786 protein-coding genes, 37 tRNA genes, 6 rRNA genes, 2 other RNA genes and 19 pseudogenes (2 of these 850 running past the window's edge) are annotated in these 917,561 nt (G+C 61.0%); 470 read left to right on the forward strand and 380 right to left on the reverse strand.

The genetic code is table 11. From position 1 onward, the window contains the following. From secG to F0P97_RS05980, 18 genes are all read left to right on the forward strand, one after another. Positions 1–25: the 3' end of a preprotein translocase subunit SecG gene (secG, locus tag F0P97_RS05895; RefSeq protein WP_182286030.1), read on the forward strand. The gene continues 371 nt to the left of window position 1, outside the view; 25 of the gene's 396 nt are visible here — the last part of the coding sequence; its start codon lies off the left edge, out of view; its stop codon occupies positions 23–25. A 120-nt stretch (positions 26–145) separates the two neighbouring features. Then, positions 146–230, forward strand: a tRNA-Leu gene (locus F0P97_RS05900). Between the two features lie 74 nt (positions 231–304). Beyond that, positions 305–664 carry an NADH-quinone oxidoreductase subunit A gene (locus F0P97_RS05905; RefSeq protein WP_158384358.1) on the forward strand — a complete coding sequence of 120 codons (360 nt, stop codon included), beginning with the start codon at positions 305–307 and terminating at the stop codon, positions 662–664. A gap of 22 nt (positions 665–686) precedes the next feature. Beyond that, positions 687–1,166: a NuoB/complex I 20 kDa subunit family protein gene (locus tag F0P97_RS05910; protein ID WP_003057832.1), complete on the forward strand. Its 480-nt coding sequence runs from the start codon at positions 687–689 to the stop codon at positions 1,164–1,166. A 9-nt stretch (positions 1,167–1,175) separates the two neighbouring features. Next, positions 1,176–1,787, forward strand: a complete 612-nt coding sequence (locus F0P97_RS05915; protein ID WP_003076499.1) for an NADH-quinone oxidoreductase subunit C — start codon at positions 1,176–1,178, stop codon at positions 1,785–1,787. 28 nt (positions 1,788–1,815) lie between these two features. Next, a complete protein-coding gene (locus F0P97_RS05920) occupies positions 1,816–3,069 on the forward strand; it encodes an NADH-quinone oxidoreductase subunit D (RefSeq protein ID WP_003076498.1) in 1,254 nt (417 codons plus the stop codon). Continuing rightward, positions 3,066–3,557 (forward strand): NADH-quinone oxidoreductase subunit NuoE, encoded by a 492-nt coding sequence (nuoE, locus tag F0P97_RS05925; protein ID WP_003057829.1) that lies wholly within the window; start codon positions 3,066–3,068, stop codon positions 3,555–3,557. The genes F0P97_RS05920 and nuoE overlap by 4 nt, the downstream gene beginning before the upstream one ends. Next, the gene (gene nuoF, locus F0P97_RS05930) at positions 3,554–4,918 is read left to right on the forward strand and encodes an NADH-quinone oxidoreductase subunit NuoF (RefSeq protein WP_003064388.1); all 1,365 of its coding nucleotides are present in this window, start codon (positions 3,554–3,556) and stop codon (positions 4,916–4,918) included. The genes nuoE and nuoF overlap by 4 nt, the downstream gene beginning before the upstream one ends. Positions 4,919–4,941: 23 nt before the next feature. Then, positions 4,942–7,059, forward strand: a complete 2,118-nt coding sequence (nuoG, locus tag F0P97_RS05935) for an NADH-quinone oxidoreductase subunit NuoG (RefSeq protein WP_182286031.1) — start codon at positions 4,942–4,944, stop codon at positions 7,057–7,059. After that, a complete protein-coding gene (gene nuoH, locus F0P97_RS05940; protein WP_003057825.1) occupies positions 7,056–8,132 on the forward strand; it encodes an NADH-quinone oxidoreductase subunit NuoH in 1,077 nt (358 codons plus the stop codon). Before nuoG ends, nuoH begins: the two co-directional genes overlap by 4 nt. Before the next feature lie 11 nt (positions 8,133–8,143). Beyond that, positions 8,144–8,653 (forward strand): NADH-quinone oxidoreductase subunit NuoI, encoded by a 510-nt coding sequence (nuoI, locus tag F0P97_RS05945; RefSeq protein WP_003057824.1) that lies wholly within the window; start codon positions 8,144–8,146, stop codon positions 8,651–8,653. A 34-nt stretch (positions 8,654–8,687) separates the two neighbouring features. Beyond that, positions 8,688–9,368 (forward strand): NADH-quinone oxidoreductase subunit J, encoded by a 681-nt coding sequence (locus F0P97_RS05950; RefSeq protein WP_003076492.1) that lies wholly within the window; start codon positions 8,688–8,690, stop codon positions 9,366–9,368. Further along, on the forward strand, positions 9,365–9,673 hold the full coding sequence (gene nuoK / locus F0P97_RS05955; protein WP_003057821.1) for an NADH-quinone oxidoreductase subunit NuoK: 309 nt from the start codon (positions 9,365–9,367) through the stop codon (positions 9,671–9,673). Before F0P97_RS05950 ends, nuoK begins: the two co-directional genes overlap by 4 nt. A gap of 30 nt (positions 9,674–9,703) precedes the next feature. Then, complete coding sequence (nuoL, locus tag F0P97_RS05960) at positions 9,704–11,740, forward strand: NADH-quinone oxidoreductase subunit L (RefSeq protein ID WP_182286032.1); 2,037 nt, start codon at positions 9,704–9,706, stop codon at positions 11,738–11,740. A gap of 16 nt (positions 11,741–11,756) precedes the next feature. Beyond that, positions 11,757–13,232, forward strand: coding sequence for an NADH-quinone oxidoreductase subunit M (locus F0P97_RS05965; protein ID WP_182286033.1), 1,476 nt, complete (start codon positions 11,757–11,759; stop codon positions 13,230–13,232). Positions 13,233–13,256: 24 nt separating this feature from the next. Beyond that, positions 13,257–14,750: an NADH-quinone oxidoreductase subunit NuoN gene (nuoN, locus tag F0P97_RS05970; RefSeq protein ID WP_182286034.1), complete on the forward strand. Its 1,494-nt coding sequence runs from the start codon at positions 13,257–13,259 to the stop codon at positions 14,748–14,750. Positions 14,751–14,806: 56 nt separating this feature from the next. After that, positions 14,807–15,112: a DUF2818 family protein gene (locus F0P97_RS05975; protein ID WP_003057814.1), complete on the forward strand. Its 306-nt coding sequence runs from the start codon at positions 14,807–14,809 to the stop codon at positions 15,110–15,112. Positions 15,113–15,120: 8 nt separating this feature from the next. Next, positions 15,121–15,633, forward strand: coding sequence for a DUF1178 family protein (locus tag F0P97_RS05980; protein ID WP_182286035.1), 513 nt, complete (start codon positions 15,121–15,123; stop codon positions 15,631–15,633). 50 nt (positions 15,634–15,683) lie between these two features. Here the strand turns inward: F0P97_RS05980 and F0P97_RS05985 are convergent, their stop codons facing one another. From F0P97_RS05985 to F0P97_RS06000, 4 genes are all read right to left on the reverse strand, one after another. Next, positions 15,684–16,472, reverse strand: coding sequence for an anti-sigma factor family protein (locus tag F0P97_RS05985; RefSeq protein WP_182286036.1), 789 nt, complete (start codon positions 16,470–16,472; stop codon positions 15,684–15,686). An 11-nt stretch (positions 16,473–16,483) separates the two neighbouring features. Further along, complete coding sequence (locus F0P97_RS05990) at positions 16,484–17,011, reverse strand: RNA polymerase sigma factor (RefSeq protein ID WP_182286037.1); 528 nt, start codon at positions 17,009–17,011, stop codon at positions 16,484–16,486. After that, positions 17,012–17,401 carry a hypothetical protein gene (locus F0P97_RS05995; protein ID WP_182286038.1) on the reverse strand — a complete coding sequence of 130 codons (390 nt, stop codon included), beginning with the start codon at positions 17,399–17,401 and terminating at the stop codon, positions 17,012–17,014. A 206-nt stretch (positions 17,402–17,607) separates the two neighbouring features. After that, positions 17,608–18,356 (reverse strand): IS5 family transposase gene (locus F0P97_RS06000; RefSeq protein WP_420093890.1). Its coding sequence is split into 2 segments (ribosomal slippage): positions 17,608–18,029 and positions 18,029–18,356, totalling 750 coding nucleotides; the frame shifts between segments, so codons are not numbered across the junction. Between the two features lie 582 nt (positions 18,357–18,938). Between F0P97_RS06000 and F0P97_RS06005 the strand changes: the two genes are divergently transcribed. The 7 genes from F0P97_RS06005 (at position 18,939) to F0P97_RS06035 (ending at position 27,270) form a co-directional block, all read left to right on the forward strand. Next, complete coding sequence (locus F0P97_RS06005; RefSeq protein WP_003064407.1) at positions 18,939–19,709, forward strand: ABC transporter ATP-binding protein; 771 nt, start codon at positions 18,939–18,941, stop codon at positions 19,707–19,709. Positions 19,710–19,829: 120 nt separating this feature from the next. Next, complete coding sequence (locus F0P97_RS06010; RefSeq protein ID WP_182286039.1) at positions 19,830–20,549, forward strand: ABC transporter ATP-binding protein; 720 nt, start codon at positions 19,830–19,832, stop codon at positions 20,547–20,549. Positions 20,550–20,604: 55 nt separating this feature from the next. Then, positions 20,605–21,801, forward strand: a complete 1,197-nt coding sequence (locus F0P97_RS06015) for an ABC transporter substrate-binding protein (protein ID WP_034378762.1) — start codon at positions 20,605–20,607, stop codon at positions 21,799–21,801. Positions 21,802–21,849: 48 nt separating this feature from the next. Continuing rightward, the gene (locus F0P97_RS06020) at positions 21,850–22,734 is read left to right on the forward strand and encodes a branched-chain amino acid ABC transporter permease (RefSeq protein ID WP_003057801.1); all 885 of its coding nucleotides are present in this window, start codon (positions 21,850–21,852) and stop codon (positions 22,732–22,734) included. 12 nt (positions 22,735–22,746) lie between these two features. Then, positions 22,747–23,739 (forward strand): branched-chain amino acid ABC transporter permease, encoded by a 993-nt coding sequence (locus F0P97_RS06025; RefSeq protein ID WP_003076467.1) that lies wholly within the window; start codon positions 22,747–22,749, stop codon positions 23,737–23,739. A gap of 223 nt (positions 23,740–23,962) precedes the next feature. Beyond that, positions 23,963–26,407, forward strand: coding sequence for a membrane-bound PQQ-dependent dehydrogenase, glucose/quinate/shikimate family (locus F0P97_RS06030; RefSeq protein WP_182286040.1), 2,445 nt, complete (start codon positions 23,963–23,965; stop codon positions 26,405–26,407). A 182-nt stretch (positions 26,408–26,589) separates the two neighbouring features. Next, positions 26,590–27,270, forward strand: coding sequence for a TetR family transcriptional regulator (locus tag F0P97_RS06035; RefSeq protein WP_182286041.1), 681 nt, complete (start codon positions 26,590–26,592; stop codon positions 27,268–27,270). On the opposite strand, the gene F0P97_RS06040 is transcribed toward F0P97_RS06035, so the two are convergent. The 9 genes from F0P97_RS06040 to F0P97_RS06080 form a co-directional block, all read right to left on the reverse strand. Further along, positions 27,259–28,431 (reverse strand): lipocalin-like domain-containing protein, encoded by a 1,173-nt coding sequence (locus F0P97_RS06040; RefSeq protein ID WP_182286042.1) that lies wholly within the window; start codon positions 28,429–28,431, stop codon positions 27,259–27,261. The two genes, F0P97_RS06035 and F0P97_RS06040, sit on opposite strands and share 12 nt — an antisense overlap. A gap of 62 nt (positions 28,432–28,493) precedes the next feature. Then, positions 28,494–28,934, reverse strand: coding sequence for a VOC family protein (locus F0P97_RS06045; protein WP_182286043.1), 441 nt, complete (start codon positions 28,932–28,934; stop codon positions 28,494–28,496). A gap of 87 nt (positions 28,935–29,021) precedes the next feature. After that, on the reverse strand, positions 29,022–31,670 hold the full coding sequence (locus F0P97_RS06050) for an FtsX-like permease family protein (protein ID WP_232538136.1): 2,649 nt from the start codon (positions 31,668–31,670) through the stop codon (positions 29,022–29,024). Continuing rightward, positions 31,667–32,401, reverse strand: a complete 735-nt coding sequence (locus tag F0P97_RS06055) for an ABC transporter ATP-binding protein (RefSeq protein WP_182286044.1) — start codon at positions 32,399–32,401, stop codon at positions 31,667–31,669. The genes F0P97_RS06050 and F0P97_RS06055 overlap by 4 nt, the downstream gene beginning before the upstream one ends. Before the next feature lie 38 nt (positions 32,402–32,439). Continuing rightward, on the reverse strand, positions 32,440–33,447 hold the full coding sequence (miaA, locus tag F0P97_RS06060) for a tRNA (adenosine(37)-N6)-dimethylallyltransferase MiaA (RefSeq protein ID WP_182286045.1): 1,008 nt from the start codon (positions 33,445–33,447) through the stop codon (positions 32,440–32,442). 126 nt (positions 33,448–33,573) lie between these two features. After that, positions 33,574–34,896: a sulfatase gene (locus tag F0P97_RS06065; protein ID WP_182286046.1), complete on the reverse strand. Its 1,323-nt coding sequence runs from the start codon at positions 34,894–34,896 to the stop codon at positions 33,574–33,576. A 16-nt stretch (positions 34,897–34,912) separates the two neighbouring features. Beyond that, positions 34,913–35,911, reverse strand: coding sequence for a tripartite tricarboxylate transporter substrate-binding protein (locus F0P97_RS06070; protein ID WP_182286047.1), 999 nt, complete (start codon positions 35,909–35,911; stop codon positions 34,913–34,915). A gap of 117 nt (positions 35,912–36,028) precedes the next feature. Beyond that, positions 36,029–37,204 (reverse strand): multidrug effflux MFS transporter, encoded by a 1,176-nt coding sequence (locus tag F0P97_RS06075; RefSeq protein WP_182286048.1) that lies wholly within the window; start codon positions 37,202–37,204, stop codon positions 36,029–36,031. Positions 37,205–37,362: 158 nt separating this feature from the next. Beyond that, positions 37,363–38,226 carry an alpha/beta hydrolase gene (locus F0P97_RS06080; RefSeq protein ID WP_182286049.1) on the reverse strand — a complete coding sequence of 288 codons (864 nt, stop codon included), beginning with the start codon at positions 38,224–38,226 and terminating at the stop codon, positions 37,363–37,365. Between the two features lie 184 nt (positions 38,227–38,410). Between F0P97_RS06080 and F0P97_RS06085 the strand changes: the two genes are divergently transcribed. Continuing rightward, positions 38,411–39,286 (forward strand): methylglyoxal synthase, encoded by an 876-nt coding sequence (locus tag F0P97_RS06085; protein WP_182286050.1) that lies wholly within the window; start codon positions 38,411–38,413, stop codon positions 39,284–39,286. Positions 39,287–39,302: 16 nt separating this feature from the next. Here the strand turns inward: F0P97_RS06085 and F0P97_RS06090 are convergent, their stop codons facing one another. The 3 genes from F0P97_RS06090 to F0P97_RS06100 form a co-directional block, all read right to left on the reverse strand. Next, the gene (locus F0P97_RS06090) at positions 39,303–39,668 is read right to left on the reverse strand and encodes a DUF5329 domain-containing protein (RefSeq protein WP_182286051.1); all 366 of its coding nucleotides are present in this window, start codon (positions 39,666–39,668) and stop codon (positions 39,303–39,305) included. A 94-nt stretch (positions 39,669–39,762) separates the two neighbouring features. Further along, positions 39,763–40,215, reverse strand: coding sequence for a cupin domain-containing protein (locus tag F0P97_RS06095; RefSeq protein ID WP_182286052.1), 453 nt, complete (start codon positions 40,213–40,215; stop codon positions 39,763–39,765). Between the two features lie 176 nt (positions 40,216–40,391). Then, entirely contained in the window at positions 40,392–41,333 is a 942-nt protein-coding gene (locus F0P97_RS06100) for a Bug family tripartite tricarboxylate transporter substrate binding protein (RefSeq protein WP_182286053.1), read from the reverse strand. Between the two features lie 443 nt (positions 41,334–41,776). On the opposite strand from F0P97_RS06100, the gene F0P97_RS06105 reads away from it, so the two are divergent. Continuing rightward, positions 41,777–44,482, forward strand: coding sequence for an HAD-IC family P-type ATPase (locus F0P97_RS06105; protein WP_182286054.1), 2,706 nt, complete (start codon positions 41,777–41,779; stop codon positions 44,480–44,482). 102 nt (positions 44,483–44,584) lie between these two features. Here the strand turns inward: F0P97_RS06105 and gdhA are convergent, their stop codons facing one another. Continuing rightward, positions 44,585–45,931, reverse strand: coding sequence for an NADP-specific glutamate dehydrogenase (gene gdhA / locus F0P97_RS06110; RefSeq protein WP_182286055.1), 1,347 nt, complete (start codon positions 45,929–45,931; stop codon positions 44,585–44,587). A 524-nt stretch (positions 45,932–46,455) separates the two neighbouring features. Here gdhA and F0P97_RS06115 point away from each other — a divergent pair. Together F0P97_RS06115 and F0P97_RS06120 are read left to right on the forward strand one after the other, a co-directional pair. Then, positions 46,456–47,952 (forward strand): MFS transporter, encoded by a 1,497-nt coding sequence (locus tag F0P97_RS06115; RefSeq protein WP_182286056.1) that lies wholly within the window; start codon positions 46,456–46,458, stop codon positions 47,950–47,952. Next, the gene (locus F0P97_RS06120) at positions 47,949–48,653 is read left to right on the forward strand and encodes an aspartate/glutamate racemase family protein (RefSeq protein ID WP_182286057.1); all 705 of its coding nucleotides are present in this window, start codon (positions 47,949–47,951) and stop codon (positions 48,651–48,653) included. Before F0P97_RS06115 ends, F0P97_RS06120 begins: the two co-directional genes overlap by 4 nt. A gap of 99 nt (positions 48,654–48,752) precedes the next feature. Here the strand turns inward: F0P97_RS06120 and F0P97_RS06125 are convergent, their stop codons facing one another. The 3 genes from F0P97_RS06125 to F0P97_RS06135 form a co-directional block, all read right to left on the reverse strand. Then, positions 48,753–49,625, reverse strand: a complete 873-nt coding sequence (locus tag F0P97_RS06125) for a MurR/RpiR family transcriptional regulator (protein ID WP_182286058.1) — start codon at positions 49,623–49,625, stop codon at positions 48,753–48,755. A 98-nt stretch (positions 49,626–49,723) separates the two neighbouring features. Continuing rightward, entirely contained in the window at positions 49,724–51,964 is a 2,241-nt protein-coding gene (gene mutL / locus F0P97_RS06130) for a DNA mismatch repair endonuclease MutL (protein WP_182286059.1), read from the reverse strand. 113 nt (positions 51,965–52,077) lie between these two features. Further along, entirely contained in the window at positions 52,078–52,323 is a 246-nt protein-coding gene (locus F0P97_RS06135; RefSeq protein ID WP_182286060.1) for a hypothetical protein, read from the reverse strand. A gap of 380 nt (positions 52,324–52,703) precedes the next feature. On the opposite strand from F0P97_RS06135, the gene F0P97_RS06140 reads away from it, so the two are divergent. Further along, the gene (locus tag F0P97_RS06140; RefSeq protein ID WP_182286061.1) at positions 52,704–53,357 is read left to right on the forward strand and encodes a DedA family protein; all 654 of its coding nucleotides are present in this window, start codon (positions 52,704–52,706) and stop codon (positions 53,355–53,357) included. Positions 53,358–53,464: 107 nt separating this feature from the next. On the opposite strand, the gene F0P97_RS06145 is transcribed toward F0P97_RS06140, so the two are convergent. From F0P97_RS06145 to tsaE, 3 genes are all read right to left on the reverse strand, one after another. Then, complete coding sequence (locus F0P97_RS06145; RefSeq protein ID WP_003064466.1) at positions 53,465–53,680, reverse strand: glycine zipper 2TM domain-containing protein; 216 nt, start codon at positions 53,678–53,680, stop codon at positions 53,465–53,467. A 184-nt stretch (positions 53,681–53,864) separates the two neighbouring features. Continuing rightward, a complete protein-coding gene (locus tag F0P97_RS06150) occupies positions 53,865–55,376 on the reverse strand; it encodes an N-acetylmuramoyl-L-alanine amidase (RefSeq protein ID WP_182286062.1) in 1,512 nt (503 codons plus the stop codon). Next, complete coding sequence (gene tsaE, locus F0P97_RS06155) at positions 55,373–55,894, reverse strand: tRNA (adenosine(37)-N6)-threonylcarbamoyltransferase complex ATPase subunit type 1 TsaE (protein WP_087084744.1); 522 nt, start codon at positions 55,892–55,894, stop codon at positions 55,373–55,375. Before tsaE ends, F0P97_RS06150 begins: the two co-directional genes overlap by 4 nt. A 12-nt stretch (positions 55,895–55,906) precedes the next feature. Between tsaE and queG the strand changes: the two genes are divergently transcribed. After that, positions 55,907–56,947 carry a tRNA epoxyqueuosine(34) reductase QueG gene (queG, locus tag F0P97_RS06160; RefSeq protein ID WP_182286063.1) on the forward strand — a complete coding sequence of 347 codons (1,041 nt, stop codon included), beginning with the start codon at positions 55,907–55,909 and terminating at the stop codon, positions 56,945–56,947. Between the two features lie 56 nt (positions 56,948–57,003). On the opposite strand, the gene F0P97_RS06165 is transcribed toward queG, so the two are convergent. Continuing rightward, complete coding sequence (locus F0P97_RS06165) at positions 57,004–57,912, reverse strand: AEC family transporter (RefSeq protein WP_182286064.1); 909 nt, start codon at positions 57,910–57,912, stop codon at positions 57,004–57,006. A gap of 236 nt (positions 57,913–58,148) precedes the next feature. On the opposite strand from F0P97_RS06165, the gene F0P97_RS06170 reads away from it, so the two are divergent. After that, on the forward strand, positions 58,149–59,129 hold the full coding sequence (locus tag F0P97_RS06170; protein ID WP_182286065.1) for a tripartite tricarboxylate transporter substrate binding protein BugE: 981 nt from the start codon (positions 58,149–58,151) through the stop codon (positions 59,127–59,129). A gap of 145 nt (positions 59,130–59,274) precedes the next feature. Here F0P97_RS06170 and F0P97_RS06175 read toward each other — a convergent pair whose 3' ends face one another. Beyond that, positions 59,275–60,492 (reverse strand): AAA family ATPase, encoded by a 1,218-nt coding sequence (locus tag F0P97_RS06175; RefSeq protein WP_182286066.1) that lies wholly within the window; start codon positions 60,490–60,492, stop codon positions 59,275–59,277. 59 nt (positions 60,493–60,551) lie between these two features. Here F0P97_RS06175 and xerD point away from each other — a divergent pair, with 59 nt between their 5' ends. Further along, the gene (gene xerD / locus F0P97_RS06180) at positions 60,552–61,508 is read left to right on the forward strand and encodes a site-specific tyrosine recombinase XerD (protein ID WP_182286067.1); all 957 of its coding nucleotides are present in this window, start codon (positions 60,552–60,554) and stop codon (positions 61,506–61,508) included. Positions 61,509–61,514: 6 nt separating this feature from the next. Here the strand turns inward: xerD and F0P97_RS06185 are convergent, their stop codons facing one another. Beyond that, on the reverse strand, positions 61,515–62,171 hold the full coding sequence (locus F0P97_RS06185) for a molybdopterin-dependent oxidoreductase (protein WP_182286068.1): 657 nt from the start codon (positions 62,169–62,171) through the stop codon (positions 61,515–61,517). Between the two features lie 223 nt (positions 62,172–62,394). On the opposite strand from F0P97_RS06185, the gene F0P97_RS06190 reads away from it, so the two are divergent. Further along, on the forward strand, positions 62,395–63,399 hold the full coding sequence (locus F0P97_RS06190) for a Bug family tripartite tricarboxylate transporter substrate binding protein (protein WP_182286069.1): 1,005 nt from the start codon (positions 62,395–62,397) through the stop codon (positions 63,397–63,399). 102 nt (positions 63,400–63,501) lie between these two features. Here the strand turns inward: F0P97_RS06190 and F0P97_RS06195 are convergent, their stop codons facing one another. From F0P97_RS06195 to F0P97_RS06205, 3 genes are all read right to left on the reverse strand, one after another. Beyond that, positions 63,502–64,788 carry an EAL and HDOD domain-containing protein gene (locus tag F0P97_RS06195; RefSeq protein ID WP_182286070.1) on the reverse strand — a complete coding sequence of 429 codons (1,287 nt, stop codon included), beginning with the start codon at positions 64,786–64,788 and terminating at the stop codon, positions 63,502–63,504. A 36-nt stretch (positions 64,789–64,824) separates the two neighbouring features. Then, the gene (locus F0P97_RS06200; protein WP_182286071.1) at positions 64,825–66,084 is read right to left on the reverse strand and encodes an EAL and HDOD domain-containing protein; all 1,260 of its coding nucleotides are present in this window, start codon (positions 66,082–66,084) and stop codon (positions 64,825–64,827) included. A 162-nt stretch (positions 66,085–66,246) separates the two neighbouring features. Further along, positions 66,247–67,053: a ferritin-like domain-containing protein gene (locus F0P97_RS06205; RefSeq protein ID WP_182286072.1), complete on the reverse strand. Its 807-nt coding sequence runs from the start codon at positions 67,051–67,053 to the stop codon at positions 66,247–66,249. A gap of 50 nt (positions 67,054–67,103) precedes the next feature. Here F0P97_RS06205 and F0P97_RS06210 point away from each other — a divergent pair, with 50 nt between their 5' ends. Next, a complete protein-coding gene (locus tag F0P97_RS06210) occupies positions 67,104–67,628 on the forward strand; it encodes a gamma carbonic anhydrase family protein (protein ID WP_182286073.1) in 525 nt (174 codons plus the stop codon). 30 nt (positions 67,629–67,658) lie between these two features. Continuing rightward, positions 67,659–68,666, forward strand: coding sequence for an Hsp33 family molecular chaperone HslO (locus F0P97_RS06215; protein WP_182286074.1), 1,008 nt, complete (start codon positions 67,659–67,661; stop codon positions 68,664–68,666). Positions 68,667–68,789: 123 nt separating this feature from the next. Here the strand turns inward: F0P97_RS06215 and F0P97_RS06220 are convergent, their stop codons facing one another. The 5 genes from F0P97_RS06220 to F0P97_RS06240 form a co-directional block, all read right to left on the reverse strand. Further along, positions 68,790–69,332, reverse strand: coding sequence for a hypothetical protein (locus tag F0P97_RS06220; RefSeq protein ID WP_182286075.1), 543 nt, complete (start codon positions 69,330–69,332; stop codon positions 68,790–68,792). Next, positions 69,301–69,579, reverse strand: a complete 279-nt coding sequence (locus tag F0P97_RS06225; RefSeq protein ID WP_034389417.1) for a septum formation initiator family protein — start codon at positions 69,577–69,579, stop codon at positions 69,301–69,303. Before F0P97_RS06225 ends, F0P97_RS06220 begins: the two co-directional genes overlap by 32 nt. Positions 69,580–69,696: 117 nt before the next feature. Next, entirely contained in the window at positions 69,697–70,983 is a 1,287-nt protein-coding gene (gene eno / locus F0P97_RS06230) for a phosphopyruvate hydratase (protein WP_034365184.1), read from the reverse strand. A gap of 435 nt (positions 70,984–71,418) precedes the next feature. Next, complete coding sequence (gene kdsA, locus F0P97_RS06235; protein WP_003057718.1) at positions 71,419–72,276, reverse strand: 3-deoxy-8-phosphooctulonate synthase; 858 nt, start codon at positions 72,274–72,276, stop codon at positions 71,419–71,421. A gap of 150 nt (positions 72,277–72,426) precedes the next feature. Beyond that, a complete protein-coding gene (locus tag F0P97_RS06240; RefSeq protein ID WP_182286076.1) occupies positions 72,427–74,088 on the reverse strand; it encodes a CTP synthase in 1,662 nt (553 codons plus the stop codon). Between the two features lie 113 nt (positions 74,089–74,201). On the opposite strand from F0P97_RS06240, the gene coaBC reads away from it, so the two are divergent. The 4 genes from coaBC (at position 74,202) to F0P97_RS06260 (ending at position 77,408) form a co-directional block, all read left to right on the forward strand. Beyond that, positions 74,202–75,428: a bifunctional phosphopantothenoylcysteine decarboxylase/phosphopantothenate--cysteine ligase CoaBC gene (gene coaBC, locus F0P97_RS06245; protein WP_012837360.1), complete on the forward strand. Its 1,227-nt coding sequence runs from the start codon at positions 74,202–74,204 to the stop codon at positions 75,426–75,428. A gap of 23 nt (positions 75,429–75,451) precedes the next feature. Next, a complete protein-coding gene (locus F0P97_RS06250) occupies positions 75,452–75,970 on the forward strand; it encodes a hypothetical protein (protein WP_182286077.1) in 519 nt (172 codons plus the stop codon). 148 nt (positions 75,971–76,118) lie between these two features. After that, a complete protein-coding gene (gene dut, locus F0P97_RS06255; protein ID WP_182286078.1) occupies positions 76,119–76,568 on the forward strand; it encodes a dUTP diphosphatase in 450 nt (149 codons plus the stop codon). 30 nt (positions 76,569–76,598) lie between these two features. After that, entirely contained in the window at positions 76,599–77,408 is an 810-nt protein-coding gene (locus F0P97_RS06260) for a hypothetical protein (protein WP_182286079.1), read from the forward strand. A gap of 6 nt (positions 77,409–77,414) precedes the next feature. Here F0P97_RS06260 and F0P97_RS06265 read toward each other — a convergent pair whose 3' ends face one another. From F0P97_RS06265 to F0P97_RS06275, 3 genes are read right to left on the reverse strand one after another with little or no spacing between them, the layout of a single operon-like run. After that, positions 77,415–78,902, reverse strand: a complete 1,488-nt coding sequence (locus F0P97_RS06265; RefSeq protein WP_182286080.1) for a sensor histidine kinase — start codon at positions 78,900–78,902, stop codon at positions 77,415–77,417. A gap of 5 nt (positions 78,903–78,907) precedes the next feature. Continuing rightward, positions 78,908–79,579, reverse strand: coding sequence for a response regulator transcription factor (locus F0P97_RS06270; RefSeq protein ID WP_182286081.1), 672 nt, complete (start codon positions 79,577–79,579; stop codon positions 78,908–78,910). Between the two features lie 28 nt (positions 79,580–79,607). Next, entirely contained in the window at positions 79,608–79,916 is a 309-nt protein-coding gene (locus F0P97_RS06275; RefSeq protein WP_003057703.1) for a PepSY domain-containing protein, read from the reverse strand. A gap of 281 nt (positions 79,917–80,197) precedes the next feature. Here F0P97_RS06275 and F0P97_RS06280 point away from each other — a divergent pair, with 281 nt between their 5' ends. Together F0P97_RS06280 and F0P97_RS06285 are read left to right on the forward strand one after the other, a co-directional pair. Next, complete coding sequence (locus F0P97_RS06280) at positions 80,198–80,578, forward strand: PepSY domain-containing protein (protein WP_182286082.1); 381 nt, start codon at positions 80,198–80,200, stop codon at positions 80,576–80,578. A gap of 276 nt (positions 80,579–80,854) precedes the next feature. Next, entirely contained in the window at positions 80,855–81,460 is a 606-nt protein-coding gene (locus F0P97_RS06285; protein ID WP_182286083.1) for a glycine zipper 2TM domain-containing protein, read from the forward strand. Positions 81,461–81,651: 191 nt separating this feature from the next. On the opposite strand, the gene F0P97_RS06290 is transcribed toward F0P97_RS06285, so the two are convergent. Then, positions 81,652–82,173, reverse strand: coding sequence for an FKBP-type peptidyl-prolyl cis-trans isomerase (locus F0P97_RS06290; protein WP_087865947.1), 522 nt, complete (start codon positions 82,171–82,173; stop codon positions 81,652–81,654). Between the two features lie 235 nt (positions 82,174–82,408). On the opposite strand from F0P97_RS06290, the gene F0P97_RS06295 reads away from it, so the two are divergent. After that, positions 82,409–83,209 carry a DUF2076 domain-containing protein gene (locus tag F0P97_RS06295; RefSeq protein WP_182286084.1) on the forward strand — a complete coding sequence of 267 codons (801 nt, stop codon included), beginning with the start codon at positions 82,409–82,411 and terminating at the stop codon, positions 83,207–83,209. Positions 83,210–83,497: 288 nt separating this feature from the next. Here the strand turns inward: F0P97_RS06295 and F0P97_RS06300 are convergent, their stop codons facing one another. The 6 genes from F0P97_RS06300 to F0P97_RS06325 form a co-directional block, all read right to left on the reverse strand. Then, the gene (locus F0P97_RS06300) at positions 83,498–84,949 is read right to left on the reverse strand and encodes an aldehyde dehydrogenase (RefSeq protein WP_182286085.1); all 1,452 of its coding nucleotides are present in this window, start codon (positions 84,947–84,949) and stop codon (positions 83,498–83,500) included. Between the two features lie 179 nt (positions 84,950–85,128). Beyond that, the gene (locus F0P97_RS06305) at positions 85,129–85,842 is read right to left on the reverse strand and encodes an ABC transporter ATP-binding protein (protein WP_182286086.1); all 714 of its coding nucleotides are present in this window, start codon (positions 85,840–85,842) and stop codon (positions 85,129–85,131) included. After that, positions 85,835–86,605 (reverse strand): ABC transporter ATP-binding protein, encoded by a 771-nt coding sequence (locus F0P97_RS06310; protein ID WP_182286087.1) that lies wholly within the window; start codon positions 86,603–86,605, stop codon positions 85,835–85,837. Before F0P97_RS06310 ends, F0P97_RS06305 begins: the two co-directional genes overlap by 8 nt. Continuing rightward, positions 86,602–87,549, reverse strand: a complete 948-nt coding sequence (locus F0P97_RS06315) for a branched-chain amino acid ABC transporter permease (RefSeq protein ID WP_182286088.1) — start codon at positions 87,547–87,549, stop codon at positions 86,602–86,604. Before F0P97_RS06315 ends, F0P97_RS06310 begins: the two co-directional genes overlap by 4 nt. After that, positions 87,546–88,421: a branched-chain amino acid ABC transporter permease gene (locus F0P97_RS06320; protein ID WP_182286089.1), complete on the reverse strand. Its 876-nt coding sequence runs from the start codon at positions 88,419–88,421 to the stop codon at positions 87,546–87,548. The genes F0P97_RS06315 and F0P97_RS06320 overlap by 4 nt, the downstream gene beginning before the upstream one ends. 254 nt (positions 88,422–88,675) lie before the next feature. Then, positions 88,676–89,899 (reverse strand): amino acid ABC transporter substrate-binding protein, encoded by a 1,224-nt coding sequence (locus F0P97_RS06325; protein ID WP_182286090.1) that lies wholly within the window; start codon positions 89,897–89,899, stop codon positions 88,676–88,678. 215 nt (positions 89,900–90,114) lie between these two features. Between F0P97_RS06325 and F0P97_RS06330 the strand changes: the two genes are divergently transcribed. Next, on the forward strand, positions 90,115–91,095 hold the full coding sequence (locus F0P97_RS06330; RefSeq protein ID WP_182286091.1) for an AraC family transcriptional regulator: 981 nt from the start codon (positions 90,115–90,117) through the stop codon (positions 91,093–91,095). Between the two features lie 280 nt (positions 91,096–91,375). Here the strand turns inward: F0P97_RS06330 and F0P97_RS06335 are convergent, their stop codons facing one another. The 4 genes from F0P97_RS06335 to F0P97_RS06350 form a co-directional block, all read right to left on the reverse strand. Continuing rightward, the gene (locus F0P97_RS06335) at positions 91,376–92,926 is read right to left on the reverse strand and encodes an FAD-binding oxidoreductase (protein ID WP_182286092.1); all 1,551 of its coding nucleotides are present in this window, start codon (positions 92,924–92,926) and stop codon (positions 91,376–91,378) included. Positions 92,927–92,945: 19 nt separating this feature from the next. After that, positions 92,946–93,458 carry a hypothetical protein gene (locus F0P97_RS06340; protein ID WP_182286093.1) on the reverse strand — a complete coding sequence of 171 codons (513 nt, stop codon included), beginning with the start codon at positions 93,456–93,458 and terminating at the stop codon, positions 92,946–92,948. Between the two features lie 13 nt (positions 93,459–93,471). Then, on the reverse strand, positions 93,472–93,792 hold the full coding sequence (locus F0P97_RS06345; protein WP_182286094.1) for a c-type cytochrome: 321 nt from the start codon (positions 93,790–93,792) through the stop codon (positions 93,472–93,474). A 177-nt stretch (positions 93,793–93,969) separates the two neighbouring features. After that, the gene (locus F0P97_RS06350) at positions 93,970–95,421 is read right to left on the reverse strand and encodes an aldehyde dehydrogenase (RefSeq protein ID WP_182286095.1); all 1,452 of its coding nucleotides are present in this window, start codon (positions 95,419–95,421) and stop codon (positions 93,970–93,972) included. A 355-nt stretch (positions 95,422–95,776) separates the two neighbouring features. On the opposite strand from F0P97_RS06350, the gene F0P97_RS06355 reads away from it, so the two are divergent. The 3 genes from F0P97_RS06355 to F0P97_RS06365 all read left to right on the forward strand — a co-directional run bounded on the left by F0P97_RS06355 (position 95,777) and on the right by F0P97_RS06365 (position 98,570). After that, complete coding sequence (locus F0P97_RS06355; RefSeq protein WP_182286096.1) at positions 95,777–96,727, forward strand: helix-turn-helix domain-containing protein; 951 nt, start codon at positions 95,777–95,779, stop codon at positions 96,725–96,727. Between the two features lie 71 nt (positions 96,728–96,798). Beyond that, positions 96,799–97,923: a cupin domain-containing protein gene (locus tag F0P97_RS06360; RefSeq protein ID WP_182286097.1), complete on the forward strand. Its 1,125-nt coding sequence runs from the start codon at positions 96,799–96,801 to the stop codon at positions 97,921–97,923. 377 nt (positions 97,924–98,300) lie between these two features. Next, positions 98,301–98,570 carry a hypothetical protein gene (locus tag F0P97_RS06365; protein ID WP_080750410.1) on the forward strand — a complete coding sequence of 90 codons (270 nt, stop codon included), beginning with the start codon at positions 98,301–98,303 and terminating at the stop codon, positions 98,568–98,570. 287 nt (positions 98,571–98,857) lie between these two features. Here the strand turns inward: F0P97_RS06365 and bamC are convergent, their stop codons facing one another. The 7 genes from bamC to F0P97_RS06395 form a co-directional block, all read right to left on the reverse strand. Continuing rightward, a complete protein-coding gene (gene bamC, locus F0P97_RS06370) occupies positions 98,858–99,970 on the reverse strand; it encodes an outer membrane protein assembly factor BamC (RefSeq protein ID WP_182286098.1) in 1,113 nt (370 codons plus the stop codon). Positions 99,971–100,033: 63 nt separating this feature from the next. Further along, positions 100,034–100,930: a 4-hydroxy-tetrahydrodipicolinate synthase gene (dapA, locus tag F0P97_RS06375; RefSeq protein ID WP_182286099.1), complete on the reverse strand. Its 897-nt coding sequence runs from the start codon at positions 100,928–100,930 to the stop codon at positions 100,034–100,036. Between the two features lie 292 nt (positions 100,931–101,222). After that, complete coding sequence (locus F0P97_RS06380; RefSeq protein WP_182286100.1) at positions 101,223–103,361, reverse strand: DUF6630 family protein; 2,139 nt, start codon at positions 103,359–103,361, stop codon at positions 101,223–101,225. Between the two features lie 35 nt (positions 103,362–103,396). Then, positions 103,397–104,041 carry a class I SAM-dependent methyltransferase gene (locus F0P97_RS06385; protein ID WP_182286101.1) on the reverse strand — a complete coding sequence of 215 codons (645 nt, stop codon included), beginning with the start codon at positions 104,039–104,041 and terminating at the stop codon, positions 103,397–103,399. Between the two features lie 39 nt (positions 104,042–104,080). After that, positions 104,081–104,893, reverse strand: a complete 813-nt coding sequence (locus F0P97_RS06390) for an SDR family oxidoreductase (protein WP_182286102.1) — start codon at positions 104,891–104,893, stop codon at positions 104,081–104,083. 42 nt (positions 104,894–104,935) lie between these two features. Beyond that, positions 104,936–105,067 carry a hypothetical protein gene (locus tag F0P97_RS27800; protein WP_003057673.1) on the reverse strand — a complete coding sequence of 44 codons (132 nt, stop codon included), beginning with the start codon at positions 105,065–105,067 and terminating at the stop codon, positions 104,936–104,938. 16 nt (positions 105,068–105,083) lie between these two features. Next, positions 105,084–106,280 (reverse strand): MFS transporter, encoded by a 1,197-nt coding sequence (locus tag F0P97_RS06395; protein WP_182287118.1) that lies wholly within the window; start codon positions 106,278–106,280, stop codon positions 105,084–105,086. 418 nt (positions 106,281–106,698) lie between these two features. Here F0P97_RS06395 and F0P97_RS06400 point away from each other — a divergent pair, with 418 nt between their 5' ends. The 3 genes from F0P97_RS06400 to parC are packed head-to-tail and all read left to right on the forward strand — an operon-like array spanning position 106,699 to position 112,023. Further along, positions 106,699–108,669, forward strand: a complete 1,971-nt coding sequence (locus F0P97_RS06400; RefSeq protein WP_003064589.1) for a DNA topoisomerase IV subunit B — start codon at positions 106,699–106,701, stop codon at positions 108,667–108,669. Positions 108,670–108,725: 56 nt separating this feature from the next. Next, the gene (locus F0P97_RS06405) at positions 108,726–109,592 is read left to right on the forward strand and encodes a lytic transglycosylase domain-containing protein (RefSeq protein ID WP_182286103.1); all 867 of its coding nucleotides are present in this window, start codon (positions 108,726–108,728) and stop codon (positions 109,590–109,592) included. Between the two features lie 40 nt (positions 109,593–109,632). After that, entirely contained in the window at positions 109,633–112,023 is a 2,391-nt protein-coding gene (gene parC, locus F0P97_RS06410; protein WP_182286104.1) for a DNA topoisomerase IV subunit A, read from the forward strand. Positions 112,024–112,340: 317 nt separating this feature from the next. On the opposite strand, the gene F0P97_RS06415 is transcribed toward parC, so the two are convergent. The 4 genes from F0P97_RS06415 to F0P97_RS06430 all read right to left on the reverse strand — a co-directional run bounded on the left by F0P97_RS06415 (position 112,341) and on the right by F0P97_RS06430 (position 117,608). After that, the gene (locus F0P97_RS06415) at positions 112,341–112,739 is read right to left on the reverse strand and encodes a hypothetical protein (protein ID WP_182286105.1); all 399 of its coding nucleotides are present in this window, start codon (positions 112,737–112,739) and stop codon (positions 112,341–112,343) included. Between the two features lie 204 nt (positions 112,740–112,943). Further along, the gene (locus F0P97_RS06420) at positions 112,944–114,287 is read right to left on the reverse strand and encodes an MFS transporter (protein ID WP_182286106.1); all 1,344 of its coding nucleotides are present in this window, start codon (positions 114,285–114,287) and stop codon (positions 112,944–112,946) included. Positions 114,288–114,463: 176 nt separating this feature from the next. Next, a complete protein-coding gene (locus F0P97_RS06425; protein ID WP_182286107.1) occupies positions 114,464–115,939 on the reverse strand; it encodes an aldehyde dehydrogenase family protein in 1,476 nt (491 codons plus the stop codon). Positions 115,940–115,967: 28 nt separating this feature from the next. Beyond that, positions 115,968–117,608: a GMC family oxidoreductase gene (locus F0P97_RS06430; RefSeq protein ID WP_182286108.1), complete on the reverse strand. Its 1,641-nt coding sequence runs from the start codon at positions 117,606–117,608 to the stop codon at positions 115,968–115,970. Between the two features lie 327 nt (positions 117,609–117,935). On the opposite strand from F0P97_RS06430, the gene F0P97_RS06435 reads away from it, so the two are divergent. From F0P97_RS06435 to F0P97_RS06450, 4 genes are all read left to right on the forward strand, one after another. After that, on the forward strand, positions 117,936–118,661 hold the full coding sequence (locus tag F0P97_RS06435; RefSeq protein ID WP_182286109.1) for a Crp/Fnr family transcriptional regulator: 726 nt from the start codon (positions 117,936–117,938) through the stop codon (positions 118,659–118,661). 121 nt (positions 118,662–118,782) lie between these two features. Next, positions 118,783–121,107, forward strand: coding sequence for an arylsulfatase (locus tag F0P97_RS06440; RefSeq protein ID WP_182286110.1), 2,325 nt, complete (start codon positions 118,783–118,785; stop codon positions 121,105–121,107). 87 nt (positions 121,108–121,194) lie between these two features. Further along, positions 121,195–122,163, forward strand: coding sequence for a Bug family tripartite tricarboxylate transporter substrate binding protein (locus F0P97_RS06445; RefSeq protein ID WP_182286111.1), 969 nt, complete (start codon positions 121,195–121,197; stop codon positions 122,161–122,163). A 198-nt stretch (positions 122,164–122,361) separates the two neighbouring features. After that, a complete protein-coding gene (locus F0P97_RS06450) occupies positions 122,362–124,641 on the forward strand; it encodes an arylsulfatase (RefSeq protein WP_182286112.1) in 2,280 nt (759 codons plus the stop codon). 15 nt (positions 124,642–124,656) lie between these two features. Here F0P97_RS06450 and F0P97_RS27960 read toward each other — a convergent pair. The 4 genes and pseudogenes from F0P97_RS27960 to F0P97_RS06465 all read right to left on the reverse strand — a co-directional run. Beyond that, positions 124,657–124,754: pseudogene (locus F0P97_RS27960) on the reverse strand (IS5/IS1182 family transposase); the annotation flags it as partial. A 339-nt stretch (positions 124,755–125,093) separates the two neighbouring features. After that, the gene (locus F0P97_RS06455; RefSeq protein WP_182286113.1) at positions 125,094–125,558 is read right to left on the reverse strand and encodes a tripartite tricarboxylate transporter substrate-binding protein; all 465 of its coding nucleotides are present in this window, start codon (positions 125,556–125,558) and stop codon (positions 125,094–125,096) included. Positions 125,559–125,917: 359 nt separating this feature from the next. Next, entirely contained in the window at positions 125,918–127,087 is a 1,170-nt protein-coding gene (locus F0P97_RS06460; RefSeq protein WP_182286114.1) for a mandelate racemase/muconate lactonizing enzyme family protein, read from the reverse strand. 24 nt (positions 127,088–127,111) lie between these two features. Continuing rightward, complete coding sequence (locus F0P97_RS06465; protein ID WP_182286115.1) at positions 127,112–130,585, reverse strand: indolepyruvate ferredoxin oxidoreductase family protein; 3,474 nt, start codon at positions 130,583–130,585, stop codon at positions 127,112–127,114. A 297-nt stretch (positions 130,586–130,882) separates the two neighbouring features. Between F0P97_RS06465 and F0P97_RS06470 the strand changes: the two are divergent. The 3 genes and pseudogenes from F0P97_RS06470 to F0P97_RS06480 all read left to right on the forward strand — a co-directional run. Then, positions 130,883–131,263: pseudogene (locus F0P97_RS06470) on the forward strand (lytic transglycosylase domain-containing protein); the annotation flags it as partial. Between the two features lie 40 nt (positions 131,264–131,303). Next, a pseudogene (locus F0P97_RS06475) lies at positions 131,304–131,777 on the forward strand (DNA gyrase subunit A); the annotation flags it as partial. 208 nt (positions 131,778–131,985) lie between these two features. Continuing rightward, on the forward strand, positions 131,986–133,647 hold the full coding sequence (locus F0P97_RS06480; RefSeq protein ID WP_182286116.1) for a methyl-accepting chemotaxis protein: 1,662 nt from the start codon (positions 131,986–131,988) through the stop codon (positions 133,645–133,647). Positions 133,648–133,663: 16 nt separating this feature from the next. Here the strand turns inward: F0P97_RS06480 and pdxY are convergent, their stop codons facing one another. Beyond that, positions 133,664–134,557 (reverse strand): pyridoxal kinase PdxY, encoded by an 894-nt coding sequence (gene pdxY / locus F0P97_RS06485; protein ID WP_182286117.1) that lies wholly within the window; start codon positions 134,555–134,557, stop codon positions 133,664–133,666. Positions 134,558–134,719: 162 nt separating this feature from the next. Beyond that, positions 134,720–135,178 carry a RidA family protein gene (locus F0P97_RS06490; RefSeq protein WP_003064600.1) on the reverse strand — a complete coding sequence of 153 codons (459 nt, stop codon included), beginning with the start codon at positions 135,176–135,178 and terminating at the stop codon, positions 134,720–134,722. Between the two features lie 208 nt (positions 135,179–135,386). On the opposite strand from F0P97_RS06490, the gene F0P97_RS06495 reads away from it, so the two are divergent. From F0P97_RS06495 to F0P97_RS06505, 3 genes are all read left to right on the forward strand, one after another. Next, positions 135,387–137,876: a DNA internalization-related competence protein ComEC/Rec2 gene (locus F0P97_RS06495; protein ID WP_182286118.1), complete on the forward strand. Its 2,490-nt coding sequence runs from the start codon at positions 135,387–135,389 to the stop codon at positions 137,874–137,876. Between the two features lie 160 nt (positions 137,877–138,036). Next, a complete protein-coding gene (locus F0P97_RS06500; RefSeq protein WP_182286119.1) occupies positions 138,037–139,497 on the forward strand; it encodes a circularly permuted type 2 ATP-grasp protein in 1,461 nt (486 codons plus the stop codon). Continuing rightward, positions 139,497–140,453, forward strand: a complete 957-nt coding sequence (locus tag F0P97_RS06505; RefSeq protein ID WP_182286120.1) for an alpha-E domain-containing protein — start codon at positions 139,497–139,499, stop codon at positions 140,451–140,453. Before F0P97_RS06500 ends, F0P97_RS06505 begins: the two co-directional genes overlap by 1 nt. 63 nt (positions 140,454–140,516) lie before the next feature. Here F0P97_RS06505 and bfr read toward each other — a convergent pair whose 3' ends face one another. Continuing rightward, positions 140,517–140,993 (reverse strand): bacterioferritin, encoded by a 477-nt coding sequence (gene bfr, locus F0P97_RS06510; RefSeq protein WP_012837398.1) that lies wholly within the window; start codon positions 140,991–140,993, stop codon positions 140,517–140,519. Between the two features lie 394 nt (positions 140,994–141,387). On the opposite strand from bfr, the gene ahpC reads away from it, so the two are divergent. The 8 genes from ahpC (at position 141,388) to F0P97_RS06550 (ending at position 150,677) form a co-directional block, all read left to right on the forward strand. Beyond that, positions 141,388–141,963 carry an alkyl hydroperoxide reductase subunit C gene (gene ahpC, locus F0P97_RS06515; RefSeq protein ID WP_003057651.1) on the forward strand — a complete coding sequence of 192 codons (576 nt, stop codon included), beginning with the start codon at positions 141,388–141,390 and terminating at the stop codon, positions 141,961–141,963. A gap of 175 nt (positions 141,964–142,138) precedes the next feature. After that, on the forward strand, positions 142,139–143,695 hold the full coding sequence (gene ahpF / locus F0P97_RS06520) for an alkyl hydroperoxide reductase subunit F (protein ID WP_182286121.1): 1,557 nt from the start codon (positions 142,139–142,141) through the stop codon (positions 143,693–143,695). Positions 143,696–144,104: 409 nt separating this feature from the next. Continuing rightward, complete coding sequence (locus F0P97_RS06525) at positions 144,105–146,369, forward strand: TonB-dependent hemoglobin/transferrin/lactoferrin family receptor (RefSeq protein WP_182286122.1); 2,265 nt, start codon at positions 144,105–144,107, stop codon at positions 146,367–146,369. A gap of 70 nt (positions 146,370–146,439) precedes the next feature. Continuing rightward, positions 146,440–146,742 (forward strand): hypothetical protein, encoded by a 303-nt coding sequence (locus F0P97_RS06530; protein ID WP_182286123.1) that lies wholly within the window; start codon positions 146,440–146,442, stop codon positions 146,740–146,742. After that, positions 146,739–147,851, forward strand: coding sequence for a hemin-degrading factor (locus tag F0P97_RS06535; RefSeq protein WP_182286124.1), 1,113 nt, complete (start codon positions 146,739–146,741; stop codon positions 147,849–147,851). The genes F0P97_RS06530 and F0P97_RS06535 overlap by 4 nt, the downstream gene beginning before the upstream one ends. Next, on the forward strand, positions 147,848–148,732 hold the full coding sequence (locus F0P97_RS06540) for a heme/hemin ABC transporter substrate-binding protein (RefSeq protein WP_182286125.1): 885 nt from the start codon (positions 147,848–147,850) through the stop codon (positions 148,730–148,732). The genes F0P97_RS06535 and F0P97_RS06540 overlap by 4 nt, the downstream gene beginning before the upstream one ends. A gap of 14 nt (positions 148,733–148,746) precedes the next feature. After that, positions 148,747–149,856, forward strand: a complete 1,110-nt coding sequence (locus tag F0P97_RS06545) for a FecCD family ABC transporter permease (protein WP_182287119.1) — start codon at positions 148,747–148,749, stop codon at positions 149,854–149,856. Further along, positions 149,853–150,677 (forward strand): heme ABC transporter ATP-binding protein, encoded by an 825-nt coding sequence (locus F0P97_RS06550; RefSeq protein ID WP_182286126.1) that lies wholly within the window; start codon positions 149,853–149,855, stop codon positions 150,675–150,677. The genes F0P97_RS06545 and F0P97_RS06550 overlap by 4 nt, the downstream gene beginning before the upstream one ends. A 78-nt stretch (positions 150,678–150,755) precedes the next feature. Here F0P97_RS06550 and F0P97_RS06555 read toward each other — a convergent pair whose 3' ends face one another. Continuing rightward, positions 150,756–151,028 carry a DUF2798 domain-containing protein gene (locus tag F0P97_RS06555; protein WP_182286127.1) on the reverse strand — a complete coding sequence of 91 codons (273 nt, stop codon included), beginning with the start codon at positions 151,026–151,028 and terminating at the stop codon, positions 150,756–150,758. A 188-nt stretch (positions 151,029–151,216) separates the two neighbouring features. Between F0P97_RS06555 and F0P97_RS06560 the strand changes: the two genes are divergently transcribed. Continuing rightward, positions 151,217–152,161: a LysR family transcriptional regulator gene (locus F0P97_RS06560; protein ID WP_182286128.1), complete on the forward strand. Its 945-nt coding sequence runs from the start codon at positions 151,217–151,219 to the stop codon at positions 152,159–152,161. Between the two features lie 180 nt (positions 152,162–152,341). Next, a complete protein-coding gene (locus F0P97_RS06565; RefSeq protein ID WP_182286129.1) occupies positions 152,342–152,542 on the forward strand; it encodes a YgaP family membrane protein in 201 nt (66 codons plus the stop codon). A 66-nt stretch (positions 152,543–152,608) separates the two neighbouring features. Here F0P97_RS06565 and ppsR read toward each other — a convergent pair whose 3' ends face one another. After that, complete coding sequence (ppsR, locus tag F0P97_RS06570; RefSeq protein WP_003057637.1) at positions 152,609–153,430, reverse strand: pyruvate, water dikinase regulatory protein; 822 nt, start codon at positions 153,428–153,430, stop codon at positions 152,609–152,611. A gap of 251 nt (positions 153,431–153,681) precedes the next feature. Between ppsR and ppsA the strand changes: the two genes are divergently transcribed. The 4 genes from ppsA (at position 153,682) to F0P97_RS06590 (ending at position 159,253) form a co-directional block, all read left to right on the forward strand. Then, a complete protein-coding gene (gene ppsA / locus F0P97_RS06575; RefSeq protein ID WP_182286130.1) occupies positions 153,682–156,072 on the forward strand; it encodes a phosphoenolpyruvate synthase in 2,391 nt (796 codons plus the stop codon). Between the two features lie 14 nt (positions 156,073–156,086). Next, the gene (locus F0P97_RS06580; protein ID WP_371878522.1) at positions 156,087–156,476 is read left to right on the forward strand and encodes a DUF4212 domain-containing protein; all 390 of its coding nucleotides are present in this window, start codon (positions 156,087–156,089) and stop codon (positions 156,474–156,476) included. Further along, positions 156,469–158,553 (forward strand): VC_2705 family sodium/solute symporter, encoded by a 2,085-nt coding sequence (locus F0P97_RS06585; protein WP_182286131.1) that lies wholly within the window; start codon positions 156,469–156,471, stop codon positions 158,551–158,553. Before F0P97_RS06580 ends, F0P97_RS06585 begins: the two co-directional genes overlap by 8 nt. A 190-nt stretch (positions 158,554–158,743) precedes the next feature. Next, the gene (locus F0P97_RS06590) at positions 158,744–159,253 is read left to right on the forward strand and encodes a hypothetical protein (protein ID WP_182286132.1); all 510 of its coding nucleotides are present in this window, start codon (positions 158,744–158,746) and stop codon (positions 159,251–159,253) included. Between the two features lie 74 nt (positions 159,254–159,327). Here F0P97_RS06590 and F0P97_RS06595 read toward each other — a convergent pair whose 3' ends face one another. The 6 genes from F0P97_RS06595 to dnaG form a co-directional block, all read right to left on the reverse strand. Continuing rightward, positions 159,328–159,681, reverse strand: coding sequence for an FKBP-type peptidyl-prolyl cis-trans isomerase (locus F0P97_RS06595; RefSeq protein WP_182286133.1), 354 nt, complete (start codon positions 159,679–159,681; stop codon positions 159,328–159,330). 130 nt (positions 159,682–159,811) lie between these two features. Beyond that, positions 159,812–160,117 (reverse strand): winged helix-turn-helix transcriptional regulator, encoded by a 306-nt coding sequence (locus F0P97_RS06600; RefSeq protein WP_003057624.1) that lies wholly within the window; start codon positions 160,115–160,117, stop codon positions 159,812–159,814. Positions 160,118–160,473: 356 nt separating this feature from the next. Beyond that, positions 160,474–161,418: a ketopantoate reductase family protein gene (locus F0P97_RS06605; RefSeq protein WP_182286134.1), complete on the reverse strand. Its 945-nt coding sequence runs from the start codon at positions 161,416–161,418 to the stop codon at positions 160,474–160,476. A 21-nt stretch (positions 161,419–161,439) separates the two neighbouring features. Continuing rightward, a complete protein-coding gene (locus tag F0P97_RS06610) occupies positions 161,440–162,432 on the reverse strand; it encodes a Bug family tripartite tricarboxylate transporter substrate binding protein (protein ID WP_182286135.1) in 993 nt (330 codons plus the stop codon). Between the two features lie 148 nt (positions 162,433–162,580). Next, positions 162,581–165,028: an RNA polymerase sigma factor RpoD gene (gene rpoD / locus F0P97_RS06615; RefSeq protein WP_182286136.1), complete on the reverse strand. Its 2,448-nt coding sequence runs from the start codon at positions 165,026–165,028 to the stop codon at positions 162,581–162,583. A gap of 275 nt (positions 165,029–165,303) precedes the next feature. Then, positions 165,304–167,289: a DNA primase gene (gene dnaG / locus F0P97_RS06620; RefSeq protein ID WP_182286137.1), complete on the reverse strand. Its 1,986-nt coding sequence runs from the start codon at positions 167,287–167,289 to the stop codon at positions 165,304–165,306. A 564-nt stretch (positions 167,290–167,853) separates the two neighbouring features. Between dnaG and F0P97_RS06625 the strand changes: the two genes are divergently transcribed. Further along, positions 167,854–169,500 carry an acyl-CoA synthetase gene (locus tag F0P97_RS06625; protein ID WP_182286138.1) on the forward strand — a complete coding sequence of 549 codons (1,647 nt, stop codon included), beginning with the start codon at positions 167,854–167,856 and terminating at the stop codon, positions 169,498–169,500. A 191-nt stretch (positions 169,501–169,691) separates the two neighbouring features. On the opposite strand, the gene F0P97_RS06630 is transcribed toward F0P97_RS06625, so the two are convergent. The 4 genes from F0P97_RS06630 to F0P97_RS06645 all read right to left on the reverse strand — a co-directional run bounded on the left by F0P97_RS06630 (position 169,692) and on the right by F0P97_RS06645 (position 172,478). Beyond that, positions 169,692–170,489 (reverse strand): UDP-2,3-diacylglucosamine diphosphatase, encoded by a 798-nt coding sequence (locus F0P97_RS06630; protein ID WP_182286139.1) that lies wholly within the window; start codon positions 170,487–170,489, stop codon positions 169,692–169,694. Positions 170,490–170,608: 119 nt separating this feature from the next. Beyond that, positions 170,609–171,136 carry a peptidylprolyl isomerase gene (locus tag F0P97_RS06635; protein WP_087084687.1) on the reverse strand — a complete coding sequence of 176 codons (528 nt, stop codon included), beginning with the start codon at positions 171,134–171,136 and terminating at the stop codon, positions 170,609–170,611. A 69-nt stretch (positions 171,137–171,205) separates the two neighbouring features. Then, the gene (locus tag F0P97_RS06640; protein ID WP_182286140.1) at positions 171,206–171,790 is read right to left on the reverse strand and encodes a peptidylprolyl isomerase; all 585 of its coding nucleotides are present in this window, start codon (positions 171,788–171,790) and stop codon (positions 171,206–171,208) included. Between the two features lie 124 nt (positions 171,791–171,914). Continuing rightward, complete coding sequence (locus F0P97_RS06645) at positions 171,915–172,478, reverse strand: tetratricopeptide repeat protein (protein WP_182286141.1); 564 nt, start codon at positions 172,476–172,478, stop codon at positions 171,915–171,917. 222 nt (positions 172,479–172,700) lie between these two features. On the opposite strand from F0P97_RS06645, the gene cysS reads away from it, so the two are divergent. From cysS to F0P97_RS06730, 17 genes are all read left to right on the forward strand, one after another. Further along, positions 172,701–174,086 (forward strand): cysteine--tRNA ligase, encoded by a 1,386-nt coding sequence (cysS, locus tag F0P97_RS06650; RefSeq protein ID WP_182286142.1) that lies wholly within the window; start codon positions 172,701–172,703, stop codon positions 174,084–174,086. A gap of 50 nt (positions 174,087–174,136) precedes the next feature. Further along, positions 174,137–174,961, forward strand: a complete 825-nt coding sequence (locus tag F0P97_RS06655; protein WP_182286143.1) for a DNA-3-methyladenine glycosylase family protein — start codon at positions 174,137–174,139, stop codon at positions 174,959–174,961. 60 nt (positions 174,962–175,021) lie between these two features. Continuing rightward, positions 175,022–175,999 carry an acetyl-CoA carboxylase carboxyltransferase subunit alpha gene (locus tag F0P97_RS06660; RefSeq protein ID WP_003057594.1) on the forward strand — a complete coding sequence of 326 codons (978 nt, stop codon included), beginning with the start codon at positions 175,022–175,024 and terminating at the stop codon, positions 175,997–175,999. Between the two features lie 138 nt (positions 176,000–176,137). Then, on the forward strand, positions 176,138–177,148 hold the full coding sequence (gene tilS / locus F0P97_RS06665; RefSeq protein ID WP_371878538.1) for a tRNA lysidine(34) synthetase TilS: 1,011 nt from the start codon (positions 176,138–176,140) through the stop codon (positions 177,146–177,148). Positions 177,149–177,241: 93 nt separating this feature from the next. Continuing rightward, positions 177,242–178,507: an aspartate kinase gene (locus F0P97_RS06670; protein WP_182286145.1), complete on the forward strand. Its 1,266-nt coding sequence runs from the start codon at positions 177,242–177,244 to the stop codon at positions 178,505–178,507. 54 nt (positions 178,508–178,561) lie between these two features. Next, a tRNA-Ser gene (locus F0P97_RS06675) sits at positions 178,562–178,654 on the forward strand. Positions 178,655–178,995: 341 nt separating this feature from the next. Further along, positions 178,996–180,528: ribosomal RNA gene (locus F0P97_RS06680) — 16S ribosomal RNA — on the forward strand. A 93-nt stretch (positions 180,529–180,621) separates the two neighbouring features. Beyond that, positions 180,622–180,698, forward strand: a tRNA-Ile gene (locus F0P97_RS06685). A gap of 28 nt (positions 180,699–180,726) precedes the next feature. Further along, positions 180,727–180,802, forward strand: a tRNA-Ala gene (locus tag F0P97_RS06690). Positions 180,803–181,208: 406 nt separating this feature from the next. Then, positions 181,209–184,086: ribosomal RNA gene (locus F0P97_RS06695) — 23S ribosomal RNA — on the forward strand. Positions 184,087–184,251: 165 nt separating this feature from the next. Further along, a 5S ribosomal RNA gene (rrf, locus tag F0P97_RS06700) occupies positions 184,252–184,364 on the forward strand. Between the two features lie 351 nt (positions 184,365–184,715). Continuing rightward, positions 184,716–186,248: ribosomal RNA gene (locus tag F0P97_RS06705) — 16S ribosomal RNA — on the forward strand. A gap of 93 nt (positions 186,249–186,341) precedes the next feature. Beyond that, positions 186,342–186,418 (forward strand) — tRNA-Ile (locus F0P97_RS06710). 28 nt (positions 186,419–186,446) lie between these two features. Beyond that, positions 186,447–186,522: transfer RNA gene (locus F0P97_RS06715), tRNA-Ala, on the forward strand. Between the two features lie 371 nt (positions 186,523–186,893). Then, a 23S ribosomal RNA gene (locus F0P97_RS06720) occupies positions 186,894–189,771 on the forward strand. A gap of 166 nt (positions 189,772–189,937) precedes the next feature. Next, a 5S ribosomal RNA gene (rrf, locus tag F0P97_RS06725) occupies positions 189,938–190,050 on the forward strand. Together the 16S, 23S and 5S rRNA genes with 5 tRNA genes alongside form the textbook arrangement of a ribosomal RNA operon. 104 nt (positions 190,051–190,154) lie before the next feature. Then, on the forward strand, positions 190,155–190,901 hold the full coding sequence (locus F0P97_RS06730; protein ID WP_182286146.1) for a 16S rRNA pseudouridine(516) synthase: 747 nt from the start codon (positions 190,155–190,157) through the stop codon (positions 190,899–190,901). A gap of 65 nt (positions 190,902–190,966) precedes the next feature. On the opposite strand, the gene F0P97_RS06735 is transcribed toward F0P97_RS06730, so the two are convergent. The 5 genes from F0P97_RS06735 to F0P97_RS06755 form a co-directional block, all read right to left on the reverse strand. Further along, a complete protein-coding gene (locus F0P97_RS06735; RefSeq protein WP_182287121.1) occupies positions 190,967–191,779 on the reverse strand; it encodes a DNA/RNA non-specific endonuclease in 813 nt (270 codons plus the stop codon). 301 nt (positions 191,780–192,080) lie between these two features. Continuing rightward, a complete protein-coding gene (locus F0P97_RS06740; protein WP_182286147.1) occupies positions 192,081–192,848 on the reverse strand; it encodes a hypothetical protein in 768 nt (255 codons plus the stop codon). 12 nt (positions 192,849–192,860) lie between these two features. Beyond that, positions 192,861–193,298 (reverse strand): RNA-binding S4 domain-containing protein, encoded by a 438-nt coding sequence (locus tag F0P97_RS06745; RefSeq protein WP_034349508.1) that lies wholly within the window; start codon positions 193,296–193,298, stop codon positions 192,861–192,863. Positions 193,299–193,330: 32 nt separating this feature from the next. Beyond that, positions 193,331–194,806, reverse strand: a complete 1,476-nt coding sequence (locus F0P97_RS06750) for a sensor histidine kinase (protein ID WP_182286148.1) — start codon at positions 194,804–194,806, stop codon at positions 193,331–193,333. After that, positions 194,803–195,504: a response regulator transcription factor gene (locus F0P97_RS06755; protein WP_182286149.1), complete on the reverse strand. Its 702-nt coding sequence runs from the start codon at positions 195,502–195,504 to the stop codon at positions 194,803–194,805. The genes F0P97_RS06750 and F0P97_RS06755 overlap by 4 nt, the downstream gene beginning before the upstream one ends. Positions 195,505–195,639: 135 nt before the next feature. Between F0P97_RS06755 and F0P97_RS06760 the strand changes: the two genes are divergently transcribed. From F0P97_RS06760 to F0P97_RS06825, 14 genes are all read left to right on the forward strand, one after another. Next, the gene (locus F0P97_RS06760; RefSeq protein WP_003057571.1) at positions 195,640–196,605 is read left to right on the forward strand and encodes a Bug family tripartite tricarboxylate transporter substrate binding protein; all 966 of its coding nucleotides are present in this window, start codon (positions 195,640–195,642) and stop codon (positions 196,603–196,605) included. 241 nt (positions 196,606–196,846) lie between these two features. After that, a complete protein-coding gene (locus tag F0P97_RS06765) occupies positions 196,847–197,440 on the forward strand; it encodes a tripartite tricarboxylate transporter TctB family protein (protein WP_182286150.1) in 594 nt (197 codons plus the stop codon). Further along, positions 197,440–198,957, forward strand: coding sequence for a tripartite tricarboxylate transporter permease (locus tag F0P97_RS06770; RefSeq protein ID WP_182286151.1), 1,518 nt, complete (start codon positions 197,440–197,442; stop codon positions 198,955–198,957). The genes F0P97_RS06765 and F0P97_RS06770 overlap by 1 nt, the downstream gene beginning before the upstream one ends. 220 nt (positions 198,958–199,177) lie before the next feature. Further along, complete coding sequence (locus F0P97_RS06775; RefSeq protein ID WP_182286152.1) at positions 199,178–200,701, forward strand: sigma-54 interaction domain-containing protein; 1,524 nt, start codon at positions 199,178–199,180, stop codon at positions 200,699–200,701. Between the two features lie 85 nt (positions 200,702–200,786). Next, positions 200,787–202,775 carry an acetoacetate--CoA ligase gene (locus tag F0P97_RS06780; RefSeq protein ID WP_182286153.1) on the forward strand — a complete coding sequence of 663 codons (1,989 nt, stop codon included), beginning with the start codon at positions 200,787–200,789 and terminating at the stop codon, positions 202,773–202,775. 47 nt (positions 202,776–202,822) lie between these two features. Continuing rightward, positions 202,823–203,704, forward strand: a complete 882-nt coding sequence (locus F0P97_RS06785; RefSeq protein WP_034357944.1) for an amidohydrolase family protein — start codon at positions 202,823–202,825, stop codon at positions 203,702–203,704. A 247-nt stretch (positions 203,705–203,951) separates the two neighbouring features. Beyond that, the gene (locus tag F0P97_RS06790; RefSeq protein WP_182286154.1) at positions 203,952–205,139 is read left to right on the forward strand and encodes a substrate-binding domain-containing protein; all 1,188 of its coding nucleotides are present in this window, start codon (positions 203,952–203,954) and stop codon (positions 205,137–205,139) included. Between the two features lie 110 nt (positions 205,140–205,249). Continuing rightward, a complete protein-coding gene (locus tag F0P97_RS06795) occupies positions 205,250–206,791 on the forward strand; it encodes a fibronectin type III domain-containing protein (RefSeq protein WP_182286155.1) in 1,542 nt (513 codons plus the stop codon). Positions 206,792–206,831: 40 nt separating this feature from the next. Further along, positions 206,832–207,605, forward strand: a complete 774-nt coding sequence (locus F0P97_RS06800; protein ID WP_043008568.1) for an ABC transporter ATP-binding protein — start codon at positions 206,832–206,834, stop codon at positions 207,603–207,605. Then, positions 207,602–208,336 (forward strand): ABC transporter ATP-binding protein, encoded by a 735-nt coding sequence (locus F0P97_RS06805; protein WP_182286156.1) that lies wholly within the window; start codon positions 207,602–207,604, stop codon positions 208,334–208,336. The genes F0P97_RS06800 and F0P97_RS06805 overlap by 4 nt, the downstream gene beginning before the upstream one ends. A gap of 94 nt (positions 208,337–208,430) precedes the next feature. Continuing rightward, positions 208,431–209,414 (forward strand): branched-chain amino acid ABC transporter permease, encoded by a 984-nt coding sequence (locus F0P97_RS06810; protein ID WP_182286157.1) that lies wholly within the window; start codon positions 208,431–208,433, stop codon positions 209,412–209,414. Between the two features lie 156 nt (positions 209,415–209,570). Beyond that, entirely contained in the window at positions 209,571–210,641 is a 1,071-nt protein-coding gene (locus F0P97_RS06815) for a branched-chain amino acid ABC transporter permease (protein ID WP_182286158.1), read from the forward strand. A gap of 69 nt (positions 210,642–210,710) precedes the next feature. Next, positions 210,711–211,607, forward strand: coding sequence for an alpha/beta fold hydrolase (locus tag F0P97_RS06820; protein ID WP_182286159.1), 897 nt, complete (start codon positions 210,711–210,713; stop codon positions 211,605–211,607). An 84-nt stretch (positions 211,608–211,691) separates the two neighbouring features. Next, positions 211,692–212,642 carry a rhodanese-like domain-containing protein gene (locus F0P97_RS06825; protein ID WP_182286160.1) on the forward strand — a complete coding sequence of 317 codons (951 nt, stop codon included), beginning with the start codon at positions 211,692–211,694 and terminating at the stop codon, positions 212,640–212,642. A 64-nt stretch (positions 212,643–212,706) separates the two neighbouring features. On the opposite strand, the gene F0P97_RS06830 is transcribed toward F0P97_RS06825, so the two are convergent. The 14 genes from F0P97_RS06830 to hemH all read right to left on the reverse strand — a co-directional run bounded on the left by F0P97_RS06830 (position 212,707) and on the right by hemH (position 226,253). After that, positions 212,707–212,880, reverse strand: coding sequence for a hypothetical protein (locus F0P97_RS06830; protein WP_003057543.1), 174 nt, complete (start codon positions 212,878–212,880; stop codon positions 212,707–212,709). 13 nt (positions 212,881–212,893) lie between these two features. Beyond that, positions 212,894–213,991, reverse strand: a complete 1,098-nt coding sequence (locus F0P97_RS06835; protein ID WP_182286161.1) for a YeeE/YedE thiosulfate transporter family protein — start codon at positions 213,989–213,991, stop codon at positions 212,894–212,896. 156 nt (positions 213,992–214,147) lie between these two features. Further along, complete coding sequence (locus tag F0P97_RS06840) at positions 214,148–215,104, reverse strand: sulfurtransferase (protein WP_182286162.1); 957 nt, start codon at positions 215,102–215,104, stop codon at positions 214,148–214,150. Positions 215,105–215,319: 215 nt separating this feature from the next. Then, a complete protein-coding gene (locus tag F0P97_RS06845) occupies positions 215,320–215,856 on the reverse strand; it encodes a (2Fe-2S)-binding protein (protein ID WP_182286163.1) in 537 nt (178 codons plus the stop codon). Beyond that, the gene (locus F0P97_RS06850) at positions 215,853–218,135 is read right to left on the reverse strand and encodes a xanthine dehydrogenase family protein molybdopterin-binding subunit (RefSeq protein WP_182286164.1); all 2,283 of its coding nucleotides are present in this window, start codon (positions 218,133–218,135) and stop codon (positions 215,853–215,855) included. Before F0P97_RS06850 ends, F0P97_RS06845 begins: the two co-directional genes overlap by 4 nt. A gap of 6 nt (positions 218,136–218,141) precedes the next feature. Next, positions 218,142–218,939 (reverse strand): FAD binding domain-containing protein, encoded by a 798-nt coding sequence (locus tag F0P97_RS06855; protein WP_182286165.1) that lies wholly within the window; start codon positions 218,937–218,939, stop codon positions 218,142–218,144. A 24-nt stretch (positions 218,940–218,963) separates the two neighbouring features. Next, positions 218,964–219,476: a nucleoside deaminase gene (locus F0P97_RS06860; RefSeq protein ID WP_182286166.1), complete on the reverse strand. Its 513-nt coding sequence runs from the start codon at positions 219,474–219,476 to the stop codon at positions 218,964–218,966. Between the two features lie 20 nt (positions 219,477–219,496). Next, a complete protein-coding gene (locus F0P97_RS06865; RefSeq protein WP_182286167.1) occupies positions 219,497–220,258 on the reverse strand; it encodes an ABC transporter permease in 762 nt (253 codons plus the stop codon). Positions 220,259–220,288: 30 nt separating this feature from the next. Continuing rightward, entirely contained in the window at positions 220,289–221,068 is a 780-nt protein-coding gene (locus tag F0P97_RS06870) for an ABC transporter ATP-binding protein (RefSeq protein WP_182286168.1), read from the reverse strand. 62 nt (positions 221,069–221,130) lie between these two features. Further along, positions 221,131–222,129, reverse strand: a complete 999-nt coding sequence (locus F0P97_RS06875) for an ABC transporter substrate-binding protein (RefSeq protein ID WP_182286169.1) — start codon at positions 222,127–222,129, stop codon at positions 221,131–221,133. Positions 222,130–222,169: 40 nt separating this feature from the next. After that, complete coding sequence (locus tag F0P97_RS06880; RefSeq protein WP_182286170.1) at positions 222,170–222,970, reverse strand: alpha/beta fold hydrolase; 801 nt, start codon at positions 222,968–222,970, stop codon at positions 222,170–222,172. A gap of 11 nt (positions 222,971–222,981) precedes the next feature. Next, positions 222,982–223,935, reverse strand: a complete 954-nt coding sequence (locus F0P97_RS06885) for an isopenicillin N synthase family dioxygenase (protein WP_182286171.1) — start codon at positions 223,933–223,935, stop codon at positions 222,982–222,984. Positions 223,936–224,126: 191 nt separating this feature from the next. Further along, positions 224,127–225,104, reverse strand: a complete 978-nt coding sequence (locus F0P97_RS06890) for a LysR family transcriptional regulator (RefSeq protein WP_182286172.1) — start codon at positions 225,102–225,104, stop codon at positions 224,127–224,129. A gap of 51 nt (positions 225,105–225,155) precedes the next feature. Continuing rightward, on the reverse strand, positions 225,156–226,253 hold the full coding sequence (gene hemH, locus F0P97_RS06895) for a ferrochelatase (RefSeq protein WP_182286173.1): 1,098 nt from the start codon (positions 226,251–226,253) through the stop codon (positions 225,156–225,158). 73 nt (positions 226,254–226,326) lie between these two features. On the opposite strand from hemH, the gene F0P97_RS06900 reads away from it, so the two are divergent. Genes F0P97_RS06900 through F0P97_RS06910 form a run of 3 tightly spaced genes read left to right on the forward strand, consistent with a single transcriptional unit; the run spans position 226,327 to position 228,233 of the window. Beyond that, positions 226,327–227,076 (forward strand): HAD family hydrolase, encoded by a 750-nt coding sequence (locus F0P97_RS06900; RefSeq protein ID WP_182286174.1) that lies wholly within the window; start codon positions 226,327–226,329, stop codon positions 227,074–227,076. Between the two features lie 45 nt (positions 227,077–227,121). Beyond that, a complete protein-coding gene (locus F0P97_RS06905; protein WP_182286175.1) occupies positions 227,122–227,970 on the forward strand; it encodes a DUF2189 domain-containing protein in 849 nt (282 codons plus the stop codon). Positions 227,971–228,017: 47 nt separating this feature from the next. Continuing rightward, positions 228,018–228,233 carry a DUF2788 domain-containing protein gene (locus F0P97_RS06910; RefSeq protein ID WP_003078455.1) on the forward strand — a complete coding sequence of 72 codons (216 nt, stop codon included), beginning with the start codon at positions 228,018–228,020 and terminating at the stop codon, positions 228,231–228,233. Positions 228,234–228,343: 110 nt separating this feature from the next. Here the strand turns inward: F0P97_RS06910 and F0P97_RS06915 are convergent, their stop codons facing one another. From F0P97_RS06915 to hpnC, 4 genes are all read right to left on the reverse strand, one after another. Continuing rightward, entirely contained in the window at positions 228,344–229,366 is a 1,023-nt protein-coding gene (locus F0P97_RS06915; protein ID WP_182286176.1) for a Bug family tripartite tricarboxylate transporter substrate binding protein, read from the reverse strand. A 149-nt stretch (positions 229,367–229,515) separates the two neighbouring features. Next, on the reverse strand, positions 229,516–230,862 hold the full coding sequence (gene hpnE / locus F0P97_RS06920) for a hydroxysqualene dehydroxylase HpnE (protein ID WP_182286177.1): 1,347 nt from the start codon (positions 230,860–230,862) through the stop codon (positions 229,516–229,518). A 7-nt stretch (positions 230,863–230,869) separates the two neighbouring features. Then, on the reverse strand, positions 230,870–231,709 hold the full coding sequence (gene hpnD / locus F0P97_RS06925; protein WP_003068899.1) for a presqualene diphosphate synthase HpnD: 840 nt from the start codon (positions 231,707–231,709) through the stop codon (positions 230,870–230,872). Between the two features lie 132 nt (positions 231,710–231,841). Then, positions 231,842–232,723 (reverse strand): squalene synthase HpnC, encoded by an 882-nt coding sequence (hpnC, locus tag F0P97_RS06930; RefSeq protein ID WP_182286178.1) that lies wholly within the window; start codon positions 232,721–232,723, stop codon positions 231,842–231,844. Between the two features lie 191 nt (positions 232,724–232,914). Here hpnC and F0P97_RS06935 point away from each other — a divergent pair, with 191 nt between their 5' ends. The 11 genes from F0P97_RS06935 (at position 232,915) to F0P97_RS06985 (ending at position 244,469) form a co-directional block, all read left to right on the forward strand. Beyond that, on the forward strand, positions 232,915–234,153 hold the full coding sequence (locus F0P97_RS06935) for an efflux RND transporter periplasmic adaptor subunit (RefSeq protein ID WP_182287122.1): 1,239 nt from the start codon (positions 232,915–232,917) through the stop codon (positions 234,151–234,153). Next, positions 234,150–237,359: an efflux RND transporter permease subunit gene (locus tag F0P97_RS06940; protein WP_182286179.1), complete on the forward strand. Its 3,210-nt coding sequence runs from the start codon at positions 234,150–234,152 to the stop codon at positions 237,357–237,359. The genes F0P97_RS06935 and F0P97_RS06940 overlap by 4 nt, the downstream gene beginning before the upstream one ends. A gap of 85 nt (positions 237,360–237,444) precedes the next feature. Beyond that, positions 237,445–237,531 (forward strand) — tRNA-Leu (locus F0P97_RS06945). Positions 237,532–237,866: 335 nt separating this feature from the next. Then, entirely contained in the window at positions 237,867–239,177 is a 1,311-nt protein-coding gene (gene tig, locus F0P97_RS06950) for a trigger factor (protein WP_003068908.1), read from the forward strand. Positions 239,178–239,310: 133 nt separating this feature from the next. Beyond that, positions 239,311–239,919, forward strand: coding sequence for an ATP-dependent Clp endopeptidase proteolytic subunit ClpP (gene clpP, locus F0P97_RS06955; RefSeq protein WP_003068910.1), 609 nt, complete (start codon positions 239,311–239,313; stop codon positions 239,917–239,919). A 176-nt stretch (positions 239,920–240,095) separates the two neighbouring features. After that, on the forward strand, positions 240,096–241,358 hold the full coding sequence (gene clpX, locus F0P97_RS06960; RefSeq protein WP_012837449.1) for an ATP-dependent Clp protease ATP-binding subunit ClpX: 1,263 nt from the start codon (positions 240,096–240,098) through the stop codon (positions 241,356–241,358). 155 nt (positions 241,359–241,513) lie between these two features. Beyond that, positions 241,514–243,928 (forward strand): endopeptidase La, encoded by a 2,415-nt coding sequence (lon, locus tag F0P97_RS06965; protein WP_182286180.1) that lies wholly within the window; start codon positions 241,514–241,516, stop codon positions 243,926–243,928. Positions 243,929–244,037: 109 nt separating this feature from the next. Continuing rightward, positions 244,038–244,113, forward strand: a tRNA-Gly gene (locus F0P97_RS06970). A gap of 58 nt (positions 244,114–244,171) precedes the next feature. Further along, positions 244,172–244,247, forward strand: a tRNA-Gly gene (locus F0P97_RS06975). A gap of 57 nt (positions 244,248–244,304) precedes the next feature. Further along, a tRNA-Gly gene (locus tag F0P97_RS06980) sits at positions 244,305–244,380 on the forward strand. 15 nt (positions 244,381–244,395) lie between these two features. Further along, positions 244,396–244,469: transfer RNA gene (locus F0P97_RS06985), tRNA-Cys, on the forward strand. A 203-nt stretch (positions 244,470–244,672) separates the two neighbouring features. On the opposite strand, the gene metE is transcribed toward F0P97_RS06985, so the two are convergent. Beyond that, positions 244,673–246,997, reverse strand: a complete 2,325-nt coding sequence (metE, locus tag F0P97_RS06990; RefSeq protein WP_182286181.1) for a 5-methyltetrahydropteroyltriglutamate--homocysteine S-methyltransferase — start codon at positions 246,995–246,997, stop codon at positions 244,673–244,675. Positions 246,998–247,125: 128 nt separating this feature from the next. Here metE and F0P97_RS06995 point away from each other — a divergent pair, with 128 nt between their 5' ends. After that, positions 247,126–248,049, forward strand: coding sequence for a LysR family transcriptional regulator (locus F0P97_RS06995; RefSeq protein ID WP_182286182.1), 924 nt, complete (start codon positions 247,126–247,128; stop codon positions 248,047–248,049). Positions 248,050–248,091: 42 nt separating this feature from the next. Here the strand turns inward: F0P97_RS06995 and F0P97_RS07000 are convergent, their stop codons facing one another. After that, a complete protein-coding gene (locus F0P97_RS07000; RefSeq protein WP_182286183.1) occupies positions 248,092–249,309 on the reverse strand; it encodes an MFS transporter in 1,218 nt (405 codons plus the stop codon). 150 nt (positions 249,310–249,459) lie between these two features. Here F0P97_RS07000 and F0P97_RS07005 point away from each other — a divergent pair, with 150 nt between their 5' ends. Continuing rightward, positions 249,460–250,026, forward strand: a complete 567-nt coding sequence (locus tag F0P97_RS07005) for a TetR/AcrR family transcriptional regulator (RefSeq protein WP_182287123.1) — start codon at positions 249,460–249,462, stop codon at positions 250,024–250,026. Positions 250,027–250,281: 255 nt separating this feature from the next. Here F0P97_RS07005 and F0P97_RS07010 read toward each other — a convergent pair whose 3' ends face one another. Beyond that, entirely contained in the window at positions 250,282–250,884 is a 603-nt protein-coding gene (locus F0P97_RS07010; protein WP_182286184.1) for a DJ-1/PfpI family protein, read from the reverse strand. Between the two features lie 90 nt (positions 250,885–250,974). Between F0P97_RS07010 and F0P97_RS07015 the strand changes: the two genes are divergently transcribed. After that, positions 250,975–252,312: a PLP-dependent aminotransferase family protein gene (locus F0P97_RS07015; protein ID WP_182286185.1), complete on the forward strand. Its 1,338-nt coding sequence runs from the start codon at positions 250,975–250,977 to the stop codon at positions 252,310–252,312. Positions 252,313–252,469: 157 nt separating this feature from the next. Here F0P97_RS07015 and F0P97_RS07020 read toward each other — a convergent pair whose 3' ends face one another. From F0P97_RS07020 to F0P97_RS07030, 3 genes are all read right to left on the reverse strand, one after another. Then, complete coding sequence (locus F0P97_RS07020) at positions 252,470–253,330, reverse strand: isocitrate lyase/PEP mutase family protein (protein ID WP_182286186.1); 861 nt, start codon at positions 253,328–253,330, stop codon at positions 252,470–252,472. A gap of 125 nt (positions 253,331–253,455) precedes the next feature. Then, the gene (locus tag F0P97_RS07025) at positions 253,456–254,454 is read right to left on the reverse strand and encodes a Bug family tripartite tricarboxylate transporter substrate binding protein (protein ID WP_182286187.1); all 999 of its coding nucleotides are present in this window, start codon (positions 254,452–254,454) and stop codon (positions 253,456–253,458) included. A 76-nt stretch (positions 254,455–254,530) separates the two neighbouring features. Beyond that, complete coding sequence (locus tag F0P97_RS07030) at positions 254,531–255,505, reverse strand: Bug family tripartite tricarboxylate transporter substrate binding protein (RefSeq protein WP_004341375.1); 975 nt, start codon at positions 255,503–255,505, stop codon at positions 254,531–254,533. Between the two features lie 183 nt (positions 255,506–255,688). Here F0P97_RS07030 and prpR point away from each other — a divergent pair, with 183 nt between their 5' ends. Together prpR and F0P97_RS07040 are read left to right on the forward strand one after the other, a co-directional pair. Continuing rightward, positions 255,689–257,698 (forward strand): propionate catabolism operon regulatory protein PrpR, encoded by a 2,010-nt coding sequence (prpR, locus tag F0P97_RS07035; RefSeq protein WP_182286188.1) that lies wholly within the window; start codon positions 255,689–255,691, stop codon positions 257,696–257,698. Positions 257,699–257,932: 234 nt separating this feature from the next. Beyond that, positions 257,933–258,880: a sensor domain-containing diguanylate cyclase gene (locus F0P97_RS07040; RefSeq protein ID WP_182286189.1), complete on the forward strand. Its 948-nt coding sequence runs from the start codon at positions 257,933–257,935 to the stop codon at positions 258,878–258,880. Positions 258,881–258,917: 37 nt separating this feature from the next. On the opposite strand, the gene prpF is transcribed toward F0P97_RS07040, so the two are convergent. From prpF to prpC, 5 genes are read right to left on the reverse strand one after another with little or no spacing between them, the layout of a single operon-like run. Next, positions 258,918–260,111 (reverse strand): 2-methylaconitate cis-trans isomerase PrpF, encoded by a 1,194-nt coding sequence (gene prpF / locus F0P97_RS07045; protein WP_182286190.1) that lies wholly within the window; start codon positions 260,109–260,111, stop codon positions 258,918–258,920. 54 nt (positions 260,112–260,165) lie between these two features. Further along, entirely contained in the window at positions 260,166–260,741 is a 576-nt protein-coding gene (locus F0P97_RS07050; RefSeq protein WP_182286191.1) for a 2'-5' RNA ligase family protein, read from the reverse strand. Between the two features lie 9 nt (positions 260,742–260,750). Next, positions 260,751–263,378: a Fe/S-dependent 2-methylisocitrate dehydratase AcnD gene (gene acnD / locus F0P97_RS07055; RefSeq protein ID WP_182286192.1), complete on the reverse strand. Its 2,628-nt coding sequence runs from the start codon at positions 263,376–263,378 to the stop codon at positions 260,751–260,753. 25 nt (positions 263,379–263,403) lie between these two features. After that, on the reverse strand, positions 263,404–263,892 hold the full coding sequence (locus F0P97_RS07060) for a GntR family transcriptional regulator (protein WP_232538137.1): 489 nt from the start codon (positions 263,890–263,892) through the stop codon (positions 263,404–263,406). Positions 263,893–263,920: 28 nt separating this feature from the next. After that, a complete protein-coding gene (gene prpC / locus F0P97_RS07065; RefSeq protein WP_182286193.1) occupies positions 263,921–265,108 on the reverse strand; it encodes a bifunctional 2-methylcitrate synthase/citrate synthase in 1,188 nt (395 codons plus the stop codon). A 171-nt stretch (positions 265,109–265,279) separates the two neighbouring features. Here prpC and F0P97_RS07070 point away from each other — a divergent pair, with 171 nt between their 5' ends. From F0P97_RS07070 to F0P97_RS07185, 24 genes are all read left to right on the forward strand, one after another. Next, complete coding sequence (locus tag F0P97_RS07070) at positions 265,280–266,767, forward strand: short-chain fatty acyl-CoA regulator family protein (protein WP_182286194.1); 1,488 nt, start codon at positions 265,280–265,282, stop codon at positions 266,765–266,767. Positions 266,768–267,001: 234 nt separating this feature from the next. Next, the gene (locus F0P97_RS07075; RefSeq protein WP_182286195.1) at positions 267,002–267,733 is read left to right on the forward strand and encodes an SDR family NAD(P)-dependent oxidoreductase; all 732 of its coding nucleotides are present in this window, start codon (positions 267,002–267,004) and stop codon (positions 267,731–267,733) included. A gap of 12 nt (positions 267,734–267,745) precedes the next feature. After that, positions 267,746–268,513, forward strand: coding sequence for an SDR family NAD(P)-dependent oxidoreductase (locus F0P97_RS07080; protein ID WP_182286196.1), 768 nt, complete (start codon positions 267,746–267,748; stop codon positions 268,511–268,513). A gap of 16 nt (positions 268,514–268,529) precedes the next feature. Then, the gene (locus F0P97_RS07085) at positions 268,530–269,177 is read left to right on the forward strand and encodes a nuclear transport factor 2 family protein (protein WP_182286197.1); all 648 of its coding nucleotides are present in this window, start codon (positions 268,530–268,532) and stop codon (positions 269,175–269,177) included. Positions 269,178–269,186: 9 nt separating this feature from the next. Continuing rightward, on the forward strand, positions 269,187–270,269 hold the full coding sequence (locus tag F0P97_RS07090) for an alkene reductase (RefSeq protein ID WP_182286198.1): 1,083 nt from the start codon (positions 269,187–269,189) through the stop codon (positions 270,267–270,269). Between the two features lie 292 nt (positions 270,270–270,561). Beyond that, positions 270,562–271,464, forward strand: coding sequence for a VOC family protein (locus F0P97_RS07095; RefSeq protein WP_182286199.1), 903 nt, complete (start codon positions 270,562–270,564; stop codon positions 271,462–271,464). A gap of 16 nt (positions 271,465–271,480) precedes the next feature. After that, complete coding sequence (locus F0P97_RS07100) at positions 271,481–272,359, forward strand: CoA transferase subunit A (protein ID WP_182286200.1); 879 nt, start codon at positions 271,481–271,483, stop codon at positions 272,357–272,359. 12 nt (positions 272,360–272,371) lie between these two features. After that, on the forward strand, positions 272,372–273,142 hold the full coding sequence (locus F0P97_RS07105) for a CoA-transferase subunit beta (RefSeq protein ID WP_182286201.1): 771 nt from the start codon (positions 272,372–272,374) through the stop codon (positions 273,140–273,142). 1 nt (position 273,143) lies between these two features. Beyond that, a complete protein-coding gene (locus F0P97_RS07110; protein WP_182286202.1) occupies positions 273,144–274,046 on the forward strand; it encodes an enoyl-CoA hydratase in 903 nt (300 codons plus the stop codon). Then, on the forward strand, positions 274,043–275,131 hold the full coding sequence (locus tag F0P97_RS07115) for an NAD(P)H-dependent flavin oxidoreductase (protein ID WP_182286203.1): 1,089 nt from the start codon (positions 274,043–274,045) through the stop codon (positions 275,129–275,131). Before F0P97_RS07110 ends, F0P97_RS07115 begins: the two co-directional genes overlap by 4 nt. A 23-nt stretch (positions 275,132–275,154) precedes the next feature. Further along, a complete protein-coding gene (locus F0P97_RS07120) occupies positions 275,155–275,913 on the forward strand; it encodes an enoyl-CoA hydratase family protein (RefSeq protein WP_182286204.1) in 759 nt (252 codons plus the stop codon). A 28-nt stretch (positions 275,914–275,941) separates the two neighbouring features. Next, the gene (locus F0P97_RS07125) at positions 275,942–277,096 is read left to right on the forward strand and encodes an acyl-CoA dehydrogenase family protein (protein WP_182286205.1); all 1,155 of its coding nucleotides are present in this window, start codon (positions 275,942–275,944) and stop codon (positions 277,094–277,096) included. 17 nt (positions 277,097–277,113) lie between these two features. Then, the gene (locus F0P97_RS07130; RefSeq protein WP_182286206.1) at positions 277,114–278,253 is read left to right on the forward strand and encodes an acyl-CoA dehydrogenase family protein; all 1,140 of its coding nucleotides are present in this window, start codon (positions 277,114–277,116) and stop codon (positions 278,251–278,253) included. Next, complete coding sequence (locus F0P97_RS07135) at positions 278,250–279,404, forward strand: acetyl-CoA C-acetyltransferase (RefSeq protein ID WP_182286207.1); 1,155 nt, start codon at positions 278,250–278,252, stop codon at positions 279,402–279,404. The genes F0P97_RS07130 and F0P97_RS07135 overlap by 4 nt, the downstream gene beginning before the upstream one ends. Before the next feature lie 95 nt (positions 279,405–279,499). After that, on the forward strand, positions 279,500–281,065 hold the full coding sequence (locus F0P97_RS07140; protein ID WP_182286208.1) for an amidase: 1,566 nt from the start codon (positions 279,500–279,502) through the stop codon (positions 281,063–281,065). After that, positions 281,066–282,655 (forward strand): amidase, encoded by a 1,590-nt coding sequence (locus F0P97_RS07145; protein ID WP_182286209.1) that lies wholly within the window; start codon positions 281,066–281,068, stop codon positions 282,653–282,655. 59 nt (positions 282,656–282,714) lie between these two features. Continuing rightward, positions 282,715–283,590, forward strand: coding sequence for an SDR family oxidoreductase (locus tag F0P97_RS07150; RefSeq protein WP_182286210.1), 876 nt, complete (start codon positions 282,715–282,717; stop codon positions 283,588–283,590). A 69-nt stretch (positions 283,591–283,659) separates the two neighbouring features. After that, positions 283,660–284,799, forward strand: a complete 1,140-nt coding sequence (locus F0P97_RS07155; protein WP_232538140.1) for an acyl-CoA dehydrogenase family protein — start codon at positions 283,660–283,662, stop codon at positions 284,797–284,799. Continuing rightward, a complete protein-coding gene (locus tag F0P97_RS07160) occupies positions 284,796–285,974 on the forward strand; it encodes an acyl-CoA dehydrogenase family protein (protein WP_182286211.1) in 1,179 nt (392 codons plus the stop codon). Before F0P97_RS07155 ends, F0P97_RS07160 begins: the two co-directional genes overlap by 4 nt. A 215-nt stretch (positions 285,975–286,189) precedes the next feature. Beyond that, positions 286,190–286,975 carry an SDR family oxidoreductase gene (locus tag F0P97_RS07165; RefSeq protein ID WP_182286212.1) on the forward strand — a complete coding sequence of 262 codons (786 nt, stop codon included), beginning with the start codon at positions 286,190–286,192 and terminating at the stop codon, positions 286,973–286,975. 2 nt (positions 286,976–286,977) lie between these two features. Continuing rightward, on the forward strand, positions 286,978–287,463 hold the full coding sequence (locus F0P97_RS07170) for a MaoC family dehydratase (RefSeq protein WP_182286213.1): 486 nt from the start codon (positions 286,978–286,980) through the stop codon (positions 287,461–287,463). A 137-nt stretch (positions 287,464–287,600) separates the two neighbouring features. Continuing rightward, positions 287,601–288,803: an acetyl-CoA C-acyltransferase gene (locus F0P97_RS07175; RefSeq protein ID WP_182286214.1), complete on the forward strand. Its 1,203-nt coding sequence runs from the start codon at positions 287,601–287,603 to the stop codon at positions 288,801–288,803. 36 nt (positions 288,804–288,839) lie between these two features. Further along, a complete protein-coding gene (locus F0P97_RS07180; protein WP_182286215.1) occupies positions 288,840–290,087 on the forward strand; it encodes a LuxR C-terminal-related transcriptional regulator in 1,248 nt (415 codons plus the stop codon). 420 nt (positions 290,088–290,507) lie between these two features. Beyond that, the gene (locus tag F0P97_RS07185; RefSeq protein WP_232538243.1) at positions 290,508–291,959 is read left to right on the forward strand and encodes a sensor domain-containing diguanylate cyclase; all 1,452 of its coding nucleotides are present in this window, start codon (positions 290,508–290,510) and stop codon (positions 291,957–291,959) included. A gap of 228 nt (positions 291,960–292,187) precedes the next feature. Here the strand turns inward: F0P97_RS07185 and F0P97_RS07190 are convergent, their stop codons facing one another. Beyond that, complete coding sequence (locus tag F0P97_RS07190) at positions 292,188–293,321, reverse strand: CaiB/BaiF CoA transferase family protein (RefSeq protein WP_182287127.1); 1,134 nt, start codon at positions 293,319–293,321, stop codon at positions 292,188–292,190. 183 nt (positions 293,322–293,504) lie between these two features. On the opposite strand from F0P97_RS07190, the gene F0P97_RS07195 reads away from it, so the two are divergent. The 7 genes from F0P97_RS07195 (at position 293,505) to F0P97_RS07225 (ending at position 305,525) form a co-directional block, all read left to right on the forward strand. Next, positions 293,505–294,248, forward strand: a complete 744-nt coding sequence (locus F0P97_RS07195; protein ID WP_182286216.1) for an SDR family NAD(P)-dependent oxidoreductase — start codon at positions 293,505–293,507, stop codon at positions 294,246–294,248. 288 nt (positions 294,249–294,536) lie between these two features. Then, on the forward strand, positions 294,537–295,742 hold the full coding sequence (locus tag F0P97_RS07200) for an acetyl-CoA C-acetyltransferase (RefSeq protein WP_182286217.1): 1,206 nt from the start codon (positions 294,537–294,539) through the stop codon (positions 295,740–295,742). A gap of 17 nt (positions 295,743–295,759) precedes the next feature. Then, on the forward strand, positions 295,760–297,931 hold the full coding sequence (locus F0P97_RS07205; RefSeq protein WP_182286218.1) for a 3-hydroxyacyl-CoA dehydrogenase NAD-binding domain-containing protein: 2,172 nt from the start codon (positions 295,760–295,762) through the stop codon (positions 297,929–297,931). 88 nt (positions 297,932–298,019) lie between these two features. Then, the gene (locus F0P97_RS07210) at positions 298,020–299,726 is read left to right on the forward strand and encodes a GMC family oxidoreductase (RefSeq protein ID WP_182286219.1); all 1,707 of its coding nucleotides are present in this window, start codon (positions 298,020–298,022) and stop codon (positions 299,724–299,726) included. A gap of 29 nt (positions 299,727–299,755) precedes the next feature. Then, positions 299,756–302,173: an acyl-CoA dehydrogenase gene (locus tag F0P97_RS07215; RefSeq protein ID WP_182286220.1), complete on the forward strand. Its 2,418-nt coding sequence runs from the start codon at positions 299,756–299,758 to the stop codon at positions 302,171–302,173. A 103-nt stretch (positions 302,174–302,276) separates the two neighbouring features. Then, complete coding sequence (locus F0P97_RS07220) at positions 302,277–303,635, forward strand: spinster family MFS transporter (RefSeq protein WP_182286221.1); 1,359 nt, start codon at positions 302,277–302,279, stop codon at positions 303,633–303,635. 264 nt (positions 303,636–303,899) lie between these two features. Next, positions 303,900–305,525 (forward strand): AMP-binding protein, encoded by a 1,626-nt coding sequence (locus F0P97_RS07225; protein ID WP_182286222.1) that lies wholly within the window; start codon positions 303,900–303,902, stop codon positions 305,523–305,525. Between the two features lie 100 nt (positions 305,526–305,625). Here the strand turns inward: F0P97_RS07225 and F0P97_RS07230 are convergent, their stop codons facing one another. Beyond that, the gene (locus F0P97_RS07230; protein WP_232538141.1) at positions 305,626–306,024 is read right to left on the reverse strand and encodes a hypothetical protein; all 399 of its coding nucleotides are present in this window, start codon (positions 306,022–306,024) and stop codon (positions 305,626–305,628) included. Positions 306,025–306,172: 148 nt separating this feature from the next. Between F0P97_RS07230 and F0P97_RS07235 the strand changes: the two genes are divergently transcribed. Continuing rightward, positions 306,173–306,379, forward strand: a complete 207-nt coding sequence (locus F0P97_RS07235) for a hypothetical protein (protein WP_182286224.1) — start codon at positions 306,173–306,175, stop codon at positions 306,377–306,379. Here the strand turns inward: F0P97_RS07235 and F0P97_RS07240 are convergent. The 3 genes from F0P97_RS07240 to F0P97_RS27810 all read right to left on the reverse strand — a co-directional run bounded on the left by F0P97_RS07240 (position 306,342) and on the right by F0P97_RS27810 (position 309,428). Then, positions 306,342–307,721, reverse strand: a complete 1,380-nt coding sequence (locus F0P97_RS07240; protein ID WP_232538142.1) for a spinster family MFS transporter — start codon at positions 307,719–307,721, stop codon at positions 306,342–306,344. The two genes, F0P97_RS07235 and F0P97_RS07240, sit on opposite strands and share 38 nt — an antisense overlap. A gap of 85 nt (positions 307,722–307,806) precedes the next feature. Then, positions 307,807–308,811 (reverse strand): amidohydrolase family protein, encoded by a 1,005-nt coding sequence (locus F0P97_RS27805; protein WP_269780123.1) that lies wholly within the window; start codon positions 308,809–308,811, stop codon positions 307,807–307,809. Beyond that, entirely contained in the window at positions 308,808–309,428 is a 621-nt protein-coding gene (locus F0P97_RS27810) for an amidohydrolase family protein (RefSeq protein ID WP_269780124.1), read from the reverse strand. Before F0P97_RS27810 ends, F0P97_RS27805 begins: the two co-directional genes overlap by 4 nt. A 232-nt stretch (positions 309,429–309,660) precedes the next feature. On the opposite strand from F0P97_RS27810, the gene F0P97_RS07250 reads away from it, so the two are divergent. Both F0P97_RS07250 and F0P97_RS07255 read left to right on the forward strand, forming a co-directional pair. After that, positions 309,661–310,956 carry an MFS transporter gene (locus tag F0P97_RS07250; RefSeq protein WP_232538143.1) on the forward strand — a complete coding sequence of 432 codons (1,296 nt, stop codon included), beginning with the start codon at positions 309,661–309,663 and terminating at the stop codon, positions 310,954–310,956. After that, complete coding sequence (locus F0P97_RS07255) at positions 310,953–311,693, forward strand: EthD domain-containing protein (protein ID WP_182286226.1); 741 nt, start codon at positions 310,953–310,955, stop codon at positions 311,691–311,693. The genes F0P97_RS07250 and F0P97_RS07255 overlap by 4 nt, the downstream gene beginning before the upstream one ends. A gap of 160 nt (positions 311,694–311,853) precedes the next feature. Here the strand turns inward: F0P97_RS07255 and F0P97_RS07260 are convergent, their stop codons facing one another. From F0P97_RS07260 to F0P97_RS07270, 3 genes are all read right to left on the reverse strand, one after another. Continuing rightward, a complete protein-coding gene (locus tag F0P97_RS07260; protein ID WP_182286227.1) occupies positions 311,854–312,963 on the reverse strand; it encodes a Rieske 2Fe-2S domain-containing protein in 1,110 nt (369 codons plus the stop codon). 158 nt (positions 312,964–313,121) lie between these two features. Then, positions 313,122–313,958 carry an SDR family NAD(P)-dependent oxidoreductase gene (locus tag F0P97_RS07265; protein ID WP_182286228.1) on the reverse strand — a complete coding sequence of 279 codons (837 nt, stop codon included), beginning with the start codon at positions 313,956–313,958 and terminating at the stop codon, positions 313,122–313,124. 22 nt (positions 313,959–313,980) lie between these two features. Then, positions 313,981–315,315 carry a spinster family MFS transporter gene (locus F0P97_RS07270; protein WP_232538144.1) on the reverse strand — a complete coding sequence of 445 codons (1,335 nt, stop codon included), beginning with the start codon at positions 315,313–315,315 and terminating at the stop codon, positions 313,981–313,983. A 124-nt stretch (positions 315,316–315,439) separates the two neighbouring features. On the opposite strand from F0P97_RS07270, the gene F0P97_RS07275 reads away from it, so the two are divergent. Together F0P97_RS07275 and F0P97_RS07280 are read left to right on the forward strand one after the other, a co-directional pair. Beyond that, entirely contained in the window at positions 315,440–316,864 is a 1,425-nt protein-coding gene (locus tag F0P97_RS07275; protein WP_182286230.1) for a coniferyl aldehyde dehydrogenase, read from the forward strand. 227 nt (positions 316,865–317,091) lie between these two features. Further along, positions 317,092–317,862: a glucose 1-dehydrogenase gene (locus F0P97_RS07280; protein WP_182286231.1), complete on the forward strand. Its 771-nt coding sequence runs from the start codon at positions 317,092–317,094 to the stop codon at positions 317,860–317,862. 262 nt (positions 317,863–318,124) lie between these two features. Here F0P97_RS07280 and F0P97_RS07285 read toward each other — a convergent pair whose 3' ends face one another. Next, positions 318,125–319,060, reverse strand: a complete 936-nt coding sequence (locus F0P97_RS07285; RefSeq protein WP_182286232.1) for a LysR family transcriptional regulator — start codon at positions 319,058–319,060, stop codon at positions 318,125–318,127. A 79-nt stretch (positions 319,061–319,139) separates the two neighbouring features. On the opposite strand from F0P97_RS07285, the gene F0P97_RS07290 reads away from it, so the two are divergent. The 4 genes from F0P97_RS07290 to F0P97_RS07305 are packed head-to-tail and all read left to right on the forward strand — an operon-like array spanning position 319,140 to position 321,416. Further along, positions 319,140–319,778, forward strand: a complete 639-nt coding sequence (locus tag F0P97_RS07290) for a DsbA family protein (RefSeq protein WP_232538145.1) — start codon at positions 319,140–319,142, stop codon at positions 319,776–319,778. Between the two features lie 49 nt (positions 319,779–319,827). Next, positions 319,828–320,727: an MBL fold metallo-hydrolase gene (locus F0P97_RS07295; protein WP_182286234.1), complete on the forward strand. Its 900-nt coding sequence runs from the start codon at positions 319,828–319,830 to the stop codon at positions 320,725–320,727. Between the two features lie 17 nt (positions 320,728–320,744). Next, complete coding sequence (locus F0P97_RS07300) at positions 320,745–321,137, forward strand: nuclear transport factor 2 family protein (protein WP_182286235.1); 393 nt, start codon at positions 320,745–320,747, stop codon at positions 321,135–321,137. A gap of 18 nt (positions 321,138–321,155) precedes the next feature. After that, a complete protein-coding gene (locus F0P97_RS07305) occupies positions 321,156–321,416 on the forward strand; it encodes a hypothetical protein (RefSeq protein WP_182286236.1) in 261 nt (86 codons plus the stop codon). Positions 321,417–321,551: 135 nt separating this feature from the next. Here F0P97_RS07305 and F0P97_RS07310 read toward each other — a convergent pair whose 3' ends face one another. From F0P97_RS07310 to F0P97_RS07325, 4 genes and pseudogenes are all read right to left on the reverse strand, one after another. Beyond that, positions 321,552–322,043, reverse strand: coding sequence for a hypothetical protein (locus tag F0P97_RS07310; RefSeq protein WP_182286237.1), 492 nt, complete (start codon positions 322,041–322,043; stop codon positions 321,552–321,554). A 107-nt stretch (positions 322,044–322,150) separates the two neighbouring features. Beyond that, a pseudogene (locus F0P97_RS07315) lies at positions 322,151–322,533 on the reverse strand (cytochrome c). A 231-nt stretch (positions 322,534–322,764) separates the two neighbouring features. Then, entirely contained in the window at positions 322,765–324,891 is a 2,127-nt protein-coding gene (locus tag F0P97_RS07320; protein ID WP_182286238.1) for an NAD(P)/FAD-dependent oxidoreductase, read from the reverse strand. A 16-nt stretch (positions 324,892–324,907) separates the two neighbouring features. After that, positions 324,908–326,923 carry an NADPH-dependent 2,4-dienoyl-CoA reductase gene (locus tag F0P97_RS07325; RefSeq protein ID WP_182286239.1) on the reverse strand — a complete coding sequence of 672 codons (2,016 nt, stop codon included), beginning with the start codon at positions 326,921–326,923 and terminating at the stop codon, positions 324,908–324,910. 155 nt (positions 326,924–327,078) lie between these two features. Between F0P97_RS07325 and F0P97_RS07330 the strand changes: the two genes are divergently transcribed. Together F0P97_RS07330 and F0P97_RS07335 are read left to right on the forward strand one after the other, a co-directional pair. Further along, on the forward strand, positions 327,079–327,852 hold the full coding sequence (locus F0P97_RS07330) for a 3-alpha-hydroxysteroid 3-dehydrogenase (RefSeq protein WP_182286240.1): 774 nt from the start codon (positions 327,079–327,081) through the stop codon (positions 327,850–327,852). A gap of 109 nt (positions 327,853–327,961) precedes the next feature. After that, on the forward strand, positions 327,962–328,339 hold the full coding sequence (locus tag F0P97_RS07335) for a steroid Delta-isomerase (RefSeq protein ID WP_182286241.1): 378 nt from the start codon (positions 327,962–327,964) through the stop codon (positions 328,337–328,339). Between the two features lie 162 nt (positions 328,340–328,501). Here the strand turns inward: F0P97_RS07335 and F0P97_RS07340 are convergent, their stop codons facing one another. Both F0P97_RS07340 and F0P97_RS07345 read right to left on the reverse strand, forming a co-directional pair. After that, the gene (locus F0P97_RS07340) at positions 328,502–329,413 is read right to left on the reverse strand and encodes a bifunctional GNAT family N-acetyltransferase/nucleoside diphosphate kinase regulator (protein ID WP_182286242.1); all 912 of its coding nucleotides are present in this window, start codon (positions 329,411–329,413) and stop codon (positions 328,502–328,504) included. 346 nt (positions 329,414–329,759) lie between these two features. Next, positions 329,760–330,686, reverse strand: coding sequence for a LysR family transcriptional regulator (locus F0P97_RS07345; protein WP_182286243.1), 927 nt, complete (start codon positions 330,684–330,686; stop codon positions 329,760–329,762). Between the two features lie 109 nt (positions 330,687–330,795). Between F0P97_RS07345 and F0P97_RS07350 the strand changes: the two genes are divergently transcribed. Both F0P97_RS07350 and F0P97_RS07355 read left to right on the forward strand, forming a co-directional pair. Beyond that, positions 330,796–331,563 carry an SDR family NAD(P)-dependent oxidoreductase gene (locus F0P97_RS07350; protein WP_182286244.1) on the forward strand — a complete coding sequence of 256 codons (768 nt, stop codon included), beginning with the start codon at positions 330,796–330,798 and terminating at the stop codon, positions 331,561–331,563. Between the two features lie 148 nt (positions 331,564–331,711). Next, a complete protein-coding gene (locus F0P97_RS07355) occupies positions 331,712–332,113 on the forward strand; it encodes a GFA family protein (protein WP_182286245.1) in 402 nt (133 codons plus the stop codon). A gap of 72 nt (positions 332,114–332,185) precedes the next feature. Here F0P97_RS07355 and F0P97_RS07360 read toward each other — a convergent pair whose 3' ends face one another. After that, complete coding sequence (locus F0P97_RS07360; RefSeq protein WP_012837522.1) at positions 332,186–332,998, reverse strand: enoyl-CoA hydratase; 813 nt, start codon at positions 332,996–332,998, stop codon at positions 332,186–332,188. Between the two features lie 108 nt (positions 332,999–333,106). Between F0P97_RS07360 and F0P97_RS07365 the strand changes: the two genes are divergently transcribed. From F0P97_RS07365 to F0P97_RS07430, 14 genes are all read left to right on the forward strand, one after another. Continuing rightward, the gene (locus tag F0P97_RS07365) at positions 333,107–333,898 is read left to right on the forward strand and encodes an SDR family oxidoreductase (protein WP_182286246.1); all 792 of its coding nucleotides are present in this window, start codon (positions 333,107–333,109) and stop codon (positions 333,896–333,898) included. Between the two features lie 18 nt (positions 333,899–333,916). Next, a complete protein-coding gene (locus F0P97_RS07370; RefSeq protein ID WP_182286247.1) occupies positions 333,917–334,861 on the forward strand; it encodes a Zn-ribbon domain-containing OB-fold protein in 945 nt (314 codons plus the stop codon). A 15-nt stretch (positions 334,862–334,876) separates the two neighbouring features. Then, on the forward strand, positions 334,877–335,980 hold the full coding sequence (locus F0P97_RS07375) for an acyl-CoA dehydrogenase family protein (RefSeq protein WP_182286248.1): 1,104 nt from the start codon (positions 334,877–334,879) through the stop codon (positions 335,978–335,980). 12 nt (positions 335,981–335,992) lie between these two features. Next, positions 335,993–336,409, forward strand: a complete 417-nt coding sequence (locus tag F0P97_RS07380) for a MaoC family dehydratase (RefSeq protein WP_182286249.1) — start codon at positions 335,993–335,995, stop codon at positions 336,407–336,409. Positions 336,410–336,441: 32 nt separating this feature from the next. After that, positions 336,442–337,614, forward strand: a complete 1,173-nt coding sequence (locus F0P97_RS07385) for a lipid-transfer protein (RefSeq protein WP_198424720.1) — start codon at positions 336,442–336,444, stop codon at positions 337,612–337,614. 17 nt (positions 337,615–337,631) lie between these two features. Then, positions 337,632–338,813, forward strand: a complete 1,182-nt coding sequence (locus tag F0P97_RS07390; protein ID WP_182286251.1) for an acyl-CoA dehydrogenase family protein — start codon at positions 337,632–337,634, stop codon at positions 338,811–338,813. Positions 338,814–338,855: 42 nt separating this feature from the next. Beyond that, complete coding sequence (locus tag F0P97_RS07395) at positions 338,856–340,667, forward strand: long-chain-acyl-CoA synthetase (protein WP_182286252.1); 1,812 nt, start codon at positions 338,856–338,858, stop codon at positions 340,665–340,667. Continuing rightward, on the forward strand, positions 340,660–341,727 hold the full coding sequence (locus F0P97_RS07400; RefSeq protein WP_182286253.1) for an MBL fold metallo-hydrolase: 1,068 nt from the start codon (positions 340,660–340,662) through the stop codon (positions 341,725–341,727). The genes F0P97_RS07395 and F0P97_RS07400 overlap by 8 nt, the downstream gene beginning before the upstream one ends. Positions 341,728–341,739: 12 nt before the next feature. After that, positions 341,740–342,936: an acyl-CoA dehydrogenase family protein gene (locus F0P97_RS07405; protein ID WP_182286254.1), complete on the forward strand. Its 1,197-nt coding sequence runs from the start codon at positions 341,740–341,742 to the stop codon at positions 342,934–342,936. A gap of 133 nt (positions 342,937–343,069) precedes the next feature. Next, positions 343,070–344,197 (forward strand): acyl-CoA dehydrogenase family protein, encoded by a 1,128-nt coding sequence (locus F0P97_RS07410; RefSeq protein ID WP_182286255.1) that lies wholly within the window; start codon positions 343,070–343,072, stop codon positions 344,195–344,197. Between the two features lies 1 nt (position 344,198). After that, positions 344,199–345,905, forward strand: coding sequence for a class I adenylate-forming enzyme family protein (locus F0P97_RS07415; protein WP_182286256.1), 1,707 nt, complete (start codon positions 344,199–344,201; stop codon positions 345,903–345,905). Positions 345,906–346,187: 282 nt separating this feature from the next. Beyond that, on the forward strand, positions 346,188–347,567 hold the full coding sequence (locus F0P97_RS07420) for a DUF1329 domain-containing protein (RefSeq protein ID WP_182286257.1): 1,380 nt from the start codon (positions 346,188–346,190) through the stop codon (positions 347,565–347,567). 35 nt (positions 347,568–347,602) lie between these two features. After that, positions 347,603–349,114 (forward strand): DUF1302 domain-containing protein, encoded by a 1,512-nt coding sequence (locus F0P97_RS07425; RefSeq protein WP_232538146.1) that lies wholly within the window; start codon positions 347,603–347,605, stop codon positions 349,112–349,114. Between the two features lie 70 nt (positions 349,115–349,184). After that, entirely contained in the window at positions 349,185–350,288 is a 1,104-nt protein-coding gene (locus F0P97_RS07430) for a dienelactone hydrolase family protein (protein WP_182286259.1), read from the forward strand. A gap of 167 nt (positions 350,289–350,455) precedes the next feature. Here the strand turns inward: F0P97_RS07430 and F0P97_RS07435 are convergent, their stop codons facing one another. The 3 genes from F0P97_RS07435 to F0P97_RS07445 are packed head-to-tail and all read right to left on the reverse strand — an operon-like array spanning position 350,456 to position 354,401. Continuing rightward, on the reverse strand, positions 350,456–350,914 hold the full coding sequence (locus F0P97_RS07435) for a nuclear transport factor 2 family protein (RefSeq protein WP_182286260.1): 459 nt from the start codon (positions 350,912–350,914) through the stop codon (positions 350,456–350,458). Further along, entirely contained in the window at positions 350,914–353,397 is a 2,484-nt protein-coding gene (locus tag F0P97_RS07440) for an efflux RND transporter permease subunit (protein WP_182286261.1), read from the reverse strand. The genes F0P97_RS07435 and F0P97_RS07440 overlap by 1 nt, the downstream gene beginning before the upstream one ends. After that, positions 353,394–354,401, reverse strand: a complete 1,008-nt coding sequence (locus F0P97_RS07445; RefSeq protein WP_182286262.1) for a WD40/YVTN/BNR-like repeat-containing protein — start codon at positions 354,399–354,401, stop codon at positions 353,394–353,396. Before F0P97_RS07445 ends, F0P97_RS07440 begins: the two co-directional genes overlap by 4 nt. A gap of 210 nt (positions 354,402–354,611) precedes the next feature. Here F0P97_RS07445 and F0P97_RS07450 point away from each other — a divergent pair, with 210 nt between their 5' ends. The 4 genes from F0P97_RS07450 (at position 354,612) to F0P97_RS07465 (ending at position 359,641) form a co-directional block, all read left to right on the forward strand. After that, positions 354,612–355,826, forward strand: a complete 1,215-nt coding sequence (locus F0P97_RS07450) for a thiolase family protein (protein WP_182286263.1) — start codon at positions 354,612–354,614, stop codon at positions 355,824–355,826. A gap of 4 nt (positions 355,827–355,830) precedes the next feature. After that, complete coding sequence (locus F0P97_RS07455; protein WP_182286264.1) at positions 355,831–356,769, forward strand: OB-fold domain-containing protein; 939 nt, start codon at positions 355,831–355,833, stop codon at positions 356,767–356,769. A gap of 350 nt (positions 356,770–357,119) precedes the next feature. Then, positions 357,120–357,323: a hypothetical protein gene (locus tag F0P97_RS07460; RefSeq protein WP_182286265.1), complete on the forward strand. Its 204-nt coding sequence runs from the start codon at positions 357,120–357,122 to the stop codon at positions 357,321–357,323. A gap of 218 nt (positions 357,324–357,541) precedes the next feature. Next, on the forward strand, positions 357,542–359,641 hold the full coding sequence (locus F0P97_RS07465) for a TonB-dependent receptor (protein WP_182286266.1): 2,100 nt from the start codon (positions 357,542–357,544) through the stop codon (positions 359,639–359,641). Between the two features lie 179 nt (positions 359,642–359,820). Here the strand turns inward: F0P97_RS07465 and tesG are convergent, their stop codons facing one another. From tesG to F0P97_RS07490, 5 genes are all read right to left on the reverse strand, one after another. Further along, a complete protein-coding gene (gene tesG, locus F0P97_RS07470; RefSeq protein WP_182286267.1) occupies positions 359,821–360,861 on the reverse strand; it encodes a 4-hydroxy-2-oxovalerate aldolase TesG in 1,041 nt (346 codons plus the stop codon). Positions 360,862–360,875: 14 nt separating this feature from the next. Then, positions 360,876–361,799, reverse strand: coding sequence for an acetaldehyde dehydrogenase TesF (tesF, locus tag F0P97_RS07475; protein WP_182286268.1), 924 nt, complete (start codon positions 361,797–361,799; stop codon positions 360,876–360,878). Positions 361,800–361,805: 6 nt separating this feature from the next. Next, positions 361,806–362,600 carry a 2-hydroxyhexa-2,4-dienoate hydratase TesE gene (tesE, locus tag F0P97_RS07480; protein ID WP_182286269.1) on the reverse strand — a complete coding sequence of 265 codons (795 nt, stop codon included), beginning with the start codon at positions 362,598–362,600 and terminating at the stop codon, positions 361,806–361,808. 20 nt (positions 362,601–362,620) lie between these two features. Further along, positions 362,621–363,460: an alpha/beta fold hydrolase gene (locus F0P97_RS07485; protein WP_182286270.1), complete on the reverse strand. Its 840-nt coding sequence runs from the start codon at positions 363,458–363,460 to the stop codon at positions 362,621–362,623. A 79-nt stretch (positions 363,461–363,539) separates the two neighbouring features. Then, positions 363,540–364,517: a flavin reductase gene (locus F0P97_RS07490; protein ID WP_182286271.1), complete on the reverse strand. Its 978-nt coding sequence runs from the start codon at positions 364,515–364,517 to the stop codon at positions 363,540–363,542. Positions 364,518–364,805: 288 nt separating this feature from the next. On the opposite strand from F0P97_RS07490, the gene F0P97_RS07495 reads away from it, so the two are divergent. From F0P97_RS07495 to F0P97_RS07535, 9 genes are all read left to right on the forward strand, one after another. Beyond that, complete coding sequence (locus F0P97_RS07495) at positions 364,806–365,993, forward strand: acyl-CoA dehydrogenase family protein (protein ID WP_182287129.1); 1,188 nt, start codon at positions 364,806–364,808, stop codon at positions 365,991–365,993. A gap of 103 nt (positions 365,994–366,096) precedes the next feature. Further along, entirely contained in the window at positions 366,097–367,827 is a 1,731-nt protein-coding gene (locus F0P97_RS07500) for an FAD-dependent oxidoreductase (protein WP_182286272.1), read from the forward strand. Between the two features lie 15 nt (positions 367,828–367,842). Next, on the forward strand, positions 367,843–369,579 hold the full coding sequence (locus tag F0P97_RS07505) for an FAD-binding protein (RefSeq protein ID WP_182286273.1): 1,737 nt from the start codon (positions 367,843–367,845) through the stop codon (positions 369,577–369,579). An 83-nt stretch (positions 369,580–369,662) separates the two neighbouring features. Continuing rightward, the gene (locus F0P97_RS07510; protein WP_182286274.1) at positions 369,663–370,730 is read left to right on the forward strand and encodes a ferredoxin--NADP reductase; all 1,068 of its coding nucleotides are present in this window, start codon (positions 369,663–369,665) and stop codon (positions 370,728–370,730) included. A gap of 3 nt (positions 370,731–370,733) precedes the next feature. Next, positions 370,734–372,356, forward strand: coding sequence for a FadD3 family acyl-CoA ligase (locus F0P97_RS07515; protein WP_182286275.1), 1,623 nt, complete (start codon positions 370,734–370,736; stop codon positions 372,354–372,356). 99 nt (positions 372,357–372,455) lie between these two features. After that, positions 372,456–372,531 (forward strand) — tRNA-Gly (locus tag F0P97_RS07520). 99 nt (positions 372,532–372,630) lie between these two features. Further along, a tRNA-Leu gene (locus tag F0P97_RS07525) sits at positions 372,631–372,719 on the forward strand. 226 nt (positions 372,720–372,945) lie between these two features. Further along, on the forward strand, positions 372,946–373,575 hold the full coding sequence (locus F0P97_RS07530; protein WP_003061017.1) for a DUF6806 family protein: 630 nt from the start codon (positions 372,946–372,948) through the stop codon (positions 373,573–373,575). A gap of 74 nt (positions 373,576–373,649) precedes the next feature. Next, a complete protein-coding gene (locus F0P97_RS07535) occupies positions 373,650–374,267 on the forward strand; it encodes a M48 family metallopeptidase (protein ID WP_182286276.1) in 618 nt (205 codons plus the stop codon). A gap of 9 nt (positions 374,268–374,276) precedes the next feature. On the opposite strand, the gene murI is transcribed toward F0P97_RS07535, so the two are convergent. The 4 genes from murI to F0P97_RS07555 form a co-directional block, all read right to left on the reverse strand. Next, positions 374,277–375,173: a glutamate racemase gene (gene murI / locus F0P97_RS07540; RefSeq protein WP_182286277.1), complete on the reverse strand. Its 897-nt coding sequence runs from the start codon at positions 375,171–375,173 to the stop codon at positions 374,277–374,279. Positions 375,174–375,258: 85 nt separating this feature from the next. Beyond that, the gene (locus F0P97_RS07545; protein ID WP_232538147.1) at positions 375,259–375,651 is read right to left on the reverse strand and encodes a hypothetical protein; all 393 of its coding nucleotides are present in this window, start codon (positions 375,649–375,651) and stop codon (positions 375,259–375,261) included. A 240-nt stretch (positions 375,652–375,891) separates the two neighbouring features. Next, complete coding sequence (locus tag F0P97_RS07550; RefSeq protein WP_182286278.1) at positions 375,892–376,482, reverse strand: hypothetical protein; 591 nt, start codon at positions 376,480–376,482, stop codon at positions 375,892–375,894. Positions 376,483–376,535: 53 nt separating this feature from the next. Continuing rightward, positions 376,536–377,000 (reverse strand): GNAT family N-acetyltransferase, encoded by a 465-nt coding sequence (locus F0P97_RS07555; RefSeq protein ID WP_182286279.1) that lies wholly within the window; start codon positions 376,998–377,000, stop codon positions 376,536–376,538. A gap of 227 nt (positions 377,001–377,227) precedes the next feature. Here F0P97_RS07555 and F0P97_RS07560 point away from each other — a divergent pair, with 227 nt between their 5' ends. The 9 genes from F0P97_RS07560 (at position 377,228) to F0P97_RS07600 (ending at position 386,480) form a co-directional block, all read left to right on the forward strand. Further along, a complete protein-coding gene (locus F0P97_RS07560; RefSeq protein WP_182286280.1) occupies positions 377,228–380,203 on the forward strand; it encodes a monovalent cation/H+ antiporter subunit A in 2,976 nt (991 codons plus the stop codon). Next, a complete protein-coding gene (locus F0P97_RS07565) occupies positions 380,203–380,568 on the forward strand; it encodes a Na+/H+ antiporter subunit C (RefSeq protein ID WP_182286281.1) in 366 nt (121 codons plus the stop codon). The genes F0P97_RS07560 and F0P97_RS07565 overlap by 1 nt, the downstream gene beginning before the upstream one ends. Then, positions 380,565–382,397: a monovalent cation/H+ antiporter subunit D gene (locus tag F0P97_RS07570; protein WP_182286282.1), complete on the forward strand. Its 1,833-nt coding sequence runs from the start codon at positions 380,565–380,567 to the stop codon at positions 382,395–382,397. The genes F0P97_RS07565 and F0P97_RS07570 overlap by 4 nt, the downstream gene beginning before the upstream one ends. Beyond that, positions 382,394–382,894: a Na+/H+ antiporter subunit E gene (locus tag F0P97_RS07575; RefSeq protein ID WP_182286283.1), complete on the forward strand. Its 501-nt coding sequence runs from the start codon at positions 382,394–382,396 to the stop codon at positions 382,892–382,894. The genes F0P97_RS07570 and F0P97_RS07575 overlap by 4 nt, the downstream gene beginning before the upstream one ends. After that, entirely contained in the window at positions 382,891–383,169 is a 279-nt protein-coding gene (locus F0P97_RS07580; protein ID WP_003057255.1) for a K+/H+ antiporter subunit F, read from the forward strand. The genes F0P97_RS07575 and F0P97_RS07580 overlap by 4 nt, the downstream gene beginning before the upstream one ends. Continuing rightward, entirely contained in the window at positions 383,166–383,594 is a 429-nt protein-coding gene (mnhG, locus tag F0P97_RS07585; protein ID WP_182286284.1) for a monovalent cation/H(+) antiporter subunit G, read from the forward strand. The genes F0P97_RS07580 and mnhG overlap by 4 nt, the downstream gene beginning before the upstream one ends. 54 nt (positions 383,595–383,648) lie before the next feature. Further along, positions 383,649–384,026 (forward strand): fluoride efflux transporter CrcB, encoded by a 378-nt coding sequence (gene crcB / locus F0P97_RS07590; protein ID WP_182286285.1) that lies wholly within the window; start codon positions 383,649–383,651, stop codon positions 384,024–384,026. 217 nt (positions 384,027–384,243) lie between these two features. Then, positions 384,244–385,122 carry a TIGR00730 family Rossman fold protein gene (locus F0P97_RS07595; RefSeq protein WP_182286286.1) on the forward strand — a complete coding sequence of 293 codons (879 nt, stop codon included), beginning with the start codon at positions 384,244–384,246 and terminating at the stop codon, positions 385,120–385,122. A gap of 137 nt (positions 385,123–385,259) precedes the next feature. Further along, positions 385,260–386,480, forward strand: coding sequence for an ISL3 family transposase (locus tag F0P97_RS07600; RefSeq protein ID WP_182284095.1), 1,221 nt, complete (start codon positions 385,260–385,262; stop codon positions 386,478–386,480). Between the two features lie 68 nt (positions 386,481–386,548). On the opposite strand, the gene F0P97_RS07605 is transcribed toward F0P97_RS07600, so the two are convergent. The 7 genes from F0P97_RS07605 to F0P97_RS07635 all read right to left on the reverse strand — a co-directional run bounded on the left by F0P97_RS07605 (position 386,549) and on the right by F0P97_RS07635 (position 394,086). Next, entirely contained in the window at positions 386,549–387,070 is a 522-nt protein-coding gene (locus tag F0P97_RS07605) for a DUF2199 domain-containing protein (protein ID WP_182286287.1), read from the reverse strand. A gap of 11 nt (positions 387,071–387,081) precedes the next feature. After that, positions 387,082–387,714, reverse strand: a complete 633-nt coding sequence (locus tag F0P97_RS07610; protein ID WP_182286288.1) for a DUF938 domain-containing protein — start codon at positions 387,712–387,714, stop codon at positions 387,082–387,084. Positions 387,715–387,793: 79 nt separating this feature from the next. After that, complete coding sequence (locus F0P97_RS07615) at positions 387,794–388,378, reverse strand: hypothetical protein (protein ID WP_182286289.1); 585 nt, start codon at positions 388,376–388,378, stop codon at positions 387,794–387,796. Between the two features lie 189 nt (positions 388,379–388,567). Then, a complete protein-coding gene (locus F0P97_RS07620) occupies positions 388,568–389,287 on the reverse strand; it encodes a hypothetical protein (RefSeq protein ID WP_182286290.1) in 720 nt (239 codons plus the stop codon). Positions 389,288–389,574: 287 nt separating this feature from the next. Next, on the reverse strand, positions 389,575–390,075 hold the full coding sequence (locus tag F0P97_RS07625; protein WP_182286291.1) for a GNAT family N-acetyltransferase: 501 nt from the start codon (positions 390,073–390,075) through the stop codon (positions 389,575–389,577). A gap of 135 nt (positions 390,076–390,210) precedes the next feature. After that, a complete protein-coding gene (locus tag F0P97_RS07630) occupies positions 390,211–391,764 on the reverse strand; it encodes a fumarate hydratase (protein ID WP_182286292.1) in 1,554 nt (517 codons plus the stop codon). A gap of 135 nt (positions 391,765–391,899) precedes the next feature. Beyond that, on the reverse strand, positions 391,900–394,086 hold the full coding sequence (locus F0P97_RS07635) for a putative bifunctional diguanylate cyclase/phosphodiesterase (RefSeq protein WP_232538148.1): 2,187 nt from the start codon (positions 394,084–394,086) through the stop codon (positions 391,900–391,902). Between the two features lie 245 nt (positions 394,087–394,331). Here F0P97_RS07635 and fumC point away from each other — a divergent pair, with 245 nt between their 5' ends. The 3 genes from fumC to F0P97_RS07650 all read left to right on the forward strand — a co-directional run bounded on the left by fumC (position 394,332) and on the right by F0P97_RS07650 (position 398,129). Further along, the gene (fumC, locus tag F0P97_RS07640) at positions 394,332–395,723 is read left to right on the forward strand and encodes a class II fumarate hydratase (protein WP_182286293.1); all 1,392 of its coding nucleotides are present in this window, start codon (positions 394,332–394,334) and stop codon (positions 395,721–395,723) included. A 95-nt stretch (positions 395,724–395,818) separates the two neighbouring features. Then, positions 395,819–396,457: a ParB-like protein gene (locus tag F0P97_RS07645; RefSeq protein WP_182286294.1), complete on the forward strand. Its 639-nt coding sequence runs from the start codon at positions 395,819–395,821 to the stop codon at positions 396,455–396,457. A 1-nt stretch (position 396,458) separates the two neighbouring features. Next, on the forward strand, positions 396,459–398,129 hold the full coding sequence (locus F0P97_RS07650) for a SulP family inorganic anion transporter (RefSeq protein WP_182286295.1): 1,671 nt from the start codon (positions 396,459–396,461) through the stop codon (positions 398,127–398,129). 35 nt (positions 398,130–398,164) lie between these two features. Here F0P97_RS07650 and F0P97_RS07655 read toward each other — a convergent pair whose 3' ends face one another. Together F0P97_RS07655 and F0P97_RS07660 are read right to left on the reverse strand one after the other, a co-directional pair. After that, a complete protein-coding gene (locus F0P97_RS07655) occupies positions 398,165–399,361 on the reverse strand; it encodes a multidrug effflux MFS transporter (RefSeq protein ID WP_182286296.1) in 1,197 nt (398 codons plus the stop codon). A gap of 52 nt (positions 399,362–399,413) precedes the next feature. Continuing rightward, entirely contained in the window at positions 399,414–399,896 is a 483-nt protein-coding gene (locus F0P97_RS07660) for a MarR family winged helix-turn-helix transcriptional regulator (protein ID WP_182286297.1), read from the reverse strand. A 250-nt stretch (positions 399,897–400,146) separates the two neighbouring features. Here F0P97_RS07660 and F0P97_RS07665 point away from each other — a divergent pair, with 250 nt between their 5' ends. Continuing rightward, positions 400,147–402,267 (forward strand): PQQ-dependent dehydrogenase, methanol/ethanol family, encoded by a 2,121-nt coding sequence (locus tag F0P97_RS07665; protein WP_420093896.1) that lies wholly within the window; start codon positions 400,147–400,149, stop codon positions 402,265–402,267. Positions 402,268–402,341: 74 nt separating this feature from the next. On the opposite strand, the gene F0P97_RS07670 is transcribed toward F0P97_RS07665, so the two are convergent. Continuing rightward, positions 402,342–403,040 carry a DUF3334 family protein gene (locus tag F0P97_RS07670; RefSeq protein ID WP_182286299.1) on the reverse strand — a complete coding sequence of 233 codons (699 nt, stop codon included), beginning with the start codon at positions 403,038–403,040 and terminating at the stop codon, positions 402,342–402,344. A gap of 124 nt (positions 403,041–403,164) precedes the next feature. Between F0P97_RS07670 and F0P97_RS07675 the strand changes: the two genes are divergently transcribed. Continuing rightward, positions 403,165–403,677, forward strand: a complete 513-nt coding sequence (locus F0P97_RS07675; protein WP_182286300.1) for a hypothetical protein — start codon at positions 403,165–403,167, stop codon at positions 403,675–403,677. A gap of 73 nt (positions 403,678–403,750) precedes the next feature. Here the strand turns inward: F0P97_RS07675 and proX (F0P97_RS07680) are convergent, their stop codons facing one another. The 6 genes from proX (F0P97_RS07680) to F0P97_RS07705 all read right to left on the reverse strand — a co-directional run bounded on the left by proX (F0P97_RS07680) (position 403,751) and on the right by F0P97_RS07705 (position 411,137). Beyond that, entirely contained in the window at positions 403,751–404,797 is a 1,047-nt protein-coding gene (proX, locus tag F0P97_RS07680; RefSeq protein ID WP_182286301.1) for a glycine betaine/L-proline ABC transporter substrate-binding protein ProX, read from the reverse strand. Positions 404,798–404,904: 107 nt separating this feature from the next. Next, complete coding sequence (gene proX / locus F0P97_RS07685; protein WP_182286302.1) at positions 404,905–405,975, reverse strand: glycine betaine/L-proline ABC transporter substrate-binding protein ProX; 1,071 nt, start codon at positions 405,973–405,975, stop codon at positions 404,905–404,907. 174 nt (positions 405,976–406,149) lie between these two features. Next, positions 406,150–407,205 carry a glycine betaine/L-proline ABC transporter substrate-binding protein ProX gene (proX, locus tag F0P97_RS07690; protein WP_182286303.1) on the reverse strand — a complete coding sequence of 352 codons (1,056 nt, stop codon included), beginning with the start codon at positions 407,203–407,205 and terminating at the stop codon, positions 406,150–406,152. Between the two features lie 20 nt (positions 407,206–407,225). After that, on the reverse strand, positions 407,226–408,470 hold the full coding sequence (proW, locus tag F0P97_RS07695; RefSeq protein WP_182286304.1) for a glycine betaine/L-proline ABC transporter permease ProW: 1,245 nt from the start codon (positions 408,468–408,470) through the stop codon (positions 407,226–407,228). A gap of 15 nt (positions 408,471–408,485) precedes the next feature. After that, positions 408,486–409,781, reverse strand: a complete 1,296-nt coding sequence (gene proV / locus F0P97_RS07700) for a glycine betaine/L-proline ABC transporter ATP-binding protein ProV (protein ID WP_182286305.1) — start codon at positions 409,779–409,781, stop codon at positions 408,486–408,488. Positions 409,782–410,498: 717 nt separating this feature from the next. Continuing rightward, positions 410,499–411,137, reverse strand: coding sequence for a YqhA family protein (locus F0P97_RS07705; RefSeq protein WP_182286306.1), 639 nt, complete (start codon positions 411,135–411,137; stop codon positions 410,499–410,501). A 359-nt stretch (positions 411,138–411,496) separates the two neighbouring features. Between F0P97_RS07705 and acs the strand changes: the two genes are divergently transcribed. Beyond that, a complete protein-coding gene (gene acs / locus F0P97_RS07710) occupies positions 411,497–413,491 on the forward strand; it encodes an acetate--CoA ligase (protein WP_182286307.1) in 1,995 nt (664 codons plus the stop codon). Between the two features lie 236 nt (positions 413,492–413,727). Next, positions 413,728–414,183 (forward strand): LapA family protein, encoded by a 456-nt coding sequence (locus tag F0P97_RS07715; RefSeq protein ID WP_182286308.1) that lies wholly within the window; start codon positions 413,728–413,730, stop codon positions 414,181–414,183. A 107-nt stretch (positions 414,184–414,290) separates the two neighbouring features. On the opposite strand, the gene argG is transcribed toward F0P97_RS07715, so the two are convergent. From argG to F0P97_RS07735, 4 genes are all read right to left on the reverse strand, one after another. Continuing rightward, positions 414,291–415,628: an argininosuccinate synthase gene (gene argG, locus F0P97_RS07720; RefSeq protein WP_182286309.1), complete on the reverse strand. Its 1,338-nt coding sequence runs from the start codon at positions 415,626–415,628 to the stop codon at positions 414,291–414,293. Between the two features lie 106 nt (positions 415,629–415,734). Further along, positions 415,735–416,052 carry a pyrimidine/purine nucleoside phosphorylase gene (locus F0P97_RS07725; RefSeq protein ID WP_003057202.1) on the reverse strand — a complete coding sequence of 106 codons (318 nt, stop codon included), beginning with the start codon at positions 416,050–416,052 and terminating at the stop codon, positions 415,735–415,737. A gap of 149 nt (positions 416,053–416,201) precedes the next feature. Next, positions 416,202–416,942, reverse strand: coding sequence for a glycine zipper 2TM domain-containing protein (locus F0P97_RS07730; RefSeq protein WP_182286310.1), 741 nt, complete (start codon positions 416,940–416,942; stop codon positions 416,202–416,204). A gap of 125 nt (positions 416,943–417,067) precedes the next feature. Next, entirely contained in the window at positions 417,068–417,430 is a 363-nt protein-coding gene (locus F0P97_RS07735; protein ID WP_182286311.1) for an ArsC family reductase, read from the reverse strand. Positions 417,431–417,530: 100 nt separating this feature from the next. Here F0P97_RS07735 and folC point away from each other — a divergent pair, with 100 nt between their 5' ends. The 26 genes from folC to F0P97_RS07865 all read left to right on the forward strand — a co-directional run bounded on the left by folC (position 417,531) and on the right by F0P97_RS07865 (position 433,987). Further along, positions 417,531–418,856, forward strand: coding sequence for a bifunctional tetrahydrofolate synthase/dihydrofolate synthase (gene folC / locus F0P97_RS07740; protein WP_003078158.1), 1,326 nt, complete (start codon positions 417,531–417,533; stop codon positions 418,854–418,856). A 58-nt stretch (positions 418,857–418,914) separates the two neighbouring features. Beyond that, positions 418,915–419,877, forward strand: a complete 963-nt coding sequence (locus F0P97_RS07745; RefSeq protein ID WP_182286312.1) for an SPOR domain-containing protein — start codon at positions 418,915–418,917, stop codon at positions 419,875–419,877. Between the two features lie 28 nt (positions 419,878–419,905). Next, complete coding sequence (locus F0P97_RS07750) at positions 419,906–420,403, forward strand: CvpA family protein (protein WP_182286313.1); 498 nt, start codon at positions 419,906–419,908, stop codon at positions 420,401–420,403. Between the two features lie 105 nt (positions 420,404–420,508). After that, on the forward strand, positions 420,509–420,655 hold the full coding sequence (locus F0P97_RS07755) for a hypothetical protein (RefSeq protein ID WP_003057184.1): 147 nt from the start codon (positions 420,509–420,511) through the stop codon (positions 420,653–420,655). Further along, on the forward strand, positions 420,600–422,108 hold the full coding sequence (purF, locus tag F0P97_RS07760) for an amidophosphoribosyltransferase (RefSeq protein WP_003061095.1): 1,509 nt from the start codon (positions 420,600–420,602) through the stop codon (positions 422,106–422,108). The genes F0P97_RS07755 and purF overlap by 56 nt, the downstream gene beginning before the upstream one ends. A 303-nt stretch (positions 422,109–422,411) precedes the next feature. Further along, positions 422,412–423,623 carry an O-succinylhomoserine sulfhydrylase gene (locus F0P97_RS07765; RefSeq protein ID WP_003061097.1) on the forward strand — a complete coding sequence of 404 codons (1,212 nt, stop codon included), beginning with the start codon at positions 422,412–422,414 and terminating at the stop codon, positions 423,621–423,623. Positions 423,624–423,773: 150 nt separating this feature from the next. After that, positions 423,774–425,183: a glutamate--tRNA ligase gene (gltX, locus tag F0P97_RS07770; protein WP_182286314.1), complete on the forward strand. Its 1,410-nt coding sequence runs from the start codon at positions 423,774–423,776 to the stop codon at positions 425,181–425,183. A 67-nt stretch (positions 425,184–425,250) separates the two neighbouring features. After that, positions 425,251–425,326 (forward strand) — tRNA-Ala (locus F0P97_RS07775). Positions 425,327–425,370: 44 nt separating this feature from the next. Beyond that, positions 425,371–425,446: transfer RNA gene (locus tag F0P97_RS07780), tRNA-Glu, on the forward strand. Between the two features lie 48 nt (positions 425,447–425,494). Next, a tRNA-Asp gene (locus F0P97_RS07785) sits at positions 425,495–425,571 on the forward strand. A gap of 86 nt (positions 425,572–425,657) precedes the next feature. After that, positions 425,658–425,733: transfer RNA gene (locus F0P97_RS07790), tRNA-Glu, on the forward strand. Positions 425,734–425,781: 48 nt separating this feature from the next. Next, positions 425,782–425,858, forward strand: a tRNA-Asp gene (locus tag F0P97_RS07795). 9 nt (positions 425,859–425,867) lie between these two features. Continuing rightward, positions 425,868–425,943, forward strand: a tRNA-Ala gene (locus F0P97_RS07800). Positions 425,944–425,987: 44 nt separating this feature from the next. Continuing rightward, a tRNA-Glu gene (locus tag F0P97_RS07805) sits at positions 425,988–426,063 on the forward strand. A 48-nt stretch (positions 426,064–426,111) separates the two neighbouring features. After that, a tRNA-Asp gene (locus F0P97_RS07810) sits at positions 426,112–426,188 on the forward strand. An 8-nt stretch (positions 426,189–426,196) separates the two neighbouring features. Further along, a tRNA-Ala gene (locus tag F0P97_RS07815) sits at positions 426,197–426,272 on the forward strand. A gap of 44 nt (positions 426,273–426,316) precedes the next feature. Continuing rightward, a tRNA-Glu gene (locus F0P97_RS07820) sits at positions 426,317–426,392 on the forward strand. A gap of 48 nt (positions 426,393–426,440) precedes the next feature. Continuing rightward, positions 426,441–426,517: transfer RNA gene (locus tag F0P97_RS07825), tRNA-Asp, on the forward strand. Between the two features lie 277 nt (positions 426,518–426,794). Next, entirely contained in the window at positions 426,795–427,193 is a 399-nt protein-coding gene (locus tag F0P97_RS07830; protein WP_182286315.1) for a hypothetical protein, read from the forward strand. A 332-nt stretch (positions 427,194–427,525) separates the two neighbouring features. Beyond that, a complete protein-coding gene (locus F0P97_RS07835) occupies positions 427,526–428,815 on the forward strand; it encodes a TolC family protein (protein WP_182286316.1) in 1,290 nt (429 codons plus the stop codon). Between the two features lie 46 nt (positions 428,816–428,861). Then, positions 428,862–430,067 (forward strand): efflux RND transporter periplasmic adaptor subunit, encoded by a 1,206-nt coding sequence (locus tag F0P97_RS07840; protein ID WP_182286317.1) that lies wholly within the window; start codon positions 428,862–428,864, stop codon positions 430,065–430,067. 4 nt (positions 430,068–430,071) lie between these two features. Beyond that, on the forward strand, positions 430,072–433,161 hold the full coding sequence (locus tag F0P97_RS07845) for an efflux RND transporter permease subunit (RefSeq protein WP_182286318.1): 3,090 nt from the start codon (positions 430,072–430,074) through the stop codon (positions 433,159–433,161). Between the two features lie 20 nt (positions 433,162–433,181). Beyond that, positions 433,182–433,517 carry a P-II family nitrogen regulator gene (locus F0P97_RS07850; RefSeq protein ID WP_182286319.1) on the forward strand — a complete coding sequence of 112 codons (336 nt, stop codon included), beginning with the start codon at positions 433,182–433,184 and terminating at the stop codon, positions 433,515–433,517. A 149-nt stretch (positions 433,518–433,666) separates the two neighbouring features. Next, positions 433,667–433,742, forward strand: a tRNA-Ala gene (locus F0P97_RS07855). A 44-nt stretch (positions 433,743–433,786) separates the two neighbouring features. Then, positions 433,787–433,862: transfer RNA gene (locus F0P97_RS07860), tRNA-Glu, on the forward strand. A 48-nt stretch (positions 433,863–433,910) separates the two neighbouring features. Further along, a tRNA-Asp gene (locus F0P97_RS07865) sits at positions 433,911–433,987 on the forward strand. 93 nt (positions 433,988–434,080) lie between these two features. On the opposite strand, the gene F0P97_RS07870 is transcribed toward F0P97_RS07865, so the two are convergent. Both F0P97_RS07870 and F0P97_RS07875 read right to left on the reverse strand, forming a co-directional pair. Then, the gene (locus F0P97_RS07870) at positions 434,081–434,839 is read right to left on the reverse strand and encodes a 3-hydroxyacyl-CoA dehydrogenase (protein WP_182286320.1); all 759 of its coding nucleotides are present in this window, start codon (positions 434,837–434,839) and stop codon (positions 434,081–434,083) included. Positions 434,840–435,110: 271 nt separating this feature from the next. Next, complete coding sequence (locus F0P97_RS07875) at positions 435,111–435,659, reverse strand: phasin family protein (RefSeq protein ID WP_003067688.1); 549 nt, start codon at positions 435,657–435,659, stop codon at positions 435,111–435,113. A gap of 350 nt (positions 435,660–436,009) precedes the next feature. Between F0P97_RS07875 and F0P97_RS07880 the strand changes: the two genes are divergently transcribed. From F0P97_RS07880 to F0P97_RS07910, 7 genes are all read left to right on the forward strand, one after another. Beyond that, positions 436,010–436,489 carry an acyl-CoA thioesterase gene (locus F0P97_RS07880; protein ID WP_182286321.1) on the forward strand — a complete coding sequence of 160 codons (480 nt, stop codon included), beginning with the start codon at positions 436,010–436,012 and terminating at the stop codon, positions 436,487–436,489. Between the two features lie 229 nt (positions 436,490–436,718). After that, positions 436,719–437,954: a nicotinate phosphoribosyltransferase gene (gene pncB / locus F0P97_RS07885; RefSeq protein ID WP_182286322.1), complete on the forward strand. Its 1,236-nt coding sequence runs from the start codon at positions 436,719–436,721 to the stop codon at positions 437,952–437,954. 81 nt (positions 437,955–438,035) lie between these two features. Next, on the forward strand, positions 438,036–439,454 hold the full coding sequence (locus F0P97_RS07890) for a sodium:proton antiporter (protein WP_182287132.1): 1,419 nt from the start codon (positions 438,036–438,038) through the stop codon (positions 439,452–439,454). Between the two features lie 64 nt (positions 439,455–439,518). Then, entirely contained in the window at positions 439,519–440,496 is a 978-nt protein-coding gene (locus F0P97_RS07895) for a 2-hydroxyacid dehydrogenase (RefSeq protein ID WP_182286323.1), read from the forward strand. Between the two features lie 138 nt (positions 440,497–440,634). Then, positions 440,635–441,042 (forward strand): tautomerase family protein, encoded by a 408-nt coding sequence (locus F0P97_RS07900; RefSeq protein WP_182286324.1) that lies wholly within the window; start codon positions 440,635–440,637, stop codon positions 441,040–441,042. Between the two features lie 275 nt (positions 441,043–441,317). Further along, positions 441,318–442,928 (forward strand): DNA recombination protein RmuC, encoded by a 1,611-nt coding sequence (gene rmuC / locus F0P97_RS07905; RefSeq protein ID WP_232538244.1) that lies wholly within the window; start codon positions 441,318–441,320, stop codon positions 442,926–442,928. Further along, positions 442,925–444,118, forward strand: coding sequence for an MFS transporter (locus F0P97_RS07910; protein ID WP_182286325.1), 1,194 nt, complete (start codon positions 442,925–442,927; stop codon positions 444,116–444,118). The genes rmuC and F0P97_RS07910 overlap by 4 nt, the downstream gene beginning before the upstream one ends. Positions 444,119–444,179: 61 nt before the next feature. Here F0P97_RS07910 and lapB read toward each other — a convergent pair whose 3' ends face one another. From lapB to gyrA, 9 genes are all read right to left on the reverse strand, one after another. Next, positions 444,180–445,337: a lipopolysaccharide assembly protein LapB gene (lapB, locus tag F0P97_RS07915; RefSeq protein ID WP_182286327.1), complete on the reverse strand. Its 1,158-nt coding sequence runs from the start codon at positions 445,335–445,337 to the stop codon at positions 444,180–444,182. Next, the gene (locus tag F0P97_RS07920) at positions 445,327–445,662 is read right to left on the reverse strand and encodes a LapA family protein (protein WP_182286328.1); all 336 of its coding nucleotides are present in this window, start codon (positions 445,660–445,662) and stop codon (positions 445,327–445,329) included. Before F0P97_RS07920 ends, lapB begins: the two co-directional genes overlap by 11 nt. Positions 445,663–445,772: 110 nt before the next feature. Continuing rightward, positions 445,773–446,093: an integration host factor subunit beta gene (locus F0P97_RS07925; protein ID WP_003077008.1), complete on the reverse strand. Its 321-nt coding sequence runs from the start codon at positions 446,091–446,093 to the stop codon at positions 445,773–445,775. Positions 446,094–446,202: 109 nt separating this feature from the next. Further along, entirely contained in the window at positions 446,203–447,885 is a 1,683-nt protein-coding gene (gene rpsA / locus F0P97_RS07930; protein ID WP_003057144.1) for a 30S ribosomal protein S1, read from the reverse strand. A 199-nt stretch (positions 447,886–448,084) separates the two neighbouring features. Beyond that, positions 448,085–450,145, reverse strand: a complete 2,061-nt coding sequence (locus F0P97_RS07935; RefSeq protein ID WP_182286329.1) for a bifunctional 3-phosphoshikimate 1-carboxyvinyltransferase/cytidylate kinase — start codon at positions 450,143–450,145, stop codon at positions 448,085–448,087. 108 nt (positions 450,146–450,253) lie between these two features. Further along, positions 450,254–451,150 (reverse strand): prephenate dehydrogenase, encoded by an 897-nt coding sequence (locus F0P97_RS07940; protein WP_182286330.1) that lies wholly within the window; start codon positions 451,148–451,150, stop codon positions 450,254–450,256. Continuing rightward, entirely contained in the window at positions 451,150–452,250 is a 1,101-nt protein-coding gene (gene pheA, locus F0P97_RS07945; protein WP_003067663.1) for a prephenate dehydratase, read from the reverse strand. Before pheA ends, F0P97_RS07940 begins: the two co-directional genes overlap by 1 nt. 122 nt (positions 452,251–452,372) lie before the next feature. Beyond that, complete coding sequence (gene serC, locus F0P97_RS07950; RefSeq protein ID WP_003067662.1) at positions 452,373–453,482, reverse strand: 3-phosphoserine/phosphohydroxythreonine transaminase; 1,110 nt, start codon at positions 453,480–453,482, stop codon at positions 452,373–452,375. A 129-nt stretch (positions 453,483–453,611) separates the two neighbouring features. Next, on the reverse strand, positions 453,612–456,308 hold the full coding sequence (gene gyrA / locus F0P97_RS07955) for a DNA gyrase subunit A (protein WP_182286331.1): 2,697 nt from the start codon (positions 456,306–456,308) through the stop codon (positions 453,612–453,614). Between the two features lie 229 nt (positions 456,309–456,537). On the opposite strand from gyrA, the gene ompA reads away from it, so the two are divergent. The 5 genes from ompA (at position 456,538) to F0P97_RS07980 (ending at position 460,591) form a co-directional block, all read left to right on the forward strand. Continuing rightward, positions 456,538–457,182, forward strand: coding sequence for an outer membrane protein OmpA (ompA, locus tag F0P97_RS07960; protein WP_003077020.1), 645 nt, complete (start codon positions 456,538–456,540; stop codon positions 457,180–457,182). A gap of 83 nt (positions 457,183–457,265) precedes the next feature. Then, positions 457,266–457,979 (forward strand): bifunctional 2-polyprenyl-6-hydroxyphenol methylase/3-demethylubiquinol 3-O-methyltransferase UbiG, encoded by a 714-nt coding sequence (ubiG, locus tag F0P97_RS07965; RefSeq protein ID WP_182286332.1) that lies wholly within the window; start codon positions 457,266–457,268, stop codon positions 457,977–457,979. A 5-nt stretch (positions 457,980–457,984) separates the two neighbouring features. Then, entirely contained in the window at positions 457,985–458,644 is a 660-nt protein-coding gene (locus F0P97_RS07970) for an HAD-IA family hydrolase (protein WP_053284513.1), read from the forward strand. A gap of 18 nt (positions 458,645–458,662) precedes the next feature. After that, positions 458,663–459,039, forward strand: a transfer-messenger RNA (tmRNA) gene (gene ssrA, locus F0P97_RS07975). 283 nt (positions 459,040–459,322) lie between these two features. Continuing rightward, positions 459,323–460,591: a tyrosine-type recombinase/integrase gene (locus tag F0P97_RS07980; protein WP_182286334.1), complete on the forward strand. Its 1,269-nt coding sequence runs from the start codon at positions 459,323–459,325 to the stop codon at positions 460,589–460,591. 600 nt (positions 460,592–461,191) lie between these two features. On the opposite strand, the gene F0P97_RS07985 is transcribed toward F0P97_RS07980, so the two are convergent. Next, complete coding sequence (locus tag F0P97_RS07985) at positions 461,192–461,875, reverse strand: Crp/Fnr family transcriptional regulator (RefSeq protein ID WP_182286336.1); 684 nt, start codon at positions 461,873–461,875, stop codon at positions 461,192–461,194. Between the two features lie 101 nt (positions 461,876–461,976). Here F0P97_RS07985 and F0P97_RS07990 point away from each other — a divergent pair, with 101 nt between their 5' ends. From F0P97_RS07990 to F0P97_RS08005, 4 genes are read left to right on the forward strand one after another with little or no spacing between them, the layout of a single operon-like run. Continuing rightward, entirely contained in the window at positions 461,977–462,969 is a 993-nt protein-coding gene (locus F0P97_RS07990; protein ID WP_182286337.1) for an ABC transporter substrate-binding protein, read from the forward strand. Between the two features lie 11 nt (positions 462,970–462,980). Beyond that, positions 462,981–463,781, forward strand: coding sequence for an ABC transporter ATP-binding protein (locus F0P97_RS07995; RefSeq protein WP_182286338.1), 801 nt, complete (start codon positions 462,981–462,983; stop codon positions 463,779–463,781). Next, the gene (locus tag F0P97_RS08000; RefSeq protein ID WP_182286339.1) at positions 463,771–464,526 is read left to right on the forward strand and encodes an ABC transporter permease; all 756 of its coding nucleotides are present in this window, start codon (positions 463,771–463,773) and stop codon (positions 464,524–464,526) included. Before F0P97_RS07995 ends, F0P97_RS08000 begins: the two co-directional genes overlap by 11 nt. A 44-nt stretch (positions 464,527–464,570) precedes the next feature. Further along, positions 464,571–465,476: a TauD/TfdA dioxygenase family protein gene (locus F0P97_RS08005; protein WP_182286340.1), complete on the forward strand. Its 906-nt coding sequence runs from the start codon at positions 464,571–464,573 to the stop codon at positions 465,474–465,476. Here F0P97_RS08005 and F0P97_RS08010 read toward each other — a convergent pair whose 3' ends face one another. Together F0P97_RS08010 and F0P97_RS08015 are read right to left on the reverse strand one after the other, a co-directional pair. Next, on the reverse strand, positions 465,477–465,731 hold the full coding sequence (locus F0P97_RS08010) for a hypothetical protein (RefSeq protein ID WP_182286341.1): 255 nt from the start codon (positions 465,729–465,731) through the stop codon (positions 465,477–465,479). A gap of 46 nt (positions 465,732–465,777) precedes the next feature. Beyond that, positions 465,778–466,251, reverse strand: a complete 474-nt coding sequence (locus tag F0P97_RS08015; protein ID WP_182286342.1) for a hypothetical protein — start codon at positions 466,249–466,251, stop codon at positions 465,778–465,780. A gap of 105 nt (positions 466,252–466,356) precedes the next feature. Between F0P97_RS08015 and F0P97_RS08020 the strand changes: the two genes are divergently transcribed. Next, positions 466,357–466,881 (forward strand): SMI1/KNR4 family protein, encoded by a 525-nt coding sequence (locus tag F0P97_RS08020; RefSeq protein WP_182286343.1) that lies wholly within the window; start codon positions 466,357–466,359, stop codon positions 466,879–466,881. Positions 466,882–467,022: 141 nt separating this feature from the next. On the opposite strand, the gene F0P97_RS08025 is transcribed toward F0P97_RS08020, so the two are convergent. Further along, positions 467,023–467,181, reverse strand: a complete 159-nt coding sequence (locus tag F0P97_RS08025) for a hypothetical protein (protein WP_182286344.1) — start codon at positions 467,179–467,181, stop codon at positions 467,023–467,025. A 544-nt stretch (positions 467,182–467,725) separates the two neighbouring features. Further along, on the reverse strand, positions 467,726–468,928 hold the full coding sequence (locus tag F0P97_RS08030; RefSeq protein WP_182286345.1) for a sensor domain-containing diguanylate cyclase: 1,203 nt from the start codon (positions 468,926–468,928) through the stop codon (positions 467,726–467,728). 416 nt (positions 468,929–469,344) lie between these two features. Here F0P97_RS08030 and F0P97_RS08035 point away from each other — a divergent pair, with 416 nt between their 5' ends. Then, positions 469,345–470,445 carry a hypothetical protein gene (locus tag F0P97_RS08035; RefSeq protein ID WP_182286346.1) on the forward strand — a complete coding sequence of 367 codons (1,101 nt, stop codon included), beginning with the start codon at positions 469,345–469,347 and terminating at the stop codon, positions 470,443–470,445. Between the two features lie 43 nt (positions 470,446–470,488). Here the strand turns inward: F0P97_RS08035 and F0P97_RS08040 are convergent. The 4 genes and pseudogenes from F0P97_RS08040 to F0P97_RS08055 all read right to left on the reverse strand — a co-directional run. Further along, positions 470,489–470,692, reverse strand: a pseudogene (locus tag F0P97_RS08040) (transposase); the annotation flags it as partial. Between the two features lie 935 nt (positions 470,693–471,627). Then, positions 471,628–471,918 carry a hypothetical protein gene (locus F0P97_RS08045; RefSeq protein ID WP_182286347.1) on the reverse strand — a complete coding sequence of 97 codons (291 nt, stop codon included), beginning with the start codon at positions 471,916–471,918 and terminating at the stop codon, positions 471,628–471,630. Beyond that, entirely contained in the window at positions 471,915–472,802 is an 888-nt protein-coding gene (locus F0P97_RS08050) for an SPFH domain-containing protein (protein WP_232538149.1), read from the reverse strand. The genes F0P97_RS08045 and F0P97_RS08050 overlap by 4 nt, the downstream gene beginning before the upstream one ends. Positions 472,803–473,027: 225 nt before the next feature. Then, positions 473,028–473,207 carry a hypothetical protein gene (locus F0P97_RS08055; RefSeq protein ID WP_034407284.1) on the reverse strand — a complete coding sequence of 60 codons (180 nt, stop codon included), beginning with the start codon at positions 473,205–473,207 and terminating at the stop codon, positions 473,028–473,030. 490 nt (positions 473,208–473,697) lie between these two features. Between F0P97_RS08055 and F0P97_RS08060 the strand changes: the two genes are divergently transcribed. Then, positions 473,698–474,027, forward strand: a complete 330-nt coding sequence (locus F0P97_RS08060; RefSeq protein ID WP_182286348.1) for a hypothetical protein — start codon at positions 473,698–473,700, stop codon at positions 474,025–474,027. 155 nt (positions 474,028–474,182) lie between these two features. Here F0P97_RS08060 and F0P97_RS08065 read toward each other — a convergent pair whose 3' ends face one another. Then, positions 474,183–475,418, reverse strand: a complete 1,236-nt coding sequence (locus tag F0P97_RS08065; RefSeq protein ID WP_182286349.1) for an MgtC/SapB family protein — start codon at positions 475,416–475,418, stop codon at positions 474,183–474,185. Between the two features lie 198 nt (positions 475,419–475,616). Then, positions 475,617–475,870, reverse strand: a pseudogene (locus F0P97_RS27895) (hypothetical protein). Positions 475,871–476,104: 234 nt separating this feature from the next. On the opposite strand from F0P97_RS27895, the gene F0P97_RS08070 reads away from it, so the two are divergent. After that, on the forward strand, positions 476,105–478,051 hold the full coding sequence (locus F0P97_RS08070; RefSeq protein WP_182286350.1) for a diguanylate cyclase: 1,947 nt from the start codon (positions 476,105–476,107) through the stop codon (positions 478,049–478,051). A 950-nt stretch (positions 478,052–479,001) separates the two neighbouring features. Next, positions 479,002–480,132 (forward strand): IS110 family transposase, encoded by a 1,131-nt coding sequence (locus F0P97_RS08075; RefSeq protein WP_232538150.1) that lies wholly within the window; start codon positions 479,002–479,004, stop codon positions 480,130–480,132. A gap of 352 nt (positions 480,133–480,484) precedes the next feature. Here F0P97_RS08075 and F0P97_RS08080 read toward each other — a convergent pair whose 3' ends face one another. The 4 genes from F0P97_RS08080 to F0P97_RS08090 form a co-directional block, all read right to left on the reverse strand. Beyond that, a complete protein-coding gene (locus F0P97_RS08080) occupies positions 480,485–483,484 on the reverse strand; it encodes a KAP family NTPase (RefSeq protein ID WP_182286351.1) in 3,000 nt (999 codons plus the stop codon). A 248-nt stretch (positions 483,485–483,732) separates the two neighbouring features. Beyond that, positions 483,733–484,233, reverse strand: coding sequence for an integrase (locus F0P97_RS08085; RefSeq protein ID WP_182286352.1), 501 nt, complete (start codon positions 484,231–484,233; stop codon positions 483,733–483,735). A 249-nt stretch (positions 484,234–484,482) separates the two neighbouring features. Then, positions 484,483–485,340: an aKG-HExxH-type peptide beta-hydroxylase gene (locus F0P97_RS27965; protein WP_420093897.1), complete on the reverse strand. Its 858-nt coding sequence runs from the start codon at positions 485,338–485,340 to the stop codon at positions 484,483–484,485. Further along, positions 485,341–485,760 carry a hypothetical protein gene (locus F0P97_RS08090; protein WP_182286353.1) on the reverse strand — a complete coding sequence of 140 codons (420 nt, stop codon included), beginning with the start codon at positions 485,758–485,760 and terminating at the stop codon, positions 485,341–485,343. It lies immediately after the preceding gene. Positions 485,761–486,103: 343 nt separating this feature from the next. Between F0P97_RS08090 and F0P97_RS08095 the strand changes: the two are divergent. Both F0P97_RS08095 and F0P97_RS08100 read left to right on the forward strand, forming a co-directional pair. Next, positions 486,104–486,816 (forward strand): annotated as a pseudogene (locus tag F0P97_RS08095) (IS5 family transposase). A gap of 492 nt (positions 486,817–487,308) precedes the next feature. Beyond that, on the forward strand, positions 487,309–487,932 hold the full coding sequence (locus F0P97_RS08100) for a tyrosine-type recombinase/integrase (RefSeq protein WP_182286354.1): 624 nt from the start codon (positions 487,309–487,311) through the stop codon (positions 487,930–487,932). Positions 487,933–488,072: 140 nt separating this feature from the next. Here F0P97_RS08100 and F0P97_RS08105 read toward each other — a convergent pair whose 3' ends face one another. Both F0P97_RS08105 and F0P97_RS08110 read right to left on the reverse strand, forming a co-directional pair. Further along, positions 488,073–488,606: a DUF523 domain-containing protein gene (locus tag F0P97_RS08105; RefSeq protein ID WP_182286355.1), complete on the reverse strand. Its 534-nt coding sequence runs from the start codon at positions 488,604–488,606 to the stop codon at positions 488,073–488,075. A gap of 5 nt (positions 488,607–488,611) precedes the next feature. Next, complete coding sequence (locus F0P97_RS08110) at positions 488,612–489,592, reverse strand: DMT family transporter (protein ID WP_332839888.1); 981 nt, start codon at positions 489,590–489,592, stop codon at positions 488,612–488,614. Positions 489,593–489,627: 35 nt separating this feature from the next. Here F0P97_RS08110 and F0P97_RS08115 point away from each other — a divergent pair, with 35 nt between their 5' ends. Then, on the forward strand, positions 489,628–490,524 hold the full coding sequence (locus F0P97_RS08115; protein WP_232538151.1) for a LysR substrate-binding domain-containing protein: 897 nt from the start codon (positions 489,628–489,630) through the stop codon (positions 490,522–490,524). 406 nt (positions 490,525–490,930) lie between these two features. On the opposite strand, the gene F0P97_RS08120 is transcribed toward F0P97_RS08115, so the two are convergent. Then, positions 490,931–491,007: transfer RNA gene (locus F0P97_RS08120), tRNA-Pro, on the reverse strand. Between the two features lie 212 nt (positions 491,008–491,219). Next, positions 491,220–491,659, reverse strand: a pseudogene (locus tag F0P97_RS27450) (IS3 family transposase); the annotation flags it as partial. 365 nt (positions 491,660–492,024) lie between these two features. On the opposite strand from F0P97_RS27450, the gene F0P97_RS08135 reads away from it, so the two are divergent. Further along, positions 492,025–492,561, forward strand: coding sequence for a hypothetical protein (locus tag F0P97_RS08135; protein WP_232538152.1), 537 nt, complete (start codon positions 492,025–492,027; stop codon positions 492,559–492,561). A gap of 6 nt (positions 492,562–492,567) precedes the next feature. On the opposite strand, the gene F0P97_RS08140 is transcribed toward F0P97_RS08135, so the two are convergent. Then, complete coding sequence (locus F0P97_RS08140) at positions 492,568–492,765, reverse strand: hypothetical protein (RefSeq protein WP_182286358.1); 198 nt, start codon at positions 492,763–492,765, stop codon at positions 492,568–492,570. 994 nt (positions 492,766–493,759) lie between these two features. Here F0P97_RS08140 and F0P97_RS08145 point away from each other — a divergent pair. Further along, a complete protein-coding gene (locus F0P97_RS08145; protein WP_182286359.1) occupies positions 493,760–494,020 on the forward strand; it encodes a hypothetical protein in 261 nt (86 codons plus the stop codon). Positions 494,021–495,980: 1,960 nt separating this feature from the next. Here F0P97_RS08145 and F0P97_RS08150 read toward each other — a convergent pair. Next, a pseudogene (locus tag F0P97_RS08150) lies at positions 495,981–496,499 on the reverse strand (IS5 family transposase); the annotation flags it as partial. 83 nt (positions 496,500–496,582) lie between these two features. Further along, a complete protein-coding gene (locus F0P97_RS08155) occupies positions 496,583–496,837 on the reverse strand; it encodes a hypothetical protein (protein WP_182286360.1) in 255 nt (84 codons plus the stop codon). Positions 496,838–497,004: 167 nt separating this feature from the next. Between F0P97_RS08155 and F0P97_RS08160 the strand changes: the two genes are divergently transcribed. The 5 genes from F0P97_RS08160 (at position 497,005) to F0P97_RS08180 (ending at position 500,923) form a co-directional block, all read left to right on the forward strand. Continuing rightward, on the forward strand, positions 497,005–497,328 hold the full coding sequence (locus tag F0P97_RS08160) for an ArsR/SmtB family transcription factor (RefSeq protein ID WP_182286361.1): 324 nt from the start codon (positions 497,005–497,007) through the stop codon (positions 497,326–497,328). Between the two features lie 27 nt (positions 497,329–497,355). Next, on the forward strand, positions 497,356–498,645 hold the full coding sequence (locus F0P97_RS08165; RefSeq protein ID WP_182286362.1) for an arsenic transporter: 1,290 nt from the start codon (positions 497,356–497,358) through the stop codon (positions 498,643–498,645). Positions 498,646–498,670: 25 nt separating this feature from the next. Continuing rightward, positions 498,671–499,102, forward strand: coding sequence for an arsenate reductase (glutaredoxin) (arsC, locus tag F0P97_RS08170; protein WP_182286363.1), 432 nt, complete (start codon positions 498,671–498,673; stop codon positions 499,100–499,102). Further along, positions 499,089–499,805, forward strand: a complete 717-nt coding sequence (arsH, locus tag F0P97_RS08175) for an arsenical resistance protein ArsH (RefSeq protein WP_182286364.1) — start codon at positions 499,089–499,091, stop codon at positions 499,803–499,805. The genes arsC and arsH overlap by 14 nt, the downstream gene beginning before the upstream one ends. Positions 499,806–499,870: 65 nt before the next feature. After that, entirely contained in the window at positions 499,871–500,923 is a 1,053-nt protein-coding gene (locus F0P97_RS08180; protein ID WP_182286365.1) for an ArsO family NAD(P)H-dependent flavin-containing monooxygenase, read from the forward strand. Positions 500,924–500,993: 70 nt separating this feature from the next. Here F0P97_RS08180 and F0P97_RS08185 read toward each other — a convergent pair. Continuing rightward, positions 500,994–501,460: pseudogene (locus tag F0P97_RS08185) on the reverse strand (thermonuclease family protein). Positions 501,461–501,593: 133 nt separating this feature from the next. On the opposite strand from F0P97_RS08185, the gene F0P97_RS08190 reads away from it, so the two are divergent. Beyond that, positions 501,594–501,670, forward strand: a tRNA-Arg gene (locus F0P97_RS08190). 109 nt (positions 501,671–501,779) lie between these two features. Here F0P97_RS08190 and F0P97_RS08195 read toward each other — a convergent pair. Together F0P97_RS08195 and F0P97_RS08200 are read right to left on the reverse strand one after the other, a co-directional pair. Then, positions 501,780–503,717: a M14 family zinc carboxypeptidase gene (locus F0P97_RS08195; protein WP_232538153.1), complete on the reverse strand. Its 1,938-nt coding sequence runs from the start codon at positions 503,715–503,717 to the stop codon at positions 501,780–501,782. A 12-nt stretch (positions 503,718–503,729) separates the two neighbouring features. Beyond that, positions 503,730–505,568 carry a DEAD/DEAH box helicase gene (locus tag F0P97_RS08200; protein WP_182286366.1) on the reverse strand — a complete coding sequence of 613 codons (1,839 nt, stop codon included), beginning with the start codon at positions 505,566–505,568 and terminating at the stop codon, positions 503,730–503,732. Positions 505,569–505,832: 264 nt separating this feature from the next. Between F0P97_RS08200 and ettA the strand changes: the two genes are divergently transcribed. Both ettA and F0P97_RS08210 read left to right on the forward strand, forming a co-directional pair. Further along, a complete protein-coding gene (gene ettA, locus F0P97_RS08205) occupies positions 505,833–507,494 on the forward strand; it encodes an energy-dependent translational throttle protein EttA (protein WP_003063408.1) in 1,662 nt (553 codons plus the stop codon). A 48-nt stretch (positions 507,495–507,542) separates the two neighbouring features. Beyond that, on the forward strand, positions 507,543–509,843 hold the full coding sequence (locus F0P97_RS08210) for a DUF1631 family protein (protein WP_182286367.1): 2,301 nt from the start codon (positions 507,543–507,545) through the stop codon (positions 509,841–509,843). On the opposite strand, the gene F0P97_RS08215 is transcribed toward F0P97_RS08210, so the two are convergent. Then, positions 509,840–510,877: a P1 family peptidase gene (locus F0P97_RS08215; RefSeq protein WP_182286368.1), complete on the reverse strand. Its 1,038-nt coding sequence runs from the start codon at positions 510,875–510,877 to the stop codon at positions 509,840–509,842. The two genes, F0P97_RS08210 and F0P97_RS08215, sit on opposite strands and share 4 nt — an antisense overlap. A 162-nt stretch (positions 510,878–511,039) precedes the next feature. Here F0P97_RS08215 and F0P97_RS08220 point away from each other — a divergent pair, with 162 nt between their 5' ends. Beyond that, entirely contained in the window at positions 511,040–511,876 is an 837-nt protein-coding gene (locus F0P97_RS08220; RefSeq protein WP_182286369.1) for a MetQ/NlpA family ABC transporter substrate-binding protein, read from the forward strand. A gap of 206 nt (positions 511,877–512,082) precedes the next feature. Beyond that, positions 512,083–512,925, forward strand: a complete 843-nt coding sequence (locus tag F0P97_RS08225; RefSeq protein WP_182286370.1) for a MetQ/NlpA family ABC transporter substrate-binding protein — start codon at positions 512,083–512,085, stop codon at positions 512,923–512,925. Between the two features lie 3 nt (positions 512,926–512,928). On the opposite strand, the gene F0P97_RS08230 is transcribed toward F0P97_RS08225, so the two are convergent. Beyond that, positions 512,929–514,131: a leucine-rich repeat domain-containing protein gene (locus F0P97_RS08230; protein ID WP_182286371.1), complete on the reverse strand. Its 1,203-nt coding sequence runs from the start codon at positions 514,129–514,131 to the stop codon at positions 512,929–512,931. A gap of 65 nt (positions 514,132–514,196) precedes the next feature. Here F0P97_RS08230 and F0P97_RS08235 point away from each other — a divergent pair, with 65 nt between their 5' ends. Both F0P97_RS08235 and F0P97_RS08240 read left to right on the forward strand, forming a co-directional pair. Beyond that, positions 514,197–515,174, forward strand: coding sequence for an SMI1/KNR4 family protein (locus tag F0P97_RS08235; RefSeq protein ID WP_182286372.1), 978 nt, complete (start codon positions 514,197–514,199; stop codon positions 515,172–515,174). A 1-nt stretch (position 515,175) separates the two neighbouring features. Further along, a complete protein-coding gene (locus F0P97_RS08240; protein ID WP_182286373.1) occupies positions 515,176–515,685 on the forward strand; it encodes an ankyrin repeat domain-containing protein in 510 nt (169 codons plus the stop codon). A 57-nt stretch (positions 515,686–515,742) separates the two neighbouring features. Here F0P97_RS08240 and F0P97_RS08245 read toward each other — a convergent pair whose 3' ends face one another. The 8 genes from F0P97_RS08245 to F0P97_RS08280 form a co-directional block, all read right to left on the reverse strand. Further along, the gene (locus F0P97_RS08245; RefSeq protein WP_182286374.1) at positions 515,743–516,111 is read right to left on the reverse strand and encodes a copper-binding protein; all 369 of its coding nucleotides are present in this window, start codon (positions 516,109–516,111) and stop codon (positions 515,743–515,745) included. 24 nt (positions 516,112–516,135) lie between these two features. Next, on the reverse strand, positions 516,136–516,624 hold the full coding sequence (locus F0P97_RS08250; protein ID WP_182286375.1) for a DUF411 domain-containing protein: 489 nt from the start codon (positions 516,622–516,624) through the stop codon (positions 516,136–516,138). 19 nt (positions 516,625–516,643) lie between these two features. Continuing rightward, entirely contained in the window at positions 516,644–517,126 is a 483-nt protein-coding gene (locus F0P97_RS08255; protein WP_182286376.1) for a cupredoxin domain-containing protein, read from the reverse strand. A 15-nt stretch (positions 517,127–517,141) separates the two neighbouring features. Beyond that, positions 517,142–518,548, reverse strand: coding sequence for a multicopper oxidase family protein (locus F0P97_RS08260; protein WP_182286377.1), 1,407 nt, complete (start codon positions 518,546–518,548; stop codon positions 517,142–517,144). 1 nt (position 518,549) lies between these two features. Then, positions 518,550–519,983, reverse strand: coding sequence for a TolC family protein (locus tag F0P97_RS08265; protein WP_182286378.1), 1,434 nt, complete (start codon positions 519,981–519,983; stop codon positions 518,550–518,552). Further along, the gene (locus F0P97_RS08270) at positions 519,980–520,339 is read right to left on the reverse strand and encodes a hypothetical protein (protein ID WP_182286379.1); all 360 of its coding nucleotides are present in this window, start codon (positions 520,337–520,339) and stop codon (positions 519,980–519,982) included. Before F0P97_RS08270 ends, F0P97_RS08265 begins: the two co-directional genes overlap by 4 nt. Positions 520,340–520,454: 115 nt before the next feature. After that, positions 520,455–520,916: a hypothetical protein gene (locus F0P97_RS08275; protein ID WP_182286380.1), complete on the reverse strand. Its 462-nt coding sequence runs from the start codon at positions 520,914–520,916 to the stop codon at positions 520,455–520,457. Between the two features lie 103 nt (positions 520,917–521,019). Continuing rightward, the gene (locus F0P97_RS08280) at positions 521,020–523,167 is read right to left on the reverse strand and encodes a heavy metal translocating P-type ATPase (protein WP_182286381.1); all 2,148 of its coding nucleotides are present in this window, start codon (positions 523,165–523,167) and stop codon (positions 521,020–521,022) included. 39 nt (positions 523,168–523,206) lie between these two features. On the opposite strand from F0P97_RS08280, the gene F0P97_RS08285 reads away from it, so the two are divergent. From F0P97_RS08285 to F0P97_RS08300, 4 genes are read left to right on the forward strand one after another with little or no spacing between them, the layout of a single operon-like run. Then, positions 523,207–523,680 carry a Cd(II)/Pb(II)-responsive transcriptional regulator gene (locus F0P97_RS08285; RefSeq protein WP_034381187.1) on the forward strand — a complete coding sequence of 158 codons (474 nt, stop codon included), beginning with the start codon at positions 523,207–523,209 and terminating at the stop codon, positions 523,678–523,680. Between the two features lie 57 nt (positions 523,681–523,737). Further along, positions 523,738–524,541, forward strand: a complete 804-nt coding sequence (locus F0P97_RS08290; protein ID WP_182286382.1) for an MlaE family ABC transporter permease — start codon at positions 523,738–523,740, stop codon at positions 524,539–524,541. A gap of 13 nt (positions 524,542–524,554) precedes the next feature. Continuing rightward, entirely contained in the window at positions 524,555–525,544 is a 990-nt protein-coding gene (locus F0P97_RS08295) for an MlaD family protein (RefSeq protein WP_182286383.1), read from the forward strand. Beyond that, positions 525,541–526,245 carry a hypothetical protein gene (locus F0P97_RS08300; protein ID WP_182286384.1) on the forward strand — a complete coding sequence of 235 codons (705 nt, stop codon included), beginning with the start codon at positions 525,541–525,543 and terminating at the stop codon, positions 526,243–526,245. Before F0P97_RS08295 ends, F0P97_RS08300 begins: the two co-directional genes overlap by 4 nt. Before the next feature lie 90 nt (positions 526,246–526,335). On the opposite strand, the gene F0P97_RS08305 is transcribed toward F0P97_RS08300, so the two are convergent. Further along, positions 526,336–527,373, reverse strand: coding sequence for a porin (locus F0P97_RS08305; protein WP_182286385.1), 1,038 nt, complete (start codon positions 527,371–527,373; stop codon positions 526,336–526,338). A gap of 577 nt (positions 527,374–527,950) precedes the next feature. Between F0P97_RS08305 and F0P97_RS08310 the strand changes: the two genes are divergently transcribed. Both F0P97_RS08310 and F0P97_RS08315 read left to right on the forward strand, forming a co-directional pair. After that, positions 527,951–528,027: transfer RNA gene (locus F0P97_RS08310), tRNA-Pro, on the forward strand. A 169-nt stretch (positions 528,028–528,196) separates the two neighbouring features. Continuing rightward, positions 528,197–528,273: transfer RNA gene (locus F0P97_RS08315), tRNA-Pro, on the forward strand. A gap of 131 nt (positions 528,274–528,404) precedes the next feature. Here the strand turns inward: F0P97_RS08315 and F0P97_RS08320 are convergent. From F0P97_RS08320 to fepB, 3 genes are read right to left on the reverse strand one after another with little or no spacing between them, the layout of a single operon-like run. Continuing rightward, complete coding sequence (locus F0P97_RS08320; RefSeq protein WP_182286386.1) at positions 528,405–529,445, reverse strand: iron chelate uptake ABC transporter family permease subunit; 1,041 nt, start codon at positions 529,443–529,445, stop codon at positions 528,405–528,407. Beyond that, entirely contained in the window at positions 529,442–530,503 is a 1,062-nt protein-coding gene (locus tag F0P97_RS08325) for a FecCD family ABC transporter permease (RefSeq protein ID WP_182286387.1), read from the reverse strand. Before F0P97_RS08325 ends, F0P97_RS08320 begins: the two co-directional genes overlap by 4 nt. Before the next feature lie 3 nt (positions 530,504–530,506). Then, a complete protein-coding gene (gene fepB / locus F0P97_RS08330) occupies positions 530,507–531,445 on the reverse strand; it encodes a Fe2+-enterobactin ABC transporter substrate-binding protein (RefSeq protein WP_182286388.1) in 939 nt (312 codons plus the stop codon). A 118-nt stretch (positions 531,446–531,563) separates the two neighbouring features. Between fepB and F0P97_RS08335 the strand changes: the two genes are divergently transcribed. Further along, positions 531,564–532,367 carry an ABC transporter ATP-binding protein gene (locus tag F0P97_RS08335; RefSeq protein ID WP_182286389.1) on the forward strand — a complete coding sequence of 268 codons (804 nt, stop codon included), beginning with the start codon at positions 531,564–531,566 and terminating at the stop codon, positions 532,365–532,367. Positions 532,368–532,397: 30 nt separating this feature from the next. Here F0P97_RS08335 and F0P97_RS08340 read toward each other — a convergent pair whose 3' ends face one another. Next, positions 532,398–533,189 carry an IclR family transcriptional regulator gene (locus F0P97_RS08340; protein WP_182286390.1) on the reverse strand — a complete coding sequence of 264 codons (792 nt, stop codon included), beginning with the start codon at positions 533,187–533,189 and terminating at the stop codon, positions 532,398–532,400. 223 nt (positions 533,190–533,412) lie between these two features. On the opposite strand from F0P97_RS08340, the gene F0P97_RS08345 reads away from it, so the two are divergent. Both F0P97_RS08345 and F0P97_RS08350 read left to right on the forward strand, forming a co-directional pair. Beyond that, positions 533,413–535,497: a TonB-dependent receptor gene (locus F0P97_RS08345; protein ID WP_182286391.1), complete on the forward strand. Its 2,085-nt coding sequence runs from the start codon at positions 533,413–533,415 to the stop codon at positions 535,495–535,497. A 19-nt stretch (positions 535,498–535,516) separates the two neighbouring features. Further along, a complete protein-coding gene (locus F0P97_RS08350) occupies positions 535,517–536,869 on the forward strand; it encodes an NtaA/DmoA family FMN-dependent monooxygenase (RefSeq protein WP_182286392.1) in 1,353 nt (450 codons plus the stop codon). 109 nt (positions 536,870–536,978) lie between these two features. Here F0P97_RS08350 and F0P97_RS08355 read toward each other — a convergent pair whose 3' ends face one another. Then, positions 536,979–537,413, reverse strand: coding sequence for a YbaN family protein (locus tag F0P97_RS08355; protein WP_182286393.1), 435 nt, complete (start codon positions 537,411–537,413; stop codon positions 536,979–536,981). A 217-nt stretch (positions 537,414–537,630) separates the two neighbouring features. Here F0P97_RS08355 and F0P97_RS08360 point away from each other — a divergent pair, with 217 nt between their 5' ends. Continuing rightward, complete coding sequence (locus F0P97_RS08360) at positions 537,631–538,734, forward strand: enoyl-CoA hydratase/isomerase family protein (RefSeq protein ID WP_182286394.1); 1,104 nt, start codon at positions 537,631–537,633, stop codon at positions 538,732–538,734. A gap of 108 nt (positions 538,735–538,842) precedes the next feature. On the opposite strand, the gene F0P97_RS08365 is transcribed toward F0P97_RS08360, so the two are convergent. Further along, positions 538,843–539,961: a DUF72 domain-containing protein gene (locus tag F0P97_RS08365; RefSeq protein WP_182286395.1), complete on the reverse strand. Its 1,119-nt coding sequence runs from the start codon at positions 539,959–539,961 to the stop codon at positions 538,843–538,845. 178 nt (positions 539,962–540,139) lie between these two features. Here F0P97_RS08365 and F0P97_RS08370 point away from each other — a divergent pair, with 178 nt between their 5' ends. From F0P97_RS08370 to F0P97_RS08400, 7 genes are all read left to right on the forward strand, one after another. Next, complete coding sequence (locus F0P97_RS08370) at positions 540,140–542,521, forward strand: Tex family protein (RefSeq protein ID WP_182286396.1); 2,382 nt, start codon at positions 540,140–540,142, stop codon at positions 542,519–542,521. Positions 542,522–542,582: 61 nt separating this feature from the next. Continuing rightward, positions 542,583–543,830, forward strand: a complete 1,248-nt coding sequence (locus tag F0P97_RS08375) for an alpha/beta hydrolase family protein (protein ID WP_232538155.1) — start codon at positions 542,583–542,585, stop codon at positions 543,828–543,830. 66 nt (positions 543,831–543,896) lie between these two features. Continuing rightward, entirely contained in the window at positions 543,897–544,739 is an 843-nt protein-coding gene (locus F0P97_RS08380) for an HDOD domain-containing protein (RefSeq protein ID WP_182287140.1), read from the forward strand. Positions 544,740–544,947: 208 nt separating this feature from the next. Further along, on the forward strand, positions 544,948–545,709 hold the full coding sequence (locus F0P97_RS08385; RefSeq protein WP_182286397.1) for a response regulator: 762 nt from the start codon (positions 544,948–544,950) through the stop codon (positions 545,707–545,709). Positions 545,710–545,736: 27 nt separating this feature from the next. Next, complete coding sequence (locus tag F0P97_RS08390; protein WP_182286398.1) at positions 545,737–546,582, forward strand: sensor histidine kinase; 846 nt, start codon at positions 545,737–545,739, stop codon at positions 546,580–546,582. A gap of 133 nt (positions 546,583–546,715) precedes the next feature. Continuing rightward, positions 546,716–547,741, forward strand: a complete 1,026-nt coding sequence (locus F0P97_RS08395; protein WP_182286399.1) for a patatin-like phospholipase family protein — start codon at positions 546,716–546,718, stop codon at positions 547,739–547,741. A 300-nt stretch (positions 547,742–548,041) separates the two neighbouring features. Beyond that, positions 548,042–550,468 carry an AI-2E family transporter gene (locus F0P97_RS08400; RefSeq protein ID WP_182287141.1) on the forward strand — a complete coding sequence of 809 codons (2,427 nt, stop codon included), beginning with the start codon at positions 548,042–548,044 and terminating at the stop codon, positions 550,466–550,468. Between the two features lie 18 nt (positions 550,469–550,486). On the opposite strand, the gene F0P97_RS08405 is transcribed toward F0P97_RS08400, so the two are convergent. After that, positions 550,487–551,623: an iron-containing alcohol dehydrogenase gene (locus tag F0P97_RS08405; RefSeq protein WP_182286400.1), complete on the reverse strand. Its 1,137-nt coding sequence runs from the start codon at positions 551,621–551,623 to the stop codon at positions 550,487–550,489. Positions 551,624–551,801: 178 nt separating this feature from the next. On the opposite strand from F0P97_RS08405, the gene F0P97_RS08410 reads away from it, so the two are divergent. Further along, positions 551,802–552,137, forward strand: coding sequence for a hypothetical protein (locus F0P97_RS08410; RefSeq protein ID WP_182286401.1), 336 nt, complete (start codon positions 551,802–551,804; stop codon positions 552,135–552,137). A gap of 80 nt (positions 552,138–552,217) precedes the next feature. On the opposite strand, the gene F0P97_RS08415 is transcribed toward F0P97_RS08410, so the two are convergent. Continuing rightward, entirely contained in the window at positions 552,218–552,913 is a 696-nt protein-coding gene (locus F0P97_RS08415; RefSeq protein WP_232538156.1) for a helix-turn-helix domain-containing protein, read from the reverse strand. 373 nt (positions 552,914–553,286) lie between these two features. Here F0P97_RS08415 and F0P97_RS08420 point away from each other — a divergent pair, with 373 nt between their 5' ends. Continuing rightward, positions 553,287–554,096, forward strand: coding sequence for an MBL fold metallo-hydrolase (locus F0P97_RS08420; RefSeq protein ID WP_182286402.1), 810 nt, complete (start codon positions 553,287–553,289; stop codon positions 554,094–554,096). 149 nt (positions 554,097–554,245) lie between these two features. Here the strand turns inward: F0P97_RS08420 and F0P97_RS08425 are convergent, their stop codons facing one another. Together F0P97_RS08425 and F0P97_RS08430 are read right to left on the reverse strand one after the other, a co-directional pair. After that, positions 554,246–556,402, reverse strand: coding sequence for a sensor histidine kinase (locus F0P97_RS08425; RefSeq protein WP_232538157.1), 2,157 nt, complete (start codon positions 556,400–556,402; stop codon positions 554,246–554,248). Positions 556,403–556,566: 164 nt separating this feature from the next. Continuing rightward, complete coding sequence (locus tag F0P97_RS08430) at positions 556,567–557,397, reverse strand: helix-turn-helix domain-containing protein (RefSeq protein ID WP_182286404.1); 831 nt, start codon at positions 557,395–557,397, stop codon at positions 556,567–556,569. A 363-nt stretch (positions 557,398–557,760) separates the two neighbouring features. Here F0P97_RS08430 and F0P97_RS27455 point away from each other — a divergent pair, with 363 nt between their 5' ends. From F0P97_RS27455 to bamE, 5 genes are all read left to right on the forward strand, one after another. Then, a complete protein-coding gene (locus F0P97_RS27455) occupies positions 557,761–567,951 on the forward strand; it encodes an Ig-like domain-containing protein (protein ID WP_232538158.1) in 10,191 nt (3,396 codons plus the stop codon). Between the two features lie 219 nt (positions 567,952–568,170). Next, the gene (locus tag F0P97_RS08455) at positions 568,171–569,556 is read left to right on the forward strand and encodes a TolC family outer membrane protein (RefSeq protein WP_182286405.1); all 1,386 of its coding nucleotides are present in this window, start codon (positions 568,171–568,173) and stop codon (positions 569,554–569,556) included. Beyond that, positions 569,553–571,820, forward strand: coding sequence for a type I secretion system permease/ATPase (locus F0P97_RS08460; RefSeq protein ID WP_182286406.1), 2,268 nt, complete (start codon positions 569,553–569,555; stop codon positions 571,818–571,820). Before F0P97_RS08455 ends, F0P97_RS08460 begins: the two co-directional genes overlap by 4 nt. 77 nt (positions 571,821–571,897) lie before the next feature. Further along, positions 571,898–573,106, forward strand: coding sequence for an HlyD family efflux transporter periplasmic adaptor subunit (locus tag F0P97_RS08465; RefSeq protein WP_371878540.1), 1,209 nt, complete (start codon positions 571,898–571,900; stop codon positions 573,104–573,106). A gap of 44 nt (positions 573,107–573,150) precedes the next feature. Then, positions 573,151–573,591, forward strand: coding sequence for an outer membrane protein assembly factor BamE domain-containing protein (gene bamE / locus F0P97_RS08470; RefSeq protein ID WP_232538160.1), 441 nt, complete (start codon positions 573,151–573,153; stop codon positions 573,589–573,591). Between the two features lie 504 nt (positions 573,592–574,095). Here bamE and F0P97_RS08475 read toward each other — a convergent pair. The 7 genes from F0P97_RS08475 to F0P97_RS08505 form a co-directional block, all read right to left on the reverse strand. After that, on the reverse strand, positions 574,096–574,440 hold the full coding sequence (locus F0P97_RS08475) for a DUF4148 domain-containing protein (protein WP_182286408.1): 345 nt from the start codon (positions 574,438–574,440) through the stop codon (positions 574,096–574,098). Positions 574,441–574,720: 280 nt separating this feature from the next. Further along, positions 574,721–575,815, reverse strand: a complete 1,095-nt coding sequence (locus tag F0P97_RS08480; protein ID WP_182286409.1) for a porin — start codon at positions 575,813–575,815, stop codon at positions 574,721–574,723. Between the two features lie 107 nt (positions 575,816–575,922). Next, on the reverse strand, positions 575,923–576,726 hold the full coding sequence (locus F0P97_RS08485) for a CoxG family protein (protein WP_182286410.1): 804 nt from the start codon (positions 576,724–576,726) through the stop codon (positions 575,923–575,925). Further along, on the reverse strand, positions 576,716–577,195 hold the full coding sequence (locus F0P97_RS08490) for a (2Fe-2S)-binding protein (RefSeq protein ID WP_182286411.1): 480 nt from the start codon (positions 577,193–577,195) through the stop codon (positions 576,716–576,718). The genes F0P97_RS08485 and F0P97_RS08490 overlap by 11 nt, the downstream gene beginning before the upstream one ends. Then, positions 577,192–578,073, reverse strand: a complete 882-nt coding sequence (locus F0P97_RS08495) for an FAD binding domain-containing protein (protein ID WP_182286412.1) — start codon at positions 578,071–578,073, stop codon at positions 577,192–577,194. Before F0P97_RS08495 ends, F0P97_RS08490 begins: the two co-directional genes overlap by 4 nt. Further along, positions 578,066–580,372 carry a xanthine dehydrogenase family protein molybdopterin-binding subunit gene (locus F0P97_RS08500; protein ID WP_182286413.1) on the reverse strand — a complete coding sequence of 769 codons (2,307 nt, stop codon included), beginning with the start codon at positions 580,370–580,372 and terminating at the stop codon, positions 578,066–578,068. The genes F0P97_RS08495 and F0P97_RS08500 overlap by 8 nt, the downstream gene beginning before the upstream one ends. A gap of 115 nt (positions 580,373–580,487) precedes the next feature. Beyond that, complete coding sequence (locus F0P97_RS08505) at positions 580,488–581,471, reverse strand: Bug family tripartite tricarboxylate transporter substrate binding protein (RefSeq protein WP_182286414.1); 984 nt, start codon at positions 581,469–581,471, stop codon at positions 580,488–580,490. A gap of 178 nt (positions 581,472–581,649) precedes the next feature. Between F0P97_RS08505 and F0P97_RS08510 the strand changes: the two genes are divergently transcribed. Further along, positions 581,650–582,174 (forward strand): MarR family winged helix-turn-helix transcriptional regulator, encoded by a 525-nt coding sequence (locus tag F0P97_RS08510; RefSeq protein WP_182286415.1) that lies wholly within the window; start codon positions 581,650–581,652, stop codon positions 582,172–582,174. Between the two features lie 482 nt (positions 582,175–582,656). On the opposite strand, the gene F0P97_RS08515 is transcribed toward F0P97_RS08510, so the two are convergent. Beyond that, positions 582,657–583,829, reverse strand: a complete 1,173-nt coding sequence (locus F0P97_RS08515) for an FAD-dependent monooxygenase (protein ID WP_182286416.1) — start codon at positions 583,827–583,829, stop codon at positions 582,657–582,659. Positions 583,830–583,972: 143 nt separating this feature from the next. On the opposite strand from F0P97_RS08515, the gene F0P97_RS08520 reads away from it, so the two are divergent. Beyond that, positions 583,973–584,944, forward strand: a complete 972-nt coding sequence (locus F0P97_RS08520; RefSeq protein ID WP_182286417.1) for an AraC family transcriptional regulator — start codon at positions 583,973–583,975, stop codon at positions 584,942–584,944. 146 nt (positions 584,945–585,090) lie between these two features. Here the strand turns inward: F0P97_RS08520 and F0P97_RS08525 are convergent, their stop codons facing one another. From F0P97_RS08525 to F0P97_RS08545, 5 genes are all read right to left on the reverse strand, one after another. After that, a complete protein-coding gene (locus F0P97_RS08525) occupies positions 585,091–587,277 on the reverse strand; it encodes a TonB-dependent siderophore receptor (RefSeq protein ID WP_182286418.1) in 2,187 nt (728 codons plus the stop codon). An 84-nt stretch (positions 587,278–587,361) separates the two neighbouring features. Then, the gene (locus F0P97_RS08530) at positions 587,362–588,078 is read right to left on the reverse strand and encodes a TonB-dependent receptor (RefSeq protein WP_182286419.1); all 717 of its coding nucleotides are present in this window, start codon (positions 588,076–588,078) and stop codon (positions 587,362–587,364) included. A gap of 331 nt (positions 588,079–588,409) precedes the next feature. Continuing rightward, positions 588,410–588,769 carry a DUF3325 domain-containing protein gene (locus F0P97_RS08535; protein ID WP_182286420.1) on the reverse strand — a complete coding sequence of 120 codons (360 nt, stop codon included), beginning with the start codon at positions 588,767–588,769 and terminating at the stop codon, positions 588,410–588,412. A 2-nt stretch (positions 588,770–588,771) separates the two neighbouring features. Next, the gene (locus tag F0P97_RS08540) at positions 588,772–590,484 is read right to left on the reverse strand and encodes a PepSY-associated TM helix domain-containing protein (protein WP_182286421.1); all 1,713 of its coding nucleotides are present in this window, start codon (positions 590,482–590,484) and stop codon (positions 588,772–588,774) included. Further along, the gene (locus tag F0P97_RS08545; RefSeq protein ID WP_182286422.1) at positions 590,481–590,789 is read right to left on the reverse strand and encodes a DUF3649 domain-containing protein; all 309 of its coding nucleotides are present in this window, start codon (positions 590,787–590,789) and stop codon (positions 590,481–590,483) included. Before F0P97_RS08545 ends, F0P97_RS08540 begins: the two co-directional genes overlap by 4 nt. A 1,136-nt stretch (positions 590,790–591,925) precedes the next feature. Between F0P97_RS08545 and F0P97_RS08550 the strand changes: the two genes are divergently transcribed. Then, positions 591,926–592,906 (forward strand): alpha/beta hydrolase, encoded by a 981-nt coding sequence (locus F0P97_RS08550; protein WP_182286423.1) that lies wholly within the window; start codon positions 591,926–591,928, stop codon positions 592,904–592,906. Between the two features lie 15 nt (positions 592,907–592,921). Further along, positions 592,922–593,779 (forward strand): GNAT family N-acetyltransferase, encoded by an 858-nt coding sequence (locus tag F0P97_RS08555; RefSeq protein WP_182286424.1) that lies wholly within the window; start codon positions 592,922–592,924, stop codon positions 593,777–593,779. Between the two features lie 307 nt (positions 593,780–594,086). On the opposite strand, the gene F0P97_RS27970 is transcribed toward F0P97_RS08555, so the two are convergent. The 4 genes and pseudogenes from F0P97_RS27970 to F0P97_RS08570 all read right to left on the reverse strand — a co-directional run bounded on the left by F0P97_RS27970 (position 594,087) and on the right by F0P97_RS08570 (position 595,686). Further along, positions 594,087–594,209 (reverse strand): hypothetical protein, encoded by a 123-nt coding sequence (locus tag F0P97_RS27970; RefSeq protein ID WP_420093898.1) that lies wholly within the window; start codon positions 594,207–594,209, stop codon positions 594,087–594,089. Continuing rightward, complete coding sequence (locus F0P97_RS27975) at positions 594,187–594,429, reverse strand: heme-binding protein (RefSeq protein ID WP_420093899.1); 243 nt, start codon at positions 594,427–594,429, stop codon at positions 594,187–594,189. The genes F0P97_RS27970 and F0P97_RS27975 overlap by 23 nt, the downstream gene beginning before the upstream one ends. A 41-nt stretch (positions 594,430–594,470) precedes the next feature. Continuing rightward, positions 594,471–594,623, reverse strand: a pseudogene (locus tag F0P97_RS08565) (IS5/IS1182 family transposase); the annotation flags it as partial. Positions 594,624–594,729: 106 nt separating this feature from the next. Continuing rightward, positions 594,730–595,686: a YgfZ/GcvT domain-containing protein gene (locus F0P97_RS08570; RefSeq protein WP_182286425.1), complete on the reverse strand. Its 957-nt coding sequence runs from the start codon at positions 595,684–595,686 to the stop codon at positions 594,730–594,732. Positions 595,687–595,730: 44 nt separating this feature from the next. On the opposite strand from F0P97_RS08570, the gene mltG reads away from it, so the two are divergent. The 6 genes from mltG (at position 595,731) to F0P97_RS08600 (ending at position 600,640) form a co-directional block, all read left to right on the forward strand. Beyond that, positions 595,731–596,723: an endolytic transglycosylase MltG gene (mltG, locus tag F0P97_RS08575; protein ID WP_182286426.1), complete on the forward strand. Its 993-nt coding sequence runs from the start codon at positions 595,731–595,733 to the stop codon at positions 596,721–596,723. Positions 596,724–596,813: 90 nt separating this feature from the next. After that, the gene (tmk, locus tag F0P97_RS08580) at positions 596,814–597,503 is read left to right on the forward strand and encodes a dTMP kinase (protein WP_182286427.1); all 690 of its coding nucleotides are present in this window, start codon (positions 596,814–596,816) and stop codon (positions 597,501–597,503) included. Further along, positions 597,500–598,525 carry a DNA polymerase III subunit delta' gene (locus tag F0P97_RS08585; RefSeq protein WP_182286428.1) on the forward strand — a complete coding sequence of 342 codons (1,026 nt, stop codon included), beginning with the start codon at positions 597,500–597,502 and terminating at the stop codon, positions 598,523–598,525. The genes tmk and F0P97_RS08585 overlap by 4 nt, the downstream gene beginning before the upstream one ends. A gap of 122 nt (positions 598,526–598,647) precedes the next feature. Continuing rightward, on the forward strand, positions 598,648–598,971 hold the full coding sequence (locus F0P97_RS08590; RefSeq protein WP_182287144.1) for a PilZ domain-containing protein: 324 nt from the start codon (positions 598,648–598,650) through the stop codon (positions 598,969–598,971). 113 nt (positions 598,972–599,084) lie between these two features. Next, positions 599,085–599,915 (forward strand): TatD family hydrolase, encoded by an 831-nt coding sequence (locus F0P97_RS08595; RefSeq protein WP_182286429.1) that lies wholly within the window; start codon positions 599,085–599,087, stop codon positions 599,913–599,915. Beyond that, the gene (locus F0P97_RS08600) at positions 599,912–600,640 is read left to right on the forward strand and encodes an ankyrin repeat domain-containing protein (RefSeq protein WP_182286430.1); all 729 of its coding nucleotides are present in this window, start codon (positions 599,912–599,914) and stop codon (positions 600,638–600,640) included. The genes F0P97_RS08595 and F0P97_RS08600 overlap by 4 nt, the downstream gene beginning before the upstream one ends. A 112-nt stretch (positions 600,641–600,752) precedes the next feature. On the opposite strand, the gene msbA is transcribed toward F0P97_RS08600, so the two are convergent. Continuing rightward, on the reverse strand, positions 600,753–602,621 hold the full coding sequence (gene msbA, locus F0P97_RS08605) for a lipid A export permease/ATP-binding protein MsbA (protein WP_182286431.1): 1,869 nt from the start codon (positions 602,619–602,621) through the stop codon (positions 600,753–600,755). 300 nt (positions 602,622–602,921) lie between these two features. Here msbA and tolB point away from each other — a divergent pair, with 300 nt between their 5' ends. From tolB to F0P97_RS08630, 5 genes are all read left to right on the forward strand, one after another. Further along, positions 602,922–604,241 carry a Tol-Pal system beta propeller repeat protein TolB gene (gene tolB, locus F0P97_RS08610; protein WP_182286432.1) on the forward strand — a complete coding sequence of 440 codons (1,320 nt, stop codon included), beginning with the start codon at positions 602,922–602,924 and terminating at the stop codon, positions 604,239–604,241. Positions 604,242–604,308: 67 nt separating this feature from the next. Beyond that, entirely contained in the window at positions 604,309–604,836 is a 528-nt protein-coding gene (gene pal, locus F0P97_RS08615) for a peptidoglycan-associated lipoprotein Pal (RefSeq protein WP_003061517.1), read from the forward strand. Continuing rightward, positions 604,836–605,597 carry a tol-pal system protein YbgF gene (gene ybgF / locus F0P97_RS08620; RefSeq protein ID WP_182286433.1) on the forward strand — a complete coding sequence of 254 codons (762 nt, stop codon included), beginning with the start codon at positions 604,836–604,838 and terminating at the stop codon, positions 605,595–605,597. The genes pal and ybgF overlap by 1 nt, the downstream gene beginning before the upstream one ends. Then, positions 605,597–606,421, forward strand: coding sequence for a tRNA threonylcarbamoyladenosine dehydratase (locus F0P97_RS08625; protein WP_182286434.1), 825 nt, complete (start codon positions 605,597–605,599; stop codon positions 606,419–606,421). Before ybgF ends, F0P97_RS08625 begins: the two co-directional genes overlap by 1 nt. Positions 606,422–606,517: 96 nt before the next feature. After that, positions 606,518–606,593 (forward strand) — tRNA-Lys (locus F0P97_RS08630). Positions 606,594–607,453: 860 nt separating this feature from the next. Here F0P97_RS08630 and F0P97_RS08635 read toward each other — a convergent pair. Then, on the reverse strand, positions 607,454–607,639 hold the full coding sequence (locus tag F0P97_RS08635; RefSeq protein WP_003070780.1) for a hypothetical protein: 186 nt from the start codon (positions 607,637–607,639) through the stop codon (positions 607,454–607,456). A gap of 464 nt (positions 607,640–608,103) precedes the next feature. Here F0P97_RS08635 and F0P97_RS08640 point away from each other — a divergent pair, with 464 nt between their 5' ends. Further along, a complete protein-coding gene (locus F0P97_RS08640; RefSeq protein WP_371878541.1) occupies positions 608,104–608,547 on the forward strand; it encodes a lipocalin family protein in 444 nt (147 codons plus the stop codon). Between the two features lie 418 nt (positions 608,548–608,965). Here F0P97_RS08640 and F0P97_RS08645 read toward each other — a convergent pair whose 3' ends face one another. Both F0P97_RS08645 and F0P97_RS08650 read right to left on the reverse strand, forming a co-directional pair. Beyond that, complete coding sequence (locus tag F0P97_RS08645) at positions 608,966–609,364, reverse strand: c-type cytochrome (protein WP_182286436.1); 399 nt, start codon at positions 609,362–609,364, stop codon at positions 608,966–608,968. Then, positions 609,361–609,930 (reverse strand): ferritin-like domain-containing protein, encoded by a 570-nt coding sequence (locus F0P97_RS08650; RefSeq protein WP_182287145.1) that lies wholly within the window; start codon positions 609,928–609,930, stop codon positions 609,361–609,363. The genes F0P97_RS08645 and F0P97_RS08650 overlap by 4 nt, the downstream gene beginning before the upstream one ends. Between F0P97_RS08650 and F0P97_RS27460 the strand changes: the two are divergent. The 12 genes and pseudogenes from F0P97_RS27460 to F0P97_RS08710 all read left to right on the forward strand — a co-directional run. Beyond that, positions 609,929–610,417: pseudogene (locus F0P97_RS27460) on the forward strand (sigma factor); the annotation flags it as partial. The gene F0P97_RS08650 and the pseudogene F0P97_RS27460 overlap by 2 nt on opposite strands. 89 nt (positions 610,418–610,506) lie before the next feature. Further along, positions 610,507–611,219, forward strand: a pseudogene (locus tag F0P97_RS08660) (IS5 family transposase). 54 nt (positions 611,220–611,273) lie between these two features. After that, positions 611,274–611,636, forward strand: a complete 363-nt coding sequence (locus F0P97_RS08665; protein WP_232538163.1) for a sigma-70 family RNA polymerase sigma factor — start codon at positions 611,274–611,276, stop codon at positions 611,634–611,636. Positions 611,637–612,048: 412 nt separating this feature from the next. After that, positions 612,049–613,284, forward strand: a complete 1,236-nt coding sequence (locus F0P97_RS08670) for an EAL domain-containing protein (RefSeq protein ID WP_182286437.1) — start codon at positions 612,049–612,051, stop codon at positions 613,282–613,284. A 985-nt stretch (positions 613,285–614,269) separates the two neighbouring features. Further along, a complete protein-coding gene (locus F0P97_RS08675) occupies positions 614,270–615,811 on the forward strand; it encodes a TolC family protein (protein ID WP_232538164.1) in 1,542 nt (513 codons plus the stop codon). Beyond that, complete coding sequence (locus tag F0P97_RS08680) at positions 615,808–616,611, forward strand: efflux RND transporter periplasmic adaptor subunit (RefSeq protein WP_182286438.1); 804 nt, start codon at positions 615,808–615,810, stop codon at positions 616,609–616,611. The genes F0P97_RS08675 and F0P97_RS08680 overlap by 4 nt, the downstream gene beginning before the upstream one ends. Before the next feature lie 209 nt (positions 616,612–616,820). Continuing rightward, a complete protein-coding gene (locus tag F0P97_RS08685; protein ID WP_182286439.1) occupies positions 616,821–617,063 on the forward strand; it encodes a hypothetical protein in 243 nt (80 codons plus the stop codon). A gap of 65 nt (positions 617,064–617,128) precedes the next feature. Next, on the forward strand, positions 617,129–627,511 hold the full coding sequence (locus tag F0P97_RS08690; RefSeq protein ID WP_232538247.1) for an Ig-like domain-containing protein: 10,383 nt from the start codon (positions 617,129–617,131) through the stop codon (positions 627,509–627,511). A 36-nt stretch (positions 627,512–627,547) separates the two neighbouring features. Then, on the forward strand, positions 627,548–628,912 hold the full coding sequence (locus F0P97_RS08695; protein ID WP_182286441.1) for an efflux RND transporter periplasmic adaptor subunit: 1,365 nt from the start codon (positions 627,548–627,550) through the stop codon (positions 628,910–628,912). A 5-nt stretch (positions 628,913–628,917) separates the two neighbouring features. Then, on the forward strand, positions 628,918–630,054 hold the full coding sequence (locus F0P97_RS08700) for a site-2 protease family protein (protein ID WP_232538166.1): 1,137 nt from the start codon (positions 628,918–628,920) through the stop codon (positions 630,052–630,054). A 33-nt stretch (positions 630,055–630,087) separates the two neighbouring features. Continuing rightward, complete coding sequence (locus F0P97_RS08705) at positions 630,088–631,308, forward strand: ISL3 family transposase (protein ID WP_182286442.1); 1,221 nt, start codon at positions 630,088–630,090, stop codon at positions 631,306–631,308. Further along, the gene (locus F0P97_RS08710) at positions 631,298–632,344 is read left to right on the forward strand and encodes an HlyD family efflux transporter periplasmic adaptor subunit (protein ID WP_232538167.1); all 1,047 of its coding nucleotides are present in this window, start codon (positions 631,298–631,300) and stop codon (positions 632,342–632,344) included. The genes F0P97_RS08705 and F0P97_RS08710 overlap by 11 nt, the downstream gene beginning before the upstream one ends. A 174-nt stretch (positions 632,345–632,518) precedes the next feature. Here F0P97_RS08710 and F0P97_RS08715 read toward each other — a convergent pair whose 3' ends face one another. Both F0P97_RS08715 and F0P97_RS08720 read right to left on the reverse strand, forming a co-directional pair. Beyond that, complete coding sequence (locus F0P97_RS08715) at positions 632,519–633,106, reverse strand: NAD(P)H-dependent oxidoreductase (protein ID WP_182286443.1); 588 nt, start codon at positions 633,104–633,106, stop codon at positions 632,519–632,521. A gap of 75 nt (positions 633,107–633,181) precedes the next feature. Beyond that, positions 633,182–633,562 (reverse strand): MerR family transcriptional regulator, encoded by a 381-nt coding sequence (locus F0P97_RS08720; RefSeq protein WP_182286444.1) that lies wholly within the window; start codon positions 633,560–633,562, stop codon positions 633,182–633,184. Positions 633,563–634,416: 854 nt separating this feature from the next. On the opposite strand from F0P97_RS08720, the gene rimO reads away from it, so the two are divergent. Further along, on the forward strand, positions 634,417–635,823 hold the full coding sequence (gene rimO, locus F0P97_RS08725; protein ID WP_182286445.1) for a 30S ribosomal protein S12 methylthiotransferase RimO: 1,407 nt from the start codon (positions 634,417–634,419) through the stop codon (positions 635,821–635,823). A 323-nt stretch (positions 635,824–636,146) separates the two neighbouring features. Here rimO and ffs read toward each other — a convergent pair. Further along, an RNA gene (gene ffs / locus F0P97_RS08730) (signal recognition particle sRNA small type) lies at positions 636,147–636,242 on the reverse strand. Positions 636,243–636,345: 103 nt separating this feature from the next. Between ffs and dnaX the strand changes: the two genes are divergently transcribed. From dnaX to recR, 3 genes are all read left to right on the forward strand, one after another. Then, a complete protein-coding gene (gene dnaX, locus F0P97_RS08735; protein ID WP_182286446.1) occupies positions 636,346–638,505 on the forward strand; it encodes a DNA polymerase III subunit gamma/tau in 2,160 nt (719 codons plus the stop codon). Positions 638,506–638,532: 27 nt separating this feature from the next. Continuing rightward, positions 638,533–638,865 (forward strand): YbaB/EbfC family nucleoid-associated protein, encoded by a 333-nt coding sequence (locus F0P97_RS08740; RefSeq protein WP_003066189.1) that lies wholly within the window; start codon positions 638,533–638,535, stop codon positions 638,863–638,865. Between the two features lie 128 nt (positions 638,866–638,993). Then, positions 638,994–639,584: a recombination mediator RecR gene (gene recR, locus F0P97_RS08745; RefSeq protein WP_043007509.1), complete on the forward strand. Its 591-nt coding sequence runs from the start codon at positions 638,994–638,996 to the stop codon at positions 639,582–639,584. A gap of 130 nt (positions 639,585–639,714) precedes the next feature. Here recR and F0P97_RS08750 read toward each other — a convergent pair whose 3' ends face one another. Then, positions 639,715–641,247 carry a transglycosylase SLT domain-containing protein gene (locus F0P97_RS08750; protein ID WP_182286447.1) on the reverse strand — a complete coding sequence of 511 codons (1,533 nt, stop codon included), beginning with the start codon at positions 641,245–641,247 and terminating at the stop codon, positions 639,715–639,717. Next, positions 641,247–642,020: a hydroxyacylglutathione hydrolase gene (gloB, locus tag F0P97_RS08755; protein WP_182286448.1), complete on the reverse strand. Its 774-nt coding sequence runs from the start codon at positions 642,018–642,020 to the stop codon at positions 641,247–641,249. Before gloB ends, F0P97_RS08750 begins: the two co-directional genes overlap by 1 nt. 19 nt (positions 642,021–642,039) lie before the next feature. Between gloB and F0P97_RS08760 the strand changes: the two genes are divergently transcribed. Together F0P97_RS08760 and rnhA are read left to right on the forward strand one after the other, a co-directional pair. Next, positions 642,040–642,873 (forward strand): class I SAM-dependent methyltransferase, encoded by an 834-nt coding sequence (locus F0P97_RS08760; RefSeq protein WP_182287147.1) that lies wholly within the window; start codon positions 642,040–642,042, stop codon positions 642,871–642,873. Next, positions 642,870–643,319: a ribonuclease HI gene (gene rnhA / locus F0P97_RS08765; RefSeq protein WP_003056672.1), complete on the forward strand. Its 450-nt coding sequence runs from the start codon at positions 642,870–642,872 to the stop codon at positions 643,317–643,319. The genes F0P97_RS08760 and rnhA overlap by 4 nt, the downstream gene beginning before the upstream one ends. 27 nt (positions 643,320–643,346) lie before the next feature. Here rnhA and F0P97_RS08770 read toward each other — a convergent pair whose 3' ends face one another. From F0P97_RS08770 to F0P97_RS08795, 6 genes are all read right to left on the reverse strand, one after another. Further along, complete coding sequence (locus F0P97_RS08770) at positions 643,347–643,673, reverse strand: thioredoxin family protein (protein WP_182286449.1); 327 nt, start codon at positions 643,671–643,673, stop codon at positions 643,347–643,349. Between the two features lie 53 nt (positions 643,674–643,726). Then, positions 643,727–645,100, reverse strand: coding sequence for a molybdopterin molybdotransferase MoeA (locus F0P97_RS08775; RefSeq protein WP_182286450.1), 1,374 nt, complete (start codon positions 645,098–645,100; stop codon positions 643,727–643,729). Positions 645,101–645,187: 87 nt separating this feature from the next. Then, the gene (gene mobA / locus F0P97_RS08780; RefSeq protein WP_182286451.1) at positions 645,188–645,853 is read right to left on the reverse strand and encodes a molybdenum cofactor guanylyltransferase MobA; all 666 of its coding nucleotides are present in this window, start codon (positions 645,851–645,853) and stop codon (positions 645,188–645,190) included. After that, positions 645,846–646,988 carry a GTP 3',8-cyclase MoaA gene (gene moaA / locus F0P97_RS08785; protein ID WP_182286452.1) on the reverse strand — a complete coding sequence of 381 codons (1,143 nt, stop codon included), beginning with the start codon at positions 646,986–646,988 and terminating at the stop codon, positions 645,846–645,848. Before moaA ends, mobA begins: the two co-directional genes overlap by 8 nt. Positions 646,989–647,085: 97 nt before the next feature. Continuing rightward, positions 647,086–647,667: a DUF2889 domain-containing protein gene (locus F0P97_RS08790; protein ID WP_182287148.1), complete on the reverse strand. Its 582-nt coding sequence runs from the start codon at positions 647,665–647,667 to the stop codon at positions 647,086–647,088. A 185-nt stretch (positions 647,668–647,852) separates the two neighbouring features. Continuing rightward, positions 647,853–648,665, reverse strand: coding sequence for a Crp/Fnr family transcriptional regulator (locus tag F0P97_RS08795; protein WP_232538168.1), 813 nt, complete (start codon positions 648,663–648,665; stop codon positions 647,853–647,855). Positions 648,666–648,726: 61 nt separating this feature from the next. On the opposite strand from F0P97_RS08795, the gene F0P97_RS08800 reads away from it, so the two are divergent. The 4 genes from F0P97_RS08800 to F0P97_RS08815 all read left to right on the forward strand — a co-directional run bounded on the left by F0P97_RS08800 (position 648,727) and on the right by F0P97_RS08815 (position 654,071). Then, positions 648,727–649,251, forward strand: a complete 525-nt coding sequence (locus F0P97_RS08800) for a DUF962 domain-containing protein (protein ID WP_182286453.1) — start codon at positions 648,727–648,729, stop codon at positions 649,249–649,251. Between the two features lie 226 nt (positions 649,252–649,477). Beyond that, positions 649,478–650,005, forward strand: coding sequence for an inorganic diphosphatase (gene ppa / locus F0P97_RS08805; RefSeq protein WP_182286454.1), 528 nt, complete (start codon positions 649,478–649,480; stop codon positions 650,003–650,005). 139 nt (positions 650,006–650,144) lie between these two features. Continuing rightward, positions 650,145–651,908, forward strand: a complete 1,764-nt coding sequence (locus F0P97_RS08810) for a methyl-accepting chemotaxis protein (RefSeq protein ID WP_182286455.1) — start codon at positions 650,145–650,147, stop codon at positions 651,906–651,908. Between the two features lie 429 nt (positions 651,909–652,337). Beyond that, positions 652,338–654,071: a methyl-accepting chemotaxis protein gene (locus F0P97_RS08815; protein ID WP_182286456.1), complete on the forward strand. Its 1,734-nt coding sequence runs from the start codon at positions 652,338–652,340 to the stop codon at positions 654,069–654,071. A gap of 59 nt (positions 654,072–654,130) precedes the next feature. Here F0P97_RS08815 and F0P97_RS08820 read toward each other — a convergent pair whose 3' ends face one another. Beyond that, positions 654,131–655,477, reverse strand: a complete 1,347-nt coding sequence (locus F0P97_RS08820; RefSeq protein WP_182286457.1) for a GNAT family N-acetyltransferase — start codon at positions 655,475–655,477, stop codon at positions 654,131–654,133. On the opposite strand from F0P97_RS08820, the gene F0P97_RS08825 reads away from it, so the two are divergent. Together F0P97_RS08825 and F0P97_RS08830 are read left to right on the forward strand one after the other, a co-directional pair. After that, positions 655,476–657,122, forward strand: a complete 1,647-nt coding sequence (locus F0P97_RS08825) for an NAD+ synthase (RefSeq protein WP_182286458.1) — start codon at positions 655,476–655,478, stop codon at positions 657,120–657,122. The genes F0P97_RS08820 and F0P97_RS08825 overlap by 2 nt on opposite strands. A gap of 51 nt (positions 657,123–657,173) precedes the next feature. Then, positions 657,174–657,512, forward strand: a complete 339-nt coding sequence (locus F0P97_RS08830) for a P-II family nitrogen regulator (protein WP_003056652.1) — start codon at positions 657,174–657,176, stop codon at positions 657,510–657,512. 137 nt (positions 657,513–657,649) lie between these two features. Here F0P97_RS08830 and F0P97_RS08835 read toward each other — a convergent pair whose 3' ends face one another. From F0P97_RS08835 to F0P97_RS08860, 6 genes are read right to left on the reverse strand one after another with little or no spacing between them, the layout of a single operon-like run. Next, positions 657,650–658,243 (reverse strand): TIGR00730 family Rossman fold protein, encoded by a 594-nt coding sequence (locus F0P97_RS08835; protein ID WP_182286459.1) that lies wholly within the window; start codon positions 658,241–658,243, stop codon positions 657,650–657,652. Continuing rightward, positions 658,240–658,638 (reverse strand): diacylglycerol kinase, encoded by a 399-nt coding sequence (locus tag F0P97_RS08840; protein WP_182286460.1) that lies wholly within the window; start codon positions 658,636–658,638, stop codon positions 658,240–658,242. The genes F0P97_RS08835 and F0P97_RS08840 overlap by 4 nt, the downstream gene beginning before the upstream one ends. A gap of 12 nt (positions 658,639–658,650) precedes the next feature. Next, a complete protein-coding gene (locus F0P97_RS08845) occupies positions 658,651–659,199 on the reverse strand; it encodes an RDD family protein (RefSeq protein WP_182286461.1) in 549 nt (182 codons plus the stop codon). Between the two features lie 59 nt (positions 659,200–659,258). Continuing rightward, positions 659,259–660,074 (reverse strand): DUF3106 domain-containing protein, encoded by an 816-nt coding sequence (locus F0P97_RS08850; RefSeq protein WP_182286462.1) that lies wholly within the window; start codon positions 660,072–660,074, stop codon positions 659,259–659,261. A 22-nt stretch (positions 660,075–660,096) separates the two neighbouring features. Then, complete coding sequence (locus F0P97_RS08855) at positions 660,097–660,552, reverse strand: DUF3619 family protein (protein ID WP_182286463.1); 456 nt, start codon at positions 660,550–660,552, stop codon at positions 660,097–660,099. Beyond that, positions 660,549–661,118: an RNA polymerase sigma factor gene (locus F0P97_RS08860; RefSeq protein WP_182286464.1), complete on the reverse strand. Its 570-nt coding sequence runs from the start codon at positions 661,116–661,118 to the stop codon at positions 660,549–660,551. The genes F0P97_RS08855 and F0P97_RS08860 overlap by 4 nt, the downstream gene beginning before the upstream one ends. Before the next feature lie 265 nt (positions 661,119–661,383). On the opposite strand from F0P97_RS08860, the gene F0P97_RS08865 reads away from it, so the two are divergent. The 8 genes from F0P97_RS08865 (at position 661,384) to F0P97_RS08900 (ending at position 672,215) form a co-directional block, all read left to right on the forward strand. Then, the gene (locus tag F0P97_RS08865; RefSeq protein WP_182286465.1) at positions 661,384–663,171 is read left to right on the forward strand and encodes an acetolactate synthase 3 catalytic subunit; all 1,788 of its coding nucleotides are present in this window, start codon (positions 661,384–661,386) and stop codon (positions 663,169–663,171) included. A 157-nt stretch (positions 663,172–663,328) separates the two neighbouring features. Continuing rightward, positions 663,329–663,820, forward strand: a complete 492-nt coding sequence (gene ilvN / locus F0P97_RS08870) for an acetolactate synthase small subunit (RefSeq protein ID WP_182286466.1) — start codon at positions 663,329–663,331, stop codon at positions 663,818–663,820. A 73-nt stretch (positions 663,821–663,893) separates the two neighbouring features. After that, positions 663,894–664,910: a ketol-acid reductoisomerase gene (gene ilvC / locus F0P97_RS08875; protein ID WP_003056637.1), complete on the forward strand. Its 1,017-nt coding sequence runs from the start codon at positions 663,894–663,896 to the stop codon at positions 664,908–664,910. Between the two features lie 199 nt (positions 664,911–665,109). Further along, entirely contained in the window at positions 665,110–665,979 is an 870-nt protein-coding gene (pssA, locus tag F0P97_RS08880) for a CDP-diacylglycerol--serine O-phosphatidyltransferase (RefSeq protein ID WP_087865766.1), read from the forward strand. Between the two features lie 231 nt (positions 665,980–666,210). Further along, positions 666,211–667,884 carry a 2-isopropylmalate synthase gene (gene leuA, locus F0P97_RS08885; protein WP_182286467.1) on the forward strand — a complete coding sequence of 558 codons (1,674 nt, stop codon included), beginning with the start codon at positions 666,211–666,213 and terminating at the stop codon, positions 667,882–667,884. Between the two features lie 103 nt (positions 667,885–667,987). Then, the gene (locus F0P97_RS08890; RefSeq protein WP_182286468.1) at positions 667,988–669,526 is read left to right on the forward strand and encodes a 2-isopropylmalate synthase; all 1,539 of its coding nucleotides are present in this window, start codon (positions 667,988–667,990) and stop codon (positions 669,524–669,526) included. A 112-nt stretch (positions 669,527–669,638) separates the two neighbouring features. Next, positions 669,639–670,853 (forward strand): D-alanyl-D-alanine endopeptidase, encoded by a 1,215-nt coding sequence (pbpG, locus tag F0P97_RS08895; protein WP_182286469.1) that lies wholly within the window; start codon positions 669,639–669,641, stop codon positions 670,851–670,853. Between the two features lie 141 nt (positions 670,854–670,994). Further along, entirely contained in the window at positions 670,995–672,215 is a 1,221-nt protein-coding gene (locus F0P97_RS08900; RefSeq protein ID WP_182284095.1) for an ISL3 family transposase, read from the forward strand. A 91-nt stretch (positions 672,216–672,306) separates the two neighbouring features. Here the strand turns inward: F0P97_RS08900 and F0P97_RS08905 are convergent, their stop codons facing one another. From F0P97_RS08905 to phnC, 11 genes and pseudogenes are all read right to left on the reverse strand, one after another. Further along, positions 672,307–673,140: an IclR family transcriptional regulator gene (locus F0P97_RS08905; protein WP_182286470.1), complete on the reverse strand. Its 834-nt coding sequence runs from the start codon at positions 673,138–673,140 to the stop codon at positions 672,307–672,309. Between the two features lie 98 nt (positions 673,141–673,238). Continuing rightward, entirely contained in the window at positions 673,239–674,009 is a 771-nt protein-coding gene (locus tag F0P97_RS08910; RefSeq protein WP_003066251.1) for an arginyltransferase, read from the reverse strand. A gap of 28 nt (positions 674,010–674,037) precedes the next feature. Continuing rightward, complete coding sequence (gene aat / locus F0P97_RS08915) at positions 674,038–674,787, reverse strand: leucyl/phenylalanyl-tRNA--protein transferase (RefSeq protein WP_182286471.1); 750 nt, start codon at positions 674,785–674,787, stop codon at positions 674,038–674,040. Between the two features lie 606 nt (positions 674,788–675,393). Further along, positions 675,394–676,296, reverse strand: coding sequence for a methylenetetrahydrofolate reductase (locus F0P97_RS08920; RefSeq protein ID WP_003056080.1), 903 nt, complete (start codon positions 676,294–676,296; stop codon positions 675,394–675,396). Between the two features lie 91 nt (positions 676,297–676,387). Further along, entirely contained in the window at positions 676,388–677,056 is a 669-nt protein-coding gene (locus F0P97_RS08925) for an epoxyqueuosine reductase QueH (protein WP_003056085.1), read from the reverse strand. Next, positions 677,053–677,523 (reverse strand): annotated as a pseudogene (locus F0P97_RS08930) (LysR substrate-binding domain-containing protein); the annotation flags it as partial. The gene F0P97_RS08925 and the pseudogene F0P97_RS08930, both read right to left, overlap by 4 nt. A gap of 70 nt (positions 677,524–677,593) precedes the next feature. Beyond that, entirely contained in the window at positions 677,594–679,132 is a 1,539-nt protein-coding gene (locus tag F0P97_RS08935) for an IS3 family transposase (protein WP_003056089.1), read from the reverse strand. 577 nt (positions 679,133–679,709) lie between these two features. After that, positions 679,710–680,693 carry an NAD(P)-dependent oxidoreductase gene (locus F0P97_RS08940; protein WP_011517523.1) on the reverse strand — a complete coding sequence of 328 codons (984 nt, stop codon included), beginning with the start codon at positions 680,691–680,693 and terminating at the stop codon, positions 679,710–679,712. 8 nt (positions 680,694–680,701) lie between these two features. Further along, complete coding sequence (gene phnE / locus F0P97_RS08945; RefSeq protein WP_003056093.1) at positions 680,702–681,502, reverse strand: phosphonate ABC transporter, permease protein PhnE; 801 nt, start codon at positions 681,500–681,502, stop codon at positions 680,702–680,704. After that, positions 681,499–682,377 (reverse strand): phosphate/phosphite/phosphonate ABC transporter substrate-binding protein, encoded by an 879-nt coding sequence (phnD, locus tag F0P97_RS08950; protein ID WP_003056094.1) that lies wholly within the window; start codon positions 682,375–682,377, stop codon positions 681,499–681,501. The genes phnE and phnD overlap by 4 nt, the downstream gene beginning before the upstream one ends. Further along, positions 682,371–683,210, reverse strand: a complete 840-nt coding sequence (gene phnC, locus F0P97_RS08955; RefSeq protein WP_003056095.1) for a phosphonate ABC transporter ATP-binding protein — start codon at positions 683,208–683,210, stop codon at positions 682,371–682,373. The genes phnD and phnC overlap by 7 nt, the downstream gene beginning before the upstream one ends. Before the next feature lie 171 nt (positions 683,211–683,381). On the opposite strand from phnC, the gene F0P97_RS08960 reads away from it, so the two are divergent. Next, a complete protein-coding gene (locus tag F0P97_RS08960; protein WP_027011074.1) occupies positions 683,382–684,269 on the forward strand; it encodes a LysR substrate-binding domain-containing protein in 888 nt (295 codons plus the stop codon). A 364-nt stretch (positions 684,270–684,633) separates the two neighbouring features. Here F0P97_RS08960 and F0P97_RS08965 read toward each other — a convergent pair whose 3' ends face one another. Beyond that, the gene (locus F0P97_RS08965) at positions 684,634–684,873 is read right to left on the reverse strand and encodes a hypothetical protein (RefSeq protein WP_182286472.1); all 240 of its coding nucleotides are present in this window, start codon (positions 684,871–684,873) and stop codon (positions 684,634–684,636) included. Positions 684,874–685,111: 238 nt separating this feature from the next. Here F0P97_RS08965 and F0P97_RS08970 point away from each other — a divergent pair, with 238 nt between their 5' ends. From F0P97_RS08970 to F0P97_RS08980, 3 genes are read left to right on the forward strand one after another with little or no spacing between them, the layout of a single operon-like run. Then, positions 685,112–685,903 carry a HupE/UreJ family protein gene (locus tag F0P97_RS08970; protein ID WP_021027657.1) on the forward strand — a complete coding sequence of 264 codons (792 nt, stop codon included), beginning with the start codon at positions 685,112–685,114 and terminating at the stop codon, positions 685,901–685,903. Positions 685,904–685,949: 46 nt separating this feature from the next. Further along, the gene (locus F0P97_RS08975) at positions 685,950–686,300 is read left to right on the forward strand and encodes a DUF6488 family protein (RefSeq protein ID WP_021027658.1); all 351 of its coding nucleotides are present in this window, start codon (positions 685,950–685,952) and stop codon (positions 686,298–686,300) included. A 3-nt stretch (positions 686,301–686,303) separates the two neighbouring features. Continuing rightward, complete coding sequence (locus tag F0P97_RS08980; protein ID WP_182286473.1) at positions 686,304–687,356, forward strand: DMT family transporter; 1,053 nt, start codon at positions 686,304–686,306, stop codon at positions 687,354–687,356. On the opposite strand, the gene tnpC is transcribed toward F0P97_RS08980, so the two are convergent. The 11 genes from tnpC to F0P97_RS09035 form a co-directional block, all read right to left on the reverse strand. Beyond that, positions 687,304–688,884, reverse strand: coding sequence for an IS66 family transposase (gene tnpC / locus F0P97_RS08985; protein ID WP_182286474.1), 1,581 nt, complete (start codon positions 688,882–688,884; stop codon positions 687,304–687,306). The two genes, F0P97_RS08980 and tnpC, sit on opposite strands and share 53 nt — an antisense overlap. 58 nt (positions 688,885–688,942) lie before the next feature. After that, a complete protein-coding gene (gene tnpB, locus F0P97_RS08990; protein ID WP_227472691.1) occupies positions 688,943–689,305 on the reverse strand; it encodes an IS66 family insertion sequence element accessory protein TnpB in 363 nt (120 codons plus the stop codon). Beyond that, positions 689,272–689,634: an IS66-like element accessory protein TnpA gene (gene tnpA / locus F0P97_RS08995; protein ID WP_182286475.1), complete on the reverse strand. Its 363-nt coding sequence runs from the start codon at positions 689,632–689,634 to the stop codon at positions 689,272–689,274. Before tnpA ends, tnpB begins: the two co-directional genes overlap by 34 nt. Before the next feature lie 458 nt (positions 689,635–690,092). Further along, a complete protein-coding gene (locus F0P97_RS09000; protein ID WP_003056098.1) occupies positions 690,093–693,065 on the reverse strand; it encodes a Tn3 family transposase in 2,973 nt (990 codons plus the stop codon). A gap of 2 nt (positions 693,066–693,067) precedes the next feature. After that, positions 693,068–693,625, reverse strand: coding sequence for a recombinase family protein (locus tag F0P97_RS09005; protein WP_001162010.1), 558 nt, complete (start codon positions 693,623–693,625; stop codon positions 693,068–693,070). A gap of 130 nt (positions 693,626–693,755) precedes the next feature. After that, positions 693,756–695,243 carry an efflux transporter outer membrane subunit gene (locus F0P97_RS09010; protein WP_003056103.1) on the reverse strand — a complete coding sequence of 496 codons (1,488 nt, stop codon included), beginning with the start codon at positions 695,241–695,243 and terminating at the stop codon, positions 693,756–693,758. Next, on the reverse strand, positions 695,230–695,703 hold the full coding sequence (locus F0P97_RS09015; protein WP_003056106.1) for a cytochrome c: 474 nt from the start codon (positions 695,701–695,703) through the stop codon (positions 695,230–695,232). Before F0P97_RS09015 ends, F0P97_RS09010 begins: the two co-directional genes overlap by 14 nt. A gap of 28 nt (positions 695,704–695,731) precedes the next feature. Then, positions 695,732–696,442: an ABC transporter ATP-binding protein gene (locus F0P97_RS09020; RefSeq protein ID WP_003056107.1), complete on the reverse strand. Its 711-nt coding sequence runs from the start codon at positions 696,440–696,442 to the stop codon at positions 695,732–695,734. A gap of 1 nt (position 696,443) precedes the next feature. Continuing rightward, entirely contained in the window at positions 696,444–697,649 is a 1,206-nt protein-coding gene (locus tag F0P97_RS09025; RefSeq protein ID WP_003056108.1) for an ABC transporter permease, read from the reverse strand. Then, positions 697,646–698,797 (reverse strand): efflux RND transporter periplasmic adaptor subunit, encoded by a 1,152-nt coding sequence (locus F0P97_RS09030; RefSeq protein ID WP_003056109.1) that lies wholly within the window; start codon positions 698,795–698,797, stop codon positions 697,646–697,648. Before F0P97_RS09030 ends, F0P97_RS09025 begins: the two co-directional genes overlap by 4 nt. Beyond that, positions 698,794–699,402 (reverse strand): TetR/AcrR family transcriptional regulator, encoded by a 609-nt coding sequence (locus F0P97_RS09035; protein ID WP_004393990.1) that lies wholly within the window; start codon positions 699,400–699,402, stop codon positions 698,794–698,796. The genes F0P97_RS09030 and F0P97_RS09035 overlap by 4 nt, the downstream gene beginning before the upstream one ends. A gap of 160 nt (positions 699,403–699,562) precedes the next feature. Here F0P97_RS09035 and F0P97_RS09040 point away from each other — a divergent pair, with 160 nt between their 5' ends. Together F0P97_RS09040 and F0P97_RS09045 are read left to right on the forward strand one after the other, a co-directional pair. Then, a complete protein-coding gene (locus F0P97_RS09040) occupies positions 699,563–700,054 on the forward strand; it encodes an SCO family protein (protein WP_076841736.1) in 492 nt (163 codons plus the stop codon). A 26-nt stretch (positions 700,055–700,080) separates the two neighbouring features. Then, positions 700,081–700,560: a copper chaperone PCu(A)C gene (locus F0P97_RS09045; protein WP_003056114.1), complete on the forward strand. Its 480-nt coding sequence runs from the start codon at positions 700,081–700,083 to the stop codon at positions 700,558–700,560. A gap of 116 nt (positions 700,561–700,676) precedes the next feature. Here the strand turns inward: F0P97_RS09045 and F0P97_RS09050 are convergent, their stop codons facing one another. The 22 genes from F0P97_RS09050 to F0P97_RS09155 all read right to left on the reverse strand — a co-directional run bounded on the left by F0P97_RS09050 (position 700,677) and on the right by F0P97_RS09155 (position 723,278). Beyond that, positions 700,677–700,952, reverse strand: a complete 276-nt coding sequence (locus F0P97_RS09050; protein ID WP_003056116.1) for a DUF2274 domain-containing protein — start codon at positions 700,950–700,952, stop codon at positions 700,677–700,679. Next, positions 700,949–702,217, reverse strand: a complete 1,269-nt coding sequence (locus F0P97_RS09055; protein ID WP_003056119.1) for a TrbI/VirB10 family protein — start codon at positions 702,215–702,217, stop codon at positions 700,949–700,951. The genes F0P97_RS09050 and F0P97_RS09055 overlap by 4 nt, the downstream gene beginning before the upstream one ends. A 2-nt stretch (positions 702,218–702,219) precedes the next feature. Next, the gene (gene trbG / locus F0P97_RS09060) at positions 702,220–703,221 is read right to left on the reverse strand and encodes a P-type conjugative transfer protein TrbG (RefSeq protein ID WP_003056120.1); all 1,002 of its coding nucleotides are present in this window, start codon (positions 703,219–703,221) and stop codon (positions 702,220–702,222) included. Then, positions 703,218–703,922, reverse strand: coding sequence for a conjugal transfer protein TrbF (gene trbF, locus F0P97_RS09065; protein ID WP_003056121.1), 705 nt, complete (start codon positions 703,920–703,922; stop codon positions 703,218–703,220). The genes trbG and trbF overlap by 4 nt, the downstream gene beginning before the upstream one ends. Positions 703,923–703,940: 18 nt before the next feature. Then, the gene (trbL, locus tag F0P97_RS09070) at positions 703,941–705,293 is read right to left on the reverse strand and encodes a P-type conjugative transfer protein TrbL (RefSeq protein WP_182286476.1); all 1,353 of its coding nucleotides are present in this window, start codon (positions 705,291–705,293) and stop codon (positions 703,941–703,943) included. Beyond that, positions 705,290–705,616: a hypothetical protein gene (locus F0P97_RS09075; protein WP_003056123.1), complete on the reverse strand. Its 327-nt coding sequence runs from the start codon at positions 705,614–705,616 to the stop codon at positions 705,290–705,292. The genes trbL and F0P97_RS09075 overlap by 4 nt, the downstream gene beginning before the upstream one ends. A gap of 11 nt (positions 705,617–705,627) precedes the next feature. Continuing rightward, the gene (gene trbJ, locus F0P97_RS09080; protein ID WP_003056124.1) at positions 705,628–706,383 is read right to left on the reverse strand and encodes a P-type conjugative transfer protein TrbJ; all 756 of its coding nucleotides are present in this window, start codon (positions 706,381–706,383) and stop codon (positions 705,628–705,630) included. Continuing rightward, a complete protein-coding gene (gene trbE / locus F0P97_RS09085; RefSeq protein ID WP_003056125.1) occupies positions 706,380–708,851 on the reverse strand; it encodes a conjugal transfer protein TrbE in 2,472 nt (823 codons plus the stop codon). Before trbE ends, trbJ begins: the two co-directional genes overlap by 4 nt. A 14-nt stretch (positions 708,852–708,865) precedes the next feature. Further along, the gene (locus F0P97_RS09090; RefSeq protein ID WP_003056130.1) at positions 708,866–709,138 is read right to left on the reverse strand and encodes a VirB3 family type IV secretion system protein; all 273 of its coding nucleotides are present in this window, start codon (positions 709,136–709,138) and stop codon (positions 708,866–708,868) included. Then, positions 709,135–709,521: a TrbC/VirB2 family protein gene (locus F0P97_RS09095; RefSeq protein WP_003056137.1), complete on the reverse strand. Its 387-nt coding sequence runs from the start codon at positions 709,519–709,521 to the stop codon at positions 709,135–709,137. The genes F0P97_RS09090 and F0P97_RS09095 overlap by 4 nt, the downstream gene beginning before the upstream one ends. Then, on the reverse strand, positions 709,518–710,567 hold the full coding sequence (gene trbB, locus F0P97_RS09100) for a P-type conjugative transfer ATPase TrbB (protein ID WP_003056138.1): 1,050 nt from the start codon (positions 710,565–710,567) through the stop codon (positions 709,518–709,520). The genes F0P97_RS09095 and trbB overlap by 4 nt, the downstream gene beginning before the upstream one ends. Continuing rightward, a complete protein-coding gene (locus tag F0P97_RS09105; protein ID WP_003056139.1) occupies positions 710,564–711,028 on the reverse strand; it encodes a ribbon-helix-helix protein, CopG family in 465 nt (154 codons plus the stop codon). Before F0P97_RS09105 ends, trbB begins: the two co-directional genes overlap by 4 nt. Next, positions 711,025–713,034, reverse strand: a complete 2,010-nt coding sequence (locus F0P97_RS09110; protein WP_182286477.1) for a conjugal transfer protein TraG — start codon at positions 713,032–713,034, stop codon at positions 711,025–711,027. Before F0P97_RS09110 ends, F0P97_RS09105 begins: the two co-directional genes overlap by 4 nt. A gap of 216 nt (positions 713,035–713,250) precedes the next feature. Continuing rightward, positions 713,251–713,478, reverse strand: a complete 228-nt coding sequence (locus F0P97_RS09115) for an EexN family lipoprotein (RefSeq protein WP_003056142.1) — start codon at positions 713,476–713,478, stop codon at positions 713,251–713,253. A gap of 25 nt (positions 713,479–713,503) precedes the next feature. Next, complete coding sequence (locus F0P97_RS09120; protein WP_012204568.1) at positions 713,504–714,418, reverse strand: LysR family transcriptional regulator; 915 nt, start codon at positions 714,416–714,418, stop codon at positions 713,504–713,506. 42 nt (positions 714,419–714,460) lie between these two features. Further along, positions 714,461–714,883 (reverse strand): diacylglycerol kinase, encoded by a 423-nt coding sequence (locus F0P97_RS09125; RefSeq protein ID WP_012204569.1) that lies wholly within the window; start codon positions 714,881–714,883, stop codon positions 714,461–714,463. Between the two features lie 11 nt (positions 714,884–714,894). Beyond that, positions 714,895–716,568, reverse strand: coding sequence for a phosphoethanolamine transferase (locus F0P97_RS09130; RefSeq protein ID WP_012204570.1), 1,674 nt, complete (start codon positions 716,566–716,568; stop codon positions 714,895–714,897). Then, positions 716,565–717,353: a phosphatase PAP2 family protein gene (locus tag F0P97_RS09135; RefSeq protein WP_232538169.1), complete on the reverse strand. Its 789-nt coding sequence runs from the start codon at positions 717,351–717,353 to the stop codon at positions 716,565–716,567. The genes F0P97_RS09130 and F0P97_RS09135 overlap by 4 nt, the downstream gene beginning before the upstream one ends. Continuing rightward, entirely contained in the window at positions 717,334–718,632 is a 1,299-nt protein-coding gene (locus tag F0P97_RS09140; protein WP_231113295.1) for a TolC family protein, read from the reverse strand. The genes F0P97_RS09135 and F0P97_RS09140 overlap by 20 nt, the downstream gene beginning before the upstream one ends. Then, entirely contained in the window at positions 718,629–718,949 is a 321-nt protein-coding gene (locus tag F0P97_RS09145; protein ID WP_062168876.1) for a DUF3240 family protein, read from the reverse strand. Before F0P97_RS09145 ends, F0P97_RS09140 begins: the two co-directional genes overlap by 4 nt. Continuing rightward, positions 718,946–722,041, reverse strand: a complete 3,096-nt coding sequence (locus F0P97_RS09150) for an efflux RND transporter permease subunit (protein WP_063598497.1) — start codon at positions 722,039–722,041, stop codon at positions 718,946–718,948. The genes F0P97_RS09145 and F0P97_RS09150 overlap by 4 nt, the downstream gene beginning before the upstream one ends. 13 nt (positions 722,042–722,054) lie before the next feature. Further along, positions 722,055–723,278, reverse strand: coding sequence for an efflux RND transporter periplasmic adaptor subunit (locus F0P97_RS09155; protein ID WP_182287151.1), 1,224 nt, complete (start codon positions 723,276–723,278; stop codon positions 722,055–722,057). A 311-nt stretch (positions 723,279–723,589) separates the two neighbouring features. Here F0P97_RS09155 and F0P97_RS09160 point away from each other — a divergent pair, with 311 nt between their 5' ends. After that, on the forward strand, positions 723,590–724,141 hold the full coding sequence (locus F0P97_RS09160) for a cytochrome b (RefSeq protein ID WP_021028153.1): 552 nt from the start codon (positions 723,590–723,592) through the stop codon (positions 724,139–724,141). Positions 724,142–724,182: 41 nt separating this feature from the next. Further along, positions 724,183–724,890 (forward strand): VIT1/CCC1 transporter family protein, encoded by a 708-nt coding sequence (locus F0P97_RS09165; protein ID WP_021028154.1) that lies wholly within the window; start codon positions 724,183–724,185, stop codon positions 724,888–724,890. Between the two features lie 13 nt (positions 724,891–724,903). Here F0P97_RS09165 and F0P97_RS09170 read toward each other — a convergent pair whose 3' ends face one another. The 12 genes from F0P97_RS09170 to F0P97_RS09225 form a co-directional block, all read right to left on the reverse strand. Continuing rightward, a complete protein-coding gene (locus tag F0P97_RS09170; protein ID WP_232538171.1) occupies positions 724,904–726,259 on the reverse strand; it encodes a sensor histidine kinase in 1,356 nt (451 codons plus the stop codon). 60 nt (positions 726,260–726,319) lie between these two features. Continuing rightward, positions 726,320–726,985, reverse strand: a complete 666-nt coding sequence (locus F0P97_RS09175; protein ID WP_012204578.1) for a response regulator transcription factor — start codon at positions 726,983–726,985, stop codon at positions 726,320–726,322. 14 nt (positions 726,986–726,999) lie between these two features. Beyond that, positions 727,000–728,343 carry a ferric reductase-like transmembrane domain-containing protein gene (locus F0P97_RS09180; protein WP_063598493.1) on the reverse strand — a complete coding sequence of 448 codons (1,344 nt, stop codon included), beginning with the start codon at positions 728,341–728,343 and terminating at the stop codon, positions 727,000–727,002. A gap of 215 nt (positions 728,344–728,558) precedes the next feature. Further along, the gene (locus F0P97_RS09185) at positions 728,559–730,532 is read right to left on the reverse strand and encodes a relaxase/mobilization nuclease domain-containing protein (RefSeq protein ID WP_182286479.1); all 1,974 of its coding nucleotides are present in this window, start codon (positions 730,530–730,532) and stop codon (positions 728,559–728,561) included. A 459-nt stretch (positions 730,533–730,991) separates the two neighbouring features. Next, a complete protein-coding gene (locus F0P97_RS09190; RefSeq protein WP_041014141.1) occupies positions 730,992–731,588 on the reverse strand; it encodes a S26 family signal peptidase in 597 nt (198 codons plus the stop codon). Beyond that, complete coding sequence (locus F0P97_RS09195; protein ID WP_150584771.1) at positions 731,585–732,130, reverse strand: DUF2840 domain-containing protein; 546 nt, start codon at positions 732,128–732,130, stop codon at positions 731,585–731,587. Before F0P97_RS09195 ends, F0P97_RS09190 begins: the two co-directional genes overlap by 4 nt. After that, the gene (locus F0P97_RS09200; RefSeq protein ID WP_087080931.1) at positions 732,127–732,411 is read right to left on the reverse strand and encodes a chromosome partitioning protein ParB; all 285 of its coding nucleotides are present in this window, start codon (positions 732,409–732,411) and stop codon (positions 732,127–732,129) included. The genes F0P97_RS09195 and F0P97_RS09200 overlap by 4 nt, the downstream gene beginning before the upstream one ends. Continuing rightward, entirely contained in the window at positions 732,408–733,046 is a 639-nt protein-coding gene (gene parA, locus F0P97_RS09205) for a ParA family partition ATPase (RefSeq protein WP_087080929.1), read from the reverse strand. Before parA ends, F0P97_RS09200 begins: the two co-directional genes overlap by 4 nt. Before the next feature lie 253 nt (positions 733,047–733,299). Further along, positions 733,300–734,157: a replication initiator protein A gene (locus tag F0P97_RS09210; RefSeq protein WP_087084470.1), complete on the reverse strand. Its 858-nt coding sequence runs from the start codon at positions 734,155–734,157 to the stop codon at positions 733,300–733,302. 26 nt (positions 734,158–734,183) lie between these two features. Further along, on the reverse strand, positions 734,184–734,474 hold the full coding sequence (locus F0P97_RS09215; RefSeq protein WP_087084471.1) for a helix-turn-helix transcriptional regulator: 291 nt from the start codon (positions 734,472–734,474) through the stop codon (positions 734,184–734,186). 83 nt (positions 734,475–734,557) lie between these two features. Then, the gene (locus F0P97_RS09220; RefSeq protein WP_087080925.1) at positions 734,558–735,319 is read right to left on the reverse strand and encodes a DUF2285 domain-containing protein; all 762 of its coding nucleotides are present in this window, start codon (positions 735,317–735,319) and stop codon (positions 734,558–734,560) included. Between the two features lie 330 nt (positions 735,320–735,649). Beyond that, on the reverse strand, positions 735,650–736,000 hold the full coding sequence (locus tag F0P97_RS09225; protein ID WP_182286480.1) for a DUF2958 domain-containing protein: 351 nt from the start codon (positions 735,998–736,000) through the stop codon (positions 735,650–735,652). A 234-nt stretch (positions 736,001–736,234) separates the two neighbouring features. Here F0P97_RS09225 and F0P97_RS09230 point away from each other — a divergent pair, with 234 nt between their 5' ends. Next, positions 736,235–736,525: a helix-turn-helix domain-containing protein gene (locus tag F0P97_RS09230; RefSeq protein ID WP_087080922.1), complete on the forward strand. Its 291-nt coding sequence runs from the start codon at positions 736,235–736,237 to the stop codon at positions 736,523–736,525. 45 nt (positions 736,526–736,570) lie between these two features. On the opposite strand, the gene F0P97_RS09235 is transcribed toward F0P97_RS09230, so the two are convergent. Then, a complete protein-coding gene (locus F0P97_RS09235) occupies positions 736,571–736,885 on the reverse strand; it encodes a DUF736 domain-containing protein (protein ID WP_087080920.1) in 315 nt (104 codons plus the stop codon). Positions 736,886–737,698: 813 nt separating this feature from the next. On the opposite strand from F0P97_RS09235, the gene F0P97_RS09240 reads away from it, so the two are divergent. Continuing rightward, positions 737,699–738,217: a GNAT family N-acetyltransferase gene (locus F0P97_RS09240; RefSeq protein WP_087080918.1), complete on the forward strand. Its 519-nt coding sequence runs from the start codon at positions 737,699–737,701 to the stop codon at positions 738,215–738,217. A 120-nt stretch (positions 738,218–738,337) separates the two neighbouring features. On the opposite strand, the gene F0P97_RS09245 is transcribed toward F0P97_RS09240, so the two are convergent. The 3 genes from F0P97_RS09245 to F0P97_RS09255 form a co-directional block, all read right to left on the reverse strand. After that, entirely contained in the window at positions 738,338–738,547 is a 210-nt protein-coding gene (locus tag F0P97_RS09245) for a hypothetical protein (RefSeq protein WP_087084469.1), read from the reverse strand. Positions 738,548–738,610: 63 nt separating this feature from the next. Then, positions 738,611–740,665 (reverse strand): ParB/RepB/Spo0J family partition protein, encoded by a 2,055-nt coding sequence (locus F0P97_RS09250; protein ID WP_087080916.1) that lies wholly within the window; start codon positions 740,663–740,665, stop codon positions 738,611–738,613. Positions 740,666–740,745: 80 nt separating this feature from the next. Then, entirely contained in the window at positions 740,746–741,573 is an 828-nt protein-coding gene (locus tag F0P97_RS09255) for a DUF932 domain-containing protein (protein ID WP_150584773.1), read from the reverse strand. Positions 741,574–742,226: 653 nt separating this feature from the next. Between F0P97_RS09255 and F0P97_RS09260 the strand changes: the two genes are divergently transcribed. Beyond that, entirely contained in the window at positions 742,227–742,535 is a 309-nt protein-coding gene (locus F0P97_RS09260) for a hypothetical protein (protein ID WP_087080912.1), read from the forward strand. Positions 742,536–742,750: 215 nt separating this feature from the next. Here the strand turns inward: F0P97_RS09260 and F0P97_RS09265 are convergent, their stop codons facing one another. The 3 genes from F0P97_RS09265 to F0P97_RS09275 are packed head-to-tail and all read right to left on the reverse strand — an operon-like array spanning position 742,751 to position 743,846. Beyond that, entirely contained in the window at positions 742,751–742,948 is a 198-nt protein-coding gene (locus F0P97_RS09265) for a YgaP family membrane protein (RefSeq protein ID WP_087080910.1), read from the reverse strand. A 33-nt stretch (positions 742,949–742,981) separates the two neighbouring features. Continuing rightward, positions 742,982–743,509 carry a rhodanese family protein gene (locus tag F0P97_RS09270; protein ID WP_087080908.1) on the reverse strand — a complete coding sequence of 176 codons (528 nt, stop codon included), beginning with the start codon at positions 743,507–743,509 and terminating at the stop codon, positions 742,982–742,984. Positions 743,510–743,534: 25 nt separating this feature from the next. Then, a complete protein-coding gene (locus tag F0P97_RS09275; protein WP_087080906.1) occupies positions 743,535–743,846 on the reverse strand; it encodes an ArsR/SmtB family transcription factor in 312 nt (103 codons plus the stop codon). 143 nt (positions 743,847–743,989) lie between these two features. On the opposite strand from F0P97_RS09275, the gene F0P97_RS09280 reads away from it, so the two are divergent. Further along, positions 743,990–744,346, forward strand: a complete 357-nt coding sequence (locus tag F0P97_RS09280) for a carboxymuconolactone decarboxylase family protein (protein ID WP_087080903.1) — start codon at positions 743,990–743,992, stop codon at positions 744,344–744,346. A gap of 16 nt (positions 744,347–744,362) precedes the next feature. Beyond that, positions 744,363–744,737, forward strand: coding sequence for a DsrE family protein (locus F0P97_RS09285; RefSeq protein WP_087080901.1), 375 nt, complete (start codon positions 744,363–744,365; stop codon positions 744,735–744,737). Between the two features lie 54 nt (positions 744,738–744,791). On the opposite strand, the gene F0P97_RS09290 is transcribed toward F0P97_RS09285, so the two are convergent. The 7 genes from F0P97_RS09290 to F0P97_RS09320 all read right to left on the reverse strand — a co-directional run bounded on the left by F0P97_RS09290 (position 744,792) and on the right by F0P97_RS09320 (position 751,653). Next, positions 744,792–745,142, reverse strand: a complete 351-nt coding sequence (locus F0P97_RS09290) for a DUF2958 domain-containing protein (RefSeq protein WP_087080899.1) — start codon at positions 745,140–745,142, stop codon at positions 744,792–744,794. Positions 745,143–745,422: 280 nt separating this feature from the next. Then, entirely contained in the window at positions 745,423–745,932 is a 510-nt protein-coding gene (gene radC, locus F0P97_RS09295; protein ID WP_087080897.1) for a RadC family protein, read from the reverse strand. Between the two features lie 326 nt (positions 745,933–746,258). Continuing rightward, positions 746,259–747,428 carry a PDDEXK nuclease domain-containing protein gene (locus F0P97_RS09300; RefSeq protein WP_087080895.1) on the reverse strand — a complete coding sequence of 390 codons (1,170 nt, stop codon included), beginning with the start codon at positions 747,426–747,428 and terminating at the stop codon, positions 746,259–746,261. Continuing rightward, positions 747,425–748,624: a tyrosine-type recombinase/integrase gene (locus F0P97_RS09305; RefSeq protein ID WP_087080893.1), complete on the reverse strand. Its 1,200-nt coding sequence runs from the start codon at positions 748,622–748,624 to the stop codon at positions 747,425–747,427. The genes F0P97_RS09300 and F0P97_RS09305 overlap by 4 nt, the downstream gene beginning before the upstream one ends. A gap of 239 nt (positions 748,625–748,863) precedes the next feature. Continuing rightward, complete coding sequence (efp, locus tag F0P97_RS09310) at positions 748,864–749,418, reverse strand: elongation factor P (protein WP_003056627.1); 555 nt, start codon at positions 749,416–749,418, stop codon at positions 748,864–748,866. Positions 749,419–749,612: 194 nt separating this feature from the next. Beyond that, positions 749,613–750,734 carry an elongation factor P maturation arginine rhamnosyltransferase EarP gene (gene earP / locus F0P97_RS09315; protein WP_182286481.1) on the reverse strand — a complete coding sequence of 374 codons (1,122 nt, stop codon included), beginning with the start codon at positions 750,732–750,734 and terminating at the stop codon, positions 749,613–749,615. Positions 750,735–750,738: 4 nt separating this feature from the next. Next, complete coding sequence (locus F0P97_RS09320) at positions 750,739–751,653, reverse strand: LysR family transcriptional regulator (RefSeq protein WP_182286482.1); 915 nt, start codon at positions 751,651–751,653, stop codon at positions 750,739–750,741. Positions 751,654–751,817: 164 nt separating this feature from the next. Here F0P97_RS09320 and F0P97_RS09325 point away from each other — a divergent pair, with 164 nt between their 5' ends. From F0P97_RS09325 to F0P97_RS09360, 8 genes are all read left to right on the forward strand, one after another. Beyond that, positions 751,818–753,050 (forward strand): CaiB/BaiF CoA transferase family protein, encoded by a 1,233-nt coding sequence (locus F0P97_RS09325; RefSeq protein ID WP_182286483.1) that lies wholly within the window; start codon positions 751,818–751,820, stop codon positions 753,048–753,050. Then, on the forward strand, positions 753,047–754,039 hold the full coding sequence (locus tag F0P97_RS09330) for a hydroxymethylglutaryl-CoA lyase (protein WP_182286484.1): 993 nt from the start codon (positions 753,047–753,049) through the stop codon (positions 754,037–754,039). Before F0P97_RS09325 ends, F0P97_RS09330 begins: the two co-directional genes overlap by 4 nt. A 78-nt stretch (positions 754,040–754,117) precedes the next feature. Then, positions 754,118–755,104: a Bug family tripartite tricarboxylate transporter substrate binding protein gene (locus tag F0P97_RS09335; RefSeq protein WP_182286485.1), complete on the forward strand. Its 987-nt coding sequence runs from the start codon at positions 754,118–754,120 to the stop codon at positions 755,102–755,104. Between the two features lie 206 nt (positions 755,105–755,310). Beyond that, positions 755,311–757,263, forward strand: a complete 1,953-nt coding sequence (gene uvrC, locus F0P97_RS09340) for an excinuclease ABC subunit UvrC (protein ID WP_182286486.1) — start codon at positions 755,311–755,313, stop codon at positions 757,261–757,263. 60 nt (positions 757,264–757,323) lie between these two features. Continuing rightward, on the forward strand, positions 757,324–757,887 hold the full coding sequence (pgsA, locus tag F0P97_RS09345) for a CDP-diacylglycerol--glycerol-3-phosphate 3-phosphatidyltransferase (protein WP_019043474.1): 564 nt from the start codon (positions 757,324–757,326) through the stop codon (positions 757,885–757,887). Positions 757,888–758,294: 407 nt separating this feature from the next. Continuing rightward, positions 758,295–758,567: an HU family DNA-binding protein gene (locus F0P97_RS09350; protein ID WP_003056615.1), complete on the forward strand. Its 273-nt coding sequence runs from the start codon at positions 758,295–758,297 to the stop codon at positions 758,565–758,567. A 14-nt stretch (positions 758,568–758,581) separates the two neighbouring features. Then, positions 758,582–758,657, forward strand: a tRNA-Val gene (locus F0P97_RS09355). Between the two features lie 160 nt (positions 758,658–758,817). Beyond that, positions 758,818–759,942: a site-specific integrase gene (locus F0P97_RS09360; protein WP_182286487.1), complete on the forward strand. Its 1,125-nt coding sequence runs from the start codon at positions 758,818–758,820 to the stop codon at positions 759,940–759,942. Here F0P97_RS09360 and F0P97_RS09365 read toward each other — a convergent pair. The 6 genes from F0P97_RS09365 to F0P97_RS27980 all read right to left on the reverse strand — a co-directional run bounded on the left by F0P97_RS09365 (position 759,890) and on the right by F0P97_RS27980 (position 762,651). Further along, positions 759,890–760,141: a helix-turn-helix domain-containing protein gene (locus F0P97_RS09365; RefSeq protein WP_182286488.1), complete on the reverse strand. Its 252-nt coding sequence runs from the start codon at positions 760,139–760,141 to the stop codon at positions 759,890–759,892. The genes F0P97_RS09360 and F0P97_RS09365 overlap by 53 nt on opposite strands. A gap of 338 nt (positions 760,142–760,479) precedes the next feature. Beyond that, positions 760,480–760,842 (reverse strand): hypothetical protein, encoded by a 363-nt coding sequence (locus tag F0P97_RS09370; protein ID WP_182286489.1) that lies wholly within the window; start codon positions 760,840–760,842, stop codon positions 760,480–760,482. Further along, positions 760,839–761,066 carry a hypothetical protein gene (locus tag F0P97_RS09375; protein WP_003061421.1) on the reverse strand — a complete coding sequence of 76 codons (228 nt, stop codon included), beginning with the start codon at positions 761,064–761,066 and terminating at the stop codon, positions 760,839–760,841. The genes F0P97_RS09370 and F0P97_RS09375 overlap by 4 nt, the downstream gene beginning before the upstream one ends. Then, positions 761,053–761,310: a hypothetical protein gene (locus F0P97_RS09380; protein WP_182286490.1), complete on the reverse strand. Its 258-nt coding sequence runs from the start codon at positions 761,308–761,310 to the stop codon at positions 761,053–761,055. The genes F0P97_RS09375 and F0P97_RS09380 overlap by 14 nt, the downstream gene beginning before the upstream one ends. After that, the gene (locus F0P97_RS09385; protein WP_182286491.1) at positions 761,307–761,933 is read right to left on the reverse strand and encodes a hypothetical protein; all 627 of its coding nucleotides are present in this window, start codon (positions 761,931–761,933) and stop codon (positions 761,307–761,309) included. The genes F0P97_RS09380 and F0P97_RS09385 overlap by 4 nt, the downstream gene beginning before the upstream one ends. A gap of 52 nt (positions 761,934–761,985) precedes the next feature. Continuing rightward, positions 761,986–762,651 carry a DNA cytosine methyltransferase gene (locus F0P97_RS27980; RefSeq protein WP_420093907.1) on the reverse strand — a complete coding sequence of 222 codons (666 nt, stop codon included), beginning with the start codon at positions 762,649–762,651 and terminating at the stop codon, positions 761,986–761,988. Here F0P97_RS27980 and F0P97_RS27465 point away from each other — a divergent pair. Both F0P97_RS27465 and F0P97_RS09395 read left to right on the forward strand, forming a co-directional pair. Beyond that, the gene (locus F0P97_RS27465; protein WP_232538172.1) at positions 762,559–762,771 is read left to right on the forward strand and encodes a hypothetical protein; all 213 of its coding nucleotides are present in this window, start codon (positions 762,559–762,561) and stop codon (positions 762,769–762,771) included. The two genes, F0P97_RS27980 and F0P97_RS27465, sit on opposite strands and share 93 nt — an antisense overlap. Positions 762,772–762,897: 126 nt before the next feature. Next, positions 762,898–763,341, forward strand: coding sequence for a lipocalin family protein (locus F0P97_RS09395; protein ID WP_182287152.1), 444 nt, complete (start codon positions 762,898–762,900; stop codon positions 763,339–763,341). Positions 763,342–763,592: 251 nt separating this feature from the next. Here the strand turns inward: F0P97_RS09395 and F0P97_RS09400 are convergent, their stop codons facing one another. From F0P97_RS09400 to F0P97_RS09415, 4 genes are all read right to left on the reverse strand, one after another. Next, entirely contained in the window at positions 763,593–764,792 is a 1,200-nt protein-coding gene (locus tag F0P97_RS09400; protein WP_182286493.1) for a sensor domain-containing diguanylate cyclase, read from the reverse strand. A 230-nt stretch (positions 764,793–765,022) separates the two neighbouring features. Next, a complete protein-coding gene (locus F0P97_RS09405) occupies positions 765,023–765,421 on the reverse strand; it encodes a hypothetical protein (protein WP_182286494.1) in 399 nt (132 codons plus the stop codon). Positions 765,422–765,514: 93 nt separating this feature from the next. After that, entirely contained in the window at positions 765,515–766,450 is a 936-nt protein-coding gene (locus tag F0P97_RS09410) for a recombination-associated protein RdgC (protein ID WP_182286495.1), read from the reverse strand. Between the two features lie 229 nt (positions 766,451–766,679). After that, positions 766,680–766,862 carry a hypothetical protein gene (locus tag F0P97_RS09415; RefSeq protein WP_182286496.1) on the reverse strand — a complete coding sequence of 61 codons (183 nt, stop codon included), beginning with the start codon at positions 766,860–766,862 and terminating at the stop codon, positions 766,680–766,682. A gap of 741 nt (positions 766,863–767,603) precedes the next feature. On the opposite strand from F0P97_RS09415, the gene F0P97_RS09425 reads away from it, so the two are divergent. Next, the gene (locus F0P97_RS09425; RefSeq protein ID WP_182286497.1) at positions 767,604–767,855 is read left to right on the forward strand and encodes an RNA recognition motif domain-containing protein; all 252 of its coding nucleotides are present in this window, start codon (positions 767,604–767,606) and stop codon (positions 767,853–767,855) included. A 564-nt stretch (positions 767,856–768,419) separates the two neighbouring features. Here the strand turns inward: F0P97_RS09425 and F0P97_RS09430 are convergent. The 8 genes from F0P97_RS09430 to F0P97_RS09460 form a co-directional block, all read right to left on the reverse strand. Beyond that, a complete protein-coding gene (locus tag F0P97_RS09430) occupies positions 768,420–768,617 on the reverse strand; it encodes a hypothetical protein (RefSeq protein ID WP_182286498.1) in 198 nt (65 codons plus the stop codon). Between the two features lie 33 nt (positions 768,618–768,650). Continuing rightward, complete coding sequence (locus F0P97_RS27815; RefSeq protein ID WP_269780125.1) at positions 768,651–768,785, reverse strand: hypothetical protein; 135 nt, start codon at positions 768,783–768,785, stop codon at positions 768,651–768,653. A gap of 146 nt (positions 768,786–768,931) precedes the next feature. Further along, on the reverse strand, positions 768,932–769,972 hold the full coding sequence (locus F0P97_RS09435) for an IS481 family transposase (protein ID WP_182284111.1): 1,041 nt from the start codon (positions 769,970–769,972) through the stop codon (positions 768,932–768,934). 864 nt (positions 769,973–770,836) lie between these two features. Then, positions 770,837–771,016 (reverse strand): hypothetical protein, encoded by a 180-nt coding sequence (locus tag F0P97_RS09440; RefSeq protein WP_182286499.1) that lies wholly within the window; start codon positions 771,014–771,016, stop codon positions 770,837–770,839. Positions 771,017–771,040: 24 nt separating this feature from the next. Beyond that, positions 771,041–771,259, reverse strand: coding sequence for a hypothetical protein (locus tag F0P97_RS09445; protein WP_182286500.1), 219 nt, complete (start codon positions 771,257–771,259; stop codon positions 771,041–771,043). A 566-nt stretch (positions 771,260–771,825) separates the two neighbouring features. After that, positions 771,826–772,017 (reverse strand): hypothetical protein, encoded by a 192-nt coding sequence (locus F0P97_RS09450; RefSeq protein ID WP_003061342.1) that lies wholly within the window; start codon positions 772,015–772,017, stop codon positions 771,826–771,828. Between the two features lie 96 nt (positions 772,018–772,113). After that, positions 772,114–772,293, reverse strand: coding sequence for a hypothetical protein (locus F0P97_RS09455; protein ID WP_003061345.1), 180 nt, complete (start codon positions 772,291–772,293; stop codon positions 772,114–772,116). Positions 772,294–772,936: 643 nt separating this feature from the next. Further along, positions 772,937–773,695, reverse strand: coding sequence for a S24 family peptidase (locus F0P97_RS09460; protein ID WP_232538173.1), 759 nt, complete (start codon positions 773,693–773,695; stop codon positions 772,937–772,939). Between the two features lie 71 nt (positions 773,696–773,766). Here F0P97_RS09460 and F0P97_RS27985 point away from each other — a divergent pair, with 71 nt between their 5' ends. Beyond that, on the forward strand, positions 773,767–774,024 hold the full coding sequence (locus tag F0P97_RS27985) for a YdaS family helix-turn-helix protein (protein ID WP_182286501.1): 258 nt from the start codon (positions 773,767–773,769) through the stop codon (positions 774,022–774,024). A gap of 8 nt (positions 774,025–774,032) precedes the next feature. Here the strand turns inward: F0P97_RS27985 and F0P97_RS09470 are convergent, their stop codons facing one another. Further along, a complete protein-coding gene (locus F0P97_RS09470; protein WP_182286502.1) occupies positions 774,033–774,293 on the reverse strand; it encodes a hypothetical protein in 261 nt (86 codons plus the stop codon). 215 nt (positions 774,294–774,508) lie between these two features. Between F0P97_RS09470 and F0P97_RS27470 the strand changes: the two genes are divergently transcribed. The 8 genes from F0P97_RS27470 (at position 774,509) to F0P97_RS09510 (ending at position 779,343) form a co-directional block, all read left to right on the forward strand. After that, entirely contained in the window at positions 774,509–774,955 is a 447-nt protein-coding gene (locus tag F0P97_RS27470) for a hypothetical protein (protein ID WP_232538174.1), read from the forward strand. Continuing rightward, on the forward strand, positions 774,952–775,671 hold the full coding sequence (locus F0P97_RS09480) for a phage antirepressor KilAC domain-containing protein (protein ID WP_182286503.1): 720 nt from the start codon (positions 774,952–774,954) through the stop codon (positions 775,669–775,671). The genes F0P97_RS27470 and F0P97_RS09480 overlap by 4 nt, the downstream gene beginning before the upstream one ends. Continuing rightward, positions 775,668–776,597, forward strand: coding sequence for a helix-turn-helix domain-containing protein (locus tag F0P97_RS09485; RefSeq protein ID WP_182286504.1), 930 nt, complete (start codon positions 775,668–775,670; stop codon positions 776,595–776,597). The genes F0P97_RS09480 and F0P97_RS09485 overlap by 4 nt, the downstream gene beginning before the upstream one ends. Then, a complete protein-coding gene (locus tag F0P97_RS09490; RefSeq protein WP_182286505.1) occupies positions 776,590–777,372 on the forward strand; it encodes a hypothetical protein in 783 nt (260 codons plus the stop codon). The genes F0P97_RS09485 and F0P97_RS09490 overlap by 8 nt, the downstream gene beginning before the upstream one ends. Before the next feature lie 71 nt (positions 777,373–777,443). After that, positions 777,444–777,929, forward strand: a complete 486-nt coding sequence (locus F0P97_RS27475; protein ID WP_232538175.1) for a DUF1064 domain-containing protein — start codon at positions 777,444–777,446, stop codon at positions 777,927–777,929. After that, positions 777,926–778,183, forward strand: a complete 258-nt coding sequence (locus F0P97_RS09500) for a hypothetical protein (protein ID WP_182286506.1) — start codon at positions 777,926–777,928, stop codon at positions 778,181–778,183. Before F0P97_RS27475 ends, F0P97_RS09500 begins: the two co-directional genes overlap by 4 nt. Next, positions 778,183–778,752 (forward strand): hypothetical protein, encoded by a 570-nt coding sequence (locus F0P97_RS09505; RefSeq protein ID WP_232538176.1) that lies wholly within the window; start codon positions 778,183–778,185, stop codon positions 778,750–778,752. The genes F0P97_RS09500 and F0P97_RS09505 overlap by 1 nt, the downstream gene beginning before the upstream one ends. A 33-nt stretch (positions 778,753–778,785) precedes the next feature. Beyond that, positions 778,786–779,343 (forward strand): hypothetical protein, encoded by a 558-nt coding sequence (locus F0P97_RS09510; protein ID WP_182287336.1) that lies wholly within the window; start codon positions 778,786–778,788, stop codon positions 779,341–779,343. Between the two features lie 125 nt (positions 779,344–779,468). On the opposite strand, the gene F0P97_RS09515 is transcribed toward F0P97_RS09510, so the two are convergent. Further along, the gene (locus F0P97_RS09515; RefSeq protein WP_182286508.1) at positions 779,469–779,999 is read right to left on the reverse strand and encodes a hypothetical protein; all 531 of its coding nucleotides are present in this window, start codon (positions 779,997–779,999) and stop codon (positions 779,469–779,471) included. 311 nt (positions 780,000–780,310) lie between these two features. Here F0P97_RS09515 and F0P97_RS09520 point away from each other — a divergent pair, with 311 nt between their 5' ends. The 9 genes from F0P97_RS09520 to F0P97_RS09560 all read left to right on the forward strand — a co-directional run bounded on the left by F0P97_RS09520 (position 780,311) and on the right by F0P97_RS09560 (position 791,332). Beyond that, entirely contained in the window at positions 780,311–781,114 is an 804-nt protein-coding gene (locus F0P97_RS09520) for a terminase small subunit (RefSeq protein WP_232538177.1), read from the forward strand. Between the two features lie 11 nt (positions 781,115–781,125). Further along, on the forward strand, positions 781,126–782,715 hold the full coding sequence (locus tag F0P97_RS09525; RefSeq protein WP_332839893.1) for a terminase: 1,590 nt from the start codon (positions 781,126–781,128) through the stop codon (positions 782,713–782,715). An 8-nt stretch (positions 782,716–782,723) separates the two neighbouring features. Next, positions 782,724–785,003 (forward strand): hypothetical protein, encoded by a 2,280-nt coding sequence (locus F0P97_RS09530; RefSeq protein WP_182286510.1) that lies wholly within the window; start codon positions 782,724–782,726, stop codon positions 785,001–785,003. 218 nt (positions 785,004–785,221) lie between these two features. Beyond that, a complete protein-coding gene (locus tag F0P97_RS09535) occupies positions 785,222–786,268 on the forward strand; it encodes a hypothetical protein (protein ID WP_182286511.1) in 1,047 nt (348 codons plus the stop codon). A gap of 78 nt (positions 786,269–786,346) precedes the next feature. Beyond that, positions 786,347–787,639 carry a DUF4043 family protein gene (locus F0P97_RS09540; protein WP_182286512.1) on the forward strand — a complete coding sequence of 431 codons (1,293 nt, stop codon included), beginning with the start codon at positions 786,347–786,349 and terminating at the stop codon, positions 787,637–787,639. Between the two features lie 84 nt (positions 787,640–787,723). Then, positions 787,724–788,200, forward strand: coding sequence for a hypothetical protein (locus F0P97_RS09545; RefSeq protein WP_182286513.1), 477 nt, complete (start codon positions 787,724–787,726; stop codon positions 788,198–788,200). 72 nt (positions 788,201–788,272) lie between these two features. Beyond that, entirely contained in the window at positions 788,273–788,779 is a 507-nt protein-coding gene (locus tag F0P97_RS09550) for a hypothetical protein (RefSeq protein WP_182286514.1), read from the forward strand. 1 nt (position 788,780) lies between these two features. Beyond that, positions 788,781–789,455, forward strand: coding sequence for a DUF6682 family protein (locus F0P97_RS09555; RefSeq protein WP_182286515.1), 675 nt, complete (start codon positions 788,781–788,783; stop codon positions 789,453–789,455). Positions 789,456–789,565: 110 nt separating this feature from the next. After that, positions 789,566–791,332: a hypothetical protein gene (locus F0P97_RS09560; RefSeq protein ID WP_182286516.1), complete on the forward strand. Its 1,767-nt coding sequence runs from the start codon at positions 789,566–789,568 to the stop codon at positions 791,330–791,332. On the opposite strand, the gene F0P97_RS09565 is transcribed toward F0P97_RS09560, so the two are convergent. Both F0P97_RS09565 and F0P97_RS09570 read right to left on the reverse strand, forming a co-directional pair. Next, positions 791,329–791,679 carry a hypothetical protein gene (locus tag F0P97_RS09565; protein ID WP_182286517.1) on the reverse strand — a complete coding sequence of 117 codons (351 nt, stop codon included), beginning with the start codon at positions 791,677–791,679 and terminating at the stop codon, positions 791,329–791,331. The genes F0P97_RS09560 and F0P97_RS09565 overlap by 4 nt on opposite strands. Before the next feature lie 47 nt (positions 791,680–791,726). Then, positions 791,727–792,251, reverse strand: a complete 525-nt coding sequence (locus tag F0P97_RS09570) for an Arc family DNA-binding protein (RefSeq protein ID WP_182286518.1) — start codon at positions 792,249–792,251, stop codon at positions 791,727–791,729. A gap of 124 nt (positions 792,252–792,375) precedes the next feature. Between F0P97_RS09570 and F0P97_RS09575 the strand changes: the two genes are divergently transcribed. Both F0P97_RS09575 and F0P97_RS09580 read left to right on the forward strand, forming a co-directional pair. Then, a complete protein-coding gene (locus F0P97_RS09575) occupies positions 792,376–792,576 on the forward strand; it encodes an Arc family DNA-binding protein (RefSeq protein ID WP_182286519.1) in 201 nt (66 codons plus the stop codon). Between the two features lie 76 nt (positions 792,577–792,652). Then, positions 792,653–793,663, forward strand: coding sequence for a Rha family transcriptional regulator (locus F0P97_RS09580; RefSeq protein WP_198424711.1), 1,011 nt, complete (start codon positions 792,653–792,655; stop codon positions 793,661–793,663). 139 nt (positions 793,664–793,802) lie between these two features. On the opposite strand, the gene F0P97_RS09585 is transcribed toward F0P97_RS09580, so the two are convergent. The 3 genes from F0P97_RS09585 to F0P97_RS09595 all read right to left on the reverse strand — a co-directional run bounded on the left by F0P97_RS09585 (position 793,803) and on the right by F0P97_RS09595 (position 795,629). After that, positions 793,803–794,525 carry a hypothetical protein gene (locus F0P97_RS09585; RefSeq protein WP_182286521.1) on the reverse strand — a complete coding sequence of 241 codons (723 nt, stop codon included), beginning with the start codon at positions 794,523–794,525 and terminating at the stop codon, positions 793,803–793,805. A 64-nt stretch (positions 794,526–794,589) separates the two neighbouring features. After that, positions 794,590–795,165, reverse strand: a complete 576-nt coding sequence (locus F0P97_RS09590; RefSeq protein ID WP_182286522.1) for a PIN domain-containing protein — start codon at positions 795,163–795,165, stop codon at positions 794,590–794,592. Further along, positions 795,165–795,629 (reverse strand): helix-turn-helix domain-containing protein, encoded by a 465-nt coding sequence (locus F0P97_RS09595; protein ID WP_232538178.1) that lies wholly within the window; start codon positions 795,627–795,629, stop codon positions 795,165–795,167. Before F0P97_RS09595 ends, F0P97_RS09590 begins: the two co-directional genes overlap by 1 nt. A gap of 182 nt (positions 795,630–795,811) precedes the next feature. Between F0P97_RS09595 and F0P97_RS09600 the strand changes: the two genes are divergently transcribed. The 16 genes and pseudogenes from F0P97_RS09600 to F0P97_RS27485 form a co-directional block, all read left to right on the forward strand. After that, positions 795,812–803,599, forward strand: coding sequence for a PLxRFG domain-containing protein (locus tag F0P97_RS09600; RefSeq protein ID WP_182286524.1), 7,788 nt, complete (start codon positions 795,812–795,814; stop codon positions 803,597–803,599). A gap of 609 nt (positions 803,600–804,208) precedes the next feature. Next, on the forward strand, positions 804,209–805,030 hold the full coding sequence (locus tag F0P97_RS09605; protein WP_182286525.1) for a universal stress protein: 822 nt from the start codon (positions 804,209–804,211) through the stop codon (positions 805,028–805,030). A 709-nt stretch (positions 805,031–805,739) separates the two neighbouring features. Further along, on the forward strand, positions 805,740–805,901 hold the full coding sequence (locus F0P97_RS27990; RefSeq protein ID WP_420093908.1) for a four-helix bundle copper-binding protein: 162 nt from the start codon (positions 805,740–805,742) through the stop codon (positions 805,899–805,901). 336 nt (positions 805,902–806,237) lie between these two features. Beyond that, the gene (locus tag F0P97_RS09615) at positions 806,238–806,639 is read left to right on the forward strand and encodes a hypothetical protein (protein ID WP_182286527.1); all 402 of its coding nucleotides are present in this window, start codon (positions 806,238–806,240) and stop codon (positions 806,637–806,639) included. A 9-nt stretch (positions 806,640–806,648) separates the two neighbouring features. Continuing rightward, entirely contained in the window at positions 806,649–807,764 is a 1,116-nt protein-coding gene (locus F0P97_RS09620) for a hypothetical protein (RefSeq protein ID WP_182286528.1), read from the forward strand. Positions 807,765–807,880: 116 nt separating this feature from the next. Next, complete coding sequence (locus F0P97_RS09625; RefSeq protein WP_182286529.1) at positions 807,881–808,543, forward strand: hypothetical protein; 663 nt, start codon at positions 807,881–807,883, stop codon at positions 808,541–808,543. Beyond that, the gene (locus F0P97_RS09630) at positions 808,537–809,703 is read left to right on the forward strand and encodes a hypothetical protein (protein WP_182286530.1); all 1,167 of its coding nucleotides are present in this window, start codon (positions 808,537–808,539) and stop codon (positions 809,701–809,703) included. The genes F0P97_RS09625 and F0P97_RS09630 overlap by 7 nt, the downstream gene beginning before the upstream one ends. After that, positions 809,700–811,973 carry a hypothetical protein gene (locus F0P97_RS09635; protein ID WP_182286531.1) on the forward strand — a complete coding sequence of 758 codons (2,274 nt, stop codon included), beginning with the start codon at positions 809,700–809,702 and terminating at the stop codon, positions 811,971–811,973. Before F0P97_RS09630 ends, F0P97_RS09635 begins: the two co-directional genes overlap by 4 nt. 8 nt (positions 811,974–811,981) lie before the next feature. Next, the gene (locus F0P97_RS09640) at positions 811,982–812,422 is read left to right on the forward strand and encodes a hypothetical protein (RefSeq protein ID WP_182286532.1); all 441 of its coding nucleotides are present in this window, start codon (positions 811,982–811,984) and stop codon (positions 812,420–812,422) included. Between the two features lies 1 nt (position 812,423). Then, positions 812,424–814,226 (forward strand): hypothetical protein, encoded by a 1,803-nt coding sequence (locus F0P97_RS09645; RefSeq protein ID WP_182286533.1) that lies wholly within the window; start codon positions 812,424–812,426, stop codon positions 814,224–814,226. 50 nt (positions 814,227–814,276) lie between these two features. Continuing rightward, complete coding sequence (locus F0P97_RS09650; RefSeq protein WP_232538179.1) at positions 814,277–814,573, forward strand: hypothetical protein; 297 nt, start codon at positions 814,277–814,279, stop codon at positions 814,571–814,573. After that, the gene (locus F0P97_RS09655) at positions 814,570–815,205 is read left to right on the forward strand and encodes a lysozyme (RefSeq protein ID WP_182286534.1); all 636 of its coding nucleotides are present in this window, start codon (positions 814,570–814,572) and stop codon (positions 815,203–815,205) included. Before F0P97_RS09650 ends, F0P97_RS09655 begins: the two co-directional genes overlap by 4 nt. Further along, positions 815,193–815,687 carry a hypothetical protein gene (locus tag F0P97_RS09660; RefSeq protein ID WP_182286535.1) on the forward strand — a complete coding sequence of 165 codons (495 nt, stop codon included), beginning with the start codon at positions 815,193–815,195 and terminating at the stop codon, positions 815,685–815,687. Before F0P97_RS09655 ends, F0P97_RS09660 begins: the two co-directional genes overlap by 13 nt. Beyond that, complete coding sequence (locus F0P97_RS27480; protein WP_232538180.1) at positions 815,684–816,115, forward strand: crAss001_48 related protein; 432 nt, start codon at positions 815,684–815,686, stop codon at positions 816,113–816,115. The genes F0P97_RS09660 and F0P97_RS27480 overlap by 4 nt, the downstream gene beginning before the upstream one ends. A gap of 45 nt (positions 816,116–816,160) precedes the next feature. Further along, positions 816,161–816,706, forward strand: coding sequence for a hypothetical protein (locus F0P97_RS09670; RefSeq protein ID WP_182286536.1), 546 nt, complete (start codon positions 816,161–816,163; stop codon positions 816,704–816,706). A gap of 146 nt (positions 816,707–816,852) precedes the next feature. Beyond that, positions 816,853–816,986: pseudogene (locus F0P97_RS27485) on the forward strand (IS3 family transposase); the annotation flags it as partial. A gap of 198 nt (positions 816,987–817,184) precedes the next feature. Here F0P97_RS27485 and F0P97_RS09680 read toward each other — a convergent pair. Then, positions 817,185–817,949, reverse strand: a complete 765-nt coding sequence (locus tag F0P97_RS09680; RefSeq protein ID WP_371878528.1) for a LuxR C-terminal-related transcriptional regulator — start codon at positions 817,947–817,949, stop codon at positions 817,185–817,187. A 528-nt stretch (positions 817,950–818,477) separates the two neighbouring features. Here F0P97_RS09680 and F0P97_RS09685 point away from each other — a divergent pair. The 3 genes from F0P97_RS09685 to F0P97_RS09695 all read left to right on the forward strand — a co-directional run bounded on the left by F0P97_RS09685 (position 818,478) and on the right by F0P97_RS09695 (position 822,659). Then, complete coding sequence (locus F0P97_RS09685; protein ID WP_182286537.1) at positions 818,478–819,161, forward strand: hypothetical protein; 684 nt, start codon at positions 818,478–818,480, stop codon at positions 819,159–819,161. A gap of 76 nt (positions 819,162–819,237) precedes the next feature. Then, positions 819,238–819,975, forward strand: a complete 738-nt coding sequence (locus F0P97_RS09690) for a hypothetical protein (RefSeq protein WP_182286538.1) — start codon at positions 819,238–819,240, stop codon at positions 819,973–819,975. A gap of 2,381 nt (positions 819,976–822,356) precedes the next feature. Continuing rightward, positions 822,357–822,659, forward strand: coding sequence for a hypothetical protein (locus F0P97_RS09695; protein ID WP_182286539.1), 303 nt, complete (start codon positions 822,357–822,359; stop codon positions 822,657–822,659). 248 nt (positions 822,660–822,907) lie between these two features. On the opposite strand, the gene F0P97_RS09700 is transcribed toward F0P97_RS09695, so the two are convergent. The 3 genes and pseudogenes from F0P97_RS09700 to F0P97_RS09715 form a co-directional block, all read right to left on the reverse strand. Beyond that, on the reverse strand, positions 822,908–824,101 hold the full coding sequence (locus F0P97_RS09700) for a sensor domain-containing diguanylate cyclase (RefSeq protein WP_182286540.1): 1,194 nt from the start codon (positions 824,099–824,101) through the stop codon (positions 822,908–822,910). 605 nt (positions 824,102–824,706) lie between these two features. Further along, a pseudogene (gene rdgC, locus F0P97_RS27490) lies at positions 824,707–824,898 on the reverse strand (recombination-associated protein RdgC); the annotation flags it as partial. A gap of 565 nt (positions 824,899–825,463) precedes the next feature. Continuing rightward, positions 825,464–825,781 (reverse strand): hypothetical protein, encoded by a 318-nt coding sequence (locus tag F0P97_RS09715; protein WP_182287337.1) that lies wholly within the window; start codon positions 825,779–825,781, stop codon positions 825,464–825,466. Positions 825,782–826,434: 653 nt separating this feature from the next. Here F0P97_RS09715 and F0P97_RS09720 point away from each other — a divergent pair. The 4 genes from F0P97_RS09720 to F0P97_RS09735 all read left to right on the forward strand — a co-directional run bounded on the left by F0P97_RS09720 (position 826,435) and on the right by F0P97_RS09735 (position 829,448). Further along, positions 826,435–828,333 (forward strand): SurA N-terminal domain-containing protein, encoded by a 1,899-nt coding sequence (locus F0P97_RS09720; RefSeq protein WP_182286541.1) that lies wholly within the window; start codon positions 826,435–826,437, stop codon positions 828,331–828,333. Between the two features lie 65 nt (positions 828,334–828,398). Further along, a tRNA-His gene (locus tag F0P97_RS09725) sits at positions 828,399–828,474 on the forward strand. Positions 828,475–828,614: 140 nt separating this feature from the next. Next, a tRNA-His gene (locus F0P97_RS09730) sits at positions 828,615–828,690 on the forward strand. A 605-nt stretch (positions 828,691–829,295) separates the two neighbouring features. Continuing rightward, the gene (locus F0P97_RS09735) at positions 829,296–829,448 is read left to right on the forward strand and encodes a hypothetical protein (RefSeq protein ID WP_182286542.1); all 153 of its coding nucleotides are present in this window, start codon (positions 829,296–829,298) and stop codon (positions 829,446–829,448) included. A 26-nt stretch (positions 829,449–829,474) separates the two neighbouring features. On the opposite strand, the gene F0P97_RS09740 is transcribed toward F0P97_RS09735, so the two are convergent. Beyond that, a complete protein-coding gene (locus tag F0P97_RS09740; RefSeq protein WP_182286543.1) occupies positions 829,475–829,624 on the reverse strand; it encodes a hypothetical protein in 150 nt (49 codons plus the stop codon). 830 nt (positions 829,625–830,454) lie between these two features. Between F0P97_RS09740 and F0P97_RS09745 the strand changes: the two are divergent. Next, positions 830,455–831,167: pseudogene (locus F0P97_RS09745) on the forward strand (IS5 family transposase). Positions 831,168–831,352: 185 nt separating this feature from the next. Next, positions 831,353–831,429: transfer RNA gene (locus F0P97_RS09750), tRNA-Met, on the forward strand. 923 nt (positions 831,430–832,352) lie between these two features. Here the strand turns inward: F0P97_RS09750 and F0P97_RS09755 are convergent. Continuing rightward, positions 832,353–833,321 carry a Bug family tripartite tricarboxylate transporter substrate binding protein gene (locus F0P97_RS09755; RefSeq protein ID WP_182286544.1) on the reverse strand — a complete coding sequence of 323 codons (969 nt, stop codon included), beginning with the start codon at positions 833,319–833,321 and terminating at the stop codon, positions 832,353–832,355. 97 nt (positions 833,322–833,418) lie between these two features. Here F0P97_RS09755 and F0P97_RS09760 point away from each other — a divergent pair, with 97 nt between their 5' ends. Next, complete coding sequence (locus tag F0P97_RS09760) at positions 833,419–834,318, forward strand: LysR family transcriptional regulator (protein WP_182286545.1); 900 nt, start codon at positions 833,419–833,421, stop codon at positions 834,316–834,318. 156 nt (positions 834,319–834,474) lie between these two features. On the opposite strand, the gene F0P97_RS09765 is transcribed toward F0P97_RS09760, so the two are convergent. Then, positions 834,475–834,888 carry a winged helix-turn-helix transcriptional regulator gene (locus F0P97_RS09765; protein ID WP_182286546.1) on the reverse strand — a complete coding sequence of 138 codons (414 nt, stop codon included), beginning with the start codon at positions 834,886–834,888 and terminating at the stop codon, positions 834,475–834,477. A gap of 94 nt (positions 834,889–834,982) precedes the next feature. On the opposite strand from F0P97_RS09765, the gene F0P97_RS09770 reads away from it, so the two are divergent. Then, positions 834,983–835,936, forward strand: coding sequence for an aromatic alcohol reductase (locus F0P97_RS09770; RefSeq protein ID WP_182286547.1), 954 nt, complete (start codon positions 834,983–834,985; stop codon positions 835,934–835,936). A gap of 872 nt (positions 835,937–836,808) precedes the next feature. On the opposite strand, the gene F0P97_RS09775 is transcribed toward F0P97_RS09770, so the two are convergent. After that, positions 836,809–837,609, reverse strand: a complete 801-nt coding sequence (locus tag F0P97_RS09775; protein ID WP_182286548.1) for an anti-sigma factor — start codon at positions 837,607–837,609, stop codon at positions 836,809–836,811. An 18-nt stretch (positions 837,610–837,627) separates the two neighbouring features. Continuing rightward, complete coding sequence (locus F0P97_RS09780; protein ID WP_182284513.1) at positions 837,628–838,203, reverse strand: sigma-70 family RNA polymerase sigma factor; 576 nt, start codon at positions 838,201–838,203, stop codon at positions 837,628–837,630. Between the two features lie 235 nt (positions 838,204–838,438). Here F0P97_RS09780 and F0P97_RS09785 point away from each other — a divergent pair, with 235 nt between their 5' ends. The 10 genes and pseudogenes from F0P97_RS09785 (at position 838,439) to F0P97_RS09825 (ending at position 847,135) form a co-directional block, all read left to right on the forward strand. After that, the gene (locus tag F0P97_RS09785) at positions 838,439–839,032 is read left to right on the forward strand and encodes a ferritin-like domain-containing protein (RefSeq protein WP_182284512.1); all 594 of its coding nucleotides are present in this window, start codon (positions 838,439–838,441) and stop codon (positions 839,030–839,032) included. 72 nt (positions 839,033–839,104) lie between these two features. Further along, complete coding sequence (locus F0P97_RS09790) at positions 839,105–839,656, forward strand: DUF3455 domain-containing protein (protein WP_420093909.1); 552 nt, start codon at positions 839,105–839,107, stop codon at positions 839,654–839,656. 1,199 nt (positions 839,657–840,855) lie between these two features. After that, positions 840,856–841,311 carry a lipocalin family protein gene (locus tag F0P97_RS09795; RefSeq protein WP_182287158.1) on the forward strand — a complete coding sequence of 152 codons (456 nt, stop codon included), beginning with the start codon at positions 840,856–840,858 and terminating at the stop codon, positions 841,309–841,311. Between the two features lie 136 nt (positions 841,312–841,447). Continuing rightward, positions 841,448–841,567 (forward strand): annotated as a pseudogene (locus F0P97_RS27900) (NAD(P)-binding protein); the annotation flags it as partial. 183 nt (positions 841,568–841,750) lie between these two features. After that, positions 841,751–842,449, forward strand: a complete 699-nt coding sequence (locus F0P97_RS09800; protein ID WP_332839908.1) for an NAD(P)/FAD-dependent oxidoreductase — start codon at positions 841,751–841,753, stop codon at positions 842,447–842,449. 18 nt (positions 842,450–842,467) lie between these two features. Beyond that, positions 842,468–842,629, forward strand: coding sequence for a DUF2256 domain-containing protein (locus tag F0P97_RS09805; protein ID WP_182286550.1), 162 nt, complete (start codon positions 842,468–842,470; stop codon positions 842,627–842,629). Next, positions 842,626–843,921, forward strand: a complete 1,296-nt coding sequence (locus tag F0P97_RS09810; RefSeq protein ID WP_182286551.1) for a DASH family cryptochrome — start codon at positions 842,626–842,628, stop codon at positions 843,919–843,921. The genes F0P97_RS09805 and F0P97_RS09810 overlap by 4 nt, the downstream gene beginning before the upstream one ends. Continuing rightward, the gene (locus tag F0P97_RS09815; RefSeq protein ID WP_182286552.1) at positions 843,918–845,477 is read left to right on the forward strand and encodes a cryptochrome/photolyase family protein; all 1,560 of its coding nucleotides are present in this window, start codon (positions 843,918–843,920) and stop codon (positions 845,475–845,477) included. The genes F0P97_RS09810 and F0P97_RS09815 overlap by 4 nt, the downstream gene beginning before the upstream one ends. Positions 845,478–845,500: 23 nt before the next feature. Continuing rightward, positions 845,501–846,199 (forward strand): SDR family NAD(P)-dependent oxidoreductase, encoded by a 699-nt coding sequence (locus tag F0P97_RS09820; protein ID WP_182286553.1) that lies wholly within the window; start codon positions 845,501–845,503, stop codon positions 846,197–846,199. Positions 846,200–846,232: 33 nt separating this feature from the next. Beyond that, positions 846,233–847,135 carry a TIGR01777 family oxidoreductase gene (locus F0P97_RS09825; RefSeq protein WP_182286554.1) on the forward strand — a complete coding sequence of 301 codons (903 nt, stop codon included), beginning with the start codon at positions 846,233–846,235 and terminating at the stop codon, positions 847,133–847,135. 181 nt (positions 847,136–847,316) lie between these two features. Here the strand turns inward: F0P97_RS09825 and F0P97_RS09830 are convergent, their stop codons facing one another. From F0P97_RS09830 to F0P97_RS09845, 4 genes are read right to left on the reverse strand one after another with little or no spacing between them, the layout of a single operon-like run. Beyond that, positions 847,317–849,842, reverse strand: coding sequence for a PAS domain S-box protein (locus F0P97_RS09830; RefSeq protein ID WP_182286555.1), 2,526 nt, complete (start codon positions 849,840–849,842; stop codon positions 847,317–847,319). Between the two features lie 11 nt (positions 849,843–849,853). Beyond that, complete coding sequence (locus tag F0P97_RS09835; protein ID WP_182286556.1) at positions 849,854–850,687, reverse strand: ABC transporter substrate-binding protein; 834 nt, start codon at positions 850,685–850,687, stop codon at positions 849,854–849,856. Between the two features lie 28 nt (positions 850,688–850,715). Beyond that, on the reverse strand, positions 850,716–851,477 hold the full coding sequence (locus F0P97_RS09840; protein WP_182286557.1) for an HD-GYP domain-containing protein: 762 nt from the start codon (positions 851,475–851,477) through the stop codon (positions 850,716–850,718). Next, positions 851,477–851,848 (reverse strand): response regulator transcription factor, encoded by a 372-nt coding sequence (locus F0P97_RS09845; protein WP_182286558.1) that lies wholly within the window; start codon positions 851,846–851,848, stop codon positions 851,477–851,479. The genes F0P97_RS09840 and F0P97_RS09845 overlap by 1 nt, the downstream gene beginning before the upstream one ends. A gap of 111 nt (positions 851,849–851,959) precedes the next feature. On the opposite strand from F0P97_RS09845, the gene F0P97_RS09850 reads away from it, so the two are divergent. The 3 genes and pseudogenes from F0P97_RS09850 to F0P97_RS09860 form a co-directional block, all read left to right on the forward strand. Next, on the forward strand, positions 851,960–852,568 hold the full coding sequence (locus F0P97_RS09850; protein ID WP_182286559.1) for a response regulator: 609 nt from the start codon (positions 851,960–851,962) through the stop codon (positions 852,566–852,568). Then, positions 852,565–853,317 (forward strand): response regulator, encoded by a 753-nt coding sequence (locus F0P97_RS09855; protein WP_182286560.1) that lies wholly within the window; start codon positions 852,565–852,567, stop codon positions 853,315–853,317. Before F0P97_RS09850 ends, F0P97_RS09855 begins: the two co-directional genes overlap by 4 nt. Next, positions 853,305–854,213, forward strand: a pseudogene (locus F0P97_RS09860) (IS30 family transposase); the annotation flags it as partial. The gene F0P97_RS09855 and the pseudogene F0P97_RS09860, both read left to right, overlap by 13 nt. Before the next feature lie 256 nt (positions 854,214–854,469). Here F0P97_RS09860 and F0P97_RS09865 read toward each other — a convergent pair. Together F0P97_RS09865 and infA are read right to left on the reverse strand one after the other, a co-directional pair. Further along, positions 854,470–854,546, reverse strand: a tRNA-Pro gene (locus tag F0P97_RS09865). A 71-nt stretch (positions 854,547–854,617) separates the two neighbouring features. Beyond that, positions 854,618–854,875 carry a translation initiation factor IF-1 gene (infA, locus tag F0P97_RS09870; protein ID WP_003056533.1) on the reverse strand — a complete coding sequence of 86 codons (258 nt, stop codon included), beginning with the start codon at positions 854,873–854,875 and terminating at the stop codon, positions 854,618–854,620. A gap of 411 nt (positions 854,876–855,286) precedes the next feature. Here infA and asd point away from each other — a divergent pair, with 411 nt between their 5' ends. Then, on the forward strand, positions 855,287–856,150 hold the full coding sequence (gene asd, locus F0P97_RS09875) for an archaetidylserine decarboxylase (RefSeq protein ID WP_182286561.1): 864 nt from the start codon (positions 855,287–855,289) through the stop codon (positions 856,148–856,150). 67 nt (positions 856,151–856,217) lie between these two features. Here asd and F0P97_RS09880 read toward each other — a convergent pair whose 3' ends face one another. The 3 genes from F0P97_RS09880 to map form a co-directional block, all read right to left on the reverse strand. Beyond that, complete coding sequence (locus tag F0P97_RS09880; RefSeq protein WP_182286562.1) at positions 856,218–856,478, reverse strand: hypothetical protein; 261 nt, start codon at positions 856,476–856,478, stop codon at positions 856,218–856,220. 74 nt (positions 856,479–856,552) lie between these two features. Further along, positions 856,553–859,195 carry a [protein-PII] uridylyltransferase gene (locus tag F0P97_RS09885; protein WP_232538182.1) on the reverse strand — a complete coding sequence of 881 codons (2,643 nt, stop codon included), beginning with the start codon at positions 859,193–859,195 and terminating at the stop codon, positions 856,553–856,555. 190 nt (positions 859,196–859,385) lie between these two features. Next, complete coding sequence (gene map / locus F0P97_RS09890) at positions 859,386–860,198, reverse strand: type I methionyl aminopeptidase (protein WP_003066441.1); 813 nt, start codon at positions 860,196–860,198, stop codon at positions 859,386–859,388. Between the two features lie 179 nt (positions 860,199–860,377). Here map and purL point away from each other — a divergent pair, with 179 nt between their 5' ends. Then, positions 860,378–864,388 carry a phosphoribosylformylglycinamidine synthase gene (gene purL / locus F0P97_RS09895; protein ID WP_182286564.1) on the forward strand — a complete coding sequence of 1,337 codons (4,011 nt, stop codon included), beginning with the start codon at positions 860,378–860,380 and terminating at the stop codon, positions 864,386–864,388. 130 nt (positions 864,389–864,518) lie between these two features. Here purL and F0P97_RS09900 read toward each other — a convergent pair whose 3' ends face one another. Continuing rightward, on the reverse strand, positions 864,519–864,785 hold the full coding sequence (locus tag F0P97_RS09900) for a hypothetical protein (protein ID WP_182286565.1): 267 nt from the start codon (positions 864,783–864,785) through the stop codon (positions 864,519–864,521). Between the two features lie 477 nt (positions 864,786–865,262). Here F0P97_RS09900 and F0P97_RS09905 point away from each other — a divergent pair, with 477 nt between their 5' ends. From F0P97_RS09905 to F0P97_RS09930, 6 genes are all read left to right on the forward strand, one after another. Further along, positions 865,263–865,637, forward strand: coding sequence for a helix-turn-helix domain-containing protein (locus F0P97_RS09905; RefSeq protein ID WP_182286566.1), 375 nt, complete (start codon positions 865,263–865,265; stop codon positions 865,635–865,637). 561 nt (positions 865,638–866,198) lie between these two features. Then, on the forward strand, positions 866,199–867,578 hold the full coding sequence (locus F0P97_RS09910; protein ID WP_182286567.1) for an SWIM zinc finger family protein: 1,380 nt from the start codon (positions 866,199–866,201) through the stop codon (positions 867,576–867,578). Continuing rightward, a complete protein-coding gene (locus tag F0P97_RS09915; protein WP_182286568.1) occupies positions 867,575–869,329 on the forward strand; it encodes a DUF5691 domain-containing protein in 1,755 nt (584 codons plus the stop codon). The genes F0P97_RS09910 and F0P97_RS09915 overlap by 4 nt, the downstream gene beginning before the upstream one ends. A gap of 37 nt (positions 869,330–869,366) precedes the next feature. After that, the gene (locus tag F0P97_RS09920) at positions 869,367–870,449 is read left to right on the forward strand and encodes an ATP-binding protein (RefSeq protein WP_003069729.1); all 1,083 of its coding nucleotides are present in this window, start codon (positions 869,367–869,369) and stop codon (positions 870,447–870,449) included. A 172-nt stretch (positions 870,450–870,621) separates the two neighbouring features. Then, a complete protein-coding gene (locus tag F0P97_RS09925; RefSeq protein ID WP_182286569.1) occupies positions 870,622–873,204 on the forward strand; it encodes a DUF5682 family protein in 2,583 nt (860 codons plus the stop codon). Positions 873,205–873,206: 2 nt separating this feature from the next. Continuing rightward, complete coding sequence (locus tag F0P97_RS09930; RefSeq protein ID WP_182286570.1) at positions 873,207–874,412, forward strand: VWA domain-containing protein; 1,206 nt, start codon at positions 873,207–873,209, stop codon at positions 874,410–874,412. A 33-nt stretch (positions 874,413–874,445) separates the two neighbouring features. On the opposite strand, the gene F0P97_RS09935 is transcribed toward F0P97_RS09930, so the two are convergent. Beyond that, positions 874,446–874,655 (reverse strand): hypothetical protein, encoded by a 210-nt coding sequence (locus F0P97_RS09935; protein WP_182286571.1) that lies wholly within the window; start codon positions 874,653–874,655, stop codon positions 874,446–874,448. A 143-nt stretch (positions 874,656–874,798) separates the two neighbouring features. Between F0P97_RS09935 and F0P97_RS09940 the strand changes: the two genes are divergently transcribed. The 4 genes from F0P97_RS09940 to egtB all read left to right on the forward strand — a co-directional run bounded on the left by F0P97_RS09940 (position 874,799) and on the right by egtB (position 879,346). Next, a complete protein-coding gene (locus F0P97_RS09940; protein WP_182286572.1) occupies positions 874,799–875,818 on the forward strand; it encodes a DUF808 domain-containing protein in 1,020 nt (339 codons plus the stop codon). 203 nt (positions 875,819–876,021) lie between these two features. Beyond that, entirely contained in the window at positions 876,022–876,636 is a 615-nt protein-coding gene (locus tag F0P97_RS09945) for an OmpW/AlkL family protein (RefSeq protein WP_003080665.1), read from the forward strand. 480 nt (positions 876,637–877,116) lie between these two features. Next, complete coding sequence (egtD, locus tag F0P97_RS09950) at positions 877,117–878,049, forward strand: L-histidine N(alpha)-methyltransferase (RefSeq protein WP_182287159.1); 933 nt, start codon at positions 877,117–877,119, stop codon at positions 878,047–878,049. Beyond that, positions 878,036–879,346 carry an ergothioneine biosynthesis protein EgtB gene (gene egtB, locus F0P97_RS09955; protein WP_182286573.1) on the forward strand — a complete coding sequence of 437 codons (1,311 nt, stop codon included), beginning with the start codon at positions 878,036–878,038 and terminating at the stop codon, positions 879,344–879,346. Before egtD ends, egtB begins: the two co-directional genes overlap by 14 nt. Before the next feature lie 24 nt (positions 879,347–879,370). Here the strand turns inward: egtB and F0P97_RS09960 are convergent, their stop codons facing one another. Further along, on the reverse strand, positions 879,371–880,648 hold the full coding sequence (locus tag F0P97_RS09960; protein ID WP_182286574.1) for an O-acetylhomoserine aminocarboxypropyltransferase/cysteine synthase family protein: 1,278 nt from the start codon (positions 880,646–880,648) through the stop codon (positions 879,371–879,373). A gap of 208 nt (positions 880,649–880,856) precedes the next feature. On the opposite strand from F0P97_RS09960, the gene F0P97_RS09965 reads away from it, so the two are divergent. After that, on the forward strand, positions 880,857–882,053 hold the full coding sequence (locus F0P97_RS09965; RefSeq protein ID WP_182286575.1) for a sensor domain-containing diguanylate cyclase: 1,197 nt from the start codon (positions 880,857–880,859) through the stop codon (positions 882,051–882,053). 72 nt (positions 882,054–882,125) lie between these two features. Here F0P97_RS09965 and F0P97_RS09970 read toward each other — a convergent pair whose 3' ends face one another. From F0P97_RS09970 to F0P97_RS09980, 3 genes are all read right to left on the reverse strand, one after another. Next, positions 882,126–882,770: a 3'-5' exonuclease gene (locus tag F0P97_RS09970; protein ID WP_182286576.1), complete on the reverse strand. Its 645-nt coding sequence runs from the start codon at positions 882,768–882,770 to the stop codon at positions 882,126–882,128. Between the two features lie 134 nt (positions 882,771–882,904). Then, a complete protein-coding gene (locus tag F0P97_RS09975; protein WP_182286577.1) occupies positions 882,905–883,687 on the reverse strand; it encodes an enoyl-CoA hydratase/isomerase family protein in 783 nt (260 codons plus the stop codon). Between the two features lie 187 nt (positions 883,688–883,874). Continuing rightward, on the reverse strand, positions 883,875–885,059 hold the full coding sequence (locus F0P97_RS09980; protein WP_182286578.1) for a lipid-transfer protein: 1,185 nt from the start codon (positions 885,057–885,059) through the stop codon (positions 883,875–883,877). 107 nt (positions 885,060–885,166) lie between these two features. On the opposite strand from F0P97_RS09980, the gene F0P97_RS09985 reads away from it, so the two are divergent. From F0P97_RS09985 to F0P97_RS10040, 12 genes are all read left to right on the forward strand, one after another. Continuing rightward, positions 885,167–886,180, forward strand: a complete 1,014-nt coding sequence (locus F0P97_RS09985; protein WP_182286579.1) for an AraC family transcriptional regulator — start codon at positions 885,167–885,169, stop codon at positions 886,178–886,180. A 127-nt stretch (positions 886,181–886,307) separates the two neighbouring features. Then, positions 886,308–886,955, forward strand: coding sequence for a TetR/AcrR family transcriptional regulator (locus F0P97_RS09990; RefSeq protein ID WP_232538184.1), 648 nt, complete (start codon positions 886,308–886,310; stop codon positions 886,953–886,955). After that, positions 886,955–887,836, forward strand: a complete 882-nt coding sequence (locus F0P97_RS09995; RefSeq protein ID WP_182286581.1) for an SDR family oxidoreductase — start codon at positions 886,955–886,957, stop codon at positions 887,834–887,836. The genes F0P97_RS09990 and F0P97_RS09995 overlap by 1 nt, the downstream gene beginning before the upstream one ends. After that, positions 887,833–889,470 carry an acyl-CoA carboxylase subunit beta gene (locus tag F0P97_RS10000; RefSeq protein ID WP_182286582.1) on the forward strand — a complete coding sequence of 546 codons (1,638 nt, stop codon included), beginning with the start codon at positions 887,833–887,835 and terminating at the stop codon, positions 889,468–889,470. The genes F0P97_RS09995 and F0P97_RS10000 overlap by 4 nt, the downstream gene beginning before the upstream one ends. A gap of 52 nt (positions 889,471–889,522) precedes the next feature. Then, positions 889,523–890,701, forward strand: a complete 1,179-nt coding sequence (locus tag F0P97_RS10005) for an acyl-CoA dehydrogenase family protein (RefSeq protein ID WP_182286583.1) — start codon at positions 889,523–889,525, stop codon at positions 890,699–890,701. A 10-nt stretch (positions 890,702–890,711) separates the two neighbouring features. After that, positions 890,712–891,545, forward strand: a complete 834-nt coding sequence (locus F0P97_RS10010) for an enoyl-CoA hydratase/isomerase family protein (protein ID WP_182286584.1) — start codon at positions 890,712–890,714, stop codon at positions 891,543–891,545. Next, a complete protein-coding gene (locus F0P97_RS10015) occupies positions 891,542–893,515 on the forward strand; it encodes an acetyl/propionyl/methylcrotonyl-CoA carboxylase subunit alpha (protein ID WP_182286585.1) in 1,974 nt (657 codons plus the stop codon). The genes F0P97_RS10010 and F0P97_RS10015 overlap by 4 nt, the downstream gene beginning before the upstream one ends. Then, a complete protein-coding gene (locus F0P97_RS10020; protein WP_182286586.1) occupies positions 893,512–894,654 on the forward strand; it encodes an acyl-CoA dehydrogenase family protein in 1,143 nt (380 codons plus the stop codon). Before F0P97_RS10015 ends, F0P97_RS10020 begins: the two co-directional genes overlap by 4 nt. Positions 894,655–894,756: 102 nt before the next feature. Then, positions 894,757–895,623: a 3-keto-5-aminohexanoate cleavage protein gene (locus tag F0P97_RS10025; protein ID WP_182286587.1), complete on the forward strand. Its 867-nt coding sequence runs from the start codon at positions 894,757–894,759 to the stop codon at positions 895,621–895,623. Positions 895,624–895,641: 18 nt separating this feature from the next. After that, positions 895,642–897,183, forward strand: a complete 1,542-nt coding sequence (locus F0P97_RS10030; RefSeq protein ID WP_182286588.1) for a class I adenylate-forming enzyme family protein — start codon at positions 895,642–895,644, stop codon at positions 897,181–897,183. Next, entirely contained in the window at positions 897,180–897,983 is an 804-nt protein-coding gene (locus F0P97_RS10035; protein WP_182286589.1) for an SDR family oxidoreductase, read from the forward strand. The genes F0P97_RS10030 and F0P97_RS10035 overlap by 4 nt, the downstream gene beginning before the upstream one ends. A gap of 63 nt (positions 897,984–898,046) precedes the next feature. Continuing rightward, positions 898,047–899,627, forward strand: coding sequence for a class I adenylate-forming enzyme family protein (locus F0P97_RS10040; protein ID WP_182286590.1), 1,581 nt, complete (start codon positions 898,047–898,049; stop codon positions 899,625–899,627). A 54-nt stretch (positions 899,628–899,681) separates the two neighbouring features. Here the strand turns inward: F0P97_RS10040 and F0P97_RS10045 are convergent, their stop codons facing one another. Continuing rightward, positions 899,682–900,482, reverse strand: coding sequence for an SDR family oxidoreductase (locus F0P97_RS10045; protein WP_182286591.1), 801 nt, complete (start codon positions 900,480–900,482; stop codon positions 899,682–899,684). A gap of 351 nt (positions 900,483–900,833) precedes the next feature. On the opposite strand from F0P97_RS10045, the gene F0P97_RS10050 reads away from it, so the two are divergent. From F0P97_RS10050 to F0P97_RS10060, 3 genes are read left to right on the forward strand one after another with little or no spacing between them, the layout of a single operon-like run. Next, positions 900,834–901,550, forward strand: coding sequence for an SDR family NAD(P)-dependent oxidoreductase (locus tag F0P97_RS10050; protein ID WP_232538185.1), 717 nt, complete (start codon positions 900,834–900,836; stop codon positions 901,548–901,550). Positions 901,551–901,559: 9 nt separating this feature from the next. Beyond that, positions 901,560–903,023 (forward strand): flavin-containing monooxygenase, encoded by a 1,464-nt coding sequence (locus F0P97_RS10055; RefSeq protein WP_182286593.1) that lies wholly within the window; start codon positions 901,560–901,562, stop codon positions 903,021–903,023. Positions 903,024–903,079: 56 nt separating this feature from the next. After that, positions 903,080–904,021, forward strand: a complete 942-nt coding sequence (locus F0P97_RS10060; RefSeq protein ID WP_182286594.1) for an alpha/beta hydrolase — start codon at positions 903,080–903,082, stop codon at positions 904,019–904,021. 258 nt (positions 904,022–904,279) lie between these two features. Here F0P97_RS10060 and F0P97_RS10065 read toward each other — a convergent pair whose 3' ends face one another. Then, on the reverse strand, positions 904,280–906,286 hold the full coding sequence (locus F0P97_RS10065; protein ID WP_182286595.1) for a peptidase U32 family protein: 2,007 nt from the start codon (positions 906,284–906,286) through the stop codon (positions 904,280–904,282). Positions 906,287–906,345: 59 nt separating this feature from the next. Beyond that, positions 906,346–907,080: an NUDIX hydrolase gene (locus F0P97_RS10070; RefSeq protein ID WP_182286596.1), complete on the reverse strand. Its 735-nt coding sequence runs from the start codon at positions 907,078–907,080 to the stop codon at positions 906,346–906,348. Between the two features lie 168 nt (positions 907,081–907,248). On the opposite strand from F0P97_RS10070, the gene F0P97_RS10075 reads away from it, so the two are divergent. The 10 genes from F0P97_RS10075 to F0P97_RS10120 all read left to right on the forward strand — a co-directional run bounded on the left by F0P97_RS10075 (position 907,249) and on the right by F0P97_RS10120 (position 917,266). After that, positions 907,249–907,800 (forward strand): RNA 2'-phosphotransferase, encoded by a 552-nt coding sequence (locus F0P97_RS10075; RefSeq protein WP_182286597.1) that lies wholly within the window; start codon positions 907,249–907,251, stop codon positions 907,798–907,800. Further along, positions 907,797–908,420 carry an HAD family hydrolase gene (locus F0P97_RS10080; protein WP_182286598.1) on the forward strand — a complete coding sequence of 208 codons (624 nt, stop codon included), beginning with the start codon at positions 907,797–907,799 and terminating at the stop codon, positions 908,418–908,420. The genes F0P97_RS10075 and F0P97_RS10080 overlap by 4 nt, the downstream gene beginning before the upstream one ends. After that, entirely contained in the window at positions 908,417–909,004 is a 588-nt protein-coding gene (locus tag F0P97_RS10085) for an NADAR family protein (protein WP_182286599.1), read from the forward strand. Before F0P97_RS10080 ends, F0P97_RS10085 begins: the two co-directional genes overlap by 4 nt. Then, positions 908,982–909,893, forward strand: coding sequence for an ADP-ribosylglycohydrolase family protein (locus tag F0P97_RS10090; RefSeq protein ID WP_182286600.1), 912 nt, complete (start codon positions 908,982–908,984; stop codon positions 909,891–909,893). The genes F0P97_RS10085 and F0P97_RS10090 overlap by 23 nt, the downstream gene beginning before the upstream one ends. Before the next feature lie 497 nt (positions 909,894–910,390). Next, positions 910,391–911,578, forward strand: coding sequence for a branched-chain amino acid ABC transporter substrate-binding protein (locus tag F0P97_RS10095; protein WP_182286601.1), 1,188 nt, complete (start codon positions 910,391–910,393; stop codon positions 911,576–911,578). Positions 911,579–911,640: 62 nt separating this feature from the next. After that, complete coding sequence (gene tadA, locus F0P97_RS10100; RefSeq protein ID WP_182286602.1) at positions 911,641–913,014, forward strand: tRNA adenosine(34) deaminase TadA; 1,374 nt, start codon at positions 911,641–911,643, stop codon at positions 913,012–913,014. Between the two features lie 293 nt (positions 913,015–913,307). Beyond that, entirely contained in the window at positions 913,308–914,357 is a 1,050-nt protein-coding gene (locus F0P97_RS10105) for an LD-carboxypeptidase (protein ID WP_182287160.1), read from the forward strand. Positions 914,358–914,511: 154 nt separating this feature from the next. Next, positions 914,512–914,967 carry a hypothetical protein gene (locus F0P97_RS10110; RefSeq protein WP_182286603.1) on the forward strand — a complete coding sequence of 152 codons (456 nt, stop codon included), beginning with the start codon at positions 914,512–914,514 and terminating at the stop codon, positions 914,965–914,967. Then, a complete protein-coding gene (locus F0P97_RS10115) occupies positions 914,964–916,778 on the forward strand; it encodes a hypothetical protein (RefSeq protein WP_182286604.1) in 1,815 nt (604 codons plus the stop codon). The genes F0P97_RS10110 and F0P97_RS10115 overlap by 4 nt, the downstream gene beginning before the upstream one ends. Positions 916,779–916,900: 122 nt before the next feature. Then, on the forward strand, positions 916,901–917,266 hold the full coding sequence (locus tag F0P97_RS10120) for an STAS/SEC14 domain-containing protein (protein ID WP_182286605.1): 366 nt from the start codon (positions 916,901–916,903) through the stop codon (positions 917,264–917,266). 64 nt (positions 917,267–917,330) lie between these two features. Here the strand turns inward: F0P97_RS10120 and fusA are convergent, their stop codons facing one another. After that, positions 917,331–917,561, reverse strand: partial view of an elongation factor G gene (fusA, locus tag F0P97_RS10125; RefSeq protein WP_182286606.1) — the 3' portion only. The gene runs 1,902 nt beyond the window's last position; 231 of the gene's 2,133 nt are visible here — the last part of the coding sequence; the start codon falls outside the window, past its right edge — the gene reads right to left on this strand; the stop codon is at positions 917,331–917,333.

The following is a 917,561-nucleotide window of genomic DNA, read 5'->3' on the forward strand; positions in this document are numbered from 1 at the left end:
TGCAGCCCAGATCCCAACGAAATAATTTGGAGAAAATCCTGAAGAACCCCAAAGAGTGGGGTTTTTCAGGCTAGAATCTAGGGATTGTCTGGGGATCAGAATCTTTGCAACGAAGGTTCCAGAGATTGCCGGACTTTGAGACGAAGCCGTCGTGGTGGAATTGGTAGACACGCTATCTTGAGGGGGTAGTGGCGAAAGCTGTGCGAGTTCGAGTCTCGCCGACGGCACCAACACATAACTAAAAACCTGCCCTGCTGATCAGGCAGTGATCGGTGAGGCATGTTTTCATAACAAGGCCCACTCGATGAACATCGATCAGTACCTTCCCGTTCTTCTGTTCATTCTTATTGGCATGGCTGTGGGTGTTGTACCCCTGGCGCTCGGCTACGTGCTGGGTCCCAACCGCCCTGATGCTGCCAAGAACTCCCCCTATGAATGCGGTTTCGAGGCGTTTGAAGACGCTCGAATGAAGTTTGATGTGCGCTACTACCTGGTCGCCATCCTGTTCATTCTGTTTGACTTGGAAATCGCATTTCTGCTGCCCTGGGCTGTCGCACTCAAAGATGTCGGCGGCGTGGGTTTTGTTGCTGTCCTGATTTTTCTGGCCATTCTGGTCGTGGGCTTTGCCTACGAGTGGAAAAAAGGCGCCCTGGATTGGGAATAAGCAGCTTTTCTGAGGAAACACGATGATCGAAGGCGTGATGAAGGAAGGCTTCGTCACCACCAGTTATGACACGGTGGTGAACTGGGCCAAGACAGGGTCGATCTGGCCCATGACATTTGGCCTGGCCTGCTGTGCGGTGGAGATGATGCACGCAGCTGCTGCCCGCTATGACATCGGTCGCTTCGGCTCCGAAGTGTTCCGTGCCAGCCCCCGCCACTCAGACCTGATGATTGTTGCCGGTACGCTGTGCAACAAGATGGCTCCCGCGATGCGCAAGGTCTATGACCAGATGTCCGAGCCGCGCTGGGTCATCTCCATGGGCTCCTGTGCCAATGGTGGTGGTTACTATCACTACAGCTACTCGGTGGTGCGCGGTTGCGATCGCATTGTTCCCGTCGACGTCTATGTGCCTGGTTGCCCTCCGACAGCGGAAGCGCTGATCTACGGCATCATCCAGCTGCAGCAGAAGATTCGTCGTACCCACACCATCGCTCGCGTTTAAAGGGCTGAGATGACTGCAATTGCTATTCACCCCGAGAAGCTTCGGGATGTGGTTACTGCTGCCTTGGGTGACAAGGTGCGCTCCGTCACTCTGGCCTACGGCGAAGTGACGGTGGAGGTGTCCGCTGACAAGTATCTGGACGTGATGCAGATTCTGCGCAATGCTCCGGACTGCCAGTTCGAGATGCTGCTGGATCTGTGCGGTGTGGACTACTCCACTTATGCGGAAGTCGGCAAGGACGGTCCGCGTTTTGCCGTTGTATCCCACCTGATGTCCCTGACGCTGAACCAGCGGCTGCGTGTGCGTGTGTACTGCGCCGACGATGACTTCCCCGTGGTGGCTTCGATCAACCCCATCTGGAACTCGGCCAACTGGTTCGAGCGCGAAGCCTTCGATCTGTTCGGCATCGTGTTCGAAGGTCACGAAGACCTGCGTCGCATCCTGACCGACTATGGCTTCATCGGCCATCCGTTTCGCAAGGATTTCCCTCTGTCCGGTCACGTGGAAATGCGCTACGACGCCGAACAGCAACGTGTGGTGTACCAGCCCGTCACGATCGAGCCGCGCGAAATCACGCCGCGCATCATTCGTGAAGAAAACTATGGCGGAGGCCTGCACTAAAGGCGCGCGTCGCCTTTGACGGAAGACCATGGCTGAAATCAAGAACTATTCCCTGAACTTTGGTCCGCAGCACCCGGCAGCGCACGGTGTGCTGCGTCTGGTGTTGGAGCTCGATGGCGAAGTGGTGCAGCGCGCCGACCCGCACATCGGTCTGCTGCACCGTGCGACCGAAAAGCTGGCCGAAAGCAAGACCTATATCCAGTCGCTGCCCTATATGGACCGCCTGGATTACTGCTCGATGATGAGCAACGAGCATGCTTACTGCCTGGCCATCGAAAAGCTGATGGGCATCGAAGTGCCCATCCGCGCCCAGTACATCCGCGTGATGTTCTCGGAAATCACCCGCATCATGAATCACCTGATGTGGCTGGGTTCCTCGGGCAACGATGCCGGCAGCTCGACCATCCTGATCTACAGCTTCCGTGAGCGTGAAGCGCTGATGGACATGTACGAAGCAGTGTCGGGTGCGCGCATGCACGCGGCTTACTTCCGTCCAGGCGGCGTGTATCGCGACCTGCCGGACAGCATGCCCCAGTACAAGGCCAGCAAGGTGCGCAATGTGCGCTCCATGGAGGCCATGAACGAAGACCGTAAGGGCTCGCTGCTGGACTTCATCGATGCTTTCACGCAGCGTTTCCCCAAGTGCGCGGACGAGTACGAAACCCTGCTGACCGACAACCGTATCTGGAAGCAGCGCAACGTCGGCATCGGCGTGGTGTCTGCAGAACGCGCCATCAACCTGGGCCTGACCGGTCCCATGCTGCGCGCCTCGGGCCTGCCCTGGGACATGCGCAAGACCCAGCCCTACGAGGTCTACGACAAGCTGGATTTCGATATTCCGGTGGGTGCCACGGGCGACTGCTACGACCGCTATCTGGTTCGCATGGCCGAGATGCGCGAGTCCAACAAGATCATCAAGCAATGCGTGGACTGGCTGCGTGTCAATCCCGGCCCTGTGATCACGGACAATCACAAGGTTGCGCCCGCAAGCCGTGAAGCCATGAAGTCCAACATGGAAGAGCTGATCCACCACTTCAAGCTCTTTACCGAAGGCTTCAAGGTTCCCGAAGGCGAGGCTTATGCTTCCGTCGAGCATCCCAAGGGTGAGTTCGGCATTTATTTGATCAGCGATGGTGCCAACAAGCCCTATCGACTGAAGATTCGTCCACCAGGATTTGCGCACATGGCTGCTCTCGATGAACTGAGCCGTGGCCATATGCTGGCTGACGCCGTGATGGTGCTCAGTACCCTGGACATCGTGTTTGGAGACGTTGACCGATGATTACCGAAGCGACCAGAGAACGCTTTGCGCGTGAGGTGGCAAAGTATCCGGCTGACCAGAAACAGTCTGCCGTCATGGCTTGCCTGTCTATCGTGCAGCAGGAGCAGGGCTGGGTCAGCCAGGAAAGCGAGGCAGTGATTGCCGAAGTCCTGGGCATGGCCGAGATTGCGGTGCACGAAGTCACCACTTTCTACAACATGTACAACCAGCAACCCGTTGGCAAGTACAAGCTCAATGTCTGCACCAATCTGCCATGCCAGCTGCGCGACGGCTACAAGGCCTTGCACCATCTGGAGCACAAGCTGGGCATCAAGATGGGCGAGACCACCAAGGACGGCCTGTTTACACTGCAGCAGTCCGAGTGCCTGGGCGCCTGCGCCGACTCGCCCGTGATGCTGGTCAACGACCGTTGCATGTGCAGCTTCATGAGCAATGAAAAGCTCGACGAGCTGGTCGACGGCCTGCGCGCAGCGGAGGGCAAGGCATGAGCACGATTCTGAACAATCCTGCCGCCAATGCCGTGCTGGCCAAGTTCGCATCGACCGGCAATGAAACCTGCTTCCACGACCGCCACATCAACCCCCAGATCTATGCGGATCTGAACGGCAGCAACTGGTCCATCAAGGACTATGAAGCGCGCGGCGGCTATCAGGCCCTGCGCAAGCTGCTGGGCAAGGATGGCGGCGAAGGCCTGACGCAAGATCAGGTCATCGCGACGCTCAAGGAATCCGGTCTGCGCGGCCGTGGCGGTGCGGGCTTCCCCACGGGTCTGAAGTGGAGCTTCATGCCCCGCCAGTTCCCCGGTCAGAAGCATCTGGTCTGCAACTCGGACGAGGGCGAACCCGGTACCTGCAAAGACCGCGACATCCTGATGTTCAACCCGCACATCGTGATCGAAGGCATGATCATTGCCGCTTTCGCGATGGGCATCAGCATTGGCTACAACTACATCCACGGCGAAATCTTCGAAGTCTATGAGCGCTTCGAGGCAGCCCTGGAAGAAGCCCGTGCGGCCGGCTATCTGGGTGACAACATCCTGGGCAGCAGCTTCAGCTTCCAGTTGCATGCCCACCATGGCTTTGGCGCCTATATCTGCGGCGAGGAAACCGCGCTGCTGGAATCGCTGGAAGGCAAGAAGGGTCAGCCCCGCTTCAAGCCGCCATTCCCTGCCAGCTTCGGTCTCTACGGCAAGCCCACGACCATCAACAATACCGAGACTTTCGCAGCCGTTCCCTGGATCATCCGCAACGGTGGCCAGGCCTACCTGGAATGCGGCAAGCCCAACAACGGCGGCACCAAGATCTTCTCGGTCAGCGGCGACGTGAACCTGCCCGGCAACTACGAAGTTCCCATGGGCACGCCTTTCAGCAAGCTGCTGGAGCTGGCGGGCGGTGTGCGCACCGGTCGCAAGCTCAAGGCTGTGATTCCTGGCGGCTCTTCGTCGCCCGTGCTGCCTGCCGACATCATCATGGACTGCACGATGGACTATGACTCCATCTCCAAGGCGGGTTCCATGCTGGGTTCGGGTGCAGTGATCGTGATGGATGATTCGCGCGACATGGTCGAGTGCCTGCTGCGTCTGTCGTACTTCTATTCGCACGAGTCCTGCGGCCAGTGCACGCCCTGCCGTGAAGGTACGGGCTGGCTGTGGCGCGTGGTGAACCGTATTCAGCACGGCGAAGGCCGTCCGGAAGATATCGAGCTGTTGGACTCGGTATCCGTGAACATCATGGGCCGCACCATCTGTGCGCTCGGCGACGCGGCAGCCATGCCGGTTCGCGCCATGATCAAGCACTTCCGCCACGAGTTCGAAGCGAAGATCCAGAACGCTTCCAAACAGGCTGCATGAGCGCCTGATCGCGAGACAAGCATATGGTTGAAATTGAACTGGACGGAAAAAAGGTCGAGGTGACGGAAGGCAGCATGGTCATGCATGCAGCCGAGAAGGCCGGCACCTACATTCCTCACTTCTGCTACCACAAGAAGCTATCCATTGCGGCCAACTGCCGCATGTGCCTTGTGGATGTGGAAAAGGCTCCCAAGCCCATGCCCGCCTGCGCCACGCCCGTGACGCAAGGCATGATCGTGCGCACCAAGAGCGAGAAGGCCATCAAGGCACAACAGTCGGTGATGGAGTTTCTGCTCATCAATCACCCCCTGGACTGCCCCATCTGCGACCAGGGCGGCGAATGCCAGCTCCAGGACTTGGCAGTGGGTTATGGCAGCAGCTCTTCGCGCTACGAGGAGGAAAAGCGCGTGGTGTTCCACAAGAACGTGGGGCCGCTGATTTCCATGGAGGAAATGAGCCGCTGCATTCACTGCACACGTTGCGTGCGCTTTGGCCAGGAAGTGGCCGGCGTCATGGAACTGGGCATGATTCACCGCGGCGAGCACTCCGAGATCACCACCGTGGTGGGCGATAGCGTGGACTCCGAGCTGTCGGGCAATATGATCGACATCTGCCCCGTGGGCGCGTTGACCAGCAAGCCCTTCCGCTACAGCGCCCGTACCTGGGAACTGTCGCGCCGCAAGTCGGTGGCTCCGCACGACTCCACAGGCTCCAACCTGATCGTTCAGGTCAAGAACCACAAGGTCATGCGCGTTGTGCCCTTCGAGAACGAAGAAGTCAACGAATGCTGGATTGCCGACCGTGACCGCTTCTCCTACGAAGCGCTGAACAGCGACGAACGCCTCACCAAGCCCATGCTCAAGCAGGGTGGCGAGTGGAAGGAAGTCGACTGGCAGACCGCTCTGGAATATGTGGCCAACGGCCTGCAGCAGATCAAGAGCAACCATGGCGCCAGCGCCATTGGTGCTCTGGTCAGCCCTCACAGCACGGTGGAGGAACTGTTCCTGGCCGGCAAGCTGGTGCGTGGCATCGGTAGCGAGAACATCGACTACCGTCTGCGCAATGCCGAGTTCGCTGTTACGCAAGGCGTGCAGTGGCTGGGTCTGCCCATCGCTGCATTGAGCAATCTGCAGTCGGCTCTGATCGTGGGCTCCAACCTGCGCAAGGATCATCCGCTGTTCGCACAGCGCATTCGCCAGGCTGCCAAGAAGGGCTGCAAAGTCTTCGCCATCAACGATCGCGTCTATGACTGGGCCTTGCCCGTCAACGCATCGGTGGTCGCTGCCGGCGACTGGGCTCAGGCTCTGGCCGATGTGGCCGCTGCCGTGGCCGAGGCCAAGGGCGTGACGGCTCCCGTGGCCGGTCAGGCTCACGACGAAGCCAAGGCGATTGCTGCTGCACTGCTGGCCGGTGAGCAAAAGGCCGTGCTGCTGGGCAATGCCGCAGCACACCATGCCCAGGCTTCCGCACTGCTGGCCCTGGCCAACTGGATTGCACAACAGACCGGCGCTGCCGTGGGCTATCTGACCGAAGCCGCCAACACCGTGGGCGCACAATGGGTCAAGGCCGTGCCTGCTGGCAATGGTCTGAATGCGGCTCAGATGATCGGCGGTGGCCTGAAGGCTGCCATCTTGCTGAACAACGAGCCCGAGTTCGACAGCGCTGCCGGCAAGGCCGCCATCGCCGGTCTGAACAAGGCCGAGATGGTGGTGACTCTGAGCCCCTTCAAGGCCAACCTCGAATTCAGCGATGTGCTGCTGCCCATTGCTCCGTTCACGGAAACCTCGGGCAGCTTCGTCAACGCCGAAGGCCGTCTGCAGAGCTTCCACGCCGTGGTCAAGCCTCTGGCCGACACGCGTCCCGCATGGAAGGTGTTGCGCGTGCTGGCCAACCTGATGGGTGTGCCGGGCGTGGACTACGAAACGTCGCAGGACGTGCTGGCTGAGGCCACTGGCGGCGCTGCCCAAGTGCCCGCCAATGTGCTGAGCAATGCGGCCCAGGCCGTGAGCGCAGTGCCCGCCGGCAATGTGACTGCGCCTGCAGTCGCCAGCATTTACCAGCTCGACAGCATCGTGCGCCGCGCTACGTCGCTGCAATTGACGGCTGACGCTCGTCAGGTTCGTGAGGGAGGCGCCGCATGATCGACGCATTGAAAGCCTGGGGCGCGGGCCTGTCCGCCGCTCCTTTCTGGACCGATGTGGCCTGGCCCGTCATCTGGATTCTGCTCGGCATCGTGGCCATCGTGGCTCCCCTGATGGGTGCCGTGGCCTACCTCACGCTGTGGGAACGCAAGCTGCTGGGTTTCATGCAAATCCGTCTGGGCCCCAACCGCGTGGGTCCTTCGGGTCTGCTGCAGCCTCTGGCTGACGGCCTGAAGCTGCTGACCAAGGAACTGATTCAGCCCACGGCAGCTGCCAAGGGCCTGTTCTATGTGGGCCCGGTCATGGCCATCATGCCGGCCCTGGCGGCCTGGGTGGTGATTCCCTTTGCTCCCGATGTGGCCCTGGCCAACGTGAACGCGGGCCTGCTGCTGCTGATGGCCATCACTTCCATCGAAGTCTATGGCGTGATCATTGCGGGCTGGGCTTCCAACTCCAAGTACGCCTTCCTGGGCGCGCTGCGTGCCTCGGCTCAGATGGTGAGCTACGAAATCGCGCTGGGCTTCTGTTTCCTGGTGGTCATCATGGTCACGGGCAGCATGAATCTGTCGGCCATCGTGATGAGCCAGGGTCAGGGTCAGTTCGCGTCCATGGGCATGAGCATCCTGTCCTGGAACTGGCTGCCGCTGCTGCCCATCTTCATCGTCTACCTGATCTCGGTCGTTGCCGAAACCAACCGTCATCCGTTTGACGTGGTTGAAGGCGAAGCCGAAATCGTGGCCGGTCACATGGTCGAGTACTCGGGCATGGGCTTTGCGGTCTTCTTCCTGGCCGAATACGCGAGCATGTGGCTGGTCTCCATCCTGGCCGTGATCATGTTCCTGGGCGGCTGGTTGCCTCCGTTCGACTTCCTGGGCTTCATCCCCGGTTGGATCTGGCTGGCGATCAAGACCTTCCTGGTGGTGTCGTGCTTCATCTGGATTCGCGCTACCTTCCCGCGCTTCCGTTATGACCAGATCATGCGTCTGGGTTGGAAGATCTTCATTCCCGTCACCCTGGTGTGGCTGGTGGTTGTGGGTGCTTGGCTGTACTCGCCCTGGAACATCTGGAAATAAGCGGAGTACGTATGTCTGCAGTAGCTGCAACACCTTTCTCCTTCAAGGATTTCCTCAAGAGCTTCATGCTCTGGGAACTGGCCAAGGGCATGGCCCTGACTGGTCGCTACACCTTCCGTCGCAAGATCACGGTGCAGTTCCCTGAGGAAAAAACACCTCAATCGCCACGCTTCCGTGGTCTGCACGCCCTGCGCCGTTATGAAAACGGCGAAGAGCGCTGCATTGCCTGCAAGCTTTGCGAAGCCGTGTGCCCTGCCATGGCCATCACCATCGAGTCCGATGTGCGTGACGACGGCTCGCGCCGTACCACGCGCTACGACATCGATCTGACCAAGTGCATCTTCTGCGGCTTCTGCGAAGAAAGCTGCCCGGTGGATTCCATCGTGGAGACGCACATCTTCGAATACCACGGCGAAAAGCGCGGTGATCTCTACTTCACCAAGGACATGCTCCTGGCAGTGGGTGACCGTTATGAAGCCGAGATCGCTGCCAACAAGGCAGCAGATGCCAAGTACCGCTGAAGCGGCTCCTTGATCACTTGAAAAGATTCGATCCATGGACGCCAAAACTGGTTTTTTCTATCTGTTCTCGGTCGTGCTGCTGTTTGCAGCCTTCCGGGTTGTCACGGCTCGCAACCCTGTGCACGCCGTGCTCAATCTGATTCTGGCCTTCTCGCAAGCGGCAGCCATCTGGCTGCTGCTCAAGGCTGAATTCCTCGGCATCGCTCTGGTGCTGGTCTATCTGGGCGCCGTGATGGTGCTGTTCCTGTTCGTGGTGATGATGCTCGATATCCGTATCGACTCCATGCGCCGCGGCTTCTGGAAGCATTTCCCGTTCGCCGCCCTGATCGGTGTGCTGATCGCCTTTGAAATGGGCATGGTGCTGATGGGCGGCTTCGGCGACGTTGAAGACGCCAAGGCGGTTGGTGCGACCATGGTCAATGCCGCCGGCCAGACCGTTCCTTACTCGAACACACAGGCTCTGGGCAAGCTGCTGTACACGGAATACCTGTATCCCGTGGAAATCGCGGCCGTGATCCTGCTGGTGGCCATGATTGCCGCAATTGCCCTGACGCTGCGCAAGCGCAAGGACAGCAAGGCCATGAACCCTGCAGATCAAATTCGTGTACGTGCCTCTGACCGCATCAAGCTGGTCAAGGTCGACAGCACCAAGCCTGCACAAAAACCTGACGCTGAAGCCGCGGCTGCAGCGCCTGCTGTGGAGACAAAAGCATGACGCTGACTTTGGGCCACTTCCTGACGCTGGGTGCCATGCTGTTTGCACTCTCCGTGGTTGGCATCTTTCTGAACCGCAAGAACCTGATCGTCTTGCTCATGGCCATCGAGCTGATGCTGCTGGCCGTGAACATGAACTTTGTCGCGTTTTCCAGCTATCTGGGCGACATGCACGGCCAGGTGTTCGTGTTTTTCATCCTGACAGTGGCTGCTGCTGAATCGGCCATCGGTCTGGCGATCTTGGTGCTGTTGTTCCGTAACAAGACAAGCATCGATGCGGAAGATCTCAACGCCCTCAAGGGTTGAGTCCGCCGTAACTTGCAAGGTTCTCAAGAAATGAGTCAAACCCTTTCTGCATCCATGCTGCTTGCGGTGCCGTTGGCACCGCTGGTCGGCTCCGCACTCGCGGGTATCTGGGGCACGGCCTTTGGCGGCAACAAGATTGGTCGCACCGGCAGCAGTTCCCTGACGATTCTGAGCGTGCTCCTGGCCTTCGTTCTGTCGGCTCTCACGTTCCAGGCTGTCGTGTTCGACGGCGCAAAGTTCAACGAAACCATCTACACCTGGATGGTTGTCGGTGGCCTGAAGATGGAAGTCGGTTTCCTGATCGACTCCATCACGGCCATGATGATGTGCGTGGTGACCTTTGTGTCGCTGATGGTTCACATCTACACCATGGGCTACATGGAAGAGGATGACGGCTACAACCGTTTCTTCTCCTATATCTCGCTGTTCACCTTCTCCATGTTGATGCTCGTGATGAGCAACAACCTGCTGCAGCTGTTCTTCGGCTGGGAAGCCGTGGGTCTGGTGTCCTATCTGCTGATCGGCTTTTACTACAAGAAGCCCACGGCCATCTTCGCGAACCTGAAGGCCTTCCTGGTCAACCGCGTGGGTGACTTCGGCTTCATTCTGGGTATCGGCTTGATCGCTGCCTACACCGGCACGCTGAACTACTCTGAAATCTTCGCCAAGCTGCCCGAGATCCAGAACACCCAGCTGCCCGGTACGGGCTGGCTGCTGGTGACCGTGACTGCCATCTGCCTGTTCATCGGCGCGATGGGCAAGTCGGCCCAGTTCCCGCTGCACGCCTGGCTGCCGGACTCCATGGAAGGCCCCACACCTATCTCCGCGCTGATTCACGCGGCGACCATGGTGACGGCTGGTATCTTCATGGTGTCGCGCATGTCCCCTCTGTATGAGCTGTCGGATGTTGCGCTGAACTTCATCCTGGTGATCGGCTCCATCACAGCGCTGTTCATGGGTATCCTGGGCATCATCCAGAACGACATCAAGCGCGTGATTGCGTACTCCACGCTGTCCCAGCTGGGCTACATGACCATCGCTCTGGGTGTGTCGGCCTACTCGGTGTCCGTGTTCCACCTGATGACCCACGCCTTCTTCAAGGCTCTGCTGTTCCTCGGTGCCGGCTCCGTCATCATGGGCATGCACCACAATCAGGACATCCGCTGGATGGGCGGCGTGCGCAAGTACATGCCCATCACCTGGATCACCTTCCTGCTGGGTAATCTCGCACTGATCGGCACGCCGTTCTTCTCGGGCTTCTACTCCAAGGATGCCATCATCGAGGCGGTTCATGCTTCCAACCTGCCTGCTGCCGGCTTTGCCAATTTTGCAGTGCTGGCTGGTGTGTTCATCACGGCTTTCTACTCCTTCCGTCTGTACTTCATCGTCTTCCACGGCAAGGAACGCTACGACCAGAACCCCGATGCCCACCATGATGACCACCACGGTCATGACGACCACGGCCATGGCCATGATGCCAAGCCCCACGAGTCGCCTCTGGTGGTGACCGGTCCTCTGGTGCTGCTGGCCATTCCTTCGGTGGTGATTGGTGCGATTGCATTGATGCCCATGCTGTTTGGCGACTTCTTCAAGGGCGTGATCCACGTCGATGGCTCCAAGCATGGCGCCATGGCCGAACTGGCCGAGCAGATCCACGGCTGGGTGCCCATGGCGCTGCACGGCTTCACGGCTGCACCGTTCTGGCTGGCTCTGGCCGGTGTGGTGGTGTCCTATGTGTTCTACATGGTCAAGCCCGAGATTCCTGCCGCCATCATGGCTTTCTCCAAGAAGATTGGTCTCTACCAGGTTCTGGAAGGCAAGTACGGCGTGGACTGGGTGTACGAGAACATCTTCGCCCGCGGCTCCCGTGCCTTCGGTACCTTCTTCTGGAAGGCCGGCGATCAGGCCATCATCGATGGCGCCATCGTGAACGGCTCCTGGAAGCTCATGGCCAAGTTCGGTCAGTGGGTGCGCGGCCTGCAAACAGGCTATCTCTATCACTACGCGTTGGTCATGCTGCTGGGTATCGTTGCCCTCATGACGTACTTCGTGTGGCTCAACAAGTAGTAGGGGAAGAACAAAAATGGGTTTGTTGAGTCTTTCTATCTGGGTGCCGATTGCTTTTGGCGCCCTCCTGCTGGCCTTCAGCAAAGAAGGGCAGGCCAACGCGGTGCGCTGGCTGGCACTGATCGGTGCGCTGATCGGTTTTGCGGTGACCATTCCTCTGGTCACCGGCTTCGACACCACGACTGCCAATATGCAGTTTGTGGAGAACGCGCTCTGGATCGAGCGCTTCAACATCCACTACCACCTGGGCGTGGATGGCATCTCCATGTGGTTTGTGCCGCTGACGGCCTTCATCACCGTCATCGTGGTGATCGCCTCCTGGACCAGCATCACCGAGCGCGTCAACCAGTACATGGCCGCTTTCCTGATCCTGTCGGGTCTGATGATCGGTGTGTTCGCGTCTCTGGACGGCATGCTGTTCTACGTGTTCTTCGAAGCGACTCTGATCCCGATGTATCTGATCATCGGTATCTGGGGTGGTCCGAACAAGATCTACGCGGCCTTCAAGTTCTTCCTGTACACCTTGATGGGCTCGCTGCTCACGCTGGTCGCTCTGATCTATCTGTACACCCAGTCGGGCGGCAGCTTCGAGATCCTGGACTGGCACAAGCTGCCCCTGTCCGGTACCGCACAGACGCTGATCTTCTTCGCCTTCTTCGCCGCTTTTGCGGTGAAGGTGCCCATGTTCCCGGTCCACACCTGGCTGCCCGACGTTCACGTTGAAGCCCCTACAGGCGGCTCCGCCGTGCTGGCCGCCATCATGCTGAAGCTGGGTGCCTATGGTTTCCTGCGCTTCTCCCTGCCCATTGCTCCCGATGCGGCGCATGAGTGGTCGGGCCTGATGATCACGCTGTCGCTGATTGCCGTGATCTATGTGGGTGTGGTTGCTCTGGTGCAGAAGGACATGAAGAAGCTGGTTGCTTATTCGTCCGTGGCTCACATGGGCTTTGTGACCCTGGGCTTCTTCATGTTCAACAACCTGGGCATCTCCGGTGGCCTGGTGCAGATGATTGCCCACGGTTTCGTGTCCGGCGCCATGTTCCTGTGCATCGGCGTGCTGTACGACCGCGTTCACTCGCGCGAAATCGCCGCTTACGGGGGTGTGGTCAACACCATGCCCAAGTTCGCTGCCTTTGCCCTGCTGTTCGCCATGGCCAACTGCGGTCTTCCTGCAACCGCCGGTTTTGTGGGCGAGTGGATGGTGATCCTGGGTGCCGTGCAATACAACTTCTGGATTGGTCTGGGCGCTGCAACCGCTCTGATCTTCGGCGCTGCCTACACCCTGTGGATGTACAAGCGCGTGTACCTGGGTGCCGTGGCCAACGACCATGTGGCTGAACTCAAGGACATCAACTGCCGCGAATTCCTGGTGCTGGGCCTGCTGGCCGCGGCCGTGCTGGTCATGGGTCTGTATCCCAAGCCCTTCACCGATGTGATGGATGTGTCTGTGGCAGAGCTCATCAAGCATGTGGCTGTGAGCAAGCTCAACTGACCAGACTGAAACGAGAGACACGAGATGATTGACAACATCAGCTGGCTGGCGATCTACCCGGAGATCACTCTCCTGGTCATGGCCTGCGTCATTGCCTTGGTGGACCTGGGCGTCAAGAGCGCCCGTCGCACCGGCACCTATGTTCTGACCATGCTCACCCTGCTTGTCGTGGCGGTGATGCAGGGCATGTACGCCGCGAGCGGCAATACCTTCTACGGCTGGGGCAACATGGTTGTCTCGGACGCCATGGGCAACTGGCTCAAGTGCTTTGCCACTATCGCCGTGATGATCACCATGGTCTACGGCCGCCCTTATGCGGCCGAGCGCGACATGCTGCGTGGCGGTGAGTTCTTCACACTGTCCATGCTGGCCCTGCTGGGCATGTTCATCATGATCAGTGGCAACAATTTCCTGGTCCTGTATCTGGGCCTGGAGTTGCTGACACTGTCCAGCTATGCGCTGGTGGCTCTGCGCCGTGACCACACCGTGTCCGTCGAAGCCGCCATGAAGTACTTCGTTCTGGGTGCCATGGCTTCCGGTTTCCTGCTGTACGGCATGTCCATGCTCTACGGTGCCACGGGTTCGCTGGATATCGGACAGGTCTTCAAGGCCATCAATTCCGGTGAAATCAAGCACCAGGTGCTGGTCTTCGGTCTGGTCTTCGTGGTCGCTGGTCTGGCCTTCAAGCTGGGTGTGGTTCCCTTCCACATGTGGGTGCCCGACGTTTACCAGGGTGCACCTACCGCCATCACCGCCCTGATCGGTGGCGCGCCCAAGCTGGCTGCCTTTGCCATGACCATCCGCCTGCTGGTGGACGGCCTGCTGCCGCTGGCCATCGATTGGCAGCAGATGCTGATGGTTCTGGCCGTCTGCTCGCTGCTCATCGGTAACCTGGCCGGTCTGCAGCAGACCAACCTCAAGCGCATGCTGGCTTACTCGACTATTTCCCAGATGGGCTTTGTGCTGCTGGGTCTGATGTCGGGTGTGGTGGACGGCAAGGTCGATCCTGCCACCGTCGAAAACGCCTACAGCTCGGCGATGTTCTACATCGTGACCTATGTGCTGACGGCCCTGGCTTCCTTCGGCGTGATCCTGCTGCTGGCCCGTGAAGGCTTTGAAAGCGAAGAGATCGCTGATCTGGCCGGCCTGAACCAGCGCAGCCCGCTGTATGCCGGCGTGATGGCGATCTGCCTGTTCTCCATGGCTGGTATTCCTCCGCTGGTCGGCTTCTACGCAAAGCTGTCCGTGCTGCAGGCCCTGGTCGCTTCGGGCAGCAGCCTGTACATCGGTCTGGCCGTGTTTGCCGTGATCATGTCGCTGATCGGTGCCTTCTATTACCTGCGTGTGGTCAAGGTCATGTACTTTGATGCTCCAATCACTGCCACCAGCGTGTCTGCTCCTCTGGATGTGCGCGTTATGCTGACTATCAACGGTGCGCTGGTTCTGCTGCTGGGTATCCTGCCCGGCGGTCTGATGGCCTTGTGCGCTGACGCCGTTGTGCGTGCCCTGGCTTCCTGATAAGACGAACGTGATGAGGGCTTGATGCCCTCATCGCTTTTTCTAGGAATGGCTTTGTGTCTATAACCGCCTCTATCTGGCTCATCATCTTGGCTGCCCTTGTGGCAGCCAATTTGCCTTTTATCAACCAGCGTCTGGGCATCGTCGGCCCCGTCATGGCCGGTCGCAAGCCGCTGTGGGTGCGTCTGCTGGAAATGATTGCCCTGTACTTGCTGGTGGGCGGTCTTGGTCTGTTGCTGGAGCGTCGCGCCGGTCAGATATCTCCCCAAGGCTGGGAGTTTTATGCCATTACTGCTACGCTGTTTTTGACGCTGGCATTTCCCGGCTTCGTTTATCGCTATCTGGTTCACCGCAAGGGTTGAGTGGCGCCATGAAAGTGCTTGATCTTCACTGCCCTGCAGGCCATGTCTTTGAAGGCTGGTTTGCTTCGGAAGATGATTTTCAGAATCAGCTGCAGCGCAAGCTGGTGGAGTGTCCTGTTTGCGGCGACAGTGATGTGACCAAGCGCTTGAGTGCTCCCCGTCTCAATCTGGGCGCACAGCCGCCCAAAGCTGCCCAGGCTGCGAAACCAACGCCTGTCGCAGCGCCGGAGTTTCCCGTCGCCGTACCCGAGATCAGTGCCGAGGCGCGGGCACATCTTCAATCCGTTCATGCCGCCTGGATGCAGTGGTCGCGCCAGGTCGCGCAGAATACCGAGGACGTCGGCAAAAAATTTGCCGAAGAGGCGCGTCGCATTCACTATGGTGAAACCGAGGAACGCGCCATTCGGGGTCAGACCAGTGCCCGGGAGGCCATGGAGTTGCTGGAAGAGGGCATTGGCGTCCTGCCCCTGGCCTTGCCCGAGTCGGCCAGTGGCGAAGGCGGCAGCGGCAGCCTGCAATAACAAATCCTGCCTCGGGTCACTCCTCTTCAGGGTGTGAGCGATCTGCGGCTTCAGTTCAGCTGCTGATAGACCGCGTTGGCCAGAGTCTGCAGGCGCTCGCGTGGCAGGGAGGCACTCAAGGCATAGCCTTGCCGGCCGTCGATCCAGTAGAAACCATGGCTTGCACCGTCGCTGCTCCATTGAAACGAGGCGGGGGCGGAGGTGGCAGCAGTCCCGGGTTTGAGCACCGAGACATACAGAGTGACGCGTTGGCCGGTCTGATCCTCGTACATGAACTGGGCGCGGGCCTGACCGGTCTCTCCGGGCAGCAGCCGCCCGCCCATGAGATGAAAGCCCTGGGCTTCCAGCACCGGGGGCTTGAGCGCAACGCCCAGCCGCTTGGACAGCCACTGCACCAGATGCGCCTGCTGCTGCGCCGCTACCTCGACGGGGTGGCGCTGCTCGGGCACATAGACGGCATGGGCCGCCGCCGCCTCGCGGACAAAGCCTGGCAACTGCACGGCCGTGTCGGCTGGCAGCAATCCGGATTTTTGCCGGCCCGCACCATAGCCCAGACCCAGGCCCACGCTGAGCATGATGCCTGCGGCCAGCGCATGTTGCCAGCGCCATTGCAGCGCCGGCTTTTGCAGGGATAGCATGAGCCGGGGTGGAACCGGCTCTTCGAGCAATTGCACGTGCAGAGCCTGAAGCCCCGCATTCTGGGCCTGAATGGCGGCCATGCGCGCTGCTTCTTCGGGGTGTTCGGCCAGCCATTGCGCTACGGCCGCAGCAGCATCGGGCTGCAACTCTCCATCCACCCAGGCATGCAGCGTGGCTTCGTCGGGGCGCTGGGGTGTCATTGCACTTTCCTTCATTTGACAGCCCTCAACAAGGTCGTCGCGGGTCTTTCTCCTTCCATGAGGCGCCTGAGTTGCTCGCGGGCGCGCGAGAGGCGCGACATCACCGTTCCCACGGGAACGCCCAGCATCTGCGCGGCTTCGCCATAGCTGAACTGCTCCATGCCGATCAGCAGCAATACCTCGCGGGCCTGCGGCGTGAGATGGGACAGGGCCCGCTCCAGATCCAACTGCAGCGTCAGTCTGGGCATGGGGTCGTGGGGCGTGTCCTGGGCCTGGTCAAGCGCCACCATGCGATGCCGCGAGGACTGCTGCCACTGATTGGCATAGAGGTTGTGCATCAAGGTCAGCAGCCAGCTGAGCAAGGCCTTTTGCACCTGCTCGGCCGAGGCCGCAGCCGGGGGCTGCCACAGGGCCCATTTCTGGCAGGCGCGCTCCAGGGTGTCCTGCACCAGATCGTCTGCCAGCGCGGCATCGCCCGCCAGCGCACGCGCATAGCGGCGTAGGCGGGGAATATGGACCAGGGCGGCGTCGACCTTCACTCAAGGCTTGGCGACATGCCAGCTATTGTTGAGGAAGCCGTCACCCGTCTTGTCGCCGGGCTTGGCATCCTTGGCCCAGTGATAGAGGGGGCGGCCTTTGTAAGCCCATTGCTTGCTGCCGTCGTCGCGCATCACCACGCCCCAGTCGCCGATAGGCGCCGCATTCGCGGGGGCCATCAAAGGCGGCCAGTTGGTGGCGCAGCCGCCGTTGCAGACGCTTTTGCCGGAGCCTGCGGCATCCTTGTCAAAGACGTAGAGCGTCATCTGGGTCGGTCCTACCAGTACACCATTGAGGGTGGTGGCTGGAGACTTGGCCGGGGCGGCCGGGCCGCTCGAGCAGGCTGCCAGCAGGGCAGCGGAAACTAGCGTCAGAGAAGCGATGCGAAACATAAGGTCTCTCCTTGTGGTTGACCTGCAGTAAACAGTTCTGCACGGGGTTTTATTCCATGCGTTTTCATGCAAGAACTCAAGAGCAGCGCAGCCGGTTTCTTGGACACGGACTTCTACGTCGATGGCCAAATATTTTGATAGCTGCTATCGCACCCTAGCTATGTGCTTCAAAAATAAAAAAATATGAAACTAGGACGTGTTGAGATTTAACGTGAATTGATCACAGCCGATGCCAGCGTGATGACAGCAGCGAAGCTGCTGTCTGTCTTGTCGCTGCGCATTGCAATGCGCTTGAACTCCTTGAGCTTGCAAAAGAAGTTCTCGATCAAGTGCCGCCACTTGTAGACCTCTATATCAATCTGCAAGGGCGCTCGACGATTGGCCTTTTGTGCAATCACCACTTGGCAACCCTGTGCCAGCAAGTGTTGCTTCAGCCAGTCTGCGTCAAACGCTTTGTCGGCCAGCAATGTCCGCAGGTCTATGCCTTCGAGCAGCTGTTCTACACCTTGAAGATCATGCCGTTGGCCTGGCAGCAACACAAATCGGATCAAGTTTCCAAGGGCATCCGTCAGCGCCAATATCTTGGTGGTCAAACCACCTCGACTGCGACCTATGGCCTGGCTCGCAGACCCCCTTTTGCACCCTGTCCATGCCTGTGCACTCGCACAATCGTTGCATCCACCATCACGTATTCCATGTCCGGTTGATCGCTGACCGCGTCAAACAGCTTTTGAAAGACATCAGCTTTGACCCAGTCGCGAAACCGTTTGAAGACGGTGTTCCACTTGCCAAATTCAGGCGGCAGATCTCGCCAAGGGCTACCTGTACGCGCAACCCAAAGCACTGCTTCCAAGAACAGTCGATTGTTGGAGCCACTGCGTCCTCGATCCCCAATCTTCCCTAAACACAATGGGCTCATACGAGCCCATTGTTCATCTGTCAAAACGTATCGCATCACAGCGCGATTGTGACGCCACCCCGGAAGGTAAAAATCAAATCTCAACAGACCCTAATATGGGTAAAGCGCAGATAGCTTCTGAATCAATAGCGGTATGGCCAATCTTTGTCGCCCTGGGTTTTTAAGGGCGACAAATAGCAAGCATATTTGTGGGCATTGGGCTAGTAACCTAGTTACCCCAGTGGGAATTGAACGACTCAGGGTTTACGGCATCAGGGCCAATCTGGGGAGCGCTGGGCCATGGGGTGCATTTCGCCCAGTTTTATTAATATTGATAGCGCAATACATATAAGGCATAAGCTTTTTACTCATTCCGAAGTGGATGCTGACATTCCGGGGGGATGCCGCTGTCTCTGGCGTGACTTGCAGTTGCGATGAGTTTGAAGTTTGTAGTTACTTCTATTTTTGCCATTTGTTTTATGGAGGATTAGGGAAAGCATGAGTCCGATGGCTCTTCATTCCTAGGAGTTTCCCGCTGCGGCACTGCAGCATGAAAGACCAAGATGCCGCTCAGGCAGAGGAAGCACAGCAAGTTGCTCCCCTCTTTGTTTTGCAGCATTCAGGACTGACGGCCAGCGCATGAGCGACCTTATTCTCGAAACCAGGCAACTCACCAAAGAGTTCAAAGGCTTTACCGCCGTCAGCAAGGTGGATCTGGCCGTGCAGCGTGGCTCCATTCACGCGCTGATCGGACCCAATGGCGCTGGCAAGACCACTTGCTTCAATCTGCTGACCAAGTTTCTGGAGCCCACTTCCGGGAGCATCCAGTTCAATGGGCTGGACATTACCCGCGAGGCGCCGGCGCAGATTGCGCGGCGCGGCGTAATTCGCTCGTTTCAGATTTCCGCCGTGTTTCCGCACTGCACCCTGCTGGAGAACGTGCGTATCGGCCTGCAGCGCAAGCTGGGCACGGCCTATCAGTTCTGGACCAGCGAGAAAACGCTCAATCAGCTCAATGACCGCGCCATGGAGTTGCTGACCGAAGTCGGCCTGCAGGATCTGGCCGATGAAGTCACCGTGAACCTGCCCTATGGTCGCAAGCGTGCCCTGGAGATTGCGACCACGCTGGCCATGGAGCCCGAGCTGATGCTGCTGGACGAACCCACGCAGGGCATGGGCCACGAAGATGTGGACCGCGTGACGCAGCTCATCAAGAAGGTCTCGGCCGGCCGCACCATCCTGATGGTGGAGCACAACATGAAGGTGATCGCCACCATCGCTGATCGCATTACCGTGCTGCAGCGCGGCGCCGTTCTGGCTGAAGGGCGCTACGAAGAGGTTTCCCGCAATCCGCAGGTGATGGAAGCCTATATGGGGACCACGGATGGGCAGCTTCAGGGGGCGCATTAGTGGCTCCCCCTGTGCCGCTCACGCGGCGTCCCCCTGAGGGGGACAACACCATCGCTGCGGGGCGGCCCTTGCTTGGTGTTTCTGACTTGGGTTCGTGCCAGTTTTGAGATCAGATGAACAATGAATAAGACAAGTACTCCGGCGCTGGAAATTTCGGGACTCAATGCCTGGTATGGCGAGTCCCATGTGCTGCACGGCATGGACCTGGTGGTCAATCCCGGCGAGGTGGTGACCCTGCTGGGCCGCAATGGCGCGGGGCGCACTTCCACGCTGCGCGCCATCATGGGGCTGACCGGCTCGCGCAAGGGCTCGATCAGGATCAACGGCGTGGAAACCGTTCACATGCCCACGCACAAGATCGCCCACCTGGGCGTGGGCTACTGCCCCGAGGAGCGCGGCATTTTCTCCAGCCTGTCCTGTGAAGAGAATCTGATGCTGCCGCCGCCGCTCAAGACCGGCGAGCCGGGGATGAGCATCGACGAGATCTACCAGATGTTCCCCAATCTCTATGAGCGCAGGAACAGCCAGGGCACGCGCCTGTCGGGCGGCGAGCAGCAGATGCTGGCCGTGGCGCGCATTCTGCGCACGGGCGCACGCCTGTTGCTGCTCGACGAGATTTCCGAAGGCCTGGCCCCCGTCATCGTCCAGACCCTGGCTCGCATGATCACCACGCTGCGCGAAAAGGGCTACACCGTGGTGATGGTGGAGCAGAACTTCCGCTTTGCCGCGCCGCTGGCAGACCGCTTCTATGTGGTCGAGCACGGCCATGTCGCCTTGCGCTTCGGAGCCGGCGAACTGGACGAGAAGATGTCCGTGCTCAACGAGCTGCTGGGTGTCTGAGTCTGCAGGCAATTCCCATTCGTTCATAACAAAGACCCAACCCGTGGAGATAAAGATGAAAGCAAAACTGAGCGTTCTCTCATGCATGCTGGCCGTGGCCGGTCTGTCCAGCCCCTTGGCCCAGGCCCAGGAAAAGGTGAAGATCGGTTTCGTCACCGATATGTCCAGCCTGTACGCCGACGTGGAGGGCAAGAACGGTGCGGTCGCCATGCAGATGGCGATTGACGACTTCGGTGGCAAGGTCCTGGGCCAGCCCATCGAGCTGGTCAGCGCAGACCACCAGAACAAGGCCGACATCGCTGCCTCCAAGGTGCGCGAATGGATTGATACGCAGGGTATCTCCATGGTCTTCAGCGGCACCAACTCCGGCACGGCGCTGGCGGTGTCCCAGATCGCCAACGAGAAAAAGCGCGTTCACTTCAACAGCGGCGCGGGCTCTTCCGCGCTGACCAACGAGCAGTGCAACCCCTATACCGTGCACTACGCCTACGACACCGTGGCCCTGGCCAAGGGCACGGGCGGTGCGGTGGTGGATCGCGGCGGCAAGGACTGGTTCTTCCTGACAGCCGACTATGCGTTCGGCCAGGCTCTGGAGGCCGACACCACCAAGGTCATCAACGCCAAGGGCGGCAAGGTGCTGGGCTCGGTCAAGCATCCGCTCAATGCTTCGGACTTCTCGTCCTTCCTGCTGCAGGCGCAAAGCTCCAAGGCCCATATCCTGGGTCTGGCCAATGCGGGCGGCGACACCATCAATGCCATCAAGGCCGCCAAGGAGTTCGGCATCAACAAGACCATGAAGACCGCCGGTCTGCTGGTCTTCCTGACCGACATCCACAGCCTGGGTCTGAAGAACACCGAAGGCCTGCTGCACACCACCAGCTGGTACTGGGACATGAACGACGAATCGCGCAAGTTCGCCAACAAGTTCTTTGCCAAGACCAAGCGCATGCCTACCGATGTGCAGGCCGCCGACTACTCGGCCGTGATGAACTATCTGAAGGCTGTCGAAGCGGTGAAGACCACCAATGCCGACAAGGTGATGGCCCACCTCAAGAGCACGCCCATCAACGACTTCTACGGCAAGGGCGTGATCCGTCCCGACGGCACTTTCGCCCACGATATGTATCTGGTCGAAGCCAAGAAGCCCAGCGAATCCACCAAGCCCTGGGACTACCTCAAGGTGCTGACCAAGCTGCCTGCAGATACGGTCTGGACCACCAAGGCCGAAACCAAGTGCGCGCTCTGGAAGTAATGGCTCTTTCGGTTTGATGCACACCTCACCCTCACCAGCGTATCTCTCATGGAAATCTTCGGCGTTTCATTGCCCGGCCTGATGAGCCAGCTCCTTCTGGGGCTGGTCAACGGTTCGTTCTACGCAATTCTGAGTCTGGGCCTGGCCGTGATCTTCGGCCTGCTCAATGTCATCAACTTTGCGCATGGCGCCCTGTTCATGCTGGGGGCCATGTGCACCTGGATGGCCATGAGCTATTTCGGCATCAACTACTGGGTGATGCTGATCCTGTCGCCGGTGCTGGTGGGGATTCTGGGGGTGTTGATCGAGCGCTTCTTGCTGCGCTGGATCTACAAGCTCGATCATCTCTACGGCCTGCTGCTGACGCTGGGGCTGTCGCTGCTGATCGAGGGGGTGTTCCGCTCCGTATATGGCGTCTCGGGCCTGGGCTATGACACGCCCGAGCTGCTTGAAGGCGCGACCAATCTGGGCTTCATGATCCTGCCCAATTACCGTGCCTGGGTGGTCGTGGCTTCCATCGTGGTGTGCGTGGCAACCTGGTTTGTGATCGAGAAGACGCGCATCGGTGCCTATCTGCGTGCCGGCACCGAAAACCCGCGCCTGGTCGAGGCTTTCGGCGTCAACGTGCCCGTGATGATCACGCTGACCTATGCCTTCGGTGCGGCGCTGGCGGCTTTTGCCGGCGTGCTGGCCGCTCCCGTCTACCAGGTCACGCCGCTGATGGGGCAGAACCTGATCATCGTGGTGTTTGCCGTGGTGGTGATCGGCGGCATGGGCTCCATCATGGGCTCCATCCTCACCGGTCTGGCGCTGGGCGTCATCGAAGGGCTGACCAAGGTTTTCTGGCCCGAGGCATCGTCCACCGTCGTGTTTTTCATCATGGTCATTGTTTTGCTGATTCGCCCCGCTGGCTTGTTCGGTAAAGAAAAATAAGAGGGGCACGACATGAAATCCAAGACGCTTGTTCAACGCATTGCCCCCGTGGGCTATGGCCTGCTGCTGCTGGGCCTGATCGTCGCGCCCTTCCTCGGTGCCTATCCGGTTTTTGTCATGAAGCTGATGTGCTTTGCACTGTTTGCTTCGGCCTTCAATCTCTTGCTGGGCTATACGGGTCTGCTGTCCTTCGGCCACGCCGCGTTTCTGGGCGGCGCGGCCTATGTGGCGGGCTACACCATCAAGGCCTGGGGCTTTACGCCCGAAGTCGGCATGTTGCTGGGGACGGTGGTCGGCGCTCTGCTGGGCCTGATCTTTGGCTGGCTGGCCATTCGCCGGCAGGGCATTTATTTCTCCATGATCACGCTGGCGCTGGCGCAGATGCTGTTCTTTGTCGCGCTGCAGGCCAAGTTCACAGGCGGCGAAGACGGCCTGCAGGGCGTGCCGCGCGGCAAGCTGTTCGGCGTGATCGATCTGAGCAGCGACCTGGTCATGTACTACGTGGCGCTGATCATCGTGGCGGCGGCCTTTTTGCTCATCGTGCGCACCATTCACTCGCCGTTCGGGCAGGTGCTCAAGGCCATCAAGGAAAACGAGCCACGAGCCATCTCGCTGGGCTATGACGTCAACCGCTTCAAGCTGCTGGCCTTTGTGATCTCGGCTGCACTGACAGGTTTGGCGGGCTCGCTCAAGACGCTGGTGTTGGGCTTTGCCACCTTGTCCGATGTGCACTGGACCACCTCCGGCCATGTGATCCTGATGACGCTGATGGGGGGGCTGGGCACGCTTTCCGGTCCGTTGCTGGGTTCGGCCGTCGTCGTGGCGCTGGAAAACAAGATCGGCGAGTTCGGTACCTTTCTTGCACACACCACGGGAGTGGAATGGTTTGGCACGCTGGGCGAGTCGGTCACCATCGTCACCGGCCTGATCTTTGTGCTGTGTGTGCTGCTGTTCCGCAAGGGCATCATGGGCGAGCTGATCGCCTGGCTGCAACGTCGCAAATAAGGCGCTTCACTCTCCCTTCCAAGGCCGCATCTGCGGCCTTTTTTATTGCCATGACTCAGTTCAGGGGAGGGCAATTTTCAGAGATTTCTGAAACTGCTGGTACACGTTTGCAAGCGATGGACTTTATTTCTCACAACAATGGACTTTTTTTCTCATTTCAAAAAATGCCTGAGTGCAGCCGGATGCCGGTGCGCGTGCAGGCGCATACAGTTCGAGGTTCGATATGACACATCGGGAGCAGGCGCAGCCCTTGGCCGCGCGCATCTGGCTCTGGGTTCTGGGGGCGGCGCTGGCGCTTGCCGGCCTGTTCTTCTTGATAGGTGGTGGCAAGCTCATCAGCCTGGGCGGCAGCTGGTACTTTTTGCTCGCTGGCCTGGGGCTGCTGCTGTCCGGTGTGCAACTGGTTCGCCGCCGAGCCAGCGGTGCATGGCTTTACCTGAGCACTTTCGGCGCGACCGTGTTGTGGGCACTGGCCGAAGTGGGTCTGGATTACTGGAGCCTGATTTCGCGTCTGCTGGCCTTGACCTTTGCTGCCGTGGTGGTGCTGGCCAGCATGCCCTTGCTACGTAGTGCTGGTGAGCCGGGCAAGGCGTCGTCCAGCAAGCTGCCATTTGCTGCAGCGGCGGTCATGCTGGTGGCTGGCATGGCGGCCTTTGTGTCCATGTTCCAGATTCACCCCGAGGTGCAGACCCAGTCTGCCGTGGCACGCAGGCCCGTGGATGCGGCCAGCGAGCAAAAGGACTGGAGCCATTACGGCAACAGCAGCAACAACGACCGCTTTGCCGCGCTGGATCAGATCAACGTGGACAACGTGAACCAGTTGCAGGTGGCCTGGACTTTTCGCACTGGCGACGTACCCAAGTCCACAGGCGCCGGGGCTGAAGACCAGACCACACCGCTGCAGGTGGGCGACAAGGTGTTTGTCTGCACGCCCAGCAACAACGTGATTGCGCTGGACGTCGATACCGGCAAGCAGCTGTGGCGTCATGACACCAACTCCCATGTGGGCGGTGTGTGGGAGCGCTGCCGCGGACTGGCCTACTTCGATGCGGATGCCGCACTGGTCCAGCCCAGCGTGCCGGGATCGACTCCTGCGCAGGCGGTGAGCCTGCCTGCCGGCGCTGCCTGCAAGCGCCGCATTCTCATGAACACCATCGATGCACGGCTGTTTGCCATCAACGCAGACAACGGCGATCTGTGCGGCGAGTTTGGCGATCACGGCGTGGTCGACCTCAAGCAGGGCATTGGCAATGTCTCCAATCCCGCCTTCTACACCCAGACATCGGCCCCCACGGTGGCCGGCACCACGGTGGTGGTCGGCGGCCGCGTGGCCGACAACGTGCAGGTGGACATGCCCGGTGGCGTGATTCGCGGCTTCGATGTGATGACCGGCGCACAGCGCTGGGCGTTCGACTCCGGCTCGGCTACGCCCAATGAAGTGCTCAAACCCGGCGAGACCTACACCCGCTCATCGGCCAATGTCTGGGCGGGAACGACCTACGACCCGAGTTCCAATACGGTGTACCTGCCCATGGGATCGGCTTCGGTGGACCTGTATGGCGCCACGCGCTCTGCAGCGGACCTGAAGTACGGTGCCTCCATCCTCGCGCTGGATGCTGCCACGGGCAAGGAGAAATGGGTGTACCAGACCGTGCACAACGACTTGTGGGACTTCGACCTTCCCATGGCTCCCACACTGATCGATTTCCCTTTGCAGGACGGCAAGACGACGCCAGCGCTGGTGGTCGGTACCAAGGCCGGTCAGATCTTCGTGCTGGACCGCCACAGCGGCAAGCCGCTGACCAAGGTGGAAGACATTGCCGTCAAGCCCGGTCATATTCCCGGCGAAAAGTACGCCCCGACCCAACCCCTGTCCGTGGGCATGCCGCAGATCGGTACCAAGACCCTGACCGAAGCCGATATGTGGGGCGCGACGCCGGTGGATCAGCTGATCTGCCGCATCAAGTTCAAGTCCATGCGCTATGAAGGCCTGTTCACCGCGCCTGGCACCGATGTGTCGCTGAGCTTCCCGGGTTCGCTGGGCGGCATGAACTGGGGCGGCCTGTCTGCGGACCCCGGCAACAATCTGATCTTTGTGAACGACATGCGTCTGGGCCTGTGGGTGCAGATGATGCCCCAGCAGAAAAAGGACAAACTGTCCGACGGTGGGGAAGCGCCCAACACCGGCATGGGTCAGGTGCCGCTGGGCGGCACTCCCTATGCGGTGATCAAGGACCGCTTCATGTCGCCTCTGGGCATTCCTTGCCAGAAGCCTCCGTTCGGCACGCTGACCGCCATCGACATGAAGACCCAGCAAGTGGTCTGGCAGGTGCCCGTGGGCACGGTGCAGGATCAAGGCCCCATGGGCATCAAGATGCGCGCGCCCATGCCTGTTGGCTTGCCCACACTGGGCGGTACGCTGGCGACCCAGGGCGGTCTGGTGTTCTTTGCCGGTACGCAGGATTACTATCTGCGTGCCTGGGATAGCGCCACCGGCAGGGAAATCTGGAAGGGCCGTCTGCCTGTGGGCAGCCAGGGCGGCCCCATGACTTACAAGTCGCCCAGGACTGGCAAGCAGTATGTGGTCATCTCGGCCGGCGGTGCCCGTCAGTCGCCCGACCGCGGCGACTATGTGATTGCCTACGCGCTGCCGGATAGCGGCAAATAAGCACGGATGCATTGGACCGAACAGCCATGGCTCGTCAGAGCCATGGCTTTTTTCAGGTTCATCGCCGGGCAGCCCCAAGATGAAAGGCGCCCCCGACCACACGCAGTTGGGAGCATGGGAGCCTGTTTTCACGCCTGCGCTGCGTGTTACGCTGGCGCGCTTGAATCAATGGAGATGTGGTCGTGAGCGAGCAGCAAGGTCCTGAAAATTCACTGAGCCAGCAGCCTTCGGCAGACGCGGCATCGGCCGATATGCGCCGAGCCCTGCTGGACGCGGGCAAGACCGAGTTTGCCAATTACGGCTATGACGGAGCGCGGCTGGAACGCATTGCCGCCAAGGCGGGCTGCGCCAAGCGCATGCTCTACTACTACTTCGGCAACAAGAAAGACGTGTACCTCGCAGTCATAGAGCAGAGCTATTCGGATATTCGAGAATCGGAGGAGCAGCTCAATCTCGATGCGCTGGAGCCCTTGCAGGCGCTGCATGCGCTGGCTCAAAGGAGCTTCGAGTATCACGAGCAGAACCAGGAGTTCACGCGTCTGGTGCTGCAGGAGAATTTCCAGGGCGGCGAGATGCTGGGCCAGATCTCCAAGATCGAGCTGTTGCGCAAGGCGGCGCTGGAGCCTATCGAGCGCATCCTGCAGCGCGGCGTGGCGCAGGGGCTGTTCAGGGCGCAACTGACCGCTGTCGATGTCCATTATCTGATTTCGGCCCTGTCCGGCTTCCGCGTGGATCATGCTGCGACCTGGCAGAGCCTGCTGCAGGTCGATCTCTTGGGCGACAACTTGCGCCAGCGCCATCTGCAGCTGCTGCTCGATCAGCTCGGCGCTCTGGTGTGCGAGCCCCAGGCCCTAAAGCCTTAGCGCATTCGCATAGCCGGTCATTTCCAGGTAGCCGTTGCCCACGCGGACGCTTTTGCCGTCGGCGCCTATGCTGCGCAGCTCGCACAGACCCTCCCAGTAAATGGCGCCGGTGCTGGCGCGGCTGTCCAGTTCCTGGTCGTCCACCAGCGCATGAACCTCGAAACGGCCCGCCGGTGTCTGCACGCTCCAGGCCACAGGGTAACTTGCTTTGCTGTGCGGGCTGCTCCAGCGGCGCAGCGGTTCGAACCGTACCTGATCGGCGGCAAAGATTTGCGCGTTCTGGTTTGGCGCGCGGAATGAACCACCGGCCCAGAGCGCCGAGCCATTGCGTCGGCGCAGATGAAAGGCCGTGAGGGCGCTGCCGTCATCGAGGTTCATGCCTATCCAGTCCCAACCCTGAGCCTCCGGATCCATGATGGCCGCGCTGCATTCATGATCCAGCCAGGCGCGGTTGTGTGCGCTGGCTTGCACAGGCAGTTGCTGCCCGCCTACGGTGATGGAGCCGCCGACCTTGAGCTGGGGCTGGCTGTAGTAGTAGCTGGCCTGTTCCTCACGCGGGCCTTTGCGTGAAAGACCATTCAAGCCCTGCAGCAGCAGTGGCTGCGTGCTGTCAAATTCAAGATCCAGTATGAAGTCCTGGCTGCTCAGCAAAGCTCTGTAGCGGCAGGCTTCGCTGGCGCTTCGTCCTTTTACGGGTTGACGCTGGAGATACCAGTCGTTGATATGCACATCGGTATCGTTTTCGCCGGCTCCGGCCAAGCCCAGTCCCGCACGCGCCATGCGCTGGTCGTGGCGCAGCTTTTGGCCCTCGACATCGCACAGGGCCGCATGGGCAAAGATCAGCTGCTTGGCCGCGAGCGCCGATTGCAGGCCTTGCGCGGCTTCGATGCGCGAGCGAAAGAAAGTCAGCTGAAAGCCCCAGGGCTTGCCGCCGGCCTGCAACTGCCCTGTGATGTACCACCACTCCGTCTGCAGATCAGGGTGGCTGCCGAAGTCGCGCGGGAACTGCAGGGTCTTGAGCGGCAAAGCCATGCCTGGCAGAGGCAGGCCCAGGGTAGCCCAGCCCAGACCGGCAGCTGCCAGCGTCTGCAGGGACTGCCTGCGTGACAGGGCCGGCAGTGCCGGTTGCTGAGGCTGGGAGGTCGTGGGCTGATAAGGCATGGCCCATTGTCGCCCAGCCGATCAGGGCAATGCCATGACCTCCGGTGCTGCTTTGCGCTGCCTCAGCCAATGTCGATCAGGGGAACGATCACCATCCAGCTGACTCCGAAGCGGTCGGTCACCACGCCAAAACGACGCGCAAAAAACGTGGTATCCAGCGCCATCTGTACCTTGCCGCCCTGGCCGATGGCGGCAAAGATGCGGTCGGCCTCATTATCGCTGGGCGCGGTGATGGACAGAGAGAAGCCTTTGAAATCCGGCTTGCCTCTGTTCATGCCGTCAGATGCCATGATCTGCGTCTCGCCAATCTGGACATTGGCGTGCATGATTTTTTCGGGATCCATCTGGCCCGGGCCGCAGCCTTGCTGGCTCGATGACTCGGGTTGCGGAGGAGCATCCTTGTAGCGCATCAGCATGGTGATCTCGGCCCCCAGAGCGGCCTGGTAGAAATCCAGGGCCTCTTCGCAGCGACCGTCGAAAAAGAGATAGGGCTGGATTTGCATACGAACTCCTCGCAGGGGTTGAGGTTTCATTGTGCGCCGCGCCATGGCGCAATCATGTGAAAAACGCTGACAGGGGTGCAGGTATAGCTACCAGTCCTCCTTGACGGCCAGCACCGCGTCGGCACTGGCTGCCCGGCGCCCGGCCAGCCAGGCGGTGATGACGCCTGCCAGCACCACGGCAGCGCCCAGCGCCAGCAGGCGCAGCAGGGGCAGGCGCAGCTCCATGGTCCAGTGAAAGCTCTGCGGATTGACCACATGCACCAGGATCACCGCCACGCCCAGGCCCAGCAGCGTGCCCGCAATGGTGCCCAGCAGGGTCCAGGCCAGGCCCTCGGCGGCGACCACGCTCAGCACATTGCGGCGTGTCAGGCCCAGATGGGCCAGCAGCCCGAACTCCTTGCGCCTGGCCAGCACCTGGGCGCTGAAGCTGGCGGCAATGCCGAACAGGCCTATGCCTATGGCCACGGCCTGCAGCCAGTAGGTGACGGCAAAGCTGCGATCGAAAATGCGCAAGGAGCGCTCGCGCAGCGCCTGGCTGCTGACAAACTCCAGCGCAGGGGGCGACTGCCCCGGCGTGCCGAGTGCCTGCTCTATTGCTGCTTGCAGATCGGCGCCAGACAGCATGCTTTGGGACTCCGGCCAGACGGCGATCTCGCTGATCTGCGCTGCATTGCCTGCCTTTCCTACCAGCGCCAGATAGTCCTTCCAGTCCAGTGCCACGGCACCGAACTGACGCACATAGTCGCGCCATACGGATGCTATGTAAAAAGAAGCTTCTGACGCATGGTGGTCATGGGTTTGAAGGCCGAAAGCCTTGGAAAGCAGTGGCCAGCTGTCGCCGGGCTTCAAGCCATAGAGCTGGGCCACGGCTTCGCTGATGTGCACGGCAATGCCCGCGCGGGGCTGGCGCAGCGGCCCCTCCACCCAGGGAAGCTGCATGGCCTGCTCACCTTGAAGCGGGCGAATCAGCAGACTCAGGGCCGGACGTTCGGGGCTGAGTACCAGCTGGCTGCTGCGCATGGCCTGTGCTCGTTCTATGCCGGGTAGCTGCTCCAGGCGCTGCGCCGCATCGGCCGGCAGCAGGGCTGCATCGACACGGCTGGAGCCGCCGGCCGCGCGTACATACATGGGGGCGGGCAAAACGGCGTCCAGCCACTCCATCATGCTGCCGCGAAAGCTGGTGACCATCACCGTCAGGGCCACGGCCAGGCTCAGGCTGGCCACCACACCGCCCACGGCCACGGTAGTGGCGTGGCGCATGCGCCGCGCGCGCTCCAGCGCCAGCATGGCCAGCGGTTGGCGCGTGAAGGCGTCGGGTATCAGTCCCAGCACCACACCCAGCAGCCAGGGCAGGGCTGCCATGCCGCCCAGCAACAGCAGGCCCACGGCCATATAGGCGGCCAGCGGGACACCTGCCACCGGTGGCATTAAGGCCAGCATCAGGCTGGCTGCAAGCAGTGTCACAGCGGGCCACAGGCGCGGCGCTCTCTCATGCGTGCTGCCCAGTCCCTTGAGTGTGGCCGCAGGTGGCAGATCCATGGCGGCGCGTGCGGGCCACCAGGCACCGGCCAGCGTGGCGGCAAGGCCAAGCAGGCCAAATACCAGCGCCGCCACAGGGCTCCAGTGAAGGGCAGGCTGCACGCCGGCAAAGAATCCGCCGCCCAGATCGCCGCCCAGCACCTGCAGCGCCAGCCAGGCCAGTGCCGTACCCAGCGCGATACCGGCCAGGCTGCCCAGAGCCCCCAGCGCCAGCGCTTCCAGCAGCACCAGTGCCATGCGCTGGCGTGGAGTGGCCCCCAGCACGGCCAGCAGCGCAAACTGCGGCGCGCGCTGTGCCACGCTGAGCGCCAGCACCGAGAACACCAGAAACGCTCCCGTGAACAAGGCCACCAGGGCCAGCACAGTGAGGTTGACGCGATAGGCGCGCGACATCTCGCCCACGCGCTGCTGATCGTCGCTGGGCTGCTGGATCAGTATCTGATCTTGCCAGGCCGCCAGTGCGTGCAGGGCGGTGGCCACCTGGCTGCGGCTGGCGCTGTCGGTCAGCAATAGGTCCAGCCGGTCGATGCGGTCAAACAGGCCGAGCTTCTGCTGCAGTGCGGCAATGTCCATGACTGCGACCGGTGCGCCGCTGGCGGCGACCGTGCCTGCAATGCGCAACTGCTGGGCCTGGCCATTGAGCAACCATTGCATGGGTGCGTTGACAGCTTGTTCAGGACTCAGTCTCAGGGCCTGCAAGGCTGCAGCATTGAGAAACACGGCATCGGGTGCAAACAGATCCAGCCTGTCACCACCTTCAAACAGGCGCGGCATCAGGGCCGGGGCGACAGGTGCCAGTTTGAGGGCATCGCTGCCGAGCACGCGCAAGCTCACGCCCTGCGCTGCCCCTTGCGTGCCGCGCGTCTGCAAATCTGCCGCGCCGCCGGGCAGCAACACAGTGGTTTCGACCCAGGGCACGGCGCTGGCGACGCCCCGGACCTGCGCCACCTGCGGATAGAGTGCCAGCGGCAGGCCACCCTGCATGGCGTGCAGCTGAAGATCGGGCTGGCCGTTGACGCTGCGCACCGCCCTGGAGAATTCGTCCAGCGCCGACTGGTTGATCACATGGACGGCAAAGCCCAGCGCCACGCCCAGCATGATGGCAATCAGCGCCGTAGCCGTGCGCCAGGGGTGCTGGCGCAGCTCCTGCCAGGAGAAGCTGGTCAGCAGCAGAAGCAGCGGGGGGCGTGAAGTCACAGGCCTAACGATGTTTGCTGCGACACCGAGAGTTCGGCCTGCATGCCGCCTGCCGTCAGCCGCAGCACGCGGTCGGCTCGTCTGGCCGCTTCTGCGGAATGGGTGACCAGCACCAGGGCCGTGCCGTTGTCGCGGGTTTGCTGCAGCAGCAAATCCATGATCTGCTGGGCAGTGGACGGGTCGAGATTGCCCGTGGGCTCATCGGCCAGCAGCAGAGGCGGTGAATGCACCAGTGCACGCGCTATGGCCACGCGCTGCAGCTGGCCGCCGCTGAGCTGCTGGGGCAGGCGCTGGCCCAGACCAGCGAGTCCCACGGCTTGCAGCACCTGCTGCACGCGCTGCTGACCCTGGCCGTCCATGCGGCCCAGCAGCATCAGCGGCAGGGCAATGTTCTGCGCCACATCGAGATGGGGCAGGACATGAAAGGCCTGGAACACAAAGCCCAGATGCGCGCGCCGCCAGATGGCGCGGCGGGCTTCATCGAGCGTGGACAGATCAGTTCCGCTGTGCAGAACCCGGCCTTGCTGCCAGCTGTCCAGCCCGGCCAGGCAGTTGAGAAAGGTGGACTTGCCCACGCCGGAGTTGCCGACGATGGCGACAAACTCGCCGGCAGCGATCTCGCAGCTCACCTGCTCGAAGACCGTGGACTGCGCATCCGCCTCGCCATAGCGTTTGGCAAGGTCGCTGACCTGCAGCAGCGGATGTGCGTGGGATGAGTCGGTGGCAGCCATGCAGCGATCTTAACGATGGGCGGCTACGGGTGTAGTTCTTAGCTGGTGCCTTGCTGCGCTGCGTCAATGGCGGCCATGGCTGCATCCAGCAGTTGCTGCTGGGCGCCCGGTGCATCGCAGGCAATGGCATGGCGCTGGGGCATGGAGCGCAGCCAGGTGATCTGGCGCTTGGCCAGCTGGCGCGTGGAGGCGATGCCGCGCTCGCGCAGGCCAGCCATGTCCAGTGGCTTGCCGGGATCGGCCTCCAGAGCGTCCAGCACTTCCCAGGCCTGGCGATAGCCCACGCAGCGCATGGAGGGCAGGTTCAGATGCAGATCGCCGCGCGCGCGCAGGTGGCGCACTTCGTCGAGGAAGCCTTGCTCCAGCATCAGGTCAAAGCGCAGCGCAATGCGCTGGTGCAGCCAGGCTCGCTCTGCAGGCTCCAGCGAGAAAAGCGCGGTAACGCCCATCTGCTCTGCGGGACCTGCCTTGCTCTTGGTCGTGTGAAAGCTCGAAAGCGGCTTCCCCGACACATGCCAGACCTCCAGCGCGCGCTGAATGCGCTGGCTGTCGCCGGGGGCCAGGCGTGCTGCCGTGACGGGGTCCACCTCGGCCAGTCTGGCATGCATGACGGGCCAGCCGAGCTCGGCGGCCTGCGCGTCCAGCATGGCACGTACTTCGGGGTTGGCAGCGGGCATATCGTCCAGCCCGTCCATCAGCGCCTTGAAATACAGCATGGTGCCGCCCACCAGCAGAGGCAGGGCCTGGCGGGAGCGGATTTCCGCAACCAGCGTCTGCGTGTCGCGCACGAATTCGGCCGCGCTATAGGCCTGCAGCGGATCGATGATGTCGATGAGGTGATGCGGGACGGCGGCCAGCTCTGCCGCCGTGGGCTTGGCCGTGCCTATGTCCATGCCTTTGTAGACCAGGGCCGAATCCACGCTGATGATCTCGGCCTTCTGACCGCGTTGCGCCAGCCGCTCGGCCAATGCCAGCGCTGCCGCAGTCTTGCCCGAAGCAGTGGGGCCGGCAATGGCGATACAGGGCAGGGCGTGGGCAGCAGTCATGGGGCGAAATCCGTACAGGTCAAAGCACAAGAACCAATGACCGTCGGTCATTGGTTCTTGCTGGTCGTCAAGGATAACGCAGCCTGCCGCCTTGCGGCAGCGGCGGGACTTAGTGACCTGCCTCGCCTAGCCCTGGCTCAGTCGTGCCGGCACATAGCGGTCGGCCTGAATATCGGGCGAGAGGCCGTGGCTGTAGCTTTCAGCCGTGATCGGCAGCAACTGCTCGTTCCACTCCTCCCATTGCCTGCGCAGTCCGGCAAAGATTTCTGGCTGATGCTCCTTGAGATTGGCGCGCTCGCGGGCGTCCTCCTCCACATTGAACAAAAACTCGTTGTCGTTGATCTTGAGGTATTTCCAGGGACCCCGGCGCACGGCACGCTGGGCCTGGGATTTGTAGCGCCAGAACAGGCTGCGCTCGGTATTGGCTGCAGTGCCCTCCAGAATGGGCAGGATGTTCTGGCCGTCGCTGGGGAAGTCGGGGTGAGGTCTGGCGCCTGCTGCGGCCAGCAGCGTGGGCAGCCAGTCAAAGCTGGCCGTGACCTGCTCCTGGACCTGGGGCTGGATGCGGGCGCTCCAGCGCAGCAGCGTAGGTACGCGGATGCCGCCTTCCAGCAGCTCGGTCTTCTGGCCCGTGAAGGGCCAGGTCTTGGAAAAGCGTTCGCCACCGTTGTCGCTGGTGAAGATGACGATGGTGTTGTCGCCCAGGCCGCTGTCATCGAGCGCCTGCAGCACCTGGCCCACGGCCTTGTCCAGAGCCTCGACGATTTCGCCGTATTTCTTCAGGCTGCCGCCGTCGTAGTGAAACAGATCCTTGATGCTGTGCGCGACATGCTCGTCGTCGGGCCCTTCCCAGGGCCAGTGCGGCGCAGTGAAGTGCAGCGACAGGAAAAAAGGCTTGTCCTGGCCCCTGCGCTCATGCACATAGCGCGTGGCCTCATCCCCCAGGATGTAGGTGTAGTAGCCCGTGCGCTGCACGGGCTCGTTGCCTTGCCAGAGGTCGGGGCTGAATTGTTCGCCCACGCCGGGCTTGTGCGTGAAGTAGTCGATGGCACCGCTGTGGTTGCCGAAGAAATAGTCGTAGCCGCTGCGCTGCGGGCCATAGGCGGGCGGCTTGCCCAGATGCCATTTGCCGATCAATGCCGTGTCGTAGCCGGCCTGTTTGAGCAGCGATGGCAGCGTGGGGTGATCGGCCGGCAGGCCGAGTTGCGCGCCATGGCGTGCCAGCGGCTCTTCGAGTCCGGCCTGCAGCCGGTACTGATAGCGTCCGGTGATCAGCGCAATGCGTGTGGCCGAGCAGACGGCCGAGTTGGCATAGGCCTGATTGAAGCGCACGCCCTGGGCAGCAAGCCGGTCCAGATGCGGGGTCTTGAAATCGGTGGCGCCATAGACGCCCAGGTCGGCCCAGCCCAGATCGTCGGCGAGGATGAAAACGATATTCGGTGCAGTCATGAGTAGGTCGTTCTGCTTATTCGATGGCAAAGCCGGAGTTGGCGATCACGGGACGCCACTTGGCGATTTCGGCCACGCGCAACTGCTCCAGCGCCTGCGGCGTGCGCGGGTCGGGCTGCAGGGACAGCTCCGCCCATTTGGGCTGCAGCTTGGGGTCCAGCAACGCGTGGTTGACGGCGCGATTGACGGTGGCAATGGCTTCGGGCGAAGTGCCTTTGCGTGCCCACAGGCTGTACCAGCCGCTGCCTGTGGCCTTGGGGTAGCCGGCTTCGGCAAAGGTCGGCACATCGGGCAGTTCGCGACCGCGCTGGCTGCCGAAGGTGCCCAGAATGCGCACCTTGCCTTCCTTGTGCAGCGGAGCGAGCTCGCTGGTGGTCTGTATGGCGGAGGCCAGCTGGCCACTGATCAGATCGGTCATCATGGCCGGGCCACCCTTGTAGGGCACATGCACGATGTTGACGCCGGCCGCTTCGCCCAGCAGCAGTCCGAAGAAATGCGGCAGGCTGCCTACGGCAGGGCTGCCGAAGTTGGCTTTGTCGGGGTTGGCCTTGAGCCAGGCCACGTATTCCTGAATATTGCGCGCCGGATGCCTGGCGGGGACGGCCAGCCCGAACTGGAAATGCGCGAGCAGGCCCACCGGAGAGAAGTCGCGCGCAGGATCGTAGCCGGGCTTTTTGTAGACGATCTGCGAGAGCACCGGGGTGATCAGCGGCGCGATCAGATAGGTGCTGCCGTCGCTGGGGGCGTTGAGCAGCGTCTGTGCGGCAATCTGTCCGTTGGCGCCGGGCTTGTTGTCCACCACCACATAGTGGCTCTTGCCCAGTTGTGCGGCGATGCTTTCGGCCAGCACGCGTGCCAGCAGATCGATGCCGCCGCCTGCGCCAAAGCCCACCAGGATGCGGCTGGCCTGAGGGACGGCGGAGATCTCGGCTGCCTTGGCCAGAGAGTTCAAGGAGAAGCCAGCGGAGCTGGCGGCGAGCAGCGATTGCTGCAGGAAGAAGCGGCGGGAATGCATGGCTGGAGATCACAAAAAGTGCGGCGCGTTGGCCAGTCCAGGCATTCTCAAAAAATCTCTATAAAAAGAAAAATAATAAAAACTGGTTTTTAAATAACCTAATCATCTTATTTCAAATCATGATTTGCTGATGCCAAAACGCTGTACCAGCGTCCATGCCGTGATGGCCGTGCAGGCCGACCAGAACCAGATGCCGAAGGCCAGCGGCATGGTCGAGTCTGCATCCAGATTCAGTCCCAGCCAATGCCCCATGGCAAACGCCATGAGCATCATCACCAGGCCGTTGATGGCCGAGGCCGTACCCGCTGCCTGGGGGAAGGGCGCGATGGCATTGCTTTGTCCGCAGGGCATGTGAATGCCGTGGGCGATCTGGTAGAGACAGAAGGGCAGGGCATAGGCCCAGATGCTGCGCAGATCGACCAGGGCCGCCAGGCCCATGATGGAGCCGGCCGTCAGCGACAACACCCCCGCCACGGCCACGGCGCGCTGCACGCTCATGCTGCGCAGCAGACGGCGGCAGGCAAAGGTGCCGGCGATATAGCACAGCGCGTTGCCGCCCAGCATCAGTCCGTATTGCGTACGGTCCATATGCAGCACGTTGATGTAGGTGAACGAAGAGGCAGCCAGGTTGGTGAACAGGCCTGCATAGCTGAAGCAGGTCAGCAGGTTGTAGGCCTGGAACATGGGGTTGCGCACAATGCGCGACCAGGTGTGCAGCAGATTGCCAAGTTGCAGCGCCTGCGGGTTGCGCTGGGGAATCGACTCCCTGAAGCGCAGCACCACCAGCAGCCAGGCCAGGCAGCCCATGAAGGCCTGGGCCAGCATGGTGGAGCGCCAGCCCAGCCAGCCTACGAGCAAGCTGCCGCTGATGGGGGCCAGAAAGGCCAGCACGCCCAGGCCCGTCAGCGCCTTGGACATGACTTGCGCGCCCATATGCGGGGCATAGAGATCGCGGACCACCGCTCGCGCGCACATCACGCCGGCGCCCAGGGCTGCGCCTTGCAGGCTGCGCCAGGCAATCAAGGCTTCCATGCTCTGTGCGCTGGCGCAGCCCAGAGCGGCGATCACATAGCCGCTGATGCCCAGCAGCAAGACCGGGCGGCGGCCCAGCCGGTCAGACAGCGGGCCCCAGAGAATCTGCGAGCAGCCAAAGGCCAGCAAAAAGCCGGTCAGCGTCAGCTGGGCCTGCGAGACATGGGCGCCAAAGCCTTGCTGCAGCTGAGGCAGGGCGGGCAGATAGAGGTCGGTTGCCAGCGGCTGAAGACCGAGCAGCAGCCCCAGAGTGAGAATCACGAAGACTGCAGATTCAGGAGCGCTCTGCGCTTGCTCACCAAGGGCTTGAGCGGGATTTTGCTTTGAATTCAGGGCAGGCGGCGCAGACATATCCAGACAGACTATCAGAACCTGTCCATTGATCCGTATGCTGACGAGACAGTATGTGGCGATGCCGCTCAGCGCGGATTCAGGCCGAACAGCTCACGCAGTGCCTGACGGTATTGCGCCAGCGCTCTGGACTGGGTGTTGTGGTGGCTGGCACCCTCGACCAGGATCAGGCGCTTGGGCTCGCGCGCCGCATCGAACAGCTGCTGGCCCAGCCGGGCCGGAATCAGCGGATCGGCCGTGCCGTGCACGACCAGCAGCGGCGAGCCGATGTCCGCCACTCTGCCGACCGAGTTGAAACGCTGCGTGATCAACCAGTTCACGGGCAACCAGCCCCAGCGCATGGAGTCGAACACATCGGGAATGCTGGTGAAGGTGGACTCGACCAGCACCCCGCTTTCGTCCTTGACGGAGCTGGCCAGGTCGATGGCGACGGCGCCGCCCAGCGAGTGGCCGAAGATATAGCGCGGCCTGCCTGCGGCCTGTCGGCCCAGCCAGTCCCAGGCGGCGCGCGCATCCTCGGCGGCCGAGGCCTGCGAGGGCAGGGCCGGGCTGCTCTTGCCAAAGCCGCGGTAGTCCACGGCCAGCACCGAAAAGCCCATGGCCTGCAGGCGCCGTATGCGTGGCGAGGAGCCCGTCACATTCCAGCGCGCTCCATGCAGAAACAGCAGCAGCGGGGCTCGTGCATCGCTGGATGGCATCCAGAGGGCGTGCAGCCTGGCGGCGCTGCCATCGCGGCTGCGAAACGCTATCCATTGTTCCTGCATGCCGGCAGTGTTGGCTCCAGGCCAGCTGCGGTCGCTGGGCTGAAAAATCCAGACCCGCTGCCTGGCATCGAGCTCGCGCATGCCCCAGATCGCAAGCGCCAGCAGCAAGGCCAGGCCGAGTGCTGCCGCGATGCGGCGGGGGCTCCAGAAGCGTGAGGTCTTGGGCATGAGAAGAAGAGCGTCGGAAGAGAGCGGCTGTCAAGTGCTGTGCAAGTATGGCTGTCTGACCTGGCCCCAGTCATCTGGAGTGCATGAATTGGCGATATTCTTGCGGGTGTTTCAAGCCGCAAATGCATAGCTGGTTGCGCAGAGTTTGCGAGCGTTTGAAGCCTGTTTGAAGGATTAGTTCACTATGTCGATCTGCCTGGGTCTTGCCGCCAACAAACTCCACCACCAAACCGAGGACGCTGCGCTGTTTGCCCTGCTGCGCGCTTGCGAGGCCGGAATTCGCGAACTCAAGCTGGGCTTTCATACCGTGGGCCGCACCTATGACGCCATCACGGCGGCCAGCATGCTCCAGGGCTACAAAGGCCTGGTGCGCTACCCCTATGGCCGCGAGGGCGGGCTCATGAGGCTGGTGGCCGAGGTAGTGGGCATGGAGGGTGACGAGCGCACTCTCGATGGCGCCATCTACCTGATGGACCCGGTGGACCCGTCGTCCATCTTCCCCGAAGCCCTGGCCTTGAAGCGCCAGTGCGTGATTCACGGCAAGCCTTTTCTTTCCACGGTCGCCTCCACGCGTGACTGGATAGAGATGGAGCGCATTCACGCCGGCCTGACGCGCGACCGCAATGCCGACCGCTATCACGACTACGAAAACCAGACGCTGGCGCTGATTGCCCACGATGCCATGAAGCCCACCATGCTGGACTTTGCAGCACACAACTTCGAGTTGCTCAGCCGCTACCGCCGCCGCGTGGGTACCGGCACAACGGGGCAGAAACTCAACGAAATGGCCTGGAGCAAGGGCTGGCCTGCCGACAAGCCCTGGGTGGACCGCTACAACAGCGGTCCACTGGGCGGCGATGCGCAGATTGCCGATCTGGTACTGGAAAAGCGCTGCCACCGCGCCATCTTCTTCGAAGACCCGCATGTGGCACGCCAGCACGAAGCCGATATCCAGCTGCTGGAGCGTGCCGTGACCACGGTCACGCATGATGCGGTCTGCAGTACCTCGCCCCAGGTGGCGCAGCGCTGGTGTGATGCGGCCGTCAAGCGCGCAGGTTGAGGCGGGGTGCTGAGCGCTACTGGCGGTTGCGGTAGCGCCTGAGTTCGGCCTGCAGCCAGCTGGCGCTGGCTTCGGCCTCCTTGCCGCTGCAGCGCACCTGGTAGGGCTTGTGGCTGATGCTGCTCTCCGTGCCTGCGCGGGCAATGAAGTCCTCGGCCGTGGCCACCCAGCCCTTTTTGAGCAGATAGTCGTATTTGCCGCGCAGATGCTCGGCTGCCTTGGCACTGTCATGCCAGCTGCCATTGCGCTGGAACTCGCAGCCCGAGGCTTTGAGGTGGCCGATCAGGTACTCGATCTCCTGAGTCGCGGCGGGTGTGGGCGATGCGGCAAGGCTCAAGCTGCAGGCTGCACCCAGCAGCAAGGCGGTAACGGTGTGCTTCATGTGGGTTGATCCTACAGAAGAAGAGCCGAGCAAGGAACAAAGGCCGCAGCAATGGACTGCGGCCTTGTTTTGGACGGTCGAAGCCGTGCGCTGCTCAGGGGGCCGGTGTGGCCAGAGGCTTGCCCTTTTCCACGACATACACGCCAATCAGCTTGACCGTGCCATTGCTGGCGTTGTGTGCATCATGAATCACACCAGCGGGCACGACAAAGGTCTCGCCGGCCTTGAGCGTGCGCGGCGGCTGGCCGTCGATCAGCAGATCGACCTCACCCTCGCTGATATAGCTGATCTCGTCGCCGGGGTGGGTGTGGCGACCCGCGCGCGAGCCTGGGGCGACCTCCACCTTGGCTACCACGGCTTCGCGACCAGGCACCGAAACATCGGCCTTGCCGACCATGGTCCGGGACAGGCCTCCGGTTTGGGCCGCACCCGGCTGGGCCGCACCCGGCTGGGCCGCTGCAGCCTGGGCCAGGGCATTCTGGCTGAACAGCATGAAGGCGCTGCTGCAAAGCAGCGTCGAAAAGCTGGCGCGGCGAATCAAGGACATGAAATTACCCTCCAAAGTTCTGACAGAGACTCGTTGTGAAATCTGTCACTTGTACCGGGAAGGAGCGCGGGCACGCCATGGGGGCAGCCCTAGTCGCAGGGGCGTCGAAAACAACCCGGGCGCGCTGATGCAAGGCCTTGCGGGCAGGAGAGCATATGGCGCTGCAGGTCGCCGCTTTAGTTGTCGCCCGTGATCCTGGCGAACTTCACCAGCTCGGCGTATTTGTCCATGTCTGTGCGCATCACCTGGGCAAGGCTTTCATTGCCCTTGGCTGGCGGGGTCCCTGCTGCTTCCAGCTTCTGGCGGATGGCCGGGTCGGCAAGACCTGTCTGTACCGCTTTTTGCAGCTTGGCCAGCACTTCCGGGGGCAGGCCCTTGGGTGCCGCGAGGGCAAACCAGCCGCTCAGGGCATAGCCCTTGAGCGCGGGATGTTCCGCCAGCGCCGGAACCTCCTTGAGCGTGGCAATGCGGGTGGCCGTGGTGGCGCCCAGAATCCTGATCTTTCCGGACTGCGCCAGCGGCGCTGCGGCCATGGGCGAGAGGATGGCGAAGTCCAGGTTGCCGCCGCCCAGATCGCTGGTCATGGCCGGAGAGCCCTTGTAGGGTATGTGCACGAGGTAGACACCCGCAGTCTTCTTGATCAGCTCTCCCGAAAAATGCGGCGTCGAGCCGATGCCGGGGCTGCCGTAGCTGTATTTGCCTGGGTTGGCCTTGGCCAGTTTGACGAAGTCATCCACGGTTTTGACAGGAACATGCGCACCGGCTACCCACAGATTGGGGGCCAGGGCGGTCAGGCTCACCGGGGTCAGGTCCACCGCCGGGTCGTACTTCTGCGCGGCATTCACAAACTTGGTGCCCGCCATTTCGTTGCTGGAGCCGGCCAGCAAGGTGTAGCCGTCGGGCTTGGCCGATACCACGCGCTGCGCTCCCACCACGCCTGCGGCGCCCGGCACGTTCTCGACCACGACAGTGGCGTTCAACTGCCTGGCCAGCATGTCCCCGACCACGCGGCCGACCATGTCGACGGAGCCACCCGGGGCATAGCCAATCACGATGCGGATGGGCTTGCTGGGATAGACATCCTGTGCCTGCGCCGCCCCTGCGAACAGGCTGGTCATGGCACAGGCGATGCAAAGTCGGCGGGAAAGAGTGGCGCGTTCTGGATTCATAAGTCCCACAACTATTTGTGGTGAAGGTTGATTCAGTGATTGACGTTGAATTGCTCAACAAAACTTAATTAATTGTCATAAAGTTTCATATGAGTAGGAATACATGAAAACCATCGGTTCATATGAACTTCAGCTGGTGCCTGGCGCCGGTAGAGCTGGCTGAACCAGCTTCAGGGCGCACCGCCGAGACTGAAAGTCAGATTTCGCGGCAGTGTGGGCCGGCGCAGGCAATCAGCCCGTTGCAGTCAATCAATGATCGATATTCCTGCTCATAGTCAGTGGCAAGGCGCTGTCGAGCGCATACCATGCAAGGGCGCGTTCTCCGCGGTAGCCGCCAACCGGGCACAGATCCGGCTCACAAGCGTTTCAGTTGAATCGTCAGGGAGTCTCAGATGCAGGAACAGAACCGCGTTGCCGCCTGGCACGCGTTGGCTACCGATGCCGTACTCACTCAATTGCAATCGACTGCCGCCGGACTGAGCTCCGACGAGGCCTGGGAGCGCCTGCAGCAGCAGGGCCCGAATGCCCTGCCTGCCGCCGCTTCGCGCAGCATGCTGGCCCGCTTTCTGTCGCAGTTCAACAATCTGCTGATCTATGTGCTGCTGGGATCGGCCGTCGTTACCGCACTGCTGCAGCATTGGGTCGATACGGGGGTGATCCTCGCGGTGGTGCTGATCAATGCGGTCTTCGGATTCGTGCAGGAAGGCCGTGCCGAGAGGGCGCTGGACGCCGTGAAGGCCATGGTTTCCAGCCGGGCCAATGTGCTGCGCGACGGCTTGCGCATGGCGGTGCCTGCGGAAGAACTTGTCGCCGGCGACTGCGTGCTGCTCGAGGCTGGCGATCGCGTCCCGGCCGATCTGCGCCTGCTGCGCGCCAGCAGCCTGAAGCTGGACGAGGCCATGCTGACCGGGGAATCGGTGGCCGTCGACAAGTCGGCCGATCCGGTGGCTGTCGATGCCGCTCTCGGCGACCGCTTTTCCATGGCCTATTCCGGCACCCTGGTGGCTGCCGGGCAAGGACTGGGCGTGGTGGTGGCCACAGGCCCGCGTACCGAGCTGGGTCTGATCAGCACCATGCTGGGCTCGGTGCAGACACTGGCCACCCCGCTGACGCGGCTCATGGACCGCTTCGCGCGTCAGCTCACCATCACCATACTGAGCCTGTCCGCGCTGATGTTCTGCTTCGCACTATGGGTGCGTGACTTCGACACGGCCGACGCCTTCATCGCCGTGGTGGGGATTGCCGTATCGGCCATCCCCGAAGGCCTGCCCGTGGTCATGACGATTGCGCTGGCCATTGGGGTGCAGCGCATGGCCGCACGCTACGCCATCGTGCGCAACCTGCCGGCGGTGGAGACACTGGGCGCCGTCTCCGTCATCTGCTCCGACAAGACCGGCACTTTGACGCGCAATGAAATGAGCGTGCGTGCCGTGGTGCTGCCCGGGGCCAGCTTTGGCATAGAAGGCGAGGGCTATGCGCCCCAGGGGCGTTTCACCCTGGCGGGCGAGGAGATCGAGCCTGCGCAGCATCCGCAGCTGCTGCACTTTGCCGCAGGCGCGGCGCTTTGCAACGACGCCCATGTAAGACATGCCGAAGGCAAGGTCTGGGCAGTCGAAGGCGACCCCATGGAGGGGGCTCTGGTGGTGCTGGCGGCACGTGCCGGCCTGGATGTGGATCGGCTGCGTCAGGACTGGCTCCGGCTCGACGAAGTTCCCTTTGATGCCGTCCACCGCTACATGGCCACTCTGCACCGCCCAGTTGATGCTCCAGCCGCGGTTTTCGTCAAAGGGGCTCCGGAGCAGGTGCTTGCCATGTGCCGCGACCAGCAGGGAGCAGAAGGCGTGCAGGCGCTGGACGCAGCCTATTGGCTGGAGCAGGTCGATGTCTTGGCCGCCAAAGGCTATCGCGTGCTGGCTCTGGCCAGCCGTGTCCCGGCAGATGGAAAGGACTGCGTGGACATGGCCGACGTCAAGGACCTCACTCTTCTTGGCGTGCTGGGCATGATAGATCCGCCGCGAGAATCGGCAAAGGAGGCCGTGCGTGAATGCCGCAGCGCTGGAATTGCCGTGAAGATGATCACCGGCGATCATGCAGCCACCGCTGCCGCCATTGCCAGGGAGCTGGCGCTGGCCGACACCATCCGCGTCACCTCGGGCCATGAGCTGGACGGACTGAACGATGCCCAGCTGATCGATGTGGCCAGAGCCTCCACGGTATTCGCCCGCACCAGCCCGGAACACAAGCTGCGCCTGGTGCAGGCCCTGCAGGCAGATCGCAGCGTCATCGCCATGACCGGTGACGGCGTCAACGACGCGCCGGCGCTCAAGCGGGCCGACATCGGCGTGGCCATGGGCATTACCGGCACGGCCGCGGCCAAGGAGGCAGCGGGCATGGTGCTGGCCGACGACAACTTTGCCACCATCGTCGCTGCCGTCAAGGAAGGACGCACCGTCTACGAAAACCTGCGCAAGGTCATTGCCTGGACCCTGCCGACCAACGGCGGCCAGGCCATTGTCATCATCGTCGCCATCCTGCTGGGCTTGTCGCTGCCGGTCACTCCAGTGCAGATTCTCTGGGTCAATCTGGTCACTGCCGTGGCCCTGGGCTTGACGCTGGCCTTCGAGCCGCCCGAAGCCACGCTGATGCGGCGCAAGCCGCGCTCGCCTGACGAGCAACTGCTGCTGCCCTATCTGCTGTGGCGCGTCGCCCTGGTCTCGGTGCTGTTTGCCTTGGGCTGCTTCGGCATGTTCGAGTGGTCGCTGCGCCGTGGTGACTCGGTCGAATTGGCCCGCACCATCGTGGTCAATGCGCTGGTGATCATGGAGATCTTCTATCTGTTCAGCGTGCGCTACACGCAGGGAACATCGCTCAGCCTGCGCGGCGTCCTGGGCACCCCGGCAGTGCTGCTGGGCGTGGCCGGCGTCACTCTGGTGCAACTGCTGTTCACCTACACCCCGCCCATGCAGACGCTGTTCGACAGCCGTCCTGTAGACCTGGAGGCCGGACTGCTGGCCATGGGGCTGGGTGTGGTCCTGCTGCTGTTGCTGGAAGTCGAGAAGCTCCTGATACGCTGGATGAGACTGGGCGTGCGGGCCTAGGGGGCAGGGCCTGCGGCGCTCTGGCGGCCGCTTCACCGCCTGGCTGCGGGCATGAAAAAAGGCCCCGAAGGGCCTTTCTTGCGAGTGACGAGCGCCTGACGCTCAGATCACGCCTTGTGCCAGCATGGCGTCGGCCACCTTCACAAAGCCGGCGATATTGGCGCCGTCGATGTAGCTGATGGTGCCGTCTTCGCGCTTGCCGTGCTTCACGCAGGCAGCGTGGATGCTTTGCATGATTTGCAGCAGACGTGCATCCACTTCTTCGGCAGGCCAGGACAGGCGGGCCGAGTTTTGCGACATTTCCAGGCCGGAAGTGGCAACGCCGCCGGCGTTGGATGCCTTGCCGGGTGCGTACAGCACGCCGGCAGTTTCGAAAGCGCGTGCGGCTTCGTTGGTGGAGGGCATGTTCGCGCCTTCAGCCACGCACAGCACGCCGTTGGCGATCAGGGTCTTGGCATCGGCTTCGTTCAGTTCGTTCTGGGTGGCGCAAGGCAGGGCCACGTCCACCTTGATGGACCAGGGGCTCTTGCCGGCCAGGAATTCCACGCCGGAAACCAGCTTGGCGTAGTCGCTGACGCGGCCGTACTTGTGGTTCTTCACATCCATCAGGATGGCCAGCTTTTCGGTGGTGAAACCGGCGGCGTCATACACGGTGCCCGAGGAGTCGGACACGGTCACGACCTTGGCGCCCAGTTCCATGGCCTTTTCCACGGCGTACTGAGCCACATTGCCCGAACCGGACACGGACACGGTCTTGCCTTCAAAGGACTGGCCGCGAGTGGCCAGCATTTCACGGGCGAAATACACGGTGCCGTAGCCAGTGGCTTCGGGACGGATCAGCGAGCCGCCGAAGGACAGACCCTTGCCTGTGAACACGGAAGCCGCAGTGTTCGACAGCTTCTTGTACATGCCGGCCATATAGCCCACTTCACGGCCGCCCACGCCGATGTCGCCTGCCGGCACATCGGTGTCGGGGCCCACGTGGCGGAACAGCTCGGACACGAAAGCCTGGCAGAAGCGCATGACTTCGGCAGGGCTCTTGCCCTTGGGGTCGAAATCGGAGCCGCCCTTGCCGCCGCCCATGGGCAGAGTGGTCAGTGCGTTCTTGAAGGTCTGCTCGAAAGCCAGGAACTTCAGCACGGACTGGTTGACCGAGGGGTGGAAGCGCAGACCGCCCTTGAAGGGGCCGATTGCCATGCTGTGCTGGATGCGGAAGCCGCGGTTCACCTGCACCTGGCCCTTGTCGTCGGTCCAGCTCACGCGGAACTGGATGATGCGCTCGGGCTCGACCAGGCGCTCCAGCAGGGCGTGCTCGGCGTATTTGGGGTTCTTCTCGATGAAGGGCCACAGGCTTTCCATCACTTCGGTGACGGCTTGCAGGAATTCGGGCTGACCGGGGTTGCGTTGTGCCACTTCTTCCAGGAATTGGCCTACGGACTCGTACTTCATAGAGAACTTTCTGACAGGGACAGAGGAATGCGCTGAAACTCGCGAAAACAAAATTATGCCAAAAAGTTATGCACTCATGCATGGATTCGGTGCATGAGGGCGCAATTCTGGTGCGTGCATGCCCAAACTTGGAACATTGAATTCGCATTTATTCTTAGTTTTCAGGCACTTGGATGGTGCATTTGAAGTAAAGGATTTTTCATCGTCCTGTCGCAAAAATGGTCTGCTAGCCGCTTGGCACAGCGTTGTCCGGCAGAAAAACTGGCGCCATGCGTGCGCCGGCATCGTTCTGTGATAGCACCGAAGTGGTGCGTGTGAATTCAGGCACGCAATCTGCAGTTGTGAAATTGTTTTTTCATCAAGGCCGTCACATGAGCCTGGGGCTGGCCTCTTTCACCAATCATCGGGGCTGGGTAAACGTGGATTTGAAAAAATATTTTCATAATTTCAAATATGAAAAATATATTTCTAGTTCGACTTGCCGGCCCAGTGCCTGGGCGGTCATCAGCACACAGGAGGTGGATATGGCAGGTGAAATCCCCGTGACGTCCTCGGCGTCAGGCAAGGCCAGTGCGGCGCAGATGCAGCAGCTGGAAAACGCGCTCAACCAGATCGGTGTGACGCGCTCGCACAAAAGCATCATCTTTCTGGTGGTCTGCGGCGTGCTCTTCGATGTGTTTGAACAGAACGCGGTCGGCCTGGTCGGCCCCCTGCTGCGGCAGCAATGGGGGCTGGACGCGACGGACATTGCCTTTCTCAACACCATCACTTTCTTTGCCGCCGCCATGGGGCGCTTGCTGTCGGGCTACCTGGCCGATCGCATGGGGCGGCGCTTCATGCTCAATGTGAATCTGGCGCTGTTCACGCTGGGGGCCGTCGGCTGCGCACTGGCACCCGATTACGCTTTCCTCGCCGTGGCGCGTGCCATCGTGGGCTTTGGTCTGGGCGGCGAAATCACCACGGCCGTGACCATGCTGGCCGAGTTCTGTTCGGCCCGCTTTCGCGGCACGGCAGTCGGTCTCATCAATGTGGGCGGCGGCGGTCTGGGCAATATGCTGGCGCCGGCATTTGCGCTGGGCGTGTTCACGCTGTTCCCGGGCGATGATTCCTGGCGCTGGCTGTTCGGCTGTCTGGTCATGCCGGCCATCTTCATCGTGTTCTACCGCCGCTTTGTGCCGGAGACGCCGCGCTTTCTGCTCTCCAAGGGGCGGGTCGAGGAAGCCAACCAGGTGCTGAGCATGCTGGCGGCCGGCAAGCTGGCCAATGCGCAGTATGAGTTGCGCGAGTTCATCAGCCCAGGCAGCGCTCAGGCGCAGACGGCTGCCGCGCAGACCGTGCAGCGCAGCTCTTTCACCGACATCTTCAGGGGCGGCTATGCGCGGCGCACTATTGCCGTGGGCGTGGCTTCGTGGATGACGTTTGGCGCGCAGCTCTCGGTGCTCACGCTGATGCCGACGATTCTGGTCGCCCAGGGCTACTCCATCACCAAGAGCTTCAGCTTCACCATCGTCATGCAGATGGGCAGCCTGGCCGGCGCTATCGCGGCATCGACCATGGGTTATTACTTTCCGCGCAAGCGGGTGCTGACGGTAGGGGCGATTGCAGCCTGTCTCGCGGGCCTGGCGTTCGGCAACTTCACCGATAGCGTGGCCATGATCCTGGTCTGCGGTGCACTGTTCCAATTCTGCGTGCTGACGCTCAATACCTCCATCTGGATCTTTGCGCCCGAGCTGTACCCCACGCGCATTCGTGCACTGGGCACTTCCTTCCTGCTGGCGCTGGGCACGATTGGCGGAGCCATGTCCCAGGTGCTAGCGGGCAAAATGTTCGACCTGCATGGCGTCTCCGGAATGTTCGGCATGATCGCGGCCATGTATTTCATCTTTGCGATTGCCGTGCAGTTTGCCCCCGAGACCTTCGGCCGCTCCATCGAGGAAGGCGCGGGCGGCGAATCCCATGCGCAGGAGGCGTCTGCCGCCGCTGCAGGCGTGCATGCCGGCAGTCAGGAGCGCACGGCATGAAAGCTGGCATGCATATTTTGCTGATCAACCCCAACACTTCGCAGCAGACCACGGCGCTGATGCTCAGACAGGCGCGGGTCTGCCTGCCGCCCGGCGTGCTGCTGCACGGCGCGACGGCCGAGCGTGGAGCGGCCATGATTACCGACGAGGCGGGGCTGCAGCTTGCCGAGCAGGAGGTGCTGCGCCTGGGTCTGGCCTTTGCCCGGGAAGATGAGAGTCAGGCTGGCCGGGCCATCATCGTGGCCGCGTTCGGCAATCCGGGGCTGGAATTGTTGAGAGCGGCCCTGCCGGCGGGGGTTGCCGCCTTTGGCATCGGCGAAGCCGCCATGTGGCAGGCCGCACGGGACGAGCAGGGCGGCCCGCGCCGCTTTGGCATTGCGACGACCACGCCGGGGCTGGAGGCTTCGATTGCCGCCTCGGTCGCGGCGCTGGGCCTGACGCCCTGGTTCTGCGGCACGCGCATTGCGTTGGGCGAGCCGCTGGCGCTGGCTGCAGATCCGGCCTTGCAATGTGAGCGCCTGGGCGATGCCGTGGCCCTATGCGTGCAGCGCGATGGCGCACAGGCCGTGGTGATCGGCGGCGGTCCGCTGTCCGAAGCCGCGCTGTGGCTGGCGCCGCGCTTTCAGGTGCCGGTGCTGTCGCCGGTTGTGGCCGCAGTGCAGGCAGCGCTTGCGAGCCTGGCGCTTGTCGCTACAAGCTGATTGCTATTGATTAAAGAGCTGTTTGCGCTCGTCATTTATTGATTTCATATTGAAAACCATATGAAATCTATGAATAACAAGCGCAACAAGCTTTTGATTTCATAGCATCTCGTCCAGCGCATCATGGCTGGTCTCGATGGCCGCCATATGTCTGCGACCCGGCTGTCCGCTTTGCTGCAAGGTGGAGGTGGCAATCAGGTGGCAGAGCATGAAAAGCGCCGTGTGATTGTCCAGCGGTCCCGGCGCCGAGGTCTGCACGCGCAGCAGCCAGTCCGCCTCGGGGGCCGGGCTGGCATGGTCGGTGATGCAGATCAGGCGTGCGCCCAGCAGTCTGGCCTGGCGCGCGAACTCGCTGACCACGCGCACGCTGCGGCGCAGGGCAAAGATCACCACCACATCGTTTTCGCCGATCTGGGCCGCATATTCACCCAAGGTTTCGCCGGCGCCGGGAACGACCTGGCTGGGCATCTCGAGTGCCTGCAGCAGCTGCCAGCGCAGATAGGCGGCAAAGTTGCGGTTCTGGCGATAGCCCACGAAGAACAGCTGCCGGGCGCCGATCAGGGCCGTGGCGATGGCATCGAGCTGATCTGCAGAGATCTGTCCGATGGTGACGGCCAGATTCTCCGAGGCCTGGCGCAGATGCGTGGCGATCACGTCCGCCGTGGGCCTGCCCTGGGCCGATGCGGCAGCCAGAAACAGTGGCGAGCCGTTGTCGCCCTGAGCGCGGGCATGGCGGCGTGCGTCCTCGTAGCCCTCATAGCCCAGCCGCTGTATGAAGCGCGTGACCGTGGCATTCGACACCCCCGTGAGCTTGGCCATCTCGGCAGCCGTGTAGCTCGACAGATTGCCGGGAAAGTCCAGCAGGAATTCAGCCAGCCGCCGCTCCGACGGCGGCAGCTGCGGAAGGGCCGCACGCACGCGAGCAATGAAGGAATGGGCTTCGGCAGGTTCCGGGGTGGAGCTGGAGTTCATGGCGGGGAATGGCAGGCGGGCCCGCTGATCTCCCGGCCCGCTGTTTTGAACGATAACGGCAATGTAGCGGCTATTTAGCGGCTATTGCAGCCCTGTCATCAGCGCCCGCGCAGAAACAGTGCATCCAGCTCCTTCATGCTCAGCTGGCGCCAGGTGGGACGGCCGTGATTGCACTGGTCGGAGCGCTCGGTCACCTCCATCTGGCGCAGCAGCGCATTCATCTCGTCCAGCGTGAGCTTGCGGTTGGCGCGCACCGCGCCGTGGCAGGCCATGGTGGCCAGAATCTCGTTGCGCGCGCGCTGCACCACGGTGCTTGCGTCATGCTGGGCCAGTTCGGCCAGCACGCTGCGCGCCAGTTCCACGGCATCGCCCTGGGCCAGCGTGGCCGGCACGGCGCGCACGGCCAGGGTCTTGGGCGAGAAGGGTGAGACCTCCATGCCCAGGGTCAGCAAGGTCTCGACATGGGCTTCGGCCGTGGCGACTTCCTCGGGCGTTGCGGCAAAGGTGGCGGGAATCAGCAGTGGCTGGCTGGGAATCTGTTCGTCGCCATTGACCGCATTCTTGAGCTGCTCATAGACGATGCGCTCGTGGGCGGCATGCATGTCCACGATGACCATGCCCTGGCTGTTTTCGGCCAGGATATAGACGCCGTGCAACTGGGCCACGGCCCGGCCCAGCGGCCAGACCGGGGCCGAGTCAGCCGTAGCCGTTACGGGTGGTCGTGTTGCCGGCGCTGCGGCATGTTCAGCAGTTTTCATGGCCGCAGCCGGCTCGACCGGGGCTGCAGCGTTGGCAACGATCTGCGTAGCGGCTGGCGCCTCCTGCATCTGGGGGGCTGGCGCTTTTCGCTGAAAGTAGCTGGACTGGCCCGAAGGGCGCAGCCTGATGCCTTCGTCCTCGGGCTGAGGCACGGGGCTTGGCATGGCCGTGGTGTTGGTGATCGTGGTCGCGCCGCTGGCAGATTCAGGTGTGGCGAGCGTCGCAGGCGTGGCAGCTGTGGCACTCGCGGGGGCTGGTGCCGCAGTCGCCATCTGCGGCACGGGCGCGGCCTGCGCAGTGGCTTCGCGCATGGGCTCCCAGAGCTTGGCCAGGTCGCGCACGGGGTTGCCGACGGCGGGTTCGCCAAAGCTCATGCGGGTTTGCGGCCAGGCCGGAGCTGCGGCGGGCTTGTTCGCCGATTTGGCGGGGATAGGCGTGGCAGCGCCGTCGTCGATCAGGCCGGGCTGGCGGGCGGCTTCCTGTGCCGCCGCCTCGACCACGGCTGCGGCGCGCGGCGTGGCCAGCGCGTTCTCGATCGCGTGGCGCACTGCCTGGTGGACTTCGCGGCTATCGCGAAAGCGCACCTCGATCTTGGTGGGGTGCACGTTCACATCTACGCGCGCGGGGTCGATCTCGATGTAGAGCGCGTAGACCGGCTGCTTGTTGCCATGCAGCACGTCTTCGTAAGCAGAGCGGGCCGCATGCGTCAATACCTTGTCGCGCACAAAGCGGCCGTTGACATAGCAGAACTGCTGGTCGGGACGCGAGCGCGCCGCGTCCGGGATGCCGGCGCGGCCCGTGACGTGGACGGGGCCGGCCCAGTGATCGACGGCCACCGAGTTGTCGACGAACTTGTCATTCAGCACATCGGCCAGGCGGCGCGACAAGGCTTCGTCGGGCGTGCTGCCGGCAGCGCGCCATTGCTCGACGAGCTTGCCTTCATGCCAGATGGCAAAGCCCACATCGGGGCGTGCCAGCGCATGGCGACGCACCGACTCTATGCAATGCGCGAGTTCGGTGGCATCGGTCTTGAGGAATTTGCGGCGCGCGGGCGTGGAGAAGAACAGCTCCTTGACCTCCACGGTCGTGCCCTGGTTGCGTGCGGCGGGACGCAGCTCGCCGCTGCGGGCGTCCAGCAGATAGGCCGAGTCCTGACCTGCTGGGCGCGAGAAGATGGAGGTTTCCGATACCGAGGCAATGGCGGCCAGTGCCTCGCCGCGAAAGCCCATGGTGGCCACGGTTTCCAGATCGTGCAGATCGCTGATCTTGCTGGTGGCATGGCGGCGCAGGGCCACGGGCAGCTCGTCTCGCGGGATGCCGCAGCCGTCGTCTTCCACCGAGATCAGGCGCACGCCGCCGGCCAGCAGGCGCACGGTGATCTGGCCGGCGCCCGAGTCCAGAGCGTTGTCCACCAGTTCACGCACCACGGAGGCGGGGCGCTCGACCACCTCGCCGGCAGCGATCTGGCTGATCAGCTCGTCGGGCAGGTCGCGAATCGGCCGGCGCACGGGGGCAGCCTGGTCGGCGGTTTCGGTAGGGGAGGGGGGGAGTTCGGGGCTGGTTGCGTTCACGGCAACCATTCTAGGCGGCTGTACAAACCGGCCGGCAAGTGAGTTTTTTGGAGGGCGAAAACACAAAGAGCTGCCGGAATACTTCTGGCAGCTCTTTGTTCAGCCCGCGGCGATTGCAGGGCTTAGCGGTGGCGGTAGCCGCCCTTGGTCAGTTCGTTACCGATCAGCGCACCGGCGGCCGCACCGCCGATGGTGCCCACGGGGCCGCCAAACAGCACGTTGCCCACGGCACCGCCGGCCACGGCACCTGCGCCGATACCGACTTGCTGACGGCTGGGGCCATGGGCGCAGCCGCCCAGAGCCAGGGCGCCGGTCAGTGCGGCTGCCAGAGTCAGGGCCTTGCCATAGCGCATTGTGAATGTCTTCATGTTCGTATTCCTCTCGTCGTGCTAGTTATGGAAAGCGGTCTGGTCTCTGTGCCCACTCCTGCACATGCGGGAGGCTGGAGATGCCGGACTTTGTTGGCCAGGGGCCGATGTCGTGATTTGCAATGCACGGCTTGCGGCGACACATCTCTACTGTGCCAGCAGAAATGGCAAGCTGACGTATTGTTGACGTTTAGTTTTATCAAAACTTGTAACAAACCAGCATTAAAAGGCCGGCCTTGTTGCAGTCTGCAAGCAGCTGTGAGTTTGCTCTCAAAAACATGGCACTCCAGCAAGGGGCGGAGCGTCTGCGGGCTTTGGGAGCGCAGTACATTACTGGCCGGCATACGCCGGTATGCCAATCCATTTTTGAGGACCGTGTTTTGGAAATCATTCAGTTTCTGATCGACTTCATCCTGCATATCGACAAGCATCTGGAAGCCTTTGTCGTGGCCTATGGGCCCTGGGTGTATGCCCTGCTGTTCATCATCGTGTTTGTCGAAACCGGTGTGGTGGTCATGCCTTTCCTGCCCGGCGACTCGCTGATGTTCATCGTCGGCGCGCTGTGCGGTGCCGGCTACATGAGCTATCCGGTGGCGGTGGTGGTGCTGCTGGCAGCAGCCATCCTGGGCGACCAGAGCAATTACACGATAGGACGCTACCTGGGCCCCAAGGTGTTTCAGTGGGAGGACTCGCGCTGGTTCAACCGCAAGGCTTTTGACCAGGCCCACAACTTCTATGAGCGCTATGGCGGCGTGACCATCATTCTTGCGCGCTTCATGCCTTTCATCCGCACCTTTGCCCCCTTTGTGGCCGGTGTGGCCCATATGAGCCGCGCCAAGTTCAGCCTGTTCAATGTCGTGGGTGCCGTGCTCTGGGTGGTGGGCATCAGCGCCGCAGGCTACTTCTTCGGCAATATGGAATGGGTGAAGAACAATCTTGAAAAAATCATCTGGGGTCTGATCCTGGTGCCAGGCCTGATCGCCATCTTCGGTGCCTGGCGCGCCGGCAAGGCCGAAAAGGCCAGGACCGCCTGATCCGCGCTCTTGCCAGCGCTTTGCCCCGACCAGAAAAGCACTGACCCATGAAAAAGCCCCGGCATGCCGGGGCTTCTTTGTTGGGCATTCAGATCGGATCGCGGCGCTTATTTGCGCTTGCCTACCTCGTTGCCGATCAGCGCGCCTGCAGCGGCGCCGCCTACGGTGCCCAAAGTGGAACCAAACAGTGCATCACCGACCACGCCGCCGGCGACGGCGCCGACACCGGTGCCGATCTGGGCATTGGTGGGCGAGGTGGAGCAGCCTGCCATGGCAAGCGTGAAGGCTGCAGACACGGTGATGGCAAGAGTTCGCAGTTTCATGAGGTCTCTCCTGTACAGCTGCCCTAGAGGCCAGCTTTCATAAGAACATGTCCTGATCTTGAACCTTTTGCCCTGGCTTTCAGGTAGGAGAGAGGGCCAAGCCTGTGTCATTCAGGCTTGGCGACTGTCATCAAGCCGGCTTGCCGGCTGACAGCGAATGCGGTGGTTTTGTGTAAGCACGCACTTAAACCGATCGGCTGCGCGCCAGGGGCGGGTTGTGGGCGAAGTACTTGCGTATGCCCGACATCAGCGCATCGGCCAGTTGCTCGCGGTAGGCGGCAGAGGCCAGCTTGGCTTCCTCCTCGGGGTTGCTGATGAAGGCCGTTTCCACCAGCACGCTGGGAATGTCGGGCGCCTTCAGCACGGCAAAGCCGGCCTGCTCCACGCGGGCCTTGTGCAGCTTGGCCATGCTGCCGATCTCGCCCAGCAGCGAAGTGCCCAGCTTGAGGCTGTCCTTGATCTGGGCGGTGGTGCTCATGTCCAGCAGCATGCGCTGTACATGCTGGTCCTGCAGTCCACCCACGTTCAGGCCGCCCACCAGGTCGGCCTGATTTTCCTTGTTGGCCAGCCAGCGTGCAGCCGTGCTCGATGCCCCGCGCTCGCTGAGCGCAAACACGCTGGCACCACGCGCTGCCGGGGTGGTGAAGGCATCGGCATGGATGCTGATGAACAGGTCGGCCTGGACGCGGCGGGCTTTTTCCACGCGTGTGGCCAGGGGCACGAAAAAGTCGGCATCGCGCGTCATGAAGGCGCGCATGGGGCTGCCGCCGATACGCGAATTGTTGATGCGCTCGCGCAGCAGATGGGCGACCTTGAGCACCACGTCTTTTTCACGCAGGCCGCTGGGACCGGTGGCACCGGGGTCTTCGCCGCCATGGCCGGGGTCCAGTGCCACGATGATGATGCGGTCCGTGCTTTGCGAGGTGGCAATATTGGGCGCAGGCCTGGGCGCCGGAGCCGGGCGTGGCGCGGGAGCCGGTGGCGGCGGTACAGGAACAGGTGCTGGTGCCTGTGCAATCACCGCGGGAGCCGGTGCTGGCGCGCTGGGGCGCTGGTTGCGCTGGGCAATGAGGTCACCCAGAGGGTCGGCCTGGGGCGCTGTCGCAATCGCCGCAGGGGGCGGTGTCGTGATGGCGGGATTGTGCGGTGCCGGGGCGGCGGCCGTGCTGCCGGTATCGCGCAGGCGTTCGCTGATCAGGGCTTCCAGCGGATCAACGGCCTTGGCGGGGTAGAGGTCCAGCACCAGCCGGTGCTTGTAGGGGGCAATCGGGGCCAGCGTAAAGACCTGGGGCCTGGCTTCCTGCTTGAGGTCGATCACCAGGCGCACCACGCCTGGCGCAAACTGGCCGACGCGGATGCTGGCGATATTGGGATCGTCAGCTCTGACCTTGGCCACCAGCTCCTTGAGCGCCGGGTTCAGATCCAGTCCCTCGACATCGACGGCCAGCCGCGGCGGGCTGGGCACGAAGACCGGCTTGGCCGTCAGCGGAATATCGGATTCCAGCGTGACACGCGAGTAGTCGGGTGCGGGCCAGACGCGCACTGCCACGATGCTCGCGCCTTGCGCAATATGCTGGCGCCCCAGCAGCAGAACCACGCCGCCTGCCTGCAGCAGATTGCGACGGGAAAGACCCGGTCGGGAAAGACCCGGTCGGGGCAGATCCGGAAAAGCCGTGGAGGAAGTTGTTTTGCTCATGCCGTCAATGCTTCAAGCACGGTGCAGCCTGCGGGGGTGCCAGCCTTGAGCGTCACCTGTCGCTGCACATCGTCAATTGCTTCGATATGGATAGCTATATCCGCAACAGGTGTAACCGCTGCAGCCTTTTCGGGCCATTCTGCCAGCTTGAGCCCGGCGCTGGCAAAAATGTCACGAAAACCTGCATCTTCCCATTCGCGAGGATCGTCGAAGCGGTAGAAGTCAAAGTGCCAGATCGAGAGATCGCCGGCCTCGTGCGGCTCCACCACCGCATAGGTCGGACTCTTGATGCGGCCCTGCACGCCCAGGGCGCGCAACCAGTGGCGCACCAGCGTGGTCTTGCCCGCACCCAGGTCGCCATGCAGGGTCACATAGGCGTTGCGCAGCTCGGGCAGGGCGGCCAGTTGCCGGGCAAAGCGCTCGGTATCCTGTTCGCTCTGCCAGAGTATCTGGCGCTGCGCCAGCGCCGGTGTGGGCTCGCTTCCTACAATTCGGGGTGTATGTTGAGCAGCAGTCAATTGGTTCCTTTGATGCAAGCCTGGGCTCGCGAGCTGGGATTTTCCCAAATCGGCGTGGCGGGCGTGGATTTGTCCTCGGCAGAACCCGGTTTGCTGCAATGGTTGGCACAAGGGTTTCATGGCGAGATGCATTACATGCAGGCCCATGGTTTGAAACGAGCCCGACCAGCGGAATTAGTTCCCGGCACGGTGAGCGTGATCACGGCGCGCATGGATTATCTGCCGCGCGTGACCGGGGACGGCTGGCAGGCCGTGGAATGGGACCGGCTCAAGCGTCCCGAAGAAGGCATCGTCTCCATCTACGCCAGAGGCCGTGACTATCACAAGGTGCTGCGCAACCGCCTGCAGAAGCTGGCCGAGCGCATTGCACAGGAAATAGGCCCGTTCGGCCACCGTGCCTTTACCGATTCCGCCCCGGTGCTGGAGGCCGAGCTGGCCAGCCGCAGCGGCCAGGGCTGGCGCGGCAAGCACACCCTGGTGCTGAGCCGGGAGGCCGGATCGATGTTCTTTCTGGGTGAAATCTATGTGGACTTTGCACTCGAGCCCACCGCAGCAGTCACGGCGCACTGCGGCAACTGCTCGTCCTGCATCGACGCCTGCCCCACTGGCGCCATCATCGCGCCGCACAAGGTCGATGCGCGGCGCTGCATCTCCTACCTGACCATCGAACATGCGGGCAGCATTCCCGAGGAATTGCGGCCCTTGATGGCCAACCGCATCTATGGCTGCGATGACTGCCAGCTGGCCTGCCCCTGGAACAAGTTTGCCCAGCCCAGCGTCTTGCCGGACTTCGACGCCCGCGCCGCACTGGCGGGCACTCAGCTGGTGCATTTCCTGGCCTGGGATGAGGCCACTTTCTTGCGCGTGACCGAGGGCAGCCCCATCCGCCGTATCGGGCATGCGCGCTGGCTGCGCAATGTGGCCGTGGCCCTGGGCAATGCCTGGCGCGAAACCGGCAGGCCCGAAATCAGGGCCGCGCTGCAGAGCCGGGCGGATCATCCCGACCCTGTGGTGGCCGAGCATGTGGCCTGGGCGCTGGCGCAGCGCGCCTGATTTTTAGTGAAACTGGCCTCTATCACTTATCCAGTAAGCACAAGAAGCCATCAAATTCAAATACCGATCAGCCAGAGCCCGAAGGGCAGGCTGAGCAAGCCAAGCATGGTGGACAGCGACACCAGACTGGCCACAAACGAGCCTTCATAGCCCATGCGCACAGCCAGCACATAGCAGGACGAGGCAGTAGGCAGGCTGGAGAACGCCATCAGCGCAATCGCCTGCGGCTGGTTGAGGTGGAACAGCTGGACCATGGCAAAGGCGATCAGCGGCTGTATGGCATGGCGTATCAGCAGCAACTCGCTGGCCAGCAGCTTGTTGCTGGCCAGTGCACTGAGCTTGAGGCCGGCGCCGGCGGCCATCAGGCCCAGTGCAATCGAGGCCGCACCGATGCGTGCCACGGGGGCTTCCAGCAAGGCCGGAATCCTCAGTCCGGCGGCATTGAACAGCAGGGCGCTGACGGTGGCGATGATCAGCGGATTGCGCAGCAGATGGCCGACAAAATGCTGGTCGCTGCCGCGCGTCATGGGCCAGACGGCGGCCACATTGAACAGCGGCACGGATACGCCGATCAGCACCGAGACATAGAGCAGTCCGTCCGGCCCTGCCAGGCGCGAAACCAGTGCCAGCGCGATAAAGGAGTTGAAGCGAAACGCCACTTGCGCTGCTCCCGCATAGCCGCGTGCATCGATGCGCCGGCCCAGAAGAGGCAGGTGCGGAAGGCTGTAGGTCAGAGCAATGCCCAGCAGGCCTCCCAGTACACCGGCGGCCAGCAACTGGCTGGCGTCGCCCCACTGGATCGGGTTGCGCGTGATGGAGTGGAACAGCAGCACCGGAAACAGCAGGTAGTAGACGAGCTGCTCCACGGCTTGCCAGACGCTGCGGTTGATGGGCGTGAAACGGCACAGCACATAGCCCAGCACGATGAGCGCGAAATCGGGAAAAAGCAGTTCTAGATAGTTCACGGCCTGTAAGCATAGGGCCGGTCATAGGTTTGCTGAGAGAAAGCTGTCGCCAAGTTTCTATGTAGTAGTACTTACTGTTGTCGCTCGGTTCATGCGTGTTGAACTTTGATGCGCTTCAAGGAAATGGTGTGAATCTAGGGTAATTACTGAGAAATCAGGGCCAACAAGAATGTGTCGGGTTTTTTGCGGCACGTACCATCAGCCGTTCATTTCAGAACTCATAAGGAGACCCCTTCATGAATCGTCGTATGTGCGTGGGCCTGACAATGGCTCTGGCAACTGTAGGTTTCTCGACTGGTGTGCTGGCAGAGGCCAACTACCCCACCAAGCCCATCAAGCTGCTGGTGCCCTTTGCCGCAGGCGGCACGACCGACATCATTGCGCGTGTGATCGCCGAGCCATTGAGCCGAGAGCTGGGCCAGTCCGTGGTGGTGGACAACAAGGGCGGTGGCGGCGGCGTCATCGGTGCGCAGGAAACCGCGCGCCAGAAGCCCGATGGCTACAACCTGGGTATTTCCACCCTGTCGACCATGGCCACCAACCCGGCCATCAACCCCAAGACTCCCTACAACCCGCTGACGGACTTCACGCCCATCATCAATATTGCGGCCACGCCCAATGTGATCGCCGTGAACCCCAAGTTCCCCGGTGCGGCCAGCTACAAGGCTTTCGAGGCCGAACTCAAGGCCAATCCCGGCAAGTACTCCTATGGCTCGTCCGGTACGGGCGGCATCCAGCACATGCTGATGGAGCTGTACAAGTCGCTGACCGGCATCCAGATGACCCATGTGCCCTACCGCGGTGCGGGCCCGGCCCTGAACGACGCGGTTGCCGGCCAGATCCCCATGATTCTGGACAACCTGCCTTCGGCACTGCCTTTCATCAAGGACAACCGCCTCAAGGCCATCGCCGTGGCAGCTCCCCAGCGTCTGGCTGTGCTGCCTGACGTACCCACCTTCAAGGAAGTGGGTCTGCCCCAGGTCAATCGCATGGCTTCCTACGGCATTCTGGGCCCCAAGGGCATGGACAAGGCCATGGTCGACAAGATCAATGCCGCCGTGAAGAAGGTGCTGCAGGACCCCGCAGTCAAGAAGCGCATCGAAGACACCGGCTCGCTGGTGGTGGGCAACTCTCCTCAGGAATTCGCCAAGGAACTGAAGGAAGAGTTCGAAACCTACAAGCAGGTCGTGGCCAAGCAGAAGCTGACACTGGATTAAGCCTCTGACTCCTTGCCTGCTTTGCTATTGAAGTCAAAGCAGGCAGCGCAGACGCAGCAAGCCCAAAGTGCCGAAAAAGCCTTCGGGCTTTGTTATTTCCGCTGTGGCGCGAGGCCGCACATCAAAGGGCATGTGCAGGCGATTTTCAGGCTGCCAGCCATTCCCAGCGCGGAATCTCGCGCTCGTTTAGATTGGCGATACGTGTTTCGCCTAGCTCTTTATCGAGGTGGATCGGTTGCCAGTCGGGAAGGTGGTCGCTCTCTTCGGGCTCGCCCCAATGCTGGTGCTGCGCATCTTCGAGGGCATTGAGCAGTCGGCTGGCATGCGTGACCACGATGAGCTGGGTCTGGCGCGCCGTCTGGGTGATGAGGCGGCCCAGCGCGGGCAGCAGATCGGGGTGCAGACTGGTTTCGGGCTCGTTGAGCACCAGCAGCTGCGGCGGGCGCGGGCTGAGCAGGGCGGCGATCAGCAGCAGATAGCGCAGCGTTCCGTCAGACAGCTCGGCAGCGCTCAAGGGGCGCAGCAGGCCCGGCTGGTGCATCTGCAGCATCAGCCGCCCGGCTTCGCTGGCGATGCTTAGACTGGCACCCGAAAACGCATCGGCCACGGCTTGCTGCAAGGCTTCGTCGTCACCGATGTGCTGGATGGTCAAAAGTGCGGCCGCCAGATCATGGCCCTCGCCGCTGAGCACGGGTGTGTAGCAGCCCAGCTGGGGCTGGCGTGCCGGTGCATCGGCATCGGTGCGGAAGTGGTAGTAAAAGCGCCAGGCTCGGATTTGCTCGCGCAAGCCAATGATTTCGGGCGCGCCGCGCGGGTCCACCAGCTCGGTCATCATGCTGGCCCAGCGCGCGATGGGGCGCTCCAGCGTCTGCCAGCCAGAATCGCCGCGCAGGCGGATGGACGGGCCTTTGCGCTCTACCAGCAGGCTGGCGGGGCGGCGTATGGGGCCGGCCCAGACAGCCTCGGCCTTGATCTCCGGGTCTTGCATAAAGGGCTTGGGCACACTCGATGGCGCGGGGCGGCCCAGGGCCGTGGCATAGCTCAGGCCGCCTGCGCCATGGCTGGCAAAGCCCAGCTCCAGCCGTTCGGTTTTTTGGCGCACCGTGCCTTGCACCGGCTGCTCGCCTCGGCGCATGGCCTGGCTGATCTCTTCGGGCCCGGCCCAGAGCGTGGAGGGCAGGCCGCCTTCCCGCACCAGTGACTGCACGGCGCCGCCGTAGGCAATATCGCCCAGCAGCCGCAGCGATTTGTAGACGCTGCTTTTGCCGCTGCCATTGGGGCCGGTGACCACCGTCAGGCGGCCCAGCGGCATGATCAGGCGGCGCAGGCTGCGGTAATTGGCAATGGCAAGAGTCGAAAGCATGGCGGGTGGCGTAGTGGGCGCGGCTCATGGTAGCAGCGCCAGCGTGTACGCTTGAGCCCATGTCCGAAGTCCAGAAAACCTCCCGCAAACCGCAGATTCCCGATGACTGGCCGCAGCCCTTGCCGCAGAGCCAGGATGCGCTCGATCTGTTCATCGATGCCCTGCTGCTGGAGGACGGGCTTTCGCGCAATACCCTGTCCGCCTATCGGCGTGATCTGACGGCGGCTGCGCGCTGGCTGGCCCGGCTGCAGCCGCCCAAGGCCCTGGATGCTGCACTCGAAGCCGATCTGCAGGGCTATTTCACGGCCCGTGTGGACGACACCAAGGCGACCTCGTCGAATCGGCGGCTGACGGTGTTGCGCCGCTACTTTCACTGGGCGCTGCGTGAAAAGCGCGTCGCTGCCGACCCCACGGTGCGCATGCTGGCGGCCAAGCAGCCGCCGCGCATGCCCAAGACCCTGACCCAGGAGCAGGTGGAGGCCCTGCTCAATGCGCCCGATGTGGACAGCCCGCTGGGCTTGCGTGATCGCGCCATGCTGGAGCTGATGTATGCCAGCGGTCTGCGCGTCAGTGAACTGGTGGGCGTGCGCATGCATGAGCTGGACTTGCGCTCGGGCGTGTTGCGTGTGACGGGCAAGGGGCGCAAGGAGCGGCTGGTGCCGTTCGGTCAGGAGGCGCAGCACTGGCTGGAGCGCTATCTGCAGCAGGCGCGAGCGGCGATTCTGGGTGGACAGCAGACCGAGGAGGTGTTTGTGACCCAGCGCGGCGCGGGCATGAGCCGCGTGATGTTCTGGGTCATCGTCAAGAAATGCGCGCAGATTGCAGGTGTGAATTCGCCGCTGTCGCCACATACGCTGCGCCATGCGTTTGCCACGCATTTGCTCAACCATGGCGCCGACCTTCGCGTGGTGCAGATGCTGCTCGGGCATGCCGATATCTCCACCACCACCATCTACACCCATGTGGCGCGCGAGCGGCTCAAGGCCTTGCACGCCGAGCATCACCCGCGCGGCTGAGCAGGCCTAGGCAGCCGCGCTGCCCAGCTGCAGGTGGTACAGCCCCCAGACGGCGGCAGGAAAGCGCTGCTTGACGGGCAGCTGGTCGAGCTCCGGAATCTGATGGGCTGCAAAAATGGCCCAGAGCGGGCCCACGCCGCCCATGGCCAGCGGCACGCCGTCCAGCTGGGTGGCGATCAGCATGCGCCAGCGCACGGCCTGGGCCAGCGGTATCTGGCTGCGATAGCCGTCTATTCCCTGCAGGGTCAGTTGCAGGCCGCGCGCCATGGCCTGGCCTACATCCACGCCAGCGGCCTGCAGCACCTGCTCCAGCAGCGGGCCTTGCAGGCTGTGCTCGGCTTCATCGTATTCAAGCGTGGTCCTGAGCGTCTGCTGCTCCAGGCTGTTGAGGGCATCCATGCCACAGGACCAGGCTGCATCGAACAGATAGCCATGCATGATCAGCATGTGGTCCGCCACGGCCTGCGGCTTGCCACGATTGGCTTGCACGCCGGGTCCGCTGATGGTGAGCACCGCGGGCTGCAGGCCATCGAGCACGCAGGTGCGCGAGGCCTTGCGCGTGGTCGTGGCCGAGGCGGGCAGGGCCATGGTGCCCAGTGCAGCGCCCGCAGCACCGCCTTGCAGCAGCAGGGAGCGACGTGTTAGAGGGTTTTGTTCTGCCATGGGTGCTTTCTCTGTGGTGATGGCTGCAGTCTAGCGGCAAGGCTTGCGGGCGTCATTGCGGCATGCCGACCAAGACGCTGGTCGGCTGCTGCGTTAGTCTATTTGAATGTTTGAAGTTTTATTTTGATGTTTTCTGTCCAATGAATTGACGAATCGTCGTTCAAATCAACCTGGGAATTCACTTTGGTCAAAAATGCAGGTCTTGATTTTTGGATTTCGAGTGATGACTAACTTTCTGCGTCGCAGCATGCTGACCTGTGCCCTGGCAGCCGTGCTGCCTGCCACCTTGTCCCTGAATGTCCAGGCGGCAGACAAAGCCGACGCGGCTGGCTGGCCCAGCCGTCCCATTCGTCTGGTGGTGTCCTACCCTGCCGGTGGCGTGAGCGATGTGGTGGCCCGTGCTCTGGGTGAAAAGCTGTCGCAGTCGCTGGGTCAGTCGGTGGTGATCGACAACAAGGCTGGGGCCGGTGGCGCGATTGGCCTGGACCAGGTCGCCAAGTCCAACCCCGATGGCTATACGCTGGGCTTTTCGTCGATCAGCCCGCTGACGCTGAGCCCCCACCTGGGCAAGCCGCTGTTCGATCCGCACAAGGATATCGTTCCCGTGGTCAGCGTGATGTACTCGCCCGTGCTGCTGCTGGGCACGACCCGCCTGGCAGCCAAGAGCTTTCCCGAGCTGATGACCCAGGCCAAGGCCCACCCCGGCGATGTGCGCTGGGCCACGGCCGGTCTGGCGTCGCTGGGCCACATCATGCTCGAGCAGATTGCCGATCAGGGCAAGGTGCAGATCACCCATGTGCCTTACAAGGGCGGTGGCCAGCAGCTCAATGACGGCCTGAGCGCACAGTTCGAGGTGTTGTCCACGAATGCCGGACCGGCCGTGATGCAGCACATCAAGGCCGGCAAGTTCAAGGCCCTGGCCGTGGGCGCGCCGGCGCGTCTGGATTCGCTGCCCCAGGTGCCTACGCTGGCCGAGCTGGGCTACAAGAACGCCAACACCACATCGGTCTTCGGCATCTTCGCTCCTTCCGGCGTGCCCGCTGCCGTGCTGGCTCGCCTGAATGCCGAGGTGAACAAGGCGCTGGCGCTGCCCGAGATTCGTCAGCGCCTGGAGGCCACGGACAATGTGCCTACCGGCGGCAAGGCTGCGGACTTTGCCAAGCAGATCGAGGCCGAGTCCAGGTCCAACGCCCAGATCATCAAGGCTGCAGGCATCCAGACCAACTGATCGGGACACTCTTGAATGGCAAAGGGCTTGCGGTCACATCGGCCGCAAGCCCTTTGTCCTTGTGCCCAGCAAGCGCACTGAAGTGTCGCCAGGCGGGCTGGCTCAGATCACTTCGCTGGTCAGGTTGTCGGCCCAGCTCAGCGCCTGCAGATGGGCCCAGTTGACCTGATGGTTGGACAGCTGCAGCGCATTGGCAGCGCGGGCAAAAGCCGCTTCGTCGCCCGACTCGCAGGCGCGCGTCAGATCCAGGAAGGGCGCAAAAACTCCCTTGCTATGTACCAGTGCGTCGACCACGGACTGGGGCAGGGCCACGGATTCAAGGGCCTTGGCCATGGGCTGGCTCAGCATCACATCGAGCAGAGAGAAAACGCCCACGACGAAAGCGTGGTCGCATTCCTCGGGCGGCAGCAACTCGGCGGTCAGCAGCTCCATCAGCCGTCCGCGCACCACGGCTGTCTGGCCCACAGCCGGCGGTGTGCCGCCGGCGCGTGAGGTGGTCAGCAGCAGGGCCGCCCAGCGGAACAGCTTCTTGAGTCCCAGAATCATCACTGCATGGCGGAAGGAGGTGATCTCGCAGGACAGGCCAAAGCCCGAGCTGTTGATGAAGCGCAGCAGGTTGAAGGACAGTGTGGGGTCCTTCTTGAGCAGCTCTTCGATCTCCTCCGTGCTGGCCTGCTGGCGCACCAGATTGATGAGCTGGATGATGGTGGTCTGCGTGGGGCGGATGGTGCGCGCCTGCACAAGCTGGGGCTGGGCGAACCAGTAGCCCTGGAACAGCTTCACGCCCAGGCCCAGCATATGCTCGAACTGCTCGGCCGTTTCGACCTTCTCGGCCACGATCTGGGCGCGTGTGTAGGTCTGGGCAAACTTCACCAGCTTTTCTGCATGCTCGATTCCGAAGCTCTGCATGTCCAGCTTGACGAAGGAAGCCATGGGCAGCCATGACGCATAGTTGCGGCGCAGCAGGTTCTGGTCAAAAGCCAGACGAAAGCCACGGTGGCGCAGGGCCGCAAATGTGGGCAGGCAGGCTTCGATGTTTTCCTGGGTGGCGTCGGCGGGCAGGGCCGGGACCTCCAGTACCACACGGTCGGGGTGAATCAGCTCCAGGTGGCCGCCGCTCAGGCTGTCATGGGTGCAGTTGATGAAAACCGTCTTTTTGCCCACCAGAGCTTCGGCACCGGCATAGGACAGGGCATTGAACAGTAGTGCCGCATCGGATGCAGCAGTGTGTGCGTTATGTGCAACCGAGCGGTCAAACAGCTCGTAGCCATACACATCCCGTTTTTCATCGACGATTGCCTGACGCGCAATGCTGGCCATATTGGCCTCGTCCTTGTCTGCAACGGGGCTGACGGTCGGTGAAGAGGAGTTGGTGTCAGAGGTATCCATGTCGGTTATCGCTTGGGTGTGGGGGCAAAAGCGCTGTCAGTCGGACAGACACTCCGTCCATCTCAGAGCCTGCAGATGAGCGTGATTGATGTCCCCGTGCTGCAGTTCCAGGCTGCAGGCGCTGCGGTCGAATTGTTCCTGGTCATGACTCTCGCAGGCCTTGGTGAGCATCAGCAGCTCGCCCAGAATGCCTTCATGATGCAGCAATGCAGCAGAGACCGATTCGGACACCGGTATCAGCGCCAGCGCGGCAGGCAAAGGCATGCCCAGCATGCGGTCCAGCATGGAGAACATGCCGCAGATAAAGGCCAGATCGGCGTCGGTATCCGTCAGCGAGTGCTTGGCCAGCAGCTCCATCAGGCGACCGCGAATCACGGCGGTCTGGCCCACGGCAGGTGGCGGGCCGCCTTCGCGGGCGGCCGTCAGCAGCATGGCAGCCCAGCGGAACAGCTTGTTCAGGCCGAGCAGCATCACGGCCTGTTTGAATGAGGTGATCTTGCGATGGGCGCCAAAGCTGGCCGAGTTGATGAGGCGCAGCAGGTTGAAGGCCAGGGCGGCGTCCTTCTTGAGAACTTCTTCGATCGCATCGGTGCTGGCCTGCTCGCGTACCAGCGTCAGCAACTGGATGATGCTTTGCTGCGTCGGGGTCAGAAGGCGGGTCTGCATCACCGTGGGGCGGGCAAACCAGAAACCCTGGAAAAGCTCGATGCCCAGGCGCTGCCCCAGCTCATGCTGATGGGCGCTTTCGACTTTCTCGGCGATCAGCTCGGCGCGTGTGTGGCGGTTGGCGAACTTGACCAGCACCGTGAGCTGGTCCGGTGCCAGCGTGGAGAGATCGAGCTTGATGTAGTCCGCCAGCGGCAGCCAGGCCGAATACACAGACTCCAGCACCGTGTGGTTGAAGGCCAGATGAAAGCCCTGGTCCTTGAGTGCCAGCAACGTGGGCAGGCGGGCTGCCACCTCATGCACGGCGGCATGGCCCAGAGGGGGAATCTCCAGCACCACCTTGTCGGCCGGCAGCAGCTCCAGGTGCTCGCCTGTCAGACCTTCGTGAGTGCAGTTCACGAACATGAGCTTGGTGCCGACCAGATCCTCCTCTCCTGCATGCGTGAGGGCCGCGAAGATCAGCGTCGCGTCTGAGGCCATGGTGTGACCATAAGGCGAGCGCGAGCGGTTGAACAGCTCGTAACCAATGATTTGCTGCAGCCCGTTGACGATGGGCTGGCGTGCAATCATGCCTTTGGACAGGTTGCGCGGCGAGGCGAATGCCGTGTCCTCTATGGTTTGTTCACTCATTGCTGCATGACGTCTGTGTGAGAGATGGTTGGCTGTGCCGGTTATTGTAAGAACGAGCCGATCATAGTGTCAGCTTCGTGCGTTCAGTCCGTTTGTGCCAACAACTTCGGCTCGCAGGCCTTACTTGCGGATGCTTCTTGATTCGAGTCAAGGGAAAAATACCTAGATCTGTTGCAGCCAGGCGATCTCGGTCGCGGTGAAGCCTGCGGCTCGGCGAGCCTTCTCATTGAAGGGCGGGCGCAGGCGCGGCGCTTCATGGCGCTTTGTCAGCTCCAGGTACCAGGACTCGGGGTCCAGGCCGTTTTTCTCGCACAGCCAGCGATACCAGTGATTGCCTATGGCCACATGGCCCACCTCCTCGCGCAGGATGATGTCCAGAATGTCGCAGGCTGCCAGCGCATCGGGTGCATGGGTGTTGCGCAGCTTGTTCTGGATTTGCGGCGTGGCGTCCAGGCCGCGCGCCTCCAGCGTTCTGGGAACCAGGGCCATGCGGGCCACGATGTCGCCTGCTGTTTTCTCGCACATGGTCCACAGGCCCTGGTGGGCCGGATGGTCGCCATAGTCCTGACCATGGTGCTGGCGCAGATGATCGCGCAGCAGGCGGAAATGCTTGGCTTCCTCGGCGGCCACCTGCAGCCAGTCGTGGTAGTACTGCCCGGGCATGTCGTCAAAGCGCCAGATGGCGTCCAGTGCGAGGTTGATGGCATTGAACTCTATGTGCGCAATTGCATGGATGAGCACGGCCCGGCCTTCGAGGGTGGCAGGCGAGCGGCGCGCCACGGCTGTATGGTGCCTGAGCTCGGGCCGGGCCGGGCGGCCGGGAAGCTCGGATTCGGGGATGCGCAGTGTCGGTGCTGTTTCTGCTATCGAATAGAGAGCTTTTTGTGCATGCAGATCAATGGCTGCAGCAGCTTTTTTCTCAGGGTCTGCAAGACACAAGACCTCTAGCGCGCGATGACGTAACTCCATCCCTACAATTCTAGGTTCTATAAAGAAGCAACCCACAGGGAGACAAGCAGATGGCAAATTACGAACTCGACGGCGTTGCGCCGCAGATCGATGAAAGCGCCTGGGTGGCCGACAGCGCCGAGGTCATGGGCCGCGTCAAGCTGGAAAAGGACGCCAGCGTCTGGTTCGGAGTCGTCATCCGCGGGGATACCGAAAACATCAGCATCGGCGAGGGCTCCAACATCCAGGATGCCAGCGTGCTGCATGCCGATTTCGGCAAGCCGCTGACGGTGGGTTGCAATGTGACGGTTGGCCACCAAGTAATGCTGCATGGCTGCTCGATTGGCGATGGCTCGCTCATCGGCATCGGTGCAGTGGTGCTCAACGGCGCCAGGATAGGCAGGAACTGCCTGGTGGGCGCAGGCTCGCTGGTGACCGAGGGCAAGGAATTCCCCGACGGCTCCATGATCATCGGCAGCCCTGCCAAGGTCGTGCGCGAGCTATCGCCCGAGCAGATCGAAGGTCTGCGCCAGAGCGCCAGGAACTATGTTGAAAATGCTCGCCGCTTCAAGCGCGGCTTGCGCAAGCTGGGCTGAGGGCCCCGCTTTTTACCGGAATCGATTAGCGTGTCTGAACTGCATAAATTCATTTTTGACGGCCTGCCCGTGCGTGGCGCCATTGTTCGCCTGACTGACTCCTGGCAGGAAATCCTGCAGCGCCGTTCCGGCAACAAGGATACCGGCGCCTACCCCGAGGCCGTCAGTACCTTGCTTGGCGAAATGACGGCGGCTGGTGTGCTCATGCAGTCCAACATCAAGTTCAATGGTGCGCTGGTATTCCAGGTCATGGGCGACGGCCCCGTCAAGCTGGCAGTGGCCGAAGTGCAGTCGGACCTGAGCCTGCGTGCCACGGCATCGCTGGTGGGTGAGGCCAATCTGCCCCTGCGCGGCCAGTTGGCTCCGCTGGCAGAGCTGGTCAATGCCCATGGCGCGGGCCGCTGCGCCGTCACGCTGGACCCCAAGGACCGTCAGCCCGGCCAGAACCCCTATCAGGGCGTGGTACCGCTCAACGATGGTGCTGGCGGTCGCTTCGAGCGCCTGTCGGATGCGCTGCAGTTCTACATGATGCAGTCCGAGCAGCTCGACACCGTGATGGTGCTTGCTGCCAATGACCAGATCGCTGCCGGTCTGATGCTGCAGCGCATGCCTGTGAAGGGCGAGGCGAATCTGGCCGCGGCCACCGAAAGCGGCGAGGCCGAGCATGATGCCCAGGGCCTGAACGAGGAGTACAACCGTATTGCCACACTGGCCTCCAGCCTGACGCAGCAAGAGCTGTTGACGCTGGATGTGGAGACCATTTTGCGGCGCCTGTTCTGGGAGGAGAAGCTGCTGCGCTTCGCTCCACAGGCCGACGAGCAGGCCCCGCGTTTCGCCTGCACCTGCAGCCGTGACCGAGTGGCCGCCATGCTGACGTCGCTGGGCGAGGAAGAGGTGGATTCCATCGTGGCCGAGCGTGGCAAGATCGAGGTGGGCTGCGACTTCTGCGGCCAGCAATACCAGTTCGACGCCATCGATGCGGCGCGTCTGTTCACCGAAGTGCAAAAGCAGCCGCCCAGCTCCAGCTCGGTGCAGTAACTGAACAGTCTGCTCTCGGCTATTGAGCTCCGAGGACGGTGGAGACACCCTGCAAGAGCCCAGGCGGGGGCTGCGCGGGTGTCTTCCAGCTCGGAAGAGATGGGAGAGAAGGCGCGAGCCACCTCAAGGGGCGCTTTTCAAGGCCTCGAACAGCGCCAGTTCACACTCGGGATCGCCGCATTGCTCGCAGGCTTTGCGGCGTATTTTCTGGCTGGAATTCCATGGATTCATGCTTGAAATCCAATTCCAGTCTGCGGCCGGTTCTATGAATTTCAGAGAGGCAGCGAGTTGCTGCCATTGGGCAGACGGTCTGCCGTACAGCATCACATAGTTCTGCGAGCGTTCTTCCAGCAGTGCGCGCCATCGGCTGATCTGCTCGGCGATGGCGGGGTCCGGGTCGGCATCGCGCCAGTCCTGGCCCAGCACATAGACCAGGGCGTCGGCCGGCCATTGCTCGCCGCTCGTGGGGGCCAGGCATTGCCAGGGCGTGGCATGGCCCGCATCCAGGCGGGCCTGCAGCAGGCCATGTGCCATGCCGCGCGCCAGGGCATGGGGTGCACCCAGCAGCACCACCGAGGGCGCAGGAACAGCAAAGCCAGCGCGGGGCTGGCTTTGATGCAGAGCGGGCGCCGGGTCAGCGCCTGGAAACCTGAATATAGATTTCATTGGGTTTGACCATGCCCAGCTCGTAGCGGGCCTTTTCTTCCACGGTGGACAGGCCGTCCTTGAGGTCGTTGACCTCGGACTGCAATCTGTCGTTTTCCGATTTTTCGAGGGCGTTGGCCGCGTACTGATCCTTGATCTGCTGCTGCAGCTCGTGCACATAGGCCATGCTGCCATTGCCCAGCCAGAGCTGGGCATGAATGGCGGTCAGCAAGACCAGCAAAGTGACGCAGACGACACGGTTGACCATAGAAAAGGTGGCTTAAAAGTAGCTTGTTAGCAAGAGACACCGGGCAAGGGCCGCCCCGCAGCAAGGGTGTCGTCCCCCTAAAGGGGGAAGGCGCGAAGCGGCTCAGGGGGCTCTTGTTTAGCGCAGGTTGTAGAAGGCAGCGCGGCCGGGGTACTCGGCGACATCGCCCAGGTCTTCCTCGATGCGCAGCAGCTGGTTGTACTTGGCGATACGGTCGGAGCGGCTCATGGAGCCAGTCTTGATTTGACCAGCATTCAGGCCCACGGCGATGTCGGCAATGGTGCTGTCTTCGGTTTCGCCCGAGCGGTGCGAGATCACGGCGGTGTAGCCGGCGCGCTTGGCCATCTCGATGGCGGCGAAGGTCTCGGTCAGGGTGCCGATCTGGTTGATCTTGATCAGGATCGAGTTGGCGATGCGCTTTTCGATGCCTTCCTTGAGGATCTTGGTGTTGGTCACGAACAGGTCGTCACCCACCAGCTGAACCTTGGCGCCCAGGCGCTCGGTCAGGATCTTCCAGCCATCCCAGTCGCCTTCGTGCATGCCGTCTTCGATGGAGATGATGGGGTACTTGTCGCACCAGCCGGCCAGCATGTCGGTCCACTGCGTCGAAGTCAGTGTCATATTGCCTTCGCCGGCCAGCACGTACATGCCGTCCTTGTAGAACTCGGACGCTGCGCAGTCCAGGCCCAGGGCGATCTGCTCGCCGGGCTTGTAGCCGGCCTTTTCGATGGCTTCGATGATCAGCTGGATCGCGGCTTCGTGGTTTTCCACGGAAGGTGCGAAACCGCCTTCGTCGCCCACGGCGGTGGACATGCCCTTGTGGTGGATGATGGCCTTCAGTGCGTGGAAGACTTCGGCGCCCCAGCGCACGGCTTCACGGAAGGTGGGGGCACCCACGGGAATGATCATGAACTCTTGCAGGTCCAGCGAGTTGTTCGCGTGGGCGCCGCCGTTGATCACGTTCATCATGGGCACGGGCAACTGCACGCCGCCCATGCCGCCGAAGTAGCGGTACAGGGGCAGGCCGGCTTCTTCGGCAGCGGCGCGGGCCACGGCCATGGACACGGCCAGCATGGCGTTGGCGCCCAGGCGGCTCTTGTTGTCGGTGCCGTCCAGGTCGATCAGGGTCTTGTCCAGGAAAGCCTGCTCGGAAGCATCCAGGCCCAGCACGGCTTCGGAGATTTCGGTGTTGATGTGCTCAACAGCCTTCAGGACACCCTTGCCCAGGTAACGGCTCTTGTCGCCATCACGCAGTTCAATGGCTTCGCGCGAGCCGGTGGATGCGCCCGAGGGTACGGCGGCACGGCCCATCACGCCGGACTCCAGCAGCACGTCGCACTCAACGGTGGGGTTGCCGCGGCTGTCCAGCACTTCGCGGCCTACGATGTCAACAATGGCACTCATTGCATTTCCTTTGGGTTTCTGAAATCGGTACGTGCAGGCTGACTTCTTTCATGAAATCACGCCCAAGCGCTTGTGCAAAAAGCGCAAGCTGCTATCAAAATTGTGAAGCCGACTCTTCTCCACATGCTGCGCGCGCGCCATGCACGCGACGAGTATGGAAGAGGCTGCGGCGGCTATTGTGCACAAATTTGGTGGGCCGCTTTTGCCTTGACGTGTTGCAGCAGTCGAATTTCTTGCGCAAGACGTTTCTGTGCAAGCATTCGGACACAAAAGCGGATACAAAAAAGGCATGACGTCACGCTTCATCGTGTCGGTCATGCCAGGGTGCATCATCTGCTCAGACGCCGGGGCCCGCCTTGAGGCGGCCGGGGCGAATGGACATGCGGGCCTGCAGCAAGGCCTTCATGCCGGTGCTGATGCGCTGTGTATGCATGCTCAGGCCTGGAAGTGGTCTTCCAGGAAGCCGTTGCGCTTGGTCACATCGTCCAGCGCCACCAGGGTTTCGAGCAGTGCCTTCATGTGCTTGAGCGGCACGGCATTGGGGCCGTCGGACAGGGCGTTGCAGGGATCGGGATGGGTTTCCATGAACAGGCCTGCCACACCCACGGCCACGGCCGCACGCGAGAGCACGGGCACCATTTCGCGCATGCCGCCGCTGGATGTGCCGTTGCCGCCGGGCAGCTGCACGCTGTGGGTGGCGTCGAACACGACAGGAGCGCCGGTCTCGCGCATGATGGCCAGCGAGCGCATGTCGCTGACCAGATTGTTGTAGCCAAAGCTGGCGCCGCGCTCGCAGGCCGTGAAGCTGTCCGCGGGCAGGCCCGCTTCCACAGCCGCAGCACGGGCCTTGTCGATGACATTCTTCATGTCATGCGGGGCCAGGAACTGGCCCTTCTTGATGTTCACGGGCTTGCCCGACTGGGCCACGGCGCGGATGAAGTCCGTCTGGCGGCACAGGAAGGCGGGGGTCTGCAGCATGTCGACGACAGACGCCACGTAAGGCACTTCGGCTTCGGTGTGCACATCGGTGAGGATGGGCACGTTCAATTCCTTTTTGACCTTGGCAAGGATCTCCAGACCTTTTTCCATGCCGGGGCCGCGAAAGCTGGTGCCCGAGGAGCGGTTGGCCTTGTCGAAGCTGCTCTTGAAGATGAAATGGATGCCCAGCGAGGAGGTGATTTCCTTGAGTTGCCCGGCCACATCCATCTGCAGCTGTTCGGATTCGACCACGCAAGGGCCGGCAATCAGAAAGAAGCGCTTGTCCAGACCAATATCAAAGCCGCAGAGTTTCATGGTGGGTTCCTTTTTGCACGCCGCGCATGCTTCAAAAACTGAAGCTGCCAGCGCTCTATATTGAATGAACTCAACATCATTTGATGCTGAAGTCATTGATTTTCAAGCGCTGGCAGCTCCTATTTAAGGATTGATTCCGGAGGAAGGGAATCAGGCCTTCTTGCCTGGCTGGGCCTTGTTGTCCATGGCCGCCTTGATGAAGGCGTTGAACAGCGGGTGACCATCCCAGGGGGTGGACTTGAACTCGGGGTGGAACTGCACGCCGATGTACCAGGGGTGGACCTTGGCGGGCAGCTCGACGATTTCGGTCAGCTGTTCGCGCTGGGTCAGGGCCGAGATCACCAGACCGGCTTCGCGCAGCTGGTCCAGATACTGGGTGTTGGCTTCGTAGCGGTGGCGGTGACGCTCGGTCACCACGTCGCCGTAGATGCTGTGCGCCAGCGTGCCCTTTTGCACGTCGGAAGACTGTGCGCCCAGACGCATGGTGCCGCCCAGGTCGGAGTTCTCGTCACGGGTCTTGATCGTGCCGTCCGCATCCTTCCACTCGGTGATCAGGGCGATCACGGGGTTGGGGGTGGCGGGGTCGAACTCGGTGGAGTTGGCGCCTGCGAGGCCGGCCACATGACGGGCGTATTCGATGGTTGCGACCTGCATGCCCAGGCAGATGCCCAGGTAGGGCACCTTGTTTTCGCGGGCGAAGCGGGCCGTCGAGATCTTGCCTTCCACGCCGCGCGAGCCGAAGCCGCCGGGCACCAGAATGCCGTCGTAGTCCTTGAGCAGCTTGGAGGCATCCGCATCGTGGATGGTCTCCGAGTCCACATGCGTGATCTTCACGCGCACATGGTTGCGCATGCCGGCGTGCTTGAGCGCTTCGTTGACCGACTTGTAGGCGTCGGACAGCTCCACGTACTTGCCCACCATGGCGATCTTGACTTCGCCCTGGGGATGCTCGGTCTCATAGACCAGGTCGTCCCAGCGCTTGAGGTTGGTGGGAGGCGTGTTCAGGCGCAGCTTGTCGCAGATCAGGCCGTCCAGGCCCTGCTCGTGCAGCATGCGCGGCACCTTGTAGATGGTGTCCACGTCCCACATGGAGATCACGCCCCACTCAGGCACATTGGTGAAGAGGGAGATCTTGCTCTTTTCCTCTTCGGGCACCTGGTGCTTGGCGCGGCACAGCAGCGCATCGGGCTGGATGCCGATTTCGCGCAGCTTCTGCACGGTGTGCTGGGTGGGCTTGGTCTTGAGCTCGCCAGCCGTCTCGATGAACGGCAGGTAGGTCAGGTGCACAAAGGCGGAGTTGTTGGGGCCTAGCTTGAGCGCCAGCTGGCGCGCAGCTTCCAGGAAGGGCAGGGACTCGATGTCGCCCACGGTGCCGCCGACTTCGCAGATGGCCACATCCACTTCGTGGTCGGTGCCCAGGCCCGCGCCGCGCTTGATGTATTCCTGAATCTCGTTGGTGACATGGGGAATGACCTGCACGGTCTTGCCCAGATAGTCGCCACGGCGTTCTTTTTCCAGCACGGACTGATAGATGCGGCCCGTGGTGAAGTTGTTGCTCTGACGCATGCGCGTTTCGATGAAACGCTCATAGTGGCCCAGGTCCAGATCGGTCTCGGCTCCGTCATCGGTCACAAACACTTCACCGTGCTGGAAGGGCGACATGGTGCCCGGGTCCACGTTGATGTAGGGATCGAGCTTGATGAGGGTGACTTTGAGACCGCGCGACTCGAGGATCGCTGCAAGGGAGGCTGAGGCGATTCCCTTACCGAGGGAAGACACCACACCGCCGGTGACGAAGACGAACTTGGTCATGTCTTTTTTTGGTGGTGGTAAAACAGGATTATAGGTTCGCCACGAATTTCGGCGTGGCGTACAGGGATGCTTGTGCGGCGGCAAAGCCGCTCAGGTCTGATAAATTGCGCAGCATGAATGACGTGTTCGCAGGCAAACATCTGGTGCTGGGTCTCTCCGGAGGCGTGGCTTGTTACAAATCGGCCATGCTGTGCCGCTTGCTGGTCCAGGCCGGTGCCACGGTACAAGTGGTCATGACGGAGGCGGCCGAGCAGTTCATGACGGCCGTCACCATGCAGGCGCTTTCTGGGCGCGCAGTCTACACCTCCCAGTGGGATGTGCGCGAGCCCAACAACATGCCCCACATCAATCTGAGCCGGGAAGCCGATGCCATTCTCATCGCGCCCTGCAGCGCGGACTTCATCGCGCGCCTGGTGCAGGGCCGCTCGGACGAGCTGCTCAGCCTGATGTGCCTGGCCCGCCCCATGGAGAGCGTGCCCCTGTTGCTGGCCCCGGCCATGAACCGCGAGATGTGGGCCCACCCCGCGACCCAGCGCAATCTGGCTCAGGTGCAAGCCGACGGTGCCCAGGTGCTGGGCGTGGGCAACGGCAGCCAGGCCTGCGGCGAGACCGGCGACGGCCGCATGCTGGAGCCCGAGGAAATCATGGAGGAGCTGGCGGCGCACTTCACGGCCAAGAGCCTGCAGGGCCAGCATCTGCTGGTGACGGCAGGCCCGACCTTCGAGGCGATCGATCCGGTGCGCGGCATCACCAATCTTTCGAGCGGCAAGATGGGCTTCGCGATTGCCCGTGCAGCGCGCGAGGCCGGTGCCCAGGTCACGCTGGTGGCCGGCCCGGTGCATCTGCCCACGCCGCGCGGAGTGACCCGTGTCGACGTGCAGTCGGCACGCCAGATGCAGACTGCCGTGCAGTCCCTGGTGGCGGGGGCCTCGATCTTCATTGCCACGGCCGCTGTTGCCGACTGGCGTCCGGCCGAGTTTTCCGATCAGAAGATCAAGAAGGATGGCTCGGGCGATGTACCGGCCATGGACTTTGTCGAGAACCCCGACATTCTTGCCGGCGTGGCCCAGTCCGACCAGGCCCGGTCCGGCAAGCTGTATTGCGTGGGCTTTGCGGCCGAAAGTCATGATCTGCTCAAGCACGCCAGCGCCAAGCGCCTGCGCAAGAGTGTGCCGCTGCTGGTGGGCAATATCGGCCCCGCCACCTTTGGCAAGGACGACAATGCCCTGCTGCTGATCGACGATCAGGGCTCCAAGGAGCTGCCCCATGCCAGCAAGGATGTGCTTGCGCGGCAGCTGGTCGATGAAATTGCGCAGCGCCTGAGCGCCAAGCGTCCCTGACCCGTGATCCCAGGAGTCCGAACATGAATCTCTCCAGCTATGAAGGCCCGCGCAATGGCGACTATGTGGCTTATGTGGATCAGCTGATGCGAGCCAGTCCCGAGTATCGCCGCACGCTGCGCAGCATCGACGGAGCGATTCAGACCGCGGTCGTCACGCCCGGCTCCCAGGCCGCCTCGCCCATGTCCCAGCTGCGCAACACCTTGCAGAAGGCGCGCGACATGGCCGAGCAGGCGCAGCAGGTGCCGGGAGCGCGAACCACGGCGGCCGGTCAACCGGCCCAGCGCACGGCTGCTGCGCGGCGCCCCAATACGGCCGTGACCAAGCAGGAGGCGCAGCAGCGCTTCAAGGCCATGGAGCGCGAGATCGAGGGACAGAAGGCCCAGAACGGTCGCAAGCCCTGGGTGTCTCCGGGCTCGCTGGCGCTGATCGTGGGCGGGGTGATTCTCTCCCAGTTCATCCAGGGCTTTGGCGTGCTGCTCGCACTCATGGGCCTGATGTCGCTGGTGGGCGGCGTGCTCAAGCGCCTGCAAGGCCGCTGACAGGCGCCAGGCGCCGACGTCTGCCCGGCACAGGGCACAATGGCGCCCTTCAGGAAAACCGCTGGCGGCTGCATGGCAGCTGCCGCAATGAATGCAAGGCCCGGCTCACGGGCCTTGTTTCAAGACAGACAAGACTAGCCAGATCCTTATGAATGTTGATGTAAAGATTCTCGATGCGCGCCTGCGCGACAACCTGCCCGCCTACGCCACGCCCGGCAGCGCCGGCCTGGACCTGCGCGCCTGCATCGATGCGCCCCTGACCCTGGAGCCCGGCCAGTGGCAGCTGATCCCCACCGGCATGGCCATGCACCTCAAGGACCCCCATTACGCGGCGCTCATCCTGCCGCGCTCGGGCATGGGCCACAAGCACGGCATCGTGCTGGGCAACCTGGTCGGCCTGATCGACTCCGATTACCAGGGCCAGCTCATGGTCAGCGCCTGGAACCGTTCGCAGACCGCCTTCACGCTGCAGCCCATGGACCGTCTGGCCCAGCTGGTCATCGTGCCCGTGGTGCAGGCACAGTTCAATCTGGTGGATGACTTTGCCGATGCCAGCGAGCGCGGCGAAGGCGGCTACGGCTCCACCGGCAAGCAGTAAGCCTGCCAAAAGGCCCGCACCTCGCGCCACATGAGCCGCCAGACCCGCCGCCGCTCTGCCTCCTGGACCAAGGTGCAGCTGGGCCGCGACCAGCACATGCGGCGACGCCTGCAAAAACGCCACTGGCTGCGTCTGCATGCCGCTCTTACCGGCGGGCTGAGTCTGGCTGCCATGTCCCTGATCAGTCTGTGCCTGCTGCATGCCGGTGTGCACAGCATGGGGTTGCGCTATGGACTGGCGCTGGCCTGCGGCTATCTGCTTTATCTGTTGCTGGTGCGCCTGTGGGCGGGCTGCATGCTGCGCCGAGACTGGGATACGGGCGATATAGGGGCCGATGTTCCCGGCTCCAGCGGCAAATCAGGCAGTGCCGACGCTGCGGGCTTTGAAAGCGGGCAGGGAGGCTCCTACGGCGGCGGCGGTGCCGGCGGCCACTGGGACGATGGAGCAGCCATGCCTGATATCGAGCCTGCGTCATCGGGCCTGGAGCTGCCGGATGTCGATGTGTCGGGGCTGGACGGACTCGATGAAGGCGCCGTGGTGCTCGTGCCGGTACTGCTGATTTTTTCCGTCCTGCTGGTGGCGGTCACGGGCATGGGCTCGCTGGTGTGGCTGGTGTTCGGTGCCGATCTGTTTCTGACCGTGGCGGTAGAGGTTGCGTTTGCGCTGCTGATGACCCGAACCCTGTATGTGGTGGAGCGCGAAGGCTGGCTGCTGGCAGCCTTGCGCATCAGCTGGAAGCCCGTGCTGGGCGCTCTGGTCGCGGCCGTGGCGCTGGGGCTGCTCGCCGACTGGCTGTTTCCCCAGGCCGATACCCTGGCGCAGGTGCTGCGCAGTCTTTGATCGACTTCAGTCCTGGAGCCTGGCTCCAGGCAGTTGCAGCTGCATGCGCAGCCCGCCCAGCGGCGACGGCAGCGCCTGGATGCTGCCGCCATAGGTCTGAACCAGATCGCGCACGATGTCCAGACCCAGGCCGGCGCCGGGACGCTGTTCGTCAAGTCGTTCCCCGCGGGCAAAGATGCGCTCGCGCAACTCGGGTGCAATGCCCGGGCCGTCGTCGTCTATGCACAGCGTCAGTCGCTGGCTGTCCTCGCTTGCCGGCTGAACCTTGAGCACGACCTTCGATCTGGCCCATTTGCCGGCGTTGTCCAGAAGATTGCCCAGCATCTCCATCAGGTCCTGGGAGTCGCCCTTGAAGTCCCATTGGGTGGCATCTCCCTGCAGCTCGAAGCGTATGCCGCGCGCGGCATGCAGCTTGTCCATGGTGTGCACCAGGGAGTGCAGCGGGCCGGCCAGCGCGGTGCGCAGGCCATGGCCCTGCTGCGCCGCTGCGGCAGCGGCACGGGCACGGGCCAGGTGATATTCGACCTGGCGGCTGGCACTGGCGACCTGCTCGCGCACCAGGGTCGCCAGCGGGCTGTCCTGCTGCGCGGCCGCGTTGCCCATGATGCTCAGCGGGGTGTTGACTGCGTGAGCCAGATTGCCGGCCTGGGTGCGGGCCCGCTCCACCATCTCGGCATTCATGCGCAGCACATGGTTGAACTCCTGAACCAGGGGCATGATTTCGGCCGGGTGCTCTCCCCTGATTTCGGAAGCTTCGCCCTGGCTCACGGCGGCCAACTGACGGCGCAGAGCGGCCAGCGGAGCCAGCGCCAGCTGCAGCTGCAAGACCACGGCGGCGATCAGCCCCGCTGCCAGCATGCAAAGCGCGGCCACCAGCATCTTGGTAAAGCGCTGCAGCGGCGTGGCCAGCATGGCCGAGTCGGCGGCAATCATCAGGCGCAGCGGCGGGGCATCGGCCTCGGGCAGCTGTACGGTACGCGTCACGATCACCAGGGTGTTGCCATTGCCGTCCGACATATGGCCATAGCTTGCCGGTGCATGCAGGGGCAGGGTGGGCTCCCAGACCTTGTCGGCCTTGAAGAAGGGCCAGTCCAGGGTCTGGTCCCAGAGCGAGCGCGAACGCTGGATGCCGGCCTGAACCGTCTGTTGGCCGGCTGCATCAAGCTGGTCCACTTGCCAGTACATGCCCGACAGCGGCTGCTGCAGCAAGGGGTCGCCGGAGAAGGGCGAGACCGTGACCGGGACGGCCTGGTCCGGCTGGTAGTTGACGGCGCCGCTGAGCCGGTCGAGCTTGGCCACCAGCTGGCCGCGCAGTTGCTGGGTCAGATGCTCGGCAAACAGCGTGCGCAGACCCCAGCCCGTGAGCAGCAGTGCTGCCAGCACCCAGATCAGGGCGCCCGCCAGCAGTCGCAGGCGCAGCGAGTTCTTCCAGGAGCCCGCGCTCAGCGGTGGCGGCTGCTGGGTCGTGGAGGAGGTCAGGGTGTGCTCGGACATATGGTTTATGTGTGGTTTGTGGGCGCAACCAGGCGATAGCCCAGGCCGCGCACGGTTTCGATCGAGCCAGCAGGCAGCTTTTTTCTCAGGCGCCCGACAAAGACCTCGATGGTGTTGGAGTCGCGGTCGCTGTCCTGCGGATAGATATGCTCGGACAGCTCGGTGCGCGAGACCACGGCGCCCATGCGCTGCATCAGCAAGGCCAGCACCTTGAATTCATGACTGGTCAGCGTCAGCGCCTGACCTTCGGCGGTGACGCGGGCCTGGCGCGAGTCCAGGGTGATGGAGCCGCATTGCCACAGCGCGCTGGCATGCGGGCTCAGGCGCCGCAGCAGCGCCCGCAGACGCGCCAGCAGCTCTTCCATGTGGAAGGGTTTGGCCAGATAGTCGTCGGCTCCGGCATCCATGCCCGCGACTTTTTCATGCCAGGCGGCTCTGGCAGTAAGGATCAGCACCGGCATGGAGCGACCCTGAGCCCGCCAGGCGCGCAGCACGCTCAGACCGTCGCGCATCGGCAGGCCCAGGTCCAGCACCGCAGCGTCGAAGCTCTCCACCTCGCCCAGGTATTGCGCCGTCTCGCCATCGGCGGCCGTCTCCACGGTGTGGCCGGCCTGCAGCAGGGCCTGATGCAGCTGCTCGCGCAGCGTGGGCTCGTCTTCAATCAGCAGAATTCGCATGCTCTACAGCCTTCCTGAGTGCCGGGGTTCACTTCTTGCGCTTCATGCTGATGAGGCTGCCGTTGCTGGCATCGATCTCCAGCTTGACCACCTTGCCATCGCTTTGCAGCAGCCGGATCTCGTAGACAAAGCGGCCATCCTCGCGGTCGAACTCCACCTTGATGACCTGGCCCTGGTATTGCTGCTCGACCTGATCCAGAACGGTGCGCAGCGGCAGCACCTGACCCTGGCGCAAGGCCTGACGGGCGAGTTCGTGATCGTTGTCGCCGGCATCCGATGTGGCGGGCCACAGGCTCAGCGCGGCAAAGCCTGCCGTTGCCAGCAGCATGGCCAGCACGGCATGAAGGGCGCGCCGGCGTGGGAGGTGCGCAGATTGCGGGTCATTCGAGGCGTTGAAAAAAGACATGGCGAGCGGGCTGGAGTTGGAGGTGATGAGGTCTGGTTGCGTGCTGCAGTCAAGGTTATAGGCCTGCATCGATGAACGAAAGCTGAATGGCGGCTTCAGAAACGGTTCAGGAGGGAATGCGAACAATCGGCTGCAACCCGCAGCAGAGCACCTCTCGCCCGGCGGGCCGTCTTCTTGTCCCCATCGTTCACCAACCGACTGCAGGAGTTTCCATGTCTCGTCTCCAAGCCCCCGTCTTTGCTATGTCCGCCCGCGTCTTGTCGCTATACCGGTCCGTGCAGCGCCGCGGCGGCATCGCCCTGCTGGGGGGCGCTGCGCTGCTGTCCGCTGGCACCTGCCTGGCCGCAGAGAACTCCCTGGCGGATCGTGCCTCGGCCTCGGTGGCTGCCGTGCGCGGCATGGCGCTCGGGCCGACCCTGTCCATCCGCGATGTCTGCGACCGGCTGGAGAAGGCCGGCTATCGCGAATTCCAGGAAGTGGAATGGGACGACGGCCTCTACAAGGTCAAGGCCACGGCCAGCGATGGACGCTTTGTGAAGCTCTATGTCGATGGGCGCAGCGGCGAAGTGCTGCGCGTACGCAGCAAAGGCTGAGCTTGCTATCTGTTTGATAGCTTTCAGCGCTTTGTAATGGCGGTTTCAAATGATATCTGCATCGAAAAGGAGTGCTGCACAGGGCAAGGCGCTATGGTTTGAAGAGTTGTAAACGGCTGCGCTTTGCTCAAAGTATTGTGAGCAAATGTGAAACCTGTCGTCCTGGCGAGCCGGTACTGCGTTGCAATGGAAAGGCAGACCGATCAAGGTTTGCAGATCAACTCATAACAGGGACTGCGGCGCATGGAATGTGCATGCGCCAATCAGGAGATTTCCATGCAAATCAATCAACGCTGGGGCCGGTTGGCCATGGTGAGCGCAATCGTTGCAGCTCTGTCGGCCTGCGCGGCCTATCCCCAGGGGGGCTACCAGAGCGGCGGCTACCAGGGAGGTTACTCCCAGGGGGCTTATTCGGGCACTGGCTACCCCGGCAGCACACAGGCCTACCCTGTGGGCAACAACCAGGTCCAGACCTATCCCGCCAATAACTGCGGCTACAACAATCCCAACTGCTACTCGCAGCAGCCTCAGCAATACGCCCAGCAGGGCCGTGTGATGAATATCGAGACCGTGCGCGTACAGGACGGCAGCGGTGTTGGCGCAGGCGGCGCGATTGCCGGTGGCGTGATCGGCGGCGTGCTGGGCAACCAGGTGGGCAAGGGCTCGGGCCGTACGTTGGCCACCATCGCCGGTGTGGCTGCAGGCGCTTTCGCCGGCAACGCCGTGCAAAACAGCATGGGCGGCGGCAGCGTGCGCGATATCTACCGCGTTACCGTGCAACTGCAGGACGGCAGCGTGCGCGCTCTGGACTTCCAGCAGCCTCCGCAGCTGAGCATAGGCGAATACGTGCGCGTGGAAGGCAACCAGATCTTCCGCCGCTGAACAGGCAAGCGCACATAACAAAAGGGACTCCGAGGAGTCCCTTTCTATTTCCTGGCCTGAAGCGATGAGTGATGCTTGAGCCTGTGGCGCAGCGTCACTCAGTGACAGCAAGCAAGAGCCTGGGCGGCCCCGCCGCCTCGCAGCGAAGCTGTCGTCCCCCGCTGGGGGACGGCGCAAAGCGCCTCAGGAGGTCAGTGAAGTGTTTCATTGCCCGGGGCCATGGGCTCGATACGGAAAAAGCCCGTACCGGCCGTGCCGCGACCGATTTCCTCTTCGGTAGCCTCGCGCACGGCTTCGATCTTGAGGTGCAGGCGGATGGCGATTCCGGCCAGCGGGTGGTTGCCGTCCAGCACCACATGCTCGGGATAGATTTCGGTGACCGTGTAGAGCAGATCGGCAGGCACGGGGTTGGTGCCCTTGGGCATGGCCGTGCTCTCGAAGCTCATGCCTTCCTCGATCTCTTCGGGAAACAGCTCGCGCTTTTCCAGGAAGATCAGGCTCTCGTCATAGTCGCCGAATGCCTCCTCGGGCTCCAGGTGCAGATCCAGCGTGGTGCCTACGCCGTGGCCTTGCAGAGCCTCTTCGATGCGCTTGAACAGGTCATCGCCGCCGACAAGGAACTCCACGGGCTCGTCCAGTACGTCCAGCTCCTCGCCCAGGGTGTCTTTCAGTGTCCAGGTCAGGGCGACCACGCATTGTTGGGTAACTTCCATGGTGTGTGTATGCAGTTGGTGGGCCGCGGGCCAGTCCCGCAGCCGAAATTGAAACGCCGCCACGACCGTGGCGCAATGGCAGGCATTGTCCCATGCGCTGCCCGGAACTGCAGCACAGGCCTTTTGTTACACCCTGCAAAAAGCACTTGCACGGCCTTCACATTGGCGCTCTTGCAGGCCTGCATACTGACCCCATCTCTGCTGCAAGTAATTTGCGGGATTAAAGGAAGGCACCATGACCTCTCAGGAACAACAACTGCTGCAAGACCTGTGCGCCAGGCTGACGCTGACCCAGGGCCAGCCCAAGGACGCGCAGGCCGATGCCGAGCTGCGCCGTGGATTGAGCAACGCGCCCGATGCGGTCTACTGGCTGGCCCAGCGCACCTTGATGCTGGAGCAAGCCATTCAGCAGGCCCAGCAGCAAATCGGCGAGCTTCAGCAGCAGGTGAAACAGGCCCAGCAAAGCCAGAGCCAGGGCGCAGGCAGCTTTCTTTCGGGTGGTCTGGGAACGCACTTCGGCCGCGCTCCCGAGCGCTATGCCGAGGACGGCGGCTACGCTGCCAATGCCCAGCCTGCATATCAGCCCCAATACCAGCCGCAGAACCAGCCGCAGAACCAGCCGCAGAACCAGCCGCAAGCAGCGCCTCAGCCCTCCAGCTGGCGCGACCGCTTCTTTGGCGGCGGCTCCGCGCCGCGCGCTGCAGCGCCGCAGGCCTACGGTCAGCCTGGTGCTTCGGCAGGCGGCAGCTTTCTCGGCAATGCCGCAGCGGCCGCTGCCGGTGTGGCGGGCGGCATGTTTCTGTTCAACGGGCTGGAGAATTTGATGGGCGGCCATCACGCCGGCTCGGGCAGTCAGAGCGGCGGCGAAAGCAAGTCGCTGGCGCAGGACAGCAGCAGCCAGGGCCTGCATGGCGACAGCGGCAATACCTCCAGCCTGGCCAATGATGCGGGCCTGGGCAGCATAGACAACTCAGCCAGCTTTGACAGCGGCAGTTGGGACGATGGCGGCGGCTTCTTTGACGATGACTTTGCCTGATTACATGCTTTGAGATTTTTGAGGCTCAAGCCCTTTTCCATCAAACGCTAGCAGCTATGGATTAGATAGTGAGAAGGAAAAAAGAAAGCCACCTGGCGTTCTCAAATCAGGTGGCTCTTTTTATTTCAGTAGCGATGGGCGCGAGCTTTAACTAGGGCGCGACCTAAGTGTGGGACAGCAAGCAAGTCCTAGGCGGCCCCGCCGCCGCGCAGCAAAGCTGTCGTCCCCCTCCGCGAAGCAGAGAGGGGGAAGCGGCGGGGCCGCCCAGGCAAAGCCGCTCAGGGGTCTTTAGAACGGATAGTGGCGTTCTGCGGTCTGCATGGTTACCCAGCGGGTTTCGGTAAAGGCATTGATGCCCTGCTGGCCGCCGAAATGGCCATAGCCCGAGGCCTTGACGCCGCCAAACGGCATCTGGGCTTCATCATGCACCGTGGGGCCGTTGATATGGCAGATGCCGGCCTCGATGCGCGCTGCCACACGCCAGCCGCGGGCCGTGTCCCGGGTGAAGACTGCGGAGGACAGACCGAACTCGTTGTCATTGGCCGTGGCAATGGCTTCTTCCTCGCCGTTCACGCGCACTATGCCCTTGACCGGGCCGAAGCTCTCCTCGTGGAAGATGCGCATCGCCGGCGTCACATGGTCGATCAGCGTGGCGGGCATCAGCGTGTTCTCGGCCTTGCCGCCGCAGACCAGTTTTCCGCCCTTGGCCAGCGCGTCATCGATCATGGCATTGCAGCGCTCCACCGTGGCCAGGTCGACCACCGAGCCCAGCACCACGGGGCCCTTGCGCGGGTCACCCAGTGGCAGGCTGCTGGCCTTGGCGGCAAACTTGGCGATGAACTCGTCGGCCACCTTGTTGTCGACCACAAAGCGCTCGGTGGACATGCAGATCTGGCCCGAGTTGGCAAACGCGCCAAAGGTGGCTGCGTTCACGGCCGCATCGATATCGGCATCGTCCAGCACCAGGAAGGGGGCCTTGCCGCCGAGCTCCAGCAGCGCAGGCTTCAAGTGTCTGGCGCAGGTCTGGCCGATGATGCGGCCCACACGCGTGGAGCCGGTAAAGCTCACGCGGCGCACGGCCGGGTGGGCCACGATGGCCTCGACCACGCTGCCCGCATCGGCGGGCGCATTGGTCACAAAGTTCACCACGCCGGCGGGCAGGCCCGCGTCCTGCAGCGCCTCGATGATCAGGCCGTGGGTGGCGGGGCAGAGTTCCGAGCCCTTGAGAATCACGGTGTTGCCGCAGGCCAGGGCCGTGGAGATGCTGCGCACGGCCAGAATCACGGGCGCATTCCAGGGCGCGATACCCAGCACCACGCCAGCGGGCTGGCGCACGGCCATGGCCACGCTGCCGGGCACGTCCGAGGGAATGATCTCGCCATTGATCTGCGTGGTCAGCGAAGCCGCTTCCAGCAGCATGCTGGCCGCCAGGTGCACGTTGAAGCCGGCCCAGATGCCTGAGGCGCCGGTTTCTGCGGCCATGGCCGCGGCAATCGCTTCGCCCTTGGCTTCCAGCGCCTGCGAGGCCTTCATCAGCATGGCGCGGCGGGCGTTCGGTCCCAGTTGCGACCAGGCGGGGAAGGCGGCGGCAGCAGCGTCGCAGGCGCGAATCGCATCCTCGGTCGTGGCTGCCGGGGCGCGTGTGGCGACGGATCCATCCAGCGGATTCTTGCGCTCAAACGTTGCGCCATTGCCGGCTGCACATTCCTGGCCGGCGATCAGCATTTTCTGTTCGATCATTTTTCATCTCCTTTTGACGTGAAAGCAGTCATCAAAGCTGCCTGTTGTTCATATCGTTGAAATTAGACGCGGCCCAGCACAGAGGTGTCGAGCAAGGGCCGCCCCGCAGCATGGGCTGCCCCAGCGATGGCACCGTCCCCCTCCGGGGGAAGCGGCGAAGCCGCTCAGGGGGAGTCATCTCAATGTTCGCCGCCCAAGTAGGCGCGTCTGACAGCAGCACTGCTGCTAAGTTCTGGTGCCGAGCCTTCGCCCACGATGCGCCCGGTTTCCAGCAAGTAACCACGGTCGGCAATGGCCAGGCTCTGGCGCGCGTTCTGCTCCACCAGCAGCACGCCCATGCCCAGCGTCTTGATGCGCGCCAGGGCTGCGAACAGCTCCTTGCACATGAGTGGAGACAGGCCCAGCGAAGGCTCGTCCAGCAGCAGGATATCGGGCTGGCTCATCAGTGCGCGGCCCACGGCCACCATCTGCTGCTCGCCGCCGCTCATGGTGCGCACGGCCTGGCCCAGACGATCGCGCAGCTTGGGGAAAAGGGCGAAGACCTGCTCCAGATTCCGGGCTTCATTGGCGCGTGCGCGCCGGGGCTGGGCACCCAGCAGCAGGTTTTCCTTGACGCTGAGATCGCCGAACACGCCGCGTCCCTCGGGCACCAGGGCCAGGCCGGCTTGCACGATGGCATGCGGCGGCAGCTGCATCAGCTCCTGGCCGGCCAGCTGCGCGCTGGCGCCGGCCTGCGGCGTGACCATGCCGCCCAGCGCCTTGAGCAGGCTGGACTTGCCGGCGCCGTTGGCGCCCAGCATGACGACCAATTCGCCGGGGTTCACCTGGAGGCTGACCTGGTGCAGCGCCTCATGCTTGCCGTAGCTCACCGAGATATTGCGCACTTCAAGCATGGCGGGCCTCCGCTGACCGGTCTTCATCTGCACTCACCTCTTCCCCCAGGTAGGCACGCACCACCTCGGGCTCCTTGAGCACCTGGGCCGTGGGGCCGTCGGCTATTTTCGTGCCCGCGTTCATCACCACGCAGCGGCTGCACAGCGCATGCACGGCGTCCATCACATGTTCGACCATGAGAATCGTCAGCCCCGTGGCCTGCAGCTGCCGGATCAGTGCAATGCCCTGCTGCAGCTCGGTAGGGTTGAGTCCGGCCAGCCATTCGTCGAGCAGCAGGATCTGCGGCTCCAGCGCCAGCGCGCGGGCCAGCTCCAGGCGCTTCTGGTTGATATAGGTGAGCTCGCCTGCGGGAGTCTTCACAAATTCGGCCAGACCCACCTGCTCCAGCAGTTGCAGGGCACGCGCGGCGGCCGGCTTTCCAAACAGAGGTCGGTGCTTGAAGGCCATGCCGGCAATGACGTTGTCGCTGCAGCTCATGGAGCCCAGCACCTTGACCAGCTGGAAGGTGCGCGCCACGCCCAGGCGGGCGATCTGGTGGCTTTTGAGCGGGTGGATGGGCTTGCCGTTGAATACGATCTCGCCGCTGTTGACGGGCAGGGCGCCCGAGATCAGATTCATGGCCGTGGTCTTGCCCGAGCCATTGGGGCCGAGCAGGCCCACGACCTCGCCTGGGTAGACGTCAAAGCTCAGTTCGTTGACGGCCACCAGGCCGCCGAAGCGCTTGGTGGCGCCGCGCACGGAAAGCAGGGTGGCGGTCTTCATGGCTGGTCTCCCTTGCTGACAGCATTCCTGCCCAGCAGCCTGGCCAGCACGCCAGACAGGCCCTGGGGAATGAAGTACACGATCACGATGAACACCAGTCCCAGCAGAATCGAGAAATGGTTGGGGAAATTGGCGCCCAGGTACTCGAACAGCAGCACCAGCGGCACGGCCCCCAGGATCGGGCCGAACAGCGCGCCGGCGCCGCCGAGCAAGGCCATGATCAGCGTCTGGAACGAGACGGCGGGAGCAAAGGCAATGCTGGGGTCGATATAGGTCCAGCGCGGAGCCATGATGGCGCCCGTGACGGTGATGAACACGGCGCTGGCGGCGAACAGCAGCAGCTTGGCCGTGGTGGTGTTGATGCCCACATGGGTGGCCACGGTCTCGTCCTCGCCGATCACGCGCAGGGCCAGACCCAGGCGCGAGCGGTTGATGAGGGCGCGCAGCGCCAGCACCAGGGCCAGCATGGCCAGCAGCTGCCAGTAGATATCGAGCTGGGTGATCTCCACGAACACATAGCGGCCCAGATCCTTGGTGATGTTGACCTCCCACCAGGTGACGAGCTGCTTGACCAGCTCGGCCAGGCCGAAGCTGAAGATCACAAAGTACACGCCCGACAGCCGCAGCGTGGACAGCCCCACGATCAAGGCCATGACCAGGCCCACGCCGGCCGCGATGCCCAGCACGGCGGCCCAGGGCAGGGACTCGCCGAACACGGCGGTGACATAGGCGCCCATGCCGAAGAAGGCGACGGTGGCCAGCGAGATATAGCGCGTCGGTCCCGAGAACAGCGCCCAGGCCGTGGCCAGCACGCAGTACATCAGGATGCTGATCATGAGCGAGAGGTAGTACTCGTCCGTCAGCCAGCGTGGCAGCAGGGCCAGGCCCAGCAGGGCGGCGGCGCTGACGGCCCAGATCAGGATTTCCTTGCGATACTGATTCATCGTGCGGCCCTCCCGAACAAGCCTGTGGGCCTGAACAGCAGCACCAGCAGGAACACCGCGTAATTGACGGCCAGCGTCAGGCCGGGGTCGACAAAGGAGGCGACCAGGGTTTCGGCAAAGCCCAGCAGCATGCCGGCGACCAGGCAACCCATGAGATTGCCCACGCCGCCCATGATGACGACGATCAGCGCCTTCATGGCAAACATGGTGCCCATGCCGGCCGAGAAGGGCAGAAACATGCTGACCAGCACGCCGCAGACCGCCACCAGTGCACCGCCCAGACCGTAGGCCAGTGCCGCCGTGCTGCGCACATTGATGCCGACCAGATGGGCGAACTGCGGTGCCACGGACACGGCGCGCACCACGGCGCCGGCGCGGGTGCGCGTCAGCAGCAGGTACAGACCGCCGCCCAGCACGATGGCAAAGCCCAGCACCAGCAGACGGTTGGCGGCGACCTTGCTGCCCAGGATCTCCACGGGTTCGGACAGATAGCTGTAGCTGTGATAGTCGCCGCCGAACATCACCAGCATGACGCCCTGCACGACGAACAGCATGCCGAAGGTGGCCAGAATCGAATCCACCTCCAGCGCCGGTCCACCCTTGGCGCGGCGCACCAGCGGGGTCAGCAGCAGCTGATAGATCAGCCACTGGATGGCAAAGCCCAGCGGCACCACCAGCAGCAACAGCAGCAGCGGCGAAACACCCCAGCTGCTCACCGCAAAAAAGGCCAGAAAGGCCGGTGCAATCAGAAACTCCCCATACGAGAGATTCATGATGCGCGCCACGCCATACTGCAGCGTCAGCCCCATGGCCACCAGGCCATAGAGCCCGCCCAGCATCGCGCCAGCGAGAAGGATGTCTATTAAATTCATAGCGTATACCGCTGGTGATTCATTGTTCTTGTTATGAAATCAATGCAAAGTTAAAGCGAGACATGCGCAACCAGCTCTTGTTTTGATAGTTCTTGCGTAGCTGGGCGAATGCTGGAATAGGCATGCCCCAGCAACGGGACAGCGAGGAAGGGCAGCCCCGCACCGAGGCTGTCGTCCCCCTCCCGCGAAGCGAGAGAGGGGGAAGCGGCGGGGCCGCCTAGGCGCAGCCGCTCAGGGGGAGTGCTTCAAGTTTTTCAGGGGGTGACTCGCGGAATCACCGCAGGTTTGACCCCCGCCCGGTTGGTTGGCGCAATTGCATTGAACTCGCCGTTCTGCCACTGGCCCACATGCCAGAGTTTGGTCAGCATCTGGCCTTCGAGCTTGACGGGGCCCAGCACGGTCTCGAAGCTGCCGCTCTTGAGCTCCTGGGTCACGGCGGCGCGGTCGATCTTGCCCACGCGCTCGATGGCCTGCTGCAGCATCTGCAGCGAGGTGTAGACGATGGGGCTGGCAAAGCGGTCCGACTCCTGCCCGGTCACTTCCTTGAAGCGCTTCAGATAGGCCAGCATCTGCGGGTTGCCGGCATCGATGCCGCCCGGCGCCATCACGCCTTCGGCCGCTGCGCCGAATTTGCCCTTGAACATGGGGAATTGCGTGCCCACGCCGGTGAACAGCACCTTGGGAGCCAGGCCCTGCGTCCTGGCCTGTTCGTTGATCAGCATGGTGTCGGGCGGGTAGGAGTAGGCCACGAAGGTATCGGCACCCTTGCCCTTGGCCTCGTTGATGATGGGCGTCATGTCCTGCGTGCCGATCGGATAGCTCTTGTCGTAGACCAGCTCGAAGCCATGCTGCTTGGCGGCCTTGCGCGTGGCATTGGCCAGCTCCACGCCAAAGCCGTCGGCGATGTTGATCATGGCGATCTTGTGGTTGATCTTGCCGTCCTTCTTGGCCTTTTCCAGCATGGCGACCAGGCCTTCGGCATATTCGCCGCCCGTGCCCAGGAAGAAGAAGGCATGCTTCCAGCGCTTGGCCAGATCGGGGGCCTTGTCGGTCACCGAGGTGGCGGCCAGCAGCGGGTATTTGTGCTTTTCGTAGGTCGGACCCACGGCCAGATTGGAGCCCGTGCCCCAGGGCGGCAGCACGAAGTCGACCTTGTCCTGGGTGATCAGGCGCTCGGTGGCGCGCACGGCCTCTTCGGTGCTGGAGCGGTCGTCGTATTCGATGACCTCGATGGGCACGCGCTTGTTGTAGGCCTTGAGCATGATGCCGCCGGCGTCGTTGATCTCCTTGACCCAGAGCTTGTAGTTGGGCGCTGTCGTCACCGAGGTACCGCCTGCGTTGACGCCGGTCTTGGCAATGGCCCAGCCGATACGGATGGACTTGGGCGCTTCCTGGGCCAGGGCCTGGCTGCACAGACCCGCCAGGGCCGTTGCCGCGACCAGGCTTTTGAGAACAAAACGCTTGTCGGCGAATGTCATGCTTGTCTCCTTTTTGATGGACGGGTGTCCGGGTTTTCGGCCATCGTAGGAAATCGCGGCGCAAGGGGCTTGTCTGTGCGTGCACTGCGTCTTGTCTGTGCATGCAAGTGTCTGTGGGTAAACACTGATTTCCCTGCGAGGCGCCGGTTTTGCCCGGGCACGGGTCCGGGTCGCTATGGATAATGAAGCATCCTGTTACTTCTTCAGGAGCCCAGATGCGGCCAGACATTCCTGCCAACCAAGTGACCGAGAAGATGACCGAGATGCAAGGTGCTCAAGCCGTGGGCGCCTGGCAGCACTGGATGTCCACGCTCTATGGCCTGGAGAGCGATGTCTATGGCGACCAGCATTTCTCGGCGCGACTGGGCACCTTCGAGCTGGGGCCGGTGGGAATGACCCGGATCGAGGCCAGCCGCCATCGCGTGCGGCGCACTTCGGCCAGCATGGCACGCCACAGCACCGACTTTCTCAAGATCGTGGCTCCCTGGCATGGCGAGGCCCGCGTCTGCCAGAACGGGCGCGAAGCCGTGGCACGCAGCGGCCAGTGGCTGATCTATGACACCACGCAGGAGTACGAGGTGCTCAACCCCGAGTGGTGCGAGCATCTGATCATCACCCTGCCCAAAAGCCGCTTCGAAGACCATGGCCGCGCCATCGATGCGCTCATGGGGGGCTATGTGGGCGGCAGCGAAGGCGTGTCCCGCATTGCGCTGGACATGATGCGCGGCACTTTTGCCGAATGCCGGGCCATGGGCCAGGGACTGGCCCAGCATGTGACGGATTCGCTGCTGCAGCTGATCCAGCTGTCCCTGCTCGACGCCTGCGGCCGTGCGGCCTCGCTGAGCGCCAGCGAGCTGCTGCTGGGCCGCATCAAGGCCTATGTGCGCCAGCACCTGCGCGATCCGGCCCTGAGCGTGGATGCCGTGGCCGCAGCGCTCAACTGCAGCAAGCGACATCTCTACAACGCCTTTGCCGATGAGCGGCTGTCCATCAGCCAGCATATCTGGGCCGAGCGCGTGGCCCTGTTCCAGCGCGAACTGCTCAGTCCTGCCAATCGCCACTGCACCTTGACGGAGCTGGCGCTGGCCAGCGGCTTTGCCAGCGGCGCGCATCTGAGCCGCCTGTTCAAGCAGCACACGGGGCAGACGCCGGCGCAGTTCAGGGCAGGCGTGCAGTCTTCGAGTCTGCTGAACTAGGCATTAAATTGGCCTTAAACCCAATCCAGAAAATCGCAAACAGCTATTGATACAATAGCAAACAAGAAGCAAGCAAGAAAAAGAAAGGCACTTGGCGTTTTCAAATCAGGTGGCTTTAAAAATTTGAGGCTAGGGCGCAGCAATTGAACAGGCATGCCCCATCAAAGGACAGCAAGCAAGTCCTAGGCGGCCCCGCCGCCGCGCAGCAAAGCTGTCGTCCCCCTCCCGCATTGCGAAGCAAAGCGAGAGAGGGGGAAGGCGCAAAGCGCCTCAGGGGAGATCAAATGTTTATTCCGCACTTGCCCGGAGCCAGGATCCCATTGGGGTCCAGAGCACGCTTGATCTTGCGCTCGATATCGCGCTTGACCGGACCGTAGCTCTGCGCCACGCGCTCCTGGAAGGCTGTGTTCACGCGGTACACGGCATAGCCTTCCTTTTCGAACTCGTCCAGCAGCTCGGCAAAGCAGGCGTTGGCTCGCTTGGTTTCCTCTTCGTTGCTGCGGTCGTAGAGCACATCGATGACATGGTGCATATCGCGCCAGCCGACGATGAACTCGCCCACATAGTCCAGGCCATGCTTGTTGAGGATCTTCTTGGCCAGCGACTTCTGCTTGTCGCACTCGCTGCCGCGCGCCTGCGACACAGGGGCGAACCACATCGAGCCGCCACCTCCGCGCCAGTTGTAGAGGCCGAATTCCTGCAGGTTGGGCACGCCTGACATGAGCTGGGCACGGTACTTGAAGGGCTGGGTGTCTCCGGCCATCTCCTCGGTGATCAGGCGGCCCTTGCCCAGCTTCTTGAGTGCGTCCTGCACGATCTTGAAGTTGACGTCGACCTGCTCCCTGGTGCCGTACAGCGCGGCGTAGACATTCCAGGCGCCCAGATGCTTGTCCTTCTGGATCTGCTTGAGGATGGCGTCGGGCGTGTGGCCGGGCTCGGTGGTGTAGTCCGAGCGGCGGGTATTGCATGTCGAGGCTTCCCACAGCACGCCGGCAATCACCACCGAATTGGGGATGACCTGGGCGATGCGCAGGGGGCGGATGAATTCCACGATCTCGGAAATATCGCTGTCTTCGTCGAACTGGATTTCCAGTGGCTTGAAGACCGGGGGCTTGGGCATCAGCCAGAAACCCATCTTGGTGCAGATGCCGTAGTTGGACTGGGTGAACATGCCGTCCAGCGTCGGGCCGTAGCCCCATTTGAATACCTGCCAGGCCTTGTCGCCCTTGACGCCTCCCATGCCGGTGCGCAGCACATCGCCGTTGGCCATCACCACTTCCATGCCGCACTGCATCATGAAGTGTTCGCCATAGGGGGTGTAGCCCACGCCGCGGTCCATGGTGTTGCCCAGAGGACCGGCAATGCCCGAAGGTGCCGAGAACGACAGCATCAAGGGAATCTTGTTCTCTTCGAGGTAGTCGTAGAGCATCTGGTAAGTCACGCCGGGCTCGACCAGGGCCGTGCACAGTTCGGGGTCCACGTGGATGATCTTGTTCATCTTGCGCAGATCCAGCACCACCTGGCCGCGCTGACCCGGTGCGGCCGAGCCGTAGCCGAAGTTGCGGCCGGTGGAGATGGTCCACACAGGCACCTTGTGCGCGTTGCAGATCTTGACGACCTCTTGCACCTGCTCCACGGTGGTGGCAGTCACCACGGCGGAAGGCGTGTGCTCTTCGGTGGGCACAGCCATCATCACCTTGGTGTAGGGACGAACCAGCTCGTCCTTGATCATCACATTGTCTTCGCCCAGGACTTTCTTGAATTGGGCGATGGCCGCATCAAAGCTGCTCTCGCTCATGCCCTTGGGCAGGGCCATGTATTTGCTTGTCATGCTCTGCTTTCCTTGTTTCTTAGATTACGCAGCTAAAGGACACGCAGGCTTGCTTGCCTGCTGCTGCCGTGGTGTTCATGACTTGACCGGACGCCAGCGACCGACCCAGCGCCTGGGCCCAGTCGGCGGCAGCGCCGTCCACGCGATGGTGTTCCACGGCCAGCACGCGGCCACCGCTGGAGCGGACCAGGTCCAGCACCAGCGTGGCCGAGGCGTCATCCAGCAGGCCCAGCAACAGGGTTTCCCGACTGTCGGCCAGCAGCTCGCCCAATTGGTTGAAAGCGGCGCTGTCCAGACCTTGAAGGCCGGTGTGCACCGCGTTGCGGGTCGTGCTCTGAACACCGGCCACAAAGGCCTTGTCCAGCGCACTGGCGTGCATGGAGGATGTCACGGCCAGCACCTCGGCAGAACGTGTAGCTGCGCCGGTGGAGCGGCCTGCAGCGGAAGAGGCAGCCTGTGCCCAGCCTATGCCGGAGACAGCCAGACCTGCAGCGGTCAGACCTTTGAGAAGGGAGCGACGATCGGCTTGCATTGCATCGTTCTCCTTACTTCTTGGCTGGCTCGGCAGCCTTGGGGGGCTCTGTCTTGGACAGGTAGTTTGCCAGGTCTTCCAGCGTGGCATCGTCGATGTCGGTCACGCGAAAGGAGGGCATGGCGTTCATGCCGTTGCGCGCAATGACCACGTAGGTCGCGGGCGGAAAGCCGCGTCCCTTGATGACGGGGCCTATGCCGGCTTCATGGCATTTGGCACAGGTCTTTTCGTAGAAGCGCTGGCCGGGGCCAGTGCCGTGAGAGTCCGCAGCCGAGGCGGCGAGGCTGAGGCCAGACAGCAGGGCTGCCAGGGCCAGTCGGGAGGCATGTTTCAACGTGGGTCTCCGGTGGTTCTGTGGGGCGGCAGACACAAGGCGCAGGTTGGGGTTCGCGCCTTGCCCATGCGGGCGGCTGCACCTGAGGTCTTTGCCTCATGGCCCAGTGCCCGCGATGGAGGTTTCAAGCGAAGACAGCAGTCAGGCCAGCCGGCTATGGCTGCTGTCCTGGGCGCTTTAGAAGGGGTAGTGACGTGCGGTGGTCTGCATGGTGATCCAGCGGGTGTCGGTGAAGGCATCGATGCCGGCCTGCCCGCCAAAGTGACCGTAGCCCGAGTTCTTCACGCCGCCGAAAGGCATCTGTGCTTCGTCGTGCACGGTGGGGCCGTTGACATGGCAGATGCCCGCCTCGATGCGGCCGGCCACGCGCCAGCCACGGGCCGTGTCCCTGGTGTAGACGGCGGAAGACAGGCCGAACTCGTTGTCGTTGGCCATGGCGATGGCCTGCTCTTCGCCACGCACGCGCACGATGGCTTTCACCGGGGCAAAGGTCTCTTCACGGAAGATTCGCATCTCGGGAGTCACTCCGTCTATCAGCGTGGCGGCCATGAGGGTGTCGCTGGCCTTGCCGCCGCAAAGAATCCTGGCGCCCTTGCCCACGGCGTCGTCGATGAGTTCGTTGACGCGGTGCACGGTGTTCATGTCCACGACGGAGCCCAGCACCACAGGGCCTTTGCGGGGATCGCCCAGAGGCAGGGTTGTGGCGCGGGCCACCAATTTTCCGATGAACTCCTCGGCCACGGCCTCGTCCACGATGATGCGTTCGGTGGACATGCATATCTGGCCCGAGTTGGCGAAGGCGCCAAAGGTGCAGCCAGCCACTGCGGAGTCGATGTCGGCATCGTCCAGTACCAGGAATGGGGCCTTGCCGCCCAGCTCCAGGATGACGGGCTTGAGGTATTTGGCACAGGTCTGGCCGATGATGCGACCTACGCGCGTGGAGCCGGTGAAGTTCACGCGGCGCACGGCGGGGTGGGCCACCATGGCTTCGACCACTGCACCGGCGTCTTCGGGCGCATTGGTCACAAAGTTCACCACGCCGGGCGGCAAGCCGCCTTCCTGCAGCGCTTCGATGATCAGGCCGTGGGTGGCGGGACACAGTTCCGAGCCCTTGAGGATCACGGTATTGCCGCAGGCCAGGGGCGTGGCAATGGCGCGCACGGCCAAAATGATGGGGGCATTCCAGGGGGCGATGCCCAGCACCACGCCGGCAGGCTGGCGCACGGCCATGGCCATGCTGCCGGGAATGTCCGAAGGAATCAGCTGGCCGTTGATCTGGGTGGTCAGCGATGCGGCTTCGAGAAACATATTGGCCGCCAGATGCACATTGAAGCCGGCCCAGATGCCGGAGGCACCGGTTTCTGCTGCCATGGCTGCGGCAAAGGCCTCGGCCTTTGCTTCCAGGGCCTGGGAGGCCTTCATCAGCATCAACCGGCGCTGCGTGGGGCCCAGGGCTGCCCAGGCAGGGAAGGCCGCCTGAGCGGCTTCCACGGCACGCACGGCGTCGGCTGTCGTGGCGGCCGGGGCGCGCGTGGCGACCGATCCGTCCAGAGGGTTTCTGCGCTCGAAAGTGGCGCCATTGCTGGCCTGTGCGGTCTGACCGCCGATGAGCATGCTTTGTTCAATCATCTTTGCTTCCTTCACTACCAAGGGCGCGTGACCGCGGTCACTGCTTGTTGCTGCAAGTTGAAAAAGTGGGAGCTGGTGTCGTTGCACAAGGCTTGTGTCACCGGGCTTGTCTCCACCTTTTGTGGTGTTTCGCCTGACACTGGCGTGTGTGAGATCGTAGGAAAAGCCTTGGCAAGATGCTGTGCGCAATGTGCACAAACCGTTTGACGAATCGTGCACGAGACCTAGGGTTTGCACTAGTTTGAATGCAGTGTGGGAGATTCTTTCCGGTCTGAGCACGAAAGTGCTCACTTACCGATAATTGTCGTACTTTGTCGGCACAGGCAGAGATAGATACAACGAGGAGTCAAGGCCCATGACCGCGCCCGTGGTACTGAGTACCGATGGTCTTCCCGAGAAGGAAACTGCACCAGCCTGGCAGGGCTGGATGGCGCAGCTGTTCTCGGGTCTCGATACGGATCTGTATGGCGACACCTGTTTTGACGGGCATCTGAGCGTGGCATATGCAGGCGATGTGATGCTCACCAAGCTGGACGCCGGGCGCCACCGCGTCATACGCGACAGCCACCGTCTGCGCGACAGCGAAGCGGCCTATCTCAAGATCGTGGCGCCCTGGAGCGGCCATGCCGAGGTGGAGCAGTACGGCAGCAAGGCCTGCGTGAGCAATGGCAGCTGGGCCATTTATGACACCTCGCAGCCCTATGTGGTGGCCAATCCCCAGCACACGGAGCATCTGATCATGATGGTGCCCAAACAGAGCATTGCCGAGCGAGGCCTGCGTCTGGAAAACCTCATGGGTCGATCGGTGGGGGGCAGCGCCGGCATTGCGCGCATTGCTCTGCAGACCATGCGCAGCACTTACCAGGAACTGGACAATATGACGGCACCGCTGGCACGCCGCGCCGGGGAGTTGCTGGTGGATATGGTGCATCTGTCCCTGCAGGCACTTGGCGGGCAGGCCACGGCGGTGACGCAAAAGCAGGCCCTGTACGACCGCATCTGCGAGCATGTGGCCAGCCATGTGCGCGACCCCGGGCTGTCTGTCGATCAGGTGGCCGAAGCACTCAATTGCAGCCGTCGGCATCTGCACAACGCCTTTTCGGGGCGAGACCAGTCGCTGGGCGGCTTCATCCAGCAAAGCCGGCTGGAGCTTTGCATGCGGGAGCTGCATTCCCCGGCGCTCGCGCACCGCACCATTACAGAGATTGCCATGGGCTGCGGTTTTGGCAACAGCGCGCACTTCAGCCGTGCCTTCAAGGCCTATGCCGGCATGTCGCCGTCCGAGTTCAGAGCGCTCGGTCATTGATCTGTGCCGACCAGCGATATCGAGGCCTATAGGACAATGCAGTCCGTTGCTTAGAAAGCAGGACTGGATTCATGGACATCAATACGCCGCTCACCCTGCTGGGTGGACTTACCGCCTCTCAATTCATGCGCCGCCACTGGCACAAAAAGCCCTTGCTGGTGCGCCAGGCCATTCCCGGCTTCAAGGCCCCGATTCCGCGCGCCCGACTGCTGGCCATGGCGGGCGAGGATGGCGTGGAGTCGCGCCTGATCCAGCAGCTCGAAGGCGACAACTGGAAGCTCAGCCACGGCCCGCTGTCCCGTCGCAGCCTGCCTGCATTGACCAAGCCGGGCTGGACGGTGCTGGTGCAGGGCGTGGACATGCATGACGCCAAGGCGCATGAGTTGCTGCAGCAATTCCGCTTTGTGCCCGAGGCGCGCCTCGATGATCTGATGATCAGCTTTGCTACCGATCAGGGAGGCGTAGGTCCGCACTTCGACAGCTATGACGTGTTTCTGCTGCAGGCCCAGGGCAAGCGCCGCTGGCGCATCGGTCGTCAAAAAGACCTGTCTCTGCAGCAGGGCAAGCCACTGAAAATTCTCTCCAATTTCGAGCCCGAGCAAGAGTTCGTTCTGGAGCCCGGCGACATGCTGTATCTACCGCCCAAATGGGCGCATGACGGAGTGGCAGAGGGCGAATGCATGACGTATTCGATAGGCTTTCGCTCGCCCGATCGCAGCGAACTGGGCCGCGAGTTGCTGCTGCGCATGTCGGACGAGCCCGACGCGCCCGAAACTCCGGTCATCTATCGCGACCCCAAGCAGGAGGCCGTGAGCAACCCGGCGCTGATTCCAGAAGCCATGTATGACTTTGCCCGCGAGGCACTGAAGAAGGCCATGGCCGAGCCGCTGGCGCTGGAGCGCGCGCTGGGCGAGTACCTGAGCGACCCCAAGCCCAATGTCTGGTTCGAGCATGGCGATGAAAACGGCATGTTCGAGAGCGTGGTGCTGGATCGCCGCACGCGCATGATGTATGACGCCAAGCACATCTTCATCAATGGCGAAAGCTATCTGGCTGGCGGCCGCGATGCCACGCTGATGCGCAAGCTGGCTGACACCCGGGCGCTGTCGCGCAAGGATCTGGCAACTGCCAGCGATGACGCGCTGGAGTTGCTGTCGTCGTGGTTCGATGCGGGCTGGGTTCGCTCAGGCGACTGAAACAGGGTGGACTTGTAACAGCGATCGTGCTAACTTACGGGTTTGTCCTCTGTGGCTTCTGTCGATTTCGCAGGCTTTGTGTAGATTATGTAAATCTTCGTCAAAGCTCTGTCAGGGATTTGACAGGAAGAAATTTATGCTCCACAGTGTGACTCAAGGCAAGCGTGGGCTTGCCCGGTAAATGAGAACGCACCGATTTGTGCAGAATTGTTTAGTTGCTGTCAGTATCAGTCAGCAATGGGCAAAACTACCTATAATGCGGTCTGAGTCGAATTTATCGTTTGACCTGATCTGCCATAGCGATCAATAGCTGCAAAAGGCTGACCGTAATGGCAATCTGCATACCGTCTGCTGAACCTACCATTTAGGAAATCGTCATGAAGAACTCTCTGATTCTGGCTACCGTGATCGCTGCTGCTGCTCTGGCTGCTTGCGGCAAGAAGGAAGAAGCTCCTGCTGCTCCCGCTCCTGCTGTGGAAGCTCCTGCTGCTCCCGCTCCTGCTGCTGAAGCTCCTGCTGCTCCTGCCGCTGACGCTCCTGCTGCTCCTGCCGCTGACGCTCCTGCTGCCCCCGCCGCTGACGCTCCTGCTGCTCCTGCCGCTGACGCTCCTGCTGCTCCCGCCGCTGAAGCTCCTGCTGCCAAGTAATTCGCTGCATCAGCCAGCTTGAGGCCCAGGCCTTGAGCGTAAACAAAACCGCACTCAGGTGCGGTTTTTTTGCGTCTGGGTTTTGCAGCGGGTGCTTGAACTGTGGATACAAGTCGCCATGCAAGGTCCGCACTTTCACTTGTCTTGTACTTGCATCTGAACTGAGTCTGGCGGGCAAGAACGCGTCATGAGGATGCGAGCCTCAAGCCGGAGTTGTTCGATTCGTTCGGGCATGAAAAAAGCCACCAGGGCCGAGCCAGGTGGCTTTTGAATGCGAGCAATGCTTCTTACTTCAGATCATCGGTGATGATGCGCACGATGCGCTGGCCGTTGGCGCTGCTGTCCGGCTGGCCTTGCTCATTGAGCACGCTGACCTGGGTCTTGTTGCCATCGCCCTTGACCTGGATCTGGTACTTCTGAGGTGCGGCGGCTTCCTTGCCCTGGCTGAAGATCTTGCTGAAGAAGCCCTTGGACTCCTGCTTGGCATTGGGATCCACATAGCGCACATAGTAGAGGCCACGGCTGCGGTCGCGGTCTTCCACGGTGAAGCCGGTGCGGTCCAGTGCCACGCCAACGCGGCGCCATGCGCGCTCGAAGCCTTCTTCCAGCTGCAGTGTGGGCACGCCGTTGACGGTGTCCATGCGTGCGCTGGTCGAGGTGGTGGCTGCAGACCTGTCGGCCTTGGCAACGGCAGAGGCCTGCTCTTCGCTCACGCCCAGCTTGACCATGATGCGGCGCAGGAATTCGGTCTCCAGCTCGGGGTCGCGGGGACGCGGTTGCCAGATGGTGTTGTCCTTGCGCTCGCTGGTATAGACCTCCTGCATGCCACGGTGGGTGACATAGATGCGGGTCTTGCCATCGGGTTCGCGCTCCAGGCGGGTGCGGAACTTGTCGCGCTCGCTGGTGGAGTAGAGCGAGTCGAACACCTTGCCCAGGCTTTTGCGGATGATGTCCTGAGGCAGCTTGGCGCGGTTCTCGGCCCAGTCGGTCTCGAGAATACCCAGCTGGCGGTCTTCCATCGCATAGATGAAGCCGTTTTCCAGCCAGAAGTCGCGAGTGGGCTCCCAGAGCTTGTCGGCTGCACGATCAACCACGAGCCAATGCTCGGCACCGTCGCGCTCGATGCGGACGTCGCCAATCTTGTTGGTCGCAGTGTTGTTGTCGGCAGGCTTGGCGGCCTTGGCATTGGCCTGCATGGCAGCAGCGGATACCACGCCACCAGGGACGGTATAGCGCGAGTCTTGCGACAGCTGCGTCAGATCCGGAGGGACTTCAAGAGAGGGAGCTTGATTCTTGCCCGCGCTCTTGTAGTCGATCTTGGTCTCTTGGAACGTGGTCGTGCAGGCAGACAGGCCCAGCGCGATGCTGAGCAGGCTCAAACGTGCTGTTTGTTGTTTCACGCGGATTGTCCTTGGGTAGCGTTCAAGCTATGTGCGAAAAACCGCTAGCTTAGCGCAACTCGATCAGAGTACGCCAACTTTACGCAGAGCATCCTCAACAACTGCTTCGCATTGCTCGCTCAGCGGCGTCATGGGCAGACGCATGGCGGGGCCGCACAAACCCATGCGGGCTGCTGCCCATTTCACGGGAATGGGATTGGCTTCGACAAACAGGCTCTTGTGCAGGGGCATGAGCTTGAACTGGATTTCCATGGCGCGCTTGGTATCGCCGGCCATGGCGGCCTTGCACAGCTCGCTCATCAGGCGGGGAGCGACGTTGGCCGTCACGCTGATGTTGCCGTGGCCGCCGCACAGCATCAGTGCCACTGCGGTGGGGTCGTCACCGGAGTAGACGCCGAAGCCGGCAGGCACGTCGCGGATCAGCCATTGAGCACGCTCGATGTTGCCGGTGGCTTCCTTGATGCCGATGATGCCGGGGATCTGGGCCAGGCGAAGCACGGTGTCATGCTGCATGTCCGCAACCGAGCGACCGGGCACGTTGTACAGAATCACGGGCAGGTCGCCAGTGGCTTCTGCGATGGCCTTGAAGTGCTGGTACTGGCCTTCCTGTGTGGGCTTGTTGTAGTAGGGAACGACCTGCAGCTGGCTGTCGGCGCCCACCTTCTTGGCGTACTTGGCCAGCTCGATGGCTTCGTGCGTGCTGTTGGCGCCGCAGCCGGCCATGATGGAGACGCGGCCGGCGGCCTGTTCCACGGCGACACGAATGATTTCGCAATGCTCTTCGACATTCACTGTGGGCGATTCACCGGTGGTGCCGACCACACCGATGCAGTTGGTGCCTTCGGCCACATGCCAGTCGATGAGTTTGCGCAGCGACGGGTAGTCGACGCTACCGTCTTCGAGCATGGGCGTAATGAGGGCAACAATGCTGCCAGTGAGAGCAACGGAGGGTGATGTCATATCCGCAATCAGAAAACGGTAAAAATGAATTCTACAAACAGGGACAGGGTGCAAGCAGTGGTTTGCTGTCAACAGTGTCTAGCAAAACTCTGTTTTTGTCGAAGTGTTGTTGATAAATGACGAAATGACGAAATATTTAAAATTTGTGCGTCATATTGTTTGTTGAGGACGGGTCTGTTCTAGACAGCATGAAGGCCTTTGCACGGCTTTGCCGTTGCTGAAGATACTGCCGCAGGCTTTGCTTTCGCCCTCGGACCAGGCCGGCAAGCACTGCCGTGGCACGGTGCTGCCATCAGTTCGCGCTGTACTTCCAGGCGCTGATATGGGCCTGCGCCAGCCGCTCCATGAAGTCCTCGGCATCGGCCGCGCGCACCACGGTCACGCGCAGGCTGTCGTCATCGGTGGCCAGCTTGATCAGGGCCAGCTGGCGGCCGGCCAGATGTTCGGCCATGTTCTCCATGCCCGATTCAACACCGTCAGCGGGCGTGTCCCATTGCCAGTCATCGGTGCCGGGCAGCCAGTGCGTGTTTGCAATGCCGTCGGCATCCTTCCAGTCAAAGCGGGCGAACTGACCGGCAACGGCCAGCAGATGCACCCAGTACAGGGTCAGCGCGTTTTCACCAGCGGGCAGATGCATGACATCGGGGTCACTCTCGTCATCTTCGTCCCGGCCCATGTCGTCAGGATCAGGTGCCGCCACGCAGTCGCGCCATTGCTGCAGCAGGTCTGCAGCCCGGCTTTCGTCGTTCAGGCAAAGAATGCGCGATATGTCCTGCATCCAGGCCGGATCTTCGGCTTCCATCAGTTCTGCGCGGGTCATGGTCGTGGCTTCGGGGGCGTCGTCCCCCAGGCCCTTGAACATGCCGCGCAGCGCATTGCGGTAGTCCTCCCAGGTTTCCCCGGTGCGGGTGATGCTGAAATCCCGGATGGAGAACAGGACCAGCTCGGCCTCCGCTCCCTCGCCCATAAAGGCGAGCAGTTCATTTTTCTTCGGGCTGCAGTTCAGCGGCGGGCACCAGATATCAGGGGCGGCCAGCAGCTTGCCTTTGGTGCTGAAGATGCGTGGCTCGCCTTTTTCGGTGATGGCCAGAAGCTTGCGGCCGGGAAATATCTTGGGGGGCGAGCTGCTGAAGCCGCGCTCTATGGTCTTGAACCGGCAGGGGATGATTTCCTGGCCGCGGATGTCAATCACGCCTTCGAGAATGCGCAACTCCTGCTCGCCCTGCTCGTTGACAAAGGGTTCCCGGACGCAGGCGACGGCCAGGTCTGTCTTGGTGCTGAAGTCGTTGATGTGCTCATAGCGGCCCGCATCAAACAGTGGGTGGCCGTCGGGCTTGAGCAGCAACTGGCACGAGTTGCCGTACGGGCCTTTTTCGGCACGGATGAATTCGTCCTGTTCCTCGTTGTAGTCGATGCTGCCGAGTCCTTCGTGCAGCAGCGCGAGGCCGGGCAGGCTGCGCAGGTCCTGCATGTTTTCCTGCCCCGGTGATCGGCAGGCCATCACCTGGGGCGTGACGGCATAGGCGTCGCGATAGCCCGCAGAGGGCGATACCAGCCAGATGCCGTTCAAATCCTTGATGCCGGACCTTGCGCCTTCGCCAGGCGTGGTCTCGGGATAGTGCACGCTCAGATGCTCGCCGGAGACAAAAGTCATGCTCGCGCCTTCCACGGGGCGCTGCAGCCAGCGGCCATAGGGCGTGACCATGCCCACAGGCCAGTGGTCGCGCTCGGCCTCGTTTTGCGGTTTCAGGCCTGTGCGCGGGTGCAGCCTGGGCATGACGTAATAGCTTTCGGTCGCTTCGTCCCAGGCGCCATGGTGGCGCAGTTCGTAGTGATCGGCCAGCCAGGAGGGCCAGTCTTCTTCGCTTTGCTGCTCGATGACCTCGGTGCGGGCAATGACCGAGCCGCTCCACCATCCCAGATGGGATTGCGGCGCCCGCTTCAAGGCCTGCAGGGATTCGGGCAGCTCGGCGCCGCTGCAGCTCCATTGCCGGCATAGCTCGCGCTGGGCCTGCAAAAAGGTCGTGAACTCCGCTTCGTCAAAGTCATGCGGACATAGCGTCGCGCAGTCCAGCAGCAGCCACTGGCGCGCGCTGGTGCGGATGACACGGTCAATCTCCTGCCATTGCCTGCTGACAGAGCCTGGCCAGTGTGCCGGCAGTGGTTCCATCACGCCCCTGAGCCATTGCCAGCGGGCCTGAACCTGCTCCATGGGCGCGGCCAGGGCCGCGAGGCTTTGCTTGTCCTGGTAGGCGCTGCAGGGGACCAGTTCGGGCAGATGCCGTGCATCGCCCAGCAGCACGCTGAACAGCAGCGGCGTGCTGCTGAACCATTCGGCCCAGCCGTCGCAACTGCCGCCGGGTTCTGCGGGCCACTCTGTATCAGGACTGGGGTGCTCGTCGTGGGCAAGCAGCAGGGCGTAGGCGGGCATGGCAGTCGGGCGCAGGTGGATGCAGAAGAAGGGCGTCAGGCTTGCAGCAGTGCTGCTGGTGCGGCAGTTGCGGCCGCGTCATCGGGCCGGATGGCGGCAATGCGCTGCACCACGCGCGTGGGCTGCTCAAGCAGGCCGTGCTCGTAGGCGACGACGTTCCAGCCGGCGCAGACCTGCAGCAGCTCGCCGGGAGCCAGCAGGAAGTCCGGGCGCGAGGGCTTGCCATAGGCCTCGTTGCCCTGGGCAAAGGTTTCGTAGAGCAGCACGCCGCCGGGCTTGACGCTGTCCAGAATCAGCGGCCACAGCGGACGCCACAGATAGTTGGTGATGACCACGCCGTCAAAGCTGCGGCCCGTCAGAGGCCAGGCGTTGTTTTCGATATCGGCGGTAATCGTCTCGGCGATATCCGCCACGGACCGGGTCGCCTCCGGTGCCTTGTCCACGCTGGTCAGAGTGTGGTTCAAGGCCGAGAAGAAACGCGTATGGCGACCCATGCCGCAGGCCAGGTCCAGCACCGAGCCCTGCGGGCGTACCAGATGGGCAAAGCGGGCAATCCAGGCGGAGGGCGCCTGCGCGCAGTGGCCGGCGGAAATCGCCGCAATGGTGGCGGGGGTGGGAGGCAGGGAGTTGCTTGTCATCTTGCGAAAACTATAGCAGTGCCCGCAGCCCAATCCTTGCATGTCCTGTGCGTCGCTGCGTCGGCAGCAGCTCGCGTCGGCTCAGTGCGGCTTCACATCGTCCTTGAGCGCGGCCAGGGCCATGTCTTCCACCATGCCCGGGGCGATCAGCTTGATGAAGCGACCCAGCTTACCCTTGCCGGTCATCACCACCTCGCGCTGGCGGCGTCTCATGCCGTCCAGTATGAGGCGCGCGCATTCGGCCACCGTCATCGCGCCGTCTTCCCTGAGGCCGCTGACGCCTGCGGCCTCGCCTCTGGCGTTGTAGCCGTGGTAGCGGATGCGCGTATCCACCACGCCGGGGTAGGCGGTGGTCACGCTCACGCCGGCGGGTTTGAGCTCGATGCGCAGGGCTTCGAAGAAGCCGGCCATGGCGAACTTGCTGGCGCTATAGGCCGTGCGGCCCGGCACGCCGATCAGACCGGCCAGCGAAGACACGGCGACGATGGAGCCCTGGCTGGCCTTGAGGTGCGGCAGCGCCGCATGGGTGCACCAGACGCTGCCCCAGAGGTTGATGCGCATCAACCTCTCATACCAGCCCAGGTCTTGTGCGCTGACCTGTTCGAACAGGGCATGGGCCGAGACCCCGGCGTTGTTGATCAGGGCGTCCAGCCCGCCAAACTGCTGCACGGCGGCGTCGATTAGCGCGCGGCACTGGGCCTCTTCGCTCACATCGGTGGGAACTTCCAGCACCTGCGCCCCCAGGGCCTGGCATTGTTCTGCCACGGCTTGCAGATTGCCGGCATTGCGCGCGGCCAGCGTCAGCTGCAGCCGGCTGCCATGGGTTTGTGCCAGCTGGCGGGCCATTTCGGCGCCTATGCCGTCCGAGGCTCCGGTGATGATGATGCGGGCCATGCTCTCTCCCGGCCATGCCGCCCGGGCGGCTTGCCCAAGAGCTCAGAAGCAGGCCCAGACCTGGTCTGCCAGTGTGAGCATGAATTCCGGTTGCAGATACAGGGCAAACACCGCCAGCAGCAGCACGAGCACGGCACACCAGATGGAGATGCGTTGCCAGAGTTTGAGCTGCATGGTGGTGTCTCCGGTATCAGGCGGCGCTGGGCGCGCGTCGCACAATGGCTGTCTCGCGCACGGGCAGGTTCACGACGGCGGCAAAAATGCCCAGGGCAATCGAGATGTACCAGACCATGTCGTAGTTGCCGTTGATATCGTAGAGATAGCCGCCCAGCCATACGCCCAGGAAGCTGCCGATCTGGTGGCTGAAGAAGACAAAGCCGCCCAGCATGGACAGATGCTGCACGCCGAAGATCTGGGCGATGGTGGCATTGGTCAGCGGCACGGTGGACAGCCACAGAAAGCCCATGGCGGCGCAGAAGGCATAGACCGACCAGGGCGACAGCGGGGCCAGCAAAAAGGCCACGGTGGCCACCGAGCGCAGGCCGTAGATGCCCGACAGCAGATAGCGCTTGGGCAGCTTCTGGCCCAGATTGCCGGCCAGATAGGTGCCGAAGATATTGAACAGGCCGACCAGGGCCAGCGAATAGCTGGCCACATGGGGCGCCATGCCGAAGTCCTTCAGATAGCTGGGCATGTGCACTCCGATGAACATGACCTGGAAGCCGCAGACAAAATAGCCCGCCATCAGCAGCAGAAAGCTGGGGTAGGTCCAGGCTTCCCTGAGCGCCTGGCCCACGGTCTGCTCGCGCTTGATGGGCGTGCTGCCGCCAAAGCCCGGCTCCCGCAGGCCAAAGGCCAGGGCGGCGATCAGCAGCGCGAACAGCGCCAGTATCAGCAAGGCATTGGACCAGCCGAACTGCGCGATCAGCTTGCCCTCCACGGGCACCATGAAGAACTGGCCGAACGAGCCTGCCGCAGCGGCCACGCCCATGGCCCAGCTGCGCCGCGCCACAGGAATCTGCCGGCCCAGCACGCCGTAGATCACGGCATAGGTGGTGCCGGCCTGGGCCGCGCCGATCAGCACGCCGGCGGTCAGCAAAAACACGGTGGCATCGGGAGACAGCGCCATGCCGGCCAGGCCCAGCGCATAGAGGATGGAGCCGCCGATCAGCACCTTGAAGGCGCCGATGCGGTCGGCCAGCATGCCGACGAAGATGCCCAGGATGCCCCAGGACAGGTTCTGCACGGCAATGGCCAGGGAAAAGTTCTCGCGCGTCCAGCCCATCTCCTGGGTGATGGGCTGCAGCCAGAGGCCGAAGCCGTGGCGTATGCCCATGGAGAGCGTGACGATGGCGCCACCGCACAGAAGAATCTGCGCCATGGACATGGGGGCTTGAGTTGTCTTTGTAGTCATGCCGTGTGTGCGAAAAAAGGCTTGGGGGCGGTCAGCACACCACTGTAACGAAACCCGCTGTTTTGCGCCTGCACAGCTCGTCACATGCGTGGCAGTCCGGCCTGCCAGAATGCGATGGCAGTGCCGGGTTGCCTGGATGCACAGCGAATCAGAAAAATAAAAAAAGTGAGCGTCTTGCGTAATATTTGTAAAGGATATAGGTAAAAAAACTATATGAAATATATGAATTACATGAGGTTAAAGCTATCTTTTTGATAGTCTTCTCTACGATAAAGATCCGGTAAAAACACGTTGCCAAGACAGATGTTCGGGCTTTGTGCAAGAGTATTGGGAGTAAACAACTGTGAATTTATCCAGCTCTCATCTGGAGAGGCTACTACAATCCGCCCCCATGGCAGTCAAACCGTCCAACGAATATTCCGAAGGCTCGATCCGCGTTCTCAAGGGTCTGGAGCCTGTCAAACAGCGTCCCGGCATGTATACGCGCACCGACAACCCCCTGCACATCCTGCAGGAGGTGATCGACAACGCGGCCGACGAGGCGCTTGCCGGCTACGGCAAGAAAATCAAGTTCACCATGCATGCCGACGGCTCCTACAGTGTGGAAGACGACGGGCGCGGCATTCCCTTCGGTCTGCACCCCGAGGAGAAGGCCCCCGTGGTGGAGCTGGTGTTCACGCGTTTGCACGCGGGCGGCAAGTTCGACAAGGGCAATGGCGGCGCCTACAGCTTCTCGGGCGGTCTGCACGGCGTGGGCGTGTCGGTGACGAATGCGCTGGCCACGCGCCTGGAGGTGCAGGTGCACCGCGACGGTCAGGTGGCCACGCTGGTGTTCTCGGGCGGCGACGTGATCGAGCCGCTCAAGGTGCGCCCTCTGCAGGCCGGCGAGCGCAAGCAGGGCACGACGGTACGTGCCTGGCCCGATGCCAAATACTTCGAGTCCTCGGCCCTGCCCATGGGCGAGCTGGTGCATCTGCTGCGCAGCAAGGCCGTGCTCATGCCCGGCGTCGCCGTTTCGCTGATCAACGAAAAGTCGCGTGATACCCAGAGCTGGCAGTTCAAGGGCGGTCTGCGCGACTATCTGGCGCAGAGCCTGCATGGCGAGCCCGTCATCCCCCTGTTCGAAGGCGAGGGCTTTGCCGACAAGAACAACGACAGCTTTGCCGAAGGCGAGGGCGCGGCCTGGTGCGTGGCCTTCACCGAAGACGGTGCGCCGCTGCGCGAAAGCTATGTCAACCTGATTCCCACCACCGCTGGCGGCACGCATGACAGCGGCTTGCGCGACGGCCTGTTCCAGGCCGTCAAGGCCTTCATCGACATGCACTCGCTGCTGCCCAAGGGCGTCAAGCTCATGCCCGACGACGTGTTCGCGCGCGCCAGCTATGTGCTCAATGCCAAGGTGCTCGATCCGCAGTTCCAGGGCCAGATCAAGGAGCGCCTGAACTCGCGCGATGCCGTGCGTCTGGTCTCGGGCTTTGTGCGCCCGGCGCTGGAGCTGTGGCTCAACGAGCATGTGGACTGGGGCAAGAAGCTGGCCGAGATCGCCATCAAGGCCGCCCAGACCCGCCAGAAGGCCGGCCAGAAGGTGGAAAAACGCAAGGGCAGCGGCGTGGCCGTGCTGCCCGGCAAGCTGACCGATTGCGAGAGCAAGGACATAGCCGTCAACGAGGTGTTTCTGGTCGAGGGCGACTCTGCCGGCGGCAGCGCCAAGATGGGCCGCGACAAGGAAACCCAGGCCATCCTGCCGCTGCGCGGCAAGGTGCTCAACACCTGGGAGGTGGACCGCGACCGGCTGTTCGCCAACAACGAAATCCACGATATCTCGGTGGCGATCGGCGTGGATCCGCATGGCCCCAATGACGAGCCCGATCTGTCCGGCCTGCGCTACGGCAAGATCTGCATTCTCTCGGATGCGGACGTGGACGGCTCGCATATCCAGGTGCTGCTGCTGACGCTGTTCTTCAAGCATTTCCCCAAGCTCATCGAAGCCGGTCACATCCATGTGGCGCTGCCGCCGCTGTTCCGTGTGGACGTGCCTGCGCGCGGCAAGAAGCCGGCCATCAAGGTCTATGCGCTCGATGCGGGCGAGCTCGATGCCATCATCGAGAAATGCGCCAAGGACGGCGTGCCGCGCGAGAAATGCCAGGTCAGCCGTTTCAAGGGCCTGGGCGAGATGAATGCCGAACAGCTGTGGGAAACCACGCTGAACCCCGATACGCGTCGTCTGCTGCCGGTGCAGTTCATGAATCTGGACTTTGCACAGTCGGAGGCCGTGGTCACCAAGCTCATGGGCAAGGGCGAAGCCGCCGCTCGCCGCGAGCTGATGGAGCTGCATGGCGATGCCGTGGAGGTCGATATCTAGGCGGGGGCGTTGCCAACGCCTGCACTAGCGGCCACTACCGGCCGATGGAGCCAGCCATGCACAAGCCAATGTTCGATGTCTCAACCAGCCAGCTGCCTGCGCGCGGCGGGTTCGCGGCTGTGCGTTTGCGACGTGCGATGGCGGCTGCCTTGCTGGTGGGCTCGGGCTGGCTGGCCCTGGCGCCGGCGGCACATGCCGATCTCTGGGCCTATGTCGACGAATTCGGCGTCACGCACTTTGCGGCCGAGGCGCTGGATGAGCGCTACAAGCTGTTCTTCAAGGGCGAGCTCTACGACAGCAGCCAGCCGGGCCTGCAGCTCAAGCAGGACTCGGCGGCCGAGGGGCTCAACGCCCGCACCCGTATGCAGAGCTTTTTCGAGGTCTCGCCGCGCTACAAGAGCGTGAGGCCGCATCTGCAGAAGGCGGCCGAGAGAACCGGCGTGGACTACGACCTGATCAAGGCCGTGATCGCCGTGGAGTCCGGCTTCGATGCCCAGGCCGTTTCGCCCAAGGGCGCTGTCGGCCTGATGCAGCTGATGCCGGGCACGGCCGAGCGCTTTGGCGTATCGGCCAGCAAAAAGCGCAGCATGCAGCAGCAACTGGCCGACCCGGCCGTGAACGTGCCTGCCGGCGCGCGTTACCTGAGCTATCTGATGGACTTGTTCCCGGGACGGCTCGATCTGGTGCTGGCCGCCTATAACGCGGGCGAAGGTGCGGTGCAGAAATTCGGCAAGGCCATTCCGCCCTACAAAGAAACAATGAATTACGTCAAGGCCGTCACCGGCATCTACGAGCAGCTGCAGGCAGCGCGGCCCCTGAGCGGGCGGCTGGCTGCGGCCAGCCCGGCTGGCCGCGGCGGCTCCCGCATACGCATGACTCTGCCGGGCGCAGCCTCTGCGGCTGCGGACGCGCAAATACCTTGAGTCGCCGGATCGGCGCAATTTGGAAAATCACAAAGAATTCATGAGCGATCAAACCACACTGGATTTGTCTCAACAAGCCGCTGGCGATGCACTGGACCTGGGTCAATACGCACAGCGCGCCTATCTCGAATACGCTTTATCGGTGGTCAAGGGCCGCGCCCTGCCGGATGTCAGCGATGGCCTCAAGCCCGTGCAGCGCCGCATTCTCTATGCCATGGACCGCATGGGCCTGGGCTATAGCGGCCCGAACGGCAATACGGCGGCCAAGCCGGTCAAGAGCGCCCGTGTCGTCGGCGACGTGCTGGGCCGCTTTCACCCGCACGGCGACCAGTCGGCCTATGACGCACTGGTGCGCATGGCGCAGGACTTCAATCAGCGCTACCCGCTGGTCGACGGGCAGGGCAACTTCGGCAGCCGCGACGGCGATGGTGCAGCGGCCATGCGTTACACCGAGGCACGTCTTTCCAAGATCACCGGCCTGCTGCTCGACGAAATCGATATGGGCACGGTGGACTTCGTGCCCAACTACGACGGCAGCACCCAGGAGCCCAAGCAGCTTCCGGCCCGCCTGCCGTTCTCGCTGCTCAATGGCGCCAGCGGTATTGCCGTGGGCCTGGCAACGGAAATCCCCAGCCACAATCTGCCCGAGGTGGCGGCAGCCTGCGTGGCCCTGATCAAGAAGCCTCAGCTGCCCGAGGAAGAGCTGCTGGCGCTGATTCCCGGCCCCGACTATCCGGGCGGAGGCCAGATCATTTCATCGAGCAGCGATATTGCCGATGCCTACCGCACGGGCCGCGGCAGTCTCAAGGTGCGTGCGCGCTGGAAGATCGAAGAGCTGGCACGCGGCCAGTGGCAGCTGGTGGTGACCGAGCTGCCGCCCGGCGTGTCGGCCCAGAAGGTGCTCGAAGAGATCGAGGACATCACCAATCCCAAGGTCAAGACCGGCAAGAAGGCGCTGAGCCAGGAGCAGACCCAGCTCAAGGCCAGCATGCTGGCCGTGCTGGACTGCGTGCGTGACGAGTCGAGCAAGGATGCTCCGGTGCGCATCGTGTTCGAACCCAAGACCGGCAAGATTCCGCAGTCGGAGCTGATCACGGCGCTGCTGGCCCACACCAGCCTGGAGTCTTCGAGCTCGATCAATCTGACCAGCATTGGCCTCGACGGCCGCCCGGTGCAGAAGTCGCTGCGCCAGATGCTGGAGGAATGGATTGCCTTCCGCTTCCAGACCGTGACGCGACGCAGCCGGCACCGGCTGGAAAAGGTGCTCGATCGCATCCACATTCTCGAAGGCCGCCAGGCCGTGCTGCTCAATATCGACAAGGTCATTGCCATCATCCGCGCCAGCGATGAACCCAAGCAGGCCCTGATCGATGCCTTCAATCTCTCCGAGCGTCAGGCCGAGGACATTCTTGAAATCCGTCTGCGTCAGCTGGCGCGCCTGGAAGCCATCAAGATCGAGCAGGAGCTCAAGGAGCTGCGCAGCGAGCAGGGCAAGCTTGAGGACATCCTGGGCAGCGAGGCGACCATGCGCCGCCTGATCTGCAAGGAAATCGAAGCCGATGCCAAGACCTTTGGCGATGCCCGTCGCACGCTGATCCACGAGGAGAAAAAGGTGGTGGCCGAGGTCAAGGTGGTGGATGAGCCCACGACCGTGATCATTTCCGAAAAGGGCTGGGTGCGCACGCGTCAAGGCCATGGCGTGGATGCGGGCACGCTGAGCTTCAAGGCAGGCGATAGTCTCTATGGCACGTTTGAGTGCCGCACCGTCGATCAGTTGCTGGCCTTTGGCAGCAATGGCCGGGTCTATTCGGTGCCGGTGTCGGCCCTGCCGGGCGGACGCGGCGACGGACAGCCCGTGACGACGATGATCGAGCTCGAAGCCGGTACCCAGCTGCTGTACTACTTTGCCGGCAGCGAAAGCACGCAGCTGCTGCTCTCGGGCTCGGGTGCCTATGGCTTCACGGCGACTGTGGGCGATATGGTCTCGCGCCAGAAGGCCGGCAAGGCCTTTGTCACGCTGGGCGAGGGCGAGACCCTGTGCGCACCTTCGGTGGTGCATGGCGTGCCCATGAATGCGCGTGCCGAATATGTGGAAGGCGGCGAGCAGGGGGCCGGTCTGCTCAACCCCGCCAGCCATGTGATCTGTGCCTCGGTGGGCGGGCGCATTCTGACCTTCGAGATCGCCGAGCTCAAGGCCATGCCCAAGGGCGGGCGCGGCCTGATGCTGATCAGCCTGGAAGACAAGGATCAGCTGGCCGGCGCGGCCGCCTATACGCGCAGCATCCGGCTGGATGGCGTTGGGCGTGGCGGCAAGGCACGTACCGAGACGCTGGAGATCCGCAGCCTCAACAATGCCCGCGGCAACCGCGGCCGCAAGGGCAAGGCCGCAGACCTGGGCTTCAAGCCCCAGGCGGTGACGCGCGTGGAATAAGCCTCAGCGCTCAAACGACAAAAGCCGTGTACTGCACGGCTTTTTCTTTGGTGAATCGGTGCCTGCCACGCACCTCGCCGGTGTCGGATCGATGGCAAAGGATCAATTTGGTGCGTGGCCTGATGCTGTTTACGCAGCCATCAGCCTGGCTTCGAACGGCGTTGTTGCATTGTGAGTCGCAAGACGTCACGAGATTTGAATGGAGCCATGCTGCGCGGTCTGTTTCTGAGGGGGCACACCTCGTGCCTAACCCCGTCTGTAGATGTGCAGTCTGTTCCTCGTTTCACGCGCCTGGATCGTCTTGGCAGACAGATCAGTCAAAAGTGACTGATCAGCGCTTGCATTGACGGAAAGTCCCTGTAATGCAACAACGCCATATCGGGGGCTATAAAGAGGAAAATCGAGAGCATCAGGCAAGGCTGGCGCAAAAGATGACCGGCGTAACTCTGAATATCATGGCTATGTCGATGAAGCGTCTGCGTCCGGTGGCATCGCGCTCGCGCAAGGAAGCCCGGATGTTGAGCGGGGTGCATGCCCGTCGATGCATCGACGGTGGGAAGGTCGGTCCTGATCGGTGGGGCGCTCCCGCAGCCCGTGAGCATGGTCATGCCGGTGGCCGCCTGCACGATGTGGTCGTCGGCCCCCAATCCGTAGCGTTCGAGCGCGCCGGGATGCAGGCTGTCCAGCAGTACGTCAGCTTCGTGCCCAAGCGCCAACACCTTCGCTCAATCAGTGGCATCCCTGAGATCGACGTGGTGGCCTTCTTTGCAGGTGTTCAGCGCGAGGTAAAAGCCGGTCAGAGGGCCGACAATCCGCCCGTTATCGATCAAGCCTGGCGCGATACCAGCGTGGCCAGGCCGAGCCTGTCCCGGCAGGCAACCAGCCGGGGCGTCCATTCCATTAACGCCTCCTGCGTCTGCTTAAAGGCAGCTGACCGGCTTCATTCCTTGTTCAACCAGCTTGGCCACCGATTCCTCGGGATTTGTCCAAATCAGACCAACCAAGGCACCCATCAGAAGCAGGGTGCCATTCACCACAAACCCTTGTTCATACCCCCGTGCCGGAGAATCTCCAGAGGCAAACTGAATCAGCCAACCGGTTACGATTGGCGCAATAATCGCAGCCAACGTCGCTATCGCATTGTCAATCGCCAGCATGGCCCCACGCTGAGACGGTGGCACGACCTCAGCGATCATTCCAGGCGCCAAGGAATAGATAATGGGAGGCAGGCCCAAGGCAATCCCAAGCAAAATGACCTTTTGCATGGGGCTGAGATCTACCAGCGTGAAACCAATCAGCAGCAGGACACCTGCCAGAGCCATGGCCAGGCTGGACAAAATAGCGCGGCTAACGCGGGAGGTCTTGCCTTTGGCCAAAAGCCGTTGTGACCACCATGAAGCGAACAGATTGATCGGTACGGTAGTGGCCACGACCAATCCGAACAGGCGCCCGGAGCTGATCGCGTCAAACCCCAGACCTTTCTGGATATAGGCGGGCAGCCAGGTCAATGACAATGCCAAGGCCCAATAGGCGACAAAGTGCAGCACCATGGCGCTCCAAATGGTAGGGTCAGACAGCAGTCGCCGATAAGGGATGGCAGGCTCCTGAACTGCTGCGCTTTTGCTTGCCACGGCTTGGTCCTCGATGGTTCCCTCCGCACCCGACACCCACCAAAGCAACGACCAGACAACGCCAATCACTGCAAGGATCTCGAAATTCGTTCGCCATCCCCAACGTGCGGTGATCTGGGGAATCGTGACTCCAGCGATCAACAAGCCGACAGTGGCTCCTGTCAAAATCACCGTCACCGGCAGATTGCGCTTTTCGTTGGGAAACCATTTGAAGCTCGCATGCACTGCGATGGGCGAAGCCGGCCCCTCGCCAATTCCAAGAATCACCCGAGCCAGGATGATCGCCGCCATCGACTGGGCAAATATAATTGGCACCTGAGCCAAAGCCCAAATGGCGGCCATCCCCAGAAGAAGCCACTTGGCTTTGAACCGGTTGGCCAAGAAACCGCCAGCCACGCACGAAATCGAAAATAGCCAAAAGAAACTGCTGGCAACCACACCATATTGGCTAGGTGTGAGTTTGAATTCGTCCATCAGCGGAACGGCGACCAATCCTATGGCGATCTTGTCCACAAAATTGATCAGCATGAAAAGGGACAACAGCGCGGCTATAGACCACGCCCTTCCAGGCCGAAAGTTACTATTCAGTGTGATTTGCACATCGCGGCGACTAGGCTTATCGACTACTGGCATGCTGTCTCCTTTTCTTGTCGTGTAGGCTGCTTGGCTTGGTGTCTGCTCCTTGTGTCCGGAGCGGAATACCTGCTCCGGGTCTTCGTAATGAAAAACCGAGGTCGCGGCCTCCAAGCCTCAGGCCGGGTCACCCAAACGCACATCGCGGCCCATAGCGGGCATGCCTGCCAACTTGCCTATTCCGGGCAAGACGCCCGGGCCAGCTCGTCGTCGTTGAACTGCAGCGACTTGACCTGAAGGAACTCCTCCATTGCGTAGCGCCCACGCTCGCGTCCGATGCCCGACTGCTTGAAGCCACCGGCCGGCGCATTCAGGTTGAAGCCACCGCCATTGATGTCAACCTTGCCGCATTGCAACTGGCGGCCGACGCGCACGGCATGCGCGCTATCGGCTGACCACACCGCGCCGTTCAGGCCGTAGATCGTGCCGTTGGCAATGGCCACGGCATCGGCCTCGTTCTTGCTCGGCAGAATGCTAAGCACCGGCCCGAAGATCTCCTCCTGCGCGATGCGCATGCCCGGCAGCACTTCCCCGAACACGGTAGGCTGCACGAAGTAGCCCTGCTCCGCGCCACGGGGTGGCTCGGCACCACCGGTGACCAGCCGCGCGCCCTCGGCCTGTCCAATGCGGATGTACTCCTGCACCCGCTCGCGGTGCCTGGCGAAGGCCAGGGGCCCAAGCGTGGTGGCTTCGTCCATCGGGTCGCCAGGCACGAATTTCCTCGCCTCGTCTGCGGCGATCTCCAGTGCCTTGGCGTGCAGGTGGGCCGGCACGATCATGCGCGACAAGGCGATACAGGTTTGCCCAGCATTGAGGAAGCAGCCCTGCACGCCGCCGCGCACGGCTGCTTCCAGCGGCGCATCGTCCAGGATCACGGTCGCCGACTTGCCGCCCAGCTCCAGCGCGAGTTTCTTGACGGTCGGTGCCGCCGTGGCCATCAGGCGCCGCCCCGTTGCCGTGGAGCCGGTGTAGGACACCATGCCCACGCCCGGGTGCGCCACCAGGGCTTCGCCGACCACGGGGCCGATACCGTTGACGATATTGATCACGCCCTTGGGGAAGCCGATCTCCGCCAAGGCATCTGCAACCACCATTGCGGTCAGCGGCGCGATCTCGCTGGGCTTGGCGACAACCGTGCATCCCGCAGCAATGGCGGGCGCGACCTTGCCCAGCAGCAGCAGCAGCGGATAGTTCCAAGCGGTAATCGCAGCGACGACCCCGATGGGCTCGCGCACCACCCGGGAGTTGCCGATCAGCTCGTCACGGGGTTCCTCCTTGAGGAATCCGGCATATGACGCAAGCACCATCAGGGGCAACTGGGCCTGGGCCCGGCGGGAGAAGCCGATGGGGCTACCCATCTCGGTCGTTTCGAGCTGGGCGATGGGTTCCAGCCTCGGCTGAAGCGCCGCCACGAGCCGGCCTATCCAGGCTGCGCGCTCCTCGCGCGGGAGCGTGCTCCATGCAGGAAAAGCGGTCCGGGCCGCCTGTACGGCGGCATCGACATCGGCTGCTGTGCCCAAGGCTACGCTGCCGAACGGCTTTTCGCTGTACGGATTCACCAGATCCAGGCGGTCTTGGCCTGGCGAAGCGGCCCAGGTACCGTCAATGTAGTGCTGCGGGCGGGCGGTGAGCACGGCGGGAAGGGGTGTCATAGAGGGCTGTCTCCTGATATCGGGTAAGTCAACGCATGTGTTCGGCGGCGCGCAGAGCCCAGTCGGCGGCACGCTCACCGATCATGATCGATGGCGCGTTAGTGTTTGAGGAAGGCAGGGTGGGCATGATCGATGCATCCGCGATGCGCAGTCCGGCCAAGCCATGCACGCGCAATTGCGCGTCGACCACGCTGTCCTGCGGCGCCCCCATGCGACAGGTGCCTACAGGGTGATAGACGGTGAGCCCGGTACCCTTAGCGTAGGCCAGCAACTCATCGTCCGACCGCACGTCAACGCCGGGGAACGTCTCATCGACGATGTAGCGTTGAAATGCGGGCTGCGCTGCCACTATGCGCGCCAGCCTGAGCCCTGCTATCGTCACGGCCTGATCGTAGGCATCGGCCAGGAAGTTGGTGAGGATCCGTGGATGGTCCCAGGGCTGCCTGCCGGCAATGTGGCTGTGGCCGCGCGAACGCGGGTAGACCGGCCAGTTCAACAGCGACAATCCGCTTTCGCGTGGGACCGGATACCCTAGCTGGCCCCACTGCGAAAAATCGTTGTGAATGCCGTTGAGCTGGAGCTTCAGGTCGGCGCGAGGCGCATCGGGGCTGGACCGCGTAACCAATTGCGTATTCATGGTTGCCGTGCGCAGCCAGCCGTGCCGCGTGAAAAACCACTGTGCTCCCCCACGCAGTTTGGATGGCAGGCTGTGGGCGATGTCGTTGATGGTCAACGCGCCACGGGTGCGGAAGCTCACGCAGGTGCGCATATGGTCCAGCAAATGGCTGCCCACGTGCGGATTGCCAAGGCCCACGGGGATGCCCAGGCCTTGCAGCACTTCCGCCTGCCCGATCCCTGAGCGCTCCAGCAAGGCCGGCGTGTGGTAACCGCCCGCGCACAGGATGACCTCATGCGCAGCCCGCACCCGAGTGCGTGCCGCAGGGCGATCCCCATCGCGGCGCACGAATTCCACGCCCACGACCCGCGTCCCCTCAAACACCAAGGTATCCGCGTACGCGCCCGTTTCAATTTGTAGATTCCGGCGCCCGGCCGCCGGCTTCAGGTAGGCGTCATAGGTGGAGCAACGCCAGCCGTTGCGGGTATTGGTCTGCAGCCAGGTCCAACCTTCGACGCTGCCGCTGTTGTAGTCCTTGGCGGGAGGCAGGCCGAGCGAGGCGCAACTGTCCAGGAATGCCTGGCCCAGAGGCTCGGGGCGATGCCGGGTGATGTGCATCGGTCCGGTATGGCCGCGCGTTGCCGCATCACCTTGGGGATAGTTCTCCAGCTTCTTGAAGAACGGCTGCACATCCGACCAGCCCCAACCCTCGTGGCCCAGGTCGCGCCATTCGTCCCATGCCTTGGCATCGCCGAAGGCCCAGATCATCCCGTTGATCGCGCTGCTGCCGCCAAGCCCCAGGCCACGCGGGGAGTAGACGCCATGCCCGCCCAGCGCAGGCTCCGGCCCACTGACGAAGCGCCACGCCCAGCGTTCGTCGCGCACCAGGTTTGCTACCCCCAACGGCAGCCGGTGGTTGAAGGTGTCGGTCTTGCCCCCGGGCTCAAGCAGCAACACGGTGTAGCGGCCGCTCTCGGACAGGCGCGCAGCCACGGCGGCACCGCCTGAGCCGGCACCGACCACGATGAAGTCGAAGGTCTGCAAGGTATCCATAGGTGAAAGAGGTTAATGAGTTCCGGGCGATCCAAAAGACAAGTAGTTGCCAATTCAGGCGATATGGATAGCGGAAGCTATGTGCGTCCGCGAATGGGTCACCGCTACCGTGGAAACGCGCGGCATATAGCCGGAACGGTTTAGCTTGCCCCATGCAAGAATCGGAGGCCCGCGTGCCACCCATAGGTGAAAAAAAGTCTAAAGGGGCCCAACAATTAAAAAGACATACAGTTGTCAATCAGAGCAATTTCGCGGGAAATCCAGCCAGAGGGATAGCGCAGGCAAGTGGCTGGCAAGTTCAGCCGAAGTGATCAAATGGGAGCACAGATGACACAGTGGGACGAAAAGGCGCTGCTCGCCGTCATGCGCCCCAAGTGGCCCGCGCCGATATCCATTGAGACCGCGCGCGCACTGATTGCGCGCGGCCGCCATCAGGTGCGCCTTGCACCGGGCTCCGTGCTGATACGCCAAGGAGAAATCCCGCGCGGCATCGTTATCTGGCTGGAAGGCAAGGCGGCCGTGACGGGCGTGAGTGCCTCTGGGCGGGAGTTCATCCTGTCGTTCATGGGACCAGGCGATGGCTACGGCTTTGTGCCGTGCTATACCCAGACGCCCGATACGACCAGTCTTGTCGCCCATGAACCTGCCGCAGCACTTGTCGTGCCATATGACCAATGGCTCAGGACGGCCGACGAGCACCCTGAGCTCAAGGATGCGGTCATCGCGGTCATGTGCCAGCGGATGCGGTGGATGACAGACAACCTCGAGTACCGCAGCATGGCGCCCGCCATTGCGCGCATGGCGCGGCTCTTGTACCTCTATGTACAGCGGCTGGAAACTATTCCGTCCCTCCCTGCCGGCCGGACGACACCGGTCGAGCTACGGCTGGGTCAAGCGACCTTGGCTTCCATGCTCAGCCTTTCCCGTCAGCGTACCCACCAATTGCTGCACAAGCTTGAGCAAGATGGCGCGATCAGCCTTGCCTATGGGCGTATCGTCGTGCGCGATCTTTCCTGTCTGCAACGTGTAATGAACGCCATTGAGGACGCCTGAGTGCGCAGGCAACGCCCATGCGGCGTCTCGCCTTGTTTCAAATGTCCATTCTTTGACATTGCTCTGGGCATCGGATGGCTAGGATTGTTTCATTGAACTTCTTCACTGAGGACGATCCGCAATGAGTCAAGATTCAGCATGGCGTGATGGCAATCCAGCCAGTGCATTCCAAGGCAAGATAGGGCGATTGATCTCGGAGTCGCAACCTTGGTGGCCAGCCCCGGTGAAGCCACCGGCGGGCGCGCCAAATATCCTGATCCTGTATTGCGACGACCTGGGTTTCTCCGACCTGGGTTGCTTTGGCAGCGAGATTGCCACGCCCAATATCGACAGGCTGGCCGAAGGTGGCCTGCGCTTCACCAACTACACCACCGTGCCAATGTGCTCCCCGGCGCGCGCGGCCCTGCTCACCGGCAAGAACCCCCATGCGGTGGGCTGCGGCTGGATCGCGCACGCCAACCCTGGCTACCCAGGCTACAACAGCGAAATCTCTCAGGACGCCCCCACCTTGGCCGAAATGCTCAAGGTCCAGGGCTATTCGACCATGATGGTGGGCAAGTGGCACAACACTTGGGGCCACCACGTTCACGATGCGGCAGACCGCAGCTCTTGGCCACTGCAGCGCGGCTTCGAGCGCTTTTACGGCTTTCTGGACGCAGAGACCAACTACTTCTCGCCAGACCGCATCTATGAAGGCAACCAGCTTGCCGACATCGACAGCTACTCCGACGATTACTTTGCCACCGACGCCTGGACCGACCGCGCTCTGGTGTACATGAAGTCGCACGTAAGCAGCGAGCCGCACAAGCCCTTCTTCATGTACATGGCCTTCAATGCGCCGCATATGCCGATTCAGGCCAAATCCGGCGACATGGCGCGCTACAAAGGGCGCTATGCCGAAGGCTGGGACCGCCTGCGAACCGCGCGTGCGGCACGTCAGACCGAGCTTGGCCTGTTTGACCGCCCCCACCCCCTGGCGCCGATGCCGCCGGGCGTGCCAGCCTGGGACAGCCTCGACGATGAGCGGCGCGAGCTCTTTGCGCATTACATGGAGCTGTACGCGGCTCTGGTGGACAATATTGACCAGAACGTCGGCCGCGTTCTCGACTTTCTGGAAGCCTCGGGCCAGCTCGGCAACACCCTGATCGTGTTCAGCTCTGACAACGGCGCTTCAGCGGTTGGCGGGCTCGAGGGCACCCCGAACTTCATGCGCTCACGCGAAGGCCAGCCCACCCAGCACGGCGAATCGTATGCAGCCATGAAAAAGGGCGTGGTGGGCGGACCGGAATCCATGCCAGCCTACCCCACGGGCTGGGCCCAGGTGTCCAATACGCCTTTCTATTATTTCAAGCGTACGCCCATGATGGGCGGCATCCGCGTGCCTTTCATCATGCATTGGCCCAAAGGCATCGCGGAAAAAGGCGCAGTGCGCAAGCAGTGGGTCCATGTGACCGACATCACCCCGACGCTGATGGACGTGATCGGCCTCACGCGCCCCGATCACATTGGTGACCTGACCGCGCGCCAAGCCGATGGCAAGAGCTTCAAGTCCGTGCTGAGCGACGCGAAAGCGCCCGCGGCTCGCAGCAGCCAGCATTACGAGCTGGAAGCCAACCGGGCTTACATCCTGGGCGACTGGAAAATTGTCTCGCTGCAGACTCGCGGCGGCAAGATCAGCACATTGGACAACTGGATGCTGTTCAATCTGGCCAACGACCCGACTGAATGCCATGACCTGGCCGCCGAGTTCCCTGACAAGGTGAAGGAACTCGAGGTGGCGTTTGATGCCGAGGCTTGGAGCAACAACGTTTACCCGCTTGACGCGCGCGCACTGGAACGCGCCATCACGCTGCCGCCGCATTTGATGGAAAGCGTGAACACCGAGCGTGTGTTTTACCCCGGCACCCAGACCATCAGCCGTGTTGTCGTCTCGCCTCTGATTACCGACCGCAATTTCAGCATCACTGCGCGATTCGACTGGCAGGCTGGCCAGGAAGGCGTGATCTGGGCCCTCGGTGAAGCCTTTACGGGTCTGGCCTTGTATGTCACCGGCGGGTCGGCACTCTTCGTCTACCACCGCTGGATGAATCCGCTTGACTTGCCTCTGTTGCCGCTGACGCCCGGCGCGCAATGCCTGCGCCTGGAATTTGAAGCCCTGGGGCAACGCCAAGGTCGGGCTCGTTTGGCGCTGGACGGCGGCACAACGCAGCCGTGGACCGACATTGCCCCTACGGTCATGAGCATCCACTGCGAAGGCATGGATGTGGGCCTGGATCGACGCCAGCGCGTGTCGTCCCGGTTTGCAGAACGCGGCACGTTTGCCTACCCCGGCGTCATACACAGCGTCACCGTGACGCCTGGCCCGCAGGCACCCGGCAGCGTCATGAACCAGCGCGAGGACCTGGCCCAACAGGCCCTCGGGGAGGGCTTTGGGATCCAGCGCTGATTCGCGGCGGCAATCAGGGCCCAATCAGAACAGAAGCGACATTTCCAGGAGACAGACATGCAACGATTCAATCGTCGACACTGCATCGTGGCCGCTGCAGCCTTGCTGCTCAGCCCCTTGTCGTGGGCAGAAAGTTCCCCCTTACCACCCGCCATCAAGATTGTCGTGCCTTTTCCGGCAGGTGGTGCGGTGGATGTCACGGTGCGCAGGCTTGGCGAGCAGCTCGCCAAGGGTCTGGCAACCACGGTGATCGTGGAAAACAAACCAGGCGCGTCCGGCGTCATTGGGATCAGAGCGGCAGCGCCTGCTGCAGGCAATGGTTCAGTATTGCTGTATGCCCATAGCGGCATGGTCACGGCGCAAGCGATGGGCGCCAAGATCGATCTGTTGAAAGAGTTCAAGCCGGTGGCCAAGCTCTCGGTCGCACCTCATCTGCTGATGGTACGCGCCGACTCGCCCTACAAGACGCAGCGTGATCTGATCGAGGCCATGAAAGCCAAGCCGGGCAAGCTCAATTTTGGCTCTGGGGGAGCGGCCTCTCCAACCCATCTGATGTATGAATTGCTGGAAGGCGCTGTTCCAGGCATCAAGGCAACCCACGTGCCATTCAAGGGTGCCATCGACGGCATTTTTGCACTTGCAGGGGGCGAAATCGATTTCCAGTTTGCCACGCCAGCGGCGGCGGCAGAGCTCATCAAATCCGGCAAGCTGCGCGCGCTGTCCTTTACCGGGACCAGCCGCACCCCCTACTACCCCGACGTGCCCACGGTGGCCGAAGCCGGGGTACCTGGCTACCGCGCTGAACCAGGGAGCGGCATTCTGGCTGAACCATGGGGCGGTCTTCTGATTACCACCAAGGCATCAGACGCCTTGGTGGCCAGATTGGCTGACGCCGTCATGGCCGCGATCAACACGCCTGAAATGAAGGAAGTGATCGAAAAGTCCGGCAGTCGCAAGGCGGACAGGCGCACGCCGGCCGAATTTGCCCAGGACATCCAGCAGGAACTGACTGAGCAACGTGCGTTGATTAAAAAGTTGGGGATGGTGGCAGAGTGATTTTTCTGGCGGCATTTTTTCGATACCGCACTCCAGCGCGGTGAGATTGGCGGGAAGCATTTCCTTTGTTCAAGAAATAGACCAAGGATGAGAGTCCAGACTTAACTCAAATCCGAGGTGCTCCGAGATCGATTGCGGATTGGCGCCGTCGCTCCCGAGTGCCTTGGCTCATCGATTACTTCACTTCTGCAGGTGACCATGGCAACCCCAAGAACCGAGAATCAGGGCGCGCTTGCTCCGCACCCGCATGAGGACATTCTTCCGCCGGCCGATGCGCCGTTCGGTGGCGTCATAGGCAACACGTACAAGGAATCGAAGGCCGAATGGCCGAGCCCGGTCAGGCCACCAAAGGATGCTCCGAATATCGTGGTGGTCCTGCTCGACGACCTGGGCTTCGGCCATCTGTCCTGTTATGGCGGGCCTATCGAGGCGCCTTGTATCGGTAAGCTGGCCACAAATGGTTTGCGCTATACCAATTTCCACACTACCAGCCTGTGTTCGCCCTCGCGGGCCGCACTGCTGACCGGCCGTAACCACCACTCGGTTGGATTCGCTGTCATCAGCGAACTATCGACCGGCTTCCCGGGCTCCAACGCCTATATGCCACGCAGCGCTTCGACCGTCGCGGAAGTGCTGAAGCAGTCGGGCTATTCTACTTTTGCGGTGGGAAAGTGGCACCTCACGCCGCCTACCGAGGTGACGGCGGCTGGCCCGTTCAGTCGCTGGCCGCTCGGCATGGGCTTCGAACGCTTCTATGGTTTCCTGCCAGGGGAGACGGATCACTGGCATCCCATGCTGACTTGCGACAACCATCGCATTCCCACCCCAGAGCGGGCCGACTACCACCTCAGCGAAGATCTGGTCGACCAGGCTATCGCGATGATCCAGGACCAGCAGCAGGTTGCCACCGGCCGGCCGTTCTTCCTGTATCTGGCCTTTGGCGCTCCCCATGCGCCATTCCATGTGCCTCAGTCCTATATCGAGAAATATAAGGGTAAGTTCGACCAGGGTTGGGATCAAGTGCGCACGGAGACCTTCGAGCGCCAAAAGGTGCTCGGCATCATTCCCAGGAACTCCAAGCTGCCGCCCAGGAACCCTGGCATTGCCGGCTGGGGCTCGCTCGATGCGGACGCCAGGCGCCTGTACGCGCGCATGCAAGAGGCGTTCGCCGGCTTCGTCGACCATACCGACGCGCAGATCGGGCGCCTCGTCGCTACGCTGCAACGCCTGGGACAGTTCGACAACACGCTGATCCTGGTGCTCTCCGACAACGGCGCAAGCCAGGAGGGCCAGGAGCATGGGACGACGAATACCGAGCGATTCCGTAACCTGTTACCCATGAATGTCCAGGAGATGATCAAGGACATTGACCGGATCGGCAGCAAGCATACCGACACGCACTATCCAGCGGGGTGGGGAATGGCGGGCAATGCGCCATTCCGACGATGGAAGCGCGACACCCACCGGGGCGGTAACACCGATCCGCTGGTGGTGCACCTGCCTAGCGGGGTGGCGCATGTCAGTGGAATCCGGACCCAGTACCACCACATCACCGACCTGTATCCGACGCTGCTAGAGATGGCTGGGGTGTCGGTACCGAGGGTCATCAATGGCAACGAGCAAAAGCCGCTTGAAGGCATCAGCCTGGCCTATACATTTCAGGACGCCGAGGCGCGCACCCGCAAACATGTCCAGTACTACGAGATGCTCGGCTGCCGGGCCCTCTGGTCGGACGGCTGGATGGCGGTTACTTGGCACAAACCTGGCACGGACTGGGAAGAGGATCAGTGGGAGCTGTACCATCAGGACGACGACTATACGCAGGCCAATGACTTGTCGCGGGAGCATCCCGAGAAGCTCAAGGCATTGATCGATCTGTGGTGGGAAGAGGCCCGTAAGCACAATGTCCTGCCCTTGGACGACCGCTTTCGCGAGCGGGCTCTGGACCGCACGCGGCCGGTGGCGGCCGAACGGCGAGCTGCCTACGCCTACTACCCGGGATCCAGCCCGGTTCCTATCACCGCGATGCCGCGCTTGCTCAATCACTCCCATACCATCACGGCACGGATCGAGGTGCCCGCCGGCGGCGCCGAGGGCGTGATTGTGGCGCTCGGATCCGAACTCGGAGGCTGGAGCCTCTTTATGAAGAGCGGCAGGGCGTATTACGTGCACAACCGCCTGAAAATAGACTGCCACAGGGTTAGCTCCGCCCCCATTCTGCCGGGAAGGGTCGAGCTGCGCTTTGAGTTCGTCGCTACCGGCATTGGAATGGGCACGGGCCAATTGTTCGTCAATGGAGAATCGCAGAGCGAACCCGTCGAGATTCGTACCGCGCCGATCGGATACTCCGCCGTTCACGACGGTATCCAGATCGGAAGGCAGTGGGGTTCCGCGACGGCCTATGAGGATTACGTTGGCGAGTTCGCATTCACCGGCACGATCGACCATGTGCTGGTGAGTCCTGGCGAGGCGGTCTAGGGTCTGCCAACAGAAACGAAGCCAGTCGACCACCAGCGCGAAGCGATGAGGGCAAGGAACATCACATGGAGCTTTTCGAAGCGAGAGAAGATGCGCCAGTAGCCCTTCATCCGCTACGTCAGGTGCGCTGTGGAGCCGCTCCCCAAGATCGACGCTGGGCCATGCTCCTACGTCTGCCAATGCACCGTCGGCCAGACCACCTTGCCAAGTCCCGTCCCAGACGCTTGCCGGGGAGGGCAGCTGCGTTTCCTAGGGGCAGTCGAACTCACGCATGACGGCCGTCATCCAGCGCAAGTCGGCCTCGATGACGCGGGCAAACTATTCCGGCGACGAGCGACGAGCGACGAGCGACGAGCGACGAGCGACGAGCGACGAGCGACGAGGGGCGGCGAGCTTGTCCCGTAGCATCTTGCCGCCGAGCGCTGCGGCCATCTGGCGCTGGAGCATATCGATCACAGGGCGCGGCGTGCCAGCGGGCGCCGCCACAGCCTGCCCGAGTACTGCAGCGGTGGCAGATCTATCCCTTGCCCTTTCAGCGTCGGCACCTCGGGCAACAGCGGCGAGCGCTGGTCGACCATCATCGTGAGGGGGCGCACGAGCTTCTTTTGAATGAACTGCGCGGCCAGCGGGGCGACGGATGGAAAGAACTGGATCTCGTGTTGCGCCAGCGCGGTGATCGCATCCGGCGCGCCCTTGAATGGGGCAAGCGTCGCCGAGAAGCCGTACCGCTTGGGGAGGATGGCGGCGTTCAAGTGTTCGCGCGAGCCCGGTCCCACCGAGCCGCAGTTCAGCACGCCCGGGTTGGCGCGCGCGAAGTCAATCAACTCCTTGACCGTCCTGAACGGTGAATTGGCAGGAACCACCAGCACGCCGTCGCTGACGCCGGTCAGTGATATCGGTGCCAGTGTCTTCAGCATATCGAAGCGTTTGCGCGCCACCTACGCGGCTGCCATTACGCTGTTGAGCTGGATCAGCGGTTAGCCGTCGGCGCCCGCCTGCGCCAGCGCCTGCATGGCGGGCTGGAAGATCGCACCGGGCTTTTTCTCGACGATGAAACTCGCCGCATCGCTTTCTGCATCTGCTCGGCCAGCATGTGCACCGAGGCATCGGCCGCGCCGCCAGCCGGCAGCGGCACGATGATCCTGACCCGGCCGGCTGGGCCCAGTCGCGAGGTGCGAACGGCAGGGCGCAGGCGGCGGCAGCCTGCCTCAACAACTAGCGACGGGTGGAGGTAAGAATCATGCTTTGTCTCCTTTATTCGGCTCAATCATGAGAATCACAAATTGGGCATTGGCACGCGGTAGCGGTCCATCTTGGCCGTGTCCAGGTTCAGCCCGAGCCCTGGTGCGTCACCCACCTCGATGCGGCCATTTACCACCTCGGTTTGGAGAAATTCGTCGCGCGGCGGGTTGTATTCGATCCCGTATTCGAGCGAGCCGTCCGGGCTGTTGGAAGCCGCAAGCAGGTGGGCAGAGGCCAGCAGGCCAGGAGCTGCCGAGAACATATGGGGGCAAAAGCGGATGCCCTTGGCCACGATGCGGTGCGACATGGGCACTGTGCCCGAAAAGCCGCCCCACTTGGTCATGTCAGTCTGCAAGACACTATAGACGCCACTGCCGATGGCCTGCTCGATCGTGTCGGCAGAAATCATGTTCTCGCCTCCGGCGATCCTCATGGGGGCGCCTGCGGCCAATGCCTTCCAGATCTCCAGCGGTGAGTCCACGGGAATGGGCTCTTCCAGGAAGGCCAGTTTCACATCGGCAAATTGCTGCGACCATGCCACCGCTTCATTCAAGGGGAACGAAGAATTGGCATCGGCCATCAGGTCGACATCCGACCCCACCATGGCGCGCGCCTTGACATAGGCTTCCATGTGCTGCCTGGGGTCCCCCCAGCAACGCAGCTTGAACGCCCGGAATCCCCGTTCGAGTCCGGCTTCGACCAGCGGCTCAAACCCGTGTGAGCGCCCCAGGCTGCCATACGCATTGATGCTGCCACTGCGGCCGCCCAGAAGGCGCCATATCGGCTGCCTTTCACGCTGCCCGACGATGTCCCAAAGGGCAATGTCCACGCCCGCGATGGCGGCAGAGATGGGGCCCGTTTCACCACTCTGAAGACGCAGGACGTTGGCCGCCCTGTGCATCGCCTCCCAGGCCTGACGCGGGCCCGCAAAGCTGCGTGACTTCAGGAAAGGCTCAATCACCTTCTTGACGATGATCGCGCGGTGGTAGGCGCCAAAGCGCGGGAAATTGCACCACACCTCGCCCCAGCCCTGCTCGCCCGTTGTGAGCTTCACTTGGACAAGCAGGGCAATCGTGGAGTCCACCATGCCCATGGGCGTCTGGACGGGTGCAGCCATGGGGATGCGCAGGATATGCGGCTCGATGGACTCCACGGAAAGGGTGGACTGGATGGACTCGACGGTTGTCATAAGTTTTTGACCCATTCAATGTTGCTGTTCGGCTGGATATCAGGCGGCCTGCTGTGCCGGCTCGGCAGCAGCAGGGGCTGGTTGGCGCAGTTCCTCTCGTGCCGCCAGGGCCTTCATGGCACTGGCCTCGCGCACATGCCCGTAGCCGCGAACCTGTGCCGGCCAGCCCGCCAGGCGGGTCATGGCCTTGGCGTTGTCGGCGCTCAACGCATGCTGAATATGGTCCAAGTCGGCCTCGTATTGCGCACGCAAGCGGCTAGCCAGTCGCCGCTCTTCTGAATTTCGGAACGGGTCGAGCCAGCTCCCGCGGATGATGCGCAGGCGGCCCAGAAGCGACAAGATCAAGGGCATGGCAAAGACCTTCTCTGTCTTCATCGCCTGGCCCGTGCGCGCATCCTTCTTGGCCAGCGGGCCGCCGCCAAGGTGCCAATGCACCTTCAGATCCCCGTCGAACTCGCTCTGCAGCATCTTGTGGAAGGCCGGATCGCTGTACAGACGACCCACTTCGTACTCGTCCTTGTGGGCCAACAGGCGGTAGTACTGGCGAGCCGCGGTCTTGACCAAGGCGTCAGCGGTACCGGCATGCTGTGCTGCCTGCCGCAGTCGGGAGATGCGATCGCCGTAGGTCTTGGCCAGGGCTGCATTCTGGTAGCCGGTGAGACGCTGCATGCGGTCCCGCACGATCGCATCCAGGCTTTCGACTGTAGGCAACGCAATCACGTGCGCGGGCCGGGCCTGCGCTTGCAAGGACGCAAGGCGCTGCGGATCGGCAGCCCACAAGCGGCCCCAGTTGAAGGCTTCGACATTGCGCGCCACCTGGACCCCGTTCAGCTCAATGGCCTTCTTCAGCGCATCGAGCGAGACCGGGATCATCCCGCGTTGCCAGGCCACGCCCAGCATCAGCATATTGCCGAAGACCGCGTCGCCCAGCAGCTCCTTCGCCAGCACTGTGGCGTCGATGAGTTCGAAGCGATCCGCCGCCGCAGCCTGCAAGCGTCCGGTCAGCGTGGCGGCATCGAACTGCCAGTCCGGGTCGCGCGAGAACTCGGTGGTGGGCACCTGCTCGCTGTTGACCACCAGCCGCGCCGTGGCCGGGCGAAGGAGGCTGAGCGACTCGTCGCCCGCGGTGACCAGCAGGTCGCAACCAACCACGACATCGGCCTCGCCCATCGCCAGACGGGCGCTGGTCAGCAGCAATGGGTCGCGAGCAATGCGCATATGCGTCATGACGGCGCCGTACTTCTGCGCCAGACCAGTGATGTCAAGGGTTGAGCAAGCCAGGCCGTCCAAGTATGCGGCCATCGAGATGATCGCACCCACCGTCACCACCCCAGTGCCGCCGATCCCGGTGATGAGCACACCGAGCGAATCACGCTGCAGCGCCGTGCTCGGCAACGGCAGCGTGGATTCGTCCAGCATCGGCTGTGCGCGCTTGGCCATCCCCGCCTTTTTTGGCTCGGCGCCATGCACGGTTACAAAGCTCGGGCAGAATCCTTCGACGCAGGCATAGTCCTTGTTGCAACTGCTCTGGTTGATCCGGCGCTTGCGTCCCAGCGGTGTTTCCAGCGGCTCGATCGACAGGCAGCCGCTCTTGGCGCCGCAGTCGCCACAGCCCTCGCAAATCTCGGGGTGGATGAAGGTGCGCACCTTAGGGTCGGCCCACTTGCCGCGCTTGCGCAGGCGCCGGCGTTCGGTGGCGCAGGCCTGGTCGTGGATCAGCACGGTAGTGCCATGCATCTCACGCAGCTCTCGTTGCACGCGATCCAACTCGCGGCGATGGTGTACCGGCACGTCGGACGGCAGGCCCAGCGCCTGAACACGCTCCAGATCTTCCGTGGTAACGACGATGTGACGCACCCCTTCCGCCTTGAGCTGTTGAACCATCTGGGGCACCGATATCTCGCCATCGACCGGCTGTCCGCCGGTCATCGAGACAAAGCCGTTGACCAGCAGCTTGTAGGTGATGTTGACCTTGCTCGCCACCGCTGAGCGAATGGCCAGCAACCCCGAGTGGAAATAGGTGCCATCGCCCATATTGGCGAACACATGCTTCTCGGCGGTGAACGGCGCCTGGCCGGCCCACAGCATGCCCTCGCCGCCCATGTGCGAAACGGTCATGGTGTTCTGCGGGCTGGTCAGCATGGCGATGGTATGGCAGCCGATGCCGGCCAGCGCGCGGCTGCCGTCCGGCAGCTTGGTGGAGCTGTTGTGCGGACACCCCGAGCAGAATGTCGGCAAGCGCATCGGCCCGAGGATTAGCTGACCGTCTGGCCCGAACTTGGGCGTTGGCGACAAAGGAATCGCTTGGGCCATTTCGTCCTGTCCCAGCAGCTTGGCGATGGCATGCGCGACGATATTGGGCGCCAGCTCGCCCACGGACGGCAGCGCCGGCTTGCCGATGATCTTGGGTGGGTTGGCGAGGGCTGCATCGTACAGCACAGCCTTCAGTTGCTGCTCGATCAAGGGGCGCTTTTCCTCGACCACGAGGATGGCCTGCAGGCCGTCGGAAAACTTCAGCACGGCCTCCGGGTCTAGCGGAAAGACCATGCCTAGCTTCAGTACCCGGATGCCGACCGCTTTACAGGCTTCGTTCGTCAAGCCCAGTTCCTGCAGCGCTTGCAACGTGTCGGCGTAGGCCTTGCCTGCGGCCACTATGCCGACACGGGCATTCGGCACATCGTGGGTAACTCGGTTCAAATGTTTGGCACGCGCATAGGCCACGGACAGGGGCAGCTTGGCGCCGTACAGCCTCGCCTCCTGCATCTGCGGCCTGTCGTGCAGCCGGATCGAGACGCCGCCCGGCACCGGCGGCAACGGTGGGAGCACAGACTGGAAGAGCGCCGGGTCGATGTTCACCGTCGAAGAGCTTTCCACCACATCCGTGACGAGCTTCAAACTGACCCAGCAGCCGCTGAAACGGCTCATGGCAATGCCGTGCAGGCCGTAGTCGATGATTTCCTGCACGTTTGACGGCGCCAGCACGGGGATGCCGGCGGCCATTAGCGCTGGTTCGCTCTGGTGCGCGGTGGTGGACGATTTTGAGCCATGGTCATCACCGGCAAGCACCAGTACGCCGCCGCTCGGCGAGGTACCCGCCAGATTGGCATGCTTGAACACATCGCCCGAGCGGTCCACGCCGGGACCTTTCCCATACCACATACCGAACACGCCATCCACCTGTGCGCCGGGGACCAGGCCGACACTCTGGGTGCCCCACACCGCGGTTGCGGCCATGTCTTCGTTGACGCCGGGCTGGAACTTGATATTCCAACGCTCCAGGTGGCTGCCAGCACTCCACAGCTCCATGTCATAGCGGCCAAGCGGCGAGCCCCGGTAGCCAGAAATGTAGCCGCCGGTGTTCAAACCGGCGGCTTGGTCAATCAGGCGTTGCTGGATCGCGAGGCGCACCAGGGCTTGGTTGCCCGAGAGAAATACGGTCCCGGTGGTCTTCGTGTAGCGATCGTCGAGCCGGGGCGTATCGCCCGGGATCGGTGAAGGGAGGGCATTGGTCATGGAAGTCTCCTGCATCTCTGCGGCGTGGCATCAAGGGCGCATCGGACTGGGATGGTAGGCACGGTAGCCAAGGCGCAATGTCATGTCATTGACATTGCCAGGTTTACGCCAATGCGGGAGGTTGCTTTCCTTTGAGCGCTCTCTTCTATTGAGTCTTGCCGCCTTCGCGACAACGGTGACCCTGGCCCCGTCACTTCAAGGCGGAAATCCGGTGCCCTTGGCCGCGCCATCAAAATGAAGCGAAGCGTTCTTGGCTAGGCGCGGCCACAAACAGTACAAGCGGTGCGGCAAGGCCGCGCCACGGCCGAGCGCTTTGGCGTATCGGCCAGCAAAAAGCGCAGCATGCAGCAGCAACTGGCCGACCCGGCCGTGAACGTGCCTGCCGGCGCGCGTTACCTGAGCTATCTGATGGACTTGTTCCCGGGACGGCTCGATCTGGTGCTGGCCGCCTATAACGCGGGCGAAGGTGCGGTGCAGAAATTCGGCAAGGCCATTCCGCCCTACAAAGAAACAATGAATTACGTCAAGGCCGTCACCGGCATCTACGAGCAGCTGCAGGCAGCGCGGCCCCTGAGCGGGCGGCTGGCTGCGGCCAGCCCGGCTGGCCGCGGCGGCTCCCGCATACGCATGACTCTGCCGGGCGCAGCCTCTGCGGCTGCGGACGCGCAAATACCTTGAGTCGCCGGATCGGCGCAATTTGGAAAATCACAAAGAATTCATGAGCGATCAAACCACACTGGATTTGTCTCAACAAGCCGCTGGCGATGCACTGGACCTGGGTCAATACGCACAGCGCGCCTATCTCGAATACGCTTTATCGGTGGTCAAGGGCCGCGCCCTGCCGGATGTCAGCGATGGCCTCAAGCCCGTGCAGCGCCGCATTCTCTATGCCATGGACCGCATGGGCCTGGGCTATAGCGGCCCGAACGGCAATACGGCGGCCAAGCCGGTCAAGAGCGCCCGTGTCGTCGGCGACGTGCTGGGCCGCTTTCACCCGCACGGCGACCAGTCGGCCTATGACGCACTGGTGCGCATGGCGCAGGACTTCAATCAGCGCTACCCGCTGGTCGACGGGCAGGGCAACTTCGGCAGCCGCGACGGCGATGGTGCAGCGGCCATGCGTTACACCGAGGCACGTCTTTCCAAGATCACCGGCCTGCTGCTCGACGAAATCGATATGGGCACGGTGGAATAAGCAGGCTTGTGCCGCCTGTCAAAAAGCCGCGCCAGGCAGGTCCTGGGCGGCTTTTTTTTTTCTGCGGTGCAAACATGGGCCTGGGGCAGCGCACTACAAAGGGAAATTCCTGCTGCTGACATGGGTTCAGCATGGATACATTTTGTCTCAATGCGCGGCAATGTCTGCGCGCAGGCCTTGTGCAGCTTTGTTGGCAGGATATTTTATGCAGCGACTCAAGATGGCCCACAAGCTCTGGGCGGCAGTGTTACTCATCGTGGCGGTGTTGATTGCGGTGATCGGGTTCGCGGGCTACCGCTCCTCGGTCACGCAGCAGGCGTCGGAGCAGACGGCGCAGCAAATGCGCTCACGCACCGAGCTGGCGATCGAGTGGATGGGCCTGACCGAAGCCAACGCCGTGCGCACGCTGGCATTGGCGCTGAGCAGCGAGGCGTCGGTGGAGGCGAGCTTCAAGCCCGCGATGGCCGAGACCTCGGACCGTATTTCCAGGGTGCAAAAGGCACTGCAGGCACTGGCGGTGTCTGCCGAGGACAAGGCCCAGATGGAGCGGGTGTCCGCAGCGCGCCAGCAGATGCTGACGCTGCGCAAGCAGATTGCCCAGCTCAAGGACCAGGGGGAGGCGGTCCGGGCTCTCGCGCTGGCCGAGCAAAGCTTCAAGCCCGCGATTGCAGCCTATCTGCAGTCGCTGCAGGCGTTTGTCGAGCTGCAGAAAAAAGCCGCTGCCGACAGCCAGCTGCAGATGGCCGAGTTGCGCATGGCGACCGTGAAGATAGCCGGTGTGGCGGTGCTGCTTGTGGTGCTGGGCATTGCCGCCGGCGCCTTCTTTCTGATCCGCAGCATGCAGTCGCCGCTGCTGGCCGCCCAGGTCATGGCCGAGCGCATTGCCGGCGGCGATCTGCGGGTGGGCGAAACCGTGCAGCGCCATGACGAATTCGGCGCGCTGCTGCGCGCCCAGCAGGACATGTGCCGGGCGCTCAACGATATGGTGGCCCAGGTGCGCCACAGCGCCGACAGCATTGCCACGGCCAGTGCCGAGATCGCTGGCGGCAACCAGGACCTGTCGGCGCGCACCGAGCAGACTTCCAGCAATCTGCAGCAAACCGCTGCCGCCATGGAGGAGTTCACCAGCACCATCCAGAACAGCGCCAGCAGCGCAGAGCAGGCGCGCAGCACGGCATCGGGCGCGGCCGCCCTGGCCCAGCGCGGCGGCGAGGTCGTGGCTTCCATGGTGGTGACCATGGACGAGATTCGCCAGAGCAGCCAGAAGATTGGCGACATCATCGGCGTCATCGACGGCATTGCCTTCCAGACCAATATCCTCGCGCTCAATGCGGCGGTGGAGGCGGCGCGCGCCGGCGAGCAAGGTCGCGGTTTTGCCGTGGTGGCCAGCGAGGTGCGCTCCCTGGCCCAGCGCAGCGGCGACGCGGCCAAGGAAATCCGTACCCTGATCGGCACCTCGGAGGCGCGCGTGCAAAACGGCATCCGTTTGGTGCAGAGCGTGGGCGAATCCATGGACGATATCGTCAAATCGGTGCAGAACGCCAGCACCATGATTGCCGAGGTGACCGAAGCCTCGGTCCAGCAAAGTGCAGGCGTGACCCAGGTCAACCAGGCCATCAGCCAGCTCGATCAGATGACACAGCAGAATGCGGCCCTGGTCGAAGAATCGGCCGCTGCCGCGCAAAGCCTGCGGGAGCAGGCCGAGCAGCTGACGCAGACGGTCAGCATGTTCCGCATGGATGATCTCAGAAGCAGCCATGTACATGCCCAGGCTGCTATTGCATCGGTAGCAAAAGGGTCCGCCTCGACGGTCCGGCCACGCCCGTCCGGCGCCGCGCGCCAGCCGGAGCTGGCGCACCAGGAGTGAATCGGGTCGCGCCGCTTCAGCCGATGACCGGCACGGCGTCAAAGAGATGCGCCGGTGCCGTGATCTGATCGCGGCTGGCGACCAGGGGCAGGTCGCGCTGCCCCGATTCGGTGCGCGAGACCAGGGCATACAGGGTGCTCACGGCCCTGGATACAGCATCGGCCACGGCGCGGCCCTGGATCAGATGGCCCAGCAGCACGGCCGAGAACACGTCGCCCATGCCGTTGGGCAGCGGGTGCAGGTCGACATAGGGCGTCTGCACCAGCCAGGCCTGGTCGGCCGTCACGGCCAGCGTGGCCAGCTGCTCGGACGGCAGGTCCTCGGTGCGCAGGCTGGTGACGACGATCAGCGCCGAGGCGCGGTGACGCATTTGCGCAAGCATGCCGCGGGCCGCCTCGGTGGCCGCCTTCACGCTGCCCAGCGGCTCGCCGCCGCACAGCAGCTCGAACTCGTAATGGTTGGGCGTGATGACGCTGGCCTGGGACAGGGCCCGCTTGCGCAGAAAGTCCGGGATGCCGGGGCGCACGAACAGGCCGCGCCCCACATCGCCCATGACCGGGTCGCACAGATAGTGCGCCTGGGGCTGGGCGGCGCGCACCTCCTGCACGGCGGCCAGAATGGCTTCGCCCACACCGGCATCGCCCAGATAGCCCGAGAGCACGGCCGTGCAGCGCGCCAGCACGCCTCGGGCGCGCAGGCCGTCCAGCACATCCTGTACATGGGCAGGTGTGAAGACCTGGCCCTTGAACTCGCCGTAGCCCGTGTGGTTGGAGAACTGCACCGTATGCACGGCCACGGGCTCTATGCCCAGAAGCTGCAGCGGCAGCATGGCAGCGTCGTTGCCCACATGGCCGTAGGCGACATGGGATTGAATGCTGAGAACCAGTGGGGGTGCCTGCGTGCTGGGCATGGGGGCTCTTTCGTGAGTGATCGAGATGCTTGCGGCAAGCATCGCGCTGCAAGGATAAAGTGAGCTGCTTGCGCTTATCAATCAAGCAGTTCAGATTGTTTTGTATCTGAAATCCATGAATGACAAACGGTATTAGCTCACTTTATGTATGGGGCTAAAGTCTTAGCCCAGCTCGGCCATCAGCTCGATTTCCACGCAGCAGCCCAGGGGAATCTGGGCCACGCCGAAGGCGCTGCGGGCGTGTTTGCCGGCTTCGCCGAAGACTTCGCCCAGCAGTTCGCTGCAGCCGTTGGTGACCAGATGCTGCTCGGTATAGCTGGTGCTGGAATTGACCAGGCTCATGACCTTGACGATGCGCTTGACGCGATTCAGATCGCCGCCGCAGGCATGCTGCAGCGTGCCCATCAGATCCACGGCCACGGCGCGGGCTGCCTGCTTGCCTTCTTCGGTCGTCATGTTCTCACCCAGCTTGCCGACCCAGGGCTGGCCGTTCTGCTTGGCGATATGGCCGCTGAGAAACACCAGATTGCCGGTCTGCATATAGGGCAGGTAGGCGGCAGCAGGCATGGCCACTTCGGGCAGGGTGATGTTCAGGGCTTTGAGTTTTTCATAGACGCTCATGACGGCTCCAAAAAGTGCGAGGCTAAGGATCGACAAGTTTGACACAGCAGCGGGCCCGGGCATTGATCGCCTTGGCACAGTGGCCATAGCTTTTGAATTGATAGCTGCTCGCACAATGAGAGCAAGTGTTTGATGCCGTTTTGGTGTCCGAGACAGGGCAGGGATAGTCGCAATGCTGGGTCTGGTCGCTCCCTCCTAGCATGGCAGCATGCCGCTCCATCAGACTCCAAGCTCTCAGCATCGCCGCCTGTCGTGGCTGGCGCCGCTCTGGGGTTGTGTGCTGGGCGCTGCATGGCAGGTGACCCAGGCCAGGCTGTGGCATCTGTCGCTCTACCAGATCTTGCTGGCTTGGGGTTTGCTGACACTGCTGTTTGCATACAGATGGCGTGGCAGACCCTGGCTGAGCTGGTGGCTGATGCTGTTGGGCGCTGCCTGCTGTGTGGCAGGGGGGACGGGTTGGCGTGCACATGCCTATCTGGCGCAAACCCTGCCACAGGCGCTGGAGGCAGTGGACTTGCAGGTGGAAGGCCGGATTGCCTCCATGCTGCAGAACCAGGCCAACGGCCAGCGCTGGCGTTTTGTGGTCGATAGCTCGGATGCCGGCGTGCCAAGGCTGCTGGAGCTGTCCTGGTATGGCCCGTTCGGGCAGGTGCCGGATGCCAGCCAGCCTCTCGTCCCTGACTGGGCCCAGGGCATGGCGCTGAGCCCCGGTCAGCGTTGGCGCTTCACGGTACGCATCAAGCGCCCGCATGGCTCGCGCAATCCGCACGGCTTTGACTATGAGCTGCTGGCCTGGGAGCAAGGAGTGCAGGCCACGGGCTATGTGCGTGACCAGCCCGTGCCCGAACTGCTGGCCGTGACAAACCAGTATCCGCTGCAGCGCTGGCGACAGGGCTTGCGCGATCGCATTCAGGGCGAGGCATTGCGCTTGCAGCGCTGGTTGCCAGGTGGCAGTGCAGGGCATGCTCAGACCGCTCTGGGCGTGGTGGCTGCGCTGGCCGTGGGCGATCAGCAGGCGATTGACAGCAAGGACTGGACGCTGTTTCGCCAGACAGGCGTGGCGCATCTGATAAGCATATCGGGCCTGCACATAACCATGTTTGCCTGGCTGGCAGTCTTGATCGTGGGCCGTGTATGGAGACTTGGTGCGCGCGCCTGTCGCTGGATGCCTGCCCCGCGCGCAGCCCTGCTCATGGGCGTGCTATTGGCGGCAGCCTATGCCTTGTTCAGCGGCTGGGGTCTGCCCGCGCAGCGCACGATCTGCATGCTGGCCGTAGTGGCGCTTTTTCAATGGCTGGGCGTGCGCTGGCCCTGGGCCTGTGTATGGCTGCTGGCATTGGCGGTGATTGTTGTGGCCGACCCCTGGGCGTTGTGGCAGGCGGGGTTCTGGCTCAGTTTTGTAGCCGTCGGCGTATTGCTTGCTTCCAATTCAGTGGCAGATAGCGCCGAAGCTGCAAGCGCAAAAAGACGATTTCTTGCAAGATTGAAGGAATTGTGGCGCGAGCAGTGGCTGATCTCCCTGGCCTTGGCGCCACTGGGGCTGCTGCTGTTTGGCCAGGTGTCCGTCGTGGGCCTGCTGGCCAATCTGCTGGCCATTCCTTGGGTGACATTGGTGGTCACGCCGCTGGCCTTGCTGGCTGCTGTGCTGCCCATGGCGGCAAGTGCTGCCGCGGTCGCCATGCTGCCCTTGATGAGCCTGCTGCAGTGGCTGGCTGCGCTGCCCGGAGCCGTATGGGCCTTGCCGCAGCCTGCCTGGTGGGCCAGTGCGCTGGCGATAGCCGCCGGACTGCTGGTGATTGCGCCTTTGCCGGGCCGGCTGCGGCTGGTGGCCGCGCTGTTGGCGCTGCCAGCCTTGTTCTGGCCTCAGGCACGGCCGCGTGTCGGCGAGTTCGAGCTGCTGGCGGCGGATATCGGCCAGGGCAACGCCGTCATCATCAGCACAGCCAGCCACCGTCTGCTCTATGACGCAGGGCCGCAGTACAGCCGCCAGAGCGATGCCGGTGAGCGTGTGCTCTTGCCGCTGATGGCCGCGAACGGCATGCAGATTGATGCCATGATGCTCAGCCACAGCGACAAGGATCACACCGGCGGGGCTTTGGCCGTCAGGGCAGCTCAGCCTGGCGCGAAAGTCTGGGGCTCGGACTCGGTGATTCAAGCCCCGCAACTGGCGGGCCTGGCTCCGGTTCAGCGCTGTACACAGGGGCAGCACTGGCAATGGGATGGTGTGACGTTTGAAGTGCTGCACCCGCCCGCCGGAGATGCCTGGCTCAACGGTCGCAAGGCCAAGCCGAACTTTGGCAGTTGCGTGTTGCGCCTGCGTTCGGCCAGCGGACGTGTGGCCCTGTTGGCCGGAGATATCGAGGCGGCGCAGGAGCAGCAACTGCTGCAAACCAGTCTGGACGAACCTGTGGACTGGCTGCTGGTGCCTCACCATGGCAGCAATACTTCATCGACCGAGTCCTGGGTCAGCACGCTGCGCCCGCGCTGGGCGGTGGTGCAGGCGGGCTATCGCAATCGTTTTGGGCATCCGGTGGCAGCCGTGGTGCAGCGCTATCAGGCGGTGGGCAGCCAGTTGGTGGCTCAGGATCGCTGCGGCGCGGCCTACTGGAACTCTGCCCAACCGGAAAAATTGGAATGCGAACGCTTGATTCGGGCGCATTATTGGGATGTCCATGCTGTTTCCAGGGAGCAGCCCTGAGAAACTGGCATGGGGCTTGCATTGATGCTGTACCGCCTTCAGGCGGATGCAGACATGCATGGTTGCACGCTTGTTGCCTGGCAGCTTGTCCGGTGCAGCGTCGCTAAACTGAGATTCGTGGCTTGCATGCGTGAGCTGCGGCAAAAATAGAGAGGACAGGATGCGCACATTCGATGAGATGTATCTGAGCTTGCCCGCCGAAGGTGGCGCGGTGCGAGACCACTATCGGGACTATGCGCAGTGGCTGGGCAAACAATCGCTGGACTATCTGCGCGCCCGCAGTGCCGAGGCGGAAATCGTCTTTCGCCGCGTGGGCATCACCTTTGCCGTCTATGGCGACAAGGACGAGAGCGGTGCCGGTACGGAACGCCTGATTCCGTTCGATTTGATCCCCCGCATCATTCCGGCCCATGAGTGGGTCCGCATGCAGGCCGGCCTGACCCAGCGCGTGAAGGCGCTCAACTGCTTTATCCGCGATGCCTATCATGGCCAGGACATGGTGCGTGCCGGACTGATCCCGACGGAGCTGGTGCGCGGCAACAGTCAGTATCGGCCAGAGATGGAGGGCATTCAGGTGCCCAACGATGTCTACGCCAATATCGCGGGCATAGACATCGTGCGCGCGCCCGATGACCAGGGCAACGGCGTCTATTACGTGCTGGAGGACAATCTGCGCGTGCCATCGGGCGTTTCCTACATGCTGGAAAACCGCCGCATGACCATGCGCCTGTTCCCCGAACTCTTCGGCAAGCATGCCGTGGCACCGGTGGCCCACTATCCCGACATGCTGCTCGACACTTTGCGTGCCAGCGCGCCGTCGGGCGTGCTGGAGCCCACGGTGGTGGTGCTGACTCCGGGCATGTACAACAGTGCCTATTTCGAGCATGCCTTCCTGGCCCAGCAAATGGGGGTGGAGCTGGTCGAAGGCCAGGATCTGGTGGTCGAGAAAGACGTGGTCTATATGCGCACCACCCAGGGTTTGCATCGTGTGGACGTGATCTACCGCCGTGTGGACGATGATTTCCTCGACCCCGAAGTCTTCAGGCCCACATCGACGCTGGGCTGCAAGGGCCTGATGCGGGCTTACCGTGCAGGCAACGTCAATATCTGCAATGCCGTGGGCACGGGCCTGGCCGATGACAAATCGGTGTACCCCTATGTGCCGGAGATGATCCGCTTCTATCTGGGTGAGGAGCCCATACTGCAGAACGTGCCGACCTGGCTGTGCCGAAAGGAGGACGACCTCAAATATGTGCTTGACCACCTGCATGAGCTGGTCGTCAAGGAAGTGCACGGTGCCGGCGGTTACGGCATGCTGATCGGGCCGGCGGCGACCAAGGCCGAGATAGAGGCTTTCCGCCGCGTGCTGGTTGGCAACCCTTCGGGCTATATCGCTCAACCTACGCTCTCCCTGTCCACCTGCCCGACCATGGTGGAAAAAGGCATAGCTCCGCGCCATATCGACCTGCGGCCCTTTGTGCTCACGGGAACCGAGGTCAATATGGTGGCCGGTGGACTGACGCGCGTGGCGCTCAAGCAGGGATCGCTGGTGGTGAATTCATCCCAGGGCGGGGGAACCAAGGACACCTGGGTGCTGGAAGATCAAGAGGGAGGTCATTGATGCTGTCACGTACCGCCGATCATTTGTACTGGATGTCCCGCTACACCGAGCGGGCAGAGAACACCGCGCGCATGCTCAGCGTGGCCTATGAAACCGCCATGCTGCCGCAGGCCATCCATGACTCCCACCGCGGCTGGCAGAGCGTGCTGTCCATCAGCGAGCTGATCCCGGCCTTCAAGGCACAGTTTCCAGTGGTAGACCGCGAGTCGGTGCTGCAGTTCATGGTGTCGGACGAGGCCAACCCGTCCTCCATCTTTGCCTGTCTGAAGGCTGCGCGCGAAAACGCGCGTGCCGTGCGCGGAGCGCTGACCACGGAATCCTGGGAAACGCAGAATCAGACCTGGCTGGCGCTGCAGCGCCACTTCGGCAAGGATGCCTGGAAAAAGGATCCGGCGCAGTTCTTCGAATGGGTCAAATACCGCTCACACCTGTGGCGCGGCGTGTCGCTGGGCACCATGCTCAAGGACGAGGCGCTGCACTTTGTGCGCCTGGGCACTTTTGTCGAGCGGGCCGACAACACGGCGCGCTTGCTGGATGTGAAGTTCCATTCCATAGAGCGCGACTACCACGGCATGCCGCGCGGTCGCGCCCTGATGAATTTCGACTTCTATCACTGGAGTGCCTTGCTGCGCAGCGTCTCGGCCTTCGAGGTCTATCGCAAGGTCTACCGCGATGTGATCACGCCCGAACGCGTGGCCGAGCTGCTGATGCTGCGCGCCGACATGCCGCGCTCGTTGCTGGCCAGCATGCATGAGGTGGTCAAGAACCTGGAGCGCGTGGCCAACGACCATTCGCAGGAAACCACACGCAAGGCCGGGCGCTTGCTGGCCGATCTGCAGTACGGTCGCATCGACGAGATACTGACCACCGGCCTGCACGCCTATCTGACGCAGTTTCTCGACCGCGTCAACGACCTGGGATCGGGCATCAGCCGGGACTTCCTGATGCCGACCTGAGGCGGGGGCTCCAAAGCAAAAGCGGCCCTGAGGCCGCTTTTGTCTTTCAGCGTGAAGCCGAAATTATTCGATCTCGCCCATCAGCGACTGCAGATAGTTCTGCGTGCCGACCTTGTCGATCAGGTCAAGCTGGGTTTCGAGGAAGTCGATGTGCTCTTCGGTGTCGTCCAGGATCTTCTGCAGCAGATCACGCGAAACATAGTCGCGCACGGATTCGCAATGCGCGATGCCGTCCTTGATGGTTTGCTGTGCGGCCTGCTCCAGGCGCAGGTCGCAGGCCAGGGCTTCCGGCACGTCCTCGCCGATCTGCAGCTTGCCCAGGTCCTGCAGATTGGGAAGGCCGTCGAGCATGAAGATGCGGTCCATCAGCGCGTCGGCATGCTTCATCTCGCCGATGGATTCCTCGTATTCCTTCTTGGCCAGCTTGTCGAAGCCCCAGTGCTTGTACATGCGGTAGTGCAGAAAGTACTGGTTGATGGCGGTCAGTTCGTTCTTGAGCTGGGCTTGCAGCCAGGAAATGACTTGTGCATCACCTTTCATGAGGGACTCCTTCTCGGGCAGTTGTTGTTCGCGCCGATTGTCCATGCTTTATGAGGCAAATCAAACAAAGTCCATGCCCGCGCGAATTGGCTGCATCTGATGCGCGTTCTCGTTTAGCTTCAGTGAGTGCCCGCAGGACTTGGACTGAGAAGTTTGATCCGCTGATGACAACAAAAGCTATGAGCGTGATTGAAGGACTATTGGCTTGAACTACCTGGTTTCGGCCCACAATAGAAAGCTGAGCTGCACAGCGCTGCGGCTTGACTTCAGAAGCCGGGAATCTGGTTTGATAGGTTTTTTAAATCAATTTGATGAAATCAATCGATTGGTTTTATTAAGCGGACCACTCTAAACTTCATCCTGTCTTCAAACACTAACCACAAGGAAACAGCAAATGTCTCTGATCAACACTCAAGTTCAACCTTTCAAGACCGAAGCCTATGTGAACCGCAACGGCAAGGGTGAATTCATCACCGTGACTGAAGAGAGCCTGAAGGGCAAGTGGTCTGTGGTGATCTTCATGCCCGCCGCCTTCACCTTCAACTGCCCCACCGAAATCGAAGACGCAGCCAACAACTACGCCGAGTTCCAGAAGGCCGGTGCCGAGGTCTACATCGTGACCACCGACACCCACTTCTCGCACAAGGTGTGGCACGAAACTTCCGACGCCGTGGGCAAGGCCAAGTTCCCCCTGGTTGGCGACCCCACACACCAGCTGACCAACGCTTTCGGCGTGCACATCCCCGAAGAAGGCCTGGCTCTGCGCGGTACCTTCGTGATCAACCCCGAAGGCGTGATCAAGACCATGGAAGTGCATTCCAACGAAATCGCCCGTGACGTGTCCGAAACCCTGCGCAAGCTCAAGGCTGCCCAGTTCACCGCCGCCAACCCTGGCCAGGTGTGCCCCGCCAAGTGGAAGGAAGGCGCCAGCACGATCACTCCTTCGCTGGATCTGGTCGGCAAGATCTAAGCCTGATACCTATCGGCTGAGCGCGCAAGCGCTCTGAAAGCCGGACGACGTTCAGGCGAGTGCTGCCCGTCCGTCCGGCTTTTTTTCGCCCAGTTTTTGCTTTCATGGGCGGGCAAAGGCCTCAAAAGCACTTTGCTGCATTGCATCAACAACTCTAAATTCAAAGGAATCCACCATGCTTGACGATCAACTCAAAGCCCAACTCGCCGCCTACCTGGAACGCGTGCAGCAGCCGTTTGAGCTGGTGGCTTCTCTGGATGACAGCGAGACCAGTGCCCAGATGCACGATCTGCTGAAAACCATCCAGTCCCTGCGCAGCGACAAGATTTCCCTGCGCACCGACGGCAGCGATGCCCGCAAGCCCTCGTTCACGCTGCAGGGCCAGGGCACGGCCACCCAGCTGCGTTTTGCCGGTCTGCCCCTGGGCCATGAATTCACCTCGCTGGTGCTGGCCCTGCTGTGGACGGGCGGTCATCCTCCCAAGGTGGAGCAGGACGTGATCGACCAGATCAAGGCACTGGACGGCGACTTCAACTTCGAGGTCTATATGAGCCTGAGCTGCCACAACTGCCCCGACGTGGTCCAGGCGCTGTCGCTGATGGCCATTCTCAACCCCAAGGTCAAGACCACGGTGATCGAAGGCGGTGCCTTCCAGAAGGAAGTGACCGAGCGCGAAATCATGGCCGTGCCCATGGTGTTCATGAACGGCAGCGTGTTCGGCTCCGGTCGCATGACCATCGAGGAAATCGTGGCCAAGCTGGACACTGGTGCAGCCTCGCGTGACGCAGCCAAGCTGTCGGCCAAGGACGCCTTCGACGTGTTGATCATCGGCGGCGGCCCGGCCGGCGCGGCAGCCGCCGTGTACGCAGCTCGCAAGGGCATTCGCACCGGCGTGGCGGCCGAGCGCTTTGGCGGTCAGGTCAACGACACGCTGGCGATCGAGAACTACATCTCCGTGCTGGAAACCGACGGCCCCAAGTTCGCCGCTGCATTGGAAGCCCACACCCGTGCCTATGATGTGGACATCATGAACCTGCAGCGCGCCGAGAAGCTGATTCCCGCTGCGCATCCCGGCGGCCTGGTGGAAGTGCAACTGGCCAACGGTGGCTCGCTCAAGGCCAAGACCGTTATCCTCTCCACCGGTGCACGCTGGCGCAATGTAAACGTGCCCGGCGAGGCCGAGTACAAGAACAAGGGCGTGGCCTACTGCCCGCACTGCGACGGTCCGCTGTTCAAGGGCAAGCGCGTGTCGGTGATCGGCGGCGGCAACTCCGGCATCGAAGCTGCGATTGACCTGGCGGGTCTGGTGGCCCATGTAACGGTGGTGGAGTTCGCCGATCAGCTCAAGGCCGATGCCGTGCTGGTCAAGAAGCTGCACAGCCTGCCCAATGTGACCGTCATCACCAACGCCCAGACCACCGAGATCACGGGGGCCAACGGCAAGGTCAACGGCCTGAGCTACAAGGACAGGGCAACGGGTGCCGAGCACCATGTCGAGCTCGAAGGCGTGTTTGTCCAGATCGGCCTGGTGCCCAATACCGAATGGCTCAAGGGCACACTGGAGCTGAGCAAGTTCGGCGAGATCATTGTGGATGCCAAGGGACAGACCAATCTGCCCGGGGTGTTCGCCGCCGGTGACTGCACCACGGTGCCTTACAAGCAGATCGTGATCGCCGCTGGCGCCGGCGCTACCGCAGCACTGTCGGCCTTTGACCACCTGATTCGTCACTGAACTGCTTTCAACGTTTGCCGGGAAAGCGTTGGCCGCTATAAAAAAGGACTGCTTCGGCAGTCCTTTTCGCTTCATCGCCCCATCTAGCCATCGCCCCATCTGGCCGGTAGTCACCGGCCATGCCGTGTGCTATCGGCGCCAGGCCCTGAGGAGCTTGCGGGCTGCAAAGCCTTTCATGGATGTTCGTGAGAACCAGGGGACAGGCCGGTCTGCTTTCAGGGCGCGATTTCCGGTTTTGTAAGCAAGTTATTTGCGGTTGAGAATTATTCGCATATACTTCTTTCATTCAGCCAGCCAATGCCGTGCCAGCTACAGGCCGCGAAGCCTCTGACGTTTCGACCTGTGGCCATTGAGGTATCTATCAGAAGCCAGCTCTTGTCCATTTCTATGAATAAAGAGGGTTTCTGGTATGGCATCCGCCACCGCTTTGCACGCCCGCGCCATGCCGGCGCCACGCTCCAATCTCCGCCCGCTGGCGCTGGCCTGCGCACTTGCCTGCGCTGCCATCTCGGCCCAGGCCCAGCAGCAATCTTCCGAAACCGTCCAGGTCGCGGCGGCCCGCGCCGACCGCGGCACGCCCGTGCTGCGCGATGTGGTCATCAGTGCCTCGCGCGACGAGCAGGACGCCGACAGCCTGCCCATGACGGTGGACGTCATCGACGCCAAGCAGATGGAGGAGGAGCAGATCGGCGACATCCGCGAGCTGGCCAGCAAGCTGCCCAATGTCACCGTGCCGCGCAGTCCGGCGCGTTTCACCCTGGCCGGCTCCCCCACCGGGCGTGACCAGAACAGCGGCTTCAATATCCGTGGTCTGGAAGGCAACCGCGTGCTGATGCTGGTCGACGGCGTGCGCCTGCCGCGCAGCTATACCTTCAGCGCCAATGCCTTTGGCCGTGACTATATGGATCTGGGTCTGGTGCAGCGCGTGGAAATCCTGCGCGGTGCCGTGCCCGCGCTCTATGGCTCGGACGGCATGGGCGGCTTGGTCAATTTCATCACCGTGCAGCCAGACGATCTGCTCAAGGACGGCAAGACCATTGGCGGTCGCGTCTCGGCCAGCTATGACGGATCGGACAACGGCAAGCGCGTGGGTGCGACGCTGGCTGGCCGTGCCAGCCAGGAATGGAGCTGGCTGCTGTCGGCCGGCATAGGCCGCTCCAGCGCGCTGGAGAACATGGGCGATAACAATGCGGTGGGGGCTCTGCGCACCACGCCCAACCCCGAAAAGGACAAGAGCCATTCGCTGCTGGGGCGCCTGGTCTATACGCCATCGGCCGTGCAAAAACATGTGTTCACGCTGGAAAATGTGGACAAGCGCGCCGACTACGACTTGTTGAGCGCTCGCAGCGCCACCGTCAGAGATTCGCAGGCCGAGACCACCATGAAGCGCTGGCGCGCTACCTGGCAGGGGCAGTGGCAGCAGCTCGATACGGCACTGGCCGACGAGCTCAAGCTGATGGTCAGCTATCAAAGCTCGCGCTCGCGCGAGTTCGTGACCGAAACCCGCACCCCGCCTTTGGCCTATCGCGAGCGCGATGTGACCTATGACGAGGATGCGCTGCAGCTGCATGCCCAGGCCGGCAAGACGCTGCGCTGGAGCAATGGCGTCAGCGGCAAGCTCAGCTATGGCGTCGACTATCTGCGCGGCAAGGTGGTCAACGAGCAGAACGGCATCACGCCACCGGCAGGCGAGAGCTTTCCGCTCAAGCGCTTCCCCGACACCACGGAAACCTCGACCGCGCTGTTTGCCCAGGCCGAGCTGCACTATGGTGCTTTCAGCCTGACGCCCGGATTGCGGGCCGAGCACTACAGCATCAAGCCCAAGCAGCAGGGCTTTGGCGGCACAGCGGTCAGCAATTCGGACTCTGCCGTCTCCCCCAAGCTGGGCGCCATGTTCCAGATGAACGATGCCTGGTCGGTCTACGGCAACTATGCCGCTGGTTTCCGCGCGCCGAATGCAGGGCAGATCAATGCCTTCTTCGAGAACCCGTTCATGTTCTACAAGAGCATTCCCAATCCCGATCTCAAGCCAGAGAAGAGCAATACCTTCGAGCTGGGTCTGCGCGGCCGCATGAATGCGCTGCGTCTCGATGCTGCAGTCTTTACAGGCCGCTACAAGGACTTCATCCAGGATCAGGTGCAGGTTGCGGGCGAATACGGTGATCGCAACAACCCGGCCACGTTCCAGTCCGTCAATCTGAACCGCGTGCATATCAGCGGCTTTGAACTCAAGGCCGACTACGACTGGGGCAGGTTTGCGGGCGGCAACTGGCGCACCAATGCCGCCTACGGCTACACCAAGGGTACGGACAAGAGCACCAACAAGCCGGTGGACACCATCTCGCCGCAGCAACTGGTTCTGGGCGTGCGCTACGACCGCTCGAATGTGGGCGTGCAGCTCAGCGCCTCGCACTGGGCAGGCAAGAAAGACAAGGATGCGTCCGATCTTTCCACTGGCCGCCCCTTGCTCAGCCCATCCGCGACGGTGCTGGATTTGAGTGCGCAATGGCGTATCCGTCCAGGCACGCGTCTGAATGTGGGCATCTACAACCTGACCGACAAAAAGTATTCGCGCTGGGCGGATGTACGTGGCTTGAGCCGCACGACGCAGATTGCCGATGCCTATACCCAGCCGGGCCGCAATGTGCGCGTGTCCCTGGTTCAGGACTTCTGATTTTGTAGCTGATAGCGCTTGATGGATAAGCGCTGGAGGCCTTTTTGCTCAAGAACTGCGGGAGTGTGCCATGTCTGTTTATGAGAACACCGCCAATGCCCAGAGTGCCTCTGGCAGCCGCGATGAGGAATATCTGCTGACCGAGGGCGAAGCCCAGCTGGCCACGGTGCTGGCGCTGATGACCGGTTTCAGCCAGGGCTGCTGTGCAGCGCACCGCGCGCCCATGGCCCAGCGCTGGGCCACCGTGGCCCAGGTGCTGGCCCGGTCCGAGCCTGATTCCGGAGTCGAAGCCCAGGCTTCGGCGCCCCGTTCCGACGACGAGTTTTCCAACCCACAACCACACTGGCATCACAGCCCGGAGACCCTGCAATGAACGCCATCACATCTCCCGAAATCCAGACCATGACCGCAGTGCAGATTCGCGAGCAATTTGCCCAGAAGCGCCTGCAAGGCCTGCGCGCCAAGGATGCTGCCGAAGCCCTGCAGCTGAGCGAAGGCGCGGTGATTGCCGCTCATGGTGGCGAGCATGAACGCACGCTGCAGGCGCTGCCGCTGCGCGCCGAATGGCTGGACATTCTTAAAGCCCTTGAAGCCTGCGGCCCGGTGATGGCGCTGACGCGCAACGAGTCCACCGTGCATGAAAAGGACGGCATCTACCAGAACCTGTCGGCCCAGGGCCCGGTGGGTCTGGCGCTGAGCCGCGAGATCGATCTGCGCCTGTTCTTCATGCACTGGCATGCCGGCTTTGCCGTGACCGAGGAATCCGCCAACGGCGGCCGCCCCGCCATGCGCAGCCTGCAGTTCTATGACGCCGCCGGCCGTGCAGTGCACAAGGTGTTTGCACGCGAGACCACGGACATGGCGGCATGGAATGCACTGGTCGAGCGCTTTGCCGAGCCGTCCGCAGGCTATGTGTTCCGCGCGCCTGCGGCCAAGCCTGCGATCAAGGCCGACGCCGAGATCGACGTGCCCGCGCTGACCCAGGCCTGGACCGATATGCAGGACACGCATGAGTTTTTCGAGATGCTGCGCAGGTTCGGAGCCGAGCGCCAGCAGGCCTTCCGTCTGGTGCCTCAGTACTGCGAGCGCCTGAGCACCGACGCTGTCGCTCAGCTGCTGGGCGATGCGGCGGTGGACGGTGTCTCCATCATGGTGTTTGTGGGCAGCAGCGGTTGCATCCAGATCCATACCGGCCCCGTGTGCAATATCCAGCCCATGGACGGCAAGGACGGCGTGCGCTGGATCAATGTGCTGGACAAGGGCTTCAACCTGCATCTGCGCACCGACCTGATCGCCAATGTCTGGGTGGTGCGCAAACCCACCAGCGATGGCGTGGTGACCTCGGTTGAGGCCTTTGATGCCGAAGGCAACAACATGGCCATGTTCTTTGGCGAGCGCAAGCCCGGCCAGCCCGAGCTGCAAGGCTGGCGCGATCTGGTGGCCGGCCTGCCGCGCAAGACCGCAGTGGCGGAGGCCGCATGAGCACACAAGGCATTTCCCGACGCCAGGGTCTGCACTGGCTGGGCGCGGCCATGGCGGGTACGGCCCTGCCGGCCCTGGCACAGACCGCCGCTGCCGCGCCTGGAGCGAAACGGCTGGTGTCGCTCAGCGGCGCGCTGACCGAGGTGGTCTATCTGCTCAATGCCCAGAGCCTGCTGGTGGGCACCGACACCACCAGCCTTTTCCCCGAAGCAGCGCAAAAAATCGCCAAGGTCGGCTATGTGCGCCAGCTCTCGGCCGAAGGCCTGCTCTCGCTCAAGCCCGATGCGGTGATCGCAACCAGCGAGGCCGGACCTCCCGTGGTGCTCGATCAGATCCGTCAGGCCGGCGTGCGTGTATCGCTGGTTGCGGCCAGGCACAACTGGGCCGAAGTGCAGGAAAAGGTCAAGGTCGTGGGACGCGAGACAGGTCGTTCCAGCGAGGCCGACAAGCTGCTGACCCAGCTCGATGCGCAGTGGAGCAGCGTACAGGCTCAAGTGGCCAAGGCCCAGCGCAAGCCGCGCGTGCTGTTTGTGCTCTCGCACAGCGGCAGTCCGCAGGTGGCAGGCAAGGGCACTGCAGCCAATGCGCTGATCCAGTACGCGGGCTGTGTCAATGTCATCGACCAGTTCGACGGCTACAAGCCCCTGACTGCCGAAGCCATGGCCAGCGCGGCGCCCGAGGTCATCATCAACACCACGCAAGGCATTGAAGCACTGGGCGGAGAGGCCGCCTTCTGGAAGCGGCCCGAGCTGGCCATGACGCCCGCCTATGCAAAGAAGGCACTGGTGACACTGGAAGCCAGTCATTTGCTGGGCTTTGGTCCGCGCTTGCCCAGCGCTGTGCAGGCGCTGCATATGCGCGCTCTGCAGTGGGTGGCCTGAGCATGGGCGCAAGCATGGGGAGCGTGGTGCCAAAGCCAGCAGTCGAGCTGCCTGTCGCATCGCGCTGGCGCACGCCGGCTGGCCGGCTCAGCCGCAGCGCAGCCCTGCTGCTGGGGGCGGCTCTGGTGTTGCTGGCCATGGTGTGGGGCAGTGCCAGCGGGGCCTATGCCATTGCACCGGGGCAACTGCCAGGGATTGTCTGGGACGGGCTTCGCAGTCTTTTTGGCGCTGCCGTGGACAGCGGCCCCGAGCATCTGGTCTTTCTCAATATCCGCCTGCCGCGCCTGCTCATGGGCGTAGCGGCCGGAGCCGGACTGGGGCTGGCCGGCGCGTTGATGCAGGGGCTGTTTCGCAATCCGCTGGCCGACCCCGGGCTGATCGGCGTGAGCAGCGGCGCAGCCCTGGCTGCCGGCATCACCATCGTGCTGGGCGGCCTGTATCTGCCCTGGCTGCCGCGTCATCTGGGCAGCTGGGCCCTGGTGGCCATGGCTTTTGGCGGCGGTCTGGCCGTGACCGCCGTGGTTTATGTACTGGGCCAGGTCCAGGGCATGACCCGCATCGGCCTGATGCTGCTGGCCGGCATTGCCATCAATGCGCTGGCCGGTGCCGGACTGGGCTTTCTGAGCTTTGTGTCGACGGACGAGCAGCTGCGCAATCTGCAGATGTGGCTGCTGGGCAGCCTGGGTGCCTCGCGCTGGAGTGCGGTAGCCCTGGTGTCGGCGGCCGTGGCCGTCAGCGCGGCGGCGGCGCTGGCGCTGGCCAGGCCGCTGAATGCGATCGCTCTTGGCGAGGCCCAGGCCAATCTGCTCGGCGTGGCCGTCGAGAAAACCAAGCGCCGCGCCGTGATGGTGGCTGCGCTGGCCGTGGGCGCCGTGACCGCGACCACGGGCATCATCGGCTTCATCGGCCTGGTCGCGCCGCACTGGGTGCGGCTGATTGCCGGTCCCGATCATCGCGTGGTGCTGCCGGGCTCGGCCCTGCTGGGGGCGGCGCTGGTGGTCAGCGCCGATGCCGTGGCGCGCACCATCGTCAAGCCGGCCGAGCTGCCGCTGGGCGTGCTCACCGCATTTATCGGTGTGCCGCTGTTTCTGGCCATGCTGCGTCAGTTCAGGAGCAAGGTATGAGTGCGCACCACAGTCCGTCCAGCCTCGAATGCCGCAATCTGGGCGTCGGCGTGGCCAAGGGGCCGCGCCTGGCGACGGTGGATGTACGGATTGCGGCCGGGCGCTTTACCGCCATCCTCGGCCCCAATGGCGCGGGCAAGTCCACGCTGATGTCCATGCTGGTGGGCGAGCGCGCGCCTCAGTCGGGGCAGGTTCTGCTCGACGGGCTGGAGCTGTCCGGGCATGCGATGGAGGGCCTGGCACGTCGGCGCTCCGTCATGCCCCAGGATTGCAGCGTGGCCTTTGACTTCACGGCCCAGGAGGTGGTGGAGCTGGGGCGTTATCCGCATCGTCATCAGCCCGGTACCGATGAGGCGCAGATTGGGGCGCAGGCCATGGCGCTGACTGGAGTCGATCATCTGGCGCAGCGCAGCATCAACACGCTGTCGGGCGGCGAGCGGGCCCGCACTCATCTGGCCAGGGCGCTGGCGCAGATCTGGCAACCGCCCGCCGACGGAGCGGCGCGCTGGCTGCTGCTGGACGAGCCCACCGCTGCTCTCGATCTGGCCCATCAGCACCATGCCATGCGCCTGCTGCGCCATTGGGCCGGGCAGCAGGGTGTGGGGGTGGTGGCGGTGATTCACGATCTGAACCTGGCGTTGCGCTATGCCGACGATGTGCTGGTGCTGGGCGGTGATGCCGGAGTGCACCACGGTGCGGTGCTGGATCTGCTGCAGCCTGCGCTGGTGCGCCAGGTCTGGGGCATGCAGTGCGATCCAGTGCACAGCAGCGACGGCGCGCTGCAATATATTTTCGTAGCAGATACCGCTTTGCCTGCCTGAGATTTCAGTAGATTGAATTGAATTCTGAAGCCGGTCATGCGCAGGCTGCTTCAGATTCAATAGCTCATGACTTGGGTATCAATGTGTATGCACGGTCAGCGCGACCAGCTTGAGCACCAGCGGCCTGACCATCATCACGCAGAAAAATGCCACCGGCATGGCCAGCGCATAGGCGCTGAACACGCGCCGCACATAGCCGCTGTCAAAGCCGGTATTGGCCGCCACGATGGTGCAGCACATCAGGAACGCCATGATGCCGGCCATGAAAAACGCAAAGACAAATGGTGTGTAGCGCCGGTGCAGCTTCAGCGCCGAAAGTCTTGATGGGGAAGAGCTGGTAGAAGAATTCATGAAAGCGATGTAGGAAATGCATTCGGCGTTGTCGCGGCGGGAGTGGGTCTGCCAGCGGTTCGGGCCGAATGCATGGATGGGAAACAGGGCTGAACTGTAAGCATCACCGGCAGTCGGCGGTAGAGGCCCGGGGCTTGTTGCACTCATAAGCAGAACTTTCGAATTGAATTGGGGATACATTCGCAGTCATGCCGAATCTGCGAGCCATAGAAACCTTTGTCAAAGCGCTGGAGGGCGGCTCCATCGCCTCGGCTGCGCGCCAGCTGGGCATTTCGCCCGCCGCAGCCAGCCAGAACATCGCAAGGCTGGAGCGCGAACTGGGCACGCGCCTGATCACCCGCACCACCCGATCCATGGCCTTGACCGAGGCCGGCGAACGCTATCTGGCGCGCGTCGCTCCGGTGCTAGACGAGCTTGAAAAGGCCCAGTCCGATCTCTCGCTGATTCATGGAGAGCTGCAAGGCCGCTTGCGTATTGCCTGCATGGCCGCCTTCGGCCGCCATGTGCTGGCGCCGCTGCTGCCGGCGTTTACCGCGCTGCATCCGCGGCTGGAGCTGGAGCTCTTGATCACGGACCGGCATGTGGACGTGCTCAAGGAGGATGTGGACATCAGCGTGCGCTACCGCGATGTGCTGGAGCCCGGCATGTCGGTACGGTTGCTGGCCTCGGTGCCGCGCATTCTGTGTGCCTCGCCGCAGTATCTGCACAAGCACGGCCGACCGCAGACGGCACAGGAGTTGCTCGGGCATGCCTGTCTGCTGTATCGGCGAGAGCGCGACGGCAGGCTTATGCGCTGGCCCTTTCTGCGCGATGGCCAGCGCACCGACCCGCAGCAGAAGATAGCGGCCATAGGCAGCGATATCGATGCCCTCGTGGAATTTGCCGCAGCCGGTGGCGGTATCGCATGGGCCGGCAGCTTCATCGTCCATGAGGAGCTGCGCAGGGGGCGGCTGGTGCCGCTGGCACTCAAGCCGGCGCGCAAGGGGCAGTTGCAGTTCGAGGATGCTCCGCTGGACTTCTTTGCCTGCTTCAAGGACCGTCAATATGTGCCGGCCAAGGTCCGCGCCCTGGTGGACTATCTGCTGCAGGAGCTGCCGCAGCAGGCCCAGCTGAACTGGCCACCACAAAGCTGATCCGAGCAAGAGGGCCTGCGGCCTCGCTCATCGACATTTGTTTGCGCTGGCGCAAGAAAACAATGCTCGTCACGGATGCCGCGCCCCAGCAGATTGCAATCAATATATAAAAAAATATACTACTTCAAAGTATATTGAATCCGGCATTCCATCCGAATGCCTGCAACGCAGGGAGTCAGCATGAAATTCAACGTCGGCGGTCTGGACCGCATACTTCGCATTGCCCTGGGCCTGGCACTGATCGTCCTGGCGGCGATTGGCAGCATTGGATGGTGGGGCTGGCTGGGGGTGATTCCCCTGGCTACCGGTCTGCTGCGCTTCTGCCCGCTGTATTCGCTGGCAGGCCTGAGCACCTGTCCGCTGGGGGCGCGGAAGAAATAGCCGGATCGTGTGCTCCGTCAATACAGGCCCGGGCAAATCCCCAGGGCCTGTTTTGGGGACTATCCGTCAATGGCCGAGGTGCTGCGGCAGCACCTCCTGCAAGATGGTGGTGGCAATCTCTTCGATCGACTTGGTGGTGCTGGACAGCCACTCGATGCCGCTTCTGCGCATCATGGCCTCGGCCTCGGCCACCTCGTAGCGGCAGTTGGGCAGGCTGGCGTACTTGGAGTCGGGGCGGCGTTCGTTGCGGATGCTGGACAGGCGCTCGGGCTGAATCGTCAGGCCAAACAGCTTTTTGCGGTAGGGCTCCAGCGCGGGCGGCAGTTGCTTGCGCTCGAAGTCTTCGGGAATCAGTGGATAGTTGGCCACCTTGAGGCCAAACTGCATGGCAAGGTACAGACTGGTTGGCGTCTTGCCCGAGCGGCTGACGCCCACCAGGATCACGTCGGCGCCGCTCAGGTCGGCATGGGTCTGGCCGTCATCGTGAGCCAACGTGTAGTTGATGGCCTCCATGCGCTCCAGATATTCCTTGCTCTCGCTGATGTCGGCAAAGCGGCCCACGCGGTGCAGCGACTTCTGGCCCAGTTCCACCTCCAGCGGGCGCACAAAGGTGCCGAACATGTCGAACAGCTTGCCCTTGCAGTTGGCTTCAAGGAATTCCAGCATCTCCTGATTGACCAGGGTGGTGAAGATGATGGGCTTTCTCTTCTCCACCTCGGCCACATGGTTGATCTGGCGCACGGCCTGATGAATCTTGTCCATCGAGTCCACAAAGGGGATGCGAATCAGCCTCGGCTTGCTCTCGAACTGGGCCATGATGGCCGTGCCGAAGGTCTCGGCCGTAATGCCTGTGCCGTCAGAAATGACAAAAATCGTATGGGTATGCATGGTGCGCGCAGTTATTAGGTGGGACCTGTGCAAGCAATGCCATGTCCCGGACTCTGAATCTGGTTTGAGCCACGCGACGCTCGCCGGCTCAGCCTACAATGGCGCCCATTATTCCCAAATTCAAGCCCATGCTCGTTGACGGTCGACATCCAGAACAGCAAAGCACTGCACTCAAGCAGCATGGGTTCGCGTGCCCCTGGCCATTCAGCCCAGAGCCGCCTGCGTACCGGTTTTTAACTTTGGAGCTTCCCATGTCTCAACTGTTCGAAGCGACCGCTCTGGTCGTTCCGTTTGAAAAACTGAGAATGTCTGATGTCGAGTCCGTAGGCGGCAAGAATGCCTCGCTCGGCGAAATGATCTCGCAGCTGCCCCAGGGCGTGCGCGTGCCTACCGGCTTTGCCACCACGGCTCATGCATTCCGCGAGTTCCTGGCATTTGAAGGTCTGGCTGGCAAGATCTCCGCCAAGCTGGCTGCCCTGGACGTGGACGATGTCCGCGCTCTGGCCGCTGTGGGCGCGGAAATCCGCGCCATGGTGGAAAACCAGCCTTTCCCTGCCGATCTGGAACAGGCCATCCGTGACGAGTTTGCCCGTCTGCAAGGCGGCAATGCCGAGGCATCGTTCGCCGTGCGTTCTTCCGCCACGGCAGAAGACCTGCCCGATGCATCGTTTGCCGGCCAGCAGGAAACCTTCCTGAACGTGGTGGGTATCGAAGACGTGCTGCACAAGATGAAGGAAGTGTTCGCATCGCTGTACAACGATCGCGCCATCTCCTACCGCGTGCACAAGGGCTTCGAGCACGATGTGGTGGCCCTGTCCGCCGGCGTGCAGCGCATGGTGCGCTCCGACAAGGGCGCTGCCGGCGTGATGTTCACCATCGACACCGAATCCGGTTTCGAGGAAGTGGTCTTCATCACTTCCAGCTACGGCCTGGGCGAGACCGTGGTGCAGGGCGCCGTGAACCCCGACGAGTTCTATGTGCACAAGCCCATGCTCAAGGCTGGCAACAAGGCGCTGATCCGCCGCAATCTGGGCTCCAAGCTGATCCAGATGATTTTTGCCACACCCGAGGAAAAGGCTGCCGACGGCAAGCTGGTCAAGACCACCGATGTGGCCCACGAGCTTCGCAACCGCTATTCGCTGACCGACGAGGAAGTGCAGCAACTGGCGCATTACGCTCTGGTGATCGAGCAGCATTACGGCCGCCCCATGGACATCGAGTGGGGCAAGGACGGCACCGACGGCCAACTCTACATCCTGCAGGCGCGCCCTGAAACTGTGAAGAGCCAGGCCAAGGGCCAGGCCGAGCTGCGCTACAAGCTCAAGGGCACGGGCACCGTGCTGGCCGAAGGCCGCGCCATCGGCCAGAAGATCGGTACCGGCCCCGTGCGTCTGGTGTCCGACATCTCGCAGATGGATCAGGTGCAGGCCGGCGACGTGCTGGTGACCGACATGACCGACCCCAACTGGGAGCCCGTCATGAAGAAGGCTTCGGCCATCGTCACCAACCGTGGTGGCCGCACCTGCCACGCAGCCATCATTGCACGCGAGCTGGGCATCCCTGCCGTCGTGGGCTGCGGCAACGCGACCGATCTGCTCAAGGCCGAAACACTGGTCACCGTGTCCTGCGCGGAAGGCGATACCGGCAAGATCTATGACGGTCTGCTGGAAACCGAGGTGACCGAGGTCAAGCGCGGCGAGATGCCCAGCATCTCCACCAAGATCATGATGAACGTGGGCAATCCCCAGCTGGCCTTCGACTTTGCCCAGCTGCCCAATGAGGGCGTGGGTCTGGCCCGCCTGGAATTCATCATCAACAACAACATCGGCGTGCACCCCAAGGCCATCCTGGACTACCCCGCCGTTGACGCCGATCTGAAGAAGGCGGTCGAGTCCGTGGCCCGCGGCCATGCTTCGCCCCGTGCTTTCTACGTCGACAAGGTGACCGAAGGCGTGGCAACGATTGCCGCAGCTTTCTGGCCCAAGCCCGTGATCGTGCGCATGTCCGACTTCAAGTCCAATGAATACCGCAAGCTGATCGGCGGCAGCCGTTACGAGCCCGAGGAAGAGAACCCCATGCTGGGCTTCCGCGGTGCAGCGCGTTACATCTCGGCCGAGTTCGGCGAAGCCTTCAAGATGGAGTGCGAAGCCCTGCGCCGCGTGCGTGAGGACATGGGTCTGACCAACGTCAAGATCATGATCCCCTTCGTGCGTACCCTGGGCCAGGCCAAGCGCGTGACCGAGCTGCTGGCCGAAAACGGCCTCAAGCGCGGCGAGAACGGCCTGCAGCTGATCATGATGTGCGAAGTGCCTTCCAACGCCGTGCTGGCCGAGGAGTTCCTCGAATACTTCGACGGCTTCTCCGTGGGCTCCAATGACCTGACCCAGCTGACCCTGGGCCTGGACCGCGACTCCGGTCTGGAGCTGCTGGCCGCCGACTTCGACGAGCGTGACCCCGCCGTCAAGAGGCTGCTGGCCCGTGCCATCAAGGCCTGCCGCGACCAGAACAAGTATGTGGGCATCTGCGGCCAGGGCCCTTCGGACCACCCCGACTTTGCCAAGTGGCTGGCCGACGAAGGTATCTCGTCCATCTCTCTGAACCCTGACAGCGTGGTCTCCACCTGGCAGAAGCTGGCTGAATAAGCCGCTGCATCGCCGTGCAGACGCATCACGCGCCTACGCATGACGATGCCGTGTCGGATGCCCCGCGACAGGCATTCGACGCTTTTGGCAATCCGGTGGAAGTCACCTTCCCGCCGGATCTGCACGATACGCACCACCTGAGACTCAAGGCCTTGCTGCTGAGCGTCTGGGTGGTGTCTTCATTTGGCACCTGCTACTTTGCGCGCGATATCCAGGCGCTGGTGCCCGACTGGCCCGTGGCCTACTGGATGGCGGCCCAAGGGGCGGTCCTGATGTTCCTGCTCATCATCGTGGTCTATTGTGTGGCCATGGATTATTTTGAACGCCAGCAGGCGCGTGACGAGGCCCACAAGCGGGCCGCGGCTCACCAAGCCTCTCTCGCCGCCACCGACCCTCATGCCTGAGCGGCCAGTTCTGAGCCGTGCCTATCACTGGCGGCTGCATCGCATCCTGTTTCTCTATGTGCTGGGAACGGCAGGCTTTCTGCTGACCATGCTCTGGGCCGAGGAGCGCGGGCTCTCTCGCCACTGGATCGGGCCCATCTTCCTGTTCTCCACGGTGATGGTGTACGCGGCCATCGGCGTGTATTCGCGCACCAGCGATGCCGAGGAGTATTTCGTCGCCGGCCGACGCATTCCTCCTTTCTACAACGGCATGGCGGCTGCTGCCGACTGGATGAGCGCAGCCTCGTTCATCAGCCTCTCCGGTGCGCTTTATCTGCAAGGCTTTTCGGGAACCGGTACGCAGCCCGGCGGACTGGCCTATGTCCTGGGATGGACGGGTGGGTTCTGCCTGGTCGGCATGCTGATTGCCCCCTATCTGCGGGCCATGAATCTCTATACCGTGCCGGATTTCTTTCAGGCGCGCTATGGCGGACGTTGGCCGCGCATCATTGCCGCGCTGGCTGCCATTACCTGCTCCTTCACCTATGTGGTGGCGCAGATCTATGGTGTGGGCCTGATTGCCGCGCGCCTGACCGGCGTGCAGTTCGAGATCGGCATCATGCTGGGCTTGGGCGGCGTGCTGCTGTGCTCGTTCCTGGGCGGCATGCGGGCGATCACCTGGACCCAGGTGGCGCAATACGTGGTCATATTGCTGGCCTTCATGCTGCCTGTCTCCTGGCTGGCCTACAAGCAGCTGGGCAACCCCTGGGCGCAACTGGCCTATAGCCAGCAACTGGGCAAGATTGGCGCCATGGAGCAGCAGTTGCTTTCCTCGGAAGCCGAGCAGTCGGTGCTGGAGGCCTACCGCACCCGCGCTCAGGTGCTGCAGGCCAAGCTGCGCGATGTGCCCAATGTGCTGGCGGCCGAACGCCAGGCTTTGAGCGAGCATATCCGCGAGCTGCGCACCAGCAGCGGCAATATCGGCGCCATCATGGCTGCCAGTCGGGAGCTGGCCGCCATGCCCAAGGACGAGGCGGCGGCGCGCGAGCTCTGGAGCCGTGAGTTGCACGAGGCCTATGAGCGGGCCAGGCCCTTGGGTGGCATGCCGCTGCAAAGTCAGCCTTTCGCAGGGGATCCGGATGGCTCGCCGGCCGAGCAGCGGGCCTACGAGGAAAGTCGGCGCAACTTTCTGGCGCTGATGTTCTGCCTGATGGTCGGCACGGCCGGGCTGCCGCATCTGCTCACACGCTACTTCACGGTTCCCTCGGTGTCGGCGGCGCGTACCTCGGTGGCCTGGTCGCTGTTCTTTATCGGCCTGCTGTATCTTGGCGCACCGGCCTTGGCTGTGCTGGTCAAGTTCGAGGTCATGAGCAATCTGGTGGGCACGCATTTCGATGCCTTGCCCAACTGGATAGCGCAGTGGTCCAGGGTCGACAGCTCGTTGCTGGCCGTCGAGGACATCAATGGCGACGGCATCTTGCAGTTTGGCGAGATCCGCATGGGCGCCGACCTCATCATGCTGGCCACGCCCGAGCTGGGCGGCATGCCTTATGTCCTCTCCGGTCTGGTGGCTGCGGGCGGGTTGGCGGCGGCATTGTCCACGGCCGACGGTCTGCTGCTGACGATCAGCAATGCCCTGGTACGGGATCTCTACTTCCAGGAACGCCAGCGCCTGGATACGCGCAAGCGGCGTGTCTCGCCCGAGCAGCGCGTGATTCTCTCCAAGTTCGCATTGCTGCTGGTGGCGCTGTCGGCGGCCTTTGTGGCTGCTCGGCGCTCTTCGGACATTCTTCCCATGGTCTCGGCCTCCTTCTCTCTGGCAGGCTCTGCTTTCGTGCCGGCCATGGTGCTGGGCATCTTCTGGCGCGGCACGACACGCCGTGGTGCGGTGGCCGGCATGTTGCTGGGCCTGGCCGTGACGGTGTACTACATGGTCTCTCATGTGCCTGGGCTGCAGGGGGTGCTGCCGTCGGTCCTCCGTGGCGAGGCACTCTGGTGGGGTATTCAGCCCATCTCGGCCGGAGTGTTTGGCGTGCCGGCGGGCTTGGTTACCACATTGCTCGTCAGCTGGTGGGAGCAGCGGCGGGCGAGAGTTTGAAAAACTCTTGATTTAATGGCCTTCAGCGATCTTTTGAGTCGGGTTCGAGGTAGTTTTCTGCTGAATATCCGCCGTGAGCTGATCTGGAGCATGGGTGGACCAGAGTTGCAGGAAAACCCGCTTTTCAGCTGCAGCCATAACTGCCACCCTGCAGGGCGGAAAGTAATTCAATGCACAGAGGGCAGGGTCGATGTATCTAGTCAAAACACCCGAGGGCCAGGTGGCCTTCAAGGAGCGCCATGCCGATCTGAGCCAGCGGCTGCGCTCGGCCTTTCTGCTGTTTGACGGTCATCGCAGCCTCATGCAGGTGCTGGAGGCGACCTCGGCGCTGGGGGTGAACAAGGACGATATTCTGGCGCTGGTCGGCAAGGGCTGGTTGGCCACGAGAGAGTCCTCCGTCGCGGCCGATGCAGCAGCAGCACAGGCCCATGCATCTTCGCTCTCAAAAAGCAGTTCGGCGTCGTTGGCAGCTGCTGGCGTCGACCCTGGCAGCGCCCAGAGGCGCTACCAGAGGGCCTATCCGATAGCGGTGTCCATCACGGGGGCTCTTGGGCTCAAGGGCTTCAGGCTGAATCTGGCGGTGGAGGCGGCCATGGGTTATGAGCAACTGGCAGAGCTGGCTCCCCGCATACGAGATGCTGCGGGTGACAAGGCCTATACATCGTTGCACAGGGCGCTGTTTGAGGCGGATGAGACATAGGCACCATCTGTGCCGAGCCTCTCGCAAAAAAAGCGGCCTCAGAGAGCCGCTTTTTTGATGAACCAGCCTGTTTTTTAGACAGCCAGCAGTTCCACGTCGAACTTCAGCGTGGCGTTGGGCGGGATCACGCCACCGGCGCCGCGTGCACCATAGCCCAGGGCAGCGGGAATTAGCAGCGTGCGCTGGCCTCCCACCTTCATGCCCTGCACGCCTTCGTCCCAGCCCTTGATGACCATGCCGGCGCCCAGGGGGAAGACGAAAGGATCGTTGCGGTCCTTGCTGGAGTCGAACTTGGCGCCTTGAACGCCGTTGTTGTAGAGCCAGCCGGTGTAGTGCACGGTGACGCTCTGACCGGCTTTGGCTTCGGCGCCTTCGCCCACGACGGTGTCTTCGTATTGCAGGCCGGAGGCAGTAGTGTTGAATGCCATGATGATTTCCTTTCAGCGCAAAGCAGAAAAAGGCGATGGAAAAAAGGGCCCGCCAAGCACGCTTGGGGCCCTTGGATGATAGTGGTGCACCCGCTTGCTACCAGTCCCCCGGACGCAATAGCGGCAAGGCTTACTTCTTGGCGCGCGCGGCAACCCAGCGGTTGGCAAAGGCTTGTACATCGGACAGGCGCTTGAGCAGATCCTGCCCGGTCAGGGTGACGGTGTAGCCGTCGCTGCCATGCTCGAGCAGGCCGCACTCGCGCAGCTCCTTGATACGGGTGTTCAAGGTGTTGGGGGTGATGCCGCCCACACTGTCTTGCAGCAGTCGGAAGGTCTGGGGATGACCATCCCGCAAAGCCCACAGCACGCGCAGCGCATAGCGGCATTCGAGCTTCTCGAACAGCTGGTTGATGGCGGCGTTTTCCTTGGAGCTCATGGACGCTTCTCCTTGCGCAATGATGTTGTCGAGCTGGGCGCACTAGGCGCTTTCAGTGCCATGTCCAATGGACTATAGCGGTTAATTTATTTTGCTACAAGTTTAGTAGCTTCAAATCTTCGACTGCAACGCCTTGAAGTGATAAAGGCCGCAAACAGCGCGCAAGTGTTGCGGGTCAGCCACGAATCAGGGAGAAGACTCGCTTGCTTCAGGGTTTGTAGCAATAGGGGTAGAACTGAAGCAGCCTTCGGGACGGGATGGCGAGTCATGCCGGAAGTGTTAGTACTGGCTCAGGTGTTTCTAGGTGTAAAAATTGACTCTGACCGTTGATTCGTCAGAGCAAGCAGCTATGGAAATCATAGTTCCTGCTTTTGAGTCGACATTTGCTTGAGTTGCACCAGCACCTGCAGCAGATGGTTGATCGGCGTGGCAATGCCCAGGGCTTGACCGCGTCGCACCACATAGCCGTTGAGATGGTCGATTTCCGTGGGCTTGCCGCGCGCGAGATCCTGGGCCGTGGAAGAGAGCTGCCGAGGCATGGTGTGCGCTATGGCCGCTACAGCCTCGTCCACGGAGGCCGGCAGCAGCACGCCGTCGGCCAGAGCCACGGCCTTGCATTCGGCGGCAATATCTTGCATGACTGCAGGTACGCCATGCTGCGCGATCAGCCAGCCATAGGGTTGCTGGGTGAGGGCGGAGAGTGCGTTGTACACGCAGTTGATGATGAGTTTTTGCCAGAGTGCTGTCAGCACGCCGACCGAGGTCTGGGTGGGGATGTTTGCTGCGCTGAACTGGAGTGCAATCTCGTTGCCCTGCGGACAGGGGGCGATGAGCAGTTCGCCCCGGCCGAAGTGACGCACATGGCCCGGACCGGCCATGGCGGTGGCGACATAGACCACGGCAGCAGCCACCGGCTGCTGACCCAGCACCTGGCGCAGGCGCCGGTCGTTGTCCACGCCGTTCTGCAAGCTCAGTACCTGGGTGTGTGCAGCCAGGTGGGGCTTGATCTGTGCAGCAGCTGCTTCGGTGTCGGTGGATTTCACGCAGAACAGCACCACATCGGCACCTGCCACGGCACTGGCTTCGGTGCTGGTGGTGATGGGGATGTTCAGATCTTCTGTGGCCGTCTGCAGTCGCAGCCCGTGCTGGCTGATGGCCTGCATATGCGATGCCCGACCGATCAGCGTGACTGGGTGGCCGGCGCGTGCCAGCAGCGCGCCAAAGTAGCAGCCCACCGAGCCCGCACCCATGACGGCAATGGACAGGCGGGAGGATGCAGCGGTGTGGTTGGCCATGTTCATGTGGCTATCTCGCAAAGAGGCTCAGCTCTTGAGCTTGAGCAGATAGGTCATCAGCTGGGCAGTGGAGGTTTCGACCTCCAGAAATTCATGCAGTGCCTTGCCGGTTTGCCAAGAAGAGTTCCAATTATTGCTGACCAGGGCTTGCTTCCAGCTGTCCTGGTTGCTTGCATGGTCGATAGCCGCCAGCAGTTGCTGGGCGCGCTCTGCCGGCAGATTCTTGCCTGTAAAGACGGCACGCCAGTTGGACATTTCAGCATCCAGACCCTGGTCGCGCATGGAGGCAATGCCGAACATGGCACGGCGTGACGAAATACCGAGGGCGCGCAGCTTGCCCGCCTGCAAGGCTTCTCTGAACTCGCTGTAACCCGAGATTCCCACCTGAACCTGCTTTTGCAGCAGGGCCTGGAGCACATCGTTACCGCCGGCAAAGGGTTTGTATTGCAGTTGCTCCGCATTGGCCTTGGCCAGGCGGGCCAGCATGCCCGCGTACATATGGTCCACACCGCCTGCAGAGCCTCCGGCAATGGTCAGTGCGGGCAGGTTCTCGCGCATGGCCTTGGCCAGTGCCCTGGGGTTGGCAAGCGGCGAGTCGGCGGGCACGGCCACCACCAGATAGTCGCTGGTCAGGCGCGCCAGGGGCTGCACCTGATGCAGCTCTGCAGACTTCTTGTCCAGTGCCAGGGCGCCGACCATGACCATGCCGCCGATCAGCAGGCTGTTGGGGTCGTTGCCATAGCGCTTGGTGTACTCGGCCAAGCCTATGGTGCCGCCCTTGCCGCCGATGTTTTCATAAATGACCTTGTCCACCGCCCCGCTGCTGGTCAGCACTGCGCCCAGGGCGCGGCCGGTCTGGTCCCAGCCGCCGCCCGGATTGGCGGGGATCACGATGCGCAGCTGTGGCCCCAGACGCTGGGGTTGGGTGGCCATGGCCGCCAAAGGCGTGGCCAGCAAGGCGCCGGAATAGCCCAGCCACTGGCGCCGTGTCGGAAAGCGGTTTGCTTGGATGGTGTCCATGTGTGTCTCCGTTGTTATGTGTCTTTTGGCGTGTTTGGCCGCAAGCGAAGGCTTGCTGACCTGGGCTGCATGCGAAAAAGCCCCGACCTGGGGCAGGTCGGGGCTTTGAGGTTCAAGGAACCGGCGGGCCGATTCCGCAGAGCCAGCTTTACAGCGAATCGATGAAGCTGCGCAGCTTGTCGGAGCGCGAAGGGTGCTTGAGCTTGCGCAGCGCCTTGGCTTCGATCTGACGGATACGCTCGCGCGTCACGTCAAACTGCTTGCCGACTTCTTCCAGCGTATGGTCGGTGGACATTTCGATACCGAAGCGCATGCGCAGCACCTTGGCTTCGCGAGGCGTCAGGCCGTCGAGGATGTCCTTGACCACATCGCGCAGACCGGCTTGCATCGCGGCATCGATAGGCGCCGTGTTGTTGCCGTCTTCGATGAAATCGCCCAAGTGGGAGTCGTCGTCGTCGCCGATGGGGGTTTCCATCGAGATCGGCTCCTTGGCGATCTTCATGATCTTGCGGATCTTGTCCTCGGGGATCTCCATCTTGGCTGCCAGGATGGACGCATCGGGCTCGAAACCAAACTCTTGCAAGTGCTGGCGCGAGATGCGGTTCATCTTGTTGATGGTCTCGATCATGTGCACGGGGATGCGGATCGTGCGGGCCTGGTCTGCGATGGAGCGCGTGATGGCCTGACGAATCCACCAGGTCGCATAGGTCGAGAACTTGTAGCCGCGACGGTATTCGAACTTGTCCACGGCCTTCATCAGGCCGATATTGCCTTCCTGGATCAGATCCAGGAATTGCAGACCGCGGTTGGTGTACTTCTTGGCGATGGAGATCACGAGACGCAGGTTGGCCTCGATCATTTCCTTCTTGGCGTCGCGGCTGGCGCGCTCGCCGCTGTTCATGCGCTTGTTGATGTGCTTGAGCTCTTCAAGAGGCACAACCACGCGGGCCTGCAGGTCGATCAGGTTCTGTTGCAGCTCCTGCACGGGCGGGATGTTGCGCTCCAGCACGGCGCTGTAGTTCTTGCCTGCCGCCACTTGCTTGATGACCCAGTCCAGGTTCAGCAGGTTGGGTGGGAAGTCCTTGATGAACTGCTCCTGCGGCATGCCGCACTTGTCCACGATGATCTTGCGCAGCTCGCGTTCCTTCTTGCGCACGTCGTCCACCTGGGCGCGCACCAGATCGCAGAGCTTTTCAATGGTCTTGGCCGTGAAGCGAATGGTCATCAGCTCTTCGGTGATGGCCTTCTGCACCTTCATGTATGCCTCGGTGCCGTAGCCTTCCTTGTCATACACCTTGTGCATCTTGTCGAAGAGCTCGCGCATGGAGTCAAAGCGACCCAGAGCTTCGTTCTTCAGCTCTTCGAGCTTCTTGGTCAGGGCCTTGGAGCCGCCCTTGCCGTCGTCGTCGTCTTCTTCGTCGTATTCGTCGAAGTCTTCTTCGGCCACATAGTCGTCGTTTTCGTTGGCATTGACGAAGCCGTCCACCACGGTGGAGATGACAACCTTGCCTTCGCGGATTTCCTCGGCCATGTTGAGGATTTCGGCGATGGTCGCGGGGGAGGCCGAGATGGCTTCCATCATGTCCATCAGACCGCCTTCGATGCGCTTGGCGATTTCGATTTCGCCTTCGCGTGTCAGCAGTTCGACGGTACCCATTTCACGCATGTACATGCGCACGGGGTCGGTGGTGCGACCGAATTCGGAGTCCACGGTGGACAGAGCCGCTTCGGCCTCTTCTTCCGCTTCCTCTTCGGTGGTGGCCGACTGGCCGGTGTTGTTCAGCAGCAGGGTTTCCGCATCGGGAGTCTGCTCGTACACGGCCACGCCCATGTCGTTCAACATGGAGATCACGACTTCCAGCGTTTCGGCATCGACCAGCTTGTCGGGCAGGTGGTCGTTGATTTCGGCGTGGGTCAGGTAGCCGCGGGTCTTGCCCAGCTTGATCAGCATCTTCAGACGCTGACGGCGGGTGTTCATTTCCTCTTCGGTCAGAACGGTTTCGTCCAGGCCGAATTCCTTCATCAAGGCGCGTTCCTTCGCCTTGCTGATCTTCATGCGCAGAGGCTTGGCCTTTTCGGCAGGAGCAGCAGACGCTTCGGTCGATGCCTCCTCTTCGACTTCGCCTTCCAGATCGCTGTCGATATCCGACAGGTCTGCATCATCCATGTCCTCGTCGGCCTCCTTGGCCTTGGGCTTGCGGCCGCGCTTGGCGGGAGCCTTGTCGGCATCGGCACTGGCAGCAGGGGCCTTGACAGCGGCTGCCTTCTTGGCAGCAGGGGCCTTTTTGGCGACAGTCTTCTTGGCGGCGGGAGCGGCAGCTGTGTCGTCGTCTTCTTCGGCCTTCTTGCGGCCGCGCTTGGGAGTTGCCTGCGCCAGCAGCGCATCGGCCATGGCTTTGAGTTCGGCTTGTGACTTGGTAACCACGGTGGTGTCTTTCTTTGCTTCGGCTGCAGATGCAGCACTCTTCTTCACAGCAGGCCTGCTGGCACTGGCCTTTTTCGCGGGCTCTGCTGCGGAAGTGGAAGTTTTAGAGGTCTTGGGCTTTGCTGAAGCTTCTGGGGCCTGCTTGGACTTCACGGACTTTGAAACGGGCATGAACACCTCTCACGGTACGAACACACACAAACACACAAAGGAAAACGGAAAATGCAAACAAACGCCATGAAAGCTGGCGCAAGAACAGGCCTAGCCTGTCCGGTGGAGCACAAAGACTCCATGGCAAGATGTTGGGGCGATCATTTGGTATGCAATCCTTGCGAGAAATGGGCCATGCAGTTGCTGCCATCACGTGATTTCTTCACGGTGCCCGGGTCGGAGGTGTTGCTGTCGCTCTTGCCTATATCCCTTAAATTATACCTTTTTTAGAGATGTCAAGAGGCGGAGCCAATAATTACAGATAAATTTTTTCGCCGCTGTTGAAACTCAATGTAGCGCCTTGCCGCAGTGGGGTCCGTAGCAATCTCCTTGAGAGCCTTGGCTTCTTCGCGCTTGAGGTGATCCACCAGGATCAGATTGAGCGTGCCGCGCAATTCCTTGCGCAACTCGTCCACTTCGCCTTCGGGGTTGGCATGGGCGCCGCTCATCAGCTTGTGGGCAAGCGGCTCGCAGGGTGAGCCTTGCAATTGCTCGCGCAGCACCGCCCAGGAGCGCGGGCCGGATTCGGTGAACTGAGCCTCCAGCCAACGGAACAAGGGGGCATGGCTTTGATTGCAACGCGCCAGCGCGTCGAAATCCTCATGGGTCATCTCTTCCATGAACTCCATGTGACACATCAGCAGGCGTGCGGCCTGGTCTTCGCGGCTGACGGGCGTGGGGCGCGGACCCAGTTGTGGTGGGTTCCACTCTTCACCCTTCTTGCCCCAGGGCTTGCGTGGGCGACCAAATTCCTTGCGGCCCGACCAGTTGCCACCGCTGCCCTGGCTCGGGTAGGAGGGAGCCGGTGCCGCAGCATCGGCCCAGTCGGGAGCGCTTTCCCAGTTGCCCGCAGGCGCATCCCATTCCGGTGCCTGGGGGCCGGGGGGCGCAGGCGCGCGGCGGGCCACGGGGGCGGTGCGTGCCGCCTCCTGCGCCCAGATATCGGAGAGGTCGCGCGAGTCCAACTGGGCCAGGGCTGCGATTTCTGAGAGCAGCTGGCGCTTGAGAGCGCCGTCGGGCAATAGCGACCATAGCGGCCGGGCGTTGCTGGCCATGTGGGCTCGGCCCTCGGTCTGGCCCAGGTCACAGCCTTCGCTGGCCGATTCGATGAGAAAACGGCTCAGTGGCGTTGCGTCGCCCACATAGCGCGAGAAGGCCTCGGGGCCGAATTCGCGGATGAAGCTGTCGGGGTCGTGCTCCGAAGGCAGGAACAGGAATTTGATGGAGCGGGTGTCGGTCGCCAGCGGCAGGGCCGCATCCAGCGCCTTGCGCGCGGCGCGCCGGCCCGCGCCGTCGCCGTCGAAGCTGAAGACCACGGCATCGGTGAATCGAAACAGCTTTTGCACATGCTCGGGCGTGCAGGCCGTCCCCAGCGTGGCCACAGCATTGGCAAAGCCCAGCTGGGCCAGCGCCACCACGTCCATATAGCCTTCGGTGACCAGGGCGTAGCCCATGTCGCGCAAGGCCTGGCGAGCCTCGTAAAGGCCGTAGAGTTCGCGGCCCTTATGGAAGACCGGGGTTTCGGGGGAGTTCAGGTATTTGGGCTTTTCATCGCCAAACACCCGGCCGCCAAAGCCTATGCATTCGCCTTTGACGTTGCGAATCGGGAACATGAGCCGGTCGCGGAAGCGGTCGTAGCGGCGGCTGTCATCCTCGCCCACAATGACCAGCCCGCATTCTTCGAGCTGGGGGTTGTCGTATTCGGCGAACACGCTGGCCAGGCCATGCCAGCCTGCAGGTGCATAGCCCAGGCCGAAGCGCTTGGAGACCTCGCCCGAGACGCCGCGCTTTTTCAGATACTCGATAGCCTTGGGGGCGGCCTTGAGCTGTTTGCGATAGGACTCGCCGGCTTTTTCCAGCAAGTCGCTCAGGGTCTCGGCTTTCTGCTTTTGCTGCGCCTGGCGCTGGCGCTCGGCCGGACTGATGTCGTCCTGCGGCACTTGCAGACCGCATTGATTGGCAAGTTCCTGCACGGCTTCGACAAAGCCCATGCCGGCATGCTCCATCAGAAAGCCGATGGCATTGCCGTTTTTGCCGCAGCCAAAGCAATGAAAGAACTGCTTGCTGGGACTGACGGTGAAAGAGGGCGACTTCTCGCTATGGAACGGGCACAAGCCCATGAAGTTGGCGCCGCCCTTTTTGAGCTGCACATAGCGGCCCACGATGTCGACCACGTCGACGCGGGATAGCAACTCTTGGATGAATGATTGGGGAATGGCCACCCGCGTATTCTGCCTTTTTGGCAATGGCCGAGGGCGCAGCAGGAATGGAGCAGGCGGGCAAAAAAAAGCCTGCACCCATGGGTGCAGGCTCAGGTCTCCTGATGCCTGGGTCATTGCCAGGCTCTCCTCTAAAACGTCTCCTCCGCCACTCAGCTTCGAGGTCTGCAATCGGCTCCGTGAGGGCGGAGATGCCGGTCTTGCACTGCCAGTGAAGGCAGTCATGTCCTCAAAACATCTGCGCATTCTAAAAGCGATTCGAAGTCCTGGCGATTGGTCTGTCAGATAAATGATGTCTTATAGATGACTTGCATGAAGTGTCCTTGGAATCGGAATGACGGTTTATGTGCTGATATTTCTATGTGTATGATTTTAAAATAATTTATTGATTTTCAGAATCTGTTGAAAGTACTGTTCTGGTCAATGACCTTTTAGCTTGTCTGGCTTTTATGTGCATGGATGGTGCGGGGGCATTTGAGTTGACCTGGCTCACAACAAGCCTGCATGGCGCTCGGTTGTAAGCCTGGCGTGACCGATGCTGGGGTAAAAAACGTTCAGGAGACAAACATGACAAGTTCTTTCGATCTGAACCTTGCCCCGAATACCGCCAACTACGCTGCACTGACGCCGCTGAGCCTTATTGCCCGCACGGCCGAGGTCTACCCCGAGCGCCTGGCCATTGTTCACGGCGACTTGCGCCAGAGCTGGGCGCAAACCTATGCGCGTTGCCGTCAGCTGGCCAGCAGCCTGCAGAGAATCGGCATTGGCAAGAACGACACCGTGGCCGTAATGCTGCCCAATACGCCGCCCATGGTGGAGGCGCACTTTGGCGTGCCCATGGCCGGTGCCGTGCTCAACACGCTCAACACCCGGCTCGATGCCGAGACCCTGGCATTCATGCTGGATCACGGCGAGGCCAAGGCCTTGATCGTGGACCCCGAGTTCGCGGCCTTGATGGCCAGGGCACTCAAATTGCGCAAGGGCACAGAACCCATTTATGTGATCCAGGTCGAGGACAGCGTCTATGGCGAGGCGGCCGAGCAGATCGGTGCCATCGACTACGAGAGCTTCGTGGCCCAGGGCGATGCCGATTTCGACTGGCAGTGGCCCGGCGACGAATGGGATGCGATTGCGCTGAACTACACCAGCGGCACTACAGGCAACCCCAAAGGTGTGGTCTACCACCATCGTGGCGCGCACAACAATGCCATCAGCAATGTGCTGGAGTGGGACATGCCCAAGCACGCCGTCTATCTGTGGACGCTGCCCATGTTCCATTGCAATGGCTGGTGCTTCCCCTGGACGGTGGCAGCGCGCGCGGCTGTCAACGTCTGCCTGCGCCGGGTGGATGCGCAGGCGGTGTTCGACGCCATTCGAAATCATGGCGTGACCCATTACTGCGGCGCCCCCATTGTGCACAGCTTGCTGGTGAATGCACCGGCTGCGATGAAGCAGGGCGTTCCCGCAGGCGTCAAGGCCATGGTGGCAGGGGCCGCGCCGCCTGCATCGATGATCGAAGGCATGGAGGCCATGGGCTTTGACATTACCCATGTCTATGGCCTGACCGAAACCTATGGCCCGGCTACGGTCTGCGCCAAGCACGAGGCCTGGAATCAGCTTGACATCGGCGAGCGCGCTCGTCTCAACTCGCGCCAGGGCGTGCGCTACCACCTGCAACGCTCTGCCGCAGTGCTGGACCCCGAAACCATGCAGCCCGTGCCGCGCGACGGCCAGACCATGGGCGAGATCATGTTCCAGGGCAATATCGCCATGAAGGGCTATCTCAAGAACCCGCAGGCGACGCAGGAGGCTTTCCGCGGAGGCTGGTTTCATAGCGGCGATCTGGCGGTGCAGCATCCCGACGGCTATATCCAGATCAAGGACCGCAGCAAGGACATCATCATCTCGGGCGGAGAGAACATCTCCTCGATAGAAGTGGAGGATGTGCTCTATCGCCACCCTGCCGTGCTGGCCGCGGCCGTGGTGGCCAAGCCCGATCCCCGCTGGGGCGAGACGCCCTGTGCCTTCATCGAACTCAAGGCCGGTGCCGAGACCACGGAGCAAGACATCATTGCCCACTGCAAAAAGCATCTGGCCGGCTACAAGGTTCCGCGCGCCGTGGTGTTTGGCGAGCTGCCCAAGACCAGCACGGGCAAGATCCAGAAGTTCGAGCTGCGCAAACAGGTAGGCTCGGCTTCAGCCATCTCGGTTTGAGATCTGGTCGTAAACAAGGAAGCCCGGTGCTCCAGTTCTTTGGACGGCGGGCTTTTCCGTGTCTGTCAGTTCAGCAAATTTGATAGCTTATAGCGCTTGCTATTCATAGAGTTTGGATGGTTTTCAATCTGAAATCTATGAATGACATGCGCAAGAAGCTCTGAATGAGATAGCGGCAATTGGTCGGTGCGTCAGGCCAGCTCGGGCGGCATGCGCTGCCAGCCTTCGGGCGTCACACGCAGCACCTCGCTGCGATGGGTATCTGCATCGATATGCCAGTCGCTGAGCACGATGCGCCACTGCCCGTCGTCCAGCGCGTGGTCGGCGGGCTGATGGGTATGGCCGTGAATCAGCCAGGGCGCTTGCGCGGCCTGCATCCAGGTGGTGCTCATCTGCGCGTCGGCATCCGCATAGGGTGCGCCGCTTTGCTTGCGTTGCTCGCTTTCGCTGCGTGCCGATCTGCCGATCGCACGGCGCACGGCCAGGGGCTGGGCCAGCAATTGCTGCTGCCAGGCGGCGGAGCGCGAAACAGCGCGGAATTGCTGGTACTCCACATCGTCCAGGCACAGTGCATCCCCATGGCTGAGCAGGATGCCGGGGCCTGCCCAGCGCAGTACCGTCGGGTCGGAAAGGCCGGTCAGGCCGCTGCGGCGCAGAAACTCGTCACCGGCCAGAAAGTCGCGGTTGCCGACCATGAAGAACAGCGGACGCTGCTGCGCCGCCTCGTGCAGAACGGCTGCGCATTCGGCCTCGAAGCTGCCGGGTTCATCGAGCGCATCGTCACCCACCCAGACTTCAAACAGATCGCCGAGGATGAAGATGGCGTCGGCCGTGCTGCGTGCCAGATAGCTGCGCCAGGCTTCAACCGTCTGCGGCTCCGAAGGCTGCAGATGCAGATCGGAAATAAAGTCGATAGCTCGCCAGCCGGGTGCGCCTTGCAGCTGCGCCACCTGAGGAGCAGTCGTGCGGGGATCTGAAGAATCAGTCATGTGATGATGGTACGCAGCCTGAAAACAATAACGGCCCCGAGCGAGAGACGGCAAGCAAGAGCCGCCTCGCAGCGAGGCCGTCGTCCCCCTTGGGGGAAGGCGCGCAGCGCCTCAGGGGGTTAGATCGCGATCGCCTTGTCGATCACCACGGCATCGAAAGGCACGTCGTCGTGGAAGCCCTTGCGAGTGGTGCGCACCTTCTTGATGGCGTCCACGACTTCTTCACCCTTGACGACCTTGCCGAACACGGCGTAGCCCCAGCCCTGGCCGGTGGGAGCGGTGTGGTTCAGGAAGCCGTTGTCCACGGTGTTGATGAAGAACTGTGCAGTTGCGCTGTGAGGATCGCTGGTGCGAGCCATGGCAATCGTGTATTTGTCGTTCTTCAGGCCGTTCTTGGCTTCGTTCTCGATGGGGGCAGCAGTTTCCTTCTGCTTCATGTCGGCAGCGAAACCGCCGCCCTGGATCATGAAGTTCTTGATCACGCGGTGGAAGATGGTGCCGTTGTAGAAGCCCTGGTTCACGTAGTTCAGGAAGTTTTCGGTGGACTTGGGTGCGTTCACGGCGTCCAGTTCCAGGGTGATCACGCCCTGGGTTGCGGTGTCAGCCACGTTGATGGTCACGTGCAGTTCGACTTGGGGATTGCTCATGTCTGTGCTTTCTAGAGGATGGAGTGGAGAGGCGGGCGCTTCCCGGCAGGTGCAGCGCCGCCGGGGTGTTTACTTGATTTCGGTGGCGGAGAGGATTGTTACCGGCGTTGTGGGCACATTCTGGTGCATGCCACGGTTGCCCGTAGCCACGGCGCGGATTTTGTCCACCACATCCATGCCCTTGATGACCTTGCCGAAGACGGCATAGCCATGGCCGTCAGGCTTGGGGGCGTTGAGCATGTCGTTGTTCACCACATTGATGAAGAACTGCGAGGTGGCAGAGTTGGGATTGCCGGTGCGCGCCATGGCAATCGTGCCGCGGTCGTTCTTGAGGCCGTTGCTGGCTTCCAGCGGAATCGGGGCGCGTGTGGGCTTTTCGTTCAGATTGGCGTCCATGCCGCCACCCTGGATCATGAAGCCGTCAATCACGCGGTGGAACACCGTGCCGTCATAGTGCTTGTCGCGCACATATTGCAGAAAATTGGCAGCGCTCTTGGGCGCCTTGGCATCGTTCAGTTCCACCATGATGTCGCCCATGCTGGTCTTGAGCTGCACCTTGGATTGCGCCTGGGCCAGGCTGGGGATTGCAAAAACAGTGGCTGTCAGCGCAATGGCAGACAGGGCTTTGAGGCTGTTTCGACGGAAATTCAGCATGGTCATATTCCTGGGTAAATGTGCCTTGGGCAAGACCGCTGGATAGCGGCTGCAAAAAACAGGCTCGAGGCAGCTGAGGGCGCCGGCCTGCTTCACAAGAGGGCGGCGATGGCAAAAAACTGGTTCAGCGCTGTGCAGGCTGGGCCGGGGCAGGCGTTGCGAGGGAGGCCGCAGGCTGCAGCAGGTCCTTGAGCTGCTTGAGCTTTGGGTTTAGTGCTGCTGGGCGGCCGCCCTTGGCCAGGGACTGCGCATAGGACTGATAGGCCAAGCGGGCATAGATATCGCCCAGGTTTTCATGTGCCACGGCATAGTTCGGATTGTTGCGCACGGCAGCTTCAAGTGCGGAGCGGGCCCTATCCAGATCGCCCTGGCGTGCGTAGATCACGGCCAGGTTGTTATAGGGCTCGGGCAGCTCGGGATAGTCTTCGGTCAGCTGACGAAAAGCCGTGATCGCGTCCTCGGTCTTGCCGTCATTGCTCAGCGCAATGCCGCGCAGAAAACGCATCTGTGGGTCGCGTGCATTCTTGGCCAAATAGGTTTCCGCTTTTTGCAGCGCCTGCTGCGTCTTGCCGCTCTTGAGCAACTGGGCAACATCCGTGTAATCGTCGGCGTAGGCGCTACCTGCAGCGAGCAAGGCAGCCAGGGCTGCCGCACGCGCTGCGGTACTGAACAAGTTGCGTACAGGCATGTAGGTGCTTTCATGGCGCCGCAAGAACTGCGCTGCGGCGGGAGCTTATACTGCGGGGAATTGTAGCTGAGGGGTGTGCAGCGCTTAGGCGTCTGGCCGGACCGGGATGTGTCTGGATGCTAGTGCGCATTTTTCAGCCTCAGGGAATGGCAGGCACGGTTTATGCATCGCACGCATGACCGGTGCTGCTGCTCGCCACCCTCTCTCCCAATTTCAAGATTCATGAGTTTGCGTATCTACAACACGCTGTCGCGTGCACTGGAATCGTTTTCGCCGCTGGAGCCGGGCCATGTGCGTATGTACGTCTGTGGCATGACGGTCTATGACCTCTGCCACCTGGGCCATGCGCGCTCCATGGTGGCTTTCGACGTGGTGCAGCGCTGGCTGCGCGCCAGCGGCTACAAGGTGACCTATGTGCGCAATATCACCGACATCGATGACAAGATCATCAAGCGTGCGGTGGAAAACGGCGAGACCATACGCAGCCTCACCGATCGCATGATCGATGCGCTGCACCAGGATGCGGATGCGCTGGGTATCGAGCGCCCCACGCTGGAGCCGCGCGCTACCGAATACGTGCCGCAGATGCTGAGCATGATCGCCCAGCTGCAGGGCAAGGGCCTGGCCTATCAGGCCGGCAACGGCGATGTGAACTACGCCGTGCGCAAGTTCCCTGGCTACGGCAAACTCTCGGGCAAGACGCTGGACGAACTCAACGCCGGTGAGCGTGTGGCCGTGGCGGATGGCAAGCATGACCCGCTGGACTTTGTGCTGTGGAAGTCGGCCAAGGTGGACGAGCCCGCTGACGTGAAGTGGGCCAGCCCCTTTGGCGAAGGTCGCCCAGGCTGGCATATCGAATGCTCGGCCATGGGTTGCGAGCTGCTGGGCGAGAGCTTTGACATCCATGGTGGCGGTGCAGACCTGCAGTTCCCTCACCATGAGAACGAGATTGCCCAGAGCGAAGGTGCGACCGGCAAGCCGTTTGCCCGGACTTGGATGCATAACGGCTTCATCAATGTGGACAACGAGAAGATGTCCAAGTCGCTGGGCAACTTCTTCACCATCCGCGACGTGCTCAAGGAATACGACGCCGAGACCATCCGTTTCTTCGTCGTGCGCAGTCACTACCGCAGCCCGCTGAACTATTCCAACGTGCATCTCGATGATGCGCGCGGTGCGCTCAAGCGCCTCTATACCGCTCTGGATCTGGTGGCGCCCGCCGAGGTGCAGATCGACTGGAGCAGTTCCTGCGCCGCCCGCTTCAAGGCGGCGATGGATGAAGACTTCGGCACGCCCGAGGCTGTGGCCGTGCTGTTCGAGTTGGCCGCTGAGGTCAACCGCAGCAAGTCGCCCGAAGTGGCGGGCTTGCTCAAGGCCCTGGGGGCCTGCCTGGGTCTGCTGCAGGCCGAGCCGCAGAAGTTTCTGCAGGCCGGTGCCGAAGGTGTGGACGCGGCCGCGATCGAAGCGCAGATTGCCGCACGCGCAGAGGCCAAGGCTGCCAAGAACTGGGCCGAGGCAGACCGCATCCGCAAGGATCTGCTTGATCAGGGCATCGTCCTCAAGGACTCGGCCGCGGGCACGACCTGGGAAGCGGCCGCCAAGGGCTGAGGCTGCATGCAATATTCCATCAACTGTGTGAGCAGTGCGGAGAGTCGCGCATGAGTGCGATCAAGCATCTGGACACCATGGAGTTCGAGCAGCTGCCGCTGGTGGCTGATCTGCCCGTGCCCATGGGGCCGGCTGCGCCTTTGCCTGTGGCACCTTTGGGGGCGGCAGCCATTGCTCAGCCTGCGGGTACAACTGCAAAGCAGGCAGTCGCGCCCAAAACGGCCGCTCCCAAGATTCATCTGGACTTGCCTGATGGTGTGCCCGCCTATTGGGCTGAGGCCTGCCGTCAGCTCATGCGCCGCGATCGCGTGCTCAAGCGCCTGATTCCGCAACTCGGCAGCCAGGCGCTGCTGCCGTGCGGGCAGGAGCAGGCCTTTGCCACATTGGCTCGCTCCATCATCGGGCAGCAGATTTCGGCCAAGTCGGCCAAGACCTTGTGGAACAAGTTCGCCAAGCTGCCTGCTGCCATGCAGCCCGAGCAGGTGCTCAGGCTCAAGGTGGACGATATGCGTGGCGCGGGACTGTCGGCGCGCAAGGTGGACTATCTGGTCGACCTGGCTGTGCATTTCACCGAGAGTCGTCTGCACATGGATGAATGGGCTCAGATGAGCGATGAAGTCATCATTGCCGAGCTGATGTCCATACGCGGTCTCAGCCGCTGGACGGCCGAGAATTTTCTGATTTACTGTCTGGGGCGGCCCAATGTGCTGCCTCTGGATGATGCCGGTTTGATACAGGGCATCTCTCTCAATCATTTTTCGGGCGATCCTGTCAGTCGCAGCGATGCCCGTGAAGTTGCCGAGGCTTGGAAACCGTGGTGTACGGTTGCAACTTGGTATATTTGGCGCTCGCTCGAGGCGCAGCCTGTGGCTTGATGACATCTGTCCACTGGCCGATTGCAAGGATTGCAACAGGCTGGCACAAGGAGAAATACGTTGGCGAAAAAGAACTTTCTGGATTTTGAGCAGCCCATTGCCGAACTCGAATCCAAAATCGAAGAACTGCGCTATGTGCAGACTGAAAGCGCAGTAGATATCTCGGAAGAGATCGACCAGCTCAGCAAGAAAAGCCTGCAGCTGACCAAGGACATCTACAGCGACCTGACCCCCTGGCAGATCACCAAGATCGCCCGCCATACCGAGCGCCCCTATACGCTCGACTATGTGCGCGAGTGCTTTACCGACTTTGTCGAAATGCACGGCGACCGCCATTTTGCGGATGACCAGTCCATCATTGGTGGCCTGGCGCGCTTCAATGGCCAGCCCTGCATGGTGATCGGTCATCAAAAAGGCCGCGATACCAAGGAGCGTACGCTGCGCAACTTCGGCATGACGCGTCCCGAGGGCTATCGCAAGGCCTTGCGCCTGATGAAGACGGCCGAGAAGTTCAAGCTGCCCGTGTTCACTTTCGTGGATACGCCCGGTGCCTTCCCCGGCATCGACGCCGAGGAGCGTGGCCAGTCCGAAGCCATCGGTCGCAACATCTACGAAATGGCTCAGTTGCAGACCCCCATCATCACCACCATCATCGGTGAGGGCGGCTCTGGCGGTGCGCTGGCCATTGCCGTGGCAGACCAGGTGCTGATGCTGCAGTATTCCGTGTACTCGGTGATCAGTCCCGAAGGCTGCGCCTCCATTCTGTGGAAGACCGGCGAAAAGGCCCAGGAAGCAGCGGACGCCATGGGCATCACCGCTCACCGCCTCAAGGCGCTGGGTCTGGTGGATAAGATCGTCAACGAGCCAGTGGGTGGTGCTCATCGCGACCACAAGCAAATGGGCGCCTTCCTCAAGCGCGCGCTGGGCGATGCCTATCGCCAGCTGACCGATCTCAAGCCCAAGGAGCTGCAGGATCGTCGCTACGACCGCATTCAGAGCTATGGCAAGTTTGCCGACACCAAGGCTGACAATCGCTGATCCAGCGGGCTTGATGCTGCTTGCGCACAATGGCTCCTTCGGGAGCCATTTGTTTTTGCCGAAGGGCTTTGAGTGAAATGCGCTTCAGCCCTTTATGGGTAAGTGCTAGCTGCTATTGAATTTGAAATGGGGAGTCTGTTGTTCATGCAAGCCCAGTCAGATGCTGACTTGTTGCGGGCCTCGGCTGCTCGGGTGGATACGGCTATGGCTGCATTCGAGCCGCTGCTGCCACTGGTCGTGGCCTTCAGTGGCGGAGCGGATTCGTCGGCCCTGCTGCTGGCTTGCCATGCGCGATGGCCGGGGCAGGTGAGGGCGATTCATGTGCACCATGGTTTGCAGTCTGCGGCTGATGGTTTTCAGCAGCACTGTGAGCAGCTGTGTGCCCGGCACGGCATTGTGCTCAAGGTCTGCGCCATCGATGCGCGCAATGTGCAAGGCCAAAGCCCTGAAGATGCAGCGCGTCAGGGGCGTTATGCGGCCTTGATTCAGGCAGCTCGGCAGCCTTGGCTCGATGCGCAGGGCGCAGCGCTGGATGCAGTGCGTTCCATGGCGCTGGCCCAGCATGCCGACGATCAGGTCGAAACCTTGCTGCTGGCGCTCTCGCGCGGTGCCGGCGTGGCCGGTCTGGCGGCCATGCCAGGGCATTGGCAAAGAGCAGGGCTGGAATGGTTCAGGCCTTTGCTGGAGGTGCCGGGGCAGGCGTTGCGCGACTGGCTGCGGCTGAGGGGTTTGAGCTGGGTCGAGGATCCTACGAATACCGATCAGGGCTACACACGCAATCGCATCCGGGCTCAGCTGCTGCCGGTGCTGGAGCAGGTCTTTCCGCAGTTTCGCAGCACGTTTGCACGCAGCAGTGCGCATTGCGCGCAGGCTTCAGAGCTGCTCAACGAGCAGGCGGCGGCAGATCTGCAGCTGGTGGGTGAGCCGCCCGTCATCAAGGCGCTGCAGAGTTTGAGCGAGCTGCGTCTGGGCAATGTCCTGCGTTATTGGCTGCGCGTCGCACATGGCACCACGCCTACGGCGGCGCAGCTTGCGCAGCTCATGGCGCAGGTCGGCGTTTGCTCTACGCGAGGGCACCACATCCATATCAAGGTGGGGCGGGGTTTTGTGGAGCGCCAGGGGGCAAGTCTCGGTTGGTACAATTCCTAGGTTTTGGTTTTTTTACCTGTACGAAAACCGCCGGCGCGCCAAAACCTTTGTGACCTGCGCCGTGGCTGCTGTTTCGTCACCCTTTAGTATCCAATGGCACTGATCGTTCATAAATACGGCGGCACCTCGATGGGCTCGACAGAGCGCATCCGCAACGTCGCCAAGCGTGTGGCCAAATGGGCTCGGGCAGGTCACCAGTTGGTGGTTGTGCCCAGCGCCATGAGTGGCGAAACCAACCGTTTGCTGGGTCTGGCCAGCGAACTGGCTCCCAGTCACGCCAAGAGTTCGTACTATCGTGAGCTTGATATGCTGGCCGCCACTGGCGAGCAGGCATCCTCGGCGCTGCTGGCCATTGCGCTGCAGGCCGAAGGCATGGAATCTGTCAGCTATGCGGGCTGGCAAGTGCCCGTGCGCACCGATAGCAGCTACACCAAGGCTCGCATCGAGTCCATCGACGACAAGCGCGTGCGCGCCGACCTAGATGCTGGTCGTGTCGTGATCGTGACCGGCTTCCAGGGTATCGATCCCGAAGGCAATATCACCACGCTGGGTCGTGGCGGCTCCGACACTTCTGCCGTGGCCGTTGCTGCCGCCCTGAAGGCTGCCGAATGCCTGATCTATACCGATGTGGATGGCGTCTACACCACCGATCCCCGTGTGGTGCCTGCTGCCAAGCGCCTGGGTACGGTGAGCTTCGAGGAAATGCTGGAAATGGCCAGCCTGGGCTCCAAGGTGCTGCAGATCCGTTCCGTGGAGTTTGCAGGCAAGTACAAGGTGCCCATGCGCGTGCTGTCCAGCTTCACGCCCTGGGATATCGATCTGGAAGAAGAAGCCAAGTCCGGCACGCTGATTACTTTTGAGGAAGACGAAAAAATGGAAAAGGCTGTCGTATCCGGCATCGCTTTCAACCGTGGCGAGGCCAAGATCTCCGTGCTGGGCGTGCCTGATACCCCTGGCGTGGCTGCTGCCATCCTCGGCCCCGTGGCTGATGCCAACATCGAAGTCGATGTGATCATCCAAAACATCTCCAAGGACGGCAAGACCGACTTCAGCTTCACAGTGAGCCAGGGCGACTACCAGCGTGCCATGGAGTTGCTGCGTGAAAGCGTTGTTCCTGCACTCGGTGCTTCCGAAGTGGTGGGTAATCCCAATATCGCCAAGGTCAGCATCGTCGGCATCGGCATGCGCAGCCATGTGGGCGTGGCCTCCACCATGTTCCGTGCTCTGAGCAAGGAAGGCGTGAACATCCAGATGATCTCGACTTCCGAGATCAAGACCTCGGTCGTGATCGACGAGAAGTACCTGGAGCTGGCCGTGCGCTCCCTGCACACAGCCTTTGGTTTGGACAAAAGCGAATAATTTTCGCAACTTTCCAAAAACGAACAAAAAAGCTGTTTACAATAGCGTCATTCCGGAAACGTGACCGAGTGGCCGAAGGTGCTCCCCTGCTAAGGGAGTATGGGGTGTAGAGCCTCATCGAGGGTTCGAATCCCTCCGTTTCCGCCAAATCAAAGAAAAAGCCGCAAGGCTTTTTCTTTTTGTCAAGACCTTTCGGGTCTTGACAAAAAGTTTCAAACTTTGATTTGAGTCTGGTAAAAACAGGCTACAATGCAAGACTTCGCTGATCGCAGCAAGCAACGAGATTCAAGATCGGTTCTTCTGATTTTGCACTCGGTTCCTTAAAAAAATACAGCCGATAAGCGTGGGCGTTTGAGGGCAAGCAGCCAGTTCTTCGGAACAAACTCTTCGGAGTTATCAAACGCTCACAAAAACAGTAATGAGGAAGAATTTATTCTTCTTGATTCCGTCAAGTGAGTGAGCAGTCGAAAGACTTTAAATTCAAGATCGAACTATAGAGTTTGATCCTGGCTCAGATTGAACGCTGGCGGCATGCTTTACACATGCAAGTCGAACGGTAACAGGTCTTCGGATGCTGACGAGTGGCGAACGGGTGAGTAATACATCGGAACGTGCCTAGTAGTGGGGGATAACTACTCGAAAGAGTAGCTAATACCGCATGAGATCTACGGATGAAAGCAGGGGACCTTCGGGCCTTGTGCTACTAGAGCGGCTGATGGCAGATTAGGTAGTTGGTGGGGTAAAGGCTTACCAAGCCTGCGATCTGTAGCTGGTCTGAGAGGACGACCAGCCACACTGGGACTGAGACACGGCCCAGACTCCTACGGGAGGCAGCAGTGGGGAATTTTGGACAATGGGCGAAAGCCTGATCCAGCAATGCCGCGTGCAGGATGAAGGCCCTCGGGTTGTAAACTGCTTTTGTACGGAACGAAAAGCCTGGGGCTAATATCCCCGGGTCATGACGGTACCGTAAGAATAAGCACCGGCTAACTACGTGCCAGCAGCCGCGGTAATACGTAGGGTGCAAGCGTTAATCGGAATTACTGGGCGTAAAGCGTGCGCAGGCGGTTTTGTAAGACAGTGGTGAAATCCCCGGGCTCAACCTGGGAACTGCCATTGTGACTGCAAGGCTAGAGTGCGGCAGAGGGGGATGGAATTCCGCGTGTAGCAGTGAAATGCGTAGATATGCGGAGGAACACCGATGGCGAAGGCAATCCCCTGGGCCTGCACTGACGCTCATGCACGAAAGCGTGGGGAGCAAACAGGATTAGATACCCTGGTAGTCCACGCCCTAAACGATGTCAACTGGTTGTTGGGTCTTAACTGACTCAGTAACGAAGCTAACGCGTGAAGTTGACCGCCTGGGGAGTACGGCCGCAAGGTTGAAACTCAAAGGAATTGACGGGGACCCGCACAAGCGGTGGATGATGTGGTTTAATTCGATGCAACGCGAAAAACCTTACCCACCTTTGACATGGCAGGAACTTACCAGAGATGGTTTGGTGCTCGAAAGAGAACCTGCACACAGGTGCTGCATGGCTGTCGTCAGCTCGTGTCGTGAGATGTTGGGTTAAGTCCCGCAACGAGCGCAACCCTTGCCATTAGTTGCTACATTCAGTTGAGCACTCTAATGGGACTGCCGGTGACAAACCGGAGGAAGGTGGGGATGACGTCAAGTCCTCATGGCCCTTATAGGTGGGGCTACACACGTCATACAATGGCTGGTACAAAGGGTTGCCAACCCGCGAGGGGGAGCTAATCCCATAAAGCCAGTCGTAGTCCGGATCGCAGTCTGCAACTCGACTGCGTGAAGTCGGAATCGCTAGTAATCGTGGATCAGAATGTCACGGTGAATACGTTCCCGGGTCTTGTACACACCGCCCGTCACACCATGGGAGCGGGTCTCGCCAGAAGTAGGTAGCCTAACCGCAAGGAGGGCGCTTACCACGGCGGGGTTCGTGACTGGGGTGAAGTCGTAACAAGGTAGCCGTATCGGAAGGTGCGGCTGGATCACCTCCTTTCTGGAAAAATGCTGCTTCAAATTGAACGTCCACACTTATCGGTTGTTGGAACAAGCCAGGTGGCCTGCTGAGTGACGGCGGGCTGCATGGAATGGGTCTGTAGCTCAGCTGGTTAGAGCACTGTGTTGATAACGCAGGGGTCGTTGGTTCGAGCCCAACTAGACCCACCAAGATTCCAATATCTGGTCAGAGGATCCCGGGGGATTAGCTCAGCTGGGAGAGCACCTGCTTTGCAAGCAGGGGGTCGTCGGTTCGATCCCGTCATCCTCCACCAAAAATGATAGCGTCCAAAGGTGCTATAATCGTTGGCTCAGCAGATGTGAAGCGCCAAGCGGATCGGAAGCAAAAAACCAAATTCAATATAAAAGCAGTCTGCGTCAGACTGCTTTTATATTGATCTTTGATCAATAGGCTGTTCTTTAAAAATTCATAGAGTCGAAATCAGCGTTGCTGGTGGAAAGAGTTGAAAAATACTCACCGTGCCGCCAGCAACATTTTGATTGCGTCAAAACAGATATTTTGCGAATGCAAATGTATCTAGTAATGACGAATATTCTCTAAGCTGCATCGAAAGATGCAGCCAAAGATATTCACATTACGGCATAACGCGTGAGGTGCAAGACCTCACCAGTCTTTGAACACCAGGCTTTGATTCTCGACGAGAGAGTCCAAAGTTATAGGGTCAAGTGACTAAGAGCATATGGTGGATGCCTTGGCGATGATAGGCGACGAAAGACGTGATAGCCTGCGATAAGCTTCGGGGAGCTGGCAAATAAGCTTTGATCCGGAGATTTCTGAATGGGGGAACCCACCTCGCAAGAGGTATCGTGCACTGAATACATAGGTGCACGAAGCGAACCTGGAGAACTGAAACATCTAAGTACCCAGAGGAAAAGACATCAACCGAGATTCCGATAGTAGTGGCGAGCGAATTCGGAAGAGCCTTGCAGTGATAGTCGATCAGTTAACAAAACGGCATGGAAAGGCCGACCATAGTGGGTGATAGTCCCGTATGTGAAAACCGATCGGTGGTACTAGGCTGCAGACAAGTAGGGCGGGGCACGAGAAACCCTGTCTGAATATGGGGGGACCATCCTCCAAGGCTAAATACTCATCATCGACCGATAGTGAACCAGTACCGTGAGGGAAAGGCGAAAAGAACCCCGGGAGGGGAGTGAAATAGATCCTGAAACCGTATGCTTACAAAAAGTCGGAGCCCTTAGGGGTGACGGCGTACCTTTTGTATAATGGGTCAGCGACTTACATTCAGTGGCAAGCTTAACCGAATAGGGGAGGCGAAGAGAAATCGAGTCCGAATAGGGCGACTAGTCGCTGGGTGTAGACCCGAAACCAAGTGATCTATCCATGGCCAGGATGAAGGTGCCGTAACAGGTACTGGAGGTCCGAACCCACTAATGTTGCAAAATTAGGGGATGAGCTGTGGATAGGGGTGAAAGGCTAAACAAACTTGGAAATAGCTGGTTCTCTCCGAAAACTATTTAGGTAGTGCCTCAAGTATTACCGTCGGGGGTAGAGCACTGTTTAGGCTAGGGGGTCATGGCGACTTACCAAACCTATGCAAACTCCGAATACCGACGAGTACAGCTTGGGAGACAGAGCACCGGGTGCTAACGTCCGGACTCAAGAGGGAAACAACCCAGACCGCCAGCTAAGGTCCCTAAAATTGGCTAAGTGGGAAACGAAGTGGGAAGGCTAAAACAGTCAGGATGTTGGCTTAGAAGCAGCCATCATTTAAAGAAAGCGTAATAGCTCACTGATCGAGTCGTCCTGCGCGGAAGATGTAACGGGGCTAAGCCAGTTACCGAAGCTGCGGATTTGCAATTTATTGCAAGTGGTAGGAGAGCGTTCTGTAAGCCTGTGAAGGTGTCTGGTAACGGATGCTGGAGGTATCAGAAGTGCGAATGCTGACATGAGTAGCGTTAAAGGGGGTGAAAAGCCCCCTCGCCGTAAGCGCAAGGTTTCCTACGCAACGTTCATCGGCGTAGGGTGAGTCGGCCCCTAAGGCGAGGCAGAGATGCGTAGCTGATGGGAAACAGGTCAATATTCCTGTACCGATCAATAGTGCGATGTGGGGACGGAGAAGGTTAGCTCAGCCAACTGTTGGATATGTTGGTTCAAGCCTGTAGTCGTGCCTGGTAGGCAAATCCGCCAGGCTTAGATGAGGGGTGATAACGAGTCTGCTTGCAGACGAAGTGAGTGATACCCTGCTTCCAGGAAAAGCCACTAAGCTTCAGCTATTGACGACCGTACCGCAAACCGACACTGGTGCGCGAGATGAGTATTCTAAGGCGCTTGAGAGAACTCAGGAGAAGGAACTCGGCAAATTGACACCGTAACTTCGGGAGAAGGTGTACCCCAAGTAAGTGAAGTTGTACAAACGGAGCTCAAAGGGGTTGCAAAAAATTGGTGGCTGCGACTGTTTAATAAAAACACAGCACTCTGCAAACACGAAAGTGGACGTATAGGGTGTGACGCCTGCCCGGTGCTGGAAGATTAAATGATGGGGTGCAAGCTCTTGATTGAAGTCCCAGTAAACGGCGGCCGTAACTATAACGGTCCTAAGGTAGCGAAATTCCTTGTCGGGTAAGTTCCGACCTGCACGAATGGCGTAACGATGGCCACACTGTCTCCTCCTGAGACTCAGCGAAGTTGAAATGTTTGTGATGATGCAATCTCCCCGCGGAAAGACGGAAAGACCCCATGAACCTTTACTGTAGCTTTGTATTGGACTTTGAACGGATCTGTGTAGGATAGGTGGGAGGCTTTGAAGTGCGGTCGCTAGATCGCATGGAGCCAACGTTGAAATACCACCCTGGTGCGTTTGAGGTTCTAACCTGGATCCATTATCTGGATCGGGGACAGTGCATGGTAGGCAGTTTGACTGGGGCGGTCTCCTCCCAAAGCGTAACGGAGGAGTTCGAAGGTACGCTAGTTACGGTCGGACATCGTGACGATAGTGCAATGGCATAAGCGTGCTTAACTGCGAGACTGACAAGTCGAGCAGATGCGAAAGCAGGACATAGTGATCCGGTGGTTCTGTATGGAAGGGCCATCGCTCAACGGATAAAAGGTACTCTGGGGATAACAGGCTGATACCGCCCAAGAGTTCATATCGACGGCGGTGTTTGGCACCTCGATGTCGGCTCATCTCATCCTGGGGCTGTAGTCGGTCCCAAGGGTATGGCTGTTCGCCATTTAAAGAGGTACGTGAGCTGGGTTTAAAACGTCGTGAGACAGTTTGGTCCCTATCTTCCGTGGGCGCTGCAGATTTGAGGAAGCCTGCTCCTAGTACGAGAGGACCGGAGTGGACACACCTCTGGTGTACCTGTTGTCACGCCAGTGGCATCGCAGGGTAGCTAAGTGTGGAAGAGATAACCGCTGAAAGCATCTAAGCGGGAAACTCGTTTCAAGATGAGATCTGCCGGGGCCTTGAGCCCCCTGAAGGGTCGTTGTAGACCACGACGTTGATAGGCTGGGTGTGGAAGCGCAGCAATGCGTTAAGCTAACCAGTACTAATTGCCCGTGCGGCTTGACCCTATAACTTTGGGTAAGCCTGGAAAAATAAAGACAGAACGCAAGTTCTAGTTATGCCGAAAAAGCGCAATCGAAAAGCTGATTGAAGACTCTATGAATTCGTTGGACTGAGGGTGAGCGAGATTAAGAAGTTAATCGAGGCGCCGTCAATCTGACAAAAAGTTTATGCCTGATGACCATAGCAAGTTGGTACCACTCCTTCCCATCCCGAACAGGACAGTGAAACGACTTAGCGCCGATGATAGTGCGGGTTCCCGTGTGAAAGTAGGTCATCGTCAGGCTCTTACGCCAAAACGCCTGGCTCACGCCAGGCGTTTTCTTCTCCCTCCTTGTGCTAAGGGGCGAGAAGAAAACGCAAAAACGTTTTAAAAGTGCTGTGAAAACAGTGCTACAATAGAAGGCTTCGCTGATCGCAGCAAGCAACGAGATTCAAGATCGGTTCTTCTGATTTTGTACTCGGTTCCTTAAAAAAATACAGCCGATAAGCGTGGGCGTTTGAGGGCAAGCAGCCAGTTCTTCGGAACAAACTCTTCGGAGTTATCAAACGCTCACAAAAACAGTAATGAGGAAGAATTTATTCTTCTTGATTCCGTCAAGTGAGTGAGCAGTCGAAAGACTTTAAATTCAAGATCGAACTATAGAGTTTGATCCTGGCTCAGATTGAACGCTGGCGGCATGCTTTACACATGCAAGTCGAACGGTAACAGGTCTTCGGATGCTGACGAGTGGCGAACGGGTGAGTAATACATCGGAACGTGCCTAGTAGTGGGGGATAACTACTCGAAAGAGTAGCTAATACCGCATGAGATCTACGGATGAAAGCAGGGGACCTTCGGGCCTTGTGCTACTAGAGCGGCTGATGGCAGATTAGGTAGTTGGTGGGGTAAAGGCTTACCAAGCCTGCGATCTGTAGCTGGTCTGAGAGGACGACCAGCCACACTGGGACTGAGACACGGCCCAGACTCCTACGGGAGGCAGCAGTGGGGAATTTTGGACAATGGGCGAAAGCCTGATCCAGCAATGCCGCGTGCAGGATGAAGGCCCTCGGGTTGTAAACTGCTTTTGTACGGAACGAAAAGCCTGGGGCTAATATCCCCGGGTCATGACGGTACCGTAAGAATAAGCACCGGCTAACTACGTGCCAGCAGCCGCGGTAATACGTAGGGTGCAAGCGTTAATCGGAATTACTGGGCGTAAAGCGTGCGCAGGCGGTTTTGTAAGACAGTGGTGAAATCCCCGGGCTCAACCTGGGAACTGCCATTGTGACTGCAAGGCTAGAGTGCGGCAGAGGGGGATGGAATTCCGCGTGTAGCAGTGAAATGCGTAGATATGCGGAGGAACACCGATGGCGAAGGCAATCCCCTGGGCCTGCACTGACGCTCATGCACGAAAGCGTGGGGAGCAAACAGGATTAGATACCCTGGTAGTCCACGCCCTAAACGATGTCAACTGGTTGTTGGGTCTTAACTGACTCAGTAACGAAGCTAACGCGTGAAGTTGACCGCCTGGGGAGTACGGCCGCAAGGTTGAAACTCAAAGGAATTGACGGGGACCCGCACAAGCGGTGGATGATGTGGTTTAATTCGATGCAACGCGAAAAACCTTACCCACCTTTGACATGGCAGGAACTTACCAGAGATGGTTTGGTGCTCGAAAGAGAACCTGCACACAGGTGCTGCATGGCTGTCGTCAGCTCGTGTCGTGAGATGTTGGGTTAAGTCCCGCAACGAGCGCAACCCTTGCCATTAGTTGCTACATTCAGTTGAGCACTCTAATGGGACTGCCGGTGACAAACCGGAGGAAGGTGGGGATGACGTCAAGTCCTCATGGCCCTTATAGGTGGGGCTACACACGTCATACAATGGCTGGTACAAAGGGTTGCCAACCCGCGAGGGGGAGCTAATCCCATAAAGCCAGTCGTAGTCCGGATCGCAGTCTGCAACTCGACTGCGTGAAGTCGGAATCGCTAGTAATCGTGGATCAGAATGTCACGGTGAATACGTTCCCGGGTCTTGTACACACCGCCCGTCACACCATGGGAGCGGGTCTCGCCAGAAGTAGGTAGCCTAACCGCAAGGAGGGCGCTTACCACGGCGGGGTTCGTGACTGGGGTGAAGTCGTAACAAGGTAGCCGTATCGGAAGGTGCGGCTGGATCACCTCCTTTCTGGAAAAATGCTGCTTCAAATTGAACGTCCACACTTATCGGTTGTTGGAACAAGCCAGGTGGCCTGCTGAGTGACGGCGGGCTGCATGGAATGGGTCTGTAGCTCAGCTGGTTAGAGCACTGTGTTGATAACGCAGGGGTCGTTGGTTCGAGCCCAACTAGACCCACCAAGATTCCAATATCTGGTCAGAGGATCCCGGGGGATTAGCTCAGCTGGGAGAGCACCTGCTTTGCAAGCAGGGGGTCGTCGGTTCGATCCCGTCATCCTCCACCAAAAATGATAGCGCTAATGGTGCTATAATCGAAGGCTTCCCAATACAAAAGCAGTCTTGCAAAGACTGCTTTTGTATTGATCGAAACGTCGATCAATTGGCTGTTCTTTAAAAATTCATAGAGTCGAAATCAGCGTTGCTGGTGGAAAGCACAAACCAAGGTTTGTGCACCGTGCCGCCAGCAACATTTTGATTGCGTCAAAACAGATATTTTGCGAATGCAAATGTATCTAGTAATGACGAATATTCTCTAAGCTGTATCGAAAGATGCAGCCAAAGATATTCACATTACGGCATAACGCGTGAGGTGCAAGACCTCACCAGTCTTTGAACACCAGGCTTTGATTCTCGACGAGAGAGTCCAAAGTTATAGGGTCAAGTGACTAAGAGCATATGGTGGATGCCTTGGCGATGATAGGCGACGAAAGACGTGATAGCCTGCGATAAGCTTCGGGGAGCTGGCAAATAAGCTTTGATCCGGAGATTTCTGAATGGGGGAACCCACCTCGCAAGAGGTATCGTGCACTGAATACATAGGTGCACGAAGCGAACCTGGAGAACTGAAACATCTAAGTACCCAGAGGAAAAGACATCAACCGAGATTCCGATAGTAGTGGCGAGCGAATTCGGAAGAGCCTTGCAGTGATAGTCGATCAGTTAACAAAACGGCATGGAAAGGCCGACCATAGTGGGTGATAGTCCCGTATGTGAAAACCGATCGGTGGTACTAGGCTGCAGACAAGTAGGGCGGGGCACGAGAAACCCTGTCTGAATATGGGGGGACCATCCTCCAAGGCTAAATACTCATCATCGACCGATAGTGAACCAGTACCGTGAGGGAAAGGCGAAAAGAACCCCGGGAGGGGAGTGAAATAGATCCTGAAACCGTATGCTTACAAAAAGTCGGAGCCCTTAGGGGTGACGGCGTACCTTTTGTATAATGGGTCAGCGACTTACATTCAGTGGCAAGCTTAACCGAATAGGGGAGGCGAAGAGAAATCGAGTCCGAATAGGGCGACTAGTCGCTGGGTGTAGACCCGAAACCAAGTGATCTATCCATGGCCAGGATGAAGGTGCCGTAACAGGTACTGGAGGTCCGAACCCACTAATGTTGCAAAATTAGGGGATGAGCTGTGGATAGGGGTGAAAGGCTAAACAAACTTGGAAATAGCTGGTTCTCTCCGAAAACTATTTAGGTAGTGCCTCAAGTATTACCGTCGGGGGTAGAGCACTGTTTAGGCTAGGGGGTCATGGCGACTTACCAAACCTATGCAAACTCCGAATACCGACGAGTACAGCTTGGGAGACAGAGCACCGGGTGCTAACGTCCGGACTCAAGAGGGAAACAACCCAGACCGCCAGCTAAGGTCCCTAAAATTGGCTAAGTGGGAAACGAAGTGGGAAGGCTAAAACAGTCAGGATGTTGGCTTAGAAGCAGCCATCATTTAAAGAAAGCGTAATAGCTCACTGATCGAGTCGTCCTGCGCGGAAGATGTAACGGGGCTAAGCCAGTTACCGAAGCTGCGGATTTGCAATTTATTGCAAGTGGTAGGAGAGCGTTCTGTAAGCCTGTGAAGGTGTCTGGTAACGGATGCTGGAGGTATCAGAAGTGCGAATGCTGACATGAGTAGCGTTAAAGGGGGTGAAAAGCCCCCTCGCCGTAAGCGCAAGGTTTCCTACGCAACGTTCATCGGCGTAGGGTGAGTCGGCCCCTAAGGCGAGGCAGAGATGCGTAGCTGATGGGAAACAGGTCAATATTCCTGTACCGATCAATAGTGCGATGTGGGGACGGAGAAGGTTAGCTCAGCCAACTGTTGGATATGTTGGTTCAAGCCTGTAGTCGTGCCTGGTAGGCAAATCCGCCAGGCTTAGATGAGGGGTGATAACGAGTCTGCTTGCAGACGAAGTGAGTGATACCCTGCTTCCAGGAAAAGCCACTAAGCTTCAGCTATTGACGACCGTACCGCAAACCGACACTGGTGCGCGAGATGAGTATTCTAAGGCGCTTGAGAGAACTCAGGAGAAGGAACTCGGCAAATTGACACCGTAACTTCGGGAGAAGGTGTACCCCAAGTAAGTGAAGTTGTACAAACGGAGCTCAAAGGGGTTGCAAAAAATTGGTGGCTGCGACTGTTTAATAAAAACACAGCACTCTGCAAACACGAAAGTGGACGTATAGGGTGTGACGCCTGCCCGGTGCTGGAAGATTAAATGATGGGGTGCAAGCTCTTGATTGAAGTCCCAGTAAACGGCGGCCGTAACTATAACGGTCCTAAGGTAGCGAAATTCCTTGTCGGGTAAGTTCCGACCTGCACGAATGGCGTAACGATGGCCACACTGTCTCCTCCTGAGACTCAGCGAAGTTGAAATGTTTGTGATGATGCAATCTCCCCGCGGAAAGACGGAAAGACCCCATGAACCTTTACTGTAGCTTTGTATTGGACTTTGAACGGATCTGTGTAGGATAGGTGGGAGGCTTTGAAGTGCGGTCGCTAGATCGCATGGAGCCAACGTTGAAATACCACCCTGGTGCGTTTGAGGTTCTAACCTGGATCCATTATCTGGATCGGGGACAGTGCATGGTAGGCAGTTTGACTGGGGCGGTCTCCTCCCAAAGCGTAACGGAGGAGTTCGAAGGTACGCTAGTTACGGTCGGACATCGTGACGATAGTGCAATGGCATAAGCGTGCTTAACTGCGAGACTGACAAGTCGAGCAGATGCGAAAGCAGGACATAGTGATCCGGTGGTTCTGTATGGAAGGGCCATCGCTCAACGGATAAAAGGTACTCTGGGGATAACAGGCTGATACCGCCCAAGAGTTCATATCGACGGCGGTGTTTGGCACCTCGATGTCGGCTCATCTCATCCTGGGGCTGTAGTCGGTCCCAAGGGTATGGCTGTTCGCCATTTAAAGAGGTACGTGAGCTGGGTTTAAAACGTCGTGAGACAGTTTGGTCCCTATCTTCCGTGGGCGCTGCAGATTTGAGGAAGCCTGCTCCTAGTACGAGAGGACCGGAGTGGACACACCTCTGGTGTACCTGTTGTCACGCCAGTGGCATCGCAGGGTAGCTAAGTGTGGAAGAGATAACCGCTGAAAGCATCTAAGCGGGAAACTCGTTTCAAGATGAGATCTGCCGGGGCCTTGAGCCCCCTGAAGGGTCGTTGTAGACCACGACGTTGATAGGCTGGGTGTGGAAGCGCAGCAATGCGTTAAGCTAACCAGTACTAATTGCCCGTGCGGCTTGACCCTATAACTTTGGGTAAGCCTGGAAAAATGAAAGACAGAACGCAAGTTCTAGTTATGCCGAAAAGGCGCAATCGAAAAGCTGATTGAAGACTCTATGAATTCGTTGGACTGAAGGTGAGCGAGATTAAGAAGTTAATCGAGGCGCCGTCAATCTGACAAAAAGTTTATGCCTGATGACCATAGCAAGTTGGTACCACTCCTTCCCATCCCGAACAGGACAGTGAAACGACTTAGCGCCGATGATAGTGCGGGTTCCCGTGTGAAAGTAGGTCATCGTCAGGCTCTTACAGTGAAAACCCCGTAGTCGAAAGATTACGGGGTTTTTTATTTGACCAATCGGTATTCTTGATATTGCTTGCGCAGTAGCGGACATGGAAAGGATGAGCATGCAGCTGCAGGACATGTTGTATTCACAGGGCTTTGGCATTCGCCGCGTGTGCTCCGGCTTGGTGCAGCAAGGCTGGGTGGAGCTATGGAACCCACAGACCTCCGACTGGGAGAAGGTCCTGGATTCCACCGAGGAGGTGAATCCCGAAGGTCTGCGCTTCAGGGTGCAAGGCGTGGAGTGGGAGTATCACGCACTGGGTTACGTGCTGCTGAACAAGCCTGCCGGCACCGAGTGCTCGCAAAAGCCATCGGCCTACCCCAGCATCTATACCTTGCTGCCGGCTCCGCTGCGTCAACGACCCAACAAGGGAGCGGTGCAAGGTGTTCAGGCGGTGGGTCGTCTGGACCAGGATACGACGGGCATGCTGCTGCTCAGCGACGATGGCCAGTTCATCCATCGCATGTCCTCGCCCAAAAAACATGTCTCCAAGGTTTACCGGGTGACTTGCAAGCATCCGGTGGATGCCAAGCAGATACAGCGGCTGCTGGATGGTGTCGTGCTCGATGATGATCCCAAGCCCGTCAAGGCAGCGGCCTGCGAGCAGGTGGACAGCCATGTGCTGGATCTGACGCTGACCGAGGGCAAGTATCACCAGGTCAAGCGCATGATTGCGGCCGTGAGCAATCGGGTCGAAGGTCTGCACCGCAGAAGAATCGGTGGCCTGGAGCTGCCCGCAGAGCTGGAGCCCGGCCAATGGCGCTGGCTGACGGCGGATGAGCTGGAATTGTTCAAGCCGGGCAAGTAGGGCAGAGAAAGATAAAAAGCCTGCTGGCTTGCGCCAGCAGGCTTTTTGATTGGGGACACGGGAAGTCAGTGTGGCTGCGCAGGGAGCATGGATGTCTGCTGGAGCTTGCCCGAGGCTTGCAGCGCAGCGCCGGGCAGGAATTCGATGCCGGTGCGGCGCACCAGCTCCGCGTAGCTGATGGGCTCGGTGACGCGGGCCGCATCATCATTGGCCTGCCAGTGCGCCCAGGCACGCTGGCTCTGAGCGTCATAGACCAGCTTGTAGAGAAAGCTGGGCACACGCACCTGGTTGTGGCCAACGGAGGCAGCGCCGGCATCAAAGACCGGGCCGGTGATGATGTAGACATCGCCCTTGGCCCGTTGCGCATAGCTGCGCGTGTCTTTTTCGATACGGGCCCAGGGGCCGCTGTTCTGCTTGATGGACTGGGGCACCATATTGGCCAGCGAGAAGCTCTGGGCCATGGCCTGTGCGGTCGGCATGTCGCCAGCGGGAGCCATGTGGCCGCGTGAGTAGCCGGAGCGCTTGTAGTCGTCCAGCTCGGCGCGTTCATCGCGGGGCAGGCGGGCGTCGCTGTAGAACTTGTTGGTGCGCTTTTCGTCGGCATCGGCGACCAGGGCCTTGTTCAGACGCTGAGCGACGAAGACGGGAGTCTTGCTCTGGCCGCTGTGCAGCACGGCAAACGCGTCATAGCACAGCGCACGCAGCTTGGGCTGATCGCTGAGCACGGGGGCTTTGCCATTGGCAAAGAACTGCGGGCATTGCTCAAAGCCCTGCGTGCTGCGCGTGGGATTCTTGACCTGGATGAGCGATGCGGGGCTGGCCGCTGCCGAGGGCGCAGGCATCCTGGCGGAGCAGGCTACGCTGCCGATGACCAGCATTGCGAGGCCGGCATGGCGCAGCCATCTGGGAATCAGTGAGGACGGAGAGGAAAGCGGTGCTGAAAAAACGGAAGACATGCGCGAGGAAGGCCGAGGGAGATGAAAAGAGTGCCAGCAGCCCAGGCGCAGGAGCGAGTCTGGCCGTCATCAAGGATGATTGATTGCTACTTGAATAAGAGCTGCTTGCGCAAGATTTGAAAGATTTTCAAGGTAAAAGTTTCCTGAAAAGCTTTGGAATAAAGCGCTAAGTGCTCATATTTTATGAGGGATAGGCTTCGCCGCAGCCGATCTCCGGTCCGGCTCAGGTCGCCAAGCTGCGGATCCCCGAAGGCATTCCATGCATGAGCAGGATCTGCAGTGCGGCTTGGGTCTGATGGTGCAGCTGCTTGAGCGCCTCATCTTTCTGGGGCGGCAAAATGTACTGGCCCTGTGCGTTCCTGGCGTAGGGCTTGCCCAGAATGTCGGCCATATCGATCTGGTAGTAGCTGCGGTCGCCATACGGGCGCTTGCCGTCGATATAGGGCAAGGGCCAGATCGCCTGGCCGTCTTCCTCCTCGGCCAAGACATAAGGCAGGTCATCGGTACCGACTTCTCGCCACAGGGCGGCATGCAGCAGCGTCAGGTGTTCGGGACGAAAGTCGAAGCTGCTGTCTGGCGCCTGACCTGAGAAGTCGGGCGGCAAGGCATAGCGACCGGGCGCCAAGGTGGCGTTTGCCACAAACTCCGGCAGCCAAAGGCAGACTTCGGCCAGGAGCCGGGTGGCCAGAGCAGGATCGTGAATGCGCAGCACTTGCTGGGCTGTGTCGAGGGTGGACAGATCGCCGCCAAAGGGCTGCACGGGATCGAAGCCGGGTGCCCCAGACTCTATGGGCATCCACTGCACCCGCAGCAGGCGTATCAGCTGCAGATGCTGGGCGCTCAGTGGCGGCAGCGCCTGACTGAAGACCATCTGGATCACGGATCGACGTTCGGTACTGCCCGGACGCTTGCGCAGCCACGACCAGCTCAAGGCGCCGGTTGCCGCAACTGCCAGGGTCGAGAGCGTGGAGATCAGCAGCCTGCGCTTCATGGGTGAAGGCTTTCAGTCATCGATGGAAGCGCTCCAGCGGTCGCCCCAGCCACTGCTGCGCTGCACGCGGTCGATCTCCCGGCGGTCACGCTTGGTGGGGCGGCCGGTGTGCTGGGCCGCCAGTGCTTCGGCGGGCTCGGGGGCCAGACGGCGCTGTTCGGCCAGCTGTTCTCGCTGGGCAATGCTTTGCGCCGTTTCCTCGTACAGCTGCTGGGCCACGGGTGCCGGGCCGCGCATGCCGCTCAGCCCGCGCACTATGACTTCCCTGGGAATATTGCCCTGGCGCAGGTGGATGTGGTCGCCCGGGCGGATTTCACGCGAGGCCTTGGCATTGGCGTTGTTGACCGTGACCCGGCCTTTGCCAATTTCCTCCACAGCCAGGCTGCGGGTCTTGTAGAACCGTGCGCACCATAGCCATTTGTCCAGACGCATGGATTCAGTTTCACTCATGTCGGTATTTTGCGGCGTGAAGGGATGGCGATTCAAGTCAGAGCAGTATCCATGTCCAGGGTATCGCCATTGTGCAGGGGCAGCTGAATCAGCGCCTGCAGGCCACGCACGCGGCCAAGTTCGTCGTGCAGATTGCGCAGCTCGATCTGGCCGCCCAGGGTTTGCACGATCTCCTGGCAGATGGCCAGGCCCAGGCCCGAGCCGCTGCGCGCGTTGCCCGCCGAAAAAGGCTGGAACAGCCGCTGGGCCAGTTCATCGTCGATGCCGCTGCCGCTGTCTTCGATACTCAGCTGGGCCATGCCGTTGCGCGCGCGCACATCGACCTGCAGACTCCCGTGCCTGGGTGTGTGGCGTATGGCGTTGTGCAGCAGGTTGCGGGTCAACTCTCGCAGCATCCATTCATGGGCGGCGACGCAGCAGGCCTGGGTTTCGATGCCGAAGTCCATGTCGTGATCGGCAATCAGCGGGGATAGCTCCAGCGCCACGTCGCGCACGATATGGTCGAGCTGGGCGAGCATGGCGCTGTTCTGGTTGCTGTCTTCCTGGCGCAACTGCTCGACCTTGGCCAGGGCCAGCATCTGGTTGGCGACGCGGGTGGCGCGGTCTACCGTGTCGTCAATCTCGGCAAAGGCCTGGGCCGGTGGAATATCGCCGCGCTTGGCCGACTGCACCTGAACCTTGAGCACGGCCAGCGGCGTGCGCAGCTGGTGCGAGGCGTCGCGCACAAAGCGCTTCTGGTTGCTCAGCAGTCCTTGCAGGCGCTGCATGGTCTGGTTGGTGGCTTCCAGCAGGGGCTGGACTTCGCGCGGCATCTCGGGTGCAGCCAGCGGACTCAGATCTCCCTGGGCACGGCCTTGCAGGTCCTGGCTGAGCTGGCGTATGGGCTGGGTGGCGCGCTGCACCACAATGATGACGATCAGCGCGACGACCAGCACCAGCAGGGCCTGACGAATCAGGGTGTCACGCAGAATCTGCAAGGCCAGAGATTCGCGCAGCTCCAGGGTTTCGGCCACCTGGATCACGGCCATGCCGCGTCCGTCGGCACTGGCAACCGGCTGCAGCAGCACGGCCACGCGCACGGGGTGGCCGCGAAACTCGTCGTCATAGAAGTCCACCAGCGCCGCATAGGGAGGGCGCTGCGGAATCCTACCGTTCCAGACAGGCAGCTCCGCAAAGCCCGAAATCAGCTGACCGTCCAATGTGGAGACGCGGTAGAACATGCGGCTCTGGTTGTCGGCCTCGAAGATTTCCAGCGCCGAATAGGGAACGATGGCGCGCAGCTGTGCCTGATCGTCGTATCCGGTGACGCCGATCTGTTCGCTGATGCTTTTGGCCGAGGCCAGCAGGGTTCTGTCATAAGCCGTGTGCAGCGATGTCAGGGTCTGCTGATAGAGGCTCCAGGCGTTGAGGGCAATCAGCGCCAGCACGGGCAGCAGGATGCCGGTGAGCAGCAGGCGCCGCAGCGACCAGGCTGTCCTGGGCCGCGTCCTTCCCGGACTGGCTGTCATGCCGCTGCCTCGGCCTTGACCAGATAGCCCAGACCGCGCAGGGTGACCAGTTGCACGCCGGTGCCGCCCAGCTTTTTGCGCAGGCGGTAGGCCACGACTTCCACGGCCTCGTATTGCACATCGACCTCGCCAGGGAAGACCAGGCTGAACAGCCGCTCCTTGGTGACCGCATGGCCGGGGCGTGCCAGCAGCGCATGCATCATGGACAGCTCGCGCGGCGTCAGCTCCAGGACCTTGCCGTCGAGATAGATTGCGCCGCTTTCCTTCTCATAGCGCAATGCACCGAGGACGATGGCCTCGGAACCCGATCGGGGTGTGAAGCTATCCTGGCTGCGGCGCAGCAGGGCGCGCAGGCGCGCCTCCAGTTCGTCGAGGTCAAAGGGCTTGGCCAGATAGTCGTCGGCACCGGCGTTCAGCCCCATGACGCGGTCGCCCACGGTGCCGCGCGCGGTCAGGATCAGCACCGGCGTGCGCAGGCCCAGGGCGCGGGCGCGCTCCAGCACCTGCAGGCCGTCGAGGCCGGGCAGACTCAGGTCCAGCACCACGGCATCGGGTTCGCGGGCCTGCCAGTGAGCAAGGGCACTGGGGCCGTCGGCCGCCACATCCACATGCAGGCCGCGGCGCATCAGGGTGCGCTGCAGCGTGGTGCGCATGGCGGAATCATCTTCAACAAGCAGTAATTGCATGCTGCCGAACATAGCACTGCGCTGCGAATGCGCAGACAAGTCGTGAAACTACCGGGCTTGCTTAAGGGATAGCCCTAGGTGATTGGACAGCTGTTTGACAGGCAGGCTGTCCATGATTGCACCCACTAACTACATAAGGAGTACATCATGCGTCGTGATACGTTTCTGAAGTCTCTGGCAGCCCTGGCGGCGGCCGGTGCTTTGCCCCTGTCGGCCCAGGCCGCGGCGGCCATCAAGATGATGCTGCCCGCCAACCCGGGTGGCGGCTGGGACACGACAGGCCGTGCCCTGGGCAAGGCCTTGCAGGACGCAGGTGTGGCTTCTTCCGTTACTTATGACAACAAGGGCGGCGCTGCCGGCGCCATCGGTCTGGCCCAGTTCGTCAACGGCAGCAAGGGCGATCCCAATGCCATGATGGTCATGGGCGCGGTGATGCTGGGCGGCATCATTACCGGCAAGCCTCCCGTCAATCTGAGCCAGGCCACGCCTCTGGCGCGCCTGACCAGCGAATACAACGTGTTTGTGCTGCCCGCCAATTCGCCGTTCAAGAACATGGCGGAAGTGGTGGCACAGCTCAAGAAGGATCCCGGTTCCGTCAAGTGGGGCGGTGGCTCTCGCGGCTCCACCGAGCACATTGCTGCGGCCATGATCGCCCGTGAAGTGGGCGTGGACCCTGCCAAGATCAACTACGTGGCTTTCCGTGGGGGCGGCGAGGCCATCTCTGCCATCCTGGGCGGCAACGTCACCGTGGGCGGCAGCGGCTTCAGCGAGTTTGCCGAGTACATCGCGACCGGCAAGATGAAGCCCATCGGGGTGACCTCGGCCCAGCGCCTCAAGGGTGCGGCGTCCAGCGTTCCCACGCTCAAGGAGCAGGGCATCAACGTGGAAATCGGCAACTGGCGCGGTGTCTATGGTGCTCCCGGTATTTCCAAGGCCCAGCGCGACGAACTGGTCGCACAGATCGAAAAGGCCACCAAGAGCAAGGCCTGGGCTGAAGCGCTGCAGAAGAACGACTGGACACCTGCCTGGCTGGGCGGCGATGCCTTTGGCAAGTTCGTGGACGACGAGTTCGCCAGCCTGCGCGCCACCATGGCCAAGTCCGGCATGATCTGATGATCACCAGGCCGCTGCGTTCTGCAGCGGCCCTTGGAGCGTGAACACGCTCCATGGACATGGCACAGGGCTGGCGACTTCAGCCCTGATCGCGTTGTGTCCTGCTGTTTCTCCCCGCACTGATTGATGGCCTGCCCCTGACGGCGCAAGCCAGGGTTTGTGCAACCCCATGATGCCGTGGGAGCTGCCGCAAGGCGGCTCTGGCGGGTTCCGAAAACCATTGAAATCACACACATTCATCATGTCTGATTCCTTCCAAGATCTGGCCCGGGCAGCGGAGGCCGCACAGGTTTCGGCCTATGCAGACCCCGACGAGCCGCAGAGCCCCAACGTACCGTCCAAGAGAGCGCAAACCATTGTCGGTGCAGGCGTGCTGCTGGTTGCTGCGGGACTGGCCTTTGGCGCACTGCAGATTCCTTCGGACTCCGGCTACGGCGGCGTCGGTCCCAATTTCCTGCCCTGGGTCTGCGCAGTGGTGCTGGGTATCTGCGGTGCCCTGCTGATCTGGGAAGCACGCAGCGGTGGTTTTCGCCATGCGGCCGACCCGGGCGGCCAGCCCAAGGCCGACATCCTGCCCTTTGCCTGGGTCTCGGCCGGTCTGCTGGTGAATGCGGCCTTGATCAGTACCCTGGGCTTTGTTTTCAGCTGCACCATCTGCTATGTGCTGGCCGTGCAGGGCTTGCGCCGAGCCGCGCATCAGCCGCAGGCGTCCGCACCGGCCACCTGGGTCAAGGATGTGATCACGGGGCTGCTGATTGCGGCACCGGTGTTCTGGATGTTTACCAAGTTCCTGGCCATCAATCTGCCTGGCCTGACTGAAACGGGGTGGCTGTAATGGATATTTTCAATGCTTTGATGGCTGGCTTTGCCACGGCCATCACGCCCGCGAATCTGCTGTGGGCTCTGGTGGGCTGTGCCCTGGGTACGGCCGTGGGCGTGCTGCCCGGTATCGGCCCGGCCGTGGCCGTGGCCATGCTGCTGCCCATCACCGCCAAGGTGGATGTGACGGCATCCATGATCTTTTTTGCCGGCATTTACTACGGTGCCATGTATGGCGGCTCGACCACCTCGATTCTGCTGAACACTCCCGGTGAGACGGCATCCATGGTCACCGCCATGGAAGGCAACAAGATGGCCAAGAGCGGCCGAGCCGGGGCGGCGCTGGCAACCGCTGCGATCGGCTCGTTTTTCGCGGGTACCTTTGCCACCGTGGTGGTGACCATGTTTGCTCCCTATGTCGCCGACTTTGCCGTGAAGCTGGGCCCGCCCGAGTACTTCATGCTGATGGTGCTGGCCTTCACCACCGTGAGCGCCGTGCTGGGCCAAAGCTCGCTGCGCGGCATGACGGCGCTGTTTGTCGGCCTGGCTGCAGGCTGCATCGGCATGGACCAGATCTCCGGTGCTGCGCGCTATACCGGCGGCAAGATGGAACTGCTGGACGGCATCGACATCGTGCTCGTGGCCGTGGGTCTGTTTGCCGTGGCCGAAGTGCTGTATGCAGCCATGTATGAAGGCAAGGTCGAGGAGTCGCAGAACAAGCTGACCCGTGTGCACATGACCAAGCGTGACTGGAAGCGTTCCTGGCCCGCCTGGATGCGCGGCACGCTGCTGGGCACACCGTTTGGCTGCATTCCCGCTGGCGGCACCGAGATCCCGACCTTTCTGAGCTACGCGACCGAGAAGAAGCTGGCCAAGGGCGAGGACAAGGCCGAGTTCGGCGGCAAGGGCGCCATCGAAGGCGTGGCCGGTCCGGAAGCTGCCAATAACGCGACCGTGACCGCAGCCCTGATTCCGCTGCTGACTCTGGGCATTCCCACCAGCAACACCACGGCCGTGCTGCTGGGCGCTTTCCAGAACTACGGCATCAACCCCGGCCCCCAGCTGTTCACCAGCTCTGCGGCCCTGGTCTGGGCGCTGATTGCCTCGCTGTACATCGGCAACGTGATGCTGCTGGTGCTCAACCTGCCCATGGTGGGCCTGTGGGTCAAGCTGCTGAAGATTCCGCGTCCCCAGCTGTATGCCGGCATTTTGATCTTCGCAACGGTCGGTGCCTACGGCATGCGCCAGAGCGCTTTCGATCTGTTCCTGCTTTACGGTATTGGCTTGCTCGGTGTGATCATGCGCCGCTTCGACTTCCCCACCGCTCCCGTGGTGGTGGGCATGATCCTCGGCCCTCTGGCCGAAGCGCAGATGCGCAACGCAGTGTCGATCGGCGAGGGCAGCTGGTGGATCTTCCTGCAGCGACCCATGTCGCTGACGCTGATCATCATTGTGCTGGCCGTGCTGATCATTCCCCGTGTGCTCAAGCGCCTGTCGGAGGCCAAACAGGCCCGGGAGGCAAGCGCCGCCTGAGTCCCGTTTCCTAGCCTGCTGCGGGTGCTTCACGCATGGAGCCCGTTGCATTCATATCCCCTGTTCGGTGAGCCGGACAGGGGATTTTTTTATGAAGGCAGACTCAAGCATTGGTTTGAATGCGCTATCTTGCTCATGTATTGATAGTGTGCAAGAGGCGCTAGAGGTCTGTGCCGATGGTTTTGGGGTAATGTCGCCCTACCATGGCGCGATGATGGAAATGAGCCAACTGCTACCCAACGATTTCGCTTGCGAGCTGCCCGACGATGCCGACGGCATCTATGCATTGGCGGCTCGGTCCATGTTTCAGCTGTTCTCGTCAATGAGCCAGGGCATGTTTCTGGTCGACAGGAGCGGGCGCATTGTCTGGGTCAACAAAGGCTACGAGCGCTTTCTGCCGCGCCTGGGCGTGGCCGGTGTGGGCGACTTTCTCGGGCATATGGTGGAGGAGGTCATCCCCAACACGCAGATGCGCAGCGTGCTGGAGACCGGCAAGCCTGTCCTGATCGATCTGCTGACCAATAGTGCAGGGACCTTTGTCGTCAGTCGCCTGCCGCTGCATGACGACGAAGGAGGCGTGATCGGTGCCATCGGCATTGTGCTGTTCGATCAGCCCGAGACGACCCTGCAGCCGCTGATCAGCAAGTTCGCGATGCTGCAGCGCGATCTCGATGAAGCGCGGCGCGAGCTGGCTGCCCAGCGCAGCCGCAGCTTGCAGGCGTCGGTACAGGGTTCGCGCCGCAGCAAATACAGCTTTGCCAGTTTTGTGGGCAGCAGCCCGGCTGCGGTCGAGGTCAAGCGCCAGGCGCGGCGGGCGGCCCAGTCCATGAGCCCTGTGCTGCTGCTGGGCGAGACCGGTACTGGCAAGGAGGTGCTGGCCCATGCCATCCATGCCGCATCGGCGCGGTCTGCCGGTCCATTTGTGAGCGTCAATATCGCGGCCATTCCCGAGACGCTGCTAGAGGCCGAATTCTTCGGCGTGGCGCCGGGCGCATTTACCGGGGCCGAGCGCAAGACGCGCGATGGCAAGTTCAAGCTCGCCGATGGCGGCACCCTGTTTCTCGACGAAATCGGTGACATGCCCGCCAGTCTGCAGGCCAAGCTGCTGCGCGCCTTGCAGGAGGGAGAGATCGAGCCGCTGGGCTCCAACCAGATCGTGCATTTCGATGTGCGCGTGGTGGCCGCCACCTCTCGGGATCTGCTGCAGATGGTGCGCGACGGGCGCTTCCGCGAAGACCTGTTCTACCGGCTGCATGTGCTGCCCGTTCGCGTGCCGCCGCTGCGCGAGCGCAGCAGCGATATCCCGGCCCTGGTGGAAGTGCTCTGCGAGGATCTGGCGCTGCGCAACGACATGGTTCCGCCGGAGCTGGGAAAGGGGGCGCTGGAATTGCTGGTCGCACAGGCCTGGCGGGGCAATATTCGCGAGCTGCGCAATGTGCTGGAGCAGGCCGCCATGCGCTGCGATGACTCGCACATCGATGCCGGCCTGCTGGCGCAGGTGCTGCGCTCGTCCGGGGTGGAGCTTCAGGCTCCGCATCGGCAGCCCCTGACTCAGGAGACCATGGCGGCGATGCCAGCGGCGGGTGATCTGCTCAAGCCGCTGGCCGAGCAAATGGCCGATCTCGAAACCCGCGCCATACGGGCCGCAATGCAGGCCCATGGGGGCAACAAGCTGGCCGTTGCAAGGACGCTCGGCATATCGCGCGCCAAGCTGTATCACCGGCTCGAGAAGCTGAATTTATGAGCCATGCTAGGGATTGCCCTTGGTGGGCAGGGCTTTGTTTGTTTATATAGTTATAAAAAATATCTAATTTGAGTCCGGAGACAGCATGGCATTGGTACAAGGGCAGGAATTGTGGAGGCCCACGCAGCAACAGCAGGAGCTAAGCGGCCTGTGGCATTACATGGACTGGCTGCGCGACAGCCGTGGCCGTGACTTCCCCGACTATGAGGCGCTGTGGCAATGGTCGGCAACCGATATCGAAGGCTTCTGGCGCTCCATCTGGGACTATTTCGACATTCAGGCCGATGGTGACCCGACGCAGGTGCTAGCCAGCCGCAAGATGCCCGGTGCGCAGTGGTTTCCCGAAACCCGGCTCAACTACGCCGAACACATCTTCCACCAGGCCAGCGACCAGCGTCCGGCCATCATTGCGCGCTGCGAGGGCCAGACCCCGGTCGAAGTCTCCTGGCAGCAGCTGCAGCGCGATGTGGGCGCCTTGGCGGCAAGCCTGCGCGGTCTGGGCATAGGGCGTGGCGATCGCGTGGTGGCCTATCTGCCCAATGTGCCGCAGACCGTGGTGGCGTTTCTGGCCTGTGCCAGCATTGGCGCCATCTGGTCCAGCTGCGCGCCTGAGATGGGCGTATCCGTGGTGCTGGATCGCTTCCAGCAGATTGCGCCCAAGCTGATTTTCGCGACCGACAGCTATAGCTATGCCGGCAGGCAGTTCGATCGCCGTGAAGTGCTGGACGAGGTGCTCAGGGGACTGCCCGATATTGCCCAGGTGATTCATGTGCCGGGGCCCCTGTTCGGCAGCGATGCCGAACATGCGGCCGTGCCCTGGCGTGACTGCATGAGCTGGGCCGATGCAACGTGCCATGCAGCGCCGCTGCAGTTCGAGCGCGTGCCGTTCTCCCATCCGCTGTGGGTGGTGTACTCGTCGGGAACCACCGGCCTGCCCAAGGCCATGGTGCACAGTCATGGCGGCATCGTGCTCACCCACCTCAAGACCAATCGCCTGCAGCACGATGTGTTGCCCGGCGATCGCTTCATGTTCCTGGGCAGCACGGGCTGGATTGTCTGGAACCTGATGATAGGCAGCCTGCTGGCCGGCGCGACCGTGATCCTGTCCGACGGCAACCCAACGGCGCCCAATGATGATGCGCTCTGGGACTTCATTGACCAATACCAGGTCAGCATCTTTGGCTGCGGCGCAGCCTTCCTCATCAAGAGCATGAAGGATGGTGTCTCGCCCAAGAAGGGGCGCCAGTTCGAGAAGCTGCGTGCCATCAACTCCACGGGCTCGCCACTGCCTCTCGATGCCTATGCCTGGGTCTATGAGAACGTCAAAAGCGATCTGTGGCTGGCTTCGATCAGTGGCGGCACGGATATCGCCTCGGGCTTTGTGGCCTGCGCGCCCATACTGCCCGTCAACGCGGGCGAGATTCAGTGCCGCGAACTCGGCGTGGCTGCCCATGCCTTCAACGAACAGGGCCAGAAGGTGGTGGCCGAGGTCGGCGAGCTGGTGATTACCGAGCCCATGCCCTCCATGCCTGTGTTCTTCTGGAATGACGAGAGCGGGGCGCGTTACCACGACAGCTATTTCGACGTGTTTGCCGGCTACTGGCGCCATGGTGACTGGATCGAGTTCAGCGAACGCGGCACGGCTGTGATCTACGGACGCTCGGACAGCACCATCAACCGCTTCGGCATACGCATGGGCACAGCGGAGATCTACCGTGTCGTCGAAGAGCTTGACGCCGTCAAGGACAGCCTGGTGGTCGACCTTGAATACCTGGGCCGACCTTCCTTCATGCCGCTGTTCGTGACTCTGGCCGAAGGCCAGGCATTGACGGGCGAGCTGACTGCCCAGATCAAGAACGCCATCAAGACCAAGGCTTCGGCACGCCATGTGCCCAATGTGGTGGTACAAGTGGCCGAGATTCCGCGCACCCTCACCGGCAAGAAGATGGAGGTACCTGTGCGCAAGCTGCTGCTGGGAGCGGACGCGGCCAAGGTGGCCAGCCCCGATGCCATGGCCAATCCATCGAGTATTGATTTCTTTGTTCAATTTCGAGAGCAGGTGCCGCAGGCGTGACAAGCGCTTGAGGCTGATTTGACTCAATACCCAAAGCAGACCCACCCATGAACCATCAAGATCTGATCGCCATCGACTTCCATACCCATGCGGAAGTCAGCTGCCGCAATCCCTTTGACAGCTATGGCGAGGAGTACGACCGCGCGGCCGACAAATACTTCGGCAGCTCGCTGCGCCCGACCATCGCCGAAACCATTGCCTACTACCGCGAGCGCAAGATCGGTCTGGTGATGTTCACTGTGGACAGCGAGGCCCAACTGGGCCGCCGCCGCATCCCCAACGAAGAGATTGCCGATGCCGCACGCGAGAACAGCGACATGATGGTGGCGTTCGCCAGCATCGACCCGCACAAGGGCAAGATGGGTGCGCGCGAGGCCGAACGCCTGATCACCGAATGCGGCGTCAAGGGCTTCAAGTTCCATCCCACGGTGCAGGGCTTTCATCCCTATGACCGCATGGCCTGGCCCATCTACGAGGTCATCAACCACTACAAGCTGCCCGCCATCTTCCACACCGGCCACAGCGGCATCGGCAGCGGCATGAAGTGTGGCGGCGGCCTGCGCCTAGCCTACAGCAACCCCATGCTGCTGGACGACGTGGCTGTGGACTTCGGCGATATGCAGATCGTCATGGCCCATCCCAGCTTTCCCTGGCAGGACGAGGCGATCTCGGTGGCGCTGCACAAGCCCAATGTCTGGATCGATCTTTCGGGCTGGAGTCCCAAGTATTTCCCCAAGCAGCTGGTGCAGTACGCCAACACCTTGCTCAAGGACCGTGTGCTGTTCGGCAGCGACTTCCCGCTAATCACGCCCGAGCGCTGGATGAAGGACTTCGAGGTCGCCGGCTTCAAGCCCGAGGTCATGCCCGGCATTCTCAAGGACAACGCCGTACGGCTGCTGGAGCTGGACAGAAAACGCGATGCCGCATGAAAGCTCAAAGGATCACCCCGGTGGTCCTTTTTTCATGGAGCTTGAACTTTGACCGAGGCGAGGCCTGAAGCAGTGTATTGAAATTGTGCAGTGTCTTTTTTTAAGGCATTTTTTGTCTGATTTTCAGGCAATCTGGATGCGAGCTGAAACAAGACTCAGAGGAAAACCAGACTGGCACGAAGACTGCTAACTGCACACCATACAAAGACAAGCGGACACACCGCATCCATCCTCAAGGAGACAACACATGCACAAGCGCAGCCTGTTGCAGGCGGCCGTTCTGGCGGCCATGGTGGTTCATGTTCCCGGCGCCCTGGCGCAATCTGAAATCCGCATTGCCCATGTCTACAGCAAGACCGGGCCGCTGGAGGCCTATGGCAAGCAGACGCAGGCGGGGTTGCTGATGGGGCTTGAATACGCCACGGGCGGCAGCATGACGGTGGCAGGCAAGAAGCTGGTGGTGATCGAGAAAGACGACCAGGGCAAGCCCGACCTGGGCAAGAGCCTGCTGGCCGCCGCCTATTCCGACGACAAGGCCGATCTGGCTGTCGGCCCCAGCGCGTCGGGTGTGGCGCTGGCCATGCTGCCCGTGGCCGAGGAGTACAAGAAGATCCTGATTGTCGAGCCCGCCGTGGCCGATTCCATCACCGGCGACAAGTGGAACAAATACATCTTCCGCACCGGACGCAACTCCAGCCAGGATGCGATCAGCAATGCCGTAGCCATCGACAAGCCCGGAGTGACGATTGCGACACTGGCCCAGGACAATGCCTTCGGCCGCGACGGCGTCAAGGCCTTCAAGGAAGCGGTCAAGAAGGGCAAGCTGGTGCATGAAGAGTATCTGCCCGCAGCCACCACCGATTTCACGGCCGGCGCCCAGCGCCTGATCGACAGGCTCAAGGATGTTCCGGGCAAGAAGGTGATCTGGATTGTCTGGGCCGGTGCCGGCAATCCCTTCAAGATCGTCGACATGGACCTCAAGCGCTACGGCATCGAGATTGCGACGGGCGGCAACATACTGCCCGCCATGGCCGCCTACAAGAATCTGCCGGGCATGGAGGGCGCCACCTACTATTACTTCGGCATTCCCAAGAATCCGGTGAACGAAGCCATGGTCTCCATGAGCTACAAGCAGTTCAAGGCTCCGCCGGACTTCTTCACGGCGGGCGGCTTCTCGGCCGCCATGGCCATTGTCACAGCACTCAAGAAGAGTGGCGGCGACACCAGGACCAACACCTTGATCAAGGCCATGGAAGGCATGAGCTTCGATACACCCAAGGGCGTCATGACCTTCCGCAAGGAAGATCACCAGGCCATGCAGAGCATGTACCACTTCAGGATCAAGAACGATCCGGCCATGGCCTGGGGCGTGCCCGAGCTGGTGCGCGAGATCAAGCCTGAGGAAATGAACGTTCCCGTGCGCAACCAGCGCTGATCCGGCCGGGAGATCCTCCCGCGCCCACCCGTCCTCTCAATTGATGAACCCTCGGGAACACGAGGGCTGGCATTGCTCATTCCTATTTCAACGATTCACGGAGACAAAGCATGCGAGTTCAATCCTGGAGAAGCGGTGTTGCCGCGCTGGTGCTATGGGGCGGCGTGAACCTGGCCGCGGGGGCGGCCATGCCGCTGGGGCAATACAACATTGCCACCGACCAGATCAGCGTTTCGGGGCTGTCGTCGGGCGGCTTCATGGCCAATCAGCTGGGCAATGCCTATTCGGCAAGCTTCATGGGGGTGGGGATCTTTGCGGCAGGCCCCTATATGTGCGCCGGCCTGAACAATTACACGGCCTGCATGTACAACGCCAGCATCAGCAGCGCGCAGCTCAATGCCATGCAGTCCAGCATCGACAGTTACAGCAGCGCTGCCAGCATCGATGCCAAGAGCCGGATCGCGGCGCAGAAGATCTATATCTTCACGGGCACCAGCGACTACACGGTGGGCCCCAACCTCACCGATGCGCTGCAGACCCAGTATCTGAACAATGGCGTGCCGCAGGCCAATATCGCCTATGTCAAGCGCTCGGGGGCTGCCCATGTGCTGCCCACCGACTTCGACAGCAGCGGCAACAATGCCTGCAGCAGCAGCGCTTCGCCCTATATCAGCAATTGCGGCTATGACGGTGCCAAAGCCGCACTCACGCATTTCTATGGTGCGCTCAATCCGCGCAACGATGCTCCGGCCACCGGCAACTACATAGAGTTCAACCAGGCCAGCTATACCAATGCCAACCCCGGCATGGCCAGCACCGGCTGGCTCTATGTGCCGCAGAGCTGCGCCAGCGGCACGCAGTGCAGGCTGCATGTGGTGCTGCACGGCTGTCAGCAGAGCACGGACAAGATTGGCGACAAGTTCGTCAGGAACACGGGCTTCAGCCGCTGGGCGGATACCAACAACATCATCGTGCTGTATCCGCAGACCCAGGTGGACAACAACAACCGCAGCACGAGCAAGAGCGGTTCGCTGGCCAATCCCAATGCCTGCTGGGACTGGATCGGCTGGTATGGCAATAACTTTGCGCAGAAGAGCGGCGTGCAGATGACGGCCATCAAGGCCATGATCGATCGCATCGCCTCCGGCGCGGGCTCCGGCACCGGTGGCGGTAACGGCGGAGGAAACCCGACCCAGCCAGCGCTGGCGGCTCCTACGGGACTGGGCGCGTCGGCTGCGACCAGCACCAGCATGCAGCTGGACTGGGCTCCTGTGACCAGCGCGGCGGGCTACAACGTCTATCGCAACGGCAACAAGGCCAACGCGCTCCCTGTTTCTGCCACCAGCTATGTCGATGCGGCACTGAGCCCTGCCACCAGCTACAGCTGGACGGTACGGGCCGTGGACGGCAATGGTGCAGAAAGTGCCGACTCTGCCGCCGCGAGCGCCTCGACGCTGACCGGCAGCAATCCTGTGGGCACCTGCACCACGGCCAGCAATTACGCCCATGTACAGGCCAACCGCGCCTATCAGCAAGGCGGCTATGCCTATGCCAACGGCTCGGGCCAGAACATGGGCTTGTGGAATGTGTTCTACACCACCACGCTGAAGCAGACTGGCAGCAACTATTACGTGATCGGTACCTGCCCCTGAGCAGCGACCGCACGCATTCGAGAAGGAAAGATCCGCTTCCATGGGCATTCTGGCAACGCAAGATCTCACCATCCGTTTTGGGGGCCATGTGGCCGTGAACGCTGTGACCTGCTCGTTCGAGCCGGGCACGCTCACGGCCATCGTGGGCCCCAATGGGGCAGGGAAGACCACTTATTTCAACCTGATCTCGGGCCAGCTCAAGGCTAGCTCCGGCACGGTCACCCTGGGGGGACGCGATCTGAGCGGCCTGCCCGCTTCGGCGCGTACGCGCGCCGGGCTGGGCAGGGCCTTTCAGCTCACGAATCTCTTTCCGAATCTGAGCGTGCAGGAGAACGTGCGGCTGGCGGTGCAGGCCAGCATGACGGGAGCGCATCGCCGCGGCTTGAACCTCTGGAGCATCTGGAGCGATCACCGGGCGGTCACGCAGCGTGCGCGACAAATCCTGGAGCGGGTCTCCATGTCCGAGCGTGCCGACACCGTCGTCGCCAGCCTGCCGCACGGCGATCAGCGCAAGCTGGAGGTGGCGCTGCTGATGGCGCTGGAGCCGCAGGTCTATATGTTTGACGAGCCCACGGCGGGCATGAGCCATGACGAGGCACCGGTGATCCTGGACCTGATACGCGAACTCAAAAAAGACCGCAGCAAGATCATCCTGCTGGTGGAGCACAAGATGGATGTGGTGCGTGAACTCGCCGATCGCATCATCGTGCTGACCAATGGACAGCTGGTGGCCGACGGCAAGCCTGCCGAGGTCATCGCCTCGCCCGTGGTGCAGCAGGCCTACCTCGGCAATGCCGTGAAGGAGGACGCATGAGCCAGGCATCCGCCCCTTTGCTGCAACTGTCCGGCGTCCATACCCATATAGGCGCCTATCACATACTGCATGGCGTGGACCTGATCGTGCCGCAGGGCGAGGTCACCATGCTGCTGGGCCGCAACGGCGCCGGCAAGACCACCACGCTGCGCACCATCATGGGCCTGTGGCAGGCCAGCCAGGGCAGCATCCGGTTTGCGCAGAAGGACATTGCCCAGCTGTCCACGCCGGCCATTGCACGCCTGAATATCGCCTATGTGCCCGAGAACATGGGCATCTTTGCCGATCTCACGGTCAAGGAAAACCTGTTACTGGCGGCACGCGCCGCCGCCCATGCGGGCCAGATGGATGCCGCCCGGCTGGACTGGATATACCAGCTGTTCCCGGCCGTGCAGAAGTTCTGGAATGCGCCTGCGGGCAAGCTCAGCGGCGGGCAGAAGCAGATGGTGGCCGTGGCGCGCGCCATTGTCGAGCCGCGCGATCTGCTGATCGTCGACGAGCCCAGCAAGGGCCTGGCTCCCGCCATCATCAACAACATGATCGAGGCCTTTGCCCAGCTCAAGGCCGGCGGCGTGAGCATCTTGCTGGTAGAGCAGAACATCGACTTCGCCAAACGCCTGGGCGACGGCGTGGCCCTGATGGACAACGGCCGTGTCATCCACGCAGGCCGCATGGCCGATCTGGCGGCCGACGCGCAGCTGCAGCAGACGCTGCTGGGGCTGTCCTTATGAGGGGAATCGCATCGGACATGCCATCCGTCTTTATGTCTCACTCGCAAGCCGCCATGGATCTGGCAGTGTTGGCGGGCAATCGGAGGGAGCCTGCATGAGCTTCAAGGATATGGATTACAAGCCGCTGTTGCTGGTGCCGCTGCTGGCGCTGGTGACGCTGCCGCTGGTGGGTTCGCCCAGCACCTGGTTGACGCTGACGGTTGCAGGTTTGGCTATGGGCATGATCGTCTTCATCATTGCTTCGGGTCTGACGCTGGTGTTCGGCCTCATGGATGTGCTGAACTTCGGGCACGGCGTGTTTATCGCGCTCGGCGCCTTTGTGGCCACCAGCGTGCTTGGCGTCATGGGCGACTGGACTGGCTCGGACCAGCTCTGGCGCAATCTGGCCGCTGTCTTTCCGGCCATGCTGGTGGCGATGCTGGTGGCCGGCGCCGTGGGCCTGGCGTTCGAGCGCTTCATCGTGCGCCCGGTCTATGGCCAGCATCTCAAGCAGATTCTCATCACCATGGGCGGCATGATCATCGGCGAGGAGCTGATCAAGGTCATCTGGGGCCCGCAGCAGATACCGCTGCCCCTGCCCGATGCCATGAAGGGTGCGTGGTTGCTGGGCGATGCGGCCGTGGAGAAGTACCGCGTGTTTGCCGTGCTGGTGGGCGCGCTGGTGTTTGCAGGGCTGGCCTGGACGCTTGCACGCACCAAGCTGGGCCTGCTGATCCGCGCCGGCGTTCAGGATCGCGAGATGGTCGAGGCGCTTGGCTACCGGGTGCGCAACCTTTTCATTGGCGTGTTTGTGGCCGGCTCGGCCCTGGCCGGGCTGGGCGGCGTGATGTGGGGGCTGTACCAGCAGAACGTGATTCCGCAGATGGGCGCCCAGGTCAATGTGCTGATCTTCATCGTCATCATCATCGGCGGGCTGGGCAGCACCGGTGGCGCTCTCATCGGAGCACTGCTGGTGGGGCTGATGGCCAACTACACGGGCTTTCTCGTGCCCAAGGTGGCGCTGTTTTCCAATATCGCGCTCATGGTGGCCGTCCTGCTGTGGCGTCCCCAAGGCATCTATCCGGTCGCCAACAGATGAGATACCCCCAGAGTCGCTTCGCGCCTTCCCCCTGGAAGGGGGACTCCACCCTCGCAGCGGGGCGGCGCGGCCGGCCCAGGCCCTTGCTCGGTGGCAACTGGCTTGGTGCATGCCGGCTGCATACGTGGCGCCATGAAAGTTTGAAAGGCTAGTCTGATGCTCAACCGTTTGCTCTCCGGCGATCTGCCGCGCAGTCGCATCCTGGCACTGATGCTGCTGGCGATCTTCCTCGGTCTTGCCGTGGCGCCGTTTGCCTTCCCCGGTGTCAAGGCGCTCAATGTGGCGGCCAAGGTGCTGATCTTTGTGGTGCTGGTTGCCAGTTTTGACCTGCTGCTGGGCTATACCGGCATCGTCAGCTTTGCCCACACCATGTTCTTCGGCATAGGCGCCTATGGCGTGGCCATTGCTTCCGGCAAGCTGGGGGCGGGCTGGGGGGCGCTGGCCCTGGGGCTGGGTGCGGCGCTGCTGGTGTCGCTGCTCCTGTCCCTGGCCATCGGCCTGTTCTCCCTGCGTGTGCGCGCCATCTTCTTTGCCATGATCACGCTGGCCGTGGCGGCCGCATTTCAGACCCTGGCTTCGCAGCTGTCCGACTGGACGGGAGGCGAGGATGGCCTGACCTTCAAGATGCCCGAATGGCTGTCGCCCAGCTTCGAGCCCTTCGAGAACGAGATCTTCGGTACCCTCATCGACGGCAGGATCATCAGCTACTACCTGCTGTTTGTGCTGGCGCTGCTGCTGGTGCTGATGCTGCTGCGCATCGTCAATTCGCCCTTTGGCCGCGTGCTGCAGGCGATTCGCGAGAACGAGTTCCGTGCCGAGGCCATCGGCTACCGCGTGGTGGTCTATCGCACCACGTCCAGCGTGCTCTCGGCCCTGTTCGCCTGCGTGGCCGGTGCCATGCTGGCGGTCTGGCTGCGCTACAACGGGCCGGACACCACACTGTCCTTCGAGATCATGATGGACTGCCTGCTCATCGTCGTCATCGGCGGCATGGGCACGATTTATGGCGCGGTGATCGGCTCCGTCATCTTTCTGGTCGCGCAAAGCTATCTGCAGGATTTGCTGCGGCTAGGCAGCGAAGCTGCCGTCAGCCTGCCATGGCTGTCGGCCCTGCTGTCGCCCGACCGCTGGCTGCTGTGGCTGGGTCTGCTGTTTGTGCTCTCGGTCTATTACTTCCCCACGGGCGTGGTCGGGCGGCTGCGTGCTGCGGCGTCGCTCAAGGACTGATGATTCCAATTTTTATAGCTTAAAGCGCTTTATACATAAGCGTTTAAGGCCAAATTCATTCAGAAAATCATGAGCCAGACCTCTCCCGCCTTGCCTCTGCCCGCATCTTGCTATGCTCTTTGCGCGGGCTATGAGATTCATTACCTTGACTGGCAGCCGCAAGGCCCGACCAAGGCCACGGTGATCGCCTGGCATGGCCTGGCACGCACGGGCCGCGACATGGATGCCCTGGCGCAGTTTCTCGTGGCGCAAGGCTATCGCGTCATCTGCCCGGATACGCTGGGCCGCGGCCTGAGCCAGTGGAGCCGCAACCCGCGCGAGGACTATCGGCTGCGCTTCTATGCCCTGCTGGCGCGCGAGCTGATGGATGCGCTGGCGCTGCAGCAGGTGCACTGGGTGGGGACCAGCATGGGCGGCGCGATAGGTACGGTCTGTGCGTCCGGCCTGTTCGAGCCGGATCTCAGGCACCGCATTCTCACGCTCACGCTCAACGACAATGCGCCCGAGCTGGCCGAGGCTGCGCTGGCCCGCATCAAGAGCTACGCCGGCCGCCCGCCGGTGTTCGACACCGTCTCCGAGCTGGAAGGCTTTTTCCGCGCAGCCTACAAGCCCTATGGCTGGCTCAGCGATTTCGAGTGGCGCAAGCTGACCGAGACCAGCACGCGTCGTTGCGATGACGGCCGCGTCACGCCGCATTACGACCCGCGCATGATCGAGCAGTTCACCGAGCATGACAACGACTATCTGCTCTGGGATCACTATGACGCGTTGCAACTGCCCGTGCTGTTGCTGCGCGGCGAGGAGTCCGATCTGGTGCTCAAGCCGGTGGCCGAGCAAATGCAGCAGCGAGGCCCCGGTGCCCGAGGTCTGCTGACCTGGCTGGAGGTGCCGGACTGCGGCCATGCGCCGGCGCTCAATGTGAACGCGCATTTCGAGGCCGTTCTGTCCCATCTGCACCAGGCCTGAAGCGCAACAACCTCGCAGCCCCGGGGATGTTCGCGTCTCGCTAGCATCGGTGGCTCACCCTGGTCGGGGTAAGGAGCGTGGGTCATGGGTTTTGTCGTCGATCTGATTCGGGAATACGGCTTCGGCATTGTCTTTCTCAATGTGCTGGTGGAGCAGCTGGGCGCACCCATCCCGGCCTATCCGGTACTGGTGGTGACCGGAGCGCTGGAGGGCGGCAGCCTGGCACGCCTGGGCTGGCTCACCGTGATTGCGGTGGCCGCAGCGCTGATTGCCGATGTGCTCTGGTACCACGCAGGCAAAGCCTATGGGCACCGGGTGCTGGGACGTATCTGCCGCATTTCGCTCTCTCCGGATGCCTGCATCCGTCAGACCGAGTCCGTCTATGGGCGCTGGGGTGCCAGGTCTTTGCTGGTGGCCAAGTTCGTGCCGGGCTTTGCCTCCATTGCCAGTGCGCTGGCCGGTGTGGTGGGCACGCCGCTGCGCACCTTTGTGCTGTTCGATACGCTGGGGGCCCTGATCTGGGTGGGTTCGGCGGTGTTTCTGGGCTCGCTGTTCAGCTCCACGGTGCAGGATCTGCTCGATGTGCTGACGGCGCTGGGCAAATGGGGACTGCTGCTGCTGTGCGTGGCGTTCGCGGTCTTCGTGGCGCGCAAGTGGTGGCAGAGGCAGCGCGTGGTACGTTCGCTGAAGATGCCGCGCATGTCGGTCGAGGAGCTGGCGGGGCTCAATGCCCAGGGCATCACGCCGACGGTGATCGATGTGCGCGAACCCCTGCTCTTCGGTCAGGGCCATATTCCCGGTGCCAGCTCCTGGCTGGAGCATCAGGGCAAGGGCAGGGCGGCCTACGAGCACTTGCTGCCGCGCGAGCGGCATGAGCATGGCCTGGTCGTGTATTGCGACTGCCCCGACGAGATCTCCGCCGCGCGCGTGGCCAGGCAATTGCAGCGTGCGGGATTTCACAATGTCCGGCCATTGAGCGGCGGCCTGACGGCCTGGGAGGCGGCCGGCTTCGAGCTGGAAAAGCCCGAGGCCTGAGCAGGCCCCAAAGAAAACGCCCTGACCATTCTCTGGGCAGGGCGTCGGGGTTGGGTCGAGGCGCTTACTTGCCGGCAGGCATGGAGCAATGTCCGCCCTGTGCGGCCTGGCCGGAGCCGGCGGCAATCAGCGGCGCTTCGAAGCGCAGGTCGATGGCCGGCGATGTATGGAAGTCCCAGGCCAGAAAGACGAGCAGCACGGCCCAGAATACGGTGCGCAAGGTGCTTGGTGAGGTCATGGTTGTTCCTTGCTCAGAAGCCGAAATGGCGGCGGATGCGCAGGCCGAAGATGGTGCCTGCAAATGCCAGTGGGACCCAGATCCAGCCGTGGATGGAGCCGGTGGAGATGCCTGACAGCATGGCGCCCACATTGCAGCCGAAAGCCAGGCGCGAGCTGTAGCCGAGCACCAGTCCCGCCACCAGGGCCACGACCCATTGTGTGCCTGTCAGTGCCTTGGCTGCCGCGGGCTTGCCGGCGGCAATCCACAATGCGCCGCCCAGAATTCCGATATTGGTGATGCTGGTCACGTCCAGCAGCACGGTCTCATGCAGGCGCGCCGCATTGCCGGGCTGGCTCCAGAACCAGTTGCTGGCCAGATCGACGGCGCCCGTGGCGTTGGCGATCTTGGCGGCCCACAGACCAAAGCCGTAGACCACGCCCCAGGGCTGGCCCGCAATGATCAGGTTGAGCGTGGCCAGGATGGCCAGCAGCACGGCACCGACCAGCCATTTGCGCACCAGCAGCGGCTTGGCCGGGCGGTTCAGGGCAGCATTGGCCTTTTTCACATACAGGGCCACGCCTGCCGCGATTAAGGCCAGCGCGACCAGCGTGGCGATCAGCGCTGGAGCCCAGCCCCATTGCGTGACCAGGCCCACGGGGGCGGTATTGCCCAGATCCAGCCACCAGCCCAGATGCAGGCTGCCCAGAAAGCTGCCGATCGCAAACAAGGGCAGTATGGCCGTGTTCATGGGGATGCCCATGCCCGCCTTGTAGAGGGTGCCGCTGCCGCAGCCGTCGGCGATCTGCATGCACAGGCCGAAGACAAAGGCACCGACCAGCAGGCTGATGCTGGGCGGGCCGAGAGCTGCCGTCAGTTCCGGGAAGTGGCCCAGCAAAGGCATGGCCAGAGCCGCAGCCAGCGCCAGCAGCAGCAATTGGCCAAAGATGCCGCTGCCGTCCTTTTCCTCGACCAGCATGCGCCAGCCCGTGGTAAAGCCAAAGCGCTTGCCGGCCAGCACCGCGCCCAGGCCTATGCCCACGGCAAACAGAGCTGCCTGACGCACCGAGACCGACCACAGCAGCCAGCCAAAGAAAACGGCCAGCAAGGCCGTTATGGGAAGTCGTTTCATGTGTTTTTATGGAATTGATGGGTGAGGGCTGCGACGCACTTTCCGCAAAGGGCATGCACCCAGATCAGAGACAACGAGCAAAGGACGCCCTGCAGCGAAGTTGTTGTCCCCTTGGGGGCGCCCGGCTTGGGGAAGGCGCGAAGCGACTCAGGGGAGTCATTTAAAAGTTTTTTCCCACCATTTTTGGGCGTCATAGGCCAATGACTGGGCGCGGCCCGGCTGGTTGGCCATGCGCGGCGCGTCCTTGGACTGCGTCCAGTCCACCATGGAGCCCGCATACAGCTTCACATTGGGCAGACCTGCCATTTCGGAGAGGCCGAACCAGTCGGTGGCCGCCCAGTGACCGGTGTTGCAGAAGGCCACCATGTCCTGGCCTTGCGGGCGCTGGACCTTGGCAGCGATTTCCCTGGCCTTGGCTGCATCCACGAACCGTGAGGTACCGGGCACAAACCATTGATTGAAATCCAGTTGCTGGGCGCCGGGCAAGGTGCCCGAGAGCTTGGCGGCGGGTGCGCGGGTCTTGCCCAGATAGAAGGCGTCGGGGCGCGAGTCCACCAGGGCCGCATTGGAGAGGTCGATATGCTTGCCCACGTCCTGCTGGGTGGCCAGCCAGTTGGCGTCAAAAGTCGGGGTGTAGCTGCTGGGCGCAATCTGCACCTGGGTCTTGCCCAGGGGCTTGCCTGCGCTTTCCCAGGCCTTCATGCCGCCGTTGACGATGGACAGCTCCTTGAGGCCCAGGCTTTTGAGCGTCCAGTACACGCGGGCCGCGGCACCGAAGTCCGTGGCATCCGCGCCGCTGGAGATCACGATGGCATGCGTGGCTGGCGTCAGTCCCAGGGACTGCACCAGCGCCACCAGCTTGGCCTGGTCGGGCAGCTCGCCGGGATTGGTGGCCGGGCCGCGCCATTTGCCGTAGGGGGCATTGGCGGCCTGGGCGATATGGCCGGCCTCGAAGGCTTTGGGGTCGCGGATATCGATGAGGCGCACATCGGCCTGCTGCAGCAGTGGCTGCAGCTGTTCGGGGTTGAGCAGGGGCTGGGCCGCGAGCGCCCAGCTGCTGGCGCCCAGGCTCAAGCCCAGGCCCAGTGCATAGCGTGTCAGAGAGTTTTTCATGGCAGGAGTCGGCAAAGCCGATTCGTCAGGGGCATGGCTATGCCCAGGGCCTCTATTGTCCGGCCTTGCCGCGACAGGGCCAACCAAGAAAAACTTGTCTGCTTATTGCCTGGGGTCATGAGCCGGCGAGCAAACGGCGTGGTTTCTGATCAATATGGTTAAAAGTGGTGGAATCGCTTTGCAGGTAAACGATTGCAGCTATTAATTTTGAAGAATCATGCGCTTTCCTCGGCCGGAAACAGCTCCTGCACTGTCCGCCGGATACCACCATAGCCCGTACAGCGGCAAAGGTTTCCGCACATCTGGGCCTCGGCTTCTGCGGCTGTGGGACGGGGCTGCTGCTGGTGCAGCCAGCTCATGCTCATGACCATGCCGGAGGTGCAATAGCCGCATTGCACGCCGCCGCAGCGCGCCAGCGCGTCGCGTACGGGCTCGCTGGCGCTGTCCTGTGCCACGGACTCGATGGTGCGCACGGTCTGGCCCTGGATCTGATAGGCCATCAGCAGGCATGCGTTCACGGGCTCAGCATTGAGCCAGACCATGCAGGCGCCACAGCGCCCCACTTCGCAGCCGGGCTTGGCCCCGGTGAGGTGCCAGTGCTCGCGCAGCAAGGTCAGCAGCCGGGTATCGGGGCTGCAGCTGGCGCTGACCGGCTGGCCGTTCAGATTCAGCTGCAGCACAAAAGCCGAGGTCTCCTTTGCGCTGGCTGCGGGTGGCTTTACGCCGTGATCCGGGATGTGGGTCGTCGTCATGGTGTGGAGGGCTTCGCGCCCGCTTCCAGCAGCGCGATCACGCGCTCCGGGGTCATGGGCAGTTGCGTGATGGGGTGCTGCAGTGCGGCGGCCAGGGCATTGGCCACTGCGGGCAGGGCCAGGTTGACGCTGATCTCGCCGGCTCCGCGCGGGCCTATGGGGTCGCCCCCGGGAAGGTTCTCGATCGCCAGCACCTGCATGTCAGGGGCATCGGCCAGCGTGGGGATCAGATAGCCGTCGAGATTGCGCGCCTGGTAGTGGCCGTCCAGGCAAGCCAGCTCCTCCTGCGTGCCCATGGCCAGGCCCATGAGGGCGCCGCCTTCCATCTGGCCCAGATAGCCCTGGGCCGATGCCACGGGGCCCAGGGCCGTGCACATCACCAGCCGCTGCACCTGGACCATGCCGCTCCAGGTGTCGACGCGTACCAGGGCAATGGCGGCGCAGGCTCCGAAGACGAAGTGGGTGTCATGCGCGTTGCCCTGCGGGTCCTCGGCGCGCAGGTCTATGGAGATACAGGGCGCTTGTTCGCCCGATGCCTTTGCCAGATCGGCATAGCTGAGGCTCATGCCCGCAGCGCTTTCCAGGCCCCGTGCGCCGCAGCGCAGAGGGATATCGGGCCGCACTCTTGCGGCGGCCAGGAGCAAGGCTTGCTGCCAGGGCCCGGCCGCCTCCTGCAAGGCGCGCCATACCAGTGTGGTGGCGCGCGAGGCGGCCACCGGGCCGGAGTCGGGCGTTAGCCGGGTATCGCCCAGCACCGGCCGGATGGCGTCGACGGCGCAGCCCAGATGCTGCGCGCCCAGGCTCTGTACGGTTCCGACCAGATTCTGTCCCAGCTCGGTAAAGCCGCAGCGCAGCTCGATCGCTCCATCGGCGGCCAGGGCCAGCTCCATGCGGCAGTCACTGGGGCCACCCTTGCCAAAGCCGTCGCTGCGATGGATCAGCGTGAGGCCCACGCCGTGCAGATGGCGCCCGTCCGCGCTGGCCCAGCGATGCGGCCCGCGCCACAGCGCCTGCTGGCGGGCGACATCGAGTGCGCGCTGGGCACCGTCAAACGGTACGACATGCTGGCCCAGCGGGCCGGGCGCCTCGGGCGCGGCAAGATTGAGGGCGCGAAACGCGTCAGCTGTCATGCCGACCAGCGCAGCCAGTCTGTCCATCTGCTGCTCGAGTGCAAATTGCACCTGTACGGCGCCGAAGCCGCGGAACGCACCCGCGATACCGTTGTTCGTATAGGCCAGCCTGGCACTGAGGTCCAGTGCCTGATACCGGTAGGGGCCGGGGGCATGCTCGAGCGCGGCATCCAGCACCTCGGGGCCATGCGTGGCATAGGCCCCGGTGTCGGCCACTATCTGCACCTGGTGGCAGGTGAGCCGGCCCTGGGCATCGCAGCCGCTACGCATTCTGATCTGCATGGGATGGCGCTTGACCCCCAGATCCACCGATTGCGTGCGTGTCAGGTGCAGCCGCACGGGGCGTTGCGCCTTCCAGGCCAGCAGGGCCGCAATCGGCTGAATCGTCAGCTCGTCCTTGCCGCCATAGGAGCCGCCTACGGGCGTGCCCACGGCATGCACTCTGTCATGCGCCAGGCCCAGCATGGCGGCGATGACCTGCTTTTCGCGTGCGGGGTTGTGGCTGCCGAAGAACAGCTGAAGGCCGCCCGCGCCATCGGGCTCGGCCACACCGCCCTCGGTCTCGAGGAAAGCATGCATCTGGCGCGGCGTGACATAGCTGTCCTGCACCCAGTGCACGGTGGCTTCCTGGGCCGCAGACATGTCGCCCTGGCGGTGGCTGCAGGCATGCAGCAGATTGCCATCCTGATGGACTGGCTGCTCGGAGGCCGCCGTGCCGTCAAGGGCGGTGACCGGGTCGCAGACAGGGGGCAGGAGTTCGTATTCGATGCGGATCAGCGCCAGAGCCTGCCGCGCCGTCTCCATGTCCACGGCCGCAACGGCGGCGACTGGGTCGCCCACATGGCGCACCTTGTCGATGCAGAGCACGGGCCGGTCCGCCTTGCGCAGGCCGTAGTGCTTGATGCCGGGGATATCGGCATGGGTGACCACGGCATGGACGCCCGCAAGAGCTTTGGCCGCGCTGGTGTCGATGCGCAGAATGCGCGCATGGGGGTGGGGGCTGCCGAGAATCGCTCCTCGCAGCTGGCCCGGCCGAATACGGTCGGTCAGAAAGCCCGGGTTGCCGCCGAGCTTGGCCATGGCATCGGGCCGGACCGGCAAAGCCTCCAGGCCCAGCTCGCGGATGTGATGAGGGGTAAGGAATTGCATGACGGTTCAGGCCAGCAGCCCGCAATGTCCGGCAATCAGGCGGCTGGCGATCCGGGCCAGATCGGGCGGCAGGCTTTGCTCGCAGGTGGTACGTATATCGCCGAGGGAGGGGCGGATCTGCAGCTCCTGCGCATAGCTCAGCAGCTTTTCCGTGGCTTGCAGGCGGTGCACTCCTATGCCGGGAGCCGCCACGGCGATGCGGTCCAGGCTCAGCAGCTGTTGCGCATCGCTCCAGCGCAAGGCCATGCGCAGGCGCGCGGGGGAGAATGCCGCGCGATAGCCGACCTTCTCGAACACCATTGGCCGGGGCTCCATCACATCGATGCGCGGCAACAGGAACGACAGCATCAGAGGCCGGTCCATGAGCTCTAGCGTCTGCGCCAGTGACTGCTGGTTGCCGTCCGTCAACTCGACCTGCGCATCCATGGCCAGCAATACCGGGCAGCAGTCGCCTTCGCCCCAACCTATATTGCCGCCCAGGGTTCCCAGGCGGCGTACCCCCATGGCTCCGAGCTGAGCCAGGGCCTGGACGAGCACGGGCGCGTGCTGCTGCACCCAGGGGTGACGGCGGACGGCCTCCAGCCGCATGCCTGCACCGATGTGCAGATATTGCGGGCCGAGGCTGATCTGCTGCATCTCGGGCCAGTGCATCACATTGATGAAATGCGTGGCCGACGGCGCCAGGCGAGGCTCTGCCCATGACTGCTGCAGCAGTGTGCCCCCGGCGATGAAGCAGGCGGCATTGCCGAGCTTGCGGGCCAGGGCCTGTGCGGCCTGGGGTGACGAGGGATGGGTGAGCAGCATGGCAGCGTCCTGCTGGCGTGGTTCTCAGCGCTGCGCCCAGAAGGCTTGCTGCTGGGCGGCGATCTCGGCCTCCATCTCGGGTACGGGGCCGATCAGCTCCACGGCCTTCTGGCAATGGTCGAAGACATAGCGCGACGAGACGCTCATGGTCGGGTTCTCGCCATGGCTGCCCGTGCATTCCAGCAGGCGGTGCTCGGTCATGCCGAACACGATGCGGCCGATATTGGCCCAGTAGGCCGTGCCGGCGCACATGCAGCAGGGCTCTACATTGGTGTAGAGCGTGCAGCCCCACAGAAACTCGGCTGTGTAGTTGGTGGCCGCCATGCGCGCCAAGGTCGACTCCGCGTGGTTGACGGTGTCGATATTGCACTGCTCCATGAGCACGGTCTCCTGGTCGGGGCCCACCAGCACGGCACCGAAGGGGTGGTGGCCCATTTGCGTGGCGCGCTGGGCCACGGCCTGCGCGCGACGCAGATTGCGCTGGATTTGTTCGGCAGTGGGCGTCAGGCCCTGAGGGGGAAAGTTCTTGTCTGTCATGGTGGCGGTCCTTGTGTTGATCAGGCGGGAGTGCTCTGGCTCCAGGGAAAGAGGCGCTTGTGCAGCTGCTGCACGCCACCATAGAGCAGCAGGCTGCACAGCACCAGCAGTGCCAGTGCGGCAAAGGCCACGGGCACCTTGAAGGAGGAGGTGGCAAACAGAATCAGATAGCCCAGGCCTTTTTCAGCAGCCACGAACTCGGCGACCACGGCACCCACAATGGCCAGCGTGATGGATACCTTGAGGGCCGAAAACACATAGGGCACGGCAAACGGCATGCGAATCTGCCAGTACTGGCGGCTGGTGGTGGCGCGCAGCGAGCGCGACAGCTCCACCAGCTCTGCCGGCACCGAGGCCAGGCCCAGGGCCGTGGAAACTACCAGCGGAAAAAAGGCAATCAGCGTGGTGATGACCACGCGGGGCAGCAGGCCTGCACCCAGAGTGACGACGATGATAGGGGCGACGGCCACGATGGGGGTGGACTGGATCACCACCAGCCAGGGCATGATGATTTTCGAGAGCAGCTGCGAGCGCGTGATGGCGATGGCCAGCGGAATGGCCAGGGCGATCGCCAGCGCATAGCCTATCAGCGCGACCTGCAAGGTGGCCGTGACATGCTCCAGCCAGCGCTGCAGCCCCATCTCGGCAGCAGAGCGCCAGATCAGGCTGGGAGCGGGAAAAATGTACTCTGGGATATGCGCCAGGCGGCAGGCGCACTCCCAGAACAGCAGGACGGCGAGGAATACCAGCAGCGAAGCATGGCGTTGTATGAGGGCAGACATAGGGGGCCTCTTGAGGCTGCGGGAGGATCTTCAGGCGTGTGCGGGGTGTTTGCTGAAGACCTTGAGACGAATCTCGTTGGCCATTTCGGTGAACACGGGATCGGCCAGAGTGGCCATGCTGCGCGGGCGTGCCAGCGGCACATCGATGATGTCGGCCACACGGCCCGGGCGGGCGCTCATGACCACGATACGGTCGGACAGCAGCAAGGCCTCCTGAATGGAGTGGGTCACAAAGACCACGGTCTTGGGGCGCTCGTTCCAGATGCGCAGCAGCTCCAGGCTCATCTCGTCGCGTGTGAGCGCGTCCAGCGCCGAGAAGGGCTCGTCCATCAGCAAGATGTCCGGGTCATGCAGCAAGGAGCGTGCAATCGCGACGCGCTGCTGCATGCCGCCCGAGAGTTCGTGGGGCCGCTTGTGGCCGAAGTCCCTGAGACCGATCATCTCCAGCAGCTGCTGGGCGCGGGCCTCTTCCTTCATTTCCACATGGCCGTATTTGTGGCGCATGGGGAAGGTGATGTTGTCCAGCACCGAGAGCCAGGGCAGCAGCGTGGGCTTCTGGAAAACCATGCCGATCTCGTCGCGCGGTTCGGTCACGGGCAGATCGAAGATGCGTACCTCGCCGCTGCTGGGGCGGATCAAGCCCGCAATCAGTCGCAATATGGTGGACTTGCCGCAGCCCGAGGGGCCGATCAGCGAGACGAATTCGTGGCGGCGCAGATGCAGGTCCACGCCCTGCAGGGCCGTGACAGGGCTGCCATCGCTGGAGACAAAGGTCTGGGTGACCGCGTTCAGATCGATTACGTGTTGCATGGCAGGCGATTAAGGAAAGAACAAGGGCGCGAGCGCGGCGCAGCGACGCTCTCGCATGGGATTTACTGGCTCAGAAAGCGGCGATCCACCAGCGTTTCCGGGTCGACCTTCTTGAGGTCGTAACTCATGGACTGGGCCACCCAGCCCCAGGTGGCGGCCAGCAGCCGGGGCTCGAATTTGCCCAGGCCGTCGCGCTGGCTGATCTCGTTCCTGAGCAGCGGGATGGAGGCTTCAAATTCGGCCTTGACCACGGCAGTGTCGGCTTCGGGCACCTGGGCCTTCAGCGACTCGGCCGCCTTTTGCGGGTTCTGGATGGAGAACTCCAGCGACTTGCCCAGTGCCCGCACGTAGCGCTTGAGCACTTCAGGGCGTTCCTTGATGGTCTTGTCGCTGGCCATGACGGACCAGCCATAGCCGTCCAGACCGAACTGCGTCCAGGGCAGGACCGACAGCTCCTTGCTGGCCTGCTTGAGCACGGCGCTGAAGGCCGGAGCCACGGTCACCCAGTTGATGGTCGCGTCCACGCGGCCCTGGGCCAGCATGGGAGCCAGCGTGGCCGGGTCCGACTTGATGACCTTGATCTTGCTGGCGTCCACGCCGTTCTTCTGCAGCACGATGGGCCACAGGGCATTCGATGAGGAGAAGGTGGGCATTGCCACCGTCTTGCCTTCCATGTCCTTGAGGTTCCTGATCTTGCTGTCGGCGCGCGTGAACAGTGCATCGGGCTGTTTGGAATACAGCGACATCACGGCCTTGACGGGAATCCTGCCTTCGGCAGCGGCCATCATCAGCGCCGAGATGCCGCCAAAACCCACATCGGCAGAGCCAGAGGCCACCTTGGTCACGGCATCGGCCGAGCCCCGGCCGGGAACGATCTTCACGTCCAGGCCTTCGTCCTTGAAAAAGCCCTGCTGCACGCCGGCATAGACAAAGGACTTGTCGCCCCCGGGCAGCCAGTCGAGCTGTACCGTGAGCTTGTCGGCTGCCTGGGCCGCTGCGCCACAGGCGACGAGCATGGCGAAAAGGGCGGAGCGTTTGTAGTAGGTCGTGGGGCGCGTCATGAATAACTCCTGAAGAATGTGAGTTCGGGGTAATTGGTTGCTATACATTGATGAGCGGCATGCGCAAGCTCATAAACGGCTTCGATTGAATTTCATCTAGAACTGGCAGCAAGGCATCGCTCAGGGCCTGAGGGCAGGCCAGTTGGGGCACATGGCCGCAATCGAGGCTGATGCGTCTGGCGCCCGGCGTGAGCTGCTGCATGCGTTGCTGCAGCGGCAGCGTCACGGAGCGGTCCTGACGACATTCCACATAGATACGTGGCACCCGGCCAAAACACTCGGCGCTTAGCCGGTTCACCATGGCCCGGCCCGATTCGGGCTGGACGCAGAGACGGCTGGCCGCCTTGAGTGCTGCGGTCGGAGGGCAGTCATGCAGGAACAAATCCATGGCGGCTTCCAGCGGCACGCTGCTGGCATTGCGCTGCTCGTTCCAGGCCAGATGCGGGCCTATGCCCTGGTAGTCAAAGCCTGGATCGGCGGCGCGGCATTGCGCGATCACATCGCCATAGCTCATGCCGCTGGGCAGCATCATTCCGGCCAGATAGACCAGGGTGCTGACTCGCTCGGGGGCGGCCTGGGCAACCTGAGAGGCCGTCATGCCGCCACCGCTGTGGCCGACCACCACGGCAGGGCCGTCCAGCGCTTCCAGCACGCGCAGCACATGGGCGGTGTAGCCATCGAGATTGGCGCAGCTGTCGTCTTCGGCGGCGGCATCGTTGCCCGGGAGATTGACGGCAATCACCGTCCAGCCGCTGGCCTGCAGCAGCGGCGTCCAGGCCGCAAAAGCCCAGCTGCCTTGCCAGGCCCCGTGGATCAGCACCATATTGCGTGAGCTTGTCATCGTGGCCTCCGTCAACCGTAGGTGCGGCGATAGCATTCGATCTGGTGCTGCTCCACCGTGACGGCCGGGTATCTGGGCTGTGCGCCCTCGTCCAGGCAGGTGGGAATGCATTCCACCTTGTGCAGCGGGTTGCCCGTGAAGAAAAAGGGCACGGAATAGCGTTCGCGACCCGAGACATTGATGACCCGGTGCAAGGTGGAGACATAGCGGTCGTTGGTCCAGCGCGCGAACAGGTCGCCGATGTTGACGACGAAGGCGCCGGGCACGGGGGGCGCGTCGATCCAGCTGCCTAGGTCCTTGTCCCAGACCTGCAGGCCGCCGGCCTCGTCCTGCAGCAGCAAGGTCACGCCGCCGAAGTCCGTGTGCTCTCCGCAGCCTTTCTCGCCGGGTTCGGGATTGGCAGGCTGGGGCGGGTAATGCAGCAGGCGCAGGGTCGCGGCGGCCTCATTGAGGTAGCCGTCGAAGTGGCTGACCGGCACGCCCAGCGACAAGGCCAGGCCGCGTACGATGGTCGCGCCCAGGCCATGGGCGGCCTGGTAATAGTTCTGCATCACGGCGCGGAAGTCGGGCAGGGTTTCGGGCCATTGGTTGGGGCCGGTATTGAAGCGGCCGGCCAGCACGCGCGCGTCATCGGCTGCGACCTCTGCGCCGGCGTAAAAGCTTTCCTTGAGATCGGGCGGTGCGCCGCTCTCCAGCGTCTGGGCGCGCAGCGGCTCATAGCCGCGATTGCAGCGGGAGAGCTTTTTGTCCACGGCCAGCTTTTCGGTCATGGGCAGGTCAAAGAAGCGCTGGCTGGCTGCAAACAGGCTGCTGATCAGCGCCGGGTCTATGCCATGGCCGGTGATATAGAAGAAGCCTCGCTGTTCGCAGGCCTGACGCAACTGCTCGGCCACCAGGTGCTGATCCACAGGGTCATGGCTGCGCAGGCCGCTGATGTCGATGAGGGGGAGGGCAGAGGTGCTCACAAATGGCGTCCTGAAACTGAAGAACTGGAGTCAGTTTAGAAAGCGCAGTCCGTGCTGGATAGCGCAGCTTTTGCTTCGGGGTGATCTAAAAATGTGAGCGCCAATCGCTGATGGGTAAAGCGCTGCACGGCATTGGTGCATTCGAAGAAAGCGATGCGCACAATGCCGGTGCAGGCACAGGCGGGGGGCTCTCAGCTCCTGGCGGAAACCGCCGCAGCGGCGGTCTGCGTGCGTGCCACCCATTCACGCAGGGCGACGCTTTCCTCGTCCTCGCGGCTTTCTATGGCATCGGCCGCGATGCGGTTGAAGGCGTCGAGTGCCGATGGCAGCGTGCGTCCTGCACGCACATAGACACCGAGTTCGGAGTACAGCGTGGTGGGGGTGTCCAGCGGCACATGGACCAGCCGGCCTTCGCGCAGCTCGCGCTCCAGTCCCAGGCGGCTCTGGAAAAAAATGCCCACACCGCGTTCGGCAAGACTCTTGGCCAGCTCGATGGACGAGGTTTCCAGCAACACCTGCAATGCACGTTTGTGGTGCGCCAGCAAGGGCTGCAGCAAGTCGTGCATGGAGAGTTCGGGCGTTGGCAGAATCAGCGGAAAGACCGCGCATTGCGCAAAGTCCACGCGCTCCAGCTGGGCAATCGGGTGCTTGGGCGGCACGATGGCACCCAGCGCAAAGCGGCCCATGGTGCATTGGCGCAGATTGTCGTGGCGCTTGACCGAAAAGCCTATGCCCACGTCCGCATCGCCCTGAATCACGGCCTGTGCCGCCTGCTGGGAGCCGCAGGTGCGCACATGAATCTGAATCGTGGGATAGCGCCTGTGCATCTGCGTGAGCACGGCAGGCATCAGGTCGGCGTTCAGGCCTTCCACGGCGGCCACGCTGACCGAGCCGCGGCGTACGCCGCGCAGCAGCTCCAGCTCGGTGCCGAGACGGTGCTCGTCCTGCAGCACCGTGATCACATGGCGCGAAAACACTTCGCCGGCGGCCGTGAGCCGCAGGCCCGAGCTCAGGCGCTCGAACAGCGGGCTGCCGATTTCGTCCTCCAGTTGCAGCAACTGGCGGTTGACCGCCGACGAGGCCACATGCAGATGGCGTGCGGCCTCGCGTATGGAGCCGCAACGGCGGATCATGTCGAAATAGCGAATGGAGCGGGCGTGAATATGCATGCTGCCGGAGTCAGCATATGCCGTGCCAGTTCGCTGGGTGGCCGCGACCGCTTACTGTGGCGCGCCCGCCGCCTTGGCGCGCTGGGCACGGGCCTTGAGCTTGGCATCCTCCTCGCGCCCGGTGGGCCAGCCTTGCATATGCTGCTGGGCAATATTGCTGAGCGCGGTGATCCACGGTGCGCTGTCGTTGAGGCAGTCTATGTATTCGAACTGCTGGCCGCCCGCATGCAAAAAGGCTTCACGTGCTTCCTGCTTGATTTCCTCCAGCGTTTCCAGGCAGTCGCTGGTGAAGCCGGGGCAGACCACATCGACGCGCCGGGTGCCGGCCCGGGCCATGGCAATCAGCGAGGGCTCGGTATAGGGCTCCAGCCATTTGGCCTTGCCAAAGCGCGACTGGAAGGTCACCAGATACTGGTCGCTGGCGAGCTTGAGCCGCTCGGCCAGCAGGCGTGCCGTCTTGTGCGATTCGCAGTGATAGGGGTCGCCCAGATGCAGGGTGCGTTCTGGCACACCATGAAAGCTCATGACCAGCTTGTCCCCGCGACCGTGGCCGCGCCAGTGGGCTTCGATGCGCTGTGCCAGCGCTTCGATGTAGCCGGCATCGTCGTGGTAGCGGTTGACGAAACGCAGCTCGGGAATATGGCGCTGGGTCCTGGCCCAGTCGTAGACGGCGTCGAACACGCTGGCCGTGGTCGTGCCCGAGTACTGGGGGTACAGCGGCAGTATCAGGATGCGCGTCACGCCGTCCTGCTTGAGTGCATCCAGCTGGGCCGCAATGGATGGCGTGCCGTAGCGCATGGCCGGCAGCACCAGCACATTGTGGCCGCGCTCGCCCAGCCAGCCGCGCAGCAAGGTGGCCTGGCGCGTGGTCCAGTGCAGCAGCGGGGAGCCGTCCTTTTCATGCCAGACGGTGGCGTACTTGGCTGCCGACTTGGCCGGACGGGTGCGCAGGATGATGCCGTGCAGAATCGGCCACCAGGCGAGCTTGGGAATCTCGACCACGCGATCGTCACCAAGAAATTCCGCCAGATAAGGGCGCACTGCGGCGGCCGTGGGGGCGGCCGGCGTGCCCAGATTGCACAGCAGGATGCCGGTGCGTGCGGATTGATCGTGACGGAAGCGGGGTTCGGGCGCAAAGCGTGATGGCATGGTGCAATTGTGTCAGCTAATCGGATAGGCGCAGCCGCTCTGCGGCATTAGCCGGGCCGCTATTCTTCGGGGCATGCAATCCCAAGACACCACTGCCCCTGCCATTGAAACCCTTCAGCGCCTGCGCCAAAGCGGCCAGATTCGCGCCATCAGTCTGGATCTGGACGACACGCTCTGGCCCATCTGGCCCACGATTGCCAAGGCAGAGGCCGTTTTGCTGCAGTGGCTCGCGCAGCATGCTCCCGGTACGGCCGAGCACCTGGGCGATACGGACAAGGTGCGGGCCTTGCGTCACGAAATCGTGGCATTGCGCCCGGATCTGAAAGCCGACCTCAGCGGTCTGCGCCGGGAGTCCATCCGTCTGGCGCTGACCCGGGCCGGTGACGACCCTGCCCTGGCCGAACCGGCCTTTGACGAGTTCTTTGCTGCTCGTCAGCGGGTCGAGCTGTTTGACGATGCCTTGCCGGCGCTGCAGTTTCTGTCGCAGCGCTGGCCGGTGGTGGCCCTGTCCAACGGCAATGCGAATGTGCATGTGGTGGGTATAGGCGAGCATTTTCGCGCCTCGCTGTCTGCCAGCGCAGCGGGCATGGCCAAGCCCGAGACGCGTTTTTTCCAGGCTGCAGCGGATGCGGCCGGCGTCGCCCCCGAGCATGTGCTGCACATCGGCGACGATGCGGCACTCGACGCCCAGGGCGCCATGGATGCGGGTATGCACGCAGTCTGGCTCAACCGTGGGCAGGTAGCATGGCCTTGCGTGGGTCCTGAACCCCACGTCACAGTCGCCAGCCTTTGGCAGTTGTGTCAGGGGCTGGCAGATCGTTGACCGGGACGAGGTAAAGCTTTGCGGGTCAACGAAGAAGGACCGCCTATGCCTACCTGTCTGTCTGCCTGCCTTCTCACGCCGCCACCGCTGGCACCTGTGCGAACCATTGCCTGGAGCCGGCCTCTGGTGTGGCTTTCCAGGGCCTTGCAGGACATTTCTAATGCTCCGTTAATCAGTCTGGCGCATGGTCTGGCCTTGATCCTGATCGGTGCAGCAATCCTGACCCTGGGGCACAATCGCTTCTGGTTGATGGCTGGAGCCTTGTCGGGCTTTCTGGTGGTGGGGCCTCTGGTTGCCACCAGCCTCTATGCCGTCAGCCGTGCCATAGAGCGCGGTGAGGTGGCAGACTGGGGTCTGATCCGCCGCACCTGGACGCAATGGCAGAGCTGCCATGCCACGGGCCGGGGAGGGTACTGGTGCATGGTCAGGTTCGGCGCCTTGCTGGCGCTGGCAGCCACGGGTTGGGTGCTGATTTCGGCATCGCTGATCACCGTGATGTCGCCTGTGCGCGTGCAAACCCTGCAGGATTTCATTGCGCATGTGGTGCTGGCCAGGGATGGTCAGCTGTTTGTGCAATGGATGGCTTTGGGCAGCTTTCTGGCTGCTCCGATTTTTGCGTCCAGCGTGGTGGCCATGCCGCTGATGCTGGACAGGCGAGTGACCGTGCGTCAGGCCGTGTTGACCAGTTGGTCCGTGGTGCTGGCCAACCCTGGCCCTATGGCCTTGTGGGCGGCGCTGATTGTGATGTTGACTTTGCTGGGCCTTGGCAGCTATCTGCTGGGGCTGGTGGTTGTGATGCCCCTGCTGGGCCATGCCAGCTGGCACGCCTATCGAGACCTGGTGGATGCCTCTGCATTCCCCGCCAGGGATGACGCGATAGTGCCTGCTGTCTGAGCGATGCGCGACCAGGGCCTGGCAAAGGCTGTAAGGACCTGGTTGTCGTGATATTCGGTTATACGGAAGAGCAGATTGCCCACTTTTTCCTGACCTGGGGCGTGGGTGCCTTCATCTTGTTCATGGTGTTCATCATCCTGCAGCTGGCGCGTCAGTCCAAGGCAGGCAAGTTCGGCACCTTTGTGATTTGCCTGGGTCTGGGCGTGGGCTTTGTGGGCTATATCGCCAAGATCATCATCCAGTGGTGGATAGAGAGTCACTGAGCTGCGCCACGAGCTGCGTCATAGGGCGCTGACCGGCTCACTACTCGAGCAAGGTCCGCCCCTCGCCCCCTTCCGAAAAGTAGGGTGGAAAGGAGCGGTGCCTCAGTGGGTTAACCCGGTTTCACCTGTGCGCGCTTGAGCACTTTTTGCCAGCGGTTCTGCTCGGTGGCGATGAACTGGGCAAACTGCTCCGGCGTGCTGCCAATGGGCTCGGCGGCGTCGCCCTGCAAGCGCTTGAGCGCATCGGGTGCCTTGACGGCCTTGGCGCATTCTGCGGCCAGCTTGTCCACATGGGAGCGGGGCAGGCTGGAAGGGGCGAGCATGCCGTACCACTGGGTCATCTCGAAGCCGGGAAAGCCCTGTTCGGCCACCGTAGGCACATCGGGCAGCTGTGGCAGGCGCTTGGTCGAGCCGGTGGCGATGCAGCGCACCTTGCCGGCCTTGATGAAGGGCAGCAGTGCGGCGGCGCCGACCGAGGCCGCATCAAGACGGCCCGAGAGCAGGTCGGTCATCATGGGGCCGGTGCCGCGATAAGGCACGTGGAGCATGAAGATGTCTGCCGTCATCTTCAGATATTCGAAGGCCAGGTGACCCGCGCTGCCATTGCCGGCCGAGCCATAGCTGAGCTTGCCAGGGTTCTTCTTGGCATAGGCCACCAGATCGGCAATGTTCTTGACGGGCAGGTCGGGGTGAACCACATAGAGGCTGGGCACCTTGGCCAGCAGGCTCACGGGCACAAAGTCCTTTTTAGGGTCCCAGGGCAGCTTGTCAAAAATATAGGGGTTGACGGCCAGGGTACCGATATGGCCGAGGATGACCGTGCTCTGGTCATCGGCGCGAGCCACCTCTTGCATGGCGATATTGCCTGCGGCGCCGGGCTTGTTGTCCACGAATACGTTCTGGCCGATGGTCTTGGACAGCTCTGCGGCGGTGGAGCGGGCCACGATTTCAGAGCTGCCGCCAGGCGCAAATGGCACGACAAAGCGAATCGGACGGCTGGGCCAGCTGTCATCGGCAGCGCGGGCCATGCCGGGCAGCAGGCCGCTGCAGGCCAGGACTCCTGCACTGGTCAGCAGATGGCGGCGCGAGATGCTCAGAACTTCGCGAGTGGACTTGTCGAACGTGGATGCCATGTTGTCTCCGTTGCTTTTGGCTTTATGCGGCTGAGAGATTGCCTCTCAAGCCATGGTTGCAACTGTGGCTGTCAAATCGCTGTCAAACCAGGTGCGGCAGGACTATCCAGGCATCAGGATTGTGCTGATAGGGTTTGCTCTAGAGCTGCTCAGCCCTGGTCTATCCGGACCAGCTTCTCAGCCGCCGCGAGTCCGCAGCGCACGGCACCTTCCAGCGTCGCAGGGTAGGGCCCGTTCACATAGTCGCCGCAAGCCCAGAGGCCATGGCCCAGCTCCATGTCAGGGCGCTTCACGCCGGGCCGGCAGGCAAATGTGGCGCGCTTTTCAACCACGGTCAGCACAGCTTGAATGTCCTGCCAGCCCAGCTGTTGGCGAGCCTGATCCAGCACCTGCTGCTCCAGGGTTTCGCGGTCCGTGCGGCAGTCGCTGATGACAAAAGCCATCAGATCTTGCTGGACGGTATCGGAGGATTGCAGGTGCCCGCGGTCAAACACAAACTGGGCCGGAGCCTGCCCGCCCGGTTGCAGTGCCAGCCAGGGCAACTCGGCGGCAAGGCGATGGCTGGTGCGCGCATAGACCGTGGCAATGGCCGTGTGCTCCAGCGCCTGCGCGGTCTGTGCCCAGTGCTGGTAATGCACGCCGTCACGTGCGGGAAGTCGCTGGTCTTCGGCAGCCAGCAGGGCCAGGCGGGCGGCTTCCTGAGGTGGGCAGGCCAGCAGCACGGCATCGAAGCGCGATTGCTCAAGCGCTGGTGTCAGTGTCGCATTGGATGCACGCAGCAGCCATTGCCGGCCATGGGGAATCAGCTCCTGAATCCGGCTGGCCGTATGCACCGCATGGGCGCGGCCTTGCAGCCATTGCGCAGCCGGGATGGGAAAGAGATCGCCAAGGCCGCGGCGTGGCACCATAAAGTGCGAGCCGCCTGTGCCTGCGAACAGGGCGTCATGCAGCACACGCAAGAAGATGCTGCCACTTGCCTGCGAGGCCGGCAGGTTGAGGGCTGATACGCACAGAGGTTCGATGAACTCATCGAGCAGGCGCTTTGGCAGACCGCTGCAGATGTCGGCCACGGTGGCCTGGTCTGCGCAGCGAAAGCCCTGAACGCGCCAGCGCAGGGCGCGCCCCAGCAGGGCGGTACGTTCGCGCAGTGACCAGCCGCTGGCGCTGGCAATGCCGATCAAGGCGTCCAGCGGCGCCGGCAGGTCGGGGAAGGACAGGCCGCTGCCATCGGCGTAGCGCATGGCCAGTGGCCTGCGCAGCAGGGTATGTTCTGGCGCTGCGCCCACGACGCGCATGAGCCTCAGGCATTCGGCATAGGCGCCGATCAGAATGTGCTGGCCGTTGTCGGCGATGGTGCCGCCCGGCAGTTCCAGATTGCGGGCCCGGCCACCCAACTGGCGGCCGGCTTCGAATATCGTGGGCCGATGACCGCTGAGCGAGAGCTGTACTGCGGCAGCCATGCCGGCCCAGCCGCCACCGATGATGGCAACTTGCATGGCGCGCTTACATGCGGCCCAGTGCCTGCATCTTCCAGACCAGCCAGAACTTGCGCAGTGGCGTGAGGCTGATGCGCTGGTGCAGCACCTGGAAGTTCTCTGACTCGATTTCGCGCAGCAGGGTGCGATAGATGCTTGCCATCATCAGGCCGGGCTTTTGTGCGTGGCGGTCGGCATCGGGCAGCAGGCCCAGCGCCTTGTCATACAGGCTGTGGGCACGCTCGGCCTGAAAGCGCATCAGCGCCGTGAAGCGATCCGAGTACTCGCGCTTGTTGATCTCGTGGGCCTTGACGTCGAACTGCTGCAGCTCGCTGATGGGCAGGTAGATGCGGCCGCGCATGGCGTCTTCGCCCACGTCGCGGATGATGTTGGTCAGCTGCAGGGCCTGGCCCAGGGTGTGGGCGTATTCGGTGGTGCGCTCCTCGGTCTGGCCGAAGATGCGGGCGGCGACTTCGCCGACCACGCCGGCCACCAGATGACAGTAGCGCTGCAGGCCGGCAAAGTCCAGATAGCGGGTCTGATCCAGATCCATCTGGCAGCCTTCGATGACGGCCTGCAGATGGCGCTCTTCGATGCCATAGGTCTTGGCGTGGGGCATCAGTGCCTGCATCACGGGGTGGGCGGACTGACTGGTGAATGCCCTGTGTACCTCGGTCTTCCACCAGGCCAGCTTGGTGGCTGCCACGCCGGGGTCCGTGACCTCGTCGACCACGTCATCCACTTCGCGGCAGAAGGCATAGAAAGCCGTGATGGCGGCGCGGCGCTCCTTGGGCAAGAAGAGAAAGGCGTAATAGAAGCTGCTGCCCGAAGAGGCGGCTTTGTCTTGGACGTACTGATCCGGATTCATAGGGGGAGCATTGTCCCATGACGCGGGCGCTTGGCCGACACAACAGTGAAATGCGCTGTATGCACCTGGTTGGATGTCAAATTCAATAGCGCCTTGCGCAGGCTCATCAGGGGATAGGGGCTATCTGTTCGATCACATGCGCACGGCTTGCCAGAGCATGGCGACCATATCGAGCTTGCCCAGCTTGATGCGCTGATAGAGGTTGCGGCCCTGCATGGCGTCCAGTCTGTCCAGAATGCGCAGACCGCCTTGCACGACCAGGCGCAGCTCCCAGCCCGTGCGGCCGGGCAACTGATGCACCAGCTGCGCGCCATGGATCATCAGGCTGCGGGCCTGGCGGTTGAGCTCGCCGAGCAGAGATTGCAGCTCAGGTGTCAATGCCGCTGCTTCCGGCTTGATGGCGCTTCGCACAATGCCATGGCGGGCCAAGTCGGCATCGGGCAGGTAATGGCGCTGGCGCGGCAAGTCCTGGCTCAGGTCCTGCCAGAAGTTGATCAGCTGCAGCGCGGTGCAGATGGCGTCGCTCTGGATCAGTGCCTTGGCGTTGACCACGCCGTACAGATGCAGCAGCAGGCGACCGACCGGGTTGGCCGAGCGGCGGCAATAGTCCAGCAATTGAGCCATGTCGCTGTAGCGGGCCTGGGCGGCCGTCATGCGCACATCCTGCTCGAAGGCGCTGAGCAGGTCGGCCAGCAATGGCTTGGGCAGACGATGTGCCTGAACCTGAACTGCCAGCGGGCCAAAGATATGGGGCCAGGAAGTTCGCATCAGCATGGCGGCTTCGCCGGCGCTGCCCAGCTGCTGCAGGTCGGCGGCATATTGCTGCAACTGTGCCAGGCGCTTCTCTGCGCAGTGATCGCCTTCGTCGGCCAGGTCGTCAGCGGTGCGCGCAAAGTGGTAGATGGCGGCGATGGGCGCACGCAGCCGTGGCGGGCACAGCCAGGAGGCAACGGGAAAATTTTCGTAATGGGTGATGCTGGCCGGCGCATTGGCGGCGGGGCTTGCTGGGGGCATATGGTTCACACCCGTATTGTGGACCGGGCTGGCTTGCCGGCTTGCGCCAGCCCATAAAAAGACGGCGCAAAAGCGCACGTGCGTGCACAATCAGCGCTGACTTTGGTGCAGTTGCCTGCCCGGCGGCTGCGCTTTTCCTATTTTTACAAGCCCAGAACACCATGGCTGTTTCGTCTTCTCGTCGTTTTGCAATGTTGTCTTTGTCACACCGGCCTGCCGCGCCTTTGCTGGCGCTGTCCATAGTGGCGGCTGCGGCCATGTTGTCGGCCTGTTCCAAAAAGGAGGCTGCGCCCGAGCCGGTGCGTGCCGTCAAGCTGGTGACCGTGGGTGAGGGGCAGATCGAGTCTGCCCAGGAATACTCGGGCGATGTGCGCGCCCGTGTCGAGTCTCGCCTCGGCTTTCGCGTGGCGGGCAAGATCACCAGGCGTGAAGTGGAGCTGGGCCAGCATGTGAAGGCTGGACAGGTGCTGGCGCGACTGGATGCGCGCGATTACCAGCTCAGCGCCGATGCCGCGCGTGCCCAACTGGCCTCGGCCACCACGCAGCGCGATCTGGCCGAGGCCAATGCCCGGCGTTTTCGCACGCTGCGAGCCCAGAACTTCATCAGCGCCGCCGAGATGGAGCGCTACGAGGCCAATCTGAAGGCTGCCCAGGCCTCGCTCGATCAGGCCCGTGCCCAGCTCTCCAGCCAGTCCAATCAGGAGAACTACACCCAGTTGCTGGCCGATGCCGATGGCGTGGTCACCGCCGTGGAGGCCGAACCCGGTCAGGTTGTTTCAGCGGGAACGCCTGTGGTGCGGATTGCCCAGGATGGCGCACGCGATGCGGTGTTCAGCGTGCCCGAAGACCGGCGCAGCGCCATCAGGCCGGGCCAGGGCGTGAAGGTGCGCCCCTGGTCGGACGAGTCGCGCGTGATCAACGCACAGGTGCGTGAGGTGGCGGCCAGTGCCGACCCGGCCACACGCACCTATGTGGTCAAGGCCGCCCTGCAGGGCACGGATCTGCCCGCACTGGGCGCCACCGTGCATGTCATGCCCGAGGGCATGGGGGTGAGCCGCGAAGCCATAGGCAGCCAGGTCATCAAGCTGCCAACCACGGCCTTGCGCCAGGAAGGGGGTAACGGTCAGAGTACGGCCGTCTGGCTGTATGACGCGGCCAGCAGTTCGGTGAAGCTGCAGCCGGTGCAGATTGCCAGCGCCGACGGCAACGAGGCGGTGATTGCCTCGGGTCTGCAAGCCGGCATGCAGGTGGTGGCCACGGGTGTTCATGTGCTGACCCCTGGGCAGAAGGTGACTGTGTATCGCGATAAGTATGCCAAGCCGCTGCAGGGTTCTACATCAAATCTGCCCAAAACGCAGGTGGGTAAAGCGCTGGATGCTCCTGAATCAGGTGCGGATCAGCCTGCGGCGGCTGCGGAGGCGGGCAAATGAGCGGCGCTGGACAGAAAAAGACCGGTGGTGCGCATTTCAATTTGTCTCGCTGGGCGCTCGATCATGTGGCGCTGACACGCTATTTCATTGTCGTGCTGATGCTGCTCGGCTTTACGGCCTTCTTCCAACTGGGCCAGGACGAGGATCCTCCGTTCACCTTCCGTGCCATGGTCATTCGCACCTACTGGCCTGGCGCGACGGCCGAGCAGGTTGCTCAGCAGGTGACGGACAAGATCGAACGCACGCTGCAGGAAGTACCTTATGCCGACAAGATCAGCAGCTACTCCAAGCCCGGCGAGTCGCAGGTCATCTTCCAGGTCAAGGACTACTCGCCCCCCAAGGAGGTGCCGCAGCTCTGGTATACGGTGCGCAAAAAAGTGGGGGATATGCGCTACACCCTGCCGCAGGGCGTGCAGGGGCCGTTTTTCAACGACGATTTCGGTGATGTCTATGGCGTGATCTATGCGCTGCAGGCCAAGGGCTTCAGCTATGCCGAGCTCAAGACCCTAGCCGACGATGTGCGTCAGCAACTGCTGCAGGTGCCCGATGTGGCCAAGGTCGAGCAGTTCGGCGTGCAGGATGAAAAGGTCTATGTGGAGCTGTCGCACCGCGCCACGCAGATGGGGCTGAACCTCAAGCAGGTGCTCGATCAGCTCAACCAGCAAAATGCCGTGGCATCGGCTGGTACCTTGCAGACGCCTGCCGAAACCATTGTGTTGCGTGTGCAAGGCCAGTTCAACGACCTGGAGCAATTGCGTGCCATGCCCATCATTGGCCAGGGCGGGGCGCAGTTCAGGCTGGGCGATATCGCCGAGGTGCATCGCGGCTATGCCGATCCGGCCAATGTCATGGTGCGCTTCCAGGGCGAGCCTACGGTGGCATTGGGGGTGTCCATGGTCAAGGGCGGCGACATCATTGCCCTGGGCAAGGCGCTGACGCAGGCCACGGAGCGCATCGCCAAAAGCCTGCCCGTGGGCGTGACGCTGAGCAATATGCAGAACCAGCCCAAGGCGGTGGCGGATTCGGTCAGCGAGTTTCTCCAGGTGCTGATCGAGGCCGTGGTCGTGGTGTTGGCCGTGAGCTTTCTGAGCCTGGGCCTGCACAGGCGCCCGGGGCAGCATCCGCTGTGGAAGCGCTGGTATATCGACCCGCGCCCCGGACTGGTGGTGGGCATCACCATTCCGCTGGTGCTGGCCGCGACCTTCCTGGCCATGTGGTACTGGAATATCGGCCTGCACAAGGTGTCGCTGGGCTCGCTCATCATTGCGCTGGGCCTGCTGGTGGACGACGCCATCATTGCCGTGGAGATGATGGTGCGCAAGATGGAGGAGGGCTACGACAAGTACCGTGCCGCCACCTTTGCCTATGAAATCACCTCCAAGCCCATGTTGACCGGCACGTTGATCACGGCCGCGGGCTTCCTGCCCATCGGCATGGCCAAGTCCATGACGGGCGAGTACACCTTTGCCATCTTCGCGGTGACGGTGATTGCGCTGGTGCTCAGTTGGTTTGCCTCGGTGTACTTCGTGCCCTATCTGGGCCTGCTGCTGCTCAAGAAGCCGCCGCATGCCGCCAAGCTGCCGCCCGAAGTGGCGTCCGGTGAGGTGTCGGCCGAAGAAGCAGGCATCAACACCAATGCTGGTGAGCATGAGCTGTTTGACACGCCGTTCTACAACCGTTTTCGCCGTACGGTGAACTGGTGCGTGCAGCACCGCTGGCTGACGATTGGCGCGACGGTGCTGGTGTTCGTGCTGGGCCTGGCGGGCATGGGCAAGGTGCAGCAGCAGTTCTTCCCCGATTCCAGCAGGCCCGAAGTGCTGGTCGATATATGGTTCCCCGAGGGCACTTCCCTGCAGGCCAACAAGGAAGTGACGCTGCGCGTGGAAAAGCGCTTTTTGCAGCTCGACGGCGTGGAGTCCGTCAGCGAATGGATAGGCTCCGGTGCACCGCGCTTTTATCTGCCGCTGGACCAGGTATTTCCACAGAACAACGTCTCCCAGTTCATTCTGGTGGCCAAAGACCTGAAGGCACGCGAGGAAATCCGCAAACAGTTGCCGGCGCTGATGGCCGAGGAATTCCCCGAGGTGCGGGCGCGCTCCAAGCTGCTGCCCAACGGGCCTCCCGTGCAATATCCGGTGCAGTTCCGTGTCATGGGCTCGGACCCCGCCAAGCTGCGCACCTACGCCGATGAAGTCAAGACGCTCATGCAGGCCAATGCCGATATGCGTGGCGTGAACGACAACTGGAACGAGTCCGTCAAGGTCATCCGCCTGCAGGTCGATCAGGACAAGGCGCGTGCCCTGGGTGTGACCAGCCAGTCGATCGCCGAAGCCACGGGCATGAACTTCAGCGGCACCACCGTGGGGCAGTTCCGTGAAGGCGACAAGCTGATCGATATCGTGATGCGCCCGCCCAAGCAGGACCGCGATGCGATTACCGATATCGCGGGTGTCTATGTCACCACGGCAAACGGGCAGTCCATTCCGCTCACGCAGATTGCCAAGCCCGTCATGGTCTGGGAGCCGGGCGTGATGTGGCGCGAGAAGCGCAACTTCGCGATTACCGTTCAAGGCGATGTGCGCGAAGGCCTGCAGGGCGCCACCCTGACCAACGAGCTGTTGCCGCAGCTGCGCAAGATGGAAGCCGGCTGGCATGCGGCTGGTGACACCGGCTATCGCATCGAAGTGGCCGGTGCCGTGGAGGAAAGCTCCAAGGGCTCCGGCGCCATCGTGGCGGGTATCCCGGTGCTGCTGTTTCTGACTTTCACATTGCTCATGTTGCAGCTGCGCAGCGTCAGCCGTTCGCTGCTGGTGTTCATCACCGGCCCCCTGGGCATCCCCGGTGTGGCGGCGGCCTTGCTGTTGCTGAATCGTCCCTTCGGCTTTGTGGCGCTGCTGGGCGTCGTGGCCTTGATGGGCATGATTCAGCGCAATTCGGTCATCCTGATCGATCAGATCGAAAGCGGGCGTGCCCGCGGCGTGCCGGCCTGGGATGCGATTGTGGAGGCGGCCGTGCATAGGCTGCGTCCCATCGTGCTGACCGCAGCAGCTGCCGTACTGGCCATGATCCCGCTGTCGCGCAGTGTGTTCTGGGGCCCCATGGCTGTGGCCATCATGGGCGGTCTGATTGTGGCGACCGTGCTGACCCTGCTGGCACTGCCTGCCATGTATGCAGCTGCATTCCGCATCAGAAAGGACATGGCCTGAGGCTGCATTGTGCGAAAGACTGCCGGTTTTGCGGCTAGAATCTGCGTCTTGACCTCAGTAAGCGTAGATTTGCGCATTGCTGACCGCGCGGGTGGCGAAATTGGTAGACGCACCAGGTTTAGGTCCTGACGGTGGCAACACCGTGCCGGTTCGAGTCCGGCTCCGCGCACCAGACATTGGCAGTCCCTGCTGCCTCAAGCCCGTAACCCCAAGCAGTTACGGGCTTTTTCTTTTCCTGCCCCTGCTTTGCAGGCGCGGCGTCAGCTTTTAAGGCAAACCCCTGTAGGGCGATGGCGGAGCCTGCGCAGCGCCTCGTTATAATGGTCGGCTTCGCCTGTTCCTGATTTGAACAAATGCCTGGCGCCAGACGCTGGGGCAAATGACCGGGGCAGGCTCTGGAAATTTGTGGTGCCGCATGTCGTTGGGTGTGCGCGCACTGTGACTTTGCGCAATACGGTGCAGGTTGCCTGGCAATCTGCACGGTCCTCATCCCTCTTAGGAAAAATCATGGCCGTTAACGTTGAAACTCTTGAAAAGCTCGAGCGCAAGATCACGCTGAGCGTGCCCCTGTCTGCGATCCAGTCTGAAGTTGATGCTCGCCTGAAGAAGGTGGCGCGCACCGTGAAGATGGACGGCTTCCGTCCTGGCAAGGTGCCCATGAGCGTTGTGGCTCAGCGTTATGGCTACTCCGTGCAATACGAAGTGCTGAACGACAAGGTGGGCGAGGCTTTTGCCGCTGCCGTGAACGAAGCTGACCTGCGTGTTGCCGGTCAGCCCAAGATCACCGAGAAGGAAGGCGCTCCCGAAGGCGAAGCACAATTCGATGCCGTGTTTGAAGTCATGCCCGAAGTCAAGATCGGCGATCTGACTGCAGCCGAAGTGGAAAAGCTGTCCACCAGCGTGGACGACGCGGCCATCGACAAGACCGTGGACATCCTGCGCAAGCAGCGCCGCACCTTCACCGAGCGCGCTGCCGGTGAAGCAGCCGTGGACGGCGACCGCGTGACCGTGGACTTCGAAGGCAAGATCGATGGCGAGACTTTCTCCGGCGGCAAGGCTGAAGACTTCCAGTTCCTGGTCGGTGAAGGCCAGATGCTCAAGGAATTCGAAGACGCAACCCGCGGCATGAAGGCTGGCGAGTCCAAGACTTTCCCCCTGGCTTTCCCCGCTGACTACCACGGCGCTGACGTGGCCGGCAAGACTGCCGACTTCCTGGTGACCGTCAAGAAGGTGGAAGCCCCCAACCTGCCCGAAGTGAACGAAGAGTTCGTGAAGACTCTGGGTGTGGACGGCGGCTCTGTTGAAGCCCTGCGCGACGACATCAAGAAGAACTTGGAGCGCGAAGTGAAGTTCCGCGTTCAAGGTCGTAACAAGCAAGCCGTGATGGACGCCCTGGTGTCCGTGGCCGAGCTGGATCTGCCCAAGGCTTCCGTGCAAGCTGAAGTGGGTCGCCTGCTGGAAGGCGCGCGCGCCGAGCTGGAACAGCGCGGCATCAAGGACGCAGCCAAGGCTGAAATCCCTGAAGACATCTTCCTGCCCCAAGCCGAGCGTCGCGTGCGCCTGGGCTTGGTGGTGGCCGAGCTGGTCAAGACCAACAACCTCCAAGCTACTGCCGAGCAGATCAAGGCTCATGTGGAAGAGCTGGCATCCAGCTACGAGAAGCCCGAAGACGTGGTGCGCTGGTACTTCGGCGACCGCAACCGTCTGGCCGAAGTGGAAGCCGTTGTGATCGAAAACAACGTGACCGAGTTCGTGCTGGGCAAGGCCAAGGTGACCGACAAGGCCGTTTCCTTCGACGAATTGATGGGTCAAGCCTAAGGGCTGGATCTTTTATCGGTGCTTGCCCTAGGCAAGTTCCGATAACTTGAATTGCGGGGCTTGTGCTTTTGCGCGCAAGCCCCATTTTCTTTTCAGAATGCGGCTACAGTAGGCGCATAGCACTGGAGAAAACATGAGCGCATTGGATACATTGGGTTTGGGCATGGTGCCCATGGTCATTGAACAGTCGGGCCGCGGTGAGCGCTCCTATGACATTTATTCGCGTCTGCTCAAGGAACGCGTGATTTTCCTGGTGGGCGAGGTTAACGATCAGACTGCCAACCTGGTGGTAGCCCAGCTGTTGTTCCTGGAAAGCGAAAATCCTGACAAGGACATTTCCTTCTATATCAACTCCCCCGGCGGCAGCGTGACGGCAGGCATGGCGATTTTTGACACCATGAACTTCATCAAGCCCGATGTCTCGACGCTGTGCACCGGCATGGCTGCGAGCATGGGTGCTTTCCTGCTGTCGGCCGGAGCCAAGGGCAAGCGCTATGCACTGCCCAATGCTCAGGTCATGATTCACCAGCCTCTGGGCGGTGCACGTGGTCAGGCGACCGAAATCGAAATTCATGCCCGCGAAATCATCAAGACCCGCGAGCGTCTGAACAAAATACTTGCCGAGCGTACCGGCCAACCCCTGGAAAAGATTCAGAACGACACCGAGCGTGACTATTTCCTTTCCGCCGATGAGGCTAAGGAATACGGCCTGGTTGACCAGGTAATCAGCAAGCGTTCCTGAAATGCATAGCACCGAGCCCCGTGTCTGATTGGGCTTGCAGGTGCTGGCAATGAAAAACCTGGGAGCTGCTGACTGGCTCCCGGGACTTGCTCGGCGGCGTTTGTCCCTGATGGCCTACGCCGCCTTGTCTTTGGTTATCATTAATTTTCGTTTTTTCGTAACGAGGCACAGCCCCCATGGCCGATAAAAAAGGCTCTTCCACCGAAAAGAATTTGTATTGCACCTTCTGCGGCAAAAGCCAGCACGAGGTCAAAAAGCTGATCGCCGGCCCGTCCGTGTTCATCTGCGACGAGTGCATCGACTTGTGCAATGAGATCATTCGCGACGAACAGCCTGCCGCCGACGCCAAGGAAGGTCGCGGCGATCTGCCGACGCCCGCCGAAATCAAGGCCAATCTCGACAATTATGTGATCGGTCAGGAGCAGGCCAAGCGCACGCTGGCCGTGGCGGTCTACAACCACTACAAGCGTCTGAACCACAAGGACAAGGCCGGCAAGGACGATGTGGAGCTCAGCAAGAGCAATATCTTGCTGATCGGTCCCACGGGTTCGGGCAAGACCTTGCTGGCCCAGACGCTGGCTCGTCAGCTCAACGTGCCCTTCGTGATGGCCGATGCCACCACGCTGACCGAGGCTGGCTATGTGGGCGAGGACGTCGAGAACATCATTCAGAAGCTGCTGCAAAGCTGCGAGTACGATGTTGAGCGTGCTCAGCGCGGTATTGTCTATATTGACGAAATCGACAAGATCTCCCGGAAGTCTGACAACCCCAGCATCACGCGTGACGTCTCGGGCGAGGGCGTGCAGCAGGCTCTGCTCAAGCTGATCGAAGGCACGATGGCCAGCATTCCGCCACAGGGCGGGCGCAAGCATCCGAATCAGGACTTTCTGCAGATCGACACCACCAATATCCTGTTCATCTGCAGTGGTGCGTTCGCAGGACTGGAAAAAGTCATCGAGAATCGCACCGAAGCTTCAGGCATAGGCTTTGGCGCTACCGTCAAGAGCAAGAAGCAGCGCTCCATCTCGGAGATGTTCCTCGAGATCGAGCCTGAAGATCTGATCAAGTTCGGCATCATCCCCGAGTTGGTGGGTCGTATGCCCGTGGTGACGGCGCTGGCCGAGCTCAGCGAAGATGCTCTGGTGCAGATCCTGACCGAGCCCAAGAATGCGCTGGTCAAGCAGTACAGCAAGCTGCTGGCCATGGAGGGTGTGGAGTTGGAGATCCGTCCCGCGGCCCTGAAGGCGATCGCCCGCAAGGCCCTGGCTCGCAAGACCGGTGCGCGCGGTCTGCGCTCCATCGTCGAGCAGGCTCTGATCAGCACCATGTTCGAGTTGCCGACCGCCGAGAATGTGGAAAAGGTAGTGGTGGAAGAAGCCACCATTGAAGACGGCAAGGAGCCGCTGCTGGTTTACCGCGAAGCGGCCAAAAAGGCCTGATACTGTGCTTGCGTGCAAGGTGGGCCCTCCAATGGGCTCGCTTTGTCGCCTGCGGCTGAAAGGCAATGCCCCTGAGGCGGCAAAAACAATTTGCCCCCAGGGGTTGAAATACACCGGTAAGCGGACCATCTTCCGCTGAGAAACCGAGGATACCTATGTCTGGACAAACCCCTTTGCCTTCTACCGAGCTGGACCTGCCACTGCTGCCGCTGCGCGATGTGGTGGTGTTTCCGCATATGGTGATTCCACTGTTCGTGGGGCGTGCCAAGAGCATCAAGGCTCTGGAGCTGGCCATGGAAGGCGACCGCCGCATCATGCTGGTGGCGCAGAAGACGGCCTCCAAGGACGAGCCTGCAGCGGAAGACATGTTTGATGTGGGCTGTGTCTCCACCATCTTGCAGATGCTCAAGCTGCCCGACGGCACCGTGAAGGTGCTGGTGGAAGGCCAGCAGCGCGCGCTGGTCAAGCAGGTTGCCGACGAAGAGTCTCACTTCACGGCATCTGTGACGCCCGTGGAGCCCGAAGGCGATGCCCATGAGCAAAGCGAAATCGAAGCTTTGCGGCGTGCCGTGACCCAGCAGTTTGATCAGTACGTCAAACTCAACAAGAAAATTCCTCAGGAAATCCTGACTTCGATCGCCAGCATCGACGATGCCGGTCGTCTGACGGACACCATTGCGGCCCACCTGCCTCTCAAGCTCGAGAGCAAGCAGGCGGTACTGGATCTGGTGGACATCAAGGAGCGTCTGGAAAACCTGTTCGAGCAACTCGAGCGCGAGGTTGACATCCTCAACGTCGACAAGCGCATCCGTGGCCGCGTCAAGCGCCAGATGGAGAAAAATCAGCGCGACTTCTATCTGAATGAGCAGGTCAAGGCCATCCAGAAGGAGCTGGGCGAGGGTGAGGACGGTGCCGACATCGAGGAGATCGAGAAAAAGATCAAGCTCGCCAAGATGCCTGCCGATGCTCGCAAAAAGGCTGAGGCCGAGCTCAAGAAGCTCAAGCTGATGTCGCCCATGTCGGCTGAAGCTTCGGTGGTGCGCAACTACATCGAAGTGCTGACTGGACTGCCCTGGAGCAAGAAGACCAAGATCAAGCACAATCTGGCGAATGCCGAGGAAGTGCTGAACGAAGATCACTTCGGCCTGGAAAAGGTCAAGGACCGCATTCTCGAGTATCTTGCCGTGCAGCAGCGTGTGGACAAGGTCAAGGCGCCCATTCTGTGCCTGGTGGGTCCTCCCGGCGTGGGCAAGACCTCGCTGGGGCAGTCCATTGCCAAGGCCACAGGTCGCAAGTACGTGCGCATGGCGCTGGGCGGCATGCGAGACGAGGCGGAAATTCGCGGTCACCGCCGTACCTATATCGGCGCCATGCCCGGCAAGGTGCTGCAGAGCCTGGAGAAGGTTGGAACGCGCAATCCTCTGTTCCTGCTGGACGAAATCGACAAGCTGGGCATGGACTTCCGTGGCGATCCTTCGAGCGCGCTGCTGGAAGTGCTGGACCCCGAACAGAACAACAAGTTTGGTGACCACTACGTGGAGGTCGACTTCGACCTGTCCGACGTGATGTTTGTGGCGACCTCCAACTCCATGAACATCCCTTCGGCCTTGCTGGATCGCATGGAGGTGATTCGCCTGTCGGGCTACACAGAAGACGAAAAAACCAATATTGCCATCCGCTATCTGCTGCCCAAGCAGATCACCAACAACGGCGTGAAGGACGGCGAGCTGGAAGTGACCGAAGCCGCGATTCGTGACATCGTGCGCTACTACACCCGCGAAGCGGGCGTGCGTTCGCTTGAACGCGAGCTGTCCAAGATTTGCCGCAAGGTGGTCAAGGGCTTGCAACTTGGCAAGCTTCAGCCCAAGGTGGAGGTGAATGCCGACAACCTCAATGAATATCTGGGCGTGCGCAAGTTCAGCTATGGCCGTGCCGAGCATGCCAATCAGGTGGGGCAGGTTGTGGGTCTGGCCTGGACCGAAGTCGGCGGCGATCTGCTGACCATCGAAGCCGCCACCATGCCAGGCAAGGGCGTCATTACGCGCACAGGTTCTCTGGGCGATGTGATGAAGGAGTCGGTCGAAGCTGCTCGCACCGTGGTGCGTAGCCGAGCTCGTTTGCTTGGTATCAAGGATGAAGCCTTCGAGAAAAAGGACATCCATGTGCACGTGCCTGACGGCGCTACACCCAAGGATGGCCCCAGCGCCGGGGCTGCGATGACGACAGCTTTTGTCTCGGCTCTCACAGGCATTCCCGTGCGGGCTGATGTGGCCATGACCGGTGAAATCACCTTGCGCGGCGAAGTCACGGCAATCGGCGGCCTCAAGGAAAAGCTGCTGGCTGCTCTGCGCGGTGGCATCAAGACCGTGCTCATTCCTGAAGAGAATGCCAAGGATTTGCAGGACATTCCCGATAATGTGAAGAGTGGTCTGGAAATCGTTCCTGTGAAGTGGATCGATCAGGTTCTTAAGGTGGCCCTGGAGCGTGTGCCGGATCCTTTGACTGAGGAAGCTGTAGCCACCGTGGCGTCCGCCGATGTCAAGCCGGTAGAGGCAGCCATCAAGCATTGATGCTTGTTTTGTGAAAATTGTGGCGTTTTTTCTGGGAGGGCTCAGAACTGCGCTACAATTCATCCATCGCAGCAAACAACGTTGTACAATGTTGGGCTCCGGTAGATATGCGGGAATAGCTCAGTTGGTAGAGCGATACCTTGCCAAGGTATAGGTCGACGGTTCGAACCCGTTTTCCCGCTCCAGGTTTTTCAGAGCCTGTAGCAATACAGGTTCGCATCAGAAAGCAAAAGCTTTTTGAATGCGGGAATAGCTCAGTTGGTAGAGCGATACCTTGCCAAGGTATAGGTCGACGGTTCGAACCCGTTTTCCCGCTCCAGGTTTTCAGAGCCTGTAGCAATACAGGTTCGCATCAGAAAGCGAAAGCTTTTTGAATGCGGGAATAGCTCAGTTGGTAGAGCGATACCTTGCCAAGGTATAGGTCGACGGTTCGAACCCGTTTTCCCGCTCCAGGTTTTTGTGATAGCGGCGCGATAGCAAAGCGGTTATGCCCCGGATTGCAAATCCGGTTAGACCAGTTCGACTCTGGTTCGCGCCTCCAAACTTGTGGCAAAAGCCCTGCAGATGAAAGTCTGCAGGGCTTTTTGCTTTGTCCGCTTGATGCAAAAAAGGCTCTGTGTACCAGCCTGCCTTGCAGGCTGGACGCCGAATCTGCGTCACCCGATTCAACTGCTGCCGTGCATTTCGGTATGAAAAAGCCCAGGGCATGCCTGGGCAACTAGGAGAAGGCTGGAGCGCTGTCTTTTAGACGGATTCGGCTACTTTGACAGAGTGGCGCAATGTTCTGGCGGCCTCCACCATGTGCCGCAGAGCAGGAATCACTTCTGCCCACTGGCGTGTCTTGAGGCCGCAGTCAGGGTTGACCCAAAGGCGTTCCGTGGGAATGCGTTTTGCGGCTTTTTGCATGAGCTCCACGATGCATGCCTTGGTGGGAATATTGGGAGAGTGGATGTCATAGACGCCCGGACCGATCCCATTGGGGTAATCGAAGTGCTCGAAGGCCTCCAGCAACTCCATGTTCGAGCGCGAAGTCTCTATGGTGATCACATCGGCATCCATGGCTGCAATCGAAGCAATGATGTCGTTGAACTCCGAATAGCACATATGGGTGTGAATCTGGGTTTCATCGACAACGCCATTGGCGCTGATGCGGAAGGACTCCACGGCCCAGTGCAGATATTCCTTCCATTGTGATTTGCGCAATGGCAAGCCCTCGCGCAATGCAGCCTCGTCGATCTGGATCACGCGCACGCCGGCTCTTTCCAGATCCAGCACTTCCGCGCGAATCGCCAGAGCCAGCTGATAGCAGGATGTGGCGCGCGGCTGGTCGTCGCGCACGAATGACCAGTTCAGGATGGTGACCGGGCCTGTCAGCATGCCTTTCATGGGTTTGCGGGTCAAGGACTGGGCGTACTGGATCCATTCCGTCGTCATCGCCTTGGAGCGGCTGATGTCGCCGAACAGAATGGGTGGCTTGACGCAGCGTGAGCCGTAGGACTGCACCCAGCCGAACTGGCTGAAGGCGTAGCCGTCGAGTTGTTCTCCAAAGTATTCCACCATGTCGTTGCGCTCGGCCTCGCCATGCACCAGCACGTCCAATCCCAGGGCTTCCTGCGCTTGCACGCAGCGTTCGATCTCGGCGCGCATGGCGCCTTGGTAGCGGGCGAAATCCAGGCGACCGGCCTTGAATTCGCTGCGCGCCTGGCGTATCTCTGTCGTCTGGGGAAAAGAGCCAATGGTGGTGGTCGGGAAGGCTGGCAGCTTCAGCAGCCGGGCTTGCTTGGGGGCGCGCACCTCGTAGCTGCTCTGGCGTTGGCCCCACTGGGAGCTGATCTGCTTGACTGCTGCTTGCACCACGGAGTTGTGGACGCGAGGCGAAGTGCGGCGCGTGGCCAGAGCGGCTGCGTTGTCGGCCAGCTCGGCTGCGACAGCATCTCGGCCATCGCGCAAAGCCTTGCCCAGCACGCGTAGCTCATCCAGTTTCTGCAGAGCATAGGCCAGCCAGGATTTGATGTCGGCATCCAGCTTTTGTTCGCTGTTCAGATCCACGGGTACATGCAGCAAGGAGCACGATGGCGCAATCCAGAGACGCTCGCCTAGGCGCTCGGCCAGCGGCTCCACCCAGTCCAGCACGGCAGCGAGATCGGTTTTCCAGATATTGCGGCCGTTGATCACGCCCAGCGACAGCACCTTGTGCGCGGGCAGCAGCCCCAGCAGCTGCTGCACATCGTCCTGGCCGTTGATGGCATCGATGTGCAGGCCGGCTATGGGCAGGTTTGCTGCCAGATATTTGTTTTCGGCCAACTGGCCGAAATAAGTGGCCAGCAGCAGCTTGATCTTGCTGCTTTTGAGGTGGTGGTATGCGGTGTTGAACGCGTGTTGCCAGTCGGCACCGAGCTCGGTGACGAGTATGGGCTCGTCCATCTGCACCCATTCCACGCCTTGGGTAGCCAATGTATCGAGCAATTGTGCATATACGGGCAGAAGGCGTTGCAGCAATTCCAGCTTGTTGGAGTCATCCTTGGCTTTGCCCAGTGCCAGATAGGTGACGGGGCCGATGAGGACGGGTTTGGCCTTGATGCCTTGTGCCCTGGCTTCGGCCAGTTGTTCCAGCAGGCGCGATGCATCGAGCTTGAATTCGGTGGTCGATCTGAACTCGGGCACGATGTAGTGGTAGTTGGTGTCAAACCACTTGGTCATCTCGCCCGCGGCGACGCCGCCAGCGCAGCAAGGGGTGTGATCGGCGCCGTGGGATTCTGTCCTGATCGCCGAACGGCCACGGGCCACGCGAAAGTAGTTGTCCAGCGCATCGCCTTCAAAGCCTTGCACCCGTTCGGGCAGATTGCCCAGCGTAAAGCTCATGTCCAGTACCTGATCGTAGAACGCGAAGTCACCCACGGGCACCCAGTCCAGCTCTTGCTGCGCGGTCCAGTGGCGTTGGCGCAGCTCGGCGCCCAGCGCCTTGAGCGCATCGCGCGAGGATTCGCCTCTCCAGTAGGACTCCAGCGCGAACTTCAGTTCGCGCTTTGCGCCGATGCGAGGAAAGCCCAGGTTGTGAATAGTCGTCATGCAGAAATCCAGTCTTGTGATCCTTGGCCCATGGCCAGAGTGGCTCGGGTCAGCGGACTGGATGTTCCTGGAATCAATGCATGAAGTAAAATGGTCGTTTTTCATGTATCCATGAATTGTGTTCACAGATGATTGAGCGTATCCATCTTGCAATCGTGCAAGAGGTTGAAAAACAAGGCTCTTTGACTGCGGCAGCCGATGTGTTGTGCGTCACCCAGTCCGCCCTGAGCCACAGCATGAGAAAGCTGGAGGCCCAACTCGGCACCGATGTCTGGTTGCGTGAAGGGCGCAGCCTGCGCCTGACGCAGGCGGGTCAATACCTGCTGGCGGTGGCCAATCGCGTGCTGCCTCAGCTGGATCTGGCCGAGTCGCGTTTGCAGCAATTTGCCTTGGGAGAGCGCGGCAGCTTGCGCATCGGCATGGAATGCCATCCTTGCTACCAGTGGCTGCTGAAAATCGTCTCACCTTATCTGGCCGCCTGGCCCGATGTGGATGTGGACGTGAAGCAGAAGTTCCAGTTTGGCGGCATCGGTGCGCTGTTCGGCTATGAGATCGACATGCTGGTCACGCCCGATCCGTTGTTCAAGCCGGGTCTGCACTTTGAGCCTGTTTTTGACTATGAGCAGGTGCTGGTCGTGGCTGCGGATCACGCCTTGGCCCGGGTCGACCATGTCAAGCCCGGCGATCTGTCTCGCGAGGTGCTGATTACCTATCCCGTGGCTGTGGACCGGCTCGACATCTATACCCGGTTTTTGCTACCCAAAGGTATTGCCCCCAGGCGCCATAAAACCATAGAAACCACCGACATCATGATGCAGATGGTCGCCAGCGGGCGGGGCGTCGCGGCCCTGCCGCGCTGGCTGGCTCTGGAATATGCCGAAAAGATGGCAGTTGTCCCCGTGAAGCTGGGCAGCAAGGGGATCGCCAAGCAAATCTACCTCGGCGCGCGCGAGGCAGAGTTGCATACCGACTATCTACAGGCCTTTATTGCGCTGGCACGGGAACCTGGCCTGGCTATGCGTGCTGCCGCGCCCACGCAGGACGACTCTTGAGAAGAGCAGCAGCCGACGGCTGAATAAGCGATGGCGGCTGACTCACATGTTGATGGCCGTCATGCCCGGTGCGGATGCACGGTCGGCTTGCCGTCCGGCCTGCACGCCCCATAGCCACATGGCGCCGCCCGCCAGCAGCGTTAGCACAAACGATTGCTGTGCGCCCCAGTGGTCGATCAGCCATCCGGCAGCGGCAGCGCCCAGGGCCACACCGCTGGCGAGGCCAGTCAGCAGCCAGGTCATGCCCTCGGTCAGTCGGTTTGCTTGTACCTGCCGCTCCACCAGACTCATGGCCACGGTAATCGTCGGACCAAAGGTAATGCCTGCCAGCAGCACGGCCAGAGTCAGCGCGGTCAGATTGCTGGCCAGCAACAGGGGCAGGGCGGAGATGGCGACCGATGCACCGACCCAGACGATCTGGCGGCTGAGCGGCATCTGCAGGCGCAGCGTGCCAAACAGCAAGCCCATGGCACAGGAGCCCAGCGCATAGAAGGACAGCACCACACTGGCCATACCGGGCTGGCCCTGAACTGTGGCAAAGGCCACGCTGGCCACATCGATCACGCCTACGATGACGCCTTGTGCCAGCATGAACAGCGCCAGCGTTCGCACTATGGGCTGGCGCAGCATCGACGAAGCCCCGCCTTTTTCCGAGCCTGTGCGTGGGCTGACAGGTGGCTCGGTGCGGCGTTGCACCACAAACAGGCCCACGCCGATGATGAGGAACAAAGCTGCTGCCAGCGGGCCGGCCTCGGGGAACAGCAGCATGCTGAGCCCCACCGACAGCGGAGGGCCGACGATAAAGGCCAGATCGTCAAGCACGCCCTCCAGTGCAAATGCGGTCTGCAGTTGAGGCGTTCCACTGTAGATTGCCGTCCAGCGGGCGCGAACCATAGCCGGCATGCTGGGCAGGCTGCCAACGGCTGCGGCCAGTACCAGCAGCAGCCAGTCCGGTCCCTGCCAGTGGGCACAGGCCAGCAGTGCCAGCATGGACAACGCACTGCTGGCGGCCGCAAACGGCAGCACCCTGAACTGCCCGTAACGGTCAACCAGCGCCGAGATGCGCGGTGCCAGAACGGCAATCGACAGCGCGAAACAGGCCGACACCATGCCTGCCAGCGTGTAGGCGCCGCGCTGCTGCGACAGCATGGTGATCAAGCCAATCCCCGTCATGGACAGCGGCAGTCGCGCCAGCAGCCCGGCCAGCACAAAGCCCGTGCTGCCCGGTGCCGTAAACAGCTTGCGGTAAGCATTCAACATGGAAACCCTTGCATAGATTCATTTACATACATTGTGTATGCGAGTGACATTCTAGGAGCTTGGGATGGAGCGCGTATGATTGGCATACGCTTTGTATGTGAATATTGCCGGGAGTTCGCAGTGACCCAAGTCCGCCAGAGTCGTGCCAGCATGATCGAAGCCACGCGGGCCAAGCTGATCAGCGCGGCGCGCAGCGCTTTCGCCCAGCATGGCTATGCCCAGGCGGCCATGGACGAGCTGACCGCGCAGGCCGGTTTGACGCGCGGCGCGCTCTATCACCACTTTGGTGGCAAGCCCGGCCTGCTGGCTGCCGTGGTGGCGCAGATGGATGAAGAAATGGACCAGCGTCTGGAACGCGTGCTGCGGGCTCATGCCGATCCATGGGAAGGTTTTCTGGCCTATTGCCGCGCCTATCTGACCATGGCGCAGGAGGCTGAAATTCGCCGCATCGTGCTGCAGGATGCGCGCTCCGTGCTCACCGGCACCGATCAGGGGCAGCAGCACCAGCAATGCATTGCTTTTATTGCCGGCTTTGTGCAGCAGCTCATCGACCAGGGCATCATCGTGAATGCCAGCGCAGCGGCGCTGGCAAGGTTGCTCAATGGCTGCCTGATCGAAGCGGCTTTCTGGATTGCCGAGGAGGGCGCTCCGCCCGAGCGCCTGAACGAGGCCTTGCAGGCGCTGGAACTGATGCTGCAGGGCTGGAAGGCGGCGTGAGCCGTTGCCAGAGCCGTGCTGCAGCCATGCCTGCTGCTGCTTGGCAGTAGTCAGAATGAGGATCGTTTTGACTGCCTGGATGTTCTCGAGTTGGGGGCATCAGGGATTTTGTGCAAGCGAACAATCCGGAATTTGCAAAGAGTCCGGGCCTGGAGGCCTTACCGGAATCGGCGACCGGCCGCATTCGAGTCGCCTGAGGTCTTCAGGGCGCTTCAAAGAGGTTGCTGCCGACGGCGATCAAGCTGATGCCGCAAGTCAGTCAGGCAGGTAAGGCGAGATATTGGCGATGGCCCGGGCCATATAGACATCTTTCTCACCCACAGGGGCCACATAATGCAATGCACTCCTGGCGGCCTCGATCCCCTCGACACGGGCAATAAGCCATGCGGCAAGGTATTGAGCTGCCAGGCAGCCTCCAGCGGTAGCCACGTTGCCGCTTGCGAAGAAGGGCTGCTCCAGCACGCGAATGCCAGCCTCTTCAACCCAGGGCCTGGTTGTCAGGTCGGTACATGCCATCACGCCATCCAGCAAGCCGAGCTTGGCCAGTATCAGCGTGCCGGAGCACTGTGCAGCAATCAGTTGCCGTGCAGGGTCCAGTCTGAGCCTTGACATGAGGTCGGCATTGCGCGCGACCTCACGCGTTTGCATTCCACTGCCCACGATGACCGCATCTGCAGCACTCGCATCCTCCAGAGTGGCCTGGGCTTCTATGACTACTCCATTCATTGATTTGACGCGTGCGCTCGGGCAGGCAATCGAGACCCGCCAACCGGGCCGCTTGATGCGGTTGAGTATGCCTAGAGAAATGAGTGAATCGAGCTCGTTAAAGCCTTCGAAAGTCAGGATTGCGATATGCATTGGGATGTTCCGGATGTGAGCTTGTATCAATGGTCATGCTAGAGATGAGATCCAATACACTCAATTAATTGTCATGGATACAGGCTCTATATGCCGATTGCCCGATACAAGCAGCTGGTGGACCAGCTCGCCTCGGAAATTCGCGAAGGCCGGCTGGCACCGGGCACACGCCTGCCCACCCACCGGCAGCTGGCATCCCGGGAAGGACTGGCCCTGGTCACGGCGACTCGTGTCTATGCCGAACTGCAGGCCATGGGCCTGGTCAGCGGCGAGACGGGGCGAGGAACTTTTGTGCGCGAAACCGCGCTGCCACGTGGCCTCGGTATCGACCAGCATGCCACTGCGATAGGCATGCTGGACCTGAACTTCAACGCTCCTGCTCTTCCAGGTCAAGCCGAGTTGTTGCGCTGCGCATTGCGTCAACTTGCCGCCAGTGGAGATTTGGAGGCGCTGCTGCGCTATCAGCCGCATGGAGGCCGGGCCCATGAACGAGCGGCTGTCGCCCTATACCTTGAAAACCGTAGGCTGACGGTTCCTGCCGAACAGGTGCTTATCGTGGATGGGGCGCAGCATGGACTCGCGAGCACGGCCATGGCATTGCTGCAAGCTGGCGATGTAGTGGCTGTTGACGCTTTGAGCTACCCGGGCTTCAAGGTGCTGGCGCAACAGCTGAGGCTTGAACTGATTGCCATTCCGGCAGCTGGTTCGGGGCCGGACCTCGATGCGCTGGAGCTGCTGTGCCAACGCCGCAAGGTGCGCGCGGTCTATGCAATGCCGACTCTCCATAACCCGCTTGGATGGGTGATGAGCATCAACCGACGTCATGCATTTGCAGCGTTGATCCGTCGCCATGGCCTGTTGCTGATCGAAGATGCCGCGTATGCGTTTCTTGCTCCGGATGCACCACCGCCCATGGCTGCACTGCTGCCAGAGTCAACGGTATATGTCTCTGGCTTTTCCAAGAATGTCGCCACGGGGTTGCGGGTGGGCTTTGTGGCTGCGCCGGCAACCTGGATATCTCGGATAGAACGAGCTATACGCGCAACGACCTGGAACACCCCCGGCGTCATGACCGCCATGGTTGTGAGCTGGCTGAGAGACGGGACTGTTGCCAGGCTGGAAGCTCAGAAGCGAGAGGACGCCCAGATACGTCAGAAACAGGTGACGCAGGTCTTCAAGGGGCTGCCCTGTATGCGTCACCCCAGTTCGTATTTTGTCTGGCTCCCCATGCCTGAAGACCTGAGGGCTGATCAGGTCGCGATGGCGCTGCAGACGGCAGGAATTTCCGTGTCAACGGCCGAACCCTTTGCCACTGGCGTGCAAGTGCCGCAAGCACTGCGGCTGGCCTTGGGTTCGGTGCCGCTCGAAAAACTTCGGCATGCCTTGATGCGTGTCAGGCTGGCGCTGGATGGAGCCACGCTGCAATAGAGGATGCAGCCCAGAGCTACCTGCGCATCCGGTTTCGGGGCCGTAGCCAGGGGAGTGAATGCTGCCGGCCAAGGTCACACCGGCCATGAAAACATGGCGTGCAGCGCTTGATGTATCTGCGCCGCATGCGACTCAGGCGCCGGGTCCGGAGACCGGATTACTGGTACTTTTGCTCCAGCCCATCCCAGAAATCCTTGTTCACCAAGCGCTGGCGCTCAAGGAAAGGAGCGACGATGGCGGGGTCTTCATCGACCTTGTGATCGTCGCGCAGCAGGGTCAGGCACTTTTGCATGCCGGCCACGGCGCCTTGCAGTGCGGCATTGGCGTAGAGCACAAAGCCATAGCCCAGCTCGCCCAGTTCGTCGGCGTTGAAGATGGGGGTCTTGCCGCCAATGACCATGTTCATGAGCTGGGGAGCTTGCAGGCGCTGCGGCAGGGCGCGCACTTCTTCGGCCTGGGTGACGGCTTCGACAAACAGGATGTCGGCGCCGGCTTCCTGAAACTGCTGGGCACGTTCGATGGCGGCTTCAAAGCCGTGGACGGCTGCAGCGTCGGTACGGGCCATGATGAGGGTGCCGCTGTCGCGGCGCGCATCGACGGCAGCCTTGATCTTGCCCAGCATTTCGCTGGTTTCGATCACGGCCTTGCCATTGAAGTGGCCGCAGCGCTTGGGGCTGACCTGATCTTCAAGCTGAATGCAGTCGGCACCGGCACGCTCCAGCGTGCGCACGGCGTGGTAGGTGTTGACGGCGTTGCCGAAGCCGGTGTCGGCATCGACCAGCAGCGGCACTTCCACGGCGTCGCGGATGCGGGCCGTATGGTCGGCGATATCGCTGAGACCCATAAAACCCTGGTCGGGCATGCCGAACCACATATTGGTCACGCCGGCGCCGGTCACATAGATGGCTTCAAAGCCCAGATCGGCGATCAGCCGCGCCGACATGGCGTTGAATGCACCGGGCACGATGACGCCGCGGCGGGCATCGGCCAGGGCCTTGAGTTGTTGCTTCGGGTTCATGAGATTTCTTGTTGAAAAGGACTTTGACGCTTATCTGATGGCTGTATCCAGCTATCAGGTTTGATAGCAGCATGCACTTCTGGCGCGTGCAGTCAGGCAGAGCTGCCTCGCAGCTCCGCAGAGGATTAGTCCAGCGAAATATTCGCGTTCTTGATCACCGGTCCCCACTTGGCGCGCTCGGCCTCCAGGTATTTGCCATAGGCCTGGGGCGTGCCGCCCATGATCTGGCCGCCGCTGCTTTCGATCATCTGGCGCAGCGACCTGTCGTTCTTGAGTGCTTCGTTGACGGCCAGGTTGAGCTTGGCCACCACGGCGTCGGGTGTGCCGGCCGGCGCAATCATGCCCAGCCAGTTGTACGACTCAAAGCCCTTGACCCCGGCTTCGTCCAGAGTAGGCACGTCGGGCAGCACGGCCACGCGGGTCTTGCTGGAGACGGCCAGGGCATTGATCTTTTTGGCCTTGATCGAAGGCCGGGCCGAGTAGCCCATCTCGAACATCATGGCCAGATGGCCGCCCATGAGGTCGGAGGCCGCCAGCGAGCCGCCCTTGTAGGGCACATGGGTCAGCTGGGTCTGGGTCTGGTAGGCCAGTAGCTCGCCCGACAGATGATGGGCCCCGCCCACGCCCGAGGAGCCATAGGTCAGATCGCCGGGCTTGGCCTTGGCGTGGGCCAGCAGTTGCTGCACGTTCTTGAAGGGCTGGTTGGGAGCGGTGGTCAGAAACAGGGGAGCCTGCTCGATGAGGATGATGGGCTTGAACGCCGTCCTGGCGTCATAAGGCATCTTCTTCATCAGCATGGGGTTGGTGACCAGGGGGCCTGGGGAGCCGAAGCCGAAGGTGTGGCCGTCGTTGGCCTTGGCGATGGCATCCGTGCCTGTCACGCCGCCGGCACCGCCACGGTTGTCGATGATTACGGGCTGGCCCAGCACCTTGCCCAGCGAGTCGGCAATCAGGCGCGCGCGGGTATCGGCATAGCCGCCTGCAGCATAGGGCACGATGAGCTTGACGGTGCGGGTGGGCCAGACTTCAGAGCCCTGAGCCAGCGCCGCAGAGGCACCGCCCAGCAAGGCAGTGGCGGCGGCGCAGGCAGTGGCGTGGAGCAAGGCGTTTCTACGGGAAATCATGAATCAGCTATCAGTACTATTTTCAGGCTCCAGCGTATATGGGGCTTGCGCTGAGTGCTATGTTTTTTTGTGAATCTTATTTTTCCTGCATATGAGCTGCCTTGACGATCTCGCCCAGGCGCTTGCGCTCGGCATCGGCAAACTTTACGAATTCCGCACGTGTGCCGCCGACCGGCTCGATGCCCAGTCCCTTGAGCTTCTCGACGGTGGCAGGCTCCTTCATGGCCTTGTCCACGGCGGCTGCCAGCTTGTCCAGAATGGCCGGTGGCGTGCCCTTGGGGGCATGAATGCCGGCCCAATGCGCGATCTGCAAATCGGCAAAGCCTTGCTCAACGGCGGTGGAGAGTTGCGGGTAGGCAGAGATGCGCTGGGTCCAGGTCGTGGCCAGAGGTTTGAACTTGCCTTCGTGAATGATGTGCGGCAGCGCGATGATGCTGGCTTCGGACGTGCCTTCGACCTGGCCGCCCAGCACGGCCGTGGTGCTCTCCGAACCGCTCTTGTAGGGCACGGGCTGCAGCTTGGCACCGTACTTCACATTCAGCATCTCGGCCACGAAGTGGGGCGTGCTGCCCGTGCCGGCGGTGGCAAAGTTGAAGCCTGCGCCTTTCTTCGAGGCTTCGACGAAGTCGCGCAGATTGTTATAGGGCGCGTTCTTGGGCACCACGATCACCGAAGGTGCCAGGCCGATCATCACCACGGGCTGCAGAGCATCATCCTTGAAAGGCATGGTCTTCTTGATCATGCTGTTGGAGATGACGCCGGCCGCGCTGACCAGCAGCGTGTAGCCATCGGGCTGGGCCTTGGCCACGATATCGGCACCTACTGTGCCACCTGCGCCGGGGCGGTTGTCGATCACCACGGGTTGGCCGAGGATCTTGGAAGCGCCTTCGGCCGCCGAACGGGCCATCAAGTCATTGGCGCCGCCTGCGGAAAACGGCACCACGAGGCGAATCGGGCGCGTGGGCCAGTCGGCGGCCTGGGCCAGGCCGGCTGCGCCCAGCACGGAAAGAGTCAAGGCCTGGACAACAAGATTGCGACGGTTCAAAAACATGGATATCTCCTGGATCCAAATCCCTATTGGTATGGCCTGCTACTGCAAGCACCGTGCCAGACAGATTCAGGGGAAACCCTTTAGATGTCAAGTGTTTGAAATCATTAGGTTTTTCTTGATTTTCTGCACTGCCTGCCTGTGCTGGTGTATGGGTTTTATTTCTATAGTGAAATAATTATTTTCATGAATGAAACAGATGCGATATCGAACGATGGCGTCAAACGGATGCCGACTGCTGGCCAGCTGCATTTGCCTCACATCGTCACCGTAGGTCGTTACCGTGTGGGGCGGGTGCTGGAGCGGTTGGCACAGCCCTGGTCGGGCGAGGCCAGGTTCTCGCATATCTCGGCCTCGTTCGACGATGCGGTGGCCCAGGTGCAGGCACTCAATCTGCGCCAGCCCATCGATGCCCTGGTGGGAGCGGGAGCCAGTGGTGCCTGGATTCGCGAGCGCGTGGACATACCGCTGGCCATGGTCGAAGTGCGTGGCCTGGATTTGCTGCAGGCGCTGCGCCAGGCCAAGTTGCAGACCACCGAAGAAGCTCCGCGCGTGGGTCTGGTCAACTTCGAGGTGCCGTCTCCCGTGGTGGCACAGTTCGACAGCCTGTTCGGCCTGGGTCTGGTCCAGATCGCCTATCAAGGTCCGCATGACGCGCCGGCCTGTGTGCAGAAACTCAAGGCGTCAGGCGTTGGAGCCGTGGTGGCACCGGGCCTGGTGGCCGATCTGGCAGAGCAGGCGGGCATGGCCAGCGTGTTGCTGTATTCCGATATTTCGGTGCGTCAGGCGCTCAGCGACGCCATGCTGCTGGCCCGTCATCGACGTGCCGAGCGTGACCGGCATCAACGGCTGGAAACCGTGTTGCATCAGCTGCAGGACGGTGTGGCGGCCGTGGACGAGCGTGGCCGCATTTGCGCGCTGAACCCACGCATGGCCGCCTTGCTCGGGGCCCCGGTCGAGGCCTTGCACGGCCGCATGCTGGACGAGGTGGCTCCGGCCCTGGGCACGGCCCGGGCACTGGCGGGCGAGGAGGGCGGAGAAGAGGTGGTGCAACTGGCTCTGCGTACCCTGGTGGTGCGACGTGCGCCAATTGTGGAGAACGGGCTGGTGACCGGCGCTTTGCTGGTCTGCCGCGATCCTGCCGTGATCCAGCGGGCCGATCGCAGCCTGCGCGCCAGTCAGCGGCAAAGAGCCGCCGGCGTGCGCTGGCGTATTGAGGACTATCTGGGCAGCAGCCCCGCTGCCCAGCGCGTGCGACTGCTGGCCAGGCAGTATGCGAACAGCGACGCGACGGTGCTGATCCTGGGCGAAAGCGGGACCGGCAAGGAGCTGGTGGCGCAAGGCATTCACAGCGCGGGACGGCGTGCGGAACAGCCATTTCTGGCGGTCAACTGTGCGGCGCTCAGTGAAAGCCTGCTGGAGAGCGAGCTTTTCGGTTACGAGGAAGGTGCTTTTACCGGGGCCAGGCGCGGCGGCAAGACCGGTTTGATAGAGGCGGCGCATACCGGGACCCTGTTTCTCGATGAAATTGGCGACATGCCGCTGGCGCTGCAATCGCGGCTGCTGCGTGTGCTGCAGGAGCGTGAGGTATTGCGCGTAGGTTCCACCGCGCCGATTCCCGTGGATGTGCGCGTGATTGCTGCCACCCATGCGGATCTGGCGGATCAGGTGGAGCGCGGCCGGTTCCGGCGCGATCTCTACTACCGGCTGGCGGTGCTGCGCCTGAGCACGCCTTCGCTGCAAATGCGTGGTGCCGCCGATATTGCGGAACTGGGCCGCGCCTTGCTGGCTCTGCGCCTGAGCGCGGCAAGCGGGCTGCCCCGCGCACTGCATGACAGAGTGGAGCAGCAGCTCGATGCACTGCTGGCCAGGGCTGCAGCGCATGACTGGCCCGGCAATGTCCGTGAACTGGACAACTGGGTGGAGCGTTTGCTGGCCTGCAGCGACTATCTGGGCTCAGGCCGGGGCGGCCTTCTGGATATGGCGCGCCTGCTTGAAGTCTTTCCGGAGTGCGCCGACGGCCTGGCTCTGGCCGAGCCTGTCGCGGTCCTGCAGGCACAGCTCCGAGACGCGGGTCGCCTTGCCGAACAGAAGCGATTGCGCGAGGTGCTGGAGTCGGTCGGCGGCAATCAGCGCCAGGCCTGTGAAATTCTCGGCATCAGCCGGGCCACTTTGTGGCGGCGAATGAAAGCCTAGCGGCATTGCTGCGTCATTGTCGGCAGCCCGTCATACGTATGATTTCGGCCAATGTCGTGAGTGCATGGCGTGAATTGCGGCAACCGGCGCAACAATCATCTGCAAGCGGAGATTGGGCTGTGCCTCGGGCTTTCAGGGAGTGAAAGACTGCAGGCTGTCTGATGGGCCGGGTCGAGGCCGGAACCACAGCCGGGCCTGTTGTTTTATCGATTGAGATCGGGAGAGAGACGGCTTATGTCTGATGTGAGCGAGCTTGAGAGCGAGAGTGCGGTCTATAGAACCTTGCTGGAGTCCACCAAGGCCATTCCCTGGAAGATCGACTGGGCGACCATGAAGTTCGCCTATATCGGTCCTCAGATCGAAAGCCTGCTTGGCTGGAGCCGTGAAAGCTGGGTCAGCGTCGAAGACTGGGCCATGCGCATGCACCCCGACGACCGCGAATATGTGGTGAATTTCTGTGTGAGCCAGTCCCAGGCCGGCGTGGACCATGAGGCTGACTATCGCGCGCTGACCAAGGACAACGGCTATGTCTGGATTCGCGATGTGGTCCATGTGGTGCGCAACGAGCAAGGTGAGGCTCAGGCGCTGATCGGCTTCATGTTCGACATCAGCGAACGCAAAAAGACCGAGGAAAGGCTGCTGAGTCTGCAAAAGGAGCTGGAGGTGCTCTCCTTCAAGGATGGTCTGACCAGCATTGCCAACCGACGCTGCTTCGATACCAGCTTCGAGCAAGAGTGGGAGCGCACGCGCAGCGATGGCAAGCCCCTGTCCATGCTGCTGTTCGATGTCGACTTCTTCAAGCAATACAACGATTTGTACGGTCATATCCAGGGAGACAAATGCCTGGTGGATATTGCTCAGACCCTGAGCCTGGCGCTGGATGGACAGCGTGACCTGGTGGCGCGCTACGGTGGCGAGGAGTTTGTGGTGCTGCTGCCCGAAGCCGACGCCGAAACCGCGCAAAAGGTGGCCGAGCGCTGCCAGCGCCTGATCCAGAAGCAGTCCATCGTGCATGCGCTGTCGCCCCATGGCCGGAGGGTGACCGTCAGCATTGGCGCGGGTACGGTGTTGCCGGCAGAGCATGATCGACCTGCCGGCTTTATAGAAGCCGTGGACCGGCAGCTCTATGTGGCCAAGAACAAAGGCCGCCACCGGATTGAAAGCGTGACCTTGAGCACTTGAGCCTTGCTGCAGGCTCTTGGCAGCGAAATACCTGGTGTCAGGCCTGAAGCGCCTCGCCAGGCACCCGTACCCAGCCTTCCATCAGAATGCGGGCGCTACGGCTCATCAAGGCCTTGGTGACCTGCCATTGACCCTGCTCGCTCCTGGCTTCGGCCCCCACACGCAGGGTTCCGCTGGGATGGCCAAAGCGTACGGACTGGCGCTCGCCGCCGCCCGCCGCCAGATTGACCAGTGTGCCGGGAATGGCGGCAGCCGTGCCGATGGCGACGGCGGCCGTGCCCATCATGGCGTGGTGCAGCTTGCCCATGGACAGCGCCCGCACCACTAGATCGATATCCTTGGCGGCAATGGCCTTGCCGCTTGATGCGATATAGCTTTGCGCAGGAGCGACAAAGGCTATCTTGGGCGTGTGCTGGCGTGTGGCGGCTTCGTCCAGATGCTTGATCAGGCCCATCCTGAGTGCGCCATGGGCGCGGATGGCCTCGAACCTGGCCAGGGCGGGGCCGTCGCTGTTGATGGCATCCTGCAGTTCGCAGCCGGTGTACCCCAGCTCTCTGGCATCGAGAAAGATGGTCGGAATGCCGGCATTGATGAGGGTCGCGCAAAAGCGGCCGATGCCGGGTACATCCAGCTCTTCGCTGACATTGCCGGTGGGAAACATGGCAGCGCCGTCCTCACCATCATCGGCGGGATCCAGGAACTCCAGGGCCACTTCGGCGGCGGCAAAGGTCACGCCGTCAAGTTCGAAGTCCCCGGTTTCCTGCACCTGGCCATCGCGGATCTGCACGTGGTTGATGATGGTCTTGCCGATATTGGCTTGCCAGATGCGGATGGTGGCCACGCCGTTGAGCGGAATGCGCTCGGCGGGAATCAGACCCATGTGAATGGCGCAGGGGCCGACGGCAGCACTCAGGTTGCCACAGTTGCCGCTCCAGTCCACAAAAGGCTGATCGATGGAAACCTGGCCGAACAGATAGTCCACATCGTGATCGGCACTTGCGCTCTGGCTGAGTATCACGCCTTTGCTGGTGGAGGACGATGCATTGCCCATGCCGTCAATCTGTTTGCCATAGGGGTCGGGGCTGCCCAGGGTGCGCAGAAAGATGGCGTCGCGAACAGGACCGGGCTGCCGGGCCGCTTCGGGCAGATCCTGAAGCTTGAAGAACACACCTTTGCTGGTGCCTCCGCGCATATAGGTGGCGGGAATGCGGATTTGCGAAGTGAGGGACATGGAATGGCAAACAAACAAGGTATTCAAGGCTCAAGCCAGGGCTTGGGCCTTGAATCAGTGAAACAGGCGTAGCTGTTGGGGATGAGGCGGAGAGCCGCAAGCCAATGGCCAGCGATGCAGTACCTGGTAGCGTAACTGCTTGCCTGTGCCGGTTCGCTCGACCAGCTGGATCTCATCGACCAGCCAGTCGACGGGATCGATACGCCGAGTGGGCAGGGCATGCAGTGCTCTGTAGCTGATGGTGATGTGCGGTCTATGGCCCCCATCCTTGAAGCCTTGGGATTTCAACTCGGTCTGCAGCGTTGCCGGCAGTTGCTTGAAAGGCTCTGGACGTTCGCGGGTGCGCAAAGACCAGTGAATGCGCTCGCCCACCTCACCGTGAATGCGGTCGAAGCTGAGCTCGAAGGCCTTCAGCTGTGCCGCTTGCACGGCATTGCCTGCGGCCAGCAGGGCGAGCAGTGCCTCTTGCCCGGAGTCAAACGGGCCACACCAGGTTTGGTGCCAGTTATCTGGAGAGAACAGACGCTCGCCCAGTTCCCTATCAAGGCCCAAAGCGTTGACCCCGGCACGCAGGCGATGACGTACCGGGCTGTGGGGCTGGGTGACAATCAGCATGCGTGCCTGGCTCATAGCGGCTCCCTAGCTCACAAGTTCAGCCGTTGACGTGGAACCGGCCGTTGCGCTGTCCGCCAGGAAGTCCTGGGCAAAGCGCTGCAGCACGCCACCGGCCTCGTATATCGAGACCTCTTCAGCGGTATCGAGGCGACACAGCACCGGCACTTCGGTGCAGGCACCAGTCGTTCGGTGGATATGAAGTGTAAGCGTGGCCTGGGGGCCGCGCTGGCCGATGACATCAAAGCTCTCGGTGCCATTCAACCCCAGCGTGTGGCGGCTTGTGCCGGGCAGGAACTCCAGCGGCAACACCCCCATGCCGATCAGATTGGTGCGGTGGATGCGCTCGAAGCCCTCGGCCACGATGGCCTCCACACCGGCCAGGCGCACGCCCTTGGCGGCCCAGTCGCGGCTCGATCCCTGGCCATAGTCGGCTCCGGCGATGATGACCAGCGGCTGCTTGCGCTCCATATAGATCTCTATGGCTTCCCACATGCGCAGCGTCCGGCCTTCGGGCTCGATGCGGGCGAGAGAGCCCTGGCGAACCTGGCCCTGGTCGTCCACCACCATTTCGTTGGAGAGCTTGGGATTGGCGAGGGTGGCACGCTGTGCGGTCAGGTGGTCGCCGCGATGCGTGGCATAGGAGTTGAAGTCCTCCTCGGGCAGACCCATTTTGTGCAGATACTCGCCTGCGGCCGAGTCCATCAGGATGGCGTTGGACGGCGAGAGGTGGTCGGTGGTGATGTTGTCGGGCAGTATGGCCAGTGGGCGCATGCCGCGCAGAGTGCGCTTGGCGGCCAGCGCACCTTCCCAGTAGGGCGGGCGGCGGATATAGGTGCTCTGCGGCCGCCAGTCATACAGTGCCCTGACCTTTTCGCCCAGGTCTGCGTGGATGGCAAACATGGGTTCATAGACCGCGCGGAACTGCTCTGGTCGTACGGCAGCCTTGGCCACTGCGTCGATTTCCACGTCGCTGGGCCAGATGTCCCTGAGACGGATTTCGCGGCCCTGGAAGACTCCCAGCACATCGTTCTCGATATCGAAGCGGATGGTGCCTGCAATCGCATAGGCCACGACCAGCGGCGGTGAAGCCAGGAAGGCTTGCCTGGCATAGGGGTGGATGCGGCCGTCGAAGTTGCGATTGCCGGAGAGCACGGCTGTGGTGTGGAGGTCGCGATCCACGATTTCCTGCTGAATGACGGGATCGAGTGCGCCGCTCATGCCGTTGCAGGTGGTGCAGGCAAAGGCCACCACGCCAAAGCCCAGCGCCTCCAGGTCATGCAGCAAACCAGCTTGCTGCAGATACAGCGGCACAGTTTTGGAGCCGGGGGCCAGCGAGGTCTTGACCCAGGGCTTGCGCGTCAGTCCCAGATTGTGCGCGTTGCGTGCCAGCAGGCCGGCAGCGATCACATTGCGAGGGTTGCTGGTATTGGTGCAGCTGGTGATGGCCGCAATGATCACGGCCCCATCGGGCATCCGGCCCTCGGTTTCCGCCCACTCACCGGCAATGCCTCTTGCTGCAAGCTCGCTGGTTGCCAGGCGGGCGTGCGGATTGGAAGGGCCGGCCATATTGCGCACCACGCTGGACAGGTCAAAGCTCAGCGTGCGTTCGTATTCGGCATCTTCCAGGCTGTCTGCCCACAGACCTGCCTGTCTGGCGTAGCTCTCGACCAGTTGCACCTGCGCGGGCTCGCGCCCCGTCAGGCGCAGATAGTCGATCGTCTGTTCGTCGATCGCAAACATGGCAGCCGTGGCTCCATATTCGGGTGCCATGTTCGAGATGGTGGCACGGTCCCCGATGGAGAGGCTGCGTGCGCCTTCGCCATGGAACTCCAGATAGCTGCCCACCACTTTTTGCTGACGCAGGAATTGGGTCAGGGCCAGCACGATATCGGTGGCGGTAATGCCCGGCTGCCGCTTGCCGCTCAGCTTCACGCCAACGATCTCGGGCAGGCGCATCCATGATGCGCGTCCCAGCATCACGCTCTCGGCCTCCAGCCCGCCCACGCCCACGGCGATCACACCCAGTGCATCGACATGCGGGGTGTGGCTGTCCGTGCCCACCAGAGTATCCGGATAGGCTTCACCATCGATAGCATGGATTACAGGGCTCATGCGCTCCAAATTGATCTGGTGCATGATTCCGTTGCCTGGTGGAATCACCTCGACATTCTTGAAGGCTCGCTTGCACCACTCAATGAAATGAAAGCGGTCCTCATTGCGTCGATCTTCGATAGCGCGGTTTTTCTCAAAGGCTTGAGGATCGTAGCCACCGCACTCAACGGCCAGCGAATGGTCTACGATCAGCTGCACGGGCACCACGGGGTTGACGGCGGCCGGATCTCCACCTTGCCCGGCAATCGCATCGCGCAGGCCGGCCAGGTCGACCAACGCAGTCTGTCCCAGGATGTCATGGCAGACCACGCGAGCCGGAAACCAGGGAAAGTCGCGCTCGCGCTTGCGGTCGATGATCTGCGTGAGGTACTCGGTCAGGTGGGCCGGATCGCTGCGCCGTACCAGGTTCTCGGCATGGATGCGGCTGGTATAGGGCAGTGTGGTCCAGCTGCCGGGGCGTATGGCTTCCACAGCGGACCGGGCGTCGAAGTAGTGCAGCGCGGTGCCGGGCAACGGTTTGCGGTAGGTATGGTGGGTCATTGTCTCGGGGATTCTTTTAGGAGTCTCAATAGGCCAGAGCCGAGAGTGAGGCTTCTGCGCTGCCGGCAGTGTGGCAGTGCGGGGGTTGTGAAAGGGACGCAGGCAATGGTGCAAGCATCGGCGCTTGGGTTGTCGGCTGCATGGCGGGCTGTGTACCCAGTGCCAGTTGGAGCCGGGCCTGCGACACGCGCAGCAACTGCTCGCAAAGCTGCGTGCTGGCGGTCTGTGTCTGGCGTTGCTGGGCCAGATGGCCAGCCAGCAGGCTGCTCAGCAGGCGGGCCTCGGCGACCTGGGCTGCACTCAGGCAGGTCACGCGCATGCCCCGCCTCGGCTGAGCCGTCAGCAATCCTTCATGGCATAGCAGTTTCATGGCTTCGCGCACAGGGGTGCGGCTCACGCCAAACTCCCGCGCAAGCGCGCCGTCGTTGAGATCGGAGCCAGGCGGTAGCTGGTGACTCAGAATACGCTCGCGCAGCTTGTCGGCGATGGCAATACACAGGGAATGGACTTGCATGGGCTGGGCAGGCATGGCGCGCGGCGGCTTACCGGCGTGCTTCAATGGGCACGAACTGCAGGTCATCCGGACCCACGTAATTGGCGCTGGGACGGATGATCTTGTTGTCCTGGCGCTGCTCGATGATGTGCGCCGCCCAGCCGCTGGTGCGGGCGATCACGAACAGCGGCGTGAACATGGTGGTGGGTATGCCCATCATGTGGTAGCTGACGGCACTGAACCAGTCGAGATTGGGGAACATGGCTTTTACCTCCCACATCACCGATTCCAGCCTCGCGGCAATGTCGTACATCTTGGTGCTGCCGGCTTCGTCCGAGAGCTTTTTTGCCACTCCCTTGATGACCGTATTACGCGGATCGCTCATGGTGTAGACCGGGTGACCGAAGCCGATCACGACCTCCTTGGCATCCACACGGCGGCGGATGTCGGCGTCTGCCTCTGCAGGGGTGTCATAGCGCTTCTGGATTTCGAACGCCACTTCGTTGGCTCCGCCATGCTTGGGGCCGCGCAGTGCGCCGATCGCGCCGGTAATGGCCGAGTACATATCGCTGCCTGTTCCGGCCACCACGCGGGCGGCAAAGGTCGAGGCATTGAACTCATGCTCGGCGTACAGATTGAGCGAGGTATGCATGGCGCGCACCCAGCTTTCGCAAGGCCTGACGCCATGCAGCAGATGCAGAAAGTGGCCGCCGATGGAGTCGTCCCCGGTTTCGACCTCGATGCGGCGGCCCGAGTTGCTGAAGTGGTACCAGTAAAGCAGCATGCTGCCCAGGCAGGCCATCAGGCGGTCGGCGATATCGCGCGCACCTGGAAGGTTGTGATCGTCTTTCTCCGGCAGCGCGCAGCCCAGGGCGGAGACACCGGTGCGCATCACGTCCATGGGATGGCTGGCGGCGGGCAACTGCTCCAGTGCAGTCCTCACGCTGCCGGGCAGGCCGCGCAAAGCCTTGAGCTTGGCTTTGTAGGCCTTGAGTTCGGCCTGTGTGGGTAGCTTGCCATGCACCAGCAGATGGGCGATTTCTTCAAACTCGCAGACCTCGGCAATGTCCAGAATGTCGTAGCCGCGGTAGTGCAGGTCGTTGCCGGTCTTTCCCACGGTGCACAGCGCCGTGTTGCCTGCGGTTACGCCGGACAGGGCGACGGACTTTTTGGGCTTGAAACTTGTGGCGGCATGGGTAGTGGCGGCTGGGGATGTTGCGGCGGTCAGAGTGCTCATGGGTGTCTCCTTTGGATGTGCAGTGCAGGCCCTTGCTGGTCTGCGATACTTCGCAATCTACGCATTTGCTTTTTATGCGTACAGAACTGAATTGGTGAATGCTTGCGAAGGTGATTGCATGTATTTGCAAATTTTGCGAATCTTTGAAGCCAGTTAATAGGGAGCGGGTAAGTGGCCAAGACATTCATGGGCGTGCGCTTGCGCAGCCTGCGTGCCGAGCGTGGTCTTACGCAGGCTGCGCTGGCTCAGGCGCTGGAGTTGTCACCCAGTTATCTGAACCAGATAGAGCAGGATCAGCGCCCGCTCACGGTGGCCGTGCTGCTCAAGATTCACAGGGTGCTGGGCGTCGATATCCAGCAGTTCTCCGAGGATGAGGAGGCCCGCTTGCTCGCGCAGTTGCGCGATGCGGTGGCCGCCATGCCTCAGCCAGAAGGTGCAGTGCCGCTGCCCGAGCTGCGCGAGGTCGCAGCCAAGCTGCCGCAGCTGGCACAGATGCTGCTGGCCATGCACCAGCGTCACCTGGCGGACGCCGAGCGGCTGGAGGCCTTGACCGCCCATCTGGGTGATGGCCGCGCCGGGTCGGATGCCGACACCTCAGTTCACAGAGATGTCGCCGGGAATGGCGCAATGGCAGGCCTGCTGGCTGAGCCATTGCGCCAGATGCCGTTCGAGGCGGTGCGTGATTTCTTCTTTTCCCACCGCAATTACCTTGATGCGCTCGATCGTGCTGCCGAAGCGCTGGCTCGGCAGGCTGCAGAGCAAAGTGGTCATCTGCATGATTGGCTGCAGTACCGGTTGCAGGCACGACATGGGGTATTGGTTCTGCGTGCTCATGTCGGGGCCGCTGAGAAAGCGGGCAGCCATAGGCGCTACGATGCGCTCACGCGCACCTTGTATGTGGCACCGCAGCTGAGCCCTATGCAGCAGGCATTTCAGCTGGCTACGCAACTGGCATTGCTGGAGTTTGATTCCCTGATTGAAAGGGAGCTGCAAAGCGTGTCCTGGCAGGACGAGGCCACGCGCCGGCTGGCACGCATGGGGCTGGCCAACTATGTAGCCGGGGCATTCGTGCTGCCATATGGAGTGTTTTTGCGTGAGGCCGAAGGCCTTCGCTACGACATAGACTTGCTGGCAAGGCACTTCGGTGTAGGCTTCGAGACCGTCTGCCATCGTCTCTCAACCTTGCAGAGAAGCGACGCGCCGGGTGTGCCGTTTTTCTTTATCCGGGTGGACCGGGCCGGCAATATCAGCAAGCGCCAGTCGGCCACGCATTTTCATTTCTCCAAGACAGGCGGCACCTGCCCGTTGTGGGTGGTGTACGAGGCTTTTACCCAGCCAGGTCGCATCGTTCCCCAGCTCGCCAGCATGCCGGATGGGCGTGTCTACCTGTGGATTGCTCGCACCATCAGCCATGCTGGTCAGGGCTGGGGGGCGCCAGGCAAGACTTTTTCCATCGGCCTGGGCTGCGACTTGCAGCACGCCGCACGGCTGGTGTATTCCCAAGGCATGGATTTGCGCAATATAGGAGCTGCGACCCCTATCGGCATGGGCTGCAAGGTATGCGAGCGCAGCGCTTGTCCGCAACGCGCCTTCCCGTACGTGGCCAAACCGCTCAAAGTCAATGAGAACGAGAGCGGGTTTGTCCCCTATGGCGGTTAGTTGCTGCTGCCATGTACGGTGAAGTTGGAGATGAGGCATCTGACTCGGGATTGCGGTCACCAACTGATTAACAGAGGTGAGAATGCAGCAAAACAGAATTCTGTAATGCGTCGGTTGCTATTGCTTCAGTAGCTCTTTGCGCAAATTCGCTTAGTCTTCTTGGACGATGGGCTGAAGGCGATTTCTTTTTACGCTGTCTCCAAGTTTTGATTGCACATCAACAAGGAGACAAGAATGCGTTTAGCCGGAAAAGTTGCCGTGGTCACAGGGGCGGGCCAGGGCATGGGGCGAGCGATTGCACAGCGTTTTGCCGATGAGGGGGCCACTGTGGTGGCCGTGGACCTGAACGAAGAAGCAGCCAGGCAGACCCTGGAAGGCAAGCTTGGCAAGCATCTGGCCCGTTCCTCCAACGTGGCCGACAGCGCTGCGGTCGATGCGCTGTTTGTCGAAATCCGCGAAAAGCTGGGCACCGTCGACGTGCTGGTGAACAACGCAGGCGTAGGCTCAGTGGACCAGTTTGCCGATATTCCCGACGCGACCTGGGAGCGCGTGATTGGCGTGAACCTGAACGGCGCTTTCTACTGCGCCCGTGCCGCCGTCAAGCAGATGCAGGAAGGCAAGGGCGGTGCCATCGTCAATATCTCCAGCACCTCGGCTGTCAGCGGTGACGGTCCGGCGCACTACTGCGCTTCCAAGGCCGCCCTGATGGGTTTGACCCGTGGCATGGCCAAGGAGCTGGCGTCCAAGAAGATCCGTGTAAACACACTGGTTCCCGGTCCCACCAACACGCCCATGATGCAGGGCATTCCCCAGGAATGGGCCGATGCCATCATCGCCGGCGTGCCCATGGGGCGCATGGCTGAGCCAGAAGACATCGCCAAGGTGGCCGTGTTCCTTGCCAGCGACGACAGCGGCTTTGTGACGGGTCAGAACGTGGCAGTCAACGGCGGCAGCGCCTTCCTCTAAGGAGAGACAAGCATGAGCAAGCGTCTGGAAGGAAAGATTGCATTTGTGACCGGTGGTGGCTCCGGTATCGGTGCCGCAACGGCTGAACGTTTCGCACAGGAGGGGGCAACCGTCGTGATCTGCGGTCGCCGCAAACAGCCTCTCGAAGAAGTCGTGGCCAGAATCAAGGCGGCAGGCGGCAGTGCCGAGGCCATCGTGGCCGACGTGGGCAACGAAGCCCAGTTTGTCGGTGCGCTGGAGCAGACTGCCAAAAAGCATGGCAGCCTGGACATTCTGGTCAACAACGCCATGGCCTACACCTGGGGCGGCATCGACGGCATGACCACGGCGGACTGGCATGCCAATTTTTCCACCTCGGTGGACGGCACTTTCTGGGGGACGCGCACGGCGCTGAAGCTGATGGGCGCCAAGGGTGGTTCCATCGTCAATATCAGCTCCATCTGCGGCACTCTGGGTACACCGTTTATGTCCGGTTACTCGGCAGCCAAGGCGGCCATCATCAACTTTTCGCGTGCCGCGGCTGCCGAAGGTGCTGCAGCAGGCATCCGCGTGAACGTGGTGATCCCGGCTGTGGTGGAAACGCCTGCCACGGCCGGCATGCTGGCTGATGAGGCATCGCGCAAGAACACCGAAAAGCTCATTCCCATGGGGCGCGTGGGGCAGTCCGGCGAGCTGGCCAATGCCGTGCTGTTTCTGGCCAGCGACGAGGCCAGCTATGTGACAGGTGCCGCCCTGCCCGTGGATGGCGGCCGTTCCGCGGTGCTGGTGACGGCGCTGTAAGAAAGAGGCTGAAGAGATGAGTGAACCCGTAAATCAGTGGCCACAAACGCTGGAAGAGCGTATCGATAGGCTGGAGTCCCTGGATGCGATTCGTCAGCTGGCCGGCAAGTATTCCCTGTCGCTGGACATGCGTGACATGGACGCCCATGTGAACCTGTTTGCTCCCGATATCAAGGTGGGCAAGGAAAAAGTGGGGCGTGCGCATTTCATGGCCTGGCAGGACAGCACGCTGCGTGAGCAGTTCACGGGAACCTCGCACCACCTGGGCCAGCACATCATCGAGTTCGCGGACTGCGATCACGCCACCGGCGTGGTCTATTCCAAGAACGAGCATGAGTGCGGTGCGGAGTGGGTCATCATGCAGATGCTGTACTGGGACGACTACGAGCGCATTGACGGCCAGTGGTATTTCCGTCGCCGCCTGCCCTGTTACTGGTATGCCTCCGACCTGAACAAGCCACCGATTGGCGACATGAAGATGCGCTGGCCCGGTCGTGAGCCCTACCATGGCGCTTTCCACGACCTGTTCCCGAGCTGGAAGGAATTCTGGGCCCGGCGCCCCGACAAGGATGAGTTGCCGCAAGTGGCCGCGCCCGCGCCGCTGGAGCAGTTCCTCAAAAGCATGCGCCGTGGCACACCCGCGCCGCGCATGCGTGTGCGCTAAGGAGCCGGCATGAGTCAAACGCTTTTCACGCCCATCCAGCTGGGCAAGATTGCTCTGCAGAACCGCGTGGTCATGGCCCCCATGACGCGCAACCGCGCCGATGCCGATGGCACGCCCACCGACATCATGGCCGAGCACTATGGCCAGCGCGCTGATGCCGGCCTGATCGTGGCTGAGGGGGCCTGGCCCGAGGTCACGGGTCAGGCCTACTGTCGTCAGCCCGGCATAGAGACTGCCGCTCATGTGCGCGGCTGGCGCCGTGTGACGGACGCCGTGCATGCGCGTGGCGGATCCATTGTGCTGCAGATCATGCACTCGGGTCGTATCGGCAGCAGCCATATCAAACCCGCTGGTGTGCGTTCCGTATCGGCGTCCGCCATTCAGGCTCAGGGCAAGATCTGGACCGATGCAGCAGGCATGCAGGATTTCGACCAGCCCCAGGCATTGACCACCGAAGAAGTGCGCAAGGCGATTGCCGGACATGCTGCGGCTGCTCGGCGCGCCATGGATGCGGGCTTTGACGGCGTAGAGCTGCATGGCACCAGCGGTTATCTGAGTCTGCAGTTCCTGCACTCCAGCACCAATCAGCGTACCGATGAATATGGTGGCAACGCCAGCAGCCGCTCACGTTTCGCCGTGGAATGCCTGGGCTCCATGGGAGAGGCCATCGGCATCGATCGCGTGGGGCTGCGCCTGAACCCCGGCAACACCTTCAATGACACGGCGGATGAAAACTCCGCTGCAACCCATGCCGAGCTGATGCGTCAGGCCGCCAGGCTGGGCATTGCCTATCTGCATGTGATGCGTGCGGTCTTCGATCCTTCAATCGATGCCTTCAAGCTGGCGCGTGAGAACTTTGGCGAGAACCTGATTCTCAACGATGGCTTTGATGCGCAAAGCGCCGAAGCCGCGTTGCAGGCAGGCGAGGGCAAGGCGGTATCTTTTGCGCGGCATTTCATCGCCAACCCCGATCTTGTGCAGCGCATGCGCCGGGGCCTGCCTCTGGCCAGGTTTGACCGCAACACGCTCTACACCCCCGGTGCCAGGGGCTACAACGACTATGCGTCTGCAGAAGAAGTGCAGACCGTCTGATCCATCAAGAAACTGAGTTCATCGTGTTGGCCGCATTCCCGCCTGGGGGTGCGGCCTTTTTTTGCACTGCGGGTTTTCACGGCTGTCGCAAGGGTGTCGGATCGGCCTGTTTCAAGGGGCTGAAAGCAATCTAGTCTATTCCGCTGAACTGCATGCTGATTCTTGTATGGGTGCTATTAAATTTGGGTGACAAAGCGCTAGATCGTTAGTCTCAATGGACGATGTTTGCAAAGGCTCTCCTCTTCAGAATCCTCTGCATCACTAAAGGATTTGGGTTGGAGGCCCCGACATCATGATGGAAATACGTGGACTAGCGTACGTTGTTGCCGAGAGCTCTGATTTGGATCGCTGGGTCAGCTATGCACGTGATGTGCTTGGCATGATGCCAAGCACCACTGCCGATGGCGATCTGCTGATCAAGATGGATGAGCGTCAGTTCCGCTTCCAGGTTCAGCCTGGCAGCAATGACAGATACTCCGCATCTGGTTGGGAAGTGGCCAACAAGCAAGCCTTTGAGCAGGCGCTCAAGGTGCTGCAGGCAGCTGATGTGCACTACGAAATGGGCAGCTCCGAGCTGTGTGCCAAGCGCCATGTGCAGGAGCTGGCCATCGTGGTGGATCCGTCCGGAAACCGTCATGAGATCGTCTGGGGCTTCAAGTCCGACTTCAGCCATTTCGCATCGCCCCAGGGGGTTTCACGCTTCGTCACCGGCGACTATGGCCTGGGCCATACCGTGCTGCCCGCTCCCGACTTCGACAAGACCGTGGCCTTTGTGCGCAATGTACTGGGCTTTGGTCTTTCGGACATCTACAACTTCAAGCCCGCAGGCGATGCCGGCCCCACGGTCCGCATTCATTTCTTCCACTGCGCCAACGCTCGTCACCACAGTCTGGCGCTGGCCGAGTTCCCTTCCGCTTCGGGCTGCGTGCATGTGATGGTGGAGGTGGACAACATGCCCGAAGTGGGCCGTGCCATGGACCGCATGCAAAAGAGCCAGGTCAAGCTCTCTGCCACTCTGGGTCAGCACACCAACGACAAGATGATCTCGTTCTACATGAAGACGCCCTCCAACTTCGACCTGGAGTTCGGCTATGGCGGCGCCGTCATCGACTGGGAACACCACATCACGCACGAGTTCACGACCGTAAGCCTCTGGGGGCACGACTTCAGCGTGGGCCGCCCTGAAAACAACTGATAGGAGGCTTGGAGACATGGCCAATAAATTGATGACAGCGAAGGACGTTGTGGCATCCATCAAGGATGGCATGACGATCGGAATTGGTGGCTGGGGACCCCGGCGCAAGCCCATGGCACTGGTGCGCGAGCTGCTGCGCAGCCCAGTCAAGGATCTGACCGTGGTGGCCTATGGCGGTGCCGATGTGGGCATGTTGTGTGCGGCCGGCAAGGTCAGGAAGTTGATCTTCGCCTTTGTGTCGCTGGACTTCATTCCGCTTGAGCCGTACTTTCGCAAGGCCCGCCAGAGTGGTGAGATCGAGGTCATGGAAATTGACGAAGGTCATATGGTGCTGGGCCTGAAGGCTGCTGGCATGCGTATTCCCTACATTCCCACCCGAGTCGGTCTGGGTACCGATGTGCTCAAGCACAACAGCTCCATCCGCCTGATCGAGTCGCCTTACGACGGCAGGGAATGGGTGGCAATGCCCGCCATCAACCTGGATGTGGCCCTGCTGCATGTGGATCGCGCGGACTCCCGCGGCGTCTGCCAGATTGCCGGCCCCGACATCTATATGGACGACCTGTTTGCGCGCGCCGCGACCAACACCTTCGTGAGCTGCGACGAACTGGTCGAGAGCAGCAGCTTCGAGTCGGAGCAAGCCGCCCGCCTGGTGTTCTGGGAGCGTTCCGAAACCACGGGCGTCGTGCACCTGCCAGGTGGTGCCCACCCATCGTCCTGCGCGCCCCTGTATGGCTTTGATGTCAAGCACTTCAAGGAATACGCGGCCAGCAGCAAGGAAGAAGCCGGCTGGGACAGCTATCAGCAGAAATACGTGCAGTGCACGGAGCAGGAATATCTGGAAAAAGTGGGTGGCATGGAGGCAATCAAGCGCCTGCCCTTGCCCGTGTTCTGAGGAGGCCAAGAGATGAGTGAAATTGCATTGGTAGATCGCGTCATCTGCGCCGCGGCACGTGCCTGGGAAAACGACGGCGAGGTGCTGGCCACCGGCATCGGCCTGGTGCCGCGACTGGCGGCTTCGCTGTGCATGCGGTCCATCAACACCGATCTGATCATGACGGACTCGGAGGCCTGGGTGGTCAGCGAGCCCGTGCCCGTAGGCCCGCGAGGTGAGTACAAGATCAAGCGTGAAAGTTGGATGGGCTTCTCGCGCATCTTCGACAACGTCTGGGGTGGCAAGCGCCACGCCATGGTGGGTCCCGTGCAGGTAGACCGCTTCGGTCAGGGCAATATCTCCATGGTGGGCAGCGACTACGCCCGCCCCAAGTCCATGATGCTGGGCGTGCGCGGCTTCCCCGGTAATTCGATCAACCACGCCAACTCCTTCTTTGTTCCCAACCACAGCACCAAGGTATTTGTGTCGGGCGAGGTCGATGCAGTGGGCAGCGTGGGCTACAACCCCGCACGCCTGGCCAGGGGCTGGACGCTGGAGGAGACCACCGACATTCGCTTCATCTTCACCAATCTGTGTGTGATGGACTTTGGTGGACCCAGCCATCAAGTGCGCCTGGTGTCGCTGCATCCCGGCGTGACGGCAGTGCAGGTCAAGGAGGCCACGGGCTTTCCGATCCATGTCCCCGAGAACGTGGGTGTGACACCTGATCCCACGCCCGAGCAACTGGCCTTGCTGGCTCAGCTCGATCCGCACAATCTGCGCGCTACGGCCATGGGAGTCTGATATGGATGATGCATCCAGCGAATTTGTGGCACGCGAGGACAAGGCCGTCTATGAAACGGACGAGCCCGTTCTCTACAGCGTGGACAAGGGCATTGCCACGGTCACCATGAATCGACCCACGTTCAACAACGTGCAGAACTCGCAGATGACCTATGCGCTGGATGCAGCCTTGCGCAAGGCGACCGACGACGACGACGTCAAGGTCATCGTGCTGCGCGGTGAGGGCAGGCACTTCAGCGCGGGTCACGACATCGGCACGCCCGGGCGAGACATCAACAAGCCCTTTGACCGCGTGCACCTGTGGTGGGATCACACCAACAAGCCCGGTGGCGAACAGCTGTTTGCCCGCGAGCAGGAGGTCTACCTGGGCATGTGCCGGCGCTGGCGCGAGATACCCAAACCCATGATTGCCATGGTGCAGGGGGCATGCGTGGCGGGCGGTCTGATGCTGGCCTGGGTCTGCGATCTGATCGTGGCCAGTGACGATGCGTTTTTCCAGGATCCCGTGGTGCGCATGGGCATTCCCGGTGTGGAGTACTTCGCCCACGCTCACGAGCTGCATCCGCGTATTGCCAAGGAGTTCCTGCTGCTGGGTGAGCGCATGCCGGCAGAGCGCGCCTATCAGATGGGCATGGTCAACCGCGTGGTGTCGCGTGCCGAGCTCGAGGACCAGGTCTATGCCATGGCCCAGCGCATGGCGGCACAGCCGCGTCTGGGCCTGGCGCTGACCAAGATGGTCGTCAACAAGGCTGAAGAGCTGCAGGGCCTGCGCTCCACCATGGACATGGCTTTTGGCTATCACCACTTTGCTCACGCACACAGTCAGGCGATGGGCATGGGGCAGCTGGGCGGCCAGGACGCCAGGTCCATGGCAAAGGCCAACAAAGAAGAGTCAAAGGCATGAGCAATATGAACGATATGGGCAGTCTGCGCACTCCTATCTGTGACCTGCTGGGGTGCCGCTATCCCGTCATCCAGACTGCCATGGGCTATGTGGCGGGGGCTGATCTGGTGATCGGTACGACCAATGCTGGCGGTTTTGGCTTCCTGGCAGGTGCCACCATTCCTGCCGACAGGATCGAAGCCGAGATTCTGCGTGTCAAGCGCGAGACCGATGATCAGCCTTTCGGGCTGAACTTTCACATGTTCCAGCCCAATGCCCAGCAACTGCTGGATCTGGCTGTGAAATACCGTCTTCGTGCTGTGAGCTATGGCCGCGGTCCGGACAAGAAGGTGATAGGCCGTCTGCGCGAAGCCGGCATCGTCTGCATGCCCACAGTGGGGGCTCTGAAGCACGCTCAAAAGGCGATCGAGATGGGGGCCAATGCCATCACCGTGCAAGGGGGAGAGGGGGGAGGCCATACCGGCAGCGTTCCCACCACGGTGCTGCTGCCTCAGGTAGTGGATGCGGTCGATGTGCCCGTGATTGCTGCAGGCGGCTTTTATGACGGCCGTGGCCTGCTGGCTGCTCTGGCCTATGGCGCATCGGGTATTGCCATGGGCACGCGGTTCTTGATGACCAGTGATTCCAAGGTGCCCGCTGCCACGCTGCAGCGCTATCTGGCTACAAAGGATGCGGAAAAGATCGCCATCTCCCATCTGGTCGATGGCATGCCCCAGCGCATGATCCCCAACGAATATCTGGCCATGCTGGAAAAAGCCAGTCCCGTGAAGCGCTTGCGCATTGCCCTGAGTCTGGCGTTGCAGTGGAAGGCCGAGACCGGCATGACCACGGGCCAGGCCTTGAGCATCTTCATGAAGGCCATGCGCGAAGACTCGTCTTCCGTCGCTCAGACCGTGATGGCTGCCAACGCCCCCATGTTGCTGCAGCGCTCCATGGTTGACGGCAATCCCGCAGAGGGCGTGATGTCCGCTGGCCAGGTGGCTGCTCTGATTGGCCGGCTCGACAGCTGCGAGGAGGTGATTGGCGGCATTGTCCGCCAGGCCATGGACCGTCGCAACGCATTGAACGCATTGACTCCCGCATGACAACACGCCAACAAGACTGGTATATGTCCACTCAACAATTTCACTCCAATATTCATGACAACGGTGTGGCAGAGCTGGTGATCGACCGTGCTCCCGTGAATGCCTTGAATGCCGCCGGCTGGAATGGTCTGGCCAGGGAAATCCAGGCGCTGGGCGATAGAGCCGATGTGCGCGTGATCGTCATCCGTGCCGAGAACCGCGGCTTCTGCGCGGGTGTGGACATCAAGGAGCTAGCGACCAACGACAAGCTCATCATCGATGTGAACGCAGGCAACTACGCCACGTTCAAGGCAGTGCACCTGAACAAGGTACCCGTCATCACCGCCGTGCACGGCTTTGTGCTGGGCGGCGGAATCGGCATCTGCGGTGCATCGGACATCGTGATCGCCGCAGAAGACGCCACTTTCGGCCTGCCCGAGGTGGACCGAGGAGCCATGGGCGGTGCCGCCCATCTGCAGCGCATGTTCGGCGTGCAGAAGACCCGCTATCTGTTCTTCACGGGCGAGATGATCGCTGCGGCAGAAGCCCTGCGCCTGGGGGCCATAGAGCGTGTAGTTCCCCGTGAGCAGCTGCGCGACGTCGCCATGGAGATCGCCAACAAGATTGCCGCCAAGAGCCCCGCCATGATCCGCATCGCCAAGGAGGCGCTGACCGGCATCGAAGATGGCAATCTCGAAGACAAATACCGCTGGGAGCAGGGATTCACCCTGCAAGCCTATATGAGTCCAGATTCCGCCGAGACGCGTAGCGCCTTTGTGGAAAAGCGCGACGCCAAATTCTGAGCATCACTAGCGCGAAGAGGAAACAACCATGGATTTGACATACACCCCAGCGCAGAAGACCTTCCGTGCCCAGGTACGTGAATGGCTCAAGAACAATGTGCCCAAGGAACGACTGCAGAGCTATGACACCCGAGAGGGGTTCGAGCAGCACCGCCAGTGGGAAGCCAGGTTGGCCAGCGCCGGCTACAGCGCCGTGACCTGGCCCAAGGACCTGGGCGGCAGCGGCTGCGACCTGACCGAATGGCTGATATTTGAGGAAGAGTACTGGGCAGCCGATGCGCCATCCCGCGTGAACCAGAACGGTATTCTGCTGCTGGGCTCCACGCTGATGGAATTCGGCACGCCCGAGCAGAAGGCCCGTTTTCTGCCCCGTATGGCCCGCTGCGACGATATGTGGGCCCAGGGTTGGTCCGAGCCCAACGCCGGCTCGGACATGGCTGCCATCAGCAGCCGCGCCACACGCATGGGTGACAAATTCATTCTGAACGGTCAGAAAATCTGGTCTACCCGCGCCATCTTTGCAGACTGGGTGTTCGGCCTGTTCCGCAGCGACCCGACATCGAGCCGCCATCATGGTCTGAGCTACATACTGGTGCCCTTGAATACGCCCGGCATCACCGTGCGCCCCATTCGTGCCATCAATGGCCGCGAGCACTTTGCCGAAATCTTCTTCGACGATGTCGAGGTACCCGTGGAGAACCTGCTGGGTGCAGAAGGCAAGGGCTGGCATGTGGCGATGGCGACGGCCGGCTTCGAGCGCGGCCTGCTGCTGCGCTCTCCCGCCCGCTATCAGCGCAGTGCGCAGAAGCTGCTGGACCTGTATCTGCGCAATCAGGTCGATGCCGACCGCGACCACTCCATTCGCGACGCTGTTCTGCGTGCCTGGCAAGGGGCGGAGGCATACACGCTGTCCTCCTATCACACGGTAGGCCGCCTCAACAAGGGCGCACAGATTGGCGCTGAAGCCAGTACCAACAAGATTGTCTGGTCCGAGCTGGACATCATGATTCACGAAACCGCGATGCGCATTCTGGGCGCGCGTGCCGAGCTCATCGATGACGCCGAGGCCAACGAATGGCTTGAAGGTTTCCTGTTCTCGCAGGCCGGTCCCATCTACGCGGGCAGCAACGAGATCCAGCGCAACATCATCGCTCAGCGCATGCTGGGTCTGCCCAAATCCTGATCGGCAGGGAGACAACCATGGACTTCACCTTTACCGAAGATCAAATCGCATTCCGTGACTCGATCAGCCGCTTTCTGATGACCGAAGCAGCCCCCGAGCTGCTGCGCGACATCTGGGAAACTCCGACCGGTCGCAGCCCCGAGCTGTGGGCCAGGATTGCAGAACAAGGCCTGATGGGCCTGTCCGCCCCCGAGGCCGATGGCGGCATGGGCATGGCCGATGTGGACTGGGCACTGCTGCTGCAGGAAGTGGGTTATTACGCTCTGCCCGATTCCTTGACCGACACAGCCTATGTGGCCGTGGGCATGCTGAGTGCATTGCCGCAAGGACATGAGAGCCGTGTCTGGCTGTCCAGGATTGCCGAAGGCAGCTGCCGCGTGGCCGTGGGCCATCCCGTCAACCCCAATGTGGCGGACGCCGCACTGGCCGATGTGCTGTTGCTGCCCCATGCCACGGCCACCGGCCTGGAACTGCACCTGGTCAGGCCTGCACAGTGCGAGATCACGGCACTGGGCAGCATCGACTCCTCGCGCCGCCTGTCACGGGTGCGCTGGACGGCATCCGATGCCACGCGCTTGCTCGATGGAGCTCAGGGTCGGAAGGTCTGGGACACTGCCGGCGAGCGCGGGGCACTCGCCGCAGCTGCCCAGATGCTGGGCCTGGCCCAGCGCATGCTGGACCTGTCGGTGGACTATGTGGCACAGCGCAAGCAGTTCGACAAGGTCATCGGCAGCTTTCAGGCCGTGCAGCACCACCTGTCGGACATCGTCACCAAGATCGAGTTTGCCAAACCAGTGCTCTACCGTGCCTTCTATGCGCTGCAGCACGGCGAACCCGATCTGGCCGTGCGCATCTCGCACGCCAAGCTCCAGTGCAGCGAAGCGAGCTGGTTTGCGGCACGCAACAGTCTGCAGGTCCATGGCGCCATGGGTTACACCTGGGAAGTCGATCTGCAGATGTTCATGAAGCGCGCCTGGGTACTGGACGCTGCCTGGGGCGACAAGGCATACCATGCGGCCCGCCTGACTCAGGGGCTGCTGCGCAGTCCCAATGCCCCCGTGGGCCCCGGATCGACTTTTGATCGAGAAATCGATTCATGTGCCTCCTGCTCTGCGCAGGATGCGGTGAAGAACATTGCTGAAGAGGTGGCTGCATGAGCGCCCAGGCCTATATCGTTGATGCGCTGCGCTCTCCTACCGGCAAGCGCAAGGGCTCTCTCGCCACCGTGCACGGCGCCGACCTCGGCGCCCATGTGATCAAGGCGCTGGTCGAGCGCAACGACATTCCCGCAGCCGATTACGACGACGTGATCTTTGGCTGCGTGGACACCATCGGCTCCCTGGCCGGCGACATTGCCCGCACTTCCTGGCTGGCAGCCGGTATGCCCTTGAACGTTCCCGGCACCACGATCGACCGCCAGTGCGGCTCCTCCCAGCAAGCCATTCACTTTGCGGCCCAGGCCGTGATGAGCGGCACGCAGGACGTGGTGCTGGCCGGTGGTGTGCAGACCATGACGGCCATTCCCATCTCCTCGGCCATGCTCGCCGGCCAGCCCCTGGGCTTTACCACGCCGTTTGCCGAGAGCAAGGGCTGGCAGGCCCGCTTCGGCAACGCGCCAGTGAACCAGTTCTATGCCGCCCAGCGTATTGCCGACCACTGGGGTGTGAGTCGTGCCGATATGGAAGTGTTTGCCAAGGAAAGCCACGACCGCGCTTTGAATGCGATTGCCGATGGCCGCTTCGACCGTGAAATCGCCCCCTTTGGCGCTTTCAGGATGGACGAGACGGCTCGCCTTTCCACTCTGGAGAAGATGGCCACGCTGGAGCCGGTGGACCCCAGCTATCCCTCCATCACGGCAGCCGTCTCGAGCTCCACCTGCGATGCAGCGGCTGCCGTGCTGGTGGTGTCCGAAGCCGCTCTCAAGCGCTACAACCTCAAGCCCCGCGCCCGCATTCACCATATGAGCGTGCGCGCCGATGACCCCATCTGGCACCTGACCGCTCCGATTCCCGCCACGGAATATGCGCTCAAGAAGGCTGGCATGACCATGTCCGACATCGACCTGGTCGAGATCAACGAGGCCTTCGCTTCCGTGGTCATGGCCTGGCTCAAGGAGACCGGCTACGACCATGCCAAAACCAATGTCAACGGCGGCGCGATTGCGCTCGGTCATCCACTGGGGGCCTCGGGCGCAAAGCTCATGACCACACTGCTGCACGAGCTGGAGCGCACGGGCGGGCGCTATGGGCTGCAGACCATGTGCGAAGGTGGTGGTCAGGCCAACGTCACCATCATCGAACGTCTCTGATGGCGCTCATGCAGGCACCGCAGTGCCTGCATGCCTTGGAGTTCAGGTGTTAGCGGTTTAGCAGGTCGTCCAAAAAAATCAACGGAGACAAAGACATGCAAGACAAAGCGACGGATTCAGATCGCAGAGCATTCCTGGCCGGGGCAACTGCCACGGCGGCAGCACTGGGTCTGCCAGCAGCGCAAGCGCAAGTCGGCACCAGGACCGTTGCGCAGGCCGATGCCATCACCATGGCAGCGCAGATGCGCAAAGGCGATGTCACGCCGCTGGAGGCTCTTGATGCCGCCATTGCGCGCGTTGAAGCCTTGCCCAAGCTCAATGCCGTGGTCATCAAAGACTACGAACTGGCCCGCGCGCATGCCAAGAAGCTCTCGGCCATGGGCCGCGATGCACGCAAACAGGCGACTGACAAAGCCCCGCTGTGGGGTCTGCCGTTTGTGCTCAAGGACCTGGGCCTGAGCATGGCAGGAACCGTGACCAGCAATGGTTGCCGCTTCTTCAAGGATGCTGTCGCTTCGCAGGACTCCACGCTGGTGACGCGCTACAAGGCTGCGGGTCTCAACATCTTTGGCAAGACGGCATCTCCCGAGTTCGGCATGACGACCACCACAGAGTCAAGGCTTTACGGCGTCACGCCCAACCCCTGGAACACCGGGCATACCACGGGCGGTTCTTCCGGTGGGACTGCCGCTGTGGTGGCGGCCGGCATTCTGCCCGTGGGCCATGCCAGCGATGGCGGCGGCTCCATCCGCATACCGACCGCACATTGCGGCCTGTTCGGACTCAAGCCCAGTCGTGGACGTGTGCCTGCAGGGCCGGGAGCGCTGGATGGCGCAACAGGTTTGTCGGTGAACCACGTCATCAGCCGCAGCGTGCGCGACGCTGCCTTGCTGCTGGACTTGAGTGCTGGGCCCGAATTCGGCTCGCGAGTGCGACCTCCCTCTGATGTTCCACGCGGCTACCTTGAAGCGATGCACCAGCCCGAGCACAAGCTGCGTATTGCCGTCTGGCGCAAGAACTACTTCGGGATTCCCGTACATGCCGAATGCCTGGAGGCCGTGGACAAAGCAGCCAAGGCCTGCGAGGCCCTGGGGCATTTTGTTGAAGAGGCCATGCCAGAGCTGCCGGTGAACGAAATTTTTGGCGGCATGGGTACAGGCATGTCGGCAGGTCTGCTCAGCGCCATCGAATACCGTGAAAAGCAGCTGGGCCGCGCTGTGCGCGAAGACGAGATGGAGCCGTTGAACTGGGCCGCGTTGCAGGCCGCGAAGAAGGCCTCGGCGCTGGATCTGTACCGTGGCCGCGCAGGCTTCGACAAGGCGGGGCAATTGATCGATGCATTCCTGTCCAGGTACGACCTGATTCTGACGCCAACCACCGTGGTGCCTGCACAGAAACTGGGCGTGCTGCGACTCGATCAGCCTTATCAAAGCTATGCCGCCGAGGCCATGAACTCCTCCGCCTTTACCTCGCTGTTCAACATCAGCGGTCATCCGGCCATGTCCGTGCCGCTGCACTGGACGGCAGACCACCTCCCTGTGGGTTCCCACTTTGTCGCACCGTTTGGTGGCGAAGGCCGCTTGCTGCGCCTGGCGGCGCAGCTGGAGCAAGCACTGCCATGGGCACATCGCGTGCCCGACCTGTCCGCACTCAAGGCTTGAATGCCCAGCAGCAAGAAGGAGGAGAGCATGGAATCAGTGAATCAAGGTGTGGATCGTCGCGGCTTTATTCAGGGCGCAGGTGCCGTGGCCGCAGCAGCAGCCATGCCGGCAGTGGCTGCACAGAAGAAAAATGAGGCGACGGCGGTGGACGGCTACGCCTGGGCAGAACAGATCCGCCGGGGCGATATCACGCCGCTGGAAGCGCTGGAGGCGGCGATTGCACGCACGCAGGCCTTGCCCAAGCTCAATGCAGTGGTCATCAAGGACTACGATCTGGCACGTGATCAGGCCAGGCAGATGTCGACTCTGGGCAGCGCTGCGCGTGCCGAAGCCACAGCCAGGGCGCCCATGTGGGGCGTGCCCTTTTTGCTCAAGGACCTGAACCAGTATCTGAAGGGTACGGTCACCACCAATGGCTGCCGCTTTTTCAAGGGGGCCGTGGCAGAGTACGACAGCACCCTGGTTGCACGCTACAAGGCGGCCGGGCTCAATATCTTCGGCAAGACGGCATCGCCCGAGTTCGGCCAGACGCCCACGACCGAGTCCTTGCTCTATGGCAAGTCGCCCAACCCCTGGAATGCTGCCCATACGACAGGCGGCTCCTCGGGTGGTGCGGCATCGGTGGTTGCCGCAGGCATTGTGCCCGTGGCCCATGCCAGCGATGGAGGCGGCTCCATCCGCATTCCCGCTTCGCACTGCGGCCTGTTCGGCCTCAAGCCCAGCCGCGGCCGTCTGCCTGCCGGTCCGGCCAATATGGAAGGCTGGATGGGCTTGTCCATGAACCATGTCATCAGTCGCAGCGTGCGCGACAGCGCTCACCTGCTCGATCTGACGCAGGGGCGTGAGCCTGGCTCGCGCACCGTGCCGCCGCGCGACGTGGAAGGCAGCTATCTGGATGCCCTCAAGCAGGCGCCCAAGAAGCTCAGGATCGCCGTCTGGACCGGAAACTACTTTGGCATTCCCGTACATGCGGACTGCCAGGCGGCGGTGGACAAGGCCATCAAGGCCTGTCTGGCGCTGGGACATGAAATCGTGGAAGACATGCCGGAGTTGCCTGTGGCTGAGGTGTTCTCGGGCCTGGGCGTGGTGACATCCGTGGGCATGATGGCCAGCATCCGTGCCCGCGAAAAGCTGCTGGGTCGCGCAGTGCGCCAGGATGAGGTGGAGCAGGTGGACTGGCTGTATCTGGAAAAGGCCAGGTCCTATACCGCCGAGCAGATGCTGATGGCGCGTACCAACTTCGATACGGCCGGCCAGATTCTGGACCGCTTCTTTCTCAAGTACGACCTGATCCTGACTCCCGTGATGGCCGTGCCGCCACCGCTGTTGGGTGTGCTGACGCTGGACCAGCCTTATGACTCATTCGCGCGCGAAGCCGTCAAGGCTTCGCCCTATACCGCGCTTTTCAATATGACAGGCCAGCCCGCCATGTCTGTGCCCATGCACTGGACCAGGGACAACTTGCCTATAGGCGCGCACTTTGCTGCGCCGTTTGGCCGCGAAGGGCGCCTGTTGGCGCTGGCAGCGCAGCTGGAACAAGCCGCTCCCTGGGCGCATCGTCAGCCCGATCTGTCGGTTTTCAAGGCGTGATTTCAAGAGCGCAGACAGGCTGCGTGCCTGCTCTGCACAGCAAGCAAAAGGGGAAACAAATGGGTATTTGCAACCAGAGAACCGTCGTCATCACCGGTGCAGGCGGTGGCCTGGGCCGCGCTTATGCGCTGGCCTTCGCGCAAGAAGGTGCAAATGTGGTGATCAACGACATCCGTGCCGAAGCCGCTCAGGCCGTGGCCGAGGAAGTCAAGGCCGGTGGCGGCAAGGCGCTGGCCAACACGGGTGACATCACCACTGTGGCCGGAGCGCAATCGATTCTGGATGCGGCACTGGCCGCCTTTGGCGATGTGCAGGTCATCGTCAACAACGCGGGCGTGCTGCGTGACCGCATGTTCCTGAGCCTGTCCGAAGAGGACTGGGATATGGTCATGCGCGTGCATCTGCGCGGACATTTCTGCATGGCCAAGGTGTTTGGCGGCTACTGGCGCGATCAGAAGAAGGCCGGCAAGGACGTGGATGCGCGCATCATCAACACCAGCTCCGGCGCGGGCCTGCAAGGCTCCATCGGTCAGAGCAACTATGCCGCAGCCAAGGCCGGCATCGCCGGTCTGACTCTGGTGCAGGCCGCGGAGCTGGCGCGCTACGGCATCACCGCCAACTGTCTGGCACCTGCTGCGCGCACGTCCATGACCGAAGGCGCCATGCCCGATATGGTCAAGAAGCCCGAGTCCGGCTTCGACGTCTGGGACCCGATGAATGTGGCCTCCATCGTCGTCTGGCTGGGCAGCACCCAGTCCAGGCATGTGACGGGCCGCTGCTTTGAAGCCAAGGGCGGCGAGCTGTCCGTGGCCGACGGCTGGTTCACCGGCAAGATCAATGACAAGCAGGCGCGCTGGGAGCCTGCCGAGCTGTCAGCTGTGGTCGATCAACTGATCGCCGAGGGCAAGGCCCCTCAGAAGGTCTACGGGACCTAAACAGAAGAAACAGCCGGGGCATGGGGCCCGGCCTTCCCATTCGATGAAGAACTCAGGACGCGAGCCATCATGGATTTAAGTCTGAACGAAGAACAAAAAATGATCGCCGAGAGCGCCGCGGTGTTTCTGCAGGAAAAAAGCAGCACGGCGCAGGTGCGCAAGGTTTCTGAAACCGAGGGCGGGCTGGACCGTGCCCTGTGGCAGGAAGTGCTGGACATGGGCTGGTGCAGCGTGGCCCTGCCTGAAGCCGCAGGTGGCATGGGTCTGGGCTGGCGCGAGCTGGTGCTGCTTCAGGAGCAGATGGGCTATCACCTGGCCTGCGTGCCGTTTTTTGATGCTGTTGTCGCGGTGACGCCTTTGTGGCAGGCGTTGAGCCAGACCGAGCAGGGCCTGGGCGTGGTGGAGCGCCTGGCCACCTCGGGCCGGATCTGCGTGCTGGGCATGACGGTGCGCGGCGAACTGCCCGAGGCCGCGATCGTGAAGCTCGAAGGCGATGCGCTGGTGCTCAATGGCCAGTGGAGTCAGGTGGGATCAGGCGCACATGCCGATGTGTTCCTGCTGCCCGCTACCCTGCCTTGCGGCTCGATGGGCCTGCTGGAGGTGCATGCCAAGACCGAAGGTCTGAGCGTGCAGGCGCTGGCGACGGTGGACGCCACACGCAGCAGTGCCGATGTCATGGCCGTTAATGTGAGATTGAGCGGCGCTGCCGTGCTGATGCATGGCGAGGCGCTCAGGAGCCTGTGGGCGCAGACGCGCAATCTGGCGGCCATCGGCTTGGCGGCTGAGCAGGTCGGCGTGGCCGAGCGCGCGCTGAATCTGGCTGTGGAATACACCAAGGAGCGCCAGCAGTTCGGCAGGGCCGTGGGCAGCTTTCAGGGCGTCAAGCACCGGGCAGCGCAGATGCTGGTGAAGGTGGAGACCGCTCGTTCTGCCGTCTATGCAGCAGCTTTCATAGCTGATACCGCTGACGGCACAAGCGATCTGAGCTACTTTGCGGCTCAAGCTCGCACAGATGCAACGGAGGCTGCTCTCTTTTCCACGCGTGAAAGCATTCAGTTGCACGGCGGCGTGGGATTCACCTGGGAGTTTGATCCGCATCTGTTCTTCCGACGCGCGCAGGCATCCAGCCAGCGCATGGGCACGGTGGAGCAGTGGCGCGAGCTGGTGGCTGCGCGTTTGTTGGACGAGAGCGTGACGGAGGCCGCATGAAGATGCAGGAGTCGGAAATCAATGAAGCCTTTCGCGCTGAAGTGCGTGAATGGATGGCGCAACATCTGGCAGGGCGGTTCGCCCCGCTCAAGCATGCCAGCGGTCTGGGTGCCGAGGGTTATGACGCACAACTGGCCAAGGAGTGGGAGCAGGAGCTGGCCAAGGGCGGCTGGACAGGGCTGGGCTGGGAGGCCCGGTATGGCGGCCGTAACGCCCCGCTGGCCCAGCAAGTCATCTTCCACGAGGAGTATGTACGCTGCGGTGGCCCAGGCCGCATCGGTCACATTGGCGAGACCCTGCTGGCCCCCACGCTGATGGCTTTTGGCACGCCCGAGCAGAAACAGCGTTTTCTGCCTGGCATTCTGGCCGGTACCGACTATTGGGCTCAGGGCTACTCAGAGCCCGGCGCGGGCTCCGACCTGGCGGGCATTCGTACCAAAGCCCATCGTGATGCGGCCACGGGCGAATGGGTGATCAACGGTCAGAAGGTCTGGACTTCCTGGGCCCATGAGTCCGAATGGGTGTTTGTGCTGGCTCGCACCGACGAGGTCGGAGCGAGCACTGCCAGCCCCCGCCATGCGGGCATGGTGCTGCTGCTGGTGCCCATCAAGCAGGCCGGCGTGGAGGTGCGTCCGATTCGCCAGATCACCGGCACCTCGGAGTTCAATGAAGTTTTCTTCGACGGTGCACGTACCGACGGCACCCTGCACCTGGGCCCCGTGGGCGATGGCTGGAAGGTCGCCATGTATCTGCTGGGCTGCGAGCGCGGTGCGTCCACTCTGGGCCAGCAGGCGCATTTCCGTCATGAGCTGGACCTGATCCTGGCCCTGGCCAGGCGCAATGGCGCGGCCCGCGATCCGCTGATCCGTCAGCGCCTGGCCAAGGCCGATATGGGCCTGCAGACTCTGCGCGCCCATGCGCTGCGCTCCAGCGATGAGAGCACGCCCTTCCGTGTGGCTTCCGTATCCAAATATGCATGGTCCAACTGGCACCGTGATCTGGGAGAGCTGGCCATGGATGTGCTGGGCGAGCAGGGCGAACTGGTGCTCAAGGATCCGGCGTTCAGCGCTTTGCAGCAGCTATGGCTGGTCAGCCGTGCCGACACCATCTACGCAGGCACCAACGAGATTCAGATGAACCTCATGGCCGAACGCGCACTGGGCATGCCGCGCTGAGCGAGTGCCCTGGTGCTCGGTCATTGGAGTAGGTGAATACGCTGAGTGGCTCCAAAGAAGATGCTGTGAACCGCGGGTTCTTCCTTGTGGTTTGCAGCATTTTCTCCTTTGAAATGTCCTTCCAGCGACACTAGGGAATGACCTATCGTCCAAAGTGACGATGCTGCAGCGCAGCGGGAGCCGGAAGATCAGGGTAACTACCTTCTGAATGACAAATGACTAGCGCTCCCTCCTACGTTGCTCCCCACGGCCTGCTCAAATACAAAACTGTGCTCGTTACCGCTGCTGCTGGCGCCGGTATCGGCTTTTCAGCTGCAAAACGAGCAGCGGAGGAGGGCTGCAAGGCCTTGTTCATCTCCGATGTGCATGAGCGCCGGCTGGCCGAAGCCGTGGAGCAGATCAAAAAGGACACGGGTTTGACCCAGGTCTTTGGCAAGCTCTGCGACGTGAGCAGGGAAGAACAGGTTCAGGCGCTGATCTCCGAAGCCGACAGCGCCATGGGCGGGATCGATGTGCTGATCAATAACGCGGGTCTGGGCACCAGTTGCAAGGTCGTCGACATGGGCGATGACGAGTGGAACAAGGTCATCGACATCACGCTGACCGGCACCTTCCGCATGACGCGCGCAGCGCTCAAGCTGATGCAGCCACGCGGCAAGGGCGTGATCGTCAACAACGCCTCGGTGCTGGGCTGGCGCGCCCAGACCGAGCAGGCTCACTACGCAGCGGCCAAGGCAGGCGTGATGGCCCTCACGCGCTGCTCGGCGCTGGAAGCGGCCGAATTCGGCATCCGCATCAACGCCGTGGCACCTTCCATCGCCATTCACGCCTTTCTCAAGAAGTCCGCCTCTGAAGAGCTGCTGGCCAAGCTGTCCGAGAAGGAAGCCTTTGGCCGTGGTGCCGAGCCCTGGGAAGTAGCCAATGTGATGATCTTCCTGGCCAGCGACTACTCCTCGTACATGACGGGTGAAGTGGTGTCCGTCAGCTCGCAGAGGGCCTGAGCATGAATGCAGTCGCAGACAAGATGCTGTTTGACTCGGCAGCCTCGGTGCAGGCATCGGTGGGACGTCAGCTGGGCGAGACCGAATGGGTGCAGATCACGCAGGAGCGCATCAATCAGTTTGCCGATGCCACGGGCGATCACCAATGGATTCATGTGGACCCGGAGCAGGCCAGGAGCGGCCCGTTCGGCGCCTGCGTGGCCCATGGATATCTGACGCTGTCGCTGGCCAATCTGTTTTTGCCTCAGCTGGTCAGCTATCAGGGGCTGAAGATGGGCGTCAACTATGGTTGCGAGAAGGTGCGTTTTCCGGCTCCGGTGCTGGTGAACAGCTTCGTGCGTGGCAGTGGCGAGGTGGTGGCGGCGACCCCGATCGGGGAAGACGGCGTACAGGTCACGATCCGAATCACCGTACAGGTCAAGAATCAGGATAAACCCGGCTGTGTGGTTGAAACCATCAGCAGGCTGTTCTTTATCCCGGAAAATTGAGTGTGTGCAAGCGCCTGCTTCGGTGGGCGGTTGCATTTTTTTGTGAGGAGGGACGAGCCACCGACAGAGTGGCCGACCTCGATACGGCAGCAAAAGCTGCCCAGGGCGCGACGAAAAGAAAGTTAGGAGACAAAGACATGAAAGACGCAGTCATCGTTTCGACGGCACGTACTCCCATAGGCAAGGCTTACCGTGGTGCCTTCAACGACACCGAAGCCCCGGTGCTGGGCGGACACGTCATTCGCGCGGCGCTCAACAAGGCGAACGTGGCTGGTGCGGATGTGGATGATGTCATTTTGGGCATTGCCGCGCAGCAGGGCACGCAGGGCTACAACCTGGGGCGTCTGTGCGGCTACACCGCCGGCCTGCCGGAATCCGTGGGCGGCATGGTGATCGACCGCATGTGTGCATCGGGCCTCATGAGCATTGCCACGGCTGCCAAGGGTGTCATGACCGGCGAGATGAATATTGCCGTCGCCGGAGGCCTGGAGTCCATTTCCCTGGTTCAGAACAAGTACAAGAATTCGTACCGAGCCCAGTCGAAGGCGGTGCTGGCCGCAGAGCCCACGGCTTACATTCAAATGATAGAGACGGCCGAGCTGGTCAGTCAGCGCTACGGCATCAGCCGTGAAGCCCAGAACGAGTACTCGCTGCGCAGCCAGCAGCGCGTGGCCGCCGCACAGGCCCGTGGCCTGTTCGACGATGAAATCGTGCCGCTGACCACGGTCAAGCAGCTGTTTGACAAGGAAGGCAATGTCACCGGCAGCGAGGAAGTCACGCTGACCCGCGACGAGGGCAACCGTGCCGACACCACGCTGGAGAGTCTGGCCAAGCTCAAGCCTGTATGGAAGAACGGCCAGTGGGTGGAGCAAGGCCAGTTCATCACGGCCGGCAATGCATCCCAGCTGTCCGATGGTGCCAGCGCCTGTGTGGTGATGAGTGCCGACGAAGCCCGCAGTCGCGGACTCGCGGCACTGGGCACCTATCGCGGCGTGGCCGTGGCAGGCTGCCGTGCCGATGAAATGGGGATCGGCCCCGTCTATGCCATCCCCAAGCTGCTCAAGCAGCATGGGCTGACGGTTGGCGACATCGGCCTGTGGGAAATCAACGAGGCATTTGCCTGCCAGGTGATCTACAGCCGCGACAAACTGGGCATTCCCGATGAGCGCCTGAACGTCAACGGCGGCGCGATCTCCATCGGCCACCCCTTCGGCATGTCGGGCGCACGTCTGGTGGGTCATGCCCTGCTGGAGGGGCGTCGCCGCGGCGTGCGTTTTGTGGTGGTGAGCATGTGCATTGGCGGCGGCATGGGCGCGGCCGGCCTGTTTGAGCTGAACTGATCTGTCTGCAACCAACCTTCAGCCAAGGAGTTGAACATGATGGTCAGCGCTTTCGCCAAGATGGGTTTTTCCACCTACACGCCAAGTTCCATCGCTTGCGTGATCAAGGATGTGCCCATATTCGACACCCCGGCCCCCGTGCGCGCATCGGTCGATGCGCCCTTCGTGAGCGCAGAGCAGTTCAGTGCGCTGATCAGTCAGCTCTATGAAGCTGCCATGGACCCGGAAGGCTGGAAGCCTTTTCTGGAGACTCTGCGTCTGCAACTGGGAGGCAATTACGCCTCGCTCATAGTGCGCCCCGGCTCCGCCGATGATGTGGGGCTGATCGTCTCGGCCGCAGGCGACCGCCGCGATCTGATGCCGAACTGCCCCAAGATCAGCATGAGCCCGTTTCGTAGCATGCCTACCGACCGTATCGTGACGGTGGGGGATGTGATGCCCGAGTCCGAGTGGCGCGCTTCGAGCTACTACAACGACTGGTGCAAGCAGCTGCAGGTGTTCCACGTGATGGCTGCCGACATCGTCACCAAGGACAGCTGCGTCTACGGTCTGCGCATCACGCGGCCCGAAGGTGCCCCGGCTTTCAACAAGCAGGAGCGTGCCTTTGGCTCCATGATGCTGCCGCATATCAAGCGCGCGCTGAACCTGCATCTGTCGGTGAACCAGGACCGTCAGGTCATCTCCCTCTACAGCAAGGCCACGGCCCAGCTGATGGTGGGGGTGGTCATCCTCGATCAGAACGGCAATGTGCTGGAGTGCAATCCCGCCGCGGCCAGCATTCTGGACATGCAGGACGGCCTGAAGATCTCCGGCGGCATGCTGGAGGCCAACTACGCCAACGACAACCGCAAGCTGCAGCGCCTGATCAAGGATGCGCTCATGCATACCCAGGTCTCGCGCCTGTCCATGACCGAAGGCATGTCGGTCAGCCGCCAGTCGGGCCAGCTCAACTGGGGCGTGGTGGTGCAAAGCATTTCTCCCGACGAGTGGACCGAGGGCAAGCAGCGCCCCAGTGTTGCCGTCTTTGTACGCGACACCGGCGGCAAGGCCGACCCTCCCGTGAAGCTGGCCCAGCAGCTGTTCCAGCTGACGCCGGCCGAGACTTCGCTGGCCATCCAGCTGGCCAATGGCCTGTCGCTGGAGGAGGCCGCCGAAGCGCTCAACATCCGCCGCAACACGGCGCGAGCCCATCTGCGCTCCATCTTTTCCAAGACGGGGGTGCGCCGCCAGACCGAGCTGGTGCGCATCTTCCTCAACAGCGTGGCCTGGCTGGGGAACAAGTGACGACGGTCGGTGTAGATAAAAAGCGGGCTTCGGCCCGTTTTTTTGTATCTGGAGCAGAGCCGGGCTCACTGCGTTCAACCCTGACCGTGGAAAATTCCTCGCGACAGCATGTTGATGGGAGGCCCGGTTCAGGTCGCTTGTGATCGGGTGTAGAGCAGCCTCGACTTCAATCGTTTGAAAACAAGCTGGCGGTCGAGGTGCGAATGCCTGCCAGGGCAAGATAACCCCCGCCCCTCATCAGAAAAACCAAGGCACAATGACCGGCGCAGGGGTGAGTATCCGGTGTTCCTGCGGAAGAAAGCACTTGCATGGCTAAATAGAAGAAATGTGACTGGCTCGCTCAAATAAAGCAACGACATGAAACTATTTCGCAAGCCTGCTTTTGATCACTTCAACTTCATTTCTAGTGCGCCCTATGCAATGCTCTTGGTGGGGGGGGGCATTGCGCTGTCCATGACAGTGATCTGTACCGTCGTCCTCTATCAGAGCCGGCTGGATACGATGGAGCACGCGATAGAAACATCGCGCAATGTGGCCCTTCTTGCTGAAAATGACGTGGTTCGGAACTTCGAGCTCTATGCACTGTCGTTGCAAGCCGTGGTCGATGGACTCAACGATTCCGAAGTGATGGCCGCCTCGCCGCATGTGCGTAATGCGGCCTTGTTCGACAAGGCCGCAACCGCCACCTATCTGGGATCCATCCTGGTTCTTGACGCAGACGGAAAAATTGCCCTTAATGCAGGGGGCGCGGATTTGGTGAACGGGCATTACGCGGATCATGACTTTTTCAAAGTGCATAAAGAGAGTCCAAGCATCGGGCTCTACGTGGGGGACCCTTATTCATCCACGCTGCATGGCGGCTCCCTGAGCATTCCTCTGAGTCGTCGGATTTCCCATGCGGACGGCTCTTTCGCCGGCATTGTGCTGATGGATGTTCAGCTGGAGTACTTTCAGAAACTGTTTTCTGCGCTTTCGCTAGGTAAACACGGATCGCTGGCCTTGATAAGGAAAGATGGAGCCATGATGATGCGGCAGCCCTTCGATGCAAGAGTCATCGGGCGCAATATCCGCAATGCAAGCACGTTCCGGCAGTTCATGTCGGCACCCGAAGGCAGCTTTTCGGATACGTCGTACCTCGATGGCACCCAGCGGGCTTATTACTTTAAGAATCTGCCCAGCCTGCCATTCATCATCATGGTGGCCAAGGCGCATTCCGATATTTACGCGGCCTGGCGACAGAGAGCCTTGCTGATAGCCTCTGTCATGGCGACGCTCACGATGGCTTTCATTGGCCTGTCTTTCGCTTTCGGAGCGCAGCTCAAACGCCGCATGCGCGCAGAGTCCGAATTGGCGATGCTGGCGCGTACCGACGGACTGACTGGCTTGAGCAACCGCCGCAAACTCGATGAAATCATCGACCACGAATGGCGCAGGGCAAAAAGAAATCACAGCGCTTTTTCGCTGTTGTTCGTCGATATCGATTGGTTCAAGGCCTATAACGACACTTACGGGCATCAGGCCGGGGATGCTGCTCTGGCGACCGTGGCGAAATGCATTGGCGACAATATTCGGCGCCCGGAAGACAGTGCTGCACGCTATGGAGGTGAGGAATTCATCGTGGTGTTGCCGGACACCCCCCTGGACGGAGGGGTGCTCATTGCCGAGAATATTCGTGAGGCGGTCGCTCAGCTTGCCATTGCGCACACTGGAAGCGAATTCGGGTGCATCACGGTCAGCATAGGTTGTGCTGCCTGGGTGCCGGCAAGAGATCTGGACATGTCGACGATTTTGCGTTCGGCCGACAAGGCGCTGTACAGCGCCAAGATGACTGGCCGTAACAAGGTCGCTTCATCAAGCGTGCATTCAACATAGTGCCCTGCAAACCCTTGCAGGGGCCTTGTGTCTCCTGGGCTTGTCTTGCGTTGGAGCGTGAAACCCGGTTCTCGGTCCACGACATTTGCCCGGCAAAGAGCACTGCATGCAAAACTAATAGCTGCTAGCGCTTGATATCAATAGGTATCAGAGTTAAAAGAATATGAATTCTATTGATTTATTGCGCTGGCAGCTTCTATTTTGATAGTGGCTATATCAGGCAGCTGCTCAGGCGCATGCCTTGCTTTCGCGCAGCGCCGCAATATCTGCCCTGGCATAGCCCAAGGATGCGAGCACGGCATCGGTGTCCTGCCCGATCCTGGTTCCTGGTGTGGGGCTGCGCGCGGGGGTGCGTGAAAAGCGTGGGGCCGGTGAGGGCTGGCGCTGGGTGCTGCCGTCCACTTCCAGGTCGATGAACAGATTGCGCTGGGCGTTGTGCGGATGAGCAGGTGCCTCGGCCAGACTCAGTACCGGGGCAAAGCAGACATCGCTGCCTTCGAGCTCTTCGCACCACTGTGCCTGCGTCTTTCTGCACACGATTTCTGCCACGCGGGCCTTGACTTCGGGCCAGTCGGAGCTCTGGTACTGTCGCTTGGGATCGATATCGGTCAGGCCCAACTTTTGCAGCTGCAAGGCATAGAACTGCGGTTCGATGGCGCCCAGGGTGATGTGCTTGCCATCTGCGCACTCGAACACTTCATAGAAGGGTGAAGTGTTGAGAAAGTGATTCTGCGCGGGATCGTCCTTCCAGTAGCCCATGCCGCTGCGCATCTGGTGCATCAGGCCACTCATGGCGGTCACTCCGTCGATCATGGCTGCGTCCACCACCTGACCCCTGCCGGATTGACGTGCCTCGTGCATGGCGCACATGATGCCGAACAGCAAGAACATGGCGCCGCCCGCCATATCGCCCACGATGGTGGGCGGCAGCACGGGAGCTTGGCCGGGGCGCATGGAGGTGGATAACACGCCTGTCAGCGCCACATAATTGATGTCATGGCCTGCGGCCTGGGACAGGGGGCCGGTCTGGCCCCAGCCGGTGACGCGGCCAAAGACCAGGCGGGGTGCGCGGAGGGCGACTTCCTCGGGACTGAAGCCCAGGCGCTCCATCACGCCGGGTCTGAAGCCTTCGATCAGCGCGTCGGCAGACTCGATAAGCTTCCAGGCGGCGGCGCGTCCGCCCTCTGACTTGAGGTCCAGCGCGATGGACTTCTTGCCCCGGTTCTGCGCCATGCGCGGGTAGCGGGATGCAGCTGCATGGTCGGCGCTGCGCTCGATGAGAATCACTTCGGCACCCATATCGGCCAGCATCATGCCGGCAAAGGGGGCAGGGCCTATGCCTGCCAATTCGATGACGCGAATTCCGCTCAAAGGCCCCGGGCCCTGACCTTGGAAAGGGTGTTCTGTACTCAAGTCGGTCTCCTGTTTTTGTCTGCGACTTTTCCATCTTGTGGATCCCGCCGGTTTTGACCCCGTCCATTTGGAGTATGTCCGGGATGAAAGCCAGGCCAACACTGGATATTCCATAGAAAAGGAGAGCAAGATATGTTCAGGCTGGATGGGAAAGTGGCGCTGGTCAGCGGTGCCGGGCGCGGCATGGGGTTCGGCATCGCGCAGGCACTGGCCGCGCAGGGCGCGCATGTGGTGGTGAACGACTTTCATCAGGACCGCGCCGAGAGTGCGGCGTGTCAATTGCGCGAGGCGGGATTGAAGGCATCGGCACAGGCGGCGGATCTGACGGATCGCGACGCCATTTTTGCCATGGCGCAGCGCATCCGGGACGAGGTCGGCGTGGTCGATATCTTTGTGCACAACGCCGGCATCCCGGCCCAGGGCTGGGGCTACACGCCGTTTCTGCAGTCGCCCGAGTCCGAATGGAACGCCTGGCTGCAGCTCAATCTGCACGGGTTGATGCATGCCTGCCAGGCTCTGCTGCCCGCCATGCAGCAAAAGGGCTGGGGGCGCATCGTGGCCATCAACTCCGATGCAGCGCGCACGGCCACGGGCATGGGGCTGTGCGCCTATGGTGCAGCCAAGGCGGCAGCGATTGGCTTCATTCGCAATCTATCGGGCGAGGTCGGCCCGCATGGAGTGACGGCCAACGCCTTGTCGCTGGGCACCATGAACAACTGGGAGGGCTCGGAGAAGATCGCCAGAAAAGGCACTTCCGTGGGCCGGGCCGGCTCGCCCCAGGATGTGGGTGCGGCCGTGAGCTATCTGGCATCGACCGAAGCGGAGTGGGTCAACGGCCAGGTGCTGCCGGTCAACGGCGGTGGTCTGGTGGCCTGAGCCCGACAGCTTTTCCAACAGCCTTCCGGTGGGGTAAGCCGGGAGGCTTTTTTGTCACTCATGAGCACGAGAGCTGTGGCACCGAAGGCGACAAAGCCCCCGATGCGGGCATTCTTGCGGCGCAAACCGGCTTTCGCGCCCGGAGGGGCAAGTCATGTGCCACCAGGGGAGGTTGCGGCCTGTTTTTCTCATAGTCTGCCCCTAGTCTGAATCAGGTAGGTTGGGGCAAAAGCCGTATGGCAATCTGAAAAAGAACTCGATAACAACCTGGTGATGTGAGGAAAGCAGATGGAGGCATTGATCTTCGACCATGTCCGTACCCCCCGGGGCAAGGGCAAGCCGGATGGAGCGCTGCATGAGGTGACGCCGGTCTGGCTGGCCGCGCAGCCGCTGGTGGCGCTGCGTGAGCGCAATCGGCTCGATACGGCGATGGTGGACGACGTGGTCATGGGCTGTGTGGTGCCAGTGGGCGAGCAGGGCGGTAACGTGGGCCGCATGGCGGTGTTGCAGGCCGACTATGCACAGAGCGTGGCCGGCGTGCAGATCAACCGCTACTGCGGCTCGGGCCTGGAGGCGGTGAGCTTTGCGGCGGCCAAGGTCATGTCCGGTCAGGCCGATATGACGATCGGTGCCGGTGTGGAGATGATGTCCCGCGTGCCCATGGGCTCGGACGGTGGTGCCTGGGCGCAGGACCCGCAGCTGGCCAGCAAGACCTATTTCGTGATGCAAGGCATCTCGGCCGATCTGCTGGCATCGCTGCGCGGCCACAGCCGCCAGGATCTGGATGCTTACTCGGCCGAAAGCCATCGTCGTGCGGCTGCGGCCTGGGCTCAAGGGCGCTTCGACAGGTCTGTCGTGCCTGTCAAGGACTTCCTGGGCATGACGCTGCTGGAAAAGGACGAGACCATTCGAGCCGAGACCACGGTCGAGTCGCTGGCGGCACTCAAGCCCGCGTTCACCGAAATGGGCCAGAAGTACGGCTATGACAGCGTGGCGCTGCAGCGCTATCCGCAGGTCGAGCAGATTCACCATCATCACCATGCCGGCAACAGCTCGGGCATTGTCGACGGTGCGGCTGCCGTGCTGATCGGCACGGCTGAGGCCGGTGCCAGGCAGGGCATGAAGCCCAGGGCCCGCATCCGCGCGTTTGCCAGCATAGGCTCCGAGCCGACCCTGATGCTGGACGGCCCGGCCCATGCCGCGCGCAAGGCGCTGGAGCGTGCGCGCATGCAGGCTTCTGACATCGACCTGTGGGAGCTCAACGAGGCCTTTGCCACGGTGGTGCTGACCATGATGGAGGAGCTGGACATTCCCCATGAGCGCATGAACGTCAACGGCGGAGCGATCGCCATGGGCCATCCTCTGGGAGCCACCGGCGCCATGATTCTTGGCACGGTGCTGGACGAGCTGGAGCGCAGCGGCAAGCGCACGGCGCTGATCAGCCTGTGCGTGGCGGCGGGCATGGGCTCGGCCATGATCATCGAACGCGTGTGAGTGAGGAAGCAGAAATCATGACAACAGAGATCATTCGCTACGCCGTAGATGAGGACGGCATCGCCACGCTGACGCTGGATTACCCCGGCAAGACCATGAATGTGATCGATCAGGCGTTCATGGACAGCCTGGAGGTCTGTATTGCACGCATGCAAGGCGACGACCGGGTGCGCGGCGGCATCATCACCTCGGGCAAGGACAGCTTTGTCGCGGGGGCCGACCTGATGGGCATGGAGGCCAATATCGACGCCATGGCAGACATGCCCATCGAGGAACTGTTCGCGTCCTGCGCATCGCTGTCCAGGCTGCTGCGCAAGTTGGAGACCCTGGGCAAGCCGCTGGTGGCGGCCATCAACGGCATGGCGCTGGGCGGTGGTTATGAAATCTGCCTGGCCTGCCATCGCCGCATTGCAGCCGATGCACCCATGGTCATGCTCGGTTTGCCCGAAGCTCAAGTGGGCTTGCTGCCCGGCGCCGGCGGCACCCAGCGCCTGCCGCGCATGATCGGCATTCTGGCTGCCATGCCTTTTCTGATGGAAGGCAAGCAGCTGCAGGCCGTTAAGGCCAGGGAAGCCGGTCTGGTGGACGAAGTGGTGGCTCCCGAGCAGTTGCTAGGCGCTGCCAAGGCCTGGCTGCTGGCCAGTCCCACGGCGGTTCAGCCCTGGGATGTGAAAGGCTTTCGCATCCCGGGTGGCGGCCCGCTGGACCCACGTGTGGCCCCGGCTTTCGTGGTGGGCAACACCCTGCTGCAGGCAAAGACATTTCACAATATGCCGGCGCCGCTGTGCATTCAGAGCTGCATCTACGAAGGCTGCCAGCTGCCCATGGACAAGGGTCTGCGCATCGAGAGCAAGTACATGGCCACGCTGTCGCGCAGCCCTGTGGCGCGGGGCATGATCCGCACGCTCTTCGTCAACAAGACCAAGGCCGAGAAGGGCATGCACCGTCCCGCAGGTTTTGAGCCTTTCAAGTGCCGCAAGCTGGGCCTGATCGGCGCGGGAATGATGGGTGCGGGCATTGCCCTGGTGGCCGCCCAGCGCGGTATTCAGGTGGTGCTGATAGACCGGGATCAGGCAGCTGCGGACAAGGGAAAGCTGTACTCCCAGAAGGTGCTGGCCAGGCAGGTGGACAAGGGCCGCCACAGCCGCGAGAAGGCCGATTCCATCCTCGCTCGCATCACGCCCTGCACCGATTACGAGCAGCTGCGCGATGCCGACATGGTGGTCGAAGCCGTGTTCGAAGACCGTGCCATCAAGGCCGAAGTGACCCGCAAGCTGGACTCTGTGCTGCCGCCTGGCTGCGTGCTGGCCAGCAATACCTCGGCCCTGCCCATCAGCCTGCTGGCGCAGGCGAGCGAGCGGCCCGATCGCTTCATCGGTCTGCATTTCTTCTCGCCGGCCGACAAGATGCCGCTGGTGGAAGTGATTCGCGGCAAGCAGACATCGGATGCCACGCTGGCGCAGGCACTGGACTTCGTGGCTCAGCTCAGGAAAACGCCTATTGTCGTCAACGACAAGCGCGGCTTTTTCACCAGCCGCTTCATCGGTGCATTTGTGGATGACGCCATCGGCATGGTGGCCGAAGGCATTGCCCCTGCATTGATAGAGAACTGTGCAAAACATGCGGGCATGCCTGTGGGACCTCTGGCGATTACCGACGAGTTGTCGATTGATCTGTCCAAGCATGCGGGCGAAGCCCAGGCCAAGGAGTTCCCCGAGGAATACAGGCCCGGTCGCTCCGTGCCCGTAATCGGCAAGCTGTTCGAGCTGGGCCGCCTGGGCCGCAAGGTGGGCAAGGGCTTCTATGACTACGACCCTAGTGAGGGTGGCAGCGGCAAGCGCATCTGGCCCGGGCTGGCCGAGCATTACCCGCTCAAAGCCCTGCAACCCAGCGCGCACGACCTCAAGCAGCGCATTCTCTATGTGCAGGCCGTCGAAGGCGCGCGTGCCATGGAGGAGGGCGTGCTGCTGGCGCCGGCCGATGGCGACATCGGCTCGATTTTCGGCGTGGGCTTTCCGGCCTACACCGGCGGCCCCTTCTGCTTTATCGACGGCATAGGTCTGCCGCAGTTCGTGGCGGAGGCCGACCGTCTGGCCGATCTGTTTGGCGAGCAACTGCGCCCGCCGCAGCTGCTGCGCGATATGGCGGCCAAGGGCCAGACCTTCTACGGAAAGAGTGCAAGAGCCTGACAAGAGCACAGATGTGCCGCGAGGGGCGGGCCAGGGCTTGCCCCATGTGCAGACACTCATCCGATAAATACATCAATGGAGACAGGACATGGATGAAGTCTTCGATTACATCGTCATAGGCGCGGGCTCGGCGGGCGGCACACTGGCTGCGCGGCTGAGCGAGAACCGGCAGCACAAGGTCTTGTTGCTCGAAGGCGGCGCGAGCCATCAGGATTTGCTGGTCTCCATGCCTTCGGGCTGGGGCCAGATGATCAACAGTCCCCGTTATTCCTGGGGGCACGAAACAGAGCCCGAGCGCTACGCAGCCAAGCGCCGCATCAGTCTGCCGCGAGGCAAGCGCCTGGGCGGCTCATCCTCCATCAATGGCATGATTTATGTGCGCGGCGATCGGGCGGACTTCGACAGCTGGGCCGAGCAAGGGGCAGCGGGCTGGAGCTATGACGAGTTGCTGCCCTACTTCGTGCGCACAGAAGACCAGCAGCGCAGCGAACAAGAATTCACCCGGCCCTGGCATGGGCGGGGCGGGCCGCTGACGGCCAACAATCTGCACAACCCACATCCTGTATCGCTGGCCATGGTGCAGGCTGCCGTTCAAGCCGGCATGCCCGCCTGCAAGGATTTCAACAACGGCCATCCCGACGGTGCAGGGCTGTTTCAGGTCAATCTCAAGGACGGTCAGCGCTCGTCGGTGGCCAAAAACGCCATCGAGCCCGCCATGCAGAGGCGCAATCTGGATGTGCGCATGCAGGTGCTGGTCACCCGCATAGGTCTTGACGGGCTGCGCGCCAGCACGGTGCACTGGAAGGACAAGGCCGGCGCAAGCCACACCGCCCGCGCAGGCAAGGAGGTCCTGCTGTGTGCAGGGGCCCTGCAGTCGCCCCAGTTGCTGATGCTTTCGGGCATCGGCCCGGCAGCGCATCTGCAGGAGATGGGGGTCGAGGTCAAGGTGGATCTGCCCGGCGTGGGCGCCAATCTGCAGGACCATGCGATTGTCCCCATGTCCTGGCGCATGAAGGCCGGCACGCCCAGCCTCAACCGCTCGCTGCGCGGCCTGGGCATCGGCGCTTCGCTCATCCAATACCTGCTGACCAGGCAGGGCGCCATGGCCATGCCGGCTTCGGAGTTTGCCGCCTGGTTCAGCAGCGATGCGAGCCTGCCCTACAACGACATCCAGATTCACGGCCTGCCCGTGACCGGCGATATCGAAGGCTATATGCAAAAGGGCAGGAGCTATCGTACCGAGGCCTTCCCCGGCATGACGATGGCGCCCTACCAGGTGCGCCCTTATTCACGCGGCCAGCTCCGGCTCAAGAGCCGCCATCCCGAGGAGCTGGCCAGCATTCGCATGAACTATCTGCATGACGAGCGTGACCGCAAGGCGCTGCTCCATGGAGTACGCATGGCCAGCAGGATTGCCCGCCAACCCGCGCTGGCCGGCCTGATCGAAACGCAGACACGCCCGGCACCTGGCCTGCAAAGCGACGAGGAGCTGCTGGACTGGATCTCCATGTACATGGGCTCGGGCCACCACGCCAGCGGCAGCTGCCGCATGGGCCATGTCACTGACCCGCGAAGCGTGGTCACGCCAGACCTCCGGGTCAAGGGCGTGCAGGGGCTGCGTGTGATCGATGCCTCGATCATGCCGCACCTGGTGTCGGGCAATACGAATGCTGCATCGGTGGTGATTGGCGACAAGGGTGCGGATCTGGTGCTGGGTCTGGCGCTTCCCGCTGCAAGGCAGTGGAATGTGGCTGCGGTGCTACCGGATGTCGCACATGTCACTGCCGTGGTTTGAGCCTTGGAAGAATGGGTGGAGACACAAAGATGAACTTCGATTTCAGTGACGACCAGAACGCATTGCGCAACGAAATACGAAAATTCCTGACCAGGGAATCGCCGCTGACGCAGGCGCGTGCCTTGCTCGAGGGCGAGGGCGAGAGTCATCATGCCCAGGACGTATGGAGCGGCATGGCCCAGTTGGGTGTGAGCAGCCTGATGCTGCCGGAGGACTGTGGCGGTATCGGCCTCGGTGCCATGGAAATGTGCGTGGTGGCCGAGGAAGTGGGCCGCCAGCTCAGCCCCGTGCCTCTGGCATCGACCATGTATCTGGCGGTGCAGGCCGTCCTGCTATCTACACAGGAGCAGTCTGCACAACGACGGCAATGGTTGCTGCCGGTTTCGGGTGGAAGCATTGGCTGCCTGGCAGCGCCGACGGACGGACAGGACCCTCCATCCGCTCTGCCCCTGTTCGACGGCAGGACCTTGAAGGGGGAATGTCCGCTGGTGGCCGACGGCATGGCCGCGCAATGGGGGGTGGCGCTGGCGCGCAATGCGACGGGTGCGGATGTGCTGGTGGCCTTCAGGTGTGACGGCTCGGTGCAGCGCAAGAAGCTCAGGACGCTGGATCCTTCCAAGCCCTATGCCTTGTTGCGCTTTGACGGCACAGCGGCCGAGCAGCTCGGCGCAGCCAGCAGCGCAGCCCAGGTGCTGGAACGCGTGCGCAATCGCGCTGCCGTGATGCTGGCCTTTGAACAGCTGGGAGCAGCCGACTCCGCGCTGGAGATGGCCTGCCGCTATGCCAGGGAGCGCAAGGCCTTTGGCCGGCCCATTGGCTCCTATCAGGGCATCAAGCACAAGCTGGCCAATCTCTACACCAACAACCAGCTGGCTCGTGCGCATTGCTACTACGGAGCCTGGGCGCTGACGGCAGACATGGCTCTGGCTGATGGTGCGCCCGAGCTGCCCGGCGCAGCCGCCGCAGCACGCGTGAGCAGCACTCAGGCGCTATCGGATGCTGCACAGGAAAACCTGCACACCCACGGCGGCATGGGCTATACATGGGAGCTGGATTGCCATCTGTTCTACCGCCGTGCGCGCCAGCAGGCCGTGGAGCTGGGCAGTATCCACGCCTGGCGCGAGCAGGTGGCGACCGAGTTGCAAAAGCGGTTGCTTGCTCCTGTGCAAGAGACGATAGTGCAGGGCTCGGCCGCAGCTGACCGCCAGTCCATGGACTTTGAGGACACGCCTGAAGAAGCCGCCTTCCGCGCCGAATGCCGCGCCTGGCTGCAAGCCAATGCCCAGCCCAAGGCAAGTGCCGATGATTACTTCGGTCGCGACATGACTGCCGAGCAGCGCATGGAAGCAGCCCGGGTCTGGCAGGGCAGGAAGGCAGCAGCGGGTTTGGGTGCGATTACCTGGCCCAAGGTGCTGGGTGGCCGTGGCGGCACGCCCATGCAGGAGCTGATCTGGCGCCAGGAAGAGGGCCGGGTCAAGGTACCCACGGGCATGTTCAACGTCAGCCTGGGCATGGTGTTGCCATCGGTGATGGCGCACGCCAGCGCTGAAGTGCTGGGCAAGCATGTGGCTTCGGCCCTGGAAGGCAAAAACCTCTGGTGCCAGCTGCTGAGCGAGCCGGGGGCCGGCTCCGATCTGGGCATGGTGCGCACGCGTGCCGAACGCGCCACCGATGGCCGCGAGGGCTGGATCATCAACGGGCAAAAGGTCTGGACCTCTCTCGCGCAGTTTGCCCAGTTTGGTCTGGTATTGACTCGTACCAATCCCCAAGCCAGCAAGTTTGAAGGCTTGACCACCTTCTTCCTTGACATGAAGTCGCCCGGCATTACCGTGCGCCCGATTCGCCAGGCGGGGGGCGAGTCCGAGTTCAACGAAGTCTTCTTCGAGGACGTGTTCGTGCCCGATAGTCAGGTGGTGGGAAAGCTGGGCGGTGGCTGGAAGGTCACGCTGACAGGCTTGATGGCAGAGCGCCTGGCCATTGGCGGAGTGATGCCCGCCGAGCTGTGGCGCACCACGGCTGGCCTGCTGGCCGATCATCGATTTGACGGCAGGCCTGCGCTGCAGGACGGTCGCCTGCGCGAGCGCTGGGCCGACCTCTATCTGAAGGAGCAGGCTCTATGGCTGCTGCAGTGCCGCGCGCTGACGGCGCTGAGCAAGGGCCGCCAGCCCGGCCCCGAAATGAGCGGTGCCAAGAACGTGGCTGCTGCCGCGCTGCAGTCATTCAGCTATTTCGCCATCGATTTGCTGGGCGAGCGCGGCGTGCTGGCTGCCAGCGAACTTGGCGAGCGTTTTGCCATGGTGGAGCGCCTGTGGTTCGGCTCTGCCGGCATGCGCATTGCGGGCGGAACCGACGAGGTGGTGCTCAACAGCATTGGCGAACGCGTGCTGGGGCTGGCTGCCGAGCCCCGTACGGACAAGGACCTGCCCTTCTGCGAACTGCTTGCCTAGTGACTTGGCGCGGCACACCGCAATGTGCCGCGTCCTTTTTGCCGGGCATACGAAGCTCCATTCAATCCACGTGGCGGAGATCACGTTTTTCAGGAGACAGGAAATGAGTGCATCTGCTGCGGCCCGTGTGCCGCAAGCCGCTTCGGCCAGGGTGATGCCGGTCAGCAATGTGACGGGCTGGCGTCGTCACTATCTGCTGCTGGTGCTGTTGCTCGTCTATGGCGTGAGCATGATAGACCGTCAGATCATGGGGGTGCTGATTCAGCCCATCAAGCAGGAGATGGGGGTTTCGGACAGTGCCATGGGCTTGCTCACGGGACTGGCCTTTGCTCTGTTCTACAGCATTCTGGCCGTACCCTTTGGCCGCTTTGCCGACCGTACCAACCGCCGCAACCTGATTGCCTGGTGCTGCGCCGGCTGGAGCGTTGCCACGGGTCTTTGCGGCATGGCGGTGGGCTTCTGGAGCCTGACGGCCGCTCGTGTGGGCGTGGCTGTGGGCGAGGCGGGCAGCACGGCGGCATCGACCACCATGATCGCTGACGTCTACCCGCCCGAGCAGCGCAGCCGAGCCATGAGCGTGTTCAGCCTGGGGCCGCATCTGGGCTCGCTGGTGGGCCTGGGGGTGGGAGCCTGGATTGCCCAGCACCATGGCTGGCGTGCGGCCTTTCTGTGGCTGTCTGTGCCCGGCGTGCTGATCGCTTTGATGTTGCGCTTGACTTGCCGTGAGCCCTTGCGCGGCGCGCAGGAAGGTCGTGCCGTGGTGCAGGCAGCAACCGAGAGGTTCAGCGAGGTGATGTCAGCCCTGGTGCGCAACAAGGCGTTTGTGGGCCTGGGGCTGGCCAGCATGCTGATGGCGTTCTCGGGCTATGCGATCGGCATGTGGAATACCGCGTTTCTGGTGCGCTCCCATGGTCTTCAGCTCAAGGATGCTGGCGCCATCATGGGATTCATCGGCGGGCCGGGGGCGATTTTGGGGGCTTTGCTCAGTGGCTGGGTCACCGATCTGATGGCAAGGAGGGATGTGCGCTGGCAGATTGGCGTTCCGGTTGTGGGGACGCTGGTTTCGATTCCGCTGGGGCTGGCGTTCTATCTGAATGACTCTGCGGGACAGTGGACGCTGGCCGGTCTGCAGATTCCGCATGCGATTGCCTACTACGGCCTGTTCTCCATCTTCTCCAGCTTCTGGGCTGCGCCGGTGTTTGCTGCATTGACCAATGTGATTGCCTCCAGCCGTCTGGCGACTTCGCTGTCCATCTACAACCTGCTGCTGACTGCGATTGGCGGTGGTCTGGGACCTCTGACGGTGGGTCTGCTCAGCGATGCATTCATCGTTCGGGCGGGCAATGAATCGCTGCGCTGGGCGCTGGTCAGCATGCTCGCCTTTTATGCGCTGGCGCTGCTGATCTACGCCTGGACCATCAAGCCCTATGCATCGATGGTGACTGCGAAAAAGATCGCTTGAGGCGATTTGAAGACAGAGGATGGAGAGAGTTTCCACTGAGATTTTGCTTTCTTCGGCCAAGTCCTGGGAAATGCCTTGGCGCATGTTTTTTAAGGGCCGGTGCTGTCGGACGCTGCTGACCGATCTGCGAGCATGCACCCTCGAAACCACAAGGGTCTGTACCAGGTTCAAGCGGACGATGAGTGTGGACAGACCGTCGTCGAGCATTGCAGCACCTGCGGGACAAGTGGATTCGTAAAACGGGAAGACAGAGGGAGACAAGAGATGACACGGACCTTCAATCTGGCGGATATTTTTGAGTTGGTGGTGCAAGCTGTGCCGGATCGCATTGCCTTTGGCTGCGGCGGGCAGACGCTCAGTTTCAGGCAGCTCGATGAGCGAGCCAATCAGCTGGGCAATGCGCTGCGTGCGCGTGGCATAGGTCGGGGAGACAACGTAGGCATCCAGCTCTACAACTGCGCCGAGTATCTGGAGGCCTTTTTCGCCTGCAGCAAGATCGGTGCCGTGCCGGTCAACGTCAACTACCGCTACGTGGCCGATGAGCTTCAGGGGCTTTTCAACAGCCTGGACCTGCGCGGCTTGGTCTATGGAGCGGACTTCGATGCGTCGGTGCTGGAAGTCATTGCCCTGGTGCCCACTTTGCGCCTGGCGCTGCGGGTTGGCGAGGAGCGTCATGGCCTGCCCAGGACAGTGCAACCCTACGAATGTGTGCTGGCCGAAGGTGAAAAGGAACTCACGGATGCTGAGCGCAGCGATGACGATATCTTCATGCTCTGCACCGGCGGCACCACGGGGCTGCCCAAGGGCGTGATGTGGCCGCATAAATCCCTGTTCATGGGAGCCTTGGGTGGTGGCGGCTATTACTTCCGCAGACCTCCCATCGAAAGGCCGCAGGAGCTGCTGCAACTGGTGCCCAACAGCCCGGCGCTGGCCTATCTGGCTGCGGCCCCGCTCATGCATGGCGCAGCCATGTGGGCCACCCTGATCAGCCTGTTTTCCGGGCATCCGGTCTATGTGAGCGATCGCAAGAACTTCGATCCCGTACATGTTCTGGACCTGATCGAGCATCATCAGATCAATGTGATGGCCGTGGTTGGCGATGCCATGGCCTTGCCCATCATCCAGGAGCTGGAGAACAACCCCGGGCGCTGGCCTCTCAAGTCACTGATGATCTTCGGCAACGGTGGTGCCGTTTTCTCGCGTCATCTGCAGGAGCGGCTGCTGGTGCAGGTGCCGCATCTGGTGCTCAACAACGGCATGGCCAGCTCCGAATCCGGCGTTCTGGGCGGGGGAGAGAAGACGCCCGAGGGCGAAGGCTTTATGCGCATCGCGCCGCGTCCCGATCTGAGCGTGATTTCCGAAGATCTGCGCATCCTGACTCAGCCAGGGGAGGAAGGCACTCTTTCGCGCCGTGGTCACATGCCCCTGGGCTATTACGGTGACCCCAGGAAAACGGCCGAGACCTTTGTGGTTGTGGATGGAAGCCGCTGGGTGCTGACAGGAGACAGGGCCCGCATCGATACCACGGGTGAATATGTGGTGCTTGGCCGTGGCTCGCAGTGCATCAACACAGGAGGCGAGAAGGTCTACCCCGAAGAGGTGGAGGAAACCGCGCGCCGCTACCTGCCGGTGCAGGATGTGGTGGTCGTGGGCCTTCCCGACGAACGCTGGGGCAGCAAGGTGGTGGCTGTGGTGCAGGTGCAGCCGGGCCGCGAGTTCGATCTGCAGGAGTTCGAAAAGATCTGCCGCAGCAATCTGTCGGGCTACAAGCTGCCGCGTGCCGTGTATCTGGCCCAGGAAGTCAAGCGCAGCCCTGCAGGCAAGGCTGATTATCGTTGGGCAAAGGCCTATGCGGCAGAGCATGAACCGCTGAGCGCCATCGAGGCATGAAACGGAGGAAGGAACAGTTACAGACAGCAGAAAGGATACCCTGTTCGTCGCGCCTGACGACGGGATTTAAAGGAGGCCCAGGCCTCCTTCTTTTTTGTTTTCAGCGTGCCGCAGCGCAGATACGGCGCGCCGTCTTCTCGGACGTCAGCGCCACAAAGGCCTTGGCCTGCGCGTCATAGCGGTGTGCAATCACATACTGGCTGCAGTGATCCGAATAGCGCGCGCAGGTTTGCATGGCAATGCAAAGATGAGGTCCGGTTCCCCAGACCTTGGCAGGCGGCCGATCGTAAATGCCTTCGTACAGCGTCTGCTCCTGCGCTCCCCCGTCATTCCATCTGGCCACGATTTCAGAAGAGAAATGGTCAAAGCCGACGCTGCTGTAGCTTACTTCGTAGTCAATCGTGCCCAGCCTGGTGATGGACGTGCGGCCCGTGACCTGCTTTTCCCAGGCCGCAGCTTCCTGCGCGCCGCAAGGCATGGCGCAAAAGCTCAGCAGCATGAGCCACGTCTTAAGCGGGGTATAGAACTTGCGCAAATGCATGGAGTACAGACATGGAGGATGACGGGGTCACTATATCGCTGGCATCCGCATGGCTTGAACACGATCTGCCCAAGGCACCTGTTCGAGGCACCTGATCTCTGAGAAGGTGGCTGCGCGGCGCAATCTGTCCGACAACAAGCTGCAACTGAAGGCGGCCATGGTCTGGAAGGTGAGTTGCGCAGAAGATGCCCAGGTCGTCAAGGTCGTCGTGCGCGACCAGTTGGCTCCACAGCAGGCCCAGGCTTCTTTTTTCGACGGCCCATTCGGTGGCAGGACTATTGCTGCCGTGTCGGGGTTGCTTCTGGGCTTTTGACCATGCGCACATAGTCCTTGAGCGATAGCAAGTAGCAAAGTACGGCCACCAGACAGCAGCCGACCATGGCCACCATGCCATAGCGCAAGGATTCCTTGCCGTAGCTGGCAGTCAGCCCATCGCTGATCAAGCCCACGATCAGCGGCCCCAGACCGCCGCCAACAGCAGAGGCACACAGCCCGAAGATTGCCATTGCCGTGGCCATGCGCGTGGAGGGCACCACATTGGTCAGCGCTGCATAGGTGGGCGGAACCCAGAAGCTCATCAGAACGCCAAACACCAGATAGGCGGGAAGCGCATGCGGCACTTTCATGCCCCAAAGCGGCCAAACGCCTGCAGCGGGGGCCAGATAGAAATAGATGCCAAACGGTATGGAGATCATCACTCCGATGGCCGGCAGCCAAAGCTGCCAGCGCACGTCCCGGCGGATCAGGCGATCCGTCAGCCATGCGCTGATGAGTGCACCGGTGACGGCCGCGCTTGCACCCAGCACGCCAAATATGGCGCCTGCCTCCTTGAGGGACAGGCCATAGGAGCGCACGAGAAAAGAGGTGTTCCAGATACCTATGGCCTGGCCTGCAAAGGTCAGAATCACTCCCGCGGTGGCAATGCCGACGAACGCGTGGTTCTTGCGCAGCGAGTGCAAGACCTGCAGGAACTTTTCCTGTGTCTGAGGAATGTCGGCACTCTCAAGTTGCATGGTCTTTCGCCGTGGCTCCACACAGGTAAAGCGCAGCAGCATGGCCACCACCATGCCGGGGATGGCCATCCAGATGAAGACATGGCGCCAGCCGTATTCCTGTGCAATCCAGGCGCCGGCCCCCAAGCCGAACAGCACGCCGAAATGAGCGCCCAGCATATAGATGCCCATTGCGCGACTGCGCTGCTCGGTGGGGTAGGCGTCGGCGATCATCGATACCGACGGAGCGCTGCCGCCCGCCTCTCCAATCGCCACCGCTACGCGGGCCGCGGCCAGCGTCCAGAAGCCCACAGCCAGCCCGCACAAGGCGGTTGCGATGCTCCAGGCCAGGCAGCACCAGGCGACCAGATTGCGTCGGTTGGATCGGTCTGCATAGCGTCCGAACGGGATCGCCAACACGCTGTAGAACAGCGCAAAGGCAAGACCTGTCAGCAGACCCATGGCTCCGTCGGAGATGCCGAACTCGGCTTGCACGGGCTGGATGAGCACGCCCATGATGTTGCGGTCGGCCATGGCCATCGAGTAGACGATGAACAACACGAATAGCATGTAATTGCGCTGCGTATTGCTCAGGACGGATGGCTGCGCGAAAGCTGGGTGGGTCGAGCTGATCTGGTCCGTTCTGGAGGCAGGGATGTGCACGGAGGTCTCCTGTCTGGATGAAAAACGAGTGCAGGCGTCAAGAGCCGGGCTTGCTTTGAGGCCTGGAGGGGAGGGCTGGCAGCGTTCAGCTGGTCCTCTGCTCGCTGCGCTTGAGCAAGCGGCCCGGCAATGCATCGGTGGCCATGCTGTCGCGGTAGGTGATCTGGCCGGACTTGATGGTGTAGCGATAGCCCTGCGCGCCTTGCAGGAAGCGCTTGCCGCCGGCGGGTAGGTCGCGAGCGATGTGCGGCGGCAGAATCTTGAGCGCCTGCAGATCGATGATGTTGAGATTCGCCAGCTTGCCGGCCTGCAGGATTCCTCGGTCGGCAAAGCCATAGAGCGAAGCCGGCCGCTGCGTCAGCATATGGACGGCCTGCTCGATGCTGAACAGGCCGCGCTCGCGCACCCATTCGGTGAGCAGAAAGGTCGTTGCGCTGCCGTCGCAGATGGTGCCCACATGGGCGCCGCCATCGCCCAATGCGGGAACGGTGTGGGGATGGCTGAGCAGCTCGTGCAGGGCGTGGCAGTCATGGTCCAGATAATTGGCCATGGGCAGATAGCTCAGCGCCTGGCCTTCATTGCCCAGCATGAAGTCATACATCCAGTCCAGCGGAGGCTGGCCGGCTGCGTCGGCCAGAGCCTGAACCGAATCGCCTTCTTGCGGCAGATAGTTGGGCTCTTGGCCGCTCCAGGGGTACATGCCCGCAAAGTTCTGGCCGAAGTACTCCATGAACAGGTGGGGATTGCGGTCCTTCTCGCCGAGGATGGCGCTGCGCGTGCCCGGTCGCGAAAGCTCTTTGATGCGTTCTGCAGGACTGAGCTGCGCCAGCGCTTCATGGCTGGGCTTGCAGGAGAAGGGGTTCAGGCTGCATTCAAACCCCATGAGTACGCCCACAGGGCGGTCAAGCACCTGGCCCATGATGCGCAGCCCGCGGGCATTGGCGGTTTCAATATGCTGTAGCAACTCTCGGTGCAGCTGCGGGCGGTGCGGATACTGAAGCACGGTGAGCGTGCCGGCGCAGCCCGTGTCCTGACTGACGCGTGTGAGAATGCCGAACTCGTCATCGACATGCTCGAAGTCCGAGATCATCTGGAAAACGCTGTTCGGATAGCTCTTGAGCGAGAGTCCCAGCCTCCGGCTGCCAGGCCTTGCTTGATCAGTTCCTGCATGGTTCTGATGTCCTCGGCGCTGGCCTGCTCGCGCCTTATGGCGCGCTCGCCCATGGCATAGACACGCAGTGGACCGTGAGGCAGCAGGGCGGCAATATCGATGTCGTAGCGCTGCTCTCCCAAGGCCCTCAGGTATTCAGGGAAGCTTTCCCAGCTCCATGGCAGGCCTTCATGCAGCGCGGTGTCGGGGATGTCCTCGACGCCCTCCATGAGTGCAATCAGCGTGTCGCGGTCCTCGGGCCGGCAGGGGGCAAAGCCCACGCCGCAGTTGCCCATCACTGCGGTGGTTACGCCCTGCTGGGAGCTTGGCCAAAGCCTTTCATCCCAGGTCGCCTGACCGTCGAAGTGCGTGTGCACATCCACAAAGCCCGGCGTCACCAGCAGTCCGCTGGCGTCGATCTCCTGTGCCGCGGTGCCAAGATCTTGGCCGATGGCGGCTATGCGCTCATTGCGCACACCGATGTCTGCGCTGTAAGCGGGGGCACCGGTGCCGTCCACGATGCGGCCGTTACGGATCAGCAAGTCGAATTGCTGCATATGTCAGTCTCCTTGAGGTTCTGGTGCGCGGCCGATCCCGCAGCAGCATTCCATTAAGAGGCAATTCGCACGCAAGGCCTATCAGGGTTAGGGAATCGTCCGTTGGGACGATGTGAGTGCGGCAGCTCATGCCTCACGATGCTCAGGGCGGCGCCGGGATGCGGCAGCCATCTCGTCCTGGCAGCGGCGCAGAGGTGTGAGCTGCGGCGTGATGCAAAAAACCCAGAAAACAATGACCCAACCAAATCATCAGAACCCATCGAGAGGGTATGTGCTGGCGCTGCTGACAGCCTTGTCCGCGCTGACCTTCATGGACCGGCAGATCCTGGCCGTGCTGCTGCAGCCCATCAAGCAGGAGTTCGGCTTCTCTGACCTGCAGATCGGCCTGATCACCGGGCTCGGTTTTGCGCTGACGTTCGCAGTGCTGGGCATTCCTCTGGGACGACTGGCAGACAGGCATGAGCGTCGCAGCCTGATTGCATGGTGCCGTGGCGTTGGTGGCAGCGTGGCGGCGCTGGGCGCGCTGGCCACCGGTTCGGGTGGACTGACGGCATCGCGCGCCGGTGCGGCATTGGGGGATGCCGGTGGCGGCGCTGCGTCCATGTCCATCCTGGCCGATCTGTACAAGCCCCATGAGCGCTCGCGTGCCATGAGTGTTTTTGGTGTCGGCAATGCGACGGGCGCCTTGCTGGCCTTGCTTCTGGGGCCGTTGTTTGCCGAGTTGTGGGGTTGGCGAGTGACCATGGTCATCATCGGCGTGGCCATCATGGTCCTGTCCCTGGTGCTGCGCCTGAGCATCGGCGAACCCGTTCGTACCATCCCGCAGGTGATCTCCGCCCCGCGGGACGGCAGGCAACAGGCCCAGTCTGCCGTCGCTCTGATATGGACAGAGCCCGTGACCCGGTTTCTGATCATGGGCGCTGCCTGTGTCCTGATCGCGGGAATCTCGATCGGCGCCTGGAATGTGGCCTTGCTTGCGCGGCGTTTCGATCTCAGTCTCAAGCAGGCAGGGATGATTTCTGCAGGGGCTGCCGTGCTCTCGGTATCGGGCAGCCTGTTCTCTGGCTGGTTGACGGACCGGCTGGCGCGCAGCGATGTGCGCTGGCAGATTCGCATCCCCGTGATCGGCACCAGCCTGGCCATGGTGCTGGGCTTCGGCTATCTGCTGGTGGGATCGGACATGTTCATGCTGTCCATGGCCTGCATGTTGATTTATTCGTTTTTCACGGCCTGGTGGGCTCCGGCCACCTACGCGGCCCTGAGCCTGGTCGTGCCGACCGAGCGGCGCGCCACGGCCAGCGCCATGGTCCTGATGGCCGGAGCCCTGCTGGGCAACGGAGTGGGACCTATCGTGGCGGGCTGGCTCAGTGATGCGCTCAACACCGTTGCACCCGGCGAAGGCCTGCGCTATGCCATGGCGATCATGATGTGCACGCTGTTGCCGGCGGTGTGGGCGTTTTACCGTGCTCTGCAGCACTACCCTGGCGCCTATCGCAAGGCCCACGCCCCCGTGGCAGTTGCCGCATGAAGGCGGAAGAAGTGACCGGGAAGGATTCTTGCGTCGTCTGGAAGATGATCTATCTGGCGCGGCGCAATCCGGCGCTGCGCCCAGAGGAGTTTGCGCAGGCCTGGCGCGAGCATTCCGCGCTGGGTCGTCAGTGCCGCAATGTGGGCCAGCGGGTCAAGGCCGTGGCCCAGTGCTCACGACATCTACAGGCAGATGCAGCAGCCTTGAGCAAGGACTATGACGGCGTCAATCTCATGGTGCTGGCAGAGCGCGAAGCAGGCTCTGCGATCTGGAGCGACCCCGAAACCCTGGCCATCATGCGCCCCGACGAGCCGCGCGTGTTTGCCGACTATGTGCGTAATTTCTCGCTGCTATGCCGTCAGCAGGTGTTGTGTGGCAGCCTGTGCGCAGATGTCCTGCCGCAGCACAAACAAGTCATGCTGATCGGCTTTTTGCAGCGCAGCGACGTCTGGCGGGGCGCTGCGGCCTTGCCTGAGATCTGTCCACCGCAATGGCAAAGCCTTGCCCTGGGCCTGGCCAGCCGCATTGTCTGCAACACCGTCGATGAGCAAGCACCTTCCGGCTACGGCTACCGCCATGTGGTCGAGTGGTGGTTTGACTCGGTGGAGCAGGCGCAGGCGGCATCGGCTTCACTCGATGTCTCGGCCAGTGCGCAGGACGGCGAGTTCGGCTGGGGCGAACATGTCTTCGTGCTAACAGAAGTGACGCATGCCAGACCTGAGGAATTGAAAAAGTAGTAGCTGCCAGCGATTTATAAATAAGGAATTCAATATGTTTTGTATTGAATTTCCTTGGAGATAAAGCGCTGGCAGCTATGGTTTTCAAGGAGAGTCCCTCGCCCCGTCAACAAAAGGCCCATGCAAGCGCATGGGCCTTCAGCCTTGGAGATTCTCGGGATCAGGCCGTCGCTTCCTCGGCTTCCTGGGTATAGGCCACCATTCCGCGCGGAATGTACCTGCCTTCGCACTGGTCCAGATATTCGGCCGCCTTGGCGCGCGGGTTGTAGAACTGCTTGTACCAGATGCGGGCCTTGAGGAAGGCGCCGTCGCTGGGGATGAACAGCGGGTTCAGGCAAGCTGCCTTTTGCGACCAGACTTCGAAGTCCTGGGCAAAGGCCAGTCGGCTGGCTTCCTGGTACTGTTTGGCCGCGATTTCATCCGCCTTGGTGGGCAGGCCGCCATGCGCTGTCTTGACCAGCAGGTTGTGCCAGACCTTGATCCTGCCGTCCTCGATGGGGGTATGCATGATCATCATGAAAGAGTTGAACATGCCGCTGACCTTGGAGACCAGGATGGCGGGACCGTGGTACCAGGTATCGGTGTGCAGATCGGCACTGGCGCCGCCTTCGCCCACCAGGGTGCGATGGCCGCCGCACTGGCGCTGGATGGCGTTGTGGCCCTTGAATTCGTTCTCGAAGCGCGCCACCGTGGAGCCGTGGATGGGGCTCAGGTGGCCATAGTCGGCGATATTGTCAACCACTTCCATGGGATGCTGGCTCAGCTCGCCCAGGTAATCCCACTGGCCGTTGACATAGGTCTCGTCACTCCAGTCGCCAAAAGCGGGCAGATCGTAGTCGGGCTCGCCGCCTTCGGGGTCGAACCAGACCCAGATGGCGCCGTATTGCTCGACCACCTTCCAGCTCTTGACCGCAGCAGCAGCCGGGATGGCACCGTCGTGATAGGGGATGTGGTTGCACTTGCCATCCGCGCCGAAGCGCCAGCCATGATAGGGGCAGCGAATGCCGTCGCCTTCCACATTGCTGCCGCCTCCGTCGATCACCACATAGCTGGTGGTGTTGGGCGCTGCCAGATGGGTCTTCATATGGGGGCAGTAAGCGTCCAGCAGCACGACCTTGCCGCTTTCGCGGCCACGGTACAGCGCGAAATCCTGGCCGAAGAAGCGCACAGCCACAGGCTTGTGGGTGTCGAGCGCCCTGGCCTCGGAAATCATGAACCAGCCACGCGGGTAGGTGAATTCACCGAGGCGGTAGTCCTTCGTGGTTGCCATTGCAGAGGTCTCCGTATTTAGTTTTGGACGGATGAATCTTCTGGCAAGCGACGTCGCCGCGCATACTCTGTTTGGACGAGTGAAGGTGCGGCTTTGATCTGGCGCAAACCGCCCAGGGTTTGCCCTGGGTTGGGTGTTTGCGCACGCTTACATGCTGCTCATGCTGCCGCAGCCACGCGCTCTTTGTGAAGTGGTTGCAGGTCAATCATGGTGTAGCTCTTGGCCAGCGGCAGAGCGTCTTTCTCGGTGCCCAGCCAGAACAGTGCCGCAGCGATTTCTTCGGGGGTGGAGGCACCATAGCGCTGAGCCAGAAGGCCGTCGTCGCCCAGTGTGGCCTTGACGGCCTCGGTCGTCACCACGCCGGGGTTGACGCTGAAGGCGCGCACATTCTGCTGCTTGTATTCGGTGTTGATGCAGCCGGCCAGGCGCGCGATGGCGGCCTTGGAGGCTCCATAGGCAAAGCCCCAGCCGCCCTGGTCGGCGGGCACGGGCGGGTTGTACTGGCCCGCAGCCGAGCACACATTGATGATGCGGCCGCCGCCTTGTGCCGCCATGGCCGGCAGCAGGCGCTGAGCCAGATGGAAAGGAGCGATGACATTGCCCTGCATGGAGCGCTGCAGCGATTCGGCCGTTATTTCGGGGATCAGGTGGTTGATCTCGCGGTTCTGGTAGACGGCGTTGTTGATCAGCAGATCGACACGGCCAAAGCGTTTCAGCACAGCGTCGGCGGCCTTGTCCAGGCTGGTCAGATCCATCAGGTCCATGACATGCGGAAACACCTCGCCGCCAGCGGCCTCGACGGCCTTGGCTGTGGACTCCAGACTGCCGGACAGAAGCTGGCCGCCTGGCAGGCGCAGCTGGTTTTCCATCTGCGCACCTTCGGTCAGCGTGCGGGCAGTGATGGCCACGCGCCATCCCTTGATGGCAAAGAAGACGGCGGTTGCAGCGCCAATGCCGCGGCTGGCACCGGTGATGAGAACTACGGGTCGGCTCATGAGAGTCTCCAATTTTTGATGATCAGGCGGCATTCATCTGCAACTGCTGCAGGCGCTGCTTATAGGGGCGGATGGCCAACGCGAAGAAAAGCGAAGTGATGACTAGCAGCGAGGTCACGCCCATCAGCGCCCAGCGCAGGCCTTCTGAGCCATGGGCCCTGGCAAAGTAGTCCGACAGAATGCCGGTTACCAGCGGACCCAGGCCCACGCCCAGCAAGGTCATGAAAAGATTGAGAAGTGCCGAGGCAACGCTGCGTTCGGCGGCAGTCACCATCTGGCTGACGGCGCTGTATGAGAGGGTGGCAAACCAGCTCGCAAAAAAGCCGAACAGCAGGGCAAATGCCATGGCATAGGGGACCTTGATGCCGGCAACCGTCCAGAAGTCGGACACGGGCCAGAAAAACACGGCCACGCCTGCAGGCACGGCGCAGAATGTGCCCATGGCGGCCAGACGCAGCTGCCAGCGAGAGTCGCGCTGCGTCAATCTGTCGCTGAGCCAGCCGCAGAACATGGCGCCGAACACGGCACCCAGGCCGCTGGCCAGGCCGAACACCAGGCCGGCGTGGGAGATGCTCATGCCGTGAATGCGCATGAAAAAGCTCGGCGCCCAGACACCGTAGCCATAACCTGCAATACCGGCCACGCCGCAGGCGATGCAGATATTGCGCAGCGGTGCCATGCCCAGCAAACGCCTGACCTGGCCAAACATGGATTCTCGCGGAGTGTTGCCTTGAGCTGCGGGCCTGGTGCTTTCATAGGCGCCGCGTGCGGGCTCCCTGACGAAGAAATACACCAGCAGCGCAAGAATTACGCCCGGAATGCCGAAGGCGAGAAAGACGGAGCGCCAGCCATAGTGCTGGGCCACCATGCCGCCGATGACCAGACCCAGCAGCGTTCCCAGGTTGGGGCCCATCATGAACAGACTGATGGCAAACGAACGCATCTTGGGAGGGTACAGGTCGGAGACTATGGACACCGAGGGAGCCATGCCGCCGGCCTCGCCCACGGCCACGCTCATGCGGGCCAGCAGCATATGCCAGTACTGGGTGGCCACGCCGCAGGCAGCGGTGGCAAGGCTCCAGATGCCGCAGCACAGGGCCACGATGTTGCGGCGGTTGCGGGTGTCGGCCAGGCGCCCCACAGGTACACCCAGCATGGCATAGATCAGACCGAAGGCCAGCCCCGTGAGCAAGCCCATCTCGGTGTCGGAGGCACCGAATTCCTGTTTGACGGGCTCCAGCAAAATAGACAGAACCTGTCGGTCAATGAAGGAGAAAATATAGACCAGCGCAAGCAGGGCGAGGCTGAAATGAGTGCGCCAGCTGACGGCGGGAGGCGGGGTTTGAGGGGTGTGCATGCGCTGCATCGTGCGAGGGGGCTAGGGTTATGCCATCGTCTTTTTGGACGACGACCGCGAAATCCTCAGGTCTGAGCATGTGCCTTCCGTTCATGGCTTTCAAGAGAAATATCGAGGAGACAAAATGACCCAGACGAATTCGTCCATCGGCATTCGCCAGCTGCTGGACATGCAAAAGCAGGCCTTTATCGAAGAAGGTGCAGTCAGCGCCGAAGTGCGCATGCAGCGCATTCAGCAAGTCATCGACATGCTGGTGGAGCACAAGGAGCAACTGTGCCAGGCCATGGGCGAAGACTTTGGTGGCCGCCCCGCCGTGTTCTCGCTGGCCAATGACATTCTTGGCTCGCTCTCCTCGCTCAAGCATGCACGCGATCACCTCAAGGGCTGGCTGGGTGACTCCGAGCGTCCCAGTGTCAAACCCTTCGACATGTTTGGTGCCACGGCCTGGGTCAAGTACCAGCCCAAGGGCGTGATCGGCATCATCGGCACCTGGAATGCGCCTCTGTTCACCTTGCTGTCGCCGCTGGCCTGCGCATTCGCGGCGGGCAACCGGGCCGTTCTCAAACCTTCCGAAATTGCACCGCGTACGGCCCAGGTGCTGGCCGAGGCCGTGGCCAGGCGCTTTGACCCCCAGGTGCTGGCAGTGGTGCAGGGCGGTCCCGAAGTGGCCGCGGCATTCGCCGAGCAGCCCTGGAACCATCTGGTCTTCACGGGCTCCACCAGCGTGGGCAAGCTCATCATGGCAGCCGCCGCCAGGAACCTGGTGCCCGTGACGCTGGAGCTGGGTGGCAAGTCCCCTGTGCTGGTGGGCGATTCCGCCGACATCGCCAATGCGGCCGAGCGCATCGCCGTTGGCAAGTCGCTCAACTCCGGCCAGCTTTGCGTGTCACCCGACGTTGTCTGGGTCCATGAATCCCGCCTGCAGGCTCTGGCCGATGGCATTGCCTCGCAATACCAGGCGCTGTATCCCTTGGTGACAGGCAACGCAGACATGACGCCTGTCATCAACGAGCGCCACCATGCACGTGTGAAAGCCTATGTCGATGATGCCAAGGCGCGCGGTCTGAACGTGCTGGAAGTCGGTGCCGCGCAAGCCGGCGCAGACCGCCGCCTGCCGCTGGCGCTGGTCGTCAACCCGCCAGCCGAAGCCGAAATCTCTCAGCACGAAATCTTCGGTCCGGCACTGGTGCTGCGAAGCTTTCTGAACATCCGCGACGCTGTGGCCGCGATCAATTCCGGTGAGCGCCCACTGGCGCTGTACTACTTCGGCAGCGACGAGACGGAGCAGAACTGGGTTCTGGACAACACGCTGTCCGGCGGTGTCTCCATCAATGATGTCGTCATGCATCCGGCGCTGGAGGATGCGCCGTTTGGCGGCGTGGGCGCTTCTGGCATGGGCCACTACCATGGCCGCGAGGGTTTTCTCGAGTTCAGTCATGCCCGCTCCGTCTACAAGGCCGGCAACCACGACCCGCGTCGCGAGTGGGGCATGCTGCCGCCATATAACGAGCAGTTCGCGCAGATGCTGCAGGCAGCAGTCACCCCCTGAGCCGCTGCGCGGCCGCCTGGGCCCTTGCTCGCTGTCTCTGATCTGGTGTGCCTGATTCACAGCTCTGTCCAGGTGCAGCGCTATCAATTTCAGGGGCGCAGTTTTTGCGTGTTGACGCAAGCTGCGGGGGACGACCATGGGGCTTGTCCCATGGTCCGTTTGGCGGATGTTTCAAAAGCGTTTCATGCAGAGCATGGCTGGGTTGAAACGCCATAAGAGGAAGAGACATGAACGAGATTTTTCGCCAGTTTTCGCTGGATGGGCAGGTGGCCGTGGTGACCGGCGCGGGCAAAGGTATCGGCCGTGCATGCGCTGTCACGCTGGCGAAGGCCGGCGCCGATGTGGCGCTGTTTGCGCGCACCGAGGCGGACCTGCAGGCAGTCAAGGCCGAAATTGAAGCGCTGGGCCGGCGCGCCATTGCCGTGCAGGGCGATGTGAACAAGGAGGAAGATCTGGACAAGCTCATCGTCCGCACCGTGGAGGAACTGGGCAAGATCAATGTGCTCATCAACAATGTGGGCGGCGGCGGCCCCAACGACCCGCGCAAGGTGGCGGGCAAGGCGGTGGGCGACATGCTGGCGTTCAATGTGGTGCCTGCATACACGCTGATCCAGAAGGCCGCTGGGGCCATGGAGGCTGCGGGCGGCGGAGCCGTGGTCAATATCTCGTCCACGGCGGCACGCTATTCGCAAAAGTACTTCAGCGCCTATGGTGCGGCCAAGGCCGCGCTCAACCAGATGACCCGCTGCCTGGCGCAGGACTTCGGTCCCAGGGTGCGTATCAACGCCATCGAGCCTGGCACCATCATGACCGATGCACTGGCACCGTTTCTCACGCCCGAGCGCAAGGAACGCATGGAAAAAACCACACCCATGGCACGCATGGGCCAGCCCGAAGATATTGCCAATGCCGCGCTGTTTCTGGCCAGCCCCGCATCCAGCTGGGTGACTGGCAAGGTGCTGGGCGTGGACGGTGGCGTGGAAGCCCCCAACTTCTGAGTCTGAAGGCATCGCTCAGGCGAGGCCGACCGCTTCGCGCAGAAAAAGGGGAGCTTGGGCTCCCTTTTCCTATGCACGCTTGACGATGTCGCTTGAGCTCAATCCGCAGCAGGAATCGAGCCGCTGCGTTCCCGGTCAAGCGCAATTGCAACGTCTGCAGGCTGCTGCCCGGATGGCGTGGCTGCTGTGCGGTGGCGGTCCGATATGGCTTCAGCATGCCATCGCCTGAGCCGCTTGCCAGCTGTCTGATGGCCGGCCTTGGTCATGCCCTGGAGCGGATTTGCTCCTGCATCAGGTCCACGAAGGCTTTGACCTTTGCCGGTCGGAATCGTGCGGTCGGGAACACGGCATGAATGCCCCCCGATGGCAGCGACCACCTGGGCAGCACCTGTATCAGCGCGCCGCTCTTCAAATCATCGGCCACGGCGAAGTCGGGCAGTACCGACAAGCCCGCCCCGTGACGCACGGCTTCGCGCACGGCCAGTGTCGCATCGAGCGAAATCGCAGGGTGCACCGTCACGCTTTGACGCTCCAGCTCGCTGCGCGAGAAGCTCCAGTTGCAGGGTTCACGCAAGGCAGTGTTTGCAACAAAGGGCAACTCGCTGATGTGCTGTGGCTGTTTGAGCTGCATCACTTGCCGGCGCAATGAGGGAGCGGCGACCAGCAATTGCCTGAAGCTCCCGATCTGACGAGCCTGCACATTCAAGTGGGATAGCCAGCCGACGCGGATTGCCAGTTCGACCTGCCCCGACATCAGATCAAGCGGCTGGTCGCTGAACACGGCATCCACCTTGCATTGGGGATAGTGCCGCGTGAACTCGGTGATGGCTGGCACCACTGCCGTGATGCCATAGTCCAGCGGGGCGGTCAGACGCAAGGTTCCCGAAGGCTCAGCGGCGGCTTCTCCCAGTTCGTCGAAGGCATCACCCGCTTCCTTGAGGATGGATGCACAGCGTTGATAGAAGATCCGGCCCGCGTCGGTGGGAGCGACCCTGCGGGTGGTGCGAGTCAGCAGCGTCGTGCGGAACTCACGCTCCAGCCTTGCGACCTGCTGGCTGACTACGGCCTTGGTGATGCCCAGCCGGTCTGCGGCGGCCGTGAAGCTGCCTGTCTCCACCACGGCCGCGAAGTAGGCCAGGCGCTTGAGGTTGGCAAGCCTGCCGGCGATGGATTCTTCTGGATTGTTTGCTATTGACATACGGTTTATCTATTCGATAAGGCTTTTTCTGTCAATGCTTTGTTCCTACGATCACGGTATTGAAGCAATGGAGCCCTTGGTGACCAAGACCCTGTATTACGTATTCGACCCTCTGTGCGGCTGGTGCTACGGTGCCGCCGCAGCGGTGGCGGCTCTGGGCAAAGCGCCTGAGATCGAACTGCGCCTGCTGCCCAGCGGCCTTTTTGCAGACTCGGGTGCACGTCTCATGGACGATGGCTTCGCAGCCTATGCCTGGAGCAACGATCAGCGCATAGCACGCCTGACGGGCCAGCGCTTTAGCGAGCGCTACCGCAGCCATGTGCTGTCGGATCGTCAGCAGATGTTCGACAGCGGCCCGGCCACCCTGGCGCTGAGCGCTGTCAGTCTGTGCACTCCGGAGCGTGAGCTTGATGCCCTTGAAGCCATTCAGCATGCCCGCTACGTCAATGGTGACGACATCACGCAACCGGACACACTGATGACAGTTCTGCAGGCCCTGGGGCTGGAGCAGGCTGCGGCAAGCCTGCTCCGGTCTGATGGCGAACTGCTGGCTGCCAATCGCGCCCGCATCGAAGGGGCAAAGGCACTGCAGAGCCAGCTTGGCGCGCGTGGCGTTCCAAGCTTCATCCTGGAAACCCATGGCCAGCGCCAGTTGCTGAATTCCACTGCCGCTTACGCCAATCCGCAGGACTTTGCCGAACAAATCGCCAAGGCCTGAGGCTTTCGCCTTTCAACCCCGCCATCCCGAAATTAACTGGAGAACCATCATGATGAATCGCCGAGACTTTGTCCAAACCGCCGCCGCTGCCGGTATCGCCACAGGCCTGGCTGGTTGCGCCGCTGCCGTGACCGGCCATTCCAGGCTGCAATGGAAGCACTTTCCAGCAGACGACAAAGGCTTCTTCCGTGCGCCTGTTCTGCTCTCGGGCGATCGGGAGGCCATTCTCATCGATGGCGGCTTTTCCCTGCCCGATGGACGTGCCGTTGCCGAAGCCATCAAGGCATCGGGCAAGCAGCTGACCACCATCTACGTCAGCCAGAGCGACCCGGACTATTACTTCAGCCTGGGCCCGATCAAGGCCGCCTTCCCCGCTGCCAGGGTGCTGGCCGCCTCCGACACCGTTGCCGCCATCCGCGCCAACGTGCAAAAGAAGATAGCTACCTGGGCGCCCCAGCTCAAGGAGAACGGTCCGCAGAAGCTCGCCGACATCGTCTTTCCTGAAGCCTTTGACGGCTCCGCCCTGATGCTGGAGGGCAACACCATTGAAATCGTCAAGGCACAGGGACTGGAGAACCGCCGCTACCTCTGGGTTCCCTCGCTGAATGCGGTCTTTGGCGGCGTGCTGGTCTTCTCGGGCCTGCATGTGTGGACGGCCGATACCCCGACGCCTGCCTCTCGCGCCGCCTGGGTCAGGAATCTGGAGGCCATCGCCGCACGCAAGCCGGCCGTGGTCGTGCCGGGCCACCTGGGCGCCCATGGCGCGCTGGACGTTTCGGCCGTGAACTACACCCGCGAATACCTGCTGGCCTTCGAGCAGGAACTGGCCAAGGCGGCCAATGCAGATGCCTTGATCGCCGCCATGAACAAGCGCTATCCTGACGCCGGCCTGGCCGCCGCGCTGCAGATCGGCGCCAAGGTAGCCAAGGGCGAGATGAAGTGGGGCTGAAGCCCGGAAGGCATACCATGAGCACCAATCTGGACATCATCCGCGCGACCTATGAAGGCTCGCCCGAAGACAACGGCAGGCATCTGCTGGCCGCACTGGCGCCCGACGCACGGTGGACGGAGGCCACCGGCTTTCCCTATGCCGGAACCTACGTCGGCCCGCAGCAGATCGTGGCGGGCGTGTTCCAGCGGCTGGCGACGGAGTGGGACGGCTACAGCGCCAAGGTCCATACCTATCTGGTCGATGGCGACCGAGTGGCAGCCTTCGGCGTCTATTCGGGAACCTACCGCAAGACGGGCAAGGCGATGACGGCGAGCTTCGCTCACCTGTACCGGCTCAACGAGGGCAGGATCACCAGCATGGAGCAGTATGTGGACAGCCACCTGGTGCAGCAGGCGCTGCTGGCCTGAGCGCGGCGGAGTCCTGTCATGAGCGAAGTCAATACCAAGTTGCAAGCCATTCTGCTGCTGATGCAGACCGGGCAATGGAATGCCGCGCACGATGCCGTGCAGCGGCATGAAGGCCTGCTCGCAGCCTGGCTGCACGGGCTGCTGCATCTGCAGGAAGGCGATCTGGAGGACGCCGAGAACTGGTATGAGCGAGCCGGCCTGCGCTTCAGGCAGCGCGGCACGCTGGAGCAGGAACTGGCCCGCTTCGAAGCCGCGCTGCGCGCTCGGCCCGGCGCGTGAACCCGAGGCTGGCTCGTTGTCCGGTATTCGGCCTCTCGCCGTCACGGGTGAGGCCTGGTGGCAGCCGCTTTCTTGACGAGCAGGTTCTTCAGGTATGCAAAGAGCTGCGCCGGGCCAGGTCCCGGCTTGCAGGCATCAGTCCTCGCTGAAACGCGGGTAGTCTGCATCTGCCCAGCGCTGTGCGGACGCACGGTTCAGGCCATGGTCAGGCCGCACCCGTACCTTGGCCAGCTCGCTGCCGTCGGCTGCGGTGGCCGTGAGAGTCGCCGTGGGATTGTCCTCATCGGGCTCGATATCGAGCGCCACCGTCACGCGGGATCCGCGCACCTCGATCTGAATGGCTTTGTGCAGCATCGCAGCCTGGTGCTGCTCATGCCGGCGTATCACTTCGCTGGCCGTCTTCACCAGCGTGTTGAAGGCCGACACGTCAAGCGGCTTGGGATTCTTCTTGTCGCGTCCCATGGTCCATGGGCCGACCAGCGCGGGCTCGGCCTGGCCGTCCTGTGTCATGGCCACGGCCCAGCCGTCGTCGTCTTCATTCTTGATGACGCGGGCCTGCCAGCCCTTGTGATGCCAAAGGCGGTCTTCGAAGATGGAGAAGTCTTCTTGTTCGAGTTCTGCTGACATGTCTGGACCTTGGTCGGGGAGCTATCAAGTCCAAAGTCTACTGTTTCTTTATACAGTTTGCGCAACCGGGCCTATCCAGGCCCGGGCCGTGCCCCGTCAGCGCGCAATCACCGGCTTTTTGAAATCACGTCGCTCATGTATCGGTTCAGGTCGCGAAAATCCTGCACCGTCCAGGGATGCGGGGCGAGCTTGACCCCGTTCTCCCGCAGCGTTCTGGGAATCAGGTCCCCGTTCGGGCGGAGTATCACCGAGGAAACAATGACGCCCGGGTACTCCTGGAGCCGTTTCCTGAAAGCTGCGCTGGTCAGATCCGGTGTGGGAGGATTGCTCTTCCTGGTCCAGGGGCCCGTGCCCTTGATATCGGCACCGTGGCTGACGGCACATCTCTGGGTGAAGAGATTTTTCCATTGTTGTTCTGTGCAGAAGCCGGTGCTGCCTGGGTGAGCAGCAGAGCTCCCAGCAAAGCGATGAAGCATTCTCTTGCGTGCAAGGGGGCTTGTCGTAGGTCGTGAGGTTGACAGGCCCGAAAAGTATAGATCTTCCAGCCCGTAGCGATGGCTTGTGGCCGGACGCAGGCCCTTGCCTGCGTCCGGCGTCCTGTTACCTGTTGCTCCGGGCCGACCCGCAGTCGACCATCGGCAAAAGCCAGGCGCTGTCGGCATGCCGTGAAGCGCTTGCAGCTCCAGGCTTGCAGGCAGCCCTGGGCGTCCAGGGCGTGGCTTCAGACCTCGCGTCCGGCCTGATGTCCCGAATGCATGGCCCCCTCGATATAGCCCAGGTCCCGGCAGTCGCCGATGCGGCGCACGGGAGTCTGGGTGATGGATTGCAGCTGGTCAGCGACGCGGGAGTCGGCTTCGGCGCCAATGGCCAGCACCACGGAGTCGGCGGGCGTGCGGTATTCCTCGCCCTTTTTGTCAGTCCAGACGACCTCCTTGCGCTCGATGCGCGTGACGTTGGACTGCATCAGCAGCTTGCCGTGACTCTTCACGGCGTCGTACACGCGCCAGCGGCGCACGATGGCCAGCTCGGTGCCGGGATGGGTGCCGGGGTCCAGCACGGTGACTTCGCGGCCGCGATCGAGCAGGAACTCTGCCAGCTCCAGGCCGACCAGGCCTGCACCGATGATGACCACGCGCTTGCCCAGGGGCATCCACAGCTTGGACAGGTTCTGGATCGCTGCCGTGCTGTCCGTCACCTTGAGCATGCCGCCGGCCTTGAACAGCGCGCGCTCGGCCAGATTCAGCTTGGCCTTGGCAATTTCTTCGGCGCGATCACCCGTCATCAGGCGGCGCAGTTCGTCGCCGCTCCAGACATGGCTTTGCTGCGCGCCTTCGATGGCGGGGGCAGCACGCCTGGCGCCGGTGCCCACCAGAATATCGTCGGGCTTGAGTTCATCGAGCAGCTTGGCATCGACGCTGGTGTTAAAGCGAACCTGAATATTGGGGTGGTCCATCTGCTTGACCAGATAGTCGAGCAGGCGGCCGTTCTCGGGATAGGCCAGTGCGGCAAAGAACAGCGTGCCGCCCAGGCGGTCGCTGCGCTCGACCAGCGTCACGCGATGGCCGCGCAGGGCGGCGACGCGCGCGGCCTCCATGCCCGAAGGGCCGCCGCCGACGATCAGTACATGCCTGGGCTTTTCGGCAAAGGTGATGGTCTTGCTCGCCTCGTGGCCGGTCTGTGCGTTGACCGCGCACTTGATGCCCTTGTTGATGAAAATCTCGCTTACGCAGGCATAGCAATAAATGCAGGGGCGCACGCTCTGGGCGGTGTTGGCTTGCAGTTTGTTGGCCAGGTCGGGGTCGGCCAGCAGCTTGCGGCCCATGGCCACAAAGTCAATCTCGCCATTGCTGATGGCGGCGGCGGCGGCATCCAGCTCCCAGCGGCCGGCCGAGATGATGGGAATGCCGACGGCCTTTTTGATGCCGGTGGCAAATTCGCGGTAGGCATTCTGCTTTTGCGGAATCGGTGCATCCGTGAAGGCCGAGCCTGTGGGCAGGCGCGCATAGGCCGAGACATTGATGGCATCCATGCCCAGCTCTTCGCAGAGCCTGGCGGTCTTGAGTGCCTCGTCCATGGTGATGCCGCCGGGCGTGTGCATTTCTTCGGCGTCGATACGCACCCAGATGGGGAAGTCTGCGCCCACGCGCTCGCGCACGGCAGTCAGCACTTCGCGCAGCAGGCGGCTGCGGTTTTCATAGCTGCCGCCGTATTCGTCGGTACGGCTGTTGAAAAAGGGAGAGAGGAAGTTGGCGATCATGTAGTTGTGCGCACAGTGCACTTCCACAGCATCGAAGTTGGCCTGCTTGGCGCGCAGGGCGGCCGCAGCAAACCATTCCACCACCTGTGCAATATCGGTCTTGTCCATCACGCGGTAGCGGTCGGGGTAGGGACCAACCCCCACAAAGGTCGAGAACTCCTTGGGCGTGACGGTGCGCATGGCTTCGGCCACAGGGCCGTCGGGCGGAATCGAGGACACCCACATTTCGCGCCCGTGGGTGCGGTCATTGGCAGCGACCTTGCCGCTGTGATTGATCTGGATGGCGACTTTGCCGCCGTGCGAGTGAACGCGGCGCGTGACTTCGGCCAGACCGGGGATGAAGCTGTCGCTGGAGATGCCCAGTTGGTGCGGCTCGCTGGTACCGGTGGGCCAGGAGATGGCGGCCGTGCCCATGATGATGAGGCCGGTGCCGCCCTTGGCACGCTCTTCGTAATAGTCCTGGGCGCGTTCGCCGCAGATACCGTCGGTGCCGCCGTAGTTCTCGCCCATGGGGGCCATGATGATGCGGTTCTTCAGCTCCATCGTGCCGATACGGCCCGGCTGCAGCATTGATGCGTGGGGATTGCTCATTTTTTTTCGCTGTCTCCTATAGTTTTCGGCCGAGTTCGGCCCCTTCTTCGATGGCGCGCGCTGCATCAATTTTGTGGGCATTGCGCGCGCCTCCAATCACTGTGTGCGCAATGCTTTGTGCTTGAAGTCTGGATGACCAGGGGTCATGTGATTCCTGGCCGGCGCAGACCACGATGTTGTCCACGCTCAGGCAGCGCTGCTCGCCGCGTATGCGCAGGTGCAGGCCGTTGTCGTCGATGTGGATGTACTCCACATCGTTGAACATGCGTGCGCTCTTGTTCTTGAGCCGGGCGCGGCGAATCCAGCCCGTGGTGGTTGGCAAGGTGCTGCCCATGGCCGCCTTGCTGCGCTGAAGCAGCCAGATCTGACGCGGCGAATCGGCTTTCTCGCTGGCCTTGATACCGCCGCGTTGCTCGCGTTCGGGGTCGACACCCCATTCGCGGTCAAAGGCGGCCACGCTGCCGTCGTCGGCCTTGTGATGGGCCAGCAACTCGGCCATGTCAAAGCCCAGAGGCCCCGCGCCCACGATGGCCACGCGTTCGCCGACAAAGCGGGGGCTGCGCAAGGCCTCGATATAGTCCATCACCTTGGAGCTGTTCTCGCCCTCGATGCCGCTGCGTCGCGGTGTCACTCCCGTGGCCACGACCACGTGATCAAAGACGCTCAGGGAGTGGATGTCCGGAGTGGTGTTGAGCCGCAGCTCTATGCCCAGGCGCTGGATTTCATGCTCGAAGTAGCGCAGCGTCTCGCCCAGCTCCTGCTTGCCGGGCACCTTCTGCGCCAGAAAGAACTGGCCGCCGATGCGGATGCCGGACTCGAACAGCGTCACCTTGTGGCCTCGGTCTGCCGCCTCGCGAGCGCAGGCCAGTCCTGCAGGTCCAGCACCGAGAACGGCGATCTTGCGCGGAACTGCGGCTTTTTCCTGCGGCCAGTCCCATTCGCGGCAGGCTCTGGGGTTGACCAGGCAGCTGACCTGCTGGCGCGTGAAGATGCGATCCAGACAGGACTGATTGCAGGCAATGCAGGTGTTGATGGCGTTGCTCTGGCCCGCCTGCGCCTTGCGCACAAAGGCCGGGTCGGCCAGAAAGGGGCGGGCCATGGCCACCATGTCGGCATGACCCTGGGCAATCAGGTCATCGGCCACTTCGGGGGTGTTGATGCGGTTGCTGGCCGCCACGGGAATGCTGACTGCCTGCTTGAGTTGCTCGGCAGCCCAGCTGAATGCAGCGCGCGGTACCATCATGGCGATGGTGGGAATGCGCGCCTCATGCCAGCCAACGCTGGTGTTGAACAGGTTCACGCCGGCGGCTTCCAGCTGGCGGGCCAGGTCAAGCACTTCCTTCCAGTGGCTGCCATGCTCGACCAGATCCATCAGGGACAGGCGAAAGCTGATGACGAAGTTCTCGGGCACGGCCGCGCGTATGCCCTGCACGATGCGCAGCGCAAAGCGGCTGCGCCCGGCGGCATCGCCTCCCCACTCGTCGGTGCGGAAGTTGGTCAGCGGCGCCAGGAACTGGTTGATCAGATAGCCCTCGCCGCCCATGACCTCCACACCGTCATAGCCGGCTTCCCGGGCCAGGCAGGCGCAGCGCACATAGTCGGCAATGATCTGCTCGATCTGGGTCGCGCTGAGTTCGCGCGAGCTGCGGTTGCTGAGCCTGGAGAGCACGCTGCTGGGCGAGACGCCGCCGCTGCCGTGGTCGTAGCGGCCTACATGCAGTATCTGCATGAGGATATGGCTGCCCTCGGCATGCACCGCGTCGGTGATGAGGCGGTGCCGGGCCGCCTGCTCTGGCGTGCACAGCGTCGAGAACTCGGCATGCTCGGGCATTCCCAGTGCGTACTCGTTGACGCCGAAGCCCCCGGTGACGATGAGCTGCAGACCTTCCCGTGCACGTTCGGTGTAGAAGAGGGCCAGCTTCTCGAAACCCTGTGCCTGATCCTCCAGCCCGGTATGCATGGAGCCCATCAGAATCCGGTTCTTGAGGGTGATATGGCCGATGGTGATGGGCTGGAAGAGATGGGGGTACATGGCTGAATTTCCTCACGCGCAAATCTCGCGCCAGTGTAGGAAGAGCCACGGTAAATTCTCCCTAGGGGAATCACATCGTCCGTTTGCATGTGGTCTGACTTTTCATGATGGGCTTTGATGTGCGCCATCACCACCCAGACAAAAGGAAACAAGACATGTCCATCATCGTGATGAGCGGCTGCGCCACCGGCATTGGTGCTGCTACGCGCAAGGTCCTGGAAGCGGCCGGCCACCAGATCCTAGGTATCGATGTCCGCGATGCGGAAGTGATTGCCGATCTCTCGACGGCCGAAGGTCGAAAGCAGGCGATTGCCGATGTACTGGCCAAGTGCAGCAAGGGCATGGACGGCCTGGTGTTGTGCGCCGGCCTGGGACCGCAGACCAAGGTGCTCGGCAATGTGGTTTCGGTCAATTATTTTGGCGCGACCGAGCTGATGGATGCCTTTCTGCCGCTGCTGAAACAGGGCCGGCAGCCCGCAGCCGTCGTCATCTCGTCCGTGGCTTCCGCGCATCTGGCTTTTGACCAGAACCCGCTGGCACCGGCACTGGAGGCCGGCGAGGAAGCCAAGGCCCGCGCCATTGTTGAACAAGCGGGAGAGCAGGGCGGCAATCTGGCCTATGCGGGCAGCAAGAATGCCTTGACGGTGGCTGTGCGCAAACGCGCCGCCGCCTGGGGACAAGCGGGCGTGCGCCTGAATACCATCGCCCCCGGCGCGACCGAGACTCCCTTGCTGCAGGCAGGCCTGCAGGACCCGCGCTATGGCGAATCGATTGCCAAGTTCGTGCCTCCCATGGGCCGCCGGGCCGAGCCCGCCGAAATGGCATCCGTCATCGCGTTCCTCATGAGCGAGGCCGCCAGCTATGTGCATGGTGCGCAGATCGTGATCGACGGCGGCATCGATGCTGTGATGCGCCCGACGGGTTTCTGAGTCCCCCGCAGCCGCCTTGCGGGCCCGTCCCAGGGGGCAAGGGCCTGGCCGCTCCTGACCCGGGGCAGCCTTGTGCGGGAGCGGCCTATTCTGGAATTCTGGAGCTGAAATGAATACTGTTGAACATATGACCGCGGTTGTACAGCGCTATGTGGCTGCGCTCAATGCCGGCGATCTGGACGGCATCGTCGCGCTGTTTGCCGATGACGCCACGGTGGAAGACCCCGTGGGCTCCGAGCCCCGGCGTGGCAGGGCGGCGATTCGCGCGTTCTACGCCAACTCCCTCAAGCTGCCTTTGACGGTGGAGCTGACGCAGGAGGTGCGCGCGGTTGCCGACGAGGCAGCCTTCGCCTTCACCGTCGGCTTCGAGTATCAGGGCCGCAAGACCGTGATTGCGCCCATCGATCACTTTCGCTTCGACGCGGCGGGCAAGGTGGTGAGCATGCGTGCCTTGTTTGGCGAGAAGAATATTCACGCTGGCGTCTGAGGAGAGTCAGGCGCTTGACTGCTCTTGATATAGAAGCTGTCTTCGCCTGATTTAAAAGGATTACAAGACTATTTGAATCTGAATTCATTTGAAACAATGCGCGAGCTGCTATTGCTTTTGCTGTTCAAGGCAGTGCGGTGAGTGCCCCCAGCCTGAGCTGGCTTACAGATGGAAGTGCCCGGCAGCCTCGGGCTGGTAGAGCACTTTCTCGATCCGGATATGGCGGGTGCGATCGAGAATCCGCCAGTCGATGCGGTCCCCTTCCCGGTAGCCCAGAATGGCCGTGCCCACGCCCGAGAAAACCGAGAGCCTGCCTGCACTGTCATCGGCATCCTCGGGGTAGACCAGGGCCACTTCGACGGCCACCTCATCGAGGCGCAGCAAGGCTCTGGAGTTCATGGTGACCACATTGCCCTGGACCTGCCGCGCATCGACAATGGTGGCGCGCTCGACTTCATGCTCCAGATCGGCCGCTTGCGACTCCCATTCCAGGGCGAGAAGATCTCTGAGACGTGCCTGATCCACGGCGGTGATGCAGATGCCGCCCGCCGCTCCCGGCTGCCCGGCGCGCAAGCGCTGGAGGTAGCGCTGCGCCGTCATTGCATAGGACTTGAGTGCGGGCGTTTCGTTCTCCAGCACAAAGCCGTTGTGCGCAAAGGCCTTGAGCGAGCGCGTGTTGTCGGCATGGATCCTGGCAATCAGTCTTTCGGCCCGCATGTCGAAAAAGGCCAGCTTCATGCCCTCGTGCAAGGCGCTGGCGCCGAGCTTGCGCCCCCAGTTGTCGCGGTTGCCGATGACCAGCACGATTTCGCAGTCCGCCCCGTTCCTGACCAGACGCACAAAGCCCACGGGCAGGTCATCGCGGTCGTAAGCCATGAAGAAGCGGCCGCCCTGATTGAAGAGATGGGTGAGTATGGGCAGCTGAACCCGGTCGATGAGCTGCTCTATGTGACGCGAGACATGGCGCGAATCGCTGAGGTGGCGCACGACGTCCTCGTCGTTCAGCCAGTCCACCAGGTTCAGCGCATTGGCTCGCGTGATTTCCGGGCACAGGGATATGAAAGGCTTGCTCATCTTCAACACCGTCGGTTGCAAGAATGAAAGCCTTTCATGGCCACGGCGTGGGCCATGACGGTTCTTTCTACACAGGCGCCGATTCTAGGCAAGCAGATTCTGCTGCGCAGGCACAGCGCCTATCTCGCATCTCTTTGCTCGGTCTATGGCGAGCCTGGGCTGCGGAGCGGGGCGCTCCGGGAGCGCAAGCCTCGACAGCTGCGATGCTCTTTATTTAGAAGCGGATTGCGATTGACTGTAGTCGTATTCTTAATGTTTTAATTCCACGATCTAGAAGTGGCATGCGTCAGAAGCTCCTTCTTTGATGGTGGGCGCAGCGCCGAACGCCGGCGACCGGGCATGTTGCTCAGACCGCCCGGGAGCACGCGCCGCCCATGCCTGTCAGATGGGGCTCCAGCACCTCGGTGATCCAGTTCAGGAAGGCGGTGACTCGCGGCGCGATATGTCTGCGATGCGGGTACAGCAGGGACACCGGCATGGACGCGGCCTTGAAGTCGGGCATGACCTCGACCAGCAGACCCTGATCCAGCAGATGGCGCGCACCCCGGACAGGCGCCTGAATCAGGCCAAGACCGGCAACACAGGCGGCCTGATAGGCATCCGTGCCGTTGACCACCAGGGCGCTGCGCACGGGATGCAGAGCGATCTCCTTGCCGCGCTGATACTCCCAGCCCGCGCCATGCCGCCCGAGCTGGTTCGCGTAGTGAATGATGCGGTGCCGTGACAGGTCGACCAGTGTTGCGGGCGTGCCGTGACGCTGCAGATAGGCGGGACTGGCCAGATTGCACATCTCCATCGCACCGATGGTGCGGGCGATCAAGTCGGTATCTGCCAGCGGGCCGATGCGCACAACACAGTCAAAGCCTTCCTGCACCACATCCACACGTCGGTCGCTGGTGCTGATGCCTACTTCCAGCAAAGGGTGGGCCGAGAGGAATTCGGGCAGCTTCGGAATGACGACATCCCGGGCCAGAGAGTTGGGCATATCGATGCGCAGACTGCCTCGCAGCCCGCTGGCGGCGGGCTGGAACATGGCTTGCAGCTGTTCCAGGTCGGCCATCAGTTCCTTGCTGCGTTCGAGGAACTGCTCGCCATCGGCGCTCAGCCGCACATGTCTGGTGGTGCGTTGCAGCAGACGGGTTCCGAGCTGCTTTTCCAGCTGCTGCACCACGGTCGACACACGGCTTTTGGTCAGCCCGAGCTGGTCTGCGGCCAGGGTGAAACTGGAGAGTTCGGCAACGCGGGTGAACACATGAAGCGCATTGAAGTCCATGTGCTCGATTGTATTTTTAAAGTGAACAGTGCGATCTTTTTTCTCGTATTTATTCATGATCGGAGAACACCTAAAGTCCTGGCTTGTTGACATCCTCCATGAAACCGACATGCAAGCATCTGCACCCCGTATCGCATTGATCACCGGCGCAAGCCGTGGCCTGGGCCGTAGCGAAGCCCTCAAGCTGGCCGAACTCGGCGTTCATCTGATCGTCACTTACAAGGACAGCGAAAGCGATGCGCAGGAACTGGTTTCCCGTATCGAGGCGCTGGGCAGCCGCGCCGTGGCGCTGCGCCTGGACGTGGGTGACAGCAAGAGCTTTGCCGCGTTTGCCGACAGCGTCAGGCGCGTGCTGGCCAACACCTGGCAGCGCCAGCAGTTTGACTATCTGGTGAACAATGCCGGCATCGGTCTGGTGGCGCCGTTTGCCGAGACCACGGAAGAGCAGTTCGATCTGCTCGTCGATATTCACCTCAAGGGCACGTTCTTTCTGACGCAGAAACTGCTGCCCCTGATCAAGGACGGCGGACGAATCGTCAATACCTCGTCCGGGCTGGCACGCTTCAGCCTCCCGGGCTATGCCGCCTATGCGGTAATGAAGGGCGGCATCGAGGTGATGACGCGCTATCTGGCCAAGGAGCTGGGTGCACGCGGCATCGCCGTGAACACCATTGCCCCCGGCGCCATAGAGACGGATTTCGGTGGCGGCGTGGTGCGTGACAACGCACAGGTCAATGCCCATATCAGCGGCCTGACCGCCATGGGCCGGGCGGGGCGCCCTGACGATGTGGGCGCCGCGGTTGCCGCATTGCTTGCCGATGGCAGCAACTGGGTCACGGGCCAGCGCATTGAAGTGTCTGGTGGCATGATGCTCTGAGCGTATGCCGGGCAACTCCATTCGGAACGCGACCTTGCCCGGCAGCGCCGGGTCGGTCAAGGCATATGGGATGCATGCAGCTACGCAGCGGCAGATATTCGATGCCTGCGGACCATGTGTTGGGGAGAGAGGATTTGGAGACCGAGTCGTGCCCGAGAACTATCTGGGAAGCTGTTTATGCGCAAGAGTCGGCTACAGGCTGTTGTCGCCGCCCAGGGCCGTGACGCATTGTCATTGCGGGCAATGCCGCAAAAGCCATGGCTCCGCCTTCGCGAGCTATGGCGCCGTGCCGCGCAAGGATTTGTGCATAGTCTCGGGGCAGGGCGACATCAAATCCTATGCATCGTCGGCTTCCGTGCATCGACAGTTTTGCCAGCACTGCGGTTCATCCCTGTTCTGGTCCAGGCAGGCTGGTGAATGGGCCGACTGGATATGCATTGCACTGGGCACGCTGGACTCGCCTTTTTCGGCGCTCAGGCAAAAGCATGCGCATCTGGAGTCGCAGCCTTTGTGGTCAAGCTTTGCCGGTGGCTGCATGCGCAATGACTGAGGGTCACCTTAGACTCTCGGGCTGCGGCACCGGCCTCGTGCAAGGCGATGTTGCGGCTTTGGCTTGATGCGTTCACTCCCCCTTGAACACCGGCTGGCGCTTCTCGATGAACGCATTCATGCCTTCTTTCTGGTCGCGGGTCGCAAACAGAATCTGGTTGGCCTTGCGCTCCAGCATCAGGGCGGCATCCAGCGATGCGTCCATGCCGGCAATCACCACTTCCTTGATCTGTTCCACGGCCAGTGGCGGCATATTGGCAATCAGTTTTGCCATTTTCAGCGCCTCAGGGATTACCTGATCGTCTGCACAGACTAGGCTGACCAGACCCATGGCATAGGCTTCGTCGGCGCTGACGGGCTTGCCCGTCAGCAGAATGCGCATGGCCTGGAACTTGCCCACGGCGCGCACCAGCCGCTGGGTGCCGCCGATGCCGGGCATGATGCCGATGCGAATCTCGGGCTGTGCAAAACTGGCTCCTTGCCCGGCAATGATGATGTCGCAATGCATGGCCAGCTCGGCCCCGCCGCCAAAGGCATAGCCGCAGACCGCCGCGATGATGGGCTTGGGGCACTTCTCAATGGGGGCCCAGACGCGCTCGGTGTGGCGCTTCATGATCTCTATGGGGCCGCAGGAGTCCATGCTCTTGATGTCGCCGCCTGCTGCAAACACCTTGTCGCCGCCGGTCAGAACGATGCAGCGCACGCTGGCGTCTGCGCTCAGCTCAGCGAAGGTCCTGGACAGCGCAGCCTGCAGAGAAAGACTCAGCGCATTCGTTGCCTCGGGGCGGTTGAGCTGAACGATGGCCACGCCGTGGTCCTGATGTCGAACCAGTAGCTCTCGCTGCGCGGTGTCCATGTTTTCAATAGCGGAAAGCGATGCCGACATAGGAATTCCCAAGGAGTTGAACAGGGTCGATGGTCGTTTTCAAGGGATAGAGCAACATCGTCCTTTTGGACGTATCTGCTGCTGGTGCCGAAACCTAAATTGGCAGGCATGGATACGAACAAAAGCTTTCAAGACAAGGTGGTGCTGGTCACTGGCGGCACCAAGGGCATCGGCAAGGGCATTGCCCAGGCGTTTCTCGCCGCAGGTGCCACGGTGGTGGTGTGCGGCCGCCAGCGACCCGAAGCGTTGCCAGGCATCAATGGCAGCAGCGCAGACTTCGTTGCATGCGATGTGCGCGAGGCCCAGGCAGTCAAGGACATGGTCGATGAGGTGCAGCGCCGCCATGGCCGTCTGGACGTTCTCGTCAACAACGCCGGTGGCGCCCCCCATGTGGATGCCGCTACGGTGTCTCCGCGCTTTCATGAAAGCGTGCTGCGTCTGAATCTGTTCTCGACCTTGCACGCCTCTCAGGCCGCCAATGCCGTGATGCAGCAGCAGGATGGCGGTGGCGTGATCGTCTGTATCGGCAGCATCAGCGCGCTGCGTCCTTCCCCCGGTACGGCAGCCTATGGAGCGGCCAAGGCTGCTGTGCTGAGCCTGGTCAGTTCTCTGGCTGTGGAGTGGGCGCCCAAGGTACGTGTGGTGGCAGTCAGCCCGGGCTTGGTGCGCACCGAACAGTCGCATCTGCATTTCGGGGATGAGGCGGGTATTGCCTCTGTCGCCGGGACCATTCCTGCGGGCCGTCTGGCCGAGCCGCAGGACATTGCCAATGCATGTCTGTATGTGGCTTCCGAAAACGCTTCTTACATGAGCGGCACCAATCTGCTGCTGCATGGCGGTGGTGAGCGCCCCGCATTTCTGAGCGCATCGAACTCGGAATCCGTGCAACAAAAACACTGAATTTCAAAGGAGACAATCTTGACCGATCAAGACTGGATGGCAGAGGTCCGCGCATACGTGGGCAAGCAATACGGGCGTGTCTATGCCTGGGACAAGGTCAACAGCCCCATGATTCGTCAGTGGAGCGAGCTGATGGGGGTGGCCGTAAAGACCAACAAGGATGGCAAGACCATTGCACCTCCCGCGATGCTGCAGGTCTGGTGCATGGAAGGGCCGGTGCAGAACAACTACCCGCCAGGCTCCACGACAGAGAATCCCTATGAAGTTCTGAAGCTGATCGAAGCGCACGGCTTTCCTTCCACCGTGGCGGTGAATTCCGAGCTGAGCTTCGAGCGCGATGTAGTCGAAGGTGAAGACCTGTACTACACGACACGCCTGGAGGCCATCAGCGAAGAGAAGACTACGGCCCTGGGTACGGGCTACTTTGTCACGCAGATCATGGAGTACTTCTCGATCAAGGCAGCGAATGGCCAAGACGAGAAGGTCGGCCAGTTGATGTTCCGCGTCTTCAAGTTCCGTCCCGCCAATGTGCAAAAGGCCGATCCCGCGCAGGTTGCCGCCCCGAAGATCAAGCGACCCGCACCAGGCGTGAGCGACGACAACCGTTTCTTCTGGGAAGGTCTGAAAGAAGGCAAGCTCCTGATTCAGCGCTGCAAGAGCTGCGGCGATCTGCACCATCCACCCGGTCCCGTCTGCCCCAAGTGCCATTCGTTCGACTGGGACACGGTGGAGGCCAGCGGCAAGGGCACGGTGTACTCGTTCGTGGTCATGCACTACCCCGAAGTACCGCCTTTCGACCACCCCAATCCCATCGGTCTGGTGGAGCTGCAAGAGGGCGTGCGTCTGATTGCCCAGCTGGTCGGCGTCAAGCCCGGCGAGGTGAAGATCGGTCAGAAGGTGCAGGTGGAGTTCAACACCTTCGACGGTGATCTGACCCTGGCCCAGTTCCGTCCTGTGGGCTGATGCTAGGAGACCGTCATGGACTTTCAACTCAGTGAAGACCAACGTGCATTCGCAGACATGGCGCAAAGCCTGTTTGCAGACTTTTGCACCGACGACAAGCTGCGCGAGCACGATGCCTCGGGCCAGCCCTTCATGCAGGATCTGTGGCAGCAGTGCGTGGCAGCGGGCCTGCACAGCATTCTGGTGCCGGAAGCTGCAGGCGGCCTGGGTCTGGGAATGAGCGAGATGCTGGCCGTGCTGGAGCAGCAAGGCCGTGCGCTGGCGCAGGTTCCGCTTTGGCAGCAGCAGGTCGCGGCTGCCGCGATTGCCAGGTTTGCCGAGGGACAGGACGCAGTCGTTCAGTCAGCCATGGAGGGCGAGTTGCTGGCTCTGTCGCTGCAGGCTGCAGTGGCTGCACGCGGGCCGGCGCTTCAGCTGCAGGGTGAGCGACTCAAAGGCCAGCTGCAAGCCGTGCCGCTGGGCGAGCAGGCCCGGGTGGCTCTGGTGGCAGCGGCGGCCGGCGATGAGATCAGGCTGGTGCTGGTGAGCCTGCAGGCCGATGGTGTTAGCCGCGTGGCCGGCATGCGCGAGGACTACTGTGCTGTGGCCGACATCAGTTTCCGCAACACGCCGGTGCTGGCCGTGCTGGGCGGCCGTGCGCTGGACTGGGTCAACGAAATGGCAATCGCCTGCCTGGCCAGCCTGCAGCAGGGCGTGACCCAGGAGCAGCTGCGCCGCACCGTGGAGTATGTGAGCGAGCGCAAGCAGTTCGACCGTCCCATCGGTACTTTCCAGCTGGTGCAGGGCCAGATGGCCGACGGCTACATCCTCATGCAGGCACAGCGCAGCGCGCTGAGCCAGCTGGTCTGGCGTCTGGATGCCGGCCTGCCCTGCACGCCGCAGGCCCATGCGGTGCGCGCCCAGTCCAACGAGCTGGGCCTGAAGGTAGGCCGCGTTGCACAGCATGTGCATGGCGGCATGGGAGTGGATGTGACCTATCACATTCACCGCTTCATGTTCTGGTGCCGTGCACTGGCTGCCGAGGCCGGCAGCGCCGAACAGCACCTGCAGGCGCTGGGTCACTGGCTCGCAGACAACGACACGCTCGGCTGGAAGTACGACCTGCCCGAAGACCGCTAAGGAGACAACAACATGGCAAACCAATCTATTCGCTTCGAGTCGGTGAACGTGGGCGACGAACTGCAGCCCGTCAGCGTGCCCGTCACCGTGCCGCTGATTGCCGGCGGCGCCATCGCCACGCGTGACTATTTCCCCGGACATCATGACCGCGATGCCGCACGCGAGCTGGGTTCACCCCATATCTTCATGAACATCCTGACCACCAACGGTCTGGTGCAGAGCTTTGTCGAGAGCTGGGCTGGCGACGATGCGCGTCTCATGGACCTGAAGATTCGCCTGGGTGCGCCCAACTATCCCGGCGACACCATGAAGTTCACGGGCTCCGTGACCGAGAAGAACGAGGCCACGCGCAGCGTTCAGATCACGCTCAAGGGCAGCAATTCCATGGGCTCTCACGTCAGCGGCACTGTGCAAGTGGCCCTGGCCTAAGAACAACAAGCGGAGACATTCCTGTGAACGATATGAATATTTCCGGTCGCGCCGCCATTGTGGGTCTGGGTGCAACAGAATTTTCCAAGAACTCGGGCCGTACCGAGCTGCGTCTGGCCATGGAGGCCACGCTGGCCGCGCTGAGCGATGCCGGCATCGACCCCAAGGAGGTGGACGGCTTTTCCTCCTACTCCGTGGACAAGGTCCCGGAGTATGAGATCGCCCGCCTGCTCGGGGCTCGCAATGTGAGCTTTTTCTCGCAGGTGCCGCATGGTGGTGGTGCGGCCTGCGGCCCCGTGCTGCATGCGGCCATGGCCGTGGCCACGGGCATTGCCAAGACGGTCGTGGTCTACCGCGCCATGAATGAGCGCAGCTGGTACCGCTTTGGCACCGGCAGCTATGGCTTTGGCAGCACGCCATTCTTTGACAACGTGAACTATGGCTGGTACATGCCTCACGGCTTTCATACGCCGGCATCCTGGGTGGGCATGTTTGCCCGCCGCTATATGCATGCCTTCGGTGCAACCAGCGAGGACTTCGGCCGCGTGGCCGTGGCCGTGCGCGACTTCGCAGCCACCAATCCCAACGCATTCTTCTACGGCAAGCCCATCACACTGGAGGAGCACCAGGCCAGCCGCTGGATCTGCGAGCCGCTGCACCTGCTGGACTGCTGCCAGGAGTCCGACGGGGCTGTGGCCATGGTCATCACATCGAGCGACCGTGCCCGTGAAATGAAGGCCAAGCCGGTCTACATCAAGGCGGCGGCTCAGGGTATCTCCGAGGGCCAGCAGTCCATGACTTCCTTCTACCGCGAAGACATCACCGGCCTGCCCGAGATGGGCCATGTGGCCAGGCAGCTGTGGCAGCAAAGCCGCCTGACGCCCAAGGATGTGCAAAGCGCGGTGCTGTACGACCATTTTTCGCCCTTTGTGTTGCCTCAGCTCGAGGAGTTCGGTTTCGTCAAGCGCGGCGAGGCCAAGGATTTCATCCGTTCCGGCGAGCATGCACGCGGCGGCTCCATGCCCATCAACACCCATGGCGGCCAGTTGGGCGAAGCCTATATCCATGGCATGAACGGCATTGCCGAAGCCGTGCGCCAGATCCGTGGCAGCTCCGTCAACCAGGTCAAGGACGTGCACAACATGGTGGTGACTGCCGGTACCGGCGTTCCCACCAGCGGCCTGATCCTGGGCGACGAGGCCTGATTGCAAGGGAGACATTCATGTTCATTGACCTGACTCCCGAGCAGCATGCGCTGCGCCTGAAGTGCCGTGACTACTTTCAGGCGTTGATGACGCCCGAGCTCAAGGCCCGCATGCGCGGTGCCGAGGGCGGCGACGAGTACCGCGAACTGATCCGCAAGATGGGGCGCGACGGCTGGCTGGCCATAGGCTGGCCCAGGGAATTCGGCGGCCAGGGCCTGTCGGCCACCGAGCAGCTGATTTTTTTTGAGGAAGCCAATATTGCCGGAGCTCCCCTGCCTTTCGTCACCATCAGCACCGTCGGTCCCGCGCTGATGGAGCATGGCACCGAGGCACAAAAGCAGGAGTTTCTGCCCGGCATGGCCAGCGGCGACATCATTTTTGCCATTGGCTACTCCGAACCCGGAGCCGGCTCCGACCTCGCCATGCTCAAGACGCAGGCTCAGTTGCAGGGCGATCTTCAGAGCGGGCATTTCGTGGTTAACGGCCAGAAGCTGTGGACTTCGGGCATCGAATCTGCCGACTATGTGTGGCTGGCCGCACGTACCAACCAGGAACTGGCTCGCCACAAGGGTATTTCCATCATGGTGGTGGATACCAGGGACAAGGGCTTTTCGCATACGCTGATCCAGACCGTGGGCAACTACACGGCAGCCACGTATTTCGACAACGTTGAAGTGCCGGCAGCACGTTTGATTGGCGAGCTCAATGGGGGCTGGAAGCTGATCACTGCACAGCTCAACCACGAGCGCCTGGGTCTGGGGGCCTGGTCGGACAAGGTGTTTGCCCCCTTCGTCAAGGTGCTGCAATGGGCCAAGGCCAGGGATGAGCAGGGCCGTCGCGCTGTCGATCAGGCCTGGGTCAGGCGCAGTCTGGCGCAGTGCTATGCCCGCCTTGAAGCCATGCGACTGACCAACTTCCGCATCGCGGCCAGTCTGGAAGCCGGTGCCATGGACGTGAGCCTGGCATCTGCCACCAAGGTCTATGGCTCGGAAGGTGTGGTCGAGGTGTTGCATCGATTGATGGACATCGTGGGCAGCAGCGCTCTGGTGCGTGGTGGCTCGGCGGCTTCCTATCTGATGGGCGAGCTGGAGTATGAGCTGCGTGCCTGCACCATCAACACCTTCGGTGGCGGCACGAACGAGATTCAGCGCGAGCTGATTGCCCAGTTCGGCCTCGGCATGCCGCGCCCTCAGCGCTGATCGAAGACATCTCACACATAACAAATACCAAGGAGACATGTGATGAGCGACACGACTGTAGTGTCGCGCGAGCAGACCCAGCTCAAGCTGGATCGTCGCGCGCCCATTGCGGCCAAGTACCTGGCCGATACGCCCTACACCATGGCTGATCGTCTGGAGGACTGTGCGCGAGATTTCGGCGAGCGTATCTTTCTGACCGAAGGCGATGTGCGCTACACCTATGCGCAATTCAACCAGCGCGCCAATCAAGTGGCACGTGCGTTGCACGAGCAGGGTGTGAGAAAGGGCGATGTGGTGGCCATGGCCATCGAGAATCGCCCAGCCTTCTTCTTTGCCTGGTTTGGCGTGGCCAAGCTGGGTGCCGTGGTGGCCTTCATCAACACCCATGTGATGGGCAAGCCTCTGACGCACGCACTGGAGGTGACCAAGGCCAGCCATGTGATCGTGGGCGAGGAATGTGCAGAGCGCTTTGCGCAGACCGAAGGACTGAACACCGCGCTGAGCTACTGGCACTGGCCGGATGAGGTGCGCCCCGCCGCGGCGGGAGTTCTGCAGCAGTTCGGCTCTGATTTGCAGGCACTTGCCATGAGCCGGGACGGCACGGCCGTACCGCTGGAGTGGCGCGAGGGCGTGGTGGCCGGCGATACGGCGCAGTACATATTCACCTCAGGGACCACCGGCCTGCCGAAGGCCGCGGTCATCAGCCATGCACGCTGGCTGATGGCGGGGGACTCCATGCAGCTGCTCTGGGAAATCACCCGGGATGACTGCTTCTACTGCTTTTTGCCGCTCTACCACGGCGCGGCTTCCATGTCGCTGACGGCAACCGCCATGGCTGCGGGAGCTCGCATCGTGGTGCGCCGCAAGTTCAGCCGCAGCGAGTTCTGGCGCGACATCCGCGTACACGGCATTACCTTTTGCCAGTATGTGGGGGAGATCTGCCGCTTCCTGCTCAGCGCGCCCGCGACGGACAGCGACCGGGAGCACAGCTTGCGCAAGATGGCGGGAACCGGTCTCACGCCCGAGATCTGGCAGCAATGGACAGCGCGCTTTGGTGCCGTGTTCCAGATCTATGAAGGCTGGGGAGGCACGGAGTCCAACACCAATACCATCAACCTGGACAATCGCATCGGCTCCTGCGGCCGCGTCCCCTTCTGGGAAAAAACCAATTTGCGCCTGGTTCGCTACGACCAGGAAAAAGGCGATTACATCCGGGATGAAAACGGCTTTTTGCAATTGGCCGGTGTGAACGAGCCCGGCGAGGCCATCGGCATGGTCATCCAGTATCCCGGTGTGGTTGCTGGGCGCTTTGAAGGCTATACCAGCGAGGAGGCCTCCGAAAAGAAGCTGCTGCGCAATGTCTTCCAGCAGGGCGATGTGTGGTGGACATCGGGCGATCTGCTGCGCTGCGACGAAGACGGCTACTGCTGGTTTGTGGATCGTATCGGCGATACCTTCCGCTGGAAAAGCGAGAACGTCTCGACCATGGAGGTCAGTGATGCACTCGGGGACTTCCATGGGCTGGATGCAATTACCGTCTATGGTGTGCAGGTTCCCGGTCATGGCGGCCGTGCGGGAATGGCCGCGTTGGTGATGCATGAGAGGGCCCAGTTCGATCCCAAGGCATTCTGGAAGATGGCCATCGATCGTCTGCCACGCTATGCGGCACCACTGTTCGTGCGTCTGATGGATACGCCGGACATGACCGGCAACTACAAGCTGCGCAAGGTGGATCTGCAAAAGCAGGGCTATGACAGCGCTCAGACCGGCGACCCGCTGTTTGTACGCAATGACAAGCTGCAGACCTATGTGCCGCTGACCGCTGCAGCGCTTGAAGAGGCACTGCGTGGATAGCGCTGTCGCGCAGGAGCGCGTACGGGCCAAGCCCGCAGATGTGCTGCGTTATCCCTTTGCGCCGCCGGCATCCGATGGCAGCCATGTGGAGATCGTCCCCGGTCTGCTGTGGCTGCGCATGCCCATGCCCATGGCTCTGGACCACATCAATGTCTATCTGCTCAGGGACGGCGATGGCTGGGCGGTGGTGGATACAGGGCTGGGAATTCCCGGCACCTTCGAGCTGTGGGAAAGAATCTTCACGGAGAAGCTGGCTGGCCAGCCGCTGACCCGTGTGGTCTGCACCCACTGTCACTATGACCATGCGGGGGCGGCATGGTGGTTGCAGGAGCGCTTTGGCGTGCCGCTGCTCATGAGCTATGGCGAGTTCATGATGCTGCGCTCGCTGATGGGGCCGCCGCCCGATCCTCTGCCAGAGGCGCATCGCGAGTTCTATGCGCGTGCGGGGGTGAGCAGCGAAGAGCTTGACGACATGCTGGCTGCCATGCGCAAGGATCCGTTCATGCCCAGGCAGCCCAGCCACTACCAGCGCATCCGCCCGGGTGAGGTGCTGCAGATCGGGGAGCGCCGGTGGCGCATTGTGCTGGGCGAGGGACACTCGCCCGAGCATGCCTGTCTGTATTGCGAGGAAGACGGCATTCTGCTGGCCGGTGATCAGGTGCTGCCGCGCATCACCTCGAATGTGATGGTCAGCCCCATCGAGCCCGAGGGCAATCCGCTCAAACTCTGGATCGATTCGCTGCATCGTTTGCGTGAGCTGCCAGCCGAGACTTTGGTGCTTCCATCGCACCAGGGCGTTTTCTACGGCCTGCACGAGCGCCTGGAGCAGGTGCTCGAGCACCATGCCGAGCAGTTTGCACTGCTGACCGGACATCTGGGTCAGGTGGGGCGGGCAACGGCTGCCGAGCTGGTGCCCGTGCTCTTTCCCAGGCTGCGCAGCCCCGTGGATCGCCTGATGGCCCTAGGGGAAACGATAGCCCATTTGAACCTGCTTCACCAGGATGGAACGCTGCTGCGAACCTCGGGTGAAGGCAAGATTGCATATTTCTCGTTGGCCTGAGGTGAGGAAGCCATGACGGAACTGGAAACATTCAAACAAGAAGTGGCGCAGTGGCTGGAGGAGAACTGCCCTGCGAGCATGCGCCGGCCCATTGTTTCAGAGGAGATGGTCTGGGGCAGCTCCAGGCTGCAGTTTCTGAATGAGGATCAGAAGCTGTGGTTCGAGCGCATGCGCGACCGTGGCTGGTTTGCGCCGTCATGGCCGCGTGAATACGGCGGTGGCGGCCTCTCTCCCAGGGAAGCCCGTATCCTGGACACGGAGATGGCTCGTCTTGGCTGCCGTCAGCCCCAGTACAACCTGGGCGTGTGGATGCTGGGTCCGGTCCTGGTGGAGGTGGGGACGCATGAGCAAAAGCTCGAGCATCTGGTTCCCATGATGCGCGGCGAGCAGCGCTGGTGCCAGGGCTTTTCCGAGCCCAATGCCGGCTCGGATCTGGCCAGCCTCAAGACCTCGGCCAGGCGGGTGACGGACGAGCAGGGCGAGGCCTATATCGTCAATGGGGGCAAGATCTGGACCTCGGACGGAGACAAGGGCGACTGGATGTATGCGCTGGTGCGCACCAGCAGCGAAGGCAAGAAGCAGGATGGCATCAGCTTTTTGCTGATCGACATGAAGAGTCCCGGCGTCACGGTCAAGCCCATAGAGCTGATCAGCGGCAAGTCCAGTTTCTGTCAGGTCTTCTTCGACGACGTGCGGGTGCCTGTGCGGCAGCTTGTGGGCAAGGAGGGCGAAGGTTGGTCGTTGGCCAAAAAGCTGCTTCAGCATGAGCGTGCTGCCATGTCCAAGTTCACGGAAGGTGGTGCGCCGTCGCACGATGCACTCAAGACCGCTTTGCCCTACATGGTGGACGAGCAGGGACAGATCCGCGATGCTGCGCTGCGCGAGAAGCTGGCAGGACTGCTGATGGATGCACAGTCTTTCGCCCTGACCCATCGTCGGGTGACCGAGAAGGCTCTGGCGCGTCAGGACGTTGCAGGCCCCTCCAGCATCATGAAGCTGGTGCAGACCGAGCAGGAAGTTGCCAAGTACGAACTGCTGGAGCAGGCGCTGGGCCTGCGCGGTCTGGGCTGGGATGCAGGCGACGACTTCACAGCAGCTGAGATCGATGTAGGTCGTGCATGGCTGCGCTCCAAGAGCTACACGATTGCCGGCGGAAGTTCGGAAGTGCAACTGAACATCATTGCCAAGCGAGTGCTGGAATTGCCCTGACCCTCTGAGCCGCCGTGCGGCAACAGCCTTGTTGCGGGGCGACGGGGCTGTCTGGGCCCTTGCTCGCTGTCCCTGAGCTGGGCGGTATTGGTCGCGCAGGCTGAGGATAACGAATTGAAATGGAGACAAGAATATGACCATGCTTTTGTCGCAAGAGCAGGAATTGCTCAAGGACAGTGCTGTTGCCTTTCTCGCGCAGGAAGCGCCCGTGGCCCAGCAGCGCCATCTGCGGGATGACAAGGTGGAGCAGGGCTTTGATACGCAGCTGTGGCAGCAGATGGTGGGGATGGGCTGGCCCGTGGCGGTGCTGCCCGAGTCGCATGACGGGCTGGCTGCGGGCTACCTGGGCATGGGCGCCGTGTTTGAAGCCATCGGGCGAAACCTGTCGGCACAGCCGTTGCTGAGCCAGGCCGTGATCGCACCTGAACTGTTGATTCGCGCCGGCTCCGCGGCTCAGCAGGCGCAGTGGCTGCCCCTGCTGGCCAGCGGGCAGGCCAGGCTGGCACTGGCTCTGGATGAAAAGTCCGGCCAGCACCTTTCAGCCAGATTGAGCACGGTAGCCGAGCAGACCGGCAAGGGCTGGTGCCTGAGCGGTGAAAAGGCCTTTGTGATGGATGGCGTGGGCGCCAATGGCTTTGTGGTGCTGGCGGTATCCGGCGAAGGTGCTCCCGGCCTGTGGCTGGTGCCTGCTGATGCGCAAGGCGTCAGCATCAAACCCATGAGCATGATTGACAGTCGCAACATGGCCCGCGTGCAGTTCGACAAGGTGGAACTGAGCGCCGATATGGCGTTGGTGGTCCGGCCTGCTGCTCAGGTGCTTGACGAAGTGCTGGACCGAGCCCGGGCCTGCCTGGCGGCAGAGTCTCTGGGCCTGCTGCGTGAGGTGTTTGATCGTACGGTGACCTATCTGAAGGAGCGCGTTCAGTTTGACGTGCAGATTGGCTCATTCCAGGCATTGCAGCACCGTGCGGCACGTCTGTATGTGGAACTTGAGCTGCTGGAGAGCTGTGTGCTGGCAGCTTTCGAAGCCATTGATTCCGGTCTGGAGGCCAAGGTGCCCGAGCTGGTCAGTGTGGCCAAGGCCAAGGCCTCTGACTTGTGCGAGAAGCTGTGCAACGAGGCGATCCAGTTGCATGGCGGCATCGGGGTGACGGATGAACTGGATATTGGCCTGTTCTTCAAGCGGGCACGCGTTTTGCAGCGCCTGCTGGGCGACGGTGGCTATCACCGCAACCGCTTTGCACAATTGAAAGGTTTCTGAGATGAGCGATGCCTTGGTTTCCATGGGTGAAAAGATCAGGAGCATTCGTGCGCAGCTGACTTCGCCGGGCGCACCTTTTGAAGTGCATCAGGTCACGCTGTCCGATGGACGCAGCGTGGCAGCCTATCGCAATGCCTTTCAGAATCTCGCGCAGGTAATCGATGCCGGCCGGGCTCATGGTGCGGCCGAGTTCATGGTCTATGGCGATGACCGATGGACCTTTGACAGGTTTTTTGCAGCAGCCGATGCGCTGGCCAGTCGCTTGCAAAAGCAGCGCGGTCTCAAGTCCGGCGACCGGGTGGCCATAGCCATGCGCAACCGTCCCGAATGGGCTGTGGCTTTTGCTGCCATAGCCTTGCTCGGCGCAGTGCCGGTGCCTTTGAACAGCTTTGGCCTGAGCAGCGAGCTGATGGCCAATCTGGAGGACACCCGGCCGGTGATGCTGATCTGTGATGCGGACCGCCATGCTCGCATCAGGGAGGCTATTGCGCAGACGGCCATCAAGACGGTGGTGGTGGATGGCGAGGGGGGCGATATCAGCTGGTCGGAGTTGATCGCAGGCGGTCATGATGGCTTCGTGCCCCCGCAGCTGAGTGCCGATGAGCCTGCGCTGATTCTGTTCACTTCGGGCGCCACCAGCCGGGCCAAAGGCGTGGAATCCACCCACCGCGCCGTGTGCCAGGGCATCTTCAATATTGACTTCATCGGTGCAGTGGCAGCCATGACTTCGCCGGATGCGATTGCCGCCATCATGGCGCGCCAGCTCCAGCCAACGACCTTGTCGGCAGTTCCTCTGTTCCATGTCAGCGGACTGCATGCGCAGCTGCTGGTCAGCCTGCGCCATGGCCGCCGTCTGATCTTTATTCATCGCTGGGAGCCTGAGAAGGCAGTCGAGCTGATTCGCAAGGAAAAGGTCACGCAGTTCAATGGTGCGCCCAGCATGGTGCAGCAACTCATTGGTCTGCCCGGCTTCGAGCTGCCTGAGAGTTCTGGCAACCTCTCCGGTGTAGGATTTGGCGGAGCGGGCCTGCACCCGCGCCTGATCGATGAGGTGTTGGCCAAGTTCAGGGGGCGCATGTCCGGCATTGGATTTGGTCTGACCGAATCCAATGGCGTCTGCGCAGGCAGCTCGGGGCGAATGTTCGAGGCGCATCCGCGCAGCTCGGGGGTGCTGTCGCCCATCATCGAGGTACGAATTGCAGACCTGGATGGCACAGCCCTGCCTATCGGCGAGCCCGGTGAGATCTGGCTGCGTGGCGTGACTCTGATGGAGCGCTATTGCGGTGATGCCGAGGCCACAGCCAAAGCCATGCAGGGCGGCTGGTTCCACACCGGAGACATAGGCGTTCTGGACGATGAAGGCTTTTTGACCATCGTCGACCGCATCAAGGACGTGATCAACCGCAGCGGTGAAAAGATTGCTGCGGCGGAGGTCGAGGCCTGTCTGCTGCAGCATGAGGCACTGGAGGAGGCTGCTGTGTTCTCCATGCCGCATGAGGTCACGGGCGAGCAGGTCGTTGCCGTGGTGGTCGGAAAGTCCGGGAGTCAGGTGACTCCCGAGCTGCTTCGCGAGTTCGTGGCACAGCGCCTGGCGGGCTACAAGGTTCCCGGCCGGATCGTTGTGCGCGCGGAGCCTTTGCCTCGCAATCCTGCCGGCAAGATGCTCAAGGCATCGATTCGCAAGGAGTGCGCTCACCTGCTGACCTGATTCACGGAATCGGGTGGTCCTAGGACTTTCCCGATCACGCTCCGAAAACCTGCTGCTGCTTCGCGCACCAGCAGGTTTTTTTCATTCGTGGAAGCGCTTCATGTGACCCATGTGGACTAGGTCGCTAGGGTCTGTCAGTAGTCAACTCAGACGATGGTTGAAGAGACCTGCTGACGCAGTATGCAACTGCCTGCAAACGGCAAAACCAATGGGGTGATGCGAGGCAATGTACCTCGTTTGTAGCACCCGCCAAAAAAAAGTTCTAGAACCTAGGAGACAGAGATGAAGTTTGTGACAGCCAAGACTCAACTCGCAGCGGCAGTGGGTTTGATGGTGGCGACATCGGTATGGGCGAAGGTGCCGGCGAACGAGGCAGAACAGCTGGGCAAGGAATTGACATGCGTGGGTGCCATCAAGGCCGGCAACAAGGAAGGCACGATTCCTGAGTTCACAGGCAAATGGGTCGGCGCCCCTGCGGGCGTGGCTCATGTGCAATCCAGCGGCAAGCACCCCGTGGATCTCTATGCCGATGAAAAACCACTGTTCGTGATCACTGCAGAGAACATGGAAAAGTATGGCGACAAGCTCAGTGCCGGTCAGAAAGCCATGTTTCAGAAGTATTCCAAGACCATGCAGATTCCGGTCTACAAGGGGCATCGCGATTTCCGCTACACCGATGAGGTGTGCACAGTGTTGAAGAAGAATGCCCTGGAGTCGGAGGTCGTCGACAACGGCATGGGAGTCAAGGGTAGCTTTGGTGCGATCAACTTCCCCATCCCCAAGAACGGGCAGGAAGTGATCTGGAACAACCTGCTGCCCACGCGTGCCTACAACGAGCACATTGTTCGCGATATGGCGAATGTGATGTCCGATGGATCCATTGCCTGGGGGCGTCAGGAGAACATCAATCTGAGCTTGGACAACCAGCCCTCCAACCTTGGCAAGCCTGTGGAAGGTGTGATGGCCTACACCCGCACCAGAACGCTGGCTCCCGAGCGTGAAAAGGGCGGCGTGACCCACTCGGTGGAGCCCGTCAATTTCGGCAAGAACAAGCGCCTGGCCTGGAGCTACGACCCCGGTACACGCCGTGTGCGCCAGGTGCCCGAATATGGCTTCGACCAGCCCATGGCCGGCACCGGCGGCAAGATGACCATCGACTCGGATCGTCTCTTCAACGGCTCGCCGGAGCGCTACAGCTGGAAGCTGCTGGGCAAGAAGGAGATGTATATCCCCGCCAACAACTACAAGATCCATCAGCCCACGGTGAAGTACGCAGACCTGCTCAAGCCCGGTCATGCCAACCCCGACTTCATGCGCTACGAGCTGCGCAGAGTCTGGGCCGTGGAAGGCACGCTGAAGGACGGTTTCCGACATGTCTATGGCAAGCGTGTGCTGTTCGTGGACGAGGACACCGGCCAGGCCGTGGCAGCGGACATGTACGACGCGCGTGGCCAGCTGTGGCAGCACGCCTTCATCAACTACTACTACTCCTTTGACATCAAGGCCTGGCATGCAGGCACGTCCTTCTATCACGACCTGAATTCCGGCGGCTACATGGGCTACAACCTTTTTCAGGAGCGTCCCCAAGGTCCCGTCCTGAACAAGGGTGATCTCGTGCCCGCCATGTTCACGCCAGAAGCCGCCCGCAACGCGGGCAACTAAGTTTTATCAACGAGCGACTCATTATGAAAAACAATATGAAGAAACTCACTCCCATCGCAGTGGCGGCGCTGCTGTCCCTGGGCATGGGAGCGGTTCAAGCGGGGGAGACTATCGAGCTGGGAGATGGCCTTAAGTTCGACTGGCGTCTGAACGTGAGCTATGGCCTGGGTGTTCGCCTGGATAACTCATCTCCGGTGCTGAACACGGACGGCAACAACAATTTCAAGAAAGGTGCACTGACGGCGAACCGCCTGGGCGCAGTCTGGGAGAGCAAGCTGTCAAAAGGCGACAGCGGCTTTGTGCTGAATGCCAGCACCTTCTATGACGACGTCTATCACCAGCGCAACGACAACAAGGGCCCGATCAGCACGGCTGGTCCCGTGGACGAGTTCAACTCTGCTGCCAAGCGCTATGGTGGCGGCTACTCACGCCTTCTGGATACCTACGCCTACACCAGCTTCAACATGGGCGAGACCCGTGCCACGGTGCGCCTGGGCAAGCAGGTGGTGAACTGGGGCGAGTCCATGTACTTTGCCAATATCGCTGCGGCCCAGGGACCCAGCGATGCAGCAAAGGCAGCTTCGCCTGGCGCTGAGGTCAAGGAAATTCTGCTGCCTGAAGACCAGATCTCGGCTTCGCTGGAAGTCAGTCCCAAGCTCTCGCTGCTGGGCCACTATCAGTTCGGCTTCCATGAAACATTGCTGCCGGCTCCCGGCATGTACACCAGCACCAGCAATGCCCTGGGCCCTGGTGCCTCCTGCCTGGGCGTCTACAACGGTGCGACCTGCCGCGGCCTGCGACGCGGTACCGACATCCGGCCCAGCAGCTCGGGTCAGTGGGGTATCGGTGGTCGCTACCGCGTCACCGACGAGACGGAAGTCGGTCTGTACTACCTGAACTACAACGACCGCACTCCATCGCTGGTCGTGAACATGAATGGTGCGATACCGACCGGCTATCAGGTTCGCTATTTCGACGATATCAAGATGCTGGGAACGACGGTCAGCACGACCTTCGGAAAGTTCTCTGCATTTGGTGAAGCCAGCTATCGCAAGGGTACGCCAGTGCTCAACGGCAATGGTGTGGCGGTGCGTGGCGATGTGGTGCAGGGCAACGTGGGCGGTATCTTCAATATCGGTCGTACCGGTATCGCGGACGACATGTCCCTGGCTGCCGAAATTTCCGGCTCTCGCGTGATCAGTGTGGCCGATGGAAGCTCTACCGATAACCTGAGCTTCAAGACCCGCAACTCTCTGGTGGCCGGTGCGACCCTGACGCTGGGCTACCCCGGCATCTTCGAAGGCTGGGATCTGAGCATCCCCATCAGCTACCAGTCGCAACTGCGCGGCCGTTCTCTGGTCGGCACCTTCGGCGGCGGCCAGAGCGACAGCCGGTTGAGCATTGGCGCGACTTTTGTTCGCAAGAGCAATTTCTCGATCAACGTGGCCTACATCAACTACCTGGGCAATCCTTCTGCCGATTCCCTGCGTGCACGTCCGCTGGCCGACCGCGACCAACTGTCTGTGACCGCCAAGTACTCGTTCTGAACCACACCAACGAGCCAACACCACAAAGCCCGGCTCTCCGGGCTTTTGTGTTTGAAAGGGGCGCAAGCGAATGCAAATACTGACCGGAAAATGGGCGGCCCCTTTGGGTGCAGCAGCCTTGAGCCTGATGAGCAGTGCGGCATCAGGACAGCATCTGTTCGATGCTTTGCCTCCTTTGCCCAAGGTGGCTCCCTTGATGGCCCCGACGGAGCTGCACGGTGATACACAGGGCGATATCCGTTTCAAGTCCAGCAGCCCGTATGACCTCGATGTGCTGCTCGGTCAGCCTGCCAAGGCAGAGGCAACCATGGGTATGGGAAAGCTGTTCCTGCCAAAGGGGGCCAGCGAGAAGAAGCAGGTGCCGGCCATGGTTGTCCTGCCCGGTGGCGCGGGGGCCATTCCCGGGCGCGAGAGCGAAACGGCCCAGATGCTGGCCGACAACGGCATAGCTGCGCTGTTGGTCGATAACTTCAAGCCGCGTGGCATCAGCGAAGACATGCCTTATGCGCTCAAGATCATGGGTACCTCCGAGTTCGATGCCGTGGCCGATGCCTATGCCGCACTCAAGGCCTTGAACAAGCACCCTGCCATCGATGGCTGGCGTATCGGGGTGATGGGATTTTCCAAAGGCGGAATTGCGGCACGCATGAGCCTGGATGCACGCATTCGCGACAAGCTGGCGCCTTTCATCCAGCCCTTTGCCTTGCACGTGGACTTTTACGGGCCTTGCTATGCGCTGCTGCAGTCACGCAAGACCACGGGTTCGCCCCTGCTCAGCTTCAGAGCGGGGGAGGATGCATCGAATGATCTGGTGGCCTGTGCGCAGCAGGAAAAAATCCTGCGTGAGGCGGGCTCCGAGGTCAGTACCGTGGTTTATGCCAGAGCAGGCCATGATTGGGAAAGCGACAAGCCACGAGAGATGACGAATCGCCCCTACCTGTCCGGCTGCACGATAGAGTTCAATGACAAGGACTTTCCCGTCCTCAATGGCCAGTTGCTGATTCCCGCCGGGGCCCAATCCGACCGCCAGACCCGCTACAGAATTCGGGTGCAGAGCGGCAAGGCTCTGGGGGACTGCGTCAAGGTGGGCTATATCGCCGGGCGCGATGAAACAGCACGCAGTCTGGCCGGAAAGCAGTTGCTGCAGTTTCTCAAGGTAAAGTTCGAGCAGTAGACAGGACTAGGCTGAAAAGCAGAAGGCCGGCAAATGCCGGCCTTTTTCAAGTGTCAGATTTTCCCGAAGTTCTTTTCATGAAACGTAGGCTTCTAGCAATGGAGTCGTGCGGAAACAGAAAAGCCGCGCAGCATGGCCGCGCGGCTTGACTGATGGAGTGTGGCAGCTCAGGTACCGGGCTGCAGCACGGAGCGCTCACCGATCTCAAGCAGCATGGTCATGCTGCGTTTCTGGATGCGCCAGCCTTCGGGCAGCCTTACCCATTCGTCTTCATAGAAGCCGATGGCGTCGTAGCGCAGATGACTGCGCTGGCCCAGTCCCTGATGCGCGGCTCGCACCTGAATCCTGCTGAGCGGGCGCAGCGGGTCGCCGGCATCGACTTCCAGATTGCCCAGCAGATGCTGGGTGGGGCCGCAGCCGTCAAGGTGGGTGCTGATCATGCGGCGGACCTTGGCGATCCCTTCGCAGATGTAGCTGCCACCGTAGACCGTGGTGCAGTCAGGTGTGAACACCTGCTGCAGCAAGTCCCAGTTGCGTGTGTCGCAGGCCGTTGCGTAGCGGGTCAGGGTCTGGGCCAGAGCATGTTCAAGAAGAACCTGCTCCAGCGTGCTTGTTGCGGTCTGCATCACACTTTGCCGCTCACGGATGACTGGGGTTCGGGTTTGAGCATGCCGCCTGCGTGGCTGATGCCGCCGACGCTGCCTGCAGCATGGGCATGTCTGGGCTGCCGGTGCAGGCGCTTGACGCGTGCCCTGGCTTCCGCTGCGCCCACATTCAGCCAGTAGGCCATGGCAGGCAGCAGGAAGATCGCGCCCAGCATGTTCACCAGGAACATGAAGGCCAGCAAGATGCCCATGTCGGCCTGGAACTTCAGTGCCGAGAACGCCCAGGTGCCCACGCCTATGGACATGGTCAGTGCTGTGAAGATGGCGGCGTTGCCGCGCTGGCGCATGGCTTCATAGAAGGCCTCGCGCAGCGTGATGTCCCGCTCGCGCAGCTCATGCTGCATGCTCTCGAACAGATAGATGCCGTAGTCCACGCCCACACCCACGCCCAGCGCCACCACGGGCAGCGTAGGGACCTTCAGGCCAATGCCCAGCATGGCCATCAAGGCATTGCAGAGTATGGAGACGATGGCCAGGGGCACGACAATGCACAGCACGGCGCGCCAGCTGCGGAAGGTCAGCCAGCACAGCAGCGTGATGGCGCCGAAGATGGAGCCCAGCATCTGCACTTCGGCATGTTCCACGGCCTCGTTGGTTGCGACCGCCACGCCGGCGTTGCCGCCAGCCAGCAGGAACTTGACGTTGGGCGTCTTGTCTGCGGCGATGAAATCACGCACTTCATTGACGACATGGGTCAGCGTGGCGCCTTCGTGGTCCTTGAGGAAGACCTGCAGATTGATGACCTTGCAGCCCTCTGTGTTCAGGCCCAGATCGGGAGATAGTGCCTTGGCGCCCGAACGCAACGCGGCTTCGGTGCGCTGCAGAGCTGCCCAGCGGGGGTTGCCCTCGTTGTTGCTGGAGGCCGCGATCTTGGCCAGACCGGAGACGGTGGAGACAGATTGCACGCCGTCAACCCGGCGCATGCGCGACTCAAAGCGCTCCACGGCGTTCATCACCTGCCAGTTAAGGCAGCCTTCGTCGAGGTTGGAGGTTTCGACGAAGACGGACAGCACGTCCATGCCTATGGAATAGCTGCCGATGATGGTGTCGTTGTCGCGGTTGTAGCGTGACTCGGCGCGCAGCTCGGGAGCTCCGGTGCCCACATCACCTGTCAGCAGATTGCGCGATTCGTAGGTGCCGGCGGCCAGCAGCAGCAGCGATACCACCAGAGTCAGCATGGCGGGCTTGCCTTCGGCCAGTGCCGACAGCTTCCACCAGATGGGATTACGGCCATTGGCTGAGGAGGAGGGGGCTTGCATGGCCTTTTTTTCCAGGCGCAGATTGGCCAGCACCGCGGGCAGGAACACCTTGTTGGTGATGATCATCAGCAGCACGCCCATGCAGGCGGTCAGGCCCAGCTCGTGCACGATGGGGATGTCGATCAGCATGATGACCATGAAGCCCAGGGCATTGGTCAGCAGCGCCAGGGCTCCGGGAATGGCCAGCTTGCGAATCGCGTTCTCGGCGGCCAGCCTGGAGCTTAGGCCGGCGCGCACATCATGCTTCCAGGCACCCGTCATCTGCACCGCATGGGATACGCCGATGGAGAAGATCAGAAAGGGAACCAGGATCGACATGGGGTCGATGCCGTAGCCGATCAGCGGCAAAATGCCCAGCAGCCATATCACGGGCAGCAGTGCCACTGCCAGGCCCACCACCGTGAGGTTGGTGGACTTGGTATACATGCGCAGCATGATGGCGGTGATGACGAACGCAATGGCGAAGAAGGTCATCACGGTGGTCAGGCCGTCCATCACATCGCCCAGTACCTTGGAAAAACCAATGATGTGGATGGAGATGTCCTTGCTTTCGAACTTGCTGCGGATCTCTTCCAGGCGCTGCGCAACCTTGTGATAGTCAAGTTTTTCGCCGGTCTTTGGGTCGACCTCGAGCAGGTCGGCGCGCACCATGGCGGACTTCAGGTCGTTGCTGACCAGAGAGCCGATCTGGCCGGACTTGGCCACGTTGGAGCGTACCTGGGCCAGGCCTTGTTCGTTGGCCTCGAAGCGTGAAGGAATCAGTACCTCGCCCACGTAGCCGTCTTCGGTGATCTCGATGTATTTCACGTTCGGTGTGAACAGCGAATACACCTGACCGCGGTTGACGCCCGGGGTGAAGAAGACCTCGTCCGTCACGCCGCGCAGTGCTTCGAGGAATTCCTTGTTGTAGATATCGCCTTGCCGGCCCTTCCATTCAACACTCACCAGAATCCGGTTGGCTCCGGAGAAGGTGGCTGCATGCTTGAGAAATGCCGTCATGTACTCATGACGCATGGGGATCAACTTGTTGAAGCCCGGATCCAGGTGCGTGCGCATGGCCGAGACAGCCAGCAGTGCCGTGGCAATCAGCGTCAGCACGACGATGGACTTGCTCCACGAGATCAGCCAGCGTGCCGTGGATGCAATAAACCGGTCCAGCCGGCTGGTGGGTTCGCTCAGAGTCATTGAGTCGCTCCTTGGGCAGCCTGAGCGTTTGCCTTGGCTTGTTGTGGTGGGGGAAAGGCTTGCAGGCCTGCGTCGCTGGACATCCAGCCGCTGTCGGGGCCGGTCAGCACAATGTCGGTCAGGGTGGCGCGGCCCTTGGCGCGTTGCAGGCTGAAGCTCTTGCCGCCATCCCTGCTCAGGCCGAGCATGCTGCCCTGTCCTACCAGGATGATGGTTCCGTCCTTTTCCTGGGCATGGCCGAAGAAGGAGACCGGAGCCTGAATCGTCGACTTGACCCATTGCGCGCCCGGTGCGGCCTGCACAAAGGCGTTGCCGCGCATGCCATAGATCAGCCAGCCGCCGTCGCGTGTAGCCATGGCGTTGTAGAAAGATCCGTTGTAGAACCCGGGCTCGATCTGCCAGCTGGCTCCGGAGTCCTCGGACTTGATGACCAGGCCGCGCTCGCCCACGATCAGCCAGTGCTTGCCATCTTCGGAGCTGGCAATGCGGTTCATGTGCTTGTCCTCCACCTCTGAGGGCAGGGGCAACTGCTCCCAGGTCTGACCGCTATCCTTGGAGGTAATGGCGCGGCCGAAGGCGCCGACACTGATCCAGTCGCCCGAAGGAAGGCGCGCGATCGACATCAGAGGCTCTCCGTTTTCCTTGGAGAACGCGACTTCCTCCCAGGTGCTGCCGCCGTCCTTGGTACGCAGAATCCAGCCTTCGTGACCAACGGCAAAGCCGGCTTTCTTGTCGGGAGCAAAAGCCATGTTGACGATGAGCGCCTGACGCTGTTCCTTGAGCTGCGCCTGCTGCCAGTGAGCTCCCTTGTCGTCCGAGTACAGGATTTCACCGAGTGCGCCGGCTGTCAGCAGACGATCGCCCACCTGTGTGATGGTGTTGAAGTGACTGCGCTCGATGCCAATGGTGGTGGGGGCCAGGGGGGGCGGTGTGCGGGGCGCAAAGGCGAGCGCTGAGGCAAAGGCCACCAATGCTGCTGCGCCTATACCGACGGCTGTTTTCACGTTGTCTCCTTATTGATTCGTACACGCTGTGCATGTATTGCAAACACGGGTGCAGGTTCTTGATTTGGAGCTTCAGCAACATCGTCCGAATGGACGTTTGCCCGGAGAATTAGGGGTATGTACGGGGCCGGCTTTTTAGTCTCTACAGACGATGGATTCGGTCTGCTTCATTTACACAATGAATGCACACTTTCTTGGTAAGGGAGACATATGGGTTTGCAAGGAAAAGCGGCGCTGGTTGGCGTCGCGCAGTACAAGCCGCAGAAGTACGCAACGGCGCCGCGCATGTTCCATCTGGAACAGGTGGCCGACCTGACGCTGCAGGCTCTGGAGGACGCCGGCATGGAGCTGTCCGAAGTGGACGGTCTGATCACCAGCGCCCCGCACTTTCATGAAGCCAGCTGCTTTGTGCCGGCCATGGCAGGCGAGTACCTGGGCGTGCGCCTGAACTTTGCCGAAGTGGTCGACCTCGGAGGGGCCAGCTCCGTGGCCATGGTCTGGCGTGCGGCGGCCGCGATCGAGCTGGGGCTGTGCAACACCGTGGTCTGCGTTCTGCCGTCGCGCATGGCACCGATCTCCGAACATGACGACCACATCAAGGAGGTCATGAAGGCCAGCCGCTTCGGTGGCCACAGCACCCGCTTTGGAGCTCCCGAGGCCGAGATGGACCTGCCCTACGGTCACATGGCACAGAACACCGGCTACGCCATGATCGCCCAGCGCTACGGCGCGGTCCATGGCTACGACGCGGCCGCTCTGGCGCGCATCAGCGTGGACCAGCGCTTCAATGCCTGTCACAACCCCGATGCCATGTTCTACGGTCAGCCCATCACCGTGGATGACGTGCTGAACTCGCGCATGGTGGCCGACCCTTTGCATGTGCTGGAAATCGTGCTGCCGGCTGCAGGCGGCGGCGCCATGATCGTCACCCGCGCCGACCGCGCCAGAACCACCAGACATCGCCCTGTCAGCATCGTCGGCTGCGGCGAGCATGTGAGCAGCAAGTCGCCCACCTATATGGCCGACATGCTCCAGACCCCCATCGGTCCGGCCTCTGCCAAGGCTTTCGAAATGGCGGGCATGCGCCCTTCCGACATGCATATGGCGCAGATTTATGACTGCTACACGATTACCGTGATGCTGACACTGGAGGACGCGGGCTTTTGCGAGAAGGGCAAGGGCATGGACTTTCTGCGCAACAACGATTTCACCTTCAAGGGCAACTTCCCCATGAACACCCATGGCGGCCAGCTGAGCTTCGGCCAGTCCGGCACGGCGGGCGGCATGTCCCAGGTGATCGAAGCGGTGCACCAGATTCAGGGGCGTGCCGGCGACAGGCAGCTGGGTCGCAATGATCTGGCCTATGTGTCCGGCACCGGTGGCGTGATGAGCGAGCAGGGCGCCTTGATCCTGCGGGGAGCATAAGAACATGGCTTGGAACAAACCTCTGCCCCATCCCACGGAAATTTCTGCGCCGTACTGGGAAGGTCTCAAGGCCCACGAAGTGCGCATCCAGCAATGCGATCGCGGACATTCGCTGTTTTTCCCGCGTACCCATTGCCCCACTTGCGGATCGCGCTCCCTGAAGTGGAGCAAGGTGTCGGGCGAGGGTACGCTCTACAGCTTCACCATCGCGCGCATTCCCACCATGCCCGAGTTCACGGACGAGATGCCCCAGGCCCTGGCCGTGGTCGAACTCCGTGAAGGCGTGCGCATCAACACCACCATGGTCGGCGTGGCTCCCGAGGCGCTGAAGGTGGGCATGGAGGTGCGTCCCGTGTTTGACGAACGCCCCGGCGAGGTCACCCTGCTGCGCTTTACCGCCCATGGGGGCAGCCATCCGAGCGTCATCAAGGCAGACGCCGAGGCCGAGGTTGCCGTGGTGGAGCAGGCTGGCGCGGCCAAGCGCAAGATCTCCGTCAAGGACATCGAGGCCATGAAGTCGCTGGTGTCCGAGGAGTACAGCCCCTGGTCCAACGAGTTCACCGTGAGCCAGGAAGTCATCAACGAGTTCGCCAGGCTCTCGGGCGATGACTACTGGATTCACACCGATCCCGTGCAGGCACGTGAGAAAAGCCCGTTCGGTACCACCATCGCCCATGGCGCCCTGGTTCAGGTGCTGGCCAGCCAGCTCAGGATTCCGCTGGACTACGAGGTGGTGGACTTCAACAACATGGTCAACTATGGCTCGGACCGCCTGCGCTTCCCGACCCCCGTGCCCTCCGGCTGCAAGATCCGTGCGCGGGCCCGCATCAAGGCCGTGGAGCAGGTCAAGAGCGGCGTGCAGGCGACGATGGAGCTCAACATCCACGTGGTCGGTCAGGACCGTCCGGCCGTCATCAACGACCTGGTGATTCTCTACATGTGATCGCCACAGCCCGCCCTTTGAGGGCGGGTGTTTCAGTTTCTTCAAGGGTTGGGGCTTTGCGCAGGCAAAGCCCTTTTTTTGCGGCCATCCACAGATGGGTTGCTTGCTCTGTGGCAGTAAAAAATGTCAGAAAACTGGCTTTTTACCTATACGTGATAAGCGCTGACAGCTATCAAATTGTGAAGCTTGTACGTACCAGCAGCCCAAGCCATGCGATGGCGCCACCGAGGGCGTCGATCTGGGGTTGCCACCTAAGTAAATACCTGCTCATCAAAATGGACGATGTTGCGTTTTCCGTGCTGGCCATACTGCAAACCAGAAAGGCCATAGAGCCTGCACAGGAGACACGCATGAAAACCTCTTTTCGCTGGATGAATGCACTTCGCACAGTGTCGCTGGCTGCTGCGGCACTGGCGTTGTACCTGCCTGCCATGAATCTGCCGCAGGGTGCCGCGGTGGCGGCGCAGGCTGATTCGGCGCTCAAGCTGCCCGCCGGCATCGTGCTGGCCAGTGCCCAGGCCTCCTGGAGCGCGGTCTTTGCATCGGGCTATTGAGTCTCGCCAGACCTTTGAATCCTGCGGATTCTTGTTCGCTACTCGACTTTGATCTCTGGGTGATTTCTGTACTGTAAAGTACAGGTAAATGAGACTGATTCTCGACTATGATGCGCACGCTTTTGCACAGCACACAGGTTGTAGCCAATTGATGCCGTAGTCACAGCTTCGGAAGATACCCGCCAAGCCGAATTAAAACTCCGTATAACGAGGCATTCATGGCATTGAGGTATTCGCCGCTGGCAGCGGCATTGGGGCTGGCCTTTTCCGGCGCAGCATGGGCGCAGCAAGCTTCAGAGGTGGTGCTGGACGAAGTACAGGTTCGCAGCGATCGCCAGCCTGATTCGAGCTACAACCCACCCACGGCAACGAGCGCAACCAAGATCGAGGCCCCGCTGCGTGATATTCCTCAGACCGTGAATGTGGTGCCGCAGAGCCTGCTGCGCGACCAGGCCGCGCAATCCATGCAGGATGCTCTCAAGGCTGTGCCTGGAGTGGGCTTTTCTCATGGTGACGGTCAGCGCGATCAGGTCACCATTCGCGGCTTCTCGGCCATTGCCGACCAGTTCGTGGACGGCCTGCGCGATGACGCGCTGTATTTCCGCGATCTATCCAATATCGAGCAGATAGAAGTGCTCAAGGGCCCGGCATCGGTGTTGTACGGACGTGGCTCGTCGGGCGGCCTGATCAACCGCATCACCAAGAAGCCCGGCGTCAATCTCAGCGAAGTGGGATTGACTCTGGGACGCTGGAACCAGCGCCGCGGCGAGTTCGACCTGGCGCGTGCGCCGCAGGACAGTCCGGTCTCCTATCGCCTGACCGGCGCCATCGAGCGCGCCGACAGCTACCGCGACCAGCAGTTTCTCGATCGCAAGGCGCTTGCGGCATCGGTGCTGATCAAGCCCAGCTCGGACACCAGCGTGCTGCTGCAGGCCGACTATCTGAAGGACAGTCGCCTGACGGACTTCGGTATCCCCGCGTACCAGGGCCGGCCTGTCAATGTGTCGCCCGGCACCTATTACGGCGCGGCCAATGCCAGGGGTGTGGATGTCAGCCGTGCCGAAGTGGCATCGCTGGGGGCGACGCTGAATCACCGTATCAGCGAGAGCCTGTCCTTGCGCAATGCCTTGCGTTACTACGATTATTCGCTGGATAGAAACAACACGCTCGTGGGCTCGGTCAATGAAAAAGCCATGACGGCGTCGCTGACCCGGGGCAATGTCCAGCGTGATGAGAGCGGCTTTTTCAACCAGACCGAGCTGACCCAGAAGCTTGAGCTTGCAGGGATGAAGCACCAATTGCTGTATGGCGTTGAATTCGGCAGACAGAGCAAGGACCTGCTGTCATACAGCCGAGCCAATGTGGCAACGGTCTCGCTGTTCAATCCGGTGCTGCCGACTTTGCCGCTGCGCATCGACGGCAAACCTGCGGCGGACAATCACAGCGTCTTCAAGGTGGCCAGCGCCTACCTGCAGGATCTGGTCACCATCAGTCCTCAGTGGAAAGCGCTGACTGGTGTGCGCTACGACCGCTTCCAGCAGGAAACGCATGAGCGTCAGCCTGGCAAGCCGGATCTGAGCCGTACGGACACGGCCTGGAGTCCGCGCGTCGGGCTGGTCTATCAGCCCTCGTCGGCATGGTCCTACTATGCATCGTGGAGCAAGTCCTTCCAACCCTCGGGCGAAACCTTTGCGCTGGCAGCAAACAATGCGCAACTGGCACCGGAGAAAACGACCAGCGAGGAAGTCGGCGTCAAATGGGATCTGCCGGACGGCAAGGCTTCGGTCACGGCCTCGCTGTTCAAGCTCGAGCGCACCAATATCAAGAGCGTCGATCCCACAAGCAACACCGTGGTGCCTCTGGGCGTGCAGCGCACCAACGGACTGGAGCTGACTTTTGCCGGAGAGATTGCTCCGAGCTGGCAGGTCTGGGCCGGCTATGCATTCCTCGATGGCGAGATGACCACATCGCCTGCCGTCGATGCCGGCCAGCCGGTCCAGGGAAAACGCCCCACGCTGACCCCCAGGCAAAGCGCCAACCTCTGGGTGACCAAGGCGCTGGGCCACGGCTTCGGCCTGGGTGGGGGGCTGAACTATGTCGGAGCCAGGTTCGCCAATCCCGGCAATACCGTGACCTTGCCAGGCTACACCACGGTGGATGCCATGGCCTACTACCGCATGGGCCCCTGGGATGTGCAGCTCAAGCTCAACAATCTGCTGAATCGTCGCTACATCGTGGCCGGTCATGGCAGCTCGCCCAACCTCAACCTGCCGGGCGCACCGCGCTCGGCCCAGGTGGTGGCGCGCTATCGCTTCTAGAAAAGGTGTGCCATAAGGCCCGGGCCGGCTGGCCTGGGTCAGAGCCGCAGCCAGGGGCGATGGGCTGGATGGATAGAGGCCTGGCACTCAGGACGCTGTCGCAAAAAAAGGTTCAACGGCCGCCCCAAGCAGCCGCTGAACCCGATCAAAGTGGCAAAGAGAATGTGAAGTCAGACGTATCAGGCCGCCACAGCCTGTCTCTGGCGCTCGCGCACCATGGTCAGTGCCGTGTCTTCGATCATGTCTTCCTGGCCGCCCACCATGCCGCGGCGGCCCAGCTCCAGCAGCAGCTCGCGCGCGGGGATGCCGTACTTGGCTTCGGCACGCTTGGCAAACAGCAGGAAGCTGCCATAGACGCCTGCGTAGCCCAGGGTCAGCGCGTCGCGGTCGATGCGGATGGGAAAGTCCATCAGCGGCACGACCAGGTCTTCGGCCACGTCCTGGATCTTGAACACGTCCACGCCGGTTTCAATCCCCATGCGCGCGCACACGGCTACCAGCACTTCCATAGGCGTGTTGCCCGCACCGGCGCCCAGGCCGGCAGCCGCAGCGTCGATGCGGTTGGCACCGACCTCCACTGCAGCCAGAGAGTTGGCGATGCCCATGGCCAGGTTGTGGTGGCCATGGAAACCCAGTTCGGTCTCGGGCCTGAGGGCCTGGCGCACGGCGGACAGGCGCTCTTTCACGTCGTCCGGCAGCATATAGCCGGCCGAGTCCGTGATGTAGATGCAGTTGGCGCCATAGCCTTCCATCAGCTTGGCCTGCTTGACCAGACCTTCGGCGCTGTTCATATGCGCCATCATGAGAAAGCCCACGGTGTCCATGCCCATCTTGCGGGCCATGGCGATGTGCTGCTCGGAGACATCGGCCTCGGTGCAATGCGTGGCCACGCGGATGGTGGAGACGCCCAGCTCGTGGGCCATCTTCAGGTGATCGACAGTGCCGATGCCGGGCAGCAGCAGGGCCGAGACCCTGGCCTGCTTCATCAGCGGAATGACGGTGGACAGGTATTCCTCGTCCGTATGTGCAGGAAAGCCATAGTTGACCGAGCTGCCGCCCAGGCCGTCGCCATGGGTCACTTCAATCAGGGGCACGCCGGCGGCGTCCAGACCCGTGGCCACGGACTTCATCTGTTCCAGCGTCATCTGGTGGCGCTTGGGGTGCATGCCGTCACGCAGCGTCATGTCGTGAACGGTGATCTTCTTACCTTTGAGGGACATGTTCTTCTCCTGGATCAGACAGCAACAGCGGCTTCGGCCAGCTCGAAACGGCCGGCAAGGATTTCTTCGGCAAACATCTCGGCCGTTCGAGCCGCAGCGGCAGTCATGATGTCCAGATTGCCCGCATACTTGGGCAGGTAGTCGCCCAGGCCTTCGACTTCCATATAGATGGAGACGCGGTTGCCGTCGATCACGGGGCCGTTGACCAGCTTGTAGCCGGGCACGTATTTCTGCACTTCCTTGATCATGGCGTGCACCGAGGCTTCGATCTCTGCAGGCTTGGGCGTATCCACCGTCAGGCAGTGGATGGTGTCGCGCATGATCAGCGGCGGCTCGGCGGGGTTGATGACGATGATGGCCTTGCCTTTTTGCGCGCCGCCGATTTTTTCCACGGCACCCGATGTGGTGCGGGTGAATTCGTCGATGTTCTTGCGCGTGCCAGGGCCGACCGAGCGGCTCGATACCGTAGCCACGATCTCGCCGTAGCTCACGGCCTGCACGCGCGAAACCGCCGCCACCATGGGAATGGTGGCCTGGCCGCCGCAGGTGACCATGTTCACATTCATGGCCTTTTCTGCCACCTTCTCGGCCAGGTTCACGCTGGGCACGCAGTAGGGGCCGATCGCCGCAGGCGTCAGGTCGATCATCAGCACGCCCAGTTCGTTGAGCTTGCGGCTGTTTTCGGCGTGGACATAGGCGCTGGTGGCGTCAAAGGCAATCTGTATGCCGTCTTCCTTGACAAAGGGCAGCAGGCCGTCCACACCTTCGGCCGTGGTCTTGATGCCCATCTCGCGGGCACGCTTGAGGCCGTCGGACTCAGGGTCGATGCCGACCATCCACACGGGCTCCAGCAGAGGCGATCGCTGCAACTTCATGAGCAGATCGGTACCGATATTGCCGGGGCCGATCAGCGCACACTTGATTTTCTTTTGCGTCATGGTGTCTTACTCCGTGAATTGAATGGAACAGCTGCCCATGCCGGCGATGACCATCTCGAAGCGGTCGCCGGCAGCAGCGGGTACCAGGGGGGCGAGGGAGCCCGAGAGAATGACCTCGCCTGCCTTGAAGGGAATGCCGAACGCCCCCAGGGTGTTGGCCAGCCAGGCCACCGCCTCGGCGGGATGTCCTTGCACGGCGCTGCCCAGGCCAGAGCCTGCGGGTTGGCCGTTCCTGCGCATCTGCATGGCGGCAGCGGCCAGGTCCAGCGAAGCAGGGTCTGTGTGCTGCTTGCCGATCACGAAGACGCCGCAGGATGCGTTGTCGGCCACGGTGTCCTGGATCTTGATCTTCCAGTCCTTGATGCGCGAATCGACGATCTCGAAGCAGGGTGCTACCCATTCGGTAGCGGCCAGCACATCTTCCTTGGTCACACCCGGGCCTTGCAGATCCTTCTTGAGCATGAAGGCAATTTCGCCTTCGGCGCGAGGCTGGATCAGGCCGGATGCCTTGAGCGAGACGGCGGCGCCGTCTTCATACTCCATGCTGTCGGTCAGAAAGCCGAAGTCGGGCTGGTGCACGTTCAGCATGTCCTGCACGGGCTTGGAGGTCACGCCGATCTTCTTGCCGATCACGCGCTCGCCCGATGCTTCGCGCAGGCGCAGCATGTGCAGGGAGATGTGATAGGCGTCCTCCACCGTCATCTCCGGGTGGCTGTCGGTCAGCGGTGCCAGCGTCCTGGCGGTGCGCAGCGCGTCATACAGGCGCTGGCCTTGCTGTTCGATGAATTGCTTGTCACTCATATTTGTCGCTCGCGGTGGCTTCAACCGTTCTTCATGAAGTCGATGCAGGTACGGTTGAACATCTCGCGATGCTCGACCTGCACCCAGTGGCCGCACTGGTTGACCAGCACCACGCGGCAGTTCTTGATGCCCTTGGCCAGCTTGTCGGCACCGCCCACGGGGTTGAAGGCGTCCTGCATGCCCCAGAAGCCCAGCACATTGCACTTCAGATCGGGCAGTTGCTCTGTCATATTGGGGATGTACAGACGCTGGCGCGAGGCTTCGGTCTGGGTCAGGGCAATGGGCGCACGCTCATTGATGATCTCGTCCGTCAGCAGTGACTGATCCACCACCTGCATGCTCATGACGGCGCGCATGGCTTCTGGGCCCGTCTTGCCCGACTTGTAGACATTGAACATATTGGCAATGCCGGGCATGGTCATATAGGCTTCGAACTCTTCCACGCCACCGGGTGCCATGAGGATCAGGCTCTTGACATCCTCGGGGTACTTGAGCGCATAGCCCAGCGCCACGGCGCCACCCAGCGAGTTGCCCAGCAGGGTGATGTTCTTCAGACCCAGCTGATCCACCAGTCCCTTGACGCCGGCGATGAAGAAATCCATGTCGTACTGCCTGGGCTCCTCGGTCTTGGACGAGAGGCCGTAACCGAGCAGGTCGGGAACGATGGAGCGGAAGCCCGCAGTCGCAAACTCGGGGTAGTTGCCCTTGAAGTTGCTGTAGCCGCTGGCGCCGGCGCCCGCGCCGTGCAGGAAGATTACCGGGTCACCCGATCCCTGTTCGTGGTAGTGCACGCGCTGGGGATGGCCGGCCACGTTGCCGATGTCCACATATTTGCCTTCTGGGATGGAAAAAATGTTCATCTCTGTTCTTTATGCTTGGAGTGGATAGACGAAGGCTGTCTCCGGCCTTCGGGTGAGAAATCCTGGATGACGAGGCTTTTCAAGCCCTGGCTTGCCAGAGCTTGGGCAGGCCGGGGTCGGTGGCGGCGATCGCCTTTTTGAGCAGATTGCGCAGCGTGGCCGCTTCCATCTCGCCAAGACTGGCTATCAGATCGGTTTCCACGGCCTTGGCTGCGGCCAGTACATGCAAGATGGCTTCGTTGCCCAGGGGCGTGAGCTGCAGCGACTCGGCGCGCTCGCGGCTTTCCTCCACCCAGCCTTTGCTGATCAGCGACTGCAGGGCCACGGCTCCGATGTCGGTGCCGGTGTAGGCCATGTGAGATGCAATTTCGGCAGGCGACTGGGGCTGCTGGATGCTCAGCAGCGAGAGCACGTAAAAATCGGCATCGGTCATGCCGTAAGCCGCCATGGGCTTGCGCAAGCCGCTCAGGAATTGAAAGTGCGCGCGGCCCATCAAATATCCGATCAGGTTTTCCGAGTAGACGGTATTGGTGTCTGCTGCAGGTTCGCTGGCCACTGCGTTGGCCTTGCGTGAAGCCAGGGCGTAACCGCCGGTCACGTAGAGCAGCGGAGGGTGCGGGTTGGCGTCGTAGTCGGTCACCTCGCCCACAAAGATGATGTGGTCGCCGCCGTCGTACTGAAATGCGGTCTTGCACCTGAAGCGCGCGCTGCAGTCCTGCAGCAGCGGGGCATGTGCTTCCTCGGAGTCCAGCGGCAGGCCGGAGAACTTGTCTTCGCCAGCACGGGCAAAGCGGTTTGACAGGGCTTCTTGCTCGTTGGAGAGGATGTGCACATTCCAGGTGTCGGCGTTCTGGAATACAGGCAGGCTGCGGGCGTTCTTGGCCAGGCTCCACAAGACCATGGGAGGCTCCAGCGAAACCGAGTTGAAGCTGTTGGCAGTGATTCCTACGGGCTCGCCATTCCCGGCACGGGTGGTGACGATGGTGACCCCGGTGCCAAACATGCCCAGGGCGCGGCGGAAGTCTTTGGGGTCGAAGGTTGCTGCAGTGCTTTGCATGGGGTGAATGTCTCCTTGGTGCAAGAGTGCTGCGAACAGGGCTTTTATGAATCCTTCACATGGACTAGCAGCGCAAAACAGGGCTTGGTGTTTGTCCTAGGCTCAATGTTTTTGCTGTGCGGGCTCAGGCTTTGAGGAGGTCCGGAAACGCCAGATTCATCGTTAGTCTGATCGGACGATGAACGGAAAATTGCATGGTGAGAGCATTTCTGTCATAGGCGAAAAGGCCTTGCCCACCACACCACAAGCCGTCCGGTGGAGCGGCAACTGGAGACCTGAATGAACACAATGACAGATAACTACCTCACCCCTGATGCGCTGGCTGTGATCGAGCGTGCCAAGGCCCTGGCGCCCAGGCTGGCGGCACGCGCGCAGCAGGCGGATCGCGAAGGAAAGATCAGCGACGAAACCGTTCAGGAGATGGCTGAGGCGGGTCTGTTCCGTGTGCTGCAGCCCAAGCGCTGGGGGGGCTATGAAATGGATCCCCGTGTGTTCTACAGCGTTCAGATGGAACTGGCCAAGGGCTGCATGTCCACGGCCTGGATTTACGGGGTGGTCGGCGTTCACCCCTGGCAGCTGGCGCTTTTCCCCGACCAAGCCCAGCAAGATGTGTGGGGCAAGGATAACGGGGTGCGTATCGCCTCGACCTATATGCCTACCGGCAAGGCCGAGCCCGTGGAAGGCGGTTTCAGGTTCAACGGTCGCTGGAGTTTTTCCACCGGCTCCAAGCATTGCGACTGGCTGTTTCTCGGCGGTCTGCTGCCCAAGCGTGATGGTACGCCTGGCCTGGAGCATGTGACTTTTCTGGTGCCCAAGGCGGACTATCGCATTGAGGACAACTGGGATGTGCTGGGGCTGCGCGGCACTGGCAGTCATGACATCGTGGTGGAAAACGCGTTTGTCCCGGCACATCGCATCCAGTACACCAACGACCACAGCGATGTGGGCTGCCCCGGCCGCACGGAGAACACCAGCTGGCTGTTCCGCATCCCCTTTACCCATGTGTTCCAGCGTGCGGTGTCCACCGCCTGTCTGGGCGCGCTGGAAAGTGCCATCGCTTCGTTCACCGAGCGCGCGACGGCGCACGTTGGAAAGCATGGCAACAGGATGGCCGAGGATGTGAACGCCCAGACGGCCGTGACCGAAGCCACGATTGCGCTGGACCAGCTCAAGATGGTGCTGTTCCGCAATTACGCACGCATTGTGGATGCGGCCAAGACGGGTATTCAGCTGACGCTGGAAGAGCGTCTGCTGCAGCGTGCTCAGGCGTCATACGTTCCCAAGCTGACGGGCTTTCATGCCAATGAGCTGATGCGTGCCTGTGCAGCCAGCGGCACTTTCAAGAACAATCCCATCGAGCGCATCTTCCGCGACATCCATCAGGGACGCACCCACATTGCGAACAACACGGATGCCTATGTGCGCGCCTATGGCTCGCATGTGCTGGGCATTCCCAACCAGGAACCCTTTGTCTGATTGAATTCAGGCCAGGCTGCGGCAGCGCTCCCATAGTGGAGGCTGCCGCCAGCGTGTATTTGCGACAGTCCATCCATAAAACAAAGATTGACGGAGACAAGGTATGGCAGAACAAGAATATGACCTGATCGTCGTGGGGTCGGGGGCAGGGGCCATGCTGGGCGCCATTCGCGCGCAGGAGCAGGGCCTCAAGACTCTGGTGGTGGAGAAGACCGAGCTGTTCGGCGGCACTTCGGCCCTGTCGGGCGGCGGCATCTGGATTCCGCTCAATTACGACCAGAAGACCGCTGGCATCAAAGACGATCTGGAAACCGCATTTGGCTATATGAAGCGCTGTGTGCGCGGCATGGTGACGGATGACCGAGTGCTGGCCTATGTGGAGACCGCCAGCAAGATGGCCGAGTACCTGCGCCAGATCGGCATCCCTTATCGAGCCATGGCCAAGTATGCGGATTACTACCCCCATATCGAAGGTTCCAGGCCCGGTGGCCGCACCATGGATCCGGCTGACTTCAATGCCGCCAGGCTGGGCCTGACGGCACTGGAAACCATGCGCCCTGGCCCTCCCGGCAATCAGTTGTTCGGCCGCATGAGCATCAGTGCCTTCGAGGCGCATTCCATGCTCTCGCGCGAGTTGAAGTCGCGCTTCACCATCCTGGGCATCATGCTCAGGTACTTCCTGGACTACCCCTGGCGCAACAAGACCAAGCGTGATCGTCGCATGACGGGCGGCCAGGCGCTTGTGGCAGGTCTGCTGACTGCGGCCAACAAGGTCGGGGTCGAGATGTGGCGCAACTCTCCGCTCAAGGAGCTGGTGCAGGATGCATCGGGTCGTGTGACGGGTGTCATCGTTGAAAGGAATGGTCAGCGCCAGCAGATCAACGCCAGACGTGGCGTGTTGTTGGGTGCGGGTGGCTTTGAGCGCAATCAGGAGATGCGTGACCAGTATCTGAACAAGCCCACCAAGGCAGAGTGGACGGCAACCCCTGTGGGAGGCAATACCGGTGATGCTCACCGGGCCGGTCAGGCCGTGGGTGCGCAGCTGGCGCTGATGGACTGGTCCTGGGGCGTGCCCACCATGGATGTTCCCAAGGAGCCGGCCTTTCGCGGAATTTTCGTGGAGCGCTCGCTGCCGGGGTGCATGGTTGTCAACAGCAGGGGGCAGCGCTTTCTCAACGAGTCCGGCCCTTATCCGGAATTCCAGCAGGCCATGCTGGCCGAACATGCCAAGGGCAATGGCGGCGTGCCCGCATGGATTGTGTTCGACGCCAGCTTCCGGGCACAGAACCCCATGGGGCCGCTGATGCCTGCCTCGGCCGTGCCGGACAGCAAGGTACGCAAGAGCTGGCTGAACAATGTCTACTGGAAGGGCGAGACGCTGGAAGATCTGGCCCGTCAGATTGGAGTGGACGCTGCTGGGCTGAAGGACAGTGCGCGTCGCATGACCGAATTCGCCAGAGCTGGCAAGGACCTGGACTTTGACCGGGGCGGCAATGTGTTTGACCGCTACTACGGCGATCCGCGTCTCAAGAATCCCAACCTTGGTCCCATCGAGAAAGGTCCGTTCTACGCCATGCGCCTGTGGCCCGGAGAGATCGGCACCAAGGGGGGGCTGCTCACCGATAGAGAGGGGCGTGTGCTCGATACGCAAGGCCGGATCATCGAGGGGCTGTACTGCGTGGGCAACAACTCCGCTTCCGTCATGGGGCCAGCCTATGCCGGCGCAGGCTCCACCCTGGGGCCGGCCATGACATTTGCCTTCCGCGCCGTGGCCGACATGCTAGGCAAACCCTTGCCCCTCGAGAACCCGCATCTGCTGGGCAAGACGGTTTGATCAGGAGGCACGGAAATGTCCAGTTTCAAAAAGCATGTCAGCACCATCAATCCGGTGGGAGCGGTCTTGGATGTGGAGTCGGCCGATGAGGTCCAGTGGTCCGATGCCAGCGATGTGGTGGTGGTCGGCTGGGGGGGCGCGGGTGCCAGTGCAGCAATTGAGGCGCGCGAGCAGGGGGCCGAAGTTCTGGTGATAGACCGCTTCAGCGGCGGTGGCGCCAGTGTGCTGTCAGGCGGTGTGGTCTATGCCGGTGGTGGTACCCGATATCAGAAGGAGGCAGGCTTCGAGGATTCGCCCGAAGCCATGACTGCCTACCTCAAGCATGAGGTCAATGGTGTGGTCAGTGACGAGACTCTGGCTCGCTTCAGCCGCGACAGCGTGGCCAACCTGAACTGGCTGGAAAAGCAGGGCGCCACCTTTGCGTCGACCATGCCTGCGTACAAGACCTCCTATCCGGCCGATGGCATGTATCTGTACTACTCGGGAAACGAAGTGGTGCCCGCCTACGGCAACCCGCAGCTGGCCAAGAAGCCCGCACCGCGCGGTCACCGCGTGGTGGCCAAGGGGCAGTCGGGAGCGACGTTCTTCGCCGCGCTGCAAAAATCCACATTGGCGCACGGAGCCCGTACATTGACGCAGGCCCGCGTCCAGCGCCTGGTGCGCGAGAAGGACAGCGGCCGTGTATTGGGCGTGGAGGTGATGGTGTTGCCCGAAGGCGATCCACGTACCGAACGCCACAAGAAGCTCGATGAGCTGGTGGCCAAGTGGCGTTTGTATCAGGCGCCACGTGCCCAGGCGGGTCGTCGTGAAGCTGCGCAGATCGAGAGCGAGATCGGCGAGAAGCGCTACATCCGTGCCCGCAAAGGTGTGGTGCTGTCCACTGGCGGCTATATCTTCAATTCGGGCCTGCTGGAGCGACATGCGCCGGCTTACAAGCCCGGCTGGCTGACCGGTGCTGCGGGCTGCGATGGCTCCGGTCTGCGGCTCGGGCAATCCGTGGGAGGGATCGCTCAGGATCTGAACAATATCTCGGCCTGGCGCTTCATCACGCCACCCTCGGTCTGGCCCAGAGGTCTGGTGGTCAATACCAAAGGCGAGCGTTTCTGCAACGAACAGGTCTACGGTGCCAAGCTCGGCTACGAGATGATGGAAAAGCAGGGGGGAAAGGCCTGGCTCATCATTGATAGCAAGCTGCGCAGGCAGGCTGCCTGGCAGTGCCTGTTTGGCGGTTTGTGGGGCTTCCAGTCCATGCCCGCGCTGGCGCTGATGTACAAGGTCGCGATCAAGGGCAAATCTGTCGCCGACTTGGCCAAAAAGCTTCGCATGGATGCAACAGTGCTGCAGCTCCAGTTCGATCGCGCCAATGCCGCGGCACGCGGTGAGATCGAAGACCCGTTGGGCAAGTCCCAGGACATGCGCCATGAGTTCAAGGGCGGCTCGCTGTTTGCCATCGATATCTCCATCAGCCAGAAGATGTTTCCGCTGGCCGTCCTGAGCCTTGGTGGCCTCAAGGTCAACGAGGACAACGGTGCAGTGATTGACGGTGCCGGCTATGACATTCCCGGTCTGTATGCCGCGGGGCGCACCGCCATTGGTGTGGCTTCCTCGCGTTATGTGAGCGGCTTGTCCCTGGCCGACTGCGTGTTCTCGGGCCGCCGAGCGGGCAAGGCGGCGGCGCTTGAGGATGAAAAGTCCCTGGCTGGCCAGGCCGCGCGCCAGCAGGCATCCGCTGTGGAGAGCGTCAGTTCCTGACCCCGTGGATTGGGGACGATCTTGTGCCGGGGCGCCAGTGCAAGGTTGCACAAAAAGAGTGAGTGAGCAAGGGGTAAGAATAAATGAGCAGTGAAGCCACAACAACCGCGTCGCGGTATCACCCGCTGCGCGTGCGCGCGGTGATTGACGAGACGCACGATACCAAGTCAATTGTGTTCGAGGTGCCAGAGGCTCTGGCTGAGCAATTCAGCTATAGGCCCGGCCAGTTTCTGACTCTGCGACTGCCTATCGAGGGCCGCTATGTGCCTCGCTGCTACTCCATGTCCAGTGCCCCGATGCTCGACGATGCCTTGCGGGTGACTGTCAAGCGCGTCGACAAGGGACGAGGTTCCAACTGGGTTTGCGACAGGGTTCAGGTGGGTGACTCCATCGAGCTGATGCCTCCCTCGGGCCTGTTCTCGCCCCGGAATCTGTCTCAGAACTTTCTGCTGCTGGCCGGTGGCAGCGGAATCACACCGGTGTTCTCCATCTTGCGCACCGTACTCAAGCAGCATCAGGGCAATGTGGTGCTGTTCTATGCCAACCGCGATGAGCGCTCGGTGATCTTCAGGAAGGACCTGCAGCAGCTGGCGGCCGAGTATCCAGATCGCCTGCAGGTCATTCACTGGCTGGACTCTGTGCAAGGCGCGCCTTCGCAGAAGCAGCTCGCAGCCTGGGCCACGCCCTGGGTGGCCGATGCAGGCCAGGCCTTTATCTGCGGGCCGGGCCCCTTCATGGATGCCGCGCAGGCCGCGATGATCGAGGCCGGCATGCCTGCCGAGCAGGTACATGTGGAGCGCTTTGTCTCTCTGCCTGACGAGGAGACTCTGCAGCTGATGCAGGAGGCAACTGCTCCCGTGGAGGCAGCTGTCGACCAGGCCCTGGTGCAGCTGCGTCTGGACGGCGAGGAATACGAATTCAACTGCAGTGGCACGGAGACCATTCTGGAGGCCGGACTGCGCGCTGGCATCAATGTGCCCTACTCCTGCCAGGCTGGCATGTGCGCATCCTGCATGTGCCAGGTGCAGGACGGCAGCGTACATCTGCGACACAACGAAGTGCTGGATGCCAAGGATCTGTCCAGGAAGTGGACGCTTGCCTGTCAATCCTTGCCCACCAGCGAAAAGCTGCGCGTCAAATTTCCGGAGTAACTTATGTCGAAACCCAACCAGAATGCGATGCCCGAGTCTTCGCTGACCTTGCCCGGGATGCTGGCTGACGTGGTCAGTCGCTTTGCCGGTCGCGCGGCGATTGTCGAAAACGGCAAGTCCATCAGCTATGCCCAGCTGCAGCAGCTGAGCCGCCTGGCTGCACGTGCCTTGATGAGTCTGGGTGTGCAGGCTGGGGATCGTGTGGCTCTGTGGGCGCCCAATCTCAGCGAGTGGATCGTTGCCGCCTGTGGTGTGCATGCTGCGGGCGGCGTGCTGGTGCCCTTGAACACCCGCATGAAGGGCGCCGAGGCTGCCGATATTCTCGAGCGCAGCCGTGCCAGGGTGCTGGTGTGCGTGGGGGACTTCCTGAACAACTACTACCCGGATCTGCTGAACGGCCTGCGTCCTGTCACACTGCATCAGGTGGTGGTGCTCGGTAACAAGGTGCTGCCTAGCGCAGATATGAACTGGGCGCAGTTCATGGCCAGGGCCGATGGCACGACGGCCGAAGCCCAGCAGCAGCGTGAAGCCCGGATCAAGCCTGACGATACGGCCGATCTGATGTTCACTTCCGGCACCACGGGACGTCCCAAGGGAGTGATGTGCGCGCACCGCCCGACGATTCTGGCTTTCAAGGCCTGGTCGGAGGTGGTAGGCTTGACCGAAGGCAGCCGATACCTGATCGTCAATCCGTTCTTTCACACCTTTGGCTACAAGGCCGGCTGGGTGGCAGCCTTGCTGCAGGGCTCTACCGTCTATCCCGAGCAGGTATTTGATGCGCAGGCCATCTTGCGTCGCATCGAGAGCGACCGTATCAGCTTCTTGCCAGGCCCGCCGACCCTGTTTCTGTCCATGCTGGCGCATCCAGGGCTCAAGAATTTCGATCTGAGTTCTTTGAAGTCCTCCGTGACCGGTGCTTCCACAGTACCCCCCATTCTCATCAAGCGCATGCGCGAGGAGTTGGGCATCCAGAATGTCACCACGGCCTACGGCCTGACGGAGTGCGGTGGTTGTGCCACGCTCTGCGAACCCTCCGACAATGTGGAAACCGTGGCCAATACCTGTGGCAAGGCCCTGCCGGGGACCGAGGTGCGCTGTGTGGACGAGCAAGGACAGCCTGTTGCTCCAGGCGAAGCCGGGGAGGTGCTGCTGCGCGGCTATCACATCATGCAGGGCTACTTCGAGGATGAGAAGGCCACGGCAGAAACCATTGATGCAGATGGCTGGTTGCATACCGGCGATGTGGGCGTGCTTGACGAGCGCGGCTATCTGCGCATTACCGACCGCCTCAAGGATATGTTCATCGTGGGCGGCTTCAACTGCTACCCTGCAGAAATCGAGCGCATGCTGTCCAACCACCCCGAGGTGGCGCAGGTTGCCGTGGTCGGGGTGGCAGACGAGCGCATGGGCGAGGTAGGCTGTGCCTGCGTGGTGGCACGCGACGGCGTGGCACTGGACCAGGAGGCCTTCATCGCCTGGTGCCGTGCCAATATGGCCAACTACAAGGTGCCGCGCTTTGTGCTGCAGCTCGATGGCCTGCCCGTCAATGCCTCCAACAAGGTGCAAAAGCGCGATCTGCTGCAGATCGTCAAGAGCAGGCTCGCACCTGTTTCACAGCCGGCCTGAACAGGACTATCTGAAAAAGCCAGGCGGTTTTCGGAAAGTGGCTGAAAATCGTGGCTATAATTCGAGTCTGCTCTGTAAGGCGCACAGCTTTTCAGAAATGCGGGAATAGCTCAGTTGGTAGAGCGATACCTTGCCAAGGTATAGGTCGACGGTTCGAACCCGTTTTCCCGCTCCAGATTTTGAAAAGGGAAGCAAAAGCTTCCCTTTTTTATTGCATTGGTCGCCTGGCTGATGCAATACTTCTCGCTGGCGCCCGGCGCCGGTTGTGAAGTGGGCCCCGATGGTGAAATTGGTAGACACTGCAGACTTAAAATCTGCCGCTTTTAACGAAGCGTACCGGTTCGATTCCGGTTCGGGGCACCAGAATTGAAAAGCCTGCTATATCTTGTGTAGCGGGCTTTTTTATTTGTGACTTGATTAGCCGTTGCTGCCCGCAGTCTTGCTGAAGGTGGGAAAATTCAGCCACTGCGATGCTGTAGGGCAGTGGGCGTCAAGGCTTGGTCAAGGCGCTTGGAAAAGTCCTGGCTTCGATGCAATATGGCTCGCAGTTCTGTCATGCTGACGAGGCCTGCACTCCCAGAGAAAAAAGATGTCTAGTTACAACGCTGCTTTTGAAATTCATGTCCACGGACAGGTTCTGCTCCGTGCTGATGTTACGTATGAGCAGCTGCAAGATGCATTGCGCCCCTTGTGGGCCTATGCTGGTGCGCGCTCATTGACTGATGGCGAGGGAAGTCTCTATGAAGAAGAGCCCGGCATTCAGTTCGACGCCAAGGAACATCTGCTGCAGATGTGCTGGACCGTGCGTGGTGACGATGACTTTCGTCAGTCCCTGGACGATATGTGCATGGGGCTCAACGAGCTGGCCGAGCAGGGTTCGCCCATCGAGGTGACTTTCTACGACACCGAGTTCGATGAGGAAGAGGCTCCTGCCGAGGCGCAAAGCCGCGATGACTTCCTGATGCTGTTTGTCGGCCCCAATCCCGCAGCCATCATGCAGGTGCAGCGCGATTTGCTGGTGCAGGATGTCATCAACATGATGGAGCGTCACTTTGACGGCGCAGAGCTCGGCGGAGTGGTGCAAGAGATCGACAAGCTGTTCTCGCAGCGCTTCGAAGCCCTGGTCAGCTCGCTGGAACTGGGCAAGCCGCCACGTGGTGGATCGGGGGGCTCGGCCTCCGGTCATGGTGGCAATCGCCGCCCTCGTCATTTGCATTGATTCGTTCGGTCATTCGCTGACTAAGCCCTCCGGGCTACAGTCCCGAGACTGTGGTGGAGGGCTTGTCTTTTGTCATGAAGCCCATTCCTACACCCAAGTATTCAGGAGCCGTCACTCAGCAACTGCGCAAGGACAGGGCTGCGCGCGTCAGCGTGGGCGAAGAAGGGACGAATGCATCCGTGCCGCTGGCATTGCCCTATCTCTCGGGCTACGCGCCATCGCTGCAGAATCAGGTGCGCGACTGGCTGCTCTCGGGCAAGGCCGGTGACTGGCTGCTGCGCAAATATCCGCAGGCCCATTCGGTTCGCACGGACAGGGCGCTCTATGACTATGTCGATGCGTTCAAGGTGCAATATCTGCGCAATGCAGGGCAGTTGCACAAGGTGGCCTACGACAGCAAGATTCATGTAGTGCGCAATGCCCTGGGTCTGCATACGCGGCGTGCGATTGCGCATGGAGGCCGGCTCAATGCCCGGCACGAGATCCATGTGGCGGCCATGTTCAAGCAGGCGCCTGATGCCTTTTTGCGCATGATTTGCGTGCATGAGCTGGCGCATATCCGCATCATGGATCACGACAAGGCTTTCTATCAGTTATGCACGCATATGGAGCCTGATTACCATCAGTTGGAGTTCGATGTGCGTTTTTATCTCAGTTATCTGGACCAGGGCGGCCAACTGCTCTGGGTCTGATGGCGCAGATCAGGCGGGGGTGGGCATCGCGCTGGGCGAGCACACGTGGACGGCCTGGCTGCAATCGACGGGCAGATCCAGCCAACGCTGGGCCGCGGCCTGCATGGCCGTCAGGCGGCCGGTTGTCATGAGCTGTATCTGATCGGCCTGGGCCAGCTGCAGCGACCCATCGGTCTCGGCTCCCAGCAGATTGCGCTGCTCAAGCATGCGCCGGGTCTGGCGTGCCACCGGGGCGCCGGTGTCCAGGAACTGAATATCGGGCCCCAGCAGGGTGCGCAAATCGTCCTTGACAAACACATAGTGGGTGCAGCCCAGCACCAGCGTATCCATCTGCCCTGTCTTATGGCCGAAACTGCCTAAAGCGCTTGTGTACTTTGCGCAGAGTGCTCTGATCTCCGTGGCGCCTGCATCCTCGGGCAATGCCAGCTCCGTGCTTTGCTCGATCGCCCTGGCCAGGCCGTCGCAGGCTTGGAGGTGGAACTCGGCGCGCTGGCCATGCTCCGACACCAGGCGCGCCACGCGTTGGCTGGAGATGGTGCCTCGGGTCGCTATCACGCCCACATGATGGGTCTGGCTGGAAAAAGAGGCTGGCTTGATGGCCGGCTCCACGCCGATGACGGGCAGTTGCGGCAGGCGTTCGCGCAACAGTTCCACGGCCGCAGCGGTGGCTGTATTGCAGGCAATCACGAGAATCTTGATGTCGTGCTGCTCCAGCAGGTATTTCGCAATGGCCAGACTGCGCTCCTGCACAAATGCATCGCCGCGCGCATCGCCATAGGGCGCATTGCCGCTGTCGGCCAGATAGACAAACTGCTCGTGCGGCAGCTCATGGCGCAGTGCCTGCAGCACGCTGAGGCCGCCCACACCGCTATCAAAAATACCGATGGGGGAGTGAGGAGTGGGCATGGTGCATGAGATAGGTTGGGGCGATGTTGCGGCCGTCAGTATGCGCCGCTTTGCGTGCCGGCTGCGTGTCCAGGGCTATGGTTTATCAGGAGTTTGAGCTGCTCTGGGTTGCAGGCAAGCCGCAGACCGGACAGAAATTATCACCATGACCGACTTCATGCCCGGCCGGGCAGTGGCGGGTCTTGAGCATGGAAGGCAGGTTCCAGCTCGAGAAGAAGATGCAAAACGCCATGCTGTAGAAGATCATCCAGTGGCCCGAGAACACGCGTAGGCCGTGCTGCTGCTCGGCCATGCCGCCCGCAATGCCGAGAAAAAAGTTGGCAAAAGCGTAGATGAAGATCGCGTAAGCGCTGTTGCGCATCCAGGCGGGGCAGCCTGCGAGCACCTTCTTCCAGGAAAACTGCAGGCGATTGCCGTTGTTGATGCGCTGAGCAATCAGTACCGCAGGCATCCAGACGGCAAAAATCCCGATGCTCATGACGCTTGTGAATATTCCCAGAGCATCTGGAGGCAAGTGCGTTTCAAGTGCATCGATCTGCCCTGCAAATGCTGCCAAGTGTGTGATTGCACTGAGTGCAAAGCCCATTCCGGAAATCAGCATCAATGGTGGCAGAAGAATTTGCATGGCGGCTTGAAAAGACAAAAAAAGGAGCTTAGAGCGCTTGTTTGCTGCTGGTTTCAGAAGTCATTCAGATAGTTTTTTATTGTGGCACAGCGATCAATGCTCATTTTTTTGCAGTGGGGCCGCCAGACGAATGCTGTCCACAAGCCTGCCGAAGTAGCTTTCGCGCATGGACAGCAAGGCGGGCAACGGGGCAGATGGCAGGCTGTCGTAGCCATCTTCATCAATGCAGAATTCGAAAAACAGGTAGTCAACTTCGGACAGCTTGAGCTGATGGCGGCAGGCGTGACGGCCCGAGCCCCGTTTTTTTTGGGCCATGGTCTGCATGCTGGTATTGCTTCCCAGGACTGCCGTATAGACCATGGGCAGAGTGGCCGCCAGGTTGAACCAGAGCATGAAAGTCATGAAAGCGGTGCATAGCAAGGCCATCAGCCAGCGCTTGATGGGGCCGTAGCCGAGCCAGGGGCCTGCGGGTTGCCAAAGTCCCAGTCTATGGAGTCTTAGCAACCAGATGCCGGCTGCTGCGGTAAGTGCCAGCGCCAGATGCAGCGCGATCAGCTGCCAATGCGCATCGGGTATGAAGCTGCGCCAGAAAATGGGGGCGAGTGCGCCCATCATCACCGCCATGAAAGCGACGATCAGCCATTTCTGTGGATTGGAGGTTTCAGGTTTCCAGAGCCAGTTCATGCTTGTTGCATCTGTTGGGGTGGTGCAGGTGGGTGGTTTGATCTGAGCCAGGTTCAAAGGGTTTTTCGCATACGCGCGTTGCTCAGGGCAATGCCACGTATGACGGGGATTTGTTGGCGTTGTAGCTCAAAGCCGAAATGTGCGAAGAAAGCCTGGGCATTGAGACTGACATCGGCGCTCAGCTCAGGCAGGCCGCTTTGCCGTGCTGTCAGTTCGATATGTGCATGCAGCAATCGGCTCACGCCCTGGCGGGCGTATTGCGGAGCCACAAAAAAGTGGTCGACATAGCCATTGGCCTGCAGATCGGCATAACCCATGGGTAAGTCATCGGCGCAGAAGGCGACAAAAGGCTTGAGTGTCTGGATGCGCTGACGCCACTCCATCCAGTCGGGGCTCTGTGGCGCCCAGGCATCAAGCTGTACCTGGCCGTAGTGATTCACTGCCAGTTGATGAACAGCATCGTGAAACACCTGCCATGGCGCGATTTCATCTCCGGGGCGATAGCTGCGTACATGCATGGGTTGGCAGATTGATTGGGTTTGGCAAAAATGCTTTGCAGCAGCAGATGTATGACATCGGTGCAGTGCGCAAGGGCGGCTGTGGAAGCACTTCTTCATCTGCATGCAACCCGCTGTTTTGATGAATTTTCTGTCATCAAATGAAGGTGAACGGTGGTCTAAAGTTTGTGAAATGCTCAGGTTTTTATAGCGGAAAAAATAACGCCAACCTCTAGAATGATCCGCCCATGCCCTTGATATACCTCATCCTCCTACCTTTTGCAGGCAGCCTTCTGGCTGCCTTATTGCCTGCGAACGCGCGCAATACTGAATCAACACTCGCGGGTGTGATTGCGCTGATATGCGCTATTCAGGTGGGAATGCTGTTCCCGGAAATGGCTGATGGAGCGGTGCTCAGGCAGGAGATTTCCTGGCTGCCGGCGCTGGGGCTGAACCTGGTGATCCGCATGGACGGGTTTGCCTGGCTGTTCTCCATGCTGGTTTTCGGCATCGGTGCGCTGGTGGTGCTCTACGCGCGCTACTACATGTCGCCCACTGATCCTGTACCGCGCTTTTTCTCGTTTTTCCTGGCCTTCATGGGGGCCATGGCGGGGGTGGTGCTCTCGGGAAACATCATTCAGCTGGTGTTTTTCTGGGAGCTGACCAGTCTTTTCTCGTTTCTGCTGATTGGCTACTGGTATCACCGCAAGGACGCACGCCGGGGCGCGCGCATGGCATTGACGGTCACGGGCACTGGCGGGCTGGCCATGCTGGTGGGCATGCTGGTGCTGGGTCATATCGTGGGCAGCTATGACCTCGACAATGTGCTGGCTGCTGGGCAGCAGATTCGCGACAGTCACCTCTATCTGTTGGCATTGGTGCTGATTTTGCTTGGTGCGCTCACCAAAAGTGCTCAATTCCCATTCCAGTTCTGGCTGCCCAATGCCATGGCGGCGCCTACGCCCGTGTCGGCCTATCTGCACTCTGCGACCATGGTCAAGGCCGGCGTGTTTTTGCTGGCACGGCTGTGGCCGGTGCTGGCAGACACCGATGCATGGTTCTGGTTGGTCGGTGGAGCCGGTGCCATGACGCTGTTGATTGGCGGCTATTGCGCGATGTTCCAGCATGATCTCAAGGGCTTGCTCGCGTACTCAACGATTTCGCACCTGGGTCTGATTACCTTGCTGCTGGGCCTGAACAGCAAGCTGGCCGCCGTGGCCGCAGTTTTTCACATCATGAATCACGCGACCTTCAAGGCTTCGCTGTTCATGGCTGCAGGCATTGTGGACCATGAAAGCGGCACGCGTGACATCCGGCGTCTCTCGGGTTTGCGCTTCATGATGCCGATCACGGCCACGCTGGCCTGTGTGGCCAGTGCCGCGATGGCTGGTGTGCCGCTGCTCAACGGATTCATCTCCAAGGAAATGTTCTTTGCCGAGACGGTCTATCTGGATGCAGCGCCCTGGGTCAAGACCGTGCTGCCCGTGGTTGCGACCGTGGCGGGTATGTTCAGCGTGGCCTATTCGCTGCGCTTTACGTTCGATGTCTTTTTTGGCCCCCAGGCAAACGATCTCCCTCACGAGCCGCACGAGCCACCGCACTGGATGCGCGTGCCGGTGGAGCTGCTCGTCCTGGCTTGCCTGATCGTCGGCATCTTCCCGGCCTGGGCGGTGGGCGGTTTTCTGGCTGTCGCTGCGACTCCAGTCGTAGGCGGTGACTTGCCTCAGTACAGTCTGGCCATCTGGCATGGCTGGAACATGCCGCTGATCATGAGCCTGGTGGCGCTGGCCGGCGGTATCGTGCTCTACACCATGCTGCGCTGGCAGCGAACGGTCGGACACTTCGACACCACGCCCGTGCTGGGCCGTGTCAGCGGTCGCAAGATTTTTGAGAATCTGCTGGCTCGCATCACCTGGCTGGGCAGGGCAGGGCGCCGCAGTCTGTCCACGCGCCGCCTGCAGTGGCAGATGCTGTGGCTGGTCTGCGTTGCTCTGGTGGCAGCAGCATTGCCAATGTGGCTATGGGGCATGAAGCTGGGCAATCGCGGCACTTTGCCCGTGTCTTCGGCTTTTGTGCTGCTCTGGGCGATTGGCTGCCTGTGTGCACTGGGCACAGCCTGGAAAGCCAAGTACCACCGGATGACCGCATTGATCATGCTCGGCGGCACGGGGCTGTGCACGGTGCTGACCTTCCTCTGGTTCTCGGCTCCCGATCTGGCTCTGACCCAGCTGGTAGTTGAAGTCGCCACCACGGTGCTGATCCTGCTGGGGCTGCGCTGGCTGCCTAAACGGGACAAGAATATGCGTGCGGCCGATAACGCCGATGCCAGGGCCAAGGCACGCCGCCTGCGCGATCTGGTGCTGTCGCTGATTGTCGGCGGCGGCATGGCCTGGCTGGCGTTTGCCATGATGAGCCGGCCTTTCTATGAAAGCACCTCCACCTTCTTCCTCGAAAACGCGCTGGGCGGCGGTGGCGGCACCAATGTGGTCAATGTGATGCTGGTGGACTTCCGCGGCTTCGATACCTTTGGCGAAATCGTGGTGCTGGGCATTGTGGCCATCGTCATCTATGCGCTGCTGCGCCGCTTCCGTCCCGCACGCGAGGCCATGGACATCCCGGAGCAGCAGCGCTATGTGCCTGGCGATTTGCAGACCGACCTGCTCAACCCGCGCAATGCCAGCGATACAGCCGTGGGCTACCTGATGGTGCCAGCTGTGCTGGTGCGGCTGCTGCTGCCGTTTGCGACGCTGGTGGCTGCCTATATCTTTGTGCGCGGCCATAACCAGCCTGGCGGCGGGTTTGTGGCGGGGCTGGTGTTTTCGGTCGCCTTGCTGATGCAATACATCATCTCGGGCACGCATTGGGTGGAGGCGCATCTGCCGCTGTATCCGCGTCGCTGGATTGCCGCGGGTCTGCTGTTTGCACTGGGCACGGGCCTGGGCTCTGTGGCCGTTGGCTACCCCTTCCTGACCAGCCACAGCTTTGACTTTTCGCTGCCGTTGGTGGGGCATGTGCATCTCGCCAGCGCCACCTTCTTCGATATTGGCGTGTTTGCGCTGGTGGTGGGATCCACCATGCTGATCCTGACAGCGATCGCTCACCAGTCGGTGCGCGGACATCGCTTCCATGCGCGCTTGCTGGAAGAGCAGGAACAAGAGGCCAGGAAGGCCGAGGCCGAGGTGCAGGCCGCCACAGCTGCAGCACTGGCAAGGGGAGGTATGTAATGGAAATCGTTCTGGCCATTGCCATCGGTGTGCTCACCGGCTCGGGCGTCTGGCTGCTGCTGCGCCCGCGCAGCTACCAGGTCATCATGGGGCTGGCGCTGCTGTCATATGCCGTCAATCTGTTCATTTTCTCCATGGGACGTCAGGGCCTGTCGATCAACAAGGTGCCGGTGCTGCAAAACGGTGTACCGACCGATTTGTCGCACTATGCCGACCCCATGCCACAGGCCCTGGTGCTGACCGCCATCGTCATCGGCTTTGCCATGACGGCGCTGTTCCTGGTCGTGCTGCTGGCATCGCGCGGCGCTTCTGGAAACGACCATGTGGATGGCATGCACTCGCGTACCGAACAGGAAATGCTATGACCGGGTGGATTGAGCATCTGATGCCGCACCTGATGCTGGCTCCCATCATGCTGCCCATGCTGACGGCAGCGCTGATGCTGTTTTTGCGTGAAGAGCGTCAGCGCCTGAAGCTGGGCATGAACATCCTGTCCACCACTGTCAGTCTGGTGATCGTGGTCATGCTGCTGGGCTGGACCAACCAGGCGGGCTCTGCCGTCACCATGTCGGTCTATATGCCCGGCAACTGGCCGGCGCCCTTTGGCATCGCGCTGGCGCTGGACAGGCTGACTGCCCTGATGCTGCTGGTCACCTATGTGGTGGCACTGGCCGCGCTGGTGTTTTCCGCTGCGCGCTGGCACAAGGCCGGAGTGCACTTCCACCCCTTGTTCCAGCTGCAGCTGATGGGGCTCAGCGGGGCCTTCATCACGGCAGACCTGTTCAATCTGTTTGTGTTCTTCGAGATCATGCTGGCAGCCTCTTACGGTTTGCTGCTGCATGGTTCCGGCAGCACGCGCATTCAGGCAGGTCTTCACTATATCGCCATCAATCTGGCAGCGTCTTCGCTGTTCCTGATCGGCGTGTCCATGCTCTACGGCATTACCGGAACGCTCAATATGGCCGATCTGGCCCGGGCCATTCCGCAGGTGCAGGATGCTGACCGCGGCCTGCTGCATGCGGCAGCGGGTGTGCTGGGCACGGCATTTCTGATCAAGGCGGCGCTATGGCCGCTGAACTTCTGGCTGGTGCCAGGCTACAGCGCGGCGACCGCGCCCGTGGGCGCCCTGTTTGCGCTCATGACCAAGGTGGGGGTCTATGTCATCTTGCGCCTGTGGACCCTGCTGTTCAGCTCGGAAGCCGGGGCATCGGCCCTGTTTGGCAGCACCTGGCTGATCGTGGGCGGCATGCTGACCATGGCTTTTGGTGCCATCGGCATGCTGGGCTCGCAGCGGCTGACCCATCTGGCGGGCTTCGCCGCCATTCTTTCGTCCGGCACTCTGCTGGCCGCGACGGGTTTTGGCCAGAATCTGCTGACCGCGGGCCTGCTGTATTACCTGCCGGGCTCCACGCTGGCCGTGGCGGCCCTGTTCCTGATTGCCGATGTGGTGGACCGCTGGCGCGTGGATGACGATGCGGGCGAGCCCTATGAGGACAATGAAGCGCCATTCCTCAATGCAGAACTGTTGCCCACCGAAGGCTTCAATCTCGACGATGATGAAGAGCTCATGATCGGCCGGGCCTTCCCGGCAGCGGCGGCTTTTCTGGGTCTGAGCTTCATGGCCTGCACCTTGCTGATCTCGGGCCTGCCGCCACTGTCCGGCTTTCTCGGCAAATTTGCCATGCTGACCAGTCTGCTCAACCCGCTGGGCATGGGTACATCCAGTGGAGTGAAGGCAGGTCCGCTGGGCTGGAGCATGGTGGCCTTGCTCATCATCACGGGTTTGATGGCGTTGGTGGCACTCACGCGCACCGGCATCCGGCATTTCTGGGCCAATCCGGAGCAGAACGCGCCATCACTCAAGGTGGCGGAAGGCTTGCCCATCGTCGCACTGCTGCTGTGCTGTGTGGTGCTGACGATCAAAGCCGATGACGTGATGCGCTATACCCAGCGGGCTGCCAATGCACTGCATTCGCCCGATGTCTATGTGCGTACCGTCCTGGGTCTTGCTCCGGTCCCCGCGCCCAAGGAAAAGAAGGCTCAGGAGGCCGCGGGTCCCGAGGCGGCGGCACGTGCTGCAGCGCTGGAAATGCAGGCGGAGCCCGTCCCGGGTATTGGCGATGAAAGCGAAGCTGCGCAGGATGCCGCTACTCAGACCGCAGCCTCGGCTCAGAAAGAGGAGGGCCGTCCATGAAGAACATCATGAAATCCATCTTCCCGGCACCGCTGCTGTCGGTGGCTCTGCTGGTGCTGTGGTTGCTGCTCAACCGCTCGGTCAGTGCCGGCCAGATCTTGCTGGGCCTGATCCTGGGTCTGCTGATTCCCGTGCTGCTGCGCGGCCTGCGCCCCTTGCCGGTGCGGGTCAGCCATCCGCTGAGCATTCTCAAGCTGGCATTTCGTGTGGTCTGCGACACCTCGGTCTCCAACTTCAATGTGGTGCGTTTTCTGCTGCTGCCTCGCATGCGCAAGCATCCGGCGGCCTTTGTCCATATTCCTCTCGAGCTGCGCGATCCCAACGGACTGGCAGTACTGGCCATGATCGTCTGCCTGACGCCCGGCACTTCCTGGGCCGAGATTTCGCGTGACCGCTCCATGCTGCTGCTGCATGCGCTGGAGGTGGAGGATGCCAGGAAGCTGGCTGACTTTGTGAAGTCTCGCTACGAGAGCCTGCTGATGGAGATTTTCGAATGAATCCCTGGTTTTATTGGGTGCTGATGGCATCTCTGGTCATGCTGCTGGCGGCCATGGGGTGCTCGGTGTTGCGCCTGCTCAAGGGGCCGCATGCGCAAGACCGCGTGCTGGCACTGGACTGCATGTACCTCAACGGCATGCTGGCCATGCTGGTCATGGGTATTCTGTATGACAGCACCAACTATTTTGAGGCGGCCTTGCTGGTGGCCCTGTTCGGCTGCGTCGGCTCCACGGCCATGGCCAAGTTCCTGCTGCGCGGCGAGGTGATCGAATGAGTACCGAGGTCATTGGCGTGGATCTGCCGCTGTGGGCCCAGATTCTGGTGGCGGCCCTGGTCTTCGGTGGTTCGCTGATTGCTCTCATGGGCTCGGTAGGGCTGCTGCGGCTCAAAAGCTATTTCGAGCGCGTGCATGCGCCCTCCATCATCGCCACCATGGGCTGCTGGCTCATCATGCATGCCACCTGGATTTACTTTTCCGTCAGCGGTCAGGGCTTTGTCATGCACTCGGTGCTGATTGCCATCTTCATTGCCGTGACCGTGCCCATCACCACCATCTTCCTCATGCGCGCAGCGCTGTTTCGCTCGCGCCGAGCAGGAGAGAGCGTACCGCCCACGCTCAGCAACCTGGTGCGCAACGAACCTCTGGACGAGGAAGAGGCTGCCGAAGCCGACGAAAAACCATTGGCGAACAAAGGCTGAAATCCTTGGAGTCCAAGCCCTGCAGGGTGGCCGTCTTGCGCTAGATTGGCAGCCATGCTCAATATTGTTGCCATCTGCATCGGTGCCTGCCTGGGCGCCCTGTCGCGCTGGGGGCTGGGACTATGGCTTAGTGCCGGAGCCAGCATGCCATGGGGCACTCTTGCCGCCAATCTGATCGGCGGCTATCTGATCGGCGTCTTCATTGCGCTGTTTCAAGCCATGCCCCAGCTGGATCCGGCCTGGAAACTGGCCATCATCACCGGCTTTCTCGGTGCTCTGACCACGTTTTCCAGCTACTCGGCCGAGGTCATCGGCCTGCTGCAGCAGCAGCGCCTGGTCGCAGCCCTGGGCTGGACTAGCCTGCACCTGCTCGGCTCTCTGTTCATGACCTACATGGGCATGCTCAGCTGGAGCATCGGGTTCAGTCGTTAAGCTGGCAGACCATTTGTCACTATTGAGGCAAACTGCTTCAGCGTTTAGAGGCGAAATACTCTCATTGGCTATAGCTTTGTGAGCGTATAGTGCAAGCATCATCTGCACTACAAGTGCATTTGAGCTTGAAGTACTTGACGGATGGGCGGTCAGCGCTACGAAATCTTTAGGGATGGCTGTAGCCCGTGCCACTCAGCATTCTAAGAACCGAGGGTCCATGCAAATTTCTTCACCCCTGTCCGATACCGATCTGGCCAATGCCTGGGCCGAGCTGCACAACCAGGCCCATAACGGCAAAGAGCTGGAACCTCAATCCAACCGCCTTGCATTCGCCGATCCGGAGTTCATGTTCCGCCGTGAAACGCGTGGCATCCGCATGCAGCTGGAAATGCTCAAGCCGGATCTGACCCAGATCGAGCGCGGCATCAAGCACACTGTGGTGGTCTACGGAAGCGCGCGCTTTGTGGATATGGAGCAGGCGCGTCAGCAGCTTGCAGAAGCGAAGGCCAGTGGCGATACCCAGCGTATGGCGCTGGCCGAGCGCGGCATGCGCAATGCCGAGCGCTATGAGGCGGCACGTGCCTTTGCGCGCATAGTGGCGACCGAAGGCATGAAGCAGGCGCCCAGCGAGCGCTTTTACATCTGCACTGGCGGAGGTCCCGGCATCATGGAGGCGGCCAACCGCGGCGCGCATGATGCGGGTGCTCCCAATGTTGGGCTGAACATCTATCTGCCGCATGAACAGCATGGCAACCCTTACATCACGCCGGGGCTGAGCTTCAAATTCCACTACTTTGCGCTGCGCAAAATGCATTTCATGATGCGTGCCAAGGCGCTGGTAGCCTTCCCTGGCGGCTTCGGCACCATGGACGAGCTGTTTGAGGTGCTGACGCTGGTTCAGACCCACAAGAGCAAGCCTGTGCCCGTGATTCTGTTCGGCACGGAGTTCTGGAAGCGGGTGCTGAACTTCGACGTGCTGGTGGAAGAGGGCACCATTTCCGCCAAGGATCTGAACCTGTTCCGCTACACCGATGATCCGGCCGAGGCCTGGTCCTTCATCCAGCAGTTCTACAAGACCGGCTGGAACAACGGATAAGCGGTCACGCCAACCCCAAGCCGCCAGAAGGATTTCCTCTGGCGGTTTTTTATTGGTTCATCGAGGAATTCCGTGGAGATGAGCCCGTTCGTTTTGTAATCTGACGACAGCGAAGCTGACATCGGAGAACAAATCAAATGCTGGACTCGAAGTTATTGCAGGCTCTTGGCGGCTGGGAGGGCTACGAGGTTGAACGTGTGCAGTGGCCCCAGGGCGATAGCCGCACCGTGTCGATCTATCTGAAGCCGCAGGCCAGCGTCATGCATTGCGAACGCTGCGGTGCGCAGTGCAGCCAAGTCCATGAGACCACGACACGGCGCGTGCGCGATCTGGCATTGTTCGAGTACAAGGTGGTGCTGCATGTGCCGCGTCGGCGTCTGTGGTGCGATAGCTGTGGTGGCCCGCGCCTGGAGAAACTCAGCTGGCTCGGTCGCTACCAGCGCGTCACAGACCGTCTGGCACAGGCGTGCAGCCAGTTGCTTCGCAGCAGCAGCATCAAGGCAGTCGCGGCCTTCTTCGATCTTGGGTGGCACACGGTCAAGTCCATCGACAAGACCTTATTGCTGGCCACTACCGCGCAGCCGCAATGGGAGCGGATCGAGTACTTGGCAATGGACGAGTTTGCGTTGCACAAGGGCCATCGCTACGCCACAGTCGTCATCGACCCCATCAGCCGGCAGGTGCTGTGGGTGGGGCAAGGGCGCTCACGCGAGACGGCCCGCCAGTTCTTCGAGCAGTTGCCCGTTGGCGTTGCCCAGCGCATTCGCGCGGTTGCTATCGACATGACTACTGCCTACGAGCTGGAGATCCAGGCCAACTGCCCCAACGCCGAGATCGTCTATGACCTGTTCCATGTCGTGGCCAAGTATGGCCGGGAGGTTATCGACCGAGTGCGTGTCGATCAGGCCAACTTGCTGCGCCAACAGCCCTTGGCGCGCAAGGTGCTCAAGTCCAGCCGCTGGTTGCTACTGCGCAATCGCAACAAGCTGCAGGCTCAACAAGCAGTGCAGCTCAAGGAGCTGCTGGCGGCCAATGAGCCATTAATGGCGGTATACGTCTTGCGCGATGAGCTAAAACAGCTGTGGTTTTACCGTCGTCCGGCTTGGGCGCATCGCGCCTGGCAGCACTGGTGTGAGCAAGCGCGCCAAAGCGGTATTACAGCACTGAGCACCTTTGCTCAGCGCTTGCAAAGCTACCTGCACGGGATCATCGCCCGATGCCGGCATCCGTTGAACACAAGTGTTGTCGAGGGCATCAACAACACCATCAAGGTCATCAAGCGCCGGGCCTATGGCTACCGCGATCAGGACTATTTCTTTCTGAAGATTCGCGCAGCCTTCCCCGGTAATGCGCGATGAACCTTTTTATTGCGCATCAACGGATGGCCGATAGCTTCTGCGGAGTCAGCGCTCGGGCCTGGTTCTGCCTAAATGCCATGCAGCGATTGCTCGGCCAGTTGCTGGGCGCGCGCGATCGAAATGCCTTCATGCTGGTCGACGACCAGAGCATCGCTTTCTTCATCGCTGCGGTGCAGCACCACGCGCGGACGTGTACCGTCGGCCTGGATATGCACATCGGCCGGACGTGACTTTTGCGTGGGGTAGACCGCAATCAGATTGGACAGCCAGCCAAAGAAAGTCGGGTCTTCGGGCGGTTTGTCGTAGGAGTCCAGATAGCGGTGAAAGCTGGCTTCGCTGGCCGACACCCAGGTGCCCCAGAGAAAGGGCTCGTCCACGCCATGAATCGGCACTTCCAGAATTGCGCGCACATAGTATTGCGTGCCTTCAGGGTGGGCGATGACGCAGAGGTCGTCGGTCAGCTGCGCCCATGCCTCGCGTTCTTGCTCGTTCAGGCGTCGGTAGGGCGCAGGGGCATCGAAAGCAAAGCTTGGCGATCCTTCGTGAATCTCATCGCATTTGCTGCATCGGTAGGCAAAGATGGCGGCCATGGTGTAAGGGCTCAGCGTTTGCGAAAGACCAGCGTGCGGTTGTTGGCCGGCATGGCCTGGTCGAGTTCAAGCTGCAGGCCGTGCTGACCGGCCAGGGCCACGATGGCTTCAAAGTCGCGCAGGCCGCTGCGCGCATCGCGCTGGCGCAGCCAAGCGTCGAAGGCCCGGTTGCTGTCGCTGGTGAAACGACCACCATAGTTGAACGGGCCATAGATGGCAAACACGCCGCCGTCGGGCAGATGCGATCCAGCCAGCTCGAACATGCGCTGTACCAGCGGCCAGGCCACGATATGACAGGTATTGCTGGTAAAGACGGCATCAAAGCCTGATGGTGCCGTACTTGCCGGCCAGCCACTGCTCGCCAGGTCGAACTCCAGCGGAGCACGCAGATTGGGGGATTCATGGGCGGCGTGCCAGGCCTGGATGCCTGCATGACTTTCGGCCAAGTCGCTGGTCTGCCAGAGCAGCTGCGGCAGGCGCGGTGCGAAGTACACGCTGTGCTGCCCGGTGCCGGAGCCTATCTCCAGCACATGCCGGCTGTGCTGAAAAGCGGATTGCAGCACCTCGCAAATAGCGGCCTGATTGTTTTCGCAGGCCTGGGAAAAAGGCAGTTGCGGGGCTGTCGATGGAAGGTTCGGGGTCATAGGAAACTTGGCGGGCAGACACGGGAAATCGTGCGGACATCTTCTCCCGAAATGGCAAGTCCGAGCACTGTGACAGTCTTCAAGGCTTGAAGCGCAGCCTGATCTCGGGCCGCACGCTCAGGCCGCCGATTTTCCAGCTGTATGCACCCAGGCCCAGCGTGGGCGTGGAGCTGGCGTTTTGCGAGAGCACCTCGGCATTGCCGGGCAGACTGACTTTCAGGCTGCCATTCATGGTGATGCCCAGTTGCGCGAAGTCTCTCTTTTCCTTGTCCTTGAGCGGCTTGGCGGCAATCGTCATCACGCCGTTCCTGTCTGTCTGCACGGTGAACATGTCCAGCAATCGCAGGCCTTCGCCGGGATTTCTCTGGCCGGCAATCTCCAGTGCATAGCGCGCATTGCCTTTGTAGACGGCTTTCCTGACCTCCGGTTCGCGGCTCAGTTGCTGCGCTTGCGCAGCCAGCTCCTGGTGGTCCTTCTCGCTCAGCACGCCCTGCTTTCTGAGCTTCATCACGGCCAGGGCATTCACCACCGTGCCGTCAAAGTGGTAGCTGTAGCTGCCGTCAGCCTGTACTTCCACGCTGGCGGCGAACCGTTCAGGTACCAGGCAGGCGGTCAGCAAGGCGACGAGGGCGGTGGTCGTCAACAGCGCAAAAGGCTTGTGCATGAGGACTCCTTTTGAGTCGCATTGCAGCGGCCCAGGGTGCAGAGGTCTGAGTCATCGTAGAGCAAACAGGACATGTGCCAATAGGGGCTGCCATCAAGCTTGCGCGGAGTCTTGCCGGAAGATTGTTCAAAAAGAGTAGCCGCAAGCGATTTCTACCTAAGGGATGGAGACCTGGGGCTGTAGCGATCTTCACTTGGATTTTGACTCGGCCTTGAGCTGGCTGATGGCTTCCTGAAAGCCCTGCAGGTACTTGGTGCGCGTCTGCTCGGCCAGGGTAGGCCACTGTGCGGCTGGCAGGCTCAGCGATTCCATCGTCAGCCTGGCAGCCAGTTGCGGGTCCCGGGAGGCCTGAACCGCCTGCATGCCGTGCAGATTGATCCAGTGCGGGTCGTAGGCGTGGGGCGTGCGGCGATCCCAGTCCACGACCCTGGCGATCAATTCCTGAGCCTTGTCCAGATCCTGAAACAGATAGCGGTTGATGGGGGCTCCATAGCTCTGATTCATCACATCGACCGCTTGCCTGGCAGTGACGTCGGCACAGCGGTTGGCGTCGAAGCGGGCACGCAGCTGGCCGGCGTAGAACCAGAAGGCAGCCTCGTCCCGCAGACCGGCCTTGAACAGTGTTTGCGACAGCACATAGAACACGGGCGGTTGAAAGCGTTCGGGCGCGGCGCGTATGCGCTCGAGCACGGCTTGCTGCTGCTGAGGCGTGCCCTGCGACAGCAAGCGAAGAGCCTCCTGCCCCAGTCTGGTGTCGATCTGCGCATAGACGCCCTGGGGGACCAGTACCTGAGTCGCAGGGGGAGGCAATGGCTTGGGCGCAGCTGATGGCTGCTGAGTCTGTGCGCAAGCAAAGCCCGAGAGCGCCACCAGCGCACCGGTCACCATCTTTGCTGCAACATGGCTCATGCTGAACTCCTTGTGCTTGCGATGCAAATCATTCTGGACGGTGTCAGACAAATACCCACTCTGTCGCATATCTTAAATAGCATGCTTGGTATCTGTGTCTCGTATTTACCAAGAAGCCCTGATTTCGATGAAGACTAGGCATCGCGTTGCCGTGAACCCCGAAAGCTTTGCTTGCTGATGGCGGCGGTGTGCCCAATGTCGGATTGGCCAGCACATCGGCTTTGTCATCGGTGCTGCGCCGATGGCCGAGAGCGGATGCCGCCTCGCCGCCGAGCAAACCGGCAGGCTCAGTCCCGGGCGTTGAAGGCCCTGTGATAACTCACCTCGCCTTGCGGCGGCAGGCCTTCGAAAGTCAGGGCCTGAAAGTACTCGGCAGGCACTCCGGGCAGCACCAGGCCCGGCACCGTCCGGAAACCAAAGCGCCGGTAGTAGTCCGGATCGCCAAGCAGCACGCATCCCCGCGCAGACTGCGCATGCAGAGCGCTGATGGCTGCCTGCATGAGTGCACTGCCGATACCCTGTCGCTGTCTTTGGGGAACGACGGAGATGGGGCCCAGGCCAAACCAGTGCTGGCTGCCGTCGCTGATGTTGACGGCGGAGATGGCGACATGCCCGACGATTTGCTCGTCAATCTCTGCGACCAGGGACAGGGCAAGAGCCCCGGCTGCGCGCAACTCACGCACGATGAATTGCTCGGTGTGATCGGTATGTGGTGCGTCCTTGAAGGCCTGGATCGTCACCTGCTCGATGGCCTTGGCATCGGTGGGCAGTTCTGCTCGGATATGCATGGGTTGGATTGGATTCTCGAAAAATCCCGGGAAAAGGCCAATTCGGCCCATCAGCCTATTGCAATTGCTTTCTTTACGCTTTGGGACGAAAAAACCGCCCGAAGGCGGTTCTTTACGGCGGGGCCTGCCGGGTGATTACACACCGGCCACTTCAATGCCCTTGAATTCCCCGGTCGCAATCTTTTCCTTCCAGATGGCGGGGCCGGTGATGTGGGCGCTGGTGCCGCCGGCATCCACGGCCACGGTCACAGGCATGTCGACTACGTCGAATTCATAGATGGCTTCCATTCCCAGGTCTTCAAAGCCCACTACCTTGGCCTGCTTGATGGCCTTGGAAACCAGGTAGGCGGCACCGCCGACGGCCATCAGGTAGGCCGACTTGTGCTTCTTGATGGCATCGATGGCGACAGGGCCGCGCTCCGACTTGCCGATCATCGAGATCAGGCCGGTCTGGGACAGCATCATGTCGGTGAACTTGTCCATGCGGGTGGCCGTGGTGGGGCCTGCAGGGCCAACCACTTCGTCGCGTACGGGGTCCACGGGGCCTACGTAGTAGATCACGCGGTTGGTGAAGTCCACGGGCAGCTTTTCGCCCTTGGCCAGCATGTCCTGGATGCGCTTGTGGGCGGCATCACGGCCGGTCAGCATCTTGCCGTTGAGCAGCAGTGTGTCGCCGGGCTTCCAGCTGGCCACTTCTTCCTTGGTCAGATTGTTCAAATCGACCTTCTTGGACTTGTTGTAGTCGGGGTGCCAGTCGATCTTGGGCCAGGTGTCCAGAGAGGGGGCATCCAGGTGCACGGGGCCGGATCCATCCATCACAAAATGGGCGTGGCGGGTGGCGGCGCAGTTGGGAATCATGGCCACGGGCTTGGAGGCCGCGTGCGTGGGGTACATGTTGATCTTGACGTCCAGCACTGTGGTCAGGCCGCCCAGACCTTGGGCGCCGATGCCCAGGGCGTTGATCTTTTCGAACAGCTCCAGACGCAGCTTTTCCACGTCGTCGAGCTCTGCACCGCTGGCGGCTTTTTGCTGCAGCTCGTACATATTGAGATCTTCCATCAGGCTTTCCTTGGCCAGCAGGACGGCCTTTTCAGCCGTGCCGCCGATGCCAATACCCAGCATGCCGGGCGGGCACCAGCCTGCGCCCATGGTGGGGACGGTCTTCAGAACCCAGTCCACGATGTTGTCGCTGGGGTTCATCATGATCATCTTGGACTTGTTCTCGGAGCCGCCGCCCTTGGCGGCCACGGTCACGTCCACCTTGTCGCCGGGCACGATCTGCACATTGATCACGGCGGGGGTGTTGTCCTTGGTGTTCTTGCGCTTGAACTGCGGGTCAGCCACGACGGAGGCGCGCAGCGTGTTGTCGGGGTGGTTGTAGCCACGGCGTACGCCTTCATTGATGGCGTCTTCCAGCCCCATGGTGAAGCCTTCCCACTTGACGTCCATGCCCACTTTCAGGAACACGTTGACGATGCCGGTGTCCTGGCAGATGGGGCGCTGACCGGTGGCCGCCATCTTGGAGTTGGTCAGGATCTGCGCCATCGCATCCTTGGCCGCAGGGCTTTGCTCGCGCTCATAGGCGCGGGCCAGATGCTGGATGAAATCCGGCGTGTGGTAGTAACTGATGTACTGGAGGGCACCTGCGATCGAATCGATCAGGTCCTGCTGGCGGATGGAGGTGGTCATCGTGAAGCTTCTCGGGGGTTGCAATCTGTACGCGTGGGCCGCGCACGTTAAACCCATCGATTATCGGTCCAGACGACAATTCTTGCAGCCATAACCCACCAGTCTTATATATGACTGGTGGGTGCTGTGTGGCGTTCAGCCGGTCAGTGCGCCGAGGATGGAGGCCGAGAAATCGGCCTGACCACCTCGACGATCGTCTCTTGCCCAGGCCAGCAGGCTGTCCGCCGGCATGGGGCGCGCGTAGAAGTAGCCCTGAAGCTCATCGCATTGCATCTCGATCAGGATGTCCCGCTGACCCGCAGTTTCCACACCCTCGGCCACCACGCGCAGGCCCAGGGCATGGGCCAGGCGCACGACGGCATGGACCACGGCACGGGCATCTTCCTCGGTTTCCAGGTCGCGGATGAAGCTGCGGTCGATCTTCAGCTGCTGCGCGGGCAACTGACGCAGATAGTTGAGGCTGGAGTAGCCGGTGCCGAAGTCGTCGATCGAGAGAAAGATGCCGATGCCGCGCAATTCCTCGATTGCGCGCTGCGTGGCCTGGGTGTCCTCCATGGCCACGGACTCGGTGATCTCGCACAGCAGCTGGCTGGCCTGTACGTCGTGGCGCAGCAGCGTCTGGGTGATGCGGTCTGCCAGGCCGCTTTCACGCAGCTGGTGCACGGAAAGATTGATCGCCACCCGCATCTGCAGTCCCATATCGCGCCACAGTGCCAGCTGGCGGCAGGCTTCTTCGATCACCCAGTTGCCCAGGCTGTTGATGATGCCGAAGCGCTCGGCCAGGGGAATGAAGATGTCCGGGGCAATCATGCCGCGTTCGGGGTGGGCCCAGCGCAGCAGCGCCTCGACCCCGATGATGTTGCCGCGCTCGCTGTCGATCTTGGGCTGGTAATGCAGCTCCATCTGGCCGCGCTGAATGGCGTGGCGCAGGTCGTTTTGCAGCTCCAGCTGCTCGGATGCATCGCTGCCCATATGCGGCTCGAATACTGCAAAACCGTTGCCGCCATTGCGTTTGGCTGCGTACATGGCGGCGTCGGCGTTGGCTATCAGGTGGTCGCGGTCGCCATGGTCGGGAAAGGCCACGATTCCAATGGAGCAGGTGATCTGCAGTTCCTTGTTCCCCAGCCGAAAGGGCTGACTAAGCGCCTTGATAATGCGATTGGCCACCGCCATGCAGGCGGCCACGTCCTGGGTGTCTTCCAGCAGCACCAGGAATTCATCCCCGCCCACGCGGGCCACGGTATCGCTGCTGCGGGCTTGCTCAGTCAGCCGCTCGGCTGCGCTGATGAGGATCTGATCGCCTGCGGCGTGGCCAAAGGAGTCATTGATGGGCTTGAATCCGTCCAGATCCACAAACAGAATTCCCAGCCGCTCCTTGATTCGTGAACGGTTGGCGCGCTCCAGGCGCAGCAGGGCATGGATGAGGCGGTCTTCGAACAGCAGCCGGTTGGGCAGATTGGTCAGCGGATCGGCAAAGGCGCGCTGGCGCAGCTCGGTATTGGCCAACTGCAGCTTGGCATTGGTTTCCTGCAGCGATTGATTGAGCTTGAAGGCTGTGCTCTGCAGGCGCGCATCGAGCAAGGTGCTGAACATCGCCGCAATCAGCAGCATGACCGTGGTGATGATGATGATGGTGGTGAGTTCGGGGCCGCTCAGGGCTTCCGCACTCAGGCAGAGCGAGCCGCTGGCAAAGCTGGCTGCCGACATTCCGGTGTAGTGCATGCCACAGATGGCAAAGCCCATGACCAGTGCAGCCAATGCCTGGAACAGCCACAACCGCTTGCCGGAGAGCGAAAACAGCGCGCGAAACAGAGTCAGCGCCGTGGCAGAGGCCAGTACTGCGATCAGAGCGGAGGCCGCCACCAGTGGCCAGTCCCAGGCAATCGGGATGGACATCTCGATGGCGAGCATGCCCAGGTAGTGCATGGCGCAGATGCCGCCGCCCATGAGCAGCGAGGCGCCCAGAAAATGAGGCCTGCGGTATTCGACCCTGGTTGCCACTCCAAAGGCCAATGCAGATGCCGCGACTGCCGCGACCCAGGAGGCCAGCGTCAGAGCGCCGCCGTAGCCCAGGGTGATGGGCAGCTCAAACGCCTGCATGCCTATGAAGTGCGTGGCCCAGATCCCTGTGCCCATCACCATGGCACCGATTGCCCACCAGATGCGTCCGATTCTGCCCGAGGCCATGCGCATGCGACGGGCCAGACCCAGCGTCACAAAAGAGGCAAATACCGCGATGACGATGGAGACACACACCATCATCGTGCTGTAACTTGATGTCATGACGGTGGTGGCGATGGGGGTGGAAAGATCAGTGAACATTGATGTGGCGGGCCAGCAAGGCCGGTCGGATTCTCTGTCCGATATTGATTTAATGTAACTATGTATTTCTGGCCTTGCCGGCGCAGGGGTGTTGCCTCGATTGTGCTTGCCGCCTGCCGGGCTGAGCTAGCATGGACCGGTTGTGGAAGTGGCCTGCCTGGCGGTGGGTCGACTTCCGTTTGCGGCCAACGGCAGCCAGATTTCCTCAGCCAGCTGCGCCGAGTTGTATTGCAAGGAGCGATTCCATGACAGTCACCCGCCAGGAAAAAGACACTTTTGGCCTGATCGATGTACCCGCCAACAAGCTCTGGGGCGCGCAGACGCAGCGCTCGCTGCAGAATTTTGACATCAGTGGCGAGCAGCAACCGCGTGAAATCATTGCTGCACTGGCGCAGGTCAAAAAGGCCTCCGCCAGCGTCAACCAGGCGCTGGGTCTGCTGGACGAGAAAAAATCCAGAGCCATCAATGCGGCTGCCGATGAAGTGCTCGCGGGCAAGCACCCCGATGAGTTCCCCCTGGTGGTCTGGCAGACAGGTTCCGGCACGCAGACCAATATGAATGTCAACGAGGTGCTGGCCAACCGGGCCAGCGAGCTGATGGGCGGCGAGCGCGGTGAAGCCCGTCTGGTGCATCCGAATGACGATGTGAACAAGAGCCAGTCCAGCAACGATGTCTATCCCACGGCCATGCATGTGGCGGCGGTTACGGCCATCGAGCACAAGCTGCTGCCCGCCATCGCCAGGCTGCGTGTCACGCTGCTGGCCAAGAGCGAAGCCTTTGCCGATATCGTCAAGATCGGTCGCACGCATTTGCAGGACGCCACGCCGCTGACGCTGGGCCAGGAAATATCCGGCTGGGTGGCCCAGCTGGCCCATGGCGAAGCCCATGTGCGGTCCGCATTGTCGCATCTGTATGAGCTGGCCTTGGGGGGGACGGCCGTGGGTACGGGGCTGAATGCTCCCAAGGGCTACGCCGAAGGCGTGGCGGCAGAACTGGCCAGACTGACGGGCTCCCCGTTTGTCACCTCGCCCAACAAGTTCGAGTCCCTGGCGAGCTGCGACGGCTTGGTTTATGCACATGGCGCTCTCAAGACGCTGGCTGCAAGCCTGATGAAAATCGCCAACGACGTGCGCTGGCTGGCATCCGGGCCGCGCAGCGGCCTGGGCGAAATCTCGATCCCGGAGAACGAGCCGGGCTCGTCCATCATGCCGGGCAAGGTCAATCCCACGCAGTCCGAAGCCGTGACCATGCTTTGCGCCCAGGTGTTCGGCAACGATGTGGCCATCAATTTCGGCGGAGCCTCGGGCAATTTCGAGCTGAACGTGTTCCGCCCCATGGTGGCGCACAACTTCCTGCAAAGCGTGCGCCTGCTGGCCGACGGCATGGTCAGTTTCAACGATCACTGCGCTGTGGGCATAGAGCCAAACCGTGCGCGCATTGACGAACTGGTAGGCCGTTCGCTGATGCTGGTGACAGCGCTCAACACGCATATCGGCTACGACAAGGCAGCCTATATTGCCAAGAAGGCGCACAAGGAGGGCAGCAGCCTGCGAGACGCGGCCATTGCCAGCGGCCATGTGACGGCCGAGCAGTTCGACCAGTGGGTCGTGCCCGAGCAGATGGTTGGCAATCTGTAGGCCGGCTCCGTCCTGAAAAGAGCCCGCATGTCGGGCTCTTTTCTTTTTGCGTCGGCTTTGCACACAATGCGACATCCTTGATGGCAGGAGTCAGCATGCCCGTACAACAGCATCTGGTGCAGGTTTCGGTTTTGGATCTACGGCCCACGCAGATGACGGTGGGGGCTGCCGAAGTGTCGCTCAAACGCTCTCAATGGGCTCAACTGAAATCCAAGGCTCGCGACAAACTGTTGCTCAGTCACTGGTTTCCTGCCGTGAAAGGTCCTCAGGGCCGGTTTTTCATCGTGGATCACCATCATCTGGGACAGGCGCTGATGCATGAAGCGGTCAAAACCGTCTGGGTCATGCAGTTGGCCGATCTGAGCGAGCAGGGCGCGGAGATGTTTTGGCGCGTCATGGAGTTCCACCACTGGGCGCACCCTTATGACGAGAAGGGGCGGCGTTGCGAGTTTTCGCAGATCCCCCTGCAACTGAGTCAGCTTAAGGATGACCCGTATCGGAGCTTGGCGGGGGAGGTGCGCAAGGCCGGTGGTTATGCCAAGGATGCCTCGCCTTATGCCGAGTTCCTCTGGGCTGATTTTTACCGGCCTCTGTTTCGCAAGGCGGATTTGCGCAGCAATGGCCGTTTTGGCTTGCCCGAGTCTGCGGTCGTGGAGGCTGTTGCGCTGGCCCGTAGCGTCAAGGCGCAGTTCTTGCCAGGCTGGTCCGGAGTCTCCAACTCGCTGCACGAATAATATGGACCAAACGCGCAGAGGCTTGCTCGCTCTTCCCACCAGCGCCGATTGGGTGGCGGGCCTGTCGATTGCAGGGCTGCTGCTTCCCGAAGCGGTGGCTTACGCGGGTCTCGCCGGAGCACCGCCGCAGGCTGGGGTGGTGGCCTTGTTCGCCGGGCTGCTGGTCTATGGACTGGCCGGAAGCAGCCGCTTTGCGATTGTTTCTGCGACCTCTTCATCGGCGGCCGTGCTGTTGGCGGCTAGCAGTTCTGTTCTGCATGTCTCGGCTGAGCATCGCGCCGCCATGGGCATAGGCATGGTATTGGTGGCAGGCATCATCTTTGTGCTGGCCGGGCTGATGCGGTTGGGGGCCATCTCCCAGTTCATTGCCAAGCCCGTCCTGCGCGGTTTTGCCATGGGACTGGCCTTGACCATTGTGCTCAAGCAGCTGCCTCTGGCGATCGGAGTGCATCCGGAGCACAGCGATTTTCTGCATTTCAGCTGGGAGCTGCTGGCAAGGTTGTCTGACTGGAACTTATACGGTCTGGCCATGCTGGTGCTGGCCCTGTTGACATTGCATCTGCTTGGCCGCTGGCGAGCCGTGCCGGCGGCTTTGCTGGTCATCGTGGCCGGGATTGCTCTTGATTTTCTGGGGTATGGACGGCTCTGGTGCATATCTCCCGTGGGGGCGCTGGAATTGGGTGGTGTGCATCTGGCTCTGCCAGATCTGGCCTGGCCAGACTGGCTGCGCGCAGGACAATTGGCGCTAGCACTGGCCCTGATCTTGTATGCCGAGTCCTATAGCTCCATACGCTCGCTGGCCTTGCGACATGGAGATCCGGTTTCCGCCAATCGCGATTTGCTGGTCTTGGGTGGCGCCAATATGGCGTCGGCCCTGTTTCAGGGCCTGCCCGTGGGCGCCGGCTTTTCAGCCAGCTCGGCCAATGAGGCCGCAGGAGCCAGAACCAGAGCCGCAGGGCTGATTGCTTGCGCCGTCGTGGCATTGCTGGTGTGGCAGTTGTTGCCATTGATGGAGAGGATTCCAGAACCCATGCTGGCTGCCATCGTCATGCATGCGGTAGGCCATTCACTCAACTGGAGGAGTTTGAAGCCATATTTCGCCTGGCGCCGTGACCGGACTCTGGTAGTCACTGCGTTTGCAGCCGTGATTTTGCTGGGCGTACTCGATGGCTTGCTGCTGTCCATGGTGCTCAGCATCGCTCTGCTGCTCAAGCGCATGGCCCAGGCAAGAGTCAGCGAGCTGGGCCGGTTGGCAAATAGTCACGATTTTGTGGACAGGCAACTGCACCCCGAAGCTCTGGCTGTCCCTCATGTGCTGATTGTGCGTCCCGAGGAAGCTTTGTTCTTCGGCAATGCCGATGCTGTCATGGCCGACATCAGTGCACGCGCGGGGCGCGCTTCTGGTCTGAAGACGCTGATACTGAGTCTCGAGGAATGTCCGGACCTGGACAGCACCAGCATAGAGGCCTTGAGCGAGCTTGCCAGGCAACTGGCGCAGGCTGGAATCAGGCTCAGGCTGGCGCGTGTCAAAGATGGCGTTCGAGAGTTGCTGCAGCGCGTGCAGATTCAGGACCTGGATCCCCTCGCCTATGCCGCCTGGAGCGTGGACGATGCGGTGCAAGGGATTGAAGACCCGGTCGGGTCTTCAAACACCTTGGCCGCTGAGCCCTAGGTTCTGAGTCCTCGGGTGCAAGGCTGATATCAGTTTCAAGGTGCGATGGCCCGGTTCAGGCGCAGCGCATATCTGAAGCCCAGTTGCCCCACGGCGCAGGCAATCAGCAACACGGAAAAGGCCGACAGCGCAGGGTTGTTGCCCAGACTGGCCCCAAGCGTGCACAGGCCACCCACGGCCATCTGAGAAAAGCCGTAGACGCCGGCGGCCGATCCCGTCAAATCGCTGTGCACACCCAGAGCCTTGGAGAGTGCGGCGGGGCTGGTCATGCCGGAACCTAAGGTAAACAGCAGCATCAAAGTCACGACAGCGGGCACGTTGATCAGCTGCAGCAGCGTCAGGACTAACAGTGCAGCCGCGCAGCCCAGGCTCAGCATATTGCCGCCCAGTATCAACCGCTCCAGTGGCCAGCGTTTGACGAGCTGGCGTGCCAGCGCATTGCCTGCTGCCATGCCGGCCATCAGCACCCCCAGGTAGATGCCAAGCTGCGCCTTGCTGGTGTGCAACTGTTCGATGAAGATGAACGGTGCTGCAGCAATAAAGGCGTACATGGATGTGGTGGCGCTACCGCCGCCTATGGCGAAGCCCAGAAACTGAGGTGAACCCAGCAAGGTTCGATAGTCATTGCGCACGGTGCGCCAGTTCAGCTTGCCGGTGGGGCGACCGGTCTCAGGAAGCAGGCGCCAGACTCCGATGGCCGTTAGCGCCCCCATCAGCGCCAGCACCGCAAAAATGATGCGCCAGCCGAACAGGGCATCCAGCCCCGAGCCTATGGAGGGGGCGATGCCCGGGCCAATCATCATCATGAGATTGAGCAAGGCCAGACTGCCCACGGCAGTTTCGGGTGTCGCGGTGTCGCGGGCAATGGCGCGGCCCAGTGCCAGGCCGGCGCAGCCACCCAGAGCCTGAATCAGGCGCGCGCCAATCAGCATATTCGCGCTCGGGGCCAGAAAGGCCGCAAGGCTGGCGACGGTGTAGAGACAGAGGCCGACAAGCAACAGGGGGCGGCGGCCCAGTGCATCCGACATGGGGCCGTAGATCAGCTGGCCCAGTGCCAGGCCGAGGATGTAGACGGTGATGGTCTGCTGCATCTGTCCGCTGCTGGCGCCGAAGTGGCGAGCAGCATCGGGCAGAGCCGGGATGAACATATGCATGGCCATGGTGCCGGCAATGGTGACCATGACCAGCAGCCAGAGTGGCGCTTTGCGTACAGGGGTGACGGGACTTTGCATACAAGTGAAATCCGGAACTAGCTGTGAGGTTTCTGTTGCGTGTGGCGCTAGTTCAGCTCTCGGGTAGCGAGTCCGCGTTGGCGCCCACTTCCAGTGCAGCCATCTTTCCCAGCATGGTTTCCAGTGCATCCAGTGTGGCGTCCAGCAGATCGGGGGGCAGCTCCTGCATGACTTCGCTGCGGACATCCGCCACGATGGTCTTGACGGTCTCGACCTGCAGCAGTCCGGCCTTCGTGAGCTGTATGCGCTTGACGCGCCGATCGGCATCATCGATGCGTTCCACCCAGCCTTGGGCCTGAAGGCCGTCAATCAGGCGCACGATGGAAGAGCTGTCCAACGCCAGCGCCAGAGCAAGGTCCTTTTGCCGCATGGCACCCGCGCAGCGCTCCAGGTGGACCAGGGGCAGCCACAGCGCCTGCGTCAGACCCAAGGGGGCCAGGACCTTATCCAGCGTGCGTCGCCATTGCTTGCTGACCTGCGCCAGGACGAACATGAGCTGGCGCTGACGACTGGACAGTGAGGCGGTGCTGGACATTCCGAATGCATTTAAATAGTTGGAATTCAAATTATTGCGCAAACAGTATTTATCTTGTTAACAGGGTTTTAGACAAGGATGCGGTGGCCTGCTGTCGTCAGACATGGCGCCTTGTCGAGTGTGCGTTGCATCGTCCAAATGGAGTGCGGATTTGCCTGTGATGTGGACAGCTCCCGCTTGCCCAAGAATTTCCTGATTGCTGACGGGAGAGCAGCGGCAAAACGACAAATCACCACAGGAGACAGACTCTATGCAAAGCCCTGCGTGCATTCGATCCCACCACAGGCCAAACCGACGTTTGGTGAGCCTGGCCGTTGCAGGGTTGCTGGGCTGGCTGTCCATACTGGCGCTGGCTGCGGAGCATGTGGATGACGCTCATATCGAAGCCAATGCAAGGACCGGCAAGGACTGGCCCAGTCATGGGCTGAACTATCAGGAAAATCGTTTCAGCCCGCTCAAGCAGATCCACAGTGGCAATGTGGACCGGCTGGGTCTGGCCTGGTCGTACAAGCTCGATTCGTCGCGCGGCGTGGAAGCCACACCCATCGTGGTGAATGGGGTGATGTATGTCTCCGCCCCCTGGAGCGTGGTGCATGCGGTGAATGCGCGCACGGGAAAGGCGCTGTGGACCTACGACCCACAGGTGCCGCGCGAGATGGCCTACAAGGGCTGCTGCGATGTGGTCAATCGCGGTGTGGCCGTCTACAAGGGCAAAGTGTTTGTGGGTGCCTTCGACGGGCGGCTGATTGCGCTGGACGCTGCCACGGGCCGGCAGGTCTGGTCCACGGACACCATAGACAACAAGAATTTCTCATACACCATCACGGGCGCTCCGCGCGTGTTCAAGGGCAAGGTCTATATCGGCAATGGCGGCGCCGAATATGGTGCTCGTGGTTATGTGACGGCCTATGACGCCGAGACGGGCAAGCAGGTTTGGCGCTTTTATACCGTGCCCGGTGATCCGGCTCAGGCTTATGAGAGCAAGGCGCTGGAGGAGGCTGCCAAAACCTGGGATCCGGCAGGCAGGTATTGGGAGAGCGGCGGTGGCGGAACGGTCTGGAGCTCGCTGGTGTTCGATCCCGAACTCAATCAGATGTATATCGGCGTGGGCAATGGCTCGCCCTGGGCGCACCGAAAGCGCAGTCCTGTCGGGGGAGACAACCTGTATCTGGGCTCCATCGTGGCGCTGGATCCGGACACGGGTGCCTACAAATGGCATTACCAGGAAACACCGGGCGATAACTGGGACTTCACTTCAGCCCAGGATATCGTGCAGGCTGACCTCAGGATTGATGGCAAGCTGCGCAAGGTATTGCTGCATGCGCCCAAGAATGGCTACTTTTTTGTGATCGACCGTCAGAGCGGCCGATTCATCTCCGCAAGGAACTTTGTGCCCGTGAACTGGGCCAGGGGCTATGACGGCAACGGCCGTCCCATCATGGAGGAGGCCGTGCGCAGCGCCGGCAAGGCCGAGATCATTCCCGGCCCCCGGGGGGCGCATAACTGGCATTCCATGGCCTATAGCCCGCAGACGGGGCTGGCCTATATTCCGGCTCAGCATATTCCCACGGCCATGGCCGACGATCCGAACTGGGCCGGCTTCAACAGCAATACGCCGGGCCAGCTCATGAGCAATACCGGCTGGAATACGGGACGCGTGATGCTGGAGCCCAGCAGCCTGCCTTTTGGTCGCCTGATCGCCTGGGACCCGGTGCGGCAAAAGGAAGCCTGGCATCAAAAGCATGTCTCGCCCTGGAATGGCGGAACGCTGGCGACGGCCGGCGATCTGGTCTTTCAGGGAACGGCCGATGCGCGACTGGTGGCCTATCACGCCAGAAGCGGCAAAAAGCTCTGGGATGCTCCCATGGGCAGCGGCGTGATTGCGGCTCCGGTGAGCTATGAACTCGATGGCAGGCAATATGTCTCGATTGCCGTCGGCTGGGGTGGTGCTTTTGGCCTCGGTGACCGCGTGGCCGACTTCAGGAGCCCCGGCACGGTCTATACCTTTGCACTGGGAGGCAAGGCCCCCATGCCGGAACGGGTGGCCTATCAGATGAGTGCCTTGATTGGCGGGCTCGGGTACGACCCGCAACTGGTGCCGGCCGGTGCTGCACTCTACAACAGCAACTGCATTGCCTGTCACGGCTACCCGGGCGTCAGCAAGGGTGGAGCCCTGCCCAGCCTGACCTATCTGCCTGCGGCCATGATTGACAATCTAGGCAGTTTCATCATCAACGGCCCGGCCACCTCACGAGGCATGCCCGATTTTGCGGGCAGGCTCGGCGATGATGATGTGCAAAAGCTACGCGCCTTCATTCTCGCAATGGCAGATGCGGTGAGGCCGGGTCAGCCAGAAGAAAAAGGCCAATAAGCAGGCTCATCAAGGAATTGCTTTCGTAAAAAGGCGACATCCTCGCTCGCCTTTTGCATGCCAGGAATGGCGGCTCAGAGACCCAGCGACTTGAGCAGGTCGTCGGTATCGCTGGAGGCTGCCGCCGTGTTGAGAGCTGCAGGCGCTTGTCCAGTTTGGGCTTCCCGGGCCTGGGCCATGACAAGATCAGGGTCCGGTTTTTCCTGGGCTTCGAAGTCCTTGATCTTGATGAACTCCATGTGATCCACCGCCATCTCCAGATAGAAGATGTTGTTGTTGCCTGTGTAGAAGGTCACGCGGCGCGCTTCCGGGGCATCCAGATTGGCATCCACACTCAGATTGACCTGCTTGTTCAGGCGGATCATCTTGGGCTGACTTTGCGCGATATGGGTCTGCAGTTCGCGCTGCACCTTGCTGGTGAAGTCGCCAACGACCTGGTTCATCAGCTCGCCCATGACGTTGCTCACATCGTCCGAGGTATAGGAATTGGCCAGATCGCTCTCGGCCATGCCCATGGACAGCAGATAGCTGCGGTAGAGCTCCATGGCCGCATCGGCCGAGAAGTTGATGATGATGAGCGCAGAAAAACCACCATCGATCAGCACAAAGCAGCCGATATCGGGTTTGAGACTTGTCTTGGTGATGCGTTGCACCATGCCCGAGTACTGAATCGGGCACTGGGTGGCCACCTGCAGCACGCGCGAGACGGAGTTGCACAGGGCAATCAGCACATCTTCGGTGCCGTGGACGATGGGGGCGGTGGGTTGGCTCATGGCTGCATTGGTTCAAGAGATCGCTGATTATGTATGCAACACTTTGTTGCATTGAGATATCTGCAGCAATTGCAGGCTGCCGCTGTCTGTTAACGTGCCTGCTTTTGAAAGATCAGAGGTATTCATGCAGAGCAAGCTGTGGCGCCTGGCAGCCAGTGTCATTGTGGTGACGGGTTTGACCGCCTGTTCGAGCTTGTCCGGCATGACGGACAAGGTTTCCCAGACCTGGGACAAGACCTGGACCGGTCTGACGGGCAAGAAGCAGGTCCAGACCCAGACCGAGGTCAAGCAGGCCGGCCCTGCCGCCGTAGGCCTCAAGCCCGGCGAGGAAAGCGGGCGCTGGCAGGGCCTGTACAGCCTGGACGGCGAGACGGCCCGGTTTCAGGAGTGTGAAAGCGGCCAGATCATCGGCGTTCTGCCCGAGGGCGACAGCGTGCTGCTGGAGCAGGCCTATCTGAACACGCGCAGCAGCGCCACCGTCGCCATGCTGGCCGAGGTGCAGGGCAGGGTGGTGGAGCGAGCCGTGGCCGATCCGGTGCTGGCACGGCAGGGGCGCAAGATGCTGGCGCTGCGGGTGGAGCGCTTTGTCGCGCTGTCCAGCCAGGCGGCCTGCCGCAATGCCAAGGCCAACTGGTAGGCAGCGGCCCGCTACCGAAAGCACTTTTGATAGCTGCCGGCGCTTTGCATAAAGCGCTGCAGCCGTTTTATACCTATTTTGCAGCGGCGCGCGCCTGCTCCAGCCAGCCGTCAAAAGTCTGCTGATGGGCTTTGATCCAGCCGTCCACATGGCGACTGACGTCGGCCGAGCTGCTCTCGCCCTGGCGCATGCGCATGTTCTGGGCGTTGATGTCCTCGATAGGCAGCTGCATTACGGCAAATAGCTTGGCAGCGGCCGGATTTTTCTCGGCCCAGACCTTGTTGGCCAGGATGTACTGCTGATTGAGCTTGAAGCCGTAGTTCTTGCCATTGGGCAGCTGGGTCTGGTCTTCGCCCTGGGCACCGGGGACATTGGGTACCTCCAGCCAGCTGACTTCCTTGCCCGGGCGCAGCACTGTGTTCACCCAGAACGGGGTCCAGACGTAGTAGAGAATGGGCTTGCCGCTTTTGTAGCGGGTGATGGTGTCGGCAATCAAGGCCTGGTAGTTGCCTTGCCTGTGGGTGATGCTGGACTCCAGATCCAGTCCCTTGAGATGTTTGTTGATGGCCAGCTCGCAGCCCCAGCCAGGGTTGCAGCCCGTCAGATCGGCCTTGCCGTCGCCGTCGGTGTCGAACAGCGCCGCCAGCTTGGGGTCCTTGAGCTGCGTGATGCTGACGATTTTGTACTTCTCGGCCGTCGCCTTGTCGATCAGATAGCCTTGTACCGCATTGCGCGAGTAAGTGCCGGCGCGATAGAAGGCCTTGTCTGCGCCATTGTTCTCATAGAAGGCACGGTGCAGAGGCATCCAGTGAGTGGCGGTAAAGGTGGCGTCGCCCTGGGCCACGGCCACATGCTGGGTGCCGTTTTCCAGGCTCTTGACGGGCTGTACCCGGTAGCCCAGCTTCTCCAGAGCACGCGAAACCAGCAGGGTCTGGAACATTTCCTCATCCACCGTGCCCTTGAGCGGCTGCACCGAGATGCCTTTGCCGGGCAGGTCACCAGAGTTGGTTTGCGCTTGTGCGGCGGCGGCGCCAAAGCTCAGCAAGGCGATGGCAGCCAGATGGCGGGAATGGAGCTGCAGGGGCGGGAAAGGCGAATGTGCGGGCTTGTTGCTGTGCATGAATACTCCTTGGATGCTGGGTGCCTACCCCGAAATCGGCATGAGAAAAGCGAGAGGGTTGATGAAGGAAACGGCCCCCGGACCAGGTCCGGTGCGCCGTTGGCGAATCAGGATTTCAGGGCTGCGGCCTTGGCCTGGGCAATCCAGGCGTCAAAAGTCTGCTGGTGGGCCTTGATCCAAGCGTCCACATGGCGGTGGATATCGGCGGGCTTGCTTTCCCCTTCGCGCAGCAGCTGGTTCTGGCGGCTGATGTCGCTGATGGGAATCTGCATGATCTCGAACAGCTTGCCGGCGGCCGGGTTCTGCTCGACCCAGAGCTTGTTGGCCACGATGTACTCGTTGTTGAGCGGAAAGCCGTAGTTGCGGCCATTGGGCAGCTTGGTGTCGGTGCTGGCCTGCACCCCGGGCATGGAAGAGCGCGACACCTGCAGCCACACCACTTCCTGGCCGGGGCGCAGCACATTGCTGAGCCAGTAGGGCGTCCACGCGTAATACAGCACAGGCTTGCCGGCCTTGAAGCGCGCCAGCGTGTCGGCAATCAGTGCCGGATAGTTGCCCTGGGTGTAGCTGACAGTGTTTTCCAGGCCGAAAGCCTTGATCTGATGGGCCACCACGGCCTCGCCACCCCAGCCGGCGTTGGGGCCGATCAGATTGGCCTTGCCGTCGCCGTCGATATCGAAGAGGGCCGCCAGTCCGGGATCCTTGAGCTGGTCGAGATGGGTGATCCTGTGTTTGTCGGCTGTCTTCTTGTCGATCATGTAGCCCTGCGCGGCACCGGCTGCATACACGCCCTTGCGCGAGAGCTTGGCATCGCCGCCGGCCTGCTGATAGAACTCGGCGTGGTGCGGGTTCCAGTGGTTGGCCATGAAGCTGGCATCGCCATTGGCCACTGCCACGTGGATCAGCGGGTAGTCCAGCTCTTCCCAGGGCTTGACGGTGTAGCCCAGCTGCTGCAGTGCCTTCATCACCAGCAGCGTCTGGAAGTTCTCTTCGGCCAGAGCGCTCTTGACGGGCAGCACCGTGATGCCCTTGCCCGGAAGCGCATCGCCTGGCACCTTCTGTCTGGCCGCCCAGCTAGGCGACTGACCAAGACCCAGCGCCGCAGCGCCGGCCGTGCCCAGCAGCAGCTGGCGCCTGGTGTGTCGGTTTGGGCTCGGAGTCTGCACAGACTTGCTCATTGTTCTTGTCTCTCCTTGGTATGGGTGGGCTTTCGGCCCGATTGAAAATGACACCCCACGCGCCCCACTGCGTGTGGTTCGCTGCCCCTCCAGGAGGGGCGTTTTTGTCTTGGGGCGGCCCGGCGATAAAAAACGGCGGCCGCGCAAGCGGTCGCCGTGATTCGGGTGTTGTGATCAGGACTTCTTGGCAGCCGCCAGCGCCTGGCTGATCCAGCCGTCGAAAGTCTTCTGATGGGCCTTGATCCAGCCGTCGGTATGACGCTCGATATCGGAAGCCTTGTTCTGGCCCTGGCTCATCATGTAGTTCTGGGCGTTGATGTCGCCCACGGGCAGCTTGATGATTTCAAACAGCTTGGCTGCCGCAGGGTTCTGCTCTGCCCAGGCCTTGTTGGCCACGATTTGCTGGTTGTTGGCAATGAAGCCGTAGTTCTTGCCGTTGGCCAGTTTGGTGTCCGTGCCGGACTGTTCGCCGGGCAGTGCGGAGAACGGGACCTGCAGCCAGACAACATCCTTGCCGGGCTTGAGCACATTGCTCACCCAGTAGGGCGTCCAGGTGTAGTAGAGGATGGGCTTGCCGGCCTTGTAGCGTGTGATGGTGTCGGCCATCAGCGCCGAATAGGTGCCCTGCTTGTGAGTGACCGTATCGCGCAGCTTGTAGGCGCCGAGCTGGTGCTCGATCATGGCCTCGCAGCCCCAGCCGGGCGTGCAGCCTGTCAGGTCGGCCTTGCCGTCACCGTCGGTGTCGAACAGCTTGGCAATTTCGGGGTTCTTGAGCTGCCCCAGATTCGTGATCTTGTGCTCATCGGCCGTCTTCTTGTCGATCAGATAGCCCTGAGCTGCATTGGCCGAGAACACACCCTTGCGGTAGAGCTTGGCGTCGCCGCCCGCATTCTTGTAGTAGTCGGCGTGCAGCGGGTTCCAGTGGTTGGCCATGAAGGTGGCGTCGCCGTTGGCCAGTGCAATATGGGCCGTGGGGTATTCCACTTCCTTCATGGGCTGGACCTCGTAGCCCAGCTTTTCCAGGGCCTTCATGACGAGCTGGGTCTGGAAGCTTTCTTCGGCAATCGAGCTCTTGAGCGGCTGGACCTTGATGCCCTTGCCTGGAAGCTCGTCGGCAGCGAAGGCACCAGTGCTGACCATGGACAGGGCCATGGAGGCAGCGGCTGTGCTGGCAAGCAGCCAGTGGCCCAGGCCGTGGCGGATGCTGGCGGTGTTGTCGGCTGTACTCATGCGTTCTCCTTGTTCTTTATTCAGATCGTTGCTGGCTTGGCGGCTTCGCTACCGGGCTTGGGAGCTGGTGCCGAGTGCTTGTTGCCCAGCAGACGCACGGCCAGACCCGCTGGGCCGGTGGTCCACCAGCGGGCACTGCCGCGCTTGGGCTCGCCCATGGCCTGGGTGATGCGGTCCAGCACGATGGCCAGCAGCACGATGCCCAGGCCGCCAACGGTAGCCAGACCCATGTCCAGACGGCCGATGCCGCGCAGCACCATCTGGCCCAGACCGCCGACGGCGATCATGGAAGCAATCACCACCATGGACAGGGACAGCATCAGCGCCTGGTTGATACCGGCCATGATGGAGGGCATGGCCAGTGGCAGCTGCACCTTCCACAGCAACTGGGCAGGCGAGGCACCATAGGCACGGCTGGCCTCGATCAGGTCGGGGCGCACCTGGCGAATGCCCAGATTGGTCAGGCGGATCAGCGGCGGCAGCGCAAACACGATGGTCACGATCACTCCGGGCACGTTGCCGATACCGAACAGCATGACCACCGGCACCAGATAGACGAAGGCCGGCGTGGTCTGCATGGCGTCCAACAGCGGGCGCGTCCAGCGCTGGGCACGGTCGCTGCTGGCCAGCAAGATGCCGACGGGTAGACCGATCACGATGCAGAAGAACAGCGATGTCAGCACCAGGGCCAGGGTGACCATGGCTTCGGACCAGATGCCCAGCAGGGCCACAATCAGCAGCGAAACTGCCGAGCCAATGGCCAGCTTGCGGCCTGCAAACTGCCAGGCCAGCAGGGCAATCAGCAGCACCAGTGCCGGCATGGGGATGGTCTGCAGCACATCGGTCACACCGTTGAGCGTGGCGTCGATGGGGGTACGAACAGCCTGGAAGAACGGGCGGAAATGATCAACCACCCAGGTGAGGCCGTTGTTGATCGAGTCCTGCACGGGCAGGCCTTCGGTGGTGATCTGATGCCAGAGCTGGCCTATGCCGCCGTCATGCTCGGGCACATCGGTGGGCGAGGGGGCGCTGAGCCAGTCGGTGCTGCTGACCTGGCTGGCGGCATCGCCGCTGCTCCAGGCATCGGCGCCTGAGCTGGCATCCGCATCGGCATAGGAGGCGGCCCAGGGATCGGCATCTGCCGCCGAGCTGGTGACATGGGTGCTGACCGGCTCGGCGGCGGGCGCAGAAGCTGCGGCCCACGGGTCGTCAAAAGCCGCGCTGGTGGTTTCTGTGTCGGGATTGTTCAGTGCGTTGTCGTTCAAATCGGCTCCCTTCTTTTATAGCGCTGCGTGCTGGGCAGCTTGCGTGTTGGACTTGGGCTGGAAGTGCTGGTCCAGCTTGATGGGCGGAATTTCCTTCTGAGGTGGCGGCACCGGCGGGGTGGCGCGATCCAGGAACTTGAGCATGGTGGTGCGACTGATAACGCCCAGGTATTTGCCCTCTTCATCCACCACAGGCAGCGGGCAGGCAGGAGTGGCTACGGTGCCGAACAGTTCGGCCACCGGCGTGCTGCTGGCGATAGGCTGCACATCGGAGATGAAGGCGTGCTTGAGGCCCAGCATTCCCTCGTGGCCGTGCAGTGCATCGCGCAGCGACTGCGACGAGACCACGCCCAGAAAGCGTTTGCGGGCATTGAGCACATAGGCGTAATCGCGGTCGGAGTCCTCCAGCAGGCGCAGCGCGGCGCGGCAGCCACGGTCGCTATGTTCGGAAATCACGGTCAGCGCCTGACGGGCGATGTCGGCGGCCTTGAACACGGCTGCCGCATCCACGCCTTGAATGAAGGTGCGCACATAATCGTTGGCCGGGTTGCGCAGAATCTCGTCGGGCGTGCCGACCTGCTGCACCATGCCGTCCTTCATGATGGCGATGCGGTCGCCAATGCGCATGGCTTCGTCCAGATCGTGAGAGATGAAGACGATGGTGCGGCGCTTGATTTCCTGCAGACGCAACAGTTCGGACTGCATCTCGGTGCGGATGATGGGGTCCAGTGCCGAGAAGGCCTCGTCCATCAGCAAAATGGACGGGTCGGAGGCCAGTGCGCGGGCCAGGCCCACGCGCTGCTGCATGCCGCCGGAGAGCTCGTCCGGGTAGCTGGCGCCCCAGGCACCCAGGCCCACCTGCTCCAGGGCATCCTGCGCCTGCTGCTGGCGCGTGGCGCGGTCCACGCCGGCCAGCTCCAGACCAAAGGCCGTGTTGTCCAGCACCGTGAGGTGGGGCATGAGGGCAAAGGACTGGAACACCATGGAGATGTCCTTGCGGCGCAGCGCACGCAGTTCCTTGTCATTGAGCGTATTGATGTCCTGGCCGTCGACCAGGATGCGGCCGCTGGTGGGCTCGATCAGGCGATTGAGCATGCGCACCAGGGTGGACTTGCCCGAGCCCGACAGGCCCATGACTACAAAGATTTCACCGGCTTCGATGGTGAAGTCGGCGTCGAACACGCCGATGGATTGCCCGGTCTGGGCGAGGATCTCCTGCTTGCTGCGGCCCAGTTTCACAAGATTGAGCGCGGTTTTCGGATCGTTGCCGAAGACCTTGAAGACATGATCGATAGCGATTTGCTTGGCCACTGTGGCGTTCTCCTTTTTGATGAGATGGAACACAGTCCAGCGCCCACAGCCGGCGATGCCGGTGGGCGCTGGCGCACAAGCCAAAATAAAAGCCCTGATGCCGCAGCTCAGCCCGGTCTTGTGGACAGGACTGCGCAATGCAGATGGCGCAGCGATGGCGCCGAGTTTTCAGCCCGGATGGCACAGCCAGGTGTGCGCAAGAGCTGGCAAATTGGAAGAAGCAGCTGGCTGGCAGAGCGGGTACCGACTGGCACGCATCTGCACGGCTTCTTGTCAGGCCAACCCCGGCAATATCGGCCGGGGAGAGCCCCCTACATCAGGGCCGTGTTTCGGCCCGGTTGACGGGGCTGCGCCAAAGAGCGGCAAGCGCTCATGAATTGACACAACGATCCGCCGGGAAGTGAGTCAACCGCATCTCAACAATGCGGTGACGACCTGCGCGGCAGGTTGTAAATGACTTTTAAATATATCGAATTGGGTTTTATGCGTCAAATCAAGCTGTAAGCTTTGCCGCCCGCATCCATCGGAAATCGTGCCATTGAAACATTTGCATACGCAAAAACAGGAGGTGCAAGTGCTTGATAGATAAGGCGTAGCAGCCTATCGAGGGCTTTTTTTTGCCGGTTGTCAGCTTTTGACGCGTTTTACCGCTGCCACGGGCATGAAAAAAGCCCCTTCATGGTCAACCATGCGGGGCTTTTTGGAGCGGGGCCTGCTTCAGTGGTGAGCGCTTTGGGTGAGCTTGTCGGTCAGGGCAATGGCCAGGGCGCTGAGCAGGAAGACCACATGGATGATGGTCTGCCACATCAGTACCTGCACTTCATAGCTGCCGGCATTGATGAAGCTCTTGAGCAGGTGGATGGAGCTGATGCCGATGATGGACAGCGCCAGCTTGACCTTGAGTACCGAGGCATTCACATGGCTCAGCCACTCGGGCTGGTCGGGGTGGGATTCCAGGCCCATGCGGCTGACAAAGGTTTCGTAGCCACCCACGATGACCATGATCAGCAGGTTGGAGATCATGACCACATCGATCAGGGCCAGTACCACCAGCATGATGATGGTTTCGTTCAGGTGGGTGATCTGGACATCGCTTTTGTAGCCAATATTGGTGATCAGGGCATGCAAGGCTTCCTGATTGCCGAAGACCGCCTCCACCAGATGCCAGAGCTCCAGCAGAAAGTGCCAGACATAGACACCCTGGGCGGCAATCAGGCCCAGGTACAGCGGCAGCTGCAGCCAGCGGCTGGCAAAGATCAGCGAGGGCAGGGGGCGCAATGCGCCATAGGGCTGGAAGCCGCCATGCTGCGTGTGGAGGGTGGAGTTGCCTGCTTCGTCTGAAGGGATGCGGCTCATGATGTGTGCTCGGGGCGGACTGGATGCGATGAGTGGGCAACGGGATGCCGCCACCTTGTAAGACTGGTTTTGCTGGGGCCGCGTCCCGGACTGCCTGCGCCTTCGAGAGCAGGCCGTAATGTGGGCCCAGGCCTCTGCAGCAGCAGGTGCGCGATTCTAAGGGTTTGTTCCAGGGTGTTTTGAAAAAAGTGCAAGCAAATCAACACCAAGCAGGCACTTTCTGCTGCAAAAATGGGAGCGAATGACAGACTTGACGGCACGCAAAAGCCGCTTGTCAATTTCAGTCAGTGGGGTGTAAGACCGAGCCTTGACAGTACACCCACAATTATTTCATTGCTTATGCATCAGGAGACAAAACGATGAGCGCTGCGACATCAACCATCGAATCCGTGCTGGTGGAAAACCGTGTGTTCCCGCCGCCTGCGGATTTCGCCGCCAAGGCCCGCATCTCGGGCATGGCGCAGTACCAGGCCTTGTGCGATGAAGCCGAACGCGACTATGAAGGCTATTGGGCGCGTCTGGCCCGCGAGAACGTGAAGTGGAGCAAACCCTTCACCCAGGTGCTGGACCAGAGCAACCCGCCGTTCTACAAATGGTTTGCCGACGGCGAGCTCAACGCCAGCGCCAACTGCCTGGACAAGCACATGGGCACGCCCGTGGAGAACAAGACGGCCATCATCTTCGAAGCCGACGGCGGCGAGGTCACCAAGGTCACTTACAAAGAGTTGCTTGCCCGCGTCAGCCAGTTCGCCAATGCGCTCAAGGCGCGCGGCGTGCAAAAGGGCGATCGCGTGCTGATCTACATGCCCATGACCATCGAGGGTGTGGTGGCCATGCAGGCCTGTGCACGCATCGGTGCCACACATTCCGTGGTGTTCGGCGGCTTCTCGGCCAAGGCCGTGCAGGAGCGCATCGTGGACGTGGGCGCCAGTCTGGTCGTCACCTCCAACTACCAGATGCGCGGCGGCAAGGAGTTGCCGCTCAAGGCCATCGTCGACGACGCGCTTGCGCTGGGCGGCTGCGAAGCCGTCAAGAGCGTGCTGGTCTATGAGCGCACGGCCACCGCCTGCAATATGGTCGCGGGCCGCGATATCAGCTTCACCGATGCGCTGGCCGGTCAATCCACCGAGTGCGAGGCCGTGCCCGTCAATGCCGAGCATCCGCTCTTCATCCTCTACACCAGCGGCTCCACCGGCAAGCCCAAGGGCGTGCAGCATGCCACCGGCGGCTATGTGCTTTGGGCCAAGCAGACTTTCGAGTGGACCTTCGATGCCAGGGACAGCGATGTCTTCTGGTGTACGGCCGATATCGGCTGGATCACTGGTCACAGCTATGTGGCCTATGGCCCGCTGGCGGCCGGCACCACGCAGATCGTCTTCGAAGGCGTGCCGACCTTCCCCAATGCGGGCCGCTTCTGGCAGATGATCGAGCGTCACCAGTGCAGCATCTTCTACACGGCGCCCACGGCCATTCGTTCGCTGATCAAGGCGGCGGACTCCGACCCCAGCGTCCACCCGAAGAACTGGAATCTGTCCAGCCTGCGTCTGCTGGGCTCGGTGGGCGAGCCCATCAATCCCGAGGCCTGGATGTGGTATCACAAGCATGTGGGCGGCGAGCGCTGCCCCATCGTGGACACCTTCTGGCAGACCGAGAACGGCGGTCACATGATCACGCCGCTGCCCGGTGCCACGCCTCTGGTGCCCGGCTCCTGCACCCTGCCTCTGCCCGGCATCACGGCGGCCATCGTCGATGAGGCCGGCAACGAGATCCCCAATGGCGCCGGCGGCATCCTGGTGGTGAAAAAGCCCTGGCCCTCGATGATCCGCAACATCTGGGGCGACCCCGAGCGCTTCAAGAAGAGCTACTTCCCCGAAGAGCTCAAGGGCTATTACCTGGCCGGCGACGGCGCGGTGCGCAGCGAGGATCGTGGCTATTTCCGCATCACGGGCCGTATCGACGATGTGCTCAATGTCTCGGGCCACCGCATGGGCACCATGGAAATCGAGTCGGCCCTGGTGGCCAAGACCGATCTGGTGGCCGAAGCCGCCGTGGTTGGCCGTCCCGACGACCTGACCGGCGAAGCCATCTGCGCCTTTGTGGTGCTCAAGCGCGGCAAGCCCACGGGCGAGGAGGCCAGGCAGATCGCGGCCGAGCTGCGCAACTGGGTGGCCAAGGAGATCGGCCCCATTGCCAAGCCCAAGGACATCCGCTTCGGCGACAACCTGCCCAAGACCCGCAGCGGCAAGATCATGCGCCGCCTGCTGCGCTCGCTGGCCAAGGGAGAAGCGATCACCCAGGACACCAGCACGCTGGAGAATCCTGCGATCCTGGAGCAGTTGTCGGAGGTCAACTGATGCAGAAACTGCCTTCGGCAGTGGGCAGCGCTGCGGTGGCTTCTGAGGCTTCCTTATCGGATTGGTCGACGCGAGGTGGCCGCCCGATCGGGTTGTCCCGCAAATACCGCTGATCTGACTGCGTGATGACGACAAGGCCGCTGGACGTAGCGGCTTTGTCATTTCTGGCGCTTGCTGACGCGGGGTGGTGCGATCTTGGGTTAAAACAAGGCATCCCGGAGTACAAGGAGAAGAGTATGAACTTTCGCACCATCTGCATTGCCCTCATCGTGGCCCTGATTGCCGTGCTGGCAGCCTTCAACTGGACGGCGCTGTCGGCTCCTGCCGCGGTTTCGCTGGGTCTAACCGAAATCCAGGCACCACTGGGCGTTCTCATGCTGGGGCTGACGATTTTGCTGAGCGTGTTTTTCATCGCCTATGTGCTGTGGATGCAGGGCTCGGTGCTGCTGGAGGCGCGTCGCCACGCCAAGGAGATGCAGGCCCAGCGCGATCTGGCCGACAAGGCCGAGGCTTCGCGTTTCACCGAGCTGCGCAGCGTGCTCGAAGCACTGCATGCCAGGGACAAGGAAGAGGTGATGGCCAGGCTCGACGTGCTGGAAGCGCATCTGGTGCAGCGTGCCCAGGAGTCGGACAACAGCACGGCCGCCTATGTGGGGCAGCTGGAGCAGCAGGTCCACCAGATCAATCGCTGATGCTTCAGTATTGATAGCTTTCAGCGGTTTCCCCTTAAGAGATTAAGGCATATTCGGCATAAAAAAGCCGCTGCAGTGCAGCGGCTTTTTCGCGCAAGCGGACCGAATTACTTCTTGTCGTTGCCCAGCTGTGGCAGAGCGTTGGCGCTGCTCACGCTCAGCAGGCCGGCTTGCGAGTAGATGGCCAGCTTGGCGCGGGTGTCGATCAGGTCCAGGTTGCGCATGGTCAGCTGGCCGATGCGGTCGATGGGGCTGAAAGGCGCATCTTCGACCTTTTCCATGGACAGACGCTCGGGAGCGTAGGTCAGGTTGGGCGACTCGGTGTTCAGGATGGAGTAGTCGTTGCCGCGGCGCAGTTCCAGCGTCACGGTGCCGGTCACGGCGCGGGCCACCCAGCGCTGCGAGGATTCGCGCAGCATGATGGCCTGGGGGTCGAACCAGCGGCCCTGGTACAGCAGACGGCCCAGGCGCAGGCCGTTGATGCGGTACTGCTCGATGGTGTCTTCGTTGTGGATGCCGGTCACCAGGCGCTCGTAGGCAATGTGCAGCAGGGCCATGCCGGGGGCTTCGTAGATGCCGCGGCTCTTGGCTTCGATGATGCGGTTTTCGATCTGGTCGCTCATGCCCAGGCCGTGGCGGCCGCCGATGTGGTTCAGCTCCAGGAAGACTTCCACGGCATCGGTGTATTCCTTGCCGTTGATGGCCACGGGGCGGCCTTCTTCGAAGGTGATGGAGACTTCTTCCGCCTTGACTTCGACTTCGGGCTTCCAGAAAGCCACGCCCATGATGGGGTTCACGATGCGGATGCCGGAGTTCAGGAACTCCAGATCCTTGGCTTCGTGGGTGGCGCCCAGCATGTTGGAGTCGGTGGAGTAGGCCTTCTCGGCCGACATCTTGTAGCCGAAACCTTCCTTGGTCATGAAGGCCGACATTTCGGCACGGCCGCCCAGCTCGTCGATGAAGTTGCTGTCCAGCCAGGGCTTGTAGATCTTCAGTGCGGGATTGGTGAGCAGACCGTAGCGGTAGAAGCGCTCGATGTCGTTGCCCTTGAAGGTCGAACCGTCGCCCCAGATGTTGACGTCGTCTTCCTTCATGGCCGCCACCAGCATGGTGCCGGTCACGGCACGGCCCAGGGGCGTGGTGTTGAAGTAGGTGATGCCACCGGTGGAAATGTGGAAAGCGCCGGACTGGATGGCGGCAATTCCTTCGTTGGCCAGCTGGGGGCGGCAGTCGATCAGGCGAGCCTTTTCTGCGCCATATTCCATCGCCTTGCGGGGAATTTCGTCGTAGTCGGCTTCGTCGGGCTGGCCCAGGTTGGCCGTGTAGGCGTAGGGCAGGGCACCCTTGTTCTTCATCCAGCGCAGGGCGGCAGAGGTGTCCAGGCCGCCGGAGAAGGCGATGCCGACCTTCTGGCCGACGGGAACATGTTGCAGAATGGTTTCCATGAGATTTCTCTTCAAAGTGATAGCTGCAAGCGCTTGATGGGTAAGCGATTGGGGCTGAAAAGGCTTGAAATTCTCGGGTCTGGCCCAAAGCCGGGCCAGGCGCGGATTACGCGTAGTGGCAGATGTAGTGGTAAGCCTCGGTCACGCGTATGTCGAACTTGGAGTTCGCGGGGATCTGAAAGCTCTCGCCAGCCGAGGACTTCTTCCACTCGTCGCTGCCGTCGAGCTTGTATTCGCAGGAGCCGCCCACGCATTCCATGATTTCTGCAGCTGCGGTGCCAAAGGTCAGCGTTGCAGGCAGCACCACGCCCACCGACTTCTTGGTGCCGTCGGCCAGGGTGAAGCTGTGGCTGACGCACTTGCCGTCAAAGTAAACATTGGCCTTGGTGGTGAGGCTGACGCCTGCGATGGTTTCGGTGGTCATGGAAGAGGTACGCTGTGCGTGGTCGAAGGTCAAAAGCATTGATTTTAGGCCACGGGATTTGCACCTGCGCGAATGCTTGGCAAAGGCAGGAAAAACAAGAGCCCCGTGACGGGGCTCCTGAGCGGCTCGCAAGGCCGGATCGGCTTGGATCAGCGGCGCCAGCCGTGGCCGCCATGACCGCCGTGCCAGCCCGGACGGTAGTAATGGGGGCGGGTGGCGTAGTAGGCGCCCGCGCCAATGGCTGCGCCGATCAGCAGCGGCGCCACATAGTCAGACGCCGAGTAGGTCGAGCCTACCGAATAGGTTGGCGCAACGGGCTGAGGGGCGTAGTAGCCGCTGTCGTAATTCTGCGGATAGCTGGTGCTGTACGCTCCCTGAGGAGCCGTCTGGGTGCTGTAGTAGCCGTCGTTGCTGTAGACCGGGTCGTTGGCCACGGGTTGCACGTTCAGCGCAATCCATCGGCCGGGTGGGTTGGCGGTCTGTGTGGTGTAGCTGCGACCGTTGTACTCGTAGGTCACGTTGTAGCCCACGGTACGGTTCTGATAGAAGGTCTGCGTGCTGCACTGGCGCATGTTCTGGTACTGCACCGGGCCGGAGGCTTCGGCCTGATTGCCCAGCATGGCTCCGCCGACCACACCGGCTGCCGTGGCCGCTGCACGGCCGCCGCCACCGCCGATGGCATTGCCGATCAGGCCGCCTGCAATAGCTCCGACCACGGCGCCTGCACCGGTGGGACGAGGAGCGACCGCCACCGGCTGGTCGCTGCAGACTTGCTGCGGCACGGCGACCTGCTGGGTGATGGGGGTTGAGGACAGCACGCGGCCCTGCTCCTGGGCATAGGCCCCAGTGGCGGCCACGGCGGTCAAAGTCAAAACTGCCAGAGTTTTCATCAACATCTCTCCTGTCTCTGAAGCTTTAACGCATCAGATCACCAGAAAGTTTAGGGGATCTGTGTAAATTCAAGCTCTCGGCCCCGTAAAACTAGGTAAAGCCATGTGTAAATGTGAGCGGTTGCTTATGTATTTTGCATCGTATCCCATTCATCAGCCTTGAAACCGACGGTAATTTTCCCGTCGGCCCATTCCACCACGGGGCGCTTGATCGTGCTGGCGTGCTCCTGCATCACGGCAGCGGCACTGGCTGCGTCAACGGCAGCAGCTTTGGTCGCATCATCGAGCTTGCGCCAGGTCGTGCCCTGGCGGTTGAGCAGCTTTTCCCAGCCCACGGCCTGCATCCACCGGGGCAGACGCTCGGCGGGAACGCCCTGCTTCTTGAAGTCGTGAAACTCGTAAGTAATACCTTGCTCACTGAGCCAGCTGCGTGCTTTCTTGACAGTGTCGCAGTTGGGGATGCCGTAGACGGTGGTGATCTTGCTCATGGTGTTCGGTATCGGTGAAACGGTTGGAGTCAGATGTAACGCATTTGCCAAGTGCCGGCAGCCATAGGGCCTCTGACAGTGGGCGACAATAGCGCCCAGTATGCACACCATATTCCCCACCTTGGATGCCTGGCTGGCTTATTGCGAGCGCCTGCATCCCCAGAACATCGCCCTGGGTCTGGATCGCGTGCGTGAAGTCGCACAGCGCATGGGCCTGCAATTCGACTGCCCCGTCATCACGGTGGCCGGCACCAATGGCAAGGGTTCGACCTGTGCCATGCTGGAGGCCGTGGCACTGCAGTCCGGTTTTCGCCCCGGTGTCTATACCTCGCCGCATCTGGTTCACTTCGAAGAGCGCTGCCGTGTGGGCGGCGAGATCGTCAAGGCCGAGGAGCTGATCCCGCATTTTGAAGCGGTGGAGCAGGCCAGGGTCAAGGATGGCAAAGAGGTTGCACTCACTTACTTCGAGTTCACCACGCTGGCCATATTGCGCCTGATGAGCCTGTCCAGGCTGGATGTGGCGATTCTGGAAGTGGGTCTGGGAGGCCGGCTCGATGCCACCAACATCATCGATGCCGACTGCGCCATCATCACCAGCATCGATCTCGATCACATGGAGTTGCTGGGCCCTGACCGCGAAAGCATAGGCCGCGAAAAAGCCGGCATCATGCGCGCCGGTCGTCCCGTCATCGTCAGCGACCCGGTGCCGCCGCAAAGCGTGATCGATCACGCGGCCGAAATCGGTGCCGACCTCTGGCGCTTCGGCAAGGACTTCAACTACGACGGCGACAAGCAGCAATGGGGCTGGGCCGGCCGTGGCCGCCGCTATGCAGGACTGGCCTATCCGGCGCTGCGCGGCGCCAATCAGCTGATGAACGCTTCCGGCGTGCTGGCAGCCTATGAAGCCATTCGCGGCAAGCTGCCGGTGACGGCGCAGGCCGTGCGCACGGGCTTGTCCATGGTGGAGCTGCCCGGCCGCTTCCAGATCGTTCCCGGCCAGCCTACGCTGGTGCTGGATGTGGCGCACAACCCGCACTCGGTGGCGGCGCTCACGGCGAATCTTGATGCCATGGGTTACTTCCCGACCACGCATGCCGTATTCGGTGCCATGGCAGACAAGGACTGGGAGCCCATGCTCACCAAGGTGGGGCCGCTGGTCGACCGCTGGTATTTCACCGATCTGCCAACCCCGCGTGCGGATTCTGCAGAAAACCTCAAGGCCAAGCTGCAGCAGCTGCAGGCCCAGGGCGTGATCCGCAAAGATGTGAGCATGCAGACCTTTGCCAATCCCCAGCAGGCCCTGGATGCCGCAGTCGCGGCAACGGAGGCGGCTGATAGAATCGTGGTCTTTGGATCGTTCTTCACCGTGGGCGGAGTGTTGCAAAACGGCACGCCTCGTCTGAACGCCAAACACCTGGCTCACTGAGTCAGCGGTCTGCCGCCCCGGCTTTTGCCGGGTGACAGGCCTCAACAAGTCCTCACTCATGGCATTTTTCAATTTCCGTTGGCCTGGCAAAAAAGACGAAGCCGAGTCCGTGGCTGGAGCCAAGCGCCCCAGTCGCCTGGCCCAGGGCGAAAGCGTGGAAGCCATGCGCCGCCGCGCACGTCATCGTCTCATCGGGGCGGCCGTGCTGGTGCTGATCGGTGTGGTGGGCTTCCCGCTGCTGTTCGATACGCAGCCACGCCCCATTCCGGTCAATATCCCGATTGAAATTCCCGATCAGGCCAATTCGGCCCCTGAGGTCGTGCCTGGCACCCAGGTGGCGAGCCAGACGGCAGCACCGTCAGGGCGTGTTGCTGCCAATGCGTCTCTGGATGATGGTGAAGAAGTGCTTGCACCCTCGGCCAGGCCTGCAGCTCCTGCGACTGCTGCCATTGCGCCGGCTGCACCTGCGGTCGGGGCTGCGGTGACTGCGGCAGCCGTCGGCACAGCCGCGGCGGTGGCATCTCAGGTCAGGCCCGAGCCCAAACCAGAGGTCAAACCTCAGCCCAAGCCGGAGCCTAAGCCGGAAGTAAAGCCCGAGCGCAAGCCGGAGCCCAAGCCCGAAAAGCCCAAGGCCGAGGTCAAGCCGGAGGTCAAACCTGAGGTCAAGAAGCCGGAAGCCAGACCCGAGCCCAAGCACAAGCCTGAGGCACCCAAGGTGGACGAGGCCGCTCGTGCCCGTGCACTGCTGGAGGGGCGCAGTACCTCGGAGGCTGCTCCGGCCAAGGAAACCGCAGCGACCAACGAACGCTTTATCGTTCAGATCGGCGCCTTTGCCGAAGTCGGCAAGGCCAACGAAATCAAGGGCAAGCTGGGGGCCGGAGCCTTTACCCAGACCGTGGATACCAAGGATGGCAAGCGCACACGGGTTCGCATGGGACCTTTCAAGAGCCGCGAAGAAGCCGAGAAGGCTGCCGCCAGGGCCAAGGCCCTGGGTTTGCCGGCATCGGTGTTCAAGGCTTGAGCCCGGTTTTCCGGCAACGGTTTGATTGATGAGCACGCTGGACTGGATTTTTGTGGTCGTTGTGCTGGGCTCCTTGTTGCTGGGGGCCTGGCGCGGTCTGGTCTATGAAGTCCTGTCCTTGCTGGGCTGGCTGGTGGCCTTCATGGTCGCGCGGACCTGGGCGCAAGAGGTGGCGGTATGGCTGCCGCTGGACGGCTGGGACATGCAGCTGCGTTATGCGGCGGGCTTTGTGCTGCTGCTGGTGGGGTCCATGTTTGCCTGGGGAGTGATCTCCTGGCTGTCCAAGCAGTTGATTGAGGCCGTGGGTCTGAGGCCTGTGGATCGCACCCTGGGCGCATTGTTCGGTGTCCTGCGTGGTGGTCTGCTGCTGCTGGTGCTGGCTCTGGTGATCCAGTACACGCCGTTGCACAAGGCTTTGTGGTGGCAGGACTCGGTGCTGGCGCCCTGGTTGACCGAGGCGCTGGGCTGGGTGCTGCCTGCTCTGCCAGAGGATTGGGGGCAGTATTTGCCCAAGGCTTCCTCTTGAAGCGAATTTTTTTGCCGCAATTTACCTAAGGGTTGAAAGTGGCTAAGGCGCTTGCTGTAAAACGCAGTGGGTGCCGACGAGAGTTTGGTGTTGGCGTGATCCGCCATGCCGGATATCAAAGCGCAGGCTAGCCAATGGGTGGCGAAGCAGGCGAGTGTGGCGAAGGGCGACTTTCGCGAACAGATGGAACGCAACTATGTGTGGAATCGTTGGTGTGGTGAGCACCACACCCGTGAATCAGCTGATTTATGACGCTTTGCTGCTGCTGCAGCACCGTGGGCAGGATGCAGCCGGCATCGTGACCCAGCAGGAACGCAAGTTCTTCATGCACAAGGCCAAGGGCATGGTGAAGGATGTGTTCCGCACCCGCAATATGCGTGCTCTGCCCGGTGATGTGGGTCTGGGTCAGGTGCGGTATCCCACTGCGGGCAATGCATCCAGCGAGGAAGAGGCTCAGCCCTTCTACGTGAATGCGCCCTTCGGTATCGTCATGGTGCACAACGGCAATCTCACCAATGCCAAGCAACTGCGCCGCGAACTGGCGGACACCGATCATCGCCACACCAACACTGAAAGCGACTCCGAAGTCCTGCTCAACGTGCTGGCGCACGAGATCGGTCGCGCCTCCAGCGGCGCGCCGCTGCAGAGCGAGGAAATCTTCAAGGCCGTGCGTGCAGTGCACAAGCGCATCAAGGGCTCTTACGCCGTGATCGCGCTGATCGCCGGCTACGGCCTGCTGGCCTTCCGCGATCCCTTCGGCATTCGTCCGCTGTGCATGGGGCGCGGCAATGACGGCACCATCATGCTGGCCAGCGAGTCCGTGGCGCTGGAAGGTACAACCCATCAGTTCGAGCGCGACATTGCTCCTGGCGAAGCGATCTTTGTGCACAACGACGGCCGTGTCGAGAGCCAGCAATGCGCTGAAAAGACCCAGCTCAATCCCTGTGTGTTCGAGTATGTGTATCTGGCACGTCCCGACTCCACCATGGACGGCATTTCGGTCTATCAGGCTCGCCTGAACATGGGTGAGACGCTGGCCAAGCGCGTGATCTCCATGGTGCCGCCCAATGAAATCGATGCGGTGATTCCCATTCCCGAATCGAGCCGCCCCAGTGCCATGCAACTGGCCCAGTTGCTGGGCAAGCCCTATCGCGAAGGTTTTGTGAAGAACCGCTATGTGGGCCGTACCTTCATCATGCCCGGCCAGGGCGCGCGCAAGAAGTCGGTGCGCCAGAAGCTCAACGCCATCAGCAGCGAGTTCAAGGGCCGCAATGTGCTGCTGGTCGATGACTCCATCGTGCGCGGCACCACCTCCAAGGAAATCGTGCAGATGGCGCGCGATGCAGGTGCCAACAAGGTGTATCTGGCCTCCGCTGCGCCACCCGTGCGTCACCCCAACGTGTACGGCATCGACATGCCCACGCGCTCCGAGCTGGTGGCTCACGGCCGTACGGTCGAGGAAATTCGCCAGGTCATCGGCTGCGACGCGCTGATCTATCAGGACGTGGAAGCCATGAAGCAGGCCGTGGGCAAGATCAATGCCCAGGTGAGCGGCTTCGAGGCATCGTGTTTCGACGGTATCTATATCACCGGCGATATTTCCGATGAAGAGGTGACGGCGCTCAACGAGGGCCGCAATCGTGGCAGCGAAGAGGAGAGCGAAGACACTTCGCGCCTGTCCTTGCCGAATGCTCAGGAAAGCTGAGCGCTGGCGTTCAATCGCAGCGAATGACTGAGTGTGAAGGGTTGCTGAGGCAACCCTTTTCATTCGGGAGGACAATGGCAGAGCTGCGCGGTCGGTGTGCTCTTTAATCGTGAGCGCATGACGTATGTCCATAAAGCGTTTGAGTCTGATTTGACTCGGATTCCTTGGCATGCGAGCAAGGCATATTCAAAGACCGGCACGGCGAGTGCCGCCGGTCAAGCTGGTAGAGCAGCATGCGTGCGGGCCTGATTGGCGGTCTGCAGCGGACTCATGACCGGTACCAACCATCTGGATTTGACGATTGTGACCAACAAGACATTACCCGAAGGTTTGCATCCTGAAACTCTGGCCGTGCGCGAAGCGGTCGAGCGCAGCCAGTGGGGCGAGCATTGCGAAGCCCTGTACATGACCAGCAGCTTTGTGCAGCCCGATGCGGCGACCGCAGCGCGCCGCTTTGCCAACGAAGAGCCGGGCTTCACCTATAGCCGCACCGGTAACCCCACGGTCACCAGCTTTGAAAAGCGTCTGGCGGCCATGGAAGGCACGGAATGTGCGGTCGCGACTTCCACCGGCATGTCGGCCATCTTGCTGGTGGCGCTGACGGCCCTTAAGACAGGCGATCATGTGATCTGCTCGCAGTCCATGTTCGGCTCCACCATCAAGCTGTTGGGAACCGAGATGGCACGCTTCGGCGTGGAAACCACGTTTGTCTCGCAGACCGATATCGAAGCCTGGAAGGCGGCCATCAAGCCCAACACGCGCATGCTGTTTGCCGAGACGCCCACCAACCCGCTGACCGATCTCTGCGACATCGCTGCACTGGCCGAGCTGGCGCACGCCAACAACGCGCTGCTGGCCGTGGACAACAGCTTTGCCACTCCCGTGCTGCAGCAGCCCGTGAAGTTCGGCGCCGACCTCGTCGTGCATTCGGGCACCAAGTTCCTCGACGGCCAGGGTCGCGTCATGGCTGGTGCAGTTTGCGGCACCATTGCGCTCGTGGACAAGGTCATGGGCACTTTCTTGCGCAGCGGCGGACTGAACATCGCTCCCTACAACGCCTGGACGGTGATGAAGGGCCTGGAGACCCTGGCTTTGCGCGTCAAGGCGCAAAGCGCTGCGGCGCTGGAGTTTGCGGCCTGGCTGGAAGCCCATCCCAAGGTGGCGCGTGTGTACTACCCGGGCCTCAAGAGCCATCCTCAGCACGAGCTGGCCATGCGCCAGCAAAACGGCATGGGCGGCGCCGTGCTTGCGTTCGACGTGGTGGGCGAGGGGGCCGAGCAGTTGCGTGCCAATGCCTTCCATGTGGTGGACAGCACGCGTCTGTGCTCGATTACGGCCAACCTCGGTGATGTGAAGACTACCATCACCCATCCGGCCAGCACCTCGCATGGTCGTCTGACCGAAGACCAGCGTCAGGCTGCAGGCGTGGGTCAGGGTCTGATTCGTATTTCCGTGGGTCTTGAGCATCTGGAAGACCTCAAGGTCGATCTGGCTCGTGGACTGGATACGCTGTGAAACACCCCCTGAGCCGCTTCGCGCCCTCCCCCTCAAGGGGGACCATGCCTGCGCTGCGAGGCGGCTCTTGCTCGGCACCCCTGGCCGAGACTGCGTGTGCATCAAGCGCCGCAGCCTTGGCGCAGGGAATGCCGTACAAGGATTTCTGATATGACAACCAACAAAATTCGCACCCGCTTTGCCCCTTCGCCCACGGGCTTTATCCATCTGGGCAATATTCGTTCGGCCCTCTATCCCTGGGCTTTTGCGCGCGCCAATGGCGGTGACTTCGTGCTGCGCATCGAAGACACCGATCTGGAGCGTTCCACCCAGGCTTCCGTGGACGTGATCCTGGAAGGCATGGAATGGCTGCAACTGGACCACGACGAAGGTCCGTTCTATCAGATGCAGCGCATGGATCGCTACAAGCAGGTGTTGGCCACGCTGCAGGAAAAGGGCTATGTCTACCCCTGCTATATGAGCATGGAGGAGTTGGACGCACTGCGTGAAAAGCAGATGGCTGCCAAGGAAAAGCCCCGCTATGACGGCACATGGCGCCCCGAGGAGGGCAAGGTCCTGCCCGCCATTCCCGAAGGCGTGAAGCCCGTGCTACGCTTCAAGACTCCGCAAGCCGGTGTGGTGGGCTGGGACGACAAGTGCAAGGGCCGTATCGAGTTCCAGAACTCCGAGCTGGACGATCTGGTGATTGCCCGCCCTGACGGTACGCCCACGTACAACTTCTGCGTCTGCGTGGACGACATGGACATGAACATCACTCATGTCATCCGTGGCGACGACCATGTGAACAACACGCCGCGCCAGATCCACATCTTTGAAGCGCTGGGTGCCACCGTGCCTACCTTTGCCCATCTGCCCACCGTGCTCAACGAGCAAGGCGAGAAGATGAGCAAGCGCAACGGTGCCAAGGCCGTGACCCAGTACCGCGATGAAGGTTATCTGCCCGATGCCATGGTGAACTATCTGGCCCGCCTGGGTTGGAGCCACGGCGACGACGAAATCTTCAGCCGTGCCCAGTTCCTGGAGTGGTTCAACCTGGATCACCTGGGCCGTAGCGCCGGCCAGTTTGACGAGGCCAAGCTGCGCTGGGTCAATGCCCAGCATCTGAAGGCCATGGATGACGCTGAGCTGGCCCAACTGGTCAAGCCCTTTGTTGTCAAGGCAGGTGTGGCCGAGAGTCTGATCGATGCCGATGACCGTCTGGTGCGTATTGCTGCCTTGTTCAAGGATCGTTGCGAGACCTTGGTGGATCTGGCCAACTGGGCCAAGGTCTTCTATGTGGACAGCGTGGAGCGCAATGCGGAAGACTACGCCAAGCATGTGACCGAGGCGGCCAACTCCGTGCTGGATGCATTTGCGGCTGTGCTGGAAAATGTGGAATGGACCAAGGAAGCCATTGCGGCTGCGATCAAGGAGTTGCTCAAGGCGCAGGGCGTGAAGATGCCCGTACTGGCCATGCCTGTGCGTGTTCTGGCCGTGGGCACAGCCCATACTCCCTCGGTCGATGCAGTGCTGGAATTGCTTGGACGTGAAAAAGTTATCGCGCGTTTGAAAAATCGCTAAAAACCTGTCTATAATTCGAGTCTCTGCAAAACGCGACTGATAAAAAGGTTGTCTTGCAGAGAGTTTTGGGGGTATAGCTCAGCTGGGAGAGCGCTTGCATGGCATGCAAGAGGTCATCGGTTCGATCCCGTTTACCTCCACCAAAATTTTGACGGCGAGTCGCAAGACTCGAATCGTTCTAGGAATTGACCCTATCGTCTAGAGGCCTAGGACATCACCCTTTCACGGTGAGTACCGGGGTTCGAATCCCCGTAGGGTCGCCAAGTTTGAAGCGCTTGCAGCTATACAATGTGTAGCAAAGCTTCCTGCCAGGAGTGGTAGTTCAGTTGGTTAGAATACCGGCCTGTCACGCCGGGGGTCGCGGGTTCGAGTCCCGTCCACTCCGCCAGTTTGGCTAGTCGCTTGATTAAAAAAGCGCCTTTATTTTCAGAAGGCGCTTTTTTAATCGGTGCGAAAGCAAAGATTCTAGGTTATGACCCTATCGTCTAGAGGCCTAGGACATCACCCTTTCACGGTGAGTACCGGGGTTCGAATCCCCGTAGGGTCGCCAAGTTTGAAGCGCTTGCAGCTACACAATGTGTAGCAAAGCTTCCTGCCAGGAGTGGTAGTTCAGTTGGTTAGAATACCGGCCTGTCACGCCGGGGGTCGCGGGTTCGAGTCCCGTCCACTCCGCCACAGTTTTTTGGGGGTATAGCTCAGCTGGGAGAGCGCTTGCATGGCATGCAAGAGGTCATCGGTTCGATCCCGTTTACCTCCACCAAAATTTTGACGGCGAGTCGCAAGACTCGAATCGTTCTAGGAATTGACCCTATCGTCTAGAGGCCTAGGACATCACCCTTTCACGGTGAGTACCGGGGTTCGAATCCCCGTAGGGTCGCCAAGTTTGAAGCGCTTGCAGCTATACAATGTGTAGCAAAGCTTCCTGCCAGGAGTGGTAGTTCAGTTGGTTAGAATACCGGCCTGTCACGCCGGGGGTCGCGGGTTCGAGTCCCGTCCACTCCGCCACAGTTTTTGGGGGTATAGCTCAGCTGGGAGAGCGCTTGCATGGCATGCAAGAGGTCATCGGTTCGATCCCGTTTACCTCCACCAAAATTTTGACGGCGAGTCGCAAGACTCGAATCGTTCTAGGAATTGACCCTATCGTCTAGAGGCCTAGGACATCACCCTTTCACGGTGAGTACCGGGGTTCGAATCCCCGTAGGGTCGCCAAGTTTGAAGCGCTTGCAGCTACACAATGTGTAGCAAAGCTTCCTGCCAGGAGTGGTAGTTCAGTTGGTTAGAATACCGGCCTGTCACGCCGGGGGTCGCGGGTTCGAGTCCCGTCCACTCCGCCAGATTCAAAAAGCCGCAATCAAGCAATTGGTTGCGGCTTTTTTCTTGCCTGCGGCACTCTGGTTGATCTGATGTGCTCCTGACTTTCTAGCAAGATACCCTTGCAATGCAAGTGCTATGGCGATACGCTATCGTTCACCCTTACAGATGTTGACAAAAGTTTTTCATGCGGGAACTTTTGCTACCAACCGGTACACCATCTTGTCACCATTGGGTCTGCTTCCCGGTGACTGTCTCGCCCCTTCATTGTTGTTCGTTTAACCACAGCTCCTTCGATCCATGCGCCCGGCGTCTTCCTTTCTGCTGTCGCTGCTGATGTTTGCCTCCATCATCGGGGTGCAACTCGTCGCCATGTGGCCCGCGGGTTCGCAAGATGTGGTGGCCATGGCTTATGTGCTCGATGCAGAGCCGCACGAATACGGTGTCGATGTGCTGCAGGAGTTCGAGGACGATGTGGAGGAAGATGCGGTGGAGTTCTCCATTCACCGTCCGCATCGCACTGCCGAGCTCAATCCGGCGCAAGATGATCGCAATGAATTGTTTGGCCCTCCCGAAGCGGTAGCTGTCGGTGTGGCCGATGTCCGGGTGCCTCCTCAGGGGCATGTGGTGCACCCGACTTATCCCTGGCCGGAAAGCATGTTGCGTCCGCCAAGTCTCAGCCTGCCGCTGGCAGGCTAGCTCCAGCTCAGCTGACGTCATCACGTCAGAGCGTTTGCGCTGGGCTTTTTAGACCCCCGATACCTGCCGCCCGTCATTCCAGCGCCTGCATGGCCTGGAATGTGCTTGTCTGCAGAGCATGGCTCTGAGACAGGTCTGGGGCGGCTTCACCTGCTCAGGTGTAACTGATCCTGCATCGCATGCGGCAGCTGCCGCATGTGCATGACAGGTTTTCGACCCTTTCCTCACTTTATCTGCCCTCAAGAAGGCAGCTGTGTTCTATGTTCAATAGATCGATAGTGCCGGCTTCTTTACCGGCCAAGGCCAGTAAGAATTCTTCTGGCCATGCACCATTGCGGAGCCCCAAACGCGCGGCCGTGTTCGGCCTGTGTCTCGCAGCAGCTCTGGCTGCGCATGCTCAGACCAATACCCATGGCGCGCCACAAATCAGCAGCACCATTTCAGATCAGGCGCAGCCCAAGCTGACTTTGACGCAGCTGGTGCAGACCGTGCTGGACAATAATCCCGAGTTGCGCTCCGTGCAGCAGTCGAGCGTTACGGCTCAGGCGGCTGTGGTCAGTGCTGGCGCGCTGCCCAACCCCAAGCTGGAGTGGAGCCGTGGCGACAACAAGGCGCGTTTGGCATCGGCGACGCCCGGCAATGTGCAGACCATGGGGATCTCGGTTCCCATAGAAATGCCTTCCGTGCGCGCTGCACGTATCGAAGCGGCGCAAGCCGGGCAGCGAGCATCCGTGCACCAGATTGCTGCATCGCGCAATGCGCTCGTGGCCCAGGTCAAGCTCAAGGCCTACGAGGTGGTCCTGCGACAGGCGCAGGCACAGGCAGCCTATGACGCCGTCAAGCTGCTGGAGCAGGCTCATGAGCGTGTACGCGTACGAGTTTCCAGCGGTGAAGCAGCGCGCTACGAAATCATCAAGGCCGATGCCGAACTGATCAACGCTCGTCAGCAGGAGCAGTCTGCCCGTTTGCTGGCTGAGCAATCCCAGCTCACGCTCAATCGTCTGGCTGCAGGCCGGTTGCCCAATCGCTTTGATCTGGCCCTGTCTCTGCAGGATCCGGTGGAGAAAGCGCAGTTGCAGAACATCAACTGGCAGTCCCATCCGGAGCTGCTGCAGCTGCAGTCCGAGGTGGACAAGGCCGAAGCGCAGAAGAACGGTGCCAAAGCCAGCCGTTGGCCGGGTCTTGAGCTGCGTTACGCGCAGACGCGTGAGCCCGATATCCGCAATAACACCATCGGCGTGAGCATGCAGATTCCGCTGTTCGACCAGCGTCGCGGCCCGATTGATGAGGCTGCTTCGGAGGCCGAGCGTGCTCGTCTGCGCATGGAAGGTCGCAAGGCCGAACTGGAGCAGCAGATGTTGCAGGCCTGGAAGGTCATGGAAATGGCGCAGGTACGCACCAAGGCTCTGAGCGAGGGCGCGGTGCGCGAGGCCGAATCGGCCCTGCGCGTAGCAGAGGCTGCTTACCGCTTCGGCGAGCGCGGCATTCTGGATGTGCTGGATGCCCAGCGCGTGCTGCGCACGGTGCGCGCCGATTTGCTTGAAGCCCGTTATCAGCTTCAATCCGCCCGGATTGAACTGGATTTTCTGGCTGGTCGCTATGCCCAGCCTTCCTCGCTTTGAGCTTTCAAAGTCAAGACCACGTTTTCGTATTTTTTGAATTCGCTTTATGTCTTCTCATCATCATTCCAGGACTGTGCGTCCCGCCTCTCTGGTTCTGGCACTGGCGTTGGCCGGGCTGACAACATTGACCCTGACCGGCTGCGACAAGGAAGAGCCGGTCGCTGCAGTTGCTGCTGCAGATACCAAGGCCGAGCTTGATCCCATGGAAGTGGTTGTCTCTGCCGCGATGGCAACTAACTTCAAGACCGCCGCGGTAACGCAGGCCGAGGTTGCCTCGGTGCAGGAAGTTGCCGGTCGCATTGAAGCCAACGAACGCAAGGTCACCCGCATCGGTGCGGCCGTGACAGGACGTGTAACCGAGGTGCTGGCCGAAACCGGCGATCGAGTCAAAGCTGGTCAGACCCTGGCGCGCGTCGCCAGCCCCGAGCTGACCACGGCTCAGCTGGCCTATATGCGTGCCAGTGCCACGGCGACTCTGGCCGAGCGCTCCGTGGAGCGGGCACGTCAACTGATTGCTGCCGATGTGATTGGTTCTGCTGAACTGCTGCGTCGGGAATCCGAAGTGCAGATTGCGCGCGCAGAGTTGAGGGCGGCAGGCGATCAGCTCAAGCTGATGGGCTTGTCCGCCGATGCGCTGAGCAGTTTGCGCGCCAAGGGCAATGTGGCACCGAATGCCGCCATCACGGCTTCTGCTGCCGGTATCGTGATCGAGCGCCAGGTCAGCCAGGGTCAGGTGGCGCAGCCGGGGGACCCTCTGTTCACTGTGGCGGATCTCTCCAATGTCTGGGTGGTAGGCGCCCTGCCTGAGCAAATTGCACGCAGCGTGCAGACTGGCCAGAACGTGCAGATCGATGTGCCGGCGCTGGGGCTGACCGTCGAGGAGACCCCCATCTCGGGCAAGATCATCTACGTGGGCGACACCGTTTCCCCCGAAACCCGCACCGTGACCATTCGCACTCAGGTGGACAACAAGGATCTGGCACTCAAGCCCCAGATGCTGGCCACCATGAAGATCCAGGGGGCGATGGAGAAGACTCTGGCAATCCCGGCGCTGGCGGTGGTTCGCGAGAACGACAAGGATCATGTCTACGTCAAGAAAGCCGAAAACCACTATCGCCTGACTCCGGTGGAGTTGGGGGCGGCCAGTGGTGGTCTGCGACCTGTGGTCAAGGGATTGAGCGAAGGCACGCAGATCGTGGTCGAAGGTGCATTCCATCTGAACAACGAGCGCAAGCGCGCAGAACTGGAGTAAGCCCATGATTGCCTCCATGATTCGTGCCGCGCTATCGCAGCGGCTGGTGGTGGTCGTGCTGGCGCTGGTGATGTGTGGCTTTGGCCTGCGTGCCGCCATGAATCTGTCGGTGGATGCTTTCCCCGATGTGACCAATGTGCAGGTTCAGGTTGCCACCGAAGCCCCTGGTCGTTCGCCCGAGGAGATCGAGCGTTTTGTGACCGTGCCTCTCGAAATCGCGATGACGGGATTGCCCGGGCTGGCAGAGATGCGCTCGCTCAACAAGAGCGGTCTGTCCATCATCACGCTGGTGTTTACCGATGCGACCGATGTGTACTTTGCCCGGCAGCTGGTGACGGAGCGTCTGATCGAGGTCACGCCACGCATGCCCGAAGGCATCGTGCCGGTACTGGGGCCGGTATCCACTGGCCTGGGCGAGGTCTACCAGTACACGCTGGACCACCCCGATGATGGCAAGCGTGAGCTGACCCAGGCCGAGTTGACGGAGCGTCGCACCATTCAAGACTGGGTGGCGCGCCCGTTGCTGCGCTCTATTCCCGGTGTGGCTGAAATCAACTCTCAGGGCGGATATGTCAAGCAATACCAGGTGCTGGTCGATCCTGCCCGTCTGCGTCACTACAACCTGAGCGTGCGCCAGGTGGTGCAAGCCGTGGCAGACAACAATGCCAATGCCAGCGGCGGCATCCTGCCGCAGGTGACCGAGCAGTATCTGATTCGCGGCGTGGGCATGATCCGCACGCTGGACGATATCGGCAACATCGTGCTCAAGGAGCAGGGAGGAGTGCCGGTCTATGTGCGTGATGTGGCCAAGGTGCAGATTGACGCCGAGGTGCGACAGGGCGCCATCATCAAGGGTGGCTATACCGAGGGCGTGTCCGGCATTGTGCTGATGATGCGCGGCGGCAATGCCAAGGAGGTGGTGACCCGTGTGAAGGAGCGGGTGGAGGAGATCAATTCCAAGGGCATGCTGCCCGGCGGCCTGCAGATCGTTCCTTACTATGACCGAACCGACCTGGTGGACTCTGCCCTGTGGACCGTGGGCAAGGTGCTGATTGAAGGCATCTTCCTGGTGGTGGTGGTGCTGTTCATCTTCCTGGGGGATGTGCGATCCAGTCTGATTGTCGTGGCGACGCTGATCATCACGCCGCTGAGTACCTTCATACTGATGAACAAATATGGCATTTCGGCCAATCTGATGTCTTTGGGGGGGCTGGCCATTGCCATCGGCCTGATGGTGGATGCGACCGTGGTGGTGGTGGAAAACGTTTTCCACAAACTGGGACAGGCGGGCAATTCGCGCGGTGAACGTATTCGCACCGTGCTGTCGGCGACCGTGGAAGTTGCTACACCCACCATCTTCGGTATTGCCATCATCATCTTGGTGTTCCTGCCGCTGATGACGCTGCAAGGTATTGAAGGCAAGATGTTCGGCCCGCTGGCGCTGACCATTGCCATGGCTCTGGCGATCTCGCTGGCCGTGTCGCTGTTCCTGTCGCCTGTGCTGTGCTCCTACTTCCTCAAGGGTGGCGCCGATCACGATACCAAGCTGATTGGCTTCCTCAAGCGCCACTATCTGCGTCTGCTTGATGGTGCGACTGCACGCAACCGCCTGACGCTGGCTGTGGCCGTGGCTTTGCTGATCGGATCGCTGGGCCTGTTCCCGTTCCTGGGCAAGTCTTTCATGCCGACCATGAAGGAAGGTGCGCTGACACCGCAGATCAACCGCGTGCCCAGCATTTCCCTGGATGAATCCATTCGCATGGAAATGGCTGCCATGAAGGAAGTGGCGCAGGTGCCCGGCGTGAAGTCCGTGGTGTCCAAACTGGGACGCGGCGAATCGCCAGCCGACCCGGCAGGTCCCAACGAGTCCGATCCCATCGTGCTGCTTGACCCCGAATCCGAGCGTACCCAGGACGAGATCGACGAAGACATCCGTCAGCGTCTGTCCAAGATTCCCGGTGTGCAGATCGTGCTGTCCCAACCCATCTCCGAGCGTGTGGATGAGATGGTGACCGGCGTGCGCTCGCAACTGGCCGTCAAGGTGTTTGGTGATGAACTGGACGATCTCAAGGATGTATCCGAGCAGGTGGCGCGCATTCTGAAAAGCGTCTCCGGCAGCACCGATATTCGTATCGAACGGCTCTCGGGTCAGCAGGCTCTGACGGTGGACATCGACCGCAAGGCGATTGCCCGCCACGGCCTGAATGTGGCCGATGTACAAAGCCTGCTGGAGTCAGCCATTGGCGGCAAGGACGTTACGACCTTGTACGAAGGGGAGCGTCGCTATTCGGTCGTGGTGCGTTTCCCCGAGTCTTACCGGGGTTCCCCGGAAGCCATTGGGGCGACCTTGCTGACCACTGCCGCCGGCGCGCAAGTGCCGCTGAGCAGCCTGGCCCGGATCGAACTGGTGGACGGCCCGGCGCAGATCAGCCGTGAGGGCGGCAAGCGTCGTGTGGTTGTGGGCGCCAATGTCGAAGGGCGTGACCTTGCGGGCTTTGTGTCCGAGGTCGAACAGCGCCTGGAGAAGGAAGTCAAGCTGCCCGACGGCTACTACTTCAAGTTCGGCGGCCAGTTCGAGAACATGGAGCGCGCCATGGGCACGCTGCAGGTGATCGTGCCGCTGACCATCGTAGCCATCTTCTTCCTGCTGTTCCTGCTGTTCAACTCCATCAAGCTGGCAAGCCTGATCATTCTGGTACTGCCCTTCGCTTCGATTGGCGGCCTGATCGGTTTGTTCGTTACAGGTGAATATGTGAGCGTGCCGGCATCCGTGGGCTTTATCGCCCTGTGGGGTATTGCCGTGCTCAATGGCGTGGTGCTGGTCTCCAGCATCCGTCACCTGCGTCAGGAAGGGATGGAAGTAGCCGAGGCCGTGCGTGAAGGCTGTACACAGCGTTTCCGTCCGGTGATGATGACTGCAACCGTGGCTTTGCTGGGCCTGGTGCCTTTCCTGTTTGCGACAGGTCCGGGCTCCGAAGTTCAGCGTCCGTTGGCCATTGTCGTGATTGGTGGTCTGATTACCTCGACCCTGCTGACCTTGGTGGTGCTGCCCACGCTGTACCGCTGGTTTGACGAGAAGCCGACCGAGGCTTGATTTGAGAAAGGAGTGATCCGATGACGATGAAAGAAATCCGCGCCATCGTGCGTCCCAGCCGGCTGGAGCGTCTGCGCACCGAGCTGCGTGCGATTCCGAATTTTCCCGGTGTGACGATTTTCAAGGCCGAGGGCTTTACGGCCCCCGCAGCCGTGGACAAGCGCACGGTCAAGGATGAGCTGACCGATTTTTCGGACAAGCTCATGGTCTGCGTAATCGTGGAGGAGTCCATGGTGGGGGCGATTCGCGAAGCAATCGTCACCGCCTGCCGCACCGGACAGATTGGCGATGGTCTGGTCTGGACCGTGGATATCGGTGAAATGCATCGCATCCGCGACGGCGGTGTAGTGAGCTGATCTTGCTTCAGTACTGATGGAAAAAGGGATGCGCTCTGCATCCCTTTTTTATGCTTTCGGCAAATTCTTGGTGATTTGGGGAAATCGGAGAAAACCCTGTGCTACAATTTTTGCATTGCAGCAGAGAAACACTGTTTCATTGCTTCAAAGGGGGTATAGCTCAGCTGGGAGAGCGCTTGCATGGCATGCAAGAGGTCATCGGTTCGATCCCGTTTACCTCCACCAAAATTTTGACGGCGAGTCGCAAGACTCGAATCGTTCTAGGAATTGACCCTATCGTCTAGAGGCCTAGGACATCACCCTTTCACGGTGAGTACCGGGGTTCGAATCCCCGTAGGGTCGCCAAGTTTGAAGCGCTTGCAGCTATACAATGTGTAGCAAAGCTTCCTGCCAGGAGTGGTAGTTCAGTTGGTTAGAATACCGGCCTGTCACGCCGGGGGTCGCGGGTTCGAGTCCCGTCCACTCCGCCAGATTCAAAAAGCCGCAATCAAGCAATTGGTTGCGGCTTTTTTTTGCCAGGGATTCGGAAAAAAGGCCTTGCGGCAAGGCCTTTGATTTGTCCATTATTTCGGGGCCATGCGAATGGCTCCGTCCAGGCGGATGACTTCGCCGTTGAGCATGTCGTTTTCCAGGATCTGCTTGACCAGCTTGGCGTAGTCCTCGGGCTTGCCCAGGCGACTGGGGAAGGGCACGCTGGCGGCCAGTGCATCCTGAACTTCCTGGGGCATGGTGAAAAGCATGGGAGTGCCGAAGATGCCGGGAGCAATCGTCATATTGCGAATGCCGCTGCGAGCCAGATCGCGAGCAATGGGCAAGGTCATGCCGACCACGCCGCCCTTGGATGCAGAGTAGGCTGCCTGGCCGATCTGACCGTCATAGGCAGCGACGCTGGCGGTAGAAATCAGCACGCCTCGCTCGCCGGTCGGCTCTGGTTCGTTCTTGCTCATGGCGTCCGCCGCAAGGCGAATCATGTTGAAGGTGCCGACCAGGTTGACCATGATGGTCTTGGTATAGACGCCCAGGCTGTGCGGGCCGCTCTTGCCTACGGTTTTCTCGGCCGGTGCAATACCGGCGCAGTTGATCAGTCCAGCGAGTTTGCCCAGGCTGGTGGCCTTGGCAACCACGGCCTGACCATCGGCCTCATTGCTGACATCGCAGCGCAGATAGGCGCCACCGATCTCACTGGCTACGGCCTCGCCGCGCTCTGCATTCATGTCGGCAATCACGACCTTGCCGCCGTTGGCGGCCAGCATGCGCGCCGTACCTTCGCCCAGGCCTGAAGCGCCGCCGGTCACGATGAATACGCGATCCTGAATCTGCATGAACTGTCTCCTTGTTCGATGTCTATTGACGTTGACGTAAACGTCAATTATGCACAGAGTGCAGGAACTGGCGACCTGAGGAAAGCGCGCATAAAAAAAAGCCCAATCGGGAAGATTGGGCTTTGAAGGGATCCATGAAACGGGGGTTTCAGGAGGATCCAAGGAGACAACTTGCGCAAGGCCGGCATCCACATCAATGCATGCCGACCTGACATGCTGGTGATTATAGGGTAAACCCTAGGCTTTGCCAAGCATGTCAATAACCATGTTCTTAACGTTTGGCAGCGGTCGTGGCCTTGACGGCTTCGGTTGCTGTCTTGGTGGCTGCGTTGAAATTGGCTTCAGCCATGTCGGAGGCTTGCTTCACCGCCTTTTGCACGGATTCGAAGGCGTTGTTGGCGGCAGAGACTGCACTCTTGACCATGGCAACAGCGGATTCGGAGCCGGCAGGAGCATTCTTGGTCGTGTTGTCCAGCAGGGCATTGAAGTTCTTGCGAGCTTCGGTGGACTGGGCTTCCAGCGTCTTGTTGAATTCGCCGGCAGTGTTGCTGGCGATGTCGTACAGGTGGCGGCTGTAGGAAGCGGTTTTCTCGGCCAGCGGCTGGAACAGACCTGCTTGCAGAGTCAGCAGTTCCTGAGCGTCCTTGACGCTGAGCACGGCCTGGGTGTGCTGGGCAGCTTCGGCCAGTGCAGCGCGCGAAGCGGTGACGTTCAGTTCCACCAACTTTTCCACGCCTTCGAAAGCTTTGCTGGTCAGGCCGAACAGTGTCTCGAAGTGGGCTTTTTGTGCGCTCAGGATTTGGTCAGGGGTCAGGCTCATGGCAATTCTCCAAAATTACGGATCTAACGAAGGGATCGGACCGGAGGAAACGTCTGCTCTGACATGACCGCTATCTTTGCCAGTCGTATGTTGCAGTGCAGCATGGGTGCATTGTGAAAGAGAATTTGTGGCAATGCAAGCTTAATTTGTTGCGCTGCAGCAAAAAAGATTGATGACTCTTCGTTTTTGATAAGTATCTGATTTTTAAAAGACTTTGTTATGTCTGATAACTGACAAAATTAAATGAACGCGTTTTCTTTGTGCGGTGCGCCATGTGTTGGTGAGTGATGGGCTGCAAGCCCTGTCACGATGGTGCTGGCGCCGCCGGGGCGGCTCTGCAAAATGACTGCATGACTGCATCGTTATCTCATGGCAAGCCTTTGCGCGCCCAGCCGCAGGCCCGCGACTCCTATCCTGTGTTTCGTGAAATCAGCACTCGCTGGTCGGACAACGATGTCTACGGCCATGTGAACAACGTCATCTACTACAGCTGGTTTGATACGGCGGTCAATGCGTATCTGATAGAGCAGGGCGCGTTGAATATCCATGACGGGCAGACGATTGGCCTGGTGATAGAGACCCAGTGCAATTACTTTGCCTCGCTGGCCTTCCCGCAAGTGGTGGAGGCGGGTATTCGCGTGGCCCATCTGGGTAGCTCGAGCGTGCGCTACGAAGTGGGTTTGTTTGCCAAGGGCGCGAGCCAGTCGGCTGCAGCAGGCCATTTTGTGCACGTCTATGTCGACAGACAGGCGCGTCGGCCCGTGCCTTTGCCCGAGCCCTTACGTGTGGCACTGCAGCCACTGCTGCGTGCAGAGCCGGCGGGTAAATAGCAAAACGATAGCTTCTTGCGTATGTGTATCAAAGGTTTGAGTCTGATCTGATTGATATATCTGGCGGTAGATCCGAAGCCGGCATCTGCAAGAAGCGCTTAGGGGCAGCGAGTACGGTGCAGGGTATGGAATCGCCTACACTCGTCACTCTCTGTTGAGGCTGGCGCAGCCTGTGTTTTGAGCCAGCCTTGTTCCATGACTGAACGGACCGCCAGGCCCACCGTCGTCCATGATCATCACCAGTCTGCTAGACACCGACCTGTACAAATTCACGATGATGCAGGTGGTGCTGCATCAGTTTCCGGGTGCGCAGGTGGAGTACCGTTTCAAATGCCGCAACCCGGGCGTGCAGCTGGCTCCGTACGTCAATGAAATCCGCGAAGAGATCCGTTCTCTGTGCAAGCTGCGCTTTCAGGATGCCGAGCTGGCCTATCTGAGTTCGCTGCGTTTCATCAAGAGCGATTTTGTCGATTTCCTGAGTCTGTTCCAGCTCAACGACAAATACATCACGGTCACGCCTCTGGCCAGCGGCGAAATCGACATCACCATCCAGGGTCCTTGGCTGCACACCATCTTGTTCGAGATCCCGGTGCTGGCCATCGTCAACGAGGTGTATTTCCGCAATACCCAGCCGGTGCCCAACTTCCTGGAAGGACGCAAGCGCCTGGACGAGAAGATCGAGCTGTTGCAGGCGCCTGGCCTTGAGTCGCTCAAGATAGCCGATTACGGCACGCGCCGGCGCTTTTCCAGGGCCTGGCATGAAGAGGTGCTGCGGGTGCTCTGCGCCAGGCTGGGTCACTCGGGGGCCGCACGCATCAACGGCCAGCGCAAGGGGCAGTTGGCGGGCACCAGCAATGTGCTGTATGCAATGAAGCTGGGCCTGATTCCGCTGGGCACGCTGGCCCATGAATATCTGCAGGCCTGCCAGTCGCTGGGCCCACGCCTGCGCGACAGCCAGATCTTCGGCTTCGAGTCCTGGGCGCGCGAGTACCGGGGCGATCTGGGTATTGCGCTGTCCGACGTCTATGGCATGTCGGCCTTTCTGCGTGATTTCGATCTTTACTTTTGCAAGCTGTTTGACGGCGCGCGCCATGACAGCGGCGACCCGTTTGACTGGGGTGAGCGCCTGATCGCGCATTACAAGGCCAACAAAATTGATCCGCTGAGCAAGGTGCTGATCTTCAGCGATGGGTTGACCATCCCTAAAACCATCGGGCTGTTCGAGCGCTTCAACGGCCGCTGTCAACTGGCTTTTGGCATCGGCACCAACTTGACCAACGATCTGGGCAATCCCCCCGAGCATGTGCCCTTGCAGATCGTGATCAAGATGACGCGCTGCAACGGCCAGCCGGTGGCAAAGCTATCGGACACACCGGGCAAGAGCATGTGTGACGATGAAAAATACCTGGCCTATCTGCGCCAGGTGTTCAGCATTGCAGCGCCGGAGCCGGTTTCGCAGGCATAGAAATCAAGAAACATTGGCGGGAGTTGTGCCTGTTGCACGGCAAAGAGTAGAGAGGATGGGCGTTTGAACAGCAAATCTTGGATGAAAGTCGCAGCGGCCACGCTGCTGACTCTAGCCGCGGCCACCGCGCAGGCCGCAGACATTGACGGCGCAGCCATGTCCGTGGCCTGGGGCCTGCCGTTTGTGGGCATGCTGCTGTCGATTGCGCTGATGCCGCTGCTGTTGCCGCAATTCTGGCATCACCATTTCGGCAGGGTCACTGCCGGCTGGGCGCTGGCCTTCCTGCTGCCTTTTGCGCTGGTCTATGGCTTGGGTGCGGCGGGCGTGAATCTGGTGCACGCCTTGCTGGCCGAGTATCTGCCGTTCGTGATCCTGCTGACTGCCTTGTACACGGTGGCTGGAGGCATCTATGTGCGCGGCAATCTGCGTGGTTCGCCGGGGTTGAATACCTCCATCCTGGCTATCGGTGCGGTGCTGGCCAGCTTCATGGGCACGACGGGGGCTTCCATGCTGCTGATACGCCCCTTGCTGCGCGCCAACGACAACCGACGTCATCAGGCCCATGTGGTGGTGTTTTTCATCTTTATCGTCTCGAACGCCGGTGGCGCGCTGACGCCACTGGGTGATCCGCCGTTGTTTCTGGGCTTCTTGAAGGGCGTGGACTTTTTCTGGACAGTGCGTCATATCTGGGCTCAGATGCTGTTCCTCACGCTGGCGCTGCTGGCCGTTTTTTATGCGATAGACCGCAAGCTGATGGGGGAAAAGGGCGAGACCGATCTGCCCGATCCCACACCCAGCATGGACGTGACCGGTGCACCAAGCCGTCTGGGCTTTGATGGCCGCGTGAACTTTGTTCTGCTGGCAGTGGTGGTGGCGCTGGTGCTGGTCAGCGGCATCTGGCGCACCCCTGCGGGTATCGAGATCGCCGGGACCCATGTGGGCCTGCCCGGTCTAGTGCGCGATCTGGGTTTGCTTGCCGTGGTTCTGCTTTCGCTCAAGCTCACTCCCGCGCGTGTGCATCGTGCCAATGAGTTCGGCTGGGGGCCCATGCAGGAAGTGGCCAAGCTGTTTGCAGGTATTTTCCTGACCATCATTCCCGTCATCGCCATGCTCAAGGCCGGTGTCGATGGCCCGTTCGGCGCCGTGGTGCGAGCAGTCACCAATGCCGATGGCACGCCCAACCCGGCCATGTATTTCTGGGCTACGGGTCTGCTGTCCTCCTTCCTGGACAACGCGCCGACCTATCTGGTGTTCTTCAATACCGCTGGTGGCGACCCCGGGCATCTGATGACCGATATGGCGCTGACGCTGACCGCCATTTCTGCCGGAGCCGTGTTCATGGGGGCGAATACATATATCGGCAATGCGCCTAACCTCATGGTCAAGGCGATTGCCGAAGATCGTGGCGTGAAGATGCCGGGCTTTTTCGGCTACATGATCTGGTCGGTCTGCGTGCTGGTGCCGCTGCTGGTTTTGATTACCTGGATTTGGTTTCTTTAAGCCACGCATGGCTTTCAGGGCTGCGGTGCGCCGCCATCATCCATAACTTGAAGAGGAAACATCGATGAGCAACAAGCCTCGCATTCTGATCGCCCGTGCCATCTCACCCGAGGTGGTGCAGCGGCTGCAGCAGCACTTTGAAGTGCAGTCCAATCAGGACGATGTGGTCTGGTCGCCAGCGGAGCTGGCTCAGCAGTTGCAGGGCAAGGATGGCGTGCTGACCACGGGTTCGCAGCGCATCGATGCCGAGTTGCTGACCGCTTGTCCGCAGCTCAAGATCGTGGCCAATATGGCGGTGGGTTACAACAATTTCGACGTGCCCGCGATGACGGCCGCGGGCGTGCAGGGCACGAATGCCCCCGATGTGCTGACCGAGACCACGGCCGATTTCGGCTTTGCCCTGCTGATGGCCACGGCGCGCCGCATTACCGAGAGCGAGCACTATCTGCGGGCAGGGCTCTGGAAGGACTGGCATTACGACCTGTTCGCCGGTGCCGAGGTGCATGGCAGCACGCTGGGCATCCTGGGCATGGGGCGCATCGGTCAGGCAATTGCGCGTCGTGCGGCCTACGGCTTTGGCATGCAGGTGATCTATCACAACCGCTCGCGTCTGGATGCTGCGCTGGAAGCCGAGTGCAAGGCCAGCTATGTCGGCAAGCAGGAGTTGCTCGAACGTGCAGACCACCTGATGCTGGTGCTGCCGTTCACTCCCGAAAACCGCCATACCATTGGCGCGGCAGAAATTGCCCGGATGAAGCCCACGGCCACGCTGATCAATATTGCGCGCGGCGGCATCGTCGATGATGCGGCTCTGGCCCAGGCACTGAAAGATGGGCGCATTGCCGCAGCGGGGCTGGATGTGTTCGAAGGCGAACCGGCCGTGCACCCCGATCTGCTGACAGTGCCGAATGTGGTGCTGACACCCCATATCGCCAGCGCGACCAAGGGCACGCGTACGGCCATGGCCGGGCTGGCGGCGGACAATCTGATCTCCTTTCTGGCTGGCAAGGGGCCGCTGACACCTGTCAATCAGCTTGGCTGATGCATCTTCATTAGGTCGGCTCTCGTCACATCAGTTTGAGGGCGGATGCGTGCTCTGAGTGCGTTGTCGGCTTTGATAATTTCTGCCCGCTTGGCGTCTGTGCGCACAGCGGGCTTTTTTATATCAAGCGAGACAGCAATGCCTTTTATCCGCACCAGCGTCCATAAGGACACCACGCCTGCCCAGCGCCAGGCCATCGTCAACGGTATTCATCAGGCCCTGATCGACGGCATCGGCATGCCAGCCGATGAGCTGTTCAACATGGTTGACGACTATGACGAGCAGAAGTTTTTCTTCAGCCGCACTTTCAACGGCTACAAGCGCTCGGACCGCGTAGTGGTGGTGGAGATCACCATGCGCCGTGGGCGCAGCGATGCCATGAAGCGCGCGCTGTATGCCAACATCGCCGCCAATCTGGAAAAAGATGCGGACGTCGCACCCAGCGATGTGTTCGTCTTCACACACGAAAACGACTATTCCGACTGGTCCGTGGGCGGCGGCAAGTTCGCCATGGCCATTGCCCAGCAAGTGGGCCCCGACGCCTGATTCTTGCGTCAACCGATTGCAGCCTCGCTGTCACCAAGGCTGCAACCGGGAGCAGCACTTTTGACTGCATTGAATTTTTCGTGGCTCTGAGGACTGATAATTTGCCTGCGCGCTAGTGCTTGCAAACTTCAGTCTGCAATGCCCATGGCGGAAATTCAATGAATAGGTCTGTAGCGCTTTGCTGATAAGCGCTGCAGCTATGAAAAAAAGAGTGCGAAAGGCGTGGCAAGACAGTGACTACGTGGTGGCTTGGGCTGGCGGCGCTGGCCGTATTGATGGTGGGCCTGCTTCTGGTGCTGCTGTGGTGGCTGCAGGGGCTGCGCCGTCAGACGGAACTTGCTCTTGGCCCTGATGCGATGAGGCTGCAAGCCCAACTGCTGCAGGGATTGCAGGCGCTGGATGTCAGGCTGCAGCAGCTTGAGCGCAGCAGCCAAAGTACCCAGATGACGGTGGCCAAGAGCGACGGAGCCCTGGACCGTGTCACCCAGCATGTACAGACCCAGTTGGCTCAGGCCCAGCAAGATGCATTGGCCGCGCGGCGCGAGCAGGCGACGGCGCTGGCATCCTTTCGCGAAGACGTTGCCCAGCTTGCGCAGCGGCTGACGGGCGACAGCCAGCAAGCCCGCGCGGCACTGGCCCAGAGCAGTGCAGAGCAGGCAGTCCATGTCCAGCAGCGCTTCGAGGCCCTGGCCGAGACGACGCGTGGCACGCTGGATTCGCTCAAGGGCGATATCCAGCAGCAGCTCACGCATATGAGTACCAATATGGGGGCTGCGCTCAAGGATCAGCTGGGAAGCAATGGCGAGCAACTGCGCCATCAGTTTGCCGTGTTGCAGGATGCGGTGAGCCAGCAGCTGGCTGCGCTCGCACAGGGCCAGCAGACCACGGCCGAGCAGCTGCGCGCAACGCTCAACGAGCGGCTGGCCACGATTCAGAGCGACAACGCCCTCAAGCTCGACGAGATGCGCCGCACTGTCGATGAAAAACTGCATGCCACGCTGGAGCAGCGTCTGGGCGAGTCCTTCAAGCTGGTCAGCGACCGGCTGGAGCAGGTGCACAAGGGCCTGGGCGAGATGCAGACCCTGGCGGGCAGCGTGGGCGATCTCAAGCGCGTGATGACCAATGTGAAGTCGCGCGGCACCTGGGGTGAGCTGCAGCTGGGCAGCATCATCGACAATGTGCTCACGCCCGAGCAGTACGCGAGAAACGTCAAGACCGTGCCTGACAGCGATGAGCTGGTCGAGTTCGCCATCCGGCTGCCGGGCCGCAACGACGAGCAGCCCGTCTGGCTGCCCATCGATGCCAAATACCCTGTCGAGCATTACCAGCGCCTGCAGGATGCCCAGGACAGTGCCGACAGGGTGGCTATTGCCGCTGCAGGCAATGCCTTCGAGACATCGATTCGCGGCGAGGCCAGGAAGATCGCGAGCAAGTACATCGCACCGCCACACACCACGGACTTTGCCGTCATGTACCTGCCCACCGAGGGCTTGTTTGCCGAGGTGCTGCGCCGTCCGGGGCTGGTCGAGGCGCTGCAGAACGAGCATCGCATTGTGATTACCGGCCCCGCGAATCTGGCCGCCATGCTCAGCAGCCTGCAGATGGGCTTCAAGACGCTGGCGATCGAAAAGCGCTCCTCCGAAGTCTGGGGCGTGCTCGGTCAGGTCAAGACCGAGTTCGGCAAGTTCGGCGAGGTGGTGGAGGCGACGCGCAAGTCCATCGATGCCGCCGCGCGCAAGTTCGATCAGGTGGGTGTGCGCACGCGCGCCATTCAGCGCCATTTGCGTAATGTGCAGGAGCTGCCGAATGGAGACGGGCAGGGCCAGCCCCTGTTTCCGGCTGCGTCGGCTGAGGGTGATCAGCCTGCCGCCGAGGACCAGGAATGAACGCGGCCCTGCTGCGCCTGATTCTTGCGCAAGTCTGTATCCACGGCACCATGACCGGAATGCGCATGGCCACGCCGCTGCTGGCACTCAAGGAGGGCTATAGCGCGGCTGCGGTCGGCATGCTGCTGGCGCTGTTTGCGCTGACCCAGGTGTTTCTGTCCCTGCCCGCGGGGCGCTTTGCGGACCGTCACGGGCTCAAGCGCCCGCTCATCATCAGTGTGGTGGCCGCATGTTCCGGAGCGGGAGTGGCGGTGCTGTTCCCGCTTTATCCGGTACTGTGTCTGAGTGCGCTGCTGACGGGCGGTGCAGCAGGCATGGCACTGATCGCCCTGCAGCGCCATGTGGGGCGCATGGCGCACAACAAGGACGAGCTGCGCAAGGTCTTCAGCTGGCTGGCGATTGGCCCGGCCATTTCCAACTTCCTGGGGCCGTTTGCAGCCGGGCTGCTGATTGACTACGCAGGCGGCGAAGCGGCCAGCACCACTGGCTTCAGGGCTGCCTTCCTGCTGCTGACCCTGATGCCTCTGGCGGCCTGGTTCTGGGCAAGGACGGTGCAGGAGCTGCCGGCTTTGCAGACCGAGGGTGCGAACCAGAAGGCAACGGCCTGGGATCTGGTTCAGAACCGGGGCTTCAGGCGCTTGTTGCTGCTGAACTGGGCGCTTTCCTCCTGCTGGGACGTGCATACCTTTGTCGTGCCCATTCTGGGTCACGAGCGCGGACTGCCTGCCTCGGTGATCGGCAGCATCCTGGGTGCCTTCGCCATTGCTGCGGCTGTGATCCGCATGCTGATGCCCATCATCACGCGCCATCTGGCCGAATCGCAAGTGGTGCTGGGTGCCATGGTTGCCGCCTGCGCCCTGTTCATCGCCTATCCCTTCATGCCCGGTGCCTGGACCATGGGTGCCTGTTCGGTCTTGCTGGGCGTGGTGCTGGGATCGGTGCAGCCCATGGTGATGAGCATGATTCATCAAATCACTCCACCCGAGCGCCATGGTGAGGCGCTGGGATTGCGCATGATGGCCATCAACGGCTCCAGCGTGCTGATGCCAGTGCTGTTCGGCTCGCTTGGCACGGTGGTCGGAGTCTCTGCCCTGTTCTGGGCAGTGGGGGGGCTGGTCGGAGTGTCCTCGCGCCTGCCCTGGTTGATCGGCAAGCAGGATATGCCGACGGATGAGTGGGAGGCACATTAGCCTGCCCGGCTGCATGCATAAAAAAGAGCGCCTTAGGCGCTCTTTTTTCTTTGAGAGGTGCTTACAGCTCTTCGACTCTGCGTGCAGGGTAGCTGTCCCAGCTTTGGCAGCCGGGGCAATGCCAGAAATGGGTGCGGGCTTCAAATCCGCAGGCCGCACAGCGGTAGCGGGTCAGGGGCTTGGTGGCATGGTTCAGCGCCTTCTGCACGGTGGCATGGTACTGCTCTTCGGTCAGGGTCTCGCCTTCCAGCCATTGGGCGGCCGCCACCAGGGACGACTCATGCTCCAGATGCTTGACCAGGCGCTGGCGGCCGGGGGCTTCCGCATCCCCGCTTTTCTGATCGATGGCGACCAGTGCCTGCAACAGGTCCAGCGACGGTGCTTGCTCATAGTGCTTGAGCAGCAGATTGTGGGCCTCGCTTAGCGCACCCGTTGCCTCGGCCACTTCCACCAGCAGGCTGGCCGCCAGGGGCAGGGCCGCAGGGCTGTTCTGTGCCAGCGCCTGAAGGCTTGACAAAGCCTGCGCGGATTGGCCCTGTCGATGCTGGAGCTGGGCCAGCTCCAGTCGGGGGCGCGGAGCTTGCGGCGCAGTCTCCAGAGCCTGCTGCAGCTGTGCAAAAGCCTTGTCGAGCTGGCCGTGGGCCACCTGAGATTGCGCGTCTTCGCAAAGGTAATGGGCCAGCCGGGTGCTGAAGTCTCCCTGGCCTGCGGCCTGCATCTTGCGCACGATGGCCGCTGCCTGGCCCCAGTCGCGCGAGCGCTCGTAAATGGCCAGCAGCGCCAGGCGTGCCTCGCCTTCGTACTGCGTGCCTTCCAGGCGGTTCAGGGCCTCCTCGGCGCGGTCCAGCAGGCCGGCCTTGAGAAAGTCCTGTGCCAGTGCATGCTGGGCACGGTCCCGGTCGGGGCGGGTGAGGTCGGCGCGGCTGAGCAGATGCTCGTGGACGCGCACCGCACGGTTGTATTCGCCGCGGCGGCGAAACAGATTGCCCAGTGCAAAGTGCAGTTCGGTGGTGTCGGGGTCGTTCTGTACGGCCTCGATAAAGGCATCGATGGCCTTGTCCTGCTGCTCGTTGAGCAGAAAGTTCAGACCCTTGAAGTACGCCTTGGGAGCCTGGCGGTTGTCGGCACGCACCTGGCGCAAATCCCAGCGGGAGGCCAGCCAGCCCAGCACAAAGGCCGCAGGCAGGCCCAGCAAGATCCAAGTCAGATTAAATTCCATGCACGTCGCCCGGCGCAATGATCGAAGAAGAGTTCTGTTCCTTCATCGCAGGTGCTGCACTGGTGGCGTTGCCTGCGGTGTTCGGCGGCTGTTGCGTGGCCTGTGCCTCGCGCGCTGCGCTGCGATGCTTGAGCCAGCGTGGCACCATGCCCAGCACCCCGACAAAAAGACCCAGCGCAAAGGCCGCCAGAACCACCAGCACCAGAGGTGCTGTCCAGGCCGTGCCAAAGAAGAAATGCACGGTCGCGTCTTGCTGGTTGTTGAGTGCGAATGCGAACAGAGTGAAAAAAATGGCTGCCTTGAGCAGCCACAGCAGGTATTTCATGCTTCCCTTTATGCGCCTTGTGTGACGGGAAGATTTTAGGCCAGCCCATGCGCGGACTGGCAAACGTACGGCGTGGTCAGTCCTGAGGTGGCTGACGGTGCCCATGGACTTCAGGCGGTCTGCGGCTGCTGGGCAGCGGAGTCTTCGGCCTTGAGATTGTCCACGGCTTCGCGCAGGGCCTTGCCTGGCTTGAAATGGGGAACGCGCTTGGAAGGAACCTGAACGGACTCGCCGGAGCGGGGGTTGCGGCCTATGCGGGGCTGGCGGTGATTGATGGCAAAGCTGCCAAAGCCGCGAATTTCAATACGGTGACCGCGCACCAGGGCATCGCTGACGGCATCCAGAATGGTTTTGACGGCCTGCTCGGCATCACGTTGGTTGAGTTGGCCAAATTGGGCGGCAAGTTCTTCGACGAGATCGGATCGGGTCATCGGGTGGCGGAGGCTCTAGGTTGAAAACAACAACGGGCGCACAGGGCGCCCGTTGTCTTTGACGCTTGGCGGTCAGTCAGGCAAGCTGGCTGACCGGCTGATGCAAGATTTACTTGTCAGCGTCCAGCTTGGCACGCAGCAGAGCGCCCAGGCTGGTGGTACCAGCGTTTTCCTTGGAGGACTGAGCCGACAGGGAAGCCATGGCGACTTGCTGCTCAGCGTGATCCTTTTGCTTGATGGACAGCTGGATGTTGCGGCTCTTGCGATCCACGTTCACCACCACGGCAGTGACTTCGTCGCCTTCCTTCAGGACGGAACGAGCATCTTCCACGCGGTCTTGCGAGATTTCGGAAGCGCGCAGGTAGCCGATGATGTCTTCACCCAGGTCGATTTCAGCGCCCTTGGCGTCCACAGTCTTGACCTTGCCGGTCACAACCTGGCCCTTGTCGTTCACGGTCACGAAGGTCGTGAAGGGGTCGCTGTCCAGCTGCTTGATGCCCAGGGAGATGCGCTCGCGCTCAACGTCCACGGCCAGCACGATGGCTTCGACTTCTTGACCCTTCTTGTAGTTACGAACGGCAGCTTCGCCGGCTTCGTTCCACGACAGGTCGGACAGGTGCACCAGGCCGTCGATACCGGCAGCCAGACCCACGAACACGCCGAAGTCGGTGATGGACTTGATGGGGCCCTTCACGCGGTCGCCGCGCTTGGTGTTCTGGGCGAATTCTTGCCAGGGGTTAGCCTTGCACTGCTTCATGCCCAGGGAGATGCGACGCTTGTCTTCGTCGATTTCCAGAACCATGACTTCCACTTCGTCGCCCAGGGACACGAGCTTGGTGGGAGCAATGTTCTTGTTGGTCCAGTCCATTTCGGAAACGTGCACCAGGCCTTCGATGCCGGGTTCCAGTTCCACGAATGCGCCGTAGTCGGCAATGTTGGTGACCTTGCCGAACAGACGGGTGGCGGAGGGGTAGCGGCGAGCCACGCCCATCCAGGGATCGTCGCCCATTTGCTTCAGACCCAGGGACACGCGGTTCTTTTCGGTGTCGAACTTCAGGATCTTGGCAGTGATTTCCTGGCCGGCAGTCACCACTTCGGAGGGGTGACGCACACGGCGCCATGCCATGTCGGTGATGTGCAGCAGGCCGTCGATGCCGCCCAGGTCCACGAACGCACCGTATTCGGTGATGTTCTTGACCACGCCCTGAACGATAGCGCCTTCCTTCAGGGTTTCCATCAGCTTGGCGCGCTCTTCGCCCATGGAGGCTTCCACCACAGCGCGGCGCGACAGCACCACGTTGTTGCGCTTGCGATCCAGCTTGATGACCTTGAATTCCAGGGTCTTGTTTTCGTAGGGAGTCAGGTCCTTGATGGGACGTGTGTCGATCAGCGAACCGGGCAGGAAGGCGCGGATGCCGTTGACCAGAACGGTCAGGCCGCCCTTGACCTTGCCGGAAGTGGTGCCGGTCACGAATTCGCCGGATTCCAGAGCCTTTTCCAGCGACAGCCAGGAAGCCAGACGCTTGGCGGTGTCACGAGACAGGATGGTGTCGCCGTAGCCGTTTTCGATGGAGCCGATGGCCACGGACACGAAGTCACCCACTTGGACTTCGACTTCGCCCTGGTCGTTCTTGAACTCGTCGAGGGGCACGTAGGCTTCCGACTTCAGGCCGGCGTTCACCACCACGAAGTTGTGCTCAACGCGCACGACTTCAGCGGTGATAACTTCGCCAGGACGCATTTCGGTGCGTGTCAACGACTCTTCAAAAAGGGCGGCAAAAGATTCAGACATGTAGTTCCTTGCCCGCAATCAGGTTTCCGTCGGCACCATTGCCAAGCGTTTTTAAGACTGACTGCGGAGGTTGTGGGTTTGAGGCCCACGGGGGTTAAAGGTTAACAACCTTGCTGCCGGCTCGCGGTCTGCGAGAACCTGACATCAAGGGCCAACAAGCCAGATGCAGGGCTGCCCTGGAAACTTCAAGCGAGAAATTTCAAGAACGGCCGAACGGCTGGCGTTCCTGCCACCACGACAATACCTGGGCAACCACTTCTTCAATGGTCATCTCGGAGCTGTCGAGCTGCAAAGAATCCTCGGCGGGCTTGAGCGGAGCGGTGGCGCGATTCATGTCGCGCGCGTCCCTTGCTTCAAGGTCTGCCAAAAGGGTGGACATATTAGCTGAAATTCCTTTGGAAATCAACTGTTTATATCGGCGCTCCGCGCGGCACTGGGCAGATGCCCACAAATAGACCTTGAGCGGAGCGTGGGGGAAGATGACCGTACCCATGTCGCGGCCATCGGCCACCAGCCCGGGCAGGGCCTGGAAGGAGAGCTGCAGATCCACCAGTGCGGTGCGCACGGCGGGCAGGGCCGAGACGCGCGAGGCGTTCATGCCGGCTTCTTCGCTGCGAATGGCCAGACTGATGTCCTCCTCGCCGAGCCAGACACGCTGCTGCGCATCGAAGCGCACGGGCATGTCCAGCGCCATTTCGGCAATGGTTTCCTCGTTCGATTCGTCAAGCGTCATGCCGGCACGCGATGCGGCCAGGCCGGTGATGCGATACAGCGCGCCGGAATCCAGCAGCTGGTAGCCCAGGGTCCTGGCGACTTCTGCGGCAATCGTGCCCTTGCCGGAGGCCGTGGGCCCGTCGATGCAGATCACGGGAATATGCTCGCGCTCGGCTTCGCTGACGGAGAACAGTGCCTCGAAATAGTCGGGAAAGGTCTTGGCCACGCATTTGGGGTCTTCGATGCGCACGGGCAGCTTGGCAGGGTTGAAGGCCGCCAGAGAGAAGCACATGGCGACACGGTGGTCGTCATAGGTGTGGATGCTGGCCGCTTTCCAGGCGGTCTTGCCGGCCGGGGGAGTGATGCGGATGTAATCCGCGCCTTCTTCCACGGAAGCACCCAGCTTGCGCAGCTCGATCGCCATGGCGGCAATACGGTCGGTTTCCTTGACGCGCCAACTGGCGATGTTGCGCAGCGTGGTCACGCCGTCTGCATACAGCGCCATGGTGCCCAGCGTCATGGCCGCATCGGGAATATGGTTGCAATCGAGGTCGATGGCCTTCAGAGGCCAGCTGCCACGGCTGACCTGCAGCCAGTTGGGGCCGCTTTCGATCTGTGCGCCCATGGCCTGGGCGGCCTCGATGAAGCGGATATCGCCCTGGATCGAGTCCTGGCCCACACCCAGAATGCGGATGCTCTTGGGCTGCGGCGCGTTGTCGGCATCCGCGTCATCGGTGGTGCCGGTGGCAATCGCGCCCAGTGCGATGAAATAGCTGGCGGAGGAGGCGTCAGCCTCCACATGGATGGCCCCCGGCGACTGGTAGCGGCTGCCTGCGGGGATCACGAAACGCTGCCAGCGGTCGTTCTTTACGGCAATGCCGAAGCGCGCCAGCAGCTCCAGCGTGATGTGGATATAGGGCCTGGAGATCAGCTCGCCCACCACCTCGATGGTGATGTCGCGCTCCTTGGCCAGCAGGGGCAGGGCCATCAGCAGCGAGGTCAGGAACTGGCTGGAGACATCGCCGCGCACCTTGATGGATTCGCTGCCCAGCTGGCTGAAGTCGGGCTGGCCGATCTTCAGGGGCGGAAAGCCTTCGTCCTTCAGATAGTCGATCTTGCAGCCCAGCTGGCGCAGCGCATCGACCAGGTCGCCGATAGGACGCTCGTACATGCGGGGCACGCCCGTCATCTCGAAGTCGCCGCCCAGCACCGACAGCGCCGCAGTCAGCGGGCGCATGGCCGTGCCGGCATTGCCCAGGAACAGCGTGGCCGCAGTGCCGGCGGGCAACTGACCCCCGATGCCGGTGACGTCAATCGCCTGGCCGGGTGTGACGGCATCGGGGCTGATGCTGCAGCCCAACTGCTTGAGTCCGGCCAGCATGACGCGGGTGTCGTCGGAATCGAGCAGATCGTGAATGGTGGTGGTGCCCTGGCTCAGCGCCGCCAGCAGCAGCACGCGATTGGAGATGCTTTTGGAGCCGGGCAGGCTGACGCTGCCGTTGGCGGAGTCCAGTGCGGGCAGGTCCAGAAATTCGGTGGTGAACATAAAACTCTCGTAACCCCCTGTGCAGCCTGGCTGCTTCGACACCCGGGCTGCGCGGCTGCCTCTGCCCGGTGTCTCTGGCGGTTGGGTGAATAGATCGACGCCGCTAGTTTAAGAGCCTCGCTTGCCGCCCATGCTCCATTCGGCGCGTGCGGCACTGGCCAGGGTCAGGCGGTCCTGCAGTCCCTGGCCGTCGTTGGCCTGCATCAGCCCTTCGAGCTGCTCCAGTGCCTGGCGAAACTGACGTGACTGGGCCAGCACCTGATCGCGGTTGGCCAGCAGCACATCGCGCCAGAGCTTGGGGTCGCCGGCGCCTATGCGCGTGAAATCGCGAAAGCCGGGTCCGGCCAGCGACAGCATATCGTCGGCACCAGGCTGGTTCAGCACGCTTTGCATCATGGCAAATGCCAGCAGATGGGGCAGGTGGCTGACGGTGGCGAGTGCGCTGTCATGGGCTTCGGGCGACATGGCCGTGACCTTGCATCCCAGGGCCTGCCACAGCGCCTGGGCCTTGGCCAGATGCGCTGTCAGCGTGCGCTCCGTAGGGGTCAGCACGACCTGGGCGCCCTGGTAGAGCTTGACATCGGCGTGCTCCACGCCGGCCACTTCCTTGCCGGTGATGGGGTGGGCGGGCACAAAGCTGCCGATCTGGTCGCGCAGCGCCGAACGTGCGGCCTGCACCACATCGACCTTGGTGGAGCCCACGTCCATGATCATCATCTGGGGCGTGACCAGATGCTTGATGGACTTGAGCGTGGCCTCGGTGGCCGCCACGGGCACGGCCAGCAGCACCAGATCGGCGCCGGCCGCCGCCAGCAGGGCGGAGGGCGCTTCCACGTCGATCACGCCCATCTGGCGCGCACGTTCGGTGGTCGAGGGCGATTTGCTGTAGCCCACCACGCGCTTGACCAGGCCTGCTTTCTTGAGTGCCAGCGCGAAGGAGCCGCCCATCAATCCGCAGCCGATCAAGCCGAGCTGCTCGAACGGCTGCAATTCCTGAGTCGCCATCACTTGCTCACCGGGTAGGTGCCCAGCACCTTGTAGAACGCGCACAGGCCCTGGAGCTCTTGCAGGGCGGCGGCCACATTGGCCTGGGCCGGGTGGCCTTCGATGTCGATGTAGAAGTAGTACTCCCATTGGCCGGTGCGGGCCGGGCGCGACTCGAAGCGCGTCATCGAGACGCCATGCTTCTTCAGTGGCACCAGCAGGTCATGCACGGCGCCGGCGGTGTTGGGCACCGAGACCACCAGGCTGGTGCAGTCGCTGCCGCTGGGCGCGGCCGTGGCCAGCGTGTGCGGCAGGCAGATGACGGCAAAACGCGTGCGGTTGTAGGCATCGTCCTGGATCGCGTGGCTGACGATGTGCAGGCCGAACTGCTGGGCTGCGCGCTCACCGGCAATGCCGGCCCAGTTGGGATGCAGGGCCGCCAGGCGTGCGCCTTCGGCATTGCTCTCCACGGGGCGGCGTTCGGCATGCGGCAGGTGCTTGGACAGCCAGCCCTGGCACTGGGCCAGAGCCTGGGGGTGGGCGGCCACAACCTCGATGCCGTCCAGCGTGTTGCTGGTGCGCATCAGATTGTGGCGGATCAGCATGCTGACTTCGCCCACCACATGGCAGGGCGTGTGCAGGAACATGTCCAGCGAGCGCGTGACCACGCCTTCGTTGGAGTTCTCCACGCCCACCACGCCGTACTGGGCGCTGCCGGCGGCCGTGGCGTGAAAGACTTCCTCGAAGCTGTTGCAGTACATCAGGTCGGCCGCGCCGCCGAAGTACTGGATCGCCGCTTCCTCGCAGAAGGTACCGGCCGGGCCGAGCACGGCCACGCGCTGGGGGGATTCCAGCGCCAGGCAGGCCGACATGATCTCGCGCCAGATGGCGGCCACATGCGCGCCCTTGAGCGGGCCGGGGTTGTTGGACTTGATCTTCTCGATCACCTGGGCCACGCGGTCCGGGCGGAAGAAGGCCGAGCCTTCCTTCTTCTTGAGCTCGCCCACCTGCTCGGCCACATGGGCGCGCTGGTTGACCAGCTCCAGCAACTGGCGGTCCAGGGAATCGATCTGGTTGCGCAGCGACAACAGCTCGGGGCTGGCTTGGGGTTCTTGGCTCATGAATCTCTCAAATTTCGTAGCTGCTGGCGCTTGTTGCACAAGGAATTCAAACCAATACCTTGGTGAAGTACTTGCAGATCAAGCGGTGGCAGCTCATCTTTTTACAAGGCTAAGGGTGGGGCTCAGGCCTGACGTTGCTCGAAGTCACGCATGTAGTCGACCAGCGCCTGCACGCCTGCTATGGGCATGGCGTTGTAGATACTGGCACGCATGCCGCCCACGGACTTGTGGCCCTTGAGCTGCAGCAGGCCGGCTTGCTTGGCGCCGGCCAGGAAGGCGTCGTTGCGCGACTCATCATGAAGGAAGAACGGAATGTTCATGCGCGAGCGGCAGTTCGCGGCCACCTTGTTCACGTAGAACGAGGACTGGTCCACATAGTCATAGAACAGCTTGGCCTTGGCGATGTTGCGCGCTTCCATGGCGGCCACGCCGCTGAGGCCGCCTTCGGTCTGGCGCTTGAGCCACTGGAAGGTCAGGCCGGCCATGTAGATGCCCCAGGTGGGAGGCGTGTTGTACATGCTGCCATTGTCGGCCACGGTTTTGTAATCAAACGCCGAGGGGCAGACGGGCAGGGCATGGCCCAGCAGGTCTTCGCGCACGATGACGATGGTCAGGCCGGCGGGGCCGATGTTCTTCTGCGCGCCGCCAAAGGCCAGACCCACGCGGCTCCAGTCGATGGAGCGCGAGGCCACATGCGAGGAGAAGTCTATGACCAGAGGTGCATCCGAGCCCAGGGCCTGGAGGTCGGGCAGCTCGTGGAACTCCACGCCGTGAATGGTCTCGTTGCTGCAGATATGCACATAGCTGGCGCCGCGGCTCAGATTCCAGCTGCTGGCGGCGGGAATGGTGGTGTAGTCGCTGTCCTTGGCGCTGGCGGCCACATTGGCATCGCTGGCGTACTTGGCGGCCTCCTTGGCCGACTTCTGGCTCCAGCTGCCGGTCACCACAAAGTCCACCACGCCGGCGCGCGACAGATTCATGGGCACGATGGCGTTTTCGGCAATGCCGCCGCCCTGCATGAAGAGGATCTTGAAATGCGCGGGCACGGCCAGCAGCTCGCGCAGATCGGCTTCGGCGGCTTCGTAAATGCTGATGAATTCCTTGCCGCGGTGGCTCATTTCCATCACCCCCATGCCGGAGCCGTGCCAGTCCAGCATTTCGGCGGCTGCGGTTTGCAGCACTTCTTCAGGGATGGCGGCGGGGCCTGCGGAGAAGTTAAAAGGGCGGTTCATCAGATTTACGCTCAAAACATGTGAAAGCGCTTGTCTGGCTTGCGCTTTCAGCTATCAAAACATTGGGCCACGGGCATGGGGCCATGCCCGTGGCGTCCGGTCCGTATCGGGGCAGCCGGGGCTGGCCGATCAGGAGGCGTCGCCGGACTCGGGCGCGCCTTCGGCGCCGGCGCTGCCGGAGTCATCGGCTTCGCCGTCCTCGCCGGCATTGTCGTTCGCATCATTTTCGACGATGCGCTGCAGGCCGATGAGCTTGGCACCTTCGTCCAGGTTGATCAGCGTCACGCCCTGTGTGGCGCGGCCCAGCTCGCGGATTTCCGCCACCCGGGTACGCACCAGCACGCCGGTGTCGGTAATCAGCATGATCTCGTCCTCGGGCGCCACCAGGGTGGCGGCCACAACCTTGCCGTTGCGCTCGGACTGCTGGATTGCAATCATGCCCTTGGTGCCGCGGCCGTGGCGCGTGTATTCGCTGATGGCCGTGCGCTTGCCGTAGCCGTTTTCGGTGGCAGTCAGCACGCTTTGCGAGCCGGCCACCACATTGCCCGTGCCGTCGTCGGCCTCGGCGACCAGCATGGCGATCACGTTCTGATGCTCCTCGATGTTCATGCCACGCACGCCGCGCGCATTGCGGCCCATGGGGCGCACATCGTTCTCGTCAAAGCGCACCGCCTTGCCGCCGTCGCTGAACAGCATCACATCATGCTTGCCGTCGGTCAGCGCAGCGCCGATCAGATAGTCGCCCTCGTCCAGGCCCACGGCAATGATGCCGGCCTTGCGCGGGTTGCTGAACTCGGTCAGCGCCGTCTTCTTGACGGTGCCCATGCTGGTGGCCATGAAGACGAAGTGATCTTCGGGGAAGCTGCGGTTTTCGCCGGTCAGCGGCAGCACCACGTTGATCTTCTCACCTTCCTGCAGCGGGAACATGTTGACGATGGGGCGACCGCGCGAGCCGCGCGAACCCGAGGGCACTTCCCAGACCTTGAGCCAGTACATGCGGCCGCGGTTGGAGAAGCACAGCAGATAGTCGTGCGTGTTGGCGATGAAGAGCTGGTCGATCCAGTCGTCTTCCTTGGTAGCCGTGGCTTGCTTGCCGCGGCCGCCGCGCTTTTGCGAGCGGTACTCGGACAGGGGCTGGCTCTTGATGTAGCCGGTGTGCGAGAGCGTCACCACCATGTCGGTGGGCGTGATCAGGTCTTCGGTGGACAGGTCCTGCGCGCTGTACTCCACGGTGGAGCGACGCTCGCCCTTCTTGGACTGACCGAACTCGGCCTTCACGGCGTTGAGTTCTTCGCCAATGATGATGGAGACGCGCTCGGGCTTGGCCAGGATGTCCAGCAGGTCTTCGATGACCGACATGACGTCCTTGTACTCGGCCACGATCTTGTCTTGCTCAAGGCCCGTCAGGCGTTGCAGGCGCATCTGCAGAATTTCCTGGGCCTGGGTCTCGGACAGGCGGTACAGGCCGTTTTGCTGCATACCGAATTCGACTTCCAGGCCCTCGGGGCGATAGTCGTCGGCATTGACCACGCCGCCGTCGGTGCGCGTGCGGGTGAGCATCTCGCGCACCAGCTTGCTGTCCCAGGATTTTTCCATCAGCGCGGCCTTGGCCACGGGAGGTGTGGGAGCGTTGCGGATGATGGCGATGAAGTCGTCGATATTGGCCAGTGCGACGGCCAGACCTTCCAGCACATGGCCGCGGTCGCGTGCCTTGCGCAGCTCGAACACGGTGCGGCGGGTCACCACTTCGCGGCGGTGCTCCAGGAAGACCTGGATCAGATCCTTCAGGTTGCAGAGCTTGGGCTGGCCGTTGACCAGGGCCACCATGTTCATGCCGAAGGTGTCTTGCAGCTGGGTCAGCTTGTAGAGGTTGTTGAGCACCACCTCGGGCACTTCGCCGCGCTTCAATTCGATCACCAGGCGCATGCCGGACTTGTCCGACTCGTCCTGGATATGGCTGATGCCCTCGATCTTCTTTTCGTGCACCAGCTCGGCCATGCGCTCCTGCAGCGTCTTCTTGTTGACCTGGTAGGGCAGCTCGTCAACGATGATGGACTGACGCTGGCCCTTGTCGATGTCCTCGAAGTGGCACTTGGCACGCATCACCACGCGGCCACGGCCGGTGCGATAGCCTTCCTTGACACCGTTGATGCCGTAGATGATGCCGGCCGTGGGGAAGTCGGGCGCGGGAATGATCTCCATCAGCTCGTCGATGGAAGCTTCGGGGTTCTGCAGCAAATGCAGGCAGCCGTCCACTACCTCATTGAGGTTGTGCGGCGGGATATTCGTGGCCATACCCACGGCAATACCGGAGGAGCCGTTGACCAGCAGGTTAGGCAGGCGGCTTGGCAGCACCAGCGGCTCCTGCTCGGAGCCGTCGTAGTTGGGGCCGAAGTCCACGGTCTCCTTGTCGATGTCGCCCAGCATTTCATGAGCGATCTTGGAGAGGCGGATTTCCGTGTAACGCATGGCGGCGGCGCTGTCACCGTCCACCGAGCCGAAGTTGCCCTGACCATCGACCAGCATGTGGCGCAGCGAGAAGTCCTGCGCCATACGCACGATGGTGTCGTAGACCGCGATGTCGCCGTGAGGGTGGTACTTACCGATGACGTCACCGACGATACGCGCCGACTTCTTATAGGGGCGGTTCCAGTCGTTATTGAGTTCGTGCATGGCGTACAGAACGCGGCGGTGCACGGGCTTGAGGCCATCACGCGCATCAGGAAGCGCCCGGCCCACGATCACGCTCATGGCGTAATCGAGATAACTGCGACGCATCTCCTCTTCAAGGCTGATGGGCAGAGTTTCTTTAGCAAACTGGGTCATGTCTAGTGATACTTTGACGGCTGGAAAACAGCCATTTTAGGTCGAATGGCGTGTGGCAGCAGAGCAACATAACTGAGGAATTACATAGCTGTCCTACTTGTTGGTGCCTAGTTGACAACACTCTTGCATGTTACGTATGGCACAATCATTTCAACGTTTTTGGTGATGGTCACTGATGACGTCCACAGATTCGCAGCCCTGCTGCGGCTTTTTCCCCAAGAGGAGAACCATGAAGAAACTGAACAAAGTGGCGATGTTGTTTGCCTCTGCTGCCCTCGTGACAGCCGCTGGCGCACAAGTGAAGGCTGCTGACGGTGGCAAGACTATCGACAACTGGCAAAACGGCACCAGCGAACTGGTGTGGAAGAACGGCACGAACGAACTGTGCTGGCGCGATGCCAACTGGACTCCTGCTACTGCCGCTGTTGATTGCGACGGTGCTCTGAAGGCCCAGGTTGCTGCTCCCGCTCCCGCCGTTGTGCCTCCCGCTCCTGTGGCTCCCCAGCCTGCAGTGGCATCTAAGGTTACCTACTCTGCTGACGCTTTCTTCGACTTCGACAAGTCCGTGCTGAAGCCCGCAGGCAAGGCTAAGCTGGATGACCTGACCGGCAAGATCAAGGACATCAACCTGGAAGTCATCATCGCCGTGGGTCACACTGACTCCATCGGTTCCGATGCTTACAACCAGAAGCTGTCGGTGCGTCGCGCTGAAGCTGTGAAGGCTTATCTGGTGTCCAAGGGCATCGAAAAGAGCCGCGTGTACACCGAAGGCAAGGGCAAGAAGCAACCCGTGGCAGACAACAAGACTGCTGCTGGTCGCGCTCAAAACCGTCGCGTGGAAATCGAAGTTGTGGGCACCAAGGCTGCTCAGTAATCTTTCGATTGCTACACAAAAGGCCCCGGTAACGGGGCTTTTTTTATGCCCGATCCATCGCGGTAATCGCGGACAATTGCACCATGAGCAACACTATCAATGCCGACCCGGCAGAACTGGAAAAATTCTCCAGCCTGGCCCATCGCTGGTGGGATCCCGAGAGTGAATTCAAGCCACTGCATCAGATCAACCCCCTGAGACTGGACTGGATCAACGCCCAGGCACCATTGGCGAACCAGCGTGTGCTGGATGTGGGCTGTGGCGGAGGCATTTTGGCGGACTCCATGGCGCGCAAAGGGGCCAAGGTGGTGGGTATCGATCTGGCAACCAAGGCTTTGCGCGTCGCGCAGTTGCATGCTCTGGAGGCGGGAACGCCCAATATTCAATACCATGAGGTCAGCGTCGAGCAACTGGCGCAGGAGCAGCCGGCCAGTTTTGATGTGGTGACCTGTATGGAAATGCTGGAGCATGTGCCCGATCCTGCGTCCATCGTGCGGGCATGTGCCCAACTGGCCAAGCCTGGCGGCTGGGTGTTTTTTTCCACCATCAATCGCAATGCCAAGGCTTTTGCGCTGGCGATCGTCGCTGCCGAATACCTGCTCAAGATGATTCCCAAAGGCACTCATGAGTATGCCAAGTTGCTGCGCCCAAGCGAGTTGGCCCGCTTTGTGCGCGAAGCCGGCCTGGATGTGCAAGGCAGCAAAGGCATGGAGCACAACCCGATCTCGGGCCGCTATTGGCTCAGCAATGACACCTCGGTCAATTACATGCTGGCAACACGCCGCCCGCAGGAGTGACAGCCATGTGGAAGCACGTTAGAGCCGTTCTTTTTGATCTGGATGGCACTTTGATCGACAGCGCTCCTGATCTGGGTGCTGCGGCGGACAAGATGCGTGTGGATCGCGGCATGCCGTCGCTGCCTCTCCATGCCTACCGCCATATGGCCGGGGCTGGGGCTCGTGGAATGCTGGGTATTGCGTTCGGCATGACGCCTGAGTCTGCAGGCTTTGCGGAAATGCGCGAGGAGTTCTTTCGCAATTACGAGCAATGCATGACCGAGCGCACCTATGCTTTTGATGGCGTGCCCGAGTTGATCCGGGCATTGGAAGCCGGCCCGTTGTTATGGGGGGTGGTGACCAACAAGTCCATGCGCTTCACCGACCCGTTGACTCGTCAGATGCCCTTGTTTGCCCAGGCTGCGGCCGTGGTGAGCGGGGACACGACGCCGCATGCCAAGCCTCACCCCGAGCCTCTGTTCGAAGCCGCACGACGCATGCAGATTGCTCCCGAGCACTGCATCTATGTCGGAGATGACGAGCGCGATATCCAGGCGGGCGCAGCAGCGGGCATGAAAACTGTAGCTGCACGCTATGGCTACCTGGGTGCAACAGCAGATACGGTTCATTGGGGGGCTGATGCACATATCAATTCACCGCTTGAGCTGTTAAAGTTGCTGGGATGAGGCTAGAATAGGAATTAAGGGGCTGTCCTGGTTTCGACGTGGGTTCGGGACCGGTGCGGTGCATGTCGAGCTTGAGTGACGCTCGTAAATCTCCATTCAAAAAACTAACTGCAAACGACGAACGTTTCGCACTCGCCGCTTAATCCGGTGAGCCTTGCAACAGCACGCTAGTGGGCTGGGCAAGGGGGTAGCAATACCTCCCGGCTGCAAGGGAATTTACATTAGCTGGCTGGATACCGGGCTTCTTGGTATTCGGCGAGATTTTAGGAAGCTGGCTACCCAGGCAGCGTGTGCCTGCGGGGTTTGGGTGGCAAGATTTAAAACAGAGCACTAAACATGTAGATCTGTCCGGCGAAGGCTTACGGACGCGGGTTCAATTCCCGCCAGCTCCACCACCATAACGTCCAAGGGCGTTCACTGAAGTCCAGTGAACGCCCTTTTTCTATGATAAATCAATGACTTGCCTTCCGTAATCGTCCGCCAAGGTTCGTGGGCATCCGAGGCAAAGTGGGGGTACAAGTGGGGGTACAACTCGCCAAAAGCCTATACTTTGGCTAAGTTGTACCCCCACTTTCAGGTCAAACCCAGCAACCATGCGGCCTGGCGGCCTATACGTTGTACCCCCACCCTGGGGCTGAGAGCGGGAATTTGTACCCCCACCTAGGAAGGCTGTACCCCATGCTGACCGATGCCCACTGCCGCAACGCCATCTGCCCACCTGATCGCAAGCAGGCGCGCTTCACCGATGCTGGCGGGCTGTACCTGCAAGTCAGCCCCAGCGGCTCCAAGCGCTGGTTCTACAAGTACCGTACCGACGGAAAAGAAAAGCAGCTTGCTTTGGGCAGTTACCCCGCCGTAGGGCTGACCGCAGCCCGCAAAGCGCGTGATGTTGCCAAGATGCAACGTGCGCAGGGCAGCGACCCTATCGAGGCCCACAAGCTGGAAAAGCTCAAAGGCGGGCTCGATCGCGGGGATAGCTTCCAGGCCGTGGCGCTGGACTGGCACGGCAAGCAGGTGGCCGGCTGGAGTGCCGGGCATGCTGAACGCACCTTGAGGCAGCTGGAGCGCGACCTGTTCTCGTGGCTGGGCCAGAGGCCCATGGCCGGCATCGAGCCCATGGAGCTGCTGTCCGTCTTGCAGAAGATCGAAGAGCGCGGCGCACTGGAGACGGCCGACCGGGCACTCATGCTGGCCCGCCAGATATGGCGCTACTGGCTACCCACCGCCAGCAACAGCCAGCGCGACATTACCGAAGGCCTGAAAAGCCGCCTCACCCCGTACCATGCAAAGAACTCTGCAGCCATCGTCGAGCCCCAGCGCTTTGGCGAGCTGCTGCGGACCATGCATGCCTACAAAGGCGGGCCGCTGGTGCGCACCGCCTTGCTGCTGGCACCCTTGCTGTACCAGCGCCCCGGCAATCTGCGCATGATGGAATGGGCCGAGCTGGATCTGGATGCCGGCCTGTGGACCATTCCCAGCGAAAAGATGAAGCGTACCAGGCAGGAGAAAGAAAACGGAGAGCCGCACGTGGTGCCCATGCCCGTGCAGGCGGTGGATCTGCTGCGAGAGCTGCACTCCCTCACAGGCCACGGCCGCTATGTGTTCCCCGGCCAGCGCAACCACGACCGCCCCATGTCCGACAACTCCGTGCGCAGCGCCGTCTATGGGCTGGGCTTCGGCACGGAGCAAAGCTGGCATGGCTTCAGAGCCAGCGCCCGCACCATGCTGGTGGATCAGCTGGATCTGGATCCGCTGGCCATCGAGGCCAACCTGGCCCATGCCGTGAAAGATGCCAACGGCCGCAGCTACAACCGCACCAAGTACCTGGCCAAGCGCTTTGATCTGGTTCAGGGGTGGGCTGATTACTTGGATCGTTTACGCGATGGCGTTAACGTGATCAAGCTTTCGCAAAAACAAAGCCAAATGACACACAGCCCAGTGCAATAAGCGCGGGCAGTGTGTCTTGCCTGTTCAAGATTTCGAATTCTGCTCGAATGTGGAGTAAATAGCGCACAAGATCGAAGGCCGCCACAGCACGCTACAGCACGCCACAGCGGGCTCCTCAAGGTCCATTGCTTCAGTATGCCAATACTGCCTACGCAGCGCTTGCTGCACCTCCTAGCCGCATCGCGATCTATCGATCGCCGCTTCATAACGGCCATCCGAGCATTGGCGCCGGCGACTGTCCACTGACGGGTTTTAGGTGAGCAGTGGATAGTGGCCGCCAGTTGCAGGTCGATAGGTTGCTGGAAGTCCGCTTTCACGGCTTATGAACAGGTGCTGCCGATCCATTGCAGCCGCTCATACCCTATGAAGCAGCGGTTGCTTTGCGCCGAGTTGGTAACGCCGGGATGCAATGAACTGAGAGATGTTGACCCGGTGATCTGATACCTATGCGCCAAGTCTACTGTTTGTCCCCATCCTCGTATATCACCGAGCTATGGCGTGCTGCCAGCCCGATTTTCCTTCGGAAGCCCACTCTGCAATTCATGCTGAACTTTCATGAAGAGCACGGGTTTAAATGAAGCCTGCGGATGATGGACTTGCTCAGGGTTGTGTGCCGCAGGAAATTTCAATCCAGCGATAACCCAGGCGAATTTTCTGTTGTGCTTGAAGTTTGCGCAGTTCGACGTTGACTTTTTGGCGAGACGCTCCAACGGCATGCGCGAGATCACCTTGAGAGATGAGAAGCACGACATTGCCGTGAGCAGGCTTTCCGTTTTCCGCTGCTATGCGTTGCAATGTCGCCCAAACTCTCGCATTGAGTGTCTCCTCCGCCCTGATAAAGATCATGTCGAACAATTCGTTCACGCGCAGACTTAGTGCACGTGCAACTGCCAAAGATGCCAGAGCATCGCTTGCCAAAACCTCGAGCAAGGGCTGACTTGGCAAGATTAGAAGTTCGACGTCTCCGGCTGCGACAAGGTCTACCGGCACAGGCGCATTTCCCAACACCGAACTGAAACCGCTGATTTCGCCTGGTTCCATCCAGCGCGTAAATTGCTCGGCCCCTGCTGCGGTGTAGCCCACAGAGCGCAGACGTCCTGACAACACCACCAGCACGTGATGTGCAGAGTCACCTCTTTTCTGTACGACTTGGCCGTCGTGAAACGTTCGCTTGATGCCAATGGCACGAAGCCGTTGCATAGAGGGCTCAGGGAAGTTCGCCAGCCAATCCACGCGATAACGGTCACCCGATAGACGCCTAGGGAAGTCGAGCTTGGTGTTCATCCGAACATTGTCACCTGAGGCGCAATTCAATTGACTGGTCGATTTTTAAATCCGTTTGCATACCGATTGTCGTAACGCTCTCTCCAACGGAACGGATTCCCATGATTCGAAAAAAACTGATCGCTCTCGCTATAGCTTCTGTATCGGCGCTATCCACTTCGGCTATGGCTCAGTCCACCGTCTTGCGCATACAGGACTATCCAGGCTTGGGCAACTTTCTAGTTCGTGTCGCCAATGCGAATGGACTCTGTGCAAAGCATGCCATCACGTGCGAATTGCGCAGCATTCCGCAGGCTCCGTTAGCAATGCAGACACTGCTGGCGGGAGATCTCGACGTCGCATTTACGCCTCCGGAGGTTCTTGTCCAGGCTGTGAACAAGGGAGTTGCAGTCAAAGCGATTGGCAGCGGAGCTAGCGGGCCCACATTCTTCCTCATGGCGGGAGCTGGCTTGGATACGCCCAATGCGGCCAAAGGATATCCGGTGGTCATGCAGGATTTCAAAGGCAAGAAAATCGGTGTTACAGCAAGAGGCAGCGCAGCCGAGTTCCAGTTGGTGAGCCTGCTCAAGGGGGCAGGCATGTCTGCCCAGGACGTCACGATTGTTGCGGTCGGCTCGCCCAACACAGCCTTTCCTGCGATCTCGCAGAAGCAGATTGATGGGCTGATGCTTTTCACCCCGATGGACGGCTTTTGCGAAGTGTCGCAGATCTGCCGGATAGTGGTTGATCCCCGCAAGGGGCAAGGTCCCAGTGATGTCCTGGAGACTAAAGGAGCCTCGATGCTGCAAGTCGTGCGTGATGAATTTCTTCAGAAGAATTCTAAGGCGATAGAGGGGTACCGAAGGGCCATGACTGAAGCGAGTGAGTTTGCGCAGAACCCCGCAAACTTTGCGGCGCTGCTCAAGATTGCGCAAGACACCTTCAAGATCAATGTTCCTAATGGAGACCAGATTCTTGAGGTCTCGCTGCGTAACTCTTTGCCCACTTTGCAATTTCCTGTAGACCCCAAGGCCTTCCAGGAAGCAGCGAGGTATATGCAACGTACAGGCCAGATCAGCAAGGTGGTGGACACCTCTACGCTGCTGGTGCAGTGAGCGGAGGCGATATGCCCATTCCCAACGCTCTTGCCTCCAGAGAGCCTGCGGTTGCCGTAGATGGCCTGCATTTGAGCTTCGGCGGCAACAAGCCTGTTCTGGCGGACATCTCTCTGAATATTGCCGAAGGCGAATTTGTCTCTCTCGTTGGCCCAAGTGGCTGCGGCAAGACAACCTTGCTCAATCTGTGTGCCGGCCTGGTCGAACACACGGGTTCCGGATCCATCAAAGTGATGGGTCGCCCTCCACGATGCGGTAATCCCCAAATCGGCTACATGCTCGCGCGCGATAGCCTCTTGCCGTGGTGCTCCGCCTTGGATAACGCCGCCTTTGGCTCGAAGATCAGAGGGCGAACCAAGGATCAAAGCCTTGAACGTGCACGAAAAACGCTCGCCGAGGTAGGCCTTGCAGAGCACGCCAATGTGTTGCCGAAAGCGCTTTCACACGGGATGCGTCAGCGTACTGCGCTCGCACGGACATTTGCATTGGATGCACCATTGCTCTTGATGGATGAACCATTTGGCGCACTTGATGCGCAAACCAAGTTGCAGCTTCAAGATTTGCTTCTGCGTCTCTGTCATCAGCACCGACAAACGGCTTTGTTCGTAACTCACGATTTGGCAGAGGCTGTCGCCGTTTCCGATCGCGTGATCGTGATGTCGTCCCAGCCAGGACGCATCATTGCAGACGTGCCGATTGACCTACCGCGACCTCGTTCAATTCGTGAATTGCAAAAGTCGCCACGTTTCCACGAACTCTTTGCGACTCTGTGGTCGCAGCTTGAATCGGGATGGGTACACCATGAAGGCTAATCGACTGCAATGGGTGCTCTGGCACATCGTTTTCATAGCCTTGATGCTGGGATTTGCCGAGATCGCCGCTTCGCGCAAATGGGTTGATCCGACATTTTTTGGCCAACCACGTGGAGTGTTGGCCTACCTTTGGGAAAACGTAAGAACAGCAAAGTTTTGGAGCGACCTGGGCTGGACTCTGACAGCGGTAGGCGCGTCTTTTGTGCTGGGCAGCCTGGCTGCATTCGCCGTTGGACTCATTTTTGTTCGATGGCCTGCGATCGAGAAGTTCGCCGACCCCTACTTCAACGCGCTCAATGTGATGCCACGCATTGCTCTGGCACCGCTGTTCATTCTGTGGTTCGGCCTTGGAATAGGCAGCAAGATTGCCGTTGGCTGCTCGCTCACCTTCTTCATCGTTCTCTCTGCGACTGTGGCCGGCATCCGCGGGGTAAGCCAGGACCACTTGACGCTATGCAGGACGTTGGGGGCGAAAGCCGGCACAACATTCTTCGAGGTCACCTTGCCTGGTGCGGTCCCCGTGATCTTTTCAGGCCTCAGGCTTGGGTTGATCTATGCCCTGCTCGGAGTTGTCGGTACCGAAATCATCGCAAGCGAAAAGGGCCTGGGCCAAACCTTGGCCTATCTCGGCTCCACCTTCGATATCAATGGCGTCATGGCTCTCCTGCTGGTACTCGCACTGCTAGGGGTTGGCATCGTGCGCTTCATGACCTGGCTCGAAAAACGCCTGCTGCACTGGCAGTAAGCAGTTCCCTCACTACCACCTGCTATTCCTGAAAGGAATTGAACATGGCTAATACCACACCCATGGAGTTGATCGATATTGCTAGCCGCTACAAGCACATACAGCCAGTTCCCAGAATGCCGAACTTCGCGGCTTGGATTGAAGGCGTTGACCTCACGACGCCTCTGACTGATGAAGTTAAGGCTGAACTTCGCCAGGCGTTGTTCGACTTCGAGGTCATCTTCTTTAAGCCGCAAACAATCACACCAGAGCAACACATCGCATTGGGACAGGTATTTGGACCGATCTCAAACGGCTCCTATTTTGACCGCAACGCGAATGCGCCCGAGATGGAAATGATCGTGTCCGACCGCGACCGACCGCCTGCCATCGACAACTGGCATACAGACATCAGCTGGAAACTCAACCCCCCATTGGGAACCGCGATACAGATCACAGTGACTCCTCCAGCAGGAGGAAACACTTGCTGGAGCAGCACCAGCAAGGCCTATGAATGGCTATCGCCCGGCATGCAGCAGTACTTGGAGGGGTTGAGTGCCGTACACACCTGGGAGCAATCAGGCTTTCGTGAATACCTTGGAAAAAAGGGAGATGAAGCGCTCATCGCTGCAATCCAGGCGGGCAAGCCTGTCACACATCCCGTGGTTCGAGTGAACCCTGACTCTGGCCGTAAATGCATATTCGTGAATGCCGACTTCACCCGAAACATCATTGGAGTCGACCGCCATGAAGCTCGTGGAGTCCTTCACTTTCTGCTTGGCTGGCTACAGAGACCAGAGTTCATGGTGCATCACCAGTGGGAAGCTGGCGGCATTGCGATATGGGACAACCGGAGCACGCAGCACTACGCCGTCGCGGATTATTGGCCCCATCACCGGGTAAACCAACGAGTCACCTTCGATACACCGTCTTCATTGATAGCTCCCCCAGGTTCAAGCGGCCTGAACTAGTCAGCACGGGCATCCGAAAAAGTCTTCCGAGCGCTTGATGCCCTCGGCTATGGCGTCTTGCTCGCTGATGCCCTGCAGGCGTTCCACGCGGACTCCAGTGATTTCCAGCCAAATGCGTCCCGCCTTCTTCGGCATGAGCAGACAAGGCGTGTATTTGACTCCGGAGGCTTTGTCGCTGCCGTCTTGATAGTCGGTTGTATAGACCAGCTCTTCGTTGCCGCAGACAGTGGGAGCGCGGGCGAATGTCTCGCGCACATAGATGCGGTCACCAGGTTGGCGCGTTGCTCCTTCGCTGGTTCGGTTAGTGCATCGATGCGGCCGTCTGGCAGCCAAAGATGGCGGTCGCTGCTGTAGGCTGCATTACCATGCCTTGGTACAGAGCTGGCTGTGGCTTCGCCAGTCGCTCAGGATGGCGCGCACCAAGGGTGCATTGAACATCAAGCCGGAGGCTCCAAAAGAGAAAACCCGCCGAGTGGCTGGTGTGTGGGGTGGATGCAGATTTCAGTGACTGCCAGGACAGGTGGCCGGTGATGCCATAAGCCTTGCGCTGAATTGGATTGGGGCGCGATCCTTCAGGGCTGATGGCAATCCTTGCCCCCAGGCCGTCCAGTGAGCAGAGTGCACCTTGCAGGTCCATGCCAGGCTCAGGTCCCGGAAACTGGAACTTCTGGCCGCAGTCGGTGCAATCGATGCGGATCTCGGCGTTGAAGCCAGTGATCGCGCCGCCTGGCTTATCCTCCAGGCGCGCAACACCAACTGATGTCGCTAAGCTCATGTGAGCGCATGTCACGGAAATCAAGAATAGTGAGATGGGTGCTGCTAATAATGGGACACCGCCATGTAGGCGGTGGCTCAAGGTGGCGCGGTGAGGATTTTAAGTATGAAGATTAAAAAAGAAGACTTGGCAAAATGGGAAACAGATAAGCCGGAATTAATGGTTGAGCCACTCTTTCTAAAGAAGAGAATCTCTGATTTAGAAAAGGCGTTGTTGATTCGCTTGCCAGATGAATATTTGGATTATATCCATCTGGTTGCCGATCAAGCATGTAGCCCACTGGATGAATTGGATAATTTTATAGCAATATATTATGGAATAACGAGGGTGGCTGTTATGGCTACCTTGTCTTCTACAGATAGAGTAGTGAGCTCAACCAAATTATTGCAGGAGTCAGTGTATGATCACCGATCATTGCTACCTAATGGCTTAATTGCAATTGGTTCAGAATACGATGATGATGGCGACGCATATATTATTTATGATGTGAGGCCTGAATCTCCCACCTACAGAAATATATTTCATTGGAGATACTATGTAGATAATTTAATTGTGGGAGATGGATTGGGATTGTTGGCTCTATCGTTAAGAGATTTTTTACATAAACCGGCATTGGAAAGTGAGCTCTAATTTATTGGGCTTTGTTGCATAAATAGGCCCCCTGAGTCGAATAGCCTCGGGCGATGAATCAGTATTCGTCAACCAAGCCCCGCTACAGCAGCACCAGCCGGGCGCAATACAAAGCTGCACCCAAGGCTAGGGGCTCCGTGATCATCCGTCAACGTCTGCAACGATCGAGCGCTGATCGCAGTCTTTCAGGTACTCGCTGAATGCAACTGCTTCAGAGGCGGGTACATTGGCTGCCGGGATCTCCTGCACGGCCTCTGACAACACGCCACCGTAGTGAGCGAGTGGGTTCTTATCTTGCATATTGGTGGCTCCCTGAATGAGAAAATCTCGCGATGGCGGGCTGGGGTGTTGTGGTGAAATCTGTCCGCAGTGCGTTGGGTTTGTTGACGCGGGTGCTTTATTTCATGTGCGCTGCACTTGCCTAGGGAGAGGAAGATGGGCAATCGTGAAGTAGATGGCTTTCATATATGGGCTGAAGCCAGTCAGCAGGGTGGCGAGTTGGCTGGAGCGTTCGTCTTGACGAAGGCTGTGAATGGCAAGGTTGGCACGAAGCGCTTCAGAGTGCTCACTGCGCACACTTTTACGTCATTGGAGGCAGCGCAAGCAGCACCAATCCAGAGGTCGTGCAAGCGATCGCATCAGTTTCCGACACTGCTTACCCAGTCCACTCGTTTACTGAATATGGGCGGTGTGTCCATGCCATTGGATTTGAAGGTGGAGTCGGGGCTGCGATAGGTAGCAGACTCGAAGAGCGCCTGATTGTGGGAATTCCTCGAGTTGGCAAGGTCCGTTCAGTGGCTGGCGTTAGGTAGGGAAATTGAATGGCTCTTGTTGTCTGAGCCTTTTAAGCGGCAGGTCTGCTCCACAGCTGATGAGTTTCTACAGATATGTCTGGATAGGAAACCCCCGATACATGAACCCGATCACGCCCCGCATTCTTGGCTTGGTAAAGGAGTCGATCGGCCTCCTTCATGGCTTGCTCAAACTGGAGGGAGTTGGTGATCAATGAAATTCCGAAGCTCATGGTCAATTTGGGGCCAGTTGGAAGAACGGTATTCCTTGACCCGAGATCACGCTGGATTCGCTGCGCAATGAGTTCCGCATCTCCCAGCGTTATGTCTGCCAATAGCAGCACAAACTCCTCGCCACCGAACCGAGCAACCAGGTCGTGCTCTCGCACATTGTTTTGCAGAGTTGAGGCAACCAGTTGCAGCACCATATCGCCACGCTCGTGCCCCCAGGTGTCGTTGATGTGTTTGAAATGGTCTATGTCGCAGGCCAGCACTGCCATAGGATAGCGTCTCATGTCGGCGAGACGCTTCTGGGCATGTTCTTGAAAAGACCGGCGATTCAGGATTAGCGTCAAAGCATCAATGTCTCGTTCCATGCGCAGCTTGCCGACTGTTTCCTTCACGGCAATTGCGGCCATCACCACAGTGAAGAGCAACGAGAAATTCAGAATGCTCAGCAGCGTCAGGATCCAATAGGGTGACCTTGGCAGGGCTCGTAGATCCGTGTATCCCAGCAGCCAGATCAAGGCGGGCCGAGTGAAGGTGTAGGTGGTGAAGAGGATGCTTAGCCAGAGCAGCGATCTATCGAGCCAGTCAAATGAGTTTTTCTTCGAGTGGACCTGCAGGATGGGGAGCAGTAAAACAAGGCTGGAACCCACGCTGAAAGAGCTCACCCGAGCCCAGACATTTGGCGCGATCTGGCTGAATTGGTAGAGCGCAGCCAGGGTGACTATAGCAATGAGCAATGCTGCATGCGGTTGGGCGGATACACGCCAGCGCTCTGCCCAGCTTCTGGCAAGACACCACGCGCTCAGCAGATAGCAACTGCCGATCAGTAGTGCGTAGCGATTCAGCTCCTCCAGAGTAAGTAGAGTCTGTGCCCCGAGAGTCAGAGCAGTGAGTGAATAGGCGCAAGCCTGCCAAAGCAGAAAGCGCTGGGATCGTTGGACAAGCCAGGCAACGATCAATATGGTTGCCAGAACCAGTATCGCCAGCGAAGGCGTCAGGACCAGGATAAGGTCGTTATTCGCGAACATCTGACCATCGCCTCCTCGATCAAAGATCGAAACGGTTTAGCGTTGCCTGCTCCTCGATTGCAAAGCGACAGCCTTCGGCAGCTATTCGTACATCTTGGTGTGCGGCATCAAGAGCTATTGCAATGCCCAATGCCAGATCTGTGTCATCCGGATTCGAATTTGGAGAAGTAGACGCAGTCGATACTCATTTCCAAAAACAAATAAAACCCATTACTGTTGTGTCTTCGAAAGGATGTCAGTCAACTACTTACTTGACCTATTGCTATCCCTTCGAGGCTTGTCGTTGAGGCATTTTGTGGTCACTTCGCCCGATCCATTGGGCGCTCCTGTGTCGCGCGTTGTTTGGCAGACATCGGCCAGCTTGCAACGCATGCCTGAGAATACGCAGCGCAAGGTCGGATGGAGGAAGAATCGCGATGCGCAAGTGGTCAGTGATGTTGAGCATGGTTTTGGGGCTGGTCGCTGTAGGCTGGGCTCTATCGCGGGCTAGTGGCGGCGACGCGCGCGGCGAGTTCAATCCGGAAGACGAGGTGCACGCAGCTGACTCAACCATGTCGATTCGCGCCTTGGAGGTGATAAACGACAAAGTCAGCCCATCTCTGGCTTTGCCAGATGCCCAAGGGCGGCTGTGGGTGCTGCAGCCGTATGGCGGTGATCGTGTTTCGCGGCGCGAGCTGGACGGCAGCTGGGTTACTGTGGTGGGCACGGATGCGCCTGAAAGTGATAGTGGCCAAGCTCTGGATGCGAATGTTCAATCGCCTGATAGCATCGCTTTTACACCTGACGACACTCTGTATGTAGCGGACACAGGCAATCACGTTATCCGCGCAGTGGACCTGGAGACCGCGCGCATTCGCCGCGTAGCTGGTGATGGCAAAGAGGGCAACGCCGATTCGCTGGCCAAGCCGGAGTCTTTGCTACGCACGCCAGATGGTGCCTTATGGTTTATTGCAGGCCCGCATCGCTCACGCAAAGTCTATCGCCTGGAGACTGGAACCGGACGGCTTGATGTGGCTTATGACCCCAAGGAGGCGAGCCCCCAATGGGGTGGCAATGAAGGGGGCGACTACATGGCAGATCTAGCTGCAGATGTACAAGGGCGCATTTATGTCGCTGACAACGCGAATATGCGCCTGCTTCGGTTGGATGCATGGAGCGGCCCGCCTGCCAATCCACATACGCCTGCGGCCACTGTGCTGGCTGGCAATGGCACATTGGGCCTTCTGCAAACTGACCGCCCATCCACAAACAGCTCGCTCGGATACATCACCAGTTTGGCGCTGGATCCCGAAGGCCGAGTTTATGTATACGAGGCCTCCGTTGAGGGGCACTTAGCCAAGCTTGATTCCAGTACAGGTCGCTTTGTGACTGTGTTACCGCCCGAGACCTGGGTTAGGCTGCCTGACCAAGCGCCTATGCGCTTGAACCTGAGGCAGGCGCGCCTGCGCGTGGGGAACGAAGGAGTGCTGTATCTTGCCGATCGCTTGAACCATCGCGTACTGTTGCTGACACCGTGAATAGGCGTTGGTAAACGGTTCAAGGATCGCATGTGAAAGAGCGCAGCCGCTTGAGACGGGCGTTTTCAAGCTCTAGCTCCTTGATCCGTTTCGCGTCCGAGACGGTCATGGCGCTGAACTTGTTACGCCAGAGGTAGTAGCTGGTCTCAGAAAAACGGTGCCGGCTGCACAGCTCTGCCACTGGCAGTCCAGATTCCGCTTCTCGCAGGAAGCCAATGACCTGTTCTTCCGTAAATCTCTTTTTCACGTCCAATCTCCTGTCTTCGGGATGGGACTCAGGAGTCAGACACTACTCCAATCCGGAGGGCGTCGCTCCCATCAGGAAAAAATGATCCACAGCGGTCAATAGTTCTGGTAGGTGCCTCCTTCAGACACTGCTCCATGTGTCGTCCAACCACTCGGCATGCATGCCCGGGCAGACGAGTTTGTCACGCAGGCTCTGGGTGAGGCCTTGCGGCTCATCGGCTTGAGCCTCTGGCACGGCCAGCCAGGCCAGTCTCCGCGTATATAGCAAGGAGAAAGATCAGGCCTTCAAGTAGCTTTGTCATGGTTTTGCTTCGTAGTGCTTATGCAGAAAGCACAAGTAGCTTCAGTATTGATAGATGCTCGCGTCACATCGGCCATGCATCTGGCGTGAGCGTCATAACCACGGTCGCTCCGACTAGGCAGAAGAGGCCGACGTCAGTTGGCGCTCATTGCGCAGCGACCGGCAGTTTTGTCGAGGCAGGAGTGCATGGAGTCTCCTGTAGGTAAAGAAAAAGCCCGCGAGCGGTTGCTGCGGGCTTGAATAAAGAGCCGGTGACCTTTCGGGTCGTGTCTGGGGAGGGGTCAGAAGGGGGAGGAGCAAACCCCAGGCCCGGCGTAACTGGTGGATTGCGTCGAATTCTGCATGACGCTTTTGGCGCAAACAAGACGAATTCTGCTTACCTAGAAGTGGTGATGTACGATCGGGCGCGACCACCGTTGCCACAACGCGGCTGCCGTGCCGTGCTCTTAGTTGACGTCAGCCCAGACGATTTTTTGAACTGCCGCACCTGCTTGAGTGGTCGCGCCGGATGGCCCTGCTAAAGCCCTGCGTGGGAAGGCACATGTATGTCAGCATGCTGGCTAAACGCTTACATCTCAAGATCTCCGGGCACAAAAAAGCCACCCGTAGGTAGCTTTGCTGGTGATTAGATAGGGCTACTGCTTGAAGTCCAGTCCTTGTTTGACGGCATCTCGCATACGCTGGTCCCGCTCATCCCCGGACATTGGTTTGCTATTGCGATCCTCGATCCTGGCCTCAGACTCGGTGAAGGCCGGCGGCTCCGAGCGTGTAACCTGCCCTTTAGGCATATATGAAGGCTGAGCCTGGAAGTAGAGAAATAGGGTGGCCACAGTGGCTGCAGCAACCCATAGCTTACGAAGCTTCCAGCTCAAGCCAAAGCCTATCGCAGCGATCAAGAGTGGGATCAGGTTGATGAGCAGGGTCATTTGCCAATGCTAACCATTGGAACGGCATCGCCCAGGGTGGTGGTGGGGAGCTGGCCATTCCACTTTTCAATCCAGGCGCGCTCATTTTCCAGCTTGCGCAGTTGCAGCACTCGCGCATCGACGGATTGAGCCAGTACGGACTGAGACATGGCTTCGGTTTCTGCCTTTTCCTTGTCAATCGCACGTTGCAGACGAGCTTCCTGCAATTCACGCTCTAGCTGAGCCTTGGAGATGGCCAACTGCGCTTCTTCCTTTTGGATAGCTTCGCGTCGTTCAGCAGCGGACTCCTGAGCATCTGTAATGATCTTTGGATATCGCAGGTTGGTAATGCCAACAAAGCGCACTGAGAAAGGTGTAAGTGCTTCAATGGCTTTGCCCAGTTGTACGCGCAAGTCAGAGTTGATTTTCTCGTTGCTCGAGGCGATTTCACTGATCGACAGTTTGCTCAAATATTCGCGCACCTCGGCTTGAATAATCTGGCTGGCATAGGTGCGATACACCTGCTCATTGGCGATCGTGGACACATAGTCCGAAACCTCTTTTGGCGCGACAGCATTAAAAAGCTCTGCCGTCTTTTTGGAGTTGATGCTCAAGGTTGCGCGAATGGTTACATCCAGGTTGAGCTTGTCTTCGGGGATAAAGATGCTCATGGACTCTTCATAGCCCTTGTCAGACACATCCAGCAAGACTAGTCGATCACAGTAGGCCCAACACTTGCCTAGACGGAACTTGGAGGTTGGGATCAGGTTGTCCTGATAGCCGTCTTTGGTCATGATCTTGCCAACGTGCGCAGGCGGAACCTCCACTTTTTGACCGCATGCTGCTAATACAAAGGCAGCAGCTACCGCTGCCAAACTGGTCTTGTGTTTCTTCAATAACTTCAAATCGAGCCGCCTCCTTCGCAGCTATAAAGGTGAGATTGAAACAAACTGCAGCTCTGTATGCAAGGCACTAGTTTGAAACCTGGATGTGTTTCGAATGACCCGCTTGGCCCTGCAGGGAAATGAATATGCATGCCGGTTAAACGCTCGCATCCCAAAATCTCCGGTTACAAAAAAGCCACCTCAAAGGTGGCTGGTCAAAGAAAGATCGCTCAGGGCAGGTAGTGGTTAATCAATGAAGCCAAGTTCACGCAGTGCTTCTGTTTCTTGGGTGTACTCAGCGTCCTCGATTAGCAGCACGCCGTCAGGCCCATACACATTGCGCTGGGGCGCTCCCATGGGTTGCTCGATGCGTTCGACTTTGTAGCCGTGCCGCTCCCATATCTCGGTGGTGTTGATGCGTGTCATTGGTTCACTTTACTCAAACTGACGCCCCACAAGCAAGGCTTTGGTTTTGACAACTGACGGAACAAAGGCTGGCGCAGAGGCGACTTTCGGATGCAGGTGAATGCTCGACACTGATCGCTGCACTTGATGAAAGCCGCATGGTATGTATATACAGCCGCTTTTTGCCATTTCTGAGGTCAGTGAGTTGCAGCAGGCCATGCATAGCATTGCTACCCGCTAGCATGATCAGACAAACCCCAAAGCCCTGGATCAAGACTCATGCGCCCTGATGTCGCTCAGGGGGCTGGCGCTGCTTGGGAGGTGACGGACCAGACTTTGTGTGGATCATCCTTACTGCGTGGGGACAGAGGAGATCGATTTCATTAGGTGCTTTCTGTATTCCGAAGTGGCAATCAGGTCGCAGATGTCACCATATCCCCTCTAGAGAGGGGTAGCAGCACGCGATGAAGTCAGTACGATCCTTGCTCACACTCAAAGGAGATGAATGCTCATGAAAGCAGCACTGATGATCGTGGCCACATTGATGTCGGCAGGCATGGTTTTTTCTGCACATGCCGACGAGGCAAAAGCAGCCATAGCTTCAGGAACCATCAATATGGCCGCGAACATGAATGAACTTGCTTTGGCTTGTGGACACATGAGTTCCCAGGATGTGGAGACTGGCCGCATCAAGCAACGCGACGCGGCCATCAAGGATCTTGGTGTTGCTCCCGTCAGCTACGACAAGATCTATGCTGGTTACGCATCCGACTTCAAGAAGAAATGGGGCACCATGACCCCGGCAAAACAAAAAAGCATCTGTGATCAGATGAAGCGCTAGAAATCCCTTCGCGTCCCGCAATCAGGCCCACCTTGGAGGGCTTTATGCATGTTTTCAACTGCTGTGGAGGGGGCATCTCAATCGCCTTCCTCCAAAGGCATTGACGTTCTACCGACTGCAATGATCACGCCCCCGTCGCCGATGGGGAGTTCGTATTAGCCAATCCATAGCAGTGACAGGCCTGCACCTGTCACCATAGAGGCTAGTCCCAGGCTGATTCGTGTTCCGTATTTAAGCCCTCCGACGGCGAACGCCAGTACGGATTTGGCGATTGCGCTGGAAGCAAGAATCACAACCAATCCCCACTGAGCGATGGGCAAGGGCAAACTACCTGACGCAAAAAGCTGCCCTAAGCTAGCAGCCGCCGCATGCAGTTCAGCCAAAGCAGCAAATGCTGCCGCGACCAGCACGCCAGTGCTGCCAAAGATATGCTGGAGCCAGGCGCCGAGAACCAACATTAGCGCGATGGTGCCGGCAATCAGCAATGCCGTTGAAAGCTTAAATACCCGCTCGGTCTCAAATTCAGTTTGCGTGGCAGTTTTTTGTCGATTCAACAATCCTGTGGCTGCAGCCAACACAAGGCAGAGAGCTGCGACGAATAGAGGGAGTGCCATGGACAGCATCAGAGCTATGGATGTTGTCGAGAGAATCGCTATGAACAGGCATAGCGAGGCCAACTGAGCCAGCATGGCACAGCCAAAAGCCTGCGCCTGCTGATGTTCGTCGGACTTGGCCAGCTGGCCAAGGCTGGCTATAGCCGCAGTAGATGACACGAATCCGGAAAAGAATCCGGTCACAGGTAGGCCCCAGTGTGGGCCGAGCACTCGAGTCAGTATGTGTCCCAGCATACCGACAGCCATGAACAGCACGACCACTTTCCAAAGGGCCGTGAGGCTCAGCACACCCCATGGATCTATGGGCGCTTGCGGCAGCAGTGGCATCACGACCAGCGCCGCAGCGCCCAGCAGAAGGCCATCCCTCAACTCATTCTCTCTGAGTAACTCACGACTCCAGCGCTGTATTGGTCCTTTTGAATGCACCAGTAAGGCGCAAAGGATGCCCAGAGCTGCAGTCAAGGTAGGGCTCTTGTGCGATAGGGCGCCCAGAGTTAACGAAAAAAGCAGAGTCACTTCACTGGTCAGGCCTGGGTCATTGGGGGCTGATTGCCAGTAGGCAGCAACGGTCAGTGCCCCGACCAACAAAAGTACTGCAGCAAAGGGCAGCACGCCTAACCACCAGGCCGCGCAACCAAGCAACGCTGCTATGGCATGGGTACGTGTTCCAGCGATGCTTTCTTGTTCTCTCCCGCGACGCTCACTCACGAGACCGATAAGCAGACCGCAGCCTAAGGAGACTACCCAATGATCGACACCGGCCCAACTCAGCTGCATAAGTCTCAACCCCTCGATCTGAGCAAGGCTCCTCTACTTGATAGGACTGTAGCCTTGGCTGCTACTACGCAGCATAGTCGAGCATGAGATGGCGCCGCAAGCAGGAAGGGCTGGATCTTAAAACGCATAGATCTCATCTATCTCAGTTCCTTTGTGTGAAGGAGTGTGACAGAGGAGGAGCCAAGGCCGGGCGCTCCCTTAGTAGCCTTCAACCAAAGGCCTCCCCATCCCATCGAACCCAACATCACGCTCGTGATGTCGGGGTTGACTTCGATTGGGACTCCTCACAGCTCATTGGGCTTGCCGAAGGAGTTGACGTGATTGAACTGCCTTAGCTCATCCAGTGGCCGTTTGATGAGCTTGGGGTAGGCATTGTTGTGGGCCTTCCAGTGCCTCAGGACGGTTTGGCAAACACGCCTGTGGACGGTGTGGATCGGCGATTCATCGGTCATGGCACGATTGTCTCAGAGCGGGTTGTGGTGCCATGGCGTCCAACTGGAAATGGCCGGAAGCAGTCACATAGGCTTGCCGAAAGCAGATGCCTGACAAAAGCCGGCGTTGTTGTTCAACAAGCCCAGGCTTCAAGTTAATTGACGTGCAATTGACAAGCACTTACATCGATTTGGAAGGTTAATGGGGCCTATGCTCTACTCGCTGCGTGAGCTTTTCCTGACGCAACGGAATTCATGTTGAGTATTCGCGCCCCATACAAGAAGAAAGTCGGCTTCATTGACCAGCTGATAAATGGCTTAGTTGAAAGTCTTATCCAGTCTAGACAGCTGTTGCTAAAGACCGTTGCTGGGGTTGTATTTATAGCTTCAGTATTGATAGCAATCACTTGGCATAGTTTGAACGATTCGTATGACTATCACGTTCAGCGAGGAGTGGATGCAGCGGTTAACCAAGCTCGCGCGTTGAGCTACGAGTTAAACACCGAGATGAGGCTTATCGATAACGCTCTGGCGACGATTGCTCACGAATTCCAGGAGACTGGATCCAGCACGCGGGAGTTTGAGAATGCCGTTGTCAATCAGCGCGCCTTGCTGCCTTTCTCCAAGGCTGTTCGCGTGGTTGATGAAGCTGGCATGGTTCGCCTGGGCCTTCTGCCTGGCGAGCATCCGTTCTCGATCAATGAGCGGGAGTACTTCGGTACCCTAAAGCGCTCCGATCAAATGGTGATCTCGGAGCCATTGATCAGCCACTCCTTCCAGGAATGGAGCGTGGTCCTGAGTCGCAAGCTGGAGGCTCCCGATGGGACGTTCAAGGGCGCAGTCTTTGTGGTTTTGGAGGTCGAGCATTTCCGCAAACTGTTTGAGAAGTTGACTCCTGGTGAAGATAGCGCAACCACTTTGCGCTCTGCCGAGGGCCGCTTAGTGGCACGTTACTCCGCTGCGGATCCCACATCGACGGCAGGTATTGGCGGCACTTTGACATCATTGGCGCTCAAAGAAACGCGACGACTCAACCCAGAGCATGGCTGGTACGTCACGCCTACTGCGCTGGACGGCATCGAGCGAATCACTGCCTACCAAAGTCTGTCGACACCCTATTCGCTGACGGTGTATACAGGTATTAGTACTGAAAGCTACCTTCAGCCTTGGCGCAACGAAGCCGTGGCCGTTTGGAGTTTGACCGCATTTTGTGTGTTGCTTATGGCGCTTGGTGCAGGGAGCTTGTTTGTGCATCAGCAGCGAGAACTGGCTGCCAAACTCCAGAACGCACAGTTGCTGAAAGAGCAAAACTTCTTTGTGGAGAACGACCTGATCGGCATGATTAAGGTCCGTGATCGGAAAATTCTCTGGGCCAACAAGGCCATGGCACGCATGTTGGGCAAGCGCGTTTCCGAGTTACTTCAGCAATCCAAACGCTGCATCTACCCTGACAACGAGACATATGAACGGATGGGGAGACTGTCCAGTGAGGCTCTCGGCCACAACAGGCGTTTCCGTGCGGAGGTGCAACTGCAGCATTGCAACGGGCACGCATTCTGGGTTGATGCCAATGCAGCGCAGATCACTGATACTGATTCAGTGTGGATTTTCGTAAATGTAGAAGTTCACAAAAAGCGCCAGCAAGAGATTGAGTACCAAGCAACGCATGATGCCTTGACGGGCCTCGCCAATCGTCGCTTCATCAACAAGCAAATGCAGCAATTCATCGCGCTTGCAGATCGAGACCAAGGCACAGTTGCAGTATGCTTTATAGACTTGGATGGCTTTAAGAGTGTGAACGACACCTTCGGGCACGATGCAGGTGACATCGTGCTGAAGACAGTCGCCGAACGATTAACAAATGCAGTGCGCCCCCATGACTGTGTAGCCCGGTTGGGGGGCGACGAATTCGTGGTGGTGTTGACTGGGCGAAACAATCACGAGAATGCCGTGCAAACCATGCAGCGCTGTCTGGACATGGTGCAGATTCCGATTGTGGTTGAAGACGGTCATACCGCAATGGTCGGGTGCAGCATTGGCATTGCCTACTATGGGAGCGGAAAAGAGTCCTGCGATTCGTTGTTAGAGCGTGCTGATGAGGCTATGTACCTGGCAAAGAACGCAGGCAAAGGCCGCATCATCGAATCGGCTTGTGAACAAGCGAGTGAGAGCACATTCGATCATCAGGCAGTTACTGCTTAGCTTACGAGAATGAAGAACAAAAGCGCCTCTTGACTTAGAGGGATATAGAGGAGCTTTATGGCTAATCTTTGGCGCATGTTTCTGTAGCTGCTCTGGTTCGATCACTGCCTTGCGCTAGGCTGTCAAGAAGGTGCAGCGGAACGCTTCTGCTTTGCAGTGCCTAGCTTGAAACACACAACGTCCTCGATGGTGATCACAAGCAGCTATCTGGGGTGGGGTTTCTTCCGACGTTCCCCCGGATTTGAGTAGCGTCTGACTCTGGAGTCCCATCCCGAAGACAGGAGATTGGACGTGAAAAAGAGATTGACAGAAGAACAGATCATTGGCTTCCTGCGGGAATCTGGACTGCCTGCATTATTTGTAGAAGTTCCGATCTGATCTGACAGTTGCTCCCGTTTCGGACGGTACGGCTGTCAGATTAATTCAGGAGGGCTTGCATCTTCTCGAGATCGCCCCCTGAGTCCCCGGATACAGTCCATCGTTTCTTTTTCACATAGGCAGGCGTTCACAGGGATGCGAAGAACTTTCCCGTCGAGCGCTGGATACGGGGCTGGCTCTCTTGATCCCCATCTCACAATGAGCTTCTTGGGCTGCTTACGGTATTTCGTCAGCTGCGAACTGGTGGCGACGACTCATTGCTGCCGTGCAATCGTTACCAGCAGATGTCTCCTGTGCAGCGATTGCCGCTGCTCGTAGTCGCAACACTTCCTAGCGGTCACCGTCCCATACCGGCCATCCGAGCATTGACGTGGGGGACTGTCCAATGACGGGTTTCAGGTGTGCAGCGGACAGCGACCATCAAGTGCAGGCAGATAGGTCGCTGGATGTCTGCTGTTACGTCGCGCGAACAGGAGCTTGCGAATACGAAGGGACTTTCCTAGTCCAGCGCGGATGCTCGAAGTTCAGCATGGATGTCCGGAAGTCCTATCGGAATTCGACTGGAGAATGCCATGACTGAGCTGACACATGGGCCCATCGTGCGAGTGGGCGTTGATCTTTCCAAGCGTCTTTACCAAGTCCACGCAGTGGATCAATGGGGCCATCGGGTACTGGCCAAATCCCTGTCTCCGGAGCGCTTTTATGCGTGGTCTGCCACCTTGCCGCAAGGCTGTCTGGTCGTTACAGAAGCCTGCGGCGGCGCACATCATGTGGCAAGGCAGTTGCGGGCCATCGGTCTGGATGCTCGGCTGATCGCTGCGCACTTCGTCACGCCTTACCGTATGGCAGGTAAAAGCGGCAAGAACGATGCCAATGATGCGGCCGCGATCTGCGAGGCCGCCAGTCGGCCCCACATGCACTTTGTTCCGATCAAGAGCGCTGCGCAACAAGGGCAGTTGGTGGTGCATCGTTTACGTGAAGGCTACAAGCAAGAGCGCAATGCGTGTACCAATCGCATTCGAGGCCTGCTCACCGAGTTCGGTCTGGTCTTCCCGCAGCGCCCGGAGAAGTTGCGCAAGGTGCTGGCGGGTGTGCTGGAGGACGCCAGCAATGAACTGCCTGGCGTGGTGCGCCTAGCCTTGGAGCGAGCCCTGCTGCACTGGATTGATCTGGATATCCAGATCGCCTGGTGCGATGAGCGCATCGCAGCCCATCTTCGCAGCGATGAACGCGTCCAACGTGCCGCCCAGTTGCAGGGCGTAGGCCCCATCACGGCCTCGGCGCTGGTGGCCACCGTGGGAGAGTTCCAGCAGTTCCGCAGCGCCAAACAATTCGGTGCCTGGCTGGGTCTGGTGCCCAGCCAGAACTCCAGCGGCGGTAAAACCAGCCTCGGCAATATCACCAAACGTGGCGATGATTACCTGCGCACCTTGCTGATTCAGGGCGCCAAGTCTGCGGTGAACACGGCAGCCAAACGTGGTGACCGACTGAGCCAATGGCTGGTGCAACTCAAGGCCCGCGTGGGTTGGCAGAAAGCGGCCGTGGCGCTGGCCAACAAGAACGCCAGAATCCTGTGGTGCGTGATGACACGGGATACGTCGTTTGACGCGGGCCATGTGCCGCCGATGCCTGTGCAGCGCCAAAGACCGAATGGCGAGTTGCAGGTTGCACCTGACTTGGCGCAGCTATCCGCAGCCTACTGAAGCAGTTTGTGATGGTTGTTGGACGTGCGTTTGAAGATGCTCACCACAGGTCAGACCGGCAGCAGGTGAACTCGGCTTTGGGTCCGTGGCGGGAGTCACCTGACCACTTCTCTCGAATGGAGTCCTGCTGAGCGGTTCGTATCTGGGGCCTCGGTGAACACCACCGAAACAAGCCCGCCTGTAGATGTGCAGTCTGTCCTTACCTGGTGAATGCTTCAAGGTTCGCACCCACCAATCGCTGGTTACACAACGACGGAGGCAGAGATATGCAAGGTCAACGGTTGACTTTCCGGAAAGTCCCTGTAGACCCATAGCCGAAGTTCGCGCTTGTCGCTTTGATGACGGCTCTAGCTCAAGTTGACAACAAAGATATTGGCGGGGTCTCATCGTGGATCTCTAAAACCGGGTTTGCTTCGTCGGCCAATTCGTTGAGCACAGCGAACACACCGTCGAGGTCGTCCCGATATGAAGCGATGTAATTTGACGTGAAGACGCATCGCTGGCTAGTCTCCAATTTCCGACCGAGGATATGCTCGCGATGTTGTTTCCAGTAGCGGCCCATCTCTTTGGGATCTAAGCCACCAGGAAGTTCAGCTTTGGTTGCGACATATCCATCCGCTTCGCTGCCCGAATAGAAGGAGTTGCTTAGATTGGAAAGGCAGTAGTCAAGGAACAAAAAAACGTTGTTCTCATCGACATTTGGACTAAAGCATGTATTGAAAACGTAGTCGTTCATCAACTTGGCTATACCTCCTCTATCCTTAGCTCCATCCTGGTCATAGTGTCCACAACCCACGCCTGAGCCATTGGGGGGGCGCGAGTTACTAAGTTGGTAGATCACAAAGGATTTAACAACAGAGCGCGCAGTAGCGACGCTCTGGGCAACGGTGATGTCACCATTGCTGGACAGAGGGTCCTGTGCCACATGTTCAAGCCGCGCGAAGGCTGTGCCAAGAAAAGCGCCAACTGGTGTGTCATTTGCTTCCGCAAAAAAGTTGCGCCTCGAATCGATGTAGGTTCTTTTGAACAGTGCAAAAACCCTTTGAGACAGCTTCCTCATTCCCAACAATGCGAGCTCTCTGACTAGCCCAGATGTCGCAGCCGTCCTATCCTGATGGACGATGAGGGCTGTATGTAGGTTGTACAGCTGCCCCTGGCGGTCAGCAGAGCAATACAACCTGAATATCATGAGGTCGTTCCAACCTAGGACTCCGCGATCAGGACTAGCAAGTCGGTCTAGGATGCCTTTCCCTTTATGCTCATGCTCTCCGAATATCCGCCATGCGATCTCGATAACATTCTCGGTAGTGTTAGGCAGCCTCCTCCCCTGTGTCCGCCCCCAGCCGGCTCGGTCTAATAGTCGCAACAGTGAGTAGGCCGATCTCTGGCGCAGTCCTCGATCATCGTTCTCGAATGCTGAGTATTGGGGTAGATACGCAACAAGCGTCTCTATGGCGTCATGAGCGAGGACGCTGGTGAAATCGTAGGACTGATTGACTAGCACTCTCCAGAATTGGTCATGCGAGTGCTCGCCTCGTTCCAAGTCAAATTCCGCCGAGGTGAGCACTGAAGCAATCGAAGCACCTTTCCGAACTCGATTTACGGCGTCTTGGTACAGGACAAAAGTTTCCCGTGGTTCAGGCGTTGCGAAGCGCACGATAAGCTTAAGGTAGCTCTCCAAGTTCCTGAGTTCTTGAAAATTGAAGCATGCGCGTGACCTCAGAACTGCCTCCTCGACATCGGAGCGTTCTTCAAGCCCCAACGTTCCAACGTCAAATAGCTGAGTCAACAGGAAACCCGCAGAATCTTGTTGATCCGCCACCATTGCCGTGAATGTCTCGGAGTTCTTAAAGTCTCTTTCACCGGACTTGCGATAAACGGAGAAGTGACCGCTGCGCCCTTCCGTTTCTTCAGAGTAGATGCGCCTGAACAATCCGGGGTAGTTCAGATGCAGAAGCATGAGATTGATAAGGTCTCGCTTGTTGAAGTCGGTTCGACCAAGATTGGTCTTCTCGATCTGCATAAGAAGCATCGCGTTAACGAAACGCTTTAACTTACGCATGTCGCCAACAAGAGGCAGGTACTTTGCAGCTAAATCACCGTCAAGAATATCTGCCAGTTCGCTGAGAACGGCACTAAGCTTGACCATAGTGTCAGACGGTACCGAGCTCAGATGGCTCTCAGCCCGTTCCCAATCGCGCCGTAGGAAGTCGCGAAGGCTGGAGCTGTCGACGAACAGGCTCAGCTTGACCGTCACAAATTTTTCTAGAAACTCACGTGCCCTAGAACCTTCTTCCTTGCCACCAGCAAGGAGCTCGGTGTCATAGCAGAGGACATAGGTAGCCTGCGAGAGCTTGAATGTGCGCCTCGTTGCGAACAAGACGTTGTTCGTGGTCTTCGCGTCCAAGCGATCCAGGTCATCGATGACGATGATTACACGGAGGCCGATACGTCGAAGCACTTCGTCAATATCATCGAGAAGTTCATCAACCGTCTCTTGCGAGGGCTCAAGTGAAAGCTTAAAGCCCAGAAACGAAACGTCGGCCTTTCCCTTGATCAATCGAGAGTAGCGGGAGGCCGCCGGCTTGAATTCAGGGGCGAAGACTTTGCTTTGGATGGTGGCAGTCAGGTCACGAATCAGACGGTCTGCAAGGTCTGGTTCAGAGGCATAACGGAGTGGCTCGAATCGACATACGATGACCTGATCCTCAGCACTTTCCCAATAGCGCTCAGCAAGATTGATGAAGCTGGTCTTACCTACTCCCCATGGACCATCGACACCAAAGACGAGCCCTTGGTGAGCGTTGCTTGCCAGGACTGTCTCTGCGAACGATTTTGCCTGGACCGCGCTCGCTAGCAGGTCGTCCTTCCCGTCGTCGATTTCTTCGTCCGCGATAAAGTACAGCTGCGAGGGGGCCGTCTTTGGCCTCGGCCATTGCTGCTGCAAGAGGGGGGATAACAGCACAACGCAGAGAAGGATTAGGACAGCAGGCGCCCAGTGAGGATCCGCAGATAAAAGAGCTAAATGAAGTTTCGATAACCACGGCAAAGCCATTTCGTTGGACCAAACTCCAACGCCCATCGCTATAAGCAAGTCAAGTCGAAAACTGCGGCCCATTCGTGCGGCAACCTCGAAAGCTCTTCGTTTGACCATATAAGTCAGACAGAGTGCCAGTCCGGCCAGAATTCCAGCGACCTTCGCCCAGATAGCAACGTCATTCATCTCTTGAGCGAACTTGGCGCTGAGATAGAAGGTTGACCGGCAGGTCTCCGCAATAAGAAAGCCAACAACGAGCAACCTGGCAAAGACCAGTAGCTCGGGCATCTTCATCGTCGGTTTGGTGTCGTTCATTGATCGCTCTCCCTTGCGCAGCGCGATCAATTCGCGCTTTTGTCCATAATGCTGACGACGATATCACTCTATGTGTGCGCAAAAGTCTGGATTCATACTCCAAACGTTGGTCTAGCATGAAGCGTTCGTTTAGACGCGCGATGCGAACGGCGGCTCCTGGCCGAAAGTACCAGTTTGGCCCAGCGCCGTATTGCAGCCGTTGAAGACGGCCACCCGGCCGCAGTTTCCGGGGGCCGTCAGCGGCAGCTTCAAATCTCCGTCTGTTCAGAGATCTCGAGGGCATCGTCGACTTCGATGCCTAGGTACCTCACTGTTGACTCCAGTTTCGAGTGGCCGAGGATTCGAGCGTACTGCCGTGTCCCCAGATGTGGCGATTCGTGTAGCCGGCTTGGAAACAGGAAGTCCTCTGGTTTCAGCCCAGCCAGCTTGATCCAGGCTTGCAAGGCGTCACGGGCAGCCTGCGTGATCTCGAACTGCACTGATCGCTGAGTCTTGCGCTGCATGACGACCGCGCGCGATGCCACTTGGTCGCCGTGGCATACATCCCGAACCTTGAGGGCGACGAGGTCGCATCCTCGCAGCTTGCTATCGATGCCTAAGTTGAAGAGAGCAAGTTCGCGCACCCTGCCTTCCATCTGGAGCCTTACGCGCAACGCCCAGATGTCCTTGAGCTTGAACGGAGCCTTCTGCCCGACGATCTTGCCCTTGTTCCACGGCTCGCGATGAGCGGTATTACCTGTGGATCCCATGATGGTCTCCCATCGAGTTGAGGGACACACAGGATGCGCTGGCTTCGACTCGCCTGAGCGACGAGCAATGCTCGGCTGCCACAGCCTTAGGAATGTCAGCTTCCTGGCGTAGCCATGAATTCAAGATTTCGGCCAAAACCAGCCAATGGTGGCAATCAAAAGCAGACGCTCAACTTTTGATCAAACCTATCGGCAGGCAGTGGGAGCAGCTGAGCGAGGGATGAAGATGCGTGGCGCAAAGTGCGATGTTCATCGAACATCAAGCGCTGACATGGCGCAATGCAGAACTTCGTCTACCAGTTGTTGGCCCGCGTCAGAGAATGCAGGGCGAACGTGAGTGAACTGCTCGATCAAATAGGTAAGTGCCTGGTGAGCTTCCTTAACAGCATTCATCAGGTCTAGTTCCATTGGAACCTGGTTCTCTGCTATTGCCGCTTCACGGCGTAAGCGTAGCAGTCCGCTGTATACGAACGTAGCATGTAGGACTCGATCTGGCTCCCAGGAACTCCCTCTCCAAGGAACAGAAATTTTGGTGCATGTGGAAGATGAAAACGCAGAGGCTATCGAGTCAGTGAAAAGAATGGTTGTAGAAAGCTGCTGGTGCAAAGCTTCGTGATACAGATTCTCAAAGAGTGCGTATCCGGAATCGGCTTCAAGAACGATATTGGGAGGAATGTGACGCTTAGCCTTTGTACTCAGGAAGGCGCAATGAGGCAGCGCTGGAAAGGTGCTAGAAGTGAGGAGGGGTCCAGGCTTCTCAGGATCCTGTTCAACCCAATGTACAGCGGTGATCCAATCGCGTATGTAATGCTGTCGGCTCGGCCAAAGGGCGCCAAATGTCCGAACAAAGTGCTGAAGTGAGGCATGCAGCGATTGTGTTTTTAGAACCGGCTGCAAACCCTGCAATGGAAGCTGATCCCAGACGTTAGCAGGTAGCCGAACGATGGAGCTTGGCTCTCCGGGGAGAACTTCGACTAGTGGGACACTCTCTCCGTCGTCTAGCAGGATGCTACGGCATACGAGTGGGGCAAGTTCTGATACAGAAACGGCGTCAAAGCGAGACGTTGCCGCTCTGTATTCTTTAACTGCTGCAGCCCGCTCTAACATTTATGCGACCGGATCGATTCCTGCAGCAGCATCCCCCATTCGTTCGAGTCGGGCTACCGTCGAAAGCGCTGGATCAGGAACGGCGTGCGTAGCTAAGTTCACCAAATGATCGATTTTCGCATCGGCGGACATTGCGCCCGGCACAAGTTGGTCGAGGCGATTTTTCAGCTCCTGCAGCTTGCTGCTGGCGGACAGAAGTTTTGATTGGTCCGGAATACGTCCCGGTACGACTCTGGCAAGCCGTTCAAGGCGTTCCTCAGGAGATAGGGAACTGTCGGGAAGCAAGGCATGTAACTTTGCAGACAGCGCAGCAAGCTCATTGGCAGCCGACTGATTGGCAGCGGCACTCAAGGTCTTTTCAGGGACCATGTGATCCAGCCTAGCCGTCAGTCTTGCAAGCTTGTCGGATGTGGTGCTCATGCAATCTCTCCTGAGAAGGTTGTTGACGAGGTTGTGACGGCGCCGCGACTCGCGACCTTTGTCGAGATAGTGCAGTCGGTTGTCGTTTGCGTCGCCTATCGTAGTCTAGGCAGGGAGCGTACGGATGAACTGGCCGGTAAGGGATACTCCGGATGCTTCTTCCTCTTGAAAGAGGCTCAAAGCCTAGCGTTACAAGTAGCTATCTGTCGAAAAATTCAGGAACAAAGCACAAAACCCGGCAGGAGTCAGCTAGGGTCTGTTGAGATTTGATTTTTACCTTCCGGGGTGGCGTCACAATCGCGCTGTGATGCGATACGTTTTGACAGATGAACAATGGGCTCGTATGAGCCCATTGTGTTTAGGGAAGATTGGGGATCGAGGACGCAGTGGCTCCAACAATCGACTGTTCTTGGAAGCAGTGCTTTGGGTTGCGCGTACAGGTAGCCCTTGGCGAGATCTGCCGCCTGAATTTGGCAAGTGGAACACCGTCTTCAAACGGTTTCGCGACTGGGTCAAAGCTGATGTCTTTCAAAAGCTGTTTGACGCGGTCAGCGATCAACCGGACATGGAATACGTGATGGTGGATGCAACGATTGTGCGAGTGCACAGGCATGGACAGGGTGCAAAAGGGGGTCTGCGAGCCAGGCCATAGGTCGCAGTCGAGGTGGTTTGACCACCAAGATATTGGCGCTGACGGATGCCCTTGGAAACTTGATCCGATTTGTGTTGCTGCCAGGCCAACGGCATGATCTTCAAGGTGTAGAACAGCTGCTCGAAGGCATAGACCTGCGGACATTGCTGGCCGACAAAGCGTTTGACGCAGACTGGCTGAAGCAACACTTGCTGGCACAGGGTTGCCAAGTGGTGATTGCACAAAAGGCCAATCGTCGAGCGCCCTTGCAGATTGATATAGAGGTCTACAAGTGGCGGCACTTGATCGAGAACTTCTTTTGCAAGCTCAAGGAGTTCAAGCGCATTGCAATGCGCAGCGACAAGACAGACAGCAGCTTCGCTGCTGTCATCACGCTGGCATCGGCTGTGATCAATTCACGTTAAATCTCAACACGTCCTAGGCAAACTGTAAATTTACACCAACAAGAAACGGGACGCTCCAACGGAATGTTTTGTGCTGTTATCAAGCCATATCTGAATCAATGACAGCTTTTAGGATCAGGGCCCACCGTCGCCTTCGGGTCGACACGAGCCTGTCAGGGCACGCAGAAGCGGCCCTTCGAGCCGGTACGCAGCGAACCAAGCAATCAAGCAGCCGCTCCCGAGGGTGAAGCAGTCGTTCAGGACAGGCAGCCTTCAACGGCTGGTGTTGGCTAATTGTTGCCGCTCAAGCACCGAACCGTGAATGGCTCAGATCAGCCTAGACCTGCCGTTCGCGGCCACGTTCCGGACGACAGCTTCTGGCCGAGATGTTGAGTTCATGGCTATGCCAGGAAGCTGACAGTCATAAGGCTATGGCAGCCGAGCATCACTAGTCGCTCAGGCGAGTCGAAGCCCGCGCATCCTGTGTGCCCCTCAACTCGATGGGAGACCATCATGGGATCTACAGGTAATACCGCTTATCGCGAGCCGTGGAACAAGGGCAAGATCGTCGGGCAGAAGGCTCCGTTCAAGCTCAAGGACATCTGGGCGCTGCGCGTAAGGCTCCAGATGGAAGGCCGGGTGCGCGAGCTTGCTCTCTTCAACTTAGGCATCGATAGCAAGCTGCGAGGATGCGACCTCGTCGCCCTCAAGGTTCGGGATGTATGCCACGGCGACCAGGTGGCATCGCGCGCGGTCGTCATGCAGCACAAGACTCAGCGTCCAGTGCAGTTCGAGATCACGCAGGCTGCCCGTGACGCCTTGCAAGCCTGGATCAAGCTAGCTGGGCTGAAATCAGAGGACTTCTTGTTTCCGAGCAGACTACACAAATCTCCACATCTAGGGACACGGCAGTACGCCCGAATCCTCGGTCACTGGGTTGACGAGCTAGGCCTGGACCGCATGGAGTACGGGACACACTCGATGCGCAGGACAAAGGCGACACTGATCTACCGCCGCACCAAGAACCTGCGCGCTGTGCAGTTACTGCTCGGCCACTCTAAGCTGGAGTCGACAGTGAGGTACTTGGGCATTGAGGTCGACGATGCCCTCGAGATCTCTGAACAGACGGAGATTTGATGTTGCCGCTGACGGCCACACCGGAAACTGCGGCCGGGTGGCCGTCTTCAACGGCTGCAATGCGGCGCTGGGCCAAACTGGTACTTTCGGCCAGAAGCGGCCAGTCGTTGGTATCTACGGTAAGCAGGCCTTCAATAACGTCAAATACACCAATCTTCAATCGGCCCCCGCCTCTCCCTCGCCATTAGCCACTCTGCCGCTTGGTCAAGCTGGTGCTCGCTAAAAACCTGCACACCTGCTGCTCGTAGCGCAGCTGCGGTGACGCCCTGTCCCACCACACGCCCTCCGGAAAAATGGCCATCTGCAATCAATGAGCTTCCGCAAGAAGGGCTTCCCTCCTTAAGGATCGCCAGCCGGATGCCCGACTCTCGTACAGCTTTCAAAGCAGCTTGTGCGCCGGAGATAAAAAAAGCACTGCGGTCAATACCACCTGGTTCAAGAACTTGAGCAGTGCCAGCCAGAACATCCGCACCATCAAGCAATGGATCAATTTCCATAGGTGAACGCGGGGTAGGTAGCCCACCAGCCACCTCCGGGCACAGGGCCAATACGCGTCCCCCGTCGATCCATCGCTGCAGGACATGGTGCATGCAGCGTGCGTGGCGTCCGTCATAGCGAGTGGGCTGACCGAGAAGGCATGCGCTCACAAGAATAGGGGTAGGTGTTGTGGTCATACGATTCAAGTGCTTCGTTGAGTTGGAGAGATCGGCGAACGCAGTACGAAATAGAGCGCAGTAGCAATCAGGCCTCCGCCTATCACGTGCGCGAGGCCTACGGGTTCATCAAGCACCAGCCAACCCCAGAACAAGCCGAAAAGCGGGATCAGAAAAGTGACCGTGAGTGCTCGCAATGCACCCAAGTCCGCAATGAGGCGAAAGTAGAGCACGTAGCCCAACGAGGTACACAAGAAGCCCAAGGCAAACAACGACCACCATGCCGTCACACTGAACTGGTGAAGAGCCACAGGCTCCTGTGCAAATTGCCAGAGCGTGGAAGGCACAAGTAGCAGCACTGCGCCAATCTGGCTGCCGAGTGCGACCAGGTGACTATCCAGGCCACCTCGCTTCGCAATCCATCGCACGGTCAGAAACCCTGCGAGCGCATAACAGGTAGTAGCCAACAGACATGCCAGAACGGAGCCCGCCGCTGAAGAGATGCCTCCCAGCGACGCGCCTCCCGTAAGAACGGCCACGCCTGCAATACCGAGCACAACGCCGAGAATCTTGGTGGTTGTGATTCGCTCTCCAAACGCCAATGAACCGACGACCACACCCATCAAAGGTGTGGTTGCGTTGAGAATCGCGCTGTAACTCGTGGGCAGACTGCGTGACGCCCACGAAAAGAGCAGAAAGGGCATACCGGAGTTGATGGCTCCCAACATCAGAGTGGTCATGAAGCGCCCCTTGAAGTCCAAAGGGATCCGCATGACAAGCACCAATGCCGCCAACCCAGAGGCACCTAGCGAAGCGCGACCGAATGCAGTTCCGTTCGTACCGAATTCGGGTGTGACTATGCGCATGAACAGAAAACTGCCGCCCCACAAGGCCGCAAGTATCAAAAGACGGATGAGGCTGGGACTGGACATCATTTTCTTGAATTGAGTGTTGAGGGCTTCTATTGCATTTCTGGAAATTTTCCAGTCAAGATAGGAAGCAATCAACGCAGCATTTCTCAATCAGTATTTAGAAATACTCAATGCAAATGTCACTCGCACCACTTCCGCCTTTGCCTGCATTACGCTTCTTCGAAGCTACGGCACGCCTTGGCAGCGTCACGCAGGCCGCTGCCGAGTTGTACGTCACACCAGGTGCCGTGACGCTTCAGATTCGCAAGCTTGAATCATTTCTAGGATGCCCCCTTTTCGAGCGTCAGGCACGGGGCATGGTGCTTACTGCAGAGGGGAGTTCGTATCTCGCCCCGTGCCAGGAGTCATTGACACTCATCAGACAGGCAAGCGCTCGTTTGCGTACGGGAAATCGCCAGTCAATCCTGGTGAGTTGCACGCCCGGGTTCGCGGTTCAGTGGCTGGTTCCCAGGCTGCAGCACTTCCAGGAATCGACACTTGCCTTGGACGTGCACATCAGTACCACGAATCGCAAGGTAGATCTCTTGCGAGAGGAGGTGCATTTCGCCGTGCGTCATGGCCTTGGGGAAGTGCCTGACGGCGTGTGCTCCATCCCCCTGCTGAAGGATGAGTTGATTCCTGTCTGCAGCCCCCGTTTGATTGCACCACGACGTCGGGCCGTATTGGCTGACATCACATCCAGCCGGTTGCTGCACGATGAACATCGGGAAGACTGGCTGCTGTGGTGCCGCGCAGCCGGAGTGGAAGGCATCGACACGCAACAAGGCATGGTTTTCACCGACTCGAATGGAGTCATTGAAGCGGCGCTGGCAGGACGTGGCGTGGCATTGCTGCGCCGCTCCCTCATTGAGGCCGAGCTTTCCGCACGGAGCCTTCTGGAACTTCGGGCACCAGCACTTCGCACCCCGTTGGGCTACCACCTGCTCTATTGCGAAGAAACGTTGAAAAGTCCCGCAATTCGCGCCTTCTTGGATTGGATTACGGAACAGGCCAAAGCACTAAATTGAGTGAGTGTAGGGATGAGAACGCGGCCCAAGGTCCTAAGCGTCCACTTTCAGTTCGACGGAATGACAGCTCTGGGTCGACATGAGCCTGTTGCTACATCCAGAAGCGGCCCTTCGAGTCGGTTCGTGCTGAACCACGTAATCGAGCGGCTGCTCGGCCGCTCAGGGCAGAGCGTTCAACGGCTGGTGTGGGCCGTTGCTACCGCTCAGGTACCGGATCGTAAATGACTCAGATCAGCCTGAAACAACCCTTCGCACACATGGCTGTGAGCTTGAGGACTGATGGGCACTAACATTGGGGGGTACGAAGACTGGGTTAGCCAATTTCTTGTTTACCCCTTTGTTTACCCCTTGGCCCCAGAAAGACTAAAGGACTTAGCTCCTTTCGAAGCTAATTCCTTGAATCATATGGTCGGAGCGGCGGGATTCGAACTCGCGACCCTCTGCTCCCAAAGCAGATGCGCTACCAGGCTGCGCTACGCTCCGAAGACCATTAATGTAGCTTGAAATCGGGCTCGGAATTCAGAAATTCATGTTCAATTTGATGCGAATAGCCTGCAACCACATGCTATTGAGGCTCGACTTTCGGCAATAAAGCCACGGCTATGATGCTGCACGAGACGCTGTCGGTGCTCTGTCGTGTCATGGGTGGGGTGAAGAATCGCACTAAACTGACCCCTTAAAGTTGGACAGTTAAATTACGGGCACATGGCCTGAGTTCGATCTTGGACCGGGCTCAGACCTTTTAATTTCATCTTGATTCGATGGTGGTTGTAGTAGCGGATGTAGCGAACCAGCTCACCACGCAGATGCTCGATGCTGGTGAACTTCTGCATATAGAACAGCTCCGTCTTCACCGTCGCAAAGAAGCTCTCCATCACAGCGTTGTCCGGGCAATTGCCCTTGCGCGACATGCTTTGGTCACACCTTTGGTTTCCAGGTGGCGGCGATAGGCCGGCATCCGGTAATGCCATCCCTGATCGGAGTGCAGCAGCGGCGCAGCCTGGCCTTTGAGTTTGCCAAGCGCCTTTTTCAGCATATTGCCCACCAGTGAGAAGTCAGGCTTGTCACGCATCTCATAGGCCACGATTTCACCGTTGTACAGGTCCATGACCGGCGACAGGTATAGCTTGCTGCCACGAAGGGAGGCGCTATCTGGGGCTAAGAGGCGTGACGCAATGGCTTGGTGGCTTCTCGGCGCAGGGCGTTATTGGTGAGCAATGCGTGCGCCTATCACATTGCTTCTTGGGCGCTTTGATCGTGGTGCTGGTCAACACTTAAACGGCCCGTGCGCGCTGATGTTCACTGAAAGGGCTTGCGGCTGACCGCAGCTGCAGCGGGTAGTAAGCGGTGCAGGTCTTCCAAGCAATCAGTGGGATCAACGAGTACACGAAGAGTCGAATCAAGGTACCCTCGCCGTTTGGATTTTTAGGAGTGTTAGCTTATGTAACAGCTTTAATCATTCTTAAATAATCATATGTTCAAAACCCGCAGAGTGCGGACATGGTTGTTTTGTTGATGCGCATCAAAATCGCAGGGGGTGAGCAATCACACAATTGCTCACCGATACCAAGTTCGGTCATCGGAATCGCTGTTTGCGGTCATGTCATGAGAATCAAAGCAATTGCCTTCCTACTGACGTCTATCGCTTTCAGCGCCTTGTGCGAAAAAGCGATGGCGCACGACCAAAACCCAATTGCCGGTGAGGTAAAGAAGGCCGCCTCTGAGTCGTTGCAGGTCTATCAAAAGAGCGGCGTATCAGGCTTGATAAGTGCAGTTTCCGATTGCTGGAAGTTGCCGCGCGACTTTTGTCTCTATCTGGACGCTGCATCGCATCGTCTTGCCTTAGGTGCAACGCATTCGGGGGCTCAATTGAGCGAGTACTTCTACGATGAATCCGTCTCCAGGCGAGGACACGCTTGGCTCGTGTCTAACGGTCATGGGCGAGTGGCGAATGAACAGTACTTGCAAGCTGTCGATCAAATAATGGTTCGTGCGTTGGTTGTGCAGAGAGAAAAAATGCCCGACGGCAAATCTTGATATTTGTCAGGGCCTTTCCTTCAGGCACTGCACCGTTTTTTCGTCAAGCCACTCGGCATGCATGCCAGGACAAGCGAACTCGTCGCGCAAGCTTTGGGTGAGGGTTTGGGGTTCATCGGCTTGGGCATCAGGCGCAGACAGCCAGGCCGCGAGAAGCCGGGCTCCAACGATGACCAGCAGGGATTCAACAATCGTCTTCAGCATGGGGACCTCTTGCTCAATAAATCGCTTGCAGCTATCAAAGCTGAACGCTTAGAGGGGCCAGGCTTCTGGTGTGAGTGCAATCACCACGACCGCGCCGACCAGACAGAAGAGGCCTAAGCCGGTGAGGGCCCCTTGCGCTGCGAGCAGCAGCTTTGTCGACGGGGTAGTGGTTGGGGTCGAATGCATGAGATCTCCTGTGAGCAAAGAAAAAGCCCGCGAGCGTTTGCTGCGGGCTTTAGTCGAGTGGCGGTGCTTCTCGTGGTGATTAGGCGATCAAGTTTCCATCGCGCCGATGAAGCTGCGGTGATCAATCGGCAATAGCGACTTGATATGCTGACAATTCATCAGAATTAATGGGGGACGCTATGTCGAGTTTGGGATCGATCGCGCTAGTCGTTGGCGGCGCACTGAGCGCGTTTGCCGCAGTAGCACACTTGGCGTGTATTGCAATTGGCGCTCCCGCATACCGGGTGATGGGAGCGAGTGATCGGATGGTCCGCGCAGCCGAGCAAGGGAAATCTCGGCCAGCACTGATAACGCTTTTCATCGCAATGATTTTGTTCATCTGGGCTGGCTACGCATTGGCCGGAGCTGGCGTCATTGAGCCTCTGCCGCTAACCAAGCTCGCGCTCATAGCTATCTGTGCCGTGTATCTGGCGCGGGCGGTTGCTTTCCCATTTCTCAAGCCGGTGTTCCCTGCAAACACACAGACTTTTTGGCTGGTGTCATCTGGCATCTGTCTCGTGATCGGGCTGTTTCACCTGGTTGGCCTCGTTGAGTTGTGGAGCGCACTCTAGGCATTTCTCTGATCAGCATTCAGTGCCTGGCACAAGAGCCCTTGATGACAAAAGAAAGCCTGCGAGCGGTTGCTGCGGGCTTGATAAAGAGCCGGTGACCTTGCGGGTCCGCGTGGGGAATGGGTCAGAGAGGGAGGAGGAGATACACCCCAGGCACGGCTGGAAACTAAAATGGGTCATCAGACTGGAGGTGCTTCATGACCCAGGAGGAATCTGGCGCATTCGCTGCGCTGTCGATGGTCTTGACGGCAGTCGTCAAGGCGCTCCCACCCGAGACTGCGCATCAGGTGGCAAGAGAGCTGCGCGCTGCACAGCTGGATGCCAAGCATCAGGACGGACCTGATAGGACGGATCCCGAATTCAGGCTTGGCCGCGATCACTTGGTCAATGTGTATCGCGAGCTTCTCAACAGCGTGGCTGAGGGCAAGGTCTACCTTGTCGGCGGTGGCAAGAAGTGAATCTGACTTGCCATCTGGCGTGACCACTGTCGCTCACGCCGTGGAGGCCGCGCCGTGCTCTCAATAGATGGCGGCCCAGGCGAATTCCCGGGATGCCATACCTGCTCAAGCAGTCACACCAGATGACCCTGAATTCAGGGCAAAAAAAGCCACCCTGCGGAGGGTGGCTTAAAGAGGCTTCACTCACACCTGAGTAGCGCTCATTCAAAGACATTAGTTAGGTTGAATACTTTCACTAACATCTGATGTTGTCAGTATTTCTATTGATAGAAACATATTAATGCATATTATCTATTGTTAATGACCCCTCTGAAGCTTTGCCGGGGGAAGGCATATGCGAGGTTGAAGCCTGTGAGCACCTATGGCTTGGCGAGCAGCAGTTTTGTCGTGCGGGTGGTGGTTGGACTCGAGTGCATATGGTTTCCTGCGGGCAAAAGAAAAAGCCCGCGAGCGGTTGCTGCGGGCTTGGATAGAGAGCCGGTGACCTTGTGAGGTCGTGCCTGGGTAAGAAGGTCAGAAAGGGAGGGAGGAGAGATCCCAGGCCCGGCGTAACAGGTAGATGGCGTGAAATTCTGCACGATGCTTTTCGGGCAAGCAATAAGAGTTTGACTTACACCGAACGGGGTAGCTCCAGGTCTGCTCATGAGGCTGGGGCATTGCGACTCTAGGCACCTGATTTGCGCAATGAGCGTCCTGTTCTGTACATTGAACTGCAGGCGGCAAAAGAAAAGCCCGCAAGCAGTTGCTGCGGGCGCTAATCAAAAGCCGGTGACCTATTTGGTCATGCCTGGGCAAGTTGCGGAAGTGAAAGGAGTCTGTGACCCCAGGCCCGGCAAAACAGGTTCGTGACACAAATTTTGCCCAAAGAGAGTCATGGAATCAAGATGTGCCTGGGTTCATAAACAGACTCTCCGTCATCTGGCCTGACCACTTTCGCCGACGACGCTGAAGCCGCGCCGCGCTCCCAATTGACGCCAGCTCAGGCGAATTTCTGAGTTACCGCACCTGCTCGAGCGGTCACGCCGGGTGGCCCCCGCTACTTTCCCGGGGTGGTCATGATGGGCACCTGTGGCCGGTGCTATTACCCTCTTGCAGTTTTCCAGCCAGGCCTTGCAGGCCTGGTTTGTAAGAGCCGGGGAGCCGACCCCCGGCACCATCAAGAAAAAGAGCGGATGACCCGGTTTGCGGTCTGTCGGTGGCAGCAATCTCGGATTGCCAAACTCCATGCCCGCTTGCAGTTTTTCAATGCCGCGCTCTTTCTTGATGGCCCCGCTATAGCCCTGCGGGATAGGGCATATGTATGCCACATGCTGGCTAAACGCTCACATTTCAAGTTCCTGTTCAAACCGCAGCGCCCTGGTTCAAGACGCTCTGGTTTGTGCTGGGATTCCAACCGGCATGGCACGTTGTTTTTCTTGGCACGCCTGCGCCTCACCCCCGTATAGCCTCAGGGTCTGGACTTCGCGCGATCTTTGATGTTCCTGTTGCCGATCCCATCCGCGGGGAGTGCAGTACTGACTACAGCGCACAACGACCTTTTGTATCCCGCTATCGCCCGCGGTGCCCTGTGTTTACCCAGCCGTGCTGCTGCAAGAACAAGGTGCTGGCTCGATCACTTGGCACCCGCCGCATTGCTGCGATGGATGTAATGCAGCGTTGCTAAATCAATTGCGCAATAGCTGTGCTAAATATTTTTTGTAGCGTTGCTGTGTCTTGATCGTGCGCAGTGGTTCAAAGACGAAAAAAAGCCCGCACAAGGCGAGCTGTCTCAGGTTGCGTGCTGTCTATTGAAGGAGGAGCATTTAGGTATCACGCACTTCAAGGAGAGCGGCGATGTCTACCCTCATGACACAAATGGTTGGCCTGTGGATCCTGGCCGTGTTGGTGGCCTGGGTGATCAACGAGATCAGGGACGATTGGCGGGCATAAAGAAGCCCGCACATGACGGGCTTTAGAGTGGCTAACACCACCGATCCACGAAGCGCACACAGATGATCGCTGCTGTCGGTTTCAGCAGCGCTTCGTGGATATCTAACCGTCTTTCAAAGCGGATTCGCAGCTTGCCCAAGCCTGCAAACCATCCATGCGTCCGCTCCACCACCCAGCGATGCTTGCCCAGTCGCTCGCTACTCTCAACGCCTCGCCTGGCAATGTGGCTGGCGATGCCCCGTTGCCTCAGGTACGCACGGCAACGCTTGTAGTGATAGCCCTTGTCGGCGTGCAGCTTCGATGGCCTTTTGCGAGGGCGCCTTCCCAAGCCTGCAATCGCAGGAATCGCGTCCACGCACCTCTCGAACATCTTGGAGTCGTGCCGGTTTGCGCCGCTGACCAAGATCACTATGGGAATGCCTCTGGCATCTACAACGATATGTCGCTTGGAACCGAGCTTGCCTCTGTCCGTGGGGTTGGGGCCCGTTTCCTGGCCTCCCGGGGGGCTTGGCACCGAGGAGCCATCAATGCTGGCCCGGCTCCTGTCGATCTAATATTCGAAAAAGCCCCATTGGTGTGTTTCCTCCTATGTGAAGGAATGTCGCAGAGGAGCGGCGGCTGCCGGCCAGCCCGTCAGTAGCCTTCAACCAAATGCATTTCCGTCCCATCGATCGCAATCATCACGCCCGTGGTGTTGGGGTCGATTTCTATTGGGACGCCCCACAGCTCATTGGGCTTGCCGAAGGAATTGACGATGTTGAACTGGCGCAGCTCTTCAGGCGTCATCTTGATCAGCTTGGGGTAGGCGTTGTTGTGGGCCTTCCAGTGCCGCAGGAACGTGTGGCACACGCGCTTGTGGACTGTGTGGATAGGGGATTCATCGGTCATGCTGCGATTGTCTCAGAGCCGGGTGATGCACTGAAACCTATGACTGGGAATGGCCAGAAGCAGCCATTTGACCTGCATCCGTTAAGCGGTCATCCCGTGTCCCGACAGCAATCCTGATCCAGCATCTCAATCACACAATAATTCAATATTTATTGTATTATTGATAAATGCAAGAAGCCCAAGTTATCCGTTCCCTCTCAGCTTTGGCCCATGAAGCACGCCTGCGCGTTTTTCGTGCGTTGGTGGTTGCAGGACCTGAAGGCCTGACTCCCAGTGCATTGGCGCAGCAGCTGGGTATTGCCCCCAATGCACTGTCGTTTCACCTAAAGGAACTGTTCCATGCCGAACTCGTGAGTCAAGAGCGGCAGGGCCGAAATGTGCTATATCGTGCTGCATTTCCCGTCATGAATGGTCTGCTCGCATATCTCACCGAGAACTGCTGCCAGGGAGCTGCCTGCACTCCAGACGCCGTGGCTTTGTGCCAGTGCTGAAGCGCTCGTTGCTAGGAACAGTTCACCATGTTGACGGCCATTCTGATTTTCATCTTCACACTGACGCTGGTCATCTGGCAACCGCGCGGCCTTGGCATTGGCTGGAGTGCCTCTATCGGGGCCGGTATCGCGCTGCTGCTGGGGGTCGTGCACTTCGCTGATATTCCGGTGGTCTGGCATATTGTCTGGAATGCCACGGCGACCTTTGTCGCCATCATCATCACCAGCCTTTTGCTGGATGAGGCCGGTTTCTTCGAGTGGGCCGCATTGCACTTTGCCCGCTGGGGTGGTGGCAGCGGCGTCAAGCTGTTTGCGTTCATTGTGCTGCTGGGTGCCGCCGTATCAGCCCTCTTTGCCAATGACGGAGCGGCCCTGATTCTCACGCCAATCGTGATGGCCATGCTGGTAGCGCTGGGCTTTTCTCCGGCGGCAACACTGGCGTTTGTCATGGCCGCCGGGTTTATTGCCGACACTGCGAGCTTGCCGCTGATCGTCTCCAACCTGGTGAATATCGTGTCCGCCGACTTTTTCAAGATTGGCTTCAACGACTATGCGTCCGTGATGGTGCCGGTCAACTTTGCCTCCGTTCTGGCCAGCCTCGGGGTTCTGCTGCTGCTTTTCCGGCGCGATATTCCTGCTTCCTACGACGTGGCCCAGCTGAAGCAGCCATCGGCTGCAATCAAAGACCTGGCCACGTTCCGGGCTGGCTGGGTCGTGTTGGTCTTGCTTCTGATTGGCTTTTTTGTTCTGGAGCCCCTGGGCGTGCCCGTCAGTGCCGTGGCGACCATGGGGGCAGCGATCTTGCTGGCTGTGGCCGCGCGTGGTCATGTCATCAGCATCAGGAAGGTGCTCCATGGCGCTCCTTGGCAGATCGTGGTGTTCTCGCTGGGTATGTATCTGGTGGTCTATGGGTTGCGCAACGCGGGCCTCACGGATTACATCGCTGTGTTGCTGAATCAGTTTGCAGCCGGTGGCGTGTGGACCGCATCGCTGGGCACCGGCGTGTTGTCTGCGGTGCTGTCCTCGATCATGAACAACATGCCCACGGTCTTGATCGGGGCCCTGTCCATCGATGCGTCCACAGCCAGCGACGCTGTCAAGGAGGCCATGGTGTACGCCAATGTGATCGGCTGCGATCTGGGTCCCAAGATCACGCCGATTGGCAGCTTGGCCACCTTGCTGTGGCTGCATGTGCTGGGCAAGAAAGGCACAACGATTGGTTGGGGCTACTACCTCAAAGTCGGCGCGGTACTGACTCTGCCCGTGCTGCTAATCACCCTTTCCGCCCTGGCCTTTCGGCTCAGCGTGGCGTCATGAATCTTTGCAACGGAAATCTAGCGCTATGAGCGACATCACGATTTACCACAACCCTGCTTGCGGCACCTCCCGCAATGTCCTGGCCCTGATCCGCAACAGCGGGGCGGAGCCCACGGTCATCGAATACCTCAAGACGCCACCTGATCGCGCCACCCTGGTGGGCCTGATCCAAGCCATGGACATGCCGGTACGCGACGTGTTGCGTCAAAAAGGTACACCCTATGACGAACTTGGCTTGGGCGAGCCTGAATGGACGGACGAGCAATTGATTGATTTCATGCTCCAGCATCCCATCCTGATCAATCGGCCGATAGTGGTCACACCTCTGGGAACCCGCTTGTGCCGTCCCTCGGAAGCCGTGCTGGACATCCTGCCGCAGCCTCAACAGGCCGCCTTCTCCAAGGAGGACGGCGAAGCCGTTATTGACTCGAAAGGAAACCGAATTGGCAAGCTCTGATCTACCGAACCTCGACGAACAAGCCTTTGAAAAACCCATCCTGGAAGGCCTGTTGCCTGCACAGCGTGCGACGCACGCGCCGCGCATTCTGCTGCTGTATGGCTCGGTTCGCGACCGCTCCTATAGCCGGCTGCTGACCGAAGAGGCGGCGCGACTGCTGCGCAAGATGGGGGCAGAGACCAGGATTTTCGATCCGCGTGGCCTGCCGCAACCCGATGGTGCCCCTGACGATCACCCGAAGGTCAGGGAGCTGCGCGAGCTGGCCCAGTGGGCGGAGGGTATGGTGTGGACCTCTCCGGAGCGTCACGGTGCCATGACCAGCGTTCTCAAAGCGCAGATTGACTGGATTCCTTTGTCTGTCGGAGCTGTGCGGCCGACACAAGGCAAGACACTCGCAGTGATGCAAGTCTCGGGGGGCTCGCAGTCCTTCAATGCGGTCAACCAGATGCGCGTACTGGGCCGCTGGATGCGCATGATCACCATCCCCAATCAGTCGTCCGTTGCCAAGGCATTTGCCGAGTTCGACGAGGCTGGCCGGATGAAGCCATCTTCGTATTACGAGAGGGTGGTGGACGTGATGGAAGAGCTGGTCAAGTTCACGCTGCTGACGCGAGACTGTTCGGACTACCTGGTGGATCGCTACAGCGAGCGCCGTGAAAGCGCCGAAGAACTGTCCAAACGGGTCAATCAACGCAGCATTTAAGCGATCCACAAAGCACTTATTGCTAGTGCAGGGGCTGCGGAAGTGGCGGTGATAGGAAGTAATCCATGTCTTTCCATGACGTCATCATTGTTGGAGCGGGTCAGGCAGGCCTATCGGTGGCGTATTTCCTGCGCCGAACCAATCTGTCTGTGTTAGTGCTGGATGCCGAGGACGCTGGTGGTGGAGCCTGGCAGCATGGATGGGATTCGCTGAGGCTTTTTTCTCCCGCCTCGTGGAGTTCCATCGCGGGATGGCCGATGCCTGCCTCAGGTGAGCAGTATCCAGGTCGTGACCATGTGGTCGACTATCTTCGCAAGTACGAAAAACGCTATGAACTCAAGATCGAGAGGCCGGTTCGTGTTACGGGTATTGAAACCACTGAGCAAGGTTTCCAGGTCAATGCTCGAGCGAGAACCTGGCATTCGCGTGCAGTTGTATTGGCCACGGGAACATGGCGAAATCCCTTTGTCCCCAACGCTGAGGATTTGACGTCCTTCAAGGGACAACAGTTGCACTCGGCTCAGTACGTGTCTCCTGAACCGTTCAAAGGCAAGAGGGTGATGGTGGTCGGTGGAGGAAACTCCGGCGCTCAGATCCTGGCGGAGGTCTCGCATGTCGCGGAGTCCACGACCTGGGTCACGTTGGAGCCACCGGCCTTTCTACCGGATGAGGTCGATGGGCGAGTGCTTTTCGAGAGGGCCACCGCACGCTGGCAGGCCCTGCAGGAGGGTAAAGATCCAGAGAACCTGCCAGGTGGCTTTGGCGATATCGTGATGGTCCCCCCTGTCCTTGATGCACGCCAGCGCGGCGTGCTGCATTCTGTCGGCTCATTTGAGAAGCTCACGGCGGACGGGGCTCAATGGGGCGACGGAAGTACCAAGTCCTTCGACGCGATCATTTGGTGTACAGGCTTCAGGCCAGCGTTGCAGCCTCTGGAGACTCTTGGCGTTGTCAACGAATTCAGAGTCGCGGTAGATGGCACACAGGTGCGTGGAGTCCCTGGTTTATGGCTGGTAGGCTATGGAGAGTGGACGGGGCCAGCGTCTGCGACGCTCATTGGAGTCATGCGCACAGCTCGTAGCACAGCAAGCGAAATTGCTCAGTACCTATCCGATTGAATGACCGCTGTCCCTGGATCTAAAGGTCTGCTGAGGGTCTACAGGGACTTAGATTTTGCCGAGGCTCGCGTCAAGCTTTACGCCAATCCCATGGCGCGATGGGTTCGGGATCTCGCCAAAGTCCAGCTTTTCGAGCCTTGGCCTCTTACTCTGCAAACTCATAGTGCCCGCGCTCCTGTGGTGACTGCTCTCGGGTGTAGGCGCGATACCACCAGGCCATCCCTTGCCTGATCATCGCCAAGCCGGCATCGAGCGTGTGCGGCCCGCTGGGGGCCGATGCAGGCGTCACCCAGACAGAGCACACCTGTCGCTGGTACCTGTCTGTCTTGGTGCAGCGCAGCCCAGCCTCTTTCTGGAAGGTTGGCTCGGCCAGCATTTGCCGGGCGCGATCCCGAACGGCTGCTTGCGCTCAGGGGCGTCGATGCCCTGCAGTCTCACCTTGACCTGTTCGTATTTCCCTGGCTCGCCGCATCGGGCTGTCAGGGCGTCACCGTCGAAGATGCCGACAACCAGGCAGATGAGGGCTGAGGCGAGCATGAGGCAAAGGTGGAGAGGGTTGTTATCCAGTGCATAATACCGACCGGTCATATCGAACGAGGAATGGCCGATGCGGAGCGCTCCGCAAATCTAGGTTGTGGCTATACCGAAAAAACCTAGTGAAATCAATCATCTGCCCGTAGCTCAGTTGGATAGAGCAACAGCCTTCTAAGCTGTGGGTCACAGGTTCGATCCCTGTCGGGCAGGCCAAGCGAAGAAAAAAGCCCATTCGTGCAATTGCATGAATGGGCTTTTTGTTTCTGCATCAACAGTGTGCCGCAGAGTGCATTTAAGGCTCTGCGATCTTGCCTCTATATTTTCAATCCATCTCTTCTTCAAAAACGACCGATGGTGCGGCGACGACGCGTGCAATGTCCGTAGGGGCAGTAATCAGGCTTTTGCTTACATAGCTGAAGGGTGTGTCAGGCTCAAGGGCTGCAGTCGCCAAATGCGCTTTTGCCTGGTTGAGGGTGATGTAGTAGCTGCCCATCGGCGCTTCAATGGCGCCACGCGTCAGCACAGGGGTGTTGCTGCCGGTACGGGATGGGGTGTAGTTTTCTGCCAGCATCTGACCAGATTCTGCAATCTGCATGACTTGCACTCCCTGCAGGCGCAAACGGTCGACGGCTCGCCCGGAGTCAGCCGACAGCCAGTAACCGCATGGGCGGGGGCGGCTTTGTTCGGGCTTTATGTTCAGCGATGAGTTCCAGTCTACACGGGCTTCGATTTCCTGTCCGGATTCGGCCTGCAGCATGCGGATGGTGCGCTGCTCAGGTGTTTGTTTGGCCTGGATGGTCAGGGTGTTGCGGCAAGCGAGCGCGGAAATGTCGCGTGACACAAAGGATTCGACCTGCTTCAGGTTTTTTGATTTCTCGGCCGTGGCTCGCAGTGCTGCCGTTGCCGCAGTGACCAGGCTGTGCACGCGGCGCTGAATGTGCAGGCGCCCCAGATCGGAGCCGCGGCTGGCTATCAGCAGAGCGACAGAGTTTTTGAGGCTGCTGGTGTTGGCCAGAGTGTCGGCAGCCAAACCGGCCATGGACATTGATTTGTCCTCAGGCTGAGCACTGGGCTGGAAAAACCATTCATTGCTGAGCTCTGCCTGCTTGAGCGCATTGCGTATGGGTTGACTGAACCACTCTCGCGCTGCCTTGTTGACAAATTCGTGTGCATTGGCCGTGGCAGCGGGTTGCATTAGCACGTCGTAGCGCTGCACGGCCTGAAATTTCAGCAGCAACGTGCCAGCTGCTGCAAATTCACGTAGATCAATCACAGCTGCAGGCCGGTAGTTACGGGTCAGGCGGGCGAGGGCCTGTGCTTCCGGAGTGCTCAACAGCAGATGATCGTGAACGAGGTCTGTGCCGTCTGCTGTGACGTGGCTGGCCGTGCCTGCCGCATCAGGATTGGCCCGGGGTACGATGATGATATTGGTCTGCTGCAGCAAGGGCGCCAGCAGGCCGCCCTGGCTCAGTTCACGAGCGACGACCAACAGGGCCTCAGTGCTGGCAGGTTCGTCGCCACGTTGGCCGCCGACCAAGAGCACGGTGGGTTTGCCGCTGCTGTTGATGGTTGTTGCCTGGGTGTTCTGGCCCTGAGTCGCAATAAGCGCTTGAATCGGCAGTCCTCTTTGAGAGGTGCCGATAGTAATGATGGACAGTTGCGAGCCGTTACCGGCCTTGCTGCTCACTGATTGCAACCACGTAGAAATTTCTGTCTGCGTGCTGAAATGCTGTCGCCCATTGCCCAGACCTGGAGTGTCATAAAGAGTGGTGGGGTCGGTAAAGCGAGACTCGATGGCCGGGTTATAGGGCAGGGCCGTCAGCTGTGGCGTAGGGTCAACCGCCTGGCTGATCACCGAAGGGGCAGCAGGAGAGCTTGCTGCGGAGGGGGCTGGGGCCGTTGCAGGGCCTGACATGCCAGCCCAGGGCGGCAGTTGCACATTTGCACAGGCCGTCAACAGCACTGCCGAGCCCACTGTCGTCAGCTTGAGCATGCTTTGGGTCCAGACGGACTGCGTGCGCTTGGCATGAGAGAAAACAGGCTTGGTAAGAAATGTCATAAGTTCAACGCAGATAAAAAGAACATGCCAAGAGCGAAAGCCCAAGCTTCGCACATCTGGAACCCATATTAGGTCGGCTGGCTTGCGGTCGGCTGTCAGCGCGCAGCGATGCTGCAGCTGGAAAAAACAGAAGGGCTGCAATATTGGAGATTGCAGCCCTTCAGGAGTTTGGGTTGAAGGTGATTTCACACCTTCAACCATAGACGCAGCGGATTAACGGCCGTAACCGCCGCCAAAGCCTCCACGGTTGCCGCCGCGATTGCCTCCGCCAAAGCCACCACGACCGCCGCCAAAGCCACCACGGCGGCCACGGTCAGCCATGCTGTCCACGCTGGTGCGCATGGGGTCGGGCTGGCCACCACCGTTGCTGCCGCGCGCGCCGTTGTGGCGGGCGTGGCCTTGCTGTGTACCCAGGTGCGCATCGGCACGGGGGGGTTGATCGTCGTAGCGATTGCCGCGCTCGCGATCACCGAACTGGCGGGCACCGCCGCGCTTGGGGGCTCGCTGTTGATCGCTATTGCCTTGCGGGCGTGGAGCGCGGTCGCTTTGGCCGAACGAGTTACTGCGCTCGCCTTGGCGCTCGGTGCTGCGATCGGGGTTGCGTTCGCTACGTTCCACCGCTTGCTGGCCCTGGCCGCGCTGGCTGTTGACGCGGCTGTTGCTGCGGGGCTTGTGCTGGCGTGCGGGGCGTTGCTGTGCTTCACCTTCTGCTTCGCCTTGCTGGGCATCTGCAGCAGGACGGCGACCACCGCGGCCGCCATTGGGCGTCTTGTTGGAGCGGATACGCTCCATCATTTCCTGGCGGGCCGCCTTGGCAGCTGCCTGCATCACATCGCGGCTGGGGGGCTTGCCAGCGCCACCCCACAGCGTCTGTCGGCCCATGGCGATGGGCTCGGCGATTTCGCCTTCCTCAGGACCAAAGCCTTCGATGGGCTGCACCGGAATCTCCTGCTTGGTAAAGCGTTCGATATCCATCATGAAGCCTTCTTCGTCCATGCAGACCAGGCTGACTGCGTTGCCTTCGCGGCCGGCGCGGCCGGTTCGGCCGATACGGTGCACATAGTCTTCCGAGATATTGGGGATCTCGTAGTTCACCACGTTGGGCAGCTCGTCAATGTCGATGCCGCGTGCCGCGATATCTGTTGCCACCAGCGCGCGCAGCTCGCCCGTTTTGAAGCCTTCCAGGGCTTGGGTACGGGCGCTCTGGCTCTTGTTGCCGTGCAAAGCCATGGCGGAAACGCCGTTCTTGGTCAGGTACTCGGCCACATTGTTGGCACCAAACTTGGTGCGGGTGAACACCAGCACCTGACTCCAGTTGTTTTCCTGGATGATGTGCAGCAGCACCTGCTTTTTCTTGCCACGCCCCACGGGGTGGATGACCTGCTTGATACGCTGGACGGTGGTGTTGCGCGGTGTGACCTGGATGGATTGGGGGTTGCGCAGCAGGCCATTGGCCAGCTCGCGAATTTCATCGCTGAAGGTGGCAGAGAACAGCAGGCTTTGCTTGTCCTTGGGCACCAGAGCCAGAACCTTCTTGACGTCATGGATGAAGCCCATGTCCAGCATGCGGTCGGCCTCGTCCAGGATCAGCATCTCGACGGTGGACAGGTCCATGAAGCCTTGACCGGCCAGGTCCAGCAGACGACCGGGCGTGGCAACCAGGACGTCGACGCCCTTCTCGATGCGGGCGATCTGTGGCTTCATACCGACACCGCCAAAAATCACGGTGGAGGTAATGTCCAGATATTTGGCATAGCTGCGCAGGTTTTCTTCCACCTGGGCCGCCAGTTCGCGGGTAGGGGTCAGCACCAGCGTGCGGATGCCCTTGCCGCCAAACTTGTTCTTGGGTGCTGTGCCGCTTGCCAGGCGCTGCAGCATGGGCAGCGTGAAGGCGGCTGTCTTGCCGGTGCCGGTCTGAGCGCCAGCCAGCAGGTCGTGCCCGGCAAGAACCAGAGGAATTGCCTGTGCCTGAATGGGAGTCGGGCTTTCATAACCCTGTTCTTTTACGGCCTTCAGAATGGCGGGTGCCAGATTCAGTTCTTCAAATGTCATTGTGATCAATTGCGCCAATCCTGGGCGCGGGGTATCAGCCTGTCATGGCACCCGTGGGGTGCCTGGCCAGTTGTAGGCAGATATAGTTTGCGTGTTGGGAGCTTGGAAACGCTTCCTTTGTCCCCAGCTGAAGTGCTGCTGCAGCAGGCAACTGGACGCCTGTTGCGAGGGGTATTGTCGCATGCACCGATAATCATGGTTTGATTGCCGTGTAAAGCGGCACACTTTTTTGCATAAATCCAAGTAACTCAAAGCAATTCGGACATGGCTCAATACGTTTTTTCGATGAATCAGCTGACCAAGACGGTGCCGCCCAAGCGCCAGATCTTGAAAGGCATTTCCCTGAGTTTCTTCCCCGGCGCCAAGATCGGCGTGCTGGGTCTGAACGGCTCGGGCAAGTCTTCGCTGTTGAAGATCATGGCCGGTGTGGACAAGGAGTATGAGGGCGAAGCCATCCCAATGCAGGGCCTGTCCATCGGCTACCTGCCCCAGGAGCCTCAGCTCAATCCCGAGCACACCGTGCGCCAGGCTGTGGAAGAAGCCATGGCCGAGGTGAACAATGCCAAGGCCCGCCTGGAAGAGGTTTACGCAGCTTACGCAGAAGAGGATGCGGACTTTGACGCCCTGGCTGCCGAGCAAGGTGAGCTGGAGGCCATCATCGCTGCTGCGGGTACGGACTCCGAGCATCAGCTGGAAATCGCTGCGGATGCGCTGCGCCTGCCGGCATGGGACGCTATCGTGGGTCAGCTCTCCGGTGGTGAGAAGCGCCGCGTTGCCCTGTGCAAGCTGCTGCTGTCCAAGCCTGACATGCTGCTGCTGGACGAGCCGACCAACCACTTGGACGCCGAGTCCGTGGACTGGCTGGAGCAGTTCCTGCACCGCTTCAGCGGCACCGTGGTGGCCATTACCCACGATCGCTACTTCCTGGACAATGCTGCGGAATGGATTCTGGAACTGGACCGTGGCCATGGCATCCCCTACAAGGGCAACTACTCCGACTGGCTGATCCAGAAGGGTAACCGCCTGGAAGCCGAGCAAAAGGGCGAAGAAGCCCGTGCCAAGGCCTTGAAGAAGGAACTGGAGTGGGTGCGCCAGAATGCCAAGGGTCGTCAGGCCAAGTCCAAGGCCCGTATTGCGCGCTTTGAAGAGCTGAGCGACTACGAATACCAGCAGCGCAATGAAACACAGGAAATCTTCATTCCTGTGGCCGAGCGACTGGGCTCCAAGGTCATCGAGTTCACCAATGTCTCCAAGTCCTTTGGCGACCGCATGCTGATCGACAACCTTTCGATGAACATTCCCGCTGGTGCCATCGTCGGCATCATCGGACCGAATGGTGCAGGTAAGTCGACTCTGTTCAAGCTGATCGCGGGTAAGGAGCAGCCTGATTCAGGTACGGTGGACATCGGCCAGACTGTGAAGATGGCCTTTGTGGACCAGCACCGTGATGAACTGGCCAATGAAAAGACCGTGTGGGAAGACATCTCCGGCGGTTTGGACATGATCACCGTGGGCAAGTTCACGATGGCGTCGCGCGCTTACGCGGGCCGCTTCAACTTCAACGGCCAAGACCAGCAAAAGAAGGTCGGCAACCTCTCCGGTGGTGAGCGCGGTCGCCTGCACCTGGCCAAGACGCTGATTCAAGGCGGCAACGTGCTGCTGTTGGACGAGCCCTCCAATGACTTGGACGTGGAAACCCTGCGTGCGCTGGAAGACGCGCTGCTGGAATATGCCGGTACCGTGATGGTCATCTCGCATGACCGCTGGTTCCTGGACCGTATTGCCACGCATATCCTGGCCGCCGAAGGCGATTCCCAGTGGGTATTCTTTGATGGCAACTACCAGGAGTACGAAGCCGATAAGAAGAAACGACTGGGTGAAGAAGGTGCTGCGCCCAAGCGTATGCGTTACAAGGCGTTGAAGTAAGCATCAAAATGTCTCCGGCATTAGCTGGAGCGGGTATTCTTAGGGGCTATGAGCCTCGCACATGCATCCGTTTCCGTGCTGCGCACCTGCCTTGTCCAGGTGGTGCGTGGCGCTGATGCATTCGCGCTGCGATTGTTGCAGCGCACCGAATATGCGTTGGAGCAATCGCTCTCGACGGGTTTCCACTCTGCAAGGCGCGATGTGCTCGGCGCTGCGCTGCATAACCTGCAGCAGCACCGGGCTTCGGTGATCAGCAGCTTCCCGCAGAACTTGCTGGAGGCGCTGGTACTGTCAGCGCGCCAACCTTTTTCCTTTTCTGCACAGACGCTGGATACCGTCACTGGCCGGCTTTTGCCATTGGCGGCCATGGCCGAGTCGGCCAGCCGTCAGCTCAAGGCCGAGCACAAGATGGTGCAGATGGTCGAGCCCCAGGTCGAGCTGGCGCTGGCCGATCTGGATGCGTTGATGAGCGGCGCTCAGGGACTTGAATCCGCTCGGCCAGAGTGCAATCCGCTGCGGCTGGAGAACTATGTACGCGCTTTGAGCCAGTCGTTGACGGCTGTTCAGCCCGCCACGGAAGTGGCCGATTGCTGGCATGAATTCATGTCGCAGCAGCTGGGCTCGATTCTGGCTTCTGAATATTCCCGTGCTGCCAATTTGCTGCGCCAGCATGGCGTGCAGCCTGCCCGCTATGGTGCGGACGGCGACACCCGGCCTCAATGCCTGTTGACTTTGCGGTTATTGCAGGAGTTGGCCTCAGATCTGCGCTGGATTGATGATTCGCGCTGCACCGTGCCCCAGTCGCTGACGGACTCCATGCTGGCGGGTTGGCCGGCGACAGAGCCGGCCTCTATCGCGCCTGTGCAAGATTCTGGGCTGGAGCCGGGCTGGACTTCCTATTCGGCCAATGCGCTGCACACTTCGCAGCAACCCTGGGGACCCGGTGCTCTGAGGGGGTTGCAAGCGCCACAGCCCAGCCAGGCGCCCAGTGCTCTGATTCAGATCCGCACGCTGCAGCGCATGATGAGCCATATGACCAGCGACGGCCGCCTGCTGCCGCCGGTGCAGCGGGTCTTGTTGCGGCTTGAACCCATGTTGAGCCAGTTGGTGGCGCAAGACGGTGTTTTCTTTGAAGATCGCTTGCACCCCGCACGGCAGTTGCTGGACGAGCTGACGGCTCGTAGCCTCTGGTTTGCTAGCGAATCTGCTCTGGGATTTGCCCACTTCATCACAGTGGCAGAGGCTGCGGCAAACCAGTTGGCCAGTGCTGGGCAGGCAAATGCCAATGTATTTGCCCGAGTACTGCAATTTGTGCGCGAGCAGTGGCCGCCGGAAGGTCGTATGAGCCGCATTGCGGCTCTGAGTCCGCATACCGAAGTCGAGCATTCCACGCGGCAAGGGCTGATGAGCTCGGCGCTGGGGCTGGTCGATCATCGGATTGCGGGCGCCATCGAGCAGATCAAGCCCGATGCCCTGCAACTGGCGCAGATGATTCGCAGTTTGCCCAGTGCCAAGGGTGTGCCTGAAGATATTCTGGATTTTGTGACCGGCCCTTGGGCGGGTGTGATTGCCCAGGCACAGCAGCGGGCTGAACCAGGGCAGGAGCGCGACCCGGGTGGCTATCTGGCGCTGGTGCCCAGCCTGCTGTGGAGCGTGTCGCCTCAAGCCGCTCAGGATGTGACGCGGCTGGTGGCCATGGCACCCAAGTTGCAGCGCCGTCTGGCGCGAGGCTTGCGCAGCGTGGGCCGCACGGATGTCGAAATCGCCGCACTGGCGGCCCGGTTGGGAAGCCTTCAGCAGCGGGTACTGGATGCGGCCGAGGCTGCGGGACAGTCTGGTTCCGACGAGTTTGCCAGGGCGGATGTGCTCGGTGAGCTGCCCAGCGTGCTGACGGGTCTGGATGGTGCCTCAGAAACCGTGCGCGCAGGGCTGGATATCACCTTGCCGGTACTGACCGACAGAGTCGAAGATGTGCCTGTGGTGACGGTTGCGCGAGAAACGCAAACCCAGGCGGCACACCATTCTTGTGGATCTGTCTTCAAGACAAAGCAGCAGAAGACGGTCGATGCCGCTGTGCTCGAGCCTGAAGCCGTGGCTTCCAGCCCGATGCCCGTGCAAGTCGCCATGGGCCAGGGCAGACCTGTGGATGCTGTCGAATGGCCTTTGGGTACCTGGGTGGAGCTGTGCAACGAGCGCCAGCAACTGCGAACCAAGCTGACCTGGGTCAGTCCGCAACAAAGCCTGTTTCTGTTTACCGCCGAAGACGGAAGCACCCAGTCCATGACGCGCCGCATGCGCGACAAATTGCTGACGCAGGGGCAGTTGCGGCGACTTGAGGCGATGGCCTAGCTGCTTGCGCGCAAATCCTGATGGCTGGGCAGCGTCATCTGGCCATCGATGCGTACCGATTGGGCGAGCAAGACGGCGCGCGCAGTAGCTATGGCCACGGCTTCGGCCGCCAAGGTGCTCAGCGTCATCATTCCCGGCGATTTGCCGCTGCGGCCCGTGCCCAGGGCAAACAGGCTGTCGCCATCGCTCATGGTATGCACGGGGTTGATGGCACGTGCCAGGCCATCATGGGCCACCACGGCCAGGCGATGAGCCTGGGCCTTGGTGATGACGGCGTCGGTCGCTACGACGCCTATCGTGGTGTTGCTGCCGGCCAGAACCGGCTTGGGCTCCTCGCCCGCCAGCAAGGCATCGCGGGTGCCGCGCAATTGCAGGCCGTCTGCCGTGCGTGCCCCGGCCAGCAACTCGCCATTGAAGGGGTTGAATACATCACCTAGCGCATTGCAGGCAATGATCGCTCCTACGGTGACGCCATCGATGGTGAAGCTGGCCGTGCCTATGCCGCCCTTCATCGCGCGCTCATGGCCGAAGACCTTGCCCACCACGGCGCCGGTGCCAGCGCCCACGCTGCCCTCGGCGGGTCGCCCCGTGCCTGAGTCCAGCCCCGCATTCCGGCAGGCGGCATAGCCGGCCGCAGCATCGGGGCGTATGCGCATATCGCCCATCATCACGTCGAAGAGCACAGCTGCCGGCACCAGCGGAATGCGGCCCACACCTATATTCAGGCCCGCGCCTTGTTCTTCCAGCCAGCGCACGGCCCCTGTGGCAGCGTCCAGCCCCCAGGCGCTGCCACCGGCCAGCAGGATGCCGTGGACCTCCTGCACCAGATTGCTGGGGTGCAGCAAGTCGGTCTCGCGCGTGCCAGGGGCTGCGCCGCGCACATCCACTCCACCCACGGCACCCAGAGGGCAAATCACGGCGGTGCAGCCTGTGGGGCGGCGCGAGTCGCTGAAATGGCCGACGGAGATGCCTTGCACACGGCCGATATGGCCTTCGTGTGCGAGCAGATCCTCAATGGCTGAAAAAGCGCTCATGTCAGTACTCCTTGCATTCTTTATATGTTTTTCTGGATAAACAGATGGTTTTTTATTCTTTAGGGTTTGCCCGTGTAAGGTTCATACTTGCTCACATTGTTGCAGCACGGTAAACAAATGAGCGCCGTGCCGCTCACGCGCATCAAATTCAAGGAGTGATCCATGCCTGCCCATTTTTCCTTTGCCGCCAGCCGCCGTGCCGTTCTGGCCACTGCCGCAGTCGCATTGCTGGCGACTGCCGGTGTACCTGCTCTGGCGCAGGATCCTGCCAAGAAGAATCTGCTGATCGGTGCCACCGCTGGCTCTAACTATGACCTGCTGCAAAAAGGCATAGTGCCTCAGCTGCAGAAAAAGGGCTACCAGATCAAGCTGGTCGAGTTCAATGACTATGTTCAGCCCAATCTGGCGCTGTCCGACGGTTCGCTGGATGCCAATTTCTTCCAGCACCGTGCCTATTTCGATCAGTTCACTACGGATCGCAAGCTGGCGCTGACTGCGATTGCTCAGGGCCCGGTGGCACCCATGGGCGTGTACAGCAAAAAGCACAAGTCTCTGGCCGATATCAAGAGCGGTGCCAAAGTGGCTCTGCCCAATGACCCCAGCAACCTGGCCCGTGCATTGCTGGTGTTGCAGCAGGCCGGCCTCGTCAAGGTCAAGGAAGGGGTGAATCCGGCCCGTATCTCCGAGCTGGATCTGGCCGCCAATCCCCACAAGCTCAAGTTTGTGGCGCTGGAGGCAGCCCAGTTGCCCCGCGTGCTGGAAGATGCTGACTATGTGGTCGTCAACGGCAACTTTGCCGTCTCTTCGGGCCTGAAGCTGAGCGAAGCCGTGGTGCTGGAAAAGACTCCCGATCTGTACCTGAACGTGGTGGCCGTGAAGACCGGCAACGAAAACAGCCAGTGGGCCAAGGATCTGTCCGCAGCCTACCGCTCGCCAGAGTTCAAGGCCGTGGTGGACAGCCTGTTCCCCGGCTACTCCAAGCCTGCTTTCCTGAAGTGATCGGGCTGGACTGAAGGCGCCAAGGGCCGCGATGCGGCCCTTTTTCATGCCCGTGGATTGGCTGGTTTTAGATGAAAAGCAAATAAGAGCATGGGTTTTTATTGGTTGGAATTTGCTCTCCCGGTCTGGATACTGCAAAGGCCTCTGCCTGGATGCAGAGTCAGACCTTTGGTATCAAAACACAGTACATCAACGAGGAGCAAAGCATGACCACTCATTTTTCTGTAGCGCACCGCCGCCGCCGTCTTCTGGCCACAACCCTGCTGGCGGGAGCCGCCCTGGCCATGGGCGCCCTGCAGGCCACGGCCCAGGAGGCCGGCAAGAAGCAACTGGTCATCGGCGGCACGGCCGGCTCCAACATCGACCAGCTGCAGTACGGCATCGTTCCCATTCTGCAGAAGAAGGGCTACAAGGTTCGCCTGGTGGAGTTCAACGACTATGTCCAGCCCAACCTGGCTTTGGCCGACGGTTCGCTCGATGCCAACTTCTTCCAGCACGAGGTGTATTTCAATCAGTTCAAGGGTGACCGCAAGCTGGATCTGACGGCCCTGGTGCAGGGGCCGATTGCGCCCATGGGCGTCTACAGCAAGCAGCGCAAAAGCCTGGCCGACCTGAAGGAGGGGGATCGCATTGCCCTGCCCAACGACGCCAGCAATCTGGCTCGGGGCATTCTGCTGCTGCAGCAGGCGGGGCTGGTCAAGCTCAAGGAAGGCGTGAACCCGCTGCGCGTCTCCGAGCTGGATCTGGCCTCCAATCCCAAGAAGATCAAGCTCGTGCCCCTGGATGCGGCTCATCTGCCGCGTGCGCTCGATGATGCGCAGTACGCCATCATCAACGGCAACTTTGCGATTTCCTCAGGCATGAAGCTCTCGGATTCGGTGCTGCTGGAAAAGACGCCCGAGCATTATCTGAACATCGTGGCCGTCAAGACCAAGGACAAGGATGCGCAATGGGCCAAGGACTTGGCTGCGGCCTACAAGTCCGCCGAGTTCAAGAGCGTGGTGGACAGCAAGTTTGCGGGCTATGCCAAGCCCGCATTCTTGCAGTAGGACTCAGCCGACATGGGTCTGAACTTCATGCTCCAGATGGCGCAGCGCACGCAGTTCAATCTGCTGCAGCTGCGCTTTCTGCATTTCTGGCAGGCCCTGCAAAAGCGCAGCGGCACCAAAGTCGCTGAGCACGGCGTGCCCGGTCTGCAGGTTGCACAGGATATTGTGGGCATACAGATCACCATGCAGCAGACCGAGGCCGTGCAGATGGGTGATGGCAGAGCGTATGCCTTGCAGCAATTGGCGGGCTGCGCCTGTTTGCAGACGTAGTTTGGGGTCATAGACATCACGTGTGCAGCTGTCGAAGCTTGGCGGCCCGGCCAGCGGCTGCATGGCTGAGTCCAGCAGAGGCAGGGTCGTGGCCATTTGTCCGTCAGGAGCGCCCCAAACCTGCGCCAGTGGCGTCAGCAGATGAGGGTGCTGTCCTGCCGCAATGCCGGCTGCCAGCTCGGATTGCGGCGTGCCGTCGCTGGTCTGGGCGGCCTTGAAAACCTTGAGTGCCAGTTCCTGTCCGTTGAGGCTGGCGCGGTAGATATGGCCGCTGGCGCCTTCGCCCAGCTTGCCGGTGATTTGCAAACTTTGATAGAAAATGGGCTCAATCCCATGCCCTGAAAGCGTATCCAGCTCCTGTTTCTGAGTCATTGGATTACCTGCCAGCGCCAGCCATGCCAGGCGTGGCAGCCGGAAGATGACTTCGGGAGCATCTTCGAAACGGTTGCTTGCAATACGCAGCAACTCCAGAGCCTGGCAATGTTCCAGGCTCTGGGGCAACTGCCTCAGCCGGTTGCACGACAGCATGAGCTTTTGCAGGCGCGCGCATTGGCCGATGGACTCGGGCAGCCGCTGCACCTGGTTGTCCGTGAGAATCAGCCAGCGCAAGCGCGGCGGCAGGCTGTCCTCGGGCACATGCGCGATACGGCAGGCCTTGAAGCCCACCATGTCGAGTTGCGGCATATGGCCCAGCACGCGGGGCAGTTCGGTGAACGGATTGTTCGAGGCAAACAGAATGCGCAGCCGCGCAAAGCGCGTCAGCGCATCTGGCAAGGTGGTGAGCTGGTTGCCGGACAGATCGAGGATCTCCAGCGTATCGGCCAGCTGATAAAGCGCGTCGGGGAACTCGGTCAGCCCATCGCAGAGCCTGATATGGTGTGCGCGGGTCAGTGAGCCATTGGCCAGCCCGGAGTGAAACTGCTCTAGCGTCAACATAGGACGCGCAGTCTAAGCCCTGCGCACCCCATGCACCCAAAACACACAATGCACGGAATGCCTGCATGAAAATCTTCAAAGACCTGCCTACGCTGGTGCAGGTATTGCCTGAACTGACGGTGAGCGGCTGGGTGGATCTGCCCGCCGATGCCGTTGCCCAGCTCGATGCGCCACATCGGCCCCCGCCTGCAGATCTGCTGGCTCGGCCTGCTTTGCGCTTTGTGGTGCGCGATGCAAATGAGGTACCGCGCATGGGCCATAGGCCCTGGATGCCGGTGGAGGTGCTCGCTCAGATGCACTGGCCTTCACCATCGGACGCGGTGGCATGGTCTCGTTTTCTGCAGGCCGAGTTCGAGCGCAGCCAGCGCTTTGTAGAAAACCATGATGTGTGGGATGAGGCCGAGGTGCCGGAGCCGTATTGGCCGCCCGCCGATGCTTCGTTCGATCAGCGGCTGGCCTATTGGCATCAAGGCTTGCAAGCCCATGCCTGGATGGACGAGGAGCCTGCTCAAGCCAAGCCCTTCGGCCGGGCCGAGCTGCGCCTGTGCGAATGGCGCCTGGGTTGCAATCTGCCCGAGCCCTTGCGTGACTATCTTTTGCAGCTGGGTGTGCTGGACTGGGCCGAGCGTTTGCTAAGTCCGCGCTTTGATCTACTGGCGCCGGATGCAGACATGGATGCCATCGGTCCGGTGCAAGTCGTGTTCCCGGGCATCGTCGATATTGTGGAAATGAGTACGCCGCAACAGGCTCAGGCTTTGAAGGCGCAGTTGAATGAGCTGGTGGTGTTCGGGGACTACCTGGGCAATGGCAATCTCTGGTGCTTTGACCGCCGCGATGGCTCGGTCTGGTATCTGGACCATGACAGCAGTCCCTTGCTGACCCGCATGTTCGACGATGTGGGCGACTATCTGGACGCGCTGGCCTTGATGTCGCTATGCCGCAGTCACGCCGTGGCCCAGGGGCGGGGTGATGGTGATGAACAGGCCGAGGTGTTGCTGGGCGAGCGCTTTGGGCGGGCGCTGATCAGGAAATGGATGTACTGAGATGAGCATGAAACTGCTCAAGGCCGCTGAAAAAGGCGATATTGCTGCGCTGGAGCTGCGCCTGCAGGACGGTGATGATATTGCCTATGTGCAAAAGAGCACAGGCCTCAATGCGCTGATCACGGCCCTCAATTGCGGTAACGATGCTGCGGCCCAATGGCTGGTGGAGCGAGGCAGCCCGCTGGATCAGGTGAGCCTGACAACCGGCATGAGCGCCACCGCCTGGGCGGCCTTCAACGGGCGTATAGAGATGCTGCAAGTGCTGCGGCAAGCGGGGGCCGATCTCGACAAGACCGGGGATGACAAAGGCCGCACGCCGTATCTTTTGGCCGTGGACCATGGCGCGTGGGCGGCGGTGCGCTGGTTCTGGTCGGCCGGGGTCGACCTCCAGCGAAGAGACGCCCAGGGTCGCAATGCCTTTGACCTGCTGGTGCAGAGCGGTCGTGATGTACCCGGGGATCTGCTGGAGCGTGTGGCTGGTCATGTGGCCGTACCGCCCACGGGGCGGTGACGGGATGACGACGCCATGCCTGCATGGCATCGTCATCGCCTCAACGGCGAGACTGCATCAGGACGCTGGCTGGATGCGGGTGATGATCAGCGAGCCATCCTTGTCCTCGGCATGGAACAGCACCTTGTCACCGGCCTTGAAAGAGGCCGACTGTGCAGAGCCTGACAGCGCAAACACCATGGTCATGGGAGGCATGTCCAGGTTCTTGATCTCTTCATGGCGAATCGTGAGCTTGCCTGTACGGGTGTCCACACGGGTGATTTCACCGGCGGTCAGCACATCGGCCTGGCCGGTCGATGTGGTTGCCGAAGCATCGGCCATCGCACCATGGCCTGCGTGCGCCGAGTGATCCTGTGCTGAAGCCGGAGCAGTCAGTGCAATGCCAAGGCTCAGGGCCGCCAAAGTGGTGTGAAAGAGGTTTTTCATCATGTTTTCCTGAGTTAAGGGTCGTCAGCCGCGATAGCTGGTGAAGACGGAAGTGCTGACATCGCTGCGCATCAGGCTTTGGGTGACCAGCAGCACGTCGTAGGGGTCTTTGCGACCGCCGTACTCGGGGCCGTCCATGCCGGGGCTGCCAATGGGCATGCCCGGCACGGCGATGCCCAGCGCCTTGGGTTTTTGCTTCAGCAGCTTGTGCACATCGGCGGCAGGCACATGGCCTTCGACCAGATAACCGCCCACCAGGGCGGTATGGCAGGAACCCAGGCGGCCAGGCAGGCCCAGTTTGGCGCGTACGGCGCTGTTGCCCACGTCGTGCACCTTGACGGCGAAGCCAGCCTGCTCCATCAGGGCAATCCAGTCCTTGCAGCAGCCGCAGTTCGGGTCTTTCCAGACCTCCATGGCAATCTTGGCGGGAGCAGCCGCCATTGCTGGCAGCGCAGCCATGCCGGCAGCGGCGGCCAGCAGATGGAGAACGTGGCGGCGGTTGGTGCTTGTCATCGGGAATTCCTTTCTTGCGTTATTCGGTGACGGTGAAACGCCCCGTCATGCCGGCCTGGTAGTGGCCGGCGATCAGGCAGGCGAAGTCGAATTCACCTGCGCGGTTGAAGCTCCACACCATGTCTTCGGTCTGGCCTGTGGCCACATGGGCCATATAGGGTTCGGCATGCTCCATGCCAGGGTACTTGAGCATCATCTGCGCGTGCTCATCGAGCGATGCCCGGGTGCCCAGCACCATCTCGTGCATGAGAAGGCCTTTGTTGGCTACGCGCAGGCGCAGGGTTTCGCCCTTTTTCACGCTGAAATGACTGGGGCTGAAGCGCATGTCGTCCGTCATCTCGATGGTGATGGTGCGCTGGGCCTCCCTGGCCTCGGCCGCAATGCCCCAGGGCTTTTGCTCCTTGATTACGGGAGCGCTGGCATGGCTGTTGTTTCCATGCGCAAAACTTGTAGTGACGCTTGCTGCCAAGGCGCAGGCAGCTATGAAATGAATCGTTTTCATGGGAGTCTCCTTGCGTCAGTGCTGGGGGTGAGCACCCGTGGCGGGGCCGGCTTCGGGTTTGCGTACGGTGGCGGCACCGGGCGCGGTGCCGGGTGTGCTTTGACGGGGGGCATTGGCATCGAAAGGTGCGCCTTGCCATTCATAGGCGCGGGTGCCCTTGGGCTGCTGGTACCAGCCGGGATCGCCATAGTCGTTGGCACCCAGGTTTTTGCGCACCTTGAAGCTGGTGAACATCCCGCCCATTTCGATGGGGCCGTAGGGGCCCTGGCCGGTCATCATGGGGAAGGTGTTATCGGGCAGAGGCATTTCCATGGCGCCCATATCGCCCATGCCGCGCTCGCCCATCAGCATGTAGTCGGGCACGATCTTCTGGATCTTGCCTACCAGGCCGCGGTGGTCCACGCCGATCATGGTGGGTACGTCGTGACCCATGGCGCCCATGGTGTGGTGGCTCTTGTGGCAGTGGAAAGCCCAGTCGCCGGGTTCGTCGGCAATGAATTCCACCTGGCGCATCTGGCCCACGGCCACATCCGTTGTCACTTCGGGCCAGCGGGCGGTCTTTGGCACGGGGCCGCCATCGGTGCCCGTGACCTCGAACTCATGGCCGTGGATATGGATGGGGTGGTTGGTCATGGTCAGATTGCCCACGCGGATGCGCACCTTGTCACCCTGACGAGCCACCAGCGGGCTGATGGCGGGGAAAGCGCGGCTGTTGAAAGTCCAGATATTGAAATCCGTCATCTCGTTGATACGCGGTGTCATGGTGCCGGGCTCGACCGCATAGGCGCTGAGCAGGAAGGCATAGTCGCGCTGCACCTTGTCGATCAGTGGGTGGGCTGTCTTGGGGTGGGTGATCCACAAGCCCATCATGCCCATGGCCATCTGCACCATCTCATCCGAATGCGGGTGGTACATGAAGGTGCCAGGGCGGCGTGCCTCGAACTCGTAGACGAAGGTCTTGCCCGGCGGGATATGGGGTTGGTTCAGGCCGCCCACACCGTCCATGCCATTGGGCAGACGCTGGCCATGCCAGTGGATGGTGGTGCTCTCGGGCAGGCGGTTGGTGACGAAGATGCGCACCTTGTCGCCTTCCACCACCTCGATCGTGGGGCCCGGCGACTGGCCGTTGTAGCCCCACATATTGACGAAAAAGCCGGGCGCCACCTCGCGCACCACGGGCTCGGCCACGAGGTGGAACTCCTTGACGCCCGCATTCATGCGCCAGGGCGTGGTCCAGCCGTTGAGCGTGACCACGCCCTGGTAGGGGCGACCGTTGGGCGGCGTCAAAGGCGCAGCCGTCTCGGCGCTGCCTTGCATGACGGGCTCGGGCAGGGCAGCCATGGCAACCCGGCTGACGGCCATTGAAGTTGTGGCGGCTGCCACTGCAGTGGCAGCGCCAGTGAAAAAGGATCGGCGTTGCATATCAGTGACCTGCTTCGTTGTTGGCAGCGGGCGCTGCGCTGGTGTTGACGGTGGGTGAGGTTCCTGGCGATGTGCCGGTCAGGGCCAGGCGCAGATCGGTCTCGGCCAGCCAGAAGTCGCGCTGGGCCTCGGTGGCGGTCACCACGGCCTGGGTGGTGCTGCGGGCCTGGGCCAGCAGCTGCCACACACTCATGAACATGCCGTTGTAGCGGTAGACGGTTTCTTCCTGCATCAGCTTGGCCAGGGGCAGGACCTCTGCCTGCTGCTGCTGGGCCAGGTCGTAAGCCGTGCGGTAGGCCAGCCAGTTGCTGCGGGCCTCGCTGCGCGCGCGTATGGCGTTGTCGCGCAGCAGCGATGCGCTGCGCAGCACCTGGTTGCGTGCCATGCCGCGCGCGGCAAAGCCCCAGTCAAACAGCGGCAGCGGGACGTCAAACTCCCAGCCCTGGGTCTTGTCGCTGTGGCCGGTGGCTCTGTCCGTGCTGGTGTTGTTGCTGTAGCTGGCGCCGATATCGCCAAAGATGGTGCCCACCGTGGCCCAGCCTTGGCGGCCGGCGGTCACATCCAGGTCGCGGCGCAGCGCGCCCAGATCCAGCCGCTGGCGCAGCGCCGTGGCCTCGGCGTCATCACCGCTGCGCAATTCGGCTGCTTTCGGCAGGGCGGGCAGCTGGGCGGGCAGCTTGTAGGCCAGTTGCTGTCCCCACAGACCCATGCGGCGGGCCAGCTGCTCGCGTTCCAGTTGGGCGTTGAGACGCGCGCGTGCCAGCTGGGCGGCGGCCTGTTGCTGCTGGGCCAGTTCTCTGGCCTGGTCCATCTTGCTGAAGTTGCCGACCTGGGCCATGCGGCGGGCCAGCTCGCCGCCCAGGGCCGCAGCCTCGTGCATGCGTTCGTTGGCGGCCAGGGCTTGCTCGGCGGCCACGGCGCGCAGCCATGCGCGGCGCGTGTCTGAGGCCAGCAGCAGCACCTGCTGGGCGGCCGTCAGAGTGGCCTGCTCCATCTGCCAGCCCTGCCAGCGGCTGCGCCAGGGCAGGGTGATGAGCTGCACCAGGCCAAAGCTGAGCTGACGCTCGATCTCGCGCTCGTGGCCGTTGCGAAAGCGGCCGAAGGTAAAGCTGGGGTTGGGCAAGGTCAGGACCTGCACGCGCTGCGCGTCGGCAATGCCGAGCTGCGCCAGCTGGGCCTGCAGACCAGGGTTGTTGAGCAGGGCGATGCGCACGGCGGTGTCGGCATCGACAGGGGTTTTGAGCCAGTCGGCAATCTGGGTCTGCGCATCCTGCAGGGCTTGCGCGTCCGGCGACGGCAGTTGCGCGCCCGCAGGCAGTCTGCCTTCGGTATGTCTGGCCACGTCGCTGCGCAGTCCGTCGGGCGAGATGCTGGCGCAGCCAGCCAGCGCCAGTGCGACGAGCAATGGCGCGGCTTTGAATGCAAGGCGCTTCATGGCTGGCCTCCGTGATGGTGCTGATGTGCGGAAGCAGCGCTGTCCGGGGCTGATCCGGAGGCATTGCCCTGGGATTTCTCCCACCTGAGCAGATCGCCATGGCCGCGCGTGAACTCGCCCACGGCAGCATTGGCGGCCCTCCAGTCTCCGGGCTGGGCGACGATGGCGGCGCTGGCGGCAAGCGGCTGGTGCTGAAGCGCCAGCGTGGGAGCGGCGGGGTTGAAAACGCTGTGACTGCTGGCCGGGGACTGGGCCACCGGGAGAGTCTGCTCGGACGGCTGGGCCAGGAGCGGCGGGCTGACGCCGGCCATGAGCAAAACCATGGCTGTCAAAGAAAGAGGATGCGCTTGGCGCATAGGGGATTCCTGTCGTCTAAAACCGGGAGAAAGTCCGCAGTTTTGAGCGTTTTACGGCTCAAACCTAGATAGCAAAAGCGATGGCTGCTATCAAAATGCGGACGCACCTAGGGCGTCAGAGCGCAGAAATCGGTGGTTTGACGAGTTCGGCAGGCGCGGCGCTGGCAAAGCGCGCTGCACCATGGGCCGGCTGGGCGGCCAGGGGGAGACTGGAGTGAAGCGTCAGCAACTCGGGATTGGCCAGCGTCGAGTGGCAGATGCCGCAGGCCGTGCAATGGCCTTCATGCTGGTGGCAGTCGCTGTCGGCAGCATTGGCGCTGCAGCTGACGGCCCCTGCAGGGCCTGCCTTGTGGGACGCGGCCATGTCGTGATGCGGCTGTGCGTCGGCCACGAGGCTTGCATGCGCGTGGTGCAAAGCGGCTGCCATGGAGGCCACTTCGTCCAGGCTTTGCGTCTGCACCAGCCCATGTCCCATGTGATGGGCCTGGTCGGTGTTCTGCTCCATGGCCATGGCATCGCCTGCCAGACCACGCAGGGCCAGCAGCAAAACCATGAACAGAGAGAAAAAGCGACGCATGAGGTGAATGATAGCGAAGGGCGGGGTTAGTTCCCCGCCTGGTGCAGAAAATCGCAAATTAGATAGCTGCTTGCGCTTGCCTATCAAGATCTAAGGTCGAATTTCATGCGTTTTCAGGCCTGTTCCCCCAATGACGCAGGCGCAGGCCATTGGCGACCACCAGCAGGCTCACGCCCATGTCGGCCAGCACTGCCAGCCACATGCTGGCATTGCCGCTGACGGCCAGAATGAAGAAGGCCAGCTTGATGCCCAGGGCCAGGCTGATGTTCTGCCAGAGCACGCTGTGCGCGCGCTGCGAGAGATCAACCACCTCGGGAATGCGGCGCAGGTCGTCGTTCATGAGCACCACATCGGCGGTCTCCATGGCCATGTCGGTGGCGTGCATGCCGCCCATGGCAAAGCCTATGTCGGCCTGGGCCAGCGCCGGTGCGTCGTTGATGCCGTCGCCTGTCATGGCCGTGGGGCCGATGTCGCGCTGCAACTCGCTCAGAGTCTTGAGCTTGTCCTCGGGCAGCATATTGCCGCGCGCGTCGCTGATGCCTGCTTCCGCGGCTACCGTGCGCACGGTGGCACTGTTGTCGCCGCTGAGGACAATGGGCTTGACGCCCAGTGCCTGCAACTGGGTCACAGCCGCCTTGGCCTGCGGACGCAGCGGGTCGGCCACGGCAAACAGCGCCTGCACGCCCTGCTCATTGGCCAGCAGGGTGACGGTGCGGCCTTGTTGCTCCTGCAGCATCAGCGCGGCCTGGAGTTCGGCACTGTCCCAGCCTTGCTCGCCCACCCAGCGCAGATTGGCCAGCGTCCAGCGTTCACCGCCGATCTGGGCCTGCACGCCGCGGCCGGGCAGGGCCTGCAATTGCTGAGTCGAGGCCTGAGCTTCGGCAAGCTCCTTGCCTGTCTGCTCCTCCAGCCCTTGGGCAATCGCGCGCGATACCGGGTGGTCGGAGCGCGATGCCAGCGCATAGGCACGGGCAGCGGCGTCATCGCTGCTCGCCGCATTCCAGCTCTGCCAGTCCACCAGCCTGGGCGAGCCCGTGGTCAGCGTTCCGGTCTTGTCGAGTGCAATCGCCTTGAGCTGGCGGGCCGACTCCAGCGCGCTGCCACCCTTGATGAGAATGCCGCGCTTGGCCGCAGCCGTGAGCGCGCTGACCACGGTGACGGGGGTGGACAGCACCAGGGCGCAGGGGCAGGCGATGACCAGCAGGGCCAGGGCCTGGTAAGCGGCCTGGTGCCAGCTCCAGTCCAGCAGCCAGGGGGCGAGCAGGCCCAGGGCAATCGCCAGCACGAGAACGATGGGGGTGTAGATCTCGGCGAAGCGGTCGACAAAGCGCTGGGTGGGGGCCTTGGAGGACTGTGCCTGCTCCACGGCATGGACGATGCGTGCAATCAGGCTGTCGCTGGCCGGCGCGGTTACACGCAGGTGCAACTCGCCGTCCTGGTTGATGGAGCCTGCATACAGCTCGTCGCCCGGGCCTTTGTGCGCTAGCGCGCTCTCGCCGGTGATGGGGGCCTGGTTGACCGAGCTTTCGCCCTCGGTGACCAGTCCGTCCAGCGGCACGCGAGCGCCTGGCGTCACGCGCAGCACGGCGCCCAGGGGCACCTCGCTGGCGGCCATGCGCAGGGTGGTACCGTCGGGTTGCAGCACATCGGCAGTTTCGGGCGCGAGTTGCAGCAGGTTGCGGATGGCCAGGCGGGCCTTGTCCATGGCCTGGTCTTCGATGCGCTCGGCAGCCGCATAAAGGGCCATGACCATGGCGGCTTCGGGCCACTGGCCGATGATGAAGGCACCGGTGACGGCCACGGCCATCAGTGCATGAATCCCGAGCCTGAAGCGCAGCAGATCCTTGAGACCGGCCTTGTAGACGCCCAGACCCGACAGCGCTATACCCAGAACGGCCAGTGCCATGCCAAGGTATTGAAGCGTCGAGTTGGCGCCGTCGCCGCCAAACCAGTGGCAGGCCTCGGCCGCCAGCGCCGCCGCCAGAGCGGCGTAGATGCGCGGCCAGCCGGGCAGCACGCCATGGTCGTGAGCATGGTCGTGACCGTCACCCTCATCGTGAGCCTGGCTCTTGGCTGGCTCGCTGATGGAAAACGGTGCGCAGCAGCCGGTTCCGCAGGCCGATGTGGCTGTGGCGGCAATGGGTTTCGAAGTGGCGGGCACATGTTCATGCGGATGTGCATGATCGTGATCATGTGAATGACCATTGTGGCCGCCGCCATGGGCGTGGGTGGACAGGCTTTCTTGCTTCATGGCAGTATTGAAAACAATAAAGTCACTTCAAGGTCAAGCATGTCACTCAATTCGCACGATATTCCGCGCTGGCGCATTGGCGAGGCCGCGAAGCGTTCCGGCATTGCTGCAGCCAATATCCGCTACTACGAGAAGGAGCAATTGCTCTCGCCCGGCATGCGCGAGGACAACCAGTACCGGCTCTATACCGATGGAGATGTTCACAGGCTGCGTTTTATTCGGCTGTGCCGGGCCATGGATATGTCGCTCGACGAAGTGCGCACCCTGCTGGCGCTCGATGGTGCGCGCAAGGCCGATTGCGTGGCTGCCAACAAAACCCTGGACGCCCATCTGGGCCATGTGCGCGAGCGGCTGGCCGAGCTGCAGGCTCTGGAGCATGAGCTGATGCAGCTGCGCAGCCAGTGCGACGGCTCGGACAGCTTTTGCCACATCATCGAGGCCCTGCATGCACAGGCCGATGAGCCCCTGCCCGAGGGCCTGCAGGGCAGTGCTGCGGCAAAGCGCCATGTCTGACAGGCGGCAACTATGGCGGCTGCGCCCCTGTCCTGCAGTGGACGCTATCATTCCTGCATGAGCTGGAGTGAAACCACCATCAAGCTGCCGGGGCGGATCTGGGCCGCGCTGGGCGCGCAGGCCCTGGCGTGGTGGCGCAGCATTTATCTGACCGCCGTGCTGCTCGTGCTGGTGACGTCGCCGTCCAGCTACCACAGGCGCGGGCGGGCCATGCTGGCCCAGCAGATGTATGCGCAGACCGCTCCCATACTCACGGGCTTCACCGCGCTGGCAGCCCTGCTGTGTGCGGTGATTGCGCGCATCGTCATTGTCACCGCACAGAGTTACGGCCTGTCACGCTATGCGCTGGATCTGGTGGTGCGGGTGATGGTGATCGAGCTGATACCGCTGACGGCTGCACTGTTTGTAGCCATGCGCTGCACCATTCCAGCCGGCGTGCAGGTGGTGCAGATGCGTATGCAGGGCCAGCTCGCGAAGTGGAAGACGCAAGGCATTGACCCTGTCCGTGCGGCGCTGGTGCCGCGTGCGGCGGCGGGCGTGTTTGCGGCCATCACACTGGCCGCACTCAGCTGCATCGTGGCCTTGGTCACTGTGTACTTGAGCGTCTACGGCTTCAGCCTGGCCGGGTTTGGTGCGTACACGCGCATCTTTGGCCAGATCTTCACACCGTCGCTGACGCTGGTGTTCGTGCTCAAGACCTGGTTTTTCAGCCTCACGGTAGCCGTCATGCCGCTGGCCTCTGCCATGTATACGCCGGTTGCGCGACATAGGCAGGGCGGGGCGGAGCTGGGAGGCTTTGCACGCATGTTTGCCGTGTTGCTTCTGATCGAGGTGATCTCGCTCATGGGCAACTATTACTGAAAAGGATGGAGCCATGAGCGAAACGCGTATGGCCGAGGAGCAGCTGATCGACGAGGAGTTGCTCAGCCTCAAACCCGTCGCGCATCTGCGCGCCAAGGCAGCCGCGCTGCTGGCGCTGACCCTGGTATTGATTCTGAGTGCGGCCGCTTATCTGCTCTACGCGCGCGGAGTGTTCGAGCCCACGCAGCGTCTGGTGCTGACGGCCGATGACTCCGAGGGCGTGATCGTGGGCATGGACATGACTTTCTCGGGCTTTCCCATAGGCCGTGTGCGCAAGATTGAGCTGGCCGAGGACGGCTCGGTTCGCATACTGGTCGATGTGACCGAGAAGGATGCCCACTGGCTGCGCCAGTCCAGCGTGTTCACGCTGGTCAAGGGCTTGGTGGGCGGCACCACCATCAAGGCCTATACCGGCATGCTGGGCGATGCGCCGCTGCCACCGGATTCCGTGCGGCCCGTGCTCAGTGGCGACGCCACGGCAGAGCTGCCACAGATCATCAATTCCGCCAAAGAGGTGCTGGCCAATGTGGCGGCACTGACCGCCACGGATTCGGCATTGGGCGGATCGTTGGCCGAAGTACGCAAGCTGGCCGAGCGCATGCAGGGGCAAGGCGGCGTTCTGGGGGCGGTGCTGGGCAGCGACGAGGAAGCGAAGAAGGTCGGCCAGATGCTGGAGCGTGCCAACTCCCTGCTCGGGCGCATGGACCGAATGGTGGCGCGCGCCGACAGCCAGGTCTTTGACGCGAATGGCGTCATGCCCCAGGTCAAGACCACTATGGAGCAGCTCAATGGCTTGCTGGCCGATACGCGCAAAAGCATGGCCAAGGTCGATGCAGTACTGGCCGATATGCAGGTGGTGGGCAGCAATGCCCGCGAGGCCTCGACCGACCTGGGCGCGCTGCGTGCCGAGGTGGAAAGCAATCTGCTGAGACTGGAGTCCGTGCTCAACGATCTGCAGCGCAAATGGCCGTTTTCCCACAAGCCGGAGTTGAAGCTGCCATGAAGCAAAAAACCAAGCAAAAGCAGACTCCAGGCAAATACGGGAGGGCGATGGCTGCTATATCCGTCATAGCGCTGTCAGCCTGTGGCAACCAAGCACCGGCACCGGATTGGGCATTGAGCGCCGAAGCTGCGGCGCAAAAAGCCGCCCAGGCCTATTTGCAGGGGCATCAGCGTGTGGAGGCGCTGCAGTGGCAGAAGGCGCGTGATGCCGTGGCCAGCACCGGCCAACCCGCACAGGCCGCCAAGCTGGAGCTGATGCGCTGCGCGGCGCAGGTGGCCAGCCTGGACTGGAGCAGTTGTCCGGCCTATGAGGCGCTGGCGCAGGATGCGGGCAAGCAAGAGCAGGCCTATGCCCGCTATCTGCGGGCCAGTCCGCAAGCCGGTGATATCGAGCTTTTGCCTGAGGCGCAGCGCGGCGTGGCGCGGCAGCTGCTCGGCGGCGGCGCAGGTGGTACTGCCCTGACCGAGATCAAGGATCCGCTATCGAGACTGGTGGCTGCGGGTGTGCTGCTGCGTGGCGGCGCGGCCGACCCCGCCCTGCTGCAGCAAGGCGTCGATACCGCTTCGGAGCAAGGCTGGCGCAGGCCTTTGATGGCCTGGCTGCTGCTGCAGCTCAAGGCAGCGCAGCAGGGCGGTGATGTGCAGCAACAGGCGCAACTGCAGCGTAGGCTGAAGCTGCTGGAGACATCTGCACCCAAGTGAACCGGTCGCTCACCGGACTGGAAATAAAAAAGCGAGGCTAAGACCTCGCTTTTTCGGATGGCGAGCCATAGGCCCGCTCTAATCCAGTGCTCAGAAGCGGTGACGGATACCGGCGATCAGGCTGGTGCCGGTCTTGGGGTTGGCATCGGTCACGCGGTCGTACATCAGAGCGGTGTAGACGTCGGTGCGCTTGGACAGGAAGTGGTCGTAGCCCAGGGTCGCTGTGGTGCGGGTGGCATCGGTGGCTGCTTCGTACTTGGTGCGGGCCACGGCTGCCTTGACGGTGCCGGGTGTGCCGGAGACCGGAATGTCCAGACCCAGCGAGTAGGTCTTGCTCTTGCTGTCCAGATCCTTGACCTTGGCCTGGCCGTAGGTAGCGTAGAGCTTCACAACATTGAAGTTGTAGCTGCCGCCGACCATCCAGTCGCTCTTGGTGGGCATGACCGTGCCGCTGCCGGGGTTGGTGATCTGGTCGCGCTCGTAGAAGGCCGTCAGGCTCAGAGGACCGCTGGAGTACAGAGCGTTCACGCCGACGTTCTTCTTGCTCTTGTTGCCAGGAGTCGATTGCTCGCCGAACTGGTAGTAGACATTGGCAGTCAGGCCGCCGAAGTTAGGCGTCGTGTAGACCAGCATATTGCTCCAGCCGGTGTCGGCGGGCGTGGTCAGGCGGGCACCGCCCCAGGCTGCGGTGGGGGTGTTCGCGTGCAGCACCAGAGGCGAGATGGTGAACGAATCGCCGAAGGGGTTGGTCAGAATGGTGGGTAGGAAGTTGGGCGCCTTGTCGCGGCCCAGGCCGATGCGGCCGAAATTGCCGTTCAGGCCGATGTTGGCATCGCGCGAGAAAAAGGTGTCGCCGGGGAAGCGGCCTGTTTCACCGGTGTCCATGCGCATGAAGGCGGTGATGTTGAAATCGACCTTCAGGCCGCCGCCCAGGTCTTCCGTGCCCTTCAGGCCCCACCAGGAAGTGGTCATGCCGCCGGAGCCAACAACGCCCTTGCGGTCCTGGCCGGCCATCTTGACGGAGCCGGCATACATATCGGCGAGGCCCGTCAGTTGCACATTGCTCTGCGCAAAAGCGGCGCCGGAGCAGGCCAGGGCAGCAGCCATGGCGATAAAAGCGGTCTTCATGAGTGTCCTCTCGAGTTAGATATTGGATTTACGTTTTGAAATATAGCGGGGGTTTGTATACAGCTTGCTCTGCAGTTCCGCGGATGCCGATGAAATCATCTTTTCGGCGATATGACAGTGGTTTTTTTACATCAAGGACTAAGGGAAATCTCTTGTGTGCACCGTGTTGGTGCTATCGATATTGCCGTGCAAAGCGGCTGGGTGAAGCCAGCCGAGCGAGAGTGAGTACTGTGGGTTTCGTGATCAAGGAATAACAGTCATTCCTGGTGGGCCAGGTCTGATCAAGAGGTTTGGCGATGACAGCGTCAGCGGATGGAACAAGAGTGGCTTGGCGATGGATGCCTGCTTGGAATCGCTGAAGCGCCCACTCTTGTCGTTCCCTTGGGCAGTCTTGGTCAGGCCCTGCGCAGGGATCGCGATTGGCCGGAGTGTGCTGTGCGTGCTGAGCGCTTATGCGGCCGGGCGTGCGTTGATATCAGGCCTGCAGCCTTCAGCACCAGTGCGATACTTTTTTGAAAAAAGTGCGCGTTTTCCCCGGGGAGGGTGTTTTTCCTCCCTATAATTCATCCTATCGACACGGAATGTAGCGCAGCCTGGTAGCGCACTTGCATGGGGTGCAAGGGGTCGCGAGTTCGAATCCCGCCATTCCGACCAAATTGAAAAGGCCTGTGATGAAAATCACAGGCCTTTTTCAATGCCGCTGCGAGGTTCGCTATGAAACCTGCAGCGTCAGATGACCGTCGTGGCTGATAACCGAGCAACTGCTCAAGTTGCTGCCTTCCCAAAAGATGGTCGAAAATCGGTTACAATAGCGTCATCGACACGGAATGTAGCGCAGCCTGGTAGCGCACTTGCATGGGGTGCAAGGGGTCGCGAGTTCGAATCCCGCCATTCCGACCAATCTAAAAAAGGCTTCTAACTGTAAAGTTAGGAGCCTTTTTTCTATCCAGATCGCATGATGTCGTACGACTCTTCAGGGTGATGACTCGAAGAGAGATAGAAGTGCTGTCTCAACTTCTGCTGTCACACTCCTAGCCCTTGTGCGTGCGAAACAGCAGCCACAGCAGATACACCCCGCCCAGCAGCCCCGTTACCAGCCCGATGGGCAGATGGAGGCGCACCGGCGCCCACTGGCTGAGCATGTCGGCCGCCAGCAGCAGAACGGCGCCCACGGCTGCCGCCGTGAACAGAGGCACGTCGGGCGACAGGCCCAGACGCCTGGCCACCTGCGGCGCGGCCAGCGCGATGAACGCGACGGGCCCGGCCGCCGCGGTGGCAGTGGCTGTCAGGGCGATGGCGCACATCACCATGATCAGTCGGGTACGCGGTACGTTGACGCCGAGTTGGGTGGCGGCGTCATCGCCCAGTTCCAGCAGGTCGATCCGGCGGGCGCACAACAGCACGACCGGCACGATGGCGAAGAAGCTGAATGCGGCCGGCACGACATGCGCCCAGGTCCGCGCACTGAGCGAGCCAGCCAGCCAGCGCTGTGCGGAGACGGCCCGCTCCAGATCGCCCATGACCAGCAGGATGGTGTTCAGGCCCGAGAGCGTGGTCCCCACGCCTATGCCCACCAGCACCAGCCGGTAGCCCCCTGCGACGCGCCGGCCGCTGGACAGCGCGAGCACGACCGCCGCCGTGGCCATGCCCGACAGCACGGCGGCCAGCGATATCCACAGCGGCCCGGCGTCACCCAGCACGATGAGCGCAATCGCCCCGCTGGCCGCGCCGGTGGTGAAGCCGATCACGTCCGGCGAGCCCAGCGCGTTGCGGGAGATGGACTGGAAGATGGCACCCGCCATGCCAAGCGACGCGCCCACGAAGACGGCCGTGAGGACACGCGGCAGCCGCACCCGCTGCACGATGCGCTCTGCTGCGGGGTTGGAGCCCGTGCCCAGCAGGCTGTCGAGCACTTCGGCGGGGCTGAGGGACAGGGTTCCCGTGCCCAGCAGCAGCACACCCAGCACCAGGGCCAGCACGACCAGCGCCATGCCCACGGCCAGCGGCCTGGGCCGCCAGCGGAGCGAATATGGGCCCCAGCGCAGTATCGAGGTCTTCACGGACGCCTTCATAGTCTGCTCAACCGGTATCTGCACGCCACCCAGACAAAGAACGGCCCGCCGATCAGGCAGGCGACGATGCCCGCAGCCACTTCGGCAGGCGCCGCGACGACGCGGCCCAGCACATCGGCACCCAGCAGCAGCACCGCCGCGTAGAGCGCGGACAGCGGCAGTATCCAGCGGTAGTCCGGCCCGCACGAGAGGCGTGCAAGATGCGGCGCCACCAGGCCGACGAAGGCGATGGGGCCCACGGCCGCCGTGGCGGCCCCGGCCAGCATCATGACCGCCAGGCAGGCCAGTTGAGCGGTGGCGCGCACATTGACGCCCAGCGCCAGGCCCACATCATGCCCCAGCGCCATGGCGTTGAGCTGGCCGACGATGGCCCAGGCCGCCGCCAGTCCCGCCGCCACGGCGGCCGCCAGCACGGCGGCGCTGGCATAGCCGCTGCCCTCCAGGGAGCCGGCCGCCCAGCGGCGGAAGCCGTCGAAGACTTCCGGGGGGGCGTTGAGCAGGATGATGCCGGCGCTGGAGGTGAGCATGACCGACAGGCCGGCCCCGGCCAGGACCAGGCGCACCGGGTGCGCGCTCGCGCCCCGGGACTGGCCGAACGCGAAGACGGCGGCACCCGCCAGCCCCGCGCCGGCAAAGGCGCACCAGACGTACTGGAGCACGGACGTCAGGCCGAAGGCCGTCATGCCGATGAGCACGGCCAGCGCCGCTCCCGCGTTGACGCCCAGCAGGCCCGGCTCCGCCAGGGGATTGCGGGTGACGGCCTGCATGAGCGCGCCGGCCACGCCCAGCGCCATGCCGGCCAGGATGGCCACCACGGTGCGGGGCATGCGCAGCAGGCTGACGATCAGGTGCTGGTCATCACGCAGGTCCGGAGCCCGCAGCGCGCTGAGGATGTCGGCCAGCGCAATGTCGCGCGAGCCGACGGTGATGCCGAGCACGGCGATGATGGCCAGCGCCAGCAGCCCGCCTGCAAGGCCCAGCCAACGTCTGCGGCGCAGGGGAGCGCGCGGAGCGCGCGAGGCAGGCCGCGCCACCGCGCCTTGAAGCCGTGCACGCATGGCTCAGCGGAAATGGCTGGCCACGGCGTCGACCATCTGCTGCCCCGAGTAGTAGTCGATGCGAAACGAGGTCGGGCCCAGCGCATAGACGCGCCGGCCGGCCACGGCCGGCAGGTTGGCCAGCAGCGGATCGTCCAGGAAGGCCTGGACATCGCCCTGCGAAGCGCCGAGCAGGAAGACGGAATCGCCGGTGATGGCGGCCGAGAGGTTTTCGCGGGAGATGAATTCGAAGTCGGACGAGCGTGTCACCTGTGCGGCCAGCGGGGGCGGCAGGCCCTCCACCTTGAAACCCAGTGCAGCCAGCAGCCGCGCATGCGGGCTGGCGGCGCGGCCTATGGAGTAGCTGCCGGCCAGGTTGTAGGCGACGATGCTGACGGGCTGGGCCGGTGGCGTGATGGAGGCGGCGGTTTGCGCCACATGGGCATCGAAGCGGGCAATGGCTGCGGCGGCCTGCTTCGCATGGCCCGTGATGCGGCCCAGCTCGGTGGCGATGTCCTGCCAGGACTGGCTGGAGTAATCGACCACGACCATTGGCACGCCCTGCGCCTGCAGTTCGGTGCGGTGCTGGGCCACGCTGTCGGCGCCGGTGGCAGAGGCCACCAGCAGATCAGGGGTGGCGCCCAGGACGGCCTCGATGTCGAACTGCAGGTTGCGGTAGAGCACCTGTACGCCACGCTCGTCGGCAACGTGGGCCCATTGCGAGAAAAAGCCCTTGTCATCAGTCAAGCGGCTGGGCGTGGTGGCTGCGGTTGCCGCCACGGGGGCATCGATGGCCAACAGGATGCCCGTCACGCTGGGCGAGGTGGACACGATGCGCTGCGGTAGAGAGGCCTGCTGTGTGGCGCCGGCCTCGTGGACGGCGTTGCGCTGCATGAGCGCGATACCGGCCAGCACGGACAGTGCCGCAGCCGCAACCAGGGCGGTGAATTTTAGTCTGTTCATATCGATCTGACCGTGACAGGGCCGAGTACATCAAGGTTCTTTAGGGTATTCCTCATTGTAGAATGCATTCCGAATTTGTAATGCCTAAGGACCTATTGCTTGTGGGGCATGACCGGCCATGACATATCGACTGAGTGCTGATGCAGTGACGCTGCGCTACGGCGAGCGCACCATTTCGCAGGGCCTGTCCCTTGCTGTTCCCGATGGCTCCTTTGCCGTCATCGTGGGGCCGAACGCCTGCGGCAAGTCCACCCTGCTGCGCGCGCTGTCGCGCCTGCTGGCACCGACCGTAGGGAGGGTCATCCTGGATGGCAGGCATATCGCGCAATGGCCTGCCAAGGAGGTCGCACGGCGCCTGGGCTTGCTGCCGCAAAGCGCGGTCGCGCCCGAGGGCATCACGGTGGAAGACCTGGTGGCGCGTGGGCGCTACCCCCATCAGTCCTTCCTGAAGCAGTGGACGGATGCCGACGAGCAGGCGGTGGCCGAGGCCATGAAGGCCACTGATGTGATGGCCCTTTCGGACCGGCTTCTGGACGAGTTGTCAGGCGGGCAGCGCCAACGTGTGTGGATTGCGATGGTGCTGGCGCAGCAGACGCCCATCCTGTTGCTGGATGAGCCCACGACGTTTCTGGACATTGCACACCAGATCGAGTTGCTGGAGCTGCTGGCGGACCTCAACCGGGCCGGCCGCACCGTGATTGCGGTGCTGCACGATCTCAACCACGCCTGCCGCTACGCCTCACACCTGATCGCCATGCGCGACGGGCGCATCGCCGCACAGGGCAATCCCGGGGCGATCTTTACCGAGCAATTGGTTGAGGAAGTGTTCGGCCTGTCATCGGTGGTCATTCCTGACCCTGTGACCGGGACTCCCCTGGTGGTGCCAAGAGGGCGCAAGGCAGTGCATGCCATGGAAGGCTGAAGCACCTGGGTATCTTCCTGCGCGTCGCTTCTAGTGAGAGTCTGAGCCAAAGGCTCGTCCGCCTGTGGCCTGGTTGATCAGGCTGGCTTCGCGCAGCAGCGCATGCCTGTCGTCGGGCGACTTGAGCTGGCCCAGGTCAGAGACAGTGGTGACCGCGCAGGCGATCTCATGCTGTGCGTCGAACACCGGTGCTGCCTGGCCCGTGACGTTGGACAGAAGGTGGCTGGTCAATTCGGACCAGCAGCGCTCGCGCACTTCATCGAGCACGGCCTTGGTCGGTGGCTTGCCGCGGAAATGGGCAGGTTGCTGGCGGCGCGCAGCGTCGATGGTGGCCTTGGGCAGGAAGGCCTGGAACACCAGACCGCAGGCGGTGTTGTCTATGGGCAGGATGTCGCCAAGCGCCAGCGGATTGATGGAGAAGTAGGCGCTTCGGTACCAGCGCACCAGGGTCGGCCCGCGGTCGGTCCAGATGGCCACACCGCCACTGAGCGCGTGTTGGTGTGTCAGCGACTTCATATGCTGCGCCGCAATTTCCACCGCATCCACGCGCTTGAGCGCGCCAATGCCGATGCTCAGTGCCGCGCTGCCCAGGTCGTAGAGGCCGCTGGCCGGGTCCTGCTTGGCCAGGCCTTCCTTGACGAGACTTTGCAGGTAGCGGTGGGCCGTGGAGCCCCCCGTTCCCGTTCGCCGGGCCACCTCGCCCAGCGCCAGTTCGCTTTCGGCATTGGCCAGGATCATGAGGAAGCGTGCGGCGATCGAGACCGACTGGATGGTGCCGGAGCGTTTCTCGCCGGCGGCTGTCTGAGGTGTTGTTGTTTTCAAAGGCTCGGCTTCCTTGCCTGTACTTGGAGCATCGCAGGTGGGCGCCCGGGCGCCGCTGGTCTCGATGATACCGGCTCCTTTCGGGTGGAAGGCAACCCGGCACGCATGCATCTTTTCAGTGTTGTTCTTTTTTCCTCAGATAGGAATGAATTCCTAATGGTGGAATTTCTATGCGTCATGCTGTAACATAAAACAAGAATCATTCTCATTAAAGGAAGATGCCGTGAAACTGTGTTTCCATCGCAGGCTCCCGTCCAGGGCGGGCGCTGTCGCACTCTCTACCTTGATGGCGCCAGCCGGCGTCTTTGCACAGGGTGTGTCGGGCTCCGATGAGGAAACTGCCACGCTTGACGTGGTCGTGGTCAGCGGTGAAAAGGTCAGGCGAGAACTCAAGGACACGGCATCCTCCGTATCGGTCAAGTCTGGCAAGGACATCGAGAGGGAGGAGAGCGGCAATGCCTCGGTCCACGAGGTGCTGCATGACGTGCCCAACGTGGTCTACACCGACACGGTGGGTGCGCCCATCATCCGCGGGCAGGACACGCAGGGCCCCAACAACGGGCAGAACGTCTTCTGGGGCGGCACGGTACCGCGCGCCACCATCAATCTCGATGGCCATTACCTCAATTACAACGAGATGTTCTTCGGCGCGACCTCGGTATGGGATGTGGATAGCATCGAGGTGTTCCGAGGTCCCCAGACCACCTCGCAGGGTGCGAATGCGATAGCGGGCGCAATCATCGTCAATACCAAGGATCCGAGCTTCAAGCCCGAGACGGCCTACCAGCTGGAGGCCGGCAACTACAACTCGCGCCGCGCCTCCATCGCCGTCTCCGGCCCCGTGGGCGAGGAGCTGGCCGCGCGGCTTGCCGTTGACTATGCAGGGCGCGACACTTTTATCGACTACAACAATCCGCGGTTTCAGCAGGGCCAGGCCAACCAGGATTTCCGTGCGCTCAACGCACGCCTGAAACTCCTGTGGCTGCCAAACAGCATTCCCGGCCTGGAAGCCAAATTCACTTACTCGCACAACGACAGCAACCGCCCGACCCAGGAGGCCGCTTCAGCTCCGTTCGGCGCGCTCAAGCACTGGACGACGACCATGCCCAGCTGGAAGCAGAAGACCGACACCGGCATCCTCGACCTCCGCTACGAGCTGGGCAACGGCGTGCGGCTGGTCAACCAGTCCCAGTATTCGCGCTCGTCCGTGCAGCGCTACACCGGCATTTCCGGTGGGGGTGATGCTGATATCCGCCAGAACAATGTCTCCAACGAATTCCGCGCTCTCGTGGGCAACGAAAAAGATCGACTGAGCGGCTTCGGCGGCATCTATTACGCCCGTACCAGCACTGACGAAAGCCTGCTGCTGCGCGGCCTGTCCGCCTTCGACGACACGAAGAAGAACCTGGGCGTCTTCGGCGAGCTGAACTGGCGCCTGGCCGACCGCTGGACCCTGAGCAGCGGGCTGCGCTACCAGCAGGACGAGGTGGTGCGCAATGGCACCTCAGTGTTGGCACCCACCGCCCTTGACTACACGAAAACCTTCTCGGCGCTGCTGCCCAAGCTGTCCCTGGCCTATGCCGCCACGCCACGCTGGACGGTGGGTGCCTTGGTCAGCCGTGGCTACAACCCGGGCGGCGTCTCGCTGAACCTCACCAGCCGGCAATGGGCCTACTTCAAGAAGGAGTCGATCTGGAATTACGAGCTGTTCAGCCGCACCAGCCTGTTCAATGACAGGCTGATGCTCAACACCAACCTGTTCTACATGGACATGCGGGACGCGCAGTACAACATCCCGGTGGTCATCTCGCCGGGCGTGGCTCAGTCCTACACCATCAACGCCGAGAAGGCCCATGCCTACGGCTTCGAGCTGGGCGCCGACTACCGCGCGCTGGACAACCTGCGGATCAAGGCCGGCGTGGGCGTGCTGCGCACCCGCATCGAGGAGATGGGCAGCAACCCCGGCTACGAGCACAACCGCTTCGCCCGCTCGCCCGGCTACAACCTGAGCGTGGGCGTGAGCTGGGACGCCAGCCCCCGGTTCAATGTCTCCGGCCAGGTGCGCCACCTGGACGGCTACTACTCAGATACCGCCAACACGCGCGCCTATGCGGTCGGCTCCAACACCATCGCCGACCTGCGCATGACCTATGCCTACAACGCACGCGTGCAGTTGTACGGCTATATCAAGAACGTGTTCGACACGCGCGCACCGACGTACCTGCAGCAAAACCGCGGCATCGGCGGCATCGAGGCCAGCATGACCGCGCCGCGCATGATCGGCGTGGGCGTGCGCGGAACGTTCTGAGATGGGAATGACAGCAGACATGACAACCCGCAAACCCCTGCACATTGGCCTTTCGCTGGCCCCCACCTGGCTGAGTGGCGACGCCTGGCGGCGGCCCGGCAGCAATATCGAAGGGCTTTACTCCAGCGACTTCGCCCTAGACCTGGCCCGGCGCGCCGAGGCTGCGCACCTGGACTTCGTCTTCCGCCCCGACGTGAGCTTTCTGCCCATGGAGGTGCTGGAGACGGGCGCTGGCTTCGCCAGCCTGGACCCCACGGTGCTGATGGCCGCGCTGGCGCGCGAGACCTCGCGCATCGGCCTGGTGTCCACGGTATCGACCACGTTTTTCCCGCCCTATGCGGTGGCTCGCCAGCTGCAGTCGCTGCACTGGATCAGCAACGGCCGCGCCGGGTGGAACATCGTCACGGCCCTGCAGGGCCACGAGAACTTCGGGTTGCAGGCCATGCCCGATGCCGATGAACGCTATGCGCGGGCCGCAGAATTCACCGACGTGGTGCGCCGGCTGTGGGCCAGCTTCCCCAACGAGGCCTTGAAGATCGATCGGGACAGCGGCCGCTACGCCGATGCCTCACTGGTCCACCCCATAGACCACGAGGGAACGCACCTGAAGGTGCGCGGCCCGCTGAACCTGCCGGAGTTCGGCGGCCCGCGCATTCCGCTGGTGCAGGCGGGCGCGTCCAGCACAGGGCGCGACTTTGCCGCATCGGTGGCAGACATCGTCTTCGCGCCCACGCCGGACCTGGACGCGGCGCTGGAGCTGCGCCGGGACCTGTCTCGGTGCGCCCAGCGTCATGGCCGCCAGGCGCAGGATGTGCGCCTGCTGCCCGGCCTGAGCCTGTACCTGGCCGACACCCGCGAGCAGGCCCGGGAGATGTTCCAGCAGACGCACGGCCGGGTGGACAGGGGCCGCAAGCTGGCATCGATCAAGGCCATGACCGGCCTGGACCTGAAGGACTGGCCCACAGACCGGCCGATCACCGCTGCAGACCTTCCGCCGCCCGTGGCAATCCCGTCCAGCCGCACGCATGCGGGCCTGCTCAGGCGCCTGATGGAGCGCGAGTCATTGCGCATCGACGAACTGCTGCTGCGGCCGGAAATTCTCTCCGCCGCGCACTGGCAGGTGGTCGGCACGGTGGACGATGCCGTGGCGCAGATCACCCAGTGGAGTGCCGCCGGCGCCATCGACGGCTTTCTGGCCGCGCCCGGCGGTTCCGTCGACTCCCTGCATTGCGTGCTGGAGCAGTTGGTGCCCCGGCTAGTGGAGGCTGGCCTGTTCCGCTCTCGCTACACAGGCACCACGTTCATGGAGCACCTTGAAGAGTCGCGTCAGGAACGTGTTCATGCTGCAGCCCAACCATCTGCTCGCTCGTAACGGCGATCCCGTAGCTTGGCTGCCACAGTCGCGTCCGTCATTGGCAGTAATACTTGTTGGCGGCAGCAACTGTCTGCGCACGCTTCGCGGAGCGGTGCTGTGAGCTGCTCTAAACCTGCGGCTCCGGCCTGAGCCACAGCCAGAGCAATACGCAGGCCATGATGCTCAGCGTCATGGCCGTGAGCCACGGCTTGTACGAGAAATACAGAATCAGCAGACTGCTGGCGCCCATGCTGACGGTTGCCGTCCATTTGGCGCGGCGGCTGACCTTGCCGCCAGTGTCCCAGTTGTGCAGCAGCGGGCCGAACACACGGTGCGCATAGAGCCAGCGGTGCAGCCTGGGCGAGCTGCGCACCGCCGCCCAGGCGGCCATCAGTATGAATACCGTGGTGGGCATGCCGGGAACCACGGCGCCTATCAGCCCCAATATCACGCAAACCAGCGCAAAAGCAATGAGCAGATAACGCAGCGGCACGGAAAGCTGCTTGGACTCCAGGTGCGGTTCTTCGCGAGGGGTTTCGGGCGGTGGTGGCAGATCGTTCATGAGGCAGAAGGTGGGCCGCAGAAACTGGTGAAGCTGCAGCCAGGCACGGCTCCCATATTAGTCAGCATTGCAGACCGTTCGGGCTTTGTGGCTGCAGATGCTGGCGGTATTTGTCACGTCCTTGTCCCTGCTTGCGCGGAGTGCAACCGCATAATCGGTGCGCATGGCCTGGCGACCGATTGGCGACCAGCATGGAATTGATTCAAGGAGCAAGACAATGACCCCCACCCCGAGCGCCGATATGTCCGATGTGATTGCCGAAGTCCGTGGCAAGCTGGGCATGATTACGCTCAACCGTCCGAAGGCGCTCAACGCGCTGTCTCTGGGCATGGTGCGCGATCTGCTGGGCACTTTGCTGGCCTGGCAAAAAGACGACTCGATTCTGGGCGTGGCCATTCGTGGCAGCAACAAGGAAGGGGTGTTCGGGGCGTTTTGCGCCGGTGGTGACATCCGCTTTCTGCATGCGGCCGGCAGCAGTGGCAATCCGCAGCTCGAAGATTTCTTCACCGAGGAATATGCGCTCAACCATCTGATCCACAGCTTTGGCAAGCCCTATATCGCTTTCATGGATGGCATCGTCATGGGCGGCGGCATGGGTATCAGCCAGGGCGGCTCGCTGCGCATCGTGACCGAGCGCACCAAGATGGCCATGCCCGAGACGGCCATTGGCCTGTTCCCCGATGTGGGGGGAGGCTATTTCCTCTCGCGCTGCCCCGGTGCCGTGGGCGAATGGCTGGCCTTGACCGGCGACACCATCGGCGCGGGCGATGCCCTGACTTTTGGTCTGGCCGATGGCTGCATTCCCTCCGAACAGCAGGCAGAGCTGTGGGAGACCCTGGCGACCACGGATTTTGCCAATGTGGAAGCGCTCAATGCCGTGGTGCGCTCCCGCTTTGTGAGCGCCGAACCAAAGACGGCAGCTCACCGCGCGGAAATCGATGCCTGTTTTTCTCAGTCCACGCTGGCCGCGGTTGTGCAGGCCTTGCAGGCTGGCAGCGACTGGGCCCAATCCGAAGCTGCCACGCTGCGCAAGCGCTCACCGTTGATGCTGCATGTGGTGCTGGAGCAAATCCGCCGTGCACGCCATATGGATCTAGCCGAAGATCTGCGCATGGAGCGCGATATGGTGCGCCACTGCTTTTATCTGCGACCGGGTCGCAGCGAAACCGTGGAAGGCATCCGGGCACTGGCGGTGGACAAGGACCACAGCCCGCGCTGGAATCCTGCCAGCATCGAAGAGGTGAGCGATGCCGAGTGGCAAGCGTTCTTTGATAGCCCCTGGCCTGCGCATTCGCACCCGCTGGCGGCGCTGAAGGACTGATTGAAGTCCTGATCCAGAAAGCCCGGCAGGTTTATGAGCTTTCGGGCTTTGTTCTTGATAGCCATCAGCGCTTTAAAAGTAAGCGTTTGAGGGGATTCAAGTATTAATTCAGGATGATGTCCGAGGATGCTTGCCAGGGCCTGAGTCTGAAAGGCTCGCAAGCGCCTGCGCCAGCAGTGCTATTGAACGGGGGGCGCATCCCTCGGCATCGTTGCTGATGGTCACAAAAGCGGGTTGACCGGCACCGGTGATGCCAGCAATCGTGCGGGCCAGCCGCTCCCGGGTATGCCGATCTTCGCTGAGGATCTCGTTGAACGGCTGGTGCTTCTTCTGGGCATCGGCATAGCCATAGGCGCCAAAGATGCGATTCAGATTCCAGCGGCACACCAGCGGCCCGGGCCACAAGGCGCGCAGCGTGGGCAACTGCTCTTCGATGGGAGGCATTTTGCCGTGCAGCCCCAGGCAGTAGGTCGCGCCATGGAGCTTGAGTGTCTGGGCCAGTGCCGAGGTCAGCAGTTCGGGGTCTCTGACCTCGACGGCAACGACGACCTGCGGATGTTTTTGCAGCGCCTGTTTCACAGCGGACAGCAGAAGGCCCAGCCTTTCCATCAGCTGGCCGGGGCGGCTGAGCAGACTCCAGGGCAGGGGACTGAGTTGAAAGACGAGAACGCCCAGCTTGCTGCCCAGCCCTTCGAGAGTAGGCTCCACAAAATGCTCTATGGCCAGGCCAGGGTCCAGAAACGCGGGGTTGGTCTCGCGCGGCTTGCCTTCCTCGCTGCGTACCTGGGCATCGGTGATGCCGGCCGGGCATTTGACGACAAAGCGAAAGTCGGCATCGACCTGAGCGGCAAAGGCTGCATATTGGCTGGCCGTCAGCGGCCTCCAGAAGGTGCGGTCGACGCAGACGGTGCGCAGCAACGGGTGCTGGTGATAGGCCGTCAGCCCTTTTTTGGCCAGCACGCTGCTGTCATAGGCTCCGTCCCAGACCAAGCCCTCCCAGCCCGGATAGGACCAGGTCGAGACGCCCATGCGCAGCAGGGGGGGCAGTTGTGCGGCCAGCTCCCTGTACTGCGCAGCTGCAGGGGTCAGGGAAATAGCACCGCGCCTGGGCTTGCGTTCAGCTGTGTCATCGGCCTGCGGCGCTTCTTCAGTCCGAGCCTTGCCGGTACCGTCTCCGGGCGGAGGCAGCTCATCGGCAAAAAAATCGTCCTGGAAGGTATCGGGCATGTCGCAATAATTCTAATGAAATTGGCCTTTCACGCTTTCTCATCAATGGAAAGCAGCTATGGAAAGCATAGTTTTTAAGGTTTGCTTGCACTTATGCCGGATATCGAGTGCCGTGTGGCGGCATGCCTATGGCAAACTCATTGGCTTCCTGTATTGAACGCCGTGGGGCGAATATCGAATGCAAAAAATCATTGGTCAGATTGCTCAAGAACTGAATGTCAAGCCGCAGCAGGTGAGCGCGGCAGTGGAGTTGCTCGATGGCGGCGCCACGGTTCCGTTTGTGGCCCGCTACCGCAAGGAGGCCACGGGCGGTCTGGACGATACGCAACTGCGCACGCTGGACGAGCGCCTGACCTATCTGCGCGAGTTGGACGACCGCCGCGAGACGGTGCTCAAGGCCATTGACGAGCAGGGCAAGCTGACCGATGCGCTGCGCCTGGCGATTGCCAGTGCGCCGACCAAGCAGGAGCTGGAGGACATTTACCTGCCCTTCAAGCAAAAGCGCCGTACCAAGGGCCAGATTGCCAAGGAATTCGGCATCGAGCCGCTGGCCGACAAGCTGTTTGCCGACCCCACGCTGGATCCGCACAAGGAAGCCGAGGCTTTCTGCAAGCCTGCGACGACCCTGGACGACGGCAAGCCCGGCCCCGACTTCAGCACCACCTTTGCCGTGCTGGACGGCGTACGCGACATCCTGTCCGAGCGCTGGGCCGAAGACCCGGCACTGGTTCAGAAGCTGCGCGAATGGCTGTGGGATGAAGGCCTGCTCAAGTCCAAGAAGGTCGAGAGCAAGAACGAGAATGACCCCGAAGTCGCCAAGTTTCGCGACTACTTCGAGTACGACGAGCCCATTGGCCGCGTGCCCTCGCACCGGGCCCTGGCCGTGTTCCGCGGCCGTGCGCTGGAGGTTCTCGAAGCCAAGCTGGTGCAACCGGTCGAGCCTGAACCGGGCCAACCCAGCCTTGCCGAAGGCAAGATTGCGCTGCACCTGGGCTGGAGCCATGCCAAGCGCGCTGCTGACGATCTGATTCGCAAATGCGTCGCCTGGACATGGCGCGTGAAGCTGAGCCTGTCCACTGAGCGCGATCTGTTCAGCCGCCTGCGCGAAGACGCCGAGAAGGTGGCCATCAAGGTGTTTGGTGACAATCTGCGTGACCTGCTGCTGGCTGCGCCGGCCGGGCAGCGGGCCGTGATCGGTCTGGACCCCGGCATTCGCACCGGCGTCAAGGTGGCCGTGGTGGACAGTACGGGCAAGCTGGTGGACACCACTACCATCTACCCGCATGAGCCGCGCCGCGACTGGGATGGCTCACTGGCCGTGCTCGCCCGTCTGGTGGAAAAGCACGATATCAATCTGATTGCCATCGGCAACGGCACAGCCAGCCGCGAAACCGACAAGCTGGCGGCGGATCTAATCAAGATCGCCTCCAAGGCCGACAAGAAGATTGACAAGGTGGTGGTGAGCGAGGCCGGGGCTTCGGTCTATTCGGCCAGCGAGTTTGCGGCGCAGGAAATGCCGGATATCGACGTGAGCCTGCGTGGTGCGGCATCGATTGCCCGCCGCCTGCAGGATCCGCTGGCCGAGCTGGTCAAGATCGATCCCAAGAGCATTGGCGTGGGCCAGTACCAGCACGATGTGAACCAGAGCGAGCTGGCCCGCCAGCTGGATGCCGTGGTCGAGGATTGCGTGAACTCCGTGGGTGTGGACTTGAACACCGCTTCGGCTCCGCTGCTGACGCGCGTCTCAGGCCTGTCGGGTTCGGTCGCCAAGTCGGTCGTGCGCTGGCGCGATGCCAATGGCTCGTTCAAGAACCGCAAGCAACTGATGGAAGTGGCTGGCCTGGGGGCCAAGACTTTCGAGCAGGCCGCAGGCTTTCTGCGCATTCGCGGTGGCGACAATCCACTCGATATGACAGGGGTTCACCCCGAAACCTATCCTGTGGTGGAGCAGATCATTGTCTCTACCGGCAAGCCTGTGGACCAGATCATGGGTCGTGGCGAGGTACTCAAGTCTTTGAAGCCTGAACAGTTTGCCAATGACAAATTTGGTGCTGTGACCATCAAGGACATTCTTGGCGAGCTGGAGAAGCCCGGTCGTGACCCGCGTCCTGACTTTGTCGTCGCCCGTTTCAATGACGGTGTGGAAGACATCAAGGACCTGAAGGAAGGCATGACGCTGGAAGGCACGGTCAGCAACGTGGCCCAGTTCGGCGCGTTCGTGGATCTGGGCGTGCACCAGGATGGTCTGGTGCACGTGAGCCAGATGAGCCACAAGTTCATCGAGGATGCTCGTGAGGTGGTCAAGACCGGGCAGATCGTCAAGGTCAAGGTGCTGGAAGTCGATGTGGACCGCAAGCGCATCAGCCTGACCATGAAGCTCGATGCGGCGCCTGCGCGCCGGGACGGCCCGCGCGACAACCGCTTTGAAGGCGCTGGTCGTGGCAACAGCTACGGCGGTGGCAACCGTGGTGGCTATGCCCAACCCCAGCGTGGCAACCAGCCGACAGAGCAAAATGCCATGGCGTCAGCCTTTGCGAAGTTGCAGGGATTAAAGAAATAATCTCCTACCGGGCCGCCACTCAATTCATATTACAGGCGGCCTTTTTTGTGGGAGCACATCAATGCGCAAAGCGAGGGGGCGGGTGATACTGCCGGCCATAGGGGTGGCAATCTTGGTGGTCTTTATCGGCGCCAAGATGGCATCGCGCGGCTGGATATCGTTGGACAAAGTCAAAAACAAGGCCCATGCCCAGCAGGCAGCAGCCTTGGTCTGGCCACCAGCCCTGGCGCCAGAGAACGATGACTTTTGCCATACCGTCAAGCTCAATCTAGCCCAAGTTGACAAAGCCCAGGAAGAGGGCATCAACATAGATCAGCAGCGGCGCTGCATCACGCGTGCTGCGATGGCAGAGCATGAAATGGCCAAAGTGCGTCACGCTGCCGCGCGCAAGCAGCACGAGAGCCAGCGCGCGGAGCAGGTGCAGATCGAGCAGGTGGTTGAGCAACAGATCGCTTCTGGCGAAATCGCTCTGCAGAATCTGATGCAGGCTCGTGCCGGCAAGACAACACAGATTGCGACAGCCTTGTTGCCGGCGGCCCACAAGCCTATCCAGCCGATGCCGACACCGCCTTCTCAGCTGTTTGTTTCAATGAGCTATCAGAGCGGGGATCTGAAACTCAATGCCTTTGTCACTCCGGATCCCAGGGATGGGAAGAAGCTGCCTTTGATGGTCTGGCTGACGGGGGGAGATACCAATAGCCTGGACGATTTCTGGAGCGAAGGGCCAGCTGCCAATGACCAAAGCGCCGGTGCTTTTCGCAAGGCTGGCATGGCGATGCTGTTTCCCACATTGCGTGGCGGCAATGACAATCCCGGCCAGCGTGAGTATTTCTGGGGGGAGGTGCAGGATGTGGCTGCAGCCATCCTGCAGGCCGCACAGCTGCCTTATGTCGACCCGGCACGCATCTATCTCGGTGGGCACAGCACCGGAGCCACGCTGGCTTTGCTGACGGCGACGGCAGGGCTGCCCGTTCAGGGGGTGTTCGCGTTTGGTCCGGTGGACGAGGTCGGCGGCTATGGCTGGCCCGTGAAATGGGGTTTGATCTCGGCGGATGAAAGGCGCTTGCGTTCGCCCGTCTACTGGCTGCATGCCATAAAGAGCCCGACGTGGATCATCGAGGGCAGCAAGAGCCCCGGCAATATCAACAGTCTTGACAATATGTGCGCCGCACGAAAATCGAATCAGCTGCACTGTGTCTCGGTTCAGGGGGCGGATCACTTTTCCGTGTTACAACCCCTGACACGCAAGCTTGCCAGCCAGCTGGTCATGGGCCAGCCAGTGCAATTGAATAGAGATGAAAAGCTCTGACCTTCCTATGTGCGCTCTCGTGTTCATTTCGTGGTGGCGACAGCCTTGCCACTGCCTTTGATCCAGATGAGCCGCGTCAAACCATTGAGTCTGTCAACCTTGCTTGAGCAGCATGTATTGCTGCCAAGCCAGCCGCGCGTCGTTGCACTGCTGTCGAGTGAACTGCGCAAGCCAGAGCCCGGCATGCGCAGTCTGGTGCAATTGTTTTCCAGCGATCCGGTCTTGACCGCTCGTCTGCTGGCTGCCGCCAATGGGCCAGCGCATCTGCTGGGGCAGCGCGTACACAGCATTCCCGAAGCACTGGTGCTGCTGGCGCCGGTTCAGTTGCGGCAACTGGTGCTGAAGGCGGCTCCAGTCAGTGCATCTCATGTTTCGGCAGGCTGGAGTCTCGCGAATTTCTGGCGCTACAGCCTGGACACGGCACGCATGGCGCGCGCGCTTGCAGTGTCGGTTCAGGCCAACGCCTCGCAGGCATATACGTTGGGACTGCTGCATGGCCTGGGAGAGCTGTTGCTGCAGGCCGCCGACCCGGACACTTTCTTCAGACTTTCTGAGCTGTTGGAGCCCATGCATCCCAAGCGCCCCCAGGTGGAAATGCAGCTGATGGGCTATTGCTCTGGGCAGATTACGGCCCATTTGGCGCGGCAGTGGAATTTTCCGGAGCTGATCAGCGATGCCTTTCAGTTCATGCATGCGCCGCTGGAGCAGCCTGTGTTCGAGCCTTTGACGGGGGTGCTGCATCTGGCCGTCTGGCGAGCATCGACCCGGGCGCTCAATTGGGATGAGCGCCAGCTGGCAGTGACATTCCCCGCAGAAACTGGACTGGCGCTGGGCATGGACATCGACATGGTGCTGCGTCAGGCATCCATCGACTGGCACGTGGCAGGCTCTCTGGATGTTCAGTTTTAGGGTACCTGGGCGACTGTGATGAGGAATTGGCGGTTTTGAATAGGTGTCGTCAGAAAACCGTGATTACTCAAATTGCATTTTTTCTTACGCTGAGTTGCAGTTTTAATTGCTAAAAACTATCTAATGACGCGCTGGGGAGTTTTTTTCTATATGGTGTCTTGAGCACCATCCTGAGTCCCCGGCAAGCAACTCTGGCCAGGAGAGAGAAATGGACCCGAACGGCGCAAACAACTCTGGTGATGCCTTGATGCTCCGACCCATGGCTGTGGAGTTGGGGAGTCCTTCCATGTGGCCCGATCACATGGTGGGGCAGCCCGACAAGCCTGTCAGAGTGCTGTTGGTGGACGATGATGTGCATCTACGCATGGTGATCGCACAGGAAATCATGAATGATCGGCGCACCATGGTGGTCGCGCAGGCGGACAACCTCAAGGATGCAAGAAAAGCCATTCGTCAACATGAGTTTGATGTCATGTTGCTGGATCTGAAGCTGGGGGCTGACGATGGTCTCGAGTTGATTGAGGTGGTGAAAAGCCAGCGCCCGCAGGCCGAGGTCATTGTGGTTTCGGTGGTGGAGACGGAAGAGCAGGTGTTGCATGCTTTTGAATTGGGTGCAACCGGCTATCTGGTCAAGAACTCCTGGTTTGGCAACTATCCGCAAGCGGTGCTGCAGGTTGTCAATGGCGGGGCATCTATCACTCCCAGTCTCGCCAGGCGGCTCTTGCAGCGGTATGACAAGCGGCCGGCCACCGGAGCCGTTCCGGGCTCCGATATGTCCGACAGGCTCTCCAGCCGCGAATGCGAGGTCTTGCGTATGGTTGCCAGCGGCAATACCAGTGCAGAGATCGGCACGCAGTTGGAGATCAGCACCATGACGGTCAACACGCACATCAAGAACATCTATCGCAAGCTCCAGGTGCGCACTCGAGCACAAGCCGTGCGTTTCGCCTACTTGCGTGGCTGGTTCTAAGCGCCAGTGTCTGCGAACGCATTCACCATGTCCTACGTCTGGCAGCTGCTTCTGTGGGGTGTTCAGCTGCTGCTGTGGCTGCCATGGCTTTTGCAGACTGGAGTGGTGTTCAATTCAGTTCCCTGGTGGACTGCGGCGCTAGGTGCGGGGGGCAGCATGGCGGCTGTCGCCTGGCTGTTGCCTCTTGCATATCGCAGCGTGCTGTGGCGCAGACGTAAAAGCGTACGTCCATCGAGAGAGGTACAGCTGGAGCGTAGGCGCATAGCGGAGGCATTGCATGACGATGTCGGCAGCCAACTGGTGCAACTGATCAGCCTGACCGATCTCGGCACGGACCCGGCGATTCGCAGCAACGCAGAACAATGCCTGCTCGATCTACGGCTGATTGTTGATTCCATGGACAGCCGAGATGAACCCTTGGGTGTCCTTCTGGCACGTTTCAGGCACAGGCTGCAACCCGTGCTGGATCATCGAGGCATGAGTCTGCACTGGGATGTTTGGGTCCCGGAGATGTCTGGCGATACCGGCAGCCTGCCATGCGGCGCCATGGCCGAGGAAATCATGTCAGTGGTGAAGGAGGCCGTAAGCAATGTGCTGCAGCACACTGACGCGCTTGAACTCTGGATTACGCTGTCTGCCGACGAACAGTGGAAAAGTGCTTCAAATGTTTCAGATGCCTCCTTTGTGCATGCTCGCCTGAGCATTGAGGATACGGGGCCCGTCAGACCGGCTGACGACGGGAAAATCCCGGACCTGGCATCTGCTGCTGGCATGGGGTGGGTCAATATGCGCCGCAGAGCGCTTGTCATGGGAGCCAAACTGAGCATCTCCGCCAGACCCGGTGGCGGTACATCGGTTACGCTCAACTGGTGAAGTCACTGAGCCGATCGCAAGCAACGGGGCTTGAAAGCACAATGCCTACATGACGTCATCCACAAGAGCATTGCGAATCTATGCCGGTCTCAAGGCGCGGCAGTCTATAGAGCGTCGGGGCTTGCAGCCGGATATGGTCAGAGTCATACCGGCGGCCGCAGGCGGTCCCAAGGGCTTGATTCTCGGACCTCTGGATCGTTTCATCTTTGGGCAGTGGTTGCAGGCCAGCGCGCAGCCTGTGGATCTGATTGGAGCCTCCATCGGTGCCTGGCGCATGGCGACGGCTTGCCTGGACGCACCAGTGGAAGCCTTTGAGCGACTGGAGCGTGACTATATTGCACAGCGCTTCGATCCCCCCGAAGGGCAAAGGCGCACGCCGTCGTCGCTGGTCAGTGAACGGTTTGCGCAGTCTCTACAGGACTTTTACGGGGGGCGTGTGAGTGAGGTTCTGGCGAATCCGCGCTATAGGCTGCATGTGATTGCCGCCCGCGGGCGTGGCCTGCTGTCACGTGCATCCCCGTGGCGCACTCCATTGGGCTATGCGGCCGCGTTTGCCGGCAATGCATTGCATCGGTCGGCATTGGGCTGCTTGCTGGAGCGTGTGATCTTTTCCTCTTCTTCTTCTTTAAGCGATGCCGTGCATGCTCTTCCCTTTGGTGTTGCGGACATTCGGTCTGCGCAGACCCGGTTGACGGAGAGTAATTTCATGGATGCCTTGCGAGCCAGTTGCTCCATCCCTTTCGTGCTGGATGCCGTGCAAGACATTTCAGATGCTCCCAAGGGTGCCTATTGGGATGGTGGCATTACCGACTATCACATGCATCTGGACTATCTGGCCTCTCGTAGCGGCGATGGGGTGGTGCTATATCCTCATTTCCAGAAAGCGGTGATTCCTGGCTGGTTGGACAAGGGGCTGAAATGGCGTCATGGACCGAGTTCGTATCTGGACTCGATGATTGTGCTGGCTCCTGATCCCGCCTGGGTGACCTGCCTGCCTAACGCCAAGTTGCCGGATCGGCACGATTTTCTGAGCTATGGCACAGACCATGATGCGCGCGCCAAGGCCTGGAATGCCGCGACGGCGGCCAGTCGGCAGCTGGCCGATGAGTTTGCGCAGTGGCTACATGCGCCTGATCCGGGTCGAGTCGAGGCTCTATAGCGCTTTTTTGCAAATTACGACAAAGCCTGACAGCAGAGGAGGGCAGAGCCAGTTGGAATTCTGGATGAGCGCACTTTGTCTCAGAAAATCATAGACAACAGTCCATCAAGGATGCCAATGTCAGAGAACCGAAACGAGAAGTCTCCGTACGATGAGTCGTCTGCAATCCCCGAGGTCAACTTTGGCGCGGTTGCGCCAGCCAAACCTTATGCGGGGGCGCCGGTCGAAATCGAGACTCTCTCGCGAGAGACGGGTTCGGCCAGAGAGGGCCGGCAGCCTGCTCCCGGTTTGTGGGAGGGCATGGACAGACGAGCCAGAGGCAATGTGGCTCCCGGGCTTGTGCATCTGGCAGAAATGCTGCCGGCACTGCGCTTGCTCATCGGATTGATGATTGCTTCCATCGTGATCCTTGCTCTGTACTTCGGGCGGGACATGTTGATTCCTTTGGCCCTGGCAATGCTGTTCGGCTTTTTGCTCGACCCGGCTGTCAGCCGGCTCAAGCGCTGGGGGCTGCCGCGAATGGCTTCGGCCATTGTGGTCGTGGCTTTTGCCCTGGCAGCGCTCGGAGGGCTGGGCATGTATCTGGGGAGTCAGGTGCAGCAACTCAGTGCCGATCTGCCGACCTATCAATCGACGATTCGGGACAAATTGCGCAGCCTGCGCAAGAGCGCAAACATGCCCAGCGCCTGGGATGGCGTTTTCAAGACCTACAACACCGTTGAGAAGGAGATCGCCAGCGTGGATAGCGCCAGGGCGCGGGTGCAGAAAGTGGAGGTTCAGCCTCCCGATTCCAAGCCCACCACGCGGATGCTGCAGTGGCTGGGGCGTATTGCCGAGCCGGTGACGACCGCAGGCATCGTGTTGCTGTTTGTCATATTGATTCTGCTTGACAGGGACGAGCTGAGGGATCGGTTGCTTAGGCTGGTGGGGGGCAACCTCAATGTGGCCACCGATGCGCTGGATGAGGCCTCGCAGCGCATTGGCAAATATCTGCGCATGCAGTTCATCGTCAATGTCAGCTATGGCGTGCCACTCGCCATGGGCTTGTTGCTCATTGGTGTGCCGGGGGCGATTCTCTGGGGCGTGCTGGGCGCCATCATGCGATTTGTGCCCTATGTGGGTCCGATGATGTCTGCGGTATTTCCGCTGGCGCTGGCCTTTGCGGTCGATCCCAGCTGGGATATGTTTTTGATGACTCTGGGCCTGATTTTGCTGCTGGAGCTGATCAGCAACAATGTGATCGAGCCGTGGCTATATGGCTCAAGTACAGGTTTGTCGACCTTGTCAATCATTGTCGCCGCAACCTTCTGGACAGCGCTTTGGGGGCCGATCGGCCTGATTCTTTCCACACCATTGACGGTGTGCCTGCTGGTGCTGGGGCGCTACATTCCCTCGCTCAAATTCATGGAGGTCTTGCTGGGCAGCGAGCCTGTTCTCGGGCCGCAGCAACGGCTGTATCAGCGTCTGCTGGCCGATGACGCTGATGATGCCATCAGCATGGCCGTACAGTCCGTGGAGGAGCGCCTGCTCTCGAAGCACAGCCAGGATGACAGGGCCAGTGCCGTCAGCGGGTTTTATGATGAGGTTGCCATTCCTGCTCTGCGTATTGCAACCCAGCAGCATCTGGAGTCGGCGACGGCCGAACATCGCTTGCGGCTGTCCAATGGCATGGCAGCCTTGCTTGAGGAGCTGCAGGACCAATATGCATTCAGAAGCTGTGGCGAGCATGGCCGGGCGGCTCCCGGTGAAGGTGATCAGCGTCAATGCCTGCGCATTCATTGCGCGGGTGTGCGCTGGGAGGTGGATGCCCTGGGCGCAGCCATGGTGGCCCATGCAGAGAGTTTGCATGGTCATGAGGTTAGCTGCTCCGGATGGGCACTTGCCCCGGACTCGAAGTCCTTGCAGTTTGATGCCAATGGCTTGTTGGCGGATCGCGAGTGGGTTCAGGCCGTGAAGCAATCGGATCTATTGGTGCTGTCGATTTTCAATCACCAGCCACAAAGCATGGCGAGACGCATTGTGCGGCGCATTCGCCGCCATTGGCCGGGTGCACGAGTGGTGCTGTGCCTGTGGAATGCTCCAGCCGTGGCCGCTGACCCCGAGTTTGCCCGGCAGACAGGAGCGCAGGCCTGCGTGACCAGTCTGCGGGAGTTGCATCTGTGGGTAGAGGCCATGCAGGTTGGAGATCCCGGCGAGTGTGTGATTGCAGCTCCGATTCCCGATGACGATGTGCAGCGCGTCAAAATGCTGCATGAAAGCGGAGTGCTGGCACCGGCATTGACAGCGCTGTATCGCGATACGGCCAAGAAGGCCGTGAACGCTTTCAACACCAAGTGGGCTCAAGTTTCCTGGGTGGATGCTGAACGTGTCTTTGCGCCGGGCAGTCTGCTGCCGCTGTCAGCGCAAGAGGGCGCTCAACAAGGCTTCCCTCGTGATGGCACGGTGTGCTCGTATGTCGTGTATGAAGAAGAGGCCATTGTGGTCGGAGACTTGGCGCGAGACCCCCGATTTGCAAGCGACTCGTTGGTGCATAGCCTCAAGCTGCGCTTTTATGCGGGTGTGCCTTTGTTGGACAAAAAAGGCAATGTGCTGGGCTGTCTTTCCATACTTGATGACGAGCCTCGAAACATGTCCGACGATGAGCTCGAGGTGCTCAGCAGCATGGCGAGGCAATTGATGGAAGATGTGCGCGAAGCGCTCAAGCAGGGCCCTGTCGTTGAGGCTTGAGCGCCTGTGTGCAGTCTGTCAGAGCGAGGTGCTGAGAATCTGCTCATAGTCCTGTGCGGATGCCAGCCGTGGATTGGTGGCGTGGCAGTGGTCCTTGAGCGCACCGCTGATGATGGCATCAAACTGCGCGCGCTCCACGCCCATGGCAGCCAGACCCGATGGCAGGTTCAGGCGGGCATTCATATCTCGGATCGCGTCGGGGATATCGCTTCCGCTGCTAAGACCCATGGCATGTGCCATGCGGTTGAGGCGGTCCTCGCGCTGAACACTTTCGGCTTCGGCATTGAAACGCACGACTGCGGGCAGGAACATGGCGTTGAGCGTGCCGTGGTGCAGGCGCGGGTTGATTCCGCCCAGGCTGTGACTGAGGCTATGCACGCAGCCCAGACCTTTCTGAAAAGCCATGGCCCCTTGCATGCTTGCGCTCATCAATTGGCGGCGGGCTTCCGCGTCGTTGCCATTGAGCATGGCCCTCTCGATATGCGCCCAGCCCCGGGTCAGCCCGTCCAGGCCGATACCGTCGGCTGGTGGATTGAAGGCCGAGGCCATAAAGGTTTCCATGCAATGGGCTATGGCATCCATGCCGGTTGCTGCCGTCAGCATGGGGGGGAGGCCGAAGGTGAGCTCGGGGTCGCAGATGGCAGCCTTGGGCACCAGATGCCAGCTGTGAAAACCCAGCTTTCGATGGTCGTCCACGATGATGATGGCACCACGCGCTACCTCGCTACCCGTGCCGCTGGTGGTGGGTACGGCAATCAACGGAGCAACTCGCTCCGTAATACGAGGCGAGCCGCCTTCAATCGTCGCGTAGTGCGAGAGCGGGCCTTCATGCGTAGCCGCAATTGCCACGCCTTTGGCACAGTCAATGGCACTGCCACCGCCCACAGCGATTAATCCATCGCAGTTCTGGGATTTGTAGATTTCAGCCGCAGCGCACACAGCCGCTTCAGTGGGGTTGGAAGGAGTCTGGTCAAATACTGCATGGGGCAGGCCGCCCAGTGCATTTATGGATTTTTGCAAGATTCCTGCAGCCTTGACGCCGGGGTCGGTCACGATCAGCGGCTTGCTGATACCCACACGCTCGCATTCCTGGCGCAGCATTTGCACGGCGCCAAAGTCAAACTGGATCTGAGTCACGTAATTGATGAAGGCCATGTTCTGCTTGCTCAGTAGAAAGAGGAGTCTTGGCAATCTAGAAGCCTAGAAGCTGAATGCCGCCACGCAAAGAAAGCAAACCCTAGGAGGTGGGAAAAATCGTCTCCCAGGGGACAGGAGACAGCGGGCTGGGTAGAGACGATAACGCCATCCCCTTCGATGCCAACCTGAAGCACTGATGCTTCATGCCTTCGTGGCAAGACAATCCGTTAACAAAGATCTGTGGCGATGGCTGCAGCCCTCCAGCCTTCGCACCTTTGCCAAAGGCGGCGTACGTAAGCTCTCTGTGAGCGATGAAGCAGCTCTCGACGGCATCCTGTTTGTGCAGCAAGCAGGCATTCCTTTGGAGGATATCCTCCAAGTCCTGGGCTATGGCAGGAGTATGACTTGCGAGCGGTGTCTGGCAGAAACTGCAGCTGGCGATGCTGGTGTGCGGGAGTTATGCAAAGGTTTCCTAGGCGAGCCACATGCGTGGCACCAACGCAAGCAGTCGCTGAGTCGCAATTCAAGTTGAGCGTCAGTGGTCGAGCTCAGTCGGTCATAGCCAGCAGAAGCAGACTGGTCGGCCGTGCCCAGTTCAATCGGAGCGGACATTCAGGCATGGACCGTACGATACGCCACAGGCGTCATGCCGGTAGCTTGTCTGAAGGCCCGTATGAGGCTCGCCTCGCTGGCGAAGCCAAGTTCATCGACAATGCGTTTGAGCGGCTGTTGGGTTTCACATAGCGCTTCGGCCACTTGGCGCAGTTTGATGCGTCGCATCCACTGAGCTGCAGCCAGACCCGTGTGCTCATGCACTCGCCGAGCCAATGTTCGTGGAGAGATATGCAATTGGGCAGCAAGCGCCGGCAAGCGCAACTCGCCTGAGGGGCTGCGTTGCACAATCATCTGCGCATGACGTAGAGACTCATCAGTCAGAGTAATGAGTTCCAGTCTGGCAAATGCGGCATGCAACACCGCCGGGCGTGGCAGCATTAGTAGATTTTGTAGATCGCGAAGCTCAGTGGGGTCTAGCCTCTTGGTCAACATGTGCTGCACGAGTGGCAGATATCCGTGAGCGCCGGCAGCCGTCCACGAGCCTTCGCCGATGATCATTGGCTCATCAAAGCTCCATTCAACGCGTGGAAAGCTGGTTTGCAATGACTCCCGCAGCCACCACGTTGCCGTTGCACGTTGCCCATGCAATCTCCCGCTCGCAGCAACTGGCAGAACTCCTGCGCAATAGCTCCACACCTTGGTTTCCTTGGGTAATTCCCGCAATGCTCGGATCACCGGAGCCAGTTTCTGCAATGGGGCTCGCAGGTCACTTGCAGACGATAGCCACAGACCTGGTACCACCACTGCGTCCGCGCGCACGGTATGTAGGCAGGTCTTCGGAGCTATCGATGGCCCTTGCCAGGTTGTGACTGGCGTTGTATCTACTCCTGCCCAGATCACGTCGCACACCATCCGCCTGGCGCGCAGGTTGGCGGCTCGCACCATGTCCGCTACAGAAAATAGGCCGGCCGGCATGCATTCGGGATACAGCAACAATGCGAGGCGGAATGGTTCCATTCGAAATGTGGAGTCTGGCATGAATTGGTAATTAACTGACTAGTCTTGCCATTTTCCATGCAGAGGCATATCGGAAGAATGAGGCATTTCCTCCACCTCCAAGTCCTTCATGCAGATCACCCAGCTACGCAATGCCACTATCGTTCTAGAGTTTGAGGCCCAAGGCAGGGCCATTGGTCTGCTTGTCGACCCAATGCTCGCCCCTCGCGGAAGTCTGCCTGGGTTGCGTTATCTGGGACGCGGGCGCCAGCGCAATCCAATCGTCGAACTTCATGAGAATTCAGAGGCCGTGCTTGAACGAGTTACGCATGCGCTTATTACCCATTGCCAGCGCGGACACTTCGATCACCTGGATCGCATCGGTAAGCGCTTTCTACGTGAGAGAAGGGTCCCTGTGTTCTGCATGCCGCGTGACGCGGAGTACCTTTGCCAGCGGGGCCTCAATGCAGAGTCGTTGAGCGCTCAGGAGCGTCAGTTGTGGAGTCTCGGTGGCCACATTACTCCAATCCTCTGTGTACATGGGAAAGGGTGGGTCGGGCGATTCATGGAGCATGGTCACGGCTACCTGCTGGAATTGCCTGGCGAACCCAGTGTCTATGTGGCCGGCGACACTTTGCTGACTCCAGCAGTACGTGACTGCCTGCATAGGCTGAGACCCGATATCGCCATCCTGCCTGCAGGCGGAGCACGCTTCGATCTGGGAGGAGAAATCCTTATGGATGCCAAAGATGTAATGGACGCTGCGAGTTGCTGGCCTGGCGAGCTAGTGGTGAATCATCTTGAAGCTCTGGATCATTGTCCAGTTACGCGAGAGGAAGTGCGAGCTCTCGCTCAAGATGGGGGTGTCGCTGATCGAGTATGGGTGCCTGAAGATGGGCAGTGTCGGCGCTACAAAGTCAGTCTTGCCGCCATCGGCTAGCAAGGGCATCTCCTGAGAGTGGGTGTCACGCGCGTGTGACGTGAGAAGTTCGATGTATGGCCGCTTGGAACTGTGCAGGACAGACCGTCTCCAGGGCCATAGAGCAGGCTTCGGGTACACCCGCTTCCTGGAAGTCCGACACGCAGCTTTCATGAAGAATCGCTGTTCAAACTCCGCAATGGAGCGGTGCGTGCAATATTGCTGATTTGCTCAAAATCCAATTCATCCAGCGCATGCCTGAGCGCACTGACCAGGCCTTGGTAGTCTGTGCCGTTGTCCATGGCATCAATCCATGCATGCAAATCGCTCCAGTTCCCCCGCCTTGCAAGCTGCTCCAATTCGTACTTCTGCTCCTCTTGAAGAGCCTCCAGTTTCTGCATGGTCTTGTGCCCACTGTGTTCATCAGATGTGGGCAGAGGCATCAAAGCTTGGAAGACAGGACTATCCGATACCTGTTTGACCATTAGAAAAAAAACTGCATTGGTACCGCGCCCTAGATGGCTATCAATAGATAGATGGCCGGTCATCTTCTCAATGATGCGTTGTGCGATCAGTAGCCCCAGTCCTCGTTTTGCATGAGTGCGACTGGCCGTCAGCGATTTTTGAATTCTGGCGAGTACTTCCGGCTCCATGCCGGAACCACTGTCGCTAACCTCAAAGCGAAGATGCCATTTGTCTCGGCCAACGTACTTACCTTGCAGCTTCAGGTCAATGCTTCCGTCGAATGTAAATTTCGCGGCGTTGGACAAGAGATTGAGTACAGCCTGTTGCAGGCGCTTGCCGTCCAAGTAGACATGTACGGGCAGCATGCTCTGTATTTTCAGTGAGAACTTATTGCGTTGACGATGGGCCAGCGCATGGGCGTACTTGGTGAGTTCATCCAGCAGAGAGCTTAGATCTACCAACTGCTCATTCAATGCCAAAGGAGGCTGCAACTCATCTTTGGCATAGTCCACCAGTTCGTCGATCAATGCCAATTGATAAGTAGCGCTTCTTTCAACTGCGGCCAGTTTATCTATGTCAACTTTGTTCGGGGACAGGTGCATCAGTTGTAGATAGGCAATGATCGCGGAGACTGGCGCTCGCAAATCATGACTGACATAGGCGAGTAGCTCTTTTTGCTCCAACGAACGTTGCTCAGCTTGTTCTAGAGCCTCTTTAAGAGCGCGAGTTTTGTACTTGACCTCATGTTCAAGGCGTTCTTGCTGCTGGCTTTGCCATTGGAGCAAGGTGCGCTGTGCCTGGTGACGTTGGTGGGAATGCTGATAGGCCCAGCTGGTGATGACGAACAGACCGACCGTCAAGGCGGGCAGTACAAGCGCATATTGCTCGAAGAGCTGAACCAGCGCGATGTTTGGTATCAAGAGAGCAACGGCGCGCAGCAATGCACAACATGCCAAGACAGATACGAGCAGCAAAGCTGTCACGCTGCCAGGCCCTCCACTACGATGGTAGATGTATGTGCAAGCCAGAATTGCTACCAGACTCAGTGGGGCAACGATGATGCCAGTAGGGGCAAACCAGTCATAAGGCCCAAATAAAGCGCCGATGAGAACAATGCTTTCTAAGAGGGCAACGACCTTGAGCAGAATTACTCCTGCCGAGGGTAGATATTTCTGGGTTTTTTCCAATCGCGCACGCAGATATAGCAATATGCTCAGCACGATGCCTGCAACCAAAACGTGATGAGCTCGGTAGCCCCATTCTGTACTGCTGGGCCAAAGTATTATTTGCGCATAGCCACGATAGGTAGCTTCATAAAGTGCAGTCAGCAACAGCCCCAGTGTTTGCCATCCCATCAAGGGAGATCGCAGAATTCTCCAGAGAGCCGCAGAATAGACTGCGAACACCAGTATGCAGCCAATCAGAAGTCCGCTGAACAACGCATAGTCACGCTCCACCCTGTGCCATTGATCTACTGTATGCAGCGTGACTTTCAACGTACTTGATGCGTGACTATTGACGTGAACAAGTACACGTACCTTCTCTCCTGGCGCTAGATTTATGGCGATCTGAGGTACTCGATTGAGCGACTCGTTAGGGTCACTGATTCCTGTCAAGGTTCGACTTGCACGAACTTGACCTTCCTGCATGCGTACAACATAAAAAGTCACGTGTTGCAGCCAACTCACCCCCAAAGCCAGTTGCACTGATTGAGGGGTATTTAGATCGTTGTGCAGTGCCAGCCTGAGCCACAGATGTGTCATATCGAATCGCCCTTCAAGCGCCTTGGCTGTAACGGTCTGGAATCCGTCAATCTCATTGCTAGGAAGGGCTGCCACCTGTAGTGGTGTTTCGTTTGCCATACCGCGCTCCCAGACCTCGACCGTGTTGTCCAGGACCTGGAGGCCGAGAGCTACATCGCTGATCTGAATTCGGGGGGGCGCAGACGCTTCAAGTGCGCTTGCATTGATTGTCCAACATAGGAATATGCTGCAGAGCAGACGAACATAGCTCGATGTGCATTGCCTCATGGTTTTGGACTCATGTATGAGCGCCGAAAAGATGACGGGGTACACCCAAAATGGGAATGAAAGGCTGACGAGAAATTAGCAGCGCTGGAGAATCCTACCGCTGCCGCAACTTCCTCTATATGCATGGCGGAGCTAGCAAGCATGCGTTGAGCTTCGTGAAGGCGAGTCTCCCGGATGAACTTGTAAACCGTGCTCCCCGTGTGAACCTGGAAGACGCGTGTTAGACGCTTTTCATTGGTGCCTAATTTGGCAGCTAATTCAGGCAGAGTAGGAACCTTGGACAAATCGGAAAGCACCAACTGCTGGGCTGCTCGCAGCAACGTCAAATTGTGATCAGTGCTCAGTGTTTCCGTTACTCGCCCAATAGCAGGGACTGACGGTGGCGGCTCTGGTGAAGCGCGAACGTCCTGGTATGGAATTCCTTGGCGTTTCGCCAAAGCCAAGTGGATTTCCACACGCGCTAAAACTTCATTGATGTCGAACGGCTTTGGAATGTAGTCCACAGCACCTAACTGCAACCCCATCAGACGCTCTTTGGGGGAGGCACAAGAAGTCACAAAGATAACGGGAATGCCAGCTGTGGATGGATCTGCCTTCAATAGCCTGCAGGCGGCAAATCCATCTACGCTGCCCATATTTACGTCCAATAGGATTAGTTCGAATTGCTGAGTAGTGGCACGGCGATAGCCCTGCATGGCATCCATTGCGACGGAAAGACGATAGCCATTACTTCGAAGCAGTTCCAGCAGGATTTTCAGTTCAGTCACGTTGTCGTCGATGACGAGGATTCGTTCACTCGAAGGGCCTGCAGGTGACCAGTAAGACACGGCAACAATCCGAAGTTAGATGGTTATTTTGAAAAACTATGGATTGTGAAGATGATTTTTAACGACGTGTTACGTTTTGGAGCTGAGGCTGACGTAGATGCGCTGAATCTGACGTTTGTTTACAAGTTTTTCTGAAATTCAAAAGCAAATTCCTGTTTTTAAACATAGGTGTGATGGAGCAAATGTCTGCCGAGAGTGAAATTGACATTTGTTTTGAATCGTTGTCTGGTAGGCAGATGGAATATTCGCTTTTTCAAAAGCGCTCCAGATCGCTAACTCCTAGCATTCGCGAGCATTTGGCATTGAGCACCCCAAGGTAGAGGGTTCAGAACTTTGCCAAGGTTAGGAATCAAGGAGAAGTTCATGGAAGCCGTATACAAGTCTGGTGGAAAAGTCGCCTCTACAGAGCAAGGCCTGGTTTTAGATAAGCCTTCTGCAGTCATCCTCAAAGTTGCACCCGAACAGATCGCCAAATCGACTCGTGTCGGTAATGACCTGGTACTGACCTTGGTCGATGGAAAACAAATCCATGTGAGCGGTTTTTTCGCGGTATATCCAGAGGAAGGGCGCAACGATCTGGTCTTGGAAGATCAGCAGGGCGTGCTTTGGTGGGGCCAATATGGTGGTGCCTGGGAAGGCTTCGAGTTCACTGAGATCGAATCGAATGAGTCTGTTGCTGCGTGGCTGCCTTGGCTTGTGGGGTTGGGTCTGGGGGGGCTGGCTGTGTCGAGTGGTGGGAGCGGTGGAAGTGGCAAGAATGCCAACAACCCTCCAGAGCCTGTCGATCCCAATGAAGGGCTGAGCCCTGGTGCCCTGGGTCACGTGCCTGGGCAGGAATTCAACAATGGCGGCTACAAAGTCACTGTGCGTGAAGACCAGCCTTTCAATGGAAAGGTTGTGGGCAAGGACTCAGATGGCGATTCGTTGACCTACGGATTGGGCACACCACCCGCTCATGGCACGGTGACCATCGACAAGGACACCGGCGAATATACCTACACGCCCAACAAGGACTGGAGCGGTCCGGGCACGGACCGCTTTGAAGTGATCGTGGACGACGGTAAGGGCGGCAAGACCACCACCACGGTGACGGTCAATGTGGGAGCGGAGCAGGATGCGTTCGACGACATCGAGGGCACCGGCTTTGGGAAGCCCGTCACCATCGACGTGCTGGCCAACGACGAGTTCGCAGGCGATAACGTCAGGATCACGCAGGTCGATGGCAAGGCCATCACCGAAGGCGGTGCTGCGGTGGCCCTGACCGATGGTAGCGGTAGTGTCAAGCTGGTGGGCGGCAAGCTGGAGTTCACGCCCAAGGCCGGCTTTGTGGGTGACGCCCACTTCGAATACACGGCGCAGACCGATGGCGGAACGCCCGAGACGGCCAATGTCACCGTGACCGTGGCAGCCAACCAGCTGCCTGAGCCGACCGACCCCAACATTGATCCGAACAACCCTGAGTTCCCTGGCCAGACGTTTACGCCAGGCCCCGATGGCGGCTACAAGATCACGGTGGACGAAGATCAGCCCTTCAACGGCAAGATCACCGGCACGGACAAGGACGGCGATACGCTGGAGTACACCCAGGGCACTGGCCCCAGCCACGGCACGGTGACCATCGACAAGGACACTGGCGAGTACACCTACACACCGGATCCGGACTACAACGGCCCTGATGAATTCACGGTGATCGTGGACGACGGCAAGGGCGGCAAGACCACTAACACCGTGACGGTCGAGTTCACGCCCGAGCAGGACGTGACCGACGACACTGCGACGACCGGCTACGAGAAGTCCGTCACTATCAACGTGCTGGCCAACGACGAGTTCGAAGGTGCCAACCCAACCATCACCAAGGTAGACAACAAGGCCATTGTCGAAGGTGGAACCGTGACCGTGGCCAACGGCGAGGTCAGGCTGGTGGGCGGTAAGCTGGTGTTTACGCCAGCGGACGGCTTCCATGGCAACGCGGAGTTCAGCTACACGGCCAAGACCGACAAGGGCTCGGAAGAGACAGCCAATGTCACGGTGACCGTGGCGGCCAACCAGCTGCCCGAGCCGACCGACCCCAACGAAGGCCTGGACCCCAGCGACCCGGACTACATCCCCGGCCAGACGTTCACGCCTGGCGGCGGCTACACCGTCACCGTGGGTGAAGACCAGCCGTTCAACGGCAAGATCACCGGCACGGACAAGGACGGCGATACGCTGGAGTACACCCAGGGCACAGGCCCCAGCCACGGCACGGTGACCATCGACAAGGACACCGGCGAGTACACCTACACCCCCGATCCGGACTACAACGGCCCTGATGAATTCACGGTGATCGTGGACGACGGCAAGGGTGGCAAGACCACTACCACCGTGACGGTCGAGTTCCAGTCTGAAGTGGACGTGACCGCCGATACAGCGACGACCGGCTACGAGAAGTCCGTCACTATCAACGTGCTGGCCAACGACGAGTTCGAAGGTGCCAACCCAACCATCACCAAGGTAGACAACAAGGCCATTGTCGAAGGTGGAGCCGTGACCGTGGCCAACGGCGAGGTCAGGCTGGTGGGCGGTAAGCTGGTGTTTACGCCAGCGGACGGCTTCCATGGCAACGCGGAGTTCAGCTACACGGCCAAGACCGACAAGGGCTCGGAAGAGACAGCCAATGTCACGGTGACCGTGGCGGCCAACCAGCTGCCCGAGCCGACCGACCCCAACGAAGGCCTGGACCCCAGCGACCCGGACTACATCCCCGGCCAGACGTTCACGCCTGGCGGCGGCTACACCGTCACCGTGGGTGAAGACCAGCCGTTCAACGGCAAGATCACCGGCACGGACAAGGACGGCGATGCGCTGGAGTACACCCAGGGCACAGGCCCCAGCCACGGCACGGTGACCATCGACAAGGACACCGGCGAGTACACCTACACACCGGATCCGGACTACAACGGCCCTGATGAATTCACGGTGATCGTGGACGATGGCAAGGGTGGCAAGACCACTACCACCGTGACGGTCGAGTTCCAGTCTGAAGTGGACGTGACCGCCGATACAGCGACGACCGGCTACGAGAAGTCCGTCACTATCAACGTGCTGGCCAACGACGAGTTCGAAGGTGCCAACCCTACCATCACCAAGGTAGACAACAAGGCCATTGTCGAAGGTGGAGCCGTGACCGTGGCCAACGGCGAGGTCAGGCTGGTGGGCGGTAAGCTGGTGTTTACGCCAGCGGACGGCTTCCATGGCAACGCGGAGTTCAGCTACACGGCCAAGACCGACAAGGGCTCGGAAGAGACAGCCAATGTCACGGTGACCGTGGCGGCCAACCAGCTGCCCGAGCCGACCGACCCCAATGAAGGCCTGGACCCCAGCGACCCGGACTACATCCCCGGCCAGACGTTCACGCCTGGCCCCGGCGGCGGCTACATCGTCACCGTGGGTGAAGACCAGCCCTTCAACGGCAAGGTCACCGGCACGGACAAGGACGGCGATACGCTGACCTACGAGCTGGGCGATCCGCCCGCTCACGGCACCGTGACCGTCACACTGAATGGCAAGTACACCTACACGCCCCACAAGGACTGGAGCGGCCCGGGCACGGACCGCTTTGAAGTGATCGTGGACGACGGCAAGGGTGGCAAGACCACCACCACGGTGACGGTCAACGTCACGCCCGAGCAGGACGTGACCGCCGATACAGCGACGACCGGCTACGAGAAGTCCGTCACTATCAACGTGCTGGCCAACGACGAGTTCGAAGGTGCCAACCCAACCATCACCAAGGTAGACAACAAGGCCATTGTCGAAGGTGGAACCGTGACCGTGGCCAACGGCGAGGTCAGGCTGGTGGGCGGTAAGCTGGTGTTTACGCCAGCGGACGGCTTCCATGGCAACGCGGAGTTCAGCTACACGGCCAAGACCGACAAGGGCTCGGAAGAGACAGCCAATGTCACGGTGACCGTGGCGGCCAACCAGCTGCCCGAGCCGACCGACCCCAACGAAGGCCTGGACCCCAGCGACCCGGACTACATCCCCGGCCAGACGTTCACGCCTGGCGGCGGCTACACCGTCACCGTGGGTGAAGACCAGCCGTTCAACGGCAAGATCACCGGCACGGACAAGGACGGCGATACGCTGGAGTACACCCAGGGCACAGGCCCCAGCCACGGCACGGTGACCATCGACAAGGACACCGGCGAGTACACCTACACACCGGATCCGGACTACAACGGCCCTGATGAATTCACGGTGATCGTGGACGACGGCAAGGGTGGCAAGACCACTACCACCGTGACGGTCGAGTTCCAGTCTGAAGTGGACGTGACCGCCGATACAGCGACGACCGGCTACGAGAAGTCCGTCACTATCAACGTGCTGGCCAACGACGAGTTCGAAGGTGCCAACCCAACCATCACCAAGGTAGACAACAAGGCCATTGTCGAAGGTGGAACCGTGACCGTGGCCAACGGCGAGGTCAGGCTGGTGGGCGGTAAGCTGGTGTTTACGCCAGCGGACGGCTTCCATGGCAACGCGGAGTTCAGCTACACGGCCAAGACCGACAAGGGCTCGGAAGAGACAGCCAATGTCACGGTGACCGTGGCGGCCAACCAGCTGCCCGAGCCGACCGACCCCAACATTGATCCGAACAACCCTGAGTTCCCTGGCCAGACGTTTACGCCAGGCCCCGATGGCGGCTACAAGATCACGGTGGACGAAGATCAGCCCTTCAACGGCAAGATCACCGGCACGGACAAGGACGGCGATACGCTGGAGTACACCCAGGGCACTGGCCCCAGCCACGGCACGGTGACCATCGACAAGGACACTGGCGAGTACACCTACACACCGGATCCGGACTACAACGGCCCTGATGAATTCACGGTGATCGTGGACGACGGCAAGGGCGGCAAGACCACTACCACCGTGACGGTCGAGTTCACGCCCGAGCAGGACGTGACCGACGACACTGCGACGACCGGCTACGAGAAGTCCGTCACTATCAACGTGCTGGCCAACGACGAGTTCGAAGGTGCCAACCCAACCATCACCAAGGTAGACAACAAGGCCATTGTCGAAGGTGGAACCGTGACCGTGGCCAACGGCGAGGTCAGGCTGGTGGGCGGTAAGCTGGTGTTTACGCCAGCGGACGGCTTCCATGGCAACGCGGAGTTCAGCTACACGGCCAAGACCGACAAGGGCTCGGAAGAGACAGCCAATGTCACGGTGACCGTGGCGGCCAACCAGCTGCCCGAGCCGACCGACCCCAACGAAGGCCTGGACCCCAGCGACCCGGACTACATCCCCGGCCAGACGTTCACGCCTGGCGGCGGCTACACCGTCACCGTGGGTGAAGACCAGCCGTTCAACGGCAAGATCACCGGCACGGACAAGGACGGCGATACGCTGGAGTACACCCAGGGCACAGGCCCCAGCCACGGCACGGTGACCATCGACAAGGACACCGGCGAGTACACCTACACCCCCGATCCGGACTACAACGGCCCTGATGAATTCACGGTGATCGTGGACGATGGCAAGGGTGGCAAGACCACTACCACCGTGACGGTCGAGTTCCAGTCTGAAGTGGACGTGACCGCCGATACAGCGACGACCGGCTACGAGAAGTCCGTCACTATCAACGTGCTGGCCAACGACGAGTTCGAAGGTGCCAACCCAACCATCACCAAGGTAGACAACAAGGCCATTGTCGAAGGTGGAACCGTGACCGTGGCCAACGGCGAGGTCAGGCTGGTGGGCGGTAAGCTGGTGTTTACGCCAGCGGACGGCTTCCATGGCAACGCGGAGTTCAGCTACACGGCCAAGACCGACAAGGGCTCGGAAGAGACAGCCAATGTCACGGTGACCGTGGCGGCCAACCAGCTGCCCGAGCCGACCGACCCCAACGAAGGCCTGGACCCCAGCGACCCGGACTACATCCCCGGCCAGACGTTCACGCCTGGCGGCGGCTACACCGTCACCGTGGGTGAAGACCAGCCGTTCAACGGCAAGATCACCGGCACGGACAAGGACGGCGATACGCTGGAGTACACCCAGGGCACAGGCCCCAGCCACGGCACGGTGACCATCGACAAGGACACCGGCGAGTACACCTACACCCCCGATCCGGACTACAACGGCCCTGATGAATTCACGGTGATCGTGGACGATGGCAAGGGTGGCAAGACCACTACCACCGTGACGGTCGAGTTCCAGTCTGAAGTGGACGTGACCGCCGATACAGCGACGACCGGCTACGAGAAGTCCGTCACTATCAACGTGCTGGCCAACGACGAGTTCGAAGGTGCCAACCCAACCATCACCAAGGTAGACAACAAGGCCATTGTCGAAGGTGGAACCGTGACCGTGGCCAACGGCGAGGTCAGGCTGGTGGGCGGTAAGCTGGTGTTTACGCCAGCGGACGGCTTCCATGGCAACGCGGAGTTCAGCTACACGGCCAAGACCGACAAGGGCTCGGAAGAGACAGCCAATGTCACGGTGACCGTGGCGGCCAACCAGCTGCCCGAGCCGACCGACCCCAACGAAGGCCTGGACCCCAGCGACCCGGACTACATCCCCGGCCAGACGTTCACGCCTGGCGGCGGCTACACCGTCACCGTGGGTGAAGACCAGCCGTTCAACGGCAAGATCACCGGCACGGACAAGGACGGCGATACGCTGGAGTACACCCAGGGCACAGGCCCCAGCCACGGCACGGTGACCATCGACAAGGACACCGGCGAGTACACCTACACCCCCGATCCGGACTACAACGGCCCTGATGAATTCACGGTGATCGTGGACGATGGCAAGGGTGGCAAGACCACTACCACCGTGACGGTCGAGTTCCAGTCTGAAGTGGACGTGACCGCCGATACAGCGACGACCGGCTACGAGAAGTCCGTCACTATCAACGTGCTGGCCAACGACGAGTTCGAAGGTGCCAACCCTACCATCACCAAGGTAGACAACAAGGCCATTGTCGAAGGTGGAACCGTGACCGTGGCCAACGGCGAGGTCAGGCTGGTGGGCGGTAAGCTGGTGTTTACGCCAGCGGACGGCTTCCATGGCAACGCGGAGTTCAGCTACACGGCCAAGACCGACAAGGGCTCGGAAGAGACAGCCAATGTCACGGTGACCGTGGCGGCCAACCAGCTGCCCGAGCCGACCGACCCCAACGAAGGCCTGGACCCCAGCGACCCGGACTACATCCCCGGCCAGACGTTCACGCCTGGCGGCGGCTACACCGTCACCGTGGGTGAAGACCAGCCGTTCAACGGCAAGATCACCGGCACGGACAAGGACGGCGATACGCTGGAGTACACCCAGGGCACAGGCCCCAGCCACGGCACGGTGACCATCGACAAGGACACCGGCGAGTACACCTACACCCCCGATCCGGACTACAACGGCCCTGATGAATTCACGGTGATCGTGGACGACGGCAAGGGTGGCAAGACCACTACCACCGTGACGGTCGAGTTCCAGTCTGAAGTGGACGTGACCGCCGATACAGCGACGACCGGCTACGAGAAGTCCGTCACTATCAACGTGCTGGCCAACGACGAGTTCGAAGGTGCCAACCCAACCATCACCAAGGTAGACAACAAGGCCATTGTCGAAGGTGGAACCGTGACCGTGGCCAACGGCGAGGTCAGGCTGGTGGGCGGTAAGCTGGTGTTTACGCCAGCGGACGGCTTCCATGGCAACGCGGAGTTCAGCTACACGGCCAAGACCGACAAGGGCTCGGAAGAGACAGCCAATGTCACGGTGACCGTGGCAGCCAACCAGCTGCCCGAGCCGACCGACCCCAACGAAGGCCTGGACCCCAGCGATCCGGACTACATCCCCGGCCAGACGTTCACGCCTGGCGGCGGCTACACCGTCACCGTGGGTGAAGACCAGCCCTTCAACGGCAAGATCACCGGCACGGACAAGGACGGCGATACGCTGGAGTACACCCAGGGCACAGGCCCCAGCCACGGCACGGTGACCATCGACAAGGACACCGGCGAGTACACCTACACACCGGATCCGGACTACAACGGCCCTGATGAATTCACGGTGATCGTGGACGACGGCAAGGGCGGCAAGACCACTACCACCGTGACGGTCGAGTTCACGCCCGAGCAGGACGTGACCGACGACACTGCGACGACCGGCTACGACAAGCCCGTCACCATCGACGTGCTGGGCAACGACGACTTCGAAGGCGCCAACGTCACGATCACGCAGGTCGATGGCAAGGCCATCACCGAAGGCGGTGCTGCGGTGGCTCTGACCGATGGCAGCGGCAGCGTCAAGCTGGTGAGCGGCAAGCTGGAATTCACGCCCAAGGCAGGCTTTGTGGGTGATGCCCACTTCGAATACACGGCGCAGACCGATGGCGGAACGCCCGAGCAGGCGGGCGTCACCGTGACTGTGAGCAAGCCACCGGTGTTTGTCGATCCAGGCGACCCGGGCGAACCGCCGGTGACGGATTACACCTTCAGCTACGACGAGAACAGCCCCGCAGGTATGGTGCTGGGCCAGGTGAAGGCCATCGATACTGACAGCATATCGTTGACCTACAGCATTGACCCGGCCAGCGACCCTAATGGCTGGTATGCGATCGACCCACTGACTGGAGAGATCACGCTGACAGCGGCTGGAGCGGCTTCGGATGCCAACGACTTTGAAAAGGGTAGTAATAGCCAGCAGATCAAGGTGGTGGCGACCGATACCGAAGGTGGCAAGACCGAGGTCACAGTCACGCTTCAGGAAAAGGATCTGAACGACACCGCCCCTGTAGTGGAGATAGCTCCTGAAGACAAGGTACTGCACGTTGCGGAAGAAGCACTGCCCGGCGGCATCAAGGATGACCTGAGCAGCACGACCACAGCCACGGGCAAGATTACCTTTACCGATGCGGACAAGACGCCTGGCATCAATACCTTCTCGGTGGAGATGGAGGGCCCTGTGGACGGTAGCGTCAAGTCGGGCGGCGTTGATGTGACCTGGCACTGGGATGCCAGCACCAGCACGCTGACCGGCATGGCCGGTGCCAAGGAGGTCATGACCGTCAAGGTCGGTGCCCTGACCGAGGTTGGTGGTAAGTACGAGGCAAGCTATACGGTCACCCTCAAGGGCCCTCTGGATCATGCAGCCAGCAGTGGTGAAAATACGCTGGACCTGGACTTCAAGGCCATCGTTCACGATGGCGAGCACGACAGCGAAATCGGGTTTGCCGTGGAGGTCAAGGACGATGTGCCGACGCTCAGCGATGATGCCGAGCTGGCGATCAATCTGTCCAAGCTGCAGACCAATCTGATGATTGTGCTGGACCTGTCGGGCAGCATGAACTTCGTGGGTGGCGGCAATCAACAGTTTCCCAATGACCCGAACAACCGCCTGAATCTGGCCAAGAAGGCGCTGGAGGATCTGATCAACAAGTACGATGAGTATGGCGATGTGGCGGTCAAGCTGGTGACTTTTGGGGATGTTGCACGCACGAAGGCCTACGTCACTTGGATGAGTGCTTTGGATGCCATCGCGACTATCAAGGCTCTGACGGCTAATGGAGGCACATCCTATAAAGACGCTCTCGACAAGGTAATGGGCACTGGTGGCTTTACTGACGATAGCGGCAAGCTGACCGGGGAGGGGGTGCAGAATGTCTCGTACTTCGTCACCGATGGAGTACCTGCCCAGGGCCCGGTGTCTGAAACACAGCAGGCAACTTGGGAGGCCTTTGTGAAGGAGCACCACATCAACTCCGTGGGCGTGGGCTTTGGCGGTATTTTGGAAAAAGACATTCCCAATATCGACCCGATTGCCTATAACGGCGCTGAAGGAAAGGAGAGTACCGTCGTCGTGGCTGCCTCGGCGGAGGAGCTGAATTCCACGCTGCAGAATCTGATCCAGCTGCCCAGGCAGGAGGGCTCACTGCGCGGTGAACTCGACAGCACCGTCGAAGGATTTGGTGCGGACGGCGGCTTTGTCAATGTGCTCAATGTCGATGGCAAAACCTACACCTATCTTCCCGGACAGGATTTGCAGGTCACGGGCGGCGCCGTGGAGGGGGTGGACTACACCTATGACGCAGTCAAGCACATCATCACCGTCAAGACAGCCGCAGGTGGCTCGTTGACCGTGGAGTTCGATACGGCCAAGTTCATCTATGAGGGCAAGGCGCTGAGTTCCTATTGGGACAAGTTCGGCTACACCATCCAGGACATGGATGGGGATACCGCATCGACCGTCAAGGATGTGAAGGTGGTCTATGACGGTGTGGATCCTGGGCCCAAGCCTACGCCGTTTGCGTCGCCGATGATGGCCATGAGCCTGGATCTGGAGCATCTTGATGCCCTGTATACGGATGCGGACGAGCCTGCCGCGCTGCCTGCGCTGCAGGATGTGCTGCAGTCCCGGAGCGAGGCGGGCGAGGCTGCCGGCAACATCGCCGGCCTGGGCTCGGCGGATACGCCTGCTGCACCCACAGCGCCTGCCATCGCGCCGCAGGACCTGGCCTTGTATATGCCAGCTCCGCTGCCCGAAGAGGAGCTGCAGCAGCCGGTGCACGTTTGATATTTCATCAAACCTGATAGCTGCTAGCGTCTGAGGTACGTCGTTTCAAGTATGAGCGATTCTTGAAACGACGTACTAACAGCGCAGCAAGCTATATAAATAATAGCAATCAGAGAACAAACAATCCGTGTCGCTGGCCTGGGTGCTGCGATGCGGAGTGGTGATCGTGGCATAGCGCCGTGATACCAGGCTGTGAAACAGCGACAGAGATAGCGATAGATGGATATGTTGATCAAGTCCAAACTCCCTGTGCCTTGCATACGTCATGCCGCCGCAGCGGTCGCGCTGGTCTGCGCGATGGGCGCGGCCCATGCAGCAGGGCCTGCAAGCCAGGCCAGGCCAGGCCAGGCCATGGATATGCGTGCAGCGGTACAGGCGGCTGTGGCATGGCACCCTGCCGTGCGCACGGCGCAGGGGCAGTTGCTGGGAGCGGACGAGGGCGTGGCTTCGGCCCGCGCCGGTTATTACCCGCAGGTCAAGGGCGGGCTGGGGGCACAGGTGAACAACCGGGATGTCTACCCCTATACCTCGCGGCGTGTCTATGACGCCAGCGTCTCGGTGTCGCAGATGTTGTATGACTTCGGCAAGGTGGACAGCGCCGTGCAGCAGGCCGAGGCCAGCATCGAGGTTGCCCAGGCGCAGGTCTATCTGTCCACCGACGATGTAGCTCGCGAGGCTGCGCAGGCCTGGGTGGAGCTGCGCCGCCAGCAGTCCATGGCGGCGATTGCACAAGATCAGCTCAAGGGAGTGGGGGCGCTGGCCGAACTGGCGCGTGAGCGTCAGCTCAAGGGCGCGAGCACCCGCTCGGACTTTATGCAGGCGCAGTCACGCATGGATGGAGCGCGCGGCCAAGTAATCAATTACGAGGCGCAGGCGCGCCGTTGGCAAGCGCGGCTTATGGCGCTAACCGGGTTGCAGACGCCGCCGACAGTGGGTGAAGCGAATGCAGAAAAAGGCGGGGTTCCCAATGCCCTGCCCCAGGCCTGCGCTGCCGCGCAGGTGCAGCCCACGGCAGCGGTGCGTCGGGCCCAGGGGCAGCGAGCGCAGGCCCAGGCCGAACTGAAGGCAGCCGATGCGCAACTCATGCCGACGCTGTCGGTGGATGGCTCGGCCGCGCGCGGGTTGAACGCTGCCTCGCGTCCGGCAGGTTACCCGGATGTGGACATGCGCGTGATGTTCAATGTCTCGGCACCGCTGTTTGAAGGCGGGCGCAACCAGGCACGCCAGCGCGCGGCCGGCCACGCGCTGGAGGCCGCCGACGCAGCAGTGGCCAACGCCGAGTTCCAGGCGCGTCAGTCGCTGCGCGACGCGCAGGACCAGAGCCTGGGTCTGTTGGAGCGTCAGCCAGTGGTTGACCAGCGTATCGCCAGCATCCGTATCACGCGCGATCTATATCGTGAGCAATATCTGCAATTGGGTACACGTTCGCTGCTAGATCTGCTCAACGCCGAACAGGAATACCACAGCGCGCGCTTCGAGCAAGCGGATAGCTCCCATGACCTGCAGCGGCTGGCAGTGGAGTGTTGGTATCAGAGCGGGCGGTTGGCCGATGAGTTCGCGCTGGATACCCGGCTGCGTGACCGTGGCCAGGGAGTGATGCGATGAACGAAGCGATGAACCGGATAGCTGCTGAGCAGGCAAGCTCCAAACAATTGCCGCCATTGATGCAGGGCTGGCTGGACGCCGTGCTGGCAGTGGCAGCGCATTACCAGATCGATACCTCACGCGAGCGCCTGCGTGTCGACGCGGCTTGGGCGGCTGATGGCATGTCCGGCGAGGATTTGCGCCACTGCTTACGCCAGATTGCCCAGCAAGCTGGTCTTGCCGTGACCGAGGTGGCTCCGGACCTGATGCGATTGACGGCATGGCGTCTACCCGTGGCCGTACAGCTGCGCGGCGGGCAGGTCGCGGTAGTCACCGCCCTGACCGAAGGCGGCTTGCGTCTGCTGCTGAGCGGCGATGAGGGCGGCGAGAGCACGCACACGCTGGCCGAGCTGCAGTCCGAGTTGGAGGCCATGGTGGTGCTGCGTCCGTTGCAGTCGGCTCCCGATTCGCGCGTGGACAGCTACCTGCGCCCCGTGGAGCCTCACTGGCTGCGCGACATCGTGTTTGCCGATCTGAGACCCTACGGCCATATCCTGCTGGCCTCGTTCATCACCAATCTGATGGCCTTGGGCGGCATTCTGTTTTCCATGCAGGTCTATGACCGCGTCGTGCCGTCGCAGTCCGAACCCACGCTGTACGTGCTGTTCGGCGGTGTGCTGCTGTCCATTGTGTTTGCCTGGGCCATGCGCGCCGCGCGCATGCACATTACCGACATGCTGGGCAAGCGGGCCGACCTTCGCATTTCGGACCGAGTCTTCGGCCATGCGCTGAGAGTTAAGAACAGCGCGCGCCCGCGCGCCACTGGAACCTTTGTGGCCCAGATCCGCGAGTTGGAGCCGGTGCGGGAGATGCTGACTTCCACCACCGCAGCGGCCGTGGCTGACCTGCCGTTCTTCATCCTGTTCTGCTTCATCTTCTGGATGATTGCCGGCTCGCTGGTGTGGGTGCCTCTGGCGGCCTTTGTGCTGCTGCTGGCGCCCAGCCTGCTGGCGCAAAAGCGCCTGCGCAACCTGGCCCAGGCCAGCATGCGCGAATCGGCGCTGCGCAACGCCATGCTGGTGGAGACGGTGCAGGGCATTGAAGACATCAAGCTGCTGCAGGCCGAGCCGCGTTTCCAAAACCAATGGAACCACTACAACGCCGTAAATGCCGAGTCGGGCCTGAGGCTGCGGGCGTTGCTGCATCACCTGAGCAACTGGATGCAGACGGTGCAGGGCAGTGCTTTTGCCTTTGTGGTGTTCTTTGGCGCTCCCCAGGTGATGCGCGGCGAGATGAGCACCGGCGTGCTGGTGGCGTCCTCCATTCTGGTCAGCCGCATGCTGGCGCCCTTGTCCAGCGTGACCGGTGTGCTCAATCGCTGGCAGCAGGCCAGGATGGCCAGTGACGGCTTGGACCAACTTATGCACCTGCCCGTGGATCACGCCGAGGACGGCAGCCGCGTCCACCGCCCTGTCATCGAGGGGCGCTACGACTTCAGCGAAGCCGTGTTCAGCTACGACGGCAAGACCCCGGCACTGCAGGTCAAGAAGCTGCAGATCTCAGCCGGTGAGCGCATCGCCATCCTGGGCCGCAACGGGGCAGGCAAGTCGACGCTGCTGCAGGCGTTGTCGGGCCTGACCGAGCCTGTGAGCGGGCGCCTGCTGTTGGACGATGTGGCTCTGGCCCACATAGACCCGGCCGACGTGCGCCGCGATGTAGGCCTGCTGACGCAGAATGCCCGCCTGTTCTACGGTTCGTTGCGCGAGAACCTGCTGTTGGGCGCTCCTCATGCCAGCGATGCGGAACTTGTGACCGCGCTGCTGGACGCTGGCGCCTGGTCCTTCGTGCAGACCCTGCCAACGGGGCTGGATCACATGGTCATGGAAGGGGGCTTGGGCTTGTCGGGGGGGCAGCGCCAGAGCCTGTTGCTGGCCCGCCTGCTGTTGCGCCAGCCGCGCGTGCTGCTGCTGGATGAGCCTACGGCAGCGCTGGACGATGTGGCCGAACGCGATGTGATCGCGCGGTTGCGCAAGCTTGCACCGGGGCGCACTCTGGTCGTTGCCACGCACCGGCCCGCTGTGTTGCAGGCGGTGGACAAGATCATTGTGGTGGACAAGGGCCAGGTGGTGTTGCAGGGCGCGCGCGATGAGGTGCTCAAGCGCCTGAATGGCGGTGTCCAACCGGCAGCCCCGCAGCAGAATGTTCGCGTCGTGCAGAGCGGGCGCATGAAGGTCGCGGTGCAGCCGGTGAAAAGGCTGGCCTCTGCAGAGGAGGGGCAGGAATGACGGAGACAGCAGTGCCCGGTGATACATCGAAGGCCACATCTACAACAACACCAGCGATGAAGGCTGAGGCCGCGTCCATGCTTTCTCCTATGCCCGGGTCTGCGCGTCGGCGCGCGGCCATGCCGGCCATAGGCGACTTCGACGAGGTACGCGCAAGTCACTCGGATCGCGTGGTGTGGCTGGTCACGGCCTTTGTGCTGGCCTTTCTGGCCTGGGCCTGGTTCTTCGAGATCGACGAAGTGTCCAACGGCGGTGGCAAGGTGATTCCATCCTCGCGCGAGCAGCGCATCCAGTCTCTGGAGGGCGGTATTCTGGCCGAGTTGCTGGTGCGCGAGGGCGATATCGTGGAGAAAGGCCAAGTGCTGGCCAAGCTGGAACCTACGCGTGGCGAATCCAGTGTGGAGGAGACGGCGGCCCGCTACCGCGCAGCCTTGGCCGCCAGCGTACGCCTGCGCGCCGAGGTTGAAGGGCGCGACAACCTGCAGTTTCCTCAGGAGCTGGACGGCCATGCTCAGCTCAAGGCTTCGGAGAGTGCGCTGTTCCGTTCTCGCCGCGCGGCGCTGAGCGATACAGTGGCCGGTCTGAACCAGGCGCTGGCATTGGTGCGCAAGGAACTGGGCATCACGCAGTCGCTGCAAGCCAGCGGTGCGGCCAGCAGCGTCGAACTCATCCGCTTGCAGCGCCAGGGAGCAGAACTGGAGCTGAAGATTGCCGAGGCGCGTTCTGGCTACATGGTGCGCAGCCGCGAAGAACTTGCCAAGGCTGATGCGGAGGCGAAGTCCCTGTCTTCAGTAGTGCGCGGGCGTGCGGATTCACTGGATCGCCTGACACTGCAGTCGCCTGTGCGGGGCGTGGTCAAGAGCCTGCAGGTCACTACCATCGGCGGCGTGGTGCCGCCCAACGGCCTGCTGATGGCCCTGGTGCCTCTCGATGACCAGTTGCTGGTGGAGGCCCATATCTCGCCCCGCGACATTGCCTTCATTCGCCCCGGACAGGAGGCTCTGGTCAAGGTGACTGCCTATGACTACGCAGTCTATGGCGGCCTCAAGGGCCAGGTGGTGACGATTGCCCCGGATACCCAGCGCGACGAGGTCAAGCCCGAAATCGTCTATTACCCGGTTCTGGTGCGCACCGACTCGGACGTGCTTGTGAACAAAGCCGGCCAGCGCATGCCCATTGTGCCGGGCATGGTTGCCGCTACCGATATCCGTACGGGCCGCAAGACTGTCTGGGACTATTTGACCAAGCCGCTGAACAAGGCGCGCGAGGCCTTGCGTGAGCGCTGAAGCCCTGCAGCGCGTGACTTTCGATTTTGATGAAAGAGGATGCCATGAGCATGTTTGAATCTACCTTCCGCCTTTCCACTCTGGTGCTGGCTGCAGCCGCTTGCATCGCCATGCCGGCCGTGGCTCGTGACAATCCGGAGGATGCTGTCAGCAATCCCGACAAGCTGCAGTATTCCGACATCAATATGCGCTATGCCGACATGAAGAAGGACTTCGTCCGCGATGGCGTGCTGGCAGAGCAGCTCGAAGGAATTCGCGCCATCCAGCCCGGCATGCCCCAGGATAAGGTGAAGCAGACGCTGGGCGCACCTCTGACGCAAACTACGGGCCAGAGAGGACAGGAGTGGGACTACAACTTCAAGCTCCGTCAAGCGCAATCCGGCAACCTGCTGGTGTGCCAGTACAAAGTGGTGTTCGATGAGGCCGGAGCGGTACGCGAGTCTGTCTGGCGCCGCCGGCAATGCCAGCAACTGATGCAGCGCTGAGGAGCGGCTGGAACTCTGCCAACATTTGTGTGGTGATGTCTGGCCGGTAGTCATATGCCCGGCCCTATGGGCAAGCGAGCGCGGTCACGCCATAAGCGTCAGCTAAACCAGGTATTTCATCTGTACGGCACTTTGCAGAGCCAAGACCGATGGTGGTGGGAGCTGTCTTTTTGCGATGTCGGCAGAGGCGCTCAAGCGCGTGATCGCCGGCAGACGGAGCATGTGAACGCGTCTTGCCAATTGACGGGCACTGTCTGCTGCTCGCCCGCCCCCTTTGGTTGGTCTTCAGGAACGGCTCAGGGGGCGTCGTCTGTGGGGCGATGATCAATTGAAGGAAGCGGATAAAGGCTTGGACTGGGTGATGCCGGCAATCCAGGCATTGATCATCGCAACTCGGCCGGCCGCATTGGGCAGTTGCTGCCGGTGGCCAGATCAAGCATGCCGGTCATCGCATCGCAATGCTGGTCAATGAAGACCGGCGCCCCAATAAGGCCTCTATAGGCCTCAGCGAGCGATGGACTGCAAACGAGCTTCCCGCGCTGCTGGAGATTCGCGCAGCAATTCGTTAATCACTTCCTCGCGTGTTTTACCGGGGCCTGCAGGGGGGACGAAGTTGGGGAAGTTGCTTTCTCCATACGACAGTCGACCGTTTTTCATCGCATCTGCAGTTTCGGCCCTGACTTGATCACGCGTCTTCTGGCTCACGAAATGTTCAGGGTGAACAGTCACGCCTTGCTCGTTATTGGCTGGGTGTTCATAGGCTGCCGAAGCCATCCCCGGCATGGCTAGTACAGCTACTGCTGCTGCGCTTGCAAATACGGACGCGATGGAGAGACGACGTTGAGACATGGTGGGAGCTCCTAAGAAAGTCGGTGAAACACAATCTCCCGGGCCTTGATAAAGGTAAGGAGGAGATGTGTGGAGCTTAGAAATCCGACCCCAACAGAAGCGGGACAGCGCGGTGACATTGTTGTCAGCTTCTTCTCATGCCGACCTGGACTGCCCTTGGGCAGGTAGACATGCCCGGTCTATGTTGTTGAACGAGCCCCGCCTGGGGGGCTGTCGCCTCTTCTGAAAAGCGGGTGCAGGCCACCAGGCTACCCGCACCCGCTCCATTTGTGCTCCAACCTCAGAACATATGGCGCAGGCCCATGCCAAAGCCAGTCTGATTGACGCCAGGCATTGGCGTTCCACCAGCTTGAGCGCTGCTTGCTCCAAAGGCCGCATTGCCGCTGTTCTTCATATAGCCCAGCGAGGCATAGGCCGCAGTGCGCTTGGACAGGTTGTAGGTGCCGCGCAGTACCAGCAACTGACCCTTGACCGCGTTGTCCTTGTACTTGAGCTGGTTGTACTGGGCGTCCACGGTCCATTGCCCAATGGGGTAGGTCACGCCCACAAACCACAGGTCGTTGCGCGGCGATGCGATATATCCGTCATTCTTGCGACGCATATAGCCACCACCAATCTTGGCGCCGCCAAGCTTCACATAGCCGTTGAGCATGGTGCGCTTGTCGACTTTGTCGCTGCTGGTCAGCCCCGCGAAAGCACCGGGGCCGCCGCGCAGCTCGTCATGTGCCAGCGCCGCCCCCCATGCCGCTGTGTCGTACTTGAGCATGGCCGACCACTCGCGGCAGGTCTTGGAGTCGGTGCTGCTTTCTCCCGCGCAGTTGGTGCCGCCGGGACTGGGGCCCGCATTGACGGCATCGCGGCCAAAGCTATAGGTCGCGCCGATCGTCAGGCCCGAGAACGTGCCTTTGTAGGAGATCGCATTGTCGGCACGTGCATTGGGAAAGTAGTTGTCCAGACTGGCCATGCTGTGCAGGCTCGGGCCGATCACGTCAGCGTCGAGTACGGACCAGAACAGCATGGTGTATTGACGGCCCAGCCCCAGCGATCCCCAGGGGCCGTTGAGGCTGACGAAGGACTGGCGGCCGAAACCGCGACCGCCCTGGTTGAGAGCTCCGCTGTCGGGGCCGATACCCATCTCCAGCGTGAAGGATGCGCTCAATCCGCCTCCCAGCTCCTCGCGGCCGCGAAAGCCCAGGCGTGATGGAACGCTGCCCGTCAGATTGGGCATGCGTGTGAGGCTGGACTTGGTTGCGCCCACGTTGTTCATGGTTTCGACGGCCGTATCCACGATCCCGTAGATCTGTACGGACGATTGTGCATGTGCCAACCCTCCCACCCCCAGAAGCGCAATGGCGCTTGCTATCTTCTTCAGCATGAATGTCTCCAATTTTTGATGTCGTTCAGTATTTTTTGCATGCGTGGCTTGATGTGATTGAGCTGTTGAGTCGTGAGCCTCCTTGCTGGTCGGTTCAAAAACAGTGCTTACTTGTGCAGAGACTGGAGCCATTCCCGGCATTCGGACGCAGCTGCGGCAGGCCACTCGACACAGATCGTCTTGTCCATCTGACGCACTTCTACACGTATGACCTGGCCGGCGCGGCGTGCATTGCGGGCACCTCCGAAGATGCGGGCCCACCAGCCGGATTCGCTGTATGTGTCCTGTGTAGGGGCTGCGATGGCTGCTGCCATCTGACCCTGCGGTACTGCGCTAGAGGAGACGGTCGAAGCGGGGGCAGGTTTGATATCAGGGCTCGGGACAGCTTGCTTGGCCAATGAAGGCATGGTGGACGCTGTCGAGGGGCTGGCGGAGGAATGTGGTGTGGCATCAACGATCAAGCCACCAGCCTCAATGCGAGCAGCCAGATTGCTGCCAAACTCTTCCCAGAGACGATCGGCCTTGGTTTTCATGACCGACAGGCCGAAGGCGCCCAGGCGGCCCAGCACGTCGACATTGACCTTGATCCGTAAATCGGTGCCACCGTTGGCAGCAGGTGTCAGGAACACTTCGCTGGTCTGCTTGAGCGAACTGGCCACCGAGGCATCCTCGCCGGTGCCTTCCACGCGCATGTATTCCGGAGCGTTCTGTTCGACGATCTTGGTCTTGAGCTTGAACTTGGCGCTGATGAAGGAAATCTTCTGGTGCATCTCCGCCACGTATTCCGTGGGGCTGATGACATCGATGGACTTCATCCCGGGCACGGCGCCGGCCATGATCTGCGGATTGAGGAGCAGATCCCAGACCTGCTGGGGAGGGGCTGAAACGGTCAGGGTTTTTTCAATTTCCATGATGCATCTCCTGTGCTGCATGCAGCACGGACTCGACGATTTGGGTGTAGCCGGTGCAGCGGCAGAGATTGCCGCTGAGGCCATGGCGCACTTCCTCGCAGCTTGGCTGGGGCGTGTTCTTGAGCAGGTCGCAGGAGGCGATGATGAAACCCGGCGTGCAGTAGCCGCATTGCAGGCCGCCGCACTGCATGAAGTTCTTCTGCAGGGGATGCAACTGCTCGTTGGCGGCCAGCCCTTCGATGGTGGTGATGCTGCGCCCCTGAACCTGCACGGCCAGCATCAGACAGGATTTGATGACTTCACCGTCAAGCAGCACCGAGCAGGCGCCGCAGGTTCCGGTTTCGCAACCCCGCTTGGTGCCGGTCAGATGCAGGTCGTCCCGCAGGAAATCCGATAGCAGTCGCCGTGACGCGACTTCGGCGCTATGCGATTCGCCGTTGACCTGGCATTCGATGCGATGCGTGCTCATGCGGCAACTCCTTCATTGATATCGATTCCGAACAGCGTGGCCACCGTGCGGCGGGTTACCGTGCGCACCATGGCGCGGCGAAACTCGCTGCTGCCCCGCAGGTCGGAGACCGGCTGGATGTCCTCGGCCACGATGCTTGCGACCTCTGCAGCGAGCTGCGCATTCACGGTTTTGCCGCGCAAGCAGTCTTCGGCACGGCGCAGCCTTGTGGGAATGGGGGTGGATGCCCCAACGGCCAGGCGTGCCTGGTGGCATATCTGCCCTTCTCTTTGCACGACCAGGGCTACGCTGACCAGGGGGCGGTGCTCTGCTGCCGTGCGCAGAAAGCGCGTGTATTCCCCCTGGGTGCCGGGAGCCTGCAGCGGAACACGAACTTCAAGGAGTACCTCATCGGGCTCCATGGCCGTGGTGTAGTAGTCGACCAAAAACTCTTCCATCGACAACACGCGCTCTCCGCGTGTGCTGCCCAGAACGACCGAGGCATCGAGGGCCATGAGACAGCCGGGAGGGTCCGTGGATGGGTCGGCATAGCAGAGATTGCCGCCAATCGTGCCCTGGTTGCGCACCTGGGGATTGGCCACCTGGGCGGCCATCCGGGCCAGCACAGGTGCATGCGCTTTCACGAGCTCGGAGCGAGCCACATCGATATGGCGGCTCATGGCACCGATACGCAGACCTTGGTGCGGATCGAAATCGATGCCATGCAGCCGGGGCAGCCTCGCCACCGAGATCAGGTGCGTGGGCGCAAGCATGCGTTGGCGCATGGCCAGCATCAGCGCCGACCCGCCCGCGATGATGCGTGCATCGTCGCCGTACTCGGCAAGCATCTGGCTGGCCTCCGCAACCGAGCGGGGCTCCGCAAAATCAAATTCACGCATGGCTTGCTCCTTGCCGCTGCTTGTCGCGCAATGCAGCCAGCACTTTTTCCGGGGTGAGGGGCAGATCGGTGATGCGCACGCCAATCGCGTCATAGACGGCGTTGGCTATGGCTGGTGCGCCGGGCAGGATGGCTGTTTCGCTGGCACCCTTGGCGCCATAGGGGCCGTTGGGATCGTTGGATTCCACAAGGCCGCCGCGCAGCATGGGAACCGCATTGGCGGTGGCCATGTTGTAGTCCGCGAAATTGCCGTTCGCCAGGCGCCCGCCCTCGTAGTGCAACTGCTCATACAGCGTCCAGCCGATGGCCTGAACAGTGGCGCCGTTGGTCTGGCCGTGAATTGCAATGGGGTTGAGCGCCTTGCCGCAGTCGTCGGCGACATAGCTGTCGATGATGCTGACCTGGCCGGTCTCGATATCCACTTCGACTTCAACGGCCTGGGCAGCGTAGGAGTAGGCAGCGGCGATATTGCCGTAGAGCTTGTCGTCATGCATGACGGTCTTGGGGTCCCAGGTTCCGGTGACCTGGATGCCACCTCCGCCATGGCGCCAGATATGCTGGCGTGCCAGCTCGGCCACGGTGCTGCGGCGTTCAGGCTCCGCGCTCACATAGACGGCACCGCCTTCCAGCGTCAGCGCATCGGGCGGTGCACCCAGGCGCTCGGCAGCCAGGCTCAGCAACTCGTGCCGCGCCTTGCGCGCGGCGATGATGGCCGCGTTGCCGCCCGACATGGTGACGCGTGAAGCCAGAGTGCCCACGGCCACCGGAGAGACATCGGTGTCGGGCGCAAGCACATGAATATCGGCCAGAGGCAGGTCCAGTTCATGGGACACGATCTGGCTGAGCATGGTGCTCGCCCCCTGACCCATATCGCATTCACCGCTGATGAGGAAGACTCGACCGTCTTCGTTGATCTTGATGACCAGCGTCGATCCATCCCAGTTGCCGATGGTGCGGTTGCCGCTCACATGCATGGCCGCTGCCATGCCAACGCCGCGGCGCTTGATACCAATGGCCTTGACGCGTTGGCGTTTGCTTGCCCACCCTATGGCCTCGGTTGCCATGTCTATGCACTCCAGCAGTCCTGTGCTGCCGATATGCCAGCCGTGAATCGAGACATCACCGGCCTTGAGCGCGTTGATCTTGTGCACCTGCACCGGGTCCAGGCCCAGTTTCTCCGCCATGGTGTGGATATGGCTGTTGAGCGCAAACTGCATCTGCGTTCCGCCAAAGCCCCGGAAGGCACCGCGTGGCGGATTGTTGGTGTAGTACAGCGTCGCTTCAGAACGCACATTCGGATTGCGGTGCATGTTGTCGCTGCGCATGGCACTGACGTGCATCACATCACCGGCAAGGCCTGCATATGCACCGCATTCGGCAATGATGCGAACCTGCTTGGCGATAATGCGGCCGTCCTTGAGCATGCCCAGCTTGAGGGTGATGCGCTCGGGCACGCTGGCACATGCGGCCTGGAAGTCCTCCAGGCGGTTGTTGACCAGTCGCACCGGCCGTTGTGTATGCAGGGCCAGCAGGCCGGCAAGCAACTGGTTGTCGTCTTCCACGATCTTGCCGCCGAAGCCGCCACCGGTCGCCGCCTGCACCACGCGCACGCGGGAAATGGGCAGACCGAGGGTCATGGCCACCTGCATGCGCACCAGATTCACTGCCTGGGTCGAGGTATAGAGCACAAGCCGGCCATCGGGGTCCAGCGAGGCCACCGTGGCCATGGGCTCCATATAGCCGGGGTATTGAGAGTGCGTGGTGTAAGTGGCTTCGTGGATCAGATCTGCGGCGGCAAAACCTGCCTCCACGTCACCGCGCTCGAACTGGATATGCTGGGCCACATTGTTGCGCCCAGGATGGATGCCGAAGGCCTCTTCGTCCATGGCTTCCTCGGGCGTCAGAATGGCGGGCAGTTCTTCGTATTCCACCCGAATCAGATCCAGCGCGTCGCGTGCGATCTCATCGGAAACAGCGGCCACTGCGGCTACCTCTTCGCCGCAATAACGCACCACACCTTTGGCGAGGACGGCACGTTCCTTGTGATGTGCCCCCCAGAGATTGGCGGGTGCATCCTCGCCGGTCAGAACCGCCTTGACGCCAGGCAGCGCGCGCGCCTCGGTGGTGTCTATGCGAGTGATGCGCGCATGCGGGTAAGGGCTGCGCAGAACCTTGCCATGCAGCATGCCGGCAAGCTTGAGATCTCCTGCGTAGATGGCCCGGCCCAGCACCTTTGCCTTGGCCGTCACCTGTGGAGTGTCCATGCCCAGCGTGGATCGAGATGAAAGAGCAGATGTCATATCCGTACCTCGCGGCAGAAGACCCGGGTCGCTGCGGACCACGGGCTTGTGCCACGTCAGTCATATAGAGGTCAGTTCGAATCGCCCAGGCCTGTGCCTGCGCGATTCATCGCTTTCACTCGGCCACGATGCCGAGTTCCTTGATGGCCTTGCCCATCACCATGTACTCGCGCTGATTGAGATCGCTGAGCACCTTGGGAGAGCCGCCGGCTGGCAGGGCTCCGAAGACGGCGAGCTTTTCCACGACTTCGGGCTCTCGCAAAATGGCATTGAGGTGCTCGTTGAGCAGATTGATCACCGCGGCCGGAGTCTTTTTCGGCGCGAAGAAGCCGTTCCAGGCACTGACCACCACCTCCCTGTAGCCCAGCTCGGTCAATGTCGGCACGGCAGGTGCAAGCGATGAGCGCCTGGTATCGCCGATGGCCAGCGCCACCAGCTTGCCGGAGTCCAGATACTGGCGCACGGGGCCGAAAGTGACCCATGCAGTATCGACATGGCCGGCCACGACATCGGTCACCGAGGGGCCGACGCCGCGGTATGGAACATGGGACAGCTTGACGCCAGCGGCCTTGTTCAGCCATTCGCCGGCGATGTGCATGGGCGAGCCGGCGCCCGGACTGGCATAGGAGACGGTGGCCCCACTCTTGGCTCTTGCAATGAGCTCGGGCAGAGTTTTGACACCGAGCTTGGGGCTCGTGACCAGCACCAGGGGCTGGGTGGCGGTGTTGATGATGGCTTCGTAACCGTTGAGTACGTCGTAGTCTGCAGCGCCCGACAGCTTCATGACCAGGGGGGCGGTGGTGAAGGGGTTGGGAGTGAACAGCAATGTGTAGCCATCGGCGCGTGCACGCCCCACCATGCCGTTGCCTATCGCACCGCCAGCACCTGGGCGGTTGTCAATCAGCACGGTCTGCTTGAGTCTGTGACTGAGCTTGTCGGCAAAGAGGCGGGCGATTGCATCGGTATCTCCGCCTGGCGGGTAGGACACGATCACCGTGATGGGCTTGTGAGGATAGGGTTCTTCGGCAAGCACCGGCTGCGCAAGCAGCGTGCCGCAGGCAAGAGCAGTAAAGCAAAACTGGCGTCGATCAACTGACATGGTCGCCTCTCCTTGGGCCGTGGGTATAAATCTCACACGCAACCTTTGATGATTCAGTAGTGAAACAATGGATCGCAAAAGAAACAATGAATGAAGTTATACGCCTATGGTTGATTGATCAAATTGCTGTTTTCACTATTGACATTGGATTTTGTTAATTCAGATGAAACAATGGCGCATGAACAAGAAAACATGTGAAACGCCCTGGTCGCACTTGAACGCGCAAGGTGATGGGCTGACGGTGGACGACTTCATCACCACATTGATGAGCCAGGTGGGCAATGCTCTGCGGCGCACCATTACCGTTCCCTACGCCGAGAAACACGATCTGACGGTCTCGGAGTGGCGCTTGCTGGCCTTGATTGCCCACGCCAGACGGCTGGCCTTCTCGGATCTGGTCATTCAGTCCACCTCGGACAAAGCCTTGGTGAGCCGCGCTCTCAAGCGGCTGCAAGCCAAAGGCCTGGTGGATCTGCAGGGTGAAGGCAACACGCCGCGCAAAAAGATTTTTTGTCAGGTCACCGAACAGGGCGAGGCCCTGCATGCGCAGGTCATGCCCTTGGCGCGTGCCAGCCAGGCTGCTGCCATTCGGGCATTGCCTGAAGATGAGCGCAATGCCATGTACAACGCGCTGATGCGCTTGCGTGCACATTGCGAGAGAGCAGGCGCTTTGTGCGGCGAGGATGAAGCAGGTCTGGAATAGTTCCTGATGCCCTGTGTTGGATAGCTGCCTGGATGCTGTTGCAACACATATAGACGCACGAATTTCCGCGTTCTGCAGGCGGGGTCATCTGCACATTACATGTGCTTCGCCGGTTGATGCGCCATTTTGAGAATGAGGGCTGGGGCCAGCAACCTCCAAAGCCGTGGCCGGGTGTCACAGGCTCACACTTTCTCGCCAGGCCTCCGAGGTCGCTCGTCATCGTCCTCGGATAGGTCTAGCAAGACTGCAGCGCCCGGCGAGATCCGGATCTGCCATGGCAGGATGCACTCTCGCAGATATCTGCCTTCTTGCTCATGGATGAAGGCAGGCCCTATGCAATGGGCCAAGCAAGGCATGGGCTCCTGCCAGCCATGCACCATGCTTTGCGCCAGGTGCCGACAGCGCCACCATGCCCGCTCAAGACAGAACCATCACCCCCCGGAGGCGCTGCGCAGGGCAACACTGCCGGGGTGTACTGTCGTTTAGATAGAGCAGGCAACCGGCTCTGCCGTCAAAGCAACTTGCCACGCGTCATAGCCATAGACCCAGTCGGCATTGCCTCCGGCACGCAGCCAGTTATTGCCCCGCGAGCCGATCTGGATCTGACTGGTGCGCTGCTTGCGCATGGCCTCGTAGTTCTGCAAGGCTTGCGCAACGCCTTCGGCATCCTGCACCGCATCAAGATTGCGGGCCAGTACCACGGCGTCCTCGATCGCCATGCCGGCACCCTGGGCCATGAACGGCATCATGGGATGGCAGGCATCTCCGAGCAGCGACACTCGCCCCTGCGACCAGTGCGGCAGCGGGTCGCGCTCATACAGTGCCGTCTTCAGTACGCTGTCACACGCTTCCAGCAAGGCCCGTGCATGTGGATGGAAGCCTGCATAAAAGCCGCGCAGTTCGGTCACGCTGCCCTCGGTGGTCCAGGATTCCTCATGCCAGGACTCCTGCGCCGTGGTGGCGAAGATGAAGGTGTCGCGGCCCTGATTGAGCGGAAAGGTCACGATCTGGCTGTCCGGAGTCGGCCCCCACCATTTGGTGAAGGCCCCGATATCGGGAACATGGCGCACGCGCTCGGTGGGCACCACGGTGCGAAACGCCACCACACCGGTAAAGCGCGGGCTCTCTGCGCCAAACAGGGATGTGCGTACCACCGAATGAATTCCGTCCGAGCCTATCAGCGCATCCAGTCCATCGATTCGTGCGCCGTCGGAAAATTCCACGGCAACACCGGCATCGGTTTGCACAATCCGGTTGACGCGTTTGGCGAACTCCACCTGCTCGTGGGGAAAGGCATCGGCCAGCGCGGCCAGCAGGTCGGCACGATGGATGGTGAGTTGGGGCGCACCGTATTGACGCTCGGCCTCATTGCCCATGGTCAGGCGCGATGTTTCCTCGCCGTTGTCCCAGGTACGGCTGATACGGTGCGTCGGGCGGGCGGCCGAAGCCCGTACGGCAGCTGCAATGCTGTCGCCCAGTCCGTCTAGCGCGCGTACAGCATTGGGCGTCAGATTGATGTCGGCGCCCACGCGCAGGTATTGCCGGCTCTGCTCGAACACCGTCACCTCGTGTCCGTTGCGGTGCAGCGCGTTGGCGGCGGCCAGGCCACCAATGCCGCCGCCCACAATGCCTATTTTCAATCGTGTCTTGGACATTTTTGCTCCTTGATATCGGTATGGTTTGCGCGTTCCGGGCTGCGCTGGCAGCCCGCTTGCGGTGCCAGCCAGTGTCGACAAGGCCGCCTGTCACGTGAAGCGCAAAGCATCCATAAAATGGCACAAATCGTCCGGAATCCTCCATGAAGCAAAGCAGCGATCATTTAAGCGACGTGCTGGCCATCTGCCGAGCCGAGCGCGCGGTGACGGCCAGCTTTTCATTGGGTGAGCCTTGGGCGCTGGCGTCCGAGGGAGTGCCGGGGACCATGATCCGCATCGCCCAGGGGCAGCCGTACTGGCTTCAAGTACAAGGCCAGTCACCGTTGCAGGTCTTGCCTGGCGATCTGGTGGTGCTGCCGCTGGGCAGTCCGCACGTAATTGCGTCGGACCTCGCGCTGGCTCCGGTTCCGTTCGCACGCATGATCGAACGCTTCGCCCAGGGTCCGAAGGACGAGAATCCTCTGACGTTCGAGCATGGCGGAGTCGGGTGCCAGACCCGCATCGATTCGGTGCTGCTCTGGATATCGGCCTACTGCCGGCACACCATATTGACCTTGCTGCCGCCGCTGTTGCATATACCGGCAGCGCAGGCCGCCCCACCGGCCATGCTGGGCAGCATGCTGCAGGCTCTGATAGAGGACTCGCTGGCGCGACGCGCCGGCTGGCGTCTGGCCGCCGCGCGCCTGGGGGAGTTGGTCCTGATCCACGTGCTCAGCAACCATTTCGCCGCACAGCAGCAGTGCGGTCAAGGCTGGGTGCGCGGCCTGGCCGATGTGCAGATTGCCAGGGCCATGGCCGCCATCCACGGCCGCCCCAGCCATGGCTGGACCTTGCAGGCCCTGGCCAGGGAGGCTGCCATGTCGCGCTCGCTCTTTGCCGAAAAATTCAAGGCGCTGGTTGGAGAATCGCCCATGGCCTATCTGCAGCAGCAGCGTATGGCCCATGCCGCCCAGCAACTGGAATCGGGTTTGCCGCTGGCCCAGATCGCCGAGGATTGCGGCTACGAGTCAGAGCGCGTTTTTGCCCGCGCCTTCAAGCGCTGGTGCGGCCTGCCGCCGCGCGCCTATCAGCGCAGCACCAAGGCGCTCAGAAACGAATTTGCTGCGCTGAAATGAGATCCTCCAGCCGCTTGGGTTGGGTACCTCAATCAAGCGCAAGCTGCCTCGCCAGCTGACCTCGCAAACTGAAGCGCAGGTGTCTTTGACTCCTTAACCTCGGATCTCATAGTGGCGGCTGGACATTGTTCGCATTGCCTGCCCGTTCAGTAACGATAGGTGGCAGTCAGCAGAAAGTTGCGGCGTTCGCCGTAGAAGCAGTCGCCGCGCGACAGGCATTGGGTGATCACCACCTTGTCGCCGATATTGTTCGCATGCAGGGCAAGGCGCCAGTCGCCGGCGTCATAGGCCACCATCGCGTCGGCCAGCAGGGATGAGGGCGTGTCGATGGCAGAGGTGCCGCTCCACTGCGGTCCGAGATAGCGCAGGCCCGCGCCAACGCTCCAGCCGCCGCGGCCCTGGGCCGCAAAGCGGTGCATCAGCCAACTGGAGGCCATATGGCGCGATACCGAGGCCACGCGCTGCCCCTGATCGCCAGCGTTGCTGCGGCTGATTTTTGCGTCGGTATAGGCGTAGGCCAGCGTCCAGTCCCAGTTTCTGGCCAGGCTGGCGATCAGCTCGGCTTCAAAGCCCTGGGTTTTGACCTCGCCCAGCTGCAAGCTGTTGAGCGGGTTGCCTGGGTCATTGGTCTTGCGATTCTGCTCGCGCAGGCCGTATACCGCGGCATAGCCAGAGATGCCTTTACCCTCGGGAATCCATTTGACGCCGGCTTCCAACTGCTTGCCGCGCTGGGGCTTGAACGGTGTGCCGTAGAAGTCCACGCCGCCCAGTGGCTGGAAGGACTCTGTGTAGCTGACATAGGGAGCCCAGCCGCCACCGGCCTGATAGGTCACACCCAGGCGCTTGGTGGTGGCAGAGTCGTCGGCAGCCGCTGCCGGGCGACCTTCGGTCTCGGTTTTGGCCTTGTCGTGACGCAGTCCCACCGTCGCGGTCCAGGGGCCCCAGCGCAACTGGTCTTGCAGATAGAAGCCGAGCTGGCGCTGTGCCACGTTGGGCGCACGTACCAACTGGGAGGCCGAGGGCGGCGTGAACGTGCCATACACGGGGTTGTAGACATCCAGGGCTGTGCCTGGTCCGCGCCAGTTGGACTGGTTGCTGGTGTTGCGCTGCCAGTCCATGCCGGCCAGCAGCTGGTGTTGCACCTCACCGGTCTGCAGCAGGCCTTCGAGCTGAGTGTCCACCAGCAGCATGCGTCCGCCGTTGATCTGCCATACGGCATCGCGCTGTACGGTGCGACCGTTGGCGTCAAACACCGGGCGTGCAGGGCGGCCGGTGGCTGCATTGGCGGCAAAGCTGGTGTAGAGGGTACGGTAGTCGACTTCGCTGATGGTGCGGCGCAGGTTCTGGCGCAGTGTCCATTCAGGGCTCAGACGATGGCTGAACAGATAGCCAAAGGACTTGTTTTCGGAGTCGTACTTGTCCCAGCCCGGTTCGCTGATAAAGGTGTTTGTCGGAATCTGCCCATAGGGGCTGGGCAGGCGCGTGCCCTGCCAGGGAAAGAACTGGGTGATGGAGCCGCTCTTGTCCTTTTGGTACAGGGCTTGCAGCGTCAGCGAGGTATCGGTGCTGGGGCGATAGGTCAGCGAAGGCGCAATCACCACGCGGTCGTCCTTGACGTGATCGACCTGGGTGTTGCTGTCGCGGCCCACGGCCACAAGGCGATAGAGCCACTTGCCTTCCTCGTCCATGGCGCCCGTCATGTCGCTGGCAATCTGCTTGCGGCCGTGGCTGCCCAACTGTATCTGCACCTCACGCAGGCGCTCGGCCTGGGGGCGTTTGCTGGTCAGGTTGAGCACACCGCCCACGCTGCCCTGGCCATAAAGCACGGAGGAGGGGCCGCGTAAAAATTCCACGCGCTCCAGCGTATAGGGCTCGACCTTGATGTTGTTGTAGGTGCCGTAGGTGCGCAGCAGCCCGTCCTGGTACTGACTGACATCACCGCCGCGGGCCTTGAAAGAGTCCACGCGGTTGTCGAAATAGCTGGAATTGATGCCCGCCGTGTAGCGCGTGGTTTCGCGCAGGGTGGTCACGCCCTGGGCTTCGAACTGGTCGCGCGTGACTACGCTGATGGATTGCGGCGTTTCTATCAAGGGTGTATCTGTCTTGGTGGCCGAGAGCGCACGCCGGGCGACAAAGCCGCTGACCGGACCTGTGGCGGTTTCACCGGCCAGGCTGTCTTGCACGGTAACGGGAGCCAACATGACTTCGGCACTGCCGTCTGCGCTGGGCGTGGGAAGCGAGGTCTGTGCCTGAGTGCCCAGGCTCAGGCAGGCCAGGGCGCTGAGCAAGGCCAGCGATGGTCGGCTGGGTACGCCGGGGAATGGGTGGTTCATGGTGTTGTTGTCAAATAGATGGCCACGGGCAATGACCACCAGGGGTGGTCGAAGCGGTTGCTGGAGTGAATTGGCGGCTCTGTGTCAGGGCTTGATGGCGGACGGCAGGGCGGGAGATGGCATGCCGTCCTTGACGCTGAAGCTCAACGTGGTCACATAGCTGGCTTCGCCATAGCGCTTGCCTTGTGCTTCGCCGCCTTGCTTGTCGCTGTGATGCACTTCGGCCACGTACACGCCCTTCCAGGGCAGGGCAAAGTTGACCCGGCCCTGCTCGTCGCTTTGTGCCTCGCGCGACCAGCCCGAGGGGGCGACGATTTGCACCTTGACCTTGGGCAGCGCCAGACCGTTGAAGCTCACCATGAATTGGCCCTGCTGGCCCGTGGGCACCAAATCCAGGGCCTGGGCATTGACGGCCACGGCCTGTGTCGGTGTTGCTACCCAGCGGGCCGCAGGTACCCACAGCAAGGCTGGCTCATTGCGCTTGCTGCGGTTAATCAAGGGATAGGCGGCGCTGGCAAAAAGAGTTTGTGCCTGGCTTGCCGCGTTGTAGCTGAAACCCGTGGCGTTTCGCTGGCCGCTTAGTTGTTGAATGCCACTGGCTGTTTGCTGGGCCAGCGTGGGTGTGGCCAGAAATTTGTCCAGCGCCCCGGGCGAGGTCTCGCGCAGGTTGTCATTGAACTCACCGAAAAACAACTGGACTTGGCCGCCATCGTTCTCCAGCCAGACTTGATGAGCATGGGCCGCGCCCAGACTGGCAAGCAGCAGAGTGGCGAGAGCAACGGGATGATAAAAATTGCGCATGAAAATCTCCTTGGGTTCTGGATAGGTGAATGAATTGCTCTGCACGAGTGAAGGTCTTCTGCCCGATATCCAGACTCAGGCACCGGTCTGGATTCCAAGAAAAGAGAACCTGTTGATCTCTTGTATGGCCCTGTGCTCTTTCCTTGCACCTCTGATTGGCCACGGCCAGCCATGCATGGGCCGACGCGGCTGCTGCATCGCGATGCGCATGCAATGCCCTTGCCCGCTCATGATCGGGATTCCCGTCGCATCAATAGCTGCTTGGGTTCTCGGTCATTGATGCTCAGCGGCTCTCTGATTCGTGACCCCTGCGGGTTCTGAGTGCAGTCCGTCAAGGACCGAGGCGGTCGAAGGTAAAAACCAGTATTCCCAGTGCCAGTGCCATCAAGCCGAAAAGAGGCAGGCGCTGCGCCTGCCAGGTCGCCATGCTGGTGGCGGCCAGAGCCGCCAGGCAAAGAGCGGCCGTCCACACCGTGGCCGACAAGGCTGCGGTGGCTGCGCCCGTAAAGCCCAGAGCAATGCCCAGTGACAAGGCCAGCAGGATCCAGCCGGCTTGGAACAGGCGCTGGCGGCGCAGTACTGCGGCGGGAGCTTCACTCTCGACATCCGGCCAAGCATCTTCATGATGTCGGTCCATGGCCAGGGCAAGAGCCGTCCAGGCGGCAAAGCACAACAGAAAGTCGAGCAGCATTGCTATGCCTCCTGCGCAGTGTTGTCGCCAGGGGTTCGCTGGGAGCCGGGCTTGCGTCCAGGGGCTGCCGCGGCGCTGGCGGGGGGCATATGTCTGGCTGCGGGCTGAGGCCTGTGTTTCAGCAGATGACGGGTGAGGGCGGCAAGCATCAGCCCCGTGGCCGCAAAACTCAGATCCATGCCGGCCCAGCTCCAGTCCATGGCCGGCAGGCTGATGCCCAGATGAGTTGAAGTGGTCAAGGCATTGACCAAAGGCAATAGCAGGTATGCGGTAGTGGCCATGCCCAGCACCAGCGCCCATCCTTGGCGCATGGGCTGGATCAGGCCCACCAGCAAGGCCAGCGCCCAGGTGCCGAAGAAGCAGGACAGTTCGGCATCGGGGCGGCCTGGCATCTCCAATGGCAGCAGCCGGTTGGCCAACAGATAGGCCGCAATCGCCAGCGGCAGGCCGCCCATGAGGCCGATATTGAAACTTGCCACCAGCCGTTCGCCAAAGGGCAGGGGGGCGGCAGGTGTCTTGCGCAGGGCCTGGGCGCGGCGCTTGACCGACCACAGTATCAGGCCCGAGGCAATCATCAGCGAACCCATGACGCCAAAACCGAACAGCACCCAGCGCATCCCGATATCGGCGAAGCGCCCCAGATGCAGGCCATAGAGCACGCCATAGGTCTTGATGGCCGGGCTTTGCGGATCAACCTGTGTTTGCAGCTGGCCGGTGCGGCCATCGAAACGCAGCCGCGCTGGTCCGTACTGCAGCCTGTCGCCGTCGTGGCGGGTGATCTCCACCAGCGGACCCTGGCTGTCGCTGCGCACGGTGATGCTGCCGACACGGCCGCCCCGCCACAGCTGGCGGGCCTGGCTCAGCATGGGGCCCAGATCCAGCATGGGCAGGGGTTCGGCCTGTGCGTTGCTGCCACGCCTGGCGCTGCGCGCACCGGGAGCATCGCCCTGCAATTCGGAAAAATAGCTTTGCGTATCCGTTCCTTTCGCGCCAGGGTAGGCGGCGGCTATGCCGGCCGGCATATACATGGCGTGAAAAATCATCAGACCGCTGAAGGTGATCATCAGATAGAACGGCAACACCAGAACCCCGGAGACGTTGTGTGCGTCCAGCCAGGCGCGCTGTCCGCCCTTGCGCGGGCGAAAGGTGAAGAAGTCCTTGAAGATGCGGCGATGCGTGACCACGCCGGTCAGCAAGGCCATGAACATCATCAGCGTCGCCGTGCCCACGACCCAGCGGCCCTGAATCGTCCAGCGGCCCTTGTGAGCGGTGCGAAGCTCGAAATGGAAGCGGTAGAAAAATTCTCCGCCAGCGGTCTCACGGGCCTGCAGTACGGCACCGGTTTGCGGGTGCAGCAGCAAAGTCTCGAAGCGACTGTTGGGCTTGTCGCGCCACAGCACATTGACGGCCGGCGTACGCTCATCGGGCAGGCGCATGATGAAGTTGCTGACACCCGGCGCGTGCTCGTGCAGTGCCGCCTGGGCGCGTTGTGCAACGTCGCTGTCGGGGAGTGGCAGACCATGCAGCTCGGGTCGCATCCACAGATTGAATTCGTTCTTGAAGAAGCTCAGCGTGCCGGTGACGAAAATCGCAAACAGAAGCCAGCCCAGAATCAGTCCCGACCAGGTGTGCAGCCAGGACATGGCCTGGCGAAAGCCCTCCTGCTCGGGCTGGCGCGTGGTTCTGGCGCTTGTCTTGGTTTGAGGGGTGGTCATGCCTCTACCCCCAACCCCAAGGACCCATACAGCGCTGTGCCTAGGGCTAGGGCAGGAAGGAGTACACCGGCCCAGGCAAGCCAAGCCGTGCGTGCATAGAAGGTCCAGGCAATGGCGATGGCGTAGATGACCCAGGACAGCAAGGTGGCGGTCATCACCGCCTCCACGCGGCTCATCAAGGAACTCAGCAGAAGACTCAGGGCAGCAGTACTGACTGAGGCCAGCACATAGCCTCCAAGGACGGCAGCCAAACTGCGCGAGGCAACCGCAAGGCGGTAGTGAGTAAGGGGCGATGTAGCTTTCATACCGCCTCCTGATGTGCTGGCGCCGGGCGGCAAAGATTGCCGCAGACAGGAGCTGCAACGACAAAGCGCGGGTGAATCACCCTTGACGAGGAAAAGCAGGTAGACGGAAAGCTCAGCATGACAGACAAGCAAACGATGTGGCCGATTCGCTGGCTGGCCTGTGTCAAAAAATCATGCTGGCGTGCGAAGAAATGTAAAGCCGAGTATAAATGCAATTGAGAATGATTGTTGTTTATTTGCAATTCGACTTACAGGGCCAGAAAAAGCGGCATCTGAAGTTATTCCCTTCATTGGGCCATTGCCTGCCTGGCGGACGCCTGAAGGCCCTTTCTGGTGCGGTGGGCGACTCATCGCCGGGGCAGACAGGTATTCCCCTGAGCCATAGCCATACCTGGTGCGCAAGCTAGTTCTTATTCTTCTTCTCTTCTACACACGCTCTATTGCCACCACCTCGGATGGCTGCTGAACTGGCTGAAGCAGCAGTGCATTGTGTGCAGGATGCTTCGGATCTGGCACAGGACACCTTTATGCGTCTTCTCAGGCAGTACTCGCACGAGTTGCAGGAGCCGCGTGATTTTTTGCCGCTGTGCTGGCGGGAGGAGTAGGCAGCCGCGATGCACAGGCCCTGCATGGGCTCTCTGGACGTTCTGGTCTTTTTTGCTGTTGAGGGTCACCTTGGCTCAGGTGAACAACGATGTCTGCATGTCGGGCCTGATCTACGGACTGACTGTCTGGATGCTCCTGCCGCCGGTCCTGCTTCATCGATATCTCTCAGCAGCCACCGTGCTGCTGCTTGTACCTAGGCGCACTGGTTCGGGCTTCTGGGTGGAATCCTTGGCGCCTTGAACAGCTGCCGCAGCCAGTTGGCTTGGCGATGAGCCGCTGCTGCGAGCTGCTTGGAGCAGCGATGTGATGCTAGCGGGCCTGGCCGGTGCCATGAGCCCGCCTTGACGCTCCTTGCCGCATCCATGCATGTTGCCGACTGCCCCGGTGACGGCCGGAGCAGGCACCGGCGTGGGCCGGCTTCCGGGAATGCGTCTGCGACGGTATCGATTACCAACAATTGTCGGCGCTTGCCTGCAGACTTCGGAGTTGCAACGCACAATGCCATCCTGTGTTTTTTAATCGTCGTGATCATGTCCGATTCCTCTGCGGCTTTGCCAGCCAGTCTGACACCATCCATGCGCGATGTGCTGCGTCGCATGGAGCGGGCCGCGCGCACTCCCATGCATCAGCTCGGTTCGGAAGCTGCCAAGGCTGCCTATGAAGCTGGCGCCGGCGTGCTTGAAATCCCCAAGCAGGCCTTGCCCCGTGTGGAGGACCTGCAGATTCCCGCACGCGACGGAGCGAATCTGCCGGCCCGCCTCTATGCGCCTGTGTCCCGCGATGAAGGCCCCGATGCGGGCTTGCCTGCGCTGCTGTATCTGCATGGTGGTGGCTTTACGGTTGGCAGTGTGGCCACGCATGACCAGCTTTGCCGCCAGCTCGCACACCTGGCGGGTTGTATGGTTGTGTCGCTGGACTACCGCCTGGCACCGCAGTTCCAGTTCCCCGTAGCACATGATGATGCCTGGGATGCGCTACAGTGGCTGACGGCCCATGCGGCGAGCCTGGGGGCGGATGGCAGCCGCATGGCTGTCGGTGGCGACAGCGCCGGCGGTACGCTGGCGGCAGCCTGTGCGATCGAAGCGCGCAACATCGGCCTCAAGCTTGCCTTGCAGCTGCTGATCTACCCGGGCACCACGGCGCACCAGGATACCGACTCCCATCGCCGCTTTGCCCATGGGTTGGTGCTTGAAGAGGCTTCCATTACCTGGTTTTTTGCGCAATATATCGTCAGGCGCCAGGACCGCGAGGATTGGCGCTTCGCTCCGTTGCTGGCTCCCGATGTCGACGAGGTCGCGCCCGCCTGGATCGGCCTGGCCGAGTGCGATCCCCTGGTGGATGAGGGCGTGGAATATGCTGACAAGTTGCGCATGGCGGGCGTGCCAGTGGAGCTGGAAATCTACAAGGGCGTGACCCATGAGTTCGTCAAGATGGGCCGCGTGATTGCCGAGGCGCGTCAGGCGCACCGGGACATGGCGCAGGCCTTGCGCGGCGCGTTTGGATTGAATTGAACCAGAGTAAGAACTATGAACCGACAGGACTTTCGCAGCTTTACCCGCATCGAGGTGCGCTGGGCTGAAGTGGATGCACAGAAGATTGTCTTCAACGCTCACTATCTGATGTATGCCGATGTGGCCATCACCAACTACTGGCGCCAGCTGGCCATTCCGTATGAGGCCGGCTTTGCATCGCTGGGCGGCGAGCTGTTTGTGAAAAAGGCCAGCACGGTCTATCACGGCTCGGCCACTTTGGGCGATGTGCTGGATGTCGGCATCCGCTGCGTCAAGCAGGGCAATACCTCGCTGCAGTTCGAGGCAGGCATCTTCCGGGGCATGGAGCTGCTCAACACCGTGGAGCTGATCTATGTGTTTGCCGACGCGGCGACCCAGACCCCCAGGCCCGTACCCCAGGCCATGCGGGATCTGCTCACGGCCTATGAAACAGGGCAGGAGGTCGTCACGCTGCGCTCGGGCAGCTGGAACGACCTGGGGCGTGATGCCGAGCGCCTGCGCCTGGCCGTGTTTGTGCGCGAGCAGGGCGTGCCGCGCGAGATCGAGATCGACGAGCTCGATCCTGTTGCGCGTCATGTAGTGCTGTTCAACGGCTTGAACCAGCCCGTGGCTACGGGCAGGCTGGTCAGCGATGCGCCGGGCGTAGGGCGTATCGGCCGCATGGCCGTGGATCGCAGCGTGCGCGGCGGCCGCTGGGGGCGCATGGTGCTCGATAGCCTGATGGATGCGGCACGCGATCGCGGCGACAAGGAAATCGTGCTACATGCGCAGCGCCATGCTGAAGCCTTCTATCTGCGTGCCGGCTTTGCGCCGGTAGGGGAGCCTTATGAGGAAGCCGGCATTCCCCACATCACCATGTGCAGAGTGCTTTGATGCATCTGTTTTGATAGCTTGTAACGATTTATATGTAAGCGTTCAAGCCCGATTTGATGCTTGATGCGAAGGAGCGCCCATGGCAAAAATCATGACCGTCCTCAGCCTGATCGGGGTGGCGGTGGCAGCCTATGTGGCTTATCGCTACGGGGTCTTCTGAGCCCGTTCGAGCGAGGTCCGGGACAGAGGTGACCGAGCGCTGGAGGTGGGTGCCACCCGCTGGCGAGTGCGCTCTGCGGCGGCCTGCTTCGCAGGCCTTGCCGCACGCAGGATCGAGCCTGGCCCTCTCTCCAGCGTGCTGGCGGCATTACTGCAGCTGATCCTTCAGCGCGGTGATGACCTTCTGGGCGCAGGCTTCGTCCAGATGGCCGCCAGGCGCACCGGCCACGCCAATGGCACCAATGGTTTCATTGCCGATCTTCAGAGGCACGCCGCCGCCCAGCACCAGGAAACCGGGGGATATTCGCCATGCCGGCCGCATCGGGATTGGGCTGAATGGCCTTGGCGATGCCGCAGGTGGGGTTGCGCGACGAAGCAGAGGTGAAGGCCTTGGCGCGCGAGGCTTCTGCCGTGTGAGGGCCGGCGCTATCGGCACACACCATGGCCAGCAGCACGCCCGAGCGGTCCAACACCGAGGGGCGTTGTTGCATTAATCCCTCCGAGGTTGAGTTACCCCTGACCCCAGACGCAGCTATGCCACGGCGAGCGTCTGCGGACGCCCTAGTTCAGTGAACCGATTGAGGATGGCCGCGCGGATGTGCAGTTCATTGGCCTGTCGTTCAAGGGCTCTGGACATGACCCGCTCGCCCAGTCGTTTGATGCAGTTCATCTTGGTCTCCACCAAGCAAGCTGCTCTGGCGACGGCAGACGGTGCCGAAGTTAGGTACTGGCCAATCCAGCCCTGACAAATCAGGCACTGCCAGTCCTGCGGCAATGCGGGTCCGAGACGTTCAGATATCCGCCAGTAGCTCGTAGGGCAGGGGCAGGGTCTGCAGCGCAATGCCCTTGCCCGTATCGGCGCTCTGGCCTTCGGCCAGCGCAGCATGGGCAAACAGATCGTCGCGGGTGGAAGAGGCAATCTGCATCGAGACAATGGCATCCCAGCCGCCTTGCGGAGCTGCGGCTGCCTGCACCACGGTGCCGGTTGCCTGCTCGAGATCTTCGGCGCTGAAGACTTCCTGGCCGACGCTCAGAGCCTGGTCGGCATGAACCAGATAGGCGCGGCGCTTGAGCGTGCCGCGGAACTGGCTGCGGGCCACCACTTCCTGGCCGGGGTAGCAGCCCTTCTTGAAGTTGACGCCACCCAGGGATTCGTAGTTCAGCATCTGGGGTACAAAGGCATCGACCACGGGGGCCGACAGAGTGGCCACGCCGCTCTGTACTTCGGACCATTGCCAGAGGTCTTCGCTCAGCAACTGCCCTTCGGGGGCCTGACCCGCAGGGCCTATCCACAGCGCACGCTGGTTGCCTGCAGCGGGGTAGAGCGCGAGCACATGGGCATCGCCTTGCTGCTTGAGCGCCCAGGCCGCTGCGTTCTTGCCGGCAAGCTGCTCGGCGGCCTGGCCGGTCAGCCCGTAGAGGGCGAAGTCAGCCGTCGCATCGCTGAGCTTGCACTGGGCGCGCAGCACAAACATGGACAGGCGCTTGAGTGTGGGGGCCAGCAGGCTGCGGTCACAGATCAGCACAATTTCATCAGCGCTGAGCCTGAAGCCGATGAAGCTGGCCAGCATGCGGCCCTTGGCCGTGCAAAAAGCCGCGAGGCGGGCCTGATCGAACTTGAGCAGCGCGAAATCGTTGCTCAGCTGGCCATGGAGAAAGCTGGCTGCGTCGGCGCCAACGGCGCGGATGACACCAAGGTGGGAAATGGGGGTAATGCCGTTCAGGGGCAGCGTCTTGGGCTGGGTCATGGCTGAATTATGATCGTCGCTCTGTGTACTGATGGATCTAGCTTGTGCGTGCCCTTATTCGAGCACTGATATTTTTGCTGCTTCTGGCTGCCCTGTCGGCGGGGGGCGCCTGGTGGTGGCTGAACCAGCCGCTGCAGCTGTCCGAGCCCAGTCTGGAGCTGGAGATAGAGCCCGGCACCACGCCGCGTGGCGTGGCGCAGAACGTGGTCAAGGCCGGGGTGCAAACCGATGCGCGCCTGCTCTATGTGTGGTTTCGCCTCTCGGGCAAGGACCGCGCCATCAAGGCTGGCAACTACGAACTGAGCACGGGGCTCACGCCCTATGTGCTGCTGCAAAAGCTGGCGCGGGGCGAGGAAAGCCTGCGTGCACTGACTCTTGTCGAAGGCTGGAACTGGCGTCAGGTGCGCGCGGCGCTGGCGCGTGAGGAATTCCTCAAGCAAGACAGCGCAGGGCTCAGCGACGAGGCTGTGATGACGGCACTGGAGCGCGCGGGCGTGCCGCCCGAAGGCCGTTTTTTTCCCGACACCTATACCTACGCCAAGGGCAGCTCGGACATGGCCGTGCTGCGCCGTGCGCTGCATGCCATGGATCGCCGTCTGGCCGATGCCTGGGCCATGCGGGCGGCCAATACCCCGCTCAAATCTGCCGACGAAGCCCTGATCCTGGCCAGCATCGTGGAAAAGGAAACCGGCCGCGCTGCAGACCGGGCGCAGATTGCCGGCGTTTTTTCCAACCGCCTGCGCATAGGCATGCGTCTGCAGACCGATCCTTCGGTCATCTATGGCGTGGGGGCCAGCTTTGACGGCAATCTGCGCAAGCGTGATCTGCTGGAGGACACGCCCTGGAACACTTATACCCGTGCGGGTCTGCCCGTCACGCCGATCGCCATGCCCGGCAAGGCTGCGCTGATGGCGGCCGTGCAGCCCGATCAGACCAAGGCGCTGTACTTCGTGGCCAAGGGCGACGGCACCAGCCATTTCAGCGCCTCGCTGGACGAGCACAATAGGGCCGTCAACCGCTACCAACGCGGTCAATAAGCAATCCTTGAGGGCGCAAGGCAGTGGTCTGTGCCCTGTGTCGAATCAAACAACTGGTGCAGCCCCTGCGGTGCACTAGAGGAAATATCAGTGAGTACAGCTTTACCCAAGGGTCTGTTCATCAGTTTCGAAGGCATCGACGGTGCGGGCAAGTCCTCGCATATCGAGGCACTGGCCCAGGCTTTTCGCGATCAGGGCCGGGTGGTCACGCTCACGCGCGAGCCCGGCGGCACGCCGCTGGCCGAAAAGCTGCGCGCCCTGATGCTGCATGACGCCATGGACCCGCTGACCGAGGCGCTGATCGCCTTTGCGGCCCGGCGCGACCATCTGGTACAGGTCATAGAGCCGGCGCTGGCGTGTGGCGAGGTGGTCATCAGCGACCGCTTCACCGATGCCACTTTCGCCTACCAGGGCGCGGGCCGTGGTTTCAGCTGGGAGCAGTTGTCGGTTCTGGAGCGCATGGCTCAGACCGGTACTGCTCTGCAGGCAGGGCAGGCCCCGGATTTCATGCGAGAGCCCGACATGACGCTCTGGTTTGACCTGCCCGCCGAAGTGGCGGCCGAGCGCCTGGCTACGGCCCGCGTTCCCGACCGCTTCGAAGCCCAGCCCGGCGAGTTCTTTGCCCGAGTGGCCCAAGGCTATGCAGAGCGCGCCCGGACTGCACCTGGGCGCTTTGTGCGCATCGATGCCCATGCCAGCCGCCACGCCGTGTGGCAGCAGATCACCCAGGCCGTGGTGCGCAAGGGCTGGCTGGCCATCATGGTGGGCAGCAAGCCATGAGTGCATCCGATCTCGAAGCGCCCTGGATCGCTGCGCAGCGTGGCCGCCTGCTGGCCCAGCGTGGCCATGCCTGGCTGCTGCAAGGGCCTTCGGGTCTGGGCCAGTACGCACTGGGACTGTCGCTGGTGCGCGCCTGGCTTTGCGAGCAGCCGTCTGCGCAAGGCGCCTGCGGTCATTGCGCCAGCTGTCATGCCATCGAGGTGCGTGCCCATGCCGATCTGTGCGTGCTCATGCCCGAGGTGCAGATGATGGAGCTGGGCTGGCCGCTGCCGGAAAAGGCCCAGGCCGACATCGACGACAAAAAGCGCAAGCCCAGCAAGGAAATTCGCGTGGAAGCCATGCGCGATGCCGTGGAGTTCTGCCAGCGTACCAGCGCGCGCGGACGCGGCAAGGCCGTGCTGGTCTACCCGGCCGAGCAAATGAATGCGATTACCGCCAATGCCTTGCTCAAGACGCTGGAGGAGCCGCCCGGAGACACCCGCTTCGTGCTGGCCAGCGAGGCAGCGCACCAGTTGCTGCCCACCATTCGCAGCCGCTGCCTGACGCACACCATGACCTGGCCCGCCGCGGCCGAGGCCGCGCAATGGCTGCAGACGCAAGGACTGAACGAGCCCGATGCCGCAGCGGCCTTGCAGGCTGCCGGCGGCCGGCCCGGCGATGCGCTGCGCATGGCGGCGGACGCAGGCAAGGCCGCCGCCTGGGCGCAGTTGCCAAGGCAGCTGGCCAAGGGTGATGTGGCTGCGCTTGCGGCTTTTGCACCGGTGGATGCCGTGCAGGCGCTGCAGAAAATCTGCCACGACCTGATGGCTCTGGCCGGTGGCGGCGAGCCCCGGTATTTCTCGCCTGCCGATCTGCCGGGCAAGCCGCTGCCCATGGCGCTGCTGGCCGAATGGTCGAGCGAGCTGTTGCAGGCGGCGCGCACGGCCGATCACCCCTTCAATGCCGGGCTGATGATGGAGGCTCTGGCCTCCAGGGCGCGGGCGGTGCTGATCTCGGGCAAAGCCGCCAGAGCCGTGCGCTAGGTCATGAAGCTCGGTTTGGTCAAAATTTTCCCGGGTGTTAACCTCGCGATTTGCGCCGCCCGGCCGTCACAAGAATTCCGCTACCGACTATGAACGCAACTACCACCCCTCGTCCCAGCGTGATGCAGCTGGCGATCAAGGAAAAGGCGGCGCTGTATGCCGCCTATATTCCGTTGTTCGCCGAAGGGGGGATTTTTGTGCCCACGCAGCGTGACTATCGTTTGGGCGATGATGTCTATGTGCTGCTGACCCTGCCCGACGATCCGCAGCGCTATCCGATTGCGGGCCGTGTGGCCTGGGTGACGCCCGAGCGTGCTTCCGGCAATCGCACCCAGGGCGTGGGCATCCAGTTTCCCAAGGATGCCAAGTCCGCCGAGCTCAGGGCCAAGATCGAGCAGATTCTGGGCACGGCCCGGAGCTCAGAGAAGCCGACCCAGACAATCTGATTTTTTAATACTGGCGCGCTCCCACATCAGAGACGCCGAGCAAGAGCCGTCTGCAGCGATGGCGTCGTCCCCTGGGGGAAGCGGCGCAGCCGCCCAGGGGCGATCCAATTTCTATGTTTACCGATTCCCACTGTCACCTGAATTTCCCCGAACTGAGTGCCAATATCGCGCAGATCCGCGCAGCCATGGCTGCTGCCAAGGTCACGCGCGCGCTGTGCATCAGCACGACGATGGAAGAGTTTCCCGAGGTGCACCAGCTGGCGCTGGACTACGACAATTTCTGGGCCACCGTGGGTGTGCACCCCGACACCGAAGACATGACCGAGCCCAGCGTGCAGGATCTGGTGGAGCGCGCAGCACTGCCGCGTGTGGTGGCGATAGGCGAGACCGGGCTCGATTACTACGGCATGGAAGACCGCAAGGGCGGTCGCACGATTGCCGACCTGGAATGGCAGCGCGAGCGGTTTCGCACGCATATCAGGGCTGCGCAGATCACGCAAAAGCCGCTGGTCATCCACACCCGCAGCAGCTCCGACGACACCCTGGGCATTTTGCGCGAGTGCGGCGAGGCGGATTCCGGCACCCAGGCAGGTGGTGTTTTTCACTGTTTCACCGAAACCGCCGAAGTGGCCCGTGCCGGTCTGGACATGGGTTACTACATCTCACTGTCAGGCATCGTGACCTTCAAGAATGCCCAGCACCTGCGTGACGTGGCGGCTTTCGTGCCACTGGACAGGTTGTTGATCGAAACCGACAGCCCCTATCTCGCGCCCGTGCCCTACCGCGGCAAGATCAATAATCCTTCCTACGTGCCCTTTGTGGCCAAGCAGATTGCCGAGGTGCGCGGCATCTCCATCGAGGAGATGGCTGCCGCCACCAGTGCCAACTTTGACCGCCTGTTCAAGGGCGTGACCTTGTCAGCGAACTCCGGAGCGAGTGCATGAGTCTTTTTGCTGCCCCATCGATTGCATCGTCATTGAACCGCCGCCAGAGCCTGCGCTGGGCGGGTGCTGCTGTCGTCGGGGTGGCGGGCCTGCCAGGGCTGGCCCTGGCCAATGACTACGAGGACTATTCGCGGGCGCTGGTCAGCGACAACTCCAGTGCCATGGTGAATCTGATCTTTCGCGGCTTCAACGCCAACACCCTGGATTCACGCGGACGGCCGGGGTTGGTGGCGGCTCTGCATCAGGACTCGCTCAAGGTCTTCGATGTGCTGCTCAAGGCGCCCCGCATCGATGTCAATCTGGCCTCGCGCCAGAACGAGACGCCGCTGATGATGGCCTGCATCAAGGGGCACCTGGATATCGTGCGCGAGCTGATCAAGCGCGGCGCGGACGTCAATCGCGAAGGCTGGGCGCCGCTGCACTATGCGGCTTCTGCCGATACGCCGCAGACGCTGGACATCATCAAGCTGCTGCTGGAGGAAAGCGCCTATATCGATGCCGCATCGCCGAACGGCAGCACACCGCTGATGCTGGCCGCCCAGTACAGCAGCGAAGCCGTGGTCAGGCTGCTGCTGGAGGAGGGCGCGGACATCACGCTGCGCAACCAGCGCAATATGACGGCTGCGGATTTCGCCAGGCTGGTGGACCGGCAGTACATGGTCGATCTGCTGGGCAAGGCGCTGCAGCATGAGCGCCGTACCCAGCCCTCGCGCGGGACCTGGTAGCGGGCGCTGTTCACCGCTGTCATTGGTATTTTGGTAGCTGCCAGCGCCCAATGAAAAAGGACTTCAGAGTTATTTGACTCTGAAGTCCTTTATTCATATGCGGTAGCAGCTCTTAAATTTGAGGCTCACCGGGGGTCGAGCTGCGCACCTGATTGTGCAGGCGGGCATAGAGACCACCCAGCTCCATCAGCTGTGCATGCGAGCCTTGCTCGGCAATCTGGCCGCGTTCCATGACCACCACGCGGTCCGCATGCTCGATGGTGGACAGGCGGTGGGCGATCACCAGCGTGGTGCGGCCCTGCATCAGCCGGTTCAGGGCTTGCTGGACCAGGCGCTCGGACTCGTTGTCCAGCGCCGAAGTGGCTTCGTCCAGAATCAGGATCGGCGCGTCCTTGTATAGCGCGCGGGCAATGGCCAGGCGCTGGCGCTGGCCGCCCGAGAGCTGGCTGGCATTGTGGCCCACGAGGGTGTGCAGGCCCTGAGGCAGATTGCGCACAAAGTCGCCCAGATTGGCGGCTTCCAGCGCGGACCAGACGCGGGCCTCGTCGATCTCCTTGCCCAGCGCCACATTGGCCGCGACGCTGTCGTTGAGCATGACCACGTCCTGGCTGACCATGGCGAACTGCTGGCGCAGCGTGTTCAGGTCCCAGTCGGCCACGGGCACGCCTTCCAGCATGATCTGGCCGCTGGTGGGCGAGAAAAAGCGGGGCAGCAGATTGACCAGCGTGGTCTTGCCGGCACCGGACGGGCCGACCAGGGCCACGACTTCGCCAGCCTTGACATTCAGGCTCAGGTGCGAGAGGGCCGGAGCCTTGTCCGGGCCAAACTGCACGCTCACATCGTTCAGCTGCAGTGCGCCGCTGACCTTGGCGCAGGGCTTGAAACTGCCGCCTTGCTCGTCGGTGGAGCCTTCGAGCAGGGCCAGGCCACGTTCCAGTGCGGCCACGCCGCGCGTGATGGGGTTGGCCACATCGGCCATGCGGCGAATGGGCGCAATCAGCATCAGCATGGCCGAGATGAAGGCGGCAAAGCCGCCCACGGTCACATCCTGCACGCTGGCCGAGCCGATGGCGGCACCGCCTTCGCGGCTTTGCCACAGGGCGATGCAGAGAATCACCGACAGCGCAATCGCCGCCAGCACCTGGGTCAGCGGAGTCATGGCGGCCGAGGCGATGGTGGCCTTGGTGTTCAGGCCGCGCAGCTGACGGCTCAGCTCGCCAAAGCGCGACTGCTGCGAAGCCTGGGCACCATGCAGGCGCACCATGCGGTGGGCCAGCACGTTCTCCTCCACCACATAGGCCAGCTCGTCGGTGGCTGTCTGGCTGGACTTGGTGATGCGATAGAGGCGGCGCGACAGCGTCTTCATGACCCAGGCCACACCCGGCACCATGAAGGCCACGATCAGCGTGAGCTGCCAGTTCAGATAGATCAGGTAGCCGAGCAGGGCGATCAGCGTGAAACCGTCGCGAGAAATGCTCATCATGGCCTGCACCAGTTGCTGGGCACCGGTCTGCACCTCGTAGACGATGGTGTTGGACAGCGCCGATGCCGATTGCCTGGAAAACAGGCTCATGTCTGCGGCCAGCAGGCGCTCGAAGAGTTTCTGGCGCAGACCCAGCATGCCGTCATTGGTGATGCGTGCCAGCGCGTACTGGCCTGTGAATTGGGCCAGGCCGCGAATCACGAACAGGCCGATCAGAAACACGGGCACTGTCCACAGCGGCAGCGACCCTGCCGTAAAACCGCTGTCGAGCAGGGGCTTGAGCAGTGCCGGCATGGCAGGCTCGGTCGCCGCACCCACCAGCGTGGCAAAAATGGCCAGACCCCAGGCCCAGCGCTGGCCCGAGAAATAAGGTGTCAGGCGCTTGAGGCGCTGCATCAGCGGCAGCTCGGATGGATTGACGGGGGCTGCTTGGGCGGGAGCTGGGGCAGGGACGGCCTTGGAGGTCTCGCTCGGCGATGGGGGCGGTGTGGCTTGCATAAGCGCGTGATTTTAGGGCTTGTGCTTTTGGAGTCCGCAGTGATCTCAATAGATGAAATTCGGGATGAAGTTGTAACCAACTATGCCTGTTTGAATATAAAGCGCAAGCCTGCGGCAGAATCGGCAAGGGGATTGCCTCTGCGCTCATGCAGACTCTGGCATGCTCCCGATCTGAAAGTTTTGTGGCACTTGCGTTTGATCACCCTACTGAGCACGTTCTTACATCAGGAATCCGTCAGTGTGTGTAACATTCGCGCTTGTGTTTGTACCGGGCAATTCCGGAAATTTTGATGGCTGCCAATGACTATTGACCGACTTCCATCCCTGACAACCTGGGCGGCAGGGCCGCGCGCTTCCCGTAGAGCCATGCTGGCAACGCTAGCCGCCACGCCGGCCCTTCCGGCACTGGCCCAGTTCAGGGTTGAGGTAACAGGCGTGGGCCTGACACAGTTGCCGATCGCAATTGCCCAGTTCAAGGGAGAAGGCTCGGCCCCACAGAAGATTTCCGCCATCATCCAGGCCGACCTGGAGCGCAGCGGACAGTTCCGCGGCGTGGATGCCTCAGGCCTGGCGCTTGACGAAACCTCGCGCCCCGATGTGGCCCAGTGGCGCCAGAAGGGGGCCGATTCGCTGGCGACCGGCAGCATCACGCGTCTGGCCGATGGCCGCTGGGATGTGCGCTTCCGCCTTTGGGATGTGGTCAAAGGCCAGGACCTGGGAGGCCAGGGCTTCGCAGTCACCACCGGCGATCTGCGCCTGGTGGCCCACCGCATTGCCGACTACATCTATGAAAAGCTCACGGGCGAGAAAGGCATTTTCTCCACCCGCATTGCCTATGTGACCAAGGCCGGCGCTCATTACCGCCTGTGGATTGCCGATGCGGACGGCGAGAATGCCCAATCTGCGCTGTCCAGCCCCGAGCCCATCATTTCCCCGGCCTGGGCGCCCAACGGCACGCAACTGGCCTATGTGTCCTTCGAGTCACGCAAGCCCGTGGTCTACGTGCACGATGTGGCCAGCGGCCATCGTCGTCTGCTGGCCAACTTCCGCGGCTCCAACAGCGCTCCCGCCTGGTCGCCCGACGGCAGCCGTCTGGCCGTGACGCTTAGCCGCGACGGTGGCTCGCAGCTCTATCTGCTCAGCGCCCAGGGCGGTGAGCCCCGCCGTCTCATGCAAAGCAGCGGCATCGATACCGAGCCCTGCTTCTCCAGCGACGGCCGCACCATTTACTTCGTCAGCGATCGTGGCGGTGCACCTCAGGTTTACAAGGTCTCGTCCTCGGGCGGCAGTGCCGAACGAGTGACCTTCAGCGGCACCTACAACATCTCGCCCGCCATCAGCCCCGACGGCAAATGGCTGGCCTATGTCTCCCGCGTGGGCGGTGGCTTCAAGCTCCAGGTCATGGATCTGGCAACAGGCACAGTGAACTCCGTCACGGACACCACGGCGGATGAAAGCCCGAGTTTTGCGCCCAATAGCCGTCTGATTGTTTACGCCACCATTCAGGGAGGCCGTGAAGCGCTCATGACCACTACGCTGGACGGCAAGATCAAGGCGCGTCTGGCAGGTGCAAGTGGAGACATACGTGAGCCCGACTGGGGCCCGTTCCAAAAACACTGATCTGAAGTTTGCTTTCCCTCTTTCTTTCTAGTGATGAAGTCCGTTGTGGACTGTTCGGAGAAATCTCATGTTGACTATCAAACGTCTTTCCCTGGCTTTGGCTGTGACCGCACTGGTCGCAGGTTGCAGCTCTGGCGTCAAGCTGGACGACAAGCCCGTTGACGGTTCGCTGTCCAGCCAGGGTGCTGGCACCAGCGGCCAGGGCCAGAGTGGCGTGTCGGGCGTGGACCTGACAGGTTCCGCCGCTTCCAAGGCCGGCCCTCAGGGCGTCAGCCGCATCGTCTACTTCGACTTTGACAGCTACTCTGTCAAGGCTGATGCACAGCCCCAGATCGAAGCCCATGCCAAGTTCATCAAGGCCAACCCCGCTGCCAAGGTGCAGCTGGAAGGCCATACCGACGAGCGTGGCGGCCGTGAATACAACCTGGCCCTGGGTCAAAAGCGCGCTGAAGCCGTGCGCCGCTCTCTGGGCCTGCTGGGCGTGAACGACGCTCAGGTTGAAGCGGTGAGCTACGGCAAGGAAAAGCCCGCTGCTGAAGGTCATAGCGAAGACGCCTACGCCCAAAACCGTCGCGTTGAAATCAACTACCGTTAATGATGAAGCAGGCCTTGTTGACTCTCCGTCACGCAACGCTGCCTCGCTTGGTGGTGGCCGGCCTGCTGGCCGGCTCTGCCATCAGCGCCCATGCAGCCCTGTTTGGTGATGACGAGGCGCGCCGCGCCATCATCGAACTGCGCCAGCGCGTTGACAGCCTGCAGCAGTCGCAGGAGCAGACCCGCCGCAGCCTGCTGGATCTGCAGTCGCAGATCGAGTCGCTCAAGTCGGACCAGGCCAAGCTGCGAGGTCAGAACGAGCAGCTGACACGCGACGTCGCGGAGTTGCAGCGTGGCCAGAAAGATCTGGCCAAGGGCTTTGACGAGCGGCTGCGCCAGTTCGAGCCCGTCAGCGTGACCGTGGACGGCGTGGAGTTCACTGCCGACCGCAATGAGCAGCAGGAATTCGAGCAGGCTCTGGGCATGTTCCGTTCGGGCAAGTTCCCGGAGGCCGGTCAGGCCTTCGCCGCTTTCCTGCGCCAATGGCCCAAGAGCGGCTATACACCGTCGGTACGCTTCTGGCTGGGCAACTCGCAGTACGCCACGCGCGACTACAAGAATGCCATCGCCAATTTCCGTTCGGTCATGACCAATGCGCCCATGCATGCTCGTGCACCCGAAGCGGCCCTGTCCATCGCCAACTGTCTGGTGGAACTCAAGGACACCAAGGCAGCTCGCAAGACCCTGGAAGAGCTGCTGCAGGCCTATCCGAACTCGGAAGCCGCAGGGATTGCCAAGTCCAAGCTGGCGACGCTCAAGTAATGGCCGGATATTCTCAGCCTCAAGCGGAAACAGCGCCCCAATCCGGCGCTGTTTTTTCTATGGAAGAAGCAGATGTGCAGCGCCGCTTTGGCGGCTTGGAGCGCCTTTACGGCGTGCAGGGGGCAGCCCGGATTCGTGCGGCCCATGTGGTGGTGGTTGGTGTGGGCGGAGTCGGCTCATGGACGGCCGAGGCTCTGGCGCGCAGCGGCGTGAGTCGCTTGACTCTGATCGATATGGACCATGTGGCCGAGTCCAATATCAATCGCCAGATCCACGCACTGACCAGCACTGTCGGTCAGGCCAAGATCGATGCCATGCGTGATCGCATCGCCGAGATCAATCCTGCCTGCGAGGTCAATTGCATCGATGAATTTGTCGATCCTGACAACTGGCAGCAACTCTTGCCGGCAGATGCCGATGCGGTGATAGATGCTTGCGACCAGATCAAGGCCAAGGCCGAAATGGCGGCACATGCGCGCAAGACCCGGCAGTGCTTCATCTCCGTCGGCGCTGCGGGCGGAAAGCGCATGGCCCATCTGGTGGATATTGCCGACCTCAGTGCGACAACACATGATCCGCTTCTATCGCAGCTACGCTACCGACTGCGCAAGCAGCATGGCGCTCCCAGGGATGGCAAGCGCATGGGGGTGACTTGTGTGTTCAGCCGCGAGGCCGTGGCACCACCTGATGCGTCTTGCTCGATCGAAGGTGGTGATGGCAGTCTCAACTGCCACGGCTATGGCTCGGTCGTGGCTGTAACAGCGACCTTTGGTCAGTGCGCAGCAGGCTGGGTGCTTGATCAATTGGCTCGCAAACCCAACTGATCCAACTAATTCAAGAATTAGGCAAAGAGCCGGGAAAAATAGATTACAATAACGTCATTCCACTGATTAGGCAACTACTGCTTTTGATGTGTGGCAGGGTCTTTAGCTCAGTCGGTAGAGCAGCGGACTTTTAATCCGTTGGTCGCGAGTTCGAATCTCGCAGGACCCACCAGAATGCATAAGCCGCTACAGCTATTAAAGCTGTAGCGGCTTTTCTGTTTTATTCCCATGGTGGGAATATTCATCACTCCAAGGAATTGCGGTTTGCCCTCCTTGAGCGTTCGTGGACACGGGCGCTCTTGCTTTGCTTGGGTAAAGTCCGGGCAGCGCTCCGTATCGATTCTTGTGTCGGGTCTGGAGCATGCATGCAGAGCTGTAATCTGGTCCGGTGCTGATCAGCCTTTCCTCATGGTATCGGCCACGAACCGCTGCCAGCCCCAAGTGAAGCCCGATGGGGTCGGCAGCCTTGGTGATTGCTGTCTTTGTGTCGCGAGGCTTCATGGGGCGGAAAAGCAAGCCGGCAAACGACAGGATATGCGTGGTCTGTGCTTTACTTTTTGATTTCTACCTTGTTGCTGGACGCGCATGAGGCAAATCATCTCTGCCTTGAGGTCGATCTACGGGGGTGAAGGCCCCAAAATTCCACCCGGTCCGAGCCTGCAAGGTCCGCGAACTCTGCCATCAAGGCAAACGGGGGCGCTGTCGAGCTGCTAGTTGCGACAGGCTCGCCTGGCGTTTGCCGGTATAGATGCCAAAGCGCCGCTCACGCCCCTTGGATCAAGGCTTGCGTACTCAATCCGAGAGCTTCCGGGCCGCTTAACCAAAGTCTTTGCCCGTCAGAGTAGCGAAACTGCTTTCCTCTGGACAGGCTGCGGCTCAGCAGATTGGTCAGTTGAAGTGATGGTGGAGTCAGGCCCAGTCTTCTGGCAGGCCAGCGGTGCTGACGCTGGTCGCCATGTGTTCGCCGAAAAGCAGAACCCCGCTCAGTGAACAGTGGCGGGGTTCGTCGGGAGAGCGGAGACAGAGTTGCCGTTATGGGGTTTTGCTTCTTCCCCGGTAGTTCAGGTCAGTGGCTGAGTAGTTCTCACGCTTGCGCCAGTCCATTTGAATCGGGCCGGCATGGTTGGCAGGATAGGTGATGCGCTCTTTTTCGCGATTGAGTTCCCACTGCTTTGCATCCACGATGCGATGGACTGTGGACTCTTTGGATTTACTCATGGGGAAGGCGGCCTTCAATCAAGTTTCTGAACCTAAAGAAGACGGTACAGTTGCCGGGATGACGAGTCCAGTGAATTCGCCCGATGAATGACGGATCGCTTGGATTACGTTGGAATCACGACTACTAGAGGTTTTTTTAGGGTAGATACGGATAGTTGCTGCTGGGGGGATGGGTCTGTGTTCCCGTCAAGGCGTCAACCTTGAAACGGTTTGAGGCCTGTGTTGCAGCTCAAACGTGGCAAACAGAGCGCCGGAGAATGCTCGTCCGGCATATCGGTCCCCGGAATGAGAAAGCCCGCTTTGCAAGACGGGCAGGGTGATGGATGGTTGAATGAGGTTTTCAACCTCAATGAACAACAATGCATTTTTCGAGAAGTGCTTTGCTTCGTACTGCTGCTTTGACTGCGGTTGCTGCAGGAATTGCTGCTGCGTTTTTGGGTTGCTCTGTCTCGGTACCCCACGGCCTGCAGCCCGTGAGCGGCTTTGATGCCAAGCGCTACGTGGGCACCTGGTATGAATTGGCAAGGATCGACCACAGCTTCGAAACCGGACTAACGCAGGTGTCCGCGCAATACAGCCTCAATGACGATGGCACGGTGACGGTAGTCAACCGAGGTTTTGACGAAACGGAGAAGGAATGGCGTGAGGCCAGGGGCAGGGCGCGCTTTCAGGGAGACCCCAGCGTGGCTGCGCTCAAGGTTTCTTTCTTTGGTCCGTTCTACGGAGGCTACAACGTGGTGAGCCTGGATGACGACTACCAGACTTCCCTGGTGATAGGCAACAGCTTGGACTATTTCTGGTTGCTTTCGCGCAGCAAGACCATGCCTGAGCCGCAATTCAGACGACTGCTTGAAAGGGCTCAGTCACTGGGCGTTGACCTAAGTCGTGTGCAGGTTGTCGCACAGTAATTCAAGCACTGCAGCGATAGTTTGCAAAGCGGCAGCAAAAGATACAGGACTTGGCAAGCAAAAAAAGCCGGCTCATGCGGCACCCCGTCTGGATTCAGTCAGTTCATGTTTGGCGTCGTGGCGCGGGACTGTGAGTGCCGTCGCCGGCCTTTGACCATTCGCCTTGATTGCTGCACGGCAATGTGTCCAGGTGGGCGATGTCTTCGACTGTGACTGCCCGATCCAAATAAATGCAGCCGGTGATCTGTCGCCCGCATCTTGCCTTGATGCGTATTCCGGTTGAACTGATTCCTCGCGCCGCAGGCGAGGCATGGTGTTGCATCGGACGATTGACTCCACCGCCTGAAGCTGTCAGCCTGAGCATTTCTTGGTGCACTGCTTCAGGCCGATTGCGACGGGCCGCCAGTGGTATATGCGTTCAATGCGGGAGTGCTCGAAGTGAATGGCACTCTTGTGAATCGTCAGCTTGCTTGAGGTAGGCGATCAAGTCGCTACGCTCCTTGGTGTCAGGGATTCCGGCGTATGTCATCGTTGTACCTGGTAGTACCTTCATGGGTTGGGTCAGGAAGCGGTCGAGTGTTTTTTCGTCCCAGATGAAGCCGGAATTCTTCATGGCATCCGAGTAAGCAAAGCCGGCAACCGTACCCGCACGCCGTCCCAACAGACCACAATGATGAGGCCCCACTCGGTCATATGCCAGCGCATGGCAGGCTGCGCAGCGGGTGTATATCTGCTCGCCGGGAAGTTTGTCAGGTGCAGCATGCACTGTCGCCGCGAACGACAGCATGCCAAGCAGCAGCCACCGTTCGGTGTTCATGATACGAATGCCGTGGGGACCGGTGCTTCGCCCACTGCCTGGCGCAGTATTGCCCAGTGCATGGCTTCATCACCCAGAATGCTGGCCGCAGCCTTGGATAGTTCTCGATTGCCGAACAAGGGAACGGCTCCCAGATAAGCACTGACGGCCCCTTGCTCCAGTCGTGCCGCAAAGCGCAGCACATCCTCCTGTGACTTCAGCTGATTTGCTGGGAAGTTGTAAGCAGTCTTGGGGACTGCCGGCTTGCCGCCCAGCTTTTCAACCGTCCTGGCTAGTAGTTCGGCATGCGCTTTGTGATGGCCCTGGAAGGTCAGGGCCAGATCCAGCACCGAGGGTTGCAGCAGTTTGCTTTCTGCTCCCAACTGATAAGCAGCGATGGCCTCCAGTTCTGCACTCAGGGCGGTGTTCAGGATTTGAGTGTCCTGGGCTTTTCCATCGCCGGTTTTGGCGGCTAGCGCTTCACGACCGGCTAGTAGCGCAACAGCGGCGCCTGAAAGCATCAGCCCGGATTGGCCAAGAAAGAGGCGGCGCGCCTCCTGTGGATGAGCGATATGCAAAAACGACATGATGCACTCCTTCGTAGGTGACGAGGCCTGCTTTGGGAGACCGAAAATCCGGCGTCCAGGGCAAGCACTCATCCATTGGATGGATCGGAGCGTCACCACGTTCCGCCCTTGTTGGCAGCAGGGCCGCGAATCAGATCGACACAGGAACGCTGGATGCGGATACACCATCCAATGGTCAAAGGAGGCGCACATGTCGCACACTCACCCTTCGAACCACAGCCCTGCGGTTGCCGATGCTTCGGATCTGGAGCTCGCTTTCAGAGCCGCAGCTGGCGATGAGGTGGCTTTCGAGGCCATCATGCGACGCCACAATCGCTTGCTGTTCCGCACCGCACGAGCCATATTGAAAAGTGACACGGATGCCGAAGATGCCGTGCAGCAGGCCTATTTGCAGGCTTGGCAGGCATTGGGAAATTTCAGGGCGGATGCCAGGTTGTCGACATGGCTGGTACGCATTGTCGTCAACGAAGCACTTGGACAGACTAGGGTCTGTTGAGATTTGATTTTTACCTTCCGGGGTGGCGTCACAATCGCGCTGTGATGCGATACGTTTTGACAGATGAACAATGGGCTCGTATGAGCCCATTGTGTTTAGGGAAGATTGGGGATCGAGGACGCAGTGGCTCCAACAATCGACTGTTCTTGGAAGCAGTGCTTTGGGTTGCGCGTACAGGTAGCCCTTGGCGAGATCTGCCGCCTGAATTTGGCAAGTGGAACACCGTCTTCAAACGGTTTCGCGACTGGGTCAAAGCTGATGTCTTTCAAAAGCTGTTTGACGCGGTCAGCGATCAACCGGACATGGAATACGTGATGGTGGATGCAACGATTGTGCGAGTGCACAGGCATGGACAGGGTGCAAAAGGGGGTCTGCGAGCCAGGCCATAGGTCGCAGTCGAGGTGGTTTGACCACCAAGATATTGGCGCTGACGGATGCCCTTGGAAACTTGATCCGATTTGTGTTGCTGCCAGGCCAACGGCATGATCTTCAAGGTGTAGAACAGCTGCTCGAAGGCATAGACCTGCGGACATTGCTGGCCGACAAAGCGTTTGACGCAGACTGGCTGAAGCAACACTTGCTGGCACAGGGTTGCCAAGTGGTGATTGCACAAAAGGCCAATCGTCGAGCGCCCTTGCAGATTGATATAGAGGTCTACAAGTGGCGGCACTTGATCGAGAACTTCTTTTGCAAGCTCAAGGAGTTCAAGCGCATTGCAATGCGCAGCGACAAGACAGACAGCAGCTTCGCTGCTGTCATCACGCTGGCATCGGCTGTGATCAATTCACGTTAAATCTCAACACGTCCTAGACGTCGTCAGTTGAAGATCGTGCCGCTGGAGTCCGCGATGGCATCGACCCAGCAGGTGGATACCAGTTGGCAGCAAGACGATATGGACCGCGGCCCCGATCGAACAGTCATGCGTTCGGAGTTGCGTCAAATCATGGAGGCGCGCATTGACCTGCTGCCCGATGATTTCCGCAGGGTTTTCATGTTGCGCGGCGTCGAAGAGATGAGTGCGCAAGAGGTGTCGCAGATACTGGAAATTCCAGAGGCCACGGTGCGCACGCGCTTCTTCCGTGCACGAAGCATGCTTCGTGAAGGGCTTTCACAGGATCTGGATATGGCGCTCAGCGACGCCTTCAATTTCGATGGGGAGAGGTGCAATCGCATCGTGTCCTTGGTACGGGCAAGACTACCCCAGCGTTAAGCACGCATGCTTGAATTATTGGTTCTGATGACCATGCAGCAGATGCAGACCGATTCGCAAGAGTGGATAGCAGATCTGCACTTCACTAACTCTGGATTTCTTCATGCGTAGACCTCCCTGGGGTGGACTCTCTACTTTTGAGTGAAGCGAAGATTCGAGGAGGCTTCAAAGCGTACAGCAGGTGGCGACATATGCCACGAAGCCGTCATACAGAAAAACTCACCGCGGAGACATTCCTGGAGCAGCAGCTGGAATCCAGGTGGATGGCGAAACTAGAGGACTGATTGACATTTTCGCAACGGCTGCTGCTGAGACACTTGTTGCATATCGACGATCATCGCTTCACATTGCATGCTTTTCCAGATTAAATATTGACAAAAGCGGTGTGAGTCGACTGTATGTAAGAGGGGGCATGCAGATGAACGATCTGGAGGTTGACGGGAATCGCCATCTCAATCATTTGATGAGATCAGGTGTGTGCGCAGAAGGAGTGGATCGAATACTGCGTGCGGTTCGCAAGCACCTGGGAATGGATATCGCCTTTGTCTCACACTTCGGCGCTGCCGAACGGGTGCTGAGGCACTTGGACAGTGTTTCGGGTGGACCGCTCTATCAAGGCCAGAGCATTCCCATGCAGGAGGGATACTGTCTGAAGGTCGTTCATGGCGAGCTGCCCGAATGCATTCCGGATACAAGTCGTGTGCCGGCGACTCAGCACATTTCTGCAACACACGCCATTCCAATTGGATCCCATTTGAGTGTTCCCGTCCGTCTCACGGATGGGCATGTGTACGGGACGCTTTGCTGCTTCAGCTACCTCCCGAATCCAACGCTAGGGGAGCGCGACATGCAATTGCTGCGCGCATTTGCAGAGATCCTGGCTGATCGTATCGAAGAGCAGGCTGCCGAGGAGCAAGTCAAGGCACGGTTGGTCGGAGAGGTCCAATCCGCGTTGGCACACGGTGATCCGAGGATGGTTTTCCAGCCGATCTGCAGTCTGCGTGACAAGGCCATCTGCGGCTTTGAGAGCCTTTCGCGTTTTGATGTCGAGCCCAGGCATGCGCCGGATTATTGGTTCGATGTGGCAGACAAGGCCGGTTTGGGCATTGACCTGGAGTTGTGCGCTGTTTCCAAGGTGCTGCCAGCGCTGGAGCGGCTGCCTGCCAACTGCAGCGTAAGTGTCAACTGCTCGCCACAATTGCTGCTTAGCAGCAAATTCCATCAACTACTTGATGGCATTGGTGATCTCTCCCGTCTGGTCCTGGAGATCACTGAACATGCTGCGGTCAAGGATTACAAAGCTCTTGTCGTTGGGTTGGAGCCTTACCGTCGCCGAGGCGCGAAACTGGCGGTTGATGATGCTGGTGCAGGCTATTCCAGCATGCGGCACATCCTCAATCTCGAGCCCGAGATCATCAAGCTTGATATGAGTCTTACTCACTCTATCGATACGGATGAGAAACGGCGTGCACTGGCCAGAGGTCTCATCAGCTTCGCGCATGAAATAGGAAGTCTGGTGATTGCAGAGGGCGTTGAACGGCCGGAAGAGCTGGATATGCTGCAAAGGCTTGGAGTGGATTGCGCTCAAGGGTATTTGCTTTCCAGGCCACTTGAGATTGATGCCGCGGCGGTGTTCTCGCTTCACTAATCGGTGTGCTGTGGGATGTGTCGCTGCATGGGCGGTCGCATCGTTTAAGTGTCTGGCAACTGATCTCGTCCAGCAGCCAGGTGGCTTAGCTCGCTTCCTGCGCCTGCATCGAGCAGGCCTTGGCTTTCTCGTGACTCTTTGGCAGAGGGCACGGAGCTTCTGTTGACAGGTGCTTGGTCTGTGCCTGGCCCTAGCGTAAACATCTATTTAGTGCCATCAATCAATGCGAGCATACTGTTTGCAAATATCAATTGCACGAGGACGCTATGAAATGGCTACTTGTCAGTTTTGCGCTCATGGTATTGATGCTCTGCATCAGCTTTGTCGCGTCGGTCGCTGACGACCTGAGGCAAGGTAGCGACCAGGATTGATTGCCAGGGTCTTCAGGACCCCTCACGAGGCATTTCCGCACCATCGACTGCAATCGTCACGCCCATGATGTTGCGGTCGATTTCCATTGGGCGTCCAAATCTCTCAAGCTTGGCGATGTAGCTGCCTGGCTTTGCTGGAGCAGCTTGTGCGCCTGGGGCCTTGTTGTGCGTCTTCCAATGCCTAGGAATGCGTGGCAAGCGCGCTTGTGAACGGTGTTGATCTGAAATTCATAGATCAGGGCTGAAATCTCCAATAGCAAGCTTTGCGCCGTCGGCTCTGAGAAAACCCGAAGGAGTACCTTGCTGTCTCCAACCGGAAGCGGCTTTGGAGCGGCCTCGGGCAACTGCACACTGCATCGCAGCCGAATTGCTTGACCATTCACCACCAAGGACTCACTGCACCCATTGAGGGCGAGAAATGAGTGCGGCTGCATGGCGCTTCCGGCAGAAGAAATACCTGATTTCAGTGATTGCTGTTGTCATCTTTGCTGGGTGACATGTTTGTCACATTTTTTGACAATTAAGACTTTTGCATACCTATTGAAGTTTTGAACATGAATTTCGTTCGCTAAGTCTTGCTGTCAAACCGTCCTTGCCACCATCCCCTCGCAGATATGAACGCTCTTGCTCACCACCGGCCTGAGACAAATTTTCGTGGCCGTGTCCGGTTCACGGCCCTGCTAGGCTCGGCCATCTGGCTCACCGGCTGCGCCAGCCTGACCGGCCAGGCGCTTTCCACGGAAGAAATCCAGTCACAGGTTCAGGCCGATCGGCAGAGTCTTGGCAAGGACGTGGCTGCGCTTACCGGGCCAGTGAGCCTTGAAGAGGCCATTGCGAGAGCCATCAAATACAACGCAGCCCAGCGCCTGCGCGGTATGGAAGAGGCGGTGGCCCAGGGCACGGCCAATGTTGCCAAGTTCGACATGCTGCCCAAGCTGGTGGCCTCGGCTGGCTACCGCTACCGCGACAAGGACCTGATCAGCCGCAGCACGGACTCCGTCACGGGCGCGCCTTCCCTGGCCCATCCCTATATCTCGTCGGATCGCGAGTCGACCTTGGCTTCGCTGAGCTTCTCCTGGAGCCTGCTGGATTTCGGTCAGAGCTATTACGCTGCACGCCAGCACGCGGATCGCGCCCAGATTGCTGCCGAGCGTCGCCGCAAGGCCATACACACGCTGATCCAGGATGTGCGCATTGCCTACTGGCGTGTGGCTGCGGCCCAGGCTCTGGAGTCCTCGCTGCAGACCGCAGGCCAGGATGCAGACAGGGCCCTGGAAGACTCGCGCAAGGTCGAAGCGGAAAAACTGCGCTCCCCCATGGAGCCGCTGCGTTATCAGCGTCAGTTGCTGGAGAACATCCGCCTGCTGGAGGCCATTCAGCAGGAGCTGTCCTCCTCGCGCATCGAACTGGCTTCGCTGATGGGCGTGTCGCCTGCCGAGCTGAACCAGCCTTTGCGTGTGATCGAGCCTTCAGCCTCGAATGCCCGGCGCTGGCTGGAGCAACCGGTGGACAAGCTGGAAGACCGGGCCCTGCTGCTGAACCCGGATCTGCGCGAGAGCCTGTACAACGCCCGTATCGCCAACGAAGAGACCAAGCGCGTCATGCTGCGCATGTTCCCCGGCCTTTCCTTCAACTACGGTGTCAACAAAAGCAGCGACAGCTATCTGATCAACGACCGCTGGCAGGATGCCGGCCTGCAGATCTCTTTCAACCTGCTGGGATTGCTTTCCCTGCCTGTACAGCGTCAACTGGCTGACGCGGGTGTCCAGCTGGCCGATCAGCGTCGCCTGGCTACCCAGATGGCGGTATTGACACAGCTGCATGTGGCACGTTTGCAATTTGCAAACGCCGTGCGCCAGTACGAAAGAGCACAGACCATTGCCTCCGTGGATCAGCGTCTGTCCGAGCATGTGAACAATCAGGTGCAGGCCGACAAGCTCAATGCGCTTGAGCGGGTCTCCCAGCAGACCGCCACCATTCTTTCCGTGCTGCGCCGGTATCAGGCCCAATCCAATATGCAGGCCGCCAGCTCTCGCCTGCAAGCCACCCTGGGCATGGAGCCCGTGATCGAAGGCTCCGACAGCATGCCCTTGCCTGAACTCACACAGGCCGTGGGTAAATCGCTGCAAAGCTGGGACGCGGGCCAATTCCAATGAAGTCTTGCGCGTCTCCTTTGATTCTGGGCTTGGCGTTGGGCTTGTCTCTGGGCGCTCAGGCCCAGACTGGCCCGGCAGCCCAGAGCCTTCCCAAGACTCAGGTCCCCTTGCCCAGCGTGCTGGACCAGCGCGAGATCCGTGCCCAGCTTTCGCCGCGCCGCTACACCACTCTGGCAGCAGAGATTGGTGCCAAGGTGCAGCGCCTGCCCGTGGTTGAGGGGGGCGCATTTCGCCAGGGTCAGCTGCTGGTGCAGTTTGACTGCAGCCTGCCGCAAGCCCAACTGAACAAGGCCCAGGCGGGCGTGGATGTCACCGAGAAGACCTGGAAGGCCAACCAGCGCCTGGCCGAGCTGAACTCTGTTGGCAAAGTGGAACTGGATGTCTCTCAGGCCGAATGGAACAAGGCCAGGGCTGAAGTCGCCGCCAACCGCAGCCTGCTGAGCAAATGCCAGATCACCGCGCCCTATGCTGGTCGTGTGGCCGAGCAGAAGATCCGTGAGCAGCAATACGCGCAGCCGGGTCAGGCTCTGCTGGACATTCTGGACGACTCCGCGCTGGAGCTGGAGTTCCTGGTGCCCTCGCGCTGGCTGAGCTGGCTGCATCAAGGATCGGAATTCCAGGTGCGTATCGACGAGACCGGCAAAACCTATCCAGCCAAGGTGCAACGCCTAGCCGCGCGCGTGGACCCGGTGAGCCAGTCGGTGAAGGTCAATGCGGCCATTCACGGAAAATTCAACGAGCTGATCGCCGGAATGAGCGGGCAGGTGCTGCTGGCACCGCCCCAGACCGGCAAGCCCTAGACATTCAAATACAAGAGCATATTGCGCATGTTATTAAAAGGTTTCAGATCACTTCTGTGCTGAAGTCTAGATTTAAAAGGTGCAGCATGCTCATATTTTTATAGTCCGATGGCAAGAGACCGACAGCTCCAAGGAAGAGGGGGGGCCGGCGGTCTGAACCTGCAAGGCAGGCAAGCGCCATGCCACCTTCATACAGGAAGGACACTTTGATGACCCGCAAATCTCGCCCATTCTGGAACCGTCTGACACAGGCCATGACGGCGCAGGCCGTAAAGACCGATGTCCCTCAGCGTCTGCAGCCAGTCTCCGTCGTGCGACCGCTGGCATTGGAGCAGCGCTTTATGTTTGACGGTGCAGCAGCGGTGGATGTGGCACATGCGGCCACGGACGCTGCGGTGCCGGGGGGGCGGAGCACGCGGTGGATACGGCCAGCGCACTGCGGCATGCACTGACTGCAGAAGCACAGAGAGCGGCCGAGGGTTCCTCAGGGGCACCACAACGCCAGGAAGTGGTGTTTGTGGACAATCGGGTTCAAGACTATCAGCAGTTGATAAGCGGCCTGAAACCGGGCACCGAAGTGGTGGTGCTCGACAGTAGCAAGGATGGTTTGCAACAGATTGCCGACTATCTGAACGGCCGCAGCGACCTTGATGCCGTCCACCTGATCAGTCACGGCGAGGCAGGCAAGATTCAATTGGGCCGTGACTGGCTCGACAGCAGCACGCTCGATTCACGCAGTGAGACTCTGGCTCGTATTGGTAGCGCCTTGAGCACCGATGGCGACATTTTTCTTTATGGCTGCAATGTGGGGTCGAGCAGCGTCGGCCAGAACTTTATCCTGAACATGGCAGGAAAGACTGGTGCGGACATCGCAGCCTCCAGCAATGCAACCGGTAGCGCTGCGCGAGGCGGCGACTGGGTGTTGGAAACCAGCACGGGGAGCATTGAGCAAAGCATTGTCTGGAAAACCCCGCCCACCGACTATGCAGGGTTGTTGGCTAATGGCACTCTGACTTTTACCAGTAACTCGAATGTGAGCGGCGGCGTCGCCCGGGACGGCCAAGGTGGTTCCAGCGACTTGCCGGGAATTACCCTGGAGATTTTCAATATTCAGGACACGGACGGGACCAGGGACACGCAGCCCGGCAGTGAAATCAAATGGTTTGACAATAGCTACCTGTCCAGTCCGCAGGCTGGGTACACGGCCCTGACCAATGAGCTGAACGCGGGCTCCAAAGGCATGGCGATCAAGTCCAGCGACGGCAGCCCTTTCCAGATCAATGGGTTCACCTATTACAACTGGGGCGAGACTGAAAACGCCACCTATACCGTAAAAGGCTATTTGAATGGTGCCGAGGTAGCCTCCCAGGAATTCACGGTCATATATGACAAGGTCCGACAAGCATCAGATGTTACGACCGTCAGCCTGGGTAGTGCGTTCGACTATGTTGCTGAAGTGCGCTTGTACATTTCCGCGGGCGGCTATCTCGGTGATCAATCGGCCTCCAATCATTCCATTAACAATATCCAGATCGCAGATGCTGTTGCGCCCCTTCCCTCCGCAACCATTGCGATGTCCCGCGCAGCGCTGAAAATCGGCGAAACCTCTACCGTCACCTTTGCCTTCAACATGGCGGTGACCGGTTTCACCACCGCCGACCTCACCGTACCCAACGGCACTATCACCGGATTGACCTCCAGCGATGGTGGTCTCACCTGGACCGGTCTGTTTACGCCCAATTCCAGCGTCACCGACAGCACCAACGTGATCACCGTCAACCTGGCCGGTGTCAACGCCGTCAGCGGTGGCCTCGCGGGTGTCGGCACTGCCGACTCCGTCAACTACTCCATCGACACTGCAGCGCCGACCGTCGCCTCGGTGACCTCCAGCATCGGCAACGGCACCTACAAGGCCGGGGATGTGATCTCGGTGCAGGTGAACTTCGGCGAGAGCGTCACGGTGAGCGGCACGCCACAGCTGACCCTGGAAACCGGCAGTACCGATCGTACGGTCAACTACGCCAGTGGCTCCGGCACCAGCATCCTGACCTTTAACTACACCGTGCAGGCCGGCGATACCGCCGCTGACCTGGACTACATCAGCACCAGCGCCCTGGCGCTCAATGGCGGCACTATCCGCGACGCCGCCGGCAACGACGCCGTCCTGACCCTGGCTGCGCCCGGATCAGCCGGCTCGCTGGGCGCCAACAAGGACATCGCGATCAACTCCGCACCCAGCATCGGCAACCTCAACGGCGACAGCGTCGCCTGGGCCGGGGCCGGCAATACGGTCACGCTCGATAGCAGCGCAAACGTCACCTTCAACGACACCGAGTTCGGTGCGCTCAATGGCGGCAACGGCGACTGGGCGGGCGCCATCCTGTCGGTGCAGGCCGTGGGCGGCGCACTGTCGTCGGATATCTTCGGATTCAACACTGTAGGTGCGAACTTCACCATCAGCGGCAGCACCCTGCAGTCGGGTGGGCAGACCTTCGCCACCTTCACCAGTACCGGCGGCGTGCTGACCATCACCTTCACCAGCAGCGGCACCAGCGCCACCACTGCGCTGATCAACGACGTGGTGCGGCACATCACCTACCGCAGTGACACCCCTGCAGGCGATGCCACCATCCGTTTCAGCCTGAACGACGGCTCTTCGACCGCGACGGCGAATACCACGGTCACCAGCGATACCATCTACATCACCAACACCACCGACACCGGCACCATCGATCGTTCCAATGGCGTGAGCTTCAGCGAGGCGGTGGCCATCGCCGCAGCCGATGGTACCGGCAGCCAGACACTGATCTTCACCAGTGCGTTCAGTAGCGGCATGAGCCTGGCCGGCAACCTGTCGATCGCCGAGAGCCTGACCATCAATGCCGACTCGGCCAGCGGCCTGAGCATCAACGGCAGCACCATCACCCTGGGCGGTGGCACCACGCTGAACTTCACCAACGCCACCGGCACCGTCACCATCGCCAGCACCCTGGCGGGTAGCGGCTCGCTGAGCAAGGCTGGTGCCAGCGGCACCCTTGTGCTGAGCAGCACCAGCAACGAAGCCAACATGTCCGGTGGCATCACCGTGACCGGCGGCAGCCTGCAGATCAGCAACGACGACCAGTTGTCCTCCGGCAACCTGACGCTGAACGGCGGTACCCTTACCAACAACTCCACGGGTTTCACCATCGACAACGCCATCGCCATCGGCGCATCGGGTGGCACCATCAACGTCGGCGGTGGTGGCGGGGCGACCCAGCTCACCCTGTCCGGCGTGATTTCCGGCAGCGGCACGCTGGTCAAGAACGGTCAGGCAATCCTGCAGCTCGACGGCAACAACACCTACACCGGTGACACTAGCCTGGTGGCCGGCACCCTGATCCTCAACCACGCCAATGCCCTGGGCTCCACGGCGGGCGGCACGACCGTGGCCGCCGGCACCAGCGTGCGCGTCAATGGCGGGTTGACGGTGGCCGAAGCCTTTACGGTCAGCGGCACCGGCAAGACGGTGAGCGCCGTGGACTACGGCGCGTTGCACCTGCTCAGCGGTAGTTCCACCCTGAGCGGCAACATCACCTTCACCGGCGACAGCGACATCAGCGCCGCCAGTGGTTCCACGCTGACCCTGAGTGGCGCGCTGGGCGGCGGAGCCTATAACCTCAACAAGACCGGTGCGGGCACCCTGATACTGTCCAGCGCCGGCAACGAGGCGGGCCTGACCGGCGGCACTACCATCACCGCCGGCACGCTGACGGTCGCCAACGACGACCACCTGGCCGCCGGCACCATCACGCTGAACGGCGGTACCCTGGCCATCACCGGCGCGACCACCATCGACAATGCGATCACGGTGGCCTCCGCCTCCACCATCAGCGCCACCGCCAACGCCACGCTGAGTGGCGCCCTCAGCGGCGCCAATGCACTGACCAAGAGCGGCGCCAGCACCCTGACCCTGGCCGGTGCCAGCGGTGGCCACTTCGGTGCCCTCAACATCACTGCGGGGGGCGTGACCCTGAGCGGCGGCTCGGCGCTTGGCGATTCCAGCTTGGTGACCATGTCTTCAGGTACCACGTTGACGGTATCCAGCGCCGAGGCCATCGGCTCCCTGGCAGGCGCGGGCAGCGTGGTGCTGAATGGCGCGCTGACCATCGGCGGCGACAACGGCAGCGCGACCTATACCGGCGTGATCTCGGGAGCGTCCGGCCTGACCAAGGTCGGCAGCGGTACCCAGACGCTGACCGGCGCCAACAGCTACACCGGTGCCACCAGCATCTCCGCCGGCGGGCTGGCCATTGGCTCCGGCGGCGCCCTCGGCAACGACAGTGCGGTGACGGTGAGCTCGGGGGCTACGCTTACGTCTAACACCGCGTCGCTGGCAATTGGCTCGTTCGCGGGCGCGGGTGTTGTTTCCTTTGGCGCCAACACCTTCATCAGTGGCTCCAACAACAGCTCGACCACCTTCTCTGGCGCCATCAGCGGCTCGGGCACGCTGGGCAAGGCGGGCAGTGGCACCCTGACGCTGTCCGGCACCAACAGCGGCAGCTCGGCGGCGATCCTGGTCAATGGCGGCGCGCTGGCCGTTGCTTCCGATGCCAACCTGACCAGTGGCACTGTCACGCTCCAGAACAGCAACCTGCGTATCACCGGTGCCGGCACCATCGATAACAACATCGTCCTGAGCGGTGGTTCCGGCGGCATCGTCGCCGATGCGGCCGCGACCCTCAGCGGTGTCATCAGCGGTGGAGGCCTGCTTGCCAAGTCGGGCACCGGCACCCTGAAGCTCACCGGCACCAACACCTACAGCGGTGCCACCAACGTGGCCAGTGGCAGCCTGATCGTGGATGGCGCGCTGTCCGCCACCTCCGGCGTGGTCGTCTCCAGCAGCGCGACCCTGGGCGGCAGCGGCAGCATCTTCGCCAGCAGCTCGACCAATACGCTGACGGTGGTGAATGGCGGCACCCTGTCTCCGGGCAATGGCGGGGCCGGCGCCCTGACCGTCAACGGCAACCTGGTGATGAACAGTGGCAGCACGCTGGCGCTGGATATCAGCGGCACCTCGGCCGGTAACCATTACGACCAGGTAATCGTCAACGGCACGGTTGACGTCACCGGCGCCACCCTGGCGGTGACTCATGCCTACGCCGCAGGCACCGGCGACAGCTACAGCATCATCGTCAACGATGCCGCCGACGCGGTGACCGGGACCTTCAGCGGTCTGTCCGAGGGCAGCGTGGTGACGGCCGGTGGCAACAGTACCCCGCTGACGGCCAGCTACATCGCGGGTACCGGCAACGACTTCACCCTCACCGCGCCCACCGCGCCGCGGGTAAACGACGTGTCGTCCAGCACCGCCAACGGCACCTACAAGATCGGCGACACCATCACCGTCACCATCACCTTCGATACCACCGTCGATGTGACCGGAACGCCCAAGCTGCAACTGGAGACCGGCGACAGCGACCGGACGCTCAGCTACGTTTCTGGCTCGGGCACCACCACCCTGACCTTCAGCTACACCGTCCAGGCCGGCGACAGCTCCGCCGACCTCGACTACGCCTCCACCTCGGCCCTGACCCTCAACGGTGGCACCATCAAGGATGGTTCCAGCCGCGACGCCATCCTGACCCTGCCAGCCCCCGGCACCGCCGGTTCCCTGGGGGCCAATAAGGCCCTGGTGGTGGACGGCGTGCGCCCGACGGCCAGCAGCATCTCGCTGAGCGATACCGCCCTGAAGGCCGGAGATACCGCCACCGTCACCATCACCTTCGCCGAAGCGGTGACAGGGCTGGATGCCAGCGACTTCACCGTGGCCGGCGGCACCATTGGCGCCCTGAGCAGCGCCGATGGCGGCTTCACCTGGACCACCACCTTCACCCCGACCAGCAACCTCACCAGCGGCACCAACGCCATTACCCTGAACAACACCGGCGTCACCGACGAGGCGGGCAACCTCGGTAGCGGTACCACCAGTTCGCTCAACTACACGATCGACACCCAGTTGCCGACGGCCACCATCGATGTCGCCAATACCGCACTGAAGGCCGGGCAGACCACCACCGTCACCATCACTTTCAGCGAAGCGGTGAGCGGGCTGGACACGGGCGACTTCACCGTGTCCAACGGTTCCCTCAGTTCCCTGAGCAGCAGCGACGGCGGCATCACCTGGACGGCCACCTTCACCCCTGCGGCCGGTATCACGGCCTCCACCAACCTGATCACCTTGAACAACACCGGCTTCGCCGACCTGTCAGGCAACGCCGGTGGCGGCATCACCAATTCGAACAATTACGTCATCGACACTCTGCGTCCGACAGCGACCATCGTCCTGTCCGATCCGACCCTGAGCGCCGGTGAGACCTCACTGGTGACCATCACCTTCAGCGAAGCGGTGACCGGCTTCACCCTGGCCGACCTGAACGCCAGCAATGGCAATCTGAGCAATCTGAGCAGCAGCGACGGCGGCATTACCTGGACGGCGACATTCACGCCGAGCGTCGGGATCAACGACGCCACCAACCTGATCATCCTGGACAATACCGGCGTTGCCGATCTGTCAGGCAACGTCGGCGCTGGTACGACCAACTCCGCCAACTTTGTCATCAATACTGTGCTGCCGACCGCCACCATCGTGGTTAGCGACAGCGCACTGAAGGTCGGCGAAACCTCGCTGGTGACCATCACCTTCAGCGAAGCGGTGACCGGCTTCACCAACGCCGACCTGACCATTGCCAACGGTACGCTGTCGGCGGTGTCCAGTGCGGATGGTGGCATCACCTGGACGGCGACCTTCACCCCGACCAGCAACATCACCGACGCCACCAACCTAATCACCCTGGACAACACTGGTGTGCAGAACGCTCATGGCAACGCTGGCAGCGGCACCACCGTCTCCAACAACTATGCCATCGACAATCAGCGTCCAACGGCCACGATTGTGGTGGCGGATGCGGCCCTGGGTGTCGGCCAGATCACCACGGTGACGTTCACCTTCAGCGAGGCGGTCACCGGTTTCACCCTGGCCGACGTCACGGTGGCCAACGGCACGCTCTCCGGCCTGACCACCTCGGACAACATCACCTGGACGGCCACCTTCACCCCGGCAGCAGGCATCACCGACACCAGCAACCTCATCACCCTGGACAACACCGGAGTGGCCGATGTGGCGGGCAACGCCGGCACGGGCAGCACCGATTCGAACAACTACGTGATCGACAGTCAGCGTCCGACCGCGACCATCGTCATCAGCGATACCGATCTGCGCCCCGGTGAAGCCGCCACGGTGACCATCACGTTCAGCGAAGCGGTGACCGGTTTCGACAACTCCGATCTGAGCGTCGTCAACGGCACTCTGAGCAATGTCTCGTCGAGCGACGGCGGCATCACCTGGACCGCCACCTTCACGCCGAACATCGGTGTCAGTGACGCCACCAACCTGATCGTCCTCAATAACACCGGGATTGCCGACTTGGCTGGCAACACCGGTACCGGTGCCACCAACTCGGCCAACTATGCGGTACAGACACTGGTGCCGACTGCCACCATCGTGGTCGCCGACACAGCACTCAAGGCCGGAGATACCTCGCTGGTGACCATCACCTTCAGCGAAGCGGTCAGCGGTTTCAGCAACGCTGACCTGACCATTGCCAACGGTACGCTGTCGGCGGTTTCCAGTGCGGATGGCGGCATCACCTGGACGGCGACGTTCACGCCGACCAGCAACATCACCGATGCCAGCAACCTGGTCACTCTGAACAACGCCGGTGTGACCAACGCCTCGGGCAACGGCGGCGTTGGCACCACCGACTCCAACAACTTCGCCATCGATACGCTGCGCCCAACGGCGACCATTGTCGTGGAGGACACCAGCCTTGCGGTCGGTGAAACCTCGCTGGTGACCATCACCTTCAGCGAAGCGGTCAGCGGTTTCAGCAACGCCGATCTGACGGTAGCCAACGGCACCCTGAGCGCGGTCAGCAGCAGCGACGGCGGCATCACCTGGACCGCGACGTTCACGCCGACCAGCAACATCACCGATGCCACCAACCTGATCACCCTGGACAATTCCGGGGTGACTGACGCTGCCGGCAACGCCGGCAGTGGCACCACCACTTCGAACAATTACGCCATCGATACGCTGCGCCCAACGGCGACCATTGTCGTGGCGGATACCGCGCTGAAAGTCGGCGAGACCTCGCTGGTGACCATCACCTTCAGCGAAGCGGTCAGCGGTTTCAGCAACGCCGATCTGACGGTAGCCAACGGCACCCTGAGCGCGGTCAGCAGCAGCGACGGCGGCATCACCTGGACCGCGACGTTCACGCCGACCAGCAACATCACCGATGCCACCAACCTGATCACCCTGGACAATTCCGGGGTGACTGACGCTGCCGGCAACGCCGGCAGTGGCACCACCACTTCGAACAATTACGCCATCGATACGCTGCGCCCAACGGCGACCATTGTCGTGGCGGATACCGCGCTGAAAGTCGGCGAGACCTCGCTGGTGACCATCACCTTCAGCGAAGCGGTCAGCGGTTTCAGCAACGCCGATCTGACGGTAGCCAACGGCACCCTGAGCGCGGTCAGCAGCAGCGACGGCGGCATCACCTGGACCGCGACGTTCACGCCGACCAGCAACATCACCGATGCCACCAACCTGATCACCCTGGACAATTCCGGGGTGACTGACGCTGCCGGCAACGCCGGCAGTGGCACCACCGATTCGAACAATTACGCCATCGATACCCAGCGCCCAACGGCGACCATTGTCGTGGCGGATACCGCGTTGAAAGTCGGCGAGACCTCGCTGGTGATCATCACCTTCAGCGAAGCGGTCAGCGGTTTCACCAACGCCGATCTGACCATCGCCAACGGTACGCTGTCGGCGGTTTCCAGTGCGGATGGCGGCATCACCTGGACGGCGACCCTGACGCCGACGGCCAGCATTACCGATACCACCAACGTGATTACGCTGGACAACACCGGCTATGTGGATGCAGCGGGCAACAGCGGTACGGGAACGACAGATTCGAACAACTACGCGATCGATACCCAGCGTCCCACAGCCACCATCGTGGTAGCGGATACGGCGCTGGCAGTGGGCGAGGCCTCGTTAGTAACCATCACATTCAGTGAAGCCGTAACCGGTCTGGATCTGTTCGACTTTAGCGTCGAGCATGGAGCACTGAGCAATCTGACGTCCAGCGATGGCGGTCTTACCTGGACGGCGACCCTGACGCCGACGGCCAGCATTACCGATACCACCAACGTGATTACGCTGGACAACACCGGCTATGTGGATGCAGCGGGCAACAGCGGTACGGGAACGACAGATTCGAACAACTACGCAATCGACACCCAGCGCCCCACGGCCACCATTGTGGTGAGCGACACGGCGCTGACGGTGGGTGAGAGCTCCACGGTCACGATCACCTTTAGCGAAGCGGTGACGGGGCTGGATCTTGGTGACTTCACTGTGGCCAATGGTGTGCTGAGCGACCTCAGCAGCAGCGACGGCATCACCTGGAAGGCCACCTTGACGCCGACGGCGGGCAATACCAGCGCCGGCAACCTGATCACGCTGGACAACAGCGGCGTGCAGGATGCAGCGGGCAACACTGGGGCGAACGTCACCACCTCCAATGCTTACGCCATCGACACCCAGCGCCCGACAGCCACCATTGTGGTGAACGACACGGCGCTGGCGGTGGGCGAGAGCTCCACGGTCATCATTACCTTCAGCGAAGCGGTAACGGGGCTGGATGTTGGTGACTTCACCGTTGCCAATGGCAGCCTGAGCAATCTGATGTCCAGCGACGGCGGCTTGACCTGGACGGCGACGCTGACGCCGACCGCCGGAATCACCGACACCACGAATGTGGTCACGCTGAGCAATACGGGCTATGTGGACACGGCCGGCAACAGCGGAACGGCAACCACAGCATCCAATGTTTATGCCATCGATACCCTTGCTCCGGTTGTGCCAGGAATTACTCTCGATCAAGCCACGCTGGTGAATGGGCGCCAGGTTTCGCCAACGGGCTTGGTCTTCATTTCTGGTCTGGAGGCGGGAGGAAGCTGGCAGTACTCCTTGGACAATGGCGTTTCCTGGATTGAAGGCCGCGGGAATTCCCTCAAGGTACCTGGTCTCGGTGCATTCAGCCTCTGGGTTCAGCAAAAGGACATGGCGGGTAATGCATCTTCGGTAACGTCACTCAGCGGCATTGTTGAACCGCTGGTACCTCCTGCCGTGCATGCTCCGTTTGCCTTTGCTGTGAGTAGTTCCTCTGATGGACTTGGTCTCACACCATTTCAACCTTCCGAGGTACCAGAGCCGAATGCTGATTTTCTGCATTCGGCGTCGATGATGCTTAGTTCCGTATCTCAAGACAAAGGGATGCCTCGTCAAGATAGCTGGTCTGAATATGGCCTTCCGCAGTCAATTGCAGGCGTCAATGACTGGATGTGGGCGTCGCTTTTCGCGCCGGTAGAACCCAATCGCTCTGGATTTGATCCGGCACCTGAGCAGTTCTCGGTCACGACTGGGGCCAGCATTCTGGATCTGAAGCCTGTTCTCCTGGCGTCAGAGAGCCCGTGGGATATCGAGTCGCTCCAGTTCAGCTTCGCCGGTAAGCAGGAGCTGCCCGGATGGGTGCGCTTGGACCGCCATAGCGGTCAGCTAACCATCAACGCACCCAAGGACCTCAGCACAATGCTTGTTCTGCAGATCAAGGTCAGCGATGGAAAGGGGCACGAGTCGGTGCGAACTGTCAAGCTGGTGGTCGGCGATGCACGGGCCACATCCAGTGTGCCCACAGGGCGAGCGGGACTGAGTGAAAAGATGGCAAATGCAGCGAGTCAGCAGGCGGGGACAAGGGTGTCCCAGTATGTCCATGGTTGATGGGGTCATGAGTACAGCAGATGAGGCGGTTGTGCCATGAACGCAGCCGTTTTTCCTCAGAGCGTGAACCCGGCAATGCTGCTGCTTGAGCTGGGGCATCGCGCCAGGGCTGCACGCAGTAATGCCGAACTGCGGTTTTTGCTGGTCAACGATAGCCGTTTGCTCGTACCTTACCGTCAAGCATGTTTGTGGCTGGATGACGGCGGGGTAACAGCCCTATCTGGCGTGGTAGAGACGGATAGAAATACGCCTTATGCCCAATGGCTGCATGCGGTATGCCAGTTTCTCCAGGCGCAGCAACCGATTCAGGTTCGGCGCATTGAACCGGCTCAGCTTCCTCCCGAGTTGGCAAGCTCATGGAACGAATGGCTGGGGCCCTATGCGGTATGGGTGCCTCTGCTGCAAGATAGCCAAAAGCCTGTTTCTAAAGGCGGACTGCTTCTTTCGGGAGCGCAGGCAATTGAAGAGCAGCGCTTTCCGCTTCTCGCCGAATGGGGTCATATCTGGTTTCATGCCTATTCTGCATTGCAGGCAGGCCAGCCCAGATTCTGGCGAAAACCTGCGGCATCGAGAGTCAACGCCAAAAGCGGGTGGCAAAAAAAATCTACCTGGATCCTGGGCGGAATTTTTGTGCTTGGCGCTGTGCCTGTGCACATGAGCGTGCTTGCTCCTGGTGAGCTCGTTGCCGCGCAGCCTGTGGTGTTGAGAGCGCCTTTGGATGGCGTCATTGATCAAATTCATGTCCAGCCCAATCAAGTGGTACGTAAAGGCGAGCGCTTGTTTGGACTGGATGAGGCCCAGATCAGCAGTCGGCTGGAGGTTGCCCGGCAAGCTCTGCTGACCGCTGAAGCCGAATATCGACAATCTGCCCAACTGGCCTTGGGCGACGCTCGCTCCAAGGCTCAGCTTGCAGCGCTCGTCGGGCGCATAGGTGAGAAGCGCGCAGATGTGCAATATCTGAGCGATCAGCGTGAGCGCAGCCGGGTGCTGGCACCTGAAGATGGCATGGTTTTGTTTGACTCTCCCACCGAATGGCTAGGCAAGCCTGTGCAGACCGGCGAGCGGGTGATGCGTATTGCCCGGCCCGATGAGGTGGAAATCGAGGCCTGGGTTCCCATCGGTGATGCCATTCCATTGGCCCAGGGCTCCACAGTGAAGCTGTATCTGGCAGCGAATCCCATGGCAGGGCTGGAGGGCAAGCTACGGTATATGGCGTATGACGCCAATGCCAGGCCAGATGGCAGCTACGCCTATCGAGTGCGTGCGTCCATGTCGCTCGCCAAGGAGGAGGCCCGTATCGGCCTCAAAGGTACCGCCAAGCTGCAAGGCGATTGGGTACCCTTGGCCTACTGGGTTCTGCGCAAGCCCTGGGCCGTCCTGCGGCAGTTTATTGCCTGGTAAGTCCCATGAGTACCGCATGGCCTGCTTTGCGTGAAGAACTGGACCTGCTTCCCGGTCCTGTGCTGTCCGATGGTCAACCGAGCTGGACCCTGCATGATCCCGTGCGCAACCTTTTCTTTCAGCTGGACTGGGCCAGCTTTGAGGTGTTCAAGCGCTGGCATCTGGGCGTCGCTGACGCGATTGTGCAAGATGTCTGTGCTCAAACGACATTGACGCTTCGTGAGGAAGACGTGAATGCGCTTTTGCAGTTTGCGCAGCGCAATGATCTGTTGGAGCCACTTCCCAATAGTGCCGGCACGCTGGCCGAGCGGTGGCAGTCCAGGCGTTCAAGCTGGATGCAATGGCTTTTGCATAACTACCTCTTTTTCCGGGTTCCGCTGATCAGGCCTGATCGCTGGCTGACACGGTGGGCGCCGCGGCTGGACTTTCTTTTCAGCCGAACTTTCGGCTGGATTACCTTGCTGGCTCTGTGCGCTGGACTTTGGGGCGTTTCCCGCGCGTGGGGTGTGTTTACTGCGACCTTGGTTGATTCGCTGACCTGGCAAGGACTGCTGGCCTATGGACTGACGCTAGGGTTTGTCAAGGTGCTTCATGAACTGGGGCATGGCTTGATGGCCAAGCGATTTGGATGCCGCGTCCCGACCATGGGTGTCGCCTTCCTGGTGCTTTGGCCGGTTGCATACACCGATACCAACGAGGTCTGGAAATTGACCCGGCGCGATCAGCGCCTCAAGGTCGCGGGCGCTGGCATCGCAACGGAGCTGATGATTGCCGCATGGGCCTTGCTGGCGTGGGTCTGGTTACCTGAAGGGACCCCCAAGTCCATGGCCTTTTTGCTGGCCACTACGACATGGGTCAGCACGCTGGTCATCAATGCAAGTCCGTTCATGCGTTTTGATGGATATTTTCTGTTGTCCGATTTTCTACAGATGCCCAATCTGCACTCACGTGCCTTTGCGCTGGCACGCTGGGATCTCAGAGAGAAATTATTCAAGCTCGGTGAACCTCCCCCGGAGTCTTTTACCGTTGTCAAACGTCGCGGGCTTATCTTGTTTGCCTGGGCTACCTGGATTTATCGACTGGTTCTTTTTTGGTTCATCGAGGAATTCCGTGGAGATGAGCCCGTTCGTTTTGTAATCTGACGGCTGCGAAGCTGACATCGGAGAACAAATCAAATGCTGGACTCGAAGTTATTGCAGGCTCTTGGCGGCTGGGAGGGCTACGAGGTTGAACGTGTGCAGTGGCCCCAGGGCGATAGCCGCACCGTGTCGATCTATCTGAAGCCGCAGGCCAGCATCATGCATTGCGAGCGCTGCGGTGCGCAGTGCAGCCAAGTCCATGAGACCACGACACGGCGCGTGCGCGATCTGGCATTGTTCGAATACAAGGTGGTGCTGCATGTGCCGCGTCGGCGTCTGTGGTGCGATAGCTGTGGTGGCCCGCGCCTGGAGAAACTCAGCTGGCTCGGTCGCTACCAGCGCGTCACAGACCGTCTGGCACAGGCGTGCAGCCAGTTGCTTCGCAGCAGCAGCATCAAGGCAGTCGCGGCCTTCTTCGATCTTGGGTGGCACACGGTCAAGTCCATCGACAAGGCCTTATTGCTGGCCACTACCGCGCAGCCGCAATGGGAGCGGATCGAATACTTGGCAATGGACGAGTTTGCGTTGCACAAGGGCCATCGCTACGCCACAGTCGTCGTCGACCCCATCAGCCGGCAGGTGCTGTGGGTGGGGCAAGGGCGCTCACGCGAGACGGCCCGCCAGTTCTTCGAGCAGTTGCCCGTTGGCGTTGCCCAGCGCATTCGCGCGGTTGCTATCGACATGACTACTGCCTACGAGCTGGAGATCCAGGCCAACTGCCCCAACGCCGAGATCGTCTATGACCTGTTCCATGTCGTGGCCAAGTATGGCCGGGAGGTTATCGACCGAGTGCGTGTCGATCAGGCCAACTTGCTGCGCCAACAGCCCTTGGCGCGCAAGGTGCTCAAGTCCAGCCGCTGGTTGCTACTGCGCAATCGCAACAAGCTGCAGGCTCAACAAGCAGTGCAGCTCAAGGAGCTGCTGGCGGCCAATGAGCCATTAATGGCGGTATACGTCTTGCGCGATGAGCTAAAACAGCTGTGGTTTTACCGTCGTCCGGCTTGGGCGCATCGCGCCTGGCAGCACTGGTGTGAGCAAGCGCGCCAAAGCGGTATTACAGCACTGAGCACCTTTGCTCAGCGCTTGCAAAGCTACCTGCACGGGATCATCGCCCGATGCCGGCATCCGTTGAACACAAGTGTTGTCGAGGGCATCAACAACACCATCAAGGTCATCAAGCGCCGGGCCTATGGCTACCGCGATCAGGACTATTTCTTTCTGAAGATTCGCGCAGCCTTCCCCGGTAATGCGCGATGAACCTCTTTTTTTGGGCATTGCCGCCTTGGTGTATCACTTCTTCATCAAGGTGCTGGGCATCTTGCTGTTTCTGGTGGAGATTGTGTGGTTCATTGCCAAGCCTCTCTGGTCCGAGATTGCAGCATGGCATTTGCGCTGGCCTCAGATCGTCCGTAGTCGAAGAGCACGTTGGAGTGGCATCGTAGCTTTTGTACTTGTTGCACTTTGCTGGCTGCCCCTGCCTGCCCCAATCCGTACGGAGGGTATGTTGCAATCCAGCGAGATATGGCCTTTGCATGCGCTTGATGCATCGCAGCTGCAGCAGCAAATGCTTGGCGACGCACGCATGGTCGAGGTTGATGCTCCAGTCTTTATGCTGGACTCCCCGGCTCTCAAGGCCGCTCAGGCTCAGAACGATGCGCAGAGGACCCAGTATTCGCAGCAAATAGCGGCAGCAGGTTTCGACTCGGAGCTGCGCAGGGACTGGCAGATTCTGCAAGAGCGTCAGCTGCAGGCGGCCACTCAACAGCAGGCGGTGGAAACCGAAGCCAGTCGTTACCGTCTGCATGCCTCGGGCGCTGGAGTGCTGCGCGACGTGGATCCGGATCTTCGAACGGGAGACTGGCTGGCCCGGAATGAATTGCTGGGTAGAGTCGTTGGCAGCGATCGACTGGAGGTTCTTGTCTATGTGCAGGAAGAAGATGTTCAACGCATCAGCATCGGCGACAGCGCAATTTTTATCGCCGACGCTGGTGTGGGGCCGGTACTGGATTTGATGGTGCGCAGCGTTGATCGAGATGCGAGTCGCACGCTCTCGGAAGCTGCGCTGTCTGCGGCAGCTGGCGGCATGGTTCAGGTCCGAAGCATGCAAGGCACCCTATACCCGGAGCGTCCGGTCTACAGAGTGGTGCTGGATGTGGTGACACCGCTTGAAACGGACGCTGTTTTGCAACACCGTTGGCGTGGCAGAGTCAGCATTCGCGGCAAATGGGAAGCGGCTGCTGCGCAGTTTGTGAAAACTGCAACAAGTGTCTTTTGGAGGGAGGCAGGTTTTTAGCCTCAATGAATGACTGCAATGGGCGGCGATTCAACCGTTCGATGCATCCGCCCCGCAGCGGTCTGTGGCCGTACTCCTTGGTCGCGTGGAGTTTCACGGAGCGAAAATCGTGTGGCTTGCCGATCCTTCCTGCCGCAGCGAAGAACGGTGGGTGATTACTAAGGAAGGACGCTGTCAGCGTAAGCCTGCACGAGTGCCCAGCATGCGCACGCGCTCTATCCAGGCGGCGCGCCTGGCAGCACTGGACTTGACCACCGGGCCGAAACTGTGCACGTGCACGGGCCGGATCCCGCTGAACTCAAGGATGCTCTGCTTCATTTGCCGGTGACCTGGCTGGCGTTGTATCCATCGGTAGTACCAAGGGGGAAAATCCATTGTCACAAGCAGTTCAGCAGTGCGGCCGGCCAGCAGGCGGTCCCACAATGCAGAGTTGGCCCGGTATTTGAAGGCGAAGCCTGGCAGGAAGATGCGATCCAGAAAGCCCTTGAGCAGTGCCGGTAGCCCGCCCCACCATATCGGATAGACCCACACCAGATGTTGCGCCCAGCTAATGTCGACCTGAGCGCCCCTCAGGTCGGCCTCCAGCGGCTGGCTGTGCTCGTATCCGTGGCGCAGGATGGGGTCGAATTGCATTTCACCCAGCTCCAGCAATCGGACCTCGGCTCCGGCGTGACGTGCGGCATCGGCATAGGTACTCGCCAAGGCAGCACATAGACTGTTGGAGGAGGGCTGGCCGAGGATGATGAGGATGCGACGGGACATGGTGATAGAGGAGGCTTGAGTTCGTGAGCCGTCAGCATCACCTTGTCCTTCGGGACAGAGTCAAGCCCTACTACGTCAAGTGGAGAGTTGCTCCGGTGAACGGCATGTCTTGGCACCGTCGCATGTGCTCAGTTCCATGGTCAATGCAGCCAGGGCTGCGTCGGCAGCTAGCAGCCGCGCCAGCTCGTCGGCAATGGCACGTCGCCGGGTCTGGAGCAGTGCCTGGACGGCGGCGGCACCGGCCGGGGTATCGATGCTGCGTAGCGGCTGTAGCGCAGCCAGACGGAAACCCAGCGCCAGGGCTTGGCGGATCCACTGCACGCGCTGCACATCTTCGGGGCCGTAGTTGCGGTAGCTGCCCCGGCGTGCCACGGTGCCGAGCAAGCCGTGCGCCTCATACAGGCGTAGTGCCTTGGGCGTGCAGCCTGTGAGCGCGGCGAGTTCACCGATACGCATAGGCGACTCCCGTACGCTTGGAAGCATGTGTCTTTTTTGCTGAAAGGGCTGTTGGCTCAGGTTGCATGAATGCTTGGAGTCGTTTGAATGTGTTGTGGGAGTTGTTGATCCATGAATTTCGAGTGTTCGCGACAGGCGGCTCACGGCTCTGGGCCTTGTCAGGGGCTATCGTGCGAATTTACGGCAATCCCATGGCTCGATAGCGGCAAATTTCGGTGCGGCCCTGGCAAACTGGCATGTCAGGTGTGCTCGCTTCGCGGGGGATGATGCAAGCGATTCCCAGGTGGAGTGGATTTGGTCTTTGTGCCGGTCTGTCTTGGTGCACGCATACAAGACAAGCGCCCGGTTTGTCGGCATGTTCAGAGCTTGTCGAGAATCTTCTGCTAACGGCTTGCCTCTGGTGAGCAATGCCTTGCAGCCGCTGCTTTTCTGCCCATATTGACCGGGCTCGCGGTAGCGAGCGCTAAGGGGGAACTACGGGATGTCTCTGGCCAGGCCGAGGAGGGGAGTTGCAAGCTTCCATCGCATACCTGAGCTTTGGGGAAAGACCTGGGGGCGCGAGCAGCCTGGGTGCGCAACTGGTAAAATCATCTAAATAACCTGTTTTTGGCCGTGTCAATGCTTGTTGATGACTCGGGCTTTTAATCCGTTGGTCGCGAGCTTAAATCTCGTGGAGCCACTCGGAACCACTCAGAATACAGGCGCTACAGCTATAGAAGCGGTAGCGCCTTTTTCGTTTACCAGTTTTCATCGTGCGTGTAGCTGGCTCGAACAACAGAGTCGAGTCTGCTGATTTGGCCGTTGAAATAAAATTTCTGCTTGGCGCGTAGACGCTGCGCTGCTGGAAAAATCAAATGAAATCAATCGACTCCGTTAGCCCCACGCAAACCACAATCCCCAAGGTGGGCTTTGTTTCGCTGGGCTGCCCTAAGGCCTTGACTGATAGCGAGCTGATTCTCACGCAGCTCAGCGCCGAGGGTTACCAGACTTCCAAGACCTTTGAAGGCGCGGATCTGGTCATCGTCAACACCTGCGGCTTCATTGACGATGCCGTCAAGGAAAGTCTGGACACTATTGGCGAAGCTCTGGCAGCCAACGGCAAGGTGATCGTGACCGGTTGCCTGGGTGCCAAGGCTGGCAAAGAGGGCGGCTCCACCATGGTGGCCGAGGTGCATCCCAGCGTGCTGGCAGTCACCGGCCCCCATGCCACGCAAGAGGTAATGGACGCCGTGCACACCCACCTGCCCAAGCCGCACGATCCGTTCGTGGACCTGGTGCCTGGCAGCTTTGGCGACGCGGGCATCAAGCTCACGCCCAAGCACTATGCCTATCTGAAGATTTCCGAAGGCTGCAATCACCGCTGCACCTTTTGCATCATCCCCAGCATGCGCGGCGATTTGGTCTCGCGCCCGATTGGCGATGTGCTCAAGGAGGCCAAGGCGTTGTTCGAAGGGGGCGTGAAAGAGCTTTTGGTGATCAGCCAGGATACCTCTGCCTATGGTGTGGATGTGAAGTACCGCACCGGCTTCTGGGACGGCAAGCCCGTCAAGACCCGCATGCTGGAGCTTGCCGACGAGCTGGGCAAGCTGGCGCAGCAGCACGGTGCCTGGGTGCGTCTGCACTATGTCTACCCCTATCCCACCGTGGATGCGGTCCTGCCCTTGATGGCCGAGGGCAAGATCCTGCCTTACCTGGATGTGCCCTTGCAGCATAGCCACCCCGATGTCCTCAAGCGCATGAAGCGACCCGCGTCGGGCGAAAAGAACCTGGACCGTATCCGCGAGTGGCGCAAGATCTGCCCCGAGTTGGTGATTCGTTCCACCTTCATTGCCGGTTTCCCCGGTGAGACCGAGGAGGAGTTCGAGCATCTGCTGGACTTCATTCGCGAAGCCGAGATCGACCGTGCCGGCTGCTTTGCCTACAGTCCCGTCGAAGGCGCCACAGCCAACGAACTTCCCGGCATGTTGCCTGAAGAAGTACGCGAAGCACGTCGTGCGCGTTTCATGGAGGTGGCCGAGGAGGTCTCCACCAAGCGTCTGCAGCGTCGCGTAGGCCAGGTCATGAAGGTGTTGGTGGACAAGGCTGTCAGCCTGGGCAAAAAGGGCGGTGTGGGCCGGACCTATGCCGATGCTCCCGAAATCGACGGTGTGGTTCACATCCAGCCGCCCGAGAAGGCCAGCAAGACCTACAAGGTGGGCGAGCTGATCAGCGTGCGCATCGTGGGTACGCAGGGGCATGATCTGGTGGGTGTTCCGGTTTGAATTTTCATGGCGTCACTGTGCGGCGCCATTTCAATCCAGTAGAGACAAAAGGCCGCGACTGCGGCCTTTTTTGCATCCGATATCTTGGCCTCTTGGTTGTCGCTCTTGCCTGCCAATGGCCTGCGGAAGATCCTGATGCAACGAAGGGCTCAGATTCGTCTCTGATCGGGGCAGCACCGCCTCCGGGGTCGATTTGAGATCCAAGACATGACGTCAGCACGAAACACTTTTCCTGGGAAAAGCGCTGCAGCATTTGTTATTCATGTGAGAAATTGCCTTTCTCGGAAGACAGCCTCTTGTCTGTAAAGAGGTTTCCATCGAAAGGTGACGAGCCTGATCTCGGCACTGTATCCACAGTTAGGGCTGCTTGGTTCCCCACCTGACCCGGTTGGCTGCTTCCCCATGCGAGGAGGCCCGTCACGCTCGATTATAGATGCAAAACCGACACAGCCCCGCGAGCTTTGAAATGAGATTCCAGGAGCTGGCTTGTTGGCATGCCCCGGCCCCGTAGAATCAGAGGCTATGTCTTATTTAGTGCTTGCTCGCAAATACCGGCCTCGTACCTTCACCGAAATGGTGGGGCAGGAGCACGTGGTTCAGGCTCTGACCAATGCGTTGACCCAGCAGCGCCTGCACCATGCCTATCTGTTCACGGGCACACGTGGCGTGGGCAAGACCACGGTGTCGCGCATTCTGGCCAAGTCTCTGAATTGCCAGGGCCTGGACGGTAACGGTGGAATCACCGCAACCCCTTGCGGGGTTTGTGCAGCATGCACTGAAATCGATAGCGGCCGTTTCCCTGACTACACCGAGCTGGATGCTGCATCCAACCGGGGTGTGGATGAGGTGCAGAGCCTGCTGGAGCAGGCGGTGTACAAGCCGGTGCAGGGGCGCTTCAAGGTCTTCATGATCGACGAAGTGCACATGCTGACAAACACCGCGTTCAACGCCATGCTCAAGACGCTGGAAGAGCCTCCGGAATATCTGAAGTTCGTGCTGGCCACGACCGATCCGCAGAAAGTGCCAGTCACTGTGCTCTCGCGCTGCCTGCAGTTCAATCTGCGCCCGATGGCGCCCGAGACGGTTCTGGAGCACCTGACCCATGTGCTGGACAAGGAAAGCGTGCCGGCAGAGCCTCAGGCGCTGCGATTGCTGTCGCGTGCTGCGCGTGGCTCCATGCGCGATGCGCTGAGCCTGACCGATCAGGCAATTGCCTTTGGCAGCGGGCAGTTGCAGGAGGCGACGGTGCGCCAGATGCTGGGCAGCGTGGATCGCAGCCATGTCTTTCGCCTGATCGATGCCTTGGCGCAGGGTCATGGGCGTACGGTGGTTGAAGTCTCCGAAGAGCTGCGCCACAACGGTCTGTCTGCTGCATCGACTCTGGAAGAAATGTGCACCGTGCTGCAGCGCATGGCCGTGTTGCAGGCCGTGCCCGATATGCCACTGGATGCCAGCGATCCGGAGGCCGCCGAAGTAGACCGACTGGCCAGTCTGATGCCGCGCGACGAGACTCAGCTGCTCTACAGCATCTGCCTGCACGGTCGTGCAGAACTGGGGCTGGCCCCGGACGAGTACGCTGCACTGACCATGGCGCTGCTGCGGCTGCTGGCCTTCAAGCCGGAAAACGCCGACGCCGGCATGGCTGAAAAAAAAACTCCGGCGCTGAGGCCTAGCCGGCCTGTTGTCCAGACTCCGACTCCGATTCAGCAGCCTCCGGCTTCACCGCCAGCGGCGATGGAGGCACCACCGGCCAAGGTTCAGTCCGTGCAGCCCGTTGTGGAATCCGCGCTGGAGTCCGCACCGGCGCAGGAGCCCGCGTCAGTGGTCGGCATGGCCGAGCCAGAACAGATTCAAGCAGTTGCCGATCGCCCAGATTCAGCGGCGTATTCCGAAGCAGATCTGGTGGTGCAGGCCGTCCCGGAGTCGACCCGGTCGCCAGTTCCTGCGGTGATGCCTGAGCCTGCTGCGGTTCAGCAACCCACGCCCTCGGCGAATCATGAAGCAGTCGCAGAGGCTGGCCAGATGCCCGCCGACGATGCGTCCGAGAGCGCAGAGGGCACCGATATGGCTGATGCTCCCGAAGAGCAGGATGTCAGCGAGGCGGCCTGGGCAGGCATGCCCGATGAGGGCTGGTCTGACGATGGGCGCTGGGGCGATGATGCCGACCTGGATGTCGGCCAGCCCCTGCATGCCATGCCGCCCATGGAGTCTGACGAACCTGCGGCCCAGAGCGCGAGCGGCGGCTATGTCAGCACGGCCCAGGATGCCGCCCCCGTGGAGCGCACAGCCGAGGGCGATCTGTGGTTTGGCGTGGTTCAGCAGTTGCTGCAGAGCGAAGCCGTGGTGGCCGTGGCGCGGCAGCTGGCGCTGCAGTCGCAGCTGCTGGGGCGTGAAGGCGATCTGTGGCGACTGCGCGTGGAGTCCAGCTCGCTCAATCAGGCTGGCACACGTGATCGTCTGCGTGCTGCGCTGGAAGCAGCCGGTCATGCGCGACAATTGCAGGTTGAGCAGGGGCCCGTGACGGACAGTCCTGCCCGTCGACTGGCCCTGGAAAGACAAGCCAGCCAGTTGCTGGCCGAGGACATTGTCAAAAGCAATCCGCAGGTTCAAGCCTTGATGCGAGACTTTGGAGCGAAAATCGTGCCCGGTAGCATCAAGCCCATATCTATTCAGCCTGAATAAGGCGTTTCAACAAAAGAAGGAATTCTCATGTTCAACAAAGGACAACTCGCCGGTTTGATGAAGCAAGCTCAGGCCATGCAGGACAACCTGAAGAAGGCTCAGGAAGAGCTGGGCAATATTGAAGTCGAAGGCGAATCCGGTGCCGGTCTGGTCAAGGTCGTGATGACCTGCAAGCATGACGTCAAGCGCATCACCATCGACCCCAGCCTGCTGGCCGAAGATAAGGACATGCTGGAAGACCTGGTGGCTGCCGCCTTCAACGCTGCTGTGCGCAAGGCCGAAGAGACCTCCAACGAGAAGATGGGCAAGATTACTGCCGGTATGCCCGGCCTGCCCGGCGGAATGAAGTTCCCGTTCTGACGGATTTCCCCCTGAGCGGCAGTGCCGCTTCCCCGGCTTAGGGCATGCGAGCGTTGTGGGCAGGGGAATGAATGGCGATCTGCGTAGTGGCAGATCGCCTTTTTTCTGGTGACTGAAAGGACAGGCCTGTGTCTGATGTGCAATCTCTGGACGCCTTGATCGAGGCCTTGCGCCGACTGCCGGGCGTGGGCATCAAGTCGGCGCAGCGTATGGCGTTTCATTTGCTGCAGCGTGATCAGGCTGGTGCGCTGCAGCTGGCGCGGGCGCTGGATTCTGCGGTGAACTCTGTTCATCACTGCGAGCGCTGCCATACGTTTACCGAAGGCGCTATCTGCAGCATCTGTGATGACGCCGGGCGCGACGGGGCCCGGCTGTGCGTGGTCGAGGCTCCGGCCGATCTGGCCGCCATGGAACGCACGGGGGCCTATCAGGGCTATTACTATGTGCTGATGGGGCGGCTGTCGCCGCTCGACGGCGTGGGTCCCAAGGAAATCGGCATGAAGCAGCTGCTGGAGCGCGCCTGTGACGGTGTGGTGCAGGAGGTGATTCTGGCCACCAGCTTCACGGCAGAGGGCGAGGCCACGGCCCATGCCATCAGCGAGGCGCTCAAGTCGCGCGGCATTCTGGTCACGCGGCTGGCGCGTGGCGTGCCGATAGGCAGCGAACTTGAATATGTGGACCTCGGCACGATTGCCCACGCGCTGGTGGACAGGCGCTGAAAATATTGCTTGAATTGGCTGCCAGCGCTTTTATATCGCGCGTGTGCCGCTATTGATTTCTTTGAATGAGTGGAGATGAAAAAGCCCGCTGGTTTTTGCGGACAGCGGGCTTTTTTGCGGGGGGCGAAACTTATTTGCGCTTCTTGGCTGGTGTGCCGCCACGTGCCTTGGGTTCGCTCTTGCCGCCACGGGGAGCGGGCGCGCTGCCGGCTCTGGTGTTCTTGCTGGCGGCTGCCACCTTGCTGCCGCCACGGGTATTGCGGGCTGACTCGCGTGGGCTGTCGTTGGCTTCGGCGCGTGCGCTGCGGGCTGCGCGGCTGGGCAGGTAGGCAATCAGCGACTGGCCGGGGCGCAAGGATGCCGTGGACTTGAGGTCGTTCCAGTCCGCGAGGTTGGAGACGCTGATGCCATAGCGGCTGGCCACGCTGACCAGGGTATCGCGCTTGCGCGCCTTGACCGTGGTGCGCACGGTCACGATCTCGGGGGCGAAGGAGATCTGGCCGTTGTCTGCCACATGGCCGGGCACATCGGTCTTGACGTTGGCATCGCGCGGCACCATCAGAGCCGAGCCGGCCTTGATCAGCATGCGTGGAGGGATGTTGTTGATGGCGCGCAGGTCGGCTTCACCCAGGCCTGCACGCTGGGCGGCTTCAGCCACGGTGATGGTGGTGGGCACGGTCCATACCGTCCAGCTGGCAAACTGGCCTTCGCTATAGGCCTGCAGATTGCGGCGGAAAACCTTGGCGTTGTCCCAGGGCAGCAGCACCTGCGGCGTGGCGCGCGCAAAGATCACCGGTTTGTGAAAGCTGGGGTTGAGCGCCTTGAAGTCCTTGACGCTCACATCGGCCAGCTTGGCCACCAGCTCAACGTCGATGTCGTGCGGCAGATCCACGGCCTGGAAATAGGGGTGGTTCTCGATGATGGGAAGCTCGGTGTTGAACTTCTCGGGCTCGGCCACGATGTTCTTGACGGCTTGCAGCTTGGGCACGTAATTGCGGGTTTCGGCAGGCATCTGCAGATCAAGGTAGCCCGCGGGCTGGCCCAGCTTTTCGTTGCGCTTGATGGCGCGGCCCACGCTGCCCTCGCCCCAGTTATAGGCGGCCAGGGCCAGATGCCAGTCGCCGAACATGTTGTAGAGCTTTTGCAGATAGTCGAGCGCGGCGCGGGTCGAGGCCAGCACATCGCGGCGATCATCGCGGAAGACATTCTGCTTGAGGTCGAAATAGGTGCCCGTGGCCGGCATGAACTGCCACATGCCGGCGGCCTTGGCGCTGGAGACAGCCTGAGGATTGAAGGCGCTCTCGATGAAGGGCAACAGCGCCAACTCTGTCGGCATATTGCGGCGCTCCAGTTCCTCGACGATGTGGAACAGGTATTTGCTCGACCGCTCCGTCATGCGCTGTATGTAGTCGGGGCGCGTGGCATACCACTGCTCCTGGTTCTGGACCAGATCCTGCTCAAGATTGGGCATGGCAAAGCCCTTGCGGATGCGAACCCAGAGATCGCCCGTGGCTTCAAGCTCCGCGACTTCAGAGCTGCCGACTTTGCCCTGGCCCAGGGGTTTGAGCGGGCCGTTCGGATACATGGGGTCGACGCTGCTGGTGGTGGCGCAGCCGGTCAATATCAGTGCGCTTGTCAGCAGCAGGGTGGATAGCAGCTTCATCAGAAAACGTTTTTCCATTGGCGCAAGGTAGACAGCACGCTGGCGGGCTCCTCGGGCCTGGTTTGAGGATCATGGTGCACGGCGGCTGCGATCACATCGGCAGCGCGGCTTCGCATGAACGGGTTGATGGCCAGCTCGGTCTGCAATGTGGAGGGCAGCGTGGGCTGCCCGTTCTTGCGCAGTTGCTGGCAATATTCCAGATACTGAGCCAGTTCCGGGTTGTTTGGTTCCACGGCCTGCGCAAATCGCAGGTTGGAAATTGTGTACTCATGTGCGCAGCACACCAGCGTGTTGCCGGGCAGGGCGGCCAGTGCGTCCAGCGAAGTCTGCATCTGCGCTGCCGTGCCTTCGAAAAGGCGCCCGCAGCCGCCCGAGAACAGCGTGTCGCCGCAGAACAGCAGGGGCTGGTCTTGTGCCTGTGTGCTGAAGAAGGCGATATGACCGCTGGTGTGTCCCGGCACATCGATGACCCTCCAGGGGCCGCCGAGCAGCTCCACGCTGTTGCCTCCCTGCACGCGTGTGACGGGCTCCGGCAGGGACTCGTAGGCGGGGCCCCAGACCGGGGCGCCGGTGGCCGCGCGAATGGCATCGATGCCGCCCACATGGTCGGCATGATGGTGGGTGACTAAAATGCCCTGCAGTTTCAGGCCCCGCTGTGCCAATGTGCTCAGCACAGGCTCGGCCTGACCCGGATCGACGACCACGGCATGTTCTGCATCGTGGAGCATCCAGATGTAGTTGTCGGAAAAAGCGGGAATGGGCAACAGGTTCATGAGCTGCAAAATTATAGAGATGCATCACTGGACGGATTCAGCCCTCGGGCACTATCTCCTGGAATGGGAGCAGCAGCGCTTTGACGAGGCGGTTGCGGATATCTTTGGCTACCACGCCTTGCAGCTGGGCTTGCCACAGCTGCAAGGCCTGCGCAGCAACCGCATGCCTCATCGCTGGCTGGCGCTGGAGGGCCTCGATCCCGTTCCGGATGCAAAAGCAGGCACTGTAGCGCAAGCGAAGGCGACCGCAGTGTCGCCGCCGCTGCCACCCGCTGATGATGCACAGAATTTTGCCCCGTTGGTGCCGGCGCTCAGAACCGCCCCGGAAGCCCTGCCTTTTGCCGAGGCCAGCCTCGATCTGCTGCTGATGCCGCATACGCTGGAGGCTTGCAACGATCCGCATGCCGCGCTGCGCGAGGCTGCGCGGGTGCTGGTGCCGGAAGGCAGACTGGTGATCAGCGGGCTGAACCCCTCCAGTCTGCTGGGCTTGCAGCGCCGGGTGGAGCGCAGTGCGGGATATTTGCCGGACTTGAGCCTGGGTGTGGGTTATTGGCGTTTGCGCGATTGGCTGCGTTTGCTGAGCTTCGAGATCGAAGCAGTGCAATTTGGCTGTTATCGTCCTGCCACTCAAAGTGAGAAGTGGCTGAGCCGCTGGCAGTTCATGGAAGGCCTGGGCCACCGCTGCTGGCCGGTGATGGGGGGCGTCTATTGTGTGGTGGCCGTCAAGCGTGTGCAGGGCATGCGGCTGATGAGCCCGAGCTGGCGCAAGAGCAGCGTGCCGGCCGGCATGAAGGCGCCCGTGACCCAGAAGCAGCCGCCGGACATGTCCTGGCGTAACAAGGAAGAAAATTGAATCAAGTTGTGATCTATACCGATGGTGCCTGCAAGGGCAATCCCGGCCCTGGCGGCTGGGGCGCATTGCTGCAGGCCGGATCGGCGCAGAAAGAACTCTTCGGTGGTGAACTGGGAACCACCAATAACCGCATGGAGCTCAAGGCCGTGATCGAGGCGCTGTCCGCGCTCAAGCGTCCCTGCGATGTGGTGCTGTATCTGGACAGTCAGTACGTGCGCAAAGGCATTACCGAGTGGATACAGGGCTGGAAGGCCAAGGGCTGGGTCACTGCTTCCAAGGAGCCCGTCAAAAATGTCGAACTCTGGAAGCAGCTGGACGCGCTGGTGCAGGGCAGCGGCCACCGTATCGACTGGCGCTGGGTCAAGGGCCATGCCGGAGACCCCGGCAATGAGCGCGCCGATGCGCTGGCCAACAAGGGCGTGGAGCTGGCGCTCAAGAACGGCTGAGCCAGGAGCCGGGCCAGCTGCGCTGGCTCAGCTCGTGATTTGTGCCAGCGTTTCTTGGATCTGTTGTTCGGATTCGGGGCGTACGATGCGCGCCACTTCCTTGCCGTCACGCAGAAAAATCAGCGTGGGCCAGAGCTTGACGCGATAGCTGCGGCCCAGCGGCCGGCCGGGACCATCTTCCACCTTGATGTGCGCCACTTCCGGCTGGGCTGACAGCGCGGACTGCAACAGCGGCTGGGCGCGTTGGCAGTGGCCGCACCAGGGGGCGCCAAATTCCAGCAAATTCGCGCCCTTGAGCGCATCGATGGCCTGCCTTGTGGGTTCTGTGGCCCAGTGGGTGGCTTGGTATGGCATGAAATATTTCCCAGAATGGATCGAGGGTCGAAGACCAGGCAGAAAGTCCGTCTTCAGATCAGACCCTGCAGCAGCAGGACATTGACGGATTCTCCGGGCAGGACATCGCCGCGCGCATCGTCCAGCACGATGATGCAGTCGGCGGCGACCATGGAACTGAGCACGCCCGAGCCTTGCGGTCCCGTGGTGCGCACGGCGGCCTGGCCCTTCTCATCGAGTTCGAGCACGCCGCGCAGATATTCGGTACGGCCCGGGCGTTTGCGCAGGCGCTCGCTGCTGATCGCCTGCAGCAATGGCATGTGGGTGCTGCGTTCGCCTGCCAGCATGGCCAGGGCTGGGCGCACAAACATCAGAAAGCTCACCATGGCGGCCACCGGGTTGCCGGGCAGTCCCAGCAGCACAGCCGGGCGCTGAGTGGGCGGCGGATTACTCTGATTTTGGGGGCTGCTTGCGCTTGTCTTGATCGGGATGCCTGCCGATCTGGTCAGTGAGATTCCTCCGGCGGGAGCGAGCAGGCCCACGGCCAGCGGCCGACCGGGACGCATGGCCACCCGCCAGAACTGCACGGTGCCCAGGCGCTGCAGCATCGCGCGGGTGTGATCGGCCTCGCCGGCGCTGATGCCGCCACTGGTCAGCACCACATCGGCCAGGGTGGCTGCTTCGCGCAGGCGGTCTTCCAGTGCGGCCGGTTCATCGGGCACGGCCCCCAGGTCCAGCACATGGGCGCCCAGTCGGCGCAGCAGCGCCTGCAGGCTGAAGCGGTTGCTGTCGTAGATGGCTCCATCGCGCGGCTCGGCGCCTGGGGTCAGCAGCTCGTCGCCGGTGGAGAAGTAAGCCACGCTGAGTCGGCGCCGCACGCTGACCTGGCCCAGTCCCAGACTGGCCAGCAGACCCAGGGCGGCTGGTGTGAGGCGCTGGCCGGCCTGCAGCGCCACGGAGCCTTGCTCCAGGTCTTCGCCGCGCAGGCGACGATTGGCGCCTGCACGCAGGGCACTGCCGTCAAACTGAATGCACTTCTCGTCAGAGCTGGCCTGCTCATGGGCGACTACGGTATCCGCACCCACCGGCATGACCGCACCCGTCATGATCTTCACGCATTCGCCCGCGCCAAGCCGGCCTTGCCAAGGTCTTCCTGCCAGAGCCGTCCCCACCACACGCAGCATCAGCGGCTGGCCGGACCACGCCTGCTCCAGTTCGCTGCCGGCAAAGGCATAGCCGTCCATGGCACTGTTGTCATGGGGCGGTACGTTGACGGGGCAGATCACATCGGCTGCCAGCACACGATCCAGGGCATCGGGCAGGGCGACGGTTTCCACCTCGGCGACCGCACCCAGCGGCTGCAGCAAGGCTTGCAGCTGTTGCAGCACCTGGTCAGTGGTCAGCGTCTGGGCGCTGGTGGAAGCGGCGGGTTGAAAAGTCGCAGTCATAACAGCAAAAAAATAAGAAACCTCATGACAAGATGCGGCCATGGGGCTGCGTGGCACTTTACGCTTGTGGCAGGTGGTGCCGGTGACTCAGGATTGGCGTTCGGGGGCGGTTTGCTCCAGATCAAGCAACTGGGCCAGCGTGTTGGCGTTGCTGAAGGCCTGCTCGTCCCCGGGGCGGTCAAATACGGCCTGGGCGCTGCGATGCTGGCCGGTCCAGGCGTCTATCTTGCGGCCGCCGCCGGTGATGAAGCGCTCAAGGCTGGAGGCGAGCCCTGCCCGCAGCAGGCAGAACACAGGCTGGACGCGCAGTTGCGGCGGCTGCCCTGGCTGGGCATGCTCGGTATCCCAGCCGTGAGCGATGACGATATCGGCATCGCCACGCGACGCCAGCATTCGCGCAGCCAGATCGAGGGGCAGCAGCGGCGTATCACAGGGCACGCACAGCAGCCATGGCGTGCGGCAATGCGCGAGGCCGGCCATGAAGCCCGCCAACGGGCCGGGGTAGTCGGGCAGGCTGTCGGCGCAGACCTCGGCAGCCAGTGGCTGACCCAGCTCGGCGTAAGCGGCTGTATTGCGATTGGCATTGATGAGCAAGGGGCCGACCTGCGGAGCCAGGCGCTGCAATGCATGCAGTGCCAGTGGCAAGCCTTGAAAGCTTTGCAGGCCCTTGTCCACCCCGCCCATGCGCACACCGCGTCCTCCAGCCAGCACGCAACCGGTGATCTGTTCGGGGGCGATGCGTGAGTCAGCCACCGATATAGCTCATCTCGATGCGCCGACCTTGCCGCACCGGCGCCACATCGGGGGGCATTTCGCTGCGCATTTGCGAGTACCGATCATCGCGCTGCTGCCAGATGGGGGCAATGGCGGCTGCAATCTCGGCATCGCTGGCACCGGTGCGCAGCAGGCTGCGCAAGTCCCAGCCCTGGCTGGCGAACAGGCACAGATAGAGCTGGCCCTCGGTGGACAGGCGTGCACGGTTGCAGTCGCCGCAGAAGGCGTGGGTCACACTGCTGATGACGCCCACCTCGCCCAGTTGCGGATCATGTCGGCCGCTGGCATCGGCATAGCCCCAGCGCACGGCGGTCTCGCCCGGGGCGCTGGGGGCCAGCGGGATCAGCGGCAGCTCGGCGCGCAGACGGGCTATGACCTCATCCGAGGGCAGTACCTCGTCCATGCGCCAGCCGTTGGTGGCTCCCACGTCCATGTATTCGATGAATCGCAGCGTGATGCCCGTGCCGCGGAAGTAGCGGGCCATGGGCAGGATCTGGTCGTCATTGGTGCCGCGCTTGACCACCATGTTCACCTTGATGTGCGACAGGCCCGCAGTCTGTGCAGCCTCGATGCCGGCCAGCACATCGGTCACGGGGAAGTCCACATCGTTCATGTGCCGGAACACGGCATCGTCCAGTCCATCGAGGCTGACGGTCACGCGGTTCAGACCGGCGTCCTTCAGGGCGCGTGCCTTGCGCGCCAGCAGCGAGGCGTTGGTTGTCAGTGTCAGGTCCAGCGGCTGGCCATCGGGCGTGCGCAGCTCGGCCAACTGGGCAATCAGGGCTTCGATGTTCTTGCGCAGCAGCGGCTCGCCGCCGGTCAGGCGCAGCTTGCGCACGCCATGGGCGACAAAAAGCCTGGCCAGGCGCGTAATTTCCTCGAAGCTCAACAGCGAGCTGTGGGGCAGATATTGGTAGTTCTTGTCAAAAACTTCCTTGGGCATGCAGTAGTTGCAGCGGAAGTTGCAGCGGTCGGTGACGCTGATGCGAAGGTCGCGCAAAGGCCGTCCCCATTGATCCTGCAGCAACCCGGTAGGGGCTTGCAGGGGGCTGGGGACGATTGCGTTGCGGGTCGCCGCACGTTCATCGACCAAAGGGATCACACGTTCTGCCATGGGCTCGATTGTGCCGCAAGCGCGAAGTCCGGGCCGGCTGCGGGCTTGTTGTGGCTTATCAAATTTGATAGCTGTTAGCGCTTGATGGTATTGCGGATCAGTCTTTTATAGTGGTTTCCACGGGTTGCTGAGCGAGCGGCTTCCAGCCTTTGAACTCGGGGTAGAACTCGGCCACGCCGGGGCCGTTGAAGTCCCAGCCCAGGCACTGGCCCAGATGGCGTGGCGGCAGGCCCGAGCCATTGGGGCCGAACTGGTTGAGCACGGTGTGAAAAGCGGGCGTTGCCATATTGAACAGCAGCTCGCGCAGATGCGTGCAGCCCACCACCCCGCCCAGATTGTCGGCAATGGCACGGCGCCAGCCGCGGGCTATGCAGCAGCCCACCATCTTCTGCATGGACTTTGTGGCCTGGGGGCAGTGGCCCAGGGGGTGGTCGTCCATGGCGGCCTCTATGCCGTGCACCACCATGTCGGCATCGATGGTCAGGCGGATCCACATATGGTGAATCGGCTTGCCTGCCGGCACTTTGCGGCGGCCGTGCAGCTCGATGTCATAGGTTTTCTGGTCGATAAGCTCGGCTTCCACGTCCCACATGCCGTCATCGCGGGCATAGCCCCGGTATTTGACGTCGCGCATATTGATGGGGGCTGGCTTGCGGCTGGCACTGGGAGACAGGGGCATGGGGTATCCGTTGTTATGGCGGGCGACAACGACGCCATGTCGGAACTCGGCTGGGTCGCCCGCGATGATCTTGAGCCGGGTCTGGTGCATCAGACCCGGTTTCATTATCAAAGAGATAGCAGTCTTGTCCAGCACCAAGCGGACAGCGGGGCGGGACGGGGGACCCCGAGCCAGGCTGGCAGCGCTTAGCTGCTCGTGGGTATTTCCCCGGTGAGTGCGGCTGCCTTGAGTGCGGCCAGGTCGAGAACTTCCAGCTTGCCGCGGCGCAGTTGCAGCCAGCCGGCCTGCTGCAGCTCCTGCAGGATCTGGTTGGTAGTCTGGCGTGACAGGCCCAGCATGCGTGCGATCTGCTCCTGCGAGACGGCCAGCTCGCGGTGGGTGCGCATGCGGTCGGCCCATTGCTCGTGGCCCATGGCCATTTGCACCAGACGGCACATCACGCGCTGCGGTGCCGGCAGCACGGTCTGCTCCTCCAACGCGATCAGGCTGGCACGCAGCTTGTGGGTCAGCAGCAGGGCCATGTGGCGCCAGCAATGCGGGTTGGCATCCAGCCATTCGCGCAGCGGCGGTATAGGGATATGCAGCAGGGCGCAGGCGGTGTTGGCGCAGGCGTCGTGGGTGCGGGGCTCGCCATCGAAGAGGGCGATCTCGCCCAGCCAGCTCGGCGGCTCGATCAAGGTCAGCAAGGCCGTGCGGGTGTTTTCCTGAAGTGCTGCCGTGCCGGAGATGCTGAGCGAGCCCCTGGCCACCGCATACAGGCCGCAGGGGGCATCGCCGCGGCGAAACAGCCATTCGCCGGCGGCCAGCAGCCTTGGCTGGGCCAGTTGCTGCATCTGGACGGTCAATTCCGGCGGCAGTGAGCGGAACCAGCGGCCGGCCTGCACGATGGCCCAGAGATCATTGGAGTTGACATGCTCGAAGCTGCCGCGATTGCGTGCAGTGGGCACTGAGGCCAGTACAGGCCTGGGTGAGGGGTTTAGCGCTTGTGTCGGTGGCATGACAGACGGCAAGGTTGATGCTGCGCCACCATGCTCTGACAAGCGACCAGGAGATACAGCGATGAAAACCCTAATCGATCAACTGTCGAACTACGCCGACTACCACCGCGACCCGCGCAATATCGTCACGCACTACATCGGTGTGCCCATGATCATGCAGGCGGTGGTGATTCTGCTGGCCAGGCTGCAATGGGGAGCGCTTGGCGGTATGCCGATCTCTCTGGCCCTTCTGGCAGCGGTTGCTGCAGCAGTGTATTACTGGCGGCTCGACGGGCGCTACGGCCTGTTCATGAGCGTGTTGCTGGCCGCCATGCTGGCGCTGGCGACTCCTGTCGCCGCGCAGCCCATGGGGAGCTGGCTGGCCTGGGGGCTGGGCCTTTTTGTGCTGGGCTGGGTGATCCAGTTCGTCGGTCACTACTGGGAAGGACGCAAGCCCGCTTTTCTTGACGATGTGATGGGTCTGCTGATAGGCCCGCTGTTTGTGGCGGCCGAGCTGGGTTTTGCTCTGGGGCTGCGCAAGGAGGTGCAGGCGGCGGTGGAGCAGCGCAGCGGTCCCGTGCGTCGCCGGCATCCGGTGAGCGCCTGAAATGCTCTCGTTCTGAGAGCTAAGTCGGCTATGTGCATATTGGTTTGAGTGAATTTTCATGGGTGTCGCGGCCGGCGGCGTCTGGCGGTAATACACAACTGCGCGTGCATCTTTCAAATATGTAATGCCTGCGTTAGGGTCATGCGCCTAAAATCGCGGGCTGACCCTCAGGTGCCGATGCTTTGTTGGCTCTGGCGGGCTTTTTGTATTACTTCTCCCAACCATCATGTCTCTGAACAATGTGACCCCCGGCTCCAAGACGCCTGAAGTCTTCAACGTCGTCATCGAAATCTCGGCCAACTCGGCTCCCGTGAAGTACGAAGTGGACAAGGAAACCGGCTGCCTGTTCGTGGACCGTTTCATGGGCACAGCCATGCACTACCCCGTGAACTACGGCTATGTGCCCAAGACCCTGGCTGGCGACGGCGACCCCGTGGACGTGCTGGTGATGACTCCCTTCCCCCTGCCCAGCGGTGTGGTCGTGCCCTGCCGTGCCATCGGCATCCTGGAGATGGAAGACGAGTCCGGCATCGACGGCAAGGTTCTGGCTGTGCCCACACAGAAGCTGCTGCCTTCCTACGACAAGATCAACCACCTCAGCGACATCCATGAGCTGACCCTGCAGCAGATCGCTCATTTCTTCGAGCACTACAAGGATCTGGAAAAGGGCAAGTGGGTCAAGGTTCTGGGCTGGAAGGGCGTGGACGTGGCACACAAGGAAATCGTGGACGGTATCGCCAACTACAAGGGCTGATCCAAACTAGTAAAGGGTCTCTAACCTTTACTTGCAGAGAAGCTTCGCAATCTGTATATATACAATTTGAAACGCACCTGGCGGATCTCGCTTGGTGCGTTTTTTTATGGCCTGCATCGATAGATACGAGGGGGAGCGCATGAGTTGGAAGATTTCGGACTGGCGCGTGGGGACCAAGTTGGGCGTCAGCTTTACGGCGCTGGTGTTTTTCTCCGCATTGCTCGGCCTGGTGGCCTGGTTGCAGCTATCGAGCATTCATGCAGCGGGCCGTGAGGTTTCCGAAGTGGCGCTGCCCAGCGTCTACAACGCAGCCTCCATGCGCTCCGAGTACAACCGGCTGCGACGCCATGAGGCGGGCATCGCCACCGCTCGCACGCTGGTCGAGATCGAAGGCTACGAGCAGCAGATCCAGCAGCGCCTGAAAACCATCGCCGAGCAGGAAAAAGTGGTCAACGACCTGATTGCCAGCCAGCCGCTGCGCGAGGCCTACGAGGGCTATCAGGCCAACAAGGCGAATTTCCTGAAGCTGCACGAGCAACTGCTGGCGCGTGCTCGCGACGGCGACTACAACACCGTGGACAGCCAGGCCGGCATGGCCGACGAGCTGGGGCTGTTTTTTGCCGGGTTGTCCGAGCAGGCCTTCAGCCAGCTGGCGGAAAGCACGGGCAAGCTGATGACGCTGCAGCTCGAGAATGCGGCCCAGGCCCAGAAGGCAGAAAAGTCCAGTTTCGAGCTGGCCCGCTACTGGCTGCTCGGTACGCTGGCGCTGGTGGTGCTGTTTGCCGCCGTGGTCGGCATTGCGATGACACGTGCCATCACGGCTCCCGTGGCCACGGCAGTTGAGTTGGCGCAGGCCGTGGCTGCCGGCAGGCTGGGCATGGTGGTGAAGAACCAGCGCCGCGATGAAATGGGCTTGCTGCTCAATGCGCTGGAAGACATGCGTCGGCAACTGTCCTCCGTGGTTCAGGATGTGCGCGGCAATGCCCATGGCGTGGCCCTGGCGTCCAGTGAAATCGCCCAGGGCAATGCGGACCTTTCGGCACGCACCGAAAGCCAGGCCAGTGCCCTGGAGCAAACGGCGGCCTCCATGGAGCAGCTGGGTTCGACCGTGCGCCAGAACGCCGACAACGCCCAGACAGCCAATCAAATGGCAAAGAATGCCTCCGATGTCGCGGGTCGCGGCGGGGATGTGGTTGCCCAGGTGGTGGACACCATGAAGGGCATCAACGACAGCAGTCGCCAGATCGCCGACATCATCGGGGTCATCGACTCGATTGCCTTCCAGACCAATATCCTGGCCCTGAATGCGGCCGTGGAAGCGGCACGTGCCGGCGAGCAAGGCCGTGGCTTTGCCGTGGTGGCGGGCGAGGTGCGCACGCTGGCCCAGCGCAGCGCCGAGGCGGCTAAGGAAATCAAGCAGCTCATCCATGCCAGCGTGGAGCGCGTGGAGCAAGGTTCGCAACTGGTGGACAAGGCTGGCGCCACCATGGCCGAGATCGTGACGGCCATCGGCCGCGTGACGGACATCATGGGCGAGATCAGCGCAGCCAGCCGTGAGCAGAGCCAGGGCGTTGCTCAGGTGGGCGAAGCCGTCACCCAGATGGATCAGGCCACGCAGCAGAATGCGGCCCTGGTGGAGCAGAGCGCGGCAGCCGCCGACTCTTTGCAGCGCCAGGCCAAGGCACTGGTCGATTCGGTGGCGATTTTTCAGTTGGGCAATCAGGCCCAGAGCTTTGCCACTGCGGCGCTGAACAATCGGGTCGAGCCGGCTGCAAAGGCCGGCATGAGCGCTGGCTCGAGGGCTGCAGCGTTAGTCGATCAAGGCCAGCGCAAGCCTGTGCCAGCGTCGGTCAAAACGGCTCAGCCCGCTTTGACCAATGATCAGGATTGGGAACAGTTCTGAGGCATTGCCGGTTTCAACGACTTCCGACTCAAAACCCCGATAGCGAATGCTGTCGGGGTTTTTTACAAGCTTTCTTGAAACTGTCTTGATATTGATCAAGAAGAGGGGTGGCTTGATGCTTTTTCAGGGCTATGTAGGTTGCTATGGCATCGAGAATCTCGGCTGTCAATGGTCGGTAACTTTCAGTAACTCGAGTGCAACGTAAGTGACTGCCTACATGACTGTAAGCTCTTGAAGATAGGCAAGGAATATGAAACTGGAAACAATTGATAACATATGAGCTGCTATCAAGGACCATTCCATCTCTGGTATGCCATTCAGAGAGATATTTTCCGATCGAACAGAAAAATTGAATTCTTGTGCTTCGTGGGTATGGATTCAAAAGAAGTATTTATAAAAACTAATTGGTAATAGAGGGAGGTGCAATCAATGAAAAGCATCAAAATCTCCACGCGGATTCTCGGCACGTTCGGGGTTCTGGTCTTGCTGCTGGTCGTGGTGGTCGCCATGGCATTGCTGCAGCTGCGCTCCATGCGCTCCAGTGCTGAAGCCATCACCGGCAATGCCCTGCCCAGTGTGGAAGTGATCAATACACTCAATACTGATCTGGCGCGCACCCGCCTGCTCGAGTTGCGGCATGTCAACAATGACGAGCCTGGCTATATGGCTCAGGTGGAAGCTCAATTCGAGCAATTGCAGAAACACCTGGCGGAGGCAAAAAAGCTCTATGAACCTTTGATTGTCACTGCCGAGGAGCGCGAGCTGTACACGCAGTTCCTGCGCGAACGGGAGCGTTACGTCGAATTGAACAAGCAACTGTTCGAAATTTCGCGTCGAGGCGATAAAGAGCAGGCCAAGCAATTGCTGGGAGGCGAATCTCTCAAGCTCTATGACCAGTCTTCGGTGACCCTGCAAAAGCTGATCAAGTTCAACAGCGATGTGGCAAGGGGCGAGACTCTGGCTTCGGAGAGAGTTTACGACCGGGCCGTGAGCATGCTTGCCCTGGCTGCCTTGATGGCGGTGCTGGTGGCTGCAGGGGCAGGCATCTGGCTGGTGCGTTCCATCCGTGCGCCGCTGGAGCAGGCGGTGCAGGCCGCGGACCGTGTGGCCAATGGGGATCTGAGCGGCGTCATCCGCGTGGAGCGGGAGGACGAAACAGGCCGCTTGCTCAGCGCCCTGGAGCGTATGCAAAGCAGTCTGGTGCAGACCGTGCGCTCGGTACGCCAGAACGCGGAAGGCGTGGCCTCGGCCAGTTCGCAGATTGCCTCGGGCAATGCTGATCTCTCCGGTCGCACCGAGGAGCAGGCCAGTGCGCTGGAGGAAACCGCCGCCTCCATGGAGCAGCTGGGCTCTACTGTGCGCCAGAACGCCGACAACGCCCGTGCCGCCAATCAAATGGCGGTAAATGCTTCCCAGGTGGCAGCGCAGGGCGGTGCCGTGGTGGCCGAAGTGGTGGAAACCATGAAGGGCATCAACAACAGCAGCCAGCAGATTGCCGACATCATCACCGTCATCGACTCCATCGCCTTCCAGACCAATATCCTGGCGCTGAATGCGGCCGTGGAAGCGGCGCGCGCCGGCGAGCAGGGCCGTGGTTTTGCCGTGGTGGCGGGCGAGGTGCGCACCCTGGCCCAGCGCAGCGCCGAGGCCGCCAAGGAAATCAAGGCCTTGATCAGCACCAGCGTGCAGCGGGTGGAGCAGGGCACGCAGCTGGTGGACAAGGCCGGTGCCACCATGGCCGACATCGTGTCGGCGATCAGCCGGGTGACGGATCTGATGGCCGAGATCAGTGCCGCCAGCCAGGAGCAGAGCCAGGGTGTGGCCCAGGTCGGCGAGGCGGTGACGCAGATGGATCAGACGACGCAGCAAAACGCGGCGCTGGTGGAGGAAAGTGCCGCCGCCGCCGGTGCGCTGCGCAAGCAGGCGCAGGATCTGGTTCAGGCTGTGGCCGTCTTCCAGCTGCCTGCCAGTGCGCTTCATGACCAGGCCCCCAAGGCTGCCGCCCCGGCGCGTCAGGCGCCTGTCCGTCGTGTGGCCGCCCGTCCTGCCACCATGCCGGCAGCCCCGCGCTCATTGATGGGAGGGGCTGTTGCTGGCGAATCCGCTGCTGCCCGTAATGCGCAAAAGTCCTCGCTGGATGAGGATGACTGGGAAACCTTCTGAATGTCTCCTGGAGTCTGAGCTTCAAGGCCGCTGCAAAGCGGCCTTTTTTGTCTCCGCCTTCAGGCCTTGCGCAGCGGACTATGGGCTTGCAGCTCTTCCACATATTGGGCCATGCCTTCGCTCTCGCGCTGCAAGAAGCGCTCGATGGCATCGGCAAAAGCGGGATGGGCCACCCAGTGGGCGCTCGGTGTCTCCACGGGCAGCAGCGCGCGGGCCATCTTGTGCTCGCCCTGGGCGCCGCCTTCGAAGCGGGCGAAGCCGTTGGCGATGCACCATTCGATGGGCTGGTAGTAGCAGGCTTCGAAATGCAGGCTGCCGATCCGCTCCAGAGCGCCCCAGTAGCGGCCATAGGCGACCTTGTTATTGATAGCTGCTTGCGCTTGTCTGCCGTCAAAAAACAATGGATCTGAATATGAAATCGTTGACTGCAATGCGTTAATAGCTATCAAACTTGAGGCTATGGGCTGTCCGTTGCGTTCGGCGATGAACATCACCCAGTTCTCGGGCATGGCCGAGGCCATGGCCGCAAAGAACTCCGGTGTCAGATACGGCGGGTTGCCATGTTCCAGGTAGGTGCGCTCGTAGCAGCGGTAGAAGAAGGACCAGTCCTGCGCACCGATGTCGCTACCTTGCATGGCTTTGAAGCTCACGCCAGCTTCGCGTATCTTGCGCCGCTCCTGGCGGATTTTCTTGCGCTTTTCCTGGTTCAGCGAGCCCAGAAAGTCGTCGAAGTCCTTCCAGCGGGACGGTGTCGCCGCAGTGCCGGCGCAGGTCTGCATGCTGGTGGGCAGAGTGCCGCCCGCAGCGGGGGGCGCGGGCGGCGTGTTCGTCCAGTGAAACTGCACCGTGCTGCGCTGCATCCAGCCGGCTGCGGCGCAGGCGGCAAGATCGTCGGCATCGCCAAACAGCAGGTGCAGCGATGACAGCTGCTGCTCGGCTGCCCAGGCCTGGACGGCATGCACCAGCGCCACGCGCAGCGCCTGGGTGCGTGCCAGAAGGCGGGAGCCTGGCACGGGCGTGAAGGGGACGGCCAGCAATCCCTTGGGGTAGTAAGGCAGGCCATGCTGCTGATAGGCGCGCGCCCAGGCCCAGTCAAACACGTATTCGCCGTAGGAGTGGGTCTTGATATAGAGGGGGCAGGCAGCCAGCAGCTCATCGCCGTCCCAGACGGTGATGACCCGGGCGATCCAGCCGGTATCGGGCGTGGCGCTGCCGCTTTGCTCCATGGCTGCCAGGTATTCGTGGCGCATGAAGGGCGTGGGCGTGGATTGAGAGGCCAGCAGCACATTCCAGGTTTGTGCGTCCAGCTGCTGCACGCTGGCAAGCACGCGAGTGATAATCTTGTTTTCGGCCATGCCCTGATTGTCGCGGGGGCTCGTGGCCTCACCGCCTAGCTTGCTTTTCATGACGCTTTCCATTTGCTGTGCCCAACGCAATTTTGTTGTGGGAGACCTCTCTGGCAATGTCCAGAAAATCATCGCCGCTGCTGCTGAAGCTTATGCCAACGGTGCTCGCCTGCTGCTCACGCCCGAGCTTGCCCTGTGTGGCTACGCGGCTGAGGACCTGTATCTGCGTCCGGCATTTTTGGAAGCCTGCGATGCGGCTCTGCAGCAGTTGCAGCAAGCCAGTGCCCAATGGCCGGGGCTGGCGCTGGTCATCGGTCACCCGCAGCGCGATGAGCAAGGTGAGAGACTGTTCAACGCTGCCAGCGTGCTGCGCGACGGCCAGCGGATTGCGCGCTATTACAAGCAGCTGCTGCCTAATTTTGGCGTGTTCGACGAACAGCGCTACTTTGCGGCCGGTGAAGAGAGCTGTGTCTTCGAGCTGGACGGCATCCAGGTCGGACTGCTGATTTGCGAAGACGCCTGGCATGCCGGCCCTGCGCGGGCGGCCGTGGCCGCCGGCGCCCAGTTGCTGGCCGTCATCAATGCCTCGCCGTTCCATGGCGGGAAGCCCTCCGAGCGCGAGGCGGTGATTGCGCAGCGCGCCATGGAAAATGCGGTTCCCCTTGTGTATGCCCATCTGGTAGGCGGCCAGGATGAAGTCGTGTTCGACGGCTGCTCGTTTGCGGTCGACGCCAGCGGTCAGGTGTCGGCTCGCGCGGCAGCTTTCGAGGAAGAGCTGCCCATGGTGGCTGCGCATGCGGGCGATGGCGGCGTGACGCTGATGGGCGAAGTCAGGCCTCTGCCGGGCCACCATCAGGCGCTCTGGTCTGCGCTGGTGCTGTCCGTGCGCGACTATGTGGGCAAGAACCGTTTCCCGGGCGCACTCATCGGCCTGTCGGGAGGCATGGACTCGGCCCTGGTACTGGCCATCGCCGTGGACGCGCTGGGTGCGGACAAGGTGCGCACGGTCATGATGCCTTCGCCCTATACGGCCGATATCAGCTGGCTTGATGCGCGCGAGATGTCCGAGCGCGTGGGCGTGCAGCACGAAGAAATCGATATCGCGCCGCAGTTCGAAGCCTTCAAGGCTGCGCTGGCAGGCACTTTTGCCGGGCGCGCCGAAGACACGACCGAGGAAAATCTGCAGGCCCGCATTCGCGGTACCCTGCTGATGGCCATGAGCAACAAGTTTGGCTCCATCGTGCTGACCACAGGCAACAAGAGCGAGATGTCCACCGGCTATTGCACGCTGTACGGCGACATGGCCGGCGGTTTTGCCGTCATCAAGGATGTGTTCAAGACCGAGGTGTTTGCGCTGGCACGCTGGCGCAATGCCAACGATCCCTTCGGCACGGGGCTCGATCCCATCCCCGAGCGCATCATCACGCGTCCGCCCAGTGCTGAGTTGCGCCCCGATCAGAAGGATCAGGACAGCCTGCCGGACTACGAGGTGCTGGATGCCATCGTGTCCCGCTACATGGAAAACAACGAGAGCATAAGCTCCATCGTCGCCGAGGGCTTTGCGCCTGCGGATGTGGAGCGGGTCACGCGTCTGATACAAATCAATGAGTACAAGCGTCGCCAGGCGCCGGTCGGTCCACGTCTGACGATGCGTAGCTTCGGCAAGGACTGGCGCTATCCCATCACCAACAAATTTCGCGCCTGAGGTTCTGCCTCCGGTGTTTTGCCGATTTCAATCAATTGAGGAACCAGCCCCATGAAAATGATTACTGCCGTCATCAAGCCCTTCAAGCTCGAGGAAGTGCGCGAGGCCCTGGCCGAGTGTGGGGTGAACGGTCTGACCGTGACCGAAGTCAAGGGTTTTGGCCGCCAGAAAGGCCACACCGAGCTCTATCGTGGCGCCGAGTATGTGGTGGATTTTCTGCCCAAGGTGAAGATCGAAGTCGTGGTGCGAGATGAAGACGTGGACCGCTGCGTGGATGCAGTCGTCAATGTCGCGCGCACCGGCAAGATTGGTGACGGCAAGATCTTCATCACCCCCGTGGAGCGGGTGGTGCGCATCCGCACGGGCGAGTTGGACGACACTGCTGTCTAAGTCGCCATGTCGCGCCCCGGTCATGCGCCCCAGTCAGAAAGCCAGACCTTGTGTCTGGCTTTTTTCATGGCCCGGGGGGTGGGTGTGCGCACTGCCTGCAGGCCGGCGAACGTCGCCCTGCAGAGAGTTTTCAGGGCTTAGATCACCGAGCGCAGAGGCGGTGTATCCAGCTGGCTGCCGGCATTCTGGACGAGATTTTGCAGCAGGGCAGAGGTGTCGCTGCCGCTTTCGACCAGGCCCATCTGCCACTCGCCCATGAAGCCGTTGCCCACGCAGGACTGAAGAAACTGCAGCATGGCGTCGTAATAGCCATCCACATTGAGAATGCCGACGGGCTTGTCGTGGTAGCCCAGTTGGCGCCAGGTCCAGACTTCGAACAGCTCTTCAAACGTGCCGATGCCGCCGGGCAGGGCCACGAAGGCATCGCTGCGCTCGGCCATCATGGCCTTGCGCTCGTGCATGTTCTTGACGATGTGCAGCTCGTCGCAGGCCTGGTTGGCCAGTTCCTTGTCGACCAGTGCCTGAGGGATGATGCCGACTACACGGCCGCCAGCTTGTTGCGTGGCTTCGGCCACCACGCCCATCAGGCCGCTGCGTCCACCGCCATAGACCAGCTGGCCGCCGCGCGAGCCTATCCATTGGCCCACGGCCTTGGCGACTTCGGTGAATTGAGGGTTGGTGCCGGGGCGTGAGCCGCAGTACACGCAAATGGAAAAAGCGGGTTGAGTCATACGATGAAACGGTGATAGAGAGCGGCAGCCCAGACGGCTCCGCAAAGGCACAGGGCCAGAAATACAGCGGCGCTGCCCATGTCCTTGGCTTTCTTGGACAGCTCGTGCCATTCGGGGCCGATACGGTCTATGGCTGCCTCTATGCCGGTATTGAGCAATTCCACAATGAGAACCAGTATGACGGTGCCGGCCAGCAGCGCTGTCTGCTCCCAGCCCTGGCCCAGCCAGAGCGCCAGAGGAAGCATGACGGCAGCACAGATTGCTTCTTGCTGAAATGCTTTTTCATGCCAGCCGGCCTTGAGGCCAGCCAGTGAGTAGCCGCCGGCATGCAGCACCCGGGACAGTCCGGTACGGCTTTTTTGCGGGTTGACGGGGTCGGGTGAGGAGGTGCTCATGGAGAGATCGGGTCAGCGGATGCGTTTGGGAGTTGGGGGCTGATGCACCAGCTGGGTGCCGGCCCAGGCGTCGTGCCAGAACTGCTTTCTGGGGTGAAAGCGGCTCAGCAGCGCCCAGATCAGAATCCAGCCCATGAGCAGCACCAGCACCTCCAGTGGCGGCAGGCCCAGCGGGTAGAGCAGGGCCAGCGGTGGCAGCCACCACATCCAGCTGGCTGCGTAGCGCAGCAGGGCGCGGGTTTGCGTCAAGGGGCGACCTTGTGTATCGACCACGCGGATATGCCAGGTCTTCATGGCCAGCGTCTGGCCCTTGCTCCAGAACCAGACAAAGTAAATCCCCAGCACCACCAGCATGAAGGCCTGCAGCAGATGCCGATTGTCGAGTGCATTGCGCGTCTGAGACAACGTGCCGAACAAATAGCCGGCGATGAACACCACGCCAAACAAAAGCATGCCCTCGTAGAGCCAGCAAGCCATGCGGCGACGCAGGCTTGGTGCTATGAAGTCAGGAGTGGTTGAGGGTGCTGCACTGCCTTCGCGGATCGGGGTGTCTTGCTGCATGAGGGAATTGTAGGGTCCAGGTCAGCAGGCTTGAAACTCGGCTTGCCGCATCGGCACTGTCATTGGTGCGAGTCTTGACCTGGCGCATCCAGCGGAGGCAGGGTGATCGGGGTGGCGCGAGGAATGTCCACGGGAGCCGTCTCCACAATCACCGAGGGCGTACGGATGGGGTGCGTCTCCACCATGGCTGGGGTTGCGGGCACGGGCGGTGGTGGGTGATGAATGGTCGCGGGCGGAATCTTGGGCAGATTGGGGACGGTATTGGGGGAGGCCGTGGCAGCAGGAATGCGCGCCAGCTTCTTGGAGGGCACAGGCTTGATGGCCGGTGCGGCGCTTATCACCTTGGGGGTGGCGCGGGCGGCCAGCAGTCGCTTTTCTTCATCGCTCAGAGCCTGGTAGGCCTCCCACTGGGCCTGCTTGTCTGTCGCGAGCTTGTTGGTAATGGCGAAGTTCAGGCGAGCCTGGTTGCGCTGGGCGGCACTCAGGCCGGACCAGGCTTCCATGCGGTCATGAAGTTTTTGCTGTTCGTGCTCGCTGAGTTTGTCAAAGCCATCCGCCAGGGCAATCCAGCGGCGCTTCTGTACCGAGCCGATCATGGCCCAGCGCTCTTGCAGCGGCTGCAGAATCTCGCGCTGGTGGCTGCTGAGTTCGCCCCAGCGTGGACCCGAAGCCTGTGCCGATGCTCTCTGGCGCGTGGACGGGTCTGCATGCATGGATCTGGATGCAGCTACCGTGGCGGGGGGGACGGAGCTGGGTGCCAGCCTGACTTGCTGCACGACATTCCATCCTGTCCAGCTCAAGGCCACCAACAACAGCGCCGCCATGATGGCGGCGGTGATGTCGGGTTTCAGGAGGGAGCGCTTCTCAGTGGGCATCAAGGCAGAGGTGGCAGGCTGTTTAGTGTTCTGATGGGGTGGCTGCCGAGGTCTTGAGGTACTGGATGAAGCCAGGGTCAGAGTAGGCAGCAGGAGGCAGATCATCGGTCAGCAAGGCGGTATCGACCTCGGTGACTTCGCTCAGCATACTTTGTTCGGTGTCGGAGTTGTAGATTACCAGGCCCGCAATGAGTGCAAAAACGGGGATGGCCGAGACCAGGGTGCGCCACCAGCCGTTACCCTCGTCGGGGCTGCCCAGTGTCAGGGTACTGCCCTGGGCAGATGTCGCGGTACTAGTCTGAACGAGCAGTACAGACGCTTCGCGGCGGCGTATGGACACGGCTTGCTCACGGGAGGCGCGCAGACGTTCGGTGACTTCATACGGGAGCAAGGCTTCACCCTCACTCAGTCGGGCAGTGATTTGACGGGCGATACGGTCGACGGCCTGTTCTTGCCGGAGGGTGGGCACGGATTTCATAACTCGATTCCTTTGGCCTTGAGTGCCTTGCTCAATGTTTGGATGGCGCGAAAGCAATGGGTTTTGACGCTGCCTTCTGAGCAACCCATGGCGGCAGCGGTCTCCGCGACATCCATCTCTTCCCAGTAACGCATGAGAAAGGCCTCGCGTTGACGTGCAGGCAGCTCCTGTATCTCTTTTTCTATGCTTTGCAGTGTCTGCTTGCGTTCGGTCAGGCTCTCGGCGTTGCTGGCGGCCGATTCGTCGCTGTTGGTGGCATAGGTTTCCAGCCAGTCGAAGTCGCTGTCTGAGTCTACGGAGGACTCCAGGTCGCTGAAGTGGGTGAAGACGGCTTTCTGGGTCTTCTGGCGGCGAAACCAGTCCAGGGTGCTGTTCGACAGGATGCGCTGGAACAGCATGGGCAGTTCATTGACCGGTTTGTCCCCATAGTGCTGGGCCAGTTTGAGCATGCTGTCCTGCACGATATCCAGGGCGGCCTCCTCGTCGCGGACGTGGAAAACGCTGCGTTTGAAGGCGCGCTTTTCAACGTCTTTGAGGAATGCAGACAGTTCTTGTTCTGTGGCCAAGAGAGAGTAACCCTGGAGAAAGCGGGAGTTAGGTAGTGGCGAAAGCGGCAGATTATCGCATCCGATGATGTTTTTTTGTGTACTGCATTTGAAGGTCTTGTTGCAGTGCGATAATGATCTTCAACTTAAAGAAGCAAACGGATCACGGTCCGGCGTACACACAAACGTCCATGGCATGTGGTCTTAAGTCCTAAACCGGCCTCACAAGGGCTTCAGGCTAAGGGCACCGAAGGTTTTTCGTTAGAGAAATTCACAAAGGTTGATCATGGAAATCTCCAAAGCCGAGCTGGCCTCTGCAGCCGCCGCATCGTCCCCCAAGGGCGCCCAGGAATTGATGGGCTCCGAAATCCTCATCAAGTCGCTTCAGGCCGAAGGTGTCAAGCACCTGTGGGGTTACCCTGGCGGGGCAGTTCTCTATATCTACGACGCGCTCTACAAGCAGGACAGCATTCAGCATGTGCTGGTGCGCCACGAGCAGGCGGCCGTGCATGCAGCCGACGGTTTTGCGCGTGCCACCGGTGAAGTGGGCGTGGCGCTGGTGACTTCCGGCCCCGGTCTGACCAATGCGGTGACGGGCATTGCCACCGCCTATACCGACTCCATCCCCATGGTGGTGATCGCGGGACAGACATCGACCAATTACATCGGTACCGACGCATTCCAAGAGTGCGACACCGTGGGCATCACTCGTCCCATCGTCAAGCACAACTTCCTGGTCAAGGATGTGCGCGAGCTGGCCGAGACCATGAAAAAGGCTTTCCACATCGCCCGCACCGGCCGCCCCGGCCCTGTGGTGGTGGATATTCCCAAGGACGTGTCCTTCAAGAAGGCGCTGTACACGGGCTATCCTGAGAAAGTGGAAATGCGCTCGTACAACCCTGTCAAAAAGGGTCATGCCGGCCAGATTCGCAAGGCTCTGCAGTTGCTGCTGACGGCCAAGCGCCCTTATATCTACACCGGCGGCGGCGTGCTGCTGGGCAATGCCTGCAACGAACTGCGTCAGCTGGTGGACATGCTGGGCTACCCGGTCACGAATACGCTGATGGGCCTGGGCGCCTACCCGGCCAGCGACCGGAAGTTCCTGGGCATGCTGGGTATGCATGGCACCATCGAAGCCAACAATGCCATGCAGAACTGCGATGTGCTGCTGGCCGTGGGTGCGCGCTTTGACGATCGCGTGATCGGCAATCCCAAGCATTTCATGTCGGTGGAGCGCAAGATCATCCATATCGACATCGATCCTTCCTCCATCTCCAAGCGCGTGAAGGTGGATGTGCCCATCGTGGGCGATGTCAAGGATGTGCTCAACGAGCTGATCGCCATGCTGCGCGAGTCGGCGCAGCGCCCTGATGAAGCGGCCGTAGCCCAATGGTGGACCACCATCGAAGGCTGGCGCAGCCGCGACTGTCTGAGCTACGACAAGTCCAATACCGAAGTCATCAAGCCCCAGTACGTGGTCGACACGCTGTGGAACATGACCAAGGATGCGGACGCCTACATCACCTCCGATGTGGGTCAGCACCAGATGTGGGCGGCGCAGTACTACCGCTTTGATGAACCCCGTCGCTGGATCAACTCCGGCGGTCTGGGCACCATGGGCGTGGGTCTGCCTTACGCCATGGGCATCAAGCTGGCCAAGCCCGACTCCGAAGTCTTCTGCATCACGGGCGAAGGCTCGATCCAGATGAATATTCAGGAGCTGGCCACTTGCAAGCAGTACAACACCCCGGTGGTCATCTGCGCGCTGAACAACCGCTTCCTGGGCATGGTGCGTCAGTGGCAGGAAATCGAATACTCGGGTCGCTACTCGAGCAGCTATATGGATTCGCTGCCCGACTTCGTGAAGCTGGCGGAGGCCTTCGGCCACCGTGGCCTGCTGATCGAAAAGCCTGCCGATGTCGAAGCTGCGCTGCGCGAGGCACGCCGCATCGTGCGCGAAGAAAGCAAGACGGTCTTCCTGGACTTCCGCACCGACCCGACCGAGAACGTGTTCCCCATGGTGCAAGCCGGCCGTGGCATCACGGAAATGCTGCTGGGCGCTGACGACCTGTGATGCATGGAAAGCCGATTTCCAATGAAATCGGCATCAAGCGCTTACATGTCAATCCCAAGTGGCTATATTTTAAATAGCATTTTTTGACGAATCTATTGTCCGCCGAGCCTGGCACTTACCGGTGTCAGGGGAGGGCGGCGAAAAGAGGAATCTCCCAATGAAACACATTATTGCCGTGCTGCTCGAGAACGAGCCTGGAGCACTGTCACGCGTCGTGGGCCTGTTTTCTGCCCGTGGCTACAACATTGAATCCCTGACAGTTGCACCGACCGAGGATCCCTCTCTGTCGCGCATGACCATCCTCACCACGGGCTCGGATGATGTGATTGAGCAAATCACAAAGCACCTGAACCGACTGATTGAAGTGGTTAAAGTGGTGGACCTGACCGAAGGTGCTTACACCGAGCGCGAGCTGATGATGGTCAAGGTGCGTGCCGTCGGCAAGGAACGCGAGGAAATGAAGCGCATGGCGGACATCTTCCGCGGCCGCATCATCGACGTGACCGAGAAGAGCTACACCGTTGAGCTGACCGGCGACCAGTCCAAGAACGACGCCTTCCTGCAAGCCCTTGATCGCACTGCCATCCTTGAGACCGTTCGCACAGGCGCCTCGGGTATTGGTCGTGGCGAACGCATTCTGCGTGTCTAATGGCTGCGTTGCACCACTTTTGAATCTGAACAAACCTTTTTAACCCCCTCAAGATAAGAGACCTGGAGCCATCATGAAAGTTTTCTACGACAAGGACTGTGACCTGAGCCTGATCAAGGGCAAGACTGTTGCCATCATCGGCTACGGCAGCCAAGGCCACGCACATGCTCAAAACCTGAACGACAGCGGCGTGAAGGTTGTGGTCGGTCTGCGCAAGGGCGGCTCTTCCTGGGACAAGGTCGGCAAGGCCGGTCTGACCGTGATGGAAGTGAACGACGCGGTGAAGGCTGCCGACGTGGTCATGATCCTGCTGCCCGACGAGAACATCCCCGAGGTGTACAAGAACAACGTCGAGCCCAACATCAAATCCGGCGCTACACTGGCTTTCGCTCACGGCTTCAACGTGCACTACAACCAGGTCGTGCCCCGCGCCGATCTGGATGTGATCATGGTCGCCCCCAAGGGCCCCGGCCACACCGTGCGCTCCGAATACCTGAAGGGCGGCGGCGTGCCTTCCCTGATCGCCATCTACCAGGACAAGTCCGGCAAGGCTCGTGACGTGGCCCTGTCCTATGCTTCCGCCAACGGCGGCGGCAAGGGCGGCATCATCGAAACCAACTTCAAGGAAGAAACCGAAACCGACCTGTTCGGCGAGCAGGCCGTGCTGTGCGGCGGTGCCGTGGAGCTGGTGAAGATGGGCTTCGAGACGCTGACCGAAGCTGGCTACGCTCCCGAAATGGCTTACTTCGAGTGCCTGCACGAGCTGAAGCTGATCGTTGACCTGATGTATGAAGGCGGCATCGCCAACATGAACTACTCCATCTCCAACAACGCGGAGTATGGCGAGTACGTGACCGGCCCCGAAGTCATCAACGAAGAATCCCGCAAGGCCATGCGCAACGCCCTCAAGCGCATCCAGAGCGGTGAATACGCCAAGATGTTCATCAGCGAAGGCCGCCTGAACTATCCTTCGATGACTGCCCGTCGTCGCCAGAACGCCGATCACGCCATCGAGCAAGTGGGCGGTCAGCTGCGCTCCATGATGCCTTGGATCTCCAAGAACAAGCTGGTCGACCAGACCCGCAACTGATGCAGGCAAGTCATTCGGCGCAAGCCGGATGACTGTGCTTGGGCAAGAGGCCACCTTCGAGGTGGCCTTTTTTCATTCCGGATGCGATCTGTGTGGCGGGTACACTGGTGGCAGGGACATGGTCATGATGGCCGTGCTTGAAATACTATCGTTTTAATAGCTGCATGCATCTGACATGCAAGCACTGGAGGTCTGTTTGATGCAAAACAGCAATGATTCTGCCGATCTGAGTGGAATGCCGCGCAAGCCGCGCAAAGGCATTTATGTGCTGCCCAATCTGTTCACGCTGGCAGCGCTGTTTGGCGGTTTCTACGCCATCGTCATGGCCATGAACAACAAGTTCGAACTGGCGGCCGTGGGTGTTTTCTGCGCCATGGTGCTCGACAGTCTTGACGGTCGCGTGGCGCGCATGACGCACACGCAAAGCGCGTTCGGCGAGCAGATGGATTCGCTCTCCGATATGGTGTCCTTTGGTGCCGCGCCTGCGCTGATTGCCTATGAATGGGCCTTGCGTCCCCTGGGGCGCTGGGGCTGGATTGCCGCCTTTGTGTATTGCGCCTGCGCGGCACTGCGCCTGGCTCGCTTCAACGTGAATACGGCCGTGGTGGACAAGCGCTACTTCCAGGGCATGCCTTCACCTGCGGCAGCGGCTCTGGTGGCGGGCTTTATCTGGCTGACCAGTGCCCTGATGGTTTCCCATCGCGACGTGCCCATCTTTGGCGATGTGATTTCCTGGTTCGGGGGTTATCCCACGGACAGGGCCGATCTGTCCTGGATCATGTTCGCCATCACGCTGTTCGCAGGCCTGACCATGGTCACCAATATTCCCTATTACAGCTTCAAGGACATCGGCGGCGCCAAGAGCATGCCATTTGTCTCGCTGGTGGTGGTGGCCCTGCTGATGGCCGTGGTCAGCATCGAGCCTGCAACCATGCTGTTCCTGGTGTTTGTCGGTTACTCGATCTCGGGTTATGTGATCTACGCCTGGCGCCGTTCCAAGGGCGAGCAGGTCAGCATCGTGGCAACCTCCAAGGACGAGCCCGATGAGCGTGGTCTGCACGACGATTGAAGTGCGGCTCCAAAAAATCCTGGCCCTGTCAACTTTTCTTGTGTTAAAGTGAGCCGCATGCAAAACCTGTCGCTAGCTCTACTACTAATGTCCAACGGGCAGAGAAAGTAGCGCGCGCGTACAAACACACCCTACTTGGCGGCCCGTAGCATCAGCGACGGGCCGTTTTTGCTTTTGGGCGTCGCTGGAGCTGGGTTCAATTTCCTCTAATTTCGACTAAAGAGACTCACCATGTTGCAAAACCCTTCCACCAAATACCGCGCTTTCGCCCCCGTGCGTCTGACCGATCGCACCTGGCCCGACGCGGTCATCACCAAGCCCCCGGTCTGGTGCAGCGTGGATCTGCGTGACGGCAACCAGGCCCTGATCGAGCCCATGGACATCGAGCGCAAGGTGCGCATGTTCGAGCAACTGGTGAAGATCGGCTTCAAGGAAATCGAAGTGGGCTTTCCTTCGGCTTCGCAGATCGAGTTCGACTTCATGCGCAAGCTCATCGAGGAAAACCGCATTCCCGACGACGTGACCGTACAGGTGCTGACACAGGCGCGTGAGCACCTGATTCGTCGCACTTTCGAGGCGCTGGAAGGCGTACCTCGCGCCATTGTCCATCTCTACAACGCCACGGCTCCCGTGATGCGCCGCGTGGTGCTGAACATGAGTGAAGACGAGATCGTGGAGCTGGCCGTGACCAATGCGCAGATGTTCAAGGACATCGCGGCCCAGCACCCCAACACCAAGTGGACCTTCCAGTACTCGCCCGAAATGTATTCGGATACCGAGCTGGAGTTCTCCAGGCGCGTGATCGACGCCGTCACCGATGTCTGGCAGCCCACACCCGAGAACAAGTGCATCATCAACCTGCCCACCACAGTGGAGCATTCCACGCCCAATATCTTTGCCGACATGGTGGAGTGGACGCATCGCAACATCAAGCGCCGTGACAGCGTGGTGATCTCGGTCCATCCTCATAACGACCGCGGCACGGGAACGGCGGCAGCGGAGTTGTCCCTCATGGCCGGCGCGGACCGTCTGGAAGGCTGCCTGTTCGGCAATGGCGAGCGCACCGGCAATCTGGACGTGGTGAATGTGGCGCTCAATATGTATATCCAGGGCGTGAACCCCGGCCTGGATTTTTCCGACATCGACGATATCCGTGCAACGGTTGAGCATTGCAACCAGTTGCCCGTGCATCCTCGTCATCCTTACGTGGGTGACTTGGTCTACACCTCCTTCTCCGGCTCCCACCAGGACGCCATCAAGAAGGCTTTCGCCGCCCACAAGGAAGGCGATATCTGGGATATGCCTTATCTGCCCATCGATCCCAAGGACCTGGGTCGCAGCTATGAGGCGGTGATTCGCGTGAACAGCCAGTCGGGCAAGGGCGGCATTGCCTATCTGCTCGAAAGCGAATACGGGCTTCAGCTGCCTCGTCGCCTGCAGATCGAGTTCAGCCAGGTCGTGCAGCGCGAGATGGATGCCAGCGGCAAGGAATTGTCGGCTGCGGATCTGTGGGAGCTGTTCCAGCGCGAATATGGAGTCAACACCGTCAAGGCGCCTCAATATCGCCTGAGCGAGGCAGATGGCGTGGTCAATATGACTTCCCACATCGAGATCGCCGGAGAAAAGTATTTTTTGGAAGGCGAAGGTACGGGCCCCATTGATGCCTTCGTGCAGGCGTTGTCGGCTAACGTCGGTCGCAATGTGCGCGTGCTCAACTATGCCGAGCATGCGATTGGCGAGGGTGCGAATGCCAAGGCGATTGCCTATGTGGAATTGCGCGTGGACGATGCTCAGGTCTGCTACGGCGTAGGGGTGGATGCCAATATCGTTTCCGCCTCGTTGCGCGCCATCATCTCGGGAGTACAGCGCGTTACCGCTGTCGCTGAAGAGGCGGTAGCTGCATAAAAGGTTCAAAGCCGGTGTCGCCAAAAGCGCACCGGCTTTTTTGTCGGCAATCCTCCAGTCAAAACAGGTGCCTACCGGCGCCATCACATAGAGAGTCCCCACCATGTCCGATCAGCTCATTATTTTCGACACCACCTTGCGTGACGGCGAGCAATCGCCCGGCGCTTCCATGACACGCGATGAAAAGCTGCGTATTGCCCGTCAGCTGGAGCGTCTGAAGGTCGATGTGATCGAGGCGGGGTTTGCTGCGGCATCCAATGGCGACTTCGAGTCCATCCAGACCATTGCACGTGCCATCAAGGACTCCACGGTCTGCTCGCTCTCCCGCGCCAACGACCGCGACATCGCGCGTGCGGCCGAGTCGTTGAAGGATGCCAACCGCGCTCGCATTCATACCTTCATCGCCACCAGCCCGCTGCATATGGAGAAAAAGCTGCGCATGACACCCGAACAGGTGCTGGAGCAGGCCAAGCAGGCGGTGCGCTTCGGGCGCAATCTCATCGAAGACATCGAGTTCAGCGCGGAGGACGGCTATCGCAGCGAACCCGATTTTCTGGCGCGTGTGATCGAGGTGGTCATCAAGGAAGGTGCAACCACCATCAACGTGCCCGACACCGTGGGTTACGCGATTCCCGAGCTCTATGGTGAATTCATTCGCAACCTGCGCGAGCGCGTGCCCAACAGCGACAAGGCCGTCTGGTCCGTGCATTGCCACAACGACCTGGGCATGGCGGTTGCGAATTCTCTGGCGGGCGTGAAGATCGGCGGTGCGCGCCAGATCGAATGCACCATCAATGGTCTTGGGGAGCGCGCGGGTAACTGCTCACTTGAAGAAGTGGTCATGGCCATCAAGACGCGCAAGGACTACTTCGGCCTGGATGTGAATATCGATACCCAGCATATCGTGGCCGCCAGCCGCCTGGTCAGCCAGACCACGGGCTTTGTGGTGCAACCCAACAAGGCTGTGGTGGGAGCCAACGCCTTTGCCCATGCCTCCGGCATTCATCAGGACGGCGTGCTCAAGGCGCGTGACACCTACGAAATCATGCGTGCCGAGGACGTGGGCTGGGCGGCCAACAAGATCGTGCTGGGCAAGCTCAGTGGTCGCAACGCTTTCAAGCAGCGCCTGCAGGAGTTGGGGGTGGAACTGGACAGCGAAGCTGCCATCAACCAGGCCTTCACGCGTTTCAAGGAGCTCGCGGACCGAAAGAGCGAGATTTTTGACGAGGACATTCTGGCGCTGGTGAATGCCGAAGGAGCGGAGCACCAGGACAATCAGTTCCAGTTCATTTCGCTGGCCCAGCAGAGCGAAACAGGTGAGCGCCCACATGCCAGCGTGGTCTTCAGCAATGCAGGCCGGGAAATCAAGGCCAGCTCCGACGGCAATGGTCCGGTCGATGCCTCGTTCAAGGCCATCGAGTCCGAAGTCAAGAGCGGTGCAGAAATGGTGCTGTATTCCGTCAATGCCATCAGCGGCTCAACCGAGAGTCAGGGCGAGGTGACGGTGCGCTTGCAGCGCAGTGGTCGCGTCGTCAACGGAGTGGGTGCTGACCCCGATATTGTGGTCGCATCGGCCAAGGCTTATCTGAGCGCTTTGAACAAATTGCATAGCAATCAGGAAGTTGTTGCAGCACAAGGTTGACTGCTGGATTTATAATTTCACTCAGATTATCGAGAAGGTTGTGCAAGTGCTTGTCACTGCACAACTTTTTTGATTGAATTAAATCCTTACACCTTGTTGTCTGGAGTATCGCATGCAGCTGCTGCGTCCATTTCGCCTTGCAAAACTCACCCAGGTGGTGTCTTTGGCTCTGTTGAGCTGTGCTCTGGCTGCTCCGGCAGCGCATGCGGCGGCGCCCAAGAAAGACTCCAAAAAGCCCGTGGCTGCTGCGGCTTCTGCGAAGAAAGCGGCCAAGGAGCCGGCTGGTAAGGCTCGTGCTGCAGCCCAGCCCAAAAGCGCAAAGGTCGCCAAGGGCAAGCCGGAAAAGGCAGACGCCAAGCTTGCAAGCAAGAAGGGCGGCAAGACTGTTCTAGCAGCCAAGGCCGAAAGAGACGAGAAGACCGGCGGCAAGAAGCGTCTGGCCAGGGCAGGAGCCACCGGTGCTGCGGTTGCGGCGGCAGCAACTGCCGCGGCGGTCGAGCCCGCACGCCTGTCCTACGGGCAGATGGCGGGTCTTCACTCCGTCTCGGATCCTCTGGATCTGCAAAGCAGCGTGGCTTATGTGATCGACCAGGACACACATGAGGTTCTGCTGAGCAAGAACGATCAGGCCGTGCTGCCCATTGCCTCGTTGACCAAGCTGATGACCGGTCTGCTGATCTCTCAGGCCCGTCTGCCCATGGACGAGATGATCACCATCACGCAGGACGATGTGGATACCGAAAAGCACAGCAGCTCTCGCCTGCGTGTAGGTACCACCTTGACGCGCGCCGAGATGATGCATCTTGCGCTGATGTCCAGCGAGAACCGTGCTGCCCATGCCCTGGGACGAACCTATCCCGGCGGTCTGGCGCAGTTTGTGCAGCTGATGAATTCCAAGGCGCTGCAGCTGGGCATGAAGGACACGCGCTATGTCGAGCCCACCGGCCTGTCCAGCAGCAACCAGTCCAGCGCGCGCGATCTGGCGCGCCTGGTGGCGGTGGCCCATGCGGATCCGCTGATGCGCGAATACTCCACATCGCCCGGCTATGAAGTGGCCGTGGGTCGTCGCACGCTGCAGTTCAACAACACCAACCGTCTGGTCAAGAGCGACAACTGGGATATCGGCCTGCAAAAGACCGGCTATATCTCCGAAGCCGGACGCTGCCTTGTGATGCAGGCCCATGTGGCCGGGCGCAAGCTGATCATGGTGTTCCTGGATTCCGCAGGCAAGTTCAGCCGCCTGGCAGATGCCGAGCGAGTGCGTCACTGGATGGAAAGCAAGGGCCCCACAGCCAGCAACACGATTGCCAGCCGTATCCGCGGCTGAGCCTGGCGAGGGCCAGGTCCGTCAGCAAAAAAGCGCTACCTCGGTAGCGCTTTTTTATGGTTCATCGAGGAATTCCGTGGAGATGAGCCCGTTCGTTTTGTAATCTGACGACAGCGAAGCTGACATCGGAGAACAAATCAAATGCTGGACTCGAAGTTATTGCAGGCTCTTGGCGGCTGGGAGGGCTACGAGGTTGAACGTGTGCAGTGGCCCCAGGGCGATAGCCGCACCGTGTCGATCTATCTGAAGCCGCAGGCCAGCGTCATGCATTGCGAACGCTGCGGTGCGCAGTGCAGCCAAGTCCATGAGACCACGACACGGCGCGTGCGCGATCTGGCATTGTTCGAGTACAAGGTGGTGCTGCATGTGCCGCGTCGGCGTCTGTGGTGCGATAGCTGTGGTGGCCCGCGCCTGGAGAAACTCAGCTGGCTCGGTCGCTACCAGCGCGTCACAGACCGTCTGGCACAGGCGTGCAGCCAGTTGCTTCGCAGCAGCAGCATCAAGGCAGTCGCGGCCTTCTTCGATCTTGGGTGGCACACGGTCAAGTCCATCGACAAGACCTTATTGCTGGCCACTACCGCGCAGCCGCAATGGGAGCGGATCGAGTACTTGGCAATGGACGAGTTTGCGTTGCACAAGGGCCATCGCTACGCCACAGTCGTCATCGACCCCATCAGCCGGCAGGTGCTGTGGGTGGGGCAAGGGCGCTCACGCGAGACGGCCCGCCAGTTCTTCGAGCAGTTGCCCGTTGGCGTTGCCCAGCGCATTCGCGCGGTTGCTATCGACATGACTACTGCCTACGAGCTGGAGATCCAGGCCAACTGCCCCAACGCCGAGATCGTCTATGACCTGTTCCATGTCGTGGCCAAGTATGGCCGGGAGGTTATCGACCGAGTGCGTGTCGATCAGGCCAACTTGCTGCGCCAACAGCCCTTGGCGCGCAAGGTGCTCAAGTCCAGCCGCTGGTTGCTACTGCGCAATCGCAACAAGCTGCAGGCTCAACAAGCAGTGCAGCTCAAGGAGCTGCTGGCGGCCAATGAGCCATTAATGGCGGTATACGTCTTGCGCGATGAGCTAAAACAGCTGTGGTTTTACCGTCGTCCGGCTTGGGCGCATCGCGCCTGGCAGCACTGGTGTGAGCAAGCGCGCCAAAGCGGTATTACAGCACTGAGCACCTTTGCTCAGCGCTTGCAAAGCTACCTGCACGGGATCATCGCCCGATGCCGGCATCCGTTGAACACAAGTGTTGTCGAGGGCATCAACAACACCATCAAGGTCATCAAGCGCCGGGCCTATGGCTACCGCGATCAGGACTATTTCTTTCTGAAGATTCGCGCAGCCTTCCCCGGTAATGCGCGATGAACCTTTTTTATTGGGTCCATATCTGAAATGGCCTTCCAGCCCTTTTGCAGATTGCGAGATGAGCTCGCTCCAGTCATTGGAGCGAAGAGATTCAGCCGTGCTGGCTGCGGCTATAGGGGTTGGCCGTTGCTTGAGCCGGGGCCGGGCGTGTGCCGCTGAAACCCAGCGCCACGGAAATTTCCTGAACCGTGGCCTGCAGCCTGGGGGCCCAGCTCTCATCAAGGCGGTCTGCAGGGGCAGAGATGGACAGGCCTGCAATCAGCTTGCTCTGGTCGTCGTAAATGCCGGCGGCCATGCAGCGCACGCCCAATTCCAGCTCTTCGTTGTCGCGGGCAATGCCGTATTGGCGTACCTTGGCCAACTCATGTTCCAGGTCGCCCAGCTGGGTGATGCTGAAATGGGTCTTGCCTGGCAGGCCGGTGCGCATGGCGTAGGCGCGCACCTGCTGGGCGTCATCGGCCGCCAGAAACAGCTTGCCGTTGGAGGTCAGATGCAAAGGGGCATGGCCACCGATGGCGCGTACCACCTGCATGCCGGAGCGCTCGCTGTAGGCGCGTTCCACATAGACAATCTCGTCGCCCTGGCGCACGGACAGGCTGATGGGCTGCTGAATCTGCTTGTAAAGCTGACGCATGGGGGTCAGCGCCACTTCACGTACGTTCAGCCGGGCCTTGACCAGGTTGCCCAGTTCCAGAAAGCGCATGCCCAGGCGGTAGCTGCCTGATTCGGGGCGATCCACAAAGCGGCCCAGTGCAAGGTCATTGAGGATGCGGTGCGTGGTGGATGGATGCAGGCCCGTGCGTTCGCTGATCTCCTTCAAAGAAACCGCTTCCTCACGCGATGCCAGCACGTCGATCAACGTGAACATGCGTTCCAGAACCTGGACGCTGGGCTTTGCGGAGGCCGATAGGTCGTCTTTTTTCATGCGTTGGAGATACTTTGCGGGATGGGGGCATTCTAGCGGTGCTGCAGCCTTGCAGCCATGTCATCCGCTCATATATCCATGTGCAGTTTTTTGTGGCGTCACTCTTCAATTTGCGAGCGCACAATGCTCTGCCTGTCTACGCGTTGCCATAGCTCGCCCTGGCGAATCTCATGTGGCAAAAAGCTGGCCTTGTAGCGCATCTTCTGACTCTCGGAGATCCAGTAACCAAGATAGACATAAGGCAGGTTCATGGCCTTCGCCTGCTGAATTTGCCACAGCACATTGAAGGTGCCGTAGCTGGCGTGGTCTTCCGGATCGTAGAAGGTGTAGACCGCCGACAGCCCGTCCTCCAATACGTCCAGAATGGAGAGCATTTTGAGTGTGCCGGGCTGGCCGTCTGCGCCCGGCTCGCGGAACTCGACCAATCGGGAGTTGACTCTGCTTTGCAGCAGAAACTGCGTGTACTGGTCCACGCTGTCGTTGTCCATGCCGCCGCCGCTATGGCGGTGCTGCTGGTAGCGTAGGTAGAGCTGGTAGTGCTCGTCGGAGTAGTGCAGGCGCTGAATGGAGGCGACAAGTTGCCCATGCTGTTTTGCAGCGCGCCGCTGGCTGCGGCTGGGGCGAAACTCCTGGGCCAGAATTCGCAGGGGAACGCAGGCCTTGCAGCCATCGCAGTAGGGGCGATAGGTGAACATGCCGCTGCGCCTGAAGCCCAGCGTGACCAGTTCCGAATAGGTGGTGTTCTGAATCAGGTGACTGGGTGTGGCGACCTGAGAACGTGCCAGCCGGCCCGGCAGATAGCTGCAGGGATAGGCTGCCGTGGCATAAAACTGCAGGGCATGTAGCGGGAGGTCGTTCGGGTGCGTCATGATCGGACTCGGCTGCAGATGCGGTGCGTCAAGCCTCAGTATGGCTCAGCAATTGTTCCCAGTATATGGGCCTGAATTGCCACTGCATATCGGGCAGCTGGGCCTGGGCTTGAACGGTTCGGGCGAACTGTGCTCTTGTGACTTCTCGAGCTCCCATGAAAGACAGATGTGCGGTGGCCTGCTGGCAGTCGATCTGCGGCACCTGATGAGCCCTGCACAGGGCCACCAGCGCCGACAGTGCAATCTTGGAGGCATCGGTCTGCAGTGCGAACATGGATTCGCCAAACACAGCTCTGCCCAGCGCCACGCAGTAAAGGCCGCCAACCAGCTGGCCATCAATCCAGGTTTCCACGCTATGTGCAGCGCCTTGCTGATGCAGCTCGGTATAGGCATCGACGATGGTTTGCACAATCCACGTACCGTCCTGTCCATCGCGCGGGGTCTGCGCGCAATGCTTCATCACCGCGGTAAAAGCGCTGTCGATGCGAATTTCACAGCGCGGATCATTGCGGAACTTCTGCAGTTTTTTGCGCAGACTGCGGTGCAGACGAAATTCGTCGGGGTGCAGGATCATGCGCGGGTTGGGAGACCACCAGAGCACCGGCTGTCCTTCGCTGAACCACGGGAAAATGCCTTGGCTGTAAGCAGTGCGAAGGCGTGCCGCATCCAGCGTATTGCCGGCGGCCAGCAGCCCGGGGATGGGATCCCGTTCCCCCCAGGTCTGATCGATGGGGGGGAATTCTTGTTCGGGCTGCAGCCAGGGCAGGGAGTGGGTCATTGGCAGTGGGAGTGGATGGACTGCCCTTAGTCTTGCACAGACTGAAGCGGTTTTGCGCGTCGCGGTAGATGACGGGTGCTGGCGTAATCCCGCTGTTGGAGGCAGAAATGAAAAATGTCCGCTGTCAAGTCTTTGATGTAGACGGACAGTTCCGTAAAAGGTCTTATGGAATAACAGGTTAGTCCATATTTTGGTCGCTACGTATCCTTGCTGATTTGCGAGCTAGGTGCCACATAGGCGCTTTGCAGTGGCAAACGTAAGGATGTCTCAGCGAGCAAAGTCGCATCATCAAAGTTTCGGTCTATCACCATCTTCCTACAGAAGGCAGTTCGAGAAGGGCGTTTATCGTGTTTGCCCCCCCAATCTGCCAATCGATAGCTCGCACCGTCGAAGCCGATGATGCGGGCGATCCATTTCGATGTGGCATTTGCGCCTGCGTCCGGTGATGTTGGCCGCGTGTGTCCTGTGCCAATGGGATCGCGCCCATGGGGCGCTTGCGCAACGCGAAGGCTGAGGCGGGCGGTAGGATGCTCTCGAAGCGTTCGCCCCAACGAGGTCTGCTTCTATGGGGCATGCCAGTGCAAGCGACTGCTGGAGGCGCAGTAATCACATGGGAGCCGTGTCGATGGGTTGTTCAGGCTCGGCACGCGAGCAGTACTGCTCTACCCACTTCACGGACTGAGCGATGCCTCCGAATGGAAAGAAATGCAGGCTCACCTTTCCATGTGCTTCGGTCAGGCGGGTGGTCAGACGATCCACAAAGAGATCCGGGCCTGCTATGCCGAACAGCTTGCTGATCGAGATGCCGTACTTGGACAACATCGACGCGCATGCGCTAACGCCACACAAGGCGGCATAGCGCGCCAGCACCGCCACGCCTGCAGGGCCCGGCACGCCCACGCGTACGGGATGTTCGACGCCACGCCCGCGCAGGGCTTCCAGCCAGGCCAGCACGATGTCGGCATCGAAGGCAAATTGCGTGACGATCAAGGGCGCCATGCCGCGCCCTTCGATGCAGCGACACTTGTGTTCGAGCACTTTCCAACGATCAGATGTGCTCATGACCGGATGGCCCTCGGGATGGCCACCCACGCCGACCATCTGAATGCCCGAGCGCTCGAACACGCCTGATTCGATCAGTGAGGAGCTGTCGGCAAACGGCCCCAGCGGGGTGGACGGATCTCCAGCGATCACGAAGCAACGCTTGACGCCGGCTTCCGCGACCGCGCGCTGGATGAACGACTCCAGTTTTGCGAACGAGGCGATACGGCGTGCAGCGAGGTGAGGCATGGGCTCAAAGCCGAGTCCGCGAACGGCCTGCGCTGCGGCCAGTCGCGCGTCGTTGTCCTGGTTCGCCAGGTAGGGAATGGAAATGGTTGACCCGGGCAATACACGCGGCGCCGCTGCGGTCAGCGCAGAGATATCCTTCGCGTTGACCTCTAACGAATAGGCGTCGGTGATGTTGCCGATGGGCTTGGACTTGTCGGAATGAAGCAAGGGGCTTGCCATATCTGGCGACTGTTGGGAGAGTTCCGACCCGCCAGCGCTGATCGGGTCGGTTGGAAGCCATGGAGCGGCATCGCTCACCCGGCAAGGCGCGTCAATCTTTGGGGGGCTGTTCGTCACCGTAGAACGTCACGCCGAGCTGGATGCGCTCGCGGCCGCTTTCCACGCGGTGGCGGTTCGTGTCGCGCAGCGAGTAGACGCAGCCGCAGTATTCCTGTTGGTAGAAGTTCTCGCGCTTGCTGATCTCGATCATGCGCGCCGAGCCGCCGCCCTTGCGCCAGTTGTATTCCCAGTACATCAGGCCAGAGTACTTGGCCGCCGCACGCACGCCGCAGTCATTGATCTGCTGCATGTTCTTCCAGCGCGAGATGCCCAGGGAACTGGTGATCACCGGAAAGCCGTGCTCATGCGCATACAGCGCCGTGCGCTCGAAACGCATGTCGAAGCACATGGTGCAGCGCACGCCGCGTTCGGGCTCGTGCTCCATGCCCTTGGCGCGCTCGAACCAGTTGTCCCGGTCGTAGTCCGCATCGACGAAGGGCACGCCGAACTGCTCCGCGAAGCGGATGTTCTCGTTCTTGCGCAGCTCGTATTCCTTGAGCGGATGAATGTTGGGGTTGTAGAAAAAGATGGTGTAGTCAATGCCCGAGGCCAGCATGGCCTCCATGACCTCGCCTGAGCACGGCGCGCAGCACGAATGCAGCAGCACCTTGTCGTGGCCTCCGGGCAGCGCAAGCGCTTTGCGTTCGACGGTGGTGTTCATCCCTTGGCTCCTTGGGCAATAGCGGTGGTGGCAGTTGCAGGCTGGCGGGCCAGTTCGACGAAGGCCCGCACGTAGTCAATGGCGGTATCCGCCTCGCGTGCGCCCAGGAAGATCTGCTTGGCAATACCGCGCGCGCCCAGCCGCACAGGCACCACGTCCATCCTGGCCGCATATTCCTCGACCAGCCAGCGCGGCAGCGCGGCGACACCGCGGCCGCTGGCCACCATCTGCACCATGATGTCGGTGGTTTCGATGGCTTTGTGGCGCTTGGGCGTCACGCCGGCCGGCAACAGGAACTGGCTGTAGATGTCCAGGCGTTCGATGTCCACGGGGTAACTGATGAGCACTTCCCGGGTCAGCTGCTGGGGCTTCACGTAGGCCGTAGAAGCCAGGGGGTGGTCTTTGGCCACGACCAGCACCTGCTCGTAGTCGAACACGGGTTCGAACTTCAGCCCCGGCTTGAACAGCGTGTTGATTTCCACCCAGAAGTGACCCACTAGCCCCCGGTGGGGGTGCGGATAAAAACTTGGACTGGTTTTATGCGGCTAGGCCAAGTTTGTGCCGGTATTCCACAGGACTTAAACGTCCCAGAGATACCTTGATACGTTTTTCGTTGTACCAACGAATGTACGCATCGACAGCTTCAATGAACTGCTCAATCGTTGTTGATTGCCAGTTGTTGGGATAGAACAGCTCCATCTTTAGCCTTCCAAAAAAGCCTTCGCACGCAGCGTTGTCTGGTGAGCACCCTTTGCGAGACATCGAGCGAGTCAACTTTGCATCATGGACCCTCGAGAGCCAGCCTGGCCAGCGGTAGTGAGCTCCACGATCAGAATGAATCACAGGGCGGCTCTCGCTGCCTTGAACAGCATCAATGGCCGCATCCAGCATTGTGTTGACGAGATGTGCGTTGGGATGAGTCCCAATCGACCAGCTCACCACCAGCCCGTCAAAGCAATCAATGACTGGCGACAGGTAAACCTTGCCAGCAGGAATCTGGAGTTCAGTAATGTCGGTGAGCCACTTCTCATTGGGCGCAGCGGCACGGAAGTCTCGATTGATGAGGTTTTGCGGGGCGGCACCTATCTCTCCAAGGTAGGAGTTATATCTGCGGCGTTTGGGCTTGGCCACGATCAACCCCTCCTGCTTCATCAGCCGACGAACCACCTTCTCTGAGATGCCCGTGCACTCCTTGAGCAGAGATGCCTGCACCCTGCGATATCCATAGCAACGGTAGTTGTTGTCGAAGATCTCTGTGATGCTTCGGCGTAAATCAACGTATTTGTCAGCCAGCTTCAGCCGAGCACGATGGTAAAAATACGAGCTTCTAGCAAGGCCAACAAGAGAAAGCAGTTCTGGCAATTCATACTGCCCGTGCAACGCTTCAACCAGCACAGCCTTATCTTTGTTTGCCAGCCTATGCAGATCAATGTCAGCCCCATTTTTTAAGATTTCATGGGCCTGCTTGAGAAGCTCACGTTCTATCTTCAGCCGCCGAACATCCTGGCGCAATGATTCAACTTGGCGCCTGAGTGCTGCTTCATCCAACACTGGCGATCGCTTTGGACTGTGTTTCATTGAGGCTGGGGCACAAGGGCCAAGCAACTGATTTTTCCAGTTGTACAAGGTCCCCCTACACACCCCTAACTTGTCCGCAATCTGCTGTGCACTTGATCGACGGGCACACAGCTGCACCACGCCCTCACACATCAAGGCATCAGGCTTTGTAGCCGGCCAAGATCTGCCTACTCTCGATTTGCAGGTGTCAGGGCAGTCTTGCCGAACCCACGCAGTCAACGTTCCTCGACCCGGATAACCCAAAGCCCTCATCGTTGCAGCAATACAGCGATCATGGGCGAGGTAATGAGCAATAGCCACCTGCCTTTGCTGCAGCGAATATTTTGGTGCTCTTGGAGCTTGGCTTGCTGGCAAATCCTGATGCTTCAGGTAGTGCTGATACCAGCCTTTCAATGCGTTCTTGGTTGGGTACCCCAACTGGCGAATCGTGGCTCTGACACGCAAGCCAAGCTTGATGTAAAGCGCAACTGCACGAATCCTGTCTGCGTATGAGTACATGAACTACCTCCCCTGGTAGTCCAAGTTTTTGTCCGCATCCCCGGCGGGTCAGTTCTGCGTGGAAATCAACAGCCTAGATTCATTGAGATGCATCAAAGCAGTCTATCGGCGACAACGCACCTCGTCGTCTGCGTGAACTCTAAGGCAGACCCTAAAGGGGCGAGGGAGACACTTTCGGCGGTGCATCTCAACACTCTGCGCAGTGCGGTTGTATTAGACCTAGGGTTCAGCCGTGCAGTCCAAGAACTCGCAAAGCAGCGTCACCTCTACTACGAGCCGAATGTAATGACCTCAGCTGAAACGTCCTGGGTTGAAACCACTATCAGAGGCCAAGAACGATCAGTGTTGTAGCCTGACCCCTCGAAGTATCTGGTGTTTGCCATGCGCCCATTTGGGCTTACCCCATGAGCTGCGCCGTGCAGAGAACATCATCGCTAAACCACTTCGATGATGACTCAAGTCATTTCCCCTTGGCGAGCAGGATGGCATCACACGGGCAGGTTGCACCCAGCCATAGGACATAGGCTCTGAAGCCGCGCCCATTTCAGCTGGCGTGCAAACCGCCGAGCAACCATACCTATGCTGCCGCGCTGGCCTCGACAGCAACATCACTCAAACTCTCGCCCCTGAGTGAGCGGACTAGGTTCTCAGCAGCCCGCATTTCAATTTCGAACCGTACGCGTCTCACAGCCGAGCCGATGTGGGGAGTGAGTACTGTTCTGGCGTTGTTGGTCAATCCCGGATGAATTTCGCGAGGTCTGTCTGGAAGTAGCCAATCTTCCATCTCATAGACGTCAGCGGCGTACGCGCCAAGTTGCTCATTCGCCAAGGCATCGACAACCGCCCTTTCGTCGACCACAGACCCCCTACCCACGTTTACAAGGATCTGGCCCTTTTTCGATAGTTGAAGCATCCTGGAGTCAACCAGGTGGCGCGTATCGCTAACAAGAGGCACTGCCAGGAACACATAGTCCGATGTGCTGACAGCCTCATCAAGCGTGACCAGTTCGACCTGATCTAGACGCACACTTGGGTCTACACCAAGCAGCCGCGCGCAGCCAAAGCCCGCGAGTCGCGCCAATATGGCCTGCCCAACTTTTCCGAGACCGATCACGCTGGCCACCGACCCATGAAGCCCGGTTCCGTATAGAGCTGGCCTCCACCCAGAGTAGCCTGCTCTTGTAGCGGCGTCACCCTGAAGCACGTTCCTGCCAGCAGCAATAGCCAATCCGATGGCCAGCTCGGCTGTGGGCTCTGTGAGGAGGTCAGGAACAAAGGTGACGCTCACCCCGGCTTGTGCGCAAGCCCTCAGGTCGAAGTTGTCGTACCCCTTGAGTGCACAGGAGATGGTCTTGAGCCTGGGAGCGTTCAGCAGCGACTCTTTGGTCACACTGTCTGTCATGAAGGCCATCATGGCATCAGCATCCACGAGGTACTCCCTGAGCTGGCTGGGGCTCCAGGGGTCAGGCCCTGGATTCATGATGACCTCACCCTCAGCCTGGAGCTTCCTTAGAACCTCTTCATGAACTGGCTGCGTTACGACGATTTTCCGATGATTCATTTTTCGATTTACTTGAGACGCTTTCGCAGCATCGATCCAATGCTGTCAACCACGAGGACACAGGCAAGAATCGACAGAAGGATGGCTGAGACCTCGTCATACTTGACAAGGCGAAGTGCTGCCATCAACTCGAAGCCGATGCCACCTGCACCGACAATGCCAAGTACTGCGGAGGCCCTGAAGTGGTACTCCCAGCGATAGATGGTTATGTCTGCCAACTGTGGAAGGACTTGGGGGATAACGGCATGCGAGATGACCTGAAAGCGGCTTGCGCCTACCGCAGCAGCTGCTTCAAGTGGCTTCGGATCCACGTGCTCAATGGCTTCCGCGTAAAACTTTGCGACCATTCCCGTGGAATGCAACGCTAGTGCGAGCACCCCAGGTAGAGCACCAAACCCTACGGCTGCCACGAACAGAATGCCAAGAATGATTTCTGGCACGGACCGGAATGCCGCCAGGATGACTCTGGCCACTCTTCCCACCAAAGGATTGGGGGTGGTGTTTGGAGCCGCCAGGAGCGCCAGCGGAAGTGAAAGCACGATAGTCAGTGCTGTGCCGGCAATCGACATCGCCAAGGTGTCCCTCAGCGGGATGACCCAGTGCTCCCAGCGGTCGAAGTTGGGAGGGACCATCTCAGATGAGAGCTGCTTGACAGCCGGGGCGCCTTCGATGAACCGCTGTGCATCGAAGAACCCCGTGACGTACAGGGCTACAAGGCAAACCAGAAGGACGAACGCTGTATTGCGCAGTCCAATGAACTGCTCCCGCTTGTCGCGACTGATGATGTTCTCGAATGCAGCCGAGGTCATTGCATACGGCCCAAATCAAGCTTCAGGATGGTTGCGGTATCCCTAAGGACGTCATATGCAGCGTCATCAGTGGCGGCAAACGCCTGGACACGAAACGCCTTGAGCACCTCAGCATCCTTCATGTCCAGAAAGGCAGAGCGGATGGCAGCTTTGAGCTCAGGCTTGAGGTCCCCCTGCATGACGACCGGATAGTTTGGAATGGGAGCAGAAAGGTCAAGCTGAACAATCTTCGTGGCATCAATGCTTCCTCGAGCGATGAGGTTGTCCAGAATCGGCTTGGACAGAGCCCCGGCTGGAATCTGACCCGACTGCACCGCACGTGCGACCGCGTCATGTGCCCCAAGGTGAACTGGCCGATAGTCCTTCTCACCATCAAGCTTGTACTTCTTGAGCAGGTGTGCACGTGGTGCAAGGTGGCTTGATGTGGACGCCTGGTCGCCAAATCCGAAGGGCTTGCCGCGCACGTCTTCAAGCGTTTTCACCGGCCCTCCGGCCGTTGCGATGAGGACCGACTGGTATGTGGGCGACCCACGTTCAACGCCCACCGCAAAGGGCTCAATCCCGGACGCCTTAGATTTGGCCAAAACGTACGAAAACGGTCCAAAGTACGCTACCTCAATCCGACCGAACCGCATTGCCTCGATCATCGAGGAGTAATCGGTAGTCACCACAATCTCAACATCCTTCTTGAGCTGCTGTTCAAGATAGCGCTTAAGAGGCTGCGCGTTCTGGATGATGCTGGCAGCGTTCTCATCTGGAAGAAGGGCGACACGAAGCTTTGATGGATCCTTTCCCTGCGCATGAGCCCACAGAGGAAGGAGTGCAGCAAAAGAAGCTGCGCTGACAACAAGAGAGAAGTTACGGCGATTCAGCATGGCAAGAGCTCCTTGGTTTGACTGGATTGAAGAGTTCGGGGGCTATCAGTGGACGCACTCGTGTTGGAAGCGTTGGACTGCTTTGCATAGAGGTTCCGCGCAACATCAGGACTCAGCTGCTCTGCCCTACCCTCGAATACAACAGCTCCCTGGCGGAGCCCAATGATTCGGTCTGCAAACGAGCGCGCGAGCTCCACCTGGTGAAGACTCACGATTGCGGTGAGGTGGTCCTTTTTGCAGATCTCATGCAACAAGGTGAGCACGCTATGTGCGGTTGCCGGGTCCAGGCTGGCAACAGGCTCATCGGCCAGCAGGATTCGTGGCTTCTGTATTAGCGCCCTAGCTATGCCTACGCGCTGCTGCTGCCCCCCAGACAAGGCATCAGCCCGGGAGAGCGCCTTTTCGAGCAGCCCGACACGCTCAATCACTGTGAGCGCCTCCAGCTTGTCCTTCTTGCTCCACGGCCATAGCGAAGCGAATGCACCCCTGTCACCGAGCTTTCCCATCAGAACATTCCTGAGGACCGACTGACGTCCAATCAGATGATGCTGCTGGAAAACCATCCCACAGCGCTTGCGGTGCTCTCTCAGCGTCTTTGCGTTGACTACCCCACCTGCCAGGCCAGGTATCGATACCTCGCCTTTTGTGGGCAGCACCAGTCCATTGATGCTTCGTAACAAGGTGGACTTCCCTGCGCCCGAGGCGCCCAGAAGCACCAAAAACTCTCCCTGCTTCACATCCAGACTCGTCGGGTGCAAGGCCACGGTCGAGTCAACGTAGCGGACGGAAACTCCCTTGAGACTCAGAACGTCTCGGTCCTTCTCCAACTTCATGTTGTTACCTTTGCAAGTTTCTGCCTGCGAGCAGCGCGAGAGCGCTTATGACGCACATTTGCCGCAGAAAGAAGTTCGATACGGCTAGGCATGCGTGCAGTTTGTTCGTGGAACGTGTCATCAATATGAAACTTGCACCCCGAAAAATAGGGGTATCTATAGATAACACCTATGTCTGGACTCACGCTACTTGCGGCTTTGAAAGCCTTTGATGCGACGGCAAGGGCCGGAAGCATGACTGCTGCTGCGAAGCTGCTTGATCTACAGCAGCCCACCATCTCAGCGCATATTCAGCGCCTGGAGAATGAGTACGGCGTGGAGCTTTTTCTTCGTCAAGGCCGCCGGCTTGAGCTGACTACCTTTGGCAGGACTCTGCTGGACTACACGCGGCGGGCATTCAGCGGCGAGGAAGATGCGCACGCCCTTTTGGCAGCAGCCAAAAACCGATTCGTCGGGCGTCTTGTGATTCACGCGATCGGCCCGTACAACGTAGTCCCTGTTCTGAAGGCCTTCGGGAGCCGCCATCCCCAGGTCGAGGTCTCTGTCCGTGTAGGCGACTCCCGCTCAATCACGGAAAAGCTCCTCGACTACCAGGGTGATGTCGGCGTGGTCCTCAATCACGCCGAGCACCCCGAACTCCATTGCATGCCATACAGGTCACAGCGCCTGGTGGTCTTTGCGAACCGAGAGCACGCCCTAGCCCGGTGCGGTGAGATAGTGCTCAAGGACCTTCAGAGCCAGCGCTTCGTCATACGTGAGGAAGGTTCAACGACAAGAAGAGTCTTCGAGAGCGAGCTAATTGCCCGCAATATCAACATCCAGGTTGCGCTGGAGATGGGAAGCCGGGAGGCTGTCCGCGAGGCAGTCGCACAAGGAATAGGACTAGGCGTCGTTGCCGAGACAGCCTATGTTCCAGATCCGCGTCTTGTGAAGCTGAAGATTCTGGATACAGCAATGGCCACCCACGTCGACTTCATCTGTCGTCGCGAACGACAGAACGCTCCGCTGATAGCAACGATTTTCGACTTGGCAAAAGAGGTGAGAAGAGGCCTGGCCTAAAGATTCACGAACTTGGCGACAGGGCCCGAGTGGATCATTCATGCCAAGCCTATCGTTAGCAGCCATGCTGTCAGTCAAACAGGCCTAGATGGCTGCGCCTGTGGGAAGTGACTCCGTTGGATCCACTCTTACTCTTCGTCGTAGCCAATACCGTTGGACCATCGACAAGCTCCCTGTACAGCTTGTATCTTGGAGCGACGTACGTAGCCGTCCGGCGAACTCGCCTTGACTTGGAACCGCAAGGCATGCGGTCGTGTGGTCACGCGTCCGCAGCGATTCGTGCCACCTCTACAATTCTTCTGTGACCGCCAAACGCCGAGCCCTCGTCCTGCTGATTGCCATGGTCTGGCAGGCACTGGCGTGGCTAACCCCGGCCCATCTTGACCACCAAGCTGAGGTCATCGCGCACATGGTCGTGCACGCTCAGGAAGTGGACCACCACCACCACGCCGACCAGACACTGCACATTGAGGACGACAGCGGCGAACCACCTCACCAGCATGCCAACCAGGCGGCGCAGCTGCCTGGGTTGGCCCCGGCGATGAGCCTTGCGGCAGGCGACACCATCCCATCGGTCCTGGTGCCAAGCGCAGGCGTCGGGCATGCGCCTGTCTATCTCGAAGGCCCCCTGCGGCCTCCACAGCGCAGCGCACAACAGGCCTAACAGGCCTTTGCCACGGCCGCGCTAGGCCGTGGCCGTGCTGGTGGTCCACCAGCGCCCCCTATCTGTCCGCTCGGCATGCCCCTGAAGGCGCGCCGCGCTCGGAACATTGTTCCGCGACCAACCCTGCCGTCGCACCGCGCGGGTTGGGCTGTTGCAATACACAGAGGGCTCTTGCTCCATGACCCAAACCATTTCCAACCGCCTGGTGGCATTGCTGCTGCTTGGCTTCATCCCGCTCGTGGGCCTCGCCCACGGCATCTCCGAGGAGGACCGACAGCGCATGCTCGATGGCGGATACCTGCAGTACGTCGGCCTGGGCGCGAGCCACATGCTGACGGGCTACGACCATCTGCTGTTCCTGTTCGGCGTGGTGTTCTTCCTGACCACGTTCAAGGACGTGGCCAAGTTCGTGACCGTCTTCACCGTCGGCCACTGCATCACGCTGGTGTTCGCGACCTACTTCAAAATCACCTGGAACTACTACCTGGTCGACGCCATCATCGCCGCGAGCGTCATCTACAAGGGCTTCGACAACAACGGCGGCTTCCAGCGCGTCTTCGACATGAAGTCGCCGAACTTGCTGGGCGCCGTGTTCATCTTCGGGTTGTTGCATGGGTTTGGCCTGTCCACGCGACTGCAGCAACTGCCGCTGGGCGATGACCCGGCGGCAATGCTCGGGCGCATCCTGAGCTTTAACGTCGGTGTCGAGCTGGGCCAGATTGCGGCACTGACCGCCATGGTGGCGCTGCTGGCTGCTTGGCGGCACCGGCCCTCGTTCAAGCGCTTCAGTTACGCGGCCAACCTGGCGCTGGTCTATGCCGGCGTCTACCTGCTGTTCACGCAGCTGCATGGCTACCAGCACGACACGGCCCCGGACAGCTTCCGTTTCCCCGTCGAAGAGCACCGCCACGTGCACGACGACATGAACATCGAGAACACCCAGGATGACAGCCGCAACACGCTCAACTGAACCCGTTTCCTTCTCCTCTCCCATCTCTTCCTTCAAGGACCGCACCATGAACAAGTCTCTCGTCGCCACCATCGTCCTGTCCGCCGCTGCCTGCGTGCCTGCCGCCTACGCCAACGAGGGCGGCGCGTGCCACTTCCATGGCTCCAAGCCCGCCGCCGAGTCGGTCGTGACCGGCTGCGCCGAACAGCGCAAGCAGACGCTGGTCAAAGGTGGCAAGCTCGATGCATCGTGGACTGCCATCAAGCCCGAGAAGGTTGAGGCCATCGACGGCAAGAAGGGAAAGGAGTGGAAGCTGACCTTCAAGAACCCGGCAGTGGCCGATGCCAGCAAGCAGACGCTGTACATGTTCTACAGCCTGCCGGGCAACTTCATTGCCGCCAACTTCACCGGGCAGTAAGCCATGCAGCGCGAACTGGCCTCACCCGCGCTGCGCGGCGGACTGCTCGCGCTGCTGGCTGCCGCCCTGTTCGGCCTGAGCACGCCGCTGGTGCAGGGCTTCGGGGCCGGCATCGGGCCGTTCACCACGGCGGCGCTGCTGTATGGCGGCGCCGCTGCGGTGGCGGCCTTGCTGCGCCGGCCCGCCACGCGCGAGGCGCAGCTGCGCCGTGGCGACCTGCCGCGCCTGCTGGCGATGGCCGGCATGGGTGCGGTCGTGGGGCCGGTCGCGCTGGCTTGGGGTCTGCAGCGCACCAGCGGTTCCAGCGCATCGCTGATGCTGACGCTGGAGGCCGTGTTCACGGCCATCCTGGCCTGGCGCTGGTACGGCGAGACGCTGGACCGGCGCGTCATCGCGGCCGTCGCACTGTTGCTGCTGGGCGGCGTGGTGTTGGTGCTGGAGCAAGGCCTGGCCGGCCAGGTTCAGTTGCTCGGACTGCTGGCCGTGACGGTGGCCACCATCGCCTGGGGCGTGGACAACACGCTGTCGCGCGGTGTGGCCGACCGTGACCTGGGCCAGGTCGTCGTGGTCAAGGCCACGCTGGGCACCGTGGCAACCGTTCTGATGGCCTGGCTGTGGGGCGAGCCGGTCCCAGGACTGGCAACCGTGCTGGCATTGTTGGCCGTGGGTGCAACCGGCTACGGCCTGAGCCTGCGCTTTTACCTACTGGCGCAGCGCGAGTTCGGCGCCGCACGCACGGGTTCGGTGTTCGCCTTCGCGCCCTTCATCGGCGCCCTCGGCGCTTTTGCATTGGGCGACCGGTCGGGGTCGTGGTTGATGGGCCTGGGTGGGGTGTTCATGATTTGCGGCGTGGTGCTGCACCTGGCCGAGAGGCACGAGCACTCCCATACGCACGAGGCCCTCGAGCATGAGCACGCGCACACCCATGACGACGACCATCACCTGCACGGCCATGACGTGATGCCTGCTGGCCCACACAGCCATCCGCATCGCCATACGTCAGTCAAACATGCTCATCCACACGTGCCCGACGCACATCACCAGCATCCGCATTGACCCAGCGGTGCGGCAGGAGCTCACCGATACGGCTTGCAGGCTGAGTGGGCAGGCGCTCCAGCACGTCGCGTAGGTAGGCATAAGGGTCGTGCCCGTTGAGCCGCGCCGAGTGCACCAAGCTCATCACGGCCGCGGCGCGTCGACCAGCACGCAAGCTGCCGGCGAACAACCAGTTGGCTCGTCCAAGGGCCACTGGTCTGATTTGGTTTTCGACGCGGTTGTTGTCTGGCGGCAGCCGACCGTCCTCCAGATAGCGCGCCAGTGCGTTCCAGCAGCCGAGGCTGTACTGGATGGCTCGGGCCGTGGCGGAGCCACTGGGCACCAGCGCGCGCTGCTGCAGCAACCACGCATGCAGCAGGTCGGCCACCGGTTTGGCTTCACTCCTGCGCCGTTGGAGTCGCTCCTCAGCGCTCAACTCCTGCAACTGCCGTTCGATGTCGTACAGGCGCGTGAAGAACCGCAGCGCCTGTTCGGCAACCGTGCTCTGGTGGCTGACCCACAGGTCGTAGAACTTGCGCCTCGCATGGGCCAGGCAACCCGCTTCGACGACGCCCATCTCGAAGAGCGCCTTGTACCCAGAGAACTGGTCGCAAACCAGCGTGCCGCGCCATCCGCCCGATGGCGTCACGCCAAGGAACTCACGCGCGTGCTGGCCTGCGCGGCTCTCGGCGAAGTCGAAGACCACGGCGTGCATGCCGGAGAAGCGCGTGCTGCAGTAGCTCCACAGGTAGGCGCGGTGTGTCTTGCCGTTGCCTGGCTTGAGCATGGCCACGGGCGTTTCGTCCGCGTGCAGCACAGGGTGCAGCAACAGCTCCTGCTTGAGCGCGTCCACGAGCGGCTGCAGCTGCACGCCGCAGGCGCCGACCCACTGTGCCAGGGTGGAGCGCGACAGCGCCATGCCAGCCGGCGCAAAGATGCTCTCCTGGCGGTACAGCGGCAGGTGGTCCGCATACTTGGCCACCAGGACCTGGGCCAGCAGACCGGCGGTCGGAATGCCCTTGTCGATGACGTGCGGTGGCACCGGTGCCTGCACCAGGGTCTCGCAGCGCGCGCACACCCACTTGCCGCGCACGTGACGCTCCACCGTGAAGGCACCGGGTTGGTAGTCCAGCTTCTCGGCGATGTCCTCGCCAATGCGCTTGAGCGCGCAGCCGCAGTGGCAAGTGGTGCTGTGCGGCTCGTGGTGCACGTCGCGTCGCGGCAGGTGCGTCGGCAGTGGAATGCGTCGCGCGGTCTGGCGGTCGGGCACGGCCTGCTTGCCCGGTGCGAGGCGGTCCATCTCGCTGGCCAGTGCCTCCAGGTCGGCTTCGACGGCTTCTTCGAGGAGGCTAATCTGTTCGGGGCTGTAGCGCTCAGCCTTGGCGCCGAACTTCATGCGCTTGAGCACGGCCATCTCGTGCGTAATCTTGTCGATGACGGCCTGCTTGAACGTGAGCGCGCTCTCAGTGGCCTGGACCTTGGCCTGCAGCGACTGCACCATCTCGCGCAGCTGGTGCGTGTCCAGGTGGTGCAGCTCGGCGGCGTTCATCACCCCGGTAGCTTGCCGCTTGCGCCGTGCAGGCGCATCGGCACATCCGGCAATTGCGTCAGAGCAGGCGAATGACCCCAGCCTCGCCCATGAGCTGCCAGGGCAGGCCCAGCACCAGCGCGTCGAGCTGCTGGCTCGTCAGCTGCAGCGTGCCGGTGACGTCACATGGCCAGGCGAACCGGCCCTTGTTGAGCCGCCTGGCTGCGAGCCACACGCCCACACCGTCGTGGACGAGCACCTTCATACGGTTGGCCCTGCGATTCGCGAAGAGGTAGGCGGTGTGCGGATGGGCGCCGCCGAACACGCGCACAACGCGAGCCAGCGCGGACTCTGTGCCCGAGCGCATGTCTAATGGCTCGACCGCCAGCCACACGGCGTCGACCCGAATCAACGCAGAATCTCGCGCAGCCAGGCCGCGCACTGCGGCATCGACGACACCGGCCAAGTGCAGTTGACGGTCAGCGTGCCTCGGCGCAGTTCCAGTTGGACCACCTCAGCAGCGGTGGGCTGCACAGCTGGCGGCAAGGTGACCGCGATGAACCTGGGCTCAGGACCGACATCATGGGTTGAGCCCAGACCGGCCGGTGCAGGACGCGCTTCGCGCCGCCACTTGTGCACGAGGTTGGCGTTCAGGCCATGCGCCAGCGCGATGCTGGCCACCGACGCACCAGGCGCGGCGCACTGCTCGAGAACTGCCTGCTTCAGGCTCGCATCATGACGGCGGCGCTTTGCCGGTTGACTGGCTTCCATGGTGTCCACTTCAATCCCGTTGGTGGACACCATCCTCGGCGGCCGGCCCGGCAATCTCAAGATGGGTTTGCCGGACGCTTACCGACGTACGGAGTTAGGGGAGCGCTTGGCTACACGCTCGGCACCAGTCTTGGCTTCTCCATCGTCGTCACTACCAGCTCCGTGCTAGTCGCGGTTGCCTATGAGATTCCTGCTGGCGGGCAATTTGGCCTAAAGCTGTTCGCGTCTGGCTATACCGCGTGGATTGCAAGCAAGTGCTTGCGTACTGCCTGGACGTCCAGCCGTGATTCCACCAAGGCTCTTGCCTTCACCAAGCTTGGGGCCTATGACGGTGCCATTCAGCAACTCGCAAACCCACGAGGGTGGGCCCTCGCCACTGTCTCAGTGGTCGGGTTCTCCGACGCCCAAGTCCCACCGTTGATGGAGGGGTCGTCTCAGAAAACGGAAAATAAAGCACGCTAAGCCGGTGGCAGCGGTCGCAATGGCCTGAACTTCCCCGCACCGACCTTGGCACTGCTGCGCCATAGGTAATCGCCGGTCAGGTTGATATGCTCCCACCCCAGCGGTGACAGATATTGCAGCAACGTGTCGTCCAGCGCCTTGCCGTGGGCACGCAAAGCACTGGTGGCACGCTCCAGATAGACCGTGTTCCACAACACGATGGCCGCCGTCACCAGATTGAGGCCGCTGGCCCGGTAGCGCTGCTGCTCAAAACTGCGGTCGCGGATTTCACCCAATCGGTAGAAGAAGACCGCCCTGGCCAGCGCGTTGCGCGCCTCGCCCTTATTCAGCCCCGCATGGACGCGGCGGCGCAGCTCCACGCTTTGCAGCCAATCCAGAATGAACAGCGTGCGCTCGATGCGCCCCAGCTCGCGCAGGGCGACGGCCAAGCCGTTTTGGCGCGGATAGCTGCCGAGCTTGCGCAGCATCAGCGAGGCCGTCACCGTGCCCTGCTTGATCGAAGTGGCCAGCCGTAGGATTTCATCCCAATGAGCGCGAATAGCCTTGATGTTCAGCCTGTCGCTGCTAATCATCGGCTTGAGTGCATCGTAGGCAGTATCGCCCTTGGGAATGAACAGCTTGGTGTCGCCCAGGTCGCGGATGCGCGGCGCGAACCGGAATCCCAGAAAGTGCATCAGGCCGAACACATGATCGGTGAAGCCCGCCGTGTCGGTGTAGTGTTCCTCGATACGCAAGTCAGACTCGTGGTACAGCAGGCCATCGAGCACATAGGTCGAGTCGCGCAAGCCGACGTTGACCACCTTGGCGCTGAAGGGCGCGTATTGGTCGGAGATATGGGTATAGAACGTCCGCCCAGGGCTACTTCCATACTTCGGATTGATATGCCCGGTGCTCTCTGCCTTGCTGCCGGTTCGGAAGTTCTGGCCGTCCGACGATGACGTGGTGCCGTCGCCCCAGTTTCCGGCGAAGGGTTGTCGAAACTGTGCGTTCACCAGCTCGGCCAGCGCCGTCGAATAGGTTTCGTCGCGAACGTGCCAGGCTTGCAGCCAAGACAGCTTGGCGTAGGTGGTGCCAGGGCAGGACTCGGCCATCTTGGTGAGCCCAAGATTGATACCATCAGCCAGAATCGTCGTCATCAGCAAGGTTTTGTCCTTGGCCGTGTCGCCGGTCTTCAGGTGTGTGAAGTGGCGCGTGAAGCCCGTCCATTCATCGACCTCCATCAGCAACTCGGTGATCTTGAGGTGCGGCAGCAACATCGCCGACTGGTCAATCAAGGCTTGCGCGGCGTCTGGCACCGCTGCGTCCAGCGGCGTGATCTTCAGGCCCGATGCAGTGGTGATGATGGCATCCGGTAAGTCGTTGGTCGCCGCCATGCGGTTGACTGTGGCGAGTTGCGCCTCCAATAATTCCAGTCGGTCATGCAGATATTGGTCGCAGTCGGTGGCCACGGCCAGTGGCAATTCGCTGGCCAGCTTCAGGGTGGCGAACTTCTCGATCGGCACCAGGTATTCGTCGAAGTCCTTGAACTGGCGCGAACCCTGCACCCAAACATCACCAGAGCGCAGTGCGTTCTTCAGCTCCGACAGGGCGCATAACTCGTAGTAACGCCGGTCAATACCCTCGTCGGTCAGAACCAGCTTTGCCCAGCGCGGCTTGATGAATGCGGTTGGCGCATCGGCGGGCACCTTGCGCGCGCTGTCGCTGTTCATGCCGCGCAGCACGTCGATGGCATCGAGCACACCCTTGGCGGTGGGCGCGGCGCGCAGTTTGAGCACGTCCAGGAACTGCGGCGCATAGCGGCGCAGCGTGGCGTAACTCTCGCCGATATGGTGCAGGAAATCAAAATCGGCAGGCCGCGCCAGCGTTTGCGCCTCGGTGACGTTGGCGGCGAAGGTGTCCCACGGCATGACCGCTTCGATGGCGGCGAACGGATCGCCGCCGCTTTGTTTGGCTTCAATCAGCGCCTGACCGATGCGCCCATACATCCGCACCTTGTCGTTGATCGCCTTGCCGGAAGCCTGGAACTGCTGTTGATGCTTGTTCTTGGCCGCATTGAACAGCTTGCCGATGATGCGGTCGTGAAGGTCGATGATTTCATCAGTGACGGTGGCCATGCCCTCGATGGCCAGTGCTACCAAGGTGGCGTAACGCCGCTGCGACTCGAACTTGGCCAGGTCGGCGGGCGTCATCTGGCCGCCCTCGCGGGCGATCTTGAGCAAGCGGTTTTGGTGTACCTGCCGTTCGATGCCAGCAGGTAGGTCAAGCGCCTGCCAGGCTTTGAGGCGTTCGATGTGTTCAAGCATGTGGCGCGAGTTCGGCTTGGCGGGCGATTGGCGCAGCCACGCTAGCCACGTCATTTTGCTACCATCCTTGCGCTTGAGCAGTTCGTCCAGGCGCTGGCGATGGACAGGTATCAAGGAATCGGCCAATGCCGCATGGATGCTCCGGTTGGCACGGGTAATGGCCTCGGCGCTTGCGCGCTCGATGGCATTCATGGCGGGTAGGATGATGCTCTGCCGCCGCAGGTTTTCAACAAGGGTGCTGGCCAGCACAATGCCTTTGTCTGTTTGCAAGGCCAGTTCGGTCAGTGTATGCACGGCTTGCCGGTAGTGACTCATGGTGAAGGGCTTGAATCCAAACACCGTTTGCAGCTCGACCAAGTGCTCCCGCCGTGTCTGCTCGCGCTGGCCGTAATCGTTCCAGCTTTCCACCGGCACCTTGAGTTGTGCGGCCACCATGCGCAGCAGGGGCGGAAATGGAGGTTCATCGACGCCCAAGAAGATGCCAGGGAATCGCAAGTAGCAAAGCTGCACGGCGAAGCCCAATCGATTCGCGGCGCCGCGACGCTGACGGATCACCGACAGGTCGGTTTCGTTGAACGTGTAGTGCCGTATCAGTTCGTCTTTGGCATCTGGCAGTGCCAGCAGACTTTCGCGCTCGGTGGCGGACAGGATTGAGCGGCGTGGCATGGTCAGTCTTCCCGCAGGTACTGGTACAAGGTTTCGCGGCTGATGCCGAAGTCACGGGCCACCAAGGTTTTTTGGTCGCCTGCCGCAACTCGCCGTTTCAACTCGGCAATTTGTTCGCTGTTCAGCGATTTCTTTCGTCCCCGGTAGGCACCGCGCTGCTTGGCCAGCACGATTCCCTCGCGCTGACGTTCGCGGATCAGGGCGCGCTCGAACTCAGCAAAGGCTCCCATGACCGACAGCATCAGATTGGCCATCGGTGAGTCCTCGCCGGTGAACGTCAGCCCTTCTTTGACGAACTCCATGCGCACGCCCCGTTGTGTCAGCCCTTGGACGATGCGGCGCAGGTCATCAAGGTTGCGTGCCAACCTGTCCATGCTATGCACCACCACGGTGTCGCCCTCGCGGACGAAGGCCAGCAGCCTTTCAAGTTCGGGACGTTGTGTGTCCTTGCCTGAAGCCTTATCGGTGAATACCTTGCCGACTTCTATTTGTTCCAGTTGTCGATCAGGATTCTGGTCGAAGCTGCTGACGCGGACGTAGCCGATACGTTGACCTTGCAAGATGCCTCCAAAGGTAAAAATGTCAGGATGAAATCTATTACCCTTGACTGAATGTGTCAATAAATATAAATTCACACTCTACTCTGACGTTGTTTGTGCTCAACATCTGACATCAGGTTAGGGCATAGCCTTAACTGACACCACCTCCCAGGGCCTGATATAAAGCAACACTATCGACTAGGCGTTGTGCCTGGGCCGCAACCATATTGATCCGGATTGACTGTGCCTGTTGCTGCGCGATGAGCAGTTGCAGGTAGCTGGCCGCGCCCAGCCGGTATTGCCGCTCGACCGACTGCAAGGAGGCCTGTGCAGCCATATCAGCGGCAGCGAGGGCAGTCAAAGTTTGTGCATCGCTTTCCACCGCGCGCAGGGTGTCGGCGACGTTACGCAAAGACTCCAATACGACGCTCTGGTAATTGGCTGCGGCGGCATCAAAAGCGGCGAGCGCCGCTCTTTTTTCAGCGGGTAGCCCTGGATTAAAAAGAGGCTGGGTGAGCTGCGCAACCAGGCCCCACACTGCCGAGCCACCACCGAACAGGGTACCGGTGGTCAGCGCTTGAGAGCCAAGGTTGGCGCTCAGGTTGATCTGTGGGTAGAGCTTGGCGACAGCCACACCATAGTCTGCATTGGCCGCATGCAACAGCGCCTCTGACGCCTGGATATCCGGTCGGCGGCGCACCAGTTCTGAGGGCACGACGAGCGGCATCTCGACGGGCAGAGTGAAATCGGCCAGAGTGAAGGCCGGGATGCCACCCGTGCCTGGGGCACGACCGGCTAGCACCGCCAGTAGATGTTCGGTTTGTTGCAGTTGTTTACGCAGCGCAGGCAGTTCTGCCCGCGTTTGCTCCGCCTGAGCTTGTAGGCTCAACGCTTCATCAGGTGAGGCCTGACCGATACGCACGCGTTCATGGGCTAGGCGCAGTTGCTCATCCTGCACGCGCAAAATGGCAGTAGTGGCTTCTAGTTGCGCGGCGAGGCGTGCTCGGGTAATGGCAGCGGTTGCCATGTTGCCGGCAAGGGCCAGGCGCGCAGCATTCAGTTCGAAGCGACGGTAGTCGGCGCGAGCAGCCAAGGCTTCGAGTGCGCGCCGGTTGCCGCCAGCCAGATCGAGGTTGTAATGCACGCCAACGCTGGCGTTGTAGAGGCTGAATTGACGTGCGTCTCCGCTCAACCCTTGGCTACTGGGACTCATTTGCTGGCGCTGAGATCCCAGTGCGACATCTACCTGTGGATATTGCGTCGAGCCCGCCTGTGCGGCAAGAAGCTCCTGCGCCTGTCGCAAATTGGCGCTGATGCTCGCCAGCGTCGGGCTGACATGGAAAGCTTCGTTGATCAGTCCGTCGAGTGTGGATGAACCCAAGCTTTGCCACCATTGCGTTTCGATCGGAAGCCCTTCGACTAGACGTTGTGTTTCGCCGAACTGCGTGGGAGCGGACGCGGTTCTATCAGCCACCGGTGTTGCAGTGTAGCGAGCCACATCGGGTGCGGTGGGACGCTGAAAATCAGGGCCGGCGGCGCAACCGGCCAGACCGGCGGTGACCAGACCAGCTACCAGGTAAGTTGCCGCAAGCCGTCTTTCGAGGCTGATGGGGCGCTGGCATGTTTTAGCGTGCTCCATAAAAATGCTCCACGAAAGGTTTACGGAAAGCTTGGTGGCAGCCCAAGCAGCTTTCCTGCACGTGGGCGAATGATTGGATCACCGCCTTGCCGTCGCTGCTCGCAGCAGCCAGCTTCATGGCCAGCGCCGCCTCGTGAGTCTGCGCGTCAAAGTTTCTGAACTTGGTCGCATCAGCGCCGAGGTAAGCAAGGATGCGCATTTTTTCAGTAAGCGGTGGCTCGGGGTGTGCAGCAACTTTTGGGGCGAGCTGAACGACCTGAACCCATTCCTCCTGCGAAATCGCACCGGTAATAGCCTGCATGTTGCGCCCGAGTTCCTGCATGATCTTGCGTAGCGCCAGTGGCTCAACCTGGGTAGCGTCACCAGCCCAAGCTGGCAACTGAAAACCCCATAAAAGCAGGCAGGCCGTAACGGTCAGGGTGATAGTTCCAAATGCGTGGCTGTGTTTGCGGTGGGTCATGAAATTCTCCTGTAATTCAATCGTTCTCTCATTCGAACTCCCGCCCTTCGCCAGCTTCCTCATGGGTCACACCGTCGCGGATGTGGTAGATGCGCTTGAAAGTGGGGATGATCTTTTCGTCATGGGTGACGACGATGATGGCGGTCTCGAACTTCCGAGCCATGTCATTGAGGATGCGGATTACAGCCATGGCGCGCTCACTGTCTAGTGGAGCTGTGGGCTCATCAGCCAGGATCACCGGAGGGCGATTGACCAAACCTCGCGCAATGGCGACCCGTTGCTGCTCGCCACCGGAGAGTTGCGAGGGCATGGCGCGAGCCCGGTGTTGCACATCGAGCGCGGTGAGCAGTTCCAGTGCCTTCGCGCGCGACTCCCCATTCGCGACGCCTGCGAGCATCGGCAGTAGCGCCACGTTGTCGGTGACATCGAGAAACGGAATCAGGTATGGTGCCTGGAAAACGAAACCGATCTTGTCGCGCCGCAAGGCGCGCAAGTCGCGGACTTTCCAGCCATCGTCGTAGATCACTTCATCGCCCAGCGTCATGCGACCGGCGGTCGGATCAATCACCGCGCCCAGACATTTGAGCAGCGTGCTCTTGCCGGACCCGGAAGGGCCAATCAGGCCCACCACCTCGCCGGGTGCCACCTGCATGTCCACGCCTTTCAAGGCATTGACCGCGGTATCGCCCTCGCCATAACGTTTTCTCAAACCTTCGATGCGAATGCCTTTGCCACTCATCTCAACCTCCAATGGCTTCGGCCGGGTCGACCTTGAGTGCCATGCGAATGGCGACGATGCTGGCTAGAACGCAGATCACGAGCACGGCGAAAAAACCGGCGATGGAGTCGAACGGCATCAGCAGTACGTACTTGGGAAACAGGGGCGCTGAGAAAGTGGCTGTGATCTTGCCGACCACGAAACCAATCACGCCCAGGGCGAGCGCCTGCTGCATGATCATCGCGGCGATGGTTCGGTTGCGTGTGCCGATGAGCTTCAACACCGCGATCTCGCGGATTTTGTCCATCGTCAGCGAATAGATGATGAAGGCAACGATGGCCGCGCTAACGATGGCCAGAATCACCAAGAACATGCCGATCTGCTTGGCCGACGTGGCGATCAACTTGCCGACGAGGATGTCTTCCATCTGTGCCCGTGTGTAGACCGTCAAACGTTTCCAGCGCCGGATGGATTCGGCAACCTCGTCCGGCGCATGACCAGGTTTCAGAGTGACCAGCACTGCATTGACGAACGCGTTGGTGCTCTGTGAAGCAATCACGGCATCCAGCAAACCAGTAACACCGGGTCGATTGAAGGCCGGGTTGGCTTCGGTGCGACGCCGGCTTTGCCAAATGGCGTCGTTGTCCTTGAGGAACTGAGCCTCTTGGGCATCCTTGAGCGGAATGAATACCATCGGGTCGCCGCTGGACGACACCATGCGCCGTGTCAGCCCCACGACGGTGTAATGATTTCGGCGAATGGCAAGACGATCTCCCAGTTTGAAGCCGGTGGCGATGTCGGCCACCGCCTCGTAGTGACCGCGCGTGATCTGGCGTCCAGCGACGAGATAAGGAGGCCATCCGGGTGTAGCCCCCAACGCACCGGGCGCGATGCCGACCACCATGGTGCGTACATCACTCTCGCCCTTGCGTACCTGCATGGTCAGGTAGGTCACGTTCGCTGCCTGTGAGACTCCCGGCATGGCGAGAATGGCGCGATACACGTCATCGTTGAGGCTGGACGACTCCGCATAAGGACCCAGAGTATCCTTTTGCACCACCCAAAGGTCAGCGCCACTGTTGTCGAGCAACGCCTTGCCGTCGTCCACCATGCCTCGGTACACCCCAGCCATGACCAGGGTGACGCCGATCAGCAGACCCAGACCGATGCCGGTGAAGACGAATTTTCCCCAGGCATGGAGAATGTCGCGGCCGGCCAGGCTGATCATCGTGACACTCCTGGGATATGGTCGACCACATGGATGCGGCTGCGCGCCGTCAGTGCCTTTTCGCTATAGGTCACAACCTGGTCCCCATTCTTGAGCCCTTCGCGCACCTGCACGTAACCATTGAGGTCGGAAGTACCGAGCTTGACCGGGGAGAAATGCAGATCACCATCCACGATTTGCCAGACACCAACTTTGTCGCCCTCACGCTGGACGGCAGCGTTGGGGATCAGTGGAGCGGCCGGGAGCGCCGGCAAGTCAACCGTGACTTCGGCCAGTTCACCCACCGGTGGCAAAGGTTCTGGTTTGTTATCGAATGTCACCTTGGCAAGCGTTTCCTCGGTTACCGCGTCGGCCTTGGGTTCCACCCGCAGCACGCGACCTTTCAAGGTCTGGCCACCACGCGAACGCAGGACGATAAGAGTCGGCAACCCCCCAGCCAGCCCCGATGCGCTGATCTGGTCGAAGCGCGCATTGATCCACAAACTCTTGGGGTCGATCACTTCCACCACGGCCTGGCCCGCGACGATGGTCGTGCCGGGATCGGCATCGCGCACGGCGACTACACCGTCGACCGGCGCGATCAGGCGCAGATTGCTCCGCTGCGCGACGAGTCCTTCGCGGTCGGAGCGTGCCCGGACAATATCTTCCCGAGCGGCAGATAAGGCGGCATCGGCGATCTGCAGTTCCTGCCGCTTGGTGGTGACGATTTCCTCGCTGGTCGAGCGCACCGCAAACAATTGCTCGTAGCGGCGCGCCTGGGTTTGCGCGTAGGCTTGCCGGGCTTCTGCCTCGCGCAAAGCCGCTTCCGCACGCTTGAATGCCGACTCCTGTGAGCGCACCCGATCATCGAGGTCGACCGGCTCCATCTCGCCGAGCACCTGTCCGGCCTTGACCTGGTCGCCTACATGCACCTCCAGGCGTTTGACGCGCCCGGCAAACGTCGGCCCGATCTTGTAGGTGTAGCGCGCCTCCACCGTGCCGATGCCGAACAGCGCCGGTGTGATAGCCCGTGATTCCACGCTTGCCACCGTCACCGCGACCGGGGCGAGCGGCCCTGATCGCAGACCGACATAAATAAAAAGCACCAGCAAAGGAATGATGACGGCAAGCAGCGCCAGGGTGCGGCCTTGCAAGGGTAACTTTTTCATTGCGCACTCCTTATGCCACGCCGATAAATTGCAAAGACGCGCGGCGCATCGCGGTGCATACGTCCCACATCACCCGCCAACAGCGATTGCATGACCAAGCCCTGGATCGTGCCAATGAACAGCGTTGCCGCCGCCTCGTTGTCAAGCGAGGGAGACAACTCGCCGCTGGCCTTGCCTTTCTCGATGAGACGATGCAAACGTTCGCCGTAGCGCTGAATCAAGGTTTGCACCATGCGCTTGGCCGGTGTCGATTCGGCACGCTGAAGCTCACCAAACATCATTCTTGGCACGCCTGGGTGCTCAGCTACGAATTCGATATGACTCATGAACATCGCCTCCATGGCTGCCAAGGGCGACTCGATTCCTTGTGCGGATCGATCGATTCTGGCTAATAGGCGCTCTGCTACCCACTCCATGACCGCCTGCCAAATGGCTTCCTTGTTCGGGAAGTGCCGAAACAGCGCACCCTGGGTCAAGTTCATGTGTTTAGCGATAGCTGCAGTGGTTATCTCGCTTGGGTTTTGTGAACCGGCAAGCGCCACGACGGACTCGACAGTTACGGCACGACGTTCATCGGCCGGCAGATGCTTTGGATGGGTGTCCACGAGCACTCCTTGTAAGATAGTAATTGATTACTATCTTACCACAAGAGGCAACTCAAACAAGAGAAAACCCGACGTACTCGTCAATATCTAGCGTCTGCAATGGGCTTAACGTGCTTTATTTTCCGTTTTCTGAGACGTCCCCACGTACAAAGGTGTCGATCTGACCGGTGCAACCTATGCCACGGACATCCGGCTCTCCGACCCGGATGGCAATGAGCGCACGCTGGCGGACTTCCGAGGCAAGGCCATCCTGGTCTTCTTCGGCTTCACTCAGTGCCCAGATGTCTGCCCGACGGCCCTGGCGCGGGCGGCCGAGGTCAAGCGGCTTCTCGGCCCCGACGGCGAGCGCTTCCAGACACTGTTCGTCACGGTCGATCCCGAGCGCGACACGCCCGAGGTGCTCAAAGCCTACACGGCTGCATTCGACCCCAGCTTTATCGGTCTGTACGGCGACCTGGAACGCACCGCACAGATCGCCAAGGACTTCAAGGTCTACTACAAGAAAATGCCGACGGGATCGTCCTACACCATGGACCACACATCGCTCAGCTACGTCTACGACCCGCTAGGAAAGCTGCGCTTGGCCCTGCGCCATGAGCAACCCGCCCAAGACTATGCGGACGACATCCGCAAGCTCTTGAACCCTGCCTGACCCTCTATCCCCTCAAGGAGAACACCATGAAACTCGTCATCCGCACAGCCATCGTCGCCGCCTCGCTGCTCGCGGCCACCGCCCAGGCGCAAGTCACCGTCAAAGATGCCTGGGTGCGCGCCACCGTACCGCAACAGAAAGCCACCGGCGCCTTCATGCAGTTGAAGGCAACCAAGAATAGCAAGCTGGTCTCGGCCAGCTCGCCGCTTACGCCCGCCGTCGAGGTCCACGAGATGGCCATGCAGGACAACGTGATGAAGATGCGCCAGGTGCCGGCCGTCGAGCTGCCCGCAGGCAAGACCGTGGAACTCAAGCCCGGCGGCTACCACGTGATGCTGATGGACCTGAAGCAGCAGGTGAAGGAAGGCGACACGGTGCCTCTGACCCTCGTCATCGAGGGCCCGGACGGCAAGCGCGAATCGGTCGAAGTGAAGGCTCCCGTGCGTGCGCTCAACGCCAGCGCCCAGCCGGCTGGCCACGATGCCCAGGGCGGCCACAAGCACTGAAGCACTTGGCGGGTGGGTGAATGGCGCACCTGTAGCACACCCCACCGCTTGCAGCCCTCGAAATTCGAAGCCGCGATGCCAACTCCCGCAACCTAGGTCACGCATAGCCAAAAAGCTCACGGCGTACGGCAACCGGAGATGGTTACTCCACCAGCGTTTTGCAATGCGTGTTTACTAGCGCTGTTTCTCTGAAACCCACGGTCTCCTTGCATGAAGGCCTCTAGCATGTGCGGGATCAGCGTCGTGGCATCGACCGCTTCGCCGTACACCTGCGCGTGCAGCGCGGCGTAACGGTCGAGGTCGGCTTTCAGGCTGACCGGGCACGCAAAGGCCAGCTTGACGCTCTCGACCTTGGGCAGCGGCCCAAGCCGCAACTTCCTGGTGGTGTTCATTTCGCAATTCCACGGTTGAAGAACATAGGCTGGTACGGCCGCAGCACAAAATCGCGGTTGACGATGATCCGCACCGGCAGGCCCGGCCGCTCGGTCAGCGTCGGCTGGATGTTCATGTTGCGCCGGGTCATCTCTTGGCCGACCTGGTTGATGCTGTCCTGCGCGCTATCGCGCCCAGCGATCACGATGCGGTTGCCATCCTGCCGGTTTTCCGGTGCGGCCAACTCGGCACCCACGCCCAGCAGGGTCGTCAGCGCCGCACCCGCGAAGACGCGATCCCAATGCCAATCGACGCCATCCTCCAGGCCGGAATAGCCGGCAGGGTCAGTGCCCGCCAGGTTGTCTAGCTTCAGCGAGGACGTGTCCGGCAGGATGACGCGGTTCCACACCACCTGTACGCGGCTCTGCCCGTAGCTCACCTGGCTGTTGTACTTGCCCAGGATGCGCGATCCCTGTGGGATCAGCAGGAACTTGCCAGTGGCCGTGTCATAGACCGGCTCCGTCACCGTGGCTATCACGTCGCCCGGCAGATCGGACTTGATGCCCGTCACCAGCGCGCCCGCGATCACCGTTCCCGCCATGACCTGATACGGCGAGGCCGGCATCTGGAGATTGCCGGAATTGCGGGTTTCCGTAGAACCGCCTTTCAGGAAAGCCTCTTTCTGGTCTTGCCGGTTCTGCACGGCTGTCGGGTCGGATGGCTGGGCCGCCGTCGAGGCCGGGCCAGCGGCCAGCGGGTCGAAGCCCGCCAAGGCGCTGCCGGGCGCAGCCGCAGCGGCTTGCGCCGTGACCGGCGCGGTGGCCTTGCCTTGGTTGCCCGAGCGGAAAAACACCGACGAGTTCGCCGCCGCATCGGCCTCCTTGCGCCACGCATCCGCCGGATCATGTCCCGGCGGTGCGTAGGCCGGCGTCACCGGCTGCTGCGACTTCACGATGGCTGGGCCGAGATCACCCGGCAGCGGCGGCCCCAGCTCGGGCACCTTCGGCGGCAGCTTCGAGTAGTCGGCCGGCAGACCATCCAGCCCCTCGGACTTCGAGACGCGATCGACGTTGTAAAGCTCGGTCTGCTCGCCCGTGCCGCGCCGGTGCGGCTGCAATGACCAGATCGTGGCCCCGAGCACGGCGACCGACAGGACGCCGACGAGGATGGCCAGCGTGCGCCGGTTCAGGCGCGTGACCGGGCGCGGCTGGGCGCGCAGCGCCACCGCCTCGGGCGCGACCTTGCCCGCCTGCGCCGCAAGATCAGGGGAATCGTCCTGGCTCATGGTCAGTTCCTCCGTGTGCCGTCCGTGCGCTCAATCCGCACCACGTCGCCTTTGTCCCCGCCCAGGCGCAGTTCGGCCGCGCCGAACAGGCGATCAACGATGTAGTACGGCGCACGGAATCGGTAGTTCACCAGTTGCCCGTCGCCTTGCGCGCCGATCACGAACAGCGGCGGCAGCTCGCCCTGGGCGATGCCGGGCGGGAACTGGATGTAGACCTTCTCGCCGTCATCGAAAGCACGCAGCGGCTTCCACGGCGGATTGCTGCCGCTGATGGCATAGCGGAAACGGATCTTCTCCAGCGACAGGCCGCTATCGACCGGGGCGGCGGCGCTGGCCGCCTGCGCCTGGCGCTGCAAGGCCAGCATCTTGTCCTTCGGGTACTCCCAGGACACCGACGCCATCCACGTCTTTTCGGTCGAAGTCAGCTCCAGCAGATACGTCCGGCGGCTGGTGGTGATGACCAGATTGGTCTTCAAGCCCGAGCGGATCGGCTTGACCATCACGTTGACGCGCAGAGCCTCACCGCTGCCGCTCGACGTGTCCCCGACGATCCAGCGCACCGTGTCGCCGGCCGCGACCGTCACCAGTTCCTCGCCGGGCTGCAGCGAAACCACCGTCACGCGGCCCACGGCCGCATAGAGCTGGTAAAGCGCGCCATCGGTAAAGGGCCAGACCTGGATCGCGTTGACGTAGCCTTCGCGCGTGGGCGCGACACGGGCCTCGGCATTGGCGCGCGAGACGCGCACTTTCTCATCCGCGGGTTCCGGCGCGGGCTTGGCCTCCTCGGTCTCTGGCAGTGGTTTCAACTGCGACGGCAGCGCGAGCGGCTGCGGCACCGTGACCACCTCCACCGGTTTTGGTGGCTCCGGCAGCGGCTGGGCCTGCACCGGCTCATCGAGCGAAATGGTCGGTGGCGGCTTGCCCTGAGTAGCGCAGCCAGAGAACAGCACGGTCGAAGCCAGAAGCATCACCGGCAAGGCGGATTTACGGAAAAGATCATTCATGGTTTTGCTCCTTCGTTAGCTTCCAGTTCGCGGCTCCACGACAGCCCGTTGACGTAGATGCCCAGGGGGTTCTTGCGCAGACGCTGCTCGGTGCGCGGGGTTTGCAGCACCGTGGAAATCACCGCGTTCCAGCGTTCGGTGCGATCCAGCGCGCCATTGACGAAGCGCGTTTCCGTCCAGCGCACGTTGAAAGACGTGTCGCTGGCGCGGGTCACGCTGGTGATCTGCACCGTCACCGACTCCTTGCCGATGCGCGCGAACGGGTCATTCGTGCGGGCGTACTCGTTGAGCACGACCGCGCCTTTGTCGGTCGTGTAGTCGTAGGCATCGAGCCAGTTCTGCCGCACCACGATGGGGTCGATGGACAGCGAGCGCACCAGGCCGATGAAGCGGCCCAGGTGGTAGGCGATCTGCGCATCGCTGGGCTTGTAGGGCGTGGCGGCCTCGCCGACAGCGCGCACCTGGCCCGCGTTGTCCACCTCAATGACGTAGGGCGTGACGATGGACTGCGCCGAGCGCCAGACTAGGCCGCCCGCCATCAGCACGGCCAGCGTGAGGCAGCCAAAGGCCATGAAACGCCAGTTTCTGGCCTGCACGCGGGCCGAGCCGATGCGCTCGTCCCAAACCTGGGCGGCGGATTGATACGGAGTAGCAGGCTGTGGCGTATCGGCGTAGCGCACCTGCGGTCGTTTGAATCGCATGGGAGTTCTCCTTGAAGATCAGGAATCGGAATCGCGCAGGCTCGGGCCTTGGCTGGAGCTGCCGCCATCGCCGCCGCGCAGCGTGTGGGCGGCGGTCGTCGCGGCATGGGTGAGCTGCTGCCTGCGATGCAGGCGCTTGGCCCAGGCGGGTTGCGCGGTGGATGGGGTTGGCTCGTTTGCAGCCTGTGCGGCACCGCCCCCTGACGCCGATCCGGCGTCATCGGGCCGGAAGGCGGCGGCGACACGCTCCTTCATCGAGCGCGCGCCCTCAGCCACCTTCTGCCCGGTCGCCTGCGCGCCGGTCTTGGCGACATTGCCGACACCAGCGGCAGCGCCCTTGAGGCCGCCGCCGGCGGATGCAGAACCCGCCTGAAACGCCGACCGCGCGCTGCTGGCGGCCCCAGTGGCGGCACGCGCTCCGCTACCGGCCAGCTTGGCGGCTGCGGGCGCCATGCGCGCCCCGGCGGCGACTGCGCCGCCGACGCCCGTAGCCGCAGCGCCCACGGCAACAGCAGCGCCGGCCGCGCCCAGCGCCGCACCGGCCATCGCACCTGCGCCGAGCTGCGGGCCGCCGGACACCAGCCCGGTTGCAATGCCCGGCCCGAAGATGCCCAAGGCCAGCAGCGTCAGCGAGGCCAGCATCACGACCACGGAGTGGTCGATGGATGGTTCGGCGGGCTGTACCTGAAACTCGGCGAACAGGCCCGAGCCGATGCCCACGATCACCGCCAGCACCAGCACCTTGATGCCGGACGACACCACGTTGCCCAGCACCTTCTCGGCGAGAAATGCGGTCTTGTTCCAGAGCGCGAACGGCACCAGCACGAAGCCGGCAAGCGTGGTCAGCTTGAACTCGATCAGCGTGATGAAAAGCTGGATCGCCAGCACGAAGAAGCACAGCAGGACGATCAGCCAAGCGAGGAACATCACGACGATGGGCGTGATGTTCACGAAGACTTCGGGGAAGCCCGCCATGTCGCCGATCCGTTTCAGGATCGGCGCACCGGCGTCGATGCCGACCTTCGCCAGCCGGCCCGGTTGCAGGAAGTTCTCCATGCTCAGGGTCGAGCCGCTGGCCGTCAGGCCCAGCCCGGCGAAGGAGCGGAACACGATGCCAGCCAACCAGTTGAAGTTGCCGATGATGTAGGCGAAGGCGCCGACGTACAGCACCTTGCGGATCAGCTTGGCGATCACGTCCTCGCCCTGGCCGGTGGCATGGCTCATCGCCCAGAACAGCCCGGCGAGCGTCATGTCGATGACGATCAGCGTGGCGGTCAGAAACGCCACTTCGCCGTGCAACAGGCCAAAGCCCGAGTCGATGTAGCGCGAGAAGGTGTCGAGGAAGCGGTCGATGACCGTCACGTCGTTCATGGCGAGTCCTCCTGCCCAGGCAGAGCGATTGCCGCGCTGCCATCGGCGGGTTCATCGAAGCTGGGCGGGATCGGCGGCAGGTCGGCCAGCGTCTGGTACTCATTCGGCCCGGCCTGGCCGGAGAGAAAGCGCCGCAGGTCGGCCTGTGCCACCTGCGCGCAAAACGCGCCGTCGTGCGCGCCCGCGCGGCACTGCGCGCGCAGCGCGTGCAACCGGGCCGGGTCGGCGGCGAGCGCATTCACCGACACTTGCTGCGGCCGGTCACAGCCGGCCAGCACCAGCGCATGAATGGCGAAAGCAAACACGACGGGCGTGCGTTGCATGGCAGCCTCCGTCAGCGGTTGTAGAAATTGACGGGCTGCGGCGTGTACGGCGTGCCTTCGCCCAGGAAGCGGCGCGTCACTTCGCGCCCGCGCTCCGTGGCCGCCGCCTGCCGCGCCAGTTCCAGCGAGGCCGCGCGGTCTTGCGTGATCTGGAGCCGCTGCGTCTGGATCGACTGCTTGGCCTGCAAGGCCAGCAACTGGTTCATGGCCTGCATCGCTTGCAGCGCGCCCTCGGCCGACTGGCTCTTGCCCACGAGGTCGGCCAGCACGCTTTCGTCGTCGCTCAGGTTCTGCGACGCCTGGGCCTGCATCTGCATGGTCGTTTGCAGGCCGTTGAGCGTGTTCTTCCAACGCTCCTGCGCATCGAGGTACATCTGATTGCCGCTCACCGTGGCGGCGTACTTCTCGGGATACAGGCGCACGAATTCGCGGTCGATGCTTGTCACTTCGTAGGCCAAGCCCTTGGCCTGCGCGATCAGTCGCTGGGTGGTCGCCAGGTTCGCGCGCAACTGGCCGACCACGCTGGACGGCAGGCTGGCCAGGTTGCGCGCCTGGTTAATGAGCATCTGCGCTTCGTGCTGGAGTTGCTGGATCTGGTTATTGATCTGCTCCAGCGTGCGAACGGCGGTGAGCGTGTTCTGCACCAGATTGGTCGGGTCGAGCACGATGTCGCCGACGCCGAACAAGGCGTGGGCGGGTTGCGCGATGCCGAATGCGAGCACGCAGGCGGCGGTCAACGCGGCGAGCTTGGGGGTATGCAATTTCATAGTTGGTTCTCCTGGGGGTGGTCAGCGGTACGGAGGGAACCCGGCGCGTAGCCGGGGAACGAGGGCAGCAGGTCGGCCGCCCAATCGAGGCCGCGATGGCGCAGCCAGGCGCCCGCGAAGCCGGGCACGCCGGCGTCCTGCGGCACGCGGCCAAGAACCTCATCAATGGCGCGCTGGTCTTGCGGCGTGGAAGCACCCGCGAAGGCCAGCGTCGCCGGCCCCAGGTCGAGGTCGAACACGCGGTTGCCGAGGCGGGATTGGTAGTAGTAGTCGCGCTTGGGCTGCGCGGTGGCGACGATCTCGATCTGCCGGCTGTTGAGGCCGAAGCCCTCGTAGATCGCGCGAATCTGCGGTTCGGTCGCTTGCGGGTTCGGCAAGAAAATCCGGCTCGCGCAGCTTTCGATGATGGCCGGCGCGATGGCCGAATCCTTCACGTCCGCGAGCGACTGCGTGGCGAAGATGACACTGACGTTCTTCTTGCGCAGCGTCTTGAGCCACTGGCGGATGCGCGCCGCAAACACCGGGTCATCGAGGAACAGCCAGGCTTCATCGAGGATCAGCAGCGTGGGCGCACCATCCAGCCGCTCCTCGAAGCGCGCGAACAGGTAGCGCAGCACCGCGAGCACAGCAGCCTTGCTGTGCATCAGCTCCTCCATCTCGAACGCCTGCACGTCGGATGTGCCGAGGCGGTCGTGGTCGGCATCCAGCAGCCTGCCGTGCGCGCCGCCCAGGACGTAGGGCGCGAGTGCCTGGCGCAAGGTGTTCGATTGCAGCAAGGCCGTCAGGCCCGTGAGCGTGCGCTGCTCCACCGGCGCGCTGGCCAGGCTCCCCAGCGCAGACCAGATGGCCGCCTTCTCGTCCGGGCCGACGGCCGCGCCTTCGTGCAGCAGGCGGCCTTCCACCCATTCGCTGGCCCAGGTGCGGTAGCCCTCTCGGTCGATGCGCGCCAGCGGCTGGAAGGCGATCTCGTCGTCCGCGCCCAGGTCGTAGTGCTCGCCGCCCATGCCCAGGATGGCCGCGCGGATCGAGCGCCCCATGTCGAAGGCGAAGATGCGCGAGCCGCGATAGCGGCGGAACTGCATCGCCATCGTCGCCAGCAGCACCGACTTGCCCATGCCGATGGGGCCAACCACCAGCGTGTTGCCCACGTCGCCGATGTGCGTCACCAGCCGGAACGGCGTGGCGCCGTCTGTGCGCGTGACGATCAGCGGCGGCCCATCGAGATGCGCATTGCGTTCCTGGCCGGCCCATACCGCCGACACCGGCATCATGTGCGCCAGGTTCAGCGTCGAGACGATGGGCTGGCGGACATTGGCGTATGCGTTGCCCGGAATGGACGACAGCCACGCATCCACGGCGTTGAGCGTTTCGGGGATGGTGACGAAGCCGCGCCCCTGGATGACGCGCTCCACCATGCGCAGCTTCTCGTCGGCAACGGCGGCGTCCGCGTCCATGACGGTGACGGTCGCCGTCAGGTAGCCGAAGGCGACCTGATCGCTGCCCAGCTCCTGCAAGGCAGCATCGGCGTCGGCGGCCTTGTTGTTGGCGTCGGTATCGACCAGCGGGCTTTCCTGCTGGAAGATCGTCTCGCGCAGCAACGCGATGACGTTCTTCCTTTTCGCAAACCACTGGCGGCGCAGTCGGGCGAGTTCTTTTTCCGCCTCGGCTTTGTCGAGGCACAGAAAGCGCGTACTCCAGCGATACGCGAAGCCCAGGCGGTTGAGGTCGTCCAGAATCCCCGGCCAGGTCGAGGTCGGGAAACCGCGCACCGACACCACGCGCAGGTGCTGGTCGCCCAGCATCGGCGCCAGGCCACCGACCAGCGCGGAATCGGTCAGCAGCGCGTCGATGTGGAACGGCACTTCGGGAACGCCGACGCGGTAGCGGCGCGTCGAGACGGTCGAATGCAGGTAGGTCAACGTCTGGCTGTCATCAAGCCAGGCGATCTCCGGCATCACGCCATCGAGCAGGTCGAAGATGCGATCCGTTTCAGCGACGAAGGCGTGCAGCCGCTCGCGCCAATCCACGCCTTCGGTGGGCCGGTTTTCGTACAGCAGGCCCGCGGCCCGAGCACGGGATTCCTCGGACGGCAGGTAGGCCAGCGTCAGGTGATAGCCGCTCTCGAAGTGGTTGCCCGAATCCTCGAAGGCGGCGCGGCGTTCTTCATCGACCAGCCAGGACAGCGGTTCGGGGAAATCGGAGTGCGGGTAGTCGGCGGCAGACCGGCGCTCGGCTTCGATGAACAGCGCCCAGCCCGAACCCAGGCGGCGCAGCGCGTTGTTCAAGCGCGCCGATGTGGCGATCAGCTCGCCTTGCGTCGCGCTGTCGAGGTCGGGGCCACGAAAGCGCGCCGTGCGCTGGAAGCTGCCGTCCTTGTTCAAGACGACGCCCGGTGCCACCAGTCCGGCCCAGGGCAGCCAGTCGGCGAGCAAGGCCGGTCGCTGGCGGTATTCGGCGAGGTTCAGCATCGCGGCGTCCTCCCCTACACGTCCAGCAGCGGGCGGTGCTTGATGTGCCGCGCGAACACGGCCATGAACTGCGGATCGACGCGCGCGCCCCGCATCGCCAGCGAATGGCCGACGATCCAGAGCACGACACCGGGAATCCACAGTTGCAGGCCCAGCCCGACAGCGGCGGCCAAGGTGCCGTTGGCGATCGCCACGGTGCGCGGTGCGCCGCCCAGCAGGATCGGCTCGGTGAGCGAGCGATGCAGCGGCACCTCGAACCCGGCCGCGAAGGTGTCCGGGGCACTCATACGACGGCCCCGCCCGAGAAGCTGAAGAACGACAGGAAGAACGAGGACGCGGCGAAGGCGATGCTCAAGCCGAACACGATCTGGATCAGCTTGCGAAAGCCGCCCGACGTGTCGCCGAACGCGAGCGCGAGGCCCGTGGCGATGATGATGATGACCGCGACGATGCGCGCCACCGGCCCCTGGATGGATTCAAGGATGGATTGCAGCGGGCCTTCCCACGGCATCGAGGAACCGGCGGCCTGTGCAGTGCCCGCAAGCAGCAGCATGAAGGCAGCGAGCATCAAGCCTTGCATGGCCGGGCGGGCCAGGCCATCCAGCCGCGCGGGACTGGAGCGGCGGGAAAGCGGATTTACAGAAATACGGAAAGCATCAACGTGCGTCATGGCAGTTCTCCAGAAAGGTCGAGGGATGGGGAAGTCGCCGCAGCGGGTGCGGCATCGGGAAGTGGCGGCAGCTCGGGAAACGGCGCGTCCATCGCATCCGCCAGTCGGTAACCCACGCCGTCGAAGCCGACGACGCGGGCGATGCTCTCGATGCGGCGCTTGCGTCCGCGCCCGGCGATGTGGATCACCACGTTGACCGCCTCGGCGATCAGCGCGCGGGGCGGGTTCACCGCCACTTCGAGAATCAGTTGCTCCAGGCGCAGCAGCGCGCCGAGGGCGGAGCCGGCGTGGATCGTGGCAATGCCACCCGGATGGCCCGTGCCCCACACCTTGATGAGATCCAGCGCCTCGGCGCCGCGCACCTCGCCCACGACCACGCGGTCAGGCCGCAGGCGCATGGACGAGCGCACAAGCTCGGTCATCGACACCACGCCTGCGCGGGTGCGCAGCGGAACGTGGTCGCGGGCCGCGCATTGCAGTTCCACCGTGTCTTCGAGCACCAGCACGCGGTCGCCCGTGGCGGCGATCTCGGCCAGCAGCGCATTGGCGAGCGTGGTCTTGCCGCTGCTGGTGGCGCCGGCGATCAGGACGTTCTGCCGCTCGCGCACGGCACGAACGAGAAAGCCCGCCTGCGCGCTGGTCATCATCCCGTCGATGACGTACCGCTCCAGCGGAATCACACCGATGGCGCGCTTCCGCAGCGCGAAGGCCGGCCCTGGCGCGGCGGGCGGCAAGATACCCTCGAAGCGTTCGCCGGTTTCGGGCAGTTCGGCGGACAGTAGCGGCTGGCCGCGATGGACTTCTGCGCCAACGTGGGCGGCGACAAGGCGGATGATTCGCTCGCCGTCCGCCTCGGACAGCTCCACGCCCATCGGTGCGCGGCCCGATGAAAGCCGATCCACCCAAAGGGTGCGATCAGGATTGAGCATGACTTCCACCACGTCCGGGTCTTCGAGCGCGGCAGCGATCAGCGGCCCCATCGCCGTGCGCAGCATCTGAATGCGGCGGTCGAGCGAGGTGGCGAAGGACGAAGGTGCGACGCTCATGAGGCGCGCTCTTGCGCTTCGGCAACTGCCGCCGCGTCATCCATCCGCGCCGGGTCGGGGTGCAGTTCCTCCACCACATCGCGCACCAGGCTTCGACCGCGCAGCAGGTGGCGACCCAACTGTTCAACGAACTGCTCGAAGCGCGCTTTGCCCTGTGCGCGTGCCGCGTCTTGGTGCGCCTCGGGAACTGGCGTGCTGACCGTGAGGTAATAGCGGATGAACAGCGCCAGCGTTTCGATGGCGATGTTCTGGTCGCGCTCCATGCGCTCGGCCTGGCGCGAGAGGCGATCAAGCCGCTTGGCAATCGCTGCCTCGCGCTGGTCGGCAGCATCGGGCGACAGCCACGATGCGAGCGCCGCCGCGACGATGCTGGATTTCGATACGCCTTTCTTGGCGGCCAGCTCGTCCAGACGCTTGGCATGCTCCGGCTGGATGAACAGGTTGAGGCGGTAGTGGCTCATAGCTCGATTCCGTCGTTGGGGTCGAGGGAAGCCAGCCGGGCCGTGCGCTGCATGGCCGGGTCAAGCTGGCGAGGAAGGGGAAGCGGCAGGTCGTCATCGTCATCGAGCAACCCGAGGTCGGCTGCGGACGCGGCCAGCTCGGGGTCGTAGGCGACGGCTTCGGAAAGTTCGGGCTGACGGCGCGGTCCGCCGTCGTCGGCCGAACCCAAGTGCTCCAGGCCATCAGTAGGTGCAGTGGCCGGTGCGGCAGGCACGGCGGGAATCGCCAGCCCGCTCCAGTCGTCGGCTCGCGAGGGCGGAACGTCGGCATAGCGTCCGGCCGCAAGCACGGGCGGCGGCAGCACGCGCCGCTTGAAATTGGTGTCCGCGTAATAGCGCAGCTTTTTGGCCTTGATCGGCGCCACGCTGGACACCATCACCACGGCTTCATCCGGCGGTAACTGCATCACTTCGCCCGGCGTCAGCAGTGGGCGCGCGGTCTCCTGGCGCGACACCATCAGGTGGCCCAGCCACGGCGCGAGCCGGTGGCCTGCGTAGTTGCGCTGTGCGCGCAGCTCGGTTGCAGTGCCCAGCGTTTCGGAGATCCGCTTGGCCGTGCGTTCGTCGTTGGTGGCGAACGTCACGCGGACATGGCAGTTGTCCAGAATCGAATGGTTCTGCCCATACGCCTTGTCGATCTGATTGAGCGACTGCGCGATGAGAAAGCTGCGAATGCCATAGCCCGCCATGAAGGCCAGTGCCGTCTCGAAGAAGTCGAGCCGCCCGAGCGCCGGGAACTCGTCAAGCATCAGCAGCAGCTTGTGGCGGCGCTCGATGCCGTCGGAGCCATCGAGCGATTCCGTCAGCCGTCGCCCGATCTGATTGAGGATCAGGCGGATCAGCGGCTTCGTCCGCGAAATATCTGAAGGCGGCACCACAAGGTACAGCGATACCGGATGCTCGGCCGCGATCAGGTCGGCAATGCGCCAATCGCAACGCGACGTGACTTCGGCCACCGTAGGGTCGCGGTACAGGCCGAGGAACGACATGGCCGTGCTCAACACGCCGGAACGCTCGTTGTCCGACTTGTTGAGCACTTCGCGCGCCGCCGATGCGACGACCGGATGCGGGCCATAGCCGAGATGCGGCGTGGTCATCATCCGGTGCAGCGTCAGCTCGAATGGGCAAGCCGGATCGGAGAGGAAGTTGGCGACGCCGCGCAGCGTCTTGTCCTCGCCCGCATAGAGCACGTGCAGGATGGCGCCGACCAGCAGAGCATGGCTGGTCTTCTCCCAATGGTTGCGCCGCTCCAGCGCGCCTTCGGGATCGACCAGGATGTCCGCGATGTTCTGCACGTCGCGCACCTCATGGGCGCCGCGACGCACCTCCAGCAGCGGGTTGTAGGCCGCTGACTTCGCATCGGTCGGGTTGAACAGCAGGCAATGCGAGAAGCGCGAGCGCCAGCCTGCGGTGATCTGCCAGTTCTCGCCTTTGATGTCATGGGTGACGGCGGACGCGGGCCAGCTCAACAAGGTGGGCACCACCAGGCCCACGCCTTTGCCCGAGCGGGTTGGTGCGAAGGTCAGGACGTGTTCCGGACCTTCGTGGCGCAGGTACTGGCGTTCGTGCTGGCCGAGGAACACGCCGTCCGGCTGCGTGAGACCGGCCTCGCGAATGTCATCCGCGTTCGCCCAGCGCGCCGAGCCGTAGGTCGTGACCAGGCGCGATTGCCGCGAGCGCCAGATCGACATGCCGATGGCCACCAGCACGGCCACCAGGCCGCTGCCACCCGCAATGGCGCCGCCGATGTCAAAGACGCTGGGCGCGTAGGCATCGAAGAAGAACCACCACTCGAACAGCCGCCACGGGTGATAGACCGGCGTACCGAAGAAGTCGAACCAGGGCGAGCCAAGGCGTAGCTGATAGCCCAGGGCGGCGGCTGTCCATTGTGTGGCTGCCCACACGCCGGCGATCACGATGCCGAATACCACGGCGATCTGACCGAACAGCACGTTCGTCCCTTGCATGATCCCGCCTCCAATCACGGCACAACAACGTGCCGCGTGCATCAGGATCAAGGCGTGTGCATAGGTCGGTCAAAGACCGTTATGGCGGGGATTTAGGCCGAAAAAGCCTGATTTCTTGCAGGAGCGAAGGCAATAAAAACGCCGCAGACGGGAGCGCGTTGCGGCGTAGTGAGGTGTCAGCGAGAACTTTGTCGCTGCGAAGCGACTACAACAGAGCTATTTGGACTTCTGCTCAGGTCGGTCACCGAAGAAACGCCGATTGGCGGCTTCGGCAGCACGGCGGCAAAGTTCATCACCGACTTTTGTGCGATCTTCCTTGCATTGCCGTTGAATCTCCTTGATGCGCTCGGGATGCGCCGCGAGGAAATCCACGGTTTCCGAAGGTTGAGACGAGCCACATGCGGTCAGTGCGACGGTCAGCATCAGTAGCATCACTCTGTTCATGATTCCAGTCCTTTCGTCGGATGGTTCAGGCATCGTCGGCAGCGTCGATACCGTCTGCCGAATCAATGAAGGCCACACGCTCGATGAACCGAGCCAGCATCTCGGACGGCTCCGCATCGCGGCGTAGCAGATAGGTCGTAAGCATGTATGGCTTGCCTGCCAAGCGGCGGGCCACGACACCCGGCTCGCGGCTGGAGGCGATATGCGCCTCGCCCGCTAGGCCCAAAGCCAGGCCAGCGGAAACCAGCGTCATCATCACGTCGAAGGTTGCCACGCGCTGCGCAATCAGCGGCTCCTGATCGAGCTTGCGCAGAAAACGATCGATCTGCCGCGCGTGGCCTTCGCAGACCGCCGGGTCGCCCAGTGCCAACGGATAGCGCAGCACTTCTTTCAGCGGAACCTGTTTGAAGGCGAGCACGGGATGGCGGGCTGGCACCGCTACCATCAGTTCATCTTCCCAAGCAGGTGTGACCAAGATACCATCGCCTCCATCCTCTGCCATCGAAAAACCTACGTCATACAGATCTTCATGCAAACCCTTGATCTGCAGCCCGAGCGGCACCTCAAACAGACGCATCTCAACTTCAGGGTCCTCTTCACGGCATCGCGCCAGCAAAGTTGACAATCGTGTGGGTGTTACACCATCAGACAAGGCAATGCGTAACTGGCCTAAAAATCCGTTGGTGGCAGACTTGACGCCATCACGGGCCTGATCCAATGCGGTAAAAATGCGCGGGACATGCTCCAAAAGCTGTCGCCCGGCACGGGTTAGTTGAGTGCTTCGGGTAGTACGAATGAATAAACGAGCACCAAGTTCCTCTTCTAATTCTTTGATAGTGCGTGAAAGTGGAGATTGGTCGATATGTAGTCGTTCAGCGGCGCGAGCGAAATGAAGTTCCTCCGCAACGATGAGAAAGCAGCGAAGATGTCGAAGCTCCATTGTGCTCACTCCACTTTAATTCGTCTAATTTCATTTGCGCGGCTAATTAATCAGCCTTTGCCAGAGTGCTGACAGCCAAACCCCCCCGGTCAGCAAAGTGGCTAACAGCACGGCAGCGCTTCCCATGTCCTTTGCACGCTTTGATAGCTCATGCCATTGAGGGCCAATACGATCAATCGCCGATTCCACAGCAGTATTGAGTAGCTCCACAATCATCAAAATAAGGATACTTCCTGAGAGAAGAGCGACTTCGACCCATCCCTGCCCCAACCAGAAGGCCAATGGGACCAACACAAAGGAAAATACTGACTCAAGTCTAAAGGCCGGCTCATTCCATCCAGCGCGCAATCCCTGAATTGAGTAATGGGACGCATGCCAAATTCTCAATATTCCTCGGCGAGATTTTTGTTTATTTTCGAATGCGGACATGGAATCAGCTGCGATTGTGTGTTTTTTATCTTTCATGAGAACAACTCTTATATATTCTTATCATCACAGCCAAAGAAAAAATCGAAATTCCTATCGTACTCACTTGTTTTAACCTGCATTAGCCCCAAGACAGACGAAAACAATGCGTCGTGATCCGCATAAGAGCGGGCTCGCTCACTCAAACAGCCAATATTCAGCCCGCGACTTTGCGTAAACGTTGAAGAGAACCACATAACCAAAGGAACACGAGTCTGCTCTTGTGGAGCAATCGCATAAGGCATGCCGTGCAGAAAAAGACCCTTCTCGCCCAGGGATTCGCCGTGATCCGAGACGAATATCATAGCTGTGTCGTAGTCGGAAAGCCCCTGCAATTGTTTGATGGCTCGGCTTAGGAAATGATCTGTGTAGAGAATAGCGTTGTCGTAGCTATTCACGATCTGTTCGCGGGTGCATTTCCCCATTTCCGGTGTGTCGCATGTTGGGATGAATTTGCGATACGCTGCTGGGTATCGTTGAAAGTAGCTGGGGCCATGATTTCCAATCTGGTGCAAAAAAATCACACGATCACCGGGAATTTTGCGAGCCTGAGCTGGTAAGTCTTCAAGCAAAATCTCATCGAAACACCGACCATCAACGCATAAAGAGGGACTTTGTGCGTTCCCTAGACGTTGATTTTCGAGACCATCGCACACCCCTTTGCAACCTGACTGGTTATCCCTCCATAAGGTGGTAATACCAGCACGCTCCAGAACATGCAGTAAGGATTGGTGTGAACGAATCTTGTCCTCATCGTAGTTTCGGCGACCAAAGGACGAGAACATGCAAGGCACAGAAACCTCGGTGTTAGTTCCACAGGAGTGCATGTCGGAGAAATTGATCACACCTATCTGAGCCAATTGAGGCGTTGTTTCGCGTGCATAGCCGTTCAATCCCCAGTTTTGGGCGCGAGCCGTCTCGCCTACGACAAAGACTAATAAACGTGGCCGACTGCCTTCGGGCCTGACTGTTGCAACGGCATCAGCTCCAATGGTTTTCTTTTCGGCGGACTGCGTGATAGAGGAACCTTTTAGTGCCTTCGGTAAGCCCACCAGATAGTTTCCCGGTGTAATCAAGTATCGAACTTCGCGATGATTTCTCATCAGTGCGGACATGTCCTGAAATGACAGCATGACACCGACCGAAATCATCAGTGCCGAAAACAGCATTAATCCCATACGCCACACGGTTGCTTTCAGCCAAGTACGCCCGACCAATCGGATTCGCCAAAGCAAAATAATCGGCACTACTGCCAGTTGGCTTAGTGGAGCAATCAATGCAGGCGTCAGTAGCTCGCGACTTTCCTTGAAGTCTGTGGCTAGAACATTGCGCAACATGCTCGAATCGAGGTAGATATGAAAGCTGCGCATGTAGTGTGTTGCGAGGGCAGAGGCAACAAACAGCACCGCAAGTAAAACCCTGGCATTCCAGCGCCATACAACCAAACTCAACAGCAGACTGTGAATTCCCACCAGAAACAGCAGTACGGATGTGCCCATGCGTAGACTGGACTGGACGCCTAAGGCGCTACTCCAAAATAGACCATTGCAGGCCAGTGCAAAGAAAATACTGGTCATCAAGATCAGCCACTCGACGCTGCATTGTGGTCGCCAATGGCTTAGGTTCTTGAGGTTTGCAGTTCTGAATCGCGGCACCAGACCGAGAGCCTGTTTGAAAGTTCTCATGCTTGGAACCCCGATGAATGGACATCGCCTGAGCCACCAACAAACCAGCGTTGCCAGACCATGAAAAGACCCAAGGCAACGACCCAACAAATCAGGAGTGTCCACAAGTCATGAGAAAGGAAATGGGCTCCGCGCACCTGCTGGGTCCATCCAAAGATGGCACCTATCATCAAACCTGCGGCCAAGGCCATCCAACGCCAGGCAGGACGAACCATCAAGGTAAAGAAATAGAGGCTGACCCATGCATATCCGGCACTTGCATGCCCTGCGGGAAAGCACACACCGCGGGGCATACCGAGCGGGCGTGTTTCAAACAGGCCCACAAACACTCGCGCTCCGCCATAGCGCACCAAGTTCCAAGGGCAATCCATGTTAGTGAACGATTTCAGTGCCGAAACCGTCAGTGCCCCTATCAAGTACGCACAAAAAAGATACAGTAGCGGCCAGCGTAGGTATGCCGCGCATTTGTTGCTACGTTTTTTTCTCCAAGCCCAGATGCACGTTGCTGCAACCGCAATTGCCAGCAAGGTGGAAAGATTCTTTCCTCCCCGATGCAGCAGATTGTTGGTTAGCCAGGCATCTCGCAAAGCCCATCGGCTGCCCTGCAAGCGATAGAGATGATCGGCGACCCAGAAGTCCCCACCGCCATCCATCAATAGACTGCTTATGATCAGCGCCGCACCCGCTGGTAGCGCTAGATGAGTGATTAAGAATCGAGGTGCGAATGGTGCGTTGGATGGTGGGGCGTTGCCCAGTAGTCGAAATTCATTGGGGGGCATCGACATGTGCCTCCTTCGAATGCCACAGCGCATGCGCATCGATACGCACCAGTGCTGACGCTTGCAGCGCATCGACGCGAGCCTGTGCCTCGGCGAGTCGTGTCTGGCGCAGGTTGCGCAACGTCAAGAGGTATTCGGCCAAGGCGGCCTCTCCCAGTTCCCAAGCCCGCCGCGTGTGGTTGCTGGCCGTGGTCTGCGCGGCCAGCGCCTGCGCGAATGACTGCCACTGCGTGCGCTTGCTGTCAACAGCCTGCGCGGCGACCCACGCACTTTGCTCCACCGCGCGCCGCACGCCGAGCGCCTCCGCCTCTGCGGCCGCCGCGTTGGCGCTTTCCGTGGCAGCCATTGCACTGCGATAGTCTGTGCCAAATGGCACCGTCAGGACAACGCCAATGACACGTTCCGCCCCGCCGCGTTCAGACATCATGCGTACCCCGACTGTGGGGTCGGGCGTGCGGTTGGCGTGGGCGCGCTCAGCCACCTTGGCAAGACGGGCCGCCTCTCCATCTGCAATGCCGATTTCGACGCTCTGCCGCACGATACGCGCCAGCCAGTCCTGTGAGCCTCCTGGTAAGGGAGCGGGATCTGGCAGCGTGGATGGCCGGGCGGGAATCTCAATGCCGGGGAATTCGATCACCACCGTTTGACGCGCTGCCCGTTCTGCGTCGCGCGCAGCGCTGACCTGGGCTGCAAGCATTGCAAGCTCGGCTTGCAGAACGTCGCTGTCCCGCCGCGCGGCATCGCCCAGGGCCACGCGCCGGGCCATTGCTTCCTGCTCACGAATAAGCAACTTTTCCTGCGCTTGCATCTCGTCGGCTACGACGAAACTGCGCAGCCATCCGGCCCAGACTTCCAACAGTCGCCTTGCCATTTGGTGCTCGGCATCTTCAAGGCGCATGTCGGCCACCCTGCGGGTGCTGCTGCCGATGTCCCGATCCAGACGCGCCTTGTTCGGCAGGCGAACAGCACGGCTGAGCTGGATTTCCCATTCGTTGTAGCGGCGCGCTTCGTTGGTCACGTTGCGGCGTTGTAGGCCGCTGCTGAGTTCAAATTCGTGACTACCGGCTTCAAGGGCGCTTTGCGTGGCAGCCGCCGCGTTCAAGCGAGCGGCTGCGGCATTCACGACCGGCTGGGTTTTCATCGCCGTTTCGACTTGCGCCTGCGCAGGCAGCCAGGAGAGATCATCGGCACGCGCTTGCGCGGGATGGAATGTCAAAGCCGCGATGGCCACCATGACGGCACCAGTCGGTAGTACCAGGCTGCATCCTTTGTTTTTATTCGTCATACCAGTCTTCCACTTGCCAACACCGGCTCCACCCACCAGCGCACGTCGCTCGATGCGATGCGCTGGCGCAGATGCGCCAGAACCTGTTCCAGCCGTTCGGGTTCGATCAACACCCAGATGACACGCCGATCCACACGGCCGCGAACCTTCTCGCGAATGGACGCGCGCGCGAAGTCGCCGGTATGCCCTTCTGCGTGCAACAGGGTGAACCCTGGCAGCACCGGGTCGGCCATCAGGGCATCGGTGACGGCGTCTTCGAGCGTGGGTGGAAACACCAGATTCAGGCGCACCAGTTGCGCTTCTTTCAATCCGTTCATGCGCGGACTCCTTGTTGTGAGGAGATGGCCTGGCCGAATCGCCGGTACAGCACCGGCAGCAGGACCAGGGTCAGCGCCGTGGAGCTGACCAGTCCGCCAATCACCACGATGGCGAGTGGGCGCTGGATCTCAGAGCCAGGGCCACTGGCCAGCAGCAGGGGCACCAGGCCAAAGGCGGTGATGGAAGCCGTCATCAGCACTGGGCGCAGCCGTCGCAACGAACCTTCGCGCACCACCTGTTCCATGGGCAGGCCTAGCGCGTGCAAGTGGTTGAAGTGCGTCACCAGCACCAATCCGTTGAGCACGGCGATGCCCAGCAGCGCGATGAAGCCGACCGAAGCAGGCACCGACAGGTACTGCCCCGACAGCCACAGCGCCGCCACGCCGCCGACCATGGCAAACGGCACGTTGCCGAGGATGAGCGCGGCCTGCCGCACCGAGCCGAAGGTCATGAACAACACGAAGAAGATCAACGCTAGGGCCACCGGCACCACCATGCCAAGGCGGGCCGCCGCGCGCTGCTGGTTCTCGAACTGGCCGCCCCATTCGACGCGGTAGCCGGGCGGCAGCGGCACGTCGCGCGCCACGGCGGCACGCGCTTCATCCACGAAGCCGACCAGATCGCGCCCGCTCACGCTGGACTGGATCAGCGCGAAGCGCGAGCCGTTCTCGCGCCGCACCAGCACGGGGCCATCGGTGGTGGCGATGCGCGCCAGCGAGGCCAGGGGGATTTCGCCCTGATCGCCACGGGCGAGTTGCAAGTCCTTGAACCGCTCGGCCGATCCGCGCAGCCGGGCATCCCCGCGCACCACGATGGGCGTGCGCCTGTCCGGCTCGATCACCAGCCCGGCCGGCACGCCTTCGAGCTGCGCGCGCAACTCGTCCTGAACCTGTGTCACGGCCAGACCGGCGCGGCCTGCGGCCTGCGCATCCACCTTCACCTGCAGGTATTCCACGCTGTCGCTGGCCTGGGTGAGCACGTCGCGCGCACCGGGCACTTTCTCGATGCGAGCGGCCATGCGCTGCGCCAGATCGCCCAGTGTTTGCAGATCAGGGCCGAACAGCTTGACGGCCACGTCGCCCCGGCTGCCGGTGAGCATTTCCGAGATGCGCATCTCGATGGGCTGGGTAAAGCCGAATTCCAGGCCGGGGAAGGCATCCATCACCTTGCGTATCTCGGCACTCAACGCGTCCTTGTTAGCTGCATGCCAATCCTTGCGCGGTGCGAGCTGCATGAACAGGTCGGTTTCGTTCAGGCCCATCGGGTCGAGCCCCAGCTCGTCGGAGCCCACCCGCCCGATGCTGTGCCGCACCTCGGGCACCGCCGTACCGATGGCCTTCTGCACCGCCAGGTCAATCTCTAGCGAGCGCTGCAGCCCAATGGACGGCGGTTTTTGCAGTTGCAGCAGGATATCGCCCTCGTCCATCGTCGGCATGAACGCCTTGCCCGTGCCGAGGTAGGCCACCACACCCAATGCCAGGGCCGCGATGGCGACCGCCGATGCGCGTAGCGGGTGGTGAAGCGCAGCCTCCAGCAGCGGTTGGTACAGGCGCGTGGCCCAGCGCATCACCCACGGCTCGGTGTGCGCGTGTTCCTTGAGCAGCAGGGAGGCAAGCACCGGCACCAACGTGAGCGACAGCAGCAGCGAGACGCCCAGGGCGAACACGATGGTCAGCGCCACCGGCACGAACAGTTTGCCTTCCAACCCTTGCAGCGTGAGCAGGGGCATGAAGGTCAGACAGATGATGAGGATGCCGGAGGCCACGGGCACGGCGACCTCGCGCGCCGACGCGAATATGCGGTGCAGGCGCGGCTGGTGCGCACTGGGTGCGTGCGGGTCGAGCCGACTGACGGCGTTTTCCACCACCACTACGGCAGCGTCCACCAGCATGCCGATGGCGATTGCGAGGCCCCCTAAGCTCATCAAGTTGGCGCTCATGCCGACAAGGCGCATCAGCAAGAAGGTACCCAGCGCCGCCAGCGGCAGCATCACCGCCACCACCAGCGCGGCGCGCAGCTCGCCGAGGAACAGAAGCAGCAGGATGACAACCAGTACCGTCGCTTCCAGCAAGGCGCTTTCCACCGTGCCCACAGCGCGCTCGATCAACGTACTGCGGTCATAAAACGGCACCACCTTGACGCCGGGCGGCAAGCTGGGAGTCACCTCGTCCAGCCGCGCTCGAATAGCTTTGACCAGCGCCGAGGCATCGGCCCCGCGCAGCGCCACCACGATGCCTTCCACCGCTTCGCCCGCGCCGTCCCGGGTGACGGCGCCATAGCGCGTCACGCCTTCGATGCGCACCTGGGCCACGTCGCCCAGGCGAACTGGGGCCGTGCCATTGGCCCCCGCGCGCAGGATCAGACGGGACAAATCGTCCAAAGTGTGGATCGCGCCTTCAGCGCGCACGATCAGCGTGTCTTCGCCTGCATCCAGGCGGCCCGCACCGTCATTGCGGTTGTTGCGGCCGATCGCCGTGATGACATCAGAGAAGCTGAGGCCCGCAGCGGAAAGCCGTGCGCGATCCGGCACCACGGCAAAGCTCTTGGCTTCTCCACCCAGCACGTTGACATCAGCAACACCGGGCAGCGTGCGCAGGGCCGGGCGCAGCGTCCAGTCCAGCAGGGCGCGGCGCTCGCTCAACGTGAGGCCACCGCCTTCGATGGTGAACATGAACACGTCCGACAGCGGTGTCGAAATCGGCGCCAACCCGCCGCTGACGCCTTCGGGCAGGCTGCCCGAAACGCCGGCATAGCGTTCGGCCACTTGCTGACGCGCCCAGTAGATGTCGCTGCCTTCGGCGAAGTCCAGCGTGATGTCCGCGATGGCGTACTTGGCGGTGGAGCGCAGCATCACGCCTCGCGGCACGCCGAGCAACTCCATCTCCAGCGGCGTGATCACGCGTGACTCCACCTCCTCGGGCGTCATGCCAGGGGCCTTGATAATCATCTTGACCTGCGTTGGAGAAATGTCCGGATAGGCGTCGATCGGCAATTGCAGGAAGGCCGCCAGGCCCGCGCCCGCCAAAGCCAGCACGCCGAGCAGCACCAGCGCGCGTTGGCGCAGGGAAAACTCAATCAGACGGGACAACATGCGTGGTCGCCCCTCATTGCAATGGAATCATGGATTTGAGCAGTGCCGTACCGCGCACGACGACCTGCATGCCTGCCGCAAGCGGCGCAGTGTCTGGCGAGACGGCACGCACGGCGCTTGACGCCTCTGATTCGTCTTGCCCCAGCAGTTGCACTGGAACGGCGCGGACGCGCAGGTCGCCTTGCTTGTCTTGCGATGTCGGTTCCGCAACGTAGAGCACGTGGCCGCTGCCCGCTGGCAGCAGTGCGGACGTTGGCACGCTCAAGGTGCCCTGCGATGCTGGCAGCAACAGCGCGACACTGATCTGCTGCCCGGCCGCATAGCGGTCTGCCCCTGCCTGATCGGCATCGACGCGGGCACGTACCCGCAGGCTCTGGCTACTGAGGTCAGTGTCGCCACCAACAGCCGTCACGCGAGCGGTCGTGCCATCGGGAAGACGTACTTCCAAGCCGGGGTGGAGATCCGAGCGCCAGCGCAGCGGAACCGCGACGCTGACATCCAGCGGGCCAGGCTGAGCCACTATGAAGGCGATGTCGAGCGGCGCGACCGCCTGCCCGAGGCTCAGGTGACGACGCATCACCCGCCCGGACAAAGGCGCCAGCAATTCATACTCGCCGGCCTGCCCGCCGCTAACGGGTCGAAGCCGCGCAAGAGCGCCATTGGCCTCTTGCAACGTACTTTGCGCAGCCGCCGCGCGCGCCTGGGTTTGCTCGTTGCGCGTGGCTGGGATGATGCCCTCGGCCAAGAGCGCGGCATCGCGCCGGGCCTGCGCCGCGGCTACCGCCGCTTCGGTGCGAGCACGCGCCAGATCAGCCTGTAACGTCAGAACGTCCTTGCTCTGGATGCGCGCCAGCGCCTGTCCTTGGCGCACTGAGGCGCCTTCATCGACCAGAACGCGCGTCACCACACCGCCATAGGGCGCCACGACCTGCGCGCTGGCCGAGAGTGGTGCCACCGTCTGCGCGGGTAAGCCATCCAGCGGTATCACTGCGGCATCCTTGACGAGTGCGGTTTCCACACCCTGCGCGCGAAGCTGAGCGGCGTTGAGGTGAACGCCGCCAGCGTTCGGTTGGGCGACAGCCTCGCTCGCGTCTCTATCGGCCACGGTTGTCTGCTGCGTTGTCCAAGCCCACCAGCCGTACCCTACGGCAGCCAGAACTGCCACACTGACGGCGGACAGGGCCAAGGTCTTGGTTCGGCTGGCGGTGCCCGCCGCTTTCAAGGTCGGGAAGCTCATGCTTGTGCCGCCCCAAACGACGTAGAGCAGAGTAGAAAGCACACAGCGCGGATTGAAAATCCGTCGCATATGAAGCGGTGCGCGAGGTTAATGAGGCGAAACATGCTGTCGATCTCTTACTTAAAGATCGACTCATCTTCCTCGGTGAAGCTTTGAGAAAGCTTTGGAGAAAACGAAATTTGCTCAGTACGATGTATTTCGGCGAAACGCCTGCTTTGAGCAGCAAGCAATCGATAAACTGACTTTTCAGTAACTTGCTCTGATATGCCAGCGGTGCGCCTTTGCTACCTCAAACATCGGAGCTATACACCATGAATGTCAGGAATTCCGAATACCGTTTCAGTCCTTTGGTCATAGGACTGCATTGGCTGACTGTGCTTCTCATCATCGCGGTCTATGCGAGCATGGAGCTGCGCGGACTGGCACCCAAGGGCGCCTTGAGAGACGCCATGAAGTCCTTGCACTACCTGCTGGGCCTCAGCGTTCTGGTGATCGTCGTGATCCGTATCGGGGTGCGCATCCAGGCGGGCGTGAAGCCCGCGATCCAACCACCCATGCCACGCTGGCAGGCCACGCTCGCCGATGTCATGCACTATGCGCTCTACAGCTTCATGCTCGCCATGCCGCTGCTCGGATGGCTCACCTTGAGTGCGGCGGGCAAGCCGATTGTTCTGTTTGGCTTGCCCATTCCCTCTCTGATCGGCACCGACGTTGCTTTGTCGCGCCAACTCAAGGATGTCCATGAGGCGCTGGCGACATTGGGCTATGTCTTGATCGGATTGCATGCGATGGCGGCGCTGTTGCACCACTACGTCATGCGTGACAACACACTGGTTCGCATGCTTCCCGGTCGACGCCCCTGACCTACTGGCCTCAGGCTGCTTCATATGAATTCGAATCTCCAATGACCAAATTTCACCACCGCGCCCACCCTGAAAGTCACCGCACTGAACATATCGGATGGCTGCGCGCCGCTGTTCTGGGTGCCAATGACGGCATCATTTCCACGGCCAGCCTGGTTGCAGGCGTGGCTGCTGCCCATGCAAGCCATGCCAGCATCATGACCACGGCCATCGCGGGGTTGGTAGCCGGTGCCATGTCCATGGCTGCAGGCGAGTTCGTGTCGGTCTATTCACAAGCTGATACGGAGAAGGCGGATCTGGCGCGGGAACGTGATGAACTGAAGAACAGTCCGGAAGCCGAACATCGCGAACTCACGGCCATCTATGTTCGGCGCGGCCTGGATCATCGACTCGCGGATCAGGTCGCCACGCAATTGATGGCGCATGATGCGTTGGGCGCGCACGCGCGCGATGAATTGGGCATTTCTGAAACCTTGAGCGCTCGCCCGCTGCAAGCCGCTATGGCGTCCGCTGGAAGCTTCGCCGTGGGTGCGGCCATGCCGCTGGCCGTGGTTCTGTTGGCGCCGGAACAGAGCCTGCTCTATTGGATCGTCGCGACGGCGATTGTCTTCCTGGCCCTGCTCGGCGCTGCGGCTGCTGCCGTGGGTGGTACGCCGCTCTTCAAAAGTGCGCTGCGCGTCGCGTTCTGGGGCACATTTGCCATGGCGGTGACAGCGGGCGTGGGAGCCATGTTCGGCACTGCGGTGTAGATCTTCGTCAATCTCAGAGCAGCGGTGGCCAAGGGCCAAGCCGTGCGGACAGCCGACCGTTGTCCAGTGAGAACGCCAGCGGCAGGTCTATGGCATGCGCGAGCGCCAGAGCCAGTGCAAGTCCCAGCCCGGCGTGGTGCGCCGTGCCACCTTCGGAATCCTTGCGCCAGAAGCGAAGTCCGAATTGATCCAGATCGGATGCCTGCAAATTGGGAGCTGTGTTGACGATGGTCAACATCCAGCCGGAAGCCGCGCGCTCCAGCCTACATTGAATGTCGTCGCCTTCGGGCGCGTATTCAATGGCATTGCGCAAGAGGTTGGAGACGATGCGTTCGATCACGCCCTGATCGCTTTGCACCCATGCCGATTCAGGCAAAGTCACACGGATAGGTGACTTGGGTGCCATTTGCTGGACGTTGAATCCCGCCAGCAACTCTTGCAGCAAAGCTGTTAGATCCAGAGGATCAAGCGCAAGTGTGTGTTGGCCGGATTCAAGCCGCGCCAACAACAGCAGAGTGTCCACACTGCGCTGCATGCGTGAACTGGCCTGGATCGTTGCATTCAGGGCGCGCTGGATTCGGGTCGGGTCGGCATCGATCAAAGCGCTTTCTGCGCTGATGCGGATTTCTGCCAAGGGCGTGCGCAACTCGTGGGCCACGTCGCGGGAGAAGCGGCGCTCGCGGGCAATGGCCGCATACAGGTGATGCAAGCCCTGATTGAAGGCTTCGGCAAACGGCCGCAGTTCGCGTGGAAAGTCCGCTCCGATCCGCGCAATCGGCCGATCCGAACGCAGGTCGGCCAGTTGCACGCCGACGCGCTCCAGCATGACCACGATGCGCCGAACCATGAGCAGCGCCAGGCCTGTGGCCAGGAGCGTCGCCAGTGCGATACCGCCCAGGAGCGTGAAGTGGATGCGCCGCTCGGTTTGATCCCAATCCCGACGTTCTGTTGCCACAACCAGCAATCGAGATTCCTCACCTCTTACCGGCACGCGCGTCGCCAGCGCGCGGCCCGCGTGGCCGTCCGGGAGTATCACGTCGTAGTAGCGTGGGGTGCCTTGCTCCACCGGTCCAAGCGCCAGCTCGGCCCCAGCACTGCTGGGCGAACGCAGCAAGGCCCGGTGGGTCTGCGGATCGAAGATCGTGAAGAACTCGGTATGCCCGCCAGGCTCGTATTCCGGCATGAGGCTTTCGAGCTTTCTCGCATCCAACTCCTGCAGCACGCGCCCCACCGCCGCTGATCGTTGCATCAGGGTGGTATCCATCCGTCGGTAGATTTCGTGGTCGATCCAGTGGTCGAGGACGGGAAACAGGATCGCGAAGGTTCCTCCAATGCAGATCACGAGGCTGGCAGCCAGCCGCCGCTGCAAGGACCAGGATCTGCCTTGACTCGTATCAGAGAGGGCTTCGGAATCGGGACGTACCATCGTTCAGGGCAGTATGTAGCCGAAGCCACGTCGTGTCACGATCAGTTCATCCAGGCCGCACTGGGCGAGCTTGGTTCGCAAGGTGCTGACAATCACCTCCACCACCTTGTCCGATGCATCGCTGCGGCTGTCGTACAAATGTTCAAAAATCTGCGGGCGCGACAGCGTGGCGCCGCGCCGACGCAGCAGCAAGTCGAGTAGTCCATATTCCTTCGGCGTGAGCCCAAGATCAATGCCCTTGAACCTCGCGGTGCGCGAGCGCGGATCGACTTCCAGATCGCCGTGGCGCAGAACTGGAACGTCCCGTTGCGGCGGACGCCGCACCAGCGCCCGCAGGCGAGCCAGCAGTTCGGCCAGCTCGAAGGGTTTTGTCAGGTAGTCATCGGCACCCGCATCCAAGGCCCGCACCCGGTCGTCGAGCAACTCGCGCGCGGAGAGCACCAACACCGGTGCGGCATGGGCCTCCCGGCTCAATGCGCGCAACACGCCAAAGCCGTCCAGCCGGGGCAGCATCAAGTCCAGAATAATGGCGTCGTACCGGTAGCTGGCAAGAAACTTCAGCGCGGACACGCCATCGGCTGCTGTATCGCAGGCATAGCCTTCCGACTGAAGGCTCTGGCTCAGGGCTTCGGCCAGCGTTTGCGAGTCTTCCACGATCAATACGCGCATATGCTTTCTTCCATTCAGCGCATCTCGAAAAGCTCCTGGTGGAACGCCTCCGGCTCCAGCCCCTGGGCCAGCAGGTCGGCGCGCAACGCGCGGCCGAAGGCCGTGGGGCCGCAGAACCAGACGCTGGCGTCTTTCCAACCCGGCACCATGGCACGCAGGCGCTCACCTGTCAGGCGACCGTCCTTTTTGTCGATGAACAGGTGTAGCGCAACGCCGGCCGCCTGGCTGTCGGCGCGCAGTTTCTCGATGGCCTTCGGATCAACGTCGCTCGTCGGATGAAACAAATCGATGGGACGTGCGTCCTGGCCCTCGTGCTGCGCCAGGAACTTCATGCGCGCGATGAACGGCGTGATGCCGATGCCAGCACCGATCCAGATCTGGCGGGCACGCCCGTCGTCGAAAGTGAAGCAGCCGTAAGGCCCCTCGACCGTTACCCGGTCGCCGACCCGTAGGCGCTCAGGCAGCCGGCGGGTGTGGTCGCCCAGCGCCTTGGTGATGAAGGTAATGCGCCGGTCTTCCGGCACCCAGGCTGAGGCCAGCGTGTAGGGGTGCGGGCCTTCTTTCGGGTTGGACATAGCGAAGGCAAACTGCCCGGGCCGGTGGCCGGGCCAACCCGGATCCATCCGCAGGGTGGTTTCCAGCACATTCAGCGCCGGGTAGGCTTGCAGCGACTCGATAACGCCGCGCGCGGTGCGCTGCGCGCCGATCCGGCCCAGCAGCACCCACACCGCCGATACCGTGCCGCTCGCCAGCAGCATAGCCAAAGCCCAGCCCACGGGCTGCGCCCAGTAGGTGAACTGCACCAGCACCAAGGTGTGGAAGGCCAGCACCAGGTAGATCGCTGCCATCCAGTGGTGCGTCTTGGCGAACAGCCGGTATGGAAAGCGCTTGAGCAACGCCAGTACCAGTAGCACCGCGACGGCGTAGAAGGCCCATTCGCCCAAGTCTTCGGCCAGCCCGCGCCAGCCGCGCAACGCCGATTCAATGGAGCCCATTGAATCAGCCTCTGCGCGGGGCTTGCGCGCCGGGCGCGTCAGCCAGCCCCAGCCCACGGCCCACTTGGTGCCCTGCGCCCACAGCCAGTGCACTGTTGCGGCGGCCAGAGCGGCTATGCCGAGCCACTTGTGCAGGCGGTACATCTTGTCCAGTCCGTTCAAGCGGGGCTCCAGCCACGCAGGGCGCGTGGCCAGCACCATCGCCACGGACATCGTGCCGATGGCCAGTACGCCGCTGTATTGAATCCATACCGTCCGCAGGGCGAAGTAGTTGGACTGTGCAGGCCACAGCGTATCGGCAAAAAACCATAGAGCGCTCAATGCCAGCGCAAAAACCCAGAACGTCCAAATTATTCTCTTCATCGTGGATTTGCCCCAAATTCTGCGGAAGGCGCATGCGGTACTGGTCGGAAACCATCAATCCAGATAAGCGATAGCGTGCCTTTGAATGTGACCATGTATCCGCAATTACAGAAAATTTTAATTCTGACATCCCAACCTTTGGAAACGCTTTGGATTGATCAATCATCAATGAATAGGATCTAATTTTTTCCGCCGGCTTGTGGCATTACCTTGACTCAAGAAATGGTTGGCCCCAGATGCCGCCCAATCTCCCATGACACCCCGCCGCCGCGCACCGTCGCGGCCAGTTGCTTCCCCAGCCGCTGCTCGATCACCGGCTTCCACGGCACCAGCGAAAACCCCATGCCGTCGTCGAGCATCGCATAACGCCCACTGGCAAGCATGATGCTTCGCCGGTAGATGCCGGCCACGCGTTGCCCGTCGGCCACCGGGCGATGCTCTAGGCCGGTTTCGCCGGCAATGTCCTTCGCGGCCTGCGCTAGTTCCCGGTTGCGCAGCGTGCCCAGCAGGTTGCGCGCCAGGATCACACGCTGCCCGCGCCGCACGGCTAGCCCCTGTTCGGCCAGGAAGTCGGCGCGCTGCTGCATCGCCTGCTTGGCCTCGCCACCAAAGCCCAGGTCGCCCAAGCCCGAGCCGCCGTCGATCAACTGCTGGTCGAGCCAGGTGGCCCCGATCACGCGCGCCTGCCGCTCGATGGGCAGGTGCGATTTCAGCTCCACGGCCACGCCGCCCAGCCGTTGCGCGTCGTAGCGGCGGCCTTGCTCTGGCAGGTCGCCCGGCACCTTCCATAGCCCTTCGGCCACGCGCTCCACGATGCCAGCCCGGCGCAGGGCTTCCAGCCTGCGCACATGGGTGGCCACGACCTCCTGCGGGTCACGGCCCGGTGCGGCCTGCCCCTGCGCCACGGCCAGGTGATGATCGGTGCGGTACAGGCCATCGCTCGCCAGCGCGGCGATGTTCCTGTCGGCCGCGCGCACGTCGGTCGATCCCTTCACCTCCACCACGGCCCCGGTCGGGTAGTTCGCCAGCTCGTCGCGGGCGTTCAGGGCGACGTAGTGGGCCTTGCCGTCCACGCCGTCGATGACCAGATAGCCCCGGTCGCGCAGTTCGTCGGCCAGCCCCTTCGCGGCCACGCGCCCGAGGATGGTTCTGCCATTGTCTCCAGGCTCGAATACCGCCAGTTCGCGCGGCTTCCCACTCATTGCCCGCTGCATGGTGCGGATGATGTCGCCACGCTCGCCCAGGGCGCGCAGGGTCTTCTCCGCATCGGCATGGACGGCCCAGGCGCCCGGCTGCGTCTCGTCGGCCAAGCCCAGGCGCTGCAAGCGTTGCAGGCGGCCAATCAGCAGCAGGCGCTGGCGTTGCAAGTTCGGCTCGTTGAAGCGTTCGATCTGCACGCGGCCATCCTCGCCGGCCTCGCGCTTCAAGGTGCGATCCAGGCTCGTCCACCGCTCTTGCCCCACCTCGCGCTGCAAGGTCTGCTGGATCTCCAGCTCGGTGCGCGGCCCCAGCCACTCGGTCGCCAGATCGGCGGCCCGGTGGCGGAAGCCGTCGGCGATGTAATCGCCCGCGATGATGAGGTCTTTGCCGGTGTCATCGCGCCCGCGCACGATCAGGTGGGTATGGGGGTTGTCGGTGTTCCAATGGTTTACGGCCACCCAGTCGAGGCCCGTGCCCAGGTCGGCCTCCATGCGGCCCATGAGGTGCCGCGTGTAGGTGCGCAGGTCTTCCAGTTCCGCGCCATCTTCGGGCGAGAGGATGAAGCGGAAATGGTGCCTGTCGTCGGCGCAGCGTTCCTTGAAGGCGTCGAGGTCGGCGGTATCGGTCTGCGGCCCGTAGGCTTGGCCCGGCTCGCCGTCGCGGCCCACGCCATCGCGCTCGATGTAGCGCAGGTGCTTGGCGAGCGACTGCGGGCTGGCCCGCTGGTGATTCACCAGCAAGGTCTTGATGGTCACGCGCCGGGACATGGGCGTCAGCCTCGCCCCGGCGAATCGAGCTGCCGTGTGGCCGCGCCCCAGGCGCGAGCCGGGACGCTGGCCGGTGCCATGAGCCGACGCCGGACGGCGCACCGTGGACTTGCCGCCGCTGGCCTTGCCTGCCTGCTGGAGCACCTTGGATACGAAGCCCTGGCCCCGGTTCTTCGGTGCGCTGGGGCGGATGCGGAAATCATCGTCGCGGCGGTTGGTCATGCCTGCGCTCCCTGCAAACTCTGGCGTGTCCGGGCGTGCGAAGCACGCGGACATGCCTGCATTGGCGCGGGCTTCGCGCCACAAGCAGCACGGCGGCAAAGCCGCTGCGTGCCTCGCCCCCCCACGTGCAGACTGGCTTTGCGGGCCGACAGGTGCCGCCCCCTTTTGTCTTGCCTTCCGCCTTTGCCCCTCGCTGTCGCTCGGAGCAGCGGCGGCCCGGCGGCGCTGCTGCGCGAGCAGCCAGCGCGCCGGCGAACGCGGACACGGCCGCAGGCCGGGCGCGTTCGAGGCAAGACGCCTGCACGTTGGACGGCTGCGCCGAAGGCAGCGCGAAGTGCGGTGCCCAATGCGCAGGATTGGCACCCGCACTGCACGCGCGACGACACGGCGACGACCAGCAGGACGACACGCCCGATGGCACGATGAGATGCACGGCAACGTGCAGCGAATCGACGGCCATCATGGGCGGGATTCCAGCCAGACCGGATGCGCGACGCCGATCACGGCGGATGCGCTGACCGGCCCGAAATACCGGCTGTCGAACGACGCCGGATTGGTGACACTGAGCAGGAACAGCTCGCCAGGCCGAAGGCGGCGGCACTGCTGCCAGGATGGCAGCGGGCGGCCCCAGCGGTCGGCAGGCAGCACGGCGGCCGAAGGCACGCCGTTGATGCGGACGCTGCCGTCAGCGATGCACACCTCTTGCGGCGCCACCGCACCTACGCGCTTGAGCAGCGAGATGCGCGTTGGTAGGTAGCCGCGCTGCGCAGCGAGCGCGGCAGCCTCGGCGGGCAGCGGCACCAGCACGATGCTGCCCACGGACAACGGACGTGGCGGCGAGCTGGCGCGAGGGTCGAGCGGATCGACGCGATACCAGCCGACCGCCACGCTGTCGGACGGGTTGTAGGTCAGGCGCGGCAGTGGATGCACGAAGGACGCCCAGGCCAGCGCAGCGAGGCCGCAGGCGGACAGGCCCGCCAACACGAGGCGAGCGCGCAAACGTGCGCGGTGCGAGCGAGGATGCGGCGTGGTGCCGGAAGTGGAAACGGCGGTCATGGCAGTGCCCTCCCGGCGAGCCAAGCGGAGTGCCGCTCGGCGGTGTATTCGGGCAGCGGCAGGCGCGCAGCGAGCCGGTTGGCGAGCGTGCGCCAGTACGCGGGCGAAGCGGCAGCGGGCGTGATGCCCAGCGCCTCGATGGCGTCGATGCGTTCCAGCACGGCGCGCACCTGGTTCTCGCCCTCGGCGTGCAGCACCAGGCGCGCGCCCGGCTGCACGCCGGGGATGCGCTGCGCTGCATCGAGCGGCGTGCACGCCTGCATGACCATGAGCTGCCAGCGCACGGTGCCGTAGTCGTTGGCCTGCCAGCGAATGCGGCAGAACACGGCGTTGGGCATGAACACGGCGAGACTGCGCCAGCGATCGAGCCGCAGCGTGCGCGCCGGTTCGCCAAAGCGCAGATAGAGCTTGAAACGGTGCTCCAGGAAGGCCAGCGAAACGCGCGTCAGCGGCGTTGAGATAGGCCGCGCCGCACGTGCTGGGAGTGATGGCGACGTTGCAGCCGTGGCCGCGTCAGCGGCAGGCAAAGCGGATGCGATCATGGTGTGTTCTCCCTGCGGTGTTCTGGAAACTCCCGCTCCAGCAGCGCGCGCAGCAAGTCGGCCACTGTCACGCCTTGCGTGAAGGCCGATACCTTGATGCGCGCCCGCATCGCGGGCGTGATGTCGAGGGTCAGGCGGGCCGTGTAGAGGTCGCCCTTACCCAGCGCATCGGCATCGCCTTGGCGAATCCACGCCTCGGCGTGCGGATTCGCAGGCGGACGCGCGCCGATGCAGACATGCTTGGCCGTGCGTTTGCTGCTGGGTGGCGGCTTCGCAGTCATGTCGGCCACCGCAGAAGTTCGTCCACCAGCGCGGTGATTTCTCGCGCGGCGGTACTGTCGGGCGCCGTCTCGCGGGCAAGCCGACCAGCGGCCACGCTGTCGGCGAACACGATGCGCTGATGCACTTCCGAGCGCAGCGCAGGAAGCGGCTGGTCGGCGAGCGCCTGGCGCGCTTCGCGTCCGATCACGGTGGTGCTCACGCGCCGGTTGATGACGAAGGCCGCGCGTAGCGCAGGCCGGAACACCTGCGCTTCGCGGATCAGCGCCACCATCTCGGCGCTGGCCCACAGGTCGTAGGGGCTGGGCTGCACGGGGATCAGCACGCGCTCGGCCGCCAGCAGCGCGGAGCGCGCCAGCGCCGCGATGCGTGGCGGGCCGTCGATGACGACGTGATCGGCGCGACGGGCCAGTTCTGGCGCTTCCTGGTGCAGCGTTTCGCGTGCGAGGCCCACGGTGCTGAACAGCCGTGGCAAGCCTTGCTGGCTTCTGCGCTGTGTCCAGTCCAGCGATGAACCCTGCGGGTCGGCGTCCAGCAGAACGACGTGCTGGTCGCGCATCGCCAGCTCACCGGCGATGTGGGTGGCGAGCGTGGTCTTGCCCACGCCGCCTTTCTGGTTGAGCAGCGCGACGATCATGGCCTGGCCCTCCGTGTTGGAAAGCCCGGCTGTTGCTGCTGTGCGTGGTGCCGCTCAGCGGTTTTCCACCGGCGCGCGGCGCTTCTACTACCAGTTAGAGGTTTTAAGTTAGGGAAGTTAGAAGGGCCGCAAACCCGCGCCGTTATTGGGTTTGCGGGCGATTCGTACTCCTGATAGCACGAGAGTCGTACTCCCGATAGCACGATACCCCGTACTCCTGATAGCACGAGTCTGTCCACAGGCAACGCACCGTTTATCCCCGTGCCATGAACGGCACGGGCCGAAAGGTCAGCAGCTCGGCGCCGTTGTCCGGCATTCGCTCGATGCCCAGGACGTAGCCGGGCATCGACTGCCGCGCGACCAGCGCGCGCAGGTCGTAGGCGAAATCCGAGAAGCGCGTGGCGCTGCCCGATTTCCGATACAGGTGCCGGAAATCGAATTGCCAGCCGCCCGGCTGGCGCCCGCCGTGTTTGCGCACCAGCCGGTACAGCCAGCGCTCGATCCCGCCCGTGAGCCGGAAATACGCTGGGTCGATGGACAGCACCAGTGCGGCATCCATGACGCCCGCGTAAAACCAGTCCGGCAGGATCAGCTCCAGCCCCAAGGGCGTGCCCTTGGCATCGGCTAGTTCCTTCCACTCGTTGATCCACGAGAAGCGGTGCAGCCGTCTTCCCGTGGTCTCCCGGATGGACGTGGCCACCGTGGTGGATTGGAGGCGATCCAAGGCCGCCTTGAGGCGTTGGTAGTCGCGCAGCGACGTACCGCGCCCGATGAAGCGCAGGATCTCGTAGGGCGTGGCCTGCATCAGCCGCGACGGGCGCAAGCCCGCGTCGCGTGCTTCCACGATCTGCGAAGCTGCCCAAATGAGCACGTCCGCATCCCAAATGGTGGCGATGCCGTGCTCCTGCGTGCCCTCCACGCGGATCGTGATGCCGCTGGCGCGGAAGTCGATCGGCGCCACGCGCCGCGACTTCGCTAGCGAGAAGAACGGAAAGGCCATCAAGTCCTGGCTGTCGCGCGGCGCCATGTCGCCCGGCAAGGCGCGGAACAGGTCGAGCTGTTCGCGCTCTGGCACGGGCCGCTGCCGGGACGGCAGCGCAGGGCTGGACATGGCGAAGGCCATCCGCGCGCAAGCGATCAGCGCGCACGGCTGTCCGCCGAATGCTGCTCGGCGTATTCGGGATCGGATGTGCTCTCGAAACTGCGCTCTGAAGCCCAGGCATCGAGGTCGGCCACGGCGTACATGACGCGGCGGCCGAATTTGCGGAACTTGGGGCCACCACCCAGCACGCGCTGTTTCTCCAGCGTTCGCGGCGACAGGCGCAGGTAGTCGGCGGCTTCGTCGTTGGTGAGGTAACGCTGCGGCTGCGCAGCGGTGGTCGAGGCAGTGGCGGAAGCGGCGGCAGGCCGCAAGGGAGCGGGACGCATGGTGTGTACCTCCATAGCTTTCAAAGCTCCGGCCACACAGCGCAACCGGATGGAGGCAGTCTCAGAAAACGAGGCCCTTCTGCTCAGGGTCGTTTTGCATCCTCATCAAAACGACCCTTCTCAAGCGGCGCAAGCTGTGCTAAGCGGTGATAGCCGCCGCGCATCAGCGCATCGCCGCGCCGCGCCAGGCGGCGCACCTTGGAGCGCAAGCCGCCATCGCTGTACCAACCGGCTGCGGCGTCCACGCCGAACAAGCCTTCGGCCACGTCGCGCAAGGATGCGCCCGCCAGGGTCGCGTCGAGCGCCTGCAAGGTGTGCAGCTCCAGCAGCGCGGAAGGTGCTGGTCTGGGTGTGGTAGCGGCGAAGGTCGCGCCGCGTGCATGAGCGCGCACAGGCACGGCAGTGCCGCTCCGCTGGGCATAGGCCACGGCCATGCCATCTTCGAGGCCAGCCGCGAGCGCGAAGCGCAGGCACTGGCCGGGGCTGCACGCGATCAGCGCCAGTCCCTTGCCATCGTGGAGAAGTTGCTTGTGGCCGGGGATACGCCAGAACGTGAAGGGCTCGGCATCCACAGGCGGATCGGCATCGGGGTAGAGCTGCACCACATCAGCTTGGCGGGGCTGCCATGCCGGATGCGCGTCGCGCGCATCCAGCGCCGGGTCTTCCAGCACGCGCAAGCCCCAGCGATGCGCCGCATCGGGGCGGCGTGCACGGCGCAGCCAGTCGAGCCGGTATTCGGGGTGCCTGCGCAGGTACTCCCAAGCCAGCGCAAGCGCATCCAGCCAGAGGACATAGAGGTAAGCCGCAGTGGGATACCAGTGCGCGACATGATGAGGATTGACCATGACCAAAGCTCCCGTCGAACAGCAGGAACGTCGCCACGGCGTCAAACATGCGGGAGCATTAAATCAAGGTGAAAATCCGGTTAAGCTGTAACGGTTGGTGTCAAGACTGGTTGGCTCCGGCATATTGCGTAATCCGTCCGAATGCGACGGCCGCATGGCACCAAAAACGTCATGCGGTACTGACACCGTGCCGCAAGCCGCATGAGAGATCGTGGCTGATTCCGCCACGCACGCACAGGTTTGGTGCAAGAGTGCTGATTCAGACTGGAAAGGTCTGGAGCAAGACCGAAATAGTCTGAATGCGCCCGGCTTGGTCGTAGCGCGAGCGGTTCAATCGACGACGGAACCGTTTTCCTGCGCCAGGCGCAGATATTCCGACAGCGGGCGCATCGCCTGGAAATGCAAATCTCGCGTCACGGGCAGCTTGTTCGGCCCGACGATGGAAGCCAGGTCGGAAAGTTTCACCGTCCCCAGCTCGGGCATGCTGATTCCCAGGTCGATCAGGCCGTAGGCCGTGTCACCATCGACGGGATCGAGCGAGGTCAGCAGCCAGGTGGCGTGCGCGTCGGGAGTGAACAGCCGCACAACCGGCAACGGGTCGTACGGTTCACCGGCGGCGGCCCGCCGCCCGTTCTCCAGCAGCGCGGCACGCTGCGCATCGGTGTCGAGGGGAGCATTCATCGTGGTGCTCCTGTTCCAACGCGGAAAGTCGGTTTTGCACATCCACGCCAAAGCGTGGAAACACGAAAGCGCAAAGGCTCAATTGTAGAAATCTGCAAAGGAACGTTGGCGGTTTTCCGGTTCTGCCGGAATCCGCAGAAGCGGATTTCCGTAAAAGCACGAATAAGGGCCAAAAGCATGAATGAGTTAAAGATAACGTGGTTTTAATTGTGCTGCGAATTGACGCTTCTGTCTATGCAGAGGCGATCCATCCAGCGCGGCCGACCAGCGGGCGCCACCACCTACGATGCCGAGCTGGCGCAAGCCTTCGGCGCGGCGGTGCGCGCGCTGCGGACGGAGCGCGGCATCGCGCAGGAATCGCTGGCGCACCTCGCCGGCATCGAGCGCTCCCACATGGGCAAGGTCGAGCGCGGCGAACACATGCCCACGCTGGCGATCATCTTCAAGATCGCCGGCGCGCTTGAATGCAGTACCGCGGTGCTGATGGCCGCGACGGAAGGCCAGCTCGCGGCTACGAGGACGTAGGGCGGGGCCTCGCGCTCCGCCACAACGGGCGGGGCGCTGCGGCGGTTACGCCGCCTGGGGCTTGCTGCGCGACCAGATCAGGTCGTGCGTGCCGTTCTCTCCTTCGATCAGGCGGGCATAGACCGTTGCCGCGAACGAAGGGTCGTCGAGGGCCACGGACAGGTATTCCCGCCCGGCCTCGCTGGTCTTCTTCCACGCTGCGCCGATGTCGTGGCTGGCGGCCTGGACGCGGAAGTCAGGGGCTTTCTCGTTGTCGCCCTTGTCGTTGGGAACCAGCTTGACCTTGACGTTGAGCGTCAGGGTGCGAAGCGTGCCGGTGAAGCCGTCTTTGTCTGCGGTGAAGGTGCCGATGTTGGCCATGATGTTTTCTCCGTTCGGTTGAACAAGGTTCGCGCCCATCGCGTCCTTGTTGTGATCCGGCCGGCGGGGGACGGGCTGGCTGCACCGCTTGCGGTCGCAACGCAGTGGAGAGTCGGGAGGCGAAAAGAATTTGCTGCGCGAGGAAGCCGCGCAGCGGCGGGGAAATTGTTTTCGCCGGACGGTTGCAGCCATGAAGCCCGAGGCGCAGCCGCGCCACCGCCAGGATTCACAACAACACAAGGACGCCTTGGGCCGAACCGCTCCGAAAGGAGATAGGGCCGACTCGGCATCCCCGCCCGAAGGCTTCGCCGGTGCGCTTCCTGACGCGGACAAGGTCAACCGTCCGACGACAAGCGAGAACGCCCCTGCCGCACCTTGCGGCGCCGGTCTTGAGGCGTGGCGTGGAAACTTCATGGCGATGCCGGGCAGGTTGTCCGTGAACCGTCCTTCGTGACGTGACGGGCAGGAACCGCCAGCGTGGAAGGCGGCACGCATCCGTGCAACCTGCCGCAGCAAGCGTCAGCGTATTCGCCAGCACCCCGTCCATTGCGGCGGGGTGCTTGCCGGGCCGATCCGGCATCGCCGGTTCGGCGGCATTGAGGGGCGCCAAGCCTGCGCGGCGGGGATGGGCCGTGTGCCGATCCCCCGGAGGCAAGCAAAGCGCGCAGCGCCGCAGGCGCGAAGGCGTGAGGGATTGAAGCCGAATGACCGTGACGGCGAAGACGGCACGGGGCGCAGCCCGCAAAGCCCGGCGGCGCTGTGCGCCGACACGCCCCGGCCGTTCTATATTTTGAGAAGGGAACGCAGAACACCATGACCATCCAGCTCCGACACGAAACCCCGGACGACATCGCGGCCATCGAGGCTCTGACCATTGTCGCTTTCGCCAATGCACCGCACACCAGCCACGCGGAGCAATTCATCGTGCGCACATTGCGCGACGCAAACGAACTGACGCTTTCCATCGTGGCCGAAGAACAGGGCCAGGTTGTCGGCCATGTGGCCCTGTCGCCGGTGAGCATCACCGATGGCCACGGCCACAGGGCCGCAGGCTGGTACGGCTTGGGGCCGATCTCCGTCCTGCCGCAACGACAGGGGCAAGGCATCGGCTCGCGCCTGATGGAACAGGCGCTGGCCGAACTGCGGGCCATGCAGGCCGCAGGCTGCGTGCTGTTGGGCGAACCCGCGTACTACGCGCGTTTTGGTTTTCAGGCCCATGCGGGCCTGCAACTGCCGGGCGTGCCGCCCGGCTACTTCATGGCACTGGCCTTCGATGGGCCTGTGCCCGAGGGCATCGCGCACTACAGCGGTGCCTTCAACGCCGCCGCCTGAGTGCCAGCGAAGGCGGCGGCGTGATGTTCGGCTTCAACACCGGGCGCGGCCACTGCCGCGCCCGGATTTGCATTTCACCGCGCCCAGGTCGGAAGGGCCTGGGCGCGGTGCTGATCGCGGTTATTCTTTCGTCTCGATGAGCCACCACACGGCACGCGGCAAGGCGCGGCCCGTGATGGGATGAATGTCGGTGAGGTCAGCGCGGGCCGACCAGCCCGAGGGCGGGCGGTAGCCGCGCACGTCACCATCGCAGTGCCAGCGGCGGGCGCGTACCGTGCCGGAGGCGTAGATCGCCGCCATGCGCGAGCGGCTGGTGGTGGTGCGGTTCATGTGGGCTTCTCCTTCCAGCGAAGCGCCCCCGTCGAGGCTGGGGGCGCTTGCCATCGGTGCGGGTCAAGCGGCCAGCGCCTCGGCGGGTTCATCCGCCATTGCTTCGGCATCCTCCGGGGCGTCCTGCTCCGGGCCAACCTCCTGCGCGGCATCCTGCGGGCCTTGGGCCTTGAAGATGGCAGGCATCCAGCCCGTGCCATCGGCCAGCCGCTCGGCTTCGCTGGCAATGTCGGTCTTCTTCAGCTTCGCCAGCCGGGAAACCTGATCGGGAGCGTACTCGCCCACGGCTTGCAGAACTGCCGCCTTCGGGACGTGCTTGAAATACCCCTCGGCGGTCGGCTGCCACCATGCGGCCATGTCGAGGCTAACGGCCTGCGCCAGTTCCTCGCCGGGCTGGTGCGGCGTGGCGCGGGGCGTCACCACGTCCACCGTGGAAGCCACGCACACGGCCAGCAGCTTGACCAGTTCGCCTTGCTCCATCGCCAGCAGCGCGGCGAACAGTTCGGCGCTGTCCTCCGGCAAGGCTTCGCCCGCCACCTGTTGCAGTTCGCGCAGCGCCACGGCGGCGGCGGAGTGAGGCCAATCCGGGGCCATGCCTTCCAGCCGGTCTTGCGGTTTCAGGCTCACGCCCAGCGGCAAGGAACTACGCTTGAAGCCATAGCGGCTTTCCTGCAAGACGGCCTGCACCATGCCATGCACCACGGCAGCCAGCGCAGCTTGCGGATGTCGTGCGACTTCGATTTGCAGCGCGGCGGTACGGTGGGCGCTCAAGCGTTGTGCCAGCCGGTCGGACATGGCTGGGGCTTGCGTCTCATCCTCCGTGTCGCCTTCGTCGTCGTTCTCGGCGCTCTCGCCGCTGAACCCTTGGCGCAGCCGTTCCAGCGTGCGCAGCGCCTTGGCCTCGGCCTCGCGCATCAGGCCGCGATAAATAACGGCCTCGCCGTTGCGGTCGATGGTGACGATGGCACCGGCTGCGGCCTTCACGTTCGCGCCGTAGTCCTGCAAGCCATCTTCCAGTGCCTGCAGCTGCTCGCCCAGGGCTTCGCCTTCCTCCTGCAAAACGTCGGCCTTGTCCTCATCGTCGGCGTCCATCGCAGCATCCACCGCTTCGGCAACCTCCTGCATCTTGGCTTGCAGCTTCTCGATGCGTGCGGCTTGCCGCTTATTCGGCTCGCGCCGTTCCCTCGGAGCACGCTGGAAGGCGTGCAGATCGGCATGGGTCACGCCCGGCGTGGCATCCACCCACGCCCAACCCTCGGCGCGGACAGCGGCGGCGATGCGTGCCAGCTTGTCTTGCGCCAGCCGTTCCAGCAGCGCGGCGTCGTTGAGGTACACGCCCGCATCGCCTTCCGCGAACAGGTCGCGGCGGATGCCGCCGCCTGCGGCTTCGTAGCCGTCCAGCCCGACGAAGCGCACCAGCGGATGCCGGTAAGCGTCGATTTCGCGCTCGGTGAGGCGTTCGCGCAGCGCGGACGGTTGGCGCTGCCACTGCGGGGCATCGTAGAACGCGGTTTCCTGCGCGGCGTGGTCGTCGGTAATGGACAAGGCCATCAACTGATCGAGCGTGACGGCATCGGCCCGATAGTCCGCCATCAGGCGCGGCGAGACATTCGCCAGCTTCAAGCGACGCTGCACCACCAGCGGCGTAACGCTGAAATCCGCCGCAATGTCCTCGATGGGTCGGCCTTCGGCCACCAGCGCCGCGAAGGCTTCAAACTGGTCTGCCGGGTGCATGGCTTCGCGCTGCACGTTCTCGGTGAGGCTGGCGGTGCGGGCCGTGCCATCGGCTACCAGCAGGCAAGGCACCTCCCATTCCTTGCCGATGCGGTGCTTTTTCGCCAGCAGCTTGAGGGCCGCGAGGCGACGGCCACCGGCCACGACTTCGTAATGCTCGCCATCGGCGGATGCAATCACGATGAGGTTTTGCAGCAGGCCCACGCGCTGGATGCTCGCGGCCAGTTCAGGGATGGACATGCGCGGGATCTTGCGCACGTTGCGGCCCGTGGGGCGCAGCACCAGCCGCGACAGCGGAACCAGAATCAGGTTCTTGGTCGGGTCGGCAGCTTCCAGCGCGGGGGCTTGGATGGCGCGGGCTGCGGTTTGGGTGATGGCGTTCATGGTGATAGCTCCTTGCGGTTAGGAAATGCAGCAGCGAAGAACGCGGCAAAGGCTGCTGCCTGCCTCTGCCGCATGGGGATTCAGGCTTTCAACAGGCGCAGGCCATCGGCCAGAATCCAGAGGGCGCGATTGAGGCGCACATCGGAATCAATGCCCTGCACGGGTCGGGTTTGCTGGCGGCGTCCGTTGACGCTGCGGCCATGCAATCCGCCTTTGGTCAAGTTCTCCTGCGTGCGGTTGAACACGCTCCACAGGTCGGGGCGGCGGTCATCGAACCGGCGCGGCATCAGGATTTGCGATTCAGTGATGGGCGCGGGCTTGTCGGGGTCGTCGTACTTCAACGCCAGCGCAGCACGGGCGAACACTTCGGATTCGCCATCGTCCAAGGTGATGCCACGCATCAGGTCGCGCGATTCCTTCACCCGCTCAAAGCCGCTCAACACCTCGAAAGCGCCTTCGATGACGGAACCGGCCACGTCGCCTTTGTGGGGCACGCGCACATCGGCCACGGTGTCACCACACACAAGGCCATTGCTGCAAACGAAGCGGAACATTCCGGCCAGCATCTGATAGCTGCTCGTGCCGTCGTGCGAGTTCAGTAGCACGATTTCGTTGGCCTCCGCGCCGTTGATCTGGCTGGCATGGCGCAGGCGTAGCATGTGTTTGGTGTGCTCGCGCTTGCCTTCATCGCGCACGCGGGTTTGCGTCACCATGAAAGGCTGGAAGCCTTCTTTGCGAAGCTCGGTCAGGACGGCGGCGGTGGGGATGTAGCTGTACCGTTCGGAACGGCTCTCGTGCGGGGCGTCCGCGAAGATGGACGGGGCCACGCTGCGAATCTGGTCATCGGACAGCGGGTAGTCGCTGCGCAGCGAAGGGGAACGGGAAGCGAAGCGGGATGCGAGTTGCATGGTCTTTCTCCTGATAAAAGAGGTTTGCTGTTCACACCGCACACCGGATTCCAAGATTCGGAGCCCAGCCTTTCGGCTGTTCGGTGCGGTCGGCACGAGGAACCCGGTTGGCCCTGTTGCCACCGTCTTTCCTGAGTTCATCGCCCGCGACGAAAGGGAGCCCGTGGACGGGGGCCGTCAAGGAGACAAGCGCAGGGTTGGTGCGGCCCGCAGCGCAGCGAGGACACGGCCCTGCGCGCCTTGACGGCACACGGCCGCGGGCTACAGTCGCGGACAAGGTGATGGAGTCAGGGAAGACGGCTGGACATGGCAACGGCCTTCCCTGTGTGCCGACCGCACGGCAAGCGCAAGCGCGCAGGCCCGGATCTGGAAATCCGGGCCGGAGGCGTCAGCCGACCGGAGGGAGGGGACGATGGAAGCCCGACGGGGGCGAGACGCCGCAGGCGGCTCGATGCGCCACGCGCACGACAGCGCGACCGGCCATCTCCCAGGGGCCGGGGACGCCCAATGGCAGCTCATGGGGCTTGCATCGACAGACATGGCAGCCGAACGCGCCAATGCCGAAAGCTCCACCAGATAGATAGCGCACATTTCGGATGGCTCGATTGCAGCCAGATGCCTACCGTGGGATCTCTAACTTCTGGAGAAACAGCATGTCAGATCACACGCACACCGAAGCCGTAACGCCCATGCCGCCACCGCGAGGCATCTTCCTGCCCACGATGACCTGGACGACCGACCGCCAGCAAGTCGGCGATGAAATGCAGCGATTGCTGAGGTGGCGCGCGCAGCTCAACGCCGTGGTGAACAAGGCCGCCGGATCGGACGGATGCGCGACCTGGTACTTGATGGCCGAAACCTCGCGCAATCAACTGGACGGTGACATCGACACCCTCATGGAATGGCTGGCAACTTCACAGCCCGAAACGCTGGAAGCCCATCCGACCGAGAGCCACCGTTGACCGAGGCGATTCGGCACAGGCCGGGTCGCCGCATTCAGGGGCGCGAAGGCATCACGCCAAGCCGTCGGGCACTGACCCAGCACCTTCTTGACCAGTTCGCACGGATACACCGATGCAATGTCGATGAAGCCCAGGAACATCTCGGCGTAATTGATGCCGATAAAAGCGGCAAAGGCCGCCCGGAGGGCGGCCTTTGTATTGAGGCACTGGTCGGCTTACTTGCTTTTCTTCAATGGGCAGGTGTTCAAGCCCAACAGCCGATAGGCCGGGCAAGCGCCCATCAACCCGGTCAGCAGTGGCACCACCCCAAGCCAACCCCACCAGCCCACGGTATTGGTTGCAGCCAAGGCAATAAGCACGACGCCCACCACAATGCGCAGTACGCGGTCAATTCCGCCAACATTCGATTTCATGAGTTCTCCTATGAAAGATAAAAGGGAAACGAATCAACTGGACAACGCCCTCCGATTCCAAGGCGCCTTCATCAGCAAGCGCGCCAGGCCACAGAATCCGCTCACGCCCGCGAATACCAGGCCGGCACCGATGAAACCGGACAGTGCGTAAAACCACGGCGACAGCGTGGCGCCCAGTGCCGTCCCCGCGAACACCGCTGCGCCAGCGGCGATCTGCACCTGCCGCTGCAACTCCAGCGGCTGGCGAGCGTCGGTGACGATGGGCAGGTCGGCGCGCTTCCACGCATCGAGCCCGCCTTCGAGCAGGTAGGTATCGCAGGCCGCACAGCCGTCCAGCAACTGCGCATTCATCAGCGTGCGAGCACCCGAGCGGCAATGGAAGATGACGGCGCTCGCCCCCTCGAAGCGCATGGCGCCTTGCGCCAATTTCGCCAAAGGGATGTGGCGAGCCTGCGCAATGCGCACACGCGCATGTTCGTTGGCGGAGCGAATGTCCACCAGGACAGCACCCTGCGCGAGGAGCGCGCCAGCAGCGTCGGGAGAAAGCGTCTTCAAGGTCATCGTGTGGGTTCCAGAATGAAAGGAATCAAGGACAGAAGATGTCCTTCAGCGTGGCGATGAGCTTGGCCACGTTCGGGTCTTCGATGCGGTAGTACAGCGTCTGCGCCTCACGCCGGTAAGTCACCAGACCTTCCTCGCGCATCCGGGCCAGATGCTGCGAGAGCGCCGATGGACTCAGAGGCACCTGCTCGTTGAGGGCTCCCACGGTCATCTCACCGTGGACGATCAGCAGACACAACATCACCAACCGGCTGGGGTTTCCCACCGCCTGTAGCAATGCCGCTGCCTGCTCGGCGCTGTCCTGCAACAGCTCAATGTCGGATTTGCGCTGGGTCATGTCTTCAGGGGAAGTTGACGCATATAGTTTAGCATTGTCTAATTTAGCTAGCACTAAATTATATCTTTCAGGAAAGCCCCTGTCCGCGCGGCAGGACAGGGGGCGCCCATCCACTTCATCAACCCGAAACCAGGAGCTATCCCATGACCGTCCCGCACTACAAATCACTCACTCAGACCATCTCGACCAACCTGGCCCAACTGCACAAGACCCAGGCGAGCGTGATGAAAGGCTTTGGCGACATGGGCAAGGCCGCCATGGCGGGAGGTGTCATCGACCCCAAAACCAAGGAGCTGATCGCCTTGGCCGTGGGGGTGGCTGCGCGCTGCGATGGCTGCATCGGGTTTCACACCAAGGCGCTGGCGCGCCTGGGTGCCAGCACCGAGGAAGTCCACGAGGCCCTGGGCGTTGCCATCTACATGGGTGGTGGCCCAGTGGCCATGTACGCGGCCAATGCAGTGGCCGCATTCAATGAATTTTCCGCACCGGCCCAAGCTTGAGCGAAGGAGAAAACGCATGCTTCAGACAGCAGCCTTTGTTTCAACCTTGTTCCACGGCCCTGGCAACGCCGACAAGATGACCGTCGCGCTGACTATGGCGCTTAACGCGCGGCTCAAGGGCCATTCGGCTTGCCTGATCCTCATGGCCGAGGGCGTTGCACTGGGCGTTCCGGGCACGGCCGACGGCATCAATATTGGTCAGCCCTTCGAGCCCGCGGCCGACCTGCTGAGCAAATACCTGGCCGAAGGTGGCCGGGTGGCCATTTGCAAGTCGTGCATGCTGCACAATGGCCTTTCTGCCGAACAGATGGACGCGCGCTTCGAGATCATCACTGCTCCCGATGTGGTCGATATGCTGATGGGCGCCGTAGGCTCTTTGCAGGTGGCCTGAGCCGCAGGCTGACGCCTAGAGCAAGAGGCTGCTCAATGCAGCCCAAATGCGGGATCAGACAGCGATTCGCCCGGCCAGCCGCGCATCGCACGCATAGACGCTCATCCGCTTCTCGGCGTGGAAAGACAGGTCGCGCTCGATCGGCAAGCCCAGCCGCCCGCGCACCGTCGCCAGTTCGCCCAGGCTGACCCAGCCGATTTCCGGCGCCCCCAGGCCCAGGTCGCAAAGACCAAAGGCGTGGTCGTGGTCATCGGGATCAATCTCGGTCAGCAGCCAGGTCGCGCCGGCGTCCGGCGTGAACAGCTTGACCACGGGGGCCGGATCGAAGTCGGGGTTCTCCAAGGATTCGCGGCCGTTGGCCAGCAGCACGATGCGCTGCTCGTTAGTGATGAGTGCGTTGTTCACGATGAACTCCTGACAGGATGCCGGGCGGAATTGCCCGACCCTTCCGGGGCACGGCGCAGCGCAAGCAGTCAGGGGTCAACGACGGCCGCAGGCCGCAAGCGTGCAAGTACGCGCAGCCCTTGACGGCGAGAACGCCGTGGCACGATGAAGGGAACAGCAAGACCGCCTCCCTCTCACCTCCACGCAACCCGGTTTTCGGCAAGTGCGCAGCACGCGCAGGCCCGCGCGGGCCAGAGTTGCACCGTCGGGCACAGCAAAAAGGGGGCCGAAGCCCCCTCGGTCAAATCAGACCGCATTCGGCGAATGACGTAGTGCTGCTTCCCGCGACGATGACGTGATCCAGCGTGCGAACGTCCACCAGCGCCAGCGCCTCCTTGAGCCGCTGGGTCAGCGCCCTGTCGGCCGCGCTTGGCTCCGGGTTCCCGCTCGGATGGTTGTGCGACACGATGACCGCCGCCGCATTGAGCCGCAGTGCCTCCTTGACCAGCTCGCGCGGGTACACCGATGCACTGTCGATGGTGCCGCGGAACATCTCGGCGTATTCGATCAGGCGATGCTGCGAATCGAGGAACAGCACCGCAAAGACTTCGTGCTCGTAGCCGGCCAGCTTGGCGCACAGGTACTCCTTGACCGCCGCCGGCGAACTGAACGCTTCACCGCGTTGCATCTTGTGCTCGATGGCCTGGCGCGCAGCCTCCAGAATCTGGTCAGTCGTCGCCAGCAGGTAGCCGCCCTGCGCATCACGCACCATCAGCGAGGCATCGAACGAGGAAAAGGACAGTTGCGACATGATCGTGCTCCGGTTGCTCGGGCGGAATTGCCCGGAACCGTCGGGAGCACGGCGCAGCGCAAGCAGTCAGGGGTCGCAGACGGCCGCCAGGACGCAAGCGCGCACCCGCGCGCGCCGCCCTTGACGGCGAGAACGCCGTGATACGGTGAAGGGAACAGCAAGACCGCCCACACCCGCCCACTGCACACAGTTGGCTTTGGGGGCAAGCGGAGCGCGCAGGCCCGAGAGGGCCGGAGGCGTCAGGGATCAAAGCCGAATGGCCGCGATTCGGCACGAAGCGCGGGGCGCAGCCCGCGAGCCCGACGGCGGCACGCCGGGACGCCCGGTTATTGCCGGAGCTTCTTGGGCTGCTTCACCACACGCGACTCCAGCAAGCGCCGCGTGGTTTCCAGCTCTTTCTGCAACAGCTCGGCATCGGGCAACACAGTACGGTAGTTCGCCGCCATCACCTTCGTCGGCAAACCTTCCAAGGCATACCGCGCCAGCGCGTGGCCCTTGTCGGCGCAGAGGATCAACCCCACGGGCGGGTTCTCATCGGGATAGGCCCAATGCTCCTTGGCATAGTTGCAATACATGTGCATCTGGCCCACGTCCGCATGGGTCAGGCTGCCCAGCTTCAAGTCGATGATGACCAAGCAACGCAACTTGCGATGGAAAAACAGCAGATCGACCCGATACCAAGTCTGGTCAATGCGCAAGCGCCGCTGCCGGCCGACGAAGGTGAAGCCTTCGCCCAGCTCCAGCAGAAAATCCTCCAGCCGCTGGATTAACGCGGCCTCCAGATCGGATTCCGAATACTCGTCCTTGAGGTTCAGGAACTCCAGTACATACGGGTCTTTGATCGCGTCGTCGGGCGTGACGGCATCCTCGGGCCTCGCCACAGCTCCCTTGACCAGCATCGCCGCCTTATCCTTGGACAAGGCGGTGCGCTCGTAGAACTGGCTGCCAATCTGCCGGTCAAGCTGGCGCACGCTCCAGCCGCCGCGTAGTGCCTCGGTTTCGTAGAAGCGCCGGGCATGGGTATCCTTGACCACCAGCAGCCGGACATAGGCCGACCACGGCAGCGTGAACACTTGCGCCAGCTCGGCGAGGCTCAATTTCCCAGACACCGTCTGGGATTTCTCATCAGGCAGCTCGTTGTCCAATTTCCCAGACAGTGTCTGGGAAATCTCGGAGACTGGGTATGCGAGGAAGAACCGCCGCATGTTCTCCAGGTTGTTCACGCCAAAGCCCCGCCCAAACTGAGCGGTCAGGTCGGCGGACAGCCGGGCCATCAACTGTTCGCCATACCCCGCACGCCGCTTGCCCTGTTGCTCGGCCTCCACGATGCGGCGGCCGATCTCCCAGTAGCTGGCCGTCATCAGCGCATTGACGCTGCGCGCCGCCGCCTGGCGGGCAGCGTCGAGCATTTCCACGATACCGCCGTGGATGCCGGCGTAGCCGGCAGGCAAAGCGGCGGGTGCGGCTCCCGCCGCCGCAGGCGTCTTCTTGGTCATGCTGCCACCTCTGCGGGACGTTGCGCCTCGGTGATCGTCTTGCGCCGGTTCGCCACCAGTTCAGCCGCCTTGCGCACCGGATCGTCCTCGGTGTGGACGTAGCGCATGAACATCGCCACGGTCTTGTGCGCCGTCAGCGCCATGCCGACCTTGACCGGGATGCCCGAGTTAGCAATGTCGGTCGCAGAACGGTGGCGGATACCGTGCGTGCCGACGTGCGTGGCGCCCGCCGCCTTGAGGGCGCGGCTCCAGCCGTTGTAATACTCGCCCGTGGTCAGATGCTTGCCCGGATGGCTTGGAGACGGCAGCACGTAGGGAATGCCTTCCTGCCGTGGCGCCGTCGAGAGCAGCCGATAGGCTTCCTCGCTCATGGGCTTGGACATGCCACCCGTCTTGCTGTCCGGCCAGACCACGCGGCGGTTGTCCATGTCCACCCAATCCCATTGGAGCGTCACGATTTCGGAGCGGCGGCCAGCGAACTCGAATTGCAGACGGATCGCCAGCGGGATGACGTAGTTCTCCAGACCCTCGGCTTCGATGTGCTCCAGTCGCCGAAACAGCTTGCCCATGTCCTCGTCGCTGATGAGGTGGGTAGCCTTGCCGTTGGGGTACATCGGGACGTGGCGGCAGGGGTTGGTGCCATCAGGCCGGTGGCCCCACACCTCGGCCAGGTTGAACATCTTGCGCATCACGCTGAAAGCACGGTTGGCCTCGGCGGGCTTGTGGGCCATCTTCTTCATCGCCGTGGCCACGTCCGGCCGCTTCACGTCCTGAACCTTCAAACGGCCCAGCATCGGAACGATGCAGCGGTCGATGACGGCCTGATACCCGCGCTGGGTGCTGGGCTTGTTGCGCTGTTTGGAGTAGTCCTCCATGAACTTGGTGCACAGCTCCTTGACCGTGGGGGCTGAACGGGCGGCGGCCTTGGCCGCGCTGGGGTCGCCGCCTCGGCGAACCTCGGCCAGCCATTCCTGGGCCAGCGAGCGGGCCTGTTCGACCGTCAGTTCCCCATACAGGCCCAGGGCTGGCTTGCGCCGCTCGCCAGCGTTCGTGCGGTACTGGAGCATGAACACCTTGCGGCCCGCTGGTGTAACCTTGCACAGGAAGCCGGGCACCAGCGTGTCCCGGAGTTCGACGGCCTGCGCTTGGGGTTGTGCCGCATCGACTGCGGACTTGGTGAGCTTGATTTTCGCCATGATGACTCCTCGGAAAGACCCGATTCCCAGGAGCCTTGTAGGGGCCAGCAGAGGGGAAGCCAGGTCAGGTTTCGGAAAGCACCGGCATATGTTGAACTCGCCTAAGTTATTGATAAACCTGCTGTATCGGGCTTCGGCGTAGTCCAGCGAAGTTCGGTGCTGGAGTCATGGTGAAATGAAAAAAGGCTTCCTGAAGGAAGCCTTTTTGCAGGGGAGCAGCTGCGGCAGCTGCCGCCACATTACACGCGCTTGCGGTATTCGCCGGTACGGGTGTCGATTTCGATCTTGTCTTCTTGAGACACGAACAGGGGCACGGCCACTTCGAAGCCGGTGGCGATCTTGGCGGGCTTCAGAACCTTGCCGGAGGTATCGCCCTTGACGGCGGGCTCGGTCCAGGTGATTTCGCGCACGATGGTGGTGGGCAGTTCGACCGAGATGGCCTTGCCGTCGTAGAACACCACTTCGGCAGTCATGCCGTCTTCCAGGTAGTTCAGTGCGTCAGCCATGTTTTCGGCTTCGACTTCGTACTGGTTGAACTCTTCGTCCATCCACACGTACATGGGGTCGGCGAAGTAGGAGTAGGTGCAATCCTTCTTGTCCAGGATCACGTTGTCGATCTTGTCGTCGGCCTTGAACACGTTTTCCGTGCCGAAGTTGCCGATCAGGCTCTTGAGCTTCATGCGCACGGTAGCAGCGCCACGGCCGCCACGAGCGTATTCGGTCTTCAGAACGATCATGGGGTCCTTGCCGAACATGATCACATTGCCTGCGCGGATTTCTTGAGCGATTTTCATGGCTTGCTTGCGTTTGAAAGGTTGGAGCCGCTCTACACGGCAGGCAAGCTGTTCGCAATGGTCGCTGGAGAAAGCAACGCATCAAAGGTGCGGCGGCGGGGCCTGCCGCATGTACCGCGGCGGGGCGCGACCCCGAAAGCAAGATCGCTCGGCATACCGGCTGCGACTGCCCTCAGAGAGGCAAAACGTGGATTTTAGCTTTTTTCGGCGACAAAAGCTTGAAGCTGTGCAATCAGTTCGGTTTGCTCCATCAATCTGGCGCGTGCAGCCCTGATGCAGCAGGCCCATTCGTCCAGCATTTGCCGGTTGAGCAAAGGCAATGCTTGCGGTGCGGTCATGCCATTCCAGGTGTGGTGGAAGCGCCTGAGGCTGTCCGGAGCCTGGAGCCAGTCCAGAAAAGCGTTCAGCTTGTCGTGGTGGGCGTTGTCATGCTGAGGGTAGATCTGCCAGACCATGGGCTGGCCGGCCCAGAGTGCACGGACCAGAGAGTCCTCGCCGCGCACCAGATTCAGGTCGCAGGCCCAGAGCATTTCGTCGAACCGGGCTTGAGGGCGGGCTGGCAGATAGACCGGCTGCATCTGCTGCGCTTCGGGTAGCGCCTGCACGGCAGTCGTGGCCCGTCCCGGGGTCACCAGCAGCCTGGCGTTGAGCGTCTGCTTGTCCGAGAGCTGCGCGAGCAACTGGGGCAGGGCGGCTGGCTCGTAGCAAAACAGCGAGACGGCACATTCGCCATGTTGAATGCCCTCTGTGTGGCGCCACGAGTCGCGCTGCGCCATGAAGGCCTGCTGGCGTTGTGCCAGATTCTGCTCGCGTACCAGCGAGCCGGTTGCCGCCGTAAAGCCAGGGTAGAAGAACCAGCGTGTCAGCCCTGAGGCGGGGCCGCTCATGATGGGTGAGGGCAGGCGATGGCAGCGCTCCACATAGTCTTCGGCCGAGAGATATTCGAGGTTGATCCAGACCGCAGGCTTGCTCTTCGACGCCTTGTCAGCAATGGCGTTCACAAATGCTGCAGGAATCTCGCAGCCGAATGCCTCGATGACCACATCGCCGATCGATGCAGGAGCGTCTGCGGCTTGCGCGGGCCAGGCATGCACGCTCAAGCCTGGCGGCCAGGGCCGGGGCGCCATCCATTGCAGTGAACTGGCATCGTCCATCCACAGGCGTACCTGCTGGCCGCGTGTAGCCAGTTCCGCAGCCGTGCGCCAGCACACGCCCACGTCGCCATAGTTGTCTATGACCTGGCAGAAGATGTCCCAGCTCAGTGATGGATGCTGTGGCGTGCTGGCGGATACGGCCAATGGTGCGAAATCGGGCATGGGTTCAGTCTTGATCGGTTGAGGCGCTCTGGCACAGGTGCTCGACCAGCAGTTGTGCGACGGGCGAGAGTGCATCCTGGGAACGTACGCAGAGCATGAGCTGGCGCTCGGCCCAGACTTCGTCCAGGCGGATGCAGCGCAAGGGCAGGGCGCCCATGTAGATATGGGCGCTGCCTTCGGGAAGAATGCCAATGCCCAGGCCGGCGGCCACCATCAGGCACAGCGCGTCATAGCCTGTCACCTTCATGCGCAGGCGCGGCTGCAGGCCCTGGTCGGCGGCAGAGCGGGTGATCAGATGGTTGAGCGCACTGTCGGCATGCATGCCGATCAGATCATGCTCGAGGACCTGCTCCAGGCGCAGCCTGTGCTCGCCGGCCAGCGGATGGGATTGGGGCATGACCACGGCCAGCCGGTCCCGGCGATAGGGGCGCAGGCTGATCTTGCTGCCGTAGCTGCCGTTGTTGAGCAGGCCGATATCGGCCTCGTTGTCGGCCACGGCGCGCGCGATATCGGTGCTCACGCGCTCCTGCAGCCGCACGTCCACCAATGGGTGCCGGCTCAGAAAGCTCTGCAGCTGGGCCGGCAGAAACTGGGTGATGCTGGAAATATTGGCCATCACGCGCACGTGGCCGCGCAGGCCTTGCTCGCCGCCCTGGGCGTAGTCCTTCATCTGCGTGGCGATGCCGTCCAGCTCGTTGAGCACGCCGCGCGCCATGTTCAGCAGTGCGTAGGCGGCGGCCGTGGGCTGGCTGCCCCGGTTGCTGCGTGTGAACAGCTCAAGCTGCAACTGGTCCTCCAGCTCGGCCAGGCGGCGGCTGGCGGCCGAGGGGGCAATGTGCTCACGTGCAGCGGCACGTGCGATGGCGCTTTCTTCCATCACGGCCACAAACAGGCGCAGGGTGATCGGGTCCAGTTTCATGAGGACTGCATTATCCCGCCTGGCTATGCCCAAATGCGATGGCAACTTCGCATTTCAGCGTTTTGCAGGACGGCTCTTCAAGGGCAAGATGATTGAAAAGCCGCTTTGCATGGCGTTGGTCAACGCAAAGCGGCACAGCAAGACAGCCATCAAGAGACAAACGGATGACGACGATGAATATCCAAGACCCCGCCACGCAGATCGCCACGCCGCGCGCGCTGGAAGGGGTGAAAGTGGTGGAAATGGGCCAGCTGATTGCCGGTCCCTTCTGTGGCAAGACCCTGGGCGAGTTTGGTGCCGATGTCATCAAGATCGAGGCGCCCGGTGCCGGCGACCCGCTGCGCAACTGGCGCCTGATCAAGGAAGGCACCTCCGTTTGGTGGCAGGTGCAGTCGCGCAACAAGCGCTCGGTGGCACTGGATCTGCGCCAGCAGGAGGCGCAGGCCGTGGCGCGCCAGCTGATCGCCGAAGCCGACGTGCTGGTCGAGAACTTCCGCCCCGGCACGCTGGAGGGCTGGGGTATGTCGCCCGAGGAGTTGCATGCCATCAACCCCGGGCTGGTGATCCTGCGCATCTCGGGCTACGGTCAGACAGGCCCCTATCGCGATCTGCCGGGCTTTGGTGTGATCGGCGAAGCCATGGGCGGGCTGCGCCATCTGACGGCCGAGCCGGGCCGGGTGCCGGTGCGCGTGGGCGTGTCGATAGGCGATACGCTGGCAGCCCTGCATGGCGTGATCGGCGTGATGATGGCTCTGTATCACCGCAAGGTGAACGGCGGTCCCGGCCAGGTGATCGACGTGGCCCTGCATGAGGCCGTGTTCAACATCATGGAAAGTCTGATCCCCGAGTACAGCGCCTTTGGTGCCGTGCGCGAGGCCGCAGGCAGTGCGCTGCCGGGCATTGCGCCCTCGAATGCCTATCCCTGCCAGGATGGCTGGGTGCTGGTGGCGGGCAATGGCGACTCCATCTTCAAGCGGCTCATGACGGCCATCGGCCGCCAGGATCTGGCGGATGCGCCCGATCTGGGCGACAACGCCGGCCGCGTCCAGCGCGTGGCCGAGATCGATGCCGCGATTGGCACATGGACGCAGGCACGCAGCGTGCAGACGGTGATGGACGAGCTGGGCGCGGCACGCGTGCCGGCCGGCAAGGTCTACACGGCCAAGGATATTGCCGAGGATCCGCATTACCGGGCGCGCGAGATGATTCTGACCCAGCGCACCCGCGATGGTTTCGAGCTTCAGGTGCCCGGCGTGGTGCCCAAGCTCTCGCTGACGCCGGGCACGGTGCGCAGCAGCGCCCCCCATGTGGGCGACGACACCGATGCCGTGCTGGCCGAGATCGGTCTGAGCGCCGAGCAGATCGCGCAGCTGCGCGCCAAGGGGATTGTCCAATGATGGCCGCCGACCTGAATACGACGGTGTGGACCGGTGCGGGTCGCCGCATCCACATGAACGAAGTCGGCACGCGCGACGGTCTGCAGATGGAGCAGGCCTTTGTGTCCACCGAGGACAAGATTGTGCTGGTCAACGCACTGTCCGAGGCCGGCCTGTCCAAGATCGAAGTCACGGCCTTTGTCTCGCCCAAGGCCATTCCGGCCCTGCGCGACGGCGAGATCGTGATGCGCGAGATCGTGCGTCGGCCGGGCACGGTCTATACGGCGCTGGTGCCCAATGTGCGCGGCGCGGAGCGTGCCATCGATGCGCAGACCGACGAGCTCAATCTGGTGATGTCGGTCAGCGAGACGCACAACCTCTGCAATCTGCGCATGCAGCGCAGCCAGTCCTTCGAGGCACTCAGGCAGGTGGTTGCCACGGCGCAGCAGGCGGCAACGCCCGTCAACGTATCGCTTTCCTGCTGCTTCGGCTGCCCCATGGAAGGCGATGTGGCCGAGGCCGAAGTGCTGGCCTGGGTGCAGCGCTTTGCCGATCTGGGTGTGCAGGGCATCACGCTGTGCGACACCACGGGCATGGCCTATCCCAACCAGGTGCACTCCATGGTCCTGGCCTTCAAGGCGCGCTGGCCGCAACTGGGCCTGACCCTGCACTTCCACAACACGCGCGGCATGGCGCTGGCCAATGTGCTGGCCTCCATAGCTGCGGGTGCGGATCGCTTTGACGCCTCGATTGGCGGTCTGGGCGGCTGTCCCTATGCGCCGGGTGCCTCGGGCAATGCCTGCACCGAAGAGATCGTGCATGCGCTGCAGCTCATGGGCTATGACACGGGCACGGACCTGGCCCGCATCGTCGCGGCCGCCCGCAGCCTGCCGGCACTGATCGGCCACGAGACGCCGAGCCAGATCGTCAAGGCCGGTGCGCGCTGGGACCTGCACCAGCCGCCAGCGGATTTTGCCGAGATCAAGGAACGCGCCCAGGCCAGGGCCTGAGGCTGATTTCGCCCCGCTGCATCGGCTCTTTCGGGGGAAGGAGCTGGTGCGGCTCCACATTCCAACAAGGAGACAAACATGACTGTTCAACGTCAACGCCTTCATTTCCTGCTTGCGGCGGCCGCTGCCGCCACCGGCCTTGCCGGTGCCCCGGCCATGGCCCAGGGCAGCTATCCCAGCAAAACCGTGCTGATGATCGTGCCCGCCGCTGCGGGCGGTACCACCGATCTGGCCGGCCGCATGGCCGCACAGGCGCTGGCGCCGGTGATCGGGCAATCGGTGGTGGTGGACAACAAGGGCGGCGGCAACGGCGCCATCGCCGCCAATCTGGTCAAGCGTGCCGATCCCGACGGCTATACGCTGCTGATGCAGTACTCGGGCTACCACGTCATCTCCCCGCACCTGACCAAGGCCAGAAGCTGGGAGCAAAGCGACTTTGCCCCTGTGGCCAATGTGCTGTCGGCACCGCAGATCATCGTCGTGCGCTCCGAGCTGCCGGTGAAGACGCTGGCCGAGCTGGTGAGCTACACCAAGGCCAACCCCGGCAAGCTCAACTACGCCTCGTCGGGCAACGGCTCGCTGCAGCATGTGACGGGCGCCATGCTGGAGCAGCAGGCCGGCGTGAAGATGGTGCACGTGCCCTACAAGGGCTCGGGCCCGGCGCTGCAGGACTTGCTGGGCGGCCAGGTGGATCTGACCTTCGGCACCGCGCCTCCCTTCATGCCCCATGTGCAAAGCGGCAAGCTGCGCGTGCTGGCCGTGACGGGCAAGCAGCGCCTGCCCAGTCTGCCCAATGTGCCCACCACCGCGGAAGCTGGCTACCCGGGGGTGAACGCCACTTCCTGGTTTGCCGTGTTTGCGCCCAAGGCCACGCCACAGCCCGTGATCGACAAGCTGGCTGCCGATATCAAGAAGGTGGTGCAGGACCCCGCCTTCAGGAAAAAGGCCGAAGAGCAGGGCGCCACGGCAGACTATATGAACCCTCAGCAACTGGCGGCCATGGTCAAGACCGAATACGGCAACTGGGCGCAGGTGGTGAAGTCGTCCAAAATCGAAGCCGAGTAAGCTGCAGGGCGCAGGGATTGCCCTGAATCCCTTGCATCTAAAAATGGAGCTGCTACTGCTTGATTGATAAGGATCTCAGATTGAAAACTATCTGAGATTCAATCTCATCAAGCGCTGGCTGCTCCTTTTATCGATAGGCAGAACGCTGGCCTGGCGTTTGAGCCGCTTGCTGCAGGATTCGTCCACATGCGCAGACAATAGCGCCCATGTCTTCCACGCATTCCGCCGAACTGCTGGCCCAGGTGGCCGCGCTGCCGCCATTGCCGGGCGTCTATCGCTATTTCGATGCTGCCGGTGCCCTGCTCTACGTGGGCAAGGCCATCAACCTCAAGCGTCGCGTTTCCAGCTATTTTCAGAAGGAGCATGGCGGCACGCGCATAGGCCATATGGTCAGCAAGATCGCGCGGCTGGAGACCACGGTGGTGCGCTCCGAAGCCGAGGCGCTGCTGCTGGAAAACAACCTCATCAAGACGCTGTCCCCCAAGTACAACATCCTGTTCAGGGACGACAAAAGCTATCCCTATCTCAAGATCACCGGTGTGGCCCACCGCGACGGCAAGGAGGGTGAACCCGCGTTTCAGGAATTTCCTCGCATCGCCTACTACCGTGGCGCGGTGGACAAGAAGCACCGCTACTTCGGCCCCTATCCCAGTGCCTGGGCGGTCAAGGAAAGCATTCAGCTGCTGCAGAAAGTCTTCCGGCTGCGCACCTGCGAGGACACGGTGTTTGCCAACCGCAGCCGCCCCTGTCTGCTCTATCAGATCAAGCGTTGCACCGGCCCCTGCGTGGATCTGATATCTCCCGAGGCCTATGCGCTGGATGTGCGCAATGCCGAGGCCATGCTGCGCGGCGAAACCAGCGAGCTGCTGCAGCAGCTCGAAGCGCGCATGATGGCGCATTCCGACAAGCTGGAGTTCGAGCAGGCGGCCGAGGTGCGCAACCAGCTCACGGCACTGTCGCGCGTGCTGCACCAGCAGGCGATCGAAACCACCGACGATAAGGATGTGGACATCCTGGCCGTGCGCGTGCAGGGCGGCCGCGCCTGCGTGAACCTGGCCATGGTGCGCGGCGGCCGCCACCTGGGCGACCGGCCTTACTTCCCGGCGAATCTGGGCGATGCCGCATCGGTCTACTCCAGCGAGGAAGAGGTGGATGCCGCAGCCGAGGCGCGGCCCGTGGAGGAGCTGGTGCTGGAGGCCTTTATCGCCCAGCACTATGTGGGCGTTGCCGTGCCGCCCACGCTCATCGTCAGCCATCCCGTGGAGAAGCGGCTGGTGGAGCTGCTGACCGAGCAGACCGGCGTGCGCATCACCGTGGTCCAGCAACCGCGCGAGCAGCGCCGCATCTGGCTGGAGATGGCGCAGAAAAATGCCGACATCCAGCTGGCCCGGCTGCTGGCCGAGGAAGGCTCGCAACAGGCGCGCACCCGTGCCCTGGCCGAGGCGCTGGACCTGCCGGTCGAGAATCTCGACGAGCTGACCATCGAATGCTTCGATATCTCGCACACCAGCGGCGAAAGCACCAAGGCGTCCTGCGTGGTGTTCCATCACCACAAGATGCAGAGCAGCGACTACCGCCGCTTCAATATCGAAGGCATCACTGGCGGCGACGACTATGCGGCCATGCGCCAGGTGCTCACGCGCCGCTACAAACCCGTGGCCGAGGCGCAGCGCGAGGCGGGCGGCGCCGAGCTGACCGGCAAGCAGCCGCATCTGCCCGATCTGGTGCTGGTCGACGGCGGCAAGGGCCAGGTCAGCATGGCGCGTGAGGTATTCACGGAGCTGGGGCTCGATCTGTCGCGCATCGTGGGTGTGGAGAAAGGCGAGGGCCGCAAGGTCGGCCTAGAGGAGCTGGTGTTTGCCGACGGGCGTGACAAGGTCTACCTGGGCCATGACTCGGCGGCACTGATGCTGGTGGCGCAGATTCGCGACGAGGCGCACCGCTTCGCCATCACCGGCATGCGTGCGGCCCGCGCCAAGGTGCGCACGGGCAGCAGCAGCCTGGAAGACATTGCCGGCGTGGGGCCCAAGAAACGGGCGCGATTGTTGCAGCGTTTTGGCGGCGTGCGCGGCGTGGCCGATGCCAGCGTGGACGATCTGATGACCGTGGAGGGCATTTCCGCAACGCTGGCCGAAGAAATCTACAAGGCGCTGCATTGATGCAGGCTGCGCGAGCGCTAATCCGCGCTGGCGCAGCCTGCTCGTGACACAATGACACCCATGTTTTTCACCATCCCTACTGTGCTGACCCTTACGCGGATCGTGGCGATTCCGCTCATCGTGGGGGTGTTTTACGCGCCGCTGGATCAGGCGACCCGCAACCTCATCGCCACCGTGATGTTCGTCGTGTTTGCCGCCACCGACTGGTTCGATGGTTATCTTGCGCGCAAGCTCAATCAGACATCGGCATTCGGTGCTTTTCTGGATCCCGTTGCCGACAAATTTCTGGTCTGTGCATCGCTGCTGGTGCTGGTTCATCTGCAACGCGCCGATGTGTTCGTGGCGCTGATCATCATCGGACGTGAGATCGCAATCTCGGCGCTGCGTGAATGGATGGCTCAGATCGGTGCCAGCAAGAGCGTGGCCGTGCACATGATCGGCAAGGCCAAGACCATGGCACAGATGGTGGCCATTCCCTTTCTGCTCTATGACGGAGTGGCGTTCGGCGTGATCGATACCGGCGTCTGGGGGCAGTGGCTGATCTGGATTGCAGCGGTGCTGACCGTCTGGTCCATGGTCTACTACCTGCAAAAGGCATTGCCCGAAATTCGTGCCAGGCTCTGAAATCCGGGGTGGGCCTCTCTGAAAGCGCTTGCTCATCAAGCGCTTTTTGCTATCTGGCGGGCTGCTTTCGGAGCAGCAAAAAGATTTTGCGGCTACGCATTGCATGACTTGATCGGACTGCAGATTTTGTCAATTGTTGTCAATCGGTGAAGCCGACACGGAAGAAGCTTGAAAAAAGCCGCTGTGGATGGCCGAACCCGCTCAAAAACCGCATAGAATCTGGTTCTGTCGCTGGAATGCGCAGCGCGAGTTGGCGTCAAAAATGTCAGCGGCTTCAGGTAAAAATGGGCTTGCCCATACACAGAAACTGATAGGCTGGCTTCCGTCTTTATCGCGACTGGTTTCTTGCTGCGCAAGGTTTGCGTTTGCAGAGACATTCCATTCACTTATTTCTCGAGAGGCATCTTGTGAATAAAACCGAACTGATTGAGCACATCGCTAACAACGCCGATATTTCCAAGGCCGCAGCTGCGCGTGCACTGGACTCCACGATCGACGCAGTGAAGAAAACACTGAAAAAAGGTGGTACAGTATCGCTTGTTGGTTTTGGCACATTTGCTGTTGGCAAGCGTGCAGCTCGCACTGGTCGTAACCCCCGTACCGGCGATTCCATCAAGATCAAGGCGGCCAAAGTGCCTAAATTCCGTCCGGGCAAAGCATTGAAAGATGCTCTGAACTGACACCCAGTTTCAGTGGGTCCTTAGCTCAGTTGGTAGAGCGGCTCCTTTACACGGAGTAGGTCGGCGGTTCGAGACCGTCAGGACCCACCACTAAAAAACTAAAGAAATCAAGGGCTTGGAGCGATCTAAGCCCTTTTTCTTTGCCCTCTCTACCAGCTCGAATAGCCGCCACAAGCCGCCTCTACCAACTGAAAATCGTTGTCTACCAACTCTGCAGGGATTAGTATGGCGCTCCTTTTTGGGAGGTCAGATGGCAGGCAAGAAGCAGTTTCCAAATGGATCGTGGCAGTACGTCTTCAAGAAGAAGGGCGTTCTGGATAAGCCGCTGTATCTCACGTTTTCCACAGAGGCAGAAGGCGATGAATATGCGGCCAAGTTGGAGGCGCTGCTAGCGCGCGGCATTGTTCCTCTTGAGCACAAAAAGACCGAACAGGTTTTGACCATCTCCGACCTCGTTGCCGACTACGAGCGCGAGGCCCATCCTTCGCCCAAGGATGTTGCATCGCTGAGAACCATAGTGCCGATCCATGGCACGGTGCGTTTGACTGAAATCAATGCCGCCTGGGTGGACCACTGGATCGCGCAGATGAAGCGCATTGATAAGGTTGCGCCCACTACGATTCACGCGAAAGTCGGCGCTCTGGCTCGAGCCACGGACTGGGGTATGCGCAAAGGCTTCCTCACCATGCCTGACCACGCACTTCGCTCGCTGCCAAGTGGGTATGCCCAATACACCAAGGCTGACGCGGCCGTAGCCGGCGTGCAGCGAAAAGACAATGAACGGGACCGGCGGCTTGAGCCGGGAGAGTGGGAAAAGATCTTGGGAGTTATCGCTACGGGTGTGCTGCCCCGCACACAGCGGCCCCTCGTGCTTGAGGGGCGGCGGGACAAAGTGGCGTTGAAGTGCATCACAGTGCTGGCGGTTGAGACAGCGATGCGGATGCGTGAGATGTACACGCTGCGCTGGAGCCAGGTGGATCTGCCGCACAAGACAGTTTTCCTGGACAAGACCAAAAACGGGGACAAGCGGCAAGTCCCGCTGTCGTCCGTGGCACTGGCGGAACTGCGCGCGTTCCAGCCAAGTGATGCCGGCCCTGCTGATTTGGTGTTCCCCTTCCTGCAGGGGGAGGAGTCAGCGAAGAAGCTGAATGAAACGACAGATTTCTTGTCGCGCCTTTTCGTGGATATTTTTGAGCAAGCCGGGGCAGTCGGGCTGCTTTTCCATGACCTGCGCCACGAGGCGACGAGTCGCCTGTTTGAGAGAACCAAGCTCAGCGAGACGCAGATCATGAAAATTACTGGCCACAAGAGCCACAGAATGCTCATGCGATACGCAAACTTGCGCGGATCGACCTTGGCCGATGACCTTTGGTAAGCCGCTCTGAAGTCTGGTCAAGGATGACTTTTTCTGCATAGCGGTGCACATCACTGGTTCGCATCACGTAGGCGCGACCAATGCGGCCGGCCGGCAGCACGCCGCTGGCAATGAGTTTTTCAATGGTGGAACTATGCACCTGAAGAATCTCCGCCGCTTCTGTGACGGAGCAGGTGAAATTGTTTGTGGCTTTGGTCATAGTGCTATCAAAAGTTAAGCCCCTCTCGGGGCTTTCTGTTTTTCAGTGGATGCAAAGTAAGGTTCTGGGCTTGGAATGCCTGCAAGTACAGGTCCCATAAGCGCTGGCCATCGGGACAGCGCGTCTGCTTGCCGCCAGATCGGCCGGCAGCACAGCAGGTAGGGCAGTTAAAGTGGTGGGCTATGTAGGCCTTGTCTTCTGGCAGGCCCACGGTGCTGGCGCTGGTTGCCATGAGGACTCCCGAAAAGTAGAACCCCGCTCAGTGTGGCGGGGCTCGGGGTGGTTGATTGGTCCGCGCCATCTGTCGCGCTTGTCGCCTCGGTCGCGGGCTCGCTTGCTCATAGTTCGCGGTTCCTCACATCGATTACCGGCGCTACCTTGGCCTTGGCCGTTCTGATGCGCGTCTTCAGACGGGCTTCTTCCTTTTTCAAGGACTCGACACCATCCCTGAGGTCATTCAAGCTTTTCTGAACATGCTTGTGGTCTTCCCAGGCGCGCTGCAGGCGAGTGACTTCCTTTTGCAGGAAATCGAACGGATCGAATACCTGGTCGCAAGCGGCGCAGCGCACGGTGCGGCTGTGATCATCCAGGGAGATCTTTTTGTGCTCGCAGAAGTTGTTCCAGTTCTTATTGGCTGTGAGCGTCTGCTCCGGAAGCTCAGTCCCTGGGAACTTCCTGATGTTGGAGTCTGGGGTGCTCATGCTTGGCCTTTCTGCGCCTGGTCGCGCTGTGCGGCCTTGGCTTCTCGCCACCGCAGCTCTGTGACGATGGCAGTTGCGCGGTCGCTTGCGATCTCTGCATTGCCCACAACGTTGCGAAAGCAGTAGCCATCACTGGCGATGAGGTCGCCATCTGAGTCTTGATAGGCGCGCTGACCGCCGATCCAGGTTGACCAGTCCCTGATCAGTATTTCAATCAGTCGCATCGCCGCCCCCTTGTGTCTGCTGGGCTGCCCGCAGGCCACGCCAAGGCGCGTCCTGAATGTCAGATGCAAAGAACCCGTCGCGCGTCCATTCGCCATCTGTGAACCAACTCATGGCAATGCCTTCGTCAAATTCCCGCAGATAGCGGCCATCGGCTTCGGGCTTTGTGGCGCCGTCCTGCCATTCAGACAAGTCGGCTTCTGCTGCGGTGTTTCCCTGCAGCGGGAATACCTTGGCTTTTTTCATGCTGCACCTCCCTGCTGGGCTGCCTGGGCGGCGTCGAAGGCCTCCGCAACCTGCTCTCGGCTGTACAGCGGCACGCTGCGCTCACTACTGTTCCCCATGCGAACAGATGCCACGGTAGCGGTGTGCTCGCCGGTCTGGAACTTATTCAGGTCTGATGGATAGATATGTGCGGCGGCGTCGTCCAGCAGCCCATCCAAGTGCGCCAGCGCCGCATCTCGCGCGTCTGCCTGCGCCTGGGGCGCTGCTGGCGAGATAGCAAATACCGCTTTCCAGATCCTGCGCGGTGCGTCAGTCTGGATTTCGATCTGATCGCGGCGGTTCACATAAATGTCGATGCCGTCCATGAGTAGATCCATGAACTCTCGCTTCATTTCGGGCGTCAAATCCACTGGCACCAGCTTCCAGCCATCAGGCACTGCCACGGCTGCTGGCGCTGCTTGGGAGGTCGCGTTTGAAACGGAAGCTGGCTCCTGAATCTGGTGCAGGCAGGACTTGTGATCCATCGCTGCTTGCCAGCCGTAGCGCATTGCCAGTCGCTCGTTACGAAAATCGGGATGATCAAAGCTCACGTCATACTGGCGCTCAAAGGCGGCAATCAGGTCTTCGGGAATGTTGTCTTGCATATAGGTGGCTCCCAGAATGAGAAAAGCCTGCGGCTGCAGGCTGGGGTGTTGATCAATAGAGGCTGCGTATCGCTTCAGCAGCAGCCCAGGGGTCTATGGCGTTTCCGTAGGCATGCACTGCGCCCACTCTGGAGGAAAGCCCATCATCCACCGGGCGAGTTCTGCCGGCACTGGTGATGAAAACGTTTCCGGGAGGGGCTGACCGCGGGTCGCAAAACGGCGCGGGTGGTTCGGGTCGCCCGGGGCGCGGAAGTCCCTGGCCACCACGGTCGGCAACAATCCACACTCGCCGGCGTAGATGAGGCGCACCAACATCCGCAGACGATCGTTCGGGTCTGCGCACTCGGTAGCCAAGCTGTCCCAGACGGCTGGTGATCTCGGCAAGCCACGGGCTGATGCCCGGGACGTTCTCGAAGCAGATGCCCTGTGGCTGGCGCGCGGCGATGAGGTCGAGCCAAGTGTGAGCCAGTCCGCTTCGCGCACCTGAGAGGCCGGCACGTCCGCCATGGATTGCTGCGGCGACACTGTTGTCTTGGCAGGGAGGGCTTCCTGTCCAGATGCCTGGCGCGCTTGCAAGACGTGCGATGCGCAGAGCGAGGGGCCAACCAGCGAGGCCGGCGAAGAAATGGCATTGTCCATATCCGGCAAGATCATCTGCTCGAACATCCTCGATGCTCCTTTCGTCAACGTCGCCTGGAGCTATGTGTCCGGCGGCAATGAGGTTGCGCAGCCACCGGGCCGCGAACTTGTCGATTTCGTTGTAGTACGTCGGCTTCATGGCTCCAGAAAGCAAAAAGCCCGCTCTTCAGGACGGGCTGGTTGGTGGATGGTTGAATGAGGCTTTCAACCTCAGGAAACAACAATGCGTTTTTCGAGAAGCTCTCTAATTCGTACTGCTGCGTTGACCGTGGTGACGGCGGGAGTTGCTGCTTTGTATGGTTGTGCTGTCTCGGTGCCTAAAGGCATACAGCCAGTGACCGGTTTCGATGCAAAGCGCTACATGGGCACCTGGTACGAACTGGCCCGTATCGAGCACAGTTTTGAAAAGGGTTTGACTCAGGTCTCTGCGCAGTACAGCCTCAACGACGATGGCACAGTGGCCGTGGTCAATCGAGGCTATGACGCATCGAAGAAGGAATGGCGTCAAGCCAACGGCAAGGCGCGATTCCTGGGCGATCCCAGCATCGCGGCGCTCAAGGTGTCTTTCTTCGGTCCGTTCTACGGCGGCTACAACGTGGTGAGTCTGGATGACCAGTACCAGACGTCTTTGGTGATTGGCAACAGCCTCGACTATTTCTGGCTGCTCTCGCGCAGCAAGAGCATCCCTGAGCAGCAATTTCGGCGTTTGCTGGAGAAGGCCCAATCGCTCGGCGTGGACCTGAGCCAAGTCCAGGTCGTCCCACAGTAGGGTGACAAGTTTCCGCTCCAGAGAATGAGAGAGCCCGCGGCGGCGGGCTAGGCTGGGTCAAGTACTGAGTAGGATATAGCTTCTAAATCTGGAGAGGTCATGGAACTACAGATGACAGAGGTCGAATCTCACGTTTTCGAGATGAACGGGGCGATTTTCTTGATCAATACAGGGAAGGTTGAGGATGGTTGGTGGTGGGTGTTTGCTGGTTTACTGAGGTTGAGGTGAATTGCTCTCGATGTCCGGGCTTTCTAAATGGCAGGTCTGTTCCACTGCTGATGAATATCTACAGATATATCTGGATAGAAAACCCCTGATACATGAACCCGGTCACGCCCAGCATTTTTGGCTTGGTAAAGCAGTTGATCGGCCTCCTTCATGGCTTGCTCAAACTGTGATGGCTTGGTGATTGATGAAATCCCAAAGCTCATGGTCAGCTTTGGGCCCGTCGGAAGAACGGTGTTTTTTGACCCGAGGTCACGCTGGATTCTCTGTGCAATGAGTTCTGCTTCTCGCAGCGTTATGTCGGCTAATAGAAGCACAAACTCTTCTCCGCCGAGCCGAGCAACTAGGTCGTGCTCTCGCAAATTGTTCTTCAGAGTCGAGGAAACAAGTTGCAGCACCATATCGCCACGTTCGTGTCCCCAAGCGTCGTTGATGCGTTTGAAGTGGTCTATGTCGCAGGCCAGTACCGCCATTGGGTAGAGCCTTGGGTCGTCGAGGCGCTTCTGGGCGTGCTCTGGGAATGAACGACGATTCAGTATCTGCGTCAAAGCATCAAAGTCACGTTCCTTGCGTAGCTTGCCGACGGTTTCCTTCACAGCAATTGCGCTCATCAACACGGTGAATAGCAGCGCGAAATTCAAAATGCTCAGTAGCGTAAAAATCCAGTAGGGCGATCTTGGCAAGGCGCTGAGATCCGTGTATTCGAGCAACCAGATCAAAACGGGTCGAGTTAAGGTGTAGGCCGTAAAGATGCTGCTCAGCCAGAGCAACGCTTTGTCAAGCCAGTCAAACGAGTTTTTCTTTGAGCCGATCTGCAATATAGGCAGCAGTAAAACAAGGCCCGAGCCTATGCTGAAAGCACTTACCCGAGCCCAGATATTGGGGTCGATTCGGCTGAACTGATACAGTGCCGCCAAGGTGATGATGGCGATAAGTAGTGCAATTTGTGGTCGGGTCGATACACCCCATCTCTCTGCCCAACTTTTTGCAAGACACCATGCGCTTATGAGGTAAAAACTGCCTATCAGTAGTGCGTAGCGATTTAGCTCGACCAGAGGAAGCAGGGTCTGCGCGCCAAGAGTTAGGGCAGTGAGCGAGTATGCGCAGGCTTGCCAAATCAGAAAGCGCTGTGATCTTTGGAAAAGCCAAACAACGAGCAATATCGTTGCAAGCACCACTATTGCCAAAGAAGGCGTCAGAACAAAGAAATCTTTATTCGTGAACATCTGACCAGAGCCTCATCGATCAATGATCAAAACGGAGCAGCTTTGTCTGTTCTCCACTTACATCTCGACAACTTTCAGTTGTTATTCATACATCTTGTTGTGTGAGATCACAAGCTGTTGCAATGCCTGATGCTTGATCTATGTCATCCGGATTCGACGTTATCGAGGTAGGTGCTGTAGATACTCATTTCTAAAAATAAATAGAACTCGTTACGGCTGTGTTTTCTACATCAGGCAACTACTTTCTTGACCTCCTGCACCTGAACTTCGAGCCACCCCGCTTTAACTGCCAACTCTTTGCACTGCATGGCAGCCTCTTGAAGGATGTACGGCTTGCTGCGCACTGCGGTGCGCTTGGCGGTGCGTAGCCATGCAGTTTCATCAAACGGCTCTGGCGGCTTGCCGCCTGCCTTCTGTGCCATCTGGCAAAGCCGCTCGTGCGCCTGCTTTGCTTCATCCAGCATTCCGGGCTTGATGCCCGATACGCGCCAGCCTTTGTGCACGGACACCGCATCTGCTTTGGCGGCCAGGCGGCGCTGGCGCTCGAGCTCCATTCCTTGGGCTCGCATGGCGGCCATGCGGGAATCGGTGATGGGGTCGCCGTTGTGATTCACGAAAGTCAGACTCATGGGAGCCTCCAAAGAAAAGCCCGCTTGTCGGCGGGCAGATGATTCATTGATGTGGGCGCCTAGCCCTGGATATGCAGATCTATGAATAGATGATCAGTTGCTGGCGCTGGTAGCCGGCAAGGCGGGCAGGTCGCCCAGAGCGGTGCGGCCTTCGCCGCCAAGAGCCTCAATCAGGTCGGGGATCAGGCGCGACAGCTCGCCGGTGGCAATGGCTACATCGGTATCAAATCCGCTGTCATCCTTGCTGTTGCCGTCCATGACCGCATCCAGCAGCGTGATGTTCTTGATCTGCAGGCCTTCGGTCAGCACAAAGCTCACCCGATCGTCCCAGGTCATGGCCAGCTTGGTGGGCAGCTTTCCGTGCTCGATGTGTTGGCGGACTTCATCAATATCCAGCGGGTGGCGGGCGTAGCGCACCACGGCTTTGGATTCGTCGGCGGCTTTTAGCTCCGTCTCGCGGTCGGCCGAGAAGCCGGCGGGCGGCTCCTGCGTCATCAGCCAATGCGCCATGGCAGCCTGTGGGCTGGTCTGGGTGTCCAGCAGGGCCAGGGCAAAGCCGGGCAGGCCCTCGACTAGCAGCGTCACCACCTCATCGGCGCGGCCCTGGGCGCTGGTATCGAGCACCAGAGTGCGCGCCTGCGGATCGATCCAGACCCACATGCTGCCCTGCTTGGTGAAGGCCATGGGCAGCAGATCCAGCTTGGCCTCGTCCTTGAGCTCGCGCTTTTCCTTCTTGCCGGGCTTGCGGCCCTCGGTCTTTTCGATGTGCTCGGCCTTCTCGTTGACCTTGCGATTGAGCACGCTGGCCGGCAGTACCTTGGACTCGCTCATGAAACGCATGACCCACTGCCCGGCCACGGATTCGACCAGCGGGCCGTGTTGCTCGCCGCGCGGCGGCACCCAGCCCACGGAGCGCTCCTGGGTCGCGCCGCACTCTTCAAACACTGTCTTTTGCAGGGCATCCTCCAGCACCTGCAGATCGCCCTGCCAGCTCTTGGCAATGCGGTAAATGATCATGCTCTTGAACATTGAGACTCCAGAAATAGAAAAAGCCCGCTGATTGGCGGGCTCTGATGTGGGGGAAGTTGTGGCTGTTAGTGGCCGCAAGGAAGTGGTTGACCCTGCTCTTCTTTGAAGTCTTTAGGAAGAGGGGCGCCGCAGCTTCCGCAACGCTTGTCAGTGGTGGTGTTTGTCATGCTGGTGATACTCATAAAAAAGCCCGCTCAATGGCGGGCAAAGGCAATTCTGTGGAGGCTCTCTAAATCTTGCTGCGGCCTCGGTAGTCGAGGTCGGTGGCGGAGTAGTTTTCTCGCTTGCGCCATTCCATTTGCACCGGGCCGGCATGTTCAGGAGGGTAGGTGATGCGCTCTTTTTCGCGGCTGAGCTCCCATCGCTTGGCCTCCACGACATGGTGAACGGTTGATTTTTTAGTTCTGGTCATTGGTGAGGCTCTCTATAAATATGCGAACGCTAGGCCCACAGTACATGGTTAATCCTTAGTGGTCTATCAATTTATTTTTGAAGTCTTTGATGTGAGGGGCGTCAGGTCGGGGTAACGGAAGATTTCCAACCAAAGGTCTTTCAGTTCACCTATACTGGGTTCACTCGCTGTTAAGGCTGTTCGCCCCAACAGCGCCTGTCTGACACCAATGCCGCCCCTTGGCCGCAGGTAGCCGCTCTTCTAGCAAAGCACGCGGTGGTCACACCCCTCTAGGCGAACTTCCCAGATCCTGAACATCCTCGCGGATCTGCGTTGCCCCTGCACTTGGCACGGGCCTTCCCTAACTTATTTGACGGTCTGCGCAATCGTGCGTGCGATCGTTCGCTTTCATGCTGCACAAAAACACTACAGAGCAGATTGGCCGCTACGTGGTCACACCTCTCACCCAGACTGACGCAAGTGGTCAATTCACTGCTGCTGTCTCTATTCGTCGTGGTACTTATGACCGAATCTTTCGGTTTATCCCGCATTTTTCTGATGAGTCGCTTGCCTCTAAATATGCTTTGGCTGAAGGTCGGAGCATGGTGCTTGGTCACCAGCTGAATTGAGCTGCATCATTTTTCATCCCTCAGTAGAAGCTTTGGCTACTGACTAATCTTCACCAAAGCACTCTCGTGGTTCTCTTGGGAATCATCTTTCGCTCCGAAAAATAAGCAGCGAAATCCACTTAGAAGGTAATCTATGCAAAGCAATCTCTACGTCTCCAATCTTGGCTATGGCATCGACCGCGAAACGCTGAAATCACATTTTTCAAGCTGCGGGGATGTGCTGTCCTCCGAAGTAATAACGGACCGAAATACAGGTCAATCGCGCGGCTTCGGCTTTGTTGAAATGGGCACGGCTGCCCAAGCAAAAGCAGCGATCGACTCCCTGAATGATCAGTCGTTGGGTGGTCGAGTGATCTCTGTATCTCTAGCCAACACACGCAAGTAATTTCTTACTCGGCGTAAAAAAGCCCACATCTGTACAGGTGTGGGCTTTTTGCATTCTTAAATTTTCGACGTCAATGCTCTTCTCTGACGCACTTCACAATATTCTCGCTAACCCAAATTGCTGTCATTCCTGGGCAATGCCAAGCGCTAAGCGCCGAAATTTTGAGTGCAACAGCAGCTTGCTCAATGTTCTTGCCTGATTCGGATTTGCAGCCTCCCATGAGCAGGCAAGTCAGCAAAACCGCCGAGGTGCACAAGAAGAATGCCGCCCTCCAAAGGAAGTGTTTGCTCCTGCCTCGCCTCTTGGGTAGGTGCTCAAGCTGGATTGGTGGCCTTGCCATACGCCTTAGTCAATGTTGATGGATGCGAACGCATAAGCCGCTGTTGCACCCTTTGGCACTCTAGAGCTCGCATGTTGATGACCTGGAATGGACGTCTGCGCAGCGAAGGTAAAAGTACTGTCTAAAGACAAGCTATTACAGTGAATTCTGCAATGCCTATTCTCTATCCTTCTGTGCAAAAAGAGCGAAAAGACTTCCTGCAAAAAGGTCATGTCTTGGTCAATCTAAGGTTGCTCTTTCAGGCATTGCACGGTCTTCTCGTCCAGCCACTCGGCGTGCATGCCCGGACAGGCGAATTCATCGCGCAGACTTTTGGTGATGGTTTGGGGTTCATCGGCTTGGGCATCAGGCGCGGACAGCCAGGCTGCGAGAAGCAGGGCGCTAACGATGACCAGCAGGGAGTCAACAATCGTCTTCAGCATGAGGATCTCCTGTCAGTTTTCAAAGCTGAATGCTCAAAGGGGCCAGGCTTCTGGCGTGAGTGCGATCACCACGACCGCACCGACCAAGCAGAAGAGGCCGAAGCCGGTGAGCGCCCATTGCGCGGCGAGCAGCAGCTTTGTTGCCCTTGTGGCGGGTGATGAATGCATGGAATCTCCTGAAGAAAAAGCCCGCGAGCTGCTGCTGCGGGCTTTGAATAGAGGGCCGATGACCTTTCGAGTCATGCCTAGGGAAAGTGTAGAAGTTCCGATCTGATCTGACAGTTGCTCCCGTTTCGGACGGTACGGCTGTCAGATTAATTCAGCTCTTTTACCTTGTCGTCCCACACCTCCTTTGCATCCATCAGCGTTTGCATCGGCGTCCTGCCGCAGCACATCTTGCCCTGATGCGTGCGCTGGCTGTTGTAGTAATTGATCCAGTCGTCCAGATCCGTTTGCAGCTCGTCGATGGACCGGTAGATCTTGCGCCTGAACGTCACCTGGTAGAACTCCTGCAGGATGGTCTTGTGGAATCGCTCGCAGATGCCATTAGTCTGCGGGTGACGCACCTTGGTCTTGGTGTGTTCAATGTCATTGACGGCTAGGTACAGTTGGTAGTCATGCGTTTCGGCCTTGCCGCAATACTCCGTGCCCCTGTCGGTCAAGATTCGCAACAGCCCCATGCCTTGCTCGGCCAGGAACGGCAGCACCCGGTCATTGAGCAGATCAGCACCTGTGATCGGCGTTTTTGTGGTGTAGAGCTTGGCAGCGGCCCATTTGGAATAGGTGTCCACAAAGGTCTGCTGGTAGATGCGCCCGACTCCCTTGATCGAGCCCACATAGAAGGTGTCCTGGCTACCCAGATAACCGGGATGGGCGGTTTCGATTTCTCCGCAGGCCAGCTCATCTTCACGCTTTTTCTCCAAGGCTGCCACCTGGGCTTCGGTGAGCACAGCGCCAGTCTTGGCGACCTCGGCCTCCAGGTTTGACAGACGCTGTTTGAAGCTGGCCAGTTGATGGCGCATCCAGATGGAGCGTACACCGGATGGCGACACAAAGATGCCCCGCTGGCGTAATTCATTGCTGGCACGCAACTGTCCATGCGCTGGCTGCTCCAGGGCATAGGTAATAACGGTCGCTTCGATGGCGTCATCAACCCGGTTCTTGAGATTGGGCTTGCGCCTTGAAGTCTGGATCAGGGCCTCGACGCCGCCTTCTTCGTGGGCATGCTGATAGCGGTAGAAAGTGTCACGGGAGACGCCCATGACTTTGCACGCCTTGGAGATGTTGCCCAGCTCGCTGGCCAGGTTGAGCAGGCCGACCTTGTGCCGGATGATGGTTTGGTTGAAACTATTCATGAGGTTTCTCCGTTGGGCGCTTGCGCGCCCGGATTGATAAAGATTCGTACCCTTATCAAAACGGGAAACCTCACCTGTTGGCAAGGCACACTGTCAGATCAAGTCTGAACTTCTACAGGTGATGTGCCATCTGGTGTGACCACTCTCGCTAAGCTCGTAATTGACGCCAGCCCAGGCGAATTCCTGTGCTGCCGTACCTGCTCGAGCAGTCACGCCAGATAGCTGCCGCTTACGCCGGCAAGTCGTGATGGCTATCGCTGTGTTCGCCCCAGCTTGCCAACATCTCAACAACAAGAGCGAAGCTTCGTTGCAGGACTCAGACTTTCACTGCTTGCAGGCGGGCAACTGCCTGTCACAAACCATCAAAAAAAAGAGCGGATCACCCGGCTTTCGGTCTGTCGGTAGCGGCATCTCGGATTGCCCAACTCCACGCCCGGTTTCTGTTTTCATTGCCGCGCTCTTTCTTGATGGCCCCGCTATAGCCTCTGCGGGAGAGGGCGCATGTATGGCACATGTTGGCTGAATGCTCACATCTCAAGATCTCCGGGCACAAAAAAGCCACCTTAGAAGGTGGCTGTTGAAAATGAAGCTACGTAATCGTGGGAGCTGTCGAACACTCTTGCTACCAGTAACGATAGCTATGGCGCATGCGCGATTGCTTCTCTTTTTGCCTCCGCTTGTTTTTTTCAGGAGGTCCGCACTGCTCGATGTTGGGTGGACTGGGGAGTGGCTCGCCTCTGGCGAAGACTCGTCTGACTGTTCTCCAAACCTTCAGGAATGAAGATGGGATGCGGCTTACTGACATATAGACCTCCAGACTGACACGCGTGAGCTACGGGCTCGCTGCGTCTCCGTGTGGTGCTGTCACGCCTTGTCGTTGACAGCAGGTGTTTCGGAGCTGGGCTGTGGGGATTTTGGCGTCGGTGCGAGTGGTGGATCGAGACTGGGTTCGATGGGTTGAATCTTTGAAATCGGCTCGAGGAGCATCACCCACATATCACGCCAGAACTCGGACTGACGTTTGTAGCCAAGTAGTGAAAACATATAGACCTCCGGTCAGATGCTTGCTCAAGCGGCAGAGATTTTGTTGAGGACCGCTTGCAGCAAAAGGCGGTTCGTTTTTTTGCGCAGCATCTGCTCAGGTGACTCCTCCTGCAACTGTGCATCCGTTTGAAATGGCGTGTGAAAGATTCGGTCGTCATCCGCCACGCTCCGGGAATCGACTCCCTGTTTCACGGCGGGAAGCCGGGAGCGGATGTTGAAGATAGTTTTGTCGATGAAAGACATATAGACCTCCGGTCTATGGCAGCGGTCCAAGATAGGCCACATGAGTCCACGGTACTCTTTTTAATGACCTTAAACAGCGGTCTCAAAGTCCATGTCAGCAATGCTCGAATAGGCCTTAAACCGCAGCAGTTTCCTCAAAGAAAAGCCACCTGAAAAGGTGGCTGAGGATCATGACTTTCTGCTTAGTCTGGGGCGTGAGCGTGTCAATCAGGGCTTGTCGTTGGCTGCATCTGAGCCGAGCGTGGATGGTGGCGTTTCTGGCTTTGCTGAAGGCTCTTGATCGAAGCTTGAAGGGCTTGGTGGGAGCTCAGAGATGGGCTCAAGGATGATCGACCACATGTCATGCCAAAACGCGACATATCTTTGGTACACAAGAAGCGGGAACATATAGACCTCCGGTCTAAAGCTGCAAATCAGGAGGACTTGCATGCACCCACATTACGCTTTTAAAAGACCTTAAACGGCGCAAGCAAAAGCCACCCGGAGGTGGCTGGTGTGCTCGCGTTGAGGCGGTTGCTCAAGGCATCTGGGACAAGCCTGAGTGAGAAAAGTATCTCTCTTTTTCGCTACTGCTTGCGTTGCTGCTGCTGCTCTTCCTCATTCTTTTCTTTCGGGACGCGAGGTTTGCCTTGTTGCTGCGGAGCTGGGAGCCCGTCGGTAATAAAAAACATCAGCTTCAAGGTGTCCAAAAAGGATGGGGTGGAGATGGGGATGGGGTTACCTGACAAATAGACCTCCGGTCTAAGGCGGCTGGTCAAGATTGACTGCCTTGTCCCACAGTACTCTTTTAAATGACCTTAAACGGTGCCCTCGAAAAATAGACGCTAGCCAAGTTGTCGCAGCTGTGGTCGCGCTCACTCGATGAAGCCAAGGTCGCGCAGTGCTTCAGTCTCCTGGGTGTACTCAGCGTCCTCGATCAGCAGCACACCGTCAGGGCCATAGATATTGCGCTGTGGTGCGCCCATGACCTGCTCAATGCGCTCGACTCTGTAGCCGTGTCGCTCCCAAATTTCGGTGGTGTTTATGCGTGTCATTGGTTCACTGTATCCAAACCGGAGCCCTGCAAGCAAGGCTTTGGTTTGAACCCCGGATGCGCTCCGGGGGCGGCGCATATCTCCCACTGTCACTGGCTTGCGCTTCGCTCTGGCAGCTTTATGCAGATCACTATCTGCGCCGGTTAGCACCATCCACCGCTTCGGTGCGGCAGAGTCGCGGCGCGTTCCGGAAAGTCATCGGGGCGCAGCGTGTCTCACGACGTGCATTGAATCTCTGGCTTTTTAAGGACCTGAGGTGCTGGCTCGATCACTTGGCACCCACCGCGTTGCTGCGATGGGTGTAATGTAGCGTTGCTAAATTAATTGTGCAATAGCTTTGCTAAATATTTTTTTTGTAGCGTTGCTGTGTCTTGATAGTGCGCATTGGTTCAAAGACAAAAAAGCCCGCACAAGGCGAGCTGTCTCAGGTTGCGTGCTGTCTATTGAAGGAGGAGCATTTAGGTATCACGCACTTCAAGGAGAGCGGCGATGTCTGCCCTCATGACACAAATGGTTGGTCTGTGGATCCTGGCCGTGTTGGTGGCCTGGGTGATCAACGAGATCAGGGACGATTGGCATAAAAAAGCCCGCACATGACGGGCTTTAGGCTGAATGATTTCAAGGCCAATCAGGAGTTTGCCTGCTACAGCCTTTTTCCGTTCCAAGCCCATACCACTCGCCCGACGACATCCACTTGATGATCGCCATTGAGCGTTTGCACAGTCTTGGCACTGGGGTTGTCGCTTGTCACTTGCAGCTTGCCGTCAAAGGTCGGGGTGACACGCTTGATGAAATTACGATCGTTTGCGCGCAGCACGTAGACGCCTTCGCGCGAACTTGGATCGCGTGCGCTGAGTCCGGTGTCGACAAGCAGTACATCTCCATCAGTAAAGGTAGGAGCCATGCTGTCCCCGTAGGCGTGAATGAAGCGCAGCTCTTGCGGGTTCTGGGGTCTGATCTGCTGATTGATCCAGTGAGGCGACAGGGCCAGGTCACCCACGATGACATCTGACTCCAACAACTCAGAGCCGGGCCCCATGCTGCCGCAGTTGGACAACACTGGAACAATGACTGCATCCGGCGCGTGATACATCGGAACAGCGCTATATGCAGACAGGTCAATTTCTTGTGCCTTTGGATGAGGCGCAGGCTGAGCAAGCTCCGAAACATCTGAGACCAGCTTTGCAAAGCGGGGGGCAATTTCTCCGATTCCGATTCCCAACCCTTTTGCATACGCCTTGGCCGCGTCTAGGCTGATGGGGCGATGTCCGCTTTGGTGCTGTGAAAGCATGGACGCTCCGCCTGGAACTCCATAGTCCTTGGCGAACTGTGCTTTGTTTTTAACGCCGGTAAGAAGGCGACGCAAGTTCGCAGCCTCTTCCTCAGTAGTCCATTCTTTCATGTTAGCGATGCTAATAAGTATTGCATTTAGCGTGGCTTGATGTTGTTAGTTAGCTATGCTAAATTTGCTGTATGAAACATGCAGCATTCGCAAAGCGAGCCAGCACCGAGGCAGGTGGCCCTACTGCTCTGGCGCGAGCCCTGGGCAAATCCCCTTCCGAGATATCTCAGTGGATCAGCGGACGACGCCCGATCCCTGCTGCTTGCGCTGCAAGCCTTGAGAAGCTCACTACTGTGACTAGGCAGGATCTGTTTCCCGAGCAGTACACGCAGATCTGGCCCGAGCTGGCTCAGCCATCCACCCCAGAAAAGGAGGTGGGCAATGACTGAGCCGTCCCTTAGCGCTCTCTGCTGGCAGCAAGCAACGTACGCCTCGCGATCAGGTCTGTTTGAGCCGCGCGAGCGCGCAGTTCGACAAGCATCTCCTGATCCACGTCCTTCGGTGCTTCTCTCACCATCGACTCGATGGCTTGTTGGAATCGGCTCAGTAGCAGTTCTGGGTCTGGTGATTGCGCGATCAATTCGGCAAGGAGGATGCGAGTGATTTGGCTCTCGCATTCGAGCGCTACTAGCGCCTTGTGTATCTGCTCTTCTTTCATGTCTGCACCTCCCGGGAATGGTTGTGTAGGAGCTTCCATTCTGCCCCGGGAGGCGGTGGGCACCCAGGCGCAGCGCGCCGCACAAAACCGAATCTCTCTGACTTTGGCCAATCGCTACCCGGTGGGTTCTCCGCTGTGGCACCTGTTCAACAACTTCTATCGCCATACCGTGCACAAAGCGGATTGCGCGGCAAACCTGCACGAGGAGGTTATGCATGACTAACTCCACCAAGCGCATCGCGCAACTCCCGCACCTGTCCAAGGCTCAGAACACGGCGCTTGCTGCTGTTCTGGACGCGCTCAAGGGTCTGCCTCCCGAAGACGCCCAGGAGGTCTTGGATCACGCCGCCGAGCAACTGGCCGGCGACGATTTGCTCCCGATGTTTGCCCGCGGCATCGCAGGCCCCCTGGGAAAACTGATCTGCGCCGTCAAAACCAAGATCGATGACGTCACCTATGGCCTGTGGTTGCAGTACTGCGCTGCGCGCGGCCTGGATACCGCATGCGTGCTGCGCGACTGCATCTACGCCTTGGTGCATGGCAAGACGTATCGGCAAATGGTGATGGAGAAGATGAACCATGAAGCCAATCGTATTGATGCAATGGCTCGGCTCATAGGTCCATTTGGGGGCCCCGAACTCATGGGGGACCGCAAGCAATGAATCAGATCCAAACCATGACACCGGCGGCCGTGCCGCTGACCATGAGCAGCCGCGACATTGCAGAGCTGACCGGCAAGGATCACTTTCATGTGATGCGTGACCTGCGCGCCTTGCATGGACAGCTGGGTGCTTTGTTTGGTGGGTCCATCCAACCTTGGATACACCCCCAGAACGGCCAGACCTACGACGAGTACCTGCTGGACAAGGACACCAGCCTGACGCTGCTGCTGGGCTACGACCCGGTGGCACGCATGAAGGTGGTCAAGCGCTGGCAGGAGCTGGAGGCTCAGCAGGCCCCCAAGCTGCCCCAGACCATGGCCCAGGCGCTGCGCCTGGCCGCAGAGCAGGCCGAACAGATCGAAGCTCAGCAGGAGCAGCTGGCGCTGGCTGCGCCCAAGGTGGAGTACGTCGACCGCTACGTGGCCGCCAATGGCTCCATGGGTTTCAGGCAGGTGGCCAAGCTGCTGCAGGCCAATGAGCATGAGTTTCGCGCCTGGCTGCAGGACGCGAAGATCATGTACCGCCTCGGCAATGAGTGGACTGCCTACCAGAACCACATTGAAGCAGGCCGCTTTGTTGTGCGTGCTGGTGTGGCAACAGCCAACGAGCACGCATTCAACACTACCAAGTTCACCCCTAAGGGCGTGGAGTGGGTTGCAGGCCTGTGGGGCAAGCACAAGGCCCGACAGGCCCAGGAAGCTGGGGTGCAGGCATGAGCACCATCATCATGGCGGCCTGCTGGCCCTTGCAGGGCATGAGCCCCAGCCAGAAGGCTGTCCTCATTTCTCTGGCTGACCAAGCGAACGACGACGGCGTGTGCTGGCCTGCAGTTGGGACCATCGCCGCACGCACCTGCTTGTCTGAGCGCGCCGTGCGCGATGCCTTGGCCTGGCTGCAAGCTGCTGGCGCTGTGTTCCGTGAGTACCGCCACAACACCAGCACCAGCTACACCGTCTGCCCCAAGCGTTTTGATCCGGCCAAGGCTCCGGCGGAGAGCAAGCGCACCACCAAGCGCAAAACCAATGTGGCGGCAAATGCCGCCCCCCCTGCGGCTGCCGCCCCCGGTGCAGATGCCGCCCCACCGGCAAATGCCGCAGTACCCCCGGCAAATGCCGCCCCAGCCCCGGCAGATGCCGCAGGTCTGGAGGGGCAAATGCCGCCCCCAAATCATCAGTTGAACCGTCACTTAACCGCCAATGAACCATCCCCGGCCGCTTCGCAGCCGGGCCGCGATGGAGCAGGTGAGCAGGAAGGCGAAGGGGAGACGGCTCTGCAGGCAGCCTGCCGGGAGACTTGGGCGGCTTACTGCGATGCCTACGTGGAGCGCTACGGGGTCAAGCCTGTTCGCAATGCTGCGGTGAACGCGAACGTGAAGACGCTGGTCAAACGTCTGGGCTACGAGGAAGCGCCGCTGGTGGCTGCGTGGTACGTGCGCTGCGTGAACGAGACTTTTGTGACGAAGAACACTCACGGCGTGGGTGTGTTGGTCAACCAAGCCGAGAGCTATCGCACCCAGTGGGCGCGTGGCCAGGCCGTGACAGCAACGGCAGCGCAGGCTGCGGACAAGAGCAGCGCCAACTTTGACGCCATCGAGGAAGCCAAGCGCCTGACGCGCCAGCGCAAGGAGGGTGGCAATGCTTAACGAGCACGACACCGACTGGCTGCTTGAGGAGCTGGGCGCAACCATGGAGCTGTCTGGGCAGCAGATCCGCCCGGCCGCGCTGGCGTTGCTGGCCTCTGACCTCTCTCACATCGACAAGCCACTACTGCGCATGGCTCTGGCCCGTATCCGCGCCGAGCACAAGGGGCAGATCATGACGGGCACGGTGCTGCAGTACGTGGACCATGCCATGGGCCGGCTGCTGCCAGCGGAGGCCTATGCCTTGGCACTGTCCAGCTCGGACGACAGTGCCACCATCGTGTGGACGAACGAGATTGCCGATGCCTGGGCCGTGGCCGCGCCGCTGCTGCGTGCTGGCGACAAATTCGGCGCCCGTCAGGCTTTCATTGAGGCATACGGCCGCATCACCGGTGAGGCCCGCGCGCTGCGCCAGCATCCTGTGGTGCAGGTCAGCCTGGGTCATGACCCTGAGGGCCGCACCCGCGCTCTGCAGGAGGCCATGACTGCCGGCCGTCTGCCGGGCGGTTTGGAAGCGTTGACCGAGGATGTGCGTCACCAGCTGCAGCTGCCCGCCCCTCGATCTGCGCTGGCGCTGCCAGCCCCTGAGAGCGCACCAACAGGAGCAGAGCGCACCGCGCTGCAGCAGTTGGCCAAGCTGCGCGACCACTTCGCCCGCAAGGCAGGTCGATTCACCCATGCCCAGGTCCTGGCCAGGGCAGACCGCATGCGCCTGAACCAAGAGAAGCGCAAGACCGCCGCCGCTGTGCTGGCCTACCAGCAGGGAGAGGTGGCATGAGTGAAAAGCGATTTATCAAAGCACTACCTCGCAACCAGAGACCATCTGGTGCAACTGGCAATGACGCCGGGATGGTGGCACTACTCAAGGCGCAGGGCTACGGAGTTGGAAGAGGAATCCGTGACACATGGTCACGGGCTGTGGCCGGGAATGCGGGAAGCGGTGCGGGCCGAGCTCAAGCGCCTGGGGTTCAAGCCGCAACCAAGCGATCTGGAGCCGGCGGAGCCAAGTACGGCAACAAGAAGACCGTCACCCCCGATGGTGTGAAGTTCGACAGCCGGGCCGAGGCACGCCGCTGGGGACATCTGTGCATGCAGCTGCGCGCGGGAGAAATCAGCGAGCTGCGCCGCCAGGTGGCCTATGAGCTGGTGCCTGCCGTGAAGTTTGCTGATGCGAGCCGGGTCAAGCCGGCCATTCGCTACGTGGCCGATTTCGTCTACGTGGAAAAGGGCGTGGAGGTCATCGAGGACGTGAAGGGCATGCTGACTCCAGAATTCAAGCTCAAGCGTCACCTGATGAAGGCTCTGCTGGGCCTGGAAGTGAGGTTGGTCAAATGATCCAGCCTTTGAACCCCGCCTTCTTTGGCAAGGTCGTGCCGCTGGCTGGCGAGCGCAAGCTGCCCAGCGCCTCGCGCATCACCCGTCTGGTGTGGCCGGAATATGAGCGCCTGAGCGACGGCCGCTACCTGGTTGAGCGCTGGATGGAGAACCGCTGCTGCAACAGGGTGCAGGTGGGCGCTCGCACTGTGTACGTGTTTAACGACTACGGTTTTCTGGTGCCTGTGGAGGACTGGGGGCGCGCATGGTATTGATGCGCCGTAGCCCCCTCAAGCCCGGCAAGGGCTTCAAGTCTCGTGGCGGCTGGGCTGGCGCTGGGCTCCGTGACGAACAGGATGAGGGCCACTACTGCGAGCCGGGGCAGTCTGGTCGCCGTGAGCAGCGCCTTGCCGAGCGCGCCGCCCGTCAGATTGAGAGCGCCCTTGCAACGGCTGACTTGGTGCCTGAGAACGTCACTATGGCCCCCGGGGCTGGCACGACAGGCATAGCTGTGCTGAAAGAGAACGTCATCGGGAGCGAGCCCTACCGCCGCCTGGTGGCCGAGCTGCCTTGCTTTTGGTGCGGCATCAGCGGCTATAGCCAGCATGCCCACCTGAACTACGGCAAGGGCCTGGGCCTGAAGACGGACGACCGCACCGGTTTTCCGCTGTGCTGTAGCCGCCCAGGCGTTGAGGGCTGCCATGTGGCCTATGACAACTACCGGCTGCTTGAGAGCGGAGGGCGTGAGGCCCACCGCGAGTACGGCATTGAAGCCGGCCGCTTCACCCGCGAGCAAATCCTGAAGGCTGGGCTCTGGCCCAAGAGGCTGCCCCTGTGGGCCTGACAAGCGTATTGAACCATTCATCCTGGAGCATCAATGAATTCCACACAAGCAAAGCAAACCTCTGGAACATCGACACACCGCGCCCGTGATGGAGGCGTGGATCTTGGGACTACTGAGGAAACGCCGACGCTCATGCTGGTGTTTGAGGCAATCAGGCAGATTCACGATGCGGGCGGAGAGCCCACACGCGAGCGCATCGTGGCCATGACGGGGCTCAAGCCCACCACGGTGGACGACCGTATCAAGGTGCTGCGAGGTGAGGGCATGATCAGCCCGTTGAAGCAGTGCTACCGACCACTGCACCAGCATGTGGCCGCGCAGGCTGTCTCTTGTACCGTCATGCCCAATGGGGTCTACAAGATTGAAAAGGGCGATGAGGTGATGACGCTGGTGCCAGCCGAGGCGCGCCAGCTGGCGCCTATGCTGGCAGGCAAGGCGCTGGAGGCTTCGGCGCTGGAGCGCGTACAGGAGATGGAGGCCCGCTTGGTGGAGATGGCGCAACAGGTCAGGGATGTGGAGCGCCGGTACAAAGCGCTCAAGGCATCTCAGTCGGGGAATCTGGCCCAGCAGAGTCTTGAGCTGATCCAGTAGGGCCGTGTCGTAACAGATCATCTGAAGCGACTCCCAGCGCCTCATCGCTGGCAGTGAATCAGCAGTAACTGCTTATGAGCGACAAAAAAGGGCCTGGGGCCCTTTTTTGCGATGCCGCTGCCATGTTATGACTTCGCAGAAGCTTGCTCAACAGAGGCCAAGAAGCGCTTTAGCGCATGAAATGCCTTGCTGTCCTGCTCTCCATCGATGACGGCATTTTCATAGCTTCCCTCGGTCGTCTGCACTCTCAACCAGGTGCGCTTTGAACTCGTGATGCCTTTGACCAAGCTCATGGGAACAACAAAGGTCTGGGTCGATTGACGAATTCCTCCAGCCGCATCCATTGCAGTCGCGGTCATGGTTTTCTTCAGCGTGACAACCTGCCCATCTATGTTCAGCTGGGCACCCATGATGCCTCTGTATTCGTTGGTGATGGTCACCATCAAAAGCGCAGTTTCCGGGGTCTTGGCTGACCACTGTGCGCCAAGACCGGTGCAGACCATTTCAGCGCAAGCATTTCCATGCGGCCGAATGGTGACAACGTTTGCATTGTCGAAGCCGCTATGACTGGTGGTTGGTTCGAGGCCCACCGTGTTCGCACAGCCAGCCAAGAGCAACAAGAAAGCAGTCGAAAGTGATGCAGTGATTTGTCTCATATCTAGCCCCCAAAGTACAAGGTTACATGACGCACCGCCTTTTTATATTGCGATTGGGGAACCTGTCGAGGCTTGCAAAGCGTGAGTTTGTAATGCATAGAGCCTGTTACAGAGCGAATGGGCGCTTTGCAAAAGGTCCTGTGGCCGGCCAAAGTGAACCCGGCTAGGGTTCGACGCCAGAAGCCATGTCCCGCAGCATTCCGGGCATGGCACCCATTCCAGCGGGTAAGAGGCCCGGAGAACCCCCAAAAAAATCGAAGTCCCCCAAGCAGCCTGCAGGCAAGAGGAAGCCAGCAGGCAAAGCCGCGCCTATGCGGGACGCGCACCACAGCCGTCTGACGGTCAAACAGCAGCGCTTTGTCGATGAGTACCTGGTCGATTGCAATGCGACACAGGCAGCCATTCGTGCGGGCTACAGCAAGGCAACCGCCAATGAGCAAGCGGGCCGCCTGTTGGTAAATGTTAGTGTTCAAGCTGCAATATCGATAGCAAGACAAGAGCAGCAGAAGCGAACCCAGATCAGCGCAGACCGAGTGGTAACCGAAGCCTGGCACATCGCCACGGCAGATGCACGTGAGCTGGTGGAGGTCAAGATCGGCTGCTGCCGCCACTGTCATGGCGAGGGCCACAAGTGGCAGCGCACTGTGGCAGAGATGAACTATGACGTTGAGCAGTGGGTCTCTTCTGGCAATAACCTAGAGGCCTTCGAGCACCAAGGCGGCATTGGCTACACCCCTCTCAAGCCACCGCATCCAACCTGCCCAGAGTGCTTTGGCGACGGTCAAAGCCGTGTGGTGCTCAAGGACACCAGAACGCTTTCGCCGGCGGCGCTGTCCCTGTATGCGGGCGCAAAGCACGGCAAGCATGGCATCGAGATACAGGTCCATGACAAGGCTGCGGCCATGGAAAAGCTGTTCAAGCACTTGGGCCTGTACGAGCGCGACAACGAGCAGAAGACGGATCCGCTCAAGGCCTTGCTGATGCGTGTGGCATCAAACAGCAATAACGGCTTCACACCGATTGCAGAGGATCCGGAGCGCCCAGCGCAGCCCCCAGCGTCTTCGACCTTGCCAGTCAATCCCAATGCGTCTCAACAGGACGACGAGGACGATTGACCATGGCCGGCATGGTGCATACCACCCCCCTGAATCAGATCCCGGGCAATCCAGAGGAGCTGGAGCGCTGTCTGGCTGATCCTGAGTGGCGCATCTTCTCTGGGTGCCTCTACAAGATCATGATCAAGGGCGATGGGGACGATGATGCGTACTCGGTCCCCTTCAAGCCCAATCGCGCCCAGAAGCGGTTTCTGAAACGCCTTTGGCATCGCAATATCATTCTCAAGGCGCGCCAGCTGGGCTTCACGACCCTGATCGCCATCCTCTGGCTAGACCATGCGCTTTTCAACGCTGACCAGCGCTGCGGCATCATCGCCCAGGACCGCGAAGCCGCTGAGGTGATCTTTCGGGATAAGGTGCGCTATGCGTACAACAACCTGCCCGATGAGATCCGCGAGCGCTTCCCCCTGAAGCGCGACAGCGCGACGGAGCTGCTGTTTGCGCACAACAATAGCTCGGTGCGTGTGGCTACATCCATGCGCTCGGGCACCATCCACCGCCTGCACATCTCAGAGTTCGGCAAGATTTGCGCGAAGTATCCCGAGAAGGCCAAGGAAGTGATGACGGGCTCAATCCCGGCAGTGCCTACTAACGGCATTCTGGTGATCGAGAGCACTGCAGAGGGTGCCAACGGCGAGTTCTACGAGTTGTCGAGCCGCGCCGAAACGCTGCATTACACGCATGTCAAGTTGACCGTGCGCGACTACCGTTTCCACTTCTATGCCTGGTGGCAGGAGCCCAACTACCGCATGGACAGCACTCTGGTGGAAATCACGCCAGAGCAGCATGAATACTTTGAGCGCATCGAACAAGAGGCCGGCTGCACCATCGACCTGGACCAGCGCGCCTGGTATGTAGCCACCCAGGCCGCCGACTTCGCGGGGCGTGAAGAACGCATGTGGCAGGAGTACCCCAGCACTCCGGCCGAAGCCTTCCAGCAGTCCACCGAAGGGCACTATCTCACCAAGGTGCTGCAGGTGGTCACGAAGCGCGGCGGCATCTGCAAGGTCCCCGTGCTGGATCTGCCCGTTTACACCTTCTGGGACATTGGCGCAAGCGATGGCTGCGCTATCTGGTTTGCTCAGTCGCTGCGCGGCGAAGACCGGTTTATCGATTACTACGAAGAGCACGACGAGGACCTGCGCCACTACGTTCGCCACTTGCAGAGCCTTGGCTATGTGTTCGGCAAGCACTTCCTGCCACACGATGCGGCGCACAAGCGGCTGGGCGACTACAACAAGTCCACCCAGGAGCAACTGCAGGACCTGATGCCAGGACAGAGCTTTGTCATCGTGCCACGCATCACCGAGCTGCAGACCGGTATCAGCACCCTGCGCAAGCACATGAAGGGCGCTTGGTACGACAAGGAGCGCTGCGCCTTTGGGGTCGAGCGCCTGCGCGGCTACAAGAAGAAATACAGCACAGCCTTGGCCAAGTTCATCAACGAGCCAGACAAGGCCAATGGATGCACCGAAGGCGCGGACGCGCACCGTCAGTGGGCCCAAGCGAAGGAAATCGGGCTGTACACCCCGAGCGATGACAGCTACGGCTCCAACCATTCCAGCTACGAAGAACCTGAAGCGCCCGATTGGCGCGCGTGAGAGCAACCATGCAATACATCAAACCCCCTCAAAACGCGGATCTGGGCGAGCCCATGACCGTGCTGGAATACGCCAAGATCGTGCAGGAATGCATTGACCAGCCACCATGGCGCGCGGCAGCCGACAAGGAGGCTGACTATGCAGACGGCAACCAGCTGAGCACCGAACTGCTCAAGCGCCTGCAGGCCACGGGTGTGCCGCCGGCAAAAGAGAACGTGATTGGCCCGGCCATCGCGGCCATCTGCGGCTTTGAGGCCAAGACGCGCACAGACTGGCGTGTGACACCGGACGGCGACCCCACAGGCAAGGATGTGGCCGACGCGCTGAACTACCGGCTCAACCAGGCTGAGCGCTTTTCCAAGGCAGACGCGGCCATGAGCGAGGCATTCAAGCCCCAGGCGGCCGTGGGCCTGGGCTGGGTCGAGGTGGCGCGCAGCAGCAACCCGCTGGAGTACAAGACGCGATGCCACTACATCCACCGCAATGAAATCCATTGGGATATGCGCGCCTCTGAGAAGGATCTGTCCGATGCGCGCTGGCTGCTGCGCGAGCGCTTCATTAGCAAGGAGCGCACGGCACGGGCCTTTGAAGACAAGGCGGAGCTGATCACTCAGGCGCGAACCGTCAGCGGCCTGGGCGGCTATGGCGGCTATGTGACCGAGGGCGGCGTATCGACGGGGTTGCTGTCTGCAGCCGATACCAACCGGGCCTGGACCACGCGCGAGCAGGCCTGGTACAGGCACGAGTCGGACGAGGTATGCCTGGGCGAACTCTGGTACCGGCGCTGGGTGAATGTGGTGCTGCTCAAGATGCGCGGCGGTCGGGTGGTCGAGTTTGATGCTGCGAATCCCGCCCATCAGGCTGCCGTGGCGGGGGGCCAAGGCAAGCTGGAGCGCGCCACCGTGGCTCGCATGCGCCGCTCCTATTGGATGGGCCCGCACATGCTGCATGACAGCGCCAGCCCCTATCCGCACCCGCATTTCCCGTATGTGCCGTTCTGGGGCTATCGTGAAGACATGACGCGCGTACCGTTCGGCCTGGTGCGCGATATGATCTTCCCGCAGGACAACCTCAATAGCTCCATTGCTAAGCTGCGCTGGGGCATGGCCAGCACCCCTACAGAGCGCACCAAGGGCGCGGTGGCAATGTCGGATGACCAGTTCCGCCGGCAGATTGCCCGGCCGGACGCGGACATTGTGTTGGACCCTCAGGCGATGGCCCAGCAAGGCGCGCGCTTTGAGGTCAAGCGCGACTTCCAGCTCAACAACCAGCAGCTGCAGATGATGGCCGACAGCCGCGCGGCCCTGCAGCGGGTCGGCTCCATCACCGCAGCCTTTCAGGGGCAGAAGGGCAACGCGACCAGCGGAGTGCAGGAGCAGACCCAGGTGGAGCAGTCGCAAATCAGCATTGCCGACCTGATGGATAACTTCAAGGAAGGGCGCGCCATGGTGGGCGAGCTGATCCTGGCGCTGGAGATTGAGGACCTGGGAGAGGAGCGCGAGGTGATCGTGATCGAGGGCGACACTATCAACCCGCCGCGCACCGTAGTGCTCAATGAAGCCGTGGAGGAGGGCGGTCTGCGCTATCTGTCCAATGATGTGCAGCGCACGCGCCTCAAGGTGGCCTTGTCGGATGTGCCGTCCTCCTCGAGCTTCCGCGCCCAGCAGCTCTCGGCCCTGTCAGAAGCCGTCAAGGCTTTGCCACCCGAGATGCAGCAGGTGGTGATGCCCTTCATGCTGGATCTGATGGACCTGCCGCGTAAGGAAGAAATCATCACGGTCATCAAGAACGCGACCCAGCAGACCGACCCTGAGCAGCTGCGCAAACAGATCGAGCAGGAGCTGCAGCGCGACCTCAAGGTGCGAGAGCTGGACCTGCGCGAGCGCGAAGTGGCGGCGCGCGAGAAGCTGCTGGGCGCCCAGCAAGTGCAGGTCGGCGTGCAAGCGGCGTACAGCGCAATGCAAGGCGGCGCCCAGGTGGCTCAGATGCCGATGATCGCGCCCATTGCGGACGAAATCATGAAGGGCGCAGGCTACCAGGCCCCCAACCCAGGTGGCGATGACCCGAATTTCCCCACGGCAGACCAGACAGCGGCCATGAACATCAAGAGCCCCTATATTCAAGGGCAAGGGCCGGAGGGCGCGGCTACATCTGGTGCTGCTGCCGAAGCAGGCGCGGCGCCAGAGGTGCGCGAGAACACCAGTCCGGCCTATCCACCGGTGCCGCAGGATGCGGGTACCGGGATGCAAGGAATCGAGACCCCGCGCACTGGCGACAACCTGGTTTAGCGGCTGTACCCCACTAGAGTTAGACCGCGCCGCGCAGCCCGGAGACACTTCATCCCATCGAAGCGCGAAAGCGCAGAGATACAGCCCACTCGTGATGAGTCGGCCCATTCCCACCGCTGGAGAGTGTGATGGTCAGGGCTTCGGCCCTGGCCTGATCCTCGAATCGGTGTGCCCCACCAACAGGCCCAGCCGGATAGCTGGGAACGGAGCACAGCAGAGTGAACGAAGCTCAAAAACTCTTGGCAGCAGCCTTTGCAGGCGAATTGGATCTGGATGCGGATGCTTCCGGGTCTTCTGGCGTTTCCGCAACCCAAGGCGCAGCCGCCCCGGCAAATGCCGAGAGCACCCAGGCCGCGACTGAAGCCGCTGCCGGCGCAGAAGCTGCCACCACTGCCACCACCGCAGGCACTGCAGAAACCGCATCGGCTCAGGAAGAGCACGAAGGCGCGCCCATTGCCAGCAAGTCCGGTGGCTACACCATCCCCTATGAAAAGCTGACAGAGGTACGCACCGCGCGCGATTCGGCCATTGCCGAAGCCGCCCAACTGCGCGCCCAACTGGAGCAGATGACGGCCGCACAGGCCGCCAATCTGCAGCAAGCCCAGGCCGATGCCCAAGCCCGCGCGGATGCCGGGAAGGCGCCGACCCAAGCAGACCAGAACCTGGCAGCTGCCACAAGCCTTGTGCAAGGTGGTACCGATGCTTCCCTGTTTGGGGATTTCTCCGAAGAGGGGATTGCTTCCGGCATTGAAAAGCTGGTTGCCGATCAAGTCGCCGCGCGAGTGGAGGCTGCATTGGCACCCCAACGCGAGGCGCAGGCCCGCGACCAGGCCGTGTCAGCAGAGCAGGCGCACACCCAGAAGATCCTGGATGCGCACAAGGATGCCTTTGAAGTCGCTGAATCCAAGGAGTTCGCCAGCTGGAAGTCTGGTCAGCCCGGATACATGCAGGCAGCCATTGAACGCACCCTGCAAGCGGGCACCGCCCAGGATGTGATTGACCTGCTGGGCCAGTTCAAGCAGGTTCATGCTAGCGCTGCAGGCGCGGCGACAACCGACCCCACTGCCGCAGCCGTGGCCAAGGCGCTGGCGAATGCCAAGACCGAACCCCCTGTGAGCCTGTCGAGTTTGCCCGGAGCGGCACCCGCAGGCGCGACGGAGGCTGACCGCGCAATGGAGTTGGCGAGCGACCCTGCTGCCCTGATGGCATACATGCAAAGCCTGCCGCCAGAGCGTCAGATGCGATTGATGAATAGCGTGGTGTAGCCGTCAGGCGCGCCACAAACCATTTCCCGGGCCATCTCGTGATGAGAGCGCCCTTGTCCCATAGCAGGAGGACTCGATATGTCCGGCAAAACCAATGTAAGCGCTGGCTCGTCCAATGCGCAGTTCGTACAAGCTGCGGGTCTGTTTGCGCAGTCCATACAGCGCAATTCCAAGCTCAACAAGATGGTGGGCACCATGCCCAAGGGCGAAGGTGAAGCAGCTGCCACCTTGCGTAACCAGACAACCACGGACATGCCTATCGTGCGTGTCACGGATCTGGGGCGCGGCAAGGGTGACGAGGTGGAGTTTCATTTCATCCAACCTGCTGGCGCCTACCCCATCATGGGCAGCCGCATGGCCGAGGGCAAGGGTACTGGTATTTCGCTGGACAAGGCCCGTGTGCGTGTTCAGCAAGCCCGCTTCCCAGTGGATGTGGGCGACACCATGACCGACATTCGCTCGCCTGTGGAATTCCGCAAGGTAGGCCGTCCCATCGCTCAGGGCCTGATGGACCGCTACCAGGATCAAGGCACCCTGATGCATATGGCGGGCGCGCGCGGCTTCCACAACAACATCGAGTGGGCCATCCCCACCGAAGGCCACCCGGACTTTGAAGCTATTGCGGTCAACCCAGTGCTGGCTCCCACCAAGAACCGCCACTACATTGCCGATGGCGATGCGATTCGCGGCTTCACCGTCAATGCGGGCGAGATGGATATTCAGTCCTCTGACGCGCTGACGATGACCATTGTGGATGCGTGCCGCACGCTGGTGGAGTCCATCGCGCTGCCACCACCCGCAATCCGCCTGCCTGGTGACTCTGCGGCAGATGATTCCCCTCTGCGCATGATGCTTGTCAGCCCCGCTCAGTACCACCAGTTCTCGCAAGACAAGGATTTCCGCCAGTTCCAGGCCAACGCACTGACCCGCGCCAGCCAGGCCGAGCGTCATCCTCTGTTCATGGGCGATGTGGGCCTGTGGAACGGCATTCTGATCTGCAAGCAGCCGCGTCCCATCCGCTTCTATGCCGGTGACACCATCAAATACTGCGCCAGCCACACCAGCGACCAGGAAAGCTCCTGCGTGGTGCCTGCCAGCTTCGGCATCACCCATGCGGTGGACCGCGCGATGCTGCTGGGCGGTCAGGCTCTGGCTCAAGCCTTCGCGGCGTCGAAGCACGGCGGTATGCCCTTCTTCTGGAAGGAGAAGGAATTCGACCACGGCGACAAGATGGAGCTGCTGATTGGCGCCATCCAGGGCACATCCAAAGTGCGCTGGGCCGTGGACCAAGGCAACGGTACCAAGCACTTCACCGACCACGGCGTGATCGCTATCGATACCGCTGTGCCGATCATCGGTGAGCGCCAGTAATCCATGAGCATCGGGCGCGGCCAGTGGGCGGCGCCCGATGGGCTTGGACCCGCGTTCCCTTTCATTCCCATCTAGGAGCCGATCATGGCAACCGTGACCAACACTCAAAAGCGCGGCAATTTGCTGGGCGCTACTCCGTGGGGCAATCTCAATGCCCTGCATTTCATTCTCAAGACCGGCGCCAACGGCGGCGCGCTGGAGGCCGACTCCAATGCGCCTCTGGCAGTGGGCGACAAGGTGCGCATGGGCGTCATCCCGGCTGGCTCCACGCTGGTGGATGCCATGGCTGTCGTATCCACAGGCCTGACCGCCACCGTCAAGGGTGATCTGGGCTTTGAATACGTCGATGGTGTGGATGTCGTCAAGACTCCCCAGGACTCGGCGTACTTCGGCGCGGCGCTGGATCTGGCCGTTGCCGCGCGCCTGCGCAACACATCCACCAAGGCACCGGTGACCTTGCCCAAGGATGCCTACCTGGTGCTGACCACTTCGGGCGCGGCCAATGCCAAGGCGGCCCGCGTCGATGTGGTGCTGCAGGTCATCTCCACCGGCGCCCTGTAAAGAGCGCTCCCAGGATGCGGGCCTGCCTTTGGGTAGCGCCCGCATTCGTCCATCTGAACACTCCCCAGCACCATGAACTTTGTACGCATTACCTATACCGGCCGCAAAATCTACCGTGACCGCGCCACCGGCCATATCTGGCAGCCCGAGGAGGAGCGCCTGGTGAGTGAGGCCATCGCCAAGCCGCTGCTCAAGTTTGTGGAGTTCAAGCGCACGGCGGACCTCAAGCCCGCGGTGCCCGAGCAGCAGCAACAGCAGCAACTGGACCCGGTGCCCGGCACCGAAGTCACGGAGCAGGGCGCGGCGCTGACCACAGAGCAGGGCAGCAACCAGGCCAATACGCAAAAGCCCGAGCTCACCGAGCAAGAGATTGCAGCGCTGGAGCAGCAGGCACTGGACGACAAGGCCAAGGAAGTGGACGACCAGCGCGAGGCCATGCTGATCACTGTGCAGGGCATGAACAAAGCAGCGCTGACGGAGTACGCCCAGAAGTACGACCACGCCTTTGATGCCAAGGCCAAGGTGGATGAAATGCGTATCACGGTCAACGGCCTGATTCACCAGTTCGGGGTGCGCTGATATGACCCTTGAGGAACTGATTGCCTCTTTCCGCGAGGACTCCACCGACAAGCTGGAGCCCTATCTGTGGGAGGGCGAGACCGTAACCCGCTGGCTCAATGAAGCCCAGGACGAGGCAGCCGTGCGCGGCCGTCTGCTGCTCGATGACAGCACGCCAGCGGTGACCACCATTGCGGTGAACGCGGGTCAGGCGTCCTATCAGCTCCATGCCAAGGTTTATGAAATCGCGCACCTGCACTGGCAGCCGAGCGCGGCAGGCCATCGAGCCAAGCCGGCGGAGTTGGTGACGCGCGAGTGGCTGGACCGTCATCACCCGGACTGGCGCGTGCGTCTGGACTGCGATGCGATGTACGCCATCCAGACCGAGGGAGCGCTGCGCCTGGTGCCCACGCCGCGCGAGGCTGGGGTGCTGACGCTGGAGGCATACCGCCTGCCGCTCAAGCCATTGGCCAACGATCCGGACAAGCCGGAGATCCATGCGGCCAGCCATCCCTATCTGGTGTATTGGGCGCTCCATCGTGCTTTCAGTCAGCCCGATAGCGATGGGTTTGACCCGCAGCGCGCGGCCACGGCCGAGGCGGCCTTTACAGGTTACTTCGGTGCGCGGCCTGATGCGGATCTGCGCCGCGCTACTCGCCACGATGTTCCCCAGGTCAACGCGACCTACATTTTTTAAGGTGCCGCATGTTCGGACTGTCCAAACCCCCTCTAAAAGCCCAGGCGGGCGCCGGCCAACCTCAACTGGGCCTTCACCCCGACTCTGCGCCAGCGCAGCGAGCTCAGGCATTGAACCAGGCACCAGATTCCATCCCGGGCATGTTCAAGCCCGGTGAGTTCGTGCTGCCGCCCGACACTGTGCATGCCATGGGAGGCAAGCAGGCGCTCCAAGGTGTAGTCGATGCCACGCACACGCCAGTGCCGAGTGGATTTGGTCTGCGCCGCCCAGCAGAGCCTGCGGCCAAGCCAGGGCCCGGGCTTGGCCTGCATCGATCAATGCTGCGGTCTGCCGACCCCGTGGAGGCTCCACAGCTGGGCCTCAGGCCCCAGGTGTTCTTCGCCAATGGCGGAGCGCCGGAGGATCAGATTCAGCAGTCCGGCGTGGCTGCGAAACCGAGCGCGGCTCCAAGCCCCAGCAATACCTTTCCGGGAAGCCGCCTGCCTGGAAACAGCGGCTCCACCAGCGCACCCACTACTCCGGCTGCCGCTCCTGTAGCAGCAGCCACTCAGCAGACAGAGCAGGGCGGTTTCTCCTATCAGGACAACAATCGCGCGGTGGGTGCAGACATCAAACGCACCTGGAATGAAGGCAACTACGGCGAAGCCATTGGCAAGACGGTTGCGGGAACAGTCGGCGCTGTAACGACGCCCATCATTGACGGAGCGGTAAACGCCGGCGGCGCTGTGGCGGGCTTTGGGCGTGGACTGTTTGGCATTGGTGACGATGCACCAACCCCGAATGCTGCACCTGTTGCCGCCGCTCCGGCAGCCGGGACTGCCGTGGCACGGGGCGGGGCCGCTCCGGCCGCACCCATTGCTGCGGGGGCAGCACCGGGTGCTGGCGCTGGGCAGGTAAATCAGCAGACTGCCGCGCCTGCGCCAGGCAATCAGGTGGTCAATGGCGTGTACAACCACGGGCGCGGCCAGTACAGCGATCAGTCTACTGGCATGGGCTTCCCTGCTGGATTCACCGGCAAGCCCAGTGCACAAAACAATGCAGCTGCAGGCGCGCTGGCGCAGTCAGAAGCGGGTGGGTTTGGCCTCAAGCGTCCAGCGCAGCCTGAACCCGGTGGCTTTGGCCTGCATGCCCCGACTGTCAGCCATAGCGGCAATGACTGGGCGGCACGCCAGCGGCTCAAGGATATGGAGACTTCCGCAAGCTCGATCACCAACCGTGCCGAGTGGCGCAGCGGCAGCAGCACTCCTGCATGGGGTTCGCGCCATCAAGGGCAGAACGATCCGGACGGAAAGATTGCGCGCTTCAATGCAGCCACACAGGCTGATTTGGTTGCGCAAGGCAGGGCGCCTGAGTTGCAGCAGCGCACCAATGAAATCAATGCTGGGCTGCGCCGCACGGCTATGGCCGAGGCTGGTGCCGATCGCAGGGCACAAGGGCAGATCGGCCTGGGGCTGCGGCGCCTGGACCTTGATCAGCAACGCAACCAGCTCGATGCTCAGCGTGTAGCCAGCGATGAACGCTTGCGCGCGCCCCAGATCCGTGCTGCCGAGCGTCTGGGGCAACTGCAGGAGGCCTACGTCAACGCCAAGACGCCCGAAGAACAGGCCGCGATTGCGAGCCAGATGCGCGCTTATTCAGGCAAGGATGAAGCCGATTGGAAGGTGCAAGTCACGCCCGCAACCAAGAACCTGGATGGCTCCACAACTGCAGGGTCTGTCATTCGCTACAACAGCCGTACTGGAGATGTGCAGGAAGTAGGTGGGGTTGGAGGCAAGCCGCAAGTCCCTGCCAAAGACTCGCTGAAAGCTGGTCAGGTCTATCAGACTCCGCGCGGACAAGCGCGCTGGAATGGAACGGAGTTTGAGCTAGTTGGCTAGCGACCTGCGCCGTAGGCCTCTTCATATGTGAAGGTCGGCTTGTCATACAGCTTCCTGCAGGAGACGCCGATCATGGCTGCAGCCTGGTTGCTCCGCGTGTCCTTGGCCTTGGCTACGACACACTCAGCGCCAGAGTTGTAGCCCATGAGGCCGCGACCTGAGCCTTGCGGTACAGCCTGAATGGCGCCTGGGTTTGCCTTCAGGCAAATCTGGTGCACAGCCTGTGCCGCGATGTCATTCACCGCGCCGGGGGCCTTGTCCAGGATGCAGGTGGCGTAGTTGGCTGCCTGGGCCTGCGCGGCGACCAGTGCCAGCAGTGAGCTACACAGTAGTTTCGGAATCTTCATGCATCCCTCCTGAGGGCGATATGGCAAGTGCCAGCAGGCTCTACTGTTTATTCAACACGGTTCTTCAGACTCTGGCGCGCATTTTCAAGCTCGCGTTTGATGTCAACGATGTCTTGTTGAACTTGGTCGTACTCCATCTGGGTGCGCTGAAGCCAATACTGAGTGTCCTTGAGCTCGCGTGCGATTCTGGGTGCAGTGTCATCTCCATGCCTAGAGGCCTCGGTCAACTGGGCTTGCAGGTGTTCTGCCAATTGGAGCTCTCTATCTAGGCGGCGGCGGATCAGAGATGCCTGATCCTGAAAGGTACCCAACAAAAACTGAGATCGTGCAAGCCTTTTTTCGTGCTCAAACTCTTCACGCATGATCTCCATGCTTGTTTTTAAGTCAGCTTCGTAGAGGTCAGTTGAGCCAGCGACGAGTGATGCAGCCAACCGAGCCACGATTTCAGCATTGAGAGTGCGATTGTTCGCCTTGGCTTCGGCCTTCAACTTGTCGCGCATGCCATCAGGGAAGCGGACTATGTACTTATCCGCGTGGCGCGACTCGGTATCTTGTGGCTGCTTAGGTTCCATCCACTAATGATACTGGCCTAAAGCCATAGTGAATATATGGCCTATTGCCATGCATTGCTTGACCGATGTGTGGCCTTAGGCCATATTTCCGTTTATGGCACTAGGCCATGTCTAGAGGGAATACATGAACGACACCACTACCAAATCATCAAGCACGACAGCTGACAAGTTTTTGATGCGCTTTCACCAAGATGGCTTGCGCAAGGAGCTGAAAGTGCGCGCGGCTCAAAATGAGCGCACCTTAAACGCTGAAATTCTCTATCTCATAAAGCGCGGCCTGGAAGCAGAGCGAGCAAAGGAAGCCTGCTATGAAAAGCAGGCCTAAAAAAGGAAACGCCCCTGGAGGTAGGAGTCCAGAGGCGTCGAGTGTCAAAAACCAAGAGATCAATCAAGGAATCAACATGTCCAATTCTACAGAGGTCGCTACTAGCGGCGCAACCGCAATTCCCGATCTGGCAATTGTCGATGGCCAGATCACCACAACGAGCCAGCAGATCGCAGAACACTTTGGCAAACGCCACGACACGGTGCTGCGTTCAATTCGCAACCTGGAGTGCAGCGACGAGTACCGACTCCACAATTTTGCGGAGTCCTCTTATCTCAATGAGCAAGGGAAAAGCCAGCCGTGCTTCACGATGACCCGCGACGGCTTTGTGTTCTTGGCTATGGGGTTCACCGGAAAAGAAGCGGCTCACTGGAAAGAGGCATACATCACGGCATTCAACAAGATGGAGGCGCAACTGCTGGCGCAGGCGGCCAAGGCTCAGCCCGTGCAAGCCTCTCTTGACTACGACCGTATCAGCCCTGCCCAGGCTCAAGACCTCAAGCAGATTGTTCAAGCCATCGTCGATGCAGGCATTCAGAACTACGCGGAAACTTGGGCTCGGCTCCAGCGCAAGTTCAAGGTGCATAGCTATCTGGCCTTGCACCCTGATCAGTACGAAGCAGCGCGAGCCTATCTGCTTGCCAAGCTGCCCAATGGATATGCGTCCGAGGTGGAGGAAGACTTCAAGCAAGGAACGCTCAGACCATTCGATGGAGTAGCCATGAGAGCTGCGCGCCAAGTTGCTATGGGTTTTATGACCAGCACCTATCAAGCAGCGAAGGCAGGCCTGGACACACCTCCTATGGCCAACCTGCCGTCAGAAGTGCTCACTGGAGTACTGGCCAATGCTATGGTGCAGCAGCGTTTTCTGGCTTTCTTCAATGCGGAGTGCTGCTTGCAGTTCAAGCCCATGTCTGATGGCGCGGTAGTGATTGATTTTGAGAATGCTGATTTGGACACGATTGCGCAAGCGGTGCCTATGGCCCGTCTCGCAGCACTCATGGAAGCGCTCAGCCGGCGTACCCAGACGCATCTTGATGCGTTTGGAAGCTACCTGACGCGCGCTGGTGGCGTGCAACTGATGTAGCCTCCAAGGCTGTTCAAAGTCGCGGCGGCGTGCATTTTGCGAGTGGCGCGCCTTGCTCCAAGCCGCCAACTCGCATTACCTTTTGATGCCTGATTGGTGCATGCAAAAAGCCCGATTCGCCGGGCTTTTAGTAGCTCTACTATCTTAGGAATAGTTGCGCTGCTTGTGTTAGCGCAGGCATGCCGACTGCAACCGTGACGATGCAGCTTGCCGCTTGGAAAGCGTCAAGTACACGCTGTCCCAGTTGATTGTTGATCAAGAAATTTTTGTATTCAGGATCTACCATTACGTGGCCGACAGCCTGCTCGATTGATTCAAGGATTGGCGCTGCACCGGTCAGTTGGAAATCCTCAATAGCTGTCAGAATTTTTCGCAGGGCGCGTGCAAGATAGGCGCGGATCTCTGAATCCAATTCGGCAGACTTCAAGACTTCATCGAGCACGCTGTTGATCGAATCCCGCATTTCGGCAAGTTCATCGCTGGACAAAGTTTTTCGCCTTGATCCTTTGTCGAGCAGAACAGCCGTCATTCTGACGTTTGATATGGTTTCGTTGGAAATTTGGCTGGTGAACTCGTTTATCGTGCCATGTAGATTTTGCAACTGAAACGCAGTGCAGACCTGGGTAGCCCATCCGGGTGTGGACTCCGCCAGCTCCGGGTGCTCTTCTCTCAGCAACTCGAGCGCCTGATGGACAAGCGACATGACTGTCGCTATCTTGGCGTTCATCAGGGGGCTCAGTATTTCAGATGGGGGGAGCCCAAGAACACTTTGCCAAACCTCTCGCGCCGCGGTGCCTTTCGAATAGGTTTTTACCTTGAGCAATATCTCTAGCAAACGGCCAGCTGGATTGTCGTAATTCATGGTCTGTCTTTTCCGAATTGATCTGAGCTTTGCCTACTCTGACGGTTGATCCGAAGCACTTCGGTTAGAGCAAATTGACAGCTTCGCGCAGGTGCGCTGCCGTCATGGCAAGGCCGCGCTGTTCCATGAGTTCAATCATGGCTGTAGCTGACATCTCGGGACGCCTCCAGCGCTGGCGCATGGCCTTGAGGGCTTCAAGTGCACGCAGCGGGTAGAGGTTTAGCTGGTTGACGAGAAATTCGTCGGGGCTTTGACGTTCTATGTCGTAACCGGCCAGGATTTCGCGCGGGAAGTCCTTGATGTTTGAGGTAACGATGACATCTGCGTGCCCCACGATAGCTGCAGCAAGGACATGGCGATCATCGGGATCCGGTAGCTTCAGACCGTCAATGAATGGTTCATAGCCGCGAATCAGGCAATCCGGTATGGCCGTCTGCATTTGCAGTGCCATTTGGCGAATGGAAGCCTCCTTTTCAGGGAAGTCCTGAATCAGGTGGCGTGACCATTCATCCTCGATGTCTGCAGACCAGCGGGCAACGTAGATGCCAGTTTGAGCCAGACTGAGTAGTACATCCCGAAGTAGAGCGGGATAAAGCACATTAGCGTCCAAAACTGCTGTGAAACCCGCTGCACCTGCCATTACAACTCCTGACCGATATCTTTGGTGAGCTGAGCGATTTCGGACAGCGCAGCCTCAGAGCGTGCGCGCGACTCAGCCTGGTACCTAACCAGCTCTTCAAATTCGATTCTGCGGTGCCTGTTCACCATTCGGCACTGCAGTCGGCCTTGCTCAATTTCTTTGATGACGAAGGGTCGCGACACATTGAGAAACGCGGCTGCTTCTTGTGTGGTCAGTTCCAGCTTTTGGGGCACAAGCAGCATTGGCTCGCGCTTGGACATCTGCCGCAGGACATTGGCAAAAAACCGTAGTGCCTTTGGCGGAAGCAGGAGTTCTGGGCATTCGCCCTGACCATCGTCGAACTCCAACTTCAGCTTGACTGTTTCCGCACGGGAGTGATCCAGAGCGGCTATCAGGCAGCTGGTAGCGACAGCTGCCATTTCGGCTTCTGCGTGGCTGGCTGGTTCTAGCACTTGTTGGCTCATGGTGTACTCCTTCATAGACACGAATGCATTATTCGCAAACGCATTATTCGCAATTATCGAAATAAGTGCAACACTTCGGTGACTAGACCCCTGGTCTTTCGTGGAGTTTTTGCGGAACTGGCGCGGACTGCGAGCTCCCTCTAGGGTTCGACGCCGCCACAAGGGTGAGGTGTCATTGGGGGATGAGCAAAAGCACTTTCTCCTATGAAGATGCCTACGGGCAGGCGCCCGCCAGTAGCAGCCCCTCCTCAAAGCAGGCTGGCAATTTTTCCTATGAGGATGCTTTCGGATTAGAGCCTGCTCCTTCTGCCTCTCGCGGCGTAAAAGGCGTAGCCCAGGACGTAGCCGCCACAGCTGTCAAGGCTGCGCTGGCTGTTCCAGAGGCTGCAGTCGGCGTTGCAGACCTTGTGACAGGCGGCAAGGCAGGCAAGGCACTGGAGGGGGCAGGCGTCCGGTTCAAGGAAGCGCGCGAGATTGCCGAGGGTTGGCACTCTGATGTGACCAAGGCCCAGAAGGCCGAATTCCAGAACGCTGATGGTGTGGCCGGGAAGGCTGCAGTTGCGCTCTCGAATCCCTCGCTGATCGCTATGGCGGTAGGTGAATCTCTGGGGGCGATGGGCGCCGGCGGTGCGATCGGGCGCGGCGCCATGGCTGCCACCCGCCTGGGGCAGATGGGGGCCAAGGGCGCGGCCATCGCTGGCGCTGCTGGCGAGGGCGTGGTAGGGGCTGGCTCCGCTGCCGAGCAGATCCGTCAGGAGACGGCAGACGGAGAGCTGACCGCCAAGCAGGCCGCGCTGGCCGCCGGTACCGGCCTGGCTACTGGTGCGCTGGGCTTTGCCGGCAACAAGGTTGCGAACCGTCTGGGCATTGGCGATGCCGACATGATGCTCGCCCAGGGCACCAAGGGCATGGCTAAGGAGGCCGCAGAGCGCGCCACGGCCGCAGCCGTCAATCCTCTGGCTCAACCCGCGCAGAAAAGCATCTTGCGCCAGATGGGCGAGGGCGCGATCACCGAGGGCGTGCTCGAGGAGCTGCCCCAGTCGGTGTCAGAGCAGATCCTGCAGAACGAAGCGCTTGGCAAGTCTTGGAGCGAGGGACTGGACGACGCCATTGTGATGGGCATCCTGTCTGGCGGCGCCATGGGCGCGGGCGCGGCTGGCTATCGTGGCTTCAAGGACAAGCAGATCGATGATGCTGCGGCCAATGCCAGGAACGCCGCTGCCAATGCCCCGGGCGCGGCCACTGGGCAAGATCAGGCAGCCGCTGCTGCTGCCGTGTTGCCCGCTGCGTGGACGACTTCCGCCGGCGCGGCTGCCGAGGTGGAGCCAGGCACGGCCCCGGCATCCCCGGCCAATGCTCCAAATCTGGATTATGAAACCCTGCCTGGCGCGGCGCCCGAGGCGCAGGGTAATGAAATCGACTTCACGCGCGACTTTCCTGCCCCTGAGTGGGGTACGGAGCTGGGCGCTGCTGGCCAGCAGCCTGCCGCGACGGCCGCGCCAGAGCTGACACCCTCTCAGGCGATGGGCCTGGACCCGAACGCGGGCGCGCTGTCCAAGGCGGCGGCCATGGCGGTGGACTCCGGAGCTTCTCCAGTGGTGCAGCCCCAGGTGGCACCCATGGCAGAGCAGCTGACCGAGCAGCAGCAGGCCGCCCCCCAGGTGCCTGCCGGCGTGGATCCGGATACCGGCGAGGTATCGCTGCAAGCCCAGATGGACGAGCTCAAGAGCCGCATTGCCTTTATGCAGCAGCAGGGCGCGGCCCAGGGTTGGGACGGCAACAGGGCTGCCCAGCGCAATGCACTGCAGACCCAGCTCACCCGACTGGAGCTGCAGGCCGCTGGCGGTCAGGGGCGCGGCGCTTCGACCGCCGGCGCGCCTGCACCCGTGCAGCTGACCGGCATCAACCAGATCCTGGCCAAGCAGATCCCCGACATGAACGAGCAGGAGCTGCAGCAGGCCATTTCCCATTACGGCCCCACCCACAAGCGCACAAAAAAGCTAAAAAAAGCACTTCAAGCGCTTGCTCAGAAACCGCTAACAGCTATTGAATCAGGAGCGAATGCCAATGTCTCTGAAGCCGATCAAGCCCAGCAAGGCAGCGCGCAACCTGCGCAAACAGGAGCAGCGCAAACTGGCCAAAATGCAGGGCAAGGGGTAGGCAATAGCACCACCCCAGCTGCGAACCCTGGAGCGCAAGAGCAGGGCGCGAGCCTTGCGAAAGCTCAAGCGCAAGTCTCGGAAGCAGCCGGCGCGGCCCAGGCAGCCGTAGGTAAGGCGGCACAGATCGCGCGCGAAGGCAATGCAGAGCGTGAAACCCAGCGCCAGCGCCAGCTCGATGCCAGCGAGCGCTGGACGCGCATGACCACGGCGGAGCGTCAGGCCGTCGCGGCCACGGCCCCCGGCCTTACGGTCATCGCACGCAAGAACGTGCACACCCGTGCATGGCCGGACCTTGGCGAGAAGATCCGCGAAAAGCTGCTGGATTCGCTGGTGGCACCGCTGGTGGAGTCCACGAGTAAAGCGCCTGCAGCTATTGAAAATGCAGCAAAACCTGCGCCCAATGCCGTCTCCGGAGACGCGCTGCCGAAGCCTGCCGCGCAGCCCGTGGGCGATGAAAAACCGTTCACGGCAGAGACTGGCACGCTGGGCATCCCGCGCGCCGATATGCCCCAGGTGCCCACCGCCAACCATGGCGGCTTGGTCAAGCACCTGAATGCCCAGGGCATTGCCCATGAAACCACGACCGTGGACGCGGCGCAGCTCAAGCCTACTCAAGCTGAATACTCGCCTTCCAAGGTGGAAGCGGCCAAGAGCGCCGCCGGCGATCGTGCGGTGATTGTCTCCAGCGATGGCCACATCATCGACGGTCACCACCAGGCAGTCGCGGCAGCCGAGGAAGGCAAGCAGGTCAAGGCCATTGTTCTGGATGCGCCCGTGGAGCAAGCGCTGGCTGCGGTGAAGGCATCGCCCAGCGCGAATGTGGATAGCCGCGACCATTTCACTGTGGAACGCATGAACCATGCCACGGGCCAGATGGAGCCTGTGACCTTTGAGCGCGGCCAGACAATCAAGATCGCCATAGGACGGAAGCCTTACGGCACGGCTGTCATCACGGGGATTGCTCATCCTTATCGCAAATTCAAGGTTGATGGGGGCAAGCACGGGCTGGACTTCGGCTATGCCTATCCTGCGGATTACGACGAGTTTGCCGCGCCGCGCGCCGAGGTGGATGAGGCGCTAAACGGTCTGGCCAAGCGCCTGGAGTCGGAAAATTCCAGCGATGCACAGGCGACTATTGACCGGGCTCGAAAGATCATTGACCAGCACAACCTGGGCGACTATGCCAAGGGCCGAATGGCCGAGCTTTTGACGAAGGCCGGCGAGGTATCCAAGTCCGTACTGGACAAGATGAAGGCTGCCAAGGCTCGCAAGGATGCAGAGGACGCCAAGAAGCGAGCCGACGAACAGGCCGCCAAGAAGCCTCTGCCGGATGTGGTGATGACCATGGACGAGTGGAAGGCCGAGCACAAGGACTTCAAGAGCATTGTTGGCGGCCAGCGCATGGTGTTGCGCGAGGGTGGCATGCGTAAGGTGGTGATCGATAAGCCGGTTTCAGGGGAGGTCACCGACGACACAGGTGCCCCCAGCTTCCGACGCCATGATTCCGAGCAACTGGCAGGTGCGGCCTTTGATGTGGCGAACTTTCTTCAGGGTATGGGCGAAGGGCTGCCCGCCAATGTATCTGCAGCTGCTGTGGCGCCCAGCACGAACGTACGCCCCAGTTATTCGCCAGCGGCACGTGCCGAGGCAGTGCGCGCCGTCAAGGGCACGGCTGATGCCATCCGGAAGGCCTGGGCCAACGGTCCCGAGGTGATTGTGGCCTTTGATATGCAGGACGCGGTGGTGCCCGAGAGCGCGCGCCGCGCCGACCTGAAGCAGCGCAGTGGTGGCGCCCGGGGCGTTCCGGAGGGCTTCTACTACCAGGGCAAGGTGTATCTGATGGCGTCCAAGCTCAAGACGCCCAACGATGCTGCGCGCGTGCTGTTCCATGAGGCTTTGGGGCACCATGGGCTGCGCGGCCTGTTTGGCAAGGACCTGGGGCTGATCCTGAATCAGGTGGCCACCATGCGCAAGGCCGATGTGGACGCGAAGATTGCGGAATACGGTCTGCGCCGGGTCAACCGTCTGGACCGTCGCACGGCTGCCGAGGAAGTGCTGGCCGAGATGGCGCAGAACACGCCCGAGTTGGGATTTGTGCGCCGTGCCGTGGCTGCGATCCGCACCTGGCTGCGTGCCAATGTGCCGGGCTTCAAGTCGTTGGCGCTTACCGATGCTGAGCTGATTCGCAACTTCATCTTGCCGGCGCGGGCCTGGGTAGAGAACGGCGGTTCTGGAGGGGATGTGAGTGGAGCTGCGTCGTTCAGTCGTGGCTCTCGCGCAGAGCCCAAGACCGATGTGGAGAAAGCTCTGCTGCTGCAGGGCGCGCCAGTTGCGCTCCTGGATCTGAAGAACGCGCCTTCAGGCGGATACGCCGCGATTGAGCAATGGGCTGCGGATCTCTTTGCTCAGCAAGGAGGCAAAGCTATGAGCCCGGAATTCGGTGAGGTGGTTCTGGATGCGCGCTCTGCAAAAAGCTCGATAGCGCACGGCGGTGCCAACGATGCCAAGAAGGTGGCTTTTGCAGCAGTCAAGGATGTGATCGAGCGTGGTGCACTGGTGTATCGAACCACTGCCGGCAATACCGATAGCTTTTACACGTCCGCACCGGTGAGTATTTCAGGCAAGGACAACATCGTGACGGTGCTGGTTCGTCGTGACCACAACACGCAGCGGATGTACCTGCACAGTGTTTCGCTCAAAGAAAATCTCCTGAAGCCGAGAGTGTCCAGTGTTGATGCCAAGAAGGCATCCGAACGGTCTGGCTCAACGACTTCAGGAGACGCCCCCACTTTAACAAATGGCGTGCAGCAGGGCAAGGCGGCCACGGAAGATGTTGCACGCGAGCTCAACCGCCTGCTGACGCTGGACACCAGCTCGAGCCAGCTGGATGCGGACGAACCGATGTTCAGCCGCTCGCGCTTCGCGGACCTCAAGGACAGCGCCCTTGACCAGCTGACCAAGACCTTCACCCACGAGGGCAAGGTATCGCTCTGGGACAAGTCCGTGGGCACCATGCGCCACCTGGCCGAGCGCGCACCCAGCTTCAAGCCGGTCTATGAGTCGGCCCAGCAGAACATCGATGATGTGAGCATGCTGGCCAATGACGCGGCCGATATGGCGCCGCGCATCCTGCCGCGTGTGGAGTCCCTGGGGGATCTCAAGAAAAAGCCTGTCTCGGCTGCCGACAACAAGGCCGTGGCCCGCCCGCTGTTTGAGGGCACGCTGATCTGGGCGCGCGACGAGAACGGCAAGCCGACGCTGGTCGATGACCTGCAAAAGCGCTACGCCAATCTGTCTGCCCACAACAAGGCGGCCATGCTGCTCAAGCACGGCAAGATCAAATCTGAGGTGCTGGCCATGTGGCAGGGCCTGCCTGTGGCCCAGTTTGAAAAGAACATCAACGCGCGCTTTGAGAACAAGATGCTCAAGGCTGGCATTGTCTGGACCGATGCAGAGCTGCAGGCGCAGTTCGGGACGGATGCCAACCAGATCAGCCTGTACCGCGAGGCGCGCGCGGCCATTGATCGCTCCATCGACATGACGGCGCGCACCGATATGCTGCGTGTGGTGGGCGAGAAGTACGAGCCCATGCGCGATGCGGTGCTGGCGCAGCCATCCGTCGAAGCTGCGGCCCAGCTGCTGCTGGACACTCTGGAGCAGGATGCCAAGGCCGACCCCGACTCGCGCGAGCGCCTGGCCGGCTATATGCAGCTGATCAACCGCCGGCTGGATACGGCCGTGGATCTGCAGCAGGGCGGCTATGCCCCGCTGTCGCGCTTTGGCCGCTATACGGTGGATGTGGTGGATGCCAACGGCGAGCGACTTTACTTCGGCATGTACGAAACCGCGCGCGATTCCAACCGGGCAAAGATGCAACTGGCCCAGGAGTTCAAGGGCGCGACCGTCACCACGGGCACCATGAGTGCCGAGGCCTACAAGCTGTTTGCCGGCGTGACGCCGGAGACTCTTGAGCAATTCGGGGAGATGCTGGGCCTCAAGGCCGAGGGCAATGAAGCTCAGGACAAGGCGTTCCAGGAGTTCCTGAAGCTGACCAAGAACAACCACAGCGCCATGAAGCGGTTGATTCACCGCAAGGGCATCGCTGGCTTCAGCGAGGATGTGGGTCGAGTGGTGGCCAACTTTGTCTACTCCAACGCTCGCGCCGGGGCCATGGGCCTGAATGCGGGCAAGATGGAGACGGCCATCGGCAAGATCCCCAAGGAGCAGGGCGAGCTCAAGGACCTGGCCATGGGCCTGCGCGACTACATCCGCGACCCGCAGGAGGAAGGCCAGGCCGTGCGCGGCATGCTGTTTGCCCAGTACCTGGGCGGCTCGATCGCTTCGGCCTTTGTGAATACGACGCAGCCCTTTGCAGTGACGCTGCCCTGGCTGAGCCAGTACGGCGGCATGAAGAAGGCCGGCGCGCAGCTCGCCCGCGCGCTCAAGGACATGGGAAGGTCCGTAGCTGATAAGGGCTTCAAGTACGAGGCTGACCTGAGTAAGGCCCTGCAGTCTGCCGAAGACGATGGCGTGGTCAGCCCCCAGGAAATCCACCAGCTGATGGCCCAGGCGCGCGGCGCGGGCATGCTGCGCTCGGGCGATGGCACCAAGGCAGGCGATCTGCGCGCCAAGGCCGGCAACCTCTGGGAGCAGGGCAAGGTGCTCTGGGGTCAGCCCTTCGCCCTGGCCGAGCAGTTCAACCGCCGCAGCACCTTTATTGCGTCCTATCGCATTGCCAAGGACCAGGGCATGGCCGACCCGGCCGAGTTCGCCCGCAAGGCGGTGCTGGAAACGCAGTTCGTCTATAGCAAGGCCAACAAGCCCAAGTGGGCGCGCGGTGCGGTCGGCGGGACTTTGTTCACCTTCAAGACCTATTCGGTCAGCTATCTGGAGCTGATGCAGCGCATGTGGAATCAGGGGGCAGCAGGAAGCCCGGAGCGAGCAGCTGGCCGCCGTGCGGTAGGCTGGGCCATTGCCATGCTGCTGCTGATGAGCGGCGCCGGCGGCGTGCCCTTCATGGAGGATGCCGAGGACCTGATTGTTGGTGCCGGCCAGATGATGGGCTACAACATCAGCGCCAAGCAATGGCGCAAGGAGCTGCTGGCCAACGTGGTGGGCAAGGAGCTGGGCGAGTTCATGGAGCAGGGCCTGTCTGGCCTGCCGGGCGCGCCCATCGATGTGTCTGGACGCCTGGGCATGGGCAATCTGCTGCCCGGTACCGGGCTATTCCTGGACAAGCCCAATCGCGAGCGGGACATGACGGAAATCATCGGGCCTGCTGGTGACCTGGTGGCGCGCGGCTTTACCAGTGCGCGCAAGCTGCTGGGAGGTGATGTGGCTGGTGCGGCGCTGGAAATCTCGCCCACTGCGGTGCGCAACCTTGCCAAGGGTGCCGACATGGCAGCCACCGGCATGTACCGCGACACCAAGGGCTACAAGGTGATCGACACGACACTGGCCGAAGCCGCAGCCAAGGCAATCGGATTCCAGCCCAAGAGCGCGGCCGAGGTGCAGGAAGCCAATAGCTTCATGCAGCGCAGCAAGTCGTTTTATACCCAGACCAGCTCTGACATCAAGGCGCAATGGGCAGACGCGCTATTCCGCAAGGACGAGGCGGCTGTGCAGCGGGTGCGCGAGCGCCTGGCAGCATGGAATCGCGACAACCCGGAGCAGCCGATTGTGGTGAAGATGCCCGATGTGTGGAAGCGCGTGCGCGAGATGGGTAAGGACCGCAGCGACCGCATTGCGGATACTGCGCCCAAGGCGCTCAGGGAGCAGATGCGTGAGCAGGTTCGGTCACTGGGGTAAATAGTACCTTGGGTCGTTAGTGAAGTGGCGCTAACGATTCATTGCAGCCGTCCGAGCATCGTCAAAAAATGTCCGCTGTGCAAGCGGGTACTATCGTTTGACAAGACTGCACCACTCTCCGGTTTCTGTTGGCGGATTCAACTGGTCGATGCAACACAAGACGACCCGAGCAGCTCGAAAAAGTGTTGCAAATGAAGTGCAGGACGCGAACCCAATACACGCACATCAAGAACCCAATTGAGCATATACGCTTTAAGCACCTTCAAGCATGATTGCATTGCATGGATCTGTGCCATGCACCGACCGCGCTGGCGCAATTGGCGAATGCGTTCGAGTACTTCAGTGAAATCCATCGGCATGCAAGCTTGGGAATGATGTCGCCCAAGTAATTCCGAGATCTGCAGGATTGCTCCGTTCAGAAGCGCAAACCTAGCGACTTGACTGTGTTAGGAAATGCAGGGACAAGATTAGCGATGGACAAGGAACGGGTCCGGACATTCAAAAAGGCTATCTCATGCCCAACAATGTCTCGCTTGAGGTTTCTCAAGTGATCGCATTTCGGCAAGGTCTAAACTGAATACCTAATCTCCTTCTTTGAAGGGAAAAATCATGCAGACCCCAAAGTCCATTCTGCTGCACATTGACGGCACTGCGCGATGTGCCGAACGGGTGCGGATCACTCGCCAGTTGGTCGAGACCTTCGACGCAAAGGCAACGGCGATGTACAGCGTAACGCCCTTGCTGCTGCGCTACCCGCTAGCGATTGAGGGAGGCGCGATGATTGCCGGTGAACTGGCAAAATTAGACGACGAATACCGTGATCAGGCTCGCTCAGCGTTCCTGGCCGCCAGTGCAGCATCACCACGCCTGACTTGGGCCGAGGTGGCAGGCGGTGCTCCCTGGGAATTTGCTCGGCAGGCCCTATATTCCGACTTGATGGTGCTTGGCCAGCGTGATGCCATGGATGAGGCGTCATCCGGAACACCGCCCGACTTCGTTCCCAACCTGCTGATCGAGACTGGCCGGCCAGCCTTGGTACTGCCCTACGCAGGTCCGACTGCTCAGATTGGCCGCAACGTGCTGGTGGCGTGGAAGCAGACGCGCGAGGCTGCACGCGCCATTTCAGCCGCGTTGCCTTGGCTCGTTCGCGCTGACCACGTACACGTTGTCTACTATGGCGATACCCCCGACCTTGTTTTGCTGGCACAGCAGCATTACCTAAAGACCCACGGAGTCGTAGCGACCATGCACGACGGTGGGGGGGAGCAAGGCGATGCTGGGGCGGCTCTGTTATCTCTCGCCTCCGACTTGGACGCTGACATGCTCGTGATGGGCTGCTATGGTCATAGTCGCGCACGCGAGTGGGTGCTGGGGGGGGCCACGCGCTCAGTACTTCAATCCATGACCTTACCAGTGCTGATGGTGCATTGAGTCTGGTTAAAGTTCAAGATCAAACGGATGTATACCGATTTGGCATTCGTACACCCTGCCCAGCAAGAGTTCGTCAGATGAAAATCTGCCTCTGAGCGCCCTCAGTCCGTCGTACATGCGCTCGTGAGAAGCAGCCCTGAGTCAGCCGAACTGCGTGCCTGGCTCGCTCGACGCTGCCATAGGCACGGGTTGTCTGTAACGACTCTGGGTCAGTCGACTTGATCCAAAGATAGTGACATTGAATCCTCGCCACGGGCTTGGTCGGCTCTATGCCAGCGCGTGGCATCAAGCGCAGCCCTGGGACGAGACGGTACTTTGGCATGTGTATTGGCTACCGCGCCTGAATCTGCAAGAGTCGTCTGCCTCAGCCCATCAAACAGACTTTGGAGGCAGCCACCCAGTCGAACGCGGGTTGGAGTTGCAGCACCCACAGTAACGCAGAAAACGGAATGTAAATGGACCAACGCTAGGCATTGCGGCCTACAGAAAACTAATGAGCATTGGCCTAGAAAGTGAATGTAACCCTAAGGAGACTTCAATGAACTCATCTCATCAGTACCAAGCATGCATTGATGCATGCAACGTATGCGTGACCGCCTGCAATTCTTGCATTGCCGAGTGCCTGAAAGAGGATGATGTGAAATCGATGGCTGGCTGCATAGAACTTGATATCGATTGCGCTGCTGTATGCAGCTTGGCCGTTAGTGCAATGGCTCGTAACAGCGAACTGGCTAAGCACTTTTGCAAGTTATGCAGCGAAGTATGCTTGGCTTGTGCCAATGAATGCGGGCAACATCTCCACGAACATTGCCAAAGGTGCGCTGATGCCTGTCGCGCATGTGCCACAGAATGTCGCGCAGTGATTAACTAGCCTATTTGAATCTCAAAAGCCTTGACCGCTTCCAATAGTTCGTCTTTGGTTGAAATGGGCCGTATTTGAGCCAACGCCACCGTGTTTATGAGCTCCGAAGAGCTACCGGACTACTCCTCCTCACGAGAAAATCCTCGCCCGCGCTCTCGTGCCAGTCACTGAAAACCTGCTGAAGCGGATAACCAGAAGCAGTCATAGAGTTGACGACTTGCGATGACCGCTTCTGGCCGTGTTAAGTCCTTCACGTCAAAGATTCACCTCCACTACACCCCTCTAGGGTTCGACCTTTGAAGGCCATTTGGCAAAACTCCCTGCAAGTCACACAGGAGTTTTGCCATGGCCAACAAGTTCTATCCCAAGGGCGCGCAGAAGCTGCTTAGCGGCGCCATCAATTTCAGCGCCGACACCATCCAGGCCGTGCTGGTGCCTGCGGCCTATGTCTACAGCAACACCCACGAATTCCTCTCTGATCTGGGCGCGGTCGTTGGTGCGGCCGTGGAGCTGCAGAACAAGGTCGTGACCGGCGGCGTCTTTGATGCTGACGACATTTCCTTCGGGGCGGTGGCTGCCGGCAGCACGGTCAAGGCCATTGCGCTATTCAAGGACACGGGCAGCGCGGCTACCTCGCCTTTGCTGGCTTACTACGATGTGGTCACGGGCTTCCCGTTCAGCACGAACGGCAGCGAAGTCAGCACGCCATGGTCTGACGGGCCGGCCAAGATCCTCTCGCTGGTGTAAGGGGCCGGCATGCTGCAGGAGAGCTATTTCAACAATGCTGGATTTGCTCTGGCGGGCGGGATCTCGGCCGCCGATACCGTGATTTCTTCTGCCATCACGATGCCCGAGGCGGGCCTGATTGAAGGCTGGGGGTACTTCAATCTCGCCAGCTTTGCGCGGGCGACCCTCGTCAACCCAGATCAACGCGATGCAGTGGAGATCGTGTTCATCGTCAAGATCAACGGCGAGGCAAAGACGGTAGAGGTCTTGAGAGGCCAGGAGGGAACGACTGCACTGGATTGGAGTGCGGGCACCAAGCTGGAGTGCCGCATCACGGCGGGCATGTTGAATGTGGCGCGTGCTAGATCGGCGTTTTCCCCGAACACGGGCGCACTCAGTATCAATTACGGAGACAACCTGCGCGTGTACAGCTATACGGCTGGGGCGCCTAAAGGACAGAGCTTGATTGCCAATTCTTGGGCAATTGGCGGCGCGCCGGTGTTGGCCCAAGCGGGTGGGGATGAAGCAGGCTCCATGCCAATGTGCTCTTCTGTAGAAGGTGCTGGAAACACTGCTGCTATTGAGTTGGGCGTGGCACGCGACTACGAAAGCACCAAAGCCTACTATCCGGGCTCGATCGTCAAGAGCACGGAAGCTCCGTTTAAGGTGTTTTCAGCCAACCGCGCAGTGAAGTTGGGCCCTGGCATCCCGAAACCGGCGCTGGGAGAGGAATATTGGTCGGAGGTTTCTGAAGACGCCGACGGTGGGATTGCCCGAGTGGGCTTCCAGGATGGCATGGATGACCCGGATACCTGGTTTTACCCGAGTGAGATCGGTTTCATCTGCGAAGACTACGCAGCCACCAGCACGCCGACAGTATCTGTGGGCGAGCTCAATGCCAGCGGTGCCGTGGTCAGCAAGACCAATCTGGTCAATGCCGTGCCCCTTACAGCCATTGATGGCAGTCATCAGCGCATTGTGCTGGCTACCAACATCAAGAAGGGCGTGCGGGGGATGATTTTTTCCATCGACAGCGCGGCTGCGGGTGGGGCTTTCAGGGGGCGCTTTTACTGGAGGGGCTTGTTTGTCTGCACCAATACGGAGGCCGGATTCCCCTTGGAATATGGCCCGCCCGACGATGTTTAGCCAGGTAGCGGCCTATGTCATACCCAGGCTTTAACGCAGCGCAGATCAACGGGGCGGGATCGGGAACCAGTGGTGGATCTGGCGGGATTCAGGTTTCCAGCCTGAGGCCTGTTTCCATGGGTGTGCCATCGCTGGTGGTGCACTCGGGGGAGTTTGCGGTCGATAGCCTGGCTCCGGTCCGCTTTGGGGTACCTGAAGCCAGGCTACAGATGCGTGTGGCGAGTTTGTCGCCTGTGCAGTTCGGTACGCCACGGCTCAAGGGGCAGGAGATGCGCCCCGAGAGCCTGGTACCGGCGCGCTTTGGTACGCCCGAGGCGCGCTTCGGCATGCCCCCTGGCGAGGTGGTGATGCAGGCCCAGAGCCTGCGCCCGGTGGCTTTCGGCCGCCCATCGTTGCATGCCGTACTTCAAGTTGGTCCCGCTCCCAGCCTGACGCCTGCGCGCTTCGGCCAGCCCCGGCTGTCCATAGGCCTGTGTGTACAGAGTCTGCAGCCTGTGGGCTTTGGCTCGCCGGCGCTGATCTCGGTTGCGCATGTGGATGCGCTGCGGCCGGTGCGCTTTTGCGGGCCTTCGCTGCGGCTGGGCTTTGGCGTGGCGGGGCTGCGGGCTGGGCGATTCGGTAGCCCGAGCGTGCAGCTCGCTGGTCTGTCATTCACGCCCGAGAGCCTGCAGCCGGTGAGCTTTGGCAGCCCGGCGCTGGGCGGCATGGCGATGCGCGCCAGAACACTGTGCCCGGTTCGGTTCGGGCGCCCTGCATTGGATAGAGGAACGGCATGCTGACCTATAAAGGCTTTACCGGCATCAACAATGTGCTGCCCGAGCACCGTATGGGCAGCGGCGATCTGCTGCAGGCGCAGGATGTGGACATTGGCCTGACGGGGGAAGTCACGCGCCGCGCGGGGCTGACCGTGGCTTCCGAGCAGTGCCACAAGAACCTGCATCAGGCCCACAGCTTCATGCTGGCGACCTGCGGCAGCGCCCTGACAGCGATTCACCCGGATGGCGCGCGTCATGTGATTCACCCTGCGCTGGGCTCTGATCGGGTCTGGTACTGCGATCTGCCAGATGGCCGCACCACCTATAGCAATGGTCTGATTCATGGCGTGACGGACGGGCGCGCCGGCGTGGAGCGCAGTGTGGCCTTGCCTGAATCGCTGGGTCTGCCCGATCAGTGCTTTGGCGCGCTGCACCCTGGTCAGTATCGCTATACCCTGAGTATGGTGCGCCTGGCTGACAGGCTGGAAGGCCCGGCCATCAGCTCCGAGCCGTTGATGCTTGCGCAGGGTGGCCTGCGTCTGGACGGGCTGCCCGAGCTGGAGGGCTACGCGGTCAATGTTTATCTGAGTGGCAAGGACGGGGAGGGCGCCTATCTTGCCGGCACGGCCATGGGCCCGAGCTTTGAATTCACGGGCGGCAACACGGCCTTGGTGCTGGCTTGCCGCACGCTGGGTGCCGAGCCCTTCCCGGTGGGCACGGTCACGGCCTTCTGGCGCGGGCGGGTGCTGGTGGCGCAAGGCAATGTGCTCTGGGCTTCGCGTCCCATGGCGCCGCACCTGTCGGACTGGCGCGACTTCAAGCCCTTGCCCGCGCCGATCACGGCCATCCAGCCGGTGGAGGACGGGGTGTATGTGGGCACCGAGCAGGATCTGGTGTTTCTGGCTGGTACGGAATGGGAGCAACTGGCCTATGTGCCCACCAAGCGCGGCCCGGTGGTGCTGGGCTCCGGTGTGTCGGCACCCGGGCACCGCATCAAGCTGGGCGATGGCACGGGCGGCGGCCAGGCCATGCTGTGCATCGCAGGGGGCGAGGTGGTGGCCGGCTTTGCCGGTGGCCAGACCGCCAGCCTGACCGCTGATCGCTATCGCACCAAGGTCAAGGAGGTGTGCGCGACCTTCCGCGAGGTGAATGGCATTCCTCAGTATCTGGCGGTACCCCAATGAGTTTGTGGAGCCCGTTTGCCTTTGATGTGCTGGGCCGGCCCGTGGCTCCGGCCGCGCCGCCAGCGTTGCGCGTGGAGGGCGCACAGGCCAGCACCGAGCAACGAGCGATGGCACAGCAGGTCTTTGCGCGCTATTTGAGCCATGCCCGTCTGTCCCAGACGCCCAACCCCACGCAGCTCGGCAAGCTGGCGGACGGCACGCCTTACCGAATTGTCTCGGTGGCTGGGCAGCAGATCATGCAGATCTGGCCGGCGCAGAGCAGCCGCCGCGTCAAGGTGGATAGCGGGATCGTTTTCTCCCAGATGCAGTCGGGCGAGATCTGGCTGCTGGTCAACGAAATGGTGGACGGACGGATTTCGGCCAACTGGGTGTTTCGCAATATTGCGCAGGAGTACAGCGCACCCGAGAAGTCCGATATTTTTGCCCTGCTGGGGATGACAGACCGGGCCATTGCTGTGCCTGGTGGCTGGGGCTATTCCTATGCCACGCAGGGGCTGGGCCGCTATGGCTACCTCGACGTGTTCAGGCCGATGAGTACGGGCGACTACATGGGCGATCTGATGTATGTCTCGCCCGCTGGTGTCGCAGTCTTTGTGAACACATTGGTGTCGAGCGCCAGGACAATGAGGCAGTCGGTGCTGAAGAAGAACGTGAGCGACTTGAGTCCACCACCTTTTGGCAGCAACGCGCAAACCACTGTCATCAAGCAAGAGGTGGCGGCCGACAGCCAAGAGTTGTCTGTCGATACGCCTGGATTCATTGACGTTGTGGGGCTGTTTCCGCTCCCGAACCCGATCAAGCGTCAATACCATGTCGTTTCACCCGACGGCAAATACCTTGCTGTGGTGGTTGAGAGGTATGCGGGACGGCGCTCCACCATCGTGGGGCCGCTTGTCTATGCTCCAGACTATTTTGAGATTCGTCGGGATATGTGGCCCAGCCTCTCATATTCACGCGGTGAGGCCGTCTTACTGACGCTGACTACATACCCGACCAACGCTGGGCCCGCCGAATACGAGGAGACGGAGCAGGTCATAAAAATATTCAGGGCGGGTAACTTCGGCTATGAGCCTGTCACAGATGAGGTACTCCCCAGCATCCCTAGTGCATTCACTCCCACGATTTCACGAGTTATCGGTAATGTGGTGCAGTCTGCAACTCGCGCCGGTTTCGCTGTGTCGCAGCAATATTGGCCGCATCCGCAATTGATATCAGCGGCTAGTTCGGAGGGTACGAATAAATGGAGGGTGTTCGCCATCCACTCGGAAACGAATACCTACAAGATCAGAAAGTCGAGTGAGAGCGGAACGAGTCAGTTGATTGGCATTACCGATAGCGGGGAGCCTGTGGTTCAGGACGACAGAGATAGCTTGGTCTACGAAGTGGACTACTCAAGGCCCACAGATTCCAACCATGAAATGGTCAGCTTTCAGGAGCCCCCGCCTAGGGTGGGCGTGGATCTCATTTCAGGGGATGTGGCGGTCGTCAACAATGAGTCCGGCAGCTATGAATCGAAGTTTAAATACCACGCCAAGAATTCCCGCAAGTACAGCCACGGCCCCGAAATCATTACCAGTGAAAGATATGTAGAGGGCGTCAAATCAGGGACCTTCTATCAAAACCGGATACGTGATCAAGAATTCGACAGCGGCAGTGCCCAGGTTCAGTACACATCTCGGGTTGTAGTCCGCCAAGTGATGCTGCAGCGCCTCACAGATGGACTGCTGGTGTTTTATGAACATTCGGCTGAGTTGAGCCACCAGTCCTCATCCTCGTATGGGCCGCAGGGGACTACGAAAACGCCATCGAGGTCCATCCCAATCCGTAAGGCGCAGGTGACTATTTGGTATCGAGGGGGGGTAACGACCTTCCCAGTAGAGCCAGGTCGGGCAGGCTATCCCGGCTACGCCAATATTGGGACGAATATCACAGAGCGTGGAGAGGTACTGTATGCGAACCTAACCATGTTGGAGGATACAGAGCCTATTGGACGTTGGGATGTAAAGACCCATACCGCCCAGTCCGATTTTCTTTCGACGCAAGTCGATGAGATCGTGGCGCCTTTGTCAATCGACAACTTGCTTGCCACGGCTGTCTGCGCGAAGTGCCCGCAAACGCCAGGAATGCTGCTGGAGATCGCGGTCGGCAGTTTTCCAGACCGGCAAATCTGGCGCTTCCTGGTGGATCCGGTGGCCGGGGTCAGAGAGGCAGAGTCCGTCCTGCCGTGGCCGCAAGCCGCCCGCAGTGCCACATCGTTTTACCCCTTCTGAGAGCCTTCATGACTGCGATCACCGTCAACACCCTCACAGGCGCAGTGTCCGAGTACACGCGCCACGACTTCCAGAGCATCACGCCAAACCATGGCGGCAGCGCCACGGGGTTGTATGCCTTTGGCGGGGACACGGATGCGGGCTTGCCCATTCAGTCCTCACTGCGTCTGCCCGTCACGCTGCGCGAGAACACGCTCAAGCAGCAGATTGCCATGGTCTATCTGTCCATGCAGGGGCAGGGCGAAGCCGAGTTCACGGTCTTTGGCTCGGGCGGGCAATCATGGTCTTACCCCTTTGCGCTGCGCGGCAGCGGCCAGACGCGCTGCCCGGTGGGCAAGGGCATCCGGGAAAACTATCTGGGCTTTGGCCTTAGTAACCCCGCTGGACAGGCCTTCACGCTCGATCGCGTGGAAGTGCTGAGCGTGAAGTCCAAAACAAGGAGAGTTTGAGATGGCAGAGTTTGATTTCAACGGCCCGGCCGAGATTGTTCAGGACAAGTATGAGCGCTCCATTGACCTGGCGAACCAGGCATTGAGCGAAACCAAGTCCATGCAGGATGCGCTCAATGCAAGTATCTACACGCCGCCAACGATCAGTGTGCGCTGGGGCACGATTGCCGCGCCCAACTTGCCGGATCTGCCGGACTTGCCCGAGCTGCCGCAGGTGGGCTTCACCACGCCCGGTGATATGCCGGCCGCACTGGATCTTGGCAGTCTGCCCGACGTGGAGGTTGTCGGCTTCGACCTGCAGCCGCCGGCCATGGACTTTGGCGCGGCGCCTAATCTGGTGATTGGTCAGGCGCCGGCCTTGCCCCAGATGCGGGAGGTGGCCATACCCGATGCCCCGGATGTGAGCTTGCCCGACGCGCCCGCATTCCTGTCTTTGACCACGCACAGCTTTGGCGGGGTGAATCTGCACGAGGACTGGCTGGACAGGTTGGACGATGTGCCTGAGCTGAAACTGCTGGAGCCCGCGCCCTTTGAGTTCAAGCGCGCGCCTGGCTATGCCTCGGAGCTGATGGGCAACCTCAAGGCCATCCTGGCCGCGCGCATTCAGGGCGGCACGGGCCTGAATCCCGTGGTGGAGCAGGCCATCTGGGATAGATCGCGCGACCGAGAAACCCAGATTGCGCTGGCGCGAGAGCGTGAGGTAATGCGCGGCGCCGAGGCACTGGGGTTCCCGCTGCCGTCCGGGGTGCTGGCTGGTCAGCTGGCCGATGCCCGCCGCGAGTATCACGACAAGCTCTCGGGCCTGGCCCGTGACATTGCGATCAAGCAGGCCGAGCTCGAGCAATCGAACGTCAAGGATGCAATCACTCAAGGACTGGCCCTTGAAGGGCAGTTGATGGACCAGGCCTTGCAGCTGGATCGCCTGTCCTTTGATGCAGCCAAGACAGCAGCCGATCACAGCATTGCCGCGCACAACGCGGCGCTGGAGCGCTTCAAGGCACTGCTGGATGGCTACCGGACCTATGCCATGGCCTATGAAACCGTCATCAGGGCAGAAATGAACAAGGTTGAGGTCTACAAGGCGCTGCTGCAGGCAGAGCAGACCAAGGCCGACATCAACCAGTCGCTGGTGGCGCGCTACAAGGCAGAGATTGATGGACGCATGGCGTCCGTGGAGATCTACAAGGCCCGCGTGCAGGCTGCGCAGACGCTGGTGGGTCTGGAGCAGACCCGGATTCAGGCCGGCGGCGAGCAGATCCGCGCCTTTATCGCGACCATCAACGCCGAGACTTCCAAGGTGGAGCTCTACAAGGCCCGCGCCCAGGCCGAGACCACCAAGCAGGACGCCTACAAGTCCCAGGTGCAGGCCTATGGCGCGTATACCGGCGCCCAGGCCGAGCGCGCCCGCGTGGCGATTGCCCAGGCCCAGGCCAAGATCGCGGCCAAGGAGCTGGAGTGGAGCGGCTGGAAGGCCAAGCTGTCCGCCGAGGTGGCCAAGATGGACGCGGCGGCCAAACAGTCGGCCATTCTGGTGGACGGCTACCGGGTCGGTGCCCACGCCATTGAGGCCAAGGCTGCAAGCTATGCGCGCCGCTGGGAAGCGGAGATCAAGCAGTATGAGGCCGGCTCCAACATCAGCCTGCAGACGGCCAAGATCAACACCGATGTGGCGATCCAGACGAACAATGCGCGCCTGGAGGCGGCGAAGATTGGGCTCGCGACGGCATCGCAGCGCGTGGCCAGCGCCTGGAGCATGGTCAGCACTTCTGCTGCAATCAGTGGCTCTGTCAGCCAGAGCGTCTAGCACCCCTCTAGGGTTCGACCGTTGAACCTAGTCCCGGAACACTTCGGGGCATGAAAAAAGCTCTCGCATCCATGCTGGCGCTGCTGGGCATCCACCAGCATCTGAGTGCCGAGCAGAAACAAGACGTCGTGACCGCGGCCGCTCAAGCCACACCGGGAGCCTTAACTGCCGGGGGCTTCCGGCTTGCAGGGCTGCCCCTCAGCGACTGGCTGGTCCTGGCATCGATTGCCTTTGTGGCATTGCAGGCGGCTTACCTTGTCTGGAAATGGCGCCGCGACTATGTGCATGAGCAGGCGCGCCACAAGCTGCGCGATAAGGCCAAGGCTGCCATAGGGGGCACGCCATGAGCAAGATTCCAGCGCAGCTTCGCACCAGCATCGGCGCCTTGCTGGTCTTGACCGGCTTGGGGAGCGGCACCTACTACGTGGACCAAGCCGCGACGGCCGAGGCCCAGCAGAATCAATACATCCAGGCAGTGGCGGCGGACCCTGACATGCCCGATGGCATGCGTATTGCCATGGTCATGGCTGCTTTCTATGAGTCCAGCAATCGCCACATCGGCACGCCCTACGTGGACAAGGTGGGCAAGGGCCAGCCGCTGACGGTCTGCAACGGACTGACGGGCAAGGATGTGATCGCGGGCAAGTGGTACAGCCCCGCTGAATGCTTCCAACTGGAGAAGAAGCGCTATGTGCAGTATGAGCAGATCGCCAAGCGCTCGCTGACTTACTGGGGCAGCTACAACCCGTTCCAGCAGGCCACGTTCTACGACTTCCTGCACAACAAGGGCGACGGCAAATTCCAGACCAGCACCATGCGGCGCGATGCGAACGCGGGCAACTGGGTCAAGGCCTGCCGCGAAAACATGCGCTGGAACAAGGGCACGGTCAATGGCGTGTCCGTGGTGCTGCCCGGCTTGAAGATCCGCGGCGACGCGAATGCCGAGCTTTGCGAGTGGGGTCTGTCGTGGCGCGGCTGACCATCTACATAGCCCTGGCGGCCGCAGCGGCTGGCGCTGCCCTGGCCTGGTCCTTCCAGGCGGCGCGCCTTGGAGCTGAGCTGGCCGACGAGCGCCTGCAGGCCAGCCAATACCGCCAGCAGATCGCTGATGAGCGCACGGCCGCTGGCCGGCGCGTGCTGGCCGTGGAACGCACGGTCAACGACAAATACCAAGGAGCCCTGAATGACGCCATCCAGAAGCAGGCCGGTTTGCAGGCTGCTGCTGATCGCGCTCGCCGTGAGCGTGACGGCATGCAGCACAAGCTGTCCGATGCCGAGCAGCGACTTGCTGACGCTTCCCCCAGTGCCTGCATCGAGTACGCCTCAACCCTCAACCGCGTATTCGGGCAGTGCAGCCAGCGATACACGGAGCTGGCAATCCGAGCTGATGGCCACGCAGCTGATGCAGCAACCTGCCGCGCAGCCTGGCCAGTGATCCCCCAGGCCAAGGAGAACCAATGACCCCCCGTTTGTATGAAGGCACCAAGCGCCTGTTGGCAACGCCCATGACCCGTGGCGCATACAACCAGTATCGAGGCTGGGAGGCTCCTGCCGACGAGAACCCCAAGGACGAGGGCTACCTTGTCGAATATCAAGACGGCGGCAAGGCCAATGACGCCCGGCATGCCAACTACATCAGCTGGAGCCCAAAGGATGTGTTCGACCGCAGCTACAAGGAGCTGCCCGTATCCACCTTGCCACCCCACCAGCAGCGCGTGCTGGATGAAAAGCAAGAGCTGGACATCCGAATCACCAGGCTGGACGAGTTCATTCTGCGAAATGCCTTGTTCCGCGAACTGGAGAACGAAGAGCAGGACCGCATGCGCCGCCAGCTCGATGTGATGCGCGAGCTGTCTGTGATCCTGGGTGAGCGCATCTCTGCTTTCTAAGCCTTCCGGCCCGCACCGGCCGGCTGCCGGATTTTGGAGATCCCTGTGAACCTGTCTTTCAACACATCCCCCAAGATGCTCCTATGCATCGCCGCCGTGATTCTGGCGGTCCTTCTGTTCTGCGCCTTCAAGGTGAACACCAACCCCAGCGGGATCGCGCTGACTGGCTTCATCTTCTCCTGTGTGGCCTTGGCCGTGCTGGCGCTGGCCGTCAAGCTGGACATGGTGGCCCTGGCGCTGCACAAGCAGCTGGAGCCCAAGACAGGCGGCACACTGGGCCCGAATGTGGTCGGGGTGCAGCGCGATCACCGCAACGACCTGGAGTATTCCCTTGTGCATGCGCTGGCGCCTCATTTGGTGAACACCAAGAGCGCGCCCGAACTGGGGGCATTTATCCGGGATGTGGCCAACTCAATTCAGGGCCGCGGCTGTCAGGTGCCTACAGAGGTTTGCACATGTGGCCCGAATGCCGGCTGCACCAATTGCCCTGCTGGTGGCGGTCAGAGTCTGCAGGCCGCCAAGGATGGACTGTCGCAATCAGCCACAAGAACAGCAGAGGCCTTGGCTAAAAGTCTGAATCTGCCCTCATAAGCTTGCAGCTTCCTCAGTAGCCTTCTACCAAAGGCATTTCCGCCCCATCGACCGCAATCATCACGCCCGTGGTGTTGGGGGCGATTTCAATTGGGACTCCCCACAGCTCATTAGGCTTGCCGAAGGAGTTGACGATGTTGAACTGACGCAGCGACGCGCGAGCGGATATCTTTAACTACATCGAAATGTTCTACAACTCGCAGCGCCGTCATTCGTCTGCAGCGGGGCTATCGCCCATCGGTTTGAACAGCGCTATTCCCAACGGCTCAAGAGTGTCTAGCCAAGCCGGGGCGATTCACATCTAAAGCTTTGCCCATAACCTGGTTGCAAAGGCTTTTGAAAATTACCAAGCAGAGGCTGCACAATTGAAAGCATTCAGGTAAAAATCGTCTGCAACCTTACGAATAAATTACCTTATCAATAATATTCGTAAGAGAAATTTCATTTGACTCAAACTTAAAATTCAAAAAAAGAGAGTTCAGATGATACCTGTCAGCATCGCATATCTGACAGCTTGTGCTCTGGTTTTGACCTGCATTTTTCCATAAATGTTTTTTACATGTGTTGCCACAGTCAATGGGCTGATTTCCAAGTAGGACGCAATCTCTTGAGTGCTTTTTCCTTGAGCTATCAAATTCAATATATCTATTTCTCTTTCAGTCAGCGACTCGAATTTTCTGTGAGTGAAGATGTTTTCCCCATGCATAGCTGCATTGAATATTTTTGGAATGATTTTCTTCGCCACTCGGGGAGATATCGCAGCCCCACCATTGGCTACTTCCAGCACAGCCTGCAAATAGCTTCCAAACCATGAGTGCTTAACCAGATATCCAACAGCGCCTCGCTTAAGAGCATCCATAGCCGCATCGTCGTTTTCACTTGCGGAAATTGCAATGCATTGCACTTCAGGCCTTTTTAGTTGGATTGACTCCAGCAGCTCAACTCCTTGGCCTTCACCAATAGCTAGGTCGATGAGAAGCACATCGAACTCTTGTGAAAAGACGTTCTTGCGAGCTTCTTTGTAGCTGGAAGCCTGCCCTACCAGAAGAGTGCGCGGGTCACGCATGAGCTCCTGCGCGATCACGTTCCTGATGTGTCTGTCTTCATCGGCCAGAAAGACTCGCACAGGTTGGTTCTGCTGACCTTTCATGTCAGATGGCCACATACCACCGAAGGCAATAGATGCGCCTTCCGTTCTGCCGACGTCAGATCGCGAGCTCATAGATGCGTCGGATAGATACATGTTGCACCCCTGCAGGTAGATGGATTGGTTGGCAGTCCCGGGAAAATAAAATCTGCCTTATTGAAAATCTACAAAAAACAAATAAAGAATATTTTGGTTTTATCTTTTACAAATTAAAACTCCAATATTTGGTATTAGCTTATGCAAATGAACAGAAATAGATGAAAACCCTTTGTTCTTGAAATAATCGATATAAAAAACAAAAAGAAATATAGATTACTTATTTTGACGCTGTAAGAATTTTTCCCTAGATGCTATATATTAAATAGCGTGACATGTACAAAATTCAAGGATGCGATAAGTTTTGTAGTAGATATTTTTCTTGAAGAAAATATTTACAAATAGGGTATTACTGTTTCTCATTCATTTTCTGAAACTGCCTCTACCGAAAGCCTGTTTTGGAAAGTAAATAAGCACTCCAAGACTTGATGACGGTTAACAGGAGCCTCTTGCAGATCTGCAATTGGTCTTTTGCTCACACACACTCTCTTTCACTTGTCTGAGAACTCGCTATTCAAAGGAACGATTATGAAAAAGTCTCTGATTGCCATGGCGGTTATTGCATTGGCTGGTGTTGCATCTGCTGCCGTTAGTGGCTCTAGCATCGCTGCAACAAACACGACGTCGAGCGCATCTTCAGCTACGGTGTCGGGTGCAGCCAGCTCGGGCAACGGTGCTGCGCTGAGCATGAATAGTGCAACCTCTGGTGCAACCTCCAACGCCAATGCTGCTGGTGGCGGCATTGCTGTAGGCCCTTACGGTGCTGGTGCTGCTGCGGTCAATGGTGGCGCAACTACCTACGGTAACGTGAAGAGCCTTTCTGCAACTTCGGGCAACGCTGTTGCAGGTGGCGGTGCTGCGACCAACGCCAACGCAGGTTCTGCGGCCCTGGCTGGCTATAGTGCAGGCCCAGTCAGCGGCGGCGCAGCTGGTGCGGCCACTTCGCACACAGCCAACCAAGTTGCCACTGGCGCTGGCCCTGGTGGCGGACTGTCCTATGTGAACAGCAATGCAGGCACCACTTCCGGTTATGGCGCAACTTCGGCAGCTATCTCTGGACCTGGCGGCGCATGGACCAACACCGGATCGGGCGCAACTTCGGTGGGTACCGTCCATCAGAATGCCGGCTCCTGGGGTAACGCTGGCTACTTCTCCAACGGTGGCGGCACCTCCGGTACTGCTGGTGCAGGCTCTACTGCCAATGCCAACTAAGGCAGCTGTCCCAAGATAGTTGTGTTTGTCCCGGGCCTGGCTGCCTGGCCGGGCTCGGGCAACGTAGGAGCCAAGCATGAAATTCTCAATAGCTCTGTTAAGTCTTTGCGTTCCTTTGTGCAGTTATGCGCAAAGTGCCGACAGCAGCGCGCAAAGCTCCTCTAGCTCCTCTTCTGTGGGGGCGCAACAGAATCAGTCGGTCACCATTGTCAATCCGGTTGCTGCTCCGGCCGAAAGCCGCTCTGTAGCCACGATGGACAGCAGATCCACTTCAACGTCCGATCAAAAAATAACAACTAGCGGAACGACCACTCAGAACCTGAACAACACGGTATCCGGGACGTCCAAGAACATTGTGGAGTACACGGGTACCTACACCATGAAGAACGTTCCCAGCGTGAACGGCCCCAACCTCACGACCAGCAACGACACCTGCATGGGTAGCAGCAGCGGCAGTGCCAACGGCCCTGGCTTTGGCGTGAGCTTCGGCACAACCTGGACGGACGAGCATTGCAAACGCCTGAAAATGAGCCGTGAGCTCTGGAACAAGGGCATGAAGGCAGCCTCGCTGGCTATGGACTGCATGGATCCTGCCGCTCGCGTGGCACTGGAGATCACGGGTTCGAAATGCCCGCAATCCATGACCGCAGATGAGCGTCGGAAAAACTACGGGCCGGATGCTTCGGCACAGGGCAGCCCAACTCCTGCTGCTCCCTCAGAGGCTCAGTCGAGTTATGCACCGGAAATCACTCGCCCCACGGCTATCACCTCTGTGATGGATGACCCACGTACAGCACAGCTGTACGACAATTAGTGGGCGTGATTCCTATTCGAGGAGGCCGCTATGGGCAAGACTCTAGTTCTTTTAGCGATTGCACTATGTTGCGCTTCGTCTTTGGCTGCACCCGATTCCAGGGCCACCAATGAGCCGTTGAGCATTCAACGCCAGATCTTGGGAAGTGGCGAGCAAGGTGCGACAGGGATGCAGCAAGCCGAGCCAGTGGGTGACTATGGAGTATGGCATGTGCCGCAGTACCTGCCTGGTTACCCTACGGCAGCAACGATCTGGCCCCGCGCCATACCTGTGAAATGCAAGGACAGGCAATGCGAAGGCTATGCGATTACCCCGCAGATGGGGCCAGGTGAGTACCTGTTTTTCGTGCCTACAAGCGAATAGACTGGTCAAAGGCATAACAGGACGGCAGCACCCCATTGGTGCCGACGGCAACTCACCTAACAAGGGCGGCTTCGTGCCGCCCTTGTTGATTGCAGACTCACATCCCATGATGAGTCGTATGCACAAGCCAGTCCCCAGGCTGCTGGCTGACCAGCATGACAAGCGGAGCGTGATCTCAATCGAGATGCACGACATTGATCAGTGGCCGGCGGGGACCCAGAAAGAAGCATCTGAGCTGTTACGGTTTGCGCCGGTAAGCGTATTCGACGCGGCCCCAGCATAGGCCGGGTTCCTACCTGCCAGATGCTCTCGCTAGGTGCGTGCAAATGGCCCTGAATAAATGCCCCCGTGCAGCGCGCCGCTGGCGCAGCCTTTCCACAACTTGCTCACACTCGCGAATCGCCATAAAACTGTTCTCCGAATGCTCCCGAAAAGCTGCAGCAAGCGCTCGGCAGCGGTTGAGCTGGAATTAGGCGTTCTGGCGGCTTGTGGCGGCCTACTGTTGTTTACTGCACTAATAGGCGCTCGGAGTTGGTGTGGAAGGTTGGTCTTGTATGTAAGTTGTTGATTTTTATATTAAGTGTAAACCTTTACACGGAGTAGGTCGGCGGTTCGAGACCGTCAGGACCCACCACTAAAAAACTAAAGAAATCAAGGGCTTAGAGCGATCTAAGCCCTTTTTCTTTGCCCTCTCTACCAGCTCGAATAGCCGCCACAAGCCGGCTCTACCAACCGGAAATGACCAGCCTGAGCCCAGCTTGGTGCCGGCAGGAGAGCTCATGGCAACTTGAGAAAAGCTCGCGGTGGCGGGCCGAGGTTACATCGTTTCGGGCTTCTTACGCTCTCGCTCTCATGCCTGCTTTTAGAGTGTCTCCTGAGCTTTCTAGATCGGTGTCTCGCTCATCGGACAGGCATAGATAAGGTGAAATCAGAGCAAATGCCGATGAGTGTCTCAGGGTGTGAGTTTTGCAAAATTGGCTCCATTTCGCGTAACTGGTCGGGCTAGCATGCTTACGTGTTCGATGACAGGAGGCCAATCATGAAATCTCTATCTGCTATCGCGTTGCTGGTGGCCGCTGGCGCGCTGAGCGCCTGCGATGACAAAGCACCAAGGCCTGAACTGGAAACGCGGCCCCCGGCAATGGAGGGAATACAGCGACCACAGCCAGATCCTGGAGCTGCAGTGCCGAGGCCTGAGCCATCTCCTGCGAATCCAAATCCACGGCCTTAAAGACTGGGACTTGGATGGGACTGCTAGGAAGTCTGCTCATTTGGTTGTTTGTGCGGGCTCGCTTCGTTGTTGTTCCCGGTCACGATCAGCCAGAGGGTTGACGCTGTTGCCGGCCGTTCGCTTCCGGACCGTTTTTGTGGAAGACTGGTCTGCAGCCGGGCGATCGATGATGTAGCTCGGCGGGAAGTCCTGGGCGCTATAGCGCTCACGCATGCATGAGCATGCGCAGCAATGTCTATGGTTACCTCGCGCTCGCCCTTGGGCTGGATACGTTCAGCAGGTCTAACAGCTACCCACCCGTGGCTTCGCGCGGCACATCTCCCGAATGCCCGCGCGATAGTGGCGGGTCTTCGGGGGCGGTGTTGGCATCGGGTGTGCCGATTGCGTCGGGGTCATGGTTGATCCCAGTGTCAATGGAGCGGCTGCTGGCATGCTCAATGCCTGTGCTGGCATCGCAGTCACAGGTCAGTCATCAGTTTGACAGGCAGCGCCCGCCCGAATTGAGATGTAAGCATGGGCTCCAGAAAACAAGCCCGCTTGGTGGCGGGCTGTTCAGCTTGAAAAGTTAGAGATTGCTGGTGCTGAAGATTCCAGTTCAGCGGTTTCGCTCATTGGCTTCATAGTGTTGGGTTGCTCCTACTTGTTGTGGGCTGGGCAGATGCGGTACCTTATAGATTGGGGCGACTGCGAGGGGGTAGCTGATTTGATTGCTGTGTTCCGAGAGGATCGGAATATCAACCAATTTGGCAGGACTCTTCACGCGACTCTCCCTGGCTAGGAGTTCGCCATGGAAACGATCGAACAGATGGCTGAAAGACACATCCGCGAGTCTGAAGCGGACTTGGTTCATATAGATGTGTTGATGAAGCGTGCACAGAAAATGAGTGCGAACGCTGCCGATCAAGTGGAAGCTGAGAGGCTTTTGGATCAGGCCATGAGGCAGCGCGCTAAGTTAGATATGCATCTTGCGGCCCTAAAGAGCAAGCAAGAGTCCGATTACGAGAAGCTGGCCGATGAGGGCAAGCGCTTTAAGGAGACGCTTGAAAAAATACGGTCGAATATTGAAGTGATGCTGGCTTCCTGGCTTTGACCGCCAAGCAGTTGCGAAGATGGGCGACGCTCCGAGCGTTCCTGTGTGGAGCCGCAGTCGGCAAAGAAAATCTGTTGCGGGGTAAATCCTCCCGCACCTGTAGATCGCCCTGCCAGTCGATGGCGATGCACTAAATGATCATGTTCTTGAGCATTGCTCCCCAGAACGCCAAAAGCCCGCTCAGTGGCAGGCTGGGAAAGCTCCCGCTACAGGGTTTTCATAAAGCGCTGCGGCAGGTCATCTTGCAACTATGGGTCGAGGCTGGGATGAGTGCTCTCGATAGAGATATCTGGATAGCTTATTCCCGATACATGCACTTGATCACGTCCAGCATTTTTTGCCTGATAAAGAAGCTGATCGGCTTCTCTCAAGGCATGGTCCAGCTGGGATGGATCGGTGATTGATGCAATCCCAAAGCTCATGGTCAATTTTGTGCCAGAGAGAAGAAGGTCTTTATTCGAGCGGAGGTCTCGTCGGATGCGTTGAGCAATTTCTTCTGCATCTTGCAGTGCGATGTCGGTCAACAGAATCACAAACTCTTCACCACCGAACCTGGCGACGAGGTCGTGCTCTCTTGCATGGTTTTGCAGAGTCGCGGAGACAAGCTGCAGCACCTTGTCGCCACATTCGTGGCCCCAGATATCGTTGATTCGTTTGAAGTGGTCTATATCACAGGCCAGCACCGCCATGGGATAGAGCCTCATGTCGGTTAAAAGCTTCTGGGCATATTCATGGAAGGATCTGCGATTCAATGTCTGGGTCAAAGTATCAAGGTCACGTTCTTTCTGTAGTTTGCCAACAGTTTCCTTTGCGGCAATGGCGGTCATGACCAAGGTAAAGAGTATCGCGAAGTTCAATATGCTCACCAGTGTCAAGAGCCAATACGGCGATATTGGAAATGACCGTGGATCCCGGTATCCCAGCAGCGAAATAATCATGGGTCGAGTAAGGGTGTAGGCTGTGAAAATGATGCTCAGCCAGAGCAGTGACTTGTCGAGCCAGTCAAATGAGTTTTTCCTTGAATAGACCTGGAGGACAGGTAGCAGCAAAACAAGACCTGAACCAACACTGAAGGAGTTCACTCGAGCCCAGACGTTGGGGCTGATCCGGCTGAAGTAATACAGCGCAGCTAACGTGATGCTGGCAATCAGTAGCGCTACAAGTGGCTGGGCCGATACACGCCATCTCTCTGCCCAACTTTTCGCAAGGCACCAAGCGCTCAGCAGGTAGAAACTGCCAATCAAGAGTGCGTAGCGAGTGAGCTCCTCCAGGGGCATCAAGGTTTGAGCTGCAAGAGGCAGTGCAGCGAGTGAATAGGCGCAAGATTGCCAAAGCAGAAAGCGCTGAGATCGTTGGGCGAGCCAGACAGCAACCAATATGACTGCCAGAACAAAGATCGCCAGAGGTGGCGTCAGAACCAAGAGGTCGTCATTCGCGAACATATGACCAGAGCCTCCTCGATCGAAGAGTGGTAGCGCCTGTTCCTTGAGCGCAAAGCGACAATCTGCTTTCACCGTACATGTGTTTCGCTATTGGTGCCGCAATTAATTACAGCGTGCGTCCTCCCTCATCTATGTCAGCCTGCTTCTTGTTTGGAGTGGTAAATCAGTCAAAATTTGTCAATGCCAAGATTTTTTCTGCGAATGAAAATCGTTCCAGGTTATTGATTCGCATTCGTCGCTGGCATGTAACTTCCGTGGGACTTCTGACTGTTATGCCGTAACCTTTTTAATCTTCCGGATCTGAATAGCCAGCCTGCCTTTATGGTCAGCTCCTTGTATTGCCGGGAGGCCTTTTGAAGGATGTACGGCTTGCTGTGTACTGCTGTGCGAAGCCATGAGGCTTCGTCGAAGGGCTTCGGTGGCTTGCCGCCTGCCTTCTGTGCCATCTGGGAAAGCCGTTCATGGGCCTGCCTTGCCCCATTCAGCTTCCCGGGTCGGATGCCGGTGACCCGCCAGCCTGTGTGAACAGGCGCAGGTTCCGCCTTGGATGCCAGGCGACGCTGGCGCTAGGTCTCCCCTCCTTGGGCGCGTATGTCACCACTGGCGAAGACCGTGGGCAGCAGATCCAGCTTAGGCTCATCCTTGAGATCGCGGAGCTCTTTCTTGCCATGCTTGCGGCGGTTGACCTTCTCGTTGACTTTGCGCTTGAGCACGCTGGCCGGCAGCACTTTGGTCTCGGTCATGAAGCGCACGGCCCATTGCGCAGCCAGCGGCAGGGCATCTTCCTGCACCTGCAGATTTTCTTGTCAGCTCTTGGCAATGCGGTAACTGATCATGCTCTTGAGCACCTGAGTTCCAGAAAAGCGAAACCCGTTGAGAAGCGGGTCGTGTTGTCGTTGAGGCGGGGGTAGGGGGAGCCGCGTGCCGTTGGAGGAGATCAGCAGGCCATGGGCGCGGCTTGGCAGCTCAAACACACGGAAGCGGCTATCAGGAATGCCCAGTGTGCGCTGCAACTCTTTGCAGTCATAGCTGTCCTAGGCGGGATGTGACGCTCTGCAGGCTCTCCAGGTGACAGGACTGGTCAGCCGAGCACCTTGCTTCACTGGGGATTCTGGTCATTGTTTCACTTTCAGGCATTGAACGGCTTTTTCATCCAGCGCTCGGTGTGCATGCCGGGGCACGTGAATTCATCGCTCAGCGTCTTGATGGGAAAGGTTGGCTCATCTGCTTGTGCGGGAGTGCTGGTCCGCCCATGCAGATGGCGGCGGTCAGGATCAATCCTGCAACGAGATTTTTCATGATTTCGCTCCGTAGCACCTGTCTATAAAGCGCAAGCAGCTATCTCGATTGAGTCGATCGCACTTACATCGGCCAGGCATCTGGTGTCTTGGCATTCACCACGGGAACGCCAATCAGGCAGAAGAAGTCAAAGAGGGTCAGCATCCACTGAAGCGCGATCAGCAGCTTTGTTCCAGGGACGGTGCTATCAGAAGCGCGAGGGCCAGGGTGCGGGTATGTGGCCATTTCACAGGTCCCCTTGGCAATCAGGCTCTGGAGCAGGGTGAGTGACTTTGCCAGTTGCTTGGCCTCATGGTGTGCGTCATGCAGGGCGTAGTGCTTTACGTCCACAAACTCGCCCACATCTTTTGCTGTGGGGTGAAGGTCGAGGATGGTTCGCATGTCGCGGTCAAAGAAGCATTCCCAGGGTAGTAGAGACTGCGAAGGATCATGTTGTCGAAGCCTGCTCTTCACATCGGGTGCTCGGGGGGGCGTCCTTGAGATGCCGACGACGAGGCCAAGGAGGACGCCGGATGGGATTGGATTAGGGCGTTCTGCGAGTAGCTTCCGTGGCCTGAACCAGGCGTCAAACAGTGAATGCCTCAGCAGTCGCGTGCGTGTGCGCCATCCTTGAATGTGGGTGCTCAGGAAAGTTGGAGACTTCTGCAAGTTGCTGATATTTCTGGAGATATGGACCTTTGCGCAGAGTGGCTAGGCGGTTCGAGACATTCAGCATCCGCCGCTACAGCGCAAAGAAGGCTTAGAGAGCTCCAAGCCTTCTTTGCGTTTTGGCGTTTATTGCTACTGGAGGTGACGGTTGTTCGGTGTATTTCTATGCAAGATGCCCTGGCTGGACAGCGGCAATGGAAAAGCTGGCAGTTAGAATGGATAGGATTAGCCTAACCCTGTTGGTGGAGGTTGGATGGCAGTTCTGTAGAGCATCAGTGCCCTGTAGAGGCCCGGTCGGTGGCGCAAGCGGGTCGCACGGCTTTCACCATTGTTAATGAGGCGAACGCAAGTTCGCCTTTATTTTTGCTGCCGCAGAAAGATTGACCATGTTCGAATCCATCCGCAAGCATTCCAAGTTCGTGATGATCTTGTTGTTCTTGCTGATCATTCCCTCTTTCATTTTTGTCGGAGTCAACCAGAACTACTTCACCGAGTCCAGCCAGACTGTGGCCCGCGTGGATGGGCATGACATCACCCAGCAGGACTGGGACAACGCTCACAGGGCTGAAAGCGACCGCCTGCGTGCGCAGAATCCGACCATGGATGCCAAGCTGCTCGACTCGCCAGAGGCGCGCTATGCCACGCTGGAGAAGCTGGTGCGTGATCGCGTGCTGGCAGCTGCTGCAGCCAAGATGCACCTGACAACGCCCGATGCACAGTTGGTGCGTACCTTGCGTGAAATCCCCGCGATTGCCTCCTTGCAAAAGCCCGATGGCTCGCTGGATGCAGAAGCCTACAAGGCTCTGGTCGGCTCGCAGGGCATGACTCCCGAAGGGTTTGAAGCCAATCTGCGTCGTGAAATGGCTCTCAATCAGGTACTGGGTTCCGTGTCTTCGACCAGCTTCACGACTGCCGCGCAGTTGCAGCAGGCCATGGACGCCCTGTATCAGCGCCGAGAAATTCAAGTTGCCCGGTTTGATGCCAGTGCCTTTGCAGGCAAGGTCCAACCCACGGAGGCCGAGCTCAAGGCTTTCTATGAAGCTCACACCAATCAGTTCAAACAGCCCGAGGCAGCAACGGTGGAATATGTCCAATTGGACCTGGCCGCTGTACAGCAAGGCATTGTTCTGAGCGAAGACGACCTGCGCACCTATTACAAGGAAAACGCCGCCCGTCTTGCCGGTCCCGAAGAGCGTCGTGCCAGTCACATCCTGATCAATGCGGCCAAGGATCTTCCGGCTGCAGAGCGTGAAAAAGCCAAGGCCAAGGCTGAGCAATTGCTGGCCCAGGTGCGCAAAGATCCCAGGAGCTTCGCCCAGGTAGCCAAGGCCAACTCGCAGGATCCCGGCTCTGCTGCCAATGGTGGTGATCTGGGTTACTTTGGCCGCGATGCTATGGTCAAGCCATTTGAAGAAGCCGTTTTCAAGATGAAGCAGGGCGACATCAGCGATGTGGTCGAGTCTGACTTTGGCTTTCACATCATCGAGCTGACCGGCATCAAGCAGCCCAAGGTGCCCTCGTTCGAGGAAATGCGCCCCAAGCTGGAAGCAGACCTCAAGCAGCAACAGGCCCAGCGCAAGTTTGCAGAGGCGGCCGAAGCCTTCTCCAACGCCGTTTACGAGCAGTCCGAAAGCCTCAAGCCTGTGGCCGAGAAGTTCAAGCTGAGCGTTCACAAGGCCGAGAACGTGACACGTGAGCCAGCCCCTGGTGCGCAAGGTCCTCTGGCCAACAAGCGTTTCCTTGAGGCACTGTTCTCCGCAGATTCTCTGGAGAACAAGCGCAATACTGATGCTGTGGAGCTGGCTCCCAGCAACCTGGTGGCTGGTCGTGTGCTGAGCTATGCTCCTGCGCATACTCAGTCCATGGATGAAGTGGGTGAGAAGCTCAAGCAGCTATATGTGACGCATCAGTCCGCAGAACTGGCCAAGCAGGAGGGCAAGGCCAAGATGGCCGAATGGAAGGCCAAGCCTGAAGCGGCTCAGCTGCCTGCGGCGGTCGAGGTAGGGCGCGATCAAGCCAGGGATCTGCCGCGTGAAGTGCTGGATGCGGCATTGCGCGCCCCCACGAATGCCCTGCCTGCATGGGAGGGTGTCGACCTTGGCAATGCAGGTTACGCGGTGATCAAGGTCAACCGCATTGCCCCGCGTCCTGCGCAAGATGCTCAGGTCCTGGAGCAGCAAAAAGCGCAGTTCACTCAGTGGTCTTCCATGGCTGAAGTCATGGCCTACTATGAGCAGTTGAAGAAGACTTTCAAGGTCCAGATCAAGGTTCCGCGTCCTCAGTAAGGCATTTAAATCAGGCGCGAGTTTATTTGCGGTCTGATTTATGCATTACAATAGATGCTTCTACGGTGGCTGTAGCTCAGTTGGTAGAGTCCAGGATTGTGATTCCTGTTGTCGTGGGTTCGAGTCCCATCAGCCACCCCAGAATTTTGAAAACGCTCTGCAGCGCAGAGCGTTTTTATTTGATGAGAGGTGTTTGCCTTGAATCGTTGCTAGTTCAGTGTTTATTGCTCTCAATTTTGATTTGATAGCTCAAATTCTGAAGTACAATAGAGACTTCTACGGTGGCTGTAGCTCAGTTGGTAGAGTCCAGGATTGTGATTCCTGTTGTCGTGGGTTCGAGTCCCATCAGCCACCCCAGTTTATAAAATGCCTCACAGGTTTTCTTGTGAGGCATTTTTGTTTTTGAAGCCCTACTTCCTTGCCAAACAGGCCCCTAGGCGCTGAAAGCCTCATGAAGGCGGTTGGGCTTGTCCATTGCGCTACCTGCGTGTTATTGGCGCTGCACACCTTCAATTGCAGCCAGGGCAGAGTTGCGGCCGTCCCGCCAGCAGACGATGTGCAGCATCACTGCGGCAGGCGCAAGCGGTATCACTGGCTCGGCAGTTGCGGGGGACAAGCGCGGCGCCGTGCCGGCCATCCTTTCCTGTCGGCAGCATGGTGTCGGCCCTGGCGGCAAGGTGCTTCTGACGCTCAAGCTTCATTCCTGGGTTCGTATCGCAGCCATCCTGGTCCTGGATGTTGGGGGGGGCTGTTGTGCTTCGCCAAAGTCGGGTTCATATGAAGCTGCAGAAACAAAAAATCAGTTCAAGGCCGACGGGGTGTGGGCAGGAGCTTCACTTGCTTACACATCGAATACCTGTAAGCGATTGAATAACCTAGACTTATTGCTATGAAAAAGTTACTTGGAGTCTCGGCATTCGCGTTGTTCTTGTCTGGCTGCTACGCACATCACGGACATGGTGATGGGCACCGTCACCATGATGGGTTCTACGGGCATTCGCACGGTCACAAGCATCATGGTCATCGGTCAGGTGGTCATGGCGGGGGGCATAAGCACCACGGCGGACGTGGGCACGGTCGACGCTAGGCCTGAAACACAAAAAAGCCACCTTTGAGGTGGCTTGGTTTATCTGGAGACTGTTTAGAAAGCGTCAGCGCTGTACTCGCCTTCGGGAGGGTTCTGGGACAGCATCCGCAGAACTTCTTCGGGAGAGCGCGGGTCAGGCATTGGCGTCATGATCTCTTGAATCGTCGCTTTGAGTTCAGGATAGGCGGCGTACAGGTAGGTCATGGCTACTCCTTGAAGGGTGGATTGAAGCTGATGTGTCCCTTTTTAACGTTTGACTGTGTCAGTTCGTTGACAGGAATGCAAGCCGTGAGGTGTGCCTGCAGATTTTCAAGCGGGCATTGCTCGGTCCTGCCGTTCGGTCGTTAGGCTGTCTGCCCGGGCAGGAAAAGGCTGCGCGTGCAGGGACTCGGATCGCATCGCCAGGGGGGGCTGAGGTCTGTATACGTCCAATCCGGGTCAGCGGCTCAGTGTATCGCTGCTGCGGAGGGCAGGCCGCAAACGTGATGGCGCAGTCGAGAAGCTCTGGCCTGTGCTCCGGATGAGAGCCGTGCTTGTGATTGCACAACGGTGTTTGGCTGTGCTGCTGCGGTTGCCGACTTGATTGGCTTGATCGTGGAAAAAAGGCTTGGCTAATAGGAGAGGGCCGCTGGCTAGCTAAAACGCTGCAAGCCCTCGCTTGTCAGCGCCCCACGATGAAGAGGCGGTACAGCGATTCGCCGCACCATGGGATGAATGATAATTGCAATTGAGAATCGTTTGCAAATAACCTTGCGATTCTCAAGACTATAGAAAGAAAGGGTCACTGCCTGGAGGCATGAAACTCAATTGCTCCACGAGTTACCGGATAGATACGGGCGAAGCCATGGGGCGCAAAGCAGGTTGAAGGTGCCGCTTGGAAGAAGGCTGGTGGTCTGAATGAAGCGCTCCAAGAGGCGGCTGAAAATAAGCAACACGAGTTCTAGGGTCTGTTGAGATTTGATTTTTACCTTCCGGGGTGGCGTCACAATCGCGCTGTGATGCGATACGTTTTGACAGATGAACAATGGGCTCGTATGAGCCCATTGTGTCTAGGGAAGATTGGGGATCGAGGACGCAGTGGCTCCAACAATCGACTGTTCTTGGAAGCAGTGCTTTGGGTTGCGCGTACAGGTAGCCCTTGGCGAGATCTGCCGCCTGAATTTGGCAAGTGGAACACCGTCTTCAAACGGTTTCGCGACTGGGTCAAAGCTGATGTCTTTCAAAAGCTGTTTGACGCGGTCAGCGATCAACCGGACATGGAATACGTGATGGTGGATGCAACGATTGTGCGAGTGCACAGGCATGGACAGGGTGCAAAAGGGGGTCTGCGAGCCAGGCCATAGGTCGCAGTCGAGGTGGTTTGACCACCAAGATATTGGCGCTGACGGATGCCCTTGGAAACTTGATCCGATTTGTGTTGCTGCCAGGCCAACGGCATGATCTTCAAGGTGTAGAACAGCTGCTCGAAGGCATAGACCTGCGGACATTGCTGGCCGACAAAGCGTTTGACGCAGACTGGCTGAAGCAACACTTGCTGGCACAGGGTTGCCAAGTGGTGATTGCACAAAAGGCCAATCGTCGAGCGCCCTTGCAGATTGATATAGAGGTCTACAAGTGGCGGCACTTGATCGAGAACTTCTTTTGCAAGCTCAAGGAGTTCAAGCGCATTGCAATGCGCAGCGACAAGACAGACAGCAGCTTCGCTGCTGTCATCACGCTGGCATCGGCTGTGATCAATTCACGTTAAATCTCAACACGTCCTAGTGGGCAGAGTCCGCTAGGCCAGCCAGCTGGCTTTTGTGTTGTTTCCTGGCGGGGATCATTACTGAATATCTATTCATGCTGTAAATTTATACATATATGCTACAATGCAGCCGTCGGGGAAATCATGCTGGCGCCTAGGAATGGTGGTTGGCCCCCGACGCGGAATATCGCGAGGTGGAGCAGTCTGGTAGCTCGTCGGGCTCATAACCCGAAGGTCGTTGGTTCAAATCCGGCCCTCGCAACCAATAAAGCCCTGGCCGGAAACGGTCAGGGCTTTTTGCCATCTTTCTGTCATATTTCGAGAGCAAGATACGCATCGCTAGGTTCAGGTTGTAGCACTGAAAGATGGCTTGACCCCTGGCGCCAGTTCCCAAGCCCTGGCTGTAGCAGTCAGGGCTTTTTCTTTTGCCTTCTGTCAGCCGAGAGTTGGTTGTTGCGGTCAGGGCTTTGCCTCATCGACTTTTCTTGTTCCCTTGAGCCAGCCAAGGCTGCGCCCGAGTGGCATGCAGCACGGGTGACGAGGGCTGCTTCATCGCTGGTGGAGAACTCTTGCATGTGTCACCTTGGGCCGAAGGTGTGGAAGCTGGAGTTGCGGGGGGACGTCGGATCGTTTGCATATGCTTTGTATTTCAGCTGACAAGCGCTCGGGGATTGATCCGCTGCTGGGTACGCGCTTGCAGGTTCAAGTCGACTACAGGCAGGGATGAACTCCGCGCACGGCTAACTCATCTGCGCAGGATGCCGTCAACAGATACTCTGAAGTTCTCCATCACTTCATCAACTGATTGGCCTATTTGGGCATGGACGATGGCGCCAACTATCACCAGCGAAAGCGTCCGTCCAGCAGACAGAGCTAAGCAGGCTGTCCAACACAGATGACATTTCTATCTTGTGCTGACTTACGGCTTCCTAGATTTTGGAGTCTGATGATCCCAGCTCAGCAGCGGCATTGAGCAAATTGCAACCCCGAGTCTGGGCTGTTAAACCAAGTCCTCAGAGTCGCAGGGAGGGCATCCGCCAGTGGCAGCCCCCCGTCATTGAGCTGAACGAGCCGCCCAGGAGCCGGACTGCATGGATCCACTGCCCACCCGCTTTTGTGCGCGGTGCCAGGCTTGAGGCCCGGTTGTTCACATCGATCTTTTGAAATCCGTGTTGACTTGCCGCTCAGTTAATCTGCCGTGATTTTTCGTTCACGAATGATGCGACTCCATTTTTCGTTCTCTGTGGAAATGAATTTGGCCAACTCTTCCCGTGATGACGGAGTTGCAGTTTGGCCGTGTTTAAGCAGGCTTGCTCGCACGTCAGGTGCGTTCAACACCTTCACGAGCTCGACATTCCATCTGTCCAGTAGCGGCTTGGGTGTTTTCCCTGGCGCAACGAACGCATACCAGTTAGTGGCGTTAAAGCCGGGATAGGTCTCTGCGACGGTGGGCACATTGGGCAGGTAGGCTGGTCGTGTCAGTCCGGTGGTTGCCAGCGGAATAAGCTTGCCCGACTCGATATGCGGCAGCGCTGTGGGTGGTGCTGCATAGAAAGAGCTGACGCGTCCGCCTAGGACATCCTGTAAAGCGGGGGCTCCGCCCTTATAGGGAATGTGAACCGTGTCGATCTTTGCAATGTCGTTAAGCAGTTCGCCGGCCAAGTGGGCAGCTGATCCAGGGCCCGTAGAGGCAAAGTCCAGTTTGCCCGGTTCACGCTTGGCGGCAGCCACAAACTCGCCTAGGGTTTTGATGCCTTTGCTTGCAGGCACCACCAGAACGTTGGGAAAGGTCACGCCCATAGTGATGGGTGCGAGATCCTTGAGCGGGTCGTAGCTCACCTTCATGAAGTGAGGCGAGATGCTCAAGGGGCCGATGGAGCCGAACAGCAAGACAGAGCCATCGGTAGGTCCATGGGCAACCTGGGCATGCGCCAGATTGCCGCCGGCACCAGGCTTGTTATCCACGACCACGCTCTGGCCTATGTTTTCGCCGAGCTTCTTGGCAATGATGCGTGCCGCGATATCAGCCGAACCGCCTGCGGCAAAGCCGACAACCATGGTGACCGGTCTTTTGGGGGGGAAGTCCTGGGCATGGGCACCGGCGAGCGGCAGGCAGGCGGCCAATGCGGCAGCCAGTACGAGAGGGCGTCGTTGCATGTTGTCTCCTGATCGAGTCGTTATCAACTCTGTGCAAGCGGCGATGGTAAATTTTCAGGAATATTCTGTAAATTGCAATATATGATTGGACTGTTGCATGGGATGCATTAAATTTGATATTGCCGAGCTACAGGCGTTTGTTGCCACGGCAGAGAATTCAAGCTTTCGTGTAGCCGCGGAGCGTCTTTGTTTGTCTGCGCCGGCGTTGAGTCGCAGGGTGGAGCGCCTGGAGGAAGCACTTGGAGCCAAGCTGCTTGAGCGGACCACCAGGCATGTTCAGTTGACCGCCGTTGGCCAGGAATTTCTGATTGAGGCGCGCGCAGCTCTGGAGAGCCTCGAGACTGCAGCGCAGCGTATCAGCGATCAGGCCCTGACTCGCCGAGGATCGGTGACGGTAGCTTGCATTCCATCAGTGGCAAACCATCTTTTGCCGAACGCATTGCGCGCCTTCGCCGATGAGTACCCGGATGTGCAAGTTCACGTCATTGACGAGAATGCTAGCCATGTCCTGGATGCCGTGGTAAGGGGTCGAGCCGATTTCGGGCTCAGCTTCACGGGAAGTCAGGAACCCGGAATTCAGTTCGAGACTTTGGCACGCGAGCGATATGTGTTGGCGATGCTGCGCAGTCATGCTTGGGCATGCCGCTCAGAGGTGCCGTGGTCAGAGCTTGCCGGAGTGCGCCTCGTATCCGTATCGCACCAGAGTAGTAATCGACTGCTTTTGGACCAAGTCATGGCAGGCCTGCTCGAGCAGCCAATGGCTTGGTACGAGTGCAATCACGTAACTGGGGCTCTGGCTCTTGTCGAAGCAGGTTTGGGAATGGCAGCCATCCCGCAGCTTGCCCTGCCTGAGTGCAATCCTAAGGTCTGCGGTGTGCCACTCATCGAGCCTCAGTTGTGGCGGACTTTAGGCCTGATACAGAAGCGAGAGCGTGTGCTTAGTCCTGTCGCTGAATCTCTGAAGAATCGCTTGCTCGCCCTTCATGTGAACCACTGATCACGCACTGGACTGTTGCAAGCGACCCATTGCGTTTAGCGGAACCAACCTGCATTTGGACCATTTCAGCTAATCGAGCGTGATACATCAATTCAGGTACGCGATGTCCATCACGTAAGAACTCAGGTTTTTTGAGATTGTCAAAAACTCGGCGCTCTAAGGGCTTGTACTGCGATCTTTTTCATCGAAGCTCTTTCTCGCCTCTCTAAAGCGATCTGCGTTCTCGACGATCCAGGTCCAGAGTGGGACCATACGGAGGAGCAACTCCATGCCATTGTCAGACAACTCGTACTCGACTCTAGGGGGAACCTCTTTGAAGTCGTGACGGAGCACCAGTCCATCACGCTCCAACTGCCGCAAGGTCAGCGTCAACATGCGCTGAGTTACCCCATGCATGCGCCTGCCAATGTCAGCGTGGCGAAGCCTGCCATACACGCCCAGTGTGTGAAGGATGCCAAGCGACCAGCGGTTTCCGGCGTGCGCGAGCACCTCGCGTCGCACCCCATCGTCGTCGTCTCGCAGGCCGTCGCAAACGGTCTGCGCATATTGAAGAATTTCGTCTCGATTCACTGTGGTTTTGCTCCCGGTATCACGCGTGTGCCTTCTTACATTGCCTTTGATGCGTGGCTAGACTGGCTGAACTCTCTCATTTTTGGGCTAGACGATGAAGCAATCAGATCCTAACGCTACGTCTCAAAACATTCTCGTCCTCGGTGCCGGCGAACTCGGTCTCCCGGTACTCCGCAATCTTGCGCTCAAAGCCAAAGGCGTTGACGGAGCAAAGATCAGTGCTCTTCTGCGTGCCAGTGCCGTGGAATCCTCCGAGCCTGCCAAGCAGCGGGATATCGCGGAGATTCGGAGCCTCGGCATCGAGATCGTCCTGGGCGATTTGGTGAAATGCTCCATTGATGAGCTTGCCGTGGTTTTCGCACGCTACGACATGGTGATTGGCTGCGCGGGTTATGCCGCCGGCATCTACACGCCGATGAAGCTGGCGCGGGCAGCGTTGCAGTCTGGCATTCCCCGGTACTTCCCCTGGCAGTTCGGTGTCGATTTCGACGTTATCGGCCGCGGCGGCCCGCAGGACATTTTCGACGCACAGATCGACGTGCGCGAGCTGCTGCGGAGCCAGGACCAGACGGAGTGGGTCATCATCTCCACCGGCATGTTCATGAGCTACCTGTTTGAGCCTGAGTTCGGCGTCGTTGACTTGCAGAACGATGCTGTCCACGCTCTGGGCAGCTTCGATACCGCAGTGACGTTAACCACGCCCGACGATATCGGCGCGCTCACCGCTGAAGTGGTGTTTACACAACCGCGCATCCGCAACGAGATTGTGTATCTGGCTGGCGACACTGTGACGTACAGCGAGGTGGCGGACAAGCTGGAAGCGGGCCTTGGTCGATCTTTCACCCGGTCGGTATGGACGGAGCAGTATTTAATGGATGAGTTGGCGCGCGACCCGCAAAACATGATGAGCAAGTACCGTGCGGCCTTTGCCCAGGGGCGTGGCATGGCGTGGGACAAGAGCGGCACGTTCAACCAGCGCCGCGCCATTCCTGTGACGGACGTGTCATCGTGGATTCATGAAAACCTAGCATCTCGCAGCGACGAATGATAGGGTTTAAAGCGAACACTTTTGGCTTCACAGTTGGCACTGCTGCTTTTCCGCAATCAGCGGTAACTGCTCTAAGGTCGACTCCTGCAAACTGAGCTGAGCGACTGCAACAAATCGATAGCACCGGCTCAGCCCAAGCCACAGCAGTCACTTGATGGTCGTCAGACTTCAGCGACAGCTTTGAGATGTAGAGCAGACCTTCTCGAAAGTCATTGGCACAATGACTGCTCTGGGCTGCAGCGGTCATTGGCATTTCTGAGGTGAACATCAGCAACCAGCCTGAAGCTGTCTCCAACGGGGATAGTTGTGAGGCCTGCTTAGGCCGACTGGCGACGGCCTGCACCTGTTGAATACCTATCCTAAACTGGACGCTCAAGTTTCAGCCTCGAAGGTCAGCTTTGCGGTGCTGTACTCACCTGTAGCTAGGCTCGGCTTCGGCCAGGAGCTGTCGTCCGGTAGGTAGCCGTGAACTGCAGGTCTAGGCTGACTACCGCCGCTGAGCTTTGGCGAGCCTGTGACCGCTGCCGTCGATACCAGACATTGACCCACTATCTGGCCAGACGTCCGCTATACGCATCAAACCGGAAACTTGCTGGATCGTAGCGTGCCAGACAACCTGAACGGCAGATCTCGTAAGCTGCGAACTGGTGGGGACGACCCGTTGCGGTCGCTAGCAAGATCACTAGCCCGCGTCTGCTCTCGGCGGGAGCGGTCGCTGTACACTGGGCAAACTGGACGAAATTTGGCCACGAGATAACATGCTGGTTGGCGGTCATTGACAAGGGCCTGCGCTCGACCCAGAGCAGCCATTGAGGTTTAACAGCTTTTTGCTGCCTCAGTCGAGATGGCCTTCGTGTTTGCCGAGGCTTGAGTCAAAGATCCCTGCGAATGAGCGCGCCCTTGAACAGCACCGGACCAGTCGGCCCCGTTGAGCTGGGGACGCCGCCTTTGGGCTCCAGGCTGATGGCCAGGGCCGGGATTGCTTTCACGTCGGTTTCCTGCGCAGTGAGTTGCTCAAGCTTTCCATCACCCATGACCCCCAGGGAACGTGGCGCGCCCTGTTGAGGCAAGGCCCACAATTGAAGAGACTTGTTATCAGCCTCCTTGAAGCCGCTCACGCGTTGCAATACCAGTTGCTGGTGCCGGGGATCGAAGGTCACCAGCATGGACGCATCAGCCTTGCCATCGGCGAGCACCGCCACATATTGAATTTGGGGCGCCGCCTGCAATTCAGCCTGCGCCATCTGGAGCTGAGTCTGTAACGCAGACAATTTCTGGTGCGATGCATCCCTGAGCCCTTGATGCGACCAAAGCCCCACCGAGATAGCCGCCACCGTGGCCAAGCCGCCTGCCAGTGCCAGTCCACGCCACCACGCGAGTGTCGGCCATGCCGACTTCGATGCGGCTTCACGCTGTCGGGCCAACTTGGCTTTAGCTGTTTCGGCCTGCAGCAGGTTGGCAATGCGTGTCCAGACCACCGCATCGGGCTGTACCGGAGTCTGAACCTCGGAGAAGGCCGACCAGCGGCCTTGCCACAGCAAGGCAGCCGCGCGCACCTGCGGATATTCGCGTGCCAGCTGCTCAAAGCGTCGGCGTGCCCCTCCGTGCAAAGTTCCCAGTGAATAGGAGGCAGCCAGTCGGTCCAGTAATTCAGGGTTCTGGGTCAGATTCATGATGTCGACTCCTGGCGCTCAAACATGGCGTGCCATGCATTTGCGCAACTGCTCCAAGCTGCGGCGCATCCATGTCTTGACGGTACCCAGCGGCAGCTTCAGGCTGCTGGCCAGTTCGCTATGACTTAAATCATTCAGATAGGCCAGGCTCACCACCTGGCGCTGTGGCTGCTCCAGCTTTTCTAGACACTGGTGCAAGACCACGGCTTGTTCACTTGCTTCCACCAGTTGCATTGGCCCTTGCGTGTCCTTGTCCTGGGGCAACTCCTCAAAGTCCTCAATCGATACATTGAGATGCAGGCGCTCGGCTCTGCGCCGGCGCAAAAAGTCCAGGGCCCGGCTGCGCACCAGCATGCCCATCCAGGCCAGGGGCGGGCTGAGCGACTCCCGGTAGGTCTGCGCACTGCGCCAGATTCCCAGAAAGCTCTCCTGCAGCACATCCTCTGCCCACTCCTTGTTACCAAGTATGCGCAGAGCCAGGCCATACAGCCGCGAGGCGGTCTGGTCGTACAGCAGCTTCAGAGCAACCTCGTCCCGGGTTGCTACGCGGTCGATCAAGTCCATCAGTTGGTTGTCCGGTGTTTGGGCGCTCATGCAGCCATTTTGATCAGTAGGACCTGCTTCATGTTGTGCTGTTGGATAACTGCCAAGGCATGTTGCAGTTCCTGGTAATCACCTATACGCAGCAACCCAGCCACTGGATTTGGACAACGCGCGAAATGGCTGAAAAAGTTTTCAGAAACTTGAATCCACCGCGCCAAAGGATGCGTATTCCAAGTGTCGGACATCGCAAAGGCCGACAGATCCCCACATCCAATTAGGAGTCATCATGAGCATCCATCTGTTTGAAGGCCATGCCTCGCCCATGGCCTCGCGTCGCGGATTTCTTGGCACCACCGGCACTTTGTCGGCCGTGGCGGTCGCCATGTTGGCAGGCAACGAGGCTCTGGCCCAAGGCATGGGCAATGATCCAGCCAAGGATGTATCCATCCTCAATGTGGCCCTGGGGCTGGAGCATGAGGCCATCAACGCCTACCAGTTGGGTGCTGGTAGCGGCCTGCTGCAAAAGCCCGTGCTGGATGTGGCCCTGCTGTTCCAAAGCCATCACAAGGCCCACCGTGACGCTCTGATTGCCACCATCCAGAAGATGGGCGGAAAGCCGGTGGCCGAGGCCTCGATGCAGACCTATGCCGACTCTCTCAAGGCCGCAACCCTCAAGAGTCAGGCCGATGTGCTCAATCTGGCCGCAAGACTGGAGCTTGGCGCGACCAATGCCTACCTGGGCGTCATTCCAGCTTTCGAAAACCGTGACCTGGCCAAGGTCGCAGGACGCCTGGCCGCCGATGAAACCATGCACTACACGGCCCTGATCTCGGCTCTCGGCCGCCCCTTGCCAAGCAATGCCTTGTCATTTGGCGGCTGACCTGGCGAAGCCCCGAGTACCGGGCAGTCTCGCCCGGTGCATTTTTTCATCTTGTTTGAGGGAATACTCATGATGCATCGACACACACTTTCGCTGACCGCTCTGTGCCTATCCGCGCTTGGCCTGAGCGCTTGCTCATCCATGGGCTCTCACTCCATGTATTCACAAGCCGAACTTCCGGCTACCGTGCAAGTGCCCGCAGGACACAAAGTGGCCATGGAGACCGTGGGTGTTGGCCAGATCACCTATGAGTGTCGGGCCAAGAAGGACATGGCAGCCGAGCACGAATGGGTGTTTGTAGGCCCTGATGCCAAGCTGCAAACGCGAAGCGGTACGGTCATCGGCAAATACTGGGGTCCGCCAGCGACTTGGGAGAACAACGACGGCTCCAAGGTCACTGCCACGCAGCTTGCCGTGGCTCCTGCCGGAGCGGGCAATATCCCGCTGCAGCTGGTCAAGGCCAATCCTGCCACCGGAATGGGAGCCATGCAGGGGGTGACCTATATCCAGCGTGTGGCAACCAAGGGGGGCGTCGCGCCGAGCATGGCCTGCGGAGCTGCGAATCTGGGCAGCAAGCAGATCGTGCAGTATCAGGCCGACTATATTTTTTGGAAAGCGGTCTGAAGGGCAGACCAGAAGCGCACCTCACCTGTCAACGATTGGGAGGTGCGCTTTTTGTATTGACCGGGGATGTTGCGTATATCAGCTCCGGGCCAGATTTCGCCAACACCAAACAGGACCTACTCACGGCCAGTGTCGGAGGTTAGCGCCGTTCAGTGAACCTATTGAGCATGGCGGCTCGAATGTGAGGTTCATTGACCGCTAGAACGTGCGTGACATCACCTATTCACCTAGCCACGTGATGCAGTTCACCCTGGTCTCTACCAAGCCCCCCCGGTCATATGCAAGCATGCTACCGAGCCTCCTGCATGAGGGATAGCAGCTTTGCAGTGCGAAAAGACATCTTTGCGCATCCTGACATTCTTTTTCTGGCGAATGATGGGCGTGACATTACGCTGCATGACCGTCGCATGCACGGGCTGCATGTCATCAGCTCTGACCCCTATCACTTTCAGCAGTGGCTCCTTGGCAGGAGCTTGCTCCAAAAAATATAGCAACACTGCGACTTCAATGTCTTTTTTTGCAATAACGCACATAGCGAGCACCTGCAGATCTAGCACATCAATGCCCCAATAGTGCGTGTCTGGTATCTTTAGTTTATAGTTTGAACTGATGAGTTCATTGTTTGATCTTGTCAGTTTGAAAAATGATGACGCAAAGCAAAAAGAACGTTCATGTTCAGTTGAGCTTTAGTGACGCGGTGTACTTCCGTACAGGAGCGCATAGATACGGAAATAGACCAAACGGGGATTGCAAATCAATTGCTTACTAAGAGTGTCTATGAGCAGTAAGCAACCTGCGAGTTCGAGCAGCACCTTGTCTCCAAGAAGGCAGCGCGCTGCAGAGGCGATTTTTCCGGTGTCTTCTCGCGTTGCACCTGCAGGCTGTGCTTCAAGTCTTGCGGGAGCTGCGGTTGAACCGGCAAGTTGCACTGCGCTTGAAGAATAAGACTACTGACGGTTCGGCTAATTTTTTGGCTCGCTCAACAGAGTGATTTTGGAATTCGGTCTGAGCCCTAACATGCGAAACATGTTGGCTCAGGCAGAGGAATCTCGCAGATCGTGGCCTCTGTATTGCGAATTAATCAAAGGAACTTTATGCATATCTCTAGAAGCTCATTCATGCGCGCGACAGCGCTTGCGACGGTCCTTGTGGGGGCCAACGTTGTTCTATCGGGTTGTGCTGTTGACATATCTACTGGGGTGAAACCGGTCACCGGTTTTGATGCCAAGCGCTACATGGGGACTTGGTACGAGTTGGCACGCATCGATCACAGCTTCGAAAAAGACTTGACCCAGGTCTCAGCTAGCTACAGCCTCAACGATGACGGAAGCGTTGCGGTGCTGAACCGAGGATTCGACTCAGTCAAGCAGAAATGGCGCGAAGCCGAGGGCAAGGCTCGGTTCCTGGGGGCGTCAGATGTAGCGGCTCTGAAGGTATCTTTCTTTGGCCCTTTCTATGGCGGCTACAACGTGGTGAGCCTTGATGAGGACTATCAAACCTCTTTGGTGATTGGCAGCAGCATGGATTACTTCTGGCTTTTGTCACGCAATAGGACCATTCCCGAGCAACAGTTCAATCTGTTGCTACAGAAGGCCAAAACCCTGGGCGTAGACCTAAGCCGTGTCACTAAGGTCCCTCAATCGAACCGGCCTTGAGTTCAGAAAAGTCATATTCCCGCGACTTTGCGTCCACGCGGATGCATCTTGTACTTACAGACTTTGAATTCCCATGAGCACCCCCAGCCCTACAAAGAGCAGCAGCAACAAAGCCATCGCAATCATTGGTGCAGGCATGTCCGGGCTGGCTTGCGCCCAGGCCTTATTAGAAGCGGGCCACTGCGTCCATGTGTTCGACAAAAGTCGGGGTCCCTCCGGCCGTATGAGTACGCGCCGTAGCAGCGATGGAGACATTGATTGGCAGTGTGACCACGGTGCCCAGTATTTCACGGCACATCATGCAGAGTTTAGAAAACAGGTCTCCGAGTGGCAGCATGCAGGCGCTGCGCAGGTTTGGCAGGGCCTCATCGGCAAACATGATGGTCATGACTTCGCCCCGCAAGACAGCTTTTTGGAGCGCTTTGTCGGTACCCCACGCATGACCTCTCCGGCTGCACATATGGTGCGCGACATGCATGCCACATCGCAATCTGTGCGCTTTCAGTGGCAAGCCACCGTCGAGCCTTTGCAACCGCGTTCGGCGTTTGGCTGGATTCTGCAAAGCCAGGAGCATGGCACCGAGCCACATCGCTACGAAGCGGTTGTGCTTGCCGTTCCAGCACCGCAGGCCGCGCCGCTGCTGGCAGGTGTTGCTCCTGATGCCACTGCCCTTGCAAGCAATGCCAGGATGCTGCCCTGCTGGGCACTCATGGTGCGCTGCCATCAACCGTTGTCACTGCCAGTAGACGGCTGCTTTGTCGAGCACAGTCCATTGCGTTGGATCGCACGCGACAGCAGCAAACCTAGCCGAGGCGGCACCGAAACCTGGCTGCTGCATGCCGCACACAGTTGGAGCGAGGCACATTTGGAAGACGATGCCGCAACTGTCACGGCCGTACTGCTGAATGCATTTGCGCAACTGGGAGGCCCCGATCCCGCCAATGTTCAGGCTACCGCTCATCGTTGGCGCTATGCCGACACCGCCAACCCATTGAACGCTGGCGCATGGTGGGACGCTGCAGCAGGTTTGGGAATGTGCGGAGACTGGATGCACAGCGGCAGCGTGGAAGGTGCCTGGCTGAGCGGACGGAGCCTGGCCCGGCATGTCCACACGGCGCTGCACGCGCACGCGGGCTGAGATCGAAGGAGGCATGCCGTGCACCGCAAACCGCATCTGCCTGAAAAGTCATGCCTTTGCTGCGGGCGCCCATTTGCCTGGCGCAAAAAGTGGGTTCAGTTGTGGGACGAGGTCAAATACTGCTCCGAACGCTGCCGACGGCAGCGCAAGCAGTCACCTCCACCTGGGGAACAGACATGAGCACGGTGCTGCTCTGGTTACGCAACGACCTGCGCCTGCACGACCAACCCGTGCTTCACGCCGCGTGCAGGATGGGGGCGCAGTACATATTGCCGGTGCTGTGCCAGCCGGACATTCAAGCCAGAACCCATTGGGGCTTTGCCCGCATCGGCCAGCACCGTCGCACCTGGCTAGCCAAGACGATACAGAACCTGGCCGAGAATTTTCATGAACTGCGCTCTCAGCTATTGATTTTGAATGCGCCAGTCGCCACGGCCCTGCCTGCCCTGGCACAGGCCATAGGGGCCGGCATCATTGTCTGTGAAGACATCGCCGCGCCCGAGGAGCAAACCGAGGTCGACGCTCTGCGAGCTGCAGGCCTGCGGGTGCACACCGTGTGGCACAGCAGCCTGCTGCACCCGGACCAATTGCCTTGGCCGGTGAGACAGTTGCCTGCTGTGTTCACCTCGTTTCGTCAGGCTGTTGAGCACGTCAAGCTACAACCTTACCCGCCTCTGCCAGTGCCGGAGGCTCTGCCCAGAGTTCCGCCGAATATACCCAGCAAGTACCTTCAAGAGCAGGTACTTGCACTGGATGCATTGACCGATGCCTCTAATTCGCTTGATGCCCGAAGCGCCATCGCCTTACTGCAAGGCGGCGAGTCTGCGGCCCTTGCCCACCTCCGTCAGTACCTCGCACGCGGGCTTCCCCACAGCTACAAGCGCACGCGTAACGGTCTGCTGGGATTGGACTACTCAAGCAAATGGTCGCTCTGGCTAGCTACAGGCGCGTTGTCGCCACGGCAAGCCTACGCTGAACTTCGACAATTTGAAGCTACGCGCGGCGCGACCGAAAGCAGCTACTGGCTCTGGTTCGAGCTGCTATGGCGGGACTATTTTCGTTTTCTGCATATGCAGCACGGTCGCGCGCTCTACCGTGCACGGGGTCTGGGTCCGGAGCTTGCCACGCCACATGATGATCGGAACTTTGCAGCCTGGTGTTCAGGGCAGACCGGCCAGACGCTAGTGGATGCAGCCATGCGCGAGTTGGCTACCACGGGCTACCTAGGCAACCGCTTGCGCCAGGTGGCGGCCAGCTATCTGATCCATGACCTAGGCTGTGACTGGCGCGCCGGCGCTGCCTGGTTTGAGTCACAGCTATTGGACTACGACGTCTACAGCAACCAGGGCAACTGGCTTTACATTGCCGGTCGGGGTACAGATCCGCAAGGAGGGCGTCGCTTTGATCCTGTCAAACAGGCGGCCACCTACGACGCTGATGGAGCCTACCAGCGTCTCTGGGGTAAAGCATGAGCGATAGTACGGCCGCCACCCACAGCGCGCACACCCTGCGTCTGGTACTGGGTGATCAGCTCAATCAGAAACACAGTTGGTTTCGGCAGGTGGATCTGCAGGTGGTGTATGTGCTGATGGAGGTGCGGCAGGAAACCGACTACGTGCTGCACCATGCGCAGAAAATTCTGGCCATTTTTGCTGCCATGCGCGACTTTGCGCGCCAGCTGCGTGCCGACGGTCACCGGGTTCGTTATGTGTCGATCGACGATGCCAGTAACCGCCAGTCCATACCCGGCAACCTGGCTGCGCTTGCTGTGCACTACGGAGCCCACACGGTGCAATGGCAGCAGCCCGACGAGTGGCGGCTGGACGCTCAACTGCAGGCTTGGGCTAGCAGCCAGCAGTTGACCTGCACTGCAGTAGACAGCGAACACTTCCTGACGGCACGCGATGACCTGGCTACCCAGATGCATGGGCGCCGCCAATGGTTGATGGAGCATTTCTACCGCACCATGCGCCGCCGTTACCGACTCCTGCTGGACGAACATGAACAGCCCGTTGGCGGACAGTGGAACTTTGACCACGACAACCGCAAACCCTGGCCAGGAACCCCTGCCGAGCCTGAGGACTGGCGTCCCCTCCACGACCACAGCACGCTCTGGGAAATCGTGCAGCGCAGCAATGTTCAAAGCTTCGGTGACGCGCAGGCGGATGCACTGCGTTGGCCATTGAACCGGCAAGAGGCAATGCGCTGTTTAGAGGCATTTGTCACCCATGCACTGCCGCACTTTGGCGACTATGAAGACGCCATGTCAAGCCAAGCGCCGCGCTTATTCCACTCTTTGCTTTCGTTCGCGTTGAACGTGAAGATGCTGCACCCTCTGGAGGTGCTGCAATGTGCCGAAGCCGCCTGGCGCTCAGGCCACGCACCGCTCGCTGCTGTGGAAGGCTTTGTGCGCCAGATCCTTGGCTGGCGTGAGTACATCCGCGGCATCTATTGGGCACATATGCCGGGCTACGAAAGTCGCAATGCGCTGGACCACCACTTGCCGCTTCCGCACTGGTTCTGGAACGGGGACACGCATATGCGCTGTTTGCACCAGTCCATCAGGCAGTCGCTGCAAACCGCCCATGCCCACCATATCCAGCGGCTGATGGTGATCGGCAACTTTGCCTTGCTGGCGGGGCTGAATCCGATGGAGCTGCACCGCTGGTACCTGGGCATCTACATCGACGCTTTTGAGTGGGTAGAGCTGCCCAACACGCTGGGTATGAGCCAGCGCGCCGATGGCGGCCTGATTGCCACCAAACCCTATGTCAGCAGCGCGGCCTATCTGCAGCGCATGGGCGACTATTGCCAGGGTTGCGCCTACAACCCCAAGCAGAAGACCGGCCCGAGCGCCTGCCCTTTCAACGCTCTTTACTGGGACTTTTTTGCGCGTCACATCGATGTTCTTGGCAGCAACCACCGGTTGGCACTGGTGTACCGACAGTGGCAGAAATTCCCGCCTGAGCAGCAATCAGCGTTGCGCGCACATGCTCAGCAACTGCGCGAACAACTCGACCACCTGTAGCAACGACACCACCGAGGCCTACCATGCAATCTCTGCCCACTGGTTACCGTGCTCTCATTGTTGGGGCCTCCGGCGCTATAGGTTCAGCCATGGCCGCTCAGCTGGAGGCAGATCCACGCTGTGCTGCGGTCGCCGCTCTGAGCCGAAGCAGCAGTCCCGCCGTCGACTTTGGAGCCTTGGACTCCATTGCAGTTGCCGCCGACTCGCTGCGTCAGCAAGGTTCCTGGCACCTGATTGTGATTGCCACGGGAATGCTCAGCGGCCCAACCGGCTCACCCGAAAAGCGACTGGCTGACCTGAACGCCGCGCACATGGCAGCCAGTTTTACCATCAACACCATCGGCCCGGCCTTGGCCTTGGCACACTTCTCGCAGTTGCTTCCGAAGAATGAGCACGGCGTGCTTGCGGTTCTGTCGGCCAAGGTTGGCAGTATCGGCGACAACCGTCTTGGTGGCTGGTATAGCTACCGAGCCTCGAAGGCAGCACTGAACATGCTGCTCAAGACGGCTTCTATTGAAATAGCTCGCACCCATCCAAAAGCGGTCCTGGCAGCCCTGCATCCCGGCACAGTTGACTCTGCTTTGTCGGCTCCGTTTCGCGGTGCTCAGATAGGCAGCCGTCCCACCGACGCTGCGCGGGATTTGTTGGCGGTATTAGACGGCCTGCAGCCGCAGGACAGCGGCAGCTTCTGGGCATACGATGGACAACGCCTGCCCTGGTGAGTGTTTTGGTCATTTCCTAAAAAGGAGAACCCCATGCGCATCCTGTTGACCGGAGGCACCGGACTCATTGGACAGGCTCTCTGTCGGCTCTGGCGGAGCCAAGGTCATGATCTCTGGGTGTGGAGCCGAACTCCCCTGCAGGTGGAGAAATTGTGCCTGGGCGCCAAGGGTATAGCGCATCTTGAATCACTTGATGGCAGCGCTCCATTCGATGCTGTCGTCAACTTAGCTGGAGCGCCCATTGCAACTCACCGTTGGTCTGCAGAGCGCTGCGAGATTTTGCTGAACAGCCGAATTGACCTGACGCGAACCTTGGTGGACTGGATGGGAAAGCAAGTTTCGATACCACCAGTGCTGATCTCGGGCTCTGCTGTCGGCTGGTACGGTGACGGCGGAGAACAGTGGTTGTCAGAAGACAGTTCCGCGGGGAACATCGATTTCGGAAGCCGTCTATGCGTAGCCTGGGAGCAGGAGGCTATACGCGCGCGCCAGCTTGGTGTGCGGGTTGTAGTACTACGCACTGCCCCAGTGTTAACGTCAACCGGTGGAATGCTGGCACGGCTGCTGCCAACATTCCAACGAGGGCTTGGAGGTAGATTGGGCAGCGGGAAACAGTGGATGCCATGGATACATATCGAGGACCAAGTCGCTCTCATCGACTACCTTTTGAACAATGAGAGCTGCGGCGGACCGTACAACGCCTGTGCACCTGGGGTCGTTCGCAATGTTGACTTCACGCAGATGCTCGCCCGGGAGTTAGGTAAACCGGCCATATTTCACATTCCGGCCTGGGCGTTGCGACTGGCACTGGGGGAAATGTCCGTTCTGTTGCTAGGAGGTCAGCGCTTGGTTCCGCAGCGCGCACAGGAAGCAGGGTTTACTTGGCGGTACCCTGAGCTTTCAGGCGCCTTGAACCAACTGCTTCGCGAGCATTGAACTGGCTGCCCCTCGACCTCTCATCAGATTACCCATCAAGAGTGGGCCATACCGCACAGCGAAGGGCTGAGCCTGGAGAAATCGAGATGCCGTCGTAAACGCAAATCATGGCTCTACGTCGATACCATACTTGCTCTAACAACTATAGCTTCAGTTATTAGCACCATTCGACATATACAGACTACAGCAGCTCTCCTGGCTGCGTCTCTTGAGCTGAGCGAGTCGGCAGCGTAATGCGAAAAACTGCACCGCCATCTGGCCTGTTGGCTGCTGTAATGGTGCCATCCATCGCGTCGATAATCTTTCGGCAGATTGCCAGTCCCAAGCCCGTTCCACCCGAGCCATCTTTCGTCTTGCTGGACTGGACAAATGGCTGAAAAATCTTGTCTAGCTCTTGCGTTGGCACGCCTGGTCCCTGGTCTAGAAAGTCAACACAGATGTTTCCTTGACCATCGAAGTGCCCTTCAACATCAATACGTCCATGGGGCGGAGAGAACTTGATGGCATTCGCCAGCATATTGCGTATGACTTGCTGAAACCGGACTGGGTCTGCTTTGGCAATTAAAGGAGCATCCTCCAGCCTAAGCCGTAGATCAATTTGCTTCTGATGGAGCAGTGGCTCAAGCTCGCGTGCAACCGGCCTAATCAAACCTCTGAGATCAATTTTTTCCGTATGGATTGACCCCACTGGACTTTCAAGTTTTGCTACATCCAAAAGGTCGTTGACCAACGCTAACATTCGCTGTCCCGCTGCATGAATGTCATAAAACATCTCACCTAGCTTAGGGGTTGCACGTGACCTAAGCTGTCCCAGCTCGGAGAAGCCAATAATCGATTGAAGCGGAGTACGCAGTTCATGGCTCATGTTCGCAACGAACTCAGACTTCACTCTAAAAGCCTCCTCCGCAGCATCCCGGGCCTCCCGCGTCGCTAGCTCGGCAATCCTGAATTCCGTGACATCCACGAAGATACTCAGCACACCTGTCGGACGATCCCGCACGTCCTTAATCGCTGTCTTTGTAATTTGCATGTCCCGATAGGTACCATCAGCATGAATGACTTTGGTGTCAAGCACTGTGCGCTGGCCCGACGCGAGAACACGATCATTGGCTCGAAGTTGCTTCGTTGCATCTTCGCTGGCACAGATGTCCTGCAAATTACTGCCCATCACTTGCAGCGAGTTCAAGCCAGAAAACTCCTCCCAGGCTTTGTTGGCAATCGTTATGCGATGAGCCTCATCGGTGACTAGCAGTGGTAGAGGAGTGGACTCAAAAAGCAAATGTTGAAAAGCAAGCTGTGTTTGCAATTCCTGCTGTGCTTTCCAGCGTGCCGTCACATCCACTGCACTTCCTGCGAAGCCAATAATTTCGCCCTGTCTGGTAAGAGGAACTACGGCGATGTCGCAGAGAATTTCCTTTTCGTTTGGCAATGCAAATTGCGCTTGGCATGTGCGCAAACTCTGCTGGCTCCTTGCATCGAGCAGAACCTTAACCTGGGGTCTAAATTGAGGTTCAACAATTTTCTCTAGCCGCAGTCCAAGAGCTTGCTTGCTGGACTGGCCGGTAAGCATCTCCCAACGTGCATTCACAAAAGTCAGTCTCCCGTCCTTGTCCGTGCGAAAAATCAATTCTTGAACGCTACGCATGAGCACGGCCAACTCTTGCTCACTGCGAGCAAGCTTTGCCTGAGCTCGATCCATCTCTTTGTGAGCTGCGCTTTGAAGCTTGCGAGTCTTGTGCACCGAATAGCCCAACCCGATCACAAGAAAAAGCGATGCGAGCCCCGCAACAAAAAAGATGAACGCGTCATCTTTCCAACGTTGAACAACTGCGGAATACGGCTCCTCAACCAGCAGCACAAGCGGCCAATGACGAACCGTGCGAAAAGAGACTATTTCCTGCTCACCAAGCATGCCTTTGCCGATGTATGAGCCCCGCTCCTTATTGAGTAGCATCTGCTTGAAAATCGGAGTCTGCAAGGCTTGTGCCTGCTGGACTGCTGACCCCATATTTGTGCTGGCCAGAGGTTGGCCTTCGTATGTCATCAGCAAAGCTTCATAGCTCAGGGACTCAAGAGTTGCTTGGTAGAAATTTGCCACTGCATCTGGATTGATAAGCGCAACCAGATAGGCCGTGCTACCGTCTTCTTGAAGGAAACTCAGTACGTGCGGGAGAAAACTAATACCTCGCGGCGACGGCTCCTTGCTGGTACTCAGCGCCGACAAGTTTCTTCCTTGAATCAGCTTTCCCAGCCTAGCTTCTCCAGGTTTAGGCTCGTGGAGCTTCTCAGTAAACAGCGCCTCAATGGGAACTATCGTGCTTCTGTCACCCGGCTGTGTACTTGCGAGGACTTTGCCTCGCTGATCTAGCAAAGCCATCGCGCGAATAAACGGAATTTGTGAAACCACCTGAGCTAGAGACGTCTGTCTCTCCTGAGTTGAGGCATCGTGGGCCACAATTGCAGGGCTTAGAGCAAGGCTAGACAATGCCAATTCACTTGTCTCGAATGTCCGTGCCGTTTGCTCCTCAAGGACTCGAGCTAGCAGCATCGCTTGCGACTTACTCTGTTCAGCTTGTGCATGCAACTGTCCCCAGATGTAAATGGCAAGAGCCCCAAGCACACACAGTGCAAATACAAAAATCAAGCCTTTGATATGAGCACTGTGACGAACGCCTAAAAACTCACGGGTTGCAGCTCGGTGTGGCATCTTCTCGTACTTTATCGAGTGGCGTCGGGAACCACTATGGCGCTCAAACCATTGTTTCTTGCAGCCCGCGCTAGACGTCCGTCGCGCTTAATCTCTGACACAAACTGATTAAGGCGTGCTAACCATTGATGGTCCTTGGGACTGACGGCATAGCCATAGGGAAGGATATGGAAAGGCGTGGTTGGAGCAATCAATTGGGCCCAGTCAGCACTATCCAATAATCGGCGGCTGTAAGGATAGTCGGTCATGAAGACATCCACACGGCCAGCCATTAGCTCTTTTTCCCGAGTTTGAGGGGGTTCGATAGGCACAACTTGCGCATGCTTGAGCGATTGCTTCATCACTGGTTCCATGAAGGTGCCACGCTGCACAGCGACCTGCACACCTGGCTTGTCTATGTCTGCCCAAGTTTGGACGGCCGGGTTGCTTTTGGTACTGATGCCGTAGATGTCAGACCTCAAATAAGGGGAGGTAAAGCTCAATTGTTGTTGTCGTTGAGGCAGTATCCCTACGGCAAACATCGCGACATCGCATCGCGCCCCTAGCAAATCAGGAATTAGCTTTGAAAATGAGGAGTCAATGTATTCCAGGCGTACTCCCAAGTCTTTCGCAAGCTCGGAGGATAGTTCAATATCAACTCCTTGAAGCCGACCAGAGCGATTATCGCGAAAGGTAACTCCGTAGTACTCAGGCCATATGCAAACTCTAAGTGTTCCAGTTGACTTTACATGATCTAAAACAGTTCCAGAAAAAGCATCGAATGAGCTAAAAATAATAAATGAAACCATCCCAAGCTTGGCAGCAAATCTTCTATAATTTATTTGAAACATCTTTTTGAAGCACATTGCTTTTCCCAGTAAAACACTATTTCATTCAAGGTGTGTCAATGAGGTCTTCAAAAGTTGGAGAATTTCGGGTTAGCGAACATCTCAATTCATCCAACTCATTTATATTTTTCATAAAGGTGTCGACGATCACTGGATCAAGAGCTTTACCATCTTCAGCCTTTATCATATCGAGCGCAACTTCAAGGGGAAATGCCGATCGATAGACTCTGTCCATCGTTAATGCATCGTATATATCGACAATAGAAGTAATACGTGCTGAGAGTGGAATATTCTCACCGATTAATCCTTTTGGGTATCCTTTTCCATCAAAGCGTTCATGATGGTAAGCGGCTATTTCCGCGGCCATTTGGAAGACTGGGATTCTCGATTGCCCAAGCAACTTTGCTCCTATTTCAGCATGCTTATTCATTCTGATACGTTCCTCTGACGTCAATGGACCGTTCTTCTTTAGGATGCTGTCTGGGATACCAATCTTGCCAATATCATGCATGGGCGCAGCTTTACGGAGCAGACTGGCAAACTGTGGGCGGCAACCCAAGCGTAAAGCTAATGCTTCAGCGATATAGCCAATGCGGATAATGTGCGCACCTGTATCATCATCTTTAAATTCGGCCGCCATTGCCAAGCGCAGCAAAGTCTCGTGATGAGCACGCGTGACTTCTTTGAGAAGCTGGTTGCGCTCTTGATACATGTGTCCGAAGTCTCTGATGAACTGCTCCATTTGCGCTAAGGCGGCAGGATCGAAGCTTCGTGACTCGCTATGCAACGCATCACCTAGGTCTGACATCAAATGGCCCTCTCCAGACTTTCGATGACTTCGAGCAATTTCAAGGTACTGAAGGGTTTTACCAAATACTCGTCTGCACCCACCTTGAGACCTGCTTCTCGATCGTCTGCACTACCTCGCGCTGTCAACATGATCACTTGGGTATCGCGCAAGTCATCACTGTCCTTGATCAATTGACAGACCTGTAGGCCACTGAGCGTGCCCGGCATCATGACGTCCAGAAGGACGACATCGGGTTTGATGCGCTGAGTGACCTCCCACGCCTCATCGCCAGTTGCGACCTCTTGCACTTCAAAGTCTCTGAACTCGAGCGTCATACGGATCAGCTTACGGATGTCTGCATGATCTTCAACGATCAGAATTTTTTTCATGAAAGAAGCCTCCAGGTTGGTCTTGAACTTTTCAACATTTTGTATCAAACGTATCAATTTTATCAATTTGTAATCAAAGTTATCAATGCAAATTGATGCAAAATCGCTTGCATGTCAGAAATATGCGAACCGATAGATCAAATTCCGCACTTCACCACCGCTGAAGTTGCGAAAAAGTTAGGAATGGCAGTACGGTCAGTTCAGTTGATGGTTGATCGGGGGGAGCTCGAAGCATGGAAGACACCGGGTGGCCACCGTCGCATCACCCAAGTCTCTGTCGACGCTTGGCAAGGCCGACAACCTCGCTCAGGCGATCAAGCGCCCGCTCCTGAACTGCGCTCCGAGCCCAAGCAGCGCATCCTGCTCATCGAGGATTCGGTTCACTTCCAGAACCTCGTGCAATTGCTGATTCAGCGCCACTTCCCAGATGTCGAGCTACATATTGCGCACGATGGCATTACTGGCATGGCTTTGTTTGGACAGGTACAGCCTGACGTGATGCTGGTCGATATCCTGCTGCCAGACATTAATGGAGCGGCGTTGATCACAGCACTGAAAACGCATGCGCAGTTTGCCCAATGCAAACTGCTGGTCATCACATCAATGGATGAAGTAGAGCGTCAATCGTACGAATTTGCCTTGGACGGAGTGCCCATACTGCACAAGCCTCGTTTGGTGCAAGACTTTCCAAAGGCCTTGAATGAGCTGCTAGTCTCATGAAGACCCCACCTCCAGTGGTCGTGCTGGTCGAAGATGACCCTTTGATTAGACGCTTCGTTGAGATAGCGCTCGAAGAGCTTTCACTGGATCTGGTGACATGCACAACTGCGGAAGAAGCTCAGCAGCTCATTCCGCTCAGCTCGTGTGCTTTGCTGATTACCGACATGATGTTGCCTGGTGCATCAGGTTTGCAACTCATCGAGTGGCTGCGCAAAACTTCGTTCTCCGCCTGCCCAGTAGTTGTCTTCAGTGCCGGGCTGGACTATTCAATCACTGAGTACCTTGAACAGCTAAGTGTCCGCCGAGTGCTGCGCAAGCCAGTGTCTGTCAAGGAATTGGTGACTTGCATCGAGACTGCGCTCAATGCAAATGTCGCACCCTCAGTTATGCATGCGGCAAGGACTTCTAATGTCGGCGACATGCATGTGGAGGAGTACGCAATCAATACCTATTTTTGCGGCGATCGAGAGTTGTTTATCGAGTACAAGGCCGCTTGCGCGGTTCAGATGTCGACAGATCTCACCCTTGGCGCTCAGCATCTCTCCTCAAGTGACAGTGCGGGATTGCACCGCTTAGCACACAACCTTAAAAGTGTATTTCGTCTACTCGGACTTGAGACGGCCTCGAATACCGCGAGGAATCTTGAGGAAGCCTGCAAAGCCACAGACTGGGAAAAAGTTCAAGCACATTGGCACCTGATCCGAATGGAGATGCAAAGTCTTGCTGCATGGGAAAAGCCAGGCGCTTGAAGCGAGCAGCATCCACCATCAGCCGAGAACTCCTACGCAATGGCGGCAAAACCTGCTACCGAGCTACAAAGGCAGATGAGGTAGCCTGGCAGCGAGCGCACCGCCCAAAGACGTGCAAGTTGGCCTGCAATCCTGCGTTGGCGTAGATCGTGGCGGGTAAATTGCAGAGTCAATGGTCGCCCGAGCAAATAGCAGGGTGGCTCAAACGAACTTACCCGGGCGCAAAGGATATGCAGGTGTCTCACGAAGCCATCTATCGCACGCTCTTCGTTCAAACACGCGGAGCCTTGAAGAAAGAGCTTCTGGAGCATTTGCGGCGCACCAGAGGAATGCGCCGCTCACGCCATTACACCCAGAAGACCCCCATCCATGGCCGGATCGTCGATGCAGTGCCCATTAGCGAGCGCCCAGCCTGCATAGAGGATCGAGCAGTGCCGGGCCATTGGGAGGGCGATCTGTTGTTTGGCGATGCCTACAGCCAGGTGGCAACGCTGGTAGAGCGCCACACCCGCTACGTAATGTTGGTCAAGCTAGTGGACAAGGACTTGTACACAGTGGCGGCAGCGCTGGCCAGGCATGCGCAGACCTTGCCGCAAGAGCTCTATCGTTCCTTGACCTGGGATCGAGGATCGGAGATGGCGGGGCACAAACGATTCACTGTGGCCACCGACATCCAGGTCTACTTCTGCGATCCACAAAACCCATGGCGGCGCGGAGCGAACGAGAACACTAATGGGCTACTCAGACAGTATCTGCCCAAGGGAATCGACATCTCTGGCTACTCGCAAGATGAATTGGATGCGATTGCGAGAAAATTAAACGAGCGGCCCAGGAAAACCTTGGGGTACAGAACCCCGGCCGAGATGTTTAACGAATGTGTTGCATCGATCGGTTGAATCCACAGTCGATTGCTGGCTGACGCGAACGACCGCAAATGGGCGCCTCAGGTTTGTGGCGCTGCCCCAGCAAGTCTTTCGTTCGGCGGCGGACCACTCACAGCCTGAAACAACCCTTCGCACACATGGAGGTGAGCTTGATGATGGGCACGTACATTGGGGTGCGAAGACTGGGTTAGCCAATTTCTTGTTTACCCCTTGGTCCCAGAAAGACTAAAGGACTTAGCCCCTTTCGAAGCTAAGTCCTTGAATCATTTGGTCGGAGCGGCGGGATTCGAACTCGCGACCCTCTGCTCCCAAAGCAGATGCGCTACCAGGCTGCGCTACGCTCCGAAGCCTTTATTATAACTACAAAAAATTGCGCATCTTTTGAAAGTGGCGAATTTTTGATGATGAGGCGCTATTTATTTTGAACGAGGTGTCGTGGGGGCCGGGCCACGGTTGGCCAGGTGGCGGAAGGTGATACGGCCCTTGGTAAGGTCGTAGGGCGACATTTCCAAAGACACTTTGTCGCCGGCCAGAATGCGGATGTGGTGCTTGCGCATCTTGCCGCCGGTATAGGCAATCAGTTGGTGACCGTTGTCCAGCGTGACGCGAAAACGCGAGTCAGGCAGGACTTCCGTCACGGAGCCTTGCATTTCAATCAGTTCTTCCTTGGCCATTTGTTCAATCTCTCAGAAAAGGTCAGTTGCGGCGCTTGCTCGTCATCACCACGGAAAAGGCCTGAGCAGTACAAGTGCTCAGGCCTCAATGTGGCAAGGGCGCTGCGCTGTTTGCGCAGACCGAACAAAAGGCCGATATCCAATCAAGCCATGCTGTGAAACAGCATTCAGCTAAACATTGGAATTGTAGCGTCTCGCCTTCGCTTATGCCCTCATAAAGGGGTAAAGCGTCGCAGCGATGAGACGGGTGCATGGCTCTTTGTCATGACGCTTGCATCATTGAGATATCGTGCCTGGGCGGTGGCCTGGATGGGGTAAAACGCCTGTAGCCCTCAAAGATAGCCGCCGCTGTCGTGGTCTTGGCTAGAATCCTGTTCGACAGCTCTATAACTTTGATAGCAAAAATCCATTGTGTCTGATCGACTTGCCGTACTTTCCCAATATTTCTTGCCCAAGCAGGCGCTGACCGCGCTGATGGGAAAACTGGCGCAAGCCGAGGCCGGCGGATTGACGACGGCGGTCATTCGCCGCTTTATCCAGCGCTACCGGGTGAACATGGCCGAGGCCGCCAATCCCGATCCTGCCGCCTACAAGACCTTCAATGCCTTTTTCACGCGTGCGCTCAAGGACGGTGTTCGCCCTCTGGCGCAGGCGGACTGGATTTGCCCTGTAGATGGTGCGATCAGCCAGTTCGGCAGAATCGAAGGCGAGCAGATATTTCAGGCCAAGGGGCATCAATACAGTGCGACCGCCCTGGTGGGGGGCGATGCGGCTCTGGCCCGTCAGTTCGATAACGGCAGCTTTGCCACGATCTATCTGAGCCCGCGCGACTATCACCGCATTCATATGCCTTGTGCCGGCAAGCTGCGCAGCATGATCTATGTGCCAGGGGATCTATTCTCGGTGAACCCGGCTACTGCACGTGGCGTACCCGGCTTGTTCGCGCGCAACGAGCGCGTGGTCTGCGTGTTCGATAGCGATCATGGGCCATTCGTGCTAGTGCTGGTGGGGGCGACGATCGTGGGCAGCATGGCAACGGTGTGGCACGGCCTGGTCAACCCGCCGCGCCCAGGCCATATCAAGACCTGGAATTACGATGGTGCCGAAGCGGTGATGCTGGCTAGAGGCGAAGAGATGGGTCGCTTCCAGCTCGGCTCCACAGTGGTCATGCTGTTTCCACAAGCGGCAGGCCTGCAGTTCAATCCGCAGTGGCAGCCAGCCGCGCCGGTGCAGCTGGGTCAGGTCATGGGCAATGCACAGATCAAACTGGGCTGATAGCCGGAGGATTCCATAGAAAAAGCCGCTGATGCCATGAGCTCGGCGGCTTTCTTGTTTTGAGGGATCAAAGAAACCAGGTCAGTGGTTCAGGCCGGCGTTCGGTGGTGAACACCGTGGGTGCAAGACTCAGGCGGTCGGGTTTTACCGGGTCGTCTTGACCTCGGAGGTAGACCATCAGTTCGCGTCTGCGCAAGATGACATGGCTGACGATTTCGCGTCGGCCATTCTGAGTGACCTCGGTGCCGGGGCGAAACAACGGCATATGAAACAGGCCACTGCGTGTGGTGGGCGGCGATGCCGCAACTTCATTGGAGGCGAGCTGCATGGGCTTTCCGTAGTAGTGGTGACTGCTTATCGGCAGCGAATCATCAAACTAAAGCCCGAATTGCCGGGCCTGATTCAACCGGGCTGGGCCAGGGCCTTGAGCAGCTCGGTCTCCATGCGCAACTGGCTGTTGTTGTCCTGCAGCTCCGGGCCTTCGATGAGGAAGGTGTCTTCCACGCGCTCGCCCAGGGTGCTGATCTTTGCCAGATGCACGCTGATATGGTGCTGGGCCAGGATGCGGGCAATGATGTAGAGCAGGCCGGCGCGGTCTGACGCGGAGATGGACAGCAGCCAGTGCTGGGCTTTTTCATCGGGGCGCAGGATGACGCGCGGAGCGAATGGAAAGCTTTTGACGCGGCGCGACAGCCGTCTTTGCGAGGGTGTGGGCAGCGGGCCGCCCCGCAGCAGTGTCTGCGTCAGATCGCTTTCCACCATGTGCATGAGTTCGCGGTACTGCTCCTGCATGGTGGGTGCGACGACCTGGAAGGTGTCCAGCGCGTAATCGTTGTTGGCCGTGTGCACGCGCGCATCGAGGATGGAAAATCCGGCCCGGTCGAAGTAGCTGCAGATGCGAGCAAACAGATCGGGCTGGTCGGGTGCATAGACCAGCACTTGCAGGCCTTCGCCGGCCAGCGACCGCCGGGCGCGCACCACGGGTTTGCCCTGGCCTACATGGCGTGAGAGATGGCGGGTATGCCAGGCGATGTCGGCCGCTTCATGGCGCATGAAGTAGCTCACATCCAGTGTCTCCCAGAGTTTCTTGTGGGACTCGAAAGGCTGGGCGGACAGAGCCAATTGCACCAGCGCCTCGCGTTTGCGGGCTTCGATTTCGGCGGCGGCATCCGGGGCGCGACCACCCAGCACGCGCAGGGTCAGTCGGTAGGTGTCTTCCAGCAGCTTGCCTTTCCAGGCACTCCAGACCTTGGGGCTGGTGCCGCGAATGTCGGCCACCGTCAGCAGGTACAAGGCGGTGAGCTTGCGCTCGTTGCCGACGCGTTCGGCAAAGGCGCGAATCACATCGGGGTCGGACAAGTCCTGCTTCTGGGCCACCTGGCTCATGGTCAGGTGCTCGCGCACCAGAAACTCGGCCAGCTCCGCATCGGCCTTGTCGATCTGGTGGGCGCGGCAAAAACGTTTGACCTCGACGGCGCCGATCACGGAGTGATCGCCGCCACGGCCCTTGCCGATATCGTGGAAGAGGGCCGCCAGATAGAGGATCCAGGGCTTGTCCCAGCCTGCTGCGAGCTGGGAGCAGAACGGATACTCATGCGCATGCTCGGCCATGAAGAAGCGCCGCACATTGCGCAGCACCATCAGGATATGCTGGTCCACGGTGTAGACGTGGAACAGATCATGCTGCATCTGCCCCACGATGCGGCGGAAGGGCCAGAGATACCGGCCCAGTACCGAGGTCTGATTCATCAGCCGGATGGCATGGGTGATGCCGCGCGGCTGCTGCAGGATTTTCATGAAGGTGGCGCGATTGACCGGATCGCGACGGAAAGCACTGTCCATCACATCGCGGCTGGCATACAGCGCACGCAGGGTGCGCGTCGACAGACCCGTCAATCCTTCATGCTGCTCATACATGAGAAAGGTTTCGAGAATGGCATGCGGATCGCGCTCGTACAGATCGTCGCTGACTACCTCGATGGTGCCGGCCTTCTCGCAGAATCGATCATTGAGCTGAATCAGCTCGTGCGAGCCGGGGTTCAGGCGTTCCTCGATGCTCATGCGCACGATCTGGCACAGCTGGGTCACCGCCTTGGCGGCCCAGTAATAGTGGCGCATCAGGGTCTCGCCAGCGCGCATGGCCAGCTTGCGGCCCTCCGGCGTGGTGGAGCGGTAGCCAAAGGCTTCGGCCACGGCGGTCTGCAGGTCAAAGACAAGCCGGTCCTCATGGCGGCCGGCAGCGGCATGCAGGCGTGCACGGATCAGGCTGAGCAGGGACTCGTTGGATTCGAGCTGCTGGACCTCGAAATGGGTGATCAGGCCTTGCTCGGCCAGCTCATGCCAGCTGTTGCCGAAGCCTGCGGCCCTGGCCAGCCAGAGCATGGTGTGCAGATCGCGCAGCCCGCCGGGCGATTCCTTGCAGTTGGGCTCGAGCGAGTAGGGCGTGAAGTCGTATTTTGCGTGGCGCTGGCGCATCTCCAGCAGCTTGCCTTCGACAAAGGCCTTGGGATCGAGCTGCGCGCGGAACTGCTGCTCGAAGTCGGCAAACAAGGCCTTGCTGCCGGTTATGCGGCGTGACTCCAGCATGGCGGTCTGCACCGTCAGGTCCTGTGCAGCTTCCTGCAGGCATTCGGCGATGCTGCGCACGCTGGAGCCGATTTCAAGGCCTGCATCCCAGCAACTGCTGATGAACTGTTCGATGTTGCTCGCAAATTCCACAGCTGGCTGTGCACTGCTTTGGGGCAGCAGCACCAGCACATCGATGTCCGAGTAGGGAAAGAGCTGGGCGCGCCCATAGCCACCCACGGCCAGCAGGGCAGCGCCTTGCGGCATCTGCGCGCGTTGCCAGAGGGTGCGCAGCAGACCATCGGCCAGTTCACTGAAATGGTGCAGCACTCCGCGCACGCTGCGTCTGCCCAGCGTGGGGTTGCGCAGCAACTCCATCTGCCGGGCCTTGGCCTCGCGGTATTGCTCGCGCAGGCTCTGTAGCGAGGAGAGGTCGGAGACGTCGGCAGAGTGGGCGTAGGAGTGGGCAGAGGAGGTCATGCGCAGTAGAAAAAAGCGTTTCAACAGGGCAAGTGCTTGAGCGTCACCTTAACCCAACTGACTTGGGCTTGAGGCCTGTGATGGCAAAAAGATGAGCGCATGGCGCTTGCAGCACAAGGTCTACAAGCAAAAAATATGCCGCATCCAGCTTTGGCCGGATGCGGCATGCAGATCAGCGGCAGCAGCGCGCTCAGGTACGGATGGCCGTGATGAAGTCGGGCGGAGTGGGCGAGCCATCGGACCAGGTCAGCACGTCATAGCCAGTCTTGGTGACGGCCAGCATCAGCTCCCACTGGGCTGTCAGGCTGCGATCCTTGGTGACCACGGTCCAGCCGTCGGGCATGGCCTTGATGTCGCGCTTGCCCAGATTCAGCATGGGCTCGATGGTGAAGACCATGCCTTCTTCCAGCACCACGCCTTCGCCGGGGCGGCCGTAGTGCAGCACCTGGGGCTCGTCGTGGAACACCTTGCCGATACCGTGGCCGCAGTATTCGCGCACCACGGACAGGTTGTTGCTCTCCGCATAGGTCTGGATGGCGTGGCCGATATCGCCCAGCGTGGCACCGGGCTTGACCTGGGCGATGCCCTTCCACATGGCCTCGAAGGTCAGCTTGGATAGCCGCTTGGCAGCAATCGTGCCTTCGCCGATGATGAACATGCGGCTGTTGTCGCCGAACCAGCCGTCTTCGGTGATGATGGTCACGTCGACATTGACGATATCGCCCTTCTTCAAAGGCTTGTCGTTGGGGATGCCGTGGCACACCACATGGTTGACCGAGGTGCAGACATAGGCCGGATAGGGCGTCATGCCCGGAGGCTGATAGCCCAGGCAGGCCGTCTTGGTGCCTTGCTCGGCCATGCGTTTGGCACAGAGATCATCGATCTGCTGGGTGGTGATGCCGGGTTTGATGTGGGGGGTGATGTAGTCCAGCACATCCGAAGCAAAGCGGCCTGCAACGCGCATGCGCTCGATGTCTTCGGGGGTCTTCAGTGTGATGCTCATGGCCGCAATTATCCCATTGCGCGCTTGAACATGCAGGGCTTGTGGGTGTGAGCATTCGGACTAACCCCGAGGCACGGTAAAATCCGAGGCTCACCGAATTCAGCGCTTTGGCCCGGTCCTCTCAGGCAGAGGATTGGCCAGGACGCTTTTCAACAGCCTTCACATAAACAGGCCGCCACGTGACATTGCATCTGACACAGTTTGAGGGTGGAAACGCCCTGAGCTCGTTCCGCGCCCAACAGCTTCTGACCGACCTGGTCGCCATCCACCCCAAGATCACCGGCGTATCTGCACGCTTTGTGCACCTGGTTGCCACCGAGGGAGCAGTTGCGCCCGCATTGCAAGAGCGCCTGTCGGCGCTCTTGACTTATGGTGACCCCTATAAGGGCAGCGCAGAAGGCCTGGCTTTCATCGTCACCCCCCGCCTGGGCACCATCTCTCCCTGGGCTTCCAAGGCGACCGATATCGCCCGCAACTGCGGCCTGAATGTGTTCCGCGTGGAGCGCATGACCGAGTATCGCGTGGACATGAAGTCCGGCCTGCTGGGCGGCAAGCCCGAGCTGTCGACAGAGCAGACCGCCCAGGTCGCCGCTTTGCTGCACGACCGCATGACCGAGTCCGTGTTTGCGACACGCGCGGAGGCCGAGCAGCTGTTCACCACCCTGGCTGCACAGCCCATGGAGTTTGTGGATGTGCTGGGCGGTGGCCGCGCAGCGCTGGAAACCGCGAACAAGCAATGGGGCCTTGCCCTGGCCGAAGACGAGATCGAGTACCTGGTCAACGCTTTCAACGATCTCAAGCGCAATCCCACGGACGTGGAACTGATGATGTTCGCGCAGGCGAACTCCGAGCATTGCCGCCACAAGATCTTCAACGCCAAGTTCACCATCGACGGCGTGGAGCAGGACAAGTCGCTGTTCGGCATGATCCGCAACACCGAAGCCTGCTCGCCCCAGCACACCGTGGTGGCCTATGCAGACAACGCTTCCATCATGGAAGGCCATGAGGTCGAGCGATTTGTCGCCAAGTTCGATGCCAAGGCAGACGCAGTCAGCGCGCCCAGCTATCAGAAGCAGGCGGCTACCAACCATGTGCTGATGAAGGTGGAAACACATAACCACCCCACGGCGATTTCGCCCTTCCCCGGTGCATCGACCGGCAACGGCGGCGAAATCCGTGACGAAGGCGCAACCGGCCGTGGCTCCAAGCCCAAGGCCGGCCTTACCGGCTTCACCGTCTCCAAGCTCTGGGGCAGCGAAGTCGGCAAGCCCGAGCACATTGCCAGCCCGCTGCAGATCATGATCGAAGGCCCTCTGGGTGGCGCGGCGTTCAACAACGAGTTCGGTCGTCCCAATCTGACCGGCTATTTCCGCGAGTACGAGCTGCAGGTCGGCGACATCACCCGCGGCTACCACAAGCCCATCATGATCGCCGGCGGCCTGGGCGTGATTGATTCCGAGCTGACCAAGAAGATCGAGTTCCCTGCTGGCACGCTGCTGATCCAGCTGGGCGGCCCCGGCATGCGCATCGGCATGGGCGGCGGTGCGGCAAGTTCCATGGCTTCGGGCACCAATGCGGCAGAACTGGACTTTGACTCGGTGCAGCGCGGCAACCCCGAGATCGAGCGCCGTGCACAGGAAGTCATCAACCATTGCTGGCAGCAGGGCGCAGGCAACCCCATCCTGGCCATCCACGACGTGGGTGCCGGCGGTATCTCCAATGCCTTCCCCGAGCTGACCAACGATGCCGGGCGCGGTGCACGTTTTGACCTGCGAGCCGTCAAGCTCGAAGAGTCAGGCCTGTCGCCCAAGGAAATCTGGTCCAACGAATCGCAGGAGCGTTACGTGCTGGCCATCGCTCCCGAATCGCTGGAGCAATTCACGGCCTTCTGCGAGCGCGAGCGCTGCCCGTTTGCCGTCATCGGCACGGCCACCGAAGAGCGCCAACTGGTGCTGGAGGACACGGCGGTCGAGTCCGGCGACCAGAAGTTCCCCGTGGACATGCCCATGAACGTGCTGCTGGGCAAGCCGCCCAAGGTGCACAAGGATGTGACCAGCGTGGAGCGCGAGCTGCCCGCCATGGACCTGACCGGCGTGCCGCTGGAAAAGGCCGTGATCGAAGTGCTGGCCCACCCTACTGTGGCTTCCAAGCGCTTTCTGATCACCATCGGCGACCGCGCCGTCGGTGGCCTGACCCATCGCGACCAGATGGTCGGTCCCTGGCAGGTGCCTGTGGCCGACGTGGCCGTGACCCTGGCCGACTACAAGGGCTTCAAGGGTGAAGCCATGGCCATGGGCGAGCGCACACCGCTGGCCGCCATCAATGCGCCCGCCTCGGGCCGCATGGCCGTGGCCGAAGCCATCACCAATATGCTGGCCGCGCCCATCGAGCTGTCCAAGGTGAAGATGTCGGCCAACTGGATGGCCGCCTGCGGCGAAGTCGGTGAAGACGCTGCACTGTACGCCACCGTCAAGGCCGTGGGCATGGAGCTGTGCCCTGCGTTGAACATCTCGATTCCCGTGGGCAAGGACTCCCTGTCCATGCGTACCCAGTGGAGCGAGAACGGCCAGACCAAGAAGGTGACCTCGCCCGTGAGCCTGATCATCACCGGCTTTGCCGCCATCGACGATGTGCGCACCACGCTCACGCCCCAGCTCAATGCCGGGGTGGAAGACAGCACCCTGGTGCTGATCGACCTGGGCCGCGGCAAGATGCGCATGGGCGGCTCCATCATCGGTCAGGTGCTCAATCAGTCGGGCAACGAAGTGCCGGATCTGGACGAACCCAAGGATCTGATCGCCATGGTGGATGCAGTGAACGCACTGCGCGCCAAGGGACTGATCCTGGCCTACCACGACAGGGGTGACGGCGGCCTGCTGGCCACGGCCGCCGAAATGGCCTTTGCCGGCCATGTGGGCGTGGCCTTGAATGTGGACATGCTGATCACCGAAGGCGATGGCATCTCCGACAGCCGCATGGACAGCGGCGAAGGCAAGAACTGGGGCAAGCAGGTCTCCGGCCGTCGCGAAGACCTGACCCTGCGCGCGCTGTTCAACGAAGAGTTGGGCGCCGTGCTGCAGATCAGGACGCAAGACCGTGCCGAAGTGTTGCAGGTGCTGCGTGAACATGGCCTTATCCAGTGCAGCCATGTCATCGGCAAGACCCGTCCTGCTTCGTCTCCTGTGGACGCCGGCAAGGGCGAGCTGCAGGTGTGGCGTGATGCGAACAAGGTGTTCGGCGCAACCCTGTCCGATCTGCACCAGGTCTGGGATGCCGTGAGCTGGAAGATCACCCAGCAACGCGACAACCCCGTGTGCGCCGACAGCGAGCATGCTGCGGCGGGCGAACCCAGCGACCCCGGCATGCATGTGCATCTGACGTTCGACCCTCAGGAGAATGTGGCAGCGCCCTTCATCAACGTGGCTGCCAAGCCTCGCGTGGCGGTGCTGCGCGAGCAGGGTGTGAACTCCCATGTGGAAATGGCCTACGCCTTCACCGAAGCCGGCTTTGATGCAGTGGACGTGCACATGAGCGACCTGCAGTCCGGCCGTGCGCAGCTCAAGGACTTCGCCGGCGTGGTGGCCTGCGGTGGCTTCAGCTACGGCGATACCCTGGGTGCGGGCATTGGCTGGGCGCGTTCCATCACTTTCAACGACCGTCTGTCCGAGCAGTTCCAGGCCTTCTTCGGTCGTACCGACACCTTCGGCCTGGGCGTTTGCAACGGCTGCCAGATGTTCGCCGAACTGGCCGACATCATCCCTGGTGCACAGGATTGGCCGCGCTTCACGCAAAACCAGAGTAACCGCTTCGAGGCGCGTCTGAGCATGGTGGAAGTGCTGGAGTCGCCCAGCCTGTTCCTGCAAGGCATGGCCGGCTCCCGTCTGCCCATCGCCGTGGCGCATGGCGAGGGCTTTGCCAACTTCCAGTTCCGTGGCAATGCCGAGCAGGTGGTCAAGTCCATGCGCTATGTGGACAATCACGGCCAGCCTACCGAGCAGTATCCGTTCAACCCCAACGGCTCGGCTGGCGGGCTGACCGCAGTGGCCACGGCTGATGGCCGCTTCACCGCGATGATGCCTCACCCCGAGCGCGTGTTCCGCAATGTGCAGATGAGCTGGACTTCGGGCGACAAGTCCGAATTCAGCCCCTGGATGCGCGTCTGGCGCAACGCACGCAAGTGGCTGGGTTGATCCCCTGGCACTGCTAGTGCAATCAAAAGGCTCTGCATTGTGCAGAGCCTTTTTTCATGTCTCATGGCCTTATGGAGATCGGTTGCAGGCAAGGGTGAGTCGCTTTACGCGTTCTGTTGAAGGCCTGTGCCTAGATCGTTTCGAGCTGCTGCATCAGATGCTGGCGCATCAGCTCGGCCATCTTTGTGGCTGGTTTTGCGTCCACATGCCAGCTGCCGTGGCGGGTGAGGATCTCGAAGCCTCGTCGCATGTCCGGCACGTGGTGACTCAATGCATAGCCGATCAACTGCGCTTTGTGGCAGGCCATCTGGGCTTGCGGCACGGTTGCCGGTACCAATGAAGCCGCTGCCGCAACTGCCTCGCCATCCGGATGCTGATCGAAAATGTCTTGGCTCATGACTCAAGGCTCCAGCCAGGGCATGCTTGGCAGTCCCTGGCGTAGGTGTTGAATAGCGCATGCTTCAGCTGCACCGACTTCCTCGCCGCAGTCGCTGATGCTTTGACAGCATCAAGCCCGCAACATGCGGGAGCCAGTCAAAGGCCGCGAATGCCTGGCTCTGCAACAGATATTCCCAGCGTGACTGTTGCTGAGGCCGGCATGGCGACAGCTATCGAGCGGGCAACGCTGATTTTGGGCTGCTTCATGCATGTAAGGCGGGCGAATGCCTTGACTCTCAAGTCAGGCGTGCGTCCGGGCGCAGAGATGTAGCTGCTTCATGTCAAAATCCATCGATTGGTGTGAATAGGTGCAGTAGCTCTGTGCAAAGGGCTGCTGCTGTTTGCCGCTGGTGCAGCGTCGTTAGGCGGCGCCAGCATGGCTTGGGTATGACAATGGTACGCAAATGCGTATATTTGTCAATATTAAGTTACGCATATGGGTATTGGTTCGCGTTTGCGTGAGGAACGAGAACGCCTTGGTTTGAATCAGGAAGGGTTTGGCCAACTTGGCGGCGTGCGCAAGCAGGCGCAACTGCTCTATGAGAAAGACGAACGAAAGCCGGATAGCGAGTACCTTGCTGCAGTTGCCGCAGCAGGCGTTGATGTGCTGTTTGTGCTGACCGGCCAGCGTCAGTCAGATTTGCCAGCGGAGGATGCCAGCGAACAGCTTTTGCTGGATCACTTTCGACGCTGTTCCTCGGCTGCCAAACAGCATCTCTTGCAGTCTTCTATTTTGTTGGCAACGGGCCTGTCAGATGAAGTGTCGTCAGTGGCCGAATCACCGACCCGCAACCGGCTGCCAAGGCCTTGACATAGGGTGTGTGGCTTCGCAGGCGTCCTGGCCGGTTTGACCCAGAGAAGCCAGATCCTCAGTATCCATTCGACAGCCGCATGGGTAGCCAGCTGCTGTTGCGAGCAGCTTGAACGGCATGAGCACCTACGCCGGGTCAAGCTATTGGTAAGCAAAAGTAGCACGGATGCTAAGGTGTGGCGGCAGCGGAGTCGGCACTTGCATCTGCGGCGGTAGTGATGACTCCGGCAATTGCTTGAAAGCGCGGCGCTGCAAATGAGTGAAGAAGCCGGGTGATGCATGTCAGCCGGCTTCTTTATGTTCTGATTTTTTGTACGTTTTCATCGGCACAGTGCCGTGGCGATGATAGGCTGACGCATTGCGCGCAACGGTTTGCGCGGTCTGTCAAAACACGGTTTTTGCCGCGCTGAAAGCACTGTTTCAGCAAAGTGCGGACGAGGTTTTTCGAGGGTAGTCTCGCACTCGCCCTTGGTGCGTTAGCGCCTCGAACTATCAAGATATGGCGTCGATTCGGGACGGGAGACATTGGTGTCGCGTGTATTAGCAACGGAAGCGGAAGTTTTGGCACTGTCGCCGGATGCTGCGTCATCCAAGGCGGCCAAGGGACTGCAGTCCATGAGCAAATGGCCGAACACAGGCAGCAATGATGCTGCGGTATGGGGGGAGTGCCAGGGCAGCGGCAGCAAGCCGTATCAGACTCAGGTCGATCTGAGCGGTCCGGCCTTCAAGTGCTCCTGCCCCAGCCGCAAGTTCCCCTGCAAGCATGGGCTGGCGCTGATGCTGCTGCGCGCAGGCGGCCAGGTGCCGGAGGGCGGCGAGCCCCCGGAGTGGGTCAGCAACTGGTTGGGTGGTCGTCAGCAAAAAGCCGAACAGAAAGAGGCCAAGGCGGCGGCCATTGCCGCTGCGCCGGTTGCCGATCAGGAGGCTCTGGCCAGACAGCAGGCCAAGCGCGAGGACAAACGCTGGGACAAGGTTGCTGGCGGCATGCATGAACTGTCGCTATGGATGCAGGACATGGTGCGCACCGGTCTGGCCAATCAGGCCGGCGACAGTCAGGCGCGCCAGCACTGGAACACCATGGCGGCACGCATGGTGGATGCCCAGGCCACGGGCATGGCCGCACGAATCAGGGAAGCCTGGGAGCTGGTGGACAGCCACCCGACCTGGCCGCGTGACCTGCTGGTGCAGCTTGGCCATTGGCAACTGCTGGTGGACGCGGTGCAGCGGCGTGACTCGCTGAGCCCAGAGGTGAAGGCCGACGTGATGGCTGCCCTGGGCTGGCCCATGGACAAGGCCGAAGTGCAGGCCCGTGGCGAGACCATCAGCGACGATTGGCGGGTGCTGGGCCAGCGCCTGATCGAGCGCGAGGGTCGACTGCTGGAGCGCCGCGTCTGGTTGCAGGGCCTCAATACCGGCCGCGTGGCCCTGATGCTGGACTATGCCCAGGGCGGGCGCGGGTTCGAGACGGCCTGGGTGAGCGGCGGCGCCTACCGCACAGCCTTGAGCTTCTACCCTGGCAGGGCGAGCTTGCGGGCGGTTGCCGTCAATGGGGTTGAAGCACTCGACAGCTGCGATGCCGCTGCCCTGGCGCTCAAGGCTCTGGGCGAACCTTTGCAACAACTGGGCGAGCGCATTGCCGCCAATGCGCTGCAGCCGGTGCAGCCGCTGTGGTGTGCGAATGCCCAACTGCTGTATGCCGAGGGGCAATGGCTGGTGGGCTGGCCCACAGGGCAGAGCCAGGCGGCGCCGGTGCCAGCCGTAATTGCCGATGATGAAGCCTGGCGGCTGCTGGCGCTGAGCGGCGGCACGCCTCTTGCCCTGTTTGGCGAGTGGGAGTCCGGGCCGCAACTGGGGCGCTGGCGCTTGCTCAGCGCCTGGCAGCACGATGCTCACAGCCAGGCCTTGTCCCCCATCTGGCAGAACCAAGGAGAGATGCGATGAGCAGCGCCAATTTATGGGCTGCGCTGCAGCAGTCAAGTCTGGTCGGCGCGGACAGGCTGGCCGTACCTGCGGTGCTGACCGCACAGGTCGATACCGCAGCCAGCCCCGGTTTGCAAGCCATGCAAGCCGCCTGGCTGCAGCCGGCTGCATCAACGGCTGCGCAGCTGCTGAGGGCCAGCGCCGTCGCAGCCGTCCTGGAGCGGGCGGGCTGGCAACCCGGTGCGCAGGTTCGGCTCGGCGCACCTTTGAGCTCCCCGGCATTGCCTGCCGACGAGTCTCGTTGTGCGCCCGAGGATGAGCGCTTGCATGGCCTGATGCGTGATGTGTTGCAGCATGGGCCCGAGAGCATGCTGGCTCCCATGTTTCATGCCCTCGATCAGGCTGGACAGCGCTTGCCCTATGCGCTTCTGGTCGAGGCTTTGAACGAAGGCCGCCGTTCTGTGGAATTGCGTACCTGGCTGACGCCGGTGCTTGGCGAGCGAGGACGCTGGCTGGCCGGGCTCAACCCGCAATGGAGCTATGCCAGCGGCGTGCAGGAAACGGCCAATGCCGAGCTGATCTGGCAGGAGGGCTCCATCGAGCAGCGCGTGGCGCTGCTGCACAGCGAACGTGAGACCGATGCAGACCGGGCGCGCGCCAGACTGGAAGCCAGCTTGAAGGAGCTCAATGCCAAGGAACGTGCGCCCATGGTGCTGGCCCTGGGCGTGGGACTGTCCATGGCGGACGAGCCGCTGCTGGAAAAGCTGCTGACCGATCGCAGCAAGGAGGTGCGCGAGAACGCGGCCCGTCTGCTCTCGCGTCTGCCGCAAAGCGCGCACAGCCTGCGCATCACGGGCTGGCTGCAGTCCATGCTGAGTCGCAATGCCAAGGGGGAATGGCAGGTCGAGCCGCCCGAGGAGGGCAGCAAGGACTGGGAACGCGACGGCATTGCGCTGCAACCGCCAGCCTATATCAAGGGCGTGAAAGCCTGGTGGCTGCAGCAGATGGTGGAGCTTGCGCCCCTCGATTTCTGGCTGCAGACCCTGGAGATGACGCCCGAGCGGCTCTGGGACTGGAGCCGCCGCAGCGACTGGAAGACCGCTTTGCGCCAGGGCTGGCTGGCGGCCCTGCGCGATCAGCCCGATGTGCGCTGGATTGCGCTGCTGCAGACCATGGAGCGCGATTCACGAGCCCAGGCGTTGCTGTCGGCCCTGCTGGACCGGCTGAGCCAGCAGGAGCGCGAAGCGCTGTGGCAGACGCAGTTGCAGCAGGCCAAGGGCAGCCTGGTGGACCGCATCAACACCATCGAGAGCAGCATGCCCGTGGTTGGCGTGTTTTCTCAATCCATGTCTGAGCAACTGATGGACGCTCTGGACAAGGCGCTGGGCGGCAAACAGGCCACAGGCAGCTGGCATAGCTGGCAGGCCGATCAGGCCGTGCTGGCCTGCGCGCGCCGACTGCATCCGGCCGTTCTGCCGCGCTTTGTGCGACTCTGGCGTCAGCCTCCACAGGCTGAGGAACTTGCCGTGCCGCAGCCACCCGAGGCAGCTGCTCCGTCAGGGCTGGCCGGGCTCTGGAAAAAGCTGGTATCCAAGGTGGCCGATGCGACCGAAGAGGTCGCCGCAGTGGCTGCGGAAAGCACCCTGACGCCCGAACAACAGGCGCGGCTGGAGCGCGCCCGTCTGCGCCCCTGGGATGACGAGCGCGTGCTCGAGCAACTCAACCGTATTGTCGATCTGCGCCTGGCCCTGCATGCTGCACTGAGCGCCTAAGCCTTCGAATTTTTCTGCATTCAACCCGAAAGTCACCATGAGCCAAGTACTACGTCAGCACGCCGAGGCGCAATTTGCCGAAGAACTCGATGCCCTGCAGAAGGTGGACGACCGTCCGCGCCCGCCCAACTGGAAGCTCTCGCCCTGGGCCGTGCTCCAGTATCTGATGGGTGGGAAGCTCAGCAACGGGTTTGAGCTCAGCCCCAAATACATCGGCAATCCGCGCCTGATGGAGATTGCCGTGTCCACACTGGCCACCGATCGTGCCTTGCTGCTGTATGGCGTGCCCGGCACGGCCAAATCCTGGGTGTCCGAGCATCTGTCTGCGGCCGTGAGCGGCGATTCGACCATGCTGATCCAGGGCACGGCCGGCACCAGCGAGGAGCAGCTGCGCTATGGCTGGAACTATGCCCAGTTGCTGGCCCACGGTCCGTCCGAGAAAGCACTGATTCCCAGCCCGCTGGTCAATGCCATGAAGTTGGGCAAGATTGCGCGCATCGAGGAGCTCACACGTATTCCCGCCGATGTGCAGGACACGCTGATCACCGTGCTGTCCGAAAAGACGCTGCCTGTGCCGGAGCTGTCCATGGAGTTCCAGGCCGTGCAGGGCTTTTCGGTCATTGCCACGGCGAACAATCGCGACAAGGGCGTCAACGAGCTGTCCAGCGCCCTGAAGCGCCGCTTCAACACTGTTGTGCTGCCTGTGCCGGCCTCGCAGGACGAGGAGGTGCAGATCGTCACCAAACGCGTGGCCGAGCAGGGGCGGGCGCTGCAGTTGCCCACCGAGCCGCCTGCACTGCAGGAGGTGCGCCGTGTGGTGCAGATTTTCCGCGAGCTGCGCCACGGCCAGACCGAGGACGGCAAGACCGTGCGCGTGAAGTCGCCCAGCTCCACGCTGTCCACGGCAGAGGCCATCTCGGTCATCAACAGCGGCATGGCGCTGGCTGGCCATTTCGGCGATGGCGTGCTGCGCGCGGCCGATGTGGCCTCGGGCCTGCTGGGAGCCGTGATCAAGGACCCGGTGCAGGACACGGTGGTATGGAAGGAATATCTGGAAACCGTGGTCAAGGAGCGTAGCGACTGGAAGGATCTGTACCGCGCCTGCCGCGAGCAACTGTAATTCGGCGAGCGGCTGCCACAGCCCTTGATACTTCGTTGCTTTGTCTCGCCGTAGCGCTGCTACTGTCTTCGACAAAGACGCCTCGTCTCAAGCGCGAATCTTTGATTCGCTGGGCTGTGCCAACCGCATTGAAATGCAGTCGCTCCTCAAGAATTTCTGATTGACCCAGCCCATGGCCACTTCCGCTGATTCTGTTCATTTCTTTGGCATACGCCATCACGGGCCAGGCTGCGCGCGCAGCCTGTTGCAGGCGCTTGAGGCCTTGCAACCCGATTGCCTGCTGGTGGAAGGCCCGCCCGAGGGGGAGGTGCTGCTGCCCATGCTGCAAAGTGCCGAGCTGCGCCCGCCGGTGGCCATGCTGGTCTATATGCAGGACGAGCCCAGCCAAGCCGCGTTCTATCCGTTTGCCGAGTTCTCACCCGAATGGCAGGCATTGCAGTGGGCCAGTCGCCAGGGTGTTGCCACCCGCTTTATCGACCTGCCCCAGACCCATGGCATGGCCATCGAGTTTGCGCGACGCGAAGCGCTGAAGAAGGCGGCTCAGGAAGCCGAGGAGACTGTGCTGTCGGCGGCTGTCCCGGACTCGGAGCAGGATGCCGCAGAAGCGCCAGAGGATGCGAAGGCCGCGACGCTGGCCGATATGCAGGACGGTGACGAGCATGAGTTGCAGTTGGACCTTCCGGCACCGGCCCCTCAACATCTGCACCGCGATCCGCTGGACTGGCTGGCCCATGCCGCAGGCTTTGACGATGGTGAGAGTTGGTGGAACCGTCTGGTCGAGGAGCGAGGTGACAGCGAAGCACTGTTTGAAAGCATTGGCGAGGTGATGACGGCAGCGCGCGAAGAGCTGGCCAAGGACGGCGAGCATTGGCGCGGCGAGGAATACATGAAGCGCGAAGCACTGCGCGAAGCCTATATGCGCCAGTGCATTCGCGAGGCGATCAAGGCCGGTCACCAGCGCATTGCCGTGGTCTGCGGTGCCTGGCATGTGCCGGCGCTCAAGGCCAGCGTGACGGCCAAGGCCGACAGTGCCCTGCTCAAAGGCCTGCCCAAGGCCAAGGTGATGGCGACCTGGGCCCCCTGGACTTACCGCAACCTGGCCAGCAGCAGCGGCTACGGCGCGGGCGTGACTTCCCCAGGCTGGTACCAGCATTTGTGGCAGTGCTATCAGCCGCCCCCGGATTTGGAGTCAGATCAGCCTCAAACTATTGATGGTAAAGCGCAAGCAGCTATCAAAAACGAGATTTCTCCAGCCACGCTGCGCACGGCGGGCTGGCTGACGCGCGTGGCCCATCTGCTGCGCGACAAGGATCTGGATTGCTCCAGCGCTCACATCATCGAGGCCACGCGGCTGTCCGAGAGTCTGGCGGCGCTGCGCGGCCAGCCCATGCCCGGCCTGGAGGAAATCAACGAGGCCATAGTCACCGTGATCTGCATGGGCGAGGACGCTTCGCTCAGATTGATCGACGAGGAACTGACCGTCGGTCATGTGCTGGGCCAGGTGCCTGCCGATGTTCCCCAGGTGCCGCTGCAGCGCGATATCGAGCAGCAGCAGAAGTCGCTGCGCCTCAAGCCCGAAGCGGCAAGCAAGTTGCTGGCGCTGGATTTGCGCAAGGACACCGATCTGGCACGCAGCCATTTTCTGCACCGTCTGCGTCTGCTCGGCATCGACTGGGGCGTGCGCGCCACCGATGCCCAGCGCAACCGGGGCACTTTCCGCGAAAGCTGGCAACTGCAGTGGGAGCCCGAGCTGGCGGTGCGCATCATCGAGGCCAGCGTGCACGGCGCGACCGTGGCCCAGGCGGCCACGGCAAAGCTGCGCTCCAGCCTGACGCCCGAGACCTCGCTGCCCGAAATCGCGCAGGCCATCGACGATGCGTTGCTGGCCGATTTGCCGCAACTGGTCGAGGCCCTGATCGCCACGCTGGCACAGCGTGCCGCCACCACGGGCGATGTGGCCCAGCTTCTGCAGGCCTTGCCTCCGCTGGCCAATGTCTATCGCTATGGCAGTGTGCGCCAGACGGATACGGCCCTGCTGGCCGGCGTGATCGATTCGCTGGTGCTGCGCGCCGCCATCGGCCTGCCTGTCGCCTGCATGGCCATGGATGAGGATGCTGCGGCCGCCATGAAGACCAAGGTGCTGGCGGCGCACGAGGCACTGCGGTTGCGCACCAGCGACGGCGAGGCGCAGCAGGCGGTGGATGCCTGGCGCCTGGCACTGCGCAGCCTGGCCATGGGGGATGCTGCAGCGGCGCTGCTGCGCGGCATGGCCTGCCGTCTGCTGCTGGACGAGCAGTTGCTGGAAAGCGCTGAAATCGTGCGCCAGTTCAACCGCAATCTTTCGCTGGGTGCGGCACCTATGGATGTGGCGGCCTGGCTGGACGGTTTTCTGAACCGGCAGGCGCTGGTGCTGCTGCATGACGAGTCCATCTGGGGGGCCGTCGATGCCTGGCTCAGCGGTCTGGGCGAGGTGCAGTTTGCACAGATTCTGCCGCTGGTGCGACGCAGTTTCTCGAGCTTCAGCAATCACGAGCGGCAAAGTCTGGGCGACAAGGTCAAGCGAACGCCTGTGGGGGGCGCTGCGGCACCCGGTCCTGCGGTGGGCGCTGCGGACGATGCCGCGCCCTGGGATGAGTCGCGTGCCTTGCTGGCCTTGCCCGTGCTCAATGAGTTGCTGGGCTTGAATCTGTCTCAGGCGCTGATGGGCCAATCCCAAACAGCTACCGATTTTGATGCGGCTGCGGCCAAGGTGTGACGATGAAGCAGACAGCAAATTTGGCAACCGAGCCGCAACAGGAATCCGAAGAGCTGCAGCCCACCACGCGGCTGCAGCGCTGGCGCATGGTGCTGGGCAGCCCCGCTGACGCGAGTTGCGGCGGTGTTACAGGCCGCTTGCAGGAGATGGATCAGGCGCTGGCGGCCTTGTATGAGGAAGACAGCAAGCTGGCATCGCGCAGGGGCGGACGCGGCAACTCCTCACCTTCGGTGTCGCGCTGGCTGGGCGATATCCGCAAATACTTTCCGAGCCAGGTTGTGCAGGTCATGCAGCGCGATGCCATGGAGCGCCTGAATCTGCGCGAGCTGCTGCTGCAGCCCGAGATGCTGGAGAACGTGCAGCCCGATGTGCATCTGGTGGCGGACCTGATTTCGCTGGGCTCGGTGATTCCGCAGAACACCAAGGCCACTGCGCGGCTGGTGGTACGCAAGGTGGTGGACGAGCTGATGAAAAAGCTCGAGGAACCCATGCGCAGTGCCGTGGCCGGGGCATTGGACCGCAGCCAGCGCAACCGCCGCCCGCGTCATGCCGAAATCGACTGGAATCGCACCATACGCGCCAACCTGCGCCATTGGCAGCCTGAGTACAAGACCATTGTTCCAGAGACGCTGATCGGCTATGGGCGCAAGGCGCGCCGCCCGCAGCGCGAGGTGATTCTGTGCATTGACCAGAGCGGCTCCATGGCCAATTCGGTGGTCTATTCCAGCATCTTCGGTGCGGTGATGGCCAGCCTGCCGGCCGTGGCCACCAAGCTGGTGGTGTTCGATACGGCCGTGGTCGATCTGACGGAAAAGCTCGACGACCCCGTGGATGTGCTGTTTGGCGTGCAACTGGGCGGCGGCACCGATATCAATGGTGCGGTTGGCTATTGCCAGGGGCTGATCAGCGAGCCGCGCAACAGCATTCTGGTGCTGATCTCCGACCTTTACGAGGGCGGTGTGGAGTCGGGCCTGTTGCGCCGCGCCAACGAGCTGGTGGAAGCAGGCGTGCAGTTCATCACGCTGCTGGCGCTCAGCGACGAGGGCGCACCGGCCTATGACGCGGAACTGGCGGCCAAGCTGGCAGCACTGGGCGTGCCCTCGTTTGCTTGCACTCCCGATGCGTTTCCGCAGCTCATGGCCGCGGCCATCCGCCGCGACGATGTGGCCGCCTGGGCGGCGACGCAGGGCTTCAAGACCAGCAAATAGGAAGACCGCCCGAAGAAGGCTGCTTGTTGGGGCTCAGTCCCGCAGATCGATACCAAGCCTGGCCAGCCTGGCAGCCATCACATCGCGGCGGCGCGCGGCCTTGGCAGCGGTTTCGCTGACCGTCGCAATGGTCTTGGGGCCTTTGCCCGCTGCGGCCTTGACCAGTTCCGCCTTCTTGGCGGCCTCTGCGGCAAGTTTGCGGTAGCTGGCAATCAGTTCGGCATGAGCGATGGCTTGAGTCACAGGGTTTCCGTTCGATGAGGGCGCTCATTGTCGCTGCAAAGCCTTTGCCGTGCTGATTGCCTAGGCGATTGGCAACTTCCTGCCGCAGTCGCTGCACGGTTTGCAGGCATGATGATGGACATTGAAACCAACTGGGGAGTGCGATGGCAGGTGCCGGCCTTTTGATGCTGCTAGACGATATTGCAAGCATGCTCGACGACGTGTCTTTGATGACCAAGACCGCTGCGGGCAAGAGCACGGCGATTCTCGATGACGTGGCCACACAGACCAAGGTGGCGGTGCAGAAGACGGCCGGCGTGCTGGGCGATGATCTGGCTCTCAATGCCGAGCAGGTCACGGGAGTGAAGGCCAACCGGGAGCTGCCAGTGGTCTGGGCGGTGGCCAAGGGTTCGTTGATGAACAAGGCCATCCTGGTGCCGGCGGCACTGTTGATCAGCGCCTTTGTGCCCTGGTTGATCACGCCTTTGCTGATGGTGGGAGGCGCTTTTCTGTGCTTTGAAGGCGTGGAAAAGATCCTTGAGCTGTTTCACAAGCACCCAGAGCATGACGCGCATGACGCCGTGGTGGATGCTGAGGAGGCGGCCCATAAAGGTGTTGCGCCTTCATCGGTGCGAGCCGCACGTGAAAAGCAGATGGACCCGATGGAGTATGAAAAGCAGAAGGTCAAGGGGGCCGTGCGCACGGACTTTATTTTGTCGGCCGAAATCATGGCGATTGCGCTGGGTACGGTGTCTGCCAAGCCCATCTGGGAGCAGGCCTCGGTGCTGATCGCCGTGGCTCTTGCCATCACCGTGTTCGTCTACGGACTGGTGGCCGGGATCGTGCGCATGGATGACGTGGGCGGCTGGCTGATGGCCAAGGGCAGCAGCGCTGCCAAGGCCATGGGCCGTGGTCTGATTGCTTTTACCCCGTGGCTGATGCGAGGGCTGTCCATTGTGGGCACGGCTGCCATGTTCATGGTGGGCGGTAGCTTGCTGGTGCACGGCATAGAGCCGGTCGAACATTGGATAGAGCAGGTGATCGTGCCCACGGGCGGTATTGTGGCAGCGCTGGGACCGGTGTTGGTGCATGTGGCTGTTGGGGCCGTCATTGGCGGTGCGGTAGTGGTGTGCGTGGAGTTGTGGCACAAGCTGCGGCCAGCCAGGGTGGCTCATCCGAATTGACGACTACCATCACTGTTGACGCAAATTTTTGCGCTTCATCAGTATCTTGGGCGGACGTGGCCGATGGGCAACGTCCGCTTTTTTCTTTGCGGTGTTGGTGCGCGGGTTGACCTGGGACAAACCCGTGTGGCAGTGGCTTTGTTTCAATGGATGCCAAGGGATGCAAAGCATTGCACTCACCCAATTCTTCAAGGAAAGAACCCATGAAAAAGACTCTGATCGCGATTGCTGCTGTTGCCAGCGCCCTGACCGCAGGTACCGCTTTTGCCCAATCTTCGTTTGACGGCTCCAGCCCCTGGCAGGTTCGTGTGCGCGCTCTGCATCTGGACAGCGACAACGGTGGTGCTGCCGGAGACGCAGGCGTGAGCATCAACAACAAGTGGATGCCTGAGCTGGACGTGTCCTACTTCTTCACGCCCAACATCGCGGCAGAACTGGTGCTGACCTATCCTCAAAAGCATGATGTGCGCCTGAATGGCGGCAAGATCGGTTCGCTCAAGCATCTGCCCCCCACCTTGCTGGCGCAGTACCACTTCACCAACTTTGGGGCCTTCAAGCCTTATGTGGGGGCGGGCGTGAACTACACACGCTTCTCGAACGTGGACATCCTGGATGGTGCCGTGACCGTGAAGAAGAACAGCTTTGGCGGCGCGCTGCAGGTTGGCTTCGACTATGCGCTGGACAAGAACTGGTCACTGAACTTCGACATCAAGAAGGTGTATCTGGGTACCAAGGTCACAGGTGCAGGCGTGTTTGAAAACACCAAGTTCAAGGTTGACCCATGGCTGGTGGGTGTGGGCGTGGGCTATCGCTTCTGATAGCTTCACGGCAAAGAGTGTTCTCGTCTGCGGCCTTCTTCCCGCAGGCGAGGCACGCACCGCAGGCTCTGCGGTGCATCGGAGTCAGCAGGTCGGCATGGCCTGATGATTTCGGAGGCTAGGGTGTATGTTTAGATCGGTATTCCGCCAGCGCGGGATACCGATTTTTTTGCTGAATTCTTTGGCCAGTATTGACTTTGTCAGCATTGCTGCATGCGCATGCAGTAAAAGGATCGCTGGCTTCAGTCCTACTTCTGCCGATTGTCGGCTGCGCTAGGCTGAGGGTCTAGAGCAGGCTTGGCAGTGATGGCGCGGGCAATGGCTGCATCGCGCGATCAGCTCTTCAGGAGGATCAGCATGCGCGCGACACCCGACAGGCAGGCAGCATCGATAGAGTTTGCATCACGCGCAGGGCGCATTCCATTGCCCCTGGCGTCCTCGTTGAGACCTCCACCGCTTCAGGGCGAGGGTTGCACCTTCATGGAGGCATATGCCCCCCCGACGCATCTGCGCTATGAACTGGCGCAGGGGCTGATGCAGCGGCAGGCGCAGATTTCTCCCAAGTTCCTATATGACGCGCATGGCTGCGCCCTGTTTGAGCAGATAACCGAGCTGCCCGAGTACTACCCCACAAGAACCGAGGCTGCCATCATGGCCCGCTACGACCTGGAGATCGCCCAGGCCATGGCGGGTTGCCAGGTGTTGATAGAGCTGGGAGCAGGCAATTGCGAAAAAGTGCGACGCCTGTGCCGCAGTGTGGGGCCGCAGCAGTTTCTGGGAGTGGATATTGCGGTCGAGTTTCTGCAGGCCGCCGTGGCCAGGCTGGAGCATGACTTTCCGCGACTTGCGGCTCGTGCGGTTGCAGCGGATTTCACGGGGGACTGGCATTTGCCGTCAGGTGTGCCACAGACGCGGCGTGAACTGTTCTATCCTGGCTCCTCGATCGGCAACTTTGATACGCAGCAGGCTTTGCATATGCTCGGACATATGCATTCACTTCTGGGGGGCGACGGCGGGCTGCTGATTGGCATTGATCTGCCCAAGCCGGTACCGGTTCTGATAGCCGCTTACGACGATGGGCAGGGCGTCACAGCCGAATTCAATCTCAATGTGCTCAATCATGTGAACCGTCTGCTTGGCAGCGATTTCAATCTTCAGGACTGGGCGCATGAGGCGCGCTTCGACAGCCAGACATCGCGGATAGAGATGCATTTGCGCGCCCGTCGCCCCGTCATGGTGTGCTGGCCTCAGGGCCTGCGCTATTTTGCTCAGGGCGAGACCATCCATACGGAGAACAGCTACAAATACCCGCTGTCCGATTTCCTCTCCATGCTGGCTTGCGCGGGATTTGCCGAACCCAGGGTCTGGACCGATGAGCAGCAATGGTTTGCCGTCATTCATGCCCATGCCTGAAACCATGGCGCCTGCTGCCAGGGACTGGATAGTGCTGGCGCAGCAGTACGAGCGGGTGAGGGCCTGCACGCAAAAGCTGGCTGCGCCCTTGTCTGCAGAAGACGCCTGCGTGCAATCCATGCCGGACGCCAGTCCTGCCAAATGGCATCTGGCCCATACCAGCTGGTTCTTCGAAACCTTTGTACTGGCCGTGCACCAGCCAGGGCATCAGGCTTTTGACGGCAGTTTTCGCATGCTGTTCAACTCCTATTACCAGCAGGTGGGTGCACGCCATCCCAGAGCCCAGCGGGGCTTGCTGACCAGACCTGCTCTGGCGCAGGTCATGGCCTATCGCGCTGTGGTGGATGAGCAGATGCTGGCGCTGATGGCCGTCATGAAAGAGAAAAGCCCGACGACGCAGCAGGCTGTTGCTCAGCTCGTCGCATTGGGCTTGCAGCACGAGCAGCAGCATCAGGAGTTGATGCTCACCGATATCAAGCATTTGCTTTCTTGTCACCCGCTCTGGCCTGCTTATGCGTCAGATGGGATGGCAGAGGAGAATTTCATGCAGGCCTATGCTGATCTCACATGGCTGCCAGTTGAGGCGGGCATCTACAGCATAGGTCATGGTGGCGGTAGCTTTGCGTTTGACAATGAAATGCCCAGGCACAGTGTCTATGTGCAAGCTGCGCAGATTGCATCGAGGCCCGTGAACAATGGCGAGTTTCTGCGCTTTGTGCTGGATGGCGGCTACAGTCAGCCTCAATGGTGGTTGGCCGAAGGCTGGGACTGGTGCCAGGTCCAGCAACTGAGCCACCCCTGGTACTGGAGGCAAGCTGAAGATGGTGCGCGTGATGCGGGCTGGCAGGAGTTCAGCTTGTATGGCGTGACGGCTCTGCATGCGCTGAGGCCTGCCTGCCATATCTCCTACTTCGAGGCTGATGCCTATGCGCGCTGGGCCGGTGCGCGCCTGCCGACGGAGATGGAGTGGGAGGTGGCAATGGGGGCGCATGACTGGCCTGTGTCCTCGTCTGTGGGTCATGCCAGCCTGCATCCTGAAGTCTCAGGCGATCATCATGGGGTGGCAACCGGCCAGGTCTGGGAGTGGACGCATTCGTCCTATGCCGCCTACCCGGGCTTTCGCGTGGCCGAGGGTGCCGTGGGGGAGTACAACGGGAAATTCATGGTCAACCAGTATGTGCTGCGCGGCGGCTCCTGCCTCACGCCTGCCGGTCATGCGCGGCTGACCTATCGCAACTTCTTTCCCGCAACGGCTCGCTGGCAGATGACGGGGCTGCGTCTGGCGCGCGATGCCTGAAGTCGCGCGCCAGACGCAGCCGCTTCAGACCTGTTCCAACGCCTGGTTCAGGTCGGCCAGCAGATCGTCAATATGCTCGATGCCCACTGACAGGCGCACCATGCCTTCGGTCACGCCGGCCTTGGCCAGTTCGTCCGCATCCAGCTGACGGTGCGTGGTTGAAGCGGGGTGGGTGGCCAGCGACTTGGCATCGCCTATATTGACCAGGCGCGTGAACAGCTGCAAGGCGTCCAGAAAGCGTGCTCCGGCGGCACGGCCTTCGCTGCCCTTGAGGCTGAACGACAGAATGCCCGATGCACGGCCGCCAGACTGTTTTTGTACGATGGCGTGGTCAGGGTGGTCCTTGAGGCCTGCATAGCGCACCCATTCCACTTTTTGGTGCTGTTGCAGTGTCTCTGCAATCTTCTGCGTGTTATCGCAGATGCGGTCCATGCGCAGAGCCAGGGTTTCAATGCCTTGCAGGATCTGGAAGGCGTTCTGCGGCGAGATGGCGGCGCCCATATTGCGCAGCGGAACGACGCGGGCGCGGCCGATGAAGGCGGCGGGGCCAAGCGCTTCGGTGTAGACCACGCCGTGATAGCTGACGTCGGGCTCGTTCAGTCGCTTGAAGCGGGCCTTGTGCTCGGCCCAGGGGAACTTGCCGCTGTCCACGATCGCCCCGCCAACGCTGGTGCCGTGGCCGCCCAGGTATTTGGTCAGCGAATGCACGACGATGTCCGCGCCATGCTCAAACGGGCGCAGCAGATAGGGAGAGGGCACGGTGTTGTCTACGATCAGCGGTACGCCATGCTGGTGGGCCACATCGGCCAGCGCACGGATATCGGTCACATTGCCCAGCGGGTTGCCGATGGATTCGATGAATACCGCCTTGGTCCTGGCGTCGATCAGCTTGCCGAAACTGGCCGGATCGCGTGGATCTGCAAAGCGTACCTCGATGCCTTGCTGCGGGAAGGTGTGGGCAAACAGGTTGTAGGTGCCGCCGTAGAGCGTGCTGGCCGATACGATGTTGTCACCCGCTTCGGCCAGGGTCTGGATAGCTGCGGTGATGGCAGCCATGCCCGATGCCAGGGCCAGTGCGGCAATGCCGCCTTCGAGCGCCGCGACGCGCTTTTCCAGCACGTCGGTGGTGGGATTCATGATGCGCGTGTAGATATTGCCCGGGACCTTCAGATCAAACAGATCGGCGCCATGCTGGGCGCTGTCAAACGCGTAGGCCACCGTCTGGTAGATGGGCACGGCCACCGCCTTGGTGGTGGGGTCGGGGGAATAGCCGGCATGTACGGCGAGTGTCTCTATGCGCATGTGTGTGTCTCTTTGGCAGGTTATTCGAACGCCGCAGCCAGAGCGTTGGCGTCATTGATTATGGGCAGGACGCTGACTTAGGAGAACGACCTAATGGCTATGTGCTTATGCCAGAGTGAAAGCGAGCGCTGTATTGGAATATTGGAGATACTTCTCGCCGGAGAATGGACGACGTTGAATTCACAGTTTCCTGCGCGGAGAACCTAAATTGGGCCAGCCTGCAGATTTGTACTTTGCCTTGATTGCGCCGGCTTGCGTGGTGCTGTTCGGGCTTGCCTTGTTGGCTTGCTGGTATGTGCAGCGCCGACAGCCGCGTGCGCTGTTCCTGCTCTGGCTGGTGGGCGGTTATGTGCTGCTCGCAACGGCTCTGGCTGCGCAAAGCCTGATGAGCAATGCACAGCTGAGCCAGTTTGCAATCGCCACGGCATGTCTGTACCTGCTGGGGACCTGGTCGCTGGCGCAAGGGGTTTCCTTGCGGCTGGGGTCTGCAGGAGCGAGTGTGCCAGGCGGTATTCTGGTGGCGGTCGTCGCCTTGTCCGTGCTGTACTATTTTTCCCGGATCGAAAATGAACTGTGGGTCCGCGTGCAGTGCCTGGCACTGGCCATGGCCTTGCAGCTGACCCTGGCCATGCCGGCGTTTCTCAAGGCCGATTCGTCAAAGGACTGGCTGGAGCGTGGCGTGCACTGGGCCTATGGGCTCAACGTCTGCTATGCCTTGTTCAGGCCGGCGGCCGTTAGTCTGTTGCCCGTTCACGAAGTGCAGGAGCTGACCCGATCTGGATACTGGCTGCTCACCCAGGCCATAGCGCTTCTGTTTGCAATGTGGTTTGCCGTAGGACTGCTGGCATGCTCGGTCAGGGACGTGATGACGACATTGCGCGAAGAGCGCAACCGTGACTCTTTGACGCGCCTGCTCAATCGTCGTGCCTTCATGGAGGCCGCAGAGTTGCGCTTGGCCGATCAGCGGCTGGTGCCCTGGGCCGTGGTTGCCGTGGACATCGATCATTTCAAATACATCAACGACAACTGGGGCCATGCGGCCGGCGATCAGGTGCTGCAGCAACTGGCACAGTTGCTGACTCAGCAGGTCAGAGACTGCGATCTGGTTGCCCGCTTCGGCGGAGAAGAGTTTCTCTTGCTGCTCTCACGAGTACAGCTGTTCGAAGCGCAAGCCATTGTGGAGCGTGTACGTGAGCGCTTGCAAAGTCAGGCGCTCGGAGGATTGGCTGCGCAACTCAGGGTGACAGCCAGTTTTGGCATTGCTGCACTCAGTTCCGCGCAGGACTTCGAGCAGGCACTGGCTCGGGCTGATGCGCTGCTCTACAAGGCCAAGAAGGCGGGGCGGGATTGTGTCATGAGCTCTGCGCAAGACGAGAGCGAGCTGCAATGGAAAATGTTTGCCTGAATCCCGCTATCAGGCGCAGAGCCCATGGCGCTTTGCGGTTTGGGTTCTTTTCGCGATCTGAGGCTTGAACGTTCACGACCTCGGACTCCTGGGACCGCGTCGGGGAAGGACGGGTATTGTGCTTTCCCAGGCGGGCAGGTGGGCATAGATCACGACTGGAGCATGGGCGTCATTGGCGGCATAGCGTCGCTGGGCCGGGCTGAGTTCCGTGGCAGCCCAGTTGGAGGTGGTGGTGCGCTTGGACTTGCGAAAGCTCTGCTGGAGTACCAGCGCTGCGGCCGCACGCACACCCACCGATGGGCCATAGCCGAGCCGCTTGAAGCGACTGTCCAGATCCTGAATATTGATCAGCGGCGCCCCCAGCCTGCGGGGTAGGGAGTGTTTGTCGTTATCGAGCCCGAAGCCGACCTTGCAGATATGTTCTGCAGCCAGCACCATGCGCGATACTTCCAGAGCCATGGGCCTGTGCAGCTGCAGCAGCCAGACCTGACTGGCCGTGGCAAGCTGCACCAGATGAGGGCCGTTGTCTTGCTGGCCAATATTGAAGATGGGTTTGCTTTCCGTGTCAAAGCCGAGCACGGGTTCGGCATTCATGGCCTTGAAGGCAGTCTCGAATTCGGCTTCGGACTGCGGAATGTGGATTGCATGTTCGGGCAATTCCAGAAACGGAGGGAGCAGGGCACTTTCGTCCTTGCTGGGAGCAATCAATCGGGGCATGCCGGTGATTACACACCAGCTTCGTGCTTATCCCCAGAACATGTGGTCTGGCCTGTGGGTAAATATCGGAATAAATGCGCAAAGCCTTGACTGGCAAGGCTTTGCATGTTGCGCCTAAAAAACAGGCAATCGATTCAGCGATGCTTAAACACGGGCTTGCGCTTTTGCAAAAAGGCCGTCACGCCTTCGAGGCTGTTGCCGGAGCGGGCGCAGGCCAGCATGGTTTCGCGCTCGGCACCCAGTTGCTGCTGAAGGTCCTGCCGGTGTGCCGAGTCACAGAGGTTTTTGATGCCCGCCAGGGAGTTGGTGGGGCCGCCGGCAAGCTCCTCGGCCAGCGCGGTGGCCGCCGTGAGCAGCTGTTCGGGATCGTGCACCTCGTCGACCAGGCCCATGCGCAGACAGTCCTCGGCCGCGATAGCGCGGTTGCTCATCAGAATGTATTTGGCCCTGGCAGCGCCGGCACGGCGGGTGAGATAGCCCGATACACCCAGATCCGGGCTCAGGCCGATGGCCGAATACCCTCCGCGTAAAAACATGTGACGGCTGGCCAGTACCAGGTCCGCACACAGTGCGAGCCCGATGCCGCCGCCTCCGACAGGGCCTTGCACGGCACTGATGACCGGCAGCGGCAAGCTGGCCAGCTGATGCATGACTGGATTGAGCACATCCAGCATGGCACCGATCAACGGTGCCAGTTGCTCTCGATGTACGCCAAATTCACTGATGTCACCTCCGACGCAGAATTGTTTACCGCTTGCAGAAATGAGCAGGGCGCCGATATCTGCGTTGCAGGCCTGCTGTACCACTGCCTTCAGGTCGTGAGCCATGGCCGTGCTGATCACGTTGCCCCGCTCGGGCTGGTTCAGAACCACATGACCTACGCCGTTGCGAACTTCCCAGAGAACCAGATCAGACATCAGGTGACCTTTCTTTCATATGGAGTCCGTAAGAAGGCCAAGACGCTCTTTGGCGTCTTGCGACTTTGGACAATGTGGGTGAATTGATGAAGCTGGCAGCGCACATGCTCTTGCTTCGGTTCAGGCTGCATTCGGTGGCACGCAGCTCATGCCTCGTCCTTGTTTCGGCGACCATGTCCCGCTGTCCTCAGACGCGCTCATACAGAGTGACCACGCAGGCTCCACCCAGGCCCAGGTTGTGCTGCAGGGCCAGGCGTGCCTCTGGCACCTGGCGTTGCTCGGCCTTGCCGCGCAGTTGCTGGACCAGTTCGGTGCACTGAGCCAGACCAGTGGCACCCAGCGGGTGGCCCTTGGAGAGCAGACCGCCCGAAGGATTGGTGACGAATTTGCCGCCGTAGGTGTTGTCGCCATCAAGCACAAACTTCTCAGCCCCGCCGACGGGGCACAGTCCCAGGGCCTCATAGGTCAGCAGTTCATTGTGGGCAAAGCAGTCGTGCAGCTCCACCACATCCACATCCGAAGGGCCGATGCCGGCTTGCTCATAGACTTGCCGGGCCGCGTTGCGGGCCATGCTGAAGCCCACGACTTCGCGCATATCCTGGGCCGCAAAGGTTTCAGGGCCATCGGTGGTCATGGCCTGGGCACGAATGCGCACGCTATGGTCCAGTCCGTGCTTGCGTGCATAGGCCTCGGACACCACGATGGCGGCCGCTGCGCCGCAGGTGGGCGGGCAGGCCATGAGTCGGGTCATCACGCCTTGCCACAGCATGGGCGCGGCCATGACTTCCTCCTCCGACACCTCGGTGCGGAACAGTGCCAGTGGATTGCGTGCCGCATGGCGGCTGGCTTTGGCGCGAATCTTGGCAAAGGTGGACAGCTTGGTGCCGTACTGTTCCATGTGGGCCTTGCCTGCCCCTCCGAAATAACGCAGTGCCAGAGGCACTTCGCCGTTGCCGACCAGTGCGTCCGTGGCTTCATCGAAGCGGTCAAACGGGCTGGGTCGGTCGGTGTAGACCGATCCCAGTGCGCCGGGATTCATCTGCTCGAAACCCAGGGCCAGCACACAGTCGGCAGCGCCGCTGGCGACGGCCTGGCGTGCGAGGAACAGCGCGGTGGAGCCAGTGGAGCAGTTGTTGTTGACGTTGACGATGGGGATGCCGCTCATTCCGACCTCGTACAGCGCGCGCTGGCCGGCAGTGGAGTCTCCGTACACATAGCCCACATAGGCTTGCTGCAGCGAGGCATAGGAAATGCCGGCATCGGCAAGCGCCAGTTGCGTCGCGGTTGAGCCCATCTGGGAATAGGGATCGCTCTTGCCAGGCTTGGCAAACGGAATCATGCCGACACCAGCAACAAACACATCGCGACTCATGGGGGCTCCTGCAAAGGGTTGGTACAGCAGCCATGCTAGGAAAACCTCTTGCATTTGCCCATTGCGGAGTACATCGTCGACATGTCAAAAGACCTCATGATGACTCAATGAAAACCCGCAAGAATATTCCCTATACCGTGTCGATTGAGCTGGTGCGAGGGATCGTGCAATCCATCGAGCGCAAAGGCCATGCGCCGGAGACTTTCCTGCTACAGGCCGGCATAGCACCAAAACTGCTGGAACAGGCGGGCGCGCGCGTCAGCTCGGATCAATACATCGCATTGATGTGGCGCGTGATCTCGGCGCTCAACGACGAAGCGCTGGGCCTGTTCTCGCGCCCGCTCAAGCGCGGCAGTCTGGAGCTGATAGCGCGTGTTGCCTCTGCGGAGCACACGGTGCAAGGGGCGCTGGAGCGCATGTGCGAAGTCCACAACCTGCTGCAGGACGATGTGGAAGTGAGTCTGCTGGTCAGGGCCGGTGAGGCCGCCATCTGCGTGCGTTCCCTGAGCAGCCAGCCTCCGGCCAATTTTCTGTACGAGTACCTGCTGCGCATACTGTGGCGTATCGCTTCCTGGTTGATGGGTGGCGGGCTCAAGGTGCGGCAGTTTGATTTTGTATTTGCGCGGCCCGACTATGTCAGGGACTATGGGGAGGCGTTTCCAGCCCCCATGTGCTTTGGGCAGACGGTAGCGGCGTTCTGGTTTGAGGCCGGTCTGCTTCGGCGTGTGTGCCGGCGCGACGAGAGCGCTCTGCGCAGCTTTGTCGCAAGCTGGCCTGCGGCAGCCGTCATTCCTGCGCGCGCTGGCAATGAGATTGCTGCCCTGGTGCATGCCTATCTGCAGCAAAGCCGCCCGCACTGGGTGGGGCTGGAGGCCACGGCAGCGGCGCTGCATATGTCTGCTCCTACCCTGCAACGCAAGCTGAGTGCGGCCGGCACCTCGTTTCAGGTCATCAAAGATGGACTGCGCCGTGATATCGCCATCTCCCGTCTGGGCTCCAGCACGGTCAGCTTTGCCACGCTGGCTGCGGATCTGGGCTTTGCCGATGCGGCTGCGTTCCAGCGTGCCTTCAAAGGCTGGACTGGGAGCCCGCCGGGCCTGTACCGGGTCAGAGCGGCTTAGAAGAGCAGTATTCGGGTGCACTCGCAGTAGCTCGTTCGAGCTGTGGAAAACCCTTGCGTGAAAGTCCTGAATATTTTTGCCAATCAATTGATTGGTAAAAATATAAGACGCCGATATGCTGCATCTCATGCAAGCAGTTCATGAAGAAATTCCGACCGTCAAACGCGGACGCGGCAGGCCGCCCAAGTCTACCGAGGAGCGCAATGAGAGCGCGCGCCGCAGCGAGCTGGTGCGTGTCGCAGCCAGGCAGTTTCGCCTGCGAGGCTTTCACGGTAGCAGCACCCGCGACATCGCCGCTGCTGCAGGTATGCAGCCGGGGTCCATTTTTTACTTTTTTGAGAGTAAGGAAGCCATGCTGCATGCCGTTATGCGGGATGGGATGGCCCAGGCTGCGGATAGTCAGAACGCCGCACTGCAAGCGCTTGGGGCCCGTGCCAACGGAGTGGAGCGACTGCGCGCCTTGGTGCGTAATCACCTGCAGATCATGGTGGGTGGCGAGAGCGACTTCATCCCCGTGATGCTCTACGAATGGCGCTTGCTCAGCGATGCGCAGCGCATGGATGTGAGCGCACAGAAGGATGCCTACGAAGCGCAATGGATGCCCGTGCTGCAGGCGCTGCAGCGCACGGGCAAGCTCAAGGCCCGCCCCGAAATCGCGCGATTGCTGATCTTTGGCGCTCTGAACTGGACTGCGCAGTGGTTTTCCGAGGACGGCAGCCTGAGTCTGGATGCGCTGACCGATCAATCTCTGGCCTTGTTCATTGGAGAGAGCTGATGTACCAATCCGTTTTTCGTCCGGATTTGTTTGCCGGACAAGTGGTGGTGGTGACCGGTGGTGGCTCGGGGATAGGCCGCTGCATAGCGCATGAGCTGGCTGCGCTGGGCGCACATGTGGCACTGGTGGGGCGCGATGCACAAAAGCTGCAGAGCGTGCAGGACGAACTGGCGCAGCAGGGAGCTCAAGCCAGCAGCCACAGCTGCGATATCCGCGACGAGGCGGCAGTCAAGGCCGTGGTCGAAGAGATGCTGACCCGGCACGGTCGTATCGACGCCTTGGTCAACAACGCGGGCGGACAGTATCTCTCGCCGCTGGCGTCCATCAGCGCCAAGGGCTGGCAGGCGGTGCTGGACACCAATCTCACCGGCGGCTTTCTCATGGCGCGCGAATGCTACGCACAGCACATGGCGCGGCAGGGAGGCTCCATCGTCAACATGGTTGCCGATATGTGGGGCTCCATGCCGGGCATGGGGCATAGCGGCGCAGCACGGGCGGGCATGGTCAGCTTCACCGAAACCGCTGCAGTGGAATGGGCCGCGCAGGGGGTGCGCGTCAATGCCATTGCGCCGGGCTATATAGCCTCCAGCGGCATGGATCACTATCCGCCCGAGGCAGCGGACATGTTGCGAAAGATGCCGGCAACCGTGCCAGCAGGGCGCTTTGGCAACGAGGCCGAAGTCTCCGCTGCCGTGGTCTTTCTGCTCAGTCCGGCGGCCAGCTTCATCAGCGGAACGGTTCTGCGGGTCGACGGCGCCCGTCCTCAGGTGCGCATGGGCATGGGGCCGGTGGCTGCCAGTACCGAAGCGCAGCAGCGCAGTGCAGTGCGTGCATTTGACGGCTTTTCTCTCTACCAGACTCCCAAGGTGTTTCAGTCATGAGCGTCTTTGCATCCCAATGGAATGGCGGTGGCGAGCTGGCGCAGCAGCGCCGGGCTGCCACGCTGGGGCGCATCGCCGCGCTGCGAGAGTTGGAGCAGCGGGCGGCCCAGGCATCGCAGCGGGCCAAGCCGCAGTTTGAAAAGCGCGGCCAGTTGCTGCCGCGAGAGAGAGTTGCATTGCTGCTGGATGCAGGAATGCCATGGCTGCCGCTGTGCACGCTGGCGGGCTTCATGCAGGACCAGGACGACCCGGCCAAGTCGGTTCCCGGAGGCGGAATGCTGGCGGGCATCGGCTTTGTAAGCGGTGTGCGCTGCATGGTGGTGGCCAGCGATTCGGGCATCGAGGCCGGGGCCATCCAGGAAAAAGGCCTGGACAAGATGCTGCGCGTGCAGGAGATCGCCCTGCAGAACAAGCTGCCCTTCATTCATCTGGTGGAGAGTGCAGGCGCCAACCTCATGCGCTATCGTGTCGAGGGCTTTGTGATGGGCGGAGCCTTGTTTCGCAATCTGGCTCGGTTGTCCGCGGCAGGTTTGCCGGTCATTACCGTGCAGCATGGCTCGGGCACGGCCGGCGGGGCCTATATGCCCGGGCTGTCGGACGTGGTCATCATGGTGCGCGGTCGCTCGCGTGCCTTTCTGGCCGGGCCGCCCTTGCTCAAGGCTGCGACAGGCGAGATCGCGACCGAGGAAGAGCTGGGTGGTGCCGAAATGCACACCAGTGTCTCGGGGTTGGGCGAGTATCTGGCGGAGGACGACCGCCATGCCCTGGGCATGGCACGCGCCGTGGTGTCTCAGCTGTCCCAATGGAAAAAGCCTGAAGCTATATCTACACGGGAAGCTATTAATTCAGGAACCGTCGAGCCGCGTTACGACGCCGATGAGCTCTTGGGTCTGATGCCGGCACACCACCGCGAGCCGGTGGATATGCATGAGGTCATGGCGCGACTGGTGGACGGCTCCGAGCTGCTGCTTTTCAAGTCCGGCTACGGTGCGGCCACGCTGTGTGTGCAGGCGCATATCGGAGGCCATGCCGTGGGTCTGATCTCCAACAACGGCCCCATCGATGTGGCTGGTGCCAGCAAGGCCGCGCACTTCATTCAATGGATGTGCCAGTTGGGCCACCCCATCATCTATCTGCAGAACACCACGGGCTATATGGTGGGCAAGGACAGCGAGCAGGCCGGCATGATCAAGCACGGCAGCAAGATGATTCAGGCCGTGACCAACGCCACAGTGCCGCAGATCACCATCCAGTGCGGCGCCAGCTTCGGTGCGGGCAACTACGGCATGTGCGGCCGAGGCTATGCGCCGCGCTTTCTTTTCAGTTGGCCCGGCGCCAAGACGGCGGTGATGGGCGGCGAGCAGGCGGCCAGCACCATGCGTCAGGTCACCGAGGCCGCCATGGCACGCAAGGGCCTGGCCGTCGATGCCGAGCTGATGCAAAAGCAGTACGACCAGATCGTGGCCATGTTCGAAGCCCAGTCCGATGCGCTGGTCACCAGCGGCTTGCTGCTGGACGACGGCGTGATCGATCCGCGCGACACCCGCGCAGTGCTCTCGTTCTGCCTGCAGACCTTGCACGAAGCGCAGCAGCGCACCTTGCGCCCCATGCAGTTCGGGGTCGCGCGCATGTAGTGCCGCGCCTCTTCCTTTTTTTCTTCCAAACAGGACTCGACGGAGACAAGCCATGCAATGGACCCATGAACATCTGGAAGTGCGCAAGACCCTGAAGCGCTATATCGACGAGAAGATCAATCCTCATGTCGATGAATGGGAGCAGGAGGAGATCTTCCCTGCGCACCAGGTGTTCAAGGGTCTGGGCGATCTGGGCCTGCTGGGCCTGACCAAGCCCGAAGCCTATGGCGGCTCGGGGCTGGACTACTCCTACAGCCTGATGATGGCCGAGACACTGGGCCATATCCGCTGCGGCGGTGTGCCCATGGCCATTGGCGTGCAGACCGATATGTGCACACCCGCACTGGCACGCTTTGGCAGCGATGCCTTGCGCGAGCAGTTCCTGGCTCCCGCCATTGCGGGCGATATGGTGGGCTGCATAGGCGTGAGCGAGCCCGGTGCGGGCAGCGATGTCTCGGGCATCAAAAGCCATGCCCGCAAGGATGGCGACGACTACGTCATCAGCGGCCAGAAGATGTGGATCACCAACAGCATTCAGGCGGACTGGATGTGCATGCTGGTCAACACCGGCGATGGACCGGTTCACAAGAACAAGAGTCTCATCATGGTGCCCCTGCGGGAGGGTCCGCGCGGCAAGCTGACCAAGGGCGTGGAAGTGGCGCAGAAGCTGCGCAAGATCGGCATGAACTCTTCGGATACGGGCCTGCTGTTCTTTGACGAGGTGCGCGTGCCGCAGCGCTACCTGGTGGGGCAGGAGGGGCAGGGCTTCATCTACCAGATGCAGCAGTTTCAGGAGGAGCGGCTCTGGGCCTCGGCCAGCGGCCTGCTCGCCATGGAGGACTGCATTCAGCAGACCATAGAGTGGGCACAGCAGCGCCAGATGTTCGGCAGCACCCTGATCGATCAGCAATGGGTGCAGTTCAAGCTGGCCGAGTTGCAGACCGAAGTCGAGGCCCTGCGTGCACTGACCTATCGTGCCGCCCAGATGTATATGGCGGGTCAGGATGCGCTGCAACTGGCAAGCATGGCCAAGCTCAAGTCGGGTCGGCTGACGCGCGAAGTGGCCGATACCTGCCTGCAGTTCTGGGGCGGCATGGGCTTTACCTGGGACAACCGTGTCTCGCGCCTTTACCGCGACGGGCGTCTGGGATCGATAGGCGGCGGTGCCGATGAGGTCATGCTGGGCATCATCGGCAAGACCATGGGGCTGATCAAGCGCCAGGCGCACTGAGGAGCAGCGCATGACTCAGGTGCTTGAAATCGAACGCCTGCCCTTGGGCAACGGCTTTGTGGAATGGTGGCGGCTGAACTCGCCGCAAACCCGCAATGCGCTGACCGATGAACTGGTGCAGGCCTTGCGCGATCACGCCACAAGAGCGCAGAAGGATGCGCAGTTGCGCGTGGTCGTGCTGTGCGGCAACGGCGGGCATTTCTGTGCGGGCGGCAGCCTGGGAGGTTTTGCCAGCAGCATAGGCTCGCCGCTGCCTGCGGGGGCGCAGGACCCGCTGGTTCAGGTCAACCGCGAGTTTGGTCAGCTGCTGCAGCAACTGGCCGAGCTGCCCCAGCTGCTGATCGCCGCCGTGCAGGGCGCAGCCATGGGCGGCGGTGTGGGGCTTGTCTGTGTGGCCGACTGGGTGGTGGCGGATCAGCAGGCCGTCTTTGCCACGCCCGAGGTGACGCTGGGCATTGTGCCCGCGCAGATTGCACCTTTTGTGCTGCGCAGGCTGGGCGATGGCTTGGCGCGCCAATGGCTGCTGGGCGGTCAGCGCTGGTCCGCAAACCAGGCACAGCAGGCAGGCCTGGTTCAGACCGTGATCCAGGCCGCAGACGCTGCCCACTGGCAGAGTCAGCTGCAGCAGCAGCTCGAGATCTGCGCGCAGGCTGCACCGCAGGCGGTGGCTGCCACCAAAAAGCTGCTGGCAGCCATTGGCGGGCAAAGTCTGGATGCATCGCTGAACCAGGGCGCGCAGGCCTTTGCCAGAGCGCTGCGCAGCGCTGAAGCAGGGGCCGGGCTCAAGGCCTTTTCCAGCAAGCAGCCCGCTCCCTGGACCTGCAATCCAGGAGGCACATCATGAAGCGCATTCTGATTGCCAATCGTGGCGAGATTGCGCTGCGCATCATGGCCACCGCCAGGCGCATGGGCATAGAGACCGTGGCGGTGTACTCGGATGCGGATGCGGGAAGCCTCCATGTGCAACAGTCCACGCAGGCCTATGCACTGGGCGGGCTGACATCGGCCCAGAGCTATCTGGACGTGAACAAGCTGCTGGCAGCCGCCAAGGCGACAGGGGCCGATGCCGTTCATCCCGGTTACGGCTTTCTCAGTGAGGATGCGGGCTTTGCCCAGGCCGTGCAGCAAGCGGGCCTGATCTGGATTGGCCCACCGCCAGCCGCGATCCGTCAGCTCGGCAGCAAGGCCGCCGCCAAGCAACTGGCCAAGGCCCATGGCGTGCCCTGTCTGCCAGGCTACGAAGGTGACGACCAGAGCGATGCGCGCTTTGCCGACGAGGCAGCCATGATTGGCTATCCTGTCATGGTCAAGGCCGTGGCCGGTGGTGGCGGGCGCGGCATGCGGCTGGTGGAAAGTGCCCAGCAGCTGCATGCCGCTCTGAGCAGCGCACGTTCTGAAGCCCAGGCCGGCTTCGGCAATGGTGACTTGCTGGTGGAGCGTGCCGTCATGCACCCGCGTCATGTGGAAGTGCAGGTGTTTGCCGACGGGCACGGCCATGTGATTCATCTGGGGGAGCGCGATTGCTCGGTTCAGCGCCGCCACCAGAAGATCATCGAGGAAGCCCCCAGTCCGGCCGTCAACGCCGAGCAGCGCGAGCACATGGGCAGCTGCGCCGTGGCCCTGGCCAAGGCCGCGGGCTATGTGGGGGCAGGTACGGTGGAGTTCCTGGTCGAAGGCCGGCAGTTCTATCTGATGGAGATGAATACCAGACTGCAGGTCGAGCATCCTGTGACCGAGGCCTTGACGGGCCTGGATCTGGTCGAGTGGCAGATTCGCGTGGCGCGCGGCGAGGCCTTGCCGTTGACGCAGCAGCAGGTTCAGTTTGAGGGCCATGCCATCGAGGTGCGATTGTGTGCCGAAGACGAGAACTTTCAGCCCCAAACCGGCGTGGTGCGACATTTCTCGGCACTCGAGGCCGCCGTCTTCAGCCGCGCGCCGCTGCGCTTTGACCATGCATTGCATTCCGGCAGCGAGGTCACGCCCCACTACGACGCCATGCTGGGCAAGCTGATCGTCCATGCACCAACGCGAGAGCAAGCTATCGACAGGCTGATTCATGCGCTGGGCCGGCTCACGGTGCTGGGTTTGCCGACCAATCGCGCCTTTCTGATTGAATGCCTGAGCGACGAGGTGTTCAGGCGGGGCCAGGCGCTGATCTCCTATCTGGCGGGCGATGCGCCGCGCTTGCAGCAACTGCTGCGAGAAAAGGAAGCTCTGGCTCACCAGCAGTGGGGAGCGCTGTGCGCCGTGGGCCAAGGGCCGGGGCCGCTGGCCTGCAGCTATGTCCAGTTGCGCAAGCTGCAGCACCGGGGCCGGACGCGGGAACTGGCACTGTGGCCCGAGACCGCACAAAGCTGGCTGCTGCGGTGGCACGGCGCAGAGCCTGCGCTGCTGCAGGTCGACAGGTTGCTGGCCTATGGCTGGCGAGCGAGATCGGCGGGCCTGACCCAAATCGTGCAGGCCGTGCAACTGCCCGTCGGGCAATGCGGGATGCGCTGGCATCTGCAGGCTGGTGGTGTGGACTGGTGGGTCGAAGATACAAGCTATGCCCCGCCCGAGCATGCAGCCGGAGCCGGCCAGACCGCAGAGCTGCGCGCCCCGTTCAACGGCCGTGTGGTGCAGTTGGGCGTGGAGACCGGGCAGGCGCTGAAGGCCGGCGATGTGGTCGTGGTCGTCGAGTCCATGAAGCTGGAGCACAGCCTGAGCGTGAAGGCCGACTGCCGGGTGGAGGCCGTGCTGGTCAATGCCGGCCAGCAGGTGGCGCCGGGCCAGGTGCTGCTGAAACTGGTGCCCATGTCTGGAGGTGCTGCATGACGGATGCCACTGAACGCGAAATGCTCTATGACATGGTGCGCCGCTTCGCGCGTGAGCATATCGCTCCTCATGTAACCGCCTGGGACGAGGCTGGCGAGTTCCCGCGCCAGCTCTATCGCCAGGCTGCCGAGCTGGGGCTGCTGGGCATTGGCTACCCCCAGGAGCTCGGTGGCACTGCGGCCACGCACAGCCTGCGCGCCGCCCTGTGGCTGGCGCTGTGCCGCTACGGCGGCAGCGGTGGCGTGCTGGCCAGCCTGTTGTCGCACAACATCGGCCTGCCGCCCGTGGTGGCTCTGGGCAGCGATGTGCTCAAGCAGCAGGTGGTTCCCGATGTGCTGGCAGGCCGCAAGATCGCGGCGCTGGCGATTACCGAACCTGGCGGCGGATCGGACGTGGCGGCGCTGCGCACCAGGGCCAGGCGCGATGGCGACGAGTATGTGATCGAGGGCGAGAAGACCTTCATCACCTCGGGCATGCGTGCGGACTGGATCACGGTGGCGGTGCGCACGGGCGAGCAAAGAGGTGCATTCGGCATCTCCCTGATCCTGGTGCCGGGCGAGAGTGCGGGATTGCGCCGCAGCCCGCTGCACAAGATGGGCTGGCAATGCTCGGATACGGCCCATCTGTTCTTTGATGGCGTGCGCGTGCCTGCCAGTCATCTGCTCGGGGCCGAGGGCGAGGGCTTTCGCGCCATCATGCAGAACTTCAACGGCGAGCGCCTGGGCATTGCCTGCGCTGCGCTGGGCTTTGCCCAGGCCTGCTATGACGAGGCGCTGGCCTGGGCGCAGCAGCGCCAGACCTTTGGCGTGACGCTCAATCAGCATCAGGTCATACGCCACAAGCTGGTGGACATGCAGCAGCGCATGCGCAGCACCGAGGCCTGGATCAACGCGGTCTGTGCACGTGCCGATGGCGGCGATAGCGGGGCGGACTGGGTGGGCGAGGTCTGCGTGCTCAAGAACCACGCCACCCAGACCATGCAGTTCTGCGCCGATACGGCGGTGCAGATTCTGGGCGGCATGGGCTTTATGCGCGGCACGCTGAGCGAGCGCATCTACCGCGAAGTCAAGGTGCTGACGATTGGCGGCGGCACCGAGGAAATCATGAAAGAGCTGGCCGCGCGCCAGTGGCGTATCTAGCGCGGCTGTTGCAGCGGCAGCTGTCGTTGTCGGGGAGTTTGAGCGAAATCAGCCTGAAACGCTTATGTGTAAAGCGTTATCAGCTTCTATTTAAGGAGCGATATGTCCGATAAAGCCATTATTACCTGTTCCATTACCGGGGTGCTGACCGACCCGAATCAGCATCATGTGCCTGTGACGCCAGAGCAACTGGCGCAGGAAGCACGCCGAGCCTATGACGCGGGCGCATCGGTGGTGCATGTCCACTTCAGGCGCCAGGAGGAGGGCAAGGGTCATCTGCCCAGCTGGGATCCGGCAGTGGCCAGGGCCTGCGTGGATGCCATGCGTGCAGCCTGCCCCGAACTCATCATCAATCAGACCACCGGTGTGGTCGGCCCCGATTACCAGGGACCACTGGATTGCCTGCGTGCCACGCGACCCGAGATGGCGGCCTGCAATGCGGGCTCGCTCAACTATCTCAAAACCCGCAGCAACGGAAGCTGGGCCTGGCCGCCCATGCTGTTCGACAATCAGCCCGCCAAGGTGCAGGACTTTCTCGATGTGATGGCCGAGACCCAGACGCTGCCCGAGTTCGAGTGCTTTGACGTGGGCATCGTGCGCTGTGTGGGCATGTATGTGGAAACCGGCATGTACCGAGGCCTGCCCGAATACAACTTCGTGATGGGGGTGGAGTCCGGCATGCCCGCAGACCCCGATCTGCTGCCCATACTGCTCAGGCTCAAGATCAAGGATGCGCCCTGGCAGACCACGCTGATCGGGCGCAGCGAGATCTGGCCCACCCATCTGCGCACGGCCGAGCTCGGCGGACATCTGCGCAGCGGACTGGAAGACACTTTCTATCTGCCGGACGGCAGCAAGGTCACATCCAACGCTCCGCTGATCGAGCAACTGGCGCGCTATGCGCGTGATGTGGGGCGTGAAGTCGCCACTCCCAGGGAGGCCAGGCAGATGCTGCACCTGGCGGCCTGAATCAGGGAGAAGTTGCAGATGAACACTTGTACTCCTCCTCGGACCGTGGCGCAGGCACTGGCGCAGACCGTGGCCGCCCATCCTCACAGGAATGCCTATATCGACCAGGGGCGCAGCTATAGCTGGCAGCAGGTGGATGTCATGGCCAGCGCCTGGGCTGCCCATCTGTCCTCGCTGGGCCTGCGACCCGGTGAGCGCATCGGCATCATCCTGCCCAACGGTCTGCCCTGGGTGCTGAGCTATCTGGCTGCGGCGAAGACGGGGCTGGTCGTGGTGGGCCTCAGCGTCAGATACCGCGATGCCGAGCTGGACTTCATGCTGCAGGACAGCCAGGTCAAGGCCGTGCTTGCGCCGCGCGAGTTTGCCGGTTTCGACTACCAGAACTATCTGGCACAGGCCCGTCGGCGTCTTGCGGCGCTGGAGCACCTGTTGTGGGTGGATGAAGGATTCGAGCAAGCGCTGCAGTCCGGCGCGAAAGCCTTGCATGAAGGCACAGGTCCCGAACCGGATGACCTGCTGATGATCATCTACACCTCCGGCACCACGGGCAGGCCCAAGGCAGCGGGGCTGACACATCGCTCCCAGTTGGGCTCGGCGCTGGCGCAGCATGCGCATGTGAAGGCTGTGGCGGACGATGTGGTGCAACTGGCCATGCCGCTCAACCATGTGGGCGGCATTACCTGCGGCGTGCTGACCATGCTGCTGGCGGGCGGCACCTGCGAGCTGGTGCCCATGTTCAGCCCCGAGGCCGTCTGGAAAATGGCGCACCGGCATCCGCCGACCTGGCTGGTGGGCGTGCCTACCATGCTGACACTGCTGCTCATGCATCCGCTTCTGGCAGAGGTGGATATGAGCCGGCTGCGCCTGGTCGTGGTGGGCGGATCAAATGTGGATCCGGTGTTGCTGCAGCGGTTGCAGCGGCAGTTTCCGGGCGTGGACATCATGAATCTCTACGGTCTGTCCGAGACTTCGGGGGCCATCGTGATGACGCCCTGGCAGGCGGATCAGCAGGCCCTGCTGCACAGCATAGGCAAGCCTTTGCAAGGGGCGCAACTGCGCGTGACGGGGGCTGATGGAGAGGAACTGCGGAGTGGCGAGGTCGGAGAGCTGTGGTTTCGCGGTGCGGGGGTGATTCCGGCCTATGTGGGGCAGCAGCAGGACGCAGAGGCGTTTGCCGGCGGCTGGCTGCATTCGGGTGATCTGGGGCTTGTCGATGAGCAGGGCCTGGTCCACCTCAAGGGGCGGCAAAAAGACATGTTCATACAGGGCGGTTTCAACGTCTATCCCAGCGAGGTGGAGAGCGTGATTGCCAGTCATGCGGGCGTGCTGATGGTCGCGGGCATCGGCGTGCCGGACCCCGTGCTGGGCGAGGTGGGGCGCTATTACATCGTGATCAGACCCGGTGCCGGCGTGACCGAGGAGGCGCTGCTCGCGCATTGCCGCCAGCAGCTCGCTGACTACAAGCTGCCGCGCCAGCTGGTGTTTCGTACCGAGTTGCCGTTGACCCCGGCAGGAAAGATCCAGAAAGCCTTGTTGCGAGCAGAGGAGTGCCGTCCATGAATGTGCAATTCGATTTTTCGGGCAGCCATGTGATGGTGTTTGGCGGCACCACAGGCATCAACCTGGGCATTGCCCAGCACTACGCGATGGCAGGAGCCAGGGTCTCGGTCGCCAGCCGCAAGCAGGCCAATGTGGATGCGGCCCTGGCGACGCTGGGGGCGCAGGCCTTTGGCGTGGTGGCCGATGTGCGCGATGAGCAGGCGGTGGGCGCGGCGCTGGCGCAGGCAGTGGCCTGCCATGGGCCGGTCGACGTGCTGGTGTCTGGTGCAGCCGGCAACTTCCTGGCACCTGCGGAGCAGATGTCGTCCAACGCCTTCAAGGTGGTGGTTGACATCGATCTGCTGGGCAGCTTTCATGTCGCGCGTCAGGCTCTGGTGCACCTGCGGCAGCCGGGCGCCAGCCTGATCTTCATCACCGCGCCGCAGTCCACCGTGCCCATGATGTACCAGGCCCATGTCTGCGCTGCCAAGGCTGGAGTGGACCATCTGGCGCGGGTGCTGGCGCTGGAGTGGGGGGGCAGGGGCATTCGTGTGAACGCCATTTCTCCCGGCCCCATCGAGGGCACGGAAGGCATGCGCCGGCTGGCCCCACAGGGGGCAGAAGGAGACGCTCTGGTACGCAGCATGGTGCCGCTGGGGCGCATGGGTACGACTGCGGATATCGCCCGGCTGGCGATGTTTCTGGGCAGTGATGCGGCCAGCTATATCTCCGGCACGGTCATTGCCTGTGACGGCGGGGCGCAGGGCCAGCTCTCGCCCATGGTTGCCGCCGCGGCGATGGCAATGCCGCAGCAGGCGTAGAAACACAACAAGAAAAAGCGTGGGTTATGGGTTCCGGGTTGCACACTATCAAGGAGACAAGCCATGATCGAGATGAGTCTGACGAAGGAGGCACGGCGCATCCGGCGCATTGCGCTGGGCGACCTGCTCTACCGCAGTGCGCGCAAGTTTGGCGGCCGCACGGCGCTGGTCGATGGTGCTGAGCGTATCAGCTATGACGAGCTGGATGCGCGAAGTTCGCGCTTCGCGCACTATTTGCTGTCGACGCTGGGTACGGGCAAGCAGATCGGCATGCTGTGCGCCAATTCCATAGACATGGTGGTGGCCTGCAATGCCATTCACAAGGCGGGGCAGGTGTGGGTGCCCGTCAATATCAAGCTGGAGGTATCGAGCATCGACTACATCCTGCGGCATGCTGAGGTGTCGGCAGTGGTGCTAGATCAGGAGTTGCTGGCCCTGCCCGGACTGGCCGAAATTCTGCAGCAATTGCAAGTGCCGCTCATCATCACGCGCCTGCAAATGCAGCAAGGACTGCCGGGCATATCGCTGACACAGGCCGAGGCAGGCCAGTCCGATGCTTTGCCCGAGGTTGATATTGACGACAACCAGGCGGCCTTGCTCATGTATACCAGCGGTACCACGGGCAATCCCAAGGGTGTAGTGCATTCCCATCTGTCGGTATACGCGGCGGTCAAGGGCAATATCGACGAGATGAAATATGGCGAGGCCGATGTGCTCAGCGGCTGGTTGCCCCTGTTTCATTGCGCCCAGCATGCGCTGGTGCAGACTGCGCTGGCGTCAGGCGCTTGCACCGTGCTCACGCGACAGTTTGTGCCGGCGGAGGTGGGGCAGCTGGTGATGAAGGAAGGTGTGACGATCTTTGTCGGGCTGCCCCTGATGTATGCAGCGGTGCTGGCCGATCCGGGTTTTGCGCCTACCACCATCCGGCAATGCATCTATGCCATGGCGCCTATTCCCAAACCCTTGATCGCCCAGATTGCGCAGCGCATGTGCCGCAATATCTCGCTAGCCACGGGGCAGACGGAGATATACCCGGCTACCATGACTTTTTACCCTTTGCTCAATGCCGAATGCGATGCCAATTTCTGGGGGCGCTCTCTGAGCACTTGCGAGACCGCCGTCATGGATGACGATGGCAATCTGCTGGGAACCTGCCAGGTCGGCGAGATCGTGCATCGCGGCCCCAATGCCATGCTGGGCTATTTCAAGGATCCCAAGGCGACGGCCGAGGCACAGAAGTTTGGCTGGCACCATACCGGCGACCTGGGCATGTGGGATGAGCAGGGTCGCATGGAGTTCATAGATCGCAAGAAGGACATGATCAAGACCGGTGGCGAGAACGTCGCCAGCGTGAAGGTTGAGGCCGTCGTGCTGGCTCACCCGGACGTAGCTGCCGCTGCCGTGTTTGGTCTGCCGCACCCTCACTGGAGCGAGGCGGTCTGTGCCTTTGTCATGCGCAAGCCGGGGGCTCAGGTGGATTCGGAGTCGATACTGGCCCATTGCCGCAATCATCTCAGCGGCTTTGAAGTGCCAAAGCTGGTCCATTTTGTGGAGGCCTTCCCGTCCACGGCGACGGGCAAGGTGCAGAAAAACGTGATGCGACGCCAGTTCGAGCAGGTGGCCAGAGAGCTCTGGGGCACCTGATATCCGGACTTGCTCCGCAAATGCTGCCAGGGCCTGCAAAAGCAGGCCCTGGTTTCACTCTGCGGTTTCCTGCGTCCAGGACAGTACCGGGTCGGCGCGTGTCTCGATGAGCTTGTTGCGGGCCTTGAGCAGCGGGTCCAGCATCTCCGGCTGAGGCACGATCCAGTATTCACCACGGTCAATGGCTGCAAAGACGCGGCTGGCGAACTCCTCGGTGTCCATACCGTTTTCGTCGAGCATATGGGTCATCATGCCGTGAAACTGCGCCGACGCCGCGTCAGGTGCTTCCCGGAAGATGGCGGTCCTGACGGGGCCTGGTGCCAGCAGCGAGACCTTGATTTGCGGCTCAATGGCCGCGAGTTCGCCAGCCAGACCTTCGGTCAGCGCCACCACTGCGAACTTGGTGGCGGAGTAGGGAGCCATCATGGCGCTGGGCAGAAAGCCGCCTACCGATGCTGTGTTGATGATGCGGGCAGGCCGGTTGGCTCTGAGCAGACGCGGCACAAAAGCGCGCAGACCATTGACGATGCCGTTGACATTGACTTGCCAGGCCTGCTGCCACTTGGCATCGCTGATCTCCCAGCTATTGCCGGTGCTGAGAACGCCTGCGTTGTTGAACAGCAGATCGACCTGACCGAAAGCTGCATAGGCCTTGTCGGCCAGCGCATCCAGCGACGCCTGACTGGTGACATCGGTGGCCACGGCCAGGGCCTGATCTCCAAGTTCCTGGGCGATTTTCTCCAGACCCGGCTGGTCACGGTCTGCAAGCACGACCCTCATTCCAAGACTGACTGCCTTTCTGGCAAGGCCTGCACCAATTCCACTGGCGGCGCCGGTGATGACTGCAACTTTCATGATTTCCTCATTGGCTGAATTCGAATGAATTAAAGCATTCCCGGCATATCTGTATTTCCCGCGAATTCCCGCTTGACAGTTATTGAAGGTGTTTACAGTCTTTATTGACTGATTAAATTAAAAGATGAAATGACCTGCTTGACATATAAAAAACCTGGGCACAGTACGTCCGAATGAATTAATGGTTTTCACTAGGGACTGTAAACACAAACTTATTTTGTAAAGAGGAAAACTCAGAGTGATTTGAACTTGAAAAAAACAAAGAATCGCAATCCTCATCGCCAATTGGTGGCGGTCAGCCAGTATTGAGGTTTGAAAATGAATCCATTCATCAGTGGTTTGGAAGGAAAAGTGGTTCTGGTTACAGGTGGTGCCTCGGGCATAGGCCTGGCCAGCGCCCAGGCCCTGGCAGCCAGCGGAGCCAAGGTGGTGTGCGCCGATCTGCAGCAAAGCCAGGATTTGCCGCAGGGCTGCGAATTTCGCAAGCTTGACGTGAGCAGCGAGAAGCTGACCAATGAGTTGGTTGCTTACATGCTGGACCGCTATGGGCAGGTTGATGGGCTGGTGACTTCTGCTGGCATTTCCCGCGTGGGTGATCTGGAGAGCATGCTCTTGCAGGAGTGGGAGCAGGTACTGCAGGTCAATTTGACGGGGACCATGCTCAGTGCTCGTGCCGTGGCCAGCCACATGAAACAGCGCGGTCAGGGCTCCATCGTCACCATCGCCAGCATCAACGGCATGCTGGGCAACCCGACCAATCTGGCCTATTGCACCTCCAAGGGGGCGGTGATCCAGATGGTGCGCAGTCTGGCAGCGGATCTCGGTCCTTATGGGGTGCGGGTCAACAGCATCAGCCCCGGCTATATCCATACGCCCATGACCACCATGCTTGATGAACTGCCTGTAGGCCTGGCTTTCGAGGCCATGCATTTGCTCAAGCGGGCGGGCAGGCCGCAAGAGGTGGGTAATGCCGTGGCATTTTTGCTTTCCGATGTTTCTTCATTTATTACCGGGGTCAATCTTCCGGTAGATGGCGGATTCTCTGCAGCAAAAGTAATTAATATTTAAGGAATTCCAATGAAATATGACGTCATAGTGATTGGCTGCGGAATGTCCGGCATTCTGGCTGGTATTCATCTGAAGAACAGCGGGAAGAAATTCATTATTCTGGAAAAGGCCGGGACATTAGGGGGAACCTGGCGGGATAATACTTATCCAGGCCTGACTTGCGATGTGCCATCGCACGCCTATACCTATTCTTTCGAGCCAAACCCCGAATGGTCTCGGGTACTTCCACCCGGAGCCGAGATTCAGCAGTATTTCGAAGGCGTGTTCCAGAAATACGGTATTGCCGATTTTTCGCAGTTCGGCACCGAGATCACGCGTGCCGAATGGACTTGCGATGCCTGGACGCTGCAGGATCAGCATGGCAAGCAATACCAGGGCAAGGTGGTGGTTGCCGCCACAGGTGTGCTGCACCATCCCAACTATCCGCAGATCAAGGGCCTGGAGGAGTTCGAGGGGGACACGATTCACAGTGCGCGCTGGGATCATTCGGTACCGCTGGACGGCAAGAGGATCGCCGTCATCGGCACGGGATCAACGGGCGTGCAAATTGTCTCGGCACTGGCGTCGCGTGCCAGGGTGCGGCATTTTCAGCGCACGGCCCAATGGATTTTCCCGGTCGAGAATCCAGCTTTCAGCGAAGAGCAGCGTGCCGAATTCCGCAGCAACCGCGATCTGCTGGTTTACCTGCAGCGCGAACCTACTTATGTGGCCAATGTTGAACGCTTTACCGAGGGTGTGCTGGATCCGAATTCGGAACAGATTCAGGAAATTCAGAGAATCTGCCAGGACAATCTGGATGGTTCTGTCGCAGACGCAGCCCTGCGTGAAAAACTGCAGCCTCATTACCGGGCTGGTTGCAAGCGCCTGATTTACTCACCCGACTATTACAAGGCGATCCAGCATCCCGATTCCGAGCTGATCACCGAAGCTATTGCCAGGGTCGAGAAACAGGGAGTGCGTACCAGCGATGGCGTGCTGCATGAGGTGGACGTCATCGTCCTGGCCACGGGATTCAAGACCGACCGCTATGTGCGCCCCATGGATGTGACGGGCCTGAACGGAGCCACGCTGGAGCAGGCCTGGAGCGATGTGCCCACGGCATACAAGTCCATCTCGGTACCGGGCTTTCCCAACTTTTACTTCATGAACGGGCCGACCTCTCCCGTGGGTAACTTCTCGTTGATCGATACCTCGGAAATGCAGTGGGGCTATATCTCGCAGCTGATAGAGCGTGGCCAGCAAGCCGGTGTGGCAGGGCTTTCGGCCAGGCCCGAAGCCCTGGCTCACTACGACCAGGAGCGCTTGCAGGCCGCCAAAGGCTCGGTCTTCGGCTCGGGTTGCAATAGCTGGTATCTGGACAGAAACGGTGTGCCCAACACCTGGCCCTGGTCGCAGTCGCGATTCAGGCAGGAGATGAGTGCGCCGGTGTGGCAGGACTATATCCACCACCAGACCGAGGCGGTCGAGGCCTGACGAGCCCCTTGCGCCCGGCCCTGGCGGGCGCGCTCCATTCAATTCAAGGAGACCCCATGCAGATACACCCCGAAATGGCTGCCGTGCTGGAGCAGTTCAAGGATGCTCCGCCCATGGATTTTGCGGCCACTCCGGTGCCCGAACTCCGCAAGCTCATGGACCACATGGCCTTCCCGCCTGCCGACCTGCCCATGCATGAGGTGCGTGAGATCGACATCCCCGGTGGCGACGGCCAGCCGCTCAAGCTGCGCCTGTACCGTCCCGGCACCGCGCAGGCAGCGCCGGTCATGGTCTATTTTCACGGCGGTGGCTGGTGCATAGGCACGCTGGAAACGCATGACAACCTGTGCCGCCACCTGGCGCGCCTGACCGGCATGAATCTTGTGTCGGTCGATTACCGTCTGGCTCCCGAGCATGTCTTTCCCGCCGCGCTGGACGACGCCTATGCCGCCACGCGCTGGGTAGCGCAGCATGCGGCCGAGCTGCATTGCGATGCGCGACAGCTGATGGTGGCGGGTGACAGCGCGGGGGGCAATCTGGCCGTCGCCACCTGCCTGCGCGCAAAAGAAGACGGCTGGAAAGGCATAGCCCAGCAACTGCTGTTCTATCCGGTCTGCGATGCGCATATGGATGCGCCATCGCACGCGCTTTATGGACAGATGCCGTTTCTCACAACCGAAGCCATGGCCGCGATGTGGCGTCACTATCACCCTGTCATGCCTGCACATCCACTGGCATCCATCATGCAGTACCCCGATCTCGCCGGTTTGCCAGCAGCGGTGCTGGTGACTGCAGAGCTTGACATACTGCGCGACGAAGGAGAGGCCTTTGGCCTGCGCCTGCAGCAGGCCGGCGTACCCGTTTCCAGCCTTCGTGCGCAAGGCATGTTGCATGGGTTTGCCAACTTCAGCACCCTGGTGCCGGCAGTGGCAAAGTTGCTGCAAGAGGCTTGTGCAAAGCTGTCTTTCGGCAAGATATCGGCGGTTGGACAAGCCTGATACATGCAACTGTTCATGTATACAGTCATGTGTAATGGACGCCTCAGTTTTATCCCCGCATCATGTGGACGCTCTTGTGGAAAACTATGCTTTCAAGCCTTGAAACCCGCGCCAGATGGTGCTTTGCACGGATTGCCTAAAAAATAGACGATTTGATCAAGGGGATTGAGTCAAGGGTTTTTACCAGTGGTTCTGAGGCTGTAAAAAAGCCCGCCAACCGTTGCCGGTCGCGGGCTTTTTCTGTGGGCTCAAACGTGCTCAGGAAAGTTGCTGAGGCGTCGGGCGTGTGCGGTAGAACTGCATGGGAGACTCTTTCATTTCCTTGGCATGCTGGTTGAGCACTGACTTCTTCATCTTGCCCACCACATGCATCTCGCAAGGCTTGCAGTCAAAGCGCAGTGTGAGCTTTTCCTTGCCGTTGATCAGCTGCAGCGGCTCTGCCTTGATGGTGCCCTTGACGCCGATCACGCCCTTGGCCTGCTTGGGGCACAGGCTCATCGAGAAGCGCACGCAGTGCTTGGTGATCATCAGCGAGACTTCGCCTTCTTCTTCCTTGCTCTCGTAGGCGGCGTCGATGATCTTCACACCATGCTTCACATAGAAGTCATGGGCCTTCTGGTTGTAGACATTGGCCAGATAGGTCAGCGTGTTTTCAGGAAAAGGCACGGGCGGCTCCACGGGCTTGGCGCGGGGCAGACGCACAAAGCCGTCGGCGCGGGCCTGCTCCAATGCGGCAACGGCATCGCGACGCAGCTGGTTGAGCACCGAGGCGGGTACAAACCAGGGCTGGCTCAGGCTCAGTGAAATATCGTTCACTTCGAAAACCGTCGCGCCAAATCGTCCCAGTTGCTCGCGCAGCGTGGCTTCTGCCTTGGCTGGGTCGGTGGCGCTCTGGTGCTCATGCGCGATGGCGGCAGCCCCGACAAAGCCGTCCTCATCGGTCAGCGTCAGCGCGAAGCCGGCAGCAGCTTCCTTGAACTCGGCCCACAGACCGATGCGGCGTTCGCTGGACTTCTTCTCCAGTGTGCGCACCCAGTCCATATCGCGGTTGCGGTTGATTTCCAGGCCCTTGCGCAGATCCTTGAATTCGGCAATCTCGTTTTTGGGGAAGACACGCCAGATGCCTTTTTTGGCACTCACGCACTCGGCACGGTTGATGTGCACACCCACCAGTTCCTTTTGCAGATCGTAGTAGCACAGGCCGTCGCCGTTGTGCAGCTCGGCAGCCTTGTCGCTGGTCTCGATCTCGAACCATTTGTCGCCGACCTGGGTCACCCAGCCGATGGCACGACCCGGTGTCTTGGGCGTGTCGAAGGCGCCGATGTCATCCTTGCGGCCGTTGACGAAGTAGTCGGTGAACTCGCGGTTGAAATTCTGGTCCGGATCGGGTTCGAACGAGAAAGTGGTGCGGCCTGAGGACGAGCGCGCCAGCGGCTGATCCGAGAACTCGCGCTCCTCGATGATTTCGTCGAGCAGCTTGCGGTAATGGGCCGTGATGTTCTTTACATAGCCCATGTCCTTGTAGCGGCCCTCGATCTTGAAGCTGCGCACGCCGGCATCGATCAGGGCGCGCAGGTTATCGCTCTGGTTGTTGTCCTTCATGGACAGCACATGCTTTTCGTGCGCGATGATGCGGCCGCTGGCGTCCGTAACCTCATAAGGCAGGCGGCAGGCCTGGTTGCAGTCACCACGGTTGGCGCTGCGTCCGGTATGGGCATGGCTGATGAAGCACTGGCCCGAGTACGCCACGCACAGTGCGCCATGCACAAAGTATTCGATGGTGGTGCGGCTCGGGTCTGTTGCGGCGCGCACGGCGGCAATCTGCTTCAGATCCAACTCGCGCGCCAGCACGATCTGCGACAGACCGGCGTCCTGCAGAAAGCGGCCCTTCTCGGGCGTGCGGATATCGGTCTGGGTGGACGCGTGCAGCTGGATGGGCGGCAGGTCCAGTTCCAGCAGACCCATGTCCTGGATGATCAGCGCATCGGCGCCGGCGTTGTAGATCTGCCAGGCCATATCGCGCGCGCCCTGCAGTTCATCGTCGCGCAAGATGGTGTTGAGCGTGATGAAGATGCGGCTTCCGAAGCGGTGGGCATGCTTGATGAGCCGCTCCAGATCGCGGATGTCGTTGCCTGCCGTCGCGCGTGCGCCAAAGGCCGGTCCGCCGATATAGACGGCGTCCGCGCCGTGATTGACGGCTTCGATGCCGATATCGGCGTCGCGCGCCGGGGACAGGAGTTCGAGCTGGTGGGGCAGGAGAGACATAGGGGCAGGATTATCTCAGCAAGCCCCGGTTTCGGCACAGCGGCGGGTAATCGCCCGTATCAATGGCCGCGTGGGCTGAATGTGCGCGGAAATACCACGGGCCCGCTGCGGTCCGCCAGCCGGTAGCCCATGGCGGGACGGTTCGACACGCCTTCCACATGGCCGGCTTCGACCAGAAAGTTCGCCGCCAGCATGCGGGTGCGAAAGCCGCTTTTGTCCACGCTGCGACCCAGCACGGATTCATAGACTTGCTGCAACTGGGGCAGGGTGAAGGGCTCGCTCAGCAAAAAAGCGGGCAGCGAGGTGTATTCGACCTTGCTGCGCAGTCTCTCCACAGCAGCCTGCAAGATGCTGCCATGGTCAAACGCCAGTGCGGGCCTGCGCAGTAATTCATCCACTTCGAACCATGCCACATCGGCCGCATTGGCGCCTTTGGTCAGTTGCAGCTCATGGGCGGGAATCAGCGCAAAGTACACATGGGTGGCTGACCAGCCACGCGGATCACGTGCCGCGCCGCCCCAACTGCCAAGCTGCTCCAGATAGGGGCTGTCCACACCCGTCTTCTCCCTGAGCTTGCGCGCGGCGCAGGCCTGCAGATCGGCATCGAGATCCACATTCACAAACCCTCCGGGCAGGGCCCATAGGCCGGGAAATGGATCGTCTTGATGGCCTGGGCGTTGCACCAGCAATACATTCAAGCGGCCTTGCACAATCGTGAAGATCACCACATCCACCGTGGTGTAGGGACGGGGGAAGTCCGGCGCTGGCTTGGAGTGATGCTGTGTAACGCTCATGAATCAGGCTTGACGGGATGAAGGATGGGTTGTATTGTACAACTTGCATAAGTTGTCCAATGCAACTTATGCAGAAACGTCCAGGCAGGCCCTGGCTGCCCTGCAGCGCAAGCAGCTGTCGATAGCCAGGCAGGCCGCCTGGAACAAAGAGAAAAAGAGAAAAAGAAAATGAAAAACCAAAACACCACCGCACGCAGCAAATTCCTCAGCCTGGTGCTCAGGCACAGTCCCGAGACCATCGGTCTCCAGCTCGACGAGGCCGGCTGGGCCCGGACCGATGAACTGCTGGCCTGCCTGGCACGCTCGGGCCGGCCGACCCGCCTCGAAGAGCTGCAGCGCATCGTGGCGGACAACAACAAGCAGCGCTATTCCTTCAGCGCGGATGGCAAGCGCATACGCGCCAATCAGGGCCACTCCATCAAGGTCGAGCTGGGCCTTGAGGCAAGGCGCCCTCCGGCAGTGCTCTACCACGGCACGGCCACGCGTTTTCTGGACGCGATCTTCCATGCGGGCCTGAACCGGCAGTCACGCCACCATGTCCATCTGTCGGAAAGCGTGGAAGTGGCCGCTCAGGTCGGCAGTCGTCACGGCAAGCTGGCCCTGCTGCAGGTGGACGCCGCGCGTATGCAGGGCGAGGGCCATGTGTTCTATCGCTCCGACAACGGTGTGTGGCTGACCGATGTCGTCCCGGCCAGATATCTGCTGAAGCTGCCATCATGAAAGTTGCAAAAATCATAGCTCTCGACGCAGATGGCGTGCTGCTGGACTACAACCTCGCCTATGCCTCAGCCTGGGAGCGGGTATTTGGCGAGCGTCCGGTGTTGAAGCAGCCTGACGCCTACTGGGCCATGGAACGATGGGATGTCGCCAGCCTGCAGGGCGAGGCTCTGAACCGTTTTCGGACCAGCCTTGATGCGCAGTTCTGGTCAAGCATTCCCGCGATTGCAGGTGCGCTCCAGGCTTGCGAGCAGCTGTGCGCCGCTGGTTACGAGCTGGTCTGTGTGTCGGCGATCAAGCCGCAGTTCGCCGAGGCCCGGCAGCTCAATCTGCGGCGGCTGGGCTTTCCCATCGCGCGCGTGATCGCCACCAGCGGCCGTGCCGCTCCTGGCCTCAGTCCCAAGGCCCAAGTCCTGGCGCAGTTGCAGCCCCTGGCCTTTGTCGATGATTTCCTGCCGTATTTCGAAGGCGTGGGTGCCCGGATTCACAAAGCCCTGGTGCTGCGCGAGCAGGGCGGATCGCCGAACGCCGGGCCGGGCCTGAAGCGCATTGACTCCACCCATGCCAATCTGGCGGGATTTGCCCGCTGGTGGCTGAACCCTTATCAAGAAGAACAGACATGAACCGAGATTACGACATTCGATCCGTCGCCGACCTGGTGGCCCTGCTCGATCAGGGCTACCGCCCCAAATACCTTTGCTTCTGGGGCCATCAGGCTGAAAAGAATGGCTCGGCGGGCAAAGGCTGCCTGAGCCAGTGGTTTCCTGCCCCATTCATCGTCGATGGGGACCGCTTTGCCACGGCGGAGCATTTCATGATGGCCGGCAAGGCGCGGCTGTTCGGCGATGAAGTGGCTCGCGCCCAGGTGCTGGCTGCGCCGTCTCCAGCCAGTGCCAAGCAGATCGGGCGCAGCGTGCGCAACTTCGACGAGGCACGCTGGAAGGCGGAGTGCTTCGATATCGTGGTGAGCGCCAGTGTGGCCAAGTTCTCGCAGAACCCGGCCATGGGGGAGTTTCTGCTGAGCACCGGCGAGCGTGTGCTGGTCGAGGCCAGTCCGCGCGACCGCATCTGGGGCATCGGCATGGGCGCGGCCAATCCCGACGCCGAACAGCCGCGCAAGTGGCGCGGACAGAACCTGCTGGGTTTCGCGCTGATGGCCGCGCGTGCGCAGCTGAGACCGGACAATGAACACGCTGGAACGTTTTGAAGGTGCTCTGCTGGGGCTGGCCTGTGGTGATGCCGTGGGTACGACACTGGAGTTCCGGGCGCGCGGCAGCTTTGCACCGCTGACCGATATGGTGGGGGGCGGGCCGTTTTCGCTGAGGGCCGGACAGTGGACGGATGACACGTCCATGGCTTTGTGCCTGGCCGAGAGCCTGGTCGTCAAAAGCGATTGCGATCCCCGGGATCAGATGACGCGCTATGCCAACTGGTATCAGTGGGGCTACTGGAGTTCCACCGGCCACTGCTTTGATATCGGCATGGCAACGCGCGAGGCAATACAGCACTATCTGCGTACTGGCAATGCGCTGGCGGGCAGCGAGGATGCGCGCAGCGCAGGCAATGGCTCGCTGATGCGGCTGGCGCCGGTGGCCATGGCGTATGCCCTTGATGAACAAAGAGTGCAGGAGATGGCGGCGCTGAGCTCTCGCACCACACATGCGGCTGCGGAGTGCCTGGATGCCTGCCGTCTGTTTGCCGTGGCATTGAGCCGCGCCCTGCGGGGTGAAGGCAAGAAGCAGGTGCTGGATCTTGCCGCGCTGCCGTTTGGCAGCCCGCGCATCGCCGAAGTTGCCCAAGGTAGCTGGCGCGGCAAAAGCCGCGAGCAGATCCAGAGCTCGGGCTATGTGGTGCACAGTCTGGAAGCAGCTTTGTGGTGTTTCGACCGGCACGAGAGCTTTGAAGCCGCCGTGCTGGAGGCGGCCAACCTGGGTGACGATGCCGACACCACTGCGGCCATTGCCGGCCAGATTGCGGGTGCATTCTGGGGGCGCAGCGGCATTCCAGCGCACTGGCTGGAAAGACTGCATCAGCAGGCCGATATTCGCGCGCTGGCGCAATCGATTTATGCGCTGAATCAGGTACTGGCACGATAGATTTTGCGTAGCCATGCACCCTTCGCGGGAGCTGTTCACACCTTGCAAGTAGGTCGCAGGCCCCTGGTTGTCGCAGCGCAGGTCGCGAAAGCCGCTCCGAGCCTGCATGGTCTGCGGGTACCTGTGGCCGTGGTGAACTTGCCGGCCTCCAAAAAAGGCTTGCCCTGCAGCCAGGAAAGTCCGGCGCAGCGTGCACCACCCCTGTCAACGCGGCACAATCGAGGCGCTGGGCCGACGACGGTGCAAGAGCATGGTCGGCATGCTTCAGCCGAAATCCGAAATATACCCAGCAGCCGGAGCCTGTGCTCAACGCCGGAAGAGTCGGGCCTGCTCGGGCTTGCTAGCAATTGCTCCAATGGAGTTCTGGTCCTTAGACTCCAGGGTTTGCCCCTTCGCTTGCACATTGAGCTGGTATCGCAGGCTTTGCCGCTACGCTTGAGGCTTTGGCCTGACGTAGGCTTGCGTGCCACAGCCTTCCGCTTCATCAAGGAGAAAGCATGTCCATGACTGATCGCTCGGCCCAGAGCCGCCGTGTTCGCACCTCGTCTGCCCTGAGCCTGGCGCTGGTCGCCGTGTCCCTGTCGGCTGCTTTTGCGGCGGACGCGGAAAAGCCGCTGGTGGTGCGCATCGCCCATGGCGGACCGCTCTCCGGTCCTATCGCTGCCTTGGGCAAGGATGAGGAAAGCGGCGTGCGCATGGCGATTGACGAGCTCAACGCCCGCAAGCTGCAACTGGGCGGCCGTCCCGTGTACTGGAAGCTGGAGGCCGGCGACGATGTGGGCGACCCCGGCCAGGCCACGGCGCTGGCACGCCGCTTCTGCGACAAGAAGGTGGCAGCCGTGGTGGGGCATCTTCAGTCGGGCACGACCTTGCCGGCTGCCAAGATCTACAACGACTGCGGCATTCCCAATATCACCCCTGCAGCCACCAATCCCGCGATTACCGAGGCAGGCTATGACGACACCTTCCGCGTCATCGCCAATGACCGGGCCATGGTCAATGCCCTGCTGGACTATGCCGTCAGGCACCAGGGCGTCAAACGCATCGCGATCGTGGACGATCGCACGGCCTATGGACAGGGCATCGTCAAGCTGTTTGAAGCCGCAGCTGCCGAGCGCGATGTGCAGATTGTCGACAAGCAGTACACCAGCGACAAGGCCACGCAGTTTTCGTCCATTCTCACGGCCATCAAAGGCCGTAAACCCGATGCGATCTTCTTCGGCGGGCTCGATGCGCAGGCCGGTCTCATGCTGCGTCAGATGTCGCAGCTGGCCATGAATCAGGTGAAATTCCTGGGCGGCGATGCGCAATGCTCGGAGCGCCTGCCTGCCATGGCCGACAAGGTGCCGGCACTCAAGAATGTGGTTTGCGTGATGAGCGGCAGCTCCCTGGGCAATATGCCCGGCGGGCTGCTCTGGAAGCAGAAGTATGACCAGCGCTTTCCCGGCCAGTATCAGGTCTACAGCCCCTATGCGTATGACGCGACCATGGTGCTGGCCAAGGCCATGCTGAGTGCCGATTCAGCCCAGCCCGAGGCCTATCTGCCCCGCTTGCGCCAGACGCGCTACGAGGGGGTGACGGGGACGATTGCCTTTGATTCACAGGGAGAGTTGCAAAGCCCGCGGGTCACGCTTTATGGCTATGACTCCGGCGAGCGCAAGGAACTGGTGGTCAGCGGTCATTGAGCTGTATCGGTGTGTCTTGAAGGAATATCTGCCAAGCCTTCGTCTGTCAGGCGCATATAGCTATGGATTTTGATGTTTCCGTGCACGAACACTTCATGCACCAGGCACTGGAGCAGGCGCGCTGCGCCGCCGCTTGCGGCGAGGTGCCGGTGGGGGCCGTGGTCGTCAAGGACGGGCAGGTCATAGGCCGCGGCCATAACAGCCCGCTCTCGGCCCAGGACCCCACGGCCCATGCCGAGGTGCTGGCCCTGCGCGAGGCTGCACGGGCTCTCGGCAATTACCGGCTCGAGGGCTGCACGCTGTATGTGACGCTTGAGCCCTGCACCATGTGCAGCGGCGCCATGCTGCATGCGCGTGTGGATGCCGTGGTCTACGGTGCGGCCGAACCCAGGACCGGTGCGGCGGGGTCGGTGCTCGATGTCTTCGGCTACCCCGCCATCAACCACCAGACGCAGGTGCTGCGCGGCGTGCTGGCCGCGCAATGCTCGGCGCTGATGGCCGAATTCTTCCAGCGGCGACGCCAGGAAAAAAAGGCGCAGCAGCCGTACCCGCTCAGGGACTGGGCGCTGCGCAATGCCGATGAGGCGTTTGCCGACCTGCCCGCCTGGCCCTGGCAGTCGCAGTGGCGCAGCGACCTGCCGGCGCTGCAGGGCCTGCGCCTGTCCGTAGTCGATGAAGGACCTGAGGATGCTGCGCTGACCTGGCTGTGTGTGCATGGCAGCCCGGGCTGGGGCTATGGCTTCCGGCATCTGATGCCCGATTTGCTGGCTGCCGGTCATCGCGTGGTGGTGCCCGATCTGCCGGGTTTCGGCCGCAGCGACCAGCCCAAGAAAGACAAACAGCACAGCGCGCAGTGGCATTCGCAGCTCATCGTCGAGCTGATTGAGACGCTCAACCTGCGGCGGCTGGTCCTGGTCGGGCAGGGCGATGGTGGCCGTCTGGGTCTGGCTGCAGCGCAAGCCCTGCCAGAGCGCTTTGCTGGCGCGTGGCTGATCGGTACCTGGCCGCTGAACACGCAGCCGCAGCAGCGTCAGCAATGGTTTGAACAGGCAGCGCGCAAGCCTGGCTGGGATGTGGCCAGGGCCATGGCCGAATTGGAAGGGCGCAGCAATGCCGAAGAGGCCCGCGCCTGGAATGCCCCGTTTGTGCAGCCCGGCCATCGTGCCGCACTCAAGGCCTGGCCGCGCCTGCAGACCAAGCTGGCTGAGCCGCCCGCCGATCTGCTGATGCATTGGGCGCTGACCGACAGATTGTGGCTGCAGCCAGCAGCCACTCAGCAGCTCGTTTCTGTCGCGCAATGGCAGGCCGCCTGGCTGCAATCCGTGCCGCAGTTGGCGGCGCAGGGCAAGGTCTGGCGGCAAACCCGGCATGGCGCTCCGGTTCCTGCAGCACAGCAGGGCGGCGGTGCAGCGGCTGTGGAATACTTTGCGCCGTAGCCCGATCGGTCCGTCCGGCGGAGCAAGAATCTGAACTAGGACTTACGCAAACCAGAATGCAACAAGGGCTCGCCTTCTGAGGCAGTCGCCCGGCCTGAACCAGTTTTGCGTAAGTCGTATGAACTTCTGAATCTGCGGATTCACTCACTTTTCATGGAGCATGCGGCCGATGGCCGCATGAAAAGGCTTTGGCAACCTCGCGCAAATCCCCAGCATCCACTGCAGCGTCCCAGCAGCAAGATCCGCAGCACCACGCTCACTCGCACGGGCATGAGCCGGCTCATCAGGCACATGTGCATGACGAGCACTGCAGCCATGAGCACGGTCACCACGATCATCACGACCATGTGTACAGCGCCGACGGCAGCTGCTGCGGCCATGATCACAGCCATGGCGGCAAACACATCTATATCTATTCGCCCTCGGGTGCGGTGCGCGACAAGGCAGCCTTCAAACGCGGCATCAAGCTGCTGGAGGCCCTGGGCCACGAGGTGGAGGTCGATGTCGATGCACTGGCCGGCAGCCAGCGCTTTGCGGGTGACGACGCCACCCGTCTGGCTGCTATCCACCGTGCAGCGGCCAGTGGGGCCGATGTGGCGCTGATTTCGCGTGGCGGCTACGGTCTCACGCGCATCCTGCCGGGCATCAAGTACAAGACTGTGGCCAAGGCGATTGCGGGCGGCACCAAGTTTGTCGGCCTCAGCGACTTCACGGCTTTTCAGCTGGCCATGCTGGCACAGACCGGTTCGGTCACCTGGGCGGGCCCCGCGCTCAATGCCGACTTCGGTGTGGACAGCAAAAAGACCGGCGAGCCCGTGGACGACATCATGCTGGACTGCTTCGAGGACCTGCTCAGCGGCCAGGGCGAGGGCGCTGGCTGGCAGATGCCCAGGATTGGCGAGCTGCCCAATGGCAAGCCCCAGCTCAAGGACTTTTACGTGCCCGGCGGGGCCACCTTGTGGGGCGGAAATCTGGCGGTGCTGGCGTCCCTGCTGGGCACGCCTTACTTCCCGCAGGTCGATGGCGGCATTCTGTTCATCGAAGACGTGGGCGAGCATCCCTACCGGATCGAGCGCATGCTGACGCAGCTGCTGCTGGCGGGCGTTCTGCAAAAGCAAAAAGCCATCGTCTTTGGCCAGTTCACCGAATTCAAGCTCACCACGCATGACAAGGGCTTCAAGCTGCAGACCGTCATCGACTGGCTGCGCATGCAGCTCAAGCGCCCCGTGCTGCAAGGCCTGCCCTTCGGTCATGTGCCCACCAAGGTGCTGCTGCCCGTGGGGGCGCAGGTGTCGCTGTCCGTGGAAGGGCGGGATGCGCTGATCTACTGGGGACATGTCTGACGGCAGATTGCCGCTGAGGCTGCTGGGGGCGTCGCCAGGGGCCTGCGCCTTGTGCTTGCACCTAAGCAATCTCTGTGTGATAGCTGTTAACGCAGGCTGCATATGAGCTGAATGCCAGTCTGGCTTGTATTTTGAGATCGGGAAGGACGCACGCATGGGCAAGACTGCACTGCAGTGGACCGAGGAAATGATGGCCCTGCTGGGCCAGGAAAAAGACGCCGTGCTGGCCGAACGCTGGGGAACATCGGCCAAGACGGTCAACCTCAAGCGCAATGCACTGGGTATTCCTGCCTTCGGGCATTTCCAGTGGACGCCGCAAGCGCTTGCTCTGCTGGGGCGGGAGGCCGATGCCGAAGTGGCAAGGCAACTGGGTATCAGCAAGGCCAGCGTGGTAGCCAAGCGCACCGAGCAGGGCATTGCCTCGGTAACGGGCGCTGCTGCCAGCAGCGCTTTTGACTGGTGCGACGAGGCTGTGGCTTTGCTGGGCACGGCATCCGATGCCAGGATTGCCGAGCAACTGGGCCTGAGCCGCCTGACGGTCTACAACGCTCGCATCGCCAGGGGTATTGCCGCAGCGGGTCGGGGAGCGGGCAAGAGTCGAGAGCCATGAACCGCGCCGACGCGCCAGTGACCGAGCCGGGGCTGAGCCGGCCGCAGGTCCTGCTGCGCGCGGTATTGCTGGGTTGGCTGTGGCTGGCGGCCCTGGCCGGCTTTTCCCATCTGCTGACGCGCTTGCCGCCCTGGGGCTGGCTGCTTGCAGTCCTGCTGCTGGTGTTGCTGCCAGCCTGGGGGCATTGGCTGCTCCTGATGCTGCGCAAAAAGCTGCTGCACTTGCAGTTCGCGCCGCAGGGGCATATCGGCCGCTGGCTTGGCTGCGGTTGGTGGCCGGCCTGCAAGGCATTGGCACTGGCCTTGCTGCTGTGCACCAGCTCACTCTGGCAGGCATGGTTTCTGGCGTCCTGGGAATGGGGGCTGCTGGCGCTGGCTCCCTTGCTTTATGCCTTGCTGGCCTGTGGCATGCAGGCGGGCCTGAGGCGAGAGTTTTCATCCGCGGCCTTTGCCTGGGCCTGGGCTCAGCGTGGCGCCGGCTGGCTGCTGCTGGTGCTTCTGGGCGGGGGCTGGCTATGCGCCATGGCCAGTCAGCAGGATCTGGGGCGGGGGCTGGCCCCTGGCATGGAGCCCGAGGCATTGAATCATGCGCTGGCCCAGATTCACGCAGCGCCCTCTGGCCTGGTGCGCTGGGGGCTGGATGCCCTGCTGGCCGTGCAGCTGGCGAGTGGCGCCATGGCCGACCTGCCTCAAATGCCCGTCCTGCGCCTGGTGCTGCTGGCGCTGTTCGGCCCGGTAGGCGTGCTGCTGTGCCTGGGGCGCGCCATGCAGGGGGCATCGGCTTCCTCGGCCCTTTTGCTGCAGGCCAGGCCTTCGGGGGCAGTGCGCAATGCCGCCTCTTCGCCGGTCGCCTCTTCGTCGGCCGCGCCTTTGCTGGCCCTGGTTGCCGTGCTGGTGCTGGGCATTCTGGTGCAGACCACGGCCGTCCTTGATGGTCTGGCCCGTGCGCAGGAGAGCCCGCTGGCACTCAAGCGCCTGCCCGGGTGCGAGCGCATCGGGCAGCAGCTCTACCGCCTCGGCACGCTGGACGTCACGCGCCAGCAGGTCCTGCAACTGCTGGGCCGGGTCCAGGCCGGACAGGCCCTGTGCGAGAGCATCCCGCAGATGAACCGGCAGCTGGATGCCGCCGTCGAGCGCTATCTGGACTGGTATTTCAGTCTGGGGGCGGAGTGGGGGCGCATCCTCAGTCTGCTCACGGGCGATGTGAGCCAGTTTCTGCAGAACAAGCTCAGCGAAATCCTGGGAGCCACACCGGGGCTGGAGGGCTGGATGCAGACTTTGCAAAAGCAGGCACTGACCAGCGGTGCCGCTCTGGCCGAGGGCCAGCAGCGCATCGAGGAAACCCTGGCACGCCATCATCTGGCCCTGAGTCCCGAGCAATGTCTGGTGCGTGCCGAGGTGGCCAGCCTGCCTGCGCTGGAGCTGCTGGGCGATGCACGCCAGCGGCTGACGGCCAGCGCCCTGGTGGGCACGGGGGGCGGTGCTTTTGCCGCAGCCGTCGCGGGCAAAGCCATGGCCAAGGCCTCGATGAAGGCTGCCGGCAAGGTGCTGGCCAAGGCCGCTGCCAAGCAGGGTCTGGGCAAGGCCGGGGCCGCGGTAGCCGGTGCGGCCGTGGGCTCCGTCGTTCCCGGTGTCGGCACGGCCGTGGGGGCGGTGGCGGGTGCGGTCGCCGGTGTGGTGCTGGGCGTGGGGATTGACTGGGCGGCACTTTATGCCGAAGAACTGCTGACACGCGATGCCATGCGTGCCGATCTGCGTGCCGCGCTGGGTGAGCAGCTGCAGGGCCTGAGCCGGGCCATGGGCTGTCCATAGTCGACTCCGCAGTCGGGCGGGTGCTGCGCCATGAGCCGCAAAAACCTGTGCTGCGGGTGCTGTCTAGGGCTGCATTCCATCGAGCGCAGGCGTACAGTGAAGTTTCGCTGCAGGAGTTGCATATGCTCAATTACTCCCTCATGAAACCCGAAGGCATCTTGCTGCTGGAGCCCCATGGGCCCCTGACCGAGCAGGATTTCGACGGCGTCAGCCAGGACGTGGACGATTTCCTGGCCGAGCATCCCAAACTACATGGGGTGATGATCCAGTCCAAGGACTTTCCCGGCTGGGAAAACTGGGCCGGCTTCAGCGCCCATATGGGCTTTGTCAGAGAACATCGCCATCAGGTGGAACAGATCGCTCTGGTGACCGACAGTCATCTGGCGGGCATGGCCGAATTCGTCGGCAGGCATCTCACGCATGCCGAGGTCAGGCATTTCCCGTTTACCGAAGATGCCAGGGCCATGCAGTGGCTGCATGCGGCCTGAGCCGCCTGTATGAATCAGCCAGGCAACTTTGCCGCCGAGCAGCGGCAGAGTTGCCTGGATCATCCTATCCCTGCTTTCGGTGGCCGGTCGCCGCGCTCGAAGCATTCGCGCTGGCGGCTGCCTGCTGCGGGGCCTGTGCGTAGCGCTTGAATTCCATGGTGTAGGTGGCTCGGCCCTGTGTCATGGAGCGCAGATGCGTGGCATAGCCGAACATTTCCGATAGCGGCACCTCGGCCCTGATGGTCTTGCCGTCGCCCGCGATATCGTCCATGCCCTGCACGGCACCGCGGCGCGA

Source organism: Comamonas testosteroni (assembly GCF_014076415.1).
GTDB classification, from domain to species: domain Bacteria; phylum Pseudomonadota; class Gammaproteobacteria; order Burkholderiales; family Burkholderiaceae_C; genus Comamonas; species Comamonas testosteroni_F.

Bases quoted from the DNA above. Each gene is read 5' to 3' on its own strand.
- F0P97_RS10045 (WP_182286591.1), bottom strand. From the start codon at position 900,482: ATGAAAGTTGCAGTCATCACCGGCGCCGCCAGTGGAATTGGTGCAGGC.
- F0P97_RS06530 (WP_182286123.1), top strand. From the start codon at position 146,440: ATGTCTGTTTATGAGAACACCGCCAATGCCCAGAGTGCCTCTGGCAGC.
- F0P97_RS06915 (WP_182286176.1), bottom strand. From the start codon at position 229,366: ATGGCATCCACGTTCGACAAGTCCACTCGCGAAGTTCTGAGCATCTCG.
- F0P97_RS07515 (WP_182286275.1), top strand. From the start codon at position 370,734: ATGTCGAAACCCAACCAGAATGCGATGCCCGAGTCTTCGCTGACCTTG.
- tolB (WP_182286432.1), top strand. From the start codon at position 602,922: ATGACTATTGACCGACTTCCATCCCTGACAACCTGGGCGGCAGGGCCG.
- F0P97_RS08085 (WP_182286352.1), bottom strand. From the start codon at position 484,233: ATGGGATCCACAGGTAATACCGCTCATCGCGAGCCGTGGAACAAGGGC.
- F0P97_RS06070 (WP_182286047.1), bottom strand. From the start codon at position 35,911: ATGCATTCCCGCCGCTTCTTCCTGCAGCAATCGCTGCTCGCCGCCAGC.
- F0P97_RS08510 (WP_182286415.1), top strand. From the start codon at position 581,650: ATGAACAAGAAAACATGTGAAACGCCCTGGTCGCACTTGAACGCGCAA.
- F0P97_RS10085 (WP_182286599.1), top strand. From the start codon at position 908,417: ATGAACCGAGATTACGACATTCGATCCGTCGCCGACCTGGTGGCCCTG.
- F0P97_RS06305 (WP_182286086.1), bottom strand. From the start codon at position 85,842: ATGCTTGAAGTGCGCAATATCTCGGTGAGCTACGGCAAGCATGAGGCG.
- F0P97_RS08060 (WP_182286348.1), top strand. From the start codon at position 473,698: ATGAAAGCAGCACTGATGATCGTGGCCACATTGATGTCGGCAGGCATG.
- dut (WP_182286078.1), top strand. From the start codon at position 76,119: ATGAATGTTGATGTAAAGATTCTCGATGCGCGCCTGCGCGACAACCTG.
- F0P97_RS06790 (WP_182286154.1), top strand. From the start codon at position 203,952: ATGCACAAGCGCAGCCTGTTGCAGGCGGCCGTTCTGGCGGCCATGGTG.
- F0P97_RS09110 (WP_182286477.1), bottom strand. From the start codon at position 713,034: ATGCAAGGGACGAACGTGCTGTTCGGTCAGATCGCCGTGGTATTCGGC.
- F0P97_RS08455 (WP_182286405.1), top strand. From the start codon at position 568,171: ATGGATATGTTGATCAAGTCCAAACTCCCTGTGCCTTGCATACGTCAT.
- moaA (WP_182286452.1), bottom strand. From the start codon at position 646,988: ATGGCAGAACGTGTGATCCCTTTGGTCGATGAACGTGCGGCGACCCGC.
- nuoF (WP_003064388.1), top strand. From the start codon at position 3,554: ATGAGCACGATTCTGAACAATCCTGCCGCCAATGCCGTGCTGGCCAAG.
- gloB (WP_182286448.1), bottom strand. From the start codon at position 642,020: ATGAACCTGTTGCCCATTCCCGCTTTTTCCGACAACTACATCTGGATG.
- F0P97_RS07010 (WP_182286184.1), bottom strand. From the start codon at position 250,884: ATGCATATCGCAATCCTGACTTTCGAAGGCTTTAACGAGCTCGATTCA.
- F0P97_RS07505 (WP_182286273.1), top strand. From the start codon at position 367,843: ATGTCCAGTTTCAAAAAGCATGTCAGCACCATCAATCCGGTGGGAGCG.
- prpC (WP_182286193.1), bottom strand. From the start codon at position 265,108: ATGAGCACTCTGACCGCCGCAACATCCCCAGCCGCCACTACCCATGCC.
- F0P97_RS07265 (WP_182286228.1), bottom strand. From the start codon at position 313,958: ATGAGCCGACCCGTAGTTCTCATCACCGGTGCCAGCCGCGGCATTGGC.
- F0P97_RS08775 (WP_182286450.1), bottom strand. From the start codon at position 645,100: ATGACTGCGACTTTTCAACCCGCCGCTTCCACCAGCGCCCAGACGCTG.
- F0P97_RS10080 (WP_182286598.1), top strand. From the start codon at position 907,797: ATGAAAGTTGCAAAAATCATAGCTCTCGACGCAGATGGCGTGCTGCTG.
- F0P97_RS08485 (WP_182286410.1), bottom strand. From the start codon at position 576,726: ATGGAAATTGAAAAAACCCTGACCGTTTCAGCCCCTCCCCAGCAGGTC.
- F0P97_RS06835 (WP_182286161.1), bottom strand. From the start codon at position 213,991: ATGAAACGACTTCCCATAACGGCCTTGCTGGCCGTTTTCTTTGGCTGG.
- F0P97_RS09125 (WP_012204569.1), bottom strand. From the start codon at position 714,883: ATGAAAGATAAAAAACACACAATCGCAGCTGATTCCATGTCCGCATTC.
- F0P97_RS10070 (WP_182286596.1), bottom strand. From the start codon at position 907,080: ATGAGCGTTACACAGCATCACTCCAAGCCAGCGCCGGACTTCCCCCGT.
- ppsA (WP_182286130.1), top strand. From the start codon at position 153,682: ATGTCTCAACTGTTCGAAGCGACCGCTCTGGTCGTTCCGTTTGAAAAA.
- pgsA (WP_019043474.1), top strand. From the start codon at position 757,324: ATGTTTTTCACCATCCCTACTGTGCTGACCCTTACGCGGATCGTGGCG.
- purF (WP_003061095.1), top strand. From the start codon at position 420,600: ATGTGTGGAATCGTTGGTGTGGTGAGCACCACACCCGTGAATCAGCTG.
- F0P97_RS09595 (WP_232538178.1), bottom strand. From the start codon at position 795,629: ATGAGCCAACAAGTGCTAGAACCAGCCAGCCACGCAGAAGCCGAAATG.
- F0P97_RS07225 (WP_182286222.1), top strand. From the start codon at position 303,900: ATGACACGGACCTTCAATCTGGCGGATATTTTTGAGTTGGTGGTGCAA.
- F0P97_RS06845 (WP_182286163.1), bottom strand. From the start codon at position 215,856: ATGACGACGACCCACATCCCGGATCACGGCGTAAAGCCACCCGCAGCC.
- F0P97_RS07300 (WP_182286235.1), top strand. From the start codon at position 320,745: ATGAGCACCAATCTGGACATCATCCGCGCGACCTATGAAGGCTCGCCC.
- tesE (WP_182286269.1), bottom strand. From the start codon at position 362,600: ATGAGTGACAAGCAATTCATCGAACAGCAAGGCCAGCGCCTGTATGAC.
- F0P97_RS09960 (WP_182286574.1), bottom strand. From the start codon at position 880,648: ATGCGCATAGAGACACTCGCCGTACATGCCGGCTATTCCCCCGACCCC.
- parA (WP_087080929.1), bottom strand. From the start codon at position 733,046: ATGATCGTCGCGCTGCTCAACCAGAAAGGCGGCGTGGGCAAGACCACG.
- map (WP_003066441.1), bottom strand. From the start codon at position 860,198: ATGAGCATCACACTGAAGACCCCCGAAGACATCGAGCGCATGCGCGTT.
- F0P97_RS07100 (WP_182286200.1), top strand. From the start codon at position 271,481: ATGGCCAATAAATTGATGACAGCGAAGGACGTTGTGGCATCCATCAAG.
- F0P97_RS06355 (WP_182286096.1), top strand. From the start codon at position 95,777: ATGACCGCGCCCGTGGTACTGAGTACCGATGGTCTTCCCGAGAAGGAA.
- F0P97_RS07560 (WP_182286280.1), top strand. From the start codon at position 377,228: ATGCCCTTGATATACCTCATCCTCCTACCTTTTGCAGGCAGCCTTCTG.
- F0P97_RS07310 (WP_182286237.1), bottom strand. From the start codon at position 322,043: ATGTCAGCAGAACTCGAACAAGAAGACTTCTCCATCTTCGAAGACCGC.
- F0P97_RS07180 (WP_182286215.1), top strand. From the start codon at position 288,840: ATGATGGTCAGCGCTTTCGCCAAGATGGGTTTTTCCACCTACACGCCA.
- F0P97_RS07510 (WP_182286274.1), top strand. From the start codon at position 369,663: ATGAGCAGTGAAGCCACAACAACCGCGTCGCGGTATCACCCGCTGCGC.
- F0P97_RS07075 (WP_182286195.1), top strand. From the start codon at position 267,002: ATGCGTTTAGCCGGAAAAGTTGCCGTGGTCACAGGGGCGGGCCAGGGC.
- F0P97_RS08770 (WP_182286449.1), bottom strand. From the start codon at position 643,673: ATGCCATACCAAGCCACCCACTGGGCCACAGAACCCACAAGGCAGGCC.
- F0P97_RS07645 (WP_182286294.1), top strand. From the start codon at position 395,819: ATGCCCGTACAACAGCATCTGGTGCAGGTTTCGGTTTTGGATCTACGG.
- F0P97_RS08235 (WP_182286372.1), top strand. From the start codon at position 514,197: ATGAAAATCTTCAAAGACCTGCCTACGCTGGTGCAGGTATTGCCTGAA.
- F0P97_RS09440 (WP_182286499.1), bottom strand. From the start codon at position 771,016: ATGTTTTCACTACTTGGCTACAAACGTCAGTCCGAGTTCTGGCGTGAT.
- F0P97_RS08465 (WP_371878540.1), top strand. From the start codon at position 571,898: ATGCTTTCTCCTATGCCCGGGTCTGCGCGTCGGCGCGCGGCCATGCCG.
- F0P97_RS09235 (WP_087080920.1), bottom strand. From the start codon at position 736,885: ATGGCCAACATCGGCACCTTCACCGCAGACAAAGACGGCTTCACCGGC.
- F0P97_RS07200 (WP_182286217.1), top strand. From the start codon at position 294,537: ATGGAGGCATTGATCTTCGACCATGTCCGTACCCCCCGGGGCAAGGGC.
- F0P97_RS06595 (WP_182286133.1), bottom strand. From the start codon at position 159,681: ATGGCATTCAACACTACTGCCTCCGGCCTGCAATACGAAGACACCGTC.
- F0P97_RS06780 (WP_182286153.1), top strand. From the start codon at position 200,787: ATGGCATTGGTACAAGGGCAGGAATTGTGGAGGCCCACGCAGCAACAG.
- F0P97_RS06465 (WP_182286115.1), bottom strand. From the start codon at position 130,585: ATGACCAATGCCCTCCCTTCACCGATCCCGGGCGATACGCCCCGGCTC.
- F0P97_RS07425 (WP_232538146.1), top strand. From the start codon at position 347,603: ATGAAGAAACTCACTCCCATCGCAGTGGCGGCGCTGCTGTCCCTGGGC.
- F0P97_RS07175 (WP_182286214.1), top strand. From the start codon at position 287,601: ATGAAAGACGCAGTCATCGTTTCGACGGCACGTACTCCCATAGGCAAG.
- egtD (WP_182287159.1), top strand. From the start codon at position 877,117: ATGGAGGCATATGCCCCCCCGACGCATCTGCGCTATGAACTGGCGCAG.
- pssA (WP_087865766.1), top strand. From the start codon at position 665,110: ATGCAAAACAGCAATGATTCTGCCGATCTGAGTGGAATGCCGCGCAAG.
- F0P97_RS27975 (WP_420093899.1), bottom strand. From the start codon at position 594,429: ATGCAACAACGCCCCTCGGTGTTGGACCGCTCGGGCGTGCTGCTGGCC.
- F0P97_RS06880 (WP_182286170.1), bottom strand. From the start codon at position 222,970: ATGACAAGCTCACGCAATATGGTGCTGATCCACGGGGCCTGGCAAGGC.
- F0P97_RS07340 (WP_182286242.1), bottom strand. From the start codon at position 329,413: ATGAGCAAGCCTTTCATATCCCTGTGCCCGGAAATCACGCGAGCCAAT.
- F0P97_RS09780 (WP_182284513.1), bottom strand. From the start codon at position 838,203: ATGAGCGCCCAAACACCGGACAACCAACTGATGGACTTGATCGACCGC.
- F0P97_RS08890 (WP_182286468.1), top strand. From the start codon at position 667,988: ATGTCCGATCAGCTCATTATTTTCGACACCACCTTGCGTGACGGCGAG.
- F0P97_RS10035 (WP_182286589.1), top strand. From the start codon at position 897,180: ATGAATGTGCAATTCGATTTTTCGGGCAGCCATGTGATGGTGTTTGGC.
- F0P97_RS09385 (WP_182286491.1), bottom strand. From the start codon at position 761,933: ATGCAAGACAACATTCCCGAAGACCTGATTGCCGCCTTTGAGCGCCAG.
- F0P97_RS06435 (WP_182286109.1), top strand. From the start codon at position 117,936: ATGACACAGTGGGACGAAAAGGCGCTGCTCGCCGTCATGCGCCCCAAG.
- F0P97_RS08090 (WP_182286353.1), bottom strand. From the start codon at position 485,760: ATGAGCACCACATCCGACAAGCTTGCAAGACTGACGGCTAGGCTGGAT.
- F0P97_RS06205 (WP_182286072.1), bottom strand. From the start codon at position 67,053: ATGGAGTTACGTCATCGCGCGCTAGAGGTCTTGTGTCTTGCAGACCCT.
- F0P97_RS07365 (WP_182286246.1), top strand. From the start codon at position 333,107: ATGGATACGAACAAAAGCTTTCAAGACAAGGTGGTGCTGGTCACTGGC.
- F0P97_RS07205 (WP_182286218.1), top strand. From the start codon at position 295,760: ATGACAACAGAGATCATTCGCTACGCCGTAGATGAGGACGGCATCGCC.
- F0P97_RS07320 (WP_182286238.1), bottom strand. From the start codon at position 324,891: ATGAGCAATCCCCACGCATCAATGCTGCAGCCGGGCCGTATCGGCACG.
- F0P97_RS08815 (WP_182286456.1), top strand. From the start codon at position 652,338: ATGAAAAGCATCAAAATCTCCACGCGGATTCTCGGCACGTTCGGGGTT.
- queG (WP_182286063.1), top strand. From the start codon at position 55,907: ATGCAAGCCTGGGCTCGCGAGCTGGGATTTTCCCAAATCGGCGTGGCG.
- F0P97_RS08355 (WP_182286393.1), bottom strand. From the start codon at position 537,413: ATGAACGATCTGCCACCACCGCCCGAAACCCCTCGCGAAGAACCGCAC.
- F0P97_RS06145 (WP_003064466.1), bottom strand. From the start codon at position 53,680: ATGAAACTGCGAACTCTTGCCATCACCGTGTCTGCAGCCTTCACGCTT.
- bfr (WP_012837398.1), bottom strand. From the start codon at position 140,993: ATGAAAGGTGATGCACAAGTCATTTCCTGGCTGCAAGCCCAGCTCAAG.
- nuoI (WP_003057824.1), top strand. From the start codon at position 8,144: ATGTCTGCAGTAGCTGCAACACCTTTCTCCTTCAAGGATTTCCTCAAG.
- F0P97_RS09270 (WP_087080908.1), bottom strand. From the start codon at position 743,509: ATGACCTTGAAGACGCTTTCTCCCGACGCTGCTGGCGCGCTCCTCGCG.
- F0P97_RS07550 (WP_182286278.1), bottom strand. From the start codon at position 376,482: ATGAACTGGCTCTGGAAACCTGAAACCTCCAATCCACAGAAATGGCTG.
- F0P97_RS07145 (WP_182286209.1), top strand. From the start codon at position 281,066: ATGCCCAGCAGCAAGAAGGAGGAGAGCATGGAATCAGTGAATCAAGGT.
- clpP (WP_003068910.1), top strand. From the start codon at position 239,311: ATGAGCGCATTGGATACATTGGGTTTGGGCATGGTGCCCATGGTCATT.
- proX (WP_182286303.1), bottom strand. From the start codon at position 407,205: ATGAGTACAGCCGACAACACCGCCAGCATCCGCCACGGCCTGGGCCAC.
- F0P97_RS06865 (WP_182286167.1), bottom strand. From the start codon at position 220,258: ATGTCTGCCCTCATACAACGCCATGCTTCGCTGCTGGTATTCCTCGCC.
- F0P97_RS07305 (WP_182286236.1), top strand. From the start codon at position 321,156: ATGAGCGAAGTCAATACCAAGTTGCAAGCCATTCTGCTGCTGATGCAG.
- F0P97_RS10040 (WP_182286590.1), top strand. From the start codon at position 898,047: ATGATCGAGATGAGTCTGACGAAGGAGGCACGGCGCATCCGGCGCATT.
- F0P97_RS07375 (WP_182286248.1), top strand. From the start codon at position 334,877: ATGGACTTTCAACTCAGTGAAGACCAACGTGCATTCGCAGACATGGCG.
- F0P97_RS09585 (WP_182286521.1), bottom strand. From the start codon at position 794,525: ATGAATTACGACAATCCAGCTGGCCGTTTGCTAGAGATATTGCTCAAG.
- F0P97_RS09790 (WP_420093909.1), top strand. From the start codon at position 839,105: ATGCATCGACACACACTTTCGCTGACCGCTCTGTGCCTATCCGCGCTT.
- F0P97_RS09570 (WP_182286518.1), bottom strand. From the start codon at position 792,251: ATGGAACCTAAGCAGCCACAAGATACCGAGTCGCGCCACGCGGATAAG.
- F0P97_RS08850 (WP_182286462.1), bottom strand. From the start codon at position 660,074: ATGCCCACTGAGAAGCGCTCCCTCCTGAAACCCGACATCACCGCCGCC.
- F0P97_RS08255 (WP_182286376.1), bottom strand. From the start codon at position 517,126: ATGAAAACGATTCATTTCATAGCTGCCTGCGCCTTGGCAGCAAGCGTC.
- F0P97_RS09145 (WP_062168876.1), bottom strand. From the start codon at position 718,949: ATGAACGGATTGAAAGAAGCGCAACTGGTGCGCCTGAATCTGGTGTTT.
- F0P97_RS07000 (WP_182286183.1), bottom strand. From the start codon at position 249,309: ATGTTGAATGCTTACCGCAAGCTGTTTACGGCACCGGGCAGCACGGGC.
- kdsA (WP_003057718.1), bottom strand. From the start codon at position 72,276: ATGAAACTCTGCGGCTTTGATATTGGTCTGGACAAGCGCTTCTTTCTG.
- tesG (WP_182286267.1), bottom strand. From the start codon at position 360,861: ATGTCCCTCAAAGGTAAGAAGATCACCGTTCACGACATGACGCTGCGT.
- F0P97_RS06905 (WP_182286175.1), top strand. From the start codon at position 227,122: ATGCCTACCTGTCTGTCTGCCTGCCTTCTCACGCCGCCACCGCTGGCA.
- F0P97_RS08220 (WP_182286369.1), top strand. From the start codon at position 511,040: ATGCCTGCCCATTTTTCCTTTGCCGCCAGCCGCCGTGCCGTTCTGGCC.
- F0P97_RS10120 (WP_182286605.1), top strand. From the start codon at position 916,901: ATGCTCAATTACTCCCTCATGAAACCCGAAGGCATCTTGCTGCTGGAG.
- trbB (WP_003056138.1), bottom strand. From the start codon at position 710,567: ATGAGCGTCGCACCTTCGTCCTTCGCCACCTCGCTCGACCGCCGCATT.
- F0P97_RS08625 (WP_182286434.1), top strand. From the start codon at position 605,597: ATGGCCGGATATTCTCAGCCTCAAGCGGAAACAGCGCCCCAATCCGGC.
- F0P97_RS08970 (WP_021027657.1), top strand. From the start codon at position 685,112: ATGACCCAAACCATTTCCAACCGCCTGGTGGCATTGCTGCTGCTTGGC.
- F0P97_RS08680 (WP_182286438.1), top strand. From the start codon at position 615,808: ATGAAGTCTTGCGCGTCTCCTTTGATTCTGGGCTTGGCGTTGGGCTTG.
- F0P97_RS27985 (WP_182286501.1), top strand. From the start codon at position 773,767: ATGAAACATGCAGCATTCGCAAAGCGAGCCAGCACCGAGGCAGGTGGC.
- F0P97_RS08075 (WP_232538150.1), top strand. From the start codon at position 479,002: ATGACTGAGCTGACACATGGGCCCATCGTGCGAGTGGGCGTTGATCTT.
- F0P97_RS06870 (WP_182286168.1), bottom strand. From the start codon at position 221,068: ATGCAACACGTAATCGATCTGAACGCGGTCACCCAGACCTTTGTCTCC.
- F0P97_RS09855 (WP_182286560.1), top strand. From the start codon at position 852,565: ATGAAGACCCCACCTCCAGTGGTCGTGCTGGTCGAAGATGACCCTTTG.
- F0P97_RS08285 (WP_034381187.1), top strand. From the start codon at position 523,207: ATGTCACTCAATTCGCACGATATTCCGCGCTGGCGCATTGGCGAGGCC.
- F0P97_RS09740 (WP_182286543.1), bottom strand. From the start codon at position 829,624: ATGACCTACCTGTACGCCGCCTATCCTGAACTCAAAGCGACGATTCAA.
- F0P97_RS07090 (WP_182286198.1), top strand. From the start codon at position 269,187: ATGAGTCAAACGCTTTTCACGCCCATCCAGCTGGGCAAGATTGCTCTG.
- F0P97_RS08910 (WP_003066251.1), bottom strand. From the start codon at position 674,009: ATGACGCACCCGAACGACCTCCCGCTACATGCCCTGCAGTTTTATGCC.
- pal (WP_003061517.1), top strand. From the start codon at position 604,309: ATGTTGACTATCAAACGTCTTTCCCTGGCTTTGGCTGTGACCGCACTG.
- F0P97_RS07285 (WP_182286232.1), bottom strand. From the start codon at position 319,060: ATGTCAATAGCAAACAATCCAGAAGAATCCATCGCCGGCAGGCTTGCC.
- trbL (WP_182286476.1), bottom strand. From the start codon at position 705,293: ATGAACGACGTGACGGTCATCGACCGCTTCCTCGACACCTTCTCGCGC.
- F0P97_RS06760 (WP_003057571.1), top strand. From the start codon at position 195,640: ATGCGTCGTGATACGTTTCTGAAGTCTCTGGCAGCCCTGGCGGCGGCC.
- F0P97_RS09920 (WP_003069729.1), top strand. From the start codon at position 869,367: ATGAGCCAAGTACTACGTCAGCACGCCGAGGCGCAATTTGCCGAAGAA.
- F0P97_RS09625 (WP_182286529.1), top strand. From the start codon at position 807,881: ATGGGTGTGCCATCGCTGGTGGTGCACTCGGGGGAGTTTGCGGTCGAT.
- F0P97_RS08720 (WP_182286444.1), bottom strand. From the start codon at position 633,562: ATGCGTATCGGTGAACTCGCCGCGCTCACAGGCTGCACGCCCAAGGCA.
- F0P97_RS08540 (WP_182286421.1), bottom strand. From the start codon at position 590,484: ATGACCACCCCTCAAACCAAGACAAGCGCCAGAACCACGCGCCAGCCC.
- F0P97_RS07380 (WP_182286249.1), top strand. From the start codon at position 335,993: ATGGCAAACCAATCTATTCGCTTCGAGTCGGTGAACGTGGGCGACGAA.
- F0P97_RS09045 (WP_003056114.1), top strand. From the start codon at position 700,081: ATGAAACTCGTCATCCGCACAGCCATCGTCGCCGCCTCGCTGCTCGCG.
- leuA (WP_182286467.1), top strand. From the start codon at position 666,211: ATGTTGCAAAACCCTTCCACCAAATACCGCGCTTTCGCCCCCGTGCGT.
- tnpC (WP_182286474.1), bottom strand. From the start codon at position 688,884: ATGAACGCCGCCGAGCTGCACCACCTGGACACGCACCAGCTGCGCGAG.
- nuoN (WP_182286034.1), top strand. From the start codon at position 13,257: ATGATTGACAACATCAGCTGGCTGGCGATCTACCCGGAGATCACTCTC.
- F0P97_RS07030 (WP_004341375.1), bottom strand. From the start codon at position 255,505: ATGTTTTTGAACCGTCGCAATCTTGTTGTCCAGGCCTTGACTCTTTCC.
- F0P97_RS09940 (WP_182286572.1), top strand. From the start codon at position 874,799: ATGGCAGGTGCCGGCCTTTTGATGCTGCTAGACGATATTGCAAGCATG.
- F0P97_RS09195 (WP_150584771.1), bottom strand. From the start codon at position 732,130: ATGATCGCATCCGCTTTGCCTGCCGCTGACGCGGCCACGGCTGCAACG.
- phnD (WP_003056094.1), bottom strand. From the start codon at position 682,377: ATGCTGAATCGCCGTAACTTCTCTCTTGTTGTCAGCGCAGCTTCTTTT.
- F0P97_RS06860 (WP_182286166.1), bottom strand. From the start codon at position 219,476: ATGACAGACAAGAACTTTCCCCCTCAGGGCCTGACGCCCACTGCCGAA.
- F0P97_RS09565 (WP_182286517.1), bottom strand. From the start codon at position 791,679: ATGAAGATTCCGAAACTACTGTGTAGCTCACTGCTGGCACTGGTCGCC.
- F0P97_RS06310 (WP_182286087.1), bottom strand. From the start codon at position 86,605: ATGAAGACCGCCACCCTGCTTTCCGTGCGCGGCGCCACCAAGCGCTTC.
- F0P97_RS09735 (WP_182286542.1), top strand. From the start codon at position 829,296: ATGGGCACCGTCACCATGATGGGTTCTACGGGCATTCGCACGGTCACA.
- F0P97_RS06730 (WP_182286146.1), top strand. From the start codon at position 190,155: ATGCAGCTGCAGGACATGTTGTATTCACAGGGCTTTGGCATTCGCCGC.
- F0P97_RS06175 (WP_182286066.1), bottom strand. From the start codon at position 60,492: ATGCTTTCGACTCTTGCCATTGCCAATTACCGCAGCCTGCGCCGCCTG.
- F0P97_RS08515 (WP_182286416.1), bottom strand. From the start codon at position 583,829: ATGTCCAAGACACGATTGAAAATAGGCATTGTGGGCGGCGGCATTGGT.
- F0P97_RS09240 (WP_087080918.1), top strand. From the start codon at position 737,699: ATGACCATCCAGCTCCGACACGAAACCCCGGACGACATCGCGGCCATC.
- F0P97_RS06740 (WP_182286147.1), bottom strand. From the start codon at position 192,848: ATGAAGCGCAGGCTGCTGATCTCCACGCTCTCGACCCTGGCAGTTGCG.
- F0P97_RS09445 (WP_182286500.1), bottom strand. From the start codon at position 771,259: ATGTCTTTCATCGACAAAACTATCTTCAACATCCGCTCCCGGCTTCCC.
- F0P97_RS08965 (WP_182286472.1), bottom strand. From the start codon at position 684,873: ATGCCCGACGCCTGCGCTTGGCACCAGGACCGATGGGATGGTGTCGCC.
- F0P97_RS08375 (WP_232538155.1), top strand. From the start codon at position 542,583: ATGCGCAAAGCGAGGGGGCGGGTGATACTGCCGGCCATAGGGGTGGCA.
- F0P97_RS06800 (WP_043008568.1), top strand. From the start codon at position 206,832: ATGGGCATTCTGGCAACGCAAGATCTCACCATCCGTTTTGGGGGCCAT.
- F0P97_RS06200 (WP_182286071.1), bottom strand. From the start codon at position 66,084: ATGAGTGAACAAACCATAGAGGACACGGCATTCGCCTCGCCGCGCAAC.
- prpR (WP_182286188.1), top strand. From the start codon at position 255,689: ATGAATGAAACAGATGCGATATCGAACGATGGCGTCAAACGGATGCCG.
- F0P97_RS08555 (WP_182286424.1), top strand. From the start codon at position 592,922: ATGAACCGACAGGACTTTCGCAGCTTTACCCGCATCGAGGTGCGCTGG.
- F0P97_RS09520 (WP_232538177.1), top strand. From the start codon at position 780,311: ATGCGGGACGCGCACCACAGCCGTCTGACGGTCAAACAGCAGCGCTTT.
- F0P97_RS07970 (WP_053284513.1), top strand. From the start codon at position 457,985: ATGTGGAAGCACGTTAGAGCCGTTCTTTTTGATCTGGATGGCACTTTG.
- F0P97_RS07845 (WP_182286318.1), top strand. From the start codon at position 430,072: ATGATTGCCTCCATGATTCGTGCCGCGCTATCGCAGCGGCTGGTGGTG.
- F0P97_RS06100 (WP_182286053.1), bottom strand. From the start codon at position 41,333: ATGACCAGCCTGTTCGCAGGGGCGGCGCAGGCACAGGATGTCTATCCC.
- F0P97_RS08495 (WP_182286412.1), bottom strand. From the start codon at position 578,073: ATGCGTGAATTTGATTTTGCGGAGCCCCGCTCGGTTGCGGAGGCCAGC.
- trbG (WP_003056120.1), bottom strand. From the start codon at position 703,221: ATGAATGATCTTTTCCGTAAATCCGCCTTGCCGGTGATGCTTCTGGCT.
- F0P97_RS07450 (WP_182286263.1), top strand. From the start codon at position 354,612: ATGGGTTTGCAAGGAAAAGCGGCGCTGGTTGGCGTCGCGCAGTACAAG.
- F0P97_RS09055 (WP_003056119.1), bottom strand. From the start codon at position 702,217: ATGAGCCAGGACGATTCCCCTGATCTTGCGGCGCAGGCGGGCAAGGTC.
- F0P97_RS06045 (WP_182286043.1), bottom strand. From the start codon at position 28,934: ATGCAAATCCAGCCCTATCTCTTTTTCGACGGTCGCTGCGAAGAGGCC.
- argG (WP_182286309.1), bottom strand. From the start codon at position 415,628: ATGGAAACCATTCTGCAACATGTTCCCGTCGGCCAGAAGGTCGGCATC.
- F0P97_RS06795 (WP_182286155.1), top strand. From the start codon at position 205,250: ATGCGAGTTCAATCCTGGAGAAGCGGTGTTGCCGCGCTGGTGCTATGG.
- F0P97_RS08225 (WP_182286370.1), top strand. From the start codon at position 512,083: ATGACCACTCATTTTTCTGTAGCGCACCGCCGCCGCCGTCTTCTGGCC.
- F0P97_RS06065 (WP_182286046.1), bottom strand. From the start codon at position 34,896: ATGACTGCACCGAATATCGTTTTCATCCTCGCCGACGATCTGGGCTGG.
- F0P97_RS08020 (WP_182286343.1), top strand. From the start codon at position 466,357: ATGAAGATTAAAAAAGAAGACTTGGCAAAATGGGAAACAGATAAGCCG.
- F0P97_RS09770 (WP_182286547.1), top strand. From the start codon at position 834,983: ATGAAGCAATCAGATCCTAACGCTACGTCTCAAAACATTCTCGTCCTC.
- F0P97_RS09510 (WP_182287336.1), top strand. From the start codon at position 778,786: ATGAATTCCACACAAGCAAAGCAAACCTCTGGAACATCGACACACCGC.
- F0P97_RS07040 (WP_182286189.1), top strand. From the start codon at position 257,933: ATGTCTGATGTGAGCGAGCTTGAGAGCGAGAGTGCGGTCTATAGAACC.
- F0P97_RS07335 (WP_182286241.1), top strand. From the start codon at position 327,962: ATGAATACTGTTGAACATATGACCGCGGTTGTACAGCGCTATGTGGCT.
- F0P97_RS06775 (WP_182286152.1), top strand. From the start codon at position 199,178: ATGAGCCAACTGCTACCCAACGATTTCGCTTGCGAGCTGCCCGACGAT.
- F0P97_RS07925 (WP_003077008.1), bottom strand. From the start codon at position 446,093: ATGACCCGATCCGATCTCGTCGAAGAACTTGCCGCCCAATTTGGCCAA.
- F0P97_RS09415 (WP_182286496.1), bottom strand. From the start codon at position 766,862: ATGACCAGAACTAAAAAATCAACCGTTCACCATGTCGTGGAGGCCAAG.
- F0P97_RS09130 (WP_012204570.1), bottom strand. From the start codon at position 716,568: ATGAGAACTTTCAAACAGGCTCTCGGTCTGGTGCCGCGATTCAGAACT.
- infA (WP_003056533.1), bottom strand. From the start codon at position 854,875: ATGGCCAAGGAAGAACTGATTGAAATGCAAGGCTCCGTGACGGAAGTC.
- F0P97_RS05910 (WP_003057832.1), top strand. From the start codon at position 687: ATGATCGAAGGCGTGATGAAGGAAGGCTTCGTCACCACCAGTTATGAC.
- F0P97_RS08300 (WP_182286384.1), top strand. From the start codon at position 525,541: ATGAAGCAAAAAACCAAGCAAAAGCAGACTCCAGGCAAATACGGGAGG.
- F0P97_RS06015 (WP_034378762.1), top strand. From the start codon at position 20,605: ATGAAAGCAAAACTGAGCGTTCTCTCATGCATGCTGGCCGTGGCCGGT.
- F0P97_RS06940 (WP_182286179.1), top strand. From the start codon at position 234,150: ATGAGCGGCGCTGGACAGAAAAAGACCGGTGGTGCGCATTTCAATTTG.
- F0P97_RS27800 (WP_003057673.1), bottom strand. From the start codon at position 105,067: ATGCAGCTCAAACTCTGGCAACGCATCTCCATCTGGTGTGCCGTGCTC.
- trbF (WP_003056121.1), bottom strand. From the start codon at position 703,922: ATGCGATTCAAACGACCGCAGGTGCGCTACGCCGATACGCCACAGCCT.
- F0P97_RS05905 (WP_158384358.1), top strand. From the start codon at position 305: ATGAACATCGATCAGTACCTTCCCGTTCTTCTGTTCATTCTTATTGGC.
- F0P97_RS07665 (WP_420093896.1), top strand. From the start codon at position 400,147: ATGCAAAGCCCTGCGTGCATTCGATCCCACCACAGGCCAAACCGACGT.
- F0P97_RS09755 (WP_182286544.1), bottom strand. From the start codon at position 833,321: ATGCAACGACGCCCTCTCGTACTGGCTGCCGCATTGGCCGCCTGCCTG.
- F0P97_RS07985 (WP_182286336.1), bottom strand. From the start codon at position 461,875: ATGAACACCAAGCTCGACTTCCCTAGGCGTCTATCGGGTGACCGTTAT.
- F0P97_RS10115 (WP_182286604.1), top strand. From the start codon at position 914,964: ATGAACCGCGCCGACGCGCCAGTGACCGAGCCGGGGCTGAGCCGGCCG.
- F0P97_RS07910 (WP_182286325.1), top strand. From the start codon at position 442,925: ATGAACGCGGCCCTGCTGCGCCTGATTCTTGCGCAAGTCTGTATCCAC.
- nuoL (WP_182286032.1), top strand. From the start codon at position 9,704: ATGAGTCAAACCCTTTCTGCATCCATGCTGCTTGCGGTGCCGTTGGCA.
- F0P97_RS08370 (WP_182286396.1), top strand. From the start codon at position 540,140: ATGCAAAAAATCATTGGTCAGATTGCTCAAGAACTGAATGTCAAGCCG.
- ilvC (WP_003056637.1), top strand. From the start codon at position 663,894: ATGAAAGTTTTCTACGACAAGGACTGTGACCTGAGCCTGATCAAGGGC.
- F0P97_RS09115 (WP_003056142.1), bottom strand. From the start codon at position 713,478: ATGAACAGAGTGATGCTACTGATGCTGACCGTCGCACTGACCGCATGT.
- trbJ (WP_003056124.1), bottom strand. From the start codon at position 706,383: ATGAAATTGCATACCCCCAAGCTCGCCGCGTTGACCGCCGCCTGCGTG.
- F0P97_RS06320 (WP_182286089.1), bottom strand. From the start codon at position 88,421: ATGAATTTAATAGACATCCTTCTCGCTGGCGCGATGCTGGGCGGGCTC.
- F0P97_RS07485 (WP_182286270.1), bottom strand. From the start codon at position 363,460: ATGAACATTTTTTCCATCCCAGAAGGCAAATATGTGGACATCGGCAAC.
- F0P97_RS09175 (WP_012204578.1), bottom strand. From the start codon at position 726,985: ATGCGCGTATTGATCGTGGAAGACTCGCAAACGCTGGCCGAAGCCCTG.
- F0P97_RS06055 (WP_182286044.1), bottom strand. From the start codon at position 32,401: ATGGCTGCCACCGACTCATCCCACGCACATCCGCTGCTGCAGGTCAGC.
- F0P97_RS06135 (WP_182286060.1), bottom strand. From the start codon at position 52,323: ATGAAGACATTCACAATGCGCTATGGCAAGGCCCTGACTCTGGCAGCC.
- F0P97_RS06995 (WP_182286182.1), top strand. From the start codon at position 247,126: ATGATTGAGCGTATCCATCTTGCAATCGTGCAAGAGGTTGAAAAACAA.
- F0P97_RS09630 (WP_182286530.1), top strand. From the start codon at position 808,537: ATGCTGACCTATAAAGGCTTTACCGGCATCAACAATGTGCTGCCCGAG.
- F0P97_RS06610 (WP_182286135.1), bottom strand. From the start codon at position 162,432: ATGGACACCATCCAAGCAAACCGCTTTCCGACACGGCGCCAGTGGCTG.
- F0P97_RS05965 (WP_182286033.1), top strand. From the start codon at position 11,757: ATGGGTTTGTTGAGTCTTTCTATCTGGGTGCCGATTGCTTTTGGCGCC.
- F0P97_RS08140 (WP_182286358.1), bottom strand. From the start codon at position 492,765: ATGCTGAAGACGATTGTTGAATCCCTGCTGGTCATCGTTGGAGCCCGG.
- F0P97_RS08425 (WP_232538157.1), bottom strand. From the start codon at position 556,402: ATGGCAAACGAAACACCACTACAGGTGGCAGCCCTTCCTAGCAATGAG.
- F0P97_RS09430 (WP_182286498.1), bottom strand. From the start codon at position 768,617: ATGCTGAAGACGATTGTTGACTCCCTGCTGGTCATCGTTAGCGCCCTG.
- F0P97_RS06900 (WP_182286174.1), top strand. From the start codon at position 226,327: ATGCAATCCCAAGACACCACTGCCCCTGCCATTGAAACCCTTCAGCGC.
- F0P97_RS06025 (WP_003076467.1), top strand. From the start codon at position 22,747: ATGAAATCCAAGACGCTTGTTCAACGCATTGCCCCCGTGGGCTATGGC.
- F0P97_RS06210 (WP_182286073.1), top strand. From the start codon at position 67,104: ATGGCAAATTACGAACTCGACGGCGTTGCGCCGCAGATCGATGAAAGC.
- F0P97_RS09680 (WP_371878528.1), bottom strand. From the start codon at position 817,949: ATGTATCTATCCGACGCATCTATGAGCTCGCGATCTGACGTCGGCAGA.
- F0P97_RS10025 (WP_182286587.1), top strand. From the start codon at position 894,757: ATGTCCGATAAAGCCATTATTACCTGTTCCATTACCGGGGTGCTGACC.
- F0P97_RS07110 (WP_182286202.1), top strand. From the start codon at position 273,144: ATGGATGATGCATCCAGCGAATTTGTGGCACGCGAGGACAAGGCCGTC.
- F0P97_RS06830 (WP_003057543.1), bottom strand. From the start codon at position 212,880: ATGACCTCACCAAGCACCTTGCGCACCGTATTCTGGGCCGTGCTGCTC.
- F0P97_RS09165 (WP_021028154.1), top strand. From the start codon at position 724,183: ATGACCAAATTTCACCACCGCGCCCACCCTGAAAGTCACCGCACTGAA.
- dapA (WP_182286099.1), bottom strand. From the start codon at position 100,930: ATGACATCACCCTCCGTTGCTCTCACTGGCAGCATTGTTGCCCTCATT.
- F0P97_RS10020 (WP_182286586.1), top strand. From the start codon at position 893,512: ATGACGGATGCCACTGAACGCGAAATGCTCTATGACATGGTGCGCCGC.
- F0P97_RS07420 (WP_182286257.1), top strand. From the start codon at position 346,188: ATGAAGTTTGTGACAGCCAAGACTCAACTCGCAGCGGCAGTGGGTTTG.
- aat (WP_182286471.1), bottom strand. From the start codon at position 674,787: ATGACCCACTCCCTGCCCTGGCTGCAGCCCGAACAAGAATTCCCCCCC.
- F0P97_RS08155 (WP_182286360.1), bottom strand. From the start codon at position 496,837: ATGACCGATGAATCCCCTATCCACACAGTCCACAAGCGCGTGTGCCAC.
- F0P97_RS09925 (WP_182286569.1), top strand. From the start codon at position 870,622: ATGGCCACTTCCGCTGATTCTGTTCATTTCTTTGGCATACGCCATCAC.
- F0P97_RS06400 (WP_003064589.1), top strand. From the start codon at position 106,699: ATGGCAGTCAAACCGTCCAACGAATATTCCGAAGGCTCGATCCGCGTT.
- F0P97_RS09400 (WP_182286493.1), bottom strand. From the start codon at position 764,792: ATGTTCACGAATAAAGATTTCTTTGTTCTGACGCCTTCTTTGGCAATA.
- F0P97_RS08065 (WP_182286349.1), bottom strand. From the start codon at position 475,418: ATGCAGCTGAGTTGGGCCGGTGTCGATCATTGGGTAGTCTCCTTAGGC.
- F0P97_RS08390 (WP_182286398.1), top strand. From the start codon at position 545,737: ATGTCCTACGTCTGGCAGCTGCTTCTGTGGGGTGTTCAGCTGCTGCTG.
- clpX (WP_012837449.1), top strand. From the start codon at position 240,096: ATGGCCGATAAAAAAGGCTCTTCCACCGAAAAGAATTTGTATTGCACC.
- F0P97_RS08350 (WP_182286392.1), top strand. From the start codon at position 535,517: ATGACAACCCGCAAACCCCTGCACATTGGCCTTTCGCTGGCCCCCACC.
- F0P97_RS05985 (WP_182286036.1), bottom strand. From the start codon at position 16,472: ATGACACCCCAGCGCCCCGACGAAGCCACGCTGCATGCCTGGGTGGAT.
- F0P97_RS08360 (WP_182286394.1), top strand. From the start codon at position 537,631: ATGACCCCCACCCCGAGCGCCGATATGTCCGATGTGATTGCCGAAGTC.
- F0P97_RS09200 (WP_087080931.1), bottom strand. From the start codon at position 732,411: ATGACTGCGAAGCCGCCACCCAGCAGCAAACGCACGGCCAAGCATGTC.
- F0P97_RS09500 (WP_182286506.1), top strand. From the start codon at position 777,926: ATGATCCAGCCTTTGAACCCCGCCTTCTTTGGCAAGGTCGTGCCGCTG.
- F0P97_RS06220 (WP_182286075.1), bottom strand. From the start codon at position 69,332: ATGAAATCTATATTCAGGTTTCCAGGCGCTGACCCGGCGCCCGCTCTG.
- F0P97_RS09690 (WP_182286538.1), top strand. From the start codon at position 819,238: ATGAAATTCTCAATAGCTCTGTTAAGTCTTTGCGTTCCTTTGTGCAGT.
- F0P97_RS08260 (WP_182286377.1), bottom strand. From the start codon at position 518,548: ATGCAACGCCGATCCTTTTTCACTGGCGCTGCCACTGCAGTGGCAGCC.
- F0P97_RS08825 (WP_182286458.1), top strand. From the start codon at position 655,476: ATGACGCTTTCCATTTGCTGTGCCCAACGCAATTTTGTTGTGGGAGAC.
- F0P97_RS05950 (WP_003076492.1), top strand. From the start codon at position 8,688: ATGGACGCCAAAACTGGTTTTTTCTATCTGTTCTCGGTCGTGCTGCTG.
- F0P97_RS08200 (WP_182286366.1), bottom strand. From the start codon at position 505,568: ATGACATTTGAAGAACTGAATCTGGCACCCGCCATTCTGAAGGCCGTA.
- F0P97_RS06280 (WP_182286082.1), top strand. From the start codon at position 80,198: ATGTCTCGTCTCCAAGCCCCCGTCTTTGCTATGTCCGCCCGCGTCTTG.
- F0P97_RS07275 (WP_182286230.1), top strand. From the start codon at position 315,440: ATGACCCAGACGAATTCGTCCATCGGCATTCGCCAGCTGCTGGACATG.
- F0P97_RS09470 (WP_182286502.1), bottom strand. From the start codon at position 774,293: ATGAAAGAAGAGCAGATACACAAGGCGCTAGTAGCGCTCGAATGCGAG.
- nuoK (WP_003057821.1), top strand. From the start codon at position 9,365: ATGACGCTGACTTTGGGCCACTTCCTGACGCTGGGTGCCATGCTGTTT.
- F0P97_RS08015 (WP_182286342.1), bottom strand. From the start codon at position 466,251: ATGAGCTTAGCGACATCAGTTGGTGTTGCGCGCCTGGAGGATAAGCCA.
- F0P97_RS06585 (WP_182286131.1), top strand. From the start codon at position 156,469: ATGCCTGAGCGGCCAGTTCTGAGCCGTGCCTATCACTGGCGGCTGCAT.
- ompA (WP_003077020.1), top strand. From the start codon at position 456,538: ATGAAGAAACTGAACAAAGTGGCGATGTTGTTTGCCTCTGCTGCCCTC.
- murI (WP_182286277.1), bottom strand. From the start codon at position 375,173: ATGCCCACTCCTCACTCCCCCATCGGTATTTTTGATAGCGGTGTGGGC.
- F0P97_RS08420 (WP_182286402.1), top strand. From the start codon at position 553,287: ATGCAGATCACCCAGCTACGCAATGCCACTATCGTTCTAGAGTTTGAG.
- F0P97_RS07500 (WP_182286272.1), top strand. From the start codon at position 366,097: ATGGCAGAACAAGAATATGACCTGATCGTCGTGGGGTCGGGGGCAGGG.
- F0P97_RS09820 (WP_182286553.1), top strand. From the start codon at position 845,501: ATGCAATCTCTGCCCACTGGTTACCGTGCTCTCATTGTTGGGGCCTCC.
- F0P97_RS08535 (WP_182286420.1), bottom strand. From the start codon at position 588,769: ATGCTGCTCGACTTTCTGTTGTGCTTTGCCGCCTGGACGGCTCTTGCC.
- pbpG (WP_182286469.1), top strand. From the start codon at position 669,639: ATGCAGCTGCTGCGTCCATTTCGCCTTGCAAAACTCACCCAGGTGGTG.
- F0P97_RS27470 (WP_232538174.1), top strand. From the start codon at position 774,509: ATGACTAACTCCACCAAGCGCATCGCGCAACTCCCGCACCTGTCCAAG.
- F0P97_RS06030 (WP_182286040.1), top strand. From the start codon at position 23,963: ATGACACATCGGGAGCAGGCGCAGCCCTTGGCCGCGCGCATCTGGCTC.
- F0P97_RS08475 (WP_182286408.1), bottom strand. From the start codon at position 574,440: ATGTCTCAACGTCGTCTCTCCATCGCGTCCGTATTTGCAAGCGCAGCA.
- F0P97_RS06875 (WP_182286169.1), bottom strand. From the start codon at position 222,129: ATGACGCGCCCCACGACCTACTACAAACGCTCCGCCCTTTTCGCCATG.
- F0P97_RS08105 (WP_182286355.1), bottom strand. From the start codon at position 488,606: ATGACCACAACACCTACCCCTATTCTTGTGAGCGCATGCCTTCTCGGT.
- F0P97_RS06545 (WP_182287119.1), top strand. From the start codon at position 148,747: ATGGGGAGCGTGGTGCCAAAGCCAGCAGTCGAGCTGCCTGTCGCATCG.
- F0P97_RS09410 (WP_182286495.1), bottom strand. From the start codon at position 766,450: ATGTTCAAGAGCATGATCATTTACCGCATTGCCAAGAGCTGGCAGGGC.
- F0P97_RS07230 (WP_232538141.1), bottom strand. From the start codon at position 306,024: ATGCTGCTGAGCTTTTGCGCCATGCCTTGCGGCGCGCAGGAAGCTGCG.
- F0P97_RS06425 (WP_182286107.1), bottom strand. From the start codon at position 115,939: ATGACACCCCTTCCCGCCGTGCTCACCGCCCGCCCGCAGCACTACATT.
- lon (WP_182286180.1), top strand. From the start codon at position 241,514: ATGTCTGGACAAACCCCTTTGCCTTCTACCGAGCTGGACCTGCCACTG.
- F0P97_RS07250 (WP_232538143.1), top strand. From the start codon at position 309,661: ATGACCCAACCAAATCATCAGAACCCATCGAGAGGGTATGTGCTGGCG.
- F0P97_RS08080 (WP_182286351.1), bottom strand. From the start codon at position 483,484: ATGAACGACACCAAACCGACGATGAAGATGCCCGAGCTACTGGTCTTT.
- F0P97_RS08695 (WP_182286441.1), top strand. From the start codon at position 627,548: ATGAACGCAGCCGTTTTTCCTCAGAGCGTGAACCCGGCAATGCTGCTG.
- F0P97_RS07635 (WP_232538148.1), bottom strand. From the start codon at position 394,086: ATGTTCACTGATCTTTCCACCCCCATCGCCACCACCGTCATGACATCA.
- F0P97_RS09050 (WP_003056116.1), bottom strand. From the start codon at position 700,952: ATGAACACCACCAGGAAGTTGCGGCTTGGGCCGCTGCCCAAGGTCGAG.
- F0P97_RS08405 (WP_182286400.1), bottom strand. From the start codon at position 551,623: ATGGCCTTCATCAATTACGTGACTCAGATCCAGTTTGACTTTGGCGCC.
- F0P97_RS07650 (WP_182286295.1), top strand. From the start codon at position 396,459: ATGGACCAAACGCGCAGAGGCTTGCTCGCTCTTCCCACCAGCGCCGAT.
- F0P97_RS09760 (WP_182286545.1), top strand. From the start codon at position 833,419: ATGGGATGCATTAAATTTGATATTGCCGAGCTACAGGCGTTTGTTGCC.
- F0P97_RS09685 (WP_182286537.1), top strand. From the start codon at position 818,478: ATGAAAAAGTCTCTGATTGCCATGGCGGTTATTGCATTGGCTGGTGTT.
- F0P97_RS08920 (WP_003056080.1), bottom strand. From the start codon at position 676,296: ATGGCAAGCCCCTTGCTTCATTCCGACAAGTCCAAGCCCATCGGCAAC.
- F0P97_RS07345 (WP_182286243.1), bottom strand. From the start codon at position 330,686: ATGGACTTCAATGCGCTTCATGTGTTCACCCGCGTTGCCGAACTCTCC.
- F0P97_RS10015 (WP_182286585.1), top strand. From the start codon at position 891,542: ATGAAGCGCATTCTGATTGCCAATCGTGGCGAGATTGCGCTGCGCATC.
- F0P97_RS07895 (WP_182286323.1), top strand. From the start codon at position 439,519: ATGAGCAACAAGCCTCGCATTCTGATCGCCCGTGCCATCTCACCCGAG.
- F0P97_RS07535 (WP_182286276.1), top strand. From the start codon at position 373,650: ATGAAGCCCATTCCTACACCCAAGTATTCAGGAGCCGTCACTCAGCAA.
- F0P97_RS07220 (WP_182286221.1), top strand. From the start codon at position 302,277: ATGAGTGCATCTGCTGCGGCCCGTGTGCCGCAAGCCGCTTCGGCCAGG.
- earP (WP_182286481.1), bottom strand. From the start codon at position 750,734: ATGCCCGATTTCGCACCATTGGCCGTATCCGCCAGCACGCCACAGCAT.
- F0P97_RS08845 (WP_182286461.1), bottom strand. From the start codon at position 659,199: ATGCAGCAAGACACCCCGATCCGCGAAGGCAGTGCAGCACCCTCAACC.
- tadA (WP_182286602.1), top strand. From the start codon at position 911,641: ATGGATTTTGATGTTTCCGTGCACGAACACTTCATGCACCAGGCACTG.
- F0P97_RS08665 (WP_232538163.1), top strand. From the start codon at position 611,274: ATGGCATCGACCCAGCAGGTGGATACCAGTTGGCAGCAAGACGATATG.
- F0P97_RS07990 (WP_182286337.1), top strand. From the start codon at position 461,977: ATGATTCGAAAAAAACTGATCGCTCTCGCTATAGCTTCTGTATCGGCG.
- F0P97_RS06010 (WP_182286039.1), top strand. From the start codon at position 19,830: ATGAATAAGACAAGTACTCCGGCGCTGGAAATTTCGGGACTCAATGCC.
- F0P97_RS08700 (WP_232538166.1), top strand. From the start codon at position 628,918: ATGAGTACCGCATGGCCTGCTTTGCGTGAAGAACTGGACCTGCTTCCC.
- F0P97_RS06325 (WP_182286090.1), bottom strand. From the start codon at position 89,899: ATGACATTCGCCGACAAGCGTTTTGTTCTCAAAAGCCTGGTCGCGGCA.
- F0P97_RS09140 (WP_231113295.1), bottom strand. From the start codon at position 718,632: ATGACGAATAAAAACAAAGGATGCAGCCTGGTACTACCGACTGGTGCC.
- F0P97_RS09160 (WP_021028153.1), top strand. From the start codon at position 723,590: ATGAATGTCAGGAATTCCGAATACCGTTTCAGTCCTTTGGTCATAGGA.
- F0P97_RS07025 (WP_182286187.1), bottom strand. From the start codon at position 254,454: ATGATTTCCCGTAGAAACGCCTTGCTCCACGCCACTGCCTGCGCCGCC.
- F0P97_RS09380 (WP_182286490.1), bottom strand. From the start codon at position 761,310: ATGAAAAAAGCCAAGGTATTCCCGCTGCAGGGAAACACCGCAGCAGAA.
- coaBC (WP_012837360.1), top strand. From the start codon at position 74,202: ATGAATGACGTGTTCGCAGGCAAACATCTGGTGCTGGGTCTCTCCGGA.
- F0P97_RS09305 (WP_087080893.1), bottom strand. From the start codon at position 748,624: ATGGCGAAAATCAAGCTCACCAAGTCCGCAGTCGATGCGGCACAACCC.
- F0P97_RS06085 (WP_182286050.1), top strand. From the start codon at position 38,411: ATGTCGATCTGCCTGGGTCTTGCCGCCAACAAACTCCACCACCAAACC.
- gltX (WP_182286314.1), top strand. From the start codon at position 423,774: ATGACAACCAACAAAATTCGCACCCGCTTTGCCCCTTCGCCCACGGGC.
- F0P97_RS07325 (WP_182286239.1), bottom strand. From the start codon at position 326,923: ATGTACCCCCATCTCTTCCAGCCCATCACCATCGGCCATATCACCCTC.
- F0P97_RS06270 (WP_182286081.1), bottom strand. From the start codon at position 79,579: ATGCGAATTCTGCTGATTGAAGACGAGCCCACGCTGCGCGAGCAGCTG.
- gyrA (WP_182286331.1), bottom strand. From the start codon at position 456,308: ATGACCCAGTTTGCTAAAGAAACTCTGCCCATCAGCCTTGAAGAGGAG.
- F0P97_RS08585 (WP_182286428.1), top strand. From the start codon at position 597,500: ATGAGTGCATCCGATCTCGAAGCGCCCTGGATCGCTGCGCAGCGTGGC.
- F0P97_RS06040 (WP_182286042.1), bottom strand. From the start codon at position 28,431: ATGCCTTATCAGCCCACGACCTCCCAGCCTCAGCAACCGGCACTGCCG.
- F0P97_RS08595 (WP_182286429.1), top strand. From the start codon at position 599,085: ATGTTTACCGATTCCCACTGTCACCTGAATTTCCCCGAACTGAGTGCC.
- F0P97_RS09995 (WP_182286581.1), top strand. From the start codon at position 886,955: ATGTACCAATCCGTTTTTCGTCCGGATTTGTTTGCCGGACAAGTGGTG.
- F0P97_RS06360 (WP_182286097.1), top strand. From the start codon at position 96,799: ATGGACATCAATACGCCGCTCACCCTGCTGGGTGGACTTACCGCCTCT.
- F0P97_RS08840 (WP_182286460.1), bottom strand. From the start codon at position 658,638: ATGAGCACCTCCTCACCCGACCCCGTCAACCCGCAAAAAAGCCGTACC.
- F0P97_RS27455 (WP_232538158.1), top strand. From the start codon at position 557,761: ATGGAAGCCGTATACAAGTCTGGTGGAAAAGTCGCCTCTACAGAGCAA.
- ppa (WP_182286454.1), top strand. From the start codon at position 649,478: ATGTCTCTGAACAATGTGACCCCCGGCTCCAAGACGCCTGAAGTCTTC.
- F0P97_RS08715 (WP_182286443.1), bottom strand. From the start codon at position 633,106: ATGTCCCGTCGCATCCTCATCATCCTCGGCCAGCCCTCCTCCAACAGT.
- F0P97_RS08230 (WP_182286371.1), bottom strand. From the start codon at position 514,131: ATGTTGACGCTAGAGCAGTTTCACTCCGGGCTGGCCAATGGCTCACTG.
- F0P97_RS09225 (WP_182286480.1), bottom strand. From the start codon at position 736,000: ATGAATGCTCCCCTCGACACCGATGCGCAGCGTGCCGCGCTGCTGGAG.
- F0P97_RS08265 (WP_182286378.1), bottom strand. From the start codon at position 519,983: ATGAAGCGCCTTGCATTCAAAGCCGCGCCATTGCTCGTCGCACTGGCG.
- F0P97_RS08530 (WP_182286419.1), bottom strand. From the start codon at position 588,078: ATGCGCAATTTTTATCATCCCGTTGCTCTCGCCACTCTGCTGCTTGCC.
- F0P97_RS09330 (WP_182286484.1), top strand. From the start codon at position 753,047: ATGATGGCCGCCGACCTGAATACGACGGTGTGGACCGGTGCGGGTCGC.
- F0P97_RS08645 (WP_182286436.1), bottom strand. From the start codon at position 609,364: ATGAACACCGAACGGTGGCTGCTGCTTGGCATGCTGTCGTTCGCGGCG.
- F0P97_RS07255 (WP_182286226.1), top strand. From the start codon at position 310,953: ATGAAGGCGGAAGAAGTGACCGGGAAGGATTCTTGCGTCGTCTGGAAG.
- F0P97_RS06420 (WP_182286106.1), bottom strand. From the start codon at position 114,287: ATGCCAGTAGTCGATAAGCCTAGTCGCCGCGATGTGCAAATCACACTG.
- F0P97_RS06340 (WP_182286093.1), bottom strand. From the start codon at position 93,458: ATGCAAGCCGATCGTCGCTCCCTTCTCAAAGGTCTGACCGCTGCAGGT.
- dnaX (WP_182286446.1), top strand. From the start codon at position 636,346: ATGTCTTATTTAGTGCTTGCTCGCAAATACCGGCCTCGTACCTTCACC.
- F0P97_RS08675 (WP_232538164.1), top strand. From the start codon at position 614,270: ATGAACGCTCTTGCTCACCACCGGCCTGAGACAAATTTTCGTGGCCGT.
- F0P97_RS09825 (WP_182286554.1), top strand. From the start codon at position 846,233: ATGCGCATCCTGTTGACCGGAGGCACCGGACTCATTGGACAGGCTCTC.
- F0P97_RS07660 (WP_182286297.1), bottom strand. From the start codon at position 399,896: ATGTCCAGCACCGCCTCACTGTCCAGTCGTCAGCGCCAGCTCATGTTC.
- F0P97_RS09320 (WP_182286482.1), bottom strand. From the start codon at position 751,653: ATGAAACTGGACCCGATCACCCTGCGCCTGTTTGTGGCCGTGATGGAA.
- F0P97_RS07455 (WP_182286264.1), top strand. From the start codon at position 355,831: ATGGCTTGGAACAAACCTCTGCCCCATCCCACGGAAATTTCTGCGCCG.
- F0P97_RS07735 (WP_182286311.1), bottom strand. From the start codon at position 417,430: ATGAGCAAGATCACCACCGTCTACGGCATCCCCAACTGCGACACTGTC.
- metE (WP_182286181.1), bottom strand. From the start codon at position 246,997: ATGACGACTATTCACAACCTGGGCTTTCCTCGCATCGGCGCAAAGCGC.
- F0P97_RS08045 (WP_182286347.1), bottom strand. From the start codon at position 471,918: ATGACCCTGCTCATCAACCTGATCCCACTCTTGATCGCTGCGATAGGC.
- F0P97_RS07195 (WP_182286216.1), top strand. From the start codon at position 293,505: ATGTTCAGGCTGGATGGGAAAGTGGCGCTGGTCAGCGGTGCCGGGCGC.
- F0P97_RS06890 (WP_182286172.1), bottom strand. From the start codon at position 225,104: ATGCATATTCACGCCCGCTCCATTCGCTATTTCGACATGATCCGCCGT.
- F0P97_RS07415 (WP_182286256.1), top strand. From the start codon at position 344,199: ATGAGCGATGCCTTGGTTTCCATGGGTGAAAAGATCAGGAGCATTCGT.
- prpF (WP_182286190.1), bottom strand. From the start codon at position 260,111: ATGTCCCTCACTTCGCAAATCCGCATTCCCGCCACCTATATGCGCGGA.
- F0P97_RS08295 (WP_182286383.1), top strand. From the start codon at position 524,555: ATGAGCGAAACGCGTATGGCCGAGGAGCAGCTGATCGACGAGGAGTTG.
- F0P97_RS09335 (WP_182286485.1), top strand. From the start codon at position 754,118: ATGACTGTTCAACGTCAACGCCTTCATTTCCTGCTTGCGGCGGCCGCT.
- F0P97_RS08380 (WP_182287140.1), top strand. From the start codon at position 543,897: ATGAGCCGCGTCAAACCATTGAGTCTGTCAACCTTGCTTGAGCAGCAT.
- F0P97_RS08245 (WP_182286374.1), bottom strand. From the start codon at position 516,111: ATGAAAAACCTCTTTCACACCACTTTGGCGGCCCTGAGCCTTGGCATT.
- F0P97_RS09880 (WP_182286562.1), bottom strand. From the start codon at position 856,478: ATGCAGCTCGCCTCCAATGAAGTTGCGGCATCGCCGCCCACCACACGC.
- F0P97_RS06495 (WP_182286118.1), top strand. From the start codon at position 135,387: ATGCCGCTCCATCAGACTCCAAGCTCTCAGCATCGCCGCCTGTCGTGG.
- F0P97_RS06395 (WP_182287118.1), bottom strand. From the start codon at position 106,280: ATGTCCATGGCGCAGATTCTTCTGTGCGGTGGCGCCATCGTCACGCTC.
- F0P97_RS07410 (WP_182286255.1), top strand. From the start codon at position 343,070: ATGACCATGCTTTTGTCGCAAGAGCAGGAATTGCTCAAGGACAGTGCT.
- F0P97_RS09505 (WP_232538176.1), top strand. From the start codon at position 778,183: ATGCGCCGTAGCCCCCTCAAGCCCGGCAAGGGCTTCAAGTCTCGTGGC.
- F0P97_RS08600 (WP_182286430.1), top strand. From the start codon at position 599,912: ATGAGTCTTTTTGCTGCCCCATCGATTGCATCGTCATTGAACCGCCGC.
- F0P97_RS08550 (WP_182286423.1), top strand. From the start codon at position 591,926: ATGTCCGATTCCTCTGCGGCTTTGCCAGCCAGTCTGACACCATCCATG.
- F0P97_RS08760 (WP_182287147.1), top strand. From the start codon at position 642,040: ATGCATCACTGGACGGATTCAGCCCTCGGGCACTATCTCCTGGAATGG.
- F0P97_RS06315 (WP_182286088.1), bottom strand. From the start codon at position 87,549: ATGAATCAGTATCGCAAGGAAATCCTGATCTGGGCCGTCAGCGCCGCC.
- F0P97_RS07215 (WP_182286220.1), top strand. From the start codon at position 299,756: ATGAACTTCGATTTCAGTGACGACCAGAACGCATTGCGCAACGAAATA.
- F0P97_RS08900 (WP_182284095.1), top strand. From the start codon at position 670,995: ATGCTGGACTCGAAGTTATTGCAGGCTCTTGGCGGCTGGGAGGGCTAC.
- ybgF (WP_182286433.1), top strand. From the start codon at position 604,836: ATGATGAAGCAGGCCTTGTTGACTCTCCGTCACGCAACGCTGCCTCGC.
- F0P97_RS08980 (WP_182286473.1), top strand. From the start codon at position 686,304: ATGCAGCGCGAACTGGCCTCACCCGCGCTGCGCGGCGGACTGCTCGCG.
- F0P97_RS09600 (WP_182286524.1), top strand. From the start codon at position 795,812: ATGAGCAAAAGCACTTTCTCCTATGAAGATGCCTACGGGCAGGCGCCC.
- F0P97_RS05980 (WP_182286035.1), top strand. From the start codon at position 15,121: ATGAAAGTGCTTGATCTTCACTGCCCTGCAGGCCATGTCTTTGAAGGC.
- F0P97_RS06500 (WP_182286119.1), top strand. From the start codon at position 138,037: ATGCGCACATTCGATGAGATGTATCTGAGCTTGCCCGCCGAAGGTGGC.
- F0P97_RS09025 (WP_003056108.1), bottom strand. From the start codon at position 697,649: ATGATCAGCCTGGCCGGCCGCGACATTCTCCATGCCTGGGGAAAATTC.
- F0P97_RS09015 (WP_003056106.1), bottom strand. From the start codon at position 695,703: ATGACCCACCGCAAACACAGCCACGCATTTGGAACTATCACCCTGACC.
- F0P97_RS09635 (WP_182286531.1), top strand. From the start codon at position 809,700: ATGAGTTTGTGGAGCCCGTTTGCCTTTGATGTGCTGGGCCGGCCCGTG.
- F0P97_RS05995 (WP_182286038.1), bottom strand. From the start codon at position 17,401: ATGTTTCGCATCGCTTCTCTGACGCTAGTTTCCGCTGCCCTGCTGGCA.
- F0P97_RS08270 (WP_182286379.1), bottom strand. From the start codon at position 520,339: ATGCGCCAAGCGCATCCTCTTTCTTTGACAGCCATGGTTTTGCTCATG.
- F0P97_RS08055 (WP_034407284.1), bottom strand. From the start codon at position 473,207: ATGACACGCATCAACACCACCGAGATATGGGAGCGGCACGGCTACAAA.
- F0P97_RS07465 (WP_182286266.1), top strand. From the start codon at position 357,542: ATGGCATTGAGGTATTCGCCGCTGGCAGCGGCATTGGGGCTGGCCTTT.
- F0P97_RS09575 (WP_182286519.1), top strand. From the start codon at position 792,376: ATGAACGACACCACTACCAAATCATCAAGCACGACAGCTGACAAGTTT.
- bamE (WP_232538160.1), top strand. From the start codon at position 573,151: ATGAGCATGTTTGAATCTACCTTCCGCCTTTCCACTCTGGTGCTGGCT.
- F0P97_RS09265 (WP_087080910.1), bottom strand. From the start codon at position 742,948: ATGAAATCGAATGTTGGCGGAATTGACCGCGTACTGCGCATTGTGGTG.
- F0P97_RS06260 (WP_182286079.1), top strand. From the start codon at position 76,599: ATGAGCCGCCAGACCCGCCGCCGCTCTGCCTCCTGGACCAAGGTGCAG.
- F0P97_RS07555 (WP_182286279.1), bottom strand. From the start codon at position 377,000: ATGCATGTACGCAGCTATCGCCCCGGAGATGAAATCGCGCCATGGCAG.
- F0P97_RS06080 (WP_182286049.1), bottom strand. From the start codon at position 38,226: ATGCCCAAGACCTCACGCTTCTGGAGCCCCCGCCGCATCGCGGCAGCA.
- F0P97_RS09815 (WP_182286552.1), top strand. From the start codon at position 843,918: ATGAGCGATAGTACGGCCGCCACCCACAGCGCGCACACCCTGCGTCTG.
- F0P97_RS07625 (WP_182286291.1), bottom strand. From the start codon at position 390,075: ATGCATATCCGAGCAGAACTGCCCACCGATGCCAAGGCCATCGAGCAG.
- F0P97_RS08820 (WP_182286457.1), bottom strand. From the start codon at position 655,477: ATGAAAAGCAAGCTAGGCGGTGAGGCCACGAGCCCCCGCGACAATCAG.
- F0P97_RS09000 (WP_003056098.1), bottom strand. From the start codon at position 693,065: ATGCCACGCCGCTCAATCCTGTCCGCCACCGAGCGCGAAAGTCTGCTG.
- F0P97_RS08590 (WP_182287144.1), top strand. From the start codon at position 598,648: ATGCAGCTGGCGATCAAGGAAAAGGCGGCGCTGTATGCCGCCTATATT.
- F0P97_RS06385 (WP_182286101.1), bottom strand. From the start codon at position 104,041: ATGCAAGGATTGGGCTGCGGGCACTGCTATAGTTTTCGCAAGATGACA.
- egtB (WP_182286573.1), top strand. From the start codon at position 878,036: ATGCCCATGCCTGAAACCATGGCGCCTGCTGCCAGGGACTGGATAGTG.
- F0P97_RS06090 (WP_182286051.1), bottom strand. From the start codon at position 39,668: ATGAAGCACACCGTTACCGCCTTGCTGCTGGGTGCAGCCTGCAGCTTG.
- F0P97_RS07005 (WP_182287123.1), top strand. From the start codon at position 249,460: ATGATCGAAGCCACGCGGGCCAAGCTGATCAGCGCGGCGCGCAGCGCT.
- F0P97_RS08410 (WP_182286401.1), top strand. From the start codon at position 551,802: ATGCTTCATGCCTTCGTGGCAAGACAATCCGTTAACAAAGATCTGTGG.
- F0P97_RS07610 (WP_182286288.1), bottom strand. From the start codon at position 387,714: ATGACCCCGAACCTTCCATCGACAGCCCCGCAACTGCCTTTTTCCCAG.
- phnE (WP_003056093.1), bottom strand. From the start codon at position 681,502: ATGACCTCGGCTGCATTCGAGAACATCATCAGTCGCGACAAGCGGGAG.
- F0P97_RS09405 (WP_182286494.1), bottom strand. From the start codon at position 765,421: ATGAGTCTGACTTTCGTGAATCACAACGGCGACCCCATCACCGATTCC.
- F0P97_RS10030 (WP_182286588.1), top strand. From the start codon at position 895,642: ATGAACACTTGTACTCCTCCTCGGACCGTGGCGCAGGCACTGGCGCAG.
- F0P97_RS09485 (WP_182286504.1), top strand. From the start codon at position 775,668: ATGAGCACCATCATCATGGCGGCCTGCTGGCCCTTGCAGGGCATGAGC.
- F0P97_RS07630 (WP_182286292.1), bottom strand. From the start codon at position 391,764: ATGACCACCTCCATCCGCCAGCAGGACCTGATCGATTCGATCGCAGGT.
- F0P97_RS06735 (WP_182287121.1), bottom strand. From the start codon at position 191,779: ATGCTGGTCATCGGCAGCGTAGCCTGCTCCGCCAGGATGCCTGCGCCC.
- F0P97_RS09155 (WP_182287151.1), bottom strand. From the start codon at position 723,278: ATGAGCTTCCCGACCTTGAAAGCGGCGGGCACCGCCAGCCGAACCAAG.
- fumC (WP_182286293.1), top strand. From the start codon at position 394,332: ATGACAGTCACCCGCCAGGAAAAAGACACTTTTGGCCTGATCGATGTA.
- F0P97_RS09845 (WP_182286558.1), bottom strand. From the start codon at position 851,848: ATGAAAAAAATTCTGATCGTTGAAGATCATGCAGACATCCGTAAGCTG.
- F0P97_RS08240 (WP_182286373.1), top strand. From the start codon at position 515,176: ATGAGCATGAAACTGCTCAAGGCCGCTGAAAAAGGCGATATTGCTGCG.
- F0P97_RS06295 (WP_182286084.1), top strand. From the start codon at position 82,409: ATGACCTCTCAGGAACAACAACTGCTGCAAGACCTGTGCGCCAGGCTG.
- F0P97_RS09550 (WP_182286514.1), top strand. From the start codon at position 788,273: ATGAACTTTGTACGCATTACCTATACCGGCCGCAAAATCTACCGTGAC.
- ppsR (WP_003057637.1), bottom strand. From the start codon at position 153,430: ATGCATACCCATACGATTTTTGTCATTTCTGACGGCACAGGCATTACG.
- F0P97_RS08070 (WP_182286350.1), top strand. From the start codon at position 476,105: ATGTTGAGTATTCGCGCCCCATACAAGAAGAAAGTCGGCTTCATTGAC.
- F0P97_RS09810 (WP_182286551.1), top strand. From the start codon at position 842,626: ATGAGCACGGTGCTGCTCTGGTTACGCAACGACCTGCGCCTGCACGAC.
- F0P97_RS09150 (WP_063598497.1), bottom strand. From the start codon at position 722,041: ATGTTGTCCCGTCTGATTGAGTTTTCCCTGCGCCAACGCGCGCTGGTG.
- F0P97_RS10005 (WP_182286583.1), top strand. From the start codon at position 889,523: ATGCAATGGACCCATGAACATCTGGAAGTGCGCAAGACCCTGAAGCGC.
- eno (WP_034365184.1), bottom strand. From the start codon at position 70,983: ATGAGTGCCATTGTTGACATCGTAGGCCGCGAAGTGCTGGACAGCCGC.
- F0P97_RS07675 (WP_182286300.1), top strand. From the start codon at position 403,165: ATGCAGAGCAAGCTGTGGCGCCTGGCAGCCAGTGTCATTGTGGTGACG.
- F0P97_RS08135 (WP_232538152.1), top strand. From the start codon at position 492,025: ATGGTTGTTTTGTTGATGCGCATCAAAATCGCAGGGGGTGAGCAATCA.
- F0P97_RS07440 (WP_182286261.1), bottom strand. From the start codon at position 353,397: ATGACTCTGAGCGAACCCACCAGCCGGCTGGACCGGTTTATTGCATCC.
- F0P97_RS07530 (WP_003061017.1), top strand. From the start codon at position 372,946: ATGTCTAGTTACAACGCTGCTTTTGAAATTCATGTCCACGGACAGGTT.
- F0P97_RS07280 (WP_182286231.1), top strand. From the start codon at position 317,092: ATGAACGAGATTTTTCGCCAGTTTTCGCTGGATGGGCAGGTGGCCGTG.
- F0P97_RS09580 (WP_198424711.1), top strand. From the start codon at position 792,653: ATGTCCAATTCTACAGAGGTCGCTACTAGCGGCGCAACCGCAATTCCC.
- F0P97_RS07730 (WP_182286310.1), bottom strand. From the start codon at position 416,942: ATGAAAACTCTGGCAGTTTTGACTTTGACCGCCGTGGCCGCCACTGGG.
- F0P97_RS06020 (WP_003057801.1), top strand. From the start codon at position 21,850: ATGGAAATCTTCGGCGTTTCATTGCCCGGCCTGATGAGCCAGCTCCTT.
- F0P97_RS06460 (WP_182286114.1), bottom strand. From the start codon at position 127,087: ATGGGTCAAAAACTTATGACAACCGTCGAGTCCATCCAGTCCACCCTT.
- F0P97_RS06825 (WP_182286160.1), top strand. From the start codon at position 211,692: ATGGGTTTTGTCGTCGATCTGATTCGGGAATACGGCTTCGGCATTGTC.
- acs (WP_182286307.1), top strand. From the start codon at position 411,497: ATGAGCGCTGCGACATCAACCATCGAATCCGTGCTGGTGGAAAACCGT.
- F0P97_RS08250 (WP_182286375.1), bottom strand. From the start codon at position 516,624: ATGACAAGCACCAACCGCCGCCACGTTCTCCATCTGCTGGCCGCCGCT.
- F0P97_RS07360 (WP_012837522.1), bottom strand. From the start codon at position 332,998: ATGTCGGCATCGCTTTCCGCTATTGAAAACATGGACACCGCGCAGCGA.
- F0P97_RS07840 (WP_182286317.1), top strand. From the start codon at position 428,862: ATGTCTTCTCATCATCATTCCAGGACTGTGCGTCCCGCCTCTCTGGTT.
- F0P97_RS09285 (WP_087080901.1), top strand. From the start codon at position 744,363: ATGCTTCAGACAGCAGCCTTTGTTTCAACCTTGTTCCACGGCCCTGGC.
- F0P97_RS07830 (WP_182286315.1), top strand. From the start codon at position 426,795: ATGCGCCCGGCGTCTTCCTTTCTGCTGTCGCTGCTGATGTTTGCCTCC.
- F0P97_RS06590 (WP_182286132.1), top strand. From the start codon at position 158,744: ATGTATCTAGTCAAAACACCCGAGGGCCAGGTGGCCTTCAAGGAGCGC.
- F0P97_RS06565 (WP_182286129.1), top strand. From the start codon at position 152,342: ATGAAATTCAACGTCGGCGGTCTGGACCGCATACTTCGCATTGCCCTG.
- F0P97_RS06560 (WP_182286128.1), top strand. From the start codon at position 151,217: ATGCCGAATCTGCGAGCCATAGAAACCTTTGTCAAAGCGCTGGAGGGC.
- F0P97_RS06240 (WP_182286076.1), bottom strand. From the start codon at position 74,088: ATGACCAAGTTCGTCTTCGTCACCGGCGGTGTGGTGTCTTCCCTCGGT.
- F0P97_RS09030 (WP_003056109.1), bottom strand. From the start codon at position 698,797: ATGAAAAAGTTACCCTTGCAAGGCCGCACCCTGGCGCTGCTTGCCGTC.
- rmuC (WP_232538244.1), top strand. From the start codon at position 441,318: ATGGTGGGCCTGCTTCTGGTGCTGCTGTGGTGGCTGCAGGGGCTGCGC.
- mnhG (WP_182286284.1), top strand. From the start codon at position 383,166: ATGAGTACCGAGGTCATTGGCGTGGATCTGCCGCTGTGGGCCCAGATT.
- xerD (WP_182286067.1), top strand. From the start codon at position 60,552: ATGTCCGAAGTCCAGAAAACCTCCCGCAAACCGCAGATTCCCGATGAC.
- F0P97_RS07270 (WP_232538144.1), bottom strand. From the start codon at position 315,315: ATGCACACCCCTCAAACCCCGCCTCCCGCCGTCAGCTGGCGCACTCAT.
- F0P97_RS07995 (WP_182286338.1), top strand. From the start codon at position 462,981: ATGCCCATTCCCAACGCTCTTGCCTCCAGAGAGCCTGCGGTTGCCGTA.
- F0P97_RS07160 (WP_182286211.1), top strand. From the start codon at position 284,796: ATGAAGATGCAGGAGTCGGAAATCAATGAAGCCTTTCGCGCTGAAGTG.
- F0P97_RS06535 (WP_182286124.1), top strand. From the start codon at position 146,739: ATGAACGCCATCACATCTCCCGAAATCCAGACCATGACCGCAGTGCAG.
- F0P97_RS07085 (WP_182286197.1), top strand. From the start codon at position 268,530: ATGAGTGAACCCGTAAATCAGTGGCCACAAACGCTGGAAGAGCGTATC.
- ubiG (WP_182286332.1), top strand. From the start codon at position 457,266: ATGAGCAACACTATCAATGCCGACCCGGCAGAACTGGAAAAATTCTCC.
- F0P97_RS06605 (WP_182286134.1), bottom strand. From the start codon at position 161,418: ATGAACATGGCCAACCACACCGCTGCATCCTCCCGCCTGTCCATTGCC.
- F0P97_RS08335 (WP_182286389.1), top strand. From the start codon at position 531,564: ATGACATATCGACTGAGTGCTGATGCAGTGACGCTGCGCTACGGCGAG.
- F0P97_RS09250 (WP_087080916.1), bottom strand. From the start codon at position 740,665: ATGAACGCCATCACCCAAACCGCAGCCCGCGCCATCCAAGCCCCCGCG.
- F0P97_RS07575 (WP_182286283.1), top strand. From the start codon at position 382,394: ATGAAGAACATCATGAAATCCATCTTCCCGGCACCGCTGCTGTCGGTG.
- F0P97_RS06290 (WP_087865947.1), bottom strand. From the start codon at position 82,173: ATGGAAGTTACCCAACAATGCGTGGTCGCCCTGACCTGGACACTGAAA.
- F0P97_RS07435 (WP_182286260.1), bottom strand. From the start codon at position 350,914: ATGCAGACCGCAACAAGCACGCTGGAGCAGGTTCTTCTTGAACATGCT.
- F0P97_RS10090 (WP_182286600.1), top strand. From the start codon at position 908,982: ATGAACACGCTGGAACGTTTTGAAGGTGCTCTGCTGGGGCTGGCCTGT.
- F0P97_RS08400 (WP_182287141.1), top strand. From the start codon at position 548,042: ATGGACAGACGAGCCAGAGGCAATGTGGCTCCCGGGCTTGTGCATCTG.
- F0P97_RS08865 (WP_182286465.1), top strand. From the start codon at position 661,384: ATGGAAATCTCCAAAGCCGAGCTGGCCTCTGCAGCCGCCGCATCGTCC.
- F0P97_RS06115 (WP_182286056.1), top strand. From the start codon at position 46,456: ATGGCAGGTGAAATCCCCGTGACGTCCTCGGCGTCAGGCAAGGCCAGT.
- F0P97_RS09970 (WP_182286576.1), bottom strand. From the start codon at position 882,770: ATGCCCCGATTGATTGCTCCCAGCAAGGACGAAAGTGCCCTGCTCCCT.
- uvrC (WP_182286486.1), top strand. From the start codon at position 755,311: ATGTCTTCCACGCATTCCGCCGAACTGCTGGCCCAGGTGGCCGCGCTG.
- F0P97_RS06005 (WP_003064407.1), top strand. From the start codon at position 18,939: ATGAGCGACCTTATTCTCGAAACCAGGCAACTCACCAAAGAGTTCAAA.
- rpoD (WP_182286136.1), bottom strand. From the start codon at position 165,028: ATGCCCGTTTCAAAGTCCGTGAAGTCCAAGCAGGCCCCAGAAGCTTCA.
- cysS (WP_182286142.1), top strand. From the start codon at position 172,701: ATGAGTTTGCGTATCTACAACACGCTGTCGCGTGCACTGGAATCGTTT.
- F0P97_RS08650 (WP_182287145.1), bottom strand. From the start codon at position 609,930: ATGTCGTTTTTGCATATCGCTCATCCACAGGAGGCGCGCCGCCTCTTT.
- F0P97_RS09885 (WP_232538182.1), bottom strand. From the start codon at position 859,195: ATGACCTCCTCTGCCCACTCCTACGCCCACTCTGCCGACGTCTCCGAC.
- F0P97_RS09555 (WP_182286515.1), top strand. From the start codon at position 788,781: ATGACCCTTGAGGAACTGATTGCCTCTTTCCGCGAGGACTCCACCGAC.
- F0P97_RS07390 (WP_182286251.1), top strand. From the start codon at position 337,632: ATGTTCATTGACCTGACTCCCGAGCAGCATGCGCTGCGCCTGAAGTGC.
- F0P97_RS07880 (WP_182286321.1), top strand. From the start codon at position 436,010: ATGACTGCATCGTTATCTCATGGCAAGCCTTTGCGCGCCCAGCCGCAG.
- F0P97_RS07595 (WP_182286286.1), top strand. From the start codon at position 384,244: ATGCAAATTTCTTCACCCCTGTCCGATACCGATCTGGCCAATGCCTGG.
- F0P97_RS08385 (WP_182286397.1), top strand. From the start codon at position 544,948: ATGGACCCGAACGGCGCAAACAACTCTGGTGATGCCTTGATGCTCCGA.
- acnD (WP_182286192.1), bottom strand. From the start codon at position 263,378: ATGACCCACCATACCTACCGCAAACCGTTGCCCGGCACCGCGCTGCAC.
- pncB (WP_182286322.1), top strand. From the start codon at position 436,719: ATGATCATCACCAGTCTGCTAGACACCGACCTGTACAAATTCACGATG.
- F0P97_RS06405 (WP_182286103.1), top strand. From the start codon at position 108,726: ATGCACAAGCCAATGTTCGATGTCTCAACCAGCCAGCTGCCTGCGCGC.
- F0P97_RS06480 (WP_182286116.1), top strand. From the start codon at position 131,986: ATGCAGCGACTCAAGATGGCCCACAAGCTCTGGGCGGCAGTGTTACTC.
- F0P97_RS09280 (WP_087080903.1), top strand. From the start codon at position 743,990: ATGACCGTCCCGCACTACAAATCACTCACTCAGACCATCTCGACCAAC.
- F0P97_RS09020 (WP_003056107.1), bottom strand. From the start codon at position 696,442: ATGAGTGGCAAAGGCATTCGCATCGAAGGTTTGAGAAAACGTTATGGC.
- F0P97_RS08000 (WP_182286339.1), top strand. From the start codon at position 463,771: ATGAAGGCTAATCGACTGCAATGGGTGCTCTGGCACATCGTTTTCATA.
- F0P97_RS09010 (WP_003056103.1), bottom strand. From the start codon at position 695,243: ATGGAGCACGCTAAAACATGCCAGCGCCCCATCAGCCTCGAAAGACGG.
- F0P97_RS06185 (WP_182286068.1), bottom strand. From the start codon at position 62,171: ATGGCAGAACAAAACCCTCTAACACGTCGCTCCCTGCTGCTGCAAGGC.
- F0P97_RS07015 (WP_182286185.1), top strand. From the start codon at position 250,975: ATGCCGATTGCCCGATACAAGCAGCTGGTGGACCAGCTCGCCTCGGAA.
- rpsA (WP_003057144.1), bottom strand. From the start codon at position 447,885: ATGTCTGAATCTTTTGCCGCCCTTTTTGAAGAGTCGTTGACACGCACC.
- F0P97_RS09180 (WP_063598493.1), bottom strand. From the start codon at position 728,343: ATGAAGAGAATAATTTGGACGTTCTGGGTTTTTGCGCTGGCATTGAGC.
- F0P97_RS09300 (WP_087080895.1), bottom strand. From the start codon at position 747,428: ATGACCAAGAAGACGCCTGCGGCGGCGGGAGCCGCACCCGCCGCTTTG.
- ettA (WP_003063408.1), top strand. From the start codon at position 505,833: ATGGCTCAATACGTTTTTTCGATGAATCAGCTGACCAAGACGGTGCCG.
- F0P97_RS08280 (WP_182286381.1), bottom strand. From the start codon at position 523,167: ATGAAGCAAGAAAGCCTGTCCACCCACGCCCATGGCGGCGGCCACAAT.
- F0P97_RS09645 (WP_182286533.1), top strand. From the start codon at position 812,424: ATGGCAGAGTTTGATTTCAACGGCCCGGCCGAGATTGTTCAGGACAAG.
- F0P97_RS06785 (WP_034357944.1), top strand. From the start codon at position 202,823: ATGAACCATCAAGATCTGATCGCCATCGACTTCCATACCCATGCGGAA.
- F0P97_RS09090 (WP_003056130.1), bottom strand. From the start codon at position 709,138: ATGAGTGCCCCGGACACCTTCGCGGCCGGGTTCGAGGTGCCGCTGCAT.
- mutL (WP_182286059.1), bottom strand. From the start codon at position 51,964: ATGGTTGCCGTGAACGCAACCAGCCCCGAACTCCCCCCCTCCCCTACC.
- F0P97_RS06430 (WP_182286108.1), bottom strand. From the start codon at position 117,608: ATGGATACCTTGCAGACCTTCGACTTCATCGTGGTCGGTGCCGGCTCA.
- nuoE (WP_003057829.1), top strand. From the start codon at position 3,066: ATGATTACCGAAGCGACCAGAGAACGCTTTGCGCGTGAGGTGGCAAAG.
- F0P97_RS09530 (WP_182286510.1), top strand. From the start codon at position 782,724: ATGCAATACATCAAACCCCCTCAAAACGCGGATCTGGGCGAGCCCATG.
- F0P97_RS08145 (WP_182286359.1), top strand. From the start codon at position 493,760: ATGACCCAGGAGGAATCTGGCGCATTCGCTGCGCTGTCGATGGTCTTG.
- F0P97_RS27805 (WP_269780123.1), bottom strand. From the start codon at position 308,811: ATGATCTCGGACTTCGAGCATGTCGATGACGAGTTCGGCATTCTCACA.
- F0P97_RS08180 (WP_182286365.1), top strand. From the start codon at position 499,871: ATGTCTTTCCATGACGTCATCATTGTTGGAGCGGGTCAGGCAGGCCTA.
- F0P97_RS09640 (WP_182286532.1), top strand. From the start codon at position 811,982: ATGACTGCGATCACCGTCAACACCCTCACAGGCGCAGTGTCCGAGTAC.
- F0P97_RS07935 (WP_182286329.1), bottom strand. From the start codon at position 450,145: ATGTTCACCACCGAATTTCTGGACCTGCCCGCACTGGACTCCGCCAAC.
- F0P97_RS09230 (WP_087080922.1), top strand. From the start codon at position 736,235: ATGCAGAGGCGATCCATCCAGCGCGGCCGACCAGCGGGCGCCACCACC.
- F0P97_RS08160 (WP_182286361.1), top strand. From the start codon at position 497,005: ATGCAAGAAGCCCAAGTTATCCGTTCCCTCTCAGCTTTGGCCCATGAA.
- F0P97_RS06330 (WP_182286091.1), top strand. From the start codon at position 90,115: ATGCGGCCAGACATTCCTGCCAACCAAGTGACCGAGAAGATGACCGAG.
- F0P97_RS09490 (WP_182286505.1), top strand. From the start codon at position 776,590: ATGCTTAACGAGCACGACACCGACTGGCTGCTTGAGGAGCTGGGCGCA.
- F0P97_RS07605 (WP_182286287.1), bottom strand. From the start codon at position 387,070: ATGGCCGCCATCTTTGCCTACCGATGCAGCAAATGCGATGAGATTCAC.
- F0P97_RS06365 (WP_080750410.1), top strand. From the start codon at position 98,301: ATGAAGAACTCTCTGATTCTGGCTACCGTGATCGCTGCTGCTGCTCTG.
- F0P97_RS09800 (WP_332839908.1), top strand. From the start codon at position 841,751: ATGACCTCTCCGGCTGCACATATGGTGCGCGACATGCATGCCACATCG.
- F0P97_RS08210 (WP_182286367.1), top strand. From the start codon at position 507,543: ATGAGCCTCGCACATGCATCCGTTTCCGTGCTGCGCACCTGCCTTGTC.
- F0P97_RS09930 (WP_182286570.1), top strand. From the start codon at position 873,207: ATGAAGCAGACAGCAAATTTGGCAACCGAGCCGCAACAGGAATCCGAA.
- efp (WP_003056627.1), bottom strand. From the start codon at position 749,418: ATGAAAATCGCTCAAGAAATCCGCGCAGGCAATGTGATCATGTTCGGC.
- F0P97_RS09325 (WP_182286483.1), top strand. From the start codon at position 751,818: ATGACGACGATGAATATCCAAGACCCCGCCACGCAGATCGCCACGCCG.
- F0P97_RS09990 (WP_232538184.1), top strand. From the start codon at position 886,308: ATGCAAGCAGTTCATGAAGAAATTCCGACCGTCAAACGCGGACGCGGC.
- F0P97_RS07570 (WP_182286282.1), top strand. From the start codon at position 380,565: ATGACCGGGTGGATTGAGCATCTGATGCCGCACCTGATGCTGGCTCCC.
- F0P97_RS10110 (WP_182286603.1), top strand. From the start codon at position 914,512: ATGGGCAAGACTGCACTGCAGTGGACCGAGGAAATGATGGCCCTGCTG.
- F0P97_RS07185 (WP_232538243.1), top strand. From the start codon at position 290,508: ATGCTCTTGGTGGGGGGGGGCATTGCGCTGTCCATGACAGTGATCTGT.
- F0P97_RS06195 (WP_182286070.1), bottom strand. From the start codon at position 64,788: ATGGATACCTCTGACACCAACTCCTCTTCACCGACCGTCAGCCCCGTT.
- F0P97_RS05920 (WP_003076498.1), top strand. From the start codon at position 1,816: ATGGCTGAAATCAAGAACTATTCCCTGAACTTTGGTCCGCAGCACCCG.
- F0P97_RS07395 (WP_182286252.1), top strand. From the start codon at position 338,856: ATGAGCGACACGACTGTAGTGTCGCGCGAGCAGACCCAGCTCAAGCTG.
- F0P97_RS09360 (WP_182286487.1), top strand. From the start codon at position 758,818: ATGGCAGGCAAGAAGCAGTTTCCAAATGGATCGTGGCAGTACGTCTTC.
- miaA (WP_182286045.1), bottom strand. From the start codon at position 33,447: ATGACTGCTGCCCACGCCCTGCCCTGTATCGCCATTGCCGGCCCCACT.
- F0P97_RS09215 (WP_087084471.1), bottom strand. From the start codon at position 734,474: ATGCGTCCCGCTCCCTTGCGGCCTGCCGCCGCTTCCGCCACTGCCTCG.
- F0P97_RS08855 (WP_182286463.1), bottom strand. From the start codon at position 660,552: ATGAAATCCGTGCCCACCCTCCGGCAAGAACAGGCCGTCGACCGTATC.
- F0P97_RS09460 (WP_232538173.1), bottom strand. From the start codon at position 773,695: ATGAAAGAATGGACTACTGAGGAAGAGGCTGCGAACTTGCGTCGCCTT.
- parC (WP_182286104.1), top strand. From the start codon at position 109,633: ATGAGCGATCAAACCACACTGGATTTGTCTCAACAAGCCGCTGGCGAT.
- F0P97_RS09135 (WP_232538169.1), bottom strand. From the start codon at position 717,353: ATGTCGATGCCCCCCAATGAATTTCGACTACTGGGCAACGCCCCACCA.
- F0P97_RS06390 (WP_182286102.1), bottom strand. From the start codon at position 104,893: ATGGCCCGCATCATCATCACCGGAGCCTCGGACGGCATAGGCGCCGAA.
- F0P97_RS08835 (WP_182286459.1), bottom strand. From the start codon at position 658,243: ATGACTCAACCCGCTTTTTCCATTTGCGTGTACTGCGGCTCACGCCCC.
- F0P97_RS08800 (WP_182286453.1), top strand. From the start codon at position 648,727: ATGAAAACCCTAATCGATCAACTGTCGAACTACGCCGACTACCACCGC.
- F0P97_RS09545 (WP_182286513.1), top strand. From the start codon at position 787,724: ATGGCAACCGTGACCAACACTCAAAAGCGCGGCAATTTGCTGGGCGCT.
- F0P97_RS06625 (WP_182286138.1), top strand. From the start codon at position 167,854: ATGACAAGTTCTTTCGATCTGAACCTTGCCCCGAATACCGCCAACTAC.
- F0P97_RS08500 (WP_182286413.1), bottom strand. From the start codon at position 580,372: ATGACATCTGCTCTTTCATCTCGATCCACGCTGGGCATGGACACTCCA.
- tig (WP_003068908.1), top strand. From the start codon at position 237,867: ATGGCCGTTAACGTTGAAACTCTTGAAAAGCTCGAGCGCAAGATCACG.
- F0P97_RS27965 (WP_420093897.1), bottom strand. From the start codon at position 485,340: ATGTTAGAGCGGGCTGCAGCAGTTAAAGAATACAGAGCGGCAACGTCT.
- F0P97_RS09945 (WP_003080665.1), top strand. From the start codon at position 876,022: ATGAAAAAGACTCTGATCGCGATTGCTGCTGTTGCCAGCGCCCTGACC.
- F0P97_RS06640 (WP_182286140.1), bottom strand. From the start codon at position 171,790: ATGCTGAATTTCCGTCGAAACAGCCTCAAAGCCCTGTCTGCCATTGCG.
- F0P97_RS09905 (WP_182286566.1), top strand. From the start codon at position 865,263: ATGGGTATTGGTTCGCGTTTGCGTGAGGAACGAGAACGCCTTGGTTTG.
- F0P97_RS10000 (WP_182286582.1), top strand. From the start codon at position 887,833: ATGAGCGTCTTTGCATCCCAATGGAATGGCGGTGGCGAGCTGGCGCAG.
- F0P97_RS09095 (WP_003056137.1), bottom strand. From the start codon at position 709,521: ATGACGCACGTTGATGCTTTCCGTATTTCTGTAAATCCGCTTTCCCGC.
- F0P97_RS06555 (WP_182286127.1), bottom strand. From the start codon at position 151,028: ATGAATTCTTCTACCAGCTCTTCCCCATCAAGACTTTCGGCGCTGAAG.
- F0P97_RS06350 (WP_182286095.1), bottom strand. From the start codon at position 95,421: ATGATTGAACAAAGCATGCTCATCGGCGGTCAGACCGCACAGGCCAGC.
- F0P97_RS05915 (WP_003076499.1), top strand. From the start codon at position 1,176: ATGACTGCAATTGCTATTCACCCCGAGAAGCTTCGGGATGTGGTTACT.
- F0P97_RS10010 (WP_182286584.1), top strand. From the start codon at position 890,712: ATGACTCAGGTGCTTGAAATCGAACGCCTGCCCTTGGGCAACGGCTTT.
- F0P97_RS06670 (WP_182286145.1), top strand. From the start codon at position 177,242: ATGGCACTGATCGTTCATAAATACGGCGGCACCTCGATGGGCTCGACA.
- folC (WP_003078158.1), top strand. From the start codon at position 417,531: ATGCACACCATATTCCCCACCTTGGATGCCTGGCTGGCTTATTGCGAG.
- F0P97_RS06285 (WP_182286083.1), top strand. From the start codon at position 80,855: ATGCAAATCAATCAACGCTGGGGCCGGTTGGCCATGGTGAGCGCAATC.
- F0P97_RS09210 (WP_087084470.1), bottom strand. From the start codon at position 734,157: ATGTCCAGCCCTGCGCTGCCGTCCCGGCAGCGGCCCGTGCCAGAGCGC.
- F0P97_RS08520 (WP_182286417.1), top strand. From the start codon at position 583,973: ATGAAGCAAAGCAGCGATCATTTAAGCGACGTGCTGGCCATCTGCCGA.
- F0P97_RS07725 (WP_003057202.1), bottom strand. From the start codon at position 416,052: ATGACCACCGAAACCATCGCAGGCGTCAGCCTCACCACCAAGGCCAAT.
- F0P97_RS07900 (WP_182286324.1), top strand. From the start codon at position 440,635: ATGCCTTTTATCCGCACCAGCGTCCATAAGGACACCACGCCTGCCCAG.
- F0P97_RS08305 (WP_182286385.1), bottom strand. From the start codon at position 527,373: ATGAAGACCGCTTTTATCGCCATGGCTGCTGCCCTGGCCTGCTCCGGC.
- F0P97_RS10075 (WP_182286597.1), top strand. From the start codon at position 907,249: ATGAAAAACCAAAACACCACCGCACGCAGCAAATTCCTCAGCCTGGTG.
- F0P97_RS07060 (WP_232538137.1), bottom strand. From the start codon at position 263,892: ATGCAAGTCCATTCCCTGTGTATTGCCATCGCCGACAAGCTGCGCGAG.
- F0P97_RS07020 (WP_182286186.1), bottom strand. From the start codon at position 253,330: ATGAACCCGAAGCAACAACTCAAGGCCCTGGCCGATGCCCGCCGCGGC.
- F0P97_RS08960 (WP_027011074.1), top strand. From the start codon at position 683,382: ATGTCTGGACTCACGCTACTTGCGGCTTTGAAAGCCTTTGATGCGACG.
- crcB (WP_182286285.1), top strand. From the start codon at position 383,649: ATGCTCAATATTGTTGCCATCTGCATCGGTGCCTGCCTGGGCGCCCTG.
- F0P97_RS07670 (WP_182286299.1), bottom strand. From the start codon at position 403,040: ATGAGCCAACCCACCGCCCCCATCGTCCACGGCACCGAAGATGTGCTG.
- F0P97_RS08790 (WP_182287148.1), bottom strand. From the start codon at position 647,667: ATGCCCCTGTCTCCCAGTGCCAGCCGCAAGCCAGCCCCCATCAATATG.
- F0P97_RS06450 (WP_182286112.1), top strand. From the start codon at position 122,362: ATGGCAACCCCAAGAACCGAGAATCAGGGCGCGCTTGCTCCGCACCCG.
- F0P97_RS09105 (WP_003056139.1), bottom strand. From the start codon at position 711,028: ATGAGCCACTACCGCCTCAACCTGTTCATCCAGCCGGAGCATGCCAAG.
- F0P97_RS07580 (WP_003057255.1), top strand. From the start codon at position 382,891: ATGAATCCCTGGTTTTATTGGGTGCTGATGGCATCTCTGGTCATGCTG.
- ahpC (WP_003057651.1), top strand. From the start codon at position 141,388: ATGTCTCTGATCAACACTCAAGTTCAACCTTTCAAGACCGAAGCCTAT.
- F0P97_RS07260 (WP_182286227.1), bottom strand. From the start codon at position 312,963: ATGGCAACCACGAAGGACTACCGCCTCGGTGAATTCACCTACCCGCGT.
- proX (WP_182286301.1), bottom strand. From the start codon at position 404,797: ATGCACAGCAACAAGCCCGCACATTCGCCTTTCCCGCCCCTGCAGCTC.
- F0P97_RS06855 (WP_182286165.1), bottom strand. From the start codon at position 218,939: ATGCTGCTCACCCATCCCTCGTCACCCCAGGCCGCACAGGCCCTGGCC.
- F0P97_RS07130 (WP_182286206.1), top strand. From the start codon at position 277,114: ATGGACTTCACCTTTACCGAAGATCAAATCGCATTCCGTGACTCGATC.
- F0P97_RS07460 (WP_182286265.1), top strand. From the start codon at position 357,120: ATGAAAACCTCTTTTCGCTGGATGAATGCACTTCGCACAGTGTCGCTG.
- F0P97_RS09715 (WP_182287337.1), bottom strand. From the start codon at position 825,781: ATGCGAACCATCCTCGACCTTCACCCCACAGCAAAAGATGTGGGCGAG.
- F0P97_RS08460 (WP_182286406.1), top strand. From the start codon at position 569,553: ATGAACGAAGCGATGAACCGGATAGCTGCTGAGCAGGCAAGCTCCAAA.
- F0P97_RS07095 (WP_182286199.1), top strand. From the start codon at position 270,562: ATGATGGAAATACGTGGACTAGCGTACGTTGTTGCCGAGAGCTCTGAT.
- F0P97_RS07615 (WP_182286289.1), bottom strand. From the start codon at position 388,378: ATGCACAAGCCTTTTGCGCTGTTGACGACCACCGCCCTCGTCGCCTTG.
- F0P97_RS07405 (WP_182286254.1), top strand. From the start codon at position 341,740: ATGACGGAACTGGAAACATTCAAACAAGAAGTGGCGCAGTGGCTGGAG.
- F0P97_RS07330 (WP_182286240.1), top strand. From the start codon at position 327,079: ATGTCCATCATCGTGATGAGCGGCTGCGCCACCGGCATTGGTGCTGCT.
- F0P97_RS10055 (WP_182286593.1), top strand. From the start codon at position 901,560: ATGAAATATGACGTCATAGTGATTGGCTGCGGAATGTCCGGCATTCTG.
- F0P97_RS07655 (WP_182286296.1), bottom strand. From the start codon at position 399,361: ATGCAAAGTCCCGTCACCCCTGTACGCAAAGCGCCACTCTGGCTGCTG.
- F0P97_RS06490 (WP_003064600.1), bottom strand. From the start codon at position 135,178: ATGAGCGTCTATGAAAAACTCAAAGCCCTGAACATCACCCTGCCCGAA.
- F0P97_RS06125 (WP_182286058.1), bottom strand. From the start codon at position 49,625: ATGAACTCCAGCTCCACCCCGGAACCTGCCGAAGCCCATTCCTTCATT.
- F0P97_RS07350 (WP_182286244.1), top strand. From the start codon at position 330,796: ATGCAAGCATCTGCACCCCGTATCGCATTGATCACCGGCGCAAGCCGT.
- F0P97_RS08795 (WP_232538168.1), bottom strand. From the start codon at position 648,665: ATGCCACCGACACAAGCGCTAAACCCCTCACCCAGGCCTGTACTGGCC.
- F0P97_RS09900 (WP_182286565.1), bottom strand. From the start codon at position 864,785: ATGAGCCAAGACATTTTCGATCAGCATCCGGATGGCGAGGCAGTTGCG.
- gdhA (WP_182286055.1), bottom strand. From the start codon at position 45,931: ATGAAGTACGAGTCCGTAGGCCAATTCCTGGAAGAAGTGGCACAACGC.
- F0P97_RS08215 (WP_182286368.1), bottom strand. From the start codon at position 510,877: ATGAGCGCTTTTTCAGCCATTGAGGATCTGCTCGCACACGAAGGCCAT.
- F0P97_RS08940 (WP_011517523.1), bottom strand. From the start codon at position 680,693: ATGAATCATCGGAAAATCGTCGTAACGCAGCCAGTTCATGAAGAGGTT.
- F0P97_RS06380 (WP_182286100.1), bottom strand. From the start codon at position 103,361: ATGCCCGCCTACGCCCTGCTGCTTGCCCACGACGAGCACCCCAGTCCT.
- F0P97_RS08905 (WP_182286470.1), bottom strand. From the start codon at position 673,140: ATGAAAAAAGACGACCTATCGGCCTCCGCAAAGCCCAGCGTCCAGGTT.
- F0P97_RS06335 (WP_182286092.1), bottom strand. From the start codon at position 92,926: ATGACAAGCAAATACATGGCCCTGCCCAAGGGCATGAGCGAGAGCAGC.
- F0P97_RS08505 (WP_182286414.1), bottom strand. From the start codon at position 581,471: ATGTCAGTTGATCGACGCCAGTTTTGCTTTACTGCTCTTGCCTGCGGC.
- F0P97_RS06300 (WP_182286085.1), bottom strand. From the start codon at position 84,949: ATGATCGAACAGAAAATGCTGATCGCCGGCCAGGAATGTGCAGCCGGC.
- F0P97_RS07565 (WP_182286281.1), top strand. From the start codon at position 380,203: ATGGAAATCGTTCTGGCCATTGCCATCGGTGTGCTCACCGGCTCGGGC.
- F0P97_RS09835 (WP_182286556.1), bottom strand. From the start codon at position 850,687: ATGTGCTTCAAAAAGATGTTTCAAATAAATTATAGAAGATTTGCTGCC.
- F0P97_RS06265 (WP_182286080.1), bottom strand. From the start codon at position 78,902: ATGTCCGAGCACACCCTGACCTCCTCCACGACCCAGCAGCCGCCACCG.
- F0P97_RS09515 (WP_182286508.1), bottom strand. From the start codon at position 779,999: ATGAGACAAATCACTGCATCACTTTCGACTGCTTTCTTGTTGCTCTTG.
- F0P97_RS07495 (WP_182287129.1), top strand. From the start codon at position 364,806: ATGACAGATAACTACCTCACCCCTGATGCGCTGGCTGTGATCGAGCGT.
- F0P97_RS06440 (WP_182286110.1), top strand. From the start codon at position 118,783: ATGAGTCAAGATTCAGCATGGCGTGATGGCAATCCAGCCAGTGCATTC.
- F0P97_RS08115 (WP_232538151.1), top strand. From the start codon at position 489,628: ATGCAAATGTCACTCGCACCACTTCCGCCTTTGCCTGCATTACGCTTC.
- F0P97_RS07620 (WP_182286290.1), bottom strand. From the start codon at position 389,287: ATGAGCCATGTTGCAGCAAAGATGGTGACCGGTGCGCTGGTGGCGCTC.
- phnC (WP_003056095.1), bottom strand. From the start codon at position 683,210: ATGAAGTTGGAGAAGGACCGAGACGTTCTGAGTCTCAAGGGAGTTTCC.
- F0P97_RS08925 (WP_003056085.1), bottom strand. From the start codon at position 677,056: ATGAACACCACCGTCGAACGCAAAGCGCTTGCGCTGCCCGGAGGCCAC.
- F0P97_RS07430 (WP_182286259.1), top strand. From the start codon at position 349,185: ATGCAAATACTGACCGGAAAATGGGCGGCCCCTTTGGGTGCAGCAGCC.
- F0P97_RS06600 (WP_003057624.1), bottom strand. From the start codon at position 160,117: ATGAGCTCCAAGGAAAACGCCGCCATCAACCAGCTGTTCGAGAAGCTC.
- F0P97_RS09480 (WP_182286503.1), top strand. From the start codon at position 774,952: ATGAATCAGATCCAAACCATGACACCGGCGGCCGTGCCGCTGACCATG.
- F0P97_RS09220 (WP_087080925.1), bottom strand. From the start codon at position 735,319: ATGGTCAATCCTCATCATGTCGCGCACTGGTATCCCACTGCGGCTTAC.
- F0P97_RS06455 (WP_182286113.1), bottom strand. From the start codon at position 125,558: ATGCTGAAGACACTGGCACCGATATCACTGACCGGCGTCAGCGACGGC.
- F0P97_RS08525 (WP_182286418.1), bottom strand. From the start codon at position 587,277: ATGAACCACCCATTCCCCGGCGTACCCAGCCGACCATCGCTGGCCTTG.
- F0P97_RS06645 (WP_182286141.1), bottom strand. From the start codon at position 172,478: ATGCCTGTACGCAACTTGTTCAGTACCGCAGCGCGTGCGGCAGCCCTG.
- hemH (WP_182286173.1), bottom strand. From the start codon at position 226,253: ATGCCATCACGCTTTGCGCCCGAACCCCGCTTCCGTCACGATCAATCC.
- F0P97_RS07170 (WP_182286213.1), top strand. From the start codon at position 286,978: ATGAATGCAGTCGCAGACAAGATGCTGTTTGACTCGGCAGCCTCGGTG.
- F0P97_RS07050 (WP_182286191.1), bottom strand. From the start codon at position 260,741: ATGAGCCAGGCACGCATGCTGATTGTCACCCAGCCCCACAGCCCGGTA.
- ahpF (WP_182286121.1), top strand. From the start codon at position 142,139: ATGCTTGACGATCAACTCAAAGCCCAACTCGCCGCCTACCTGGAACGC.
- F0P97_RS09075 (WP_003056123.1), bottom strand. From the start codon at position 705,616: ATGCAACGCACGCCCGTCGTGTTTGCTTTCGCCATTCATGCGCTGGTG.
- F0P97_RS07890 (WP_182287132.1), top strand. From the start codon at position 438,036: ATGAAAGTCGCAGCGGCCACGCTGCTGACTCTAGCCGCGGCCACCGCG.
- pheA (WP_003067663.1), bottom strand. From the start codon at position 452,250: ATGAGCCAAGAACCCCAAGCCAGCCCCGAGCTGTTGTCGCTGCGCAAC.
- F0P97_RS07980 (WP_182286334.1), top strand. From the start codon at position 459,323: ATGCTGACCGATGCCCACTGCCGCAACGCCATCTGCCCACCTGATCGC.
- F0P97_RS06745 (WP_034349508.1), bottom strand. From the start codon at position 193,298: ATGAGTGAAACTGAATCCATGCGTCTGGACAAATGGCTATGGTGCGCA.
- F0P97_RS07150 (WP_182286210.1), top strand. From the start codon at position 282,715: ATGGGTATTTGCAACCAGAGAACCGTCGTCATCACCGGTGCAGGCGGT.
- F0P97_RS09260 (WP_087080912.1), top strand. From the start codon at position 742,227: ATGTCAGATCACACGCACACCGAAGCCGTAACGCCCATGCCGCCACCG.
- F0P97_RS07750 (WP_182286313.1), top strand. From the start codon at position 419,906: ATGAGCACGCTGGACTGGATTTTTGTGGTCGTTGTGCTGGGCTCCTTG.
- F0P97_RS09540 (WP_182286512.1), top strand. From the start codon at position 786,347: ATGTCCGGCAAAACCAATGTAAGCGCTGGCTCGTCCAATGCGCAGTTC.
- F0P97_RS08975 (WP_021027658.1), top strand. From the start codon at position 685,950: ATGAACAAGTCTCTCGTCGCCACCATCGTCCTGTCCGCCGCTGCCTGC.
- F0P97_RS06810 (WP_182286157.1), top strand. From the start codon at position 208,431: ATGAGCTTCAAGGATATGGATTACAAGCCGCTGTTGCTGGTGCCGCTG.
- F0P97_RS06190 (WP_182286069.1), top strand. From the start codon at position 62,395: ATGACTAACTTTCTGCGTCGCAGCATGCTGACCTGTGCCCTGGCAGCC.
- F0P97_RS07115 (WP_182286203.1), top strand. From the start codon at position 274,043: ATGAGCAATATGAACGATATGGGCAGTCTGCGCACTCCTATCTGTGAC.
- F0P97_RS09980 (WP_182286578.1), bottom strand. From the start codon at position 885,059: ATGAGTCGCGATGTGTTTGTTGCTGGTGTCGGCATGATTCCGTTTGCC.
- F0P97_RS06630 (WP_182286139.1), bottom strand. From the start codon at position 170,489: ATGACTGATTCTTCAGATCCCCGCACGACTGCTCCTCAGGTGGCGCAG.
- trbE (WP_003056125.1), bottom strand. From the start codon at position 708,851: ATGCTGAACCTCGCCGAATACCGCCAGCGACCGGCCTTGCTCGCCGAC.
- msbA (WP_182286431.1), bottom strand. From the start codon at position 602,621: ATGCAAGCCACACCGCCCCCATCGCCGAGCGAGACCTCCAAGGCCGTC.
- F0P97_RS09255 (WP_150584773.1), bottom strand. From the start codon at position 741,573: ATGCAACTCGCATCCCGCTTCGCTTCCCGTTCCCCTTCGCTGCGCAGC.
- tnpA (WP_182286475.1), bottom strand. From the start codon at position 689,634: ATGGAAGCCAGTCAACCGGCAAAGCGCCGCCGTCATGATGCGAGCCTG.
- F0P97_RS09840 (WP_182286557.1), bottom strand. From the start codon at position 851,477: ATGTCAGACCTAGGTGATGCGTTGCATAGCGAGTCACGAAGCTTCGAT.
- F0P97_RS08100 (WP_182286354.1), top strand. From the start codon at position 487,309: ATGGGATCTACAGGTAATACCGCTTATCGCGAGCCGTGGAACAAGGGC.
- F0P97_RS07165 (WP_182286212.1), top strand. From the start codon at position 286,190: ATGACTAGCGCTCCCTCCTACGTTGCTCCCCACGGCCTGCTCAAATAC.
- F0P97_RS09720 (WP_182286541.1), top strand. From the start codon at position 826,435: ATGTTCGAATCCATCCGCAAGCATTCCAAGTTCGTGATGATCTTGTTG.
- F0P97_RS06105 (WP_182286054.1), top strand. From the start codon at position 41,777: ATGCAGGAACAGAACCGCGTTGCCGCCTGGCACGCGTTGGCTACCGAT.
- F0P97_RS09620 (WP_182286528.1), top strand. From the start codon at position 806,649: ATGCTGCAGGAGAGCTATTTCAACAATGCTGGATTTGCTCTGGCGGGC.
- F0P97_RS08290 (WP_182286382.1), top strand. From the start codon at position 523,738: ATGAGCTGGAGTGAAACCACCATCAAGCTGCCGGGGCGGATCTGGGCC.
- F0P97_RS06170 (WP_182286065.1), top strand. From the start codon at position 58,149: ATGAATCGTCGTATGTGCGTGGGCCTGACAATGGCTCTGGCAACTGTA.
- F0P97_RS08005 (WP_182286340.1), top strand. From the start codon at position 464,571: ATGGCTAATACCACACCCATGGAGTTGATCGATATTGCTAGCCGCTAC.
- F0P97_RS08635 (WP_003070780.1), bottom strand. From the start codon at position 607,639: ATGAGTAAATCCAAAGAGTCCACAGTCCATCGCATCGTGGATGCAAAG.
- F0P97_RS08365 (WP_182286395.1), bottom strand. From the start codon at position 539,961: ATGCCCGATACCTTCCAGGACGATTTTTTTGCCGATGAGCTGCCTCCG.
- F0P97_RS09365 (WP_182286488.1), bottom strand. From the start codon at position 760,141: ATGACCAAAGCCACAAACAATTTCACCTGCTCCGTCACAGAAGCGGCG.
- F0P97_RS08480 (WP_182286409.1), bottom strand. From the start codon at position 575,815: ATGCTGAAGAAGATAGCAAGCGCCATTGCGCTTCTGGGGGTGGGAGGG.
- F0P97_RS09985 (WP_182286579.1), top strand. From the start codon at position 885,167: ATGAAAACCCGCAAGAATATTCCCTATACCGTGTCGATTGAGCTGGTG.
- F0P97_RS27990 (WP_420093908.1), top strand. From the start codon at position 805,740: ATGGCTCGTAACAGCGAACTGGCTAAGCACTTTTGCAAGTTATGCAGC.
- F0P97_RS08195 (WP_232538153.1), bottom strand. From the start codon at position 503,717: ATGGTTGAAGGTGTGAAATCACCTTCAACCCAAACTCCTGAAGGGCTG.
- F0P97_RS09275 (WP_087080906.1), bottom strand. From the start codon at position 743,846: ATGACCCAGCGCAAATCCGACATTGAGCTGTTGCAGGACAGCGCCGAG.
- F0P97_RS10060 (WP_182286594.1), top strand. From the start codon at position 903,080: ATGCAGATACACCCCGAAATGGCTGCCGTGCTGGAGCAGTTCAAGGAT.
- F0P97_RS09655 (WP_182286534.1), top strand. From the start codon at position 814,570: ATGAGCAAGATTCCAGCGCAGCTTCGCACCAGCATCGGCGCCTTGCTG.
- F0P97_RS06550 (WP_182286126.1), top strand. From the start codon at position 149,853: ATGAGTGCGCACCACAGTCCGTCCAGCCTCGAATGCCGCAATCTGGGC.
- F0P97_RS09370 (WP_182286489.1), bottom strand. From the start codon at position 760,842: ATGAGCACCCCAGACTCCAACATCAGGAAGTTCCCAGGGACTGAGCTT.
- pdxY (WP_182286117.1), bottom strand. From the start codon at position 134,557: ATGCCCAGCACGCAGGCACCCCCACTGGTTCTCAGCATTCAATCCCAT.
- F0P97_RS08750 (WP_182286447.1), bottom strand. From the start codon at position 641,247: ATGAAGCTGCTATCCACCCTGCTGCTGACAAGCGCACTGATATTGACC.
- F0P97_RS06635 (WP_087084687.1), bottom strand. From the start codon at position 171,136: ATGAGCAATCCCCAAGTCGAACTGCACGTGACCATCAACGTGGCTGAC.
- F0P97_RS09830 (WP_182286555.1), bottom strand. From the start codon at position 849,842: ATGCCACACCGAGCTGCAACCCGTGAGTTTTTAGGCGTTCGTCACAGT.
- F0P97_RS08320 (WP_182286386.1), bottom strand. From the start codon at position 529,445: ATGAAGGCGTCCGTGAAGACCTCGATACTGCGCTGGGGCCCATATTCG.
- F0P97_RS09455 (WP_003061345.1), bottom strand. From the start codon at position 772,293: ATGACACGCATAAACACCACCGAAATTTGGGAGCGACACGGCTACAGA.
- F0P97_RS27480 (WP_232538180.1), top strand. From the start codon at position 815,684: ATGACCCCCCGTTTGTATGAAGGCACCAAGCGCCTGTTGGCAACGCCC.
- F0P97_RS06655 (WP_182286143.1), top strand. From the start codon at position 174,137: ATGAGTGCGATCAAGCATCTGGACACCATGGAGTTCGAGCAGCTGCCG.
- F0P97_RS09700 (WP_182286540.1), bottom strand. From the start codon at position 824,101: ATGTTCGCGAATGACGACCTCTTGGTTCTGACGCCACCTCTGGCGATC.
- F0P97_RS07385 (WP_198424720.1), top strand. From the start codon at position 336,442: ATGAATATTTCCGGTCGCGCCGCCATTGTGGGTCTGGGTGCAACAGAA.
- F0P97_RS09525 (WP_332839893.1), top strand. From the start codon at position 781,126: ATGGTGCATACCACCCCCCTGAATCAGATCCCGGGCAATCCAGAGGAG.
- F0P97_RS09915 (WP_182286568.1), top strand. From the start codon at position 867,575: ATGAGCAGCGCCAATTTATGGGCTGCGCTGCAGCAGTCAAGTCTGGTC.
- hpnE (WP_182286177.1), bottom strand. From the start codon at position 230,862: ATGCAAGTTGCCATCATCGGTGGCGGCTGGGCCGGCATGGCTGCCGCA.
- ilvN (WP_182286466.1), top strand. From the start codon at position 663,329: ATGAAACACATTATTGCCGTGCTGCTCGAGAACGAGCCTGGAGCACTG.
- F0P97_RS09425 (WP_182286497.1), top strand. From the start codon at position 767,604: ATGCAAAGCAATCTCTACGTCTCCAATCTTGGCTATGGCATCGACCGC.
- tesF (WP_182286268.1), bottom strand. From the start codon at position 361,799: ATGACGCAAAAGAAAATCAAGTGTGCGCTGATCGGCCCCGGCAATATC.
- F0P97_RS08030 (WP_182286345.1), bottom strand. From the start codon at position 468,928: ATGTTCGCGAATAACGACCTTATCCTGGTCCTGACGCCTTCGCTGGCG.
- hpnC (WP_182286178.1), bottom strand. From the start codon at position 232,723: ATGCCCCCAGCAAGCCCCGCCGCCAATGCGCCGGCCAGCATCACCCAT.
- F0P97_RS06250 (WP_182286077.1), top strand. From the start codon at position 75,452: ATGAATCTCTCCAGCTATGAAGGCCCGCGCAATGGCGACTATGTGGCT.
- F0P97_RS06750 (WP_182286148.1), bottom strand. From the start codon at position 194,806: ATGACAGCCAGTCCGGGAAGGACGCGGCCCAGGACAGCCTGGTCGCTG.
- F0P97_RS08710 (WP_232538167.1), top strand. From the start codon at position 631,298: ATGCGCGATGAACCTCTTTTTTTGGGCATTGCCGCCTTGGTGTATCAC.
- F0P97_RS07745 (WP_182286312.1), top strand. From the start codon at position 418,915: ATGGCATTTTTCAATTTCCGTTGGCCTGGCAAAAAAGACGAAGCCGAG.
- arsC (WP_182286363.1), top strand. From the start codon at position 498,671: ATGAGCGACATCACGATTTACCACAACCCTGCTTGCGGCACCTCCCGC.
- radC (WP_087080897.1), bottom strand. From the start codon at position 745,932: ATGTCGCAACTGTCCTTTTCCTCGTTCGATGCCTCGCTGATGGTGCGT.
- F0P97_RS08740 (WP_003066189.1), top strand. From the start codon at position 638,533: ATGTTCAACAAAGGACAACTCGCCGGTTTGATGAAGCAAGCTCAGGCC.
- F0P97_RS06150 (WP_182286062.1), bottom strand. From the start codon at position 55,376: ATGAGCAAAACAACTTCCTCCACGGCTTTTCCGGATCTGCCCCGACCG.
- F0P97_RS07755 (WP_003057184.1), top strand. From the start codon at position 420,509: ATGCCGGATATCAAAGCGCAGGCTAGCCAATGGGTGGCGAAGCAGGCG.
- F0P97_RS07120 (WP_182286204.1), top strand. From the start codon at position 275,155: ATGTCCACTCAACAATTTCACTCCAATATTCATGACAACGGTGTGGCA.
- F0P97_RS09785 (WP_182284512.1), top strand. From the start codon at position 838,439: ATGAGCATCCATCTGTTTGAAGGCCATGCCTCGCCCATGGCCTCGCGT.
- F0P97_RS07105 (WP_182286201.1), top strand. From the start codon at position 272,372: ATGAGTGAAATTGCATTGGTAGATCGCGTCATCTGCGCCGCGGCACGT.
- F0P97_RS07920 (WP_182286328.1), bottom strand. From the start codon at position 445,662: ATGAAATACCTGCTGTGGCTGCTCAAGGCAGCCATTTTTTTCACTCTG.
- F0P97_RS27475 (WP_232538175.1), top strand. From the start codon at position 777,444: ATGGTGGCACTACTCAAGGCGCAGGGCTACGGAGTTGGAAGAGGAATC.
- F0P97_RS09590 (WP_182286522.1), bottom strand. From the start codon at position 795,165: ATGGCAGGTGCAGCGGGTTTCACAGCAGTTTTGGACGCTAATGTGCTT.
- F0P97_RS07125 (WP_182286205.1), top strand. From the start codon at position 275,942: ATGGATTTGACATACACCCCAGCGCAGAAGACCTTCCGTGCCCAGGTA.
- F0P97_RS06225 (WP_034389417.1), bottom strand. From the start codon at position 69,579: ATGGTCAACCGTGTCGTCTGCGTCACTTTGCTGGTCTTGCTGACCGCC.
- F0P97_RS08545 (WP_182286422.1), bottom strand. From the start codon at position 590,789: ATGAAAGCTACATCGCCCCTTACTCACTACCGCCTTGCGGTTGCCTCG.
- F0P97_RS09190 (WP_041014141.1), bottom strand. From the start codon at position 731,588: ATGACCGCCGTTTCCACTTCCGGCACCACGCCGCATCCTCGCTCGCAC.
- F0P97_RS08035 (WP_182286346.1), top strand. From the start codon at position 469,345: ATGCGCAAGTGGTCAGTGATGTTGAGCATGGTTTTGGGGCTGGTCGCT.
- F0P97_RS08685 (WP_182286439.1), top strand. From the start codon at position 616,821: ATGACCCGCAAATCTCGCCCATTCTGGAACCGTCTGACACAGGCCATG.
- F0P97_RS06850 (WP_182286164.1), bottom strand. From the start codon at position 218,135: ATGCAATTCCTTACCCCTCATCACATCCGCGAGCTGGGCCTGGAGGCT.
- nuoG (WP_182286031.1), top strand. From the start codon at position 4,942: ATGGTTGAAATTGAACTGGACGGAAAAAAGGTCGAGGTGACGGAAGGC.
- F0P97_RS08810 (WP_182286455.1), top strand. From the start codon at position 650,145: ATGAGTTGGAAGATTTCGGACTGGCGCGTGGGGACCAAGTTGGGCGTC.
- F0P97_RS07940 (WP_182286330.1), bottom strand. From the start codon at position 451,150: ATGGCGACTCAGGAATTGCAGCCGTTCGAGCAGCTCGGCTTGATCGGC.
- F0P97_RS07080 (WP_182286196.1), top strand. From the start codon at position 267,746: ATGAGCAAGCGTCTGGAAGGAAAGATTGCATTTGTGACCGGTGGTGGC.
- F0P97_RS08830 (WP_003056652.1), top strand. From the start codon at position 657,174: ATGAAAATGATTACTGCCGTCATCAAGCCCTTCAAGCTCGAGGAAGTG.
- F0P97_RS07705 (WP_182286306.1), bottom strand. From the start codon at position 411,137: ATGAGCCGCATCCCTTCAGACGAAGCAGGCAACTCCACCCTCCACACG.
- F0P97_RS06770 (WP_182286151.1), top strand. From the start codon at position 197,440: ATGGATATTTTCAATGCTTTGATGGCTGGCTTTGCCACGGCCATCACG.
- F0P97_RS07545 (WP_232538147.1), bottom strand. From the start codon at position 375,651: ATGAGCATCGGGATTTTTGCCGTCTGGATGCCTGCGGTACTGATTGCT.
- F0P97_RS07140 (WP_182286208.1), top strand. From the start codon at position 279,500: ATGCAAGACAAAGCGACGGATTCAGATCGCAGAGCATTCCTGGCCGGG.
- F0P97_RS06805 (WP_182286156.1), top strand. From the start codon at position 207,602: ATGAGCCAGGCATCCGCCCCTTTGCTGCAACTGTCCGGCGTCCATACC.
- fepB (WP_182286388.1), bottom strand. From the start codon at position 531,445: ATGAACAGACTAAAATTCACCGCCCTGGTTGCGGCTGCGGCACTGTCC.
- F0P97_RS07600 (WP_182284095.1), top strand. From the start codon at position 385,260: ATGCTGGACTCGAAGTTATTGCAGGCTCTTGGCGGCTGGGAGGGCTAC.
- F0P97_RS08025 (WP_182286344.1), bottom strand. From the start codon at position 467,181: ATGCAAGATAAGAACCCACTCGCTCACTACGGTGGCGTGTTGTCAGAG.
- rimO (WP_182286445.1), top strand. From the start codon at position 634,417: ATGAAATCAATCGACTCCGTTAGCCCCACGCAAACCACAATCCCCAAG.
- F0P97_RS06120 (WP_182286057.1), top strand. From the start codon at position 47,949: ATGAAAGCTGGCATGCATATTTTGCTGATCAACCCCAACACTTCGCAG.
- F0P97_RS06540 (WP_182286125.1), top strand. From the start codon at position 147,848: ATGAGCACACAAGGCATTTCCCGACGCCAGGGTCTGCACTGGCTGGGC.
- F0P97_RS27810 (WP_269780124.1), bottom strand. From the start codon at position 309,428: ATGCAGCAATTCGACTTGCTGATCCGTAACGGCCGCATCGTGGACGGC.
- nuoH (WP_003057825.1), top strand. From the start codon at position 7,056: ATGATCGACGCATTGAAAGCCTGGGGCGCGGGCCTGTCCGCCGCTCCT.
- F0P97_RS08490 (WP_182286411.1), bottom strand. From the start codon at position 577,195: ATGAGCACGCATCGCATCGAATGCCAGGTCAACGGCGAATCGCATAGC.
- F0P97_RS10095 (WP_182286601.1), top strand. From the start codon at position 910,391: ATGTCCATGACTGATCGCTCGGCCCAGAGCCGCCGTGTTCGCACCTCG.
- F0P97_RS06755 (WP_182286149.1), bottom strand. From the start codon at position 195,504: ATGTTCGGCAGCATGCAATTACTGCTTGTTGAAGATGATTCCGCCATG.
- F0P97_RS09650 (WP_232538179.1), top strand. From the start codon at position 814,277: ATGAAAAAAGCTCTCGCATCCATGCTGGCGCTGCTGGGCATCCACCAG.
- F0P97_RS06815 (WP_182286158.1), top strand. From the start codon at position 209,571: ATGCTCAACCGTTTGCTCTCCGGCGATCTGCCGCGCAGTCGCATCCTG.
- F0P97_RS07875 (WP_003067688.1), bottom strand. From the start codon at position 435,659: ATGAGCCTGACCCCTGACCAAATCCTGAGCGCACAAAAAGCCCACTTC.
- F0P97_RS07850 (WP_182286319.1), top strand. From the start codon at position 433,182: ATGACGATGAAAGAAATCCGCGCCATCGTGCGTCCCAGCCGGCTGGAG.
- F0P97_RS08275 (WP_182286380.1), bottom strand. From the start codon at position 520,916: ATGCGTCGCTTTTTCTCTCTGTTCATGGTTTTGCTGCTGGCCCTGCGT.
- F0P97_RS06765 (WP_182286150.1), top strand. From the start codon at position 196,847: ATGTCTGATTCCTTCCAAGATCTGGCCCGGGCAGCGGAGGCCGCACAG.
- F0P97_RS10065 (WP_182286595.1), bottom strand. From the start codon at position 906,286: ATGTCTCTCCTGCCCCACCAGCTCGAACTCCTGTCCCCGGCGCGCGAC.
- serC (WP_003067662.1), bottom strand. From the start codon at position 453,482: ATGAACCGCCCTTTTAACTTCTCCGCAGGCCCCGCCGCCATCCCTGAA.
- F0P97_RS06095 (WP_182286052.1), bottom strand. From the start codon at position 40,215: ATGTCCTTGATTCGCCGCGCCAGCTTTTCGACGCTGCTTTGCAGCAGC.
- F0P97_RS08395 (WP_182286399.1), top strand. From the start codon at position 546,716: ATGGTCAGAGTCATACCGGCGGCCGCAGGCGGTCCCAAGGGCTTGATT.
- F0P97_RS09695 (WP_182286539.1), top strand. From the start codon at position 822,357: ATGGAAACGATCGAACAGATGGCTGAAAGACACATCCGCGAGTCTGAA.
- lapB (WP_182286327.1), bottom strand. From the start codon at position 445,337: ATGGAATTTAATCTGACTTGGATCTTGCTGGGCCTGCCTGCGGCCTTT.
- F0P97_RS06505 (WP_182286120.1), top strand. From the start codon at position 139,497: ATGCTGTCACGTACCGCCGATCATTTGTACTGGATGTCCCGCTACACC.
- F0P97_RS07155 (WP_232538140.1), top strand. From the start codon at position 283,660: ATGGATTTAAGTCTGAACGAAGAACAAAAAATGATCGCCGAGAGCGCC.
- F0P97_RS07490 (WP_182286271.1), bottom strand. From the start codon at position 364,517: ATGCAAAGCACTGCAGCAACCTTCGACCCCAAAGACTTCCGCCGCGCC.
- F0P97_RS09185 (WP_182286479.1), bottom strand. From the start codon at position 730,532: ATGACCAACCGCCGCGACGATGATTTCCGCATCCGCCCCAGCGCACCG.
- F0P97_RS09615 (WP_182286527.1), top strand. From the start codon at position 806,238: ATGGCCAACAAGTTCTATCCCAAGGGCGCGCAGAAGCTGCTTAGCGGC.
- F0P97_RS07210 (WP_182286219.1), top strand. From the start codon at position 298,020: ATGGATGAAGTCTTCGATTACATCGTCATAGGCGCGGGCTCGGCGGGC.
- F0P97_RS09245 (WP_087084469.1), bottom strand. From the start codon at position 738,547: ATGAACCGCACCACCACCAGCCGCTCGCGCATGGCGGCGATCTACGCC.
- F0P97_RS08705 (WP_182286442.1), top strand. From the start codon at position 630,088: ATGCTGGACTCGAAGTTATTGCAGGCTCTTGGCGGCTGGGAGGGCTAC.
- F0P97_RS07295 (WP_182286234.1), top strand. From the start codon at position 319,828: ATGATGAATCGCCGAGACTTTGTCCAAACCGCCGCCGCTGCCGGTATC.
- F0P97_RS27815 (WP_269780125.1), bottom strand. From the start codon at position 768,785: ATGCATTCATCACCCGCCACAAGGGCAACAAAGCTGCTGCTCGCCGCG.
- F0P97_RS09375 (WP_003061421.1), bottom strand. From the start codon at position 761,066: ATGCGACTGATTGAAATACTGATCAGGGACTGGTCAACCTGGATCGGC.
- F0P97_RS08325 (WP_182286387.1), bottom strand. From the start codon at position 530,503: ATGCGTGCACGGCTTCAAGGCGCGGTGGCGCGGCCTGCCTCGCGCGCT.
- F0P97_RS06935 (WP_182287122.1), top strand. From the start codon at position 232,915: ATGTTGTCTTTGTCACACCGGCCTGCCGCGCCTTTGCTGGCGCTGTCC.
- F0P97_RS09975 (WP_182286577.1), bottom strand. From the start codon at position 883,687: ATGTCTGATCTGGTTCTCTGGGAAGTTCGCAACGGCGTAGGTCATGTG.
- F0P97_RS07135 (WP_182286207.1), top strand. From the start codon at position 278,250: ATGAGCGCCCAGGCCTATATCGTTGATGCGCTGCGCTCTCCTACCGGC.
- F0P97_RS08670 (WP_182286437.1), top strand. From the start codon at position 612,049: ATGCAGATGAACGATCTGGAGGTTGACGGGAATCGCCATCTCAATCAT.
- F0P97_RS07870 (WP_182286320.1), bottom strand. From the start codon at position 434,839: ATGCAGATTCAGGATCGCGTATTCATCGTGACCGGCGGCGCTTCAGGC.
- F0P97_RS08165 (WP_182286362.1), top strand. From the start codon at position 497,356: ATGTTGACGGCCATTCTGATTTTCATCTTCACACTGACGCTGGTCATC.
- F0P97_RS07715 (WP_182286308.1), top strand. From the start codon at position 413,728: ATGAACTTTCGCACCATCTGCATTGCCCTCATCGTGGCCCTGATTGCC.
- F0P97_RS06840 (WP_182286162.1), bottom strand. From the start codon at position 215,104: ATGAAAAACTCTCTGACACGCTATGCACTGGGCCTGGGCTTGAGCCTG.
- F0P97_RS27465 (WP_232538172.1), top strand. From the start codon at position 762,559: ATGGCATTGTCCATATCCGGCAAGATCATCTGCTCGAACATCCTCGAT.
- F0P97_RS06820 (WP_182286159.1), top strand. From the start codon at position 210,711: ATGAGCCAGACCTCTCCCGCCTTGCCTCTGCCCGCATCTTGCTATGCT.
- hpnD (WP_003068899.1), bottom strand. From the start codon at position 231,709: ATGAATCCGGATCAGTACGTCCAAGACAAAGCCGCCTCTTCGGGCAGC.
- F0P97_RS06525 (WP_182286122.1), top strand. From the start codon at position 144,105: ATGGCATCCGCCACCGCTTTGCACGCCCGCGCCATGCCGGCGCCACGC.
- F0P97_RS09120 (WP_012204568.1), bottom strand. From the start codon at position 714,418: ATGGAGCTTCGACATCTTCGCTGCTTTCTCATCGTTGCGGAGGAACTT.
- F0P97_RS09775 (WP_182286548.1), bottom strand. From the start codon at position 837,609: ATGAATCTGACCCAGAACCCTGAATTACTGGACCGACTGGCTGCCTCC.
- F0P97_RS09605 (WP_182286525.1), top strand. From the start codon at position 804,209: ATGCAGACCCCAAAGTCCATTCTGCTGCACATTGACGGCACTGCGCGA.
- F0P97_RS09435 (WP_182284111.1), bottom strand. From the start codon at position 769,972: ATGAATAGTTTCAACCAAACCATCATCCGGCACAAGGTCGGCCTGCTC.
- F0P97_RS08570 (WP_182286425.1), bottom strand. From the start codon at position 595,686: ATGACCCAGCCCAAGACGCTGCCCCTGAACGGCATTACCCCCATTTCC.
- F0P97_RS08935 (WP_003056089.1), bottom strand. From the start codon at position 679,132: ATGTACTCATACGCAGACAGGATTCGTGCAGTTGCGCTTTACATCAAG.
- F0P97_RS09850 (WP_182286559.1), top strand. From the start codon at position 851,960: ATGTCAGAAATATGCGAACCGATAGATCAAATTCCGCACTTCACCACC.
- proX (WP_182286302.1), bottom strand. From the start codon at position 405,975: ATGAGCAAGTCTGTGCAGACTCCGAGCCCAAACCGACACACCAGGCGC.